This window comes from Pseudomonas sp. R151218B TE3479 (genome assembly GCF_053629195.1).
Genome location: NZ_JBRJHV010000001.1, coordinates 4,694,880 through 5,617,625, shown reverse-complemented (window position 1 = coordinate 5,617,625; position 922,746 = coordinate 4,694,880). Strand labels below are relative to the sequence as shown.

Genomic DNA, 922,746 nt, shown 5'->3' with positions numbered 1-922,746 from the left:
AGGATGTCATGACCCAAGCTTTGATTTTCGACGCATTACGCACGCCTCGTGGCAAGGGCAAGGCTGATGGCGCCCTGCACAGCGTCAAGCCGGTGAACCTGATGGGGGGCCTGCTCAGTGCCTTGCGCCAGCGCATGGATTTGGACACCAGTCAGGTCGACGACATCGTGCTCGGTTGCGTGACGCCTGTGGGCGAGCAGGGTGCCGATATCGCCAAGACTGCTGCGTTGGTGGCCAATTGGGATGTCAGCGTGGCGGGGGTGCAACTCAATCGTTTTTGCGCCTCGGGCCTGGAAGCGGTGAACCTGGCGGCGATGAAGGTGCGTTCCGGGTTCGAAGACCTGGTGGTGGCCGGCGGCGTCGAATCCATGTCCCGGGTGCCCATGGGCAGCGATGGCGGTGCATGGGCGCTGGACCCGCAATCCAACCTGCAGGGCCACTTCATTCCCCAGGGCATCGGCGCCGACCTGATCGCCACCCTGGAAGGCTTCAGCCGCGAGGACGTCGACCGCTACGCACTGCACTCCCAGCAAAAAGCGGCACGCGCCCGGGCCGACGGTTCGTTCGATAAATCCCTGGTCGCCGTGCGGGACCAGAATGGCATCGTGTTGCTGGACCACGACGAATTCATCCGCGCCGACTCCACCCTCGAAGGCCTGGGCAAGCTCAAGCCGAGTTTCGAAGCCATGGGCCAGATGGGCTTCGACGGCACGGCGCTGCGGGTCTACAGCCATGTCGAACGCATCCATCATGTGCACACGCCGGGCAACAGTTCCGGCATCGTCGACGGCGCGGCGCTGATGTTGATCGGTTCCGAAGCCAAGGGACGCGCCATGGGCCTGCAACCCCGGGCCCGGATCGTCGCCACGGCCGTCACCAGTACCGACCCGACCATCATGCTCACCGGCCCGGCGCCGGCCACCCGCAAGGCCCTGGCCAAGGCCGGGCTGCGGGTGGAGGACATCGACCTGTTCGAAGTCAACGAAGCCTTCGCCTCGGTGGTGCTCAAGTTCATCCGGGACATGGCCATCGACCCCGCCAAGGTCAACGTCAACGGTGGTTCCATCGCCCTGGGGCATCCCTTGGGGGCCACCGGCTGCGCAATCCTTGGCACGTTGCTCGACGAGTTGGAGGCGCGTCGCCTGCGCTATGGCCTGGCGACCCTCTGTGTCGGCGGCGGCATGGGCATTGCCACCGTCATCGAACGCCTCTGAGCCCGACTTCAAGGAACATTTTTCATGACCGCTGCCATCCGTTACGAAATCGGCCAGGACCGGATCGTCGTCCTGACCCTGGACATGCGGGGCCAGAGTGCCAACACCATGAATGCGCGCTACCGCGAAGCCATGGCCGCTTGCGTCACCCGTTTGAAGGCTGAAAAGGACGCGATTGCCGGTGTGATCATCACCTCGGCCAAGCAGACGTTCTTCGCCGGTGGTGATCTCAATGAACTGGTCAAGGTCGGCAAGCCCGAGGCCAAGGCGTTCTACGACATGGTCCTGCTGCTTAAAGCGCAACTGCGAGCCTTGGAGACTCTGGGCAAACCCGTGGTGGCGGCCATCAATGGCGCGGCCCTCGGCGGTGGTTGGGAGATCTGCCTGGCTTGCCATCATCGCGTGGCGCTGGAGCAGTCATCGGTGCAACTCGGCTTGCCGGAGGTCACTCTCGGGCTGCTGCCGGGGGGCGGCGGGGTGGTGCGGATGGTGCGCCTGCTCGGTTTGGAAAAGGCCCTGCCGTATCTGCTCGAAGGTAAGAAGGTCAGTGCACAACAAGCGCTGCAGGCCGGGTTGATCGATGAGCTGGCCAAGGATCGTGAGGAACTGTTGGCCAAGTCCCGGGCCTGGATTCTGGCCAACCCCAGCGTCGTGCAACCCTGGGATGCAAAAGGCTATCGGCTCCCGGGCGGCACGCCATCCGACCCGAAAGTCGGGCAAATGCTGGCGATCGCCCCCTCGATCCTGCGCAACAAGACCCAGGGCTGCCTGCCGGCACCGGAGAAAATCCTCTGCGCGGCGGTGGAGGGGGCTCAGGTGGATTTCGACACCGCGCACCTGATCGAAACCCGCTACTTCACCGAACTGACCACCGGTCAAGTGGCGAAGAACCTGATAGGTACGCTCTGGTTCCAGCTCAACGAGATCAAGGCCGGTGGCTCTCGCCCACAAGGTGTGGCGCCTTATCTGACGGAAAAAGTCGGCGTGCTCGGTGCGGGCATGATGGGGGCGGGAATCGCCTATGTCAGCGCCGTGGCCGGCATTGCCGTGGTTCTCAAGGACGTCGACCTGGCGGCCGCCGAGAAGGGCAAGGCCCGCTCGGCGGCGATGCTGGATAAAAAGGTCGCCCGCGGCCAGCTCACGGCCGAGCAGCGCGAAGCCACGCTGGCGCGGATTCAAGCCACCGACAACAATGCTGACCTGGCCGGTTGCGACCTGATCATCGAAGCGGTGTTTGAAGATCGCGCCCTCAAAGCCAGCGTGTCGGCTGCGGCCCAGGCGGTGGCGGGCGACGACGCGGTGATCGCTTCCAACACCTCGACCTTGCCCATCACCGGGCTGGCCATGGCCGTGCCGGACCCGACGAAGTTCATCGGCCTGCACTTCTTCAGCCCGGTGGAAAAAATGCCCTTGGTGGAGATCATCAAGGGCGCGCGTACCAGTGATGCCACCCTGGCTCGGGGTTTCGATTTTGTCCTGCAGATCAACAAGACGCCGATTGTGGTCAACGACCGTCGCGGTTTCTTCACGTCGCGGGTGTTCGGCACCTTTACCAATGAGGGCATCGCCATGCTCGGCGAGGGCGTAAGTGCGCCAATGATAGAGACTGAAGCGCGCAAGGCCGGGATGCCGGTCGGGCCTCTGGCGATCTCTGACGAAGTTTCCCTCAGCCTGATGAGCCATATCCGCGCGCAAACCGCCAAGGACCTGCACGCAGAAGGGAAAACGCCGATTGAGCACCCGGCATTCGCCGTGATTGACTTGCTGCTCAAGGAATACAAGCGGCCGGGCAAGGCCGCCGGCGCCGGTTTTTATGAATACCCGGCCAACGGGCAGAAGTACCTGTGGCCGCAGCTGAAGAGCCGCTTCGAGCAAGCCGATGGGCAGATTTCGCCCCAGGATATCCGTGATCGCCTGCTGTTCATCCAGGCCTTGGAGACCGTGCGCTGCGCGGAAGAGGGGGTGGTGACGTCGACGGCTGATGCCAACATCGGCTCGATCTTTGGCATTGGCTTCGCGGCCTGGACCGGCGGTACGTTGCAGTTCATCAACCAGTACGGCCTGCAAGACTTTGTCGGTCGCGCCCAGTATCTGGCCGAGCAATACGGTGAGCGTTTCTCACCGCCGGCCTTGTTGCTGGAGAAAGCCGCCCGGCACGAACTGTTTTGACAGATCGGGGAGGGGCTTGCCTTGGAACCGTGTTTCAGGGCAGGCTCTGGGGTGTGCAATATTCCCATCATCGTGTCAGGTATTTTTTATGTCGCTACGCATCTGCATTTTGGAAACCGATATCCTGCGTCCGGAACTGGTCGACCAATATCAGGGTTACGGGCAGATGTTCCAGCGCCTGTTTTCACAGCAGCCCATCGCGGCCGAATTCATCGTGTACAACGTGATGGAGGGGCATTACCCCAGCGATGACGAGGTGTTCGACGCTTATCTGGTGACGGGCAGCAAGGCTGACTCCTTCGGCACCGACCCTTGGATTCAAACACTCAAGACCTACCTGCTGGAGCGCTACCAGCGGGGCGATAAATTGCTCGGTGTGTGCTTTGGCCATCAGTTGTTGGCGTTGTTGCTGGGCGGCAAGACCGAGCGCGCCACCCAAGGCTGGGGCGTCGGTACCCATCGCTACAAACTCGCCGCCAAGGCGCCGTGGATGAGCCCGGTAATGGAAGAGCTGACCTTGCTGATCAGCCATCAGGACCAGGTCACCCAACTGCCAGAAAGCGCGACCGTCATCGCCTCCAGCGATTTCTGCCCGTTCGCCGCCTATCACATCAACGACCAGGTGCTGTGCTTCCAGGGCCATCCGGAGTTCATCCACGATTACTCCCGGGCCTTGCTGGAGATTCGTCAGCAACACCTCGGCGAGCAGATCTACAGCCAGGGCGTGGCGAGCCTGGCCCACGAGCATCATGGCACCACGGTGGCGGAGTGGATGATGCGTTTCGTCGCACACAAGCCGCAGGCCGAAACTACCCAAGGCTAACGATCACCCCTCTCCAATGTGGGAGCGAGCCTGCTCGCGATAGCGGTGGATCAGTTTGGCGTTGATGTCGGATGTGCCGCTGTCATCGCGAGCAAGCTCGCGCCCACAGGGGATGAGCGGTGGGGAGCGAGCCTGCTCGCGATGCAGGCCGCGCAGCTCCCCAGGAGAACAGGCTTACAGCCAACCCGACCGCTTGAAACTCGCCCACAAAGCCGTACATCCCACCCCGATGAATCCGAGCACCAGAAAGTAGCCGTAGTGCCAGGTCAACTCCGGCATGTTCTCGAAGTTCATCCCGTAGATCCCGGCCACCGCGGTGGGGAATGCCAGAATCGCCGCCCACGCTGCAAATTTTCGCTGCACCACGCTCTGGCGTGAGGCTTCCAGCAGCACCCCGATTTCAATGGTCTGGCTGGCGATGTCCGCCAAGGTGGCCAAGTCTTCCATTTGCCGCGTGACGTGGATCTGCACGTCGCGGAAATACGGTCCCATGTTCTTGTCGATAAAGGGGAAGTCCAGCCGCTGCAGCTCCTCGCTGATCTCCACCATGGGCGCCGCGTAACGACGCAGGCGCAATACATCGCGACGCAAGCTATGCAGGTTCTGGATGTCTCGCTCATTCAGGGCGCTGCACAGCACGTTGCGCTCCAGCTCATCGATCTCGGCGTGAATGGCTTCACCCACCGGTTGGTAGTTTTCGATCACGAAATCGAGGATGGCGTAGAGCACGAAGTCTTCGCCGTGCTCCAGCAGGATAGGACGAGCCTCACAGCGCTGTCGGACGTGGGCGTAGGAGGCTGAATGACCGTTGCGGGCGGTGATGATGTAGCCCTTGCCGGCAAAGATATGGGTTTCGATGAACTGCAGCTTGCCGTCCTTGCGTATCGGCGAATACGTGACGATAAACAGCGCATCGCCAAAGGTCTCCAACTTGGGCCGGCTGTGTTTCTCCATGGCGTCTTCGATGGCCAATTCGTGCAGGTTGAATTGACGCTGCAGGTTGGTCAGTTCCAAGGCACTGGGCTCTTCAAGACCGATCCACACAAAATGACCAGGTTTGGCAGCCCAGGCGCTGCCTTCGTCGAGGGTTATGTTGGTGATTTTCTTACCGGCGCTGTAAACCGCAGCAGCAACGACTCTACCCATAATGGTGGTTCACTTCTTATTGGAAAATGGCAGTAGCGGGCAATGTCCAGCTTAGCGCGCCCTGTAGCCTGAGAGTCAGCAAAATCTGCGGAGTTCGGCGGCAAAAGAAAACCCGCCGAGGGGCGGGCTTTCCATTAGGCAGTTTGCAACTGCCGGTCCATTGCCGCGATGCATTCGCGCATCTGCTCACGGCATTGGGCGATGAGCCGAGGCATGTCATCCATGCTCAATCCGGCCGTAGGAATCGCCGGCAACGAGCGTATGAGGATGTCACCGCTGCGCCAGCGATTGAGGCGCATGTGTTTGATGTAGCTGCTGACGCACACCGGAATAATCGGGACCCCGGCGGCGATTGCCATCTGGAATGCGCCTTTCTTGAATGGCAGCAGATCCTCGCCCAGATTGCGCGTGCCTTCTGGAAAAACCCAGATCGAGGTGTCCTCGTGTTGCAACGTATGGGTGGTGGTCAACATTGACCGTCGTGCCTTGATCGCGTTGCCACGGTCGATCAACACATTGCCCGCCAGCCAGAACAACTGCCCGAACAGCGGCACCCATTTCAGGCTCTTCTTGCCGATGCACACAGTACGGCGTGGCACTACGTTGCCGAACATGAACAAGTCATAGTTGGATTGATGGTTGGCGATGATGACGCAGCCGTTGGGCTTATCCACTAGGCTGTCGACCTGCGCCCGGACCCGTAGGCGCAAGATGCACATGGCCGGCAAAGCGTACAGCCTTGCGCATAAACGGCTGTTGTCCGGATTGAACGGTCTGCACAGACCCAGAATCACCCCGAGCACACCCGCCAGGACAAAGTGCAGGCCCATCAACAACATACGCAATACAAACAGCATCTACAGGCCCCATCGGGACAAAAGGTGGCGCAGTGTACGGATGTGCACTGTTTTCGGCAATTGCCCCTATAGAGGTAGGAAATGGACGATGTTTAAGCGCATGTTTCCACATTGCGTGAGGGAAGCGGCCTAGAGCGGTTGCGGACTTTTAAACGAGGCGCGTAGGAAAAAGCCACGCTCTAGGGAGGGGGACATCTGTGATGAGGGCGCTTGCTCCCGCCGGGCTCGTAGGCGCTGACTCGCTCCGCTCGACAGCGCCTACAAGCGTCAGCCCATATGTTCCTGATCCAGCAAAATCGCAGTGTCCAGCGTCTCCAGCAGGGCCTTGCGAACTTTCAGCTTGGTATTCTTGTGGGCGGACATGTTGATTTTCTTCAACTGACGCGCTGCTTCCAAGGCCGCACCTTGCAGTTCCTCTGCCGACACCACCTTGTCGAGGAAACCCGCATCTACAGCGCCCTGGGGGTTGAACATCTCGGCATTGATCACCGAGCGGTGAAACGCCGACTTGCGCAGGCGATCACGCGCCAGCTCGATACCGGCGTGGTGCATGGTCATGCCGATCTGCACTTCGTTCAGGCCAATGCTGTACGGCCCTTCCACACCAATGCGATAGTCCGCCGAGAGCAGCAGGAACGCACCCTTGGCCACCGCATGCCCCGGGCAAGCGACAACGACAGGGAAGGGGTGCGACAACAGGCGACGGGCCAGCGTCGAGCCGGCCGTGACCAGGCTTACCGCTTCCTTGGGACCGGCGGTCATCACCTTCAGATCGTAGCCACCCGACAGAATCCCCGGCTGCCCGGTAATGATCACCACCGCCCGATCCGCCGTCGCCTGGTCCAGCGCAGCGTTGAACGCGGCAATCACATCCGGCGAGATGGCATTGACCTTGCCGTTATTCAAGGTCAGGGTCGCGATACCGTCTTCGAGATGGTAGGCAATCAAGTCGCTCATGACGCTATTCCTTGTAAGAGAAGTGTCGCAGACGTTACCCACCGCCGCAGGCCAGGTAAAGCACCGTGACTGACTCACCGGTCAGTCCCAAGCCCCGTAAACCGCCTGGCCCGCCCATCCCGCCAAGCCTTCATCTATAGAGCATTGCCTGTACAGCCCCGAAGATTGGCCGGTTTGCCCTGCCCAGACGCGTTTGAAATGCCCAACCAAGCTTAACCGCATGAAAATTCTGAAAAAACCCTTTGCCATCGGAAAAGCTTTCGACTACATTAGCGCGCCTCGACAGACTGAACAGTTTGCCGAGATACGGTGAAGTGTCCGAGTGGCTTAAGGAGCACGCCTGGAAAGTGTGTATACAGGAAACTGTATCGAGAGTTCGAATCTCTCCTTCACCGCCACATTCTGCAAACACAAACCCCTGATTTTCCTAGAGAAAGTCGGGGGTTTGTGGTTTCTGCCGTCTGAAAAAATAGCGATATCGACAATATCCGCCCAGACCCTTCGCCAAACAGCATCAGGCAAATCTGCAACAGCATCGAGCAACAGCCGCCAAGCGCATGCCGTTAAGGTTCCCCTTTATCGACTGCATTGTTGGAGAGGAAACATCATGACTACGCGGATGAGTTTGGCTTCGAGCCTTCAGGTTGTTGCTTTGTCCTGGATCGTTTCATCGAGCCCCGTCTGGGCATCGGAAACAGCGACTCACGCCAATACGGATCTGGTTCGCCAAGCGTTCATGAACTGGCAGCAGGGCAAAGGCACGGTATTCGACTTGCTGGCGCCCGGCGCCGTATGGACTGTCAGCGGATCGAGCCCGGTTTCAGGCGTGTATAACAGCAAGGCAGATTTTATGGAACAAGCCGTACGCCCGATCAGTGCCCGGCTGGCGACGCCTATTTCCCCCACTGTTCAAAGCATTGTCGCCGAGGACGATGTCGTGGTGGTGCTGTGGAACGGTGAGGCAACGGCCCTGGATCGCAAGCCTTACCGCAACACTTACTTGTGGCATATGACATTCAAGGACGGCCAGGTCATCGAGGTACAGGCCTTTCTGGACACCTACGCGTTGAACGATCTTATGCGCCGCGTAGAACCTGCGAAGAAATAAGTCAGCGCTATGTGTCCGACATTCCAGGCACATCCATGTTGATTTTGCGCCAGGCGGCTTCGGCAAAGCTGTAGGCCGAAAAAGCGATCAGACCCAGCGCCATCGCCATCAAGAGCACACCACCAGCCGGCAGGTTCTGCAGCGCATCGAGGGCGTCTTTCATGCCGGGTGGGTCCATGGCCTTGTAGGTCGAGCCGCTGATGATCAGCAGCAGGGCGATTTCAATGAAGACGACGCCACGGGCGATCAGACCGAAGCGCGATACCGGACGCACATAGCGCATGACGTCTTCGTCCGCTTCAAAGTACTTCTCGAACGTCGCCTTCCACCCCTTGATGATGTGAGCGATGCCCACCCCGAAGGGCACCAGGGCGATGAGATAGATCAACAGGTTCGAATGGTCCCAGGACAGCAGGCGTGCCAGCAGGTCCTGGGTCTGTCCGCCACCGGAGCCGCCGGAGCTTTTCAGTCCGCTGACGAGCAGGCTTAACGCGAAGAATGCGAGCGCGCCGTTGATGAGCCCGCCCGCCAGCAAGCCTGCGCGGATCACCAGGCCTTTGAGTTCCTTGCCGTGATGATCGACGTCGCGAGTGGCCTGCAACACGCGCCATCCGGCGAAGGCGAGCAGGCCCATCACCACCAGACCCACCAGGGCGTGGCCGAAAGGTTGGCTCAATAGCGTTTCCAGGCTGCTGTGGCTGTCTTTCGGGTTGCTTGAGTCGCGAGCCGCCAGCAGGGCAAAGATACCCATGATCAGGTAAATAACGCCTCGAGCGGCGTAGCCGCCTCGTGCCAGGAAAACGAGGCTTTGGTGTGGGGACATAGGAGCAGATTCCAAAGAGGACATACAGAAGCAGACCCATGGCATGGCGAGTGGGTTCGATCAGTGTGATCGCGGTAGCGGCGGCGTTGATCCTGCGCTGATCTTTAGAGTGCATGAATCCGTGGCCAGGGAGCTTGCTCCCGCTTGAGTGCGAAGCACTCACAGGAAGGCGATACAGATAACCTGGCTACGCCGACTCATGGTCTGGAAGTCCTAGCCATTGTTCAGCGGCAACTGCGGACTGTCCGGATTCAACTGTTGGCGCCTGAACTGCCCCGGCGGCTGTCCATGTATCTGGCGAAAACGCCTGGAAAAATAAGCCTCGTCGGCAAACCCGCACAACCTCGCCACTTCGCCCACAGGCCGTGTGCCATTGAGCAAGTAATTGCGCGCCGCATGCATTCGACGTTCGAGCACCAGTTCGGTAAAGGTCTTGCCGATTTCCTTGCGCAGCCAGTGGGTCAGGTAGGTCGGCGACAGGTAGGTCGCCGCAGCCACTTTGATCAGGTTGAGGTCCGGGTCGGCGATGTTCTTGCGCAGGTATTCGGACATCCGGCCCAGCGCATCGCGTCGGCTGACTTCGGCGGCGTTTTCTTCGGCCAAGCGCTTGAGCGGCTCGGCGTACAAGGCGCAGACGCTGCCGATCAGTTGCAGCAACAAGCCCTTGAGCATCTCGCGGGTACCGAATTGTCGATTCTCGTCCAGTGCGCGCATCTGCGTGATCAACGTGCATACCTTGGCGAAATCGTCGTCGCCGAGAATGAAGTCCAGATGCTCCTGGAAACGAAACGGCGAGAGTTCCGGCGCCAGCAGAATCGAGACTTCTTCCAGGTCCATCGGGTCGCACTGCAAATGTGGCAACAGGAACGTCTGGGAAAAATTGATCACCATGAAGTTGCTGTCTGCCGGGTGCGGAATCACATGCACGCGGTGAGGCAGGATGAAGGCCAGGGTGTTACGGGGGAACGGACGCTCTACGTTGCCAATGTGTTGCACGGTGTCGCCACCGAGGTTGATCTGGATCTGGAAGTACTCATGGCGATGCGGGCTGGTTTCGGCGCGTCGGCCCTTTTTGTCGCGAATGTAGAAGTCCGTCAATTCGCTGCGTTGCTGCATGACATAGGTGGGGACTCGGCTCGGTGATGACATCTCCTGGGAATCCTCTGCGGGGCATGGCGGTGACGACGATTGTGACGGTGCATCTGGCCGTTTTTCAAGGCGTTATACGATGACGGGGTGTCGAGACTGAATTTTCTCTAGCCCGAGGAGGACGGCTGGTTGTCCAAAACGACAAATTCGTATTTGGAGTATTTGTCATTTAAAAACAGTTGCTTATATGTATTTAGAAAGCGCTTCTAAAAAACTCAGCGATCTTGTTTTTTTGGACAGGTTTCTTGGGCGCTGTTTCAACCGGGAAAAATGATCTAACACCTCAGTTGATTTTGAGTGGTTGTACGACCACTGTTGGGCCACGCAACCCGACCCTTCATCCAAAAACAATCAAAAGGTGCGCACATCATGAGCCTGTTCCTGTTCCACGCTGACCCTCCCGAGCGCTCCTGCGACAGATCCTGTCGCAAGGCCTCTTTGAACACCTGACACCGGCTGTTCGCCTCTCATTCCTGTAGCGCTTGTTCTGCCCCGGCATCGAGGGCATTGGCTTCGGCTGCTCGTAAACATTTCGACGCTTCTAACAATAATGAGGTCCACCATGTCGAATTCCCACACCTCCCAAATTGCCAGCGCCCGGGACGCCGTGGTGCCTGAGCGCCTGCCGTCGCGGCGGCGTTGGTTCATGCTGTCGTTGCTGCTGATCGCGACGATCATCAACTACATCGATCGAGTGAATATTTCGATTGCCGCACCCTTCCTCGCCAAGGACCTGGGCCTGGACAAGATTGAGATGGGTCTGATTTTTTCTGCGTTTGCCTGGACCTACGCCATTGCGCTGGTACCCGCCGGGTTCATCGCCGATCGCTTCGGTTCCCGGTTCACCTACGGGGTGTCACTGATCAGTTGGTCGACCGTCACGGTGTGCCAGGGCTTTGCCACGGGCTTCGCTTCGTTGTTCGGTCTGCGCCTGGCCGTCGGTGCGATGGAAGCGCCGGCGTTTCCGGCCAACAGCCGGGCGGTCACGGTGTGGTTCCCGGCGCGCGAGCGGGGTCTCGCCAGCAGTATTTACGTCTGCGGCCAGTACCTGGGCACGGCGCTGTTTACCGGTGCGCTGCTGTGGCTGGCGACTACCTACGACTGGCGCCATGTGTTCTACAGCACCGGTGCGCTCGGCATCGTTTTCGGTGTGGCTTGGCTGTTCCTGTATCGCGACCCGATGAACTGCAAGAAAGTCAGCAAGGAAGAACTCAAGTACATCGAAGCCGGGGGCGGGCTGGTCAAGAGCAGCCAAGAGCGAACCCGGTTCAACTGGCGGCAGATCGCCGAGCTGTTCAGCTATCGGCAGGTCTGGGCGATCTGCATCGGTAAGTTCGCCAGCACCTCGGCGCTGTACTTCTTTCTCACCTGGTTCCCCACGTACCTGATCGAAGAGCGTCAACTGACCATGATCAAGGCCGGGATCTTCGCCGTGCTGCCGTTCGTGGGCGCGACAGTGGGGATCCTGCTCGCCGGAATCGTCTCCGATCTGCTGATACGCCGCGGTTATTCGCTGTCCTTTGCCCGCAAGTTGCCGCTGGTGGTCGGGTCGATGCTGGGCATGTCCATCGTGCTGGTGAATTTCACCGATTCGAACGTGATCTGCATCGCCGTGCTGACGATTGCCTTTTTTGCCCAGGGCATCGCTTCGTCCTCGTGGGCGGCGGTGTCGGAAGTGGCGCCCAAGGAGCTGATCGGGCTGACCGGCGGGATCACCAGCCTGGCGGCCAACATCGGCGGGATTGTCACCCCCATCGTGATTGGCGCGATCGTCCACAAGACCGGCTCATTTGCCTTGGCCTTCTGGTTCATCGGCGGTGTGGCGCTGATCGGCACCTTGTCCTATTCGTTGCTGCTTGGCCGTTTGTATCGCATTGAACTCAAGGCGCGCTGAGCTCGGGAAAAAGCTGTTTTTCTCCAACACGAGGCGGCATTCCTCCAACTTAGCCAGGGATTGCCGCCGTACGCTGACGCTTCCATCAGGACTTTTATCAGGATGAACATGCCCGAGTATGTCTTTACCCCGGACCTGCCAGTGACCCTACCGGTTGTCGGCACCCCGCAGCGTTTTCCCGTCGGCCGGGTCTTTTGCGTCGGTCGCAACTACCCTTGGCCCGATACCCAGGGTGAATCCCGAGTCCCGCCCGTGTTTTTCATGAAGCCTGCCAGTTGCGTGGTGGAGGCGGTCGGTGACGTGACGTTTCCATCGGTGACCGAGGAGTTCGCTCACGAAATCGAATTGGTCGTGGCCATCGGGGAGGGCGGCGCCAACATCCCTGAGAGCCAGGCGCTGGCCTATGTGTGGGGCTACGCGGCGGGTTTGGATCTGACCCGGCGTGATGTCCAGCGCCTGGCCAAGGGCAACGGTTTGCCGTGGGAGGGCGCCAAGGTGTTTGACGGCGCCGCGCCGATGACGGCCATCGTGCCGGTGTCGCGGGCGGGGCACCCCGAAGGCGAGTTGTGGCTGAACGTGAACGGTCAGGAGCGCCAGCGCGACAGCCTCGACAGCCAGATCTGGTCGGTCAGTGAAGTGATCGCCCGCATTTCCCAATCGGTGGCGCTGCGGGCTGGCGACCTGATCATGACCGGCAGCCCGGCAGGCGTCGATGTGCTGCAGCCGGGGGATGTCATCACGGCCGGCATCGATGGCATCGGCGAACTGGAAATGCGCGTCGGTCCGCGTTCATCTGACTGAATTCGAGAAGAGAGAATCCACATGTCCAACACATTGAAAGTGGCTCTGGTGACTGGCGCTGGCAGCGGGATTGGCCGAGCGGTGGCCCTGGGGCTGATGGCCGACGGCTACACGCTGGTACTGGCCGGGCGCCGCCCCGAGCCCTTGCAGACATTGGTCGAGTTGGCGGCCTGCGAGGGACGCGAAGCCCTGGCGGTGCCCACCGATGTGCGCGATCCGGCCAGTGTCGATGCACTGTTTGCCGCCATCGCCGAGGCCTACGGACGCCTGGACGTCGTGTTCAACAACGCCGGCGTCAATGCACCCGCCGTGCCGCTGGATGAGCTCACGTTCGAGCAATGGCGAAACGTGATCGACACCAACCTCAACGGCGTTTTCCTGTGCGCCCGTGGTGCCTTCGGCCTGATGCGTCGGCAACAGCCCCAGGGTGGACGGATCATCAACAACGGATCCATCTCGGCCCACACCCCACGGCCGTTCAGCAGCGCCTACACCGCCAGTAAACACGCGGTGCTGGGGCTGACCAAATCCCTGGCCCTGGACGGACGCGAATACAACATCGCCTGCAGCCAGATCGACATCGGCAACGCCCTCACCGAAATGTCCGTGCGCATGACCAAGGGTGTGCGGCAGGCCAACGGCAGCATTGCGGTGGAGCCGATGGTGGACGTCAAGCACGTGGCCGACGCGGTGCGCTACATCGCGGGCCTGCCGTTGTCGGCCAACGTCTTGAACATGACCGTCATGGCCACGGCCATGCCGTTTGCCGGTCGCGGTTGAGCCTGGGCGCTGTTCATTTTGGAGGCGGTGCATTCGTGGCGAGCATGCCTGATTGCACTTGAATCAGTTTTTCCTATTCCGTTACGAGGTCTACATGAAGCCAGAAGTCTTGCAGCTCAGCCCGATCCTGATCCCTGAAATCAATACCCGGCTCAACGAGCTGTTCACGGTACGGCGCTATTTCGAACAGGCTGACAAACAAGCCTATCTACAAGAGCACGGCGCCAACATTCGCGGTGTGATTACCGGTGGGCATACGGGCATCAGCCAGGCACTCATGGCACAACTGCCCCAACTGGAGGTGGTGGCGGTCAACGGCGTGGGCACCGATGCGGTGGACCTGGCCTACGCCAGGGATCGTGGAATTCGCGTGACCGCCACCATCGGCGCGCTGACCGAAGACGTCGCCGACCTGGCGATCGGCCTATTGATTGCCGTGTGCCGAGGGCTGTGCACTGGTGATCGCTACGTGCGTTCCGGCCAATGGCCCCAGAGCCCGACGCCATTGGCTCCGTTGCCATTGGCCCGGCAAGTGTCCGGCATGCGCATCGGCATCGTCGGCATGGGCCGGGTCGGTCGCGCCGTGGCAACCCGCGCCGCCGCGTTCGGCTGTCCGATCAGCTATACCGATCTGCAACCGATGAGCGACGTGAACCACACCTTCGTCGCCGACCTCAAGCAACTGGCTCGCGACAGTGACGCCTTGATCCTCGCGGCCGCCGCCGACAAGGCTGAAGCCATCATCGATGCCGAGGTGCTGCGCGCCTTGGGCCAGGGCGGTTACCTGATCAACGTGGCCCGCGGCAAACTGGTCAACGAGCCCGACCTGGTGGCGGCGCTGAACGCCGGGGAAATCGCCGGTGCGGCGCTGGATGTGTTTGTCGATGAGCCACACGTGCCCGAGGCGTTGTTTGGCAATGAGCAGGTGGTGCTGCAACCGCACCGGGCGAGTGCGACGTTGCAGACCCGCACGCGGATGGGGGAGATGGTGGTGGCGAGTCTGGTGGACAGTTTTGCCGGGAAGGTTGCGCAGGGGTGTGTGACGGGGTGAGGCGCACATTGCAGAGGATGTTGTTGAAATAGTGTCGGCTGATCAAGAGGCTGCGCCGGTTGTCGATCCCCGAGTCGTCAGGATGATCCGTACCGCCATGATCACCCCGACAAGCACAGCCGCAAGACCTGACGTCTCCAGAAGTGTCGGCAGCCGATCATGAAACCACAAGCCAAGTAGCGTCGCGAACAGCGACTCCAAGGCGATCAATTGCCCGGAAAGCACCATGGGCAAACGCCGGGACGCGGCGTTCCAAGCCCAGGCCCCGACAACGGATGACATCAGCGCAATCATGAAACCCCAGAGATACAACCCCCCCGCAACGGAAATACTAAACCCCAGGCTCGGCAGTTTGAGCAGATCGAGTGCTTGTACCGCCGGTAACAAGCACAAGGTGCCGACTCCGGCGCCAGCCATCATGAGGCCGGTCCAGGCCCCTGACGCGTGTGGGGGCAGCGTCAGCAGGGCGTGCTGGTTCAACCAACTGAATGCGAGCCACAAGACCACGGCACCGATTGAAAACAACAAGCCCATCGCCCACGAGCCCTCGCTTGCAACGGGTTGATGGACAGCGCCGAGATTCGACAGCAGAAGACCCACCGTCAAAAAAACCAGGGGGATCGTCAGTTTGCGCCATTGGAGGGTTTTGGTCGTGGCGTTGCCCAGCAATGCCAGCAAGACCGGCACCATGCCAATAAAGGCCGGGGTCAGCACCGGCCCGCCGAAAATGATGCCGGCGGCGATGCAGGCGCTATAGCCGAGGTAGCCGACCACGCCCAGGCCTGCGGCCAGCAGCACCTGATTACGGCGCAGCAGCCGCAACTGGGTCCGATAGAGCAGCACGACACCCAGGCCCAGGGCACCGGCGATCAGGAACCTTACGATCATCAAGTCATAGATCGTGTAGTCGCCGGTGACGTAGGGCGCAATGAAGTTCAACGCCCAGCTCAGTGTCGCGACTACCGCGAGGGCCAATCCGGTGATGAGGTTTGAATGGGGCTTCACTATCACGCAGGTTCCCCGATACACCACCAATGAACGTCGACTTCATCATCGCTCTGGGTTACATCGTGCCCATGTTCGATGAAGGATTCGGGCACATTCAAAGCAAGTCGGTCGCTCAAACGCAGCGGTGCAAGAGTGTTGTGTTGTCCCAGGAAGCTCAAGTAGTAATCACGGTCGTAGAACACCGTGACTTCACTTTGGTGAACAAAGGGCCAAACCAGCAGGCAGGCGACACGGTAGTAGCCTTGGCTGCGATCCGCCGCACGGGAAAGATGGGCGGCTGCTTCTAGCAACTGTTGAATACAGAAGGCCTGCACTTCGATGTGTGCTTGTGGACCCTGGACAAGTGAATTGATGACTGGGATTTTCCAATGCGCGTAGCGCTCGCTTTTATGGATGTGAGGGTAGAACCTGCCGTTAAATTTCGCGGCCCAGCGCTCCAGCGCTCGGAGACGGCGGGGGATACCTCGGAGTTTTCTGTCGCTGAGGGCAATTTGTCGCAAGGTGATGTCCTTATGCGGTTCAATGGAACTGAGCGCATCCAGTGTAGGCCGCGAAACGATGTGATTGGAGTTCGCCGTGGTTGAGTGTGCAACTTGGTTTTTCCGCCCTACGCGGGCAGCATCCGTTTCGCAGGATGCCATAACGTTAGAAAAGGAATTCACCTTGGAACCCATTCCCACATTCCAAACCCGCCGCCTCATCCTCACACCCCTTGAACTGGCGGATGCTCCGGCGATTCAACAGCTATTCCCGCACTGGGAAGTGGTCCGTTACCTGGACCGTCGCGTGCCCTGGCCCTACCCGGATGACGGCGCGCTGACATACGTGCGCGACCATGCGCTCCCCGCTGTCGCCGCCGGGCGCGAGTGGCACTGGATGATCCGTATTGCCGACGATCCGCCACAGAGCATCGGCAGCATCAGCCTCTACGACCAGCCTGGCAACAACCGAGGTTTCTGGCTGGCGCCGCAATGGCAGGGGAAAGGCTACATGCGCGAAGCGTGCGAGGCGATCAACGCCTATTGGTTTGAAACCCTGGGACGTCCGGTCATGCAAGTGCCCAAGGCGGTGGGCAACCTGGCTTCGCGCAGGGTTTCGGAGCGCGAAGGCATGCGCATGATCGCGACTCAGCAGGGGGACTTTGTCTGTGGACGTCTGCTTAAAGAGGTCTGGGAGATGACGCGTGAGGCGTGGTTTAAAGCGAAAGCTTTATCGAACACCTGATTCCCGCGCCGCCCAGAGCAATCCATCGAACGCGTTACTGACCCGCCAAAGGACGCCACGCGGTGGTCTGCAGATAAGGCCACTGTTTGAGCAGTAGACCGCGCGTTGTTTCTACGCCCTGCAAGGTTTCAGTGCAATTGACCATCGCGGTAAAGCTGCGAGTGGTCAGCATGAAGCTCTCCGACCCTAGGGCCTGGCACTGCTCGCTGGCGCCGATGGGTTGGCAGAACATCGGTTGCATTTTCACGTCGTAGCCTTGGGCCCGAGTGAATGCCTGGAACTCCGGCATGGCAAGACGAGCCGGTGTGCCGCTCAGTGCCGGGCCTTGCCAGACGGGGGTGATAAGGCCCCTTGATGGATAGTCGCTCAGCCCCTGGACTTGCCTGGCCTCGAACAGGGCAAAACAGAACGAAGTATTTGTCGCGCTATTGCTCGCTGGTGATGTAACAGGGGCGGCCGGGGGGAGGCTCGGCGTCGGCGCGACGACTGCCGCAGACGCAGGTGCTACCGAGGGCGCCATGCCCGATGAGTCGCCTACTTCCACCAGCACATCGATGGGAGCCCGATAACGCCACACCTTCAGCGGCGCCGCGAAACCAGGTCGAATACGGCTGGCGACAGCGGTCAGCTCGGCCGGGCTATTGACCGAAGTCCCGGCAATTTGCAAAACGATATCGCCGGCCAACATACCTGCCTTTTCAGCGCCACTTCCTGGTACGGGTCCCAAGACCAAGACGCCACTGACAGCGGCTAAGCCGAATTGCCGAGCCACCGTCGGTGTAACAGGGGTGATGTGCAGGCCCAAGGTCCCCGACTGATTGGACACGGGGGCGGGCATTGCCGCTGGCGTCACGGCTGTCGGAGCCACCGCAGCCGCGCTGGGCACAGGAGCGCTGCCGGCTGAACAGTCGCGTTGTGTGGCGACCTGTTGGATCACGAGGTTAACGGGGTCGGCGGCCATGTTGGGGTATTGTTCCCAACCCCGTTTGGTTGCCAGGAACGTTTCACAATCCATGGCGTAGTACGTCGCCGGGTCTCTGACCTTGCGCAGGTATTCCGCTGTTTCGGCTCGCTCGGCGGCGCTGTACATGGGGTTGACGCAAGACGCCAGGAGCGGGGAGAGCACCAGTATTGCAGCAAGGCATTTTGTCGACATGGGCTTCTCTGGGGTCGTGGCGTTCAGGCGGGTCCAGGCAAGGTACTATTTGGCCATCATCCTGTCCAACCTCAAACCAAGCACTTCGTTGCCGTGGTGATTGAGACGGGCGGCATCCGGGCGAACATGCATTCGATATACAACTTAAAGGCACTTTGCCATGATGCGGCACGATCCATTCGAATCCATCACTGAGAAGCGAAATGTCTGCTCCTGCCTTCAAATCAAGCACCAGGCTCGCCGTTGCACTTTCGCTCACTGCCTTGGCTGGCTGTGCCTCTGATGGCGGTCTCGGTGAGGCGGCGGTAGTCGGTGCGATGCTGCTTCCCATGGGGGGAGTGGACACCAGCGTAATGACCAGTGCCGTAGGCCTGGCGGCCGGCGCCTACGTTGTTTCCTCGGTCGCGACTGCGGACTCTGCCAGCGTCTCTCCGGCGACCTCCACCATTGCCGCGCCCCAAGGCCTGCCGCCCATTGACCTGCAAAAACTGGTGACCCGGGAAACGCCTGACCGGTATCGCTCCAAGTCCTGTGAGTACATCGAAATGTCCCTCAGCGAAGTGCCGATGTACCAGGCGAGCGCCGAGCCGATCATGAAGCAGGTCGCCACGGCTCGAAAAGAAGCGGCCAGCCAGGTATGGCTGGAAAAAGCTTGCCAGCCCGCCAATTTACCTCGTGGCCGGATCGGCGCCAGCATCGACACCATCGATCCGAAGCGGGCCATGGCCCTGTCAGCTCCCCCAGCTGGGGTTGTGGTGCTGTCAACTGTTCCGGGGAGCGGTGCGCAACAGGCCGGGATCTTGCCTCAAGACGTGATCGTGGCAGTGGATAACGGGCTTATCGCCGATTCAATCGATTTCAGGGTGGCCGTTGCAAAAGCGCCGATTGGCTCGCGGGTGAACCTGAAGGTATGGCGCAACAACGCGTTCAGCAGCGTGCCGGTTCTGGTGGGGCCTGGCGGGACTCAAGTATCGATGACGCCGACGGTGATGGCGAACGGCGTAGCTGCTGCGGTTCCGGCCGATGCACTGTATTGCACCGCCGTGCTGTCCACCCAGCATACTTACGGCGCTAGCGTCAGCCCGGTCAAATTGATCCCCGGAGCCGCGAGCGACATGCAACCCTCGCTCAAAAACTACATCGCCAAGGTGAAGCAGGAACAACCTGGTGTTTGGGGGGATTTCAAACTTAACAGCGCTGTTTGTGCACCGGGTGCGGTGGTATGCATGGCCGAGGCCAAGGGACCGAGCGGCAAGACCCAGAACGCCTTCGAGTTCTGCCACGCGACGCAAGCCAAGGCGGATGCCGAACTGGCCCAGATGCGCCAGGGCGATCCGAAAGCGGTGCTTGTTGATTGGCCTTGAGCGGCAATCGTTTTCTGCGGTTATGATCCAGCGGTTTGAAGTGCTGGAGTGCCTGGAGGCATGCGCATGATGGGGACGCTGTGGTGCGTTGCTTAAGGCGGTGGGTAATCAGGAATACCTGTCACCGGCGATCGGCGTCCAAATCCGTTAACGACGATGTACAACAGTGGACCGATTGATACGAAGATGGCTGTGATCAGGAAGTAAGGCAGCAGCGATCCGAGCGATTTGCCTTTCGAACGTGTGTCCTTGTACATCCAGATGCACGCCATGCAAGCGAGCAGATAAAGGTCGATGACGACCTGTGCGGTGTCTGGGCGAGACATGAGCCCGATGCCGAACGCCAGGAGCGATTGCTCGGCGAGAAACAAAGTACTCGCCGTGTACACGGAAAAAAGCAGCAGCGTGACAAGTGCGATGTAAGGTTTCTTCACTTTGCCTCCTTGGACAAGTTCATTGATCAGTGGAGGCAGGCTAGTGATTTGACCGTCATGGTTTCAATGACCTCAGAGGTCATCGACGCCGCTCACCCGCAATGCCAGAGTCAACGGATGACCAATCGACCTTTTTCCCGAACGACGCCGCCAACCTCGGCCGGTGGGCAACTGCGTCACTTGCGCCAACAGGCTGGACTGAGTCAGCTGGACTGCGCACTGATCACAGGCATCTCCCAGCGTCACCTTAGTTGCATCGAGACGGGGCGCGCCAAGCCAAGCCCCGGCACTCTGCATAATTTATTGACTGCCCTGGATGTACCTTTGGAGCGATGCAACGACATCTTCCTGGCCAGTGGTTACGCCCCTCGCTACGAAACGACACCGCTCACGTCGTCGTCAATGGAAGTGGTACGTGATGCCATTGATCATGTACTTCACGCCAATAACCCCGCTCCGGCGATTGTTCTGAATGCTCAATGGGACATCCTTGCCGCGAATGCCAGCGCGGGTGTCTTGTTCGATCTGGTTGGGCTTGCCAGAGAGGCGGCAGAGGGACTCAACCTCTTGGTGACACTGCTGCAACCCGGTGGCTTGGGCGATCGTTTGAGCAACGCCGAGGAAATAAGAGTAGTGGCCTGGCAACGGGCATCTCGGGAAGCCTTGAACAATCCCGCGCTGGCTGAGATTCTGAAGAGCCTGCCGGCCCCACGCAGCGTTGCGGCGCTGGCGAACGAACTGCCTCCGCTGTTGCTGACACGAGTCGACTCTCCCCAGGGGGAGCTGACGTTCATGTCAACGTTCACAACCTTCGGCATGCCGCTCGACATCACCATGAGCTCATTGCGTATCGAGCATCTGATTCCTGCCGACGCCAAGACCTGGGCGGTCATGACCAAGGCATATGAGCAAGCGCAACACTCACAATGATCAAGGAAGACCCCATGCAACCGTCACTCAATCGAATCATGCTGTATGTCCGGGACGTTCAAGCGACCTGCGATTTTTATGAGCGTCACTTCGGTTTTACCAGTGAAAGAAAAGTCGATGACCGCGTCACCGAATTGAGCCCTGCAAACGGTGGCGCGATCCTCATGGTTCACCCTGCGGGGAAGGCCGTTAAAACGGGGCAAGTCACCGTAAAGCTTGTCTTTGATCTCCAGGATGTAGAAGGTTTCAAGGCAAAGTGCCTGGCCCAGGGCCTGAAGTTTGGCGCGACGCACAGGGCAGACGGTTACTCTTTTGCCAACGCCAAAGATCCTGACGGTAATTCCATTTCTATCTCCAGCAGGGCGTTTGCATGCAACTGAGCTTTCATAAGATGCATGCCAATGGCGATGACTTCGTGATTGTCGATTCGCGAAATTCGGCCAGTGCGATGACGAGTGCCATGGCCCAGCGGATGGGGAATCGAAACCGGGGCATAGGCTTCAACCAACTCGCGGTGTTGCTCGATTGCGACGATGCTGCTGCGCGGGTGATGTTCTGGAACGCGGATGGCTCCGCGCTGGACGTTTGTGGCAGCGCGACACGAGGTGCGGCGGACCTGCTCATGCGCGAAGCAAATGTGACTTCGCTAATGCTGCGCACTAACCGGGGTTTGCTTACTTGCGAACGTACCCCCACCGGCGCCATTTCCGTCGACATGGGCGTGCCGCTTTTCGGCTGGTCGGACATTCCCTTGGCGCAAGAACTGGACACTGCTGCCTTGCCACTTGCTGGCAGTCCAGTCGCCTGCAGCATGGGAAATCCCCACTGCACTTATTTTGTCGATGACCTGGCTAGCGTTGATATCGCGACGATCGGACCGGCCATCGAAACCAACCCGCTGTTTCCGCTCAAGACCAACGTGCATTTTGTCCAGATCATTGATCGCACACATATTCGGTTGCGCATCTGGGAGCGCGGGGCGGGTATTGCGCTGGGGTCGGGGTCCTGTTCGTGCGGTGCGGTTGTCAATGGGATTCGTCGTGGTTTGTTGGACAGCACCGTCGAGGTTGAATGTGATGGCGGCAGCGTGACGGTGCAATGGGATGGCCTGGGCGTGGTCTTTCTTACCGGGCCGGTGGAGGCGAGTTTTTCGGGGACGATGAGTCAAGGTTGAGTGGATAGGATGAACTCCACAGAACCGCTACCCACCGCCAATCTCCTGTGGGAGCGAGCTTGCTCGCGAAGGCGGCAGCAAGTTACATATATAGCCTTAAAGATCGCACTCCGTGGCGAGGGAGCTTGCTCCCGCTCGGCGGCGTAGCCGTCGTAGACCGGTTGATGCCGTTTGTCTGGAAGAACGTTTTGGGGCGGCTTCGCCACCCAGCGGGAGCAAGCTCCCTCGCCACAGCACTATGGCGGTTTGCATCATTTCTCCATAATGCTGAGCCACGGCCAGCGAGCCTGATAACTTTTCGCCTTCTCATCGAACAAGTCCGGCTGGGGATTTTTTGGATTCATGCGAAGGACGCCTTGCTCAACGTCATCCAGGCCATAGGGCGCATAGACCTCACCGCTTTCAACATCCAGCCCAATACACGTCCCCGCAATCAAGTAACGATCAATGCCATCCTTGGCCGACTGAAGCTGAGGATAGGGCTTGCCAAACCGCTGACCGTACCAAAGGTGGACGCGCGCCTGGTTCTTGATCTCGATGTTGACGTCGAGGTCCTGGAAGAGACGCTGGGCGGCATGGATTACTTCATCCTCGGCCTCCCAAGACAGATCGGGGTCGAAGTAAAAAACATCGTAATCCTTCACGCCCCAAGCGGGTGGCCGCTGCGACTGATGATTCCAGACGGCTTGGAATAGGCAACCAGCCGTGAGCATGCATTGATTCAAACCGAGTGAAGGCAAGCGCGCGGTGATTTGTGCGTTGATTGGGTTGGTCATTGCTATGCTCACCAAACTTTCGACCGTCAACGTCATATTCATCCTTTTGAAATCGATCCAGGCGTAGTGACTGAGCCTACATCAACTGCAATTTTCGGATAGGAACGCCCATGAATTTCTTCAAGAAGCTCTTCGGTTCATCGAAAAAACCTGAAACCCAAAACGACCAGCCCGCGCCGCAGTCCCACGAGCTTGGCGACCTGAGCGAGGCTGAAGCAGCCAATCTGGCCGTCCGGGAAGCCGGCGCAGCGTGCCTGGATCGTCATTGGAGCGCTGTCGGTACGGTCGAGCGGGATGTCCTTGCCTACCTGATCAGCCCGACCTTTTCCGGCGGCCCGTACTGGCCTTCGACCCGCCAGGCCTACCGCGTGGTTCGCCGCGGCGACGCGATCATTCTCGCCACCGAAGGCCTGTCCGATCCATTCGATGATACGGAAGGAATGGGCAACGGCTTCGAGATGGAATTGTTCGTCGAAACCGCGGATATCCCCGAGCACGCTTATGGCCCGGTGGGAGAGGTCGACCCTTTCAAACGCAGCTGGGCATTCGAGCTGGTGGAACACGTCGCCAAAACGGTGGCCGACGCGGGTGGCATCACCCACCAACTCGACCAGCACGGGGCGCTATCCCTTGAACTTCCCGGGCTGAGCCAATCGCACCACATGAGCGATCAACTGCCCAAACTCTTCGTGACCGATGACGACTCCACCGGCGTTCTGCTCGGCGCTCCACTGCCGGATTTCCCTACCCAGCTGGATGACATGCCCTTGTCCCCGGTCAGGTTGGTGCCGGTGGTATTGATAACCGCTGCGGAGCTGGAATACGTGCGTTCAGGGGGGCGAACGGCTAGGGAGGATCTGGTGAGCCGGTTGAAGGCCGCGGGCGTTGGGCATATGAGCAGTCTGCATCGAGCGAGTGTGGTGTGAGGCCGGGAGGGGCGGCCGAAAACTAACCCGAGTGAACGGTCGCTTTTTTTGTAAGATCGATTGATACCGCGTCCCATCCCATACCCTTTCGAGACATCAATGACTGACTACCGTGGACTCATCCTCGAAGACACCCGTGAAGGCGCCACCGACCTTGCCATCGCGCAACTGGAAGCCAGCCTGGGTGCCCGCTTGCCGGACGACTATCGCCAGTTCCTCAAGACCTGCAACGGCGCCTACGTGGAATACGATGTGCTGGCCACGCTCGCCAATGGCGATGAGGAGTTGCTCAGCTTTTCACTGTACGGGCTGGATCCGGACAAAGAGTATGAATCCAACCCCTTCGAACTGGAGCAACTGCGGGCGCAGCCCGGCTTCCCTGCGACGGGATTGTTGCCGATCGGGCGCGACGGCGGCGCGAGTATCTTGCTGCTGGATTTGCGCGAAGGGCGCCAGGACGTGGCGGCGATGGTGGCGGGCTTACCGGCCTGGACCGGGCGCCGTCAGCAGGGCGATGAGTATGTGGTGCTGGCTGACTCTTTCAATGGTTACTTGGACGCGCTGCATCTATCGCAAGAGCGGATCGAGGAGCATATCAATCACTTCATCATCAGCCCTGAAAGTATTGAGGCGACGTTGGAGTGGCTGGATAAGGGAAGTCCGGGGTGGCGGGAGCGGTATCGGGAGTTGTGGAATGCGAGGGTTGTGGATCGATTGATCTGAAGCCTGGTCCGATGGCTGAACCCCGATTTGCCGAATGACGCCAGTCTTCAGTCGAGACGGTCGATGGCGCGTGCAAGATTGGCCCGTGCCTGCTGCTCGAATGCGTCGAAGTACGGTGCAGTCGTATAAATGCGCCCGCGTGTCAGAAAACCTTCAAGGACCTGGCGGCGCTTTTGGCGGTACACAGGCAACGGCACAAACTGGTACTCGCGGCGAATTTGTTGGTCGTATTCCTCGAACCGCTCGAACGCTGCCCCAAGGATCGCCAGATCCGTGTCCACCAGCACCGCTTCGTCTGCCGACGCCGGAGCAGCGTCGTGTCGCGTCACCATCACCAGTTCGTAAAGCCTGCGTCGGGTTTCATCGCCCAGGCCGTTATCACGTGCCACATCATCCAACCATTGGGCACTGCGCAGCTCGTTGTCGCTGCGAAGAGGGTCGTAGATCGCATCATGGAACCATAGCGCGAGGTCGACTTCAGCGGGGGCCGGGCAGGCCGCGTTGACGAACCGGCGCACCTGAAGGCATTCCTGCAGATGCTGGAGGGTGTGGTAAGCGCGATGCGGCTCGCCGTAGCGTCGAATGAGTGCTTCGTACGTCTCTTGGGGCGCGCATCCGACGCCAAGCTCCGCCCAGACGCGAGCCCAGGCAGCGAAACCCGTGGCATCAGCCACGTCGAGGTCGGCCGGAAACAGAGCACTCCCTTCTGGCGAGTCCGTCATTGTTTCTCCTGCGCTTCAAAAATGAAAAACGGCACACCCATTTTGAATTACTGGGCATCACCCGCTGGCGCCTCGTCGGCACCGTCCGGTGGCGCTCCGTAAGGTACACCAATCTCGACCCGGTCCGCCTTTACCCAACCGGTGTAGTCGTCGCCACTCTTGGCGATGAAGTTCACTTCCAGCCATGATTCGTCTTCAAGGCTGGCGTAAACAGTGAGAGAGTCGCCGGGTATTACGAAAATCTTTTTATTGGCGCAGGCTTCATTCGGCGCTTCGTGAAAATACAGGCGTCCGGTGCCAATGACCTTGCCTTGCACCGACGGATGAAACTCAGGCACGGTGCCGGAGATCTTTTCCGCCAGGGCAGAACAGTTGACAGCGGCCTGGCTCAGGGTGCTGAAAAGGCATAGGCATAACACGCTTGAACGCAGATACATCTTGGCGAATCCGTTTGGGGTGGAGGCGTAGGATAGTTAAGTCGGAAGCTATTGGGGAAGGGACATACCTTGACTCCTTTCGGGCCAAAAGCTGCCGTTCCCAAACGGTCGCTTTATGTCCGAAACTGTCCCTGTAAATTTTCTCATTGGAATAGAAGATGGCTCATCACATTTTTGTCTTGATGGCGCGAATGGCTGCTAGGTAAGCGCTATTTCCGATTCCGACCTGACCCCAGACCTCGCGACTTTCTCCTCCTTGACGGTCGTATTGTTCATCCGCATCCCATAGCGCCAGGATTTGGTTGGGAAATAGGTATTCATATGGTGAGAATTCATGCGAACCGGAATTGTCCGAAGCAGCCATCAGCGAAAACACGTCGATGGCAGAGTGCCTGAAGACATCGATGCCCTTGAAGACGAACGTGACGTTCGGGTTTCCGGAGACACCAATGAAGCTGACTTCATCGTTTGGCCCGTAGGAAAGCTGCATGCAGGACTCGCAAAAATAATCGAGGCGGCCATGGGAATGCTCGAGTGGAAACCCAATGGCGGCCATTGTTTGCCTCGCTACAGTGCGCGCTATACCAAGACGCACAGGACCAATAGCTTCGAGCGGTAAAATTTCAAAAGCAGGCATTTCCTGGGCTCCGTTAGGTGAATGGCTAGCCAACAGCTCCGCGGGGGAGGGCGCGGGAGTTTTGCGGTACATTGTCCGAGAGTGGCAACTCGGTACGTTGTCGACCTTATCTGATATGGAAATTCTTAACATGGATGCGCACGCCCTGATCGCCAGAAATTTCGTCGGGTGCGAAGCATACGAAGACGCCTCGTTCATCGGACGGTTACACGAAGCAGGACTCTGGGATCTTGAAGAATACTGGCTACTGGAGTGGGCACTTTATCAAATCGCGACAGAGGCAAGCTTCAGTCAGGCGCTCTCACATAGGGTGTTCGAGATATTCAGCTACAGCTTTCTGTTATTCGGGTGCCACTTTGATCGCAAGGATCTCTTCAAGATCCGAAATCTAAAAAGAAAGCAGATCTATGATTTTCGCGAGAGATTCCAGATGGTTTTCGAGGGCTTCTTCGCAGGGGAAATGCCGACACCGGCTCGCTTTGACGAACCCAATCCGTGGCTCGTAGGAGGGCCAGTGATTCTGACCGGACGGGATTAATAGCCACTGATATGTATGGGCGCAAAAATGGCTCCTCCGGCGTTTGCATCAAACCGCTTAAAGTCAGCACCACCCGGTTACAAACTACCTTCTTTATAGCCCGATGACTGCGCCAAAAACTCAACGATCAGCGATGCAACCTGCTGCTGAATCACCCCCCGAGCACGACCGCCATCACCATCCCGACAAATGATCCCGTCCCCCGGCACTTCCTCTTCAAGCATTTCCTGCGCACCAGGCTTACACATCGACATGAAACTGAAATGGCTCGCATCGCTGATCTCGATGTAACGGCTGGACGCTGCGGGCAGGCGCTTGGCCAGGTTGGCAGATTCCAACTCAGCGGGAAGCTCTTGCGACGGTACACCGGCAGCGATCACCAAGGCGGGGACCGGCAGCGCGGCCAAGCTTTTATCGGTCAAGCCCCGCGAAAGACCCAGGTCCAATGTGACCACCGCAGTAACACGTTTATCGCGCCAATCGGCGGCCAGTTCGGTCTTTGCTTCTGAGATGCTGGCGGGGTTCATCTGTTCGTAAACCGTGCAGCTGGATAACTGCGAATGGGCTTTGCAGTCCTGGGCGAAGCGCTCTGGGTCGAAGCGAGCGCCGGCGATTTCCAGGGCGGTCCAGCCGCCGAGGGAATGGCCCACGGCTGCAATTCGATCATTGGCGACCCGACCAAATTTTTCAGGGTGAGTCGTGACCGCATCGATGGCTCGGCGCAGGTCGACGGGGCGCTGCCATAACTGCGCCGCTGCTTGGGGGCTGCGGTCATGGGTGGTGCTGCCGGGGTGGTTGATGGCGGCGACGATGTAACCCTTCTGGGCCAAGGCGCTGGCCAGCCAAAGCTGGTTACTCCAGTTACCCCTGTAGCCGTGGGAGAGCACCACCAATGGATGTTCGTCGGCAGTTGGCGGCGCGTTACGCACGGCGGACGCGCCGACAAACACCGCATTATCGGCGATCAGTTGCGGGACTGCGGTGGTTGCGCTCGGGTACCAGACCACCATTTCCAGTGCACGGCCATTGTGTGGATCCGGCAGGGTGGAAGATTGAAAACCGATGGGGGCTTCGTCAGCCAATGCGGTCGTTGTCAGGCAGGCCAACAACAGGGCGCCGAAAGCTGTTTTCAATGTCGTTTCTTCCTTGAATGGGGTTCTCAAAAGCTTGGGTATTAAAGCTCGGATTCGAACCGTTGCGCACAACTTTCATCGATCAAGAAACCTAGTCCTCGAAAGTAAACGCCGAGGGGGCGAATCGGTCGCGGGTGTCCATGCGAATATTGCGCAGCGCCACGGTTTCCAGGTGTGACGCGTAGAGCGATTCCGAGAAGTAGCTGATCAGGATGGAGCGACGGCGTGCGCCAATCGCGTTCAGGCTGCCCGCGTGCACCAGGTCCACATCGAACACCAGGATGTCACCGGCACTGCCTGAAAGCTGTACAGCGCGTGACTCGTCATTGAAGTCGAAGGGTGGCGCATCCGGCTCGGGGCGATGGCTGCCGGGGACGATCCGTGTCGCGCCGTTCTCGGGGCCGTAATCGTCGAAGAATGCCAGGGCGATGGCGATGTCGCCTGGTCGTTGGGCCGACAGATCGCGGTGCAGTGGTTGGTGGCCGCCACCGGCAAGGGGCTCGCGGCCTTCCACTTGGGAGAGGAAGAATTGCTCGCCGATCAACTCACCTGCCACCGCCAGTAGCTGGGGTAGACGACACACGGCTTGAATCCTCGAATCATCGTCCAGCATCGAATAGCGCCAGTCCATGCCACGGGGCACTGGCCATTGATCCGACGGCCGCACGCCTGCATCAAACACGCTACGCAAGTCAGTCAGCCACTCGTTCGGGATCGCTCGACGGAGCAGAATGTAGCCGTCTTGGTGGAGTTGTTTGCGGTCAGCCATGGTTCGTCCTTGTGCGGGCATTTGGAAGGCTAGTCTGTAAACCAAAGTGGGACCACCCGACACTGGAAAACGGAGGCGACAGAGACAATCCCGGAATGTTTTGCAATGATCATCCAACCACCATCCAAGAAAAGGACTTCACCGATGAAGCGTTTGCTCGCCTGCACCCTCCTGACACTGGCCGTCGTCGGTTACGCCAAGGCCGATCAGAGCACTTTCGAAGAAACGAACTCGTGCTCGGAAGACATCGATTGCCAAGGCGATTTCATCTGCAAAAACGGCCAATGCGACAGCCCTCAACTCCAGCGAAGCCCTGTTGCAAAAACCACCGCCAAGACTCAAGCCGCACCTCCCGCGCCGCCGGGCGTTGCCTATCAACCGCTGCCCGTCAATACCGAGCGTGCCGGACCTTTCACGACTCAGACTGAGGCGATGGCAACTGCGCTGAATTATCAATCGCGGACGGGTGTGATGAACGTCATGGAATCCGTTGTCGAGCAGGCCGAGTACACCGGTTATGTGACGATTGAAAAGGCTTACACGTTTGGTCCGAGCAAGTATGTGCTGGTGGTTTCCACGGGGGAGGGCGGCAATGCTTGCCCGGCGTCGACCTATGTATTCAGTTTCGACACCCAGGCCGAGCGTGTTGATGGCAAGCGTGAAGTGGAGGGGTGTTCTGAGTTGGTCGAGGCCATGGCGGAAGGGAACAAGCTCATGGTCAAGAAGGAGGGCGCTGCGACTGTTGTTTATAACGGGATTGTCGAATAGTTCAGGTCGACGATGCACCCGTGGCGAGGGAGCTTGCTCCCGCTTGAGTGCTCTACGAATTCACGCGGCTCGCGTAAAACTTGCTCCAAAATTGTGGATCTCGAGCCGCTTTTCTGGCGTAGAAAGGGACTGATGAGTAAGCCTCTTTTAAACGTTGCGAGCCCTGCGCCCGCCTTTCGGCTTCTTGGATACTCAAGGCTCCACTTTGCCAGATTGCCATCCAGAAGCTGTCCGCTTGCAATGTCGTGGAAGGTTTTACCTCAAGCATTTTGTACTTCCGGCACGTAGAAGGTTAAGGGTCGAGGGGCTTTACCCTGTGTGTCTTATAAATTTGCTGGACTTCTGGGTTGTCCAGGCTCTCGTACGTGATGTCTTCTTTGTCCAGGCCATCTAGGCCTCGGATGCCACTGATCGTTTCCGGCCACTCATCACGGCTGGATATGGTTACTCTGAATGGTTTCAGGTAGTTGTCGAGATGCCCTTGGCCAGGCTCGCGGATCTCATCGCTGAGCGCTCGTAGGTAATCGTCTTTGTTTGTTTTTGACCAGTCGATAGCGAACTTGGCCCGATAACAGAGCTCCATGAAGACTAAAAGAATCGTGCGTCCATTGCCGTCAAGAAAGGGGTGTGCGAAAGCCAGTTGACCCATCACCTCGCCAGGATGCTCTCTGAAGTATTTCTTATCAGCCGCCAGTTCAAGTGCATAGTCGACAGACCTCTTGATGAGTTCCGGGCGCTCGAAAGCTGTACTGCGGGGATCGTTATGAGAACCTTTGAAGACCGCCAGGTGAGGTACAAGCTCGTTTCGATCTTTCCCCGCCCAAGGATAAAAGCCCGAAAATAAAATTTTGTGAACTTCGAGCACTGTCTGGAGGGTAATGGGTTTCCTTTTAGCCAGACAAGCAAGAGCATCTTCGATACTTGCCTCGAAGGAAAGATGCTCAGATTCTTTTACTTCAATAGGATCTTTAAGTTGTAATGAGTTTCGGAGATACCCTGCGGTTTCGAAATCACCGAACGGATCAAAACTCATGCGCTACGTTTCTTGGCGCGTCTTTTCTCCTGCAGGTACTCGCCTTGGAGCGTCAGGATCTGCGACTTGCTCAGGACGCCTTTTCTCTTGAGATTGACGAGCAGCTGTTCGATGCCATCCAGCTCGACGACATCCCCAGCCAAACGAGTGATGGTCGCAGCCATACGGCTCATACCGTCAAGTTCAGCAGTGACATTGTGGGCTTTAGCAAGCTTTTGGACCTGAGTCGCAACGCTAGCAGTAGCTGTTTGGGTCATTGGAAAGTCCTCTACTTACGACCAAACCATAGCATGGGGCTGTTTTTCTGTCTCCACGGGCTATGGGTAAAAACATCCGTGATGTGCTGTATGAGCAGTGCTCTGGCGTTTCAAGAAAACGATGAGCCGTGGCGAGGGAGCAAGCTCCCTCGCCACAGGTTGTCGGTTGCAGGCTTATTTGGCGGGCAGGTTTATAACGTGGAACCTGCCGGTGCCGCATCCAATCGTCGTGCAATCACATCCATCACGTCACACCCATCACGCAGCGGGATGCAGCAAAGCTGTGCCAGATCTTGCAAGGTCGCGGGATCGATGGTCAGTTCATCACGCATCGCCAGGTTCTCCAGGAATTGGGTGGCGGCACGGATTCGATAGGCGGCTGAGTCGAGCAGGATGTGTAGCGGGGCGGTGGTATCGACGTAGAGGGGTTGGTCGTCGGCGTTGCTGGTAAGGCCCATGTATCGGTTCATATCAATTCCTTGTGTCATGAATGAACTGCCACACTTTGTCGCCAAACAAAGGGTGACAGCTGTACGCAGGTTGGCGAACCGGTGACACAAGGAGCCGGCAGACCCGAAGGTCTCCCGCGCACAGCTGCCATAAAGCAGTTTCTGTGAGCACGAGTGTGCTTCTACCACAGCAGAAAGCACTGTTGCACTTGTGTCAATCGAGTCGCCAAACCCGGCCACCATTTGGGCGACGCCAAAACTATAGACGTCACCGCAAAAAATACGCAAGGGATTGATAGCGAAGGGGTTTCCCAATCATATGTAGGACGTTGCCATCGTCCTAAGCATCCGAGCTGTATGTCTTACAACTTGGCAGTCTCTTCACCTACATCAAGCCCATTCCCAACGATATGTAAGACATTTCTGTAGCCTAACCCCCGATTTCCGCCCTTCACCCCCCATTTGCCCCCCGACGCCTCCCACAATCCAATCGCGCATTCCCACCCGTCGCGGGATAATACGGCCCTGCCTGGGGTCACAAGCGTTTCCCCCCTCGTTGGTATTGGCGTCTCAGAAGGATCGAACGCAATGACAGATTGGCTTCAGAGCTCTGGAGAAATGGCTGAACGGGTTCGGCGCCATCCTTGGGGAGACACGCCGCTCGGGCCGCCTTCGCAGTGGCCTGATGTGTTGAAAACCACGGTGGCGCTGAGCCTCGCCTCGCATTTTCCCCAGGCCATTGTGTGGGGACCGGACCTGATCACGTTGTACAACGATGCGTTCCTGACCATCCTCGGCAACAAGCCTGAGGCGTTGGGGCGGCGGTTCGATGAGGTGTGGCGGGAGGTCTGGAACGATATCGGGCCGATCGTGCGGGCGGCCTTCGATGGGCAAGCCACTTATATAGAGAACTTCCCCCTGGTCATCGAGCGCGGCGGCGGTCCTGAGCAGGCTTATTTCACATTCTGCTATAGCCCCATCCGTGATCAGTTCGGCACAGTGGTGGGCATGTTGGATACGGTCACCGAAACCACGTCCACGGTGTTCATGACTCAGCGGCTGGCAGTGCTGGATGCTATCGGCAATGCCGTGGCCAACGCCACGGACCCGCAGGCCATCATGGCAGCCACCACGCGGATTCTGGCGGCGCACTTGAACCTGTCCAATTGTGCCTATGCGGACATGGATGAGGACGAGGACGGCTTCACCATTCGCGGCGATTGGGCCAGGGCCGGTTCGCCCCATATCCTCGGGCATTATCGGCTGGCTGATTTTGGGCGGCTGGCCGTCGCCAACCTGCGGGCTGGCAAGCCGCTGGTGATCAACGATAACCTCAAGGAACTGGCGCCGGAGGAGGCGGCAACGTTCCAGGCCATTGGTATCGCGGCCACCATTTGCGTGCCGTTGATCAAGGGCGGGCGCTTGACCGCGCTGATGGCCATTCACGACAAAACGCCGCGGGTCTGGTCATCCAACGATCTGGCGCTGCTGATGGAAGTCACCGAGCGCTCCTGGGCCCACATCGAGCGCGCCCGTGCCGATGCTGCCGTGCGCGAGGGTTTGGCGGCCCTGGCTGAATTGAACGCGACGCTGGAGGAGCGGGTCGAGGAACGCACCACGCGCTTGAAACAGACCGAAGCGGCGCTGCGCCAGTCGCAGAAACTCGAAGCCATTGGCCAGCTCACCGGCGGCGTGGCCCATGATTTCAACAACCTGCTGACGATCATCCGTTCTTCGGTGGACTTCCTGCGCATGCCCAACTTGTCCGAAGAGCGCCGGCAACGCTACATGACGGCGGTGTCCGAAACTGTGGAGCGCGCTTCCAAGTTGACCAGCCAGTTGCTCGCGTTTGCCCGGCGCCAGCCGTTGAAGCCAGAAGTCATCGATGTGGGCAAGCAAGTACAGAGCCTGGGGGACATGCTGCAAACCGTCACCGGAGCGCGGATCCAGGTCAACGTCGAGTTGTGTGATCGGCCCTGTTACATCCGTGCGGACCTGAGCCAGTTCGAGACGGCGTTGATCAACATGGCCCTCAATGCCCGGGATGCCATGAACGGCCAGGGCACGCTGTGGCTTCGGCTCAGTTGCGGCGGTGGCATACCGCCGATCCGTGGTCATGCCGGGGCCGGGCAGTCCTTTGCCGCCATTGCCTTGGCTGACACCGGTACCGGTATTGATTCGCAAGTGCTCGAGCACATCTTCGAACCCTTCTTCACCACCAAGGAAGTGGGCAAGGGCACGGGGCTGGGCTTGTCCCAGGTGTTCGGTTTTGCCAAACAGTCCGGTGGCAACGTCGATGTTTCGACCGTGGTGGGCGAGGGCACGGTGTTCACGTTGTACCTTCCGGAAGTGGCGCCCGAGCAAAACCACGAGCCGGTCAAGGAAGAGGTCACGCACCTGGTGCTGGAAAAGGGCAAGCGCCGGGTGTTGATCGTGGAAGACAACTTGGAGGTGGGGCGTTTTGCCAACCAGATCCTCCAGGACCTGGGCTACGAAACCGCTTGGGCGACCAATGCCGAAGAAGCGCTGGAAATGGTCGGGCCGGATGCGATGGCATTCGACGCGGTATTTTCTGACGTGGTGATGCCAGGCATCGGTGGTATCGCCTTGGCCCGGGAACTGCGCCAGCGTCGCCCGGATCTGCCAGTGGTGCTCACTTCCGGCTATAGCGAAGAGTTGGCCCACAGTGGTCATGAAGGCTTTGAGTTCTTGTCCAAACCCTATTCGGCCGACCAGGTTTCCCGGGTATTGAACCGGACGATGCTGGGCGCTGAATGAGTGTTTCCTTTTTGAAACAGCGAGTTCCACTCGTCGGCGAAGAGGCTTGTTGAATAAACAGTCTGTTGATGACCGACTAGTCTCATTGTCGTGAAGGTCGATATTGTCAGGCAACCGATTGTTGTCGGTATGGACCTCAATGAAAGGGGAAAGACAATGGGAGCATCGTACAGCGAGGAGCTCGGAGCCGCGTATCCGATCAATGAAGGATTGCAATGTGGTCAGTCGACCTACCATGCCGACTTTGGCGACGAGCCGATCAAGTCCATCAGGACGAAGGTGGCCAAAGTGCAGCGAGGGGAGAAGGCCAAGTTCTTGCCCAGGGTTCCGGTCAAGAAGTGACAGGCTCCCAACGGGCTGCGATCTTTCTCCTGTCGATTGAATCCAAAGCGAACGATAAAAGATCGCAGCCTTCGGCAGCTCCTACGGGGAGCATTCCGGTCTTTGCGTAAATATTTTTCATCTTTTCTCAACCGGCGGTTTCTTTCACGTTTCTTTCACAAGCAGGTACGTACTCTCAGCTCATCCGTTAGAAAGCAGTACCTGCCCGTTTCCCCAGCGGGCTTTTTTTTGCCTGTCATAAAATAATCCACCGTTTCGTTGTCCAACCGTCATGGCTGATGTTGTTTGGCGTACACTCGCGCCCGCGCGCACTGGCCATTTCTCCCCGATGCGGCATTCTTGAGGTTTCTATCATGCGTTTGACTTTGTCCACCTTGGTATTGGGGTTGGTGGTTGCCCAGGGCGCGATGGCGGCCGGCGACGGTACCGCTGCAGTAGGCGGTGGTCTGGGCGGTGTGTTGGGCAACGTGGTCGGCCAGCAGATGGGCGGCAGCACAGGCGCCGCGATCGGCGCGGGTGTCGGCGGCGCAGCCGGCAGCGCCGTGGGGGCGCGCAAGGGCAGCCGCACGGAAGCCGCCATCGGCGGTGGCCTGGGGTCGGCAGGTGGTTCGATCGTCGGTAACCGTCTGGGCGGCTCCACCGGCTCCACCATCGGCGCTGGCGTCGGCGGCGCGGCGGGCGGCGCGTTGGGCAGCAACCTGTCCAATGATAACGACGGTCACTCCGGCGGCAAGAAGCACAAGCATAAGCACAAGAGAAATCATCGTTAAGCGGATGCTTGAATGAAAAGACCCGGCCTTTGTGCCGGGTTTTTTATTGACCTGCCATTCCCGTGAACAGGGCTTCCCTGAACATTTCTCCGGAACGATTGCCGCCCCCCCACCTCAAATTCATACATCCATCAGCGATTGCGAGGTGTGCCATGACGCCGGAAACCGAAGGCAAGGAAGAAAAAGGCCCGACGGGCGTGCCCTTCATCAATGATCCGGGCCCCAACGACCCGGGCAACGAAGACCCCGGTTCCCTGATGGATGATGCCCAAGTGCCCTTGCTCGACGATGAGGACGCTGAACTTGAGGACGAATCCTACGAGTGAAGGCGCTCAAACTGAACGCCCGCGTACTTTAGGCTGCAGGACAGGTGCGTGCACCTGTCAGGAGATTCTATGACTGCCGATTCCCCCGTTCCCAATGACGAAGAAACCCCGGAGTACCCGCTGCCATCGCCTACCAACCCGTTGAGCCGCGACCAGCTCCCGCCCGATGATGAGACGGGCGTCGAGCAGGTGCCCAGCGACGACGAGGACGTTGAAGCGACTCCGGATGATCCAGACATCGCCGGTGACGACGCCTCTGGCACGCCGAGCTGATCGACGAGCCCGCTTGTCGATTCAGTGGCACCATCGCCCCGCCACGGGTGCCAGACATCAGGTAAGTATCTTGAAAAGGAGACTCACCATGATGAAATCCAACATGACAGCGCTGACACTCGCCGGAATTCTTTCCGTCAGTTCATTGGCCGCTTTCGCACAATCTTCGAGCGGTACGCCCCCCGTGGACAAGGGCGGAATGCCACCTTCCTCGGAAATGGAAGCCGGCTCCAATTCCGGTCCCAGCGCTAACGCCTTGCCTCCGGGCTCTGTAGGCGGCGGGAATGGCGGCGATGCCAGTGGCAGCAGCACCAGCCCTGGCACGGGCAGCGGTTCGATGAGTGGCGGCAGCACGATGGGCGGTGCCGATGCGGGCGGTGGGACCAACGGCGGAACCGGTACCAGTGACAGCGGTGGCAGCTCCGGCGGTAGTGGTTCGGGCTCGGGTGGCTCCGGCCAGTAACCTCCCATCACCAACCTACATTAGTGGCGAGGGAGCAAGCTCCCTCTCCACAGACGCTCATCCTCAGATTTCCCATTGCCGGTTCCAAGCCCCCTTCGTTATCCTGCTGAATCCTTTAAGGCGAACACGCTACCCTGGCCGCACCTGAGCCATCCCTGGAATGTTGTGTTGATAACGGATCAGATGCGATGAATGCACCGCTGAAAGAGTTTGGCCCGATCAAGGCTGTGATTTTCGACATGGATGGGCTGTTGCTGGACACCGAGGGGATCTACACCGAGGTTACCTCCATTATCGCCGAGCGCTACGGGCGCACGTTCGATTGGAGCGTCAAGCAGAACATCATCGGGCGCGGGGCCACGGACCTGGCCAATTACGTCGTCCAGGCCCTGGAGTTGCCGATCACCCCCCAGGAATTCCTGGTCATCCGCGAGCCCTTGATGCGCGAGCGTTTTCCTCACGCCCTGGGTATGCCCGGCGCCGAGGAACTGGTGCGGCATCTCAAAGCCCATAACGTTCCGATCGCGGTGGGTACCAGTTCATCGAGTGCCACGTTCGAACTCAAAACCACCTTGCACCGGGACTGGTTCGCGCTGTTCGATTGCATCGTGACGGCCGATGATCCTGAAGTCGGCGCGGCGAAACCGGCGCCGGATATCTTTCTTACCGCCGCCCGGCGCCTGGGTGTCGAGCCGCGCGATTGCCTGGTTTTCGAGGATTCGCCGTTCGGCGTGACAGCCGCGAAGGCCGCCGGCATGACCGCCATTGCCATTCCGGATTCGGCCATGGCGGACGAAAAATACGCCCATGCTGACGGGATCATCCGCTCCTTGAAAATGTTCCAGCCAAGCCTTTGCGGTTTGCCGGAATTGGAGTGGGCCTGACAGCAAAGGGCTGCTGCGCAGCCCTTCGGGAGTAAGCTCCCTCGCCACAATGATCGGCTCGATCAGGCGCCGAAACCACCGTCGATGGTCAGGCTGGCGCCGGTGATATAACCGGCTTCCGGCCCTGCCAGGTAGGCGACGAAACTGGCGATTTCATCGACATTGCCGTAGCGCCCCACGGCCATCAGGGACAACAGGCTGGAGGCGAAGTCGCTGTCGGCCGGGTTCATGTCGGTGTCCACCGGGCCGGGCTGTACGTTGTTGACGGTGATGCCGCGTGGGCCGAGGTCGCGGGCCAGGCCTTTGGTCAGGCCCACCAGCGCGGATTTGCTCATGGCGTAGGTCGCGCCGCCGACGAAGGGCATGCGGTCGGCGTTGGTGCTGCCGATGTTGATGACCCGGCCACCTTCGACCATGTGCCGCGCTGCCGCCTGGGTGGCGACAAACACGCTGCGCACGTTGACGGCCAGGGTCTGGTCGAAATCTTCGAGCTTGAATTCATCCAGCGGCCCCATGGCCAGCACGCCCGCGTTATTGACCAGGATGTCCAGCCGCCCAAAAGCTTCGACGGTGGCGGCGACGGCGTTACGGACGGCATCGGCGTCGGCGCTGTCCGCCTTGATTGCCAAGGCCTTGCCGCCCGCTGCGGTGATGCTGTTCTGCAGTTCTTCGGATTTTGCGCCAGAGCTGACGTAAGTGAAGGCCACGGCGGCGCCTTCTGCAGCAAGGCGTTTGACGATGGCGGCGCCGATGCCGCGAGAACCGCCCTGGATCAAGGCGACTTTACCGTTCAGTGCTTGGGTACTCATGATGTTCTCCAAAAAGTGCCGGGGCGAGATGCCGCGGTGATGGAGCGAGTATCAAGAAGACGTCATGGGCTGTGTAGACCGTCATTGCTATAGTCTGTCTAAACCAAAAGTTTAGAGTGAGGCCCATGGAGACCTTCAACAGTATCGAATGCTTTGTGCGCAGCGCCGAAGTCGGCAGCTTTGCCGAAGCGGCGCGCCGTTTGAGCGTGACCCCGGCGGCGGTGGGTAAAAGCGTCGCCAAGCTGGAGGCGCGGATGGGAGTGCGCCTGTTCCAGCGCAGCACCCGCAGCCTGAGGCTGACCGAAGCCGGCCAATTGTTTCTGGAGGAAGTCGGCAGCAGTTTCAACACCATCCAGAACGCCGTCGCCAACCTGGCCAGCGCCGGCGGGCAACCGGCGGGAACGCTGAAGGTGAGCATGGGCACGGCGTTCGGTCGATTGTATGTCGTGCCATTGCTAGGAGAGTTTTTGCGGCGCTACCCGGCGATCAACCCGGATTGGCATTTCGATAACCGCCAGGTAGACCTGATCGGCCAGGGGTTCGATGCCGCCATCGGCGGTGGTTTCGAGCTGCCCCAGGGCGTGGTGGCGCGCAAGTTGGCGGTGGCCCATCGGGTGCTGGTTGCATCCTCGGACTATCTGAACACCCACGCCGCATTGGTGGAGCCGGAAGATCTGGCACAGCACCAGGGCATCCTGATTCGCTCGCCACAAACCGGCCGCGTGCGTTCCTGGCAACTGACCAGCCGAACCCAGCAACACAGCCCGCTCATGCTCAAGACCCGCATGACCATGAGCGATTCGGAAGCCGACTGTGCGGCCGCGGCCCAAGGGCTGGGCATCGGGCTGGTAAGCATGCCGGTGGCCGTGCCCTATCTGGAGTCCGGCGCGCTGCAACGAGTGTTGCCGGACTGGTACGTCGATGACGGCAATATCTCCATTTACTACGCCGAGCATAAGTTGCTGCCGGGCAAGACCCGGGCGTTCGTGGATTTCATCATCGAACAGTTTGCCGAGCAGGGGTTGGCGCGGCGGTTCAGTGCGGTTTGAGTTGGGCGCTGGACCGCGTTGGCCTCAATCGCGAGCAAGCTCGCTCCCACAGTTGGTGGGGATGATCAGCAGTCTAGTGAACACCACAAACCCTGTGGGAGCGAGCTTGCTCGCGATTCAAGGCATCTCGGTCCAAGCCTGTGAACTCACCGCCCAAATCGCCCCGGCCAGCCAATGATGGTCTTGGGCCGAGGCGTGGCGTAGGTGCGCACTTTCGAGGTCGACAACCCCAGCCGTACCAGCGACTCGGCAATGGTCACCGCCGCCGTCACGCCATCGACCACCGGCACCCCGGTGCGTTGGCGGATCTGCTCATCGAGCCCGGCCATGCCGCCGCAGCCCAGGCAAATCACTTCGGCCTTGTCCTGGCTGACCGCCAGTTCGGCCTGGCGCACGATGGCCTCGACCGCCCGTTGCGGGTCTTGCTCCAGTTCCAGTACCGCCAGGCCGCTGGCCCGTACCGAGGCGCAGCGGTCAAACAGGCCGGACAGCTTGAGTCGGTCTTCGATCAGCGGCACCGTGCGGTCCAGGGTGGTGACCACCGAATAAGCGTGACCGAGGAACATGGCCGTACTGGCGCCGGCATCGGTGATATCCACCACCGGCACGTTCAGCAGTTCTTGCAGACCTTCGCGGCCATGCTCGCCGTAGCCGGCCTGGATCACCGCGTCGAACGGCTGGTCGTAGGACATCACCCGGTCCATCACTGCAATGGCCGCCAGGTAGCTTTCAAAATTGCCCTCGATGGAATCGGCACCGAAATGCGGCGTGAGCCCGACGATCTCGGTGCCCGGCGCAGCCACGGCCTGGGCCTGGCGGGCGATGGCCTGGGTAATGGATTCGGTGGTGTTGACGTTGACCACGAGAATTCGCATGAGCTGTCCTCCTTGATGCATGAAAGTAAGCGGCCCGTACCGGTCGGGCCGTGACGGATCAATGATGAACGTTATCCACAGCGATGGATTCGCCGCTGACGTCCTCGTAATACGGTTCGCGCTTGGCGATGATCAGGTACAGCAGCCCTGCAATCGAAGCGCCAATCAGCCAGGAAAACGGTGAAACGGCGTCAAAACCGGGTACCAGGGCCAGGATAATCGCGATCAGCGCGGCCGGAATGAACGCCGCCACCGCACGCAGGTTGACCCCATTGCTGTAGAAATACGCACCGTTCGGGTCCTCGCTGTACAGTTGCGGCACGTTGATGCGGCCTTTTCGCAGCAGCCAGTAGTCGACCATGATCACCCCGTACAGCGGCCCGAGCAGGGCGCCGAGGCCCGACAGGAAATACACGATCACCAGCGGGCTGTTGTAGAGGTTCCACGGCAGGATCAGCACGGCAATGGCAGCGCTGATCAGCCCGGCGCGGCGGAAGGTCAGGTATTTGGGCGCCAGGTTGCTGAGCACGAACGCCGGGGCGACGAAGTTGGCCATGATGTTCACCGCCACGGTGACGATCAGGAAGGCCAGGCAGCCCAGCACCAGAAGGAACGTGTTGGGGATCGAGGCGACGACCTGGGTCGGGCTTTCGATGATTTGTCCGTTGATCTGGAACTGCGCACCGCAGAGCAGGATGGTGATCCCGGCAAACACCAGGATGTTTACCGGCAGGCCCCAGAAATTGCCGACGATGATGGTTCGGCGGCACGGCGAGGAGCGGGCGAAGTCGCAGAAATTGAGGATCAAGGTGCCGTAGATCGACAGCCACAGCGCGCCGCCGGCAAAGATATTGCGCCACATTTCGCCACCGGTCAGCGGCTCGCGGATCGACCAGGCAATGGTGGCGCCGGCCTGGGTGTACATCCAACCGGCCAGGGCCGCGACGGTCACCAGGATCACCGGACCGGCGAAGCCTTCATAACGGCGTACCGTCTCCATGCCGTAGGCCAGGATCACCAGTTGCACGAACCAGATCGCCACGAAACACACCCAACCCAGGCTCGACAGGCCCAGGATCGAGTCGCGGTCGTAGTCGGCGAAGCCCGGGTGGATCGCCACCAGCAACACGCGGAACACCACCGACGCCAGGTAGGTCTGGATCCCGAACCAGGCAATCGCAATGACCGCCCTGATCAACGCAGGAACCTGCGCGCCGTGGATCCCGAAGCTGATCCGGCTGATCACCGGGAACGGCACCCCGGTTTTCTGACCCATGTAGCCGGACAGGTTCATGAAGCCATACACCAGTGCCGCGCCTATCCCCAGGGACAGCAAGATCTGCCAGCCACCCAGCCCCAGGGCATAGAGGCCGATGGCGAAGGAGTAATTGGCGATGTTGTGCACGTCGTTGGTCCACAGGGCAAAGATGCTGTAGCGGCCCCAGCGGCGACCTTCGGCCTTGGTCGGCGCCAGGTCCTTGTTGTGCAGCCGCGGGCTCAGGGCCAGGGAGGCTGCGGCCTTGTCATCGAGGGCAGTGGTGGAGGAGGGCAGATCCAGCGCGATGTTATTGGAGAGACTTGTACGCATTCCGGCAGGCTCCTGATTCTCGGCGCTGCGATGACTGTGCATGAGCGCGGGGCTCGACAAATCTTCGTCGCGGCGGGCGAGCATCATTGGTTACGGGGCATCTGCAGCCTGTACGGGATAGGGCGCTTCAGGCTTGCGGATCTAAAGTGTGTGTATGTTTTATAGATGTTGTATACAAAACACTTGTCGACTCAAGCCAGATTTATGCCACTTGTGGATCTATCCAACGTAGCGCTAATTTCGTTTCGTTATTGTCTTTGAATAACTAGCTGAAATACGGAGATTTAAAGCTGACCGTTTAAACAGGTATTTATTTTTGGGCGAACGCCAGTGAGGGAAGGAAACCAGGTGGGAGGGGGAATTGGGTGTAACCTTTCGGGGCAGTAACGACATAAGTGCACACAAAAATGCCACTTGAAGTGACATTTTTGTGTACAGGGCGGTGGGCGCTTTAGACGGTCTTGGATTTGGCGATGATGTTTCCGGCGTGCAGCCCGCATTCTTTCTGCGTAGCTTCTTCCCACCACCAGCGACCTTCGCGTTCGTGCTGGTTCGGCAGTACCGGGCGGGTGCAGGGTTCGCAGCCGATGCTGATGAAGCCGCGTTCATGCAGGCTGTTGTAGGGCAGTTCGAGCATGCGGATGTAACCCCAGACTTCTTCGCTGGTCATCTGCGACAGCGGGTTGAACTTGTACAGGGTGCGCTCCGGGGTGGAAAACGCCGTGTCGATTTCCAACACGGCCACCTGACTGCGGGTGCCGGGGCTCTGGTCGCGGCGCTGGCCGGTGGCCCAGGCGCGGACATCGGTCAACTTGCGGCGCAGCGGTTCGATCTTGCGGATGCCGCAGCACTCGCCGTGACCGTCCTTGTAGAAGCTGAACAGGCCTTTTTCCTTCACGAAGGGTTCAAGTTTCGTGTAGTCCGGCGAGACCAGTTCGATGTCGATTTTGTAGTGCTCGCGCACCTGATCGATGAAGCGATAGGTCTCCGGGTGCAGGCGACCTGTGTCGAGGCTGAACACCTTGACGTTCTTGTTCAGTTTCCAGGCCATGTCCACCAGCACCACGTCCTCGGCGCCACTGAACGATATCCACAGCTCGTCGCCGAATTCGGCGAAGGCCAGCTTGAGGATGTCCTGGGGGGACTTGTTGGCATAGGTCGTGGCGAGTTCCACGACGTCGAACGATGGGCTCATCAGGGCGGTTTCCTACAGGTCGGTGGCGCTGGGCGCTCTATATGGGGCTGATGGTAACAAAAGCTGTCGGGGCTGGCGCGCTCCTGTGCGTTGCGCGGGCTCTGGCGAATGGCTAGAGTCGGCAAGCCTTTTATTCGCTCAACCGATAAACATCAGAAAAAATGGGAGTGTCTTGTGGAAATTGCCTGTCTCGACCTGGAAGGTGTGCTGGTCCCGGAGATCTGGATCGCCTTCGCCGAAAAAACCGGGATTGAATCCCTCAGGGCAACCACTCGGGACATTCCCGACTACGACGTGCTGATGAAGCAACGGTTGCGCATCCTTGATGAGCATGGCCTCAAGCTCTCCGACATCCAGGAAGTCATCGCCACCCTCCAGCCGCTGGACGGCGCCATCGAATTCGTCGACTGGCTGCGCGAGCGCTTCCAGGTGGTGATTCTTTCCGACACGTTCTACGAATTTTCCCAACCGTTGATGCGCCAGCTGGGCTTCCCGACTTTGCTCTGCCATCGCTTGATTACCGATGACAGCGGGCGGGTGACGGGGTACCAGTTGCGTCAGAAAGATCCCAAGCGCCAGTCGGTTCTGGCTTTCAAGAGCCTGTACTACCGAGTGATTGCGGCGGGCGATTCCTATAACGACACCACGATGCTGGGCGAAGCCGACGCCGGAATTCTGTTCCATGCGCCGGAGAACGTGATCCGTGAATTCCCGCAATTCCCGGCGGTGCACACGTTTGCCGAGTTGAAGCAGGAATTCCTCAAGGCTTCGAACCGCCATCTCAGCCTGTAAGTAAAAAACCTGTGGGAGCGAGCTTGCTCGCGATAGCGGTGTGTCAGTCGTCTGAAATGCTGCTGACCCAACGCAATCGCGAGCAAGCTCGCTCCCACAAGGGTTTGTGTGTAGTTCGCGATAGGGTTAGAGGTTCTGCAAGGTTTCCAGCAACACCCGAACCTTGGTAATCGACTCCTGATACTCGGCCTCCCAGTCCGAATCCGCGACAATCCCGCCGCCGCCCCAGCAGCACACCTGCCCATCCTTGACCAGCAAGCTGCGGATGGCGATGGAGCTGTCCATTTCCCCGCGCACGTCCAGGTACAGCAGCGAGCCGCAATACAGCCCGCGCCGGGTCGGTTCGAGTTCGTCGATGATTTGCATGGCGCGGATTTTCGGCGCGCCGGTGATCGAGCCGCCGGGGAAGCTGCCGGCGATCAGGTCCAGGGCGTCCTTGTCGTCGGCCAGTTCGCCGGTCACGCTGCTGACCAGGTGATGCACGTTCGGGTAGCTTTCCAGGCTGAACAACTCCGGCACCCGCACCGAGCCGATACGGCAGGTGCGGCCCAGGTCGTTGCGCAGCAGGTCGACGATCATCAGGTTTTCCGCCCGGTCCTTGGGGCTGGCCAGCAGCTCGGTGGCGTGGGCCGCGTCTTCCTCGGGCGTTGTGCCGCGGGGACGGGTGCCCTTGATCGGCCGGGTTTCCACGTGGCCTTCGCTGACCCTGACAAAGCGTTCGGGCGACAGGCTCAGCACCGCGCCACCCTCTGGCAGGCTCTGGAAGCCGGAGAACGGCGTCGGGCAAGCGGCCCGCAACGCCTGATAGGCGACCCAGGCATCGCCTTCGCACGGGGCACGGAAGCGTTGGGCAAAGTTGACCTGATAGCAGTCGCCGGCCTGGATATACGCCTGGATACGTTCGAACGCCTGTCGGTAGGCTTCGGCACTGAGGTCCGGTGTCATCGGTCCTTCAAGGCTGAACGAGGGAATGGCGGCGGTGGTCGGTTGGCTGAACAGCGCGATCAGGCGTTGGCGTTCGTCTTCGTCACAATGGGGATGGAACACCAGTTGGCTGGTGCCCGCCTGGTGATCGCTGATCAAAGCCCAGTCGTACACGCCAAAACGCGCGTCGGGCAGTTGCAGGTCGTCCTGGGCATGGGACGGCAGGGTTTCGAGGTGTCGGCCGAAGTCGTAGCTCAAGTAGCCGATCAGGCCGCCGGCGAAGGGCAACTGCACCGTGGCCGGCAGCACCGCGTCGCCCAGTTGCGTCAGCTGAATGCGCAGGCGTTGCAGGAAATCGCTGCCGCTCTCGTTCGGCAACACCGCCAATTGTGCCAGGGGCCAGGCGCTGAGCAGGTCGTAACGCCCACGCTCGGCACTCGGCCGGCCACTGTCGAGCAGCACGCTGCCCGGGGCATGACGGATCGCCGCGAAATACTCGGCGGGATTGGTGCGGTAGGGCAGCGGGTATACGGAGCAGGTTGGCATGGGCGGGGCGGATCAGCCGTTCAGGCGGGGGAGCGATTGTAATCCCCTGTAGGATTTGCTCCTAGGGGGATGTCGGAGATGAGCAAGTATGGGGGCTATCGAAGATATTTGGGTGTGAACACCTTGTGGCGAGGGAGCTTGCTCCCGCTGGGTTGCGCAGCAACCCCAGGCAGTTGAACGCGGTCAACCTGATGCACCGCGGTGCTCGGTTTTGAGGGGCGCTTCGCACCCCAGCGGGAGCAAGCTCTCTCGCCACAGAAGCAAACTTCAAACCTCAGTCTCAGCCCTCAACCGGCGGAATATGCCCAAACAGCTCCTGGGCAAACGCCACGCGTTCTTCCGCGGTTTCGATAACGCCTCGGGCCTGGAGTTCTTCCAGGCGGGCTTCCACCGCGTGGGTGCGCAGGGTCAGACCGCAGTCGTTGGCGATCTGGATGTTCAGGCCCGGTCGGGCATTCAGTTCCAGGATCAACGGCCCTTTCTCCTGGTCCAGCACCATGTCGACGCCGATGTAGCCCAGCCCGCACAGTTCATAGCAACCGGCGGCCAGTTTCATGAAACCGTCCCAGTAGGGCAGTTGCACGCCGTCCACCGCGTTGGTGGTGTCGGGGTGTTTGGTGATGATGTTGTTCAGCCAGGTGCCGCGCAGGGTCAGGCCCGTGGCGAGGTCGACGCCCACGCCGATGGCGCCCTGGTGCAGGTTGGCCTTGCCACCGGACTGACGGGTTGGCAGCCGCAGCATGGCCATCACCGGATAGCCCATCAGCACGATGATGCGGATGTCCGGCACGCCCTCGTAGCTGATGCTCTTGAAGATCTGGTCCGGCGTCACGCGGTACTCGATCAGCGCCCGGTCACGGTGCCCGCCCAAGGAATACAGGCCAGTGAGGATGCTGGAGACATGGTGCTCGATTTCCTCATGGCTGATGATCTTGCCGGACACGGTGCGGTAGCGGCCTTCGAAGCGGTCGGCGATGACGATGATGCCGTCGCCGCCCGCGCCCTGGGCCGGCTTGATCACGAAGTCGGTGCGCCCGCCGATGATGTCGTCGAGCTTGTCGATTTCTTTCTCGGTGGAGATCACCCCGTACAGCTCCGGCACATGGATGCCGGCGGCCACGGCCCGCTCCTTGGTGATGATCTTGTCATCGACGATGGGGTACAGGCTGCGCTTGTTGTACTTGAGCACATAGTCGGCGTTACGCCGATTGATGCCCATGATGCCCCGGGCTTCCAGGGCCTTCCAGGTCTTCCAGAAGCCGAACATCAGGAGTCTGCCTTGAGGAAGGCCTTGAACCGCACCAACTCGGTCAGGCGGTAGCCGCGATAACGTCCCATGGCCAGCATGAAGCCCACCAGGATCAGCAGGATCGCCGGGAAGGTGAACACGAAGTACACCAGTTCCGGCACGCTCATGATCAGGTGCGCCAGGGACGCGGCGAACAAGGTGCCGATGGCGACTTTCATCGCGTGGCCGGCGCCGCGTTCTTCCCAGGTGATGGACAGGCGTTCGATGGTCATGGTCAGGATCACCATCGGGAACAGCGCCACCGACAAGCCGCGCTCCAGGCCCAGCTTGTGGCTGAACAGGCTGATGGCGGCGATCAGCACCACCACGAACGTCAGCACCACCGAGAGTCTTGGCAACATCTGCAGCTTGAGGTGCTCCAGGTACGAACGCAGCGACAGGCCCAGCGTGGTGATCACCGTGAACAGGATGATGCCGAAGCCCAACTGGGTTTCACGGAAGGCCAGGGCGATCAGCACCGGGGTGAAGGTCCCGAGGGTTTGCAGGCCGATCAGGTTGCGCAGTATCAGGATCACCAGCACGCCGATCGGGATCATCACCATGATCATGAAGGTTTGCTGGGTTTGCAGCGGCAAGCCGTAGAGCGAGTATTCGAGGAAGTTGGCGTCGGTGTTCTCGTCCGTCAGCTTGGCCAGGCGAATGGCGTTCATTTCGCTGTTGTTCATGCTGAAGGTGACGGTGGCTTTCTTGCCGCCATCGACGGTGATCAGGTTTTCATCGCCGGTCCACCACAGCAGGCGGTCGGTGGGCAGGCCTTGTTCGCCGGAGTCCGGGTTGAAGTACAGCCAGTCGGTGCCGTTGAAGCTGCGCAGCCACAGCTCGGGTGTCTGCGGCTGGTCGGCCACCAGGCGGATGGTGTGGACCTTTTCCACTGGCACGTGGGCGATGGACAGCACCAATTCGACGATGCGCGCCTTGTTGGCCGAGGAAGGATCACCGGCCAGCAACAGCTTGACGTTGTCGTCGTTGAGGTTGTTGACCCGCTTGATCGCTTCGCTGATGAACGTCTCGACGTCGGCCGAGTGCTGGCGGATCGGCGCAAGCAGGGCTTCGGCGGCCAGTTTCTCCGGGCCTTCGACGGCGATGCTGTCGCGGAAGGTCGGGCCCTTGACCTTGGTTTTCTCGGCGCTGTAGCGCTTGGTCAGCACCAGGCGGTAATAAAGAGTCTGGTTGCCCTTGGCGCGACGGGCTGACCACGTCACCTTGCGGTTACCGTCGACCCGGTTCACCGCCACGCCGTAATTATTGGAAATGAAACTCTCGTTGAGGCTCACGTAGTCGCGGCTCAGGGGCGGCACGAACATCTGGATCTTCACCGGATCCTTGGCGTTGGGCACGAATTCGACCTTGGCGTCGATGTTCCACAAATCGTCGGTGGCGTCTTCGGTGACCGGGATGCCGAGCACGAAAATCTGATAGGCCGTCACCGACAGGCCCAGCACCACCAGGATGGCGATCAGCATTTTCAGATGGAGGGTAAGGGAGCGCATTGGAATTACTCTGCGGTTTGAGCGGCATTGGCGCAGGCGGGTTTGCCGGCAGCGTATTTAAGACTGGGGTCGACCAGCGCGTCGAAGCGCTTGAGCGCCTCGGAACCGATCAGCAACGGGTATTGGAAGGCGCTGCGGTCGGTCAGGTTCACTTCGATGCTGCGCAGGGCCGAGCCCATGCAGATGTCCAGTTCGATGACCGGCCGGGCCGTGTATTTCTTGCCTTCTTCCGGGTCGTAGTCACCGGCGCGGCGCTTGATCTTGCTGACCCGGGCCAGCGGACGTTCGATGGGGTGCGAGTGGGCTGCGTCGATGGCCAGGTAAAAACGTACCCAGGATTCGCCATTGCGCTTGAAGCGCTTGATGTCCCGAGCGCTGAGGGATGCGGTCTTGGCGCCGGTGTCGAGCTTGGCGGCGACCTCCAGGTCGATGCCCTGCAAGGCGGCATATTCGTTGAGGCCGTACACGGTTTTTTCACCCGCCACGGCAAGCCCCGGCAGGCACATGAAATAGAAAGCGGCAGATAAGGGCTTGAGTGTCATAGATCCTGGTGCGCAGCGTTCCGTTTATCGGTTCAGGCCCTGGCATTACTGCACAAGCTCCCTAGGCAGCCTTTCTCTATAAAAGGAGAGCGGCGAATAACCGCGGCATTCTAGCACGGTGGTTTTCTGACGCCACCGCTGGCCGGAGGCTACGAGTCTTCATGCAATAGGGTTCTCTCCAAGGTGTTTATTAGACGATTGTCGACAATGTTGATTTTTGTTTTGACGTAAAGGTCGTTGTTGGTTAGTTTTTGCCATATTGATATTCAAGGTGTCGACAATATGCTCGATCAGCTCGAAACCCCGGTGATGGTCCAGGACGACTCGGAGACCCTGTCCGAGAACGTCTTCCGGCGTATCCAGGCCGCCATCGTCAAGGGCGAGATCGCCCCCGGCAGCAAGATCTCCGAGCCCGAGCTGGCTCGCACCTACGGCATCAGCCGCGGGCCGCTGCGCGAGGCCATTCACCGCCTGGAAGGCCAGCGCCTGCTGGTGCGCATTCCTCACGTCGGGGCCCGGGTGGTGTCGCTGAGCCACGCCGAGCTGCTGGAACTCTACGAAATCCGTGAATCCCTCGAAGGCATGGCCTGCCGTCTGGCGGCCGAACGCATGACCCTGGAAGAAATCGACGAACTGCGTCGGGTCCTGGAAACCCACGAGCGCGATGCGGCGTTCCAGGCCGGTGTCGGCTATTACCAGCAGGAAGGCGATTTCGACTTTCATTACCGGATCATCCAGGGCAGCGGCAACCGCACCCTGACGCAGATGCTGTGCGGCGAGCTGTACCAACTGGTGCGCATGTACCGGATCCAGTTCTCCACCACGCCCAACCGTCCGCGCCAGGCCTTTGCCGAGCACCATCGGATTCTCGACGCCATCGCCGACCGTGACGGCGAACTGGCTGAATTATTGATGCGCCGGCACATCGGCGCCTCCAAACGCAATATCGCGCGTCATTTCCAGGACAGCGCCACTGAACGAGGTGAGTCATGAGCAACAGCACTCCAGGCCAGCGTTTCCGCGATGCGGTCGCCAGCGAGCATCCGCTGCAAGTGGTGGGCACGATCAACGCCAACCATGCGCTGCTGGCCAAGCGCGCCGGTTTCAAGGCGATCTACCTGTCGGGCGGCGGCGTGGCGGCCGGTTCCCTCGGCGTGCCGGACCTGGGCATCACCGGCCTGGATGACGTGCTGACCGATGTGCGCCGCATCACCGATGTGTGCGACCTGCCGCTGCTGGTGGATGTGGACACCGGCTTCGGTTCCTCGGCGTTCAACGTAGCCCGTACGGTCAAGTCGATGATCAAGTTCGGCGCCGCGGCGATTCATATCGAAGACCAGGTCGGCGCCAAGCGTTGCGGCCATCGTCCGAACAAGGAAATCGTCTCCCAGCAAGAGATGGTCGACCGCATCAAGGCCGCCGTCGATGCCCGTACCGACGACAGTTTCGTGATCATGGCCCGTACCGATGCCTTGGCGGTGGAAGGCTTGGAATCGGCCCTGGACCGCGCCGCCGCGTGCATCGAGGCCGGTGCCGACATGATTTTCCCCGAAGCCATCACCGAGCTTGAGATGTACAAGCTGTTCGCCAGCCGTGTGAAAGCGCCGATCCTGGCCAACATCACCGAATTCGGCGCGACCCCGCTGTACACCACCGAGCAGCTGGCCGGTGCCGACGTGTCCCTGGTGCTGTACCCGCTGTCGGCTTTCCGGGCCATGAACAAGGCGGCCGAGAACGTCTATACCGCGATCCGCCGCGACGGCACGCAACAGAACGTCATCGACACCATGCAGACTCGCATGGAGCTTTACGATCGCATCGACTACCACACCTTCGAGCAGAAGCTCGATGCGTTGTTCGCGGCGAAGAAGTAAGGCGCGACTCCCCTACAAATTCAAGAAAATGGAGACAGCAAATGGCCGAAGCAAAAGTACTCAGTGGCGCCGGGCTCCGTGGCCAGGTGGCCGGGCAAACCGCATTGTCCACCGTGGGCCAATCGGGTGCCGGCCTGACCTATCGCGGTTACGATGTTCGCGACCTGGCGGCAGATGCGCAATTTGAAGAGGTGGCCTACCTGCTGCTGTACGGCGAACTGCCGACTCAGGCACAGCTGGACGCCTACACCGGTAAGCTGCGCCAGTTGCGCGACCTGCCCCAAGCCTTGAAGGAAGTGCTGGAGCGCATTCCCGCCGACGCCCACCCGATGGACGTGATGCGCACCGGCTGCTCATTCCTGGGCAACCTGGAACCCGAGCAGGATTTTTCCCAGCAACATGACAAGACCGATCGCCTGCTGGCCGCGTTCCCGGCGATCATGTGCTACTGGTATCGCTTCAGCCATCAAGGCCAGCGCATCGAATGCGCGACCGACGAGGTGTCCATCGGCGGCCACTTTCTGCACTTGCTGCACGGCAAGAAGCCGAGCGAGCTGCACGTCAAGGTGATGAACGTGTCGCTGATCCTCTACGCCGAGCACGAATTCAACGCCTCGACCTTTACCGCCCGGGTCTGCGCTTCCACGCTGTCGGACCTGTTCTCCTGCATCACTGCCGCCATCGGCTCGCTGCGTGGCCCGTTGCATGGCGGTGCCAACGAAGCGGCGATGGAAATGATCGAGCGCTTCAGCTCACCGCAGGAGGCCATCGAAGGCACCCTCGGCATGCTCGCGCGCAAGGACAAGATCATGGGCTTCGGCCACGCGATCTATAAGGACAACGACCCGCGCAACGAGGTGATCAAGGGCTGGTCGAAAAAACTCGCCGACGAAGTGGGCGATACCGTGCTGTTCCCGGTGTCCGAAGCCATCGACAAGACCATGTGGGAACAGAAGAAGCTGTTCCCCAACGCCGATTTCTACCATGCCTCGGCGTACCACTTCATGGGCATCCCGACCAAGCTGTTCACGCCGATCTTCGTCTGCTCGCGCCTGACCGGCTGGGCCGCCCACGTGTTCGAACAACGCGCCAACAACCGCATCATCCGACCGAGCGCCGAATACACCGGCGTCGAACAGCGCAAGTTCGTGCCAATCGAACAACGCTGAGCTGGAGGGCGCTGACGTAGCGACTGAAGGAACCGACCCTCCATGTGGGAGCGGGCTTGCTCGCGAAGACGGACTGACATTCAACATCGATGTCGACTGATGCACCGCCTTCGCGAGCAAGCCCGCTCCCACAGTTGATCGAGTTCACTTCAGCGGCTGCGCCAGCCCCTTCTGAAACCACCGTGACCGAGTCCTGACGATGAACACAGAATTTCGCCAACCGCTGCCTGGCACTTCGCTGGATTATTTCGACGTTCGCGAGGCCGTGGATGCCATCCGCCCCGGCGCCTACGACGGCCTGCCGTACACCTCCCGCGTGCTGGCGGAGAACCTGGTACGTCGCTGCGACCCGGCCACGCTGCGCGAGTCGCTGCTGCAACTGATCGAGCGCAAGCGCGACCTGGATTTCCCCTGGTTCCCGGCCCGCGTGGTGTGCCATGACATCCTCGGCCAGACCGCCCTGGTGGACCTGGCCGGCCTGCGCGACGCCATCGCCCTGCAAGGCGGTGACCCGGCGCAGGTCAATCCGGTGGTGCCGACCCAACTGATCGTCGACCACTCCCTGGCGGTGGAAAGCGGTGGTTCCGACCCTCAAGCCTTCGCCAAGAACCGCGCCATTGAAGACCGCCGCAACGAAGACCGCTTCCATTTCATCAACTGGACCAAGAAAGCCTTCAAGAATGTCGACGTGATTCCGCCGGGCAACGGGATCATGCACCAGATCAACCTGGAAAAAATGTCGCCGGTAATTCAACAACGTGACGGCGTGGCCTTCCCCGACACCTGCGTCGGCACCGACAGTCACACGCCCCACGTCGATGCCTTGGGCGTGATTGCCATCGGCGTCGGTGGCCTGGAAGCCGAAAGCGTCATGCTCGGTCGCGCCTCGTGGATGCGCCTGCCGGAAATCATCGGCGTCGAGCTGACCGGCAAGCTGCAGCCGGGCATCACCGCCACCGACATGGTGTTGGCGCTGACCGAATTCCTGCGCAAGCAAAAAGTCGTCGGTGCCTGGCTGGAGTTTTTCGGTGAAGGCGCCAGTGCCCTGACCTTGGGCGACCGTGCGACCATTTCCAACATGGCCCCGGAATACGGCGCCACGGCGGCGATGTTCCATATCGATCAACAGACGATCGACTACCTGAAGCTCACCGGACGCGAAGACACCCAGGTGCAGTTGGTGGAAACCTATGCCAAGCATGTGGGCCTGTGGGCCGATAGCCTCAAGGGCGCGCTGTACGAGCGTGGCCTGACCTTCGACCTGTCCTCGGTAGTCCGCAACATGGCTGGCCCGAGCAACCCCCACGCCCGCGTCGCGGTGTCGGAGCTGGCCGCCAAAGGCATTTCCGGCCAGTGGGACGATGTGCCCGGGCAAATGCCCGACGGCGCGGTGATCATCGCCGCCATCACCAGTTGCACCAACACCAGCAACCCACGCAACGTGATCGCCGCCGGCCTGCTGGCGCGCAACGCCAACCGCCTGGGCCTGGCCCGCAAGCCGTGGGTCAAGTCGTCCCTGGCGCCGGGCTCGAAAACCGTGGCGCTGTATTTGGATGAGGCCGGCCTGACGTCCGAACTCGAGAAGCTGGGCTTTGGCGTGGTGGCCTTCGCCTGCACCACCTGCAACGGCATGTCGGGCGCGCTGGACCCGGTGATCCAGCAGGAAATCATCGACCGCGACCTGTACGCCACCGCCGTGTTGTCGGGCAACCGCAACTTCGACGGGCGTATCCATCCATACGCCAAGCAGGCGTTCCTGGCATCGCCACCTTTGGTGGTCGCTTATGCCATCGCCGGGACCATCCGTTTCGACATCGAAAAAGATGTGCTGGGCGTGGTGGAAGGTCGCGAGATCCGCCTCAAGGACATCTGGCCGAGCGACGAAGAAATCGACGCGGTGGTCAAGGCCTCGGTGAAACCGGAGCAGTTCCGCCAGGTGTACATCCCGATGTTCGCCATCCAGGAAGACACCGGGCCGAAAGTGACGCCGCTGTACGACTGGCGCCCCCAAAGCACCTACATCCGTCGTCCGCCGTACTGGGAAGGGGCGCTGGCCGGTGCGCGACCGCTCAAGGGCATGCGCCCGCTGGCGGTGCTGCCGGACAACATCACCACCGACCATTTGTCGCCGTCCAACGCCATCATGCTGGACAGTGCCGCTGGCGAGTACCTGGCGAAAATGGGTCTGCCGGAAGAGGACTTCAACTCCTACGCGACCCACCGCGGCGACCACCTGACCGCGCAGCGCGCCACCTTCGCCAACCCGAAACTGTTCAACGAAATGGTCCAGGAAAACGGCAAGGTCAAGCAGGGCTCCCTGGCCCGAGTCGAGCCGGAAGGCAAGGTCATGCGCATGTGGGAGGCCATTGAGACCTACATGGAACGCAAGCAGCCGCTGATCATCATTGCCGGTGCCGACTACGGCCAGGGTTCGTCCCGGGACTGGGCGGCCAAGGGCGTGCGCCTGGCCGGTGTCGAAGCGATCGCCGCCGAAGGTTTCGAACGCATCCACCGCACCAACCTGGTGGGCATGGGCGTGTTGCCGCTGGAGTTCAAGCCCGGTACCGATCGCAAGACCCTGGGCATCGACGGCAGCGAAGTCTATGACGTGATCGGCGAACGCACGCCGCGGGCGACGCTGACCCTGGTGATCACTCGCAAGAACGGCGAGCGCATCCAAGTGCCGGTGACCTGCCGTCTCGATACCGCCGAAGAAGTGTCGATCTACGAAGCCGGGGGCGTGCTGCAACGCTTTGCCCAGGACTTCCTGGAGTCGGCGGTGGCCGTTTAAATCGCTTGGGTGGCCCGTTCTCCGGCCACCCTTTTTTCAGGAGTTAGAGCACATGGCTCACTCGCCTCAAATCAAGATCCCCGCGACCTACATGCGTGGCGGCACCAGCAAAGGCGTGTTCTTCAGCTTGCAAGACCTGCCCGAAGCGGCTCGCGTTCCTGGCCCGGTCCGGGATGCCCTGCTGCTGCGGGTGATCGGCAGTCCCGACCCGTACGAGAAGCAGATCGATGGCATGGGCGGCGCAACGTCCAGCACCAGCAAGACCGTGATCCTGTCCAGGAGCACCCGGGCCGACCACGATGTCGATTACCTGTTCGGCCAGGTGTCCATCGATAAGCCGTTCGTGGACTGGAGCGGCAACTGCGGCAACCTGTCGGCGGCGGTGGGGTCGTTTGCCATCAGCAGTGGTTTGGTGGCGCCTGACCGTATTCCGCAAAACGGCGTGGCCGTAGTACGGATCTGGCAGGCCAACATCGGCAAGACCATCTTCGCCCATGTGCCAATCACCGAGGGCGTGGTGCAGGAAACCGGGGACTTCGAACTCGACGGCGTGACCTTTCCAGCGGCCGAAGTGCAATTGGAATTCATGGACCCAGCGGCCGAGGAGGAGGGCGGTGGTGGCTCGATGTTTCCCACCGGCAACCTGGTGGACGACTTGGAAGTGCCCGGTGTTGGCACCTTCAAGGCGACGCTGATCAACGCGGGGATCCCGACGATTTTCATCAATGCCCGCGATGTCGGCTATAGCGGCACTGAATTGCAGGGGGCGATCAACAGCGATCCCAAGGCCCTGGCCATGTTCGAAACCATTCGCGCCCACGGTGCCTTGCGCATGGGCTTGATCAAGCACCTGGACGAAGCCGCTCAGCGCCAGCACACACCGAAAGTGGCGTTTGTCGCACCGCCGGCCGACTACATTTCATCGAGTGGAAAAGCCGTGGCGGCCGGGGATGTCGACCTGCTGGTGCGGGCGCTGTCCATGGGCAAACTGCACCATGCCATGATGGGCACGGCGGCGGTTGCCATCGGCACGGCTGCGGCGATTTCCGGCACCCTGGTGAACCTGGCCGCCGGCGGTGTCGAACGCGACGCCGTGCGCTTCGGTCACCCCTCCGGCACCTTGCGCGTCGGCGCCGAGGCCAGCGTGGTCAACGGCGAATGGACCGTTAAAAAAGCCATCATGAGCCGCAGCGCGCGGGTGTTGATGGAAGGGGTCGTGCGGGTGCCGGGGGATGTTTTGGGCTGACAGCCAGCCTCAAGTGAAACCTGTGGGAGCGGGCTTGCTCGCGAATGCGATCATACAGTCAACTTTTATGGCGACTGACACACCGTCTTCGCGAGCAAGCCCGCTCCCACACAGGGATTGCGTTTCTGCAATCAGCCCTTCTTCGTCAGCGCCGCGACCACTAGCCCTGCATTACTCTCCAGCTCCGCCACTGGGTCGTCGGCATCGATGCTGAGCACCAGCAACTGGCTGCCGCCGTCGGCAATGGCTGCCTTCAGCGCATCCGAGGGCTGACGGTGATGGAGCACCAGCGCCACGTCATTGTCCTTCAACGTCGCACTCAATTGCTTGAGGGTTTCGGCGGTCCATTCGGCATCGGGCCGGGTATCGGTGCTGATGGCGTCCAGGTTGAGCCCGCTGATCAGGTAGCCGAAATGCTCGCTCAGGCTGACCACGCTCAGGTTCGCGGCGCTGGCGAGGCGTTTTTCGCTGTCGGCGCTGAGTTTGAGCAGGCGCTGCTTGAGCGCCGCCAGGTTGGCGTCGATTTTCGGTTTGTCCGCCGGGGCCAGGCGCACCAGGTCGGCGGCGATCACGTCGGCCATGCGTCCCAGGTTATGGCTGGCCATCCAGGGCTGGCTCGCAAGGCCGTCGGTGCCGCCCGGTTGGAGGGCGATGCCGGGCAGGGCGCCGTCCACCGGGCGCGCGGCATCGACTTCGACGATGCGGATATTGCTGCGTCGGGCCATGGGGTACAGCGGATCGTCCGGCCATAGCGAGCGCAGGCCGATCACTCCGTCGGCGGCGCTGGCCAGTTTGCTCAAGGCCGACGCGCCACGACCGCTGAAGTAGGCACTCTGGCGGGTGCCGGGCAGATTGGCGGGCGCGGCCCGCTCCAGGCTGACCTCGGTGCCCTTGAGCAGCGCTTCGCCCAATCCATAGGTGACTGGCAGCGATGCCAGCAGACGAACCTTTTCGTCGGCGAATGACGAGGTGACGGCCACGCCGCACAACGCGACGGCCAGGGTCAGTTGTCGCAATGAGAAAACCATTTATCCAAGATTCCCTTTGAGGCTGGGGACGACACCGCGGGCGATGGCGCTCAGGGCGAAGGCGATGCCGGCCACCAGGATGATCGCGGCGCCGGACGGGATCGGCAGGTCGAACACAATCGGTGCGAGAATCCCGCACAAAGTGCTGACGGTGGCGATTAGCACTGAACACCAGAAAAAGCCTTTCAATGATTGACTGAGCAAGCGCGCCGCCGCGGCGGGAATCACCAGCAACGCGCCCACTAGAATGGCACCGATGACTTTCACCGCCGCTACGGTGATCAGCGTCACCAGGACCACGAACAGGTAGTCCAGGGTCTTGACCGCCACCCCACGCACCGCCGCCAGTTGCGGGTTGAAGCTGGCGAGCATGATGCGGTTGTACAGCGGCAAGGCCAGGGCCATCACCAGCGAGCCGACCACCGCCAGCACCAGCAGGTCATTGCCATTGACCGTCAGCACCGAGCCGAACAGTACGTTTTCCAGGATGTGCACATTGATCTTGCCCGCCAGGATCAACAGCAGGCTGGCGCCCAGGGCCAGGGACACCGACAGGAAGACGCCGATCAGCGTATCGGGCGCCAGGCCGGTGCGGTTGCGCAGGTAATTGAGCAGGATGCCGAACAACAGGCAGTAGCCGAACAGGCTGCCGTAAGGCCCGGTGTAGGGTTCGCCGAGCAGGATGCCGATGGCCACGCCGGTGAGCGCCGCATGGCCCACCGCCTCGGAGAAAAACGCGAAGCGCTTGACCACCACCAGCGTGCCGAGGCCGCCCAGCACCGGGCCGATCAACAGCCCGGCCAGCAACGCATTGACCACGAACCCATAGGCCAGCGCCTCAGGCAGGTAACCGGCCGAGGCCCAGCCCTGGACCATCAAACGAAAGGCTTCATAACTCATCAGGCCGCGCTCCCGTTCGTGCGTGGATGGGTGGAAAACAGCGTCAGCAGCCGTTCCGGGGTCAAGGTCTGGCGTGGCGGGCCGTCGAACAGCACGCGACGATTCAGGCCGGTGACACGGTCGGCCAGGCGCCCGACGGCTTCCAGGTCATGTTCGATCCACAGCACGGTGATCCCAGCCTGGCGCCAGTCCTGCAGCAATCGTTCGAACACCTGGATACCGGCCTCGTCCAGGGCCGACATCGGTTCATCCAGCACCAGCAATTGCGGCGAGGGAATCAACCCCTGGGCCAGCAACACCCGCTGGCGCTCGCCGCCGGACAGCGCGCCCATGCGCCGCTTGCGCTTGTCCTGCATGCCGACCCGCTCCAGGGCCTGGCCGATGGCGCTGGTGTAATGCTTGCTCAAGCCGAGAAACGCCGGCCGCCGCTGACACATCGCCGCCATGAAATCGTCCACGGTCATGGGCAGGCCTCGGTCGAATTCCAGCGCCTGGGGTACGTAGCCGATCACCCCGGGTTCGCCCGGCCATTGCAGGCTCAAGCGTCCCTGATGCGGCATCTGCCCCAGTAAGGTCTTGATCAGCGAACTCTTGCCGCCGCCATTGGGGCCGACCAGGGCATGGATGCTGCCGGGCTCCACCTGAAAGGCCACGCTGTCGAGAATGGTGGTGCGGCCCAGGTTCAGGCTGACCTCGGCGAACTCGATCAAGGGCCCGACGCGTTGCAGGGTGAGGGGTTCCTGGACGGTCATGCGCCGGACTCCTGGATCGCCCGGACCACGGTGTCGAGGTTGCCGGCCATTTCCTTTTCGTACTTCTCGGCGCTGTAGTCGCCGTAGGAGATGTGCGAGAGCGGGTACAGCTTCACGCCCGATTCACGCTGGATGGTGTCGACGTAGGTGGAAGGGAAATCCATCTCCGAGAAGATCACCTTCACGTCCAGCTCCCGCAGTTGGTCGATGGTTTTCTTCAATTGGCTGGGGCTCGGTTCGATGCCATGGGCCGGCTCGACCACGGCGGTCACTTCCAGGCCGAATTCGCGCAACAGATAGTCGTAAGCGGCGTGCACCGTGGCGACTCGCAGTTCGGCATTGGGGGCCTGGGTCAGCTTCGCCAGGGCGGCGGCGCGCATCTGCCGCAGGCGCTTGCCATAGGCGCGGGCGTTCTGGGTGTAGGCCTTGGCGTTGTCCGGGTCGAGCTTGCCCAATTCCCGGGCGATGTTATTGACCTGGGCGATGGAGGCGCTGATGGACAAGAACGTGTGCGGGTTCACGACCTTGCCCGCGCCTCGGGCGGCGGTGCCGGTGGCGGCCAGCAGGGGCACGTTTTCGTTGGCCTCGATCACCTTCACGTTCGGGGTTTCGCTGGCGGCGATCATGCGGTCGGCGAAGTCGTCATGGCCCACGCCGTTGAGCACGATCACGTCGAGGCCGCTGATGCGCTTGATGTCTTCGGCCCGTGGTTCATAGGCGTGGGGGTTGAAACCGGCCGGGATCAGCGGTACGACCTCGGCCTTGTCGCCGACGATGTTGGCCACGTAGCTGTAATACGGGTGCAAGGTGATGCCAATGCGCAGGCGCTTGGCGGTTTCGGCGCTCACCGGCGAGGTGAACAGGCAGGCCAGCAGGCCGATCAACAGCAAGCGCAGCAAGGGTCGGCGTTGGGATGCAATAGGCATGGGCAAACGGTCTTCTCTCGAATGAGGGCGTGGGGTCAGTGCCGGTGCTGGCGGGTTACGCCGGCATCGAATTGCGCGACGATCTGTTGCCAGCCAGCGGCGGACAACGCCGCATCGTCCAGCGCGGCGGGCGTCGCCAGGCCAGTGCCACGGTGGAGCCAGATGTCCGGGGCGGCGTCGGACGCTTCGCCGATGCGCATCAGAAACGAACCGGCCACCGACGAATTGGCACTGGCGCCGAAGTAGGCCTGGTCTCGCAGTTGTTGCCAGGCATGGCCGCCCCGGCTGATGGAACTGGCGTCCTGGGCGAACGGCGCGAAGCCTTCTTCGGCCAAGGTTTGCGGGGCGGGCAGGGTTTGTTGGTCTTCGCGCAGCAAGCGGATTTCATCCAGGGTCACCCGCAGGTCGGCATAGATGCCTTGCTCGGCGGCGCTGAGGTCGCGGCGGGCGTCGAGCTGGTTCGAGGCCAGGTGAGGCGTGTCCTCGGCCTTGCCATGCCAGGCCACCACGGACCCGGCCACCAGTACGATGACCAGGCACAACAGCAACACGTACAGGGTTTCATGGCCCGCGCCGGCGGGGCGGATGACTTGAGTCGTGGCGTTGCTCATGGGGCCTCGATGTCGGCTTGGTCGATTTCCACCACGTGGCCGGGGCCGGCGTCGAAGAGCACGTAGAATTCAGCGTTCGGTTTCTTGAAGGTCAGCTTCGAGTCGGCACCGAGCTTGCCCGGGACGAGGATGGTTTCGTCATAGCCGATCACGTCCAGGGTCACTCCGGGGGCACCGCTGCCGTCGGAAAAGCCGCCAGTGCATTGGATCTGTTCGGCGTCGATGGCCTTGCACTCGCACATCGGGTTATGGGCCAGGACGCTGGTACTGGCGCCTGCGCAGAGCAGCAGCGCCAGGCCCTTGGATAAAGCGCGGAGGGTCATGGTTTGGCTCCTTGGTTCTTCAGCCAGGTGACGGTGGCCGGGGAGGCCTGGCTCAGGGGAATGGAGGCCTGATGCATCGAACCGTCCCAACCTTCGAGGGTTATCCACAGTTCGGCATCGGGCTGAGTCTTTGGCGGGACCGGCAACAAGGCGCCCATGCGATAGGGCGATCCGAAGAAAATCACCCCGGCGGCGCGAAGGCTACGGGGCTTGCCGATGCGCAGGTAGGTGGCCTTGACCTGGCCGATACAGCTTTGGCACAGGGCGGCGTTGAAGTGCTTCATCGGCCCGGCAGGCCCTTGGACGCGGGGGGCTTCGTTGCGAAATTCCGCCAGGCGCAGGCTCCAGGGACCGACCTGGACTTCGCCGACTTCCCGCTCGCCAAGCCCGGCATCACCGCGGAACAGGGCTGCTTCTGAGAGGTATTTGGGCATGAACCCCAAGGGGATCAGCAGCAGCAAAACGTTGAGATGGAAACGCCATTTATGCCAGAACAGGCTCAGGCGTGACGGTGATGAAGCGGTATTGGACGGGGTCACAGGCTGCCCTCCGACGATTCATGCTGGACGGACGGCTGCAGTGCCTGCGCGATTCGGGCGCCACGGGTGGGTTTCTGGCTACGCTTGAAGGCATTGGCGGTGGCCAGGGCCGTGCGCTTGGTCCAGATCAGCAGCCCGCTGAGGACCATCATGCTCAGGATCAGACCGAAGAAAAACCAGATGAGCTTGATCCAGAGGCCGCCGAAGTCCCCGGTGTGCAAGGGCCGCATGGATTCGGTGACGAACTCCAGGGTCGTGCGGTCCGACAGCAACCGGGAGGCGGCCACATCGCCGTTGTAGGGGTTGATGGTGGCGGTCTGGAACATCAGCGGATACCAGCCGCGGCCACCGATTTCCAGATGGCTGTAGGCATTGCCGGGCATGCTGATGAAACTCGCTTCCAGTCCCGGAATGCGTTGCTGGGCGATTTCGATGGCCCGGTCCAGGTTCACCTGCGGTGGCGCCTGGCCGTCGACGGACAACGGCACGTTTTCACGGGCCACCACCGGGATGACCGGTTCGCTGGAAATGGAGATCTGGTTGTCGCCCAGCAAGGCCTGGATCAGGAACCAGGTGCCCGTGACAGAGATGACCGCGATGAACCAGATCGACCAGATACCGCTGAGCCGATGGAAATCCCCCCAGAAAATCCGTGCGCCATGGCGAATCCGCAGGGTCGGACGGAAGAAGCCTTTCCAGAAGCGCTTGTAGACCACCAGCCCGGTCACCAGGGACGCGAGCAAGGGCAGGCCCAGGAACGACACCAGGTACCAGCCCCAACTGTAGCCGTTGGTGAACGGCACCAGCCACCAGCCATGCAGGGCGCGGGTGAAAGCCTGGAAGTTGAATGTCGGCGCCGAGCCCTGGATAACGCCGCTGTAAGGGTTGACGTAGACCGTGTCGGGGCGTCCGTCGGGGTAGGTCACGCCGACTTCCAACGCAAAGTGCGACTCGTCCGGACGGATGATGCTTTGCACCTGGGTTTGCGGCTGGGCCTGCTTGATCGCGGCGATCACCTGGTCATAGCTGAGCAGCGTGGCCTCGTCCGAGGGTTTGCTGGCCCGCATGTCGGGGTTGGCCAGCCAGACGATCTCTTGGCTGACCACCGCCAGGGTGCCGGTGACGCAGACGATGAGCACGAAGAACCAGATGGGCAATGCCAGCCAGCTATGGACCAGGAACCAGAGTTTGGAGCGGGATTTCTTCGACATGATTGAACGTCTTGATTCGATGAAAGGTTCTGTATTGCGGGCTTCGCAATACCGTGAACCCAAAAAAGCAGACCGTGGCTTTTGCCGACGCGGCCTGCTGCATCTAATTAAGACGAACGAGCGACCAAAATCCCGAAAGGGAACATGAAAGAAAATGTTTCGCGTGGTAGGAGCTGCCGAAGGCTCGGGCTGCGTTCGGACGATCTTTTGATCTTTCCCCTTGGGACTCAAGTGTCAGGGGAAAGATCGCAGTCTCGTTGCACTCGACAGCTCCTACAGGACGCGACCCGGTGAGCGCGGGGGCAAGTCAGCCTTGCTGTTGAAACATCTCCCTGGCCCGTTGCTCGATCTGGTCCTGGCTCAGATCTTCCTTGTGTGTCGCGAGGAACCACAGATGCCCATAGGGATCCTTCAGGGTGCCACTGCGATCTCCGTAGAACTGGTCCTTGACCTCGGAAATCACCGTGCCGCCGGCGGCAATGGCCTGGGCAAATGCGCTGTCCACGTCCTCGACATATAAATGCAGGCCGACCGATGGCGATTGGTCCGGATTACTCAAGGGGCCTTGATCGCAAGGCGTGCCGAGCATGATCGGATAACCGTTGATCCGCAGCTCGGCATGGCCGATGCCCCCGTCGGGCATGGCCAGGCGCATGACCTCGGTGGCATTGAAGGCTTTTTTGTAGAAGTCGATGGCTTCGGCAGCTTTTTGAATGCCCAGGTAGGGCGTGATGTTATGGAAACCTTCGGGAATGGCATTGACGCCCATGACGTTTCTCCTTTTGTTATTGGGAGGCGAAGAGAGTCTTCGTCGATTTGCGCCCCTCCACTATAGGCCAGCGACCCTGGCTGGGCGCGGGGGCCGACGAACGCTTCAAGGCGATTCCAGCAGATGCGCTCCCGGCCCGCGTTGGCCCAGGACGTCGCCCTGATTGCGCAGCGGACAAGCTTCCATCGACAGGCATCCGCAGCCGATGCAGCCGTTGAGTCGATCACGAAGCGCCACCAGTTGGTTGATACGTTGGTCCAGGTCCCGGCTCCACTGCGCCGACAAGGTCTGCCAGTCGGCGGCCGTCGGGGCGCAGTTGTCTGGCAGGTTGTTCAGTGCCTCGCCGATTTCCGCCAACGGAATGCCCAAGCGCTGGGCGACCTTGATCAGTGCCACGCGACGCAATACCGCCCGAGGGTAACGACGTTGGTTACCCGGGTTGCGCGTGCTTTTGATCAGCCCTTTGGATTCGTAGAAGTGCAGGGCGGTGACCGTTACACCGCTGCGGGCGGCTACTTGGCCGACGGTGAGTGCCTTGTGGATATCGATCTGCGCCATCGTTTCAATTCACCGCTTGACCTCAAGTTAACTAGAGGTTTTACCCTGCACGCCTTCGGATCGCAAGATTCGCCTGACCTGCATAGGGGACCTTTCATGCAATCGCCCAGGAACAATCGCAGTTTCACCCAACTGATGGAGTTCGACATCGAGCCTCAATGGCAGCAAGCGCTGGTAACCGCCTTGTCGGAACAGACCGAGCGCCTGGCCCGGGACCACCAGGGGTTCCTGAGTGCCAGTATCCAGGCCAGCGACGATGGTCGCCGCGTGCTCAACTATTTGCAGTGGCAGACCCGCGAGGCAGGCGAGGCGGCACTTCGAAGTGTCGAAAATGGCGAGCAGGGTTTCTGGCGGCTGATCCAGGCTCACCGCGCCAAAGCCGTGACATTCGCCTCGTTCCAGGTGTTGCGCAACATCGAGCGCAGCCTGGACAACGCGCTGCATTGCCAATTGGTCGATTAAGCGCAACGGCTGATCCAGGCAGGCAATACCCACTATCGAGAGGGTTGATTTCTGCCGCGTAGGGTCGGCGGGTAGCCTTTGTTCATCGCCCAACTCCAGAACACCGGACACCCGCCATGAACCGTACCTTTGCCGTTTTGCTGCTTTTGACCGCTACCCTCCTGGGCGGCTGCGCCAGCTCATCCCCGGAGCTGCGCCCCTACACCGCCGATGAGGCCCGCGAGCTGGCCCTTGAAGCCTTGAATCGCCGTGGCCTTTCGTTCGAGGAATACCACGCGAAAAAAGCCGAACTGCTTGGCTCGTCGCAGAAAAACGTGGGGTTCGACGATCAGGGCCAGATGAGTGCCGAGCAGGTCGTGCAACAGCCTGGCCGGTCTAGCTGAGAGACTGTACCGCTCAAAGTTTTGCCCACTGTCCGTGGGTTTGCGCCAGGAGGTGGGGTAGGGTCATGACTTGACTGACCGCCCCTGATGGACTGCCCTGACATGACCCTTTCGCTTGACCTGCTGCTGGGCTTCGCCCTGTTTGCCCTGGTGACCTCGATCACGCCAGGCCCTAACAACACCATGTTGTTGGCCTCGGGTGTCAATTTCGGTTTCAACCGCACCATTCCGCACATGCTGGGTATTACCTGCGGCTTCTTTTCCCTGGTGCTGGCGGTGGGCCTTGGCCTGGGCGCGGTATTCCAGACGTATCCACTGCTCTATACCGCGCTGCGCTACATCGGCGCGGCGTACCTGTTGTACCTGGCGTGGAAAATAGCCCACTCCGGCCCGGTTTCGGAAAGCCAGCCGGGGAACAGTACACCGATCAGCTATTGGGGCGCAGCGGCGTTCCAATGGGTCAATCCCAAGGCCTGGATCATGGCAATCGGCGCCATCAGTACCTACACGCCACTCCAGGGTTATTTTTTCAATGTGCTGGTGATTGCGGCGGTGTTTGCCTTGATCAACCTGCCAAGCGTGAGCCTGTGGGTGGTGTGCGGCAGCCTGTTGCGCAACCTGTTGCGTGATCGTCGCTGGCTGCGCGTGTTCAACTGGGGCATGGCGCTGTTGTTGGTTGCTTCGATGTATCCCTTGTTGCTCGAAAGCATGAGTTGAGGGCTGAGCTTCGAGGCGATGCCTGCTAAGCTCGCTGTTCAGGAGCGTTCCTACGCACTTTTAAACGAAGTCCGACTTCTTTAAGGTTTTCGATCAGGTATTGCTAGTCTCGAACCCAACGAGGGCGCCTGATCCCGGAGCAGGCTCTGCGAGTTTCCTATGAATAAACGTCCTTTGTATTTCGATTACGCCGCCACCACGCCGGTGGATGAGCGCGTCATCCGGGTCATGGTCGAATGTCTGGGTTTTGACGGCAACTTCGGCAACCCGGCGTCCAGTTCCCATGCCTTCGGCCAGGAGGCCCGGCGCTCGGTGGAGCGTGCCCGCCAGCAAGTGGCGCAATTGGTGGGGGCCCAGCCCGAACAGATCGTCTGGACTTCCGGCGCCACCGAATCCAACAACCTGGCCCTCAAGGGTGTGGCCCAGGCACGCAGTGGTTCCGCCGGCCATGTCATCACCAGCCTGATCGAGCACAAGGCGATTCTCGATACAGCGCGCCAGCTCGAGGAAAGTGGCGTCGCGGTTACCTGGCTGGCGCCGGACGCCGAGGGCCTGATCAGCCCGCAAGCGGTTCGCGAAGCGTTGCGCGAAGACACCTTCCTGGTCTCGCTGATGCTGGTGAACAACGAGCTGGGCACCGTCAACGACGTCATCGCCATTGGCGAGATCGTTCGCGAGCATGGTGCGTTGTTCCATGTGGACGCGGCCCAGGGCGCCGGCAAGGTGCAGATCGACCTGGCTCGCTGGCCGGTGGACCTGATGTCTTTTTCCGCGCATAAAATCTACGGTCCCAAGGGCATCGGTGCGCTCTACGTCGGCGACCGTGCCCGGCCACGGCTATCGGCGCAGATTCATGGCGGTGGACATGAGGGCGGTTTGCGCTCCGGAACCCTGGCGACCCACCAGATTGCGGCCATGGGCGCCGCATTCGAATTGGCAGGCGCGGCATTCGACGAAGAACTCGCTAAAATCGCCCGGTTGCGCAATCGTTTGCTCGAGCCACTGTTGGCTTTGCCTGGTGTGCGTATAAACGGCAGTGGGAGCCGTCGGATTCCCCACACGCTGAGCCTGACCTTTAACGAAGGTGAGTTCAACCCGGCGACATTGGGCGCATCGATTGCATTTTCCGCGACCTCGGCCTGCAATTCGGCCCACAACACCCCGTCCCACGTGCTGCTGGCCCTGGGGCACGATGCCCGTGCGGCCGGGCGGACCATTCGCTTGAGCCTGGGGCGCTTTACCACCGAGCAGGATATCGACGAGGCAGTGCGGCTGATCAAGGTGGCATGTGCGACTGCGCCGGCGTTCTGGGCCACGACCCCATAAGCCGGATACGGCATTGAACAACAATATCAACGAACAGGAGAAACAATGAGCACCGAGCCTTTGCCCCATGGACTGGTTCCCCAGCGCCTGGCCCGAATCCGCCAACTGATGAGCCGAGAGGGCATCCACGCGCTGCTGGTGCCATCGGCCGACCCGCACCTGTCTGAATACTTGCCGGGTTATTGGCAGGGGCGGCAATGGTTGTCGGGGTTCCATGGTTCGGTGGGCACCTTGATCGTGACCGGCAGTTTCGCCGGCGTCTGGGCCGACAGCCGTTATTGGGAGCAGGCCACCAAGGAGCTGGAGGGCAGTGGTATCGAGCTGGTCAAGCTGATTCCAGGCCAGCCCGGCCCCCTGGACTGGCTGGCCGAACAAACGCCTGAAGGTGGGGTGGTTGCGGTCGACGGTGCGGTCATGGCCGTGGCATCGGCCCGCACCCTGGGCGGCAAGCTCGCCGAACGCGGCGCACGGTTGCGCACCGACATCGACCTGCTCAAGGACGTCTGGACCGATCGCCCAGGTCTGCCGGATCAACCGGTCTACGCCCATTTGCCGCCCCAGGCGACCGTCAGCCGGGTCGAAAAACTCGCCAAGTTGCGCGAATCCCTCCAGGAGCGTGGCGCCGACTGGCATTTCATCGCCACGCTGGATGACATCGCCTGGTTGTTCAATCTGCGCGGAGCAGATGTGTCGTTCAACCCCGTGTTCGTTTCCTTTGCCTTGATCAACCAGCAGCAAGCAACGCTGTTCGTGGCCCTGGACAAGGTTGACGCGCCGCTGCGTGCCGTTCTGGAGCAGGACGGCGTGACCCTGCGCGATTACAGCGAAGTCGCCGCCGCGCTGCGCGAAGTGCCGGACGGCGCGAATCTGCAGGTCGACCCGGCACGGGTGACGGTCGGCTTGCTGGATAACCTGGGCAGTGGCGTGAAGCTGATCGAAGGTCTCAATCCAACGACGCTGGCCAAGTCCCGTAAAAGCCTGGCCGACGCCGAGCACATCCGTCGGGCCATGGAGCAGGACGGTGCGGCGCTCTGTGAATTCTTCGCCTGGCTGGAAGGGGCCTGGGGGCGCGAGCGCATCACCGAGTTGACCATCGACGAGCACCTGACTGCCGCCCGCACACGTCGGCCGGATTTTGTCTCCCTGAGCTTCAATACCATCGCCGCCTTTAACGCCAACGGCGCGATGCCCCATTACCACGCCACGCAGGAGGCCCATGCCGTCATCGAAGGTGATGGCCTGTTGCTGATCGATTCCGGGGGCCAATACCTGGGGGGCACCACTGACATCACCCGCATGGTGCCGGTCGGAACACCCACCGCCGAACAGAAACATGACTGCACCCGTGTGCTCAAGGGGGTGATTGCCCTGTCCCGGGCCAAGTTTCCGCGGGGCATTCTTTCACCCTTGCTGGATGCCATCGCCCGTGCACCGATCTGGGCGGAGCAAGTCGATTACGGCCACGGCACCGGCCATGGTGTCGGCTATTTCCTCAATGTCCACGAAGGCCCGCAGGTGATTGCCTATCAAGCCGCTGCCGCGCCGCAAACGGCGATGCAGGCCGGCATGATCACCTCGATCGAGCCGGGCACTTATCGTCCCGGCCGCTGGGGTGTGCGCATCGAGAACCTGGTGTTGAACCGCGAAGCCGGAAGCAGCGAGTTCGGCGAGTTCCTAGAGTTCGAAACCCTCACCCTGTGCCCGATCGACACCCGTTGCCTGGAGCCTTCGCTGCTGACCCAGGACGAAAAAGACTGGCTCAACACCTACCACGCCGAGGTTCAGCGTCGATTGAGCCCGTTGCTGGACGGTGACGCACTGCAGTGGCTCAACACCCGGACGATGGCAATTTGAGGTAAAGGATCAGGCGAGGGCTTCACGGACGAAGTCCAGCCGATCCTGGCCGAAGAACAGCTCGTCGCCGACAAACATGCTCGGGGCGCCAAACACGCCTCGTCCAATGGCGTCTTCGGTGGCGCTCTTGAGTGCTTGCTTGACCTGCTCGTCGTTCGTCAGGGCCAGCACATAGTCGGCGTCGAAACCGCCTTCGTTCAGGACCGCTGCGACAGTCGCCGGGTCATTGAGGTTGCGGGCCTCCACCCAAAAGGCGCGGAACAGGCAATCGACGAAGGCCTCGAAGCTTTCGGGATGGCGCAGTTGCATGGCGGTCACCGCGCGCATCAGCAGCAGTGTGTTGACGGGGAAGTATGGATTGAACTGGAAGGCGACGCCGTAGCGCTTGGCGAAGCGACTCAGATCCTTGAACAGGTAAGGGTTCTTGGCGGGCACTGTCGCCGGTGATGCGTTGCCGGTTGCCTTGAAGACGCCGCCCAATAACATCGGACGATAGATCAACTGGCTGTTTGTCTGCGCACACAGCGCCGGCAACTGGGTATAGGCCAGGTATGTGGTCGGGCTGCCGAGATCGAAGTAAAACTCCACTGATCTGCTCATGGTATCTGCTCTCTTGTTGTTGTGAGGGGAGGGCTTACCAGCGTTCGTTCCAGGGGCGCAGGTCCAGCTCGAAGGTCCAGGCGTCGCGGGGTTGGCTGTGCAGATACCAGTAGCTGTCGGCGATGTGTTCAGGATTCAGGATGCCGTCCTGATCCTTGGTGGCATATTTTTCCGGGAAATGATCGCGGATGAAGTCGGTGTCGATGGCGCCGTCCACCACCACATGGGCCACATGAATGTTCAACGGCCCCAGCTCCCGGGCCATGCTTTGTGCCAGTGCGCGGATGCCATGTTTGGCGCCTGCGAATGCAGCGAACCCCGAAGCGCCGCGCAATCCCGCCGTTGCCCCGGTAAACAGGAGGGTTCCGCGTTGACGCTTGACCATGCGCTTGGCCACCTCCCGTGCATTGAGAAAGCCTGAGAAACAGGCCATTTCCCAAATCTTGAAATACTTGCGTGCGGTTTCCTCGAGGATGCTGCAGGGAACGTTGGCGCCGATGTTGAATACAAAGGCTTCGATCGGGCCGATCTGGGTCTCGATTTGATCGATGAGTGCGATCACATCGTCCTCTTTGCGTGCATCACAGGCAAACCCGTGGGCTTCGCCGCCTTGGGCGCGGATTCCATCCACAAGCGGCTGGAGCTTGTCAGCGCTGCGGCGGGTAACACAGGCTACAAAACCTTCCTGCGCAAAGCGTTTGGCAATCGCTCCGCCGGTGGCATCGCCGGCGCCAACAACCAGTACGACCTTCTTGTTATTCATGGTTAACCTCATGGGTAAACGATCGTTAACTAAACGGACGTTATGCTAAGATCCGGCAAGCGTCAAGGTGAGCAATCAGGGGGGGCAGGACCATGCGTTATTCAGCCAATCACAAAATGGAAACCCGCGAGAAACTGCTCGCCAGCAGTGCCGTGTCCGCCAAGAAATCCGGTTTCTCCACGGTCGGTGTCGACGGCCTGATGAAAGCGATCGGGTTGAGCGGCGGTGCGTTCTATAGCCACTTCTCGTCCAAGGATGAGCTTTTCAAAGCCATTGTTGAGCGGGAGTTGGCTCAAAGCCTGGATCGCTTGAGCGGCAATGGCGCCATGGACTCGATGAAGCTGGAGCGCTGTCTCAAGCAGTACTTGAGCATGAGCCATGTCGAGCAGCCCGAGGCGGGGTGTGCGTTACCGGTATTGGGTGCTGAGATCGCACGATCAGATGTCCAGGTGAGGGAAGCGGCGCAGGCGTGGATCTGTCGTCTGCACGAAAGCTGGGCACGAATACTGGGAAGCGACAGCCTGGCCTGGGCCATTCTGTCTCAATGCGTGGGAGCGTTGGTTGTCGCGCGGATGCTGGTCACGCCGCAGGTCCAGCGTGATGTCCTCAAGTCCAGCCATGAGGAAATCAGTCGTCGAATTGCCGACCAGGGGCTCGGCTAAGCTGATCTATTTGCAGATGACGATCATGCTGCGGCTGGTATAGCCGGCGGGATTGAGCCCGAAGGGATAATCCCCGGGTTCTTCAACGGCGTCACCAGACTTGGCAATGACCTTGTAACCCTTGGGAGCACATGCATTGGCGGCACTGGCAGCGCACTGGTCCCAGGATGAGGACAGGCCGGAGCAGTTGATGTGCAGACCCTTTTTGCCGCGTTTGACTTCAGTTTTCGATGTTGCCGCACAGCCCGCTACTGCAAGTACGGCGATCAGTATCAAAATTCGTTTCATTCCCGTCCTTATAACCGCCGCGGATCTTATGTCTGCGTGCGATCGTGTTCGCTCTTGCTTGAAGCGTTCATGACGTCCTGTATGAAAAAATCCATGTCTGGCATTAGGTTACTGGCCTAAACATGGCCTAAATGCGCGGCAAATGCCAGGCCTTCGTTAAATCCTGATTCAATCTACCGCGACAGCAGGCTTTGCGGTGCTGGCCATGGTCAGCGTGGCGCCCACCGACGCGAGGATGATGCAGGTAATGGCCATCCACTGGGCCAGGGACAGGTACTCCTGGAGAAAGACGAGCCCCGACAAGGCTGCGATTGCCGGTTCGACGCTCATCAAGGTGCCGAAGGTGCGGGCAGGCATTCGAGTCAAGGCGATCATTTCCAGCGTGTAGGGCAGGGCTGTTGACAGGATGGCGACGCCGATGGCGATTGGAATCAGGTTTGGTGTGAGCAGCGCGGTGCCGGCGTGGACAATGCCGATAGGCGCGACAAACAGGGCCGCGATCATGACTCCCAGTGCGGCAGTCTGCACGCCATTGTCCGCTCCGGCTTTCTGACCGAACAGGATGTACAACGCCCAGCAGAAACCGGCGCCCAGCGCGTAACCGGCGCCAACCAGATCGATACCGGCACTGGTCGCGCCGGTCGGTATGAGCAGCAGCAGGCCAACCACGGCCAAGGCAATCCAGAGAAAGTCGATCGCCCGGCGCGAGGCGTAAATGGCGACTGCCAGAGGTCCGGTAAATTCCAACGCTACGGCAATGCCCAGTGGAACGGTGCGAACCGACATATAGAAGAGGAAGTTCATACCGCCCAGTGCCATGCCGTAAACGATCACCGTGCGCAGGGATTGGCCGGTGAGCTTGGCACGCCAAGGGCGGAGCATTAACAGCATGATGAGACTGGCAAAAATGAGTCGCAGCGTCGTAGTGCCTTGTGCACCCACTACCGGGAACATGCTTTTGGCGAGGGAGGCTCCTGCTTGAATGGAAGCCATGGCTATCAATAGCAAGGCAACCGGGTAGAGGGTGGAGGCCAGGTTGCGATGTGGGGGGAGCGTCATTACGAAGTGTCGTCCAGAATAAAGGCGGGGGGCTGCGTTGAGCAGTATATTGCGCATATGCAGCGATTCCGTCTATATACCGGGCATATTTAAGTGTCATGTCGGGCCGTAGATAGAAAAATCAAATTAAGGGTTGACGGCAGATTCTGGAAGTCTATAATTCGCCCCACTTCCGGCGCAGTCGAAACGGAAAACTCCTTGAGATTCAACGAGTTAAGTAGGTTTCGAAGGTGCAGGGCTTCAGTTCATCGAAGTCCAGAAGGAGCAGGTAGAGCGGTGTTGTTTGGCTCTATCGGCGGTTCGATCTTCTCGGTCGAAAGCGGTGAAAAAGAGGTGTTGACAGCAGCGAGTAACGCTGTAGAATTCGCCTCCCGCTAACGAGAGATCGGAAGCGCAAGTGGTTGAAGTTGTTGAGGTTTCCGAAGCGAAACTTTGAAAATTTCTGAAAATAACCGCTTGACAGATACACGGGGCGCTGTAGAATGCGCGCCTCGGTTGAGACGAAAGACTCAGCCAACCGCTCTTTAACAACTGAATCAAGCAATTCGTGTGGGTGCTTGTGGAGTCAGACTGCTAGTCAACAGATTATCAGCATCACAAGTTACTCCGCGAGAAATCAAAGATGTAACCAACGATTGCTGAGCCAAGTTTAGGGTTTTCTCAAAATCCAAAGATGTTTGAACTGAAGAGTTTGATCATGGCTCAGATTGAACGCTGGCGGCAGGCCTAACACATGCAAGTCGAGCGGTAGAGAGAAGCTTGCTTCTCTTGAGAGCGGCGGACGGGTGAGTAATGCCTAGGAATCTGCCTGGTAGTGGGGGATAACGCTCGGAAACGGACGCTAATACCGCATACGTCCTACGGGAGAAAGCAGGGGACCTTCGGGCCTTGCGCTATCAGATGAGCCTAGGTCGGATTAGCTAGTTGGTGAGGTAATGGCTCACCAAGGCGACGATCCGTAACTGGTCTGAGAGGATGATCAGTCACACTGGAACTGAGACACGGTCCAGACTCCTACGGGAGGCAGCAGTGGGGAATATTGGACAATGGGCGAAAGCCTGATCCAGCCATGCCGCGTGTGTGAAGAAGGTCTTCGGATTGTAAAGCACTTTAAGTTGGGAGGAAGGGCATTAACCTAATACGTTAGTGTTTTGACGTTACCGACAGAATAAGCACCGGCTAACTCTGTGCCAGCAGCCGCGGTAATACAGAGGGTGCAAGCGTTAATCGGAATTACTGGGCGTAAAGCGCGCGTAGGTGGTTCGTTAAGTTGGATGTGAAATCCCCGGGCTCAACCTGGGAACTGCATTCAAAACTGTCGAGCTAGAGTATGGTAGAGGGTGGTGGAATTTCCTGTGTAGCGGTGAAATGCGTAGATATAGGAAGGAACACCAGTGGCGAAGGCGACCACCTGGACTGATACTGACACTGAGGTGCGAAAGCGTGGGGAGCAAACAGGATTAGATACCCTGGTAGTCCACGCCGTAAACGATGTCAACTAGCCGTTGGGAGCCTTGAGCTCTTAGTGGCGCAGCTAACGCATTAAGTTGACCGCCTGGGGAGTACGGCCGCAAGGTTAAAACTCAAATGAATTGACGGGGGCCCGCACAAGCGGTGGAGCATGTGGTTTAATTCGAAGCAACGCGAAGAACCTTACCAGGCCTTGACATCCAATGAACTTTCCAGAGATGGATTGGTGCCTTCGGGAGCATTGAGACAGGTGCTGCATGGCTGTCGTCAGCTCGTGTCGTGAGATGTTGGGTTAAGTCCCGTAACGAGCGCAACCCTTGTCCTTAGTTACCAGCACGTTATGGTGGGCACTCTAAGGAGACTGCCGGTGACAAACCGGAGGAAGGTGGGGATGACGTCAAGTCATCATGGCCCTTACGGCCTGGGCTACACACGTGCTACAATGGTCGGTACAGAGGGTTGCCAAGCCGCGAGGTGGAGCTAATCCCACAAAACCGATCGTAGTCCGGATCGCAGTCTGCAACTCGACTGCGTGAAGTCGGAATCGCTAGTAATCGCGAATCAGAATGTCGCGGTGAATACGTTCCCGGGCCTTGTACACACCGCCCGTCACACCATGGGAGTGGGTTGCACCAGAAGTAGCTAGTCTAACCTTCGGGGGGACGGTTACCACGGTGTGATTCATGACTGGGGTGAAGTCGTAACAAGGTAGCCGTAGGGGAACCTGCGGCTGGATCACCTCCTTAATCGACGACCGTAGCTGCTTCATGAGCTCCCACACGAATTGCTTGATTCATTGAAGAAGACGATAGAAGCAGCTTTAAGCTCCAAGCTGATAGCTCACAGCTAACAGTTACAAGCTCGAAATTGGGTCTGTAGCTCAGTTGGTTAGAGCGCACCCCTGATAAGGGTGAGGTCGGCAGTTCGAATCTGCCCAGACCCACCAATTTTGTTATGGGGCCATAGCTCAGCTGGGAGAGCGCCTGCCTTGCACGCAGGAGGTCAGCGGTTCGATCCCGCTTGGCTCCACCATAAACTGCTTCTGAAAGCTTAGAAATGAGCATTCCATCAAGGTGATGGTGAATGTTGATTTCTAGTCTTTTGATTAGATCGTTCTTTAAAAATTTGGGTATGTGATAGAAAGATAGACTGAACGTTACTTTCACTGGTAACGGATCAGGCTAAGGTAAAATTTGTGAGTTGCTCTTTGAGCAAGATCGAATTTTCGGCGAATGTCGTCTTCACAGTATAACCAGATTGCTTGGGGTTATATGGTCAAGTGAAGAAGCGCATACGGTGGATGCCTTGGCAGTCAGAGGCGATGAAAGACGTGGTAGCCTGCGAAAAGCTTCGGGGAGTCGGCAAACAGACTGTGATCCGGAGATGTCTGAATGGGGGAACCCAGCCATCATAAGATGGTTATCTTGTACTGAATACATAGGTGCAAGAGGCGAACCAGGGGAACTGAAACATCTAAGTACCCTGAGGAAAAGAAATCAACCGAGATTCCCTTAGTAGTGGCGAGCGAACGGGGACTAGCCCTTAAGCTTCTTTGATTTTAGCGGAACGCTCTGGAAAGTGCGGCCATAGTGGGTGATAGCCCTGTACGCGAAAGGATCTTAGAAGTGAAATCGAGTAGGACGGAGCACGAGAAACTTTGTCTGAATATGGGGGGACCATCCTCCAAGGCTAAATACTACTGACTGACCGATAGTGAACTAGTACCGTGAGGGAAAGGCGAAAAGAACCCCGGAGAGGGGAGTGAAATAGATCCTGAAACCGTATGCGTACAAGCAGTGGGAGCCCACTTTGTTGGGTGACTGCGTACCTTTTGTATAATGGGTCAGCGACTTATTTTCAGTGGCGAGCTTAACCGAATAGGGGAGGCGTAGCGAAAGCGAGTCTTAATAGGGCGTCTAGTCGCTGGGAATAGACCCGAAACCGGGCGATCTATCCATGGGCAGGTTGAAGGTTAGGTAACACTGACTGGAGGACCGAACCGACTACCGTTGAAAAGTTAGCGGATGACCTGTGGATCGGAGTGAAAGGCTAATCAAGCTCGGAGATAGCTGGTTCTCCTCGAAAGCTATTTAGGTAGCGCCTCATGTATCACTGTAGGGGGTAGAGCACTGTTTCGGCTAGGGGGTCATCCCGACTTACCAAACCGATGCAAACTCCGAATACCTACAAGTGCCGAGCATGGGAGACACACGGCGGGTGCTAACGTCCGTCGTGAAAAGGGAAACAACCCAGACCGTCAGCTAAGGTCCCAAAGTTATGGTTAAGTGGGAAACGATGTGGGAAGGCTTAGACAGCTAGGAGGTTGGCTTAGAAGCAGCCACCCTTTAAAGAAAGCGTAATAGCTCACTAGTCGAGTCGGCCTGCGCGGAAGATGTAACGGGGCTCAAACCATACACCGAAGCTACGGGTATCACGCAAGTGATGCGGTAGAGGAGCGTTCTGTAAGCCTGTGAAGGTGAGTTGAGAAGCTTGCTGGAGGTATCAGAAGTGCGAATGCTGACATGAGTAACGACAATGGGTGTGAAAAACACCCACGCCGAAAGACCAAGGTTTCCTGCGCAACGTTAATCGACGCAGGGTTAGTCGGTCCCTAAGGCGAGGCTGAAAAGCGTAGTCGATGGAAAACAGGTTAATATTCCTGTACTTCTGGTTATTGCGATGGAGGGACGGAGAAGGCTAGGCCAGCTTGGCGTTGGTTGTCCAAGTTTAAGGTGGTAGGCTGGAATCTTAGGTAAATCCGGGATTCTAAGGCCGAGAGCTGATGACGAGTTACCCTTTGGGTGACGAAGTGGTTGATGCCATGCTTCCAAGAAAAGCTTCTAAGCTTCAGGTAACCAGGAACCGTACCCCAAACCGACACAGGTGGTTGGGTAGAGAATACCAAGGCGCTTGAGAGAACTCGGGTGAAGGAACTAGGCAAAATGGCACCGTAACTTCGGGAGAAGGTGCGCCGGTGAGGGTGAAGCACTTGCTGCGTAAGCCCACGCCGGTCGAAGATACCAGGCCGCTGCGACTGTTTATTAAAAACACAGCACTCTGCAAACACGAAAGTGGACGTATAGGGTGTGACGCCTGCCCGGTGCCGGAAGGTTAATTGATGGGGTTAGCTAACGCGAAGCTCTTGATCGAAGCCCCGGTAAACGGCGGCCGTAACTATAACGGTCCTAAGGTAGCGAAATTCCTTGTCGGGTAAGTTCCGACCTGCACGAATGGCGTAACGATGGCGGCGCTGTCTCCACCCGAGACTCAGTGAAATTGAAATCGCTGTGAAGATGCAGTGTATCCGCGGCTAGACGGAAAGACCCCGTGAACCTTTACTATAGCTTTGCACTGGACTTTGAATTTGCTTGTGTAGGATAGGTGGGAGGCTTTGAAGCGTGGACGCCAGTTCGCGTGGAGCCATCCTTGAAATACCACCCTGGCAACTTTGAGGTTCTAACTCAGGTCCGTTATCCGGATCGAGGACAGTGTATGGTGGGTAGTTTGACTGGGGCGGTCTCCTCCTAAAGAGTAACGGAGGAGTACGAAGGTGCGCTCAGACCGGTCGGAAATCGGTCGTAGAGTATAAAGGCAAAAGCGCGCTTGACTGCGAGACAGACACGTCGAGCAGGTACGAAAGTAGGTCTTAGTGATCCGGTGGTTCTGTATGGAAGGGCCATCGCTCAACGGATAAAAGGTACTCCGGGGATAACAGGCTGATACCGCCCAAGAGTTCATATCGACGGCGGTGTTTGGCACCTCGATGTCGGCTCATCACATCCTGGGGCTGAAGCCGGTCCCAAGGGTATGGCTGTTCGCCATTTAAAGTGGTACGCGAGCTGGGTTTAGAACGTCGTGAGACAGTTCGGTCCCTATCTGCCGTGGACGTTTGAGATTTGAGAGGGGCTGCTCCTAGTACGAGAGGACCGGAGTGGACGAACCTCTGGTGTTCCGGTTGTCACGCCAGTGGCATTGCCGGGTAGCTATGTTCGGAAAAGATAACCGCTGAAAGCATCTAAGCGGGAAACTTGCCTCAAGATGAGATCTCACTGGGACCTTGAGTCCCCTGAAGGGCCGTCGAAGACTACGACGTTGATAGGCAGGGTGTGTAAGCGCTGTGAGGCGTTGAGCTAACCTGTACTAATTGCCCGTGAGGCTTGACCATATAACACCCAAGCAATTTGAATGCTCCAAGCCCCAAGGCGAACGAGACCAGATTGCGGTGTGTGAAGACGAAACGAACCGAAAGTTCGAGACGCTCAACCGCAACGCACAAACTATCGCATACCCATTTGCTGGAACGTGACCGCAAGGCACGCGCCGGCTACCGAATTTCTTGACGACCATAGAGCATTGGAACCACCTGATCCCATCCCGAACTCAGAAGTGAAACGATGCATCGCCGATGGTAGTGTGGGGTTTCCCCATGTGAGAGTAGGTCATCGTCAAGATTAAATTCCGAAACCCCTATCTGCTGATGCAGGTAGGGGTTTTGTTTTTTCCGCAATAAAAGTGTTGGGCCAAAAAAAGGATGACTTGCAGAGGTCATCCTTTTTTGCATCCTGGCTGTTAAGCCTTGGGTACGGGGCAGCCCAAGTCACCTTCCTTGCACTTGAGATAGGTCTTGAACGCCTCGACCCGGGCCTTGGTCTGGGCGGTGATGCAATTGTCATAGATCAGCGGATAGACACTGCCGCCCTCAACCCCAGAGGCGGAGAATTCGCATTCGGCATCACGGAAGCCTATCCAGGCACGCTGCGCCTTGACCAGCATTTTCTTGGCCTCGGGGTTGTCCTTCAGGCGTGCGGTGATCTGCTTGTACAAACTGTTCAGCTCATTGTCAGCGGCCTTGTTTTCTTTGGCTGCACATTGGTTCATTTCGCCTTGAGTAGTGGCGTCAGCGCAGTCGTCGGCCTGGGCAACGGCGACAAAAAGCAGTGGTGTCAGGACCAGAAGCAAGCGTAGGGACATGTAGGGTCTCTCCTTGAGGGGGTGAAAACGCTGGGGGAAGTTTACATCGCGCCGAGCTGTTTTAAAGTTGGCGAGCGCTCAACAGCGGTCTGATACAACTTTCCGGTTGGCCTTGTGGTCTTACAAGCCTACTGTTGAAACACAGGAGGTGACTCATGCATTCATCCGACCGCATTGAAAGAAAGATCCTGCTCAAGGCCCCGCGCTCCCAGGTCTGGCGCGCCCTGGCCAATGCCGAAGCCTTTGGCCAATGGTTCGGTGTCGCCCTTGAGGGGAAACGGTTTGTGGCAGGCGAGCGTACCCAGGGGCAAATTACTTATCCAGGTTACGAACACCTTATCTGGGACGTAGCGGTGGAGCGGGTGGAGCCCGAGCGGGTCTTCTCGTTTCGCTGGCACCCTTACGCTGTCGAGCCGCAGGTAGATTATTCCCAGGAGTCCGAAACCCGAGTGCAATTCGAACTTGAAGACATGGATGGCGGTACCTTGCTCAAAGTCGTGGAGTCGGGTTTCAACAATATTCCCGAGGCACGCCGACTCAAGGCTTTTCGCATGGACAGCCGTGGCTGGGATGAGCAGATGGCCAATATTGAAGCGTTCCTGCACAAGCCTTGAGCCAGCCGACTGGTGGAGCTAAGGTTTTCGGAGGGGTAGATATAGCGAATGTCTTACACGAGATGGTAGCTATGTCGTCTATTTCATTTTGGATCCGAGGCGTAATCTGGACTTATCCACTGAAGCACAGGAAGTGCTCAGGATCAGGGACGATCGACCATGCAAGGATTAGCTATCGACAGGGAGTCGTAATGGTCTTGGAAAAACCCGCTTCGGCGGGTTTTTTTTTGCCCATTGAACAGCCAGGAAAGCGTCCTATGGCGAAACGCTTACACGCTGTTGCTGCTTTCTCGTCTTTTTCCAAGTCACCGGTGGGCCTAATCTATGTTCATCCACTGAGTACAGGGAGTGCTTGGGGTCATGGATGATTGGACCAGGCATGGAATGCCGGACAGGGAGTCAAATTGGTCCTCAAAAAACCCGCCTAGGCGGGTTTTTTTTCGTCTGTGGGAAAGTGGCCTGATCATGCCAGGCGCCGGCTCATGGTGCGGTCGGCACCGTCGGCAGCCAAAGTCTGGCCCCCAGGCGTACGGTCAGTACCATCGGCTGCGAGCATCTGCCCCCCCGGCGTCCGATCTGCACCGTCGGCAGCGAGTGTCTGCGCTCCAGGCGTCCGATCCGCGCCATCAGCGGCCACCGGCTGCTGGTAATCGCTAGCCCAGGTAAAAAAACGGTCTTGCTGCTGGCTCGGCAGGGCAAACGCACTGGCGCTCAGGGTGAAAGTGGTAACGGCGATCAAGGTGTTGAACGTTTTCATGGTAAAGACTCCGGTCATATCAGGTTGAGTGCCGGGTCGTTCAGATGTCGTGATCTGCTGAACCCGTTGCAGTCGGGACGGTTGTCTTGCTGCATGGGTTCAGATTAGGGGCGAGGCGGGGGCGGGCGTTAGACGGATACTGCCCTGGTTTTGCCTGATCCTGTCTGTGTGCAGGATCAGGCGCTACTGGCTTGCAGCGCCTGGGCACGCAAACGCGCGATGTCCTTGCTCGGCGAGGCGCCAAATAGGCGGCTGTATTCTCGGCTGAACTGCGACGGGCTTTCATATCCCACCTTGTAGCCAATTGACGAAACGTCGCTGTTCTCCGCCAACAATAACCGTCGGGCTTCTTGCAGGCGCAACTGCTTCTGGTATTGCAGCGGGCTCATGGCGGTCACGGCTTTGAAGCGGTGATGCAGGGCCGAAGGGCTGAGATTGATCATTTGTGCCAGGCTGTCGATGCTCAGTGGCTTGGCGTAATGAGTATTGAGCCACTCGATGGCGCGGCTGATGCGATGGGTCTGGGTGTCGGGAATGGCGATCTCGTGCAAGCGCTGGCCTTGGGTGCCACGCAGGAGCCGGTAGAAAATCTCCTGCTGGGCCAGCGGCGCGAGGGTGGCGATATCGTCCGGGCTGTCCAGCAGCCGCAGCAAGCGCAACATCGCGTCGAGTAATGGCGCATCGATGCGATCCAGGAACAATCCACGATCGGTTCTTTCGGTCGGCACGCCGATGGGGCTGGCGTCGGCGATCAGGCGGCAGATCTGTGCCGGATCGATGTCCAGGCGAATGCATAAATAGGGGCGCTCGGGACTGGCTTCGATCACCTGGCCGGCCAACGGCAGGGTCACCGAGACCACCAAGTAATTGAGGGGGTCATACACGTAGCATTCATCAGCCAGGCGCACTTCCTTGCGCCCCTCGATGATCACGCACAGGCCGGGCTTATGCACGACGTGCAGGGCTTCGGTCGGCTGGTCGCAGCGGATCAGGTGCAACGCTTCGATGGCCGTGGGGTGGACGCCGAATTCCGGGGCGAAGCGCATCATCAGGCTCGCTATTTCGGCGCGACGCTGATTGACGCCGTCGTCTGGCGCAATGTGGATGGACGTGGATACCGACATACCAAGCAACCTCCCTGGCCAAAATGAATAGACCGCGCTAGTAAAACCGATTGCGCGGCTGTCGACCAGAGTCGGATCTATCGCTACAGGATCGTGCAAGTGCGCAGGAGGATCCGGCTAACCCCGACCTCGCTCGGTTCCCTAATCTGGACCTGTCAAAACGCTCTCACCGGGAGCCAATACATCCAGTCGAGGGAACCATCATGTCCGATATTCAAAACAAAGTTGTGGTCATCACCGGCGCCAGCAGCGGGATTGGTGAAGCCGCGGCGCGGTTGCTCGCGGCTCGCGGTGCTCGTGTAGTGCTTGGCGCGCGGCGCATCGACCGTTTGCAAACCTTGGTGCAGGAACTCGAAGCCGCCGGCCAGCAGGCGGCTTGTAAAGCGCTGGACGTGACTCGTCGTGAGGATGTCCAGGCCTTCATCGATTTCGCTGTCGAGCGGTTCGGTCGGGTCGACGTGATCATCAACAATGCCGGGGTCATGCCGCTCTCCAAGCTCGAGGCGCTGAAAGTCGAAGAGTGGGACCGCATGATCGACGTCAACATCCGTGGTGTGCTCCACGGTATCGCCGCCGGGCTGCCGTTGATGCAGCGCCAGCGCAGCGGCCAGTTCATCAACATCGCCTCCATCGGTGCCTACGCGGTCAGCCCGACGGCCGCTGTGTATTGCGCCACCAAGTACGCCGTGCGGGCGATTTCCGAGGGCTTGCGCCAGGAAGTCGGGGGTGATGTGCGGGTGACGGTGATTTCCCCCGGCGTGACCGAATCGGAACTGGCCGATAGCATTTCCGATGAAGGTGGACGTGCCGAAATGCGTGAGTTCCGCAGGATCGCCATTCCGGCCGAAGCCATCGCCCGGGCAATCGCCTACGCCATCGAACAACCAGCGGACGTAGACGTCAGCGAACTGATTGTGCGGCCAACCGCCAGTCCATTCTGACCGACTTGACCGACAGGAGATGTCCCGTGAGAAAGGCATTTGGAGACCAGGATAAATTCGTCGGACTATGGGTGACGGCCGATGGCGTGATTCGCCATCGGCTGCTGCCGGGCGGACGCTATGACGAAGCGCGAGGTGTACGTGAGAGCGCATATCAGGGCGACTACTGGCTACAGGATGACCATATCGAATACCACGACGACACCGGTTTCACCGCCGATGGGGATTTTCGCGAAGGCGTGCTCTACCACGCGGGGATGGTGTTGTATCGCCAGGAGGGATGATGAACCGATGACCTTTGTGGTGAGGGGGCAACTCCCCTCACCACGGATTTCATTCCCATCGGGACTGATCGTTACGCCCGTTCCAAGCGCGCCGCAACACGCTGAGTGATTTGCGAGCGCACCCGGAACGATTCAGCCGCACGCCGGTTCGCTTCTTCCAGCACGCGCGTCGGCGCGGTGTCCGGGCTGCCGGCGTTGAACGGTGGGGCAGGGGCGTATTCGAGTTGCAGCTGGACCAGCTCGGCGGTGTCCTGGTCGAACAGTTCGGCCGCCAGGGTCAAGGCAAAGTCGATCCCGGCCGTGATGCCGCCACCGGTGAGCAGGTTGCCATCGCGGACTACGCGCTCCTTGATCGGCGTCGCGCCCAGGGTTTGCAGCAGGCTGTGATAGGCCCAGTGGGTGGTGGCACGCTTGCCTTGCAGCAGGCCCGCGGCACCGAGCACCAGCGCACCGGTACACACCGAAGTGATGTATTTCGCGTCGGCGGCTTGCCGCTTGATGAAGGCCAGTGTCTGTTCGTCTTCCATCAGGGGGCCGACGCCGATGCCGCCAGGGACGCAGATCACGTCCAGCTTCGGGCAGTCCTCGAATGTGATGGTGGGCAGCAGCATCAGCCCGGTGCTGCTGGTGACCGGCGCCAGGTCTTTCCAGACCAGGTGGACCTTCACGTCGGGCAACGAGGCCAGCACGTCATAAGGGCCGGTCAGGTCCAACTGCTGGACGTGGGGGAATAACAGCAAACCGATCTGCAACGTCATGTCGCGTTCTCCTTTGGATGATGCCCGAGGGGTGGACGGTTTTACTTTAGATCCGTAGGCTCTGGCGTATACGCCAATAAGCCCACGAATCACGCCAATATGCCCAGCCCACCGAAAACCGTTCATGTCCTGGCCTTCGCTAACGTGCAAGTGCTCGATGTCACCGGGCCCTTGCAGGTCTTCGCATCGGCCAACGACCTGGCCCGCCAGCAAGGTCTGCCGCTGCCGTACACGCCGACGGTCATCGCCGTGGGCGGTGGGGCGGTGATGTCCTCGGCAGGCTTGGCGCTGATGGCCGAGCCGCTGCCGAGCGAAGGCAGCGACACGCTGTTGATCGCCGGAGGCTGGGGCGTGTACGAAGCGGCGAAGGACCCGGCGCTGGTGGCCTGGATCAAGGATCATGGCCTGCGTTCGCGTCGGGTGGCGTCGGTGTGCACTGGGGCGTTCCTGCTGGCCGCCAGCGGTTGGCTGGACGGACGGCGTGTGGTGACGCACTGGACTCGCTGCGAACAACTGGCCGAGCAACATCCGCAATTGCGGGTCGAACCCAACCCGATTTTCATCAACGACGGTCCGGTCTGGACCTCGGCCGGGGTCACGGCCGGCATCGACTTGGCCCTGGCGTTGGTCGAGGAAGACCTGGGCCGTGCGGTGGCGCTGGAGGTCGCCCGGCACCTGGTGGTGTTCCTTAAGCGCCCTGGCGGCCAATCGCAGTTCAGCGTGACCTTGTCGCTACAAAAGCAAGGCAGTCGGTTCGATGACCTGCATGCCTGGATCGCCGAAAACCTCACCCGTGACCTGAGCCTGTCGAGCCTGGCCGCCGAGGTGGGTATGAGCGAACGCAGCTTTGTACGGCACTACCGCGCCGACACCGGCCAGACCCCGGCGCGGGCCGTGGAGTTGATTCGCGTGGAAACCGCTCGCCGCCTGCTGGCCGACACGGCGGTGTCGATCAAGCGGGTGGCGGTGCAATGTGGCTTCGGCAGCGAAGAAACCCTGCGCCGCAGTTTCCTGCGGGCCATGGGCGTGACGCCCCAGGCCTATCGCGAGCGATTCGCCGTCAGCCCTCAAGCAGATCCAGCAATGCCTTGAGCGTGGCCTCGGGGGCTTCCTGGGGAATGTTGTGGCCAACACCGGGCAGCACTCGGCGCTCATAGAACCCCGTGAAATGCTCGACGTCTTCATCGTGTTCCGACGCGGGCCCCACGCCGTCATCGGCGCCGCACAGGGAGATGCTCGGCACGCTGATGGCCGGTTGTGCCGCCAGCCGTTCCTCCATCCACTCCAGCGTCGGGTCGCCCGGCGCGTACATGAAGCGATGACGGTAGGAGTGGATCACCACGTCGACGAAGTCCGGGTTATCGAATGACCCGGCGCTGAGGGGGTACAGTTCGGCGCCCCGTGTCCAGGTCGGTGACCACAGGCGCCAGAGCAAGCCACACAGTTCACGCCGGTTCCGGGTCAGGCCCTCGACGCCTCGGGCCGTGTGGAAGTAATACTGGTACCACAGGCGATGTTCGGTTTCCGGGTCCAGCGGCTGCGTGGAACGTGGAATGTCCTGCAGGTTGTAGCCATCGCCGGTCACCAGGCAGCGCACACGCTCGGGCCACAGGGCCGCGACGATACACGCCGCCCGGCCGCCCCAGTCGTAGCCGCACAGCGCCGCTTGGGGGATGGAAAGTACATGCATCAGGTCCAGCAGGTCCTGGGCCAACGCTGCTTGCTGGCCGGAACGCAGGATGGTCGGGTTGTTGAAGCGGGTCGGGCCGTAGCCGCGCAGGTAGGGCACGATGACCCGGTAGCCACGCTGGGCCAGGGCCGGCGCGACTTCATCGAACGCCCTGGGGTCGTAAGGAAAACCGTGCAGCAGGATGATGGGGGCGCCGCTGGCAGGGCCGTGTTCTTCGTAGGCGATGCGCAGCAATGGCGTGACGGCGAAGTTGATCCTGGGCTCAAGGTTCATGTCGGCCTCCGGCTGTGTGCGGTTGCGTTCAGGCAGGTTCCTGGTTGACGTATTTGGCTCGATCCGGGGTAAACGTTACGATCATGTTCGTGCTGGAACAGGTCAAGGTGCGCTCTTGGCTCATGTCGATGTCCAGGTCTTCACCGCGCAGGCCCTGCCATTGGGCGAGGTACTTGAGGCAACCGAATTTTTCGTTTTTCTTCAGGCTGCGGCTGACGCCACCTTTCCAACCCAGCACCGGCAATTCACCGGCCAGGCAACGTTGCGCCAGTTCGGGAAACTTCATCGCCCGGTCGCGGCCGATTTCCCAGCACTTGATCAGGCCCCGATCCTGGCCCTCCCAGAGGTCCTCGCGGGTCAGGCCTGTTCGGGGTGGGGTGGTGATGGGGCGTTTGATATGGGTCATGTCAGGTCCTTGAGTCGGGTTTTTATCGGGCAGCTCCGCTGCACCCGTGAGAGCATCGATCTTAGGAGGGGTTGGCGGGGCTGGCAACTTCTAACGGACGGCGGGATAAATGGGACGCGGAGACTGCAATGCTCTTGTGGCGAGGGAGCTTGCTCCCGCTGGGTTGCGAAGCGACCCCACACCAGACGCTGATTTACCCTGTTCAGTGATGCCTGACCATTCCATCAGATTGGCGAGCGTTTTGTCGGGTGCCGGGGCGAACCCTGAACCTCAATTGCTCTTCGGCAAGTGCCACACGCTGCCTGGCCGTTTCCGTGGCAGCTCTTCCAGTTCGCCATGATCTGACAGCCGTTTGGGGCTCGCAGTCAGTGGCAACCGGGTGTGCGTCCTGCTGAACTGCCAGAGTAACGCCTGATATGCAGGGTGCCGATCCGTATCAAGGGTGCGGTAGCCGCCCGTGACCGCGACTTCATCAACTTGAAGAGCCAGTCGTTTCCTCTCTCATCCTGCAACACCTGACCGTTACCGATTCACAGCTTCAGGCGCCAGCAGCAATCCAGACGCCAATGCGACGAAGCTCTCCACCACTTGCTCGGAGGCCCTGTGCGGATCATCGGCATTGGCGATCCACAAGGACGCGCCGAGCAGGGCGCCCATGATCAGGCGCGCTGTCGCTTCGGTGTTGACCGGGCGAATCGTCCCTTCGTCGATCAGCCGTTGGATGCTGCGTTGAGTGCTGCGGATACACGCGTTCTGGCTGGGCCATTGCGAGGGATCGCCCAGCACCGATGGTCCGTCGAGGAACACGATGCGTTGGATTTCAGGTTCCAGGGACATTTTGATGTACGCGATGGATTCATCGATGAAGCCGTCCCAGATCGTGGCAGCCTCATCGATGATGACCGACAGGCGCGCCATCATTTCTTCGTCGATCTGGGTGATGACTGCCTGCAGCAGTCCTTTCTTGTCACCGAAGTGATGGTATAGCGCGCCCCTGGTGAGCCCCGCTTGAGCGGTCAGATCGTCCATCGAACTGTCCGCATACCCTTTCGTCGCGAAAGCGTCCCGAGCTGCCTTGATCAGCTTGCCGCGGGTTTCCGAAATCATGTCCGCACGCTTCTGCGCCATTGATCGTTTTCCTCATCAAAAATTTAACATGCATGGCGTATGTCAGTTGACATACGCTGCGTATGTCGTATTGTTGCTCACATACGAGGCGTATGCAATGAGCCTGAAGTTCTGTTTCTTCAGTCCGGTGACGCCGCTTTTCAGCACAGGATACCGAGCAATGCGTGAGCAGCGCGATCCCGAGAGTTCATTCACCAGCGTCGGCCAAGGTAAAACCCTCGGGCTGATCGTCAATCCTGTTGCGGGCATGGGTGGCCCGGTGGGTTTGAAGGGCACCGACGGCCCCGACGTCCTGCTAGAGGCGCGACGCCGTGGTGCGCGGCCGGTCTCCAGCGAGCGCGCCGTGCTCGCGCTCAAACGCCTGGCCGCCTCATCCATGCCTTTTCGCTTGCTCACTGGCTCTGGCGCGTTGGGCGAAGACGTTGCACGCGCCGCTGGTCTCGACCCTATTGTCGTCTACCGTTCAACATCCGAATCGAGTCAAGCCGATGACACGCGGAGCGCGGCGATTGTCATGGCCTACGCCAACGTTGATCTACTGCTTTTCGCCGGCGGTGATGGCACGGCGCGGGATGTGTTGGGAATGGTCGGTGACCGAGTGCCGATCCTCGGTATCCCGACGGGCGTGAAAATGTATTCCGCCGTTTTCGGCACCAATCCCGAAAACGCTGGAAACCTCGCCGCACGCTTTATTGCCGGCGAGCCTTCGCTGCGCTTTCGCGAGGCCGAGGTGATGGACATCGATGAAGCGGCCACGCGAAATGACCAGGTGTCGGCGCAGCTCTATGGCTACGCACGCAGCCCTTATGAACGTCACCTCGTACAAAACGCCAAGTCCGGCTCTATCGCCAGTGACAACCTGGCGCTGGACGCCGCCTGTCGGCAGGTCATTCGAGAGATGCAGCCGGATTGTCTGTACCTGTTGGGTCCTGGCACCACCACGCGGCGAGTGATGACCGAACTCGGCCTGCCATCGACGCTGCTGGGTGTCGATGCCGTGCTGAACGGCACGCTGGTGGGCTCTGACCTCAACGAACACCAGTTGATCCGGCTGATGGAGGGCTATGAGACCCGCATCGTCGTTGGTGTTCTTGGCGGGCATGGCAGCTTGTTCGGCCGTGGCAATCAGCAGATTAGCGCCGAGGTCATCCGCCGGGCAGGGCGCGAGCACATCATCGTGATTGCCTCGATGGACAAGCTGCTCTCTCTCGACGCCGGTTGCTTGCGCGTCGACACCGGCGATGCCCAAGTCGACGCCACGCTCAGCGGCCACATACGCGTGCACACAGGACCTGACCGGTCCGTCTTCTTCAGGGTTCGATCCTGACCATTTGTTCCATCCGAAAACCGAGGATAACCCCATGAGCAATCATGTCGCCCACCCCTACATGGCGAACTCCGTACCCGCCCTCAAACAGGAGATGCTGGACTCCATTGGTGTTGACAGCATAGAGGCACTGTTCCAGCAAATCCCCGAGGAACATCGCCTGCAACGGCCGATCAACCTGCCGCCAGCCCTGAACGAAAGTGAGTTGCGCCGACATCTGGTCAGTACGCTGTCGAAGAACAAGACCTGCGAGCAGAACCTCAACTTCCTCGGTGCCGGCTGTTGGCAGCATCACGTTCCGGCGGCCTGCGATGAGGTGGTACGGCGCAACGAATGGTTGACGTCGGTGTTCGGCGAGCCGAGTTCCGACCATGGGCGCAACCAGGCCTGGTTCGAGTTCTGCAGCCAGCTCGGCGAGCTGTTGAATATGGACCTGGTCGGCCTGCCCGTGCGCAGTTGGGGTTGCGCCGCCGGCCACGCCATCCGCATGGCCACACGCATCACCGGGCGCAACGAAGTGGCGGTGGTCCGCGCCATCGACCCGGAGCGGCTGTCGATCATTCGCAACTACTGCGAACCGGTCGACATGCCGAGCCACATCGTCGTACGGCTCGTCGACTATGACCCGAACACCGGTTTGCTCGACCTCGATCACCTGCGTGCCTCGATCGGTGCGCAAACCGCCGCCGTGTATTTCGAAACCCCGTCCTACTTCGGGGTGATCGAACAACAAGGCGCCGAGATTGCGGCGATTGCCCATGCGGCGGGCGCCGAAGTGATCGTCGGTGTCGACCCTATTTCCCTGGGCGTGCTGGCAGCCCCCATCGATTTCGGCGCGGACATCGTGGTCGGTACCACGCAGCCGCTCGGCGTGCACATGAATTGCGGCGGCGGCGTCAGCGGCTTCATTGCAACCCGCGACGAAGAACTCTATGCGCATCAGTACCCGACGCTGTTCATCAGCATCGCCGAGACCACCAAGCCCGGCGAATACGGTTTTGGCCTGAGCCTGTTCGAGCAATCGTCCTACGGCTTGCGTGACAAGGGTAACGACTGGACCGGCCACTCGGTGTACATGTGGGCCATCGCCAACGCCGTGTACATGGCGATGATGGGGCCGCAAGGCTTTGAAGACGTGGGCAAGGTGATCCTGCAACGGGCTCACTACGCCGCCAAGTCGCTGGCTGAAATTCCAGGGGTTGGCGTGACATTCCCGTCCGGTTTCTTCAAGGAGTTCGTGGTCAATTTCCAGGCCACCGGGCGCAGTGTGAAAGACATCAACAAGCAGCTACTCGCACTGGGGATCTTCGGCGGAAAAGACCTGACGCAGGACTTCCCGGAGCTGGGCGCCAGTGCCCTGTATTGCGTCACCGAGATTCACACCCAGGCAGATATCGAGCGTCTGACCGCTGCACTCAAAAAGGTAATCGCACAATGAGCACCACACTCAAGGAATACCACGCCCCCGTCTGGAGCGAACCGGTCATTATGGAAATGGGTTATCCCGGCCGCCGCGGTGTGATTTTTTCCGATGTCGAAGCCGACGTTCAAACAGCTGTCGGCAGCGCCGCTGATTTGATTCCCGCGACCATGCGCCGTTCGCGCAAACCGGCGTTGCCGGAAATGTCCGAGCCCGAAGTGCTGTATCACTACTTGCGCCTGTCGCAGCAGACCCTGGGCATGATGAACATCAGCCTGTTCGGTACCTGCACCATGAAGTACAACGCGCAGATCAACGAGGCCATGGCCTGGCGTCCGGAAATCACCCACGTGCATCCCTACCAGGACGAAGATACGCTGCAAGGCGCGCTGGAAGTGGTGCATGGCATGGACACGATTCTGCGCGAGTTGTCCGGGATGGATCAGTTCATCTTCCAGGCGGGCGGCGGAGCTGACGCGGCCTACACCAGTTGCGCCGTGACCCGCGCCTACCATGCGTCTCGTGGTGAACTGGCCCAGCGTGACGAGATCATTACCACCCTCCAGACACACCCCAGCAGTGCCGCGACGGCTGCGGCGGCGGGGTTCAAAGTCATCACGCTGATGATCGAGGAGAACGGCTATCCGTCGCTCGAATCGCTCAAGGCTGCCGTGTCCAACCGCACTGCCGCGTTGATGGTGAACAACCCCGACGACATGGGCGTCTACAACCCCGAGATACGCGAATGGGTGCGCGTGGTGCATGAGGCCGGTGGCCTGTGTTTCTACGATCACGCCAACTTCAATGGCGCGATGACCAAAATCCGCGCCCGTGAACTCGGGTTCGATGCCTGCATGTTCATGCTGCACAAGACTTTCGGCGCGCCCAAGAGTGGCGTCGGCGGCCCCGCTGTAGGGGCTTATGGCTGCTCGGCGGAACTCGCACCGTTCTTGCCTGCGCCCGTGGTCGCCTTTGACGGTGAGCGCTATCGCCTCGACCATGACCGTCCACAAAGCTGCGGCAAGATCCGCGAGTTCTGGGGCAATGTCCCGGTGATTCTCAAGGCCTACGCCTGGTCCCGCGCCATGGGTGCGGCGGGTATGGCGGAGGCCTCGGACATTTCCGTGCTGGCCAACAACTACATGGAAAAAGGCCTGCTGGCCATTCGCGGCGTCACCCGTTCCCATCCCGAGGCCACGAGTCCGCGAATGGAAATGACGCGCTACAGCCTTGAGCAACTCAAGGAAGACACCGGCGTGGATGTCCATGACGTGCAGAACCGCATGAGCGATTTCGGTATTGATCCGATGTGGAGCAGCCACCACCCGTGGTTGGTGCCCGAGCCGTTCACCCCGGAGCCGGGCGAAATGTATGGCAAGGAAGCGCTGGACACCTGGATCGCGGTGCTCGCGCGGATCTCCGACGAGGCCTACTCTAACCCCGAGATTGTCAAAACCTCGCCGCATAACCAGGCGATCCACCGGCTCAAGAGCGCGCCACTGGAAGACCCGCAACACTGGGCCATGACCTGGCGCTCCTATGTGCGCAAGAACGATAGACGTACGGCTTGAACCAGCAATTGCATCGATGCAGCGCCCCCGTCGATCAGACGGGGGCGGTGATCCACACCTGTTCAGAGCCAACAATCAGCCATTGGAAGTACCCTGGCGTGCTACGCGGCTAGGACTTCCCCACAGGAAAACCTCATGTCGATTTTCGAAACGGGCCTGGCACCCTCGCCAGTCAATCATGTCGCACTCTCGCCCCTGAGCTTCATCGAGCGCACGGCCTCGGTCTACGGTGAGTATCCGGCGGTGATCCACGGCGCGGTACGGCGCAGCTGGCAACAGACTTATGAGCGCTGCCGGCGCCTGGCCGGTGCACTCAGCGGGCGGGGTATTGGCAAGGGTGATACGGTCGCGGTGATGCTGCCCAACATCCCGGCCATGCTTGAAGTGCACTTTGCGGTGCCAATGATTGGCGCCGTCCTCAACACCCTCAATGTACGGCTGGATGCGCCCGCCATTGCTTTCATGCTGGAGCACGGTGAGGCCAAGGTATTGATCACCGACCGTGAGTTCCACGAGGTGATTCGTGAAGCCTTGAGCCTGCTGTCCAGTCCGCCCCTGGTGGTTGATGTGGACGACCCGGAGTACGGCGCAGGCCAAGCACTCAGCGATCTGGACTATGAAGCCCTGCTCGCTGAGGGCGACCCGCAATTCGCCTGGCAATGGCCTGAGGACGAGTGGCAAGCCATCGCTCTCAACTACACGTCCGGCACCACCGGCAATCCGAAAGGCGTGATTTACCACCACCGTGGCGCCTATCTCAATTCGCTGGGCAATCAGATGACGTGGGCCATGGGCAATCATCCGGTGTACCTCTGGACGCTGCCGATGTTCCATTGCAACGGCTGGTGCTTCCCCTGGACCGTCACCGCACTGGCCGGCACCCATGTGTTTTTGCGCCGCGTGGAGCCTGAGAAAATTCTCACCCTGATCAATCAACACCAGGTCAGCCACCTGTGCGGCGCGCCCATTGTGCTCAACGCGCTGGTCAACCTGCCAGACTCGGCCAAGGTCACTTTCGATCACCCGGTCAACGCCATGGTGGCGGGCGCCGCGCCGCCGGCCAAGGTCATCGGTGCGGTGGAGGAAATGGGCATCAAGATTACCCACGTCTATGGTTTGACCGAGGTTTACGGCCCCGTGACCGTTTGTGCCTGGCACGCCCAATGGGATGAGCAACCGCTCGATGAGCGGGCGAAGATCAAGTCACGCCAAGGCGTGCGCTATCCGACGTTGGAAGGCCTGATGGTCGCTGATCCGCAGACCCTGGAGCCGGTGCCTTGCGATGGGCTCAGCGTCGGCGAAGTCTTCATGCGCGGCAACACGGTGATGAAGGGTTACCTGAAGAACCCCGAGGCCACCCGTGAGGCATTCCAGGGCGGCTGGTTTCACACCGGCGACCTGGCGGTTCGTCACCCGGACGGCTATGTCGAAATCAAGGATCGGCTCAAGGACATAATCATCTCGGGTGGAGAGAATATTTCCACCATCGAGGTTGAGGGCGTTCTGTATCGTCACCCGGCGGTACTGGAAGCGGCGGTGGTCGCCCGTCCGGACGAAAAATGGGGTGAAACCCCGTGCGCCTATATCACCCTCAAAGCCGACTGCCAGGATATTCGGGAAGCCGATATCATCCGCTTCTGTCGTGAGCATCTGGCAGGGTTCAAGCTGCCGAAAACCGTGGTGTTCAGCGAGTTGCCGAAAACCTCGACGGGCAAGATCCAGAAGTACGTGCTGCGCGGCTGGGCCAAGGCACTCTGAAAAGGAACCCGCTTGACCGATGACCGGCACTTTTTCGCAATCGGGCACGCGCATGGCTCGCCACTTAACTTCGAACCGATTCATTACACCGCATCACAGATGAAGTCCCCAGCCCGTTGTCTCGCTCTGGGGGCTGGAAGGTTATGCACCTGCTGGGCAGTCGAGCGGGAGCAAGCTCCCTCGCCACAGGTTATGTATTCCTACAAAAAATGTGGTGCACCGGGAATTTTCTGACGAGTCGCGTCGGTTGCCGGTTCGGAAGGGGCGGGGATAGGCTTTGCTCGTCGCTGCAAAATCAGCGACCGGGTTTGGTCACCCGTCCAATGTCAGGCGCATACGCGCCAACCTCAGCATGTCGGCGCTTTTTTGCGTGCTTGTCGGTATGCTTTGCGGTGGGCTGTGCGCGGGGCACTTTCAAGTGCGCCGGGTGCCTGACTTCCCGGTTGACCAACCTGCGTATAGCCCACCACCCTCGTTTGGTCACGAGGTAGGTGAGCTCAACTTCAAGTCAGGAGCTTCACAATGGTCAAGATCACCCCCAACCCTCCACGCGCCGAAGACCTTTCTGCTTACACCACCCTCGACACAAAAAAACTCCGCGAAGCCGCCGACCGGGCGCTGAACATTCACTTGTCTCCCACCCCAGCCCAACCCGATACCCAGGACGGCCAGGTTTTCACCGTGGTCCCCGGGCTAAACACCGAGTCGGTGTTGACCAGCCTCAGCGAAACCCTGGCCTCGGCCGATGCGCTGGTCAGCGACCTGGGGTTCGAACTGGAAGGTTCCCGGCGACACGTAGCACTGGGGATTCAACAGTTGATCGAGCTGGCCAGATTGCTGGCCAACCGTGCGTTGGATGATCTGGAGGCGACTGGCTAATTGACACACCGCTCTTGTGGCGAGGGAGCTTGCTCCCGCTGGGTTGCGCAGCGACCCCAGGATTCTTGCGACTGCTGCGCAGTCGAGCGGGAGCAAGCTCCCTCGCCACAGACCACTCCGCTCACGGCTGCCAATGATTCTTCTCCCCGCTCAACTTGCGGTCCAGAAACGTCGCCGCGCTGATCAACGCCAGATGGGTCAAGGCCTGGGGCGTGTTGCCCAAGTGGTAACCGTGGCTGTCGAACTCTTCGGCGTACAGCCCCAGTGGGTTGGCGTAGCGCAGCAGTTGTTCGAATTCCAGCTGGGCTTTTTCCACGCGGCCGGCGCGGGCCAGGCATTCGACGTACCAGAACGAGCAGGCCGCGAATGAGCCTTCGATGCCGCTGAGGCCGTCGATGGGGTTGTCGTCGTTGCGGTAGCGATAGACCATGCCGTCGCGCACCAGGTGTTTTTCGATGGCATCGAGCGTCGAGAGCCAGCGCGGGTCGCGGGCGCTGACGAAACGCACCAGGGGCATCAACAGCATCGAGCCGTCGAGGGCGGTGCTGCCCAGGCGCTGGACGAAATGCTGGTGCTCCTCGTCCCAGAAATTCGTCCAGATGTCTTGGTAGATGGCCTGGCGGGTCTCGTCCCAGCGGGCGAACGGGGCGGGCAGGGAGCGTTTTTCGGCCAGGCGGATGGCGCGGTCGACGGCGACCCAGCACATCAGCCGCGAATGCAGGAAGTGCTGCTTGTCGCCGCGCATTTCCCAGATGCCCACGTCTTTGTCCTGCCAGACCTCGCACACCTGGTCGACCACGTCGACGGCATGTTTCCAGCCTTCATGGGAGATGGCTTCGCCGTATTTGTTGACCAGGTACACCGCGTCCATCAACTCGCCGAAAATATCCAATTGCACCTGCTGGTAGGCCAGGTTGCCGATGCGCACCGGCTGCGCATTGCCGAACCCGCTCAGGTGCGACAGCTCGGTTTCCGGCAGCTCCAGCCTGCCGTCCAGGCCGTAGAGGATGTTGAGTTTGGTCGGCTGGTCACAGCAGTCGCTGACCCGCCCGCGCAACCAGCGCATGTAGGCGTTGGCTTCTTCGACGAAGCCCAGGCGCATGAACGCGTAGACCGTGAACGAAGCGTCGCGGATCCAGGTGTAGCGGTAATCCCAGTTGCGCTCGCCGCCACGGGTTTCCGGCAGGCCGAAGGTGGCGGCGGCGAGGATGGCGCCGTGCTTGCGCGAGGTCAGCAGCTTCAGCGCCAGGGCCGAGCGATTGACCATTTCCCGCCAGCGTCCGCGATAGTTGGATTGGCCGACCCAGCCGCGCCAGAACGCCAGGGTCCGCTCCAGGCATATCGCGCTGACGTCGTCCTGAAGGCGTGGGTCGTCGATGCCGCCCAGCAGGAACTCGGCACTCTGGCCTTGCGTAAGGGTGAACTCGGCCACCGCTGCGTTCCCGTCCAGCGTCATGGGTTGGTCGGCGCACAAGCGCAGGCTCGGTTGTCCCGGCGCCTCGAAACAGATGTGGGTACCGTCCTGGCGCGCCGTGGTGGTAGCCCGGGCATAGTCGTGGCGTACCGCGCAGCGCAGGCGAAACGTCGCGCTGCCGATGGTCATGCCCACACGGCGGATCAACACCGGCAGATCATCCTCGCTGTCGCCGATGGGCAGCAGGTCGGTGATTTCCACCACGGCGCCGTCGCTCAGCCAGCGGGTTTGCAGGACGTTGGTGTCGGGCAGATAGATTTGTTGGCGACGGGCATCCGGCAGGTCTGGCGCGAGCTGGAAAATGCCTGCTTGCGGAGTGTCCAGCAGCGAGCAGAAGATCGACGGGCTGTCGAATTCCGGCCAGCAGAAAAAATCGACACTGCCGCGATCATTGACCAGCGCGGCGGTGCGCATGTCGCCAATGATGCCGTGGTTCTCGATGGGGCTTTGCGGTTCGTCATGATCAGCCATTGTCACGAAACCCCGGATAAAGGCTCATCCCGCCATCGATGAACAGCGTGGTGCCCACCACATAATCGGACAAGTCCGAGGCCAACCAGACCACCGCGTTGGCGACGTCCTCCACATCGCCGACGCGACCGTAGGGAATCAGCGCCAGCAGCTTTTGCTCCTGCTCGCCCTCGGTGGCTTCGCGATTGATCGCCGTGCGGATGGCACCGGGGGCGATGCTGTTGATGCGGATGCGCTGGTGGCTGGTTTCCTGGGCCAGGCTCTGCATCAGCAGATCGACACCGCCCTTGGACGCGGCGTAATTGACGTGGCCGGCCCAGGGAATGCGCTGATGCACCGAACTCATGTGGATGATCTTGCCGGCGGCCCGGGACACGCCCTGGCGAATGCCCTGGCGGTTGAAGATCCGCAGGGCGGCGCGGGCACAGAGGAACTGGCCGGTGAGGTTGGTGCCGATCACGGTGTTCCAGTCTTCCAGGCTCATGTCGACGGCGGCGGCGTCTTTTTGCAGGCCGGAATTGGCCACCAGGATGTCCAGCGTGCCAAAGGCTTCGAGGGTTTGGGCGAACAACTGCTCGACCTCCTGTTCCTTCGACACGTCGGCACCCACGGCGATGGCGCGGCCGCCGTTGGCGTTGATTTCACGGGCCAGGTCTTGCGCCGGGCCGGCGCTGGAGTGGTAGTTGAGCACCACCGCAGCACCGGCGTCGGCCAACGCCCTGGCCGAGCCTGCGCCAATGCCGGAGCTGGCGCCGGTGACCAGGGCAACCTGTCGGGCGAGGGATATCTGCATGGTCTAGCACCTTGAACGGAGGGCCTTACCTGCTGACTGGTGTGAGGAGGGTGGAGTTCACTTGGGTGAAGCGATCTTCACAATCCACTGAACACGCCACCCATGCCGAACACAAAATCTGTGGCGAGGGGATTTATCCCCGCTGGGGCGCGAAGCGGCCCCCATTCAAACCGCCTGACACACCACCGTTGCCAGGTTTTGGGGCTGCTGCGCAGCCCAGCGGGGATAAATCCCCTCGCCACAGATAAATCCCTCGCCACGAAAGCGGTGTTCGGCTGTTACCAACCCCGCCCTGAATTCACCCAGAAATTCACCGACAACGACGTCGACACCGACTCCACCTGATGGAACCAGCCTTCCGGCAAAAACAGCAAATCCCCAGCCTCCAGCGTCACGCGCATGAAGGTCACGTCCCGGGCGTGGGGGAAGCGTTGGTAGTCCGGCGCGTCTGGGTTGAAATCGCAGCCGTCCAGCCCGCCTTGGGGGGCCGTGGACCAGGTGCCCAGGGCTTCGCGATGGTGCGGCGCGGCGAGGGTGAAGATTTTCTGGCCCCAGACTTGGGCGAACAGGTTGTCGGTGTCGTCGCGGTGCAGCGGCGTCAGGGTGCCCTTGGGGCCGATCCAGATGCGCGGTGGGATGAACAGCGACGGGTCGAAGTAGGGCGGAAGCTTGATCTGCTCCATCAGCCGCGCTGGCAGGATGTTGTTGCCCATGTAGGCCGGTGGTTCGCCGTCGGTGCCTTTGGCCGCCGGGCTGTCGAGGGAAGCGATGAAGTCGGCCATGGACGTGGAGCGAAAGTCCCGCTCGGTGGAGAAGGTCTTCTTCACGTAGTCGCCGTGGCGGGTGATGCCTTGCAGTTCGGCAAAATGCACCAGGGATTCTTCGCGGCTGAGCTTGAACAACGGCCAGTCCTGCAAGGCATCGCTGATGACCAGCGGAATGCCGTGGGGCAGGTACTGCGCGCGAAACTCCTGCACCGACAGCCCGCTGCGAGGCCGCCGTTGCACGCTGCGTTGGGTTGGCAGGCTGGCGGTGAGCTTTTCGCTGAAGCGCGGCGGGGTGGGGTAGCGCTTGTTCATGTCGACCTTTTCCACCACGCCACCGCCATGCCGGGCATGGTCGATGATCTGCGGCAGCAACGTCGCCAGGCCCATGTTGCCGCCGATCTTCAGGCGACCGCTGGCGAACAGTTCTTCCACGTTGGCCATGCCGGCCATGATCCCGAGGAAGTCCGTCTCCGCCACCTCGATGGTGACGTCGGGGCTGGTGTGGCGGCCAGCCTCGGTGCGGCTGCTGGCCTTGACCTCGGACCAGTACGCCTGGTGCGGGCCGAACACGAATTGGAAGACGCCTTCGATACCAACGGCGCCGGCATTGGCGAACAGCTTGCCCAGGATGGTTTGCAGGTCCACGGCGGTCACTCTTGCGGGTTTTTGGTCTTAGCAGGTAACGAGGGCCCGGAGCAGAAATTTAGGCCCTCGTCGCTGCGTCATCGACCCTCGCCCTAGCGCGTCGCGACCATGAACACCCGGGGAAACGGCAGCAGCACGGTCCCATCGTCCAGGGCTGGATAAGCCTGCTCGATCGCCTTGAGATAATGCGCCAGGTACTGCTCGCGTTGCGTCTCGTCCAGCGGCTCGAGAAACGGCCGCAAGCCGCTGCCCTTGAACCATTCCACCACGCCTGGGGCGCCGCCGGCCAAGGGGTGATGGTAGGTGGTGCGCCACACGTCGACGCGGCTGCAGTGGGGCTTGAGGATCGAGTAATAGGTGCTGGGATCCTCTACCTCGGTACGCGAATCCGCCGCCCCGGCCAGTAGGCTGGCCCAGGGACCGTTGGCGGCGATTTCCCGCATCAAACGGTGGGAGGGCTGGTGCAGGGTGTCGGGCATCTGGATCGCCAAGCTGCCACCGGGGGCGAGTTTGCCGATCAGCGAGGGCAGCAGGGTGGCGTGGTCGGGCAGCCATTGCAGCACTGCGTTGGCGAAGATCACGTCGAACGGCCCGGGTTCATCCCATTGGCCGATGTCCGCCGTGTCGAACGCCACGGCGGGCAAGCGTTTGCGTGCGGCGTCGACCATGTCGCTGGAACTGTCCAGGCCGCGCACTGTGGCGCCGCTGAAATGTTCCACCAACAGTTCGGTGGAATTGCCCGGGCCACAGCCCAGGTCGATCACCGAACGGGCCTGTGTGGGGGGAATGGCGGTGAGCAGGTCCCGCGACGGACGGGTGCGTTCCTGTTCGAAGGTGACGTATTGCTTGGCGGACCAGCCCATGGCGTTCTCCTGTGCGGCGCAGTGAGTCGAGGTCGCCAGTATAAGGTCGGACGGGGAAGATGGAGCGAACGTAACGGTTTTGACTAATTTTGTGGGTTACGATCTCGTTATCTTTCCTACACGACCGATCGGAGAAAACCGCAGTGACCCAACTGACCCTGCTGTGCCTGCCTTATTCCGGCGCCAGCGCGATGGTGTACAGCCGCTGGCGGCGCAAGTTGCCGCAATGGCTGCATGTGCAACCGGTGGAGTTGCCGGGACGCGGGGCGCGCTTCGACGAGCCGCTGCACACCGACATGGGCCCGTTGGCGATGCAACTGGCGCGGGAGCTGTACCCGACGCTCCAGGCCCCGTACGCCTTGTTCGGTCACAGCCTGGGCGCGCTGCTGGCCTGCGAAATCGCCCATGCCCTGCGTGAGCTCGGTAGCCCGGAACCGGTGGCGCTGTTTGCCTCCGGCACTGCGGCGCCGACGATGCGGGCCGACTACGACCGCGGTTTCGCCAAGGCGAAAACCGACGCTGAGTTGATCGAGCAACTGCGCACCCTCAACGGCACGAGCGAGGAGATCCTGGCCAATGAAGAGCTGATGGCCTTGACCTTGCCTATCCTGCGGGCCGACTTTTTGTTGTGCGGACGTTTCCAGCCGCGGCAACGGCCACTGCTCGACTGCCCGGTGCACGTGTTCGGCGGCACGACCGACAAGGCCACCACGGAGCAACTGATGGGCTGGCGCCAGGAAACCACGGGCAGCTTCTCGGTGGACATGCTGGCGGGCGGGCACTTCTTCATTCACGAGCACGAGGCCAAGGTCTTGCGGCTGATCAAGGATCAGTTGAGCGTGCATCATCGGCGGCATGGGTTGGCCATCAGCGCCTGATTGGATTCCCAACTCATTCAAATGCCTTCCCCACATTGGCTGGGGTGATCCATCCCCTGTGGGAGCGAGCTTGCTCGCGATGGCGTCGTCTCAGTCAGCGAACAGCAAGCTGACCCAGCGCTATCGCGAGCAAGCTCGCTCCCACATGAGGGGGGCCGCATCCTTCTCGAAATCTTCGTTCTACCCCCCTTCCTGACACAAATTCCCAAACGCTAATTTTTCCGGCTTGCATTCGTTTCATAGGGACGACTTGCCTTTGTGCCTTGTGCCCACTGATTCCGGATACCCCAGAAATGAATGCTGAAGACGCCTTGAAACTTGCTCGCCGGTTTATCGGGTTGCCCCTGGAAAAGCGCCGGATGTTCCTGGCCGCGTTGGACAAGGAGGGCGTGGAGTTCAGCGGTTTTCCCATTCCCCGGGGTGTCGAGGCCGAGGATCGCCAGGCGTTGTCCTATGCCCAGCAGCGCATGTGGTTTCTCTGGCAACTGGAGCCGGGCAGCGGCGCCTACAACCTGCCGGGCGCGGTGCGGCTCAAGGGTGCGTTGAGCCTGCCGGCCCTGGAGCAAGCCTTCGCCAGCCTGGTGGCCCGTCATGAAACCCTTCGCACAGTGTTCCAGCGCCAGGCCGATGACAGCCTGCTGCAGGTCCCCTCCAACGCAACGCTGGCGATCAAGCGCCAGGACTTCAGCGCCTTGCCGGCGGCCGAGCGCGAGCAGGCGGTGCGTCAGGCTGCCGAAGCGCAATCGATGCAGCCTTTCGACCTGTCCAGCGGCCCGTTGCTGCGGGTCGAATTGCTCACCCTCGATGAGCAGGAACATGTGCTGCTGCTGACCTTGCACCACATCGTCTCCGACGGCTGGTCGATGAACGTACTGATCGACGAGTTCATCCGCTGCTACGACGCCCATGAAGCAGGCGTGGCGCCGCAACTGGCCGATTTACCGATCCAGTACAGCGACTACGCCCTGTGGCAACGCCGCTGGCTGGAAGCTGGCGAGCAGGCGCGTCAACTCGAATATTGGCAGGCGCAATTGGGCGATGAGCATCCCGTGCTGGAACTGCCCATTGATCACCCACGCCCGGCGATGCCCAGCTATCGCGGCACGCGCTTTGAGTTCGCGGTGGAGCCGGCATTGGCCGAGCAACTGCGCGCCACCGCCCAGCAGCACAACATCACCCTGTTCATGCTCCTGCTCGGTGCCTTCAACGTGCTGCTGCATCGCTACACCGGCCACACCGATATCCGTGTCGGCGTGCCCATCGCCAACCGCAACCGCGCCGAAACCGAAGGGCTGATCGGCTTCTTCGTCAACACCCAGGTATTGCGCACCGAGCTCGGCGGCCAGACCCGTGTCGATGAGTTGCTGCGCACGATCAAGGAAGCCGCCCTCGGCGCCCAGGCCCATCAGGATCTGCCGTTCGAACGGTTGGTGGAAGCCCTGAAACTGGAGCGCAGCCTCAGCCATACACCGTTGTTCCAGGTGATGTACAACCACCAGCCACAAGTGGCCGACATCGCCAGCCTCCGCACGGCGTCGGGGCTGGAGTTGTCGATGCTGGAATGGCAGAGCCGCACCACGCAGTTCGACCTGACCCTCGACACCTGGGAAAAGGCCGGCAAACTGCATGCGGCGCTGACCTACGCCAACGATCTGTTCGACGCCGCCACGGTCGAGCGCATGGCCCGGCACTGGACGCGGCTGTTGCACGGCATGGTCGCCGACAGCCGCGCGCTCGTTGGTGAGTTGCCGCTGCTGGAAGCCGGTGAGTACCAACGCCTGATCCATGACTGGAACCCGGTGGATGCGCCGTTCGACCAGGCGCTGTGCATCCACCAAATGATCGCCCGCCAGGCCCAGGCTGCGCCGGATGCACTGGCGGTGACCTTCGCCAACATCCGACTGACCTACAGCGAACTCGACGGCCGCGCCAATCGCCTGGCCCACAAACTCATCGAAATGGGCGTGGGCCCGGAAGTGCGGGTGGGCGTGGCGATGCCGCGCTCCGAGCGCCTGCTGATCGCCTTGCTGGCGGTGCTCAAGGCCGGGGGCGCCTACGTGCCGCTGGACCCGGACTACCCGGCCGAGCGCGTGGCCTACATGCTCGATGACAGCCGCGCCCGGGTCTTGCTGACCGAACAGGCAGTGGCGGCGACGCTGAACGTGTCGGCCGAAACCGCCGTGCTGATACTGGATCGGATCGAGCTGGGGCATTACCCACTCAGTGCACCGGTCACCCACGTCACGCCAGACAACCTCGCCTACGTGATCTACACCTCCGGTTCTACCGGCAAGCCCAAGGGCGTGGCGATTGCCCATCGCAACGTGCTGGCACTGATCGATTGGTCCCGATCGGTCTACAGCCGCGACGACATCCAGGGCGTACTCGCCTCCACGTCGGTGTGCTTCGATCTGTCGGTGTGGGAACTGTTCGTGACCCTGGCCAACGGCGGCTCGCTGATCATCGCCCGCAATGCCCTGGAGTTGCCGCAATTGCCGGCCCGGGATCAGGTGCGGCTGATCAACACGGTGCCCTCGGCGATTGCTGCGTTGCAGCGCAGCGGTGAAATCCCGGCCAGCGTGCGCATCATCAACCTCGCTGGTGAGCCACTGAAGCAAAGCCTGGTGGATGCGCTTTACCAACAATCCCCTTCCTGTGGGAGCGAGCTTGCTCGCGATAGCGGCGGGTCAGCCCCCCATGGGCCAACTGACAGGGCGCCATCGCGAGCAAGCTCGCTCCCACAAGGTGTAGAGCATGTCTACGACCTCTACGGACCCTCGGAAGACACCACCTATTCCACCTGGACCCGGCGCACCGCCGGCGGCACGGCGAACATCGGCCGGCCCCTCAAGCACACCGCCAGCTATCTGCTGGATGCCGACCTGCAACCGGTGCCCCAAGGCGTCTCGGCGGAGCTGTACCTGAGCGGCGCGGGCATCACCCGTGGTTACCTCGGCCGTGCCGCGATGACCGCCGAGAAATACGTGCCCAACCCGTTTTCCACAACCGGCGAACGCTTGTATCGCACCGGCGACCTGACCCGTTACCAGGCCGACGGCGCCTTGCAATACGTCGGTCGCATCGACCATCAGGTCAAGGTCCGCGGCTTCCGTATCGAACTGGGGGAAATCGAAGCGCGCCTGCTGCAACAACCCCAGGTGCGCGAATTGGCGGTGCTGGCCCAGGACGGCGAGCACGGCCAGCAACTGGTGGCTTTCATCGTCCCGAGCGAGGCCGCGGTGCTGACCGAGGCCGACGGCCAGGTGCAACTGCGCGAAACCCTCAAGGCTGCCCTGCGCGAACACCTGCCGGACTACATGGTACCGGCCTATCTGGTATTCCTCCCGCAACTGCCGCTGACCCCCAACGGCAAGCTCGACCGCAAGGCGTTGCCGGCCGTCGATGGCAGCGAGCAGCAGCGTGAATTCGTCGCGCCCCACAGCCCAATGGAAAAAGCCCTGGCGACGATCTGGCAGGACGTGCTGAACCTCGACAGCATCGGCCTGGAAGACAACTTCTTCGAGCTGGGGGGGGATTCCATCGTCGCCATGCAGGTGGTCAGCCGTGCGCGGCAAGCCGGGATCGTGCTCAATCCCAAGGCCTTGTTCCAGCACCAGACCCTGCGCAGCCTGGCGCTCGTAGCGCGCCAGGGCGACAGCCAGGCGATCGATCAGGACCTGGCTCGCGGCGCGGTGCCGTTGACGCCGGTGCAGCAGTGGTTCTTCGAGCGCGACATTCCCGAGCGGCAACACTGGAACCAGTCACTGCTGCTGGTACCGGGCGAACACCTTGATGCCGTGGCATTGGCCTCGGCCCTGGCCCGCTTGGCTGAGCACCATGACAGCCTGCGCCTGCGCTTTACCCAGGTGAACGGCCAATGGCAGCAAGCCTATGCCGAGCCGTCGGCGGCCAGTTTGTTGTGGCAGCGTCAGGCGACCTCGGTCGAACAACTCAACGCCCTGTGCGACGACGCCCAGCGCAGTCTCGACCTGGAAGACGGGCCACTGTTGCGGGCGTTGCTGGTGGGCATGGTCGACGGCAGCCAGCGCTTGTTGCTGGCGATCCATCACTTGGTGGTGGACGGTGTTTCCTGGCGCGTGCTGCTGGACGATCTGCAACAGTTCTACCGCCAACTGCAGGCCGGCCAGGCGATCCAGGTGCCGGCCAAGACCAGCGCTTATGGACAATGGGCCGCGCACCTGCACGGGCATCTCGATGGCTTCATGGGCAGCCTCGATTACTGGCGCGCCCAAAGCCAGGCGCCGGCCGGCAACGGCTTGCCATGCGATTACCCCGAGCGCCTGCTGCTGGCGTGTGACGAGCGCAAGGTGCAAGTGCGACTGGACGCCGAACAGACCCGCCAACTGCTGCAACAGGCGCCCAAGGCCTACCGCACCCAGGTCAATGACCTGCTGCTGACGGCTCTGGCCCGTACGGTGTGCCGCTGGACCGGCCAGGACAGCACGCTGATCCAGCTCGAAGGCCATGGCCGTGAAGCGCTGTTCGATGGCGTTGACTTGACCCGCACCGTCGGCTGGTTCACCAGCCTGTTCCCGGTCAGCCTCAGCCCGGCGCCGGCATTGAGTGCGTCGGTCAAGGCCATCAAGGAACAACTGCGCGCCGTGCCGGACAAGGGCCTGGGTTATGGCGTGCTGCGCTACCTGGGCGAATCGGCGGTGCGTGCCGAACTGGCGGCCTTGCCGGCGCCTCGCATCACCTTCAATTACCTGGGCCAATTCGACCGGCAGTTCGACGACGGTGCGCTGTTTGTTCCCTCTAGTGAAGGCAGTGGCGCGGCGCAACATACCCGGGCACCGCTGGCGAATTGGTTGACGGTGGAAGGCCAGGTCTATGGCGGCGAACTGTCCCTGAACTGGGGTTTCAGCGAGCGGATGTTCAAGCAGCAGACCATCGAGACATTGGCCGCTGACTACCTCGCTGAACTGAGGGCTTTGATCGAACACTGCTGCGCGCTGGAAACGCCACAGGCCACGCCATCGGACTTCCCCCTGGCCCGCATCAGCCAGGCGCAACTCGACAGCCTGCCGGTGGCCGCCGGGCAGTTGGACGATCTCTATCCGCTGTCGCCCATGCAACAGGGCTTGCTGTTCCACACCTTGTACGAGCAGGCGGCAGGGGAATACATCAACCAGTTGCGCGTGGACGTGCAGGGCCTCGATCCACAACGCTTCGCCGATGCCTGGCAGGCCACCCTCGACGCCCAGGACATCCTGCGCAGCGGTTTTGTCTGGCAGGGTGATCTCGAGCAACCGTTGCAGATCGTCCATCGCCAGGTCGAGTTGCCGTTCACGCGGTTGGATTGGCGTGAACACGACAACCTCAGCGAAGCCCTCGATGAACGCGCCGCCGCCGAGCGCCGGCAGGGTTTCGACCTGGCCCGGGCACCGTTGCTGCGCCTGGTGCTGGTGCAGACCGAGGCCGAGCGCTGGCACCTGATCTACACCCATCACCACATCCTGATGGACGGCTGGAGCAGCGCCCAATTGCTGGGTGAAGTCTTGCAGCGCTACAGCGGTCGCTTGCCCAAGGCCAATGCCGGGCGTTACCGCGATTACATCGCCTGGCTGCAACGCCAGGACGCTCAACTGAGCGAGGCGTTCTGGACCGGTCAGTTGGCCACCCTGCAAGAGCCGACGCGGTTGGCGCGCGTCATGTCCGCCAGCGAAATCCACAGCGGCCATGGCGATCACTTCCAGACCTTGGACGCGACCCGCACCCGGGCCCTGGAGCAGTTCGCCCGCCAACAGAAAGTCACCCTCAACACCCTGGTGCAAGCGGCGTGGCTGTTGCTGCTGCAACGCTACACCGGCCATGACAGCGTCGCCTTCGGTGCCACCGTGGCCCGGGCGTCCGGCGGATCTGCCGGGCATCGAGCAACAGGTCGGCCTGTTCATCAACACCTTGCCGGTGATCGCCGCGCCACGTCCGGACCAGTCCGTCGGTGCCTGGCTGCAAGCCGTGCAGACACAGAACCTGAGCCTGCGGGAGTTCGAGCACACGCCGTTGGCGGACATCCAGCGCTGGGCCGGCCAGGGCGGCGAGGCGCTGTTCGACAACATCCTGGTGTTCGAGAACTACCCGATTGCCCAGGCCCTGGCAGAAGGCGCCGGGCAGGGCGCGGTGTTTGGCGAAGTCAGTCACCTGGAGCAAACCCATTACCCGTTGAGCGTGGCGGTGACCCTCGGCGAGACGCTGGCGCTGCACTACAGTTTCGACCGGGCGCATTTCAGCCCGTCGGCCATCGACGGTATCAGCGCGCAGCTATTGCATTTGTTGGAACGTTTCGCCGAGTCGGCGGCGCGCAACCTCGGGCAAATCGCCCTGGTCAGCGCCGGGGAACAGGCCCGGCAACAGGCCGCCAACCATCCGCAGCCGTACCCGACCGACATCGCCGTGCATCAGCGCATCGCCGATCTGGCGGCGCTCAAGCCCCACGCCACGGCGGTGATCTTCGACGGCCAGCGTTTCAGCTATGGCGATCTCGACCGGCGCGCCAACCAGTTGGCCCACGCTTTGATTGCCCGTGGCGTGGCCCCGGAAACCCGGGTTGGCGTGGCCCTGCCGCGCAGCGAAGGGGTGATCGTCGCGCTGCTGGCAGTGCTCAAGGCCGGCGCGGCCTATGTGCCGCTGGACACCAGTTACCCACGGGAACGCCTGGCGTACCTGATCGAGGATTCGGGGCTGGAGTTGTTGCTCACCGACTCCCGGGTGTCGGCGCAGTTGCCCCTGGAAGGTGCTGCCCAGGTGCTGGAACTCGACCGCCTGGACTTGAGCCTGCAACCGCTGGAGGCGCCGTCCGTTCAGGTCGATCCGCGGAACCTGGCCTACGTGATCTACACCTCCGGTTCCACCGGCAACCCCAAAGGCGTGAGCGTGGCCCACGGTCCCCTGGCGATGCACTGCCAGGCCATCGGTGAGCGCTATGAAATGCAGGGCAGCGATTGCGAATTCCACTTCATGTCCTTCGCCTTCGACGGTGCCCATGAGCGCTGGCTCACCAGCCTGACCCACGGCGGTTCGCTGCTGATCCGCGACGACAGCCTGTGGACCCCGGAGCAGACCTACAACGCGATGCGCGAGCACGGCGTGACCGTGGTGGCGTTCCCGCCGGTGTACCTGCAACAACTGGCCGAGCACGCCGAGCGCGAGGGCAACCCGCCGAAAGTGCGCATCTACTGCTTTGGCGGCGATGCGGTGCCCAATGCCAGCTTCGAACGGGTCAAGCGCACCCTCGATCCGGACTACATCATCAACGGCTACGGCCCGACCGAAACCGTGGTCACCCCGTTGATCTGGAAGGCCGGCCGCGACGTGGCATGTGGCGCCGCCTATGCACCCATCGGCAGCCGCATCGGCGACCGCAGCGCCTACGTGCTCGACGCCGACTTGAACCTGCTGCCCCAAGGCATGGCCGGAGAACTGTACCTGGGCGGCACCGGGCTGGCGCGGGGCTACCTGAACCGTCCGGGCCTGACGGCCGAGCGGTTTGTCGCCGATCCGTTCAGCCGCAGCGGTGGCTTGCTCTACCGCACCGGCGACCTGGTGCGCCAACGCGTCGATGGCACCTTCGATTACCTGGACCGCATCGACAACCAAGTGAAGATCCGCGGCTTCCGAATCGAACTGGGTGAAGTCGAAGCCAGCCTGCAAGCCCTCGACGGCGTTCGCGAAGCGGTGGTGGTGGCCCAGGAAGGGGCTGCTGGCAGTGGCAAGCGTCTGGTTGCCTATGTGGTAGCCGATGAATCCGTGGGTGATGCTTTCGCCGAGCACTTGCGTGATCAGCTCAAGGCGACTTTGCCGGCGCACATGGTCCCGGCCTATCTACTGCTGCTCGAACGCCTGCCGCTGACCCCCAACGGCAAGCTCGACCGCAAGAACCTGCCCAAGCCCGACGTCAGCCAATTGCAGCGAACCTACGTGGCACCGCGCAGCCCGTTGGAACAGCAACTGGTGTCGATCTGGCAGGACGTGCTCAAGCTCGCGCAAGTGGGCCTGCGGGATAACTTCTTCGAACTGGGCGGCGATTCCATCGTCTCGATCCAGGTGGTCAGCCGCGCTCGTCAGGCCGGTATCCACTTCACTCCCAAGGACTTGTTCCAGCACCAGACCATCGAGGCGCTGGCGGCGGTGGCCCAGACGGGCGCAGCGCTGCAAGCGATCGACCAACGACCGGTCACCGGCGAAACAACGCTGCTGCCGATTCACCAGTGGTTCTTCGCCCAGGCGATTCCTGACCGTCATCACTGGAACCAGTCGGTGATGCTCAAGCCGACCCAGGTGCTGGATGCCCAGGCGCTGGAGCAGGCCTTGGACGCCCTGGTCGCGCACCACGACAGCCTGCGCCTGGCCTTCATCGAGCAGGCCGGAGGCTGGACGGCGCGCTACCGTGACGGGGGGGCCGACGGGGTTGTCTGGCAAGCCGACGTCGCCGATCTCGCCGCGCTGCAAGCCCTGGGCGATCAGGCCCAGCGCAGCCTGCAACTGGACGGCGGCTCGCTGATCCGCGCGGTGCTGGCGAACCTCGCCGATGGTACCCAGCGTCTGCTGCTGATCGTGCATCACCTGGTGGTCGACGGGGTGTCCTGGCGGATCCTCGTCGAAGACTTGCAAACGGCCTATCGGCAGGCACTGACCGGCGCCACCGTGCAGCTACCGGCCAAGACCAGCGCGATCCAGGCCTGGGCCGAAGCGTTGCAGGGCTACGCCCGCAGCGCATCCCTGCAGGCCGAACTGGACTTCTGGCAGCAGCAGTTGCAAGGCGCCTCCACGGCGTTGCCATGGGATAACCCCCAGGGCGGGCAGCAACAGGCTCAGGCCATGACAGTCCGCACGTCACTGGAGAGGTCCCTCACCCGGCAACTGTTGCAGCAAGCCCCGGCGGCCTATCGCACCCAGGTCAATGACCTGTTGCTCACCGCCCTGGCGCGAGTGATGGTGCGCTGGACCGGCGCTGACAGCGTGCTGGTGCAACTCGAAGGCCACGGTCGCGAAGAACTGTTCGAACACATCGACCTGACCCGCACGGTCGGCTGGTTCACCAGCTTGTTCCCGGCCCGTTTGACACCCGCTGCCGACCTCGGTGCTTCGCTGAAGCAGATCAAGGAACAGCTGCGCGCCATCCCCCACAAGGGCATCGGTTTCGGCGCCCTGGCACACCTGGGCGATGCGCCGGCGCGGCAAGCGTTGCAGGCCTTGCCGACGCCGCAACTGACCTTCAACTACCTTGGCCAGTTCGACGGCAGTTTCGCGGCGGCTGACGATGCCCTGTTCGTGCCCACCGCCGAGCATGGCGGTGAAGAGCTGAACATGCAGGGCCCGCTGGGCAGTCCGCTGGCGCTGGACGGCAAAGTCTTCGGCGGCGAGCTGGACTTGAGCTGGACCTTCAGCGGCGACCTGTTCAACGCCGCGACCATCCAGCGCCTGGCCGATGACTACCTGCAAGAACTCACCGCGCTCATCCACCATTGCTGCGACAGCCAGCACCGTGGCGTGACGCCGTCGGACTTCCCGCTGGCGCGGCTGTCCCAGGCGCAATTGGACACATTGGTCCGAGAACCTCAGGCTGTCGACGACATCTACCCGCTGTCGCCGATGCAACAAGGCATGCTGTTTCATTCCTTGCTCGGCCACGGCAGTGGCGATTACATCAACCAGATGCGCCTCGACGTCGAGGGCGTCGACCCGCAGCGTTTCCGCGCCGCCTGGCAGGCGGTGGTCGATGCCCATGACATTCTGCGCACCGGGTTCTTCTGGCAGGGCGACCTGGAGCAGCCGGTGCAAATCGTCCAGCGTCAGGTCGAGGTGCCATTCCGTGTGCTCGACTGGAACGGGCGGACGGATATCGACGACGCCTTGCAAACCCTCGCCGATGAAGAACGGGCCCAAGGTGTGGACCTGACCCAGGCGCCGTTGATGCGCCTGGTGCTGGTGCGCACTGGCACGGATCGGCATCACCTGATCTACACCAACCATCACATCCTGATGGATGGCTGGAGCAGCGCGCAGTTGCTCGGCGAAGTGTTGCAGCATTACCGCGGCGACAGCGTGGCACGCCCGACTGGCCGTTATCGCGATTACATCGCCTGGCTGCAACGCCAGGACGCGAGCCTCGGCGAAGGGTTCTGGACGCAACAGTTGCGCACGCTGGATGAGCCGGTGCGCCTGGCCCAGGTGTTTGCGCGCCCGGCACAGGACGTCTCGGCGACGCTGTACGGCCATCACCGCATGCAGTTGGATGGGATGCAGACCCAGCGCCTGGCCGAGTTCGCCCGCGAGGCCAAAGTCACCGTCAACACCTTGGTGCAAGCGGCCTGGCTGTTGCTGTTGCAACGCTACACCGGCAAAGCCAGTGTGGCGTTCGGCGCAACGGTGGCGGGGCGGCCGGCGGACCTGGTGGGTGTCGAGGGCCAGATCGGCCTGTTCATCAACACCTTGCCGGTCATTGCCAGTCCGCGGCCGGAACAGGACCTGGGCGACTGGCTGCACAGCGTCCAGGCGCAGAACCTGGCCTTGCGCGAGTTCGAGCACACGGCGCTGTTCGACATCCAGCGCTGGGCCGGCCTGGGCGGCGAAGCCTTGTTCGACAACATCCTGGTATTCGAGAACTACCCGATTTCCGAAGCCTTGGCACACGGTGCGCCTGAAGGCTTGCGTTTCGGTGCCGTGGACAACCTGGAACAGACCAACTATCCGCTGACCCTGCTGGTCAGCCTCGGTGCCGAGCTGGCAGTGCAGTTCAGCTACCAGTGCGCTCGTTTCACCGAGGCCTCGGTCGAGCAGATCGGCGTGCACCTGCAACGCTTGCTGCTGCAAATGATCGACGCCGGGCAACGGCCCCTGGGCGAACTGGGCTTGCTCGACGAGCACGAAACCCGCCAGCACGTGCAAGGCTGGAACGCCACCACGGCGGAATATCCCCAGGCGCGCTGCGTCCATCGGCTGTTCGAGGCCAAGGCCCGGCAAACGCCGGATGCCACGGCGCTGGTGTTCGCCGATCAGGTGCTGAGCTATGGCGAACTCAATGTCCGGGCCAACCGCCTGGCCCATTGTTTGATCGAGCAGGGCGTGGGGCCCGATCAGTTGGTCGGTGTGGCGCTGGAGCGTGGCGTGGACATGATTGTCGCCTTGCTGGCGATCCTCAAGGCCGGTGGCGCCTACCTGCCGCTGGACCCGGCGTTCCCCCAGGATCGCCTGGCCTACATGATCGAAGACAGCGGCATCGAACTGCTGTTGACCCACAGTTCGCTGCTCAACCAGCTACCGCTGTCCTGTGGGAGCGAGCTTGCTCGCGATGGCGGTGGTTCAGTCAATGATGATGTCGAGTGTGCCGACGCTATCGCGAGCAAGCTCGCTCCCACAGGGTTCGGTGGTGGCGTTAATACATTGGTGTTGGACCAGGAGGGTGGCTGGCTCGACGGTTATGCCTGCGAGGCGCCGGCGACGCGCTTGGATGCGGAGCACTTGGCCTACGCCATCTACACCTCGGGTTCCACCGGCAAGCCCAAGGGCGTGATGGTGCGTCATGAAGCGCTGGTGAACTTTGTCGCCAGCATGGCCCGTGAACCGGGCATCGCCGCCCGTGATCGGGTGCTGTCGCTGACCACGTTCTCGTTCGACATCTTCGGCCTGGAACTCTACGGCGCACTGTTGAGCGGTGCCTGCGTGGTGCTGGTGGACAAGCAGAGTGCCCACGACCCTGAGGCGCTGCTCAAGACCATTGACCGGCAACAGGTCAGCGTGGTCCAGGCCACGCCCTCGACCTGGCGCATGTTGCTCGACCACCCGGCGTCCGGTTTGTTGGCCGGGCGCAAATGCCTGTGCGGTGGCGAGGCGTTGGCCGAGGACCTGGCCGAGCGGTTGCTCGATGTCGCTGGCGAGGTCTGGAACCTGTATGGCCCGACCGAAACCACCATCTGGTCGGCGGCCTACCGTTTGACTCAAGAGCACCGCGTGCCGTACCTCGGCCGGCCGATTGCCAACACGTCGCTGTACATCGTCGGCGATCATTTCGCGCCGAACCCGATCGGGCTGATCGGCGAACTGTTGATTGGCGGCGACGGCCTGGCCCGGGGTTATCACGACCGGGCGGCGCTTACCGCCGAGCGATTCCTGCCGGACCCGTTCGGCAATGGCACGCGGGTGTACCGCACCGGTGACCTGGCGCGCCAGCGTGGCGACGGCGTGATCGAGTACATCGGCCGGGTCGACCATCAGGTGAAGATCCGTGGCTTCCGCATCGAACTGGGGGAAATCGAAGCCTGCCTGCTGGCCCAGGAAGCGATCCGCGAAGCCGTGGTGGTGCCACAACCCGGGCCGGGCGGCCTGCAGTTGGTGGCGTACCTGGTGGCCACCGATCCAGAGACTGCCGAACCCACGGCCCTGCGCGAAGCCCTCAAGGCGCAGCTCGCGCCCTTGCTGCCCGACTACATGATGCCGGCGCACTGGCTGCTGCTCGAACGTTTCCCGTTGACCCCCAACGGCAAGCTCGACCGCAAGGCCCTGCCGCTGCCGGACGCCCAGCAACTGCTGCGTGCCTACGTGGCGCCACAAGGCGCGCTCGAACAGAGCATCGCCGACATCTGGCAAGACGTGCTCAAGCTCGGACGGGTAGGGCGCGACGACAACTTCTTTGAACTGGGTGGGCATTCCCTGCTGGCGACGCAAGCGACGGCGCGCCTGCAAATGGAACAGGGCGCCACGGTGCCCCTGGACTTGCTGTTCAGCACCACGTCCCTGGCCGACTACGCCGCACAACTGGCGGCCCACCTGACCCCTCACTCCAGCGCAGACCTGAGTGAGATGCATGACTTCCTGGCAGACCTGGAGACCCTTTGAATGACTCACCTCGATAACCTGTCTCTGGTTCAGCGATTCATCCGTTTACCGCTCGCCCAACGGCAAGCGTTCCTGCACAAGCTGCACAGCAAAAACATGAGCCTGGCGGCGTTGCCGATCCCGGCGATGCGCGACGAGTTCGAGACCCTCGACCTGTCCTACGCCCAGGAGCGCCAGTGGTTCCTCTGGCAACTGGACCGCCACAGCGCCGCCTACCATGTGCCTACGGCGCTGCGCCTGCGCGGCGCCCTCGACCTGCCTGCGCTGCAACGCAGCTTCGACGCCTTGCTGGCCCGTCACGACGTGTTGCGCACGGTGTTCGTCGACAGCGCGCAAGGGCCCCGACAAGTGGTGCAGGCGCGTATGAGCCTGGCGATCGAGCCGGAGGCGTTGCTGGGCGAGTCCGCGCTCACAGCCCTGATCGATGATGAAATCGCCGGGCTGTTCGATCTGCAACAAGGGCCACTGCTGCGGGTCAAGCTGCTGCAACTGGCAGTGGACGACCATGTGCTGGTGCTGACCCAGCACCACATCATTTGCGATGGCGCGTCCGCTCGGATCATGGTCAACGACCTGGTCCAGCTCTACGCCGCCCACCGCAGCGGTCAGGCGCCGACCCTGGCAGCCCTGCCGATCCAATACGCCGACTATGCGATCTGGCAGCGCAAGTGGATGGAGGCCGGTGAGCTGGAGCGGCAACTGGCCTACTGGACCGAACGGCTGGGCGATGGCGGCGAAGTCCTGCCGTTGCCGACGGACCGCCCGCGCCCGGCGGTGCAGAGCCATCGCGGCGCACGCCTGGACCTGCGTTTCGACGCCGGGCTGACCCAGGGCCTGAAACGCCTGGCCCAGGGCGAAGCCTCAACGCTGTTCATGGTCTTGCTGGCGTCGTTCCAGGCCTTGTTGCACCGCTACAGCGGCCAGTCGGACATCCGCGTCGGTGTACCGATCGCCAACCGCAACCGCCCGGAAACCGAAGGCCTGATCGGCTTCTTCGTCAACACCCAGGTACTCAATGCCCAGGTGCGGGGCGACTTGCCTTTCGATCAATTGCTGGCGCAGGTCAAGCAGGCTTCGCTGGGGGCGCAAGCCCATCAAGACCTGCCGTTCGAGCAGTTGGTGCAGGCCCTGGCGCCGCAGCGACAGGCGAGCCACAGCCCGCTGTTCCAGGTGATGTTCAACCACCAGAGCAGCGGCGCGGCTCAAGCCCTGCAACTGCCGGGGTTGCAGGTCGAGAGCCTGGATTGGCGTTCCCACACCGCCCAGTTCGATTTGACCCTCGACACCCACGAGACCGACGGTGAGCTGGCCGCGTCCCTGAGCTACGCCACCGACCTGTTCGACGCCAGCACCGTGCAACACATGGCCGAACACTGGCTGAACCTGCTGCACGGCATCGTCGCCGACCCCCGGCAACGCGTCGGTGAACTGCCGCTGCTGACGGCCGCCGAGCAACAGCAACACATCGGCCAATGGAACCCGGCCCCGCGTAGCTTCCCGGGCGAGGGGTGCCTGCATCGGCGCATTGCCGAACAGGCGCGTTTGCGGCCTGATGCCGTTGCTTTGCGTTTCAATGAAAACTGCCTGACCTACGGCGCCCTCAACGCCCAGGCCAACCGCCGCGCCCATCAGTTGATCGCCCACGGCGTCGGTCCGGATGTGCTAGTGGGGCTGGCCGCCGAGCGCGGTTTCGACATGCTGGTGGGTCTGCTGGCAATCCTCAAGGCCGGCGGTGCCTATGTGCCGCTGGACCCGACTTATCCCCAGGATCGCTTGGCCTACATGATGCAGGACAGCGGCATCCGCTTGCTGTTGACCCAAGCGGCCCTGGTCGATCAATTGCCAGTGCCGGACGGCGTGCAGACACTGCTGCTGGACGCCGACGTCAGCGCCTTTGCCGACGGCGATCCGCACGTAGTGATGGACGCCGCGAACCTCGCCTACGTGATCTACACCTCCGGTTCCACCGGTAACCCGAAGGGCACCTTACTGCCGCACCACAACGTGCTGCGCCTGTTCGAGGCCACCGAGCCGTGGTTCAACTTTGGCGCGGAAGATGTCTGGAGCCTGTTCCATTCCTACGCGTTCGACTTCTCGGTGTGGGAGATTTTTGGTGCGCTGTTGCACGGCGGCGAGCTGTTGATCGTGCCCTACGACGTCAGCCGTTCGCCGCAGCAGTTCCACGAACTGCTCTGTGAGGCCGGGGTGACGGTGCTCAACCAGACGCCTTCGGCGTTCAAGCAATTGATGCACGAGGCTTGCGCCGACTCGCGAGCCAACGCTTTGCGCTACGTGGTGTTCGGCGGCGAGGCGCTGGACGTCAAGGCTTTGCGCCCATGGTTCGAAAAGTACGGCGACGCGGCCCCGCAATTGATCAACATGTACGGCATCACCGAAACCACCGTACACGTGACTTACCGTCCACTGTCGCTGGCGGACCTGGAACAGAACGCCAGCAGCCCGATTGGCGAACCGATTGCCGACCTGTCGTGGTACCTGCTGGACGGCGATTTGAACCCGGTGCCGAAAGGCTGCATCGGTGAGCTGTACGTCGGTCGCGCCGGCCTGGCCCGTGGTTACCTGAACCGTGGCGATCTCACTGCGTTGCGCTTCATTCCCGACCCGTTCGGTGAAAGCGGCGCACGCTTGTACCGCACCGGCGACCTGGCGCAGTACCGCAGCGATGGCGTCATCGAGTACGTCGGCCGCATCGACCACCAGGTGAAAATCCGCGGTTTCCGCATCGAACTGGGCGAGATCGAAGCGCGCCTGAACGCCCTGGCGTCGGTGCGCGAAGCGCTGGTATTGGCCCAGGAAGGGCCGAGCGGCCAGCAACTGGTGGGTTACGTGATTCCGACACACGCTACCGAGGAAACCGCCGGCCTGCGCGAGCAGATCAAGGCCCAGCTCAAGGCCGAGCTGCCGGACTACATGGTGCCGACGCACCTGCTGTTCCTCGAACAATGGCCACTGACCGCCAACGGCAAGCTCGACCGCAAGGCCTTGCCCATCGCCGACGCCAGCCAGGTCCAGCAGGACTACGTGGCACCGCAAAGTGAACTGGAACAACAGATCGCGGCGATCTGGCAGGACGTGCTCAAGGTGGAGCGGGTAGGGCTTGGCGATAACTTCTTCGAACTGGGCGGCCATTCGCTGCTGGCGACACAGATGGTCTCGCGCATTCGCCAGGCCCTCGGCCTGAACCTGCAACTGCGCCAGTTGTTCGAGAACGCCAGCCTTGAGGCCTGTGTGGCCGCACTGGTGGACAGCGACGTGGCGCGGCCGGCGAGCATCCCGCGTCTTTCCCGGGACCAGGTGCAACTGCCACTGTCCTACGCCCAGCAACGCCAGTGGTTTCTCTGGCAGATGGAGCCCCACAGCGCGGCGTACCACATTCCGGCGGCGCTGCGGATTCAGGGCGCCCTGGACCTGCAGGCCTTGCAACAGAGTTTCGCCGCCCTGGTGCAGCGCCACGAGAGCCTGCGCACCACCTTCGTCCAGGTCGATGAGCAAGCGTTCCAAATCATTCACGGGCAGATGAACCCGCTGGTGATCCCGCAGGTTCTCGACGGCGGCAATGAACAGATCCAGGCCTTCGTCCGCCAGCAGATCGCCCAGCCATTCGACCTGCAAAACGGCCCGCTGCTGCGGGTCGGCCTGCTGCGGGTGGCGGCCGACGAGCATGTGCTGGTGCTGACCCAACACCACATCGTCTCCGATGGCTGGTCGATGCAATTGCTGGTGCAGGAACTGATCCAGGGTTATGCCGCGTACAGCCAGGGTGAGTCCCCGGCATTGGCCGAGCTGCCGATCCAGTATGCCGATTACGCGGTGTGGCAGCGCCAGTGGATGGACGCTGGCGAGCGGGAACGGCAACTGGCGTACTGGACCGATGTGCTTGGGGGCGAGCAGCCGTTGCTGGCGCTGCCCACCGACCGGCCGCGCCCGCCCCGGCAGAGCTTTGCCGGTGCACGATTGGCTGTCGACCTGCCCCAGGCCCTGGGCCAACAGCTGCGACAACTGGCCCAGCGCGAAGGCAGCACGTTGTTCATGGTCTTGCTGGCGTCGTTCCAGGCCTTGCTGCATCGCTACAGCGGCCAGTCGGACATTCGTGTCGGCGTGCCCATCGCCAACCGCAACCGGGTGGAGACCGAAGGGCTGATCGGCTTTTTCGTCAACACCCAGGTGCTCAAGGCCGAGGTCGATCCGCAGCAGCGTTTCAGTGAGCTGCTGGCCCAGGTCAAACACGCGGCCATCGGTGCCGAGGCCCATCAGGACCTGCCGTTTGAGCAACTGGTCGAGGCGCTGCGGCCTGAGCGCAACTTGAGCCACAGCCCATTGTTCCAGGTGCTGTACAACCACCAGAGCGTTGCTCGCCAGGCACTGCCGGCCTTACCCGGGCTGGTCATCAAGGCCCAGGACTGGGAAAGCCAGACCGCCCAGTTCGACCTGACCCTCGACACCCTGGAAGCCGAGGGTGAACTCGGTGCGGCGCTGACCTATGCCACTGACTTGTTCGACGCCAGCACCGTGCAACGCCTGGCCGAACACTGGCTGAACCTGCTGCACGGCATCGTCGCCGATCCCCGGCAACGCGTCGGTGAACTGCCGCTGCTGACGGCCGCCGAGCAACAGCAACACATCGGCCAATGGAACCCAGCGCCGAACAGCTTCCCGGGCGAGGGGTGCCTGCATCAGCGCATTGCCGAACAGGCGCGTTTGCGGCCTGATGCCATCGCGCTGCGTTTCCATGCCCAAACCCTGACCTACGGCGAGCTCAACGCCCAGGCCAACCGCCGCGCCCATCAGTTGATCGCCCACGGCGTCGGCCCGGATGTGCTGGTGGGATTGGCGGCCGAGCGCGGTTTCGACATGCTGGTGGGCCTGTTGGCAATCCTCAAGGCCGGCGGTGCCTATGTGCCGCTGGACCCGACTTATCCCCAGGATCGCTTGGCCTACATGATGCAGGACAGCGGCATCCGCTTGCTGCTGACCCCAGCGGCCCTGGTCGATCAATTGCCAGTGCCGGACGGCGTGCAGACACTGCTGCTGGACGCCGACGTCAGCGCCTTTGCCGACAGCGATCCGCACGTAGTGATGGACGCCGCGAACCTCGCCTACGTGATCTACACCTCCGGTTCCACCGGCAACCCCAAGGGCACCTTGCTGCCGCACCACAACGCGCTGCGCCTGTTCGAGGCCACCGAGGCCTGGTTCAACTTCGGCGCGAAAGATGTCTGGAGCCTGTTCCATTCCTACGCGTTCGACTTCTCGGTCTGGGAGATTTTTGGTGCGCTGTTGCACGGCGGCGAGCTGTTGATCGTGCCCTACGACGTCAGCCGTTCACCGCAGCAGTTCCACGAACTGCTCTGTGAGGCCGGGGTGACGGTGCTCAACCAGACGCCGTCGGCGTTCAAGCAATTGATGCACGAGGCCTGCGCCGATGACCGGGGCAACGCCCTGCGCTACGTGGTGTTCGGCGGCGAGGCGTTGGACGTCAAGTCCCTGCGCCCGTGGTTCGAAAAGTACGGCGACGCGGCCCCGCAATTGATCAACATGTACGGCATCACCGAAACCACCGTGCACGTGACCTACCGGCCGTTGTCGCTGGCGGACCTGGAGCAGGATGCCAGCAGCCCGATTGGCGAGCCGATTGCCGACCTGTCGTGGTACTTGCTGGACGGCGACCTCAACCCCGTGCCGAAAGGCTGCGTCGGTGAACTGTACGTCGGTCGTGCCGGCCTGGCCCGTGGCTACCTGAATCGCGGCGACCTTACCGCGTTGCGTTTCATCCCCGACCCGTTTGGTGCAAGCGGTGCACGCTTGTACCGCACCGGCGACCTGGCGCAGTACCGCAGCGATGGCGTCATCGAGTACGTCGGCCGCATCGACCATCAAGTAAAAATCCGTGGGTTCCGCATCGAACTGGGTGAGATCGAAGCGCGCCTGAACGCCCTGGCGTCGGTGCGCGAAGCGCTGGTATTGGCCCAGGAAGGGCCGAGCGGCCAGCAACTGGTGGGCTATGTGATCCCGGCAGATCCCCACGAGGAGCAAGCCGGTTTGCGTGACCGGATCAAGGCCCAGCTCAAGGCCGAGCTGCCGGACTACATGGTGCCGACGCACCTGCTGTTCCTCGAGCAATGGCCGTTGACCGCCAACGGCAAGCTCGACCGCAAGGCCTTGCCGACCACCGACGCCAGCCAGGTCCAGCAGGACTACGTGGCGCCGCGAAGTGAGCTGGAGCAACAGATTGCAGCGATCTGGCAGGACGTGCTCAAGGTGGAGCGGGTCGGCTTGAGCGACAACTTCTTCGAGCTGGGCGGCGACTCGATTGTCTCCATCCAGGTGGTCAGCCGCGCCCGTCAGGCGGGCATCCGTTTTACCCCCAAGGACTTGTTCCAGCACCAGACCGTACAGACGCTGGCGAGCGTCGCCCAGACCGGTGGGCAGGCGCCGGGCATCGATCAGGCGCCGAGCCAAGGGTCGACGCCGTTGTTGCCGATCCAGCAGGCGTTTTTCGCCGAGGCGATTCCCGAGCGTCACCACTACAACCAGTCGGTGTTGCTGAAACCGGCCAGCCTGTTGCAAGCGTCCGTGGTGGAGCAGGCCTTGCAGGCGCTGGTGCTGCACCACGACGCCTTGCGTTTGTCCTTTAATGAAACCGCCGAAGGTTGGCGCGCCGAGCACCGTGAGGTGGCCGCGCAACAACAGGCTTGGGCGGGCAAGGGTTTGCTGTGGCAGCGTGAGGTGGCCGATGCCAGGGCGCTGGAAACCCTCGCCAATCAGGCCCAGCGCAGCCTCGACCTGCACGCCGGGCCGCTGTTGCGCGGCGTCCTGGCGACCTTGACCGATGGCAGCCAGCGCCTGTTGCTGGTGGTTCATCACCTCGCGGTGGATGGCGTGTCGTGGCGGATTCTGTTCGACGACCTGCAAACCGCCTACCAGCAGTTGCTCGCCGGCCAAGCGCTGCAACTGCCGGCCAAGACCAGTTCGGTCAAGGTGTTTGCCGAGCAGTTGCAGGCCCATGCGCGCAGCGCGCAACTGCAGCGGCAATTGGCCTACTGGCAAGGGCAACTGCACGATGCGCCGACCGACCTGCCGTGCCTCGACCCTGAGGCGATCGGGCAAAATCGCGAGGCCGTCACCGTTCACACGCGGCTGGATGCGCACTTGACCCGGCAGTTGCTGCAAGAGGCGCCAGCGGCCTATCGCACCCAGGTCAACGACCTGTTGCTCACAGCCCTGACCCGGGTGATCTGCCGCTGGACCGGCCACGACAGCCTGTTGCTCCAGCTCGAAGGCCATGGCCGCGAAGAGCTGTTCGCCGATGTCGACCTGACCCGCACGGTGGGGTGGTTCACCAGCCTGTTCCCGGTCCGGTTGTCGCCGGCCGTAGAACTGGCGGATTCGATCAAGTCGATCAAGCAAGGGTTGCGGACGATTCCCGACAAAGGCGTGGGCTTCGGTGCCCTGCGTTACCTGGGCGACGATGCCAGTCGGGCAGCCCTGGAGGCGTTGCCGGTGCCGCGCATCACCTTCAACTACCTCGGCCAGTTCGACGGCAGTTTCGATCAGGCCAAAGGCGCCTTGTTCAGCCCGGCCAGCGAAAGCGCCGGTGACGAGCAAAGCCCGCTGACCACCCTGGGCAATTGGCTGACGCTCAACGGCCAGGTGTTCGATGGCGCGCTGCGGTTGGGCTGGACGTTCAGTGCGCAACAGTTCGAACCGGCGACCATCCAGGGCTTGGCCGATGACTACGCCCGTGAGCTGGCGCTGTTGATCGCCCATTGCTGCGACCCGACGAGCCAGGGCATGACGCCGACGGATTTCCCCCTGGCCGGCCTGACCCAGGCGCAACTCGATGGCCTGGCGTTGTCGGCGCGGGGGGTGGAAGACCTTTACCCGCTGGCGCCGATGCAGCAGGGCATGTTGTTCCACAGCCTGTACGAAGCGGGCAGCGGCCAGTACATCAACCAGATGTGCCTGGACATCGAAGGCCTCGACCCACGGCGTTTCGAGGCGGCCTGGCAAGCGGCGGTCGATGCCCATGACAGCCTGCGCAGCAGTTTTATCTGGCAGGGCAGCGAGCGCCCGGTGCAAGTGGTGCACAAGCAGGTGCGCGTTCCGTTCACCTCGCTGGACTGGAGCACCCGCGCCGATGTCGGCCAGGCCCTGGCCGAACTGGCGGACGCCGAGCGCGAGCAGGGTTTCGACCTGGCCAGCGCACCGTTGCTGCGCCTGGTGCTGGTGCGCACCGCTGAGCAGCGATATCACCTGATCTACACCCATCACCACATCCTGATGGACGGCTGGAGCAACTCGCAGTTGCTCGGCGAGGTGCTGCAGCGCTACGACGGCCAGACCCTGCCACGCCCGGCCGGGCGGTATCGGGACTACATCGCCTGGCTGCAAGGCTGCGACGCCCAGGCCAGCGAAACCTTCTGGCTGGGGCAATTGCACAGCCTGGAGGCGCCGACCCGTCTGGCCGAGACCCGTGTCGCGCCGCTGCAATCGACGTCGGAAAGCAGCCACGCCAGCCATTATCACGACCTGACGCCCCAGCAGACCCAACGCCTGAGTGAGTTCGCCCGCCAGCAGAAAGTCACCCTCAACACCGTCGTCCAGGCGACCTGGCTGTTGCTGCTGCAGCACTACACCGGGCACGCCACCGTGGCCTTCGGCGCCACCGTGTCGGGGCGTCCGAGCGAGCTCAAGGGGGTTGAGCAGCAGATCGGCCTGTTCATCAACACCTTGCCGGTGATCGCCAGCCCGCGCCCGGAGCAGGCGGTGAGCGCGCTGCTGCAACAGATTCAGGGCCAGAACGTGGCCTTGCGCGAGCACGAGCATACGCCGCTGTTCGAGATCCAGCGCTGGGCCGGGCAGGGCGGTGACGGTTTGTTCGACACCTTGCTGGTGTTCGAAAACTACCCCGTGTCCCAGGCCCTGCAAGAGCAGGCGCCCTCGGGCTTGAGCTTCGGCAGCGTGGCCAGCCAGGAACAGACTAATTTCCCGTTGACCCTGGCCGTCAATCTAACTGACATCCTGAGCCTGCACTTCACCTATGCCCATGCTGCTTTCCCTACACACACCGTCGAGCGCCTGGCTGAGCAGGTGGCACACGTGCTCGCGCAGATGGTGAGCCTGCCGGCCGGCGGTTACGTGGGCGACATCCAATTGCTGGATACGGTGGCCCGCGACAGGCTGCTGCACGACTGGAACGCCACCTCTGTGGTGGAGCCGCCTCGGCGCCCGGTCCATCAATGGATCGAGGCCCAGGCCCGAAGCACGCCCGACGCGGTTGCCCTGGTCAGCGAGCAGGAGACGCTCACCTACGCCCAGCTCAATGCCCGGGCCAATCGCCTGGCCCATGGCTTGATCGAACGCGGCATCGGCCCCGACGTGCTGGTGGGCCTGGCGCTGTCGCGCAGCGTACAGATGGTGGTCGGCTTGCTGGCGGTGCTCAAGGCCGGCGGCGCTTACGTGCCACTGGACCCGACCTATCCCCGGGATCGCCTGGCGTACATGGTCGAGGACAGCGGCATCGCCTTGCTGCTCACCGAGACCGATGTGCTGCCGCTGTTCGGCGACGCTGCCGTGGCCGCGCTGCTGTTGGATCAGCCCGGGCAATGGCTGGCCGGCTACAGCGAGCGCGACCCTGGCGTGGCCATCGACGGCGATCACCTCGCTTATGTGATCTATACCTCCGGTTCCACCGGCAAGCCCAAGGGCGTGACCCTTCGTCATGCCGCCCTGAGCAACCACATGGCGTGGATGCAAGGTTGCCTGAAACTGACGGCCGCCGACCGCGTCCTGCAAAAAACCGCGATCAGTTTCGATGCCTCGGTCTGGGAGTTCTGGCTGCCGTTGATGAGCGGCGCGCAACTGGTGCTCGCCAGCCCGCACCTGAACCTCGACCTGACCACCCTCTGGGCCGACGTGGCGCGGTGGCGCATCAGCGTGCTGCAAATGGCGCCCTCGCTGTTGCAGGCCTTGTTGCCACTGGCGACCCGCGAGCAACTGGCCTCCCTGCGCCTGCTGCTGTGTGGTGGCGAAGCCCTCAGCGTGCACCTGTCGCGCCAGGTCATGGCGCTGTTCGATGGCGAACTGCGCAACCTGTATGGCCCGACCGAAGCGACCATCGACACCAGCAGCCATGCCGTGGTGCGCGGCAGCGAAGACGACGCCGAGCGGATCATCGCCATTGGCCGTCCCATCGATAACGTGCGCACCTACGTGCTGGACGCGGCGTTGCAGCCTTGCGCCGTGGGTGCCGTCGGTGAGTTGCACATCGCCGGCGATTCCCTGGCCCGTGGTTACCACCAACGACCGGCACTGAGCGCCGAGCGCTTCATTCCCGATCCGTTCGCGCCAACCCCGGGTGGCCGCCTGTATCGCACCGGTGACCTGGCCCGTTATGGCGCCGATGGGGTGATCGAGTACCTCGGCCGGATCGACCATCAAGTGAAGATCCGTGGCCTGCGCATCGAGTTGGGGGAAATCGAAGCGCGCCTGCAGGCCGATGCCGATGTGCGCGATGCGGTGGTGCTGGCGCGGGACGACGTGAGCGGGCCGAACCTGGTGGCCTATCTGGTCGGCCAGGACAGCCCTCTTGACCAAGGTAGCCTGGGCGACCGGCTCAAGGCGCGACTGGCGGCCCAGGTGCCGGACTTCATGGTGCCGACCCATTGGGTGTTCCTCGACCGCTTGCCGCTGACCCCCAACGGCAAGCTCGATCGCAAGGCCTTGCCGGCACCGGACACCCGTGCCCTGCACTCGGCATACCTCGCACCGCAGAGCGACCTCGAATGCCGGGTCGCGGCCATCTGGCAAGACGTGCTCAAGGTCGAGCAGGTCGGGCTGGGCGACGACTTCTTCGAGTTGGGCGGGCATTCGCTGCTGGTAGTGAGCGTGGTCTCGCGCCTGCAACTGGAACTGGGCCTGACCTTGACCCCGCAACTGATTTTCCAATTCCCGGTACTCGGCGCGTTCGTGGCGCAACTCGAGCCTGCCGGCGAACCCATGAGTACGTCGAAATTGAGCAAGCTTGAAGCGCTGCTCGATGAATTTGAGGAGGTTTGATGGACACCGCTGTCGCACAACGTATTGCCAGGCGCTTCATAACGCTGCCGCTGGAAAAACGTCGCTTGTACTTGCAGAAGATGCTCGAAGAGAACGTTTCCCCGGCGAACTTGCCGATTCCGCCTGTCAGTGCCGAGTTCGACACACTGTCGTTGTCCTTTGCCCAGGAACGCCAATGGTTCCTCTGGCAGCTGGACCCCGAGAGCGCGGCCTACCACATGCCCACGGCCCTGCGCTTGCGCGGACCGCTGGACATCGCTGCGCTGGAGCGGAGTTTCACCGCGTTGGTGGCACGTCACGAGAGCCTGCGCACCACCTTCCAGACCCATGGCGAGCAGGTCGTGCAGCAGGTACATGCGGCGGCGCCAGTGCGTTTGCAGGCAGACACCCTGGAACCGTTGCCGGACGAGACGCAACTGCGCCAGTTGATCGAAGGGGAAACCCGCCAGCTCTTCGACCTGCAACAGGGGCCGCTGCTGCGCACGCGCCTGCTGCGGTTGGCGGCGGATGATCATGTGTTGATCGTGACCTTGCACCACATCGTGGCCGATGGCTGGTCGATGCAGGTGATGGTCGAGGAACTGGTCAATGGCTACGCCGCCTTCAGCCAGGGCCGCGCGCCGGAACTGCCGACGCTGCCGATCCAGTACGCCGACTACGCCATCTGGCAGCGACACTGGATGGAAGCGGGCGAGCGCGAGCGTCAGTTGGCCTACTGGATCGCACGCCTGGGCGGCCAGCAACCGGTGCTGGAACTGCCGACCGATTTTCCGCGTCCGGCGGTGATGAGCTATCGCGGCGCGCGGTTGGAACTGGTCATCGACGCGGTACTGGCCGGCGACCTCAAGCACATGGCCCAGCGCGAAGGCGTCAGCCTGTTCATGCTCCTGCTGGCCTCGTTCCAGGCGCTGCTGCATCGCTACAGCGGCCAGAGCGATATTCGCGTCGGCGTGCCGACGGCCAACCGCAACCGGGTCGAGACCGAGCGCCTGATCGGCTTTTTCGTCAACACCCAGGTGCTCGACAGCGATGTCCAGAGCCAGGATTCGTTTGGCGCCTTGCTGCAACAAGTGAAACAGACAGCCCTGGGCGCCCAGGCTCACCAGGAGCTGCCGTTCGAGCAACTGGTCGAGGCGTTGCAGCCTGAGCGCAACCTGAGCCACAGCCCGCTGTTCCAAGTGATGTTCAACCACCGGACCCAAGGCCCGGCGGGCGAGGGACCGGTCGGTGCGTTGAAAGTCGAGGCACTGCGCTGGGATTCGCACACGGCGCAATTCGACCTCACCCTGGAAACCGTGGAGCACAGTGAAGGGCTTTCGGCAGGGCTGATCTATGCCACTGACCTGTTTGGCGCCGAGACGATTGCGCGCCTGGCCGGGCATTGGCAGAACCTGTTGCGGGCGATCGTGGCCGACCCGGCGCAGCGCATCGGTGAATTGCCGTTGCTCGACGCGGCCGAGCGCCAGGCCCAGGTCGACAACGGCCAGCGCAGCCCGACGCCGGTGCCCGAGGCGGGTTTTGTTCACCAACTGTTCGAAAGACAAGCGGCGCGCACCCCGGACGCCCCGGCACTGGTGATCGACGGTGAGCGCTGGAGCTACGGCCAACTCAATGCCCGGGCCAGTCAGTTGGCGGGGAAGCTGCAGAGCCTCGGCGTGGGTCCCGATGTTCTGGTGGGCATTGCCGTGGAACGCAGCGCGCACATGCTGGTGGGCCTGCTGGCGATCCTCAAGGCCGGCGGTGCCTACCTGCCGCTGGACCCGGCGTTCCCCCAGGAGCGCCTGGCCTACATGATCGAAGACAGCGGCATTGAGCTGCTGCTGACCCAAAGTTCGCTGCTCGACCAGTTATCGCTGTCCTGTGGGAGCGAGCTTGCTCGCGATGGCGGTGGTTCAGTCAATGATGATGTCGAGTGTGCCGACGCTATCGCGAGCAAGCTCGCTCCCACAGGGTTCGGTGGTGGTGTGAATACTTTGGTGTTGGACCAGGAGGGTGACTGGCTCGACGGCTATGCCTGCGAGGCGCCGGCGCCGCGCCTGGATGCGGAGCACCTGGCCTACGCGATTTACACCTCCGGCTCCACCGGCAAGCCCAAGGGTGTGATGGTGCGCCACGGCGCGCTGACCAACTTCGTCGCGAGCATGGCCCAGGCGCCGGGCATGACGGCCCAGGACCGGGCGTTGTCGCTGACCACGTTCTCGTTCGATATTTTCGGCCTGGAAATCTACGTGCCGCTGATGGTCGGCGCGTGCATCGTGCTGACCGGCCAGCACGTCGCCCAGGACCCGTACGCGGTGTTGGCGCTGATCGCGGCCGAGCAGGTCAATGTGGTGCAGGCCACGCCGTCGACCTGGCGCATGTTGCTGGACAACGAAAACGCCGACGGGCTGCGCGGCTGCAAATGCCTGTGCGGTGGCGAGGCGCTGCCCCAGGAACTGGCCGTGCGCATGCTCGCCCTCGGCGGTGAAGTGTGGAACCTCTACGGCCCGACGGAAACCACCATCTGGTCGGCCTTGCACCCGTTGCAAACCCAGGCCGCGCAACCCTGGCTGGGCGGGCCTATCGACAACACGGCGCTGTACATTGTGGGCGCCGACCTGATGCCGGTGCCCTATGGCGTGGCCGGTGAATTGCTGATTGGCGGGCAGGGTCTGGCCCGCGGTTATTTCCAGCGCCCGGCGCTGACCGCCGAACGTTTCGTGCCCCATCCGTTTGTCGCCGGCGAGCGCCTGTATCGCACCGGTGACCTGGCGCGCCAGCGGGCCGACGGCATCCTTGAATACCTCGGGCGCATCGACCATCAGGTGAAGATTCGCGGGTTCCGCATCGAGTTGGGAGAAATCGAAGCGCGCCTGCTGGAACAGGACAGCGTGCGCGAAGCGACGGTGCTGGCCCAGGAGGCACCGGGCGGCCAGGCGTTAGTGGCGTACATCGTTCCAACCGCCGAACCGAATGACCTGGATGCCGGCGCCCAGAGCGCTCTGCGCGACAGCCTCACGGCCCGGCTCAAGGTCAACCTGCCCGACTACATGGTGCCGGCCCACATTGTATTGTTGCCACGTTTCCCGTTGACACCCAACGGCAAGCTGGATCGCAAGCAGTTGCCCAAGCCCGATGCCAGCCAGTGGCAGAAAACCTATGTCGCGCCGCAGACACCCGTGCAGCAGGCGGTGGCGACGATCTGGGCCGATATCCTCAAGGTGCCGCGGGTGGGCCTGGACGACAACTTCTTCGAACTGGGCGGCCATTCCTTGCTCGCCACCCAGGTGATGTCGCGGATTCGCCAGCAACTGAATATCCAGGTGCCGTTACGCCTGTTGTTCGCCCATAACAGCCTGCGGGCGTTTGTCGAGGCCATGGGCACGGCATCGGCGCACGATGAACCGGGCATTCCACGCATTTCTCGCGACCAGCCGCTGGCGCTCTCGTTCGCCCAGCAACGGCAGTGGTTCCTCTGGCAACTGGAACCCACCAGCAGTGCCTACCATATTCCGGCGGCCCTGCGTTTACGCGGCGCCCTCGACCGTGCCGCGCTGCAACAGAGCTTCGATGCGCTGGTGGCGCGTCACGAGAGCCTGCGTACCCGCTTCGTGCTCGACAGTGAGCGTCCTCTGCAGGTGATTGACGAGCCAGCGCCGCTGACCCTGGCGGTGGAATCGCTCGAAGCCGGCGTCGATGAGCGTACCTTGCGCGGCTTGATCGAAGCCGAAACCCGGCAACTGTTCGATTTGCAGCGCGGTCCGTTGCTGCGGGTCAAGTGGCTGCAACTGGGCGCCGAGGACCATGTGCTGATCCTGACCCAGCACCACATCGTGTCTGATGCCTGGTCGATGCAGATCATGGTCGACGACCTGCTGCAGTTGTACACAGGTTTCAGTCAGGGCCAGCCCGTGACGCTGGCGCCGCTGCCGATCCAGTACGCCGACTACGGCCACTGGCAGCGGCAGTGGCTGGCGGCGGGGGAACAGCAGCGTCAACTCGACTACTGGATCGAGCAGTTGGGTGGCGAGCAACCGATTCTCGAACTGCCGACCGACCATCCGCGCCCGGCCCAGCAAAGCTATCGTGGCGCACGGTTGCCCATCGTCATCGAACCGGCCCTGGCCGAAGGCCTCAAGCGCTTGGCCCAGCAGCACAACAGCACGCTGTTCATGCTCTTGCTCGCCGGCTTCCAGACCTTGCTGCACCGCTACAGCGGCCAGGACGACATCCGCGTCGGCGTGCCGATCGCCAACCGTAACCGGGTGGAAACCGAGCGTCTGCTGGGCTTCTTCGTCAACACCCAGGTGCTCAAGGCCGACATCGACGGCAACCTGCGATTCGACCAGTTGCTCGGTCAGGTCAAGCAACGGGCCCTCGGCGCCCAGGCCCACCAGGACCTGCCGTTCGAGCAACTGGTGGAACGGCTGGAACCGGCGCGCAACCTGAGCCACACGCCACTGTTCCAGGTGATGTTCAACCATGCCAGCGATGCCCGCCGGGACCTGTCGGCGTTGCCCGGCCTGAGCCTGGAGCAACTGACCTGGGACTCGGGCACCGCGCAGTTCGACCTGACCCTGGACACCTTCGAGTACGCCGATGGTCTCAGCGCCGCGCTGACTTACGCCAGCGACCTGTTCGAGCCGAGCACCATCGCCCGCCTGGGTGAGCACTGGCTGAACCTGTTGCGCGCCATCGTCGCCAACCCGACCCAGCGCATCGCCGAGCTGCCGATGCTGGACGGGGCACAGCGGCGCCTGATCGTCGAGGACTGGAACCGCACCTACGCCGACTATCCGAACCATCTCCCGGTCCATCATTTGATCGAAGCCCAGGTCGAGCGTGACCCCCACGCCGAGGCACTGGTGTTCGAAGGGCAATCGCTGAGCTATGCCCAGCTCAACGCCCGGGCCAACCGGTTGGCCCACGCCTTGATCGAGCGCGGCGTCGGCCCGGATGTACTGGTGGGTATCTCGGTGCAGCGCAGTGTGGAAATGGTGGTCGGGCTACTGGCGATCCTCAAGGCCGGTGGCGCCTACGTGCCGCTGGATCCGGAATACCCGCCGGAACGCCTGGCCTACATGATCGAGGACAGCGGCATCGAGCTGCTGCTGACCTGTGGGAGCGAGCTTGCTCGCGATAGCGGTGGTTCAGTCGATATTGATGTTGACGGTGAGGGTCTTATCGCGAGCAAGCTCGCTCCCACAGGAGGTGGCCTCAACATACTGGTGCTGGATGGGGATGACGACTGGCTGCGTGACCATTCCACCGATAATCCGCCTGCCCGGGCCGTGGCGCAGAACCTGGCCTATGTGATCTACACCTCCGGCTCCACCGGCAAGCCCAAGGGCGCCGGCAACAGCCATGGCGCACTGACCAACCGCCTGTGCTGGATGCAACAGGCCTATGGCCTGGCGGCCGGCGACAGTGTCTTGCAGAAGACGCCGTTCAGTTTCGACGTGTCGGTCTGGGAGTTTTTCTGGCCGTTGATGACCGGCGTGCGCCTGGTCGTCGCGGCACCGGGCGATCATCGCGATCCGCAGAAGCTGGTCAGCCTGATCGAACGGGAAAGCATCACCACCCTGCATTTCGTGCCGTCGATGCTGCAGGCGTTTGTGCTGGATGCCAACGTCAGCCGGTGCACCCGTCTGACCCGCATCGTCTGCAGCGGCGAAGCCCTGCCGGTGGATGCCCAGCAGCAGGTGTTCGCCAAGTTGCCCAATGCCCGGCTGTATAACCTGTACGGCCCGACCGAAGCGGCCATCGACGTGACCCATTGGACCTGCCGCGACGAAGGGCGCGATGCGGTGCCGATTGGCGAGCCGATTGCCAACCTGATGACGTACATCCTCGACGATGAACTCAACCCGGTGCCGAGCGGCGTCAACGGCGAGCTGTACCTCAGCGGCCAGGGCCTGGCCCGCGGTTATCACCGCCGCCCCGAACTGACTGCCGAGCGTTTCGTCGCCAGCCCGTTCGTGGCCGGCGAGCGGCTGTACCGCACCGGTGACCTGGCGCGCTATCGCCCTGACGGGGTGATCGACTATGTCGGTCGGATCGACCACCAGGTGAAGGTCCGCGGGTTCCGCATCGAATTGGGTGAGATCGAAGCGCGCCTGCTTGAACATGCGGCGGTGCGAGAAGCGGTGGTGGTGGCCCAGGACAGCCGCAGCGGCAAGGTGTTGAGCGGCTACGTGGTCGCCCGGGCCGGCGAGGCCAGCGACTGGCCGCTGTTGCGCGAAGCGCTGCTGGCCCATTTGCGCCTGAACCTGCCGGAGCACATGGTGCCGACGCACCTGACCCGCCTGGAACACATGCCGCTGAGCCCGAACGGCAAACTCGACCGCAAGGCGCTGCCGGCACCGGACCTGGCCGAGCGCCAGGAAGCCTTCACGGCACCGGTCAACGCCATCGAGCGGGCACTGGTGGACATCTGGCAAGGGGTGCTCGGCGTCGAGCGGGTGGGCACTGCCGACAACTTCTTCGCCCTGGGCGGCGATTCGATCAACTCGATCCAGGTGGTCAGCCGGGCGCGTGCCCAAGGCATCGGCCTGACCCCCAAGGACCTGTTCCTGCACCAGAACATCCAGGCCCTGGCGCGGGTCGCCACGGCGACCGACGAAGGCGTGATCGACCAAGGCCCGGTCACCGGCGACAGCCTGCTGGTGCCAATGCAGCATTGGTTCTTTGCCAGTGATATCCCGCACCGCGACCACTGGAACCAATCGGTCCTGCTGACCCCGCGCGAACCCTTGGACATCGCCCACCTGCAACAGGCCCTCCAGCACGTGGTGGTGCATCACGATGCCCTGCGCCTGCGGTTCACCGAGGCCGACGATGGCCGCTGGCACGCCAGCCATCAGGCCGTGGATAAGCAGCCGCTGGAGATCTGGCAGCGCACCGCGCAGGACGGCGCCGAGATCATCGCCATCGCCGACCAGGCCCAACGCAGCCTGGACCTGCAACACGGCCCATTGCTGCGTTGCAGCCTGATCACGGTGCAGGACGGCAGTTCGCGCCTGCACCTGGCGATTCATCACCTGGTCATGGACGGCGTGTCGTGGCGGGTGTTGCTGGAAGACCTGCAAAACGTCTACCGCCAACTGCGGGCGAACCAGGCGCCAGCCTTGCCGGGCAAGTCCACGGCGTTCAAGGCCTGGGCCGCTCAGTTGCAGGACTACGCCCACAGCGAAGCCCTGAACAAGGAACTGGATTACTGGGTCGGGCAATTGGACCAGCCCCTGCCGCCGTTGCCACGGGCCCGTCCCGAGGGCAGCCAGGCCGCGGCCCATGGCCGTTCGGTGAGCACACGCCTGGATGCCACCCAGACCCAGCGTTTGCTCAAGCAGGCGCCGATGGCCTATCGCACCCAGGTCAACGATTTGCTGCTCAGCGCACTGGCGCAAGTGGTCTGCCAATGGACCGGGCAACCGGCCTGCCTGTTGCAGCTCGAAGGCCATGGCCGCGAAGAGCTGTTCGAGGGCATCGACCTGAGCCGCACCGTCGGTTGGTTCACCAGCCTGTTCCCGGTGTTGCTGACGCCCGCCAGCGACCCCGCCGAGTCGATCAAGAGGATCAAGGAACAACTGCGGGCGGTGCCGAACAAAGGCCTGGGCTACGGCGTCCTGCGTTACCTGGGTGCCGAAGCGGTCCAGCAGCGCCTGGCAAAACTGCCGCCAGCGCGTATCACGTTCAACTACCTGGGGCAGTTTGACCAGAGCTTCGATGAGCAGGCGCTGTTCGTGCCGAGCGAGGAGGGCAGTGGCGCAGGCCACGGCGATGACGTGGCGCTGGGCAACTGGCTGACCATCGACGGCCGGATCTTCAACGGCCAGTTGTCCCTCGACTGGACCTTCAGTGACGATGTTTTCGACGCGGCCACGCTCCAGTCGTTGGCCGATGCCTACGCCGTGGCGTTGCAACAACTGATCGATCACTGTTGCACCGACGGGCACCTGGGCCTGACACCTTCGGACTTCCCGCTGGCGCGCCTGAGCCAGGCGCAACTCAATGGCCTGCCGGTGCCCGTGGCGCAGGTGGAGGACATCTATCCGCTGTCGCCGATGCAGGACGGCATGCTGTTTCACACCCTGGCCGACGACAGCTCCGGCTTGTACATCAACCAGATCAGCCTGCCAGTGCACGGCCTGGACATCGAGCGTTTCGCCCGGGCCTGGACGTCGGTGATCGAGCGCGAGGACATCCTGCGCACCAGTTTCCACTGGCAGGATGGCTTGAGCGCGCCGGTGCAAATCGTCCATCGTCACGTTGAGCTGCCGTTGCAGATTGAAGACTGGCGTGGACAGGACATCAGCGAGCAGGCGATCAGCGCCCGGGCGACCGCCGACTACCTGGCCGGTTTCGACCTGAGCCGCGCGCCTTTGCAACGAGTGTTGTTGCTGCGCCTGGAAGACGATCGCTACCAGATGATCTGGACCTGCCATCACATCCTCATGGACGGCTGGAGCAGTTCGCGGTTGTTCGGTGAGGTGTTGCAATTCTACGCCCATGGGCAGGTGCCGAGCCGCAATGGTCGCTACCGCGAGTTCATCGAATGGCTGCAACGCCAGGACCAGGGCGCGCTGGAACGCTTCTGGCGCAGCCGCCTCGACACCTTGGAACAGGCGACTTCCCTCAACCAGGCGATGTTCCCGCGGCATGTCGAGGCACTGCCGGGCCACGAGGCGCTGTATTCGCGCTGGGACGTGGCACAGACCGCTCGCCTGCAACAGGCCTGCCGCGCCTTGCAGATCACACCGAACACCTTGATTCAAGGGGCGTGGCTGCTGTTGTTGCAACGTTTCACCGGGCAGAACACCGTGGTCTTCGGCGCCACCGTCGCCGGGCGTCCGGCGGGGCTGGTCAACGCCGACAACATTCTCGGCCTGTTCATCAACACCTTGCCGGTGATCCAGACCCTGGACCCCGAGCAGCCGCTGGATCAATGGCTGCAACAGTTGCAGGCCTACAACCTGGACCTGCGTGAGCATGCCCATGCGCCACTGGCGGACATCCAGCGTTGGTCGGGCCTGGGCGGGCAGGGCTTGTTCGACAGCATCATCGTGTTCGAGAACTACCCCATCGACGAACGCCTGGGCGACCAGCGGGACACCGGCCTGAGCTTCGGCGAGTCACGCAATCATGACGTGACCAACTTCCCGATGGACCTGGCGGTCAACCTGGGCGAAACGCTGTCCATCGAGTACCTGTTCCTGCGCAACGCCTTCAGCGTCGACGCGGTGGAGCGAATCCGCCGGACCCTGGAAGACACCCTGGAAGCGATGATCGACGCGCCCCACGTGTGCCTGGGCAACCTGCAGCGCTTGTCGCTGGAACAGTGGCAGGCCTTCGCACAATGGAGCGCGGCGCCGAACGGCTGCTATCAGGCGCAGTTGTTGCCGGAACTGATTGGCCGGCATGCCCAGTCGCGTCCGCAGGCCACGGCGCTGGTGTGTGGCGACGACTCGCTGGATTATGGCGAACTGGAGCGTCGGGCCAACCGCCTGGCCCACCGCCTGATCGAACTCGGCGCTGGCCCGGAAGTGGTGGTCGGCGTGGCCCTGGAGCGTTCGGTGGACATGGTCGTGACGCTGCTGGCGGTGATGAAAAGCGGTTCGGCGTATGTACCGCTGGACATCGATTATCCACCCGAGCGCCTGGCGTTCATGATCGAAGATTCAGCCATGGCGCTGTTGCTGACCCACAGCCGGGTGCAGGCGCGCCTGCCGCAGCTCGACGGTCTGGCGCGCCTGGCCATCGACGGTTTCGACAGCCGTGGCTACAGCGACTTGCCGCCCCACAGCGGTTTGCTCGGCGGCAACCTGGCCTACCTGATCTACACCTCGGGCTCTACCGGACGACCCAAAGGCGTCGCCGTGGCGCACGGGCCGATGAGCATGCATTGCCAGGCCATCGCCGGGCTGTACGACATGGACGAACACACCCGCGAACTGCATTTCATGTCGTTCGCCTTCGACGGCGCCCATGAACGCTGGCTGAGCACGCTATTCAGCGGCGGTACCCTGGTGATTCGCGACGGTGCGCTGTGGACGCCGGAGCAGACCTTCGACGCCTTGCACCGCCACGGCATTACCATCGCCTGCTTCCCGCCGGCCTACCTCAAGCAACTGGCCGAATACGCCGCCAATAGCCCATTGGCGCCACCGCCGGTGCGGGTGTACTGCTTCGGCGGCGATGCGGTGCCGGACCAGACCTTCGAGCAGGTGAAAGCTGCGCTGCGGCCAGAATATTTCACCAACGGTTATGGCCCGACCGAAACCGTGGTCACGCCGATGTTGTGGAAGGTGCCGGCCAGCGAACGTTGCGAAGCCGCCTACGCGCCGATCGGGCGTGCGGTGGGTGAGCGCGCCTTGTACGTACTGGACGACAACCTCAACCCGTTGCCGCCGGGCATTGCCGGCGAGTTGTACATCGGTGGCGCGGGTATCGCCCGTGGTTATCACCGCCGCCCGGACCTGAGTGCCGAGCGCTTCGTGCCGGATCCGTTCGGCCAGCCGGGCGATCGCCTGTACCGCAGCGGCGACCTGGTACGCCAGCGCGTCGACGGGGTGCTCGATTACGTCGGCCGTATCGACCACCAGATCAAGGTGCGGGGTTTCCGCATTGAACTGGGGGAAGTGGAGGCCAGCCTGCGGCAACTGGACGACGTCAGCGATGCCTTGGTGATCGCCCGCGACAGTGCCTCGGGCAAGCAACTGATCGGCTACGTGGTCACCCCCGACGGTGTGGCCATCGGCGATCGGCTCAAGGCCGAGCTGCGGGCGCAATTGCCGGACTACATGGTACCGGCCCAGGTCATCTGCCTGGAGGCGCTGCCGGTCACGCCGAACGGCAAGCTCGATCGCCAGGCCCTGCCGGAGCCGGAATTCAAGGGGGCCGAGTATGTGCCGGGGCGTAACCGCGATGAGCAACTGTTGGCCGAGGTCTGGGCCGAGGTGTTGCAAGTCGAGCGGGTGGGCATCACCGACAATTTCTTCGAGTTGGGCGGTGACTCGATCCTCAGCCTGCAAGTGGTCTCGCGGGTGCGCAACCATCCGGAACTGAAGCTTGAGCTCAAGCTGCGGGACCTGATGCGCGGCCAGACCATCGAGGCGATTTTCGACCAGCGTTCGAACACGTTTGCCGTGACGGTCGAGGACGTGACCCAGGTGGCCGCCGAAGGGCAGTTCAATCTGATTCCGATCCAGCAATGGTGGTTCGACCAGCGCATGAGCGAACCCCATCATTACAACCAGGCGTTGATGCTGCGGGCCCGCCAGGGGTTGAACCTGACGGCACTGGAATTGGCCTTGCGGTGCATGATGCAGCAGCACGATGCCTTGCGCCTGCGCTTCGGTGAAGTCGGCGGGCGTCACCTGCAGCATTACCAGGCGCTGGAGGAGATGCAGGCCCAGTGGGCCGACGAGCCTTTGCTGTGGCAGCACAGCGTGGCCGATGAAGCCGAGCTGGAGTTATACGCCGAGCAGGTGCAACGCAGTCTTGATGTGCACAACGGGCCGGTGTGGCGCACGGCGCATGTGACCCTGGGCAGCGGTGACATTCGTGTGCTGATGGTGATTCATCACCTGGTGATCGACACGGTGTCGTGGCGTTTGCTGCTGCAGGATTTGCAGACGGCTTATGCAGCCTACAGCGACGGCCAGACGCCGAACCTGCCGATTCGCACCAGCAGCTACCGGGCCTGGGCCGAGGGCCTGCAAGCCTATGCGCGGGACTATCCGGCGCAGGAAAAAGCCTGGTGGCTGGAGCAGATCGACCAGCCGGGCAGCGAGTTGCCGTGCGACAACCTGCGGGGCAAGAACCAGGTGCAGTATCAGTCGGTGGCGCATTTGAGCCTGTCGGAGCAGCACACCCAGCAGTTGCTCAAACAGGTGCCGGCGGCCTACCAGACGCAGATCAACGACGTGTTGCTGGCGGCGCTGAGCCGGGTCTTGTGCCGCTGGAGCCAGCAGCCGTCGGTGCTGATCCAACTGGAGGGGCATGGGCGCGAGGACCTGGTCAAGGACATCGACCTGAGTCGCAGCCTGGGCTGGTTCACCAGCATGTTCCCGGTGCGCCTGACCCCGAGCCATGAAGCCGACATCGGCACATCGGTGCGGGCGGTGCAACGGCAGTTGGCCGCCGTGCCGAACAAGGGATTGGGCTATGGCGTGCTGCGCTACATGAGTGGCGAGCCGATGGCCGCCACCCTGGGCCGCGCGCCCCAGGCACGGGTGACGTTCAACTACCTGGGGCAGTTCGACCAGAGCTTCGACGACAAGGCGTTGCTGGTGCCGGCGGCGGAAAGCTATGGCAGCTGCTACAGCCCCCATGCCGCGCTGGGCAACTGGCTGGAAGTGGTGGGGCAGGTGTACGACGGGCGACTGGCGCTGCGCTGCATCTTCAGCACCCGCCGCTATCGTGCCGAGACCGTCGAGGGCTTGATGCGCGCCTACCAGGAGGAACTCGAAGCGTTGATCGAACACTGCGTGGCGCAAGCGGCTTAAGTCTTGCACCTGTGGCGAGGGAGCAAGCTCCCTCGCCACAGGGTTTTGCATGAGTCCGAGTGGCTCATCTTTTACCCATGGTTTTTCATAAGGAACCCCTGCGATGTCCTTGCATCCGGAACTCAACGCCTTCCTCGACCTGGCCGAAGAAAGCCAGGCCGACGGCCCCGGGCCGTTTCACCTGTCGACGCCGACCCAGGCCCGCGAGGCGTTCGAGCGCACCACCGGGCAATTGCGCTGGGACGCTCCGGCGGATGTGCAGTGCGCCGCTCACGCATTCACCGCCCGTGACGGCGCGACGCTGGCGCTGCGTCTGTATCGTCCCGCCACGGCTTCGGCCCAGGCGCTGCCGGTGCTGGTGTACTTTCACGGCGGCGGCTATGTGGTCGGCAGCCTGGCATCCCACGACGGCGTCTGCCGCGAATTCTGCGCCCGGACACCGTGCGCGGTGTTGTCGGTGGGCTATCGCCTGGCCCCGGAGCACACCTTCCCGACCCCGCTGAACGACGGCGCCGACGCCCTCGACTGGCTGGCCCGGCAGGCCCGCGCCGAAGGCCTGGACGTCAGCCGCGTGGCGTTCGGCGGCGACAGTGTCGGCGCGACACTGGCGACGGTGCTTGCGCTGCAAGCGGCCCTGGAACCCGCGTCTCTGGCGATCCAGCCATGCTTTCAATTGCTCTGTTACCCGGTGACCGATGCGTCCACCAGCAGCCCGTCCACCGAGCTGTTCGGCGAAGGGTATCTGCTGGAGAGTGAAACCCTGGAGTGGTTCTACCGGCACTACGCCAATGAGCCCACCGATCGCCTGGACTGGCGTTTCTCGCCATTGCTGGCGCCCGGCTACCCAGGCCTGGCCCCGGCCCTGATCGCCCTGGCCGGCCATGACCCGCTGCTCGACGAAGGCCGCGCCTATGCCCGGCGTTTGCAGGAACAGGGGGTGAGCGTGGAACTGATCGAATACACCGGCCTGATCCACGACTACCTGCGCTTGCGGAGCGTGGTGCCGGAGATTGACGAGGTGTACGCGCAATTGAGCCAAGCCTTGCGGACTGCACTCACCGCCTGAAATACCACAAACTGCCTGGAATGCCACAATCCCTTGTGGGAGCGAGCTTGCTCGCGATAGCGGTAGGTCAGTCAGCATGTGAAGTGACTGATACACCGCCATCGCGAGCAAGCTCGCTCCCACAGTTGTTTTAGGGGGCTCAGGATTTGCACATGCCACCGATCCCTTGTGGGAGCGAGCTTGCTCGCGATAGCGGTAGGTCAGCCAGCATGTGAAGTGACTGATACACTGCCATCGCGAGCAAGCTCGCTCCCACAGTTGTTTTGGGGGCTCAGGATTGGCATATGCCCCACATCCTCTGTGGGTGGGCTTCAGGATTGGCAGGCACAAAAAAACCGGGCCAGGCCCGGTTTTTTTGTGGGGTATTGTCTAGAAGTCGTAGGTCACGTCCAGCGAGGCCACGCGTTCCTGGCCGTAGTAGCAACCGAACAAGTAGTTGCAGTGGGACACGTACTCGCGGTCGAAGACGTTCTGCACGTTCAGGCTGGTGGTGACGCCACGCAGGCTCGAAGTGGCCTTGCCCATGTCATAGCTGATGGTGGTATCGAACACGGTGAAGGCCGGTACGTCGAACGAGTTGGCCGCGTCGCCCGGCTTGCGGCCGGTGTGACGGGCGCCTGCGCCGAAGGTCAGGCCATTGAGGACGGCCTGGGTGAAGTGGTAGTCGACCCACAGCGTGGCGGAGAACGGTGCCTGTTGCTCGCTGCGGTTGCCCTCGTTGCCGTAGTTGTCCTTGGTGTAGAACGAGTCGAGGTAGGTGGCGGCGGCCATGACGTCGATGTTGTCGACGGTGGATTTGACTTCCAGTTCAACCCCCCGTGAACGCACCTGGCCCGACTGGATCGAGTTCTGCGGATCGGCGGGGTCGGCGGTGACCAGGTTCTTCTGTTTGATCTGGAACACCGAGGCGGTAATCATCGTCTTGTCGAACGGCTGGTACTTCACACCCACTTCGTATTGCTCGCCTTCGGTCGGCTTGAAGGCTTCGCCGCTAGCGTCCGTGCCCGTGGTCGGCAGGAAGGATTCCGAGTAGCTGATGTACGGCGCCAGGCCGAAATCGGTGACATAGGTCAGGCCGACCCGGCCGGTGAACTTGTTATCGCGCAGTGAGGAAACGGTGCCCGCCAGCAAGTCCTTGTTGTCCACTTCGGCCCAGTCCTGGCGGCCGCCCACGGTCAGGATCCACTTGTCCAGCTTGATCTGGTCTTGCAGGTAGACGCCGGTCTGGCGAACGGTGTTGTCCCACTTGGTGTCCAGCGTTGGGGTTACGCTGCCGGTGTCGTAGTTGTTGTTATTGCCGTACAGGTCGATCGGCGCGACGTTGTAGGCGTTGTAGCCATCGTACTTGCGGTTGAAATGCCGATAGTCCACGCCCGCCAGGGTGGTGTGTTCCAGGGCGCCGGTATTGAATTTGTATTCCACGTTGTTATCGACGGTGTAGGCGGTGTTGTGCTGTTGCCAGTCGAGTTTTACGCGGTTGGCCTGGGTCTGGTCAGTGACGCCACCGGTGGTGACGAAGCTGCGCAGGTAGAAGCCCCGGTACTGGTCGCGCACATCGGTGTAACGCGCAGTGGAGCGGAATTTCAGGTCATCGGTGATGTTGTGGCTGAAGTCGTAGCCCAGGATGAACTGGTCACGCTTGTAGTCGTTCCAGCGCGTGTCGCCGGAGAAGAAATCCCGGTCGATCCGCTGGCCGTTGGGGCCGCGCTCCAGGGAACCGATCCGCGGCAGCGCCTGGTAGTCCTCCAGGCCATCGTCGCGCTGGATCTGCGCCAGCACGGTCAGCGAGGTGTCGTCGTTGGGCGCCCAGGTCAGGCTCGGTGCCAGCAGCATGCGTTCGCTGTGGGTGTGATCGACCTGTTGGTTGCCTTTTTTCGCCACGCCGATGACGCGATAGCTGAATTCCTTCTGGTCGTCGATCGGGCCGCTGGTGTCGAATGCGCCGTTGACCCGGCTGTAGCTGCCCGCGCCCAGCTTGATCTGGCTGCGCTGTTCCGTGGTCGGGCGCTTGGAGACCATGTTGATCAGGCCGCCGGGCTGGTTCTGCCCGTACAGCACCGACGAGGGGCCCTTGAGCACTTCGATGCGCTCCAGGGTGTACGGGTCGATTTGCGGCGCGCCGCCGAGGCTGCCGGCATAGGGCAGGTAGGCCCCATCGAGGTACAGCGGCGTGGGCGAGAAACCCCGGCTGGTGATTTCGTCGGCGATGGCGTTGCGGTCGGTGAAGCCGCCGGTGTTCAGGCCCGGCGTGTAGCGCAAGGCCTGGGTCAGGTTGCGTGCGCCCTGGGTGGCGACCTGCTCGGCGGTGACCACGTTGATGGTCTGCGGGATCTCCAGGATCGGCGTGTCGGTCTTGGTGCCGGTGGCGCTGCGGGTGGCGACGTAGCCGTCCACCGGCCCGTAGGCGGTTTCCGCGGATTTACCGGTGATGGTCGTGGCGCCCAGTTCCAGCGAATTCCCCGTTGTCCTGGCGCGTACGCTGACCGTGTTGCCCTGGATGGTGAACATGACGCCGGTCCCCACCAGCATCTGCGACAACGCTTGCGCTGGTGTCAACCGGCCGCTGACCGGTTGGCTGCGCAGGCCCTGGACATCATCGGCGCTGTAGAGCACTTGCATGTTCGATTGATTGCTCAATGCCTGCAGGGCACTCGCCAGCGACTGCGCCGGAATGTTGAGATCGACTTCCTGTGCCTGGACCTGTGCGCTGAACGGCATGGCCAAGGCCAGGCTGAATGCGGTGGCGCTGAAGCCTGGTTGCAGCAGGCGGCGCATGATCAGTGCCTTGGTAAAACGTGGAATCCCCGGAGTTGCTGGCATGTGTTTCACTCTTGCAGGTTTTAGTTTTAATAGGGGGTGTAGTTGTCATCAATTCTTAATTAGGACGCACGACCCAGAAAAAACCAGAATGAGAATCGTGATTATTTACGCAGATTGCAGTTCGGTGATCACCCGGCCGGCCTCCATGCGCACCAATTGGTCGGCCACGTCGAAGTAACGGTCGTCGTGGGAAATCACGATGATGGTCTTGCCCAGGCGCTTGAGGTCCGGCAGCAGCTCGGTGTAGAAAATCCGCCGGAAGGTCGGGTCCTGGTCGGCGGCCCATTCGTCGAAGACCAGCACCGGGCGTTCTTCCAGCCACGCATTGACCAGTGCCAGGCGCTTGCGCTGGCCGGTGGACAGGTCGGTGGTGGTGAAGGCGCCGTCGCGCACGCTGACCTTGTGGGCGATCTCCAGGCGTTGCAGGTATTTATTGGCGTCGTCCGGGATATGGGTGTCGCCTTGGACGATGTCGTCGAACAGGTAGTAGTCGGCAAAAATCGTCGTGAACAACTGGCGATAATCGTCGCGGGTCACGGCTGTCACGACTTGGTCGTTGAGGCGGATTTCTCCTTGCTGCGGTGCGTACAGGCCCAGCAGCAGCTTGATCAGCGTGGTTTTGCCGCAGCCGTTTTCACCCACGATGAACACGATGTCGCCCTGGTCGATCTTCAGGTTCACCGGTCCCAGGCGGAACGGCGTGGCGCCTTCCACCGCCGGGAAGCTGTAGGTCACATTGCTCAGTTCCAGCGTCTGCACCGGGGTTTTCGGCTGGCCCTGGTCGTTGAGCAACAGGTGCGGTTCCGGGGATGAAAACTGTTCCGACAATTCGGCGATGCGGCGGAAGGCAATCTGCGCGCGGCTGACGATCGGCAGGGTGCCGATCAGGTGTTCCAGCGGGCCTTTCATATACAGCAACACCAGCACGAAACCACTCATCACCGCCTTGTCGGCGCTCGGCCACAGCGATTGCAGGGCCAGGGCCAGGCCGATCACCACGAAGAACAGCATCGAGCCGAAGGTCTTGGCGATCACGAAAATGTTCACCGAGCGGATCTGCGTGTCACAGATCTTGTCGGCGGTGTGTTCGATGCCCGAGACGAACATGCGTTGCCGACGGGGGCGATGGATGCGCAGTTCCTTGGCGCCTTCGGCGATGGCGTTGTAGTGCTTCTGCAGTTCGTCCTCGGAATCGCGAGCCTCCATGAAGCCCTTGATCCCACGACCGCGGGCGATGTACTGGACCACGGTGCCGATGACAATCGCCACGACCATCATCAGGAACATCGGCCACGACAGCATGGCCAGGTAACCCATGCAGCCGAGGGTGACGGTCAGGGAAATGGCCAGGGGGGCGAAGGCGAAGGCGAAATCGCTGATGGTGTCGACGTCGTGGGTCAGCACCGGGATCAGGCGATGGCTGCGGTAGCGTTCGATCTGCTGGATGGGCGCCGACAGGACTTTTTCCCCCAGCTCCTTGCGCAGTTTGGCGATGATCTTCTGGCCGACGTAGTTGGTGCCGATGTCGGAACAGATGGAACTGACCAGGGCCAGCAGGCACAACCCGGCGAACACGCCCACCACGGTGTGGCTCAGCCCGCCGTCGGCGTGCAGCACCTTGTTGATGGTCGCCAGCAGCACGGTCACGCTCAGGCCACCGACCATGCCCAGCAGGATGGCGCCGATGACAATCAGCCGGAAGGGTTTGAGCAGGGTGAACAATTCATTGATCACCCCGCGTTTTGGTTGGCTCATGGAGGTTTCCCTGCTAGATGAAAAGGGCGAAGGCCATCGCGGGGCATTCACCGCATGGGCTGGAGGACGGCGGCACGCCGGGTTGGGGCGCGCCCACCTGTAGAACGATTGGTAGGGGAGGGGATTTAACACCTGATTGCCTCAGGAGCGCCGTTGTGGCGAGGGAGCTTGCTCCCGCTGGGTCGAACCACATCTTGTGGCGAGGGGATTTATCCCCGTTGGGCTGCGGAGCGGCCCCCAAACAGGCAACACCGATCAGTCAGAAATAACGCGGTGGTTTCATTGGGGCTGCTTCGCAGCCCAGCGGGGATAAATCCCCTCGCCACAAGGTATCCGGGTGAACCTATCGACTTACATATCCCGCGCCACCCGAAAACCGATCCAGTCTCCCCGATTGCCCGGCACCAGCGCGTTGCGGTTGCCGGAGCGGGAGAACACCGGTGCCTCGCCCCAGTCGTTGCCGCGGATGCGTTTGAATTCGCACTTGCCGGTCAGCCAGGCGCTGCCGTCGCTCGGGGCGCCCACATAGTTTTCGTTGTAGCAATCGGCGGTCCATTCGTAGATGTTGCCGTGCATGTCGTACACGCCGAAGGCGTTGGGCGCGAAGCTGCCGGCCGGGGCGGTGAAGTTGTAGCCGTCGGCCGCGCCGTAGGTGTTGGCGTGCTGGGCGATGCTGTATTCCTTGCCTTCATCGAACGGGAAGGGGAACGGTCCGGTGCTGCCGCCGCGTGCCGCGTATTCGCGCAGGGACTCGCTGACCAGTCGGTATTGTTTGCCGGTTTTTTTCGACAGCCACGCCACATAGGCATTGGCCTCGTCGAAGTCCATGCACACCGCCGGGTGTCGGTCGGTGTATTGCTTGCGCGGGTCGCTGCCCTGGTAGTCCGGGATGCCGGCCTTGCACGCTCGACCGGGACGCTCATCGCCGTCGGGCATGGTGTAGCCGGTGTCGCGCAGGTAGGCGAACCATTCGCCCTTGAGCACCTGGAAGCGACTGATCGCCAGGGGCTTGGCAAACGTCACCGGGTGCAGCGGGCCTTCGTCGGGCTCGCGTCCCACTTCGTCGTCCGGGGTGCCCATCTGGAAGGTGCCGGTGGGCAGCACGACCATTTCCGGGCAATCCTTGCAGTCGCGAAAGACCTGGCCCGGTTGCGATGCCTGGGCGCCGGAGGGCGGCAGGGCAGCGAGGGCCAGTGCCGGGAGTAGCTTCAGCGAAAAACTGTTCATCCATCTCTCTCGATAAGGTCAAAAAGGTTCGGCTCAGAGCGTTTTGCCCAGCAACCCCATGAAGCGATCGATCTCGGCTTCGGTGTTGAGCAGCCCCGGCGCGGTGCGGACCACCGGTCCCGCATCGCGATGCACGGCGTCGGCGATCACGCGGTTCTTCATCAGGTAGGCGGCGACCTCGTCGCTGTCGCGGCCCTTGACCCGGAAGAAGGTGAAGCCGGCGGACAGCTCCGGGCTCATGGGGGTGATCAGCTCGATCTGCGGCTGTGCCACCAGCTGTTTTTTCAGGTAGTTGTTGAGGGCGTGGATCCGCGCCTGCACTTCGGCCTTGCCCAGTTGCAGGTGCAGCTTGAAGGCTTCGTCGGCGGCCCAGCGATGCTCGAAGGCGTGATAGCCCCCCGGGGTCATGACGGTGGAAAACGTCGTGGCTTCGGAAAAGGTCGGAATGATCGGCGTGACGTACTTGAGTTCTTCGCTGCGGCTGCACACCAAGCCGGTGCCGCGCGGGCCGAACATCCACTTGTGGGTGCCGGCAATGAAAAAGTCGCAATTCATGGCGGGGAAGCTGAGGTCTTCGACGCCGAAACCGTGCACGCCGTCCACCACGTAAATGATCCGTTGTTCATCGCTGCGGCCTTGGTTGTGCTTGTCCACCAGGGCGCCGATCTTGTCGATCGGCAGCTTCACGCCGCTGCCCGAATGCACCCAGGTCATGCCCAGTACCCGGGTTTCGGGGCGGATGTTGCGGTCGATGGCCGTGAGGATCTGTTCATGGCTGGCGTCGTGGGCGTTCTCGAACAACTTGATCTTGCGCACCCGGGTGCCGCTGCGTTGGGTGCGCAGGTCGAGAATGGTATGGGTGGCGTAGTGTTCGTGGGCGGTGGTGAGGATTTCCTGGTCGGCCGCCACGTGGACGCCGCCGTAGATGATCGACAGGCCTTCGGTGGTGCTGCCGGTGAGGGCGATTTGCTTGGGCGAAGCTTGCAGGTAGCGGCCGGCCCAGGTGCGAACGTTTTCCTCTCGCTCTTCGGTGACGCCCAGGTCCCAGTCCATCAACAGCCCCGGGTTTTTATCCAGGGCGGCGCGGTGCCGGTCGATGGCCTCGCGCACCGGGCGTGGGTGGGTGGTGACCAGGAAGTTGGAGAAGTGCAGGTAGTCCGGGTCCTGGTTGAACAGCGAGCGCAATTGCGCCCATTTGTTCTTGGGCAGCGGTGCCAGTGGATCGGTGCTAGCCGTGGCGGGCAGGCTGGCGGCCAGGGGCAGGCCGGCGGCGAGGATCCCGGCCTGCTTCAGGAAGGTGCGACGCTCATTCATGGCTGGACCGCCTTCTGGGTCGAGGCGATGGCGGGGCGGGCGGCTTTCTGCACCTGATCCCAGACCCGCAGGAAATTGCCGCCCCACAGTTTGGCGATGTCGGCTTCGGAGTAGCCGCGGGTCAGCAGCTCGGCGGTGACGTTGCGGATGTCGCCGACGTTCTCCCAGCCTTTCACGCCGCCGCCTTCGTTGAAGTCCGAGCTGATGCCGACGTGGTCGATGCCGATCTTGCGCACGGTGTAGTCGATGGCGTCCCCCAGGTCCTTGAGGCTGGCCTTGGGTTCTTCTTCGAGGATGCCGTAGAGCTGGCCGGCGTATTCGCCGAACTTCTGTTCCGGCCAGGCGGCGATGATCGGGTCGCCGGGCATCAGCGCCATCGCCAGGTTGGGCAGCGGCGGCAGGTCGAAGCGTTCGCGCAGGGCGTTGAGTCTGTCCTGGGTCTTTTGCGTCAGCGGGCGCAGGTACTGGGAGAAACCGACGATCTGCACCACGCCGCCGCTGGCCTTGATCAGTTGCATTTCCTTGTCGCTAAGGTTGCGCGGTATGTCCACCATCGCCCGAGGTGCCGAATGAGAGGCCACCAGCGGCGTGCGACTCAGTTGCGCGACTTGCTCCAGGGCCAGGGTCGACATCTGCGACACGTCGATGATCACGCCCAGGTCGTTCAGGCGTGTCACCGCTTGCTTGCCGATGTCCGACAGGCCGCCCAGGGCATCGGGCGAGTCGTTGAAGAACGGCAGCGGGCGGGAGGAGTCGGCCCAGTCGTTGTTGCCGATGTAGCTGAAGCCGAACATGCGCATGCCCCGCGCCGTCCACAGGTCCAGCAGGCTCAGGTCATGGCCCAGGGGGTAGGCGTTGAGCATGCTGATGAAAATCGCGAATTTGCCTTCGCCGTGCAGGCGGCGAAAATCATCCGGGGTGTAGGCGATGGCGACCTGGTTGGGAAAGTCCCGGACCAGGCCGGTGATGATCTTGTAGCGCACTTCCTGCTGGTTGCGCGCTTCCTCGACAAAACCGGCGGTGGGCTTATGCGGCGCGTTGGGCCCGTTCCACAACTCCGGCCAGCCGAACACCGTCAGGGCCGCGCCGGACAGATGGCCGCGGTTGGCTTTGACCAGGTCGAACTGGCCGCTGCCGTCCTTGTCGGCTTCATTGCCGGCGGTGCCGAAATCCAGCGGCACGGTGATGTGGCTGTCGAAGGACAGCAGGCGCTCGTGCAGTTCCCTGGCCTCTTTCATCACTTTGACCGGGTAGCCGGGGTTGTCCCGCCACCAATGGTCCCAGGCCGCCAGGCCACCACCAACGGCGAGGGCCAGGGCCAGGGGCAGGCCGATGAAAAGAGCCTTTTTCGAACGAGGTGTTGTCATTGCCGATCTCAGTCAGGTTCGCCTTGGAAGGACAGGCGCAGGGGCCTTTGCTATCTGGGGAGAACGAGTGATCGGGCGGGAAATTTAGGCGCTCTCGAGGCCGCCATCGCGAGCAAGCTCGCTCCCACAGTTTGGAATGCGCTCACCTGTGGGAGCGAGCTTGCTCGCGAAGGCGGCCTTGAAACCAACCTGACTTTTGGGAATGTACTCAAATCCATTGTGGGAGCGAGCCTGCTCGCGATAAGGCCTCCACTACCTCCCTATAAATTTGTCAGCCCACCCCTCGTTCTAGCTTGGATAAAGCCCGCTCCAGGGCTGGACACAGGTAAGGCAATGACGATTTCTCGACGATGGTTCATGGCAGGCCTGGCGCTGACCGGTGCCGCCGTGCCTGCGGTGTATTACGGGCATCGCGAACTGACCCGGCCGGACCCGACCATTACCCCCGGCGAGGCCTCGTTCGACGTGGCGGACGTGGCGGGCCAGCGCCGGGCCGATACGTTGCGGGGCATCTGGACGATCCGTTTCACCGGCCGCGACGCCGGTCTCGAAGGCTTGCCGCAGGACGATCTGCAGGTCTTCCTCGATATCGGCCAGAGGGGCCGTGGCCTGGTGGGTTACCTCGACAGCGCCGAACGTTTGCGCGGTGCCGATGAGCCGCGTTATCGGGTGTTGGGCGACCTGGCCGGAACCGACCCGAAACAACTGAGCTGGCGGCTGATGGGCGCTCGGCACGACGCGCCGGACTATGAATTCATCATGACCCTGGACGAAGTCTGGGCCGGTTTCGGCAATGCCGGCAGCGCCACTCTCAGCGGTCGGGTGTTGCGCTTGGACCGTCCCTTGGCGTTGCCTGAACAGGACAATCACTTCATCGCCGTCAAGCAGCGCTTCCCCGAGGCGCGGGAGCGCACGCCGCTGAGTCCGGCGCTGCTGGCCTGGCTGGTATCGCCCGAGCATCGGCTGTTCCACCAGCTCTGGCACGCCTCGCGGGACAAATGGCACACCCTGGACGAAGACAAGCGCAATGCCCTGCGCGGCATCGGCTGGCAACCCGGCCCACGGGACCAGGAGCGTGATGCCCGCGGACCGCGCAAGGATCGCAATGGCTCGGGCGTGGACTTCTTTTTCATGCACCGGCACATGCTCGGCACCGCCCGATCGTTCCAGGCGCTGCCGTCGTGGCCGCGCTTTCCCTTGCCGCAACCGGAGCTGGAACGCGATCGCCTTGGATTCGCCCGCTACCTCGATAACCACGATGGCACGTCCTTGCCGCCGACCTGGTTGGCCGATGGCGACGAGCAGTACGCCCAGTGGGTCAGCGACATCAAGACCGCCGAGACCTACCACAGCAATTTCCAGGTCTGGGAATCGCGCTACCGCGACCCGCGCTACCTGTCGAAACTGACCCTGGGCCAGTTTGGTTCGGAAGTGGAACTGGGCCTGCACGACTGGCTGCACATGCGCTGGGCCTCGGTACCGCGCGACCCGTCCAACGGCCACCCGGTGCCGTTCGCCCGCGATCCGGCGGACTTCGCCCAGCGCTGGTACGCCCCGGAGAATGACTTTCTCGGCGATCCGTTTTCTTCCCACGTGAGCCCGGTGTTCTGGGCTTTCCACGGCTGGATCGACGACCGTCTCGAAGACTGGTTCCGCGCCCACGAGCGTTTCCATCCGGGGGAAGTGAGCCGGCTCGAGGTCAACGACGTGCCCTGGTTCGCCCCGGGCCGCTGGGTTGAAATCGCCGACCCCTGGCTGGGCCCGGACACCCACGGTTGCAGCACCACGCCGGGGCTGCAGGTCGGGCGCTCGGTGGAGATGGACCCGGAAACCATGAAACTGGCCTTGCGCATCACCTTCGGCAGCGATGACAAAAAGCTCTCCGAACTGTTCCGCCGGGTACCGCAACGGCCGTGGTATGCGCGCAATCTCAAGAGTAAGCCCGTTTAACCTTTCTGACTGGATGAACACTGTTGTGGCGAGGGGATTTATCCCCGCTGGGCTGCGAAGCAGCCCCCAGAACCGGCACCTCGGTGTGTCAGGGGTATTGAGTGAGCCGGTTTGGGGCTGCTGCGCAGCCCAGCGGGGATAAATCCCCTCGCCACAGGTGTCATTTGGCTTGAGGTTGTTATGAAGGTGTTTAGCGCGGCGCGGCGATGTCCAGCGCGCGGTTTGCCAACAGTTCTGCCAACTCGATCATCTGCTGGATGCCCAGCGCAAAATGGCGCCGCGAGCCTTCCAATTCAAAGGCCTGCTCGCTTGCCATGACGTTAACCGAAGCGAGGGTTTCGCTGAGGTTGGCCAGCAGGCATTCCATGTCCGCGCCTTCTGCCACGGTGAACAACTGGCCCGGTGGTGGGTTGGGTTTTTCGGGTTTGGGGTCGAGGTAAAAGGCGAGGGCGCGGTCGGCGGCTTCGTCGATTTTTTTGGAATCGTCTGCGGGGGGATTGGGGGTGATCTTGAACATGGCGTAACTCCTAGTATTCATTTTCAGGAGCCGACACCATCGCTACCAAACGATTGGGTGGCGGCCGTACGCGGGTTGGTAGACCGGAGCACTAGGAACCCGGCGCGCCCGAAGACGCCCTGCGCACGGCCACCATGAAACAGACACCGAGAGAGCGTCTGTAGGAGGTGGCGCTTGCGCCTAGTTGACTCGCGGGCTACCAAACCCGATCGCTGAAATCAGCGACCCGGAAACAGTAAAAGCCACGAGCCAGGCGCACAAGCCGGCGGATTCTGGCGCAGTTGTAGGTAACGGCGCAAGGCGATGTAGCCTCACTCAGGAGTCCTACACGACCGGATAAACAGAACCAAAGCCGAACACCCTTTATTGGGCGGGGAATTATCTGTGGCGAGGGGATTTATCCCCGCTGGGCTGCGTAGCAGCCCTAAATCAGCTACCCCCAATACACCTGATACACCGAGGTGCCGGCTCTGAGGGCTGCTGCGCAGCCCAGCGGGGATAAATCCCCTCGCCACAGGTGTGTGTGGCTTGGCTTGAGAACCTGGGGTGGCGTTACATCACCCGCCAACCCCCACCCAACGCCTTGTATAACGCCACGCTCGCCTGTACCCGCGCCAGCCTTAACTGCACGTTCATGTCCTGGGCGGCGTACAGCGTGCGTTGGGTTTCCAGCACGGTGAGCAGGTCTTCGGCGCCGGCCTGGTAGCGGCGCTGGGCGATGTCGAAGGCGGTCTGGGCCTGGTGCAGTTCTTCGCTTTGCCATTGCCGTTGCTGGTCCAGGCCATGGATGCCGTTCAGGGCTTTTTCGACGTCGGCGAAGCCGTTGATGATGGCGGCGCGATAGAGCTCCAGCAGTTCTTCCTGGCGGGCGGTGGCTTTGTCCCGTTCGGCACTCAGGCGGCCGTTGTTGAAGATCGGAGCGGCCAGGCCGGCGGTGAGGTTGTAGACGTTGTTGCGCAGCAACTGGTCGGCGATGTCGGCGCCGGTGGCCAGGCTCAGGCCGAGGGTCGCGGTGGGCAGCATGGCGGCGCGGGCCACGGTGATGTCGGCCTGGGCGGCAGCGAGGCGCGCTTCGGCGGCGGCGATGTCCGGGCGGCGGCGCAGCAGTTCGCTGGGCACGCCGGCGTCGATGGCGGGCCAGTGCAGGCGGTCGAAGCTGTCGTCGTCGAGCCTGATCGACTGCACCGGTTGCCCCAGCAGCGTTGCCAGGGTGATCACGGCCTCCCGGGCCTGTTGCTGCACTTGGGGCACGCGGCGTTGTTGGGCCGCCACCAGGCTTTTTTGCTGGGACAGTTCCAGGGCCGTGGCGCTACCGGCGTCGTAGCGGGTCTGGACCAGGTCGAGCACGCGCTGGGCGTTGTCCAGGTTCTGTTCGGCGATGCGCTGTTGTTCGCGCAGGGACAGCGCCTGGGTGTAGCTGTTGGCGACGCCGCTGAGCAGGGTCAACTCCACGGTCGCCCGGTCGAACTGGCTGGCCGACAACGTGCTCAGCGCACTGTCCCGGGCCGCCCGCTTGCCGCCCCAGAAGTCCAGCTCATAGGTGGCGCTGAGGTTGGCGTCGTAGTAGTCGATGGTGCGGTTGTCCCGATCCACGTCCAGCTGGCTGTAGCCTTTGCCGTGCAACAATTCCTGGCGATTGCCGTTGAGCCCGGCCGTGACCGCTGGCAGCAACGGCGCCCCGGCGATCACCGCGCTGGCCTGGGCCTGGCGCACCCGGGCCATGGCGGCGGCCAGGTCGTGGCTGTCCCGGCGCGCCTGTTCGATCAAGCGGTTCAATGGCGGGCTGCCGAAGTGCGTCCACCATTGCTGGTTATCCGCTTGGGCGCTGGATGCATCGAGGTGCTGCCAGGCCGGTGGCGGCTGGATGCCGCTGTCCGGTGCCGACGCAGGGGTGGCGCAGGCCGCCAGCAACAGGCTGGCGGCCAGGAGGGTCAGGTGCGCTTTCATAGGGTGGGGATCATTCACTGGTGAGGGCCGCGACCGGGTCGAGGCGGGCGGCCTTGCGGGCGGGCATGAAGCCGAAGACGACGCCGGTAACCAGGGCGCAGCCAAAGGCGCCGAACACCGCCAGCCATTCGAAGGCCACGGCGATCTTGCCCAACAGCAAGGCGCCACCCACCAGCAAGGCCAGGCCGATACCGGCGAGCCCGCCGACCACCGAGAGCATCACCGCTTCGGTGAGGAACTGGCGCAGGATGTCGCGCTGCCGGGCGCCGGTGGCCATGCGGATACCGATCTCCCGGGTCCGTTCGCGCACGGTCATGAGCATGATGTTCATCACGCCGATGCCGCCCACCAACAGCGAAATCGCCGCAATGGCCCCGAGCATCAGCGACAGCGTGCCCTGGGTGCGGGCCTCGGCCTGGATCATCGCGGCGTTGTTGGTCAGCTCGAAATCCTGTTTGCCGTCGTGCAGGCGCAACAGGGTGCGGGAGACCGCCTGTTCGGCCTCCTTGACCTTGCCCGCGTCCCGGGCGGCGATCACCACGTATTCGGGATGGCGTGTGCCGAACAACCGCACGCTGGCGGCGGAGTAGGGCACGGCGATGCGATTGTCGGCATCCGAATCCCCGGAGCTGGCGCCTTTTTCCGCCAGCACGCCGACCACCTGGAACGGCATGTTCTCGATCAGGATGTAGCGGCCGATGGGGTCGGCGACGTCCTTGAGCAGTTTCTGCCGGACCTTGTGGCCGATCACCGCCACCGCCGCAGCGCCGCGTTCATCGGCGTCGCTGAAGTAACTGCCCTCGGCGACCGGCCAATTGAAGATGGCCGGGAAATTCGTGTCGTTGCCGCCGACGTAGCTGGTGTGGTCGAGGTTGCCGAAACGCACGCTGGCTTCGGCACCGTTGACCGGCATGATGCGCTGCACTTCGGGCAGGTCGGCGAGGGCGGCCAGGTCGTATTCGCTGATGATGCCCTTGGCGGCGCGCGGTGTGGGCGCGCTGCCGTTGAGGTAGATGATGTTCGAGCCGAACGCGCCCATCTGGGCCATGACCTGGCGCTTGCTGCCTTCGCCCACGGCCAGCATCACCACCACCGAGGCCACGCCGATGACAATGCCGAGCAGGGTCAGGGCGGTGCGAAAGCGATTGATCCACATCACCCGCCACGCCGCCTGTACCGCGTCCACCAGCTCGCCTTTCCAGGCGCCGTTGTGTTCGCTGCCGGCGCTCAGGCGCTGGCGCAGATCCACGGCTTGCAGGGCCTTTGGATTGACGTGCACCTCGTGTGGCGCAGAGGGGGCACTGTCACTGATGATCAGCCCATCGCGGATCTCGATGATGCGCTTGGCCCGGGCCGCCACTTCGCGGTCATGGGTGATCAGGATCACCACGTGGCCCTGGCTCGCCAGTTCGTCGAGCAACGCCATGACCTCGATGCCGCTCTGGCTGTCCAGGGCGCCGGTGGGTTCGTCGGCGAGGATGATGTGGCCGCCGTTCATCAAGGCCCGGGCAATCGACACCCGCTGTTGCTGACCACCGGAGAGTTGATGGGGACGGTTGCCGGTACGGCTGGCCAGGCCGAGGCGGTCGAGCAGGGCACTGGCCCGGGCGTGGCGCTCGGCGGCCGAGGTGCCGGCATAGATGGCCGGCATCTCGACGTTTTCCTGGGCGGTGCCGGAAGGAATCAGGTGATAGCCCTGGAACACGAAGCCGAACGCTTCGCGCCGCAGCCAGGCCAGCTCGTCACTGCCCAGGCCGGCGACGTCTTCGCCGGCGAAACGGTACTCACCGCTGGTGGGGCGGTCGAGGCAGCCGAGGATGTTCATCAGGGTGGATTTACCGGAGCCGGACGCCCCGACAATCGCCAGGAACTCCCCGGCGTGAATGGACAAATCGATGCCGCGCAGCACCTCCACCCGAGGGCTGTCGCCACCGCCGTAGGCCTTGCGGATGTCCCGCAGTTCGATCAGGGGCGTGCTCATTCAGCCTCCGCTGCCGCTGGCCGGGCCGATCAGCACCCGGTCGCCTTCGCTCAGACCGTCGACAATCTGCGTGCGCAGCCGATCGCTGACGCCGGTGCGAACGGTGCGTGGCTGGACGTCGCCATTGTCGGCCAGCACCCGCACCTGGTCGGCGTCCTGCAGGGCGGCGATGGGCACGGTCAGCACGTCCTTGGCCTGGGCGGCGACGAAAAACACCTGGGCGGTCATGTCGGTCATCAGCGCGCGGTCGGCGTTGTCGACGTCGAGCAACACGGTGTAGAGCACCACCCGCTCGCTGCCACTGCGGCCTCCGGTGGGGCTGCCGCCCTGGCTGGCCTCCAGCGGGCGCGGCGGCACGGGGAGGATCTGGCGAACGGTGCTGCTCCAGCGACGGCTGCCGCCGGCCAGGGTGGTGAAGTAGGCGGTCATGCCCGGCTTGACGTGGCCGATGTCGGCTTCCGAGACTTCGGCCCAGACCGTCATCGGCGACAGCCGGGCGATGCGCAGGATCAGTGGGGTTTGCTGCTGGGCGTTGAGGGTCTGGCCTTCCCGGGCACCGACGGCGACCACGGTGCCGCTCATCGGCGCATAGATGCGTGTGTAGCCCAGCTCGGCCTCGTCGCTGCGCAGGCTGGCCTGGGCCTGGCGGATCTGGGCCTGGAACATGTCGATGCGCGCCTGGGTCGCCCGCACTTCCGCCTGGGCGGTCTGCACGTCTTCCTCGCGGGTGGCGCCGCCGGCCTTGAGTTGCTGCTGGCGGCGGAATTTCTGCTGCGCCAGGTCGTGCTGGGCACGCTGTTCCTGAAGCTGGGCCTTGAGGTTCTCGATCGAAAAACGCCCGGCGTCGAGCCTGGCTTTTTGCGTGGACGGGTCGATTTCCACCAGCAGCTGGCCTTCGCGTACCTCGTCGCCGGCCTCCACGTGAATCTTCTGGATCTGCCCGGACGCCTGGGCGCCGACGTCGACATAACGCCGCGGTTGCAGAGTGCCCAGGGCGGTGACGCTGTTTTCGATATCGCCACGGGTAACGGGCGCGGTGACCAGGGGCGCACGGCTGGGCACCACCGCTTGCCACGCGGCGAAGGCCACGGCCGGAAGCAGGGCGAAGGTGAGAAGCCAGGCGCGTCGGGTAGGGCGGGGACGTTTCATGCAGGGTTCCGGCCGGTGATATCGGGCCCGTCCCAGGAAGGGCAGGGACGGGGGGCTGTTCTGGTAAACGAGCGCTTTGGGCGGGAATTTACTGGCTTGAAACACTTGGTAGCAGGTTGAAGGGAGGACAACTCAATCGCCAAGCCATGTGATGTTGTGGCGAGGGGATTTATCTGTGGCGAGGGGATTTATCCCCGTTGGGCTGCGAAGCAGCCCCACCAAAAACCAGCGCCTCGGTGTATCAGATGTATTGAGTGGACTGGTTTGGGGCCGCTTCGCAGCCCAGCGGGGATAAATCCCCTCGCCACAGGAGCCATGCTACGCCATAGCCGAGGGGGGACGAATCAACCCCGATACAAACCAACGCTTTAAATCTATATGAGAATTACTATAAATTACGCGATTGAATTTGCCATTATCGTGCCATGCCTTTTTCAGGCATGCCGGATGGCACAGGGATAGCTGGCGCAGCCATTGCGCACGGGAGTCATGTTGGAAAACTACTATCGCGAGCTGGTGTGTTTCCTGAACGCCAGGCTAGGCAACCGCCAGGCGGCCGAGGATGTGGTGCATGACGCCTATGTGCGGGTGCTGGAGCGTGCCAGCGACGTTCCCATCGAACAACCGAGGGCGTTCCTCTACCGCACGGCGCTGAACCTGGTGATCGACGGGCACCGACGCAACGTCCTGCGCCAGGTCGAATCCCTGGATGTGCTGGACAGCGAAGAGCGTTTCTTCACGCCATCGCCCCACACCAGCCTTGACCATGGCCAGCGCCTGGACATGCTGCAGCGCGCCCTGGCCGAGCTGCCGCCGCTGTGCCGCGAGAGTTTCCTGCTGCGCAAGCTCGAAGGCCTGTCCCATTCGCAAATCGCCGAGCGCCTGGGCATTTCCCGGGCACTGGTGGAAAAGCACATTGTCAACGCCATGAAGCACTGCCGCGTTCGCGTGCGTCAGTGGGACGCGCCCTGATTCAATCGTCGCCGGTCACCCGGCGGTAAATTTTTTTTCACTGTCCTCGTTCCTCTCAACAGACGACTTGCCGGCGCCTTCAGTGCCGGTCAGGTTCCCCAGGCTTTTCGTGCCCTGTTGAGGGGCTTTTCCAGAGGACACTGGACATGACACAGGCAATTGCATCGCCCATCGTTCACGACTTGATCGGCATTGGCTTCGGCCCTTCGAACCTGGCGCTGGCCATCGCGCTGCAGGAGCGGGGGCCGGTCCAGGGTGAACTGGACGTGCTGTTCCTCGACAAACAGGCAGATTACCGCTGGCACGGCAATACCCTGGTGACCCAGAGCGAGTTGCAGATTTCCTTCCTCAAGGACCTGGTGACCCTGCGCAACCCCACCAGCCCGTATTCATTCGTCAATTACCTCAAGCACCATGGCCGCCTGGTGGACTTCATCAACCTCGGCACCTTCTACCCGTGCCGCATGGAGTTCAATGACTACCTGCGCTGGGTGGCCGGACACTTCAGCGCACAGAGCCGCTATGGCGAGGAAGTGCTGCGCATCGAGCCGGTGCTGCACAACCAGCAGGTCGAGGCGCTGAGGGTGATTTCCCGCGATGGCCAGGGCGAAGAGTTGGTCCGTACCACCCGCTCGCTGGTGGTCAGCGCCGGCGGTACCGCGCGCATTCCCGAGGCGTTCAAGGCGTTCAAGGATGACGCGCGGGTGTTCCACCATTCCCGGTACCTGGAGCGCATGGCAGCTCAGCCGTGCGTGAAGGGCCAGCCGATGAAGATCGCCATCATCGGCGGTGGGCAGAGCGCCGCCGAGGCCTTCATCGACCTCAATGACAGCTTCCCTTCGGTACAGGTCGACATGATCCTGCGCGGCTCGGCCCTCAAGCCGGCGGACGACAGCCCGTTCGTCAACGAAGTGTTCTCGCCGGAGTTTACCGACCTGGTGTTCCAGCAACCCCACAGCGAGCGCGAACGCCTGGTCAACGAGTATCACAACACCAACTATTCGGTGGTGGACATCGACCTGATCGAGCGTATCTACGGGATTTTCTATCGCCAGAAAGTCTCTGGCATCGCCCGTCATGCATTCCGCACCCTCACCACGGTGGAGAAAGCCACGGCCATCGACGCCGGTGTGGAACTGGCGGTGCGCAACAACGCCACCGGCGAGCTGACGGTACGCCGTTATGACGCCGTGGTACTGGCCACCGGTTACGAGCGGCAGATGCACCGCACCCTGCTGGAGCCGCTGGCGCAGTACCTGGGGGATTTCGAGGTGGATCGCAACTACAAGCTGATTACCGACGAGCGCTGCAAGGCAGCGATCTACATGCAGGGCTTCTGCCAGGCCAGCCATGGCCTGAGCGATACGCTGCTGTCGATCCTGCCGGTGCGTGCCGATGAGATTGCCGGCTCGCTCTATGAGCATGGGAACAATCGCGGACAGGCTCGTCCAGTACGCGACATGCTGTTGGCCGCTGTATAGGCCCTGTAGGAGCGAGTCACATCAGCCAACGCAACCCCTGTGGGAGCGAGCTTGCTCGCGATGGCGTCAGTTCAGCCAATATTGAAGTGGCTGACACTACGCTTTCGCGAGCAAGCTCGCTCCCACAGGTCATAGGTCCTCTCTCTGGTCACTCGCAGGAAATTCTTCAGAAACTTCCTACACTCATGTCATGCGTCTGTTGGACAGGCGCATCGACGGTTCGCTGTTCCCTCGTATTGGCAGTCTGAACCCCCAACCGGTCACCCTGACTGAGGTCGGTGGTGCGCCGGGCCGACCACGCCAAGCGAAACACCCTGACCAGATGATGCTGCTTTTACGCACAGGCCTGTTGGCGCTGTTGCTGGGCTCATTGAGCGTGGCGCCACCGGTAGGCGCGACCCCTGAGTCGTTGCAGGTGCTCGGGCGCTCCAATGTGGATGATTATTCGGTATCCCTGGATGCTGCCGACTGGGCCTGGCTGCGCCAGAAGGGCACGTTGCTGCTGGGGGCCTCGGCGCCGGACTATGCGCCTTTCAGCATCACCGGCAATGGTCGCGACTATGAAGGCTTGACTGCCGACTATGCGCAATTGCTGGGGCAACTCTTGCACGTCACGGTGCAGGTCCAGCGCTATCCGTCCCACGCCGAAGCGCTCCAGGCCCTGCGCGGCGGCGAGATCGACCTGCTCGGCACCGCCAACGGCTTCGAAGCCGCCGATCCGGACCTGGCGATGTCCCAGGCTTATGCCGATGACTTGCCGACCCTGGTGGCCCGCATCGACGACAGCCAGGACTTGCCCACGGACCTGGCGGGCAAGCGGGTGGCCATGCTGTATCACTATTTACCGCCGGAGACGGTCAAGGGGTTTTATCCCGAGGCTTCATTACAGCTGTTCCCCTCGACCTTGAGTGCCATCGGCGCCGTGGCGTTTGGTCAGGCCGACGTCTACCTGGGGGATTCGATCAGTTCCAACTACCTGATCAGCAAGAATTACCTGAACAATGTGCAACTGGCCGATTTCTCGCGGATGGAAGTGCAGCCGTTCGCCTTTGCGGTCAGTCGCGACAACGGGCGCGTGTTGCGCATCGTCAATGCCGCGCTGCACGCCATTCCCGCCAGCGAACGCATGATCATCCTGCGGCGTTGGAGCGCCGGCGGGGCGAGCATGCCCGGTCAGCAGGCGCTGCATTTCAGCGTCAACGAACAGCGTTGGCTGGACGCCCACCCACGCATAAAAGTCGCCGCCAATGAAAACTTCCTGCCGCTGACGTTCTTCGACGAGCAAGGCCATTTGCGCGGCATCGGCGCCGATGTGCTGGCCCGGATCAGCTTGCGCACCGGTTTGAAGTTCGATGTGCAGCGGGGCGGCTCGGTTGACGATTTGATCGGGCAGATCAAGAGCGGCAAGGCCGATGTCCTGGCAACCGCCATCCCCAGCGCCGAACTCGAGGACGAGTTGCGCTTTACCCGACCGTACCTGGCGAACCCGTTCGTGTTAGTGGTGCCGATCAGGGCCAGGGCGCTGACCTTGGACCAGATGGCGGGCAAGCGCGTGGCGCTGGTGCGTGGCAACGTGCTGCGCGAGTTCCTGCTGGAGCAGTTCCCCCGCGTGCAGTTGGTGGCGGCGCAGAATGCGGCCGACGCCATGGCCATGGTCGCCGCCGGCACGGCAGACGCTGCGATCAATCCGCTGATCAGCGCCCGCTACATGATTTCCCGCCAGTACCGCGACACGCTGCAAGTCACCAGCACCGTGGGCACCTTGCCCGCGCACATCGCCCTGGCGACGAACCGGGGCGCATTGGAGCTTTACTCGATCCTGGACAAGGCGCTGTTGAGTATTTCCCCGGAAGAAATGGACGAGCTGACCAACCGCTGGCGCAGTGAGGTGGTGATCGACGACAGTTATTGGCTGCGCAATCGCACCACGATCCTCCAGGGGTTCGCCGTTGCTGCGCTGCTGTTGCTGGTGGCCTTGGGCTGGGGCATTTATCTGCGGCGGCTGTTGGAACAGTTGCGCGTGGCCAAGGAAAGCGCCGACGAGGCCAATCGAGCCAAGACCACCTTCGTGGCGACCATGAGCCATGAAATCCGTACGCCGATGAATGCGGTGATCGGCCTGCTGGAGTTGGCCCTGAAAAAAGCCGACCAGGGCGTCGTGGACCGATTCGCCATCGAAGTCGCGTCGGGTGCGGCCCATGGCATGCTGGACCTGATCGGCGACATCCTCGACATCGCCCGCATCGAGTCGGGCAAGTTGTCGCTGGCGCCGCAGCGGGCCAATCTGCACACGTTGATCGAATCGGTGGCGCGGATTTTCGAGGGCCTGGCCTGGCAGAAACACCTGCGCTTGCATTGGGTGCTGGATGCCGGACTCGACCGCGACGTGTTGATTGATCCATTGCGTTTCAAGCAGATCGTCTCGAACCTGTTGAGCAACGCCATCAAGTTCACCGACCAGGGCGAAGTGCGCCTCAGTGTGCGCGGCGAGCCGGCTCCCGGGCACGAACGCCTGGGTCTTTGCCTGCGGGTGGAGGACACCGGTTGCGGTATTTCCCCCGAGGATCAGCGTCGCCTGTTCAGCCCCTTTGCCCAGGCCGGCCAGCACCCGCAGTCGGCTCGCAGCGGTTCCGGGTTGGGGTTGGTCATCAGCCGTACGTTGTGCGAAATGATGGGGGGCACCCTGGTGTTGCACAGCGTGCCGGGGCAGGGCACGCAGGTCGAGGTTCTGCTGGACCTGCCCTTGCTCGATGTACTGCCGGCGGCGCCTGCCGAGGTCGAGGCGCTGCTGCCGGTCCCGGCGTTGAGTATCCTGGTGGTCGACGACTACCCGGCCAACCGCTTGCTGCTGTCCCAGCAACTGGGTTACCTGGGGCATCGTGTCCAGGAAGCGCAGAACGGTGTCGAAGGTTTGCAGGCCTGGCGCGGCGAACACTTCGATGTGGTCATCACCGACTGCAACATGCCCTTGATGAGCGGCTACGAACTGGCCCGTACCATTCGCGTCGAAGAGCGCGACCGCAAGCTGTCGCCAGTGGTGATCCTGGGGTTCACGGCCAACGCCCAGCCCGAGGAGCGGGACCGCTGCGCCGAAGCCGGGATGGACGATTGCCTGTTCAAGCCCATCGGCCTCAGGGAACTCAATGCGTGCCTGGCTTCGGTCACGCCGGATCCGCGGGCGCCCCAGTCCGGCGATGGCCTCGACTTGACCGGCCTGGAGCAATTGACCGGTGGTGACGCGACGGCCATCAAGGCTTTGCTGGAAGAACTGGTCAGCAGCAATGCCGAAGATCAAGCGCGATTGCTGCACTTGGCCACCCGACAGGATTTGCCGGGCCTGGCGGACCTGGCACACCGGATCAAGGGCGGGGCGCGGATTATCCAGGCGCAACGCCTGATCGCTGCCTGCGAGGCGCTGGAAAGCGCGTGTCGAGGGAACGACACGGTGCTGCTCGCCGACGCCGTGGAAGACCTTCGCCAGGCCATCGAGCACCTGGCTGAACGGCTGAAAACCAACCTGGAGGAATAGGCGCTAAGAACCGTAGGAGCTGACGAGTGAAACGAGGCTGCGATCTTTCCAAAGACCCTTGAATGCCAAGCGAACGATCAAAAGATCGCAGGCTTCGCCAGCGTACAAAGCGCCGAGCGGGATAAATTCCATCGCCATAGGGGCTGTGTCTGTCCTTATTTTAGGATTAGTCCTACATCGCCCTTCAAACGCTTCCTCTAGCCTGAGCGCCCTTAATGTTCTTGAGCCGGTGCCTACCTGGCGCATTGCTATTGGAAAGCTTGCCATGCCGAACAAAGCACTCCGTATCCTGATTGCCGACCCACAACATACCCATCGAATCGTGCTGGAACGTCTGTTCAACCAACAGGGTTACTACCGGATTGTCCCCGTGAGCCACTTGCAGGAATTGCTCACGCTGGTGGAGTACGGCAGCGAGCCGTTCGACCTGATTGTCATTAACGCGCAACTGGCCGGTGGCGCACTGGATCTGCACGATTTTGTTGTCTATAACCCACAGGTCCGCCACGGGATGATTTACAACGCGCAACCGGCCCGTCAGTCGCTGGGGCCTGTCGCGCGTCGATCGAGCCTGCACTTGAGCCAGGCGCCGCTGCCTGACCTGGCCTCACTGCGGCGCTTGATGGAGCGGGTTGATCCTCAGGTCCATGAGCCGCTGCCAGCGTGGGGGCGTCCCCTCAGGCAGGGACATGGACGCTGAACCAGACCGTTGGTCTGCCCTGTCAGGTCTGACAGGTGGCAGGGCCTGGTGCTTGTGCGAGAGTCCGGTGCGGTCATGGCGCCGGTGCCGTTTGTATTGTTTTGGGGAACTGCCTTGAAAGACGTGTTGATCGTGGATGACCACCCTGTCATACGAGGGGCGCTGCGGCTGATTTGCCAGAATGAGGCGTTCACCCACATCCGGGACGTCAGCGGCGCGGCCGAGGCCAGGGCCCTCATCAAGGAGGGCGCGCCAGACCTGGTGATCCTGGACCTGGTGATGAACGGCTTCGATGGCCTGGACCTGCTGGTCTGGATCATGGCCCAGTTTCCTGAGTGCAGCGTGCTGGTGTTCACGTCCCAGGATGCGCAGCACTTCTGCAACCGCTGCATCTCGGCTGGGGCCCGAGGCTTTGTGACCAAGAAAAGCGATCTGAAGGAGTTGACCAAGGCCATCCAGGCGTTGAAGTCCGGTTATGCCTATTTTTCCCAGATGTCCGTCCGGCTGGATTTCCAGCAACGCAGCGAACAGCAGGCCCTGGAAAGTCTCTCCACCCGCGAGCTGTCCATCTTGCGCATGCTGGCCATGGGCATGCGTGGCAAGGACATCGCTGAAAGCCTGTTCCTGAGTCCGAAAACCGTCAGTACCTACAAGACGCGCCTGTTGGAAAAGCTGGGGCTGCAATCCTTGGTGGGGTTGTCGGAGTTTGCCAAGCGCAATCACCTTTGAATGAGTGATACCCAAACCTGTGGGAGCGAGCTTGCTCGCGATAGCGGTGTGCCTGTCGATGCATCTTCGGCTGATACCCTGTCATCGCGAGCAAGCTCGCTCCCACAGGCGTTTGGTCGTTCTCCAAATGGAACGCTAAGGCCGGTTTTTGCCGTCTAGTGCTTCAAGAGTGTCGGTTTTAAGCTGTCTCCATCAAATCGCAGTACCTGATTTTGGAGACACAGCATGAAAAACATCATCGGCCTCTACACCAGCCCACGGCCCCATTGGGTCGGCGACGGTTTCCAGGTGCGTACGCTGTTTTCCTACGACAACCTGGGCAAGCACATCAGCCCGTTCCTGCTACTGGACCACGCCGCCCCCACCGAATTCACGCCGACCAGCGAGCGCCGTGGCGTCGGCCAGCACCCCCATCGTGGGTTCGAAACCGTGACCATCGTCTACCAGGGCGAGCTGGAACACCGTGACTCCACCGGCAGCGGCGGCAAGATTGGTCCTGGCGATGTGCAATGGATGACCGCCGCTTCCGGCATCATCCACGAAGAGTTCCACTCCGAAGCGTTTGCCCGTCAAGGCGGGTTCATGGAAATGGTCCAACTGTGGGTCAACCTGCCCGCCAAGGACAAGATGGCCCCGGCCGGCTACCAGACGATCCTCAAGGGCGACATTCCGAACATCGCCCTGGAGGACAACGCCGGCAGCCTGCGCCTGATCGCCGGGCGTTTCGAAGGGCATCAAGGCCCGGCACGGACCTTCACCCCCATCGATGTTTGGGACATCCGCTTGAATGCCGGGAAAAACCTCACCCTTGACCTGCACGAAGGCCACAACACCGCCGTGGTGGTGCTGCGGGGCTCGGTCCAGGCCAATGGCCGCGAACGGGTCGAGGCCGGGCAGATGGCCCTGTTCGACCGGGCCGGCGACCAATTGAGCCTGCAAGCCAATAACGACGCGGTGCTGTTGCTGCTCAGTGGCGAGCCGATCGACGAACCCATCGTTGGCCATGGTCCGTTCGTGATGAACAGCGAACAGGAAATCCACCAGGCCTTCAATGATTTCCACTCCGGGCGTTTTGGCCGGATGGACGATTGAGCGCGAAAACCACTGCCACTTAGTACCCACTGTGGGAGCGAGCTTGCTCGCGATAGCGATCTAACTGTCCATGCATCATTGACTGACACACCGCAATCGCGAGCAAGCTCGCTCCCACATGGGGATCTGCGGGGGATCTCTACAGCGTGTTCAATCTGTGCCAATCTTCGCCAATCGCCCTCCTGGAGCTGTCCCGATGCTGTTTCTGATCTCCGAGCACCCGCTGCTCTGTGCCCTGGCGCTGCTGGTGCTCGACCTCCTGATGTGGCATCTGGTCAGTGCGGATCGGATCTATTGGAAAGTCGGCGCAAGGCTGGTGATTTTTTCGTTGTTCAGCGTGCTGCTGTTCAACGAAGGCCTCAACCCCATGGTCCCGGCGCAATGGGTCGACGATGTGCCGCGGCACCTGGCCGCTACCGGTTTGCAGATCACTTGGTGGCTGTTCGCCGCGCGAACCCTGACGGTGATGATCGTGGCGGCGATGATGCAACGGGTCGGCCACACCGGGCGGTTGTTGCAGGATTTGCTCGGCGCTGTGATTTTCCTGATCGCCGTCATCGCGGCACTGGCCTATGTGCTGGATTTGCCGGTCAAGGGCGTGCTGGCCACCTCTGGCGCGATGGCGATCATCGTCGGCCTGGCCTTGCAGAGCACCCTCAGCGACGTGTTCTCCGGGATCGTGCTCAACACCACCAAGCCCTATCAGCTCGATGATTGGATTTCCATCGACGGCACTGAAGGCCGGGTCACCGATATCGACTGGCGGGCCACGCGCTTGCAGACCGCCCAGGGCAGCATGGCGGTGATTCCCAACTCGTTGGCGGCCAAGGCCAAGGTCATCAACTTCAGTCGCCCCAGCGATGTCCATGGCCTGTCCATCAGCATCCAGGTCAGCCCGCATGCGCGGCCACAAACCGTGATCGACGCGTTGGAACGCGCCATGATCGGCTGTCGTTCCCTGCTCGCCACCCCGGCCCCCAGCGTCGCCCTCAAGAGCAGCGGCAGCGGCGGGGCGGAGTATGAAATCAGCGGGTTCGTCGCCTCCATGGCCCTGAAACGCACGGTGCGCAACCAGTTGTTCGACCTGGCGTTCCGGCATTTGCAGGCGTCGGGCGTGAGCCTGCTGTCCACCAGTGAAAGCGCCACGCCCCAGGCGGTGTCGCGGCCCCGGGCACTGCTGGAAAGCTCGAGCATTTTCTCCACCCTGCGCCAGGATGAGAAAGACACCTTCAGCCAGAACATGACCCTGCAGACCTTCCGCGCCGGCGATGTGATCCTGGCGGCGGGGGAGGTCAGCGATCACCTGTTCATCATCGAGTCAGGGGTGGTCAGCGTCACCCTCATGCGCAACGGCCAGCCACTCGAGGGCGGACGCATGGGGCCGGGGGAAGTGATCGGCGAAGCCGGGATCGTCGCCGAGCAGGCGGCCCTGGCGACTTTTTCCGCCAAGACGTTCTGCACCCTGTACCGCATCGAAAACAGCTACCTCAAGCCGTGCCTTGAGGCCCGTCGCGACATCAACGACGCGATGAAAAACCTGCTGGACGTGCGCATGCACCTGGCCCAGAACCTCACCCGCGACCTGCCCAAGCCCGTCGCCAAGAAACGCTTCCTGCAGTGGCTGCGCAGCCGGGCCTGAAGCCTATCCCCTGTGGCGAGGGAGCTTGCTCCCGCTGGGTCTGTAGGAGCTGACGAGCGAAGCGAGGCTGCGATCTTTCCACTGCCAATTGAGTCTGGGGCGGAAGATCAAAGGATCGCAGGCTTCGCCAGCTCCTACAAAGCCGAGCGGGAGCAAGCTCCCTCGCCACAGGCGCCTCCAGCCCTCCTTCAGGTAAACCCCGACGCGTTCCCCATTGGCCACCCGAACTTCCCAACAATTGGCTATTTGTCCCGCGCCACTGCACGGCTAACGTAGCGCTACACCTAATCGTTCTGGAGTTCACCATGCAACCGCGTATCGATTTCTACACCGCTTCCCCGGACGCTTTCAAAGCCATGCTGGCCCTGGAAAACGCCGCCTCGAACCTGGGCCTGGAAAAGTCGCTGCTGGAGCTGGTCAAGCTGCGTTCCTCGCAAATCAACGGCTGCGCCTTCTGCATCGACATGCACACCGCCGACGCCCGCAAGGACGGCGAAACCGAACGGCGCCTGTACGCCGTGACCGCCTGGCGCGAAGCGCCGTTCTTCACCGGCCGCGAGCGCGCCGCACTGGCCTGGACCGAAGCCCTGACCCGCCTGAGCGACACCCACGCGCCGGACGCCGACTATGCCTTGCTGAGCGAGCATTTCAGCCCCAAGGAAATGGTCGACCTGACCGTGGCAATCAACGCCATCAATGGCTGGAACCGCTTGGCCGTGGGCTTTCGCAAGATGCCTGAGGCGTAATCGGGCGAAGAAGAAAAACCTGTGGGAGCGAGCTTGCTCGCGATGGCGGTGTGATAGTCAATGCCCCCTTGACTGACACACCGCCATCGCGAGCAAGCTCGCTCCCACAAAGGTTTATGCTCAATTTTAAAGCTTCGGACGACAGGCACTGTAATAGGTTTGCTTCATATGAATAGTAACCATTACTATTCATGCCCCGTTTCCACAGCGCGCCGTGATGACCCCCAAGTTGCCCCGCAGACCCGGCTTTTTCGAGCATTACGAAGAGTTGATCGGCACCTGGACCCGGCGCCTGCGCAATCGCCAGCAGGCCGAGGACCTGGCCCATGACACCTTCGTGCGGGTGCTTGAGTCCGATTCGAGCGGGGTCGAACAGCCACGGGCCTATTTGCATCAGACGGCACGCAACATTGCAGTGGATGGCTATCGGCGCGAAGATCGACGGGGGGCCATGGAAGAGGCTGTCATCGACCCTGGTCAGTCGTTTTCGGGCGACCCGGAGCACTTCATGCACGCGATCCAACTGGCGGACTCCATCGAGCGGGCGCTTGCCGAGCTGCCGGCCAACTGCCGCACGGTGTTCGTCTGGCAGAAGATCGAAGGCCTGACCCAGGCGGAAATCGCCGAGCGCCTGGGCCTGTCAAAAAACATGGTGGAAAAGTATATGATCCGCACCCTGCGGCATCTGCGCGATCGCCTGGACGGAGCAGGCCAATGATCCGTCGCCTTCTTCCACCTGAGCCACAGGACCTTCCATGATGGATAGCCGTGAGTGCCCGTGCGGGCAGGACAGGGTTCGCGATGCGGCGGCGCAATGGTTCGTGCGTTTGCAAGCGCCCGCCATGAGTGTCGAGGAGCGCCAGCGTTTCGAAGCCTGGCTGGACGAACATGCCAACCACCGTGACGAAATTCAGTTGCTCCAGGGTATCTGGAGCGCCACGGACCTGCTGCCCAGGGAACGCCTGCGAGCACTGTGCGAACCACCCGCCGAACGGCCCAAGCGTCGGCCGCTGCTGCGCTACGCTGTTGCTGCCGGACTGTTCGCGGTGGCGCTGGGGTTGGGGCTGTTCAGCGGTTTGAGTTCTTCCACCGACTACAGCGGCGAATACGCCACCGCCCTTGGCGAGCGTCGGCATATCGCCTTGCCGGACGGTTCGATGATCGACCTCAACAGCCGCAGCCGGGTGCGTATTCAATTCGCACACCGTCAGCGCCGGGTGGAACTGGCCGAAGGCGAAGCCCTGTTCAGCGTCGAACACGATGCAGGCCGGCCATTCACCGTCGATGCGGGCAATGGCCAGGTGACGGTGACCGGGACGCGCTTCGATGTGCGCCGCGATGCCGACAAGACCCGGGTGGCGGTGGCGCAGGGCAGCGTCAAGGTCCAGGGACGCGGCGCGTCCCCGGTTCAGTTGGTCAGCCTGACAGCGGGCCTCGGCACCCAGATCGATGCCCAGGGCAACGTCGCCACGCCCTACGCAGTCAACACCGAGGCGCTAACCGCCTGGCGCAACGGCAAGCTGGTGTTCAACGACGCACCACTCAAGGAAGTGGCTGAAGAAGTCTCTCGTTATCGCTCCCAGCCCCTGCGGGTCGGTAGCGCGGCGGTGGGCAACCTGCGCCTGACCAGCGTGTTCCGCGCCGACGACCCCGAGGCGCTGCTCAAGGCACTGCCGAACATCCTGCCGGTGGCCGTGCGCAACCTGGATGACGGCAGCCAGGAAATAATCGCACGATAGATTCAGGTTTTTTCCGAGTTCTTCGTCTTCTTGTCCAACTGCAACTGGTTTGCATTAACAGACGCGTATTCTTGCGATCAACAGGACAAGGTTCGACGTGAAAACCACCGCCAAAAACAACAACCGTACCCACGTACGCTGGCTACCCCTGGTCCTGACTCTGGCGGTCAGCGCCGCTGGGCCCCAGGCGTTCGCCGATCAGGCCGCCACCGCCATTCACATCCAGGCGCAACCGTTGGGGCAAGCCTTGAGCCAGCTCGCCCAGCAGACCGCGTTGCAGGTGTTCTTCAGCCCCGAATCGGTGGCCGGCAAACAAGCGCCGGCGGTGGACGGTCACTTGTCCCCGGAAGCGGCCTTGCGCCAATTGCTGCAGGGCAGCGGCCTGCAATACCAAATCGATAAGGGTTCGGTGACCGTGTTGCCAGCACCTTCGGCGTCCAACGCCGGCCCGCTGGAACTGGGAGCGACTGAAATCCAGGTGGTCGGTGACTGGCTCGGCGATGCCAACGCCGAAGTGGTGCAGAACCACCCCGGTGCGCGTACGGTGATCCGCCGCCAAGCGATGGTGGAGCAGGGCGCCATGAACGTCGGCGACGTGCTGCGGCGGGTGCCGGGGGTGCAGGTGCAAGAGGCCAACGGTACCGGCGGCAGCGATATTTCCCTGAACGTCGGCGTGCGCGGCCTGACCTCACGTTTGTCGCCACGCTCCACGGTGTTGATCGACGGCGTACCGGCAGCGTTCGCGCCCTATGGCCAGCCGCAACTGTCCATGGCGCCGATTGCCCTGGGCAACCTGGACAGCGTCGACGTGGTGCGCGGCGCCGGCTCGGTGCGCTACGGGCCGCAGAACGTCGGTGGGGTGATCAACTTCGTGACCCGTGCCATTCCGGAGAAAGCCACTGGTGAAATCGGCACCACCCTGGAAACCTCCCAGCGCGGCGGCTGGAAGCACATCGACACGGCCTTCCTCGGCGGCACCGCCGACAATGGCTTGGGCGTGGCCCTGTTGTATTCGGGCGTCAACGGCAACGGGTATCGCCGGAGCAACAACGGCAACGACATCGACGACGTGATTCTCAAGACCCATTGGGCGCCGACCGATGTCGACGACTTCTCGCTGAACTTCCACTACTACGACGCCAAGGCCGACATGCCCGGCGGCCTGACCCAGGTCCAGTACGACGCGGACCCGTACCAGTCCGACCGCGACTGGGACAACTTCAGTGGCCGGCGCAAGGATGTGTCGTTCAAGTGGGTCCGCGAGATCAATGAGCGCACCCAGGCCGAAGTGCTGACCTATTATTCCGACAGCTACCGTGGCAGCACCATCGCCTCCCGGGATCAGCGCAACCTGGTGTCCTACCCGCGCACCTATTACACCTTCGGCATCGAGCCGCGGGTGTCCCACGTGTTCGACCTGGGCCCCACCACCCAGGAAGCCAGCGTCGGTTATCGCTATCTCAAGGAAGGCATGCACGAAGAGGCCAGCCGCCTGGCGTTGCGTAATAACGAACCGGTGGTGCGTCCGGGGGCCGACGGCCACGTCTACCAGGACCGTACCGGCGGCACTGAAGCCCACGCGGTGTATATCGATGACAAGATCGATGTCGGCCAGTGGACCATCACCCCGGGCATCCGCTTCGAAAGCATCAGCACCGAATGGCACGACCGCCCGGTGCTCGACACCGCCGGCCGCCCCGTGCAGGAAAAACGTCGCAGCATCGACAGCAACGAACCGCTGCCGGCCCTGAGCGTGATGTATCACCTATCCGATGCCTGGAAGCTGTTCGCCAACTACGAGACTTCGTTCGGTAGCCTGCAATACTTCCAGCTCGGCCAGGGCGGCGACGGCAACAACACCGCCAACGGCTTGAGCCCGGAAAAGGCCAAGACCTACGAGATCGGCACGCGTTACAACGATGACGTGTGGGGCGGGGAAGTAACGCTGTTCTACATCGACTTCGACGACGAGCTGCAATACATCAGCAACGACGTGGGCTGGACCAACATGGGGGCGACCAAGCACCAGGGGCTGGAGGCTTCGGTGCACTACGACATGGCTGCGCTCGACCCACGTCTCGAAGGCCTCACCGCCAGCGCCGGTTTCACCTACACCCGCGCGACTTACGAAGGCGAGATCCCGAGTTTCAAGGGCCGCGACCTGCCGTTCTATTCCCGCCAGGTGGCCAATGTGGGCCTGCGTTACGAGGTCAATCGCTGGACCTATAACCTCGACGCCTTTGCCCAGTCCAAGCAGCGCTCACCGGGCAACAACGTGAACGCCGATGGCAGCTTCAGCGGCGACTACATCACCGATGGCACCGTCGATGGGCAGTACGGAGACATGCCGGGCTACGTGCTCTGGAACGTGCGCGCCGGCTATGACTTCGGTGCACAGTTGTCGAACCTGAAAGTCGGCGCCGGGGTGAAGAACCTGTTCGATCACCAGTACTACACCCGCTCCAGCGACAACAACTCGGGCATTTACGTCGGTGCACCGCGTACGTTCTTTGTGCAGGCGAGTGTGGGGTTCTGATCGAGGACCAGGCCCTGGGGCTTGGAACACAATGCCAGGGGCTGAAATACAATCCAGTGGCGAGGGAGCTTGCTCCCGCTGGGTCGTGAAGCGACCCCAAAACCTGCTGAATGCGGCGCCTCAGGCACACCGCATCCACTGGTTTACGACTGCTTCGCAGCCGAGCGGGAGCAAGCTCCCTCGCCACAGGTTTACTTGCTAGCCAAGGCTCCTGGAGGCATCAGACCTTCAAGACTTTCCCGCTGACGGCCACCACCACCAGCGACAACGCGATCAACCCAAACGCAAAGCTCAAGCTGCTGCCATGGGCGACGAAGCCGATCAGTGCCGGACCGGCGAGGATGCCGGCGTAGCCGATGGTGGTGATGGCCGGTACGGCGATCGCTTCCGGCATCAGGGTCTGTTTGCCGACGGCGGTGTACAGCACCGGTACGATGTTCGAACACCCGGCACCCACCAACGCATACCCCAGCAGCGCCGCTTGCCACATCGGCGCGAGGGTCGCCAGCAGGAACCCCGCGGCGGCGATCGACCCGCCATAGATGATCACGCGTTTGGCCCCCAGGCGATGCACCACCGAGTCGCCGGTCAGGCGGCCGACGGTCATGGTCAGCGCGAAGGCGGCATAACCCAGCCCGGCATAGGCGGTATCCACCGCGCGCTCGGTGGTCAGGAACACGGCGCTCCAGTCCAGCACCGCACCTTCGGCCAGGAACACGATGAAACAGAGGATGCCGATAAACAGCACCACGCCATGGGGAATGGCGAACGCCGGTCCCGAGCTTTCACTGCCGTAGGCCAACAGGTGCGGCGCCGCCTTGAACAACGCTACCAGCAGCACGCCATTGACCACCAGCGTCGCCCCCAGCGGCGAAAGTCCCAGGCCGAGGAGGGCGCTCACGCCGGCCGCGCCAATGATCCCGCCGAGGCTGAACATGCCGTGGAAACCCGACATCATGGTCTTGCCACTGGCCCGCTCGACGATCACCGCTTGCAGGTTCACGGTCGAGTCCACGGTGCCGAGCCCGGCGCCAAACAGGAACAACGCGGCCACCAGCCAGGGCAGGGAAGTCATTGTCGCCAGCAACGGCAACGCCAGGCAGATCAGAATCGTGCCGCCGCTGAGCACCCGACGGCAGCCGAACCGCGACGCCAGCGCACCGGAAATCGGCATCGCCAGGATCGAGCCGACCCCCAGGCATAACAGCAGCAAGCCGAGGGTGCCTTCATCGAGGTTCGCCCGCACTTTGGCGTAAGGCACCAGTGGCGCCCAGGCGGCGATGCCGATGCCGGCGATGAGGTAGGCGATGCGGGTGGACATCTGTTCCAGGCGTCCGGGGACAAAGGTGGGCGGGGGCGTAATGGCAGTCATGAAACGTCCTTGGTTTTCGTGCGGTGCGGTGGTGCAGGCAAGCAGGGGCCTATGCTTGCATATCCACTGACCGCACCGCGACCCCAAGGTGCCAAAGCCCTGAAGTACGCTCCTTGGACGGCGCGGGTCACTGGTCCTGGTTCACCAGCCAGGTTACGGCGCAAAGATTTGGCTGTATGAGGCAGGCTTCGCCTAAACTACCGGCCCCTCCTGGCTTCCTCCGGACCCGATGCATGGCACCGTTCTACGACGCACGCGGCAATATCTATGGAGTCGTTTCACCGCAGCAGGTCCGTGACCATGGCATCGGTCTGCCTCAGTCGGCTGCCCAGGCCGCGCAGACCCGCGAGTCCTGGGCAACGGCGGCCGTGCACGCGTTCTGCGCCTGGGCGCCGGGTGAGGCGCCGCCGGATGCCAAGGCGCATCGCAGTGATGGGTTGCTGATTGGCCCGTTCCAGAGTGAACCGCCCTTTGATCTGTTGATCCTCAATACCGATGGGACACTGGCCGAGCGCAGCGGCAATGGCCTGACGATTTTCTCCCAGGCCTTGCAAGAGCAGGGCTTGATGGCAGGGATCGGTGATTGCTTGCTGCAGGTCCATCACGATAAACCCGACGGCTTGTCACCGCTGCAAACCTCGGTCCGCGCCGCTGAATTCGAAGGCGCCCAAGGTTTCTGGCTGGACCTGGGCAAACCGCTGTTCGGGCCCGGTGCCGTCGGTGCCCAGGACGTCGAGAGTGTGATGTTCAACCAGTGCGATGTCAGCCGTGTGGCGGCGCTTGAACGGTTGAACCCGGCGTGGGGCAACAGCCAGTTCGTGAACATTGGCAATCCTCATTGCGTGACGCTGGTGGACGGAGCCGAGGCGTTGCCGAGCAATTCGCAGATGCGTGCTGCGGCGCTGTGCCAGAGCCTGACCCGTATCGCCTATGCTCCTCCGGGTGGGGCTGGAATGCCGTGCCCGATGGGGGTGAACCTGCAATGGGCCTGGCTCGAAGCTGAAGGGCGAATCGCCGCCCGGGTGTTCGAGCGAGGCGAAGGTCCCACCGCATCCTCGGGCACCAGCGCCAGCGCCGTGGCCAGTGCTGCCTGGCGAGTGGGCTGGGTGAAGGTGGGGGTGGTGAGGGTGGTGATGCCCGGCGGCACGGCGCCGATTTTGCTGGAAGAAGAGGCGGGCGAGCTTGTGCGGGTCAGGTTGTTTGGTACGGCGTGGCTTGTGCCGTAGGGCTTTCTGGAGGTTTTGTGGTGTGGCTTATACCGCTATCGCGAGCAAGCTCGCTCCCACAGGGGCCCTGTGTCGGACTTAACATTTATGTCCACTGAAGATCCCTTGTGGGAGCGAGCTTGCTCGCGATGGCGGCAGTACATCCAACATCAATGCAACTGACCCACCGCCGTCGCGAGCAAGTTCGTCCACAGGAGAATCAGCTCGGCTGCTGCGCAAACTCCACCACCGGCATCTGCCGCTTCATCAGCACTTCGCCATTGCGAATCGAGTAGAGCGGCAAGCCCTGGCTGCGGATCACTTCGTAGTCGCTGTCCGCCGACAGGATCAGCAGGTTCGCCGGGCGGCCGGGTTCCAGCCCGTAGCGCTCGCCCAGGGCCATGGCCTTGGCGCTGTTGTCGGTGACCAGGTCCAGGGCGCTTTGCAGGTTGCGGTAGCCGAGCATGTGGCAGATATGCAGCCCGGCTTCCAGCACACGCAGGATGTTGCCGTTGCCCAGGGGATACCACGGGTCGACGATGGAGTCCTGGCCGAAGCACACGTTCATCCCGGCTTCGAGCAGTTCATTGACCCGAGTGACCCCACGGCGTTTGGGGAAGGTGTCGAAACGCCCCTGCAGGTGAATGCTTTCGGTCGGGCAAGAGACAAAGCTGATGCCCGAATGCCCGAGCAGGCGGAACAGCTTGGCGCAGTAGGCGTTGTCGTAGGAACCCATGGCCGTGGTGTGGCTGGCGGTGACGCGAGCGCCCATGTCACGGCTGCGGGCTTCTTCGGCGAGCACTTCGAGAAAGCGCGAGTGCGGGTCGTCGGTTTCGTCGCAATGCACATCCACCAGGCAACCGGTGCGTTCGGCCAGGTCCATGAGGAATTTCACCGAGCTGACGCCCTGGTCGCGGGTGTACTCGAAGTGGGGAATGCCGCCCACCACGTCGGCGCCCATGCGGATCGCTTCTTCCATCAGCTCGCGGCCATTGCGATAGGACTCGATGCCTTCCTGGGGAAACGCGACGATCTGCATGTCGATCAGGTGACGGCTTTGCTCGCGCACTTCCAGCATCGCCTTCAGGGCCGTCAGTTCTGGGTCGGTCACGTCGACGTGGGTGCGCACATGCTGGATGCCATGGGCGGCGAGGGCCTGGATGGTTTTCTTGGCGCGGGTGCTGGTGTCTTCCTGGGTGATGGTGGCCTTGCGCTCGCCCCAGCACTCGATGCCTTCGAACAGCGTGCCGCTCATGTTCCAGCGCGGTTCGCCGGCGGTGAGGGTGGCGTCCAGGTGGATGTGCGGTTCGACGAAGGGCGGGACCACCAGGTTGCCGCCGGCATCGAGGTCTTCCGGGCCCAGGCTGGGGGCTTCGGTCTGGCGGGCGATGTTGGCGATCAGTCCGTTTTCCAGGTGCAGTTCATGCAAGCCTTCGTGGTTGCGCAGGCGGGCGTTGATGATGTGCATCGGGCAAATCCTTTATAGGTCTTGTAGAGGTGTATCAGCGGTGCGGGTACCCATTACGCCGATCAATAGCACATACGTTAGCGCGCCGGTGGCGATTCCTACCAGTGGCGCGACCCATGGCGAATTGAACGCGGCGAGTGTGCCGAGCCCATAGGCCAACAGCCCGGGCCAGTTGAACGCCGGCAGTTGCGCCTCGGCCAGGCGAGGATAGCGCCCGCGCCAACGGAAGAAGAAATCGGCCATGATCACCCCGCCAATCGGTGGGATGACGGTGCCCAGCAGAATCAGGTACGGCACCAGCAGATCGTACATGCCGAACAGGGCCAGCAGCGTGCCGATCACCGCGCCGCCGAGTGTCACGGTCTTGCGCCGGCGGGTGCGCAGCAGGTTGCAACCGGCCACGGCGAAGTTGTAGATGGTGTTGTCCTGGGTGCTCCAGATGTTGAGCAGCAGCATGGCCATCGCCGCCATGGCGAAGCCCTGCAGCAGCAACACTTCGACCACGTCCGGTTGCTGATAGACGATGGCCCCGTAGGCGCCGATCAGCACCATCAGGCCGTTGCCGAGGAAGAAGCCGATCAGGCTCGCCAGCACAGCGACCTTCGCCGAGCGGGAGAAGCGCGTCCAATTGGTGGCCTGGGTCGCGCCGCTGACGAAGGTGCCGAACACCAGCGTGATGGCGGTGGACCAATCGAGACTGCCCGTCGGCACCACCGCCAGCAAGCCTTCGAAGCCGCCGACCTTCACCGTTGCCACCCACATCGACAGCATCAGCAGCAACATCATGGCCGGTACGGCGATGTACGAAAGGATTTCCAGCCCGCGATAACCGATGTAGGCGGTGGCGCAGAATCCCAGGCCGAACAGCACCATCAACCCGAGCACGGTGCTCTCGCTCAATTCGAAATACTTGCCCAGCACCACTGCCGCCGTCGCCGTGCCCCAAGCGTACCAGCCGATCTGGGTGAACCCCAGGATCAAGTCACTGAGCTTGCTGCCCACCTCGCCGAAACAGAAACGTCCCATCAACACCGAATTGAGTCCGCTCTTGAACGCGATGTAACCCAGGCCGGCGGCATAGAGGCCCAGCAGCAGGTTGCCTATCACAATCACGGTGAGCATCTCGGCAAAACCGAACGCCACCCCCAGCTTGCCGCCGGCAAACATCGTGGCGGTGAAAAAAGTGAAGCCCAGCAGCACCATGGCCGTGGAGGCCAGGCCCTTGCGGGCATGCATCGGGACTTCGCTCAAGGGGTAGTCGTTGCCCGGATCGTTCTGAGTCATGTGGCGGTCCTTGCGGATGAGGGGAATATCGCAAGCGTGCAGCGGCCGTGCCAAACGGGTGATCGCGAGGTTATTTATAGACAATCCTGGGGGATTGGGTGGGCGCAGGGATCGAAAGCGGTGCGCGAGTGATTCAAGTTGGAACACAGATCCCATTGCCGACGCAGATCCCCCTGTGGGAGCGAGCTTGCTCGCGATAGCGGTGTATCAGATAGCATCAAAGTGACTGCCATGCCGCCATCGCGAGCAAGCTCGCTCCCGCAGGGGAAATGCAGTGTTTTTCAGGTCGAGGAGGACAATGGCAGAAACCGCAACACCGCCGCCACGATGGCTTCCGGCGCGTCTTCCTGGACCAGGTGCCCGGCATTTGGAACGGGGTGAAATTGTGCCCCCGGGATCATCCGTTGCAGAGCCCGGCCGCGTTCGATGGGGATCCACTGGTCATCCTCCCCCCAAAGGATCTGGGTCGGGCAGCGCACGTTCGGATACAGGCCCTCGGCTTCACGGGTGTAGCGTTCGTCCATCTGTGCGATCTGCCGGTAGAACGCCGCCTGGCCCGGCTCGCCGAGCCACGGCTGCACGTAGGGCGCCAACGCTTCGTCGGGTATGTCCCGCTTGATCGCGCCGCGGACATAGGTGGGCACGATGGCCCGCTGAATGTAGTCGGGCAGGCCGCTGAAGGCCGCTTCATGCTGGCGGACATGCTGCACAAAGGGCGAACCCCAGGGCGACAGCGCCACGGGATCGATCAGGGTCAGGCTGCGGTAATCCTTGCCGTTGAGCAGGTGCGTGCGCAGGGCCGTGGCGCCGCCAAAGTCATGGGCCACCACGTCCGGGCAGTCCAGGCGCCAATGCTCCAGCAATTGTGCGAGCAACAGGTTTTGCACGCCGAGGGACACGTCGGCGTCGGGTTGCGCGGATTGGCCATACCCCAGCAGGTCGAAGTAATGCACCCGGTGGGTGGCGAAGAACAGCGGGGCGATCCGGTGCCACACGTAGGAAGAGAAGGGCGTGCCATGGACAAACACCAACGGCGGGCCATCGCCGTGGATGGCGTAGCGGATGGGGTATCCGTTGAAGTCGTAGGTTTGATCCAGCGGCCAGTGGGTCATGCTCGATACTCCCCTGAAAATGGCTCAGGGGAGCAAGCATAGGCCAATGCTGACGGGACAGGAACACGGTGATGGCAGCCGAGTCTGTGGGAGCGAGCTTGCTCGCGATTGCGGCCTGTCTGTCACCTAGGTGTTGAATGTGCCGCCGTCATCGCGAGCAAGCTCGCTCCCACAGGTTTTATTCGCCGTGGTAGATGCAACCACTGGTGCAGGTCTCGTGGATGCGAATGGCACTGAGCTCCGGCAGCAACGGCTTCAACTCATTCCAGATCCACTTGGCCAATACTTCGCTGGTGGGGTTTTCCAGGCCTGGGATGTCGTTGAGGTAGTTGTGGTCCAGGCGCTCGTAGAGGGGCTTGAAGATCGCCTTGATTTCCGAGAAGTCGCGAATCCAGCCGGTGTGCGGGTCGATATCGCCGCTCAGGTGGATCGCCACCTTGAACGAGTGGCCATGAAGGCGGCCGCACTTGTGGCCTTCCGGCACGTGGGGCAGGCGGTGGGCGGATTCGAAGGTAAATTCTTTGAAGATTTCCACAGGTTCGGGCTCTTTAAGGTAGCGGTCGCGAGGCAGGCGGCGGAGTTTATCAGTTTGATAACGGCGTTGCGCGACCGTGCTGACTAAAGGGTCAGCAAACGCTCGCCCAAGCCACCGTTGGCCGTCAGCTCCAGGAATTCGTCACCGAGCCGGAGGCTCTCGTCCATCGCTGTGCGCCAATATTTGCGGCGGCTCGGGTCATCGCCCATGAAGCGCTTGAAGTCGTTGCGGTCTGGCAGTTTGCCGTAGGGCAGGCGCGCCAGGTATTCCCGGGACGGTGCCAGCAACAGCACGTCCTGCAGACGGTCGACGCTGCCCCGGCGCCACGGCAGGCCCTTGTCGAACCAGCCGGGAATGACCCGGTCGGTGAAATGCGGGTAGAGCACGATGTCCTCGCCGCTGTACGGCAGGTCGAGGTGGTAGTCCAGCAGACCGCCGTCGCGGTAGGTGCCGGCACCGGCGCCCGGCAGGTCGCGCACGCCTTCCATCACCATCGGGATCGAGCCTGACGCCAGCAGGGCCTGGCGCAGGTTGCCGGCGGCCAACGGAACGAAACGCGACGGAAAGTCATTCAGCGGATGCAGGGGCGGGGCCAGGCGCGGGTCATGGATGATCAACCGCTCGAAATGCCGCGACAGCCGGGCACGGCCCCGCAGGTTGTCGGCGATCACCGACGACAGCCCCAGGCCCAGGCGGCCGCGATGATCCTGGGCGAGCAGGCCGTGGCTCTTGACGACCATGATGTTGAGCCGGTATCGCGGGTTATCGAGGATCGAGGTGTCGCGGCCGTCGAGCAAGTCATCGAGCATTCGCTGCGAGCTCTGGCTGACACCGGCCATGGTCACGCCTTTGGCGAAGCTTTGTTCGTTGTACAAGGTGCCCAGGCGTCGGATCCCCTCGGCGGCGTCCGGCAGGCAGGCGCTGGCGAAACGCCAGGCTCCCACCGAGGCCCCGATCAGCGAGCGTTCCCGGGGCGCGGCGGGCAGCCATTGGCCGAACAGCGCCAGGTCCAGCCCTTGGATGCCCAGGGCCTTGGGGCCACCGGCGGCGCCGGGCAGAATGCCGACGTCGGCGGCGTTCAGGCCGGTCTGGCGAATCCGCCCGAACGCACGGGGGCCGGCTTTGAGGGTGAGGGCGGGAAACTTGATGTGGATGGCGGTCATACCGGTCTCGAATACGGGTAGGCGGCTGATTATAACGGCACAAAACCCTGTGGGAGCGAGCTTGCTCGCGATGGCGGCGGCACATCCTGCATCGTTACAAGCTGACCCACCGCCATCGCGAGCAAGCTCGCTCCCACATTATTGATGTGGGTTCCATGATGGCGATTCAGTTTCAGTTAAGTTCATCCCGATACAGTCGCCCCGTGAAAGACTATAAAAAGGAGACAACCCATGAACCGCCTGACTGCCTTTTTCATCGCGACCCTCATGGCCCTAGGTACGAGCCTGGCTCACGCACGAGACCTGAACGCGGACGAAGCCCGCAAACTGCAAGACGCTGGTACCATCCTGTCCTTTGAAAAACTCGACGCCGCTGCCCTGGCCGAGCACCCTGGAGCTACCTTGACCGATACCGAGCTGGACGAAGAGTACGGCAAGTACATCTATCAGGTGGACCTGCGCGATACGAAGGGCATTGAGTGGGACCTGGAATTGGACGCCACCGACGGCAAGGTACTCAAGAATCATCAGGATCTGTAATGAAGCTTAATTTATGCGCCCGCAGTCGATGGACGCTGGCGCTGCTGGCGTTTTGTTCGCTGGCCATGGCCCGGGACCTTGATCAGGACGAGGCCCTGCAACTGCGTCAGCAGGGCGTGATCCTGCCGCTCGAACAGCTGCTGCAACAGGCGCTGGACCTGCACCCCGGCGCCAAACTGCTGGAAGCCGAGTTGGAGGAGAAACACGGCGTCTATATTTATGAGGTCGAGCTGCTGGACACCGACGGCGTCGTGCGCGAACTGGACCTGGAGGCCAAGACCGGCCGTTTACTCAAAGATAAGGAAGACTGATGCGCCTGCTTCTGGTGGAAGATCACGTGCCCCTGGCCGATGAACTGATGGCCGGGCTTGCACGCCAGGGCTACGCCGTCGACTGGCTGGCCGATGGTCGCGACGCGGTGTACCAGGGCAGCAGCGAGCCCTACGACCTGATCATTCTCGACCTCGGCCTGCCGGGCGTGCCGGGGCTCGACGTGTTGGCCCAATGGCGCGCTGGGGGCCTGGCCACGCCGGTGCTGATCCTCACCGCCCGTGGTTCCTGGGCCGAGCGTATCGAGGGCCTCAAGGCCGGGGCCGACGACTACCTGACCAAACCCTTTCATCCTGAGGAGCTGCACCTGCGGATCCAGGCGCTGCTGCGCCGCTCCCATGGCCAGGTCAACCAGCCGACGCTCAAGGCTGCCGGATTGCACCTGGATGAGAGTCGTCAATGCGTGGTCCGCGACGGCACCGACATCCAGCTCACGGCCGCCGAATTTCGCCTGTTGCGCTATTTCATGCTGCATCCCGAGCAGATCCTTTCCAAAAGCCATCTCGCCGAACACCTGTACGACGGTGAGACCGAGCGCGATTCCAACGTGCTGGAAGTCCACGTCAATCACCTGCGGCGCAAGCTGGGGCGCAGCGTGATCGAAACCCGTCGCGGCCAGGGTTACCTGTTCGGCGGGCAGGCGCAGTGAGATCCATCCAGCGGCGCCTGAGCCTGGGCCTGATCGGTGTGATGGTGGTGGTCGGCCTGGTCCTGGCGCAAACGAGTTTGTGGTTGTTCGAGCTGGGCCTGCAGCGTTACCTGGAAGCGGGGCTGCGTAACGACAGCGAGAACCTGCTGGTGGCCCTGGTGCGCGGCCCGCAGGGCTTGCAATTGGATGAGCGCCGCCTGTCGCCGGCCTATCAGCGGCCGTTTTCCGGGCATTACTTCCGCATCGATTTTGCCGATGTGCATTGGCGTTCCCGCTCCCTGTGGGACCAGGAATTGCCTCGGCTCGACCACCCCGGCCTGCACAGCAACCTGCAACTGGGCCCAGAGGGCCAGAAGCTGCTGGTGCTGCGCACCGATTATCGACGGCTGGGCCAGGCGATTTCCATCAGCGTGGCCCAGGACTACACACCCGTGCGTGACAGTTTCCGGCGGATGCAGCAGATCGGCCTCGGCCTCGGCTTGGCGGGGTTGTTGTTGATTCTGTTATTGCAACGCATCACCGTGCACCGTGCCTTGCGCCCACTGGATCGGGCCCGAGAGCAAATCGCCCAGTTGCAGCGTGGGCAACGTTCGCAACTCGACGAGCAGGTGCCCCGGGAACTGGAACCGTTGGTGGCGCAAATCAACCATCTGCTGGCCCACACCGAAGACAGCCTCAAGCGTTCGCGCAATGCCTTGGGCAACCTCGGCCATGCCTTGAAGACCCCGCTGGCGGTGCTGCAAAGCCTGGCGTCGAACGAGAAGCTCGACCCGTATCCCGAGCTGCGCAAACTGTTTCTCGATCAACTGGAGCAGGTCCGCCAGCGCCTGAACCGCGAACTCAACCGTGCCCGCCTGTCCGGCGATGCCTTGCCCGGCGCACACCTGGACTGCGACGCCGAACTGCCGGGGTTGCTGGCCACGCTGAACATGATCCACGGTGAACACCTGCACCTGAGCTACGTCGCCCCGCCAGGCCTGCACCTGCCCTGGGACCGTGAAGACTTGCTGGAGTTGTTGGGCAACCTGCTGGACAACGCCTGCAAATGGGCCGATGCCGAGGTCCGCCTGACCATGACCGAGACGGCCGAGGGCTTCAGCCTGGCCGTGGAGGACGACGGCCCGGGCATCCCCGCGGACCGTCGCGACCAGGTGTTCAGCCGCGGCACGCGGTTGGATGAACAGACCGATGGACACGGCCTGGGCCTGGGCATCGTGCGGGACATCGTCGACACCTGGGGCGGGATGCTGGCGTTGGACGACAGCGAGTGGGGTGGATTGAAGGTCGTGATTGAGTTGCCCAAGCGCTGATCTCATGGCACCGCCCCCCTGTGGGAGCGAGCTTGCTCGCGATAACAATCTATCGGTGGCTATCTATGTGGCTGAACGGACGCCATCGCGAGCAAGCTCGCTCCCACAGGGGGGCGGTGGTGGTAGTCAATATTGCGAGACTTGAAAACCCGCCCCACGGCCCTTGCAGCTTGCCGCCGCTTGCTGCAAAGTCGCGACCTTTTTGTCCGGTGGCTTTCCATCGCTGTGCTTTGAGGTAACGATGATAAATGCAGTAATTGCCGCGGTTGGCGTCATGCTGGTGCTCAGCCTGTCCCGTGTGCATGTGGTGATCGCGCTGATTATCGGCGCGTTGGTGGGTGGCCTGACGGGTGGCCTGGGGATCGAGGCGACACTCAAGGCGTTCAATGCCGGCCTGGGTGGCGGTGCGACGGTGGCGCTGTCCTACGCCTTGCTCGGAGCCTTCGCCGTGGCGATTGCCAAGTCCGGCATGGCCCACGCCCTGGCGGACAAAGCCCTGGCCCTGGTGGATCGCCAGGACGCCGCTGGTGGCACGGGCGTCAAGTGGGTGCTGATCGGCCTGCTGGGAACGGTCGCGGTCGCCTCCCAGAACATTCTGCCGATCCATATCGCCTTCATCCCGCTGCTGGTGCCGCCGCTGCTCTACGTACTGACCAAGCTGCAATTGGACCGCCGATTGATCGCCTGCGTCATGACCTTCGGCCTGATCACCCCCTACATGTTCCTGCCGGTGGGCTTCGGCAATATCTTCCTCAACGAAATCCTGCTGGCCAACATCGCCCGCAGCGGCGTGGACGTCAGTGGCATCAACGTCACCCATGCCATGGGTATCCCGGCCCTGGGCATGGTGTTCGGCCTGCTGCTGTCGTTGTTCAGCTACCGCAAGAAACGCGTCTACGACCTGAAGAGGATCGCTCGGGTCGAGCAGGTGGCGGTGCGCTACAACCCCATGACCCTGCTGGTGGCGGGGCTGGCGATTGTCGCAGCGTTCGCCATCCAGCTTCTGGTCGACTCGATGATCATTGGCGCCCTGGTCGGCTTCCTGATTTTCTCGGTATCGGGTGTGGTGCGCTGGCGCGAGACCGATGATCTGTTCACCGAAGGCATGAAGATGATGGCGATGATCGGCTTCATCATGATCGCCGCCTCGGGTTTTGCCGAAGTGATGAAGGCCACCGGTGAAGTCCAGAGCCTGGTGGAAACCTCGGCGGCCTGGATCGGCCACAACAAGGGCATCGGCGCGCTGATGATGTTGTTGGTGGGGCTACTGGTGACCATGGGCATCGGCTCGTCGTTTTCCACGGTGCCGATCCTGGCGACGATTTTCGTGCCGCTGTGCCTGCAACTGGGCTTCAGCCCGCTGGCGATCGTCTGCATCGTCGGCACTGCCGGCGCCCTGGGCGATGCGGGTTCGCCCGCCTCGGACTCGACCCTGGGCCCGACCTCCGGCCTGAACATCGACGGTCAGCACCATCACATCTGGGACACCGTGGTCCCGACCTTCATCCACTACAACTTGCCGCTGCTGGCGTTTGGCTGGGTGGCGGCGATGGTGTTGTAGCCTCAAGGCCGAGTCGCCTTATCGCGAGCACGCTCGCTCCCACAGTGGACCGGCGTGAACACAAGCGCTGTGGACACCGCCGAACCCTGTGGGAGCGAGCTTGCTCGCGATGAGGCCCGTGCATTCAGCGACTCTGCCGACGAACCGTTCACCTTGTCCTACAGTTTTGCCGTGCGGTGCCGTTAATACAGCTAACCACGCCATAAAACCAACAAGAGTGAACAGCATGCGCCTGAGCCTGAAGGCTAAAGTCCTGTCCCTTGCGATACTGCCGGTATTGCTGTCCGCCGTGATCATCAGCCTGACCACGGCTTTCATCTTGAAGGAACAAGCGGGTAAAGAGGTCCAACAGACCCGTGAGCGCCTGCTCAGCGAGGCCAAGGCCACGCTGCAGAACTACGTGGCGGTGGGTCTTACCGCGATCAAGCCGCTCTACGATGCCGCCGCGCCTGGCGATAACGAGGCGCGCGCCCAGGCGATCAAGCTACTGTCGAATATCAGCTACGGCAAGGACGGCTACTTCTTCGGCTACGACTCCGAGACCATTCGTCTGTTCAAGGCCAACAGCCCCGATGGCGTGGGCAAGAGTTTCAAGGACAACCGCGACCCGAACGGTGTCTACGTCAACCGTGACCTGGTGAAAGTCGCCAAGGACGGAACCCATTATCTGGAATACAGCTCGCCACTGCCCGGCAGCAAGGATTTGGTGCCCAAGCTTGGCTACACCGAATACCTGCCCAAGTGGGACCTCGCGGTCGGTAGCTCGGTCAACCTGGACGGCATCGAAGCCCAGGTGGCACTGGTGGAGGCCAAGGTCCACGATCGCCTGCAAGGCGTGATCTTGAGCATCGTCGGGATCGCCGCGGTGGTGTTGCTGGTGATCGCGGTGGTGGGCCTGGTGCTCGCCAACACGATCCTGCGTCCCCTGCACCTGATGAAGGACAACCTCGACGACATCGCCGCGGGCGAGGGGGACTTGACCCGTCGGCTGACCATCACCAGCCAGGACGAGCTGGGCCAACTGGCCGGTTCGTTCAACCGCTTCGTCGACAAGATCCACGGCTTGGTGCGGCAGATCACCGATATGACTTCGCAACTGACCGGCCTGGTGACGCAAGTTTCCGAGCAGGCCCAGCGCTCGGAGCAGGCCATGGAACGTCAGCGCCACGAAACCGATCAGGTGGCCACGGCGATCAATGAGATGTCCTCGGCTGCCCAGGAAGTCGCGCGCAGTGCCCAGGGCGCCGCTGTCGCGGCCCAGCAGACCGACGAAGAAGGCCAGTCCGCCAAGCGCGTGGTGGCCGGCAGCATCCAGCAGATTCATGCCTTGGTGAACGATATTCGCAGCAGCGGCGTGTCCCTGGACAGCCTGCAGCAGGACGTGGCCTCGATTGTCAGTGTGCTCGGGGTGATTCGTTCGATCGCCGAACAGACCAACCTGCTGGCCCTCAACGCCGCCATCGAGGCCGCACGTGCCGGCGAGGCGGGGCGTGGGTTCGCGGTGGTGGCCGATGAAGTGCGGGCCCTGGCCAGCCGGACCCAGCAGAGTACCCAGGAAATCCAGGGCATGATCGACCGTCTGCAATCCGGCACCCACGCGGCGGTGGAAGCGATGCGTCGTTCCAGCGAGGCCGGCGATGGCACCTCGGAGCGGGCCAACGAAGCGGGCGCCTCCCTTGACACCATGGCGCAGCTGATCGGCACCATCAACTCGATGAACGCCCAGATCGCCAGCGCCGCCGAAGAACAGACCGCGGTGGCCGAGGAAATCAACCGCAGCGTGCATCAGATCGCCGTGGCCGTGGACAGCGTCGCCGACGAAACCCAACTCGGCGCCCAGACCTCCCGCAGCCTGGCCGACCTGGGGCAGCGCCTGGGGCAACTGGTGGGGCAGTTCCGGATCTGACCCTCAGGAGCTGCCGAAGGCTGCGATCTTTCGCTCTCGATCCAGATGTTTTCACCTGGGCAACCGGGTCTTATCGGGAAAGAAGGATCGCAGCCTTCGGCAGTTTCTGCCGGGCTCAGCAGGCGCAAACACAACAAAACCTGTGGGAGCGAGCTTGCTCGCGATAGCGGTGTGTCAGTCAAATGGATATTGGCTGATCTGACGCTATCGCGAGCAAGCTCGCTCCCACAGTTGTTCTGCGGTACCTGGATCAGCGCCAGTGCTACGGCTCACGTAGATCCCGCATCAACAACCCAAACCGCAGATCCACCGCATCCGGGATCGGCACGTAGACTACATGCCCATCTCCCGGTGCCACCTCGATGCTTTTGCCGTTGATGTCCTGCAATTGATGCAGGTCGAAGTGAAAGTTGCCCTTGGGGGTCATCAGTTCCATGTGATCGCCCAGGCCAAAGCGGTTCTTGACCCGTACTTCAGCCAGGCGTTCGCGCCGCTCGCCGGTCAGTTCGCCGACGAACTGCTGGCGCTCCGACACCGAGCTGCCGCTCTGGTAATTCTGGTATTCGTCGTGCACGTGACGCCTCAGAAAACCTTCGGTGTAGCCGCGCTGGGCCAGGGACTCCAGGTCGGTCATCAGGCTGCGGTCGAATTCCCGACCGGCCACCGCGTCATCGATGGCCCGGCGATACACCTGGGTGGTGCGCGCGCAATAGAAGTGCGACTTGGTCCGGCCTTCGATCTTCAACGAATGCACGCCCATGCGCGCCAGACGCTCGACGTGTTGCACGGCCCGCAGGTCCTTGGCATTCATGATGTAGGTGCCGTGCTCGTCCTCGAAGGCTGGCATCAAATCCTCGGGACGGTTCGCCTCCTGGAGCAGGAACACCTGGTCGGTGGGCGCGCCGAGGCCCAGGGTCGGTTCGGGCTGGCAGATTTGCACAATGTCGCCCGCGGCATTTTCCACCGCCGGTTGCACCGAGTATTTCCAGCGGCAGGCATTGGTGCAACTGCCCTGGTTGGCATCACGCTTGTTCATATAACCCGAGAGCAAGCAGCGCCCGGAGTAGGCCATGCACAGCGCTCCGTGGACGAACACTTCCAGCTCCATGGCCGGCACCTGCTCGCGGATCTCGGCGATTTCCTCCAGGGACAGTTCCCGGGACAGGATGATCCGGCTCAAGCCCTGCTGCTGCCAGAACTCGACACTCGCCCAGTTGACGGTGTTGGCCTGCACGGACAGGTGGATTGGCATCTGTGGAAAATGCCGGCGAACCAGCATGATCAATCCCGGGTCGGACATGATCAACGCGTCCGGCGCCATGGCGATCACCGGCTCCAGGTCTTTGAGGAACGTGCGCAGCTTGGCGTTGTGCGGCGCGATGTTCACCACTACGTAGAAGCGCTTGCCCATGGCCTGTGCCTCGGCAATGCCCAAGGCCAGGTTCGCGTGGTCGAATTCGTTGTTGCGCACCCGCAGGCTGTAGCGCGGCTGGCCGGCGTACACCGCATCGGCACCGTAGGCGAAGGCATAGCGCATGTTTTTCAGGGTGCCGGCGGGCGCCAGCAGTTCGGGGGCGGCGAAGGTCATGGTGGGGTCAGGTCGCAAAAAGCGGGAAGGGTACGCCAGGGTCGGCCGGGTCTTTTTGATCTGGATCAATGCGCAGCGCAAACGTGAAGGCACTCCGGCGAGTCCTGGCGGACTAATGTGTATCCCGCCTTTGGACATGGAAAGCTGATGAATCGAAAGATGCTGCAAAACAAAGCCCAGATGTTGCTCCTGGTGCTGGTCACGGTCGCCTTCATCTGGATTCTGCTGCCATTTTACGGCGCGGTGTTCTGGGCGGTAATCCTGGGTATCGTCTTTGCGCCGATGCAGCGCCGCCTGCAGTTGAAGTTTGGCTGGCACCGAAATGTCACCTCGCTGGCCACGTTGAGTATCTGTGTGGTCTGCGCGATCTTGCCGGTGATCATCATCAGTACGTTGTTGGTCCAGGAAGGCGCGGCGCTGTACAAGAGCCTGGAAAGCGGCGAGCTGGACATTGCCGATTACCTGGCCCGCTTCAAGGATGCCTTGCCACCGTACTTCCAGCACCTGCTGGACCGCTTCGGCCTGGGCAACCTGAACGGCTTGCGCGACAAGATCGTCAAGAGCGCGATGCAGGGCAGCGAGTTCTTCGCCACCCAGGCCTTCAGTTTCGGCCAGGGCACCTTTCAGTTCCTGGTCAGCTTCTTCGTGATGATCTATCTGCTGTTCTTCTTTCTGCGCGATGGCGCGGAGCTGGTGCGCAAGGTGCGCATGGCCGTTCCCTTGGGGGAACATCAAAAGCGCCGCCTGCAGTTGAAGTTCAACCGGGTGGTGCGGGCCACGGTGAAGGGCAACCTGCTGGTCGCCATCAGCCAGGGTGCGCTGGGCGGATTGATCTTCTGGATCCTGGGGATCCCGACCGTGTTGCCCTGGGCGGTGCTGATGGCATTCCTGTCGTTGTTGCCGGCCGTGGGGGCGGGCCTCGTCTGGGCACCGGTGGCAGTGTATTTCCTGCTCTCGGGGGCGATCTGGCAGGGCGTGGTGCTGACGCTGTTCGGGGTGTTCGTGATCGGCCTGGTGGACAATTTCCTGCGGCCGATCCTGGTGGGCAAGGACACCAAGATGCCCGACTACATGGTGCTGGTCTCGACACTGGGCGGGCTGGCGGTGTTCGGGCTGAACGGCTTCGTGATCGGGCCGCTGATCGCCGCGCTGTTCATGTCCTGTTGGGCCTTGTTCGTCGAAAGCACGCCGCGTGTGCAGTTGCCCTAGGCTCTCAATAGGTAGGGACCGATGCGTTGCGACAGTGCCTGGGCGGCGGGCAGTGAAGTCAGCGGGCCGCTGATGGTCACGCCGTCTTGCACCAGGTACCAGCAGGCCAGCAGCCCGAGTTCCCGGAGTGGGGCGGGGACGGCGCTGCCAATGACAGACATGATTTGAACCTTGGGCATGGGACACCTCCATCAATCGATGGGGTTACCTTACGGCTCGGGGGGAAGGACGGAAAATCAACTGGCTCAATAGTAGGAATCGATGCCGCTCAATCGACGACCAGATCGAGCATGTGCACCACTTCCTGCTCGTTGAGCAGGCCCTTGCGGACCAGGTTTTCCGCCAGCAGGGAAAGGAACTTGGCGCTGCGATGGCCTTCCAGTTGCTTGAGTTCGGTCAGTACGTTGTACACCTTGCTGGAGGTGCACAGACCGACAATGCGATGGGGGTTTTGTGTGGGCATACCTTCGTCCTTGTTGTTTTGAAGCTGTTGTTGGCGGACAGAGCCAGTTTGCGGCCCTGTCATGACGCTCACGTGACAGCTTGGGTTGTCGGAAAAAGAAAGCAGGATCCGGACCATATTGCCTTTTTGACGCCGGATTATTGTTCCGACAGCGACCTCGGCCAGACTTATATGGCCATCCGCCTGTTTTTTCGCCCACAAAAAAGCCCCTGGATCTTTCGATTCAGGGGCTTTTTGGTGTTGCTGTCTGGCTCCACGACCTGGACTCGAACCAGGGACCCAGTGATTAACAGTCACTTGCTCTACCAACTGAGCTATCGCGGAATGGCGCGTATGTTACTGATTGGAAAAGAGAAGTCAAGCGTCTATTGGCGAACGGCGCATTCCAGATGTCCATTGAGGGTCAATCAGTGATTGGCAGTTACCGCAAGGGCGGGAGAGGGCTACCATGGTTGCCCGGAAGTGGCAGGACGCGCTGCCGGCCATTCGCCGACATTGAGGTACTCGCCATGAAGCACCTGTTACCACTTCACACAGCCCGTTGCGCCGAGGTGTGCTTGTGAGCACCGCTCAGATCAGTTTGCCCAAGGGTGTGGGGCCTCACGCCGAGAAACTGTACGACGCCATCACCCAGGCGAGCACGGCCGAAGAACTGAACCGCGCTGGCGGCAAGGCCGAGGGTTTTGTCCTGGGGCTGGAAAGTACCAAGGCGATCAAGAGCCAGGTGGCCGAGTCGCTGTATGTCATCTATGACGATGCGGCGAGCCAGCGGGCGACGGAGTTGTAGTCTCGACAACAGCGTCATGTCTGGTACTTTTGTGGCCTTGCTTTTTGTGGCGAGGAAGCTTGCTCCCGCTGGGCTGCGCAGCAGCCCCAAACAGTCAACTCATTCGGACTGACACACCGAGTTGCCTGATTGGGGGTCGCTTCGCGCCCCAGCGGGAGCAAGCTCCCTCGCCACAGGTTGTGGGTTTACCCATCCTGATAGGCATACTCAAAAAAAAGGGAAGCCCAATGGCTTCCCGTTTTTTATCCAGCGCCGAGGGCGTCAGATCACCTGGACAATGGCCTTGGTCACCGCATCGATGTTGTTCTGGTTCAGCGCGGCTACGCAGATGCGGCCGGTGTCCAGGGCATAGATGCCGAACTCGTTGCGCAGGCGCGTCACTTGTTCAACGGTCAGGCCGGAGTAGGAGAACATCCCGCTCTGGCGAGCGACGAAGCTGAAGTCATGCTGCGGGGCAGCCTTGGCCAGCATGTCGACCATCTGGTCGCGCATGCCGCGAATGCGCAGGCGCATTTCGGCCAGTTCGGCTTCCCACTGCGCCCGCAGCTCCGGGCTGTTGAGCACGGCGGCGACGATGCTGGCACCGTGGGTCGGCGGGTTGGAGTAGTTGGTGCGGATCACGCGCTTGACCTGGGACAGCACACGGGCACTTTCTTCTTTCGATTCGCTGACGATCGACAGGGCGCCGACGCGCTCGCCATACAGGGAGAACGACTTGGAGAACGAGCTGGAGGCGAAGAAGGTCAGCCCCGATTCGGCGAACAGGCGCACGGCCGCCGCGTCTTCGTCGATGCCTTCGCCAAAGCCCTGGTAGGCCATGTCCAGGAACGGCACATGGTTCTTGGCCTTGACCACGGCCAGCACGTTTTTCCAGTCTTGCGGGCTCAGGTCCACGCCGGTCGGGTTGTGGCAGCAGGCGTGCAACACAACGATCGAACGGTCGGGCAGGGCGTTGAGGTCTTCCAGCAGGCCGCTGCGGTTCACGTCGTGGGTGGCGGCATCGTAGTAGCGGTAGTTCTGCACCGGGAAGCCGGCGGTTTCGAACAGGGCGCGGTGGTTCTCCCAGCTCGGGTCGCTGATGGCCACGACCGCGTCAGGCAGCAGTTGCTTGAGGAAGTCGGCACCGATCTTCAGTGCGCCAGTGCCGCCCACGGCCTGGGTGGTGATGACGCGCCCGGAGGCGATCAGCGGCGAATCCTTGCCGAACAGCAGGGTCTGCACAGCCTGGTCGTAGGCGGCAATGCCGTCGATTGGCAGGTAGCCACGGGAAACGTGCTGAGCCACGCGAATCGTCTCGGCCTCGACCACGGCGCGCAGGAGTGGAATGCGCCCCTCCTCGTTGCAGTAAACGCCTACACCCAGGTTGACCTTATTGGTACGGGTGTCGGCGTTGAAAGCTTCGTTGAGGCCCAGGATGGGGTCGCGGGGTGCCAATTCGACAGCGGAAAACAGGCTCATTAGTGCGCGGCTCTGAATGGAGAATGAGGGGACGTGTGACGCTCCAGCCGAATGCACTAGAGCGGTGCACAAACGGGGAGCTAGTATAGAGGCCATCACCCGGCACGGCGACAGGCGATTCGGCTTTTAGGCTAAGTTTTTTCGATTTTTTTCGACCGTTAGTCCACTCGCCGCGTCAAAGTCTTCAAGGCGTGTAGGACGTTCGTCTTGAAAGCGAAGGCATTCACCTCCACATTGTGTGCATTCCAGCTTTTTCCTCGGGCGACACCCGTCGTTTCGGTCTTTCTCGTTCCTGTCGGCTGGCCGACAGGGGTGAATCCAGAGGTTATGTCATGTCTGAATTCCAGCTAGTCACCCGCTTCCAGCCCGCCGGCGATCAGCCGGAAGCCATCCGCCTGATGGTCGAAGGCATCGAGGCCGGGCTGGCGCACCAGACGTTGCTCGGTGTGACCGGCTCGGGCAAGACCTTCAGCATTGCCAACGTGATCGCCCAGGTCCAGCGCCCGACCCTGGTCCTGGCGCCGAACAAGACCCTGGCGGCGCAGTTGTACGGGGAGTTCAAGGCGTTTTTCCCGAACAACGCCGTGGAGTACTTCGTTTCCTACTACGACTACTACCAGCCCGAGGCCTATGTGCCGTCGTCGGACACCTTCATCGAGAAGGACGCCTCGATCAACGACCACATCGAACAGATGCGACTGTCGGCGACCAAGGCGCTGCTCGAGCGCAAGGACGCGATCATCGTCACCACGGTTTCGTGCATCTACGGCTTGGGCAGCCCGGAAACCTATCTGAAGATGGTGCTGCACGTGGACCGCGGCGATAAGCTCGACCAACGCGCCTTGCTGCGGCGCCTGGCGGACTTGCAGTACACCCGCAACGACATGGATTTCGCCCGGGCGACGTTCCGGGTGCGGGGCGATGTGATCGACATCTACCCGGCGGAATCGGACCTGGAAGCGATCCGTATCGAGCTGTTCGACGATGAAGTGGAGAGTCTCTCGGCGTTCGACCCGTTGACCGGTGAAGTGATCCGCAAGTTGCCGCGCTTCACCTTCTACCCCAAGAGCCACTACGTGACGCCAAGGGAAACCCTGCTGGACGCCATTGAAGGGATCAAGGCCGAGTTGCAGGAGCGTTTGGAATACCTGCGCTCCAACAACAAACTGGTGGAGGCCCAGCGGCTGGAGCAGCGGACCCGCTTCGACCTGGAGATGATCCTGGAGCTGGGCTACTGCAACGGCATCGAAAACTACTCGCGCTACCTGTCGGGCCGTCCGGCGGGTGCGCCGCCGCCGACCTTGTATGACTATCTGCCGGCCGATGCCTTGCTGGTGATCGACGAATCCCACGTCAGCGTGCCCCAGGTCGGCGCCATGTACAAAGGCGACCGTTCGCGCAAGGAAACCCTGGTGGAGTACGGCTTCCGCCTGCCCTCGGCGCTGGATAACCGACCGATGCGCTTCGACGAATGGGAAAGCGTGAGCCCGCAGACAATTTTTGTCTCGGCCACCCCTGGCAACTACGAAGCCGAGCATGCCGGGCGGGTGGTCGAGCAAGTGGTGCGACCGACCGGGCTGGTGGACCCTCAAGTCGAGGTGCGTCCGGCGCTGACCCAGGTGGACGACCTGCTCTCGGAAATCAGCAAGCGCGTGGCGGTGGAGGAGCGGGTGCTGGTCACCACGCTGACCAAGCGCATGGCCGAAGACCTCACCGATTACCTGGCCGACCATGGTGTGCGGGTGCGTTACCTGCACTCGGACATCGACACGGTGGAGCGGGTCGAGATCATCCGCGACCTGCGCCTGGGCACCTTCGATGTGCTGGTGGGCATCAACCTGCTGCGCGAAGGCCTGGACATGCCGGAAGTGTCGCTGGTGGCGATTCTCGACGCCGACAAGGAAGGTTTCCTGCGCTCCGAACGCTCGTTGATCCAGACCATCGGTCGCGCGGCGCGTAACCTGAACGGCCGGGCGATTCTGTACGCTGACCGCATCACCGGCTCCATGGAGCGGGCCATCGGCGAGACCGAGCGCCGTCGCGACAAGCAGATCGCTTTCAACTTGGCCAATGGCATCACCCCCAAGGGCGTGTTCAAGGACGTCGCCGACATCATGGAAGGCGCCACGGTGCCAGGCTCGCGCAGCAAAAAACGCAAGGGCATGGCCAAGGCGGCCGAAGAGAGCGCCCGCTACGAGGCCGAACTGCGCTCCCCGAGCGAGATCACCAAGCGCATCCGGCAGCTGGAAGAGAAAATGTACCAGTTGGCCCGGGACCTGGAGTTCGAAGCAGCGGCGCAATTGCGTGATGAGATTGGCAAGTTGCGGGAGCGGTTGCTGGCTGTCTGAGGTTGTGTGGCGACCTTAAGGGCCTCATCGCGAGCAAGCTCGCTCCCACAAGGGATCATTGGGTGACTCGATCAAACTGTGAGAGCGAGCTTGCTCGCGATGGGCGCGACTCAGTCTGACAGCTGGCCACACAAATCCCGCTCTCACTGGAGCCCGCCCGCCATCGCCTGTTACCATTCGCCCCCTGTTTGATCTTCGCTTTTTATATTCTTTCCGAGACATGCCATGACCACCGTCCGCACCCGCATCGCGCCTTCGCCCACTGGCGATCCCCATGTCGGCACCGCCTACATCGCTTTGTTCAACTATTGCTTTGCCAAGCAGCATGGCGGCGAGTTCATCCTGCGGATCGAGGACACCGACCAGTTGCGTTCGACTCGCGAGTCCGAGCAGCAGATCTTCGATGCCTTGCGCTGGTTGGGGATCGACTGGAGCGAAGGCCCGGATGTCGGCGGCCCGCACGGTCCGTATCGCCAGAGCGAGCGTGGTGACATCTACAAGCAGTATTGCCAGCAGTTGGTGGACATGGGGCACGCGTTCCCGTGTTTCTGCACCGCCGAAGAGCTGGACCAGATGCGCGCCGAGCAAATGGCCCGTGGCGAAACCCCGCGCTACGACGGCCGGGCGCTGCTGCTGTCCAAGGAAGAAGTCGCCCGTCGCCTGGCGGCCGGCGAGCCCCATGTGATCCGCATGAAAGTGCCGAGCGAAGGTGTCTGCGTGGTGCCGGACATGCTGCGTGGCGATGTCGAGATCCCGTGGGATCGCATGGACATGCAGGTGCTGATGAAGACCGACGGCCTGCCGACGTACTTCCTGGCCAATGTGGTCGACGATCATCTGATGGGCATCACCCACGTATTGCGCGGTGAAGAATGGCTGCCGTCGGCGCCGAAACTGATCCTGCTCTACGAATACTTCGGCTGGGAACAACCGCAGCTGTGCTACATGCCGCTGCTGCGTAACCCGGACAAGAGCAAGCTGTCCAAGCGCAAGAATCCGACCTCGGTGACGTTCTACGAGCGCATGGGCTTCATGCCCGAGGCGATGCTCAACTACCTGGGGCGCATGGGCTGGTCGATGCCGGACGAGCGCGAGAAGTTCTCGCTGCAGGAAATGGTCGACCATTTCGACCTGTCGCGGGTCTCCCTGGGCGGGCCGATCTTCGATATCGAGAAGCTGTCGTGGCTCAACGGCCAGTGGCTGCGGGACCTGCCGGTGGAAGAGTTCGCCGCGCGTGTGCAGAAGTGGGCGTTGAACCCTGAGTACATGATGAAGATCGCGCCCCATGTGCAGGGCAGGGTAGAGACCTTCAGCCAGATCGCCCCGCTGGCCGGCTTCTTCTTTGCCGGTGGCGTGACGCCGGACGTGAAGCTGTTCGAGTCCAAGAAGCTCTCCGGCGACCAGGTACGCCAGTTGATGCAACTGATCCTGTGGAAGCTCGAAAGCCTGCGTCAGTGGGAGAAGGACAGCATCACCGCGACCATCCAGGCCGTGGTCGAGTCCTTGGAGTTGAAACTGCGCGACGCCATGCCGCTGATGTTCGCCGCCATTACCGGCCAGGCCAGCTCGGTATCGGTGCTCGATGCCATGGAGATTCTCGGGCCGGACCTGACCCGTTTCCGCCTGCGCCAGGCCATCGATCTGCTCGGTGGCGTGTCGAAGAAGGAGAACAAGGAGTGGGAAAAACTGTTGGGCGCGATCGCCTGATGGCTCTGTAGGAGCTGACTCGCTTCGCTCGTTAGCTCCTACGAAACAGGCGAAGTCCCAGTTTTACTGGGGAGGGTGGTAAGTGATTGTTATCCCGGCAAAAAATTTTCAAATTTGTTGAAAATAAATTTGACAGGCCTCCGATACGCCCTTAAGATTCGCCCCGTCCTCAGCGATGAGGGGCTATAGCTCAGCTGGGAGAGCGCTTGCATGGCATGCAAGAGGTCGACGGTTCGATCCCGTCTAGCTCCACCAATTTACACTTCGAGGCCTGGCCACACCGGCCTTGAAGCGATCAACACTCAGCGTTGATCAGTTGTACAGAAGGGTTTGCGTCCCCTTCGTCTAGTGGCCTAGGACACCGCCCTTTCACGGCGGTAACAGGGGTTCGAGTCCCCTAGGGGACGCCAGTTTTACAGAAGCGATGTTGCAAGATGTCGCTCCGCCGCGAGGCGAAAAATCCGGGGCTATAGCTCAGCTGGGAGAGCGCTTGCATGGCATGCAAGAGGTCGACGGTTCGATCCCGTCTAGCTCCACCAATTACAGGTTCAAGGTCTGGCCACACCGGCCTTGAATCGATCAGTTCTCAGCACTGATCAAGTTAGAAGGTTTGTGTCCCCTTCGTCTAGTGGCCTAGGACACCGCCCTTTCACGGCGGTAACAGGGGTTCGAGTCCCCTAGGGGACGCCACGATTACCCGCTCTGCGGGATTTTATAAGGGTCATTCAATTCTTGAATGGCCCTTTTGTTTGTCTGGCGTTTGGCCAATTCCCTTATCCTTTGAAAAAGTCTTCTGACCAGCGGTGAACATTTCCGCTTGCGGAAAATTATTACATGGATAATATTTCAGTCGTAATATTCGGAGGCGACGATGAGCGATAAAAAGGCACAAACCCGTGAACGCATTCTCAAGGCCGCCAGCGATGCGCTGATCCAGCGTGGGCCGGCAGAGCCGAGCGTGGGCGAGGTGATGGGCGCGGCCGGGCTGACGGTGGGCGGCTTTTACGCCCATTTCGAAAGCAAGGATGCCTTGATGCTGGAGGCTTTCAAGCAATTGCTCAATCGGCGTCGCGGCTTGATCGCCGATATGGACGGTGAGCTGACAGGTGAGGAGCGGCGTGCGTTGGTCGCCGCGTTCTATCTGTCCCGAAAGCACCGCGACTCCACCGAGCAAGCCTGCCCGATTCCTGCGTCGGTCGGCGAACTCGGGCGGCTGCCGGATGCGTTTCGTGAGGTGCTCAATGAGCATATTGAGTTGATGGTCGCGCAATTGGCGGCCAGCCCGGAGGACGCCGACAAGGCCCTGGCCGACATCGCCTTGATGGTCGGTGGCCTGGCCCTGGCGCGGGCATTGGGCCCGGGAGAGTTATCGGATCGTTTGCTGCGCGCTGCCAAGTCGGCGGTGCGTTGAGCTGAGGCGCAAGCCCTGGAGATGAGCGATGGACAGGTTGAGCTGGATACGTAGTGTCAATGGCACGCTTGGCTGGGTGGCTCCGCGCCTGGTGGCGAAGCAGATGCGTTCGCTGTTCATGCGCCCTCGAAATTTGCCGCCGCGGGATTGGGAGCTGCCGATGCTGGCGACGTCCGAGCGTATCACCTTGCGTTTCGGTCTCTCGGCCTTGCGCTGGGGTAAAGGCCCGGCGGTCTTGTTGATGCACGGTTGGGAAGGGCGGCCGACCCAGTTCGCGGCGCTGATTACGGCCCTGGTGGGCGCTGGTTACACGGTCGTGGCGCTGGACGGTCCGGCCCACGGGCGTTCGCCGGGTCGCGAGGCGAATGTCTTGTTGTTTGCCAGGGCGATGCTTGAAGCCGCCGCCGAGCTGCCGCCGTTGCAGGCGGTGATCGGGCATTCCATGGGCGGTGCCAGCGCCATGCTGGCTGTCCAGCTGGGGTTGCGTACCGAGACGCTGGTCAGCATCGCCGCGCCCGCTCGCATTCTTGGGGTGCTGCGCGGTTTCTCCCGGATGATGGGCCTGCCGCCCAAGGCGCGTTCGGCCTTCATTCGCCAGGTGGAAAGCGACGTGGGCATGCCCGCCTCGAAGATGGATGTGGCGCATTACCAGTTGGACGTGCCGGGGTTGATTGTCCATGCCGAGGACGACACATCGGTCTCGGTCAAGGAGTCGCAATTGATTCATGAGGCCTGGTTCGACAGTCGGCTGCTGCGACTGCCACAGGGCGGGCATCAGCGGGTGCTGGCCGATCCTCGGGTCATTGATGGGGTGTTATCACTGTTGGCCGGTCGCAGCCTGCAAGCGCGGCAATCGGCTTGAGCGGTGGGAGCAAGGCTTGTCCGCGATGGCGGTCGAGCTCGGATCCGTTACACTGCCCCATCCAAATTCGACCGGGAGAGGGGCATGGGCTGGGATCGGGCAACGCCATTCATCATTGATCTTCAGGTCAATGCCGAAGACATCGACGGGCTGGGCCACGCCAACAACGCGGTATACGTCACCTGGCTCGAGCGCTGTGCCTGGCGCCATTCCCAGCGCCTGGGCCTGGATCTGGTGGAGTATCGACGCCTGGACCGGGCCATGGCGGTGGTGCGGCATGAAATCGATTACCTGGCGTCCGCCTATGAAGGCGACGAACTGCAATTGGCGACCTGGATCGTCGACTGGGACCAGCGCCTGAAAATGACCCGGCATTTCCAGCTGGTCCGTCCCAGCGACAACGCCACGTTGCTGCGGGCCCAGACCACCTTCGTCTGCATCGAGCTGTCCACTGGCCGGCCCAAGCGTATGCCGCAGGAATTCATCGAGGGGTATGGTCCCGCCCTGGAACCGTCCGGCATCCTCGTGGACTGACCCACCGCCATCGCGAGCAAGCTCGGCTCCCACAGGGTTTGGTGGTGGACTCTGATTTTGTGAACACCTCGGACCCCCGTGTGGGAGCGAGCTTGCTCGCGATAGCGACGGTACATTCAGCATTTCCGCAAGCTGACCCACCGCCATCGCGAGCAAGCTCGCTCCCACAGGGATTGGTGGGGAATTCCGATGTCAGGGGCAAAATCCGGTAAACTGCCACACGTTTTTTCGTTGAGTGTATGTTTCCATGCAAATTGCCCTGGCGCCCATGGAGGGGTTGGTCGACAACATCCTGCGGGACGTCCTGACCCGTGTTGGCGGTATCGACTGGTGTGTCACCGAGTTCATCCGTGTCAACGATCGGCTGCTCACGCCGGCCTATTTCCATAAGCTCGCCCCTGAGCTGCTGACCGGTGCCCAGACCGCTGCCGGTGTGCCGTTGCGGGTGCAGTTGCTTGGCTCCGATCCGGTATGCCTGGCGGAAAACGCGGCGTTGGCATGCGAGCTGGGCTCAGAGGCGATCGACCTCAATTTCGGTTGCCCGGCCAAGACCGTGAACAAATCCCGGGGCGGGGCGGTGTTGCTCAAGGAGCCGGAACTGCTCAACGAAATCGTCGAACACGTGCGCCGCGCGGTGCCGAAACACATCCCCGTCACCGCCAAGATGCGCCTGGGTTTCGATAGCCCGGACGGCGCGCTGGTCTGTGCCACGGCGTTGGCCGAAGGCGGCGCGGCGCACATCGTGGTGCATGCGCGGACCAAGGTCGATGGCTACAAGCCTCCGGCCCATTGGGAGTGGATCCCCCGCGTGCAGGAAGTGGTCAAGGTGCCGGTGTTCGCCAATGGCGATATCTGGAGCGTGGAGGATTGGCGCCGTTGCCGCGAAATCAGCGGTGTCGAAGACATCATGCTCGGTCGCGGCCTCGTTTCCCGCCCTGACCTGGCCCGGCAGATCGCCGCCGCCCGGGCTGGCGAGGACGTGGTCGAGATGTCCTGGGCCGAGTTGCAACCGATGCTCCATGACTTTTGGCAGCAAGTGGTCGAACAGTTGACGCCGCGCCAGGCCCCGGGCCGGTTGAAGCAGTGGCTGGCGATGCTGACCCGCAATTATCCCGAAGCGGTGGAGCTGTTTACCGCGCTGCGCCGGGAAACCGACCTGGACGCGGTGGGGCATTTGTTGGGTGTGCGGCGCACCGAAGCGGCCTAAAAAAATTCGAAAAAACCTCTTGAAAAGTTTTTGGCGGACCCTAGATAGGGGTTACGCGATGCCGAATTCGGGTCGCGGAGACAAAAAAACTTGCTGAATTTTTCAGGAGATTTGAATCATGAGTACTGCATTTTCGCTGGCCCCTCTGTTCCGTTCCTCGGTAGGCTTCGATCGCTTCAACGACTTGTTCGAAACCGCCCTGCGCAACGAACCGGGCAGCAGCTATCCACCTTACAACGTGGAAAAACATGGTGATGACGAGTACCGCATCGTGGTCGCCGCCGCCGGGTTCCAGGAAGAAGACCTGGACCTGCAAGTGGAAAAAGGTGTGCTGACCATCAGTGGCGGCAAGCGTGAAGCCAGCAACGACAGCGTCACCTTCCTGCACCAGGGCATTGCCCAGCGTGCGTTCAAGCTGTCCTTCCGGTTGGCCGATCATATCGAGATCAAGTCCGCCGGCCTGCGTAACGGTCTGTTGAGCATCGACCTGTTGCGAGTGGTTCCGGAAGAGGCGAAAGCCAAGCGCATCCCGATCAACGGTGCGCAGCAGCAACCCGCGCTGCAAAACTGATGCATCGCAACTGAAGAAGGGCGCCCGATGGCGCCCTTTTTCATTTTGAACCACTGAGAATGACTGTGGCGCTGGACTGCGTCCGTAGGAGCTGTCGAGTGTAACGAGGCTGCGATCTTTCCCCAGACACTTGAATCTCAAGTGAAAGATCAAAAGATCGCAGGCTCCTACAGGGCCCAGCGGGAGCCAGCTCGCTTCACGGCAACAACCGCTCGAACGCCTCCAGCGGCAACGGCCGGCTGTGCAAGTAGCCTTGGTACAGATGGCAACCAAGCCCTTGCAGGAAGTGCAACTGCTCCAGGGTCTCCACGCCTTCGGCGATCATCACCAGGTTGAGGCTGCGGGCCATGGCGACGATGGCGCGGATGATTTCGGCATCGTTGGGGTCGCTGGTGGCGTCGCGCACGAATGACTGGTCGATTTTCAGCGTGTCCACCGGCAGGCGCTTGAGGTAGGTCAACGACGAATAACCGGTGCCGAAATCGTCCATGGCGAAGCCCACACCCAATTTCTTGAGCCGGCGCATCTTGGCGATGGTGTCGTCCAGGTTCTGGATCACGATGCCTTCGGTGATCTCCAGTTTCAGCAGCGAGCAGGGCAGGCCGTGGGTGGCCAGGCTGCTTTCGATGCGTTCGACGAAGTCGCTCTGGCGGAATTGTCGTGGGCTGATGTTCACGCACAGGCTGAATCGCTGCGGATCGATCTTGCCCTTGGCGATCAGTTGCTTGAAGCCGTCGCAAGCTTCATCGAGGATCCAGGTCCCGACTTCGAGGATCAGGCCACTGTCCTCCAGCACTTTGATGAATTCGTTGGGCGATTGGGCGCCGAGTTCCGGGTGATGCCAGCGCACCAAGGCTTCGGCACCGATGATGCGGTTGTCCCGGGCATCGACCTGAGGCTGGAAATGCACGCTGAACTCGCCACGGGCCAGGGCCAGGCGCAGGTCGGTTTCCATGCGCAAGCGTTCGCTGGCGGCTTTTTGCATGGTGGTGTGAAACATCTGCGAGGTGTTGCGTCCCGAGTCCTTGGCGCGATACAGCGCAATGTCGGCGCGCTTGAGCAAATCGGTAGGGGTGGAGCCGTGGTCGGGAATCAGCGCGATACCGATGCTCGGCGTGACCTGCAATCGCTGGCCATCGAGAAACATCGGTTCCGAAAGCAGTTCACGCAGGGTGTCGGCCAGGGCCTGCACTTGCTTGCTGACCTCGTTGCGCGAGCCCTCCAGACCGCTGAGCAGCACCACGAACTCATCGCCACCCAGCCGCGCCACGGTGTCTTCCAGGCGCACGCTGGCTTCCAGGCGTGCGGTGATGATTTTCAGCACGGTGTCGCCCACGGGGTGACCTAGGGAGTCGTTGATGTGCTTGAAGTGGTCCAGGTCGAGAAACAGCAGGGCGCCGCGCAAGTTGTGGCGCTTGAGCAGGGCGATCTGCTGGCTCAGGCGGTCCATCAGCAAGGCCCGGTTGGGCAGGTTGGTCAACGGGTCGTGGTAGGCCAGGTGACGGATCTGCGCTTCGGCATTACGCAACAGGCTCACGTCTCGGGCGGTCAGTAGCAGGCACTCGGTTTCATTGAGGGTGATGGGCTCGACCGACACCTCCACCGTGAGGATTTCCCCCCGTTTATTGCGCCCGAGCATCTCTTGATGGTGCACGCGGCCCTTGAGTTGCAATTCGGCCAGCAGGGCGGCGCGTTGTTTTTCTTCGGCCCAGATCCCTACCTCGTAGACCGTATGCCCAATCACTTCATCGGCGCGGTAGCCGGTCAACCGGCAGAAGCCGTCGTTGACCTCAAGGTAGCGACCGCTTTCGTGTTCGGTGATGGTGATGGCGTCGGGGCTGGAATGAAACGCCTTGGCGAATTTCTCTTCACTGGCCTTGAGGGCGGCTTCGGAGCGTTGCTGCTGCGTGATGTCGCGCAAGGTCGTGACGACGCACGGCTGGTTGCCGACGTTGATTTGCCGGCTGGAAATCACACAGGTCAGTGGCTGGCCGTTCTTGTGGTGAACGACGATGGCGACATTGTTCAGCGATTGTTCGCGGATCACCCGTTCGATGCGTTGCAGGCTGCTGCCCGAGCCACCCCAGAGGCCGATTTCGTCGGCGCTGAGGCCAATCACGTCGCTGGTGGTCCAGCCGAAGGTCTGGGTGAAACTGGAGTTGATCTCGAGGAACCGCCCGCTGTCCTGGTGGGTGACGCAGATCGGGTCGGGACTGACCTGGAACAGCGTGGCGAATTTCTCTTCCGAGGCGGCCAGGCTTTGTTCGCGCTCCACCTGGTCGGTGATGTCCAGCAAGGTCCCGGCCATGCGCAAGGGGCTGCCGTCGTCGTTGCGGTAGAGGCGGGCGCGGCTTTCCAGGTAGCGCGAGCTGCCGTCGGGCAGTTGCACGCGGTAGGTCAATTGATAGTTGCCCGCCGGGCCTTCCCGCAGGCTGCGATAGGCGTTGCGCATGTTGTTGCGTTCTTCCGTGGGAACCCCCTCGAAAAACGCATCGAATGATTCGTGGAACGGCTTGGGTTCCAGGCCATGGAGTTGCGCGGCCCGGGCCGAGCCGTAGAGCATGCCGCTGGGAATGTGCCAGTCCCAGGTGCCCAGTTGCGCCGAGTCGAGGGCCAGGTCCAGGCGTTCCTGGCTGTCCTTGAGGGCCTGTTCGGCGAGCTTGCGCTCGGTGGTGTCGAGGAACGTGCTCAGCAGGTACGGCTGGCCTTCGAGCTCGACTTTCTGCGCGCTCAGAATGCCGTTATGGATCTGGCCGTTGCTGGCCCGGAACTCCACTTCCATGCTGACCAGTTCGCCCTTGGCCTTGGTTGCCTCCACCAGTTTCGCCCGCTGCTTGGGGTCAACCCACAGGCCCAGTTCCAGGGTGGTACGGCCGATCACGTCATGCACCGGCCAACCGAACAGGCTTTCGAAATACTGGTTGGCCTCGCTGATCAGCCCGTCTTCCTGGCGGGTCAGCAAGACCATGTTCGGGCACAGATGGAAGAGCGTGGCGAAGCGTTTTTCGGAGCTGCGCAGCGCCTGTTCCCGCTCGCGCTGATGGGTGATTTCACGAATCACCCCGATCATGCGCGGCCGGCCATGCTTGTCGGGTAGCACGCTGCCACTGATTTCCAGCCAGTGCAGGCTGCCGTCGGGCCAGACGATGCGGTGATGCATCGCCTGTTCCAGCGGCGCTCCGGCCACTGCCGCGTGAAAGGCGCGCACGGCCCTGGCCCGGTCTTCGGGCAATAGCAGGTCGAGGTAGTCCACGTCCGCCGGCAAGGGTTGGCGCGGATCGAAGCCGAACAGCGCCTGGGTGCCGCGGGACCAACTGATCTGGCCGCTGTCAATGTCCCACGACCAGGCGCCCAGCCGTGCACCGTTCAGGGCGGCCAGCAACTGTGGCGCGCTGTCCCAGCTTTGCTCGGACCGCTTCGGGTCGAGCGCCTGAATACGCGGCAGGGGCGGGAGATGGTCAGCAGGTTTGGGCATTTCTAGCGAGCCTTGAGCGGTTTTGGGCATTAAGCACAAGCATTCAAGGCCCTACAGGCGCGGCACAACCTATGCCTTTGTCCCTGGCAAATCGATTTGTGCGTCCAGTAAGGCCATGAAAGCCCGTGCGGCATTCGATAGCGTCCGTTCGGTGTGCAAGATATAGCCTAGCTGGCGACTGAGCTGTATGCCCGGCAAAGGAATGCGCGCGACCTGTTCGTCGAGCATGGTGCGCGGCAGGACGCTCCAGGCCAGGCCGATGGAAACCATCATTTTTATGGTTTCCAGATAATTCGTGCTCATGGCGATATTTGGCGTCAGGCCCTGGGCCTCGAACAACCGTTGCACGATGTGGTGGGTAAAGGTGTTGCCCCCCGGGAAGACCGCCGGATGCAAGGCAATGTCGGCCAGGCTCACCTCGCTGTTTTCCAGCAGCGCATGCTCCGGGGCGACCACGAAATCCAGGGGGTCGTCCCACACCGGCGTGGCCCTTACCAGCGTGTGGGGCTCGGGGGCGAGGGTGATGACGGCCAGTTCCGCCCGGCCATGGAGGATTTCTTCGTAGGCCACTTCCGAATCCAGGAATTGGATGTCCAACGCCACCTGGGGATAACGCCGGGTGAACTCGCGCAATAAAGGTGGCAAGCGGTGCAGGCCGATGTGGTGGCTGGTGGCGAGCGTCAGGCGCCCGGTCACCTCGCCGGTCAGGTTGGTCAGGGCGCGGCGCGTGTCGTCCAGCACGTTGAGGATCTGGTAGGCCCTTGGCAACAGAGCCCGGCCGGCCTCGGTCAGGCCCACCTCACGGCCCAGGCGGTCGAACAGGCGCACCTTGAGTTGTTGTTCGAGGCCGGCAATGCGCTTGCTGATGGCCGGCTGGGTCAGGTGCAGGCGTTCGCCGGCGCCGGAGAAACTGCCCGTCTCGGCGATGGCAATAAAGGCGTTGAGGTTGGCGAGGTCCATGGCGGTTCCGGTCGGATTCCAGTTGGTTATGCAAAGCATGAAAAATATGAATTTGAGTTATTTAATGTAACCCCATAGGATCAGCCTCACAAGCCAAGGGGTTATTGATTCGTTCAAGGCCCAGGGCATAGAAACAAGCTGATGAGGAAACCGTCTGATGGCCGGCAAAACGCTCTACGACAAGCTCTGGGATTCGCATTTGGTCAAGCAGCGCGACGATGGCTCGGCGCTGATCTATATCGACCGTCACATCATTCACGAAGTGACGTCGCCGCAAGCCTTCGAAGGCCTGCGCCTGGCCGGGCGCAAGCCGTGGCGCATCGATGCCAACATCGCGACCCCGGACCACAACGTACCGACCACGCCGGAGCGCAAGGGCGGCATCGAAGCCATTGCCGACCAGGTCTCGCGCCTGCAGGTCCAGACCCTCGACGATAACTGTGACGAATACGGCATCGTTGAATTCAAGATGAATGATGTGCGCCAAGGCATCGTCCACGTCATCGGCCCGGAGCAGGGCGCGACCTTGCCGGGTATGACTGTGGTCTGCGGCGACTCGCACACCTCGACCCACGGTGCTTTCGGCGCCCTGGCCCATGGCATCGGCACGTCCGAGGTCGAGCACGTGCTCGCCACCCAGTGCCTGGTCGCCAAGAAAATGAAAAACATGCTGGTGCGCGTCGAAGGCAAGTTGCCGTTCGGCGTGACCGCCAAGGACATCGTCCTGGCCGTGATCGGCAAAATCGGCACCGCTGGCGGTAACGGCCATGCCATCGAGTTCGCTGGCAGCGCGATCCGCGACTTGTCCGTCGAAGGCCGCATGACCATTTGCAACATGTCCATCGAGGCCGGTGCCCGCGTCGGCCTGGTGGCCGCCGATGAAAAAACCGTGGAATACGTCAAGGGCCGTCCGTTCTCGCCCAAAGGCGCGGAATGGGACATGGCGGTCGAGGCCTGGAAAGACCTGGTCTCCGATGCCGATGCCAAGTTCGACACGGTGGTCGAGCTCGACGCGACGCAGATCAAGCCGCAAGTCAGCTGGGGTACTTCCCCGGAAATGGTCTTGGCCGTGGACCAGAACGTACCGGATCCGGCCAAGGAAATGGACCTGGTCAAGCGCGACTCCATCGTCCGTGCCTTGAAGTACATGGGCTTGAGCGCCAACCAGGCGATCACCGACATCCAGCTCGATCGCGTGTTCATCGGCTCCTGCACCAACTCGCGGATCGAAGACCTGCGCGCCGCGGCGGTGATCGCCAAGGGTCGCAAGGTGGCCTCGACCATCAAGCAGGCCATCGTGGTGCCGGGCTCGGGCCTGGTGAAGGCCCAGGCCGAAGCGGAAGGGCTGGACAAGATTTTCCTCGAGGCCGGTTTCGAATGGCGTGAGCCGGGGTGCTCGATGTGCCTGGCGATGAACCCTGACCGCCTGGAGTCGGGCGAGCATTGCGCCTCCACCTCCAACCGTAACTTCGAAGGCCGTCAGGGCGCCGGGGGCCGTACGCACCTGGTGAGCCCGGCCATGGCCGCCGCGGCGGCCGTCAACGGCCGTTTCGTCGACGTCCGCGAATTGATCTGAAGGAGCGCAGCATGAAAGCTTTTACCCAGCACACCGGCCTTGTCGCGCCTTTGGATCGTGCCAACGTCGACACGGACCAGATCATTCCCAAGCAATTCCTGAAGTCCATCAAGCGCACCGGTTTCGGCCCGAACCTGTTCGACGAATGGCGCTACCTGGATGTCGGCCAGCCGTACCAGGACAACTCCAAGCGGCCGTTGAACAAGGATTTCGTGCTCAACGCCGAGCGTTACCAAGGCGCCAGCGTGTTGCTGGCCCGGGAGAACTTCGGCTGCGGTTCGAGCCGCGAGCACGCGCCATGGGCCCTGGAAGAGTACGGTTTCCGCAGCATCATCGCGCCGAGCTACGCCGACATCTTCTTCAACAACAGCTTCAAGAACGGCTTGCTGCCGATCATCCTCAGCGATGCTGACGTGGATGAGTTGTTCCAGCAGGTCGAGGCCAACCCTGGCTATCAACTGCAGATCGACCTGGCCGCCCAGACGGTGACCCGTCCCGATGGCAAGGTGCTGGGTTTCGAGATCGATGCGTTCCGCAAGCACTGCCTGCTCAACGGCCTGGATGACATCGGCCTGACTCTGCAGGACGGCGAGGCGATTGCCGCGTTCGAGGCCAAGCACCGGGCGAGCCAGCCTTGGTTGTTTCGCGATGCTTGATGGATTGATGTAGGCAGTACCGGCTTCATCGCGAGCAAGCTCGCTCCCTCAGGTGTTTTGTGAACACCCAAAATCCCTGTGGGAGCGAGCTCGCGATGGGGCCGCCCAGGCAATAAAAAAACCATAAGGAAATCCCATGACCAGCACCGCCCACAGTCAGGTTGTACAAAAGCAATTCGGTGAACAGGCTTCGGCCTATCTGAGCAGTGCCGTGCACGCCCAGGGCGCTGAGTTTGCGCTGCTACAGGCTGCGTTGGCCGGTCATGGCGATGCCCGTGTGCTGGACCTGGGCTGTGGCGCCGGTCATGTGAGTTTCCACGTGGCGCCCCTGGCCGGTGAGGTGGTGGCCTACGATCTGTCCCAACAGATGTTGGATGTTGTGACCGCAGCAGCGGCCGAGCGTGGCCTGGGCAACATCAGCACGGTACGGGGCGCCGCCGAGCGCCTGCCGTTCGCCGACGCTGAGTTCGACTTCGTGTTCAGCCGTTACTCGGCGCATCATTGGAGCGACGTGGGCCTGGCGTTGCGGGAAGTGCGACGGGTGCTCAAGCCGGGTGGGGTGATGGCGTTCATCGACATCCTGTCGCCGGGTACGCCGTTGCTGGACACTTACCTGCAAAGCATCGAAGTGCTGCGTGACACCAGCCATGTGCGCGATTATTCGGCCGGCGAGTGGTTGCGCCAGGTCAGCGAAGCGGGGTTGCACACCCGCAGCACCTCGCGCCAGCGCCTGCGCCTGGAGTACCACTCCTGGGTCGAACGCATGCGTACGCCCGAAGTGATGCGCGGGGCGATTCTCCAACTGCAGCGTTCGATGGGCGATGAAGTGCGAGAATATTTTGAGATTGAGGCCGATGGTTCGTTCAGTACAGATGTACTGGTGCTGTGGGCCGAGCGATAGCATTTTTTCCCGGCCTGGCCTTGGGTGCGGAACCCAGGCCGGTGTCGACAGAGCAAACGAGGAAAGCATGAGCAAGCAGATTCTGATTCTCCCAGGTGACGGCATCGGCCCGGAAATCATGGCCGAGGCGGTCAAGGTCCTGGAACTGGCGAACGACAAGTACGGCCTGGGCTTCGAACTGAGCCACGACGTGATCGGCGGCGCCGCCATCGACAAGCACGGCGTGCCCCTGGCCGACGAAACCCTGGACCGTGCCCGTGCCGCCGATGCCGTGCTGCTGGGCGCCGTGGGCGGCCCGAAATGGGACAAGATCGAACGCGACATCCGCCCTGAGCGCGGCCTGCTGAAGATTCGCGCGCAACTGGGTCTGTTCGGCAACCTGCGTCCGGCGATTCTTTATCCGCAACTGGCCGATGCGTCGAGCTTGAAGCCGGAAATCGTCTCGGGCCTGGACATCCTCATCGTCCGTGAGCTGACCGGCGGTATCTACTTCGGCGCCCCACGTGGTACCCGTGAGCTGGATAATGGCGAGCGCCAGGCCTACGACACCTTGCCGTACAGCGAAAGCGAAATTCGCCGTATCGCCCGGGTCGGCTTCGACATGGCCCGCGTGCGGGGCAAGAAGCTGTGCTCGGTGGACAAGGCCAACGTGCTGGCTTCCAGCCAATTGTGGCGTGAAGTGGTCGAGCAGGTGGCCAAGGATTACCCGGACATCGAGCTGAGCCACATGTACGTCGACAACGCCGCCATGCAACTGGTGCGTGCGCCCAAGCAGTTCGACGTGATCGTCACCGACAACATGTTCGGCGACATCCTGTCCGACGAAGCGTCGATGCTCACCGGTTCCATCGGCATGCTGCCGTCAGCCTCCCTGGACGCCAACAACAAGGGCATGTACGAGCCGTGCCACGGTTCGGCGCCGGACATCGCCGGGCAGGGCATTGCCAACCCGTTGGCGACCATCCTGTCGGTGTCGATGATGCTGCGCTACAGCTTCAACTTGAACGATGCCGCCGACGCGATCGAAAAAGCCGTCAGCGTGGTCTTGGACCAAGGCTTGCGCACCGGGGATATCTGGTCGCAAGGTTGTACCAAAGTCGGTACGCAGCAAATGGGCGATGCAGTAGTCGCCGCGCTGCGGAATCTGTAATCTCTCGGGCCCACCGCTTCGACGGTGGCCCACTTTTGTATAGGTGTAGTTGCGATGAAACGTGTAGGTCTGATCGGTTGGCGCGGCATGGTCGGTTCCGTGCTCATGCAGCGAATGCTGGAAGAGCAGGATTTCGATCTCATTGAGCCGGTGTTTTTCACCACTTCCAATGTCGGTGGCCAGGGCCCGTCCGTGGGCAAGGACACCGGTGCGCTCAAGGATGCCTACAGCATCGAAGAGCTCAAGACCCTCGACGTGATCCTGACTTGCCAGGGTGGCGACTACACCAGCGAAGTGTTCCCCAAGCTGCGTGAAGCCGGCTGGCAGGGTTACTGGATCGACGCCGCCTCCAGCCTGCGTATGCAGGACGACGCGGTGATCATCCTCGATCCGGTCAACCGCAAGGTCATCGACCAGCAGCTGGACGCGGGCACCAAGAACTACATCGGCGGCAACTGCACCGTCAGCCTGATGCTGATGGGCCTGGGCGGCCTGTTCGAAGCCGGTCTGGTGGAGTGGATGAGCGCCATGACCTACCAGGCCGCGTCCGGTGCCGGCGCGCAGAACATGCGTGAACTGATCAAGCAGATGGGCGCCACCCACGCCGCCGTCGCCGATGACCTGGCCAACCCGGCCAGCGCCATCCTCGACATCGACCGCAAGGTCGCCGAGGCGATGCGCAGCGATGCCTACCCGACCGAGAACTTTGGCGTACCGCTGGCCGGCAGCCTGATCCCGTGGATCGACAAGGAACTGCCCAACGGCCAGAGCCGGGAAGAGTGGAAGGCCCAGGCCGAAACCAACAAGATCCTCGGTCGCTTCAAGAGCCCGATCCCGGTGGACGGTATCTGTGTGCGCATCGGCGCCATGCGCTGCCACAGCCAGGCGCTGACCATCAAGCTGAACAAAGACGTGCCGATCGCCGACATCGAAGGGTTGATCAGCCAGCACAACCCTTGGGTCAAGCTGGTGCCGAACAATCGCGAAACCAGCATGCAGGAGCTGAGCCCGACCAAGGTCACCGGCACCCTGAATGTACCGGTGGGCCGTCTGCGCAAATTGAACATGGGGTCGCAATTCGTCGGTGCCTTCACCGTCGGCGACCAACTGCTGTGGGGCGCGGCCGAACCGCTGCGCCGCATGCTGCGGATCCTGCTCGAGCGTTGATCGATTGCTGTTGTGAAAGAACCCGTGCCTTGTGAGAGGCGCGGGTTTTTTATTGGGCGACAGTTTGTGTGTCAGGGCTGGCCTCATCGCGAGCAAGCTCGCTCCCACAGGTTTTGCGGTCACTGAAGATCCCATGTGGGAGCGAGCTTGCTCGCGATGGGGCCAGTCCAGGCACTGCAAGTCCCCCAGCCAATTGCCTGCATACCCACCACCCGGTAAAGTGCCGCTCCCCACGTTTTACCTGAGGTAGACCCATGAGCCAGTCCTTTGATATTGCCGTGATCGGCGCCACCGGTACTGTCGGCGAAACCCTCGTCCAGATTCTCGAAGAGCGGGACTTCCCGGTCGGCACCCTGTACCTGCTGGCCAGCAGCGAATCGGCGGGCAGTTCGGTGATGTTTCGTGGCAAAAACGTGCGGGTGCGTGAGGTCGACGAATTCGATTTCAGTAAAGTCCAACTGGTGTTCTTCGCTGCCGGCCCGGCGGTGACCCTGAGTTTCGCCCCGCGAGCCACGGCGGCCGGCTGTGCGCTGATCGACTTGTCCGGGGCCTTGCCGCCCGAACAGGCGCCGCAGATCGTGCCGGAAGCCAACGCCCAGGTCCTGGCCGGCTTGGGCAAGCCGTTGCAGGTCAGCAGCCCCAGTGCATCGGCCACGGCCCTGGCGGTCGTGCTGGCGCCACTGCGCGAATGCCTCGATCTGCAGCGCATCAGCCTGACCGCCAGCCTCGCGGTGTCGGCCCAGGGCCGCGTGGCCGTGAGCGAGCTGGCGCGCCAGACCGCCGAGCTGCTCAACGCCCGTCCGCTGGAGCCGAAGTTCTTTGACCGGCAGATGGCGTTCAACCTGCTGGCCCAGGTCGGCGCTCCGGACGAGCAGGGTCATACGTCGCTGGAAAAGCGTCTGGTCCGTGAGTTGCGCCAGGTGCTGAATCAACCTTTGTTAAAGATTTCCGTCACTTGCATTCAAGCCCCGGTGTTTTTTGGCGATAGCTTTAGCGTGACCGTGCAGGCTGCGAACGCCGTCGACCTGGCCAAGGTCAACGCGGCCCTGGAAGCGGCGCCCGGTATCGAACTGGTGGAGGCGGGTGATTACCCGACTGCGGTGGGTGATGCGGTGGGGCAGGATGTGGTCTACGTTGGTCGTGTACGCGGTGGGATCGACGATCCGGCTGAACTGAATATGTGGCTGACGGCAGATAACGTGCGCAAGGGTGCGGCGCTCAATGCCGTGCAGGTGGCTGAGTTGTTGATAAAAGACTTGCTGTAAAAGATACTTGGCATCAATTTGTCGAATGATTCTAGCTGGGCGCTATGCTTGGCCGGAGTGCTGAAGGCGAACATCCCTCTGGGGGACTTTCCCGGGGCATGAGTGAAATGATCGCGCGCACCGTCGCTTCGGGGCTGCGCGCAATGCCTTACGGCAGCGGCATCAACACCTTCTCGCTGGCCGAGGAATGTTCAAACAAAGGAAGAGGCTATGGTTCAAGTTCGCAAACTGGTGTTAGCAATAGCGGCCGCCTCGGCGCTGTCCTCCGGTATGGCGCAAGCGCTCGGGCTCGGGGAACTGACCCTGAAGTCGACGCCGAACCAGCCCCTGGTCGCCGAGATCGAGTTGCTCGACGTCCAGCAACTGACTGCCGCCGAAGTCGTGCCGAGCCTGGCCTCGCCCGACGACTTCGCCAAGGCTGGGGTCGACCGCCAGGCCTTTCTCAATGACCTGAGCTTCACCCCGGTGATCAACGCCAACGGCAAGAGTGTCCTGCGGGTCACGTCCAGCCGACCGCTGTCCGAGCCCATGGTCAAGTTCCTGGTGCAGGTGATGTGGCCCAACGGCCGCCTGCTGCGCGACTACAGCGTATTGCTCGATCCCTCCAAATTCTCGCCACAGGCCGCCGACGCGGCCCGGGCGAAACCGCCCCAGGTCGTGGCCACGCCGGTCACGGGGGCCACCAAGCCCTCCCAATACACCACCACGCCGCGCGATACCCTGTGGGAAATCGCCGCCAAGGTGCGCAACGGTGGGTCGGTCCAGCAAACCATGCTGGCGATCCAGGCGTTGAACCCGAACGCGTTCATCAACGGCAACATCAACCTGCTCAAGACCGGCCAGGTGTTGCGCCTGCCGGACCCGGTGCAAAGCACGGCGTTGCCGCAGCCCCAGGCCATCGCCGAAGTGGCTGCGCAGAACGCCGCCTGGCGCTCGGGGCGTCGTGCCGTGGCGGGTGCTGGCAAACAGCAGTTGGATGCCACCAAGCGTGGCCGTGGCGAAGGTGCGCCGGCACAGGCGGCCGGTCGCGACAACTTGAGCCTGGTGTCGGCCGATTCGGCGAAAGCGGGCGGCAAGGGCGCTGCTGGCGATGCCCAGGCGCTGACCAACAAGCTTGCGGTTACCCAGGAAAGCCTCGATTCGGCTCGCCGGGATAACGAAGAGCTGAAAAGCCGCATGGCGGATCTGCAGAGCCAACTGGACAAACTGCAGCGTCTGATCGAGCTGAAGAACAATCAACTGGCCAAGATGCAGGCCGAAGGTGCTGCGGTTCCGCCGGCAGGCGAGGCACCCCCGGCGATGTCCGCAGAGCTGCCCCCTGCGCCAGCGGCACAGGCCCCGACGACTGCGCCTGCACCTGCGCCAGAAGCGACCCCGGAAGCGACGCCACCAGCCACACCGGTCGAGCCGACGCCTGCCGCGTCCAACGAGCAAAAATACAACGACCTGCTGACCAATCCGATCCTGCTGGGGTTGATTGGCGGCGGCGCGCTGCTTTTGCTGTTGCTGCTGTTGTTGCTCGCCCGTCGGCGCAAGGCCCAACAGGAAGCGGAAAAACACTTGCGCATGGCCCGGGCCCTCGAGGAGGAGGCTGACTTCTCCCCGGAGTTCGATCTGCCCCCGAGCAGCTTCGAGGGCATTGATGTTCCGCCGCCTAGCGTGAAGCTTGAGCCAAAACCCGCGCCGGCCCCTGCGCCAGCACCCAAGCCGGCTCCGGTGGTCGCGCCTGTGGTGGTCACGCCGCCTATCGCCGCGCCATTGGTGGCTCCGGCCGCCGATCGCTCCGACGACGTGCTGCCCCAGGCCCAGTCCCATATGGACCGCGGTCGCTTGAACCAGGCCGCTGACCTGCTCGAGCAGGGCATCAAGGCCGAACCCCAGCGCAGTGACCTGCGCCTGAAATTGATGGAAGTCTACGGCCTGCAGGGCGACCGCGACGCCTTTGTCGCCCAGGAACGCCAACTGGTGGCCAATGGCGACAACTTCGCCCAGGTCGAACAGCTGAAAAGCCGTTTCCCGGCCATGGTGGTCGCTACCGCCGCCGGCCTGGCCGCGGCGACAGTGGCGGCAGAACTGGACGCGCAGTACGTCAAGGACCTGCTGGAAGACAAATCGCCCACTGACGAGGAACTGGACAGCGCCTTCGACCTGAGCCTGGACGACCTGGAAACTCCGGTCGCGCCAGCGCCGGAGCCTGTCGCCGAGCTGGACGCCTTCCCGGAAGATGACGACCTGAGTTTCGAATCGGTGCTCAAGCAGCAGACTGAAGCCAACGAGAGCTTGGACGACCTGTCGGAATTCGACCTGGACCTGGGTGCAGACGCGCCGACCCCGGTAGCGGCGCTCGATGACGAAGACTTCCTGCTCGACCTGGGTGACGATCTCAAGGGCCTGGACCTTCCAGCAGCCGAAACGCCGGCCCTGGACGATACGCCGGCCGATGATCTCGAACTGCCGGCAGATTTTGACCTGTCCCTTGCCGACGAGATGGATGCCCATGACCGGCCAAAGGATGCTTTCGAATCCGAGCTGGACGACGTAAACGCTGAACTGGATCGCCTGTCCGACAGCTTGGCCCAACCGACCTTCACTGCTGAAGATGCCCTGGTTGGTGCTGAAGACGAGCCGGACTTCGACTTCCTCAGCGGTACCGACGAGGTGGCGACCAAGCTCGATCTGGCCCAGGCCTACATCGACATGGGCGACCACGACGGCGCCCGCGACATCCTCGGCGAAGTCCTCAGCGAAGGCGATGCGACTCAGAAGAGCGAAGCGCAGGAGATGTTGTCGCGTTTGGTGTAAGTCAGCAGTTGGACAAAAACGGCAGCCGGTGAGGCTGCCGTTTTTGTTTGCAGCGGGATTTATGGTGTCTGGGCTGGCCTCATCGCGAGCAAGCTCGGCTCCCACAGGGATCTGCTCCCACAGGGAACTGGGTGCTATCCGTTGTGGGAGCCGGGCTTGCTCGCGATGACGCCCGTCGATCCAACCCCAAGTCCACCGGTTACACTGGCATCCCGCCCCGCCGGCCTTATAATGCCCGCCTTTGCGTACTCAGCAGGCTGTAATTCCTTGGCAAACATAGACAACCCGGCCGCCGAAATGGCGGCCGACGGCTTTTTCCGGATCGCCTTGGGCGTTGAATACAAAGGCTCGCGCTACCGTGGCTGGCAGCGCCAGGCGTCCGGTGTATTGACGGTGCAGGAAACTCTTGAAAACGCGCTGTCCAAAGTCGCCGACTCGCCCGTGTCGCTGCATTGCGCCGGCCGGACCGATGCCGGCGTGCATGCCTGCGGCCAGGTGGTGCATTTCGACACCCAGGTCGAACGCTCGATGAAAGCCTGGGTCATGGGCGCCAACATCAACTTGCCCCATGACGTCAGTGTCAGCTGGGCCAAGGTGATGCCGGCGCATTTCCATGCACGCTTCAAGGCCATCGCCCGGCGTTATCGCTACGTGATCTACAACGATCAGATCCGTCCCGCGCACCTGAACGAAGAAATCACTTGGAACCACCGCCCGCTGGACGTCGAGCGCATGGCCGAGGCCGCACAATACCTGGTCGGTATCCACGATTTCAGTGCATTCCGTGCGGGCCAGTGCCAGGCCAAGTCGCCGATCAAGGAGCTGCATCACCTGCGCGTGACCCGGCACGGCAAGATGATCGTGCTCGACATCCGCGCCAGTGCGTTCCTGCATCACATGGTGCGAAACATTGCCGGCGTGCTGATGACCATTGGCGCCGGCGAGCGGCCGGTGGAGTGGATCAAGGAAGTGCTCGACAGTCGCGTCCGCCGTTCCGGTGGTGTCACGGCGCATCCGTTTGGCCTGTACCTGGTAGAGGTCGAGTATCGCGATGAATTCGAACTGCCGGAGCGTTACATCGGGCCACATTTCCTCACCGGCTTCTCGGAACTCGACGGCTGACGCCCTCCGCAGCATTTGTTACCATCCGGGACTTTCACGGATTTGCCTGAGGTTTTAGCCACCATGCCCGTCGTTCGCAGCAAGATTTGCGGGATCACCCGCGTCGAGGACGCGTTGGCGGCGGTCGAGGCCGGGGCCGATGCCATCGGGCTGGTGTTCTACGCCAAGAGCCCGCGGGCGGTGACGGTGCAGCAGGCGCGGGCGATCGTCCAGGCCTTGCCGCCGTTCGTGACGCCCGTAGGGCTGTTCGTCAATGCCAGTCGTTGCGAGCTGGGCGAGATTCTCGATGCGGTGCCGCTGGGCTTGTTGCAGTTCCATGGCGACGAAACCCCGGCCGATTGTGAAGGCTGGCATCGTCCGTACATCAAGGCGTTGCGGGTCAAGGCCGGTGACGACATCGCCGCCGGTTGCGAAGCCTTTGCCGATGCCAGCGGTATCTTGCTGGACACCTATGTGGAAGGCGTGCCCGGCGGTACCGGCGAAGCGTTCGACTGGTCGCTGGTGCCACAAGGCCTGAGCAAGCCGATCATCCTGGCCGGTGGCCTGACGGCGGAAAACGTCGCCGCGGCCATTCGCCAGGTTCGCCCCTACGCGGTGGATGTGAGCGGCGGGGTGGAGCAGGGCAAGGGCATCAAGGATCCGGCAAAGATTCGTGCGTTCATGGCTGCTGTTCGCAACAGCCAGTAGTCAATGTGACGGCTGGCAGACTGCCGCCGTCCATACCTGCACTGTACAAAGCAGGCAGGCACCGCCTCCGGGTGGGCCGATAGCGTAGGGGCAACCGCAGTGCAGCGGTTGCCGGGATGGCAGAGGAGGTTGGGCTGCACGCAGGTCATGTTTCGCGCTGATCGTGGTGGCCGTTCGACCCTCGCCGCACAATGAATTTAGCTCAAGGGCATACGCGGGGCCGCGAACCAGAGCGTTCGGGCCGCCGGTACTGGAGAAAGAAAGCATGAGCAACTGGTTAGTAGACAAACTGATCCCTTCGATCATGCGTTCCGAGGTGAAGAAAAGCTCGGTGCCTGAAGGTCTGTGGCACAAATGTCCATCCTGCGAGGCGGTGCTGTACCGTCCAGAGCTGGAAAAGACCCTGGACGTTTGCCCCAAGTGCAACCACCACATGCGCATCGGCGCCCGTGCCCGTATCGATATTTTCCTGGACGCAGAAGGCCGCGTGGAGCTGGGCGCCGACCTGGAGCCGGTGGACCGCCTGAAATTCCGCGACGGCAAGAAATACAAGGATCGCCTGACCGCTGCCCAGAAGCAGACCGGTGAAAAAGATGCCCTGGTGTCCATGAGCGGCACCTTGCTGGGCATGCCGGTGGTGGTCTCGGCCTTCGAATTCTCCTTCATGGGCGGTTCCATGGGCGCCATCGTCGGTGAGCGTTTCGTTCGCGCCGCCAACCATGCACTGGAAAACCGTTGCCCGATGATCTGCTTCGCCGCTTCCGGCGGTGCACGGATGCAGGAAGCGCTGATCTCCCTGATGCAAATGGCCAAGACCTCCGCGGTGCTGGCGCGTCTGCGTGAAGAAGGCATTCCGTTCATCTCGGTGCTGACCGACCCGGTCTACGGCGGTGTTTCCGCGAGTCTGGCCATGCTGGGCGATGTCATTGTCGGCGAGCCGAAAGCGCTGATCGGCTTTGCCGGCCCGCGTGTGATCGAGCAGACCGTGCGTGAAAAACTGCCGGAAGGCTTCCAGCGCAGCGAGTTCCTGCTGGAGCACGGCGCCATCGACATGATCATCCATCGCCAGGAGCTGCGTCCGCGCCTGGGCAATCTGTTGGCGCAACTGATGGGCCTGCCGACGCCGACATTCGTCGCCGCACCGGTCGAGCCAATCGTGGTTCCGCCAGTGCCTGCCGGGCTATGACCCAACGCACCCTGGGCGACTGGCTTGCCTACCTTGAGCAATTGCATCCATCGGCCATCGACATGGGGCTGGAGCGCTCGCAAACGGTAGCGTCCCGCATGGGACTGGCCAAGCCGGCGCCCCGGGTCATCACTGTCACCGGCACCAATGGCAAGGGTTCCACCTGTGCCTTCGTGGCCTCGCTGCTGCGGGCCCAGGGGCTGAGCGTCGGTGTCTACAGCTCGCCGCACCTGCTGCGCTACAACGAGCGGGTGCAAGTGAACGGCGTCGAAGCCACGGACGCCCAGCTGTGCGAAGCCTTTGCCGCGGTGGAAGCCGGGCGAGGCGATACAACCCTCACGTATTTCGAGATGGGCACCCTGGCGGCGTTCTGGTTGTTTGCCCGTGCCGGTCTCGATGCGGTTGTGCTGGAAGTCGGCCTGGGCGGGCGGCTGGATACGGTCAACCTGGTGGACGCCGACATTGCACTGGTCACCAGCATTGGCGTGGACCATGCCGATTACCTGGGCGATACCCGCGAATCCGTGGCCTTCGAGAAGGCCGGCATCTTCCGCCAGGGCGCGCCTGCGCTCTGTGGCGATCTCAATCCTCCCCAGCCATTGCTGGACAAGGTTCGCGAGCTGAGCTGCCCGTTCTTTCTGCGTGGTCGGGATTTCGACCTGGCGATGACCGAGCAGCATTGGCAATGGCGCGGCAGCGACCTGCACGGCAATCCGGTGGAGTTGCGCGACCTGCCGCTGCTGGACCTGCCAATGGAAAACGCCGCGCTGGCGCTCCAGGCTTACTTGTTGCTGGGTTTGCCCTGGGAAGCCGGGCAAATCGTCCAGGCGTTGCAGACGACCCGTGTGGTCGGTCGCCTCGACCGCCGTCAGTTCGATTGGCAAGGCAAACGCCTGAACCTGTTGCTGGACGTCGGCCATAACCCCCATGCGGCACAGTACCTGGCCGAGCGCCTGGCGCGTCGGCCCGTGGCAGGACGGCGCCTGGCGGTGTTCGGGCTGCTGGCCGACAAGGATCTGGATGGCGTTGTCGAGGCGTTGGATGCTAGTGTCCAGCACTGGGCAGTAACGCCACTGGATTCGCCGCGCTCGCGTACGGCGGCTGAGCTGCAGGGGGCCTTGCAGCGTCACGGTGCTCCGGTGCAAGCCTATGCCAGTGTGGCCGCCGCCCTGGAAGGGCAGTGCGCCCTGGCGACGGCCGATGATGAAATCCTGCTGTTCGGATCATTTTTTTGTGTTGCCGAGGCCCTTCAATGGTTGGCCCGGCGCTCCACGGAGGAAGCTGCAGATGGCATTGCTGGATAAAGCGTACAAGCAGCGCATGGTCGGGGCCCTGGTGTTGGTGGCCCTGGCGGTGATTTTCCTGCCGATGCTGTTTTCCCGCCAGGACGAGCAGCGCCAGGTTACGGTCGATGCGCCAGCCGCACCCCAGGCGCCTTCGGTGCCGCCTGTGCAGGTCGAGCCGGTGGCTGTGCCCGAGCCCCAGGCGTTGCCTCAGGAGCCGGTGCCAAGCGACGAGGAACTGGCTGAGCAACCTGCCGCGCCTTCCACGCCGATTGCACCGGCGCCTGCCGCGCCGGCTCCCGCCGCACCGAGCAAACCGGCTGTCGCCCCCGTGCCTGTTCCCGCAGCGCCGGCGATCAAGCCGGCCCCAAGCCAGCCGATCACCGCCGCCCCGGCCAAGCCGGACACAACCCAGAGTCGTGTGGATGCCAACGGCCTGTCGGTCAGTTGGTCGGTGCAACTGGCCAGCCTGACCAGTCGCGAAAGTGCCGAGAACTTGCAGAAAACCTTGCGCAGCCAGGGCTACAACGCCTACATCCGCTCCGCCGATGGCAAGAATCGGGTGTTTGTCGGTCCGCTGATCGAGCGCGCCGAGGCCGATCGCCTGCGTGACCTGCTCAGCCGCCAGCAAAACCTCAAGGGGTTCGTCGTGCGCTTCCAGCCAGAGCGTGGTTGACGGCGATTTAGCTGATTTGAATCACGCAGCTTACCGACAGCCCTGGGCTCTGCTAAAATGCGCCGCCTTATCCGTCTGTAGGCTGCACCGTGCCATTTACCTGGGTTGACTGGGCGATCGTTGCGATCGTCGCCATCTCCGCATTGATCAGTCTGAGCCGCGGCTTCGTCAAGGAAGCCCTCTCGCTGCTGACCTGGATCATCGCGGGAGTCGTAGCCTGGATGTTTGGTGGTTCGCTGTCCCAGTACCTCGCCGGATACATCGAAACTCCTTCGGCCCGCGTGATCGCGGGCTGTGCCATCTTGTTTATCGCCACCTTGCTGGTTGGCGCAATGATCAATTATCTGATCGGCGAACTGATTCGCGTCACCGGGCTTTCCGGGACGGACCGGTTCCTGGGCATGGCCTTTGGCGCGGCGCGCGGCGCGTTGCTGGTGGTCGTGGCCGTCGGGCTCTTGAGCCTGGGGCCGGTGCAGCAGGATACGTGGTGGCAGGAGTCCCGGCTCGTGCCACAATTTCTATTGGTCGCAGACTGGTCCAAAAACCTGATCCTGGGTTGGAGCAGTCAGTGGCTTGCCAGCGGTATCAGCGTACCCGCTGAAATACCGTTCAAGGAACACCTCTTGCCGACGGCCAAAACGCCGCAGTGAGTGTTGTTCAGTTCAGATCCATTAAGTAGGGGTTGCGTCGCATGTGTGGCATCGTCGGTATCGTCGGTAAGTCGAACGTCAATCAGGCGCTGTATGACGCGCTAACCGTGCTCCAGCACCGCGGCCAGGACGCTGCCGGTATCGTGACCAGCCATGACGGCCGGTTATTCCTGCGCAAGGACAACGGCCTGGTGCGTGACGTGTTCCACCAGCGTCACATGCAGCGCCTGGTCGGTCACATGGGTATCGGCCACGTGCGCTACCCGACTGCGGGCAGCTCGACGTCGGCTGAAGCCCAGCCGTTCTACGTCAACTCGCCTTACGGCATCACCCTGGCGCACAACGGCAACCTGACCAACGTCGAGCAACTGGCCAAGGAGATCTACGAATCTGACTTGCGCCACGTCAATACCAGTTCCGACTCGGAAGTGATGCTCAACGTGTTCGCCCATGAACTGGCCCAGCGTGGCAAGCTGCAGCCGACTGAAGAAGACGTGTTCGCCGCCGTGACCGACGTGCACAACCGTTGCGTGGGCGGCTACGCGGTGGTTGCGATGATCACCGGCTACGGCATCGTCGGTTTCCGCGATCCCCATGGCATTCGCCCGATCGTGTTCGGCCAGCGTCACACCGACGAAGGCGTCGAGTACATGATCGCTTCCGAAAGCGTGTCCCTGGACGTGCTGGGCTTCACCCTGATTCGCGACCTGGCCCCGGGCGAAGCGGTCTACATCACTGAAGACGGCAAGCTGCACACCCGTCAGTGCGCGACCAACCCGTCCCTGACCCCGTGCATCTTCGAACACGTCTACCTGGCGCGTCCGGACTCGATCATCGACGGTATCTCGGTCTACAAGGCGCGCCTGCGCATGGGCGAGAAACTCGCCGACAAGATCCTGCGCGAGCGTCCGGAGCACGACATCGATGTGGTCATCCCGATTCCGGACACCAGCCGCACCGCGGCCCTGGAGCTGGCGAACCACCTGGGCGTCAAGTTCCGCGAAGGCTTCGTGAAGAACCGCTACATCGGCCGGACCTTCATCATGCCGGGCCAGGCCGCACGGAAAAAATCCGTACGCCAGAAGCTCAACGCCATCGAGCTGGAATTCCGCGGCAAGAACGTGATGCTGGTGGACGACTCCATCGTCCGTGGCACCACCTGCAAGCAGATCATCCAGATGGCCCGTGAAGCCGGCGCCAAGAACGTGTATTTCTGCTCTGCCGCCCCGGCCGTGCGCTACCCTAACGTCTACGGCATCGACATGCCGAGTGCCCATGAGCTGATCGCTCATAACCGCACCACCCAAGACGTGGCCGACCTGATCGGCGCCGACTGGCTGATCTACCAGGATCTGCCGGACCTGATCGAAGCGGTGGGCGGCGGCAAGATCAAGATCGAACAGTTCGATTGCGCGGTATTTGACGGCAAGTACGTCACCGGCGACATTGACGATGCCTACTTGAACAAGATCGAGAACGCGCGTAACGATGCGTCCAAGGCCAAGACCCAGGCGGTCAGTGCGATCATCGATCTGTACAACAACTGAGTACGAACCGGCCCCCAGGGGCCGGTTTGCGTTTAACCGATTAAGGAGTGACAGCATGAGTCAGGATTGGGATGCTGGTCGGCTGGATAGCGACCTTGAAGGCGTAGCGTTCGATACCCTGGCGGTTCGCGCGGGTCAGCACCGTACACCGGAGGCCGAACATGGCGATCCGATGTTCTTTACCTCCAGCTATGTGTTTCGCACGGCCGCCGACGCTGCGGCGCGGTTTGCTGGCGAGGTGCCGGGCAACGTCTACTCGCGCTACACCAACCCGACCGTGCGGGCGTTCGAGGAGCGTATCGCCGCCCTGGAAGGTGCCGAGCAAGCCGTAGCGACCGCCACCGGCATGGCTGCGATCATGGCCGTGGTGATGAGCCTGTGCAGCGCCGGCGACCACGTGCTGGTGTCGCGCAGCGTCTTCGGTTCGACCATCAGCTTGTTCGAAAAGTACTTCAAGCGTTTCGGCGTGGAAGTCGATTACGTGCCCCTGGCGGACCTGTCCGGTTGGGATGCGGCAATCAAGGCCAATACCAAACTGCTCTTCGTCGAGTCGCCTTCCAACCCTCTGGCCGAGCTGGTGGACATCGCCGCGTTGGCGGAAATCGCTCACGCCAAGGGCGCCATGCTGGTGGTCGATAACTGCTTCTGCACCCCGGCACTGCAACAACCGCTGAAGCTGGGCGCTGACGTTGTGGTGCATTCGGCGACCAAGTTCATCGACGGCCAGGGCCGTTGCATGGGCGGCGTGGTGGCCGGTCGTGGCGAGCAGATGAAAGAGGTGGTGGGCTTCCTGCGCACCGCAGGTCCTACCCTCAGCCCATTCAACGCCTGGATCTTCCTCAAGGGCCTGGAAACCCTCGGCCTGCGCATGAAGGCCCATTGCGCCAATGCTCAAGCCCTGGCCGAGTGGCTGGAGCTGCAGGACGGCATCGAGAAAGTGCATTACGCCGGCCTCAAGAGCCACCCGCAACATGACCTGGCCTTGCGTCAGCAGCGCGGTTTCGGTGCGGTGGTGAGCTTCGAGGTCAAGGGAGGCAAGGAGGGCGCCTGGCGCTTCATTGACGCGACCCGATTGATTTCCATTACGGCCAACCTGGGTGACAGCAAAACCACCATCACCCACCCGAGCACCACGTCCCACGGTCGTCTGTCGCCTCAGGAGCGCGAGTCGGCGGGTATTCGTGACAGCCTGATCCGCGTCGCGGTCGGCCTGGAAGACGTCGCGGACCTGCAAGCCGACCTGGCCCGCGGGTTGGCGGCCTTGTGATTGAGCTGGCTGCGCCGCCGAGCGGTACTCATGGCCGGGTTGCACTGGTTACGGGCGCCGCGCGGGGCATCGGCCTGGGCATTGCTGCCTGGCTGATCTGTGAAGGCTGGCAGGTGGTGCTGACCGACCTGGACCGCGAGCGCGGTTCCAAGGTGGCGAAGACCTTGGGCGATCATGCCTGGTTCATCGCCATGGACGTGGCGGACGAAGCGCAGGTCGCCACCGGTATCGCCGAGGTGCTCGGGCAGTTCGGGCGGCTCGACGCGTTGGTGTGCAACGCGGCTATCGCCGACCCGCACAACATCACCCTGGAAAGCCTCGACTTGGCTTACTGGAATCGGGTCCTGGCGGTGAACCTGGGCGGGCCGATGTTGCTGGCCAAGCACTGCGCGCCGTATTTGCGCGCCCACAACGGCGCCATCGTCAACCTGGCCTCCACCCGCGCCGCGCAATCGGAGCCCGACACCGAAGCCTATGCGGCGAGCAAGGGCGGCCTGCTGGCACTGACCCATGCCCTGGCAATCAGCCTGGGGCCGGAGATCCGGGTCAACGCTGTCAGCCCTGGCTGGATCGACGCGCGGGATCCCTCCCTGCGTCGCGCGCAGCCGCTGACCGACGCCGATCATGCCCAGCATCCGGCAGGCCGGGTTGGTACGGTAGAGGATGTGGCGGCGATGGTGGCGTGGCTGTTGTCGCGCAATGCCGGTTTTGTCACGGGGCAGGAGTTCGTGGTGGACGGTGGCATGACCAAGAAAATGATTTATGCGTGAGGGCGGTTGCAGGTGCCGTTTGAAACTGTTTTGAAAAAACTTCAACCCTGCTATTGACTTAGCTTCGGTACCTGCGTAAATTTCGCGGCCTCAACGAAGCAAAGGGTGATTAGCTCAGCTGGGAGAGCGTCTGCCTTACAAGCAGAATGTCGGCGGTTCGATCCCGTCATCACCCACCATGTTTTACGAGAGTTTTGCGAAAGCAAAACGGAAGCCGTCAAAAGCCTCCACCGACGCGCAGCGGTAGTTCAGTCGGTTAGAATACCGGCCTGTCACGCCGGGGGTCGCGGGTTCGAGTCCCGTCCGCTGCGCCATATTTTCCGAAGCAGGTTCGCCTGGTTCGAGATCCAGACCCAAGGGTTTTGATCAGACGAGTTAACTGGACGCAAGTCCATAGCGATACGCAGCGGTAGTTCAGTCGGTTAGAATACCGGCCTGTCACGCCGGGGGTCGCGGGTTCGAGTCCCGTCCGCTGCGCCATATCTGCTTCGAGGCCCACTGAACGCCTTGAAGCTAAGAAGAAAGCTGCAAAGCTACTTCTAGTCGATAGCAAAGACCCTGGTCGAAAGACCGGGGTTTTTTGTTTTTGGAATAACGATATTGGAACAAGTCCGTGGCGAGGGAGCTTGCTGTGGCGAGAGGATTTATCCCCGCAGGGCTGCGAAGCAGCCCTTATTGTTGGCAGCTTCAGAACCCCAATTTATCCCGCAACCCGTAATACCAAGCCCCCATCGCCGCAAACGGCGTGCGCAACAGTTGCCCACCAGGGAAAGGGTAGTGAGGCAGGTCCGCAAACGCATCAAAACGCTCAGCCTGACCACGCAGCGCCTCGGCCAGGACCTTGCCCGCCAGGTGCGTATACGTCACGCCATGGCCGCTGCAGCCTTGGGAATAATAAATGTTATCCCCCAGGCGCCCGACCTGCGGAAGACGCGAAAGCGTCAGCAGGAAGTTTCCGGTCCAGGCGTAATCAATCTTCACGTCCTTGAGCTGCGGGAATGCCTTGAGCATCTTCGGGCGGATGATCGCTTCGATATTCGCCGGATCCCTCGCGCCATACACTACGCCACCCCCGAAGATCAGGCGCTTGTCGCCCGTCAGCCGGTAGTAGTCGAGCAGGTAGTTGCAGTCTTCGACGCAATAATCCTGGGGCAGCAGACTATGAGCCAACTCATCGCCCAATGGCTCGGTGGCGATCACCTGGGTACCGCAAGGCATGGACTTGGCCGCCAGCTCCGGCACCAGATTGCCCAGGTAGGCATTGCCCGCCACGATAATGAACTTGGCCCTGACCTTGCCTTGTGGCGTATGCACAACCGGGCTGGCGCCACGCTCGATGCGCACCGCCGGCGACTGTTCATAAATCACTCCGCCAAGGGACTCCACCGCCGCCGCTTCGCCCAATGCCAGGTTGAGCGGATGAATATGCCCACCGCTCATGTCCAGCATGCCGCCCACATACTCCTCGCAAGCCACCACCTCGCGAATACGCCGCTGATCCAGCAGCTCCAGCTGGGTATGGCCGAAACGCTCCCATAAACGCTTCTGCGACTCCAGATGGCCCATCTGTTTAGCGGTGAGGGCGGCGAACACACCGCCGTCCTTCAAATCACATTGAATCTGATACTTCGCCACCCGCTCACGAATGATCCGCCCACCCTCAAACGCCATATTGCCCAGCAACTGCGCCTGCTGAGGACCGACACTGCGCTCGATCACATCGATGTCGCGGCTATAACTGTTGACGATCTGCCCGCCGTTACGACCCGAAGCCCCAAAGCCCACCTTTGCCGCCTCAAGCACAGTGACCTTGAAACCGTTCTCCAGCAAAAACAGCGCAGAGGACAGGCCGGTGTAACCGGCCCCGATCACGCACACATCAGTCTCGACGTCGTCCTGCAGGGCCGGGCGCGCCGGAACCGGGTTGGCCGACGCGGCATAATAAGACGCTGGATAGGAAGTGTTCGCCATTCTGCAACCTCTGTTTTATATTTTTTACGAATGCGCCGATCCTACCCGAGATAAAAATTGGCCGCCAGCCACCCCCTGAATCTTCGTAGTGGTGGTGAAATTAAATATTTTGCATATTCATAGGGTTAGGTGAAAAAAAGGTGTTGACACCCCTTTGGAATTCCGTAGAATGCCGCCTCACAGCAGGCACGTAGCTCAGTTGGTTAGAGCACCACCTTGACATGGTGGGGGTCGTTGGTTCGAGTCCAATCGCGCCTACCAAACAAAATCCGCTCTGCTGGGCGGTCAAGAAGGGTTCACCGAAAGGTGGACCCTTTTTTGTTGCCTTGGATTTCTTGCGGAGCGTTCACAAAAATCGGGTTCGTTCACACTGGGCAATGTGAACGCTGCTTTCTACCTGAACTTCGTTTGTCCTTATGCAGTTGGGGTCAGGCAATGTTCGTTGAGCGTGATACCGAGAGTGACAATTTCGTTGTGCATTTCGACTGTGCCTTCCAGCACCTCCCGCACGCAGTAACTCGTGAATTTATCGTCTCGATAATAGAAGGGGGCGACCTCTGCACCACCTCCAAGGTACTTGCCCGTTTCCTCTTCGTGCTTTTGTGACGGTGTATGCGATATGAGTTGGCGGTGTTTGATCGTGTTGCTGAATCCCGCCAAGTAGCGATATCAATAAAGGTGAGAAACTCGCGTTATCTCGTCTCTCAGCTTGCTCGCCTTAAGCTCGTCACGCACCTTGATGAAGTCACATCAAGAAAGGGGACAGATTTATTTCGCCGCGCTGAAAGTCTTTTTTTTGGCTGGTTGGGGAAAAACTGTCCTCTTTCCGTCTCCTTTCCCCTACGTCCCTTCGCTGCGGCTTATGACGACTCAAACGAGCGCCGCGAGTGGCAGCGACGCAAATTCCTACACAAACCTCGGAAACCTGTGCATTGCAGCCTCTGGATGTGCCATTTATTGTCCCTCTGTCGCCCAGGTGGCGATTCGGGTTTAGCGACTCGATTGAATGAAGCGCAGAAGCTCCTGCTACACTGCGGGGCTTTTTTGCAGTTGCAGACTGCTTTATGGCAGCTGTGTGCGGGAGACTTTCGAGTCTGCCGGTTCGCTTTCATTCCCGGTTCGCCAACCCGAGCACAGCTGCCACCCTTTCGTTTGGCGACGTTTGAGTGGTAGTCCTTATCAATTGAATGAAGGTACTACTCATGACCCGATACATGCCCATCACCGGCATCGACTTATCCCCGCAACCCTGCTCATCGACACCGAAGCGCCTTTGGACGTCCTTTTCGAACAGCCGATTACCGTATCCGCACAGTGACCCAAGTCTTGGAAAATATCGCGTTCCGCTCGGACATCAGCTCAGACACGGTGGTGTTGACTGACTTTTGTAAATTGCTCACCACATCGTTACGCGATGGTTGTGATGTCATGGATGTAATTGGAAAACGATTGCGGGCGCAGGCGGCGGAATAATGAGAGCTGGCAACTTATAAGCTGCCTGTTTCATAAGGGGAAAATGGGGGCAGACTACGTTTGCGAGACGGTCCGATTACAAGTGAGCTCAACTCGTGGTCTATCCCATCCCCGTTTACATCAATTTTGTCCGTCATTACATCGTCGATGAGTATTCACAGGCGCACTTGCCCTTGCCGGTATAGCGGCAGACCTTGAAAGGGGAGGGTTAAAGGGGGCGGAGGCAACCAGCTATGATTTATGTGAATCGATTACGCGGTGGCGCAGATGCTCAATGAGACCGATACGGTAGGACACACTTTTAAGCGGGCCTTTTTCCGCGTCGATGGCGTGACGATGTACTTTTTTTGGGCAATATGGGCGGGGTTTTTGATTTGGGCTCTGTTTGACCCGGCCAAACCAGGCGCTGAAGCGTTGGCTTTGTTCATGATTGGCATGCTGAACCCATTTCTTTACATTTTTCTGGGTGTGATGCGCTCCCCCGGCCTTTTAACATCACTGGTTCTGATTTTCCTTAACGTTAGATTCCTATGGGCCTTTATCTAATTGAAGGGGAGTGATTACGGGTAGTTCTGGCTGATGCCCTTGGCGATGGCTTCGAGCTGTTCGTCTATGCCGTACATGTCATTGTTGTCACGGCGGGACACCACGGCCGCGCGGCGGACGTTGCGACCGCTCAGAATCCAGGTGACCAGCAGGATCAGCCAGGCCTTGGCCTTACGGCGAATCAAATGCGTTGCGTCGCCGAGCAAGTCTAGGGACACACCACGATTATGCAGGCTCCACCGAGCTCGGCCCTTCAAGCAGCTGTGTCCTGTTCACGGCAAATTGACGCTACGTATTTTTTGCGAAGCTTAGAAAGGTTGCGCGGTAGACGCTCCGCAACCCACTTTCTATTTCACATCGAAATCAATTTGCGAGCCAAGTAAGTTATTTCAAATCGTGGTCTGTCCCTGAGGAATCCCCTGAGGAATCCCGATTCTTGGCCGAATGGTAGACGCTGCTTCGTTCCCGCTTGCCGACGGCCAGCACCAGGATGACAATCCGTTCATCCTCAACGCGGTACACAAGTCGGTAGCCGGCGCCGCGCAATTTGATCTTGTAGCAATCCTTCATGCCGTGAAGCGCATCGCCTGGCACTCGTGGCCCGGCCTGCCGTTCCTGAAGTTTTCGCAAGAACTGGAGGCGGATGGTGCCGTCGAGTTTTCGCAGTTCTTTTAGCGCCTGCGGATCCCACTCGACTTCGTACTCAGCGGCCATTGGCGATATCTGCCTCGGCCTCGCCAATGAGATCGTCGAGAGATACTCGAACAGGTGTTTCGTTGGCGTCGAGCCGTGACTTGACCAAATGAACCAGTTCCAGTTCATTCAAGCGCTCAACCATCGCCTCGTAGACGTTGGCAGGGACCATGTAACCCATGACTCGGTTGTGGTTCAGCACGGCCACGGGCAACCCATTGGCGCTGCTCAAGACGGAAGACGGGTTCTTCTTGAGCTCAGATACGCTGACAGCCACGTCGGCCAAAATATTTTGCATAGATAAGACTCCTATATAGGGCTTTATTTTGGTCTTTTTGGTTTGGGGTGGCAAGCGCTCTGGATCTGGTTTTCACGCTCAAGTCCAGTCGATGCACTGAAAGCGTGAGCCTGGTGTCGGCCTGTTTCGTTTTGGGATGCGGCAGGGCGGCGACCAGCTCCTCGAAGTTCGCTCTATCCTTCTCCAAAAACTGGCTCCTTTGTAAATCACCGCAATCTGCTTACCACCGATCTCTACGATGTCGACCAAGCCGAGGAGGGCGAGCAGGTCGTATCCCTCAACCCCAGCGATCTCCTGATCTTTCCGTCGACATAACGCGGCCGACGAGAGGCATTTAGAAAAATGGGGGTAGCGAAAAACCTATACATAAATTATATTTTGTATAGGTTTTGGTCGGAATGTTAGAAAATGACACCCCTCGAAAAGCTCATCTCCTGGCACGAAAAATGGGCCCTTCAGAATCAGATCGTGAAATGCAAAAGCTGCGGCATGGAGCAGTCCGAGGTGGACAGAAATCTCATGTTTAGCCATGAGTCGGGCTGTCCAAATGTGAGGTTCGGCGCTGAGCCATGGCAGGCTTTAGATGAGGTGAGAGATGCCTATTGGATCCCTCCGCAAGCTGCATCAGATGATCAGGACGTCACTCCATCGTCATCAGAACAGCCAGGGCCATCCTTATGAATGCCTCGCTCTGATCGAGCGTCGCCAGGGCGGCCCTGACGTTTGCTGCGACCACACCAAAGCTGTTTGACTCCCGGTGAGCCAACAAGCCATCATCTATTCCTCCTGTCATTCCTGCGCACTGGAGTGCACAAAAAGCCCGGCCATAGTGTCGGGTTTTTTTGGATTTATTGAGTACATAAGGACATGGTCATGCGGGTTGTCGCTTTCGTAACTTTTTTTGCTGCAGCCCTTACCGGTTGCTCTGGAATACCTTCAGTTCCATACGAAGAGCCTGCTCAATCAGAGGGATTGGCGCGTGTTCGCGTTATTACGAATTCCAGTGTGTATGGCGATAGCATCGTAGGCGGTTGCGCTCCTGCTACCCGTCATAAGATGGCTGAAGCCGGACGTTTCGGGCGGGACGGGACAGCGAACATCAACTATCCGCAGCACCCCCTGAAGTCGACGACCATTGACATGCCGAAAAGGGTTTCGCCAACTCTTACTCAGTACATCCCTGCTATTCGGATGGGCGAAGGGGTGTATAAAGAGGTCGTAACCGAGTATCGCGTCAGGGCTGATCTGCCATTCCAGATTGCGACCTTGGGCGCGACCATCGGTAGCTATGGCAGCACTTACTCATCCTGCGGTGGCCAGGCGCTCGTTTACACGCTGGAACCAGGAAAAGACTACGAAGCTTTGGCAGGGGTGGGTAGCATGCCAAACAATGAAGGCGGGCAAGCGCTTCTTTGCATATTGGGGGTTTTCGAACTCGCCACTTTACCTGGCACGCCAATTGTAATTCCAAAAAGCTGACGCCTGCTGCGCCTCCGCAGGTGGTCTGCAAGAACTAACAAGCACAGCCCTCCATTGACCGGGTTTTGCCTCTAATCAGAAGAACCGCATGACGAAACAGTCAGCAGACTCCAAAACGGCAACTGCGGCTGATATCGAGAGATCGATCCTGGCCCTCAATAAAATGGCTGAGCGTCTTTGGGGGGATGGTCGTGAAGCTGAAGCAAAAGCGCTTCTAGACGCCTTGGATGCGCTAAACCGCGCACTCGATCGCATCAGGATCGGGGAGAGCCGCAGGGTTCTTCATTGAAACGAGCCCGCTACCTAAGATAAGGATGTCTATGTACAAAATAGCAGTGACGTTTTTAGCGGCAGCCGCACTAGCTGGTTGCGCCTATCAGAAATCCCAATACGTTCTCGACGTCGAAAATGCACCCATTCCAACCGAACCGGCAGCAGTGGCCACTGAGTGCGCGCGCATTTACAGTGAAATCGACCGAAACAACCAAGCCATGGCTCGCAGCTACCAAGACGGCAGCTTCACGATGAAAGCTCAGCACGAAAAGGACGCACGTAACGAGGCGCTGTCTATCAGGCGATTCAAGATTGGTTGCCCTCAGCGATGATAGATGGGCCTGCTGTGCTTAGGAGGTGTCGATGGGGTTGCTCGATTTCTTGTCCGCGCTTTTTGACGGGCTCGGTGAGATCCAGCCATACGAAAGGCCCCGAAGGGTTTTCACAAGAAGATTCGTTGCTTTCTGCGTGTTGGTCGCTGTGTTCGAGTTAATAGCACTGAACGAGTTCTATGGCGTTCGTGGATAAGGCTGGTGAGTGAATGACTGCGTGCCCAGGCTGCGATAGAAGATTACGGATGACATCACTTGGCTCCAACGAGGTTTTCATCATCCGGCCGAAGACCGGCATCGGTCGTTTGCTCTTTGTCCCACTGCTTCGCCAGGCACCCTGGGGCATCACGGCAGTTTTTTGTATCAGCTTATCGACCGGGCTGTCGTTACCTGGGAGGCAATGGCCGGGCATCATCCTCGCAAGCCTTGTTGTGATGTGGTGGGCATATCAACTGGGCAGAGATATCAGCGAGCGTGCTCCACTGACGGTGGAATCGTCTGGGGTGGCTTTCCTCGGACGGTATCGGCTAACGAAACGTACACCGCTGCGAATAGTGCTCAAGCCCGACGGCCACATGGCTGTTTTTCGCACGTCCTACAGCAATTATGTCGAGTATGAAAACGGGCGCTTGTCAATCGCTCGCCGTGTCGTCGGAAAAAAAGTCACTCAACAGAAACAGCTCGCCTGTGAGTTAGCCGCGTTTCTGGGCGTAATTGCATACGTCGATGATGGCTCTGGACGACTGAAGAGGTTAGCCGGCCAACGGTGAGGTTTCCAGCGCAACCAAGTAAACGAAACCCTGTTCAAGACCCGTTCCGTGCATTGCGTGCCAACGCCTATAAGCTAGCGCGCTGTGAATGATAGCTTGCGAGTTCTTCTATAAATGATATTGGATCAGTTATGAAAAGCTGTTCGAGAACGCTCGGAGCTAATCTCGCGAACAGTATAGTGATCCCCGCCGCTTGGGTATCGGGGCTTGCGACGATAGGACTCTTGTGGGGCGTGGTACGGTTTTGGCCCGATCAGCTTACGGTCGAAGGACGTCAGCTCTTCGTGGCTTCCTGTTCTATTTTTTGCCTTGCCATTGGGTACTTGATATGGCGCAAGAGACGAGCAAAAGCACTTGTCGCATCCATCAACCTGAAAGAAGGTCTTAGCCTTGACGATAGTCAGATGCTCGGCTATCCAAACCCCGTATTTTTTGTCTTTGACCTCTCCAACAAGAAACTCGCTCAATGCCAAAGCGTCACCGGCGACTATCAAATTCAAGACTTCACGTGGGTAACAGGCTGGCAGTTCGAGTGGCTACGGATTGACAGCCGAGTGTCGGGCGGGGTTATGCAAGTAGTCGATGGGGCAGGCATGAGCGTTCCAGCCGACGAGCTTCGGCGTAGATTCATAAAGTTCTCACTGGTTTTGACGGTTGCCGATACAAGTCATCCTCCCTTCCGTTTTCCAATGAGCCGGAGCGCAGCTGAAGGGTGGTGTACCCGGTGCAATGTGCTTTTCAAGTGCTAACGCGAAGCACCAGAAGAGCATTATCTTTAGAGCTTGCAGCAGCGCTGATGCTAACGGAATGAATGCAGGCGCCTATTGATACGCATAAGATTTGCGACAGATTAAAAAGCGCAAGGCCGCTATCCCGTTCTCTGATAGCGTGGCGGGAAAGGGTCATGGATGGGGGCCGCGAATGGGCAAACTAGGAGCGCTAATGCCGTACAACTACACGAACGGCCGCTACTTGGTCTTCAAAGGCAGAGGCAGCGATGGGGCGCCCTTGGGCCGTATTCATCAGGACGGAAAAGTTCGAAATCTCCTGGGTGAGCCGCTGTACTACATAGACGTGGAGGAACTTGCGTTCTTTTCGGTCGATTTTATCTTCCAGGGCAATATACAAAAATGTCGCGGCACGTTTTGTGTGCTCAGCGACAAAACGCTTTTCACATTTTCCGAGATGAAGGTTAAGCCACAGGGAAACGAGACCGAGGAGCAGGCCCTTCACAGGGAGTTCAAAAGGAGGGCGCTAAGTTTGGCAGGGCAGATCGTCCAGGCAAAAAATGAGATGGTGCAGGCACGCTTGGATATGATCTGGTCCAATTTAAACCCTTTGCGCCGTTTCCGTGCTTTCTTCACAAGCCGAGCCCGCAGGGAGCGAGCATCGCTAGGGTGGCGTTACAGTGAGTTAGATCATGAGTTCAAATCGAAGGCTTTCCCCATCCCCTCATCGTCACTCGCGACAATGGTCTTGCGGGCTGCGGATGCAAGGGAAACGCGGTCAGACCACGACGATGAGACGGTCCGATTACACCTGAACTCAAATCGCGGTCTGTCCCCAGCTTTCTGGTTTCCGCCGATCGAGGTGGGTTGTATGGCGGCACTTGCAGCGATCCCTCGTCGTAGCTCACGCTGGGAAAGCATCCAATCAATTTATACCCCGCGTTTTTGCCCGGACACTCGCCAAATGGGTCGGAACTTATATGAGAAAAGTAATTTTGGCATTCTCGCTGGTCACACTGGCAGCCTGCATGCCTTATCGATCGGTGACTTCGCCAGATCCAAATTGGATGCGTTGGGGTGGAGATGAGCCTGAAGGCTATCCAAGAACGTTTGTTGAAAACCTGAGCGGCAATTGCTCTTTGGTTACCGAGTCGTGGTCTGATGGAAGAATCAACGGTCGTCTTCTGTGGACCAAGAAGCAGTCTCGAAAGGCCGTTACCTGCCCCTAGGCGCTTGTGAGTAGGCTGACTTCACGCAGGGAAGAAACAACCGCGATGATGAGGCGGACTAGTTACAGTGAACTCAAAATCAGGGTCTGTTCCGGTTTCCGGGGGCAATATTTGATCGTTCTTGCGCGGCGCCCACTGCCTATTTCCGATACTCTTCCACGCCTGCTTCAGGTAACCCAAGCAATTCAAGGAAGAGTCATGAACAGGACGCTCTGTACCGCGCTGAGCCTTTCGATTATTGCGTCATCGGCCGGGTGCGCCACAAAACCTGCGAAGGAACCGTTCAAAGCCCCCCAGATTTACGGTTATACCTTGAACCAGCCGCTTTCCAGCGATGAGTTCAAGGCGCTTTCCGCTACCGGAAGAGAGTCGCTTACGGGTTCCAAGGTCTACAAGCGCGTCGATGACCAAGGCGATACCTACGAGGTCGTTCTCGATCATCAGGTGCGCCCAGATTCCATTAGGAAAACGAGTCGTGCTTTTGCAAGTCAGCCTGAATGTGAGGCTGAGTTCAAGGTGCAGGTCGCCCAGTTGGAGCAGCTCCTTGCCAGTCACGAAAGCCGTACGCCAGTGCCGGGTGATCGTTATGTCGGCTTGTACACTACGAAGTGCAATTCCAATCGGTACGATCAATCCCCAACCTATCGTTATGCCCTGAACCTGTCCGAGAGCGTTCTCGTTCCTCCGTCGAAGCAAGGCCTGGGCGATAAGATCCACGATGCCTACGGGGCCTTCGGGATGACGGTATTCGTCATCGCCCTGTTGCCGTTTGTGCTGGTTGGTTTGGCTGTTGATAAGATCACTGATTGAGTTCGTTCGGTCTTGGTTTTGTGGGTAGGGGAGTAGCCCGCGATTTTGAGGCCACTTGGAAAAACGGCTGCCTACACTGGATAGCTCACTCACCGAAGGACATGGAATGCTCATCGTCTTCAGCGGCCTGCCCGGCACTGGAAAAACGACTATTGCCCATGATCTCGCCGAGACAACAGGCGCCATGTACCTGCGGATCGATACGATTGAGCAGGCGATTCGGAGCTCGGGCGCTCTTGCGCAAGATGTGGGGCGCAGTGGTTACATGGTTGCCAATGAGCTTGCCCTGAGTAATCTTCGTTTGGGCCGCAGGGTCATCGTTGATTGTGTCAATCCCGTCCTCGAAAGCCGAATCGCGTGGAGCGAAGTCGCCTCAAGGGCGGGTAGTCGGTTGGCAAACATCCAAGTGATTTGCTCCGATATACATGAACATCGGCGCAGGGTCGAAACACGGAGGGGCGATATTCCTGGGCTGAAGCTACCCACCTGGCAGTCTGTACTGGATCATGAATATGAGCCGTGGGATGAAATTCCCTGTTGTATAGACACAGCCCTGATCTCTCCGGTGCAAGCAGTCTCGATGATCATCGACCGGTTCCTGCCCGATTGGCAGTGAGTATCGCCTCGTAATGAATTTACCGGCGGTCCGACCCTTTGGAATTACTGCCGCCCGGGGGACTCCATTTCTCGAGGAATATGTATTTCTCAATAGCGGTGAGCACCGCCCGAGGTAAATGGAATGACGTCGTTCGAAGAATTCAGGGCCACATCCCATGAGCTTCTCAAAGAGCTGGATGCCGCAACGATAAAAATGATGATGCTGGTTTCTGCGAAAGAGGTCTCCGGTCCTTCTTGGGAGGATGCGACCCAGCGCCATCATGACGCTGTGGATGCTTGGCATTCCTTTCTCAATATTCCTACGAATTTTACCGCGAATCCGCCTCTTCCCTGATCGCGCTCAAGGAAGGGGACGGATCGGCTTCGTTGTTCTTCTGTGCAGAAGAGGCCACAGGATCGGCTATCCTCGTACGGCCACAGATTCAGGGGATAAGTTTCCCTTCCTGGTCCGGGGTGAGGCTGGCAGGAGCATCCGGTTTTGCGATGCTCCGCCCCAACAACCACTCACTAAACGCCCGCACTTCCACTTGCCGCTCCCGCCCCGGCACGCACACCACCGTATACCGCGCACCCGCCAAGCGAACCTCGGGGCGATAATCAACCAGCTCCCCACGCGCAACCGCCTCAGCAACCAGCACATTGCTGGCGAGCACCAACCCGTGCCCGGCGATCGCCGCTTGCAGGGCATGCTGTTCTTCGTCATAGCGCCGCAAACGCGCGCGCTCCAGCCAGCCGAGGGTACCGGCCTTGGCGCACCATGCAGGCCAGTCGATTGCGACGTTTGCGCTGCTCAGCCATGGCACGTCGATCAGTTCAACAGGCGAGCCCGCCGCGGGTGGTTGCCAACCGGGGCGGCAATAAACACCAAAGTGCTCATCCAACAAGGGCTGCTCGAACAGCTGTGGATCCGGCCTGAACAGGGCGCGGATCGCCAGGTCGATGCTGGCGTCTCGTCGCAGGTCCACCACATCGTTGCTACTGTGCAGCCTCACGTCGATCTCCGGGTGCAACCGATGAAAGTCCCCGAGCCGAGGTATCAGCCACAGGCTGGCGAACGCCGGCGTTGTGCTCACCACGAGGGACTGCGCGGCACACGTTGGCGACAGTATCTGCAGGCCTTGCTGAATATCGAGCAGGGCGCGGTGCATATAAGGGTGAAGGCGCTCGCCGTCTGCGCTCAGGCGCACGTTTTGGCTGGAGCGATCGAACAGGCGCACGCCAAGGAAGGCTTCAAGGCTTTTGACTTGGTGGGAGATCGCCGCCGGGCTGACGTTCAGTTCCTGAGCCGCCGCCTTGAAGCTGCCCAGCCGTGCGGCGGACTCGAAGCCGCGCAAGGCGGTGAGGGGCAGTTTGGCGAACATGGGCGGGTAGGTTACTCAGGTTGAGCGTGGCTCAATTTAGCTCAATTGTGCGCGGGTGCTCAACTTGCCAGGCTGTGGTCTTCCAACCCGGCTCAGGAGCCCACCGATGCAAGGCACACCCCGTAAAATCCTCCAGGCCATCCTCTACGAAGCCGGCGGTGTGCTGTTTGTGGCCCCGGCGCTCGCGCTGACCTACGAACAAGGGATGGGGTATTCAACCCTGCTGTCGCTGGTGATTTCTGCTGTCGCGCTGGCCTGGAACATGCTTTTCAACGGCCTATTCGAGTGGTGGGAGCGCCGCCAACCCAGCCGCCGTCGCAACTGGAAGCGACGACTGCTTCACTCCCTCGGATTTGAAGGCGGCTTGACGTTGATCCTCACTCCGGTGATTAGCGCATGGTTGGGCATCAGCCTGTGGCTGGCGCTGGTGACCAACCTGGGGTTGTTCGTGTTTTTCTTTTTTTACGCGCTGGTTTTTCAATGGGTATTCGATCGAGTGTTCGATGTTCCGCTTTCGGCGCAGGCTGATCAGGGTTCTGTCTCTAGCGCCCGCTGAGTCAGTGGTATGAATTTGTACGGGCGGAACGTTAACGGGAATCCAGGCAGGCACTTGCTTGGCTGTCCCTTCTGGTCTTTCGAGCGGCTAATAGTGCCAGCCATAAAAAAGAGGACAGCCATACATAGAATCCGTAGCTGTAGCCAGTGACCCACTCGTCGTCGCCATCGTTCCACAGGCTTCATCAGCTCTCCCTGCTGTAGAAAAGTATCGTCCGGCAAAGGCTACACCAAGAAAGGGTTAGCCTCTCGGCGCAAGGTGGGGGACCGGGCGGTTACGTTCGAAAGGCAGCAGCTCTCCAGGTAGTGGCGATTAAGTGGCATGATTAGCGCTCACCTAAGGAGAGATGCATGCAATTTTTACAAAAGGAAAAACGCCATTATCTGACTGACGAGTTTATCGGCACGGACCAAGGGTGTGGCATATTCATACCGGCCAACAAAGCGCTCTACAACTTCGTGCGAGAAAATCCCAGCCATACCGATCATGCGCAGGTGGCTTCAAAGGCGCTGATCATTGGTCGCAGTCTGGCGGCATCGGTCGAGCGTCGCACCAAGGATGAGGAGGATGGCTATGAAGGCTCCACAGGAGGCTTCTATTCGCGGTTGGCTAAATCTATTTGCAGCTCAGACGTAGGTTTGGAAGCGTCCCTTCTTCCAGTCGGGGAAAGGCTTGCCGGATCTGTCTGTACCGCCGTGGATAAGGTGCATTCTCGGCTCTGCGAGGCCATCAGTGCCGTCACTAACAAGGACGCAAGCAGCTTCGCTTCGAAGTATCTGCACTTCCATTATCCGACTTTGTTTCCAATGGTTGATTCGCGAGCCAGGGAAGCGTTGAAGTGGATCGCGGATGAGGAGGGGCTTGTTTTCGCTCCGACCACGGCGGGCATGTCAAAAAATTACGCAACCTACGTAAGCTTCTACATACACGTTCGTAGCCTGTTTGAAGAAGAACTTGGCCGGGAAATCAGCCTTAGGCAGATGGATAATATTCTGCTTAATCGTTACGACAATTGGATTTAGGAGACCGTATGAAGCGGACTATGGTCGTCGCGATCGCAATCGCGATTCTGAGCGGGTGCACGACGGGGCCCGCCTGGAAGATATCCAGTGAGAGTGAAGTATTCCCCAAAAGAACCAGTTTGATCGTCACGACTGGAAACTACACAGCGGGTAACTCGTTTCTTAATATTTCGAACATATTTCCAGTTGTACGTAAAGAGGGCGAAGAGATCTATGTCGGACTGATGTCCGATGGAGATGTTCGGATTCCGATCGTAACGGCTCAAATATGGATTGATCAGAACGAGGTATGGACAATCTCGTCTCAGGAGACACCTATGATCTTGGGGAAGCCATCTCTGGAATATGAAGTGGAACCACGTTCGGAGCTCACAAGACAAGCTCAGGCGCAGGGTTTGAATATTCACAAAATATTGGGTGGTTGCGCAGTGACTGGAGGGGACAAAGCCAAGGCAATTCTTAAACAGATGCTCAGGGGCAGCGTTTTAAGATTCAGGACGATTGGTATCGATAAAAACGTGTCTCCGATACAGGAAGTAGTATTGGACGAGTCGTTCTCTCAATCGCTCGGATGGGCTGGGATTGATCAGAAGAGTTTATAAACCTCTGCATTGCGTCTGGCGTGGGTTGTCTCTAGCGTCAGCACTAGCGGTCCCGATGATCATTAAACAAGCCCGCACACTCATGACAAGGTGCGGGCTGTTGGTGAGCCGAGCCTGCAATCAGAGACGCATGCCTTTGAACGGGTTCCAGCCTTGCTCGCCCTTCACTTCTTTGAGGTAGTACGCGTAGTTGGCCATGAGTGCGTACATCATCGACATGGCGATGCTCAGGCCTGTACTCAAGGGACGGGGAAACTCCATGCCGATGAGTGCGAAAATCACGCTCAATGCGATATTGATCGCCAGGAAAATACCCAGCAGGGCCAGGTTTTTCTTCCAGAGCCCCAGGACAAATAAATAGATAGGGCCGAAGAAAAACGCAATCACGTTGGCGTTGATGAGGATTTTCTTCTTGACGCCAGGCAGCGTCTTGACGGCTTCCTTGTAGCGCGAGTCGTTTGGCGCACCGTAGGTGTCAAAGAAGTCGAATCGTTCCTGCCACTTGGCGCTGTATTTGCCCGTGCTTTGTACTTGTTCAGTCGTGCTCATTTTCAAGGCTCCTGTTTTCCATAAATAGTTGTCTTTCTTCCAAGAAATCCTGTGCTCTGGTCCAGAGCATTGGTTGCTTTGGTTTTGTCGAAGATTCGAGCGAGTTGTCCGGGTTGTTTATTTTGCCGCTTTATGACCGTTGATGTTGAACATTCCGCATTGGCAGCTTGGGCGGTCGCTTGGTCTGTGACGCGCTTCACTCTATTTGTTTCAATGGCACCTACTGCGGCAAGACCGTCAGGTAGTCAGTCGCCTTGCGGTACTTTTCAATTCGATCCAGGTCTTTCTGGCTTGGCTCGCTTATGCGGGATAAATCGCTGTTTTCCGCAAGGTCAGCCAGTTTCACTCGGCGCGCGATCGGGTCGCGTGCAGCCCGCTCGATAAAGGCCTGGTAAGTCTCGCCTTCGCGTTTGGTGAGCGCGTCGATGGCGCTCAGGATTGCATCGCTGAAGCCTTCATCGCGCAGGTCGGCGAGGGTTGTCGCGGTGTCTTCGACCACGTCGTGCAGCACCGCCACGATGCGCTCTTCGTCATGGGCCAGGCGCAGCATGACCCTCAGGGGGTGCAAAATGTAAGGAGCGCCGCCCTTATCCACTTGCCCTTCATGGGCCAGCGCGGCAATCGATATCGCTTTTTCAAGGGTGCTCATGGTATTCACCTATGGCGTAGTGGCAGTTTGAATGACGTCCATTTTGAATCGGGAAATGGGCACGGTACGCGCTCATCGCGGGCTTTACGACGGATAGGATTCGCCGAGTTGACGGATATAGGTCCGCCAAGAAGTTTTCGCCATGAAGATTCAGCTTCATACTCCCAGCTTTTTCACCGTGAATAACCAGAAGAGGCGATGTTTTGGCGAGCGAACAACCCCATTTGCATGAGTTAAAGCTGAAGCACATTTACGACGGTTTCAAGCAACTGATCCCCCTCGCTCTTTTTGTCGTCGTGTTCGGCGTTGCTTTCGGCCTGGCGGCTGCGCAAACGGGCTTGAGTGATACGTCAGCCGTGCTCATGAGCACCTTGGTTTTCGCCGGCGCTTCTCAATTTGCCGCGTTGGATCTGTGGGGGCAGCAAGTGCCAGTGGTTCCGCTGATGATCACCGTCTTCGCCATCAACGCCCGGCACTTGTTGATGGGCGCTACGCTTTACCCGTGGCTGCGGGAGTTACCCGTCGCCAAACGCTACGGTGTGATGCTGGTTGTCTCGGACGCCAACTGGGCCATGGCGATGCAGGCGTTCAGTCAGGGCAAGCCGGGACTGGGGATTTTATTTGGCGGCGGCATTGCACTGTGGGTCACTTGGATTCTGGGGAGTTGGCTGGGGCTTCATTTTGGCAGCGCTATCGAGAACCCGGTCAGTTTCGGGCTCGATATGGTGATGGGCTGTTTCTTGTTGGCGATGGTCGTGGGCGGGAAAAAGAACCTGCGCATGCTCATCATCTGGACCGTGGCGGCTTGCTCATCGCTGTTGGCCTATTGGTATTTACCGGCTAACAGTCATGTCGTGGTGGGGGCTTTGGCGGGGGGCATTCTGGGAGCACTGTGGATGGAGAAAAAACAATGAATATTGAAACGGCGGGGTATGGCACCTTGCTGGTCGTATTGATAATGGCCGCCGTGACATTGGCGACTCGGTGGGGCGGTGTTTTTGTGATGTCCTTCGTGCCGATCAACTATCGGGTGCAGCAGTTCATCACGGCCATGTCCGGCTCGGTGTTGGTGGCGGTGCTGGCGCCACTGGCGGTTAAAGGCGACAACGGTGCGCGGCTGGCCCTGCTGACCACAGCGGTCATCATGCTGATACTGAAAAAGCCCTTGCCGGCGATTGCCGCCGGCATCCTGGCCGCTGCTTTAGCCAGGCAATTGTGAAGCAGGGAGTCGCCCGCCCGCCGCGGGCGATGAATCCAATTGATGCGCAGGTCAGTAGGTGAGTGCAGCGGCCTCCCCGAACGAGTGCTCTTGCACACCCGCCAGGAGGTGCAGGGGGATGTCTGGTTTCGTCTCGTTGGACGCAATCTCGAAACTCCCCACCACCTGTCCCTGAAGCGCACTCAGCCGCATCGACTCTTCTTCCTTTGCCTTTGCCATTCTCGCGTGGTTCGCTGCGATTTCGTTGAGAGTTGACACGGTACATCTCCGTTTGCTGACCAAGCATTGATTGATTTGCCGCCGCGTCAGAATTACGTCGTTCTTGGCTGCTGGAGCAAGCCGGTGCAAACCCTAAGCCAGACTTTGTCATCGGTTGGCCGTAACGTTCGACAAGCGACGAATGGCGGGGAAAGCACCCAAACAGACGCGTTCGACGTTGCAACGTTGCAACCATGCCTCAACAATAAGTCACTGATAATACAAACCGACCCATTCGAAACGATTGTGTGTGCCGGGCCGGTCCACGTCTTCTATGTCAATCTCGATCACTCCGGATCGACGCCATAGGCTGCCGGCGCGGGTGTCGCTTTTTTAAATGCCACGATCACTGCGATGCCGATCAGGCTGGTGGCGAATGCCAGCAGCAGGATCACCTGTTGCGTGCCGATCGGCGCGGCCAGCACTGCGACCAACAGGCCTGCCAGCGGTTGGGATAAGTTGTTGAGCAGCGTAATGACGCCAACGGTCTTGCCGAAATCCTGGGGCGGAATGACTTGTTGGCGGATGCTGCGCATGTACACGTTGAACATCTTGTCGAAGCCGACGACCAGCAGGAAACCGACCACATAGCCCCAAGCATGGGGGCTGAACGCGGTGATGAACGCACCGGCGGCAATCGACGTGTAGGACAGGGCACCCAGCAATTTCAAGGGCAGCGTGACCCGCGCCAGGAAGAACAGGATGACGATGGTGGTCACGGCACCGGCCGCCTGCACCGCGGCGTAATAGTCCTTGCCGGCGCTATATTGACCGATGACCATGGCCGCCGAAGTGGCGAGTGTGACACCGATGATCAGGTTGACGCCCACTGCCAGGCTGATGACCTTCTTCAGTTCCGCCAGGTTGCGGATATGGCCGAAAGCGATGCGCAACGGGTTGAGCCAGAGGTCGTGATGTTGCTCGAACGTTTCCAGGGTGACCGAACTGGTGCGCTGCCAGTACAGCATCGCCAGGTCCGCCAGCAGGAACAGCCCGGCAATCGCCAGCACTACCCAGTGCCATGCCCACACCTCAAGCATCAGCGCGGCGAGCAACGGGCCCAGCACCAGGCCGGTCTGGTCGGCGATTTGCGAGTACGACAGGGTCTTGGTGTAGGTGTAGTGCTTGAATATGTAGGGCATCACCACTTCGCGGGCCATGATGCCCTGGGTGGTCAGTACGCCACACAACGCCGAGAGGGCCACGATCCAGTAGATGCCGCCAAAGATCGCGTACAGCACCACCGCCGCGACACACGCCGCGGCGCGATAGACCTGGCTGATATGCAGGATGCGGATGGGCGAGAACTTGTCGCACAGGGCGCCGCAAATCGGGAACGACAAGTAGCGCGGCAGGGACTCGACGAAGAAGGCCAGGCCCGCCCAGGAAACGCTATTGGTGGTCTGGAACACAATCAGCGGGACGATGAACAACAGTATCTGGTCGGCCAGCCGGGAGAGGAACATTGAGGTGAAAAAAGCCAGGTAATCCTTGCGCATGGTGTTCTCGTGTCGAGGAGCGGGGGAGCCGGTTGACGCTCAATAGGCAGAGCCGGACGCATCATTCAGGTTGTGTCGCTCGTCGCCCTTGAGGGGCGGGTTGAAGACGCTGACCAGGATCAGGTCCTGGTCTTTCCCGCCGCGCAGGTAGTGACGATCGTGCTGGTCGAGTACGTAGATGTCGCCGGGGCGAATCGGGTACACGTTGCCCTCCATGTCTTCGACTTCACCTTCACCAGCAATGCAGTAGCAGGCTTCGAGGTGGTTGCGATAGTGCAGCAATGACTCTGTGCCGGCGCGCACCACGGTATGGCACACGGTGTAGCCCATGCCGTCTTTTTCGGTCAGCAACCGATGGCTGGTGCCGGCTCCCCACTCGACGAAGTGGGCGGTTTTTTCGATGTCGGATTTGTTGCGAACAAACATACCTGTCTCCTGGGTGATATTACGGCGTGATCAGTGTCGGGCAGGCCAGCGCATCGACGACAAAGTCGGCGTAACCCAGCATGGCGCTGTCCCAATGGACGTCCCGGTGCGCCACCATGGCCTGCAGGTCGCGCCAATGACGATGAAGCGGGTTGTCGCGGGTCATGGACGAGGCGCCCGCATGTTCCACCAGGCGCTGGATGGCTTGAAGGCAAAGCCGCGCCACGTAGCTGCGATCACGCTTGAGCCGCAGCAGTTCGTCCATGGACAACGGCCGTCGCGCCAGGCCGGACTCATGCAGCCCGGACACCAGTGCGGTGTACAAGGCCGTCGCGGCCGACAATTGCGCGGCGCTGTGGGCCAGCCGTTCCCTGGCCTGGGCCGAGGCTGGGGTTTTCTGCTGCCTCAGCGATTCGAGATGACAGGCATAAGCCCCTTCGGCACAGCCCAGCACGGGCCCGAGAAGGGATGTTGTGATAAAAGGCACGATCGGCACGCTGTACAGGTAGTCGCCTGGTAATTCGCTCATGCGATGGGCGAAGATCTCCTCAAGGCGGAACACCTGTTCGGCGGGTACCAGGATGTTCCGCAACAACACATCGTGCGAGCCCGTGGCCGCCATGCCGAAGGTGTCCCACGTGTCCAGTATCTCCACGTCGCGGGTCGACACCACCAGCAGCATCCGCTCCGGACCGGGCGTGCCGTCGTGATCGGTCACGGGGGCGTTGAGCAACAGCCAGGTGGCGTGCTCGATCCCCGAGCTGAAGCGCCAGGTGCCGTTGACCCGAATACCGTCCGCGTCCGCCGACAACCGGCTGTGAGGGCCGACCGATGCGGAAGCGAATAGCTGCGACCGCCCCTCCTCGAACAGCCGGTACTGGCATGCCTGGCTCAGGCGACCGGCAATGGCGGCATGTCCACCCACCAGGCTGATCATCCAGGCCGTCGAGGCGCAGGCGCGGGCGGCCAGCCGCGAAGCCTCCATCAGCACGGGCCAGCCGGGCGTGTCCAAGGGCTCACGGCGAGGGGAGACCAGTTCAAGCAACCCATCGTCGAACAACTCGTCGAACGTCGCCTGGCTCAATGTTCGATTCCGCTCGGCCTCGGCCGCGCGTTGCTGCCAGTGCGCCAGGCGTTGTCGGACTCGCTCCACCGGCGTTGGCCGGATCGCCTCGTCGAGGCCGTGCATGCTTTCGTCACGCATCGGCGCGCTCCTCTTCACGCGGCAGCGGGGCGCGATTCACATAGCCAATGGTCGAAGCTTCGAAGCAAAACCCTTCAGGCTGGTGGATCGGACCTAGCAGGTCGAGGAATTGTTCGAGTCGGGCCCTATCGTCCGTGGCAACGAACTCATAAAAATTCGTACTGTTCCATAGCAGATAGACGTGTTTGAAATGACTGGACAGCGCTTCGACAAGCTCGGGCATCAGCACTTGGCCGTTTTGCATCTGCTCCAGCATCTGCTGGCGTTTCCAGTCGATCTCTTCTTGGGTGAAATAGCGCGTCTTGAAGCCGTTGTCTTTCATCCGCTCGCGCTCCAGGTACTGCCCGACATCCTCGTGGTTGAGCTTTTCAAGAAAAAACACCAGGGCACCGGGCTTCAGCAAGGGCTTGATGTGATTGACCTGGGCTTTGCGGTCGCGGCTATAGAACTGGAAGGCCGCGGTTTCATAGACGTAATCGAACCCTTCCTGGAATCGCCTGTAAGGCGCTTCCGCGAACAGTCGGGGTTGCAGGGTCAGGAACGACTGGGGATAGAACAGGGAACGCGTCGGGTCGGCGTACCGGTCGAAGTGAGGTTGGTTGGCTGTGTTGGGCGAGGTGGTGAAGGTGTTGATCAAGCCTTGGGAATGCGCAGCGAGTGCGCGCCCGTTGCTGCCATCAAACGCATCGATCTCGAAAAAACTGAAGGTTCGAGGCTCATCAGCCTGCTGGGCCTGGGAGAGCCGCGTGAGGGCGACGCCGATTCTCGCCATTTCTTCGAGGATGTACGGAACGCTCGCCAGGAAGTGCAGGAACAGCGGGCCGGCGTCCGCCACCAGTCGGTCGTGGTAGGCCACGAGGTCGGCATCGGCCATGGTGTTTCGCAGATGGCTGGTCAACGACTGCGCCGGAACCTGGGTCGCACCGGTGGCCAAGCGATGGAAGTGATCGGCCAGGTGCAGCATCGAGCTGCTTTTAAGGTCTTCGTCCGGGCTGAAAGGAGTGGCCGGTGGTGTGATGTCCATTTTTTATCGCTCCCTGATATCAGATCAGTCCTTTGGCGGTGATCTTTCCCGAGTCGGTTTTTGGCAACGTGTCCATGAATACGCACTGGGTCGGTACCATGTGCCAGTCCAGTGACGCCTGGCAGTGTTCCAGCAGCGCCTGCTCCGTTGTGTCCTGGCAATCGGCTTCCAACACGACGCAGGCCTTGGGGACGAACCCGGCGGACTCGTCGGCGACGGGGACCACCACGACCTGTGCGACCGAAGGGTGGGACGCCAGGCATTGTTCGATTTCCCGTGGGTTCACTTTCCACAGATTTCGCGCGAACAGGTCGTCTTTCCGGCAGACGTAATACAGATAACCGTGCGCATCCCTCCGGAAGAAGTCGCCGGTACGGTAATACCTGTCCCGGCCGAAACAGTTGTATTTGAATGCCCTGGCTGTCTCTTCAGGCATCTTCCAATATTCCAGCATCAAATAGTCGCTGCTCACCAGAAGTTCGCCGACCACGTCCGGTTCTGTAATCGGCTCGTCATGTTCGTTGACGATCACGGCATGTACGCCTTTAAGCGGTTTGCCCACCGAGCCGGGGTACTGTGCAATATCGGCTGGTGGCAGATAGCTGACTCGCTTGCATTCGGTAAGACCGTAGTTGGAAAAGATATCGACGTTGGGAAGTGCCTGTCTTATTTGTTGAATGTGCCGTGGATAAAGCGGTTGGCCACTGCTGGATATATAACGAAGCGAGGGTAATTGCCGTTGCCAATGCTCGCCCATGCTGGCCAGCAGGAAAAACACCGGTGGGAAGACATGCAGGGCGGTCACCTGTTCTCGCCTGATCACTTCGAGCACGTCGTCGGCACAGTTCGCGGGTTGGCTTTCGATCACGGCCGTGCCGCCAAAGAACAACGGCATCATGATGTTGTAGACGCCGTAGTCGGAAGCCAGGGTCGAGTAACTAAGGATGACATCGCTGGCGGTATTGCCCAGGTAATCGATGACGCTGGTCGCGGCCGCGATCATGATGGGGTGGTTGACCACCACGCCCTTGGGGTTGAAGGTGGATCCGGAGGTGTAGAAGATCGAGGTCGGCAGGCGTTCGTCGATAGTGGGAAGCGGTTTTTCCAGGTCCTCCGGAGTCAATGTTTCCAAGGCGTTCCCAAGGCTGGGGGCGTCTGCCGGGAGGTCCTGGGTGGCACCGAACACAAGGATTGTCTCCAGGTTCGCCGCCGAGGCCAGCGTCACTGGATCCTCGTAGCGATCAGTGAGCAACACCCGGGCATCGGTGTGCTCCAGTTGATAGAGCAGTTTGCTAAGACTGTAGGTGGGGTGCGTCGCGGCAGTGATTGCGCCGATTTTCAATACGCCCAGAAACGCCGCGATCAAGTCTGCGCTGATCCGCGAGTATAGGGCCACACGGTCGCCACGCTTGACGCCGCACTTGATCAGCAAAGCGGCGATCGATGTGGCGCGCTTTTCCAGGGCGTCATACCGAGTGTGGACACCGTCGATTACCAGTGCTGATTTACCAGGCGTAAGACGGGCATTGTTTTCGAAGAAATGTTGAAAAAGAGGCATCAGCGATCCCTTGCATTAACTGCCTGTTGTTTCAATTGAATCGAAGACTCACCAGGACGGCGATACTTATCGGTGAGAAAAAATACACGCCAGTGCAGGGTCGAGAAGAGTATTCAGAGGCGATAGGCAGTGGGATACCGAGAGGCGGCATAAGCGTGATCTCCTTGTTGTTTTTATTGCCATCCATGATGAAGCTGTAGCTTGAAGTCGGCCTGATAGTTCCATTCAGAAGTTTGACTGTCAAGCTTGCCGGGCCGAGCTGGCGCAAGGTTTTTGTCACGGTGTCGTGACAATGTTAGATGTCCGCAGAAAGTGTGGGAAATTGCCTAAATATCAGTCTTCAGCCTAAGTAAGAATATTCTTGTAACTCAGTAGTCCCGAGTGCTGATAAAAACTGAATATGGCCTCGGTTGTGTGAGCTGGTATCCGCGGTTGCGGCTGCACGAACCGATGACCGTGCCGATCGTCTACATTGACAGGGGGATATTCCCTTTCTTGAGAGCATTACCATGTTCATATCACGCTCGTTGATTGCAGCTGTAACCTGCCTTGCCCTGGTGGCGGGTTCCGAGGTTGTCGTGGCGGACCCGGGTAACGGCAAGGGCAACGCACAATTCGATCAAGGCCAGGGCCACGGGCAAGGAGGTAAAGGCGGGCAGGGCAACAAGGGGGGGCAGGGCAATCCCGGCAACAAGGGCAACCAGGGCGGCAAGGGAAACCAAGGCGGTGGTGGCGGCGATTGGCACAACGGCCCGAGCATTGACCGTGGCGGCATTCTGGGTGTGATTGGCGGCTATCGCGATTATTGGAGCCCCGGCCCGGCACTGCCGCCGGGTATCCAGAAAAACCTGGCCCGAGGCAAGCCGTTGCCCCCCGGCATCGCCAAGAAGCTTGATGGCCGGCTGCTGGGACGGTTGCCGCACTATGACGGTTATGAATGGCAGCAGGTCGGCACGGACCTGATCCTGGTGGCGATCGCCAGCGGCATCATCTACGAAGTGCTCAATGGCGCGTTCGACTGACCCGGTGTTCCAACTGACTGGCACCTCTTTGCAGCGGTGCCAGTCAGTGAAGCGAACTTCCTGTGGGAGCGGATGTTCACGCAATCGGCTATGGGCAGGGTTTGTATCAGTTTTCCAGTTGTCGCAGACGTTTGTACAGGGTGTTGCGGCTGACCCCCAGCCGTCGCGCCAGGTGTGAAATATTTCCCCCCACGGCCTGCAATTGGCGGTTCAAGTCTTCGGCATCGTTGAGGTCTACCCTCAGCGGCTCCGGTGTTTCCACCGGCTCCATTTCCAGATCGACAAAAAAGTCGTCGGGCAGGTGCTCCGGCCGGATCGGCTGTTCCTCGGCCATCGCCAGGGCTACTTGCAGTACGCTGCTGACTTGTCGCAGGTTGCCCGGCCAAGGATGGCGTTCGAACAAGTCCAGTACTTCACGGCTCAGGCCGGCCCATTGGGTCGGTTCGCGGTGGTGTTCCCAGAGGCGTTTGAACAGCGCCTGCTTGTCGCTGCGTTCGCGCAGGGGCGGCAGTTCCAGGGTCAGGCCGCCGATGCGGTAGTACAAGTCTTCGCGAAACCGCCCTAGCTGCACCTGTTCGCGCAGCGAGCGGTTGGTGGCGGAGATGATACGGATGTCTACCGGGAACAACTCGGCGCTGCCCACCGGTTGCACGCAACGCTCCTGCAAGACCCGCAACAGTCGGGCCTGGGTCGGCAGGGGCATGTCGCCGATTTCGTCGAGGAACAGCGTGCCGCGGTCGGCCTTGCGGATCAGGCCGATGCTGCCTTTCTGGTTGGCGCCGGTGAACGCGCCTTTTTCATAACCGAACAGCTCCGACTCCACCAGCTCGGCGGGGATCGCCGCGCAGTTCACGGCAATGAACGGCTGCTTGCAGCGCGAGCTGGCCTGGTGCAGGGCTTTGACGAACACTTCCTTGCCGACGCCGGTCTCGCCATGGATCAGCAGCGGAATGTCCTTCTCCAGCAAGCGCTCGGCCTGGCGCACGGCTTTTTCCACACGGTTGTCACCGAAGTGCAGGGTATTGAGGCTGATGGCGTTGCTGGCGGGGGCTTGCGCAGGCGTCGCCTCGGTGAAGACCCGTGCCCTGATCGACACCTGGCTCGGGCGCCTGAGCAAGCACTGGAATCGATTGCTGCCAGACGCTTGCAGGGCGAACGGCAGGCCGTCAGGTTGGTTCAGCAGTTCCAGCAACGAAACCTTGAACAGGCTTTCAATGCTCACCCGTGACAGGCTCAGGCCCAGCAGGTTGTCGGCCCGGCGGTTGGCGGAAAGCACCTGGCCGCTCTCATCGAAGATCAGCAGCCCGGCCCATTGGCTGTCGAGGTTGTTCAAGCCGGTGTTGAAGGTCAGCTGGAAGTGTTCACCGCGAAACAAGTTGAGGATCAGCCGGTTCTCCACGGTCTGGCTCATCATCTTGACCATGCCCAGGGTGTGGGACGGCGGCAGGTAGCTGTCGCTGGAGACGTCCAGCACGGCGATGACCTTGCGCTCGGCATCGAAGATCGGCGCGGCGGAGCCGGTCATGAAGCGGTTGGCCTTGAGGAAGTGTTCATCGTGCTCGATGTGCACTGCCTGTTCGCAGGCCAGCGCGGTGCCGATGGCGTTGGTGCCGGTACAGCGCTCCATCCAGCTCGCCCCGGCGCTGAAGCCATGGGCCAGTTTCGGCTCGATGAAGCGCTGGGTGCCCCAAGAGGTCAACACCTGGCCCTGGTTGTCGGCCAGCATGATCAGGCAGTTGGAGTTGCTCAGGATGTTCTCGTAATACGGCAAGACCTCCTGATGGGTGGTCTGCACCAGCGAATGCTGGCTCTCCAGCAATTGGGCGATGCCTTGGGCGGGCAACTGATCGAAGGCCGGCACACTCTGGTGATTCAGGCCAAAGGCGCGGCAACGGGACCAGGAGGCCTGGATGATGGCCTCGTGGGACAAGGCAGGGGCAGGTGCGGCCATGGGGCACTCTCGCAGGTGCTGTTTTTATTGTTGTGGCAAGTCTCGCACAGACTCCTTGTGCTAGGGCAAGCCTGAATAGCACGTAATACACAAACCTTGTGGGAGCGGGCTTGCTCGCGATAGCGGTGGATCAGCAGCGTCGATGTGACTGACACATCGCTATCGCGAGCAAGCTCGCTCCCACAAAGGGCATGGCCAGGCTAACCGAAAACGTTCATTCAGTGTTGTTCAAAATTGTTCATTGTCAACCCGTGAATTGTTCAGTTGTTCAGTCCTGGTTGTTCACTTGCGTTCATCTGCGAACGTGTTGTTCTCAGGTTTTTTTAAAAAAATAAGCCAGGTCAATGGGTTGTGATTTCTGGCACGGCTTTCGCTTTGCAACTCGGGTCGCTTGACTCCAAATAATAAAAAGGCCGAGCCATGTCATTAAAGCTTGAGCACATCTGTCGCACCGTCGAAGGCCAGACCTGGATCGACGATGCCAATCTGAGTTTCGAACCCGGATCCTTCAACGTCCTGTTGGGCCGCACGCTGTCCGGCAAGACCAGCCTCATGCGCCTGATGGCCGGTCTGGACAAGCCCGACAGCGGCCGCATCCTGATGAACGGCGTCGACGTCACCAACCGCCCGGTGCGGCTGCGCAACGTGTCGATGGTTTACCAGCAGTTCATCAACTACCCGACCATGACCGTTTTCGAAAACATCGCCTCGCCGTTGCGCCAGGCCGGTGTGTCCGATGAAGTCATCCAGAGCAAGGTGCTGGAAACCGCCAGGATGCTGCGGATCGAGAAATTCCTCAAACGTCATCCATTGGAGTTGTCCGGCGGCCAGCAGCAGCGCACAGCCATGGCCCGGGCGCTGGTCAAGGACGCTGAATTGATCCTGTTCGACGAGCCCCTGGTGAACCTGGACTACAAGCTGCGTGAAGAGCTGCGCCAGGAAATGCGCGAGCTGTTCCAGGCCCGCCACACCATCGCCGTCTACGCCACCACCGAGCCTAACGAAGCGCTGGCCCTGGGCGGCACCACCACGATCCTGCATGAGGGCCGGGTGATTCAGAGTGGCAAGTCGTCTTCTGTCTATCACCAGCCACAAACCGTGCTGGCCGCCGAGCTGTTTTCCGAACCGCCGATCAACCTCATGCCGGGTCGTATCGCCGGCAATGAAGTCAGCTTCGCCAATTTCGTGCACTTCCCGCTGAACGTCGACCTGCGCCCGGTGGGCGAGGGCGAGTTCCGTTTCGGCGTGCGCCCCAGCCATATTTCCTTGGTGCCGAGCAACGACGACGACCTCGAACTGGCGGTGACCGTCGAAGTGGCCGAGATCAGCGGCTCGGAGACGTTCCTGCACGTGCGCAACGAACATTTCCTGCTGGTGCTGCACTTGCCAGGGGTGCATGAGTACGACGTGGACGCGCCGATTCGCATCTACATTCCGACCCACAAACTGTTTGTTTTCGACGCCCAGGGCAAGCTGGTCCAAGCCCCAGGGCAGCGTATCGCGAGGGTTGCCTGATGGCTGAAATTCGTTTGCAGAACCTCGCCCACAGCTACACCAGCACCCCGGCGGGCCCCGAGGATTACGCGATCCGCGAGATGAACCACATCTGGGAGCAGGGCGGCGCCTATGCGCTGCTCGGACCCTCGGGCTGCGGCAAGTCCACCTTGCTCAACATCATCTCCGGCTTGCTCAGCCCTTCCGAAGGGCAGGTGATGTTCGACAGCAAAGTCGTCAACGACTTGACCCCCGAACACCGCAACATCGCCCAAGTGTTCCAGTTCCCGGTGGTGTACGACACCATGACGGTGTTCGACAACCTGGCATTCCCGCTGCGCAACCAGGGCATGGCCGAAGCGCGAATCCACACCAAGGTGCAGGAAATCGCCGAGGTCCTGGACCTGCAGAGCCTGCTGGACAAAAAGGCCCGCAACCTCACCGCCGATGAGAAGCAGAAAGTCTCCATGGGCCGCGGGTTGGTGCGCGACGATGTGTCGGCGATCCTGTTCGACGAACCGCTGACGGTGATCGACCCGCACCTGAAATGGAAACTGCGACGCAAGCTCAAGCAGATCCATGAGCAGTTCAACATCACCATGGTCTACGTCACCCACGACCAGTTGGAAGCCTCGACGTTCGCCGACAAGATCGCGGTCATGTACGGCGGCCAGATCGTTCAGTTCGGCACGCCCCGGGATTTGTTCGAGCGCCCGAGCCACACCTTTGTCGGCTACTTCATCGGCAGCCCGGGGATGAACCTGATCGAGGTCACCGCACAGCCCGGCGGTGTCGGTTTCGCTTCGACCCACTTGCCGCTGTCGGAAACCTTGCAACGTCGTGTCGCCGAAGCCGAAGGCAAAAGCCTGAAGGTCGGTATCCGTCCCGAGTTCGTGCATGTCTGGGATGGCCCTTACGACGACGCGATGCAGGCTGACGTGGTGCACGTCGAAGACCTGGGCACCTACAAGATCCTGACCCTCAACCTCGATGGCGCACCGCTGAAGGTCCGCCTGGCCGAAGACAAGCCCGTGCCCGAAGGCACGGCGTACATCAGTTTTCCGGCCCAATGGCTGATGGTCTATGCCGATGAATACCTGCTGGAACCGCTGAGCGAGGTGCAGCCATGAACAAGGTGCAAAACAACAAGGCCTGGTGGCTGGTATTGCCGGTGTTCCTGCTGGTGGCCTTCAGCGCCGTGATTCCGATGATGACCGTGGTCAACTATTCGGTGCAGGACATCTTCGACCAATCCAGCCGCTACTTCGTCGGCGCCGACTGGTACAAGCAGGTGCTGCTCGATCCGCGGCTGCACGACTCGCTGCTGCGCCAGTTCATTTACTCGGCGTGCGTGCTGCTGATTGAAATTCCCCTCGGCATCGCCATCGCCCTGACCATGCCGACCAAGGGTAAATGGTCGTCCCTGGTGCTGATCATCCTGGCGATTCCGCTGCTGATCCCGTGGAACGTGGTGGGCACCATCTGGCAGATTTTCGGCCGCGCCGACATCGGTTTGCTGGGCTCGACCCTCAACGGCCTGGGCATCAACTACAACTACGCGGCCAACACCATGGACGCCTGGGTCACCGTGCTGGTGATGGATGTCTGGCACTGGACTTCGTTGGTGGCGCTGCTGTGCTATTCGGGGCTGCGAGCGATTCCCGACGTGTACTATCAAGCCGCGCGGATCGACCGGGCGTCGAACTGGGCCGTGTTCCGTCACATCCAGCTGCCGAAGATGAAGAGCGTGCTGCTGATCGCCGTGATGCTGCGTTTCATGGACAGCTTCATGATCTACACCGAGCCGTTCGTACTCACCGGCGGCGGGCCGGGCAACGCCACCACGTTCCTCAGCCAGACCTTGACGCAAATGGCCATCGGCCAATTCGACCTGGGCCCGGCGGCGGCGTTTTCCCTGGTGTATTTCCTGATCATTCTGTTGGTGTCCTGGCTGTTCTACACCGCCATGACGCACTCCGACGCCAACCGTTGAGGCCCGCACAATGAGCAAGAAAAAGCTGATACCGCTGTTGATCTACATCCTGTTCCTGCTGGTGCCCATCTACTGGCTGCTGAACATGTCGTTCAAGAGCAACACCGAGATCCTCGGCAGCCTGACCCTGTGGCCGCAGGATTTCACTTTCCACAACTACAAAGTGATCTTCACCGATCCGAGCTGGTACACCGGTTATCTCAACTCGCTGTACTACGTGAGCCTGAACACGGTGATTTCCCTGGGCGTCGCGTTGCCGGCCGCCTATGCGTTTTCCCGCTATCGGTTCCTGGGGGACAAGCACCTGTTTTTCTGGCTGCTGACCAACCGCATGGCCCCACCGGCGGTGTTCCTGTTGCCGTTCTTCCAGCTGTATTCGTCCATCGGGCTGTTCGACACCCATATCGCCGTGGCCCTGGCCCATTGCCTGTTCAACGTGCCGTTGGCGGTGTGGATCCTCGAAGGCTTCATGTCCGGGGTGCCGAAAGAAATTGACGAGACCGCCTACATTGACGGCTACAGTTTCCCCAAGTTCTTCGTCAAGATCTTCATTCCGTTGATCGGCTCCGGCATCGGTGTCACGGCATTTTTCTGCTTCATGTTTTCCTGGGTCGAACTGTTGCTGGCGCGCACGCTCACCTCGGTGAATGCCAAGCCGATCGCGGCGGTCATGACCCGTACGGTATCTGCATCCGGTATCGACTGGGGGGTGCTGGCGGCGGCGGGGGTATTGACTATCCTGCCGGGCATGCTGGTGATCTGGTTCGTTCGTAACCACGTGGCCAAGGGCTTTGCCCTGGGCCGGGTCTGAGGAGTCGATGATGGAATGGATGAACTGGACCGGCCCGACGGCGGCTTTTTTTGGAGTCATCGCCCTGCTACTGGCAGGCATGACCACGTGGGAACTGCGTTCGCCGAGCATCCCTCGGCGTGGTTTCCTGCCGATTGCCACCACCCGTGGCGATCGGTTGTTTATCGGTCTTCTCGGTAGCGCCTACCTGCACCTGCTGGTGATCGGCGCCACCGACTGGAGCATCTGGATAGCGTTCGCGTTGTCTTGGGTGTGGCTGTTGGCAGTGATGCGGTGGGGCTAATCGCGACAATTCGACGATCAGGCTCTTAAACCCAAACAGGAGGTCTCTATGTTCGATAAAAACAATAAGCTGCGACATAGCGTTTCATTGGCAGCCATGCTGGCGCTCAGCGGGCTGAGCGCTACGGCCTGGGCCGACGCCTATGAAGACGCCGCTAAAAAATGGATCGGCAGTGAATTCAAGCCGTCGACCCTGACAGCCGAGCAGCAGCTCGAAGAACTCAAATGGTTCATCAAGGCCGCCCAGCCGTTTCGCGGGATGAAAATCAATGTGGTGTCGGAAACCATCGCCACCCACGAATATGAATCCAAGGTGTTGGCCAAGGCCTTCAGCGAAATCACCGGGATCCAGCTGACCCACGACCTGCTCCAGGAAGGCGACGTGGTGGAGAAGCTGCAGACCCAGATGCAATCGGACAAGAATATCTATGACGGCTGGGTCAACGACTCGGACTTGATCGGTACGCACTTCCGCTACGGCAAGACCGAATCGATCACTGACCTGATGGCCAATGAAGGCAAGGACTTCACCTCGCCGACCCTGGACCTCAAGGACTTCATCGGTATTTCCTTCACCACCGCGCCGGACGGCAAGGTCTATCAACTGCCCGACCAGCAGTTCGCCAACCTGTACTGGTTCCGTGCCGACTGGTTCGAACGTGCGGACCTGAAGGCCAAGTTCAAGGAGAAATACGGCTACGAGTTGGGCGTGCCGGTGAACTGGTCGGCTTATGAAGACATCGCCAAGTTCTTCTCCGAAGACGTCAAGGAGATCGATGGCAAGCGCGTCTACGGGCACATGGACTACGGCAAGAAAGACCCGTCCCTGGGCTGGCGCTTCACCGATGCCTGGTTCTCCATGGCCGGTGGCGGCGACAAGGGCCTGCCCAATGGTTTGCCAGTGGACGAGTGGGGTATTCGCGTCGAAGACTGCCATCCGGTCGGTTCCAGTGTGACCCGTGGCGGCGACACCAACGGTCCTGCGGCCGTGTTCGCCACCACCAAATATGTGGAATGGATGAAGAAATACGCGCCGCCGGAAGCAGCGGGCATGACCTTCTCCGAGTCCGGCCCGGTGCCGTCCCAAGGCAACATCGCCCAGCAGATTTTCTGGTACACAGCTTTTACTGCCGACATGACCAAGCCGGGCCTGCCGGTGATGAACGCCGATGGCACGCCTAAATGGCGCATGGCGCCTTCGCCACGCGGCCCGTATTGGGAAGAGGGCATGAAGCTGGGGTATCAGGACGTGGGTTCCTGGACGTTCATGAAGTCTACGCCAGAGAAGCAGAAACTCGCGGCCTGGCTCTATGCGCAGTTCGTGACGTCCAAGACCGTGTCGCTGAAGAAGACCATCGTTGGCCTGACGCCGATTCGTGAGTCGGACATCAACTCCCAGGCGCTGACCGACCTGGCACCGAAACTCGGTGGCCTGGTGGAGTTCTACCGCAGCCCGGCCCGCGTGCAATGGACCCCGACCGGGACCAACGTGCCGGACTACCCACGCCTGGCGCAATTGTGGTGGAGCCACATCGCCGAAGCTGCCAGCGGCGAGAAAACGCCGCAGCAGGCCCTCGACGGGTTGGCCAAGGATCAGGATGCGATCATGACCCGCCTGGAACGCTCCAAGGCCCAAGCCACCTGCGCGCCTAAGATGAACCCTGAGCGCGACGCGCAATACTGGTTCGACCAACCGGGCGCACCGAAGCCGAAACTGGCGAACGAGAAGCCTAAAGGCGAAACCGTGAGCTACACCGAGCTGCTGAAATCATGGGAGGCGGCACGCAAGTAAAGCCCCGGATGTGAAAACGAACGGCACCGAAAGGTGCCGTTTTTTTTGGCTCAGGGCTTACCGCAACAGACAGACCCGCCGCTATCGCGAGCAAGCTCGCTCCCACAGGGTTTGGTGGTGACCCTGGATATTGCGTACACCCAAAATCCATTGTGGGAGCTGCTCCCACAGGATTGGCGGTGTCCATGAATGCTGCATACACCACAGTTCCCCTGTGGGAGCGAGCTTGCTCGCGATGAGGCCGGCAAGCCATCACATAAACCAGCAGGCAAAAAAAACCGGCGCAACCGAGGTTGTGCCGGTGGTGGTGCCAGTGGCTGCACGGATATTCGTGGGTCCGTGCAACCACCGTTGAGCCCGTGTCGGTTATGCCCGTTCCAGCGCCAAGGCCACGCCTTGGCCGCCGCCGATGCACAGGGTCGCGAGACCTTTCTTGGCGTCGCGCTTGATCATTTCATGCAGCAGCGACACCAGGACCCGGCAACCCGACGCGCCGATAGGGTGGCCCAGGGCGATGGCGCCGCCATTGACATTGACCTTGTCCATGTCCCATTTCAGTTCCCGGGCCACGGCCAGCGACTGGGCGGCGAAGGCTTCGTTGGCTTCGATCAGGTCCAACTGCTCCAGCGACCAGCCGGCCTTGTCCAGGCAGCGACGGGTGGCCGAGACCGGGCCAATGCCCATGATGGCCGGGTCGACGCCGGCATTGGCGTAGGCACTGATTTTCGCCAGCACCGGCAGGCCCAGGGCCTTGGCTTTTTCCGCGCTCATCAGGATCACGGCGGCGGCGCCATCGTTGAGCGAGGACGCATTGCCCGCGGTGACGCTGCCGTCCTTCTTGAAGGCAGGCTTGAGCTTGCCCAGGGATTCGGCGGTGGTACCGGCGCGCGGTTGTTCGTCCGTGGCGAACGCCACGGGATCGCCTTTGCGCTGGGGAATCAGGATCGGCGTGATCTCATCGGCAAACCGACCCCCCTCGATGGCGGCGACGGCCTTCTGCTGGGAAGCGGCGGCGAAGGCGTCCTGCTCCTCGCGGCTGATGCCGTACTTGTCCACCAGGTTCTCGGCGGTGATGCCCATGTGGTAATCGTTGAAGGCATCCCACAAGCCGTCGGTGATCATGCTGTCGATCATCTTCGCGTGGCCCATGCGCAGGCCGGTGCGGGCGGCCGGCAGTACATACGGGGCCAGGCTCATGTTTTCCATGCCGCCGGCGATGATGACCTCGGCATCGCCACAGCGGATCGCCTGGGCCCCCAGGTGCAAGGCCTTGAGGCCCGAACCGCAGACCTTGTTCAGGGTCAGCGCCGGCACCGCATGGGGCAGGCCGGCGAGGATCGACGCCTGGCGTGCCGGGTTTTGCCCGGAACCTGCGGTCAGTACCTGGCCGAGAATCACTTCATCGACCTGTTCGCCGGACAAACCGGTCTGCTCCAGCAGGCGACGAATCACCGCAGCACCGAGTTCCGGCGCGGGAATGGCAGCCAGCGAACCCTGGAAGCTGCCGATGGCGGTACGGGTAGCGGCGACAATCACGACTTCTTGCATCGAATCTCTCCTCACTGGGCAGCGAACTGCATTTCAGGCACGTGGTCCGGCACGATCAATTTGCCGGCAGTCTTGGCGACGATTTCCTCGACGCTGACGCCTGGGGCACGTTCTTTCAGGATGAAGGCGCCGTCCTGGATTTCCAGGTAGGCCAGGTCGGTCAGCACACGCTTGATGCAACCGGCACCGGTCAGTGGCAGGCTGCAACGGGGCAGCAGTTTTGACTCACCGTCCTTGGACGCATGGGTCATGGTGACGATGATGTTCTCGGCGCCGGCCACCAGGTCCATCGCACCGCCCATGCCCTTGACCAGCTTGCCGGGGATCATCCACGAGGCAATGTTGCCTTCGACATCCACCTCGAATGCGCCGAGTACGGTCAGGTCGATGTGGCCGCCACGGATCATGGCAAACGATTCGGCCGAAGAGAAGATCGACGCGCCGATGCGCGCGGTGACCGTCTGCTTGCCGGCGTTGATCATGTCGGCATCGACTTCGGCCTCGGTGGGGAACGCGCCCATGCCGAGCAGGCCGTTTTCCGACTGCAGCATGACTTCCATGCCTTCGGGAATGTAGTTGGCGACCAGGGTCGGAATGCCGATGCCCAGGTTCACGTAGTAGCCGTCCTGCATTTCGCGGGCGACGCGTTGAGCCATTTGTTCGCGGGAAAGTGCCATGTACTTATTCCTTCATTCGGGCCGGGGGCAGGGGATCACTTACGCACGGTGCGCTGTTCGATGCGTTTTTCGAACGTGCCGCAAATGACCCGGTCGACGTAGATGCCAGGGGTGTGGATCTGCGTCGGGTCCAGCTCGCCGGGTTCGACGATTTCCTCGACTTCCACCACCGTGATCTTGCCCGCCGTGGCGGCCAGCGGGTTGAAGTTCTGGGCGGTGTGACGATAGATCACGTTGCCGAAATGGTCGGCCTTCCAGCCTTTGACGATGGCGAAGTCGCCGGTGATGGATTCTTCCATTAGGTACTGGCGGCCATGGAACTCACGCACTTCCTTGCCTTCGGCCACGGGCGTGCCGACGCCTGTAGCGGTGAAGAACGCCGGGATGCCGGCGCCGCCGGCGCGCATTTTTTCGGCGAGGGTGCCTTGGGGGGTGAGCACGACTTCGATTTCGCCGCTCAGCAGTTGCTGCTCGAACAGGGCGTTCTCGCCCACGTAGGAGGCGATCACCTTGCGGATCTGCCGGTCTTCCAACAGCACGCCGAGGCCGAAACCGTCGACGCCGCAGTTGTTGGACACCACCGTGAGGTCGCGGATGCCCTTGCGCTTGATCTCGGCGATCAGGTTTTCCGGAATACCGCAGAGGCCGAAGCCGCCGGCGATGACGGTCATGCCGTCCTTCAAGCCTTCCAGCGCTTGTTCATAAGAGCTCACGCGTTTGTCGAAACCTGCCATAGACACCTCTTTTATTCTTGATGGGGTCGCAATGAGATGCAGTGTTGCGCCAAGTCATATATTTGTTAAGTTGATTTTTAGGTTGGATTAATTGATAAAACTCAACAATTGCCTTCCTCTGTTAGGAACTCCGTAGGAGCCGTCGAGTGCAACGAGGCTGCGATCTTCAAAAAAACACCCGAATCCCAAGCAAAAGATCAAAAGATCGCAGCCTTCGGCAGCTCCTACCCAACCGGATACGAACATCCCATGACCCTCAAGCAAATCCGTGCCTTCCTCGCGGTGGCCCAGAGCCTTAGCTTCGCCGTGGCCTGCGAGCGGCTGCACCTGTCCCAATCGGCCTTGAGCCTGACCATCAAGGCCCTGGAAGAAGGCCTTGGCGGTCGTTTGTTCAGTCGCAACACCCGTAACGTGGCGTTGACCCCCGAAGGTGAGTCCTTACTGCCACTGGCCCGTCGGCTGGTGGCCGACTGGGACAACGCCGAGGACGAAATGCGCCAGCGCTTCACCTTGCAGCGCGGTCGCGTGACGCTGGCGGCGATGCCTTCGTTTGCCGGCAACCTGTTGCCGCCGATCCTCAAGACCTTCCGCGCCCGCTATCCGAATGTCAACGTCACGGTCAACGATGTGATCAACGAACAAGTGCTGGAAATGGTCCGTGATCGTCATGTCGAGCTGGGCGTGGCGTTCGAGCCGATGCAGGGGTCGTCTCTGGCATTCACGCCCTTGTACCTCGATCGTTTCGTCGCGGTGGTACCGTTGGATTCAGCCTTTGCCCAGCGTGACGAAATCCACTGGGAAACCCTGCTGGAGCAGCCGTTCATCACGCTGCAACGACCCTCCACCGTACGGGTGATGCTGGAAGAGCATCTGCGAGCCCGGGGCATGAAACTGCCTGTGGAGTTCGAGAGCCACCAGTTGGCGACCGTCGGACGGATGGTTGCCAGTGGGCTGGGGGTGAGTGCCGTGCCGGCGCTGTGCGTCGGGCAGATGCATGAGCTGGGTGCCCGCTGCATTACCTTGAGCGATCCGGTGATCGAGCGAGCCATTGGGGTGCTGACCAAGCCGGGGCATGAATTGTCGGCGGCGGCGCAGGCATTGTTCGATACGCTCAGGGGGCAGGACTTGGGCATGTTGACCGCAGGCCAACACTGACCCTGTGGGAGCGATGACCCTGTGGGAGCGAGCTTGCTCGCGATGGCGGTGTATCAGCCAATATCACTGCTGGCTGATCCGACGCCATCGCGAGCAAGCTCGCTCCCACAGGAGGTGGTGTGGTTAGAGCGGGTGTTGTGTCAGCAATGGCAGTAATTGCTCACACGGCTCTTCAAGCTTGAGGTCCAGCAGCTCATCGGCCCGGGTCTTGCCTTGGTTGATCGCCAGCAGCGGCTTGCCCTGGTCCTTGATGGCCCGGCACAGGCGAAACGCCGAATACGCCATCAGCGACGACCCCACCACCAGCAGGCCGTCCGCTTGCTCGACGGCTTGCATGGCGCGGGTCGCGGTGAGGGGGGCGACGTTTTCGCCGAAGAACACCACGTCGGGTTTCAACCGCTCGCCACCGCAATGGGGGCAAGGGGGCACTTGGAAGCGCGCCTCGAACGCGGGGTCGAGCAGGGTGTCGCCATCGGGTGCCTGCACCGCATCGACACCCGCCAGGTAAGGGTTTGCGGTTTCCATCAACCGTTGAATCTGCTGTCGCTCGCTGCGCAGGCCGCAATCCAGGCACAGCACCCGATGCAGGCTGCCGTGCAGTTCGATGACGTCCTGGCTGCCGGCCTGGTCATGCAGGGTGTCGACATTCTGGGTAATCAGGCCGGTGATGCGTTGCTGCGCCTGTAACTCGGCCAAGGCTTCGTGAGCCACGTTCGGCCTGGCCTGCCTGACCCGGGGCCAGCCCAGCATCGCCCTTGCCCAATAGCGCCGTCGTGCCTCGGGCTGGGCGAGGAATTCCTGGTACATCATCGGTTGTCGACCCCGGCGGACCCCGTCGCTGTCACGGTAGTCGGGAATGCCGGAGGGCGTGCTGATGCCGGCGCCGGTGAGCACCAGGAAACGGCGCCCGGCCATGTGCTCCAGCAACTGATCGAGCGGTTCGAGGTGAAGGTCGTCGGGCATTAGGTCTCTCCGTTGGCCTGAAGCCGTTGAGGTTAGCACTCCAATCGGGCGGGGAAACCGTTGCAGCGCCTTTCGTCGCCCTGGCCCATGGTCTTTTCAAACTTTCCCCGACGCCGCGATATCCACTTTTATGTGCGGTATTTAATAACCGTCGCGCTGCGCTGCAGTGGTGACCACGGCTAAGGAGAAGGACATGGCAACGCCTAAAGAGAACCTGTTGGACTGGCTCAACGATGCCCATGCCATGGAGCAGCAAGCGGAAAAAATGCTCAAGGCCCAGGCCAAACGTCTGGAACATTATCCGGTGCTCAAGGCCCGCATCGAGGAGCACTTGCAGGAAACCCTCGGACAACAAAAATTGGTCGAACAATGCATCCAGCGCCTGGGCGGCAGTACGTCGACGCTCAAGGACCTGGCCGGCAAGCTCATGGCCTTTGGTCAGGCCGTGGGCGGTATGACGATGAGCGATGAAGTGGTCAAGGGTGCCATGAGTGGCTATGTGTTCGAGAACCTTGAAATCGCCTCGTACACCGTATTGATCGAGGCGGCGAAAGCAGCCGGGGATGTGGAAACGCAACGGGCGTGCGAACAGATCCTGCCCCAGGAAATCGCCATGGCCGAGTGGTTGCGTGACCACTTGCCGGAAATCACCCAGGCGTTTCTGGAGCGTTCGGCCAATCCGCACACTGAAGCCAAGCGCTGAGTACGGCCAAGTATGAAAGAGCGACAGGATCGCGTGCCGGTCGCTCCTTGAACTGCCGAGAAGAGGAAACGTATGAAGCAGACCACGGGTGAAGTACGGGCCATCAATCGACAGAGCGCAATGGTGGGGGTGTATGTGGCGCAGGAGGACGGCCATACCGTGCTCGAGCTGGGTTCGGCCAACGACATCGATATTGGCGACATCCTCGAGTGGAACAGCGGCACGGCCTTGGGCACGCAGTCCTATCACAACCAGACCAAAGGCTGGACTGCCGATGTGTATGTGGCCAATCACGGCGTTGCGGCGGCGAATCTCGAGGTCCAGCTGATGGTCGGCTCTTCCTGACGGCGCCTTCGACCCTTATCTCGGGAGAAAGAGCATGAGCGAATTAAAGTGCGGTTGCCCCGATTGCCAGTGCGAGGTAGATCCGCAACGGGTTTTCAATCACGACGGCGAAGCTTACTGCAGCCAAGCCTGCGCCGAACAACACCCCAATGGTGAGCCGTGTCCGGCGCCAGACTGCCATTGTGAACGCAGTGGCAAGGTGGGTGAGCGGGACGTCACCAATAAGCAGCTGGACGACGCGCTGGAGGAAACGTTTCCGGCCAGTGATCCGATTTCACCTTGATCGAGTCTCTCATCCGGGTGTCGGCGACAGGACATCCGGACGCCGCAAGCCGGTCAGTGCGGTGGTGCAGGAAAACACCGGCAGCCCGCGAGTTTTGGCTTCCTGGAACGGCGCGAGGCCCGGGTGACGAGACCGGTGCAATGGGGTGCCGGCGCCGCCCGACCTTTGGCGGACAGCGTGGAAAGACACGCACTGGTTTCAATTGAACGTAACAAGTAACGGCTAAGGTGTTTAAGATAATTTATGGCTCGCCGCTTATTTGATAGCGAGTTGTAATGTTCAAGCGTTGAATGGATTTGAATTGTCTAGTTCTGACCGTTCGTCGCCGTTCGCTGAATTTCTTTCAAACCTTGGCGGAGTCCAATTCTCATAGTAATACGAGCCAGCGAGGCTCGTTAAACACTAACTAACGAGGTGAATGAAATGGCTAATACAGGAAATAACAATCCTGGCAATTTCGCTAACGATCGTGAGAAGGCATCGGAAGCCGGGAAAAAAGGCGGACAAGCGTCCGGTGGCAACTTTGCCAATAATCCGGAACGCGCCTCCGAAGCAGGGCGCAAGGGCGGCCAGGCATCGGGCGGCAACTTTGCCAACGACCCTGGACGCGCTGCAGAGGCCGGCCGCAAAGGCGGGCAGGCATCGGGTGGTAATTTTGCCAACGATCCTGGGCGCGCCTCGGAAGCGGGCCGCAAAGGTGGCCAGGCTTCGGGCGGCAATTTTGCCAATGACCGGGAAAAGGCCTCCGAAGCCGGTAGGAAGGGCGGCGAAAACAGCCGTGGCGGCGGTCGTGACTCGTAATGCCCGCTGACCAGGCAGGCCCCGTGCCCATGGCATGGGGCCCCATGGGCGGCAATAACTGAATGCAGATATAAAGTTTCGCCTGGCTTTACAAGCTTTCCTTTTTATTCGTGATGAGATGTTCGGTGATGTCTTTGTTATTACCGCTCGTCTCATTTATCGAATAAAAAATAAATCACGTTCCCTTAACTTTTTCTGATGACTTGTGGGCCTGTTATTACTGGCAGTGTCTCCATGGCTTATGTCTGATCGAGGGCTTTGATCATGTTTTTACATAATAAAAGACTGCAATACACCGTCCGTGTCGCCGAACCTAATCCCGGGCTTGCCAACTTGCTGCTTGAACAGTTCGGCGGTGCGCAGGGTGAGCTGGCGGCGGCGTCGCGCTACTTCACCCAGGCCTTGTCCGAGGACGATCCAGGCCGTAAGGATTTGCTGATGGACATCGCCACCGAGGAGCTCAGCCATCTGGAAGTCATCGGTTCGATCATTGTGATGTTGAACAAGGGCGCAAAGGGCAAGATGGCCGAGGGCGTGGAGAAGGAGGGCCAGTTGTACCGGGACATCAACGGTGCCGGCAATGATTCCCACATCACCAGCCTCCTGTATGGCGCCGGCTCGCCATTGACCAACTCCGCCGGTGTGCCCTGGACCGCCGCCTATGTGGACACCATCGGCGAGCCGACAGCGGATATGCGTTCCAATATCGCGGCCGAGGCGCGGGCGAAAATTGTCTATGAGCGCTTGATGAATGTCACTGACGATCCCGGCGTGAAGGAAGCGCTGGGTTTTTTGATGACCCGCGAAATCGCTCACCAGCTGTCGTTCGAAAAAGCCCTGCACTCGATCCAGCCCAATTTTCCCCAAGGCAAGTTGCCGGGCATGCCGGAGTTCACCAACGTGTACTTCAATATGTCCCAGGGCGAACCTACCGTGCGCGGCCCATGGAATCAGGGCGACGATTGGGAGTTCGTCGAAAATCCAGCGCCGGCGGTGGATGGCGGCGATGGCCTGGCCAGCGTCCAGCTCAGTGAAAAAGACGAAGCGCTGCTGATGGACATGAAGGCACGGACGATGTCCAACCCGGAAAGCAACCCCATCACGGGTGCCGACTTGGGTTCAGGGATGCAAGGTGACAAACTGTAAACAACGGCGAGGGAGGAGACTCCCTCGCCTGAACCTTTTCGTCTGAGCGTTCCCGCCATGCAACCCTCAGACTAGCCATGCCTGCAGAGCATTAAGGACATTCGATGGACCAGCCTACTTCCCGGATCCGATCGCCTTGGCGTACCTGGCTGGGTCCTGTGCAAAACAACCTGCTGCTAGGGGTGAGTTTCTGGCTGGGGCTGGCGGTGATAACCGCGTTATTACTCTACAGCGGTTACAACGCCTTGGTCGGTGCTGATCGGCACAATCTGGGCTACGCGGTCCTGGGCGGCACGTCCGGTTTCGCCGCCACGGCCCTGGGCGCATTGATGGCGGTGGTGCTGCGGGATATCTCGTCACGCACCCAGGACATCATGCTGGGTTTCGCCGCCGGCATGATGCTCGCCGCCAGCTCTTTCTCACTGATCCTTCCGGGCATCGAAGCCGCGCAGGTGATTTGTGGCAATCAGTTGCTGGCCGCGTTTGTCGTCGTGGTCGGCCTGGGCTTGGGTGTGGCCCTGATGATCGGCCTCGACCGCTTCGTGCCCCACGAACACGAATTGAGTGGGCGGCGCGGTCCTGAGGTGGAGCGCATCAACCGTGTGTGGCTGTTCGTGCTAGCCATCACCTTGCACAACCTGCCGGAAGGCATGGCCATCGGCGTCAGTTTTGCCGACGGCGATTTCAAGGTCGGCTTGCCCCTGACCACCGCCATTGCCATCCAGGACATCCCCGAAGGCCTGGCCATTGCCATGGCGCTGCGGGTGACGGGCATCAGCACCTTGCGTGCTGCGCTGATTGCGGTGGGCTCCGGGCTGATGGAGCCGCTGGGATCGGTGATTGGCCTGGGCATGTCATCGGGTGTGGCGGTCGCGTACCCCATCAGCCTGGGGCTGGCAGCGGGGGCGATGATCTTCGTGGTGTCCCACGAAGTGATTCCCGAGACCCACCGCAACGGCCATGAGACCCCGGCGACGCTGGGCCTGATGATGGGGTTTGCGGTGATGATGTTTCTCGACACGGCGCTCGGCTGAAGGCTGCTCGACCGTCTCGATACCCTCCGTCCACGCTTCGAAAAATTTCTTGAACATCTGAAAATTTCTTCGGGTCAGTGTTGATGACAGGTGAAGCGGCCTAGGCCGGCTTCGCCTCATCTACCCTTTGAGGCCCGCCAAGTGCGATGCCTTTTCTTGACCGGAGGATGATTGAAATGGCCAGGAAAACAGTGACCGACCTGTTCATTCACGAACTGTCCGATATCTACAGCGCCGAGAAGCAGATCACCCGCGCATTGCCCCGCATGGCCAGAGCCGCGACCAACCCTCTGCTGGCGCAAGCCTTCAACGATCACCTTGAGGAAACCCAAGGCCAGATCGAACGCATCGACACCCTCATCGAAGTGGCCGGCATCAAGCTCAAGCGCATGAAGTGCGTGGCCATGGAAGGTTTGGTGGAAGAGTCCAAGGAACTGCTCGAGGAAATCGAGAAAGGTGCGGTACTCGATGCCGGGTTGATCGGCGCGGCGCAAAAAGTCGAGCATTACGAGATCGCCAGTTACGGCACCCTGATTGCCATGGCCAAGCACTTGAACCTGGGCGATGAAGTGGTCGGGCTGTTGCTGGCGACGCTCAAGGAGGAAAAAGCCACCGACGAGAAACTGTCCAAGATCGCTGAGCAGGGCGGTAACCAGGCGGCGACGATGGACTCTTGACGACCTATCGGGGGGCTGGCGCAGGATCGACAATGCCTGCGCCAAGCGCCTGTCGACTCTGACCGAAGCCAAAGCCCCGATGCCGGTATCTCATGGCTCCATTGTTTGCGTTCTCCCCGGGGGCACGCAGGTTTCGCTGCTCGCCACCTATACTCAATCCCGTGGATGACATGAATCCGAGGTGGCGCGATCGTGCTGCGTTCGCTGATGTTGGCCGTTGTGCTCGTTCTGGCGGGGTGCGCCACGCCTCAGCGCGGTCAACAGGCCACCCCGGTGGCGATTTCCCAGGACACTTGGCGACAGGTGGACCAGCAGCTCATCGCAGCCTCGAAAAGCGCCGTCGAACAGGCGGCACTCTACGCCCGTGGGTCGATGGAGCATTGGCGCAACTTGGTCTATGAGCGCACCGAGGTTGAATTCATCCCCTGGTTCAGCAGCTATTGGACCCAGGAGTGGCTGGCGGTGAAGGTCAGTTGGTACGCCGCCAGCGCCGAGGGCGAGACGAATTCCTCGGCCAGGCGCCTGGCAGTTTACCTGCAGGAGCAATATCGCGAGCAGGTGCTGGAACCGGTGGCGGTGGAAGTCGATCCCGAGGCGATCAGGGCCAACGCCACAGGCTACTACCTGCGCCAGCTCAATCAGCAGGTCCAGGTCATCGCCCTGCGGCATCGCATCCCGAACGAACTGATGAACCGACGCCTGCACGGCATCTCGGCCATCCGCCTCGGCCCGCCCGCGGCGCGTGACGCTTCGTTGTACGAGATGGTCCACACCGAACCCTTGAACACCCTCCCGGCCTATGCGGCCCTGATCGATCACGTCAACAAGGCCGCATCCACAGGTGCCGGACCCTCGGAGGCGGTGATCGCCACTGTGGCGCAACGTACCAGCGAAAAAATCGAGGCCCAGTTTGCCACGCGTGGGGCAACCAGTGCGGCGGCGGCCGTGGCCGGGAAGGCGGCGGGGGCGTTGATCTCGGTGGGCGTGGCGGGCATCCGCGCGATCATCCATGAGGGCGAGCGGCCGGAAATGGAGGCGCAGATTCGCAAAAGCCTGAGCGCTGCGTTCGACGAGGCGTGGTTCAAGTCACTCAAGCATCCCCTCAGCGGGGTGATGGCACCGGTGTACTACCTGGACGAGGAAATAGAAGGCAACCTGGTGGAAGCGGACCTGGCCAATCGAGCGGCGGTATTGCCGGATATCAAGCCGTGACGGGCCGGTTCATTCTGTTCCGAGGGTGACGCGACAACCCTTGCGATGGCGGATCTGCTCGTCCGATGGGCGTTCCTTGATGAACTCGAAGCGCGGCTCGCCTTCGCTGTAGATCACCAGCCATCCCCATTCCAGCTCGCTTTCATCCTGCCCGGGCTGGGGCGGCGAGGCCCACCAGGGTTCTTTTTGCATGATCTGACGCATCGTCTACTCCTGCCGATTGATCCTTTGAACTATAGACCGCTCGATGAAGACGCTTGCATGGGTTGTGTGCCTGAAGCTTGATAATCAGTGTGCTCTGACCCCGCCCACCAGCGTCTAGCGTCTGTATCCCCGCACTCGAACGGGGAATGACTGGACCCCGCGCATATGCAAGCACTGTTGAACGAGATCCTCGATGCGGTTCGCCCCCTGATCGGTCAGGGCAAGGTAGCCGATTACATTCCTGCCCTGGGCACTGTGGTGCCCAACCAGTTGGGTATTGCCGTGTATGGCAATGATGGCGAGTTGTACTGTGCCGGCGACGCCGAAACAGCGTTTTCGGTGCAGAGTATTTCCAAGGTGTTCAGCCTGGTGCAGGCCATCGGGCATTCCGGCGAAGCGATCTGGGAGCGCCTGGGTCATGAGCCATCCGGTCAGCCCTTCAATTCCCTGGTACAACTGGAGTTCGAGCGTGGCCGGCCGCGCAACCCGTTCATCAATGCCGGCGCGTTGGTGATTTGCGATATCAACCAGTCGCGTTTCGCCGCGCCGGCGCTGTCGATGCGCGATTTTGTGCGCCGCCTGTCGGGTAACCCACAGGTGATGGTGGACGGCAAGGTCGCCGAGTCGGAATACCAGCACCGCGCCCGCAACGCAGCGATGGCGTACCTGATGCAATCGTTCGGCAACTTCCATAACGATGTGGAAGCGGTGCTGCGCAGTTATTTCAGCCATTGTGCCTTGCGGATGAGCTGCATCGACCTGGCGCGGGCATTCTGCTTCCTGGCCAACGACGGGTTCTGCAAGCACAGCGGCGAACAGATCCTCAGCGCCCGGCAGACCCAGCAGGTCAATTCCATCATGGCCACCAGCGGCCTGTACGATGAGGCCGGCAACTTCGCTTATCGCGTCGGCTTGCCGGGCAAGAGCGGTGTCGGTGGCGGGATTGTCGCCGTGGTGCCGGGTCGGTTTACCGTATGTGTCTGGTCGCCTGAACTCAACGCCGCCGGCAACTCCCTGGCCGGCATGGCGGCGCTGGAATTGATGAGCCAGCGGATTGGTTGGTCGGTGTTCTAGTTTCCTGGCGCATAAAAAAGGGCCCGCTCCTGATTCAGGAGCGGGCCCTTTTGTTAGGGGGGATCAGCAGAGGCGGTCGATGACCCGGACCTCGGAAGTGTTCTGCATCGACTGCCAGGCCTGGGTCAGCGTTTGCAGCACACGGCCCATGAAGTCTTTGTCAGCCGCGGCCTTCTTGCCGACGTAGCCTTGGCCACGGCGGTACATCTTCAGCCGGGCACACAGTTCTTGCGTGTTCTTTTCGAACTCGTCTTCTTGGGTGTAGGGCGACAGGCAGTCCATATGGACCTGGCCAGTCTTGCTGATCCACAGGATATGGCTGTCGAGTGTGTCCTTGTGTGCGGCGAACATGCGAGCCAGTTCATCAATAGATGGTTGATTATTCAGATTCATGTGTAAGCCCCTTGACCATTTGGTTGATCTGTCTGGTGGTTCGCAACAACTTCGCTTCTCGGTAAGTGCCTGCCTGCTACCGAAACCAGGCCGTCAGCGTTCGTCCGTCGAACTTCGACGGGGTCGTGCATCGGTTGTGTAGTGTTATCGAAGGGCTGCTACGCAAATGCGCTACAACGAAGAGAAACAGCGAAGAATCATCAGGCAGTGCCAACTTTCGAGGGTCGACCACGCGCGTCATGAGGATCTTCGCCGACGTTTCTCGTCCTTGTTACCGGACGGTCATGCCAGGTCAGCACCTTCAATCTGCCTTGTGGGCAGTCCCTTATCCAAAAAACAGCTCGGCGGTCAGACGAGCTTGCTCAAACAGTTGCCTGTACTCCCGATCGGGGAGACGTCTGCATCATGCAAGGGCAAATCGGAGGCGTCAACGGTTTTGTAGTGATTATTTTTGTTCACTACATATTGTCGGACAAAATGGTTTGGGTATGAGGATTTCCGGTCAGACACACAATCAATGTGGGAGCGAGCTTGCTCGCGATGGCGGTGTGTCAGTCAATTATCTGATGGCTGATTCACCGTCATCGCGAGCAAGCTCGCTCCCACAGAGGGGATTAGAGGGCCTTATTTTGGTTGGCCTTGCTCGCCTTGCGCGGTGCGACGCCGGTCTTGCGCTTGGCCGGCTTGCGCTTGTTCTTCCACGGGGTCGCGCCCCGCCCGGCGGGGCTGCTGATGGTCAGGCTCATGCCCTGGCAGCGGGCGACGTGCTTGCTCATCCAGGCGGCTTGCCGGGTCACGAATTCTTCCAGGCTCATTTCTCCGCTTTGCACCATGTCCAGGGCCTGCTCCCAGATGGCGGTGGTGCCCGGGTCGGCGATGGCCCGGGGCACGGCGTCGATGAGGCTGAAGGCCGCCGGTGTGGCGGACAGGGCCTTGCCGTTTTTCACCAGGTAACCGCGGTCCAGTAGCCCCTGGATGATCGAGGCTCGGGTCGCTTCGGTGCCGATGCCGGTGGTGTCCTTGAGCTTCTGTTTGAGCAACGGGTCTTCCACCAGTTTGGCGACGTTCTTCATCGCCTTGATCAGGTCGCCTTCAGTGAAGGGCTTGGGCGGCTGGGTCCATAGGTCCTTGGGGTTCACCTCGTCCACCGCGCAATCGCGACCTTCGGCCAGTGCCGGCAAGGTTTGCGGTGCCGGTGCTTCACGGCCCTTTGCCGGCGCCAGCGCTTCGGGCAGGGCGCGTTTCCAGCCGGGTTCGACGATCTGCTTGCCCACGGCGCGCAGTGCCTGGCCGGCACAGTCGAAGTCGGCCTGGGTCCGGTCGTATTCGTGGTTGGGCAGGAACTGCGCCAGGTAGCGCGCGCGAATCAACGTATAGACCGCACGCTGCTTGCCGGCGAGTTTGTCGAGATTCCTGGCGGCGGCGGTGGGAATGATGCCGTGGTGGGCACTGACCTTGGCGTCGTTCCAGGCCCGGGATTTGCGCTGCGGCTGCAAATGCTCGCGCAGCGGCGCGAGGCTTGGGTCGGCTTGGGCGAGGGCGGACAGGATGGCCGGTGCTTCGCTGTGCTGGCTCAAGGGCAGGAAACCGCAATCGCTGCGGGGGTAGGTGATGAGCTTGTAGGTCTCGTAGAGCGACTGGGCAATGTCCAGGGTTTCCTGGGCACCGAGGCCGAGTTTCTTCGAGCAGACTTCTTGCAGGGTGCCCAGGTCGAAGGGCAACGGCGCCGCTTCGCGCAGGCGCTCGGTACGCACCTTCAGTGTCCGGGCGGTGGCGGCGTTGCTCATGGCCTGGGCCGCGTCTCGGGCCAGGGCCTGGTTCAGGCAGCGTTCCTGATCGTCACAGGCATCCGGGTCGGCGCGCCACTGGGCGGTGAACGCCGTGCCTTCATGGCTGAGTTGCACGTCGATGGCCCAATAGGCGACCGGCACGAAGTTGGCGATGCTGCGGTCGCGGTCCACCACCAGTCGCAGCGTCGGTGTCTGTACGCGGCCTACCGGCAGCACGCCCTGGTAGCCGGACTGGCGCCCCAGCAAGGTGAACAGGCGACTCATGTTCATGCCGATCAGCCAGTCGGCCCGGGAGCGGCCCAGAGCCGAGTGATACAGATTGAAGGTTTCGACGCCCGGCTTGAGGGCGGCCAGGGCCTTGCGGATCGACGCTTCGTCCAGGGCTGACAGCCATAGCCGCCGGATCGGTCCGCGATACCGGCAATGTTCCACCAGCTCGCGGGCGATCATTTCGCCTTCGCGGTCGGCGTCGGTGGCGATCACCAGTTCCTTCGCTTCCCCCAACAGGCGCTTGACCGCCTTGTACTGGCTGGCGGTTTTCGGCTTGACGGTCATTTTCCATTGCGCGGGCACGATGGGCAGGTCGGCCAGGACCCAGCGCTTGTAGCGCGCGTCGTAGGCGTCGGGTGGGGCGGTTTCCAGCAGATGGCCGATGCACCAGGTGACCGTGACGCCAGGACCCAGCCAGCAGCCGTCGCCACGGCGCGTGGCACCGAGCACCGCGGCGATGTCCTTGGCCTGGGACGGCTTTTCACACAGGTACAACTGCATAGCGCCCTTTTCCTGAGCAGATTTCATGGGGCTGTAGCATGGTCATGGATGCGCGCAAGGGCAAGTTTTATCTGTATGGATATACAGATAAAAGCGTTGCGCTGCGTTGCCAAGGGGGGGCTGGCGTGACATTCGGCGGCCTGTCGGCACGCAGAATGAATTTCTCGCAGGGGTATTGCTCATAACTTCAAGGCGGTTGAAACCGCAAAGAAGGTTTATGAGGTCAAGGAGAGTCACTTTCATGAATTCGATGCCAAATGGCAATGGCCAGGCGACTACACGTTTGATTCTCGTGGTGGAAGATGATCCAACTATCCTGGAGTTTCTCTGTGAAATCCTCGAGGAAGAAGGATTTGTCGTGGAGCCCCAGAAAAACGCTGACGATGCTTTGGAGTTCCTGGAAAAGAGCGCCCATTTTGTCGATCTGTTGCTCACCGACATCACCATGCCCGGCAAGATCGACGGTGCTGATCTGGCCAACCTGACCGGAGACCGCTGGCCGCAGATCCCGCTGCTGATCATGTCCGGCTTCGAAACGCCGGAAAGCGCCGGGATCAAGCACCACGCATCGTTCATCGCCAAGCCTTGGGCCCTGGGCCAGATGCTGGATCTGGTGGAGAGCACGGTGAAAAATCACCCCATGCACTGAGTGATCCCGGTGGAGGGTGGCGGCCAGGCACGTTTGGGTTGCAAGCGGCGATGGGCTCCATGACAATGCGAGTCATTATCAGTCGCGAATTATTCCATTGCCATGCCCGCCAACGATCTGTCCCTACGCAGTGCTGTCGACGTTCTGTACAGTGATCATCACAATTGGCTCCAGGGCTGGTTGCGCAAGCGCTTGGGCAATACGTTCGATGCCGCCGACCTGACCCAGGATACGTTTGTGCGAGTCATCAAGGCGCGCACCGCGCTGGATATCCGCGAGCCGCGACCGTACCTGTCGATGATCGCCAAAGGGCTATTGATCGATCTGTTTCGCCGGCGCTCGCTGGAACAATCCTACCTCGAAGCGTTGGCCGCCATGCCGCAGGAGCAGCACCCCTCGCTGGAAGAACAGGCGATCCTGCTCCAGGCCCTGATGGAGATCGACCGTCTGCTCCTGGGGCTGGGTCCGCGCGTCAGGCAAGCGTTCATCCTGTCGCAGTTCGATGGCCTGACGTACCCGCAAATTGCCGAGCGCCTGGGCGTCAGCGTCCGCACGGTCAACAACCACATGGCCAAGGCCATGGAACATTGCTGCCTGATGCAAATTCAATTGCAGCTTTCATGAACCTGGCCCCCGACGAGTTGCAAGCCATCCGCGTGGCGGCGCGGTGGTACGCCCGGCTGCATTCCGGTATCGCGACCGACGCGGACCGGACCGAGTGGCGCGCCTGGCTGGCCGCCGACCCATTGCACAGCCAGGCCTGGCAGCGCATGGCCGCGGTGGCCGAGCAGATGGCGAGTGTGCCGGGCGCCTTGGCGGCACCGACCTTGAGCGACACCCACCAGCGATCCCGGCGCCAGGTGTTGCGCAGCGCCTTGCTGCTGACGTCCGCCGGCGGCCTGGGCTGGCTGGGCTGGCGCAGCCCGGCAACCCAGAACCTGTTTTGTGATTACCGCACCGCGGTGGGCGAGCGTCGCGCCTTCCAGCTGGCCGATGGCAGCACGGTCCTGCTCAACACCGACACCTCAATCAATGTTCGTTTCGATGGACAGCAGCGGCGCCTGGAGCTGTTGCGGGGTGAGGTGCTCGTGACGACGGCGGTCGATCCCTTGCGACGTCCGTTCAAGGTGGTCACGGGGCCGGTCGAGGTGCTGGCGCTGGGCACGCGGTTTATCGTCCGTAGCCAGGCGCGGGGCGGCGAAGTGGCGGTGCTTGAGAAAGCGGTCGAAGTGAGCCTGTTGGCAAGTGGATCAAGGATGCGGGTCGAAGCCGGCCAGCGCCTGGATTTCAACGAGCGGTCATTGGGGACGCTGCGCGGCAACGATGTGTCGGTCGGTGCTTGGCAGAAGGGAAGCATTATCGCCATTGACCGTCCCCTGGCGGCGCTGCTGGATGAACTGTCGCGCTATCGACCCGGTGTGCTGCGTTGGGATCCGGCGATTGGCGACTTGAAGGTTTCCGGCGTATTTCCCGTCGACAACACCGATCTCGCCCTGGCCGCGCTGGAAAGTGGCTTTTCGTTGCGAGTGACTCGCTACAGCCGATTCTGGGTCCAGGTCTCCGGTGGCGATCGGCGGTAATGCTACGTAATAAAAAAATCAGCCCCTGCACTTTTCGTCCCCATCGTTCGGCTCTTCCTCAGTGAGTTTTTATCGACCATTTTGGGGAGGGGAAAAATGACTTGGGTGAGCGCGCCAGAGCGTCTGGTGTTTGCAGTGAAAATCGGCTTGCTGGCGGTCACGACCGCCAGCGCCACGGCCGTGAACGCCAGCCCGGTTCCAGCGGCTGCGACGCAGCAGCGTTCGGTGCAGGCCTACGCTATCGGCGCCGGTCGTCTGGTGGATGTGCTGACCCGTTTCTCCAGTGCCGCTGGTGTCGCCCTTTCGTTTGATGCCCGGCAGCTCGAGGGTTTGCAATCGTCCGGCCTGAGCGGTTCTTTCGGCGTAGGCGACGGGTTCGCCCGTATTCTGGCAGGGAGCGGCCTGCAAGCCGCCCTGCAGACCAACGGCACCTACGTGCTGCGCCGGGTGCCAGTCAGCGGTTCGGCACTGGAACTGGACGCAACCACCATCGAGGCTCAGCGGCTCGGGGCGACCACCGAGCAGAGCAACTCCTACACGACGGGGGCGATCACGATCGGCAAGGGCGAGCACTCCCTGCGCGAAACACCGCAATCGGTGACAGTCATGACTCGCAAGATGCTTGATGACCAGAACCTCAATACCATCGAACAAGTCATGGAAAAGACCCCTGGCATTACCGTCTACGACTCGACCATGGGCGGCAAGTATTTCTATTCCCGCGGGTTCCGCATGTCTGGCCAATATCAATACGACGGCGTTCCGCTGGACATGGGCAACAGTTATGTCCAGGCCGACAGTTTCAGCAGTGACATGGCCTATTACGACCGTGTCGAAGTGCTGCGCGGCGCCGCCGGGATGATGAAGGGGGCGGGCGGCACGTCTGGCGGCGTCAACTTCGTTCGTAAGCGCGGCCAGACCACGGCGCAGACCGAGCTCAGCCTGTCCGGGGGAACCTGGGACAATTACCGTGGGCAGGTCGATACCGGTGGCCCGTTGAATGACGCCGGCACCGTGCGGGGCAGGGCGGTGGTCGCCGAGCAGAGCCGGCACTATTTCTACGATGATGCCCGGCGCAAGGACCAGATCTACTACGGCGCCCTGGACTTCGACCTGTCGCCCGACACAACGCTCGGCCTGGGCGTTGCCTATGAGGACGTCGATGCAAGCCCTTGCTGGGGCGGGATGCCGCGCTACCGGGACGGCAGCGATCTGAAACTCAGCCGTTCCACTTGCCTGGACCCCTCGTGGAACACCTGGCGCAGCCAGCGGACCACGGTGTTCGGCGATCTCAAGCATCAGCTCAACGACGACTGGGCCGTGAAGGTCGCCAGTGTCTATACGAAAAATACCCAGGACATCAAATACGCGTTTGCATCGGGCTCGGTGGCGCCAGGCACTTCGACCACCAACATGCTGGGCAGCATGTATGACTATGACCAGGTCGATTACGGCCTCGACGCCTACCTGGACGGCAAGTTCGACGCCCTGGGGCAGCAACATGAGTTGATCGTCGGTTTCAACGCCAGTCGTTCGGACAAGGATGATTTTTTCTCGGTGGCGCTGTTGCCGCAGAAGCAGAATGTGTTCGATCCGGACCGACATATTCCCGAGCCGGACGACAGTTACTTCATCGAAAACTCGACGCGCGGAGGCCCGGTCAAGACCGTGACCGAGCAGCAAGGCATGTATTCGACCCTGCGGCTGAAACTGGCTGACCCCTTGACGTTTGTCGTCGGTAGCCGGGTGAGTTGGTACAACTCCAAGACCGATTCGGTGTTCCTCACGGGCGGTACGGAGCACGCCAAGAGCACGGAGACGGGGCAAGTCACGCCGTTTGCCGCCGTGTTGCTGGACCTCAATGAGCACCTGACGGCCTATGCCAGCTATTCGGATATCTTCACGCCCCAAGGCAACTACCGCTCCGAAAGCGGCTCGGCACTCAAGCCCCTGGTGGGCGAGAGTTATGAGCTGGGGATCAAGGGCGAGTGGTTCGAGGGACGCCTGAACAGCGCCTTCAACCTGTTCCGCACGTTGCAGAAAGACCAGGCCCAGACGGACTACAACTCCAGTTGTGCGTCTTCGGACGGGTACTGCTACGAGAACGCTGGCAAGGTGCGCGCCCAGGGTTTCGAAGCCGAGATCAGCGGTGAAGTCATCGAGCGCCTGCAGCTGCTGGCCGGTTACACCTACACCCAGACCAAGACCCTCGACGACATTGATACCAGCCTCAACGGTGGTTCGTTCAATAGCTATGTACCACGTCATGTGCTGCGGCTGTGGGGCGATTATGCCCTCGGCGGGACGTTCGAACGGTTCAGTGTCGGCGCCGGGGTCAATGCCCAAAGCGACAATTTCCGCGTATCGCCGGCGACGGGCGAGAAGATCACCCAGGCCGGTTATGCCGTGTGGAACGGCCGCGTCGGTTACCGCATCGATGACACCTGGTCGGTGGCCCTCAATGGCAACAACCTGTTCGACAAGCGCTACTACACCACCATCGGCACCGAGAGCTTCGGTAACTATTACGGTGAACCGCGCAACTTCACCATGACCTTGAAGGGGCGCTTCTGAACCGGTGGCGAGGGCGCCCATGCCCTCGCCACGGTTTTGCCCTCAGTTGGTATCCAGGTCCACGTTGCGGGTTTCCCGCAGGCAGATCATGCCCACCACCAGGCTTACCCCGGTGATCACCACCGGGTACCACAGCCCGTAGAAGATATCTCCGGTGTAGACCACCAGGGCAAACGACACGGTGGGCAGGAAACCGCCGAACCAGCCGTTGCCGATGTGGTAGGGCAGGGACATGGAGGTGTAGCGGATCCGGGTCGGGAACAGTTCGACCATCAGCGCCGCCAGCGGTCCGTAGCACATCGCCGAGATGATGATCAGCGCGACGATCAAGGCCACGATCATCGGCCGGTTGATCTGCTGGGCATCGGCCTGCTGCGGGTAGCCGGCCAGGGTCACCGCACCGCGCAGGGCCGCTTCGTCGTAACCTTCGAGTTTCACGTCACCGACGCTGACCTGCACGGCGCTACCGGCCGGTGCCGCGACGCTGATGTAGGGCAGGCCTTGCTTGACCAGGAAGGTCTTGACCTTGTCGCACGGGCTGTCGAAACGCGCCTTGCCCACCGGGTCGAACTGGAAGGTACAGGTGGCCGGGTCGGCGACCACGGTGATCGGCGCCTGGCGGCTGGCCTGGTCGATGGCCGGGTTGGCGTAGTGGGCCAGGGTCTTGAAGATCGGAAAGTACAGGGCCGTCGCCAGCAGCAGGCCGATCATCAGCACCGGTTTGCGCCCGACCTTGTCCGACAGCCAGCCGAAAAAGATGAAGAACGGCGCGCCAATCACCACGCTGACAATCAGCAGGCTATTGGCCAGGGCCGGGTCCATCTTCAGGAACTGGGTGAGGAAAAACAGCACGTAGAACTGCGCCGCGTAGAAGGTCACCGCTTGCCCGGCGTTGATGCTGAACAGGGCGATCAGCACCACCTTCAGGTTTTCCCATTTGCCGAACGATTCGCGGATCGGCGCCTTGCAGCACTTGCCTTCTTCCTTCATTTTCAGGAAGGCCGGCGACTCGTGCAGGCTCAGGCGAATCCAGGTGGAGATGCCCAGCAACAGGATCGACAGCAGGAACGGAATGCGCCAGCCCCAGACTTCGAACTGATCGCCGGTGAAGTAGCGGCAGCCCAGCACCACGAGTAGCGAGAGCAACAGCCCCAACGTGGCGGTGGACTGAATCCAACTGGTATGGAAACCGCGCTTGCCCATTGGCGCATGCTCGGCGACATAGGTCGCCGCGCCTCCGTACTCGCCGCCCAGGGCCAGTCCCTGGAGCATGCGCAACACCACCAGGATGATCGGCGCGGCAATGCCGATGCTGGCGTAGTTGGGCAGCAGGCCGACGCAGAACGTCGCCAGACCCATGAGGATGATGGTGGCCAGGAACGTGTACTTGCGCCCGATCATGTCTCCCAACCGACCGAACACCAGTGCCCCGAACGGCCGCACGATGAAACCGGCGGCGAAGGCCATCAGGGCGAAGATGAACGCGGTGGTGTCGTTGACCCCGGCGAAGAACTGTTTGCTGATCACCGCCGCCAGGGCGCCATAGAGGAAAAAGTCGTACCACTCGAACACCGTCCCCAGGGACGAGGCGAAGATGACTTTCTGGGTTTCCTGGCTGGTGCCGGCGCTGCGCGTGGCTTCCAGGGGCTGAACATGCTCGGACATAGCGGTATCCCTCACAGTGATTGTTTTTGTTGTTCCACTGTCGACGCCGGGGAGGCGTCTCCTGATTTGACACACTTTCCTTGAATCGACTCACCCCCTTGTGGGAGCGAGCTTGCTCGCGATGACGGCGGCACATTCAACTTGTGGGTGACAGACAGGCCGCTATCGCGAGCAAGCTCGCTCCCACAGGTGTCTCTGTTGTTCTTCAGACCGTAGCAGGTGCTTTTTCTACGTCGGTGTTCCTCGTCGCGGGGTTGAGCATCATTTGCGCCGCCTTCTCGGCAATCATCAGCGTCGGCGAGCAGGTGTTGCCCGAGGTGATGCGCGGCATGATCGAGGCATCGGCGATGCGCAGCCCCTTGATGCCGTGGACGCGCAGTTGCGCATCCACCACCGCGTCGCGATCCTGGCCCATGCGGCAAGTGCCGACCGGGTGGAAAATCGTCGTGCCGATGCGGGCGGCGGCCTGGTGCAGTTGCTCTTCGGTTTGCAGGCTGGGGCCCGGCAGGTATTCCACCGGTTTGAACGCGCTCAGGGCCGGGGCCGCGACGATGCGTCGGGTCAGGCGGATGGCGTCGGCGGCGACCCGCAGGTCCTCGGGGTGGCTCAGGTAGTTGGGCTGGATCAGCGGCGCTTCGTGCGGGTCGGCCGAACGAATGTCCACTCGGCCACGGCTTTGCGGGCGCAGGTCGCAGACCGACGCGGTGAACGCCGGGAAGCTGTGCAGCGGTTCGCCGAAGCGTTCCAGGGACAGTGGCTGCACGTGATATTCGAGGTTGGCCGAGGTCTGTTCCGGGCCCGAGCGGGCGAACGCGCCGAGTTGGCTGGGGGCCATGGACAGCGGGCCGCTGCGGTCATACAAGTAGCGCAGGCCCATGCCCATCTTGCCCCACAGGGTGCCGGCGATCTGGTTCAGGGTGCGGGCGTTTTCCAACTGGTAAATCAGCCGCAGTTGCAGGTGGTCCTGCAAATTGCCGCCGACACCGGGCAGTTCATGGGTCACGCCGATGCCCAGGCGTTGCAGCAGGCTGCGTGGGCCGATCCCGGAGCGTTGCAGGATCCCCGGCGAACCCACGGCCCCGGCGCACAGGACGATTTCCTTGCGGGCCTTGAAGGTCATGCCCTTGCCTTGCCAGCGCGCGCTGACGGCGTGGGCGCGGTCGTCACGCAGCAACACGCGGTCGACCTCGACGTCGGTCAACACCGTGAGGTTGGCGCGCTGGCGAACCGGCTTGAGAAACGCCTTGGCCGCGTTCCAGCGCACCCCGGCTTTCTGGTTGACCTGAAAGTAGCCACAGCCTTCATTGTCGCCGCTGTTGAAGTCGTCGACGTTGGGGATGCCGCTCTGCTCGGCGGCACTGCGGAAGGCATCGAGAATCGGCCATGACAGGCGCTGGCGTTCGACCCGCCATTCGCCGCCGGCGCCGTGAAATTCGGAGGCGCCGGCAAAGTGGTTTTCGCTCTGGCGGAACAGCGGCAGCACGTCTTCCCAGGCCCAGCCGGGATTGCCCTCGGCAGCCCAGCCATCGTAGTCCGCGGCCTGGCCGCGCATGTAGATCATGCCATTGATGGAGGAGCAACCGCCCAGGACCTTGCCGCGCGGGTAGCTCAGGGCCCGCCCTTGCAGGCCCGGTTGTGCTTCGGTCTTGAAGCACCAGTCGGTGCGTGGGTTGCCGATGCAGAACAGGTAGCCGACCGGGATGTGAATCCACGGATAGTTGTCGCGTCCACCAGCTTCGAGCAGCAGCACCCGGTGGTGCGGGTTGGTCGAAAGCCGATTGGCCAGCAAGCACCCGGCAGGGCCGGCGCCCACGATCACGTAATCGTATTCATCGACGACAGGTTGCATTCGCGACCTCATTCTTGTTGTTGTGGGACTCATCCTAGTTGTTAGTTTTCGTCAAAAGAATGTTAGTTTTTGCGCAGTGGCTGTGCGTTTATAAACAGTCATGCCTTCAGGCGTGTTCAAGGATCGCTTCATGTTCGACTGGAATGACCTGCGCTATTTTCTGGAACTGCAACGCAGCGGGCGTTTGTTGACGGCTGCACGGCGCCTGAACACCACCCACGCCACGGTGGCCCGGCATATCGAGGCCATCGAGAAAAGCCTGGGCACCGCGTTGTTCGTCCAGCATGCCCAGGGCTATGAACTGACCCCGGCCGGCGAGACGTTGCTCAAGCACGCCGAAGCCATGGAAAACGTGGCGTTACTGGCCCAGGAGGACATCACCCAGTCCAGTGCGCCCTTGGGCAAGATCCGCCTGGGGGTGACCGAAGGGCTGGGCATCATGTTCCTCGCCAGTCGCATGGACGGGTTGTTCCAGCGCTATCCGGGGTTGGAGGTGGAACTGGTGGCGGTGCCGCGCTTTGTCAGCATCCTCAACCGTGAGGCGGAAATCAGCATCCACCTCGAACGCCCGGCGGCCGACCTGTTGGTGACTCGCAAACTCACCGACTACAGCCTGGCGCTGTACGCCAGCCAGGCCTACCTGGACCGCTCGCCACCGTTGCGCAGCCGCGAGGACCTGGCTCGCCACGCCTGGATCGGTTATGTCGACGACCTTCTGTTCAGCCAGGAACTGATGTTCCTCAACAGCTTTTGCCGCAACCCCCGGGTGGTGTTCCACAGCACCAGCGTCATCGCCCAGCAACAAGCCGCGCGCTCGGGCCTGGGGATCGCCGTGTTGCCGTGCTACATGGCCAGCGGTGACACGACACTGGTGCCGTTGCTGCCGGACGAAACCATCCGCCGCAGCTATTGGATCAGCACCCGCCGCGAACTGCACAAGTCCGTACGCCTGCGGGTGTTGTGGGATTACGTGGTGCAGTTGTGCGAGCGCGAGCAGGCCCTGCTGCTGCCCTGACCCTAAATCCCTCGCCACAGTGGGCTGTGCAAGTGCTGGCCGCCCAAGCCCCCTTTTATGGCCCCCAATGACCTTAAGCCGACGCGGTGGCGTGCCTTAGTGTGGGAACTGCCAGACCCACAAACAAGAAAGGCGCAGCCATTGCGCCGCCAAGAGGGGCCTTATGTCGGCAATCACGCCTTCCTTCCTGCTTCGAACCGCTGCCGTCGTGTCGTTCGGCGCGTTGCTTGTCGCGTGTGGCGAAGAGGCCAAGCCGCCCGCGCCCACGGTATTCACGGCCATGCCCAGCGATGCGGCACTGGCCCAGGTCTACGACAGCAGTTGCAAGCTCTGCCACGCCAACCCCGGTGCCGGAGCGCCGTTGACTGGCGACACGAACGCCTGGGCCCCGCGGGTCGCCCAGGGCGCCGACACCCTGCTGGACCACGCGATCAACGGCTACAACGGCATGCCGCCGATGGGCCTGTGCATGCACTGTTCCGAGGAGCAGTTCCTGGCCCTGATCGCTTTCATGTCCGGTCAACACTTCCAATAATGAATACGGGTACTACGGCATGACGATGGACTACTCACGGCGTCGGCTGCTGCAACAGGCCGGCGTTGTCGCCGCCTTCACTGCACTGGCCAGCCAGGGCGCACTGGCCGAGTTGATGCGTGCGCCGCGGTTGATCCCGTGGCGCAACTGGTCCGGTGCGCAGAGTTGCCTGCCGGCGGCGCGCCTGGCCCCCAAGGACCTCGATGAACTGGTGCAGGTGGTGCGCCGCGCCGAAGGGCGAATTCGTCCAGTGGGGTCCGGTCATTCCTTCAGCGCCCTGGTGCCCACCGATGGCACCTTGTTGTCGCTGAGTTTTTTCAGTGGCCTGCTGGATCACGACGAGGCCAGCCTGCAAGCCACGTTCGGCGGCGGCACGCCCATGTCTCGCATGGGGCCGGCGCTCAAGGCCATCGGTCAGGCACTGCCGAACATGGCCGACGTGGATTACCAGACCCTGGCCGGTGCTATCGCCACCTCGACCCATGGCACCGGCAAGGCTTTTGGCTCGTACGCATCCCAGGTCGTCGGCCTGCAACTGGTGACGGCCAGCGGCGAGGTCCTCGATTGCGATGCCCAGCGTCATACCGAAGTATTCAAGGCCGGCCGGGTGTCCCTTGGCGCGCTGGGGCTGGTGACCCGCGTGCGCCTGCAGAACCGCGCCGCCTATCGCTTGCGCGAGCACCAGTGGGTGGCGAAAACCGAGGAGTTGCTCGAGGACGTGGACGCCAACACCCGGGACAACCAGCACTGGGAAATGCAAGTTGTTACCCATTCCGACTATGCGCTGTCGATCACCCTGAACGAGACCACGGATCCGGCCACGCCGCCGATCAGCCCAGAGGAGGAGGGCGGCAATGAATTCGTTTCCCTGATCGAAAATCTCGACAAGTACGGCAGCGATTTTCCGGCGATCCGGCGAGCGTTGCTCAACAGCCTGCGGCTGGTGGCCGATTTCGATGACCGCGTCGGTGATTCCCATGACATCTATGCCAACGCCCGTACCGTGCGCTTCAACGAGATGGAGTACTCAGTGCCGGCCGAACACGGCCCGGCGTGCCTGCGGGAGATCCTCGCACTGATCCGCGACAAGGACCTGCGCACCTGGTTTCCCATCGAATACCGCTACGTGAAGGCCGACGACATCGCCTTGAGCATGTTCGAGGGCCGGGACAGTTGCTCGATCTCCGTGCACCAGCACTACCAGATGGACCATCACAATTTCTTCGCCGCCATCGAACCGATCTTCTGGAAGTACCAGGGGCGTCCGCATTGGGGGAAATTGCACTCCCTGAACGCCAAGGCCCTCCAAGCGCTGTACCCGCGCTGGACTGAATTCACCCAGGTGCGCCAGGCACTGGACCCAGGCGGCAAGTTCCTCAATGGGCATCTTTCATCGATTCTGGGTTTGAGCTGAAGCAAGAACCTGTGGGAGCGAGCTTGCTCGCGATGGCGGTGCATCAATCGACATCTATGCAAACTGATGCATTGCTATCGCGAGCAAGCTCGCTCCCACAATTGTTTTGGGGTGTTCATAAGGTTCTGTATTCCCCTGCACGTCTCCTGTGGGACTGAGCCTGCTCGCGAAGCAGCGACTCGATCAGAACGCAAACGGAATACTGATCTTGGCCCAGAGCATTTCCCCCTCCGGGCGATTCTCCACGTCGAACTCCTTGGCCCAGCGGATCTCGGCGCTGGCGTACTTGAGGAAGGTCAGGTGCAGCGCCGGGCCAATGGCGAAGACCTGGCCGCGCACGCCATCGTCCACGTCTTGCCCGGCGAATTGCACGGTACGGCCGTACTGTTTGTCGTCGGTGGTCTGCTTGAGGTAGTAGCCGTTGAGCCCCAGCCTCAGGTTGTCGGTCACGCGGTAGCTGGCGGAATAGTCGAAGTGGAAAATCTGCCCCGAACGGTAGTCGGTGTCCTTGTTCTTGCGGTTGAAGCTGTAGGTGCTTTTCATCGACACCTCGGTGTCTTCCGTGGGCAACCAGGTGAAGGAAAACAGCGGTTTGTAGGTGTAGAAATTGTTGCTGGTGTTGGCCAGTCGATCAGTGCTGTATTCGCCGGTCGGTACGGTGATTTCCACCGCCGCGGCCAGGGTCAGGTTTTTGCCCATGTCCCAGAGCACAATGGGCGAAATGGTGGTGTCGCCCATGCCCTCGCGGGTGTCATGCAGGCCGAACACCGAAACTTCCTGCTTGATCCAGGGCTGGGCGATGTAGATCCCCGCGCGCCCACCGGCCACCCGCAACGGGCTCAGGTAATCGATGCGCGGGACCACTGCCGTGGATTCGATTTCGACATCCGGCAGTTCGCCGCCCAATGAACTGATGTTGAATTTCCGAGCCTTGTAATGGTTGTAGTAGAGGTTGAACGCGACCATGTGGTCCGGAAGGCTGTCGACCTCCAGCGGCAACACAAAAAAGCCGTCGGTGCCTGGGCCGATGTTGTCCACCCCCGATTCGGTAGCCAGGGCGGGCAGGGCACCGCCGCAGGCCAGGCCGAGGGTCAGTTGCAAGGCGAATGTCGTGCGGATCGGGTTCATGGGAGGCTCATTATTATTGTTGGAAATGCACCGGAGGTCCGAGTCATACAAATAAGCCGTTCGCCGCCGACAGGGCAGGGTATTGGCGGCCATAGAGGGGACTTGGGCGGCCAGATTTTTAACCCCCCCTATCCAGCGGCTCATGCTAACTTTATGAAATAACCGGTTACAAAAAACGCCACCTAACGTGCTCCGGAATCCGTCTCATGCAGATGAAAGTCATCGACCCGACCTATGAATTGGCGCTGGTATCGCCATTCCTGCTGCAAACCCTGGCCGAGGTGGTGGCGGACAAGGGCTTCGATGCCGCCAGCCTGTGTCGCGGCCTGGGGTTCGACCTCGATGACCTGCAAGATCCTGCCCAGCGTATTTCCTACCGCCAGGCCGTGATCATGATTCAACGTTCGCTCAAGCTGTTGCCCGACCAGGGCCTGGGGTTGTGGGTGGGTGACCGCAACGTGCTTGGCACCCTCGGCCTGCTGGGCCACGTCTTGTCGTTGTGCGAAACCCTGCGCGATGCCTTCGCCCTGGGGGTTCGTTACCAGCACACCACCGGCGGCATCGCGGTGACCCGTGTCGAAGAAGCCGCTGACCGGATCATGGTCGAGGCGACATGCCGCCTGCCTTTCGCCGAGATCCAGGTGTTTGCCGTGGAAGAGTTCTTCGCCAGCCTGATGGTCTATGGCCGGGCGCTGGCCAATCCCGATTTCAAGCCCCTGGCCGTGGAATTCATGCACGCCGCGCCGTCCTACGCCCAGGAATACCAACGGATATTGGGGCCGGATGTGCGCTTCGGTTGCCGGCACAATCGAATGCTGATCGATGTGCGTTGGCTGGATATGCGCCTGCCCAATCACCACCCGCTGGCCCTGCGCCAGGCATTGGCCTTGCTGGAGCAGGAAGCCTGCGAGGTTCACCAAAAGATCGACCTGATCCAGACCGTGGAACGGGCCATTGCCCGGGACCTGACCCGTGGCAGCCACATCGAGAAAATCGCCGGCGATCTCAACATGAGCAGCCGCACCCTGCGTCGACGCCTGACCGAACACAGCCTGACCTTCGAGACCTTGCTCGAACAAGTGCGCCGCGGCCGCACCCTGAACCTGTTGGCCAACCCCGAGCTGTCCATCGAGCGCATCACCGAAGAGGTCGGCTACAGCGATGTGCGCAGTTTCCGCCGGGCGTTCCGGCGCTGGACCGGTATGAGCCCGAGCGCGTTTCGCAACGAAGGGCAAACGTTGTAGCCACGACATTCAGGCTGGGTCTGATTAAACTCCCGTCTTTTTTGAAAGGCTTCATTGCGCAGCCGGGGGCCTTGATTTCATGAGTCAAACGATGAAAACGGTACGCTGGGGCATGATCGGGTGTGGCAGCGTGACGGAACGCAAGAGTGGGCCGGCCTTCTACAAGGCGCCCGGTTCAGCGCTGGTAGCGGTGATGGGGCGACGTTTGGAGGCCGTCTCCGATTATGCTGAACGCCACGGCATCGCCAGGTTCTACACCGACGCGCAGGCACTGATCGATGATCCCGAAGTCGATGCGGTTTACATTGCGACGCCGCCCGACAGTCATTTGAGCTATAGCCTGCTGGTGGCTGCCGCCGGCAAACATTGCTGTGTCGAGAAACCCATGTCCCTCAATGTCGCGCAGAGCCGGGAAATGCAGCGCGTATTCAACACTGCAGGGGTGCAGTTGTTTGTGTCGTACTACCGGCGCTCGCTGCCGCGTTTTCGCAAGGTGCGGCAATGGATCGAGCAAGGATGCATCGGTGACATCCGGCATTTGACCTGGACGCTGACTAAGCCCGCGTCATCGGCGGATATCAACGGCGCGACCAATTGGCGTACCGATCCGGCGATTGCAGGTGGAGGTTATTTCACGGACCTGGCCTGCCATGGTCTTGATCTGTTCCAGTTCCTGTTGGGGGACATTGTCGAAGTGACAGGTTTCGCCGCTCGCCAGAACGGCTTGTATCAGGCAGAAGATGCGGTCGTGGCCAATTGGCGTTTTGCCAGCGGAGCCACAGGCATGGGTTGTTGGAACTTCGTCGCTGACCGACGTGAGGACCGCGTGGAGGTGATAGGCAGCCAGGGGCGGATCAGCTTCTCGGTGTTCGACGAGGCGCCGCTGCAACTGTATACGGACACCTCCGTCAGCCTCGACATTCCTCATCATCCTGAGCATATCCAGTGGCACCATGTACTCGGCATGAATGCCCATATCCGGGGTGAGTCGAAGCATCCCGCCGTGGCCGAAGAGGCCTTGAAGACCGACTGGGTGATGGACCGCATTCTCCAGCGCTGTTGAGGCGAGGCCGTGTGGGCATAACCTAATGCTCAAAGAGTATTTCCCAAGCGTCGGACGGGTTCCCTAAGATCACGTCATAACTCGTTATGACAAGTGATAGAGGCCATGTCCGACAACGTTCTTTCCCTCAACAGCGTACCGCTGCACACGCAACTGCGAGACGTGCTGCGTGCGCGGATTCTTGACGGTGAATACCCCCAGGGCGGGCAGATGCCCTCGGAAAGCGAGCTCGGCGCGTTGTTTCGCGTCAGCCGCATCACCGTGCGCCAGGCCTTGGGCGATTTGCAAAAGGAAGGCCTGATTTTCAAGATCCATGGCAAAGGCACGTTCGTGGCCAAGCCCAAGACCTTCCAGAACGTCAGCACTCTCCAGGGCCTGGCCGAGTCCATGACCGGGCGCGGTTTCGAGGTGATCAACCGCTTGCTCAGTTTCAAGTTCATCGCGGCCGACAAACAGGTGGCCGAGCGCCTGAAGTTGACGGAAGGAGACACGGTGGCGCAGATCAAACGGGTGCGCTTGATCAACCGCGAGCCGGTTTCCCTGGAAATCACCTACCTGCCCAAAGCCCTGGGTGAACGGCTGGAAAAGGCCGACCTGGTCACCCGCGACATTTTCCTGATCCTGGAAAACGACTGCGCCTTGACATTGGGCCATGCCGACCTGGCCATCGATGCGGTGCTGGCCGACAGTGACCTGACCCAGGCGCTGGAGGTCGAGCCAGGCTCGCCGATCATGCGCATCGAGCGCCTGACCCATGACGCCAGCGGTCAGCCCCTGGACTTTGAACACCTCTATTACCGCGGCGATGCCTTCCAGTACCGCTTGCGGATCGACCGGCAAAAAGGGGACGCAGCTCCATGACTAGAAGCACCCTGGAACAGGAATACGACATTGTCGTCATCGGCGGTGGCACGGCCGGGCCCATGGCGGCGATCAAGGCCAAGGAGCGCAACCGCGATCTGCGCGTGCTGCTGGTGGACAAGGCCAACGTCAAGCGCAGCGGTGCCATCAGCATGGGCATGGACGGCTTGAACAACGCGATCATCCCCGGCCATTCCACGCCCGAGCAGTACACCAAGGAAATCACCATCGCCAACGACGGCATCGTCAACCAGGCGGCGGTGTACGCCTATGCCACCCACAGCTTTGAAACGATCGAGCAACTGGACCGCTGGGGCGTGAAGTTCGAGAAGGATGAAACCGGCGACTACGCGGTGAAAAAGGTCCATCACATGGGCGCCTACGTGCTGCCGATGCCGGAAGGGCACGACATCAAGAAGGTGCTTTACCGCCAACTGAAACGGGCGCGAGTGAGCATCACCAATCGGCTGGTCTGCACGCGGTTGCTGACCGATGAAGCGGGCGCGGTGAACGGTGTGATGGGCTTCGATTGCCGCACCGCCGACTTTCATGTGATCAAGGCCAAGGCGGTCATCCTCTGCTGCGGCGCGGCGGGGCGCCTGGGCTTGCCGGCCTCCGGCTACCTGATGGGCACGTATGAGAACCCGACCAATGCCGGCGACGGCTATGCCATGGCCTATCACGCCGGTGCCGAATTGGCGAATCTGGAGTGCTTCCAGATCAACCCGTTGATCAAGGACTACAACGGCCCGGCGTGCGCTTATGTCACCGGCCCCCTGGGCGGCTACACCGCCAACAACAAGGGCGAGCGCTTCATCGAGTGCGACTACTGGAGCGGGCAGATGATGTGGGAATTCCATCAGGAACTCGAAGGTGGCAATGGCCCGGTGTTCCTCAAGCTCGATCACCTGGCCGAGGAAACCATCCAGAACATCGAAGAGATCCTGCACAGCAACGAACGGCCGAGTCGCGGTCAGTTCCATGCCAACCGCGGCACCGACTACCGCACGCAGATGGTGGAGATGCACATCTCCGAAATCGGTTTTTGCAGCGGTCATTCGGCGTCGGGCGTGTGGGTCAACGAGCGGGCCGAGACTTCGGTCAAGGGCCTGTACTCGGCCGGCGACATGGCGGCAGTGCCGCACAACTACATGCTCGGTGCGTTCACCTACGGCTGGTTTGCCGGCAACAACGCTGCGGATTTCGTCGCCGGGAAGGATTTCTCGGCGCTGGATGCCGGGCAGATCGAACGGGAGAGGGCACGTGTCTACGCGCCACTGGAGCGCGAGCACGGCCTGCCACCGGCCCAGGTGGAATACAAGCTGCGCCGCTTCGTCAACGATTACCTGCAGCCGCCGAAAGTCACCAAGAAAATGCAGATCGGCCTGCAACGCTTCAGCGATATCCAGCGCGACCTGGACCAGATCAAGGCCCACAACCCTCACGAGTTGATGCGCGCCATGGAAGTCAGCGTGATCCGCGACTGCGCCGAAATGGCCGCCCGTGCCTCGCTGTTCCGCGCCGAAAGCCGTTGGGGCCTGTACCACTATCGGGTCGATCATCCACAACGCAACGACAGCGACTGGTTCTGCCATTGCCATTTGAAGAAGGGCGATGACGGCGCGATGACTTCATTCAAGAAAGCCGTCGAACCCTACGTCATCGCCCTCGATGCCGACGAACTGCAGGCCTACGACCGGCTGCGGGTCGGTGCCGACGCGGCGTGAACCGTCCACCCAGAGAGAACGCCCATGGCCTATCAACCCCAGGAAATCTTTTTCCGCTCCAATGCCCCCGTCACCGTGGACGAGGACAAATGCATCGCTCACAAGGGCTGCACGGTTTGCGTCGATGTGTGCCCCATGGACCTGCTGGCGATCAACCCGGCGACCCAGAAGGCCTACATGGCATTCGACGAATGCTGGTACTGCATGCCCTGTGAAAAGGACTGCCCGACGGGGGCGGTGAAAGTGGAGATTCCGTATCTGTTGCGCTGACTGGCAGGACGCCATCGCGAGCAAGCTCGCTCCCACAAGGGATCGAAGCCAGTCGCAGATCTTATGTACACCGATAAACCTGTGGGAGCGAGCTTGCTCGCGATGAGGCCCACCCAAACACCACAAAAGCCATCCGGCCACCCCCGGACGCATTCAGAACACCCCTCGTTTCCCACCGCGCCCTGATCGTGGCGGAGACGACATCCAATAAATGATTCGAGGGGACACACCCATGCTATTGCGTGCAGCACTCGCCGGTCTGGTACTGGCTTCATTGACCTTGCCTGCCCAGGCAGAAACCATCCGTATCGCCATCGGCACCCAGGACACCACCATCAACTGCGCCGCCGGCGGCTTGTTGATCCGGGAGTTGGGCCTGCTGGATAAATACCTGCCCCATGATGGCGCCTACAAGGATGCCCAGTACGACATTCAGTGGAAGAACTTCACCAGCGGCGCGCCGCTGACCAACGAGATGGTCGCCGGCAAACTCGACTTCGGCGCCATGGCCGATTTCCCTGGCGCGTTCAACGGCGTGGCGTTCGAAACCGCCGGCAAGCACAGCCTGTTCATCAGCGTGCTGTCGGGCAGCACCCAGGGCAGCGGCAACGGCATCGTGGTGCCCAGTGCGTCGGGCGTGCAGTCCCTGGGCGAGCTCAAGGGCAAGACCATTTCCGTACCGTTTGCGTCCACCGCCCACGGCATGTTGCTGCGCGCCGTCGCGGCCCAGGGCTGGGACCCGCTCAAGGATGTCAACATCATCGCCCAGCCGCCGGAAGTCGCCGGTTCGGCGTTGCAAGCCGGCAAGATCGACGCCCACGCCGACTTCGTACCGTTCGCCGAACTGTTCCCCAGCCGGGGTTTCGCCCGCAAGATCTACGACGGCGCCCAGGCCAACACACCCACGTTCCACGGCGCGCTGGTGGACCAGGCCTATGCCAAGCAGTACCCGGAAATCGTCGTCGCCTACCTGCGCGCCACCATCGAGGCCAATCAACTGCTGGCCGCCGAGCCGGAGAAGTACAGCGAGTTGATCGCCAAGGTCACTGGTGTGGATGCCGAGGTCAATTACCTGTTCCACGGGCCGCTGGGGGTGCAGACCCGAGACCTGACCTGGAAACCGGAATACCGCCAGGCCGTCGGTACCGCCATCGACACCCTCAAGCTGCTGAAAAAGGCTGATCGCGGCCTGGACCTCAATACCTTCATCGATGATCAGTACATCCGCGCCGCCTTCAAGGCGTCGAACCTGGACTACAACGCGCAATTGGCTAATTACGCCCAGACCCCGCTAGGCAGCAGCGATGCGTCGACCGGCCAGGCAATCGCCGACGCCCGCCACGTGGCCGAGATCTGGGTGCGAGGCGAGGCGAAAGTGCGCCATTACGCCTCGGCCCAATCGGCCTTCGCCGCGCTGGCGAGCTTCAAGCAGGAAGGCAAGGGCATCCGCGCCGTCTATGCCCAGGCCAGCGACAGCGGAATCAAGCTGCTGGCCGAACAGGCGTGGTTCGCCAGTGATGCCAAGGGCCAGCTCAGTGCGTTCCTGCTCAAGGGGCAGGCCCAGCAATTTGCTACCGCCCAGGGTGGCAAGGTCTTGGACTTCACTGAAGCCACCAGCCAGGCCGTTGCCGCTCGCTGATTTCGGCCAACGACCTGTGGGAGCGAGCTCGCTCGCGATAGCGGCGTGTCAGTCACATCTATTCAACCGATCTGACGCTATCGCGAGCAAGCTCGCTCCCACAGGGGTACACATCAGAGGATAAACTCGTGTCCCCATTATCCAAACGCTGGCTCCTGCGAGCCGCTTCACTGCTGCTCTGCCTGTTGTTCTGGCAACTCGCTGCAACCGGTCACTGGAACCTCGGGCTGGTGACTTTCGCCAACGTCCCGACGCCACTGGCGGTGATCCAGGCGGCGCTGGGCCTGGGAGAGTCGGGCAACCTCGGCCGGCACCTGGGCAGCAGTCTGGGCCGGGTCTTTGCCGGTTATGGCGCGGCGCTGTTGCTCGGCGTGGCGCTGGGCCTGGCTATCGGTCGTTCGAAATGGGCCGAAGACCTGTTGCTGCCGCCCCTGGAAGTGCTGCGGCCGATCCCGGCAGTGGCCTGGATTCCCCTGGCGATCCTGATGTTCCCCTCGTCAGAACTGTCGATGGTGTTCATCACCTTCACCGGCGCGCTGTTCCCGATCCTGCTCAACACCGTACACGGCGTCGAAGGCGTGGACCGGCGTTTGATCGCCTCGGCAAAAAGCCTCGGGGCCGGACGCCGGGCGATCCTGTTGGAGGTGATTCTGCCGGGCGCCGCGCCGAGCATCATCACCGGCCTGGCCATCGGCATGGGCACGTCCTGGTTCTGCCTGGTGACGGCGGAAATGATCGCCGGCCAGTACGGCATCGGCTACTACACCTGGGCCTCCTACACCGTGCAGAACTACGCCGACATCGTCGTCGGCATGTTGCTGATCGGTGTGTTGGGCATGGGCAGCAGCCTGTTGATCAAGCGCCTGGGCGGGCTGTTCACGCCTTGGCATCGACCACGAGGAAAAGCCTGATGAGCGTGATGCAAACACCCGAGGGACGGATCGATATCCGTCAGTTGTCCATCGTCCTTGGCCTGGGAGCCCAGGCCTTCGAAGCGGTCCAGGGGCTCGATTGCCAGATCGAGGCGGGTCAGTTCGTCTGTGTCCTCGGGCCGTCCGGCTGCGGCAAGTCCACTTTGCTCGGGGCGTTGGCCGGGCATCTGCAACCGCGCTCCGGCAGCTTGAATGTCGACGGCTTGAGCGTTTCCGGCCCGTCGCCCCAGCGCGGCATGGTGTTCCAGCAACACACGCTGTTTCCCTGGCGCAGCGTGCGCGACAACGTCGCCTTCGGCCTGAAGATGCGCGGCCTGGGCAAGGCCGAACGGCACCGGGCCGCCGATGAAATCCTTGCGCTGGTGGGCCTGGAAGGTTTCGCCGGGCACTGGCCGGACCAGCTCTCCGGAGGCATGCAGCAACGGGTGGAGATCGCTCGGGTGCTGGTCAACCGTCCACGGCTGCTGCTGATGGACGAACCCTTCGGCGCGCTCGATGCCCTGACCCGGTTGAATATGCAGGAGCTGCTGCTGGACATCTGGACCCGCATTCGCACCACCGTGGTATTCGTCACCCACGACATCGACGAGGCGCTGTTCCTGGCCGATCGCTTGTTGGTGATGAGCCCGCGTCCGGGGCGAATCATCGAGGACCTGCGCCTGGATTTCCCACGGCCACGCACGACCGAACTGGTCACCCGCCCTGAATTCTCCCGCTTGAAGCGCCACTGCCTCGACCTGCTGCGCCATGAAGATGGCCGGCAGTTGCCGCGCCTCAATCCCCTCGGGCTTCCCCCTGAAACCTCCTTGCCGCGATTTGCCTTATGACCTCTCTATTCGAAAACACCGACAACGACGACATCCTTGCCCTGCAACCACGCCTGACTGACGAGGATCCGGGGGTGCGCCGCATCGCCCTGATCGAACTGGCCGACCTTGAGGAACCCGAAGGCCTGCTGTGGCTGGTGGACCGCCTGGCCGAGGACCCCAGTGCCGACGTGCGAGCCGAAGCCGCGCGCTTGCTTGAAGCCTGGGAGGACGCGCCGGTGGTGGGAGCCTTGTGCGAGGCCCTGACCGATCCGTCGCCAAGTGTGCAGGCCGCTGCTGCCCAGAGCCTGAGCCTGCTCAAGAGCGAGGCGGCGGGAAGGATGATCCTGCCCTGGACGGCACATGCCGAGGCCGGTGTGCGCGTCGCGGCGTTCAGGGCCTTGCGCGAGTTGCGTCTGCTCGAGGCGGCACCGGCGGCAATCGTTGCCCTGGCTGACGGCGATGCCAGCGTGCGTCGCGAGGCGGTTGGCGTGCTGGGCTGGCTCAAGCACCTCGACGCTTTGCCGGCCTTGGCCAGGTTGGCCAGTGATGATCCGGATACTGAGGTGCGCCGCGCGGCCACCGGCGCCCTTGGCCTGGCTTCGGATACGCAAGTCTTGCCGGCGCTGCGCCAGGCCCTCCGGGATCCGGCCTGGGCGGTGCGCGAAGAGGCCGCCACCACCTTGGGCAAGGTCGGTCACGCCGATGCCGGTCCGGTCCTGGTCGAAGCCTTGGGCGACGATTATTGGCAAGTGCGCTTGCGAGCCACTCGCAGCCTCGGTCGCTTGCGTTACGCCCCGGCGTTGTCGGCCTTGATCGAAACCCTGGGCCATCGCATCAGCAACTTGCGCAAGGAAGCGGCCCTGGCCTTGGGAGAGCTGAACGAACCAGGCGCCATCCCGGCCTTGCAGGCTGCCCAGGACGATGGCGACCCCGAAGTGCGCAAAGCCGTACGCATTGCCTTGGGCCAACTGCAATGAGCCCGCTGGCGCAGGGCAATTCCCAAGGCGCAGGGCAACTGCGCCTGAACTGGCCCGACGGCCGGGAACAACGCCTGGACCATGCCGAACTGCGCCGCCGATGCCCCTGCTCGCGGTGCCGGGCGCTGCGCCTGCAAGGGCTGACCGTCCAGGTCGATCCACGGATCCGGGTGGTGGAAGTCAATCCCCAGGGCTACGGGGTGCAACTGGTGTTCAGCGACGGGCATGAGCGGGGGATTTACCCGTGGGCCTACCTGGCGGGGCTTGAGGCTACATGATCACCTCGGAACCCTGTGGGAGCGAGCTTGCTCGCGATGACGGCGGTACAGACCACCTGTGAACTGACTGGCGGCGCTTGTCAGAAAAATCCCGAAAGAGTACAAATGTACTCCATGACGACTCTCACGCCCCGCCGTACCGCCATCCTGACCTTCATCCGCGAACGTATCGCCGAGCAGGGCCAGCCCCCCAGCCTCGCTGAAATCAGCGAGGCGTTCGGTTTCGCCTCCCGCAGCGTGGCGCGCAAGCATGTGCTGGCGCTGACCGAAGCCGGTTTTATCGAAGTCAATCCGCACCAGGCCCGGGGTATCCGCTTGCTGAATCAGCCCGCGCGCCCCGAGCTGCTGGACGTCCCGGTGCTGGGACGAGTAGCGGCCGGCTTGCCGATCGGCGCCGATGCCGAGGTCCACAGCCGCTTGATGCTGGACCCGGCGATGTTCACCAAGGCGCCGGATTACTTGCTGCGGGTCCAAGGCGACTCGATGATCGAGGACGGTATTCTCGACGGCGACCTGGTGGGCGTGCAGCGCACCCCCCAGGCCTCCAACGGCCAGATTGTCGTGGCACGGCTCGACGGTGAAGTCACCATCAAGCGCTTCGAGCGAATCGGCGAACGGGTGCGCCTGCTGCCGCGCAACCCGGCCTACCAGCCGATCATCGTCGAAGCCGACCGGGACCTGGCCATTGAAGGCGTGTTCTGTGGCCTGTTGAGGCAAGGCTGATGGGCGCTGTCGTTGCGCTGGACACGCTGTTCAATGGCGGCCAGGTCTGGAAGGGCCGGCCTGCGCCTCCGGCCGCCAGCCCACAACCCACCGGCCATGCGGCACTGGATGCGGCGTTGCCCAGTGGCGGCTGGCCGGAAGCGGCGTTGACGGAATTGCTCATCGCCGCGCCGGGCGTGGGTGAGTTGCAACTGGTGTGGCCGACCCTGGCGCGGTTGTCGGCGGCGGGGGAGCGGATCGTGCTGGTGGCGCCGCCGTTCGTGCCTTATCCCCAAGCCTGGCAGAACGCCGGGGTAGACCTGCGCCATCTGTCAGTGATTCGGGCCGATGAACGCGATGCCCTGTGGGCCACCGAACAATGTCTGCGTTCGGGCAGCTGCGGCGCGGTGCTGTGCTGGCCCCGCCAGGCGGACGACCGGGCCCTGCGCCGCCTGCAAGTGGCGGCGGAAACCGGCCAGACCCTGGCGTTCGCCTGGCGCTCGATCCAGGAAGCCATCAACCCGTCGCCGGCGGCCTTGCGCATCGCCATCGATGCCCGGCCTGCGCAATTGCGCGTGCTCAAGTGTCGGGGCGGGCTGGCCCGTTCGGCGCCGATTGCCTTTGCCACGTTCACCTCACCGACAGAGCATTGAGGTTGCGATGCGCTGGGTCTGTATTCTCTTCCCGCAATTGGCGCTGGACGCCGCGCTGCGTCAGCGCCCCGATCCCGACCAGCCCCTGGCATTGCTGACCGGTCCGGCCCAGCGTCGGGTGCTGCAAGCGGTGAATGCGCAGGCAAGGGCCCTGGGCTTGCGTCCCGGCCAGACCATGACCGCCGCCCAGGCCCTGAGCAAAGGTTTTGCCACCGCCGAATACGACGCCGCGCAGATCGAACACTGGCAACAGTTCCTGGCGGCCTGGGCCTACCGGTTCAGTTCCCAGGTCAGCGTGCATTACCCACGTACAGTGCTGTTCGAGATCGAGTCGAGCCTGGGCCTGTTCGGGCCCTGGCCGGTGTTCGAGGCGCGGTTGCGGGCCGAACTGAGCGAACTGGGCTTTCGTCATCGCATCGTCGCCGCTCCGAACCCGGTGGCGGCACGGGTGTTGGCCAATGCCTACGACGCCTTGGTGGTGCCCGATGCCGAGACCTTGCAACAGTACCTGGGGCACATGCCCGTGGACCGGATCGGCCTGGAGCCCGACGTTGCCATGGCGCTGTCGCGCATGGGCCTGCGTCGCCTGAGCCAGGTCCAGGCCTTGCCCCGGCAGACCCTGGCGCGGCGCTTCGAGGCCCAGGTGCTCAAGCATCTCGATGCGTTGATGGGCCATCGCACCCTGGCGCTGTCGTTCTACCTGCCACCGGACCGTTTTGATGTGCGCATCGAGCTCAACTATGACGTGCAATCCCATCAGGCGCTGTTGTTCCCGTTGCGCCGCCTGACCGCTGACCTGTCGGCCTTCCTCTGCGGACGCGACAGCGGCGTGCAGCGCTTCGACTTGCACCTGGAGCACGCCGGGTTGCCGGATACAGTGATCAAGGTCGGCCTGCTCAGCGCCGAACGGGACCCGGCGATGCTCTTCGAACTGGCCCGCGGTCGCTTGGAACAGGTGCAGGTCGCGGCCCCGGTGCGGGGCTTTCGCTTGTGTGCCGAAGACCTGCCGAGCTTCGTGCCCCAGCGCCTGGAGCTGTTCGACGAACGCCCCCAACAATCATTGCCCTGGGAGCAACTGCGCGAACGCTTGCGGGCCCGGCTGGGGGATGACGCCGTGCAGGGCCTGGGGTTTCGCGACGACCATCGGCCTGAGTGCGCCTGGCAGATGACCTCCCAACCCCGATCCCAGACTTGTCCGGTGCGCGATGGCGTGCAGCGTCCCGGCTGGCTGCTGGAGGAGCCCCAGGCATTGGCGCAAGGTCAGGCGCACATCCTCATGGGCCCCGAGCGCATCGAGACCGGTTGGTGGGATGGCGCGGATGTGCGCCGCGACTATTACCTGATCGAAACCCGCAGCGGACAACGTGGCTGGGCCTATCGACCAGTGGGCGAGGGCGGGCCGCTGTGGCTGCAGGGCTGGTTCGCATGAGCGTTGAGTATGCCGAGCTGCATTGCCTGTCGAACTTCAGCTTCCAGCGCGGCGCCTCCAGTGCTCTGGAGTTGTGCCGTCGCGCCAAGCAGCAGGGCTACCAGGCCCTGGCGATCACCGACGAATGCACCCTGGCCGGGATTGTCCGGGCCTGGCAGGCGGCCAGGGAGTTGGCGCTGCCACTGATCATCGGCAGCGAGATCCAGATCGAGAACGGTCCGAAACTGGTGTTGCTGGTGGAAAACCTGGAAGGCTATCAAGCCTTGTGTCGGCTGATCACCCGCGCCCGGCGTCGCAGCGAGAAGGGTCACTACCGCATCGTGCGAGAGGATTTCGACGAGCCCTTGCCGGGATTGTTGGCGCTGTGGGTGCCCGGTATTAAAGCCCCCGAAGACCAGGGCCGTTGGCTCCAGTCAATGTTTGCCGGGCGCCTGTGGCTGACGGTCCAGTTGCATTGCGGGCAGGATGACCGGCGTCGGCTGGCGGATGTGCTGGCGTTGGCGGAGCGCTTGAACCTTCCAGCCGTGGCCAGCGGCGATGTGCACATGCATGTGCGCGGCCGTCGCGCCTTGCAGGACACCATGACTGCCATCCGTCACCACGTCACGGTGGCCGATGCCGGCCAGCGCTTGCACCCCAACGGCGAGCGCCACTTGCGCAGCCGCAAGGATCTGGCCGATCTCTACCCGCAGGCTTTGCTCGATGAAACCCTGAACATCGCCCGACGCTGCACCTTCGACCTCGGCCAGTTGCGCTATCAATACCCCCGCGAGCTGGTGCCCGAGGGGCATGATCCGGCGTCCTGGCTGCGAGTGTTGACCGAGCGCGGCATGCGCGCGCGTTGGGCTGATGGGGTCAGTGATAAGGTCCGGCGACAGATCGACAAGGAATTGGCGTTGATTGCCGAGCTGGGCTACGACAGCTATTTCCTCACCGTGCAGGACATCGTCGGCTTCGCCCGACAGCAGCACATCCTCTGTCAGGGACGTGGCTCGGCGGCCAACTCGGCGGTGTGTTATGCCCTGGGCATTACCGAAATCGATCCGAGCCAGACCGACCTGTTGTTCGAGCGATTCCTGTCCAAGGAGCGCAACGAGCCACCGGACATCGATGTGGATTTCGAACATGACCGCCGCGAAGAGGTGCTGCAATATGTCTTCCGGCGCTACGGGCGCCATCGCGCGGCGCTGACGGCGGTGGTCAGCAGCTACCACGGTGCAGGGGCGGTGCGGGACGTCGCCAAGGCCTTGGGCCTGCCGCCGGACCAGGTCAATGCATTGGCTGACTGCTGTGGGCGCTGGAGCGATGAAGCACCGCCGCTGGACCGTTTGCGTGAAGGTGGCTTCGACCCGGACAGCCCGGTGTTGCGCCGGGTGCTGAGCCTGACCCAGCAATTGATCGGCTTCCCCCGGCATTTGTCCCAGCACCCGGGCGGCTTCGTGATTTCCGAGCAGCCCCTGGACACCTTGGTGCCGGTGGAAAACGCCGCCATGGCCGAGCGCACCATCATCCAGTGGGACAAGGACGACCTGGACGCGGTCGGGCTGCTCAAGGTGGATGTCCTGGCCTTGGGCATGCTCAGCGCGATTCGTCGATGCTTCGACCTGATCGAACACTACCGGGGCCAGCGCCATACCCTGGCGTCGTTGCCCAAGGACGATCCGGCGACCTACGAGATGATCAGTCGCGCGGACACCATCGGCGTGTTCCAGATCGAATCACGGGCGCAGATGGCGATGCTGCCCCGGCTCAAGCCCAGGACGTATTACGACTTGGTGATCGAAGTGGCGATCGTGCGACCGGGGCCGATCCAGGGCGGCATGGTGCACCCGTACCTGAAACGGCGAAACGAGGAGGAGGCCGTCACGTACCCCTCGCCAGCGCTGAAGACAGTTCTGGGGAGGACCCTGGGCATTCCGTTGTTCCAGGAACAAGTCATGCAGATTGCCGTTGTCGCGGCCGACTACACGCCCGGCGAGGCCGACCAGTTGCGCCGCTCCATGGCCGCCTGGAAGCGCCATGGCGGGTTGGAGCCCCATCGAGAACGCCTGGCAGCGGGGATGAAGAAAAACGGCTACACCGCTGAGTTCGCCGCGCAAATCTTCGAACAGATCAAAGGCTTCGGCAATTACGGTTTTCCCGAATCCCACGCCGCCAGTTTCGCCTTGCTGACCTACGTCAGCAGTTGGCTCAAATGCCACGAGCCGGCAGCGTTCGCCTGTGCCCTGATCAACAGCTGGCCCATGGGCTTCTACAGCCCGGACCAGATCCTGCAGGATGCCCGCCGACATCAATTGCAGATCCGTCCGGTGGACGTGCGCGCCAGCGATTGGGATTGCAGTCTCGAACCCATTGAAGGCCGACAACCGGCGCTTCGCATGGGCTTGCGCATGGTCAAAGGCTTTCGCGAAGAGGATGCCCGCCGTATCGAAATGGCCCGTCGACAGCGAGCCTTCAGTGACGTGGCCGACTTGGGCGAGCGCGCGCAACTCGATGCCCGGGCCCAGGCGCAACTGGCCGACGCGGGGGCCTTGCAGGGTTTGGCCGGGGATCGCCATCGGGCCCGCTGGGAAGTGGCCGGCGTGCAGAAGCAACTGGGCTTGTTCGCCGGTTTGCCCAGCCAGGAAGAACCGCCCGTGGCTCTGCCCGAACCCACACTGGGGGAAAACCTGTTTGCCGATTACGCCACGCTGGGCACGACACTGGGCCCTCATCCGCTGGCCCTGCTGCGTCCCGAACTGCGCGCCCGACGCTGCCGTAGTTCTCGGGAATTGCAAAACGTGGAGCATGGCCGCAATGTCAGCGTCGCCGGGCTGGTCACCGGTCGCCAACGCCCGGGCACGGCCAGCGGCGTGACCTTCGTCACCCTGGAAGATGAGTTCGGCAACCTCAACGTGGTGGTCTGGCGCGACCTGGCCGAGCGCCAACGCAAGATCCTGGTGGGCTCGCAATTGCTCAGGGTCGACGGACGCTGGGAAAGCGTCGGCGAGGTTCGCCACTTGATCGCCGGGCGCTTGAGCGACCTGACTGAATTGCTGGCGGGTATCCAGGTGCAGAGCCGCGATTTCCGCTGAGCCCCAGCACACCGCCGTTTTTGTGGCGAGGGAGCTTGCTCCCGCTGGGCTGCGTAGCAGCTCCCCAAAAAATGGTTTACGCAATGCATCAGGCACACCGCGTCAGCCGGTTTACGACGGCTGCGCCGCCGAGCGGGAGCAAGCTCCCTCGCCACAGGATTGTGCGCAAACCGATCGGCATGAAACCAAACGCCAACCCGGCGCTCGAAGCTCTGATCGCAAGGGATTTGTGTCTGTAGATTCCCTGCAGGCATTTTGAGGTTCAGAGTCGACCATGGAGTTTCTATCCCAGAATCACGGCTGCCCTGGGTGGGGCGGTGAGATGGCCGGGCGTATCCGGGCGTTCGATTGGAGCCGAACCGAGTTGGGCGCCATCGAGCACTGGTCCGCCAGCTTGCGTAGCGCTGTCCAATTGTTGCTGGCTTCGCCCCTGCCGATGGTGATGTTGTGGGGCCGTCAGGGCTTCATGATTTACAACGATGCCTATGCCGAGTTCGCCGGCGGCCGCCATCCCTACTTGCTGGGGTGCGCGGTGGAGTTGGGCTGGCCGGAGGTCGCTGAATTCAATCGCCATGTACTGGACGTCTGTCTGGCCGGCGGCACCTTGTCCTACCGCAGCAAAGAGCTGGTCCTGCTGCGCGATGGCAAGCCTGAAGACGTGTGGATGGACCTCTACTACAGCCCGGTGCCCGATGATGACCAGTCCCCGGGGGGCGTGCTGGCGATTGTGGTGGAAACCACGGAGCACGTATTGACCGAGCGCGCCCGGCAAGAGGCCGAACGCAGTTACCGCGCGGTCAATGAACGCATCCAGCTGGCGCTCTCGGCCGGGCCCTTGCTGGGGTCGTTCGTCTGGGACATCCAGGCCGACACGCTGTCGGGCGATGAGCGTTTTGCCCGCACCTTCAACTACCCACCCGACTGTCCGCTGGACGCACTGCCCATCGAGATTGCCCGCCAGGGCATTCACCCGGACGACCTTGAAGAGGTCAACCAGCGGGTCGAACTGACCGTGCGCACAGGCACGCCTTACAGTGCTGAGTATCGGGTCCGCCGCCTGGGCGGTGACTACCGGTGGGTGCTGGCCAGCGGTCGATGCGAGTTCGACAGGACAGGCCGGCCCCTGCGGTTTCCGGGCGTGTTGATTGATATCGACGAGCGCAAGACGGCCGAAGCTTCGCTGCTCAAATTCACCCGCGACCTGGAGCAGCGTGTCGCCGACGAGGTGCAGGCGCGTTTGGCAGCCGAAGAGCAGTTGCGCCAGTCGCAGAAGCTCGAGGCCATTGGTGGCCTCACGGGTGGCGTGGCCCATGATTTCAACAACTTGCTGCAGGTGATCGCCGGTAATCTGCACTTGCTGGCCCGCCACGAACGGGACAACGCCAATGTGCAACGGCGGGTCAGTGCCTCCATCGAAGCCGTGGAGCGGGGGGCCAAGTTGTCATCGCAGTTGCTGGCTTTCGCCCGGCGCCAGCCATTGTCACCGGCGGTCTACAACCCACGGCGCATCTACGAGGGCATGGGGGAACTGCTGCAACGGGCCTTGGGCGAAACCATTCTGATCGACGTGAGCCTGCCCCAGGAACCCTGGTGCATCCATGTTGATCGCAATCAGCTGGAAAATGCCCTGTTGAACCTGGCGATCAATGCGCGTGATGCCATGCGGGGCGAGGGCACCATCCGTCTGATCGGCGAGAACATCGTGCTCGATGAAGCGTTCTGCGCCGGCAAGGGGATTGTGGCCGGCGACTATGTCCGGCTGTCGGTGATCGATTGCGGTGTCGGCATGCCGCCCGACGTTCTGAAGCAGGTGTTCGAACCGTTTTTCACCACCAAGACCGATGGCCAGGGCACCGGGCTTGGATTGAGCATGGTGTTCGGGTTCGTCAAGCAGAGTGGCGGCCATATCGAGATCGCCAGTGACCTGGGCGAAGGCACGCGGGTGCGGATGTATTTCCCTCGAAGCCTTGCGCCCGAAGCAGGGGAAACCGAGCAACACGACGCGCTTCATTCCGGCCGGCAAGAGACGATCCTGGTGGTGGAGGACAACGACGAGGTGCGCAGCGCGTCGGTGGAACTGCTGGAACAGTGCGGCTATAAGACCCTCACGGCCGCCAACGGCGATGAGGCGATGAAGCTGCTGTTGGATGGCACCCCGGTCGACCTGATCTTCACCGACGTGGTCATGCCCGGCCTGATCAAGAGTTCCGACCTGGCCGCCTGGGCCAAGGTGCAGAACCCGCCGGTCCCTGTGCTGTTCACCTCGGGGCACACCCGGGACATCATCTCCCGCAACCATCAATTGAGCCCCGATACCCATTTGTTAAGCAAACCCTACGGCCCGGACGCACTGGCCCGCATGGTGAGGAGCGTGCTGGGCGGTTGATCGTGGCGTCTTAAACAAATGGAACCGAAGCCGTCGCGTCACCTTCGAATGTTCAAGACCGGTCATCCATCCGGCCCTGTCATGAACGAGGTGCCCATGAACGACGATCCCGCAAACACTCAGCAACAAGGCCAGGCGCAGACGCCATCCCCGCGTAACGATCCGGCCATCGATCCCCAGGCCCCGGGCAAGCCTTCGAGTGCCGAGCCCGTCAGTCCTGCCGGAGCGGATCAGGCTGACAGCGCTGCCACTGAAGTCGATCAGAAGCAGCATCATCAGGACAATGACAACACCTTCAGCCCCGGCTTCAAGCCTGACCCGGACCGGCCGAAATCCGGTGACGACACGGATGCTGACATCGACACCGATGGGGGCTAGACCAGGAAGGATGTACAACACCGCATCAGGGTGGTGAATGCAAAACTCATGAACATCCACAAACCCTGTGGGAGCGAGCTCGCTCGCGAAAGCGCTGGGTCAGCTTGAATCGATGCTGATTGTGCCGCCGTCATCGCGAGCAAGCTCGCTCCCACAAGGGGCCTGCGCTGAATGCAAAACACATGAACACCCACAATCCCTGTGGGAGCGAGCTTGCTCGCGCTTGAGCGCGAAGCGCTCACAAATGGGTCTGCTGCGCAGCCCAGCGGGAGCAAGCGCCCTCGCCAAAGGTTACCGAACGCCTTGAGCGCAACGGCATGACCTCAAATGTCCTTGACCAGCCGCAGCGCATCATAGATAGCCGCATGGGTGTTACGCGCCGACACCGCGTCGCCAATTCGGAATAGCTGGAAACGGCCCTCCGGGTTGGTCACGATATTTTGGGTTTTCCCGGCGATCAGATTGTGCTGCTCCACCGCGCCGTTATTGCTCGAGTGCGGGCGCAGTTCGAAGTACAAATCGTCCAGGGGCAGGGTGCCGTGGTTGACCACCAGCTGATCGACCACGCGCTGCTTGTGCACCTGACCATAATCGCTACCGAAGTTGGCCACCAATTGACCGTCGCGCTTCTCCACGGAATCGACCCGATAGGTGACCGTGAAGGTGACGTTCAGGTCTTGCAGGCTGCGCATGTAAGGCACCAGGTTCATCGCCATCACCTCCGGCGCAAACGACCGGTCCGGCGTGACGATCTCCAGTTTCGCACCGCTGTTGGCGATGACCTCGGCCGCTTGTAGCGCCGCGTGGTCGCCCGCGTCGTCGAAGATCAGCACGTTCTGGCCGGGCTTGACGTCACCGGAGATGATGTCCCAGGTCGACACCACCAGTTCATTGCCGTGCTTGAGCACCTCGGTATGGGGCAAGCCGCCCGTGGCGACGATCACCACGTCCGGCGCCTCGGCCATGACGGTCTCGGCTTCGGCCCAGGTGTTGAATTGGAACTTCACCCCCAGCCGTTCGCATTGCGCCATGCGCCAATCGATGATGCTGATCATCTCGCGCCGCCGCTCGCTCTGCGCAGTCAAGCGGATCTGCCCACCGGGTTGATCCGCCACTTCGAACACCGTGACGTCGTGGCCGCGCTCGCCGGCCACCCGTGCCGCCTCCAGGCCCGCCGGGCCGGTGCCGATCACTACTACCTTGCGCTTGACCGACGCCTTGGGAATTTCGTGCGGCATGGTGGTTTCGCGGCCGGTGGCGGCGTTGTGGATGCAGTACGCGGCGCCGCCCTGATAGATGCGGTCCAGGCAATAGTTGGCACCGACGCAGGGGCGGATCTCTTCTTCACGCTTCTCGATGATTTTGCGCACGATGTGGGGGTCGGTCATGTGCGCCCGGGTCATGCCGATCATGTCCACCTTGCCCGAGGCGATGGCGTGCCGCGCCGTGGCGACGTCCGGAATCTTGGCTGCATGGAACGTCGGGAAACCGGTGGCCGAGCGGATTTCGCCGGCAAAATCCAGGTGCGGCGAGTTGCGCATGCCTTGGATTGGAATCACATCGGTGAGGCCAGCGTCGGTGTCGATGTGGCCGCGGACCACATTGAGAAAGTCGACCAGGCCGCTGTCCTTGAGCATGTGGGAAATCTGCATGCCGTCCTTGGCGCCGAAGCCACCCGGCAGATCCTCGTCGCCGGTGTAGCGAATCCCGACCAGGAAATCTTCACCACAGCGCTGGCGGATACCGCGCAATACATCAAAAGTGAAGCGCAGGCGGTTTTCCAGGGAGCCACCGTAGGGACCCTCGAGTTCATTCGTCAGTGGCGACCAGAACTGGTCCATGAGGTGCCCGTAAGCCTGCAGCTCCAGGCCATCAAGACCGGCTGCCTTCATGCGTTCGGCGGCATCGACGTAGTCCTTGATGATGCGATCGATATCCCATTCTTCCATCTTTTTCGGAAACGACCGGTGAGACGCTTCGCGGCGATGGGAAGGTGATACCACCGGCAGCCAGTCGGCTTTGTCCCAGCGCGTGCGCCGCCCCAGGTGGGTCAGTTGAATCATCACCGCGGCGCCGTGCTCGTGGCATTCATCGGTGATGTCTTTCATCCATTTGACCACTTCGTCCTTGTACGCCAGCACGTTGTTGAACACTGGCGGGCTGTCGCGGGAAACGGCGGCGGAGCCCGCCGTCATGGTCAGCGCCACGCCGGCCTTGGCGCGTTCGACGTGATAGGCGCGGTACAGGTCCTTCGGCATGCCGTCGACAGGATAAGCGGGCTCATGGGAGGTGGTCATGATCCGGTTTTTGAGGGTCAGGTGTTTGATCTTATAGGGCTGCAGCAGAGGATCGCTGGACATGGTGTTGCGCTCCGGGAACAGAACATCAGGCTTGGTTTGACATAACGGTATGTCGAATGTTCATGTGTGTCAACGATTGGGACACAGGTGTACATTTTTCTTGCGTGACATAAAAACCAGGATTACCATCCAGTCGAAACAGGGGTGGCCCGGCTCGTGCGGCCGGCCATCGCGCATCGATCCAAAGTGCAAGGGGGCTGTGCGAAGCGCTATGCCAGGAACCATGAAAATACTCGTTGCGGTAAAGCGCGCCATCGACCCGAATGTGAAAGTCCGGGTGAAAGCCGACGGTTCAGACGTTGAGCTCAATGGCGTGAAGATGGCCTTGAATCCGTTCTGCGAAATCGCGGTGGAAGAGGCGATTCGTCTCAAGGAGAAGGGGCTGGCATCCGAAGTGGTGGTGGTTTCGGTGGGCACGTCGGCGTCCCAGGAACAACTGCGCACGGCATTGGCGCTCGGCGCGGACCGGGCGCTTCTGGTCGAGACGAGCGCGGTACTCGAGCCGCTCAATGTCGCCAAGTACCTGAGCAAAGTGATCGATCGGGAAAAGCCGCACTTGATCCTGTTCGGCAAACAGGCAATCGACCAGGAAAACAACCAGGTCGGGCAGATGGTCGCGCAGTTGATCGGCAGCGGTCAGGCCACTTACGCCTCTGCCGTCAATCAGGTCGACGGGCAATGGGTCGTCGAACGTGAAATCGACGGTGGCAGCCAGGTGGTCGCCCTCGCCATGCCGGCCGTGGTGACCTGTGACTTGCGCCTGAATCAACCGCGCTACGCCTCGTTGCCGAACATCATGAAAGCCAAGAAAAAACCGCTTGAAATCATTGCCGCTGACACCTTGGGCGCGAGCGTGAAGGAACACGCTCGATTATTAGGGGTGGTCCCGCCTGCGGTGCGCAAAGCGGGGATCAACATCGGTTCGGTGGCCGAACTGTTGGATAAATTGAAGAACGTTGCGGGGGTGATTTGATGCGCACATTGGTGATCGCCGAGCACAGTGCCGGTCAACTGACGGCAGGTACGTGGAGTGCCGTGACCGCCGCTATGGCTCTGGGGGCCGAGACGGATTTGCTGGTGATGGGCGGGACGGCCGCATCGGCAGTGGCGCAACAGGCGGCGCTCACCCAAGGCCTGGATCGGGTGCTGCTCGCACAAGGGGCGATGTTCGAAAATGCCCTGGCTGAAAATGTTCAGCCGCTGATCACTTCACTGGTGGCCGAGGGGTATACGCATGTCGTTGCCGACGCCAGCAGCATGGGCCGCAATGTACTGCCGCGGATCGCGGCGAGCCTGGATGTCGGCATGCTGTCCGACGTCACCCAGATCGTCTCGACGGACACGTTCCAGCGACCCATTTATGCCGGCAATGCCATCGCCACGGTGCAGTCCCTCGATCCGATCAAGTTGCTCACCGTCCGCGCCTCGGCGTTCGCCCAGGCCTTGTCCCACGAGCATCGCTGCGAAGTGGTGGCGGTGGAGGGCGGGCAAAGCGCAAGCAATGTGCGCTTCATGAGCGAGCAACTGACGGCCAGCGAAAGGCCCGACCTGTCGAGCGCCCGCGTCGTCGTGTCCGGTGGCCGAGGGATGCAGAGCAAAGAGAATTTCGCCCTGATCGAGCGGGTGGCGGACAAGCTTGGCGGTGCCGTAGGGGCCTCGCGTGCGGCGGTAGATTCGGGTTTTGCCCCCAACGATTTGCAGGTCGGGCAGACCGGGAAAATCGTCGCGCCAGAGCTTTACATTGCGGCAGGTATCAGTGGTGCCATTCAACATTTGGCGGGCATGAGTGGTTCAAAGGTCATCGTTGCGATCAACCAGGACGCTGAGGCGCCGATTGCCCAGGTGGCGGATTACATGTGGGTGGCGGATTTGTTCGAGGCCTTGCCGGCGCTCGAAAAAGCATTGTGAGTGCTTACATTCATAAGTTCCGCCAAAGGGCGGAGGAGGGCCGAGCGACCTGAATACATGAAAGGTTTTGGCATAACCAGAACTTATCCATGCATAACATTAAATCCCTTGAGGAGTGTAATGGCACTCTGCTTTGATGAGGGAACGTGAATTCTTCTGCTGCCCTGCCAATAACTATTAATACAGTACGCGGAGATGCACCATGATGACGTTGTCCAGTAAAACCTGTATCGGCTGGCTTGCCGGCCTGGCAATGGCCGCCGGCAGTCTGATGGCCCACGCCGAGGAGCCCACGCCCATTCGTATCGGTTGGGTGAATTGGTCGGATACGGAAATCGCTGTGAAGCTGGCGGATACCGCATTGCGCGATCACTTGAAGCAACCGGTCAAATTGGTGCTCGCCGACATTGGCATTCAGTTCCAGGCCTTGGCCAACGGCAATATCGACCTGATCCCGATGGTCTGGCTGCCGAACACTCACAAGGCGTTCTATGACAAATACCAGGACAAGCTCGAAGACCTCGGCGTGCTGTATGAAGGTCGCATCGGCATGGCCGTTCCAACGTCCATTCCCGCCAGCGAACTCGCCACTGTCGAGGACCTCAACAAGCCTGAAGTGCGGCAAAAGCTCGACGGCAAGATCCTGACCTCGGAAGTGGGCAACGGCCAATACAAACTCACGGAAAAGGCCATCAAGGAATACAAGCTCGAGGGCTACAAGATGGTCGCCTCTTCAGAGTCTGGCATGTTGAGCGAGCTGGATCGCAACCTCAAACGCGACAAATGGGCATTGATCAACGCCTGGAGCCCTCACTGGATGTTCGCCAAGTGGCCGCTGCGCTACCTGGATGATCCGAAGCAGGTTTTCGGCGGCGCCGAGCAGATTCACGCGATTGCCCGCAAAGGCTTTAGCGCCGAACATCCCGATGTCGCCCGGTTCTTCGCCAACTTCAAGATTCCCAAGGCCGACCTTGAGAAGCTGATGGCGACCGCCCGTGACAGTTCGGCAGACAAGGTCGTTGCCGAGTACTACGCCGCCAACAAGCCTCGTTTCGAGGCCATGTTTGGCAGTCAGACCGCCTCGGCGACCGTCAGCCAGTAATCGCCGCCGTTGCTTGATAGGTGTTTGCAGTTCGGTGCCCTTGACGCAAAGTGAAGGGCGTCGGCTGTCATCGATACCGTTCGGGCTACCCTTGGAACATGCCGGGACCCGCTTCCAGTACCGCTGGGATACGTTGAGCAGCCTGTCATCTTCTTCTGCGTCTGACTCAGGAATGGGGTTGAAAACGATGATCACCCGCCACGAGCCTTTGTCGTTGGATCCGTCTGTCACCCGCAGCGCGCAGTGGCTTCGGCGATCGCTGCATGAAATCCTCTCGAATCACCTAGAGGGCGGTACATCCGGGGCGACACAGGCTTATGCCGCCGCCCTGGGCGCGACCGAGTGGACCCTCAAGTTGCCGCCGGCAACGCCCCGCGCGTTACCGACAGTCCTGGCGCCCTATTTGGCCCAGGCATTCGACGCTGCGCCAAGCGTTCCCGAACACCTGGCAGGGGTATTGGAGGCGTTGAAGGCGCTGGTGCCCCATGTTCCCTGGATCAATCGTCAGGCCCAGGCCGGCCAGGACGATCGGTTCGTGGAGCGGCATCGCCATGGCATGGTCACCGGACCTGAGGGATTGTTCGAATATCCCGGTATGACCCTGGGGTTGGCCCTCATGGCGCCTGAAACCTGTTATCCGTTCCACCAGCATCCTCCGGCTGAGTTCTATCTGGTGTTGTCCCCAGGCGACTGGTATCGCGAGGACGCAGGCTGGTGGACGCCCGGGGCAGGTGGCATTGTCATAAACCCACCGTCCTGCACCCATGCGATGAGATCAACGCAAGTGCCACTCCTGGCGCTGTGGGGATTGCTCCATGAGCCCTGCGCGTGAGCCGACCACGGGTGATACACACCGTGGGTGATGCCCCGCGGCCGCAACTTGGAATCCTCTTGTGCCTGCTTTCCATGCTGCTCTTTGCAAGCCAGGATGGGATCACCAAAGTGCTGGTCAAGGACCTTCCCGTCGCCCAGCTTGTCATGGTGCGTTACTGGGTATTTCTGGCATTCGCTGTCGGCTATAGCCTTTATCGCGGCCACCTGGGAGCGGCGTGTCGAAGCCATCATCCTGCCCTGCAGGTTATTCGTGCCTTGCTGGGGGTGGGCGAAAGCGCGTTGTTCGGATTGGGGCTGCGCTACCTTGGCATGGCTGAGATGCATGCCCTGTATGCGGTGTTTCCGCTGATGACCCTGGCCTTGGCAGGCGCGTTCCTGGGGGAGTTCATCGGCGTCCGCCGCTGGATGGCTGCGGCCATAGGGTTCTTGGGGACCCTGGTGATCCTCCGTCCGGGAACCGGCGTCTTCGAATTGGCGGCGCTGATTCCGCTGTTGTCGGCCCTGGGATTCGCGGTCTTCAGTGTGCTGACACGTCGGATCAGCCGGGATGATTCATTCGCGACGAACATGCTCTACATGGGCTTTTTCGGCGCCCTGGCCATCACGTTCTCTGGCTTGCCAGGGTGGGTTTCGCCGAACCCGACACAGTGGGGCCTGATCGCCGTGCTGTCGACGATCGGCATGGTGGCGCAGTTGCTACTCCTCCAGGCGCTCAAGTACGCAACGGCAGGTACGCTTCAACCGTTCAACTACACGCTGTTGGTGTTCGCCACATTCATCGGCCTGTTCGTGTTCGGCGAACTGCCCGACCCATGGACCGTCGTGGGGGCGTGCATGGTGATTGCCGGTGGGTTGTATGCGATCAAGGCGAAAGGGTAGGGAGCCTGTTTAATTTTATTCGATTTGGGAATAAGCATAATAGAATATATTCCTTGATCGAATTAGTTGGCATGTTAAGTTGACGCTACCGGACCGCCGGATATGTTCAACCCTACTCTATGGTACGACTATGTCCGGCGCCCGAATTTTCCAAATCAGCCTTGAGGCTCTGTCGCATGACGGGGCCCATGCAGTGATTTCTCAGTCCGGCACTCTGCGCATTAGTTCTTGTGTCGCCATTGCCGTTCCATTCGTGACTGGCAAACCTCTCCCCTGTCAGGCCAACAGCGAAGCCTGCAGTGCGATCAGCGAAGGCTTGGCATTTCTGCTCTACGCCATGTGACGCACCGCTGTCGGCACTTCCATACCGTAACGTCAGTCAGTCATCTCCAGTAATACCCGGTCCCGGGGATAGCTTGAAGAGTGAGTGGGCGTCTGTTCAGTGCAGCCTATCGCGACTTACAACCATGCCAAATTATTTGGATGAAGCTCATCGAGCCGAAATCGTTAAGCTCAGCAGGACCTTGACCAGCCAGACTGAATGGCCTACCTGGCTTTTACTGGTCGGCTTTTATCTGGCCTGGGCTTTTATTGTTTTTCATGGGCAGGCACTTGGCCAACTCATCAGCATTGTCCTGCTGATCCCGCTGGTCGTGCTCTGGATGTCGATTCAGCATGAGTTGATCCACGGTCATCCCACCCGATGGCCCACGATGAACAAAGCACTGGGGTTTCTGCCGTTTGCCGTGTGGTATCCCTACGACATTTACCGGGACACGCATCTGGCCCATCACAACGATGAAGTGCTGACGGTGCCTGGACAAGATCCAGAAAGTCGCTACGTCACCCGCATGTCCTGGGTGCAATCACCCCGTTATATGAAGGCCTTGTTGTGGGTGAACAAGACCTTGGGCGGGCGCCTGATCATCGGTGCGCCGTTGGCATTGATGACCCTTGCAAGTACCGCGTTCGGAGGGTTGTTGCATTCAGAGCGAAGCAGTTGGCGGATGTGGCTCATTCATCTCTTGAGCGTGGGGGTGTTGCTGGGATTGGTTGAACAATACAGCGCCATCAGCGCACTCCAGTACCTCTTGCTTGTGGCACTTCCAGCATTGTCCATTTCAATGGTCAGGTCGTTTTACGAGCATCGACCGTCAACGCTGCCAGAACACCGCACGGTGATCAATGAATCCTCAGGGCTTTTGAGTTGGCTCTTTCTGAACCTCAATCTTCACTTGGTTCATCACGATCTTCCCGGTTTGCCCTGGTTTTATTTGCCCCGGGTGTATAGAGCCAGGCGTGAACAATGGATCGCGCGAAACAATGGCTATGTCATCCGTGGCTACTTCCAGTTATTGCAGAGACATCTGGTCAATCCCGTGGATTGTCCTCGCCATCCTGCCAGGCACTAAAAATACTCAAGCCAATCTGGGCGTCGGAAAATGATACGTTTTGAAGCCATCAAGAAAACTCATAAAGGCAGCCCGCGAATGGCCGTGAGCGATTTAACGCTTCATGTCCGGGAGGGGGAGATCTGCGTATTTGTCGGGCCAAGTGGCTGTGGCAAAACGACCATTTTGCGAATGATCAATAGACTGGACACCCAGGACAGTGGCCGCATCAGTGTCAATGGGGTGGCGACCGATGAACTTGACGTCGTGACGCTTCGCCGTGGCATCGGTTTCATGATGCAAAGCTCAGCCTTATTTCCTCATCAAACCGTTGCAGAGAATATTGGCGCTGTTCCGCGGCTCCTGGGTTGGAACAAGCATCAGATCCGCCAGCGCGTGAGCGAGCTCATTTCCCTGGTCGGACTTCAGCCGGAATTTCTGGACAGGTACCCTAATCAACTGTCGGGCGGACAGCAAAGTCGTGTTGCCTTGGCGAGGGCATTGGCCTCGGACCCACCGGTTGTATTGATGGACGAACCCTTTGCCGCGCTTGATCCGGTGATCCGCGAGCGACTGCAGGACGAACTGGTTGCGCTGCAGAGGCGTTTGCATAAAACCATTATCCTGGTGACCCATGACATGGAAGAGGCCATCAAGATTGGTGACCGGATCGCCATCTTCGAGGGCGAAGGAAAGCTTGCTCAGTTCGATACACCTCACAATATCCTTGCTCATCCTGCCAGCGAGTTTGTAAAGAACTTCATCGGCAAGGATCCGTTGTTAAAAAGACTGTCGCTGATGAAGGTTTCTGATCTTCCTGCGGATGAAGTCAATTGCGAATTCAAACTTCTGCTGGACGATAAGTCCAATCCGCTGAAGTGGGTCAGTGAATCGGACGTGCCTGTTCCTGAGCTTACCACGGTGTCGAATAATGATTCGTTGCATCACGCTCTGGTTAAAATTCTAACGGCTCCGCTCGGTGTGGTTGTTCGAGTGGACGAGTCGGGTGGTTACGAAGGTTGCCTGTCGATTGCCAGCTTTCACAGCGCACTCAATGAGCGCCGCTTTGGAAGTGCGCAATGATTGACTGGTCCTGGATCGTTGAAAACTGGCAGCAGATCGGCCAGCTGTTATTTGATCATATTCAGCTGGTGACCTTGGGCCTGTTTATAGGAATGCTGTTAGCGGGCGCAATGGTGCTCTTGACGTTATGGAAGCCAGGGTTGGCGCAGCCCATGATTTATGTCAGCGGAATACTTTTTACCATTCCGTCCCTGGCACTGTTCATTTTGATAATGCCCTTTACCGGTTTGTCCAAGACGACGGCAGTGATTGGTTTGAGCCTGTATGCCTTGCTGATTGTGTTACAGAACACTTTGGCGGGCCTTGCGAGTAACCCTCCTGACGTGCTGGAAGAAGCCCGTGCGCTAGGGTACACGCGCACCCAGAGATTCCTGGGGGTTGAACTTCCCCTGGCGCTGCCTTCGTTATTGGCAGGGCTGCGAACGACCGCTGTGACATTGGTCGGGCTGGTGACGGTTACTGCGTTAATTGGTCAAGGCGGATTGGGGCAGCTGTTCATTACCGGGTTGGCTCAAAGTTTCACTACGCCTGTGGCGGTCAGTTTGGTCCTGACGGTGATGTTGGCGTTATGTTTTGATTTTCTCTTTTATTCAATCAATAAATGGCTGGTCCCTTGGGTGCGCTAATGAATAGCATCGCAGATGTCTACCTCTGGTTTTCTCTTCCTGAAAACTGGTTGGGCGAAGACGGGATACTCAGTCGACTGGCGGAGCATATTTATTATGTGTCTTTGAGCCTGGCTATTGCTTGTGCGATAGCGTTGCCGCTCGGCGTACTCATGGCTAACTACCGCAAAGGCGCGCAAGTGGCGATCGGGCTGTTCAATATTGGGCGAGCATTGCCTTCCCTGGGTATTGTGATACTTGCAATCATGGTCATTGGCTATGAAACCAGCACGGTGATTATCGCCTTGGTCACCATGAGCATCCCGCCGATATTGACCAATACCTATGTTGGCATCGATCAGGTGGATTCGTCTCTGAAGCATGCCGCCAAGTCGATGGGGATGCGCAGATGGCAGATGTTTATTCAGCTGGAATTACCGTTGGCTTTTCCGCTGATCTTTTCTGGATTCCGATCAGCCCTGGTGCAACTTATTGCTACGGCCACCATCGCCGCCTATGCAGGGTTCGGCGGACTGGGCAGGTTTCTCATTGACGGGCTGGGTCGAAATGATACCCCTCAAATCATTGGCGGCGCATTGGTGGTGTCGGCACTTGCGATAGTCAGCGAGTGGGTTTGTTCAATGATCGAAACATTCATGGTTCGAAAATGGCGAGCGGGGGATGTTGAACTGAGCGCTCCATGATCAGGGGCATTTGAAAGTGCGTATTAATTCTGCAGAGGTGCAAATCCAAATGAAAAACAAACAACGTTCGAAGACTCGTTCAGCGCACTCGGTTTCACTGTTGCTTGGGTTAGGCTTGCTGGTGGGCAGCGCATTTGCCAGTGCCCAGTCCATCACCATAGGCGGGGCCAATTTTTCCGAGCAGACGATTCTCGCCAACATCTATGCCTCAGCTTTGAAAAATGAAGGGATTGACGTCAAGACCCGACTCAATCTCGGGAACCGCCAGATCATCGCCAAGGCGCTGGAAAACGGGGATATCGACGTTGTACCCGAGTACATAGGATCACTGTTGAGTTTCTATGACGACAAGAGCGCCCTGACCACCCAGACGGAGATTGTCAGCGCCTTGCAACAGAAGTTGCCGGCAGGCCTCCAGTTGCTTGAACCTTCGGCCGCGGGCTCTATTACCGCTTGGGCTGTCACCAGGAAAACCGCAGAAAAGTACAACCTGCACAGCTTGTCCGACCTGGCGCCCGTCTCCGGTGAACTCACGCTGGGCGGGCCTCCCGAAGTCACCACTGCTGCATTGGGCCTGCCCGGGTTGAAGGCGGTCTACGGCATCAACTTCAAGAGCGTCAAATCGCTGGACATGGGCGGGCCCTTGTCGCGGCTGGCGTTGAATTCAGGCGCTATCGACGTCGCCACGGTGGTCTCCACGCAAGGCATCCTGGCAAAAGAACCTTGGGTTGTGCTCGAGGACGACAAGCACCAGCAGCCCCTGCAGAACATTACGCCACTGGGACGCAAGGCGTTGCTAACCCCAGAAGTCACCAAGGTGCTCAACGAGGTCTCTGCAAAACTGACCGATGATGACCTCAAGCAACTCAATCGCCTGGTTGATATCGATCACAAGGATCCCGCAAAAGTCGCGGCGCAGTGGGTCGCTGAAAATACCGTCAAGGCGGCCAACTGAACATGAATGCGATGTGGGTAAGGTCGCGGAGGCGTTATGTCCAATAAAAGTATGATTTTGAATTTGTTCTTTTTTAATCCCCAAGGGGATCATCGTTTTTCCTGGCGCCACCCGCTGTCGCCGACCAAGGAAATATTGACGCTGGGCTACTACGTGAAACTGGTGCAGGCGGCCGAAGCGGCGAAGTTCGATGCGGTTTTTGTCGCGGATCACGTCGCTGTCTGGGACTCCGTCGCCAGTGGGTTGAGGCACTATGCCAACGCCCGCCTTGAACCGATTACGCTCTTGTCCGCATTGGCGGCTGTCACCGAACACATCGGGCTGATGGGCACCGCTTCAACGTCTTATAACGAGCCCTTCAATATTGCGCGATATTTCGCTTCGCTGGACTACCTCAGCGCAGGGCGAGCCAGCTGGAATATCGTGACGTCCTGGTTGGAAGAGGAGGCTTCGAATTTCGGATTGTCAGGCGTGACCAAACACGGCGATCGTTATCGGCGGGCCGAGGAGTTCATCCATGTCGCCAAGCAGCTTTGGGACTCCTGGGAGGAGGGGGCTCTTGAGTTTGACAAGGACAGCGGCGATTTTGCCGACCCGTCTAAAATTCACCCGATCCATCACAAAGGCGCACATTTCAACGTGCGTGGGCCGCTTAACGTGCCGCGTCCACCGCAAGGACATCCGGTCCTTGCCCAGGCGGGGTCTTCTGAAGCGGGCAAGGATCTGGCCGCCGCCCATGCGGACGTGCATTTCTGTTTTATCAATACGGTCGAAGAGGGGCTGGCGTACAGGGCCGATTTGAATCGCCGGCTCGAGTTGAAGGGCCGGCATTCCAGTGATCTGAAAATCATTACCGGTGTGCTTCCGGTGGTTCTGGAGAATGAGACCGAGGAGGCGCGACGTCGGCAACTGGAGGACAGCCTCATTATCGATGCCGTGGCGATTGATCTGGTCTCCAGCTACACCCGTCTTGATCTGACAGGCCTGTCGCCCGACAGCCCACTACCCGCGTTGCCGGATGAGTCTGAGTTCGATGGCATTCGAACCGAGCTGGCCCTGCTCAAGAAGTACGACACGACCTTGTCCATCCGTGAAATAGGGCGCCGGCTGGTCAAGAGCTCCAGTACCTGGCTGCTGATCGGAACGGCGGAGCATATTGCCGATAAGCTTTCAGCGTTATACGAGTCGAATGCCGTCGATGGCTACAACCTCATGTTTCCGTTTTTGCCCACTGACTTCGAAACATTCACCCGTGGCGTGGTGCCTTTGCTGCAAGCCAGAGGGGTTTTCCGCAAGGACTATGAACCCGGGACCCTGAGGGATCGCTTGGGTTTGAAGACGCCTGCCAACCGCTTCCTGCTGTGATCAGCGTCAATCACCATCCTCTGAATGGATTTCATATGATCAGCGATCTATCCATGTACCTCGCTCCCGCCAGGGTTTTACAGGCACAGGACGCCTGGCTCCAGCGCATCCTGGAGATTCTGGGGGAGCGCCGTGAGCAACAGCAGATCGTTGATCCCATGTCCCATTGGCTTTCCCCTGATCTGTTGTTATCCCAGACCTGCGGCTATCCCTTCGTCACGTCACTGCGGGGAAAGGTGAGGCTGATAGGGCGTCCGAGCTATGAGCTTGCTCATAGCTCGGGGGGTGACCATTGCAGTTTGCTGCTGTGTAGAGCTGATTCGCCCGTGACTGATCTGGCGGGCTTGCAGGGCAGCCATGGACTGATTAACGCCCGGGATTCCAACTCTGGAATGAATTTATTGCGCCACACGTTGGCGGGGATCAGCGACGGTGGTTTTTTCTCGAAACTCACCTTCACCGGATCCCACAGGGAGAGCATGCGAAGACTGAAAAAGGGCGAGGGCGATTTGGCTTCCATCGACAGCGTCACCTACGACTATCTGGCGAGAGATAACAGTGCCGAGATCGACGGTCTTAGAATCCTGGTGCGAAGTGTGCGCAGTCCCTGCCTGCCTTACATAACGTCGATTCGTCGAACGGCGACGCAAGCAGACTTTATCAGGAGCGCAATGAACGAAGCCTTGGGCCAGCTTCCTGAGATTTCCCGTGACCTGGCGATCAGGGAAGTCCTGCCGGCCAGTGAGGCTGACTATGAGTGTCTTCTGGAGTACGACCGCAGTGCGGCCAATCGAGGCTTTTCGTTTGTATCATCCTGAGCGGCGAGCCGTCCCTGGCTCGCCACCTCAAACAGGCTAGAACCTGAAGCGCCCAACCAAGCCCTTGAGCTGCCCGGAAATATCCGTCAAGCGCCCTGAGCCGGTCTGTGCCGAGTGAGCGAACTCCTCGACCAACTGGGCATCGGCATGAATCTGCGCGATGTGCCGGTTGATGTCTTCGGCCACTTGGTGCTGCTCCTCCGCCGCCGTGGCGATCTGGGTGTTCTGGTCGCGAATCGAGTCCACCGAATTGCGGATCTTGTCGAAGCTGTCACGGGCCTGTTGAATGCGCTCGACGCTGGTGTGCGACACCTGCAGGCTGCTTTGCATCTGCTGGGTGACTTCCTGGGTGCGCCGTGCGAGGTTGCCCAACAGGCTGTCGATCTCGCCGGTGGAGTCGGCGGTGCGCCGTGCCAGGGCCCGTACCTCGTCGGCCACCACGGCGAACCCACGACCTTGATCGCCGGCCCGTGCGGCTTCGATCGCGGCGTTGAGGGCCAACAGGTTGGTCTGTTCGGCAATCGAGCGAATGGTGTCGAGGATAGTGTTGATGTTCTTGCTGTCCTGCTCCAACGCCTGCATGGTCTGGGTCGATTTCTGCAGGTCTTCGCTCAGTTTCAGCACGCTGCCGGTGGCTTCGCCGATGTGATGCTGGCCGTCGTGCACATCGCGGTAGCCTTCGTCCGCACTGGAGGCGGCCTGGCTGCAAGAACGGGCCACTTCGTTGGCGGTGGCAACCATTTCGTTGAACGCGGTGCTCACCAATTCCACGGCCTGGCGCTGGCGCCCGGCAGCATCGTTCATGTTCTGGGCCACGTGGCTGGTATCGGCCGCGGCGGTTTGCAGGTCGGAAGAGGCGCTGCCGATGCGTTGCATCAGTTGCGCGATCATGCCCAGGAACTGGTTGAACCAGCCCGCCAGGGTGGCCGTTTCGTCCTTGCCTTGCACGATGAGTTTGCGAGTGAGGTCGCCTTCACCTTCGGCGATTTCCTGCAGACCGTTGGCGACGCCGCGAATCGGCCGCACGATCACGCTGGCGAAGCTGGCGCCCACCACGGCGAAGACCACGGCCAGCGCGGCGGCGATGGCGGCGATCAGCCAAGTCAGGCTCGAGGCCTCGGCCATCACTTCATCGCGCTTGATCAGGCCGATGAAGCGCCAGCCCAACCCTTTGGAGCTGACCACGTTGGCCATGTAGGGCACGCCGTCGATATCGATCTGGGTCACGCCATCGCTGCTTTTGGCCAGCTCGGCATAGTGGGGGCCAAGATCGGCCAGCGGCTTGAAGTTGTGCTTGGCATCGGCGGCGTCCACCAGGACGTTGCCGTTGGCTTCCACCAGCATCAGGTAGCCGCTGTCGCCCAGCTTGATGTTCTTGACCAGTTCGGTGAGCTGCTTGAGCGATACGTCAAGGCCAACCACCCCCACCAGTTTGCCGGCGGCGTCTGAAACCGTATGTACGATGCCGATCAATGAGACATCATCCGGCGCCCAATAATAGGCATCCGTACGCACGGTGGTACCCGGCGCGGCGATGGCGGCCTTGTACCATGGGCGCACCCGCGGGTCGTAGTTGGATATCTTGGGATCGTCAGGCCAACTGGCATAGCCGCCGTCGGCCAGGCCCAGGGAAAGATAGGCGGTGGTCGGGTGGCTCTTGGCGAATCTGTCGAAGATCTCCAAAAGCTGTTTGTTGATCTCGGGGAGAGGAATTTGTGCGGCGTCGGCACCGGAGTAGTTTTTCAGATCCTTGGCTGCGACGATCCGTGGATCCTTGGCGAAGAATTCGACGTTCTGGCTGATGCCATCGAAGAACTGCTTCATGCCGTTGTCGATCTGGCGGATTTCACGGCCGCTGCTGTCCAGGAAGTTGGCCTTTGCGGCGTCGCGCAGGTTCATTACGACAAGCACCGCTACCAGGATAACCGGGAGGCAGGCGATGGCCGCGAACGCCCATGTCAGCTTCTGTTTGATATTCATGACTTCTCCCGCGGAATATTTTAAGTGTTGGAACGGCGGAAACAGCAGTGGTTGGCGTTGCGAGTCTCTGGAAGGGAAAAGCGCCCATGCCTACTGCCAGTGTATCGACCAAAGTCGTAGGCACTTGAGGCTTGCCATTTTGGCGCGGGACGATCGGTAGAGGGCGTAGGCGCGATTGCAGCCGGCTTGACTAGTCTGGAAGATAGCGTGGTTTGCTCTGCGCCTTCGCCCTGCGGCTCAGGCACCCACGTGCAGCAAATCCTCATCGTCTTTAATGTATTAACGAGGCCCTATGCCAAGCGCATTCGAGAGCGTACTCAAAAACAAGAACATGGCTTATCGACCGCTCGGAGCGGCGCCCGCCAGCCAGGCGCCGATCCGTGTCGCGTTTGTATTGATGGACAACTTCTCGATGATGTCCTTCACCGGTGCGGTGGACGCGCTGGTGACCGCCAACCTGATGAGCGACATGCCCCTCTACGAGGTGCTGACGGTGGGGGTTTCAGGTGGGCAGGTGACGAGCGACCTGGGCATTGTCATCTCGACGGACATCGAACTGGCGCAGATGCCGGAAAACCAGGACGTGCTGATTGTCGCCGGGGGCTTTCGCGTGAAGTTGCAAGGCCATCCCTTGCTGCGCCGCAAGCTGCGCGCCAATGCGACGTCCGGGGCGATCCTGGGTGGGTTGTGGAACGGTGTCTTCTTCGTTGCCGATGCCAATTTGTTGGATGGTTTCGAATGCGCTGTCCACCCGGAAAGCCGAGCCATGATGGTGGAGGTGTTTCCCCATGTGAAGGTGTCCAGCCGGGCCTATGTGGTGGACCGGGAGCGGGTCAGTTGCGCGGGCGCCAACAGTTCGTTGCGCATGATGCTCCAATTGATTCGCCAGACGGGCGGAGCGGCGCTGGTGGGGGCCATCGAGGAAATTCTGCGTTGTGATGAGTCAGGTGACGACGCGACGGACTTGCCGCCGGTTTTCGTCGAGACCGACCCGACGCTGCCGGAAAGCCTCAAGTTGGCGTTGGAGCTGATGTGGCAGAACGTAGAGGAGCCCTTGACCATCGATGAGCTGGCGGCGTGCGTGAAGATTTCCAAGCGTCAGTTGGAGCGACGGTTCTGCAGTTTTCTCGGTGCGACCCCAACGCGCTATTACCTGGAGCTGCGCCTGACGCGTGCTCGTCAACTCATCCAGCAAACCAATCGGTCCGTGACCGAAATCGCCGTGGCGACAGGCTTCGTCAGTTCCCCACACTTCCAGCGTCGTTTTCGGGATTTCTTTGGTGTGCCGCCTGGCAGTTACCGTTCGAAATCGGAGCGCAAGCAAGCCTTGCGCTGAAGGCGCTGACGGATTGGAAAGTGAGTTTTTGGGAGGGGAGGGCTACGCAGTTCAGCGGGAGCAAGCTCCCGCGTCACGGACACAAATCAGCTGTTATCGTCGGTTTGTGTTTCGGTGGGCAGGTCTTCGGTTTGCGGAGCGGCTTGTGATGCGGTCAAAGTCGTCTCCTTGCACAGCACCTTGCCTACCTCGTCGGCTATCGAACCGTCGATGATTCGCCCTTGCATCTGGTCGAACTGGGCTTTTTCCAGCACTGCGAGGCTGTTGTACATCCCCATGTGCCGTACATTGCGGCTGGCGCAGTCGAGTTCGAGTTTTGTGTAGTTGGTGAAGTAAGCACCCGATCTCTGCACGGTGGCCTGGATGGCTGAGCCGCTGTCGATAAACGACACGATGGAGTACACGGCATCCGAATCATCGTAAAGGTATTTGATGTTCTGAACTTCCGCGACCGCACTACACGCAATCGAGATTAAGGCGAGGGACATGACGGTTTTCATGCTTTCTTCCGTGAATAAGCAAGTCAGTAGATTAGTGGCAAATTGAGATCAGCTTGCCGGGATTCATGCATTGTATCGATTTTCATCGGGCGACCTCGATGACCGCCGGTCAGAAACGAAATCCTTTCGGGAACTTTATAGATCCCTCCAGCTCGTGGCAACAGCCGAGTGCATTTCAGCCGGGTGATAGGCCCTGCCCGAAATGCACTGCAGCTCCATTAGATCAAAGCCTGAATTCGGCCAATCGCCTGACTTTTTTTAGAAGTTTTTCGTCTGAGCTGCGTCGGTAATCACGATTTCAGGATTTTTCGAGCTTTTTTGTGCACCGAAAGGGAAATCGAGTATCAATGCAAGAAGAATCGCCCCGGCGGAGATCAGAAAAAGCAATCCGTGGCGTCCGCCACTGGCATTGAACAGGGCCGAGTAAGCAAACCCGGCCAGCGCCTGGAAGGTGGCGAACGAAACAGTGGCCCGGCTCCAGGCCAGTTGTTGGCGATGATGGTCAGGAACCAGTTCATGCACTCGGGCCAGGGCCAAGGGCACGATGCCCGGTGGAAACGAACCGATGATCACGGCTAGCGGCGCCAGTGCCATGAAGGTGTGTGAAACCGTCAGCAAGCCGAGAGCAATTGCTTGCACGGCCAGGACCAGTCGGATGCTCTTGCGCGCGCCGAGGTGATCGGCAAGAAAGCCATAGCTCACCGGCCCGATAATCGCCCCGAGGCCATACATTACCCAGACCATTGCCCCGGCATGTGCCCCGGCACCGAGGCCGCGCGCCACGTAGTCGACCAAAAAGACCATCGCAGGCACGAGCCCTGCGGCCATGAACGCATACTGGCCGAACAGCTGGAAAACCGCAGGGGGCATGGGCTCGTCGGGCGCAGCGCTGGCTGTAATCTGCACCGTGTCCCGGGGCCAGCCAAACCAGCTCAAACCGGTCAATGCCAGCGACAGGGCGCCAAGCCCCAGCCAGGTGGCCGGCAGGCCCAGGCTCAACAGCGGCGGCACAATCGTTCCTGAAGCGGCGATGCCAAGGCCGATGCCAAGGAAAATCGCGCCACTGGCCAAGCCTTTGCGTGCCGCCGGTACATGGGGCAATACAGTCGCCGCCACCAGTACCATGATCGCGCCGCCGGCGATCCCCGACAGCAACCGCCAGGCGAAATACCAGGTCACCGACACCGGGAAGGCACAGGCGAAAAATGCGCCGGTCACGACGAGCATCATCAGCCGCAACGCGTTCCGGTTGGTCAGTCGGTGGGCCATGGGACGGCCGAGCAGGGCGCCGATCAGGTAACCGACCAGGTTCGCCGCTCCCAGGTAGACCACGTCGTTGGCAGAAAACCAACGGGCCTCGATCAATGCCGGGAGCAGTGGCGTATAGGCGAAACGCGCCAGGCCGATGCTGACGAGGCTGGCGCAGAGGCCGGCGAAAATGGGCAGCCAGATGCTCGTGGGAGGTGATTCGAGCGCAGCGGATGAGGGGGGCATGACAGCGATCCTGTGGAAGGGTTTATAGCGACCAGCATATCGGCTATCGTTGCTGCGTTTGTGCAGCGATTTAGCTTCAGGATGATGCATATGTGCAGCGGGGAGGGCGAATGAATTGGGATGATGCGCGGGTGTTTCTGGCCGTCTGCCGAACGTCGACCTTGCGCGGCGCCGCGCGGGTATTGGGGGTGGATCAGGCGACTGTGGGGCGGCGCGTTACAGCGTTGGAGAAGTCCTTGGATGCCGCGTTGTTCCTGCGTACCTCAGACGGTTACGCACTGACAGCCGTCGGCGAGGCGGCGCTCAAGGCGGTGGAGAAAATGGAGCATTCGGCGCTGGAACTGGAGCGCCGGATACAGGGCCTGGATGATCGCCTGATCGGCAATGTCCGGGTCGCCACCACCGACTCATTGGCCATCGACTTCTTGATTCCGGCCATTGCCAGCCTGCATGGGCGCCATCCTGATGTGCGCGTGCAATTGGATGCATCCACGCAGATCCTCAGCCTGGTCAAGCGCGAAGCGGACATCGCCGTGCGCAACACCCGGCCCGACAACCCTGACCTGATCGCTCGGCGAATCGCCCGTTGGCCGGTAGGATTGTTTGCGTCCCCAGCCTATGTCGATGCCCGGGGCGTACCGTCGCCCGGCAGCGAGTTCGATGGACATGACTTGGTGGTTTATCAGCCGTACTGGCAGGGCAGCAAGGATTTCACCTTGGTCTCGGAGCCGATCAATCGCGGACGGATCGTGGCCAGCCTGAGTTCGAGCCTGTTGGTGCGCCGGTCGATTGCCGCGGGCCTCGGTGTCGGGGAAATTCCGCTGTACATGGGAGCGCGTGACGGGTTGCTGAGGATCTGGCCGGAGCGCACACGTGCGCTGCCTTACGAGGTCTGGCTGGTCACCCACGCGGACCTGCGCCACACCGCACGGGTGCGGGCAGTGATCGATGAGATTGTCGAGGTGTTTGCACAGGAGAATGAGTGAAGCGTTGGGGGAATGTGGAGGCTCCATTACGAAACACCCTGTGGACCCTGTGGGAGCGAGCTTGCTCGCGATGGCGTCAGGTCAGCCGATACTCATGTGGCTGATACTCCGCCATCGCGAGCAAGCTCGCTCCCACAATGGGTGCTTCATAGCCTCTGTGACAATTTCTCCAACAGGGCCTAAAGGGTGTTTCATGGCATCTGTGGCAGTTCCTGCGGCCGCAGATCGAACACGAGCACCTCGGCATCCTGGCCGTGACTCAAGGTCAGGACCTGCTCCTCGCGCACCCGCACACCATCACCTTCCTGTAACTGCACGCCGTTGAGCTCGACAGCGCCTCGGGCCACATGCACGTAGGCATAGCGATCCGGAGCCAGGGTCAGGGTGGCGCTTTGTTCGCCATCGAACAGCCCGGCATAGACCCGTGCATCCTGGCGCACCTGGAGCGAGCCGTCGGCGCCGTCCGGGGAGATGATCAATTGCAGGCGACCGCGTTTCTGCTCGCTGCTGAAATGCTCCTGTTGATAGCGTGGCGTGGCGCCACTGACGTTGGGCACGATCCAGATCTGCAGGAAGTGCACCGGCTCGTCCGCACTGTGGTTGAACTCGCTGTGGGCCACGCCGCTGCCGGCGCTCATCAACTGCACGTCACCGGGGCGAATGACCGAGCCCGTGCCCAGGGTGTCCTTGTGTTCCAGCGCCCCTTCAAGCACGTAGGAAAAGATCTCCATGTCCCGGTGGGGATGCTGGCCGAAACCCTTGGCCGCGGCGACCCGGTCGTCGTTGATGACCAGCAGGTCGGAAAAACCCTGTTCGTTGAGGTTGCGGTAGCTGGCGAACGAGAAGGTGTGGAACGAGGTCAGCCAGCCGTGGCGGGCAACACCGCGGTCCGAAGCTTTGCGAAGGGTCAGCATGAGGATTCTCCTGATATCTATGGGCGGCGGCTGGGCCGTTCGCCGGGTTCAGAAGAAGGTTAATGGTTATCCTGATGTTCAATAAGCAGGTAGAAAACGAAAGACTGTCCGTTTTTAGTGGACAATCGAGAATGCCTACCGGCGGATGCTTCGCTTCGACATAATGCTGACGATAAACCCTGCGGGAGCGAGCTTGCTCGCGATAGCGGTGTGTCAGTTACCTCAATTCCAACTGATCCGACGCTATCGCGAGCAAGCTCGCTCCCACAGGGGGCATTTATGATTTCTGGATTTCTTTGGCGTCTTTCTTGATGAAAACCGTTGCAATGGTGCTGTTCCCGGATTTTTTGCTGCTCGACATGGCCGGGCCTCTCGAAGTGTTTTCCATCGCCAATCGTTACCTTGAAGGGGACCTGCGTTATCAACTGTTGACCTTGGGGACCGAGCGCGGGCCGTTGCGAGCGTCCAACGGTGTGATGGTGCAGGCCGATATCCATATCGACCAGGCATGGGCAGCCTATGACGTGTTGCTGGTGCCGGGTGGGCCGGGGGCCTACAACGACCGGCATCCGGGGCTGCACACCTGGCTGCGGGCCGCGGCGCAACGGGCTACGCGCTACGGCTCCATCTGCACCGGTGCCTTCGTGCTCGGTGAGGCGGGCTTGCTCGACGGTTATCGCGTCACCACCCACTGGCATTACACCGAACGCCTGATACAACGTTTCCCCAAGGCCCTGGTGGAAACCGACAAGATCTTCCTGCAGGACCGCCGCCTGATCACCTCGGGCGGTGTCACCGCCGGGATCGACCTGGCCCTGTCCATCGTGGCCCAGGATCACGGCCGCAAAGTCGCGTTGGACGTGGCCAAGGTGTTGCTGGTGGTGATGAAGCGCCAGGGTGGCCAGGCACAGTTCAGCCCCTCGGTGGCGGCGGTGTCGACGCAGGAATCGGCCATTACCCGGGTGCAGAATCATGTGATAGAGCACCTGGAAGAACCCTTCACCATTGAGCGCATGGCCGCCCTGGCCTCCATGAGCGCGCGGCATTTCGCCCGGGTCTTTGCCCGGGAAGTGAAGATGACGCCCATGGAGTTCCTGCAGGGCGCGCGCATCGACCGGGCGCGTCAGCTGCTGGAAACCACTGATCTGCCGCTCAAGACCGTGGCGTTTCGCAGCGGCTTCGGCAGCGTGCGGCACATGCGCTTTTTGTTCGGTGAAAAGCTCGGCCTGACCCCGGTGCAATATCGTCAGCAGTTCAGTTGAGGCGTCGGTGTCCGTGTCCGTCCAGGGCACCGTGATGTCCGTGGCGCTCCCAGTGCCAGCATTGTCCTGACGCCTGCGCCTGCCAAGATTACGGCGAACCCTTTGGAAAGGATGCGCAGGAGCCCAGGGCAGACGTGTTCGGTGATCCGCATGCTGACGCCCGCACCGGTTATCCAGCGCTGGATCGCCCCATGAACAGTTTCGTCAAACCCGATAGCGAGCCGGCGGTGGGCTTCGGTCCGTTCGCCTTCTACCGGCAGCAACGACTGGTCACCCGTGACGGCCAGCCCCTCACGCTGGGTGGCCGGGCCCTGGATGTTCTGCAGGTGCTGGTGGAGCACGCCGGCTACTACGTCAGCAAGCAAACCCTCATCGCCCACGTCTGGCCTGACAGCGTCGTGGAAGCCATCAACCTGCGGGTGCACATCGCGGCGCTGCGCCGGGCCTTCGGCGACGGGCGGGATGGCGCTCGCTATATCCTCAACCACCCGCGACAAGGCTATTGCCTGGCGATGCCCCTGGTGATGCAAGAAGGCGTTGAGTCGCCTTTGAGTCCCAGGGCCGAGCGACACAACCTACCCACGCGCTTGAGCCCGGTGGTCGGCCGCGACAGAGTCCTGGGACGGCTGCTGGCGCAAGTGCCCCGTCAAGCCTTGACCACCGTGAGCGGCCCGGGTGGGGTCGGCAAGACCACCGTGGTGTTGCGGGTGGCGGAGCTGCTGCTTGAGCACTTTGACGACGGGGCCTGGTTCGTTGACCTGGCGGACGTCAGCGATTCTTCACAGGTGATGACGCGGGTGGCCGGCACGCTGGGCCTGGCGCCCGGTTCTTTGGGCCGGCGCCTTGAGTCCTGCCGCATGTTGCTGGTGCTCGACGGTTGCGAACACGTGCTCGATGCCTGTCGGGAGTTGGCCCAGACATTGGCTACGGCAGCGCCCGGGGTGTCGCTGTTGTGCAGCAGTCGCGAGCCCCTGGCCCTGCCGGGCGAAAAAATCGTGCCGCTGCCCGGCCTGGCCGTTGCATCGCCCCTGGAACCCGAGCACCAGATCGTGGCGTGCCCGGCGGTGCAGTTGCTGATCGAGCGGGTGGGCGCCCGGCAACAGGGTTTCCAGCCCGTTGGTCGCGACTGGTTGATCCTGGCCCAGATCTGCCAGCGCCTGGACGGCTTGCCGCTGGCGTTGGAACTGGCGGCGGCCCAGGTCGACGCCTTGGGGCTGGCCGGGGTCCTCGAACAATTGGATTACGGTTTGTCACTCTTGAGCCACGGGCGGCGTACGGCGGTGGCCCGGCATCGAAGCCTGGAGGCCGTGCTGGATTCGAGTGTCGAGCGTTTGAGTGCTGAGGAACAAACCGTGTTCCAGCGCCTGGCGGTGTTCGAGGGGCCGTTTACGCTCAGGGCGGCGCTGGCAGTGATCAGTTGCGCTGAGCTGAGTGTCGGGCAATTGCCCTCGTTGCTATTGCGGCTGGCGAGCGTGTCATTGCTGATGGTCGAGCCGCTGGCCGACGGAGGGCGTTTCCGACTGCTGCACACCACGCGCGCCTATGCCCTGGACAAATTGCGGCGCAGTGGTCAGTGGCCCGTGTTTCATCGGCGTTATGTGCTGCAAGGCGCTTGGGGGGCGCGCCATTCAAGGCCCCAACCGGCGAGTCAGTCCTTGGAGCAGCGCGCCGGCCTCCAATAGGTCGGGGGTGTTGAACCCCTCGCTGAAGCGTCGGTAGACCGGCCCGAGCAGTTCCTGCGCGGCGCGGACTTGCCCGCGGCGTTGCCACAAGCGGGCCAGGGACGTGGCGCTGCGCAGTTCCCAGGCCAGGGCATGATGACGACGGGCGACGGCCAGGGCGGCCAGCAGTTGCGTTTCGGCGGGGCCCTCCAAGGAGGGCTCGTTCCGGGCCAGCCAGGTTTCGGCGCCGGCCCGCAGGAGCTCCGCCGAACACCAGCCCGCGGCGCCACTGCGGGCCCGTTCCAGTTGCGCCGGGCTGACAACGTCAGGGCGCAGGGTAACGGCGATGTCTTGGATCAGCCCGTTTGTCGGGCTCGTCTCCAGGGGCTGGTCGTTGAATACGCTGTCGTAATGACAGGCCCACTCATGGAACAGCATCACCGAATGTTTCTTGGCCTGCTGCTTCAACAGGTCGAGCCTTTCCCGAACAGTCGGATGATCGCCGGTGTAGTGAGCGATCACGCAACCGGCCAGCGCCAAGGTGTAGCAGATCGAAATGCCGTGATTGATCTGCAAGGCGATCTGCAGCGCCAGGTTGGCGGTACGCCGGGCTTTCTCGGCAAAACCTTGCAGCCAGAGGATGCGCGCCAGAATCGTCAGCGCGGCCACGCTCTGGTCGTATTGCACGCCGAAGCCGTGGCTGAAGCGGCTGAGGTGGCCGCTCTGGGCCAGGCGCTGGATCACCTGTTCGGCCTCACGCCGCGCCGCGCCCTGGTCGCCGGTGAAATGCAGCGCCAGCACTCGCAGGCGTTGAGTGCTCAAGGACAGGGTCGGGTCGCCCTGCAAACCGAGCCGGTCGAAATCCAGGCTGTGAGCCAGGGCCTGTTGGTAGTTGCCGCAGCTGAGGTCCACGGTCATTTGCCCGGACACGGCCCGCAGTTCGCTGGCCAGGTCCTGGCATTGCCGGGCCAGTTGCCGGGCGGTGGCGAAGGCACGGACCGTCGCCGGCGTGCCGCCCTCGGTGTGGTAGTTGAAACTGGCGTGGGCCAGCTCCAGGGCCAGGGTCAAGCGTGGGCATGGTGTTGGGCTGGCCCGCAACAATTGCAGCGCCTTGTTGACGTAGAGGCCGTGCTCCTTGAGCAGCGACAGCTCCTGCCAGAGGGGCAGGGTGCGGGCAGTCAGGCGGATCGCCACGGCGTGTGAACCCTGCGGGCCCAAGCCGCGGTCGAGCGCCGCGCGGATGTCGTCGCGATAGTCGGCGTAGCGGGCGATCCACAGTCGGGTGGGGGTGTTCTCCCAATCGTTTTCCGCTTGCCCCATGAGCGCCAGGCAGCGTTCGGCGTGGCGTTCCTGGCTGGTCGCCAACTCCCCGGCTTCGGCCAGTTTTTCCAAGGCATAACGGCGGGTGGTGTCCAGCAGGCGATAGCGCACCTCTTCATCGCCGACCTCGACGTTGAGCAACGATTTGGCGACCAACTGGCTGACCGACACCAGCACCTGGTCGGGTGCGACATGCTGGCCGACGATCACCGCCGCGGCCGAGGCCAGGTTGAAGCTGCCCATGAACACCGCCAGCCGCCGCAGGCAGGTCTGCTCGCAGGCCGTGAGCAGCGCGAAGCTCCAGTCCAGCGTGGCGCGCAGAGTCTGCTGGCGCGGGGCGGCGTCGGTGTCGTTGTGGAGCAGGGCGACGCTGTCTTGCAGTTGCCGGTGCAGTGCTTCGAGGCTGAAACGGCCGATTTGTCCGGCGGCCAGCTCGATGGCCAGGGGAATCCCGTCCAGCCGCTGGCAGATGTCGACCACCAACGGCACCTCGCGGTCGGTCAGTTCGAAGTCGTCACGGCTGGCCATCGCACGCTCGGCGAACAGTTGCAGCGCCGGGTACTCCAGGGCGGGATAACCCTCGATGGGCATTTCCCGGGGCGGGAATGCCAGGGCATCCAGGCGCTGCACGTATTCGCCTTCGGCGCGCAGGCCTTCGCGGCTGGTGGCCAGGATGTGCAGGTGGGGGGCGCCGCGCAGCAAGGTTTCGCTGAGTTGAGCGATGGCGTCGATCAGGTGCTCGCAGTTGTCGATCACCAGCAGCAGATGCCGCTCTTTGAGCGGTCGGGCAACGGTGTCCAGCGGATCACCGTCCTGCAGCGGCAGGTCGAGCAACGCGCACAGGTTGGGGACGATCATGGCCGCGTCGTTGAGCGATGCGAGGTCCAGCAGATGGGTGCCGTCACGGTAGTGGCCGATCAGCCGTTCAGCGACCCGCAGGGCGACGGTGGTCTTGCCGATGCCGCCGGTGCCGACCAGGGTAATGAAACGCTTTCGTGGCAACTGGGTCACCAGGTTTTCCACCAGGGCCTGGCGTCCGATCAGGCGCGTGCGCTGCAGCGGCAGGTTGCGCGCCAAGGACGGATGAGGGATGCGCGCCAATGGGTCGAGGGATCCGAATGACACCGGCGCGACAAAGCTGTAGCCGCGCTGCGCCACGGTGACGATGTAGCGCTGCCCGGCCTGGCCGTCTCCGAGGGCCTTGCGCAGTGCCGCGACGTGTACGCGCAGGTTGGTGTCTTCCACCACGCTCCTGGGCCAGACCCGAGCGATCAGTTGCTGCTTGCTCACCACCTCGCCTGCGTGTTCGAGCAACACCAGCAGAATCTCCACGGCCCGCCGTCCCAGGCGCAACGGTTGCTCGCCTTCCAGCACCAGGCGCTGGCGCGGATGGACCCGGTAAGGGCCGAAATGCACCGTCTGTTCGACGGGCAGGCTGAGGTATTGGCTCATGGTGCTCTCAATGTTCTGGGCCCGATGCCTGGGCTTTACCCGAGCATATTCCTCAGGTTTGGCTTCAAGCGCAACGGCGCAGGCTCTGCTCCGAGCCTTCCAGTCGCCGGACCTGTGGCGAGGGAGCAAGCTCCCTCGCCACAAAAGCAGGTTTTTAACACTTCAGTCCCGAAAAAATTAACAACGTTTAACTCACGCCCATGCCCCCTCTGACCAGACCATAAAGCGATCCACCCACCTCAAGGAATCATGTCATGAGCACCTTCATCACCCGCGACGGCACCGAGATCTACTACAAGGATTGGGGCAGTGGTCAACCGGTGGTCCTCAGCCACGGCTGGCCGTTGAACTCGGACAGTTGGGAGGGACAGATGATGTTCCTGGCATCCAACGGCTATCGGGTGATCGCCCATGACCGCCGTGGACATGGGCGCTCCAGCCAGCCCTGGGATGGCAACGACATGGACACCTACGCCGATGACCTGGCCGAGCTGATCGAACGCTTGGACTTGAAAGATGCAGTGCTGCTCGGCTTCTCCACCGGCGGTGGCGAAGTGGCGCGCTACATCGGTCGCCATGGCGCCGCCCGGGTCGCCAAGCTCGGCCTGATCTCGGCGGTGACGCCGCTGATGGTCAGGACCGCGGCCAACCCTGGCGGCCTGCCCATCGAAGTCTTCGACGGTTTCCGCCAGGCCTCCCTGGCCGACCGTTCTCAGCTATACAAAGATGTGGCCAGCGCGTTTTTCGGCGCCAACCGTCCGGGCGCCAAAGTCTCCCAAGGCATGATCGACTGGTTCTGGATGCAGGGCATGCTCGCCGGTCACAAGAACACCTACGACTGCATCAAGGCGTTCTCGGAGACCGATCTTTCCGAAGACCTGCGCAACATCGACGTGCCGACCCTGGTGGTCCACGGCGATGACGACCAGATGGTGCCCATCGAGACCGCCGGCATCGCCGCCGCCAAATTGCTGAAGAATTCGCAGTTGCTGGTGTACCCGGGCGCGCCCCATGGCCTGACCGATACCCACAAGGACCGGCTGAACGCGGACCTGCTGGCGTTCATCCGGGGCTGAAGGGGAGGTGCCGGACTTGCCCTGATGCTATGAGGCAAGCACAGATCTCATGTGGGAGCGGGATTGCTCGCGAAAGCGGAGTGTCAGTCGACGAAGATGTTGAATGTCGGTGCGCTTCGCGAGCAAGCCCGCTCCCACAGGGACTCCACCAACCCTTGGCATTCAACAGGACCCAAAAACCCATGAACCGCAACGATTTACGCCGTCTCGACATGAACCTGCTGGTGATCTTCGAGGCGCTGATGTTCGAGAAAAACCTGACCCGCGTCGCCGAGAAGCTGTTCATGGGCCAGCCGGCGGTGAGCGCGGCGCTGGGGCGGCTGCGGGATCTGTTCGATGACCCGTTGCTGATCCGTCACGGTCGTGGCATGGAACCGACCCCGCGAGCCCTGGCGATCCTGCGAGAGCTGCAACCGGCCATGGACACCATCTCCGGCGCGGTCAGCCGGGCCAAGGCGTTCGACCCGTCCACCAGTTGCGATGTGTTTCGCATCGGGCTGTCCGACGATGCCGAGTTCGGCCTGTTTCCGCCATTGCTGAGCCAACTGCGCGAAGAGGCGCCGGGGATCATCGTGGTGGTGCGCCGGGCCAATTTCCTGCTGATGTCGTCGCTGCTGGCCAGCGGTGAAATCAGCGTCGGCGTGAGCTACACCACCGATCTGCCGGCCAATGCCAAACGCAAGAAGCTGCGGGACATTCCTTGCAAGGTCTTGCGTGGCGACAAGCGCCCGGGGCCGTTGACCCTGGACGAGTACTGCTCGCGGCCCCACGCCATGGTTTCGTTTTCGGGCGACTTGAGCGGCAACATCGACCTGGACCTGGCCCGCATCGGCCGGACCCGCAAAGTGGTGCTGGCGGTGCCGCAATTCAGCGGGCTGCGAGCCTTGCTGGCCGGCACCGAGCTGATCGCCACCGTGCCCGACTATGCCGCCTGTGCGCTGGTGGAAGGCTGCGCACTGCGTGCCGAGGACCCGCCGTTCGCGATCAATGCGGCTGAACTGTCGATGGTCTGGAGCGGCGTGCATGACAACGACCCGGCCGAGCGCTGGCTGCGCTCGCGCATTGCCAGCCACATGTCCCAACCATTGCCGGCCGCTGCCTCGGCGGCCCCGGACGGAGCCCACCGATGAACATGACCGATGAACGCCCGTGGCAGGACCTGGGTTTGTTGTTCCTGCGCCTGAGCGGCGGGTTGTTCCTGCTGTGGGTCCATGGGCTGCCGAAGCTGTTGCACTACAGCGTCGAGCTGACCCGGATCGAAGACCCGTTTCACCTCGGCGCGGCACCCACCCTGATCCTGGCGATTTTCGCCGAGGTGCTGTGTCCGCTGCTGATCATGGCCGGCGTGCTGGTGCGCCTGGCGTGCTTGCCGATCCTGTTTCTGCTGGCGGTGGCGCTGCTGGTGGTGCATCCGCAGTGGAGCCTGGAAGAGGGGCAGTTCGGTTGGTTGCTGCTGATTGTATTTACCAGCGTGTTCATTGCCGGGCCTGGGCGCCTGGCGCTGAACGCGCGCTTTGATGGAGTGCTGCGCCATGCCTGAATCTCAAGCTGTTGAATCCACCGCGAGCCCATCCCGGCCTGGCTTCGACGAAATCGTGACCCTGGTGGTCAAGCACCGGATCAAGGCCGGCCAGGACGGTGCCTATGAAGCCTGGTTGCGGCGCATCGTCAGCGTGGCTGGCCAGTGGCCGGGGCATCTGGGGGTGGATGTGGTGCGGGGCAAGCAGGGCGGTTTATCGCTGTTCACCTGTGTGCTGCGGTTCTGCTCCACCGAGGCCATGCAACGCTGGCTGGATTCGCCCGAGCGCCGCGAACTGGTGGAAGAGGCCGCGCCGCTGCTGGCCGACGGCGACCAGACCGAAGTCGGGTCGCACAAGGAATTCTGGTTCGCCCCGCTGGCCGACGCCGCCACGCCGCCGCCGCGCTGGAAACAGGCCGTAGTGACGCTGCTGGTGATCCTGCCCCACACGCTGCTGGTGCCGCTGATCTGGGGGCCGGTGCTGCAACTCGATGCCTTCCTTTCCAACTACGTGGTGGCCACGTTCCTGATCACCCTGACCATCGTGCTCTCGGTGGTCTACGTGTGCATGCCTTTGGCGACACGCCTGTTCGCGCCTTGGCTGCAACCCAAGACCCATGAGCACTTGGAGCCCGGCCATGGCCAATAAGGACGATCCGACCGACCCGCTGCGCCGCCAACTGTTGGCCGCCGGGTCCCTGCTCAGCGCGGCGGCGGCTTTTTGGCCTCGTCTGTCCCTTGCCTCTACTCATCCAGAAGGAAATCCGATGAACGCCGATCTGATTCTATTCAACGGTCAATTCCATACCGTCGACCGCGAGAAACCTCGGGCCAGCGCAGTCGCCATCAGCCAGGGCCGCTTCGTCGCGGTGGGCACCGATGCCGAGGCCATGGCCCTGCGGGGCAGCGGCACCCAGGTCATCGACCTCAAGGGCCGTACCGTTATCCCCGGCCTCAACGACTCGCACCTGCACCTGATCCGTGGCGGTCTGAACTACAACCTGGAACTGCGCTGGGAAGGTGTGCCGTCCCTGGCCGATGCCTTGCGCATGCTCAAGGACCAGGCCGACCGCACGCCAACGCCACAATGGGTGCGTGTGGTCGGCGGCTGGAACGAATTCCAGTTCGCCGAAAAGCGCATGCCGACCCTGGAAGAGCTCAACCAGGCGGCCCCCGATACGCCGGTATTCGTGTTGCATCTGTATGACCGCGCCTTGCTCAACCGCGCCGCGCTGCGGGTCGCCGGCTACACCCGTGACACGCCGAACCCGCCGGGTGGCGAGATCGTGCGTGACAGCAAGGGCGAGCCCACCGGCATGCTGGTGGCGCGGCCCAACGCGATGATCCTTTACTCGACACTGGCGAAAGGGCCGAAGCTGCCGCTGGAATACCAGGTCAACTCCACCCGCCAGTTCATGCGGGAACTCAATCGCCTGGGCCTGACCAGCGCCATCGATGCCGGCGGCGGCTTCCAGAATTATCCAGACGATTACGCGGTGATCGAGCAATTGGCCCGGGAACAGCAGTTGACGGTGCGCATCGCCTACAACCTGTTCACCCAAAAGCCCAAGGAAGAACTCAGCGACTTCAAGAACTGGACCGGCAGCGTCAAGTTGCACCAGGGCGACGACTTCCTGCGGCACAACGGCGCCGGTGAAATGCTGGTGTTTTCGGCGGCGGACTTCGAGGACTTCCTCGAACCGCGCCCGGATCTGCCGCCGGGCATGGAGCAGGACCTGGAGCCGGTGGTCCGGCACCTGGTGGAGCAGCGCTGGCCATTCCGCTTGCACGCCACTTATGACGAATCCATCAGCCGCATGCTCGACGTGTTCGAGAAGGTCAACCGCGATATTCCGTTCAACGGCCTGCCGTGGTTCTTCGACCACGCCGAGACCATCACGCCGAAGAACATCGAACGTGTGCGGGCGCTGGGCGGCGGCATTGCGATCCAGGACCGCATGGCGTTCCAGGGCGAATACTTCGTCGACCGCTACGGTGCCAAGGCCGCCGAAGCCACGCCGCCGATCAAGCGTATGTTGGCCGAAGGTGTACCCGTGGGCGCCGGCACCGATGCCACCCGCGTCTCCAGCTACAACCCCTGGACCTCGTTGTACTGGATGGTCAGCGGCCGCACGGTCGGTGGTCTTTCGTTGCACGAGGAGGGCCTGCCGCGCCTGACCGCGTTGGAACTGTTTACCCATGGCAGCGCCTGGTTCTCGTCGGAGCAGGGCAAGAAGGGTCAGATCAAGGTCGGCCAACTGGCGGACCTGGCGGCCTTGAGCGCGGACTTCTTCAGCGTCGAGGAAGAAGCCATCAAGTGGATTGAGTCGGTGCTGACCGTTGTGGACGGCAAGGTGGTGTACGCCGCCGGTGACTTCGAAAAACTCGGCCCGGCCAGCGTCCCGGTGTTGCCCGACTGGTCGCCGGTGGTCAAGGTCCCGGGCCATTGGCGCCCGACTTCACCGTTGCAGGCTCAGGTCCACCAGTGCAGCGGCCCGTGCACGGTGCATGCCCACAGCCATGAACGGGCGCGCCTGTCGAACGTTCCGGTCAGCGATTTCCAAGGCTTCTGGGGCGCGTTTGGCTGTTCCTGCTTTGCCTTTTAACTAACACACAACCCCCTCTGTGGGAGCGAGCTTGCTCGCGATAGCGGTTGAACATTCAGCACTGCCGTCGCCTGACACTCCGCCATCGCGAGCAAGCTCGCTCCCACAGGTTTTACTATCCATCCCAAAGGAGTCATCCCATGAGCAACGTTCCCGCCTACAACCGTCTGAACAAAGACGACGCGGTGGTCCTGCTGGTCGATCACCAGACCGGCCTGATTTCCCTGGTCCAGGACTTCTCTCCCAACGAGTTCAAGAACAACGTGTTGGCCCTGGCCGACCTGGCGAAGTTCTTCGAACTGCCGACCATCCTGACCACCAGCTTCGAACAAGGCCCCAACGGCCCGATCGTGCCAGAGCTCAAGGAAATGTTCCCGGACGCCCCATACATCCCGCGTCCAGGCCAGATCAATGCCTGGGACAACGAAGACTTCGTCAAGGCGATCAAGGCCACCGGCCGCAAGCAGCTGATCATTGCCGGCGTGGTGACCGATGTCTGCGTGGCGTTCCCGACCCTGTCGGCGCTGGCTGAAGGTTTCGACGTGTTCGTCGTGACCGATGCCTCGGGTACGTTCAACGAAACCGTGCAACAGGCCGCCTGGGTCCGCATGACCGCTGCTGGCGCACAAATGATGAACTGGTTCTCGGTGGCCTGTGAGCTGCACCGCGACTGGCGCAACGACATCGAAGGCCTGGGCAACCTGCTGTCCCAGCGCATTCCGAACTACCGCAACCTGATGAACAGCTACTCGGCGCTGACGGCCAAGTAAGCGGTTCATGCTCAATGACGCCCGCCTTGTGCGGGCGTTTTTGTGCCTGGCATCAGGTTCTTGCAAGCTGATCCGCCGTTATCGCGAGCAAGCTCGCTCCCACAGGGTTTGTCCGTAATCAGCGGAATCCATGTGGGAGCGAGCTTGCTCGCGATAGTGTCAGCCCATCCAACACCTTTCCAACCTGCCTTGCTCCATCCACAATGCCCAACTCATCCCTCTGACTGTCCACCCCAGGAATGACAATGAACCCCTTCGAAGAAATGCGCATCTTTGCCCAGGTCATGGAGTCAGGTAGTTTCACCGCCGCGGCGGACAAGCTGGGGCTGTCCAAGCAGTTCGTCAGCCGCAAGCTCATGGCATTGGAACAGCGCCTGGGGGTGCGCCTGCTCAATCGCTCGACCCGCCGGCTGGACGTCACTCCGTTGGGCCAGCGCTATTACGAAGCGTCGCTGCGCCTGCTCAATGACGTCGAGCAGGTGGAGCAGGGGATCAGCGGCCAGACCAGCGAACCTCGCGGGACCATTCGCCTCAGTGCGCCGCTGTCGTTCGCGGTAGCGCATCTGGGCAGCCTCTTGCCGGTTTTTCTGCAGCGCTATCCTGGTGTCAGCGTCGAAGTGGACCTGAGCGACCGTTCGGTGGACCTGCTGGGGGAAGGCTATGACCTGGCGCTGCGCATCGGCGTGCTGGAGGATTCGACGCTGATTGCCCGGCGCATCGCGACCATCGAGCGGGTGTACTGCGCCAGTCCCGCCTATCTGGCGCAAAAAGGCGCACCCTCACGGCCTGAAGACCTGCGCCATCATGACTGCCTGCCCTATGGGCACAGCCGCCAGGTGCAGTGGCGTTTCGCGGGGGCTGGCAAACCGTTGACCCTGGAGGTCACTGGACGAATGCGCGCCAATAACGGCGATTTGCTCAGGGACGCGGCCATCGCCGCAATGGGGGTCACTTACCTGCCCACCTTCATCCTCGGCGATGCTTTGAAGGATGGTCGGTTGATCAAGGTGTTGGAGGGGTTCGAAACCGAGCCCTTGGCGCTGTCGGCGGTCTACCCGCAACATCGCCAAGGCTCACGCCCGGTGCAGGCGCTGGTGGAGTTTCTGCGCGAACAGATGCAGTAAAACGCCGCAATGCATTCAGCCGTCACAGACGGACTAAAGCATTGCGGCGTTGGCGTCAGGCGGCGAGGTTGGCGCTGCTCAGTTCTTTTTTGTACTGCGCTTTCATGGTTTCCATTTCCTCACCCAGGGCATCGAGTTTGGCTTTGCCCAGCAGCTTTTTCGCTTGAGGGAACATCTCTTTCTCTTCTTCTTCGATGTGGTGCTCAAGCAGTTCCTTGACCACTTTCACGCGACCGGCAAATTCTGGCTGGGTTGGGTCGGTGGTTTTCAAGTCCGGCAGCACCAGCGAATCGACGGTGCGGTGTTCTTCCTTGGCTTCGTAATACATTTCCGCCTCATCCTTGCCGCCCGCCTGCTTGAAAGCCGGATAGAGAATCTCTTCTTCCAGGCGGGTATGGATGGAAATTTCCATTTCCAGTTTCGCCAACAGGTCAGTGCGTTTTTTCACGGCGCGTTCGGTCGACTCGCTCAGTTGAGTCAGGATGGCTTTGACGCGTTCATGGTCGGCTTTCAACAGATCGATGGCGTTCATAAGTAGCTCCAGGCAATTCACGGTTACGGGCCGGCTTCAAGCGCCAACGCCGCGTATGAGATGAATTGCATCAGCTGTGCCAGCTGAACAGGGTTTTAAAGCCCTTTAAAAACAATGGGTTGAGAGATTCATTGTTTTCAGCGTCGTGCAAGCTGCATGAGCCGGGCAAGAAACGCGTTGCACTTTGCGCTGATGGCCTGTCATCCCACGCGATGCAAAGCCAAAAAAAATGCCCGTATCTCGCGATACGGGCACTTTCGATGGCTACAGCGCTTAGACGATCAGCCCGTCAAGCCCGCCTGCTGAACCAGGGTCAGCAACGGCTGCGGGTACACACCGAGGAAGAACGCCAACACGGCGATGGCCAACAGCATCACGCCGCCTGCCTTCTGTTCCCAGTGCAGCTCGGCATCGTGACGACGCAGGTTCGGTTCCATCAGGTACAGGGTGACCATCACGCGCAGGTAGTAGAACACGCCGATGGCACTGCCCAGCACCAGGGAGCCGACCAGCCACCATTGGTGAGCCTCGACGCCGGTGGCGATGATGTAGAACTTGCCGATGAAGCCGGCGGTCAGCGGGATGCCGGCCAAGGACAGCATCATCACGGTCAGCACGGCGGTCAGGTACGGACGGCGCCAGAACAGGCCGCGGTATTCGTACAGGGCGTCGGCGTCGCGGCCGTTGTACGGCGAGGACATCAGGGTGATCACGCCGAAGGCACCGAGGCTGGTGATCACGTAGGTGACCAGGTATACGCCGATGGCTTCCACGGCCAGGCCCTTGCTGGCGATCAGGGCGATCAGCAGGTAGCCGAAGTGGGCGATGGACGAGTAACCCAGCAGACGCTTGAGGTTGCTCTGGGTCAGCGCCAGCAGGTTACCGAACAGGATCGACGCGATGGCGATGATGGTCAGTACGTTGCTCAGCACACCGCTGCTGGCCACTGGCGAGATCTGGAACAGACGCACCATCACCGCGAACACCGCCACTTTCGATGCGGTGGCCAGGAACGCCGCCACCGGCGCCGGGGCGCCTTCGTAGACGTCGGGGGTCCAGAGGTGGAACGGTACCAGCGACAGCTTGAACGCCAGGCCGATCAGCATCATGCCCAGGCCCAGTTGCGCGATCGGGCTAGGCAGGCCGGTGGCCGCCAGGGCCTGGCCGATGCCGACGAAGCTCAGGGTGCCAGCTTCGGCGTAGAGCAGGGCCATGCCGAACAACAGGAACGCGGAACCGGCCGCCGACAGCACCATGTACTTGATGCCGGCTTCCAGGGAGCGCTTGTTGAAGAAGGCGTAGGCCACCAGGCCGTAGACCGGTACCGACAGCAGTTCCAGGCCGATGAACAGGCTGGCCAGGTGCTGCGCGCTGACCAGCACCAGGCCACCGGCGGCGGCCATCAGGATCAGCAGGTACAGCTCTTCGCGGTTGCCCGGGTAACCCGAGCCGCCATCGCCGAGGTAGGCGTGGGCGAGGGTGACGCAGGCCAGGGTGGCGACCAGGATCAACGCCATGTAGAGGCAGGCGAAGCTGTCGACCTGCATCAGCGGCGTGACTGCCAGTGGCGCGACTTTCAGGGCCGGCAAAATCGACAGCAGGGCCAGGTTCAGCCCCGCCACCGACAGCAGGAAGGTCTGCGAGTGATTGCGCCGCCAAGCGATCGCCAGCATCACCACGATGATCGTGGCGCTGGTGATCAACAGCGGCGCAAGCGCGATAAAGTGTTGAATCGTGAATTCCATAGCGCTCTTACCGGGCCGAAGCGAGTTGAGAGAAGGCGGTGCCGAGCCACTGCTGCACGCCATGCATCGTGGCGGCAGAGGTGTCGAGGAACGGTTGCGGGTACACGCCGAGGTAAACCAGCAGCACCGCAAGGCCGAGCACCATGATCAGTTCGCGACCGTCCATGCCACGCAACACTTCGTCCGACTTGGCCGGACCGAAGTAGGCGCGGTGAATCATGATCAGCGAGTAGACCGAACCGAACACCAGGCCAGAGGTGGCAATCGCCGTGATCCAAGGCGCACTGACGAACGAGCCGATCAGGATCAGGAACTCGCCGACGAAGTTGCCGGTGCCCGGCAGGCCCAGGGAAGCGGCCGCGAAGAACAGGCTGATGGCCGGCAGGTAGGCGATGCGCGACCAGATGCCACCCATTTCACGCATGTCCCGGGTGTGCAGGCGCTCGTACAGCTGACCGCTGAGGATAAACAGCGCCGCCGCCGACAGGCCGTGGGCCAGCATCTGGATCACCGCGCCTTGCAGGGCCAACTGGCTGCCGGAGTAGATCCCGATCAGCACGAAGCCCATGTGCGAGACGCTGGAGAACGCGATCAGGCGCTTGATGTCGGTCTGGGCGAATGCCAGGAACGCACCGTAGAAAATCCCGATCAGGCCCAGGGTCATGGCAATCGGCGCGAACTCCGCCGAGGCATTGGGGAACAGCGGCAGAGCGAAGCGCAGCAGGCCATAGGCCGCGGTCTTCAGCAAGATACCCGCCAGGTCCACGGAACCGGCGGTCGGCGCCTGGGCGTGGGCGTCCGGCAGCCAGGAGTGGAACGGCACCACCGGCAGCTTCACCGCGAAGGCGATGAAGAAGCCCAGCATCAGCACGTACTCGGTGGTGCGCGACATCTGCACTTTCAACAGGTCGGCGTAGTTGAAGGTAATCACGCCGGTGTTGTTGAAGTTGACCAGCACCAGGCCAAGGATCGCCACCAACATGATCAGGCCGGAAGCCTGGGTGAAGATGAAGAACTTGGTCGCCGCGTAGATCCGGGTTTTCTTGCCGTCCGAAGAACTGTGACCCCAGAGCGCGATGAGGAAGTACATCGGCACCAGCATCATTTCCCAGAAGAAGAAGAACATGAACAGGTCCAGCGCCAGGAACACGCCGACGACACCGCCCAGGATCCACATCAGGTTCAGGTGGAAGAAACCGACGTGACGCTGGATCTCTTTCCAGGAGCAGAGGACCGAGAGAATACCCAGCAGGCCGGTCAGCAGGATCATCAGCAACGACAGGCCGTCGAGGGCCAGGTGCACGCTGATGCCGAAGCGTGCGATCCAGGCGTGCTTGAACTCAAGTGCCCAGGTCGGATCGGCACCAGGGGCCGGAGCGAATGAATAGTCGCCGGTCGCCCACAGCCAGAGGCCGAGCGCGAGTTCCAGGGACATGGTCAGCAGCGCAATCCAGCGCGGGAGCGTGGAGCTGGAGCGCTCCGCGATCCAGCACAGCAGGCCGCCGATGAAGGGGATCAGGATTAGCCAGGGCAGAATCATGACGGGCTCGTTTCCTTTCGCAAGTTCGCAAGGTTCATATCAGACCGCTACCAGCACGATGGCGCCGATAACCAGCACGGCGCCAGCCGCCATGGAAGCCGCATACCAACGCAGTTGACCGGTCTCGGTACGGCTCAAGGCGGTGTGACCGCCCTTGGCCATGCGCGGGATCAGGCCAATGGTCTGGTCGAGCGGGTCTTTGCGCAGAATGTGGCTGATCGCAAGGTATGGCTTGACGAACAGTTTGTCGTAGATCCAGTCGAAGCCCCAGGCGGCGAACCACCAGGCCGAAAGGAATCGCCCGATGCCGCTGTTGGCGACCGCCGTGACGAAACGGCGCTTGCCCAGGAACAGCAGGGCGGCCAGCAGGATACCCGCCAGGGCGATGGCGCCCGAGGCGATTTCCAGGCTGTGCTTGGCTTCGCCGCCGGCATGGCCGACGCTTTGCGGCAGCACATCGGCCAGCGGTGGGGTGATCAGGGCACCGACGAAGGTCGACAGCACGATCAGCACCGACAGTGGCAGCCAGTGGGCAATGCCGTGGCCGGCGTGGGCTTCGGTCTTGGCTTCACCGTGGAACGCGATGAAGATCAGGCGGAAGGTGTACAGCGAGGTCATGAACGCACCCACCAGGCCGGCATAGAGCAGGCCTTGGTTACCGCTGGCGAACGCTTCCCAGAGGATCTCGTCCTTGGAATAGAAACCGGCGGTGACCAGTGGCAGGGCCGCCAGGGCCGCGCCGCCGACGATGAAACTGGCGTAGGCCAGCGGCAGTTTCTTCCACAGGCCGCCCATCTTGAAGATGTTCTGCTCGTGGTGGCAGGCCACGATAACCGCACCGGACGCCAGGAACAGCAGGGCCTTGAAGAAGGCGTGGGTCATCAGGTGGAAGATCGCGCCTTCCCAGGCACCGACGCCCAGGGCCAGGAACATGTAGCCGATCTGGCTCATGGTCGAGTAGGCGAGGATGCGCTTGATGTCGGTCTGCACCAGGGCGGCAAAACCGGCCAGCACCAGGGTCACACCGCCAACAATGCCGACCAGGTGCAGGATGTCCGGCGCCAGGGCGAACAGGCCGTGGGTACGGGCGATCAGGTAGACACCGGCGGTCACCATGGTCGCGGCGTGGATCAGGGCCGAGACCGGGGTAGGACCGGCCATCGCGTCCGCCAACCAGGTCTGCAGCGGCAGTTGCGCGGACTTACCGACGGCACCGCCCAACAGCATCAGGGTCGCCAGGACGATCCAGAAGTCACCGACCTTGAAGTGCTCGGGTGCCTTGACCAGCAGTTCCTGGATGTTCAGCGTGCCCAGTTGCTGGAACAGGATGAACAGGCCGATGGCCATGAACACGTCGCCGATCCGGGTCACGATGAACGCCTTGAGTGCGGCGTTGCCGTTGTTGCGGTTGCTGTAGTAGAAACCGATCAACAGGTACGAGCACAGGCCTACGCCTTCCCAGCCGAAGTACAGGAACAACAGGTTATCGCCGAGCACCAGGAACAGCATGCTGGCGATGAACAGGTTGGTGTAGGCGAAGAAGCGTGAGTAACCGGCTTCACCGCGCATGTACCAGGAGGCGAACAGGTGGATCAGGAAACCCACGCCGACCACCACGCCGAGCATGGTGACCGAGAGGCCGTCCAGGTACAGGGCGAAGTTCGGCGTGAAGCCTTCCACCGCCATCCACTGCCACAGCACTTGCACGTACCGGCCACCTTCCGGCGGGGCGACGTTGAATTGCCAGATCACGTAGGCTGTGACGACGGCAGACAGGCCGATGGAGCCCACGCCAACCAGCGCCGACAGGTTTTCCGACCAGCGTCCACGGGAGAACGACAGCAGCAGGAAACCGACAAGAGGAAATATGAAAGTCAGGAAGAGAAGGTTCATCCGCGCATCTCGCTGGCAGCGTCAATATCGAGAGTGTGGAAGCGGCGATACAGCTGCAACAGGATCGCCAGGCCGATACTGGCCTCGGCGGCTGCCAGGCTGATCACCAGGATGAACATGATCTGTCCATCCGGCTGCGCCCAGCGAGCGCCCGCGACGATGAAGGCCAGGGCGGAGGCATTCATCATGACCTCCAGGCTCATCAACACGAACAGAATGTTGCGGCGGACCATCAGGCCGACCAGACCGAGACAGAACAGGATGCCGGCAACCGCCAGGCCATGTTCGAGAGGGATAGCAGGCATGTGATTACTCCTTCGCCTCGTTACGGCCCAAATGGAACGCCGTGACGGCTGCGGCAAGCAGCAGCATCGAGGCGAGTTCGACCACCAGCAGGTACGGACCGAACAGGCTGATGCCCACGGCCTTGGCGCCTACGGTGGTGTGGCCGATGGCCTGGCCGCTCTGGTGAGCGAACAGCACATACAGCAGTTCACCCAGCAGCAGGGCGGCGAGAATCACCGGCCCCGCCCAGATGCCCGGCTTGAGCCAGGAGCGTTCCTGCTGGACCGCGGCCGGGCCGAGGTTGAGCATCATCACCACGAACACGAACAGCACCATGATGGCGCCGGCGTAGGCGATCACTTCCAGGGCACCGGCGAACGGTGCGCCGAGGGCGAAGAAGGTCATGGCCACCGCGATCAGCGAAATGATCAGGTAGAGCAGGGCATGTATGGGATTGGTGTTGGTGACCACACGAAGCGTGGACACCACCGCGATACCCGATGCGAAATAGAAAGCGAATTCCATCTTTCTTCCTTAAGGCAGCAAGCTCTTCACGTTGATCGGTTCGGCTTCATTCTGCGCGGCGCCTTTTGGCTTACCGGCAATGGCCATGCCTGCAACACGATAGAAGTTGTAATCAGGGTTTTTACCGGGACCGGAAATCAGCAGATCTTCTTTCTCGTACACCAGGTCCTGACGTTTGAACTCGGCCATTTCGAAATCCGGCGTAAGCTGGATCGCGGTGGTCGGGCAGGCTTCCTCGCAGAGGCCGCAGAAAATGCAGCGCGAGAAGTTGATGCGGAAGAAGTCCGGGTACCAGCGACCGTCTTCGGTTTCAGCTTTCTGCAGCGAGATGCAACCTACCGGGCACGCCACGGCGCATAGGTTGCAGGCCACGCAGCGTTCCTCGCCGTCGGGGTCGCGGGTCAGGACGATGCGGCCACGGTAACGGGGTGCCAGGTAGACCGGCTCTTCCGGGTATTGCAGGGTGTCGCGCTTGCGAAAGCCATGGCCGAAGATCATGACCAGGCTTCGCAGTTGGGTACCGGTACCCTTAACGATGTCGCCAATATATTTGAACATGGGTCAAATCCTCACTGAACCGCGGCCGCAGGCGCGTTCATCAAAACGATCGCAGCGGTCACCAGCATGTTGATCAGGGTCAGCGGCAGGCAGAATTTCCAGCTGAAGTCCATCACCTGGTCGTAGCGTGGGCGCGGGATCGAGGCGCGCAGCAGGACGAACAGCATGATGAAGAACGCGGTCTTCAGGGCGAACCAGACGAAGGACAGTTGCGGCAGGATGCCGAACGGACCGTGCCAGCCACCGAAAAACAGCGTCACCAGCAGCGCCGAGATCAGGATGATGCCGATGTATTCACCGACGAAGAACATGCCCCATTTCATGCCGGCATATTCAATGTGGTAACCGTCGGCCAGTTCCTGTTCCGCTTCCGGCTGGTCGAAGGGGTGACGGTGAGTCACGGCCACGCCAGCGATGAAGAAGGTACAGAAGCCGAAGAACTGCGGAATGATGAACCACAGGTTCTGGGCCTGGTACTCGACGATGTCGCGCATGTTGAACGAGCCGGCCTGGATCACGATGCCCATGAGCGCCAGGCCCATGAACACTTCGTAGGACACGGTCTGGGCCGAGGCCCGCAGGCTGCCCAGCAGGGCGAACTTGTTGTTGCTCGACCAGCCGGCGAACAGCACCGCGTAGACCGACAGGCCGGCCATGGCGAAGAAGAACAGCAGACCGATGTTCAGGTCCGCCACGCCCCAGGTCGGGGTGATCGGGATGATCGCGAAGGCGATCAGCAAGGCGCTCATGGCCACGACCGGTGCCAGGGTGAAGATCACCTTGTCGGCAAACGGTGGCGTCCAGTCTTCCTTGAAGAACATCTTGATCATGTCGGCGGCGATCTGGAACATGCCGAACGGGCCGACGCGGTTCGGACCGTAGCGGTCCTGCCACCAGCCCAGCAGGCGACGTTCGACGAAGCTCAGCAACGCGCCGCAGACCACCACGGCCAGCAGGATCACGATGGCCTTGAGGACCGTCAGGATCACAGCGATCACTTCAGGGGTGAACCAGCTCATTGCGCCGCCTCCTGCAGACCGTCGACGGTTTTGCCGAATATCGCCGGTGGAATACCCGCCAGGCCGGCCGGCAGGGCCACCAGGCCGGCGCCCAGTTCTTCATTGATGCGCAGCGGCAGACGCAGGGTCTGGCCGGCCACGTTCAGGCTCAACAGGGCGCCGTCATTGACGCCCAGGCGGTCGGCTTCGGACTTGGCCAGCGCCACGTAGGCGGCCGGGATGCGTTCCTGTACCGGTGCGGCCTTGGAAGAGTTCTCTTCGCTGCCGAACAGGTGATGGAACGGCACGACCTGCCAGGTGCCCGGTGCCGGGTTGAAGGCGCGTGGCACGCTGGCGAACCAGCTCAGGCCATCACCCTGGCTTTCGATCAGGCGGGTGCCCGGGTCGCCAGCACGCAGGTGACCACCGACTTCGTCCTGGAACTTGTTCCAGGCTTGCGGCGAGTTCCAGCCCGGCGACCAGGCGAATGGCACTTGCGAGCGCGGTTCGGCGGAGCCCGAGTAGCCTTCCATGGAGAACGAGAACGCCGTGTCGTTGTCCTGGGAGGTCCGTGGTTCGTGGACACTGATGTCGGCGCGCATGGCGGTGCGACCGGAGTAGCGCAACGGTTCGCGTGCCAGTTTCAGGCCCTTGATGCGGAACGAGGCCGATGGCGCGGCATCGACGATGCGAGCCAGTTGCGGGCTGCTCGAAGCGACGGCGGCGGTGACGTGGTCCAGTTGTGTCCAGTCGATCGGCTGGTCCAGCAGGGTAGCGCGCAGGGCATGCAGCCAGCGCCAGCCTTCGTGGACCAGGATGCTGGCGTCCAGATAAGTCGGATCGAACACCTGGAAGAAGCGCTGGGCGCGTCCTTCCTGGCTGACCAGCGTACCGTCGCCTTCGGCGAAGCTTGCCGCCGGCAGCACCAGGTGGGCGCGGTCGGTGGTGGCGGTTTTCTGATGGTCGGCGACGATCACCACTTTCGCGGCGTTCAGGGCGGCGTCCACCCGGGCTTTGTCGGTGCGGGTGTAGAGGTCGTTTTCCAGCACGACGATGGCGTCGGCACTGCCGTCGATCACCGCTTGCAGGGCTGCGTCCACCGATTCGCCCCCGAGCATGGCCAGGCCGAGGCTGTTGGCTTCCGGCACGATCAGGCTGATGGAACCGTTCTTCTCACGCAGCTTCAAGGCCTTGGCGATGTTGGCGGCGGCTTCGATCAAGGCCTTGGAACCCAGGGAGGTGCCGGCGATGATCAGTGGGCGCTTGGCCGCCAGCAGGGCGTCGGCGATGCGTTGGGCGAGGGCGGCGGCTTCGCTGTCCAGACCGTCGACGGCCGGGGCGCTGGCGTCCAGGGCGTGAGCTACGGCGAAACCGATGCGGGCCAGGTCGTCCGGAGCGGCGTGGACGCATTCTTCGGCCACGTCGTCGAGCTTGGTTTCAGCGAGACTGGCGATGAACAGCGGGTTCAGCGCGTGCTGGCCGATGTTCTTCACAGCGGCGTCGAGCCATGGCTGCACGCGCATGGCGTCGGCCATGTCCTCGGCCTTGCCCTTGACCGATTGGCGCAGGGCCAGGGCCATGCGGGCGGCGGTCTGGGTCAGGTCTTCGCCAAGGACGAACACCGCGTCGTGGTCTTCGATGTCGCGCATCGTCGGCACCGGCAGCGGGCTGTCCTTGAGCACTTGCAGCACCAGGCGGATGCGCTCCAGCTCGCCGGCTTCGATGCCACTGTAGAAGTGCTCGGCGCCGACCAGTTCACGCAGGGCGTAGTTGCTTTCCAGGCTGGCCCGTGGCGAACCGATGCCGACGATGTTGCGACCGCGCAGTAGCTCGGCGGCCTTGTCCAGCGCTTCGTCCAGGCTCAGCTTGGCGCCGCCCGCCAGCAGCGGTTGGCGTGGGCGATCCTTGCGGTTGACATAGCCATAGCCGAAACGGCCGCGGTCACACAGGAAGTACTGGTTGACCGAGCCGTTGAAGCGGTTTTCGATGCGCCGCAGTTCACCGTAGCGCTCGCCCGGGGAAATGTTGCAGCCGCTGGAGCAGCCATGGCAGATGCTCGGCGAGAACTGCATGTCCCACTTGCGGTTGTAGCGTTCGGAGTGAGTCTTGTCGGTGAACACGCCCGTCGGGCAGACCTCGGTGAGGTTGCCGGAGAACTCGCTTTCCAGGGTGCCGTCTTCGACGCGACCGAAGTACACGTTGTCGTGGGCACCGAACACGCCCAGGTCGGTGCCGCCGGCGTAGTCCTTGTAGAAACGCACGCAGCGGTAGCAGGCGATGCAGCGGTTCATCTCGTGGGAGATGAACGGGCCCAGTTGCTGGTTCTGGTGGGTGCGCTTGGTGAAGCGATAACGGCGCTCGTTGTGGCCGGTCATCACGGTCATGTCTTGCAGGTGGCAGTGGCCGCCTTCCTCACAGACCGGGCAGTCGTGAGGGTGGTTGGTCATCAGCCATTCGACGACGCTGGCGCGAAACACTTTCGCTTCTTCGTCGTCGATGGAGATCCAGCTGCCGTCGGTGGCGGGGGTCATGCAGGACATGACGATCCGACCACGCTTGTCGTTTTCGTCGGTGTACTGCTTGACCGCGCACTGGCGACAAGCGCCAACGCTGCCAAGGGCGGGGTGCCAGCAGAAATAAGGAATGTCGAGGCCCAGGGACAGACATGCCTGTAACAGGTTGTCTGCGCCATCGACTTCGAGCTCTTTGCCGTCTACGTGGATAGTGGCCATGGTTCAAAGTTCTTCGTTGGCCCGGTGTCAGCGGGCGTGGCTAATGGAATCTTGTTGTTCGTCCGAATCCAAACAGCCTCAGAGGCGTCATCGGACGAAAGGCGAAGGGCACGGACCCTTCGCCTTTTAAAGCGTCGTTACGCGCCGACCATGGTCGGCGTGACCACCTGATTGAGGTCCCCGGCGCGCGTTGGCGCGATGCCGGCCTCGAATTCAGGGCGGAAGTATTTGATCGCGCTGCCCAACGGCTCCACGGCACCCGGTGCGTGAGCACAGAAGGTCTTGCCTGGGCCGAGGAAACCCACCAGACCCAGCAGGGTCTCGATATCGCCGGCCTGGCCTTCGCCATTTTCAATGGCTCGCAGCAGCTTGACGCTCCACGGCAGGCCGTCGCGGCAAGGGGTGCAGAAACCGCACGACTCACGGGAGAAGAACTCTTCCATGTTGCGCAGCAGCGACACCATGTTGACGCTGTCGTCCACCGCCATGGCCAGGCCGGTACCCATGCGGGTGCCCACCTTGGCGATGCCGCCGGCGTACATTTGGGCGTCCAGGTGTTCCGGCAACAGGAAACCGGTACCGGCGCCGCCGGGTTGCCAGCACTTGAGCGTGTAGCCGTCGCGCATGCCACCGGCGTAGTCTTCGAACAGCTCGCGGCCGGTGATGCCGAACGGCAGTTCCCACAGGCCAGGGTTCTTGACCTTGCCGGAGAAGCCCATGAGCTTGGTGCCCATGTCTTCGCTGCCGTCGCGGGCCAGGGATTTGTACCAGTCCACGCCGTCGGCAATGATCGCCGGCACGTTGCACAAGGTCTCGACGTTGTTCACGCAGGTCGGTTTGCCCCACACGCCCACGGCGGCAGGGAAGGGCGGCTTGGAGCGCGGGTTGGCGCGGCGGCCTTCGAGGGAGTTGATCAGCGCGGTTTCTTCACCGCAGATGTAGCGCCCGGCGCCGGTGTGGACGAACAGCTCGAAATCGAAGCCGCTGCCCAGAATGTTCTTGCCCAGCAGGCCCGCGGCCTTGGCTTCTTCCACGGCACGGTTCAGGTGCTTGGCGGCGGTGGTGTATTCGCCGCGCAGGAAGATGTAGCCACGGTAGGTCTTCAGCGCGCGGGCGCTGATCAGCATGCCTTCGATCAGCAGATGGGGCAGTTGCTCCATCAGCATGCGGTCCTTCCAGGTGTTGGGTTCCATTTCATCCGCGTTGCACAGCAGGTAGCGGATGTTGATGGATTCGTCCTTGGGCATCAGGCCCCACTTCACGCCCGTGGGGAAGCCCGCGCCGCCACGGCCCTTGAGGCCGGAGTCTTTCACGGTCTGGACGATGTCGTCGCCGGCCATGTCGGCGAACGCCTTGCGCGCGGCGGCGTAGCCGTTCTTGGCCTGGTACTCGTCCAGCCACACCGCTTCGCCGTCGTCGCGCAGACGCCAGGTCAGGGGATGGGTTTCGGCCGAACGCTGGATGCGGTTGGCGGGCCCGAAGGAAGTCAGGGTCATACGTAGCCCTCCAGCAGTTTGGCGACGCCGGCGGGTGTAACGTCACCGAAGGTGTCGTCGTCGATCATCAGCGCCGGTGCCTTGTCGCAGTTGCCCAGGCAGCACACCGGCAGCAGGGTGAAGCGGCCGTCGGCGGTGGTCTGGCCCAGGCCGATGCCCAGCTTGCTCTGGAGCTCGCCGACCACCGATTCGTGGCCGCCGATGTAGCAGACCATGCTGTCGCACACGCGAATGATGTGGCGGCCGACTGGCTGGCGGAAAATCTGGCTATAGAAGGTGGCGACGCCTTCGACGTCGCTGGCCGGGATGCCGAGGATCTCGCCGATGGCGTAGAGCGCGCCATCGGGCACCCAGCCACGTTCCTTCTGGACGATCTTCAGGGCTTCGATCGACGCCGCGCGCGGGTCTTCGTAGTGATGCAGCTCGTGCTCGATGGCCGAGCGCTCGGTTTCGCTCAGGGCGAAACGGTCAGTCTGGATAAGCGTGCTGTTCATGCTTAGCGGTCCACGTCGGCCATAACGAAATCGATACTACCCAGGTACGCGATCAAGTCCGCGACCATGCTGCCTTTGATCACCGAAGGGATCTGCTGCAGGTGCGGGTAGCTTGGGGTGCGAATCCGGGTGCGGTAGCTCATGGTGCCGCCATCGCTCGTCAGGTAATAACTGTTGATGCCCTTGGTCGCTTCGATCATCTGGAAGGACTCGTTGGCCGGCATGACCGGGCCCCACGAAACCTGCAGGAAGTGCGTGATCAGGGTCTCGATGTGCTGCAGCGTGCGCTCTTTGGGCGGCGGCGTGGTCAGCGGGTGATCCGCCTTGTACGGGCCTTCCGGCATGTTGCGCATGCATTGGTCGATGATCTTGATGCTCTGGCGCATTTCCTCGACACGAACCATGCAGCGGTCATAGGCGTCACCGTTGGCCGCCAGTGGTACTTCGAATTCGAAGTTTTCGTAGCCGGAGTAGGGGCGCGCCTTGCGCAGGTCGAAGTCGCAACCGGTGGAACGCAGGCCGGCACCGGTGACGCCCCATTCCAGGGCCTCTTTGGTGTTGTAGGCGGCGACCCCGATGGTACGGCCCTTGAGGATGCTGTTCTGCAGGGCGGCCTTGGTGTATTCGTCCAGGCGCTTGGGCATCCACTCGACGAAGTCCTTGACCAGCTTTTCCCAGCCGCGCGGCAGGTCGTGGGCCACGCCACCGATGCGGTACCAGGCCGGGTGCAGGCGGAAACCGGTGATGGCTTCGATCACCGTGTAGGCCTTCTGGCGGTCGGTGAAGGTGAAGAACACCGGTGTCATCGCCCCCACGTCCTGGATATAGGTACCCAGGAACAGCAGGTGGCTGGTGATGCGGAAGAACTCGGCCATCATGATGCGGATGACGTCGACTTTCTCCGGGACCTTGATCCCGGCCAGTTTCTCCACCGACAGTACGTACGGCAGGTTGTTCATCACGCCGCCGAGGTAGTCGATACGGTCGGTGTACGGGATGAAGCTGTGCCAGGACTGGCGCTCGGCCATTTTCTCGGCGCCACGGTGGTGGTAGCCGATGTCCGGCACGCAGTCGACGATCTCTTCGCCGTCCAGTTGCAGGATGATGCGGAACGCACCGTGGGCCGAAGGGTGGTTCGGGCCCAGGTTGAGGAACATGTAGTCCTCGTTGGCGCCCGAACGCTTCATGCCCCAGTCTTCAGGCTTGAAGCGCGCGGCTTCTTCCTCGAGCTGTTGCTTGGCCAGGGACAGGCTGAACGGGTCGAACTCGGTGGCACGGGCCGGGAAGTCCTTGCGCAGCGGGTGACCTTCCCAGGTCGGCGGCATCATGATGCGGGTCAGGTGCGGGTGGCCGGGGAAGTCGATCCCGTACATGTCCCACACTTCACGCTCGTACCAGTTGGCGTTCGGCCAGATGCCGGTCACGGTCGGCACGCTGAGGTCGCTCTCGGACAACGCGACCTTGATCATTACGTCACTATTACGCTCGATCGACATCAAGTGATAGAACACGGTGAAGTCGACGCCGTCGGGCAGCCCTTGACGCTTGGTGCGCAGACGCTCGTCCACGCCGTGCAGGTCATAGAGCATGACGTACGGCTTGGGCAGGTTGCGCAGGAAAGTCAGGACTTCGACGAGTTTGGCGCGGGCGACCCAAAGCACCGGCATGCCGGTACGGGTCGGCTGGGCGGTGAACGCCTCGGGGCCAAAACGGTTGTTCAGTTCGACGACCACATCCTGGTCGTCTGCCTTGTAAGGCGGGATGTACAGAGCACTGCCTGTAGTCATGGTTATTTATCGCTTTCGGTCAACGTAAAGAATGAAGCCAGGTTCTCGTTTCTTGTACAGAGCAGAGCTGGATCAGACTTCGTCGGGGCTGCGCAGGTTGGTGACTGCGATACGCTGTTCGCGGCGCTGTTCCTTTTGCGACGGCATCTCGGCGCGATAGACGCCTTGATCGCCAACGACCCAGGACAGTGGGCGACGCTCCTGGCCAATCGACTCCTGCAACAGCATCAAACCTTGCAGGAAAGCTTCAGGGCGAGGCGGGCAGCCGGGCACGTAGACGTCCACGGGCAGGAACTTGTCCACCCCTTGAACGACAGAGTAGATGTCGTACATGCCACCGGAGTTGGCGCACGAACCCATGGAGATGACCCACTTGGGCTCGAGCATTTGCTCGTAGAGACGCTGGATGATCGGCGCCATCTTGATGAAGCAGGTACCGGCGATAACCATGAAATCCGCCTGGCGCGGCGATGCCCGGATCACCTCGGCGCCAAAGCGCGCGATGTCGTGGGGCGCCGTGAAGGCGGTGGTCATTTCCACGTAGCAGCACGAAAGGCCGAAGTTGTACGGCCACAGGGAGTTCTTGCGACCCCAGTTGACCGTGCTGTTCAGCACGTCTTCGAGCTTGCCCATGAAGATGTTTTTGTGGACTTGATCTTCTAACGGATCGGCGACGGTTTCCCGTTTGCCAATCGGATACTGCTCGTTAGGAGCATCGGGGTCGATCCTGGTGAGATTGTATTGCATTGCCAAAGCCTCATTGTTTCAGCTTCGCTTGCCGCTTGCGCCGAGCTTCCGGAGCCCAATCAAGTGCCCCCACCCGGTAAAGGTAGACAAGACCTGCCAACAGAATTGCTATGAAAACGAGAGCTTCGACGAATCCGGTCCAGCCGCTTTCGCGGACGGACACAGACCATGCAAAGAGAAAGAGGGCTTCGATATCGAAGATCACGAACAGCATCGCGACCAGATAGAATTTGGCTGAGAGCCGCAAGCGGGCGCCACCGGTAGGCAGCATGCCGGACTCGAACGGTTCATTTTTGCTGCGGCCCCAGGCTTTTGACCCAAGCAGGCTCGACACACCGAGCATGAAAGCACACAGGCCAACAACGCCCAGAAGGAAAATGGCAAAGCCCCAATTGTGGGCCATGAGTCCTGTCGCTTCGGACATGCTGGAAATCCTTAACAGAGAGCAAAGGTCTCTGAGCTTGAATGAAATAACGCAGTGACGATATGTCGCAGCAATCAATCGCGGTGATTTTATGGCTAAACACCGGGCAAGTAAAATTCCTATAGCGAAATTATTTATTGGAATAAGGACATAGCGCGCCTCCAGGACCCTGCGGCCCCGGCCCCGTGGGCGTTGGCCGGTTATTCATCAATAATATTTCGTGCGGAATGTAACAATGATAACGACTTCCAAATGATAATTATTATTATCTGTGCCGGCCTTTTCTACAGTGCACTTAGTGTCGTGTCCGAGAGGCTGTCTTACATCGTCGCTACTGCAATTGTCAGCGTCGGACGTTTTACTCCTTTTCGGACTGCCCAATACTGCGTTCGATCAATTTTTCTATCAGCGCGCCGAAGGGAAGGGCTCGGTGAGGGTTGGATCTGCCTGAGGGGCCGCTCCCGTGGAAGCCAGGCTTGTTCTTACAGCGTAGGTGGCTTCAAGGATAACGGGTAAAAAACCTCGGTCATCAGATCGAGGTCGCTCAGTCGAGCCAATCCAGAAAACTGCGCCCGGGCATTGGAGCGTTAAGTAAAAACGCTTTGCCAGCAAAAATCGGCACGAGGCCTGGCCTAGAGCCTTGAAGGATTGATGGCAAATAGCTATCTTTGCCGCTCGCTCATCTAATCATCTATATCAATGCTGATGAGACAATCGCTCCCTTCATAGATAGCTGCGTCAGTTTCATTGTTCGCGGCTGATTACCAAAGGAATGTCATGAATTCTTGGTTCGCGAATATGAGCGTTATGCTCAAGTTGGCTTTGGGCTTTGCCGTTGTGCTGCTTTTGACCGCTGTCCTTGCCGTGACCGGCTGGTTCAGCCTGGGAAAAATGATCGAGCGCACTGATCGAATGACCAGCATTACCGAGCTCGGCAACCGTCTTGATCACCTGCGCAGGGCTCGCTTGCAATACCAGTTGGACAAGGGCGATGAACAAAAGGGGGCATTGATCCAGGCGTCGCTGGAGCAGTTTGTCGCCCAGCAGAAAATCCTTGCGACCGAATTGAGAAAACCTGAAAACCAGAAAAAACTTGCGCTGATCGAGCAGGCCAGCACGCAGTATCAAATGGCACTGAATACGATGCGGGAGGCGTATCGCAATGACGCAGCCATGCGCAAGGAGATGGGCGTCAATGCAGTCAAGGGCGCCGCGCTGATTGCCAAGGTCATCAATGACGTAGAAGCGATGCCTGCCTCGGATGAGCGCCGTTTCGAGTTGTACCGGATCATCCTCAAGGCCAAGGAGGACGTGGCGCTGGTGCGTTATGAAGTGCGTGGCTACACCGGCAACCCCAACAGCACCACCGAACAAGCCGCCAACCGCCAGCTCGAAAATGCGCTCAAGGGCATCGAAACCCTCAACAGCGCTTTCGGCCCGACCTATGCCGACACCATCAAGCAGCTGGAAGCCGCACTGGTCGCTTACCGCCGTTCGGTGCAGCACTTCACCGCCAGTAATGAGGCCATTGGCAAGGCTGTGCAGGACACTATCGATCTGGGTGACACCATCACCCGTCTATCTGAAGAAATGTATGCCGGCCAACTGGTCTCCCGTGACGAAGACAGCGCCCAGGCCCGCACCCTGCAACTGGGCTGTACTGCCTTGGCGATGCTGTTGGGGATTCTTGCGGCCATGATCATCACTCGCCAGATTACGCGGCCGTTGCAGGACACATTGGCGGTGGTCGATCGCATTGCAGCAGGCGACCTCACGCAAGACATGGTGGTGACTCGTAGTGATGAGCTGGGTGTCCTGCAGCAAGGTATCCAGCGCATGGGCACCACGTTGCGCGACCTGATCGGTGGCATCCGCGATGGCGTCACCCAGATCGCCAGCGCCGCCGAAGAGTTATCGGCCGTCACCGAGCAGACCAGTGCCGGGGTCAATAGTCAGAAGACCGAGACCGACCAGGTGGCCACCGCCATGCACGAAATGTCGGCCACCGTGCATGAAGTCGCGCGTAATGCCGAACATGCTTGCACCGCTGCATCAGAGGCTGATGAACAGGCCCGTATCGGCGACCAGGTGGTCGCGCAGGCCATCGTTCAGATCGAGCGCTTGGCCAGCGAAGTCGGGCGCTCAGTCGAAGCCATGGATGAGCTGGAACAAGAAAGCGCGCGCATCGTCAAGATCATGGACGTGATCAGGGCAGTGGCTGAGCAGACCAACTTGTTGGCACTTAACGCCGCCATCGAGGCCGCCCGCGCGGGTGACGCCGGACGCGGTTTTGCCGTGGTCGCCGACGAAGTGCGTGGGCTGGCCCAGCGTACCCAGCATTCCACCGAAGAGATTGAAAGCCTGGTGGCGGGTTTACAGAACGGCACGCGTCAGGTGTCGAGCATCATGCGAAATAGCCGCGAACTGACCGACAGCAGCGTGGAACTGGCCGGCAAGGCCGGCATCTCCCTGGGCAACATCACCCAGGCGGTTTCCGGCATCCAGGCCATGAATCAACAGATTGCCGCTGCTGCGGTGCAGCAAAGCTCGGTGGCCGAGGACATCAGCCGCAGTATTCTGAGCGTGCGCGATGTATCCGAACAGACCGCCTCGGCCAGCGAAGAAACCGCCGCTTCCAGTATCGAGCTGGCACGGCTGGGTAACCAGTTGCAGCAGTTGGTCAGTCACTTCAAAGTGTAAAAACCGGCGAAAAAAAAGCCCCGAACCAGTCGGGGCTTCAGATCGTCGGCTTCGCGGTTAGTTTTTATCCGGTCCGCAAGGGCCGCTTACTCGAGGCAAGCATGTGAATCAGTGGAACTGTTCTTCTTCGGTGGAGCCGGTCAGTGCGGTCACCGACGAAGTGCCGCCCTGGATCACGGTGGTCATGTCGTCGAAGTAGCCGGTACCCACTTCCTGCTGGTGAGCCACGAAGGTGTAGCCCTTGGCGGCGTCGGCGAACTCCTGCTCTTGCAGCTTCACGTAGGCGGTCATGTCGTTGCGGGCGTAGTCGTGCGCCAGGTTGAACATGCTGTGCCACATGTTGTGAATGCCGGCCAGGGTGATGAACTGGTGCTTGTAGCCCATGGCGGACAGTTCGCGCTGGAACTTGGCGATGGTCGCGTCGTCCAGGTTTTTCTTCCAGTTGAAGGAAGGCGAGCAGTTGTACGACAGCAGTTGGTCCGGGTATTCCTTCTTGATCGCTTCGGCGAAGCGACGGGCTTCGTCCAGGTCCGGCTTGGCGGTTTCGCACCAGATCAGGTCGGCGTACGGCGCGTAGGCCAGGCCGCGGGCGATGGCCTGGTCGAGACCGGCGCGAACCTTGTAGAAGCCTTCCTGGGTGCGGGTGCCGGTCACGAACGGCTGGTCGTACGGGTCGCAGTCGGAGGTCAGCAGGTCAGCGGCGTTGGCGTCGGTACGGGCCAGGATGATGGTCGGTACACCGGCAACGTCGGCGGCCAGGCGGGCAGCCGTCAGCTTCTGCACGGCTTCCTGGGTTGGAACCAGAACCTTGCCGCCCATGTGGCCGCATTTCTTCACCGAGGCCAGTTGGTCTTCGAAGTGAACGCCAGCGGCGCCTGCTTCGATCATGCTCTTCATCAGTTCGTAGGCATTCAGGACGCCGCCGAAACCGGCTTCGGCGTCAGCCACGATCGGTGCGAAGTAGTCGATGTAGCCTTCGTCGCCCGGGTTCTTGCCGGCTTTCCACTGGATCTGGTCGGCGCGACGGAACGAGTTGTTGATGCGCTTGACTACGGTTGGAACCGAATCCACCGGGTACAGCGACTGGTCGGGGTACATCGACTCGGCGGAGTTGTTGTCCGCAGCCACTTGCCAGCCCGACAGGTAGATTGCCTGGATGCCCGCCTTGACTTGCTGCACAGCCTGGCCGCCGGTCAGGGCGCCCATGCAGTTGACGAAATCTTTCTCGGGACGGAAGGCTGGCTTGGCGCCCTGGGTGACCAGGTTCCACAGCTTCTCGGCGCCCATCTTCGCAAAGGTGTGCTCAGGTTGAACCGAGCCACGCAGACGGACGACGTCAGCAGCGGAATAATTGCGCTTCACGCCTTTCCAGCGCGGGTTTTCAGCCCAGTCTTTTTCAAGGGCTGCAATTTGCTGTTCGCGTGTCAGTGCCATGGAGATAAACCTCGTCGCATAGGTCTTGGTGGAAAATTCCTGCTCCTGCCGACCAGGGGGTGGTGTACAAGTCGGTTCAGGCGAGGCGGCGACGGGATGAACGATGGGCTCGAGGGGAAAGAGCAGGTAGGGGCGAACTGCGGGCGCATTCGGGCGTCGTGGGCCTTCATACGAACTCAGAGTGATGCCGGGTTACCTAGTTACGCTTCCGTCCCTCGGGACAACTTCGTTCCAGTCGCAACCTCGTCAAACACACCTTGTGGGCGGTACAGACACGAATCGGCTCGCAGGGTAGTTGCAAGCGTCGACCCGAAGGCCCTTGCCAGGGCCCCTGATTAGCGGGAGCGAGGCCATCATGCCTTCGGTTTTTTGGCTCGTCAAACGTTTTGTAGTGCTTTTTTTATAGCACTACATCTTTGGTCTAATACGACTCATCAGTCAGTTTTTGGTGCTTCAGTTCAGGGTGTCGACCTTGACCCGCAAAATCATGTCGTCGCGGCCCTGGGTCGAGTAGCTGCGGGTCAGGCCTTGTTTGTCGGCCTGAGTCTGGCGATTCACGCCGGCCAGGGTGATCCATTCGCCGAGGCGTCCGCTGACAGTTGTGTCGGTACTCTGAACGTTCACTACATCGGGACGCTCCTGGCTCATGCGGTCACGGTTGGTACTGATGCTCAGATGAACGGTCTCGCCGGTGACGCTCGCCGTGACATAAAAACCCTGGGTGACGTTGCGGTATTCGGTCTGGCTCTGCATGCGGCCGTAGTTGTCGGTCTGGTTGCTAGTGAATGGCACGCTCTGGCCTACCTGGATCAGCGCCGGCTGGCCTTCACTGGCCTGCACCTGCTGTACGCCGCCGTCACGGCTGACGGTGCTGCGGTTGATGATGCGGGTCTGGCTGGGAGCCGCGCCGTTGATCGAGTAACCCTGGTCGCCCTGCAAGTTGTTTTCGTTGGTGTCGACCGTGATCAGCAGGCGCTTGGGCGCGGTGTCCAATTGGGCCAGGAACTGCCGGAGTTCTTCGATCTTGCCGGGCTCGGCGTTGACGATCAGTTGGTTGCCATAGGCGCTGACCTGGCCGTCCTTGCCGATGAAATTCTGCGCCACCGGCAACAGGTCGGCGCTGGTGCGGTAGTTCAGCGGCACGATTTGCGTATCGGCCATGACCGACAGGCTGCAACCGAGCAGCAGGGTGATCAGGAGGGTGCGTAGAGGCATGTCCATTTCTCCGCGAGACAAAGGCTTGATATTGCCAGTTTGTCGGCCCCGGATGGGGCAAGTTGAATGGTAGACGGCAAAACGCCCCGGCATCGGGGGATGGCGGGGCGTTTTTTGGTAAGGCTTGAGGGCCTCATCGCGAGCAAGCTCGCTCCCACATGGAGGGCAGGTGTACATGAATCATGGGTTCACCGCCGGCCTCCTGTGGGAGCGAGCTTGCTCGCGATGGCCGCACTGCGGTTTCAGGCCGAATGCCGCACCATGTCCACATGGGGAATCCCTGCTTCCAGGAACTCCTCGCTGACCACTGCAAACCCCAACCGCTCGTAGAATGGCGTGGCATGGACCTGGGCGCTGAGCATCTGCTGCTTGAGCCCACGTTTCTCGGCTTCGGCGATCACTGCATGCATCAACGCATCGCCCACCTTCAGGCCGCGCCAGTCCTTGAGGACCGAGACACGGCCGACGTGGCCGTCGGTCAACAGGCGCGCGGTGCCGATGGGGAAATCCCCCTCAAACGCCAGGAAATGCACCGCGCTCTGGTCGTCGGCATCCCATTCCAGCTCGGGCGGGACGGACTGCTCGGCAATGAACACGGTCTCACGAATGCGCCGGATCTCGGCGTTATCCTTTTGCCAGTCTGCGACACGAACGTGAATTTTATTCATCGGCGAACCCCAGGCTGCCTTGCTTGACCAGCTCGCAGATCAGGCCGCGACCGTCTTCGTCGGCCAACCATGGGCCGAGGTTTTCGATGTGCAGGGCGTCGGCGGCGCAAATCATCTTCAGTAGTTCGCGCAGCTTGCCCGGCAGGTAACGGCTCTGGCCGCTGGCGAACAGCAGCAGGTCATCATCGACTTCCGACCAGGCCAGGCGCGCGCTCGGGTTGCGAATGATCACCGCGCCTTGCTCCAGGCCAGCCAACAGCTCGTCATCTTCCATTTCCGGACCTACCACCAGTTCCGGGTAGCGCGGTTCGGTCATGAACTGGCCGAACCAGGTCAGCAGCAGGCGCTCGTCGCTCATGTGCTCGGCCAGCAGGCCCTTGAGGCGGTCGAGGGCGTCTTGCTGGATCTGGTGCGGGTCGGCCACCGGACGCGCGTCGGCGTCGGTGTAGCGTTCTTCGTCCGGCAGGAACTGGCTCAGGAAGTCGGTGAAGTGGGTCAGCACTTCAGCGGCGCTTGGCGCACGGAAGCCCACCGAGTAGGTCATGCAGTCATCCACGGCCACGCCGCAGTGCGCCAGGCGCGGCGGCAGGTAGAGCATGTCGCCCGGTTCCAGGATCCACTCGTCGGTGGCTTCGAAGTCGGCGAGGATGCGCAGGTCGGCGTGCTGCAGCAGCGGGCTTTCGGAGTCGCACATCTGGCCGATTTTCCAGTTGCGCTGGCCATGGCCTTGCAGCAGGAACACGTCATAGTTATCGAAATGCGGACCTACGCTGCCGCCCGGAGCGGCGAAGCTGATCATCACATCGTCGATGCGCCAGCTCGGCAGGAAGCGGAAGTTCTCCAGCAGTTCGCTGACTTCCGGTACGAACTGGTCGACCGCCTGTACCAGCAGGGTCCACTCGCGCTCCGGCAACTTGCTGAATTCGTCTTCGGCGAACGGGCCGCGACGCATTTCCCAAGGGGTTTCGCCGTGTTCGATCACCAAGCGCGATTCGACTTCTTCTTCCAAGGCCAGGCCGGCCAGTTCATCGGCGTCGATCGGGCTTTGGAAGTCAGGAATCGCCTGACGGATCAGCAGGGGTTTTTTCTGCCAGTAGTCGCGCAGGAATTCCCGTGCCGTGATGCCGCCCAGGAGTTGCAGAGGAATATCAGGATTCATGTGTAACCTATTGAAAAAATATACTTTTCAGACGCGAATAAAAACGCCCGGCGCGGCCGGGCGTCTCAAAGGTAATGCCGTGGATCAGATGCGCTTGGCTTGTGCCGCCGCGTTGCCGATGTAGCTCGCCGGCGTGAGCTTCTTCAGCTCCGCGCGGGCGTCGGCAGGCATGTCCAGCCCATCGATGAAAGTCTGCAGCGCTTCCGGGCTGATGCCCTTGCCGCGGGTCAGTTCTTTCAGCTTTTCATACGGGTTTTCGATGTTGTAGCGACGCATCACGGTCTGGATCGGCTCGGCCAGGACTTCCCAGCAAGCGTCGAGGTCGGCGGCGATTTTCTGCTCGTTCAGTTCCAGCTTGCTGATGCCCTTGAGGCTGGCTTCGTAGGCAATGACGCTGTGGGCAAAGCCCACGCCCAGGTTGCGCAGCACGGTGGAGTCGGTCAGGTCACGCTGCCAGCGGGAGATCGGCAGTTTGCTCGCCAGGTGCTGGAACAGCGCGTTGGCGATGCCCAGGTTGCCTTCGGAGTTTTCGAAGTCGATCGGGTTGACCTTGTGCGGCATGGTCGAAGAACCGATTTCGCCGGCGATGGTCCGCTGCTTGAAGTAGCCCAGGGAGATGTAGCCCCAGATGTCACGGTCGAAGTCGATCAGGATGGTGTTGAAGCGCGCGATCGCGTCGAACAGCTCGGCGATGTAGTCGTGAGGTTCGATCTGGGTGGTGTACGGGTTGAAGCTCAGTCCCAGTTCGTCTTCGATGAAGGCGCGGGCATTGGCTTCCCAGTCGATGTCCGGGTAGGCCGACAGGTGGGCGTTGTAGTTGCCCACGGCGCCGTTGATCTTGCCCAGCAGCGGCACGGCGGCCACCTGGGCGATCTGGCGCTCCAGGCGGTAGACCACGTTTGCCAGTTCCTTGCCCAGGGTGGTCGGCGAAGCCGGTTGACCGTGGGTGCGCGACAGCATCGGCACGTCGGCGAAGCGGATCGCCAGTTCGCGGATGGCTTGGGCGGTCTGGCGCATCAGGGGCAGCATCACCTCATCACGGCCTTCGCGCAGCATCAGGGCGTGGGACAGGTTGTTGATGTCCTCGCTGGTGCAGGCAAAGTGGATGAACTCGCTGACATTGGCCAGCTCCGGCAGCTTGGCCGCCTGCTCCTTGAGCAGGTATTCGATGGCCTTGACGTCGTGGTTGGTGGTGCGCTCGATCTCTTTGACGCGCTCGGCGTGCTCCAGTACAAAGTTTTCTGCCAGCGCGTTCAACACCGCGTTGGCTTCGGCGGAAAACGCCGGCACTTCGCCGATGGCAGGGTGGGCGGCCAGGCGCTGGAGCCAGCGCACTTCAACCAGGACGCGGGCACGGATCAGGCCGTACTCGCTGAAAATCGGGCGCAGGGCCTGGGTTTTGCCGGCGTAGCGGCCGTCAACAGGGGAAACCGCAGTGAGCGAAGAGAGCTGCATGGGGTGTTCTCGGGCAGTCGGGCAACGAAATGGGGCGCGTATCATACATGAAAACACGTGCCGGTCCGTCGCCAACTGACCGGCGTGCTACGCGTAACAAGCTAAAACTGTTTATTACCTGTGGCGAGGAGCAAGCGCCCCCGCCACAAAAAAGCAGGTCGAGGCGACTTATTCGTTGCGCATCAACGGGTAAAGTTCTTTCAGCAATTTGCGGCGGCTGATCACCAGTTGCCAGCGATGGCCACCCAGCTGCCGCCAAAGTCGTGCCGAGCGAATCCCGGCCAGTAGCAGGGCGCGGATCTTCGAGGCATTGCTTGGCTGTTGCAGGTTGCGCATGTCGCCATGCACCTGGATGCGCTGGCGCAAGGTGCTCAGGGTGTCCTGGTACAGCGAACCGCAGGCCGCAACGACGTTTTCGTGAGCCGGGCCGAAGTGCTCGACCTGGGACTGGATCTGCGGCAAGCGTTTGCCGATGGTCTCCAGCAGGTCGTCGCGCTTGGCCAACTGGCGCTCAAGGCCCAGCATCGACAGGGCATAGCGCAGCGGCTCGCGTTGCAAGGCGCTGGGATCGCGCTCCAGGGCGCCGATCAGCGCACGGTAGCCTTCGCGCAGGTTCAGGTCGTCGCCGCCATAGACTTCCAGGGTGTCCTTGGGGTCGCGAACCAGCAGGCTGCCGAGCATGCAGGCCACGCCCGCTTCGGTGGCCTGGCCGGTCTTGGCGATCCTGTCCACCAGCACGGCGGCGAGAAACACGCCGCCCAATGCTGTCAGTTGTTCCTGGATTGCGTTCATACCTGGCTGCTCCAGGGCTCTGCGACTTCGATCACGCCGCCGCCCAGGCAGATGTCGCCGTCATAGAACACCACGGATTGGCCGGGTGTAACCGCCCGCTGCGGGTCATCGAAGGTAGCGCGGTAACCCGTGGCGGTTTTTTCCAGGGTGCAGGGCTGGTCGCTCTGGCGGTAGCGAACCTTGGCCGTCAGGCGGCGTGGTTCGCTGAGGTCGATCGGGTTGACCCAATAGATCTCGGAGGCGAGCAGGGCGCGGGAGAACAGCCAGGGATGGTCGTTGCCCTGGCCGACGATCAACTCGTTGTGCTCCAGGTCCTTGACCAGCACGTACCACGGCTCTTCCCCGGCGTCTTTCAGCCCGCCGATGCCCAGGCCCTGGCGCTGGCCGATGGTGTGGTACATCAGGCCATGGTGGCGGCCGATGACTTCGCCTTCAGTCGTCTTGATCTCGCCCGGCTGGGCTGGCAGGTATTGCTTGAGGAAGTCGCTGAAACGGCGCTCGCCAATAAAGCAGATCCCGGTGGAGTCCTTCTTCTTGGCGGTGGCGAGCTGGTGTTTTTCAGCAATCGCGCGCACTTCGGGCTTTTCCAGTTCGCCTACCGGAAACAGGGTCTTGGCGATCTGCTCGCCGCCGACGGCATGCAGGAAATAGCTCTGGTCCTTGTTCGGGTCCAGGCCCTTGAGCAGTTCGGTGCGGCCATCGATGTCGCGGCGGCGCACGTAGTGGCCGGTGGCGATCAGGTCGGCGCCCAGCATCATGGCGTAGTCGAGGAACGCCTTGAACTTGATTTCGCGGTTGCAGAGGATGTCCGGGTTCGGCGTGCGCCCGGCCTTGTATTCGGCCAGGAAGTGCTCGAACACGTTGTCCCAGTACTCGGCGGCGAAGTTGGCGGTGTGCAGCTTGATGCCGATCTTGTCGCACACGGCCTGGGCGTCCGCCAGGTCATCCATGGCGGTGCAGTATTCGGTTCCGTCGTCTTCTTCCCAGTTCTTCATGAACAGGCCTTCCACCTCGTAACCCTGCTCGATCAGCAGAAGGGCGGAAACGGAAGAGTCCACGCCGCCGGACATGCCGACAATGACGCGCTTCTTGGGTGTGTCAGAAGGGGCTGGATCACGCATAGGGATTCAATGAGTGTCTTGAAAAAGGACGCGATTCTATCAGGCCCGGGCGCGCAAGGCTAAAGAGAAGGACGGATCAGCGTCAGACTGTGGCAATGGCCGGCCAGATAATCGTCGATGCAACGGATGATCAGCTCGCTGCGCCAGTGCTCGCGCCGCTCGAGCAATTCGTCGCGGGTCAGCCATTTTGTACCGAGGATGCCGTCGTCCAACTGATACTCGGGGTGGTGTTGCAAGGCCTTGGCGGCGAAACAGACGCGTTGGTAGGTCACACCGTTGCTGGGGGCGGTGTACAGGTAAATGCCTACCACGGCGGTGGGCTCGACGTCCCAGCCGGTTTCTTCCAGGGTTTCGCGCACGGCGGCCTCGATCAGCGTTTCATCGGGGTCCAGGTGTCCGGCGGGCTGGTTGAGCACCGCGCGTCCGCCCTTGGATTCCTCCACCATCAGGAAGCGGCCGTTGTCCTCGACGATGGTGGCGACGGTGATGTGGGGTTGCCAGTCCATGGAGCTTTCCTCAATGTCAAATTTTGAACACGGGCCCTGTGGGAGCGAGCTTGCTCGCGAAAGCGCTGGGCCAGTCAATAGAGATGTTGAATGATAAACCGCATTCGCGGGCAAGCCCGCTCCCACATTGGGTTCGTGTTTACATTGGAATTATTTGTCGGAAACGCAAACCCCGGCACAAGGCCGGGGTTTGTGGTGTTCCCTTACAACCTTACACCAGCGCAGCAATCGCCGCGTTGAAGGTGGCGCTCGGGCGCATGGCCTTGCTGGTCAGCTCGGGGTTGGCGAAGTAGTAACCGCCGATGTCCACGGGCTTGCCTTGCACGGCATTGAGTTCGGCAACGATCTTTTCTTCGTTGTCGGTCAATGTCTTGGCCAGCGAAGCGAACTGGGCCTTGAGGGATGCATCGTCATTCTGAGCGGCCAGTGCCTGGGCCCAGAACAGGGTCAGGTAGAAGTGGCTGCCGCGGTTGTCGATGCCGCCGACTTTGCGCGAAGGCGACTTGTTGCGGTCCAGGAACTCACCGGTGGCCTGGTCGAGGGTCTTGGCCAGCACCAGGGCTTTCGGGTTGTTGTAGGTCACGCCCAGGTGTTCGAGGGACGCGGCCAGGGCCAGGAACTCGCCCAGGGAATCCCAGCGCAGGAAGTTCTCTTCCAGCAACTGCTGAACGTGCTTGGGGGCCGAGCCGCCGGCGCCGGTTTCGAACAGGCCACCGCCGTTCATCAGCGGCACGATCGACAGCATCTTGGCGCTGGTGCCCAGTTCCATGATCGGGAACAGGTCGGTCAGGTAGTCACGCAGCACGTTGCCGGTCACCGAGATGGTGTCCTTGCCTTCGCGGGTACGGCCCAGGGTGAACTTCATCGCGTCGACAGGCGACATGATGCGAATGTCCAGGCCGCTGGTGTCGTGGTCCTTCAGGTAGGTCTGGACTTTCTCGATGACGACGCCGTCGTGGGCGCGCATCGGGTCCAGCCAGAAGATCGCCGGGGTGCTGCTGGCGCGGGCACGGTTGACGGCCAGTTTGACCCAATCCTGGATCGGCGCGTCCTTGGTCTGGCACATGCGGAAGATGTCACCGGCTTCGACGTTCTGCTCCAGCAAGGTGCGACCGGTGTTGTCCGAAACGCGGACTACGCCGTTGGCCTTGATCTGGAAGGTCTTGTCGTGGGAGCCGTACTCTTCGGCTTTCTTGGCCATCAGGCCGACGTTCGGCACGCTGCCCATGGTGGTCGGGTCGAAGGCGCCGTGTTGCTTGCAGTCTTCGATCACCGCCTGGTAGATGGTGGCGTAGCAGCGATCCGGGATCACGGCCTTGGTGTCGTGCAACTGGCCATCGGTGCCCCACATCTTGCCGGAGTCACGGATCATGGCAGGCATCGAGGCGTCGACGATCACGTCGCTCGGCACGTGCAGGTTGGTGATGCCTTTGTCGGAGTTGACCATCGCCAGGGATGGGCGCGCCGCGTAGACCGCCTGGATGTCGGCTTCGATCTGCGCCTGCTGCTCGGCCGGCAGGGCCTTGATGCGGGCGTACAGGTCGCCGATGCCGTTGTTCAGGTTGAAGCCGATCTGCTCCAGCACTTGTGCGTGCTTGGCCAGGGCGTCTTTATAGAACTCGGCAACGATCTGGCCGAACATGATCGGGTCGGAGACCTTCATCATGGTGGCCTTGAGGTGAACCGACAGCAGCACGCCTTTTTGCTTGGCGTCTTCGATTTCAGCGGCGATGAAGTCGCGCAGGGCGTTTTTGCTCATCACGGCGCAGTCGAGGATCTCACCGGCTTGTACGGTGGTTTTTTCCTTCAGGACAGTGGCAGTGCCGTCCTGGGCGATCAGCTCGATTTTCACACTGCCGGCGGCGTCGATCAGGGCGGCTTTTTCGCTGCCGTAGAAATCGCCGGTGCTCATGTGGGCTACGTGGGACTTGGAGTCCGCGGCCCAGGCGCCCATCTTGTGCGGGTGCTTGCGCGCGTAGTTCTTGACCGACAGCGGTGCGCGGCGGTCGGAGTTGCCTTCGCGCAGAACCGGGTTCACGGCACTGCCCTTGACCTTGTCGTAACGGGCGCGAGCGTCTTTCTCGGCGTCGGTGGTCACGGTTTCCGGGTAGTCCGGCAGTGCGTAGCCCTGGGCCTGCAATTCCTTGATCGCGGCCTGCAGTTGCGGCACCGAGGCGCTGATGTTCGGCAGCTTGATGATGTTGGCTTCAGGTGTAACGGCCAGGTCGCCCAGTTCGGCGAGGTGGTCGGCTACGGCTTTGTCACCCAGTTGCTCGGGGAAGCTGGCCAGGATGCGCCCTGCGAGGGAGATATCGCGGGTTTCCACGGCGATATCGGCCGAAGCGGTAAAGGCTTCGACGATCGGCAGCAGCGAATAGGTGGCGAGGGCAGGCGCTTCGTCGGTGAAGGTATAGATGATCTTCGAGCGGGTGGGCATATTCGGATTAACTCTCTTCTTTGCTAAAGCATGCGCAGAAACTCGAGGGGCGCCGGGTAAGCGCGTTCGTTCAAAGTCTTCCGTGAACCGAATGTCGAGGTTTCTTCGCGGTGATGTTGGGTGCATCAGTCGAGCGTCAAGCGGTTGGGCCGCGGTAACGGTCCGGCTTTAAATTGGCGGAAAGTCCTGTGATAGAGCCGTCAGCCGTCGTGACCCTGTGGTCAGCGGCGGCATTATACATAGGTAGCTGGCGATCTGCCGATGGTTCATAGACTTCCGTACACGTCCATTGGTCTAAACGTCGCAGTACCCTTGGGGCGGACTATGCTCATGTTTGGCGTTTTTCCCTTGGTTTTCAGGGTTGTACTCCGCCAAGTGCGACGCTTTGCCGTTGATGGGCCTAACGTAGGGTTTGCGCGCCGATTCAACTGGGGTACGCTCGAACGCAGCCAGATGTTCAATCCAAGCAATGGAGTTCAGCATGGGGTATCAAAAGATTCAGGTTCCAGCCGTCGGTGACAAAATCACCGTCAATGCAGACCATTCTCTTAATGTTCCCGACAACCCGATCATCCCCTTCATCGAAGGCGACGGCATTGGCGTCGATATCAGTCCGGTCATGATCAAGGTTGTGGACGCTGCGGTTCAGAAGGCCTACGGCGGCAAGCGCAAGATTTCCTGGATGGAAGTCTATGCCGGTGAGAAAGCGACCCAGGTCTACGACCAGGACACCTGGCTGCCCCAGGAAACCCTGGATGCGGTCAAGGACTACGTGGTTTCCATCAAGGGCCCGCTGACCACGCCGGTCGGTGGCGGTATCCGTTCGTTGAACGTAGCGCTGCGTCAGCAGCTCGACCTGTATGTCTGCCTGCGTCCGGTGCGCTGGTTCGAAGGTGTGCCAAGCCCGGTCAAGAAGCCTGGCGACGTGGACATGACGATCTTCCGCGAGAACTCCGAGGACATCTACGCGGGCATCGAGTGGAAAGCCGGTTCGGCCGAAGCCACCAAGGTCATCAAGTTCCTGAAAGAAGAAATGGGCGTGACCAAGATCCGTTTCGACGAGGATTGCGGCATTGGCGTCAAGCCGGTTTCCAAGCAGGGCACCAAGCGCCTGGCTCGCAAGGCCCTGCAATATGTGGTCGACAACGACCGCGATTCGCTGACGATCGTGCATAAAGGCAACATCATGAAGTTCACCGAAGGTGCCTTCAAGGAATGGGCCTACGAAGTGGCGGCCGAAGAGTTCGGCGCGACCCTGCTCGACGGCGGGCCGTGGATGCAGTTCAAGAACCCGCGGACCGGCAAGAACGTCATCGTCAAGGACGCCATCGCCGATGCGATGTTGCAGCAGATCCTGTTGCGTCCGGCCGAGTATGACGTGATCGCCACCCTGAACCTGAACGGTGACTATCTGTCCGACGCCCTGGCGGCGGAAGTGGGCGGTATCGGTATCGCGCCGGGCGCCAACCTGTCCGACACCGTGGCGATGTTCGAAGCCACCCACGGTACCGCGCCCAAGTACGCTGGCAAGGACCAGGTCAATCCGGGCTCGCTGATTCTGTCGGCGGAAATGATGCTGCGCCACATGGGTTGGACCGAAGCGGCCGACCTGATCATCAAGGGCACCAACGGCGCGATTTCGGCCAAGACCGTGACCTATGACTTCGAACGCCTGATGGAGGGCGCCAAGCTGGTATCGTCCTCGGGCTTCGGTGATGCCCTGATCTCGCACATGTAAGCGAATCGGCGCTCAGCGAAAATGCCCGGCTCGAGTGATCGAGCCGGGCATTTTCATTCAGGTGGGGTGGTGACTGCCGGTCAATGGGTCTCGGTGACCCTGACAATGACATTGACAGGGGCGGGCGCATCCTCGGCGAGGACAACCTTGATATTGACCGCGTGCAGGCCCTTGGGCCCCTGGATGACGTTGAATGTTACCGGTTGTCCGGCCTTCAGGGTCTTGTAGCCGTCCATCTCGATCGCCGAAAAATGGGCGAACAGGTCTCCCATATCCTTGCCGTCCGCAAGAATGAAACCGTAACCCTTGGCATTATTGAACCATTTCACCTTACCCTTCATCTTGACGACCGACATAACCCATTTCCCTCTGCAACGCACTCCATCACTGGAGTATCATCCAGTCCATCCGCAGGCTAATCTTGTTAACAGGATAGATTCCACGGACCTTTTTAACCCACGATGGGCTCTATTGGTTGTAACACCGTTTTCCCGATAGTCAAGGTGGCTCCGGTGGTCGTGGTTGAAATCGCCCACAAGCGCCCCCATCACTGTATTCGCCAACTAAACGAACCTTTCTTTCCATGCATGCAGTCAGCCAGATTCGACTAACATTCAATCAGGATCGCCCGGATCTACACGACGACGATTCCGCAGGCATTGCTGTTCAGGAAGCAAAGCCCGCATTACAGGCGCCACCGATGTACAAGGTGGTTTTGTTCAATGATGACTACACACCGATGGATTTCGTCGTCGAAGTGCTCGAGGTGTTTTTCAACCTGAATCGGGAGCTGGCGACCAAGGTCATGCTGGCCGTCCATACAGAGGGACGGGCAGTATGTGGAGTGTTTACCCGCGACATCGCCGAGACGAAGGCCATGCAGGTCAACCAGTACGCCCGGGAAAGCCAGCATCCGCTACTCTGTGAAATCGAGAAGGACGGTTAACGCCGACCACTTGGGTATGAGGTGAAGCTATGTTAAACCGCGAGCTCGAAGTCACCCTCAATCTTGCCTTCAAGGAGGCTCGTTCGAAGCGTCATGAATTCATGACCGTCGAGCACCTGCTGCTGGCCCTATTGGATAACGAGGCTGCCGCCACCGTTTTGCGTGCCTGCGGCGCGAACCTCGATAAACTCAAGCATGATCTGCAGGAGTTCATCGACTCCACCACGCCATTGATCCCCGTGCATGACGAGGATCGTGAAACCCAGCCAACCCTGGGCTTCCAGCGTGTCCTGCAGCGTGCTGTCTTCCACGTGCAGAGCTCGGGCAAGCGTGAAGTCACCGGCGCCAACGTGCTGGTTGCCATCTTCAGCGAGCAGGAAAGCCAGGCGGTGTTCCTGCTCAAGCAGCAGAGCGTTGCGCGTATCGATGTCGTCAACTACATCGCCCATGGCATCTCCAAGGTGCCGGGGCATGGCGATCATTCCGAGGGTGAGCAGGATATGCAGGACGACGAGGGCGGTGAGTCTTCTTCTTCAGGCAACCCATTGGATGCCTATGCCAGCAACCTGAACGAACTGGCGCGCCAGGGCCGGATCGATCCGCTGGTCGGGCGCGAGGCGGAAGTCGAGCGCGTTGCCCAGATCCTGGCCCGGCGTCGCAAGAACAACCCATTGCTGGTGGGCGAGGCGGGCGTGGGCAAGACCGCGATTGCCGAAGGCCTGGCCAAGCGCATCGTCGACAACCAGGTGCCGGACCTGCTGGCCAACAGCGTGGTGTACTCCCTCGACCTGGGCGCCTTGCTGGCCGGTACCAAATACCGCGGCGATTTCGAGAAACGCTTCAAGGCGTTGCTCGGCGAACTGAAAAAACGTCCGCAGGCGATCCTGTTCATCGACGAAATCCACACCATTATCGGTGCCGGGGCGGCGTCGGGCGGGGTCATGGATGCGTCGAACCTGCTCAAGCCGCTGCTGTCGTCGGGTGATATCCGTTGCATCGGCTCGACCACGTTCCAGGAATTTCGCGGAATCTTCGAGAAAGACCGTGCCCTGGCCCGGCGTTTCCAGAAGGTCGATGTGTCGGAGCCTTCGGTGGAAGACACCATTGGCATCCTGCGCGGCCTGAAGGGGCGTTTCGAGCTGCACCACAACATCGAATACAGCGATGAGGCCTTGCGCGCGGCGGCTGAACTGGCCTCGCGCTATATCAACGACCGGCACATGCCGGACAAGGCCATCGATGTCATCGACGAAGCGGGTGCCTACCAGCGCCTGCAGCCCGTGGAGAAACGCGTCAAGCGCATCGAAGTGCCTCAGGTCGAGGACATCGTGGCGAAAATCGCGCGTATTCCGCCCAAGCACGTCACCAGTTCCGACAAGGAACTGCTCCGTAACCTGGAGCGTGACCTGAAGTTGACGGTATTCGGCCAGGATGCGGCCATCGACTCGCTGTCGACCGCCATCAAACTGTCCCGCGCAGGTCTCAAGTCGCCGGACAAACCGGTGGGTTCGTTCCTGTTCGCCGGTCCTACCGGTGTCGGCAAGACCGAGGCGGCGCGGCAGTTGGCCAAGGCGATGGGCATCGAGCTGGTGCGCTTCGACATGTCCGAGTACATGGAGCGCCATACCGTATCGCGTCTGATCGGTGCGCCTCCGGGCTACGTCGGTTTCGACCAGGGCGGCCTGTTGACCGAAGCCATCACCAAGCAACCGCACTGCGTATTGCTGCTCGACGAGATCGAGAAGGCGCATCCGGAAGTCTTCAACCTGCTCCTGCAGGTGATGGACCACGGTACGCTGACCGATAACAACGGGCGCAAGGCGGACTTCCGCAACGTGATCCTCATCATGACCACGAACGCCGGTGCCGAAACCGCAGCTCGCGCTTCGATCGGTTTCACCCATCAGGACCACTCGTCCGATGCGATGGAAGTGATCAAGAAGAGCTTCACGCCTGAATTCCGCAACCGCCTGGATACCATTATCCAGTTCGGTCGCCTCAGTCATGAAGTCATCAAGAGCGTGGTGGACAAGTTCCTTACCGAACTTCAGGCGCAACTCGAAGACAAGCGTGTGTTGCTGGAGGTTACCGATGCGGCCCGCAGTTGGCTGGCCGAAGGTGGTTACGATGTGACGATGGGCGCACGGCCGATGGCTCGCTTGATCCAGGACAAGATCAAGCGTCCGCTGGCGGAGGAGATCCTCTTTGGCGAGCTGGCCGAGCATGGCGGTGTGGTTCACATCGACATCAAGGACGGCGAACTGACCTTCGACTTCGAAACCACGGCCGAAATGGCCTGATCGTTAACTGCAACAAAGCAAAAGGCGCCGAAAGGCGCCTTTTTGCTGTTACTGGCTGTTGTGGGCATGGCACAAGATTGTGTTTCACCGCTAATCCTTTGTGGGAGCGAGCTTGCTCGCGATAGCGGCGGATCAGCTTGCATCGATGCTGAATGGTGCCACCACCATCGCGAGCAAGCTCGCTCCCACAGGGGAGGCTGTGTGTTTCTGAAGGCTGGGGCAAATCGCAGGCAAACAAAAACGCCCGGCATCTAGCCGGGCGTCTTGTATTGACTTGTTAGCGAGCGCGGTAAGTGATGCGCCCTTTGCTCAAGTCATAGGGCGTCAGCTCGACGCGCACTTTGTCACCGGTAAGAATACGAATGTAGTTCTTGCGCATCTTGCCGGAGATATGCGCGGTTACGACGTGCCCATTTTCCAACTCCACACGAAACATGGTGTTGGGCAGGGTGTCGACGACAGTGCCTTCCATTTCGAAGCTGTCTTCTTTCGACATGCAGTAAAGCCCTCGGTATCCAGTGAATGGCCCGGTGCAACTGCGCCAGGCAAAAGCGGCGTGCATTGTGCCCGAAAAAGGGGGGGCAAGCCAAGGGGTTCTAGCTTTATAAGCCGAAGGGATCTAACTCAGGACAACCCATCGCTGGTTGATCAGCAATTCGATAGGCCGATATTGGGTCTTGTAGTTCATTTTCTTGCAGTTCTTGATCCAGTAGCCCAAGTACACCGCTTCCAGTCCCAAGCGCCGGGCTTCATTGATTTGCCAGAGAATGGCATAGCGCCCCAGGCTACGCCGTTCTTCTTGCGGCTCATAAAAGGTGTACACCGCTGAAAGACCGTTGGGCAGCAGGTCCGTGACCGCGATGGCGACCAGTCGCTCCGCCAGCCGGAACTCATAGAAGCGGGAAAACGGCAGGTCACGCACCAGGAAGGTCGAGAACTGATCCCGGCTGGGCGGGTACATGTCGCCATCGGCATGGCGTTGTTCGATGTAGCGTTGGTACAGGTCGAAGTATTCCTCGGTGAACTGCGGCTTGGCCGGGCGCACCTGAAGGTCGGCGTTGCGCTTGAAAATGCGTTTCTGCTGGCGATTGGGCAAAAATTGCGCCACGGGAATACGCGCCGGGACGCAGGCGTTGCAATGCTGGCAATGGGGCCGGTAGAGGTGATCGCCGCTACGCCGAAAGCCCATTTCCGACAGGTCTGCGTAGACATGCACATCCATGGGCTGGCTAGGGTCGAGGAACAGCGTCGTGGCCTGCTCCTCCGGCAGATAACTGCAAGAGTGGGGCTGAGTGGCATAGAACTTCAAACGCGCCAACTCGGTCATGATCGGCCCTCGGAATAAGCTTTGGATTTAATTGTAAGCCAGGAGCGCGAATGTCGCTCAGCAAACCCATGTTGCCTGGTTGGGCAGGTCCAGATGTGCCTTTAGATAGCCGGCAAATTCGGTGCGTGGGATCGATCGCGCGCCCAGGCTGTGCAGGTGCTCGGTGGGCATCTGACAGTCGATCAGCACGAAACCGGCGGCCTTGAGGTGTTGGACCAGGGTGGCGAAGCCGAATTTCGAGGCATTGTCGGCTCGGCTGAACATGGACTCGCCAAAAAACAACTGGCCCATGGCCAAGCCATACAGGCCGCCCACCAGCACCCCCTGGTCCCAGACTTCCACCGAATGGGCGAAACCGCGTCGGTGCAGTTCCAGATAAGCGGTTTGCATGGCGTCGGTGATCCAGGTGCCCTCGGCATAGTCGCGCGGCGCCGCGCAGGCCTGGATGACCGCGGCAAAATCCTGATCGAACGTCACTTCATAGCGCTGCTTGCGCAACAGCTTGCCCAGGCTGCGGGATATGTGCAGTTCGTCGGGAAACAACACCGTGCGTGGGTCCGGCGACCACCACAGGATCGGTTGCCCCTCGGAAAACCATGGGAAGCAGCCGTGGCGGTAGGCCTGGATCAGCCGGTCGGCGGATAGATCGCCACCGGCGGCCAATAATCCGTTGGGATCGCGCATGGCTTTTTCCAGTGGCGGAAATTCGAGGCTGTTGCGTTGTAACCAGGTCAGCATGGGTGTCCGGCTTGTAGAAGGGGAGGGCGGCAGATGCGGGGCTCGCCCGTCAGCGAGCACCCGCCTGGAAGGTTAACCGTCAAACGGCAGGGATGTCATCGAGATACTTCTCCGCGTCGAGTGCCGCCATGCAGCCGGCGCCAGCGGAGGTGATCGCCTGGCGATAGACATGGTCGGCCACGTCGCCTGCGGCGAATACGCCTTCGATGTCGGTCGCGGTGGCGTTGCCTTCGCTGCCGCCGTGTACGATCAGGTAGCCGTCGCGCATCGTCAATTGGCCCTGGAACAGGTCGGTGTTGGGTTTGTGGCCGATGGCAATGAACACCCCGGCGAGGGACAAGGTGCTGGTTTCGCCGGTCTCGCTGTGTCGCAGCCGCGCGCCGGTCACGCCGCTGGCGTCGCCCAGGACTTCATCCAGGTTCTGGTTCCAGTGCAGTTTGATATTGCCACTGGTGGCTTTTTCGAAGAGTTTGTCCTGGAGGATTTTCTCGGCGCGCAGCTTGTCGCGGCGGTGGATCAGGTGCACTTCCCTGGCGATGTTCGACAGGTACAGGGCTTCCTCGACCGCGGTATTGCCGCCGCCGACGACCGCTACCACCTGGTTGCGGTAGAAAAAGCCATCGCACGTCGCGCATGCGGAAACCCCTTTGCCGGCGAAGCTTTCTTCCGAGGGCAGCCCCAGGTACTGGGCCGAGGCGCCGGTGGCAATGATCAGCGCATCACAGGTGTAGATGCCGCTGTCGCCGATCAATTCGAACGGGCGCTGCTGCAACTTGGCGGTGTGGATATGGTCGTAGACGATCTGCGTGTCGAAACGCTCGGCGTGCCGTTGCATGCGCTCCATCAGTACCGGGCCGGTCAGGCCTTCGACATCGCCGGGCCAGTTATCGACTTCCACGGTGGTGGTGAGCTGGCCACCGGCCTGCAGGCCGGTAATGACAACGGGTTTGAGGTTGGCGCGGGCGGCATAGACAGCCGCGCTGTACCCCGCAGGGCCGGAACCCAGAATGATCAGGCGTGAATGCTTCACTTCGCTCATAAAAACACCTCATAAGCCTTTGTCACAAAAGAGAATGCATGGTCCAATTGGCGCAGACAAACCCGTACAATGCCTGGGTTTTGAACGCGGGATAGGCTAAAGATCAAAATTTTCGGCCACGCCTGTAGTTTTCTGGATGCGCCTCACAGTGGTAAAAGTAGTACCGGTTGTGCACATTCACTTTTTTACCTGCTCGTCATGGGCAGTTTTTTATAGTCATTCAACAGATGGACGCGCCGTTGGCGCAGGAAAAGAAGCGTTTTGAAGAAATCCACCGCAGCACCCAAACCAGTCGTTCCGCTCTGGCGCCAGCAACTGCACTACCGGCTCAAGGAAGGTGCATTGATCGCCATCGGTGCCCTGTGCCTGTTCCTGATGATGGCCTTGCTGACCTACGGCAAGGACGATCCGGGCTGGAGCCATAACAGCAAGATCGACGACGTGCAGAATTTCGGCGGTCCGGCCGGCTCCTACAGCGCCGACATCCTGTTCATGGTGTTGGGCTATTTCGCCTACATTTTCCCGTTGCTGCTGGCGATCAAGGCCTACCAGATCTTCCGCCAGCGCCACGAGCCGTGGCAGTGGAGCGGCTGGCTGTTCTCCTGGCGCCTGATCGGCCTGGTGTTCCTGGTGTTGTCGGGGGCCGCGCTGGCCCATATCCATTTCCATACGCCCACCGGTTTGCCGGCCGGGGCGGGTGGCGCGCTGGGGGAAAGCCTCGGCGATCTGGCCAGGAACGCCCTGAACATCCAGGGCAGCACGCTGCTGTTCATTGCGCTGTTCCTGTTCGGCTTGACGGTGTTCACCGACCTGTCCTGGTTCAAGGTCATGGACGTGACCGGCAAGATCACCCTCGATCTGATCGAACTGATCCACGGCGCCATGAACCGCTGGTGGGCGGCGCGCACCGAGCGCAAGCAACTGGTGGCGCAACTGCGGGAAGTCGACGACCGCGTCCACGACGTGGTGGCGCCGACCGTGCCGGACAAGCGTGAGCAGGCCAAGGTCAAGGAACGCCTGATCGAGCGCGAGCAGGCGTTGAGCAAGCACATGTCCGAGCGCGAGAAGCAGGTGCCGCCGGTCATCACCATGGCCCCGGCCAAACCGCCGGAGCAGAGCAAGCGGGTGCAGAAAGAGAAACAGGCGCCGCTGTTCGTCGACAGTGCCGTGGAAGGCACCTTGCCGCCGATCTCGATCCTGGACCCGGCCGAGAAGAAACAGCTCAATTATTCCCCCGAATCCCTGGCGGCCGTCGGCCACTTGCTGGAGATCAAGCTCAAGGAGTTCGGGGTCGAGGTGTCGGTGGATTCGATCCACCCGGGCCCGGTGATTACCCGCTACGAAATCCAGCCTGCCGCCGGCGTGAAGGTCAGTCGCATCGCCAACCTGGCGAAGGACCTGGCGCGTTCCCTGGCCGTGACCAGCGTGCGGGTGGTGGAAGTGATTCCCGGCAAGACCACCGTGGGCATCGAGATTCCCAACGAAGACCGGCAGATCGTGCGCTTCTCCGAAGTGCTGTCGACGCCTGAGTATGACAACCACAAGTCGCCGGTCACCCTGGCCCTGGGCCACGACATCGGCGGCAAGCCGGTCATCACCGACCTGGCGAAGATGCCCCACCTGCTGGTGGCCGGTACCACCGGTTCCGGTAAGTCGGTGGGCGTGAACGCGATGATCCTGTCGATTCTGTTCAAGTCCGGCCCGGAAGACGCCAAGCTGATCATGATCGACCCGAAAATGCTCGAGTTGTCGATCTACGAGGGCATTCCGCACTTGCTGTGCCCGGTGGTCACCGACATGAAGGACGCCGCCAACGCCTTGCGCTGGAGCGTCGCCGAGATGGAGCGCCGCTACAAGCTGATGGCGAAGATGGGCGTGCGTAACCTGTCGGGCTTCAACGCCAAGGTCAAGGAGGCCGAAGAGGCCGGTACGCCATTGAGCGACCCGTTGTATCACCGCGAGAGCATCCACGACGAAGCGCCGCTGCTGCACAAGCTGCCGACCATCGTGGTGGTGGTGGACGAATTCGCCGACATGATGATGATCGTCGGCAAGAAGGTCGAAGAGCTGATCGCCCGTATCGCCCAGAAGGCCCGTGCGGCCGGTATCCACCTGATCCTCGCCACACAGCGGCCGTCGGTGGACGTGATCACCGGCCTGATCAAGGCCAACATCCCGACCCGCATGGCGTTCCAGGTATCGAGCAAGATCGACTCGCGGACCATCATCGACCAGGGTGGCGCCGAGCAGTTGCTGGGGCATGGTGACATGCTCTACATGCCGCCGGGCACCAGCCTGCCGATTCGTGTGCACGGTGCGTTCGTTTCCGATGACGAAGTGCACCGCGTGGTGGAAGCCTGGAAGTTGCGTGGCGCCCCTGAATACAACGACGACATCCTAAACGGTGTCGAAGAAGCCGGCAGCGGTTTCGAGGGCAGCAGTGGCGGCGGTGACGACGACGCTGAAACCGATGCGCTCTATGACGAAGCGGTGCAGTTCGTCCTGGAGAGCCGCCGGGCCTCGATTTCCGCCGTCCAGCGCAAGCTGAAGATTGGCTACAACCGCGCCGCCCGCATGATCGAAGCCATGGAAATGGCCGGGGTGGTGACGGCCATGAACACCAACGGCTCGCGTGAAGTACTGGCGCCGGGCCCGATGCGCGACTAATGACCCGGGCGGCCTGCCGAAGCGCCGCTCGCCCCCCCACGACTTCATGAGGACTCCCATGCGCCTGATTCGCATGTTGCTGTTGCCCGTACTGGCCTTGTCTACTTTGTCGGCTCACGCCGGTGAAAAGGACGTGGCTCGCTTGACCCAATTGCTTGGCGGCTCCCAGACCCTGACGGCACGTTTCTCCCAGTTGACCCTCGATGGCAGTGGCACCCAATTGCAGGAAACCGCTGGCGACATGGCCCTGCAGCGGCCGGGCCTGTTCTACTGGCACACTGACGCGCCAGCCGAACAATTGATGGTCTCCGACGGCAAGAAAGTCTCCCTGTGGGACCCGGACCTGGAGCAGGTGACCATCAAGACCCTCGACCAGCGCCTGACCCAGACGCCGGCGCTGCTGCTCTCCGGGGACATCTCCGAGATCAGCCAGAGCTTCGACATCACCTCCAAGGAGGCCGGTGGCGTGATTGACTTCACCCTCAAGCCCAAGACCAAGGACAGCCTGTTCGACAGCCTGCGCCTGTCGTTCCGCAACGGCCTGGTCAACGACATGCAGTTGATCGACAGCGTCGGCCAGCGCACCAACATCCTGTTCACCGGGGTCAAGGCCAACGAGCCGATCGCCGCGTCCAAGTTCAAGTTCGACATCCCCAAGGGTGCCGATGTGATCCAGGAATAACCCCTGTCCCCTGTGGGAGCGAGCTTGCTCGCGATAGCGTCGGATCAGTTGGAATTGATGCGACTGACACACCGCTATCGTCGGATCGCCGCCCGGAGCAAGCTCGCTCCCACAATGGATTGTGGTGTTCAATTGTTTAACTGATCGGCAACAGGACCCAGCGGAGGTTTTGTAGTAATCATGGACCTGTTTCGAAGCGCCCCGATTGCCCAGCCACTGGCGGCCCGCCTGCGCGCGACCAACCTGGATGAGTACGTCGGCCAGGAACATGTGCTCGCCCGCGGCAAGCCTCTGCGCGAGGCCCTGGAGCAGGGTGCCTTGCACTCGATGATTTTCTGGGGCCCCCCGGGTGTGGGCAAGACCACCCTGGCGCGGCTGCTGGCGGAAGTCTCGGACGCTCACTTCGAAACGGTGTCGGCAGTGCTGGCCGGGGTCAAGGAAATCCGCCAGGCGGTGGAAGTGGCCAAGCAGCAGGCTGGGCAGTACGGCAAGCGCACGATCCTGTTCGTCGACGAAGTGCACCGGTTCAACAAGTCCCAGCAGGACGCATTCCTGCCCTACGTCGAAGACGGCACGCTGATTTTTATCGGTGCCACTACCGAAAACCCTTCGTTCGAACTCAACAACGCGTTGCTCTCGCGGGCACGGGTCTATGTGCTCAAGAGCCTCGACGAGACGGCGATGCGCAAGCTGGTGCATCGGGCGCTGACCGAGGAGCGCGGCCTGGGCAAGCGGCATTTGAGCCTCAGCGATGAAGGCTTCCAGATCCTGTTTTCAGCCGCCGATGGCGATGGCCGGCGTTTGCTCAACCTGCTGGAAAACGCCTCGGACCTGGCCGAAGACGACAGTGAGATTGGCGTCGAGCTGCTGCAAAGCCTGCTGGGCGATACCCGGCGCCGCTTCGACAAGGGCGGCGAGGCCTTCTACGACCAGATTTCGGCACTGCACAAATCCATTCGCGGTTCCAACCCCGACGCGGCCCTGTACTGGTTTGCGCGCATGATCGATGGCGGTTGCGATCCGCTGTACCTGGCACGGCGCGTCGTGCGCATGGCCAGCGAAGACATCGGCAATGCCGATCCCCGGGCCCTGAGCCTGTGCCTGGCGGCGTGGGACGTGCAGGAGCGCCTCGGCAGCCCGGAAGGTGAGCTCGCCGTGGCCCAGGCCATCACTTACCTGGCCTGTGCGCCGAAAAGCAACGCCGTGTACATGGGGTTCAAGGCGGCGATGCGCAGCGCCACTGAGCACGGCTCTCTCGAAGTGCCGCTGCACCTGCGCAACGCGCCGACCAAGCTCATGAAGCAACTGGGCTATGGCGAAGAATACCGTTATGCCCATGACGAACCGGACGCCTATGCCGCCGGCGAAGATTATTTCCCCGATGAACTCGAACCCCAGCGCTTCTACCAGCCGGTGCCCCGGGGCCTTGAACTGAAGATCGGCGAGAAGCTCAACCACTTGGCACAACTGGATCGCCTGAGTCCACGACAGCGGAGAAAACCTTGATCCCCCTGATACTTGCTGTTTCCGCTGGCGGCGTCGCCGGCACGCTGCTGCGTTTTGCCACGGGCAACTGGATCAACGCAAATTGGCCCCGGCACTTCTATACCGCGACGCTGGCCGTTAATATCGTGGGCTGTCTGCTGATCGGCGTTCTATACGGTCTGTTTTTGATTCGCCCGGAAGTGCCCATCGAGGTGCGGGCCGGGCTGATGGTTGGCTTTCTCGGCGGCCTGACGACTTTTTCATCCTTTTCACTGGATACGGTGCGCCTGCTGGAAAGCGGGCAGGTGCCGCTGGCCCTGGGCTATGCGGCCATCAGCGTATTCGGCGGGCTGCTCGCCACCTGGGCCGGCCTGTCCTTGACCAAACTTTGATAACGAGAGACCGACATGCTCGATTCCAAACTGTTACGTAGCAACCTCCAGGACGTAGCGGACCGCCTGGCTTCCCGTGGCTTTGCCCTGGATGTCGCGCGCATCGAAGCGCTGGAAGAACAGCGCAAGACCGTCCAGACCCGCACCGAAGCCCTGCAGGCTGAACGTAACGCGCGCTCCAAGTCCATCGGCCAGGCCAAGCAGCGTGGCGAAGACATCGCGCCGCTGATGGCCGATGTCGAGCGCATGGCGGGCGAATTGAGCGCGGGCAAGGTCGAGCTGGACGCGATCCAGACCGAGCTGGATTCGATCCTGCTGGGCATCCCGAACCTGCCTCACGAATCGGTGCCGGTCGGTGAAGACGAAGACGGCAACGTCGAAGTGCGCCGCTGGGGCACGCCGACAACTTTCGATTTCCCGGTTCAGGACCACGTGGCCCTGGGCGAGAAGTTCGGCTGGCTGGACTTCGAAACCGCCGCCAAGCTGTCGGGCGCCCGTTTTGCCCTGTTGCGCGGGCCGATCGCGCGTCTGCATCGGGCCCTGGCGCAGTTCATGATCAACCTGCACGTCACCGAGCACGGCTACGAAGAAGCCTACACCCCGTACCTGGTCCAGGCCCCGGCGCTGCAAGGCACTGGTCAGTTGCCGAAGTTCGAGGAAGACCTGTTCAAGATCAGCCGCGACGGCGAGGCCGACCTGTACCTGATCCCGACCGCCGAAGTGTCGCTGACCAACATCGTGGCCGGCGAGATCGTCGACGCCAAGCAACTGCCGATCAAGTTCGTCGCCCACACGCCGTGTTTCCGCAGTGAAGCCGGGGCGTCGGGCCGTGATACCCGCGGCATGATCCGCCAGCACCAGTTCGACAAGGTCGAGATGGTCCAGATTGTCGAACCGTCGAAATCCATGGAAGCGCTGGAGAGCCTGACCGCCAACGCCGAGAAGGTCCTGCAATTGCTGGAACTGCCGTATCGCACCCTGGCGCTGTGCACCGGCGACATGGGCTTCAGCGCGGTCAAGACCTACGACCTGGAAGTCTGGATTCCGAGCCAGGACAAGTACCGCGAGATTTCGTCGTGCTCCAACTGCGGCGACTTCCAGGCCCGCCGCATGCAGGCGCGTTTCCGCAACCCGGAAACCGGCAAGCCGGAACTGGTCCACACCCTCAATGGCTCCGGCCTGGCGGTGGGGCGTACCCTGGTGGCAGTGCTGGAGAACTACCAGCAGGCCGACGGTTCGATCCGTGTGCCCGAGGTGTTGAAACCCTACATGGGCGGCATCGAGGTCATCGGCTAAATGGACTATTTGCCACTGTTCCACAACCTGCGCGGCAGCCGCGTGCTGGTGGTCGGCGGCGGGGAGATTGCCTTGCGCAAGTCCCGCCTGCTGGCCGATGCCGGCGCGTTGTTGCGGGTGGTCGCACCCGACATCGAGCCGCAGTTGCGGGAACTGGTCAGTGGCAGCGGCGGTGAGTGTGTCCAGCGCGGTTACCTTGAGACGGATCTGGACGGTTGCGGGCTGATCATTGCCGCCACCGATGACGAACCACTCAATGCCCAGGTCTCGGCCGACGCCCACAAGCGTTGCGTGCCGGTCAACGTGGTGGACGCGCCGGCCTTGTGCAGCGTGATCTTCCCGGCGATCGTCGATCGCTCGCCCTTGGTGATCGCGGTGTCCAGTGGCGGCGACGCGCCGGTGCTGGCGCGGCTGATCCGGGCCAAGCTGGAAACCTGGATTCCTTCGACCTACGGGCAACTGGCCGGACTGGCGGCGCGTTTTCGCAATCAGGTCAAGCAACTGTTTCCCGATGTCCAGCAGCGCCGGGCGTTCTGGGAAGAGGTGTTCCAAGGCCCTATCGCTGACCGCCAACTGGCCGGGCAGGGCGGCGAAGCCGAGCGCTTGCTGCGGGAAAAGATCGACGGCCAGGCGCCGAACGCGCCGGGCGAAGTCTATCTGGTGGGGGCCGGGCCAGGTGATCCGGACTTGCTGACTTTCCGCGCCTTGCGCTTGATGCAGCAGGCGGACGTGGTGCTGTACGACCGCCTGGTGGCGCCGGCGATCCTGGAACTGTGCCGGCGTGATGCCGAGCGCATCTACGTTGGCAAGCGTCGCTCCGAACACGCCGTGCCCCAGGACCAGATCAACCAGCAATTGGTGGACTTGGCCCGTCAGGGCAAGCGCGTGGTGCGGTTGAAGGGCGGCGATCCGTTCATCTTCGGTCGCGGCGGTGAAGAGATCGAAGAGCTGGCGGCCCATGGCATCCCGTTCCAGGTCGTCCCGGGTATTACTGCCGCCAGTGGTTGCGCGGCTTACGCCGGGATCCCGCTGACCCATCGCGACTACGCCCAATCGGTGCGTTTCATCACCGGCCATCTCAAGGATGGCACCAGTGACTTGCCGTGGGCCGACTTGGTGTCGCCGGCTCAGACGCTGGTGTTCTATATGGGATTGGTGGGGCTGCCAGTGATCTGCGACGAGCTGATCAAGCACGGTCGCGCGGCGGATACGCCAGCGGCGTTGATCCAGCAGGGCACCACGTCGAACCAGCGGGTCTTTACCGGCACTTTGGCGGACTTGCCACGGCTGGTGGCCGAGCATGAGGTGCATGCGCCGACGCTGGTGATCGTTGGGGAAGTGGTGCAGTTGCGCGAGAAACTGGCTTGGTTCGAAGGGGCTCAGGGGCAGGTCTAGGAAGACCGAGTCGCCCCGATCGCGAGCAAGCTCGCTCCCACATTGGACTGTATTCAAACATGGCCCACTGTGGGAGCGAGCTTGCTCGCGATGAGGCCCTCAAATACAGCGAGATCCAGAATCCAGAATCCAGAATCCAGAATCCAGAATCCAGAATCCAGAATCCAGAATCCAGAATCAAGCACCAGCCCCACGCCAAATCCCTTTCCCACTCAACCTTTCCCGATCATGGGCAACCGTGAAATCCTGCTTCGGCCCCTTGGGCACGATCCCATTGGGGTTGATGGTCTTGTGGCTGCCGTAGTAGTGGCCCTGGATATGGGTGAAGTCCACGGTATCGGCAATGCCCGGCCACTGGTACAGCTCCCGCAGCCAGTTCGACAGGTTCGGATAATCGGCGATGCGCCGCAGGTTGCATTTGAAGTGACCGAAATACACCGCGTCGAAACGGATGATCGTGGTGAACAGGCGGATATCCGCTTCGGTCAGGTATTCGCCAGCCAAGTAGCGTTTGGTCGCAAGCAAGGTCTCCAGCCGGTCCAGTTCGGCAAATAAAACGTCGAACGCTTCTTCGTAGGCCCCTTGGGTGGTGGCGAACCCGGCGCGATACACGCCGTTGTTGACCGCCGGGTAGATCTGCTCGTTCAAGGCATCGATATCGCGACGCAGGTGCTCGGGATACAGGTCCAGGTCGTTGCCCGTCAAACCATCGAAGGCACTGTTGAACATGCGGATGATTTCCGCCGATTCGTTGTTGACGATGCGCTGCTGGCGTTTGTCCCACAGCGCCGGCACGGTGACGCGGCCGGTGTAGTCCGGCGTGTCGGCGGTGTAGCGCTGATGCAGGAATTGCAGGTTGTCGAGCTTGTCGCCGGTGGAGCCGTGGTCCTTGTCAAAGGTCCAGCCGTTTTCCAGCATCAGGTAGCTGACCACCGAGACATCGATCAGCGCCTCCAGGCCCTTGAGTTTGCGCACGATCAACGTGCGGTGGGCCCAGGGGCAGGCCAGGGAGACATACAAATGGTAGCGCCCGGCCTCGGCGGCAAAGCCGCTCTCGCCCGAGGGGCCGGCGCTGCCGTCGGCGGTGACCCAATGACGGCGCTGCGCCTGTTCGCGCTGGAAGGTGCCGTCCTTGCTTTCATACCACTGGTCCTGCCAGCGGCCCTTGACCAACAAACCCATCTGGATGTCCTCGCTCAATAATCATTGGAGACGAGTCTATTCCCATAGGTTCGAACTAAAAGCGCAAAGGTTGGGCGTTAATGATCGGTTAAATCGAACGATCCCGAGTGTCCCAATACTGCCGGGCTTTATCGAACGCTTCTTCGCGAGCCAGGCCCAAGCCGCGCAAGGCCAGTGCCATGGTGGCGATCAGCGCCAGTTGCGGGTAGCTGTCCTCGACGTCACCACGCCAGATCGCCTTCAAATGCTCGGGCTCGAGGCTCTCCGGTTTGACATGGCGCTGCTCGGACAGGCGTGGCCATTCTTCGTCCCAACTGGCGCCGCCGGCGGTGCCGTACAGGTGGCTGTCGGCGTCCGGGTTGATCTCGATTTCGCCGCCGTCGCCCTTGATCACGATGGCGGTGTCACCGAGCAAGCCGCTGGCATCGCGATGCACGGCCTGGTAGCCCGGATGGAAGATGCTTTGCAAGCCACAACGGGCGGCCAGTGGGTTGAGAATCCGGGCCAGGGAATGGATCGGCGAGCGCAGGCCCAAGGTGTTGCGCAGGTCGATCATTCGCTGCATTTGCGGCGCCCAGTCCACCAGTGGCATGAAGGCCAGGCCGCCGTTGTCCAGCGCGCTGCCGACCTGTTGCCAATCCCGGCACAGCGGGATCTGCAGCAAGCCCAGCAATTGTTCGGTGTAGAGGCGACCGGCCGTGTGGGCGCCGCCGCCGTGCATGAAAATTCGCACGCCGTTCTGCCCCAGGCACTTGGCCGCTAGCAGGTACCACGGCAAATGGCGCTTCTTGCCGGCGTAGGTCGGCCAGTCGAGGTCCACCGTCAACGCCGGGACCACCAGGCGTTCACGCAGGGCTTCGGTAAAGCCGGCCATTTCCTCGGCGCTTTCTTCCTTGTGCCGCAGCAGCATCAGGAAGGCGCCCAGTTGGGTGTCCTCGACCTTTTCATCGAGCACCATGCCCATGGCTTCGCGGGCTTCTTCGCGGGTCAGGTTGCGGGCGCCGCGCTTGCCTTTGCCAAGGATGCGCACGAACTGGGCGAACGGGTGTTCGGCCGGGGTCTCGAGGGTTAGTGCAGGAAAGTCGGTCATAAACAATTCGTCGGTTTGGGCAGGCCCGCCAGCTTGGCGGCGAGTTTGGCGGGAGTGCCTTTGAACAATCGGTTCAGGTGCAGGCTGTTGCCTTTGTCGGCCCCCAGTTTCAGCGCCGTGTACTTGATCAGCGGCCGGGTCGCGGGGGAGAGCTGGAATTCGTCGTAGAAACCACGCAGCAGTTCGAGGATTTCCCAGTGTTCGGGACTCAACTCGATGTTCTCGGCGCTGGCCAGGGCCGTGGCGACTTCGGCCGACCAGTCGTCCAGGTCGGCCAGGTAGCCGTCCTTGTCCAGCGCGATGGCGCGGTCGCCCACGTTCAGCGTGTTCATAGCCAGGTGTTGACCTTGTCGTGCTCGATCGATAGCTCGACGAAACCTGAGTAGTCGATGGCTTCGGCCCAGTCTGGCGTGTCCAGGGCGCGGGCCTGGAGATCCTCGGCGAGCACGAACAGGTTCACGCCGGCGGCCTGTAGCACTGCAAACGGTGGGCTGCCCGGTTGCAACGCGTACGTCGCGTCGCCGCACAGCAGCAGCGCATCCTGATTGCCCAACACCCGCAGGCAACTGGCGAGGCGGTTATCGCCAAAGGGCGAATGAGACAACACATGCAAAGTCGACATCAGAGGGTGATCACCTGGTCGTAACGGTCGATGAGCGCGGCGATGTCCGGCGCGCTCAGTACTTTCACCTCGCCCAGCGCCAGGGCAGCGCTGGCAACGCCGCGTTCGGCGGCGCTGTCGGCGCAGAGGAACAGGTCTTCGACGCCGAACATCGGCAACGCCTGCAGGTTGGCGCTCAGGTCTTTTTGCTGGACCGCCTTGGCGTTTTGGCCGGCGGTGAGCTGGAACACGCCGTCATCGAGAAACAGCAGGCCGATGGGCAGGTCGAACGCACCGCCGGCCAGGACGATGTCCAGGGCTTCACGGGCGCCGGGGCCGGACCAGGGGGCCTGGCGACTGATCAGCAATAAAGACTTGGCCATCACGCGCCTCCAAAACAGATCAAGCGGTCGGCGTCCTGGATCGCATCGTGCAACTGGCCCAGCCCGGACAAGGCCCAGGGCGCTTCGACACTGGCCGCCGCACGCTGGTAGCGCTGGGCTTCTTCCTCGTTCAACACGCCACGACGCAACGCCGCCGCGATGCAGACCACGCCGTCGAGCTGGTTGTCGCTGACGAATGCGCGCCACTGTTGGGGCAGGTCCTGTTCGTCCTGAGGCGTGACGACGCTCGCGCAGGCGTTATAGACGCCGTCCTGATAGAAAAACAGCCGCACGATCTCATGCCCACCTGCCAGCGCCGCCTGGGCAAACAGCAAGGCACGGCGCGAGGAGGGCGCATGGGCGGCGGAAAACAGCGCAATGGCGAACTTCATGACAGACCCGATCAGCAAAACTGCGGCCATGATAAAGCTTTATGGGCGGTGGGGCGATTGCCAGGAGATTCAACACAAAGGGGCATGCTTTGGATACTTTGTGGCGAGGGGATTTATCCCCGTTGGGTCGCGTAGCGGCCCCTCTTTCAGCCACCGTGGCCTGTCTGATACACCGCATTGACGGGTCGAGGGGCTGCTTGCAGCCCCGCGGGGATAAATCCCCTCGCCACAGGTGGTCTGCCAGTCCCCGGTCCAAACAGTAGTATTCAATCCATTCGAGCTACTGCTTGAGCCCATGCAACTGGCAATACTCCGCCCACTCCATTCCCGCCATCTCCGCCACTTCCCTGTGCACCTCCAGGCGTTGGGCCTGGTACTCCTCGGGCGAGGGGGCGGTCAACTGCAAAGTCAGTTCCCAGGCAAACAGGCCCAGGCGCTCGGCCTCGGCTTCGAACGCTTCGTGCAAGCGCTCGGCGCGGTACTGCGCGGCGGTCTCGCCCTTGGCCTGGGCCAGCAGCGGGTTGAGGTGGTCCAGCTCGTGGCGCAGTTCGGGGCGCTCATCGAGAAACTTTGCCAGGGCCCGTTCGTGTTGCTGTTCGGTTGCCGCCATGGTCACTCCTTGGGGGATGCAGACTGCTTCTTGCTGGATTTGGCCGCAGCCGCCAGGCATTCGAGGGCGAATTGTTCGGTGTAGGTCATCTGGATCGGCGTGGTTTCGCCCTTGACGGTGCGTTCGCCGTCGAGGATGTAGCGAATCCGTTTGTCGGTGACGCCGATTCGCTTGGCGATCCACGAAGGTGTCTGGCCGATCTGGCTGATCAGTTTGTCGGCATATTCCGGGGTGGGCTTGTAGAACTCGGCGTTGGGGGTCATGGGGGTTCCGCGTGGCTGGTGGCGATGGCGCGACAGATTGCGTGAATCGGTGCCCGCTGTCGCGGGTAAATTTCAGTAAAGCAGCACGATGGCTCGGGTCGCAGTGCTACAGTCCGTTTTTTTCTCGATGAGTGAACGCAATGCGAATGTTGACGGTGGCCCTGGCCGCCACTTTGCTGGTCGGCTGCGCGGGTTCGGCGATGAACGAGGCTCGGACCCAGGCCCCTTACAAGACCCTGACCTCGGACAAGCCGGAGCAGGTCGTGGCCCAGTGCGTGCAGTTTTCCTGGCAGGACGAAGCGGTATTCGGTGTCGATGCCGGCGCCTACCTGCAACCGGGTAAGAAAGGTGGCTCTACGGTCTACACCCGCTCCGCCGAATCGTTTGTCGATCTGCACGCCGGTGCGACGGGCACCGAGTTGAGTTATTACGCCAAGCATGACGACTTCGTGGCCAAGCGCCGATTGGCGGCGTTGGCGACTTGCTTGTAAGCAGCTCGCACTAACGCCCCGGATCCTATGTGGGAGCGAGCTTGCTCGCGATAGCGGCGGGTCAGACGACAGAAATGTTGACCGTTAAATGGCTATCGCGAGCAAGCTCGCTCCCACAGGGCTGCGCCTCAAGCAGTGTCCAGGCGCTTCTGGAAGAAGAAGTGTTGGTGGCCTGGCGGGTAGTCGTCGATCAGGCCGCACTCGGTGAAGCCGTGTCTGCGGTAGAACTCTGGGGCCTGGAAGTCGAAGGTGTCCAGCCAGATGCCCACGCAGTTTTTCTCCCGGGCCAGTGCTTCGGCCATCTGCATCAGGGTCGAGCCGGTGCCCTGGCCCCGGGCCTGTTCCGGCACCACTAGCAGTTCGATATACAGCCAGCGAAAAAACACTCGGCTGTAAAGCCCTCCGACAATTTCGTCCTGTTCGTCCCGCACCAGCCAGGCCACCAGTTCAGGCACCGTCCCGCCAGTCTTGGCGGTGTTATAGGCACGAAGCGGGGCGAGGATGGCTTGGCGTTCTTCGTCGGTGGGCGTGTCCGTGCGTTCGATTCGTAGCGTCATCGGCGATGTCCCTATTGAGTCAAGATCAAGCGCAAGAGCCTATCCCAAAGGCTGCCGTGACGTCATCCGGTCGGCGGGGAAACAGGCGCATTACGCAAACCAGGCCATACTGCCTAATGCTTTTGAAGCGATCCCTATCCCAAAAAACAAGAAGAGACCGACTCATGAAGTTCGAATCCTTGGTCCGGACCCTCATCGCGACGTCACTGACCCTCGGTTGTTTATCGACGTACGCCGCTTCCCTGGCACCGGTGGCGGCCGAGAACGGCATGGTGGTCACCGCCCAGCACCTGGCGACCCATGTGGGTGTCGATGTACTCAAGAACGGCGGCAATGCCGTGGATGCGGCGGTGGCGGTGGGCTATGCCCTGGCGGTGGTGTATCCGGCGGCGGGCAACCTGGGCGGGGGTGGTTTCATGACCCTGCAATTGGCCGACGGTCGCAAGACGTTCCTGGATTTCCGCGAAAAGGCCCCCCTGGCCGCCACCGCCAACATGTACCTGGACAAGGACGGCAACGTCGTGCCCGAACTCAGCACCCGCGGCCACCTGGCGGTCGGCGTGCCCGGCACTGTTTCCGGCATGGAGCTGGCGTTGAGCAAGTACGGCAGCAAACCGCGGGCGGAATTGATCGCCCCGGCCATCAAGTTCGCCGAGGAAGGCTTCGCCCTGGAGCAGGGTGATGTCGATCTGCTGGAAACCGCCACCGATGTGTTCAAGAAGGACATGCGCGACTCCGGTGCGATCTTCCTGCACAACGGTGAGCCCATGCAGGTCGGCCAGAAGCTGGTGCAAAAAGACCTCGCCAAGACTCTGCGGGAAATCTCCGCCAAGGGTGCCGACGGTTTCTACAAGGGCTGGGTCGCCGATGCCCTGGTCACCTCCAGCCAGGCCAACAAAGGCATCATCACCCAGGCCGACCTGGACAAGTACAAGACCCGCGAGCTCGCCCCGGTGGAGTGCGACTACCGTGGCTACCACATCATCTCGGCGCCGCCGCCCAGTTCCGGCGGGGTGGTGCTGTGCCAGATCATGAACATCCTCGATGGCTACCCGATGAAGGACCTGGGGTTCCATTCGGCCCAGGGCATGCACTATCAGATCGAAGCCATGCGCCACGCCTACGTGGACCGCAACAGCTATCTGGGTGATCCGGATTTCGTGAAGAACCCCATCGACCATCTGCTGGACAAGCACTACGCCGCCAAGCTGCGGGCCGCGATCGAGCCGCAAAAAGCCGGCGACTCGCAGAAAATCAAGCCCGGCGTGGCGCCCCATGAGGGCAGCAACACCACCCATTACTCTATCGTCGACAAGTGGGGCAATGCCGTTTCGGTCACCTACACCCTGAACGACTGGTTCGGCGCCGGTGTCATGGCGAGCAAGACCGGTGTGATCCTCAACGATGAGATGGACGACTTCACCGCCAAGGTCGGTGTGCCCAACATGTATGGCCTGGTGCAGGGCGAGGCCAACGCCATCGCGCCGGGCAAGGCACCGCTGTCATCCATGAGCCCGACCATCGTCACCAAGGACGGCAAGACGGTCATGGTGGTGGGCACCCCGGGCGGCAGCCGGATCATCACCGCTACGTTGCTGACCATCCTCAACGTGATCGACTACGGCATGAACCTCCAGGAGGCGGTCGATGCGCCGCGTTTCCACCAGCAATGGATGCCGGAGGAAACCAACCTGGAGACGTTCGCGGCCAGCCCCGATACCCAGAAGCTGCTGGAAAGCTGGGGGCACAAGTTTGCCGGCCCGCAGGACCCCAACCACATCGCCGCGATCCTGGTCGGTGCGCCGTCATTGGGCGGCAAGCCAGTGGGCAAGAACCGCTTCTACGGCGCCAACGACCCCCGTCGCAATACCGGGTTGTCGCTGGGTTACTGATGGGGTGCGCGGCTGCGACATGGTTTGAAGAGGGAAGGTCATGAACACCGCATTGCTGATTATCGATGTCCAGAACGCGCTGTGCAGCGGCGAAGAGGAATGCTTCGACAGCCAGCGCATCATCCGGACCATCAGCGACCTCGCTGCCAGGGCCAGGGCTGTCGGCCGGACGGTGATCCTGATCCAGCATGAAGAGCTGGAAGGGGCGCTGACCTACGGCGCTGCCGGCTGGCAACTGGCCGCCGGTCTGTCGACCGCGGCGGATGACCTGCGGGTGCGCAAGACCACGGCCGATGCCTTCTACCAGACCGACCTGCAACCGTTGTTGCAGGCCCGGGGCATCGACCGTCTGGTGATCTGCGGGCTGCAAACCGACTATTGCATCAATGCCACCGTGCGTCAGGCCCATGCCCTGGGGTACGACGTGGTCCTGGCGGCCGATGCCCACTCCACCGTGGACAACGGCAGCATGGCGGCCGAGCAGATCATCGCCAACCACAACAGCCGGCTGGGGCGGCTGAGCAGTGCGGTGTCGCGGATTGATGTAACGCCGGCTGCTGAAATCCGCTTGTAGCCGATACTCACTGTTTGGGCTGGAGCAGGAGACCTATGGCTCAGCGTCGAGGATGGTTTTCACGGCGCGCCAAGCACCATCGTCCAATACACCCGCGCATCGCTGCGCGAGTCGCTGGCAGACGCTGCGCCCATCTGCGTGAACATCGGGTTCATCAGGTTGGCGCAGTGTCCGGGGCTGGCGAGCCAATCGTGCAGGGCCTGGCTCGGTGAGCGTTGGCCGGCGGCGATGTTCTCGCCCAATTTACGCCCGCGAAAGCCGGCGCTCCTGGCGCGATCGGAGGTGGAGCGACCGTCCGGGTCGCGATGGGCGAAATAATTGTCCTGGGCCATCGACCGGCTGTGGCCTTGGGCGGCCGTTCCCAGTGCGGCGTTCCAGCTCAGTGGCCGAGTGGCCGCGAAGCGCTGGCGTCCGCACATCCTTGGCTTGGCCCTGGCGGCGTTGACCTGGGCCAGCAGCGTCTTGTCCGCCGAACCCACGTCGCTCATCCGCGTGCCACCCATGGGCTGCGCCAACACCAGGCGCCACTCGTCACCGACCCGATTGATGCCGATATCGGCGTACTGGTCGTCCAGCAGCGCCGCGCAATGCTCGTCCGCCAACATCTCGAAGGCCTCTTCGGCATCCCGTGCATCGGTCAGGCGGATGCTGCGCACGGCCCTGGCTTGATAGCCGGCGTCCTGCACGGTTTCCCGCAGGCCACCGCGAAAGCCGATCGGCAAAGCCAGGTTCGCACGCAGCACCAGCGGCTGCGTGGCGCGCACCGTGCGCCACTCACAACGGCGGGTCTGGCTGCGGAAGTCGTTGATGGCGTCCACCAGTTGCCTTTCGCCGCGCGCATGGGCGGGGCTGGTGAATAAGGGAAACAAGGCAAGCAGGCACAGCGAAACGAAACGGCAAGAGCGAACAAGGTGGCGCATGGGGCGAACGGCTCAAGAGAGGGAGTTGCTTTAGCGCCAAGCTTGGCGCCGATCAGCTGGAAAACCCGTGGTCGCAGGTTGGCAAGGTTTTCACGGCTGGGGTAGGACTGTGGGTTTGAAAACAAGTTTCCGGAAGGCGAAGACTATCTGCGAGCTGGCACACTCATTGTGGCGAGGGGAAAATCCCCTCGCCACAATGATTTCAGTCAGTTCAATTCGCCGTTCCAGCCACAGGCACCTTGACCCGTTCAACCTTGCGATAGGTCAGCAACACGATGCCGGTCACCACAATCGCACCGCCCATCACCTGGCCCGGGTTGAGCATCTGGTCCAGCACCAGCCAGCCGATCAGCAGTGTCGCCAACGGTTCGATGTTCATCACCGGAGCGTTGCGCGGCATGTCCAGGCGGGGCACGGAAATGAACAGCACGATGAACCCGGTGCCATAGAGCACCACCAGGGTCGCCAGGGCGAGCCAGCCAGTGCTGCTGGCCGGCAGGTCGAAACCGCCGGGCAGGGCACCGGTCAGGCCGGCGAGGTTGACGCTGCTGAACACGATGAAAATCGTCAACAGGCTGCGTACCGAACCGCGCACCTGGGACAACTTGTGGTCAGTGATCCACAGCGCGCAGGCGAACACGCAGGCGGCGCAGAAGGCCAGGCCCACCCCGAGCAACCATTGCGGGCCGACGTCCTGTCCAGAGGCTAAGCGTGCCGGCACTTCCAGCACGAATACCAGCCCCACCAGAATCATGCCCATCAACGCGGCGGTGCGCGCCGTCGGGCGTGGCCCGCCCAGCGCCCAGGTCAGCAAGGCCAGCAGGATCGGAAACACATTGGCCACCAACAAGGCCAACGCCACCGGCACTCGCGCTACGGCGGAGTACAGGCACAGGCTCTGGGCGCCGATCAACAACCCCAGGGTCAATTGCCAACGCCACGCACCGGGCGGCAGGCGCAGACGCTGGCGCTGCCAGAGCACCATCGCTGTCAACACCAGCAGCGTCCGGCCCGAGCGCAGCAGGATCGCCAGCAGCACACCGGCACCATCGTCGAAGGCAGCCCGGGCGGCGACATGGTTGCCGGCGAAGGCACAGCCCATGCACAGCAGGACGAGCACCGCGAGGTGGCGGGGTAACGGCGCGGGGGGAGCGGGTATAGCGGTGGAACGGGCCATGGCAGGTGTCTCGAAGGCGGCCGCCAAGGCAAAAGGCCTCGGACCGGCTATTTTTAGTTATTAGTTGTCGTACAACTAAAAACTTTGTACCCCATAGGGTGGTAACAGACAAGCTCCCTCGTCACATCGTATGTCTCGCACATTGTTCGGCGCTTTGCTGTACAACAATCTTGCCGCTGTGTCGTTTACAGCCTTGCCCTTTTTACGGAACAACTCATGCGCCTGGCTGATTTCATTCTCGACAATATCGAGCCGATTCTTCAGGCGTGGGAAGACTTCGCCAAAACCATCACCCCCGCGTCCATTGGCATGGATTCCATTGCCCTGCGCGACCATGCCGAACAGATGCTGCGCACCATCGCCGCCGACCTGCGCACCTCGCAAACGCGCAAGGAGGCGATTGCCAAGTCCCACGGGGAGGCGCCGGCGACCGATGCCGAAACCGCCGCCGAAACCCATGCGGTCATCCGCCAGTCCTCGGGTTTTACCGTGGAGCAAATGGTCTCCGAATACCGGGCCCTGCGCACCAGCGTGCTCATGCTCTGGATGCCGCATACGCAGTTGGACCACAAGCAGGTCATGGAGGATCTGATTCGCTTCAACGAGGCCGTGGACCAGGCCTTGGCCGAGTCTGTCGTCAGCTACTCCGGGGCGGTGGATGCGTCGCGCAACATCTTTCTCGGGATTCTCGGGCATGACCTGCGCAGCCCCTTGGGCGCGATCCTGCTAAGTTCCGAAGTGCTGCTGCGGGCGGGGGACCTGCCCGCCAAAGTCACCAAGATTTCTTCGCGCATCTACACCAGCGTCAAGCGGGCCAACAAAATAGTCGGCGATCTGTTGGATTTCACCCGTACCCAACTCGGCTCGGGTATTCCGGTGCGGCGCTTCAACGGCGATCTGGTGGCGGCCTGCGAAGGCATGGTGGAGGAGGCGCGGGCCTATCACCCGGAAAGCGAAATCCTTTTTGAAACCACCGGTCCCCTGGAGGGGCTGTTTGATCAGGCCCGCATGGAGCAGGTGTTCTCCAACCTGATCGGCAATGCCGTCCAGCATGGCGCCGAGGGCACGCCGATTACCGTTTCGTTGAGCGCTGAAGAGGATATGGCAGTGATTGCGATCAACAACCAGGGCAAGCCTATCGAGAAAGATGCCATTGCCAGCATTTTCAACCCGATGGTCCGAAATCTGCGTGAAACGCAGTACGGTTCCACGGCCGGGCTCGGACTGGGCCTGCATATTGCCTCGGCGATCGTATCGGCCCATAAGGGCACCATCGACGTGCATTCCAGGGCGCGAGTCGGAACGACCTTTACCGTTCGCATACCGCTGCACCCGGATTGATCGACTGTCCGGTTGAGCATGTTCGCGATCTTGTACGATGTCTTATCACAGGGTAAAACTGTCGTCCCGTCCAATAATAATTAACGGAGACGCACGATGGATGTTTCGCAACCTGCAACCGCCGCCGATCAGGGCCGGCGGGTGTTCCTGAAAAAATCCCTGGTGGTCTCGGCCGCCGCCGCCACCCTTGGCAACCTGCCCGGGCTCGCCCAGGCCGAGCCCTTGAGCCAGCGTTACCCGGATCCACTGATCAATATCCTTGACCCCAGCTTCATGGACTTGCGTATTTTCAACGCCAGCGTGGAGAAGCTCGCCACCGGCCTGCGTTGGGCCGAAGGGCCCGTATGGGTCGGTGACGGGCGTTACCTGCTGGTCAGTGACATTCCCAACAACCGCATCGTGCGCTGGGATGAAATCACCGGCGGCCTGTCGGTGTACCGAGAGAATGCCAATTTCTCCAACGGCATGTGCCGCGATCGCCAGGGGCGGCTGCTGGTGTGCGAAGGCTCTACCACCTCCAGCGAAGGCCGACGCATCACCCGCACCGAACACAACGGCACCCTCACCGTGCTGGCGGACAGTTTCGAGGGCAAGCCTTTCAACTCGCCCAACGACATCGTCTGCAAGCGGGACGGTTCGGTCTGGTTCACCGATCCGCCGTTCCAGACCGGCAACAACTACGAGGGGCACAAAGTCACGCCCGTCCAGCCCCACGCGGTGTACCGCATCGACGGCGAAACCGGCAAGGTCAGCCGGGTGATCGACGACCTGGCGGGGCCGAACGGGTTGTGTTTTTCCCCGGACGAAAAAATCCTCTATGTGGTCGAAGGCCGGGCCAAGCCCAACCGCCTGATCTGGGCCATCGCTGTCAAAGACGACGGCACCCTGGGCGAGCGGCGCAAGCACATCGAAGGCTTGGATTATGCGGCGATCGATGGGATCAAGTGCGATGAAAGCGGCAACCTCTGGTGCGGCTGGGGCGGCAACGGCGACCCCAAGGCCGACCTGGAAAAGCTCGACGGCGTGCGGGTGTTCAATCCCGAAGGCAAGGCCATCGGGCACATCTCCCTGCCGGAGCGTTGCCCCAACGTCTGCTTCGGCGGTCGGGAAGGCAATCGGTTGTTCATGGCCGGCAGCCATTCGTTGTATTCGCTGTTCGTGAATACACGGGGGGCGACGTTTGCCTGATGCAACAACTGATCTTCAGCCTGTTGACCATTGTGGCGAGGGGATTTATCCCCGCTGGGCTGCGAAGCAGCCCTAAGCTCAGTCAACCTCATGAGCCTGATGCACCGAGATGCCAGGCTTTAGGGCCGCTTCGCGGCCAGCGGGGATAAATCCCCTCGCCACAGGTTCCTTGTCATGCCAAAGAGGCCGTACTGCCCCGCACCGTCAACTCAAACGGCAGCACCACATGCCGTTCGGCAATCGGCTTTTTCTCGATCAGGGCAATCAGCATCTCCACCGCTTTTTGCCCAAACATCTCGGCAGGCTGCGAAATGGTCGTCAGGGGCGGGTCGCAGTAGGCGGCGAACGGGATGTCGTCAAAGCCCACCAGGGAAATGTCCTTGGGCACTCGCAAGCCCATTCGCTTGATACGCCTGAGCGCGCCGATGGCCATTTCGTCGTTTTCACAGAACAGCGCACTGGGGCGATCGGCCAGCGCCAGCAACGCACCGGCACCGTCGTCACCGGCCTTCAAGGTGAAGTCGCCATGGCAGATCAGGCTGGGGTCGACGGCAATGCCGGCCTGGTGCAGGGCATCCTGGTAGCCGGCCACGCGGTCCAGGGTCAGGGGGCTGCTGCGTGGTCCCTTGATGATGCCGATGCGGCGATGGCCGAGGCCGATCAGGTGTTCGGTCATGGCCTGGGCGGCGGCTCGGTTATCGAGGCTGATGGTCGGGTAGGGGGCACCTTTGACCACTTCGCAGGCGTTGACCAGCGGCAGGCTGTCGGCGCCAGTGGGCATCGATTCGAACGGATCGCTGGCACGCAACTGGATTACCCCGTCGGCCTGGTGGGCGTAGACCAGGGCGGCGAATTCCCGCTCGATCTGCGCCCGACCCTGGGTGTCGCACAACAGCAACCGATAACCCGCCGCCTGCGCAGCCTGTTGTGCGCCACTGATGACCCGAGCGAAAAACGTGTTGGCGATGGCCGGTACCAGGATCACCAGATTGCCGGTCCGGCGGGAGCGGAATTGCACCGCCATCAGGTTGGGCCGATAGCCGGCCTGTTCCACTGCCGCGTTGACCTTGTCCCGTGTTTCGGGGAGTACCCGCTCGGGCGATTTCAGGGTTCTGGACACCGTGGCCACCGAAACACCCGCCAGCCGGGCCACCTCACGAATGTTGGACAAAATCACCTCGGGGAACAGGGGGTACGGTGGGGGAGCTTACCGCAGGTTGAGCGCCTCACAAATATTCCACGGTGACCCTGTGGGTTTGACACGCGGGAAAACTGAGCCTAGATTTCCGCCATGATGTAACCGGTTACATCGACATCCTGACGGGAAGAGAATCGCGATGAATCCTGTAGCACCGAAAATAAGAATGGGCTTCGTCGGCGGTGGAGAGGGCGCTTTCATCGGCCAGGCTCACCGTCAGGCCGCGGGCCTGGACGGCGGTTTCGAACTGGTGTGCGGCGCGTTCAGCCGCGACCCGCACAACACTCGGCAGACGGGTACGGCCCTGGGCCTGGCCACGTCCCGTTGTTATCACGACTGGCAGCAAATGCTCGACACCGAAGCGCTGCTGCCGCTTGATCAGCGCATGGAGTTGCTGGTCATCGTCACCCCCAATCATCTTCATGCGCCCATCGCCAGCGAGGCCTTGAAAGCCGGTTTCCATGTGTTCAGCGAGAAGCCCGCCGCGCTGGACCTCAAGGAACTGCTGGCCCTGCGCGAGGTGCTGCACGGCAGCCGTTGCCTCTATGGCCTGGCCCACACCTATCTGGGCTATCCCATGGTGTGGCAGGCCCGGGACATGGTGCGCTCGGGCGTGATCGGCCAGGTGCGCAAAGTGCTGGTCGAGTACCCCCAAGGCTGGCTCAGCCAGGATGTCGCCGCCCAAGGCAATAAGCAGGCCGAGTGGCGCGACGATCCCGGCCAGTCCGGCCTGGGCGGTTGCATCGGCGACATTGGTACCCATGCGTTTTCCCTGGCCGAGTTCGTCGCGGACCAACCGATCCAGCAGCTATGCGCGGCGTTGGGCACGCACGTCCCGGGGCGGCAACTGGATGACGATGCGGCGATGCTGTTCAAGATGGCGGGCGGCGCCAGCGGTGTGTTGATCGCAAGCCAGGTCTGCACCGGCGAAGAGAACCCGCTGAAGATTCGCGTCTACGGCGACAAGGGCGCCTTGGAGTGGCGCCAGGAAGAACCGGCGAGCCTGGTCCATCGCGCCTTCGACCAGCCTTTGCGCATCCTGCGTAGCGGCGTTGGCCAGCCGTGGCTGTGCGAGGCGGCCGCGCGGCGCATGCGTCTGCCGGCCGGGCATCCCGAGGGCTACCTGGAAGCCATGGCCAACCTCTACGGCGATTTCGCCCACGCCATTCGCAACCATGTCGAAGGCCCCGACGCTCCAGGCGTACCGGGCATCGAGACCGGCTTGCGTGGCATGGCGTTCATCGAGGCCGCCATCCTCAACCACCGTGGCGACGCGAAATGGACCACCGTGCAAACCGGAGCATCCCTGTTGTGAATACCCTCGACAAGACACCGAGTGGCCTGCGCGGCCCAGGCATTTTCCTGGCGCAGTTCATGTCCGCCGAAGCCCCGTTCGACACCCTGGCCAACATCGCCCAGTGGGCCGCTTCACAAGGCTACAAGGCCATTCAACTGCCGACATCGGGCACGCAATACATTGACCTGGCCCGGGCCGCCGAGAGCCAGGCCTATTGCGATGAGCTCAAGGCCACCTGTGCCCAGGCCGGTGTCGAGATCAGCGAGTTATCGACGCACCTGCAAGGCCAGTTGGTGGCGGTGCATCCGGCGTTCGACGCGCTGTTCGATGACTTCGCCCCGGCCCATTTGCGTGGCCAGCCCCAGGCGCGGACCGAGTGGGCGATCGAGCAACTCAAGCTGGCCGCCCGCGCCAGCCAGCGGCTGGGTCTCAAGGCCCATGCGACGTTTTCCGGCGCGCTGCTGTGGCCGTATCTCTACCCCTGGCCGCAGCGGCCGGCGGGCCTGGTGGAGCAGGGGTTCGCCGAACTGGCCCGACGCTGGTTGCCGATTCTCGATAGCTTCGACGCGGCGGGGGTGGACCTGTGCTACGAAATCCACCCCGGCGAAGACCTCCACGACGGCGCCTCGTTCGAACGTTTCCTGGAGGCGGTCGATCATCACCCGCGGGCGGCGATTCTCTACGATCCCAGTCATCTGCTGCTGCAACAAATGGACTACCTGGGCTTCATCGACCGTTACCACTCACGTATCCGCATGTTCCACGTCAAGGACGCCGAGTTCCGCCCCGATGCCCGTTCCGGGGTGTACGGCGGCTACCAGGGCTGGGTCGATCGTCCCGGGCGGTTCCGTTCGTTGGGCGATGGCCAGATCGATTTCAAATCGATTTTCAGCAAGCTGACCCAGTACGATTTCAGCGGTTGGGCGGTCCTGGAGTGGGAATGTTGCTTGAAGGATTCACAACAGGGCGCCGCAGAAGGGGCGGCGTTTATCCAGCGGCACATGATCAGCAAGACCGGCAAGGCGTTCGACGATTTCGCCAGCGTCACGGCGGATGAGGATTCCAACCGGCGGTTGTTGGGCTTGCCCCCAATGCCAATGACATAACCCTGTGGCGAGGGGATTTATCCCCGTTGGGCTGCGAAGCAGTCCTAAACCCTGACATCCCGGTTCGCCCAGGTTGATTGAGTCGACTGTTTTTTGGGGCTGCTTCGCAGCCCAGCGGGGATAAATCCCCTCGCCACAGGAGCTCTGCAAAACTCCATTTCCACAAGAACAACAATAAAACGGTGACGGTAATGACCACGATGAATGCACGCCTCAGCGTGATGATGTTCCTGCAGTTCTTTATCTGGGGTGGCTGGTTCGTCACCCTCGGCACCTTCCTCTCCAGCACCCTGGGCGCCAGTGGTGGGCAGATCGGCATGGCGTTTTCCACGCAATCGTGGGGAGCGATCATTGCGCCGTTCGTCATTGGCCTGATCGCCGACCGCTTCTTCAACGCCGAACGGATCCTGGCGGTGTTGCACCTGCTCGGCGCGGTGTTGCTGTATCAGCTGTATTCGGCGGCGGATTTCAGCGTGTTCTACCCGTACGTGCTGGTGTACATGGTGGTCTACATGCCGACGCTGGCCCTGGTCAATTCCGTGGCGTTCCGGCAGATGCGCGATCCGGCGCTGGAGTTCTCTCGCATCCGGGTGTGGGGCACCCTTGGCTGGATCGTCGCGGGTGTGGTGATCAGCTTCGTGTTCGCCTGGGATTCGCGCGAAGCGATCTCGGCAGGCGGCTTGCGCAATACGTTCCTGATGGCGGCCATCGCGTCCCTGGTCCTGGGGCTCTACAGCTTCACGCTACCGGCCACGGCGCCGCTCAAGGCACAGGCCAGCGCGGGCGGCGTCAAGCAACTGCTGGGGCTGGACGCGTTGGGGCTGTTGAAGGATCGCAGCTACCTGGTGTTCTTCATCGCCTCGATCCTGATCTGCATTCCCCTGGCGTTCTATTACCAGAATGCCAACCCGTTCCTGGCCGAAACCGGAATGACCAACCCAACGGCGAAGATGGCCATCGGGCAGGTCTCGGAAGTGTTGTTCATGCTGCTGTTGCCACTGTTCATCCAGCGCTTCGGCATCAAGCTGGCGCTGTTGGTGGGCATGTTGGCGTGGGCGTTGCGCTACGTGTTGTTCGCCTATGGCAATAACGGCGACCTGGCGTTCATGCTGTTCACCGGCATTGCCTTGCACGGCATCTGCTACGACTTCTTTTTTGTCTCGGGGCAGATCTACACCGACGCCAAGGCGCCGGAGCGCTTTCGCAGCTCGGCCCAGGGCCTGATTACCCTGGCGACCTATGGTGTGGGGATGCTGATCGGCTTCTGGGTGGCGGGGCAGGTGACCGATCACTTTGTCGTGGCGGGCGGTCATGACTGGCAGAGCATCTGGCTGTTCCCAGCCGGTTTCGCGCTGCTGGTATGGGTCTGCTTCCTGTTTACCTTCCGTGGCCAGCAGGCGCTCGTTGCGCCGTCAAAGGCTTGAAGCAGGGCTGGGCGTCAGTCATTTGTGGCTGACGTCCAGTTTTGTGTAGGTCACTTTCCCGCCTTCGTTGGAATAACCCTTGTTGTCCAAGGTGTAGACACCGGCCTTGAAATAGAAGTTATAGCCGTACCAGGACGGGTCCAACTTCACTTGTTTGCCCGTGCTGCCGATCAGCACCGAGAGCTTGCCTTGCTTGTCCATCTGCAGCGAATAGGAGAAGGCCTTGTTCAGCGGCACGTTTGGCACGGTGTAGATCACCGGGCTTTTCTTGTCCTTGGGCTTGACCCGGTATTCCACGTCGATATTGCCGGTGCCCTTGGCGTAGCGGTACACCAGTTTCAATAACGGCGTGGGGGCATCCTTGGCGTGGATCTGCGCCACCACCACCCGACCTTCTGAAGGTACCTGGTTCACCGCCAGGGTGCCCTTGAGGGTATTGGTGCCGCTGTTGTAGCGCCAGTTGCGCAGCTTGCCGTCCTTGCCGGTTTCCCGCAGTTCGGAGCGCGGGTACTCGCTTTTACCGGTATGAGAGCCGGTGACCGGCGCCCAGAAGACGATCCGCTGGCCGTTATTGTCGAAATACTTGTTTTTCAGGGTCGGCATGGCTTTGGTCGCCACGACCTGCGCCGGCGTTTGCACGGGCAGGGTAATGTTCCAGACAGTCAGGTCAATCATGATAAAACCCTCCAACGGGACCGGCCGCTACCTGGCGGCCGTCAAGACAGAAACTGCCTTCCGTGGCGCAGTTTTCATGTTATCGACGGGGGGCTGTTTCGCTGGAGGCGCACCTGACGGATGGCTCTGCGGCGAGCCTTTCAGGCACTGAATTGGGCGGATTTTCGTGTGTCAATTTGTTGCTGATCGGTTAGAGTACGCGCCGCCCGAGAGACGGATCCCGGGCGTCTTCCCATGGAGCGTCAAATGAATTACATCAGCAAAGTTGTCGCCTGCACACTGTTGGGCCTGGCCCTGGCGGGTTGCACCGGCACCCCGATGAAAACCCAGCAATACGACAGCAGCCAATACACCGTTGTCGGCCACAGTGAAGCCAAGGCCACCGGCCTGCTGCTGTTCGGCCTGATCCCGATCCGCCAGAACAACCGTTTCGTACGTGCCCAGACCGCGGCGATCAAGGCCAAGGGCGGTGACGCCATGATCAACACCCAAGTCCAGGAAAACTGGTTCTGGGCCTGGGTCCTGACCGGCTACACCACCTCGGTGTCCGGTGATGTGGTCAAGCTGAAAAGCGTTCAGTAACACCCTGCTTCAAAGGTAAGCGAGCCTGCCGGTTGTAAAGGCGCTTGCCTGTGGCGAGGGAGCTTGCTCCCGCTCGATCGCGCAGCGATCGCAAAAGGGCCGCTTCGCAGCCCAGCGGGAGCAAGCTCCCTCGCCACAACAGCCCTATCTGCCGGATCCTCGATCACTGTCCTCCCACCACCATATGCGTGAACGGCGCCACATATGCCTGCAACGTCACCAGCCCGCCCACCAGAATCGCCAGTACCACCGAGTGGAAAAACACGTAGCGCAGGATTTCGCCTTCGTGACCGTACCAACGGGTCGCGGTGGAGGCGACCACGATCGACTGCGCGTCGACCATCTTGCCCATCACCCCACCGGAACTGTTGGCTGCAGCCATCAACACCGGGCTGATGCCCAATTGCTCGGACGTGACCCGTTGCAAGCCGCCAAACAACACGTTGGAGGCGGTGTCCGAGCCGGTCAGTGCCACGCCGAGCCAGCCCAGCAGGGTGCCGAACATGGGGTAGAAAATGCCCGTGGCGGCGAAGGCCAGGCCCATGGTCGCATCCAGGCCTGAATACCGCGTGAGGAACCCCAGGGCCAACATCGCCACAATGGTGATCAGCGAGTAGCGCACCACCCAGAGCGTTCGCAGGTAGTGGTGCAGCAGTTGTGGAATGGAATAGCCCATCAGCAAGCCACCGAGAATCGCGGCCAGGAAGATGCCGCTGCCCGTGGAGGTGAACCAGTTGAACTTGTAGACCGCTTCCTCGGTTTTAGGCTGGGGCACCACGGGCGGGACTTTTTCGATCTGCTGGTGAATGGTGCCGAAGGTCACCAGGGGCGAGAAGATCGGATTGGCCTCGCGCATCGGCTTGCCTTGGGGATCCAGTCGGGCCGATTGGGTCTGGGGGTCGATGGCCGGACGGGTGTCGAACAGGTTCTTGAAGCCTTGGGTACCCCAGGCGAATACGAACACCGTGAGGATGATCCACGGCATCCAGGCCCGTCCCACGGCGGAGCGGGCGTCGCTGGAAAACGCGGCGCTGGCGACGGGTTTCTCATCCTCGCTGACATCGATCTTCGAGTTGTCGACCCGCCCGGACAGCGCGGCGGAGGTGTGCACCGTGGCCGGTTTCCAGACCTTCAGGAAACCGGTGAGGCAGGCCATGGAAATCAGCGCGGCGATGACGTCCACCAGCATCGGCCCGTGGTAGTTGGACACCAGGAACTGCGGGATGGCGAAGCTGACACCGGCCACCAGGATCGCCGGCCAGACTTCCAGCATCTTGCGCCACCCGGCGAAAGCCCAGATCAACCAGAACGGCACCAGCACCGAGAAAAACGGCAACTGCCGACCGACCATCATCGACAGCTCCATTTCATCCAGCCCGGTGACTTTGGCCAAGGTGATGATGGGCGTGCCCAGGGCGCCGAAGGCCACGGGCGCGGTGTTGGCGATCAGCGCCAGACCCGAGGCGGCCAGGGGGGAGAACCCCAGCCCGATCAGGATCGCCCCGGTCACCGCTACCGGCGTGCCGAAGCCCGCCGCACCCTCGAAAAACGCGCCGAAGCAAAAGGCGATCAACAGCAGTTGCAGACGCCGGTCGTCGGTGATGCGCGCGAGGGAATCCTGCAGGACCTTGAACGAACCGTTTTCGGTGGTCAGCCGGTGCAGGAAAATGATGTTGAGCACGATCCAGCCGATGGGCAGCAGGCCGTTGGCCGCGCCATAAAGCGCCGCAGACCCGGCCATGCCAGCGGGCATGCCGAAGGCGAAAATCGCGATCAGCAAGGCCGAGGCCAGGGCCAGCAAGGCCGCCAGGTGTGCCTTGACATGAAAGAACGCCAGGGACGCCAGCATCACCACCACCGGAACCGCCGCCAGGAGCGTGGACAGCACCGCATTACCGAAGGGATCGTAGACTTGTTGCCAGACCATGTTCCACCTCTGCTTTTTATTGTTGGAAGTGCAGGCCCCAAGGGGGATTGGCAGAAAAGTATAGGCGGGGATTGGAGAAGGGGATTGGGACCTTATGACTCTGGTTATTAAGTGTGGGAGCGAGCTTGCTCGCGATAGCGGTGGGTCAGTTGCGTGGTGATTGGCTGAAGCACCGCTATCGCGAGCAAGCTCGCTCCCACATTTTTTGCCTGTGTTCCTGCTCAGGGGGATGCGCTATGTCGACGGGTGTGCTTCGACGTTGTCCAGCGCGCGGTTCGTCAGCAATCCGCTGGGTTAACCAAGCACCTGTGGCTAGCGCGGATCAGCGCTCACCTTCCTCCAGGCGAAGCCCGAGGCTCAAGTCATCGCAGCTTTGCGACCAGGCGACCAGCCAGTCGGGCATGGCTGGCGATTGTTCGGCCAGGCCCAGCTCGCGGATGAACTCAGCCGGTGCAATCGTGCCTTTGGCCGAGCGGAACAGGCCGCGCATGATCACCACCCCGACCACACGTCCCTGGCTGATGAAACGGTGCTCCATGAACGTCCATTTTTCGTCCCAGCCGAGCAGGCGGGTGTGCACCTCGAACGCCTCGAACAGTTTCAACTCCCGCCTGAACTTGCCCCAGACATCCCCCACGATAGGCACCGCCCGGTTGCGCAACGCCACTTTGTAGGCGCCGCTGCGCAGCACGTAATCCATGCGTCCCACATCGGCCAATGTGAAGTAGCGTCCGTTGGTGACATGGCGATTGAGGTCCAGGTCCAGCGGCCATACCCGCATGCGCACCACGGTGGTGCCCAAGGGCGCCGCCGGCTTGCGCCACGGGCGGCGGAACAGCATCAGCAACAGTCGGAACCAGAGATTCATAAGTAGGCCGTGAAGAGGGAAAGCGGCGCACTCTAGACCCCGTGCAGGGAGCGGGCTAGGTGCGAAAATGACGATTTGTGTGGCAATCGCGCATTTGGGGCATGTTCGAGAGGCTTTTGTGGCAGGAAGCAAGCTCCCTCGCCACAAAAAGCAGTGCGGCGCTACAAAAGCGCAACGCGCTCGTTCAGCCCTTCGCCGCCATCGCCGTCACTTCCACTTTCATGCCTTCAACCGCCAGCGCTGCCACACCCACCGCCGCACGAACCGGCCAAGGCTTGGCGAAGAAGCGTTTGTAGACCTCGTTGAATGCGGCGCGGTCAGCCATGTCGGTCAGGTAGATGGTCAGGTGCAGGACCCGGTCCATGGAACTGCCGGCGCCCTCCAGGGCCTTCTTGAGGGCTTGCAGGGTGCATTCACTCTGCCGGGTGATGTCACCCAGTTCCAGGCTGCCGTCGGCGTGGGTGGGGATTTGCGTGGAAACCAGCAGGCCGCCGAAACCGGCGACGTCGGAGGAAATGGAGTCCGCATCCGGATCTGGAATAAACGTGATGTCTGGGTTGCTCATGCAAAGCCTCATGTTGGAAAAGAAAAAGAACCGCCGCAGTTTACCGTCCCATGCTGCGTCGTTTCTGCATTCCTTTATCCGCGCGCTCCCAGCCATCGTTTTGCACCAGCGCCTGGAGGTAGGCCTCCAGCGCCAGGGTGCCGTGCAAGGCGTCGTCGTCCACGTCGAAGCCACTGTCGAGGCTGACGGCGCTCATGCGCGCATGGGACTGCGCCGCCGCGGGACTGCGAATCAAAGTCCGCCCTGAGCCGGCCGTTGGGCTGTCATCGTCGGCTCAAGGGCCGGTTGCGCGCCGTTCAGACGTGCGGCCAGTTGTTGTGCCTGCTCCCAACCCAGCTCGGGCTCCAGCCAATCGAGTGCATCTTCGGCGCTGAAGGCCAGCACCCGCTGCTGCTGGTTGGCGATGTCGCCATACGTCACCAGGGCCAGGCCGTCACAGCCAAACGGCGTCTCGCTGGCCTGGGCCAGGGCGGCCAGGAAGATCGGGGTCGACTGCCGGGTGGTCGTATAGAGGAGGCGTTGCGCCTGGGAGGGCGAGGCCGGGGCTTGCGCCTCATACCAGCCTTCCACGGCGACCAGTACGCGGCCTTCGTGCTTGATGGGGTCGAAGACCTTGGAGCGCATGACCAGATGCAAGGGCAGATGCGTCAGCGGCGGCATCGTTCCCACCGACCAGATCGGCGACCAGCCCCAGCGAACCTTGATGCACTCCAAGTGCCCGCGGCGACGGCGAATGGCGCTGACCTGCATGTTTGGCTTGATCAGGTTGTGCTCCTGGGCCTTGGGCGGCGCTGTCAGGTACAGGTCCAAGGGTGTCACGCTTGTACCGAACCGGCTGCCGTGCGTGTCTCGCTGGGCGAAATACGCCAGGGAGTCCTTTGAAGAACCGTGTTGAACAAGACCGTCGCACATAACGAAAACTCCCGGCAGTGAACCGCAAAGAAGCCTTGATCTACCCGCCGTTCAAGCCGTGACGTCGACGCGCGTCAGCGTGGCTTCCAGCGGTGTCATGTAGGTCCGAGCCGTCGGGAATGGCTTGGTTCGAAAATACTCACGATGGGGAGACGAGCGGGCGATGAGGAAGCCCATCGCGAGCAAGCTCGCTCCCACAATGGATTTGGGGTGGGTCGGGATGTTCGGGTACACAGCCGAATCCCCGTGGGAGCGAGCTTGCTCATAGCGGTGTATCAGCCTGCGGGGGTGTTGGCTGTGCTGACGCCATCGCGAGCAAGCTCGTCCCCATACCGCTGTGCATTGATGAAGTCCACGAACGCCCGCAACGGTGAGGGCAGATAGCGGCGGCCGGGGTAGTAGAGGAACGGCCCGGTGAAGCGCTGCCACCAGGGTTCGAGTACCGGTTCGAGGGCACCGCTGTCCAGATAGGGTCGCAACCAGTCTTCGAACAGGTAGACGATGCCCAGACCGTCTACAGCGGCTTGCACCGACAGGTCCACCGCACCGCCAATGCGCGTGATCAGCGGGCCGCTCGGGTCGACGCTGATGGTTTCGCCGCCACGCTCATACTCCCACAGCGGCATCGCGCCGCTGGGGAACTTGCCCCGCAGGCACGCGTGTTCCAGCAGGTCTCTGGGATGTTCCGGCCTGCCCCGCGCATCGAGGTACGCCGGTGCCGCGGCCGTGGCGAAGCGCTGGAAGCGGGGGCCGATGGGGATGGCGATCATGTCTTGCTCAAGGCGTTCGTCGTAGCGAATGCCCGCGTCACAGCCGGCCGCGAGCATGTCGACGAAGCTCTCTTCGGTGACCACCTCCAGGCGGATGTCGGGATAGCTTTTCAGGAACGGCGTGATGATCGCCGGCAACACCAGCCGGGCCGCGCTGACCGGTACGTTCAGCCTGAGGGTGCCCGAAGGACGGTCGCGAAAGTCGTTGACCACGTCCATCGCCGCCTCGACCTCGCCCAAGGCCGGGACGATGCGCTCCATCAACCGCGCACCGGCCTCGGTCGGTACCACGCTGCGGGTGGTGCGGTTGAGCAGGCGCACGCCGAGCCGGCTTTCCATTCGGCGTACGGCATCGCTGAGGCTCGACGCGGACTTGCCGCTCACCCGCGCGCCTTCACGAAAGCCCTTCCCATTGACCACGGCCACAAAGGCCAGCAAGTCTTGAATATCCGTCGCCATTGTTCTCTCCGCCGTACAACCCGTGCTGATTGCACCTGATTATCAAGGGAATGGTCAACGCCTATAGTCGGCCCACTCACATTGATCCGAGGGCGATGAGATGAATATTGCAGGCAAGGCAGGCAGCTTTTTACTGGGCGATCGCACGGTCAATCGCATGGGCTATGGTGCGATGCAGTTGGCGGGGCCCCAGGTCTTCGGGCCACCCAAAGACCCGGCGGCCGCCATCGCCGTGTTGCGCGAAGCATTGGCGAGCGGGGTGAACCACATCGACACCGCCGATTTCTACGGGCCCCATGTCACTAACCAACTGATCCGCGAAGCGCTGCACCCTTATGCCCAGGACCTGGTCATCGTGACCAAGGTCGGTGCCGTGCGCGGTGCCGATGCGTCCTGGAACCCGGCCCATAGCCCCGCCGAGCTGACCCGGGCGGTCCACGACAATCTGCGCAACCTGGGAGTGGAGGTCCTGGACGTGGTCAACCTGCGGGTGTGGGGCGATATGCATTCGCCCACGGAAGACTCCATCGAAGAATCGTTCACGACACTGGCGCAGCTACAGAGCCAGGGCCTTATCCGTCACCTGGGCCTGAGCAACGTCACGGCCACGCAGGTCAAGCAGGCCCAGGGCATTGCCAAGGTGGTCTGCGTGCAAAACCACTACAACCTGACCCATCGCGATGACGAACACCTCATCGCCGACCTGGGCCGGCAGGGCATCGCCTACGTGCCGTTCTTCCCCCTGGGCGGCTTCACACCGTTGCAGTCGCAAACCCTCTCCAGTGTGGCGGCGCGCTTGCAGGCGTCACCGCTGTGCGTGGCCCTGGCGTGGTTGCTGCAACGTGCGCCGAATCTGCTGCTGATTCCCGGCACATCGTCCCTGGCGCACCTGCGGGAAAACCTCACGGCGAGTGAGCTGACGATCCCTGCGTCAATGCTCGCCGAGCTGGACACGTTGGTTTAGTGGCCTGAAAGACCAACGTCTCGCCATCCTCCGGTATCAATAGCCGGTCTCCAACGCCCGCCTTCATGGCGGCTGCGGCAAGGGCTTTGCGTGTCGTCGGGCAGTGGCTGATCGCTTCCAGGTGATTGGCCACGACGGTCCCGCGGGACAACCGGGTGAATTCCAGCGTCTCGTCGATGCCCATGATGATGTCGCCACCGATATCGAACCGTGCCCCGCCTGCCGGCACCACGCTGACCTGTGGCTGGTGGCGCAAGACGAATTCGCACACGGTGGGGGTGAGCACGGTGTCGCCGGTGAGGTAGACACTCGGTTCGCCGGGCAGCTCGATCAGGTAGCCGACGCCATGCTCCATCAGCTTGCCCACCAGGCCCAGCCCATGGGTGCATCGGACGGAGCGAAGGGTGCCGCCCAGGAATGGGTGGGGTTGGTCATGGGCCTGGGCAAGCGGCTGGACATTCAAACCACGTTTGGCGAGGTACGGAGCGTCATGGGGTGTACAGAAGACCGGGATCTGTTTTTCCCTCAGCCATCGCTTGGCCGCGCGGTCCAGATGGTCGAAATGGCCTTTCTGGCAGTGGGTGATCAGGCAATGGGTGACGGTCTCGAGGGCCTGCGCTGTTGAGGCCGGAAGCTCCACCAGCGGATTGCGCTGCGTGGCCCCAAATAGCCGAAGCGGCGGCAACGTGCCCTTGTCAGCCAGCATCGGGTCGACGAGTACACGATACGGGCCGAATTCAAGAATGATCGTGGCGTTACGGATCTGCTGGATGTTCATGAGGCGTTCCTGTTGAGCGAGCGCCTCATGGTGCCGCTTCGGTTCCGTGTGCATAATGGCCGGATATGACATATTTGATTCGTTTCAAGCCATGATCAAAAAACTTCGAGTCGGTCTGCTCCTGTTTCCCGGCTGCATGCCCGCAGGCCTGTTCGCCTTCGCCGATCTGCTGCATGCCGCCAACCGCAGGAGGGGGCGGGCGTTGTTCGAGGCACGCTACATCGCCTTACAGGCCGGGCCGGTGGTGTGTGCCCATGGCATGGCCCTGCACGCGGAAGCGGCCCTGGGCAGCACCGGGCTGGACGCCGTTCTGGTTCCCGGTTTCTGGGCCGAATCGGCCGAGCAGGTGAATAGGCTGCTGGCTGATCAGACAGCCCTCGTGAGCGCGCTGTCCAAGCATGCCCGAGCGCTGCAGCTCTGGTCGTATTGCACCGGCGTCTGCCTGCTGGCCGCCAGCGGCCGCCTGGACGGGCAGGGCGCGACGGTGACCTGGTGGCTGGCGCAAGCGATGCACCAGCAATATCGAAAAGTCCATTGGCAAAGCGAGCAGAACTGCGTGTTCAACGAACGTACGGCGACGGCGTCCGGGGTGAACGGCTACCTGCCCATTGCCGAAAAACTCATCGAGCGCAGCGTCAGCAGCGACGTGCTGCGGGACATTACCCGGCTCATGGTGCTGCCGCGCCCGGCCATTCCCCATGGGGCGTTCCAGGGCAGCACGCTGATCGAGCAACCCAGCGGATGGTTGCGACAGTTGCATGGGTTGATCGAACAGATGCCGGCGGAGCGGATCACGGTGCAGGCGCTGGCAAGCGCGCTGGCGGTCTCCGAGCGCACCTTGGCACGCAAGGTCAGCCGTGAGACAGGTCAGGCCGTCGCGGCCTACGCCCGGCGCATCAAGTTGAACCAGGTCAGCGAACGTCTGACGTTGACCACGCTGCCCCTCGCCAGCATCGGCGCTGAGCTGGGTTTCAGCAGCAGCTCCAACTTGCAGCGGATGTTCAAGGCGCTGACCGGGCTGACGCCGGCGCAATACCGGCGCAAGTTCGGGCGTGCATGACGCCGGTCAACCCGGCGTCTTGTCGGTTTCGTTGCGATGGTGTTCCGGCCAGCTATCGACGGGGTGGGCACGGTCTTCGTTGAACATTTCCGTGAGCAGCGCATTGGCGCGTCGGTAGGCGTCGTGGCGGAACTTGAGGTCGTCTTCCGGCTGGGCGACGATCTCCTCCAACATCTTGAGGTTCAGCCGCCGGAACTGATCCGCCCGTTCACGCGCTTCGTAAGCCCCGACCCCCATGTGCTCCAGTGCACTGCGACCCAATGCCAGCGCACTCTCGAAGGTTTCCCGCTCGGCGGCCTCCACGCCCATCTGTCGCAGGGTGATGAGGTGGCCCATGTCCCGCGCCCGCACGATCAGTTGCAACGCGGGGAAGTGCTCCTGGGCCAGCCGGGTCAGCGTCAGGTTGTCTTCCCGATTGTCGATCGCGTTGATCAACACCACCGCTTGGGCCGCGCCGGCCGCATGCAGCAAGTCGAGGCGCGTGGCATCGCCATAAAAGACTTTCACCCCGAACTTGCGCAGCGTCTCGATGTTGTCAGGGTCGTGATCCAGTACCACCACCTCGACGCCGCAGGACATCAGCAGGCGTCCGGCGATCTGCCCGAAGCGGCCGAACCCGGCGATGATCACCCGTGGGTTCTGCTGGTCGACGAGGTCGGATTCGCGTTTGTTTTTCCGGGTGACGGACTCGAAGCGACCCAGCAGCAGGATCAGCAAGGGCGTCAGGCACATGGACAAGGCCACCGCCAGGGTCAGGCTCTTGCCCCATTGATCGGTCAAGATGCCGGCCACGGTCGCCGCGCCAAATACCACGAAGGCGAACTCGCTGCCCTGGCCCAGCAACACCGCCTGCCAGGAGCGCTGGCCGGCGGGGACGTTGAGGAACCGGCCGGCCATCTTGATCACCAGCAGTTTGATCAGGATGAAACCCAGGGTCAGGGTGATGACTTTCAGCGGTGCGTTGACCAGGGTGCCGAAATCGATCGACATGCCGACGCCGATGAAAAACAGACCCAACAGCAGGCCCTTGAATGGCTCGATGTCGCTCTCCAGGGCATGTCGGTATTCGGAGCTGGCGAGCAGCACCCCGGCGAGGAACGCGCCCATGGCCATCGACAGGCCGGCTTCCTCCAGCAGAAAACCGAAGCCGAACACCAGAAAAAGCGCGACGGCACTGAAAATCTCCCGCAAGCCTGAGCGTGCGGCGAAGCGCAGCAGCGGTCGCGTCACGTAGCGCCCCAACAGCACGACGATGGCGATGGCGGCGACGATTTTGCCAATCGATAGCAACAGCGCGGTGCCCGAAGGGGTGTCGCCGTGGGCCGACAACAACGGGATCATCGCCACTAGGGGAATCGCTGCGATGTCCTGAAACAGCAACACGGCAAAGCTGCTGCGCCCGACTGCGGTGGCGGTCAGGTTGCGTTCGCTCATGGCCTGCATGGCGATGGCCGTGGAGGACAGGCTCAGGGTCAGGCCGACCAGCAACGCTGCCGTCCAGTTCAGGCCCAAGGCCGTGCAGAACAACCCAATGGCAGCGCCACAGGCGAGCATCTGCAGGGCACCGCCACCAAACACCATCCGGCGCAGAGCCCAGAGCCGTTTGGGGTCGAGCTCGAGGCCGATGATGAACAGCATCAGCACCACGCCGATTTCAGCGAACTCCAGGATGGCCTTCACATCGGTAATCAGCTTCAGCCCCCACGGGCCGATGATGCACCCGGCCAGCAGATAACCCAACACCGGGCCGAGGCCAAATCGAACGGCGATCGGTACGATCAGCGTCGCCGAGGCCAGGTAGATGAGCATTTCAATCAGGCTGTGAGTTTCCACTTCAATCTTCCTTCCAGGCGGCCAGGCGAGCGGCATAGTGTTCGATTTGGGCGTGCTGGGCATCCGCTTCGGCGGCATAGGCGCCATGCACGACGACCGGCTCCAGCCAGCGCATGCCGCAATAGATGGCCGTGGCGTGGAGGGGTTGGGCCAGCGCAGCAAAATCTGGGTAGTCGCCGATCTGGAAATGCGCCTGATTGCCGCCGGTGGTCACGGCCCACAGCAGGGGCTTGTCCTTGAGAACCGTGGCGCCTTTGCCATAGGCCCAGCCGTGGGTGAAGACTTTATCGATCCACAGTTTCAGCAAGGGCGGGGAGCTGTACCAGTACATCGGGTGCTGGAGGACGACCAGCTCAGCTTGTTCCACCGCACGCTGTTCCGCCTCGACGTCGATATCGAAGTCGGGATACAGCGCATAGAGCGAACGTATGACCACGTCCGGGTTGCTCGATGCTCGCTTGAGCATCTGCTGGTTGACCCGCGATTTGTCGGGGTAGGGGTGCGCGTAAATGATAAGAATCATCGGTGAATTCCTTGGTTTGGCTCCGTCGATTCTTGTCTGTCGTGGGCGCGAACGATGGCACTGGGTCGAGCGATACAAACAAGAGCGCCTTCTCGGAACAGGGGTGAGCCGGAAAGGCCGGACATCCTACCGAGGAAGGCGCCGATTGTTTAGCGCGGATCGACACATCGGGGCCTTCAGTCAAGCGGCAGCGAGATCCTGGCCTCCAATCCGCCACCCTTGCGATTGCGCAGGGTCAGCGTCCCGCCGTGCTCCAGCACCGTCGCCCGGGCCGCCGACAGGCCGAGCCCGACGCCGCCAGTGTGCTTGTTGCGGGAACCTTCTATGCGAAAGAAGGGCGTGAAGACCTGCTTAAGGTATTGGGCGGCGATGCCAGGTCCTCGGTCCAGGATGCGAATGTCCACATGGTGGGCGTCGGCTTCGAGTCGAACCGTCGGCTCGCCGCCATATTTGATCGCGTTGTCGATCAGGTTGACCAAGGCGCGCTTGATGCCGATGGGCCGACCGACATACACCAAGCGCTGAGCACCTTCGAACCCAACTTCGGTGCCGGCGTCCTTGAGGTCGTCGACGATAGTGTGTAGCAGTTCGGCCAGGTCGAACGCGGTGGCATGTTCAAGCCGGGCATCGTCGCGAAAGAACTCCAGGGCTGAATTGACCATCGCCTGCATTTCGTCCACGTCCCTGAACAAGCGCGATTGCTGCTCGGCATCCTCGATGAATTCTCCGCGCAGGCGCATGCGGGTCAGCGGCGCGCGCAAGTCATGGGAGATGGCGGCGAGCATCTGGGTGCGGTCCTGCAGGAAATGCTTGAGCTGGGCCTGCATGGCATTGAACGCGAGGATCGCCTGGCGGATTTCGTGGGGGCCGATGACCGGAATCGATGGCGCCTGGTGATCGACGCCAAAGCGTCGGGCGCCTTCGGCAAAGCGTTCCAGTGGAGCGGCCAAGTGCCGGGTGGCGATCAGCGCGACGATCAACGTCGAGAGCAGGATCAGCGCGATGATGATCCCGTTGCGCGCCCATTCGCCCAGCCCCCAACTGCGCGAGGGCACGGAGAAAATCACCCACGAATGGTCGGCCAATTCGATGATCACTGCGTAGCGCGCATCCGGGTGGTCGGCCGGCCAGTCGCCCGGTTCGTAGGCTTCGATCCTGGCGTCCGGCCGGCCCAATTGCTGGCGCAGGAGCGCCGAACCTTCACTGAACTGCGGGTCGTCGATCACCGGCAGGCGCGCCTCTTCATGCCGCTGCAACCAGTGGGCGTTGAACGCCTGGTCGCTGGCGGCCGCGGCGATCGCGGGGCGTTGTGCGGGGGCGACGGAGTCGATGATGCGGGTGATGGCGGCGGCCTTTTCCATCAGGCCGGTTTCCATCAGGGGAGGGCGCGCCCAGGCACCGGCCAGCAGGCTGAACAGTTCGTTGAGGGTCAGCAAGGTCAGCATGGCGATCATGGTGGTCAGGGCGATCCAGCGCGCCACCGTGTCTCGTGGACGCTGAGTGCCCGAGCGCGAGGGTTTCATCGCTTCACCACGTGAGGGCTGAAGAGGTAGCCGCTGTTGCGCACGGTGCGGATCATCGACGCACCGGTGATGTCGGTCTCCAGTTTGCGCCGCAGGCGGCTGACCTGGACGTCGATGCTACGGTCGAACGCCTCGAAGGTTTCGCCGCGAGCCAGGTCCAGCAACTGTTGGCGAGTCAGCACCCGGCGCGGGTGTTCGGCAAATACCAGCAGCAGTTCGAACTCGCCGGTGGACAGCGGGATCATGACCTTGTCCGGCGAGCGCAGCTCGCGGCGGGTGACGTCCAGTTGCCAGTTTTCGAACTCCAGGATGGGCCGGGCGGGGTCGCTCAACGCCTCTCTGGCTTCACCGGTGCGCCGCAGCACGGCACGCACCCGGGCCAGCAGCTCCCGCGCATCGAAGGGCTTGGTCAGGTAATCGTCCGCCCCCAGTTCCAGGCCAACGACGCGATCACTCAACTCGCCCATGGCAGTGAGCATGATGATGCCGACCGTGTGCTCGGCCCGCAGCCGTTGGCACAGCACCAGCCCGTTGTCCCCCGGCAACATGACGTCGAGGATGATCAGGTCCGGCACCCGGCGCTCCACCGCCTGCCACAGGGCATTGCCGTCGGCGGCCACATCCACGCTGTAGCCATGTTGTTCGAGGAACTTGCGCAAGAGGGCGAGGACTTCGAGGTCATCGTCCACCAGTAATAAATGGCTCACGGTGGGCACGCAGAGTAATGAATACAGGAGGGGATACTAGGGTCAATCCAGGGCCTGCGTCATATATTTCAACCCGGTAATAAAGTTGCCGGCGGGCAATATTCTGGAAATCTGCGGGCAAGAAAACGGCGGCAGGATGGCCTTGATGTCGGTCAGTTAAACCACCCACCAACACCGCCCCCTGTGGCGAGGGAGCGGTGTTTGGTTTTCGACCGGCCCAGGCAGCATCCCATTCCTCGCCGAGATAACCCTGTATGCCGATCACCAAGCCCGCTCCGTTGTTCGTTCGATCCACCGTCGTGGTTGTATTGGCGGCACTCGCCAGCGGTTGCTCCAGTACGCCCGCTGCAACGCCGGGCTCGTGTGAAAGCGCGACCTACACCGTTTACGATCCCGCGGAACCGGTTAACCGCGGCATATTCGCGTTCAACCGAACCGTGGATGACTATGCGCTGGCCCCGGTGGCCCGTGGTTATCGCAAGCTGCCGGAGACGTTCCAAACCGGCGTCCACAACTTCGTGGCGAACTTCGGCGAGCCCAAGGTGTTCATCAACGACTTGCTGCAAGGCAATGCCCAACGCTCGGTCAACACACTGGGCCGTTTCGTCATCAACACCACTGCGGGCATCGTCGGGCTGATCGATGTGTCGGGCAAGCTGGGCATTGAGCGCCACAACGCCGATTTCGGCCAGACCTTCGGCGTCTGGAACCTTGCCCCCGGGCCCACCGTGGAACTGCCGCTGCTGGGCAGCGCCAACCTGCGGGACGCGACGGGCAAGGTGTTGAGTTTTGCCGTCGACCCGTTCGGCGACAACAGCAGTACCGTCGACACCCTGGGCACGATCAACACCGTCGGCGGCGTTGTCGATGGCCGTGCCGAGGCATTGCCACTGACCGACGAGTTGCAGGTCGAACCGGATTACTACGCGGCGCTTCGCGATGCCACGGCGCAGCGGCGTGCCGATCTTGTCGCGCAGGGCAAGTTGGGCGCGGTGGTGGAGGGTAACCCCCAGTGCCAGGGTGGAGCTGCTGTCGATGAGTAATCAGGCGCTGGTCTTGCATCGGCGAATGCGCTCGCTCGCGCCGGATGTATTTCACTGTCGTGAAGTTGAATTGCGCTTGGCCGAGGATGGTCGCCATGTGCTGCTCAACCGTTATGTCGAGTTGTATCGTCATGAGCACGTCAGTTGGTGCGCCATCCAGCAGCATCGGGTGCCGTTGGCGAAGATGGTGCGCTGGTTGGTCGATAACGGCGAACAGGTGAAGGATTAGTGGCGATTTGCTCTTGAGTACGGCGGTATATCGGGGGCGGATACCTTGAAACATTTTTACATAATTACATATGAATAATGGTTGTACGACGTCGTATCTAATATGTTCGACTGTGGCCGTTTCTCACAAAAAAAATAAACGGAGATTCCATCCATGACGAGCATTCCTTCCGCTGAAGGCAAGGTTGCGGCGCCCGCGCAAGGCCGTTTCGTGCGCCTGCTCAAGCTTCTCGGTCCTGGCATTATCGCGGTACTGTCCTGGCTGGGCGCCGGCGACCTGATCACCTCATCCGTGGCCGGGGCGAACTACGGCTACGCAATGATGTGGGTGCTGGCGGTCTCTCTGCTGCTGCGCTACCTGATCGTCAACATCATCGCGCGCTTCCAGCTCTGCAATAACCAGGGCATGACCATCCTGCAAGGCTATGCCCAGCTCAATCCGTTTTTCGCCTGGTTCCTGCTGGTGTATGCGCTGCTCATGGGGCACCTGATGAATGCCTATATGATCAAGGGGGCTGGCGAAGCCCTGGCCATGTTGCTCAAGGTCGACTACCCACTGCTGTGTTCGGTGGCGGTGGTCTTGGCGGTGTGGATGCTCGTCGGGCGCAATATCTATTCGATGATCGAAGGCGTGATGAAAGGCCTGCTGGCGATCATGACGCTGGCGTTCCTGGCCCTGGCAGTGATGTCCGGCCCGGATGTCGCAGGCATCGTCAAAGGCACCATCGGCTTCAGCATTCCGCCCGATGAAGGCGTGCACGGTGCGCTGCTGGTGGCCGTCTCGGTGATCGGTGCGGTGGCCGGCTCCATCGCGAACTTCGTCCATCCGTATGTCATGCGCCAGAAGGGCTGGGTGGGGCCTGAACACAAACGTATCCAGCGTAACGACCTGCTGTTTGCGGTGTTTGTCGGGATCATCATCAACCTGGCGATCTGGATCGTCGGTGCGGAAATCCTGCGACCCAACGGCATCGAGGTCAAAACCCTGGGCGATCTGGGCAAGGCCCTGGAGATGTTCTTCGGCTCGATCGGTTGGTACGTGTTCTTTATCGGTGTGTTCGCCACGCTGTTCGCCAGCATCTCCGGCAAGACCACGGCGTTTCCGATGCTGATCACCGATGCCTTCCAGCACGTGCGGCCCGAGCGCCGGGAGCGTTACGGCAAGGAATTCCACCATGATCCGATGCACAAATGGTTCATGCTGTTCATTCTCGTGACGCCGCTGATCTGGTCGCTCCCTGGCATGCCGGATTTCGTCACGCTGACCATCGGTGTCAACGCGCTGAATATCGTCGGCTTGCCGGTGATTTCCCTGGGCCTGCTGATCATGTCCAACCAGAAGTCCCTGCTGGGCAAGGAATATCGCAACAACCTGTTCGAGAACATCGCACTGATGTTTGCCACGGGGCTGGCGTTGTGGGTCGCGTTCCAGCTGGGGGTCGATCTGTTTACCTGAGGCCCGGCCATCTGCAACTTTCGGGGGACTGCTAGACTTTATCGTCCAGTCCCTTTCGGAGAAGCGGAATGAACAATAAAAACAGGATCTGCCTCTGGTACGACGGCAATGCCCACGAAGCTGCGCAGTTCTACGCCAAAACGTTTCCCGACAGTGCGGTGAACGCTGTCTATCAGGCCCCGAGCGATTATCCGTCGGGCAAGGAGGGGGATGTGATCACGGTGGATTTCACGGTGATCGGCATCCCGTGCATTGGCCTCAACGGCGGGCCGGTGTTCAAGCACAGCGAGGCCTTTTCATTCCAGATTGCAACTGAAGACCAGGCCGAAACGGACCGCTTGTGGAACGCGATCATCGACAACGGCGGCCAGGCCAGTGCCTGTGGCTGGTGCAAGGACAAGTGGGGCTTGTCGTGGCAGATCAGCCCGCGGGTGTTGCTTGAAGCGGTCGCCAGTCCTGATAAGGCCGTCGCCAAGCGTGCCTTCGAGGCCATGATGACGATGACCAAGATCGACATCGCGGCGATTGAAGCGGCGGTGAAAGGTTAGCCGGCGCAGCACTTCCATTCCCTTGTGGGAGTGAGCTTGCTCCCACACTGGATCTTTGGTGGCTTCGATTTTTCGGCCTGTCCAAATCCCCTGTGGGAGCGAGCTTGCTCGCAATGGCGTCGACACATTCAACGCGCAAAGCTCAGTTCATCACAAGGTGGCCTCAGGCAACCTGGCAATCACCTTGATCTCGAACTGAAAACCATACAACCACGTCACGCCCACCGCCGTCAGTGTCGGGTGCGGTGCGCTGCCCCAGAATTCGGGCACAACGCTCCAGACCCGTTCGAAGGTCGACTCGGGATCCACCATGAACACCGTCACATCCACCACATCGTCAAAGCTGCAGCCGGCCGCGGCGAGGATCGCCTTCAGGTTGTTGAACGCCAGCCGCACCTGAGCTTCCAGGTCGGGTTCCGGCGAACCGTCGGCGGTGCTGCCGACTTGCCCCGACACGAACAGGAAACCATTGGAACGAATCGCCGGTGAATAGCGATTGCGCTCATACAGTGCCTGGCGTCCGGGCGGGAAAACTACATCGCGCTGCGTCATAAATACCTCCATCAAAGAGTGGGTTCCAAACGATGAACTCACTCTAGGGGCTTGTGTCCGGGCGATAAACGAGCAACCTTGGCGATCACTGTTTGTAAACTCCAAACAATCGGATCGATACCCGGGGCAGAAATGGATCGTTTTGATGCGATGCAAGCGTTCGTGCGAGTCGTGGAGGCGGGCAGCTTCACCAAGGCGGCCGAAACCCTGCACATGAGCAAGACCACCGTGACCCAATTGGTGCAGCAGCTCGAAGCGCGGTTGCGGGTCAAGTTGCTCAACCGCACCACGCGCAAGGTCAATGTCACCGCCGACGGTGCCATTTATTACGAACGGGTGATCCGTTTGCTGGCCGACATGGACGATGCCGAGACCAGCGTCTCCAGCGCCCAGGCGCTACCCCGCGGGCGCCTGCGGGTGGATGTGCCAAGCCCGCTGGCAGTGATGATCCTGGTACCGGCCCTGCCGGCGTTCTATGAACGCTATCCGGACATCCAGATCGACATGGGCGTCAGTGATCGCATCGTCGACATGATCGATGAAAGTGTCGATTGCGTGGTGCGCGGCGGTGAGCTGATGGATCAGTCGCTGGTGGCCCGGCGCGTCGGCGATCTTGCCCTCGGGGTCTTCGCCGCCCCGAGTTACCTGGCACGGTTCGGCCGGCCCGCGCATCCGCGCGAACTGGAAGATTCGCACCATCGCACCGTGGGTTTCCTGTGGGCGCGCACCGGTAAATCCTTGCCTTACGCCATGCGCCGTGGCAGTGAGCTGCTTCACGTCAAAGGGCGCTACGCCCTGGCCATCGACGACGGCAACGCCTACCTCGCCGCCGGTCTGGCGGGGCTGGGCGTGCTCTGGTTGCCGGCGTACATGTCCCGGCGTCACCAGGCACAAGGCGAGTTGGTGCCGCTGTTCGAAGACTGGCACCTCGACCCGATGCCGCTCTACGTGGCTTACCCCCCGAACCGCCACGTCAATGCCAAGCTGCGGGTGTTCATCGATTGGGTGGTGGAGCTGATGGCGCAGCATGCGCCTATCATTGATCGACCGGTTTCGTGAAATTTGTCTGTCCAGTTGTAGAGGAGATGCACAATGGACCCATTCACCGGCGGTTGCCTATGCGGCAATGTTCGACTTGAAGCCTCAGGGCGCCCGTATCGCGTCGGAGTCTGTCATTGCCTCGATTGTCGCAAGCATCACGGGGCACTGTTCTACGCGGCGGCCGTGTTCCCCCAGGACGCGGTGACGATCGAGGGTGAAACCCGGGACTACGCCGGGCGATTTTTCTGCCCTCGCTGTGGCTCGTCGCTGTTCGCCCGCTTTGGTGACGAAATCGAAGTGCACCTGGGGGCCCTGGATGCGCCCAATCAACTGATGCCCACCTACGAATGCTGGAGCGTGCGCCGTGAGTCGTGGTTGCCGGCGTTTCCGTTCACCCGATGCTATGCCCATGATCGTGAGGGTGCGGGGCGGTCTGAGGAATAGATGCAAGGTGTTCCACCGTCATCGCGAGCAAGCTCGCTCCCACAGTTGATCCGGGATGTACGCCATGTCTGGAGTCACAACCGACCCCCTGTGGGAGCGAGCTTGCTCGCGATGACGGCAGCCCATTCAACGCCTATGCAAGCAGGCCCGCCGCTTTCGCGAGCAGGCCCCTCACAACCGATCCAGGCGTTACTCCTTGAGGAATGTCAGCAGATCCTGGTTCAGTCGGTCCTTGTGCGTTTCGGTCAAGCCGTGCGGTGCGCCAGGGTAGACGATCAGTCGGGCGCCTTTGATCAGCGCCGCCGAGGCCCGGCCTGCAGCGTCGATGGGCACGATCTGATCGTCATCGCCATGGATGACCAGGGTCGGCACGTCGAACTTCTTCAAATCGCCGCGGAAATCTGTCGCCGAGAACGCCGCAATCGAGTCATAGGTATTCTTGCTGCCACCCTGCATGCCCTGCATCCAGAACGATTGGATCAGCCCCTGGGAGGGTTTGGCACCCTTGCGGTTGTAGCCGTAGAACGGGCCCGAGGCGATGTCCAGGTACAGCTGCGAACGGTTCTCCAGGGACGCCTTGCGCAGGCCGTCGAACACCTCGATAGGCAAGCCGCCGGGGTTGGTGTCTGTCTTGAGCATCAACGGTGGCACCGAAGAAACCAGTACGGCTTTCTTCACCCGACCGGTACCGTGGCGGCCGATATACCGCGCCACTTCACCACCCCCCGTCGAGAAGCCCACCAGCGTCACGTTCTTGAGGTCCAGCGCTTCAATCACCGCCGCCAGGTCGTCGGCGTAGTGGTCCATGTCGTTGCCTTCCCAAGGCTGGCTGGAGCGACCATGCCCGCGACGGTCGTGAGCAATCACCCGATAGCCTTTCGAGGCGAGGAACATCATTTGGCCTTCCCAGCTGTCGGAGTCCAGCGGCCACCCGTGGCTGAAGGTCACGACCTGGCCATCGCGCGGGCCCCAGTCCTTGTAGTACAGCTGCACGCCATCCTTGGTGGTGATGTAACTGGCGGACTGGATCACGCTGCCGACAGCGGATGCGCTTGCAGCGGCCTGGACCGGCGACGCGGCCTCGGCGCTGAGGGTGGCCAATGCCAGGGTCGCGACAGCCAGGGTGCGGTTGAAGGTGTTCATCGTGTCTCTCTCCATAAGGTCGGTTTGATCTGCGGCGATCGTCATCGATCGCGTTGGTGGGCAGATTAGAGAGAGAGGCCGATGACGAGAACGGCGTGGGCATCGATAGCAACTATAGGAAAATCGGATAGCTGCGTTTCGCTTCGGTTGCCGTGATCGTTTGTGGCAAGAGAGCAAGCTCCCTCGCCACAACGTACTGTTCAAGCGCCCTGAAGTCGCTCTCAACCAAAAGAGGGCATCGGCCCCAACGAATTAAAGATCCACACGACCACCGCTACGGCCGCCAGCACCGCAACCATTATGCTGATAAACACCCATTTAAGGATTTTCAACCCTTTCGACGGCTGGGACGTGGCGGCGAGAGCCTCGTCCGAGCGCCTCATTTTCTCGGCGCAGCGCGGGCAAGCAGCGTTGTCGTCAGGAATGACGGACCTGCATTGATCACAGATTTTCATGGGGCGATGCTCATAAGAAGGGGTGGCCCATCCTGGGCGGGTGAAAGCGGACGGTGCCCGAGCAAACCCCGTGGCAGCCGTCGCTTAATATTTGTAGACGATGCCCAGCCTGCCCATGATCTCCAGGGCATTGACCAGGCCCAAGCCATTCATGGGCAGGCAGGCGAAGGCTTGGTATTCATCGAAGTGCGTACCCATGGCCAGCAACTTCAAGTCATGGGCCTCCAACTGTGCGTTGAAATACTGCAGGAGCGCGCGCTCCCAATCGTTGGCGCGGTTGACGGCATCGATGGCTTTACGTTCAGGCGAAGGGATTTCGATGCCCAGTTGCCGCAGCGGGGCCAGGGCATTGACCGCGTCGACGCCGCAGGACGACCACTCCTTCCATTCGAACCCAGCCAATTGATTGGCCTCGGTGAGCGCTGACTCGACTTGCGTCCAGGCCCAACCCCACTGCCCGGTAGGCGTCGGCAGGTTCTGAATGAGTGCTTGCGCGTGTGCCTCGTCGAACAGGCCTTCGAACAGATCGGCCAGGGTATCGGCCAAATCGGGCTGCGGCCCTTGCCCCTGGGTATCCAAGTCGTGGCTCAAGCGCTGCCACAGACTGCCCAGCTCGTCCCAGTCCCCGTCATCCATGTCGTCCTCGATCACCTGGGCCTTATGGCCGCGCAGGTAATTATCCAGCCGCGTCTTGCGCACACGCACTTGGCCCTCGGCGAGATCGACCTCATAGCTGCGGTAATCCAGATAGTTGGTCTGGAACACGATGCGGTCAAGGAACAGATCATGGGCGAGGCTTTCCTCCACGTCGAAATACGCTGCGCCTTCGACGTTGCCATGGGCGGTGATGATGCGTTGAAGCGACAGGGGATCGATAGGATTCATGTGGACTGGGGTCACAGGGCGGAGGGCGCAAGGGGAGCGCCGCGTGTCCGGTTCGCGCTGATCCTACACCAAGGTCCAGAGGTTGCTAAGGGGCGGAATGTGGACTGCGTCAACTGTCAGGCAAGTGTTTGGGTCTATGCTTACCTTGCCCTCTTGAATCAGGCCCATCCATGCACAAACACCGAACAGTCCACAGGGAGTACGCGTGAGACATTCGATATCGGTTGCAGCGCTGCTTTGCCTTTTGTTCGGCACAGTTGTCAGGGCCGAGCAGTATCAGATCGTCACCGAAGAATGGGCACCGTACAACTACCTGGATAACAACCGGCTCACCGGCATGACCACCGAGATCGTCCGGGCCATCATGGCGCTGACCGGGGATGACTTCGAGGTGTTGCTGCAACCCAGCATGCGTGCCACCCAAATACTCAAGCATCGCCCCAAGACCATCATGTATTCCCTGTTTCGCACATCGGAACGCGAGTCGTTGTACAAATGGGTCGGACCCATCGTGGAAGAGTCCATCCACCCTTATCAATTAGCCAATACGCCCCCGCTGAACACCCTGGAACAACTCCTGAGTGCCCCGCAGATCACCACGCGCCACGCCGGCCTGATGCCCCAGAGGCTGCAGTCGCTGGGCTTCAACAACCTGGACAAAAGTGCCACCGAAAGCAAGCTGCTCTATCGCATGCTGCTTGCCGGGCGCACCGGCATCATTGTCGGCGATACCGATGCGGGCGTGGCTTACTACAGTCGCCTGTTGAACATCGCGCCGGGCACGCTGCGGAAAATTCCTATCGAGCTTTATCGTTCGTCGTTGTATATCGCCTTTAGCTTGGACTCTGAAGACGAAGTGGTCGCGGCGTGGACCAAGGCTTTGGAGCAGTTGCGGCGATCAGGGGAGCTGGAGCGGATTCGGCGGCGGTATGAAGGGCAGGTCGGGCCATAAGCGCGCACTCAGATGATCAGCACGACCTTGCCCTGGAGACCGCCGCGTGAAGCTCGTCGGTGCGCAGCCGAGGCTTCGGCCAGCGGATGGGTGCTGTCTAGGGTGATATCAGGATGCTGTACGGCTTCAGCCAGCCTGGCGCAGTTACCCGAGACTGATTGCGTCGATAGCAGAGTAGAGGGTCGTCCAAGAACCTTTCTTCGTTTCGTAAAGTGGCAACCAGACTAAGCCGTGTCTATTGTTTTTGGCGACAGATAGCTATCGGAGGCATGGACATGGGGCAGAGCACTTCGCCCGCCGCTTCGGCTGTGGGTAACACGGGCATGGTAGCCACAACCTTATGGGGCTCGGACAAAATCGGCGGTATCACGGTCGATCCGGACGGTACTATCTGGCTGGGCGCCTACAGTCGCCTGGGGCTGGGGGGCGAAGAGGATTCAGGCTTCACCGGCAGTCTGGTCCGGTTCAATGCCAACGGTAGCCTGGACCGCAACTACAGTGGAGACGGTAAATCCCTCCTGCCTGTGACCCTCGATATCGAGGATGGCGGTAATGCCGCGGTGCAGCCGGGAGGGGGCTACCTGGTGACGCGATACGTGAAAGTAGGCGACGTCTGGGTGTCGGGCGTGAGTCGTACCTTGGCTGACGGCAGTCTCGATACGAGTTTCGGGAACGGCGGCGCCGCGACAGTGCCGTTTTACTGGAATGACTCTCTAGGAGAGCAGGCGTCGTTCTCTGTACAACGCGACGGCAGTTTTTTCGCAAGCGCTGGGTATCCCTCTGGGGAGATCCATATTGCCCGCTTCGACGCGACGGGGACCTTGGTCTCGTCTTTCGCAGAGGCTGGGATCCTGCACCTGCCAGCGTCCGTCGGCATTCGACCCAGCCGCACGATCGACGTCTCGCTGCAGGGAGACGGGAAGGTATTGGTCACAGGGCAGGATACCCTGACTCGTCTCAACCAGGACGGTACCCTGGATAGCAGCTTTTCGAATGGGGGCAGCCTGGCCCTGGATGTCCACGCAAATGCCCTCGTCATCCAGGATGACGGCAAAATCCTGCTGGCGGGGGCCTCGGGCGGCGTGGCGACCGTCATGCGCCTCAACGCCGACGGCTCGCTCGACACCGAGTTCGGTAATCAGGGGCAGGTGAGTTGGGGCTCGCAAAGCGCGCCTTTCGCAATAGCCGACATGGTCGTGCTGGCCGACGGCAGGCTGTTGATTGGCGCAAGCCAAGGCACGAACGCGGACGGCTATCTGGCCGCCCTGGTTCAGTTGAACCCCGACGGTAGCCTGGACCACAGCTTTGGTAATCCCGACGACGGCTATTACCACCTTGACGGGGGCCACAGTGATGACTTCTTGCTGGGTACCGACTCATTCGATGATGCGATCGTTGGCGGGGCCGGTAACGATCTGCTCGATGGCCAGCAAGGTCGCGACCTGCTGACGGGCGGTGCCGGGGCCGATACGTTCCGTTACCAGTCAGTCACTGACAGCTACCGAACCGCAACCGCGGCCCATAGCGACCGAATCACCGACTTCGACCCCAGCACCGATACGATCGACCTCTCGTCCCTGGGCTTGCTCGGGCTGGGCGATGGACATGACGGAACGCTGGCGATACGACTCAATGAAAGCGGGACGCGGACCTACCTCAAGAGTTTCGATGCCAACGCGGAGGGGGAACGCTTCGAATTGGTCTTCGACGGTGACTTGAGCCAAACGCTGAATGAAACCAACATCCTGTTCCAGCAAGCCAGATTGATGGGGACCGAAGAAGCCGATCGTTTACAGGGCAACGCTCGAGGCGAAATCATCGAAGGGTTCGCGGGCGATGATCGCCTTTATGGAGCGCTGGGGAATGATGTATTGGTTGGGGGAGAGGGCCGGGATCTGTTGGTGGGTGGCGGTAACAACGATGTGTTCCGCTTCGACGCCCTGAGCGACAGCTACCGTACCGCCACCGAAAACCATACTGATCGGCTGATTGACTATACGGTGGGTGAAGACACGATCGATTTGTCCGCCTTGAGCTTTACCCGGCTGGGAAATGGTTACAACGGCACGTTGGACGTGGTTCTCAATGAAACCAAGAACCTGACTTACTTGAAGAGCTACGAAGCCGACGCTAATGGGGCTCGATTCGAGTTGAGCCTGGTAGGGGACCACTCCGGTTACCGTAACTTGGACATCATCTTTGCCGAACCCCCGGGAGAGGAAGTCTTTCAATTGATCGGAGTGGCTGACCTTTGGGTGTAAAACGCTATACAGAACACGCGGAGCATGAATGCTTAGAGAGCAAGTTTCTGCGGCTAATTGATCCTGATGCGTTACATATGTGCTGCGGTATTGAGGTCAGAACGGCGGTCAGTGAGTTTTTGTGACAGCCGCGCGAATTTTTATCGTTTGCTGGATTGACAGCGCCTTCTTAGGATTTCCGCTGACCGACTGGGCTTGGCAACGATAATAAAAGAGGAATTCTCGATGACGCTTGCAAATAAGAAAGTCGCCGTAATTACCGGCGGCGCTATGGGAATTGGAGCGGAAGCGGCAAGTGCGCTGGCGAGCGATGGCCATCATGTAATCATTTGCGACATCAATACCACCGAGGCCGAACGTTTTGCGCAACAGCTGCGTGACCAAGGTTTCAGCGCCGATGCCCTCCAGATCGATGTCGGTACACCTGCCTCCGTGTCTGCTGCGTTCGAATGGATCGAGGCCAAGTTTGGGCGCTGCGATGTGCTGGTCAATTCTGCAGGCATCGCCAAAACCATGCCTTTCCTGGAATTTGATGCCGATGTCTTCAACCGGACAATGCTGATCAATGTCACAGGCACGTTCTTGTGCTGTCAGCTGGCGGCACGCATCATGCGTAAGCACGAATTCGGCCGCATCATCAACATTGCCTCCGTTGCCGGGATGCGCGCAGTGGGCAAAGGCCGGACGGCCTATGGCACATCAAAAGGTGCTGTGATCGCGCTGACAAGGCAGATGGCCGTCGAGCTGAGCGAATACGGAATCACCGCCAATGCCATCGCCCCCGGACCGGTCGATACGCCGATGACCAAAGAGCTGCACAGCGATGAGTTCCGTAAGGCTTACAGCAACGCCATCCCAGCGAAACGTTATGGCACCACGCGTGAAATCGCCGGAGCGGTCAGCTATCTGGCGTCTGACGTCTCCGCTTACGTAAACGGAATTGTCCTACCCGTGGACGGTGGCTTCCTTGCGTGGGGCGCTGGCGATATCTGAGTAGCGCTGCTATGAACAAAGGGGGCGCGTAATGACCAGGCACTCCCTGTGCGGCTGATCATTCGGCCGCCATTTCTTCTATGATCCACTTTACCAGGTCTGCTGTGTCGGCCCGCGCTCTGGCGTTGGGCGAGATCCACAGCACCAGTTTTTCCGGGCCTTCAACACAGCCAAACGGGGCTACCAGCGCGCCACTCTCCAGTTCCGCTTGCACCAGCATCCGCGGCACACAGGCAAATCCCAAGCCGACCTTGGCCGCTTGAATAAGCAGATAGAAATGCTCGAAGTATTCCAACTCAAGGGAATCGGGCATGGGCATCTGCAAAGCCGAATACCATTCTTTCCAAGCATGCGGGCGTGTCTTGGTCGCCAGCAGCTTCTTGCCGCTCAGGTCGCTCACTTGCTGCACACCTGAAGCCTTAAGGTAATCAGGCGAGCATATAGCCCCAATCCATTCATTGGCCAAAGGGATCGGCGCGATGCCGGGAGGTGGGACAATGCTCTCCAAGCGTATCGCCACACTGACGCCATCCTGGGCAAAGTCGATTGGACCGTGTCCGGTTCTCAAGCCCAGCTCCATCGTTGGAAAGTTGCTGTGCAACCCGGCAAGTCTTGGTAGCAACCAATGCATCATGATGGACGCCGAACATGACAGCTCCAGAGGTTGAGGGCGCACCTCATCAATACTTTGCTGGATCAAGTTGAATGCGCGGCCCAGGCCGGCGGCAAGGCGTGCGCCTTCGGGAGTCAGTTTGGTGCCATGCGCGTTACGCGTGAGCAAGACGACCCCCAGCACATCCTCAAGCGCCCGAATGTGTCGGCTGATAGCACCGTGAGTCACGCAGAGGGCATCAGCGGCTTCGCCGAAGGTGCCTTTCCTCGCAACCATTTCGAAAGCTCTGAGTGCGTTGAGAGACGGTCGCGGAGGGGATGACATGTGCTGCACCTCATTGAGCAGGCCATGGCGACCAGAGCGCGTGTCGAACCACAAGCCTAATGTGAGTTTTTCTCAACTTAGCGGGAAATCATATCGTTAGCCCGTCAGCAGGGTCAATGTATATTCGAGGTGAAGGCCACCCCTGCAAAAGCGGCCATTTGAATATAAAAAAAGTAAAGCCAAGGTGATTATCTATGGTCGATCAAACAGCTGGGCGCGAAGAGTTTACGGCCCGCTTCTTCGTAGAGAGCAGTTACCCGATTGAGCGGGTCAGCGAGGTCATCGCTGGCGAGCAATCCAGCGGTACATTCATTGCCTTGCCCGGCGAATCAGCTGAATTGAAAGAACGTTCACGGGCCCGTGTGGTGTCCGTCAAGCCTCTTCCAGCGGTCACCAGTGCTTCGTTGCATAGCGAATACCTGGCTAGGCACAATCCTTCGGCGACGTACTATCGCGGCGAAGTTGAAATCGCTTTTCCAACGGCCAATATCGGTCCGAATCTTCCTGCATTGCTGACCACCATTGCGGGCAATTTATTCGAGATAGGTGAAGTCAGCGGTTTAAGAGTGCTCGATGTCGATCTTCCGGCAAAGTTTGCCGCTGGCTTCCCGGGCCCCCAGTTCGGTATCGAAGGGACTCGTAAACTGTGCGGCGTTCATGACCGCCCCATCATTGGTACCATCATTAAACCCAGCATCGGCCTGACACCTGAGCAGACCGCTACCGTGGCCGATGAGCTGTGTGCTGGTGGTATTGAGTTCCTCAAAGATGATGAACTCTTGATCGACCCGACCTATGCATCCTTCGATGCGAGGTTGAATGCTGTCATGCCTGTACTTCACAAGCATGCAGATCGCCTCGGCAGGATGCCAATGTACGCGATCAATATTTCTGGGAGCATTGATGAAATGCTCCGCCGCCACGACGCCGTGCTGGAGTCGGGGGGGACCTGCGTCATGCTCTGCCTGAACTGGGTTGGGCATTCAGGGGTCGAGCACATCCGTAAGCATTCCCAACTACCTATTCACGGCCATCGCAACGGCTGGGGTGCCTTTACCCGCAACCCACAGCTGGGCTTTTCGTTTGACGTCTATCAGAAAATCTGGCGCCTGGCTGGCATCGATCATCTGCACGTCAATGGCATCCAGAGCAAATTCTGGGAACCGGATGACTCAGTCATTGCCTCGGCACTGAGCTGCCTGACCCCGTTTTCGGGCGTCCAACCGATTTTGCCGGTTTTCTCTTCCGGCCAATGGGCTGCGCAAGCGCCAACGCTTTTCGAAAAGCTGCAGTCGGTAGACCTCATGCACCTGGCGGGCGGTGGAATTATCGGCCATCCCCTAGGTATCGGTGCCGGCATTCAGAGTATGCGCGAAGGATGGGAAGCGGCGACTCAAGGCATACCCTTGCAACAGTATGCAGAGGGCAGACCCGCACTAAGCGCCGCCTTGGCAAAATTCGGAGGCGTATGAATCATGCGTTCAACCAATACGCCCAGGCTTCGTCTGGTGTTTTACGGTGACGACTTCACCGGCTCGACCGACGCTTTGGAAGTCCTTACCGCAGCTGGCCTGAGATGCGCACTGTTTTTGGCGCCACCGTCGCCCGAGTTGTTAGAAGAGTTGGGTGGTTTCGACGCTATTGGTATCGCTGGCGATAGCCGTGCGTTGTCCAATGCTGAGATGGATGAAGTGCTTCCAGACTTATTTGAAGCAATCAAGCGCCTGTCCCCGGACCTTGTGCATTACAAAGTCTGCTCCACGTTTGATAGCGCTCCCGACGTGGGCAGCATCGGTCATGTCATTGAGCTCGCATCACGCGCCTTTGGGGTAAAAGGGGTGCCAATCATCGCGGGTAACCCAGCCCTGGGCCGTTACTGCGTGTTCGGCAATTTGTTTGCGCTGTCCAAGACCGACCACTGTGTACACCGGATCGACCGCCATCCCGTCATGCGAGCCCACCCCATCACGCCTATGGGAGAAGCCGATCTGAGTGTTCATATCGCCCAGCAAAAGAATTTATCGATCGCGAAAATCGACATCCGTCAGCTTGACCCACCTGCCGACTTGCCGTCCTTGATCCGCCAAGCCTCTCTGAGCCATGACGCGGTTTTGATCGATGGCACTACCACTGCGCATATGACCCTCGCAGGGAAAGCACTCACGGATATCTCTGGCAGCATGGCGCCGTTATTTGTGGTTGGCTCTTCCGGTGTTGAATATGGATTAACGCAGCACTGGCATTCGGTGGGACTGATAGATGCCTACCAAACTCAGGTCACGGCGCTACAGCCGATCCGGCAAGTGTTGGTCATTTCTGGAAGTGCATCCCCGTTAAGTCGCGCTCAAATCGACACCGCTATCTCTAGTGGATTTGTCGAACTGGCGGTGGATGCGGCAGCAATCCTCGCAGAATCACGTGAAGAAAGGATGGTCCAGGATGTGGTGGCGACGGCAGTAGCACACCTTGAAACCGGGCGTTCCGTGCTGATCCATACCGCAAAAGGTCCGGATGACCCGAGAATCGAACAAATGATCGAAGCGATGACCGCCAAAGGACTGCTTCGTGACGAGGCAAAAATCCGCGGCGGTAAGCAATTGGCTGTGGAAATGGGCTACATCGTTCTGGACATTCTTAAGGCGTATCCGCTCGAAAGACTGGTTATATCCGGTGGTGATACGTCAAGTCAGATCACTAAGATTCTCGCGCCTGAAGCATTGGTTATTAAATCCGATCTCTCTCCCGGTGCGCCCCTCTGTCAGGTGCGCTCAAACAAACCGTACTTGGACAATCTGGAAATTGCCTTAAAAGGCGGGCAGATGGGTGACCAAGACTACTTCGTAAAAGCGCTCACAGGTAAGAGCTAACTTCCGTTCAAGGACAGGAACACGCTTGCATATTTACAATAACAATAGGTGAAACTATGCAAACCTCACTTTTAAGTAACAACGAAACTCATCATGAGCATATTGATGATGAGAAGAAAAAATCCATGAGAAATGTTGTTGCCGGGAGTCTGTTCGGCACAGCTTTAGAAACCTATGACCTCTATTTGTACGGTACCGCGGCGGCGCTGATCTTCGCTCCTCTGTTCTTTCCTGGCACCGATGAAGCCGTCTCAAGACTCGCCTCGCTAGCGTCCTTCGCCATATCATTCGTCGCACGGCCACTGGGTTCGCTGGTGCTTGGACATTTCGGCGACCGGATAGGCCGCAAGAAATTGCTCTACCTTACGCTGATCATCATGGGCTTGAGCACCGTCGGCATTGGCTTGCTGCCTACCTACGCGAGCGTAGGAATCTGGGCACCCATCATGTTGTGTGTGCTGCGCTTCATCCAGGGCTTCGCTTTTGCCGGAGAATACAGCGGTGCAGTGCTCATGCTACTTGAGCATGCACCCCGGCGAAAACGTGGCTTTTATGCAGCCATCAACAACATTGGTCCGGTGTTCGGGTTCATCGCCTCGGCGGGGTTGCTGCTGATCGTCAGCAGTTTATTGTCGGTGGAGGATTTCTATAAGTGGGGATGGCGCATTCCATTCATCGCCAGTCTCGCTCTGTTGGTCGTCGGCGTCTTCGTACGGTCCAAAGTTGCCGAATCTCCTGTGTTCGAAAAGACCGCCGAAAAGCGCGCGGCAGCCAAGGGGCCGAACCTGTCACCTGCCATGCGCCTGTTCACCAAGTATCCTAAACAGTTACTTTTGGTCGCAGGTGCCAATATCTGTCATTTTTCGACATTTTATCTTTTTACCGTGTTCGCATTGAGTTACGGCCAGAAGGAACTGGGCCTTTCCAATGCCTTTGTGCTCTCGGTAGCGATGGTCGCTATCTGCACGCACCTGGTAATTGTTCCTTTCGCCGGCGCAATGGCCGATCGACTGGGTCGACGCACCATGATGTTGATCGGCTTCGCGGTGACTGCACTGGCCGCGTTTCCCTTCTGGCAGCTATTTTCCACAGGCCAGTTCCTACCCATGGTCTTGGGCTCATGCCTGTTCATGACCGGCTACGGCTTGGTATACGGTGCTGTGCCTTCATTCACCGGCGAGGCATTTGGACCCAGCGCTCGATTCACCGGGTTCGCCATGGCCACCAATGTCGGTGGCATCATCGGTGGCGGCACGGCGCCCATCGTCGGCGCCTATCTGCTCAGCCATTATGGCTCGCCCTACGCCATCTCGGTCTACACGGTAGTGCTCGCAGCAATCTCTGCCTTGTGCGTCTACCTGTCTGCCGAAACCCGAGCGATTGACATCACTGACGAATAATACCCCCCGCTAATGCCCACAGCCGCACGCTTGCTCGACTCAGCAAGCGTAACGCCCTCCAGGCATAAGCGGGCGCAGACCACATTTATCAGTAAGCGGGTCAGACTAACTGGTCGGAGCGATCACACCCTGGGCCGCAAGGACGAGATCAGCTGCCCGTTCGCCAATGACCACGCAAGGCGCCATGGTGTTGCCGACGGTGATTCGGGGCATGACCGAGGCATCCGCGATCCGCAATTGCTCTATGCCATACACGCGCAGCTGATGGTCGACCACAGACATTTCATCTCGGCCCATTTTCGCGGTGCAGGACGGGTGCCAATAGGACACGGCAGAATTGCGAATGAACTGCTCCATGGCGCGGTGCGTTTTCGGCCCGGGCACCACCTCGCGCTTTACCAGGTGGTTGAAGGTTTCGCTGTTCCCGAGCGCCCTGCAGAGGTCGATCGATGCAAACGCCGCCGCCATGTCCTCGGGCGCGCTCAGCGAGTTCGGCTCGATGAGTGGCGTATCCGACGGCCCGGCGCCCGATAGGCGCAGGCGCCCTCGACTGATCGGCCTGGCCAGCCCTGCGAACATCGTCCAACCCTGTTGCGGTGGCTGGATACCCACTTCAGCCGGGGAGGGCACCGCAAATTCAAGCTGACAATGCAGCAGGTCTGGCGCGTCCAGGCGACTGTCGCTTTTCCAGTACAACGTGGTTTCACAGCCGCCGCCACCAACCGCCTGGGATTGCAGGTACTCCCAGGTACAGCCAAAGGCAATATGGTCCTGAAAATTCTGACCTACGCCGGGAAGGTGACTGATCGGGACGATGCCATGGGTGCGCAGTTCACCCTCCGGGCCGATGCCTGACTGCATGAGCACCTTGGGCGTGTTCACCGCGCCCATGGACAAGACGACTTCGGCTTCGGCATAGAAGCGCTGCCGTTGCCCTTCGATGATCACTTCGACACCGACCGCCCTTGTGCCGCTAAGCAGGACACGGGCTACCAGTGCACCGGTTAGAACGGTCAGATTTCGTTGGTGCAGCCGTGGCCGGATGTAGGAATCGTAAACGGATTCGCGCCTGCCCTGGTTGATGCGTAGATCGGTGATCGCGGCCCCGCCGGGGCCTTCCATCATCGCTCCGTTGGGACTGTCATACCGGGGAATACCCAGACGATTGGCCGCTTCCAGGGTTGCCCAGGCGAGGGGTTGAGGCGAAGCCGGCTGCTCGACATGCACGGGGCCACCTGAACCACGCCGTGCGGCATCCGGGCTGCCGCGCCAGTTCTCGATCCTGCGGTAGTACTCCAGTACCGAATCGTATCCCCAGGCGCAGTCGCCGGACTCGGCGGCGAAGTAATCCCAGTCCGATCGATGCCCGCGTGCCCAGACCATCACGTTGATGCTGGAGCCACCTCCAAGTCCCTTGCCCATGTTCAAGGGAAGACGACGACCGTTGAGGTGCGGATTGGGTTGTCCCGCGAATGCCCAATCGCGCTCGGAACCGAGGTTCAGCGGCCACTGCGCCGGCTCTACAACCTCAGGGCCGGCGTATTCGTTGCCTGCTTCAATCAACAACACGCGTGCGTTGTCCTGTTGGGCAAGGCGGGCTGCGACCACGCAGCCCGCCGTACCCGCACCACACACGATGAAGTCGTAGTTCCGATCATGCCGATGATTCATGCGTCCGTTCCGTATCGATGCGGCGGTTGAGTTCAGGGCTATCGGGGTGTCGCGTCGCAGCGATCACTGCGCGCCGACGTTTTTCACGGCATCGAGAATCACTTTGGCCACTTCGGCCGGCTGCGACTGCTGAGGCACATGGCTGGTGTGCACCTCTGCCAGGGTGGCGCCGATACGCTTGGCGGCGGAACGCTGGACATCGGGATGGATCATCCGGTCCTCGGTGGCGAGCAGATACCAGGACGGTTTGGTCTTCCAGGCAGAGACGGTCGTTTTGTCCTCGAACGCGGATGCCTTGATGGGGCCTTGCGTCGCGGTCATCACGGCGGTCTGCGCCGCGGGAAGATCCTGAGCGAAGTCCCTGGCCATGCCTTCCGGGGTCAAGTAGAGGAAACCGTTGCCGTCAGCCTTGATCTGACTGATGCCCGGAGGCGTGGGCGCGCCTTTGCCTTGTTCGCCGCTGGTTTGACCGGCATCGGGGGCGAAGGCGGCGACGTACACCAGGGCGCGGACTTTCTTGTCGTTGCCGGCCTGGGTAATCACGGTGCCGCCCCAGGAATGACCGACCAGCACGACCGGGCCCGGTTGATTGTCCAGTGTCCTTTGCGTGGCAGCGACATCGTCGGCAAGGGAGGTGAGCGGGTTTTGCACGACCGAAACGGCAACCCCCTTGGCCTGCAGAAGCGGCACGACCTTGGCCCAATCGGAGCCGTCGGCGAACGCGCCGTGTACGATGACCACCGAAGGTGTTGTATCTTGGGCCTGGCTGATACCTGCAGCCAAAGTGCTTGCAAGGGCGAAGGCGAGGGTGACGGCTTTTGATCTGAGTGTTTTCATGGGATGAACTCCTGTGTGGGAGCTCAATTCTGCTGACTGGCCTGCTTCCTGGGCATCGGTCATTTATCCGACCCCAAGGCATTTTTCATGGATAGTGCGTTGCAACTGGACATTTCATTGAGCGCAGCGCTGCGGACGATCGGCCAGGTCGGGGACCTCAGCATGGGCCAGCCACTCGGGCATTCCCGGCGCGTTGCCGCACTGGCGCGCAGGCTGGCGCAGGCCTCACACGGCGATGGCGAGCACCTGAGGGTGGCGGAGCAGGTCGCCTTGCTGCGCTGGTCCGGCTGCACTGCCAACGCCGAAGGGTTTGCGGATCTGCTCGGTGATGACGTCGACGGCCGCCGCGCAATGCTCGACCTGACCCTGAGCAAAGAGGCCATGAACGCGGTGCATCAGGCGATCCCGCTGGCCGTCGTGCATTGCGAGATCTCTGGCCAAGTCGCGAAAACCCTCGAACTGGGAGCCGCTGTCGAGGCAGGCTTGTGCCGCGTATTCGAAACCTACGATGGGACTGGCCGGCCGCTGGGCTTGACCCATGAACACATTCCGGAGGTTGCCTATCAGGTGGTGCTTGCCGGTGATCTGGATATTCTCAGTCGAGCGCATGGCTTGGACGCGGCGCTGCGCTGGATCCACGACCAGTCGGATCGGCGCTATCCCGCTGGCCTCGCGTCGTTGCTCATGGCTAACGCCAGGGCGTGGCTGGCAGACCTGGAAGGCTCCTCCCAAAACCCGACCCATGGGGAGACCGAACGTTCGGTCTCGCTGACCTTGGTGGGGGACGTGATTGACTTGAAGCTACCCTGGCTGGCGGGGCATTCGCGGCGGGTGGCGCATGTCGCCGTGGAGGCTGCACGCTTGTGGGGGCTAGGTGAACCCACCCAGACAGCGCTCGGAAAGGCGGCCCTCGTCTACGGTCTGGGTCGGGCAGCCGTTGCCAACCAACTCTGGAATACCGCCGGGGCACTTCCCTATAGCGCCGCGGAGCGGGTGCACCTGGTTCCCTACTGGACGCAACAGGCGCTGAGGCCTATCAGTGAGTTGGCCGTGCCTGCTGAGATCGCCGCCCATGCCTACGAACGGCTCAACGGCAGTGGCTACTTTCGAGGCGTGATGGGGGATGCCCTGTGTGCCGAGCATCGGCTGCTAGCCACTTCCGTAGCCTGGGTCGCACTCAGGGAAGCCAGGCCATGGAGGGCGGCCTACGGTGAATCCGAGGCGGCCAGGTTGCTGGAGCAGGATGCCGCCAATGGCTTGTTCGACAAGGCTGTGTGCGAAGCGGTTATCGCCGCTGCACGTGGCGAGCGGCGTGCTCATCAGCCGAAGAGTTCGTTACTCACCGCACGGGAGTGTCACGTGCTCCTGGAAATCAGCCGTGGCGCCAGTAACAAGCAGGTGGCGCGACTGCTGGACATCAGTCCGAGCACCGTTCGCACCCACATGGAAAGCATATTTCGCAAACTGGAATGCTCGACCCGAGCTGCCGCGACCCTCAAGGCATTGACGCTGGGCTTGATCTCCTGATGCCGAGTCGCGGCAGATCGATCATTCCTGGGCGGACGAATTGGCGTGAGCCCGGCGATGAATGCCTTGACCACGCTCGGTTCATCGAATGTGAGCGGGGCCCACACTCCGCGCGTTCTCTTTTGGTGTGATTGAAAGTCATTATCATTTGATATATTCTCGCGACTCCTCCTCGCTTGAGTCGCTTGCGTGTCCAGGCCATCCGATCCTCATTCCACCGACGGCCAGTTCGAAAGCCATTCGAGTGAACTGCTGCGCTTCCTCACTCGGCAGGTGAAGTGCGCAGAACTGGCGGCCGACCTGCGCCAGGAGACTTGGTTGCGCTTTCGCCGGCGCGAGTCCGGGCAAGAGATCGGCAATCTTCGTGCGTTCCTCTATCGCATCGCGCGCAACCTGATCATCGACTACCGCCGTCAGCAAAAATCTCGCCCCGTCGAGGAGGAGCTATCCATCGAATTGGTCAGTGCCCAGCCGGGTCCAGAGCGAGCGGCAAGCGACGCCCAGCGCCTGGAGCGACTGCAGCGCGTGGTCCAGGATTTGCCACCGCACCTGCGCCAGGCGTTGTTGTGGAATCGCCTGGACGGGCTGACCCAGCGTGAGATCGGCGAGCGCCTGGGGGTCTCGGAAAGCATGGCCGGACGCTATATCCTGAAGGCCCTCGAACACTGCCAGCAGCAGATGGACCCGCAGCCGTGAATCATCCTTCGCTTCTCGATCAGGCCCGGCAATGGCAGGTGCTGCTGCATTCTGGCCGCGCCACCGCTGCCGATCGCGCTGCCGTGCAGGCCTGGCGCCAGGCGGCGCCCGAGCACGAGCAGGCGTTGCGTGAGGTGGAAGGGCTGTGGTCGTTGCTCGGCCAGATAGAACGTCCGGCCGAGCAGCCTCAGGTGCGCGTGCTGCGTCGTCGTCGACAGTGGGCGGCTCCACTGGCCTGCGCCGCGATGCTGTTGCTCGCCCTGTGGCTACCGCGCGGCACCTGGATTGGCCTGTATGCCGACATCAGCACCCAGCCGGGGGAGGTGCGCGAGGTGCGTCTGGCCGATGGTTCGCTGTTGACCCTCAACGGCGATTCGGCGCTGGACTGGCAGTTTGTCGACGGTCGCCGCGAGGTCAGGCTGTACCGCGGCGAGGCGGATTTCCAGGTCGCCCATGACCCGGCCCGGCCGTTCATTGTCAGGGCCGGCGAGGCGCGCATCCGCGTCACCGGCACGCGCTTCGATGTGCGTCTGGAGGAGGGCGGTGTCGATCTCGCGGTCAGCGAGGGCCGAGTGTTGGCTTCCAGCGAGGGGCGCGAGCCGCTGCCGGTGGTCGGCGGGCAGCAGGTGCAGTGGCGCGGCGGGGCGCTGCAGGCGCCGCAGGCATTGGATGCGCGCCAGCGCTTGAGCTGGCAGCGCGGCAAGCTGGTGTTCCGCGACCAGCCGCTGGAGCAAGTGTTCGCCGAGCTTGAGCGCAGCCAGTCTGCGCGGGTGCTGTTCGTCGACGAAGCCGCTCGCCGGCTGCAGGTGACCGGCGTGTTCGCCCTTGACGACCCACAGGCGGTGTTGAGCGCTGTGGAAACCACCTTGCCTGTGCGTCTGGTGCGCCTGCCGGGATTGATCCTGGTCACATCGCGCCGCTGAGGCCCGCGCCTGTCCCTTCAAAAAAAGAAAATATTTAGGTGGCGATGGTTCAGAAATCATCGCCGCCTTCGTCTTCCGTTCCTGCAAATGCGACTTCTTCGTATTGATAGCCAAGGACATCAGCATGCGGTCGACCCCCTTCCTTGCGGCGCTAGCCGTTCTTCCCCTGGCCATTGCCGCCGCACAGGCGCAAGCCGTCGAGCTCGACGTGCCTGCCCAGCGGCTCGACGCGGCGCTCACCGATTTCGCCGAGCAAGCCGACGTGCGGCTGCTCTATGACGCCGGCCTGACCCGTGGCAGCGCCATGGTGCCGGCGCTCAAGGGCGACTATTCGGTGGTCGACGGCCTGCAGCGGTTGCTGGAGGGCAGCGGCCTGACCTTCCAGACCGGCAACGACGGCACCATCACCCTGGTGCCACTGCCCGAGCAGGGCGTGCTGGAGCTGGGCCCGACCACCATCAGCGGGCTCGCCGAAGGCCGTGTCGACCTGCCGACCGAGTACGCCGGCGGGGAGGCTGCGCGAGGTGCCCGCATCGGCGTGCTGGGCAACCAGGACATGCAAGATGTGCCCTTCGCTTTCTCCAGCTACACCTCCGAGCTGATCGAGAAGCGCCAGGCGCAGACCCTGGCCGATGTGCTGGCCAGCGATCCGGGCGTGCGTCAGTCGTTCGGCTTCGGCAACTTCTCCCAGGTGTTCGTCGTGCGCGGGTTTCAGCTGTTCAGCGACGACATTGCCTTCAACGGGCTGTACGGTATTCTGCCGCGCCAGATCATCTCCACCGAGTCGGTCGAACGGGTCGAGGTATTCAAGGGGGCCAACGCCTTCGTGAATGGCGTGTCGCCGTCGGGCAGCGGTGTCGGTGGGGCGATCAACGTGGTCTCCAAGCGTGCCGAAGACACCCCCACCCGCAGCGCCACCCTGGACTATGCCAGCGACAGCCGAGTGGGCGGGCACCTCGACCTGGGCCAGCGCTTCGGCGAGGACAACCGCTTCGGCGTGCGGGTGAACCTGGCCCAGCGCGAGGGTGAGACCGCGGTGGACGATGAGCACTCGCGCTTCAGCCTGGCCACCCTCGGTCTGGACTACCGCGGTGACCGTCTGCGCCTGTCTGCGGATCTCGGTTACCAGAAGCAACGGGTCAATGAGGGGCGCTCGGTGGTCTATCTGACCACGACGGGGCCTACCAGCACACTCAACGGCAAGACGCCGTCGGCACCCGACGCCGACCACAACTACGCGCAACCCTGGAGCTGGTCGCAGCTCGAAGACACCTATGGCATGTTCAGCGCCGAGTACGATCTGTCGCCCACGTGGACCGCCTACCTGAGCGCAGGCGGCAAATACACGCGGGAGAACGGTGTCTACGCCTCCAACTACGTCTACGGCGCGAATGGCGACGCCCGTATCGGCCGCCTTTATTCGCCGCTGGACCAGGAAACCCTGAGCGCCGTCACCGGGCTGCGCGGCGAACTCGCCACCGGGCCGGTCAGCCACAGCATCAACCTGGCCGCCAATGGCATCTGGCAGGAAAAGCGCAACGCGTTCGAGACCACCGCGGCGGGCAGTCGCGGCTTCGGTAATCTGTATCAGGGCCAGCCCGTCACCGAGCCGCCGGCCACCAGCGTCTCCGGCGATATCCACGACCCGGACACCACCGCCAAGGTGCAGAACCGTAGCCTGGCGGTGTCCGACACCCTGGGCTTGCTCGACGACCGCGTGCTGCTGACCCTCGGCGTGCGTCGCCAATCCATCGGCGCCGACGCCTGGAGCGCGGCCAGCGGCGCCCGCACCTCCAACTATCAGGAAAGTATCACCACGCCGGCCTATGGCCTGGTGATCAAGCCCACCGAGTACCTCTCGCTCTATGCCAACCGCGTCGAGTCTCTGCAACAGGGCCCGACCGCACCGGCCGCCGCACTCAATAACGGCGAGATGTTCGCACCTTATCGCTCCAAGCAGACCGAGGTGGGTGCCAAGCTCGACTGGGGCACCTTCGGCGGCAGCCTCAGCCTGTTCCGCATCGAACAGCCCCAGGGCGTGCTCGGCGGCGACGGCTACTACCGGGTGGATGCCGAGCAGCGCAATCGCGGCGTGGAGCTCAGCCTGTTCGGCGAGCCGCTGGACGGCTTGCGCCTGCTGAGCGGTGCCACCTGGACCAAAGCCGAACTGCGCGGCACCGCTGGCGGTCGCGACGATGGCAACCAGGCGGTGGGGGTGCCGAAATTCCAGTTCAACCTGGGCGCCGATTGGGATGTTCCCGGCTTGCCCGGGGTGAGCCTGAACGGCCTGCTACTGCGCACCGGCGGCCAGTTCGTTGACAGCGCCAACGACTACAGCATCCCCGCCTGGACCCGCGTCGACCTGGGCGCGCGCTATCGGACGAAAATGGATGGCCGCGGGGTGACCTTCAACGCGATGCTGGAGAACGTCGCCGACGAAAACTACTGGGCCTCGGCCAACGGTGGTTATCTGACCCAAGGGGCACCGCGTACGTTGAAGGTGTCGGCCACTGTTGATTTCTGAGGTTGCTCACGATCAAAGAGGCGCCGTCGCAAGCTGTGTGAAAACACGCTAAAGGTGGTTTCGCCAGATGCTCCGAGAGGCTGCATTTGCGGCCTCTATTGTTATTGCGTAAACGTTCAGCTAAGTCACCGGTCACCGAGCGTGATTCCGCCAGATATCAACTGATATGCAAGTAGTTTGCTCGATATCGTTTGCCCCATCGGCTTCCCCTTGTCACCGCTAGGTTGGAGCCACATGATTGCACTTCGAGACTGTAATTCAGCGGGATCTGCTCTGTGAGGTGAACCATTGGATGTACTGGCTGAATTTATTTTCCAAGCAATTTGTTTCCCTATCGGCTGGCCTTTGATGAAAGCCCTTACCCTAGGGAAATACCCCGTTAAAGGCTCCTGGTTCTCAGCAAGCCCTTCAGCCCAATGGACGTCTGCGATTGGGCTAGCCGTTTTGGTCATTGCGATGATGGCAGCGATGAAGCAGTTCGTGCTTGCTTAGCAAATGGCTAAGTCACAAAAATGGGGTAGACCACGATTATGGGACGGGTCGATCGCAGGTGAATTCAAGATCGTGGTCTGTCCCTAGCTTCACCCTGGGCCTCGGCCAACGGTGGTTATCTGACCCAAGGTGCTCCGCGCATGCTGAAAGTGTCGGCCACTGTTGATTTCTGAGGTTGCTCCACGATTAAAGAGGCGCCGTCGCAAGCTGTGTGAAAACACGCTAAAGGCGGTTTCGTCAGGCGCTCCGAGAGGTTGCATTTGCGGCCTCTGTCCTTGGTTGCTGCGGATCGCGCCGGAGCCAGCCATGTGTATTGTCGAAGAGGGCGGTGAGTTCAGCCTTGTCGCCTTTGACCTGCTTGGTCCTTTTCTCCCCATTTAGGCAATGACGTGTGCAGTCCGAGAAGCAATTCTCCCCGCCGGGTTACTGTCTTCGACACGATGGCCGCTTGTGGCGGTTAGCGACGGTCAGGTGTCGACCGTTCCTCATCTCATGGACTCTAGGCTACGTCGCCGTCTCGTGGTGAACAGAAACCCCAGGCAGCATCGCAATTCCAGCTTGTCAGGCATATTCCATTGAATTACGATCGTAATGTAGAATTACACATGTAATTCAAATGGCCGTTTCTGTTGCTCGAAAAGGCTCCGACGGTTTGGTTCATTCAGTTACGTGAGGGTTCGTCATGCAGGGAATATCTAAAATTCGGAACAGTGATGATGCTGACGGCTTTGCTGCACTTGGCGTCGCAGCCGTAGCTCAGGCCATTCGCAAGGGTGAAATCTCATCTGAAAAGTACGCGAGCGCTCTACTGCAGAGAGCTCATGACCATACCCACTTAAACTCATTTATTACGATAGATGAGGCGGCTGTCCTGGAATCTGCAAGGGCCGCAGATACTGCGCGTGCACGGGGGGCGATAGCGCCTCTGCTCGGCGTTCCAATTGCGATCAAAGACAGCTATCTCACCCAAGGCCTGCGAACGACGCTAGGTGTATCTACCCTCGAAAAGTTTGTGCCGGATCAGGACGCTGACATTCTCAGAACAATGAAAGACGCTGGCGGTATTGTTTTTGGCAAGAACAACCTCGTCGAAATGTCTTTCGGTTTGACTGGAAATAACGGCCCTTACGGCCAAGTTAAGAACCCACATGGTCTTGACCATGTCTCAGGTGGCTCCTCCAGCGGAGCTGGCGCATCAGTAGCTGCGCGGCTAGTGCCTGCGGCACTTGGCGGCGATACGATTGGTTCAATCCGAGTACCGGCATCTCTTTGCGGTGTAGTTGGATTCAAACCGACTACGGGACGCTGGCCTCGCGAAGGTGTCGCGCCTATCTCCCATACCCTCGACACTACAGGTGTGTTTGCCCGTAACGTAGAGGACTGCATTCTAATCGACGAGGTTATCGTCAAAGGCGAGGCGCCGGGTCAGTTTGACCAGCCTAATTTGGTAGGGGTGAAATTTGCGTTTGCGCCTCGACAGTATTCTGAGCTTATAGCCCCGGACGTCGAGGTTCAATTCAAAGAAACTGTTCGGCGGCTGCGCGATGCCGGCGCTGAAGTTATTGAAGTCAATCTAGGGAATGACTTTTCCTCACTTGCGTTGACAACGACCTGGAATATTTTCTTCCGCGAGACCCAAAAGGCGGTCACAGAATTCCTGCGTCACAACAACATCCCGGCCACCTTCGAGGAAATTTACTCGGGACTGAAACCTGGTCTGAAAGAAGTATGGGGGCAACTTGTTCTTAAAAATGGACCAGGTTTTCTACCGGCGGAGACTTATGACGCAGCCTTGGTTGAGCGCTTAGAAATCAAGCGCCGTTTCGACCAAGCATTTCTGAGCAGCGGGGCTGAGGGCCTGATCTTTCCAACAACGCCGTGCACAGCACCATTGATCGATCATCAAGAACAGTTCTTCATCTCTGGTCAGGAAGTCAGTTATTTAGTGCTGGCTAATCACACCATTCCCGCGAGCGCTGCAGGTATCCCAGGCATCAGCATTCCAATCGGCGTGTCCCAAGACGGCCTGCCTATTGGCCTTGAAATCGATGGCCCATTTGGTCGAGATCGATCCCTGCTCCATGTTGCACGTCGAGTCGAAGCGGCCGTTGGCGTGCTGACCTCACCAGTCTGACTTTCGAGCGATCGCATTCCAACGATCAGGCGTAACGGGCCTTTGTCGCTGTATCACTCTATAGGATCAGTAAAAATGGAAAACCAAACTTCCTTCACGAAAACGATAGCTGTCGAGCACGTCACGATTCAATCGAGCAACTCATTCGCGGTCGTCAAAGCCAAGCTTGAACGGTTAATCCCTCGGATCGACGACGGTATTTTCACGCTACTACGGTATGGAGAGACCGTCCGCGCTTTGAAAGAGCTTGAAGCGCTACCAGCGTTGTCCATCTTTGGATTTAGAGATCACGGCGCGTTGCTGGGAATCGCCGGGCTCCAGCGTCACGCGATTCAATATGACATTGGAAACCCGCTCACAGCATCCAAAATGTCTCGGCATCATCTCTCTGCGTCTTTGTATGCCCCCATCCGCGTGCTTTTAAGGGAAGACGCTAATGGAGTGGCCGCCTTCGAGTACGACCGTCCGCTCTCCGTTTTTGGCCAATTCGGCAATAACCAGATCGACGCGGTTGCGCGTAAACTTGATGAGGACTTGCAAGCGGCACTGGTAGCCGCAGTATCGTAAACAGAAGGAACGCGGACATGGGTGTGCTGCCCGGCTCCAGGTCTCCGATGATAGGTAAATTAAAATGCGCTTTGATAAAGGCCATAAAGAAAACACGCGAAAACGCATCATTGACATTGCGTCCAGACGCTTTCGAAAGGATGGGATTTCTGCATCCGGTTTGGCCGGCATCATGGCTGAGTCGGGGTTGACGAAAGGTGCCTTTTATCCACATTTTGATTCTAAGGATGCCTTGGTCCGGGAAGCACTCTCTAATGCACTGTCCACGCAGCTCGAAAATTTGATTGACGCCGCTGCCGGCGCGATTGGTATTGAAGATGCCATTCGTGGGTATCTGAGCGCATCACACCTGAATGGATATGAGGACGGTTGTCCTTCTGCGGCTTTACTGCCTGAAGTAGGTCGGCAACCAGACCTGACGAAGGAAGCCTATGAGGAAGGATTGCTCGCGTATGTTCGGATCCTCGCGACGCTATTTCCGAATCCGAAGTCTGAGCACAATCTGCAACGGGCGACAGCGCTTTTCAGCCTTATGGCCGGTACTCTTCAAATCGCCAGGGCGGTAGCTGACCCACAGCTCGCTGAAGAGATACTAGAGGGTGGTGTCGAAGCAGCGCTGATATTAGTCGCAGCTAGATAAGCGCGTGCGAGCGGTTCACCTGTTGCTCAGCTTCGTTTGGTTGAAATGTGCTGGTCAATTGGTTCGATATGCACTGCTTGTATGGAAAAAGGGGGAAATATATTTTTCTGATAGTAAATCTGCCCCCTATTTCGCACCTGCCGGATTTGATTGATTAATGCGGAATGACCCGAGTGGACGCCGCTCTGGCACCTGGGTTAGCTTCCGTATCTGTTTATATTTTGGGCTCCACAACCATGACTGATCGTCAGATCATTGTTCCAGATGGCATGAGATTGCTCTCCGAGCATGCTGGATATGCACCAGCTGTAAAGGTAGGGAAAACTCTTTACTGCGCTGGTCAGGTAGGCCGGACGCCGGAATTATCAGTTATCGAAGACCCCGAGCAGCAGTTTTTGGCAGCATGGGAAAATCTCCGGCTTGTCTTGGACGCCGGTGGCTGCGAATTTGAAGATGTCGTCGAAATGACAACTTATCACGTCGATATACACCGCCACATGCCAATTTTCAGACGCGTGAAGGATGAAGTCTTTCCTAGGAGCACATGTGCATGGACATGCATAGGTGTCAGTGAACTGGCTCGCCCCGGCCTTCTCGTGGAGATCAAATGCGTCGCCGTAGAGCGATAATTTTCTGATAGGCACCTGAATATGCAGATCTTAGATGGGTGTCCCCTTCTTTCGGCGAGTGGTCGCTTCTGGCCGATTGCGGTCTTTCCTTGCAAAATGAGACAGCGAGTAGATCCAGATTTCTCAGTTCAAGTCGATAACAACAGGTCAGTTACCGCTTCCTAAGTAGTGAGTCACAAGACACGGCTACCAAAAATTCTCACTTACTCATAGGGTATTTTGCATGTACCACCGTTGCCTTTCAATTCTGTGGCTTTGCCTCTTCTCTTCGATGTCATTCGCTGAAGCTCCGCGGCCTGAAGCTGTTGCCGAGTTTCTCGCAGCACAGAAGGACATGGATGATTTACAAAACGGCTATACGCAACTTCAGATCCTGGCGGCGCGGGCTGACACTGACCCAGCGAAAGGAAGGGCGTTCACTGAGGAGTTAATCAACATCAGCAAGCGCATGTACACGCACCTGGATAACGCCATCGCCGCCGGGCACGCCGTTGCGATGTACCAAAAGGCTAAGTTGCTGTTTGCAAAAAAGCCATTTAAGGACAATAAGGATATGTGTGAACTGTATGGTCGTGCAGCGGAGCGTGGACTGATGGCGGGTGCTTTGGAATATGCCAAATGCGTTAACTTTTACCCGCCCAGCGAAGAGTACACCAGGCGGCTGGAAATACTTCGGGCGACGGTTGAAGGTCAGGATCCCTATTTGTCGGAGTACCCATTGATGACCTCATTTCCATACTGCTTTCCCAAGCACAAACCAGCGTTGCAGCCGGGCGAAGACGCTGTCCAATGGGTTGTGGACAACGCGCGTCCCCAAGCATTGAGCGCTGAGGATTTTCGCGCAGAGGGTTATTACACGCTGGCTATGTCGGGAGCAGATGAGGAAACGAAAGCATCCAAGGCCGGATTCTTAAGATTGGCTTTCGCTCATGGGTGCCGAGAAGACACAGCGCGAATTGCGAAGTACTTGGGCGTTACAGTACCACCAGTGCCTGTTAGGGCTTCACCATCGGTGAAGTGATTCAGCTGTGCAAATCATTCATGGATTTCGCTCCTGCGGAGTAACCCTCTCTTTTTCGTTGATGCCGATAATGGGGCTCGCTAGGCTTCAGAGCGAATACCCAAAAAGCCGTGCGTGCAACCATTTGATGGGGACTCCCCGGTAGCAGGCTGTGTCCACTGTCTGCAAGTCGCCGAAAGCAGCCTTTGCCGAATGCCTGAATAATTGCTATCCACCAGCCACAACCTATAAATGGCAAACATCAAAATGGGCGCCTTAAGCGCCCGTAATCCCTTAACGTTCAACCTGCGCCTGAAGCCGCCGCCCAATCACCTCCAGCAAATCACACCCATCCCGCAATGGAATCACCAAAAGCTGCGCGAAATCCGAAAGCACCACCGTATCGCTGGCAATCTCGGAGCGAAACGCGATGTTTTCCAATACCTGGGTCACGGTACGAATACGGTAATCGGCAGTTGCGTGCAGTACGTCAAGCGGCGCCTGGGTATCGATGAGCATGGCGGCAGGGGTGCAGTCGATGCCGGTGATGGGGATGTATCTCTGCATGGGATTGCTCCATTTGGTTAGAGGGCTTATCCGATCCGCAGGTCGCCAAACCTGATCACCATGGTTGGCGACGGAAAGAACTATAGATTTGGGCTCCCAAGACGAACAAGGTGAGAGATTCCGAGGCCTTCGTAGGAATCATGAGAATTCTCCGTGGAAACGAACCGACTTTATCCACTTCTGTAGGAGCAATTACTCACACCGGAGAAAACCCCACCCCAACCCTGAGGCCGCGACATCCGGTATCCTGCGCCTCTGGAACACCATCCCGGCCCGAGGCGTTCCAATCGTCATCCCGGCCTCTCGAACAGTCTGCAAAGCAACGCAACAGGAGTCATGCATGTTGATAGGACATCGGTTCGAGCGCACCGCGCAGGGTGACCTGCACATCCATTCGCGCAACGTGGTGCAGAGCTTGGTCGTGTTGGTGATAGGGGCGTTGGCCTTTCTCTTGCCAATGGCGTTCGCCGTGTTCGTGATGGTTGATGGGGCCTCGTTGATGACAGAGGTGGATCCACTGTCCGCTCTATTGATGGTGCTGCTGTGGCTGCTGATTCCTGCCCTTGGCCTGCTGCTGGTGCTGTACACCGGCGTCCACGAGACGTTGGTGTTGTCGCGGGTCGACGGCGAAGGCAAGCGCCTGACCCGTAACTTTTTCGGGCGCCGCGAGCGTGTGCGATCGGCCTTCAGTATCGATGCTGCCAAATCCCTCGAACTGCGCCGCCTCCCGCAGGCTGGGCGAGCTCGCACCCAGCTGTGGCTGATACAGCGCGATGGCACTGCGCAGCGCCTGACGACCGACAACGTTCCGGTGGTGCCGGGCAGTCAGCGCACGGACCTGTGGCTGCGGGAGCTGGCCGACTACCTGGGCGTGGCGCTGCCCACCGAGGTCGTCGAGGGGGCGGCGCCAGTTGTGAAGGTGCCCTATAGGCCAACTCCGGCCCCTACCAGCGGCAAGGTGGTAAGGGCAGCCCGCCAGCGCCGGGAACAGGGTGACGCACCTGCGCCTGCGCCGACCGAGAAACTGGGCGTTCCTGCGCGTGCCTTGCTCACACTATTGGGCGCCTTCTTTGCGGTGCTGGAACTGACTAACGTCATGACCTTGGTGCCGGCCGTTTTTACTGGACGGTTGCGCGTCAGTGGCTTTCGAACGGGTTCGACGACGTTCTACTGGGCCGAGCAGCCGCTGAGCTTTTCCTTCAACTTGCTGGTGGGTGTCGCCGAGGGTGTGATCGTCGGCTTTATTGCCTGGGGTTGCCTACACGTGGCGATCCAGGGGCGCATGAATGCCAAGCCTTAAGGGCAGCGTCTAAGGAAACAGGCGTTGGGAACGATGTTGCTTCGAGTGGGCGAATTGGAAGAACCCAGCCTCGCCGAGGGCACTTGGTTGGATGAACGCTGTCTGGGTTTTTTGGAGAAAGCGGCGGCCGAGCTTGAGCATAGGGGGTATTGCGCTGATGCTTGCGCAGGCGGCGCCATCGAATGGGCGTGGCCTGCCAGGTTCTTGATCGGGTCAGTCGATTCACACAACCGAGGGGGTATCCATGCCTGTGACTGTTCGGGTTGCAATGGCGGACGACGCACAACACCTGTCCGCCATCGAGGCGTCCGCCGTCCTGGCGTTCCGCAGCATTGATGAGCTGAGCTGGGTGGCGCAGTCGCCGCCGATGTCCGTCGATCGACATCGCCAGCTCATTGCGCTATCGACGTGCTGGGTTGCCCTCGATGACGAAAGCAGGCCACAAGGATTTCTCAGTGCCGAGCGCTACGGTGAGGCTCTTCATATCCATGAGGTGTCTGTCGCACTGTCCTGGCAGGGCCAGGGCTTGGGGCGGCAGCTGATCGAGGTCGCGCAGGACTATGCCCGCTCCAACGGACTGCGTTTGATCACCCTCACGACATTCATCGACGTGCCCTGGAACGCCCCGTTTTATGCCCGCATGGGTTTCCAGGCTAAAGCCACCCAAGACCTGGAACCGCGACTGGCGGCCATATTGAATGCCGAATACCAACGTGGATATGCTCCGGGCAGCCGCTGTGCAATGGTCTGGTCAGTCACTTGAATACGATTTTTTTAACATCTGCAACGGAGACAAGCATGGAACGGAACAGCGCCTACATCACCACGACGCAAGCGCTGGAAAGCCTCTATGGCCCCGTCGCGGCACCCTCGATCCTCAAGGAAGTCGACCATATCCATCCGGTTTACCAGCCCTTCATCGAGGCGGCATCCTTTGTGATCCTCGCTTCCTCAGGCCCCGGAGGGCTGGATGCGTCTCCGAGGGGCGACGCGCCGGGGTTCGTTCATGTCCACGACAGCAAGACGCTGTATCTGCCCGACCGCCGCGGTAACAACCGTATCGATTCGCTGCGAAACATCGTTGAGGATCCCCGGGTCGCGCTACTTTTCCTCGTGCCGGGCGTTGGGGAAACCTTGCGCGTGAATGGCACGGCCAGGATATCCATCGAGCCAGACCTGTTGTCCCGCTTCGCAGTGAAAGGGCAACTCCCTCGAACCGTTCTGGAAGTCACCGTAACCAGTGTTTATTTCCAGTGCAGCAGGGCAGTGGTCAGGGCGGGGCTATGGGATGTGAAGCGGCAGATCGAACGCCGCGCACTGCCCACGGCAGGGGAGGTGTTCAAACGCATCTGCCCATCGCAGGTCGATGGCGACGCTTATGACAAGGCACTGCCGGAGCGTGTTGCCAATACGCTTTACTGACGGTTTTTTAAAGCACTTCAATACCCAGGCCCGAGAAGCCCTGGGTATTGCAGTTGTTGTCGATAAGCCGAGGTGCAGTTCCCCGTAAGATCATTTATTTGAAATGACGCCACTCATGTATTGATGGAGATCGCGCAGGTCCTTGACGCTCCAAGGGTGCGACGGGATCTTCACGCCATTCTCTTTCAAGGTCTTTGGAATCAGGTCTCCATTTGGGCGAAGTATGATCGAAGAGACAATCACACCCGGGTAATCGGTCAGTCGTTTCTTGAAGGCTGGTGTCGTAAGGTCAGGGGTTGGCGGGTTGCTTTTCTTGGCCAACGGCCCTGTTCCCTTGATGTCCGCGCCATGGCACACGGCGCATCGCTGAAGATAGAGCGTTTTCCCATTGGCGTTGTCCGCGAAGGACGCTGACGCTTGCATGAATGACAAGATGCCGAGTAGAGCGATGGATGATGTTTTGATGTTCATGTGACCGGTACAACTGATTTGAATGACTGACGCAACCTGTCTATCACTTGCTCAATTGACGGCCCCTGAATGGTTGGCGGCGTCGGGCTTTCCCCAAATTCCCGCCAGATGAACAACGTCAGCTCCGCGCCGTCGGTCAATGTCTGGGCATTCCCTTGACTCCCAAAAGTTTCCAGCAGCCTGTACCGCGTATCTTTCCAAAACAACGCCTCGACCCAGTCGTACACCGGAATGAAATGGAAGTGGATGGGGTAACGGGGATCGTGGCCGAATCGGCTGATGTAAAGCCATTTGGGGTTGAGCTGTGTTTCAAGGACGCTCTGGATGTGTGCCATCAGGCCACCCAGCTCCGCTAACGCCGACGCGGGCAATTGGACCAATGAGTTCACGTGAGTCTTGGCGCCGAGCATGAGGTAGCCGGGCAGGGCGGACGCCAAGTGATGGTTGACTGTCCAATGGCTGGTTTCATGGAGGATAAACGGTGGTGTTGGTTCCAAAGCTGACTCCCTGTCGTAGTGCGGTTAGGACCGATCCTTCAACTATGTAACATTTTTCAGCCGTGCGCCGACAGGCAAGGTTGATGAGAACTTGTGGCGAGGGAGGTGGGCGGTGGACCGAGTTGTTAGCTTTAGGGCAGCTTCGCGCCCCAACGGGGATAAATCCCCTCGCCACCTGGATAAAAGGAGGGCTGATTTATTTGCTTGATAGTAGTTCCGCTCCCTGATCGATCCTTCTTTTGTTATTTGTACTGGCAGCACTGGGCAGGCTTGGAGGTCTTTACGATGCGGCAGGCTTGACCGCAGCTGATTTTCTCGCAGCAGGTTTTGCGTCTGGTTTAGCCGCCGGTACGGCTGGTTTTTTCGTGGCGGATTTTGCTGTAGGTTTTGATGCAGCGACCGGTGGTTTTCCAACTTTTGAAGTCGCAGCTTTGGAAGCCACCGCTAATGTTGCAATCGGTTGTACCGTGAGTTCCACACCCAGCGCGGTCATCAATTTCCTGATAGTTTCAAACCGCGTTTTTGCTCCAGATTTCAGCACCTTATAAAGGCTTTCACGGTTAACTCCGGCATCTTTGGCGACTTTATTGACACCTTTGGCTTTTGCGACCTCGGCCAAAGCATGAATAAGGCTTTCCGTATTATCGGCTTTCATACTTTCAGCCAAATAAGCCGCTATAGCTTCTGGGGTATCGAGAAAGCGCGAAGCCTCGTAACGAGTCGTACCGGCAGTGCTGAGGCTAAGGACCGGCATATCCTCAGGGTTGAATTTGTCGCTCATGTCATTTACCTCTCAGGGCATCAAGAATCACTTTGGCTCTCTTAATGCCTCGTCTTTGATCTGTTTTATCGCTTCCGCTGAGCATCAAGTACTCTGCGATTCCCGAGCGTACAAAGTAGATTCTGTACCCCGGCCCGATAAAAACACGCATTTCGCTCACCCCATCGCCAATCGGTTCGCAATCACCAAAATTGCCATTTCGGGCGCGATCCAGGCGGGCCAAGATAGCCGCTTTTCCTTGGGTATCCTTCACACTGTCAAGCCAATCCTCAAAATCGGGCGTCTGGTGGATCTCGTACATTTTCTTATCGATCATAGCCTCACTTGTAGCCATATGGCTACTCCTGATGGATGGGAGATTGACTGCAGATCATGGTTCTTTTCATCGAACATGGAGCCGATGGTGTCGCTCCGGCTGGCAGTAGGTGCAGGGAAGCGGGGGGAGTCGATGCCGGTGATGGGGAGGTATCTCTGCATGGGATTGCTCCAATTGGTTTAGGGGCTGATCCGATACGAAGGTCGCCAAACCCGGTCGCTTTTGGGGGCGACGGGAATGACTTTAGATTTGAGCAACCAAGGCGGACAAGGTGAGGGATTCCGAGAGCTTCGTAGGAATTGTGAGACTTCCATGTGGAAACGAACCGACGAGCTCAGGTTCTGTAGGAACAGTCGGATCACGCCGGTTTCAGCAGATCTCGTAGTGCGGTTAGGACCCTTCTTTAGCGGTGTAACATTTTTCAGTTTGTGCGCTGACAGGGAAGGTTAATGAGGACCTGTGGCGAGGGAGCTTGCTCCCGCTGGCCGCGAAGCAGCCTTCGAACCAGCCCTGGGAGTTGACTGGCTACACCGTGTTGGCAGGTTTCAGGACTGCTTCGCAGTCCAGCGGGAGCAAGCTCCCTCGCCACGGGGTTTTGTGTTGGGCGGTGGACCGAGTTGTCAGCTTTAGGGCCGCTTCGCGCCCCAGCGGGGATAAATCCCCTCGCCACAAGAAGGGTCGGCGGGATGTCGCTCAGCGCAGTTCAATGGTGTTTGTGGCGAGGTTGCAAGTACCCTTCGAACTCCGTCTTCAACATCGTCAAAAACGCCTGTCTGGCAGGATGCCGGCCAGCGTTTTCATGCCAGTAGAACAGGTTGTCGATGCCCGTCAGCTCAGGGAACTCATACCCTATCCAGCCAGCCCCCTGGCGGTATTGCTCATAGATCCCACGAGGCACCAGCGAGACGCCGGCACCGGCACTGACGCAGCCGACGATGGCGCCATAGCTGGCGATGCTGATGATCGGTTGCACTTGGTCATGGCGCAGCAACCACTGCTCCAGGGCAAGGCGGTACGGACAGCCCGGGGGCCACATGAAAATGGCCTTGCCTTGCAGGTCTGCGACGTGGCGCAAAGGGCCGTGGGATTCGGAGGCGATGAGCATCAGGTCTTCGCGGTACATCACCGCGCGCTTGAGCCCCGGCCGTTCCACATCGACCGCTACGATCACACCGTCGAGCCGGTGGTGCTGGGTATCGTCCAGCAACTGTGCCCAAGTCCCCGTGCTCAGCTCCAGCGACACTTGAGGATACTGCGCGTGGTATTTGGCCAACAACTGCGGCAGGCGCCCCGTGGCGCTGGATTCGATGGCGCCTATGCGCAACGGCCCGCTTGGCGTGTGGCTGGGGTTTACCGCGCGGCGGGCTTCTTCCGTCAGGGCGAGGATTTTTGTCGCGTATCCCAGGAACACCTCGCCCGCCGGGCTGACCCGCAAGCCGCGACCTTCACGAAAAAACAACGGCGTACCCAACTCCCGCTCCAGGGATTTGAGCCGCGCCGTGATGTTGGACGGCACGCAGTGCAGCACTTCGGCGGCACGGGCGATGCTGCCGGTGGCGCAGACGGTCTTGAGCATGCGCAGTTGGGACAGTTCCATAGCTCACCCAAAGTGAATGATTGTCTGAGTTTAAGTCACTTGTATTGAAGGTGGGTGGTTTTGATACTGCGGGGTAAATAGACCAGACGCTCAGTGCGCAGGAACTCTGAATGGAAACCCAATGTATGCCGTTGGAAGGCTTGAAGAACCCCAGCAGACCCCGCGTAAAAGTGATTCTGGCGACGACGTTCGTGATTCTTTGCTGGGCCTATTCGCCGATTGGTATTCGCATCGGCTTGCAGGCCTACGAACCGGGTCAGCTGGCGTTGGTGCGGTTTCTCATCGCTTCGGTGTTCATGGCCGTTGTCGCTGTGGCGAAGGGTATTTCCTGGCCGCGTCTTGGGGATTTGCCGTTGCTGGCGGTGTTGGGTTTCTTTGCCGTGAGTCTGCACCACATCGCCCTCAATTACGGCCAACGGGGCGTCAGTGCCGGGGCGGCCAGTGTCCTGGCCCAGTCCACGCCTTTGTTCAGCACGTTGCTGGCGCACTTTGTCTTCAAGGACAGAGTCGGCGCTTGGCAATGGGGCTGTGTCCTGTGCGGCTTGCTTGGCGCTGCCGTGGTCGTTACGGGGGATCGAGGCTGGGGTGACATGGACGCCCGTGGGCTATTGATCCTGCTGGCGGCGCTGTCCTGGAGTGTGTATTTCGCTTTGCAGAAGCACCATACCCACCGCTACGACGGCTTGACCCTGGTTTGCTACACCGTCTGGTCGGGCACACTCCTGTTGTTCATTTTCGCGCCTGGCATGTTGAGCGCGGCGCGACAGGCTTCGGTTTCGGTGAACCTGGCGGTGTTGGTTCTGGGTATTTTTCCCAGCGCGCTGGCGTACCTTGCTTGGGCTTACGTGCTGGCCCACAGCAACGTGAGCCGAGCCTCCATGGCGCTTTACTTGATACCGCCCACGGCGATGTTGATGGCTTGTCTAGTCCTGGCCGAACGTCCAGCGGCGATGGTGATTGTTGGGGCGGTTATCGTGTTGGCGAGTGTGCTTGCGTTGAATGTCGAACCGGCGAGTGTGGCAAAAGCCGGCTGATTCTGTAGCGGATGTGGGCAATGATGTTCGATGCTGTCCTGTTTAGGGCTGCTGCGCAGGCCAGCGGGAGCAAGCTCCCACGCCACGGTTGTGTTTCGAGCTAACAACTTTCGATCGCTCCCGTGCGTGGGAATGCCACTTGGGACAATCAACGTACCGCCACCTTATTTTTTAACCTGATAATCCTGGCCCCACACGCGCACGGTGTTGATTTTCTCGTTCAACCCTTCAAACACAAACTTCTGCCGCACGGCCGTCTTCGGCGGAATGGTGACTTCATCCGGGTTTTCAAACCCTGCGAGCTTGTTGGCGTAACCGGCCTGGTCGATGGCGAGCAGGGCGCCCGTCTGGCCGAGGTTGATCAGGCGCAGTTGCGTGTCGGTGCTGTTCTTGAAGCCGAGGGTGATGCTGAAGGTGTCGTCAACGGGCTCCAGCTTCAGGACTTCGATGGTGACGCGGTCTTTCAGTTGCTCATTGGAAGAAATGATCGCGGCACCATCGGCGCCCTGCACCGATTCGCGGCCATCGAGCACGCCTTCGCTGACGCCGCCCAACAGGTTCTTGCCGGCGGTAATGAAGCTTGAAACGGCTGCCTTGGTCGAGTCCTTGATAAGGCTGCCGTCGGTTGGCTCGCCTTCGGCGAAGCACAGCGAGCTGAGCAAAAGGCTGGAGACGAAGAGGGTGGAGCGTGACGGCAGAAGGTTCATACCTGAGTCCTTGAGGGGGGCAGCGACATCGCCCGGCAACAGGGCGAACGGCAATGATAGCCGTGATCATGGGCCGCTAGCGATCTGCTTCCTTGAGTTTTTCCGACATCTTCACCAGCGTTGCCAACGAGTCCGCATTCATCTTGCGCATCAACGACCCGCGGCGCACTTTCACGGTCACCTCGCTCAAGCCCAGTCGGGCGGCCACCTGCTTGTTCAACAGCCCGGACACGACCAGGTCCATCACCTCGCGTTCGCCGTCAGTCAACGCGCCATGCCGACGTTTCAACGCGTCGACACTCGCCGCGGCCTTGCGCCGTTCCTGGTCGCGGTTCAGGCCCAGGGTGATTGCATCGAGCAGGTCCTGTTCGCGGAACGGCTTGGTCAGGAACTCCAGCGCCCCGGCCTTCATGGCTTTGACGGACATGGGAATGTCGCCATGGGCGGTGATGAACACCACCGGGACCTGGATATTCAAACGCGCCATTTCCTGCTGGAAATCCAGCCCACTCAGGCCCGGCATGCGCACGTCGAGGATCAGGCACGCCGGGACGTCCGGTCGTTCGGCGTCCATGAATTCACGGGCCGAGCCGAAGGCCGTGCTCGCCAGGCCCACGGAGGCCAGCAGGTCTTGCAGTGAAGCCCGCACCGAAGGGTCGTCGTCGACGATGAAGACCCTCGAGTCGGCCTGGTCTTGCATGTCAGTTTGGCTCATCGGATTCCCTTGTGACGGCGGGCAGGGTGAAGTGAAAGGTCGAACCTGAGGGCGAATGGCTGGTGGCCCAGAGCCGTCCGTCATGGGCCTCGATGATCGAGCGGCTGATGGCCAAGCCCATCCCCATGCCGTCCTGCTTGGTGCTGTAGAAGGCGTCGAACACCCGTTCGCGGTCGCTGGCCGGCAAGCCATTGCCTTGGTCGGATACCGAAAAGAGCAGTTGCCCAGGCGATTCGAGCGTCACCTGAAACTGCAGAATCCGCTGGTCGACGGCAACCTGACGCATGGCGTCGAGCGCGTTCATCGCCAGGTTCAGGATCACTTGCTGGATCTGCACTTCGTCCGCCAGCATCGGCGGCAGTCCGTCCTGGACCTGCACCTGCACAGTGATGTTCTGCTCGTTCAGCTCGCCCGTCATCAGGCGCAACGCGGCATGGACCGTGTCGGCCACGTTCAGCCACTGCTTCGTTGGTGCTTGATGCCGGGCCATGCCGCGCAACCGAGCGATGATGTCACTGGCCCGGTGGGTGTCGGCGATGATCCGCTCCACCGCCTGCCGGGCCTTGGGCAGGTTGGGCGGCTCAGTCGCCATCCAGCGCAGGCAGGCACCGCCGCTGGCGGCCACGGCAGCCAGGGGCTGGTTGACTTCGTGGGCAATCGAGGCGGCGAGTTCGCCGAGCATATTGATGCGGGCGATGTGCGCCAGGTGGGCACGGGTCTGGTGCACCGTGCGCACGGCGGCCGAAAGCCGCAGGGCCAGGTATGTCGTGCCGGCGATGGCCGCGAGGCTGATCAGCACGTTGATCAGCCCGGCCTCCGTGTCGCCAAAACGCGTCAGCCGATAGCTCAGGATCGTCAGGACCATGCAGAGCAGCGCGACCCCGGCCACGGCGCGTGCCGGCAGGATTCTCACCGCGATCAGCACCACCACGATCTGGAAGACCCCGACGGCGATTTCCAGATCGGTGACCGTATCGATCGCCGCGATGCCGAGGGCCAACCCCAGCAGGAGCAGCAGGCGCAGGGTCAACTGGGTTCTTCTCATCGAGTGTCCATCGCGCATTGCTCCAACGACCGATCCACGCAGTTTATACCGCAGCACCTCAGGATGGATTGTCCAGGCTGAACTGATCGGCCACTTCGTCATAGGCGAACAACTCGGCGTAGCGCCCCCATTGCGTGACACAGTCCAGCGTAATAGCGGCATCGTGCTCGGACATGAAATCTTCCAGTTGGTCACGGAAACGCCTGGCCGGTGCGGTGCGGGTGGGGCGGTCGTCCAGCACCCGGCGCACATGCCCCACCAACGGCACATATTTAAGCAGGTGGCGGGCAAACAGGTGCTTGCGCTCATCCACCGCTGACTCGGCGTAGCGCTGCCCGGCCGGCAGGAGGGTGATGTGGCCGTCCTGCAGGTCGGCCAGGCGCAGGAGCTGCAACACCTCGGCGACCGGCAAAAGATCACTGGCGGTGTAGCGCAATGCGTCGGCGAGCTCGCGCAAATCCGCTTGGCCGGCAAACGGCTGATCCTGCACCGCTTCGATCAGCCCGGCCAGGGCATTGCTGGAAATCGACGGCAGGACCATGTCCACGCCACTGCCTGCAAAGCTCTCCTGGCGTGCGGAGCCGACATTCGCGCCGCCGGCCATCTGCACGTAAATGTGTTCGACCAAGGCTTGGAACGCCGGGTCGGCGCGATTGCGCGGCTGGCTGAGGTCCACGGCGATCTCACTCATGACCCGCCCCGGGTTGGAGGAAAAAATCAGTATCCGGTCACACATCAGCACGGCTTCTTCGATGTTATGGGTGACCATCAGGATCGACCTGATCGGCATGCGCCCCTCACGCCACAACTCCAGCAGATCGGTGCGCAGCGTTTCGGCGGTCAATACGTCCAGGGCGGAAAACGGCTCGTCCATCAACAACACATCCGGATTGACCACCAGTGCGCGGGCCAGGCCGACGCGCTGGCGCATGCCGCCCGACAGTTCCTTGGGGAAGGCGCTTTCGAAGCCGTCGAGGCCGATCATATCGATGGCGGCCAGCGCCCGCCGACGTCGCTCAGGCGCCGCCACGCCCAAGGCTTCGAGGCCGATCTCGACGTTTTGCAGCACCGTCAGCCAGGGGAACAGGGCGAAACTCTGGAACACCATGCGCACCGAACTCGCCAGCCCTTGGGCATTGGGCGGAAAATCCACCACCCCCGTGGAGGGAGAAATCAGGCCCGCGATGGAGCGCAGCAAGGTCGATTTGCCGGAACCTGAGCGCCCCAGCAGACCGACGATTTCGCCCTCGTCCAGGCGCATGCAGACATTGTCCAGGACCCGGCGCTCGGCACCGCCCGCCGTGCCGTAGACATGGCCGACTTGCTGCACATCCACCAGGCAGCGTTTGTCTATCACTTGCATGGGATTGCCCTCAATCAATTCGAAGCCGACGTTCGGCGAAACCGTACAGCGGGCGCCACAGCAACCGGTTGAAACCCACCACGAAAATCGACATGACCACGACACCCAGCGCCACCCGATGCAGATCCCCGGCCGTGGTGGCCTGGGCGATAAAGGCACCCAAGCCGGACGCATACAGATGCTGATCGCCCCAGGACACCGCCTCGGCGACGATGCTGGCGTTCCATGAACCACCCGCTGCCGTGAGGGCGCCGGTGATGTAATAAGGGAAGACGCCCGGCAGCGCGACCTGGCGCCACCACTGCCAACCGCGCACGTGGAAGCTGCGCGCCGCCTCGCGCAAATCCGTCGGCAGGGCGCTGGCACCGGCAATCACGTTGAACAGGATGTACCACTGGGTGCCCAGGATCATCAGCGGCGAGAGCCAGACATCGGGGTTGAGTTTCAGGGCGACGATGGCGATCACCGCAAACGGAAACAGCACGTTGGCGGGGAAGGCCGCCAGCAATTGCGCGACGGGTTGCAGACGCTCGGACCAGCGCGGGTTCAAGCCGATCCAGACGCCGATGGGCACCCACACTACGCTGGCCAGCACGATGAGCACGCTGACTCGCAACAGGGTGGCCAGGCCCAGACCGAAGGTACTGGCGACGTCGTCCCAGCCCAACGTGCTGCCAATGAAACGCGACAGGTGCAGGATGCCGGCGATGCAGGCCGCGGCGACCAGGGTGAGCCAAGCCAGGTCGGCGGCGCGGCTGACGCGGGCGCTGGTCTTGAAGCGGATGGACGGCAGCCGAGGAATCTTTTCCAGAAACAACGACGCCTTGATGCTACCCAGCGCCAGCAGCACCCAGGGCACCAGGCGAGTCGAGCGCAGCAGGTCATAGCCCCTGGACCGTGGGCGTTTCTGGGAGGCGGTCTGTTCAAAGCGGAATTTGTCCGCCCAGGCGACAATCGGCCGGAAAAACAGCAGGTCATAGGCAATGATCACCCCAACCATGGCCAGCACCGCCCAGGCGATCGCGGCGATGTTTTGCTGCTCGATCGCCAGTGCCAGCCATGAACCGATGCCCGGCAGGCTGACGGTGGTGTCGCCGACGGTAATCGCTTCGGACGCGACGACGAAAAACCAGCCGCCGGACATCGACATCATCATGTTCCACACCAGGCCCGGCGTGGCAAACGGTAGCTCCAACCTGACGAAACGTTGCCATGGCGAAAACGAGAACTGTCGGCTGACGTCGTAGAGATCGTTGGGCACGGTTCTCAGGGATTGATAGAAACTGAAGGTCATGTTCCAGACTTGGCTGGTGAAGATGGCGAAGATGGCCGCGCACTCCACGCCGGTCTCCTTGCCCGGGAACAGTCCCATGAAGAACACAACGGTAAAAGTGAGAAAGCCCAGGACAGGCACCGATTGGAGAATATCCAACGCCGGCAGGATAACCATGGCCGCCTTGCGGCTTTTGGCTGCCAAGGTGGCAATGACCAGGGAAAAAACCAATGAAACAAACAAGGCGATGAACATGCGCAAAGTGGTGCGCAAGGCATACTCCGGCAGGTGCACCAGGTCCAGGGACAGTGGCGAAGCGTCCAGCACGCCGAGGGGCTGGTTCATCTGATCCAGGCCATGGAATACAAAGGCAGCCAAGAGCACCAGGAGGCCCAATAGCACCATGTCGGCGCGCCAGGAGTGGGCGGGGAGTTGTCCTCTGTTTTTGAAGGGCGTCAATGCGGGGGCAAGGAATGAAGGGCGCATGGCTCACCTCTATTACGCTTTGAAAATCAGGGCTGCGACCACACTGGCGATCATTGGAAGTTGAAGCGCACTTGAACGGGGGCGTTAAAGGCCCGGCAAGATTAAGTGTTGCCCGGGGCGGTGACCACGCTGACTTGGGACAGGAAAATATACGTTGGTATATCCGTTCCCTTCGGTGAGAGAACCATGGGGTAGGGCTTTATCTTTTGTGGCTCACTGACGTTGCGCGAGGAGGGTGGAAGGGCGTTCGTCTGATCCGTATTTTCCTGCGCCAGGTGCCTCTGTAATGCACCCGGGCCCGGCCCCAGAATAGCCACGCGGCCAGCCTATCGAGCTGCCCGTGTGCTGCAACTTTTTGGTCCAGGAGTGCTCATGGCGAAGATGGCGATTTTTCTAGGCGGGTTTTTGGCACTGACTCTTTTGATCGGCGTGCTGGCGACGATTTCGCCCGTATAGGCACAAGCGGATGAAGCATCTGTGGCGAAGGATTGCATCTCGCCACAACTCCACTGTGGGAGCGAGCTTGCTCGCGATAGCGGTGGTTCAGCTTGCATCCATGTTGAATGGGCCGTCGCCATCGCGAGCAAGCTCGCTCCCACAGGTTTTGATTGCCTTTTTAATCGGTTACCGATGCAAGATCACCTGCGCAATGTCCTGCAACCCCATCACCCGTTGCGCAGCATTGAGTTTGATCGCTTCCTTGGGCATGCCGAAGACCACGCAGCTGGCTTCGTCCTGGGCCACGGTGCTGGCGCCGGCGTCGAGCATTTCCTTCAGGCCGCGGGCGCCGTCGTCGCCCATGCCTGTCATGATGATGCCGGTGGCGTTGCGGCCGGCGAATTTGGCGACTGAGCGAAACAATACGTCCACCGAGGGGCGGTGACGGTTGACCAACGGGCCGTCCACCACTTGCACGTGATAGAACGCGCCGCTGCGGGTCACCATCATGTGTTTGCCGCCCGGGGCGATGAGCGCCAGGCCCGGGTGGATGCGGTCGTTGTTACGGGCTTCGCGCACTTCGATCTGGCACAGGCTGTTGAGCCGGGCGGCGAACGAGGCGGTGAATTTTTCCGGCATGTGCTGGACGATGACGATGCCCGGGCACACCCGTGGCAGGGCGGTGAGCACCGCTTCCAGGGCCTGGGTGCCACCGGTGGAGGTGCCCAGGGCGACGATGCGTTCGGTGGTCTGCGCCATGGCATGGCCGGCGGCGGGCAGCATGGCGTCGGCGGTGAGTTTGATCGCCGGCGCCAGCGCCGCCGGGGCGGGTCGCTTGCCGAGGTTGCGCACGTTGACCTGGGCGGCGGCACGGATCGCCGAGACCAATTCGGGCGCCGACTCCAACAGAAAGTTCTTCAGCCCGGTGGTGGGCTTGGTGATGATTTCCACCGCGCCGGCGGCCATCGCCTGCAACGTCGTTTCCGCGCCCCGGGGCGTCAGGGACGAACAGATCACCACCGGGGTGGGGCGTTCGCTCATGATTTTCTTCAGGAAGGTGATGCCGTCCATGCGCGGCATTTCCACGTCCAGCACGATCACGTCGGGCCATTCCTTGGCCAGTTTATCCATGGCGAAAATCGGGTCGGATGCCGCGCCCATGACGTGGATGTCCGGTGTCTCGCTGAGAATCGCCAATAACACCTGGCGAACCACGGCAGAGTCATCCACCAGCAGTACATTGATCTTTTTTGCCATGGTCAGTGCCGGGTCCTTATGGGTTGGTGCCTGACCCACACATCGCCACTGCACAGGTCGAAGATGATGCTGCGGTGGCCGGTGCTGCCCATGTCCTGGGCGATCAGGTCGAGGCGATAGAGGGCGGCCATTTCCAGCGCGGCGTTGACGTTCAGTCGCGCCACATCGCCGTAGGGCACATGGCGTTGCAGCTCGGGGAACATCTCCCCGCCGCCGAACAGCTTGAGTTGGTAGTCCTCGGGGTCGGTGTGGTGCGCCCGGGCCTGACGGATGAACAGTTCGATGGCTTCGTCGGCATAGAGGCCGTTCAGTGCGGTGGAGCAGCGCACTCGACTGGGCAGCATGAAGTGGCACATGGCGCCGATCCTGCGTTCGGGGTGCCACAGCGTGATCGCCACGCAAGAGCCAAGGATCGTGCGCAGGCGGGTCGGGCAAGTGGCGAAGCGAAACTCCCCTGGCGCCAGGTACTCCTCGGCTACTGCTCTGATGGCGGCGTTCATGGTTTGCGGTAAATCGAGGGCGCCACCAGTTTCAACGCATCGGATACACCGTTGAGACTCTCCGAGTGGCTGACGATGAAATACCCGCCGGGCTTGAGTCGGGGGATCAAGCGAGCGACCACTTTGCTTTTGGTGGGTTGGTCGAAATAGATCATGACGTTGCGCAGGAAGATCACATCGAACTCCCCCAGCTCCGGCAGGGTGTCGTTGAGGTTGACCTGGATGAAGTTGACCCGGTTGCGCAACGCCCGGTCGATGAGGAACGTGCCTTGTTGGCTGCCGGTGCCCTTGAGGCAATATTTCACCAGCAGCGGCTGGGGCAGGGTGCGGGCGCGTTCCATCGGGTAATGCCCGGAGCGTGCCTTGGCCAGCACCTGGCTGCTGATGTCCGAACCGATCACTTCCCAGGGTGTGGTGCCCAGCCCTTCGGCCAGGGTCATGGCCAGGCTATAGGGTTCTTCCCCGGAAGAGCTGGCCGCGCTCCACAGGCGGAAGGTCTTGCCCGGCGTTGCGTGGGGCAGTACGTGTTGGCGCAGGAAGTCGAAATGTTTGGGCTCGCGGAAAAAGTAGGTCTCGTTGGTCGTCAGCAGGTCCAGCGCCACTTGTAATTCATCGGTGCGCTGGCCGTTCATGATCAGCTTGAAATACTCGCCGTAGCTGTCCAGCCCATAGTGCTTGAGGCGCTTGAACAGACGCCCGGCCACCAGGGCTTTCTTGGCCTCGGACAGGTTGATACCGGCGGCCTGGTACAGCCAGGACTGGAACTGGCCGAACTCTCGGTCACTGAGCGCCAGCGCGCTCGCCGTGCGTTCCTTGCAGCTATCGGCGTTCACGGGGCATCCACTTCCAGCGCGTTCGGGCTGGTTTCGGCGAGTTGGGACATTTCGTCGATGGACAACACGCGGTCCACCTCCAGCACGATGACGAACTTGCCATCGACCTTGGCCATGCCACTGATGAAATCGGCCCGGATCTTCGCGCCGAAGCTCGGTGGCGGCTCGATCTGCGAGGCCGGGATTTCCAGCACCGCCGACACCGTGTCCACCAGCAGGCCAATGTCCTGGGCCTGGCCGTCGGCGCTCGACGCCTCGATGATCACCACGCACGAGCGCCGGCTGATCGCCGAATTCGGCCGGCCGAAACGGGCCGACAGGTCGACGACCGGCACGACGGCACCGCGCAGGTTGATCACCCCGCGCACGAAGGTCGGCATCATCGGCACCACGGTCAGGTTGCCGTATTCGATGATTTCCTTGATGCACAGGATGCCGATGGCAAACATCTCCGTGCCGAGCATGAACGTCAGGTATTGCGCTTCTTCCTCGACCGCGATGGCGGTTTGACGTGTGGTCGCGATGGCGCCCATTGCTTTTTCTCCTTTAAGCAAGCCTGTGGAACCGGGCCATCAGAACCGGGTGAATTCCGATTCGTCCGGGGCGCTGGCCATGTTGTAGGCAAACGCCTTGGGCATGATCGGTGCCGGTGCCCGCGTCGGTTTGCGGCCGGAGGAGCCTGGGGTGTTATCGACCCTGGCAACTTGCACAGCAGACTTGGGCGGCGTGTCCAGGGTGAAGAAGCTCATGGCCTGTTGCAGCTGTTCGGCCTGGCTGCTCATTTCCTCGGCGGTGGCGGCCAGCTCTTCGCTGCTGGAGGCGTTCTGTTGGGTCACCTGGTTGAGCTGGGTCATGGCGGTGTTGATTTGCGCCACACCGGCGGCCTGTTCTTCAGAGGCGGCGCTGATTTCCTGCACCAGGTCCGAGGTCTTGTTGATCGAGGGGACCATCTCGTTGAGCAGGTTCCCAGCTTTTTCCGCCATATCGACGCTGCTGGAAGATAGCTCGCCGATTTCCTGGGCAGCCACCTGGCTGCGCTCGGCCAGCTTGCGCACCTCGGCGGCGACCACGGCGAAGCCTTTGCCGTGTTCACCGGCGCGGGCTGCCTCGATGGCGGCGTTGAGCGCCAGCAGGTTGGTCTGGTAGGCGATGTCGTCGATGATGCTGATGCGCTGGGCGATTTTCTTCATCGCCACCACGGTCTGCTGCACCGATTCGCCGCCGTCGGTGGCTTCCTTGGCGGCTTTGCTGGCCATGCCATCGGTGACCTTGGCGTTCTCGGTGTTCTGGTTGATGCTGGCACTCATCTGCTCGATGGACGCACTGGTTTCCTCGACACTGGCCGCCTGCTCGCTGGTGGCCTGGCTCATCGATTGCGCGGTGGCGCTGACTTCTTCGGAAGCACTGGCCAGGTTGTCCGCAGCGTTACGCACTTCGCCAATGATGTGCGAGAGCTTGCCGATCATGTTCTGCATGGCGTTGAGCACCATGCCGGTTTCGTCCTTGGAGCCGCCTTCGATTTTTGCGTTCAGGTTGCCTTCGGCCAATTGCTCTGCGACGGTCGCGGCCTGTTTCAAGGGGCGGGAGATGATGCGCGAGATGAACAGCGCCAGGCCCAGGCCTACCAGCAGGGCGGCAATCAGCGCGACGATGATCGACAGGCGCGATTTTTCAAACAGCGCTGCGCCACGCTCGCTGGCGGCGCCAGCGCCGACGTCATTGAGTTCCACCAGTTTTTGCAGGTCGTTGACCACTAGATCGAATTGACGCTTGGATTCGCCCTTGAGCAGGGCATGGGCTTGCTCGGTCAGGTTTTGCCGAGACAGCGCAAGCAGGTCCTTGCTGACGGCGAGGTAAGCGGCCCAGTCATTGCGGGTGGTTTCGAACAGCTGGCGATCTTCCGCGTTGGAGAGCAGTTTTTCATAGGTCGCCATGCGGGTTTCAAAACCCTTCCTGGCTTCTTCCGCTTCTTGTTCGACGGCGAGGCGTTCCTGTTCGGAATCGGCGGTAATGTGGCGGTTTTCCTTGAGGCGATAGTTTGCCCCGTAGAAACGCATGCCCGAGGCCGCGCGCATGGACGGCATCCAGTTTTCCCGGATCTCGACGGTGGTGCTGTTCACCTCGCCCAGTTGGATGATCGCGAACACCCCCATGACGGCGGTCAGGGCCAGCACCACAAGAAATGAAGTGATCAGTTTGGTGGCGATTCTAAGATCGTAGAACCATTTCATTGGGAAGTACCTCTCCATGGAATTGCTAAAGCGTCAGCGAGCGTTGGCTTGTTGTAATTGAGTCGGGGTGTAGCGGTTTTCTGTCTGGGCGATCTGAGTGAGCAGCGCCGGTACGTCGAGAATCAACGCCACGGCGCCACTGCCCAGGATGGTCGAGCCACTGATGCCGCGAAGGGCACCAAACAGCTTGCCCAGCGGTTTGATCACGGTCTGGAATTCACCCAGCAAGTCATCCACCACCAACCCGGCCTTGAGTTCGGCGTAGCGCACCACCACCACGTTCTGCCGACGCGCGGCCGGGCCTTCGTGGCTGAAGTGATCGCGCAGGTAGACCAGGGGCAGCACCTCGCCGCGCAGGTCGAGGTAGCCTTGCTCGCGGCTGGCGAGCCCATCGTCTTCGCTCAGCTCGATGCATTCCTGGACCATGTCCAGCGGTATCACATAGGTCGACTGACCGATGCTCACCAGGAAGCCATTGATGATCGCCAGGGTCAGCGGCAGGCGGATGCGCACCACGGTGCCCTTGCCGGGCTGGCTGTCCAGGTCCACGGTGCCGCGCAGCAGGGTGATGTTGCGCTTGACCACATCCATGCCCACGCCACGCCCCGAAAGGTTGGTCACGGCCTGGGCTGTGGAGAAGCCGGGTTCGAAAATCAGGTTGTAGATTTCCTGGTCGGTGGGGCTGGCACCTGGCTGCACCAGGCCACGTTCCTGGGCTTTTTCCAGGATCCGGTCACGGTTCAGGCCGGCGCCGTCGTCGGCGATTTCCAGCACGATGCTGCCGGAGTCGTGATACGCGTTGAGGTGCAAGTGCCCCTTGACCGGTTTGCCGGCTGCCAGCCGGGCCTCGGCGGTTTCGATGCCGTGGTCCATGGCGTTGCGCAGCAGGTGCATGAGCGGGTCGCCGATTTTTTCCACCACGGTCTTGTCCAGCTCGGTCTCCGCGCCGCTGATGATCAGGTCGATGTCCTTGCCCAGCTCCTGGCTGACATCGCGCACCACCCGACGGAAGCGGTTGAAGGTTTCGCCAATGGGGATCATGCGCAGGCGCAGGGCACCGTCGAGAATTTCTTCGACCAGCCCGGAGACCGACGAGGTGGCTTCCTGCAACGGGTCGTTGTGGCAGGTGCGGGCCAGCAGGCTGGCACCGGCGCTGGCAATGACCAGTTCGCCCACCAGGTTGATCAACTCGTCGAGCTTGTCGGCGTTGACCCGTACGTAGGTGCCGTCCTTGGCCTTGCTGTCGCTGGTCACCGCTTGTTTGTCGGTGGCGATCTGGGCGGGCATGCGCGGTGTCTTGCGCTGGTCGGACAGCAACTCGCCGGTGGCGACCAACGCGGTGGTTTCTTCGGCCGGTTCCGGTGATGTGGTCACCAGGCCGGTGTTGGCCGGGGGCGCGATGTCGTCATCGTGGGCAACGATCTCGACCTCGCAGTCTTCCCGGACGAAATCGAACACTTCGTTGATCGCCCCGTGGCTGGCGGCCGAGCGAAACTCGATGTCGAAGCCCAGGTAACAGGACTCGGCGTCCCAGGCATCGGCGGCGGGCAGGGCGTCGGTCAGGGTGGTGATGTCGACGATTTCACCCAGGGTTTGCAGGTAGCGCAGGAACGACAGCGGGTCCATGCCGTTGCGAAACACCTCCTGGCCGAAGCGCAGGGAAAGGTGCCAGAGGCGCGTTTCGCCGGGTTCGCGGGTTTCGGTTTCCTGCGCAGGCTTGGGGGCCGTGGCCTGCGAGGGCGCCTGGTACTCTTGCAGGATCTGGCACAGCTCCACTTCCCGTTGCAGGGCCGGCGGCGGCAGCGATGCGCCCTGGTTGGCGGCCACGTTGACCAGTTCCAGCATGTGGTCGCTGGACTTGAGCAACACCGCAATCAGGCCGGCGTCCACCTCGACGCTGCCATTGCGCAGGCGGTCGAGCACGTCTTCGACGATGTGGGTGAAGCTGACGATCGGTTCCAGGCCAAACAGGCCGGCCGAACCCTTGATCGTGTGGGCCGCTCGGAAGATCGCGCCGATGGCGTCATCGTCGCCGGGGTCGGTTTCCAGTTGCAGCAGCGACTCTTCCATCGCCTGCAACTGTTCCCGTGCCTCGACGATGAAGGTCTGTTGTGCCTGATCGAGATTGATGCTCACGCTCATTTCCTTTGTCGTGTCCGACGTCCTAGGCAACCAGGTTGCACAGGGCAAGTGTCTCCGTGACGGCCTGGCTTTGGCCGGTGAGGGTCAGTTGGGTCCCGGCCCGGGAGGCCTCGCGCTGCACCATCAGCAGCAGTTGCAGGCCAGCGCCGTCCATCTCGGTGATCTGCGACAGATCAAGGGCCATTCGTGGCGTTGCCCCCAGGTGCGGCAGCCACTGCGCGGCCAGCTCCGCCGCGGTGTAGATCGTCAGCTCGCCGTCGATGTGCACCTGGGCAGTGTCATCCTGTGTTTCGTAGTGCAACGGCATTGGAGCCTCCAGCTATCAAGGAAGAATCAGCTTGGATACCGCCGCCAGCATCTGCGCCGGCTGGAACGGCTTGACCACCCAGGCCTTGGCCCCGGCGGCCTGGCCTTCCTGTTTCTTCGATTCCTGGGATTCGGTGGTGAGCATGATGATCGGCGTGAACTTGTAGCTGGCCAGCTTCTTGACCTCCTTGACGAAGGTGATGCCGTCCATGTTGGGCATGTTCACGTCACTGATGATCAGATGCACTTTCTGGCCGTTGAGCTTGCCCAGCGCGTCCTTGCCATCGCTGGCTTCGATCACGTCATAGCCGGCACTTTTCAACGCGATGCCGACCACCTGCCGAACGCTCGCGGAGTCGTCGACAACCAATACACTTTTAGCCATGAGTGGCTCTCCTAAAAGAAGGTAATTTCCTGTGAACTCTGTTGCGCGCTCGAGTCGCCGTGGTGATTGCGGCGTTGCTCGTCGGTGGCGTAGGTGGTTTCCATGCGTGCCAGCCATTGGCGGGCATCGATGGAGACGGCCTGGTCGGGCGACTGACTGGCCTGCTGCAGATGCACATGCAGGTCCTCTATGTTGTCGCGCACGTGGCTGAGGATCTGGCTGACTCGATCCTGGAACTGCAGGCTGACCAGTACCTCGGTGAGTTCATCGCGAATGCCGAAGCTTTCCCGTTGCAGCATGTCGGCCGAGTCGGCCAGTCGGCCGGTGACACTCTTGAAGCGCTCCAGCACCTGCTGGATGCTTTGCTCGGAGGCACTGACCGAATGGCTGTCCTGGTCCGCGCCGCTGGAGGCGGCATGCACCAGTTGGGTGATGGCGGTGTTGATGATGTCGACCTTGGCCGACATCTGCTGGCCGGTCTCGCTGGACTTGCTCGAGAGGCTGCGCACGGCGTCGGCCACCACCGCAAACCCACGCCCGGCCTCGCCGGCACGGGCGGCTTCGATGGCGGCGTTGAGGGCCAGCAGGTTGGTCTGCGCGGCAATCGCCGCGACGTCGGCGGCCATGGTCCGCAGCTCGCCGGTATAGGCTGTCAGGTTGCGCACCTGGGCCAGGGTTTCGTCGCGGCTGGCCTGGGTGGCCTTCAGGGAATCGATGACCTTGACCAGTTCACCTTCGCTTTGGGCCAGCACCTGCACGGCGCCGCCACTGCTGCTGCCGGCCAGTTCACCGGCGGCCAATTGCGAGGCTTGCACGGTGTCTTCCAGGCGTGACGAAATGCCGGTGAAGCGGCTGGTCAGGGAGACGATCGCAGTCTCGGTCTGCTGCCGGGAGCTTTCGACCTGCTTGGCCCAGATCGGCATGGCACCGAGGATGACGTCGTTGAGTTGTGCGTGGGTTTTATGGGCCAGATGCTCGCTGCCTTGCAGGTCGTGGCTGGCCATGGCGGCGGTGAGGGCGCTGTCGAACTGCTGGCGTTGCGAACGCGCACCCCATACGCCAGCACCGACGCCCAAGACCAGGATCGCCACACTCAAACCGATGTTTTGCCCACTCGCGCCATTGAGCGCCAGCACGCCAATGCCCGCGACAACGGCCACCAGCACGGCACTCCAGAGAATGCGTGGTTGTGATTGGGAAAGGGAATGACCGTGAGAATACGACGTCATGGTTCGGTCCTTGAACAGTGGTGCTAACAGGTTATTTGCGAATAACTGGTTATCTGCAAAGCCGGTACGGTCTTGAGGACCAGTCGTCCGATTTCGACAAAAATAATGGCACAGTGCTATCTGAGAATAGACGAGATTGGGAAATTGTCGAGATGGCCTGACCTGTGGAATCCCCGGGCGAGAGCGCTTGCTCCGGCTGGGGCGTGGGGCGAGCCTGGTATTGGCACGCCACGAAAACGGACATCTTCTGAAACAGAATCCATGGATTGAGCTAAATTACCCCGCATTGGATTTTCGAACCTGCCATCAGAGTCCCCATGCCGACCCAGCCTCTCTGGAAAACCTATTTCCTGTTCCTGATCCCCATGGTCCTGTCCAACTTCCTGCAGTCCATGTCCGGCACGTTCAACAGCATCTACATCGGCCAGATGCTCGGCACCCAGGCATTGGCGTCGGTGTCGGGCATGTTTCCCATCGTGTTTTTCTTTATCGCTTTGGTGATCGGCCTGGGCGCAGGGGCGGGGGTGTTGATCGGGCAGGCCTACGGCGCCGGCGAAACCGGCACGGTGAAGGCGATTGCCGGTTCGACCTTGTTGCTGGGGGCGATCATTGGCCTGGTGGCGGCGGTGCTTGGCAGTGTCTTTGCGCGTCAGGCGTTGCAAGGGCTCGGCACGCCGGTCGATGTGCTGGAGGACGCCGTTTCCTATGCCCGGGTCATGCTGTGGATCCTGCCGATGCTGCTGGTGTTCGTGCTGTTCACCCAGTTGCTGCGCGGGGTGAGCGATACGGTGTCACCGATGTTGGCGCTGCTGGTGTCCACCAGTGTCGGGCTGCTGCTCACGCCAGCGTTGATCCGTGGCTGGCTGGGGTTGCCGCAGATGGGCATCCAGAGCGCGGCATGGGCGGGGCTGGCGGGGACGACGTCGGCGATGCTGATGCTGGCGTGGCGCCTGCGTCGCCGCGAGCATGCCCTGGCGCCGGACCGTGCGTTGTTCGCGGCGATGCGCCTGGACAGGGACCTCCTTGGCAAGGTGCTGCGCATCGGCTTGCCCACGGGGTTGCAGATGGTGGTGATCTCGTTGTCGGAGTTGGTGATCCTGGCCCTGGTCAATCGCCACGGCTCCCAGGCCACGGCGGCCTACGGCGCGGTGACGCAGATCGTCAACTACGTGCAGTTTCCGGCGCTGTCGATTGCCATCACCGCCTCGATCCTCGGCGCCCAGGCCATCGGTGCCGGCCGCCTGGAACGCCTGGGGCCGATCCTGCGTATGGGGCTTGCATTCAACCTCTGGCTCACCGGTGGGCTGGTGCTCCTGGGTTATCTGTTGTCCCACTGGCTGCTGGGGCTGTTCATCACTGACCCGGCGGCCCGGATCCAGGCCGAACACTTGCTGCATATCATGCTCTGGAGCTTGCTGGTGTTCGGCTTCCAGGCGATCGTCGGCGGCATCATGCGCGCCAGCGGCACGGTGCTGGTGCCGGTCGCCATCTCGATTTTCTGCATCGTCGCCGTGCAAGTGCCGGCCGCGTATCTGCTGGACGCGCACTTCGGGTTGCAAGGGGTGTGGATGGCGTTCCCGGTGGCTTACTTGAGCATGCTGTTGTTGCAGACGCTGTATTACAAGTTGGTCTGGCAGCATCAGCCGATCGAGCGGTTGGTGTAATCAATCCACCACCGGCCCTTGTGGGAGCGAGCTTGCTCGCGATGGCGTCGGCACACTCGGCATCGATGCAGGCTGGTCCACCGCTATCGCGAGCAAGCTCGCTCCCACAAGGGTTCGGCGCCTGGCGATGTTACAGTGGCCGTCACCCGTCACCCGTCACCCGTCACCCGTCACCCATCACGCCGCCACCGAGGATCCGATGCCAGCCAGCCCTCCACCCAACCTTGCCTACCGCGCCTTCCTCTTTGACATGGACGGCACACTGCTCAATTCCATTGCCGCCACCGAGCGAATCTGGACACGCTGGGCCCTGCGCCATGGCTTGGACGTGGCGACGTTCCTGCCGACCATCCATGGCGTGCGCGCCATCGACACCGTCACCCGCCAGCACCTGCCAGGGGTCGATGCCCAGGCAGAGGCCGAGCAGCTTACCCGGGAAGAAATCGAAGACGTCGAGGGGGTGGTGCAAGTGCCCGGTGCGCTGGCGTTTCTGAAAAGCCTGCCGCCAGAGCGATGGGCAATCGTCACCTCAGCGCCCATGGCATTGGCCTTGCGGCGTATGGAAGCGGCGGGGATCCCCCGTCCCGGCGTGATGGTCACTGCCGAGGACGTGAGCGACGGCAAGCCCAACCCCAGTTGCTATCGCCTGGCGGCCGAACGCCTGCAGGTGACGCCCCAGGAGTGTCTGGTGTTTGAAGACGCCGAGGCCGGTATTCGAGCAGGCGAGGCCGCCGGGGCCGATGTGATGGTGGTGACGGCAACGCACACGCACCCCGTGGTCACCCTTCATCCGCAGATCAAGGATTACCTTGGGCTAGGCATTGAGGTGGATGAGGCCGGCCTGATGCGACTGCCTTCGATTCTATGATCGCCGCAGAACACCTGTGGGAGCGAGCTTGCTCGCGATAGCGGTGGTTCAGCCTGCATCAGTGCTGAATGTACCGGCGCCATCGCGAGCAAGCTCGCTCCCACAGTGTTTGAGTCGTTCACAGGCATTGCAGCCACCACAAATCCCCCTGTGGGAGCAAGCTCTCCCACATTGGATCTGTGGTCCTCAGAGTGGTCAGGTCACCACGCGATAACACGGCACATACGCCGCGCCGCCCGGCAGTTTCATGCGGTGTTGGGCGACGAAGGCTTGGAGCAGGCGGTCGAGGGGTTCCATGATGGCGGCGTCGCCGTGGATCTCGTAAGGGCCGTGCTCTTCGATCAGGCGGATGCCCTTGTCCTTGACGTTACCGGCCACGATCCCCGAGAACGCCCGGCGCAGGTTGGCGGCCAGTTCGTGGGCGGGCAGGTCACGGCTCAGGCCCAGGCTGGCCATGTTGGCGTGAGTCGGGTCGAACGGACGCTGGAAGCCCTCGTCGATCTTCAGCAGCCAGTTGAAGTGGAAGGCGTCATTGCGCTCGCGGCGGAACTGCTTGACCTCCTTGAGCCCCTGGGTCATCTGCCGGGCCACTTCGGCCGGGTCGTCGATGATGATCTGGTAGTGCTTCTGCGCGGCCTCGCCCAGGGTCGCACCGACGAACGCATGCAACTGGTCGAGGTACGGCGCGGCGCTTTTCGGCCCGGTGAGCACGACGGGGAAGGGCAGGTCCTGGTTGGCCGGGTGCATCAGGATGCCCAGCAGGTACAGGAACTCTTCCGCCGTACCGGCGCCGCCCGGGAAGATGATGATGCCGTGGCCGACGCGCACGAAGGCTTCCAGGCGTTTCTCGATGTCCGGCAGGATCACCAGCTCATTGACGATCGGGTTCGGCGCCTCGGCGGCGATGATCCCCGGCTCCGTCAGGCCCAGGTAACGGCCACCGTGGATGCGCTGCTTGGCGTGGGCAATGGTGGCGCCTTTCATCGGGCCTTTCATCACGCCCGGACCGCAGCCGGTGCAGATGTCCAGGCTGCGCAGGCCCAATTCGTGGCCGACTTTCTTGGTGTATTTGTATTCTTCGGTGTTGATCGAGTGACCGCCCCAGCACACAACGATTTTCGGCTCCACGCCAGGACGCAGGGTGCGGGCGTTGCGCAGCAGGTGGAAGACGTAGTCGCTGATGCCCTGGGACGAGCTGAGGTCGATGCGCTGGCTGTCCAGTTCGTTCTCGGTGTAGACGATGTCGCGCAGGGCACTGAAGAGCATTTCCCGGGTGCTGGCGATCATTTCGCCGTCGACGAACGCATCGGCTGGCGCGTTCAGCAGCTCCAGGCGTACGCCGCGGTCCTGCTGGTGAATGCGGATCTCGAAATCCTTGTAGGCTTCCAGGATGGTCTTGGCGTTATCGACATGGGCGCCGGTATTGAGAATGGCCAGGGCGCACTGGCGAAAGAGGGCATAGATACTGCCGGAACCGGCTTCGCTCAGTTGCTGGACTTCGCGCTGGGACAAGGTCTCCAGGCTGCCCTTGGGGCTTACCGAGGCGTTGATTACATGTCTTTGAGTCATTCAGCTTTCCTTGAAAACGATGCCATGCACACAACGACGGCATCTTGAAAAAAACGTCCACGCCGAAAGATCGCACGATCCTTGCGCTATCGCCATGGACTTCGATCCGGCCCGGCGAGTCGGCGGCCATACAAAATGAGCCCCAGCATAGCTAAATCGACCGGGCAGGCGATAATGCGTGACTCTTTTGATGCCGTACAAGGAAATTGCGCCGCGATGTTCGAGATCAAACCGTGGGATGGCGACACCTACCGCAGGCAGACCCGCCGCAGCACCCTGATCATCGCGGTGGTGTTCCTGGCCCTGGCGATGCTGCTGTCCAGCCTGGCCGTGATGCTGTTGGGTACACCGGGAGGTGATAACTTTCGCTTCAACCTTGGCGGGGTGATTGTCGCAGTGTTGGCGATGGCCGTGCTGATGCGCCAGTATTTTTGGTCGCAGCCGTGGATGGCCGCCGCGGTATACGGCTGGCAGCTCAAGCGCAGCCTGATGAAAATCACCAACGTGATGCACCAGGTGACGGCCGGTGTGCAGGCCCAGGACCCCACCGCCATGAAGCTGCTGCGCTTCTATCACCTGGGACTGGCCCAGATGCATCAGCTGGACGCCAACTCCAGCGCCCAGGGCTCACTGGCGCGCGAAGCCGACGCGCACCTGGCAAACATGCAGGCGCTGGGCCTGGACACCGAACAGTCGCGCCTGGACCCAAGCTGGATCGAGACGGTGAAGCAGGCGTATAGCGCCGGTTGAGCGGTCAGAGGGTGCCGATGCGGTCCAGCTCGGCTTTCAGGGCCTGGGCGTCCAATTGGTCGAAGGGCAGGGCGAAGAAGGCCCGGCAGCGGGCTTCGATGCGGTCCAGCGTGTTGTGAAACGCCTGGCCGACCTGATCATCGCTGCCTTTGACCTCCGACGGGTCCGCCAGGCCCCAGTGGCTCTTGAGCGCCGGGCCGAAATACACCGGGCAGGCCTCGTTGGCGGCGTTGTCGCACACCGTGATCACGATGTCTGGCGGGCTGCTTTCGAAAGCGTCGTTGCCCTTGCTGCGCAAGCCTTTGATACCGATACCGGCCTCCTGCAAGGTGCTCAGGCTGCGCGGCAGCACTTGACCCTTGGGAAAGCTGCCGGCGCTGACGGCTTCGAACCCGGCCGGGGCCAGATGGTTGAACATCGCTTCGCTGAGAATGCTGCGACAGCTGTTGGCGGTGCACATGAAGAGGACTTTCATCGATTCGGCTCCGATAGGCGCGGGGGTGGGCTGCGCTGGAGTATATGTGGGTAATCGAATATATGGAATTCCATATTTTCAGCGTCGAATGGGGGAAGCCGTTCGTCGGTAGGGCGCCAGGAAAATCAAACCCGCCCCAGGCACTGTCTTTCTCATGATCAGTCATGCAAAGGAGAAATGACATGCCAGATCGAAGTGTTTATGGCGGCTGGAAATGGCTATGGGCAGCGGTTTTTGGATTGACCGGCTGCGCGGGCGGCACGAGCGATTCACCCATCGATGTACCAGGCGCTGCGAAGACCCCGACGACCGCGACGCTGGAAACCGGAGCGCGGATCATGCAGGACAAACCGCCATTACGGGCCCTGGACACCTACCTCGATGGCTTTCATTTCTATAACGGGCGGATGTCCGGGCAGATGGAGGCGCATCACTACTGCACGGCGTTGAACGAGGAGGTCTTCCAGTGCGCCATCTTCGATGGCAATACCTCCAGTGCCAAGCTGATGGGCGTCGAATACATCATCAGCCAGCGCTTATTCGAAGGTTTGCCGGCCAGTGAGAAACAGCTGTGGCACAGCCATGTGCACGAAGTGAAATCCGGCCAGTTGATCGCCCCGGGCATCCCGCAAGTGGCGGAAACCCGGTTGATGGAAAACCTGGTGAGCACCTATGGCAAGACCTGGCACACCTGGCACACCGAACAGGGCAACGAGCTACCTTATGGCGTGCCGCAGTTGATGATGGGTTTCACCACAGATGGGCAGATCGACCCGCAGCTGGTGCGCGAGCGCGACCGCCGGATGGACGTGGACAGTGAAGCGAAAAAGCGCGCCCGGGCGGGTATTGATACGCCGCCGATAGACCCCGGCGCGGATGTTTGGCAAAAGGGCCAGGTGTGGCAGATCAAGGATCCCAGCGGCGGACATGCTCATTGAACAGGCGAGGAATAGTGAGGCGAGGATGTAAAAATCCTCGCCGCAAGAATAAATTGGAAGTGGTGCTTAGGAGCGCAGGTAACAATAAATAGAAAAATTGACTAGGGCTGTTTGAAATGTCCTGGAACACCATGTTCTTCTTCATTGGGACGGGTTCTTTTTTGAACTTGTATATCACTCAACTCAACGTCCTTGAGTTCGTCGAAGGTTATCTTCAATAGGGCTTCGGCTTCACGGGCATTGAGTGTCTGCGTATCGGCCTGCAGTACACGATTGTCCGGTTGCCCATTGGCGATGAAACTGACGATGAAGCGATCATGACTGCCCATGCTTGACCTCATTGGATTAAGCGCCAGGGCGCAGCAGGAGTGCGCCCCAACGGTATTGCGGATTACGACTTCCTGCCGCCGCCCTGGCTGCCTTTGCGGCTGGTGTCAGAGCCTTTTTGGCGATCACCGGCGTTGCCGCCCGAAGCCTGCCCGCCTTTTTTGCCGGCCTCCGATGCTTTCTCACGATCGTTGGCGAAGTTGCCTGGGTTTTTGTTTCCGCTATTAGCCATTTCGAGAATCCTCATTGTGGTTAAGCGAGCAACGTGCCTCGCATTAGTTGTGAAAGGGAAGTGGCGAAGGAAGTTTAATAAAAGCGTTTCGCTGGCGACGAATGGTCACCGATTGAGTAAAAACTTATACAGCCGCTTCGCTTGAAGTTGTACAGGTCTGAAGTGTTTATAAACACGAGGCGGGGACCTGTTTGTTTGTGCTTGTTGTCGCGCCAGCACGCAACTCAGTCCTCGCCGCCGCTGACTTTCCAATGCTTGGCATCCGTTGGAAAAACCACCTGCTCGACCCGGTGCGCAATGCCGAAGGCCAGGGAGTTTTCCGCTGGGATCACCCGTTCCTCGGCACACAGGCACTTGAAGATATCCAGTTGGGTGGCGGCGCCGGCGGTTTCCTTGACGTAGATCTCCACATACCGCGCCACATCGTTGTCGAGGCTGGAGAGGTATTCGCGCAAGCGGGAATGGTCCACTGATTTCTGGCCGAAGTACCAGTTCATCGGGTGGATTAGAAAGCGTGAGTGGGGCGTGGTGGTGCGGTCGCTGGCGGCGAGAAACATGACGATGCCCATCGACTCGATGTTGCCGGCGTTTACGGCTCGCACTGGAACGGGAAGGGACTTGATGAAGGTATAGAGCGTAAAACCGAAGTTGGTGCTGCCGCCGACGGTGGAGAGGTTGAGCATCAGCGAGTCGGCGCCTTTTTCAATGGCTTCCAGGCAATTGTCCCGGAAGCGTTCCGTGGTGCCCTGATCGATCTGGCAATGGAAATGGACAATGTGTTCGGACATCTGAAGCTCCTGTCGATTTCACCCTTTTGAAGTCTGCGCGTGGTCGTGCCGTAAAATTGGGAGTCCGGTGGTCTGCCGATGTTCCGCCTTCTTGGCGTGTTACGGGCGAATCGCGTTAAACCGATTGCGCCTGTTCACATGCCTCGGCGGCTTGTGTCATCCGCTGCAAGAATAGCGTCAATCCGGCTTCTTCTTCGCTGAGGCCTTTGCGGGCCCGGGGTTTGGGCAATGCCTTCAGGGCGCCGAGCAGGAAACCTTCCACCACCGCCGGGTGGATGTAGCATTTGCGACAGACGGTCGGTGTGTTGCCCAGTTGTCGGGAGACCTGCTTGACCATCTCGGTGACGTGTCTCTTGGCTTCGGTCTCGGTTTCCCAACGCAGTGCCCGCAGCCCGGCCAGAGCGGCTGCGCTGCCGGCCCAGGTGCGGTAGTCCTTGGCGGTGAAGTCGGCGCCGGTGAGGGTCTTGAGGTAAGCGTTGATGTCCGAAGAACTGATGGAGTGACGCTCCCCGTGTTCGTCCAGGTACTGGAACAGGTTCTGTCCGGGAATTTCCTGGCAGCGCTTGATGACCCGCGCCAGGCGACGGTCCTTCACAGTGATCTGGTGCTCGATGCCGCTTTTGCCACGGAACTGGAAGGCGATGGCGCTGCCGTTGATCTCGACGTGTTTGTTGCGCAGGGTTGTCAGGCCGTAGGAGCGATTGTCGCGGGCGTATTGGGGGTTGCCGACGCGGATCAGGGTCATGTCCAGCAGGGTGATGACCGTGGCCATGACTTTGTCGCGGCTGAAACCGGGCGTGGCGAGGATTTCTTCCAGGCGTTGGCGCAGGCGCGGCAGGGCACGTCCGAATTCCAGCATCCGCGAATACTTGTCTGCATCGCGCACCTCTCGCCAGCGCGCATGGTAGCGGTACTGCTTGCGCCCGCGGGCATCGCGCCCGGTGGCCTGGAGATGACCTCGGGGGTCGGTGCAGATCCAGACGTCGGTATAGGCCGGCGGCACCGCCAGGGCATTGATACGCTGGATCTCGGCCGCGTCGGTGATGCGCTGGCCCTGCGGGTCGAAGTAACAGAACTTGCCACGCAATTTCTTGCGGGTGATGCCGGGGGCAGTGTCGTCGACGTAATGCAGGTCGGCCGGCAGTGCATCCGGCGGCAGGGTGTCGGGCATGAAGAAAGTCCTTGGCAGCGAATCCGGTGGCCTGTGATCGATTGACCGCAGCCCGTTGCGGTCGTGCCAAGATTCTGCGGTTGCCCGCAACCCCTGTGGGAGCGAGCTTGCTCGCGATAGCGGTGAATCAGCTTGCATCAATGTTGGATGTACCGCCGTCATCGCGAGCAAGCTCGCTCCCACAAGGAGACTACGCCAACACTGCCACCGCCTTGATCTGCGCCCACAACACCAGCCCCGGTCGCAGTTTCAACTGGTCTCGGGAATAGCGGGTGATGCGCGCCAGCAGCGGAGTGCCGGCGGCTTCCAGGCGGACCAGCACATGGGCGGCGTTGTCGGCGGCCTGTTCGCTGACCACGGTGACCGGCAGACGGTTGAGGATGCTGGTCTGGGCATCGTTCGCCAGGCTGAGGCTGACGTCCCGGGCCTGGACCTTGAAGCGCAGCGGCTGGCCGAGGGCCAGGGACATGTGGGTCACGCGTACGTTCAGTTGACTGTCGGGCAGGTTCAGGGTCAGCAATTGGTACGCCGGGTCATAGCCGCTGACCTTGCCTTCGATCACCACCCCGGCGTCATCCCCCAGGGCCAATGGCAGGTCGAGCCGGGCCAGGGTTTCGCCGATGGGGCCGCTGGCCTGCGCGCGGCCAGCGTCGAGCAGCACGATGTGATCGGCCAGGCGCGCCACTTCGTCCTGGGAATGGCTGACATACAGCACCGGGATGTCCAGCTCATCGTGGAGTCGTTGCAGATAAGGCAGGATTTCGTTTTTGCGCCGGGTATCGAGGGCCGCCAGCGGCTCATCCATCAGCAGCAGCCGCGGGCTGGTGAGCAAGGCTCGGGCGATGCCCACCCGTTGGCGCTCGCCGCCGGAGAGGTTGTGCGGCTGGCGATCGAGCAAGTGCCCGATACCCAGCAGATCGGTGGCCTGGTCCATGTCCACCCGCCGTTGCGCCAGCGCGATGCGCTTGAGGCCGAACGCCAGGTTGGCCCGTACCGACAGATGGGCGAACAGGCTCGCCTCCTGGAACACATACCCCACTGGCCGCTTGTGGGGCGGCACGAACACGCCGTGCTCGCTGTCCTGCCACACGTGGCCGTTGACCTCGATAAAGCCCCGGGCCGGCCGCTCCAACCCGGCGATGCAGCGCAGGCAAGTGGTCTTGCCGGAGCCGGAAGGCCCATACAGGGCGGTCACGCCACGGCCCGGCAGTTGCACATCCAGGTCCAGCGAGAAGGCGCCGTGGTCGAGTTGCAAGCGCGCGTTGATCATCGATCAGCTCCAACCGGCGCGGGTTCGGCGGCTGGAGTACAGGGCCAGCAGCACCAGGAATGAGAACACCAGCATCGCCGCCGCCAGCCAGTGGGCCTGGGCATATTCCAGGGCTTCGACATGGTCGTAGATCTGTACCGACACCACCCGGGTTTTTTCCGGGATGTTGCCGCCGATCATCAGCACCACGCCGAATTCGCCGACGGTGTGGGCGAAACCCAGAATCGCCGCGGTGATGAAACCAGGACGGGCCAGGGGCAGGATGACGCTGAAAAACGTATCCCAAGGCCCGGCTCGCAGGGTGGCGGCGACTTCCAGGGGGCGACTGCCGATGGCCGCGAAGGCGTTTTGCAACGGCTGCACCACAAACGGCATGGAATAGATCACCGAGCCGATCACCAGCCCGGTAAAGCTGAAGGTGAGGGTGCCCAACCCGAGGGCTTGGGTGAGCTGGCCGATCCAGCCGTTCGGCCCCAATGCCAGCAGCAGGTAAAAGCCAATCACCGTGGGCGGCAGCACCAACGGCAACGCCACTACTGCCCCCACCGGCCCGCGCAACCGGGAGCGGGTGCGTGACAGCCACAACGCGATGGGCGTGCCGATGAGCAGCAGGATCACCGTGGTCAAGGACGCCAGTTTCAGGGTCAGCCAGATGGCGGCGTAGTCGGCGCTGGTCAGTGGCATTTAACGTTGGTAACCGTAGGCTTGGATAATGGCGGCGGCTTTCGGGCCCTTGAGGTAATCCACCAGGGCCACGGCGGCGGGGTTGTCCCGACCCTTGCTGAGGATCACCGCGTCCTGTTTGATCGGGTCATGCAGTTCGGCCGGGACGATCCACGCCGAGCCGCTGGTGACCTTGCCGTCCTTGTAGATTTGCGACAAGGCGACGAAGCCCAGTTCAGCGTTACCGGTGGAGACGAACTGGTAGGCCTGGGTGATGTTCTGGCCTTCGACGAGCTTGCTTTTGACCTGGTCGGTCAAGCTCAGCTTGTCCAGCACCTGGGTCGCGGCCAGGCCGTAGGGCGCGGTTTTCGGGTTGGCGATGGACAGGTGTTGGAAGTCGTTGCGCTTGAGGACCTGGCCCTGGTTGTCGACATGACCGGCCTTGGCCGACCACAGCGCCAGGGTGCCGACAGCGTAGGTGAAGCGCGAGCCCTTGACCGTGTCGCCTTCGCTTTCGAGTCTGGCCGGGGTGGTGTCGTCGGCGGCGAGGAAGACTTCGAACGGCGCGCCATTCTTTATCTGGGTGTAGAACTGCCCGGTGGCGCCGTAGGCCGTCACCAGTTTGTGACCGGTGTCTTTTTCGAAATCGGCGGCAATGGCCTGGATCGGTGCGGTGAAATTGGCGGCGACGGCCACCTGCACCTCGGCAGCCTGGACGGTGCCAACGGTAAAGAGCGTGGTCAGCAACAACGGCGCGAAGCGGGCGGGGCGCATAGGTCAGGTTCCGTAAGGTCAGGTTCGCTATATACCGGAATATATAGCGAATGGCCGGCAAACGGAACGTGGCATTTTGCCTGGGCAGCTAGGGGCGAGGGCTGGCCCCATCGCGAGCAAGCTCGCTCCCACAGGGGGCGGAGGTGATTGCGGGATTTATGTTCACCTCGCAACCCTGTGGAGCGGGCTGGCTCCCACAGGTCCGGCGATGTGTCCAGATTTGCCGGTTGCCCCTATCTCTGTGGGAGCGAGCTTGCTCGCGATGGCGGCCTGACAGGCAATGACGACTGTCAGGACCGCCCCTAATTGTTGAATCGGGCCAACGCTTCTTCAGCCAACCGCCGGGTCAACTCGGCTGTCGACAGCTCGCGCCCCAAGGGAAACGCCTGACCGGCCCAGAGGTTGCTGAAGTCCGCTTCGCCCTTGGCGCGCAATGGCATCAACGCGCCGCCTGCCAAGGGGAATGCCGGCGCGAGCGGGCTCATCGGACCCACTTCGCGCATCACCCGGTTGACGATGCCCCGGGCCGGGCGGCCGGTGAACAGGTTGGTGACGGCGGTCTGGCTTTCCTTGGCCGTGCGCAACGCCCGGTGATGGGACGCGCTGATTTTCGCCTCGGGGGTGAACAGGTAGGCGCTGCCCAGTTGCACCGCCGAGGCGCCCAGGGCGAATGCCGCGACAATTCCGCGCGCATCGCCAATGCCGCCGGTGGCGATCACCGGTACCTTCACCGCATCCACCACCTGCGGCAGCAAGGCAAACAGGCCGACCTGGGTGTTGAGGTCGTCGCTGAGGAACATCCCGCGATGCCCCCCGGCTTCATAGCCCATGGCGATGATCGCGTCGCAACCGTGCTGTTCGAGCCAGATGGCTTCCTCGACGGTGGTGGCCGACGAAAGGATTTTCGCCCCGGTGGCCTTTACCCGGTCCAGCAGAGATTTTTCCGGCAGGCCAAAGTGGAAACTGACCACTTTGGGACGCATCTCCTCCAACACCCGGCAGGCGGCATCATCGAAGGGGGTGCGGTTGGAGACCGGGGTCGGTGCGTCGAAGTCGACGCCCAGTTCCTGATAATACGGCTTGAGCCGCTGCTTCCAGGTCTCGGCCCGTTGTTCGTCGAAGGCCGGCGGCTGGTGACAGAAAAAATTCACATTGAACGGCTTATCGGTCTGTTCGCCGATGGTCGTCAGCGCCTGGCGCAACTGCTCGACATCGAGCATCGCCGCCGGCATCGAACCCAGCCCGCCGGCATTGCAGGTCGCGACCACCATGGCCGGGCCGGTCACCCCGGCCAGTGGCCCCTGGATGATGGGCAGCTCGATACCGAGCAGATCAAGAAGGCGAGTGTCTGGCCACTGGCTCATGTGCGGGTCTCCGACGGCAGAAAGAAACAGCGTTTTTAGCAGGTGTGGGCCGGCGAGGGCCAGTCGAGTTTTTCAATCGCTCGTCGCAACTTGATCCCGCCGATGGGAGGGTTACCATGCGGGCTTCATACATCAAGGAGCCTGACCCATGGACGTGAAACTCAAGACCGTCGAACCCTTCACCGTGGCCGGTTTGCAGGTGCACACTCGCAACGCCGACGAGCAGCAGCCCGACACGGCCAGGATCGGCCCGATGTGGCAGCAGTTCTTCAACGAAGGGTTGTTCGACAGCATCCCGGCCAGGCAGTCGGAGTCGTTCGTCTACGGGGTGTATTCCAACTACGAGTCCGACGCCACTGGCTACTTCGACGTGACGGCCGGCGTACAGGTGGATGCGACGAGCGCCGGTTACCCCGCCGTGGACATCGAGGGCGGGGATTACCTGGTGTTTTCGGCCAAGGGGCCGATGCCCGATTGCGTGATCCAGACCTGGGGCCTGATCTGGGCCTACTTCGCGGATAACCCACAAACACTGCGCCGCTTCACCACCGATTTCGAGGTCTACAGCGGCCCCGACTCGGTGGCGATCTACATCGGCGTTCAGTCCCCGGCCGAGCGCTCCAGCGCCAGCAGCTGACGCTTGCGCTCCACGCCCCAGCGATAGCCCGACAGGTTGCCGTCGCTGCGCACCACTCGGTGGCAAGGGATCGCCACCGCCAGGCTGTTGGCGCCGCAGGCCTGGGCCACGGCGCGCACGGCCTTGGGCATGCCGATGCGCTGGGCGATCTCGGCGTAGCTGGCGGTGCTGCCCGGTGGAATGTCCCGCAACGCTTGCCAGACCCGTTCCTGAAAGGCGGTGCCGCGCAGGTCCAAGGGCAGGTCCAGGCCCAGGGCCGGTGCTTCGATGAAGCCCACCACCTGGGCGATCAACTGCTCGAATTCCCGGTCGGCGCCAATGAGGTTGGCTCGACGGAATTTGTCCTGCAGGTCCCGCACCAGCGCGTCGGGGTCGTCTCCCAGCAGGATCGCGCACACACCACGCTCGCTTTGCGCCACCAGGATCGCCCCGAGGGAGCATTGGCCGACGGCGAAACGGATGTCGGTGTTCTGCCCGGCGGCGCGGTAGTCGGCGGGTTTCATGCCCAACACTTTGTCGGCCGCTTCATAGAAGCGGCTGTTGGAGTTGAAACCGGCGTCGTACAGTGCCTCGGTGATCGTGCCGCCATCGGCCAAACGTTCGCGCACCTTGCGTGAACGATGGGCGGCAGCGTAACCCTTGGGCGTCAGGCCGGTGACTGCCTTGAAGACCCGATGAAAGTGGAAGGGGCTCAAGCCGGCGCTTGCGGCCAGCTCATTCAGGCCTGGCAGTTCCTCGGCCGCCTCGATCTGCCGGCAGGCCGCCGCGACTCGGGCCGCTTGTTGGGCGGCGATCTGGGTCTGGTCCCGGGCCACGCGCTTGCTGGGCCGGTAGCCGGCGGCCTGGGCCTGTTCCGGCGTGTCGAAAAATTCGACGTTGCGCGGGTTGGGCAGGCGCGACAGGCTGCTGGGGTGGCAATAGATGCCGGTGGTTTTCACGCCATAGACGAATTGCCCGTCGGCGCGCGGATCCCGGGCGAGCACGGCGGCCCAGCGAGGATCCAGTTCAGGGGCAAGATTGTTCGAAGTGCTGTTCATGGTCGTTATTCCATTGGCCCGTTTTGCCTACAGTAGCGAGCCAGCCAAGTGACGACACTCCGGGTCTTGCGGTTGAATTCTGCACCTTCATCCGGCGGTGCGAAACGTCAGGTTGATCCGCTGGGTGCCCAGGCGCGGGTGTTGTCCTTCCTTGAGCGGCAGCACACCGTGGTAACGCAACCGGTCCACGCCGCCCCAGACCACGATGTCACCATGGAGCAGCGCGATGCGCAGGCTCTTGTCGCTGCGCTCGAAGCCGCCGAACTGGAACACCGCTGGCAAGCCCAGGGAGATCGAGACGATGGGCGCGGCGAGGGAGCGTTCGTCCTTGTCCTGGTGCAGCGACATCCGCGCGCCGGGCACGTAGCGGTTGATCAGGCAGCTGTCGGGTTCGAAATGCTCGAACTGCGCCTGCCGGGCGGCGGCCTGGGCCAATTCGCGAAACACCGCCGGCATGTCGGGCCAGGGGCGGCCGGTCTGCGGGTCATGGGCGGTGTAGCGATAGCCGCTGCGGTCGGTGGTCCAGCCCAGCGCGCCGCAGCTGCTCAAGGCCACCGACATGGTAAAGCCACCGGGCGTGACCATCTGCCGGAACGGTGCAGCCTGCAGGACGCTTTCCAGCGCCGGCAGCAAACGTTCGAGCCAGGGCAAGGCGAACCCGCGCAGCACGAAGGATTGTTGGCCAATCTGTTCGATCTGGCCGGGTGTGGTGGGCGCCTGGTCGGCGAACAGGTCCAATGTGATCGGTGTGTCGTTACTGCGCATCATGAAAAATGATTCCCAAGGTGTGCCGTCTGCCGCTGTGCACGCGGCTGACGCCATGGCGCATGTTCACCCGATAATAACCGCGAACGCCTTTGACTGGCCGTTGGTGCACGGCAAATACCACGGCGTCGCCCTGTTTCAGATCGATGACCTGGGGCCGCGACTGCATGCGCGGGCGCTGTTCAGTGAGGACAAACTCGCCGCCGGTAAAGTCCTGGCCCGGTTCCGACAACAGGATCGCGACCTGCAAGGGGAACACCTGCTCGCCATACAGATCCTGGTGCAGGCAGTTGTAGTCCTGTGGGCCGTATTGCAGCAACAAGGGCGTCGGACGCGATTGTCCCGCAGCGTGACAGCGTTGGATGAAGTCGGCGTGCTGGTCGGGATATCGCCCTTCAAGACCCATGCATTCATTCCAGCGGTTCGCCAGCGGCACCAGCATTGGGTACAACGCCTGACGCAGCTGTTGGATGAGGTCCGGTAGCGGATAGCGGAAATACTGATACTCGCCGCGCCCGAATCCGTGGCGGGCCATGATCACCCGGGAACGAAAAAGCCCGCTCTCTGCGTATAAACCGCTGAGCATTCGACATTGCGTGGCGGGCAGCAGGTTGCGGATGAGCGCGCTGCCGTCCTGCTCGAGGCTGTGTTCCAGGGCCGCCCCATCCAAGTGATTTATTCGTTGGGTCAGTGAGGGCAGATGCGGGGGAGTGGGCATGATGACAATCCTGGGTGCAAAGGATTGGTCAGTCTGGGGAGTGCTTCGTTGGTCAGCACTCCGGTTCTTGCGATGCATCAATGTCCTGAGTCGCTCCCGTCAGCAGGCACGACAAATCCCTGTGGCGAGGGAGCTTGCTCCCGTTCGACTGCGCAGCAGTCGTAAAACCTGCCAGCGCGGTCTGCCTGCAAGAATGCACCAGACAATTGGGGCGGCTTCGCCGTCCAGCGGGAGCAAGCTCCCTCGCCACAAAAGCATTGTGCCCACCTTGATGCCACAAAAACTTATCAGGGTGAGTCTTCACAGCGCTTTGCTGACGCCGATGTCGCTGATCACATCGTCGGTTTCGCCATGCAGCTTTTGCAACGCGGCCCGGGCTTCTTCCTCGGTGCCGGTTTCCAGCTGCGCGAATTCGAAGCGGCGTTCGCCGTTGAGCTTGTACTTGATGACGTATTTGGTCGTCTGGGCCACGGTTTTGCCTTTCTTGAAAGGGCGATGCTCAGCTCAGTTTCGAGCTGGAACGCCGGATGATTTTGATCTTGTGGGTCAGGGTCGGCTTGCGCGTGACGCTGATTGCACGGCGATTGACGGTGTCGATGGTGATGTTCCAGAAACCGGTGCTCGGCGCCGTGATCCTGGCCGGGAAAGTATCGAACGCGCCACCGTGATAGGTGTGCCGGCCGCCGTTCTTGAAGCTGCGGAAGTTGGCGTCGTTCATCAAACGGATGTTGCACATTTGGGAGCATTCGATGACGACAATGTCGTCTTCGTTCAGGTGCTCGCGCTGGTGAATGAATTTCATGGGCGCCTCCAGAAGGGCTTTTTCTACAAAATCAAAACGATAGCAAGGGGCAATGGGGCGCAGTTTATCAGCCTCGAGTGTTAATATCCGGCCCGCGCTTCAGGCTTTGTTCATTTATCGCAGGTGGCGGGGAAAAAAAAGCGGTGCGGCACCGGAGCAAAACGGCGTCAGCACTGTCGGAGGATCTTTATTGGAGGAAACATATGAAGCGCAGCGTGTGGGTGTTGGCATTGGCCATGAGTGGATGTGCATCGGTATCGGACATCAACCAGACGCCTCCCACCATGAGCGTCATCTCCGGAAAGAAACCACACGAATATGCCAAGTGCGTTGCCGACAAGCTGGCCAGCAGCCGCGGCTCGCTGCAAATGGAGCCGCACAAGAACGGCGTGCGGCTGATCGTCCCGGGCAAATTGTCGACCCTGCCGGCGGCGGTGTTCGACATTGACGAGCGTTCCAGTGGCAGCAGCATCAAGCTGCACGAAAGCATGTCCAACGTGCCGGTGCGTCCGGGCGACGTGCAGGATGCGGCCAACGCCTGTATTTCCGGCTGAACACCGTCAGCGCCTGACGAGCGGGCGGCCATCGGATAGACTGGCGCCCTCGACAAAAAATGCCGCCACGGTCAACGTTGGCGGCATTGTCATTCATGGAGTCAGTCGATGAAACGCGAGCAGGTGCGCGAGCGCCATGCAGAAGGCCTTATTTATGCCACCCACGTGATTCAGAACCCGGCGAACCCGGGCGAATGGGTCGTGTTCTTCAAGAAAAGCGCAGGGCGCAGTTTTTTCCTGGTGGATGAGCAGGACGAAGTCGAGTCCTTCAGCCAACTCGATGACCTGATCGAGACCATACGCGGGCTGGGCATCAAGACCGCCGAGATTCACATCTAGTGTCCTGTATCGCCAATACAGGACACTCGCTTATTTACAGACCACCACGACACTGCGGCTGCTGAAGTTGCCGACGTCGACGCCCAGGGTCTTCTCGCTTTCCTTGGCCTGGGGCGTGCCGTCGGTGCCGACGATGCGGTAGCCGGTGCCGGCACAGGACGCATCGGCCTTTTCATAGCAAGTCGCCCAGGAATTGGCCTCGCCCGAGCAGTCGATGGCCAAGCCCTGCTCGCCATTATCGAGATAGGTTTTTTCGGCCGAGGCACAGCCCGCCAGGGCCAGGACTGTAAACAGCGCCAGAAGTGTCTTCATGGGATCGTCATCGAGGAGGAAAGGGCAACGGCGAGATTATAGCGAATGGCCATTGCGGTACAGCTAAACCAGCCTCGTTCGATGCCCGGGTGGCATTTACTAGAGGCCGGTCTGTTTATTTCTTGCGGCGGGGGCTGCGTGCGGGTGCGCTTTCGCGTTCATTCGTCGCTGGGGCAGCGCGTTCGTCCTGGAATACCGCAGCCACTTCCACTGCCATGGCCTTGCTAGGCAAGGGACCGGCGACCTGCTCGCCGTGGTAGTTGATAATCCACCACTGGCCGTCCTTGCCCTGGCTGACCGAATAACCGTTTGCGTTTCTTGCCGACATCTAACTGCCTCAATTGGCGTGATCAAGGACGCCATGATACGTCAAATGCTCGCAAACAGCGCTCACTGGCGTACAGTGGACCGCTGCTGCCATCGAAACGAAAGGCGATTGAACTATCCGCCGTTTTTTATTTCTCTATGATGGCACCGGTTGGCCAGTGCGGGCATTGTAAGGTGCCCGTCGCCTGATTAGACTGCGCCGAAACTCGTACACACCGCCTTTTCAAGGACTTATATGATCAAGAAATGCTTGTTCCCAGCAGCCGGTTACGGTACTCGCTTCCTGCCAGCGACTAAAGCCATGCCCAAAGAAATGCTGCCGGTGGTGAACAAGCCACTGATCCAGTACGGCGTCGAAGAAGCCCTCGATGCGGGCCTGACTGAAATCTCCATCGTGACTGGCCGTGGTAAACGCGCGCTGGAAGACCATTTCGACATCAGCTACGAGCTGGAAAACCAGATCAAAGGCACCGACAAGGAAAAATACCTGGTCGGCATCCGCAAACTGCTGGATGAGTGCTCGTTCTCCTACACCCGCCAGACCGAAATGAAAGGCCTGGGCCACGCGATCCTGACCGGCCGTCCATTGATCGGCGACGAACCGTTCGCCGTGGTCCTGGCGGACGACCTGTGCGTCAACCTCGAAGGCGACGGCGTGCTGACCCAGATGGTCAAGCTGTACAAGCAGTTCCGCTGCTCCATCGTGGCGATCCAGGAAGTCGATCCGCAGGAAACCAACAAGTACGGCGTGATTGCCGGCGAAATGATCCGCGACGACATTTACCGTGTTCACAGCATGGTTGAAAAACCAAAGCCTGAAGACGCACCGTCGAACCTGGCGATCATCGGTCGCTACATCCTGACCCCGGACATCTTCGACCTGATCGAACAGACCGAGCCAGGCAAGGGCGGCGAAATCCAGATCACCGACGCCCTGATGAAACAGGCCCAGAACGGCTGCGTCATGGCCTACAAGTTCAAGGGCAAGCGTTTCGACTGCGGTGGCGCCGAAGGCTACATCGATGCGACGAACTTCTGCTTCGAGAACTTCTACAAGACCGGCAAGGCTTACTGATAGCCGCCGCGCCTTGAAAACGCCCCGACTGGTTCGGGGCGTTTTTTTGCGCGCAGAAAAGTCTCTCGGACACAAGCAAACCCCTGTGGGAGCGAGCTTGCTCGCGATAGCGGTGAGCCAGTCAACATCAATGCTGCTGATCCGACGCCATCGCGAGCAAGCTCGCTCCCACAGGAATTGCGCTTGACTTGCCCATTCGATCCAGTTCGGCTGGCTTTTTCGTTTTCCGCCCCCATAACCAACCGCAACGCTGCCTCAGGTGAAAACAGCAGGTATGCTGATGACCTGCCGAAGGAGATAGAAAATGGCCTACGATTTTGACTTGTATGTGATTGGCGCCGGTTCCGGTGGTGTGCGGGCTGCGCGGTTCGCCGCCGGTTTTGGGGCAAAGGTGGCCGTGGCGGAAAGCCGCTACCTGGGCGGAACCTGCGTCAACGTCGGCTGCGTGCCGAAAAAACTGCTGGTCTATGGCGCGCATTACGCCGAGGACTTCGAGCAAGCGTCGGCCTATGGCTGGACGGCGGGCGAGGCGAGTTTCGACTGGGCCACGCTGATCGCCAACAAGGACCAGGAGATCAATCGTCTCAACGGCATCTACCGCAACCTGCTGGTCAACAGCGGCGTCGTGCTGCACGAAGGGCATGCCAGGCTGACCGGCCCCCATGAAGTCGAGATCAACGGCCAGCGTCACACCGCCAGGCATATCCTGATCGCCACCGGCGGCTGGCCGGTGATCCCGGACATTCCGGGGCGCGAGCACGCCATCAGCTCCAACGAGGCGTTCTTTCTCAAGGCGCTGCCCAAGCGCGTCATCGTGGTGGGCGGTGGCTACATTGCGGTGGAGTTCGCGGGGATCTTCCACGGCATGGGCGCGCAGACGTCGTTGCTGTATCGCGGCGAACTGTTCCTGCGCGGTTTCGACGGTGCGGTGCGCAAGCACCTGGCCGAAGAACTGACCCGTCGTGGCCTGGACCTGCAATTCAACGCCGACATCAAATCCATCGAAAAACTGGACGACGGCAGCCTGAGGGTCGAGCTCAAGGACGGCAAAACGTTGATCACCGATTGTGTGTTCTACGCCACCGGCCGGCGGCCGATGCTCGACAATCTCGGCCTGGAGAACACCACCGTCGCGGTGGACGAGAAGGGTTTTGTCAAGGTCAACGAAAAATACGAGACCACCGAACCGTCAATCCTGGCGATTGGCGACGTGATCGGTCGCGTCCAGCTCACCCCCGTTGCCCTGGCCGAAGGCATGGCGGTGGCGCGGCGTCTGTTCAAGCCCGAGCAATATCGATTGGTGGATTACCGGATGATCCCCACCGCCGTGTTCAGCCTGCCGAACATCGGCACGGTGGGCCTGACCGAGGAGCAGGCCAGGGAAGAGGGGCATGAGGTCGAGATCTTCGAAAGCCGTTTCCGGCCGATGAAGCTGAGCTTGACCGACTGCCAGGAGCGCACCCTGATGAAACTGGTGGTGGATGCCCAGACCGACAAGGTCCTGGGTTGCCATATGGTCGGTCCGGATGCCGGTGAAATCGTCCAAGGCTTGGCCATCGCCCTCAAGGCCGGTGCCACCAAGCGCGACTTCGACGAGACCATCGGCGTGCACCCGACCGCCGCCGAAGAGTTCGTGACGATGCGTACGCCCCTCGCCTGACACGCCCCGTACCCGTAGCGTAGGAGCGTAGGAGCTGACGAGTACAACGAGGCTGCGATCTTTCCCCAGACACTTGAGTCCCAAGCGGATGATCGCAGCCTTCCCCAGCACCTACAGATTTTTTCTATCTATATAGATTCCTGATAGCCAAAACCAATCATTCACATGAGGTTTGCCAATGAGCCAGCCTGGGGATGAGTGGTTAAGATTCCCTCCATCAACTTCTCAACCCTGATGGAGAAACATCGATGCCTATCATCAACAGCCAAGTTAAACCGTTCAACGCTACCGCCTTCAAAAACGGCGAATTCGTCCAGGTGTCGGACGCCGACCTGAAAGGCAAGTGGTCTGTCGTGTTCTTCTACCCAGCCGACTTCACCTTCGTTTGCCCAACCGAGCTGGAAGACCTGGCTGACAACTACGCCGAGTTCAAGAAGTTGGGTGTCGAGATCTACAGCGTTTCCACCGACACTCACTTCGCCCACGCTGCCTGGCACAACACTTCGCCAGCCATCGGCAAAATCCAGTACACCATGATCGGTGACCCGACCCACGTCATCTCCCGCAACTTTGACGTGCTGATCGAAGAGGTCGGCCTGGCTGACCGCGGTACTTTCGTGATCAACCCTGAAGGCCAGATCAAGATCGTCGAAATCAACGACGGTGGTGTAGGCCGCGACGCTTCCGAGCTGCTGCGCAAGGTCAAGGCTGCTCAGTACGTTGCCGCTCACCCGGGCGAAGTCTGCCCAGCCAAGTGGAAAGAAGGCGAGGCCACCCTGGCTCCGTCCCTGGACCTGGTCGGCAAGATCTAAGTCTGTGAGTCATCCGAGGGCGATCCGCTCTTAATCAAGTAAGCCGCTTCGCCCCAAAAAACGCCCGGGCGAGATTCGCTCGGGCGTTGTTTTTTCTGAAATTCACAAAATGGAAATCGCCCGTATGTTGGACGCCAATCTTAAAGCTCAGTTGAAGTCATACCTGGAACGGGTCACCCAGCCGATCGAGATCGTCGCCTCCCTCGACGACGGTGCGAAATCCCAGGAAATGCTCGCGTTACTCCAAGACGTTGCCAGTCTTTCCGACAAAATTACCTTGCTCGACAACGGTACCGATGCGCGCAAGCCGTCGTTTTCGTTGAACCGCCCGGGAGCCGATATCAGCCTGCGTTTTGCCGGCATCCCCATGGGCCACGAATTCACTTCGCTGGTGTTGGCCCTGCTGCAAGTCGGCGGCCACCCATCGAAGGCCAGTGTCGAGGTCATCGAACAGATTCGCGCCCTTGAAGGCGAGTTCAACTTCGAGACCTATTTCTCGCTGTCGTGCCAGAACTGCCCGGACGTGGTCCAGGCGCTGAACCTGATGGCGGTGCTGAACCCGAACATTCGCCACGTTGCCATCGACGGCGCGCTGTTCCAGGCCGAAGTCGATGAGCGCCAGATCATGGCCGTGCCGAGCATTTACCTGAACGGCGTGAACTTCGGCCAGGGCCGCATGGGCCTGGAAGAGATTCTCGCCAAGATCGACACCAGCGGCATCGAACGCCAGGCTGAGAAAATCAGCGCCAAGGATGCTTTCGATGTGCTGGTGGTCGGCGGCGGCCCGGCTGGCGCTTCGGCGGCGATCTACGCGGCCCGTAAAGGCATCCGCACCGGTGTGGCGGCCGAACGTTTCGGCGGCCAGGTGCTCGACACCATGGCCATCGAAAACTTTATCTCGGTCCAGGAAACCGAAGGGCCGAAATTGGCCGTTGCCCTGGAAGAGCACGTCAAGCAGTACGACGTGGACATCATGAATCTGCAGCGTGCCGACGCCTTGCTGCCGGGCAAGGACGGCAGCCTGCATGAAATCAACTTCGCCAGCGGTGCGAGCCTCAAGGCCAAGACCGTGATCCTGGCGACCGGTGCCCGCTGGCGCGAAATGAACGTGCCGGGCGAGCAGCAATATCGCAACAAGGGCGTGGCGTACTGTCCGCACTGCGACGGCCCGCTGTTCAAAGGCAAGCGCGTGGCGGTGATCGGCGGCGGTAACTCCGGCGTCGAGGCAGCCATCGACCTGGCGGGTATCGTGGCCCACGTCACCTTGCTGGAGTTCGATGTGCAATTGCGTGCCGACGCGGTGTTGCAGCGCAAACTGCACAGCCTGTCGAACGTGACAGTGGTGACCAACGCCCAGACCACCGAAGTGACGGGGGACGGCCAGAAGGTCAATGGCTTGCGCTACAAGGATCGTCCCAGCGGTGAAGTGCGGGACGTGGAACTGGAAGGGATCTTCGTGCAGATCGGCCTGTTGCCCAACACCGATTGGCTCAAAGGCACCGTCGAGCTGTCGCCGAGGGGTGAGATTATCGTCGATGCCCGTGGTGAAACCTCGATCCCAGGCGTGTTCGCCGCCGGTGACGTGACCACTGTGCCGTACAAGCAGATCGTGATCGCCGTGGGCGAGGGCGCCAAGGCTTCGCTGAGCGCCTTCGACCACCTGATCCGCACCTCCGCGCCGGCCTGAGCGGCCGATCGCGGCAAAAGAAAAACCCCATGAGTCTTGGCTCATGGGGTTTTTTATCGCCCATCATTCTGTGGGAGCGAGCTTGCTCGCGATGGCGGTGGGTCAGCTTGCCTCAATGCTGAATGTGCTGCCCTCATCGCGAGCAAGCTCGCTCCCACAATGGACATCAGGACAGCTTACAGCGGCGCCGGCTGGATGATCTCGACCCAGTAGCCATCCGGGTCCTTGATGAAGGCCAGGCTTTTCATGCGGCCATCGGTCAGGCGTTTCTGGAAGTCACAGCCCAGTGCTTCGAAACGCTCGCAGGCTGCGACGATGTCCGGTACCGAGATGCAGATGTGGCCGAAACCGCGTGGGTCGGTGTTGCCGTTATGGTAGGCGAACGCCGGGTCGCTTTCGGTGCCATGGTTGTGGGTCAGTTCCAGGATGCCAGGGATCGACTTCATCCATTCGGTACGCGCCGCCGCGTCCGCCGGAATCAGGTTCTTGTCCACCAGCGCCAGGAAGTACAGGCTGAATTCGGCTTCCGGGAAGTCGCGCTTTTCCACCAGCGAGAAACCCAGCACGCGGGTGTAGAAATCCAGGGACTTGGTGATGTCCTTGACCCGCAGCATCGTGTGGTTGAAGACGAACCGGGCCGTGGCGGCGTCAGGTTGTGCGGTGACGCCAGGGAAAGTATTGAGTTCGTGCAGGCTCATGGGCCCTCCGGAAAATAAGTGGGGCAAACGGCGTCGCAAGCGTGGTCGCGACGGTTCCTGGGCTTGCGTCAGACGGCTTCCTTGCAGGTGCGCCCATGATACGCAAGGGGCGCGGCGTCGCCAAACCGCACGTGACTATTGCTTGGTACTGCCCTGGGCTTCAGACTTTACGATTCGTCCTTGAGTGGCCTCGCAATGATTCGACCGTTCCTTTCGCTGTTTGTCCTGCTGTTTGCCAGTGTTGCGAGTGTCGGTGGTGTCCAGGCCGCCGAACCGCAGATCCTGTGGCCCCAGGGCTGGGTGGTCGAGCCGCTGCCGGCGGACGCATCGGCCTCGGCGCCCCCCGGAACCCTGCGCCAACGGGCAACCAAAAGTGATCCTGCAGGCAACGCCGTGATGGTCATGGAACTGACCACCACCCCCGTCGAGCCCGATCATCAGGTCAACTTGCAAGGCGTATTGTTGGAGATGCGCAAGTCAATCCAGAAGGATTTTTTCCAAGGGGGTTACCAAAGTGTATGCACTAAGGTCCATGCCTCCATGTTGGGCGGCGTAACTGCGTTAGAAACCACTTGCACGATCACGCAAAACGGACGACATGTATTGTCTCAGGCACTCGTCGCGGCACTAAATGAGGGCAAGGCTTATGTGCTGTCCTATGCAGGGCAGGCGCAGGTGTTTGTTGAAAGCCAGGATGAAGTACAGTCGGTGCGAAACAGTTTGAAACTATGACGCCTTCAGCGTAATACGCCAATGGGTTTAATCCTAAAGTCTTGCCCATAAAAAAGCCCTGAGTGTTCAGGGCTTTTTTGCGTCTTGGGGGTTGTCAACCACGTACTGTCAACCACGCAGCCAAGAATCGACGGTCGCTGCACCGTACTGTTCTTTCCAGGCTTTCAGGCCGCGGTGATTGCCGCCCTTGGTCTCGATCAATTCGCCGGTGTGCGGGTTCTGGTAAACCTTCACCACGCGCGCGCGGCGTGTCTTAGTGGGCTTGGTCGATTGCAGGCTCGCCTTGGACGGGTTCGGGTCGAGGATCGCGACGATGTCGCGCAGGTTCTTGCCGTAGGTTTTCATCAGTCCCTGGAGCTTTTCCTCGAATTCGATTTCCTTCTTGAGCCCGGCATCGTTCTTCAGCGATTCCAGCTGCTTGAGCTGTTCTTGAAGGGCCTTTTCGGCTGCACGAAATTCAGCGAGTCTGGACAAAATGATTACTCCAATCAAAATATTTGGCTGATACCAACCGCAAACAAAGCTATAAGCCAAGCGCCTTGAAGCGACTCGGTGTTAATGACTCTCTCCTGTTATGTGGCACAGGTAGAAAAATTGTAGTAGTTAATCCGTAAAGTGTAAATCGTAACTTTTTCGTTATGTAACAACAGCAAGCGCATTTATCAATTGGCAGGACATCGTCAATAGATCGACGGCGGTTAACTGCCATTAGTGCCGGTCAAGGTCTCAACGAACGCCGGCCCGCTAATCGGTCGGCCAAATAGATAGCCTTGTAGAAAGTTCACCCCGTGGGCGCTCAGGTAGTCGCTTTGTTCGACGGTTTCGACGCCCTCGGCAACCATATCCAGGTCCAACTTGCCCGACAGTTCGATGATGCTATCGAGGAGGTGGCGCGACAGGGCGTCGGCCCCGATCATCGCGACAAAACTCTGGTCGATCTTCAGGAAGTCCACATTGAACTGGCGCAAGTACGCCAGGCTGGAATGACCGGTGCCGAAATCGTCGAGGGCGATCTTGACGCCCAAATCCCTCAGTTGGTCGAACAGTTGCCGGGTCACGGGTGTCGGTTCGATCAGCTCGCGCTCGGTCAACTCCAGTACCAGGGTCATCGCACCCGGTGCGAAGGCATTGAGAAACTCGCGGCAATCGTCCACCAGCGCCAGATCCTGGCAGTGACGGGCGGTGATGTTGATGCCGACATGAAACGGCGCTTCGAGTCGAGGCGCAAGCGGCACCAGCAGGTGCATGGTTTGCTGCATCAGCGCACGGGTCATGGGCACGATCACGCCGCTGTGTTCGGCGAAGGGAATGAACAGATCCGGGCGGACCAGGCCTTCCTTGGGATGGTTCCAGCGCATCAGCACCTCGACGCCGGCCCAGCGTTTGCTATCGCTGTGCACGACCGGTTGCAGGTAGGGCACGAACTCGCCGGCTTCCAGCGCCCGTTGCAATTCACGGCTGGGAGACGAGGCGCGCTGTTGCAGCCAGTGTCCGAGTGTCCCGGCCACAACGCCGAAGAAGATCAGCAGGCTGAACAGCGGCGGATATTCCCTGGCCATGTAGCGCCAGGTTTCACCCTCGTCGAAACCGGCTTCTACATTGAAGGCGTAGCGCGCTGAACCCAGTTCGGTCTGAGCCACCGGCGACCCGGGCAAGGGCGCTGGCCGGACCTTGCCGTCCGCGGCCAGCCAATTCGGCCCGACTTGCAGCCGCAGCCGGGTCTGCTGGCCGATCAGGCGCAGGACGTTGGCCAGGTGATACCCGTCAAGGGTGGCCAGGGCGCCTTGCCGGCCTTCAGTGAGCCGGTAGATCAGCAACGCGGTGTCCGGCGTGACCGGGTTGCCGTCCAGGAGCCACAGCGTGCCTTGGTGATAGTCGCTCGGGTTGACGCGTTCCTCGAAGGCCCCGAACAGCGAGCTGCAATAGAGGTCGTTGTCCCAGATCAGGTTGGTCGAGCGGACAAAGGGCCGGCGCGTCACCTGTTCGCGCAAGGCCAGCGTCACCGCTTCGCAGGGCTGGCCGGCCAGGGGCAATAGTTCACGGGCCGCCAACGCGGTGTTGTCGAGCATCAGTTCGATCTGCCTGACCGACTCCTCGGCGGTCTGCCGGGTGTGTTGCGCCAGCGTCCGTTCGGCTTGCATGTACAAAATGACCAGCCCCGACAGGATCGGCACCAGGCCGCAAAGCAGGGTGATCAGATAGCGACGGGGACGGGTGTGCGATCGGGTGGCGGTCAAGGGCATCGGCACAACCTGAGGAAAAGGGGATGAGGGGAGCATCGGATGCCGACCATGATAGATGGCCTGTCGGTGACTTGCCTGTCTGTGGGCGTGCCCGCGATTGTTGCAAGCCGACCCACCGCCATCGCGAGCGAGCTGGCTCCCACAGGTATGGGCGGTGGCCTTGGATTCTGCGAACGCTGCAGATCCCTGTGGGAGCGAGCTTGCTCGCGATGGCGCCGTGACGTTCAACCTCGATGCTAGCTGACTCGCCGCCATCGCGAGCCACCTAGGCCCCCAGCAGAGGCTCATGACTGTCGGGCCAGCTCGATGAACGCCAGGGTGGCGGGCGAGGCCTGGCGGCTGTCCAATACCGCCAGGCCGATCTGGCGCGGCACTCGCGGCGACAGGGGCCGGGTAACGTAACCGGGATTTCCATCGTCCGGCAACGATCCTTCGGACACCACGCTCACCGCCTCGCCACGCCTGACGACATCCAGGGTGCTGAGCAACTGCGAACAACGAAAACGCACGTTCGGTGTCAGGCGGGCGGCATTGAACAGGCGCGTGACCAGCTCCGACGATCCCGCCTCGGTGTGCACGAAGGGGTCGTTGCACAGGTCCTTGAGGCTCAGGCTGGCCTGGGCGGCGAGGGGATGTGAGGCGGGCAGCAGGGCGACCATCTGATCTTCCAGCAACGCGAACGTATCGAAACGCTCCTCGGGCAGTACCACGAAACCGACGTCGATCCGTCGTTCGTCCAGCCATTGGATGACCTGCCTGTCGGGCCCTTCGTCGATGTGCACTTCGATCCCGGGATGCAAGGCTCGATAGCGCCGCAGGATCCCGGGCAACAGTTTCATCGATGACGTCGGCCCGAACGAGCCGATGCGCAAGGTGCCGCGGCGCATGCCCCGGGCATCGGCGGCTTCCTGACGCAAGGTGTTGGCCAGCCCGAGCATGGCCCGGGCCCGCAGCAGCAACTGCTGGCCAATGTCGCTGAGCTCCACCACCGACTGATGGCGCCTGAGCAACTCCACGCCCAACTCTTGTTCCAGGGATTTGATGGCGTGGGATACCGCGGACTGGCCGATGCCCAAGCGCGTGGCCGCGGCGGTGAAACCCCGCAGCTCGGCGACCAGGGAGAAGATTTCGAGTTGAGTGAGGGTCATGAGTGATCGCTCATTTTACGATGACAAAGCATGAGCCTGATGATGAGGCATCTGATTCGAATCAGAAAGCAATACAGAACTTTGTGGCGAGGGGATTTATCCCCGTTGGGGCGCGAAGCGGCCCCCTCGAACTCCAGACACACCGAGTCGTCAGGTTTGGGGCCGCTGCGCAGCCCAGCGGGGATAAATCCCCTCGCCACAGGTTTTGTGAGTGACTTCACTTACAGGTTTCTGTGCACCATGAAAACCCTCGAACAAACCGTCTCGATCCCGTCGGACCTGCCCGTCTACCTGAAGCTCGCCATGGTCACCATGATCTGGGGCGGGACCTTCGTGGCCGGCCGGATCCTTGCCGATGCCCTGGCGCCGATGTTTGCCGCCAGCCTGCGGTTCCTGCTGGCGAGTCTCGCGCTGCTGGCGTTTCTCGTCCTGGCCGGGATCCCGCTGGCCAGGCCCACTATGAAGCAAGGCCTGCAATTGGCGGCGCTGGGGTTCTTCGGCATCTTTTTCTACAACCTGTGCTTCTTCTATGGTTTGCAGTACATCAATGCGTCGCGGGCTTCGCTGATCGTAGCCTTGAACCCGGCGGTGATCGGGCTGGCGTCCTGGTGGCTGTTCAAGGAGCGGCTGAGCCGCCTGAAAGTGGCGGGTATCGTGTTGTGCATCGGCGGGGCGGGGTTGGTGATTGTCAGTCGTGATCCGTCCTTGCTGCAAGGCGCGACGCAGGGCTGGATCGGCGACCTGTTGATTTTTGGCTGCGTGCTGGGCTGGGGCATCTATTCGCTGTTTTCGAAAAAGCTCAATGACAGTCTCGGCCCCTTGCAGACCGTGACCTGGTCGATTCTGCTGGGCACGCTGATGTTGTGGCTGACCTGCGCGGCGGCGGGCGAGGTTCGGCTCGATGCCCTGCGCGCGCTGGACATGGAGCAATGGCTGAGCCTGTTGTACCTCGGCGTGCTGGGCTCGGCCCTGGCCTATATCGCCTGGTATGACGGCATTCGCCGAATCGGCGCGACCCGGTCCGGCGTATTCATCGCGCTCAACCCGCTGACGGCGGTGCTGCTGGGAGCGCTGCTGCTGGACGAACGGCTCACGGCCTTGATGTGCGTCGGCGGGGGCGTGATCCTGGTGGGTATTTTCCTGTGCAACAAACCCCTTGCGCGCTCGAAGGAAAAGGCGATTTGATACAGAAGGCGGACAAATCAGGTTACGCTGTGTAGAATCGATTTACGCATATAAGAATAACGTCTTCTGGCAGCAGAAGCCTCGCCCGCAAGAGCCTTGGGTCGACAATGAAGATACTTGGGTTTCAACTGATCTACGGCGATTTCCTCGCCCGCAGCGTTCGTGGCATTTCCTGCGCGCCGCCCCGTGTCCTCAGCATTGCCTGCAACTAACGTTTTTTTGTTAATTGACCAGAATGATGAGGCGCCGACATGGCAGATCTATACGAAAACCCCATGGGCCTGATGGGCTTCGAATTCATTGAATTCGCATCCCCGACCCCCAACACCCTGGAGCCGATCTTCGAGATCATGGGCTTCACCAAGGTGGCTACCCACCGTTCCAAGGATGTGCACCTGTATCGCCAGGGCGCGATCAACCTGATCCTCAACAATGAACCCCACAGCGTGGCCTCGTACTTTGCCGCCGAGCACGGCCCGTCGGTGTGCGGCATGGCGTTCCGGGTCAAGGATTCGCAACTGGCCTACAAGCGCGCCCTGGAGCTCGGCGCTCAGCCGATCCACATCGAGACCGGCCCGATGGAGCTGAACCTGCCTGCCATCAAGGGCATCGGCGGCGCACCGCTGTACCTGATCGACCGTTTTGGCGAAGGCAGCTCGATCTACGACATCGATTTCGTGTTCCTCGAAGGTGTGGATCGCAACCCGGTGGGCGCGGGCCTGAAAATCATCGATCACCTGACCCACAACGTGTACCGCGGGCGTATGGCCTACTGGGCCGGCTTCTATGAGAAGTTGTTCAACTTCCGCGAGATCCGTTACTTCGACATCAAGGGCGAATACACCGGCCTGACCTCCAAGGCCATGACCGCCCCGGATGGCATGATTCGCATCCCGTTGAACGAAGAGTCGTCCAAGGGCGCGGGGCAAATCGAAGAGTTCCTGATGCAGTTCAACGGTGAAGGCATCCAGCACGTGGCCTTCCTCACCGATGACTTGATCAAGACCTGGGACCACTTGAAAAGCATCGGCATGCGTTTCATGACCGCGCCGCCGGACACCTACTACGAAATGCTCGAAGGCCGCCTGCCGAACCACGGCGAACCAGTGAATGAACTGCAATCGCGGGGCATTTTGCTCGATGGTGCTTCCGAGCAGGGTGATAAGCGCCTGCTGCTGCAGATCTTCTCGGAAACCCTGATGGGGCCGGTGTTCTTCGAATTCATCCAGCGCAAGGGCGACGACGGCTTTGGCGAAGGTAACTTCAAGGCACTGTTCGAGTCCATCGAGCGCGACCAGGTGCGTCGGGGCGTGCTGGCGACCGAGTAATACCTGTCCCATGAAAAAGCCCGCCCGGCAGTGATGTCGGGCGGGCTTTTTATTGAACCACGCAGACCCCTGTGGGAGCGAGCTTGCTCGCGATAGCGGTGGATCAGTTTGTATCGATATTGGCTGATCCGCCGCCATCGCGAGCAAGCTCGCTCCCACAGGGGTTGACGTTGACCTTAAGCCCTGCGCCGTTGCCGCACCAGGTGTTTGAAGCCTTCGAACACCAACACCGCCACGGCCATCCAGATGGGGATGTAGGTCAGCCATTCAGCGGCCTTGATGCTTTCGCCCAACAGCAGCGCAACGCCCAGCAGCAGGACCGGTTCGACGTAACTCAACAAGCCGAACAGGCTGAACGGCAGCAGCCGGCTGGCGACGATATAAGACACCAGCGCGCTGACGCTGATCACCCCGAGCAACGGGATCAGCAGCGACAGCCGCGGGTATTGATCGAATACGTGGAAACCCTGTTCACCGCTTTGCACGAACCACAGCGCCACGGGCAGCATCAGGGTCATGTCCAGCCAGAGCCCGCCGAGGTTGTCGGTCTTGATGCGTTTGCGCAGGATGAAATAGATCGGGTAGCCGATCACCACCAGCAAGGTGGCCCAGGAAAAACCACCCACCTGGTACAACTCGTTGAACACGCCAAGGGTAGCGAAGAACACGGCGACTTTCCGCAGGTAGGACAGTCGCTCGCCATAGACGATGCGCCCGGTCAGGACCATCGACAGCGGCAACAGGAAGTACCCCAGCGACACGTCCAGGCTGTAGCCATTGAGCGGCGCCCACATGAACAGCCACAGCTGCGCGCCCATCAGGGCCGAAGAGACGATTGCCGCGATCAATAGCCGTGGCGTGGCGACCAGGCGGCGGATCAGCGCCGTGACCAGGTGCCACTCCCGTACCACCAACATGAACACGGTCATGCATGGCATCGTCAGCAGCATGCGCCAGCCGAAAATCTCCAGGCCGGTCAACGGTGAGAGTAGCGAGGTGTAGTAGTACATGACGGCGAACAGCGCAGAGGCTGAGACCGATAGAGCGATGCCTTTGGACACTGAGGCCTCTTATTTTAATGGGCAGAAACACCGTTGTGGTGAGAAGGGCAGCTGTGGCGAGGGAGCAAGGTCCCTCGCCCTGTTCTTATTCGATGAACGATTATGACGTACGCGGAACTCGCCCCGGCACGAAATGCCCCACGTCATTGAACCCCGGCGTCGACGCATGCCCCGGCGTCACCAGCGAATCGACGAAGGCTTCATCTTCCGCGCTGATCTTCACTGCCTGCGCCTTTATGTAGGAATCCCACTGTTCCTCGGTGCGCGGCCCGACGATGGCCGAAGTCACGGCGCTGTTGTTCAGTACCCAGGCGATGGCGAACTCGACGATGCCCACGCCTCGGCCCTGGGTGTATTGCAGGATCTGCTGGGCAATGCGCAGCGACTCGACCCGCCATTCGGTTTCCAGGATGCGTTTGTCCTGGCGGCCGGCACGGCTGTTGGCGTCCGGTGCCACATCCGGCGCGTACTTGCCGCTGAGCACGCCGCGGGCCAGCGGGCTGAATGGCACCACGCCGAGGCCATAGTTCTGCGCCGCGGTGATCTGCTCGGTTTCCGCCTGGCGGTTGACGATGTTGTACAGTGGTTGGCTGATCACCGGTCGGTCGATGCCCAGGCTGTCGGCGATCCGAATCACCTCGGCGATGCGCCAGCCACGGTAGTTCGACAGGCCCCAATAGCGGATCTTGCCCTGGCGAATCAAGTCGCCGATGGCCGAGACGGTGATGTGCAGCGGGGTGTTGTGGTCTTCGCGATGCAGGTAATAGATGTCCAGGTAATCGGTGCCCAGGCGCGTCAGGCTGGCCTCGATGCCATTGAACAGGTGCTTGCGGCTCAGGCCGCTGCGGTTGGGCACGCCGTCCGGCGGGCCAAAGCCGACCTTGGTGGCCAGTACCCATTCGTGGCGGTGACGGGCGATCGCCTCGCCGACAATCTCTTCGGAGCGGCCGTTGGTGTAGACGTCCGCGGTGTCGATGAAATTGATGCCCTGGTCCCAGGCCTTGTCGATGATCCGCAGCGAATCCTCGGTGCTGGTCTGTTCGCCGAACATCATCGTGCCCAGGGTCAACGTCGAGACTTGCAACCCGGAATGGCCTAGCGTGCGGTAGCTCATGACAAGATCCTTTTATCCATGAAGAAAGGCTCAATCAAACCCCAGAACCACCGCATGGATCAAACAGAATTCTCAAAACACCCCAAATCAACTGTGGGAGCGAGCTTGCTCGCGATAGCGGTGGGTCAGTCAACATCAATGTTGGCTGACTTGACGCTATCGCGAGCAAGCCCGCTCCCACGGGAAAAAAGAGCGTCAGGCCCGCAGGGTGCGGGTCATGCGCAGCGCCAGCAGGCTGCCACACACGATCACCCCGGCGAGCAGGTACAACGCCGCGTCGGTCGAGCCGGTGGCGTCCTTGACCCAACCCACCAAGTACGGGCTGAGGAAGCCCGCCATCTGCCCCATGGAGTTAATCAACGCCAAGCCGCCGGCCGCCGCGCCCGCGCTGAGCAGGGCGGTGGGTACCGGCCAGAACATCGGCAGGCCGGTGAGGGCACCCATGGTGGCAATGGACAGGCCGATGATGGCGATAGTCGGGGTGGTGGCGAAGTTGACGGCGATCAGCAGCCCGGCCGCGCCCATCAGCATCGGCACCACCAAGTGCCAGCGACGTTCCTTGTGCAAGTCCGCCGAGCGACCCACCAGCAACATGAACACCGCTGCCAGCAGGTAGGGGATCGCGCTCAGCCAGCCGATCACCAGGTTATCGCTGAAGCCCAGGTTCTTGATGATCGACGGCAGCCAGAAGTTGATCGCATAAACGCCGCTCTGGATGCAGAAGTACACCAGGCCGAAGGCCCAGATCGCCGGGTTCTTGAACACCGCGAGCAACGAATCGGTGGTGTTTTTTGGCTTGTTGGCCAGGTCTTCGGCATGGTCGGCGGTGAGCACGGCGCGTTCCTCGGCGGTCAGCCATTTGGCGTTGGCGAAGGTGTCGCTGAGCAGGAAGAACGCCAGAGCGCCGAGGATCACCGTCGGAATACCTTGCAGCAGGAACATCCACTGCCAACCCGCCAGGCCGCCCTGGCCCGCTGCGAAGTGGTTGAGGATCCACCCGGAAAACGGGCTGCCCAGCAGGCCGGACACCGGAATGGCCGACATGAACAAGGCCATGATCCGGCCGCGGCGGAACGTCGGGAACCATTGCGAGAGGTACAGCACCACGCCAGGAAAGAATCCGGCTTCGGCCGCACCCGTGAACAGCCGCAAGGTATAGAACTGGGTGGGGGTGGTGACGAATAGCAGGCAGGTCGACAGCGTGCCCCAGGTGATCATCATCAATGCGATCCAGCGCCGGGGGCCGAACCGGGTCAGGGCCAGGTTGCTCGGTACGCCGCACAGCACGTAGCCGATGAAGAAAATTCCGGCGCCGAGGCCATACACGGTTTCACTGAATTTCAAGGCGTCGAGCATCTGCAACTTGGCGAAGCCAACGTTGACCCGGTCGAGGTAGTTGAACAGGTAGCAGATGAAAATGAACGGGATCAAGCGCAGGGTGATGCGCTTGTAGACGATATTTTTTTCGTCGGGGGTAGCCAGGAGGGCTGCTGCGCTCTGGGACATGGCGAGGTCTCTCTTTATTATGATTTTTGCGAGCCAGGGGGTAACGTTGACTGCCCCTTGAGTCTCGTCCAGCCCAAGGCCCCGTGTCTTTGTGCCTGGGCACAGGGTTTGGAGGCAGACCCTGTGCGACTGACCAAACCCATGTCTGAAACAACAATCCAAGCCGCCTGCAAGGAACACCGCCCCATGTTCGAACTCGATCACGACCTGGCACAGGACATTGTCGACCGGGCGATGGCGATCCTGCCGTACAACGTCAATGTCATGGACAACCAGGGGCTGATCCTCGGCAGCGGCGAGCGCGAGCGGGTCAATACCCGCCACGAAGGCGCGCAACTGGTCCTGGCCAATGGCCGGGTGGTGGAAATCGACGAGCACACCGCGATGCACCTCAAGGGCGTGCAGCCGGGAATCAACTTGCCGCTGATGCTCGATCAACGGCTGATCGGCGTCCTGGGCATCACCGGCGAGCCTGCGCAACTGCGTACCTATGCCGAACTGGTGCGCATGACCGCTGAAATGCTGGTGGGCCAGCGCAACCAGCAGGCCGAACAGCAATGGCGCCGCCAGCGTTGCGATGACTTATTGGCGTTGCTGCTGGGGGACGCCGGGGATTCGCCACGCTTGCTGGACGAAGCGCGGCAGATGGGCCTCAAGCCGCAACTCTCACGGGTGCCGTATCTGTTCGAACTGGGCCTGGAGCACGGGCCCGGCCAGACCGTCGAGACGCTGAGCGGGTGGCTGATGTCCCGCTACCCGGACAGTTGGTGCCTGACGTCGTCCAAATCTTCCCTGCTCTGGTGCCGGCCGGTGACCGCCTCGGTGGAGAACGAGCGCCTGCTGGGCAAGCTCGACGGGTTGGGCTGGAGCATTCTGCGCGTGGCGGTGGGCGGCCAGGCCGAAGGGCTGGCGGGCCTGCGTCGTTGCTACCGACGGGTCGGGGACCTGTTGGCCTACGGGCGCGATGTGTTGCCGCAGTCGCGCATGCTGACCCTCAACCGTTATCGCTTGCCGGTGATGCTCTGGCGTCATCGCAGCGACGATGCCCTGGATGAATTGCTGACCCCTTTGCGCAAGGTCATCGCCAAGGACAGTAACGGCCAATTGCTCGCCACCTTGCGCAGTTGGTGCGAGCACGACGGCCAGAGCCAAGCCTGCGCCGACGCGCTGGGCATCCATCGCAACAGCCTGCGCTACCGCATGGAACGCATCGCCGAACTCAGCGGCGTGGATCCGTTGCGGCTGGATGGGATGCTGGCGTTGTACCTGGGGGTGCAACTGTTGCCGCAGACCGAAAGCACACCGCTATAACCCTGTGGGAGCGAGCTTGCTCGCGATGTCGGTGGCACATCCAATACCTGTGCAAGCTGACACACCGCTATCGCGAGCAAGCTCGCTCCCACAGTTTGATCGGCGGTACTACTTCTGTGGGAGCGAGCCTGCTCGCGATGAGGCCGGCAGCTTCAACCTGAATCCTCCTGGAAAACCGGTATTTGTGAAATTGAACAATAATGCCCGGTGTCTTTTGTGCGGCAGACCGGCGTCACGGCTGCGGTCAACTGGCAGCATGCTGTGCATCGGAACCGGAGAATAATATGAAAATAATCATCGCCCCCGACTCGTTCAAGGACAGCCTCAGTGCCCAGGGCGTCGCCGATGCCATTGCCCAGGGGTTGGCCCAGGTCTGGCCGGATGCCCAGTTGGTCAAGTGCCCGATGGCCGACGGCGGCGAGGGGACGGTGGAGTCGGTGCTGGCCGCCTGCAACGGCGAGTGGCGTCACACCCGGGTCCGCGGCCCCCTTGGCACTCCCGTCGAGGCCCGCTGGGGCTGGTTGGCCGACAGCCGCACCGCGATCATCGAGATGGCCGAGGCCAGTGGCTTGCAGCTCGTGCCGCCGGATCAGCGCGATGCCTGTTCCAGCAGCACCTACGGCACCGGCGAGTTGATCCGTGCCGCCTTGGACGAAGGGGCCGGGCGGGTGATCCTGGCCATCGGCGGCAGTGCCACCAACGATGGCGGTGCCGGCGCGATGCAGGCCCTGGGCGTGGCGCTGCTGGATGAACACGAGCAACCCCTGGTGCCCGGTGGCCAAGCCCTGGCGCACCTTTCACGCATTGACCTGGGCGACCTGGACCCGCGCTTGGCCCAGGTCAGTTTCGAGATCGCCGCCGATGTCGATAACCCGTTGTGCGGGCCCCATGGCGCTTCCGCGGTCTTCGGGCCACAGAAGGGTGCCTCCGTCCGGCAGGTGCAGGACCTGGACCGGGCCCTGGGGCATTTCGCCGACCATTGTGCCCGGTCGCTGGGCCGTGATGTACGCGACGAACCGGGCAGCGGTGCCGCGGGCGGCCTGGGTTTCGCGGCCAAGGCATTCCTGCGGGCGCAGTTCCGGACCGGCGTGGACGTCGTTGCCCAGTTGACCGGGCTGGCCGATGCGATCGAGGGCGCCGACCTGGTGATCACGGGCGAAGGCCGTTTCGACGCCCAGACCCTGCGCGGCAAGACCCCCTTCGGCGTGGCCCGCATCGCCCGCCAGCATGGCGTGCCGGTACTGGTCATCGCCGGTACGCTGGGGGAGGGCTACCAAGCGCTGTACGAATACGGTATCGACGCCGCCTTTGCCCTGGCCAGCGGGCCGATGACCTTGCAGCAAGCCTGCCTCGACGCCCCGCGCCTGCTGAGCGAACGAGCCCAGGACATCGCCCGGCTGTGGCGGGTGGCGCGCCGATAAAACTGGTCGCGCATTCACCTGTGGTGAGGGAGCAAGCTCTTTCGCCACAAAGTCTCGTGAAATATTTTTTTACATCTCCCTGTAAAAAGCCTGGAGCCTGGCCGATAACGACCTCAGGCGTACCCACAATTATTCCACCCCGTACGCTGGCGGCATGGATGCTCGACCCCATCACAGCGAGGTCTTCCCATGTCTCTACGCAGCTTGAATATCGCTCCCCGGGCTTTTCTGGGCTTCACCGTCATCGCGTTGCTCGTCGTTATTCTCGGCGTATTCGCCGCCAATCGCATGTCAGTCATCCGCCAGGCGTCGCTGGACATGGAGCAGACCCAAGTGCCCAGCGTCGGCTACCTGGCCAATGTGCTGGAAAGCGTGTTGCGCATGCGCATTCTTTCGTTCCGGATCCTGGTCAACCGCGACCCGGCCAGTCTGGCAGAGGCCGACGGCCGCATCGGTGTGCTGGTGGAAAAAGCTGAACAAGGCCAATAGCGGCTACGCCGCGTTGCCGGCCTCGCCGGAAGAGGCTGAGCTGTACAAAGTCTTTTCGGCGACCCTCGACAAATATCTGCAAGCCCAGAAAGAAATGCTCGAGTTGTCGCGCCAGAACAAGACTGACGAACTGCGTACCCACATCAATACGCGGATCAAGGAAGGCACCGACCTGATGGGCGAGCAGCTCAACAAGCTCATTGCCCTCAACGTGGCCAGTGCCGGTGAGGCATCGGCCCTGGCCGGCGAGCATTACAACAGCGCCATCACCGGCATCATCGTCGTCTCGCTCATTGCCGCGCTGGCCACGGTCGTGTTGGCCTTGCTGTTGACTCGCAGCATCGTCGCGCCACTCAACCGGGCATTGGAGGCAGCCCGGATCATTGCCAGCGGCAATCTGGTCCAAGTCATCGCGGTTGACGGCAAGGATGAACCCGGTCGCTTGCTCCAGGCCTTGGCCGCGATGCAAGGCAGCCTGCGCCAGACCATCGAGCAGATCGCCGGCTCCGCCAGCCAATTGGGAGCGGCGGCCGAAGAACTGAGCGCGGTCACCCAGGAATCCTCCCGCGGCCTGCAACAGCAGCACAATGAAATCGAACAGGCCGCCACTGCCGTCAACGAGATGACCGCCGCCGTCGAGGAGGTCGCCCGCAACGCGGTGTCCACTTCCGAAGCTTCGGGCCAGTCGACCCAGGCAGCCCAAGAAGGGCGCTCGCGGGTGGTGGAAACCGTCGATGCGATCCAGACCATGACCCACGATGTGCAAGCCACCGCTTCGATGATCGAAGGCCTGGCGGTCCAGGGCCGGGACATTGGCAAGGTGCTGGACGTGATCCGCGCCATCGCCGAGCAGACCAACCTGCTGGCGCTGAACGCGGCCATCGAAGCCGCCCGTGCCGGGGAGGCCGGACGCGGTTTCGCGGTGGTGGCCGATGAAGTCCGGGCCTTGGCCCATCGCACCGCCCAATCGACCCAGGAAATCGAAAAAATGGTCGCCGGCATCCAGAACGGTACCGGCCAGGCCGTGCAATCGATGCAGCAGAGCAACCAGCGCACCCAAAGCACTCTGGAGATGGCCCGGGCCGCCGGCGTGGCCCTGGAGCAGATCACCCAGTCGATCCACCAGATCAACGAACGCAACCTGGTCATTGCCAGCGCCTCGGAAGAACAGGCCCAGGTATCCCGCGAGGTGGACCGCAACCTGGTGAACATCCGCGACCTGGCTACGCAATCGGCCAGCGGCGCGAAACAGACCAGCGACGCCACTCATGAACTGTCGCGCCTGGCGGTGGGTTTGAATGCGATGGTGGCGCGGTTTGTGATTTGAGATAGGGTTGAGGCTGGATTTCGCGCAATCAAGGAGACGTACATGCGCTTTTCAGCCTTGACCCAACGCATCACCGGCGACGGTGCCGCTGCCTGGGATATTCACGACCGGGCGCTGGCCATGCGCGAACAGGGCATGGACGTGTTGCTGTTGTCGGTGGGCGACCCGGACTTCGACACTCCACGCGCCATCGTCGATGCGGCGGTGGGCAGCCTGCGGGCTGGCGACACTCATTATTCGGACATCCGCGGCTTGCACACCTTGCGTTCCAGCATTGCCCGGCGTCACCGCCTGCGTTGCGGCCAGGGCGTAGGTGCCGAACATGTGGTTGTGCTGCCGGGCGCGCAATGCGCGGTGTACGCGGTCGCGCAATGCCTGCTCAACGCAGGCGACGAAGTCATCGTGGCTGAGCCGATGTATGTCACCTACGAAGCGGTTTTCGGTGCCTGCGGGGCGAAAGTGGTGCCGGTGGCGGTCCGCCCGGAGAACGGTTTTCGGGTCGAACCGGCGGACGTTGCCCGTCTTGTGACCCCGCGTACCCGGGCGATGCTGCTCAACAGCCCGAACAACCCGTCCGGCGCCAGCTTGCCGATGTCCACCTGGCAAGCCTTGGCGCGGTTGTGCATCGAACATGACCTGTGGCTGATCAGTGACGAGGTCTACAGCGACCTGATCTACGAAGGCGAACACATCAGCCCGGCGAGCCTGCCGGGCATGGCCGAGCGCACCGCGACGATCAACAGCCTGTCCAAATCCCACGCCATGACGGGCTGGCGCATCGGCTGGGTCATCGGGCCGCAGGCGCTGGCCGGGCACTTGGCGAACCTGTCGCTGTGCATGCTGTTCGGCTTGCCGGATTTCGTGCAACGCGCCGCCCAAGTCGCGCTGGAGCAGGCTCTGCCTGAGGTGGCGCAGATGCACGAGGAATATCGCCAGCGCCGCGACCTGGTGTGCACCATGCTCGACGACTGCCCGGGCCTCAAGCCGGTGCGGCCCGATGGCGGCATGTTCGTGATGGTCGATGTGCGCCAGACCGGCCTCGACGCCCAGGCGTTTGCCGAGCGGCTGTTGGACGGGTATGGCGTGTCGGTGCTGGCCGGCGAGGCGTTCGGGCCGAGTGCGGCGGGGCATATTCGGATCGGGCTGGTGGTCGATCAGGTGAAACTGGAGGAGGCCTGCAGGCGGATTGCCTCGTGTGCCGGTCAGTCTTTACAAATGCGCTGAAGTTTCACAATGCTCAATCGCAGTGTATTCACAAAGAGCTCACGATCCAGAAAAGGGGTAATCCGGTAAAGCTTTGTAGACAGTGTGTGAAATTGTGTAAGGGGTTTGGCTCTGGGTGAGCGAGGGCGTATATCCTTGGCTGCTTGAGATTTTTCTGCGCCTGTTACACCGCTATCGCGGGCAAGCTCGCTCCCACAGTGGTTTTGTGGCGTTTCCAAGACCCTTGTGGGAGCGAGCTTGTTCGCGATAGCGGCATTGCCGGCGCCACGGCACTTTCTGGAAACACCATGCCCAACATCCTCCTGGTGGAAGACGACACCGCACTCTCTGAACTGATCGCCAGTTACCTGGAGCGCAACGGCTATCAGGTCAGCGTCCTCAGCCGTGGCGATCATGTGCGTGAACGGGCGCGGGTCGATCCGCCGGACCTGGTGATCCTCGACCTTATGCTGCCGGGGCTGGACGGCCTGCAGGTCTGCCGCTTGCTGCGGGCCGACTCGGCGACCTTGCCAATCCTGATGCTCACCGCCCGGGATGACAGTCACGACCAGGTCCTGGGCCTGGAAATGGGCGCCGACGACTACGTCACCAAACCGTGCGAGCCCCGGGTATTGCTGGCGCGGGTGCGCACCTTGTTACGGCGCAGCAGCCTCATCGAGCCGCAGACGGCCAACGACCGCATTCTGGTGGGCAACCTGTGCATCGACCTGTCCGAGCGCACGGTGACCTGGCGCGGGCAGGCGGTGGAATTGTCCAGCGGCGAATACAACCTGCTGGTGGTGCTGGCCCGGCATTCCGGCGAAGTGCTGAGCCGCGACCAGATCCTGCAGCGCCTGCGAGGCATCGAATTCAACGGCACCGACCGTTCGGTGGACGTGGCGATTTCCAAGTTGCGGCGCAAGTTCGACGACAACGCCGACGAAGCGCGCAAGATCAAGACCGTGTGGGGCAAGGGCTATCTGTTCAGCCGTTCCGAGTGGGAATGCTGAGCCGATGTGGAAGCTGCTGATCCGCCTGTACCTGGTCACCATCGTGTCCTACAGCGCGGCGATCTATCTGATGCCGGAACTGGTGGTGCGCCTGTTCCACGAGCGTTTCCTGACCTACAACCTCGATTATTCCCGGGGCCTGCAAACCTTGTTGGTCAAGCAGTTCCGCACTGTGCCCAGCGAACAGTGGCCGACGCTGGCGGCGCAGATGGACAAGGAGTTCGACCCGCTGCGCATCGAACTGGCCGCCATCGAGGACAACGGTTTCAGCGCCGAGGAGCAGGCGCGTCTCAAGCGTGGCGAGAATGTGGTGCGCCTCGGCGACTGGGCCTGGCGAACCCTGGCGGCGGCGCCGCTGGATGAGCGCACGGCGGTGAAGATGGTCGTGCCGCCGGACCCTGCCGATGTCAGCTGGTTGTACTGGAGCATCAACGTGTTGATCGGCGCGACGATGCTGGCCTGCCTGTTGCTCTGGTTGCGGCCTCACTGGCGCGACCTGGAACGCCTGCGGCGCACCGCCGAACGTTTCGGCAAAGGTCATCTGGGGGAGCGTACGCACATTGCCTCCAGTTCGAACATCGGCAGCCTGGCCCACGTGTTCGACACGATGGCGGGGGACATCGAGAATCTGCTCAACCAACAGCGGGATCTGCTCAACGCCGTGTCCCACGAACTGCGCACGCCCCTGACGCGGCTCGACTTCGGCCTGGCCCTGGCGCTGTCCGACGACCTGCCGGCACCCAGTCGCGAGCGTCTGCAAGGGCTGGTGGCGCACATTCGCGAGCTGGATGAGTTGGTGCTGGAGCTGCTGTCCTACAGCCGGTTGCAAAACCCGCAACACTTGCCCGAACGGGTCGAAGTGGCGCTGGACGAGTTCATCGACAGCATCCTGGGCAGCGTCGACGAGGACCTGGCGGCGCCGGACGTGGTGATCGACGTGTTGTTGCATGGGACGCTGGAGCGTTTTGTGTTGGACCCACGGCTGACCGCACGGGCGTTGCAGAATCTGCTGCGCAATGCCATGCGGTATTGCGAAAAGCATATCCAGATCGGCGTGCTGGTGGGTGATCAAGGCTGTGAGATCTGGGTCGACGACGACGGCATCGGCATTCCCGACAGCGAACGCGAGCGGGTGTTCGAGCCGTTCTACCGCCTGGACCGCAGCCGCGACCGCGCCACGGGCGGCTTTGGCCTCGGCCTGGCCATCAGCCGCCGGGCCCTGGAAGCCCAGGGCGGCACCTTGACGGTGGAAGCCTCTCCCCTGGGTGGAGCGCGCTTCAGACTATGGCTGCCAACACCACCCTGAATCCTGTGGCGAGGGAGCTTGGTCCCGCTGGACCGCGAAGCGGTCCCATGGCCCCTTACCCAAACAACCCCGCCGCAATATTGATCGAAAACCCCAGGATCGCCGTGTTGAACACAAACCCGATCAACGATTGCGCCAATACGATCTTGCGCAGCTGCCGGGTGGCGACCCCCACGTCGGACGTCTGCACCGCGACTCCGATGGTGAAAGAGAAATACAGGAAATCCCAATAGTTGGGTGTGGTCAGCCCTTCGGCAAACCGCAGCGCCGGCTCCTTGCCTTCCCAGGTGTAATACAGCCGTGCGTAGTGAACGCTGAAAATCACCCCGATCAGCAACCATGAACCGATCACGGTCATTGCCGTGAAGCCGTAATGCAACAGCTTGCCAGCGGCTTGCAGGTCGCGGCTGCCGGCCAGCTCGAAGGTGATGGTCGCCAGGCTGGCCAAGGCCGCGACGCAGACCATCAGCAGCACCAGCCCGGCATTTTCATCTTCGATTTCGGCGATGCGCTTCACATCGGGCGCCTTGGCCCGCACGGTCAGCCAGAACATCAGCACCAGGTAGGTCCAGACCCCGGCATTCCAGCCGATCAGGATCTTGCTGATGATCGAGTCCATGGGAGCCAGGATACCCACCGCCAGGCCAAGGACCGTGGCGCTGGAAAGACGCGGATGAGTGCGGGCGAGGAAGGGCATGGAGGCTCACTGTCCGGAAAAGAGGCGCCTAGTATGAGCCATCAAGCGAAGGGGCGACCGTCTATCGCGCTGGATTCGATCAATTGCGCGCCCGCTTCCTGCATCCGCCGGATCGCCGCCTCCATCGAGCCCTCCCTGTCAATGCCCACGAGCGCGGTGGTCAAGGTTCGGTTGGCGGGAACGCCCATGGGTGGAATCCTCCTTGAAGTGTTCTTCGAGAATAGCTGAACGGCCTGGGGGCTGTGTGCGGACTGACCCATCGCTATCGCGAGCAAGCCCGCTCCCACCGGGGCGGGCACAAAATTTGTGTTCACGGGAGATCCAATGTGGGAGCGAGCTTGCTCGCGATGACGGCGGCCCACTCAACATTGATGCAAGCTGATCCAGCGCTTTCGCGAGCAAGCCCGCTCCCACATTGGAACTGCGGTGAACACAGGATGGATGGCTTCCAGAAAAAATCTCCCTGCTCGAGGTAGTGTCTTTCGTCGAAAATATTCCAGGTTTGATGGCTTTTTGATATTTGGTACGTACGTCCCGGTCACGATTCAGTACAATCGCCGACCTCCAACCGGGCATGGAAGCAGTACGGCTCTTCTGTTACGAGAAAAAACCATGCTCATCGGCAGTTATTCCCCCGCCCTCGTTTCGATTTCCTTGTTTGTTGCCGTGCTGGCTTCCTACACCGCGCTGGACCTGGCCGGGCGGATCGCGACCGCCCAGGGGCGCGCCGCGCATTTTTGGATGATCGGCGGCGCGCTGGCGATGGGGGTGGGCATCTGGTCCATGCACTTCATCGGCATGCTGGCGTTCACCTTGCCGGTGGAGCTTGGCTACGATGTACCGATCACCGCGCTGTCCCTACTGACCGCCATTCTTTCCAGCGGTTTTGCCCTGTGGCTGGTCAGCCAGCCGCGATTGCCGGCGTGGCAGTTGGCGTTCGGTGCGCTGATCATGGGCGCCGGGATCAGCGCCATGCATTACACCGGCATGGCCGCGCTGCGGATGCAGCCAGGTATCGATTACGACCCGACGCTGTTCGGGGCTTCCTTGGTGATTGCCGTCGGCGCGTCGGCGGCGGCGCTGTGGATTGCCTTTCGCCTGCGCCAGAACAGCCCCCACGTGCGTCTGGCTCGTGCGGGCGCCGCGGTGGTCATGGGCATCGCCATCGTCGGCATGCACTACACCGGCATGGCCGGGGCGCGGTTCAGCGAGGGCAGTTTCTGTGGCTCGCTGGACGGCTTGAGCGGCAAAGGCCTGGACAGTCTGGTGTTGATCACCACCCTGGCGGTGCTGGGCATTGCCTTGCTGACCTCGATTCTCGATGCGCGCCTGGAAGCCCGCACCGCCGAGCTGGCTCAATCCCTGACCCTGGCCAACCGGGAGCTGACCCAATTGGCCCTGCACGACCCTCTCACCGGATTGCCCAACCGGGTGCTGCTGGCTGATCGTATCGACCAGGCCATGCATCGGGTGCAAGAGCAGGGCGGCTGCTTCGCCTTGATGTTCATCGACCTCGATGGTTTCAAGCCGGTCAATGACGCCTTTGGCCACCACATGGGCGATTTGTTGCTGCGGGACGTGGCCCTGCGCCTGCGTGAAGACCTGCGCAGCCAGGACACCCTGGCGCGGATCGGCGGTGATGAATTCGTGCTGCTGGTGCAACTGGCCGAGCCTGACGATGCCCTGCGACTGGCGGCACGTCAGGTCGGCTTGATCGGGCGCACGTTCCGGGTGACAGAGCATGACTTGCAGATATCCGCCAGCGTCGGCATTGCCCTTTACCCTGGCAACGGCCAGAGTGCCGAAGAGCTTCTGATGAACGCCGACGCGGCGATGTACCACGCCAAGGGCGCGGGCAAAAACGGCTACAGTTTTTTCGACGCCTCGATGAACAGCAACGCCCGCAAGCAATTGCAGCTGTTGCAAGACTTGCGCATGGCCGTCGAACAGCGACAGTTCAGCCTGCATTACCAGCCCAAGTTCGACGCGGCCAATGGCCGTCCGGTCGGGGCCGAAGCCTTGTTGCGCTGGACCCACCCGACCCAAGGCCTGTTGATGCCCGACACGTTCATCGACCTGGCGGAAAAGACCGGGTTGATCATCCCTATCGGCGAATGGGTGTTGAACGAAGCCTGCCGGCAGATGCGCGAATGGTACGTGCTCGGTTATACCGACTGGCGCATCGCGGTGAACCTCTCGGCCTTGCAGTTCTGTCACACCGGTTTGGTGCAGAGCGTGGCCAAGGCGTTGGAAACGCACAAGCTGCCGGCCAACAGCCTGACCCTGGAAATCACCGAAACCACCGCCATGAGCGATGCGGACGCGAGCATGACGGTGTTGCAGTTGCTCTCGGACATGGGGGTGGATTTGTCCATCGACGACTTCGGCACCGGCTATTCGAGTCTGATGTACCTCAAGCGCCTGCCGGCCAACGAGCTGAAGATCGATCGCGGCTTCGTGCGGGACCTGGAGCACGACAGCGATGACGCGGCCATCGTTTCGGCCATCGTCGCCCTCGGCCAGGCCCTGGGCCTGCGGATCGTTGCCGAAGGCGTGGAGACCGATATGCAACAAGACTTCCTGACCCAGTTGGGCTGCGATTCGCTGCAGGGCTATCTGTTGGGCCATCCGCTGCCGGCCGAGCGTTTTCTGCAGGACATTCGCCAGGCGAAAACCGTGGCGATAGCCTGACCCCCTCAGGAGACGATATCGAACGCCGTGCTGCCCAGCCGCTCGCCGTTGACCAGCAGGTGCACGGCGTGCCGGCCCGCGTAGTGTTTGCGGGTGGTCAGTTCGCGAATATGTTGCGAACGGCTGAGGTTGACGCGCCCCTGGGCGGGCAAGTCGAAGGTCTTGAGTTTGAAGACCTTGGCCGAGGTGCCGCCCGAGGCTTTCACGTAGTCGACGGCGTAGTCGATCACCAGGCGCTGACTCTGCCCGAGGGTTGATTGCACCGTGAAGGACAGCGTGACCTGTTCTCCCAAGCGAATCACCGTCGGCGTCACCTGCAAATCCAGCACCTGGACCTGCGCCTTGCCGCCGGCGCCGATGACCCCCAGCGCCCTGGGATTACCTTGTTTGATCAAGCTACGCAGCGCATGCCGGGCAATCCACTCGGTGTGGCGGTCTTGCAATGGCCAGCCTTCGATCTGGTCCAGCACCCAGTCGGGATGCTGCTTGGTGACGTCGTTGAGGTGGTTGGCCACGGATTTGCGCACATAGAGGCTCTCGTCGCCCTTGAGCGTGTCGAGGATCGCGGCGGCCAGGTCGGGGTTGGCCTGGATCGGCTCCAGGTGAAACGACCACGGCAGGCGCGGCCGGCTACCTTCGCTGGCCAGGCGGCGTACGTGTTCGTTGGCGTCCAGGGCCCAGCCGTGCATGACCTTGAGGGTGCGTTCCAGGTCGTCCCGCAAGAAGTGCCGCACGGCGAACTCCGACGAGCCGAACCGAGTGAAATACTGGAGCGCGTCCAACGACATGTCGAAGTGATTGCGGCCGTAAGACGCCACGTAGTGCGGCAGGAACATGCTGACGAACATGCTGTTCAGGCGCGGGGCCAGGGCGCGCAGCACCTCCAGCGACGCTTCATAATCGAGGGGCAGCACCGCGTGCAGGCACTCGCTGACCCGGGCCATGCGCTGCATCACCGACAACTCGGCCAGCCCGTCGTTGGCCATGCGCAAGAACGTCTTGGCGTCGAAGGTCGGATACACCACGCGCATTTCGCTGGCAATGTGCTCCAGGCGGGCGCTGTTGAAGATTTCCTTGAGGGCAGGGGAGGCAGTGGTCGGGGTCGTCATGGCAGGGTCCGTCGTGCAGGGTCTGTCACTATATCCCGTGGCGAGGGAGCTTGCTCCCGCTCGGCTGCGTTGTAGGAGCTGCCGAAGGCTGCGATCTTTTGATCTTTCGCTTGGGATTCAGGTGTCTTGGGAAAAATCGCAGCCCCGTTGCACTCGACAGCTCCTACGGAGTTCCTACGAGTTCCTGCGAGCTTCTACAGTAAAAGGAATGATTTGCCGCCCGCGAAGTCCCAGATTCAGTCCCTCGAATAACTGGAGTTTTTTCTATGCGCAAACCCACCCTGATCGCCAGCCTGGTCCTGATTGCCAGCCTTGGAACAACCCTTGGGCCTGTTGCGCAAGCGGTCGAGAAAACCGGAGACGCCCTGGAACATTCGCCGAGCAATGGCCGCAGGCTGGTGGAGAACGACCGCGTACCGGCGGACTACCAGCGCGCGGACAGGGCCATGAAAGACTGGAAACAGAAGAAGCTGGAACAGCCGTCAAACGAGCAGCAATGGGTGCAAATCGACGACAAGTACCTGCTGATCGAAACCGTGTCCGGCGCGATCGTCAAGATCGTGCCGGCCACACGTTAAATCTTCAGAGCACTTCGCCTTTGTCCCATAGGTGAACCAACTCGCCGGGTGCCCGGTCCTCGGGCACCTGCAGCACCATCTCGTCGTCCTGGTCGTTGGCGCGATAACGCACCTCGATCTGGAAAAACCGCTGGTCGCCGCGCCCAGGGGTGGAGGAGGTCAGTGGTAGGCAGCCCTCCAGGACCGAACAGATGCGTGTGCGCTGGTCGAGGTCGCACTGGGCGAACTCGATTTCCCGTGGCCGGGTCAACGCATGGATGGCGGCCACACCGCCCTGGCGCGACAGCCGTACCACGGCTTTGTCGTCGAGGTCTGGAAGGGTTTTCATCAGCTCTCCTGTGTCAGGTCGACGCCGACCTGGGCCCAGCCGTTCTGTACCGCTTGCACTTCCCGCGTGCCGAAGCGCTGGCGGGCATGCTCGACGGTCAGGCGGGCGAAGGCGCTGAAGGACGCGTCATTGGCCAGTCTTCGGTCGCACAAGGTTTCATACCAGATCCGGCCGGCCTTTTCCCAGGCAAATCCGCCCAGCGTGGTCGCCACCAGATAAAAGGCCCGGTTGGGAATGCCGGAGTTGATGTGCACGCCACCATTGTCTTCACGGGTAATCACGAATTCGCGCATGTGCGCCGGTTGCGGGTCCTTGCCCAGCAGCGGGTCATCGTAGGCGCTGCCGGGGTTGGACATGCTGCGCAGGCCGTCGCCGTTGATCTTGTCGGTGAGAAGGTCGGCGCCGATCAGCCAGTCGGCCTGGTCGGCGGTCTGTTCGAGCACGAACTGCTTGACCAGCACACCGAACACGTCGGAGATGGACTCGTTCAGCGCACCGGACTGGTTGGCATAGATCAACCCGGCTTCGCTTTCGGTGACGCCATGGGCCAGTTCGTGGGCCACCACGTCGAGGGAGCGGGTGAAGCGCTGGAAAATTTCGCCGTCGCCGTCGCCGAACACCATCTGCGCGCCGTTCCAGAAGGCGTTTTCATAGCCCTGGCCGTAATGCACGCTGCCCACCAGGGCGAAGCCTTTGTTGTCGATGGAATCGCGCCCCAGGACCTTCCAGAAAAAATCATAGGTGGCGCCCAGGGCATCGTAGGCTTCGTCCACGGCCGGGTCGCCACTGGCCCGCTGGCCTTCCAGGCGTACCGGCTGGCCGGGCAGTTCCATGCTGTTTTGGGCGTCGTGCACGCTGCGTTGCGGGTGTCCGGCCTTGCCGGGCTTGGGCAGCGCCGCCGTGACGGGCGGGGAGCTGGGCGGGCCAGGGTTGTGCCGCAGATTGCGCACGTGGGTCAAGGTGCCGAGGGCGCTGGAGCGTTGCTGTTCGGAACCGTGGGCGATGATGCGATTGAGGATGTACGGCGGAATGAAACTGTGGAGCGGACGAGAGTCGATCATCAGAAAATCCTTATCTGAAATGCAGGGTCGATACCCATGTGAACCGAATAGGCCGTTGCGGTTCCCTGATGCGTGGCAGACAACGTTTGCCATGCAGCCTGATTTCTGCGAAAAACCCGCGCTTGGATCACACGAGGGATACGCCATGAATGAAGAGCTGCAAATCATCGACCTGCAACAGGGCGACGGCAAAAGCGTAGTCAAAGGTGCGCTGATCACCACCCAATACCGCGGCACCCTCGAAGACGGCACCGAATTCGACTCGTCCTACAGTCGCGGCAAACCCTTCCAATGCGTGATCGGCACCGGTCGCGTCATCAAGGGTTGGGACCTGGGCCTGATGGGCATGCAAGTCGGCGGCAAGCGCAAGTTGCTGGTGCCGGCCCACCTGGCCTACGGTGAACGGTCAATGGGCGCCCACATCAAGCCCAACGCCAACCTGATCTTTGAAATCGAGTTGCTGGAAGTGCTGACCCGGGACGAGTGAGGGCAGCAAGCGATCGGTGCGCTTGTTCCATTGTGGAGTGAAATATGAACGCAGAACGTCATGACGTAGGCGTGTCCCAAGTGGCCGCCGCCATTGCCGAACCGGCTCGTACCCGGATGCTGTGTGCCTTGATGGACGGCCATGCCCGGACCAGCACCGAGTTGGCGAGCATCGCCGAGGTCAGTGCCTCCACCGCCAGTGCCCATCTGTCGAAACTCAAGGATCTGGCCTTGGTACGCCTGCACATCCAGGGCCGGCATCGTTACTACAGCCTGGCGGACCCACGCGTCGCCCAGGCCCTCGAAGCACTGATGGTGATCGGCCAGAACGCCGCGCCGACCTTCACGCCGCGTACCCCGGATCGCCTGCAATTCGCCCGCACCTGCTACGACCACATGGCCGGCACCCTGGCGGTGCGGCTGCATGATCGGATGATCGAGGCCGGGTGGCTGGCGGAGGTGCCAGAACAGGGCTATCGGTTGAGTGAATCCGGCGTGGGGCTGTTCGAGGGGTTGGGCATTGACCTCCAAGTCGTCGCCGCGCAACGACGCCGATTCGCTTGCCCCTGCCTGGACTGGAGCATGCGCCGTGCGCACCTGGGCGGGGCCCTGGGGGCGGCGTTGCTGCAAGTGGCGATCAAGCGCAAGTGGGTGACCCAGGACCTGGATAGCCGGGCGCTGGGGTTGACGGCCAGTGGTCGTCGGGAGCTGGCGGGGCGGTTCGGGGTCAGTGCAGAGAGGGATGTCGAGCCCGCCATCGCGAGCAAGCTCGCTCCCACCATGGACCTGCGGCGAGCGCAGGATCTGTAGACAACGGATAACCCTGTGGGAGCGAGCTTGCTCGCGATAGCAGTATCAGCAGCCCCTCGCTATCCGGTCATATGTTGGCGCCGATACTCATCCGGCGTAGTCCCCATCATTTTGCGAAACATGCTGATGAACGCCGAGGCGCTGCTGTAGCCCAGGTCCAGGCCGATGGTTTCCACGGTCTGGCCACGTGCGAGCAAGGCCAGGGCTTCGATGACTTTCACGCGCTGGCGCCATTCCACCAATGACATGCCCAGGTCCCGTTGGGCCCGACGCATCAGCGTGCGTTCGGTGGTGTTGGCGGCGCGGGCCAGTTCCGGCAGTGAGCGCGGGTCGCCGGGATTGGCCTCCAAGGCCCGCAGCACAGGGCCCAGAAGCGGGTCATCGGAAGAGGGCAGGTAGCTGCCGACATGAGGCGCTTCGGTCAGTTTGTCCACCAGCACCTGCAACAGGCGTTGCTGCTGAGGCGTCTGTGGTTGGCTGGGCGGGTCGCTGCGCAGCTCTTCCAGGAGGGCGCGGATCAGCGGGCTCAAGGTCAGCGCGCAGGGCTCGGCAGGCAGCGCACCGCACAGTTCGGCCGCCAGGTACAACGAACAGTGGCAAGCCTCATGCCGATTGAACCCTACATGTTCCATGTCCGGTGGCAACCAGATGCCGTACTGCGGCGGGGCCAGATAATGGTGCTGGGCGATCTCGATCTCCATCACCCCACTGTAGGAGTAGACGAATTCCCCCCAGGCATGTCGATGCCGTGGGTAAGTGGCGTGTGCCGGCATGCAGGCACTTCGAAAGTAGATCGGCGTCGGCAGGGCCGTTTCGAACGGAGGCATCTTCAGGTGTTGGGCGTGGGACTGCATATCGACCGCTATGGCGGATTACCGGGATGGTTTGTCGGGTAATCACTATATCCAGCAAAGGTGTCAGTAACACACTCCTTTATCGATTCCCGCCCAAGGACCCCTCCCATGACTCTCCGCCGCGCTCTGGATGGCCAGGTCTGTGCCCTGATGACCGGCCTTTGTGCCATCTGGGGTTTCCAGCAAGTCGCGATCAAGGCCAGCGCCGCCGACATGGCGCCGATGCTGCAACTGGGCGTGCGCTCGGCCATTGCCGCGGTGCTGGTCTGGCTGTTGGTGCTGGCGCGGGGTGAACGCCTGTCCCTGGCCGACGGCAGTTGGCGGCCAGGCCTGTTGGTGGGGTTGTTGTTTGCCTTGGAGTTCGTGATGGTGGGCGAAGGCCTGCGGCATACGACGGCTTCGCACATGGTGATTTTCCTGTACACCGCACCGATGTTCGCCGCCCTCGGGTTGCACTGGAAACTGCCGAGCGAACGCCTCAAACCGGCGCAATGGCTGGGTATCGCCGTCGCATTCGCCGGGATCGTGGTGGCCTTCAGTGGTGGCTCGGGGGCGGCGAACGGCAGTTCATTGCTCGGTGACGGCATGGGGTTGTTGGCCGGTGCGCTGTGGGGCGCGACCACGGTGACGGTCCGTTGTTCGCGATTGACGGATCTGCCTGCCAGCCAGACGCTGCTGTATCAATTGGTCGGCGCCGGAGTGCTGCTGATCGGGATGTCGGTGGCGTTGGCGCAAACGACGATCAACCCCACGCCGCAACTCATTGCCAGCCTGGCGTTCCAGGTGTTGCTGGTGTCCTTCGCCAGTTTTCTGATCTGGTTCTCGCTGCTGCGCCATTACCTGGCTTCGCAGTTGGGCGTGCTGTCGTTCATGACGCCGTTGTTCGGCATTGGCTTTGGTGTCTGGCTGCTGGACGAACCGTTGGAGCCGAACTTTATCCTCGGCGCGGTCCTGGTGCTGGGCGGGATCTTGCTGGTCAGCGGTTACGGTTGGTTTCACCAGCGCTGGGGACGATGGCTGGTATTGCGTCGGGGGTAGCCGAAGCCGCCAGTAAAAAGCCCACCCTTGCCGAGGCAGGGGTGGGCTTTTTCATGCAGGCACTGAGCAGGCGGTTGCTTAGGTCAAACCTTGACGATCCAACCCGCTGGCGCTTCCACGTCACCGGTCTGCACGCCGGTCAGCTCCTTGTAGAGCTTCTGGGTGATCGGGCCGACTTCGGTTTCGCTGTGGAACACGTGCAGCTTTTCCTTGTAGCTGATGCCGCCAATCGGGGTGATCACCGCGGCGGTACCGCAGGCGCCGGCTTCCTTGAAGTCCGACAGCTTGTCGATGAACACGTCGCCTTCGATCACTTCCAGGCCCAGGCGCGATTTGGCCAGTTCGATCAACGACAGACGGGTGATGCCCGGCAGGACCGAAGGGGATTTGGGGGTGACGAATTTGTTGTCATGGGTGATGCCGAAGAAGTTGGCCGAGCCGACTTCCTCGATTTTCGAATGGGTCATCGGGTCCAGGTAGATGCAGTCGGCGAAACTGGCCTTCTTGGCCTGGGAGCCGGGCATCAGGCTGGCGGCATAGTTGCCACCGACCTTGGCCGCGCCGGTGCCTTGCGGGGCGGCGCGGTCGAAGCTGGAGATCAGGAAGTTGTGCGGGGTCAGGCCGCCCTTGAAGTAGGCGCCGACCGGGATGCAGAAAATCGAGAAGATGAACTCGGGTGCGGTGCGCACGCCGATGTTGTCACCCACGCCGATCACGAACGGGCGCAGGTACAGCGCGCCGCCGGTGCCATACGGCGGGATGAAGCGCTCATTGGCGCGGACCACTTGCTTGCAGGCTTCGACGAACTGCTCGGTCTCGACGTGCGGCATCAGCAGGCGGGCGCAGCTGCGTTGCATGCGGGCGGCGTTCTGGTCCGGGCGGAACAGGTTGATCGAGCCGTCCTTGCAGCGATAGGCCTTCAGGCCTTCGAAGCACTGCTGGCCGTAGTGCAGGGCGGTGGAGCCCTCGCTGATGTGCAGCACGTTGTCGTCGGTCAGGGTGCCGGCGTCCCAGGCGCCATCGCGCCAGTGCGACAGGTAGCGCTTGTCGGTCTTGATGTAGTCAAAGCCCAGTTTGTCCCAATTGATGCTCTCGTTACCCATGACACCCTCTATTTCTTAACAACCGTCGAAACGGTTCAAGGCTTCTGACGTTTTTTGGATGGGGACAACAATACTTCATTCCGGGGCTGTTTCGCAGCCCGCTCGACAAGGTGCAGACAGATAAATGATGGTGTTCTTGAAAATCGCGAGCAAGCTCGCTCCCACATGAGATTGCGTTCCCATGAACGACCGTTATCACCTGTGGGAGCGAGCTTGCTCGCGATAGGGCCCTCACTCACACCATCAATTCCCCTGAATCACAGATGCAACGCATGCCCCAACGCCCGCAACGCCGCTTCCTGCACGGCCTCGCCCAGCGTCGGATGGGCGTGGATGGTGCCGGCGATGTCCTCCAGGCGCGCGCCCATTTCCAGGGACTGGCCGAATGCCGTTGACAGCTCCGACACGCCGACGCCGACCGCTTGCCAGCCCACGATCAGGTGATTGTCCCGGCGCGCCACGACCCGGACGAAACCGCTTTTCGATTCCAGGGTCATGGCTCGGCCGTTGGCAGCGAACGGGAAGCTCGAAACCATGCAGTCCAGCCCGGCAGCCTTGGCCTCGTCCGGCGTTTTGCCGACCACCACCAGTTCCGGGTCGGTGAAGCACACCGCGGCGATGGCGGTTGGGTTGAATTCCCGATGCTGTCCGGCGATCAGCTCGGCGACCATTTCGCCTTGGGCCATGGCTCGGTGGGCGAGCATCGGTTCACCGCTCAGGTCGCCAATGGCCCAGACGTTGCGCATGCTGGTCTGGCAACGGCTGTCGATGTTCACCGCCGAACCGTTCATCGCCAGGTCCAGCGCTTCAAGGTTCCAGCCCTGGGTGTTGGGTTTGCGCCCGACCGCCACCAGCACTCGGTCGGTGTCCAGGTTCAGCGTGTCGCCATTGGGATCACGCACTTGCAAGGTGCTGGCCTGGGCATCGAACCCTTCGACGCTGTGCTTGAGGTACAGCTTCACGCCCAACTGCTTGAGTGCCTCGTGCACCGGTTGCGTCAGCTCGCCGTCGTAAGCTGGCAGGATCCGCTCCTGGGCCTCGACCACGCTGACCTCGGCGCCGAGCTTGCGATAGGCGATGCCCAACTCCAGGCCGATGTAGCCGCCGCCGACCACCACCAGGTGCTTGGGCACCGAGGTGGGGGCGAGGGCTTCGGTGGAGGAAATGATCGGCCCGCCCAGTGGCAGCATCGGCAGGTTGACGCTTTTCGAACCGGTGGCCAGCAGCAGGTGTTCGCATTGGATGCGGGTGTCGCCGACGTCAACGGTCTTGCCATCGATCACCTTGGCCCAGCCATGAATGACCTGGACCTTGTGCTTTTTCAGCAATGCCGCGACGCCGGTGGTCAGGCGATCGACGATGCCGTCCTTCCATTCCACGCTCTTGCCGATGTCCAGCGTTGGCGCCGCCACCGTGATGCCCAAGGCTGAGCCTTGGCTGTGGTGCCGCGTCTGGTGAAACTGCTCGGCCACATGGATCAACGCCTTGGACGGGATGCAACCGATGTTCAGGCAGGTACCGCCCAACGCCTGGCCTTCCACCAGGATGGTCGAGATGCCCAGCTGGCCGGCGCGGATCGCCGCCACATAGCCGCCGGGGCCGCCGCCGATGATCAGCAGCGTAGTGTTCAAAGTCTGTTGCATACCTTACTCCACGAACAGGGTGGCGGGTTGTTCGAGCAGGCCGCGCAGGGCCTGGATGAATTGCGCCGCGTCCATGCCGTCGACCACCCGGTGATCGAAGGAGCTGGAGAGGTTCATCATCTTGCGGATCACGATCTGACCCTTGATCACCATGGGCCGCTCGACGATTTTGTTCACGCCGACAATCGCCACTTCCGGCAGGTTCAGCACCGGTGTGCTGACGATGCCGCCGAGGGCACCGAGGCTGGTCAGGGTGATGGTCGAGCCGGACAGTTCCTCGCGACTGGCCTTGCCCGTGCGGGCCGCCGTGGCCAGGCGGGCGATTTCCGCCGCGCTGTCCCACAGGCTGCGGGCTTCGGCGTGACGCACCACCGGCACCATCAGGCCAACGTCACTCTGGGTGGCGACGCCCACATGCACCGCGCCTGAGCGATTGATGACCTGGGCTTCGTCGTCGTAGCGGGCATTCATCTGCGGAAAGTCCCGCAGGGCCACGACCAGCGCGCGGACCAGGAACGGCAACAAGGTCAGCTTGCCGCGACTGGCGCCGTGTTTTTCATTCAAGTGAGCCCGCAGCTCTTCCAGGGCTGTGACGTCGATTTCCTCGACGTAGCTGAAATGAGCCGCGCGTTGGGTCGCTTCCTGCATGCGCTGGGCAATCTTGCGGCGCATGCCGATCACCGGGATCTGCTGCTCGTCGTGGCGTTCGGCATAACCCGAACCGCCCTTGGCCTGGGACGACGGACCCTGGGCCAGATAGGCTTCGAGGTCTTCGTGCAGGACCCGTCCGGCCGGGCCGCTGCCCTGGACCAGGCGCAATTGAATACCCAGGTCCAGCGCGTGTTTGCGCACGGCCGGCGAGGCCAGTGGGCGCTCGTCGGGGTCGCGGGCCACCGGGGCTTGCGGCGCCTGGCGAGGGGCGGCGGTCTTTTCCACCACAGGTTCAGGCGTGGCCACTGGCGCCGGCTTCGGCGCCTGCGCTGTCGCCACTGGCGCCGGCTGTGCCGACTCTTTCAAATTACCCGCACCTTCGACTTCAATGCGGATCAGTTCGCTGCCCACCGCCATGACTTCACCCGGCTCGCCACCCAGGGCGATGACCCGGCCATGCACCGGCGAAGGGATGTCCACCATCGCCTTGTCGGTCATGACATCGGCCAGCACCTGGTCTTCGACCACCATGTCGCCGACCTTGACGTGCCACACCGACAGTTCCACTTCGGCGATGCCTTCGCCGATGTCCGGCATCTTGATAACGTGCGTGCCCATTCAGACCTCCATGACCCGTTTCAACGCCGCGCCCACTCGGGACGGCCCAGGGAAATACGCCCACTCCTGCGCGTGCGGGTAGGGGGTGTCCCAACCGGTGACACGCTCGATGGGCGCTTCCAGGTGGTGGAAGCAGTGTTCTTGCACCAACGACACCAGTTCGGCGCCGAAACCGCAGGTGCGGGTGGCTTCGTGGACAACCACGCAGCGGCCGGTTTTCTTCACGGATTTGACGATGGTCTCAAGGTCCAGTGGCCAGAGGCTGCGCAGGTCGATGACTTCGGCGTCGATGCCGGTTTCTTCGGCCGCCACTTGAGAGACGTAGACCGTGGTGCCGTAGGTGAGCACCGTCACGTCCTTGCCCGGACGGGTGATGGCGGCGACGTCCAGCGGCACCGTGTAGTAACCGTCCGGCACCTGGGCCGAGGGGTGTTTCGACCAGGGTGTTACCGGGCGGTCGTGGTGGCCGTCGAACGGGCCGTTATACAGGCGCTTGGGTTCGAGGAAGATCACCGGGTCATCGTTTTCGATGGAGGCGATCAGCAAGCCCTTGGCGTCGTAGGGGTTGGACGGCATCACGGTGCGCAGGCCGCAGACCTGGGTGAACATCGCCTCGATGCTCTGGCTGTGGGTCTGGCCGCCATAGATGCCACCGCCGCAGGGCATGCGCAGGGTCATCGGCGCGGTGAACTCGCCGGCCGAGCGATAGCGCAGGCGCGCCGCCTCGGAAATGATCTGGTCCGACGCCGGGTAGACGTAGTCGGCGAACTGGATCTCGGCCACCGGCCGCAGCCCGTAGGCGCCCATGCCCACCGCCACGCCGACGATGCCGCTTTCGGAAATCGGTGCGTCGAACACCCGCGAGGTGCCGTACTTGTTCTGCAGGCCTTCGGTGCAGCGGAACACGCCGCCGAAGTAGCCCACGTCCTGGCCGAACACCACGACGTTGTCGTCGCGCTCGAGCATCACGTCCATGGCCGAGCGCAGGGCCTGGATCATGGTCATGGTGGTAGTGGTCATGGCGGTATCCAGCGCAATATTGGTGTTGTGATCGTTCATGTCAGATCCCCAACTGCTGACGCTGGCGCTTCAAGTGCTCCGGCATCTCTTTGTAGACGTCTTCGAACATGGTCGCGGCGCTTGGAATCTGCCCGCCGGCGAGGGTGCCGTACTGTTCGGCTTCCTTCTGCGCGGCGATCACCTCGGCTTCGAGTTCGGCGGTGACCGCCGCATGTTCCTCTTCGGACCACTGGCCGATCTTGACCATGTGTTGCTTGAGACGGGCAATCGGATCGCCCAGCGGGAAGTGGCTCCAGTCGTCGGCAGGGCGGTACTTGGAGGGATCGTCCGAGGTGGAGTGCGGACCGGCGCGGTATGTGACCCATTCGATCAGCGCCGGGCCGAGGTTGCGGCGGGCACGTTCGGCGGCCCAGCGCGAGGCGGCGTAGACCGCCATGAAGTCGTTGCCATCGACACGCAGGGAGGCGATGCCGCAACCGACGCCGCGTCCGGCGAACGTCGTGGCTTCACCGCCGGCAATGGCCTGGAAGGTGGAAATCGCCCACTGGTTGTTGACCACGTTGAGGATCACCGGCGCCCGGTAGACGTGGGCGAAGGTGAGGGCGGTGTGGAAGTCCGATTCGGCGGTGGCGCCGTCACCGATCCAGGCCGAGGCGATCTTGGTATCGCCCTTGATCGCCGAGGCCATGCCCCAACCCACGCCCTGGATGAACTGCGTGGCGAGGTTGCCGGAAATGGTGAAGAAACCGGCGTCCTTGACCGAGTACATGATCGGCAACTGCCGGCCCTTGAGCGGATCGCGCTCGTTGGACAGCAGTTGGCAGATCATGCCCACCAACGGCACGTCGCGGGCCATCAGGATGCTTTGCTGGCGATAGGTGGGAAAGCACATGTCATCGATGTTCAGCGCCAGGGCCTGGCCGCTGCCGATGGCTTCCTCGCCAAGGCTTTGCATGTAGAACGACATCTTTTTCTGGCGCTGGGCGACCACCATGCGGTTGTCGTAGATCCGCGTCTTGAGCATGGCACGCATGCCTTTGCGCAGGATCTCGACGGGAATGTCCGCCGCCCAGTCGCCCAAGGCATTGCCCTGGTCATCGAGTACGCGGATCAGGCTGCGGGCCAGGTCGGCGGTGTCGGCGGGTTCGACGTCGATGGGAGGTTTGCGCACCGTGCCGGCATCGGACAGATGCAGGTAGGAAAAGTCGGTCTTGCAGCCGGGACGGCCCGAGGGTTCGGGGACGTGCAGGCGTAGCGGTTCGTACGCTGGGTTCATGGCTTTCTACGCTCGATCTTGTGAATTTCTTGTAGTGGGCGCGCTAGCTGACGAATGTCCCCGGGTAGGGGACATTGTCCTACAACAATCATAGGCTCGACGAAGAAGAATATTTTTCTCTGTTAGCTTGCTGTTCAGATCATTTGCAGATAAAAAATCTGCACAACGATAAAAAACAGGATTATTTGTCTCATGCGTAAATTGGATCGCACCGACATCGGCATTCTGAACAGCCTTCAGGAAAACGCCCGCATCACCAACGCCGATCTCGCCCGTTCGGTCAATCTGTCGCCGACGCCGTGCTTCAACCGCGTCCGGGCGATGGAGGAGCTGGGGGTGATCCGCGAGCAGGTCACGCTGCTGGATGCCGACCTGCTGGGGTTGCACGTCAACGTGTTCATCCATGTGAGCCTGGAGAAGCAGGTGGAGGAAGCGTTGCAGCACTTCGAGGAGGCGATTTCCGACCGACCCGAGGTGATGGAGTGCTACCTGATGGCCGGCGATCCGGATTACCTGATCCGCGTGCTGGTGCCGACCATCCAGTCGCTGGAGCGGTTCATGATGGACTTCCTGACCAAGGTCCCGGGGGTGGCGAACATCCGTTCGAGCTTTGCCCTCAAGCAGGTGCGCTACAAGACCGCGCTGCCGTTGCCGGCCAATGGGTTGACCTTGGGGACCTGAGGCTCATTGTTTCCTGACCCACTGTCATCGCGAGCAAGCTCGCTCCCACATTGGATTTGCAGTGTTGCCGGGTTCTGCGACCCCCGCCAATCCCTGTGGGATCGAGCTTGCTCGCGATGAGGCCATTACATTCAGTACAAGCTTCTAAAGCTGATTGATCGGAATCTTCAGATAGGTCACGCCATTGTCCTCGGCCGGCGGCAGGTGGCCGGCCCGCACGTTGACCTGGATCGCCGGCAGCAACAGCGTCGGCATGCCCAGTGTCTTGTCGCGCTGGGTCCGCATGGCCACGAACGAGGCTTCATCGATGCCATCGCGGGCATGGATGTTGTGCTGGCGCTGTTCACCCACGGTACTCACGCAGTGGGGCTCGCGTTCCTCCGGTGGATAGTCGTGGCACACATACAGCCGCACCCCGGCGGGGAAAGCCAGCAGCTTGCGGATCGAGGCGTAGAGCTGATGGGCGTTGCCACCGGGGAAGTCGCAACGGGCGGTGCCTACGTCGGGCATGAACAGCGTGTCGCCCACCAGGATCACGTCGCCATCGATCAGGTAGGCCATGTCCGCCGGGGTATGGCCGGGCACGTGCAGGGCGGTGGCCTTGAGGTTGCCGATCAGGAAGGACTCGTCGGGTGCGAACAGGCGGTCGAATTGCGAACCGTCGACGGCGAAGTGCGGCTCCAGGTTGAACAGGGTCTTGAACACGTTCTGCACCTGGCCGATGGACTCGCCGATGGCGATCTTGCCGCCCAGCTCCCGACGCAGATAAGGCGCTGCGGACAAGTGATCGGCATGGGCGTGGGTCTCCAGCAGCCATTGCACCGTCAGTTGATGTTCCCGCACAAACGCAATCACCCGATCCGCCTGCGCGGTGCCGCTGCGGCCCGAGGCCGGATCGTAGTCGAGCACCGGATCGACCACCGCGCAGTGCCCGCCATCGTGTTCATACACAACGTGGGTATAGGTCTTGGAGGCGGGGTCGAGAAAACTTTGAATCTGCGCGGGCATGACTGCGAACCTGTACGGGAAGAACTCATGAAAGAGGCTGCTACGCAGCCCAGCGGGAGCAAGCTCCCTCGCCACATACCAATCTAAAATAGCTTGTTGCAACGCTTGGGACTTACAACATATGGTCCGCAGCTTAGTGAGGGCCAAGGCGTCCTGCAAATGCGATCGCACCTGCCAACAGGTGTGCGCGGCTTGAGAGAACCTGAATGTTACTGGCGAGTTTTTTTGGTGTGGTCATGGGCCTGGTCCTTGGCCTGACGGGGGCGGGCGGCGGCATCCTGGCGGTGCCGGCGTTGGTGTTGGGCCTGGGCTGGAGCATGACCCAGGCCGCGCCGGTGGCTTTGTTCGCGGTGGGTAGCGCGGCGGCGGTGGGGGCCATCGACGGGCTGCGCCATGGCCTGGTGCGCTATCGCGCGGCGCTGCTGATCGCGTTGCTGGGCGCGGTGTTTTCGCCGCTGGGCATCTACCTCGCCCACCAGCTTTCGGAAAAAATCCTGATGATGCTGTTCAGCCTGCTGATGGTGCTGGTGGCGGCGCGCATGTTGCGCCGGGAAACGCCGCAAGTGGGGCCCAGCGATCATGGTGCCGCCAGTTGGGGCCAGAAGAACTGCATGCTCGACCGCCAGACCGGCCGCCTGGCCTGGACGCCTCGTTGTACCGCCACGCTGTCGGCATTGGGCGCAGTGACGGGCATGGTCTCGGGGCTGCTGGGTGTGGGGGGCGGTTTCCTGATCGTGCCGGCGTTCAAGCAACTGACCGATGTGCAGATGCGCGGGATCGTCGCGACGTCCTTGATGGTCATCAGCCTGATTTCGTTGATTGGCGTGGTGGGCGCCTTTCATGCCGGGGTGAGCATCGACCGGGTAGGGATGGCGTTCATTGCGGCGAGCATCGTCGGGATGGTGCTCGGCCGGCAAGTGTCGGCCAAGGTTCCGGCCCGGGCGCTGCAGGTGGGGTTCGCCGGGGTGTGCCTGGGGGTGGCAGTGTTCATGTGGGTGCGGGCGTAGCGGCCATGAACCGGGACTGCCCCATGGCCACAGGGGTTACAGCAACCGGCACTGCATCGAAAACCCCAGCGCCACCGATTGCCCTTGCTCCAGCAAACGCAAGCCCGGTCGTCCCGGCAGGTGGTGGGCGTTGACGGGGTGGCTGACCGGTTCGATGCAAAAGAAATCCAGGCCCACGGGGCAGTACAGCAGGAAGTAATCGCAGCCGCTGGCCTGGCACTCCAGCTCATAGCCCAGCTCCGGCTGTTGGATCAGGCAATGCCCGTCCCAGCCACCGAAGCCATTGTCCACGAGGGTGTCCGGCAACAAACGGGCCTCCTGGAAGTTCCAGTGTTCGGGAAGGTCGATCCGTTCTGTCGGCAGTTTCGTGGCGTCGCACAGCCAGGCTTCGCTCGCCCGGGTTTGCAGGCGCGTGCCGGCGGTGCGCGGGAAGTACGGGTGAAGGCCGAGCCCATGCCACGCCGGCTGTTTCGCCGTGTGGGTGACGAGCATCGCGATCTGCAACTGACCGCCGCGCAAGCGGACACGCAAACTGGCGCAATAGCCGAATGGGTGCTGACTGTCGAGTTGCAGCAGCGCTTCCTGGGCGTTCTGTTCGGTCACTTGCCACGGTTGCTGCCAGGCGCTGCCATGGATGGGGAACGGGTCGTTGGGGCTGTTGGCGTCCAGGGCCAGCCAGCCGCCAGGGCAATCGAAACCGCCGTTGGCGATCCGGTTCGACCAGGGGATCAACGGGAACCCACCGAGCTTGCCGGGCAGGCCGTTTTCCAGGGCTTGGGGGGCCGGCGGGCGTAGCAGCGGGGTGCCGCTGCTACGCAAGGTCCAGTCGACCAGGCTGGCGCCCAGATGCGGGGCCAGCGTGAGGCGGGTCAGTTCGTCTTCGAGATGGAGAAGGGGTGGGGTCATGATGGTGTTGGTCTGCTGAATTGAAAATGGTGTTACAGAGGTTTTTGTGCGAACGCTGTTGTGGCGAGGGGATTTATCCCCGCTGGGCTGCGCAGCAGCCCCAGAACTGACAACCGGGATCTGTCTGATGCACCGAGATCCGCGCCTCCGGGGGCTGCTTCGCAGCCCAGCGGGGATAAATCCCCTCGCCACAGATAATCTCTGCCACAGATAAATCCCCTGATCACAGGGGATTTATCATTCTTACAACACCAGATGCGGCAACCATAGCGACAGGGCTGGCACGTAGGTCACGAGCATCAGCACCAGGAACAGCACGGCGTAGAACGGCAGCAGCGCCTTGACGGTGGCTTCGATGCTGACCTTGCCGATGGCGGAGCCGACGAACAGCACCGCTCCCACTGGCGGCGTTATCAGCCCGATGCCCAGGTTCACCAGCATGATCATGCCGAACTGCACCGGGTCTACGCCGATGCCGACGATAACCGGCATCAGGATGGGCGTCAGGATCAGGATCAGCGGCGCCATGTCCATCACGGTGCCCAACAGCAGCAACATCACGTTGATGCACATCAGGATCACGTAGCGGTTGTCCGACAAGGTCAGGAACATCGTGGTGATCTTCGCCGGGATCTGCATCAGCGTCATGATGTAGCCGAAGCTGGCGGCGAAGCCGATCAGGATCATCACGATGGAGATGGTGCGCACGGTGCGGTGCATCAGCTTCGGCAGTTCACGCCACTTGTAGTCGCGGTAGATGAACATGGTCACGAAGAACGACCACAGCACCGCGATGGCCGCCGATTCGGTGGCGGTGAAGATGCCCGACAGGATGCCGCCGAGGATGATCACCATCGCCATCAGGCCCCACAGGGCCTCGCCGACGATTTTCAGCGCTTGGCGCATCGGGATCACTTCGCCCTTGGGGTAGTTGCGCTTTTTCGCGAAGATCAGGCACAACACCATCAGGCAGGCGCTCATCAGCAAGCCCGGCACGATGCCCGCCATGAACAGCGAGGCAATCGAGACCGTACCCCCGGCGGCCAGGGAGTAGAGCACCGAGTTATGGCTTGGCGGGGTCAGCAGGGCTTGCACCGAACCACTGACGGTCACGGCGGTGGAAAAGTCCCGTGGATAGCCTTTGCGTTCCATTTCCGGAATCAGCACCGAGCCCACCGACGCGGTGTCGGCCACTGACGAACCGGAGATCGCACCGAAGAAGGTCGAGGCGACGATGTTGACCAGTGACAGGCCACCACGCACAAAACCCACCAGCACGCCGGCACACGCCACCAAGCGGCGAGACATGCCACCCTCGGCCATGATCGCACCGGCCAGCACGAAGAACGGAATGGCCAGAAGGGAGAACTTGTTCACCCCACCCGCCACCTGGATCATCACGGCCTGGAACGGGATGTCGATCCACCACGCACCGATCAGGGCGGCGGCGCCCAGGGCGTAGGCGACCGGCATGCCGATCAGGATCAACACGATAAAACTGCCCAGCAGAATCAGAGCGTCCATTAAGCGGCACCTTCACTTTCTTCAACCAGGTCGAACTGCACGACCCGCCGTTTGCTCTGGTCACCGAGCAAGAGTTTTTCCAGGACGAAAACCAGCGTCAGCAAGCCCCCCAGGGGAATCGGCAAATAGGTCACGCCCACTCGCAGGCCGGGCAGGGAAGCCATGAACTGGTTCCAGGTGGACATGCACAGCTTGAAGCCCCAGACCGTCATGAAGATGCAGATCAGGGCCATGAGCAATTGGGAAAAAATCGACGCCGCGGATTTCAGGTGCGGTGGCATGCGGTCGGTGAGCATGGCCACGGCCATGTGCGCACCGGCGCGGTAACTGGCGGCGGCACCAATGAAGGTGAACACCATCATCAGCAGGATCGCCGTGGGCTCGGGCCAACTCGAGCCGGAGCCCAGCACGTAGCGGGCGAACACGCCCCAGGGAATCATCAGGGAAATCGCCAGGACGGAAAGGCCGGCAACCCAGATGCACGTCATGTAGATCTTATCGTTGATACGCAGCAGCAAATTCTTCATCGGGTTCCACCGTAACCGGGCACGCCTTGGGCATCAGGCGTGCCGGGCCTTTTCATGAGTACAGAGCGGGAGGCGTTACTGAACGGCTTCGATACGCTTGATCAGGTCGGCATAGGGCGCGCCGTACTTGGCCCGTACCGGTGCGGTGGCGTCGTAGAAGGGTTTTTTGTCGACGGTGATGAACTCGACACCCGCAGCCTTGAGTTTTTCTTCGCTGGCGGTGGACTTCTGGTCCCACAGCGCACGCTCTTCGGCCTGGGCAGCCTTGGCGGCTTTCTTGACCATCGTCTGTTGATCCGGGGTCAGTTTTTCCCAAGTGATTTTCGACATCACGATCGGCTCTGGCAGAATCAAGTGTCCGGTAAGGCTGTAGTACTTGGCGTTTTGGTAGTGGTTGTGTTCGAGCAGGGTCGGCGGGTTGTTTTCCGCGCCGTCGATCACGCCGGTCTGCAGGGCGCTGAAGATTTCACCGGTGTCCATCGCGATACCGTTGGCGCCCATGGCGTTCATCATCTCGATGAACATCGGGTTGCCTTGCACACGGATCTTCATGCCCTTGAGGTCTTCGAGCTTGCGCACCGGCTTCTTGGTGTAGATGTTGCGCGTGCCGCCGTCCATCCAGGCCAGGGCCACCAGACCGAACTCGGAATTGGTGATCCGGTCGAGGATCGCATCGCCCACATCACCGTCGATGACGGCGCGCATATGGGCCTGGTCGCGGAAGATGAACGGCATGTTGAACACGTTCACATCCGGTACCACAGGGCCAACGATGCCCAGGCTGACTCGGGACATCTGTATCGCGCCGACTTGCATCTGCTCGATGACTTCCTTCTCGGAACCCAGTACACCGCCTGGAAAATATTTGAAGGTCAGTTCGCCGTTGGTCTCTTTGGTCAGGGTCTTGCCCATGCTTTCTTCGGCCATCACGGTGGGGTAGCCCTTGGGATGGATGTCGGCGATCTTGAGTTCAAGGGCATGGGCCGCCTGGGCCAGGAAGGCCAGGGGGAGGGCTGCGATCAGAAGCGTGCGTTTGAAATTCATGGTCAATCTCCAGTTTGTTGTTTTTTTTATGGCTCATTCAGCAAAGCGGTGAAGCAGATTATTTCGCGGCGTGTTTCAGCCCTCCAAAAGCGGGCTCGGCCAGGCCTTTGACGCCGGGGTTGAGGGCGAACACGCCCCCGGCCAGGGAATGCGGATCGGTGTCGTCACCGGGGCGGATCGAGGTGACGAAGAGGGTGTCCAGGCGGCTGCCGCCAAAGGCGCACATGGTCGGTTTTTTCACCGGTACCTCCAGTGAGCGGTCGAGACGTCCATCCGGGGTGAACCGGTGAATCAGCCCGGCGTCGTTGGCGCAGATCCAGTAGCAACCGTCGGCGTCGACTGCTGCGCCGTCCGGGCGACCGGCCAGGGGCAGCATGTCGACGAACAGCCGCCGGTTGGATGGGGTGCCGCTGTCAATGTCGTAGTCGAAAGCCCAGATCTGCTGGACCAACGGGTGCGAGTCGGAGAGGTACATCGTCCGGCCGTCCGGGCTGAATCCCAGGCCATTGGGCACGATGAAACCGCTCAGTTGCGCCTCGACCGGGCTGCGTTGCCCGGCCTCATACCGGTACATCCGGCCTTCGTCGACGTTGGCGGCCATGTTCAGCACCATGCTGCCGGCCCAGAAGCGGCCCTGGCGGTCGCAACGGCCATCGTTGAGGCGCATGTCGACGCGGCTGTGTTCGACGCTCGCACAGAGTTCGCTGTCGAGGCTGCCGTCGTCATGGGGGTGCAGGCGGAAGAAACCGCTTTCCATGCCAGCGACCCAGCCGCCGTCCTGGTGACGGGCAATGCAGGCAAGCATTTCGGGGGCTTCCCAGCCTTGGATTTTTCCGCTGCTGGCATTCCAGCGTTGCAGGCCACCGCTGGGGATGTTCACCCAATACAGGGCGTTTTCCTCGGGAACCCACACCGGGCTCTCCCCGACGGCGTTGCGTGCATCGACAATCAATTCGGCTTGCATGGTGATTCCTTTGTACGTTCGTATCCCATGGAAACAGGCCAATCAGTCGTCGAACGGGCCGGCCGCGACGAAGGCACCGCCCTGGTAGATCCTGGCCGGGTCATCGGCAGCCGGCATTGGCTGGGCTTCGATCTTGTCGCGGAAAATCTCGGAAGTGTCCTTGGGCTGGTAACCCAGGTGCGCGGCGTGGCTGTTGTCCCACCAGACGTCGCGGTTGGCGGACACGCCGTAGACCACGGTGTGGCCGACCTTTGGCGTGTAGAGCGAGCATTCGATCAGTTGGGTGAGGTCGTCGAAGCTCAGCCAGGTGCTCATCATTCGGCGGTTCTGTGGCTCGGGGAACGAGGAGCCGATGCGGATGCTCACGGTCTCGATGCCGTAGCGATCGAAGTAGAAACTGGCGACGTCTTCGCCGTAGGATTTGGACAGGCCGTAGTAGCCATCCGGACGGCGAGGGGAGAGAGCGTCGAGGGCCTCGTCCTGCTTGTAGAAGCCGATGACGTGGTTGGAGCTGGCGAAGATCACACGCTTGACGCCATGCTTGCGGGCGGCTTCATAGATGTGGAACACGCCACTGATGTTGGCGCCCAGGATTTCTTCGAACGGGCGCTCCACCGAAACACCCCCGAAATGCAGGATGGCGTCGACGCCTTCCACCAATCGGTGCACGGCCTGTTTATCGGACAGGTCGCACGGCACCACTTCTTCGCTTTCATCGATGGCCGGGGCCATGTTGGCGATGTCCGACAGCCGGATGTGACGGGCGAAAGGCTTGAGGCGCTCGCGCAGGACTTTGCCCAGGCCGCCGGCGGCGCCGGTCAGCAGCAGGCGATTGAGGGGTTGGCGAATCGGTGTCGTAGTCATGGCATTACCTGAGCAAACAGTGAGTGATATCCGTTGTATAGGCCATATGACCGCGGGCAAAGAGTGACCTTTCCTCGTGGGAGCGAGCCTGCTCGCGAAGGCGCCAGCCCAGCCGCCCCCTCACCAGCAGACCCACCCAACCGCCTTACAACAAACTGATCGGATAGCTGATGAAAATACGGTTCTCATCGAATTCGTTGGTGCTGAAATCCCGGCGCATCGTCGAGTTGCGCCATTTCACGTTGAGGCTCTTCAACGCGCCGCTCTGCACGGTGTAGGCCAGTTCACTTTCCCGACCCCATTCCTTGCCATCGTCGACCGTGGCGGTGTGCACGTTGTCACCGCTGATGTAGCGGTTCATCAGGGTCAGGCCCGGCACGCCGACGGCGGCAAAGTTGAAGTCGTGGCGCAGTTGCCAGGATTTTTCCTTGGCGTTGTCGTAGCTGGAGTTGTAGCTGTCGTTGGCCAGGGTGCCGCCGCTGGTGCCGTTGACGCGCATCCAGGCGTCGTCGCCGCCGACTTTCTGCAGGCCGACGTAGAAGGTGTTGCCGCCGTACTTGGCCGAGAGCATGGCGAAGGCGGTTTTGTTGTCCAGGTCGCCGGCCAGGGCGCTGCCGTCTTCCTTGCCGATGAAGTAGCCGAGGTTGGCGCCCAGGGTCCAGTCGCCGATGGGCTGGCTGTGGGTCAGGTTGAAATATTGCTGTTGGTAGATGTCGGACAGTTCCGCGTACCAGACACCGACCTGGGTGCGTTTTTCATTGAAGGCGTATTCACCGCCGCCGAAGTTGAAACGGTCGGAGGTGAACGCGCCGCGGCCGTTCATGGACATGTCTTCCATGCTCGCGTCATTGCGCGGGCTGTTGCCGCGGAACTGGCCGCCGTAGAGGCTCAGGCCGTTGATTTCGGTGGAGGTCACCTGGCCGCCACGGAAGGTTTGCGGCAGGGAACGGCCGTCGTCGGAGCGCAGGATCGGCAGCACCGGCATCCATTCGCCGACCTTCAACTCAGTCTTCGACACCTTGGCCTTCAGGGCCACGCCCAAACGGCCGAAGTCGTCGGCCGGGCGACCGTCGTCATGCACCGGCAGCAGTTGCGTACCCGCGGTGCCTCGGCCGCCGTCGAGTTTGACCGAGTACAGGCCCAGCACGTCCACGCCGAAACCGACCACGCCCTGGGTGAAGCCGGACTTGGCGTCGAGGATGAAACTCTGGGTCCACTCTTCGGCCTTGCCCTGGGCGTTGTTCGGGTTGGTGAAGTTGCGATTGAAGTAGGCGTTGCGCAGGTTCAGCGTGGCCTTGGCGTCATCGACGAAGCCTTCGGCGCTGGCGGCGGTTGGCAGAAACGCGGTAAGGCTGCTGCAACCGAGCAGGATCAGGGCGGGGCTGGCATTGAGAAGGGTACGGCGGTTTGGACGGCGATCGGGCGAAAAACGGACACGTGTGCTCACTATGACGCTCCCTACTTTTTTGTTGTTTTTATTTTTGTCATACGTCGTCGTACAACATTGGAGGGATTATTTGGAAGCGGCTGCTCATTGTCAACTGGCCATTACCGGAATTATCCAACTCGGCTGTGCTTCAAAATGAGGCGCTTCAACGGCTGTTGCTGGACGAGGTCAAGATTGCAGGCCGTGGCGCTGGGCAGATATGTGGTGTGAGGATAGCGACGAGGGTGCTTGGTTGTGCGATGACTGGTCTAAGACATTAGTCGAATGCCCGCACTCTCATGGACGGTGAGGTCTCTTGTGGCGAGGGGATTTATCCCCGTTGGGCTGCGCAGCAGCCCCAATTACTGTCGCAGCGGTGTGTCAGGCTGATTGCATTCAACCTACTTTAGGGCCGCTGCGCAGCCCAGCGGGGATAAATCCCCTCGCCACAGGTGTTTTGTTAACCCAAGCTCCCAGTCCATCAGGGGAACCGTGTTTATTCAGATGTAGGATCGTTCTGGATCGGGCTACGTCGTCTTGCGCCATTGCCTACACCTGCGCCAGAATCCGCCGGCTTGTGCGCCTGGGGGCCAGGGCTCTATCGTTTCCGGGTCACTGATTGAATCAGTGATCGGGTTTGGTAGCCCGGGCTGTCGGTGCATAGCGTCATCTCTTGCGAGTGCAATCACGCACTTCGCTTTTTGGTGGCCATGCGCAGGGTCTCTTCGGAGGCGCCGGCTCCGATGCCCGGTCTACCAACCTTCGTATGGCCGCCACCCTAATTCGTTTGGTAGCGAGAGGGTGTTGGCTCCCTTCTACAGCATCGGAGCTTCAACTATGTTCAAAGTAACCCCCAACCCACCGAACACCGATCCAGCCTCGCCGCGCAAAAAAACCAAGCCTCAAAAACACGACGAAGTCACCGACCGCGTCCTCGACCATTACCTGAACCCCAAGCCGGACAAACCCGAAACGGATCCTGCCCCCGGCCAGCTCTTCACCGTCAACAAAGACATCGACACCGAAAGCCTGCTCGCCAACCTCAGCGAAACCCTGGCCTCGGCCAACGCCATGGTTGAAGACCTGGCCTTCGACCTGGACGGTTCACGCCGACATTTCCTCCTGGGCATCCAACAACTGATCGAACTGGGCAGCCTGCTGGCCAACCGCGCGCTGGATAACGTCGAACAGCGCCAACCGACCTAGCGCACACCCGTGGCGAGGGAGGCTGCTCCCTCGCCACGGGCGCTTCTGCGTACCCTGGCCCAGGTACACATACGCATAACTGTGCAAACTGTTTTAACTCAGGTCGTTTGCTCGCCAAAGACCCAATGGGTCAGCACGTTAATTTAGTTAGGAGTTATTAAATTTATTGAGCACGAATGTTCCTATTGGCCCTTTTGATCTCTCTGAGCCGTTGGACCTTTTTCCAAGCATCGGCCTTGACCGCCAGTTGGGCTCTCGAGACTGCCTTTCGGAGGGCTGATCTATTCAGCACTTCTCCTCCATCACCTAATACGAGCCCACCTTGTTTGGAAAAATCCAAATTTGCTAGAGCGTCCGTAAGCCGTCTTCGAACTTCTCGACTGGCATCTATGGTGGTATCTGGATTTCTTTTTACAAAACGCTCCCATAACTCGACCCTTTTCGCTTGTCTATCTTCAAAGGCATAAACTCTTTTTTGATTTTTCGTTGGGTTTGCGGTTCGAGAATAAGGTCGTGTAGCTCTCTGTCGGGGGGGTAATCGTGCTGCCACACTGGGCGTCTTTGGGGCAGCCGAGGGCGTAACGGTATTGGTCAGGGCCGGCCCCGCTATTGGGAAGGTTTGCGGATTTATTTGCGGAGCTGCGGGAAGTTGGGACGCAGGACGGGTAATGGTTTTTAATGAAAGGTCCAGAGGCGCGCTAGGTGAAAGGTCTAACACAGGATTGCCGATGAGGAAGTTTATTTTAAAAATATCTATTAGAACGTTCCCAGTCGGATCATACCGATTAACCGGATCCCCCCCACAATAAGCATACGCATTGATTCCCCCATCACCAAAAGGACTCAACTCATCCGGACTATTGAACCGCATCAACACCGGATTAAAAGCCCGATTCCCCTGTCCCAACAAATAGTGCCCGGTGATCGGCTCAGGCCGCTCGCCATTGAATCCGAGCAAACTGCTCAACCCACTTTCCCTCGTTCGGTGACCGTAGGCGGTATAGGCCATCCGTTGCAAATCTGCGTCCGTCACCGCCGTCAATGGCGAACGCTGTTGATCCGTCGCCAACAGTGTCGTCTCGGTCACACCGATGACACTCAGCCGCTGAGCCAGTGGCTGTTCCCCGTTGCGCACGATCGTGAGCTGTGCCTCGCTGTCGATTTCATTGACCAGTTCGTTGTTTTGATAGAAGCGTTGTGTACCGGGATGCCCCAGCGGTGTCAGGCCTGTGAGGCGATCCAGTGGATCGTAGTGATAGCGGCACAGTATGTTTTTCGATGAAGGCGACATGGGTGGGTCCTCCCGGGTGCGCTCGGCTGTGTCAGGCTCGGGTATTTCTCGGAGGACGTCTACTAGCAGAACTGTTAGTCCGGGATAGGGAGGGCATTAGATAATTCAGGTGAGGCTGATGACGCTATCGCGAGCAGGCTCGCTCCCGCAGGGATCCCCAGTGTTTTCAAAAGTGGGTGAATGCTAGTCTTGAGCAACGCTGTTGCCAGGGAGCCCTCATGGGCAATCACAAGATCGAGATTCGTCGCAGTAACGTCGAGAAAATCCTGTTGGCCGCCGAGAAGGTTTTTGCCGAGAAAGGCTTCGGCAGCACCGCCATGGCCGACATCGCCGCCGAAGTGCAATTGCCGCGTTCCAACCTGCATTACTACTTCAGCACCAAGAGTGAACTGTACAGCGCCGTGCTGTTCGATCTGCTGGAGGTGTGGAAACAGGATGCCTTGTGCTTCGAAATGTTCGACGACCCGCGGGTGGTGCTCAGCAGCTACATTCGCGCCAAGATGAACCACTCCCGCAGCCGGCCCTACGGCTCCAAGGTCTGGGCCAACGAGATCATCCACGGTGCCCCGACCCTGGGCCAGGCACTGGACGCCAGTCTCTATGACTGGGCCAAGATGAAGGAAGCGAAGATCCGCCAATGGGTGGAGGACAAGCGCATCCTCCCGGTGGAGCCCTCCAGCCTGCTCTACATGATCTGGGCCTCGACCCAGCACTACGCCGACTTCGACCACCAGATCAATATCCTCAACGACCACCAGCCGCTGTCCGACATGCAATTCGAACGGGCGGTGCAGACGGTGACCGGTGTGATTTTGCGGGGGATCGGGTTGGAGCCTTGAGGTTTTGTGGTGAGGCTGATGGCGCCATCGCGAGCAAGCTCGCTCCCACACTGGTTCTCGGGTGTACACAACACCTGTGAACGACACGATCCACTGTGGGAGCGAGCTTGCTCGCGATGGCGCCAGTCCAGACACCCCAACCTTCAAGCGGTTACATGATAGGGATTGCGCGGATCATGGTTCCAATCCAGAAACGGCTTGCCGGTGTCCACCGTCACCATCTCGATGCAGTCCTGCACCGGGCAGGTGATCTGGCACAGGTTGCAGCCCACGCATTCCTCATCGATCACTTCATATTTACGCGTGCCGTCCGCCTGCTTGAGGCTGGCGATGGCTTGGTGTGAGGTGTCTTCGCAGGCGATGTGGCAGCGACCGCATCCGATGCAGGCCTCCTGGTCGATCTTGGCGATGACCTGGTAGTTGATGTCCAGGTACCTCCAGTCAGTGGTGTTGCCCACTGCGCGACCGGAGAACGCTTGCAGATTGGCGTGACCCTGGCTGTCCATCCAACGTGACAGGCCATCCTTCATCTCTTCGACGATGCGAAAACCGTGCAGCATCGCCGCCGTGCAGACCTGCACCGCGCCGCTGCCCAGAGCGATGAATTCCGCCGCGTCGCGCCAACTGCCGATGCCGCCGATGCCGCAGATCGGCAAGCCTTGGGTCTGCGGATCGCGGGCGATTTCGGCGACCATGTTCAGGGCGATGGGCTTGACTGCCGAGCCGCAATAACCGCCATGGGTGCTCTGGCTGCCGACGCTGGGAAGGGCGACCATGCGGTCCAGGTCGACGCTGGTGATGGAGTTGATGGTGTTGATCAACGACACCGCGTCTGCACCGCCCCGATGGGCCGCCCGGGCGGCGACGCGGATGTCGGTGATGTTCGGTGTGAGCTTGACGATCACCGGCAACGAGCAATAGGTCTTGCACCAGCGGGTCACTTGCTCGACGTACTCCGGCACCTGGCCGACCGCCGCGCCCATGCCCCGTTCCGGCATGCCGTGGGGGCAGCCGAAGTTCAACTCGATGCCGTCGGCGCCGGTGGCCTCCACCAGGGGCAGGATGCGTTTCCAGGATTCTTCGACGCAGGGCACCATCAGCGACACGATCAACGCCCGGTCCGGCCAGTCCTTTTTCACCTGGGTGATTTCCCGCAGGTTGATCTCCAGGGAACGGTCGGTGATCAGCTCGATGTTGTTGATGCCCAAGACCTCGCGGTTGGCACCGTAGTGGGCCGAATAACGCGAGGACACATTCACGGCTGCCGGATCCTCACCGAGGGTTTTCCAGACCACGCCACCCCAGCCGGCCTCAAAGGCGCGGACCACGTTGTAGGCCTTGTCGGTGGGCGGCGCGGAGGCCAGCCAGAACGGGTTAGGGGCTTTGATGCCGGCGAAGACAATCGACAGATCGGCCATTTACGCAGCCTCCACGTTAAGCATCAGTTGAGCGTTGATCGCCTCGGCGGCGAGTTTGCCGTGCTGCACGGCCTGCACGGTGAGGTCCTGGTCGAGGCTGGTGCAATCGCCGCCGGCATAGACACCGGGAATGCTGGTGCGCAGGTGTTCGTCCACCAAGATTCTCCCGTCCTGGCGCTTGAGTTCCCGGGCCAGTGGATCCACCAGTGCGTTGTCATCGAAGGCTTGGCCGATGGCTTTGAAAACGGCGTCGGCGGCCAGGTCGAAGGTCTCGGCACCGATGACCAGTCGACCGTTTTCCAGATGGGTCCGGGAAAAGCGCATGCCGCACACATGCCCGGCGTCATCGAGCAACACCTGTTGCGGTTGGGCCCAGGTCAGCAGACGCACCTGATTGGCCTTGGCGATGTCTTGCTCATGCAAGGTGGCCCCCATGTCCTCGAGGCCACGGCGGTAGACCAGGTTGACGTCCCGGGCGCCGAGGCGAGCCATCTGCACGGCCATGTCGATGGCGGTGTTGCCGGCACCGAGCACAATGCAACGATCAGCCAGCGGCAATTGACTAAGGTCGTCGGCCTGGCGCAGTTCGCGGATGTACTCGGTGGCGGCCAGCAGCCCCGGGGCCTGTTCGTCGCTCAGGCCCAGTTGTTTGCTGGCGGCCAGGCCGAGGCCGAGGAACACTGCGTCGAATTGCTGGTGCAGGTCGCTCAGGCTCAGGTTTTCCCCGAGTTTCTGGCCATGGCGGATTTCGATGCCGCCGATCTCCAGCAGGAAATCCAGCTCGCGTTGGGCGTAATCGTCCACCAGTTTGTACTTGGCGATCCCGTATTCGTTGAGGCCGCCGGCCTTGTCCCGAGCTTCGAAAATCACCACGTCATGGCCGTGCATCGCACTGCGGTGCGCACACGCCAATCCCGCCGGCCCGGCCCCGACCACCGCGATGCGCTTGCCGGTGGCGGCGGCACGCTTGAACGGGTGTTCGCTGAAGTGGGCATTGTCCACTGCATAGCGTTGCAGCTGGCCGATCAATACCGGCGCGCATTCATGGGCGTTGTTGCGCACGCAGGCTTGCTGGCACAGGACCTCCGTGGGGCAGACCCGGGCGCAACTGCCGCCGAGGATGTTGGCCGAGAGGATTTTCTGGGCCGCGCCTTGGACGTTGTCCTGGTGGATGTTGCGAATGAACGAAGGAATGTCGATCTCGCTCGGACAGGCGTTCACGCAGGGCGCGTCGTAGCAGTACAGGCAGCGGGACGCTTCCAGGTGGGCCTGGCGCGCGTTGAGCGGCGGCGCCAGGTCGCTGAAGCGGGCGGCGAGGGTGGCCGGGTCTTCCTGGGAATGGGGGAGGTGACTCAAGGGCTGGATCATGGAGTGGGCCTCACGGTGTTTGAGGTGCTGCCTCTGGTGGGCAGTGGTTTTTTGGTGTCTGGATTGGCCTCATCGCGAGCAAGCTCGCTCCCACAGGGGATCTGCAGTGCCCGTGGCTTTCGCATCCACCCAAATCGAGTGTGGGAGCGAGCTTGCTCGCGATAGGCCGAAGGCCTGGGTTCAGCGCTTCACGGCAACCGGCCTGTGCAACTCCGCCCGCTTGCTCAGCAAATCGAACACCGCCGGGTACGCCGGCCGTTCGATGTAGCGCCCGGCGCCGCGCTCGGCCCGCAGGTCGCCGTCGGCCCACACCAGCCGACCCTGGCTGATGGTGTGGCTGGGCACGCCGCGCACGGTCTTGCCTTCGAAGATGTTGAAGTCCACTTGCTGGTGGTGGGTCTTGGCTGAGATCGTGCGGCTGCCCTGGGGATCCCAAAGCACCAGGTCCGCGTCGGCGCCGACGCGGATCGCCCCCTTGCGTGGGTAAAGGTTGAAAATCTTCGCGGTGTTGGTGGAGGTGAGCGCGACGAAGTCCTGCATCGACAACTTGCCGCTATTGACCCCCTCGTCCCAGAGCACCGCCATGCGGTCTTCGATTCCGGCGGTGCCGTTGGGGATCTTGCTGAAGTCGTCACGCCCGGCGGCCTTCTGTTCGGCGCAGAAGCAGCAGTGATCGGTGGCGGTGGTGTGCAGGTTGCCGGATTGCAAGCCGTGCCAGAGTGCTTCCTGATGCCCGCGTGGGCGGAAGGGCGGGCTCATCACGTAGCCAGCGGCGGTCTGCCAGTCGGGATCGCGATAAACACTGTCGTCCAGCAACAGATGCCCGGCCAGTACTTCACCGTAGACCGGTTGGCCCTTGCTGCGGGCGTAGGTGATTTCGTCCAGGGCTTCCTTGGTGGACACGTGCACCAGGTACAGCGGCGTGCCCAGGGTTTCGGCGATGCGGATGGCGCGGCTCGCGGCTTCGCCTTCCACTTGCGAAGGGCGTGACAACGGATGGGCTTCGGGGCCGGTGATGCCCTGGGCCAGCAGCTTGCGTTGCAGGTGATAGACCAGTTCGCCATTCTCGGCGTGCACGGTGGGCACCGCGCCCAATTCCAGGCAGCGCTCGAAGCTCGCCACCAAGGTGTCGTCGGCGGCCATGATTGCGTTCTTGTAGGCCATGAAATGCTTGAAGCTGTTCACCCCGTGATGGCTGACCAGCTCGGCCATTTCTTCGCGGACCTGTTCGCTCCACCAAGTGATCGCCACGTGGAACCCGTAGTCGCTGGCGCTTTTCTCGGCCCAGCCCCGCCATTGATGAAAGGCCTCCATCAGCGACTGTTGGGGGTTGGGAATCACGAAGTCGATGATCGACGTGGTGCCGCCGGCGAGACCCGCCGCCGTGCCGCTGAAGAAGTCTTCACTGGCGACCGTGCCCATGAACGGCAACTGCATATGTGTATGGGGATCGATGCCGCCGGGCATCAGGTATTGACCACTGCCATCGAGCACTTCGACAGCGGCCGGAACATCCAGGTTGTCACCGATGGCCTTGATCACGCCGTCGGCGCAAAACACATCGGCGCGATAACTTTCATCATGGGTAATAACGGTGGCGCCACGGATCAACAGAGACATTCCGAGTTCCTCGCAGGCATGACCGACTGTTGCCGGTTCTTTATGTTTTATCGATCACGGTAGGTAAAGTCGTGCCGGTTTATATTCTTGTCACGACTGTCAGGATTAGACGCTAGCTGGAGTTTATGAAATGAGCAAGATTATTTTTTATAAGCTTATACGTTAAATAACTTATTGAAATTTAAGGATTAAATTATAAATTCACCAAAATGGTGAGCCTGCTCACCATTTTGACGCACTTGACAGGATCGTTATTTGAGCGAGATTTGTCATGGTAAATCAGCGGCTTGAAAGCGTTGCAAGTGCGGTATAGACACCTCGCGTTGATCCGGGGTGCACCACTTTGAATCTTCCTCTCGACAGGGCGTGAAGGTCATCTAGCCTAAAGGGCGATATGCAGGGAGTGAGACAAGGCAATAACGTGGCTTTAAAACGTTAAACATCAGAAGGTTGAAAGGGTTATATCGATCATCCGGTCAGCTCGGCGCATTATCCGGCACGGTTATTGAGTGCCGTCGTGGGTCTGGCGGGGTGGTCGGTAGCACGCGTGCAAGTACTCCGGCCATCGCCCGTCGATGAGCAAAAATAATGAAAACAGTGGAGCGGACATGACCAGATCAACAGTGACCGAGCGCGACGGATTGTTCGAGCTTGAAGCCGGCAGCGACGTCCTCGACAGCTCCCGTTATAACCACGACATCGCGCCGACCAAGGTGCACGAGCGAACCTGGAACAAATGGCACATCACCGCACTGTGGGTGGGCATGGCGATCTGCGTGCCGACCTACACCCTCGGCGGCGTGCTCACAGCCTATTTCGGCCTGACGGTGGGCGAGGCACTGCTGGCGATTCTGTTTGCCAATATCATCGTGCTGATCCCCCTGACCCTGAACGCTTTCGCCGGGACCAAATACGGCATCCCGTTTCCGGTGCTGTTGCGCTCGTCCTTTGGGGTCATCGGTTCCAACGTGCCGTGTCTGATCCGCGCCTTGGTGGCGTGCGGCTGGTTCGGCATCCAGACGATGTTCGGCGGGCTGGCGATCCACCTGTTTCTCGGCTCGGTGTTCGACGGCTGGAAGAGCCTGGGCGGCACCGGCGAAGTGATCGGTTTCATGGTGTTCTGGGTCATCAACCTGTGGGTGGTGTTGCGCGGCGCCGAGTCGATCAAATGGCTGGAAACCTTGTCAGCGCCGCTGCTGGTGCTGGTGGGCGTCGGTCTGTTGGTGTGGGCATTGCCCAACGTTTCATTGACTGAACTGATGGCGGTCCCGGCCAAGCGACCCGAAGGCGCCGGGGTGACCGGCTATTTCCTCGCCGGGCTGACGGCCATGGTCGGTTTCTGGGCCACCCTGTCGTTGAACATTCCGGACTTCAGCCGGTATGCCAGGAGCCAGAAAGACCAAGTCGTGGGGCAGATCATCGGACTGCCGTTGACCATGTTCCTGTTCGCCTCCCTCGGTGTGGTCATGACCGCCGCCTCGGAAAAACTGGTAGGGGTGACCGTCTCCGACCCGGTGACCTTGATCGGGCACATCCAGAGCCCGGTGTGGGTGGCGCTGGCCATGGTGCTGATCATCGTCGCCACGCTGTCGACCAACACCGCGGCCAACATCGTTTCGCCCACCAACGACTTCCAGAACCTGGCGCCGAAACTGATCGGCCGCACCAAGGCCGTGATGCTCACCGGGCTGGTGGGGCTGGCGCTGATGGCCCATGAGCTGTTGAAGAAACTCGGCCTGATCGTCTCCGAGGTCAGCCTCGAGTCGGTCTATTCCAATTGGCTGCTGGGCTATTCAAGCCTGCTGGGGCCGATTGCCGGGATCATGGTGGTGGATTATTTCCTGATCAAGAAACAGCAACTGGACCTGGCCGGGCTGTACCGCGACGACGTGTATCCCGCATGGAACTGGAACGGCTTCATCGCCTTTGGCGTGCCGGTGGTGCTGACCTTGTTGTCCCTGGGCAGCGACGCGTTCAGCTGGTTCTACAGCTACGGCTGGTTCACCGGCTCGGCCCTGGGTGGGGTGATTTATTACGGGTTGTGCAGTATGCAGGGGGCCAGCCCGGCTGTCGCCAAGTCACCTCTGCAATAACAGATGAATGCGGTTCCTGTGGGAGCGGGCTTGCTCGCGAATGCGGTGGGTCAATCAACATCAATGCGGGCTGATGCACCGCATTCGCGAGCAAGCCCGCTCCCACACTGAACCGCGTTGAAATGAGATAACTGCCTGAAGGAGATCCCATGAACGCAGCCATCGACGTCCTGCAATCCACCCACTCGCACATCAACCGCGACCGCCTGTGGCAATCGCTCATGGAGCTGGCCCAGCTCGGTGCCACGGTCAAGGGCGGTGTGTGCCGGCTGGCCCTGACCGACCTCGACCGCCAGGCCCGCGACCTGTTCGTGCAATGGACCCAGGCGGCGGGCTGTACCGTCAGCATCGATGGGGTGGGCAATATCTTCGCCCGGCGCCCGGGGCGCAATCCGAACCTGCCACCGGTCATGACTGGCAGCCACATCGACACCCAACCCACCGGCGGCAAGTTCGACGGCTGCTTTGGCGTACTGTCCGGGCTGGAGGTGCTGCGCACCCTCAATGACCTGAACATCGAGACCGAAGCGCCGTTGGAGGTGGTGGTCTGGACCAACGAAGAAGGCTCGCGCTTCGCTCCATGCATGATGGGCTCCGGGGTGTTCGCCGAGAAATTCACCCTTGAAGAAACCCTCGCCAAGACCGACGCCGAGGGTATCAGCGTGGGCCAGGCGCTCAACGCCATTGGCTATGCCGGCCCGCGCCCGGTCAGCGGGCATCCGGTGGGGGCGTATTTCGAGGCGCACATCGAACAGGGGCCGATCCTCGAGGACGAGGGCAAGACCATCGGTGTGGTGATGGGCGCCCTGGGGCAGAAGTGGTTCGACCTGACCTTGCGGGGCATCGAGGCTCACGCCGGCCCGACCCCGATGCACCTGCGCAAGGACGCCCTGGTGGGCGCCTCGATCATTGTCGGCGCCGTCAACCGCGCCGCACTCGGTCATCAGCCCCATGCCTGCGGCACGGTCGGTTGTCTGCAAGCCTATCCAGGTTCACGTAACGTCATTCCCGGCGAAGTGCGCATGACCCTGGATTTCCGTCATCTGGAACCGGCGCGCCTGGATTCGATGATCGCCGAGGTCAAGCAAGTGATCGAAGACACCTGCCGGCAGCACGGCCTGACCTTCGACTTGAAACCCACCGCCGACTTCCCGCCGCTGTATTTCGACCAGGGCTGCGTCGACGCCGTGCGTGGTGCCGCCCAGGGGCTGGGCCTGTCCCACCTGGACATCGTCAGCGGTGCCGGCCATGACGCGATCTTCCTCGCCGAACTGGGCCCGGCCGGGATGATCTTCGTACCCTGCGAAGGCGGTATCAGCCACAACGAAATCGAAAACGCCGATCCGGATGACCTCGCCGCCGGTTGTGCGGTGTTGCTGCGAGCGATGCTGGCGGCCTCCCAGGCGATTGCCGAGGGGCGCATGGCGGCGTGAAGGTTAGAAGATCGCAGCTGAACGTTTATGTAGGAGCTGGCGAAGCCTGCGATCTCTTGATCTTGATCTTTCGCTCTCGACTCAATTGGTAATGGAAAGATCGCAGCCTCGTTGCACTCGACAGCTCCTACACAGCTCCTACGTCGCTGCTATGGGGAACGTGTCATCACTGGGGGTGGTCGTAACTTCCATGCGCGCCTGAATCACATGGAGACCCAATGAATCAGCAAGTCCCGACCACCGATACCAACCGTCGTCAATTGCTGCAGATCATTGCCGGACTGTCCGACGGGGTGATGTTGATCGAGGTCGATCAGGCCATCGCTTGGGCCAACGCAGCGGCCTTGACCATGCACGGGGTCGAGGACCTCAAGGCGCTGGGCGCCAACGCCGAGGAATACGCCCAGCGGTTCAATTTGCGTTACCGCAACAATCATCCGCTGACGGAAGACAACTATCCCATCGCCCGGGTTGCCCGTGGCGATGAGTTCAGCGATGTGTTGGTGGAGGTCACCCCCAAGGCCGAGCCGGATCGCACCTGGGTGCATCGGATCCGCAGCATGGTCCTGGCCGACCGCAACGGCGAGCCGGAACTGCTCGTGTTGATCCTCAGCGATGCCACCGAATGGGCCAGCGCCGAGCAGCGCTTCGAGAAAACCTTTGGGGCCAACCCGGCGCCGGCGGTGATCTGTCGCCTCAGCGACCTGCGCTACATCAAGGTCAATCCGGGGTTCCTGGAGATGACCGGCTACAGCCGCGAGCAGGTGATCGGGCGTTCGGTGTACGAACTGGATGTGCTCGAAGCCGCCGAAAAACGCGACCTGGCCGTCGAGCGCCTGGGGCAGGGCGCGACGATTCCGCAGATGCAGGCCGAATTGAAATTGCCCGATGGCACCAGCAAGCAGGTGGTCGTCGCCGGTCAGCCCCTGGACCTGCATGACGAAGACTGCATGCTGTTTTCCTTCATGGACATGGAGCCGCGCCGCAAGGCTGAAACGGCGCTGCGCCAGAGCGAGGAGCGTTTTGCCAAGTCGTTCCGCCTGTCGCCCGTGCCCACCTTGGTGTGCAGCGCCGAACAGCAATTGCTGGAAATCAACGAAGCGTTTCTCCAGACCACCGGTTACGCCAGCGAAGAGTTGCTGGGTAAAACCGTGGAGGAGATCGGTTTTCTCGACAAGGACGCCGGCGCCGCGCTGTTTGCCCGGCTGGAAAAGACTGCCGCGGTCTCCAGTATCGACGTCAAGGTGCATAAGAAAGGCGGTCAGCTCATCGACTGTGAGGTCGCCGCCGACACCTTGCTCATCCAGGACAAGCCCTGTTACCTGTTGGTGCTGATGAACATCACTGAACGCAAGCGCTCGGAGCTGGAGCTGGTGGCGGCCATTGAGGAGGTGATGAAAGACGCGTCCTGGTTCAGCCGGACCCTGATTGAGAAACTGGCCAACGTGAAGAGCATCAACGCCCAGGTGCCGAGCGTGTCATTCACCGAGCTGACGGCCCGGGAACGGGACGTGCTGGGGCTGATCTGCGAGGGGCTGGCCGACAAGGAAATCGCCGCGCGGCTGAAGCTGGCGCCCAACACCGTGCGCAATCACGTGGCGACACTGTATTCGAAACTGGATGTCCACAGCCGCAGCGAGGCGATTGTCTGGGCGCGAGAGCGAGGTTTGTTCGCCGGCGAATGGCGGATGAAGGCACCATGATAGCCAGTGCAAATGTACCGGGTGTACTGGTGCAAATTCGGGTTTTGCACGGGGGGGCGGTTCCTTAGGCTATGAGGGTGTGACATCGTTTGTGATGTCGCGTCCCCCACGGAACACTCAAGGAATACGCCACGATGTGCAGTGAACGAACCCGATACGAGCGCGACAGGATATCTATTCGGACCAGGAGGTCGGCGCTGTCTATCGTTCATTTGTCCCCTCAGGGCTAAGGTGCATCGCATGACCCATTTGGCCCCCTTGCGTGCCCGCCTCGAAGAAAGCTTTACGCCGCTGGCCTGCGAATGCAGCCTCAATGGCGACGGTACCCTCACCGTGCGCCTGTATCACCGTGAAAGCGGCGAGGTGGACTTGGTGGTGAGTGGCATGAGTGTCGACAGCGTCCGCTCGGAAGACAGTATCGCGAAGCTGATCGATGAGCTGCGCTATGAACTGCAAAACACCCCGTTGCATCGCAGTGAGCTCTGATAGATAAAGATCAAGCACACCCATCCCATGGCTACAACAATGTCCCCCGGCAATCGAGTACCAACCGCGCGCCGCCGTGTTCGCTGCTGCCCACCTCCAATGTAAACCCGTGCAGGTTGACGATCGCTGCGACGATCGACAGGCCCAGGCCGAATCCACCGTGCTGGCTGCTGCCTTCTGCGCGGTAGAAACGGCGGAATACGGCCTTGCGCTCCGCCTCGGGGATGCCCGGGCCGGAGTCGAGCACTTCGATGCGCGTGCTGTCGCCCTGGTCGACTCCACGCAGGATCACGGTGCCCCCCGGCGGGGTGAATTTGATGGAGTTGCTCAGCAGGTTCGACACGGCCTCGAACAGCAAGGCCCGGTCGCCGTTGAGCAGGGGCAGGGCGTCGGGCGCCTCCAGGATGAAGGTCAGTTCGCCTTCCTCGGCCAAGGGCAGGTAAAAATCATGCAACTCTTGCAATAACTGCAACGGATCGAGGCGCACGAAGCCCGAGCGCCGTTGCTGGTCTTCCAGTTCGGAAATCCGCAACAAACCGCGAAAACGCGCCATCAGGGTGTCGGTCTCGGCGATCACCTGGTCCATCTGCAAGGCCTCGGGGGAGCCGTCCGGCGCTTGCTGCTGGATGCGATAAAGCTGGGCACGCAGGCGCGTCAACGGGGTGCGCAGGTCATGGGCGATGTTGTCGCACACGCCCTTGACCTCGTTCATCAGGCGTTCGATGCGCTCGAGCATGGCGTTGACGATCGCCGCCAGCATGTCCAGCTCATCGCGCCGGCTCGACAGCGGCAGGCGATGGGTCAGGTCGCCGGCGACGATGGCTTCGGCGCTGGCCTGCAACTGGCGAATCCGGCGTAGCGGGCGGCGGCGCAGCAGGTGCCAGCCAGCGATGCCTGGCAGGATGGTCAGCGATACGCCCCAGAACAGCGCGTGCAAGATGATCCGTGTCACTGCGAACAGCGAGCCGTTATCCCGGGCCAGGATCAGCCAGCGGCCGTCCTGGGTCCGGGTCGCCACCGCGTCGCAACTGTCGGAAGGCACACCCGGGTCATCGGAATCGACGCAGCCGCCGAGCATGTGGATCTTGCCGTCAAGGGGCAGGTCGGCGGGCACACGCAGGATCGGCCCGCTCAAATGGCGCAGTTGCGGATCGAACAGCCCGTAGGCGTCGACACCGCGCTCGTCCAGCGTCAGGCTGGCCATGAGCGCATCTTCCAGTTGGTCGCCGTGGATCCGGGCGAACAGGTGCTGACGCTGCATCAGGGAGTGTTTGGCCAGGCTGTCGAGGTAGCCAAACACTTCGTAATACATCACCCCCATCAGGATCGCGCTCCAGATCACGAACAGCGAACTGTACAGCGCCAGCAGGCGGCTGCTGGAGGAGCGCCAGCCCTTAGCGGGGTTCAGCAATGACATAGCCGGAACCCCGTACCGTGCGAATCAGCGGTTCCAGGCCCGGCGGGTCGATTTTCTTGCGCAGGCGGCCGATGTGGACGTCGATCAGGTTGGTGCCGGGGTCGAAGTGATAGCCCCAGACTTCCTCGAAAATCATCATGCGCGAGAGGATTTGCCCGCTGTTGCGCATCAGGAATTCCAGCAGCTTGTATTCGGTGGGCAACAGGCTCAGCAGTTGCCCGTTGCGGCTGGCTTCGCGGCTGATCAGGTTCAGTTCCAGGTCGGCCACCCGCAGCGCGGTTTCCGGCTCGCGGGTGCCATTGTTGCGCCGCAGCAGCACTTCGACCCGGGCGGCCATTTCGTCGGTGGCGAATGGCTTGGTCAGGTAATCGTCGCCGCCGGCCCGCAGGCCACGCACGCGCTCATCCACATCGGAAAGGGCGCTGATCATCAGGATCGGCGTGGCCACGCCCATGGTGCGCAGCGTGGTGACGATCACCAGGCCGTCGAGCTCAGGCAGCATGCGGTCCAGCGTGATCAAGTCGTAGTCGCCGCTGACCGCCCGTTCCAGGCCTTCGCGGCCGTTGTCGACCCAATCGACGTCCAGGCCGTTGCGGGTCAGCTCGGCAACGATTTCACGGGCGGTCACGGCGTCGTCTTCGATGGTCAGGATGCGGTTCATGGGCGGTACCGTGTGAGGAAGTTGGAGCGATTGCGCAGCATTCTGCCAAAAATTACCTGTCGGCTTTCTGAAAAAAAGTTCATGGACCGACACGCCGATTCGCTGGCCTGGATCAACACTTGGTCACAAATTATCCCTAACATGAATTTCGCTCGCACTATCATGTTGCGTCTGTTGCCCCGCCTCGGTGCGCTGTTGCCGGGTACCGACGCGAACCGGTGGATGTGTGCCGCAAGGAGCCGCAACCTCACTGAACCTTCAAGGAAGAGCAGCATGATGCAACCTCAAGACGTTCTACGCCGAACATTCGATATCCAGCCGTTGACCCGCGCCGACATGACGGTGCGCCTGGACGGGCAAGCCGTCAACGCCGCCCACGGGGAAACCGTCCTCACCGTCATCCAGTCCCTGGGGCAACGCCAGGTCGCCCGCAACGACCACGACCAGATCAGCGGCGCCTACTGCGGCATGGGCGTGTGCCAGTGCTGCCTGGTCAAAATCGACGGCCGCCACAAGCGCCGTGCCTGCCAGACCCTGGTGCGCCCTGGCATGCAGATCGAAACCCGGGCCAACCGCATGACCGAAACGGAGGCGCCATGAGCCTCGATCCGGTGATTGTCGGCGGTGGGCCGGCGGGCATGGCTGCGGCCATCGAGCTGGCCACCCACGGGGTGCGTTGCACCTTGCTCGAAGAAGCGCCACGCCTCGGCGGCGTCGTGTACCGCGGGCCGCTGCGCGATGGCGTCAGCCTGGATTACCTGGGGCCGCGCTACAGCGAAGCCCTGGAAAAGCTCCACGGAGAATACCAGCGCCACGCCGGGTTGATCGAGGTGCGATTGGGCAACCGTGTCATCGGTGCCGAAGGCTTCCGGGCGTTGATGCTGCTGGATGCCGACGAGCGCCTGGGCGAGGTCGCCTATTCCCACCTGGTCCTGGCGGCCGGTTGTCACGAACGCAGCGTGCCGTTTCCTGGCTGGGCGCTGCCGGGAGTGATGTTGCTCGGAGGCCTGCAATTGCAGATCAAGAGCGGCGTGGTCCGGCCACCGAGCCCGGTGGTGATCGCCGGCACGGGGCCGTTGCTACCGCTGGTGGCCTGCCAGCTGCACGCTTCGGGCGTGGCGGTGGCGGGTGTCTTCGAAGCCTGTGGGTTCGGCCGGATCGCCAAGGAAAGCCTGGCGTTGCTGAACAAGCCGCAGCTGTTTCTCGACGGCCTGAGCATGCTGGCCTACCTCAAGCTCAATCGCATTCCCGTGCGCTATGGCTGGGGCGTGGTGCAGGCTGACGGCGAGGGTGAGTTGAGCCACGTCACCATCGCGCCTTATTCCGCGACCTGGGAGCCGGACCTCAAACGCGCCGAACAGGTGCCGGCCCAGACCCTGGCGGTGGGCTACGGGTTTATCCCGCGGACTCAATTGAGCCAGCAGATGGGCCTGGAGCACGGTTTCAGCGAGGACGGCTATTTGCGGGCCGTGTCCGATGCCTGGCAACAAAGCAGCGAAGCGCACATTCACCTGGCCGGCGACATGGGCGGGATCCGTGGCGGTGAAGCGGCCATGCTCAGCGGGCGCATCGCGGCGTTGTCGATCCTCATGCAACGCAACGTGCTGGATACGTCCACGGCCCTGGCCCACCGGGAGCGCTACCAGACGCAACTGGCGCGGATCATTCGCTTTCGCGCCGCCGTGGATCGCTACACCCAGCGTGGTGCCGGGCAAACCGCGTTGCCTGCCGCCGACACGGTGATCTGCCGCTGCGAGCATGCTACCCGCGCCGACATCGACCGGGCACTGGAGCAAGGCGTGCAAGACATGGCCAGCCTGAAGATGCGCACCCGCGTGAGCATGGGCGATTGCCAGGGGCGAATGTGCGTCGGCTACTGCACCGATCGCTTGCGCGAAGCCACCGGGCGCGCCGACGTGGGTTGGCTGCGGCCGCGTTTCCCTATCGATCCGATTCCCTTTTCAGCGTTCCAGAACGTCGGCACGGAGACCGTTTCCCATGATTAAGGACTATGACGTGGTCATCGCCGGTGGCGGTGTGATCGGGGCTTCGTGTGCCTATCAACTGTCCAAGCGCAAACATCTGAAGATCGCCCTGATCGACGCCAAGCGCCCCGGCAACGCGACCCGCGCCTCGGCGGGTGGGCTGTGGGCCATCGGTGAGTCGGTGGGCCTGGGTTGCGGGGTGATCTTCTTTCGCATGATGTCGGCCAACCGCAAGCGCCAGACCCAGGGCGCCGCGGTGGCGGTGGATGCCAGCACGCCGCACATCCTGCCGCAGTCGTTCTTCGATTTCGCCTTGCAGTCCAATGCGATGTACCCGCAGTTGCACCGCGAATTGATCGACCGCCATGGCATGGATTTCAAGTTCGAGGAGACCGGGCTCAAGTTCGTGATCTACGACGACGAAGACCGTTTGTACGCCGAGCACATCGTCGCCTGCATTCCACACCTGGCGGACCAGGTACGCTGGCTTGACCAGGCGGCCTTGCGTGCAGCGGAGCCGAATGTGAGCCATGAGGCCCTGGGTGCCCTGGAGTTTCTCTGCGATCACCAGCTCAGCCCGTTCCGCCTGGCCGACGCCTACACTGAAGGCGCCCGGCAGAACGGCGTCGACCTGTTCTTCAACACCAACGTGACCGAGGTGTTGCGCAGCGGCACGCGAGTGACAGGGGTGCAAACCGCCGAGGCGGGGACTTTCCACTGCCGGACCCTGATCAATGCGGCCGGCGCCTGGGCGGCGGACCTGAGCGAGCAGGCCACCGGCGTGCGGATTCCGGTCAAGCCGGTCAAGGGTCAGATCCTGCTCACCGAGCGCATGCCGAAAATCCTCAACGGCTGCCTGACCACCAGCGACTGCTATGTAGCGCAGAAAGACAACGGTGAAATCCTCATCGGCAGCACCACCGAAGACAAGGGTTTCGACGTAACCACGACTTATCCGGAGATCGAAGGGCTGGTGCAAGGCGCGGTGCGCTGCATTCCGCAGTTGGTCGATATCAACCTGAAACGAACCTGGGCCGGCCTGCGCCCGGGTTCGCCTGATGAATTACCGATCCTGGGACCGATGCGCGGGGTGGAAGGCTATCTCAACGCGTGCGGGCATTTCCGCACCGGCATCCTGACCTCGGCCATCACCGGCGTGTTGCTGGACAAACTGGTGAACAACGAGTCCTTGCCGTTGGACATCACGCCGTTCCTGGCGGACCGCTTCGAGGTGGCGCCGGTGGTAAAGCCAAAGGAAATGGAGCTGGCCTGAGCAAATCCTGTGTGGGGGCTGTGATCAATACATATCCCGCAGTCAACCGAAAACAAACTGTGGAGTTGTGGTGAGTGCATATCCCGCAGTCAACCGGGAACAAACTGTGGGAGCGAGCTTGCTCGCGATGGCGTCAGGTCAGTCAGTATCCATGTTGACTGGTACACCGCTATCGCGAGCAAGCTCGCTCCCACAGGGATCCAGGGTGAATCGGAACCCTGCGCTTATTCCATCGGGGTGCTGACAAACGCCTCCAACCCTTCGGCATAGGCGGTGAACGCGCTGATCGATGGGAATGACTTGCCCTGCACCTGGTCCGGCACCACCAGGTTGGTGAAGCTCCAGGCCACTGCCACGGTGATACCCGCCTGATCGAGTGTGCCATCGGTGGCCAGGGGCTGTTTCACCAGTTCCTGTTCGAGCATGCCATAGGCCGCCGTCAACTGGCCTTCCACGCGTTCGACCCAAGGGGCGTGTTGGATTTCTGTCGGCCGTAGGTTGCGTTCGTAGTAGATCTGCACCGACTTCTCGCACGCCGCCAGAGCCAGGCCGATCAAGCGCAGTGTGCGCAGCCGTTGCCCACTGTCGACCGGCATCAGGCTTTTGCCCGGCGCGGCCAAGGCCTCGAGGTAGTCGATGATCAACGTGGAGTCCATCAGCACGTTGCCATCGTCCAGCACCAGGGTCGGGGCCTTGACCACCGGGTTGATGCGCTGGAACTGTTCGAAATGCCGAAACACCGAAACGGACTCGTGTTCCAGGGCAACCCCCAGGCACTTGGCGGAAATGGCGACGCGTCGCACGTAGGGCGAGTCCAGCATGCCGATCAGTTTCATGACGTCTCCTTGAGAAAATCTTGCGGGCGTTAATCCTCGAACCCGACCTGTTCATGGATTTCATCGACCTTGAGTTCCAGGCGGTAAGCCACGGCGATGAACAACGCTTGGCACAGGCACAACGTGGCGCTCAACGAACGAAAGGCGAACGAACTGCCTTCGTTCACCAGCAACACGGCGTTGGCCCGCTTGGCCAGGGGCGAGAGGTTGCTGTCGGTGATGATCAGGGTCTTGGCCTGATGATGCTGGGCAATGCGCAGGCAGTGCTGGGTTTCCTTGCCGTAGGGCGTAAAGCTGATGGCGATGACCAGGTCGTTGGCCCGCACACTGCGCATCTGCTCGCGGTAGCTGCCCCCCAGGCCGGACACCAGATGAATGCGTTTGTTGGTGTGTTGCAGGTTGTAGACCAGGTAATCGGCGACCGCGAACGAGCGGCGCACGCCCACCACATAGATGTTGTCGGCGTTGACCACCAGGTCCACGGCCTTTTCGAACGCCTGGTCGTCCAGCTCCAACCCCAGGCGCTCGATGCCCGACAGGGTCGCATTGACGCACTCGCGGGCCAGGTCGCCGCCGCTGGCTTTCTGCGATTTGTTGGCGATCATGCTGCGGATGCGCTGCTGATAGTTCTGCACCGGCGTGGTCTTGTGGGTGTAGGCCTCGCGGAACAACGCCTGCATTTCGCTGAACCCGCTGAAGCCGAAGCGCTGGGAAAACCTGACGATGGCCGAAGGGTGCACTTCGCATTCCCGGGCAATGTCGCTGATGCGGTCGACCATGATCCGGTCGCTCTGCTGGCTCATGTAGCTGGCGATGCGTTTGAGCTGGCGCGGCAGGCTTTCGTATTCGTCGGTGATCAGTTGCAGCAGGCGCTCGGCATTGATCGGTGGGCTCGGGAGGGCAGGTTTGGACGCGCTCTCGGACGGCGCCGGCAGATCATCGGGGCGGGTCATAGAAAATCCTTCTGGCTTGTTCTTATAGGGCGGCCCGAAAAAAGGCCGGCCCTCGACAATAGGTTGGCTGGTCGCAGTCTACAGCGTAGGCGCAGGGAAAATCATGGGCGGACAAATGTTGCAGCAGGTGCTGAAACGATGCACTGCGTCTGGTTTCGCTTTGGTCATAGCGTATTGGAAAAAATATTCCACGTAAAAAATTTATAGAATAATTATTGATTGTTGCGCGCTGCTCGTTTTAGTCTGCATGCACCAACAGCGTTGGCGCCGGTGTCGGCGACAAGCGCAGGCTGATAAAAATAACAGGAGCCAGCATGGGCCAGACTCGTTTTGCCAGTGGGCGTCAATTGGATGTGATCTGCCTGGGACGCCTGGGCGTCGACCTCTACGCGCAGCAAGTCGGCGCGCGCCTGGAAGATGTTTCGAGCTTCGCCAAGTACCTTGGCGGTTCCTCGGCCAACATCGCCTTCGGCACGGCGCGCCTGGGGCTCAGGTCGGCGATGTTGAGCCGGGTTGGCGATGACCACATGGGGCGCTTCCTGGTGGAATCCCTGGCCCGCGAAGACTGCGATGTCAGTGGCATCAAGGTCGATCCCGAACGCCTGACGGCCATGGTCCTGCTGGGGATCAAGGACCGGGAAACCTTTCCCCTGGTGTTCTACCGGGAGAACTGCGCCGACATGGCGCTGCGCGCCGAAGACATCGACGAAACCTTCATTGCTTCCAGCAAGGCGTTGCTGATCACCGGCACGCATTTCTCCACCGACGGCGTCTACAAAGCTAGTATCCAGGCGCTGGACTATGCGCAAAAACATCAGGTCAAGCGGGTCCTCGACATCGATTACCGCCCAGTGCTTTGGGGCCTGGCGGGCAAGGCCGATGGCGAAACGCGGTTTGTGGCCGACCAGAAAGTCAGCCAGCACGTGCAGAGCATTCTGCCGCGCTTTGATCTGATCGTCGGCACCGAAGAAGAATTTCTCATCGCCGGCGGCAGTGAAGACCTGCTGACCGCGCTGCGTACCGTGCGCTCGCTGACGGCGGCGACCCTGGTGGTCAAGCTCGGCCCCCAGGGCTGCACGGTGATCCATGGCGCCATTCCGGCCCGGCTCGAAGACGGCGCCATTTACCCGGGCGTGCGGGTCGAAGTCTTGAATGTACTGGGCGCTGGCGATGCGTTCATGTCCGGATTTCTCGCCGGCTGGCTGGAGGACGCCAGCGACGAACGCTGCTGCCAGTTGGCCAATGCTTGCGGTGGGTTGGTGGTGTCGCGCCATGCCTGCGCCCCGGCAATGCCGACCCGGGCCGAACTCGACTATTTATTCGACAGCCCGGTGCCCATCACCCGGCCGGACCAAGATGTCGTGCTGCAACGGCTGCATCAGGTCAGCGTGCCCCGCAAGACTTGGAAACAGCTGTTCATCTTCGCCTTCGACCATCGCGGACAATTGGTGGAACTGGCCCAGAAGGGCGGTCGCGAGTTGAGCAGCATCGGCGAACTCAAGCAATTGTTCATTCAGGCGGTGGCGCGGGTCGAAGCCGACCTGCGGCACCAGGGCATCGAGGCTGACGTCGGTCTGCTGGCCGACCAGCGCTTCGGCCAGGATTCGCTGAACGCTGCCACCGGCCGCGGCTGGTGGGTGGCGAGGCCGGTGGAAGTGCAGGGTTCGCGGCCACTGGCCTTCGAACACGGGCGCTCGATTGGCAGCAACCTGATCGCCTGGCCACAGGAGCAGATCATCAAGTGCCTGGTGCAATTTCACCCTGACGACGAACCGCTGCTGCGCCTGGAGCAGGAGGCGCAATTGATGGGGTTGTACAAGGCCTCCCAGGCCAGCGGCCATGAATTGCTGCTGGAAGTCATTCCACCCAAGGATCATCCATCACCGCACCCGGACGTGCTCTATCGCGCCCTCAAGCGCCTCTACAACCTGGGCATCTTTCCGGCGTGGTGGAAGATCGAAGCCCAGGGCGCGGATGAATGGCAGCAGCTCGATGAGCTGATCCAACAGCGCGACCCGTATTGCCGTGGCGTGGTGCTGCTGGGCCTCAACGCCCCGGCCGCCGCCTTGGCCGAAGGGTTTCGCCAAGCCAGAAAGAGCACCACCTGCCGCGGTTTCGCCGTGGGCCGCACGATCTTCCAGGAACCGAGCCGGGCCTGGCTGGCCGGGGAAATCGATGATGAAACGCTGATCCAACAGGTGCAGGGCCGGTTTGTGGAGTTGATCGATGCCTGGCGTGCTGCGCGAAGTCAGACATTGTGAATACTGAACCTGTGGGAGCGAGCTTGCTCGCGATAGCGGACTGACAGTTGACAACCAGTCGCCTGACCCACCGCTATCGCGAGCAAGCTCGCTCCCACAGGGTTCATTGCCGTCTTCAATGGTTATGAAAAAACAATAAAAGGTGCAGCCATGCCCGCTATTCGAATTGGCATCAACCCGATTTCCTGGAGCAACGACGACTTGCCATCGTTGGGCGGCGAGACGCCGTTGAGTACGGCGCTGAGTGAAGGCAAAGCCATCGGCTACGAAGGCTTCGAACTCAACGGCAAGTTTCCCAAGGACGCCAAGGGCGTCGGCGATGTGCTGCGGCCGTACGACCTGGCGCTGGTCTCCGGCTGGTATTCCAGTCGCCTGGCCCGGCGCTCGGCGGCCGAAGAAATCGACGCCATCGCCAGCCACGTCGAGCTGTTGGCGCACAATGGCGCCAACGTGCTGGTCTACGGCGAGGTCGCCGATTCCATTCAAGGCCAACGCATTCCATTGGTCGAGCGGCCCCGTTTTCACACCGATGCGGCCTGGCAAGCCTACGCCGAAAAACTCACCGAACTGGCGCGTTTCACCTTGTCCCAAGGCGTGCGCCTGGCCTATCACCACCACATGGGTGCCTATGTCGAGTCGCCCGCGGACATCGACAAATTGATGGCCCTGACCGGCAGCGAAGTGGGTCTGTTGTTCGATTCGGGTCACTGCTACATGGGCGGTGGCGAACCGTTGCAGGTGTTGCGCAAGCACATCGAACGCATCTGCCATGTGCACTTCAAGGACGTGCGCAAACCGGTGGTGCAACTGGCCCGCAATAACCTCTGGAGCTTCCCCGACTGCATCATCAACGGCACCTTCACGGTGCCGGGGGATGGCGATATCGACTTCGCCGCGTTGCTCGATGTGCTGCTGGCCGCCGACTACCAAGGCTGGCTGGTGGTGGAAGCCGAGCAGGACCCCGCCGTAGCACCGAGTTATGCCTACGCCAAGAAAGGCTACGACACCCTGCGCGCCTTGCTGCAAGAAAGGAGTCCGTCATGAGCCTGTTGATCAAGAGCCATTCCAGCGGCCGAACCATGGTCCAGTTGCCGGCGGGTGAGCTGGAATACGTCGGCTTCGCCGCCTACCGCCTGAGCCTGGGTGAAACCCTGCCGGTGGCCGCTGGCGACAAGGAGCTGTGCCTGGTGCTGCTCAGCGGGCGCATCAGCCTCAAGGGCGAAGCGCCGGGGCAGGGCGCCTTCGATTGGGACAACCTTGGAGATCGCCAGTCGGTGTTCGAGGACAAGTCACCTTATGCCGCTTACCTGCCACCGGGCAGCCAGGCCCAGGTGACCGCCCTCAGCGATGTGCAGGTGGCGGTGTGTGCCGCGCCGGGTTCGGCCCAAAACGAATACGGTCCGCGATTGATCCGGCCCGACAGCATGAAGCGCAGCGTGCGGGGCAAAGGCGCCAACACCCGCTATGTCTGCGACATCCTGCCCGACAGCGAGCCGGCCCACTCACTGCTGGTGGTGGAAGTGCGCACGCCGTCGGGGCACTCCTCGAGTTACCCGCCGCACAAACACGACACCGATGACCTGCCGCACCAGAGCTTCCTGGAGGAAACCTATTACCACCAGGTCAACCCGTCCCAGGGCTTCGTGTTCCAGCGGGTCTACACCGATGACCGCAGCATCGACCAGGCCATGGCGGTGGAGAACAGCGACCTGGTGGTGGTGCCCAAGGGTTACCACCCGGTCAGCGTGCCCTATGGGTACGAGTCGTACTACCTGAACGTCATGGCCGGCCCGAAGCGGGTCTGGCAGTTCCATAACGACCCGCAGCACAGTTGGCTGCTCGACCTCTGAATGCCACACCTTCCATGGAGAACAAGAACAATGAGTGACGCCCCGGTAGTAGGCCATTACATCAACGGTCGAGTGCAAAATAGCGACAGCGCGCGTTTGAGCAATGTCTTCAACCCGGCCACCGGTGCGGTGCAGGCCCGGGTGGCCCTGGCTGAACCGGGTATTGTCGATGCGGCGGTGGCCTCGGCGCTGGCGGCATTTCCGGCCTGGTCCGAGCAGTCGTCCTTGCGTCGCTCGCGGGTGATGTTCAAGTTCAAGGAATTGCTCGATCGTCACCACGACGAACTGGCGCAGATCATCAGCCGTGAACACGGCAAGGTGCTGTCCGACGCCCACGGTGAAGTCACCCGCGGCATCGAGATCGTCGAGTACGCCTGCGGTGCACCGAACCTGCTCAAGACCGATTTCAGCGACAACATCGGTGGCGGCATCGACAACTGGAACCTGCGCCAGCCCCTGGGCGTATGCGCCGGGGTCACGCCGTTCAATTTCCCGGTGATGGTGCCGCTGTGGATGATTCCCCTGGCGCTGGTTGCCGGTAACTGCTTCATCCTCAAGCCTTCGGAGCGTGATCCGTCCGCCAGTTTGCTGATGGCCCGCTTGCTGACGGAAGCCGGCCTGCCGGATGGCGTGTTCAACGTCGTCCAAGGCGACAAGGTGGCGGTGGATGCGCTGTTGCAGCACCCGGACATCGAAGCGATCTCCTTTGTCGGTTCCACGCCCATCGCTGAGTACATCCACCAACAGGGCACGGCCCACGGCAAGCGCGTCCAGGCCCTGGGCGGGGCGAAGAACCACATGATCGTCATGCCCGATGCCGACCTCGACCAGGCGGCGGATGCGTTGATCGGTGCGGCCTACGGCTCGGCCGGCGAACGCTGCATGGCAATTTCCATCGCCGTGGCGGTGGGTGATGTGGGGGATGAATTGATTGCCAGATTGTTGCCCCGCATAGATCAACTGAAGATCGGCGACGGCCAGCAGCCCGGTACCGACATGGGGCCGCTGGTCACCGCCGAACACAAGGCCAAGGTGGAAGGTTTCATCGACGCCGGCGTGGCCGAGGGCGCCCGACTGATCGTCGATGGCCGTGGCTTCAAGGTGCCGGGGGCCGAGCAGGGGTTCTTTGTCGGTGCGACGCTGTTCGACCAGGTTACCGCCGAGATGAGCATCTACCAGCAAGAGATTTTCGGGCCGGTGCTGGGGATTGTCCGTGTGCCGGACTTCGCCACGGCGGTGGCGCTGATCAACGCCCATGAGTTCGGCAACGGCGTGTCGTGTTTCACCCGTGACGGCGGCATCGCCCGGGCGTTTGCCCGCAGCATCAAGGTCGGCATGGTGGGGATTAATGTGCCGATTCCGGTGCCCATGGCCTGGCACTCCTTCGGTGGCTGGAAACGCTCGCTGTTCGGCGATCACCATGCCTACGGCGAAGAAGGCCTGCGCTTCTACAGCCGCTACAAAAGCGTGATGCAGCGCTGGCCCGACAGCATCGCCAAGGGGCCTGAATTCAGCATGCCGACTGCTCAATAATCCGTTTTTTACAGTGCCGGAGGGAGAACAACAATGAATAAGCCCCTGCGTTTTGCCTTGAATCGAATGGTTGCCCCGCGCCTGTCACTGCCCGAATTCATCGACCTGGCCCTGGCGTTGAAAACCGATGCCATCGAGATCCGCAACGATCTGAAGGGTGCCGAGATCGAAGACGGCATGCCGCCCGGCCGTGTGCGTGAGTTGTGTGAGGAAAGGGGCATCAAGGTGCTGTCGATCAATGCCCTTTACCCTTTCGACGTGTGGAACGAGGAGCGTCGTGCCCAGGCCGTGCGGCTGGCCGATTACGCCCGTGAATGCGGCGCCGAGGGGCTGGTGGTGTGCCCGCTCAACGACCGCGCCGACCCGCGCAGCGAGGCTGAACGGGCGGCGGGGCTGCGTACCGCCCTCAGTGAACTGGCGCCGATCCTGCGCGCCTTCGGCATCTACGGTTTCATCGAGCCTCTGGGTTTCGAAGAGTGCTCGTTGCGGCGCAAGCGCACGGCAGTGGAGGCGATCCAGGCCATCGGCGGGCTGGATGTGTTCCGCCTGGTGCACGACACCTTTCACCATCATCTGGCGGGGGAGCAGGAGTGCTTTCCCGAACTGACCGGGCTGGTGCACATCTCCGGGGTCGAAGATGCCCAGGCGCCCTTGACGACCATTCGCGATGGCCATCGGGTGCTGGTAGGCGCGGCTGACATTCTCGGCAATGCCGGGCAGATCGAGGCGTTGCGGGTCGGCGGGTACGAGGGCTACCTGTCCTTCGAACCGTTCGCCGAGAGCGTCCATGAACTGGCAGATATCCGCCAGGCGCTGGGGGCGAGTATGAATCACCTGCGCAATCCCCGGGCCTGACACAACTATTGTCTTGATGAAGAACCCTTGTGGGAGCGAGCTTGCTCGCGATGGCGGCAGCACTTTCAACCGATAAGTCGCCTGAAATATCGCTATCGCGAGCAAGCTCGCTCCCACAGTTGATCGAGTTGCGTTTGAAAAGGTGCAAGCATGACCACAACACGACTGACCATGGCCCAGGCCCTGGTGAAATTCCTCGATAACCAATACATCGAGGTCGATGGCGTCCAGAGCAAGTTCGTCGCCGGGGTCTTTACCATTTTCGGCCACGGCAACGTGCTGGGCCTGGGCCAGGCGCTGGAGCAGGACAGCGGCGACCTGGTGGTTCATCAGGGCCGCAACGAACAGGGCATGGCCCTCGCGGCCATCGGTTTTGCCAAGCAGCACCTGCGGCGCAAGATCTACGCTTGCAGCTCGTCGGTCGGCCCTGGCGCGGCGAACATGCTGACCGCCGCGGCCACCGCCACGGCCAATCGCATTCCGTTGCTGCTATTGCCTGGCGATGTCTATGCCAGTCGCCAACCGGACCCGGTGCTGCAGCAGATCGAGCAATTCCACGACCTGAGCATCAGCACCAACGACGCCTTCAAGGCCGTGAGCAAATACTGGGACCGCATCAACCGCCCCGAGCAGTTGATGACTGCGGCGATCCAGGCCATGCGCGTGCTCACCGACCCGGCTGAAACCGGCGCGGTGACCCTGGCGCTGCCCCAGGACGTGCAGGCCGAGGCCTACGATTACCCGGATTACTTCCTGCAAAAACGCGTGCACCGCATCGACCGTCGCCCGGCCACCGAAGCGATGCTCGGCGATGCCCTGGCGCTGCTCAAAGGCAAGCGCAAGCCGTTGATCATCTGTGGCGGCGGCGTGCGGTATTCCGGGGCCAATGCGGCGTTGCAGGCCTTCGCCGAGCGTTTCGACATTCCCTTCGCCGAGACACAGGCTGGCAAGAGTGCCGTGGTGTCGAGCCATCCGTTGAACGTCGGTGGCGTCGGCGAGACCGGCTGCCTGGCGGCGAACCTGCTGGCCAAGGACGCCGATCTGGTCATAGGCATCGGGACGCGCTACAGCGACTTCACCACCGGCTCCAAATGGTTGTTCCAGCACCCGGACGTACAGTTCCTCAATCTCAATATCAGCCCCTGCGACGCCCTGAAGCTCGACGGTGTGCAGTTATTGGCCGACGCCCGCTCAGGCCTGCAGGCGCTGTCTGCGGCAATGGGCGACTACCGCGCCGAGTGGGGCGGGCAGATAGCCGATGCCAAGGCTCGCTTGGACGCCGAGGTGAACCGCGTCTACCAGGCCGATTACTGCGTCGAGGAGTTTCTTCCGGAAATCGACGACCACATGGATCCGGCGGTGTTTCGCGAATTCATCGAACTCACCGGTTCCTGCCTGACCCAGAGCCGCGTGCTGGGCACCCTCAACGAAACCCTGGCCGACGATGCGATTATCGTCGCCGCCGCCGGCAGCTTGCCCGGCGACTTGCAGCGCGCCTGGCGCAGCAAGGGCGTGAACACCTATCACGTCGAGTACGGCTATTCGTGCATGGGCTATGAGGTGAATGCGGCCTTGGGCGTGAAACTCGCCGAGCCCGACAAAGAGGTGTACGCCCTGGTGGGCGATGGCTCCTACATGATGCTGCACTCGGAACTGGCGACCTCGATCCAGGAGCGACGCAAGATCAACGTGGTGCTGTTGGACAACATGGCCTTCGGCTGCATCAACAACTTGCAGATGGGAAATGGCATGGACAGCTTCGGCACCGAGTTTCGTTTCCGCAACCCGGACACCGGCAAGCTCGACGGCGCCTTCGTGCCGGTGGACTTCGCCATGAGTGCCGCGGCTTATGGCTGCAAGACCTACAAGGTGACGACTCTGGAAGAACTGCGCGCGGCCCTGGCGGATGTGCGGCGCCAGACGGTCTCTACCTTGATCGACATCAAGGTCCTGCCCAAGACCATGATTCACAGCTACCTGTCGTGGTGGCGGGTGGGCGTGGCGCAAGTCTCCACCAGTGCCCGCACCGATGCCGTCGCCAAAGCCCTCAATGAACGACTGGCCCAGGCCCGTCAGTATTAATTGCCCCACCCCTACGAAAGGAGTTCTACATGTCTTTGAAGCTGGGCGTCATCGGCACCGGGGCCATCGGCCAGGACCATATCCGTCGTTGCAGCCAGACCTTGCTCAACAGCCAGGTGGTGGCAGTGACCGACATCAACCTCGCCCAGGCGGCGAAGGTGGTGGCCGATTTGAAACTGACCGCCGAGGTGTATCCCGACGGTCATGCGTTGATCAAGGCGCCGGACGTGGAGGCGATCCTCGTCACCTCCTGGGGCCCGAGCCATGAAGAATTCGTACTGGCGGCGATTGCGGCGGGCAAACCGGTGTTCTGCGAAAAGCCCCTGGCGGTCACGGCCGAAGGCTGCCGCAAGATCGTCGACGCCGAAGTGGCCTATGGCAAGCGCCTGGTGCAAGTCGGTTTCATGCGTCCTTACGATGAAGGCTATCGGGCGCTCAAGGCGGTGATCGACAGCGGCCAGATCGGTGAACCCCTGATGCTGCACTGCGCCCACCGTAACCCGCGCGTGGGCGAGAACTACAAGACCGACATGGCGATCACCGATACCCTGATCCACGAGCTGGATGTATTGCGCTGGTTGCTGGCCGATGACTACGTGTCGGTGCAGGTGGTGTTCCCACGCAAGACCAGCAAGGCCCTGGCGCACTTGCGGGACCCGCAGATCGTCCTGTTGGAAACCGCCCGGGGCACGCGCATCGACGTCGAGGTGTTCGTCAATTGCCAGTACGGCTATGACATCCAGTGCGAAGTGGTGGGGGAGACCGGCATCGCCAAGCTGCCGGAGCCGTCCCAAGTGCAACTGCGCAGCGGCGCCAAGCTGTCCAATGCGATCCTGATGGATTGGAAGGACCGCTTCATCGCCGCTTATGACGTCGAATTGCAGGCCTTCATCGATGGCGTGCGCGCCGGACAAGTGGGCGGGCCCTCGGCCTGGGACGGGTTTGCGGCGGCGGTGGCGGCGGATGCCTGTATCGAAGCGCAGCAGAGTGGGCAGATCGTCAAGGTCGACCTGCCCGAGCGCCCGCGTTTCTACGGCTAATCCCAAGCCCCCTGTGGGTATGCAGTCAAAGGGTGGGAGCGAGCTTGCTCGCGATAGCGGTGGGGCAGTCAACCTGATGCAGGCTGATCCGCCGCCATCGCGAGCGAGCTCGCTCCCACAGGGGTTGGTGTTTATCCAATGACTTTCAAGGAGCTTTCATGCGAATCGGACTAGTCGGCTACGGCAAGGGTGGGCGGTTCTTTCACGCGCCGCTGATCAGCAGTCTGCCGGGGGCTACGTTCGTCGGCGTGGTGACCCGGTCCGCCGAGCGCCGCCAACAATTGGCCAGCGATCACCCGCAGGCCCAGGCCTTCGATACCCTCGAACAATTGGTGGCGGCCGGCGTCGATGCAGTGGTGGTGTCCACGCCTTTGGACGGTCGCCCGGCCATTGTGATGCACGCCATCGAACTCGGCGTGGCGGTGGTCAGCGACAAACCGTTCGCCCCTGACGCCGCCCAGGCCGAGGCGATGGTGCTGGCCGCCGAGCGTCGCAACGTGCCTTTGAGCGTGTACCAGAACCGCCGCTGGGATTCGGATTTCCTGACCCTGCGCAAACTATTGGCCTCCGGGGCTCTCGGGCAAGTCATTCGTTTTGAGTCGAGTGTCGAACGTTATTCGCCAACCTCGGTAGGCAAAGGCAGCGGTGGTGGGTTCCTGCGGGATTTGGGCAGCCACTTGGTGGACCAGGCGCTGCAACTGTTCGGGCCGGTGGTGCGGGTCTACGCCGAGCTGGACTACCGGCAGCCGGACCAGGTGTTCGACAACGGCTTCTTCATGTCCTTGACCCATGCCAGCGGCGTGATCTCCCACTTGAGCGGTAATTGCGTGCAAAACGCACCGCGCCCGCGCTTTCGGGTCAACGGCACCCAGGGCTGCTACACCGTCGACGGCCTGGACGGGCAAGAGGCCCAGGCACTGGCCGGCTTGAGTCCGGCGACCGAGGGCGAGCGCTGGGGGGCTGAAGAGCATCGGCGCTGGGGCTGGTTCGAACACGGCACCGAGCGCGAGCGGGTGACCTCGGAGCGTGGCTGTTGGTTGGCGTTCTACCAACACTTGCAAACCGCGTTGCAGGGCGCTGGCCCGCTGCCGGTGGAGGCCCGTGATGCGCTGGCGACCACCCGCATCCTCGACGCCGCCAGGCAGAGTGCCGGGCAGGGTGAAGTGGTGCGGTTGTCCACGCCGGTGGGTCATGGAATAAAAAACGAATAAAATTCTAAAACAGGTTGATATGGAAAATATTTTCCAATAAAGTCGATTCCAGGTTACCGACAATCCTGTTTGTCTTCCGCCAAGCCAGTCTTGAACGGACGACAGACGAAACAAAAACAAGAAACACAGCTAGGTACCGTCGATGAAAACCTTCAGCCGCTCTGCGTTTCACCTGCCACGTCTACTGCGTCTGTCCGCAGTCTTTCCCCTGTTCGAATCCCTGTGTATCCAGCGCAACGGCGCCGTGGTCTGTTGCATGCCCGGCGCGCCCATCGTGCGCTTGCCTCGTTCCTGATCCGCTACGCCTTATCCATAAAACCAACAAAAAAGTGGAGAAAGACCGTTCATGAAGACCAAGACCCGTATCGCCTCGCTGGCCCTGTCGTTGATGCTCACCAGCGGCGCTGCCCTGGCGGACCTGAAGATCGGCGTCAGCATGTCCCAGTTCGATGACACCTGGTTGACCTACCTGCGCGAATCCATGGACAAGAAAGCCAAGTCCCTGCCGGACGGCGTCACCCTGCAGTTCGAAGATGCCCGCAGCGACGTGGTCAAGCAGCTGAGCCAGGTGGAAAGCTTCATCAGCCAGAAGGTCGACGCAATCATCGTCAACCCGGTGGACACCGCCGCGACCCAGCGCATCACCAAGGCCGCCGTGGCCGCCGGTATCCCGCTGGTCTACGTCAATCGCCGTCCCGACGACCTGAAACTGCCGGCAGGCGTGGTCACCGTGGCCTCCGACGACCTGGAAGCCGGGCGCATGCAGATGCAATACCTGGCTGAGAAGATGGGTGGCAAGGGCAACATCGTGATCCTGCTGGGTGACCTGGCCAACAACTCCACCACCAACCGCACCAAGGGCGTCAAGGATGTGCTGGCCAAGTACCCGGGCATCAAGATCGAACAGGAACAGACCGGCACCTGGTTGCGCGACAAAGGCATGACCCTGGTCAACGACTGGCTGACCCAGGGACGCGAGTTCCAGGCGGTGGTGGCCAACAACGACGAGATGGCCATCGGCGCCGCCATGGCCCTCAAGCAAGCGGGCACCGAGAAGGGCAGCGTATTGATTGCCGGGGTCGATGGCACGCCGGATGGCTTGAACGCCATCAAGAAAGGCGAAATGGCGGTCTCGGTGTTCCAGGACGCCAAGGGCCAGGCCGATGGCTCGATCGACACGGCGGTGAAAATGGTCAAGAAGCAGCCGGTCGAGCAGGCCGTCTGGGTGCCGTACCGCCTGATCACGCCGGAAAACGTCGATCAGTTCAAGTGACGTCCAACCCGGTCCCACCACAATAATAAGCAGGCAAGGTTGCAACGCCGACCTTGCCGAGGGAGTACCTGATCATGTTCGCTTCAGCGACTGCTTCGAGCGCCCCGGCCATGACTTTCCAGCCGGATGTATCACTTGATGAGCCGTACCTGCTGGAAGTCGTCAATGTCAGCAAGGGCTTTCCCGGTGTGGTGGCCCTGTCCGATGTTCAACTGCGGGTCCGTCCAGGCTCGGTGCTGGCCCTGATGGGCGAGAACGGTGCGGGCAAATCCACCTTGATGAAGATCATCGCCGGCATCTACCAGCCCGACGCCGGTGAACTGCGCCTGCGTGGCAAACCGGTGAGGTTCGACACGCCGCTTGCGGCGTTGCAGGCCGGCATCGCGATGATCCATCAGGAACTGAACCTGATGCCCCACATGAGCATCGCCGAAAACATCTGGATCGGTCGCGAGCAGCTCAACGGCCTGCACATGGTCGACCATGGCGAGATGCACCGTTGCACCGCCCGGCTGCTGGAACGCCTGCGCATCAAGCTCGATCCCGAGGAGCAGGTGGGCAACCTGAGCATCGCCGAGCGGCAGATGGTGGAGATTGCCAAGGCCGTCTCGTATGACTCCGACATCCTGATCATGGACGAGCCGACCTCGGCCATCACCGAGACCGAAGTCGCCCACCTGTTCTCGATCATTGCCGACCTCAAGTCCCAGGGTAAGGGCATCATCTACATCACCCACAAGATGAACGAAGTGTTCGCCATCGCCGATGAAGTGGCGGTGTTTCGCGACGGCGCCTACATCGGCCTGCAACGGGCCGACAGCATGGATGGCGACAGCTTGATTTCGATGATGGTCGGGCGCGAACTGAGCCAGTTGTTCCCGGTGCGGGAGCAACCCATCGGTGAGTTGGTGCTGTCGGTGCGCGACCTGAGCCTGGACGGCATTTTCAAAGGTGTGTCCTTCGACCTGCATGCCGGGGAGATCCTGGGCATCGCCGGGTTGATGGGCTCGGGCCGGACCAACGTGGCCGAGGCGATTTTCGGCGTGACCCCGAGCACCGGCGGCGAGATCCGGCTGGACGGCCAACCCGTGCGCATCAGCGATCCACACATGGCCATCGAGAAGGGCTTCGCGCTGTTGACCGAGGACCGCAAGCTCAGCGGCCTGTTCCCGTGCCTGTCGGTGCTGGAGAACATGGAGATGGCGGTGCTGCCCCATTACGTCGGCAACGGCTTCATCCAGCAGAAAGCCCTGCGCGCCTTGTGTGAGGACATGTGCAAGAAGCTGCGGGTCAAGACCCCGTCGCTGGAGCAGTGCATCGACACCTTGTCCGGCGGCAACCAGCAGAAAGCGCTGTTGGCGCGCTGGCTGATGACCAATCCGCGCATCCTGATTCTCGACGAGCCGACCCGCGGCATCGATGTTGGCGCCAAGGCCGAGATCTATCGGCTGATTTCCTACCTCGCCAGCGAAGGCATGGCGGTGATCATGATTTCCTCGGAACTGCCGGAAGTATTGGGCATGAGCGACCGGGTCATGGTGATGCACGAAGGTGACCTGATGGGCACCCTCGACCGCAGCGAAGCGACCCAGGAACGAGTGATGCAACTGGCTTCGGGCCTGTCCTGATGCCTAATGGTAGAGAAGTGACATCGAGCAATATTCCCGTGGCGAGGGAGCTTGCTCCCGCTGGGGCGCGAAGCGGCCCTGTTCAAGAGCAACGGCGGCGCCCAGCGGCGACGAGCACCCTGGACAAAGAATAAAAAGGTGAATGGCTATGAACGCAATACTGGAAAACAAACCCGCGGCCGCACCAACCAGGCCCCGGCGGCGTCTGCCGACGGAGTTGAGCATCTTCCTGGTGCTGATCGGTATTGGCCTGGTGTTCGAAATGTTCGGCTGGATCATGCGCGACCAGAGTTTCCTGATGAACTCCCAGCGCCTGGTGTTGATGATCCTGCAAGTCTCGATCATCGGCCTGCTGGCCATCGGCGTGACCCAGGTGATCATCACCACCGGTATCGACTTGTCGTCCGGCTCGGTGCTGGCGTTGTCGGCGATGATCGCCGCCAGCCTGGCCCAGACCTCGGACTTCGCCCGGGCGGTGTTTCCCTCGCTGACGGATTTGCCGGTGTGGATACCGGTGGTGGCGGGGCTCGGGGTAGGGCTGCTGGCCGGGGCGATCAACGGTAGCATCATTGCAATCACCGGCATCCCGCCATTCATTGCCACCCTCGGCATGATGGTCTCGGCCCGTGGCCTGGCGCGCTACTACACCGAAGGCCAGCCGGTGAGCATGTTGTCCGATTCCTACACCGCCATCGGCCATGGCGCCATGCCGGTGATCATCTTCCTGGTGGTGGCGGTGATCTTCCACATCGCCCTGCGCTACACCAAGTACGGCAAGTACACCTACGCCATTGGCGGCAACATGCAGGCGGCGCGGACCTCGGGCATCAACGTCAAGCGTCACCTGGTGATCGTCTACAGCATTGCCGGGTTGCTGGCGGGCTTGGCCGGCGTGGTGGCTTCGGCGCGAGCGGCGACCGGGCAGGCGGGCATGGGCATGTCCTACGAGCTGGACGCGATTGCGGCGGCGGTGATCGGCGGCACCAGCCTGGCGGGCGGGGTGGGACGCATCACCGGGACCGTGATCGGGGCGCTGATTCTCGGGGTGATGGCCAGCGGCTTTACCTTCGTTGGCGTCGATGCCTATATCCAGGACATCATCAAGGGCTTGATCATCGTGGTGGCGGTGGTCATCGACCAGTACCGCAACAAGCGCAAACTCAAACGCTGATCCCCCTGAGGTTGCGACAAAGCGCCACGCCTGACCCGCGTGGCGTTGCCATTTGTCTTCTTAATACAGCTATTGCACCGAATTTCTTGTTATAAACGCACTCCGATGACTGCCAAAAGCCTGTCAGAGAACATTTGAGGGGGTTGTCGGACATTTTCCCTATGTTTTCAGTTGCTGAGGCCTCGACTCGGCCTTAGACTGCCGCCCCTCGTAAATTGAGTGCCGGGTGGCGCTTGGAATAGACGGCGCCTTCCCGATGAGCGTGGCAGCTGCGCTGCGGGACGCTCCATAATTCGCCTTAATGCACGTTTTTTTATAGAGAAATCAATGACAAAGGAAAAGTTGCTGGCCATGCCGGCGGATGACTACATGAATGCCGAGCAGCTGGCTTTCTTCACCAAGCTGTTGCAGAACATGAAGGTCGAAACCCACGAGCGCATCGAACAGAACCGAATCGCCATTGAGAGCCTGGACACCCCGGCCGACCCGGCGGACGCTGCTTCCGTAGAAGAAGAGCGTACCTGGCTGGTCAACGCCATCGATCGCGACCAGCGCATGCTGCCTCAACTGGAGCAGGCCCTGGACCGTATCAACGACGACAGCTTCGGCTGGTGCGACGACAGCGGCGAGCCGATCGGCCTCAAGCGCCTGCTGATCAGCCCGACCACCAAGTACTGCATCGAAGCCCAGGAACGTCACGAACAGATCGACAAGCACCAGCGTCAGGCCTGATTCGCGTTTTCCGAAAAAAGATCGCGACCTTTTGACGAAGGCCGCGATCTTTTGCTTTCGCCTGTGCCTGTTCGTCTACTTCCGTTGACCTGCTGCAAGAACACGACTAATGGACCATGGATAATGGCTCGGTAGTGGCGTTTAATGCGGTCATAACAACGAAAATGTGGGTGACGAACATGGCGACAGACGGAACGCTGGCGGGTGCGGTGCCGGCCTCGGTACCTGCGACAAAAAGCGCGGCACGCTGGCTGACGCCGACCTTGCAGAGCCTCGCCCTGGCCTTGCTGCTGTGCGGCATGGCCTTGGGCGGCTGGTCGCTGTACCTGGGCCTGCCGTTGGTCATGCTCATCGTCTGGTTGCCGCGCCTGCGTTCGCGCGTGGCCGCGGCACCCGCATCCACGACCGACACATTGGCCGAGCTGACCCGCGACCTGTCCTACACCACCAGCCATAACGCGCTGTCGGCGGCCGGTGTCGCCTATTCGGTCAAGCAACTGGCCGGCAAAGTCCAGTCCCAACTCGATGCGGCGGCGCAGATCGTCAGCAATGCCGAATCGATGATCGCCACCGAACAGGCCACTTCGCAACTCAGCCAGCAGGCCTTGGGCGCTGCCAGCGAGGCCCATCGCAGCAGCGTGGCCGGGCGTAGCGAACTGGTGGAGTCCATCAGCCGCATGCACCAGCTCAGCCAGCGCGCGAATGACAGCCGTGAGTTGATCGAAGCCTTGAGCGTACGCAGCGATGAAATCCAGCGAGTCAGCCTGGTGATCCAATCGATTGCCAGCCAGACCAACCTGCTGGCGCTGAACGCGGCCATCGAGGCGGCCCGCGCCGGTGAGCATGGCCGTGGGTTCGCGGTGGTGGCCGATGAGGTCCGCGGCCTGGCCGGGCGCACCGCCGCGGCCACCGGCGAAGTCGGGGTGATGGTGGCCGACATCCAGCAGCGCACGACCCAGGTGGTGGAGCAGATCCGTCAATTGGCCGCTGACCTGGACAGCGGCGTGCAGCAGGTGGAGCACACCGGCCAGCATCTGGAAAACATCGCCCGGCTCGCCGCCGGCGTCGAAACCCAGGTCAGTGCCATCGCCCAAGGCACCGATACTAATCGCGAACAACTCGACAGCCTGTTCCATGCCATCGAGCAGATGCGCAGCGACCTGTCCATCAGCGACCAGCAGACCCAGCGCCTGGCCGAGGCGGCGGTGCAGATGGAAGGCCAGGCCGAAACCATCAGCGAACGCCTGGCCGAGGTGGGGCTCGACGATTATCACCAACGGGTCTACGACCTGGCGCGGGAAGGGGCGAGCCAGATCGCCGCGCAGTTCGAGGCCGACATCGACCAGGGCCGTGTCAGCCTGGAGGACCTGTTCGACCGGAATTACCAGCCGATCCCCAATACCCAACCGGCCAAATTCCAGACCCGTTTCGACCGCTACACCGACCAGGTCCTGCCGGCGATCCAGGAACCGTTGCTGGCCCGCCACGAAGGGTTGGTGTTTGCGATTGCCTGCACCCAGCAGGGTTATGTGCCGACCCACAACAAGGTGTTCAGCCAGCCACTGACCGGCGATGCCCAAGTGGACACGTTGAATAATCGCACCAAGCGCAAATTCTCCGATCGCACCGGGATTCGTTGTGGCAGCCACCAGCAACCCGTATTACTCCAGACCTACACCCGCGACACGGGGGAGTTGATGCACGATCTCTCCGTGCCGATCATGCTCAAGGGCCGTCACTGGGGTGGTTTGCGGTTGGGCTACAAACCCGAGAAGCCGCGCTAGGCCTGATTGCAGATGGTGGGATTCCTGCCACCACAAGAGCTGCCTTGCACTCAGTCAAAGGTCCTGGCTGCCATAGCAGTCTTGGCTCTGGCCAAAGGTCTGGCTGCTATTTACCGTCGTGCAGCCGCACATTCAGTTGATCCACCAGCACCGCCTCTTCGCCGTCGGCCAGCAGCCATTCGCGCAGCAGGTCTTTTTGCTGGTCCGACCAGAAGTCGGCCTCCACCAGCTTGACCTCCGGAGCCAATGGGTGCGCCACGATGAAGTCGTCGATGGCGTTGCCGTCCGAGGGCAGGCCGAGTTGGTCGAACAGGGTGCTGAGTTCGTGAGAAGGCTGTTCCATGGAAGTCTCCTTTAGGTGGGGCGCCGTCGTGGCGCCTCGGGGCTTACCTTTATCTGAGGCAAGCAGTCATCAGGAGTTCGATTGGAATCAGGCTTTCAAGGCCCCTTCATCCACGGCGGCCTTCAACGCCCTGGCTGCTTCCCTGGCAGCCTCGGCCGCGAGTTGCGAAGTCTTGAACCAGCGATCCTTTTCCACCTGGTGGCAACTGACGGTGGTCAACGGTGGCTTGGCACGCATCACGATGACGGCCTGGAACTCGCCTTCGACTTCTCTGGCTTCGCCCCGGATAAAAAACTCGCCAATATCAAATTCCGTCACGTCGCGCCTTCTCCTCGAAACCATTATGGGTGCGCGATCCGCCGATTTACGACGATCTTCGCTGGGCGGGCAGTATGGCAGTAGTTGCCCATCGGCGGCTGAGTTAACTCATGTACGGACACATAAGCGTTTCAGGCGCTGTTTTCGAGGCGTCTGGCGAGGTAGCAGGCCTCGTTATGGTCGGTGCGGAATCCTCTTACACGTCCAGTCGATGTTTCTTCAATGTGAAAAAAACACTTGCCGGCCAAGACGACCCGATAACGCGGTTGAATCAACGAAATTGGCAGGCAATCGGCTCCGTCAGGGCTGTTGGCTGGTTCAACGATGCATGGTGCGTAGGTGGTGAAAGTGGCCATTGTGAATTCCTTTTCATGGTTTACCGACGAATTGCCGGGTACTTCGAGTAGTCTCCACGCCTTCGGCTGCTCTAGAATCGGCAGCGTCTTGTGGACGGTTGCGCCTATCTAAAGCAATTTTTTTTGGGCTCGATGTCAGAAAAATGCTTTTTTAAGTGAGAAATTTCCCTAAAGTTAGTAGTCCCATCTTTTCCGATGCTCAGAGTGGCGTTTTCCTTCAGCCTCTGGCGACCCCCCGGGAAAGACGGCGAGAGCGGCAACCTTTAGTCTGCTCTCGGCTCGGGACAGGGGCGCTCCGTTCATTTCGAATTTCAGTGACAGGTCCATTACGACACTACAGTCGGTACGGGTTCTCGTGGTCCGTCCTTTGCGCAGGGCGGGTCTTTTTCAAAAATGGGGATGTTTCCTTGGCAGTAAGTAATCTCGACATGCATGCGTTATTTGTACTTGGTGACCTGCGGGCAAAACTGGTCAAGCAATTCCAGTCGCGTTTCGTCTACATCACCGAGCAGACCGCCGAAGGTATTTATGTCGCCGAAATCGACACCGAGTCGGCCCTGGTGGTCGATGACAAGCCCAGGCTCGAGCTCAAGGTCGGTGATCATTTTCGTGCAGCGGTATTGCCCAGTCGCGAAGGTGGCAAGTTTGAAATCCGCTTTCGCGAAATCAAGCTGACGGTCTATGGCCTGGGCGATTACGCGTTCGTCACGACCCCTGGTGGTCACGCCATCCTGTTCAAGGAAGGCCACAGCGTGGTGACCGTGTTTGCGGCCAACGAACAGTTGCAGGAAGGCTTGACCAAGACCTTGAAGGCGGTGACCGCCAAGGCCGCCAAGTGGCGCAAGGGCGAGCTGGTGACTTTCAAGGCCAGCGAGTGACCGTTTGGCAGCCTGTGCGCCCAAACCACTGACAGTTTCGCAAGAACTCGCTGGAACCTCGGCTACAGTCAATTGACTGAACTATTCAGGGGCTTGCGTTCGGTTACGCAGGGCCGCTCAGCTATTGCTGTATCTGGCATGAGGTGCAAAGCATGAAACGAGTTCGACAGTGGCTGGCTGCCTGGGCCACCTTCGCTGTGTTGGTTTCACCCCTTCCGGTGTCGGCCGCCACGGCGCCGATCCACTTTGCCGACTTGAACTGGGAAAGTGGCAGCCTGATCACCGATATCCTGCGAGTCATCGTTGAAAAGGGCTATGGATTGCAGACCGATACATTGCCCGGCACCACCATCACCCTGGAAACCGCCCTGGCCAACAACGACATACAGGTGATCGGCGAAGAATGGGCCGGCCGCAGCCCCGTGTGGGTCAAGGCCGAGGCCGAAGGCAAGGTGGTCGCGTTGGGCGATACGGTCAAAGGCGCCACCGAAGGCTGGTGGGTGCCCGAGTACGTCATCAAGGGCGACCCGGCCAAGGGCATCAAGCCCCTGGCGCCGGACCTGCGCAGCGTCGAAGACCTGGCGCGCTACAAGCACGTGTTCAAGGATCCGGAGAGCCCCGACAAGGGCCGCTTCCTCAACAGCCCCATCGGCTGGACCTCCGAGGTGGTCAACAAACAGAAGCTCAAGGCGTATGGCTTGTCTGACAGCTACGTGAATTTCCGCAGCGGCTCGGGGGCGGCGCTGGATGCGGAAATCAGCTCGACGATCCGCCGGGGCAAGCCGATCCTGTTTTACTACTGGTCGCCCACGCCGCTGCTCGGGCGCTTCAAGCTGGTGCAGTTGCAAGAGCCGCCGTTCGATGCCGAGGCCTGGAAAACCCTGACCGATGCCGATAACCCCAACCCGAAGCCGACCCGCTCACTGTCCTCGAAACTGTCGATCGGTGTCTCGGTGCCATTCCAGAAGCAGTATCCGGAGATTGCCGAGTTCTTCAGCAAGGTCGACTTGCCCATCGACCCGTTGAACAAGGCCCTGGCCGACATGAGCGAGAAGCGCACGCCGCCCCGTGAAGCCGCCGAGGCGTTCCTCAAGGCCCATCCTGAGGTCTGGCAGGCCTGGTTGCCCAAGGAGGTCGCCGACAAGGTGTCCGCCGGCCTCTAGTGTCCTGTATCACAAATACTGTTCCTTTTGACGGCGTCTGTTGTCGTGATGCTGCGTTGCCGTTCCTCGCCATAGCGGGCTATGACTCATCGCGGCGCCTTGCCTGACGACAACAGCCACTCGCCAAAAAAGAAACGTACTTGCGAAACAGGACACTAGGGTGGCGCGCGTGCCAGCGGGTTGAACGCTTGATCCTGGGCAATGAATCATTCACTGGAAACTGGCAACCTGCGCCCGTCCAGCGAAATGCCAAATTCGAGCTAGGATGATTGTTCAACCTTTTTCAGGAGGCTGGCGAATGACGCTTTTATTGGCTCGGTCGCTGGTCGCAGTGTTTGCGACCATCAGCTTGATTCATTTGTATTGGGCCCTGGGTGGGCGGTGGGCGGCCCTGGCGGTGGTGCCCCAGGTGCCGGTGAGGCAGGGGGAGGCGCTGCGACCGGCGTTCGACCCCTCGGGCTGGCTGACGTTGCTGGTCGCCCTGGCACTGCTGATGATTGCGCTACTGGTGTGCCTGCGGGTCGGCCTGCTGGCCCAGCCGGTCACCCATCGGGCGTTGCAGTGGCTGATCAGTGCGATCGCCTTGCTGATGTTCGCCCGGGCCATTGGCGAGTCGAACCTGGTGGGCTTCTTCAAGGAGGTCAAGGGCTCCACCTTCGCCAGGCTCGACACCTGGGTCTATTCGCCGTTGTGCGTGGTGCTTGGGGCGGGGTTGCTGACGGTGGCGTGGGCCTGAACGGCAGTGCAAGGGTGGGAGGGACTTACACAAGACGACCCGTTTTTGTGGCGAGGGAGCTTGCTCCCGCTGGAGGGCGCAGCCCTCCCAAAAGCTGAACACAAACAGCCTGACACTCCGAGGTGACAGGTCTCGGGGCTGCTGCGCAGCCCAGCGGGAGCAAGCTCCCTCGCCACAAGGGTGTTCGCCTCAAGGTAGCGGTCAGCCGTCCTGTCCGGTTCGGCGACTGCTCACTTCCGCCGGCACATCATCCCCCGCCATGCGCTTGCGGAACAGTGCCGCCCGTGCCAGCAGCAGGGTGGTCACCGGTACGGTGATCGACAGCAGGATCGGGGTCAGCCAGGCGTGCAACACCGGCCCGGACTTGAGCGCCGAAAAATACACGATCGAGGCCAGCGCCACACACCAGGCCCCCAGCGTGGAGGCCAGCGCCGGTGGGTGCATGCGCTGGAAAAAATCCTTCAAGCGCACCAGGCCGATCGCCCCGGCCAGGGCGAAAAGGCTGCTGAGTACCAGCAGGATCGCCACCGGGATTTCAACCCACATCGACAGCTCGCCGTTCATTCGATCACCTCGCCACGCAGCAGGAACTTGGCCAGGGCAAACGAGCCGACAAAGCCGAACAGGGCGATCAGCAGCGCCGCCTCGAAATAGGTGTCACTGGCATAACGGATGCCCAGCACCAGCATCATCAGCATCGCCACGATGTACAGATAGTCCAGGGCCAATACCCGGTCCTGGGCCGAAGGGCCCTTGAACAGCCGCCACAGGGTCAACACCATCGCCAGGGAGAACAGGAACAGGCTCAACAGGATCGCATTGGACAGCAACGGGCTCATTCGAAAATCTCCATCAACGGGCGCTCGTAGGTGGCCTTGAAATGCGCGATGAATGACGCCTCGTCGGCCAGGTCGAACACGTGCATCAACAGGATGCTGCGATCCAGGGCCAGTTCCGACCAGACGGTCCCGGGAATCACCGTGGTGATCATCGACAGGGCTGCCAGGCCGTTGGCATCGCGCAGGTCCAACGGTACCTTGATGAATCGCGAGCGAGGTGGCCGGCGCCCGGCGTTCAGCACACTCCAGGCCACCGCCAGGTTGGACACCAGCACGTCGCGGCCCACCAGCAGGAACAAACGCAACACCACCCACGGCCGACGGATACGGATAGGCCTCGGTCGCAACGGGCGCATCATCAACGGGGCCAGGAACCCCAGTGCAGCACCCAGCAGCAGATGGCCGGCGCTGAGGGACACGTTCAACACCAGCCACAACAAGCACAGCGCCAGGGACAACCACGGGGCGGGAAACAGGCGTTTCATGGCTGCACCTCCCGCAACGCGGCGCGGGTTTCGGGGTTGGGCACGGCGCGGGTGGCAAGTACCGACATCACGTAATGTTCCGGGTTGTTCAGCGCATCGGCGGCGGATTGGGTGTAGCGCAGCAACGGCTCGGCCTTGAAAGTCAGGGCGATGCCCAGGGCCAGGAGCACGACGATCGGCAGGCATTCGAACGGCCGCAGCAATGGCGAGGGTCGCTCTTGCGGCGTCCAGAAGCGCTGGATGCCCAGGCGCGAGAAGGCGATCAACGAGGCCAGCCCCGACAGGATCAATAACGCCAACAAGCCCCAGGCCTGGTTCGACACTGGCGTCCCGGCACTGGCTTCGAGCCCCTGGGGATTGAGCAGGGCACTGAGCAGGCTCAGCTTGCCGATGAAACCCGAGAGCGGCGGCATGCCGATGATCAACAGCGCACAGAAGATAAAGCTCAAGCCAAGGAACGCCATGGTCCAGGGAATCACCTGCCCGACCACGGCTTTTTGCTCGTCATCCAGGTTGATGCCCTTGGGCGGCTGCAAGGATTCCAGCGGTCGCGGCAAGGTATCAAAGTCGTCGTCCAGGGACAGTTCATTGGCCGAGCGCGAACGTTCGATCAGTTCGGCCAGCAAGAACAGCGCACAGAGCGCCAGGGTCGAACTCACCAGATAGAACAGCGCCGCACCCACCAGGTTCGGTTGGGCGAAGCCGATGGCCGACAACAGGATCCCCGCCGAGACCAGGATGCTCAGGCTCGCCATGCGTTCCAGGCGCTGGGCGGCGAGAATGGCGATGGCGGCGCAGACGATGGTCGCCATGCCACCGTAGACCAGCCAGTCGGCGCCGAAATACGCCGAGGCGCCGGCCTGGCCGGAGAACAGCAGCGTCCACAGGCGCAGAATGGTATAGACGCCAACCTTGGTCATGATCGCAAACAGCGCCGCCACCGGTGCGCTGGCGGCGCTATAGGCCGGCACCAGCCAGAAGTTCAGCGGCCACATGCCGGCCTTGGCCAGGAACGCCACCGCGAGAATGCCTGCTCCGGCATGCAGCAAGCCGCGGTCGGCCTCCGGCACCAGCGGGATTTTCAGGGCCAGGTCGGCCATGTTCAACGTGCCGGTGACGCCATAGATCAGCGCCGCGCCGATCAGGAACAATGACGAGGCCAGTAGATTGATGGAGATGTAATGCAGGCCCGACGACACTCGCGCGCGGCCCGAGCCGTGCAGCATCAGGCCGTAGGAAGCCGCCAGCAGCACTTCGAAGAACACGAACAGGTTGAACAGGTCCGCCGTCAGGAAGGCGCCGTAGAGGCCCATCAACTGGATCTGGAACAGCGCATGGAAACTGGCACCGGCGCGGTCCCAGCGGGCCGTGGCGAAGAGCAGTGCGCTGACGCCGATGATGCCGGTCAGTACCAGCATCAGCGCCGACAGGCGATCGACCACCAGGACGATGCCGAATGGCGCCTGCCAATTGCCGGGCAGGTACACGCCAATGGAGGCGGGCAAAGCCTGGTCCTGGGTCCAGTAGAGCAACAGCACGGCGATGCCCAGGCCCAGCAGGCTGGAAAACAGATTGATCCGGGCCTTGAGCGGGCGGTGCTTCTCGCCCAGCATCAGCATCACCGCGGCGGTCAGCAGCGGCAGCAGGATGGGCGCGGCGATCAAATGGGGTGTCACTATCATTCCTTGGGCTCCCGACCGTCCACATGGTCGGTACCGGTCAGGCCCCGGGACGCCAGCAGCACCACCAGGAACAGCGCGGTCATGGCGAAGCTGATCACGATGGCGGTCAGCACCAGCGCCTGGGGCAGCGGGTCGGTGTAGTGCAGCAGGTCCTGGGGTACGCCGTCCTTGATGATCGGTTCCTTGCCGATGAACAGGCTGCCCATGCTGAAGATGAACAGGTTGACGCCATAGGACAGCAGGCACAGGCCCATGACCACTTGGAAGGTCCGTGGCCGCAGCACCAGCCAGACGCCGGAGGCGGCCAGTACGCCGATTGCGATTGCGATGACTTCTTCCATCAGACGGTGGCTCCTTTGACGGGGGCGATGGGTTTGGCTTGCAGGCCCGGCTTATGGGCCCGCACCGACTGGTGAGCCAGGGCGGTGAGGATCAACAGGGTGGAACCGACCACCACGGCGTACACGCCAATGTCGAAGAACAGCGCACTGGCCAGGTGAATGTCACCCAGCAACGGCCATTCGAAATGCCAGGTGTGGGTGGTCAGGAACGGATAACCCACGGCCATCGCCCCCAGGCCGGTGGCGGTGGCGAACAACAGCCCGGTGCCCATCCAGCGCAGCGGGCGCAGGCTCATTTGCGCCTCGACCCACTGGGTGCCGGCGACCATGTATTGCAGGATGAACGCCACGGACATCACCAGCCCGGCCACGAAGCCGCCACCGGGTTGGTTGTGGCCGCGCATGAACAGGTAGAACGACACCACTAGGGCGATCGGCAGCAGCAGGCGCACCAGCACCGAGGGCACCATCATGAACCCCAAGGCGGTGTCGCTGGCATGGCGCGGGTTGACCAGGTCGGTGACCACGTCCGGCGCCAGCAGGCGCTGTTGCGCCGGTAGCTGCATGCTTTCCTTCGGTGGTCGGAAACGCCGCAACAGGGCGAACACCGTCAGGGCCACCGCCACCAGCACGGTGATTTCCCCCAGGGTGTCGAAGCCACGGAAATCCACCAGCATCACGTTCACCACGTTGCTGCCGCCGCCTTCGGGCAGGGCGCGGCTGAGGTAGAACGAAGAAATGTCGTTGGGCGTCTGCCGCGTCAGCATGGCGTAGGACAGCAACGCCATGCCGCCGCCCACCGCGATGGACAGCAGCAAGTCCCGCAGGCGCCGGATGCGCGCGCGCCGCTCGCTGTTGGGCAGTGGCGAGACGTCCTCGATCCGCCGTGGCAGCCAGCGCAGGCCCAGCAGGATCAGCACCGTGGTCACCACTTCCACTACCAATTGCGTCAAGGCCAGGTCGGGGGCGGAGAACCAGACGAAGGTCACGCAGGTCATCAGGCCGCAGACGCTGACCATGGTCAGGGCCGCGAGCCGGTGATACTTGGCCTGCCAGGCTGCTCCCAGGGCACAGATGATTGCCAGCAGCCACAGGGTGACGAAAACGATGGAGCCGGGGATCTTCGGCCGGTCGCCCCAGACCAGCGTGCTGTGCAGCATCGGGATCAGCCCCGCGAGCACGGCGGCCAGGACCAGCCAGAACAACTGGGCCTGCAGGCGGCGGGTGCTGATCCGTCGTTCCAGGCGCCGGCCCTGGCGCATCATCAGCACCAGGCAGCGCTCGAACAGGCGCTTGCCGCTGAGTCGGCCAATGAACGGCGGGTGCTTGATGTGGCCTTGCCGGAACTGATTGCGCAGCAACAGGTACAGGACGATGCCGCCGGACATCGCCACCAGGCTCATGATCATCGGCGCGTTCAGGCCGTGCCAGATCGCCAGGCTGTACTCAGGTAGCGTGCCGCCCACCACCGGCAACGCGGCGGCCGCGAGCAACGAGCCGACCACCTGGGCCGGAAAAATCCCCACCAACAAGCAGGTGAACACCAGCAACTCCACCGGCGCACGCATCCAGCGCGGTGGTTCGTGGGGGGTATGGGGCAGGTCGGTGGCGGTGGGGCCGAAGAACACATCCACGGTGAAGCGCAGGGAGTAGGCGACGCTGAACGTCCCGGCGATGGTGGCGATGATCGGCAGCGCCAGCTCGATCCAGGCGGTGGCGGAAATGAACACCGTCTCGGCGAAGAACATTTCCTTGGACAGGAAACCGTTGAGCAACGGTACCCCGGCCATGGCCGCGCTGGCGACCATGGCCAGTGTCGCGGTGAACGGAATCAGCCGCACCAGGCCGCTGAGCTTGCGAATGTCGCGGGTGCCGCTTTCGTGGTCGATGATCCCGGCGGCCATGAACAAGGAGGCCTTGAACGTGGCATGGTTGAGGATATGGAACACCGCCGCCACGGCCGCCAGTGGACTGTTCAGGCCCAGCAACAGGGTGATCAGCCCGAGGTGGCTGATGGTGGAGTAGGCCAGCAAACCCTTGAGGTCGTTCTGGAACATGGCGCAGTAGGCGCCCAGCAGCAAGGTACAGGCCCCCGCGCCGCTGACGATGTAGAACCATTCTTCACTGCCCGACAGCGACGGCCATAACCGTGCCAGCAGGAACACCCCGGCCTTGACCATGGTCGCCGAGTGCAGGTAAGCCGACACCGGCGTGGGGGCGGCCATGGCGTGGGGGAGCCAGAAGTGGAACGGAAACTGGGCGCTTTTGCTCAGGGCGCCGATCAGGATCAGCGGCAACAGGATGGGGTAGAGGGCATGGGCACGGATCAGGTCGCCAGCGGCCAGGACCTTGTCCAGCTCATAGCTGCCCACAACATGGCCGAGCAGCATCACCCCCGCCAACAGGCAAAGCCCGCCGGCACCGGTCACCATCAAGGCCATATAGGCACCGCGCCGAGCGTCGGCGCGGTGGTGCCAGTAGCCGATCAACAGGAACGAGAACAGGCTGGTCAGCTCCCAGAAGAACACCATCTGGATCAGGTTGCCGGAGATCACCAGCCCGAGCATGGCCCCCATGAACGCCAGGAAGAAGGCGAAGAAGCGCGGCACCGGATCGTCTGGCGACATGTAATAGCGGGCGTACAGCGACACCAGCGTACCGATGCCCAGCACCAGCAACGAAAACAGCCAGGCGAAACCGTCCAGGCGCAGCACGAAATCCAGGCCCAGGCTGGGCAGCCAGTCATAGTGCTCGCGGATCACGCCGCCGTCGGCGATCTGCGGGTACAGCAAGGCCACCTGAACGGTGCCGGCCAGGGCGACGAGGCCGGCCAGCAGGGATTCGGCGTTACGGGCGTTATGCGGCAGCAGCGCCGCGACACAGCTGCCGATGAAGGGCAAAAGCAATAGAACTATCAGTGACATAGGCTTCTATTCGGCGGGAGGTTGTGAGGGATCATACGTGGCGTATTCCCGATCACCAACCGTGAGGGTGTCGCAGAATCCTACAAGGTAGGCAGTGTTTTCCGAATTTGCGTTCTACATATCATCCGTGGCGAGGGGGCTTGCTCCCGCTGGGCTTGTGTAGGAGCTGCCGAAGGCTGCGATCTTTTGATCTTTCGCTTGGGGTTCAAGTGTCTGGGGAAAGATCGCAGCCTCGTTGCACTCGTCAGCTCCTACACAGGCTCAAACGCCCCCGGCCTCACTGCTCGCGCTCAAGCACCTCATCCACCTTGATGGTGTCTTTATTGCGGGTCTTCAGCTCACTGACAATCACCGCCGCCACGATCAGCGCCGCGCCGAACAACGCGATCGCTGGCAGTCGCTCGCCTGCCAGGCGCCCGGCGATGCCGGCCCACACCGGTTCGCCGGCATAGATCAGCGTGGCGCGGGTCGGCGAGACGCTTTTCTGTGCCCAGTTCATCGCCACCTGGATCGCGGCGCTGGCGGCGCCCAGGCCCACGGCACTGACCAGCAGCAACAGGGAAAAATCCGGGATCGCTTCCTGGGTCGGCACCACCATCAGGAACGCCAGCACCGCCGTGCTTGCCAGTTGCACCACGGTCACCCGGCGCACGTCGACCTGGCCGGCATAGGCGCTGATCAGGATGATCTCGGCGGCAATCGCGATGGCGCTGATCAATGTGGCGATTTCACCGGGACTGAAATTCAATGAAGCGCCCGCCGGCCCCGACACCAGCATCAAGCCGGTGAACGCCAGCATGATGCCGATGCTGGGCATCAGCCCAGGGCGACGGCCCAGCACCAGCCATTGCAGCAATGGCACGAACGGCACGTAGAGCGCGGTAATGAACGCCGATTGGCTGCTGGGAATGGTTTGCAGGCCGACGGTCTGCAGACCGTAGCCGAGCATGATGGCCACGCCGATGAAGCACCCGGCCTTGAGTTCGAACAGCGTCAGGTCGCGCAGGTGCCGCCAGGAAAACAGTGCGACGAGCGCGGCGGCGGCCGCGAAGCGCAGGCCGACGAAAAACATCGGTCCGCTGACCGTCATGGCGTGCTGTACCAGCAAGAACGTTCCGCCCCAGATCATGGTGATCAGCACCAGCACGCATTCGGCCTTACTGAACCGGGAGAAACGGGAGGAAGCTTGAGGAGAATTCACCGATGCCATGACCTTGCGCGCTATTTGAGGCGGACGCACAATGCGTCCGAAGTTGGGCAGTATAATGCGCAGCCCTACCATGTGAGCAATATAGTGCACAAAGCATCCGGCCAGCGGGCTTCCGTCCTGCAACACGTCAGCCAGAACATCCGTCGCCTGCGCCATGCCGCGCAGCTCAGCCAGACCGCGCTGGCGGAATTGTCCGGGGTCAGCCGGCGCATGCTGGTGGCCATCGAGGCGGGGGAAAAGAACGTCAGCCTGACCACCCTCGACCGTGTCGCCGAAGCCCTCGACGTGGCCTTCAGCGATCTGATCCAGGCCCCCGAGGCGCGTGACCCGAGTCGCATCAACGAAGTGGCCTGGGCCGGCACCATCCCCGGCAGCAAGGCCGTGTTGCTGGCCAAGGCCACCGCCAGCCGTGAAGTCGAGCTTTGGGAATGGCGCCTGGAGCCCGGCGAGCATTACCATTCCGAACCCGACGCCGATGGCTGGAGCGAGCAGCTTTACGTCTTCGAAGGTTGCCTGACCTTGCTGTTGGGCGATGAAGCGCGCCAGATCGGTGCCGGTGAGTTTTTCATGTTTGCCAGCAACCAGCCCCATGCTTATCGCAACGATGGGCCGGTGGCGGCGAGATTCGTACGCAACGTGGTGATTTGATTCCTGGGGAGAGCGGTATGGACACAGCGCTGGAACGACAGGGGAGTGGCCTCATCCGCGAAGCCGATATCCTGATCATCGGCGGCGGCCTGAGCGGTACCATGCTGGCCGCGCAATTGCTGCGCCTGCCGGGCCGGCGCGAGGTGCTGATCGTCGAGCCGCGCAGCGAGCTGGGCCGAGGCGAGGCCTACAGTGCCGTGGAGCTGGGGCACACCTTGAACGGCAACGCGGCGCGCATGAGCGTCGACCCGGACAACGCCGATGACCTGACCCAATGGCTTACCGCGTTCATCGAGGCCGGCGGCTGGCCCGAGTCGGATCAGCAGCACGTGCCGATCAGCGAGTTGTTTCCACCTCGGGGAATCTTTGGTCTGTATGTGCAGCAACGCCTGGCCGAGGCTCGCGAGTTGGGCGCAAAAAACAGTTCGACTGCCGAGCATGTGCGCGGGGAGGCAGTGGACCTGCGGCTTGCCGACGATGCCGTGATGGTTACGCTTGCCGACGGCCAGGTCTTGCGGGGCGGTTTCGCGGTACTGGCCACCGGTATGTTCCCGGCGGCGCGCACCCCGCAAACCGAATCCAGCGGCTTGAATGCCGCGGCCCTGGATCCCTGGGATGTGGCCGCGATGCGCCAGCTCGATCCCCAGGCCACGGTGCTGATCATCGGCTCGGGACTGACCATGGTCGACGCCGTGGTGTCCCTGGAGCAGGCTGGGCACCGTGGCCCCATCGAAGTGTTTTCCCGCCATGGGCTGTTGCCCCACGTGCGCCGCCAGCCGCCGGCCTGGGTGGATTTCCTCGCCGAAGATCACAGCCTGCGTTCGCCACGCCAGTTGATGCGGGCCCTGCGTGAGCAATGCCGCCAGGCTCAAGCTCAAGGCATCGATTGGCAAGCGCCGCTGGACACGGTGCGTGCGCATATAGGGCGTTTGTGGAACCAGGCCAGCGAGGTGCAGCGCCGGCAATTCGTGCGGCATGTGCGGCCATGGTGGGAGAGTCATCACCATCGTTCGCCGCCGTTGAGCGCCGAGCTGGTGGCGCGTTTGCATGGGGAAGGGCGGTTGCGGATTCAGGCGGCGTCGTTCAAGGGGCTGGTGTCTTCTCCCGAGGGCGCAGTGGGTATTCACATCCGCCGACGGGGCGAGGCCGGGCTGACCGTAGTGCAGGGCGCAGCGTTGATCAACTCCAGTGGTATCGAGTACGACTGGCGCCGCGTTGCGCGACCGTTGCCGCAACAGCTGCTGGCCCGGGGGCTGGTCCAGCCGGGGCCGCTGGCCCTGGGCATCGCCGCCCGTGCCGATGGTGCGGTGCTGGATGCCGAAGGCAGACCCGCCGAGCGCCTGTTCGCCATGGGCCCGCCACTGCGGGGGATGTGGTGGGAAAGCACCGCCGTGACCGACGTGGCGAGTCAGGCCAAGGCGTTGGCGGGGCGGTTGGTTGAGCTGGATACCCAGGCTTCAGAATGAATGCGGTCCCTTGTGGTGAGGGGATTTATCCCCGCTGGGCCGCGCAGCGGCCCCAAATTTAGCCTGACACACTGAGGAGGCAGTTTTAGGGGCGCTTCGCACCCCAGCGGGGATAAATCCCCTCGCCACAGGGGGAGCTCTAAAGTGAGCGGCTATAGCTCGCTGACCTTGACCCAACGCTCCTCCCGCGCCGCGATGCGTATTGCCGCCGCCAGCCGTTCCACTTCCCAGGCCTCATCGAAGTCCGTGCCGCTGCCGCCTTCGCCAGCGAGGGCCATGATCAGTTCCTGCACCTCCAACGTCTTCAATTCGTTGTAGCCCAACTGGTGTCCGGCGGCGGGGCTGAATGCGGCATAGCCGGGCAATTCCGGGCCGGCCAGCAGGCGTTGGAAACCTGGCTGGCCGACGCGACACAGGCGCAGTTCGTTCAGCCGCTCCTGATCGAACGCCAGGGTGCCGAGGGTGCCGCTGATCTCGAAACTCAGGTGGTTCTTATAGCCATGCTTGAGCCAACTGCTGCTCACCGTGCCTCGGGCGCTATTGGCGAAACGCAGCAGGGCGTGGACGTGGTCGTCCACCGCAATGGCCCGTTGTTCGGCATTGCCGGCGCTGGCAGGGCGTTGGTGATGCACGGTCTGACTGTCGGCGCACACGGCCTCGATATCGCCCAACAAGTGTCGGGCCATGGCCAGCAGGTGGCTGCCCAGGTCGGCCAGTGCGCCACCGGCGTGGGTCGCTTCGCAACGCCATGACCACGGCGAGGCGGGATCGGCCATGAAGTCTTCGCTGAACTCACCCTGGAAGCTGATGATCTGTCCCAGTTCGCCGCGTTGGATCATGTCCCGCGCCAGTTGGATGATCGGGTTGTGCTGGTAGTTATAGCCGACCCGGGTCACCACCCCGGCGGTCTTGGCCGCCTGGCGCATCTGCTCGGCCTGCTCCAGGGACACCGCCAGGGGCTTTTCACAATAGACCGGCTTGCCCGCCGCCAACGCCGCCATGGCCATCGGGAAGTGCAGGTGGTTGGGTGTGGTGATGGCGATCAGGTGAACCTTCGGGTCGTCGATCAGCCGTTGCCAGTCGCTGTGGGCCGTCTCGAACCCCCAACTCTGGGCGCACTGCCGGGCACGCTGTGGATCGGCGTCGGCCAGGGCCGCGAATGTCAGGTTCAGGGGGACGTCGAACACCGCTTTGGCATTGTGGAACGCCAAGGCATGGGCACGGCCCATGAAGCCGGTGCCAATCAGACCGATGCCGAGTTCACGCATGAGAAAGAGCCCTTTGAATTGTTATTTTCAGAAGGTTCTTTATGGAATAAATATTCGCTAATTGCAAATGTTGGAATAAATATTCATTTCTTAGAATGCAGAGGATCCCTTGTGGGAGCGAGCTTGCTCGCGATGGCGGAGTGTCAGTGAAAAAGCTCTTGGCTGATATACCGCCATCGCGAGCAAGCTCGCTCCCACAGGGTTCTCACAGGTCTTCCATGGCGTTCGCTATCAGGACAGGAACCCACCATCCACATTCAACGCCACACCCGTGGTGTAGCTCGACGCATCGCTGGCCAGGTACAACACCGCGCCGGCCATTTCGCTCGGGTCGGCCACGCGCTTGAGGGGGATCTGCGCCAGGGCGGTTTTCAGGATGGCGTCGTTCTTGACCAGCGCCGAGGCGAACTTGGTGTCGGTCAGGCCCGGCAGCAAGGCGTTGCAGCGAATGCCGAACTGCGCACACTCCTTGGCAAAGACCTTGGTCATGTTGATCACCGCGGCCTTGGTCACCGAATAGATGCCCTGGAAGATCCCCGGCGAGATACCGTTGATCGACGCCACGTTGATGATGCTGCCGCCGCCGTTTTCGCGCATCAGCTTGCCGGCTTCCACCGACATGAAGAAATAGCCGCGGATGTTCACGTCCACGGTTTTCTGGAACGCACCCAGGTCGGTGTCCAGGACGTTGCAGAACTGCGGGTTGGTGGCGGCGTTGTTCACCAGGATGTCCAGGCGCCCGAACTGTTCGCGGATACCGGCGAACACCTGGCTGATCTGCTCCATTTCCCCGATGTGGCAGGCGATAGCGGTGGCTTTGCCGCCGGCGGCGATGATCGCATCGGCCACGTGCTGGCAACCGTCGAGCTTGCGGCTGGACACGATCACATGGGCGCCTTGCTGGGCCAGCAGTTTGGCGATGGCTTCGCCGATACCGCGGCTGGCGCCGGAAACGAAGGCGATTTTACCGTCGAGGTCGAACAACTGGGTCTTGGACATGCTGTTTCCTTGTGATGGGGCGCTCAGAGCGTGGATTTACCGATGACCTGCAGGCTCATCTGCTCCAGCAGTTTGTTCATCTGAACGAACTGCGCGAAGCGTTTGTCCTGGGTCTGGCCGTGGAAGAAGCGGTAGTAGATCTGCTGGACGATCCCGGCCAGGCGGAACAGGCCGTAGGTGTAGTAGAAGTCGAAGTTGTCGATGCGGATCCCGGCGCGCTCGGCGTAGTAATCGACGAATTCGCGGCGGGTCAGCATGCCGGGGGCGTGGCTCGGCTGGCGGCGCATCAGTTGCACCGGCGCCGGGTCGTCCGCCTCGATCCAGTAGGCGAGGCTGTTGCCCAGGTCCATCAACGGGTCGCCCAGGGTGGTCAGTTCCCAGTCCAGCACACCGATGATCTGCATCGGGTTCTCGGGGTCGAGGATCACGTTGTCGAAACGATAGTCGTTGTGGACGATGCTCGACGTGGGGTGGTCGGCGGGCATCTTGTCGTTGAGCCAGGCCTTGACCGTCTCCCATTTCGGCGCATCGGGGGTCAGGGCTTTTTCGTAGCGGTCGCTCCAGCCACGGATCTGCCGGGCCACGTAGCCTTCGGGCTTGCCCAGGTCAGCCAGGCCACAGGCGTTGTAGTCGACGCGGTGCAGTTCGACGAGCCGGTCGATGAAGCTCTTGCACAGCGCTTCGGTGCGGGCGGCGTCGAAACCCAACTCCGGCGGCAGGTCGGAGCGCAGGATGATGCCCTTGACCCGTTCCATCACGTAGAACTCGGCGCCCATCACCGACTCGTCAGTGCAATGCACGTAGGCTTTGGGGCAGTACGGGAACGCTTCGCGCAATTGGTTGAGGATGCGGAACTCACGGCCCATGTCGTGGGCGGACTTGGCCTTGTGGCCGAACGGCGGCCGACGCAGGACGAATTCCTGTTCGGGATATTCCAGCAGGTAGGTCAGGTTCGACGCGCCACCGGGAAACTGGCTGATCCGTGGCAGGCCGGTCAGGCCGGGAATGTGGGCCTTGAGGTACGGGTCGATCAGGTTGGCATCGAGTTCTTCACCGTCGCGCACGCGGGTGGACTGATCAGTAAACGCCATGCTTATCCCTTCTGCTTATTTTGGAGGCCATCGATCATTGGCTAATCTAATGGCGCGTGGGGGGCGTCACAAGCACGCCAGGGTCTTATAGGTTAGCGTGTTGCCGGATAATCAGCGGGCTTGATGCATGGCGGCGTGCGCGTCGGAAGCGGGCGAGCTATGGTTTGGGGGAGTCGCTGTCAAAGGAGCCACGCGATGGGATGCCCGCAAGTCTGTAGCACCGCGACCCTGCAATGCAGCTTCGGCGCAGCCCCGGCGGTGCTCAATGTGCTGCCGGTCAATCGCCTGCTGACCGGCGGGATGCCGGCGGCGAACATCATGGATCACATCCCGCTGGTGAACATCACCACCTTCGGCATGTGCATGAGCCTGGCGAATCCCACCGTGGCCGCCGCCACCGCGGCGGCCCTGGGCGTGCTGACCCCCATGCCCTGCATCCCGGCCACTGCGGCCCCATGGATCCCCGGCGGCGCACCGACCTTGCTGCTGGGCAACATGCCGGCCATCGATGCCAACAGCACCTTGATGTGCACCTGGGCCGGGGTGATCAAGATCGTCGTGCCGGGGCAGGTGCAGATGTTGATTCCCTGACGGTGACGCCTGTGAACAATCACAAGTTCCCTGTGGGAGCGAGCTTGCTCGCGATAGCGGTAGATCAGTTTGCGGTGATTGACTGTGCCGACGTCATCGCGAGCAAGCTCGCTCCCACAAGGGGAATTGTGGTGGTCACTCAATTTCGATCCATCGCCGGGGCGACTCGGCCTCAAGCATTGGCGTGGGTCAGCCCGGTCAAGGTGTCGGCGATGGCTTTCGTGCGTTGTGCCGTGCCTTCGGTGGTACGGCTGGAGTCTTCCAGGGCATCGAGCATCTCCCGCAGGGCGCCCACGGCGACGGACTGGTCTTCGATCTGTTGGGCAACGCCTTGGATCTCCGTCGAGAGCAGGCCGATGTCCACGCCGATTTCCGCGGCATTCTGGCGGGTGATTTCCGCAAGTTTGCGGACCTCATCGGCCACCACCGCAAAGCCTCTGCCCATCTCACCGGCCCGCGCTGCTTCGATGGCGGCGTTGAGGGCCAACAGGTTGGTCTGGCCGGCGATTTGCTGGATGACCTGTACGATCGACTGGATACGCAAGCTTGAGCTGGCGAGCGCACGGGCACCCACCACCGCTTCACCTGCTTGCGTGGCAAGCTGCTCGACGGTGGTGCCGGCCTGCTCGGCGACGCTGTTTTGCCGGTCGATGGTGCCCGTCAGGTCATCCATCGACAGGTGCAGTTCGCCGGAGTAATGCTTGATCTGCGTCGCCATCAGCGCTTGTTGCTGGCTGGCCTGCGCCAATACCTGGCCCAGGTCCGTCAGGCCGTCGAACACCGGCAGGATCGTCTGGTCCAGGCCGCGAGTGTCCAAGGCGCTGCTGAAGTCATTCATCTTGAACGCCATGATCTGCTTGACCACAACATGGTTCAGGCCCGCCAGCTTCTTGATCTGGCGGCGCAGGAAAAACGCCTTGAACTCGCCATAGTGGGTGATGAAGTGATCGACGTACTCGTCGACAAAACCGGCGCCCTTGGTGACCCTGAAGAAGAAAATCGCCGTGAGTGTCTGGTTAAGGTTCAAACCGAGGATTTCACCAAACGTCGAGAAGCCGGCCAGAGGCACATCCCCGAAAATACCGGCCATGCTGCCCAGGTCGCTGCTGTTGTTGAGCCGGCGCAGGATGCAATCGTTGAGAATGGCGGCCACCGGCCGGCCACCCTTGCCCTTGAGGAATTTCTCGTAGTCGAGCCGGGTCGCCTCGCGCAGGGGCGTGCGCTTGACCATCACCAGCTCTTCGCCGGGCGCCACGTCGCAGAACAACTGGATGATCTGCTGCTGATGGTCGATGCGGGCAATGGAACGGACGAACAGCTCATCACCCACGCGGATGGCGAATGAATAATCGGCCAGCTTCTTTTCCAGCGCCTGGGCACTGCACTCGAAGGCATCGCACAGCGCCTGGACCATGCTCTTGATGTTTCCACGGCTGTCGATGACCTGGTCGATGGTGCGGTCTTCGACTGATGCGGTGAGCACGCTGAATGTCAGCCCGGCAGGTTGGAAGTTCTGGCTCTTGAATACCCCGAAGCGCACATCCGCCGCGGTTTTCAGAAAGACGATCTGCGCATGGTTCTGGTAACTGCGCTGCCCATCACTGATCAGGGTCTTCTTGAAATCCGCCTTGCCACCGGCTGAGCCGCCAACGAACAGGCAGGGGAAACGGCCTGATTCATAGAGCGCTTCCATAAAGAACGATTCGGAAGCCGAAAGACCATCGAACACCACGTAGGCCAAGGTATCGCGATGGTCAATGGGCGTGCTCACCTGCGCCTGCTTGATGTTATTCACCAACCGAGCGATTCGCTCACGCATGGCCAGGCGCTTGCCGCCACCGCGAATGTCCTCGCACTCCAGAGGCACCATCACCACCTCGGCCGACGCAATCACACTGGCGTCGAACAGCTGCAGCACCACCCGATCCCAGGTCTCGCCGGTCTGGCAGTACAGCGTGTTCGCACCGTTGCACAGTTCACCCGACGTCGTGCACAGGCTGATGGCGCTTTGGGGAAAACGCTGCTTGACCTTGGCGGCGACCCGGTCGATGTCCAGGTGAGGGGAGACAAACCCGGCGATCAATACCGGTGTGATGCGTACGTTGGCCAGCGCCTGGTCCAGTTCGTTCAACGTGCAGGCCACGCTGACCGCCCCTTGTGTGCGGGCTCGGGCTTTGTTGAGGAGATTCGATAGATTCATGGCGGGACTCGGTTGAGCGCGACGTGACGCGTACGAGGTATGCGTGCGGAGTCCTTTCCCTGTAGCGATCACGGCTGGGGACTTGTATGGGCGTGAGCTTGTGCTATTTGCGGGGGCGGTCCATAGGGGCTTTTGGTTGGGGGTTGCTCCGTCTGTTGGATAGCGACTTTCGTATTGGTCCTGGGAAACCTGCGGAAAAATCAGTATTTGCAACCGCTGAATACTGGATAAAAAACTGTAGGAGCGAGCTTGCTCGCGATGACGTCGGCATATTCAGCATTGAGGCCAACTGATCCATCGTCATCGCGAGCAAGCTCGCTCCCACAGGGGGGCGGTGCCAGTCTAGAAATCGAGGTTCATCACCGATCCAATGTGGGAGCGAGCTTGCTCGCGATGACGTCGGCATATTCAACATCGAGGCCAGCTGATCTACCGCTATCGCGAGCAAGCTCGCTCCCACAGGGGGGCTGTGTCAGTTGAGGAATCCAGGTTCACCACTGATCCGGCGTGCGACCTGGCCTCAGCCCAAATCCCCAGCCTCATGCCGCTCCGGCACCTGGCTCGCCTCATCCCCCCACGTGCGGTTGACCCGCTGTCCGCGCAGGACGGCGGGGCGCTTGGCAATGTCTTCCGCCCAGCGCTGCACGTGGGTGTATTCGTGGGCACTGAGGAATTCGGCGGCGCCGTATACGTTGTTGCGCACCAGTTGGCCATACCAGGGCCAGACCGCGATGTCGGCGATGGTGTAGTCGTTGCCTGCCAGGTATTGGCTCTCGCCGAGGCGGCGGTCCAGGACGTCGAGTTGACGCTTGGCTTCCATGGTGAAGCGATTGATCGGGTATTCGAGTTTCTCTGGCGCATACGCGTAGAAGTGCCCGAAGCCACCACCCAGGTACGGGGCAGAGCCCATCTGCCAGAACAGCCAGTTCAGTGTTTCGGTGCGGCCCGCCGGGTCGGTGGGCAGCAAGGCGCCGAATTTTTCCGCCAGATAAAGCAGAATCGAGCCGGATTCGAAGACCCGAATGGCGGGTTCCACGCTGCGGTCCAGCAGGGCCGGGATCTTGGAGTTGGGGTTGATCTCGACAAAGCCGCTGGAGAACTGGTCGCCCTCGTTGATGCGGATCAGCCAGGCATCGTACTCCGCGCCCGTATGACCCAGCGCCAGCAGTTCCTCCAGCAGGATGGTCACCTTCACGCCGTTGGGCGTGGCCAGGGAATAGAGCTGCAGCGGGTGCTTGCCAACCGGCAAGGTTTTGTCATGGGTCGGCCCGGCGACAGGGCGATTGATGCTGGCGAAATGGCCGCCAGACGGGGCGTCGTTTTTCCAGACCTTGGGCGGAACGTAGGACGCTTTACTCATCGGGACATACCTCATCGTTGCTTGCGGTGTGATCCCCCAGAGTCTACCGCTGTTCGTTCATGATTCGTGCGACTTCACCGGAAGCCTTGAGTTTTTCGAACGCGCGCTGGGCCTTGGCGACGACTTCGTCCGACGTGCTCAGGCTGAAGGCCAAGTGGACCCTGTGGGGTTGTTCGTCGAGGGTATAGACCTCTTCCAGAGAAGCGAAATCCACTTGGGCATCCTGGCTCATCAGGCGTGCGGTGTTCTCTGGCATCGGCAGCAATTGGATCTGGCGATTGAGCAGTTTCTGAAAGTTGTCGTGGTTGTTGGCCGAGATGACCAGCCGGGTGAAGCCCCGCTGCTGCAGGTAAATCTGCTTGGCGTCGTTTCGCACCACGCCGATGCTGTACTGCTTGGCCTCCTCGAGGCTGCTGACGGTGATGTCGTGGTTATCACGCAGTTTATAGAGCCGGCTCGCCACCCGATGTATTTCACCCACCCATTTGAACAATGCCTCGCGGGCCGGGGTGCGGTCCAGCGGAAAGATCAGCACGTTGGGCTCGTGCAGCGCTTTTTCGTAGGCCCGGGCCCACGGGTACAGCGATAGGCTGTAGTCGGTGAGCTGCGCGCTTCTCAGTGTCTCCTCGGCAATGCGAATGCCCGGCCCGACGACCTTGTTGTCACGCTGATAGGCGTACAGCGAGTCTTCGGTGACGACTTCGATTGTGTCGGCGTGGCTTGCCAGGCTGATCGAGGCGAGTAGCAGGCATGAGCAGAGTGTCAGGCGAGTGTGCATATGCAGACCTCATGGCGCGCGGTGGTTGTTACAGGGCGACGCGGTCGCGTCCCTGATGTTTGGCCCGGTACAGCGCCTGGTCGGCGCGTTGCAGCAATTGATCGAAATGGTCCATGGTCTCCGGGTCCAGCTCGGCAACGCCGATGCTCACGGTGACGAAAGGCGAGACCTTCGAGCCGCTGTGGGGCAGCTCACGTTCCGCCAGGCTGGTGCGAAAGCGTTGAGCCGCTTGGCAGGCCTGTGCGGCGTCGACATTGGGCAGGACCACGACAAACTCTTCGCCGCCTACGCGGGCGGTCAGTTCGCCAGAGCGGCCGAACACGCTGCGCAGGGTCTCTGCGATTTCTTTCAGGCACAGGTCGCCCTGCATGTGGCCGTAGGTGTCGTTGTAGATCTTGAAGAAATCGACGTCGCACATGAGCACGGCCAGCGGGGTGTTGTGGCGGATTGCCCGGCGAAACTCGATTTCCTTCAATTCGTCGAAGTAGCGACGATTGGCCAGGCCCGTCAAGGCATCGTGACGGGACAGTGCTTCGAGCGACTGGTTGGCGGCCTTCAGCTCCGCGGTGCGTGCCTCCACCAGTTCGGCCATTTGATCGCGGCTGGCGGCCAGGGCCAGTTCGTCCGAACGCTGGCGTTCGAGGTGGGCGCGCAGATTGTCCTGGAGTTCATTGACCTGGAATTCCAGCAGGCTCAGTTCGTCCTGGCGATGCACCGCCCGTTGCAGCTTGAGGTGGTGTTTGAGGGTATGCGGCGCGAGTTCGCCCAGGTGACGGGCGATATGTACCACATGCACGGTCACCAGGCGGTTGAACATGGTCATGACCAACCCGGCCAACAGCAGGGACTGGATGAGCTGGGTGATGACGATGCTGCGTGCTTCGCTCCAGAGCCGCTCCCAAAGCAGGTTATTGTCGCCTTCGATGGTCAGTTCACCGACTTTCTCATGGGCCCCGGCGTAGGGCTCGGCGATGAGCTGGCGATGCAGCACCGGCACCACGCCGGATTGATCGACGGCGTATCGATTGAGTTCGATGACTTCCGGCGCTTGCCCGGGACGCAGGATGTTCAACACCACGCGCCCCACGGGGGCCGCCGCGGCGACGCTGGTGATTTGCTGGTCGAGGGATTCACGGTCCAGTTCCCAAATGGCGTGGGCCAAGGTGTTCTGGAACACCTGATCGATCAGGGCCAGCTCCGAATTCATCTCCGCCAGGTTGTTTTCCCAGGCCAACCAGGTGCGCCAGGTGACCATCGCCAAGGTAAAGAACAGGCAGAACAACAGCGTTGCCAGCACCAGGCGCCGACCCAGGGAGCTGAACGCCTTGGTCGGTGGGGGTTGGGAGGACGCCGTGCGGAAAGGATCTCCCATGTCATAACCATTTGCGCAGGATGGCGTCGTAGGTTCCATTGCGACGGATGGTCTCAAGGCCGGCGCGGAATTTCTCCACCGTCTCGGCCGGCGTCTTGCGGCTGAACGCCATGCTCAGGCCGTCCGGGCTGCTCAGTTCGGGAAGCGCCAGCGAGCGGATCAGTACCTTGTCCGGGTCTTCGCCATTCTGGCGAGTCAAGTACAGCGCGTTGAGTTCGTTGGAAATCCACAGCGCTACGTGGTCGACCTTGAGCTTGCGGTAGTTGTGTTCGTACTTGGTGCTCGACTGCAGCTCCTCGCCGATGCGGAAACCCTTCGAGACCAGGTATTGCTCGCCCACGTCCTGATTGACCGTGGCGATCTGGTGACCATGGGCGTCGGCCAGCGAGTCGAGTTGTACCGGCCGTTCCGCCAATGAGTAGATGTACCACTGCGTCGGACCAATGGTGCCCACCCACTGGAAGAGCGATTCGCGTGCAGGCGTGCGGACGATCGAATAGATCAACACATTGCTTTCGTTGAGCGCCAGTTCGTAGGCCCGGGCCCAGGGCATGGGCTGGATAGGCGCGTCCAGGCCGACCTCCTTGAGCACGGCCTGGACCACTTCGGTGCTCATGCCGGTCACGCGTCCGTTCTGCGTCATGTTGTAGGGCGGCAGCTCCTCCGTCACGATGCGCAGGTGGGGCTCTGCCGCGCAAGCGCTTGCAGCGAGGAACATCAGGGCGCCCCACATCAGCAGGCGATTCAGCGGCAAACTCATTGATCGTTACCCTATGCAACTGGCAGAGCCCGGCGAGGCCTGGGGCTATTACTTATTGATAGGGTTATCGGCTGGGCTGGCGCCTGCTTGAGTCCGGTCTGTCGAAACCGACAGCCCAACCGACGGATCAACCGTTCAACAACGTCATTGTCTGTGCCTGGTATCGGTCGCCCGCCACCACACCTTCGCCTGCGAAAATCCCATCCAGATGAGCCAGTTCGTCTGCGCTCAACATCACTGAAGCCGCCGCCACATTGCTCTCCAGGTACTTGCGCTGCTTGGTGCCCGGGATCGGAATGACGTGGTCACCCTGGGCCAATACCCAACCCAGGGCCAGTTGCGAGGCGCTGATGCCCTTGTCCGCGGCCAAGGCCTTGACCCGTTCGACCAGCGCCAGGTTGCGCTGGAAGTTGTCGGCCTGGAAGCGTGGGCTGAAGCGGCGATAGTCATCGGCGGCGAAATCCTCCGGTGATTTCAGCTCGCCGGTCAGAAAGCCCCGACCCAAGGGGCTGTAGGCGACGAACGCGATGCCCAGGCGCTTGCAGGTATCGAGCACGCCATTGTGTTCAGGCTCGCGGGACCACAACGAGTATTCGCTTTGCACCGCTGCCAGTGGGTGCACGGCGTGGGCCCGTTGGATGGTCTCGGCGCTGGCCTCCGAGATGCCGATATGGCGGACCTTGCCGGCCTTGACCAGTTCGGCCATGGCGCCGATGGTTTCCTCGACGGGCACTTGCGGGTCAACGCGGTGCTGGTAGTAGAGGTCGAGGTAGTCGGTGGCGAGGCGCTTGAGGCTGCCCTCGACCGATTGCCGGACGTATTCGGGGCGGCCGTTGACGCCGCGGGCATGGGGATCGCTGCTGCGCACCAGGCCGAACTTGCTCGCCAGGTACAGGCTTTCACGCTTGCCTCGCAAGGCGCGTCCGAGCAGTTCTTCATTGGTATGCGGCCCGTACATGTCGGCGGTGTCGAACAGCGTTACGCCCAATTCCAGGGCGCGGTGGAGCGTGGCAATCGCTTCTCCCTCGTCCACGCCCGTGGTGTAGAAGTCCGACATGCCCATGCAGCCCAGGCCGATGGACGAAACGTTAGGGCCGTATTGGCCGAGTTGGCGGGTTTTCATGCTGTTAGCTCCTGAAAGTGAACGACCTGTGCAGTCTCTACCAAGGGGTTTTCTGGATAAATCCTCGATTATTGGTTTAACTATTCGGGATATCTAAATAATGAGGCGCGACAGTGGACCGATTACAGGCCATGCAAGTGTTCCGGCGTATCGTCGAGCTGGGTGGTTTTGGCAAGGCGGCCGATGACCTTGGCTTGCCCCGGGCCACCGTCAGCCTGTTGATCCAGCAGTTGGAATCCCATCTGGGCGTGCAACTGTTGCAGCGCACCACCCGGCAGGTGCGCGCAACGCTCGATGGCCAAGCCTATTATCAGCGCAGCGGCCAGTTGCTGGACGACCTCGATGACCTGGAGAGTTCGCTGTCGGTGCAACGGAGCCAGCCGCGCGGCACCTTGAAGGTGGACATGCCGATCGCCTTCGGTTGCACCTGGATCCTGCCGCGTCTGCCGGATTTCTATCGGCGCTACCCGGCGCTGCATTTGGACATCGGTTTCCACGATCGCCAGGTTCATCTGCAGCGCGAAGGCGTGGATTGCGCGATCCGCGCTGGGCATGTCGTTGACCAGGCCTTGGTGGCCCGGCCTATCGTGCGGCTGCATCAACTGACCTGTGCCAGCCCCGACTACCTGGCACGCTTGGGCACGCCTCGGGGGTTGGACGACCTGGCGGCCCATCGGGCCATCTGTTTTGCGACTGGCAATGGCCGCTTCTTCCCGTTCGAATTCGAGGTGGCGGGGCAGGTACGCGAATGGCCATTGAACGGTGAACTGACCGTCAACAATGCCGATGCCTACGTGACCGCCTGCGAAGCGGGATTGGGCTTGATACAGGTACCGCGTTACCACGTGCAACGGCAATTGGCCGAGGGCCGCCTGGTTGAAGTGCTGGACAAGCACCGCGTGCCGACCTGGCCCATATCGGCGGTGTACCCGCCCCATCGGCAGTTGTCGCCACGGGTGCGGGTATTTATCGATTGGGTGATCGAGTTATTGCATGGCGTGGCGGATACGCAGCCGTCGTTGATGGTGCGAGTCTGACGGCCAATGATTGATTCGCCCCGGGCTAGCTTGCAGGGTTGGATGGCCAGGTCGACAACGCCTGCTCGACAACCGCCTCCAGGATCTCGCGGGTGAACCCGGCTTTGGCTTGAACGGCCATTCCGTGGGTCATCGCCATCACAAACGCGGCCAGCGCCGTGCAGTTGGCCGATTCCGGCAGGTCACCCTCCGTCTTCGCCCGTTCGAAGCGCTCCCGCAGTGACGCTTCTCCGGTTGCGCGTGCGTCGATCAAGGCCTGGCGGATGGGCTCGGCATCGTCCGAGCCGGCCAACGCGCCATGAATGCCAAGGCAGCCCTTGCGGTCCGGGTAGCGCGTATTCACCTCGACAGCCCCGCGAAGAATGCAGGCGGCGACGTCGCGTGAAGTGGGTTGTTCCAGCGCTGCCGGAAAGAAATCCAGATAGTGTGCGTAGTAGCGCTCGAGTGCCCGGCGGAACAGTGATTCCTTGTTGCCGAACGCGGAGTAGAGCGCCGGGCGTTCCACTCCGGTGGCTTGCGTCAGGTCGGTGTAAGACGCGCCCTCGTAGCCTTTGCGCCAGAATACGCAAAGCGCCGCGTCCAGCGCCGTATCCACGTCGAACTCGCGTTGACGCCCCATCAGATCACTCCCGGCTTTTTCATAACGACCGATATTAAACCGCTTGACGGTCTCTGTCCAAATTCATACTGTTCGTTACGCTAACGCTCGTTACGGTTGGCAAGTGCCCTCTTGGCGGGGCGTTCAGGCATTCATGAAGAGGATTTTCCCATGCAGAAATTACTGGCAGGCAAGGTTGCGCTCGTGACGGGTGGGTCCCGGGGGCTCGGTGCGACCCTCGCGCAGGCGCTCGCCGAACTAGGGGCGGATGTTGCGATCAGCTACGTGGCATCGGCCGAGAAGGCCAAGGCAGTGGTGGAAAAACTTGAGGCGCAAGGTGTCCGTGCCCGTGCCATCCAGAGCGACCAGGCCGACAGCACAGCGGCCAAGCCGTTGATCGACGAGGTGATCACGCATTTCGGCAAGCTCGACATCCTGGTGAACAACGCGGCGATCGCCGTCCAGGGCAAGACGGTCGATGATCCCGATCTCGACACCGTCAATCTCGATCGCCAGTGGCAGGTCAATGTCATGGGCGCGGTGGCGACCACGCGTGCGGCGGCTCCGGTGCTGTCGGACGGTGGCCGGATCATCTTCATCGGCTCGCTCCTGGGCGGTCACGTACCGTTCGCCGGGGCGGCCGATTATGCCGGGACCAAGGCGGCCATCGTCGGCTATGCCAAGGGTGTCGCACGGGATCTGGGGCCGCGCAATATCACTGTCAACGTCGTCCAGCCCGGCATCATGCCGACCGACATGGCGGCACAAGTACTCGGCGACGGCGTGCCCGAGGCGATCCTCGACCTGCACCCCATCCGCCGGATCGCCACGCTCGAAGAAGTGGCGGCCACGGTGTGTTTCCTGGCCGGGTCGACTGGTGCCTATATCACGGGCAGCGCCATCGATGTGGCTGGCGGTTTGAGCATCTGACCCTGCGCCCAATCCAACACTGAGGTGAATGACTCATGACCACTATCGGCATCATCGGGGCTGGCGAAGTTGGCAGCCATATCGCGCGAGCGGCCATTGCGAACGGCTATGAGGTTGTCATTGCCAACTCGCGAGGTCCCGAGACGTTGCGCGGGCTGGTCGAAGCGCTCGGGCCGTCGGCGCGTGCGGCGACGGCTGCAGGCGCGGCCGCGGCGGGCGATTTCGTCATCGTGGCCGTCCCGCTCAAGGTCGACAACGATATGCCCGTGGAGGCGCTTGCAGGGAAGGTCGTGCTCGACACGAATAACTACATGGTCTGGCGTGACGGCCATATCCCGGTCATCGATTCGGGGCAAAAGACCGTCCATGAGCTTCGCCAGGAGCAGCTTCCCACCTCCCGGGTGGTCAAGGCGTTCACCCACATCCAGGCGCCGCGGATCCTCACGTGGGGCAGGCCGGCCGGCTCTCCCGACCGGCTGGCCCTGTCAGCTTCCAGCGATTATGCCGATGGGTTGGAGATCGTCACGCGCCTGTACGACCAGTTCGGTTTCGACACGGTGGATAACAGTCCACTGAGCGAGTCCTGGCGCAGTGCCCCCGGACAGCCGGCATGGAAACAGGAGCGCCAGAGCCGATCCGAGCTGCTCGCCAACCTTGCCAAGGCGCGTCTCGTCAATGCTTCTGCCATTGAGTGAACGTACCGATGAACACCTCGGACGCGTGGGCGGCCGGGTGTTCGCGCAGGTTGCCCAGAATATTGAGCGCGCCCGTGCCATTCAAGCCTTGACCCAGCGCTGGCGACTCCAGCCGCTCAAGGTATCGACGGCGAGCACCAATAGCAGCATCGCCAGGATGACCGTGCTGGCCTGGGCCTCCTGGAACAGGCTGAGGCTGACATAGAGCATTTGCCCAAGCCCTCCGGCACCGACAAAGCCGAGCACGCTGGCCATACGGATGTTGTTTTCCCAGCGATACAGGACGTAGGCCAGCAGTTGCGGCATCAGGTTGGGCAGTGTCCCGTAGCAGAACGCCAATACTGCGTTGCCGCCTTGCAAACGGATGGCGTCGGCCGGTTCGGAAGGGGTATTTTCCAACGCCTCGGCGAACAAGCGACCGAGTACGCCGGTGGTGTGCAGGGCGAGCGCCAAGGTGCCGGCATTGGGACCGAGCCCGGCGGCCAGGACCATCAGTGCGGCCCAGACCAGCTCCGGAACCGCGCGCAAGGCATTGAGTATCAGGCGCGAGGCACTCTGCATTGGCCAGCCGAAGCGTCCGGCCGCGGGCAAGGCCAACAGCAGGCCGAGTACCGCCGCCAGTAGCGTGCCCAGGGCTGACATGGCAAGGGTTTCCAAAGCGCCGTGACCGATCGCCTTCAAGTGGCTCGGGCTCAGGTCCGGGCTGAGAAAGCGCTGCGCATAAGCCCCCATCCGCTGCAGATTGCCGCTGTCACCGAGCTCGCCCAGGTCGATGCCCAGATAGACGAACGAGGCGACGACCGCCGCGACGATGCACAGGACCATGACCGTGTTGATCAGACGATTCATGCCAGCCTCCAGCGCAGCAGGCGGCTGAGTTGATCGGCAAGCAGCACCAGTGCCAGGAACGTCAATAGCAGGCTGGCCACTTCGCCACCGGCGAACATTCGCAACGACAGGTCCATTTGCTGACCCAGCCCTCCGGCACCGACGAAGCCCATCACCACCGAGGCGCGGATCGCACATTCCCAGCGATACACCGTGTACGACAACAGTTCCGCGGCGACATTGGGCAGGATCCCGTAGCAGAAGGCGGCGAGCCGACCGCTGCCTGACCGCAACAGCGCGTGGGCCGGGCGCTGGTCCACCGACTCGTAGATTTCCGCGTAGACCTTGCCCAGCATGCCGCTGTAGGTAATGGCGATGGCCAATACGCCCGCCGTCGGGCCGAGGCCGACCGCGCGCACGAAGAGCAGGGCCCAGACGATTTCCGGGACGCTGCGCAGGAAGATCAGCAGGCCACGAACCGGCCAGCGCAGCCATTGACCCCAGGGGCCGGGGTGACCGCCTCGGGAGGCTGCCGACAGCGACAGGGCGCGGCTGGCCAACAGGCTGGCGGGCACCGCCAGCAGCAACGCCAGGGCCATGCCGGCCGTTGCGATGGCCAGGGTTTGCAGGATGGCCTGCCAGAGCAACTCAAGGAATTCCTCGCCATGGGCCGGCGGCCAGAAGGCTGACACGAATCGGCCCATCTCGCTTTGACTGTCACTCGCCAGCAGCACTCGCAGGTCCAGTTCGCTGTAGCGGATGCCCGGCCACAACAGGACAAGGGCAAGCAGGCTGAGCAGCAGGCGCGGTCGGCTGGCGGGATCTCGGGTATCGCGTGTCAGCATCGGGGTATCTGCACGCTCAGGGACGGCAAAGGCAGCGGCGAAGACGACTGCAACTGTTCGTTGGCGTAGAGCTTGTCGAGCAACGTACGGTCGATGGCGCTAGCCGGCAGGTCGAAGAGAACCTGTCCGTCACGCAGGCCGATGATCCTGGAAAAGTGTTCGAGGGCCAGCTCCACCGCATGCAGGCTGGCGACCAGGGTGACGTTGTGCTCCCGGGCATGACGGCAGAGCACCGACAGCGTATGCCCGGCCAGTACCGGATCCATCGCCGAAACCGGTTCATCGGCCAACAATACCTCGGGCGCCTGGTACAGCACACGGGCAATGCCCACGCGCTGCAGTTGTCCGCCGGACAGTTGCTGGCATTGGGCGAACAATTTGTCGCCCAGGTCCAGCCTGGCCAGTGCCGCTCGCGCACCCGGCACATCCAGCGGGTGCAGCAGGTTCAGTAGGCTCTTGCCAATACCCCATTGTCCCAGCTTGCCGGCCAGCACGGCGGTGACCACTCGTTGGCGCGGCGGGAGCGGCGGCGTTTGATGGACCAGGCCAATGCGCGCCCGTAGGCGCTGGCGCTGGCGGGCAGACAATTGCCAGGCGCGTTCGCCCAATATTTGCGTGTCGCCGCTACCCGGTTGCAGGGCGGTGGCCAGTACATTGAGCAAGCTGGATTTCCCCGCGCCGGACGGGCCGATGATGGCGACCTGTTCGTTCGCGCCGATGTGCAAGTCCACGCCACGCAGCGCCTGGACGCCGTTGGCATGGGTAACGCTGACCTGGGTCAGTTGCAGGGTCATTTGAGCAGTTCGGCGGCGCGTGCGGCTTCCTCGATGCCCTTGTAGTTCTCAGGCTTGGTTTCGATGAAGCGGCTGGCGGCTTGCAGGTCGAGGATTTCCTTGTCCTTCGGATTGGCCGGGTCGAGGGCCAGGAAGGCGGCCTTGATCTTGGCTGCCAACGCGGGGTCGAGGGTTCCGCGCACTGTCCAGTTGTAGTCGAAGTAGGCTGGGGTGGTGGCGAAGACCTTGACCTTGGTCGTGTCGACCTTGCCGGCTGCCACCAGTTTTTCCCAGACGCTGGCGTTCAGTACCCCGGCATCCACTTTGCCGGCCTGGACCCAGGCGACGGTGGCGTCGTGGGCGCCCGAATAGCCGACACGACTGAAGTAGCTCTCTGGCTTGATACCGTCCTGGAGCATGAAGTAGCGCGGCATGAGACTGCCGGATGTCGACGATACCGAACCGAAGGCGAACGTCTTGCCCTTGAGGTCGGCCAGGGATTTGACGGTCGGGTCGGCGGTGATGAATTTGCTGGTGAACTGGGCGTCCTGTTCGCGCTGGACCAGCGGGATGGCGTTGCCGGTTTTCAGGCGCGCCTGGACGAAGGTGAAGCCCCCCAGCCATGCCATGTCGATCCGGTCGGTGGCCAGTGCCTCGACCACGGCCGGGTAGTCGCTCACGGGGACGAACTCGACCTTCATGCCGGTTTGCTGTTCCAGGTAAGCCCCCAGCGGCTTGAACTTGCGCAGCAGCTCGGTGGGAGCCTCATCGGGAATCGCGCTGACTTTCAGGGTGTCGGCGGCCTGCGCCAGCCAGCTGCAAAACGACAGGGCAACACCAGCGGCCAACGCCAGGGACGGCTTGAGCATGGAAGATCTCCGGTAAGAAAGGCAAGGAATGTCGAAGCATCACGCCCACATGGAGGGCGGTACGCCGTTCTGTGAGGGTAGACGAAGGAGAGGGATGTTAACCGTTTCTGGTTGTGAACTCACCCAATCCCCTGTGGGAGCGAGCTTGCTCGCGATAGCGGCGTGTCAGTCACGAACCTTGCCACTGATCCTCCGCTATCGCGAGCAAGCTCGCTCCCACGGGGGGGCTGTGGTGGACGGGAGAACCGAGGCCTCTGTCAGGTGAGGCCTCGGCGAACAGCAGGTCAGAACAGCTTGGTGAACAACCAGTAGAGGCTACCGGACAGCAGGATGGCGGCAGGCAGCGTCAGTACCCAGGCCATCAACAGGTTGCGGATGGTGCGCATCTGCAGGCCAGAGCCGTTGGCGACCATGCTGCCGGCCACGCCGGAGGAGAGCACGTGGGTCGTTGACACCGGCAAGCCGAACATGTCGGCGGCACCGATGGTGAGCATGGCGACGGTTTCGGCCGAGGCGCCTTGGGCGTAGGTCAGGTGGGTCTTGCCGATTTTTTCACCCACTGTCACCACGATGCGTTTCCAGCCGACCATGGTGCCCAGGCCGAGGGCGATGGCCACGGCGATTTTCACCCACAGAGGAATGAAGCGCGTGGAGGTGTCGATCTGCTGTTTGAACAATTGCAGCTGGGCGCTGGTGTCGGCATCGAAGTTACCGACCTTGTTCTTGTCCATCAGGCGAATGGTTTCGCTGGTCAGGTACATGTCGTTGCGCACGTTGCCCACGGCTTCGGCCGGCACCTTGGCCAGCGAACCGTAGCCCTTGACCTCGGCGCCGATGCTGCCGGTCATGGCGGCCAGGGCCGGCACCAATTGAGGCGTCGCTTCCTTGCTGCCAACGTAGGTGGTAAGGATCGCTCGCGGGTCTGTCGGGGCCGGTAGCGGCGAGTGCTTCACCAGGGCTTGCTGGGTGACTTGCGCCACAGCGGCGAATTGCAGGGCTTGATCGGCGGGCATGGTGCGGTTCAGCGCATACGCCATCGGCAGGGTGCCGACCAGGATCAGCATGATCAGGCCCATGCCTTTCTGGCCGTCATTGGAACCGTGGGCGAATGACACACCGGTGCAGGTCAGGATCAGCATGCCGCGAATCCACCAGGGCGGCGGAGTGTTGCCTTCCGGCGCCTTGTACAGCGAGCGATTCTTGACGAAGGCCCGCAGCGCCAGCAACAACAACGCCGCGCAGCCGAAGCCCACCAGTGGCGAGAGCAGCAATGCATAGCCGATCTTGGTCGCCTGGGCCCAGTCCACGCCGCTGGTGCCGTCGCGCCCGTGCATCAAGGCATTGGCGACGCCCACGCCAATGATCGAGCCGATCAGGGTGTGGGACGACGACGCCGGCAAGCCCAGCCACCAGGTGCCCAGGTTCCAGAGGATGGCGGCGATCAGCAGGGCGAAGATCATGGCGAAGCCGGCGGAGGAACCGACTTGCAGGATCAGTTCAACCGGCAGCAAGGCGATGATACCGAAGGCCACCGCGCCGCTGGCGAGCAGCACCCCGAGGAAGTTGAAGAAGCCCGACCAGGCCACGGCGACGTTCGGCGCCATGGAGTTGGTGTAGATGACGGTGGCCACGGCGTTGGCGGTGTCGTGGAAACCGTTGACGAATTCGAAGCCAAGGGCAATCACCAGCGCCACCCCCAACAGCAGGAACGGCGTCCAAGTGGTCACCACGGTGCCGAGTTCGTTCATGTCGTGCATCAGGCTGTAAGCGGTAAACAGCAGGCCGCTGCCCAGTACCGCGAAAAACACCACCAGGGTGAGCACGCTTGGCTTGCGGTTGAGTTGCGGTCTCGAGCTGGGGGCGATGGCACTCGAGGAGTCCATGGTCAGGGTCTGGTTCGTCATGATGAAATCCGGCTCAGTGAGCGGTGGAAGTGGGGGCTCGGTGCCGGGCGTCCCTGCCTGGCGGGTCTCAGTAGACCTGGGGCACGATGAGCTCCGGTGGCGTCGGACTGCGGGAGTAGTCTTCCTGGCGTACCCGCTGCGGCAGTTCGATGGTCGGCAGCTCCACCTCTTCATAGGGCATTTGCCCAAGCAGGTGATGGATGCAGTTGAGCCGGGCCTTTTTCTTGTCGTCGGCCTGCACCACCCACCAGGGAGCTTCGGCGATGTGGGTGCGTTCGAGCATGATTTCCTTGGCCTTGGTATAGGCCTCCCAGCGCCGACGGGACTCCAGGTCCATGGGGCTGAGCTTCCATTGCTTGAGCGGGTCATGGATGCGGCTGAGGAAGCGCAGGTGTTGTTCCTGGTCGGAAATGGAGAACCAGTACTTGATCAACTGGATGCCGGAGCGGGCGAGCATCCGTTCGAATTCCGGCACGGTACGGAAGAACTCTTCGTACTGTTCGTCGGTGCAGAATCCCATGACTTGCTCGACCCCGGCGCGGTTGTACCAACTGCGGTCGAACAGCACGATTTCACCCGCCGCCGGCAGGTGCGAAACATAGCGCTGGAAGTACCATTGAGTCCGTTCACGGTCGTTGGGGGCGGGCAGGGCAGCGACGCGACACACCCGGGGATTGAGCCGCTGGGTAATGCGCTTGATCACGCCACCCTTGCCGGCGGCGTCGCGCCCTTCGAACAGGATCACGACCTTGTGCCCGGTCTTGACCACCCAACTTTGCAGCTTCACCAGTTCGCCCTGAAGGCGGAACAGTTCGCTGAAATACAGGCGTCGGATTCCTTCTCGCTGTTATCCGGGGCGTGTTCATCGAACAAGGCGTTCAGGTCATGCCCGTCTTCGGATAGCTCCAGCTCCAGTTCTTCGTCGCTGTGATCAAGCAGTTCGCGGTGGATGCGCTGTACCAAGGTGTCCTGGGTTGAAAGCATGATGGAAAACTCGGTCGTGGAGGCGCCATCCACGCTAGTTGCAATTTGTTACATAGTAGTGACCGCCATCTGTGCTTCATGCGCTGTCCTCGGCTAAAACAGTGATTCGGGCAATCAGGGCTTATCAATAACGCACGAGTACACAGGAGCCGCTGGAAATTTCGCCGACGCGCGTTTGTTTCCAGGCGGGGCTCAAGGGGTGTCATCCAGGTGTCATCGAACCCATGGCAGGATCTTCGCAAACCATCGTGGGATGCCCGCAGCGCTTATGCCTGCTGGCTGATGAATCAAGGAACACCGCTATGAAAGGCGACGCCCCCCTGTTCGCGGCCATTGACCTGGGCTCCAACGCCTTTCGCCTGATGATTGGCCAGTCGGTCAAGCGCAATCGACAACGGGTGATCCAGGAAGTGAAAACCCTGCGCGAGCCGGTCCGATTGGCCGAGGGCCTGCAAGCCGGGGCCCTGGACGAACTGGCGCTGGATCGAGGCTGGCAGGCCCTGGCCCGATTTGGCAAAAAGCTGCGTGGCTTTGAAGCCGGAAGGGTGCGGGCGGTGGCGACCAGTGCCGTGCGCGAAGCGGCCAATGCCCAATTGTTCCTGGCCAGTGCCGAGCGGCACCTGGGGTTTCGGATCGACGTGCTGTCCGGGCATGAAGAAGCCCGGCTGGTGTATGCCGGTGTCGCCCATGCGGTGCCCGGTGTCGAGCGGACGCGACTGGTGGTGGACATCGGCGGTGGCTCGACCGAACTGATTCTGGGGCAGGGCGCCCAGCCGCTGTTGACGGAAAGCATTGCCATCGGCAGCGGTACCTTCGGCGCGCGTTACTTTGCAGGCGGACGCATCACCGCTCAAGCGCTGCTGGAGGCTGAACGCGTGGCCGTCCTGCAGTTTGAAGCGATGGCGGCGCGTTATCGCGCGCAGGGCTGGCAGCAGGTGATCGGCTCTTCCGGTACGGCGCGGATGTTGGCCAAAGTGCTCAAGGCCAATGGTCTCAATGACGTTGGACAAGGCGGCATTACCTACAGCGGGTTGTTGCGCCTGTCGTTGCGGCTGCTGGAAGTCGGCCATGTCGACCGCCTCAGATTGGCCGGCTTGCAGAGCCATCGCCTGGGTATCCTGCCCGGTGGCCTGGCGATCATGCTGGCGGCGTTCAAGGTCTTTGGCATTACAGACATGATCGTTTGCGAAGCGGGCCTGAGGTTTGGTGTCCTTCATGACCTGATGCACAAACACTGACACTGATGGCCTGTTGTGCAAGGCCGGTTATCCGCGACGGCTCAAGGTCGAGCGTCAGCGCCCTTTGGTTATCCTCCTTTGCCAGATTCAGCATTTCCTCGCCTGGGCGGCCGGTATGTCCGGTGATCGCAAAGCGTCGATCTGGATCAGGATGATTGCGCGAACGGGGCTTTTCGCTCTTTCGATCTGCAGTCAGTGAAGGCACAATGCGCATCCTTTTTTGGCTCGCCTTGCCCGGAGGCCTCGAAAATGATCAAAACGCCGTACTACCTCATCGACAAACAAAAGCTGCTGGCGAACATGCAGAAGATCGCCTATGTGCGTGAGCAGTCCGGGGCCAAGGCCTTGCTGGCGCTCAAGTGCTTCGCCACCTGGTCGGTGTTCGACCTGATGCAGCAGTACATGGACGGCACCACGTCGTCGTCGCTCTACGAACTCAAGCTCGGCCGGCAGAAATTCGCGGGCGAGACCCACGCCTACAGCGTGGCCTGGGCCGACGATGAGATCGAGGAGATGCTCGCCAACTGCGACAAGATCATCTTCAACTCCATCGGCCAGTTGCAGCGCTACACCGAGGCGTCGGCCGGCAAGGTCCGCGGCCTGCGGGTCAACCCGCAAGTGAGCAGCTCCGATTACCTGCTGGCCGACCCGGCGCGACCGTTCAGCCGCCTGGGCGAATGGGATCCGGTGAAAATCGAACAGGTCATCGAGCATATCTCCGGGTTCATGTTCCACAACAACTGCGAGAACGGCGATTTCGGTTTGTTCGACCAGATGCTGGGCACGATCGAGGAGCGTTTCGGTCATCTATTGCATAAGGTCGAGTGGGTCAGCCTCGGTGGCGGCATCCATTTCACCGGCGAGGGCTACGCCCTGGACGCCTTTTGCGCACGGCTCAAGGCCTTCTCGCAGAAGTATGGCGTGCAGGTCTACCTGGAACCGGGCGAGGCCGCGATCACCCAGAGCGCGTCGCTGGAAGTCACCGTGCTCGACACGCTCTACAACGGCAAGCATCTGGCCGTGGTGGACAGTTCCATCGAGGCACACATGCTCGATCTGCTGATCTATCGCCTGGACGCCAAGCTGGCACCGAGCGAGGGCGAACACACCTACATGGTGTGCGGCAAATCCTGCCTGGCTGGAGACATCTTTGGCGAGTACCAATTCGATCGTCCGCTGGCGATCGGCGATCGGCTGTCGTTCATCGACGCAGCAGGTTACACCATGGTCAAGAAAAACTGGTTCAACGGCCTTAAAATGCCGTCCATCGTTGTGAAGCAACTCGACGGCAGCGTCGAGATGGTTCGCGAGTTTGTTTACGACGACTACTTGTCCAGCCTCTCTTGAGCTGGCGGAAGGAGAAATAAAGAAATTGAAGAAGAACGTACTTATCATTGGTGCAGGAGGTGTCGCCAAGGTGGTGGCCCACAAGTGCGCGCAGCACAACGACGAGCTCGGTCGTATTGCTATCGCGTCGCGCAACATCTCCAAATGCCAGGCCATCATCGACAGCGTCAAGGCCAAGGGTAGCCTCAAGCAACCCGCCGACATCAAGGCCTTTGCACTGAACGCTATGGATGTCGAAGCGACCAAGGCGCTGATTCGCGAAACCGAGTCGCAGATCGTCATCAACGTCGGCTCTGCTTTCCTCAACATGTCGGTGCTGCGTGCCTGCATCGATACCGGCGTGGCCTACCTGGACACCGCCATCCACGAAGAACCGGGCAAGGTCTGCGAGACGCCGCCCTGGTACGGCAACTACGAGTGGAAGCATCTCCAGGAGTGCCAGGAGAAGAACATTACTGCCATTCTCGGCGTGGGCTTCGACCCGGGTGTGGTCAATGCCTATGCGGCACTGGCGCAACAACAGCATTTCGACCGCATTGATTCGATCGACATTCTCGACGTCAATGCTGGCTCCCATGGTAAATATTTCTCCACCAATTTCGACCCGGAAATCAATTTCCGTGAGTTCACCGGACAGGTGTGGAGCTGGCAGGACAGCCAGTGGACCAGCAACACCATGTTCGAGGTCAAGCGTACCGACGACTTGCCAGTGGTTGGCTTGCAGAACCTGTACCTGACCGGTCATGACGAAGTGCACTCGCTGTCGAAGAACCTCGACGTGCCCAACGTGCGTTTCTGGATGAGCTTCGGCGAGCACTACATCAATGTGTTCACCGTCCTCAAGAACCTCGGCCTGCTTTCCGAGCAACCGGTCAAGACCGCCGAAGGCCTGGAAGTCGTACCGCTGAAAGTGGTCAAGGCCGTGCTGCCTGACCCGAGCTCGCTGGCCCCGGGCTATACCGGCAAGACCTGCATCGGTGACCTGGTCAAGGGCGTCAAGGATGGCCAGCCGCGCGAGATGTTCATCTACAACGTGGCCGACCACGAGGACGCCTACGCCGAAACCGACAGCCAGGGCATTTCCTATACCGCCGGCGTGCCAACCGTGGCCGCGGCCTTGTTGGTGGCCCGTGGCGAGTGGGACGTGCAGCGCATGGTCAACGTCGAAGAGCTGCCTGCCGAGGCATTCCTCGAGGCGCTGGATGTGATGGGTCTGCCGACGCGCATCAAGGACGAGCATGGAGACCGTCCCTGGAACCAGAACGCCTGACGGACTCCAGGCCGGTTCCACCCTGGCTCCCCCGATAGGAACTGCAGAATCGCTCTGGATTCTGCAGGCGATTGAACCAGGAGATTCACCGTCGCGTGACTACCTGGCAATCCGCGGGAAGCCTTGAAGAAATGCTCCGTATCGAAAGATACGGGGCATTTTTCGTTTAGGGCCCCATCAAATAACTTCGTGATAAGGCGCCTGTTCCCGCTGGCACGCGGGGTAGGAGCTGTCGAGCGGAGCGAGGCTGCGATCTTTCCCCAGACACTTGAGTCTCAAGCGAAAGATCAAAAGATCGCAGGCTTCGCCAGCTCCTACAGAGCCCGGGGGCCCCCAGGACAAAACCGCCCTAGTAGAAAACCTCGCCATGAACGATCACTCGACCTTACGATTGCGCTTCACGGCCCAGGAGAAACAATCAGTGAAACCCTTCAGAATTCGCGAGCTGCAAATGACCGATGTGCAAGCGCTGCTGGACTTCGAAGTCCATAACCGTGAATGGTTCGAGTCGCAGATCGACGCACGCGACCCAGCGTTTTATTCATGGACGGGCGTCACCGATCACATTGAAGGCTATCTGGCCGATTTCGCCGTGGGCGTCTGGCACCCGTTTGTGATCGAAGACGCCAGCGGGAGAATAGTGGGGCGGGCGAATTTGAAAGGCATCCATTCACCACGCGGTTGCGCCGAGGTGGGCTACCGCATTGATCAACGCGCTTGCGGGCAAGGGCTGGCAACGCAGGCCCTGAAACATCTGATCGAGGCGGCGCGGATGCGTTGGGGGCTTACGCAACTGGTGGCTTATGTCTATGAGCACAACATCGGCTCAAGGAAGGTCCTTGAGCGGTGCGGGTTTGTGGCTGAGGTGCTGTCGTGTGACCACCAAACCGGGAGTTCCTCCAGATGGTGTAAAACCCTTCAAGTGGAACTCCCGACGATCCAATCCTGAGGCCACGGCCACCTGTGCCACAACGTCCATGTTTCGGAATCAGGCATTTTTTCTCTCGCGCTCCTTAAGTAACTCCAGTGTCCTCGAGTCGACACTCACGCCACCACTCAGCGCCTGGGCATACGCCGAATGCTCGCCCGCGGCCGCTGCGAACAGCGTCATGCAGGACGCGAATTTCATGGCGTCGAGTGTCCCCAGGAGTTTCTCTACCGTGACTTCCGAGTCCAGGACGGCGCGGGTTGCGCGCTCGAGTCGTGGTCCCAGAAGCGGGTGATGCAAATAGTCGCGCGCCTCTTCCAGGTCGCGCAGGCCGTAGTAGGTGGCGTTCTCGCTGACACCCAGGCCGCGTAATTGGGGAAAGATGAACCACATCCAGTGGCCTTCCTTACGACCGTGCCGTAGCTCGAGTAAAGCGCGGTCATAGGTTGCCGCTTGCGCCTGGACAAAACGCTCCAGTGATTCGGTCATACGAGCCTCTGATACGGTTTCAAGGTTGAAGAATGAAGCGCGTCCAGGTTCGATCAAAAGTGGTGGCTTTATGACGTCATGGTCCGGCGCGTATCGGTAGTCTCGATCATCACCCCCATCCAGAACGAGGGCAAAGCCTATAGCACACTTGCGCTATAGCGCCGGTCGGCACTCGACCCTAACCTATGAGCGCTATCGGGTTTTCGATCGGTCGCAACGAGCCTATTTGAACAAGGATCTGTTTTTTGAAAAGCACACCTGCCAGAAAGTCCAGCATCTGCCCGGCTTATCGCAAGCGCCTTGCAACGGCATTCGCCGTCTCGGCCCTTGTCGCCAGTGGCTGGGGTTCTTTTATTGCCGGTGCGTCGGCTTCCACTGCCAGTGAGACATCCTCCGCGGCTTGCACCAACGAGGCGGATTTCCAGGCCGGGACGGTGGTGGAGTATGAAAGCCGGGACAACCTGTCGCCAGCCACCAGTCGCGGTAAAACCGAGACGCTCGGACGCGAGGCGTTTGCCGGCGCCAATCCGGTAGCTTCGGTGCACACGTCGTTCCTGAACAATGCGCCGTTTTTCCTGACGACGACCTTCGCCGAGATCAAGGATGGTCGGCTGGTTCGTTACGGTGATCGCCATGGTGCCGGGGCATCGTTGATGACCACCACCTACCAGCCTCCCGCTTCCACACCGATTGATCTGCAACCTGGGCAGACCGTCACCGTCAGCTACAAAAACAAAGCGGTGAGCGCCGGGGGAACGGTCGAGTTCGATGTCGTCGAGAAGCTGACTTATAACGGGCGTGAAACGATCAAGACGGCCCTGGGGACGTTTGATACCTGCAAGTTCACCAATGAAATCTCCACGGGCCCGGTTTCGGCCGAGCAGCCGAAACAGGTTGTCGTTGTCCAGAATTGGTTTCCCGCGGACGGACCTTATCGTGGTCAGTCGATCCGATCCGTCACGCCTGCGGCCAATGGCGTCCCCCAGAGAATCAGTGAAGTCGTCAAGATGCAGTATGGGACGCGATGAGAGACGCGTCTCGGATCGGAAGATTTGCCGGATGATCGTGGCAGATGAGCATCCGCTGTTCCGAGAGGGGATGATGGTGTTGTTGGAGCGCCTGATACCTGACGCAATGATCGAACAAGCAGGAAGCCTGGAGGAAGTACGGACACTGGCAACGAATGGACAACCTCTCGATACGCTGATTCTTGAAATACGTCTTCCCGGCCTGGGTTCCATCAACGAGCTCGCGCAGTTGCGCCAGGCACTCACGCACACTGTGGTGATTGTGGTTTCGACCCTGGATGACAGCGATGTCATTGGCCGTGTCATGGCCACCGGTGTAGACGGGTTTGTCGGCAAGAGCCTTTCCCCCGACCAGGTCGGCCAGGCCATCGCCGATATTCGCCGTGGCGAAGTGCTGGTCAAGTACGAGCCTTCGGGCCCGCTGCCACTCGGTCCCGATGATGACATGAGCAAGCTCACGTCACGGCAGCGAGAGGTCTGGCAATTGATTGCCGAAGGCAAGACCAACAAGGAAATCGCCGCGGCGCTTGAGATTTCTCCCTTCACCGTGCGCATTCATGTCTCTTCGTTGATCCGCGCGCTGAACGTTCCCAACAGGGCGGTGGCCGCTGCTCGTTTTGCCGGGCGCGAGGCGCTTCAGACCTTGCGCTAAGCGCCTCAGACCTTCGATCCGGCATGTGCAACCTCGGTATGCGAGGTGTCATGGAATTTCGCCTGGGACTTGCCCGCACGCTTGGCCCGGTAGAGTGCTTCATCGGCCTGGGCCAACGCATCGGCAAACTCGCCGTCGGTCCACAGCGTCCCGCCGATGCTGCAGCCGACCGTGATCGACTCCCCGGCCAGCACGACCGGCTCGGCCAGTTTGGCGATGATGCGCTGGGCGGCACCCTGCATGCTGGACAAGGATTCTCCGGTACGCAGGCGCAGCAGCAAGACGAATTCATCCCCGCCGTGGCGGACAGCGATGTCGCCATCGCGCACAGCGCCCAGGAGCCGGAGGCCGACCTCCTGGAGCAATGCATCGCCAACGGCATGGCCGAAGCAATCGTTGATGGGTTTGAACCCGTCGAGATCCAGGCACAGCACGCCGAAGCCAGGCTGTACCTCGACCTCGCTGCGTACCGCCTCGATGTACTTTTCCAAGGCTGCCCGATTCGGCAGGCCGGTGACGACATCGCGGTAGGCGATACCCTCGACCACCGCCAACTGACCCCTTTTTCGGGTGAGGCTGTCAACGAGGTGCCGGATCGCAACACTCAGCGTTTCGACTTCGCGCGTCCCCTTGAGCAAGGGAATCCCCACATCGGCGCCTTCGGAAAGGCGCGCGGCGGCTTCGGCGATGACGTTCACCGGACCGGTGAGAATACCTGCCATGATCCATCCGATGATCGCGAACAGGATGGACAGCAGGCCGCCCCAGATGAGTATTTCATTGCGCATCTCACGTGCTGCCGCAAAGGCGATCTCGGCAGGCTGGCGTGTCACCACGGTCCACCCCAGGCCGGGATAGTCGTCGACGCCGGCACTTTGCGCCGCCCCTGCCAGATAGAGCTTGCCGTCCGGCCAGCGCTCGACCGACCAGCTTTGTCCGCGCCCGTCGAGCGCGACACCGGCGGGCTTGCCGATCATGTCCTTGGGGCCCAGCAAGAGGGTGCCGTCCTTGCTGATGACCAGAAACTCCAGGCCAGGCAGGCGCTCCTGCAAGGGTTCGAAAAGCGATCGGCCAACTTCCGCAGCCCATTCCCAGGAAAGATGCGCCGCGAGCACCCCCGTGAGATTCCCGGCGACGTCCTTGATTGGCATGCTGATATCGACGAATTTCATCGCTTCCCCGGAAGGATTCGGCAGCAGCTTGGCCAGCAGGACGGCTTCGTGGACATCGCCAATGAACGTCTTTTCCCGCGCGCTGGCAAAGACCGGCCGTTGCGAGATGTCGGCGCCTGCGAGCACCCCGTTGGTCGATGCGACGACTTTGCCGTGGGCATCGGTGAGGCCGATCCAGGAATAGTTCGGGAATTGCTGGCTAAGGTGGTCGAGCAGGGCGCGTGCTTCGCCGGGGTTCGCAGTGTTGCGCAGGGTTTCCAGCTTGCTCAGGACCGTGAGCGCTTTTGACCGGTTACTCATGTCGCGATCAAGGCGATCGATCATCGAGTAGGCATATTCGCTCAGTTGCAGCCCGGTTTGCTCCTTGAGCCGCGAAATGGAGGACTCGCCGATGACGGTGCCGAAGATGCAACTGAGGAGCAGCACCACCAGCGCCACGACGATGGCGAAGCGTGCCCGTAAGCTTTGGAAGAGAGGGATGTACATGTTGGGCTGCCATGGGATGGGATGGGAAGGCCTTTATTCCATGGCGATCTGGGCATGCATCCTCTCAAAATTTTCCAGTTTGGGGTACTGGTCCGGTAATCGCTGAGCGCGATGGCAGGAGCAAGGTCACTATATGTCAGGCAGTGGCTGAGCGATCCCCTTGAGGCTGTCCTTGGATACGGATCACGGCGCTTGAAAGGTCTCTACGGTCGAAGATCCCACGACCGGACGCCCTGCGAATAAGGCAAGGCGCCGCTCCATCTGCCGCTTACAACCAGTACCGCAAACCAAGCATCAGGGACTGGGCGTTGTACTCCGTTTGCACATCGCCCTGGGGCAAGCCCTGGATATCGCCGAAGTGCGCTTCGCCGGTCTTGAAGTAGCGATAATCCAGGGACATGGACCAATGTTCGCTGAGCTCGTAAGCGACCCCGGCGCCGAGTTGCCAGGCCGAGACGGTGTCGCGATGGGTGTCGCCGAACTCGACGCCGCCGGCTTCCAGGCCGGTGATGGTCAGCACGGCGTAGCCCAGGCCACCGCCCACATACGGGGTGAACCGGCTCAAGGGGGCAGGCAGATTCGTGACGTCATACCAGAGGTTGGCCATGAGGCTGGTGGCTTCCTCTTCGCCTTTGCCGTCGATGCTGCCGCCACCTTCGTAGACCCGGTGATTGAACTGGGTCAGGGTGTTGCGGCGGTAGCTCAGTTCCACTTCAGGCCTTAGCCCGACCGGGAATCGCCAGCCCAGTGCCAGGCCGGTGGCGAAGCCGGAATGCACCGGTTGGTTGAATTCCATTTCGACGAAGTCAAGGTCGTTCTGGTTAAGGTCCTGCTCAGCGACCCAGTTCACGCCGCCCATGCCACTGACATAGGGGCCGAGTGTGTCGGCGAAACTCGACGCTGGGGCGGTAAAACCCAGGCCAATGATGCCCATGACGAGATACCGGGGGTTGTTCTGTAGGTTCATGCTAGATCCGAAATGTTGCTGTTATCGATAAGTAGGCAAAGACGTTCATACGAGGTGCAAGGGCGTCGCGGTTTTCCCGCGCGCCGATGCGCCAATGGCCCGTTGTTCAGCCAGCCTGCACAGGTTGTCCAGTGCGATGGTCATTGCCTCGGTCAGGGCTTTGCGCAGCAGCCCGCGGTACAGGAAACTCAACGGCCCCGAGATCTTCGCGCTATGGATGACATGGGTTTCACCGGCAGAGAGCCTGCGCATCCGATGATCGAATTCGAGGTCGATCCAGAGCAGCCGGGCGCTGTTGCGATAACTTTCGTGCGGACTCACGGCTTCCAGTTTCAGAGGCATCGTCAAGCCATTCTTGAGAACACATTGGCCGCGGGTTCCCGCCTGGAACGGACCGTCGAGTTGACACTGGCGGACGTCGGTATCCCAGAGCGGCGCTTCGGGAAAATTGCTCCAGAGCTTCCAGATTTCAGAAGGGGGCGATTTGACTATGACTTGCACGTTGACATCGTTCATGGCGACACCTTGGTTGTGGGGGACACGGTCATGCTGGGTGGGCAGCTCCATCAATGCTCAGGCCGCCGGTGCCGATTGACTCAGCACCTGGGCGGTAATGCTGGCTTGACCGATTTTTTCGCCCCGATTGAACAGGTCGATGTAGATGCGATTGGTCTTGAAGGCCTGGAGCGACGCATCGAAACCGGCTTGCGGCGCCAATGACAGCGGGCTGTTCCTGGGGATGGGCCGATCCAGGGTGAAGCTCAAGGCCAGCAGGTTCATCGGGGTATTGAGTGGGATCCGCAGGTGGCTGTGGGCGATCTGCATGTAGCACTGGCGAGCCACTTCGAGGAAATACACCATCGAGTAGTGCTGGGGATCGCCTGTCTGGAAGAAGTGTTCCGGCGGCAGTTTCACGGTGTCCACGCTCAGGCCCTGGGCGACGCCGCTCATGTCACTGACGATGACGTTTTCCGCCCGGGCCTTGTGCAACAGGGCCTTGTCGCGGCAGGGCGTGGCGCTGAATTCGCCGGCCGGCGAGGTCTCGAATGCCGAGCTGTAGGCCATTGCGAGGACGCAGGTGCACATCACTTTTCCGGCTTGCATGACCTTCGCATTGAACACCTGGGGGGCTTCGCCTTGTTCGACGTGCAGATCGACCGTGCCCTGCTTCTGGACGTAGTGCTGGAACTTGATCGTCAGGGTATTGATGTAGGCGACCCGCCCGCTCAGAGGCGGCATGGCCAGTTCGAGCAGTTGCAGCACGCCCTCCAGCAGCAAGATGCCCGGGATGTGATCCAGGGGATGATCGAAGAAGTACGGGTGCGCTTCATTCACCACGAGTTGGGCGTGCAGCGACTGAGGGGTGCGCTGGGCGTTGGTGATCACGCTGTGTTCGGCGCTGCGCTGCCAGTGCGCCGGGCGCTGGGCGGTATCGCCACGGTGCAGGGCGAACAGGCTTTCCATGGCGCGCACCCGTACCCGCAGCCCGGAGAGCAGGGTGCTGGTGAGCATGTCGCTGAGCTGCTGCACGTCGACGCCATCGTTCTGCGGCTCGCGGACCAGGCTGACAGGCGTGATGACCTGCTGCAGTTCGTGGGATGACGAATGGGCAAAGCGCAACATGAACGGATGCTTGATGGGCGAGCCGACCTCGACGGTGGCCGGGCTCCACTGGCGAAGCTGCTCGGTAAACAGCCACATCACCACCTTGCCGGCCTCGCGCACTTCAATCACGGTATGGGTCGCGCCCCGCAACATCACCGCCAGCAGGGTTTCGATGCCACTGGCTTCAGCGAGGAAACCGGTGATTTCCTGCAGCGATCCGCTGGCAGGCGTCGCAACGGGCTGCAACTCGCAGACTTCAACGTTCGGACAGTGGCCGGGCGCTTTGCCCAACAACCGGCAAGCCTCTTCCAGCGAGCCCGCCGCATGGGCGAGGACCGCGGCGCGGATCACCAGCAAGGGTTTGTCGGTGGCCTGGGGTTGATAGCGACGCAGCGCGATCAACCCCAGGCCTTCACCTTGCTGGGTCGCGCTGCACCGAGCGCGCTCGACCTCGATTTCACCACTGACAAAACGCCCGGCGCCGAGCAGGAGCGTGGTGATGCCGTTGTCGAGCCATTGCGGCGAGGCCAGTAAGGTTTGCCAGAACAGGCCCGCCGTGCCGACCAGGGTTTGATGGAAACCCTTGAAGTCAAAAATCTGCGCCGGGTAGCCGGACAGCATGTTTGGCAACATGGTTGCCACGTCGGTCACCTCGACGCCCGGCGCCGCACCTTGCGCTCGGGAATAGAAGTTGTGGGCGCTGCTATAGGCGTTGCTGAAGCGTTCGCCGCCCATGTTGCAGCACATGACCATCGCGGTGCCGGGCGAACCGGCCACGCCCGGCAAGCGCCGCAGCAAGTGATTGACGCGATCGGTGATCAACAGTTTGAACGGATCGACATGGGCCAGCGGCTTGGGCCCCATGCCGAAGCCGTCGATATCGATGACGTGGTCCTGGGCGAGGAATTTGCCCACCAAAGGCTGACCGGGAGCCGGGGTGTAATCAACGAAGCGCCCATAAGGAAACACGACCGAGGGTGCGGCGGGTTGGTCGAGCTGCTGCTGGAATGCTTGCAACGAGCGGTGACTGCCCAGCGCTGCTTCAGCCTCGACAATGGCAAGGTCCAGCATCAGCACGCCGGAGGTGGTTGCGGGGGCTGCGCCAGGGTGGTCTTCGGGCAGGTACTCGTCCACCACCAGGTGCGCGTTGGCACCGCCAAAACCAAAGCTGGAGATGCCAATCCGGATCGCCGACGGACGCGCTTCCAAAGGCTGTACCTGCTGGGTGGCGAGTCGCAGGCAGGTGTCGTCGACCTTGGTGCTGGGGCGGTAGCCGGGCTGCGGTGGAATGCTTTTGTGGCGCAGTATCATCAAGGCCTTGGCGAGCGACGCACCGCCAGCGGCGGCCAGGGGATGGCCGATGACCGACTTGATCGAACCGATGGTGATTTTCCGGTCGTCCGGGCGATGGGGGGCGAAGAAGCTGTTCAACGAGGCCAACTCCGTCGCATCCCCCAGCGGTGTACCGGTGCCGTGAGTCTCGATGTAGTCCACGTCCCTTGGATCGAGGCCGCGATAGGCACGTTGGTAAGCCGAGTACTGGGCCTGTTTGCCGGGGGCGAACACCGAGCCCTCGGCGCCGTCGGCGGACATGCCCAAGGCGCGCAAGACACCCAGGGGCCGACGCCGCGCCGTCAGGGCCTGGGCGACGGGTTCGACCAGAAACGCGACCGCACATTCGCCCGGCACAATGCCGTCGGCGTCCTGGCCGAAGGCTTCCATCCGCGCTCGCGCGGAAAACGCCGTCAACTGCGAGAACCCCAGGAACAGCGCCGGAGGCAGCACGGTGTTGAGGGCCATGACAATCGCACTGGCTGCCTGGCCACTGTTGACCAGCGCCTGGGCCATATCCAGGGCATAAGGGAACGAACTGCAGGCCGTGTCCACCGATAACGCCGGGCCACCCAAGGCAAAGGTCGCGGCCAGTGCCGCCACTTGTTCACCCGGTGTAAAACCCGTCGGCGCAGCGGTTTTTCCGGACATGCCGGTGACGAAATAGCTCTCGTCGCTCCAAGACGTAGCGACTACCAGCGCCGTGCGTTCGCCACCCAGTGGCGAGCCTTGTGCGGCGAGTTGGGTCAACAGCGTCTGAAGCACTTTCTTGCCGATGGCGACCTGCCGTCCTTCGTGCCGTGACGGGATCGAGGCGTCGTCGGTCAGGCAAAAAGCGCTGTCCAGGTACGTGCGATCCTTCTCGCCGGCCTTGGTTGAATAGATCGACGCCTTGTCCACTTCCCAGCGTGTCGACATCGATTCCATCGGTGCGACCTGCCCTTGGGCGAGCACCTGCCAGAGCGCCTCCGTTGACGGTGCCCCCGGAAACTCGCCCGCCATCGCGCTGAAGCAAAAATCGCCCGCTGCCGTTACTGCGCCACTCATACCCTGTCTCCTGATCACCAAAATGCTGGGTGACCTGTTCGGTCACCCGGATTCCATTCCTGTTGCTGCTGAGCTCAGCTCAGCCTGGCCAGCAGCGACAAGGCATCCTGGGGCGTGCGACGGGACATCAGCGCTTCACCGGCAAATTCGCTGGCCGAGCACTGCTGCGCCATGGATTGGCAGAGTGTCTCCCGGGCAAAGCCGTTGAGACCCAACTGGGCGAAAGGTGTCTGGATATCGATCGCCTGCGCTGCGTCCGGGATCAGTGGCGACAGGGCGCTGAGCAACAGGTTTTCTTCTTGCCCTTGAGTGTTTGTCGCGGCTGGGGAAGGCGCCGCCTGTGGCTGGGGATCGGCGAGGGCCGCTTGAATCAGGGCGATGGTTGCCTGCGGGAACTTGGCATTGGCCAGCTCGGAACTGTAAGCCTTGAGCTGTGGCCACAAGGCGACTACCGACTCGAGGAAATCCAGCTGCACCAGCGAATCCAGGCCCAGGCTTTCATAGCTTTGTGTCGGGTCGATCTGCTCGACCGTAAAGCCGGTGATCGCCGCCAATTGGTCGAGTACCCAGCCCTGGACATCTAACGCCGGTACCTGCGGGTCGGCTTCGAGCCGTGCCAGCAAGGCGGTCGGGGTCGGGGCATCGAAGAGCTGCGAGGTGAGTGCTTTCTTGTCCGGGAAATGCTGGCCCAGGGATTCGAAAATATCCACCAGCCCCAGCGAATCGATCCCCAGGCTTTCGAAACTTTGATCGAAGTCGATCTGTTGCGCCTGGAACCCGGTGACCGTGCTGATTTCGCTGCGCAACCATTGCCCGTAGCTGAGTGCGGTGAGTTGTTCGACGGTTTCGGCGGCGGGCACCGGGGCCAGTATTGTCGGGCTCGAGTGAACAGGCTCCAGCACCGCAACATTGTGGCCGACGGAAGTTTCGATCCCATGGGCATAGACGCCCTCGAGAACTTGTTGATGAGCATTGAAATAGTGGGCAGTAACGGATTCGGCCTGTTCCAACACCCGCAGCAATATCGCTTCTTTGGCGATATTGGATTCGCACAATGATTCAATGATCTTTTCGGACAGAGAGAAATAGCTGTGGGCTATTCTTCCGTTGGACACGATGAATTCCTGCACCACATCGTTAAGTTGCATGCGCATAAGGTTCTCCTAACCAAAGTCGGTGGATATTTCTATACAGAAGAAAGATCAGAAATCGCGGCCCAGGACTGGGCCGTGTTTATATCAATGCAGCAAACTGGCAGTAGCCATGGAGCGACTTAAAGTTGGAGTTCCATTGCGCCGATCTCGCAAGTCAGTGTTTTTCTGGCGCCCTTGAGCAACCCGGACCTTACGCTCAGATACGTCACCAGGGTCATGGCATCCGCGCCCTGGAAAGCGATGTAGCCGTCAGGACGAATCAGCATCAACGTGCCTTCCTTGGCGTGATAGCGCTTGTGCAGCCGCCAATCGGGGTCCAACAGTGTCGAGTGCCAGGCCGGTAGCCCGGCGCTGCTCAGGGCGTCGATCACGCAATAGGCCTTGATGCCTGGGTAGTCCTTTTCCACCGACTCGGCCAGCGCGTAATAGCCCGGCAATAACGGCGAAAACTGATCGGTCGCGCTGAAGATCAACAGCGTGAACGTTCCATGAAACAGGTCGATCAAGCGTTTCGTGGGCATCCCTTGCAGTTGCCACAACTCGACATCCGGCGCCAGTTGCCCGGCGCGGGGCGCGGCGGTCTGGAACTCGGGTTTTTTCCCTTTTTTGTTCCAGTTTTTGCGCTGCTTCTTCGTCAGCGATTCTTGGATGTAGTCACTCTTGTCATAGTGATACTGATGACCGGAAATCATCGACGGCAACCTGCGCTGGACCTTTTTCCGGTTGCTCAACAGCGGCAGGACATGGTCGCGCAGCCAGACCAGGGCGCGCCGCCGGACGGTAATCAGCCGTGTCAGGCGGTGTGCGGTGTTCTCGACTTCCAAGGCAACCGGATAACGCTCTTCGTTGTAGCTGTCGAGCAAGGACGGGGCCGCCAGGCCTTGATCGATATAAGCGATTTTCCAGGCCAGGTTATAGGCCTCGGAAACCCCCAGGTTCATCCACTGGCCACCGATGGGGCTGCCGATGTGCGCCGAGTCCCCCAGCAGGAACACCGAGCCCTGTTGCATCGTTTGCACGCGGCGATGCTGGAACGAGGCGATGGTGGTCGATGAGATGTTGGACAGCGTCATCTTTTGCCCGCGTCCTTCGCACAGGCGTTGGAAATTCTCCAGGCTCAAGGACGGGCGCTCGCCTTCGGGGGGCAGGTTGTAGGGCATTTCGATGAACAGCCGATAACGGGACTGGGCACTGATCGGTGCGACGGCCACATAACCGTCCTGCGCACCCAGGAAGAACGCACCCTCATCCTTGCTCCCGGACCACTGGATATCGGCATCGGCCAGCATGAAGAAGCGGTCGTAGGACGAACCTTCGAAGGTCATGTCCAGGCGTTTTCTGATGTTGCTGCGAGCCCCGTCACAGGCGGCCACCCAGCGACTGGTGAAGGTTTCGTCGGTGCCGTCGGCATGCTTGAGCGTCATGCGCACCGAACCTGGCAGGTTTTCGATGTCCACCAGTTCGGTGTTCCACTCCACCTCTGCGCCCAGTTCCTTGAGCCGCTCCAGGAGAATCTTCTCGGTTTGCGGCTGTGGCAGGCTCAGGAGCAGGGGATAGGTTGCGTCCAGATAGGAAAAGTTGTAGTTCAGGACCCGCTTGGCATTCGACTGCACGGAGAATTGGTTGATCGTGAAGCCGTCGTTGATGGCTTGCTCGGCAACGCCCAGGTCTCTGAAGATTTCCAGGGTCCGGGAGTGGATCGCCATCGCCTTGGTCGCCGTCGAAGGGCCGGCGTTCTTTTCAAAGATGCGAAACGCCACGCCCCATTTTTTCAACATGATTGCCAGGGACAGGCCAACGGGGCCGGCGCCGACGATCATGACGCTCGGGGCGCTGCCAGGGCGCTTGAAATGCGTGGGGGCCAACGTACTCAGAGTGTTCATCGGTCAGTACCAGTTTCTGTAGAAGGGAGAGTTGGCAATGCCGAGCAGGGCATCGTCGCCTGATGAGTCGCCGTAGGCATAAATGTAAAAATCATCAAGGTTGCTCAGGCAGCCTTTTAGCCGCGTGACTTTCTCTCGCTCTACACAGTTGGTACCGGATATCCCACCAGTCAGTTTGTTCTTTGCCGTGGCCAGGCGGGTGCCGCACACATAGTCGAACCCCGCGGCTCGGCCCCAGGGAATCAGGTAGTTTTCCGGCGAGTTGCTGACCAGGGCGGTGATGTGCCCCATGGATTGATGCCATTGCAGACGCCGCAACGCCTCGGGCCTGAGCCAGCGCGGGAGCTGTTCGCTGATGAAGTACTTGGCGTGTTCGCGTTCTTGCTCCACCGACAGCCCGCCCAGGTAACAGGCGATGAAGGCCAGGCGCGCTTGCATCAGCGGCGTGATGCCCAGGATCACGCTGAGCATCTTGGGCAGCAGGGGAATGATCCTGAGCCAGAACGAACGGGTGCCCACGATAAAGCGCATGTAGCGCCAGAACGTGTGGCGGTCGGTCAATGTGCCGTCGAAGTCGAAAACGGCCAGTACCGGTTGGGTGCTGTTAGCGTGCATGTGCCTCTTCCTTGAGCGAGATGATCTCGATGGTCTTGGGCAGCTTGAAGCCCGACAGGTAGCGCGAAAGCAGGGTGGAAAGTGCGTTCTGGGTCAGCTCGCCGGTCCCTTCGACGCACAGGTGCAGCACGTTGACTTCCTTGTGGTCCGGGACGATGTAGGCCCTGGCCCGCAGCACATCGGGGTGTTTGAGGGCGATGGATTCGATTTCCACCAGGTCGACCATCTGCGCCTTGATCTTCGAGATTCGCAGGCGTTGGCAAAAGAAAAACACATGCCCATCGTCGTCCCGCCAGACCAGGTCACCGCTGTGGAACCAGCCATCTCGGAAGAACCGGGCATTGCTCTCCTCGGCATCGTTGTAGCCGTCGATCACCATCGCGCCGCGGATCAGCAATTCGCCGATGCGCCCGGGTGCCACGTCCTGGCCCTCGGCATTGACGACGCGCAGTTCCACGCCGTTGATCGGCTGGCCCATGGCGCCGCGGTGGACCTCGCCGATCGAGCTCTGGACAATGACCGGCATGCTTTCGGTCAGGCCATAGCCTTGCAGCACGGGACTGCAACCCAGCAGCTTGCCCAGTTTTTCGGCTTCATCGGCCGGCAGGTGGCTGCCGCCGGAATAGATCATCAGTTGCGGGTGCAGCGGCAACGGCGCGCCTTTGCGTTTGGCCAGGCGCGTATTGAAATAGCGAATGACATCGGGCACCAGGCAGGCAAAGGTGACCTGATGCTCGGACAAGACTTCGGCCAGGTCGCGATTGAGCAGGGTGTTGGTCATGAGCAAAGTGGCGCCCACGCTCAATGGAAAGACCATCATTACCGACAGGCCGAAAATGGCATACAGCGGCAGGGTCACCAGGTGCACGGAGCCGACGCCCTGCAGGTGAAAGTGCTCGTGCAGCCCATCGCTCGATTGCGTCAGGTCGAGGTAGCGGTGAGAGACAGCCAGGGGCCTGCCGATACCACGATAGGTGAACTGCACCGAGACGATCGGATTGCCGTCGGGTAACGACAAGGGTTCGAGCTGTCGAGGAAGTTCAGAGGCGGCCGTTGCATTGGCGGGCAGGGGCGATGACGGTTCGTTCCCACCGTCCAGCACCAGGGAGTGCTGGACGCCGTTGTCCGCCTGGAATACCTCGCTGTGTTGTCCCCATAACGCTTCGGTCGTGACCACCAGCGTTGGCCTGGCGAGGCTGACGACACTGTTCATTTCGAAGGGGGTCAACTTGTAGTTGAGGATGACCGGAATGGCACCCCGCCCGATAAGCGCCAGGTAGTAAGCGATGAACGCCACCCCGTTGGGCAGTACCAGCGCTACTTTATCGCCTGGCAATACACCGAGTGCCGTCAGGGTACCGTTGCAGGCTTCGGCCTTGATGCGCAGCTCGCGGTAAGTGACGGTATCTTCTTCCGTGTCCAGGTGCCGGATAGCAACTTGTTCGGGGAACGATTCCGAAAAACCGACAAAGCGATGCAGAAAACCTTCTTTATATGAAAGGCTTTTCATTTACCAACCTCTTTCAATCCTTGGATATAGGGCGCGTCAAAAAAGTACTACAGAGGCAGGCTTTATCTGAGGTGTCTCAATTAAGCGTCTGTGTAGTTGTTGTTCCGATACCAGTCCAGGGTATCGGTCAGGGTTTCAGCGACAGGGCGGAACTGGCATTCCAACTCCCTCGAACTTTTGTTGTGGCTGAAATGAGTACGGCCTTGTTCTTGCGCCATGAGCTTGACCGTGGAAGTACTGATGAGTACCGGTTTCTTGGTAATCCGGTAATAACCTTCATAGATAAGCGCGATGATTCGCAGCATGAACAAGGGCACTTTTCGTTCCGGGGCTTTCACGCCACTGACGCTGGACAGTGCCTGGAAAATGCTTTTCATGTCCATGTGATTGCCGGCGGCGAGGTAACGCTCTCCGGACCTGCCGCGGGTGATGGCCGCGATTTGATGTTCGGCCACATCCCGTGCATCGACGACGGAAAAGCTTCCGGGAAGTACGCCGGGCAACTTTTGTCCGACAAAGTCGAGCAGGAACTGGCCTGAAGAGGTCGGGCCGATATCCCCCGGGCCGAACATCCACCCTGGCAAGACCATGGCAATGAACATGTCCGGGTGCTGCGACAGGAATTGCTGGACCTTTTGTTCGGACAATATTTTGCTCAAGTAGTAATCGTCAGCCTCCTGTTCACTGCGAGACATGGTTTCATCGATCACTTGATCTTTATTGCCTTTCAACACGGCGATGGAAGAGGTGTGGACAGCACGACGGATACCGGCGGCATAAGCGGCCTGCAACAACCGCTCGGTGCCGGTTACATTCGTGTCATAGAGTTTTTGCCAGTGTTTCCCGCCTTTGTAACTGTCGCGGAAATAGGCCGCCGTATGAAACAAGGCATCGCACCCTTGCAGGGCATGGCTGAAGGCATCGACATTGAGCATGTCGCCTTCGACCCATTCCACGGGCAGGTTGGCGAACTGCTTCTTGGCTTTCTCTGCGGAACGAACCAATGCTTTTACTTTGATGTTTCGTTTTAACAGTGCACGAACGACATTATTGCCGAGCAGGCCAGTAGCGCCTGTAACGAAGGCATATTCCATTAAAATACCGCTCCTGTGAGATGTCCTGTCATTGCATCGAGACCCGTGACACGGACGCGATGCCTGGATCAGGCGTTGGGTTCCACCAACGGCGCAATTAAAAACCATTCGGTATCTGAGAATCAAGCGGTATTTCATTGTGGTGTCAACTCGGTGGCTCTGAACCGGGCCTTACGCAGATTTTTTCACGCTTTGGTGTGCCGTGGGACGGCGGGAAAATGCCGCTTGGGGGGCGGTAGGAGGGGCTCCATCCAGCTCGTCTGGCAAAGACCACAAAGGGTTTGACTTACCTGTAGCCGGGCAAAAAAAGTGACTGGGTAGTCATCTTGCGTTCGTTCCAAGATTGTCCCGGTTACATGGCACATACATGGCACGGGATGAAAGTTAAAATGTAAATGATTGAACGAGGTGCGTATAAGATATGATGGCGAAAATGGATTCCATACAGTGAGTAGCCGCTTCGTCGCATTTAGTTACAGGTGCATATTTTGACTGGCCAAAGGAGCCGAGGGCGTGATTAAAAAGAGACTAGGTCGAGAAGAGAGCCAGCAAGTAACAAGAGATAAATTATTCGACACTGCCACTGAGCTGATGATCAGCAAAGGCTTTCATGCCGCCAGCGTCAACGTTATCGCCGAGGAGGCCGGCTTTTCCAAAGGGGCCTTCTTTTCCAATTTTTCCAGTAAATCGGACTTGCTCCTGCAACTGACTCAACGCTTCAAGCGAGTTGAAATCGATCGATTGAGCACGACCCTGGCGTCGGGCTATTCGGCGGAGCAGTTGAGCCATGGCCTGAATGCCTATATCGACACCCTGAAGAACAATACCCGCTGTGCGATCCTCGATGCCGAGTTGCAACTGATCGCCCTGCGTGATGAAGAGTTCTCACAGCATTACTACGACTTGCATGAGGAAAACAGTGAGGCCCTGGGCAAGTTGATTACCATCATATTCAACCACGCTGGCAAGAAACCGCCGCTGGACTACGCCGCGCTTGCGAAGACCTTCACGGCCCTGGCCGAAGGCTTGATATTGCAAGGGCATAAAGATCCGGCGATTGAAATAAAGCTGGTGCTCAATTCGCTCATCCAGACCGCGGAGCCTCTCTAGTCCTCCACCATCATCGCTGACAGGCCCGCGACGGGTGTCCAGCATCCGGTTCGCTAATACCGCTGCCTGGATCGACGGTCCCATGAGTCGATATTGACCGTGCAACCGTCATCGCCAGCAAGCTTGCTGCCACATTTTTTGGAGCGGCTGCAAAATTCATGTCCGCCGCCAATCCCCTTGTGGGAGCGAGCTTGCTCGCGAAAGCGGTGGGTCAGTTTGCATCGGTATTGACTGTGCCGCCGTCTTCGCGAGCAAGCTCGCTCCCACAATGTCCAGCGCTGAATCCAATGTTCATGAACACCCTAGATCCCTGTGGGAGCGAGCTTGCTCGCGATTGCGGGGTCCAGTTGGCAGTGCTGCTGGGGTTAGGGCCAAGCCCGATTTTTAATTGCTTGGATTCGATTTGAAAACCCCACTGAGCACGAAGGCATAGCGTTCCGGGCGGATGAAAAAGGTCGTGCGGTCGCAGCAACGGCCATCGGCGAAATAGGACGTGCGCTCCATGACCAGCAGCGCGGCACCGCGTTTGACGTGCAGCACGCTGGCCAGGCTTTTGTCGGCTTCCTGTGCACGGATGGCCAGGTCGGCGCGGCTGACCGCCAGGCCGGTGATCGATTCGAGAATGGAATAGATCGGCTGATGTGCGACCTCAGCCCAGGCCACGCTGGCCAACTCCGCCGGCAAGTGGCTGCGTCCCAATGCGATGGGTTCGTCATCGACGAAGTGCAGCCGCTCCAGAAGCAGGCAGTCGTGCGCTTGCTCAAACAGATCCCGCAGGGTTTCCGGAACGGGCTGCAGGGCATGGCTGAGCACCTGCATGCTCGGTTGCAGCCCTTGTAGCAACAACGCCTCATGAAAGCTGCGCAGTGCATCCAGGCCGTGGCGTACCTGTTTGGCCGCCACAAAGGTGCCTTTGCCTTGCTTGCGTTCCACCACGCCGTCGTCGCTGAGCTTGCCCACCGCCAGGCGAACCGTGACGCGGCTCACCCCGAACCGTTCGCCTAACTGCGCCTCGGACGGGAGCTTGCCGCTGGGTTCGTAGTCGCCGCGCTGGATTTCTTCCAGCAGTTGATGGGCGATCTGCTCGTAGAGCGAGGTGGTGCTGTCGCGAAGAATGGAGGTGGACACTGTCAGCTTCCATGGCCTTGAGTGGGGCAGGGTGCCTTCACTTCTAAGGTTATAAAAATAGGTTATTGGGACTACTTGTATTAATACGTATTATGTCAGGCATTCCCATTGTAAACGACCTGACGACACTTGCCATGCTCAACACCTTCCCCTGCCCACTGCCACAAGCCGATGCCCTGACGGTCGATGACATCAGCTTCAGCTACCCCAACGGGCATCGCGTGTTTTCTTCTTTCAGCCTGAACGCCAGGCCCGGCGAGTTCGTCGCGATCCTGGGGCCCTCCGGCTGCGGGAAAACCACCTTGCTGAACCTGTTGTCAGGGTTCGTGCAACCGCAAAGTGGCCGCATCACCATCAACCAGACAGCGGTACGCCCGGAGCGTTCTGAGTTGGGGTATGTGTTCCAGGCGCCGCAGTTGTTTCCCTGGTTGAGTGCCTTGGAAAACGTCCGTTTCGGTCTGCGGATGAGCGCCCGCACCGACGAATCGCAGCAGCGTGCACAGGCGTTGCAGTACCTGCGTCTGGTCGGTCTGGAGAGTGCTGCGCATCGGCTGCCGCACCAGCTTTCCGGTGGCATGCAACAGCGCGTCTCCCTGGCCCGGACCCTGGCACTGGAACCCAGCGTATTGCTGATGGATGAGCCGTTTGCCGCGCTCGATGCCATCAGTCGCAACAGCATGAACGAAGAGACGTTGCGCATCTGGGCCGAACTGGGCCAGACGGTGTTGTTCATTACCCACGACATCGACGAAGCGGTGTTCCTGGCCGATCGGGTCATCGTGCTCAACATCGCCCCCGGGGGCATTCACAGCGAGCTGGAGATCCACCTGCCGCGTCCCCGCAGCAACCTGAAAACTCGTCGCCTACCGGCGTTCCTCGATTACCGCAATGAGCTGATGACGCGCATTGCCCAAGTGATGGACGCCTGCGACACCACGGTTCACCCCACCCCTCGACTTGAGCTGACAGCATGATCAAACGTTCGCTGCTTGCCCTCACATTGTCTGCCGCCACGTTGGCAGGCAGCGCATTCGCCGTGGCGGGCGAGGCGAAACCCTTGCGCGTGGGTTATGTCTTCGCCATGGCCAACGCCCCGGCGCTGATCGCCGACAAACAAGGTTACTACCGCGAAGAAGGCTTGAACGTCGACCTCAGGGCCTTGGGCGATGGCCCGGTGATCCAGCAGGCACTGGCCGCCGGTGAACTGGACGTGGCCTATGTCGGCACCCCGCCGGTGTACCAGTGGTTTTCCCGCGGGCTGCAAAGCCGGATCCTGGCGAAGGTCAATTACGGCCAGGCCGCGGTGATTGTCGACGCCAAGAGTCCGATCACCCAGCTGGAAGCGCTCAAGGGGAAAAAACTCGCCGGGGTCAAGAAGGGCAGTGGCATGGATGTACTGCTGCGCGGTTATGTCCTGAAGGAAAAGGCCGGGCTCGATCCCGACAAGGACCTGGACATCATCGACATGCCGCCGGGCAACATGAACGCCGCCCTCGAGCGTGGCATCGTCGATGCGGCGTTTTCCTGGGAGCCTTTCGTCAGCCAGTCGGTGTTGCGCGGTTCGAGCCGGATCCTGCTGGACGTCAACCAGGCGCTGCCTCAGTACCCGTGGTACGTGGTGATCGCCTTGCCGAAAACCTTGCAGGAGCGCCCAGATGACGTGGTAAAGCTGCTGCGCGCCCATCGCAAGGCTATCGCCTTCCTCAATGAACATCCCGCCGAATCGAACCGGCTCATCGCCGAGGCGTTCAAGCTGGAAGCGGTGCAAGGCCCGGACGGCAAGACCATCGCCCCCGAAGCCATCGTCGCCCAGGCCCGGACCCGCCTGGGCTGGTCGGCGGACTTGCAGGCGGCGGACATCCAGTTCATCCAGCGCCTGATGGATTACTCCCACGACCTGGGTTTTATCGACACCACGCTCAAGACCGAACAGATCGTGGATACCTCCTACCTGGAAAAAGCCGCGCACTGAGTCCGTCATGTCCTTGCCAAAACCGAATTGGGGATGGGCGTCGCTGCCATTTCTGTTGTTGATCTGGATCGCCCTGGCGAGCCGCTTTCCCACCTACATCCTGCCGCAGCCCTGGGACGTCGCCCGCGAGGCGCTGCGCTGGCTGGGGGACCGTTCGCTTTGGCAGCACCTGCAGGCCAGCGTGCTGGAAGAGCTGGGTGGTTTTTGCGCCGCGGTGATCGTTGCGCTCCTGCTGGGCACGGCCGCGGGCCTGTCCTCGCGCTTTCGCGATTTCATCTCGCCGCTCAACAGCCTGTTCATGGCTATCCCGCCGATTGCCTGGGCGCCGCTGATCATGATCATTTTCGGCCTGGGTTATGTCTCCATCGTGCTGGTGATTTTCATTGCCGCGATGTTCCCCATGGCGGTGACTATCCAGGAGGGTGTGCAGAGCATCCGCGGCGGTGAAGTTCGCGCGGCACGGACCTTGGGTGCCAACGCCTGGCAACTGTTGGCCCACGTCTATTTGCCGGCCTCGCTGCCGTTCGTGACCGCCGCCTTGCGCATCGGCTTCAGCCAGGGTTGGCGGGCGCTGGTCGCGGCGGAAATGATCGGCGCTTCCCGCGGCATCGGTTGGATGGTCGCCACGGGCGGGCAGATCGGCAACAGCAGCCAGGTGCTGTTGGGCATTGTCGTGATCGGCTTGATTGCCTGGCTCATGGAAAGCTTTGTGTTCCGGCGCATCGAGCGTCACTACCAGCAATGGCGCGTGCAATAAGCATCGCCCCACGTATTCGAACCCTTCAGTGGACCACTGCACGAGGTGTCATGTGAGTAACGTTTTCGATCCCCGCGAAGCCGGGCACTACATCGCCCCACAAGGCCTGTACGAGCGCAACAAGAAGCGTCCATTCCTGGGCAGCGTCCACTGCGACCGTGACACGCTGGTCGCCGGGCAGTGGGATGAAATCACCCTGGTCTACGAGGTCGGTGGCAGCGGCCTGGCCGACGGCGCGTGGCTCAAGCTGGCCTTCAAGTTCTATTCCGACTGGGCCTTGTTCCAGACCTCGAACCCGGCCGGCCCCAACTATGTCAGCGCCGAATACCAGGCCGGGGAGCTGGTGCCCGGCCAGAGCCAGGCCACGGTGCAGCACCTGAAAGTGCGCTTCGACCAGAAGGGCCATGAACGGCCATTTCAGAAAGCGATCATCATCGACATCATCGACGGGTACCTGAACCCAGGGGATAAAGTCATCATTCGCCTGGGGGACCGACGCCAGGGCGGGGCGGGGACGCGGGTGCAGAGTTTCGTCGAGAAGGACTTCCGTTTCCGCCTGTTCATCGACCCGTTGGGCAGCTCGAAATTTGCCGAAGTGCCGGGCGATCCCTTGTTGGACATCGTTCCGGGGCCGGCGCAGCGCGTGCAACTGATCGTGCCTCGACTGGTCAGCGCCGGGGAAGCATTCGATGTCCTCTTGCGGGTGGACGATGCCTGGGGCAACACCTGCCGAAACTTGCCGCTCGAGGGTGTCCTGACCCTGGTTGATCCGGAGGGCGGCGAGCGTCGACAGCCGTTCACGCTGGCGTCCGAAGGTTGGGCGACGGCCCGGCTCGAGGCACTTGACCTTGGCGCCGTGGGCGAGTGGCGTTTGTCCGCCAACGTGGCGGCGCCGTTTGTCTACGGGGCCCAGGCCTTCGTCACTGTCGACCCGGTCGGTACGGCGTTGCGCCCGCTCTACGCCGACCTGCATGTGCATTCCGATGACACGGTGGGCACCAACGACACGCTGTACAACCTCAGCTACGGTCGCGATGTCGCCGGGCTCGACGTCCTCGGCTACACCGCCAATGACTTCAATATCACCGAGCAACGCTGGGACCAGGCGGTCAAGCTGATCCACGAGCTCAATGAGCCGGGCCGATTCGTGTGTTATCCCGGAACCGAATGGTGCGGTAACTCTTGTGCGGGCGGCGATCGCAACGTCGTATTCCTGCATGACCGCAAACCTGAGTTCCCGTTCGACAATCAAGGACGACTGGTGCGTTCCTTCGAATGGAATGAGTTCACCGCCGGTACCATCAAGCCAGGCGCCTGGCCGGTGGACGAGTTGTACGCCGCCTATGCCAAGGACCCCGAAGGCCATCTGATGATGCCCCATGTCGGCGGACGCCGTTGCAACCTCGACTGGCATCACCCGGAACTCGAGCGGTTGATCGAGGTGGGTTCGGCCTGGGGCCAGTTCCATTGGGTCTACGCCGAAGCGCTGCAGCGTGGCTATCGGGTCGGCGCCGCGGCGAACAGCGATGAGCACCAGGGCCGCTGCGGTGGCGGCGTTCCGGCCACGGCGGTGTTCGGCTCCCGTGGCGGGTTGACGGGTGTGGTCGCCGAGGCTTTCGACCGCGCCAGCGTCGGCAAGGCCCTGCGCGCCCGCCGTACCTTCGCCACGACCGGTGAGCGTTCGTTCGCCAGCCTGCGCCAGGGCAAGCACTTCATGGGTGAAGTCTTCACAGCCGATTCGAATGCCTCCCTGGACTATCGACTGCTGGGGGAGGCGGGGTGGGAGCAGGTCGATCTGTTCGATGGCGACCAGTTGATTTGGTCGCGCAACCTGCACCAGGAATTGGGTTTCAGCGCGCAACGCATTCGCCTGCGCCTGGGGGGCGCGCGGATCAAGGACCGTTATCGCGGCGCGTACTGGACTGGCGAAATCCGTATCACCGGCGCGGTCATCAATGGCTTTCGCGCCCTGGGCCTCGACCATCCCGAGCAGACCGTATGGCGCAAGGATGCGACGGTCCTGGCGTTTCGCACCGACACCAACGGCGATACCGACAGCATCGAAATCGACCTGTCGCAACTGGCCGGCGCCACGCTGCAGATCCACAGCCGTATCGACAATTACATCAAGGTCGGCGACCCGTCCGAACCGCAACCTTACGTGCACGCACCGACCGTGATGATGGAGCTGTCCGGCGATGAGTTGTTGGCGCAATCGCAAGTGGTCGAAGAGTTGCCGGGCGCGGAGTTGAAGCTGTCCCTGGAACGGATGACCGCTGCGGCGTTACCCCGTGAGTTGCAGGGGCGCATCGAACTGGCCCGCTTGGGGCTTGATCCAGGGCGTGAACACCCCTTGTTCATCTGTGCCCGCCAGCGGGATCAGTCACGGGTCTGGACCTCCGCGCTGTTCCTGACCTTGTAGGCGCTGTCGAGTGCAACGAGGCTGCGATCTTTCCCAGGCACTTGAATTTCAAGCGAAAGATCAAGATCAAAAGATCGCAGGCTTCGCCAGCGCCTACACAGCCCGGCGGGAGCTCTCTCTGGTCACATTTGCGCAAAACCCCGACAGTCCCAGCAAGCCTGCGAAAGCCTGACGGTCGCCATTGCGAGAAAGTGAAGTCGTCGATAACGACAGCGCCCACGGGCGCCGGGCGGGCGAATGTCTCGTCTGTCCACTCACGCAGGAGAGCGATCATGACCGATATCCAACACAACATTCCCCACGAAGTCCAAGGCAAGGTTGCACTGGTCACTGGCGCCGCCAGTGGCATCGGCAAGGCCATCGCATTGCTGTTGCATGCCCGCGGCGCGAAGGTAATCGCTGAAGACATCAACCCTGCCGTCCATGAGCTGGCCCGTCCCGGGCTGGTACCGCTGGAGGCCGACATCACCGCGGATGGCGCTGCCGAGCGCGCTGTCGGCCTGGCCGTCGAGCAGTTCGGCCGGCTGGATATCCTGGTCAACAATGCCGGGATCATCATCAATAAACTTGTCATCGACATGACGCGCCAGGACTGGGAGCGCATCCAGGCGGTCAACGCGACGGCCGCTTTCCTGCATTCACGCGAAGCGGTCAAGGCGATGATGCCGAACAAGTCGGGGGCCATCGTCAACATTGCGTCCTACGCGTCCTATTTTGCCTTCCCGACCATTGCCGCCTACACCGCGTCCAAAGGTGCCCTGGCGCAACTGACGCGCACCCTGGCACTGGAAGTCATCGAGCATGGCATTCGCGTCAATGCCATCGGTGTTGGCGATGTGGTGACCAATATCCTCAATGACGTGGTCGAGGACGGTCCGGCGTTCCTCGCCCAGCACGGTGAAGCCGCGCCCATCGGCCGGGCCGCACGGCCGGAAGAAATTGCCGAGGTGGTTGCGTTCCTGGCCTCGGATCGCGCGAGCTTTGTGGTCGGTGCGGTGGTCATGGCCGACGGCGGCATGACCGTTACCGCAGGCTGAATCGAGTGGTGGGTGGCACCTGGGTAACCGGCCGGGCTGTGCACCCGGCCGGTGTTTTTGTCAGAGCTGCGCCCGACGAAGCCTGCCTCTCAAAGGGACCACGCTATTCTCGGGCGTAGGCAGTGGTCGCCCGACCAGGCCCATGCCTTCGCTGACCAGTACCGTGCCCAGAGGGTTCAGGGCCCCGAATACTCGCGCAACTGCGCCGGGCTGACACCAAGGCGTTGCTTGAACAGCGTGGTCATGTGCGCTTGGGAATTGAAGCCGCAGATGTGGGCGATATCGGTCAGTCGGGCGGTTGAATCGCGCATCAGCGCCCGCGCCTTGGCTAGGCGTCGATCGATCAGGTAGCTGTGTGGGCTTTTGCCGGTCGCCTGCTTGAACGCCCGCATGAAATAACCCTCGGACAAGCCCAGCAGCCCGGCCATTTCCTTGACCCCCAGTGGGCCGTCGAGACCGGCGTCGATGAACTCATCGAGCAGGCGCATCCGGCCGCCCGTGATCGAGCCTTGGGAGTGTGCCGAAAACCTCTTGTGGTCCTGCACTCGCTCAGCCAGCCCGAGCGCCCAGGCTTCCCAATCGTCTTCTGCCGTGGCACGCAGCAGTGCACTGCGCATTCTCAAGGCGAGGGTGATGGCCTGCGGGTCAATACGATTGTTGAACGCATGTTTCGCCGGCAACGCCATGCCGTCGGTGCGCACCATGCGTAGGTATTCACCGCCCCTGGGAGATTCGGAGAACACGTCGCACCCGACGGGAACGAATGCCAGGCCGTTGGGCAGCGCCTCGAAGGGCAGCACGCGGTCGCTGCCGATGGCGTGCAGGCCGCGCTGACTGTCGAAGGCAAAACCGATCGCCGACTGGGTTGCGACGTAGCGGGTCGCGTAGGCACAGCCGGGAAGCAATTCGATCGCCCAGGGCCCTGCCTCGATACGACGGACCGGTTCAGACAGGGGCGGCGGTGGGCGGTTTCGCGGGCTCATGAACAGCATAGTAATGAAGAGCGGGCCTGAAAGTCAGGTCAGTTTTCTGAAAGCCCCGTCGCCGTCGCGCTGATTAGACTGGGCAAAACCAGGAGGCCCATCATGCACACACTGACCCGCGACGATATCGAACACGCTGCCCGCCGTCTCTATCAATTCATGCCCGCCACGGCCCAATACGCCTGGCCGTTGCTGGCTGAACGGCTGGGTTGCACGGTGTGGGTCAAGCACGAGAATCACACCCCGACCGGGGCCTTCAAGGTGCGCGGCGGCCTGACCTTCGTGCACTGGCTCAAGCGCGAGCAACCCGAGGCGAAAGGCATTGTCACCGCGACGCGCGGCAACCATGGCCAGAGCCTGGCGCTGGCGGCCACTGCCTTGGGTTTGAAAGCGTTGATCGTCGTGCCGCAAGGCAACTCGGTGGAAAAGAACAATGCCATGCGTGGCTTTGGCGGCGAGGTGGTCGAGTATGGCCGCGATTTCGATGAGGCCCGGGAAGAAGCTGCACGCCTGGCCCATGCACAGGGGCTCTACCTGGTGCCGCCGTTCCATCCGGAGTTGGTCAGGGGCGTGGCGACGTATGGGCTTGAGCTGTTCAAGGCGGTGCCGGACCTTGGACACGGTCTACGTGCCGATAGGCTGTGGGTCGGGGGTTTGCGCAGTCATCGCCGCCCGCGATGCCTTGGGTCTGAAAACCCAAGTGGTGGGCGTCGTGTCCACCGAGGCCGTCGCGGCGAAGTTGTCATTTGAAACGGGAAGACTGTGTGAGACCGCTTCGGCGAACACCTTCGCGGACGGGTTGGCCGTGCGTAGACCCATTCCCGAGGCCTTTGCCATCTATGGGGCCGCTGCGGCGCGGATCGTCGCGGTCAGCGACGGGGAAATTGCCGAGGCCATGCGGGTGTATTACACCGACACTCATAACCTGGCCGAGGGCGCAGGTGCCGCGGCCTTGGCAGCACTCATGCAGGAACGTGAAGCGATGCAGGGGAAAAAGGTCGGGGTGATTCTGTCCGGTGGGAATATTGACCGGCCGATGTATGCCCGGTTGATTGGCTGAGCCATCGTGGCTGGAAACGCTGGGGGATACTTAGATCGATTATTTCTTACGGTTATTAATATAGGTTTGGATGACATATCCATGACCGAAGAATCGAAGCTGTCGCTTGGAGAGTGTCTGCAATGAAAGCGCAGCGCATGCAGCAGCAGACGACTTGGCGTGTGTCGCTCCGGTAAGCCTGCTTTAACGTTCGTTCCTGCTGTTCGATCGCCATCTTGTCGGGCCCGGGTCAATGCTTAGAATCCGCCCCATCAGCTTGTCCGACTCTCGAACCTTACAAGGAACAACACCATGATGAACGCCATGCAGATGCCAATGCCGATGAACGCCAACATGCCGATGATGCCAATGATGGGCATGCCGATGATGATGGCGACCATGACCTGCGAAATGATGGACGACGGCATACTTGGTCAACCTGGGGGCCGCATAAATGGCAGGCTTTAGCGCACACCGCATTTCAAACGCCAACATCTACCTCGACGGCACCAGCTTCTTTGGCAAGTGTGAAGAGATCGACCTGGGCACCATCAAAACCGTGATGAGCGACTTTCAGGGGCTCGGCATGGTCGGGCTGATCGAACTGCCCGATGGTATCGACAAGCTGGAAGGGAAAATCACTTGGAACAGCTTTTACTTTGAGGCGGCCAAGCAGCTGGTCACGCCGTTCAAGAGCGTGCAGTTGCAGTGCCGTTACGTATGTGAGGCAGATGATCAATGGGGATGAGGTGGTGTTGCTGGATTATCTGGCGAATATTTTTCGGGTAAGTGGGGAGGATCAGTTGGCCAAGTACCGGAAAAACATAGGGCAGGCTTAAATTTCATTGCCATTCGAGGGTTGTAAGGAAGTGACTCACGAGGCCGGGGCGTCAGCCGATATTGAGCGTGAATTTCGTAAAACAGGATGATCACCGATGCTGACTCTACGTGGCCGCAGACTGTCGCAGACTGCCGCGGCTTCACTGTTCACTGCTGCGATAACTCTGATGGGCACGAGCTGCCAGCAGGCTCACCAAGATGAACGAGCGGACAAAGCTAAATTTCTGGATGGCGCCCAAGCAACGGCGCAAGAAACCAGCCGCCTATTGTACGATGGCTACAACGCCCTCGATAAATTATTAAGAGAGATGAATAAAAAAGGTTGGAAAGAATTTTCCAAAGGGCCGTGGGATGACTACAGGCAATTCCACCGAGGCTGGCGTCAGCAACTGATCGCCGAGCATTTTAAGTTGTCGCGTTACTTTGGCAAAGATAAGGCAAATGAGCTGATTCATATCGATGAAATAGACATTCGTCCTGTAGATAATTTTTCCTCCCCCGATGTTTGCTCGCCACCGGGAGAGGGCAAGGATTTTGATATGGCGAAACTCTCAGCCCAGATCGAGTGCTATGCTCGATTTGTGACCTTCAAACAAGACATGATCAATGAAGACATCAAGGACAGAAAAGCCGGAGAGCTATTCGACGCATTAGAGTCCAAGAGCCGAACCGAAGAGAGTGCCAAGGAGCTACTACAGCACTACGATAAATCTACGGTTAGTTATCTAAGAAGGCTGGATGCAGCGTTAACTAACTTAGGCGCTGCGAAAGTGCCCGCCATACCAAACGGTTCATGATTTAACGCTCTTTGAGTCCCCCTACAAAGCGCCACCAACAGTTTGTGCGCGCTTTGACAAGCCTGCAGACCTGAGATCCCCCCCGAAGTAAAGTGAAAGCTCCCAGCAAACCTGACTTGTCGGCAAATCTCGTACCTGAAATTGACCCGGATCAGTCCTGAATACATTCCCTAAAGCAGTAGGCTTACCTTTGGCCAAAAATAATGGCAATATGATATCCATAGGGATGATGGAGAGACTGGGATGGCGTCGAAAGCATTCGCAAAATTTCATAAAACGGTCAGACGCTGTGACACCCTGGTCGATGCATACACGACAATTCATGGTCTGAACGAAGCAGATGCGGAGGTGCCCGCCGCGCCGAAAGACATTATTCGCGGGGCGGTCGTTTTAGCGGTTGCCGCATTAGATGCGTACGTGACTGACGTCTTTGTCGAAAAGCTTGCCACATACCTGAAAAAGCACAGGCCAGACGAATCGCTCGTTGCCTTGCTTCTGAAAGCTGGGTTGGATACGCGCGAGGCGTTGAGCCTTCTCACAATGGACCGCCCGTATCGTCGTATCCGAAACCTAGTGCAGTCATATTACGCACAATATACGACCCAAAGATTTGACGTAATTGATTCAGTCTTTCTGGTATATCGTCTTAATAAACTGACTGATCGTGCTGCCAAAAAAACGGGTAAAAGTCATATCAAGAGTCGAGTCGGCGATCTTATAGATCGCCGTCATGAGATTGTGCACGCGGGCGATTACAATCGAGCGAATCGAATTCAAGATATTGATGAACCTAGGGTCAAGCGATGGATCACGGCCCTAGAAGACTTGGTCTCGGCAATGGATGAGATAATTTGTAATCGCATCCCCACTCCCGTTGCACGGCAAGCCGCGGCTCCGCTCGCTGCTAACGCCCCAGAAAACGCGGCTCCAGAACCTCTGGAGGACGAAGCTATAGGGCCGGTTCTCGGAGAAGAATATGACAACTAAATATGCGCAGATACCAACGTGACTGGTTTGGCTTCGAGTCGAGAGTTTCAAATGAATTTACATAAAAAACTTCAACCAAGCCGAAATTCATTTGCGGCGGATCCTTTCGGCTACAGTTCTTCGGCATGGCTCAAATGGGGAATCGCGCAAACACTAGCGGGTTTTCCTGTAGACATTTCTAAGCCTCCCACGGCAGAGGACCTCAAATCTCCGATTCTCTGGCTCACTCAGGCAGAGGCGTTAACACAAGCAGCAGTTGCCGTCATAAAAAACCAACCAGGTTTCGATGAGATGCCCATCTACATGAGGGGCGTGTGCGATAGTCAATATTGTGCTGTGGGATTGATGCTCGTTGGATACAGTCTAGAAGTTTGTCTTAAGGCTATGACTATTTTGCAGAGCGGAGTTATGACCTACATGGCGAATGAGAAGTCTTTCTATCACCATCGACTGGTAAAGCTTGCCGAATTTATTCCAGATCTGAGCGTTAAGGATAAAGCGATTTTACAGACCCTAACCCACTTTACTCTTTGGGCCGGCAGATATCCGGACCCAGGCTCTGGTCGAGTGAAAGATGTTGAGGAAGTATTCAATGTTGCGGAAGAACACGAGATTGCAGCCAAAGATCTCTTTGCGCTAGCCGCCCGAGTAATGGGTCATACCCAAGCTGTGGTCGATGAAGCGACACGCTAAGCGCGTCAACAGGTAAAGCAGTCAACTCGGAAGACATAACTTTTATGATTGGACTCAAACTACAAAAAGCTTTCCTCAAAGAAGCAAAGGGCAGCAGAGGAGAAATTAAACTTTTTCAGGCGTTCATTCGAGCCTTCAACGCTCTTGGAACTGACGCACTGGCGAAAGAGTATCACGGCAACCGATACCAAGTTACATTTAACGAGTCTCGAGGCGCGGGACGGGCTACCCCCCGCTGCGAGTTGTGTGATGTGATGATTATTAATTATCCGATTGGTAACCCTAGTGCCGCCCGAGTAACTTTCAATCAAGCAAAAGTCACCGATAACGCTCTGGGGTGTCATCGAACCTTTTCAGCGGCGGCGCCCTACAGCTTTCGTGCGAACTTGGAGCAATGGGACTTGCTTTCCAATCGTCCAAATATCAGCTCCGCGTCGAGATCATTTCACCCTCCGTTGAACTTGCTTTCCGGGGCTCTTCTTCCATCGGTTGGTACATTTGGTGTGTTTTACCCCGTAGGCGGCAGTTTCGACTTCGCGTATTTGGTGGCGGACGGCCTCACTGCTCTGCATAACAATGCCAGCCCGTCTGGGACCCTTCTATGGGGAACTCCGCTCCGGAAACTTCGTACCGTTGGAGGCCATGTAGAAGTGACAGGGACCTGCTGTCTCCAGCAGTTCGGACGCGCCTTGGAACGCAACCTTATCGGTACGCCTGTCTCAACGCTGGTGTATGGAGCCTCAGCAAATGGGGCCCAAATGCGAGCTTGGCTTACCGAGGTACTGCTGTCACTTCAGCACGAGCATCCTAACTCTCCACTGCCGGCAGAACTGATGAACGGGTTTGAGTTGAGGCAAGAACCCGAGGAGCAAGAAAACCAAAAGCGCACACATTCTCTGTCGCTTCCCCGGGCCGTAATATTGATTAGGTCAGGGGGCCGCGACCCGAAAGGGGAAGATTATTCATAGCGCGTAAGTACGTGCAGCACGTTGACACTCAGGACACGCAGTCCTAATGCTTGGAAGCCAGAGGTCCGGGCCATTAATCATGCATGGCTTAGTCACAAATGCACACACCAAACCATAACCAGCAGGAGATTGAAAAGTGGCAAATTATAACTATTATGTTTCAGCAATTGAATACAATAGCGATAATACTCACATCGCCAAATTGCGAGTTCACGAAGTCGGAAGTGACGGTAAGCTTAAGCCGTCTGTAGAGCTAACTCGACCGCAAGTAATTGAACTGATCAATAAGAAAAAGACCTTCAGTACCATGACTAAGGTTGGTAATGAATGGAAAGCTGGAGCGAAGCTTGAAATCATTCAGGTAACAACTGACTATCTAAAGACAAAAAAAGATAGTTCTACCAGAGATAACCTTGAAAATCTGCCCCTAATCAAGGACGCGTAAATTTTCTAGGTAGGCGCTAGGGTAAGCAGCTCTTGCAGCTGCTTAATCCTTGTGCCGATCATCTAGCGATGACGGGACGTGCTATGCAGCCTATGAGTCCGGCCTGCAGTCCTTGTAGTGCTCTCTCAGCTCTTCATTTCCGGAGAGCACCTCCATCATGATCTGCAACATAAGGATGGGGCCAGGTGTAATCTCCTCAGGATCGACTTCCCGCCCATCGAAATCAGGGTCAGTTTCGACCTCGACATTAACGATCCACCAGAGCTCAACCTTTCGCATCAAACTCATGACATCCTGAAGTCTCGCAATGAGCGCAAGGTCTTTTCCCGTCAAGACGATTTCCGGCACCTCATGAGCTAACGAGTTGCGTACCTGCTTTAGCTGCTCAAAGAGCTCTATATCTTCTTGATCAATTATTTCCGTATTTTTTAGCCATGTTAATGATGCATAAAGAGGGCTTTTATTAAGTGCAAGAACTTTGCGCTTGTAATCTGGAGAGATGGTGATGCCATCTGCAGTAAAACCGATGCAGTAGAAATCTCTTAATCGACCAACGATGGATTCTTTGAGCATCTCATAGGCTGTTATGTAAAGCGATACAGCAATCAATCGTTCCTGCATCACGGCAGGGGTCAGCAGATTCTCCCATTGTTTCTCAATGCTCATATCGTCGTCCTGGATGAATTTCTAAAAAGGGTTTGGCGCATCCGAGCAGGAGTAGATGGTCACTACTGACGCAGCCAGCGCTGCGAACTAATCGCCATGAACTGCCTAATCCCTAACGAACCACGCTCATTCCGGGCTCTTGACCCCGGCTTAGTCAGGGCATTAACCACCGCATCACGACTGGCCTCGTACATGGCAAAGGCGTTGAAATCAGAGTCAAGCAACACTAACAGCACCGCGTCGAAGGGTTGTGCCAAATCAATAGCCCCCAATCGGCCGACTATCTTGGCGGGGTTCAACATGCACCGACCTTTGATCTGAATATTTACAGGGCAACCATCCCTAATTTCGGTGGCGTCGTAACCGGCCTTTCTGGCGCAATGCAGATCCAGGCCAAGCTTTGTCGCTGCTTCGTACTCAGCCACCTCGCCAGTAATACCCAACGGTTTGCCCGTTAACCGGTAGTAGCGTCGGGCAAGCACTTTCGCATCACGTAAGACTTCGAATATCTCAGCATTGATGGAGCCGGCGCTGGTCTGGATGTCATTCGTATGTGAGAGCTGAGCCAAATCTGAACCTTTTTGCGTAAGTCAGCAGGACATCTGAAGGTTAGCAGCCACTTTGGGGTGAGCCCGTACGTAATGTCGAGGACGATCTGCCAGCTAGGCGTTCAAGAGGCAGAAAACTTTCGAAGAGCTACAACATCCAACGCCATTACCTACAGCCGCCACAGAATCCCCTGGCTGAGCGCTCATCGACCTACCGGTATCTTATCCCCCGTCACCGTCCGCGGTGACCGGGCAGAGTAGCCTGCGGCGGTACTTAGGTGCCTCTCATGAATGAACAGGCCGCTCCGTCCGATGTTTGGTGGCGTTGTACGCCGGGCCCCTACGCTTTCTGGCGATGCCCAGTTCTCCGGTCTCCTTCGGCGTGCAGTGGCCATATTTTTAGCCAACCGGCTACCTATGGTGGCTGTGCGAGGGTTCAGCCGACTGCATCAAGGTCGGCCTCTTTGCTGGAGACCTCGTACAGCTGCCTCCCTCCGCCAAGCAGCCTTCAAAACCCATCAAGAGCGGTCGAGGGCCGAAGCCAGTCGCCCAAGACAACTGCCTCCAACCTCAAACCCTCTGCCGAGAAAGCACGTCGTTGCTGCGAGCAAATGTAGGTAAATTCCTCAAAACATCCGCCAGCGTATTATATCTAAGGCAGGATCTCGTTTATATCGATGAGGCTGGAGCATTCCATAAGACACTGTATTTGCAGCAATACAGTTTCAAGAAGTAACGAAGAAAACTCGACCCGTTTAATTTCAGTAAACATATCCAGCGTGACACGTTTAAATACATTCAATATTACGCCCTAAAGGCTACGAGACCTTGCGTCCTTACTTACGCATGCGTCAGAATCCGCTGGCTTGTGCGCTTTGCCCCAGGCCTCTATCGTTTACCTGCCACTGCCCATCAGTGGTCGGGTTTAGTCGCTCGGTCGGTTTTAGTAACGTGCATAAGTACCATTCAGTCAGGTCATCTATTCCTGTACTTGATGGTGGTTGTGCGCAGGGCGCCCTTGGGCGCGCCGGGTTTGCTAATTCCACCGGTCGACTAACCTGCGTACAGCCGCCACCCTCTTTTAGTCGAGAACGGTTGCGGCCCCAACTCTGGAATTAGTCATATGTTCAAGGTTACTCCCAACCCCCCGGATATCGACTCGGTACTCTACGGCGACTCTCTCGACCCCGAAAAGTTGAAAGAGGCGGCAGACCGCGCGCTCAAGCACTACCTGAACCCCGGGGCAACGAAAACGCAGATACAGCCCCGTAAGCCCAGCACGATCTTCACCATCGACGCAGCGGTGGATGACGAAATGTTGCTCGTTGAGGCGTGCGAATCCTTGGCATCCGCCAGCGTGATGGTCAGCGACCTCACCGATTTGACGGACGGCCCACGACGCCAAACGATGCTGGTGCTGCAACGGGTCATCATGTTGGGTGAGTTAGCGGTCAATCGAGTACTGGATAACCACAAACTACCTGGGTAGTCGCCAGGTAATGTTGCGGGGGCGCCGCAAGCGCCCTCACAACAGAAGATCAGCAAGAACTACAGGGTCTCTTGACTCTTCTGTTCAGCAACACGGCCCACGTAAGCACGCAGGTGAACCCTCGCGGCACTGACTGGGCTAAGCCCACGAAGCTCCGTGGAACGTTGGCTTCCGTCAGGCAGCGACACCGTTAAGGTGTCATTGAACACGCTGTATAAAGCGGTGTGCTGCACGCCGTCAATTTCAATCGTGATTTCGTCTTCCATCCGCTCTCCGGTCGTAGCAAGGGTTAATCATTCCCATAGCTATGGGAACGGTCTCCGGCCATCAACGCATGTTCAGGCAGGCGGGCAGGCTATCGAACACTTCCAGGCCATGGCCCGTCACCACGTATTCGTCCCCTCCACGGATAAGCTCTTCATCTTTGAGCCACCGAACGCAGGCATTCAAAAATAGTTCGTCAGGTGTTTCAACGTAATACCCGTCGTGAGGATCCAGGCGGCCTGCCGGGAAGCCGAAATCCTCCGCACTCAAGCCAATAGGCGTAGGACAAGCATCGATCAATTTGCTCATTATCTGAGTAATCAAATCATTAAATTTTTCTTTGTTCGACTCACTCATAATTCCATTTCTCCTTGTGTATCGGTCTGGTTGCCGTCTTCCAAAGCAGCCTGAATCCTCTCTTTAAATCCGATTAAAAGCCAGCATCCAAGCGCACCGTCACCATCAGGGCTCAACGAAGAACAACCGTTCTCACCGAACGACCTGGAGCATAACGATGGCCGACGCACTCAGCTTCACCCTCAAATTCCCCTTCAACAGCGCCAGTGGTGAGCAGATCTCGACGCTGCCCATCAAACGCCTCAAACGCAAAGACATCACCGCCGCTCAATCGGTGACCAAAGATGAAGGCGCCATGGAAGATCTGCTCGTCGCCAAGATGCTCAGCATCACACTCGAAGACCTAGGCGAATTCGACATCGCCGACTCCCGGCTAGCCACCCGAGGTGTTGCGGGAAATGGCAGCCGCACGTGACCTTGCTGCAGTCCTGGGACGAAGCCCTGTTGCTGGTGCTCAGGATGCAGCCATCTGAGATCGCCCAACTCGACATGGCGGAGTACTGGCGCTGGGTAGCGGTGTGTGAGCGAGAGATCAATCGTCGACTCGAACTGGCCGACAAAGCCAGTGGCTGATCAGCGTCACAACGCCCACCACCACGCCGGCCAGTAACGCGCCGCCCGCCGCCAAAGGGGCGGCCATCAAAGCCAGCAGCGGCAGTCCAAAACAGAACGCCAACACCGCCGCCCATAACGGCAAATGCACCAGACACAGCCAGGCAAGCCAGATCACACCGGCGCCGATGGCCTAGATGGAAACCATTTTACGAGTCGTACCTAGCGAGAGGATTTTCAAAAACCCAGGCCTTGGTAGTACTAGCCCGCAAGCTCTGCCGAGTGGCATTTGCCTTGATGAAAAATCAGAGCGAATACCAGCCAACGCCTATGTTGCAGGGTTGCCCTGCAACATAGAATCTCCCACCGTTTTCAAAGGCGGATGTCTTCAGGCCCTCTGATCGGCGCTTCAATCCTCGTACCTGTCAGTCGTTCTTCATTGGAAAAGCCGTCATAGTCGGCCAAGTCGCCGAAGCGGATACCGGTCAGCGCTTCAATTTGATCGACGCTGCGTCGGTAGGTCTTGAGTGCTCCGAACACAAGTTCCAATTTTTCCAGTTCCTGACGCTGATCAATCATGTAGGCACTGGCCGAAGGTTTGCCGTCATCACCGAGAAAGGCCACGACTTTCCAGAACGCAGTGGGGATCTGTACGCCTCTGTACGTTTGATCATCGCCGCGGAACACAGGCCCGGTAAATATCGTCGCCCTGGCTTTCCATCGGCGCGTGTTGTCGAGGATGTAGTCCTCAAGCTCAAGCCAGGTTTTTTGATTGAAGGCTGCCATCTGCGGCGAGCAATTGGTGAAGTGGAAGGTGTCGTTATTGGCGGTCTGTGCATCGGGCCCCCAATTGGGGTCCTGTCGTCTGACCAGATGACCGCGATCCAGCAAATTGCCGGCGTACAGCGCTTCTCCAACCTGGGCATCGCTGGGGATTCGACCGTCGTACGCCCAGGCGTCACGACCCCGGTCGATCTCGACACTGCTGGCGCCATCGATGTTGACGCCTGCCACCAGGGCCAGGCGTCGCCGTCGCGAAAGAACGATGGAGAAGTGCTGATAATCCAGGCGATTGTCGACGGTGCCGGTCGGGTAGACGTCATCGACCAACGCCGCTTCCACGCTGGGCCAAGGCACTAGGAAGTCACCGAGAAAGCCGCTGTCGTATCCCCGCCGGTCCTGCAATTGCACCGCCGGTGTGACGGCCGGCTCTGCCTGTTTGCGCAGGGTGCCGGATACGCGCCTGGTGGGTTCCTGCAGGGGCTGCAGATCGGCAAGCCGTGGTCGATGGGTGAAGTCCACCTGGAGTCCTTGCGGTGGCATGATCTTACCTCGCTGAATGGGAACGAAAGTAATCAGCAAACGTAGCGATCATGCTCCGGCCCCATGAATTTTTTATGATGCTGACTTGCGGGCAAAGCAGCGAAGGTGATCCCTGGCCTGCGGTTAGGCCGCTTCCGCCGCCATGGCCGCCCGAACGCTGGGGCGGGCGGCGACTCGGACCATGAACGACGCCAGCACCGACCAACCCCCGATCTCGATATTGAACAACGGCAACCAGTTCAAAACGGTAAACAGATAAGCGTCGGCCAGGCCGAAGCTGCCCATCAGGTAATCCTGTCGTGCAAGGGTCTGGCTGAGGTAGTCCAGGCGCTTGAACAGTCTTGCCTTGAAGATCGCCTTGGTGGGCTCTGCGATGTCGGCGTTGAACAGCGGGGCGCAGCCGCTGTGGATTTCGGCACTGATGAAGTTCAACCACTCCTGCAGGCGAACCCGCTCCCAGGTGCCATTGGCCGGGGCTAGCGTGTTGCCGGGGGCCAGGTCGGCCAGGTACTGGACAATGGCGGGGCCCTCGGTCAGCACACTGCCGTTTTCCAACACCAAGGCGGCCACGTAGCCCTTGGGGTTGAGGCTCAGGAAGTCGAGCCCGTCGGCGGTTCGCTTGGTCTTGTTGTCGACCCGGATCAATTCGAAGGGCAGGCCCAATTCCCGCAGCACGATGTGCGGGGACAACGAGCAGGTCATGGGGGCAAAGTACAGTTTCATGGTTTCCTCACAGGCGGGGGACGGGCCGCCAGAATCGGTGAGGACCGGGACATTTTCAAAGGACATCTTCAGTGCTAGCGTATGACAAAATCTCATGAGCGCAGCAAGCCTCCATGGCCACCCGAATCCCGTCTCTGAATGGTCTTAAAGCATTCGAATCAGCCGCCAGGCACATGAGCTTTACCAACGCCGCAGCCGAGCTGAACGTCACTCAAACAGCCATAAGCCATCAGATCCGCCGGCTCGAAGAGGAGCTGGGCGTGCGTTTGTTCCTGCGGCTCAAGGACGGCCTGGCCCTGACCGCTGAAGGTCAGGCCTATTTCCCAGGCGTTCGGGCCGCCTTCCAAGAGCTGCGCTATTGCACCGAAACGTTGCTGGAAAGCCGCAACAACAGTGTCTTGACGATCAGCACTCTGGTTTCGTTTGCCTCAAAATGGTTGCTACCGCGGCTGGCATCCTTTCAGCAGGCGTTCCCCAATATCGATGTGCGCGTCACTGCATCCACCGAACGGGTGGATTTTCGCAAGGGCGGCGTCGATGCGGCCATCCGTTACGGTGTCGGCGACTGGAAGGGCGTGCGGGCCGACTGGCTGATGGCCGACGAAATCTTCCCGGTATGCAGTCCCAGGCTGTTGCAAGGTCCAACCCCCTTGCAGAATCCCGGCGATCTGGCCCGGCACACCTTGTTGCAGGTCAGCGGGGTAACCCGTGACGACTGGCGTTCGTGGTTGAGTGCCGCTGGCCAACCGAAAAGACTGGCCGAAGGCAGCCGGCTGACCTTCGACTTGGCCATGATGGCTGTGCAGGCGGCGGTCGACGGCCTGGGGGTGTGCATCGGCCGCTCAACGTATGTCGAGGACGACCTGAAGGCGGGCCGTTTGGTTGCGCCCTTTGATCTGCGACTCAAGTCTGACCTGGGTTTTTACTTCGTCACCCCACATGAACTGGCCGATGCCCCAAAGGTGCAGGCCTTTAGAACCTGGTTGATGGATTCGGTGGGTTTTGGCGCCGAAACATAATTACGCCATCCCATTAAGACCGCGGCACCCCAGCCGATACGCATATGAAGGTCCGGTTACTTTCAGTGTTCACCGAGGGTACGTCATGTTTAATAAAAAACTAAAAGATGAACTGACGGCTAGGACGGCCGAGTTGGCAACTTACAAAGGGCTGGTCGGCGCCCTGGAGCGGTCGATGGCTGTTATCGAGTTCAGCCCCGATGGCAAGGTCCTTCGGGCGAACGAGAATTTCCTGAGCACGATGGGTTACCGGGCGGATCAATTGGCCAGCCTGTCCCATCGGGATTTCTGCACCCCTGCGTTGGCGGGCAGCGCCGAGTACCGTGAGTTCTGGAACAAGTTGCGCGCTGGTCAATTTGTTTCCGGCACCTTTCAGCGCCGCAGCGCGTCAGGCCAGAACGTGTGGCTGGAAGCCAGCTACAACCCGGTGGTGGACGAACAAGGCCGTGTCGTGAAGGTGGTCAAGTACGCACTCGATGTCACCGCCAAGGTTACCGCTGAGGCCGAAACACGTGGCCGGCTGGCGGCACTCGACCGGGCCATGGCGGTCATCGAGTTCGACCTGGGCGGCAACATCCTGACCGCCAACGACAACTTCATGAATGTCATGCATTACTCGCTGACTGAACTCAAGGGCAAGCACCACCGGATGTTTTGCGAACCGAGCCTGGTGGGTAGCTCGGAGTACAGTGATTTCTGGCGTCGTCTGAACGCCGGTGAGTTTTTCAGCGGACAATTCAAGCGTCTCGGCAAAAACGGCAAGGTTGTCTGGCTGGAAGCCAGCTACAACCCGGTCTACGACGCCGACGGCAAGTTGTGCAAGATTGTGAAGTTCGCCAGTGACATCACCGAACGGGTAGAGAAATTCGAAGAGGACTCACGCGGCGCCTCCCGTGCGTACCACATCTCCGCCGAGACCGAACGCGTGGCCGAGCAAGGCGCCCAGGTGATCCACCAGACCGCCAAGGAGATGCGCGAGATTGCCGACAACATCGGCGCCTCCGCGCGCCTCGTTGGGCAACTGGGCGCACGTTCGGAAGAGATCACGGCCATCGTCAATACCATTCGCGGCATCGCCGACCAGACCAACCTGCTGGCCCTCAACGCGGCCATCGAGGCTGCGCGGGCCGGCGATCAGGGGCGGGGGTTCGCGGTGGTGGCCGACGAGGTCCGGCAACTGGCTGGGCGCACCAGTCGTTCCACCTCGGAGATTGCCGAAATGATCGGCATGATCCTTTCCGAAACCCGCGATGCCGTCGCGAGCATGAACGTGACTCACGAGGGCGCCTTGCGCGGTGTCACCCTGGCAGACCAGGCCGGATCGGTCATCGTGCAGATCCGGAACGGGACCACCGATGCCCTTGATGCGGTGAGCATGTTTGCCTCCAAGCTCGATGAGTCCGAGGTGATTCCCAAGACGGCTATCGGCTGGGTGGGTTGAGGTGAGCTGAGTCTTCGCCCTGGCGACCCATGGACTTGAGCAGTTCAAGCAGTACTGTTCGCAGCTCCGGCGGTCGCACGGGCTTGGCCAGCACCGAGATGTTCAGGCTTTGCAATGACTGGCGTATGCGCTCGATCTCGTGTCCGGTGATGACCAGCGCCGGGACTTGCCAGCCGCGCTGCTCGCGTATCGCGGCAATGCACTCGGCACCGGAGACCTTGGTGCCCAGGTCGTAGTCGGCAATGATGATGTCGCAGTCGCTGGTCAATCCTTCGCCGTCACTGTGACCTTGCACTTCGCACCCCCATTTCTCCAACAGCGTGGATGTCGCCATCAGGACGTTGGCGTCGTCTTCCACCAGGCACACCCGCAACCCCTTCAGGCGCTCGTGAACGCTCGCCGCCTTGGGCACCAGGGTGCGAGGTGACACTTGTTCCAGGCCGCTGATTGCCACCCGGGTGCCTTGTCCGACTTTCGAACGGATATGTATGTCGACATTGAGCAGTTGGCTGATGCGCTTGACGATGGACAGGCCCAGGCCGAGCCCCTCGACGTCTTTGTCGCGCGCATGGCGTACACGGTAGAACTCCTTGAACACTTCGGGCAGGTGCTCGCTGGCGATGCCGCGTCCTTTGTCGTAGATCACCACGGCCAGGCCCTGGCCTTGGCGCCGCACGCCGATCAGTACCGGTTGGCCGGGCGCGTATTTGAGGGCATTGGACAGCAGGTTCTGGATCATCGTGGTCAGCATGCCTGGATTGACGCTGACCCAGTAAGGGCAGGCGCGCAGGCGCAGTTCGACCCCGGCCCAGCGAGCCGCCTCGGTGTTCTGCTTGACCACGTCCTGTAGTAGCGCGCCCAAGTGGACGGTGTCGGCCTTCGGCATCAGTTGGCCGTGGTCCAGGGTGTAGATATCGAGGATCGAACGGAACAGCTGCGACACGGTGTGCAGCGAACGGTCGATGTTGTCCACCAGCCGCAGCTCTTCCAGACCCAGTCTGGCGTCCCTCAGGCAGGCGGTGAACAGGCCGATGGAGTGGATCGGTTGGCGCAGGTCATGGCTGGCCTGCGCCAGGAAGCGGGATTTTTCCTGGTTGGCTGCCATGGCTTCTTCGGAGGCAATGCGGGTGCGCTTGAGCAAAATGTGCGCGTAGGCTGGCACCACGATGGTGGTGACGATCAACATCAGGAACATGTAGGGCTGGCCATGCCAGAACGGATTGAGCCAGAAAATCAGCACCAGGGTCGACAACGCGATAACGGTTGCCAGCGCCAGGTAGCGCGAGCCGAAGCGCATGCCATTGCCCAGGGTGACCCAGAGCAGCGCGGCGTAGATCGGCAGTGCGCTTTCACCGCCCAGCACCATGGCGAAAGCGATACCCGTGTAGTCATGCAGCATCGAAAAAAGACGCCGCCAGAAGAAGTGTCCTGGCCAACGCTTGATGATCATGCGCAGGAATATCGAGGCGACGATAAACGTTGTGATGTAAATGATGATGGGCACGTAGCCTGTGGCATCGCCGGGATGGAGGCTGGCCAATACGACGATGTACAACAGCGCACAGGCGCTGACGATCAGGCGCAACGTGGCCTGGTCGAGTTCACTGTTCTTTTCCACTGGCGTTCGAACCTCATGTGCTTCTGGTGCCTTGAGCAAGCGTAGCGGTTAGCCCATCTGTGCTATTCAGAATTGTTGCCCGAGTCAGGATACTTCAGGAGGTATGACCACTCAGGACGTCGGGAGAGTACATGAACGGAGTCGTTCGTTTTTTCAGTGTGATCAGCGCCACGATGCTGTGCATTTCAGTGGCTCATGCAGGTAGCCAGGCATGCACGATGGAAGGTGAGATGACCGTCATGGGGCAACACATCGAGGCGAAAGACTGCGTGCAGACGAGCGATAAGCAACCAGTGGCCAAGTTCCGCGCCAGCTGTGAGTCTTTCGCCAACATGCCGGTCGCGCTTGGTGGCGAAGCGGGCAGGATCACCTACTCGCAAACCTGCCCGGAGAATCCCCAGGGCACTTGCTTGAATGTGAACGGGCAGGGCGTGGACTTTTATTACTACAAGCGTACCGCTGAGCTGTTGAACAGCACCCGCAAGAGTTGCGCCTTGAGCGGAGGTACGTGGAAGGAGTGATCGAAAGTTGGGGACAGGCTTGATGCTGCCCCCAACGGACGAGCCATTGCGTCAGTAGACCCTGTAGTACTTCACGACGTCATCGACGAAGTAAATGGTCAATACCGAACCTTGGTTCTGGCTTTGGCCCGCTTTCCCGCTGGTCACGCTGCTGACGTCGTTGGCCACGGTTTGTGCCTTGTACAGTTGTGCCGAGGTGTCGGCCATCTTCAGGCGCGTCTCGGGCGATACGTATTTATGGGCCAGTTTCATGTATTTATCCAGGCCCTCATCACTCTTTTCATAGGTCCAGTTCGACTCGTTGCTGGTGCTGGTCGAATTGAGTTCTTCATTCGTCGGCGCGCCGAACATTTGAGTGATCTGGCCTTTTGTCGTCTTGCCCGGAATGATCGTTTGCTTGAGGTAAGAGACGTCGTATTTCTGGGCGCCCTGATTCAAGGTGCCCATCAAGTTGCCCAAGTTGCCCAAGTCACCGGTGTTTGCACAACCGTTGAGTACGCCCGCCAGCACGCACAGCGCCAATCCATTTCTAAGTGTTTTTCCATATTCGAAGGACATGATGACTTACCTTGAGTTAATGTCAGGACCATTCCATTTCAACCGCGCAGACGGTGAAGTTGACCCAGCAGTGCGCCGCCTGTGGACTTATTTAATCCATAGGCTTTGCACGCCATAACGTTTCGATAGGCACAGTGATACTGCACGGCGAATGGCGCGTTGGCTTTCTTTATGTTTGGCTGTTTGAACAGCCTTTTTATGGAGCGTCCACAGCTTAGGGGGAGAGTACTGGACGAAGCTATAGTACAAGTGTGCTATGGCTTGGGAGGTGAGCAGGGAGGATAACGCTCAATGAGTATTCGCGACCGTTATACATTTAGCTGTCTTGTGTTTCCGACCATCCTCCATTGCTTGGGAAGTTGGAAAATTGCGCCGCGGCCGCCGCGCGCGTGGGGACACCGAGGGATTTGAGCAGGCTCGAGACATGGATGCGCACCGTGAAGGGGGAAATGCCCAGGTCCCGGGCTATTTCCTTGTTGGTCTTGCCGGCCGCGATCAACCCAAGCACTTGCCGTTGGCGCACGGTCAGCTGGGAAAGCGCGTCGTCCAGTACCGGGTTTTCAGCTTGATACTTCACCACCACTTCGCCTTCGCGTATTGCCATGATGGCCTCGGCAATATCGGAGGGGTCGATATTCTTGCCGATGAAACCGTCGGCGCCCAGCGCCATCACCTGGGAAATAACATCGATGTCATCCATCATTGAAACCACAATAATGGAAGTCCGTTTGAATTCACTGCGCAACTGGCCTATGACTTGCAGCGATTTGATCCCGGGAAAGCGCAAGTCGAGTATCAGGGAGTCCACTTCCACCCCGGAACGCGCCAGCGCCAATACTTCATCCAGATTGCCAGCTTGTTCTATGGTGGCTGTCGGCAGAAGCCGTTCGATGGTTCTCAACATACCTTCACGAAACAAAGGATGGTCATCGGCCACAATGACTCTGCACGTCATGCTTCAGATCCTTCTGACTTCAGTTCGCGCATCGTAACCTAAACTGCCCCTCGGGTTTCAGTTTGAAACAAACTTTCATGTTGGAATACGCCTGTGAATATGACGGAAAAGAATAGCGAGCTTGATCAAGCTACATTGAGATTGACGGTCGGGGCGTGTACTGCGCTCTACATCATTGTGGTGGCCTTTCTGGCCAGCGACTTCGAAACCTATGTACCGATCCTGTGGTACATGGCCTTTTTCTTCGGCACCGCGGTCCCGCTGCGCATGGCGGTCAAGCGCTGGCCCGGGCACTTCTTCCTGCGTCGTCTTTTTGCCATGACCTTGGATTATGCAAGCCTCGCCTTTGCCTTGATCGTCGGTGGGGAAGGCATGCTGCCGGTGTACGCGGCAGTGCTCTGGGTCACGTTGGGCAATGGCATGCGCTTCGGTTCGCGCTACCTGGCGCTGGCAACCGTTCTCGCGCTGTCGACCCTGGGGGTGATTTTCCTGCTCACGCCGTTCTGGCGTGGCCAGCCCTATCTGTTCCTGACGTTGATCGTCACCACCATCGTGGTGCCTGCTTATGCGCATATCCTGCTGACCCGTACCCGCATCGCTTCGGAAGAGGCGATTGCCGCGAACCAGGAAAAATCCCGCTTCCTGGCCCAGGCCAGCCATGACTTGCGCCAGCCGATTCACTCCATCGGCCTGTTCACCGCCTGCCTGCGCGATGCCCGGTTGGGCCAGGAAGAGTTGCGACTGGTGGACAACATCGACCGCTCGCTGCACATCGTGTCGCAGCTGTTTCGTTCGATCCTGGACATCTACACCCTCGACAACGGGCAGCTTGAACCCCAGGCCGAACCCGTGCACCTGGGCGCGTTGCTCCAGGACGTGGTCAAGCAGAACACCGAAGCCGCCCGCTGGGCCGGTGTCGAGTTGCGCCTGCGGCCTTGCCGGCACTGGGTCAGTGTCAATGCCGGTTTGTTGGCGACCATGGTGCAGAACCTGGTCTCCAATACGCTCAAATATGCTCCCGGCCAACCGGTGTTGATCGGTGTGCGTCCGAAAGGCAGTGGCCTGGCCATCGTCATCTACGACAAGGGCCGGGGCATTGCCGCCGAACATTTGCCTGAGGTCTTCAAGGAGTTTTATCGGGTACGCCACGTCCGTGACAAGGATGTCGAAGGGCTGGGCCTGGGGTTGTCCATCGTCAAGCGGATCAGCCACCTGATCAATCTGGACATCCAGCTGGACTCCCGGCTCGGCCAGGGCACGCGCGCCATGATCCAAGGGCTGGAAAGGGTCGCGCCAAGGGCTGCGGTGGACAGACCGGTGCCCACGCAAAGCCGTTTGCAGGGCTTGCGGGTGTGCCTGGTGGAGGATGACGCCAACGTACTGATGGCGACGTCTGCGCTGTTGGAGAAGTGGGGATGCGAAGTGGAAACCCACAGCGACGGAGTGGGCGTGACCAGTGACTGCGACATCATCATTGCCGACTTCGACCTGGGTACGAAAGTCTCGGGGGCCGAATGCATCGCCGCGATTCGCGAACAGCGGGGCAGGGAAGTCCCCGCCATGATCATGACCGGCCATGAAATCGAAAGAATCCGCCACGCGCTGCACCACATGAACATTTCGATCCTGGCCAAGCCGGTGCGGCCTCCGGAGTTACGGGCGACCTTGCTCGAGTTGACCAAACATTTCGCCAGTGTCAGGCCATGAGTCCACCATTCCATTTTATGAAACGGTGGATTGCAGTTTGTGCGTATTCCTGCGCAACCGCTTTGGGCAGAAGATGACGCCAGCCACTTGCACACCCGTGCAAACGATGGCGGAGAATCCCTAACCATAGCGCACTGGCGCAGGCGTTCATGCTGCGCGCGCAAGGAGTAGCCGATGGACGAAGCCTTGCAAGCGAAAACCTCGCCCTGGCACGAAGGAGAGCTGACCTTGCAGCGCTCCGTCGGGGCAGTCGACATGATGGCCAGTGTCGGCCAACGGCAACTGGCGCGCACGTGGATGCCGGACCAGCACCGGGAGTTTTACGCCCAGTTGCCTTTCGTGGTGCTGGGGGCGGTGGATCGGCAGGGCGACGTGTGGGCGACCCTGCGCACGGGGCAGCCGGGTTTCATGAGTTCGCCCGATCCGCAGACCCTGCACATCAACCTCGAGCCCGAACCGAACGACCCGGCCCAGGAGGGCATGGGCGAGGGGGATGCCATCGGCATGCTGGGGATCGAATTGCACACTCGTCGACGTAATCGCATGAACGGTGTCGTGCGCCGTCAGCTTGCCCCAGGGCTGGAGATTGCAGTGAGCCAGGCTTATGGCAACTGCCCTCGTTACATCAACCTGCGCCAGTACCAATTTGTCGATGCACAGGCGGTCGCGCCGCGTCAGTTGACCGTGTCGGACCCGCTGGTCCGGCGCCTGGTGACGGCGGCCGATTCGTTTTATATCGCCACCTACGTGGTGCGCGATGGCGAGCGGCAGGTCGATGCGTCTCACCGTGGCGGCAAGCCGGGGTTCGTGCGCATGGATGAAGACGGGTCGCTGACCATTCCGGATTTTTCCGGCAACCTGTTCTTCAACACCCTGGGCAACATTCTGCTCAACCCACGGGCCGGGCTGGTGTTCGTCGATTTCCAGACCGGCGATCTGCTGCAAATGAGTGGCTCGGCACAAGTCCTGCTGGACGATCCCCAGATCAATGCCTTCCAAGGCGCCGAGCGGCTGCTGCGCTTCACACCGCAACGCATCGTCTATCGTCCGGCCGCCATCGCGCTGCGCTGGAAGGATCAGGATGAAGGCGATTCGCCCAATTCATTGATGACCGGCAGTTGGGAGCAAGCCGCCGAGCGTTTGCAGGCTGAGGCGCTGCGTAGCCACTGGCGTTCGTTGCGGGTTGCGCGAGTCGTGGATGAGAGCCACAACATTCGTTCGTTCTACCTGCAGGCGAGCGATGGCTTGGGTTTGCCCCGGTTTGAAGCCGGGCAACATTTGCCGGTGCGGATCCAGCTGGAGGGGCAGAAAGCTCCTTCGATCCGGACCTATAGCGTTTCCAGTGCGCCGTCGGATGATTTCCTGCGCATCAGCGTCAAGCGCGATGGATCGGTGTCGTCCCACCTGCATGAGCAGGTGCGGGCGCTGCACGAGATCGAAGCGCGGGCGCCCCAGGGCCATTTCACCGTCCAGGCCACCGAGCGGCGTCCGTTGGTATTGCTGGCCGCGGGGGTGGGCATCACGCCGTTGTTGTCGATGTTGCGCGAGGTGGTTTACCAGGGGCAACGCATCAGCCGCATGCGCCCGGTCTGGCTGGTGCAAAGCGCCCGCTCGGTGGCCGACCTGGCGTTCCGTGAAGAGATCGACGAACTGGCCGCTCGTGCCGGCGACAAGCTCCAGGTTGTGCGCATGGTCAGCCAACCGCCCACCGAAGCAAAGGTTGGCGAAGGCTATGACCTGGCGGGCCGGATCGATGTGGAGCTGCTGAAGAAACTGCTGCCGCTCAACGACTACGACTTCTATCTGTGCGGGCCGGGCAGCTTTACCCAGGCGCTGTACGACGGGCTGCGCAAATTGCGCATACCTGACGACCGCATCCATGCGGAAACCTTCGGTCCTTCCACCCTTGTGCGGGACATCGAAGTCAGCATGCCGGCGCCCCAGCAAGTGCCGGCCGCGACTGAAGCGGTGAAGGTCTTGTTCGCCAGTTCCGGCAAGGAAGCCCGCTGGGAGCCCGGCGGCGGAACGCTGCTGGAACTGGCCGAAGCGCGCGGCCTGAACCCGGAGTTCAGCTGCCGCGGCGGTTCCTGCGGCACCTGCAAAACCCGCTTGAGCCGCGGCCAAGTGCATTACCTGAGCCAGCCGGCGGAACCGGTTGGCGACGGTGAAGTGCTGATCTGTTGCGCGGTGCCGGCCCAAGGCAGCGAGCCGTTGGTGCTTGAGGTCTAGGGCTTCCGATCGTTTCACTGGGTGAAATGCTGGATTGTAAAAGCTGGTTATTCCGCTGTCCGGAGCAGAAGCAGAGGATAGCGCCATCGACGCGATCACCGCTTCGAGCCCAAACAACATGGAGTACGTCATGTCTGAGAAAGCGATCAAACTTTATCGCCATCCGTTGTCGGGCCACGCCCATCGTGTCGAGCTGATGCTCTCGCTGCTGGGCCTGCCGACCGAACTGGTATTCGTGGACTTGATGAAAGGCGAGCACAAGACCCCGGAGTTCCTCGCCATCAACAGTTTCGGCCAGGTGCCGGTGATCGATGACAACGGTGTTGTGCTGGCCGACTCGAACGCGATCCTGGTCTACCTCGCAGCCAAATACGGCAAGGGCCAGTGGCTGCCCAGCGATCCACTCGCCCAGGCCCGGGTGCAGCGCTGGCTTTCGGTGGCCGCGGGCCAGATCAACCAGGGGCCGGCCAACGCCCGATTGATCACCGTGTTCGGCGCCGGTTATGACGCCGAAGACGCCATCAAGCGTTCCCACGCCCTGTTGAAGGTGATGGAGACGGAACTGGGGCAAAGCCGGTTCCTGGCCGGTGAGCAACCGACCATCGCTGACGTGGCCGCGTACACCTACGTGTCCCATGCACCGGAAGGCAACGTCGCGCTGAGCGATTACCCGAACGTCCGTGCCTGGCTGGGCAGCATCGAAGCGTTGCCGAATTTCGTCGGCATGCAGCGCACCGCCAAGGGCTTGCAGCAAGCCTGAGTCAAGCCGCAGGAGCTTGCCGGGGAGATCTTCCGGCAAGCCTTGAGGCCGAAACCGCCACGTATATTCAATCTCCCTCAAGCAAGGCTGGATCATCCATGGATCGCTTTCAGGAAATGCAGATTTTCATGGTGGTTGCCGAGGAGGAAGGGTTCGCCGCTGCCGCCCGGCGCTTGCGCATTTCGCCACCGAGCGTGACGCGGGCCATTGCGGCGATGGAGGAACGGATCGGCACCCAGCTGTTGTCCCGTACCACCCGCAATGTGCACCTGACCGAAGCGGGGCAACGCTACCTGGAAGATTGCCGACGGATCCTGAGTGAGCTCGAAGAGGCCGAGGAGGCCGCCGCTGGCAGCTACTCGATCCCATGCGGGTATCTGACGGTCACCGCGCCGGTGCTGTTTGGCGAGTTGTACATCGCGCCCTTGCTGACGGACTACCTGGATCAGTTTCCCTCGGTACACCTCAATGCCTTGTTGGTCGACCGTGTGGTGAATATCGCGGATGAGGGCATCGATGTGGCGATCCGCATCGGCCATTTGCAGGAAAACAATCAGCACGCCATCAAGGTCGGTGAGGTACGCCAAGTGATTTGCGGCGCCCCGGCCTATTTCCAGCGCCATGGGCGGCCAACCCATCCTGGCGAGTTGAGCAAGGCCAATATCGTGATGTCTTCGGCCAGTCATTTGCTGAGCCACTGGCAGTTCATGGACGAAGCAAACTCGCTGAGCCTGCGGGTTGACCCACGCCTGGTGGTGACCGCGAATCAGGCCGCGATCAATATCGCCCGCCAGGGCTGGGGCGTTACCCGGGTTTTGTCCTATCAAGTGGCCCGGCAGGTCGCCGAGGGGGAACTGGAAGTGGTGCTCAAGGCCTTCGAACCACCGGCGTTGCCGATTCACGTGGTGTATCAGAAGAGCAATCGAGTGCCGGCCAAGGTGCGTACGTTCGTGGACTTCCTCGCGAATCGGCTGGGGGACGACGTCACGCTCAAGCCCGTTGTAAAAGGCGCCGGTTGATGGGGCGCCACCATGAGATGCTGATATTCCACGCGCTTTCGCAGTGCCCCAGCCTCGCCTCGGCTGCTCAGCGTCTCAACGTCTCCGGACCGACCGTGATGCGTGCGGTCGCTCGACTGGAAGCGCGACTGGGTGTGCAGTTACTGTCACGAAGCACGCGCGGGGTGGTGTTGACCGAAGCCGGAATCGGTTTCATGGCCGATTGTTCACGCATTCTCAAGGCCGTTGACGAGGCTGAAGCATCGGCCAAGGGCTGGCATGTCCAGGCGCAGGGCAATTTGACGATTCTGTTGCCCACGTTGTTCAGCCGTTATGTCATGGCCCCGGTATTGGCCGGCTACATGGATCACTTCCCCGAGATCAGGGTATTGGCCCACTACCATGATCGATTCCCGAACATGCAAGAGGAAGGGCTGGATGTCGCGGTGCTGGTAGGGCATCTACCCAGTTGTTCATTGATCGCACGGCCTGTCGGCAGCGTTCGTTCGCTCGTCTGTGCCAGTCCTGCTTACCTGGCCATGCATGGTGAGCCGGTCGTGCCGCAGGATCTGCACGATCACCGACTGATCGCCACCCAGGCCAACCAAGACTGGGTACAGTGGTCCTTTCAACAGCAGGGCGAGGCCAACGGCTTCAAGGCACGCACGCGGCTCAGTTGCGCCACGCTGCAGGCGGCCATCGAGGCTGCGGCTCATGGGGCCGGGTTGACGCGCTGCTTGAGCTATCCGTTGTATGACTATCTGAGCAGCGGACGCTTGCGCAGGGTCTTGCAAGCCTATGAACCGCCCTCCATGCCCGTGCATGTGGTCTATCGTGAAAGACGCAAGGCGCCGATGCGTGTGCGCAGTTTCGTGGACTACATCGTCGAGCACCTGCGCGAGCACCCGGCCCTGCGAGCGGATATCTCTTGATTGTCAGCGCGCGTTTGGGGCCTGGATCCCACGACGCACCCGCCCTGGCGCCTCGCCGTAGACTTCCTTGAATTTCTTGCTGAACGCTGCCTGGGATTGGTAGCCGACCTGTACGGCAATGTCGCTCAGCCCCAGGTGTGAGTGGCTGAGCAGACTGAAGGCCAACTCCATGCGTACTTGCGTCAACAGCACCCACGGCGAGACGCCGGCCAGCTTGACGAATGCGCGCATGAAATTGGCCCGGGACATGCTCGCGAGATCCGCCAGGCCTTGAATGGTCCACTCGTGCGCAGGGTCCGCCAGCATCGCCTGCCAGGCCCGGCCCAGGCGCTTGTCGCCAAGCAGGGCCAGCGAGCCGCTGTCCTGGCCATGGCTCGCCAGGTGCGCACGCAGAATCAGGGTGAACAGGGCCTGGGACAAGGCGTCGAGCAAGAAGCGAGCGCCGGGCTGGTTCCCATCCGCTTCCCCGCGAAGGATCTCCACCAACGCCGGCAAAGGTCCGTTGGCCGGTAATGCGCCGCAGGGAACCACCAGATAGTCGGGCAGGGCGCTGAACAGCAACGAAGCCCGGTTGAAGTGAAAACCACCGCACAGCATGTCCAGCTCCGCGCTGGCACCGCCAATGCGGTGAATCGGCAGGGCGCCTCCGGTCACGATCCGGGGTGAGGTCGGCGTCACCATTTTCCCAGGGCTGTGCATGAGGTGCCGGGCGCCCCGCGGCAGCAGCAGGATGTCACCGGCGCGCATGGGCAAGCGCTGCCCATCGGCAAACTCGACGCGGCATTCGCCGCGCAGCACGATGTGATAGGGCGCCGTGCCCAGGGCATGTTGTCCGTGATCCAGGGCCCAGTCGCCCTGGAACTGACAGCGCAGGTCCAGGCTGCCGCGAACGTTGGCCAGGCTGATGAGTTTATCGATCGCATTCATTTGAGCGTTTCGCCAAAAAAACTGAGCGGATTGAGCAAAACCGAGTGGCGCCAGGGTGAAAAACTGAGGGCGTCAAAACAGTACACCCAACCCACTCAGGAGTTAATGCCATGTTCAATAACTGGTCCGAATTGTTGCCCACCATTCAGAAAGCGTTTGGCGCGCTGGGCCGCAGCAACCCGAAAATGGTCAAGGCCTATATGGCGCTCGGGGAAGCCGCCAGCGAAAACAACGTGCTCGATGCCAAGACCCGCGAGCTGATCTCGATCGCCATCGCCGTGACCACCCGTTGCGACGGTTGCATCGCGGCCCACACGGATGCGGCGATCAAGGCGGGGGCGAGCCGTGAGGAGGTTGCAGCGGCCCTGGCCACTGCGATTTCGTTGAATGCGGGGGCTGCCTACATCTACTCGCTGCGATCGCTTGAAGCGTATGACACGCTGCAAAAGCCGGCGTGATTCATAGCCGATCCCAAGCCCCGGTTGCCTCAACGACACCGCAATGCTGTTCATTGAAGAAAAATGATGGACCTGTGGCGAGGGAGCTTGCTCCCGCTCGGCTGCGAAGCAGTCGTAAACCGGCGGGTGCGGTGTGTCTGATGCTCCGCATTTGGCAGGTTTTGGGGCCGCTTCGCGGCCCAGCGGGAGCAAGCTCCCTCGCCACGGGTTTATCGACTGCCTTAAGTGAACAGCATTGCAACGGCACCGGGGCTTTTTTTGCTGCCCGAGGCGATTGTTTCAGATAGCGCAATCAAGTCATCCGACTCCTGGGCATTCTCTAAAAACTGTTCGCCAGTGAAACTGATTCCAGAAGCGACCGACCGTTTCGGGCCGTCGCAGCGTTCTCCCTTCTCCAGGAGATTTCCCATGATCGACGTCACCTGCACCGACAACCCTTGGTCGGACGCCTCTGTCGCGACTCACCCAGAATACGAAGGCGGGTTCCTGTTGCCCCAGTTGATGGGCGCCCTGGCCAGCGAGTCCTCAGCACCGGTTTCTAACGTCCTGTGCCAGCCGCGTACGAACGGCGCCATGCTGGCGAAGGCGAGCGCTTTTGTGATGCGGGTGTTGAGGCTAACGCCGACCCGCTAAACGCAACGCTGAGCCTGTGGCGGATGTGGACACGACATGTCCCCTATACAATGCATCGCAATTACCCAAGCTCCAGATGGTGGTTCCGATGTTGCTACGTCACTTGCGCTATCTGTTGGCGGTCGCTGACCACGGTGGTTTCACGCGTGCCGCCGAGGTGCTGCACGTGTCGCAGCCGACCCTGTCGCAACAGATCCGGCAACTGGAAGAAACCCTTGGCGTGAGTCTGTTCGACCGCACGTCTCGCACGGTCAGGCCCACGGATGCCGGGGCGGCCTATATCGAATGCGCCCGGCGGGTGCTGGTGGAGCTGGCCGCCGGCAAGCGCGCGCTGCACGACGTCAAGGACCTGTCCCGCGGCAGCTTGAGGCTGGCCATGACCCCAACGTTCATGGCTTACCTGGTCGGGCCACTGGTGCGTGACTACCGCGCGCGATACCCGAATATCCATCTGCAAATCTTCGAGTTGTCGATGGTCGATATCGAGGAGGGCTTGGCGAATGACACGTTAGACATCGCCATCGCATTCGATCAGGTCAGGAGCGCCGATATCGAATCGATCCCGGTGTTCACCGAAACCCTGGGGCTGATGGTGGGTCGCAATCACCCGTTATATGACTGCCAGGCCGCGCTGACGGCTGAGCAGGTCGGGCAACTGGAATTCGCCTTGTTGACCTCGGATTTTGCCACCCGTACGTGCATCGACGATTACTTCGTCCAGGCTCGGATCACGCCCAAGGTGACCATTGAAGTCAATTCGGTCAGCACGTTGCTGGAAGTGATCGGGCATTCGGCCGTTGCCACTGTCCTTCCGGAACCCATCGCCACCCAGGAGCGCGCACTGCGCAAGCTGGCGCTGCAGGACGCAGCGCCCCGGCGTGGGGCTTCGTTGTTGCGGCGCAAGAACAACTATCACAGCGCGGCGTCCGTGGCTTTCATGGAAACATTGTTGCACGGGGTGGATGGCTTTGGGGCCGCTGCGCAGCCCAGCGGGAGCAAGCGCCCTCGCCACCGTGATCGAGGTGGGCAACAGCCCTAGACACAACAGCGAACCCTCACGCGGCAGTCGCCGTCCGGGCCGGTACGGCACACGCCTGGGGGTTGTCCGCCAAGGACCTGAAGCTGCGATTGTCGGTGTCCAGGGCGTCGATGGAGCCGGTCTCGATGTCATAGACCCAGCCGTGGAGGTTGAGCAAGCCTTTCTCCTGGGCCAGCCGCACGCTCGGGTGCGTCTGGATGTTCGCCAATTGGGCAATGACGTTTTCGCGCACCATCGAACTGACTTTCGCCGCGTCATCGACGTGAGACCGTGATTCATTGATGACCCGTGCCGACTCGGCGTGTTGCAGCCAACCGCTGACCGCCGGCAGATGATCCATGCAGGCGCATTTGGCGACGGCGGTCATGGCACCGCAATCGGAATGACCACAGATCACGATATCCCTCACGCCCAGCACCGCGACGGCATATTCCACCGTCGCTGAAACGCCGCCTGGGTGCGGGCTATAGGACGGCACGATGTTGCCGGCATTACGGATCACGAACAGTTCGCCGGGTTCCTGCTGGGTCAGCAGCTCCGGCACAACGCGGCTGTCGGAACAGGTGATGAACAACGTGCCCGGGTGTTGCGTGGTGGCCAGGTGTTTGAACAGGTCCGTGCGTTGTGGAAAGACCTCTTGCTGGAACTTCAGGAAACCTTCGATCAGCGCTTTCATGCTGCTTGCCTCCAATGAGTAGGGTGGTTGCCCAGCCGGGTATCAGTTCGTGCAGCCGTTGCCGATCAGGCTGTATTCAAGAACGTGGGTTTCACCTTGGGAATCGCGATAGGTCATTTGCACTGGCGTCGGACCGCAGACATCGGCGGGGGTGGTGATATTCAACACCTGGGCGATATCCAGATGCATGCCGTAGGCATAGGAAACGACCTCCGCAGGTGCGGTGGATGGTTGGGCATGGGCCGACAGCGAGGCGGTCAGCGACAGGGCCAGAAACAGGAATTTTTTCATGAGTCATGCTCCACGCAAGAATGAGTAGTGAGTTCAAATCAGCAATAAGTTGTTTGCAGCGAAGCCTCAGATTCGCCTGGGGCCAGCGGGACGATCAGAACGGACGCAGGGGCAGGAACTTGCCGTCCAGTGTGATCACCGCACGCGAGCCGCCTTCAGGGTCTTCGACTTTCTTGATGTCGAGCTTGAAGTTGATCGCGCTGATGATGCCGTCGCCGAACTGCTCATGAACCAGGGCCTTGAGGGTGGTGCCGTAGATCTGGATCATTTCGTAGAAGCGATAGATCGTCGGATCGGTCGGCACGCCAGCGAGGCTGCCGCGCAGGGGAATGATCTGCAGACGGGCGACCGAATCAGCGGTCAGGTCGAGCTTCTCGCCAATCACCTTGGCCGCGTGTTCCGGCAATGGATGCTGGCCGAGCAGGGCGGCGGTAACGTAGGCAAGGCTCAGGCCGGTGCCATCGGCCAAGTCCTGCCAGGACAGGTGCTGGCGCGCCTTGGCATCCAGCACTTCGGTGGTCAGGGCCAGGCTGATGTCGTTGTAGGCGTGGGACTGTTGCATGGCGTAGCTCCTATCGATTTGGATCGGGTTGATGTCGCTTGGTTGAAGCCATCATCTGCCGCTTTAGCTATAGCGTCCAAGACCGATATGCAATGCAATGTATTGGTGTTGCCTATGGGTTGGGGCCCATGTTGTCGAGGGATAAATCCTGTAATTGTTGACCTGTACTAATCTGTTGGCAGGCACGGTAGAAGTAGTCATTTAACTAGCCAGCAGAGATATCACGAATGACGAATCATGAAACCGATGTCGGCAGAGCCAATGAGGCCGACCTGGACGGGATCCTGGCGCTTCAGGCCGCGAATCAGATGGCCCGCGGCGGCTCGCTTTCTGCGAGCCTGCCAAGGGCCCGTGTGGCAGCGATGATGCAGGAAATGCCTCTGATTGTTGCGCGTCGAGAGGGTCGTATCACCGGTTTCCTGATGACTACTACGCGGGCGATGAATGCCGACCTGCCGATCGTACAAGCGATGTTCGCCGCTTATCATGGAGCGCCGGATGCCTATGTCTATGGCCCGATTTGCGTGGGCGAGGCGGAGCGTGGCAAGGGTTTGGCCCAGCGAATGTTCGCGCAGCTCCGGCGACTTGAGCGGGGGCGTGAAGGTATTCTTTTCATACGCAAGGACAATGAACCCTCGCTCCGTGCGCATTTGAAAATGGGTATGAAAGAAGTTGCTTCCTTTCCATTCAACGGGTTCGATTTTGCCGTTTACTCGTACATCGGTTAGACACGGAAAGCACCGATAGTCGATCACCTGAGCGGCAGAAAGAGCGCGGTAATGCCTTGATCGCTTCGCCGTTAGGCACGATGGGTTGGTCCCCGCACATAAATCCAGGCGATAGTGTTCCGATGGCGTAGTGCGCGGGTCGGCGTGAAAGACTTGTATCACATCTTGGCCGGCGACTTGATCAGCCGGCCAGTCCCCAGGAAATAAAACGCACCACCGGCCACAACGAAGAGGGTGAGCATGTAGAAGATGTAGTGAGGCGGCTGCGTTGCCAATACGACGCCACACAGCACCGGCCCGGAGGCAGCGCCGAGGTTGCCAAGATTTTGCGCGGCGTAGTACATGCCTCGCAGGTGGTCGGGCGCGATGGTGTCGATGAACATGTATTCAGCGGGAAAGACGATGATCTCTCCGACGGTGAACACCGCCATGGCGATTACCCAGAGCACGAGAGTATCGGCCACGGCGAAGCCGGCCAATCCGAGGATGAACAAGCTCAGCCCCGCCGCCAGCCACAGGTTCAGATAAAGGTGGGAAATCTTTCGGCCAATGGCGTACTGCAGGCTGATCACCATCAGCGCATTGGTCGTCACAATGGCACTGATGATGCGGTAGGTGAACTCCGCGGTTGTCGTGACCACCAGGTACTGTGAGAGATAAGCCGTGAATTGGCCGAAGACCACTGCGCTGAGCAGACCCCCGAGGGTAAAACACACTAAGCGGTAATCCTGGAGCAGAAGCTTGCCCACGGCCAAAAAGGGCGCGGGTTTGTGGCTCGTATCGACGACCGCCAGGCCTCTGTCGCCCCAGACGAAATAGACCAGGCAGAACCCGGCACCCAGCATGCCGGACAACAGGAAGGGCAAGCTGGTGTCCAGCTTGGCCATTCCCGCTCCAAGAAACGGCCCAACGGCATAGCCGATGTTGGTCAGTGTGTATTTGATCGAGAACGCTTCGCTGCGTTTGGCGAGGGCAAGCAAGCTGCCGAATCCTGCCTTGACCGCGACATCGATGACGGCATAAGCCAGGTTGATCAGCACCAGGCAGCTATAGAACAGCCAGAGTTCGCGCGCCAGAAACGTCCCGAGGAACCCCGCCGTAAACAGCCCGCTGAACACCAGGACGAGCCGATGGCTGGACATATTGTCCACCAGGAAGCCCCCATAGAGGCTCAACAGGGAGCCGATGATCAACGTGCTGCCGATTACCAGGCCGAGGTCGGCAACGTTCAATCCAAAGCTGTCCGACAGGTAGATGACCAGGTAGGGCAGTGTGATTGCCCGGGCCAATGTCAGGATGAGTGACGCTGAAAGCAGCAAATTGACTGACGAGGGATAGCTTTTAAGGGTGGCAAGCATCCGTGCCTCATATGACCGAAAATGTTGATAAGGGCCGCGTCGTCTCGTGGACGGATACGCAGCGGTCAAGCTTACTGAGGAATCCAGTTCTGATTTATGATGTTTTTTCTAGTAATGATTGAATTCAGTTCATGAATAAAGGATCTCCATGTTTTCCTCGGAACGATTGAAGGGCCTCGATGTGTTTGTCTGTGTCGCCGAATCCGGTAGCTTCAAAACGGCCGCTGAGCGGATGAGCCTTACCGGTTCGGCGATCAGCAAAAGCGTTGCTCGCCTGGAAAGCCGGCTCGGGGTTCGATTGTTCGAACGTACGACTCGACGTGTTTCGCTGACCGATGCAGGAAGCGCCTTTCTTCGCACCTGCACAGGTGTGCTTGCAGATCTCGAAGAGGCCGAGCTGTCGCTACAGGCTGAAAGCACCGAGCCCCGTGGCAGGGTTCGGATCGACCTTCCCGGTGCTTTTGGCCGTTCCCAGGTGCTGCCTATCGTCTTGCGGTGCGTGGAGGAGTACCCGCACCTGGTACCTCACCTTTCGTTCTCCGATGGTTTCATCGACGCTGTGCAGGAGGGCGTGGACATCGTTATCCGTTTGGGAGGCGCGCAGGTTTGGCCGGATACGCTGGGCCATCGTTACCTTGGCAGCGAATGGCATATTTTCTGTGCATCGCCTGCGTATCTGGCCAGGCATGGCACGCCCCTGACTGACCTTGATCTCAAGCAGCACCAATGCATCGCCTACGGTTGGCGGGATGGAAATATCAGCCCTTGGAATTTTGCCGGACGCCACCGGAGCGAAACGGTCAGGAAACAGGTATCGCCAAGACTGGTCGTCGGCGATGGCGAGGGTTTGATCATCGCGGCGTTGGCCGGTTGCGGTATTGCGCAGTTACCTTCCTGGTTGGTGCGCCGACAACTGGAGGACGGGACCTTGGTTGAAGTCCTGCCTCAGCTGGCAACCGATGGGTTGGCGATCAACCTTGCCTGGCAGAAAAGCCGTGAGAAGCTTCCCAAGGTGGCTGCCGTGTTGGAAGCATTGACGGCCAATTTACTGTGTCGCCTGTGAGCGGCGAAGGGACGTTGAGTTCCAGCGTACGCTGCCACAGGAATCATCGCGCTGCCAAGTTCCGGTTGTTAAGGCTCACGCCCGCAGGCTTGATGCCTGGCCTGCCGCGCTTCGATGCCAACGACCAGCCAGATGCCGATCCCGGACACCGCCATCCCCACCGCCATCTGCCAGGAAAGCGGCTCGTCGAACATGGCCCAGGCCCAGAGCATCGTGATGGGCGGGCTGAGGTACAGGACACTGGCGACGCGGGTGGCGGTTGCGCGGCGCAGGCACAACCAGTAGAGGCCGTAGCCGCCCATGGTCGACAGGCCCGCGGTCCACAACACGCTCAGTGCAAAGCCTGTGCTGGGCAGCGGGGCCAGGCTGCCATGGGCGCCCTCGACCAGCGCGAAGGCCAGGCCCGACACGCAACACTGCAGCCACAGGTTGGGCAGCAGGCCCAGCGATTGTTCGGCGGGTAGGTATTTCTGCCACAGGGTCGCGACGGCGAGCGAGAACATGCCAAGCAGCGGTAGGCCATAGGCCCACAAGGGCGCATTGCCCCACGCCAGTGCGCCCTGGGTCACCAGCATGACGCCGAGCAGGCCGATGAGCAGCCCCGTCCAGACCTGCCAGGCCAGTCGTTGCCGGAGTACGCCAGCGGCCAGCAGCGCCATGCCCATCGGCAGCAGGTCGGCGACCAGCGCGGCCAAGCCCGCCGGCACGCCCAGGGCAATGCCTTGGGTGATGCCGCCCAGGTAGCCCGCCATCGCCAGGAGGCCGATGCCGGCGTTCTTCAACAGTGCGACGAGCGAGGTCCGGCGTAGTGACCTGGCGACGAAGGGAAACAGGACGAGCGTGACCACGACACACCGCCAGAAGACCACCAGCAGGGCCGGCGCGTAATCGATGGAAAAGCGCGCGCCGACGAAGCCCGAGCTCCACGACACCAGCAATGCCGCTTCGAGCAACGGCAATGGAATCAGCCAGTACCAGGCGGGCCGGGGAAGGGAAGTGCAGGTCATCGCTTTATTCGGGTTCATGACCACAGGCTACGAAACCCGGCTAATCTAATAAATCAAAATGTAATGCATCAGTTATTCACGAAGATTGAATCATGACGGCCATACTCGATATCGACTTGATACGTACTTTTCATGCGGTGGCGCGGATCGGAAAATTCAGTGCGGCGGCAGACCAACTGCACAAAAGCCCGGCGGCGGTCAGCGTGCATATCCAGCGTTTGGAAGCAGTCGCTGGCGGGCGGTTGCTCAACCGGGACAACCAATCGGTATCCCTCACCGCGTTGGGCCAGCGTTTGCTCGTGGCGACGACGGAGCTGCTGAGCACCCACGACCGGGTACTGGCCGACCTGCACGGAACCCGTTTGGCGGGACGTATCACCTTGGGGGTGCCGGATGAGTACGCAGACCATGTGATCCGCGACATCCTCCCGACCTTCGCCGCCGCGTGGCCCAACGTGGTGCTGGAGCTCAAGACTGCGCCAAGCTATGCGCTACGCGACCTGGTGCAGCGCGGCAAGCTCCAGGCGGCAGTTATTGCCCAGCCGAAGGGGCAGGCGAATGCAGAGGTGCAAGTGCTGGTGTCCACCACGCCGGTCTGGGTCGGCCCGGCCCACACGACGGCGGCTTCGATGGAGCCGCTGCCGCTGGCGGTGCATGCGGCGCAATGCCCTTATCGGCAAGCGATGATGGAGTCCCTCAGGCAAAGCGGGCGCAAGACCCGCATCGTCCTGGAAAGCCCCTCCAACCAAGCCATCAAGGCCTGCGTAGAGGCCGGGTTGGCGATCAGCCTGATAGACCGTGGGCGGGTGACGGATGCCATGCGGATCCTCGAAGGCCTGCCGGTGATCGCGGAGCATGAGGTGGTGTTCATGCGAGCCCAGGCGTCACGCGACGACGAAGCCGTGAGCCTGCTGGCCCGTGCCATGCAGCAGTATTTCCGGCTGTAGGCATGGCGCCGGGGGCCGCTGCGCAGCCCAGCGGGAGCGAGCTCCCTCGCCACGGTTGCTTGCTCGGCTGGGTGATCGTGTGGATCATTCAAGCGCCACCCTCGCCAAAATGGCCCTCAGGTATTGCACCTGTGGGCTTTTGTGGCGAGGGCGCTTGCTCCTGCCGGGCTGCGCAGCAGCCCCCATGATCGGGTCAAGCCGACAATGGCGGTGTCCGCGGTGGAACCCGGCGCTTGGAGCCAATCGACTCGAACGCCGACGCCAGTTGCAACAGCCTCGAATCGTCATAGGCACGCCCGGCGAATGTCAGCCCGACGGGCATGCCGATGTCCGCCATGACGCCCATTGGCACGGTGACAGTGGGTACGCCCAAGTGGCGGATGGCGAGGTTGCCGTTGGCGACCCAGACCCCGTTGCTCCAGGCGATATCGGCAGATTCCGGATTGATATCCGCATCCGCCGGTCCGACGTCGGCGACGGTCGGGAAGATCACCGCATCCAGGCCCAGCCGTTCCATCCAGTCTTCCAGGTCGATCCGGCGTGTCGCTTCAAGCCCCCGCAACCCGTCGGGCAGCGTCGGGATCTGGTCCCAGGGCGTAATGCCGCGCTGGGCCATCTTCACATACTCATCCATGCCGGCGGCGAGATCGTCCTCCCGGTTGGGCAGGGTGCCCGGGTCGTGGGGGAAGATCTTCGGTCCGTCGACGTCGGCCAGGCGATTCAATTTCGGGTCACCGTTGGCCCGCAGGAAGTCATCGAATGCCCAGGCCGACAGGTCCCACAACTCATGGTGCAGGAACTCCTTGGAAACCAGGCCGCGGGTGAACACCGTCGGTGCGCCGGGACGATCGCCCTCGCAGTTGGAGACCAGCGGGAAATCCACCTCGATCACTTCGGCGCCACAGGCTTCCAGAGCCTTGCGGGCTTGCTCCCAAAGGTCGATCACCGAGGCGCGGGTGACGATTCGCTGCCCGGTCGGGCCGCCGATGCCGGGGGCCTCGGCGGTGCCGGCTTCAGGGTCCGCATTGATGTACATCCGTGGCACGCCGAACCGAATGCCGGCCAGCGCCCGCGGGTTGCTGGCAAGGCTTGGATACGAGGCGGGACGAACCGACTCGACGCTCGGAATCGGCACCCAGGGTTGCAGCCGCCACAGGTCGCCACGGGTGTCCGGGTCCTCGGCGACCACCACGTCCAGCACTTCGAGCAGGTCGGCCATGGTCCTGGCGAAGGGCACGACGACGTCCATCGTCGGCGTCAACGGCCAGTTGCCCCGCACCGAAATCACTCCACGCGACGGCGTGTAGGCGCACAGGCCGTTGTTCGACGCCGGGCCGCGTCCGCTCGACCAGGTTTCTTCGGCAAGGCCGAACGCGGCGAAACTGGCGGCGGTTGCCGTGCCTGCCCCGTTCGAGGAGCCGGAGGCAAAGGGCGCGGTGAGGTAGTCGCCGTTGTACGGGCTTTCCGCACGGCCATACACCCCGCGCTGCATCCCGCCATTGGCCATGGGCGGCATGTTGGTCTTGCCCAGGCAGATGGCCCCGGCGGCGCGCAGTCGTTCGATGGTGAACGCATCGCGATAGGCCACCAGGTCCTTGAACGCCGGGCTTCCGGAGGCGGCGGTAAGCCCTTTGACCAGATAACTGTCCTTGGCCGTATAGGGAATGCCGTCGAGTGGGCCGAGGGTCTGGCCACTGGCCCGACGGGCATCGGAGGCCTGCGCTTCCTTCAGCGCATCCGGATTGCGCACCACCACGGCGTTGAGGGCCGTGGGTGTGTCGGGACCGTCGTAGGCATCGATCCTGGCGAGGTAGGCCTGGACAAGCGCTACCGCTGTGGTCTGCCCCGATTCCAGCGCGGCGCGCAGTTGGGCAATGGAGACTTCGGTGATGTCGATCATGCAGTTACCGCCGCAGTGGAAGGATGACGGGGTGTGCGGGTCCATTGACGTTGGGGCCTGGCACTTCGGGTCATCTGAAGGTGGATATTTATCGGGTTTTTCCTACTGTACTACGGAAGAACGATCAAGGGCAGTCCCGTTTTACCGGACGTCTTCTAGCGTGTAGAAAAATTTCCCATCTCAATATCTCGTTAAGAAACGGCTTAGGCAGGATCAACGGTCAGCGCTGCGCCTCAGCGGCCCCGTCGATTTTCCACCACCGTGAACAGCATCATGCCGGCCAGCATAGCCAAGGCGAAGACGACGGCTTGCCAGTGCCCTGTCAGAAGGGTTGCCACGGCAGGGCCTGGGCAGATACCGGCGATGCCCCAGCCGATGCCGAACACCAGGGCGCCGCCGATCAGGCGCTTGTCCAGTTCACGCTTGGCTGGCAGTTGCATGGGGCGGCCCAGCAGCGAGTGGCTGCGCTGGCGTGCCCAGGTCAACGGGACGATGGCAGTGCCAATCGCGCCAATCATGACCAGGGCCAGGGACGGATCCCAGGCGCCGGCCAGGTCCAGGAACGCCAGCACCTTGCTCGGATTGGTCATGCCCGCCAGGAGCAGGCCGAAGCCGAACAACAACCCGGCCATGAATGCGCTCAGTTTGAGCATGTTCAAATCCCCAGCCAGTGACGCAAGACAAACACCGTGGCGAAACCGCTGAGCATGAAGCAAGCGGTGGCAACCATCGAGCGCGGCGAAAGGCGGGACAGGCCGCACACGCCATGACCGCTTGTGCAACCTGAACCGTAGCGGGTGCCGATGCCCACCAACAGGCCGGCGATGATGAGGCCGGCCGCGCCGCCATGGAACTCAATCGCTGGAAGGCTGGCAAACACCCCCCAGAGAAGTGGCGCAACGAGCAGGCCGAGGAGAAACAGCGCTTTCTCACCGAGGCCTTCAGCGCCTCGTTGCAGAAGACTGCCGATCAGGCCGCTGACGCCGGCGATACGCCCATTGGCGACAACGTACAGGCCGGCCGCCAGGCCGATCAGCATGCCGCCGGCCAAGGACGACCAAGGTGTGAAGTTGAACCAGTCGATGTGCATGAGTCTTTCCCCAGCCTGCGAGTGTCCGGTGGCTGAACCGATGCTTTGAGCTGACTTGCTGCGGCGCAATCACCCACACCGCTGTACGGCAGCTTGTACAGCAGCCCTTCCACGGTGCTACCGATCAGCTTGTCCAGGCCACTGTAGCGCACGCGCCCCATGACAATGACATCAATCAACGTCAGAACGGCCCCAGCTTGAGCGGGTACTCGATGACGATATACAGCCGGTCGATGTCATTGCCGCCCTGGCTGCTGTTGGCGCGATGGGTGACATGGGACAGTTGCAACGACAGGTCCTTGGCCGGGCCTGACTGCACGATGTAGTGCAGGTCCAGGTCGCGCTCCCAATGGCGCCCGCCAGCACCTTGTTGCGGGCTGTAAGTGTCTGTGTCGCTATCGAACGGATTGTAGGCGCCGCCTTGGGGGGCATGGCTGCCGTCGATCCCGCGTCCAGTCACATAGCGGGCCATGAAGCTCAGGCCGGGGATGCCCAAGGTGCCCAGGTCAAGGTCGTAGCGCGCTTGCCACGAGCGCTCGCCGGGGCCGTTGAAGTCGGCATATTTGATCGAGTTGGCCAGGTAGATGGAGTCGCCGCCGACGAAATCGAAGGGCGTGTCGCCGTTGATTTTCTGATAGGCCAGGGTGAACGCCTGGGCATTGAGCCGATACTTGCCACTCAGGCTATAGGCCGTGGTGTCGATGGCCCCGGCGTTGGCCTTGCCGTAGTCGCGGGTGTGATACAGGTTGCCGTCAAGGAACAGTTCGCCAAGGGTGGTATGCAGGTTCGCATAGTACTGGCGCCAGGTATCGCTCAGTTCGGAGGCGTAGAGCGCGCCGCCCAGGGCTTGCCCGGTAAACAGGTCGGCGCCGATGAAGTCGATGGCGCTGTTGCGCGTCGTCGCGCCATACCCGGAAAAATCACCCTTGCTGGTCGAGGCGTCCTGATTCTTGAACGCACTGAAGTGGCCCGCCTGCAGGTCGACCCCGTTGAATTCGCGGCTGGAGAGCAGCAGGCCGCTGGCATATTCGGGTTGTAGGCGTTTGTCTGCGGTATCGAATACCGGGCTCTGCACGGTCATTTCCCCGACCGCCAGGGTGGTGCGTGAGGTGTTGAATTTCAGCGCGCCGCCCGCACTGGAGTAACGCTCCTCGCTTCGCCCGTTCTCATCCAGCGGCAATAATCCCGTTCCGGAATGCCCCTTGCCACCGTCCAGTTTCAACCCCAGGAACCCGTGGGCATCGATGCCTACGCCGATCGTGCCGGGGGTGAAACCGGACTCGAACGAGGCGATGAAGCCCTGGGCCCATTCCTGTTTGTAGCTTTTGCCTGCTGGGGTCGGGGCGCGATAGTCATTGTTGAGGTAAAAGTTGCGGCTGAGGACTTCCAGCGTCGCCCCGTCGAGAAAGCCAGATGTGCTTTGCGCGAGTTCCGCTGCCATCGCCGGTGCGGCGCTACTGGTGATCAGGGCAAGCAGCCAGAGCGGCTTCAGGGCGGCAATTGAGTGGTGGGGTGCAGGCAACATGCTTCGTTTCCATGTGAAATTGGGCGGGCAAGGGGGGCTTTTGCGCCAATGACAGGTCACCGGTGCTTGTTTTACGCGTTGGCGAAAACAGGTCTGGGCAGAGGGCTTCATTCTTGGGCGTGGGGCGCGAGCGTGCGAGTTAAACGTTGTTAATTGCGGGCGGCTGTGTTGTTGGATTCACCATTCGTCAACGAGACACCCTGGCACTTCTTGACAGCCATCGAACCTGGGTAAATACTCGCTGCTCATATTCATATATATGACTAGATAACAAGGTGAATAAGGTCAATGAGCTCTCTCTCCAGCGATGTCCGTCTGCCGCTTTACCAACGTTTGCGCGACCAATTGGCTGAGCAGATCGCCAATAACCGCTGGCGCCCGGGGGAGGCGATTCCGACCGAGGCCGCCCTTTCAGCGGAGTACCAGTTGTCGACCGGCACAGTGCGCAAGGCCATCGATGCGCTGGTCAGCGAGGGCATCCTGGAGCGCCAGCAGGGGCGCGGTACTTTCATTCGCCGGCCGCAGTTTCAATCGTCGTTGTTCCGTTTCTTCCGTTTTCAAAGCGCTTCTGGTGAACGTCGGGTTCCCGAGAGCCGGATCTTGTCCGTGGAACCGGTGGTCGCGCCTTCGGCGGTGGCCCAGGCGCTGGGGTTGCCGGTAGATGCGTCGGTGATTCGCCTGGTACGGGTGCGTCTGCTGGAGGTGAAGCCAGTGCTCGCCGAGGAAATCTGGTTACCCCGTAGCCGCTTCCAGGCCTTGCTCGAAATCGATCTGAGTCAAAAGGGCCCGTTGCTTTACCCCATTTATGAAGAGGTTTGCGGCCAGGTCGTCGCCTATGCCGAAGAAACCCTCACCGCCGAATCGGTGAACGAGGTGCACGCAAGGTTGCTGCAGGTGCCGGTCAATAGCCCGGTGGTGGTGATCGAGCGCCTGGCGCGGGACTACGCGGGCAATCCCCTGGAGTGGCGACGCTCTCGCGGGCATGCCGAGCACTTCCGCTACAGGGTGGAAATTCGCTGACCCGACCCGGCTAGCGGCGAGTCGGTCGCCGCTGTCCTTACCGTTTTGTTTGTCATGACTGGCCCTGTAGCGGCGCGGTTCGCTCTCGGCTGCCTTTCGTTCCACTTACAAGGATAAGAATCATGTTCAGTTGGTATCGCCAAGTCACTGCGCGGGAGCGTAAAACGTTTTGGGCCTGTTTCGGCGGATGGTCGCTCGACGCCTTGGAAGTACAGATGTTCGGCCTGGCGATACCGGCGTTGATCGCCGCGTTCGCCCTGACCAAGGGCGATGCCGGGCTGGTCAGCGGCGTGACCCTGGTCACTTCGGCCATTGGCGGCTGGGTCGGCGGGACGCTGTCGGACCGCTACGGTCGGGTGCGCACGCTGCAATGGATGATCTTGTGGTTTTCGTTCTTCACCTTCCTGTCGGCGTTCGTCACCGGCTTCCACCAGTTGTTGATCGTCAAGGCGCTGCAAGGCTTCGGGATTGGCGGGGAATGGGCCGCCGGCGCGGTATTGATGGCCGAGACCATCAACCCCAAGTACCGCGGCAAGGTCATGGGCACGGTGCAAAGCGCCTGGGCGGTGGGTTGGGGGCTGGCGGTCGGCGTCTTCACGCTGATCTACTCCCTCGTTCCGCAGGACATGGCCTGGCGGGTGATGTTTGTCGTGGGCCTGCTGCCGTCATTCCTGATCATCTGGGTACGACGCAACGTTGAAGAGCCCGACAGTTTCCAGCGCCTGAAAAAAGACAACGTCATCCCGCAAAGTTTCTTCAAGTCCCTGGGCGGTATCTTTTGCCCCGAGTTGATTCGCGTGACCTTGTTTGGCGGGTTGCTGGGGCTCGGGGCGCACGGTGGTTACCACGCGGTGATGACCTGGCTGCCGACCTTCCTCAAGACCGAGCGCAATCTGTCGGTGCTCAACTCCGGCGGCTACCTGGCGGTGATCATCTTCGCCTTCTGGTGTGGTTGCGTGGTCAGCGGCTTGTTGATCGATCGCATTGGTCGTCGGAAAAACATCGTGTTGTTCGCGCTGTGCTGCGTAGTCACCGTGCAGTGTTATGTGTTCCTGCCGTTGACCAACACCCAGATGCTGTTCCTGGGGTTCCCGCTCGGTTTCTTCGCGGCCGGTATTCCGGCGAGCCTCGGGGCGTTTTTCAACGAGTTGTACCCGGCGGATGTGCGCGGCGCCGGTGTGGGGTTCTGCTACAACTTCGGCCGGGTGCTCTCGGCGGTGTTCCCGTTCCTGGTCGGCCACATGAGCGATTCCATGTCCTTGGGCTCGGCCATTGGCATCGACGCCGGGATTGCCTACGGCGTGGCGGTGGTCGCGGCGTTGTGCCTGCCGGAAACCCGCGGCCGCAGCCTGGAGGCCACTGCGGCATCGGCGCCTGTGGTTGAGCCTGACAGCCAGAGCGCCCGGGCCTGATTTCCCTTATTGTCGATAGATGAGACCCATGGTTGATACCTGTACCAAACCGATGACCGGCATTGACTGCCACGCCCACGTGTTCAGTCGTGAGCTGGAACTGGCCGCTGTCCGGCGCTACACACCCGACTATGACGCCACGCTCGCTCAATACCTGGATCACTTGCACGTCCATGGCTTGAGTCATGGCGTGTTAGTGCAGCCGAGTTTTCTCGGCACCGATAACCGCTACCTGCTGGCCGCACTACGGCAAGCGCCGGAGCAGTTGCGCGGGGTCGTGGTGGTGGAGCGAGACGTCAGCCGAGCCGAGCTGGAGGACATGGCCCGGTTGGGCGTGGTCGGTGTGCGCTTGAACCTGATGGGCAAAGCCTTGCCTGATTTTCGTGACGCCGTCTGGCGCGGCTTTTTGGGCCACATCGCGGAACTGGACTGGCATGTGGAGTTGCATGCCAACCTGGTGGATTTGCCGGGGTTGATGGCTCAGCTGTTGCCATTGGGCATCAAGTTGGTGGTCGATCATTTCGGCCGCCCGGATGCGCGGTCGGGGCTGGATCAACCTGGCTTCGCCCAATTGATGGCGCTGGGGCAGGGCGGGCAGGTGTGGATGAAGGTGTCCGGCATCTATCGATTGGGCGCAACGGCCCCGCGCAACCTTGAATTCGCCCGCGCCTCGTTGGCGGAGCTGGAACGCAATTTCGGTCCCGAACGCCTGGTGTGGGGCAGCGATTGGCCGCACACTCAGCATGAAGCGCAGGTCGGCTTCGAGACGGTCATGGGGCAGTTGCGCGCGTTGGAATGTTCGGCGTCGCTGATGCATGCGTTAATGATCCAGACACCCCAGGCGCTCTTCAAGTTTTGAGGCGCGAAGGTGTTGGCGTCGAGTTTTGCTGAACTCGTTCGATGAATAGGGATCTAGACTCCATTGAAGCCCTGCGAACAGTCGCCGTATCGGCCTTTAAAAGGGATTTCTGCGAGCTGGAACCACTGACCCAGGCGATGTACTGGGGCGAAGGACAGCGAGGGTGTTTCAGCCAGGCGGTTTGAGGATGACTGATGTCGAACATTGAAGAGCTACCCACGCAAACCCATGCGCCGAGCGAATACGAAAGCTTGATCGCAATGGGAACGAGCGCGCTCGATGCCATTCCCGGTGCGGTGTACCTCTGCGATCACCAGGGCTGGCTCGTGCGGTACAACAGCGAGGCGGCCGAGCTGTGGGGAAGGGCTCCAGCACTTGGAGAGAACGGCGACCGTTTTTGCGGCGCCCATCGATTGTTCCTGGCCGCTGGCACGCCGCTGGCATTCGAACACTGCCCGACGGCCTCGGCGCTCAATACAGGCATTGCGCCGCGCAACCAGGAAGTGATTATCCAACGCCCGGATGGCTCGCGGTTCGTGGCGCTGATGAACATCCGGGTCCTCCGGGATCACTGGGGCGTCATTCAAGGAGTGATCAACTGTTTCCAGGATGTTTCGGCGCACCATGCCATGGCCGAGGAGCTTCGGCGCAAGAGTGCCGACCTGGAAGACTTTTTCGAAAACAGCGCCGTGGGCCTGCATATCGTCAGTGGCGAGGGCATCATCCTGCGCGCCAACAAGGCGGAGCTGGCGCTGCTGGGGTATCCGGCAGAGGAATACATCGGGCGGCACATCACCGAGTTTCATGTCGACGAACCGGTTATCGGCGATATCCTCACCAAGCTGAGCAGTGGTGACTGCCTGGAGAGTTATCCGGCGCGGCTGAGGGCCAAAGACGGCTCGATCAAGCATGTCACCATCACTTCGAACGGGCGCTTCGAGGACGGAAAGCTTTTCAACACCCGTTGCTTCACCATCGACAGGAGCTGTGTCCACGCGGCCGAGGCGGCACGCCAGGACAGCGATGATCGGCTTTCAGCGACCTACGAGGCGGTGACCGTCGGGATTTCCGAGGCCGATATCGACGGTCGCTTGCTCCGGGTGAACGACGCCCTGTGCAACATGCTGGGCCGGTCGCGGGAGGAACTCCTCTCGATGACATTCCTGGACTACACCCACCCAGACTGCATCGCGCAGGATGCGGAGTTGTACGCCCGCCAGGTGGCCGGTGAACTGGATAACTACGTGTTGCGCAAGCGCGCCCTGAAGCCCGATGGCGAGGTGGTCTACCTCGACATCCACAGCTCGTCGGTGAGGGACGCCAACGGCACGTTTCGTTATGGCGTGCGGGTGCTGCAGGACGTCACGCTGGCACGGCGGATGGAAAACCAGATCCGCGAAAGCGAACGGCACATGCGCAATCTGCTCGAAGCATTGCCTGCCGCGGTGTACACCACCGACGCCGAAGGGCGCATCACGTTCTACAATCGCGCCGCTGTCGAACTGTCGGGGCGCACCCCGCAGTTGGGCGACATGTGGTGTGTGACCTGGAAGCTGTTCAACACGGACGGCACCGCGCTTGCCCACGATCAATGCCCGATGGCGGTGGCGCTGAAGGAAAACCGGCCGATACGCGGCGTCGAGGCCATCGCAGAGCGGCCGGACGGCAGCCATGTACCGTTCACGCCGTTTCCCACGCCTTTGCATGACGCTGATGGAAACCTGGTGGGCGCCATCAACATGCTGGTCGATATTTCCGAACGAAAACAGGCGGAGAACCGGCAGAAAACGCTGATCGATGAGCTCAATCACCGGGTCAAGAACACCCTGGCCACGGTGCAATCGCTGGCGGCCCAGACCGCGCGCAATGCCGAGGATGCGAAGGACGGCTACAGGCGTTTCGAAGCCAGGCTGTTGGCATTGTCGCGTGCACACGACCTCTTGACCAAGCGCCATTGGGGGCAGACGCCACTCGACACCCTGGCCCATGAAGTGCTGCTGCCGGTCTTTGGGCATGAGCCTGGCCGTGTCGTGATCGAGGGCGCTTGCGTGGACGTCGGCACCCGCGTGGCGCTCAACCTGACGATGACCCTCAATGAATTGGCGATCAATGCGCTCAAGTACGGGGCCATGTCGGTCGAGACGGGGACGCTTGCTGTCACCTGGCACTTGCAGACCCAAGCGGACGGAACATGGCTGACCCTCGACTGGCAGGAGCGTGGAGGGCCGCTGGTATCCCCGCCGGAACGGGAAGGGCTGGGTTCGCGCCTGATGAAGCGCTGCATCGAGCGCGACCTGGGTGGCACGTTTGACCTCACCTATGCCCCACAGGGCGTTTGCTGCCGCTTTTCGTTCCTGATTGGAGCGCACGGGGCATGAGCCCATTGGCTGGAACCCGGGTGCTGGTCGTCGAAGACGAAGGCGCGATTGCCCTGTTGATCGAGGAAATGCTGGAAGAATTCGGATGCGAAGTGGTGGCTTCGGTCGCCCGGCTCGCCGCTGCATGTGACATCGCCGGCTCGGTGCAGGCGGACCTGGCGATCCTGGACGTCAACCTGGCCGGCGAGCGTGTGTTCCCGGTGGCCGATATTCTTCGCAGTCGCCAGATCCCCTTTCTATTCAGCACCGGATACGGCGCCAGCGGGCTGCCGGCCGAGTACGCCGCGCGGCCGGTTCTGCACAAGCCGTTTTCGGAAAGTGAATTGCAGCAGAAAATGGCCGTGACGCTGAAGGAGGCCCGCGAAAGCGCCCCGACCTTCAGCCCTGATGCCCACTGACTCGCCGCCATCGCGAGCAAGCTCGCTCCCACAATGGCCGGCGGCGAACTGTTATTGAGTGCCCCCCACAAATCCCCTGTGGGAGCGAGCTTGCTCGCGATAGCGGTCCCGGCCTCCAGCACCGATACCAACGGAACGACACCCTCCCCAGCAAGCACAGCGCTGACGTTCAAGCAGGCCTCTACGAGACGTTGCCGCTGGACTGTGCTAAATCTCTTACCGGCAACCTACGTCTCCAAACCCATTCAAGGAGTGAACATGAGTCTCCACGGTCATTACGATCCGCAGAACATCTTTGCGCTGATCCTTCGCGGCGATGCGCCGTGCTACAAGATTTACGAAGACACCGATGTGCTGGCCTTCCTGGATATCTTTCCTCAATCGCGCGGCCATGTCCTGGTCATCCCCAAAGCCTCCCAGGCACGCAACATCCTCGAAGTCGAGCCCGCTGTCCTGGGCGCGATGATGTCTGCCGTACAGCGCCTGACGCGCATCATCGTGGACGAGTTGCAGCCGGACGGGGTCCAGGTTGCGCAGTTCAATGGCGCCGTGGCCGGGCAAACGGTGTTTCACATTCACATGCACATCATTCCTCGCTGGGAAGGTGAAGAGCCGGGTGTGCATGGCCGGGGCAAGGCCGATCCCGAGGAACTGGAAAAACTCCAGGCTCGCCTGGTCGAGCGCATTCGCTCAGGGGCCTGACGCCGAGCAAGATCCTGCGAAGGGGCACGGGCCGTATCAGTTCCCGTGCCCCTGGTTGCTGCGGATCAACTCGATCAGGTTCGAGCCAGGTAAGCCTGGTCTCAAGCCCGGTCCCGGGTGCCTGTCAGCGTGTCATCCTTGATGTCGTTGGCAAACTTGCACATGAGCCGTACCAGGTTCGCTATATCCGCTTCATCCCATGTGGCAAAAATGGCTCGCCCTATCCGTGCACGCGCCTCGTCGATGCGATCGGTCATCGCCTTGCCTTTTGGCGTGATGACCGACTTGCGTACCCGGCGGTCGGCGGTACTTTCCTGGCGAGTGACCAACTCCAGGCTCTCGAGTTTCGACACCTGCCGACTGACCGTGGTGTAGTCGCGCCCGACGCGATCGGCCAATTCACCGACACCGATCGGGCCAAGCCGCTCCACCGAGACCAGCAACGGAAACAGGGCGCGATCCAGGGATATTCCGGCTTCCCGAACCATGGCTTCGTCGCGCTGGGGTCGGTTCATCACCCCGACGATTTCCATCAGGGCCCCGTGAAGCTCGCGAAGTTGGGCATTAATATGTGCGTTCTGCACATTTTCTGTTGACACTGTTCCCGCTCCATCTTAAATATGTGCGTATTGCACATATATGGGGTCGTCATGAAAGAGCAATCCGAAATCCAGGTATTGATTTGCGGTGCGGGCGCGGCCGGTCTGGCGATGGCCATCGAGTTGGCGAGGAGGGGAGTTCCCTTTCGCCTGATCGAAAAGGCAGACCAGCCGTTCAACGGCTCGCGCGGCAAGGGCATACAGCCCAGGACCCAGGAAATATTCGAGGACATGGGAATCCTCGACCGAATCGTCGCAGTGGGAGGAGTCTACCCGACTGTGCGTCGATATCGCGACGACGGCAGTTTCACCGATGCTGTCAGCATCGAGCAAAACTCCCCCACGCCAGCGGAGCCTCATCAGTCGCCGTTGATGGTGCCGCAATGGCTGACGGAACAGGTCATGCGCGAACGTCTGCTCGAATTGGGCCACCGGCCGGAGTTTGGTTGCGAACTGGTGGGGTTCGAACAGGATGCCGATGGCGTCGGTGCCCGACTGGCCGGTAAGGCCGGTGAGGAAACGCTCCGGGTGCGCTGGCTCGTCGGGGCCGATGGCGGCCGCAGTTTCATCCGACATGCGTTGGGTATTGGCTTTCCGGGCGAGACGCTGGGCATTCGCGCCGTTGTGGCCGATGTCCTGGCAACGGGCCTGTCGCGGGATCGTTGGCATCGTTTTGGCGACGGCGACATGCAGGGTCAGATGTTTTTGTGCCCCTTGGCCGGGACCGACCTGTTCCAGATCCAGGCGCCGATTGGCCTAGACGTTGAAATCGACCTGGATGCGCAAGCGCTGACGGCCCTGGTCGCACAGCGCACTGGTCGCGAGGACATCCATATCCAATCGGTGTCCTGGGCATCGGCCTACACCATGAACGCACGGTTGGCCGATCAATACCGGGTCGGCCGAACGTTTCTCATCGGCGATGCCGCACACATCCATCCACCCACAGGCGGCCAAGGCCTTAACACCAGCGTGCAGGATGCCTACAACCTGGGCTGGAAGCTGGCGGCGGTGGTCAATGGCGCGCCGGCGATGCTGCTCGACAGTTACGAACAAGAACGCCGCCCGGTCGCCGCGGCGATGTTGGGCCTTTCCACCAAACTGCTGGGCGCGCACCAGCGTGGCGACATGCGCCGTGGGCGGGAGGTGCACCAACTCGACATTGGCTATCCCGACTCCACGCTCGCTCTTGAGCAACCCAACCGCACATGCGGCCCATTGGCCGGTGATCGTGCGCCGGACGCGCCAGTGCGCGGGGTGGCGGGTATGCCACAACGGTTGTTCGATCTGTTCCGGGGGGCGCACTGGACACTGCTCGGCTATGGCACGAAGCGCGGTGCAGTGCGTCCTCGCCAAGGGCTGCACATTCATGTCGTCGGCCCGGACGGCGATATCCAGGATGATCAAGGACATTTTCGTGACGCCTACCAACCCGCGTTGGGGGATTGGGTTCTCGTTCGTCCCGACGGGTACATCGGTGCGTTCGTATCTGGTTGGGAGGGTGAGGCGCTTGAGCGCTATCTCGAAAGGGTAGGGCTGGCCCTCGTCGAGTTGGACGGGCTTATCGAGGGGATTTCAGGGGTATGAGGTCCAAGAATCAGCCCGACCGCTGAGCCTGCAAGCGCAGGGTGCACAACCACATCCAAGGTTGTGCACCTCACCACAAGACCGATCAACAATGGGCTACCAAATCCCTTGCCAACCGCTACCATTGCGCGCAGACCTCCCGACGCCCCTGGACATTCACTTTCATGAAATTGCGCCTGCTGACCGCTGCCTTGTTTTTCACCTGTACCCTGACTCACGCCGCTGAATCGAAACCTGTGCCGAAAGCCCTGGAAGCACAGATCGGGCACTTGGTCGCGCTCATCAAGGACAGCTATGCCACCGGCTACCCAGAAGCGACGCTGGTGCAGACGCTGGACACTGGCGAGGACAGCCAGGTCACCCTCGCGGTCTTCACCATCGAGGGTTTCGGTATGGGCAACAACTACAGCCAATACCTGGCGGCCTTTACGCCCGAAGAAAACGAAGAAGGCGTGCCGCACTACAGCCTGTTGGATGTTATGCGCATCGGGGGCGACAGCTGGCGTGCCATCGACAAACTGGATGCCAGGCTGGTCAGCGACCCGACGGGTGAGCAGACCCTGATCGATATTCCTGTGATGGAAAATACCGATGACGATGCGCCGAACTTCCCGAGCAGGGCTGCTGTGATTCACCTATCGCTGGAGGGGGCACAGTCGCTGCGATTGGTCGAGAAAAGGTAAGTCGCGTTGTCCCCCGGGCCATCCACGCTCATACCTGATCCATCGCCTCGCCCACCCACCGATCCTCACCCAGGAACCCGCCACTTTGATGGTGCCACAGCCGCGCATAGATACCGTTCTTGGCGAGCAATTCGGTGTGGGTGCCCTGTTCGATGATGCGTCCATCATCCATGACGATCAGTCGATCCATTGCCGCAATCGTGGACAGCCGATGGGCGATGGCGATGACGGTTTTGCCCTGCATCATTTCATCGAGGCTTTCCTGGATGGCCACTTCGACTTCCGAATCCAGCGCGCTGGTCGCCTCGTCAAGGAGCAGGATCGGGGCATTCTTGAGCATCACTCGGGCAATCGAGATGCGCTGGCGCTGGCCGCCCGACAGCTTGATGCCGCGCTCGCCTACCAAGGTGTCGTAGCCGGTGTGGCCCTGGCGGTCGCTCAGTTGGCTGATGAACTCATCGGCCTGGGCATTGGCCGCGGCACGGCGGATTTGTGCGTCGCTGGCATCGGGTCGGCCATAGGCGATGTTGTCGCGAATGGAGCGGTGCAGCAGGGACGTATCCTGGGTGACCATGCCGATGGCGCTGCGCAGGCTGTCTTGCGTCACGTGCGCAATGTCTTGCCCGTCAATGCGGATCTGCCCGCTGTCGACATCATAGAAGCGCAGCAGCAAGTTGATGAGCGTGGATTTGCCCGCGCCGGAGCGGCCCACCAGGCCGATTTTCTCGCCTGGGCGAATGTCCAGGCTCAAGCCATCGAGCACCTGGCGTTCGCCATTGTAGTTGAAGCTCACATTGTCGAAGGTGACCGCTCCGCCGGAGGTCACCAGCACCCCCGCGTCCGGCGCATCCTGCACCTTGGGACCGCGGGTAAGGGTGGCCATGCCATCCTGCACGGTGCCGATGCTCTCGAACAGCGAGGTCATTTGCCACATGATCCAGTGCGACATGCCGTTGATACGCAACGCCATGGCGGTGATCGCCGCCACGGCACCGGCGCCGACGTCGCCCTGGTGCCACAGCCAAAGGGCATAACCGCCTGCCGCCATGATCAACCCCACCACCAACGCCTGGTTGACGATCTCGAATTGGCTGACCAGACGCATCTGGCGAAAGCCGGTCTGTTTGAAATCCTCCATGGCCGCGCGGGCGAAGTGCGCTTCACGATTGGAGTGGGAGAACAGCTTCACGGTCGTGATGTTGGTGTAGGCGTCCGAGATACGTCCGGTCATCGAAGAGCGCGCATTGGCCTGTTCCTGTCCGACTTTCCCCAGGCGGGGCACGAAGTAGAGCATGGCCAGCCCGAACAGCACGATCCAGGCCACGAAAGGCAGCATCAGTTTCAGGGCGAAGCCACCGGCCAATGCGATGATCGCGATGAAATACACGCCGATTCCGGGGGCGATCTCGATCAGTGTGAACAGCACGTCACGCACGGCCAGCGCAGTCTGCATCACCTTGGTGGTGACCCGGCCAGAGAACTCGTCGGAAAAAAACGACAGGCTTTGCCGCAGCATCAGGCGGTGAAAGTCCCAACGCAGCCGCAACGGCAGATTGATCGCCAATACCTGGTGCTGCACCATGGTACGCAACGCTACCAGCCCGATGCTGGCCAGCATGACGAGGCCCATGCCCCACAGCACGCGACTTTCCTGTGCCGCCGCCTCACCGCCGGCCTGCCAGGTCGAGAGCAGGTCCACGACTTGGCCGAGGAAGGAAAACAGCCAGGCTTCATAGATCGACACACCGGCGCTGAGCAGCGCAAACGCGAGGATATAACCGCGGGCGCCCCGTGTGCAGGCCCAGAGAAACCGAGCCAGGCCTTCGGGCGGCGGCGGTACCTCGTCGGGCGGGAAAGGGTCGAGCCTTTGTTCAAATACGCGAAGCATGGGGGTCTCCGAAACGATCGATTGGGGATTCTGTCACTAAAGGCTGCTTTGAGGGTTATGTGGCACCACGACCACCGGTGGTACTGGCACTCTCAGGTAGTCTCTTTGGCGACGGCAAAGTTCGAAGCATTTGGGGGGCATCACTGCGCACTCAACTCCCACAACACATCCAGCACATGTTGCGTAGGCTGCTCGATATCCTGACTGCGGTGGGCGATACCCAGTTGACGCCACAACAAGGGCTTTAATGGCCGCATGACGATCCGGGTATCGGGCAATGGCGTGGAGGCCTCATGGGGCAACAGCGTCGCACCATATCCAGCCGCCACCAGGCTTTTGATCGCCTCGTTGTAGTTCAGTTGAATGCGCGGCACAGGCTGTCGGCCGTCACTGGCGAACCACTCCGACGTCAAGCGCGAAAGGCGAGTGGTGGTGTCATTCAAAATCAACGGCTGAGCGGACAGCCAACCGGGTGTCACGGTATCCGGGCATTCCCAGCGAGCCGGCAAGAAGGCCATGACCGGGTCCCGTCGCCACGGCTCGACCCGCAAGCCTTTCACCGGCGACTGCGGCAGCGCGACCAGACCGATCTCCAAGGAGCCCTCGGCAAGCTTCTTCAAGGTTTCCTGGGAGGTGAGCACCGCGACCTGCACATCGATAGCGGGGTGGCGATGGCTCAACGTTTCCAAGGCGTTCGGCAGCAACTGTGCGATGGCCCCGGTGGAGGCGCCTAGCCGCACACGTCCGGCCAATCCTTGTACCTGACGCTCCACGTCCTCAAGCGCTTGCTCCGCATCCGCCAACAGGCGCCGCGCCCGCTCCACCAGAGTGCTCCCTATTGCTGAAGGCTGAACGCGCCCACGTGTGCGCGACAAGAGCTTGCCGCCCACTCGCGACTCCAGGTCGGCGATATGCAGGCTGACAGTGGGTGGCGCAAGGTGTAGCACACGCGCGGCTTCGGCAAACGATCCCAGGTCGGCAATCGCCACCAACGTGCGCAGCCGGTCCAGGCTGATTTCCCGCATATGTGAGCCCTTGTTCAGAAAAGCTGAATCTCAGCGTTAATAAATTCAACTTTTCCTATCTTAGCGCCTAGCTGAACATTGGAGTCCTGAATTTCAATGTTCGAGAGCATGCCATGGCAAATCCCCTAGTATTCATCGATGGCGACCAAGGCACCACCGGGTTGCAAATCCATCAACGCCTGCGCGACCGGAGCGATCTGCGGCTTCTTACCCTCAGCGCCGAATATCGCAAGGATCCGCAGCGCCGCGCTGAAGCCATCAATCACTGCGACATCGCAATTCTTTGCTTGCCCGACCCGGCTGCGCTCGACGCGGTAGCGAGCATCAAAAACCCGGCCGTACGTGTGATCGATGCAAGTTCCGCGCACCGTACCCATCCAGACTGGGTCTACGGTTTCGCGCAGATGAGTTCGCAGCAGGCCAGGCGAATCGCCACGGCGCGGCGGGTCAGCAATCCCGGTTGCTATCCTACGGGAGCAATAGGGCTGCTACGCCCGCTGCTGGAGGCTGGACTGCTGCCCACGGACTACCCGATGAATATTTACGCCGTGTCGGGCTATTCCGGAAAAGGGCGTGCTGGCGTACAAGAATATGAGGAGGAGGGCGCATCGCAGGCGTCGGCGTTTCAGGTTTATGGGCTGGGACTGGCACACAAGCATATTCCGGAGATCCAGCAGCAAAGCGGTCTGACGGAACGGCCGATGTTTGTGCCGGCTTATGGCGCTTTTCGGCAGGGGATCGTGCTGACCATACCTGTGCAAACCCGGTTGTTGGCGCCTGGCGTGAGCGCGGTGCAGTTGCATGCGTGTCTGACCCAGCACTACGCCGATGCGCGCCATGTACACGTGATGTCGATGCAGGAAGCTAAAGAGTTGACGTCCCTTGATCCTCAAGCGCTTAACGGGACAGATGATTTGCGATTGTCGGTGTTTGAGAGCGATGAGACTGGGCAGGTTTTGCTGGCTGCGGTATTTGACAATCTTGGTAAGGGCGCCGCTGGCGCGGCGGTACAGAATCTGGACCTGATGCTGGCAGGCGCATGACCGCGCCAATCAGCGTGATGCTCTGACTTCAATGAGTAGCGGCAATATTCTGTTTTGGCATGAAAAATCGAGCAAACAGTTCAGATTGTGATTTGATATTTAACTTTGCATAAATGTTGCGGCGGTGAACTTTTACGGTCTCCGCCGAAAGGGACAGTTTTCCGGCTATTTCTTTATTGGAGAAGCCGCTGAGTAATAAGCGGAGTACGTCACTTTCGCGTGCGGTAATTTGTGTGCCAAGTTGATTGACCGTCTCTGGCCACAGCGGCGGCTCGGTCAGCATTTTCTCAACATCAATTTCAAAACCCATGCGCTGATGCATCAAGGCAATTACCCACGGCTTGATAATGTCAAGGATGGTTATTTGCTCTTGGCTAAAGCGGCTTTTGCTGCCGATGGAAATGCATAACGTTCGGTCGGGGTCGAGCTGGACATTGTACTGTGCCTCATCCATGGAGATGTATTGGGCAAAATACTGATGGTAATACTCGGTTTCAAGAAAGTATTCCGGGGCAATGTCCAATAGGTGGAAGAAGCCACTCTGCGGGTTTTCCCGATTGGCTATATAAAACGGATCCAGCAAGTAAAGACCTTTCACATAGCGATGAGTGAATGCGTCGACTTCTTCGGCATCGGCTACCTCAGGAAGGCTGACGACCTGCACGTGTTGATTGCTGAAAATCAATACAACCCAATTATCGATCTGTACATATTCATTTAATGTGCGAACCAGGGAACTCCAGAAATCTGGACGATTCAGCTGCATGATCAGCTTCCCAATCGATCGATGCCAAGCCAGGCTATGGAGGTCAAACGGCATTTTCTACCCCTTTAGGGTTAGGAACTCGCAGGTCAAAGGTAAGTATTCGTAGGTATTTACTATTCGGTAACACCCGGTATATTCGCTGCCAGGGTTTACGATAGCCATGAGGGCATATCGTCTTGACAAGGATGTTGCATGAGAAAGTCACATTTGCGAACCATTTTTTCGGCCTCGCTTCTCTGTGCCGGGATAAGCACTTCAGCGGCGGCTGTAGAGCCCGGGGTCTATCTGTATAACTGGTTCGGGTTGCTTGCGCCGCAGACGCCAAAGGAGTTTGAGCAGGAAACTGGCACGCGCGTGCATATGGATGCGTTCGACAGCGCAGAAATCATGCAGAGCAAGGTCATGGCCGGGCGCACCGGGTATGACGTGGTCGTGGCGACTTCCAATGTGTTGCCAAGCCTGATCCAGGCGGGAGTCCTCCAGCCTTTGGATCGTCATCAACTGAGTAACTTTTCACATATCGATCCTGACATCCTGGCCCAACTCGCGGTCAATGATCCTGGTAACCGCTACGCGGTACCCTATTTGTGGGGCACTACTGGCATTGGTTATGACGTTGACAAAGTCAGAGCGGCATTGGGTGACAATGCTCCGGTAAATAGCTGGGATCTGATCTTCAAAGAAGAAAACATCAGTAAGCTACAGTCGTGTGGTGTGGCAATGCTTGACTCGCCAAGCGAGATCATTTCGATTGCCTTGAATTACCTTGGACTCCCTAGCAACAGCAAGAACCCGGATGATTATCAGAAAGCTCAAGCCCTGCTGTTGAAAATCCGGCCTTATGTCCTTTATTTCGACTCTTCCAGAATCGACGCCGACCTGGCTGACGGCAATATTTGTGCAGTGGTGGGATGGGCCAATGGTGCCCTGGCGGCACAGGCCATCAACGAGAAGGCCAACACGGGACGCAAGATTACCTACAGTCTTCCTCGCGAAGGCGCGCTGTCCTGGTCGGAGAATCTGGTTTTGCTAAAAGATGCGCCTCATCCCAAGGAAGGCATGGCGTTCATCAATTATATGTTGCGACCGGAAATTATCGCCAAGACCTCCAACCACACGCTATACCCCAACGCAAACAAGGATGCCGCCGAGTTTGTCGAGCAGAAGCTGCGAGACAATCCCTGGATTTATCCCGACAAAAAAACGATCGCTACACTTATTCCGCTTGAACCACTGCCATTGAAACTGGAGCGCATCCGCACGCGGATCTGGACCAAAGTGAAGAGTGGTGTGTGATCGGGCTTTGATTTGAATGTCTGGCAAGTAAGACATAAACGTCGATATACAGGGGCGCTGGGCCGGTCAACTAATACCTGCAAATTAACAGTCCGGTGTCTTCCGGGCCATTGCGCCGCCTTATGTAAAAAGAGAACAGCGGATGTTCAGCCCAGCCAATCAAACGCAGTTCAGTTTGACCATCAACGGTGTCGCGCACGATTTTCAAGTGCTCGCATTCACTGGAGAAGAGGGGATCAGCAGGTCTTATCTCTTCAACGTGGAGTGTGTTAGCGAGCGGTCAGACCTGGCTCTCGAAAGCCTCTTCGACAAAGAGGCTTTTCTGACGTTAGACGCGAAGGGCAACGGCATTCATGGACGGGTCTACCACATCGCACAAAACGGTCATGGCCAGGGTCCGACACATTACAGCCTGGCCCTCGTACCGCACCTGTCCTACTTGCGGCACCGCATCAACCGGAGGATCTATCAACAGTTCTCGGTGCCGAAAATCGTCGCCTTGATACTGGAAGAGCATGGCATTCTGGGCGACGCCTATCGGTTTCACCTGGGGGCGACCTACCCAGAGCGTGATTACTGTACCCAGTACGGCGAAACGGATTTGCACTTTATCCAGCGCTTGTGCGAAGAAGAGGGTATCCACTTTCACTTCCAGCACAGTATTCAAGGCCACGTGCTGGTCTTTGGTGACGATCAGGCGATTTTTCCCGGGATCGGGCAGCCCACTGCCTACGGGCAAGAGTGCGATAGGGTGACCAACGAGCCACTGATCAAGCGCATCAACCTGCGCCTGGGACAGCTCACCCGTCGTGTCTCGCACCGCAACGATGATGTCGAACAGTTGGGCATTGAAGACGATGACAAGCTGGAGCGCTTCACCGGTCATGAGTACGGCAAGCAGATACGTCTTCGTACTATGGAGCGTCGTCATGCGGCTTATCGTCAAGCCGAAGGGCAGAGTGACCAGACTCGGTTAGTCAGCGGCCACGTGCTGGAAATCTCAGGCCATCCGCGCCAGGAGTGGAACGCCCTGTGGCTACTCACCCAGGTCATCCACGAAGGCCGGCAACCACAGGTGTTGAATGAGGATGTCGCCAGTGGCAACACTGCGCCCGAAGGTGACTTCCATCAGGGTTACCGCAACCGCTTTATCGTTCTTCCATGGAATGTGTCCTATCGTCCGTCGTTGGCTCACAAGAAGCCTCGGGTGCCAAGCGACCAAACGGCTGTAGTGATCGCTTTAGAAGACGAGGAGATCCTGAGTGGTGAGCGCTCGGGGAGGATCAAGGTCAAGTTCCCCTGGGACCGCGACGGCAGATTTGACGACAAGAGTCGTTGTTGGCTGATGGGGCCCTCTGATTGGCGTTGTGAAATCGGGCCCCCGCGGATGGGCGTGGAAGTCATGGTTACATTTCATGAAAACGACCCCGATCAACCACTGATCAGTGGTTGCCTGTGTTGTCGCTAAGGCGGGCTTGCCGCTGCTTTCGCCATTGTTCAGTGCTCCACGGACGTACCTTTTCGATTGGTGCGGCGCTCTGTATTCAAGTTTTCGGTATCGAAAAACCGACACAGCTACCATGATGGAATGCGCCGGGATTTCGCTATTGATGGGAGTACAGTTTCGCAGCATTGGCAAAGCCTTTGGCTCTGAAAATAGCGCTGCCTTCGCCGAGACTGCCGTCGTTGCTCACGAGATAAACCTCGTTGGTATCGGGCTTGAGCGCCATGCTCGTTGAGCGAAGAAAGTGGCCCTTTTCGCGCCCAGGAATCAAGATCTGGCCGATGGGCAAGCCGTTAGGATTGAGTACCAGCACGCGGCCTTGGCTGTACATGGCCACGTACAGATTGCCATCTTGATCGACACGCATTGAGTCAGGTGATGGGCCGCTAAACCGGTAAACAACGGCTTCCCCGAAGGGAGCGATTGTCTTGGCATCTTTCAGTTCGATTCGGTGCAGCAGCCCCGTCGCGAACTCAGTGACCCAAAGGGTCTTGCCGTCGGGAGAGAGCGCAATGCCGTTGGCGATCGCGAGATTGGGCAGGATCGAGACGATTGTCTTGCCGCCAGCTGGGACGTAATAGACGCCGCCGGTGGGCTGAGTCGATGTACCCTTGAAATCGGTGAAATAAAATCCCCCTGTGCTGTCGAAAACGAGGTCATCCACCAGATGGTTTTTGCTTGCGGGGATGATGACTTGCTTTCCTGAGCCGTCCGGTTTGTAGGCTGTCAGGTTGCCGGTATTTTTGAAATTACCCAGCCCTGCCACAAACAATCTGCCGTCTTTATGAATAGCCAGTCCCGCACTTCCCAGCGCGTTTTTCGGCACAACGACACTGAGTTTCTTGTCGGGATCGACCTTTAGAACCTGCCCCCCGAACACCTCGACAAACAACAAATTGCCGGCCCTGTCGAACGATGGACCTTCCAGTTGCAGAGGACCGTCGGCCACCTTCATCCACAGATCGGCTGTCACCGTCGGCAACTCTTTTTCTGGTGATCCAATGGCCTGAAGTTGCTGGCCCTCCGCCGGGTAGTTCAGGGTGGGGATAGCGTCCGCGTGGGCTTGTAAGATGCCAGCGCTGAAGGCCAGGCACAGGGAAGCCAAGAGTTTTTTGCGCATGTTGGTGACCTTCGTGTTGTTGTTATGTTGAAGTGGCTCATACGCTCAATAGGGCGACAATGGCGGGCACCGTCAGTACAGCGGTGTAATACCCCATGAATTGCACGCCGATGTTGAAGCCAAGGAAGCGCGATAGAAAACCACCCAGCAGGCCAACGGTGACAATGACCAGTAAGCCGAGTGCTCCGCCCTCCCAGATGCCGATCACCAGAATCAGGCCGACAAACGTCGAGATCACCGCTTCGTGACTGATGTTGCGTGAGACGAAGGACGCTGCCCGGTGGGCGTAATTCATCGTGAAGGGATAGGCAATGAGGATCGCCACGATCACCGCCAGCATCCCATAACCCAGAAACTCCCACGTGCTCAGCAGGGTATGGAGGTTGTTGACCTGCCCGGTGGCGGTGTCAACGCTGAAGCGAGGCGGGGCGTTGAACAGCGGTGCGGCCGGCCCTGCGGCGACCGGACTCAACGGCAAGCCAAACGCGATCAGCGGGATCAAGGCTTCAGCGATGTAAGTCGCTTCAGTGACGCCGTTACGGGCCGTGATCACCGTTGTCAGCCGATGGTAGACATGCTTGACCCGTGACCCGACGAGTTCGCCCATGATCACGGTCATCGCAACGGGGCTGAAGACGAACGTTGCACTGGAGATAATGGCCGTGACTGCAGTCCACAGACTCTGTTTGCTGTCCAGCACCTTGAGCGGGTTGGGGAAGAAACCGCCCCAGCTTTGCACATCCGCAGACAGCGAGAAGGTGCGCACTTGCTGGCGTCTCATCGTCTCCCGTTCAGCGGGGGCGAGCATTGAAAAGAGCGCGGCAATCAGCGGGCCAATGGCGATACCGAGGAAGTAGCTGACGCTCAGCTTGACGCCGTATTGTCCGGTGATGCTTTGCAGACCGACGATGACCATCACGAAGGGGACAAGCGCGAGCACCGCCGCAAGCCGCCCCTTGGAAAACCATGCAATGGCGATCGCAGCGAGCAGGAAGACCCATGGGGCGGCGCGTTTGATCGTGTCGCCAAAAGGCGCGAGCATCACGGCGAAAAGCACCGCCGTGGGCACTGCGATCAGCGCCGCGATCACAGCGCCTGAAATCATCTTGCGCAGGGCGACGTGGGGTACGCCCAAGTTGCGCAGGAAATTGGCCTCGCGCATCAGGGGCGTTGCCAGGGTGTCGCCGGGGATGCCCAGTAATGCCGTGGGCACGGCATGGGTCATGTGTTTGGCCACTGCACCTGCGAGAAAGAACGTCAGGACACCGGGCGCAGGTACACCCAACAGCACCACGAGCAAGGTGAGCGGGGCGAGGGTGGTGGTTTCATCGCTGCCCGAAATGAGGCCAATCCCGGCGAAGATCACTGCACCTAATATGCCCATCCCGAACGCAATGAGAATCTGCTCCAACAGGGGGGTCATCATGACCGGCCACCGTTGGCCCGGATCGGAGCGACCGGGGCTACCGTTGCGTCTGTTTGAGCTTTAGCGGGACGGATGAGGTGTGTCTCGTACTCTGCAAACAGCTCATAAAGATCCATTTCACGCAGTTCAGCGAGTGTTTCTGCGGGTAGATCCGACAGGTTTCCAAGGTCTCCGAATTCGTCCTGTAATTCCGCTAAAACCTTTGCTCGCCACGCAGGATCTGCCTGGTGCTCTACCACATTGCGCTTGGGCCTGAAGAGCTTTGCACTGATGGCGCCCCCCATCAGGCAGCCGACGATACCCACCAGCATGGCGTAGGCCTTGGCCATTTGGACATTGTCTACCCACCCCACGAGCAGGTGTTTGGCCAAGAAAAAAGCACCCAGGCTGACGGATGCGCCTATGGCAATGGCGTAAATCAGGTGACGACCGTTTACGGTGTCACCCCATAATTCATAGAGATCGGATTTCAAGGATTTCTCCTACTGCCCTTGCGAGCTTTTATTGTTATTAACATCAAGGAATGTAGCGGAGTCAGGCCTCTCGTCGTCGTTTCGCCAAGAGCGCTCGCGCAACCCTGGACGCCGTTTCACGACCCAGATGAGCGTCAATGAACTCCCCGGCGTCAACGACGGCATCCAGGTCGACGCCGTGTTTGATCCCCAGGCCATTCAGCAGATAAAGCACATCTTCAGTGGCCACGTTTCCGGTCGCGCCAGGGGAGTAGGGGCAACCACCCAGCCCGGCCACGGAACTGTCGAATACACGAACACCCATCCCCAGCGCGGTATGGATGTTGGCAATCGCCATCCCGTAAGTGTCATGGAAATGGCCCGCCAAGGCGTTCACTGGAACCACCTGGGTACAGGCGTCCAGTAACGCTTTGGTGGCCGCGGGCGTTCCTGTTCCAATGGTGTCGCCCAAGCTGATTTCGTAGCAGCCCATCCCGTAGAGAGCGGCACTCACGGCAGCCACCGTTTCAGGTTTAACGTGGCCTGTGAACGGGCAACCCATCACGCACGAGACATAGCCTCGCACCCTGACGCCGGCATCCCGGGCGCGCACCATGACTGCCTCAAAGCGCTCGAGGCTCTCGGCTATGGAGCAATTGATGTTCTTTTGAGAGAACGCCTCGGAAGCGGCGGCGAATACCGCCACCTCGCGGCAACCTGCTGCCAGGGCTTCCTCCAGTCCGCGAGCGTTCGGGACGAGCGCGGTCCAGGTGACATCCGGCAGGTCCGGCAACGCTTTAAAGACGTCACCTGATCCTGCCATGTGTGGCACCCATCGTTCTGAGACAAATGCGCCGGCTTCCAGCGTCCGCAGGCCCGCATTGGCGAGTTTTTTAAGCAACTCGACTCGTATGGCGGGGGCGAGCGTCCGGTTCTCGTTTTGCAAGCCGTCGCGGGCACCGACTTCCACCAATCGAACGGACAGTTCGAGATGGCTATTCATCACTCGGCCCGCTTTTGCTTGAGAAGCTCCGCCGCTTTGTCGGAGCGAACGTCCCGTGCATCGACCATCTCTTTGACCAGCCAAGTCACTTCATCGCCTTTTGCGCCGGCTGACAGTGCAATATTTCGTGCATGCAGCGCCATGTGGCCACGCTGGATGCCTTCCGTAGAGAGGGCTCTCAAAGCGCCGAGGTTTTGTGCCAAGCCCACGGCGACCGCGATTTCGGCGAGTTCCTGAGCGGTTTTCACCCCCAGAATGCGCAAGGAGAGTTGCGCCAGTGGGTGGGTTTTCGTGGCACCGCCGACCAGCCCGACAGGCATCGGCATTTCGAGAGTGCCCACCAGATTCCCTTTGCTGTCTTTTTCCCACGTTGTCAGCGAGCCGTAGTGTCCATCGCGGCAAGCGTAGGCGTGAGCACCCGCTTCCACTGCACGCCAGTCGTTACCTGTGGCGACGATGAGCGGGTCAATCCCATTCATGATGCCCTTGTTGTGGGTCGCGGCACGGTAGGGGTCGATGACGGCAAAGTTATAGGCGTCGAGAATGCCTTCGATCACGTCCTCACCTTTATAAGCGCCAGTGGTGAGCAACGCTGGGGCAATACGGACCTGGGCACGGGCCAGGCGCAAGTCGGCGAGGTTCGAGAGAATGCGCAGGCGTACCTTCCCGCCGGTGATTTCCTCCATCAACGGGGCGACGGCTTCTGCCATCGTGTTCACGGTATTGGCCCCCATCGCGTCACGCACGTCCACGATCAAGTGAGCCACGAGCATGGGGCCTCTCGGGCTTTGAGCAAAGGTGTGGACTTCGATATCCCGACAACCGCCCCCTAGCTTATTGAGCAATTGATCCTTGCGGTTTGCCAATTCAATGATGTCGTCCTTGCGACGCAGGAGGCTGAGCCGGGCATTGAAGGGGTCTTCAATGTCCACGATCTGAACTTGTGCGCGCATCAGCGGTTGCGAACTGGACGTCAGGAATCCACCCGCGTCCCGGGCAAGCTTGGCCATGAAAGAGGCAGCGGCAACGACTGAAGGCTCTTCCACGACCAGTGGGACAATCACGTCTCGGCCATTGATCTGGAAATTGCTGGCGACGGCGTACGGTAATTCGAACTTGCCGATCACGTTCTCGATCATGCCATCGGCTATTTCGAGCGGGAGCGCGCCTTCCTCGCTAAGCAGGGCCACGTCAGCGGCCGGGAGGTTGAGCAGGTCTTGAAGGTGATTGAGGCGCTCGGCAGGCGTCAGGCTGCGAAAATTGGGAAGGCGAGAGTCGATGCTCATCTGGAAATCCTGTCGCGGTTGTTGTTTTAAGTTGCAGTCACACTATTCCGCTCTGTGCCTGTAAAGAAGGTACAGTTTGGACAGACAGTACCCAAGCTGTACCCTTGGTGCTGGCACTGGAGGGATTCTCAGCATGAGCAGAATGACCTTGGCTCAACAGCTCACCGCTTCGTTGGCAGCGCAGATTGACGACGGCACTTATCGTGTGGGCGACCGTTTGCCGTCACTTCGTGAATGCATGCGTTTGTTGGGCCATTCAAAAAATACGGTCATCACGGCGTATGAAGCGCTGGCCTCTCAAGGCTTGGTTGAAGCCAGGCATGGGCAGGGTTTTTTCGTCAAACAAGGCACCAGCGGTCCCTACGAACCCGAGGAACCGCCGCCCTATGCCAGGGCGATGGATACCATTTGGCTAATGCGCCAGCAATTCGTCCGCGAGCCTGGGCATTCGCCTCTTGGGGAAGGATTCCCTCCCGTAGAGTGGTTAATGGACATGCGCCTGGACAAGTTCACCCGGCAAATCATGCGGATGGGCGTTACCACATTGTTCAGGTACGGAAATCGCCTGGGCAATGCCAGCCTGCGCCAGCATCTGGTGCAAAAATTGGCGTCTTACGCCATTAGCGCGAATCCTCGGCAAATCGTCACGACTCACGGTGCGAATCATGGACTGGACCTGATCATCCGACGCTTCCTTGCGTCGGGGGACACGGTACTTGTCGAGGATCCAGGCTATTACCCTTTGTTCGGCAAGCTGCAATTGCAGGGGGCGCGAATGCTGTCTGTGCCGCGTTTGCCTGATGGCCCGGATCTTGATGCGCTAGAAGCACACCTGCGCCTGCATAAACCGAAACTGTTTTTCCTGCAGTCCGTTGGCCATAACCCGACAGGGTCTGACATTTCGCCGGGTAAGGCGCATCGACTGGTTCAATTGGCACAGGAGCATGATTTCATTTTGGTGGACGATGACGCATTGGCTGACTTCAAGCCCGCCGCAGCCATCAGAGTGTCGGCACTGGACCAACTGAAGCGTTCGCTGTACGTGGGGAGTTTTTCGAAATCCGTTTCCGCAGCCCTGAGAGTGGGGTTCATCGCTGGCAGCAAGGAGGTTATCGATGAGTTGGGCGACCTGAAAATGTTGCTGCACACCAGTTCTTCCGAGCTTTGCGAGCGAACGGTCGACGTGGTGTTAATGGAGGGGCATTTCCTGAGGCACTTGATTCGGCTTCAAGAGCGGGTCAAATCGGCTACTGCCGCAGCGTTGGAAATGTTGGATGAGATGGGGGCCGACGTGTTCTGTCGTCCTGAGCAAAGCCTGTATTTATGGGCCAGGTTTCCTAACTTCGACGATGCCAGGGAGTTGACTCGGCTGCTGCTGCCGAAGGGTTTCATGATCGCTCCCGGGCACATTTTTTCGCCCGAGCAATCACGTATCAATCCATGGACGAGACTCAATGTGGCTTATCTGAACGACCCTGTCTTCAAGTCCACGCTGCAACAGTGGGAGGTGGATGGCGGGGGGCATTGATGAAGCCAACCTCACCAGGAAATGCGCGTATTGAGCCTGACATTGTCACCTCGGGGGCTGTCATCTTTAGCGTGAAAGTCATCCCCTCCATCTTTAACTCAGGGCAGCTTCACGTAGCGCTTCAGAGCTTGTCGGACCCGCGAAGCCAAGCCCCGGCGGACTCGGTGCAATCCATCCATCGACTGGCTCCATGACCCACCGGTTCAGCGCACGCGGTCACGGCTTTGCGCGGCCAGGTCCAGGGCCTTTTGCATGTCCAGCCGCGCCGAGCGGCCGACGTCTTTGTCGTTGAGCTGGTAGCGACGCTCTGACGGCAGGATGGGGGCGGTGAGGTCTTCGGCGTCCATCTGTTCGAAGTCGTGGTTGTCGCCGATGGTCATGGCGCTGCGGCGTAGCAGCATGCGCAACTGCTCGGGTTGCAGTTGCGGGTTGAGGGACAGCATCGCCGCCAGCAGGCCCGCGACCATGGGCGTGGCGTAGGACGTGCCGCAATGCACCGCGCTGTCCTGGCCGGCGTTGGGGGTCGAGGCGTGGGCGCAAGCGGCGGCGGTGATATCGACGCGCATGTCGATGTTCGAGGAGCTGCGCTTGACCGCATAGGCCGGGTCGTCGACGGCGACGCCGGTGCGTTCGCTGCGCTGGTGCCCACCGACCACCAGCAATTGCTCGGTGATGAAGGAGGAGGGCAGGCGGTATTCATCACTGCCCGAGAACGAGGAGCCATTGCCGGCGGAGTTCACCACGATCACGTCGGGATGCGCCTTGCGCAGCCAGAGGAAAAATTCTTCCAGCAGTTCTTCGTAACCGCCCATGGCGAGGCCCGAGCGCAGCAGCGAGTCGACGTCATCGCCTTTGATGTCTTTGGCGCCGACGCGGTGAATGCCCCAACTCCAATTGAGCACGCGCACGCCATCTTCCACGAGGTTGACCGAAGCGGCGATGTTGGCGGTGATCCCGGCATCGGAATTACGTTCGACGATGACCTCGAAGCCCCCGCTGGCCTTGTCCAGGCCACGTAGAAAACCGGTGTTGCCGCTGTCGTCCCAGCGTGCGGCGAGGATGCCGGCCACAGTTGTACCGTGGTTGTCCGGTTTATCCGCATCACGGGCGTAGACGCAGGTGCGCGGTGGCGAACAAGCACCGAGGTAGTCCGCGAAATCCGTCGTGTCGAAATCCACATCGCGCTCGATCAGGCCGATGCGCACCGGTTGCGGCTGGATGGGCGGCTGTCGCCCGGGGATGCGTCGTTGGTAATAGTTCACCGCGTCGAGAAAGCGATTCGCAGCCCATTCGTCGGAGTCCAGGGCCGGTTTTTTCGGTTCTCCGGGCTGGGCAGGGGCCTGCTCGGTTTCTTCGGCCGAGGACTCCTCGGTGACCACGGCATCCACGCTGGTCTCGCTGCCCAAACGCAGGACCAAGGCGTCACGCTGCACCAGGTCCTTGGCCGGCAGGCGAAGTTGGTACAGGTTCAACGGCGCGATGCTACCGACCACTTTCGCGCCGTATTTCTGGGCCAGACGCTCGGCTTCCTGACGACCATCACGGTCTTCCTCGATCAGCACGCTGACCAGGTCGACGTAAGTGGTCAGACCGTCCATGTTCTTCGCCACTTCGTCCGGCCCGGCGGCCAGCACATGACTGTTGCGCAAGGTCAGCCAGGCGGCATTGCTGGTGCGGGGACCGTCTTGCAGCCAGAGCGGGCCACTCTGGTAATCGGCGCTGTCCAGGCGCAAGCGCAGGTTTTCCCCTTCACGCTGGACCGTGTCTGCGGGTAGTGCCTTTGCGCCCAACTTGAGTTGTGGCGTTGCGTCGCCCAACCCACGCACTGTCAGGCACCAGTCCTGGTGCTGGTTTTGCAGCAGGTCGCCACAGCGTTTCAGGCTTTCCAGGCGCAGTGGTTCCGGTGCAGCGGTTGCCGTGCCGGCAGCCAGGGTGAACAAGGTCGCGAGGGCAGTGGGTCGTAGGAGCATGGGCCAGGCTTCTTTGTCGAGGGTCCTGTTGCTCCGACTGTTATGGTGTTCGCTTCGTTCAGCGGAGCGAATACATCTTCTGGTTCAGAAGCTCTCGAGATGCACTTCAAGACCTGCCTGCCGTGCGAGTTCGATCATGGCTTCGACCTGGTCTGCCTCGGCGATGAACCCGATATATTCGTCGCCACCGGAGTCCAGGTGCAGGTAGCGTTTATCGAACGCCGCCAGCCATTGGTCGAGATTGGCCAGGGTCTGCGACATCGACAGTGTGCCCTCATGGCGGTAGGGGTAAGTTTCTTTCACCCCGCTGGCGCTGACCAGATAGGGCACCAGATATTCGAAACCATCAAAGCCTTTCCAGTCGACGCCTAGCAAGGCCAAGTGTTCGAGCTTCTGGCCCTTGTCTGCATCCAACAGGCCTTCCACCAGGGCCGTGGCCGGCTCCTGGCCCGAGCCGTAAATGCGCAGCACACGCCTGACCAGCCTGGCGCGTTCGCCTTCTGGCATGCGGGCCAACAGGGCTTGAGCAAACGCCTTGAGCTCGGATCGATAGGGATGCAGCTCCCGCATGATCGCCGCGTCGCTGACAGCCGTTTCCTCTGGTGGCGGCAGGCTGAAGCGGCCGCCGAACAAGCGATCAAGAATGCCCATTTCCTTTCCTTAAGGTTGTCCATTTTCCCCTGCCAACCGTTACACGCATCCCACATGAACGCGATACCTGATATCCCGATCAAAATGGTCTTCCGGATTTTCGTAAGCTTCCAGTGTTTCCAAGAACCCTGTCCGCTCAAGACTCGTCAAATCCTCAAGGGTCCAATCGAAGGGGAAGTCGCTGGAAAAGCTCTCGCCCTGATATTCAACCCATTGGAAAACCGGAAAGGGCAGGTAACCGAGCCACTCTGATCGATAAGTGATCTCGTCAGACTCGCTGCTCGTTACCACGGCGCGGATCTTGTGCTTGATGGCTGCTTGACGTTCATCCATGGTGTTTCGATCCCTAGCTCGGGGTTGGGCTGGAGGGTTTGGATGTAATTGCGCTCACTCATGCGTTTCTTGCGGTTCAAGGGCGTATTTTGCCTCGAAAAGCCAAACGCAGCACATCCTGATTCTGCCGCTGCGTCTAGATTGACCTCTGGTTAACGCGTTTGGAAAGCGCTTCGGCGCTTTCCTTGCGCTCGGAGTAGCGGTCTACCAAATAGGCTTCTCTGCCACGCACCAGCAAGGTGAACTTCATCAGTTCCTCCATGACATCGACAACCCGGTCGTAATAGGACGATGGCTTCATGCGCCCGGCTTCGTCGAACTCAAGGAAGGCTTTGGGGACGGAGGATTGATTGGGGATCGTGACCATGCGCATCCAACGACCCAACACGCGAAGTTGGTTCACCGTGTTGAAGGATTGCGAGCCGCCGCACACTTGCATCACCGCCAATGTCTTGCCCTGTGAGGGACGAACCGCGCCCAGGGCGAGCGGGATCCAGTCGATCTGTGCCTTGAACACCGCCGACATCGAGCCATGGCGTTCTGGCGAGCACCAAACCTGGCCTTCCGACCACATCACCAGGTTGCGCAGTTCCTGCACCTTGGGGTGATCGACGGGCGCATCGTCCGGCAGCGGCAGCCCGGAGGGATCGAAGATTGCGGTTTCGGCGCCCATGAGCTCCAACAGGCGTGCCGCTTCACGGGTCAACAGCTGACTGAAGGAGCGCTCGCGGGTCGATCCGTACAGTAGAAGTATGCGCGGCTTGTGCTGTGGTTCTGTGCTCTGCGCGAGCTTTTCCGGCGTAGGTACATCGAAAAGTGACAGGTCCAGATTTGGAAAGTCATTTGGGGGTTCGCTGGAAAACTCAGTCATTGCACCTCTCCCGTCCGGTCGAAAATTTGATATATGGAAAAATGCATATTCGTATTTTCATATATTTAGCGCAAGACACAATGTGACTGACGGTCCGAAATTTCGCCGAGGGCAGATGACTCGAGAGGAGGGGCGCCACCCTGGCAGGACTGAAGCGCAAGCTTGAGATCAGCAGCCAGGCGCGGCGGTTTTGGCGTAGCGCTTCAAGGGGGGACGTGGATCAGTTTTGCGCAGGTGTGATGGGCGCATCACTGGCTTCAGCCGCCAGTTTCAGTCGGTCGGCTTTGCTGATGTATTGATTCTTGCTTTTGGGTGCCAGCTTGGCACTGGCCTTTTTGGCGTTAGCCTTCAATAACTGGTTTATTTTCTTGCGGCGATTCATGTCGTTCTGCTCAGCGTGTCAATGGCCGGATGGTATCAGCTTTCCGTTTTCTCAGGATTTTTCCTGATCACTGCCATGGGCTTCACGCAGCGCTCGCCAACTTCAAAAGGGGCGGCTGGTGCGGGTGCTGGAAGATTGGTGCCCGCCGTTTTCAGGCTACTATTTGTACTATCCCAGCCGGCGGCAACCTTCGCCTGCATTCACGCTGGTTGCCAATGCGTTGCGCCAAGCCCATTAAGGCGCAGTGACGGTTCGAATAAGCGGATACGGCGTATGCCTATACTTGTTCAGGCACGCTGATTAACGGGGACGGCTTTCAAGGAGTCGCTTTCAGAACACGTTTCGTCGTCCATGTGCAATCGCCAACCCCCGGGAGTGGCAAGCTGTGAAGATGCCCCGGACCAGATGCGCAAAAGACACCTGGCCGGAGAGCGAGAATGGCGATCGGATGTGCCACGCTACCGTGACGTGGGCCGGACGCCGCAGCCAAGACTCCGGACGGCTGCCGCCATGCGGCGGTGTCGTTCGAGATGCCGAGGTACGTTTATGCCCGATGAGACGCTTCACCTGCCTTTGATCCATAGCGTGCTTGCGCGCAAAAAGGACACCCCCGGTGCCTTGCTGCCTATTCTCCATGCCATCCAGGCAGGCTGTGGGTATGTCCCCGACAGCGCCGTCCCGGAGATCGCCCACGCCCTGAACCTCAGCCTGGCTGAAGTGCGCGGGGTCATCAGTTTCTACCACGATTTCCGCACCACGCCGCCGGCGCGCCATACGCTTCGCCTGTGCCGGGCCGAGTCCTGCAAGAGCATGGGCGCCGAAGCCCTGGCTGCGCAGTTGCGCGAGCAATTGGCGTTGGACGATCACGGCACCAGCGCCGACGGCAGTATCAGCCTGCGGCCGGTCTATTGCCTGGGGGCCTGTGTCTGCTCGCCGGCTCTGGAGCTGGACGGGGAGTTGCATGCTCGGATTACGCCCGAGCGTCTGCGTCAGTTGGTGAATGATTGCATGGAGGAGGGCGCATGCTGACGCTCTGTATCCCCCGTGATTCGGTGGCCCGTGCCGTGGGCGCGGACAAGGTGGCCGATGCGTTGGTCCGTGAGGCTGAACGTCGCCAACTGCCGCTGACGGTGTTGCGCACCAGTTCCCGTGGCCTCTACTGGCTGGAACCCTTGGTGGAGCTGGAAAGCGCTGGCGTCCGGCTGGGCTTCGGCCCTGTCACGCCGGCCGATGTGCCGGGCCTGCTGGATGCCTTGGCAGGCGATCCTGGTAGCCATCCGCTGGCCCTGGGGCCGGTGGAGGAGATTCCCTATCTCAAGAGCCAGCAGCGCCTGCTGTTCGCGCGGGCCGGCATCACGCAACCGCTGTCTTTGGACGACTACCGTGCCCGGGGCGGCTTCCTGGGCCTGGCCCGGTGCATCCAGATGGACGGCGCGGATGTCGTCGCCAGCGTGCTGGACTCCGGCCTGCGGGGCCGGGGCGGCGCGGCATTCCCGGCGGGCATCAAGTGGCGCACGGTGCGTGATGCCCAGGGGCCGCAGAAGTACGTGGTCTGCAACGCCGACGAAGGCGACTCCGGCACGTTCGCAGACCGCATGCTGATGGAGGGCGACCCCTTCCTGCTGATCGAAGGCATGATCATCGCCGGTATCGCCGTAGGCGCGACGATGGGCTATATCTACGTGCGCTCGGAGTACCCGGACGCCGTCAGTACCCTGAACGAGGCGCTGCACATCGCCCGTGAGGCCGGTTATCTGGGCGCGGACGTCGGCGGCAGTGGCCGCGCGTTCGAGCTGGAAGTGCGGGTCGGTGCTGGCGCTTACATCTGTGGCGAGGAAACGGCGCTGCTGGAGTCCCTTGAGGGCAAGCGTGGCACGGTGCGCGCCAAGCCGCCGCTGCCGGCGCTGCAAGGCCTGTTCGGGTTGCCGACGCTGGTGCATAACGTACTGACCTTGACCTCGGTGCCGATCATCCTGGAGAAGGGCGCGCAGTTCTATCGCGACTTCGGCATGGGCCGCTCCCTGGGCACGATGCCGTTCCAGCTGGCCGGCAACGTCCGGCACGGCGGCCTGGTGGAGCGCGCCTTCGGCCTGAGCCTGCGAGAATTGGTGGAAGGTTACGGTGGCGGTACCGCCAGTGGACGGCCCCTGAAGGCCGCGCAAGTGGGCGGGCCGTTGGGAGCCTGGGTGCCGCCTTCGCAATTCGATACGCCGCTGGACTACGAAGCGTTCGCCGCCATGGGCGCGATGCTCGGCCACGGTGGTGTGGTAGTCGCCGACGACAGCCTGGACATGGCCCAGATGGCCCGGTTCGCCTTGCAGTTCTGCGCCGAAGAGTCCTGCGGCAAATGCACGCCATGCCGGATCGGTTCCACCCGTGGGGTGGAAGTGGTGGATCGCTTGATCGCCAGCACTGAAGCCGGTGCCCGTCAGGAACAGGCCCTGTTGTTGCAGGACCTGTGCGACACCCTGCAATACGGTTCGCTCTGTGCCCTCGGTGGGATGACGTCCTACCCTGTCGCCAGCGCCCTCAAGCATTTCCCCGCCGACTTCGGTCTGGCGACCACGGAGGCCGACCAATGATTACCATCTTCGATCCCAGCACCGATATCGACCTGGGCACCCCGGCGCGTGAAAGCGACGTGCAGGTCAGCCTGACCATCGACGGGCGCGAAATCAGCGTCGCCGCCGGTACTTCGGTCATGCGTGCCGCGGCCTTGCTCGGCACCACCATTCCCAAGCTCTGCGCCACCGACAGCCTGGAAGCATTCGGCTCCTGCCGCATGTGCCTGGTGGAAATCGACGGCATGCGCGGCTACCCCGCGTCCTGCACCACGCCGGTGACCGAGGGCATGGTGGTGCGCACGCAAACCTCCAAGCTCGCCACGCTGCGACGCAACGTGATGGAGCTGTACATTTCCGACCACCCGCTGGACTGCCTGACCTGCTCGGCCAATGGCAACTGCGAATTGCAGACCGTGGCGGGGCAGGTGGGTCTGCGCGAAGTGCGCTATGGCTACGAAGGTGCCAACCACCTGGATGAGGCCAAGGACGTTTCCAACCCGTATTTCGACTACGACCCGAGCAAGTGCATCGTCTGCAGCCGCTGCGTACGTGCCTGTGAGGAAATCCAGGGCACCTTCGCCCTGACCATCAGCGGGCGCGGCTTCGATTCCCGGGTGGAAGCGGCCGGGGGGGACAACTTCCTCGATTCCGAATGTGTGTCCTGCGGCGCCTGTGTGCAGGCGTGTCCGACGGCGACCTTGATCGACAAGAGCGTCGTGGAAATCGGCCAGCCGGAGCGCAGCGTCATCACCACGTGCGCCTACTGCGGCGTGGGCTGCTCGTTCCGCGCCGAGATGAAAGGCGAACAACTGGTGCGCATGGTCCCGGACAAGAACGGCCAGGCCAACCACGGCCATTCGTGCGTCAAGGGCCGCTTCGCCTGGGGCTACGCCACGCACCCGGATCGCATCACCAAGCCGATGATCCGCAAGCACATCAACGACCCGTGGCAGGAAGTCAGCTGGGACGAGGCGGTCACCTACGCCGCCAGCGAACTGCGCCGGATCCAGCTCAAGTACGGGCGCGACTCCATCGGCGGCATCACGTCCAGTCGCTGCACCAACGAAGAAACCTACCTGGTGCAGAAACTGGTGCGCACCGCGTTCGGCAACAACAACGTCGACACTTGTGCCCGTGTTTGCCATTCGCCTACCGGTTACGGCCTCAAGCAGACCCTGGGTGAATCCGCCGGGACCCAGAATTTCGACTCGGTGATGAAAGCCGATGTGATCCTGGTAATGGGCGCCAACCCCACCGACGCGCACCCGGTGTTCGGCTCCCAGCTCAAGCGCCGCCTGCGCCAGGGCGCGCGACTGATTGTCATCGACCCACGGCGCATCGACCTGGTGGATTCGCCCCACGCCCGCGCCGAGCTGCACTTGCAACTGCGTCCCGGCACCAACGTGGCGATGCTCAACGCGCTGGCCCATGTCATTGCCACTGAAGGCTTGATTGACCAACCCTTTGTCGAAGCCCGCTGCGAGGCGACGGACTTCGCCCGCTGGCGCGATTTCGTCAGCCAGCCGGAAAACTCACCGGAGGTCCTGGGCCCGGTTTGCGGCGTACCTGCCGAGCAGATCCGCGCCGCAGCACGGCTCTACGCCAGTGGCGGTAACGCGGCCATCTACTACGGCCTCGGCGTCACCGAACACAGCCAAGGCAGCACCTCGGTCATGGGCATCGCCAACCTGGCCATGGCGACCGGGAACATCGGTCGCGAAGGTGTCGGAGTGAACCCGCTGCGTGGGCAGAACAACGTCCAGGGTTCCTGCGACATGGGCTCGTTCCCCCACGAGTTGCCAGGCTATCGGCACATCTCCAACGAAGCGGTCCGCGCCGAGTTCGAGCAGGCCTGGAACGTCACCCTGCAACCCGACCCGGGCCTGCGTATCCCGAACATGTTCGAAGCGGCCCTGGACGGCACCTTCAAGGCGCTTTATTGCCAAGGTGAAGACATTGCTCAGAGCGACCCCAACACCCAGCATGTGACGGCCGCGCTGTCCGCGTTGGAATGCGTGATCGTCCAGGACATCTTCCTCAACGAAACGGCCAAGTTCGCCCACGTGTTCCTGCCGGGCAGCTCGTTCCTGGAGAAGGACGGCACCTTTACCAACGCCGAACGCCGCATCTCCCGCGTTCGCAAGGTGATGGACCCATTGGCCGGCAAGGCCGATTGGGAAGCCACCATCGCCCTGGCCGATGCCCTGGGCTACAAGATGCACTACAACCACCCTTCGGAAATCATGGATGAAATCGCCCGCCTGACGCCGACCTTCACCCGTGTCAGCTACGCCGAACTGGAGCGCCACGGCAGCCTGCAATGGCCTTGCAACGATGCCGCGCCGGACGGCACGCCGACCATGCATATCGAACAGTTCGTGCGCGGCAAGGGCCGCTTCATGCTCACCGGCTACGTGCCCACCGAGGAGAAGGTCAACAACCGTTATCCGCTGCTGCTGACCACCGGCCGCATCCTCAGCCAGTACAACGTCGGTGCCCAGACACGGCGCACCGAAAACGTGGCCTGGCACGAGGAAGATCGTCTGGAAATCCATCCGACCGATGCCGAGAACCGCGGGATCGTCGACGAAGACTGGGTCGGTATCGGCAGCCGTGCCGGGCAAACGGTACTGCGGGCCAAGGTGACCGAGCGGGTGGCGCCAGGCGTGGTCTACACCACGTTCCACTTCCCTGAATCGGGCGCCAACGTGATCACCACCGACAACTCCGACTGGGCCACCAACTGCCCGGAATACAAGGTGACAGCGGTGGAGATCGTGCGGGTCAGCCAGCCTTCGGAATGGCAGAAGCGTTACCAAGCCTTCAGTGATGAACAAGGCCGCCTGTTGAAGGAGCGTCGCCATGCCGAAAAAGCCGAGGTGCGTCGATGAGCTCTGACAGCTTGATCAAGATGGCCAACCAGATCGGTCAGTATTTCGCCAGTGAGCCGGACCATGGGGTGGCGGTGCGTGGCGTGTACCAACACATCAAGAGCTTCTGGACGCCCACCATGTGTCGCGACTTGATGGCCTGGCAGACGAAACATCCTGACGCTGTCCTGCACCCATTGGTGCTGGCGGCATTGATGGAGTTTGAAAAAGCGGCCTAGGAAGGGACGTTCCGTAGCGCCTGGACACAGCCCCGGCCGGTGCCTTTCGTCGTTGACGAGGGCGCCGGCCGGGGCTGTTTGCCTTTCAGTTACTGGTTATTGACGGTGACGTAGGGGTCCCACGTGTTGATCGGGCCAATCTGGTTCAGGTGACGGTCCAGCAGAACGAAGTAGATTTGGTACCAGAGCTTTCCTGGGCTCAGCGCAGTGGACTGCCAGAAGGTATAGGTCACATCGGTTTTGGAGATGCCGCCGGGGGCGCCGTTGTCCAGATATGGCACGGGGATGCCGGGGATGTTGAACGGTGTCGGCTTCGAAATGCTGCCCTTGTAATCACCGCCCTGGTGGGGGTCGCCGATCTCGACATCCTTGATCAATGCGATGCGGTCGAAGTTGCGCGACAGCGTGGTGGCGCGCCAGCGAATGATGTCACCGGGTTTTACGTCGAACCACAACTCGTTGCCGCCTTCGCCTTCGCCGCTGGTGATGTTGGCATGGCTGTCGATGGCACTGCGGGTCACCAGCATGGCAATCGCGCCGCCTACGTCGTTGGGGTGGGCGAGCAGGTAATCGGCGTCAACATTGACGAGCACATCAATGGTTTGGGTCGCTCCAGACATTTTGTTGCTCCTTGAGGGGAATGACATTGACGACCGCGCCTGCAAAGGCGTCCGGGCCACCCGGTCCCTGGGTGCGGTCTCGAGAGGAACGATAGGTGACAGCGTTGTAGTGTCAAATTTCGAATGCTTGACGCTGGCCAAGCAGAGCGAAGCGCAGCACAACCAAGGCTTTGATTTACTTTTGACGTGGACGATCACCCACTGGATTTTGGGTGGTTCGCGGATAGCATCAGTGGCCAAGGGCGTACGAATTTTGTCGGCGATTACTCCCGATCTAGCCGGAGGACGGGAGGGGTGGCAAGGGGGTAGATGCCCCTTGCCACTGAGGCAGGAACAATCAGCTCCGGGCTTGAGCGGCCGCCCAGTGCTTCATTTCTTCGGCAATGAAGTGGTTCACCAGATCGCTGTACATTTTTTCGATGGCATCCGGGCTCAGGCCCTCGGCCTCGGCCCATTCCCGCCGTGTCGCCAGCATGGCCTTGAAACGCTCCGGCGCACGTACCGACGTGGCCGAAGTCTTGAACTTCGAGGCCGCCAGTACGTATTGAAAACGCTTGCCCAGCAGTTTGATGACCGCCTGATCGAGGGCATCGATTTCGCCTCGGATGTCCTCCATGCTGACGCACTCCGAGGGTTGCAGACGATTGCAGACGTCCATGTCGATCACTCCATTGGTTTGAGCAGGATCGGTCCAGCCCGGGCCGATGTGCTGATGTGGGTTGAATGCCAATCCAGGCCATCAGGTGTGGCAAGCGAGGGGAGCTTGCCTGTGACAACGATGGTGAGTGCTGCGCCATCGCGAGCAAGTTCGCTCCCACAGGAGACTTGGACAGGCCGCAAAATCGAGGTGCACCGATCAAACTGTGGGAGCGAGCTTGCTCGCGATGGCCTTTGACCAGTCAATCAAATCTCAAGACTGCCGGTCTAGTCGCCCGTGTCTTCCGGCTCCAGCGCTCGCAGCCAGCGGTTTTCCGAACGGCTCAGATGCTGGCGCATCGAGGTTTGGGCGCCGAGGACATCCTTTTGGGCTACGGCGCGCAGGATCGCTTCATGTTCGACGACCGCGGCTTCCCACGTCAGGGCATTCTCCGAGTGTTTGCTCAGGTGAGCCGAAATCGGGTTGTGTCGTTCATCGAACAGGGCGGTGATGATCCGCACCAGGGCGGAGTTGCCGCTCATCTTGGCCAGGCGCTGATGGAATTTCCGATCATCTTCCAGCGGAGGCAGGCCGTTGGCGATGCTCGCGCGCATGGCATCGATGCAGTCCTGCAGATAGCGGTAGTCGCTTTTCTTGCCATGCAGGCATGCCAGGATCACCGACTCGCCCTCGATCAACGCACGCGCCTGCATCAGTTCCGAAGGGCTCTCGCCCAAGGTCATGCTCGGGTTTTTTCCGTCCTTGGACCGGGCTCGCACATACACGCCGGAGCCCATCTTGATCTCGATGTCGCCGTCTATTTCCAAGGCGATCAGCGCCTCGCGAAGCGACGGCCTGGAAACTCCCAACAGTTGGGTCAAGTCGCGCTCGGGGGGAAGCCTGGAGCCTGCTTTGAAATCCCCCTGGGCGATGTAGTTGCGCAATTGATCGGCTATTTTCTGGTAGGGCTTGCGTTCGGCGGCGTTGATCGGTGAGACCATGGGTGGACGTCCATCGGAGAGTCCGCCAAGGCTACCATAGGCGCTTGATGGTGGGAGCGAGCTTGCTCGCGAAGGCGGCGGTACATTCAGCATTGATGCAAACTGACCCAGCGCCTTCGCGGGCACGCTCGCTCCCAGAGGGAGAGGGGTGCAGTGACTTCGCCATTCACATCACCGCACCGATCTGCCAGGGTAGGAACTCGTTATCGCCCAAGCCGTTTTCCTCGCTGCAGGTACGGTGTCCGGACGCAGTCGCCAGCATCAGTCGGAACAACCGTTCGCCCGCCTGGGCCACCGATTCCACGCCATCGACAATGCCGCCCGCGTTGAAGTCCATGTCCAGTTCCATGCGTTGGAACAGCCGGGTGTTGGTGGCGATTTTCAACGAGGGCGTGGGCTTGCACCCGTAGGTCGAGCCGCGACCCGTGGTGAAACAGATCAGGTTGGCGCCACCGGCCACCTGGCCGGTCGCCGACACCGGGTCGTAACCGGGGGTGTCCATGAACACCAGGCCCCGGGCATCGACCGCTTCCGCGTATTGGTAAACGCCCATCAGCCCGGTCGCACCGGCTTTCGCCACGGCGCCCAAGGATTTTTCCAGGATGGTGGTAATGCCCCCGGCCTTGTTGCCCGGCGAAGGGTTGTTATTCATATCACCGTCGTTGTGGCGAACGTAGGCTTCCCACCAATGGATGCGCGCCATCAGTTTTGCCGCGATGTCGGCGGATGCGGCGCGGGCCGTCAGTAAGTGTTCGGCCCCATAGATTTCCGGGGTTTCCGAAAGGATCGCCGTGCCGCCCTGTTGCACCAGCAGGTCCACGGCCGCGCCGAGTGCCGGATTGGCCGTGATGCCGGAGTAGCCATCCGAGCCGCCGCATTGCAAACCGACGCACAAGTGGCTGGCGGCAACGGTCGTGCGCTGGTATTGGTTGATAAGGGGCAGCATCGCTTCGATGTGGGCGATGCCACGTCGCACCGCTTCGCGAGTGCCTCCTTCGTCCTGGATGACCAGGCTGGCCTTGAGCGCCGCGGGGCGATCCCCCAGTTCATTCATCAATGGCGTGAGCTGATTGACCTCGCAACCCAGGCCGATCAACAGCACACCGGCGAAATTCGCGTGATCGGCATAGCCGCTCAGGGTTCGCTTGAGAATGTCGATCCCTTCGCCCTGGGCACCCATGCCACAGCCGCTGCCATGGGTGATCGCAACGACGCCATCGACGTTGGGGAAGTCTTTCAAGCGCTCGGCAGAAAAGGCGTTGGCGATCTGCTTGCAGACGGTTGCCGAGCAATTGACGCTGGAAATGACCCCGATGTAATTGCGTGTGCCGACGCGTCCATCCTCGCGGACGTAACCTTCGAAGGTCGCGGGGTTCTTGCTCAACGACGTGGGGACATAGACGTTCCGTACGCTGTGTTCAGCCGCGTTGGCGGGCATGTCCAGGTTGTGCACGTGGACGTGATCGCCAGGCTCGATGGTCTGGGTGGCCTGGCCGATGGTTTGGCCGTACTTGAGCACCCGCTGGCCGGCCAACACCGGGCGCAGGGCGATCTTGTGGCCGGAGGGGATTGCCTGCCGGGCGATCAGGCTGATGCCGTCGGCATTCACCGACTGACCTTCGGCGATATCGCCTCGGGCCACCGCGACATCATCGCCGGGTGTCAAAACAAGCAAAGCAGAAGGCGGGTTCATGGGGCGTCCTCCGATTTCTAGCACTCGATGATTGCCTTGACGACACCTTGCTTGGGGTCGAGCAAGGTGGCGAACGAGTGGGGCACGTCGCCCAGCGTCAGTCGGTGGGTGTTCAGGGCCGCATCCGGAATCAAGCCGTCGCGCAAGCATTGCTCGACGTACCGGAAGTCTTCCTGGGTGGCGTTGCGGCTGCCCATCAGCGTGGCTTCTCGCTTATGGAACTCAGGGTCGGAGAAGGTGATGGAGTCTCGAACCACCGAGATCATCACATAGGTGCCACCGTGGGCGATGAACTCGAACCCACGCTCCATGGCCCGGGCATTGCCGGTGGCGTCGAAGACCACGTCGAAAAAATCACCCTCGGTCAGCTCGGCCAGGGTTAGCTTGTCGCCTTCGCCGATGTGCACGGCGGCGTGGATATTCAGGTGTTGTTTGCAGAACGACAGGCGATCCTCGCGGGTATCCAGGACGGTGACTTTCGCACCGCGCAGGCTGGCGAAGATCGCCGCCGCCATGCCGATCGGGCCGGTGCCGACCACCAGGGCGTGTTTTTGCGCCTGGATGTTCGAGCGTCGCACGGCGTGAGCGCCGATCGAGAGGAATTCGATCATCGCGGCCTGGTCCAGGGAAATCCCCACGGCCTTGTGCACGAACGCATGGGGAACGCTCAGGTATTGAGTGAAAGCACCGTCGCAGTGAACCCCCAGCACCTGGATACCGGTGCAGCAGTTGGTCTTGCCCTGGCGGCAGGCGATGCAAGTCCCGCAGGACAGGTACGGCATCACATAGACGACATCGCCGACAGCCAGGTCGCTGGCCTCGTCAGTGCCCTCCACGATCCCAGAGAATTCGTGGCCCATGACCCGCGGGTACTCGAGGTACGGTTGATTGCCGGTGAAGATGTGCAGGTCGGTGCCGCAGACCCCGACACGCTTGACCCGGATCAGGATCTCCCCCGGTTTCCTGAGGGGGTGTTCACGTTCGATGGCGGTGAGCGAGCCGGGTTCGTTACAGATGACTGTCAGCATGGCGATGCTCCTTGGCTGGCCTACAGGCGGTGGCTGCCAATAGGCGGGAGGAGGTTGTGAGCGCGCGGCTGCCGGGACCGGGCTCTTTTTTGTTGTAGGCGAGCGGTGACCTGCACCCATGACCTTGGACCGAAGCTACAGGCTGGAAAAAATATTGGCAAGACCAATTAATAAAAATATAGATTGGACTGACCAATGTGGTCGGGGCGCCGCCCGGCACCGCATCATTGACTGAACCCAGGTCCATCCCGGCAGGTCACTCGTTTGTCAGGAACGAAAAACAGGATGGATCCCCTTGATGCGACCTATTGAGCTCACCAGCCTTTCCTTTGCCGCGCTGCTGTGCGTGGCCTGTTCAAGTCAACCGCCGGCCACATGGAGCTACATCGACGCCCAGGCACGGGCCAATCTTCCCCCCGACCAGGCCTACCCCGAGCTCTTTGAAGCGGTGCAGCGTGGGCAGGTGTTCACCGACCAGAAGCATTTCGTGGACGCACTGCCTAACCGTGATCCGGCGCAGATCCGCGCCGACTACCTGGCCCAACGTGGCCGCGACGGCTTCGATATCAAGGCTTTCGTGAAAGACAACTTCATCGAATCTGGCCAAGCCGAAAGCCCGGCGCCCAAGCCCGGTGCTCCGATCCAGGAACACATCGACAGCCTCTGGCCGATACTGAGCCGATCCTACAGCCAGGTGCCGGCCTACAGCAGTTTGTTGCCCTTGCCGCAACCCTATGTGGTACCTGGGGGACGTTTTCGCGAGATGTATTACTGGGATTCGTATTTCACCATGCTGGGGCTCGAGCAAAGCGGCGATAAGGCTCAGGTCCGCCAGATGACCGATAACTTTGCCTACATGATCGACACCTACGGCCACATTCCCAATGGCAATCGTACCTACTACCTGAGCCGGTCGCAGCCGCCATTTTTCGCCTATATGGTGGAGTTACAGGCGCGTATCGAAGGTGACCAGGCCTATGGGCGATACTTGCCACAGTTGCAGAAGGAGTATGCCTATTGGATGGCGGGCGCCCAGGCACTCAAGCCCGGTGCTGCGGATCGGCACGTGGTCAAACTCGCCGATGGCAGTGTGCTCAACCGCTATTGGGATGCCAGCCCGACGCCTCGACAGGAGTCCTGGTTGCAAGATGTCAGCACCGCCGAACGGGCGCCGGACCGTCCCAAGGAAGAGGTCTGGCGTGACCTGCGCGCCGGCGCCGAGAGTGGCTGGGACTTCAGCTCGCGCTGGTTGGACGACGGCCAGAACCTGGCGAGTATTCGCACCACGGCCATTGTGCCCGTGGACCTCAATAGCCTGATCTATCACCTGGAACAGACCATCGTCAAAGCCTGCGAGACGGTGCAGAACGCCCCATGCGTCCAGGCTTACGGCCGGCGCGCCAAATTGCGTCAGCGAGCCATCGAGCAGCACTTGTGGAATGCCGACAAAGGTTTCTACGTGGACTACGACTGGCAACGTCAGCAACAACGCCAGCAGCTCACGGCCGCGACGCTTTTCCCGCTGTACACGGGCCTGGCCAGCGCCGAACATGCCAATCGCACCGCCGATGCGGTCCGTGATGGCCTGCTGCGTTCCGCAGGTATCGCCACCACCCAGGTCAACACTGGCCAGCAGTGGGACGAACCCAATGGCTGGGCACCGCTGCAATGGGTCGCGGTGGAAGGGCTGGACCGCTACGGGCACACCGCGCTTGCGCAACAGGTAGGCAGCCGCTTCTTGCAGCAAGTCGAGAACCTCTACCGCAAGGAAAACAAGTTGGTGGAGAAATACGACCTGTCCGGGCGGGGCGACGGCGGGAGAGGTGGCGAATATGAATTGCAGGACGGCTTCGGCTGGACGAATGGGGTGACGCTCAAGCTGCTGGGTAAAGAGGGTGAAGCTTCCCCAAGCCTTGATGAGTGAAGGCCAATGAACCCATGTGGGAGCGAGCTTGCTCGCGATGACGGCGTGTCAGCCACCCTCAATGCTGTCGAACCACCGCTATCGCGAGCAAGCTCGCTCCCACAAGGGAGGTGTGGTGGGCACAGGTCTCACCGTCATCCTGGAAGAAAGTGGGCTCGCTAATCATGCACTGTCACCCGATTGCGCCCGGTCTTCTTCGATGTATACAGCGCCTGGTCGGCCCTGGCGATCAGCTCGGCGTGGTCGTTCGAGGGCTGGCTCAGGTCGGCCACTCCCAGGCTGACGGTGAAGCGGATAGTCTGGTCGTTGTACTGCACTTCCAGCGCTTCGACGGCCTTGCGCAGGCGCTCGGCGAAAATCTGTGCGCCGGCCTTGTCGGTGTCTGAGAGCACCACGCCGAACTCTTCACCGCCATAACGCCCAGCCACGTCGGACTCGCGCACATGCTCGTGCAGCAGCCTGGCGACGTGCTCGATGACCTTGTCGCCAGCCTGGTGACCGTAGGTGTCGTTGACCCGCTTGAAGTGATCGATATCGAGCATGACCAGGCTCAACGCATGGCCGTAGCGTTGGTGCCGGGCGTAGGCGGCTTTCAGGTTGCTTTCCCAATGACCGCGGTTGTACAGCCCCGTCAGCCGATCGGTGCTGGAGAGTTGCTGCAGTTGTGCGTTGGCGGCCTGGAGCTGATGCCGGTTGGTGGCGACGTCAGTGACGTCATAGATGACCAGGCAGATGTGCTTGATGGTGTTGTCGGGCGAGCGCAGCGGCAACAGCGTGGTGTTCTGGTACATGAACGCTTCCTGGCCGGTGATCGGCTGGTAGCTCTTGAAACGCATCAAGTACGGACGCTGCTCCCAGACCGTGAACGCTGGCGTGCCCAGGGTCGCGACGCTTTCCACCTTGCGGCTGAACCATTGGCGATCGATTTCAGGGAACAGGCTGAAAAAATGCTGGTTGTGCGCGTCCTTGGGCTGCACCCCGGAGCGGTTCTCCATGAAGGTGTTCCAGACTTGCACGCGGTACTCGCGGTCGAGCACCACCACCCCGACGTCGATGCTCTGAACGATGGCCAGCAACCAGTGGAATTCGTTCAGATCGATGGATTCGCTCATGGCTCAGTTCATCAGGTAGGCGAGTTTGTGGGTCAACCGTTCGATGGAGTCCTCCGTGAACAACAGCAACAGGTCGAAACGAATATCGTGCCCTTCCAGGCTGTAGCTGATTTCCACCGCCAGGGTCTTTTTCCAGTGCTTGCTGTTGTCCCGGATCAGTTCCTCGATGGCCGCGTGCTGGCCGAGAATCTGCGGGTGGCCTTGGGAAAACACCACGTCGATCTGTTCGGCAATGCTGCTCAGGCACGCGCCGATCAAGACGCTGGAAAGATCCAGCAACATCTCCAGGTCCGAATAGTCGGCGCTCTGGCGCTGCATCAATTGCGCGATGTCGGCGATTTCCGAGTCATGGAAGATCAACAGGGCTTCGCCAGCGATGCCGCTGCCGATAAAACCCTGGCAAATTGCAGTGAGTTGCTTGGAGCTGCCGACGTCGGTCAAGGCCATGTGCAACTCCCCGACCTCAAGGAGGTTCACATTCGGCACCGGCAATTGCACGAAGACCCCCAGCACCTTGGCGATCAAGGCCGCTGCCCGGCCGATGGCCACGTTGACCGTCTCGCGGAACACATCGTGGAAGCTGATGGCCGTGTTCGTGGTCGAACGATTCTGCAACGGTACCTGGCTGGGTTGGGCCAATAGTCCCAGCCGCGCCAGCGTCTGGCGCAGGTCGTTTTCATCGAACGGTTTTTTCAGGAACGCCAGCGCGCCCAGCTCATGTACGCGGCGCACCGCCTCATCCTGGACGTCACCGGAAATCACGATGACCTGGGCCTTCAATCCTTCGTCGCGCAAGGCGCTCAACACCTGGTAGCCATCCATTTCCGGCATGGTCAGGTCGAGCAACACCACATGCCCCAGGCCCTGGCGTATGGCATCCATGGCCTGGCGCCCATTGCTCGCCTCGGTGACCGAAACCGGCCAGTCTGTCGGCAGCGCACGCAACACCTGCTTGCGCGCCATGTTGGAGTCGTCACATACCACCAGGGGAATCAACGACACAGGAATGACCATAGGTGATCAATGGCAGGGGGAGAGGGGCTACTGACATCATTCATAGGCTTGCAAAGACCCTTTGATTAACGAACCGGGTTTATCAAGCTTAGCGTCCTGCACGAAAACTGCGGGACTTGGTTGCATTAGAAACTGGACCAATAAGTCAGGGGCGTCAACTGCACTTCGTCATCGCCACCCCACGCAAAGCCACGGTCGGCGTGCGACTGGCTGTCAAGACCAAGGTATTGGGCTTTTCGCCATGGGCTCAAGGTAACCTCGTTGCGTGGATCGCCATTCGTCTGTTCCTTGTAACGTTGGCTGAAGCTGCGCGTATCACGTACCGAAGCGCAGCCTAGATCGCCAACTTGAGCGTGAAGGTCGCCCCCGTTCCCGGGCCATCGCTATGGGCCTCCAGCGAGCCGCCCATCTCCATGGCCGCCAGGACGCAGCTGTGCAGGCCAAAACCATGGCCATCCTTGCGTGTGGTAAAGCCATGGGCAAAGATTCGCGTCAGGTTCTCGGGCGCTATGCCTTCGCCGTTGTCGATGACCTTGATCACCAGGGTGTCTTCTTGGGGAACCTCGCTCTTAAGGATGATTTGAGGGGGCCGCTCCGGCCGGTCATCCATCGCCCTGCTGGCGTTTTTTATCAGGTTGATCAGGATCAGCAGCACCCGGTGTTTGTCCAGTTGCAGCAAGGGCGTTTCGGCCAGGTTTCGCACCACGGTGATCCGATGCGCCGCGATGATGTTGGCGTTCATGCGCAGGGCATCCTCGATCAGGTCCTTGATCTGCACGGCCTCGGCGAGGCTGGATGTGCTTGCGTAAGATTGCTGGGCAGCGACGATTTCCTTGATGTGATCAACGCTTTTACTCAATTGGCCGAGTTCTTCGGTCATGCTCTGTTGCTCGAGCGCAAGCGCGTCCACCAGTTGGTTCAGGTAGCCGGGCAGCAGCTTGCCTTTCTCGTCGTGGCAGATGAAGTCGCCGAGGTCATCGGCGTGCTCGTTCATCATCTGCACCGCCTTACCAAGCCCCGAGGCCTTGCTGGTGTGCAGCTTGCGGGTGAGCAGATCGGCGGAGACATTCACGCTGTTGAGCACGTTGCCCACGTTGTGCAGGACGTTGGTGGCGATTTCCGCCATGCCGGCCTGGCGAGCGGCGGCGGCCAGTTGAGCCTGGATTTCGGTGGCGCGCAAACGGCTTTGCGCCAGTTGCCAGCTCATCCGGGCGAGCACCCCCACCAGCAGCACCAACACCAGGCTGCCGCCCGCCGTGCGCCAGAGGTAGGTACGCGCTTGCTGGTTCACCGCGGCCAGTTGTTCCTCCTCGGACAACCCGACAATCACCGCCAGCGGGAGGTCATAGAGCTGGCGGGCACTGGTATAGCGCCGCACCCCATCCCACCCATTGACCGAGAGCACCGCCTCGGTGTTTTCCGCGTCCGGCACCACCGTCGTGTAATCGACCGTATCGCCGGCCAGTACGGTTTCTCCGGTGCGTCGCACGCGGAAGAGGCCGTCAGTGCCCAGCAACCCGAGCGCACCCTGTTCGCCGAGTTTCGAGGCGTCGTAGCTGCTGACGAAATAGGCGGCATCGACCTCGACCCTGGCGATCCCGGAAAGCGTGCCATCCGCGGCGTCGAGTCGCCGGCTGAAGCGCAAGCGCCATGTTCCGGTGATTGGACTTTTCCACGGATGACTGATGGACAATGAGTCGCTGTGCCGCAGTGTTTGCTGCTCATTCGGGTCAGCGCTATTTTCCCGACCGTTGCCCCGTGTACTCGCCACGAGCCTGCCGTCCGGGTTGACCACGCTGACGTCGAACACCAAGGCCGGCGGCAACAAGGCCCGCTCCTGGAGCCGGCGCAGGGGATTAGGCTCGCCCTCGGTCTCGTAGGTGTATTTGACCAGCTTGAGGGTTTGATCGATTTCATGGATGGCGCGCAACATTTGCGCTTCGTAGATGGCGCCCATTTCCAGGCTGGCCGTCGCGGCGCTCTGCTGGGCGCGAAGATGTTCGACCTTGATCAGGTAGAGGGTGGCGCTCCAGATGGCCAGCAACAATAGAACGGCCAGCAGCGGGAACAGGATGTAGGCTTTCTTGGCCTGGTCGAAAGCGCGCCGAAGCACGCCGGCCTCGGTATCGTCATCGGCCTCGGCACAATGAGCAGTGCCAGGGGCCAACCTCAGTGTCTCAGGCCGCTGGATCGGCATGGTGTGCTCCCTGCATGGTTCGACCGAAGGCTGGTGGGCGTCGGTACGGTACGGCTCGAGGGATGTAGCTCCTGATGGCCCGAGCAAAGGTCCTGGATCTGTCAGGAACTATAGACCACAAACTCTGCATGCCGACGCGCGAAGGTGGGCCCGATTGACTGGGATACTGAGGATTTTGCGGTGAGGGGATTTTGTGGGAGCAAGGCTCCCTTCGCCAAAGGTTATTCAGTGTTTCCCTATCGGGATCACACCGCTTGCTTGATCTTGCGATGCACCCATTGCGCCTCGTCCTTCAATTCAAGGACTTGCCAATGAAAGTGCTCCAGGGAGGCGCTGTGGCCGACGCTGATCAGGATCGTGTCCGGCAACGTTTGCCTGAGCAGTTGATAGCAGCGCGCTTCGTTTGCCGCATCCAGCGCCGAACTGCTTTCGTCGAGGAACAGCACCGTGGGCCGGGCCAGCAGGGCCCTGACGAACGCACAGCGTTGTTGTTCGCCGATGCTCAGGGTCTGTGCCCAGTCGCGCTCCTGCTCCAACTGATCGCCCAGGTGTTGCAGGCCGACTTGCTCCATGACCTGGCGCAGCGAGGCATCCTCTTCGCGACGGGGTGGGTGGGGATACCAGAGCGCTTCACGCAGGCTGCCCAACGGCAGGTAGGGTTTTTGCGCCAGCGTCAGGGCGCGCTCGCGGTCATAACAGCTCGAGCCGCGCGCGTGGGGCCACAGCCCGGTAATCGTGCGGATCAGCGTCGATTTGCCGTAGCCGGACGGCGCGCTGATCATCAGGCTGTCGCCGGGCTTGAGTGACAGGTTGAAGCCTTTGAACAACGGACGACCATTTGGCAGCCAGATGTCCAGGTCCTTGATATCAAGGCCGCTGGCCTGTTGTTCGTGCCTGACCTGGGATTTGACCTCGACGTTATCCAGGCGCTCCTGGAAGCCGACCAAGCGGTCGATCACCGATTTCCATTCCGACAGTTCCGGGAACACACTTACCAGGTAGGCGATGGCCGCGTGCACTTCGCCGAAGGCCGCGCTTATCTGCGTCAGGCGGCCAAGGGGAAAGGCGCCGGCAAAGAACTGTGGCGCCATGATGAACATCGGTATGACCGTCGCGCTGCGCAAATAGAAGGTCGAGTAGCCCATGATCAGCTTCTGTTTTTTCACCAGCGCCCAGAAGTTTTCCAGCGCCGCCTCCAGGCGGTGGTTGAAGCGTTCGTTCTCCACGACCTCGCCGCGGTATTGCGCCACCGAGTCAGCGTTCTCCCGAAGGCGGATGAGCGAGAAACGAAAGTCCGCTTCACGCCGCTGTTGCATGAAGTTGAGGCTGGGCAGTGCACGTCCGAGCCAGAATGCAAGGCCGGTGCCCAGGAGCGCATACACCAGGGCGACCCACACCAGCAGCCCGGGAATGACGATCGAGTGGTCGTTGAACGGCACGCTGACGAGGCTGGAGGCCTGCCAGAGGATATGCAGGAAGGAAAACAGCGACACCACCGACGTCAACAGGCCCAGGCTCAACTTGAGCGATTTGACGATAAACAGGTCGACGTCCTCGGCGATCCGCTGATCGGGGTTGTCGACCTCGGTCTCGGTCAGCTTCAGCTTCTGGTAGCGCTGGCTGCCCAGCCACTGACCGAGCATGTTGCGGGTCGCCCAGCGCCGCCAGCGGATGGTCAGCTTCTGCTGGAAATGGAACGCGCCAACGGTAAAGGCGGCCATGCCGATCTGCAGCAGGATGAACTGCAGGCTACCGATCAGGAAACCGTGGTAGTCCAAGGCCTGCAAGGCGTTATAGAAATGCAGGTTCCAGAAATTGGTGAGGATGTTGACCCCGACCAGGCACAGGGTCATCAGTACGGTGGCCAACAGCAGCAACAGGGCCGGGTACTTTTCCTCGGAAGCCCAGAAGGGCTGCGCGAGGCGCCAGAAATTGCGAAGTGTGTGCATGGGATCTTGGTGGGCCTGGTCGCTAACGACGTTGAGTTTGCAGGGGAGGGAGGATAGGATCAGCCAATGCTAATCGTTTGCATTAATTAGGGAAAGCCACGGGAGCCCCGTTATCGAATTTCCAGAATGGCTTAGCCAGGCCTGGCCGCCCATACAGCGGGTCGTCCGGCAGGAGCCTGGCGATCAGCCTTCCATCGCGTTGAGCCAGCTTGCCGACCCTGCCGCGTTGCAACCCTTGCTGACCCGATTTGCCCTGCGTTACCCGGGGGTGAACCGCGCCGCCGTGGTTTCGCAGTGGTCGATGAACTACATGAGCATTGTCTTGCCGGCCACCCTGGCCTGTGTGCTCACGCGTGGCTGCGCGATCGAGTTCTGGGGCGAGGGCGCGTTGTTGTTGCACGACGACGGCCAACCGGCGGCGCTGGGCCTGGCTGCCGGGTTGTCGCCCTTGAACGCGGAGGACCGGGCGGTTTATTGGTCGCGGTTGGTCCACGAGCATTTGGCGCCACTGTTTGGCACGTTGGCCGCCGCCGGTGGCTTGGCCCCGAAAATACTGTGGGGCAACTTTGTCGCCATCTGGGACGGCGCCTTCGCCAGGATGGACCCGGACCTGTCCAGGGACGGCTTCGCCGAGGCGCACCGGTGGCTGGAACCGGTCACGGTGAACAACGGACGCCTGAAGCTGCGAGGCCTGCAACGCATGGTCGAATCACCGGCGCCGCAGATATGCCCCACCTTGCCCTTGCGTCGGCATTGTTGCCTGCACTACCAACTGCACGAACCGGTCGAAGGCCAGCCGCCAGTGCTGTGCGAATCCTGCCCCAAACTGCATCGCCTGCCGGTGGCGGAACAGGTGAGCTACCTGCATTACATCTATGAGGAGGGTTGAGCGCAGCTTACATTGCTGTGCCTTGCATGAACCCTTGCTCCCGCTTGGCTGCGCTGTAGGAGCTGCCGAAGGCTGCGATCTTCTGCTTTGATCTTTCGCTTGATACTCAACCGGTTTTGGAAAGATCGCAGCCTCGCTTCGCTCGGCAGCTCCTACAGCCCGGCGGGAGCAAGCGCCCTTGCCACATTCCTCAAGACAGCGCTTGCGCCAGGGGGGAGGCGTCGGCCTGGGGAGCGACTTCGCTGACTTTGCCATGTTCGACATGGATCAACCGATCGGCCAGGCCGAAATAGGCGTCGTCGTGGGAGATGACGATCAGCAATTTGCCGCGCTCGCGCAGGTCCGGCAGGATCCGGGTGTAGAAGAAGTGCTTGAACACCGGGTCCTGGTCGGCCGCCCATTCGTCGAACAGGTAGCAGGGGCGGTCATCCAGATAGGCACTGAGCAACGCCAGGCGCTTGCGTTGCCCGGTGGACAGCGCCAGCGTCGTCAGCTTGCCTCCTTCGATCTGCACCTTATGGTCCAGTTGCAGGTGCACCAGGTAGTCCTGTGCCTGTTTCACCAAGTCCGGATCGTCGCCATCGAACAGGTTTTCGAACAGGCAGAAGTCGGTGAAGATCGCCGAGAAGTGCTGTCGATAATGGTGGTTGTCGTTACTCGAGGACACTTGCTCATCAAGCACGATGTCGCCGCTTTCCGGCCGGTACAGCCCGGTCAGCAGCAAGGCCAGGGTGGTCTTGCCGCTGCCGTTACCGCCGGTGATGAATACCACTTCGCCGGCATTGAGGGTCAGGTCGATGGGGCCCAGGGTGAAATGACCGTCCTCGCGTTCGCGGTAATAGGTATGGGTGACCTGCCGGCACACCAAGTGGCGAACCTGGGTCGGCGAGATGGTATCGAAGGTCTCGTCGGATGCTTCCATCTCGCCTTCCAGGGCACGGATCTTATTCAGTGCGACGCTGGCGCGGCCCAGGGTCGGCAAGGCGTTCATCAGTTCCGACAGCGGCGTGATCATGTAGAGGATCGTCAGGATATAGCCGGTGACGAGGCTCACGCCCAGGTCGATGAAATGCGGTGCGGCGAACAGCACCACGCCGATCAGCATGTAGAACACCGCGTTGCCCCAGTTCAATACCAGGGCGTAGATGCTCATGCCGCGTACGAAGTTGCGACGGTATTGCTGGCTGACCGGAATCAGCAAACGGGTGAAGAAGTGTTGCCGGCGTGGGTGGTTGAGCTGCAGTTCCTTGCTGCCATCGGTGAGCAGGCGGTACTGGTCGAACAACTGATCCTTGAGTTCCCGGGCCCGGGAGATCGAAGTCAACGCGCGACGTTGCGGCCAATGAAAACTGAAGCTGCCCGCGATGATCAGCAGCAGTGTCAGGCCGAGCAGCGGCAGGCTGAGCCAACCCAGGTAGCCCAGGCACGCGGCGATGATCCCGGCGTTGACCAGCAGGATCGGCACCAGCTCCACCGCCTGGCTGATGGTTTGCGTATCGTCGGTCAGCATGGCCAGCAGGCGATGCTTGCCCAGGCGCTGCAATTTCGCGTAGGGGGTATCGATCAGCTTGGCGCTCAGGTGCAGGCGCATGTCGTTGACCGCGGCCTGGCCCAGGCGCAGCAGGCTGATGTCGGAGATCACCCGTGACACCATGACCAGTAGCACCAGCCCGGCGAAAAGCAGCCCGTCCACCGGGCGTAGCTTATCGAACACCTCCAGGCTGTGGTTGATGTTGGCGATCAGCCCGGCCGCCGCGAGGCCGCAGATCAGGCCCGTCAGTGTCGCCACCAGCAGTGCGCGCCATGAACGTTTAGCCATGAGTAACAACAGATCCATTTTCAAACCGCTCCGCTTGTAGCGATGGTCTCGAGCCGCGCCGCCAGTTGCTGATGCAGGGCCGGTTGCTCGAGGATAGTGAGATGCTGTGCCGGGATGACCTCACGGGTCAACGGCCCGGTGCTCAGGCGTTCCCAGTGCGGGTCGGCGAACTCAGCCTGTTCCAGGGTATCGTCGGCCCACCAGACATGCACCGGGCAACTGAGTGGCGCAGGCTTGAAGGTCGCCAGCAGATGCTGCGTATGTTGCTGGTAGCGCAGCCGCGTTTGCAGGTGCTCCCAACTGTCGCCATCGAGCTGCAGGCCCTGCTGGCGCGCCCACTGGGCCAGTTCCGGCAGGCGCGCTGCCGGGGGCAGGGCATCGAGTTGTTCCAGCAATGCCGCCAGGGTCGCCTGTGGCAGCTGGCGCAACACGGTCTGGCTATCCGACGTCAGCGACAGGGCGGCCGACTCCAACAGCGCTTCGACGCTGTCTTCTGGGGCGTGATGCTGGTACTGGGAATCGATGATACCGAGAAACGCCACCTGCTCGCCCTGGCTCTCCAGGCGCGCGGCAGCGGCAATCGCGAGCAGCCCGCCGAGGGAGAAACCCAGCAGGTGATAAGGACCGTGCGCTTGCTGCTGGCGCAGATGCTCGACATAGACCGCCGCCAGGCTCTCGATGTCACCGCCCAGTGTCGAGCTGTCGTCGGTCAGGTAGGCCGCCTGGAGTCCCCACAGTTGCCAGGCCGGTAGCGATGCCAGCAGAGGGCGGTAGTCCTGCACATGGCCTGTGGAGGGGTGGAAGCAGAACAGTTTGCCGGCCTCCACGGGCGCGTTTGGCGCCGACAGCCTGACCAGGGGCGAAAGCTTGAGCTCAGCCTGCACCAACGCCGCGAACGCCGAGACGCTAGGGGCGTTGAACACCGCATTGACCGTCACCGGCGCCGACAGCGCGGCCTGTAAGCGACTGGCAAGCGTCACCGCCGCCAGGGAATGGCCGCCCAGCTCGAAGAAGTCATCGTCGATACCCACCCGCTCCAGGCCCAGCACTTGCGCCCAGACCTCGGCGAGCAAAGCTTCCAGCGGCGTGCGCGGCAAGGCACTGCCGACAGTGTCGAGCACTTTGTCGGCCCATTGCTGCAGGGTCTTGCGATCCAGCTTGCCGTTGCCCATCAACGGCAAGGCTTCGACGATCCGCAGGGTGGGCAGCATGTAGTCCGGCAAGCAGTCCTGGGCCTGGCCATGCAGCCTGGCGACCGTGGTCGAATGCCCGGGCGCCAGGGTCATGAAAGCGAACAGTTGCTGGCCGAGCTCGCCCCGGGGAATGCATTCCACCGCGGCCTGGGCGACGCCGGGAAGGCGGGTCAATTGCGCCTGGATCTCATCGAGTTCCACGCGGAAACCACGGATCTTCACCTGGCGATCGGCACGTCCGGTGATTTCCAGGCTACCGTCGTGGAGGTAGCGAGCCATGTCGCCGGTGCGGTAGAGGCGTTCGCCAGGCGATTGCACCCATTCGATGAAACGACCGGCGTTCTGTTGCGCGTCCAGGTAACCCCGGGCCAGTTGCGGGCCGGCGATATACAACTCGGCGCTCTGCCCGGGAGCGGCCAGCGCCTGCTGCTCGTCGAGCAGGTACAGGCGCATGCCATCGAGGCGGTCGCTGAGGGGCAGGCGACGATAGTCCGCGGCCGGATCGGCTTTGTGCATCACCACCCCGACCGTGGTTTCGGTCGGGCCGTAATGGTTGAAGACCGTCAGCGTCGGCGCGAGACCACGAATGTTTTGCAACAGGCGTCGTGAGCAGCTTTCGCCACCGAGGATCAGTTGCTTGCGAGGCAATACGGCCGCGCTCTGGGCATGAATCAGCCAGGCGTCCAGCAGGGACGGCACGATCTTCAGATGATCGATGGGGTATTCAGCCTGCCAGGCCGCCCAGGCCTGGGCATCCATTGCCGTTTCCTTGTCCAGCAGATGCAACTCGCCGCCGCTGAGCAGCGCCGGGAACAGCAACGTGTAGCCCAGGTCGGCCGCCAGCGAAGTGACCACCGCACTGCGCTCGCCAACCCCCAGCGCCAGGCGCCGGGACACGCTGGCGACATAACTGGCGAGCTGGGCATGTTCGACAATGACGCCTTTGGGCGTGCCGGTGCTGCCGGAGGTGAACAGCACGTAGGCCGCGTCCTGCCCTTGGAACTCGACGGTGGTTGCCGTGGCAGGTGCGTGCTGCCAGGTCGCTTCATCACGCAGGTCGAGGCTACCGATGCCGGGCAACGCGGGGGCGCTGCCGGCCGAACCGCTCAGGACGAAGACCGGCTGCGCCTGTTGCAGGATGGCCAGGGAGCGTTGTGCCGGCTGATGCACGTCCAGGGGGACGAACGCCGCGCCGCTCTTGAGCACGGCGAGCATGGCCATGACCATCTGCGCCGAGCGATCCAGGTACAACGCCACGCGATCTTCGCGGCCCACGCCCTGGGCGCGCAGGTAATGCGCCAGTTGGTTGCTGCGGGCCTGCAACTGGGCATAGCTCAGGTGCCCGTGATGGTCGCGCAGGGCCAAATGATCGGGGAACCGCGCGGCGCATTCAGCAAAGCGCGCCGGTACGCTGGCAAACGGCGGGGCGGCGACGTCGCCCTGTCGGACGGCCAGCGTCGCGCTGAAGCTCGGCGCCTGCAACGACAGCTCGGCCAAGGGCTTGTCTGGGTGGGCGAGGGCATCGGACAGCAGCGACTGGAACTGCTCCAGAAGCGTCGAGGCGGCTTGTTCGCTGTAGCGGTTCGGCAGATGGTGCAGGTTCAGCCGATAGCCAAGGCCGCCGGCTTCGTGGCGGACCGTTTCGACCACCAGCAACAACTCCATGCCTGCCGGAATGGCTTGCGCGTCCAATACAGTGAGCGTCGATGCAAGGCTGCCCAAGGTGTCGAGTCGATCGGGCAGGTGCGCGCCCCACTGGAAACCGTAATGCAAGGTTTCGGCCGGCAGTGCGGTGCTGACGCCGCAGTATTCCTGCCATTCGATGGCTTGCTCGCACAGCGTCCGCAGGGTATTCAGCGCCTGGACAAATGGACTGTTCGCAGCCGGTTGCCAGCGCAAGGGCAGGGGCTTGGCAAACAAACCCCAGCAGTCTTCGAGCTCCTCGTAGTCGTCGCGGCAATCGTGTACCCAGTTCAAGGTCAGTGCCGGACTGTCGCCGGTACTGAGGCGCTGCAGCAACACCCCCCAGGCGCTCATCAGCACCTGCTCGGGCGAGGCACCGTGACGCTGGCAAAAGCGCTCCAGGGCGCTGGTCAATTGCGGGTTGGCGAGCAGGCGGGTGGTCACCGGGGCGTCGTGGCGGTCGTTGCGCACCTGGCGGTAGAGCAGCTCGCTCCCGGCGGGTTCGTCCAAGGCCTGGCTGGCCCAGAAGCGCCGACCGGGGACGGCGTCTTCATCGGCCTGCAATTCATGGAGCCAGGCGCTGTACTGGGTGTAGGTCATGGCCTCGTCATCGACGCTCGGCGCATCCGTCGATCCCAATGCCTGGGCCAGGCGCAGCAAGGTGCCGCGATCCGCGCTCAGCGCCGGCAGTTGCAATGTCACCCTGTGCCGATCGTCACCCACCGATTGCACTTCGACACTGATCCCGTCGACTGCGCTGGCGGCGGGTTCGACCACTTGCAGCGGCATCAGCAGGCCCGGCTCGGGTCGCACGCCCAGGCGCAAGGCCTCGTGACAAGCGCTCAGCGCGGCCAGCCGTTGCCGCAGGCGTTCCAGCGCCAACGCGCCGGTGATCTCCAGCTCCAGGCGTACGGGCGGCAAGCCCGCCAGCCATTGGCTGCGCTGTTGCGGTGAGAGGGCGAAGGCTTCCTCACGTTTCTCAAAGGCGGTCATGCCTGCACCTCCGAAGCCGGCAGCGGCTGTGCTTCGGGCAACTGCCCCGTCAATTCTTCCCGGCGCATCATCTGGCCCATGGCGACACAGATCTTGCGCTCGCCCTCGAAGGGATCCCGGGCGTGAGCCACCAACATATTGTCCAACATGACCATGTCACCTTTTTGCCAGGTAAAACGTACCGCGCAATGTTCGTACGCCTCGCCGATCACTTGCATCACCGCGTCTTCGATCACGCTGCCGTCGCCGTAGTACACGTTGCGGGGCAGGTGCCCGGGGCCGAACAGGTTGATCAGGTTGCTGCGCACTTCCGGCTCCAGACAGGCAGTATGGTGCAGTTGCACCTGGTTGAAGAACGACAGTTCCCCGGTCTCGGGATGTTCGACGATGGCCGGGCAGTGCTGGGCGATCCGCAGATTATCGGTGCCCAGCCATTCCCAGCGCATGCCCGAGGCCAGGCACTGGCGCTCGACTTCCTCGCGCTGTTCGGTCTTGAAGAAGTCCTGCCAGCGCACATCCAGCTTGTCGGTGAAGTGCCGCACGTACAGCAGCCCCAGGGCCTTGAAGCGAGCGACGATGTCCTGGGGCAAGCGCGCCAATACCTGCCGGCAATCGACGATGGGCGTGCAGCCGCCACGTGGCGCCGGTGTTTCGCAGTAGAACCACTGTTTGCGTGGCCACTGCGGCAGATGAGAGCTCTCGTTGTGGAAGAGAATCATGTGCTGTTCCGGGTACGGCGTGGAGTGGTAGATATTCTTGCCGGACTTGTTTTTCGGCAGGTCGCCGTAGGTCCCGTAGAGGTCGGGCTCGATGGCCTGGGCGAACTGCTCGAAGGCCGCTGCATCCGGCAGGTTGAAACCCCGGAACAGCAGGCCGCCATGGGTCAGCAACTGTGCATTGATCCATTCCCGGGCTTGCAGCGCCCAGTGCACCGGGTCCAGGTCGCCGAGCAACGGCTCGATCACCAACGGCAAGCCTTGCCCGACGTCGAGGGTACGGGTGCGGACCTGCTCGTGGGCCACCTGGCTGACGGCGGTTGCGCGGGTCTGCTTGAGCTTGCTCAGTTTCGACTGCTTGCGTGCGCTGCGGGCCGTGGCCTCGTCAAGCGACGAATCCGGCTGGGACGCGGCGCCGGTGTTACTACCCTCAAGGCGCCACGACCACTGGTCCAATGCCTGGGCGGGGGCCGAGACGATCTGCTCCAGCAGGTGCTCGAAGCCCTGTTCGAGACGCTGGATGGTCTGTTCCTGCAACACGCTGGTGCGGTACACCCAGCGCACGTTCAGGCCTTGGTCTTCGTCCTCTTCGACAAACACGGCGAGGTCGAATTTGCTGCTCTGTTGGGGTGCTACCAAGTGTTCCACTTCAAGGTCCGGCAGGCTGGCATTGCCACTGGGCGTGTTCTGCATGACGAACAACACCTGGACCAACGGGTTGACCCCTGGCGTACGCGGCGGTTGCAACTCCTCCACCAGTTTGTCGAACGGCACTTGCTGGTGTTGGAACGCCGACAGGCAATCCTCGCGCAAGCGTTGCAGGCGGGCGTCAAAGGTTTCGCCCTCGCTCAGGCGGGCACGGATCGGCAGCACGTTGACGAAGAACCCGATGAGATGTTCCAGGGCCGGGTGTTCGCGGTTGGCCAGGTCGGTGCCGACGATAAAGTCGTTGGCCCCGGTGGCCCGCTGCAACAGGCTGTTGAAGGCATTGAGCAAGACCATGAACAGTGTCGCCCGTTGCGCTTGCGCATAGGCCTTCAGCACCTGGGTCTGGGCCGGCGTGAAGCGTTGCTCGAGGGCCGCGCCCTGGTAGTCGGGGCGTGCCGGGCGTGGCTGGTCAAGGGGCAACGGGATCAACGTTGGCGCGCCGTCGAGCTGGCGGCGCCAGTAATCGATGGCCCGTGCCAGCAGGCGCTGTTGCGCTTCGCTGCGTTGCCAGTAGGCATAGTCGGCGAACTGGATCGGCAACACCGGCAACACAGGGGTCGAACCGCTGATGCGGGCCTGGTACCCGACGATCAGTTCCTGCATCAGGATACCCATGGACCAGGCGTCAGTGGCGATGTGATGCAGCACCAGTTGCAGCACATGATCCTCGCTTCCCAAGCGCAGCAGGTTGGCGCGCAGCATCGGCGCTTGTTGCAAGTCGAACGGGCGCGCGGCCTGTTCATCGATCAGGCGCTGCAGGCTTTGCGCCTGCTCTTCGCCGTCCAGGTCATTCAGCTCGGTTGGCGTCAAGTCGACCACCGGCGCCGGGCTGATGACCTGACAAGGTTGGTCGCCGTGAAGGTGGAACGCAGTGCGCAAGGACTCATGGCGTTCGAACACCGCCTGCAATGCTTCTTGCAACGCCGCGATGTCCAGCGCGCCACGCAGCCTGACGGTGGTGGTCATGTTGTAGGCGGCGCTAGGGCCTTCGAAGCGATCCAGGAACCACAACCGCTGCTGGCTGTAGGACAGCGGCAGCGGTTGATTGCGCGGCGCCAGGGCCATCTCGGTGTCACTGTCGGCCTCGGTCTGGGCGTTGCGTTGCTGATCGACCGCTTGAGCCAGTTGCTCAAGGGTGCCACGCTCGAACAGCGTGCGCAGCGGCAGGTTCACGTTCAACCGTCGGCGAATTCGCGACAGGACTTGGGTGGCCAGCAGCGAGTGACCGCCGATGGCGAAGAAGTCGTCGTGCACACTGACGTTGTCCAGGCCGAGAATTTCTTGCCAGAGTTCGGCCAGGACGTGTTCGGTCGGCGTGCGCGGCGCCACGGATTGCGCCTGTGCCGTCTCGTCCTGGGGCACACCCAAGGCGGCGAGGGCACGACGGTCGACCTTGCCGTTGGCGTTCAGCGGCAATTGTCCCAGGGCCAGCCAACGGGCCGGGACCATGTAGCTTGCCAGTTGCTGGCCCAGGTATGCGCTCAATACCTGTTGCGCGGGTTCGCCGCCCAGGTCGGCCGCTTCGTCGAGCACATACCAGGCCACCAGTTGCAAGGTGCCGCGTGCGTCGGGCAGCGCCAGCACCGCCGCGCTGTCCACCGCCGGGTGTTGCATCAGGCGGTTTTCGATCTCGCCCAACTCGATGCGGTGGCCACGGATTTTCACTTGCTGGTCGCGACGGCCGAGGTATTCGATCACGCCATCCTCACGCATCCGGCCGATATCGCCGCTGCGATACAGGCGCGCACCGGCTTGGAACGGGTGCGGCACAAAAGCTTCGCGGGTGCGTTGCGGGTCGCGCAGGTAGCCGCGACCCACACCGACACCACCGATGCACAATTCACCGGGTACACCCACAGGGACCAGGCGCAGCGCCGAGTCGAGAACGAACACCTGGTTATTGGCGGTCGGCGTGCCGATGGGCATGTGCAAACAGTCGTCGGCCGGCGCTTCGGTGATGGGGTAGAAAGCCACGTCGTCCGAGCATTCGGCAGGACCGTAGGCGTTCATCAACGGGGTCGTAGGGAAGCGTGCGAACCAGTCCCGCGCCAGGGCCGGCGGCAGTGCCTCGCCGGTGGGCAACAGCCAGCGCAGGCTCGCCAGGGTGTGATGGGCCTGGCTTTCCTGGAGCATGCCGCGAATCAGCGCCGGCACGGTTTCCAGCAGCGTCAGTTGCTGCTCCTGGACGGCGTCGAGCAGGGCCACAGGGTCGTGGGCCTGGGCATCGGGAAGAATGTGCACGGTGGCGCCGAACAGCGGTGCGGCGAGGAACTGCCACACGCTGATATCGAACGCCGCCGAAGCCGTCTGGGCAATCCGGTCGTGCTCACCCAGGCCCAGGCTCGGGACCTTGCCGAACATGTTGTTGAGCATCCCGCGTTGTTCCACCATCACGCCTTTTGGCGTGCCGGTGGAACCCGAGGTGAAGATCACGTAGGCCAGTTGATCCGGCTGGTGCCCATAGCTGACCGGCGGTTGCTCAGGGCCTTGCCAGAGCGCCTGGGCGACCAGGCAGGTGGGCTGCTTGTGCATCTGTGGCAGGACGTGGTCCAGTGTCGAGGTCGCGTGCTCGCACACCAGCAACAGCGGCGCGTCACCGAGGTCCAGCAGTTCCGCCAGGCGCGCGTGGGGCTGTTGGATGTCCAAGGCCTGGAACGCGGCACCGACCTTGAGCGTGGCGATCATCATCGTCAGCAACGCCAGGCCACGCTCAGCGAACAACGCCACCAGGGTTTCCGGACCGGCACCGGCTGCTTGCAGCGCATGGGCGATGGCATTGGCGCGGCGGTCCAGTTCGGCGTAGGTCAGCGATTGGTCCTGGCATACGGCGGCCAGGTGTTGCCCACGATTGCGCACTTGCTCGGCGAACAGCGCCGCATAACCGCGTTCCAGCGGGAAGTCGACGTCGCTGCGGTTGCAGTCGATCTGCAGGTGCCGACGTTCCGCCTCGGGCAGCATGTGCAAGCTGCCCAAGGGCGCCTGCGGTGTCTCCAGCATGGCCGAAAGCAGCTGCACCAGATGCCCGAGCATGCGCTGCACAGTGTCCGTGCTGAAACGCATGCTGTCATAGGACAGGCGAATGCCCAAGCGGTCGCCGGGGTACAGCACCACCGTCATCGGGAAGTTGGTGTGCACCCGGTCTTCGTAGATGTCGATGCTGAAGGCGTCCAATTGCACGCTGCTGATGTCCAGCGGGGCGTTTTCGAACACCACCAGGCTGTCGAACAACTGCTGGCCGCGCGGCACTTGGCTGCAACGCTGGATGTCCACCAGCGACGCACTTTCGTGTTCGCGCAATTGTGCGTTGTGGGACAGCAGTGCCTGCAACCAGTCGGCCACGGGGGCCTCTGGGTCGACATCGACGCGCAGGGGCAGGCTGTTGATGAACAGCCCGACCATTTCTTCTACACCGGCGAGGTCAGTCGGGCGACCGGCGACGGTCACGCCGAACAACACGTCGCGATTGCCGCTGTAGCGCGACAGCAACAGCGCCCAGGCGCCTTGGATCCAGGTGTTGGGCGTCAGTTGGTATTGCTGGCAGAGCTGTTGCAACCGTTGGGTCTGGGCGATGCTCAGGGTCTGGTCGAAATCGCCGACCTGTTCAGGTGCCTGCTCCGGCCGGGCCACGGGGCCGTCCACCTGCAGCGGCGTCGGCTCGCTGAAGCCGGCCATTTGTGCCTGCCAGAAAGCGTGGGCGGCAGCCATGTCATGGCGTTCCAGCCAACTCATGTAGCCACGGAACGAGCGCAGACGCGGGCGGGCCACCGGCTCCTGGCGCACCAGGGCCTGGTAGATCGCCAGCAGGTCTTCCATCAACAGGCCGAAGCACCAGGCATCGGTCAGGATGTGGTGGAAACTGCGCACCACGGCGAAGCGGCGCTCATCGAGCTGGAACACCCGCAGGTGGGTGAGCGGTGCGCAGGCCATGTCGAAACCTTGCAGGCGCTGTGCTTCGAGGGCCTGGTCCATCGCCTCGCGCTGCTGCTCTTCGTCGAGATGGCGCAGGTCCTGCCAGTCGAACGCCTGGTGGGTCTGGCGGTACACGCATTGCAGCGGCTCATGGTCGTCCTGCCACCAGAAGGCGGTCCGCATCATTGGATGGCGCTCGAGAAACAGCTGCCACGCGGCTTCCATTGCCGGGCGCTGCAATACCCCGTCCCAGCTGTAGCGTTGTTGCATCAGGTAGATGCCGCTGTGGGGTTGCAGCAGGGTGTGCAAAAGCATGCCCTGTTGCATCGACGACAGCGGGTAGACGTCTTCGATGTTCAGCCAGTCCAGCGGTTCGGCCGCCAGGGTTGCCGCTTGCTTGTGGCACAACGGGAACGCCTGGCTGGCAGGGCGCAGGTCGGCCGCGGTGGCCAGTGCGGCGAGTTCGCTCAAGCGTTGGGCAAGGTGAGGCGCCCAGTCGGCGGCGAGGGTGCCCTGGCTGCGCAGGTGCAGCCGGTCATCCCGCCACCAGGCGTCCACGTTCAGCGGCCCGGTCGAAGCCGGCGATGGGGTTGGCGCTTCAACCTGCGCCAGGATGCCGCGCTCTTCGCGGTGGCTGTCGAGGTTGCCCAGCCAGCGAATGACGACCGATGCCGCTGGCAGCTCGCGCAGCGGTTCTTGCAGGTAGGTATTGTCCGACAAGTAGCGCAGGGCGCCATAGTCGACGCCGTGTTGCGGGTAGGCACGCATCTGCGCCACCAGTGCCTGCAAGCGTTGCAGCAGGCTCTCGCCTTCGGGCTGGAGGAAGTACGGCACGGCCAGTGCCAAGGGGCCCAGGATGCGTGCCGGGTCGAGGTCGGCCACGGCAATCGGCGCATCGACCGGCAAGCGCTCGGCGTTCGGACGGGCATCGTGCACGCTCAGCGCGACCAGGCCATTGCCGCACCGTTCACGGCACTGTTCGGCCACGGCAGCGGCCAACAGGTTGTTCCAATCCAGTTGCAGCACCTCGCCCAGGCGCTTGAGTTCGCCAGAGATGGCGGCCGGCAGGGTGTGTTCGACCACGCTGGCCGGCTGCTGGCTGTCAGGCAGCTGCAGCGGTTCCACACCCGCATATTGCAGCCAATGTTCCCAGGCGTCATCCAGGGCATCACCCTGGGCATGGGCTTGCTGGTGCCGTGTCCACTGGGTGAAATCGCCACCGGCGTAGGACAGGCGCACCGGCCGTTGATAGCGCAGCTGTGCCAAGGCCAGGTTGAGATCAGCCAGTAGCAGCGACCAGGAGGTTTCGTCCAGGCACAGCGGATGAGCGGCCAGCAGCAAGGATTGCGTGCCGCCCACCTCCAGCAGGCTGGCATGCAGGGTTTGGCCTGCGCCCAATTCCAGCGCATCGACACCGGTCTGGGCCAGGGCTTGCAGTTGCGCCGGGGTGCAGGTCGCCAATTGCTCGGTGGTGATGACCGGGGTCTTGGCCACGCCCAGTACCCGCTGCTGCCACTCGCCCTCCGGCAGCGCCTTGAGCGCCAGACGCAGGGCCTGATGGTGTTGCTGCAACGCGGCGATGGCCTGTGCCAGCAGCTCGCTATCGATGGCCTGGGTCAACGCCACGCAGCGCCAAGTGGCGTCTAACGGCCCTTGCTGCAAGCGTGCCAATTGCCCGGCAGACAGCGGCAGGTCATAGCCATCGGCAACGGCTTGCGCCTCGCCATGGCTGGCATCGGCGCCCAGTACCCGGGCGATATCGGCGATGGTGCGGTTCTCGAAGAGCTGGCGGGGCGTGAGTTTCAGCCCTTGCTGGTTGGCGCGGGCGATGATCTGCAAGTTGATGATCGAGTCGCCGCCCAAGGCGAAGAAGTTGTCATGCACGCCGACACGTTCAAGCTTGAGGACGTCTTGCCAGATGGCGGCCAGCTGCGTTTCGACTTCATTGCGCGGGGCAACGTGAGTGGCGCTGTCGTCCATGGGTTTTTGCGGGAGCGGCAAGCGCTGGACATCGACCTTGCCGTTACGGGTGAGGGGCAGTTCGTCGAGGGTCATGAAGTGCGCCGGCACCATGTAGTCCGGCACCCGCGCACCCAGATCGTTACGCAGTTTCGTCGCGGACAGTGACTGGCTGGCGACCAGGTAGGCCACCAGCCGCAGGCTGCCGTCCAGCTCCACGGCGCGGACCAGCGCCTGTTCGATCAGCGGCGACAGGCGCTTGATCTGCGCTTCGACTTCGCCCAGCTCCAGGCGATTGCCACGGATCTTGACCTGGCTGTCGACCCGGCCGAGGAACGCCAGTTGGCCGTCCACTTGCCAGCGCACGCGGTCGCCAGTGCGATACCAGCGTTGCTGATCCGCGTCGAGATGAAAGCGTTCGGCGGTCAGGTCCGGGCGGTGCAGGTAACCCCGGGCCAAAGCACCGTTGATCAGGAGCTCGCCGGACACCCCGGTGGGCACCTGGCGACCCTTGGCATCCACCACTTGCAGTTGGCGGTTCGGCAGCGGCCGGCCGAGGGCAATGCTGCGCAGGCCCGCGGGCAGCTCGGTGGCGATTGCGCCGACCGTCGCTTCGCTCGGCCCATAGTGGTTGAATACCCTGAGGCCCGGCGCCAGGCGGTTGACCTGCTCCAGCAGCGCCGGGCTGAGGGCGTCGCCACCGAAGACCAGCAGGGCGCGCGGCAACAAGCGTGCATCGGGCAGCGCCTGCAACAGGCCGGACAAATGGCTTGGGGTGATCTTCAGCACATCCACCGGGTGTTGGTCGAAGAGTTCGGCCAGTGCCAGGGGGCTGAAACCACTGTCTTCATCCACCAGCAACAGGCTGGCGCCGCTGCACAGGGCGCCGAACAGTTGGGTGTGGCCCAAGTCGGCGGCGATGCTGGACAACAAGCCGTAGCGGGCTGCCGGCGGCGGGTTGAGTACCGTGTGCACTGCCGTCAGGTAATCGACGATGGACTGGTGCTCGACCACCACACCCTTAGGGGTGCCGGTGGAACCTGAGGTGTAGATCACATAGGCGGCGTCAGTCGGGCTATGGGCCACGGCAGGTGGCGTGTCTGGCTGGGAGGCGATGGCGTCGGCCTGTTCCGCCAGCCACAGCGTCGGCGTGTGCTCGGCCAGGCCTTTGAGCAGGGGCGAGGCGGTGGCGCCGATCAGCAGTGCGGCGCGGCTGTCCACCAGCACGTCGGCCAGGCGCCCGGCAGGCTGCTTGAGGTCCAGCGGCAGATAGGCCGCTCCAGCCTTGAGGGTGGCGAGCAGGGCGACCACGAACCCGGCACTGCGTTCCAGGGCCAGTGCCACGACACTGTCGTGGCCGATGCCCTGGGCGCGCAGGTACTGGCTGAGGCGGTTGGCTTGCTGGTCCAGTTCACGGTAGGTCAGGGCGACCTGACGGTCTCGGACTGCCAGGTGATCAGGGTGGGCGGCCACTTGTTGTTCAAAGCACTGATGCAGGCATGCCTGGGGCACCGGCAGTTGTACGCCGCGCCCCTGCGCGAGCAGTTGCCGGCGTTCTTCAGGGCCCAGCCACTCAAGCTCGCTGACTCGGCACTGCGCTTGCGCCGTCATCGCCAACAGGATGGCCCGCAATTGTGCCGACAACACCGCGACCTCGGCGTCGCTGAAGCGACTGCGGTCGTAGCTGATCAGGTAGTGCAGTTGTTTGTCCGGCACCACGATCAGCGACAACGGGAAGTGGTTGCGGCCTTGGGTGAGGGTGATGCCGTCGGCCTGCTGGTCGCTGCTCGGAGCACTGAAGCTCAGGCCGCCGGTGTCCTGGTTGAGCGCGTCGGTGACCGGGAAGTTTTCGAACACCAGAATCGAGTCGAACAGCGCCTGCTCGGCGGCGATGCGCGTCATGGACTTGAGCTTGCCCAGGGGCAGGTAGGCGTGGTGACGCAGATCGCTGTTGGCTTGCTGCAATTGCTGCAGCCAGTCCACCAGGACCGGGCCTTCAGACCACTGTACGCGCAACGGCAAGGTATTGATGAACAGCCCGACGGTGCTGTCCACGGCGGCCAGGTTCTCTGGACGACCGGCAACGGTGACGCCATAGACCACGTCGTCACGCCCGGCGTGCTGGCCCAGCAGCAATGCCCAGGCGCCCTGGATCAGGGTGTTGATGGTCAGGTCGTTCTGGCGGGCGAAGTGCGCCAGATGCTCGGTTTCGCTGGCCGTCAGCAGGCTTTCCCGTTCGGCGAACGGTGCCCCCGCGGGTGCAGGCTGCCGCACGGCGAAGGTGGGCAGCGGTGTCGGCTCGCTCACGTCCTGCAACTGTTCGCGCCAGAAGCCTTCGGTGGCGGCCATGTCCTGTTCCGCCAGCCAGGCGATGTAGTCCCGGTAAGGGCGGGTCGGCGGCAGGTCGGCGGGGCGGTCGTGGGCCTGTTCGTAGTACAGCGACAGCCACTCCTGGACGGCGATGCCGACGCTCCAGCCGTCCATGAGAATGTGGTGGAAGGTCCAGATCAGGTGCCAGCGCTCGGGCGCCAGGCGCACCAGGCACACGCGCATCAGCGGTGAGTCGTTCAGCTCCAGGGGCTGGGCGCGCTGTTCCAGCGCCAACTCTCCGAGCGCGGCCTGCGGCTCGGGGCGGTCTTGCCAGTCCAGTTCCGTCAGGGGCAATGGCACGTCCTGTTGCACCACCTGATAGGCATCGTCCAGTTCTTCCCAGAGAAAAGCACTGCGCAGCACCGCGTGGCGCCGCATCAGCGCCTGCCAGGCACCGCGAAATGCGCTCAGTTGCAACGGGCCGTTCATGTCCAGGCTCAATTGCTGGTAATACACCCGCGAATCCGGTTCATAGACGCTGTGGAACAACAGGCCGTGCTGGGTCGGCGAAAGGGAATAGATGTCTTCGATGTTGTTCATGCTTGCTTGGTCCATTTCAAAGTCTTGAAAACTCGAGTGAGCGTCGATCAAGGCGCCGCGCCGGTCTGAAGACCTGTGCGGGCGCCGCGTCGCTCGCTAGCTTTGGGAGTCGGGTTTGGTCTTGAGTTTGCCCAGCAGCTTGTCCAGGGATTTCTGGTTCAGCGCCTTGGCCAGCGGGAAGTCCGCTGGCATCAGCGAACCGGCCTGTGGGTCAAGGCAGTGTTCGACCAGTGCCTGTAAACGTTCCAGCAGGCGGGCGGGCAAACGACTGTCGGCATTCGGTGTGACGCTGTGCCATTCGACACGCAACACGCCGTCCTCCAGCCAGGCCACCACTTCACGGGCATGGGTCACTCGGTTCACCGGGGCCACATCCGGCGGCGGGGTCAGGCTGCTTGCGCGCAACCAGCCCGCTGGCGTTTGCTCATGCCCCAGGTAGTTGAACAGCACATCGCCGTGGCTGGCCGGCAACTCGCCGCGCTGGCGCAGCAAGCCGTAGCCCAGGCCCAGGCCGGGTACGTCACGCAAGGCTTGCTTGGCGTTGCGCACCTGATCGCCCGCGGCGCCACTGGCACTCACGCGCAGTGGGTAGAGGGTGGTGAACCAGCCGACGGTGCGGCCGACGTCCAGCCCGGCAAACGGAGCGTCACGCCCGTGGCGCTCCAGGTCCACGACGATGTCGCTGCGCTGTTCGACCTCGGCCAGGGTCGCGGCGAGGGCGGCGATCAGCAGTTCCTCCGGTTGTGTGCGGTAAGCCGCGTGGGACTCGGTCAGCCATTGGTGCGTGCGGCTGGCATCCCAGCGGGCCGACAGGGTCTGGCGTTCGGCGACCGTGGCCATGGGCGGCGGGTTCGCAGAGCTCTGGGCACTCCAGTAGCGCTGCTCGGCGGCAGCTTTGGCGGCATGGGCTTGCAGGTGCTCGGCCCATTGGCGATAAGAGGTGGTTTTCGCCGGCAACGTCGGCTGCTCGCCACGTTCCAGGGCGGGATAGAGCTGTTGGAAATCTTCCAGCAGCGGCGTCCAGGACACCGCATCGACCACCAGGTGATGGGCCACCAGGTACAGGCGCTGTGGTGTGCCTTCCAGCAGGGCCGCGGCAAACAGCGGGCCGTGTTGCAGGTCCAGGCTTTGCGCGACTTGCAGCAATTGCTCCGGGTGCTCGCAGCAGGTCAACTGAGCCGGTGCCACTGGGGCGATGTGTGCCTGCCATTGGCCATCGACATGGGTGAAACGCAGGCGCAGGGCGTCGTGGTGGGCCACCAGCCGATCCAGCGTGGCTTGGACGATGGCCGGTTCCAGGCGACGGTCGCTGTCGGCCAGCACCGATTGGTTCCAGTGCGCGGCCTGGACCTGTTGCTGGTTGAAGAACCACTGGTGCAACGGCATCAGCGGCATCGGCCCGGTCACGTCGCCTTGTTCGGCCTGGGTCAGCAGCGCTGTGGTTACGTGGGCCAGGGCCGCCGGGGTCGGCGAGCGGAACAGGTCCCGTGGCGTGAGCGAATAGCCCTGCTCACGCAAGCGCGAGATCAGTTTCAGGCCGAGAATCGAGTCGCCGCCCAAGGCGAAGAAACTGTCCGAGGTGCCGACTTCGCGGCCGCCCGTCAAGGTTTCACCGAGCAATTCGCCAAACAACTGGCAGAGCAGGCGTTCCAGGTCGTTGCGCGGTGCCGCGTAGTCCTTCTGGGTGTTTGGCAAGGGCAGGGCAGCCAGGGCCTTGCGATCGATCTTGCCGTTAGTGCTCAGGGGCAGCGCCGGGATGTGCACCCACACCGCCGGCACCATGTAGGCCGGCAGCTCGGCCGCAAGCAGGGTCTCGAGGTCCGACTGCGCGGTGCTACTGCTGTAGAACGCCACCAGGCGGTTGTCGATGACCAGGGTGCAGGCGCCAGTGATGGCCGGCAGGTTCAGCAGGGCTGAGTCGATTTCCCCCAGCTCGATGCGCTGGCCACGCAACTTCACCTGATGATCGAGACGCCCCAGGTACTCGATGTTGCCATCGGCCAGGAAGCGGCAGCGGTCGCCGGTGCGGTACAGGCGATCACCGGCCACGAACGGGCTGGCGAGGAAGCGTTCTTCGGTCAGGTCCGGGCGTTTCAAATAGCCACGGGCCACGCCGACGCCGCCGATGTACAGCTCGCCGATGCTGCCAATCGGCAGCGGCTGCATGGCTTCGTCGAGGATGTACAAACGCAGGTTGGCGATGGGCTTGCCAATCGGCACGATTGTATCGTCCGCCGAGCAACGCCAGACTGAGACGTCGATGGCCGCTTCGGTCGGGCCGTACAGGTTGACCAGCGCCGCCGGGTGTTGGCCCATGAAGCGCCGCACCAGGTCCACTGGCAAGGCTTCGCCACTGGCGAACACCTGGCGCAAGCTGTGGCAGTCGACCAGACTCGGTTCCTCGACAAAGGCCCGCAGCATCGACGGCACGAAGTGCAGGGTCGTGACCCGTTCCTGCTGGATCAACTGGCTGAGGTAGGCCGGGTCGCGATGACCGTCCGGACGGGCGACCACCAGGGTCGCGCCGGTGATCAATGGCCAGAAGAACTCCCACACCGACACGTCGAAGCTGTACGGCGTCTTTTGCAGCACACGGTCGTTCGGGCCAATCGGGAAGGCGTCCTGCATCCAGTGCAGGCGGTTCATCAAGGCACCGTGTTCGTTCATCACGCCCTTGGGTTGGCCGGTGGAGCCGGAGGTGTAGAGCACGTAGGCCAGGTCGTTGGCCTGGACGCTGATCGGCTCGAACGCAGAGGCTTGCGGCAAAGCGTCGAGGGTCCAAGCCTGATGCCCGACAGGCAGGCGTGACAGCCATTGCGCCTGGGTCAAGGTGACCTTGGCATCGGCGTCTGCGATCAGGAAGGCCAGGCGCGGGGCCGGCAATTCCGGATCCAGCGGCAGCCACGCGGCGCCGGCATGGACGATGCCGAGCAAGGCCACGACCATCTCCACCGAACGCTCCATGCACACCGGCACGATGCTGTCACTGCCCACGCCAGCGGCGCGCAGGGCCCGGGCGACGGTTTGCGCCCGCTGGTCCAGTTCGGCATAACTCAGGCGCTGGCCTTCGAACACCAGCGCCGGGGCGTTGGGGCTCAAGGCGGCTTGCTGGCTCAGGGCGGTGTGCAGGTTGGTTGGGCCGTCGTAATGACGTTCGGTGGCGTTCCAACGGTCCAGTTGCAGTTGGTCCTGCTGTTGCGGGAACAGTTCGATCAGGGTGCGCCCAGGGGTTGCCACCAGGGCGTCGAGCAGCGCGCACCACTGCGCGCTCCAGCGTTGCATCGTCGCTTCGTCGTACAAGGCCGATTGGTATTCCAGGGCCAGCGTCATGTCGCTGCCGTCGTCCTGGACTTCCCAGCTCTGTTCAAACTTGGCGTCGATCACCGGCAGCATCTGCTCTTCGACGTTCAGCCCCGGCCATTGGCTGCTGTCGACGCGGCCATAGTTGAGGGAGAACAGCACCTGGAACAGCGGCGTGCGGTTCAAGTCGCGGTTCTGCGCGATGGCACCGACCAGGGTGGCGAAAGGCAGGTCGGCATGGGCCTGGGCCGCGCGCAGGTCGGCTTCGAGGCTGGCGAGCAATTGCTCGGCCGGGGCTCGTTGGTCGACGTCGCTGCGGATCACCAGGGTGTTGACCAGGCAGGCCAGCAACGTCTGGGTTTGAGCGTGGTCACGTTGGTCCGCCGGGGTGCCGAGGCGAATCTCCCGCTGGCCGCTGTAGCGGGCCAGCAGTGCACTCAGGGCCGTGGCCAGCACCACGTAGGTGGTCGTGCCGCGCTGACGGGCGAACTGTCGGATGGCTTCGGCACGCTGGGTGCCGAGGCGGACGCTCAGTTGTCGGGCGCGACGATCGGCTTCGGCGCCGCGTGGATGATCGATGGGCAGGTCGAGCAGGTAGTCGTCCTGGCCCAAGTGGTTTTTCCAGTAGTCCAGGCTGGTGTTGCGCTGGGCCTGGGTGTCCGGGTGCTGTTCCCACAGGGCGAAATCGACGTAGTCGATCTCCAGCGGCGTCCACGCGGGCGACTGCCCGTTGAGGCCGGCGGCGTAGGCCTGGGTCAGTTCGTCGATAAGCAACTGCATGGCCCAACCGTCGGTGGCGCTGTGGTGCAGGCACACCAGCAACAGGTTTTCGTCGCTGCCCTGGCGTTGCAGCAGGTGCGCACGCCAAGGCGCGGCGGCGGCCAGATCGAACGGTGTCATCAGTTCGTCCTGGGCGATGGCGCAGGTCGCGGTCCAGTCCTGGGTTGCAACGCGAGTGACCGCGAGCGCCGGCCCGTGGTCGTCGATCAGCAGTTGCGGCTCGCCGTCGATGTCGACAATCCGGCTGCGCAGCACCAGGTGGCGCTGGCTGACCTGCTCAAAGGCCTCGCGCAAGACCTGCACCTGCAGCTCGCCGCGCAAGGTCAGGGCGAACGGCATGTGATATTCGCGAGACTCCGGCACCAGGCGGCTGAGCATCCAGAACCGGCGTTGGGCCAGGCCCAGGGGCAGTTGCGCCGGGCGCGGTTGTACGCGGATCGATTCACCGGGCAAGGCCGCCCGCAGATGCTCGGCCAAGGCCGCGACCGTCGGTTGGGCGAACACCAGCGGCAAGGGCAGGGAAACCCCCAGGCGCTCACGGACTCGGCTGACCAGACGGGTGGCCAGCAAGGAGTGGCCGCCGAGTTGGAAGAAGTGGTCCTCGATACCGACGTCTGGACAGCCCAGCACCTCGCTGAACAGTTCGCAGAGCGCGGTTTCAGTGGCATTGCGCGGCGCGGTGCGCGGTTGGTCGCTTTGGCTGTGTGGCAGCGGCGCGGCGGCCAGTGCCTTGCGGTCGAGCTTGCCGTTGCTGTTGAGCGGCAGGCGGTCAAGCTGCACGAAAACGCTTGGTTGCATGTGCACGGGCAGGTTGTCGCTCAAGTCGGCACGCAGGGTCGCCTCATCGGCGTCACCGCACCAGAAACTCACCAGGCGCTGATCCAGCAACAAGGTGGCGGCGTCGCGAACACCGACCTGGGCCAGCAGCGCAGCGTCGATTTCCCCCAGCTCGATGCGCTGGCCACGTAACTTCACTTGGTGGTCGAGACGCCCCAGGTACTCGATGTTGCCATCGGCCAGGAAGCGGCAGCGGTCGCCGGTGCGGTACAGGCGATCACCGGCCACGAACGGGCTGGCGAGGAAGCGTTCTTCGGTCAGGTCCGGGCGTTTCAAATAGCCACGGGCCACGCCGACGCCGCCGATGTACAGCTCGCCGATGCTGCCAATCGGCAGCGGCTGCATGGCTTCGTCGAGGATGTACAAACGCAGGTTGGCGATGGGCTTGCCAATCGGCACGATTGTATCGTCCGCCGAGCAACGCCAGACTGAGACGTCGATGGCCGCTTCGGTCGGGCCGTACAGGTTGACCAGCGCCGCCGGGTGTTGGCCCATGAAGCGCCGCACCAGGTCCACTGGCAAGGCTTCGCCACTGGCGAACACCTGGCGCAAGCTGTGGCAGTCGACCAGACTCGGTTCCTCGACAAAGGCCCGCAGCATCGACGGCACGAAGTGCAGGGTCGTGACCCGTTCCTGCTGGATCAACTGGCTGAGGTAGGCCGGGTCGCGATGACCGTCCGGACGGGCGACCACCAGGGTCGCGCCGGTGATCAATGGCCAGAAGAACTCCCACACCGACACGTCGAAGCTGTACGGCGTCTTTTGCAGCACACGGTCGTTCGGGCCAATCGGGAAGGCGTCCTGCATCCAGTGCAGGCGGTTCATCAAGGCACCGTGTTCGTTCATCACGCCCTTGGGTTGGCCGGTGGAGCCGGAGGTGTAGAGCACGTAGGCCAGGTCGTTGGCCTGGACGCTGATCGGCTCGAACGCAGAGGCTTGCGGCAAAGCGTCGAGGGTCCAAGCCTGATGCCCGACAGGCAGGCGTGACAGCCATTGCGCCTGGGTCAAGGTGACCTTGGCATCGGCGTCTGCGATCAGGAAGGCCAGGCGCGGGGCCGGCAATTCCGGATCCAGCGGCAGCCACGCGGCGCCGGCATGGACGATGCCGAGCAAGGCCACGACCATCTCCACCGAACGCTCCATGCACACCGGCACGATGCTGTCACTGCCCACGCCAGCGGCGCGCAGGGCCCGGGCGACGGTTTGCGCCCGCTGGTCCAGTTCGGCATAACTCAGGCGCTGGCCTTCGAACACCAGCGCCGGGGCGTTGGGGCTCAAGGCGGCTTGCTGGCTCAGGGCGGTGTGCAGGTTGGTTGGGCCGTTGTAATGACGCTCGGTGGCGTTCCACTCGATCAGTTGGCGATGACGCTCGGCCGCTGGCAGCGGTGTCCAATCCCCGAGGCGGGTTTGTGGCGCGTCGAGCATCGTCTCCAGCAGGTGTTGCCATTGTTCCAGCCAACGCTGGGCCGTGGTTTCGCTGAACAGCGCGGCGCGGTATTCCAGCAACACCGACAGCACTTCGCCGTCGTGCACTTCCCAATTCAGGTCGTACTTGGTGGCCTGGGCGGTCACCGCGCGTTCCCTGACCTGCAACTGCGGCCATGGCTGGCTCGACGTGTCTGCGTTCTGCATGGCGAACAGCACTTGGAACAGCGGGGTCTGGCCGAGGCTGCGCGAAGGCTTCAAGTGTTCCACGACCTGGTCGAACGGTACGTCCTGATGCTGTTGGGCATCCAGCACACGGTCGCGCACCTGGTTGAGCAAACCTTCGAAATCCAGGGCCGGATCCAGGTCGGCGCGCATGACCACGGTGTTGACGAAGCAGCCGATCAGCGGTTGCAGCTCGGCGAATGGACGCTGGGCCACCGGGCTGCCGACCCGCACGTCGCGCTGGTTGGCGTAGCGCCCCAAGAGCAACTGCGCGGCACCGAGCATGAGCATGTACAGGGTGGCACCGCGTTGCCGGGCGAACTGCCGCAGGCGTTCCACCAGGGCGGGCGGCAATTGCAGTTGCACTGCGCCGGCCGCCGGGGCGAGCTGGTTTGGACGGCCCTGTTCGGTCGGCAGGTCGAGCAGGTAGTCGCCGTCCTCCAGTTGGTTGCGCCAGTATTCCAGTTGGCTGCTGAACGCGCTCTGTTGGCCGGGCTCGCGCTGCCAGAGGGCGTAATCGGGATATTGCAGCGCCAGCGCCGGCAGTGTCGCCGGGGTGCCATGGCACTGGGCGGTGTAGCACTGTCGCAGTTCCTCCAGCAGGTTCTGGCTGGAGGCATCATCGGTGGCGCAGTGGTGCACGCTGAGCAACAGCAGCGACTGGGCGCCGCCACTGCGTTGCAGCAATGTGGCCCGGACCGGCACTTCGGCGGCGAGGTCGAAACGGTGGCCGGTTTCCGCATGGATCGCCGCGTCGGTCAGTCGCTGCCATTGCTCGTCGCTGGTCGCTTGCAGTGCCGTCACCTGCACGGTGAGATCGACCTTCGGCTCGATGATCAACGTCAACTCGCCGTCGGTATCGCGCACGATGCGGCTGCGCAGGATTTCGTGGCGTTGGACCACACTGTTCAGGGCCGCTTGCAGGGCCTGGACATGGAGTTCGCCGTCCAGTTGCACGGCGCTGACCACGTTGTACTCGCCACCGCCGGCGCTCAGTTGTTCGAGGAACCACAAGCGTTGTTGTTCGAACGACAGCGGCAGGCGCGCCGGACGCGGTGCCGCGACGAAGGTCGCCGCCGGGGCTTGCAGGGGATCGCCCAGTAGCGCGGCCAAGGCGTCGAGGGTCGGGTGTTCGAACACCGCCCGCAACGGCGGCACAGTGGCGAACTGTTGGCGCAGGCGGGCGAACAGGGCCGCCGCCAGCAGCGAGTGGCCGCCTAAGTAGAAGAAGTGGCTGTCACGGCCGATCTGCGTCGACGGCACGTTCAGCAACTCGGCCCACAGGGCGGCCAGTTGCTGTTCGGCAACGCTGCGCGGCGGGTCCAGGGCGTCTGGCGCGGCTTGGATGTCCGGGGCCGGCAAGGCCTTGCGGTTGAGTTTGCCGTTGTCGGTCAGCGGCAGCTCATCGAGCAGCACGAACGCCGAGGGCACCATGTAGTCGGGCAGGGCGGCGCCAATGGTTTTGCGCCAGGCATGGATGTCGGCCTGCTGGTCGCACGTCACGTAGGCCACCAGGCGCTTGTCGCCGGGCACGTCTTCGCGGGCCAGGACCACGGCCTGGCGCACGCCCGGCTGAGCACCGATCAAGGTTTCGATTTCCCCCAGCTCGACACGGAAACCACGGATCTTCACCTGATGATCCATGCGTCCCAGGTATTCGAGCTGGCCGTCGGGCAACCAGCGCACCAGATCGCCGGACTTGTACATCCGTGCGCCTGGCAGGGACGAGAACGGGTCTTCGATGAACACCTTCGCGGTCTGTTCGGCACGGTTGAGGTAGCCCAGCGTCACGCCGGCACCGCCGATGTGCAGTTCCCCCGGGACGCCCACCGGCATCGGGTTGAGGAAGGCATCGAGCACGTAGGTGCGCACGTTGGCGATGGGCCGGCCGATGATCGGCCGCTGCGGGAAGTCATCCACCGCGCAACCGGTGGCATCCACGGTGCATTCGGTCGGACCGTAGGTGTTGAAGAAGCGGCTGCCGGTAATCGATGGCAGGCGTTGCCACAGTTGGGCGTCCACCGCATCGCCACCGAACAGCACGAAGCGCGGCAGGTACACCTCGCCAAGGCGAACACCGTCGCTTTCGAGCAGGGCCTTGAGCTGTGCCGGGGTGCACTCGAAGGCGTCCAGGCGGGTTTCACGGAAGAAACCGGCCAGGGCCTCGGGGTCGTAGCGCACGTCTTCCGGGGTCAGGTACAGGCTATGGCCGTCGAGCAACAGGATCAGCTCGGCCACCGAACTGTCGAAGGCGAACGAGTAGTTGAAGCTGGTGCGCATCGGCTGGTCGGTGTAGCGGCGATACAAGCCATGGATACGCGCCCAGGCCAGGTTGACCACCGAACCGTTGGTCACCAGGGTGCCCTTGGGCTTACCGGTCGAACCGGAGGTGTACATGATGTAGGCCAGGTCTTGCGGCCCGGCGAGCGGGGCCGGGTTGTTGTCCGGCTGGTTGGCGAACAGTGCCGCGTCGCTGTCCAGGCGCAAGCGTGGCAACTCGGCACCGAGTTGTTCCAACAGGCCCTGCTGGCCTATGAACAGTGCCGGTTGCGCGTCTTCGAGCATGTACGCCAGGCGATCCACCGGGTAGGTCGGGTCCAGCGGCACATAGGCGCCACCGGACTTGAGAATGCCCAGCAGGCCGACCAGCAGTTCCAGCGAACGCTCGACACACAGCGCCACCGGGCGGTTGGCGCCGACGCCCTGGCTGCGCAGGTAATGCGCCACCTGGTTGGCCCGACGGTTCAGTTCGCCGTAGCTCAGGCTGCGACCTTCGAAGCACAGGGCGTCACGTTCCGGGGTGCGCTCGGCCTGTTGTTCGAACAACTGGGCGAAGGTCAGGTGCGTCGGCACCTCCATTTCGGTACGGTTCCACTCGACCACGGTGCGTTGCCACTCCGCGTCCATCAGTAGCGGCAAGGCGGCGACCGGGCGCTGGGGCTCGGCGAGCATGTGTTCGAGCAGGTGTTCCAGGCGGGCGAGGGTCTGGCGGGCGCTGTCGGCGACGAACAGGTCGAGGGCGAACATCAACTCCAGCTGGATCGGCGCGTTGGCCGGGCACAGCACATGCAAGTCCAGGTCGCATTCGGAGTGCCGCAGCGGGGTGTCCAGCGCTTCGAACTCCAACCCGGGGAAGCGCAACCGCGACTCCATGGCCAGTTGCTGGGCGACCATGACCTGGTACAGCGGCGCATGGCTGAGGCTGCGTGGCAGTTGCAGGCTGTCCACCAGTTGCTCGAACGGCAAGTCCTGGTGCAGCAGACCATCGCGCAGGCGCTCGGCCACTTGCTTGACCAGGGCACTGAAGCCGGCTTGCGGCTCGAAGTCGGCGCGGATCGCCAGGTTGTTCAACAGAATGCCCAGCAGGCCTTCGGTGCCCGGTTGTTCACGGTGGGTGACCGGGGTGCCGACCAGCACCGTGGCGTCGCCGCTCAAGCGGTGCATCAGTACGGCGAAGCCGGCGAACAGAACGGTGAACGGTGTGGTGCCGAGACGACTGGCAAAGGCTTGTACCCGGCCGCTGAGGTCGGCGCTGAGTTCACGCTGCACGATCCCGGCACGGTAGCTTTGTACCGAAGGCCGTGGATGGTCGGTGGGCAAGGCCAGCAGCGGGCTGGCGTCGCTGTCGCGACGGTCCAGGGTGGTGGTCCAGTAATCGAGTTGGCGCTTGAGTTCGGCGCCTTGCAGGTGTTCGCGTTGCCAGAGGGCGAAGTCGGCGTACTGCAGCGGCAGGGCCGGCAGGTCGGCGGGAGTGCCGTTGCAACGGGCTTCATAACCCAGGGCCAGCTCGCGCAGGGCGATGGTGGCCGACCAGGCGTCCGACACCAGGTGATGCAGGGCGATGCCGAGCACGTGCTCGCCCGGCGCCAGGCGCAGCAAGCGCGCACGCAGCAGCGGTGGGCGCGTCAGGTCGAACGGCTGCTCGAAGGTGTCTTGCAGGGCATTGAACTGTGCGCCGGCGCGTGCGGTGGCGGTCAGCCCCGACAAGTCTTCGAAGGGCAACGCGATGTCCAGCGCTGGGCTGATGCGTTGGCATGGCACGCCGTCGGTGCTGTGGATGCCGGTGCGCAGGATTTCGTGGCGCACCAGCAGGTCGTTCAGGCTGGCGTGCAGCGCCTCGACATTGAGTTCACCCTTGAGGTGCAGGGCGAACGGGATGTTGAACAGGGTGGTGCCCGGCGTCAGTTGCTCGATGAACCACAGACGCTGTTGCGAGAACGACAGTGGCAGCAGCGTTGGGCGTGGTTGGGCCTTGGGCACGCTGAGCGCGCTGGCTTGCGGTGCGGCGGCCTCGGCCTGGCGGGCGGCGATGGCCACGGCCAGCAAGGCCACGGTGGGGTGTTCGAACAGGACTCGTAATGGCAGGTCCAGTTTGAACTGGGTGCGCAGGCGCGCCACGATCTGGGTCGCCAGCAGCGAGTGCCCGCCAAGGGTGAAGAAGTTGTCTTCCACGCCGACCGTGTCGCGGCCCAGGACTTCGGCCCAGATCGACGCCACGGTGGTTTCCAGGGCGTTGCGCGGGGCGATGCTTTCCTCGGCGTCGGCCTGCCAGTCCAGCTCGCGGGCGGCGAGGGCCTTGCGGTCGACCTTGCCGTTATTGTTCAGGGGCAGTTTGTCCAGGCCGACGAAGGCCGCCGGGACCATGTACGGCGGCAGTTGCGCCCGCAGGTGTTCGCCCAGGCCATCGCTGCCCTGGGTCTCGTCATGGGCCGACCAGTACGCCACCAACCAGGCTTCGCCGACGGTGTTTTCCCGCAGCAGGACGGCGGCTTCGCGTACGTTCGGGTGCTGGGCGAGACGGTGTTCGATTTCCGTCAGTTCGATCCGGTGCCCGCGCAGTTTCACCTGCTGGTCGCGACGGCCGAGGTATTCGATCACCCCGTCTGCACGCCAGCGTCCCAGGTCACCGGTGCGGTACAGGCGACCTTCGAGTTGAGGGTGCTCGATAAAGGCCTCAGCGGTGCGCTGCGGGTCGTGCAGGTAGCCGCGGCCGACGCCGACGCCACCGACACAGATTTCCCCGGCGACGCCAACCGGCACCGGGCGCAGGGCTTCGTCCAGCACGTACAGACGGTTGTTGGCGGTCGGCTGGCCGATGGGCATGTGGCTGACCTCGGCCCCCGGGGCTGCGAAGATCGGCTGGAAGGCCACGTCGTCGGCACATTCGGCCGGTCCGTAGGCGTTCATCAGCGCGATGTCGGGGAACCGTGCGAACCAGTCCCGGGCCACGGTCGGCGGCAGGGCTTCACCGGTGGGCAATACCCAGCGCAGGTCCGGCAGTTGCAAATCGCACGGGCACAACGCGAGCACGGTGCGCATCAGGCTCGGGACGATTTCCAGCACATTCAGGCGCTCGCTGGCGAGCACCTGCAGCAGGCGTTGCGGGTCGTGGGCGACTTCATCGGGAAGAATGTGCACGGTGGCACCGAGCACCGGCGCGGCGAGGAACTGCCACACCGAAATGTCGAACGCCACCGAAGCGGTCTGCGGAATGCGGTCGGCGGCATTGAGACCCAGGGCCGGCACCTTGCCGAAGATGTTGTTGAGCATGCCGCGCTGTTCGATCATCACGCCCTTTGGCGTGCCGGTCGACCCCGAGGTGAACAGCACGTAGGCCAGGCTGTCGGGGCGGGCGAGCACCGGCAGTGGCGCGTCGTTGCCCGATCTCCAGCAGGCTTCGGCGAACAGCGCCGCGGGCGCCCGGTCGAGGCCGCTGAGCAGTGGGTCGAGCAGACCGCTGCAGGCTTCGCTGGCGATCAGCAGCGGCGCGCGGGACAGCCCGAGGATTTCCCGCAGGCGCTCGGGCGGGTGATTGACCTCCAGGGGCAGCATCGCCGCGCCAGCCTTGAACACGGCCAACATCATGGTCAACAGCGCCAGGCCACGGGGGGCCACCAGCGCGACCAGTTGGTCTTCACCGGCACCGGCCTCGCGCAGGGCGTGGGCCAGGCGCGTGGAACGCAGGTCCAGCTCGGCGTAGGTCAGCGACTCACCGGCGCAGGTCGCGGCGATCTGATCACCGCGCTGGGCGACCTGGGCGGCAAACAGCTCGGCGTAGCTTTGATCCAGCGCAAAGTCATGGGGGTTCAGCGCCCATTCGCCCAGCAACTGTCGACGTTCGTCGGCGGCCAGCAGTTCGAAGCTGGCCAACGGCGCGTCGGGGGCGACGAGCATGCTGCGCACCAGGCTGGCGATGTGGCCCAGCAGGCGCTGCACGGTGGCGGCCTCGAAACGTTCGCGGTCATAGGACACGCGGATGCCCAGTTGTTCGCCCGGCAGGATTACCACGGTCAAGCCGTAGTGGGTGTGCACGCTGTGGTCCATGCCTTCGAGGCTGAACTGGAAACCGCCTTCGAGGATCTGTTCGTCGATGGGCGCGTTTTCGAATACCAGGATGCTGTCGAACAGGGTTTCACCCCGGGGGAAATCACTCCAGCCCTGGATGTCGGTCAACGGCGTGTGCTCGAAGTCACGCATGTCGACGTTGAGTTTCTGCAGGTCGCCCAGCCAACTGCCGAGGGAGGCGTTCGGATCCACGGAAACCCGCAGCGGCAAGGTGTTGATGAACAGGCCGATCATTTCCGCGACGCCGGTCAGGTCGGCCGGACGCCCGGCCACGGTGACACCAAAGACGACGTCCTGCTGCCCGCTGTAGCGCGACAGCAGCAACGACCAGACTCCCTGGAAAAACGTGTTCGGGGTGATCCGGCGACTGCGGCAGAACGCCGCCAGTGCCTGGGTTTCCTGCGCGTCCAGGTGAATCAGTTGGTCGTCCACCAGCACCGCATCGGTGTAGCGGTCGCGGGTCACGCCGTTGTCCACGGTCAGGGGCGTTGGGGCGTTGAGGCCTTGCAACTGGCCGCGCCAGAATTGCTCGGCCTTGCCCGCATCCTGGCGTTGCAGCCACTGGATGTAATCGCGAAACGGTCGAGGGCTTTTCAGTTCCGGCGTGCGATCGTTGCACAGCGCTTCGTAGACTTTGAGGAAGTCCACGGTCACCAGGGAGATGCACCAGGCGTCCATCAGAATGTGGTGGAAGCTGCGAATGAACTCGTAGGACTCGTCGGCCAGGCGCACCAGCCGGAAGCGAATCAGCGGTGGCTTGGACAGGTTGAAGCCGACTTTCTGCTCGTCTTCCAGCAGCGTGCGGATCCGCGCCTCCTGCTCATGGGGCGCGAGCCCGCGCAGGTCGAGGGTGTCCAGCGGCACCTTGACCTGGCGATGGATCACCTGCACCGGTTGCTTCTGGCTTTTCCACTGGAAACTGGCGCGCAGGGAAGGGTGCAGCGCCACCACCTGGCGCCACGATTCGAGGAACGCCCCTTCATCGATGGCCCCGCCGATGCGGTAGCGATCCTGCATCAGGTACACCCCGGAGTCTTCGTGCAGCAGGGAGTGGAACAGCATCCCTTGTTGCAACGGCGACAGCGGGTAAATGTCTTCGATCGGGTTGCCAGTGGTTTTTTCGGTGGTCATTGAAAACGTCCTGCGTAAAAAGGGGCAACGGTGATGGCGGAGCGACGGGAAGAACCGTTCATAGGTCGGCCTCGTCCAGTTCGGCCATCAGCGCTTGCATTTCGTCATCGGACAGGCCCGAGGCGCTGAACTCGGTGCTGTCGGCTTGCGGCTCGGCGGCGCTCGGATCCAGCGGTTGCGCGACCTCGGCCATGGCCGCGATGGTCTGGCGTTCGAAGACTTGCTTGGCCGACAGCGCGATGCCTTGCTCGTGGGCCTGGGCCACCACTTGCAGGCTCAGGATCGAGTCGCCGCCGATGGCGAAGAAGTTGTCGGTGACACTCACCGTCGAGAGTTTCAAGACCTTAGCGACGATCGCTTGCAAGGTGGTTTCCATGGCGTTGCGCGGCGCCACGTGGGCGTTTTCGTCGAACTGGTCCGGGTCGGGCAACTGGCGGGTGTCGAGCTTGCCGTTGGGCGTGCGCGGAAAGCTCGCCAGGGTCAGCACCAGGGCCGGCACCATGTACGACGGCAGGCGCTCACCGAGGAAGCGCTTGATCGCCTCCGAATCCGGCGCGTAGCCGTGGGCGGCCACGATGTAGGCGAGCAGGCGTTTGCCAGCGGCATGTTCCTGGACGATCACTGCGGCTTCGCGCACGTCGCTGTGGCTGCACAACTGGCGTTCGATTTCGCCCAGTTCGATGCGGTAGCCACGGACCTTGACCTGATGGTCCTTGCGCCCCAGGAACGCCAGGCGCCCGTCGGCCAACCAGCAGGCCAGGTCGCCCGTACGGTAGGCGCGAGTGCCGTCAGCCAGGGTGACGAAGGCCTTGGCGGTTTCTTCGGGTTTGTTGCGATAGCCACGGGCCAGGGTCGGGCCGGCCAGGACGATCTCGCCCGGTTCGCCAATGCCGCAAGCGGTGTCGAACTCGTTCAGCAGGCGCAGGTCCATGCCAGCGATGGGGCGGCCGATGCTGACGTTCCGGCTGGGCTCCAACACTTCATAGGTGGCCCAGACTGTCGCTTCAGTGGGGCCGTATTCGTTCACCAACCGGGCGTGTGGCAGGGTTTTGCTGTGTTGCGCGATCAGCGACGGCGGGCAAGCCTCACCGGCGACGATCCAGCAGGCGAGGTGGGCGGCTGCGTCGTTGCGCTGCAATTGATCGAGCAGGGCCTGGTACAGCGATGGCAGCGACAGGCCGTGGCTGACCTGGTGCTGGGCAATCAGCTGCGCCAGGCGAGCCATCTCCAGCTCTTCACCCGGAGCGGGCAACACCAGGCGTCCGCCTTGGGCCAGGGTCCAGAAAATCCCGGCGACCGAACTGTCGAAGGCAAACGAGGACAGCAGCAGGTAGGCGCGCACGGGCGTTTCATAAGCGGCCATGCGCACTTGGGTCGAGAAGCTCAGCGCGCCGTGGCTGATTTCCACGGCTTTCGGCGCACCGGTGGAGCCGGAGGTGTAGATCAAGTAGGCGAGGTCGTTCGCGTCCGGCAACGGCAGCGCCGGCCAATTGCCGAGGTCCGGCGTTGCCAGGTCATCCAGCACGAAGCGTTGCAGATGGGCCGGCACGCTATCGGCCAGTTCGGTGCTGACCACGATGTGGGCAATGGCGCTGTCGGCGAGCATGTAGGCGCGGCGGTCGGCTGGGTAGGACGGGTCGACTGGCACGTAGGCGCCACCGGCTTTCAAGACGGCGAGCATGGCGACAATGGCCGCGTTGCTGCGGGCGAACAGGATACCGACGGGCACCCCGGGACCAATGCCGGCGGCGACCAATCGATGGGCCAGTTGCGTGGCGCAGGCGTCGAGGCGGCTGTAGCTGAGGTCGCCGTCCTGGTCGCTGAGGGCGATGGAGTCCGGCTGCTGGCGAACCTGGCGGGCAATCAATTCCACCAGTGTCACGGGTTCGATGGACGGCACGCTCGTACTGGCGCCAATCAGTTGGAATTGCAGCGCGCCACTCAGGGGCAATTGGGCCCAGGGCCGTTGCGGGTCGGCCAGGGCACCTTGCAGCAGCTGCAGCCATTGCTCGGCGAGGCAACCCACGGCTTCGGCGCTGAGGGCATGGCGGTCGTAGACCAGCTGCGCGTGCAGGCCGTCGGGCAACTGGCGGACATTCAGGCATGCCTTCAGCGGATTCATCACCGCGCTGGCATGACGCTCCCGGGCATCGCCCGAGCGCCAGGCAAAGGCATATCCGGCATCGAGGGTGCCGGTGTAATAGTCCTGCCAGCCGACCGCCCGTTCCAGGGTGGCGGCCACTTGCGTGCTTTGCTCCAGCAGAGTCGCCTGGGCATCCAGTTCGATGCTCACGGGCAGGCACTGCTCGAACAGACCCAGGGTGTTCTCCAGTTCCGCGCCGCGACTTTCATGGATCAGGGTGAGTGGCACCTGTTGCTGGCCGGCCAGTCGTCCCAATACCGCTGCCCATGCCGCCAGCAGCACGTCCGGGGTCAGGGCCGGGTGGCGGGCGAGGTCGGCCGGCAGCGCCAGGTCCAATCGGGTCGGCGCAAAGCCGCCTTCGAGGATCGATTCGAGGGGCAGTTGCAGGGTGGCCTGTTCGGTTTCGCCCGAGGGTTTCCAGAAGCTCACGCCCGGATGGTCCGGCGCGTCTTCAACCAGGCTCCAGCGCCATTCGGCGTAGTCGGCGTACTGCAAGGTGTCGGACAGGTCCGTGGCGCTGTCTTGCAGCAGTGCACTGGCCAGCCATTTCAGGCTGGCGAGGTCGAAGTGGCTGCTGGCCGCCGCCAGGTCCAGGATCGTCTGTTCAGCGGACAGGCGCACCATCGTCACGCACAGGGGAGACGTCCAGTCGCGGGGCTGGTCGGCGAGTTGGGCCAGCGCGGCGTCCTGATCGGCGCGGTCGTGTTGGCGCAAGTCCTGTAGGTTCACCGCCAGCGGAGCGGTTTCATCGATCACCTGCACCGGGTGGCGCAGGCCGGGCACGGGCATCAGGCGCGTGCGCAGGATTTCACTGCCGGCCACCAGCGCCTGCAGGCGCTCGTTCAGGACATCGACGTCCAGTGGATGCGACAGCGACCATTGCAAATGGCAGCTGAACGGGTGCGCCGCCGCGCCGTTGATGTGGGGGTAAACCGATGCCTGCTGCGGCGAAATACGAAAACCTTGAAGTCCGCTCATGTTCATCTCGACTGGAAAAGGGCTTGAGCCTGGATCACCGCTCAGACGCTGGGGCTTGCTGGACACCGGTCAGGCAAGCCTCCTGCGAACGGCGGGTGGACCCGTTGAATGTCAGACGGCAACGTCGCTCGACAGCAGGGCTTCAGCCATGCCGGTCATGATGGCGCGCTTGCCGGTAAAGGGTTCGCGACCGTGCACGGCGAGCATGTTGTCGATGAACAACACGTCCCCCTGTTGCCAACTGAACCGCACCAGCGAGTCGAGGTAGGCCGCGCGTAGCGACTCCAGGACCTGGGGCTCGATGGGGTCGCCATCGCCATAAAAGGTGTTGGTAGGCAGGTCGAGGTCGTTGAAGTTGCTTTGCAGCGAATCGCGGATTCGTCCAGGCAGGGTGCTGATATGGAAGAACGTGGCGTGGTTGAACCAGACCTCTTCGCCGGTGCGCGGGTGGCGCACCACGGCCGGCCCGCGCTGGCGGGTGCGCAGGCGATTGTTGTCTTTCCATTCCACTTCGATGCCGACGCTGGCGCAGTAGGCTTCCACTTCGCCGCGATCTTCGGACTGGAACACGGTCTGCCACGGCAGGCCGAAACCGTCGCCGTAGTTGCGAACGTACAGCACGCCTTTTTCCCGGAACCGCGCTTCGATCTGTGGGCTGATCCTGGCCCTCACGGCGCGGGTCGAGCCGATCGGTGTTTCACCGCCGGTCTCGGACGGCAGTTGGCAGTAGAAGAACAGCCGCAGGGGGAAGCGCGGTGAGTAGGAGTGTTCGTTGTGGGGGAAAATCATCTGGTCGGCCGGGTAGTCGGTCGAGGTGTAGATGTTGCCGCCGACCCGTGTCCGGGGCGAGGCACGGAACATGTATTCCAGTGCTCCGGGGGAAAGGGCGGCGATCACCTGGTCGAACTGCTCGACGGATGCGACATTGAAGCCGCGAAACAGCAGGGCGCCGTACTGCAGCAGTTTCTTTTCCAACGACTCGCGTTCCCGGGTGGCCCAGGCGACCAGATCAACGCCACTGACCGCCGGCTCGATCACCAGGGGCAGGGCGTGGTCCGGGCTGAGCAGGCGCTCGGTCACCAGTTGTTGTTCCGAGACGTTCATGGCTTTGCGACGCACGGCGCCGAGGGCGCGTGGCGATGGGGGCAAGATAGACATAACGGCATCCGACTCGGTTAAAGGGACAAGGAGCGACGTTTGGCTTGCATCATCTGGCTGCGACCGGCCAGCGCCTGGGACTGTTGCCGCTCACGGGCAAAGGCCTGGTCCCAACTGTCGATGCGCTCGGCCAGTGCCGGCAACGGCTCGTCCAGCAGGGTATGCAGTTGTTCCAGCAGGCACATCCACAGGTGTTGCAGGCGCAAGGCACGGCCCTGGTCGAAATATTCGCCGCGATACTTGAGGGTCGCGGCAAGGCCTTCGCTGCCGTGCACGAGGTCGAGTACCAGGTGGAAATCCCCCGGAGCCTGGGCCACGTCCAGCGCGGCCAACTGCGCGCCGGCGATGGCGGTCGGGGTCACCCGCGACGGTTGGTAGTTGAGCTTGACCTGGAACAGCGGTGAGTGACCGGGACGGCGCTGCGGCGCGAGGGCCGAGACCACCAGATCGAAAGGCAGACCTTGATGGGCGTAGGCCAGGCGCGCTTCATCGCGAACCCGCTCAAACAAGCCGGCCAGGGTTGGCTCGCCACGCAGGTCACAGCGCAGGGTCAATTGGTTGACGAAGAAGCCGATGACGTCGTTGTGCTCGGCCAATGGTCGGCCGCTGACGTCGGTGCCCAGCAGGAATTGCTGCTGGGCGCCCAGTTGCTTGAGCACCAATTGATAACTGGCCAGCAACAGCATGAACAAGGTCATGCCTTGCTCGCGGGCCAGCGCTGCCAACCGCTCGCAACTGGCTTGGGGCACGTTGAAGTCCAGGCTGTGTTCGCCAGGGGCCTGGCCGCTGCCACCCAGTTCCAAGGTTTGGGGCATGCCGGCCAAGTGGCCGCGCCAGAAGGCCTGCTCGCTGGCGATCCGTTGTTGGTTCCAGTGCCGGGCTTCCCATTGGGCGAAGTCGAGGTATTGCCCTGGGAGCGCGGCGTCCGCTGACCCCGCCAGTTCCGCCAGCAATAGTTGCGCCGAGCGCCCGTCGAAGGCGATGTGGTGCAGGGTCAGCAGCAGGTCATGCTGTTGGTCATGTCGGCTGAGTAACTGCGCCCGCAGCAGCGGGCCGGCTTGCAAATCGACGGGGGTGGCGTGTTCGTGGGCCAAGCGCTGGCTCAGTGCCTGTTGTTGCTGCGCTTCATTCTGCTCACGCACATCGTGATGGACCAGCGCTACCGCCGTGGCCGGCAACACGTGTTGTTGCGGGCCATCGACACCGTCGCGGTACACCGTGCGCAACACACCATGCCGCTCCACCAGCGTGTTCAACCGCAGGGCCAGGGTCTCGATGTCCAGCGGACCTTGCAGGCGCAGGTGCAGCACCAGGTTGTGGCGGGTGTCGTCCGGGTTCAGTTGGCGCAGGAACCACAGGCGACGCTGGGCGAACGATTGATGTCCCTGGCTGAGGTTGGCCTGCTCGGTCGAAGCCTCGGCCGTCGGCACCGGCTGATTCAGGAAGCCTTGCAGGGCCAGCGCCCATTGGCCGAGGGTGGTCTCTCCGAACAGACTTTGGGTATCGAGGTTCCAGCCCAGGTCCTTGTGCAGGCGCGCGGCGAAGTCGGCCACGCCGATGGAGTCCAGGCCCTGGCCGATCAGGCTGAGGTTGAAGTCGGTGCAAAAGTACGGGTTGACTGCGCGCAGCGTCTGTTCCAGCCATTGGCGGCAGGCGGCTTGGGCCTGTTGCGGCGTTTCGGTCGCCAGGCGCTTGAGCTGGGCAAGGTCAAGGAGCTCGCCGTTCGCGGCCAGCACTGCACCGCTCTGGGCGATGATGCTCAACGTGCCCGCAGCGAGCTGTTTGCGTGCGCCTTGACGGGCGATCTTGCCGCTGGTGGTCATCGGGATGGTGCCGGCTTGCACCAGCACGATCTGGTCGATGCCACAGTCGGCGGCTTCGCGAACGGCGTTTTGCATTGAGGCGAACAGCGCCGGGTGATGTGCCGGGTCGACGAACTTGCGGTGCGGCTCGGCGACAATCACCAGCTTCTCGCGGCCCAGTGCCGGGTCCATTTCCGAGAAGGCGGCGATGCGCCCGGTGCGGATGCCCGGCTCGGCGTCGGTAATGGCGAATTCGATGTCGTGGGGGTAGAGGTTGCGTCCATTGAGAATCAACAGGTCCTTGAGCCGTCCGCAGATCACGACTTGGCCTTCGTGCATGAAGCCCAGGTCGCCGGAGCGCAGGTAATGGTCCGATGAACCGACAATCCGGGCTTCAAAGGCTTCGCGCGTGGCTTCGGGATTGTTCCAATAGGATTCGGCGTTGCTCGGGCCCTTGAGCCAGACTTCGCCAATACGATCGGCGGCGCATTGCTCGAAGGTGTGCGGGTCGACGATGGCGATGCTGTGCAGGGCTTGCGGGTAACCACAGGCGACGAACTCCACGGCGGCGGCATCGGCCGCCGCCAGCGCCACGCGGCCGGTCTCCAGCACGGCCTTGTCCAGGCGCAGCACCACCGGCAGCGCGTCGGCCGGCGTGGCGCTGACACACAGGGTCGCTTCGGCCTGGCCATAACCGGGGCTGATGGCCAACGGGTCGAGGCCGCAGGCGGCAAAGCGCTGGGCGAACGCTTGAAGAGTGCCAGGGTGGATCGGTTCGGCGCCGTTGATCGCGTGCTTCCAGGCGCTCAGGTCGAGCTGCGCGATGAGGTTATCGCTGACCACGCGGTTGCACAGGGCATAGGCGAAGTTGGGGGCGAAACTGGCGGTGGCGCGATAGCGACTCAACGCTTGCAACCAGGTCGACGGCGCATTGACGAAGGTCTGGGAAGCCATCAGGTAGCACGGCATGCCGCTGTAGAGCGGGGCCAGCATACCGCCGATCAGGCCCATGTCGTGGTACAGCGGCAGCCAGTTGACCATGGCGCCGTGTTCATCGAACGCGTAGGCCTGGCGCATCAGTTCGACGTTGGCGATCAGGTTGCGCTGACGCACTTCGACGCCTTTCGGCGAGCCGGTAGACCCTGAGGTGTATTGCAGGAAGGCCACGGTCGAAGCGTCGATGGCCGGGCGTTGCCACTGGCCGGCCGGTGGTGTGCCCAGGTCCTGGACAGTCAGCACATCGACCCGGCCCTCCACCAGTTCCAGCAAGCCTTCGCAATAATCCGCCGGGGCGAGAATCAGCGCCGGCTCGGCATCCACCACCACGTTGCGCACGCGGTCGAGGTGCCGCGGTTTACGCGACGGTGGTGGAAACAACGGCACCGCAATCAGGCCCGCATACAGGCAAGCGCAGAAGGCGCGGGCGTAGTCGAGGCTGCTGGGCAGCATCAACAGCACCCGATCACCCGGCGCATAACGCGCTTGCAATGCAGCCGCCAGTGAGCGGGATTGCTCGTGCAGTTGGGCAAACGTCAGGGTTTCGCCAATCTCTACGCCGTCCGGCAGAAAATGCAGGGCGGCACGCTGAGGGAAGTGCTGGGCGTTGGCTTCCAGCACGTCGATCCAGTGTTCGAATGAAAACATGTGCAGTTCACGCCATGGCCACGATGACTTTGCGGTCACCGGTGAAAGGATTGCGACCGTGTGCCACCAGTCGGTTGTCGAGCATCAGGATATCGCCGGGCTGCCAGGGGAAACTGATGGCAGTCTCGCGATAGACCTCGCGCACGGTGTCGAGCATGTCGTCGGCAATCGGCGAACCGTCGCCGAAATAGACATGGCGCGGCAGGTTTTCTTCACCCACCGCCGCCAGCAAGCTGGCGCGTACGCTTGGTTCGATGGCCGAGACATGGAACAGATGCGCCTGGTTGAACCAGACCCACTCACCGGTCTCGGGATGCTGCTGCACGGCGGCGCAACGCTGGCGAGTGCGCAGGTCGCCATCGGCTTTCCATTCCCACTCGATGTCGTTGTCCTGGCAGTAGCGTTCGACCTGGGCCCGGTCCTGAGTGTTGAAGACTTTTTCCCAGGGCAGGTCCAGGGCGCCACTGTAGTTGCGCACATAAAGCAGCTCGCGGCTGGCGAACAGCTCGCGGATCTCGGCAGGCATGCGCTGGTAGATCAGGCGGCTGTCGGCAATCGGGGTTTCGCCGCCGGTTTCACTGGCCTTGATGCAGTGGAACCAGATGCGCGAAGGCCAGGGGCGGGTGTAGGCCTGTTCGTTGTGCAATGGAATGAACTGATGGGCCGGGTACTCGGTGGAGCTATAGACCCCGGCGAAGACTTTGCTGCGCGGCGTCGAACCGAATTCGTAGCTGGCCAGCGGCGCGCCGAAGCTGGCGGCGAAGCGCTTGAAATCGATGGGGGTGGCGACGGTGAAGCCGCGGAACAATACGCCGCCCACCGTGGCCAGGACCTGGGCCAGGCCATCGCGAATCGAGGCGTCCAGATCATGGATCGACTGTCCCGATGCCCCTTGCACCAGCACGGGCAGCGATTGGGCGCTTGCATCCGTGGGCGCCATTGAAAACAGCTCGGAACGCCCGTTCAGGTGTTCGATTGAGGTCATCCTTGTGCATCCTCTATAGCTCTTCGACCAGTCACAAGACCTTAAAAGCAGGGCAGCGGTCGGTTGTGTAGGACTCGTCTGTAATGTATTCAACTCAATACAAGACGACATACTAGGTACAAATGAGAGGGATTATCAATACTATTTATTTAATTTTTTTTTTGGATTAGACTCCGCTCCGCTGGCGCCAAACAGCCTTCGGCCAGCTCAAAAAACCAAAAATATCTGTCGCAGGGGAGCGGGGCGTGAATTTCAAAAAGAACACAATTGCGTTGGCTGTAGGGTCGGCCATAGGCTTGAGCAACGGCGCTTGGGCGGCTGAAGAAGCCGGCAAGATGGAGATCGCTCCAATCACCGTGACCGGTGAAAAGATCGACCGTACCCTCGAAAAGACCCAGTCCAGCGTCGTGGTCGTCACCGACAAGAATCTGCGTGAGCACGGCGACAAGGACCTGGTGGATGTGTTTGCCCGCACGCCAGGCATCTATAGCCAGGCCGGCAATGAGAACTGGGGTATCCGTGGCGTGCCGGTGTCCGGTTTTGACGATCAGGGCCCGGCGGCTCTCAACGGTGCGGTATCGGTATATGTCGACGGTGCCGTGCAGCCCAACCGTGCACTGACCCTCAGCCCGGTCCCGCTCTGGGATGCCGAACAGGTCGAGGTTTTCCTTGGCCCGCAATCCACCACTCAGGGCCGTAACTCCCTGGCCGGCGCGGTGGTTATCCAGACCAAGAACCCAACCTTCGAACCGAGCTTCTCGGCGCAGACCAACGTAGGCAACTACGGTGAGCGCGGCGCGGCCGTGGCGGGTGGCGGGGCTATCGTGGATGACAAGATCGCCGGGCGTATCGCCGTGGATTACGGCGAAGGTGACGGCTACATCCGCAACACCACGCTCAATGACGACGCCAACCCGCGTCGCACCAGCAACGTCCGCGGCAAATTGCTGATCCTGCCTAACGATGACACCGATGTCCTCTTGACCTACGCCCACAGCGAACACCGCCAGGGCGACCGTTCGACCATGCGCGTCAACGGCAAACCGAGCTATTACGACATCGCGTCCAACACCAAGGCCTTCGACAACCTCAAGCAGGACACTCTCAGCGCCAAGGTGGACTATCGCTTGAACGATGCCTGGTCGCTGACAAGCATGACCGCCAACACCAGCACGGACTACAGTAACCGTCTGGACTTCGACCAGACTGCCGTGGACAACCAGGTGGTTTTGCGTAAGCAGGACGGTAACCTGTTCAGTCAGGAGCTGCGTCTGAATTACACCTCGGATACGGTGAAGAGTTTCGTGGGTGCGTACTATGGCCACAACTCCAACGACTTTCACGACCGGTTGTTGTTCGACGACGCGCTGTTCGGTACCGTCAAGGGCGATACCACCATCGAGAACAAGGCCGTGTTCGGTGAAGTCAACTGGACCTTCGCACCGCGCTGGACGTTGATCACCGGCCTGCGGTACGACCACGAAACGAACGACACCGACGTCAAGCAGGACGACTTCTCCGAATCGGCCAAAGTCAGCAAGTCGTTTGATGCGGTGCTGCCGAAGCTTGGCATCGACTATGAACTGGCCACCGACCAATACCTCGGTTTCATGGTGCAGAAAGGCTACCGCGGTGGTGGCGTCAACTTGCGCTCCGGCAGTGGTCACCAATCCTATGATCCGGAATACACCACCAACTACGAACTGTCCTATCGCGGTACGTTCTTCGACAAGACTCTGCGTACCCGCGCCAACCTGTACTACACGGACTGGAAAGACCAGCAGGTCAGCGTGCGGCAGAACGGTAGCTCAGTCATTGATGTCTTCAACGCCGGTCGCAGTGACATCAAGGGCCTGGAAGTCTTCGTAGAAAAGGACATCACTGAACAGTTGACCCTGAATGTCGGTGGCGCCGTTACCGATAGCAAATACAAGGACTTCGTCACGGGCAGCGGCCAGGACATGAGCGGTGAGTCGTTCCTTTACTCGCCCAAGTACAAGGTGTCCGTGGGCGGTGTCTATCGCTTCGACGACCGTCTGATATTCGGCACGGACGTTACCTACCAGAGCACCGCGCCTTCGGAATATGAGTTCGATGCCAGCGGCAAGGTCACCGGTGAGCGCCGTAGCGACAACTACGTGCTGGTGAACTTCAACACCGAGTACAAAGTCACCAAGAACGTCGCGGTTTCCGCTTACGTGAAGAACGCGTTCGACAAAGAGTACGTCACCAATAACCGCAGCGACGACATCATCGACGTCGGCGCACCGCGTACGGTGGGGATGATTCTGCGTTACGACATGTAAACCCAAGGGCGCGGGGAGGCAATCTCCCCGCGCCTGCTCCAACGTTTCGGATGTTTGTTTCCAGGCTGTTCGTTCCCTTCCAAACCCAGCCTCCATGGAGGAAATCATGAGTGCTTTTTCGAATGTCACAGCAGGTGGCGCGCAACAGCTACGCCTGTTGCACACCGGTCTGTCGAGCCCTTACTGCCTCGATTCGACGCCGCTGCTGGAGCGTCAGCAACAGCAGGAATCCAACGCCCGCAGTTACCCGCGACGCATTCCCCTGGTACTTGAAAGGGCCCATGGCATTTATGTGCAGGACAGCCGGGGGCAAGTGTTCGTCGATTGCCTGGCCGGTGCCGGAACCCTGGCGCTGGGGCACAACCATCCGGTGATCATCGAAGCCATCACCCAGGTCATGGCGGCCGGTGTGCCGATGCATACCCTGGACCTCATGACACCTGTGAAGGACGCATTCGTCCAGGAAATTTTCGCTTGCCTGCCCAGCGAGTTCGCTCGTCACGCACGCATCCAGTTCTGCGGCCCGAGTGGGGCCGATGCGGTCGAGGCCGCGCTCAAGCTGACCCGCACCGCCACCGGGCGACACTCGGTCCTGGCGTTCGAAGGGGCCTACCACGGAATGACCCTGGGCACGCTGGCTATCAGCGGCAACCTGTCGCCCAAAAATGCCCTCGGCGCCTTGATGCCAGGGGTACAGCGCCTGCCGTTCCCCCACGATTATCGTTGCCCGTTCGGGGTGGCCGGCGATCAGGCGGTGACCTTGAACGTGCGCTACCTTGAACACTTGCTCAACGACCCGGAAAGTGGGGTGACCGCACCCGCGGCGATGATCCTGGAGCCAATCCAGGGCGAGGGCGGGGTGATTGCCGCGCCGGACCGTTGGCTGCAGGAACTGCGCCGGTTGACCCAGGCCCACGGTATTCCGCTGATTGTCGACGAGATCCAGTGCGGCATTGCCCGCAGCGGGCGGATGTTCGGCTTCGAGCAATCGGGCATCACGCCGGATGTCATCACCCTGTCCAAAGCCATTGGCGGCGGGTTGCCGCTGTCGGTGATGGTTTACCACGAGTCACTGGACGTCTGGCAGCCGGGTGCTCACGCCGGCACGTTCCGCGGCAATCAGTTGGCGATGGCGGCGGGTACCGCGACTTTGCGTTTCATCCGCGATCAAGGCTTGGTCCAGCACGCCGAAACGGTGGGGGCTCACCTGCAAAAACAATTGCAGGCACTGCAAAACGAGTTCAACTGGATCGGCGATGTGCGTGGACGTGGCCTGATGCTCGGCATGGAAATCGTCGACCCGCAGGGCACCCCCGATGTACAGGGGCATCCGCCGGTGGACACGGCCCGGGCCAAGACTTTCCAGCAGGCGTGCCTGAAGCACGGATTGATCGTTGAACTGGGCGGCCGCCACGGCGCGACCGTCCGCTTCCTGCCGCCGTTGATCATCACCGAGCAGGAAATCGATTTTGTCGGGAAAATCCTGTTCCAGGCTGCGAGCGCGATCAACGAGCGTCCCGCACGCTGATCATCGCGTCAGGGCCAGCGTCCGGCTAGGACGCTGGCCTCGGTCCAACGGGCACTCAGTAGTCCCAATAGGCCGCTACCCAACGAAAGGCGTCACCGTCGACCGCCACCCGGCCAACGGAGGGGAACGGCAGGTGCGTGGCGACCAGCAGCTCACCGGACGCTGCCGCTTCTTGCATCAGGCGGACCCGAACGCGGACCGATTCTTCCGGGTCATGTTCAAAGCCGTTGTGCCAGTCGGGGTGGTCGAAGGCGACCGGAAACAAGGCATCGCCGGCGAACGTCAAGCGCTCCTCGCCGCAGGTCACGTGGACCACGCTGTGCCCTGGCGTATGGCCGCCGGTGCGCTTGACGACCACGCCTGGGGCGACCTCGTAGGCTTGCTCGAAGGTGCGCAGCTTGTCGTGGTACTCGTGCATGAATTGCTCGGCGGTGGCGCGCAGCACGTCCGGTACCGGCGAGGGCATGGAGGTGAGGGAGAAATCCGGCGCCGCCCAGAACGCCACCTCGGTCGCGGCCACATGGATCCGCAGGTCGGGGCGCAGCCGATGCTTCACCTCATCGACCAGCAGCCCGCCAATATGGTCCATGTGCATGTGGGTAATCACCACGTCGGTCACCGACGCCAGATCGATACCGGCGGCGGCCAGGCGCTTGGGAAACTGCCCGGCCCGCGGGAAACCGGGGAACTGGCCGCCGAGCCCGGCATCGACCAGTATGGTCTGCTCGCCGCTACGTACCACCAGCACGTTCAACGCCCAATCGAAGGCGTCCGGGCCCAGGAACATGTCCTTGAACCAGGCCGCGCGGACGGCTGGGTCGGCATTGGTGGACATCGTTGCGGTCGGCAGGGGCAACACCCCATCGCTGACCACCAGTACGTCAATCTCGCCAATCTTCAGCGCATAACGCGAAGGGACCAACTCCTCGTACGAGGTAGCGTGCAAGCTCATGTTTGAATCCGGATGCATTCCATCCTTTGCTGCAGGGGCGTTCAAATGCGTGGTCATGGTCGTTCTCCGAAGGCTTGGCTCAAGGTCTTAGGCGAAAGCCATCTCTCTCGGCATTGAGAAAGTGGGTGTCGCTGGAGAATGAGTCTGCATCGCGCCGGACCGCGTTCGATACCATACGTGGGTATGTTGCGCAGGCGCTTTAGCGTGATCGACCCCAGCAAAAGGTATGGCTTTCAGTGAGCCGGGGAGACGACGGCACAGGCGCCATTGTTGCAACCGACCCACCGCTTTGGCGAGCAAGCTCGCTCCCACAGGGATTTGGGTGTTCATGAGCGTTGTCTTCAACGCAGGGCCTTTGTGGGAGCGAGCTTGCTCGCGATGGCGGCGGCACAGTCAATATCGATTCAAGCTCACCCACCGCTTTCGCGAGCAAGCTCGCTCCCACAGGGGATCTGGGTGTTCATGAGCATTGTCTTCAACGCAGGGCCCTTGTGGGAGCGAGCTTGCTCGCGATGGCGGCGACACAGTCAACATCGATTCAAGCTGACCCACCGCTTTCGCGAGCAAGCTCGCTCCCACAGCGGATCTGGGTGTTCATGAGCGTTGTCTTCAACGCAGGGCCTTTGTGGGAGCGAGCTTGCTCGCGATGGCGGCGGCACAGTCAATATCGATTCAAGCTCACCCACCGCTTTCGCGAGCAAGCCCGCTCCCACAGGAAAGTCAGGGAACATGCTTAAGCAGGGTCATTCCAGCGCTTGAACCACCAGCGCAGCCGGGAGATCGGTTTGCCCTCGGCGTCCAGTGGGCGGCCGTCTTCGGCGTAGGCTTGGGCCGGTTCCAGCAGTTGGCCGTTGAGGTAGCGGGCTTCGACCGCCGGGCTGCCGTTGGGGTGCAGGCGGCGGTAACGGCCGTCGCGCACGCCGTCGCGATAGACCTCGGCTTCGGCCAGTTGCCCGTCGGGGAAGTAATTGTTGGCCTCACCGTGTAGCAACCCGAGGTGGTACGTGGCCTGGCGTTGCAAGCCGCCTTCGGCCGCGTAAAAGCTCGCCACACCCTGCAATTTTCCCTTTACGAACGGCAGGACCGCCGAGACCTTGCCATTGGGGTGATACAGGGTGCTGGTGCCCTGCAGTTCACCGTGGCTGTAGTTGAGTTTTGCTTGCGGGCGTTGGGCTTCTTCGATGTGCAGCGGGCCGTCGAGCCGGCCATCGACCAGTTGCCCGTCCAGCCGGCTGTCGCCACGTTCCAGGTCCAGTCTTTTTGTGGTCATCGCCGTGCTCCCGTCAGTTGACCTTCACCAGGCCACCCTTGATGGTCAGCATGCCGCCGCCGTCCACAGTCTGTTCGGCGGCCGCCTTGTTCACCAGGCTGATGCCGGCGTCGTTGGTCAGGGTGGTGCCAGCCTTGTTTTCCAATGACGTCCCGGCCTGATTGCTCAGGGCCGTGCCGGCTTTCTGGCTGATGGACGTGCTGGCCTGGGCCGCCAGGTCCGCACCGCTCTTGATGGCGAAGCTGCCGCCGCTTTGCAGGGTCAGGGTGCCGCTGACCTTGATGGTCAGGTTGCCGTCCACCGTCAAGTCATAGTTGCCGGTGACCTTGTGCGCGAAGTTGCCGCCGGTGCTGTGGGTCTGGTCCGAGCCCACGGTGACGGTACGGGTGTCCTTCACATCGAGGCTGTCGCTGCCGGTCTGGATGGTCACGCTGCGCTTGCCTTTCTCCAGGGTGACGGTTTCGTCGCCGTCCTTCACCGTGCGGGTGCGGGCGTTCTGCACCGTGAGGGTTTCGTCGTGGCCGACGGTGGCGGTGGTGTCGTTGAGCACGTTGATATTGAAGTCCTTTTGCGCCTGGAGAAACACTTCTTCGGCGTCCTTCTTGTCTTCGAAGCGCAACTCGTTGAACCCGCCACCGCCCTTGGACGAGTTAGTCTTGATTCCGGATTGGGTCTGGTTCGCCGGCAGCGCGTAGGGCAGGGCGTTATCGCCGTTATAGACACAACCGGTGACCAAGGGACGATCCGGGTCGCCGTCGATAAAGGTCACGATGACTTCCTGGCCGATGCGCGGCACGAACTGCATGCCAAAGCCTTTGCCGCTCCAGGGCAGGACCACGCGCACCCAGCAGGAGGAAGTCTCGTCGTTCATGCCGGTACGGTCCCAGGGGAACTGCAACTTGATCCGGCCATATTCATCGGTCCAGATCTCTTCGCCGGCCTTGCCCACCACCAGGGCCGTCTGAGTGTGCATGCGCGGTTTTGCGGTGACGCGGGCTGGTCGGTAGGCCGTGGCCTTGGGGATCGCTTCGAAGCGATTGCGGTAGCTGTCATGGCTGGCTTCATGGCTGACCGACGTCACCACCCAATCGATGTTCAACGTCGTATCTTCATGGCCGGCGAGGGTGAACCAATACCCCGGCACCAGCCAGCGGCAGTCGCTTTCGCCGACAAAACGTTTCTCCTGGCTGCGCAGGCCGTCCACTCGCTGTTTGGTCAGTGCATCGCCCTGGGCCTTGGCGGTATAGCCGCCCGGATGTTCGTACATCGAACTCGGCCCGGCCACGGCTTCTGCCTGGCTGAGGAGCGATGTGGTCGGCGTGGTGAATTCATAATCGGTGGCCTGGTAAACCCCGGCCACCGCCTGCAGGCACAGCTGCCCTGAGCGGATGCCGTGCAGTTCTCGCTCACCCATTTTCTGCCCGAGATAATTCACCGTCGGCCCATTGGGGATGGGCAAGAAGGCGTCGTTGCTGTCGGCCAGGACCAGCGTGTGCTTGCCGTCTTCATGGCTGAAGAACCAGAAAATCCCGTCTTCCTCCAGCAGGCGCGAGACGAAGGCCAGATCGGTTTCGCCGTATTGCACGCAATATTCACGTGGGGTATAGCTGCCGCTTAGCTTGAGCTGGAAGTCGGTGAAACTGTGGGCCTTGAAAATCGTGGTGACGATGTCCGACGTGGCGAGGTTCTGGAACACGCGGTTGTTGCTGGCCAGGCTCAGCCACCAGAGCCAGGGCCGGAGCAACAGCTGATAACGCTCGGCGGTGGCATCGGCCGGCAGTTGGCGAATCTCGGCCACCAGCCCATCCAGCGGGCGCAGCAAGGCGTCCTTGTGCAGCGTGGTGGTCACGTGGCTGGCGACGGCCGTGGTGAGGTCCAGCGAGGCGCCGTCGTTGATGCCGTTGAGAATGTGCGAGCCCAAGGCATTGAGGCGTTCTTCGCCGGACAGCGAGTCGGGGTACAGCGCCGCCAGCGAGCTGGCGGCGAGGGAGAGGGTGGTGTTGCTGTCGGTGGCGCGGGGCATCAAGCGTCCTCGGCAGGGCGTGGAAAACGACGACCGTTGTCGTTCAGCTCGTCACATCGAAAAGGATGGGACGGTGGTCGGGGCCGGACATATCGAACACCTGGGCGAGACCGGTGATGTCGACCGGCACGACCTTCACGTCCACCGATGCCAGTACCCAGTCGAGAATGCCGCCTTTGTTCTGGGTCTGCTGGCCGTTCCAACACTCATAGGCAAGCCCCGCCGTATCGAGTTGCCCTACGTTGTTATAATCCAGGTTCAGGTCACCTGTTGCGACCCATTTACCGCCCAGGGCGGTACAGGATTTGAGCTGGCTCTTGGTCACACCATTCTGGCCGGACTTGAAGTGTGCGAGGAATACGTAGCCCGTATACCCCTTCACGCCGTTGGCCTCCACTGCAATCAAATCCCTGTTCAGGGTAAACAGGCTGCCCTGGCTGATCACTTGTAACCGCTCAAAGCTTTTAACCATGACGATGTAGGCGTTCGAATAGCCGCCAGTAAAAGCATAAACACTGTAGTTCTTGTAAATGGCAGCCAGGTTCGAGCGGTAGTTGTCGATTTGCGCCGAATGTATTTCACACAAAAACACGATGTCCGCATCCCAGTAGTTACTGGAACAACAGTTGTAGAGAAAGATGTCCACCTGGGTTTGCTTTTCCAGGGTGGAAGACTTGCCGTTTTTTTCAACGTTGAAGCTAGCGATTCTCACGAGCCCTGCACTCCTTACTCCAACACCCACTCCGCCAATTTCCCTGTCACCTGTGTCATCAGCACATTCTCGACATCCCGTGCCCCCGCCGCGCTGCATTTGGCCAACACGGCCTTGACGATCCCGGCATCGAACTCGAACTGCTTGCCCGTCGCCGCCTTGTAGCGCCCGCGCAATTTCTCCAGTTTCGCCAGCACAATCCCTTCCAGCGTCGCTTCATCCAGCGGCCGGTACGCCACCACCGTCATGCGCGCCAAAAACGCCGGACGGAACGCTTGCAGCAGCACCTTGTGCAAGGCCTCGTTGAAGGCGTCGGTGCCCAGTTGCGCCACCGGCGTGTCCAGCAGCAGTTCGGCGCCGACGTTGCTGGTGGCGAGCATCACGGTGTTCTTGAAGTCCACCACCAGGCCGGTGCCGTCTTCCATGAGGCCTTTGTCGAAGACGTTGTAGAACGCCTCGAGCACATCCGGGTGGGCCTTTTCGATTTCATCCAGCAGCACCACCGAATAGGGTTTGCGCCGCACTGCTTCGGTGAGCACGCCACCGCTGCCGTAGCCGACGTAGCCGGGCGGGGCGCCTTTGAGTTGGCTGACGGTATGGGCTTCCTGGTACTCCGAGAGGTTGATGCTGATCAGGTTGCGTTCACCGCCGTACAAGGCATCGGCCAGGGCGTAGGCGGTTTCGGTCTTGCCCACGCCGGTGGGGCCCACCAGCAGGAACACCCCGACCGGTTTCTGCGGGTCGGTCAGGCCGGCGCGGTAGGCTTGCAGGCGCTGGGCGATGGTGTTCAGCGCCGTGCTTTGGCCCATGACTCGCTGGCCCATGCGCTGGCCGAGGGTGCGCACGGCGTGGGCTTCGTCGGCGAGCATCTTGCCGACCGGAATGCCGGTCCAGCCAGCGATCACCGCGGCGACGGTCTTGCTGTCCACCTGTTCGGGCACCAGCGGATCGTCTTGGCGAATGGCATCGAGGCCGGCTTCCAGGCGCAGCAGTTCGGCGGCCAGGTGGTCGATGCGGTTATCGATATCGGTGTCGGCTTTTTCACTGTCGGCCCGTTCGCTCAGGGCGAGCAGTTCGCGCCGAGTGTCGAGCAGTTCGCGCACGGCTTCGCGCTCTTCGCCCCAGCGGGTTTCCAGCTCACGGATGGCCTGCACATTGCTGGTCGATTCGCCCTCCAGCAGGGTGATGCGCTCGCGGTGATCCAGGCCGGTGGCCTGTTCGCGGCGCAGGCGTTCGACTTCATCCTTGAGGCTGTTCTGCCGGTGGCGCAGGCTTTCCAGCGGCGGCGGCACGTCGTGTTGGCCGAGGGCGACCCGGGCGCAGGCAGTGTCGAGCACGCTGATGGCTTTGTCCGGCAACTGCCGTCCGGAGATGTAGCGATGGGACAGCTTCACCGCTTCGTGGATGGCAGCGTCCAACACTTGCACGCCGTGGTGCTGTTCCAGTTTGCTCGCCACGCCGCGGAGCATTTCCACGGCGGTGAGTTCGTCCGGCTCTTCGACTTGCACCAACTGGAAGCGGCGGGCCAGGGCCGGGTCTTTCTCGAAATATTTTTTGTATTCCAGCCAGGTGGTGGCGGCCAGGGTGCGCAGTTCGCCCCGGGCCAGGGCCGGCTTGAGCAGATTGGCCGCATCGCTGCCACCTTCTGCACCGCCGGCGCCGATCAGTGTGTGGGCTTCGTCAATGAACAGAATGATCGGTTTTTCGGCGCTGCGTACCGCGTCGATCACGCCCTTGAGGCGTTGTTCGAATTCGCCCTTGACCCCGGCGCCGGCCTGTAACAGGCCCAGGTCGAGGACGCGCAGGGTGACTTCCTGCAACGATGGCGGCACATCCCCGGCGGCGATCCGCAGGGCCAGGCCTTCCACCACGGCGGTCTTGCCGACACCCGGCGCGCCCACCAGGATCGGATTGTTCTGCCGGCGCCTGAGCAGGATGTCGATGCACTGACGGATTTCGCCATCGCGGCCAACGACGGGGTCGATGCGACCGTTCCGGGCGTCGGCGGTCAGGTCCTGGGTGTACTGGTCCAGCACCGGGTCCTGTTTCTGTGGCGCCTCGCCGGGCTTGGCCGGGCGCACGCCAGCGACATGCTCACGGGAGCTTTCGGTCCATTCCAATAGATGGGCGCGCAGGGCGTCGCGGGGAATGCGCAGCAACGACGAGGCGCTGTTGAGCAGCAGGCTGCGGCGCTCATCACGGTCCAGCAATGCCAGCAGCAACAGCCCGGAGCGAATGCTGTCCAGGCCCAGCACGCTGGCCTGGACCACGGCGTCTTCCAACAGGCCGATGGTGTGTGCCGACAGGGCGGGCGTGCGGGTGCTGCCGGACTTGAACAGGTCCAGGGCCTTGTTGGTTTCCGCGGCCACTGCGTCACGTTCCAAGCCGAAACGCGGCAGCAGGCAGGCGAAGTCACCGCCCTCGATATCGAGCAACTCCAACAGCAGGTGTTCGATTTCCACGTAGTGGTGACTGCGCTGCATGCAGCGTTGTGCGGCTCGTTCCAGAGCGCGGCGGTTGTCCGGGTTGAGGCGTCCGATCAGGCTGGCCAGTTCCATTTCAGGCGATCTCCGGCTGACGAAGGCGGGTTTCGATCCGTAGCACGGCCAGGCTCGGCTGGCGTTGCAGGCCACCGTTCCAGTTCAGCCGTGGCGCTGCCTCGCGACCCAGTTGCAGCGGGCCGGCACCGCGAACCAGCAGCACCAGGGTGCAGTCCAGGTCGGGGCCGAAATACAGAGCGTAAAGGCTGGCGAGCAGCGGATGGGTGTCGCCGGTGGGCAGCAATCCGCTGGCCTGGGCCGTGCTCAGCGGGCCGAGGGTCAGGCGCACGCCGGCATGTTCGTCCCAGACCCGGGTGCCGGCCACCGCGTTGCGGCCCAGGCGCAGGTTGCGCCCGCCCGGTTGCAGGCGGCTGCGACTGGCCGGCGGGATTTCACGCCAGCCGCCTTCGTAGGCACTCAGTTCCACGGGCAAGCCGAACTGCTCGCGAACAATCGCCGCGAACCCGTCCAGGGAGCGCCGGCCATCGGCGTACAGCGCGGTGCAGGCCAGGACCGCCGAGTCGGGGGCGGCCTGGCGCTCCTGCAAGGCCTTGGGCAGCAGACCGGTCAACGCTCGCAGTTGCGCGTGTACGGCGGACGCGCCTGGGGCGGTGAAACCGAGGGCGATGCGATGTTTGCGCATCACCTTGTACAGCAGACTGAGCAAGCGATGCTGGAACAGGTCGAGGAATTGCGCCGGGGCGTGATCCTTCGCCCGCGCTCGCTGTTGCAGCCATTCCTGGTAGGCGTAGGGCAGCGGGCCGTCCGGGCCACCGAGGCCGAAGATCGGTGTGGTCAAGGTGGGCGGCAAGCCGGGTTCGTGGTCCAGGCTCTCGACTTCACTGGCGGCGAACAGCGGCGTCAAGGGCCCGCGCAGGCGCAAGGCCTCGGCGTGCGGCGCGGTGCCGCTGCCCAGGGGCTCGGCCTGGGGGTGTTCGCGTTCGAGCAACAACAGCGCCTGGAGCCATTCGAAGCGTTGCGGATCGCGTCGCAGTCGTTCGCTCAGGTTCAGAGCACCAGGGGTTTGCCGGCTTGGGGTTGCCATGTCTTCACCTCCTTGTCGGACTGGACCAGCACGGTGCGTACGAAGCGGTTGGCGGTGGCGTAAAGGGAAAAGAACTGCGCCAGCACACCGGAGAAGAGCACGGCGCTGCTGCCAACAAAGTGTTGCGGATCCAGTTGCAGGTGCACCTCCAGGCCGTTGCGCCAGCCACGCCAGGCATCTTCGCCGACATGGGCGATAACGCGCTCGCAGCCCAGTCCCGCGACCCCTTCGATCTGGCGGTGGGCGCTGGCCTCGTCCCGCAGGTTGTGCAATTGGAGAATCTCACGCAGTGCGTCCAGTGCCTGGGGGCCTTCGACCAATGACAGATGGTTGAGGGTCAATTGCGACACCAGCCGCCAGCGCGATTCACCGTCCAGGCGTGGCAGGCTTTGCGGGCTGGGTGGGTTGCGCAGGCGCGCCCAGGCCACCGGTCCCGGGCGCTCGAAACCCAGCGGCGTACCGGCCGGCAGGCTTTGGGCCAGGTGGCGGTTGGTGCACAGCAGTTCGGCGGTGAGGCTGTAGTCGCGGGTGTCGGCCAGCGGGTCGAACCGGGTGTCCACCAGGCTGACCATCAAGTCGGTGCCCAGCCGGTTCGGGCTCATGCCGCTGACCCGGCGCGCGTGCCAGTAGCAGGTTTGGTCGCTCCCATGCTGGCTGCCGTAATAGGCCGGCACTTTGCGCACGCCCTGGCCGGAGATGGCGCGCATGCCCCGGATGCTGTGGATCTCGACGCTGTTCTCCCGGTGACTGTCGGCCACCAAGCGGTACTCGCTACGGGTGCCATCCGGGCGCAGCGGCTCGGACGTGCGAGGGAACAGATTGATCACCGGCGTGCAACCGAGGGCGATGTCGCTGGCCTGGAGCGGCAGGCGACCGCTGGGCGCCCGGTCGAACACGATGTACAGGTACAAGGCCTGGCTGTCGCTGGTGGCGCCGGCCAGGGGCAGGTCGAAGAAACCGAATTTATCCGGGAAGGCAAAGTACTCGGCCAGCAGGCGCATGCCAGGGTGCACGCCGTCCTCGTCCGGTAGCAAGACTTGGTCGCTGGCGAAGCCGACGATCTGCGGCAAGCCGGCCAACGGCTCGGGCACGCTACCCGGCGCGCCGGCCAGGACCTTGATGGCGTGAGCGCCCAGCAAATCGTACAGCCCGGCGTTGATCATCGGTGACGCCGCCAGGTGCACCCGCAGCGAGTCGATCCCCAGTGTCGACCACTGGCTTTCCCCCAGGCATCGCAATTCCAGGCGCAAGGCCGAACGGGCCTGGACCACCCCGGTCAGCGCCTGGGTCTCATCGCTGCCCAACAGCAGCGCTTCGCTGACGTGGACTGGCCACAGATGGACGGCGGCCGTGGTGCGAAAGTGAATACTCTGGCCTGTGTCGGTGGTGACGAACAGCGGTGTGTCGCGGGGCAGCGGGTAGCCCTCGTTCAAGTTGCCTTTGCTCGGGTCGGGCTCGAACTGCACGATGGCGCACGACGGCAAGGGCCGCATGGCCAACGGGTAAAGCTGTTCGAGCAGGGCATTGCTGAATTCGGCGTAGTCGTCGTCCAGCCGCCGTTGCAAGCGCGCGGCCAGCAGGGCGAACCCTTCCAGAAGGCGCTCAACGTGGGGGTCGGGGCATTCACCGGGGGACAGTTCCAGGCGCCGTGCGACCTTGGGATAACGCTCGGCGAACAGGCTCCCGGCGTGACGTAACCAGGTCAGCTCGCGTTGGTAATAGTCCAGCAGTTGCGGATCAATCGAGTCGCTCATGGCGTACCTCCAGGCCGTCGCCGGCGGGCTCGATGACAAAAGCCACGGGCCATGCGTGCAGGTCGCCGCGCAGCTCGCCCGACAGCCGTATGCACAGTTGCTGCGGATGGCCTGGCACCGGGCAGACCTGCACCTCGCCCAGACGCAGGCGAGGTTCGAAGTGGTTGATGGCTTGGCGGATTTCCCGGGTCAGTTGGCGCCGGTCATCGCTGCGCTGCTGTTGCAGCGCGGTCCAGTCGGCGATGCCGTAGTCGAGGATGCTCGGTGGTTCGGTCAGCGCCCGTGGGCCGCGTCGGGTATTGAACAGGCGCGACAGTTCGGCATGCACCGAGTCTTGCAACGCCTGTCGATCGAATGCTCGCCCGGTGTCGTCCGCCGGGCTGGCCAGGCGTTCGAACAAGGGCGGGCGCAGCCCGAAGCCAGCCATGGGCGCGGCTGCCTTACTTGGTCATTTTGTTGGCGGCCAGGTCCCACGTAGTGCCCGCCGTGCCTTCCTTGGTGCCGTCGTCTTTCTGCGCGGTGAGTTCCCATTTGATCTTGGTGAAGTTCAGCGACAGGGTTTCCACCGGTTTGCCGCCAGTGCCGCCGCTGACACTGACGTTGGACAGCACGACGTTCGTCAGGGTGTAGATGATGAAGGGCATGAGTTTGCCGCTGCCTTCGGCGGCGTTGCGGCCGATGGTGATGACGGCTTGCGGGATTGGCTTGCCGGCGCAGCAATACTCATTGAGGGTGGGGGTGGAGCTGTCGACGAATTTGGTCAGGGTAAATTCGCCGATGTGGGGCCGGCCGGAGGTGCGCTCCGAGTTGCTGACGTCGTTGGTGACCTGCATGGCCACGTTATGGCTGTAGGACATGACCTCGATCTTGTCCGTGAACCCCTCCAGCAGGCTGTCGCCCTTGATGTCACCGCCGAGGTCGAGAATGATTGCATCCATTGTGTGGAACTCCTGAAGAAGACAAGTGGGGCAATGCCCGATACCGATTCGTTAGAATACGAACGCCGAACTCTGTGGCGAGGGGATTTATCCCCGCTGGGCTGCGCAGCAGCCCTCCAAGCAGTCAACTCAATCTGCCTGACACAGCGGGTTGCTGGTATTCAGGGCCGCTTCGCGCCCCAGCGGGGATAAATCCCCTCGCCACAACAGCGTCCTCGCCACAGGTTTTAACCGTCAGGCAGCTACCGGTGGCGGCAATGTCGCCACCAAGCGGATCGAGGCGGTTAGTTCTTCAAGCTGGAAGTGCGGCCGCAGGAACACCGTGGCCTTGTAGGCGCCGGGCTTGCCGGCCACCTCCGTCACGTCCACCCGGGCTTCGCGCAATGGGTACTGCGCCTTGATCTCTTGCGGCGCGTTGTCGTTGATCAGCACGTAGTCGGCGATCCAGTTGTTGAGGTAGGTCTGCACATTGTCCCGGGTCATGAAACTGCCGACCTTGTCGCGCATGATCACCTTCAGGTAATGGGCAAAACGCGAAGCCGCGAGGACATATGGCAACATCGCCGAGATCCGCGCGTTGGCGTTGGCCTCGTTGGTGTTGTAGACCTTGGCCTTGTTGGTGGTCTGGCCGCCGAAGAACACTGCCACGTCGCTGTTTTTCTTGTGGCACAAGGAGATGAAGCCCAGGTCGTTGAGTTCTTTTTCACGGCGGTCGGTGATCGCCACTTCGGTCGGGCATTTGAGCGACAGGTCCCCGGAGCTGGTGCGGAAGGTATGGGCCGGCAGGCCTTCGACCGCGCCACCGCCCTCGGCCCCGCGAATCGCCGCGCACCAGCCATATTTGGCGAAGGCTTCAGTGATGCGTTGCGCCAGCGTCCAGGCGGCATTGCCCCACAGGTACTTGCTGTGGTCGGTGCCGTTGACGTCTTCGACGTAGTTGATGCCTTCCACCGGCAGTGTGTCCGGCCCGTAGGGCAGGCGCAGCAGGAAGTGCGGCAACACCAGGGACACGTAGCGCGAGTCTTCGCTTTCCCGGAAGGCGCGCCACTTGATCAGCTCCTGGCTCTCGAAAATCTTCGACAGGTCCCGGGGGATCGCCAGTTCGGTGAAGCTGGTCATGTCGAACAACCGCGGGCTGGCAGCGGCAATGAACGGGGCGTGCGCGGCGGCGGCAACGTTCGAGAGTTTTTCCAGCAGGCCGATGTCCTGCGGATGCCGGCCAAAGGTGTAGTCACCCACCAGCAGGCTGAACGGATGCCCGCCGAAGGTGCCGTATTCTTCCTCGTAGATTTTCTTGAACAGCGCGCTCTGGTCGAATTCGACGGCCTTTTCCAGATCGTTCTGCAGTTCTTTCTGAGTGACGTTGAGCAGGCGCAATTTCAGCCGGGTGCTGGTTTCGGTGTTTTGCACCAGCAAGTGCAGGCCGCGCCAGGAGGCTTCTAGTTTCTGCAGGTCGGGGTGGTGCAGCACTTCGTTGAGCTGGGCGCTGATCAACTCGTCGATCTGGCTGATGCGGTCGTTGATCATCGCCACCGTGTCCTTGTCGATGGCCATGCCTTCGTCGAGGACCTGGGTGGCGAATTCGGCCAGCATGTCGCGGGCGTAGTCTTGCTGGCTGTCGTCGTGGGCCATGCGGCCTTCGGCGATGATCTTGTCCAGCAGGGACAGGGTCTGGGTCGTGCTCTCGCTGCTTTGAGCGCTGGATGAGGCTGGCATGGCGTTATCTCCCTTGAATGATGCGCGCGATCAGGCCTGTGGTTCGGCCGGGGCAGGGTCATCGTTGGCGGCGACGGTCGGCAGCTCCTGCGTCGCGTCCTGGGGCCGGGCCGACTTGATCTCCTGCAAGCCCTCGGTGTTGGCGATCACGTCACGCAGCAATTTGTCCAGGTCATCGTTGCCGTCGAGCTTGGTCAACAGATCTCGCAGGCGCTGGCGCGCCTCGAACAACCGACGCAACGGCGTGACCTGCTCCACGACCCTGACCGGGTCGAAGTCGTCGATGTGCCGGAAGTTGAGCTCGATGTTGAGCTTGCTGTCGTCGCCGCTGAGGGTGTTGTTCACCTGCAGCGTGGCGCGGGGGGAGATGGAGGCGAGCACCTCGTTGAAATTGTCCCGATCGATTTCCGTGAAGCGCCGCTCATTGAGCTTGGGCAGCGGGTTCAACGGCTTGCCCGAGAGGTCGGCCAGAATGCCGACCACCAGTGGCAATTCCTTTTTCTCGATGGCGTTGCCGATTTCCACGTCGTAGGTGATCTGGACGCGGGGAGGACGGACTCTGTCGAGCTTGTGCTGGGTACTTTCTGCCATGGCGGCCGACTCCGATGCATGTGTGGGAGCAATGCATCGGGAGTCCCGCTCATCGCATTCCCTTGCTGATCCGCAGGTTGCAAATGGGGGCAGAAAACCTGTCATTCCCTTGACGAACCTGGTCCATTCAACCGTGTGGGTCGAACTATCCAAGACGCTAGAACAGGTCTATAAAAAAGCAAGCAAAAACAATTTTTGACCGCTGAGAAAAGGAAGATTCATTTTGCGTGGTTTTTTTTATGGATTTTTTTTGAGCCTGGCACTCACCGGTTGCTCGCTCTTTGCCCCCAGTGTCGACCTGGACAGCCTGACCTTGGACGTCGCGCCCCGGGCCAATGACGACACCCCGATCGCGGTGGATTTCATCGCCGTGAACGACCCGGACCTGCTCAAGCAGCTGTCGGGCATCACCGCCAGCCAATGGTTCGCCGAGCGCGAACAGTTCCAGCGCGACTATCGTCAACTCATGTCGGTATGGGGGCTGGAGCTGGTCCCGGGGCAATTCATCGACCGCCAACCCTTCCCATTGGAGGGCCGGCGTGCCGCTGGACTTTTGGTCTTCGCCAGCTATAACACTCCCGGAGCCCACCGGCTTCGGCTGGACGATCAGCGCAAGGCCTGGCTGAAGTTCGACAGTCGCGAGATGACCCTCGTCAACGATGGCCAGCGTGATGACAGTCAACCTTGAGTAAACCGCGGGCCGCCATGGGCGGTGCCATTGGGATGTCGAAGGGAGTCGTATGAGTCTGTTACCTGACGCGGTGTGCTGGCATGAGGGTATGCAATTGCTGCCCCAGCATTTTCAATTGCAGGGGCTACGTGCCGAGGCCTTGGCCGCGCATTTCGCCGGGGCCTGCAACCCTTGGTTCTGGGGCGTCAGCCAGTTGGACGTCGACCCGTCGGCCCTCAGCGCCGGCCAGGTACGGCTGCTGCAACTGCAAGGAACCTTGCCGGACGGCTTGCCGGTCAACCTGCAGGCCGGCGTCGGGCCGACCCTGGAGTTGGACATCACCGAGGCCATCGACAAGACCACCGACGCCACTGTGACCGTGTACCTGGCCGTCAGCCCACTATGGCGCGCCGGGCAACTGCTGCCGCTCAAGGGCCGTTTGCAATCGGTGGTCGGCGAGGCGTTGCCGGATCTCACCAGCGGTGAGTTTCCCGAATCGATCACGGTCTGGCGACCCAACCCGAGGTTGTGCACGCAACTGAGCAAGGCCGATTCGATCTGCCTGCCGCTGCTGCGCATCCGCAAGGAGGGCGGTGGCTTCTGGCGCGTGCCCTACACACCACCAACGCCGGTCCTGTTGCCGGAATCGGTTCTCGGCCGTCGGGTGGCCGGGGTGTGTGCCCGGGCTCGGGAAAAGTGCCTGTTCCTCGCCGGTCGCTTGCGTCAGGCCCAGGCGGCCGGCAACCAGGACGATGCTGTGGAGATTCGCCGGCAATTGACCGCCTTGTGGGCGCGCTTGCCGGAAGTCGAAGGGGCGCTGAACACCCGGGTGGCGACGCCCCAGGCACTCTACGGTTTGTTGCTGGGGCTGGCCGGGAGCTGGTCGGCCCTTGATCCGCTGGCGGGCGTTCCGGCCTTCGCACCGTTGGATTTTCTTGAATTGCAGCGTGGCTACGAGCCGTTGCTGGATTGGCTGGAAAACACCCTGGAGCTGGTCCGTGCCGGCTATCGCAGCCTGGCCTTCGAGCGCAACGAGCAGGTCTTCTCGATCCAGTTGCCGGACGACCAGCCGGATCAACGCCTGGTGATCGGCCTGCGCATGCCCAACGGTGCCAGCGAGCAGGCGGCGGCTGACTGGTTGCGCGGGGCGATCATCGCGTCGGCGCGGCACGTCCCGCTGCTGAGCCGACAACGCATGAGTGGTTTGACCCACCAAGCCATGAGCCGCAACGAGCAGGTGGCCTACAGCGTCGGCGACGACACCCGTTTGTTCGTGGTGGCCGCGAGCGGGCAGTGGTTCGACGGGCAATTGCCGCTGCACATCGTGGCGCCGGCATCGGCCCAGGCCAGCAGCCCGTGGCAGGTGGTGTTGTTCGTGGCGCAAGCCAGTGAAAGCGCCTGATCGCAAAAGGGGAGTCGTATGCCTGACGGAAGTGGCGGGGCAGTTCGGAGTCTGCATGAGGCGCCGCTAAGCAGCGCTTTTCGCCAGGCCTGGCTGAAGTGGTCCCAGGAATGGCAAGACTTGCCCAAGGACAGCGACCCCGCGATATTGGTCAACCGGGTGGTGGAGTTTTCCGGGCGTAGCGCCCAACGCCTGTGGCGGGTGGCCTTCGCCACCGTCGGCGATGCGGCCACCGAGCAGGTCAAGGCACTGGTCTATGCCTTCGTCGCGCTGGTGGACGAAACCCTGCTGTTCAGCCCCTGGCCCGGACAACTGGCCTGGCAGCAGCACCCCCTCGAATCACGCATGTATGCCAGTCGCCAGGCCGGCGAGCGCTTGCCGGCGGCGATCAAGAAATTGCTGGACGAGCAGATGCCCGGTACCCGGGACTTGGCGAACGTCTACTTGCAGTGCCTGATCCTGGGGTTCCAGGGGCGATTGCGGGGCGAGCCCGGCCAGGTTCAGCAGGCCAAGTGGCGCGCGGCGCTGTTCACCTTCGCCTGGCAACACGATCCTGATTACGTCGACGTCAGCCAGCGCCTGGCGTTGGCTGCGGCAGCGCCGCCAGTGCGCATGCCGGTGCAGCAGTCGTTGCCGGACGGCTTGCGCCTGGGGCTGGCGATCCTGGCAATGGTGTTGTTGCTGACCGGCTTGGGGCAGGTGTTCTGGCGTGACATCCGTTTGGAACTCGAGCCGGTGTTGCAACTGAACGAGTCGGCGGTGGTTCAGGAGCAGGATTCATGAGCACCCTGAGCATCGTTGCACTGGTGTTGATCGCCATCGTCGTGGTCCTGTTGATCGCGGCCCTGATCTGGTGGCTGCGGACCCAGGGCGGGGCGGCGATCCGCAGTTTCTATGGGGCGGTGCGCCACATGGAACAGGAGCAGGGCACCCGAGACCGCTATCAGATGCCCTGGCTGATGATGCTCGGCAATGAAGCCGACGGTGCCCAATTGTGCGCCCAGTGGCGCTTGCAACCGACCGACAAGGCGGCCTGGTTCGGGCGCTGGTTTTGCGATGCCGAAGGCGCGGTGCTGGTGGTGCCCCAGGCGTTGTTCCTGCCCGATGAAGGTATGAACCGGCAACGGGGCAACTGGTGGCGCCTGCTCGGGCTGATGTTGCGCTTGCGCAGCAAACGCCCATTGGATGCGGTGATCTGGACCGTGCCATTCAGCACCCTCGATGACATCGAGCACACCACCGCGCTGAGCCTCAAGGTCCGGCGCTGCTTCATCGACCTTCTGCAGCGCTTCGGCCTCAGCCTGCCGGTGTATGTGGTGATGACCGGAATGGAAGAACTGCCCGGGTTCCAGGAACTGGTCAGTGCGCTGCCCGCCGAGGCGCGGGAGTCGATGCTGGGCTGGTCGTCGCCGTATTTGCCGGATGCGGCGTGGCAGTCGCAATGGAGTGATCAGGCCCTGGACCAGGTCAACGCCGCGCTGTCGCAGTCGATCATCGAGATCGGTGCGCTGTCGGGGCAACTGGGCACCGACCTCTATGGCTTGCCGGAGCGTTTCGAAGGTTTGCGGCGGGCGTTGCAGATCCTGCTGGAGCCGGTGTTCCAGGGCAACGCCCAAGGCGAAGCGCCGCGTTTTCGCGGGGTGTATTTCACCGCCAGCCAGGCGCCGGCCGCCAGCGGCGACGGGTTGACCGCCGCCGACAGCGCACAGCGGCAAACCGTGTTCGCCCGGCAATTGTGGTCGCGGCGGCTAGTGGCCGAACGTGGCCTGGCCCAGCCTGTGCCACGGCTGTTGCGCTTGCGCCAGCGCGGGCATCGGTTGGCCGCGGCGGTGGCGTTGGTGGTGGGCCTGGTCTGGCTGGGGAGCATGGTCTGGGTCTGGCACGATTCGATGGAGCAAGCCGAGGGGTTGTCGCGGTTGATCCTCAGCGCCCATAAGAATCACCTCGTGGTCGACCCCGACGAACCGCAACTGGAGCCGACCCGGCACAACGTGCAGAACTACTGGAACGTGTTGGAAAAAGCCCCGCGCTGGCGCTTCGTCTCGGTGGTCTTTCCCACCTCGTGGTTCTCTTCGGTGGACACGCAACTGGAGAATGGGTTGCGCCTGACCGCCCGGCATCATTGGATCTTGCCGTTGCGGGATCTGTTGAACGCAGACCTGGAGCAACTCAAGTCCATCCGCAACACCGAGCGACGGGGCAACGTCGAGAGTGAAGACCCGGCGCAATGGCAGAGTTACGTGAAGGCCAAGGCACTGGTGGACCTGGCGGTACGCCTGGAGCAGCACAACCAGATGTTCAGCCAGGTGGTGAACGACCCCAAGGCGCCGCTGGACGAACTGGTGCAACTGAGCAATACCGCGTTGTCCCTGGGACTCAATACCGGCACCTTGAGCCGCGCACATTTCTACAACCGGGTACTGTTCGATGCCCAGAACAGCGATTTGAAAGGACTGGACCTGAACGCCGCGCGCCCGGTGATCTCCGATAACTTCACCGGCCTGATGCAGCGCTGGCTGGACCATTACTTCCTGGCGGACAACTTTGTGCGCCAGGCCGGTTACCTCAAGCTGCACTTGCAACAGCTGGAGGCTGGCAGCGGCAATTCCTTGAGCGAACTCGAAGACCTGATGGCGCTGATCGACGATTTGCAGACGCTGGTCAGCCTGACCAATTCGGCCTGGGGCCGAGGCAAGGGCCAGGACCTGGTACCCGGCTACAGCCAGATGCTGGACAAGGTCAGTCACAGCGCGTTGCTGGGGCCGGATATCGAGCAGGACCTTCAGAGCCAGGCGGCGAAGTTGCAGCAGAGTTTTCGTGACCAGTGGATCGTCCAGAGCGGCTCCCGGGACAACCTGCTGGTGCAACAGGGCAGCGGCCTGCTGGTCTTGCAGGATCATGTCACTGCGCTGGACGGTGCGGTGCAGGCGCTGTTCAAGCGCGATTTCGTAGCGTTGGCCATGCAGAAGGATCCGTCGGCCAGCAACCCCGATGCGATGGGCCAGGGCGATGGCAGTGATGATTTCAGCGTCGCCCTGAACTACTTCGCCAGCTACAAGAACTATGCCAGCGAAGAACTGCCGCGCATTCCGCCGGATTACCGTGACGCGCTGATGCAGGCCGCCGAAAGCGCCGCCGCACGGGCCATGTGGTTGAGCCTGGATGAAAGCGACGCGTCGTTGCCCGGCATGGGGTTCAACGTGCAAACGGCCCAGGCCGTGGCGTTGCAAAAAGCCTTCATGGATGTGCACCGCGGCGACCTGGCGATCCGTTTCCAGCGTCTGCTCAATCGGCGGGCATTGGCGCAGATCAAGAGTGGTCTGGACGAAATCGATGCCCAGCCGCTGTTCAGCCAGCGGGCCGATGTCCAGCGTTGGGACGGTTCGAAGAACTTCGGCTTGCAACTGTACGGTGCCAGCGATCCACAAGACTTGAAGCTGAGCCTGAGCCAGCAATTCGGCGTGATGCTGCAGGTCGCCGAACAGCGAATGCCCGCCCTGGAATGGCTGATCGTCCAGCAGGACAATCTGTCGGCCCTGGAGCACGACCAGGTGGCGCGCTTCATGGCCCTCAACGATGAATTGCTCAAGTACAAGAACCAGAACCCGGCCAGCTCGGCGGCCCAATTGGAGCAATTGGTGAGCCGGGACTTCATTGCCATGGACACCACGTCCTGTGCGCAGATCTTGCAGACCTCCAGCCTGCCCAGCGGGCGCGGTGACCTTGCCCAGCGCACGGTCGCGTTGCAGCAGGGCGCCCTGCAACGGTGCCTGTACCTGCAACAGAACCAGGCGGCGACCGCCTGGAATGACTTGGCCAACTATTTCAATCAATACCTGGCCGGGCGCTTTCCGTTCACCCAGGATGTGCGGGCCAGCGATGCCGACCCGGCGCGGGTCCAGCACCTGCTGGAGCTGATCGACACACGTCTGCCCTTGGCCCAGGCCGGGTTGGTGTTGAGCCAGACGCCGGACCGCCTGGCGGCCGAGGATTTTCTCAACCGTTTGAAGCAGGCCGGCACCTGGCTCGGGCCGCTGTTCGTGCGCGACAAGAGTGGCATTCTGGGGGTGGAGATGGACGTGCGCTGGCGAACCGATCGTGATGAAGAGCGCGGCGCTGACCAGGTGATCGCCTGGAGCCTGGACGCTGGCAACCAACAGATCAGCTACCCCGGCGGCGGCCAGCAGAACCTGCGGTGGATGGTCGGCCAGCCCGTGCGGCTGACCTTGCGCTGGGCCCGCAACGGCTATCAGCGTCCGGCCAACGATCCGTTGCAACCGAACCTGGTGGTACGCGACCTGGAGGCCGGCTGGGAGTATCAGGGGCCGTGGTCATTGCTGCGCCTGATGCGCGCGCTGGGATCGGCCCAGCGTCAGCCGAATGTCGACTACACCGATTTTCCCCTGGCCCTGCAACTGCCGGTCACCGCCCAGACCCAGGCTCGCACGGCGGAGCAGACACTGATGTTCCTGCGCCTGTCGTTGATGAGCCAGGGCTCCAAGTTGCCGTTGTCGATCCCGCCGCTGCCGACGCGGGCACCCCGTTCACCTTTCATGGCGACCTCATCGAGCCCCGCCATCGCCACCCGTGAGGAGGGCCTGTGAGCGTGCCGATATCGCCTTTGCCCGAGTTGGTCACTCAGTTGCTCGAGCCGATCAGTGCCGAGTCGCCCTGTGGCCCCGACCTGCGCTACGAGCCGGAATACGACCAACTGCGCGAATTGCGCCGGGAGGACGACACCAGCTTGCCCACCGGTGTGTGGCAGTCTTCGATCAAGCGCGCCCTGTGGCCGGACCTGGAGAGGCTCGCTACCACGCTGCTGCTGGAGCGCAGCAAGGACTTGATGATCAGTGCCTGGCTGGGGGAGGCCTGGTTGCATAGGGCCGGGCTGGAGGGGTTGCCGGGCAGCCTGGCGCTGGTGGCGGGGTTGTGTGAACGCTATCCGGAGCAGTTGCATCCCCAGGCCGATGAAGGCGACCAGTCGTGGCGAGTGATTCCGTTGGAGTGGCTGGCCCGTCGCTACAGCGAAGTGTTGCTGACGCGGGTGCCATTGCTCGATGGCCGGGACCCTGTGTTTGCCAGTTTCTGCCTGGACGACTGGCAACGCTTGCAACGTCAGCAAGTGTTGGGCAACGACAGCAAGAACGCCAAGGCGCTGGCGGAAGCGGCGCGCAACGACCAAAAGAAACTCAGCGAACTGATCCGCAGCACCCCCTTGTCGTTCTGGTTGCATCGCCAGGGCAGCCTGATGTTGAGCCTGCAGCACCTGCAACGGCTCGAAGCCTGGAGCGACGCTTATCTCGGCAACCTGGCCCCAGGCTACAAATCCCTGCAGGACGTGATTCAGGCATTGCTGACACTGGTAGAGGAGTTCATCGCGATGCACCCACAGCAACCCACCGTCGTGCCGGTGCAAACGTCCCCAGCGCCGACATCGACGCCCCAGCCGCAGGCGGCTGCCCCGGTCTTCCAGGAGCCGGCCAATCGTGAAGAGGCCTACCGACAGCTACTGGTGATCGCCGGTTACCTGGCCCGTACCGAGCCCCATAGCCCGGTGCCCTATCTGATCCGGCGTGGCGTGGAGTGGGGCAACAAGCCGCTGAGCGAGCTGCTGGGTGAGCTGATCAGTGCCGACGCCGAATCCCGGCGGTTGTGGACCCTGCTGGGGGTGCTTTAAAGCTGCGCGTCGGGTAGCGGCACCGGCGTCAACACCGGTTTTCCGGCAAAGAACGCGTTCAGGTTCTGGCCCACCAACTCCACCGTGCCACGCGTCGCTTCCGGCGAAAGGCCGGCCACATGGGGCGTCAGTACGACGTTGGGCAGGTTTTTCAGCGCGTCCGGCACTTCGGGTTCGTGATCGAACACGTCCAGGGCCGCGCCGGCGATCCGTCGTTGTTCCAGGGCACTGATCAGGTCGGCGGTGGCGACCACACTGGCGCGGGCGATATTCACCAGGAAACCATGGGGCCCCAGGGCGTCGAGGGCCTGTTTGTTGATCAACTGCCGGGTATCCAGGCCGCCGGGCGTGGCGACGATCAGGAAGTCCGAGACCCGGGCCAGTTCCGTGGGCGTGGCGCAGAAGGTGTAGGGCACGTCGTTGCGCACCCGGCGATTGTGGTAGCTGACGCTCATGTCGAATCCGAGGGCGGCGCGCTGGGCGATGGCCATGCCCACCGCGCCCAGGCCCAGCACGCCCAAGCGCTTGCCGGCCAGGGAAGGGCGCATGACCTTGGCCCACTCGCCACGGCGCACACTCGCATCGGCCCGAGGGATGTCGCGCACCAACGCCAGCAACAGCGCCATGGCATGGTCGGCCACCGACGAGGCGTTGACCCCGGCGCCGTTGGTGACCACGATGCCCCGCTGGCGCGCGGCCTGCAGGTCCACCTGCTCGTAACCGGCGCCGATCACGCAGATGATTTGCAGGTTGGGCAGGGCGCCGATTTCTTCCGCCGTCAAACCCAGAGGGCCGCGGGTCAGTACTGCGCTGAAGCGTTCACCGTGTTCGAAAATCGCTGTCTTGCGTTCGGCCGGCGTGGGCGCCAATTCCAGGTGGTAACCCTGCCGCTCGAGTATCGGCAGGTATTCATTGACGGTTTCAACCAGTACCAGAACGGTTGCGGTCATGCTGGGCTCCTGTGGGCGCTGGATCGATTGCGGGTATTCAACCTGATTGTAGGAGGCGGGGGCAGGGGGGCTTGGCTTTTTATGTGCATTTCGGTTGCAGGGGGCCTTTGTGTGGGAGTCTGGCAGCCGGCCTGTCTCGCTGCTTGTACTCCGATCAAATGGTGGGAGCGAGCTTGCTCGCGATGGCGCCGGTCTGTTCACATCGATGCAAGCTGATACCTCTATCGCGAGCAAGCTCGCTCCTACAGGGAATGCAGGGAAATACAGGGACAATTCCACTGCGGCGATCTGATCCGCACAACCGCTCCTCAGCTAAGTCTTTGCTTCTGCTCGTGAATCCCGGACAATCGCGCCCCTGTTTCGGCCAGGGCGCTGCCTGTCGGGGTTTTCCGACTCGTCCCGGCCGGGTGCATGTGACCGGAAAGCGGAGATCCGACCGGATGAATGATCAGGCCAATAGCGTCGAAGAGCGCTTTGAAACGACAGTCCCAACCACCCTCAGCCAATGGAGTCGCCAGGACACCACCTGGATGCTGGGTCTGTTTGGCACCGCCATCGGTGCAGGCACTCTGTTCTTACCCATCAATGCGGGCTTGGGTGGCTTTTGGCCGCTGCTGATCCTGGCATTGCTGGCGTTCCCCATGACGTTCTACGCCCACCGGGGCCTGACCCGTTTCGTGTTGTCCGGTCGCGACGGCGCGGACATCACCGAGGTGGTGGAAGAGCATTTCGGCCTCAAGGCCGGTGCACTGATCACGCTTTTGTACTTCTTTGCCATTTTCCCGATCCTGCTGATCTACAGCGTGGCGCTGACCAATACGGTGGGCAGCTTCCTGGAGCATCAGTTGCATATCCAGCCGCCCCCTCGGGCCGTGCTCTCCCTGGTGCTGATCCTCGGCCTGCTGGCGGTGGTCCGTTGCGGCGAGCAGGCGATCGTCAAGGCCATGAGCCTGATGGTCTACCCGTTCATCGTGGCGTTGTTGTTTCTGGCGGTGTTCCTGATTCCCCACTGGAGCGGCGGTATCCTGAGCACGGCGTCGACGCCGCCTGAACCTTCGGCGTTGTTGCATACCTTGTGGCTGGCGATCCCGGTGATGGTGTTCTCGTTCAACCACTCGCCGATCATCTCGGCGTTTGCGGTGGACCAGAAGCGTCGCTACGGTGGCAACGCCGAGGCGCGCAGTTCGCAGATCCTGTCGCGCGCCCATGTGCTGATGGTGGTGATGGTGCTGTTCTTCGTGTTCAGTTGCGTGCTGACCCTGACCCCGGCGCAATTGGCCGAGGCCAAGGCGCAGAACCTGTCGATCCTGTCGTACCTGGCTAACCATTTCAGCAACCCGACCATCGCTTTTGCCGCGCCGTTGATTGCGTTTGTCGCCATTTCCAAATCGTTCCTGGGGCACTACATCGGCGCCAGCGAAGGTCTCAAGGGCCTGATCGTCAAGAGCGGCCGCCGTCCGGCACCCAAGACCCTGGACCGCCTCACCGCAGCGTTCATGCTGGTGGTGTGCTGGATCGTCGCCACCCTCAACCCGAGCATCCTGGGCATGATCGAAACCCTGGGCGGCCCGGTCATCGCAGCCATCCTGTTCCTGATGCCGATGTATGCCATCCGCAAAGTCCCGGCCATGGCACGCTATCGCGGCCAGGCATCCAACGTCTTCGTTGTGTTGGTGGGTTTGGTGGCGATTACGGCGTTGGTCTACTCCCTGATGGCTTGACCATCACCTTGTGGGAGCGGGTTTGCTCGCGAAAGCGGTGGGTCAACTGGCAGGGATGTTGGATGTGCCGCCGTCATCGCGAGCAAGCTCGCTCCCACATTGGTTTCGGGTGTTCATGGAAATTGCAATCACCCCAAATCCCCTGTGGGAGCGGGCTTGCTCGCGAAAGCGGTGGGTCAGTTTGCATTGATATTGGATGTGTCGCCGTCATCGCGAGCAAGCTCGCTCCCACATTGCTCTCGGGTGTTCACAGAACTTACATCCACCACAACTCCCCTGTGGGAGCGAGCTTGCTCGCGATAGCGGTGGTTCGGCCAGCATCGAAATGACAGGCATAAAAAAACGCCGCCCCTCGCAAGAAGGGCGGCGTTTTTAGTTGGGCGTTTTAAGCTTTACGCTTGAACGACCGGGATGTTGGCATTTGCAGCCGCTTCACGGAACTCGGCGATCTGGTCGAAGCTCAGGTAGCGGTACACGTCCGCCGCCATGCTGTCGATCTTGCCGGCGTATTCCATGTACTCCTCGACGGTCGGCAGGCGACCCAGGATCGAAGCCACGGACGCCAGCTCGGCCGAAGCCAGGTAGACGTTCGCGCCGTCACCCAGACGGTTCGGGAAGTTACGGGTCGAGGTCGACACCACGGTGGAGTTCGGCTCGACGCGTGCCTGGTTACCCATGCACAGCGAGCAGCCTGGCATTTCCATCCGTGCACCGGCCTTGCCGTAGATGCCGTAGTAGCCTTCTTCGGTGAGCTGGTGGGCGTCCATCTTGGTCGGCGGCGACAGCCACAGACGGGTTGGCAGTTGCCCCTTGACCTGCTCCAGCAGTTTACCGGCGGCGCGGAAGTGACCGATGTTGGTCATGCACGAACCGATGAACACTTCGTCGATCTTCTCGCCAGCAACGCTGGACAACAGACGGGCGTCGTCCGGATCGTTCGGCGCGCAGAGCACAGGCTCGTTGATGTCCGCCAGATCGATTTCGATGACTTCGGCGTATTCGGCGTCGGCATCGGCTTCCATCAGTTGCGGGTTCGCGATCCAGGCTTCCATCGCTTGGGCGCGACGTTCCAGGGTACGTGCATCACCGTAGCCTTCGCCGATCATCCAGCGCAGCAGGGTGATGTTCGATTGCAGGTACTCGGTGATCGACTCTTTCGACAGCTTGATGGTGCAACCGGCAGCCGAACGCTCGGCCGAGGCGTCGGACAATTCGAAAGCCTGTTCCAGGGTCAAGCCTTCCAGGCCTTCGATTTCCAGGATGCGGCCGGAGAAGGCGTTTTTCTTGCCTTTCTTCTCGACGGTCAACAGGCCCTTCTGGATAGCGAAGTACGGAATGGCATGAACCAGGTCACGCAGGGTGATGCCAGGTTTCATTTTGCCTTTGAAGCGCACCAGGATCGATTCCGGCATGTCCAGCGGCATGACGCCGGTGGCAGCGGCGAACGCGACCAGGCCGGAACCGGCCGGGAACGAGATGCCCATCGGGAACCGGGTGTGCGAGTCACCACCGGTACCCACGGTGTCTGGCAGCAGCATGCGGTTCAGCCACGAGTGGATGATGCCGTCGCCCGGACGCAGGGAAACGCCACCGCGGGTCATGATGAAGTCAGGCAGGGTGTGGTGGGTGGTCACGTCGATCGGCTTCGGATAGGCCGCGGTGTGGCAGAAGGACTGCATCACCAGGTCAGCCGAGAAGCCCAGGCACGCCAGGTCTTTCAGTTCGTCACGGGTCATCGGACCGGTGGTGTCCTGGGAACCCACGGTGGTCATCTTCGGTTCGCAGTAGGTACCCGGGCGTACGCCTTGGCCTTCCGCCAGACCGCACGCCTTGCCGACCATCTTCTGCGCCAGGGTGAAACCCTTGGTGCTTTCAGCGGGGGCCTCAGGCTTCTTGAACAGGTCGAACGCTGGCAGACCCAGTTCGGCGCGTGCCTTCTCGGTCAGGCCACGGCCGATGATCAGCGGGATACGACCGCCGGCACGGACTTCGTCCAACAGGACCGGGGTCTTCATTTCGAAGGTGGTCAGGACTTCATCGGTACCGTGCTTGCAGACTTTGCCAGCATGCGGGTACAGGTCGATCACATCGCCCATGTGCATGTTGGACACATCGAATTCGATCGGCAGGGCGCCGGCGTCTTCCATGGTGTTGTAGAAAATCGGTGCGATCTTGCTGCCGAAGCAGAAGCCGCCGGCGCGCTTGTTCGGAACGAAAGGAACGTCGTCGCCGAAGAACCACAGCACCGAGTTGGTTGCCGATTTACGCGACGAACCGGTACCGACCACGTCACCGACGTAGGCGATCGGGAAGCCTTGGCCACGCATCTCTTCGATCTGCTTCATCGGGCCGGTCTTGCCTTGCTCGTCCGGAACGATGCCGTCACGGGCCATTTTCAGCATGGCCAGGGCGTGCAGCGGGATGTCCGGGCGGGACCAGGCGTCCGGGGCAGGGGACAGGTCGTCGGTGTTGGTTTCGCCAGTGACCTTGAATACGCGCAGGCTGATCTTGTCGGCCAGCACCGGGCGCTTCTTGAACCACTCGCCATCAGCCCAGGATTGCAGCACGGCTTTGGCGTGGACGTTGCCGTTCTTGGCTTTTTCAGCCACGTCGTGGAAGGCATCGAACATCAGCAGGGTGTGCTTGAGTTCTTCGGCCGCGACTGGCGCCAGCTCGGCGTCGTCCAGCAGCTCCACCAGGGTCACGATGTTGTAGCCGCCCTGCATGGTGCCGAGCAGTTCAACGGCGCGCTTCTTGTCCAGCAGAGGGGATTGGGCTTCGCCCTTGGCCAGGGCAGACAGGAAACCGGCTTTGACGTAGGCGGCTTCGTCGACTCCAGGCGGAACGCGATTGGTGATCAGGTCAACGAGGAAAGCTTCTTCGCCAGCCGGAGGATTTTTCAGCAGCTCGATCAGGCCTGCGGTTTGTTCGGCGTTAAGCGGCTGGGGAACGATACCCAGGGCTGCACGCTCTTCGATATGTTTGCGGTAGGCTTCAAGCACAGTTATTACCCTCATCAGTGGTCCCAAATGGGTGTCCGGGACGCTCATCCAGGAACCCACGGTACTCATGCGCGTCGACGACTTTTTGAGCCATCACGCCAGAGTTTCCGCACGTTCCTCACAGAAGCTGCTTTCAAAGTTTTACGCCTGCAGAACGGGAGCTGATGAGGGTTGGCGTTGGGCTTTCCCCGCTGGAAAGACCCCTCGCCAACACCGCTCTGAAGGAACGACTGTGCTCGTGACGCTTTGAAAACAGCTTCTAACGGACATTGGCGCCTTAAAAGGCTGGCTGATTCTACGGGAAAAAAAAATTAAAGGTAAGTTGGGCGCTCAAGTTTGAGGGGTGATCAATCTTAGACAAAGGGCTAACATGCCAGCCTGTTCTGCTTTTGCGTGTGTTTTTCCTTATGCCCAACCAGCTCATCAAGACCCCCTGCGTCGGCCTTTGCTCCACTGTCTACGGTGACCTGGTGTGCCGTGGCTGCAAGCGGTTCCACCATGAAGTGATTCACTGGAACGGCTACAACGAGGACGAAAAGCGTGCGGTGTGGATGCGGCTCGAGCAACTGTTGGTGCAGGTGATGGAGGCCAAGTTGGAGGTTTTCGACCCCGGGTTGCTGCGCCAGCAACTGGAATCGCGCAAGATCCGTTTTGTGCCGAACCAGTCGGAATATTGCTGGGCCTACCAGTTGATCGCCCGGGGGGCGCGGGTAATCAACAACCTGGAAGCCTACGGCATGGTGCTGATGCCGGAGTTTCGCGATTGGGAACTGCCGGACCTGCGCGATGCCATTGATCGGGAGTTTTTCCTTCTGTCCGAAGCCCATTACCAGCGTTACATCGCGCCGGGGTTCCTGAAGGATGCGATCGGCGGCTGACCTCCGGCCATTTGTGCAAAGGCGCTTTTGTGCCCGGGAGCTTTTGTGGCGAGGGAGCTTGCTCCCGCTCGGCTGCGCAGCAGACGCTTGGATTTTTCAGGGCCAGAAATTTTTAAGATCAAGAGCGAGGGTCGCTTCGCAACCCAGCGGGAGCAAGCTCCCTCGCCACAAAAAGCCCATTCGCTTTATTCCTTGACCGCCAACTCCACCAGATGGTCCTCGACCTCCTGGGGCTTGAGCACCAGCACATCGCTTTCCAGCGTATCGAGCACGGCCTCGGCGGTGTTGCCGATGAGCACCCCGGACAACCCCGAACGGGCCACGGTGCCGATCACAGTCACCGCCGCCTGCAGCTTGCGCGCCATGTACGGAATCAGGACATCCGCCGGACCTTCTTCGATGTGCAGGTGCTGGTCGTCGATGTCGAACTCGGCCTGGAACGCCCGGCATTGTTCGCGATAGCGGGCCTCGATGGTTTCCTTGAGCTGGAACGTCGGGTCGGCGGACGAGAGCATCGGCGAGGGATGGGCGCTGATCACATGCAGGTGCGCCTTGGCGAGGAGCGCGATGTCATAGCCATGGTCGATGATGGTGGAGTGCAGGTGGCGGTGTTCGCCGTCGGCATTGCCAACGTCGACGGCGGCCAGGATCACCTTGTCTTTCCAGGAACCGGCGGTTTTCACCAGCAGCACCGGGGTTGGGCAATGGCGTAGCAGTTTCCAGTCCGCAGGGGTCAGCAGGGCCTTTTTCAGTGGGCTGTCGGGAAAGTGTTGTTTGATCACCAGCCCGCAACCTTCAGCCTGCTGCACGTCGATGATGGTTTCGTAGAGGCTTTCGTTCCAGGCCTGTTCGGTGGTGACGCTGTAGCCGTCCGCCAGCAGCGCGGCTTTCAGCACGCCGAGCATGCCGGCGTGGTCGTGCTTTTTGTCGCACACCAACAGGTGCAGGTGGGCCTGGGTCACCCCGGCGATCAGTTTGGCGCGCTTGAGCGCCAGGCTTTCCGAATGTTCGGGCTCAATGACCACCAGGATGCTGCGAATGGCTTGCATGATCGGCGTTCTCCTGCAATGAAAAGGCTGGCGTAGCTCAACTATAGTTGTTGTGGGGCAGTCTAGTTGCTGTGGGTGAGTCGTCGACTTGATGCATAACAATGGCGGTGGCTGGTGGTCTGGAGGCAGGCCGGTATAATCGGCGCCCTTCGCTCGACTACCTTTGCCCGTGAGCCCCATGAATCTTCCCGAAATCCACGAATTCCTTGGTTGCCGCACCCCCGATGCCTGGGTCCAGGCCGCGCTGGCCGACCAGGAAACGTTGCTGATCGACCACAAGAACTGCGAATTCAAGGCGGCCAGCACCGCCCTGAGCCTGATCGCCAAATACCATTCCCACGTCGACCTGATCAACCTGATGTCGCGCCTGGCCCGGGAAGAGCTGGTGCATCACGAGCAGGTCATGCGCCTGATGAAGAAACGCAAGATCGGCTTGCGCCAGCTTTCCGCCGGGCGTTATGCCTCGGGGCTGCGCAAGGTGGTACGCAGCCACGAACCGGTCAAGCTGGTGGACACCCTGGTGGTCGGTGCCTTCATCGAAGCCCGCAGTTGCGAGCGCTTCGAAGCTTTGGTGCCGCACTTGGACGAGGAGCTGGGCAAGTTCTATTTCGGCTTGCTGAAAAGCGAAGCCCGGCATTTCCAGGGTTACCTGAAACTGGCCTACCAGTACGGCGACGCCAAGGACATTGCCCAGGTGATCGACAAGGTCCGTGAGGCCGAGCGGGAACTGATCGAATCGCCGGATGTGGAATTCCGGTTCCACAGTGGTGTGCCGGCTCGATAGTGCAGAGCTGCCGGTACTGGCGTCATCGCGAGCAAGCTCGCTCCCACAGGGGATTTGTGAACTTCCCAAGTCCAATGTGGGAGCGAGCTTGCTCGCGATGGGGCCTTATGCAGCACTGCATCTCTAAGTGACCAGCCCCTGGCGTTCATGCCACTGAGCAATGGACTCCTCGGGATAGACATCGAACTGCTGGTCGCCCTTATGCGCCTCGACCTCCACCCACGGCGCCTTGGAACCGAGCATCAAGTGGGTGTGCTCCGGCGGTACCGGCAGCGGTGTGTCGATGGCTGAGGCAAACGGGTGCACCAGTTCCGGCCATTCGGGGCTGAACAGCCACAACCCCGAACCGCACAGGGAACAGAAATGCCGTTCGGCACTGCTGCGGTGGGCGCGTTTATCGCCTTCGTCCTTGAGCCGTGCATGGTAGATCGAGATGTGCTTGCGACCGCGCACCTTCAGGCTTCGGGCATCGCCCCCCAGGTTGATCGCATAACCGCCGCCGCCCTGGGTCTTGCGACAGATCGAGCAGTAGCAGCGTTGATAAGGGTAGGGGTGGGCACAGGCCAGGCTGAACGACACGGCGCCGCAGTGGCAGGATCCTTCGAGCTGCATGGGAACCTCCTATTGGGGACTGTAATGACTCTGGACAGCCCGTACAGCCCGATGTTCTGGATAGTTGAATCATGAATGACATGCGGACGCCATCGCGAGCAAGCTCGCTCCCACAGAGGATTTGTGAACTTCCCAAGTCCAATGTGGGAGCGAGCTTGCTCGCGATGAACGATGACACGGTCTAACGACCGGGCACCCGCCACAAATACCACGCCGCCACCGTCCGATAAGGGCTCCAGGCCAGGCCGATCTCGACCATCTGCTTGCGGCTGGGTTGTTGCGCCAACCCCTTGAGTCGTCGATAACCCTCGCGCACCCCAAAGTCATCAGCCGGCAGGATGTCGGGTCGTTCCAGGCTGTAGATCAGCAGCATCTCCACGGTCCAGCGCCCGACGCCGCGCAGGCTGACCAAGCGCTCGATCAATGCTTCGTCTTCCATTGCCCGCGCCGTGGCAAAATTCGGCACCACCCCGTCCAGGGCCGCTTGGGCGATGCCCTGGATGGTCGCGATCTTGCTGGCGGAGAACCCACAACCGCGCAATTGAGCAACATCGGTCGCCAGGATCTGCATGGGTGTTGGGAATGTCCGCGCTGGGAACAACGCCAGCAACCGGCCCAGAATCGCATCGCCTGCCTTGGCATGCAGTTGCTGGTAGGCAATCGCCCGGACCAGGGCTTCATAGGGATCGCGGGCCGGCTTGGGCTGCAGCAGGCAAGGGCCGATCGTCGCGACATGCCGTCGCCAGTCTTCGTCGAGGTTGGCCAGGAAGGCACTGGCGTCGTGATAGGGCACAGGCATCAAGTGTTCGTTCTCCGGAGCGCTCAAAACGCCAGGGGCAGTGAAACCTGTACCGCGGCTTTTTCCAGCCGCAACAGAAACGCCTTGCGCGGCTGGCCGCCACCATAACCGGTCAACGAGCCATCCGCACCGATCACCCGGTGGCACGGAATGACGATGGCCAAGCGATTCTGCCCATTGGCCAGGCCCACGGCGCGGCTGGCACCAGGGCTGCCCACGGCCGCGGCGATGCCGCCGTAGCTGCGGGTTTCGCCGAAGGGGATTTTTTGCAACTCAGCCCAGACCCGCGCGGCGAAGGCGCTGCCGGGCATGTGCAGCGGGACATTGAACGTCGTGAGCTTGCCGGCGAAATAGTCGGCCAGTTCGGTTTCGATCTGTTGCAGGTGAGCGTTGTGCCCCGGCGCGACCGTGTAGCCATAGCGTTGCTGCAGCTCTTCCAGCTCCTTGGTCAGGGCCGGACGGTCGAGGAATTCCAGCAGCACCAGGCCCCGCCGTTCGGCCATGGCCAGCATCGGCCCCAGTGGCGTGGTCAGGCGGGTAAACAACAGGGGTTCACTAAGGGCGGCCTGGCCCGGTGTGATGCGGAAGGATTTGACGAAGGCGTCCCGAAAACCGCTCAACGACTCATAACCGGAATCGAACGCAGCATTGTCGATGGAAGTGCCGTCCTTGATGCCGCCCAAGGCGATGCCCAGGCGGCGGGTGCGCAGGTAGGCGTGAAAGGTCATGCCGAAATGTTGCTTGAACCAGCGCCGCAGTTTCAGCGGTTCGACACCTTGTTCCAGCAGCAGGGCGTCGGTCCAGCGCAGGTCGGGTTCGGCGTTCACCGCTTTGAGCAGGGCCTGGATCCAGTCCGGCGCGATGGCGGCGGCGTCCAGCGGCTTGCAGCGCAGGCAGGCGCGGTAGCCGGCCGACATGGCTTCGTCGGCATGGGCGAAGAACTCCACGTTCTCCGGCTTCGGCTTGCGCGCGGTGCAACTGGGACGACAGAAGATGCCGGTGGTCTTGACCGCAGTGAAGAACACCCCCTCGTAGGCGGTGTCTCGTTCGAGCATGGCACGGACCATCTCGGCGTGGGGCGGGAGCAGCGAGTCTTGTAGGTTCATGGGCAGAGCATAGAACCGTGCCCGGGACGACTCCACCGGAAAATCGACAGTGAATTTTCCGCGCAGTTGGTCGGATGCTCATGAACAAAATTTGAACCTCCGAGTCTTAAAGATTCAACCGCTGTTTTTGTCTTTCGGAGACATCATGACCAAACATAAGAAATCCCTGATCGCCGTTGCTGTCTGCGCCCTGATGCTGGGTGCCTCGGCGTTGCTGCCCGCCGACCTGTCGCCCATTGGTGCGAGCTACGCCGCCGGTGGTGGTCATGGCGGTGGCGGTGGCGGTGGCAATGGCGGCGGCAACGGTGGCGGCAAGGGCAGTGGCAAATCCGGCGAATCCAGCGGCCTTGGCAAGGGCCTGGATAGGGACCATGTCGGCACCGCTACGCGCGATCATGGCGTGAGCGGCAAACACATCGGAACCACCCGCACCGACCGAACCAGCAAGGCTTCGCTCACGTCGGGCATCGCCAAGGACCGCGATACTCGTGGCTTGACCAAGGCTTCCGCGATTTCCACGGCTACTCCGGGTACCCACAACACCAAAGGCCTGAGCAACGCAACCAGTTCGTCGATCAAGAACGACCGCTGATTCGGCAAAAAAAGCCGCGATGCCTGATCCAGATGTCGCGGCTTTTTTGTGGGCGCAGGATTTGTTTCGAGGGGTGAGCTCACCGTGGATCCCTCATGAGGCAGTTTTCTTCAATACCTGCGATAACGGGCGATTTACCTTGATCGCCACCTCACAGATATGAAGAAGGTTTGCGATGAGTCTGATTCTTTCCATGGCGGCGTTTGCCTTGGTCGCCTCCATTACGCCAGGGCCGGTCAACATTGTGGCCCTCAGTTCCGGGGCCCGGTACGGGTTTCGAGCGACCTTGCGCCACGTGGCCGGCGCCACCTTGGGTTTTGTCTTGTTATTGGTGTTGATGGGGCTTGGGTTGCATGAAGTGCTGCAACGCTGGCCTGGGCTCACACGGGTGGTGCAACTGGGCGGTGTGGCGTTCCTGTTGTTCATGGCCTGGAAACTGGCGATGGACAATGGCCACCTGGGCGCCAAGGACGAGGACCGGGCCCCGTCGATGTTCTACGGCGCGCTGATGCAATGGCTCAATCCCAAGGCCTGGCTGGCTTGCGTCGCGGGGATGGGCGCGTTCGTGGCCGATGGCGAGGCACGGCTAGTGTGGCAGTTCGCGGCTATCTACCTGGTGATCTGTTACGTCTCGGTGGGCTGCTGGGCTTATGCCGGCAGCTTCCTGCGTACTTGGCTGGGGAATCCGGCGACCCTGCGCCTGTTCAACCGGGCGATGGCGGTGTTGTTGGTGGCCAGTGCGGTGTATTTGGTGTTGCCTTGAGTCGAGCCCGCTGATCTTTGGCGACTGCTGCGCAGTCGAGCGGGAGCAAGCTCCCTCGCCACAGAATGTATTTAAGTCAGAGCATCGCATCAACCGCGATACTGGCCCGGAGTAGCCGCCAGGTGTTGCTTGAAGGCCCGCTGGAAATGCGCCTGGTCGGCAAACCCGCTGTCCAGCGCTACGTCGGCGATCAGCTTGCCTTCGCGTAGCTGGCGGCGGGCGAACTGGATTCGGCGGTTGACCAGAAAGGCATGGGGCGTCATCCCGTAATGACGCTTGAAGGCGCGGCTCAGGTAAGACGGCGAGAGTTGCGCCGCGGCGCAGATGTCTTCGAGCTTCAACGCTTCGCTGCAATGGTCGTGGATGAACTGCGCCGCGCGCATCAAACCCGGGTGGCTGCCCCGGTCCGGACGGCCGGCAGGGTTGAGCCGTTGTTGCAGGTCAGTGAAAAACGCCTCGGCGGCGCTGCGCTTGCGGTCGATGCCGAGCCGCTCATCCACCAATTGCTCATACAACCCTTGCAAGGCGGAAAACAGCTCGACATCACGGCTGTGGGTGGTGGAAAAGCTTTGGAAATCCAGGGTTTCATCGAAACCGATACGACGTTGCAGATCCCTGAGCCACAGGGTATCGACGTACAGCATGACATACGACCACGGCTCATCGTCGATCGGGTTGCATGCATGGACATCGCCGGGGTTCATCAACACCACCGTGCCACTCTGCACCTGGAAATTCGACCGCTCATGAATATAGGTGCTGCGCCCGGCGGTGATCGCGCCGATGGAAAAATGGTCGTGGGAGTGGCGTGAATAGCAGACCTTGCGCCCATCGGCAATGGCCCGGGCTTCGATGAAGGGCAGGGCCGCGTCGCGCCAGAAGCGTGGGGCGGCGTCATGGGTGGCGTGCTTCATCGGTCAGCGTCCTCGTCTTGAATCTGTAAAGCAGTGTATTAGCCCCGGCCGGCAAATGCCCGATTGATTTGGCTGTTCGGTTTGAACGGCAGTGGCCCTGAACTAGACTCCATGAAGTCTCGCCCATGGAGTTCCCGATGCTTGCGCCAGGTAAACCGGACAACGAAGCGGTTCGTCTCAAGAATCTGCATTCGCTCAAGCTGCTCGATACCGCACCCGAAGAACGGTTTGATCGCCTGACTCGCCTTGCCCGGCGTCTGTTTGACGTGCCCATCGCCCTGGTGTCTCTGGTGGACGCCAACCGGCAGTGGTTCAAGTCCAATGCCGGCCTGGATGCCAGCGAAACCCCGCGGGAAGTTTCCTTCTGTGGGCATGCGATTTTGCAGGATCAGATTCTGGAAATCTGCGACGCGGAGCAGGACGATCGGTTTCACGACAATCCTTTGGTCACGGACAAGCCTGGCATTCGTTTCTACGCCGGGCATCCGCTGGGGTTGGAGGATGGCAGCAAGCTTGGCACGCTGTGCCTGCTCGACACCAAGCCGCGCCAGCTCAATGACGAAGAGCGCGAACTGCTGCGCGACTTGGCGCGCATGGCCGAGCAGGAAATGGTTGCGGTGCAGATGGCGAGCATGGACGAGTTGACGCTGTTGTCCAATCGGCGCGGCTTCAGGACGTTGGCCCAGCATGCGTTGAATGTGTGTGATCGCTTGTCGCGACCGGCAACGTTGCTGTTCTTCGACCTCAACGACTTCAAGCCGATCAACGATCGCTATGGGCATGCCGAGGGTGACAGCGCGCTGAAAACCTTCGCTGATGTGCTGCGTATCGCCTTTCGAGAAAGTGATGTGATCGGTCGCCTGGGCGGTGATGAGTTCGTGGCGCTGCTCACTGGCTCTTCCTATGTCGAGACCTCGGCGATCATGGCGCGCCTCAAGGAAATCCTCGATGAGCGCAATGCGATGTTGCAGCGTGGCTATGACATTCGTTTCAGCGTGGGCCAGATCGAATACGACGCCCAGCGCCATCGGTCAATCGACAATCTATTGGCCGAGGCCGATGCGGCGATGTATGCGCAGAAGCAGGCGCTTCGCAGTTAGCGCAAGCCAACCGCCGATCCCGTGTGGGAGCGAGCTTGCTCGCGAAGGCGGCGGTCCATTCAACATCAATCCAGCTAACCCACCGCCATCGCGAGCAAGCTCGCTCCCACAGGGATTTGTGGTGGACATAAAAAAGCCGCTTGGCCTTTCCAGGGCAAGCGGCTTTTTTGCTGCAGCGTGAAGATTACTCTTCGAGGTTACCCATGGCGGTGGTGTTGAAGCCGCCGTCCACGTACATGATTTCACCGCTGATACCCGACGCCAGGTCCGAGCACAGGAAGGCGCCGGCGTTGCCGACTTCTTCGATGGTGACGTTGCGACGCAGCGGGGTTTGCGCTTCGTTGGCGGCCAGCATCTTGCGGAAGTTCTTGATACCGGAAGCGGCGAGGGTACGGATCGGGCCGGCCGATACGCAGTTGACGCGGGTGCCGTCCGGGCCCAGGGAACCGGCCAGGTAACGTACGCCGGCTTCCAGGGAGGCCTTGGCCATGCCCATGACGTTGTAGTTCGGCATGGTGCGCTCGGCGCCCAGGTACGACAGGGTCAGCAGGCTGCCGTTGCGGCCTTTCATCATTTCGCGACCGGCTTTGGCCAGGGCCACGAAGCTGTAGGCGCTGATGTCGTGGGCAATGCGGAAACCTTCGCGGGTGGTGGCTTCGGTAAAGTCGCCGTCCAGCTGGTCGCCCGGGGCGAAGCCCACGGAGTGCACGATGCAGTCCAGGCCGTCCCACTTCTTGCTCAGCGCTTCGAAGACCTTGGCGATTTCTTCGTCGCTGGCCACGTCGCACGGGAAGCACAGCTCAGGGCTCGAGCCCCAGCCTTGTGCGAACTCTTCGACACGACCCTTGAGTTTGTCGTTCTGATAAGTGAAGGCAAGCTCAGCGCCCTCGCGATGCATGGCGGCGGCGATGCCGGATGCGATGGACAGCTTGCTGGCGACACCGACGATCAGTACGCGCTTACCGGCGAGAAAACCCATGTGTTGCTCCTCTTTTCAGGTTATTCGGCAGTTGTTGGGGCCAGGAAGGCGGCCTCCAGCAACTGCTGTGTATAGGGGTGCTGCGGCGCGGCGAATATGCTGCGGGCATCACCTTGTTCGACCACTTGGCCATGCTTGACCACCATCAATTGGTGGCTCAGCGCTTTGACGACAGCCAGGTCATGGCTGATAAACAGGTACGTCAGGTTGTACTTGGTTTGCAAGGACCGCAACAGCTCCACCACTTGGCGTTGCACGGTACGGTCCAGGGCCGACGTTGGTTCATCCAGCAGAATCAACGCCGGCTTGAGCACCAGGGCCCGGGCAATGGCGATACGCTGCCGTTGCCCTCCGGAAAACTCATGGGGATAGCGGTTCCGGGTTTCCGGGTCCAGGCCTACCTCCTTCAATGCCGCGATTATCGCTTGTTCCTGTTCGGCCGCGGTGCCGATCTTGTGGATCCGCAGGCCTTCGCCGACGATCTGGCTCACACACATTCGTGGGCTCAGGCTGCCGAACGGGTCCTGAAACACCACTTGCATCTCCCGGCGCAGTGGCCGGACCTGTTGCTGCGTCAGGCTATCGAGCTGCTTGCCTTCGAAGCGGATCCCCCCCTGGCTGCCGATCAACCGCAGGATTGCCAGCCCCAGGGTGGATTTGCCGGAACCGCTTTCGCCGACGATGCCCAGAGTCTGGCCCTGAGGCAGGCTGAAGCGAATACCGTCCACGGCCTTGATATAGTCCACCGTGCGTTTGAACAGACCTTTCTTGATCGGGAACCAGACTTTCAGGTCCTCGACCTGCAACAGCGGCGGGCCGACGACGTTGTTCGCCGGGGTGCCGCTGGGTTCGGCGCCCAGCAGCTCCCGAGTGTACGGATGCTGCGGCGCGCGGAACAACTCTTCGCACGATGCCTGTTCGACGATGCAACCGCGCTGCATGACACATACGCGATGCGCAATTCTTCGCACCAGGTTCAAATCGTGGCTGATCAGCAGCAACGACATACCCAATCGCGCCTGCAATTCCTTGAGCAATTCGAGGATTTTCAGCTGGACGGTGACGTCCAGGGCGGTGGTCGGTTCGTCGGCGATCAGCAGTTCCGGTTCGTTGGCCAGGGCCATGGCGATCATCACTCGCTGGCGCTGCCCGCCGGACAACTCGTGGGGCAGGGCCTTGAGGCGCTTGTGGGGTTCGGGAATGCCGACCAGCTCCAGCAACTCCAGGGTCCGGCGTGTGGCGACCTTGCCGGTCAGGCCCTTGTGGATGCCGAGCACTTCATTGATCTGTTTTTCAATGCAGTGCAGCGGGTTCAGGGACGTCATCGGCTCCTGGAAGATCATCGCGATCCGGTTGCCGCGGATATGGCGGATGGTTTTTTCCTTCAGCCCCAGCAAATCCTGGCCGGCGTACTGGATGGTCCCGGTGGGGTGATGGGCCAGCGGATAGGGCAGCAAGCGCAGGATCGAGTGGGCGGTGACCGACTTGCCCGAGCCGCTTTCACCCACCAGGGCCAGGGTTTCACCGCGCTTGATGTCGAAGCTGACGCCCTCGACCACGCGCTGGTGGCGTTCGCCTACGATGAACTCTACCGCCAGGTCGCGTACTTCGATCAGATTGTCCCGGTTCATATCACTTCCTCGGATCGAAGGCGTCGCGAGCGGACTCGCCGATGAACACCAGCAGGCTCAGCATCAGCGCCAGCACGGCGAACGCACTGATGCCCAGCCACGGTGCCTGGAGGTTGGATTTGCCCTGGGCCACCAGCTCGCCCAGGGACGGCGCCCCCGGCGGCAGGCCAAAGCCGAGGAAATCCAGGGCGGTGAGGGTGCCGATGGCGCCGGTGAGGATGAACGGCATGAAGGTCATGGTGGAGACCATGGCGTTGGGCAGGATGTGACGGAACATGATCGCGCCGTTCTGCATGCCCAGCGCCCGAGCGGCGCGCACGTATTCCAGGTTGCGCCCGCGCAGGAACTCGGCGCGGACCACGTCCACCAGGCTCATCCAGGAAAACAGCAGCATGATGCCCAGCAGCCACCAGAAGTTCGGCTGTACGAAACTGGCGAGGATGATCAGCAGGTACAGCACCGGCAGCCCGGACCAGATTTCCAGGAAGCGTTGGCCGGCCAGGTCCACCCAACCGCCATAGAAACCCTGCAGGGCGCCGGCGATCACGCCGATGATCGAGCTGAGCAGCGTCAGCGTCAGGGCGAACAACACCGAGATACGGAAGCCGTAGATCACCCGGGCCAAAACATCGCGGCCCTGGTCATCGGTACCCAGCCAATTCACGGAGGAGGGCGGTGCCGGGGCCGGGACCTTGAGGTCGTAGTTGATGCTCTGGTAGCTGAATGGAATCGGTGCCCACAGCACCCAGGCGTCCTTGGCCGCCAGCAGTTCGCGGATGTACGGGCTCTTGTAGTTGGCTTCCAGGGGGAATTCGCCGCCGAACGTGGTTTCCGGATAGCGCTTGAGGGCCGGGAAGTACCAGCCGTCGTCGTAATGCACCACCAGCGGCTTGTCGTTGGCGATCAACTCGGCGCCCAGGCTCAGCCCGAACAGGATCAGGAACAGCCACAGCGACCACCAGCCACGCTTGTTGGCCTTGAACAGTTCGAAACGACGGCGATTGAGAGGGGACAGGTTCATCTCAATGCTCCCGGCTTTCGAAGTCGATGCGCGGATCGACAAAGGTGTAGGTCAGATCGCCGATCAGTTTCACCACCAGCCCCAGCAGGGTGAAGATGAACAGCGTGCCGAACACCACCGGGTAGTCGCGGTTGATGGCTGCTTCGAAACTCATCAGGCCCAGGCCGTCGAGGGAGAAGATCACTTCCACCAGCAGGGAACCGGTGAAGAAGATCCCGATGAACGCCGAAGGGAAGCCGGCGATCACCAGCAGCATGGCGTTGCGGAAGACATGGCCGTAGAGGACCCGATGACGGGTCAGGCCCTTGGCCTTGGCGGTGACCACGTATTGCTTGTTGATTTCGTCGAGGAAGCTGTTCTTGGTCAGCAGGGTCATGGTGGCGAAGTTGCCGATCACCAGGGCGGTCACAGGTAAGGCCAGGTGCCAGAAGTAATCGAGGATCTTGCCGCCCATGCTCAATTCGTCGAAGTTGTTGGAGGTCAGCCCGCGCAACGGGAACCAGTCGAAATAACTGCCGCCGGCAAACACCACGATCAGCAGGATGGCGAACAGGAATGAGGGAATCGCATAGCCGACGATGATCGCCGAACTGGTCCATACGTCGAAATGACTGCCGTGTCGGGTGGCCTTGGCGATCCCCAGGGGAATCGACACCAGGTACATGATCAATGTGCTCCACAGCCCGAGGGAAATGGACACCGGCATCTTTTCCTTGATCAGGTCGATGACCTTGGCATCGCGGAAGAAACTGTCGCCGAAGTCCAGGTGGGCATAGTTCTTGATCATGATCCACAGGCGTTCGGGAGCCGACTTGTCGAAGCCGTACATGCGTTCGATTTCCTTGACCAGCGCCGGATCCAGGCCTTGGGCACCGCGGTAGGAAGAACCGGCCACCGACACTTCGGCGCCGCCGCCAGCGATGCGGCTGGTGGCGCCCTCGAAACCTTCGAGCTTGGCGATCATCTGTTCCACCGGCCCGCCGGGCGCGGCCTGGATGATGACGAAGTTGATCAGCAGAATGCCGAACAGGGTCGGGATGATCAGCAGCAGTCGCCGAAAAATATAAGCCAGCATCTTGTTACTCCACGCTCGCAGGGGCGGCGATTTGCTGCTCGATGACCTGCTTCTCTACTTCATCGGCCGGCTTGACCTCCGGCTTGACCCACCAGGTGGTGGTGCCGATGTCATAGGTCGGCGTGATTTTCGGATGGCCGATGTGGTTCCAGTAGGCCACGCGCCAGGTCTTGATGTGCCAGTTGGGAATCACGTAATAGCCCCATTGCAGGACCCGGTCCAATGCACGGGCATGGGCCACCAGGCTCTTGCGCGAATCGGCGTTGATCAGTTGTTCCACCAGTTGGTCCACTGCCGGGTCCTTCAGGCCCATGGTGTTGCGGCTGCCGGGCTTGTCGGCGGCGGCGGACATCCAGAATTCGCGCTGTTCGTTACCCGGTGAGCTGGATTGCGGGAAACTGCCCACCACCAGGTCGAAGTCCCGGGAGCGTACGCGGTTGATGTACTGGGACACGTCCACCCGGCGGATCACCAGTTCGATGCCCAGGTCGCTCAGGTTGCGCTTGAAGGGCAGCAATATCCGCTCGAACTCGGTCTGGGCCAGCAGGAACTCCAGCACCACCGGTTTGCCTTGGGCGTCGACCATCTTGTCGTCGACGATGCGCCAGCCGGCTTCCTGCAGCAATTGGTAGGCCTTGCGCTGCTGGTCGCGGATCATGCCGCTGCCGTCGCACATCGAAGGCTGGAAGGCTTCGCTGAAGACTTGCTCGGGAATCTGGCCGCGCAGGGGCTCGAGAATCTTCAGTTCGTCTTCGCCGGGCAGGCCGGTGGCGGCCATTTCCGAATTCTCGAAATAGCTGCGGGTGCGGGCGTAGGCGCCGTTGAACAGTTGCTTGTTGGTCCACTCGAAATCCAGCAGCAGGCTCAAGGCCTTGCGCACCCGCACATCTTGGAAGACCGGCCGGCGCAGGTTGTAGACAAAGCCCTGCATGCCGGTGGGGTTGCCGTTGGGGATCTGTTCCTTGATCAGCCGGCCTTCGGTCACGGCCGGGATGTTGTAGGCGTTGGCCCAGTTCTTGGCGGTCATTTCCAGCCAGAAATCGAACTGCCCGGCTTTCAAGGCTTCGACCGCGACGGTGTTGTCGCGGTAGTAGTCGGTGACCAGCACGTCGAAGTTGTAGAACCCGCGATTGACCGGCAGGTCCTTGCCCCAATAGTCCTTCACCCGCTCATAGCGGATCGAGCGGCCGGCCTTCACTTCGGCGACCTTGTAAGGGCCGCTGCCCAGGGGGATCTCCAGGTTGCCCTTGTTGAAGTCACGCTCGGCCCACCAGTGCTTCGGCAATACCGGCAATTGGCCGAGGATCAACGGTAATTCGCGGTTGTTGGTGTGTTTGAACTTGAACAGCACTTTGAGTGGGGTTTCGGCGATCACTTCGGCAACGTCGTTGTAGTAGCCGCGGAACATCGGTGCGCCGTCCTTGGTCAGGGTCTGGAAGCTGAAGACCACGTCTTCGGCGCGCACCGGATGACCGTCGTTGAAGCGGGCTTCGGGGCGCAGGTAGAAGCGCACCCAGCCATTGTCGGGGGCTTTCTCGATTTTTTCGGCGATCAAGCCGTATTCAGTGAAGGGTTCGTCCAGGCCCTGCTTGGCCAGGGTGTCGTAGATCAGGCCGATGTCATCGGCCGGCACGCCTTTACTGATGAACGGGTTGAGGCTGTCGAACCCCCCAAAGCCGCCCTGGCGGAAGATACCGCCCTTGGGCGCGTCCGGATTGACGTAATCGAAATGCTTGAAGTCGGCCGGGTATTTCGGCGGCTCGTTGTACAAGGTCACGGCATGCTGCGGGGCGGCGCAGGCCAGCCCGGCGAATAACAGGCTGCTGGCCTGCAGGAGCAGGGCGCGAAAAGGCTTCATTGATCTTTCTCCGAAGATTTCAGCCACCAAGCGCTCAGGCCCAGGGTATAGGGCGGCGTGGTGACGAAGGCGAACCGGTTGCGGTACGCCAGGCGATGATAATTGAGATACCAGTTGGGAATGCAGTAATGCTGCCACAGCAGTACGCGATCCAGGGCCTTGCCGGCGGCGACCTGTTCATCGCGGGTCTGGGCGGCGAGCAGTTTTTCCAACAAATGGTCGACCACCGGGTTGGCGATCCCGGCGTAGTTCTTGCTGCCCTTGACCCCGACCTGGCTGGAGTGGAAGTACTGCCATTGCTCGAGGCCCGGGCTGAGTGTCTGGTTCAAGGTCAGCAGGATCATGTCGAAGTCGAACTGGTCCAGGCGCTGTTTGTATTGGGCGCGGTCCACCGTACGCAGCCGGGCTTGAACACCGATGCTGGCAAGGTTTTCGACGTAGGGTTGCAGGATACGCTCGAGGTTCGGGTTCACCAGCAGGATTTCGAAGCTCAGGGGCTGGTGGTCGGCGTTCAGCAGGCGTTGGCCGTTGAGATTCCAGCCGGCTTCCTTCAAGAGTCCCAATGCCTTGCGCAGAGTTTCCCGGGGAATGCCGCGCCCGTCGGTCTTGGGCAAGCTGAAGGGTTCGGTGAGCAGTTTGGGCGGCAATTGATCCCGGTACGGCTTGAGCAGCAGCCATTCATGACCCACCGGCAGGCCGGTGGCGGAGAATTCGCTGTTGGGGTAATAGCTGAGGGTGCGCTTGTAGGCGCCGCTGAACAGGGTGCGGTTGGTCCACTCGAAATCGAACATCAGCCCCAAGGCTTCGCGCACCTTGACGTTGGCGAATGTGCCGCGCCGGGTGTTCATGAACAGGCCCTGGGTCTGGGTCGGAATCTGGTGGGGGATCTGCGCCTTGATCACATCGCCCCGGTTGACCGCCGGGAATTGATAGCCGTTGGCCCAGTTCTTGGCCTGATGTTCGATGTAGATGTCGAACTCGCCGGCCTTGAAGGCTTCGAAGGCGACTTCGCTGTCACGGTAGAACTCCACGTCCATGCGGTCGTAGTTGTACTTGCCGCGATTGACCGGCAGGTCCTTGCCCCAGTAGTCCTTGACCCGTTCGAACACCAACTGGCGGCCTGGCTGCACTTTGGTGATGCGATACGGCCCGCTGCCCAGGGGCGGTTCGAAGGTCGTCGCCTTGAAGTCGCGGCCTTTCCAGTAATGCTGGGGCAACACCGGCAGCTCACCCAGGCGCAGGATCAGCAAGGGATTGCCCGCGCGCTTGAAGACGAAGCGGATTTTCAGCGGGTTGAGAATGTCGACCCGCAGCACTTCCTGCAGGTTGGTGCGGTATTGCGGGTGGCCATCCTTGAGCAGCGTCCTGTAGGAGAACGCCACGTCATAGGCGGTGATGGGCACGCCGTCGTGAAACCGCGCTTCGGGGCGCAGGTTGAACACCACCCAGCTGCGATCTTCGCTGTATTCCACCGACTGGGCGATCAGGCCATAGCTCGACGTCGGTTCATCGCCGGACGGTGCGTACTGGCCAGTGCCGACCATCAGCGGTTCGTTCAGCTCATTGATGCCGTATTGCAGGAAATTGGGCGTGGAAATCGGGCTGCTGCCCTTGAACGTGTAGGGATTGAGCGTATCGAAGGTGCCGAATGCCATGACCCGCAAGACTCCGCCCTTGGGCGCTTGCGGGTTGACCCAGTCGAAGTGGGTGAATCTGGCCGGGTACTTGAGCGTGCCGAACTGCGCATAGCCATGGCTTTCGCTGATGGCTGCGCTGGCGGGAGAGCTCAAGGCCAGGCTGATCAGGAACAGGAGGAGGGGACGTATCAAGTCTGAGATCCGATCCAGGCGGCTTGGGCTTTATGGCCTGTACAGTAACAGCTTGTATCGGCAGGAAAAAGGCGGGAACTGTAGGAGCGGTGTAGGAACCGTGTGGGAGCTGTGTAGGAGCTGTCGAGTGCAACGAGGCTGCGATCTTTCCCCAGACACTTGAGTCTCAAGCGAAAGATCAAAAGATCAAAAGATCGCAGGCTTCGCCAGCTCCTACACACAGCCCAGCGGCAGCCTCGGTCGCGTCAATGAGGGGAGTACACCGTCAGCATCTGTCCCGGCTTGAGCGCCTTGCCCATCCGCGGGTTCCAGCGCTTGAGGTGTTGCATTTCCACGTTGAAGCGCTTGGCGACGACGTACAACGAATCGCCCTGCTTGACCTTGTACTGGGTCTGTTTCTTCTGGTTCTTGCTGTTGACGGCCACCACCGTGCTGATGCGCTTGCCGGTGGCCTTGCTGGCCTTGCTGGCCTTGGCGTCCTGCATCACCAGGGCCTGGCCGACCTTGAGTTTGTTGCCGCTGAGTTTGTTCCAGCGCTGCAGGTCCTTGGTCTGGACGTTGTTGGCCTTGGCGATCTGGGCCAGGTTGTCGCCGCGCTTGACGCGGTAGGTGCGCCTGGCACCTTCCACTTCGCTGTCGTCGACTGATTCGAAAACCGGCTTGAGTGCGCGCTGGCTGATCAGCTCTTCCGGGCGCATGGTCGACAGGCTGGCGGTCAGCAATTGGGCCTTGGACGTCGGCACCAGCAGGTGCTGGGGGCCGTCGATGGTGGTGCGCTGCTTGAAGGCCGGATTGAGCTGGAACAGCTCGTCTTCGTCGATGTTGGCCACCGCCGCGACCTTGGACAGGTCCATGCGCTGGTTGATCTCGACGACCTGGAAATAGGGTTCGTTGGCGATCGGGTTGAGGTTCACGCCATAGGCGTCGGGCGCGAGCACCACCTGGGACAGCGCCAGCAACTTCGGCACATAGGCCTGGGTCTCGCTGGGCAGCGGCAGGTTCCAGTAGTCGGTGGGCAGGCCAAGCTTCTCATTGCGCTCGATGGCGCGGCTGACCGTGCCTTCGCCGGCGTTGTAGGCCGCCAGCGCCAGCAACCAGTCACCGTTGAACATGTCATGCAGGCGCGTCAGGTAGTCCATGGCGGCCGTGGTGGAGGCGGTGATGTCGCGTCGCCCGTCATAGAAGCGGGTCTGGCGCAGGTTGAAGTAACGCCCCGTGGACGGGATGAATTGCCACAGCCCCACCGCGTTGGCCCGGGAATAGGCCATGGGATTGTAGGCGCTCTCGATCACCGGCAGCAGCGCCAGTTCCAGCGGCATGTTGCGTTCTTCAAGGCGTTCGACGATGTAATGGATGTACAGGCTGCCGCGCTCACCGGCGTTTTCCAGGAAGGAAGGGTTGCTGGCGAACCACAGGCGCTGTTGCTCGATACGCGGGTTGACGCCAGCCGTTTCCTGCAGCTGGAAGCCCTGGCGCATGCGTTCCCAGATGTCCTGGGGCACTTGGGGGCTGGGTTTCTCGGTGAGCCATACCGGCTTCTGTTTGGCGCGAGCGGCGATGTTCGGGGTGTGCGCCGCGTCGGTCTGCGGCAGCTGGCTCGTGCTCTGGCAGCCCGCCAGGGTGGCGGACACAGCCACCGCAATGGCTTGAGCCAAGCGGGTCAATGTGTCTGACTGGACGGACCTGCGTATAGATGACGACATTGGCTGGAAGTAAGTTCCGGGCAAAAATGTCGGCCGATTCTAGGAAGCGCACCCCAACAGGTCAACCTTTCAGAATTTTTGTATCAATCGATAGTTGCCTTAGAACGTATCTTTCCAAGCCCGCAAGGCCGCAAAAACCTCACTCGGCGTCTGGTTTCGCTGGCCGCTCCGTTCGTCTGCTTTTTGTTTAACAGATGTTTCAGTCGTGCGCAGGAACGGGTTGGTGAGTTTTTCCAGGGCCAGGGTGGAGGGCAGCGTCATGATGCCTTCGTTGCGTTGGCGGACGACTTTTTCCAGGCGGGCGGCGATGTCCGGGTTGCCCGGCTCCACGGCGGCAGCGAACTTCAGGTTGCTGAGGGTGTATTCATGGGTGCAGTAGACCAGCGTATCTTCAGGCAAGGCGGCGAGGCGACCCAGGGAATGGTGCATCTGCGCGGGCGTGCCTTCGAAAAGCCGGCCGCAACCGGCGGCGAACAGGGTGTCGCCACAAAAGAGTAGGCCATGGTGGTAGTAGGCGATGTGCCCCAGCGTATGGCCGGGCACCGCGTAGACATCGAAGTCCCAGCCGAGCACGCTGACCTGGTCGTTGTCATGCAGGGCCTGGTCCCGCGCCGGGATGTTTTCGCTGGCCGGGCCGTAGACGGTGGCGTTCGTCGCATTCTTCAACGCCTGGACGCCGCCGACATGATCATGGTGATGATGGGTGATCATAATGTCGCTCAGGACCCAGCCCGGATGGGCGTCGAGCCAGGCCTGTACTGGCGCGGCATCACCCGGGTCGACCACGGCGCAGCGCTGGGTGGAGTGGTCCTGTAACAACCAGATGTAGTTATCGGTGAACGCGGGCAGGGCACTGATCTGTATCATCGCGGAATTCGCCAAGCGGAAAACAAAGGCGCATCTTAGAACTTCCTGACGCGTTGGAGAATGCAATGACCGATGAAGCGTTCGCTCAGGCTGATCCTGACTGGCTGGCGTTGATCAGCGCCGCCCGTGAATGGCTGTCCGGCCCTGTCGGGCAATTTTTGCTGGAAGAGGAACGGCGCATGCTCGAAGACGAGTTGGGCCGGTTCTTTGGCGGCTATCTGGTGCACTACGGGCCTTCGGCGCAAACGCCGCCGTCGGCACCGCAGGTCCAGCGAAACGTACGTCTGGGGGCGCCGTTGCCCGGGGTGGAAATCGTCTGTGAGGAGCAGGCCTGGCCGCTGAGCGAACATGCCGCCGACGTGGTGGTCATGCAGCACGGCCTGGATTTCTGCCTGTCGCCCCACGGTTTGTTGCGTGAAGCCGCCAGCAGCGTACGCCCCGGCGGGCATCTGTTGATCATCGGTATCAACCCCTGGAGCACCTGGGGGTTGCGTCATGTATTTGCCCACGACGCCTTGCGCCAGGCCCGCTGCATCTCGGCGTCGAGGGTCGGCGACTGGCTCAACCTGCTGGGCTTCGCGCTGGAGAAACGCCGCTTCGGGTGCTATCGTCCGCCGCTTGCGTCACCCAAGTGGCAGGCTCGCCTGGCCGGCTGGGAGCGCAAGGCCGGCGACTGGCAGTTGTCCGGCGGTGGTTTCTACCTGCTGGTGGCGCGCAAGATCGCGGTCGGGCTGCGCCCGGTGCGTCAGGCGCGACGCGAGCCGATGGGCAAGCTGATTCCCTTGCCTATGGCCAAGGTCAATCGTCGTCACATCGAGCCATAACCCTTTTTAGCAGGCCTGGCCGGCCTTTCGACTACAGGCATCAACCGCCTGATCGGCTGGCCTTTGCATTTTTTCTGGATAGATTGGCATGAGCGATAGCGTAGAACTCTTCACTGATGGCGCCTGCAAGGGCAACCCCGGCCCGGGCGGCTGGGGCGCGTTGCTGGTGTGCAAGGGCGTGGAGAAGGAACTCTGGGGCGGCGAAGCCAATACCACCAACAATCGCATGGAACTGATGGGCGCCATCCGTGGCCTGGAAGAGCTCAAGCGGCCTTGCGATGTACTGCTGGTGACCGACTCGCAATACGTGATGAAAGGCATCAACGAGTGGATGGCCAACTGGAAGAAGCGCGGCTGGAAGACGGCGGCGAAGGAACCGGTGAAAAACGCCGACCTCTGGAAGCTGCTGGATGAACAGGTCAACCGCCACAACGTCACCTGGAAATGGGTGCGCGGCCACATCGGCCACCACGGCAACGAGCGGGCTGACCAGTTGGCCAATCGTGGGGTGGATGAGGTGCGGGGCTACAAGCAGGCCTGATAGGGGCGTTGTCAGGATCTGGACAGGATGACACCTGTGGCGAGGGAGCTTGCTCCCGCTGGACTGCGAAGCAGGCCCCTGGGGCGGTCGCTGCGCAACCGAGCGGGAGCAAGCTCCCTCGCCACAAGAGCACCAAGCCATAAAAGCCTGGCTGACAGGACATTGCGGATGCACTGGCGTGAGCGTGTTAAGATCCGCGCTTTTGCAAGACTGCCCGCTGAGAGCTGAACACTGATGGCCAACAGATCTGTAGTACTGGATACCGAAACCACCGGCATGCCGGTGACCGATGGTCACCGGATTATTGAAATCGGTTGTGTCGAGCTGATCGGCCGGCGCCTGACCGGTCGCCACTTCCACGTTTACCTGCAACCGGACCGCGAAAGCGACGAGGGCGCTATCGGCGTCCACGGCATCACCAACGAATTCCTGGTGGGCAAGCCGCGTTTTGCCGAGGTGGCCGATGAGTTCTTCGAATTCATCCAGGGCGCGCAGTTGATCATCCACAACGCGGCGTTCGACGTGGGGTTCATCAACAACGAATTCGCCCTGATGGGGCAGCACGATCGGGCCGACATCACCCAGCATTGCACCATCCTCGATACCCTGATGATGGCCCGGGAACGGCATCCGGGGCAGCGCAACAGCCTCGACGCCTTGTGCAAGCGCTACGGTGTCGACAACTCCGGCCGTGAACTGCACGGCGCCTTGCTCGACTCCGAGATCCTGGCCGACGTCTACCTGACCATGACCGGCGGCCAGACCAGCCTGTCCCTGGCCGGCAACGCCTCGGACGGCAACGGTACAGGCGAAGGCTCAGGCAACCAGGCCACGGAAATTCGCCGTTTGCCCGCCGACCGCCAGCCATCGCGGATCATTCGCGCCAGCGAAAGCGACCTGGCCGAGCATGCCGCGCGTCTGGAAGCCATCGCCAAGTCCGCGGGTGCTCCGGCATTGTGGACACAGTTGGCCGAGACACAGGCCGCCACGCACGGATGAAACCCCTCCTGTGGAAGCGAGCTTGCTCGCGATGACGGCGGCACATTTAGCATTGATGCAGGCTGGACCACCGCCATCGCGATCAAGCCCGCTTCCGCAGGGGCGCCCATTGTTCATTTCTCGCCACAATCGCCACGACCTTCTACCCTGAGGTAACGGGCAGGCTACGGTACGGATCCCGCTTGATGTGTGATGATTTGAAAGACAAGGGCAATGGATGGCACCACGCCGTTGGTTGCTTCAAGGAATGAGGACCTTCCCCAGCATGCAACCGGTCATGAATCCCAAGCACCCCGGACTGTCGGTGCGCATCGTCGATGATGGCTTTGCCGCCTACATCTGGGGCAGCGATTTCAGCTTTGAAGTCAGCGACTACGCGACGGCGCAGATCGGCCGTCCCGTCAGCCAATGGCCGGTGACGCCCATCGTTCCCTATCGCAAGTGCTATGGCATCGATCCCGAAGAGTTCAGCAGCTTCCGCGATGCCCCGGACAGCGAGATCTTCATGGCCTACCTCGATGACCAGCCCGTCGGGCACTTGGTGGTCAGTACCAACTGGAACGGCTATGCCCACATCGACGAACTGGCGGTACACGCCCCGGCCCGTCGCCACGGGGTGGCCAAGGCGTTGCTCGATGTCGCCCATTTCTGGAGCCGCAAGAAAAAACTGCCGGGCATCATGCTCGAGACCCAGAACAACAATCTGGGCGCCTGCCGGCTCTATGAACGTTGCGGTTACGTGCTGGGCGGTATCGACCACCTGCGCTATCGCGGCATTGACCGGCATACCGCCGAAGTCGCGCTGTTCTGGTACCGGCTGTTCGACGACCCACTGGGCATGTCGATCAGTGGCTCAGCAACGCCTCGGCTTGTTCCGTAATTCGTTCCAGCAGCGATTGAAGGGCGGGTGAAGAGGGCGCGTCGTTGAGGCTCAAGGCATAGAGGCCAATCGCGATGGCGGGTGATACCGGGCAGACGTCGAGGCCGCCGTCCTTGGCGCCCGAGGCGGTAAACGGGTCGACGATGGCCAGGCCTTCGCCGGCCTCGACCATGGCGCGCATCATCTGATGGGTCTGGACGCGGAGCTGGATCATGGGCGCCGGTCGCAGCGCCGCCAGTTTATGCTCGAATGCAGGGCTCAGCGGGTCATGGCCATCCAGGCCCACCAGCGGCTGGCCCGCCAGGTCCTGAAGCGAAATATATTTTTGACGGGGTTGCAGCCAACCGTGGGGTGCGAGCAATTGCAGTTTGCCCTGGGCGATCATCTGGCAATGGATGTCGGGATGCTCAGGGTCGTGCAGGCTCAGGCCCAGATCGCTTTCGCGCAACAGCAGGCTGTGGACGATGTCGCGGGTCGGTCGGCTGAGCAAAGTGCACGGCGCATCCGGATGGCGACGACGCAAGGCGGCGATACTCTGGGGCAGCAACTGCTGGGCCAGCGGCGGCGTGCAAATAATGCGCAAGGGCGCTGCCTGATGGTGTTTCAGGCTGCTGGCCAGGCGCTGCACCGGTTCAAGGGTGTCGTACACCCGTGTGATACCGTCGCGCAATTCAAGGGTTTCCCGGGTGGCCTGCAAACGACCGCGCACGCTGGCGAACAGCATGAAACCCAATTGGGCCTCGGCATCGCGCAATATCGCCTCGACCTCCGCCACCGACAGTTGCAGCCATTCGGCTGCCGTGCCGAGGTGGCCGGTCTGCAGCAGCGCCTGGATCACTTCGATGTGGCGTAAACGCATGCAAGAAGTCCATGTTCGGCGGGTGAGCCATTGATTGGCTGAATCCTAACCCAAGTCCGGGCATGACTTCTGCTCATAACCAACGGTTATGAAGCTATTTGCGTTTCAGTGGGCGTTTGAGTGGGCAGCGGCGTTTCCGGTTCGCGCGTCAATTCGATTTGAGATTGCACGAGAATAAATTTGCCATCGTCGAGTTTGTTGACTCGATCACCGATAGCCAATTTATAGGTAGTGACAGGCTCCTTGCCGTTTCCGTCGGGCGACGGGGTCGATTCCTGAAACTCATGCACCGAATAGACGCGACCTTCGGCGTCCCGCGCATGAAATTGTCCGACAAGTACTGCTGCCATTGCTTAGAACCTCTGGAAATAAATCACTCGATTTGCGGTTCTGTAGACCCTGGTCAAGCGCGGTAAGTTTTCCTACATGAAAAAAATAGTCCAGCCGGCCGGTTTTTGTCGCTCCACTGGTCCAATTGTCACCCCGATCATCTATAACTACAGGCTCCTTTGAGCCGACAGTCGAGAAGCCTCTCATGAGTAATGTCTACACAGTGGCCGTTTTGGTGGGCAGCCTGCGCAAGGCATCGATCAACCGCAAGGTCGCGCTGGCACTGGCTGACCTGGCGCCAGCCAACCTCAAGCTGAATATCATCGAGATTGGCGAGTTGCCGCTCTACAACGAAGACATCGATGTTTCCCCTCCGCCAGCCTACAGCACTTTCCGCCAGCAGGTGGGCGCGGCCGATGCTTTGTTGTTCGTCACGCCGGAGTACAACCGTTCGGTGCCGGCACCGTTGAAAAATGCCATCGATGTGGGGTCGCGTCCCTACGGCCAGAGTTGCCTGAGCGGCAAACCGGGGGCGGTGATCAGCGCTTCGCCGGGCGCCATTGGCGGTTTCGGCGCCAATCATCATTTGCGCCAGTCCCTGGTGTTCCTTGACGTGCCCTGCATGCAGCAGCCGGAAGGCTACCTGAGTAACGCCGGGACGGCGTTCGACGAAGCGGGCAATCTGTCGGAGTCGGTACGGCCGTTCTTGCAGAAGTTCATCGATGCCTATGGCAAGTGGGTCGAGCAGAATAAGAAGGCTTGACGGCCACTGGAACTTCAAACCAAGCACCTCTGTGGCGAGGGGATTTATCCCCGTTGGGGCGCGAAGCGCCCCCATTCAAATTGCCTGGCACACCAGGGTGTTGGGTCCGGGGCTGCTTCGCGGCCCAACGGGGATAAATCCCCTCGCCACAAGTGCATATACATCTGCAAACGCATCTGGCAATCCAAATCCCCGCTTTACTGGATATTCGAATATCCATATATTCGCCATTCGCTCATCACAGGCTTGCCCACGCCATGCCCGACTCCCCCAATCCCGTCGACGTCTTCAAGGCCCTGGCCGATGACACCCGTACGCGCATTGCGTTGCTGGTGGCCCGTGAAGGCGAGTTGTGTGTCTGTGAGCTCACCGCTGCGCTGGGCCTGAGCCAGCCGAAGATCTCCCGGCACCTGGCGCAACTGCGCAACGCTGGGTTGCTCAGCGACCGACGCCAGGGGCAGTGGGTTTATTACCGCCAGCACCCGCAGTTACCGGCCTGGGTCAGTACGATGCTGGAGCAGGCGTTGGCGGCCAGCACCGCCTGGCTGACAGCGGATGTGCAGCGCTTGAACGCCATGCCTGATCGTCCGGTGGCGCGTTGCTGCTGATTCCTTCTTTCCCATCCCTTTTTCAAGGCTGTTGCGCATGCTCATCGCGTCGTTGATTTTCCTGCTGACCATTACATTGGTGATCTGGCAACCCAGGGGGCTCGGTGTCGGTTGGAGCGCGACGCTGGGCGCGGTGCTGGCCTTGCTGAGTGGGGTGGTGCAGGTCAGTGATATTCCGCTGGTCTGGCAGATCATCTGGAACGCCACCGGTACATTCGTCGCGCTGATCATCATCAGCCTGCTGCTGGACGAGGCGGGGTTCTTCGCCTGGGCGGCCTTGCATGTGGCTCGCTGGGGCCGAGGCAGTGGGCGCAAGCTGTTTGCCTTCATGGTCTTGCTGGGGGCGCTGGTGTCGGCGTTGTTTGCCAATGACGGGGCGGCGCTGATCCTCACGCCTATCGTGATCTCCATGTTGCTGGCCCTGCGGTTTTCCCCGGCGGCGACCCTGGCGTTCGTAATGGGCGCTGGTTTCATTGCCGACAGTGCGAGCCTGCCGCTGGTGGTGTCGAACCTGGTGAACATCGTCTCGGCGGACTTCTTCGGCATTGGTTTCAACCGCTACGCGGCGGTCATGGTGCCGGTGAACCTGGTGAGCGTGGCGGCCAGCCTGGCGATACTGCTGTGGTTCTTTCGCCGCGATATCCCACGTGACTATGACCCGCATCAGTTGGATGACCCGGCGACGGCGATCCACGACAAGGCGACGTTCTATGCCGGCTGGGCGGTACTGGTGATCCTGCTGCTGGGTTGCTTTGCCCTGGAGCCGCTGGGGATTCCCATCAGTGCGATCTCGGCGGTCTGTGCTGTGTTGCTGCTGGCGGTCGCGGCCCACGGCCACAAGATCTCTACCCGCAAGGCGATGAAGGAAGCGCCCTGGCAGATCGTGATCTTTTCCCTGGGCATGTACTTGGTGGTCTATGGCCTGCGCAACGCCGGGCTGACCGGTTACCTGGCCCATTGGCTCGACGGTTTCGCCGAATATGGCGTGTGGGGCGCGGCCATGGGCACCGGTGTGCTGACGGCGTTGCTCTCGTCGGCCATGAACAATTTGCCGACGGTGCTGATCGGCGCCTTGTCCATCGACGCCAGCCAGGCCACTGGGGTGGTGAAGGAGGCGATGATCTATGCCAACGTCATCGGCAGCGACCTGGGCCCGAAAATCACGCCGATTGGCAGCCTGGCGACGTTGCTGTGGCTGCATGTGCTGGCGCGCAAGAACATCCAGATCGGCTGGGGGTATTACTTCAAGGTCGGGATTGTGCTGACGGTGCCGGTGTTGCTGGTGACGTTGGCGGCGTTGGCTGTGCGGTTGTCCTTCTAGAACCGAGTTGGCTTCATCGCGAGCAAGCTTGCTCCCACAAGGGCGCGCATTCCAATGCGGGAACTCACTTTGGCAGAAAGGTGCTTTCCAATGTGGGAGCGAGCTTGCTCGCGATGAGGTCCTGACAGGCAGCACAAGGCTCAGCCACCGCCCGGCACATCCGGCCAACGATCCGCCACCAGGAACACCCGCTCGGCTTCTTCCCACTCTCCCTCGGCGTTTTCGCTCAGGCGCACCATCAACTGTGCTGGCGCCATGGGGTCCAGGGCCATTCGCCAGGCGTCCAGTTGCGCGGTGCTCCAGGTTTGCTCGGCCGGATAATGCGCCGGGGCCAGCCAGGCGGCGCGGGGTAGGGGTTGCCAGCGACCCGGCGGACGTTGGGCGATGAACGCAGGCCAGTCCCGTTGATGCAGCCAGCGACCGCGCAAATGCCTGGGGTGGGCGCCGGCCGGTGGCTCGGCCTGGCCCGGCCAGGGGTAGAGCAAATACCCGCCCAGCCACAGCTCGGAGCGAAACAGTTCGAGGCCCGAGGGCTCGATGCCCAGTGCCGCCAGGGCCTCGCGGCTTTCCGGGCGGGCCGAGATCGGCAATTGGTGCTCGCGTAGGTGCGCCAGCTTGCGGTCGAGCCGGTCATGGCAACCCGGACCCAGCCATTGCGCGGCGTCCAGCCCGTTTCCGTGCTGGGGTCCGAGGTACAACTTGATGGCCAGTTCCAGATGGTGGATGCCGTCACGATCACGCAGCAACAGGTCCAGTTCGCCCAAGGTATGGCCTTCGCGCCGGATCGGCAGGTTCGCGGCAATCAATTCGATGCCCGGGGCATGCTGCACGGCAAACTGCCACAACCTTTCGTAATACAGGCCCAGGCGTCGCGTTCGTCCTTGGGACAGGCAGTGCAGCAATGGGTAGCTGTCTCGGTCCAGTTGCCGCAGCCAGTGTTCCAGTCGGCCAGGCTCCTGCACCCAATCACTGCCAGCCAGGGGATGGCGCTGGGGCCAGGGCGTGTCGATGAGCATCGGCGGGGCGATGATCGCCCACGCGAGGTCGCGCACTTCGGGATGGTGCAGGCGTCGGGGCAAGTCCAGCAATTCAGGGAACAGGATCATCTTGCGAGCATAGCCGTTGCGCTGAAGGCTTAAAGGATTTTGTCTACGGCGCGCTTTCGCCCATAATCGTGTTTTTCGCCCGCCGCAGACCTTCGCAGGAGCCTCATGGAGCAATTTCGCAATATCGGCATCATCGGTCGCCTGGGCAGTTCGCAGGTGTTGGACACCGTTCGCCGTCTCAAACGTTTCCTCCTGGAGCGGCACCTGCATGTGATCCTCGAAGATACCATCGCCGAAGTCCTGCCGGGCCATGGCCTGCAGACGTCGTCGCGCAAGATGCTCGGCGAAGTCTGTGACATGGTCATCGTGGTTGGCGGCGACGGCAGCCTGCTGGGGGCTGCCCGGGCCCTGGCGCGGCACAATATCCCAGTGCTGGGGATCAACCGCGGCAGCCTGGGGTTCCTCACCGATATCCGCCCCGACGAGCTGGAGATCAAGGTCGCCGAGGTCCTGGACGGTCACTACCTGGTGGAAAACCGCTTCCTGCTGCAGGCCGAGGTCCGCCGTCACGCCGAGGCCATCGGCCAGGGCGACGCCCTCAACGACGTGGTACTGCACCCTGGTAAATCCACGCGGATGATCGAGTTCGAGCTGTACATCGACGGCCAGTTCGTCTGCAGCCAGAAAGCCGACGGCCTGATCGTCGCCACCCCCACCGGTTCCACCGCCTATGCGCTGTCGGCCGGCGGGCCGATCATGCATCCCAAGCTCGACGCTATTGTGATTGTGCCCATGTACCCCCATACCTTGTCTGGGCGACCGATCGTGGTCGATGGCAACAGTGAGCTGAAAATCGTCGTGTCCAAGGATATGCAGATCTACCCGCAAGTGTCCTGTGACGGCCAGAACCATTTCACCTGCGCGCCGGGTGACACCATCACCGTCAGCAAAAAAGCGCAGAAGCTGCGCCTGATCCATCCGCTGGATCACAATTACTACGAAGTCTGCCGGACCAAGCTTGGCTGGGGCAGTCGGTTGGGGGGTGGAGGCGACTGATGCTCGATCCTGCGCGCAGTTACGATTTGATCGGTGACGTGCACGGATGCGCCTTGACCCTGGAACACCTGCTGGACCGACTCGGTTACCACAAGCAGGGCGGGGTCTGGCGGCATCCGTCGCGCATGGCCGTGTTCCTGGGGGACATCATCGACCGTGGCCCGCGGATTCGCGAGGCGCTGCACATCGTCCATGACATGGTCATGGCCGGCCAAGCGCTGTGCATCATGGGCAACCACGAGTTCAACGCCCTGGGCTGGAGCACACCGGCATTGCCAGGCAGCGGCCAGCGCTACGTGCGCGAACACACACCGCGCCATGCCCGCCTGCTCAACGAGACACTGACCCAGTTCGAGCAGCATCCCGGCGACTGGCATGACTTTCTCGAATGGTTCTATGAGCTGCCGCTGTTTGTCGACGCCGGCCGCTTCCGGGTGGTGCACGCCTGTTGGGATGCCGGCCTGATCGAACCGCTGCGGGGCCTGTTCCCGGACGGTTGTGTCGACGAGCATTTCCTCCAGGCCTCGGCGCAACCGGGTAGTTTTGCCTGCACGGTGTTCGATCGCTTGCTGCGCGGCACGGACATGCGCCTGCCCCACGGCCTGACGTTGACGGGTGGCGATGGCCTGACCCGTTCGTTTTTCCGCACCAAGTTCTGGGAAGACAACCCGCAGACCTACGGTGACATCGTGTTCCAGCCCGACGCCTTGCCGGAACCGGTGGCCCGCACGCCGCTGTCGCCGGATGAGAAAAACAACCTGCTGCGTTATGGCGTCGATGAACCACTGTTGTTCGTCGGCCACTATTGGCGCAGCGGCAAACCCGCGCCGATCCGCCCGAACCTGGCCTGCCTGGATTACAGCGCGGTGCTCTACGGCAAGCTGGTCGCCTATCGTCTCGACCAGGAAACCCGCCTGGATCCGCACAAGTTCGTTTGGGTCGATGTCGAGCGGCCGGAGGTGGTGCAGTGAGTGCCGTCGCGGTTCTGCGCCTGCCCCTGGCAGTGGACCTGAGCGGCTTCGTCAAGCTGCTGCAACGCATGCAGGTGCCCCATCGCGTCAGCGAAGAGGCCGGCGAGCAGGTGCTCTGGGTGCCGGATGAAATCTGCGAGGACGTGCGTGCGTTGTACGCCCGTTTCCCCGCCGGCGATCCCGATCAGCAGTTGGAACTGCTAGACACGGGGGGCACTTCCCGGCGAGCGGGGTTCGTCCAGCAATTGACCCGCCATCCAGTGACGGCCCTGGTGCTGTTGCTGAGCCTGATTGTCAGCGCGGTCACCCTGCTGGGGGAGAATCTTGCGACGCTACGCTGGTTGACCTTCCTCGAGTTTCGCGTCGTTGGCGACTACATCCAGTTCACACCATTGGGCGATAGTCTGGCGGCGGGGCAGTGGTGGCGCCTGGTAACGCCGATGCTGATTCACTTCGGCTTCCTGCACATCGCCATGAATGGCATGTGGTATTGGGAACTGGGGCGACGGATCGAAGCGCGCCAGGGCGGTATCAACCTGTTGGGGCTGACGCTGCTGTTCAGCCTCGTTTCCAATTTCGCCCAGTACTTTTTCAGCGGGCCGACGCTGTTCGGCGGGTTGTCGGGGGTCTTGTACGGCCTGCTGGGCCATTGCTGGATCTACCAACTGCTCGCACCGAACCCGGCCTATCACTTGCCCCGCGGGGTGCTGGTGATGATGCTGGTGTGGTTGCTGCTGTGCCTGTCCGGGTTGGTTTCGCTGATCGGCTTCGGTGAAATCGCCAATGCCGCCCACGTTGGCGGGCTGCTCGTCGGATGCTTCACGGGCTTGTTGGGCGGGCTGTTCGCTCGCCGTAAAATGGCCCTTTGACCGGCGCCTGTGCCTTTTGAGAATGCGCGATTGCGCGGAGAACCCATGTCTTCCTTCAATGAAATGATCAAGAACATCACCCCCGATATCTACCGCAGCCTGAAACTGGCCGTGGAAATCGGTAAATGGGCCGACGGCAACAAGCTCACTGCCGAGCAGCGTGAGTTGTCGCTGCAGGCCATGATCGCGTGGGAAGTCCAGAACCTGCCCGAAGACGAGCGCACCGGCTACATGGGGCCGCAGGAATGCCAGTCGAAGTCGATCGAAGTGCCCAATATCCTGTTCAAGTCGGACGCCATCCATTGATCGAGATTGGCCGTGGTGCAATCAGCAAGATGTCGGCACGCCTTGACGGGCCGACCGTTCAATACGCCTTTCGCCTGGACGAGGTCGAGGTGCCGGTCAACCCATTGATCGGCAGCACGATCCGCCTGGAGTACCTCGGCGCGATCCACTGCACCCATTGCGGACGCCGGACCAAGACCAGCTTCAGCCAGGGTTACTGCTACCCTTGCATGACCAAACTGGCCCAGTGCGACCTGTGCATCATGAGCCCGGAGCGTTGTCATTTCGACGCGGGCACCTGCCGTGACCCGGCCTGGGGCGAGCAATTCTGCATGACCGATCATGTGGTCTACCTGGCCAATTCCTCGGGCGTGAAAGTCGGCATCACCCGCGCCACGCAATTGCCGACCCGCTGGCTGGACCAGGGCGCCAGCCAGGCGCTGCCGATCCTGCGGGTCGCCACCCGCCAGCAGTCAGGGTTTGTCGAAGACCTGTTCCGCAGCCAGGTAGCGGACAAGACCAACTGGCGCGCCTTGCTCAAGGGTGACGCGACAGCGGTGGACCTGCCGGCGATCCGCGACGCGCTGTTCGAAAGCTGCGCCCAGGGTTTGCAAGGCTTGCAGGAACGATTCGGCCTGCAAGCGATCCAGACCATAGCGGACGTCGAGCCCATCGAGATTCGTTACCCGGTGGAGCAGTACCCGGCCAAGATCGTCAGCTTCAACCTGGACAAGAACCCGATCGCCGAAGGCACGCTGCTGGGGATCAAGGGCCAATACCTGATTTTCGACACCGGCGTGATCAACATTCGTAAATACACGGCCTACCAGCTCGCCGTGCATCAGTAGAAGGATTCGACCCATGCGCACCGAACAACCGAAGATGATTTACCTCAAGGACTATCAGGCCCCCGAGTACCTGATCGACGAAACACATCTGACCTTCGAGTTGTTCGAGGACCACAGCCTGGTCCATGCGCAACTGGTGATGCGCCGCAACCCCGAGCGCGGTGCCGGGCTGCCGCCGCTGGTGCTCGATGGCCAGCACCTTGAATTGATCTCCCTCAAGCTCGACGATGCCGACCTGGGGCAGGACGACTATCAACTGGACGACAATCACCTGACTGTGCACCCCAAGGCCCAGGCCTTTACGGTGGACACCACCGTCAGGATCCATCCGGAAACCAACACCGCCCTTGAAGGCCTGTACAAATCCGGCAGCATGTTCTGCACCCAGTGCGAGGCCGAAGGGTTCCGCAAGATCACCTATTACCTCGACCGTCCGGATGTGATGAGCAAGTTCACCACCACTGTGGTGGCCGAGCAGCACAGTTATCCGGTGCTGCTGTCCAACGGCAACCCAATTGCCAGCGGCCCCGGCGAAGATGGCCGGCACTGGGCGACCTGGGAAGACCCGTTCAAGAAACCGGCCTACCTGTTTGCCCTGGTGGCCGGTGACCTGTGGTGCGTCGAAGACACCTTCACCACCATGACCGAACGTAATGTGGCGTTGCGCATCTACGTCGAGCCGGAAAACATCGACAAATGCCAGCACGCCATGACCAGCCTGAAGAAGTCGATGCGCTGGGACGAAGAGGTGTACGGGCGCGAGTACGACCTGGACATCTTCATGATTGTCGCGGTCAACGACTTCAACATGGGCGCCATGGAGAACAAGGGACTCAATATCTTCAACTCCAGCGCCGTGCTGGCCCGCGCCGAAACCGCCACCGATGCCGCGCACCAGCGGGTCGAGGCGATCGTGGCCCACGAGTACTTCCATAACTGGTCGGGCAACCGCGTGACCTGCCGCGACTGGTTCCAGCTGTCGCTCAAGGAAGGTTTCACGGTGTTCCGCGATGCCGGCTTCTCCGCCGACATGAACTCCGCCACCGTCAAGCGCATCCAGGACGTGGCGTACCTGCGCACCCACCAGTTCGCCGAAGACGCCGGCCCCATGGCCCACCCGGTGCGTCCGGACAGTTTTATCGAGATCTCCAACTTCTACACCCTGACCGTGTACGAAAAGGGCTCGGAAGTGGTCGGCATGATCCACACCCTGCTGGGGCCTGAGGGTTTCCGCAAGGGCAGTGACCTGTACTTCGAACGTCACGACGGCCAGGCCGTGACCTGCGACGACTTCATCAAGGCCATGGAAGATGCCAACGGCGTCGACCTGGCGCAGTTCAAGCGTTGGTACAGCCAGGCCGGTACGCCACGGTTGGCGGTGAGCGAGTCTTACGACGCCGCTGCCAAGACCTACAGCCTGACCTTCCGCCAGAGCTGCCCGCCAACCCCGGACAAACAGGAAAAACTGCCGTTCGTGATTCCCGTGGAACTGGGCCTGCTGGACAGCAAAGGCGCCGAAATGCCATTGCGCCTGGCCGGTGAAGCGTCGGCAAGCGGCACCTCCCGGGTGATCTCGGTGACCGAAGCCGAGCAGACCTTCACGTTTGTCGACATCGCCGAACAACCCTTGCCATCGCTGCTGCGTGGTTTCTCGGCGCCGGTGAAGCTGAGCTTTCCGTACAACCGCGACCAGTTGATGTTCCTGATGCAACACGACAGCGACGGCTTCAACCGCTGGGATGCCGGCCAGCAGTTGTCGGTGCAAGTGTTGCAGGAACTGATCGCCCAACATCAGAAGGGCGCCAGCTTGTCGCTGGATCCACGTCTGATCAGCGCGCTGCGCAGCGTGTTGTCGGACGAATCCCTGGACCAGGCCATGGTCGCGGAAATGCTCTCGCTGCCAAGCGAAGCTTACCTGACGGAAATCAGCGAAGTGGCTGACGTCGAGGCGATCCACGCTGCCCGTGAGTTCGCCCGCCAGCAGTTGGCCGAGAACCTGTTCGAAGCGCTGTGGCTGCGTTATGAAGCCAACCGCGACCTGTCGAAACGCACGCCATACGTGGCCGAGGCCGAGCATTTCGCCCGCCGCGCGTTGCAGAACATCGCGCTGTCGTACCTGATGCTCACCGGCAAGCCTGAAGTGTTGAGCGCGACCCTGGAGCAGTTCGACACCGCCGATAACATGACCGAACGCCTCACGGCGTTGGCGGTGTTGGTCAATTCGCCGTTCGAAGCCGAGAAGGCCAAGGCCCTGGAAGTGTTCGCTGAAAACTTCAAGGGCAACCCGCTGGTCATGGACCAATGGTTCAGCGTCCAGGCCGGCAGCCCGTTGCCCGGCGGTCTGGCACGGGTCAAGGCGCTGATGGAGCACCCGGCGTTCAATATCAAGAATCCGAACAAGGTGCGGGCACTGGTCGGTGCGTTCGCCGGGCAGAACCTGATCAACTTCCACGCCGCCGACGGTTCGGGTTATCGCTTCCTGGCGGACCTGGTGATCCAGCTCAATGGCTTCAACCCACAGATTGCCTCCCGGCAACTGGCCCCGCTGACCCGCTGGCGCAAATACGACAGCGCCCGCCAGGCGTTGATGAAGGGCGAACTGGAACGCATCCTGGCTTCGGGCGGGCTGTCGGCCGATGTGTTCGAAGTGGTGAGCAAGAGCTTGGCGTGACCTTGATGCCGCGGTCTGCCTGGCGGACCGCGGTGCTCCCATCGCGAGCAAGCTCGCTCCCACAGGGATCCATGCTGAGCACAAAATAGGTGTTCGCTGGAGATCTACTGTGGGAGCGAGCTTGCTCGCGATAGCAGCAGCCCCGTCACCGCCTAGCCTCTCGCCATCACCCCACCGAATACCCCGCCATTCACCCCCAGCGCCAACCCCCGTGGTTAACAAAAGATAACGCGGCGTCGATTGTCAGACCTTTCGAAAGCCCGATAGGATAGGTCAGCTTCCGAAGTGGCTCTAGATTGCAGGTTTCAGGACTATGCTCCAGGACTGGCAACGTACCAAGCCATAACAATAATAATGGGGGAAAGGTCTATGAATGAGCCTGTCATGGCTGTGGGCCGCTGCCGGCCGCCGATGCTGCGCAGAATCGCGTTGCTGGCTTCGGCGCTCTCGCTGCTGGGCTCTGCGGTGTTGTCGGCACCGGCGATGGCCGTTGCGGCGTCGACGTCCGATGTCATCTATTCCGTCGAATCGGCCAAGGCCAGCAAAACCCTGATGCTCGATGTGGTCCATGCCGGCCAGCGCCTGGTGGCGGTCGGCGATCGTGGGCACATTGTCTATTCCGACGACCAGGGCACGTCCTGGACCCAGGCCAAGGTGCCGACCCGCCAACTGCTCACCGCGGTATTTTTCGTCGACGACAAGCACGGCTGGGCCGTGGGGCACGACGCGCAGATCCTCGCCAGCGACGACGGTGGCAACACCTGGACCAAGCAATACGAAGACCTCACTCGTGAAGCGCCGCTGCTGGATGTCTGGTTCAAGGACGCCAGCAACGGGTTTGCCGTGGGTGCCTACGGCGCGCTGCTGGAAACCACCGACGGCGGCAAGCACTGGGAAGACGCCAGCGACCGCCTCGAAAACGAAGACCAGTTCCATCTCAATGCGATCGCGGCCGTGAAAGACGCCGGGCTGTTCATTGTCGGCGAGGCCGGCAGCATGTTCCGCTCCGCCGACGGGGGCCAGACCTGGGAGAAGGTCGAGGGTCCGTACGAAGGCTCGCTATTCGGGGTCATCGGCACCGCCCAACCTTCGACGCTGCTGGCCTACGGCTTGCGCGGCAATCTGTACCGTTCCACCGATTTTGGCGGCACCTGGGAGCAGGTCGAGCTCAAGGCCGCCCGGGGCAGCCTGGAATTCGGCCTGTCGGGAGCCACACTGCTGGCAGACGGTTCCATCGTGATTGTCGGCAACGGCGGCAGCGTGGTGCGCAGTACCGACGATGGCGAGACCTTTAGCGTGTTCAACCGTCCGGACCGAATCTCCGTGGCGGCCGTCACGGCGGCAGGCAACGGCAACCTGATCCTGGCGGGGCAAGGCGGCGTGCGCGCCACCACCTCCACCGGCGCCGAACTGAGCAAATGAGTCAGGCCTGCAAGACGGGCATAAAAACAAGAAGGCGGACCCCATGAGCAGTCATCATCAAGACAAGGCGACGTTCCTCGAGCGCCTGATTTTCAACAACCGCCCGGCAGTGATCGTCATTTGCCTGCTGGTCAGCATTTTCCTGTTCTGGCAGGCCACGCTGATCCGCCCCTCCACCAGTTTTGAAAAAATGATCCCCCTCGAGCACCCCTTCATCCAGAAGATGCTCGAGCACCGCAACGACCTGGCGAACCTGGGCAACACGGTGCGCATTTCCGTGGAAGCCACCAATGGCGACATCTTCTCCAAGGACTACATGGAGACCCTGCGCCAGATCCACGACGAGGTCTTCTACATCTCAGGTGTCGACCGTTCCGGGCTCAAGTCGTTGTGGAGCCCCAGCGTGCGCTGGACCGAAGTGACGGAGGAGGGTTTCGCCGGCGGCGAGGTGATCCCCCAGAGCTACAACGGCTCGGCCGACAGCCTCGACCTGCTGCGCAACAACGTGCTCAAGTCCGGCCAGGTCGGGCGCCTGGTGGCCAACGACTTCAAGTCGAGCATCATCGACATCCCACTGCTGGAGTCCTATCCCGACCCGCAGGACCAGGGCAAATTGCTCGCCCTCGACTATCGGAAGTTTTCCCACGAGCTTGAAGACAAGATCCGCAACAAGTTCGAAGCCCAGAACCCGAATGTGCAGATCCATATCGTCGGTTTCGCCAAGAAAGTCGGTGACCTGATCGACGGCCTGGTCATGGTGGTGCTGTTCTTCGGCGTGGCCTTCGTCATCACCCTGATCCTGCTGTACTGGTTCACTCACTGCATGCGCAGTACCGTGGCGGTGTTGAGCACCACCTTGGTGGCGGTGGTCTGGCAATTGGGGCTGATGCACGCCGCCGGTTTCGGCCTGGATCCGTACTCGATGCTGGTGCCGTTCCTGATCTTCGCCATCGGCATTTCCCACGGGGTGCAGAAGATCAACGGCATTGCCTTGCAGTCCAGCGAGGCCGACAACGCCCTGACCGCCGCGCGACGGACCTTCCGTCAGCTGTTCCTGCCGGGGATGATCGCGATCCTGGCGGACGCCGTCGGCTTCATCACCTTGCTGATCATCGACATCGGTGTGATCCGCGAACTGGCCATCGGCGCCTCCATCGGCGTGGCAGTGATCGTGTTCACCAACCTGATCCTGTTGCCGGTGGCGATTTCCTACGTCGGCATCAGCAAGCGTGCCGTCGAGCGCAGCAAGAAAGATGCGACCCGCGAACATCCGTTCTGGCGCGTGCTGTCGAACTTCGCCAGCGCCAAGGTCGCGCCGGTGTCCATTGCCCTGGCGGTGCTCGCCTTTGGTGGCGGCCTCTGGTACAGCCAGAACCTGAAGATCGGCGACTTGGACCAAGGCGCGCCGGAACTGCGTCCGGACTCGCGCTACAACCAGGACAACAACTTCATCATCAGCAATTATTCCACCAGCTCCGATGTGTTGGTGGTGATGGTCAAGACCAAGGCCGAAGGCTGCTCGCGCTATGAAGCCATGGCCCCCATCGACGAATTGATGTGGAAGATGCAGAACACCGAGGGCGTGCAGTCGGCGATTTCCCTGGTGACCGTGTCCAAGCAAATGATCAAGGGCATGAACGAGGGCAACCTGAAATGGGAGACCTTGTCGCGCAACCCTGATGTGCTGAACAACTCCATCGCCCGGGCCGATGGCTTGTACAACAACAGCTGCTCCCTGGCGCCGGTGCTGGTGTTCCTCAACGACCACAAGGCCGAGACCCTGGACCGCGCGGTGAAGGCGGTGCAGGACTTCGCCAAGGAAAACAACCGCGATGGCCTGGAGTTCATCCTAGCCGCCGGTAACGCCGGCATCGAGGCGGCCACCAATGAAGTGATCAAGGAATCGGAACTGACCATCCTGATCCTGGTGTACATCTGCGTGGCGACCATGTGCATGATCACCTTCCGTTCCTGGGCGGCGACGCTGTGCATCGTGCTGCCGCTGGTGCTGACGTCGGTGCTGGGCAACGCCCTGATGGCCTTCATGGGCATCGGTGTGAAAGTCGCGACGCTGCCGGTGGTCGCGCTTGGCGTCGGGATCGGCGTCGACTACGGCATCTACATCTACAGCCGCCTGGAAAGCTTCCTGCGGGCCGGGTTGCCGTTGCAGGAGGCTTACTACCAGACGCTGAAATCCACCGGCAAGGCGGTGCTGTTCACCGGTTTGTGCCTGGCCATCGGCGTGTGCACCTGGATCTTCTCGGCCATCAAGTTCCAGGCCGACATGGGCTTGATGCTGACGTTCATGCTGCTGTGGAACATGTTCGGTGCGCTGTGGCTGTTGCCGGCGCTGGCGCGGTTCCTGATCAAGCCGGAGAAACTGGCGGGGCAGAAGGGCAATTCGTTGTTTGCCCATTGATGAGGGACAGAACCTGCCCAGCACAGCCCTAGGGGCGAACCCATGTGGGAGCGAGCTTGCTCGCGATAGCGGTGTGACAGCCAATGAAGGTATTGAATGTCCGTCAGCCATCGCGAGCAAGCTCGCTCCCACAGTTTTTTTTGCGCTCAGCGACTGATCACTCCAGCCTGCAAGCCCTGGCCATCAAGGCGCCAAGGGCAAGAACTTGCTCTGCGCCAACGACTTGCTGAGCTGTCCTCGATGCACGTTCACCACCGCATAAGGGCTGGTGGCCTTGGCCAGCAGTGAGTGGTAGTGCTCCTTGCGTTGTTCCTTGGTCTTCAGGTGCGCGACGCTGAAATTGTCCTTCGGTGTGTCAGCCGTTTCGTAGTGAAAATGCGCATACCAGAGGGGAAAACCATCGCCGTCGTTGATGGCGTATTCCTGGAGGAAATCCTGTCGGCTTCCTTTCAAGGCCTTGCGATCCCCGAGCCGTGCGACTTGTAGCAGGTTCTTTTCGAACAGGAACCGAAGGTTGCCGTCGGTAGGCGGCAATTGCAGGCTCAATTCGGTGCGCAGGGCGCTGCCCTTGGCGGTCAGGCTGGATACCGCGTCTGACAACTGTTGGCTCAGTGCCTGGTCTGCCGGGGTAAGCGGGGTTTGCGAGGCGGTGAACGCCCGGTCGAGTTCCTCGGCAAGCTTGCGAAACCGACTCGCCTCATTGTTCATGATCTCCTCGATTTCCTGAGGATGGCGGCAGTTTTTCTTGTAGCTTTCAGCGCGGCGCAGACGTTCGTCCAATTCTGCGAGCAATTTGCGCGCATCGCTCTTGATCGCCTTGACCGATCTCGTCTTGGGAGCCGGGGTTGGTTTGCGTATATCGACGGCATCCCACACATCGTCGTGACGCGAGTAGGTGGCCAGTAGCGTATCGTTGAAGCGCAGCTCGACGACTTCAATCGGCAGGGCCGTGCCGGCCGGCTTCAAGTCACCGATCAGGACGCCACGGTTGCGGGTCCTGATCACCTTTTTCTGTGGGCGTCCGGCGGGCACCCTGGACTGTTTTGGCGCACGCCTGCGCGGCTTTGGCTCGGGCTTGATTTCTGCGGCGAGTTTGCCGGAGACCTCTTGGTAAAGACTCTCGATCAGCTTGAGCAACCTGTCGAAATAGGATTCGTTGAGATTGTCGGCGTAGAGCGTCTTGACTCCCTGTAAGGCATCCAAGGACTTGCCATATTGCTCAGTCAGGCTCGTCAGTACCTCCAGCTGTTCCGAGGGGGGGAGTTCATACATCCGCAGTTCGCAATGGGAGCGCACTTGTTCCCCCAAGGGCACGACGATGCGCAGCAGGCTCTCGGATAGGTTGGAACTGGAGTTTTTGACCGACAGCATCGGAAGCGTAGCGAATTGCATGGCTTTGCTGCTGATTGAATTTATTTCGTCGAGCGGCCGGTCTCTGGTGAGGCGCTCGAACGCCTGGGCCCCGGCCTCATCCAGATTCAATAAGCGTTCGAGAAAATCGTCCTTGAGTTCCAGCCAATGGATCGCCTGATCATTGAGATCGCTCAGGGTGTCGAGATACTTCAGGTAGTCCTGCAGGTTAGTGACGACAGCCTCCACCTGATTGACGTCCCCTTGAAACTGAGGATGGGCATTGATGATGGCCGTGCGTTGATTTTCGGTGACTATGACGGCTTTGCGGGCATTGTTCACCACGTTTTCCAACATTCCGCGCAGGTCCGCAGGGGCAATTGCCATGCCCAGGCTGGCGCGTTCGGGCGCGCTGTTCACCAGCTTCAGATAAAGCTCGGTCTGTTCCTGGAGCAGGTCATAGTACACTTTGCGCTTCGCCGTGCGTTGTGCCTCGGTATAGTTCGCTCCGCTATCGAGCCTGATCATCACTTCCTGGGCCACTTGCAGGGCTCTGCCTCGAGCTGCGTCTCCCTTGACCACCTGATTGTATTCTTCTTGTAGTACCCGCCTTCGCTCCAGATTGAGGTCGCGCTGTGCTTGCATCCGTTTGGGGGGCGAGCCGCCCAGCAGGCGCAGGCGCAGATCGAGGGACCAGCGGCCCTGGCTGTCGACTTTCAACGGCGGACCATTTCGACTGGGGTCGAGTGGGTCGACGATGGTCGCGCTGCCGTCCGCTTCAGGGTTGACCTGATACAGAACGTCTTCCACCTCGGCATGCCATTTTTTGTCGATCACGTACAAACCCTCGTACGGGCCATATTCGATGGGTTCGGGCATTGCCGGAGGGCGTGATGCCTGCAAACGCAGCAGCCGGGCGCGTTGTTCCGATGTCAGGCGCTGGCCGGCGCTGGCGAAACTGAAGTCCAGGCGTCTACTGGCGGCTTCGGCGTGGGCGCCAGGCACGGCGACGGTTCCCTCCACCACGGTGGGTGGTGCCGGCGCGGGCCACTGCTCGGCAACGGTGCGTGGCGCCGGGGGACGCATGGCTTGCTCCTTCAGCGATGGGGCCAGCGCCGCACGGGTGACCGGCGCATGACCGGTGGGCAGTTGGCTCACCAGCATCGCCAGGTTGACGAGCAGATCGACGGCGGCCAGTTCCCGCGCCACCGGGTCCTCGCTGATCAGGGCCGGGATGTCCTGTTGGGCGCTGGCCATCAGGTTCCATAGCCAGACGCTGGTCATGGCCGGGCCGCGCAATAAAGGGAACAGCAATGTGTTGAACAGCAGGCTGCCGCCCTGGAGCAACACGGCCCAGCGGCTCTCGCTATTGGACACCGAGTTCCGGTCGGCCTGGGCGACCAGGGCCTGGGCATTGCAGCCATAGAGATACTGCATCAGCTCGCCGTTGTGCAGCGCTTGCAGCAGTTCGCCGTCGGTGTCCTGCGTGGCGAGTGTGGCCGGGGCGGGCTTGTCGGGGACGTTGAACTCGTCACCGGGAAAGAACCGCACGATGTGTGGCTCCAGGAAACCGCCGTTGGCGTACACCGGGCGGGCGGCGTCGGACAGCCAGGTCAGGACGCTGTTCTGCAGGTCCCCGGCGGCGGCAATGGCCTGAAACAGCGCCTCCCGTGTCGGGAACTCTTGCAGCGCAGGGGCGTAAAGCGGCCGATACAGCAGGTGCGGGCCGGTCGTGGCGTCCTGCGCCTCGATAAGGAACATGTTGGTCACGGTATCGGGCTGGGCCTGGGGCTTGCGCACCAAACTCAGGTGGCGAATGACCACCGGGCGACCGTTGACCTGTTGGCTCGCCGCGGCAGGTTGGAGAACCGCTTCCAGCAGGCGCAGGCCCTGGAGGGTCATGCCGTTTTCGTGGTCCAGCCGCTGTTTCAGCGCGTCGAGGGCCAGTTGCGCGGGGATCTGTTCGGCGAACATCCGTTGACGGTTCTTTGCCTGGGACGAGCTACCGAGCAGGTGCTGTTGCAGGTAGCGAGGATAGGTCGTGCCAATGTCGACCTGTTCGACCAGCCCGGTCACGAAGTCTGGGGTCAACCAGGTCGGCAGCGTCAGGCCCAGGCGATGGCTGAGCGTGAAGTGGCCGCTGGGGCGGGCGACGAGATTGTGGATGGCCAGTTCGGTCAGGCTCATCTGCCGCTTCTCGCTGAGGCCGATGGTCCCGGGGTAGCCTGCGGAAACGGTGAAGTTCAGCAGCACATCGTCGGGTTGGTATTGGCTCGATGGCAGCTTGTCCGGGCTGCTGTCGTTCGTTTGCTTCATGGCGCTGGACAAGGCACTGGCGGTAAAGGCCTTGATGTCCTCGATGCCACTGAGGAAGGTCTGGCCCTGGTGGCGTTTTTTGGCACTGGCCAGGGCCAGGCTGTAGTGCTGGAGCGTCGTCTGGTCGGCGATGGAGCTTTTTTTCAGCCAGCGGGGCAGCAAGGGAGCCAGGCGTGCCGAGGTTTGCGGCGAGAGTCTTGGGGCTTCCAGCAGGTAGCGAGCCGGGTCGCTCAAGTCGTTGTAGAGATTCTTCAGGCTTTGCAGGTCGATCCCGGCGGGCAGCCGTATAGCCTTCAGCTCGGCCAGTTGCTGCTCCAGCAACATCGCCGCCTGGCTCTCGAAGACGTCGCCGCTTATCTCGTAGCGCTGGCAGGTGACGGTGTCGACGGTGTAACGGCTGGCGATCGATGCGCCCCAATGCCGATTGAAGGCGTCCAGGGAAGCAAAGGATTGCACGGCGCTGCCGGGGCTGCACAGCAGGACGTCGGTGGTGCCTTTCGTGGCGCGGACCAGGAGGATCTCGCTGCCGACCAGTACGGTGCTGGTGGTGCCCCGGGTGATTCGGGTTTCCAGGTTGTAGGCGTACACAGGCGCCTGTGGGTCGAGACGAAAGCGTGGCTCCCGGTCCGGCCAACGGACGACCTGGTCAAGGGCTTCGCGGGCTGTGTCAGCGAGCCCGGGCTGTTGCAGCCCGCGGATGCTCAGCATGTTCCTCAGCACATCGCTGAGCCAGCGCCAGCGGTTGCCGTGGCTGTTCCCATCGGTTGCGTCCATGTCGTCGCCCCAGTAACGGACCAGCGTATCCTCCAGCCCGAGCGGTACGCTCCAGGCCAGTTCCAGCAGCGAGTTCTTGATGACCTGGATGTCTACTTCCTGGTAGCCAGCCCGGAGCCGGTGCGGTGGGGTGTCGGAGAGAAAACAATCCAGGTTGCCCCGTGGGCTGAAATCCACGGGTGTGCCAACGGCCAGGTGATCGAGCACCACGGGCATGAACGGCTGGAATTGCCAGGCGCGTCCAGTGGCGTCCGGAGTCGCCAATTGGACGGTGGAGAGGTCGATGTCCAGCCAGGAGTATGTTCGCTTGATAGCCTGTTCGAGCATGCGTTGCACGATCTGTTCGAAGGTCGGGTGGTTGGCGAATTGCAGGCTGACGCTTTGCGTCAACGCGGGGATGGCGTCTGCGGAGGAGGGAGCGGTCATGAGAAGTCCTTTTCACAAAACATGGCCGTCGGGATGACGGCGAGAAAAGTATCGACTTCTCTGTCCAGTGCGGGTGGTACATAAATACCACCCCGCTAACGAGCGGTTGTGTGAAGCCTCTTCGGTGGCGTCGGGGGGATGAAGGACAGGACCGTCAGGACGGATCGTTGCCCAGCACAACGTTCAGCGCGCTACGGGCATCGTCCAGTTGCACCAGGGTCGCGTGGCGGGCACCGAGGGCATCGCGGTTCTCGATGGCGGTGAGGATCGCCTTGTGACGCGGCATCGCCAGTTCGTGCAGGTTGGGCCGCTGGTTGGAGTGCTTGAGGGCTTCGGCGATGGCCACCGACAACATGTTGCAGAGGTTGGCGAGCAGGTCGTTGTGGGTGGCATCGGCGATGCGGCTGTGGAAGTCCAGGTCCGGTTGCAGCACGGCCTCGGGAGTCGGGGCTGCTTCCATGCGTTGGTAGGCTTCACGGATGGCGGCGATGTCGGCCTCGTCGGCGAACTGTGCGGCGAGGGCAGCGGCGGCCGGCTCGATGATGCTGCGCACGCTGGTCAGCAGGTTGAAGAATTCATTCTGCGGGCTGCTCTGCATCAGCCAATGCAGCACGTCCGGGTCGAGCATGTGCCATTCCCGCCGGGCCTTGACCACCGTGCCCACCCGCGGACGCGAATACACCAGGCCCTTGGCGACCAGCACGCGCGTGGCTTCGCGCAGCACCGGGCGGCTGACCGCATACTCTTCGCACAACAAGGCTTCGGCGGGCAGTTTATCGTCCGGCTTGAAGCGCCCGGAAACGATCTGCATGCCCAGTTCCTGGACGATGCGCGCGTGCATGCTCTTGCGGTCGGAGGGTTTACGGTAATCCATGGGACGCGGCGCGATCCTGTGCGAGGGGAGTGTTGCGCATGATAGCAGGCGCGGCGATGGCGGGTCGCTAGTGCGATTCAATGCTGACGCCGACCTACTGTGGGAGCGAGCAAGCTCGCTCCCACAGGGGATGGATGGGGGTCAGTGGGAGTGGCGTGGTACTTCGGCGCCGCGGCAGCCCACCAGGAAGTCGAAGTCACAACCCTGGTCCGCTTGCAACACATGGTCGATGTACAGCTGGCGGTAGCCGCCCACCAGCAGTTGCTGCGGGGGGACGATGTCGGCCAGGCGCGCGGCGAGTTCGGCGTCGGGGATGTCCAGGTGCAGGCGACCGCTGGCGCAATCGAGCTCGATCCAGTCACCTTCCTTCACCGCCGCCAGAGGCCCGCCGGCTGCGGCTTCCGGCGCCACGTGCAAGACCACGGTGCCGTAGGCGGTGCCGCTCATGCGCGCATCGGAAATCCGCACCATGTCGGTCACGCCCTGGGCCAGCAGCTTGGCCGGCAAGCCCATGTTGCCGACTTCGGCCATGCCCGGGTATCCCTTGGGCCCGCAGTTCTTCATCACCAGGATCGAGCTGGCGTCTACGTCCAGCTCCGGGTCATTGATCCGGGCCTTGTACTCGTCGAAGTTCTCGAACACCACGGCGCGACCGCGATGTTGCATCAGTTCGGCGGTGGCGGCGGACGGCTTGAGCACCGCTCCCAATGGCGCCAGGTTGCCGCGCAGCACGCAGATACCGCCGTCGGCGCGGATCGGGTTGTCCAGGGTACGGATGACTTCATCCTGGCCGTAGATCGGTGCGTCCTTGGTGTTCTCGCCGATGCTCTTGCCGTTGACGGTCAGGGCATTCGGGTTAGGGATCAGGTTGGCTTCGCCGAGACGCCGCAGTACCGCGGGCAGGCCGCCGGCATAGTAGAACTCTTCCATTAAAAAGCGCCCGGACGGCTGCAGGTCGACGATGGTCGGCATGCCGCGGCCGATGCGGGTCCAGTCGTCCAGGTCCAGTTGTACGCCGATGCGTCCGGCGATGGCCTTGAGGTGGATCACCGCGTTGGTGGAGCCGCCGATGGCGGCGTTGACGCGGATGGCGTTTTCGAAGGCTTCCTTGGTCAGAATCTTCGACAGCTTGAGGTCTTCACGAACCATTTCCACGGCACGCATGCCGGACATATGGGCCAGCACATAACGCCGTGCATCCACCGCCGGAATCGCCGCGTTGTGGGGCAGGGAGGTGCCGAGGGCTTCGGCCATGCAGGCCATGGTCGAGGCGGTGCCCATGGTGTTGCAGGTACCGGCCGAGCGGGACATGCCGCCCTCGGCCGCGAGGAAATCGTCAATGGTGATGGTGCCGGCCTTGACCTGCTCGCTCAATTGCCAGACCACAGTGCCGGAGCCAATGTCCTGGCCTTTATGCTTGCCGTTGAGCATCGGCCCGCCGGTGACGACGATGGCCGGGACGTCGCAACTGGCGGCGCCCATCAGCAACGCAGGGGTGGTCTTGTCGCAACCGGTGAGCAGCACGACGCCGTCAATCGGGTTGCCGCGAATCGCTTCTTCCACATCCATGCTCGCCAGGTTGCGGGTCAGCATGGCGGTGGGGCGAAGGTTCGATTCGCCGTTGGAGAACACCGGGAATTCCACCGGGAAGCCTCCGGCTTCGATCACGCCGCGCTTGACGTGCTCGGCGATCTGCCGGAAGTGCGCGTTGCACGGCGTCAGCTCCGACCAGGTGTTGCAGATGCCGATGATCGGCTTGCCGTGGAACTGATGGTCGGCGATGCCCTGATTTTTCATCCAGCTGCGGTACATGAAGCCGTTTTTGTCGGCGGTGCCAAACCATTGGGCCGAGCGCAGGGAGGGTTTCTTATCAGACATGATCGATTCTCTTATTGTATGACTATATTGTTCTAGCGTGAGCGTAACATAAGCGCAATTTACGCGGTTTGGAAGTGTTGTTGGGTAAATAGTATTACTATATAGTCCGATTCAACGGAGGGGTTGTCCTGGCGGTCATTCGCGAGAGAAATCCCCCGAGGTTCCATAACAACAACAATCGGAGACCGGTCCCATGAGCCAGGAATTGCGGCTTATTCGTCGCATTACGCTGAAACTGATTCCCTTCCTGATCCTGCTTTACCTGATCGCCTACGTGGACCGCTCTGCCGTGGGCTTTGCCAAGCTGCACATGGGCGCCGACCTCGGCATCGGCGACGCCGCCTACGGCCTGGGTGCCGGGCTGTTTTTCATTGGTTATTTCCTGCTGGAGATCCCCAGCAACCTGATGCTGGAACGCTACGGTGCCCGGCGCTGGTTCGCCCGGATCATGATCACCTGGGGCGTCATCACCATCGGCATGGCATTCGTGCAGGGCCCCCACAGCTTCTATGTGATGCGCTTTTTGCTGGGCGCGGCCGAAGCCGGGTTCTTCCCGGGCGTGCTTTACTACATCACCCAGTGGTTCCCGGTGCGCCATCGCGGCAAGATCCTCGGCCTGTTCATTCTGTCCCAACCTATTGCAATGATGATCACCGGCCCGGTGTCCGGTGGCTTGCTGGGCATGGACGGGATCCTCGGCCTGCACGGTTGGCAGTGGCTGTTCATCGTCATCGGCCTGCCGGCGGTGCTGCTGACCTGGCCGGTGCTGCGTTACCTGCCGGATGGTCCGCAACAAGTGAAATGGATGGACCAGGCCGAGAAGGACTGGCTGACCGGTGAGCTGAAAAAAGACCTGCAGGAATACGGCCAGACCCGCCACGGCAATCCGCTGCATGCCCTGAAGGACAAGCGCGTCTTGTTGCTGGCGCTGTTCTACCTGCCAGTGACCTTGAGCATCTACGGCCTGGGCTTGTGGCTGCCGACGCTGATCAAGCAGTTCGGTGGCAGTGACCTGGTGACTGGCTTTGTGTCGTCGGTGCCGTACATCTTCGGCATCATCGGTTTGCTGATCATTCCTCGCAGCTCTGATCGCTTGAATGATCGTTACGGTCATCTGGCCGTGTTGTACGTGTTGGGCGCCATCGGCCTGTTCCTCAGCGCATGGTTGTCGGTGCCAGTGTTGCAACTGGCGGCGCTGTGCCTGGTGGCGTTCGCGCTGTTTTCCTGCACGGCGGTGTTCTGGACCTTGCCAGGGCGTTTCTTTGCCGGCGCCAGTGCTGCGGCGGGTATTGCGCTGATCAACTCGGTAGGCAACCTGGGCGGTTACATCGGGCCGTTCGTGATCGGTGCGCTGAAGGAGTACACCGGCAACCTGGCCTCGGGCCTGTATTTCCTGTCCGGTGTAATGGTATTCGGCCTGGTGTTGACCGGCGTGGTCTATCGCCTGCTGGAGCGCAAGCACGTGCTGCCGGCGGATCAGTTCGCCGCCAGCGCCCGGGGGGCGACGCGTACCTGAGGCCACTGCACTCAACTGTGGGAGCGAGCTTGCTCGCGATGGCGGTCTGACAGACGACATCATGGGTGAATGTGCGGCCGCTATCGCGAGCAAGCTCGCTCCCACAAGGGGCTGCACCGAATTCAAGTTTTGCTTACAAGGAGAAAGATATGCGTTTAGTTCAGTTCGAATTGAGTAACGGCGAACGCCGCGTCGGTGTGGTCGACGGCGACCAGGTGCGGGAAGTGCAGGGCGCCGCTAGCGTGCGCGAGCTGGCGCTGGCCGCCATCAAGGCGGGTGTGAAGCTGGAGCAGCAGGTCGGTAGCCTGGGCCTGGGGGCGAGTCATGACTACGCCCGGTTGCTCAGTGAGCTGCGCATCCTGCCACCGCTGGACCATCCGGACCCGGCGCACCTGTTGGTCAGCGGTACCGGCCTGACCCACCTGGGTAGCGCCTCGGCCCGGGACAAGATGCACCAGCAGGCCGGCGACGAAGCGACCATGACCGACACCATGCGCATCTTCAAGTGGGGCGTGGAGGGCGGTAAGCCCCAGGCCGGGCAGGCCGGCGTGCAACCGGAATGGTTCTACAAGGGCGACGGCAGCATTGTAGTCCGCCCGGGCCATCCGTTCCCGCTGCCGCCCTTTGCCGAAGACGCTGGCGAAGAGCCGGAAATCAGTGGCCTGTATGTCATCGGCCACGACGGCAAGCCCTATCGCCTGGGCTTCGCCGTGGGCAACGAGTTTTCCGACCACGTGATGGAGCGCAAGAATTACCTGTACCTGGCCCACTCGAAATTGCGCAGTTGCAGTTTTGGCCCGGAACTTCGCGTCGGTGAACTGCCTCAACATCTTTCCGGAACCAGTCGTATCCTGCGCAATGGCGAAGTGCTGTGGCAGAACGAGTTCCTCAGCGGCGAGGCGAACATGTGCCACAGCCTCGAGAACCTGGAGTTCCACCACTTCAAGTACAGTCAGTTCCTGCGCCCGGGGGACGTGCACGTTCATTTCTTCGGCACCGCGACCCTGTCGTTCGCCGACGGCATCCGCACCCAGCCGGGGGATGTGTTCGAAATCAGCCAGGCTGAATTCGGCGCGCCGCTGGTCAACGGCATTGCCCCGGTAGACGCGGTGTTCAACCCGGGTACTATCGGCACACTTTAAAAGGAGACTTGCGATGAACCAGATCCTTGGCCACAACTACATCGGCGGGGCGCGCAGCGCGGCCGGCCAGACCCGCCTGCAAAGCGTCGACGCCAGTACCGGCGAGGCCTTGCCCCATGATTTCATCCAGGCCACGGCCGAAGAAGTCGATGCGGCCGCCAAGGCTGCGGCTGCGGCTTATCCGGTCTACCGGAGCCTGAGCGCGGTGCGCCGGGCCGAGTTCCTGGAGGCCATTGCCGATGAACTGGACGCCTTGGGCGATGAATTCGTGGCCGTGGTCTGCCGTGAAACCGCGTTGCCAGCGGCGCGGATCCAGGGCGAGCGCGGTCGCACCAGCGGCCAGATGCGCCTGTTCGCCAAGGTCTTGCGTCGAGGCGATTTCTACGGTGCGCGCATCGACCGCGCCTTGCCGGAACGCACGCCGTTACCGCGTCCGGACCTGCGGCAGTACCGCATCGGCCTGGGGCCGGTGGCGGTGTTCGGCGCCAGTAACTTCCCCCTGGCATTCTCCACCGCCGGTGGCGACACGGCGTCGGCCCTGGCGGCCGGTTGCCCAGTGGTGTTCAAGGCCCACAGCGGCCACATGGCGACCGCCGAACACGTGGCCGATGCGATCATTCGCGCGGCGGAAAAAACCGCGATGCCGGCTGGCGTGTTCAACATGATCTACGGCGGTGGTGTCGGTGAATGGCTGGTCAAGCATCCGGCGATCCAGGCCGTGGGCTTCACCGGCTCCCTCAAGGGCGGGCGTGCCCTGTGCGACATGGCGGCCGCACGGCCGCAGCCGATTCCGGTGTTCGCCGAGATGTCGAGCATCAACCCGGTGATCGTCTTGCCGCAAGCGCTGGAAACCCGCGCTGAGAGCGTCGCTCGCGACTTGACCGCCTCGGTGGTGCAGGGCTGCGGTCAGTTCTGTACCAACCCGGGCCTGGTGATCGGCATTCGCTCGCCGCAATTCACTGCCTTCACCCAGCAAGTGGCCGCGCTGATCGGCGACCAGGCGCCCCAGACCATGCTCAATGCCGGCACTCTGCAAAGCTACGGCAAGGGCCTGCAGAAATTGCTGGCTCACCCGGGCATTGAACACCTGGCCGGGCGCGAGCAGCAGGGCAACCAGGCCCAGCCGCAGTTGTTCAAGGCCGATGCCAGCCTGCTGATCAACGGTGACGAGGCGCTGCAAGAAGAAGTGTTCGGTCCGACCACGGTGTTTGTCGAAGTCGCCGACCAGGCGCAATTGACCGCCGCGCTGAACGGCCTGCACGGCCAACTGACCGCGACGATGATTGGCGAGCCGGCGGATTTCGAACGGTTCAGCGAATTGACACCGCTGCTGGAACAGAAGGTCGGCCGCATCCTTCTCAACGGTTATCCGACCGGTGTCGAGGTGTGTGATTCGATGGTCCACGGCGGGCCTTACCCGGCAACGTCCGATGCCCGGGGTACCTCGGTGGGCACATTGGCGATCGATCGCTTCCTACGCCCGGTGTGCTTCCAGAATTATCCCGACAGCCTGCTGCCGGAACCGCTGAAAAACGCCAACCCGCTGGGGATCCTGCGGTTGGTGGATGGGGTGCCGGGGCGCGAAGCGCTCTGAGGATCGGGGTGGGGCCGTGGCATTGGTGTTGAATGTGCCGGCCTCTTCGCGAGCAAGCTCGCTCCCACACTGGATCTTTTGTGAATACAAGATCTGTATTCACTGAAATCCTAATTGTGGGAGCGAGCTTGCTCGCGATGGCGATCGCCCGGTCAACCTCGCTTCTGAAGTGATGGCCCAAGGTCCACTCGCCCATTGGGTTATCATGGTCACTTTCCCAACGACCGACTGATCACCATGACTGCCGTAACCGACCCCCTGCTGCAAGCCCTCGACTCCTGCGACATGCTGATCATCGACGGCCTGCACGCATTCAATTTTGAGCTCGACGATCAGGACCAACTGCACGTCGAGTGCATGAACGGTCGCACCCTCGAGCACTGGCGTTTCACGCCGGCGCAAATGCAGGCCGCGACGTTCGACAAGGCCTCGAGTCACTGGATTATCACCAGTGACTCCGGTGACCACCGTCTGGAATGCGTGGACGCCACCAGCGGCCACGACGATGAGGACGACGAAGATGAAAATGCGTAGTTTCTGGCCGCTATTGATGGCCGGCAGCCTGGGCGCCATGGGCGTTCAGGCGGACACCGAAGAACGTCATCAACTGCTGGTGGGGTCCTATACCGCCGGGCAGAGCCAAGGCATCTATCGGTTGCAATTCGACAGCCGTACCGGCCAGATCGACGCCAACCCGTTGCAAGTGATCAAGACGGACAACCCCTCGTGGCTGACCCTCTCGCCCGACCTGACCCGGCTGTTCGTGGTCAACGAAAATGGTCCGGGCCAGAAAGACCCGGTGGGCAAGGTCAGTAGCTATGCCATCGACCCGAAGACCCATGCCATCAGCCTGATCAACCAGGTGCAATCCCTGGGCAACGAGCCGACGCATTCCAGCCTCAGCGGTGATGGCCGGCATCTGCTGGTCAGCAACTATTCGGTCGTGGAGGACCCGGGCGGCACCCTGGCGGTGTTGCCGGTGGGCGCCGACGGCAAGCTGTCGCCGGTGGTGCAGTTGAGCAGCCATCAACCGAGCCGGGTCAATCCCGAGCGGCAGATGTCGGCCCACGTGCACTCGGCGGTCTCGTCGCCCGATGGCAAGTACGTGTTCGCCAACGACCTGGGGGCGGACAAGGTGTTCATCTACCGCTACGACCCCAAGGCCAATCCCGAGCTGCCGCTGACTGCCGCCGAGCCGGCCTTCGTGCAATTGCCACCCGGCAGCGGACCGCGTCACCTGCTGTTCAGCGCTGACGGCAAGCACGCCTGGCTGACGATGGAAATGACCGCGCAAGTGGCGGTGTTCGATTACCAGGACGGCCGCCTGACCCAGCGCCAACTGGTCGACCTGGCCGCCGGCAAACCCCAGCCGGGCAGGGCGGCGGCTGCGCTGCATGCGTCCAGGGACGGCAAGTTCCTCTACGTCAGCAACCGTGGCACCACCAACGAAGTGCTGGTGTTCGCCATTGACCCGGCTGCGGGCACGCTCAAAGAGCTGCAGCGGCGCTCGGTCGAAGGCGATCATCCGCGGGAGTTCAGCCTCGACCCGAGCGGGAAATTCCTGCTGATTGCCAATCAGAAGAGCAACCAGATCGTGGTGGTCGAGCGCGATCCGAAGACCGGCCTGCTGGGTAAAACCGTGCAGAAAATGCCGATGGATGCGCCGAGCGACTTGAAGTTCATGCTGCGTCAATAGACCGCAGGCCTTGTTTTTCAAGGCCTGCGCCGTTGTATCAACGAGACTGATATTCGCTAGTACTACAAAGCATTTCAAAGCGAGACGCCTCGGCGCGTAAGTTTGCTCCACGGCCCAACCGGGCAAGTCAGCCAACTGAATCCGAGGTCTACCGCCATGAATCTGAATCTCTTCTCCGTGATCGCCGCTTCCGCCATCTCTGCCACCGTGGCGCTGCCCGCCAGTGCCAGTGTCGAGATCAGCGACAAGAAAAACCGTACCCAGAGCTACACAGAGAAATACCTGCAACAAAGCGCCAACTTCTATGCGGCGCTGGACCACAAGACCCAACACTGAAATCTCGCGCAACGACTGAAGCCTGCGATCTTTTCATCTTCACCGAACACCGGATGGAAGAGAAAAGATCGCAGGCTTCGCCGTTTCTGGAAAAATCTCGCTGTAATATCACTTGGCCATGTGTTTAAATTTGACGCTGACAAATTGACTCCTTCGCAGATAAGGATGGACACCATGGCGATGCGTCTGGCAGTGATGCTGCTGTTTCTCTACTCCACGCCGATTGTCTCGGCGGCCCAACCGGATACCGGTGAGTTGGAAGTGGCGCGCGAGCGATTGCTGAGTTTTCTGCACGATTGATAGGGGCAGGGGCTGGTTGCTTTTGTGGCGAGGGGATTTATCCCCGTTGGGCTGCGCAGCAGCCCCCTCAAAGGACAACCTGATCAACCTGACACAGCGAGTTGGTCGCTTTGGGGCTGCTGCGCAGCCCAGCGGGGATAAATCCCCTCGCCACAAGGGTTTTGTGCAGGGCGTTACTTGGCCATGATCGCCACAAACAGCTCGGACGCCAGGAACCTCTGCAACCAATCCTGTAGCCGAGGATAGGGCGCCTGGGCAAACCACTCGCGGTCGACATGGGCGAACTGGCGCACGAATGGCAATAGCGCCACATCGGCCAGGCTCTGGTGATCCGCCGCCAGGAATGACCGCGCTTCAAGTAACCGCTCCAGCCGGCCCAGGAACACCTCGCCCTCGGCCCGATAATGTTCCATCGGTTGTTCAGGGTGGCGCTCGGGGTACTTGTAGCGATTCAAGTGCAGCTTGAACACCTGGTCGTTTTCCTCGACCAACGCCGCCGTCAACGCCTGGCCGTCGGCGTTGTCCCGTAGCCTCCAGTCTTGCGGGTCGTGCTGGGCCAAGGCCCAGCTCATGATCTCCAGGCTTTCATCGATCACCCGGCCATCGACCTGCAGCACCGGCACCGTGCCTTTGCTGGAGAGGGCGAGCATCTCGGCGGGCTTGGCCTTCAGGCTGACTTCGACAATCGCCACGTCGACCGCGCTGTAGCGCAAGGCCATGCGCGCCCGCATCGCGTAGGGGCAGCGGCGGAAGGAATAGAGCGTGGCGCGGCTCATTTCACCTCCACGGTGCTCAACCCATTGCCCTGACGACGGACCTGGATCTGCACTGGGATCCGCTCGTGCATTTCCTGCACGTGAGAGATCACCGCGACCTTGCGGCCTTGGGCCTGCAAGCCGTCGAGGGCATCCATCGCCAGTTGCAGCGATTCGGGGTCGAGGCTGCCGAAGCCTTCGTCGATGAACAGCGATTCGATCTTCAATGTGCTGGACGCCATCGAGGCCAGGCCCAAGGCGAGGGCGAGGGAGACCAGGAAGGTTTCGCCGCCGGACAACGAATGCACCGAGCGCAGTTCATCCCCCATTTCCGTGTCCATCACCAACAGACCGAGCATGCTGCCGCCACGCTTGAGCCGGTAGCGGCGCACCAGTTGCCGCAATTGGGCATTGGCGTGATGCACGAGCAAGTCGAGGTTGTAGGCCTGGGCCAGCTTGCGGAAGCGGTCGCCGGTGGCCGAACCGATCAGGGCATCGAGACGTGCCCAGCGCTGGTATTCGGCGTAGGCCTGTTCGATCTGCTGGGCCAGGGCCTGGTTGGCGTTCTGCCGGCGCTGGTCTTCGGCCTGTTCGGCACGCAGTTCGGCGCAACGCTGTTCGCTGACGGCGAATCGAGTTTGCAGTTCGGCGAGGGCTTCGGCGAGTTGCTCGGGCGCCAGGTTGCCGTTGTGCTGGGCCTGGTGGTTGTGCAGGCGCTGCTCGCGTTCGGTGAGCAAGACGCTGGCCTGTTCGATGGCTTTTTCGCTGTTGAGCAAGCGCTGGCGCAACTGGCCGACGTGTTGCTCGTCCAGGCTGAGCAGGGCTTCAAGGGCGGCATCGTCCAGTTCCGGATGGCCGGTGCGCCACTGCGCGATACCCGTGGTCAACGCCTGAAGTTCGTGGTCCAGGGATTGCGCCTGTTCCTGGCGGGCCTTGAGTTCGGCGGCCAGTTGCACAAGGCTGTTGCGCACTTGCTGCAACTGCTGATTGGCTGTCGCCTCGGCCTCCCGGGTCTGTTCCAGGCGCTGGTCGAGTTGTTGTTGCCATTGTTCGGCGCTGAGGTGTTCGCCGAGCAGTTGCGCGAGTTTCTCCTGGCAGGCCTGCTGTTGCTCGCTCAGGGCGTTGAATTGCAGGCGGGCCGCTTCCAGCTGCTGGACGCGGGTTTGCTGACGGTCCTGCTCTTTCTCCAGGGTCTGCTGGCGCTGGCGTTGTTCGTCCAGTTCGTCGCGTTGCTGTTCCAGTTGCTCCAAGCGCTGGGCGATCTGCTGGTCGAGCTGCAGGAAGGTCGCGGCGGGTTCGCTGCGCAAGGCCTGCAAGGTGTCCGCCGGCAGCAGGGTGCTGAAGTGGGTCAGTTCCTCGTCCAGGCGCTGGCGGTCGCGGGCCAGTGCTTGCTGCTGGTTGCCCAGCTGGTGTGATGCCTGCTGGCTGGCCGCTTCGGCCTCGCGCAGGCGCTGGCCCAGGCGTGCGGCGTCCTGTTGCAGGGTCAGCAGGGCGGCTAGGCGTTGTTCGTCCTGGCTGATGCGCAGGTGCAATTGGCTGTTCTGTTGGGCCAGCCAGGCATCGCGCTTGCCCGAATCCTGGGCCAGCAGTTGCGCCGACGACGGGTGGGCCTCCAGGCTGGGGGCCAGGCTCTGTTGCTGGCTGGTGAGCTGTTCCTGCTGCTGTTTGAGCTCCTTGAGCTGGGCAATGACCCCGCTGTATTGCGCCCGCAGGTCGATGACTTTTTCATTGAGCCGCTCGACGGCTTTGCGAGCGTTGGCCTCTTCGGCTTCATCGAAGCGTCCGAGGTTTTCCAGCAGGGCTTCGGGCTGATGATAAGGATGCTCGACGCTGCCACACACCGGGCAGGGCTGCTGGTCTTGCAGCTGTGCGCGCAATTGTTCGACGCTTTCGCTGCGGGCCAGGCGCTGGCGCTCCAGCAGTTCGCGGGTCACGGTCAGGGTCTGTTCGGCGATGGTCAGCTCGGCCTTGGCTTCGCCACCCTCACGCACCAGGCGGTCACGTTCCTGCAACGCCTGTTGTTGGCGTCGCTCAAGCTCGGCTCCTCGTTTGTCCAGCTCTTGCTGACTGGCCCACAGCCGGGTCAGGTCTTCGAAGGCGCGCAGTTGCTTGCGGTTGTCTTGCAGTAGGGTGCCGAGCAATTGGATCTGTTCGGCCACGGCCTCCGGCTCGGCGCCGGCTTCCTTGTACAGCACCTCAAGGTCTTGTCGGCGGCTGGCCAGTTCCTCGGCGGCACGGGCGGCGCCTTGCTCCAGCATGGAGAGTTCGGCCTGGCCCTGGTTCAGGCGATTGCCGATCAGCATCAGTTGTTGGAGGCGATCGCGATAGGCGTTCCAGGCGTCGCTCAGTGGTGCCAGGTGCGTACTTTGTTCAAGCTCGCCGGCGATGCGCTGCAAGCGCTCGGCCACCTGTTTTTGCTGTTCGAGCAAGGTGTCGATGGCGCGCTGGCCTTCGGTGCAGGCTTGTTGCGTCTGGTCCTGGTGCTCGGCGGCCTGGCTGGCGTCCTTGACGAGGCGGGCGAGGGTGCTTTGCGCCTCGAAAGCCTGGCGCAATAACGGCGCGTTGTCGCTGCTTTGTTGCCGGGCCGCGGCCAATGCCAGTTGCGTGACGCCCAGGCCTTTTTCCAGTTCGGCTTGCTGTTGGTGCAGGTCGATTTGCTGCTGGGTGAGCTGCTGGATCTGCGCGGCCAAGGGGTCGAGCTGTCGGCTCAGTTCCGCCTGGCGGATGAACTGATGGCGCTGGGGCGCCAGTTGTTCCAGACGGGTCAGTTTCAGGCGTTCGTCGGCCAGGGCGTTCCAATCGGCCTGGGCCTGTTGCAACTGTTCGGCGGCGCTGGCGTGTTCATCCTGCAATTGGCGCAGGTCGCGCAGCCAGGTGTGTTGCTGCTCCAACTGCTTGAGTTGCGCCTGTTGGGCCTTGAGTTGTTGCTGGGCGTCGTTGAAGCGCTGGTCGAGTTCGGCCCGGGCTTCGGGGGCCAGCGGGGTGACACCGGTGGCCTGGTCCTGCAGCTGTTTGTGGGTTTCCTTGGCTTGCTTGGCCTTGTCGAAGGCGCGGCGACCGAGGCGGGTATACAGGGCGGTGTCAGTGAGTTTTTCCAGCAGTTCGCTGCGATCGTTGTCATCGGCCTTGAGGAACGCGCTGAACTCGCTCTGGGCCAGCAACACGGCACGGGTGAACTGCTCGAAGTTCAGGCCCAGGGCGGCTTCGAGCTGGGTCTTGTATTCGCCTTTCTGGCTCGCCAGCAGTTGGTCGTTGTCCAGGTCCCGCAGGCTTTGGCGGCTGGCTTGCAACTTGCCGCCGGCCTTTTCCCGGGCGCGATTGGCTTCCCATCGAGCCCGGTAGCGGCGTCCGTCGATGCCGCGAAAATCCACTTCGGCAAAGCCATCACCGGTGCCACGGCGCAACAGCGTGCGCGGATCGCCCGTGGCAATCTCGCCATCGACGTCCGGCACCTTGGCATCGCGACCGGTATTGTTCAGGCGCGGTACGGCGCCGAACAGCGCCAGGCACAAGGCGTCGAGCAGTGTGCTTTTGCCGGCGCCGGTCGGGCCGGTAATGGCGAACAGGCCGGCGCTGGCCAAGGGTTCTGCGGTGAAATCGATTTCAAACGGCCCGGCCAGGGACGCCAGGTTCTTCAGGCGGATCGCGAGAATCTTCATGGTTGCTCGCTCTCCATCTGCACGTCTTGCAACAGCACGGCAAAATCCTTGAGGGTCTGTTCATCCACTTCGTTGCCATAGGTGTCCTGCCAGGCGCGGCTGAACAGTTCCTGCGGGCTGAGTTGATCCAGTTCCACCAGCGTGTTGCCGTCATCGGCACTGCCGGCGCCACCGTTGCCGGCGTACTCGGCGGCAATCCGTACCAGGCGCACGGCCTTGCCTTGCAGTGCGGTTTCGACCTGGTGGCGCAGGTCCGGCTGCGGTTCGTCGAGGCGCACCCGCACTTCCAGCCAGGGCTGGCGCTGGACATCGGCCAACAGGTCGATGTCGGGCAGGTCCTTGAGTTGTACCAGGATCTCGGCCAGCGGTGCCGGGCCCAGGCGTTGCAGGTTGACGGCTCGGGGAATCAGGCGCGGCTCGACCTTGACCAGGGTTTCGCCGTCCAGGGTGATGTCGAGAATCTGATGCTGGTAGCCAATTTCCGAGAATGACAGCGGGATCGGCGAGCCGCTGTAGCGGATACGCTCTTCGCCGTTGACCTTCTGCGGTTTGTGCAAGTGGCCGAGGGCGACGTAGCTGATGCTCGGGCCGAACAGGCTGGCGGGCAGGGCCTCGGCGTTGCCGATGATCAGGCTGCGCTCGGAGTCCTCGGACACCGAACCGCCGGCCATGTGCGCATGACTGATGGCAATCAGCGCCTGGCCTTTCTTGCGCTTGCTGTTGGCCGCGGCGATCAGCCACTCATGCACCTGACCGATACCTCGCAGGTAGTCGTCGCCCAGTTGCGCGCCGGTGACCTCGGCGGGTCGCAGGAACGGCAGGGCCAGGCACCACGCCTTGACCTTGCCCTTGGCATCGGGCAATGGCAACAACAGGCGCTCCACATCCAGTTGGCCGTCGTCCAGCCACAACACCCGGCCCAGGGCGTGGGTGCGCAAGCGTCGCATCAGCGGCGCAGGCAGCTCGATGCGCGAGCCGGAGTCATGGTTGCCGGCGATCATCACGATGGTCAGGTTGGCGTTTTGCTCATGGGCGCTGACGATGAAGTCGTAGAGCCGCTCCTGGGCTTTGACCGGCGGGTTGACGGTGTCGAAGATGTCGCCGGCGATCAGCAGCGCGTCGGGTTTTTCGTGGGTCAGCTGACGCAGCAGCCAGTCGAGGAAGCAGGCGTGTTCGAAATCGCGTTCCTGACCGTGCAGGTTTTGCCCCAGGTGCCAGTCGGAGGTGTGAAACAGACGCAAGGCAAACTCCAGAAAACAGATGATGGCCGCGGCGAAGAGAAGGGCGGCTAAAAGAAAGAGAGTTTACTGGGAAACGGGGGGGAGGACTTGTTCAACTTCGTTGGATGTACCGATCAAGTCTGGAGTCAACTCTGTGGCGAGGGGATTTATCCCCGATAGGCTGCGGAGCAGCCTTGGAATCCTACATCTCCATTTGTCTGTTTGATGGCGTCGACAGTGTTGGGGCCGCTTCGCAGCCCAGCGGGGATAAATCCCCTCGCCACAGGTACTGTGGCTGGCTTTATTTCTCTGCATCAATGCGTGGGTTATTTGGGGTAAAGCGGTGGCAATCCCGAATCACCGGCTGAATCCAGCGCCCCTTCGGTAGGCGGGATGGTGCGGATGGCGCGCCACAGGTCTTCGCCTTGCCAATGCTGGCCGGTCTCGCTGTAGAGCGCGCCGTTGAGGCCGTCCAGGGCGTCGGACAGCGGCACGAAGCGCGCCGCCATGTCGGCCAGGGTTTCCGGCTGCTGGCGGGCCCAGGCATCCAGGGCCTGGCGGGTGGCGTGGGGGTCGTTGGCCAGGCAGGCGCGCTTGAGGTCGTCCAGCAGGGTGCGCGGGCTCGGTCCGGCCTGGGCCGAGCGCAAGATGGCCGGCTGCCAACGGGCACGCCACCACAAGCCAAAGCCGAGCAGCGTCGTGCAGGCCAGGATCAGGCTGCTCAGTTGCCAATACCACAGGGTTTCGCTGTCGACCGTCGTCACGATCTGCGCCGTGCCGGCGGGCGTATCCACCATCAGGCTCGGATTGTTCGCCACCTGCAGGGTCCGCGCCGGGAGGCTGGTGCGGTCCAGGTGATCTTCCAGGGTGTTCCACCAGACCACTTCCACCGGTGGCAGCTCGATGGTGCCGCTACGGTTGGGCACTAGCGCCTCGCGGTCTTCGCGGCTGCCCACCAGCCCGCGTTCACTGCTGCGGCTGCTGAGTACCGGCTGGTCCGGATAACGTCGCAGGCCATTGATCTCAGTGGCCGGCAGCGGTGGTAATTGGGCGCTGGCCAGGCCTTCGGCTTCCAGGGTCAGGCTGCGGGTCAGGGAGTCGCCCACCTGGCTGTGGGTCGGTTCCGGGCTCCAGCTTTCGCTCAAGGACAGGCTGCGTGCCGGCAACCAAGGCACGTCGGCCGGGTAACTGGCGGGCTTGGGCTTGACGCTCAGTTGCAGCAACTCGGAGCTTACCCGCATCAATTGGCCGGGCTTGGGGCCCGAAGGGACTGCGTCCTGGGCCACCGGTTCGACCAGGGTGGCGCTGAAGGTCTGGGCCGGGATCGTCAGTTCGCCGCTTCGCTGCGGGTAGATGCCATAACGCAGCTCGATCACGCCGTGGCGCACATCGTTGATGACCTTTTCATAGGTGCGCGATTCGCCCAGTTGTTCGGTGCGGGCATCGGGGATATGCAGCGGCGTCAGGCTGCTGTCGTCGTACAGCGACACCGAATGGTAGATGCGCAGCGTCAGGATCGCCTGGGCTTGTACGTACACTTGGGTCTGGTCGAGGCTGGCTTCGATGAACACCGGTGCCAGGGTCCCGGACGCATTGCGGGTTTCGCTTTCGATGACTTGCAAGGTGATCGGCTGGCTGGTCACTTCGCCCAGTTGCAGCGGGGGAATGATCACGGTACCGCTTTGGCGCGGCAGCAGGGTAACGATCCAGCGGGTGGTGGCGCGGTTCTCGCCGTCGAGGGTCGTCAACTGGTTGACCTGACGGGTGCCGCGCACATCGAACAAGGCCTGGAGCGGGCCCAGGTCGGGTTTGCCGAACAACGTGGCGTCGTTGGATTCCAGGGTCAGCTCCACCGTTTCCCCGGAGTTCAGGCGGCTGCGGTCCACACTGGCCGTCAGCTGTGCAGCCTGGGTTCCAGAGGCCCAGAGCAGCAAGACGAGGAGGTAGGCGGTGAAGCGGGTCATGGGGTTTTTCCCTGGGCCTGATGGCTTTGCTGTTCATACCAGAATTTACGCCTGAGCAGCTCACCGGGATTGTCCGGGATCTGGCGCAGCCATTGTTCCATTGCCTGGCGTTGTTCTTCTTCATTGCGCTGGCCGGCGGCGGGACGCAGCGGCGGCGTGGTGGTCTGCTCGTCAGGCAGCTCGCTGCCCGGCACATCCTGGGCGGTGGGCGCTTGTGCGGTCCGTGGAGGCTGGGATTCGTCCGGCGTCGCGGTGGCCTCGGCGGAGGGGTGCCCCGTCTCGGAAGATTGGCTCGTCGAAGCGCTATCCGGCGTTTGTTCGCCCTGGCCCGGCTCCTCGCGTTCGGCGGGCTTGGGCTCTGGCGTCGGTGGTGCCTGTTCGTTCAACAGGCTCTGCACCAGGGCCTTGTTGGTCTGGGCGGGGCGCAGGTCGGGTTGCAATTCCAGGGCTTGTTCATAGGCATCCAGTGCGGCTTCCAGCTCGCCGCTGCGAGCCAGGGCGTTGCCACGATTGTAGTGGGCACGGGCGTCGTTGCCTTCGGCGAAGCGCCGGGCGGCTTCGCTGTATTGGCCGGCTTCGTACAGGGCGACGCCTTGCCATTGGCTGTCTTCGAAGTGGACGGCGGCTTCGGCGGGGCGCTTTTGCTTGAGCAAGTGCTGGCCCTGTTGGTCGGGGCGCAGCCACAGGTCCTGGAATTCGAAAGCGTGGCCGGTTTGCGGCAAGACGAACAGCAGCGGCAGGCAGAACAGCCAGCCTCGACGCCCGGCGCAAGCGGCCAGCAGCAACAAGGGCAGGAGCAGCCAATAACCCTGGTCGGCCCAGGTGTCCAGGCGCAACGTCTGGCCGTCGCTGCGCAGATGGCGAGGACCGTCCAGCAGACCCAGGCCGCGCAGGTCGCTGTCGTCCAGCCGCGCCGGTCGGTAGCGGCCGTCCAGCTCGTTGGCGAAGGCCTTGAGGCCCGGGCTGTCCAGGCGCGGTACGAGGATCGAACCCTGGGCATCCTTGAGGTAACTGCCATCTTCCTGGGCCACCGGTGCGCCTTCGCGGGTACCGATGCCCAGCATCAGCCATTGTGTGGCGGAACCGTCCAGGACCTGGCGGATGCCTTCACGTTCCTGCTCGTTCAACGACGAGCCGATCAGCAGGATCCGACCGTGGCCGAGTTCACCCTGGTCCAGCAGGGCCATGGCTTTATGAACGGCCAGGTCGGCGCGATGGCCGCTTTGGGGCATGATCGACGGCGCGAGGGCTTCGAGCAGGTTGGTGCTGGTGGCCAGGTCGTCGGACAGCGGCACCAACGTGTGGGCGCTGCCGGCATAGACGATGATCGCGGTCTGGGCATCGCTGCGGTTCTGCAGCAGGTCCAGCACCTTGCGTCGGGCCTGTTCCAGGCGCGTGGGCGGGACATCGGTGGCGAGCATTTCCGGGGTCAGTTCCAGTATCACTACCAGCGGATCGGCGGGTTTCTGGCTGGTCTGTTCGACCCGCGCCCAGCTTGGCCCCAGCAACGCCAGCACGATCAACAGCCAACCCAGGCCCAGGGCAATCCATGGCAGCCGGCTTTCCCGGCCACTGCCGCCACTGAGCAGTACGGCGTGGAAGGCCGGCGGCAGGATCATCTGCCAGCGGCCGAGCCGTTTCTGCCGATGCCACAGTTGCCAGAGCAACCAGCCCAGCAACGGCAGCAGCAACACGAACCAGGGGCGCAGCCAGTGTGGCCAGAGGGCGATCATCGACGCCTCCGCAAGCGCAGGCGCTTGAGCCGCTGGCGCCACTCGGTGTGTTGGGACGGCTGGAACAGCGGCTGGTTGAACAGGCGTTGCAGTGGATTGTCCGGCCAGCGCGCCCGGGCCACCAGCAATATGCTCAACAGCAGTGCAACGACCAGGGGCCAGTGATACAGCGCCAGGGCAGGGCGCGCCTGGGTCGGTTGCTGGGTCACCGGTTCGAGCTGGTCGAGGGTGCTTTTGATCGCCAGCAATTGCTCACCATCCTGGGCACGAAAATAGCGACCGCCCGTGACCTGGGCAATGTCCTTGAGGGACGGTTCGTCGAGGTCCAGGCTAGGGTTGACGCCGAGGAAGCCCGCCGTGCCACTTTGTTCCGGGTCGGCACCAATGCCGATCGGGTAGATTTTTACGCCTTCGTCGGCGGCCAGCCGCGCGGCGGTCAGCGGGTCGATTTCGCCGCCGTTGTTGGCGCCGTCGGTGACCAGGATCAGTACGCGACTGTGGGCCGGACGCTGGCGCAGGCGCTTGAGGGCCAGGCCGATGGCGTCGCCGATGGCGGTATTCTTGCCGGCGATGCCGATGCGCGCCTCGTCGAGCCAACGACGCACGGTGCGGCGGTCGAAGGTCAGCGGCGCCTGCAAGTAGGCCTGGCTGCCGAACAGGATCAGGCCGACCCGGTCACCTTCGCGGCCTTCGAGAAAATCCCCGAGCATGTGCTGGACCAGCGCGAGGCGACTGACTTCTTCGTCCTTCCACTGCATGTCGGGAAAGTCCATGGAGCCCGAGACGTCCACCGCCACCAGCAGGTCGCGACCGCTGGCGGCAATGGGCAGCGGTTCCCCCAGCCACTGCGGTCGTGCAGCGGCGATCAGCAACAGCAGCCAGAGCAGGATAAAGGGCGCTTGTTGCCGCCAGGTCGGCAGATTGGCCCGGGCCCGACGGCCCACCAGGCCTTCCAGGTCGCCGAGGAAGCTGACCTTGAGCGCCGGCTCGCCGCTGTCGGCCGCCGGCAGCACCAGGCGCATCAGCCAGGGCAGCGGCAAGAGGGCGAACACCCACGGCCAGGCGAATTCAAACATGTTTGCGAATCCAGATTTCGACCGCCTGGGTCAGGCCGGCGATGGCTTTGTCATCGAGCTTGCATTCGGGCTTGTAGGCGCCTTCCACCAGTACCATCCAGCGCGTCAAGCCAGCGGCCGGGCAACGGTTATCCAGGAAGGCCAGCCATTTGCGCCCGTTGAGGGTGTGGCTCTGGCTGTAGGGGTAGTGGTTGCGGCACAGGCGCTTGAGCAGCCCGTTGAGTTGCTGCAACCAGGCACCGGCCGGTGCGCCGTCGTAGGGCTTGGGCAGTCGGGCGAGTTCGGCCAGTGCGGCCAGGCGCACCGGGTCCAGGGGTTGCTCGCTGCGGTTGGCGGTGCGCTTGGCGGGAATGAACCGGCGCAATTGCCACAGCCCCAGGCCCAGCAACGGCAACATCAGCAGTAGCAACCACCAGCCCGGCGCGGGCGGCCAGAAGCCAATGGGCGGTGGCGCCATCAGCGGCTGCAATTGATCGAGGCTGCTCATCGGCTTTTCCCAGCCCGCTTGGGGTTCAGGTATTCGCGCAACTGCTCGACCATGTCGCCCTGGGTACTCAGGGGCATCATCAGGATTCGCAGCTTTTGCGCCAGCAATTCCCAACGCGTCTGGCGTGCCTCGGCCTGGGCGCGATAGGCCTGGCGCAGTTCGAAATTCAGGGTGTCGAGCTCCAACTGCGCGCCACGCTGGGCGAAGCGCAGCAAGCCGGCGGCGGGCAAGGCGTGATCCAGTGGGTCCGACAACGGCAGCAGCAGCAGGTCGCAATGGCGCGACAGCAGGCTCAGTTGCTGTTCGGCGCTGTCGGACAACGCACGCTCGTCGCAAATCACGATCACCAGGCTGCCGGGCCGCAGCACTTCCCGGGCCCGACGCAGGGCGATGCCGAACGAGTCGCGGTCCGGCTCGCCCTCGGTGTGCAGTGACTGATTGACCCGCACCAGCCGGTTGAGCAATTGCAACAGGCTCTGTTTGCTGCGCCGCGGCTTGACCTCGTAATGGGTGTTGTTACCGAACACCAGGCCACCCACCCGGTCGTTGTGCCCCAGCGCGGCCCAGCCGATCAGACTGGCGGCCTGGGCAGCGAGCACCGACTTGAACATCAGCCCCGAGCCGAAGAACAGCCGATGGCTTTGCTCGATCATGATGAAGATCGGCCGCTCCCGCTCTTCGTGGAACAGCTTGGTGTGGGGCTCCTGGGTGCGGGCGGTGACGCGCCAGTCAATGGTGCGTACGTCGTCGCCGGCCTGGTAGACCCGCACCTGATCGAAATCCACCCCGCGCCCGCGCAGCTTGGAGTGATGCAGGCCGATCAGCGGGCTGCGCTGGCCCGGTGTCGAGAACAGTTGCACCTCGCGCACGCGATGGCGCATCTCGATCAGCTCCGAAAGGCTGACGCGGATGCCCGGTGCGGGCGCCAGAGGGTTATTCATGACTCATGCTCAAGCGACAGCGACGACGTCGAGAATCCGCTGCACGACCCGATCCTGGTCGATGCCGGCGGCCTCGGCTTCGAACGACAGTATGATGCGATGGCGCAGCACGTCGAAGAGCACGGCCTGGATATCTTCCGGGCTGACAAAGTCGCGCCCGGCCAGCCAGGCATGGGCACGGGCGCAGCGGTCAAGGGCGATGGAACCCCGCGGACTGGCGCCGTAGGCAATCCATTCGGCCATTTCCGGATCGAACTTGGCCGGGTTGCGGGTGGCCATGATCAGTTGCACCAGGTACTCCTCCACGGCGTCGGCCATGTACAACCCGAGGATTTCCTTGCGTGCGGAGAAGATCGCCTGCTGGCTCACGCGGCGCTCGGGCTTGGTCTCGCCGTTCAGCGCTTCACCCCGGGCCTGCTGCAGGATGCGGCGTTCCACGGCAGCATCGGGAAAACCGATCTTGACGTGCATCAGGAATCGGTCGAGTTGGGCTTCGGGCAGCGGGTAGGTGCCTTCCTGCTCGATCGGGTTCTGCGTGGCCATCACCAGGAACAGCGGCGACAGTTCATACGTGCTGCGTCCGACACTGACCTGGCGCTCGGCCATGGCTTCGAGCAGGGCCGACTGGACTTTGGCCGGGGCACGGTTGATTTCGTCCGCCAGCACCAGATTATGGAAGATCGGCCCTTGCTGGAACACGAAACTGCCGGTTTCCGGCCGGTAGATTTCCGTGCCGGTAATGTCGGCGGGCAGCAGGTCAGGGGTGAACTGGATACGATGGAACTGCGCTTCGATACCCTCGGCCAGCTCTTTGATGGCCTTGGTCTTCGCCAGCCCAGGCGCGCCTTCCACCAGCATATGACCGTCGGCGAGCAAGGCGATGAGCAGGCGCTCGATGAGTTTTTCCTGGCCGAGAATCTGCGTTGAAAGAAAGGTTCGCAGCGCAAGCAGCGCTTCACGATGTTCCATCGGTGACTGTTCCTGGAAAGGGTGGCCCCAGGCGTTCGGATAACGCCGGGGCTGGGGGCGTTACTTTAATGCATGGCAGGGGGTGGCGACTAACGGGATTTTGATTGGCCGTGTGAATTGTGATCGGCTTGGAAAGATTGTGGGGTGGGTTTGCTTGCCATGAATCCCACCCGGACAGGCGCACAGCCCCCGGTGGCGAGGGAGCTAGCTCCCGCTTGACCGGGCTGGCGCTCCAGTGCGAAAGCACTCACAAAGTGAAGGGGTGTTTATCGGGATGTAGGAGTGCTCTGGAACAGGCTACGTTGTCTTGCGCCGTTGCCTACAACTGCGCCAGAATCCGCCGGCTTGTGCGCTTGGGAGGCAGGTTCTATCGTTTCCGGGTCGCTGATGAATCAGCGATCGGGTTTGGTAGCCCGGCTTTTGACTTGTCGCACAGCCCCTGTAACAGAGGCCTTTTTGGTATCTGTTTTATGGCGGTCATGCGCAGGGCGTCTTCGGACGCGCCGGTTCTCCAAGTCACCGGTCTACCAACCCGCGTATGGCCGCCACCTTCGTTTGGTAGCGAGGTTGATGGTCTCCTTTTTCTGATTTGGAGATTCATTCATGTTCAAAGTAACCCCGAACCCACCGAACACCGATCCAACGTCACCGCGTCCAAAAACCAAGTCTCAAAAACACGACGAAGTCACCGACCGAGTCCTCGACCATTACCTGAACCCCAAACCGGACAAACCCGAAGCAGAACCTGCCCTGGGCCAACTCTTCACCGTCAACAAAGACATCGACACCGAAAGCCTGCTTGCCAACCTCAGCGAAACCCTGGCTTCGGCCAATGCCATGGTCAATGACCTGGCCTTCGACCTGGACGGTTCACGCCGGCATTTCCTCCTGGGCATTCAGCAACTGATCGAACTGGGCGGTCTGCTGGCGAACCGTGCACTGGACAACATCGAAGCCCGTCAGCCGACATAGCCCTTGTGGCATTCCTTAAATCCTGGGCAAGCCGCAAAAACCTGTGGGAGCCGAGCTTGCTCGCGATAGCGATGGTTCAGGCTCCATCTAGTTGACTGTACCGCCGCCATCGCGAGCAAGCTCGGCTCCCACAGGTTCTGCGGCAGGCCCAGGATCTGAGTGTTGCCACAGCCCCAATGTGGGAGCGAGCTCGCTCGCGATGACGGCAGCAGATCCACCACCCTATTTCGCTAGCTCTGCATCCGAATCTCATCCACCAGCAGCTTGACTGCTGGCCTGTCGACCAACTCCCGCCACGGACCATCGTCCACGATTGCCCCGTCATGCATCACAATGACCCGATCAAACCGATGCAGGTGGTCAACGTCATGGGTGACACAGATCAACCCCTGCCCAGCAAAAACGTCGAATAACAGGTCCCAGAGGGGCGTGGTCAGCCTGGGTTCGATGGATGCGCTTGGCTCGTCGAACATATTGAATTTTCCGGGCTTGTTGATCAGGCGCAGCAGCGATAGGCGTTTGGCTTCACCTCCCGAGATATTCGATGCATTTTCGCTGACTTGACGTGTTGTCACGATCTCATCCAGTTCCAATTGCTGTATGGCTCTAGACAAAATCGGCGATGCGTTGCCTCCGAACAGAACCGATTGTTCAAAAAAGCCTTCCAGAAACCGTGGTTGTTGGGGACAGTATCTCAAGGCGTCCAGGTGAGCTTGACCGGTCAAAAGTGAGACCGGTGCCGAGTCGATACTCAGTTGGTCTCGCGTTGATGCATCAAGTCCGGCGAGCACTTCCAGAAAAGTGGTTTTGCCTGCACCGCTAGGGCCCGTAACGGCCACTGACTGCCCTTGAGTAAATGCCAGGGAGCGCTTGATCGACAGGCGAAGCGGTCCTGCTCCTGCCACTTCGCAGGGGCCGAGTTCCAGGACTGAGGACCGCTGGAAATCGACCCACGCCAGCCGATTGCTGCGATCGAAATCCGGAAGTGATAGCAGACCTTGAAATTGATGCTGGTCTGCAAGGAACTGATCAAGAACACGATACCCTTCAGTCAAGGTCGAAATACTGAGCAGATAGCTTCCCGCGATTGAAAAAATGGCAACCAACTGCCCGACACTGATACTGGGCTGACCCGACAGTTGGTCCACGACGCCCCAGTAGAGCAATCCCCCAGTGGAAAGGCTGATGAACAGTATCTTGGCGGTGCTCAGCAGGCCGCCCGATGATGCTGTAGTCACCGCAGCGTTGGCATAGCCTCCGAACGCCGCGTTCAACGGGCGCAGGGCCGTAGGTATGGTGCTTTCCAGTTTTATGACTTTTCCTGCGTTGAGGGTGTTGTAGAGGTGGGCACTTAATTCATCTTCCTGTTCATTGACTGCATCGATGTGCTTTCTCCGCCATCTGATGATTTTATGGGTAGCAGCCAGATAGATGATTCCGAACGCCGTCATGCTCAAAAAGATTTCACTGCCCCCAATATAAATAAAAGCCGCCCCAACAACTAGGAACTCCAAGAGTACGGGGAGCGCAATGGTCACAATGAACGTTAGCAGTTGTTCGTGAGCAGTAATTCCGCGCTCGACCGATTTGATGAAGTGGCCGATCCTCCAGGAATTGAATAACGAAAACTCCTTGCCCATGAGTTCGGTGATCCACTCGATGGACGCATTCATGATAATGCTTTGTACCAGCTTGGACAGCGCATGGATTTGCAGCGGAGTGATGATGGCATGAATACATCCCGCGACAATCAAGCCTGTCGTCAGTGCGAGCAGCGTGCTGGATGCTGGGTTTCTGTTGCCTTGCAGGGTGTCGATGATGGTTCCAAGTAACAGTGGCGGGGCGAGTGTGATGAGTTTGAGTGCGATGATCGTGACTATGGTCACTGCTAGGAGTTTGGTGTGTTTTTTATAGGCGTTTTTTATCATTGTGCGGATGCTGTGCATGTACTCGCTCCTGGTCGATTCGTGTTTCGGTAGTTCAACCGCGCAACACGTGCTGAGGCGCCACCAAGCGACCGCTTCGAATGATATTGAAGCGCTCAAGTCCTGGGATATAAACTTGAGTGACAAGGCTGTTGCTTGAAAAACGGGCTACGGTTCGACGGAATATTTTCAATCCTGTATTTGATAGGTTTTTTTGCAGTGTTTCTAATTGTGCGGAAACTGTCGCGGAGCCGGTGTGCGCAGGAATATCAATAATAGGAAGTGTCGCACTTGTGACTGGTGCGAAGTCAATTAGATGTTTAAGGTGCTTTGATTGAGATAGTAAATCAAAAGCTTCTCTATCTATAGATTCTTCAGTTGCATCATATAAGTCCTCGGACTGGAACTGTTCAGTTACTGCCCTTTGGATTGCAGTATGGATTTCAAGTGAGCATCCGGAGCCAATGGGTGAAAGATGGTGAGGTCCAGGGCCTGCTTTGGGAAATGCCACGGCAAAATAAACTGACAGCACATCCTTGATAATAATCACTCGCAGTTTTCTCACTGATGCCAAGGCAGAGGGGTGACCCCTCAGCGCTGTTTCAAGCAAAGCGGTAGAAGGTATGTACAGTTCTATTGCCGGGCCGAGGCCACAGATAGTCATATAGAAAAGAGACAGGATATGCCTCTCGATTATTTCGTGCGTACCATGTAACAGTGCTTCGTTCTCTGTGCAACCAAAAGCAATTCCTGAGTTTGATGAGTAGCGAGATAGAAAATGCAATGCGGAATTCGAATCTTCGTGGACGGATTGCGTCGTTTCAGGGCATAGAAGGGCGCAAGGGGCGAATAACTCTTCATTGTTGTCGAGCGACGTAAGCCTATAGCATTCGATTAATCTTCCGGTGTGAGGCAGGCTGGTAAAAATCCCATCTTCTGTGACGGCTTTTTGAGTAGCTATCTTATCGGAGCGATACCGTGGGGGAGAATCAGCAAGCGGCTGAAAGGTGCTGAAGTGTTCAATGCTTTCTGCCAGTGCGCCTATGAGTGAGTCTGGTCCCTTGCCAGCCCCCGATTCAACTAGATTATCGTTGCCATCAAACAACTCAGCCGTCGCTACTAGCTTGGATGGTGTCGTGTACCGTGTTACTGCACTGAGGCCCAGTGTATGAAGCGTGGACATGATATTGAATAGCGCTTCGGTGGGTGCCAGTTCTCGTTCGGACATATGAATCTCCGTTAATAGATGCCGGAAGGAGATCCTTCCGGCATCTGTTCGTCGATATTTAATCGGTCACTGGTTTAATTGATCAGTGACGCAAAAAAATCGGCTTCCGTTTCGAGGAGGCCTTTAGAAAAACCTAATGCCTGTGGCAGACCAAAGAAGGTATTATTTATTTCAGAGCGTTTCCTGCCCATGTCGATTTACTCCAATGTAGTTAATGGGTGTCGCGACGCGAGTGCCCAACTTGCGTGTGTTCGCAAGTTATTAATTAATAACATTGAGGTGGGGTGAAGGCTATTGCGGGACTTCCGAGGCTGTCGTAGGTTTGTTCTTGCTGTTGAGTAGGAGGGCGATGTAGGAATGTAGCTGCTTTGTTGAAAGCATTGTTTCTCGCTACTGTTTTCGTCGTTTGGAATGTTTATAATTTTAAGAACGGATCGAAAGGGCCATCCGACAAGGCTGCAGAGGTGTTATAAGGCGGGGGTGTCCGGGGAAGTTTGTGTTGCGTGCAGGTCTGAATGGACACGGTTGCCATCGCGATCCTGCTTGCGATGGCATATTCGAAGGCGGCAATACGTCAGTCTACCCACGCCCCCGCATTCACCAGATTCGCCGGTCGCTCCCCCGCCAATGCCGCCAACAGGTTGCCCACCGCACAGCGCGCCATCGCCTCCCGTGTCTCATGGGTGGCCGAGCCCATGTGGGGCGTTGCCACCACGTTGTCCATCTGCAACAGCGGCGAATCGGCATTCAAGGGCTCGTGCTCGAACACATCCAGTCCCGCGCCACGGATCTGGCCGTTGCGCAGGGCGTCGATCAGTGCCGCTTCGTCCACCACTTTGCCTCGGGAGATATTGATGAAGAGGGTCTCGGGACGCATTCGGGCAAACGCCTGCGCATCGATCAGCCCCTGGGTTTCAGCCGTCAAGGGCAAGGTCAGGCAAACGAAGTCCGCCTGCTGCAACAATGTTTCGAGGCTGCAATAGCGTGCGTTGAAACGCTGCTCGACCGCGGGCTTGGGCGAATGGCTGTGGTAGAGCACCGGCATGCCGAAGCCGAAGTGCCCGCGCTGGGCCAAGGCTTCGCCGATGCGCCCCATGCCGATGATGCCCAAAGTCTTGCCATGGACATCGGTACCGAAATGCCGGGGGCCGATGCTCTGTTGCCAGCCGCCTTCGCGGACCAGGGTGGCCAGTTCCACCACGCGGCGGGCGGTTGCCAGGATCAGGGCGAAACCGGTGTCCGCGGTGGTTTCGGTGAGCACGTCCGGGGTGTTGCTGAGCAGGATCCGACGCTCAGTCAAGTAGTCGATGTCGTAGTTATCGACCCCCACCGAGACGCTGGCGATGGCTTGCAGGTTCGGCGCCAGGTCCAGCAGCGCCGCATCCAGCTTGAGGCTGGCGCCCAGCAGGCCGTGGGCCGTGGGCAGGGCGTCGCGCAGTTGTGCCAGGCCTTGGGCATCGAGGCGTTCGATGAGCGTGACTTGGGCCTGGGCTTGCAGACGAGCCATCAATTGAGGTGACAGCGTTTTGTACAACACCACGTGCTTTTTCATGGATGGGTCTCGATTCAGGAACGGGCGGGCGCCGGGTTTGGCGTCGCGGGGTGGGAGACGGTCCGGTCGCTGGCGCCGGGCTTGAGGGCGAGGGTCAGCACGACCGACAGCAGCAAGGCGCCGCTCATCAGCAGGAAGGACATGCCAGGGGAACCGGTGGTGCCGTTGAGGTAGCCCACAAGGTAAGAGCCGCCGAACGAACCCAGCGCGCCCATGCTGTTGATCAACGCCATGGCGCCGCCGGCGACATTGGCGGGGAGGATTTCCGGAACGATGGCGAAGAACGGACCGTATGGCGCGTACATGCAAGCGCCGGCGACCACCAGCAAGCCATAGGACCACCAGAAGTGCTCGGCTCCCAGCAGGTAGGAGGCGTAGAACGCGATGGAGGCAATCAGCAGCGGCGGCCAGACGAAACGCTTGCGCTTCTGCGCCTTGTCCGACGCCCAGGACACCACCAGCATGCCGATCACCGCGGCCAGGTACGGCAAGGACGACAGCCACCCGGCCTCGACCATGTTCATCTGCAGGCCAGCCTTGAGGATCGACGGCAACCACAACACAAATCCGTAGACGCCGATGCTCCAGCAGAAAAACTGCAACGCCAGGATGATCACCTTGGGAGAGCGGAAGGCTTCGGCGTAGTTCTTCACCGCCTTGATGCCGACCTGTTCGGCCGCCAAGGCACTTTCCAGATCATGTTTTTCCTGGTCGCTGAGCCACTTGGCCTGGGCCGGGCGATCATCGGCCAGGCGCCACCAGACAAAGGCCCAGAGCACCGCCGGCAGGCCCTCGATGATGAACATCCAACGCCAGTCGAATTGCTGCACCAGGTAACCCGAGACCACGGACATCCACAGCATGGTCACCGGGTTGCCGAGGATCAGGAAGGTATTGGCGCGCGAGCGTTCGGCCCGGGTGAACCAGTGGCACAGGTACACCAGCATCGCCGGCATCACCGCGGCCTCGACCACTCCGAGCATGAAGCGGATCACGATCAGCCAGTAGGCGTTGGCGACCACGCCCGTCAGGGTGGCCAGCGAACCCCAGAGGATCAGGCTGACGAAGATCAGCTTCTTCACGCTGTGCTTTTGCGCATAGATCGCCCCCGGGACCTGGAAGAAAAAGTAGCCGAGGAAAAACAGGGCGCCCAGCAGCGACGAGAGCCCTGGGGTGATCATCAGGTCCTCGGCCATGCCCGAGGCGGCGGCAAATCCATAGTTGGCCCGGTCGAGGTAGGCCAGGCTGTAGGTGATGAAGACGATGGGCATGATGTACCACCAGCGGCGGGTGGCGAGGTTGAGCGTTTGCATGTCGTTGACTCCTGAGCTTGTTGTTTTTGTTGCAGCAGGTGCGTTTTGGGGTGGCTCTATCGCGAGCAAGCTCGCTCCCACAGGGGTTAACTCGATCCCATGTGGGAGCGAGCTTGCTCGCGATCGGCGGTTTCAAATTCAGCCAATAATTCAAGGCGCGTCGGCAACCCTTCCATATCCCCACGGCTCTGCACCGCGCGGCTGCCAATCCAATTGGCGCGCTGCACGGCTTCGGTGATGGCCTGGCCTTCGAGCAATGCGCTGATCAGGCCCACGGCGAAGCCATCACCGGCGCCCACGGTGTCCACCACTTGGGCCACCGGCACGCCGGGGATGACGCCCTGGTCCAGCGCCGTGCGGTAATAGGCCCCGTCCGCGCCGAGCTTGATCACGACGATTTCGGCGCCTTGGTCCAGGTAAAACGCGGCGATGTCGGCCGGGTCGTCGAATCCGGTCAGCAGCCGGCCTTCGCCGAGCCCCGGCAAGACCCAGTGGGCGAGGGCGGCGAGGCGATTGATTTCAGTGATCATCGTCGACTCGCTGCCCCATAGGCTTGGCCTCAGGTTAGGGTCGAACGACAGGCTGCGGCCGGCCGTGCGCATACGGCTCATCAAGTCAAAGGACATCTCGCGGGCCGTGCCCGACAGCGCCGGGACGATACCGGTAGCGTGCAAATGACGGGCGTCAAGCAGCGCCGGCGCGATGGAACCGATCGACAGATGACTGGCCGCCGAGCTGCGGCGGAAATACTCGACTTGCGGGTCGCTGCCATCGACGGTAAGGGACTTGAACTGGAAGCCGGTGGGGTGCTCCGGGTCGACCGCCACGTGGCGACAATCCAGGCCCTCGTTTTCCAGGGTCTGCGTCACGAAGCGCCCCAGGGAATCGGCGCCGACCCGACTTAGCCATGCCACCTTGAAGCCCAGCCGCGACAGACCGATGGCCACGTTGCTGTCGGCCCCCGCAATGCGCTTGTGAAACTGGTCGACGCTGGCCAGGTCACCGCGCTGATCCGCCACCAGCATTGCCATGGTTTCGCCGAACGACAACACATCGAACTCAGACATGGGCAGGCTCCTGGCGCGATTGCCCGAGGCGGGACAGGGTGGCGACATGGCTGGCGGTCAATTGCAGCAGGTCATCGTCTTGCAGCGGGTACTCGGCGGCGCGCATCACCCCGGCGGGCATGTGTTTGAGCAGTTGTTCCCACACGTGCAGGTCGGTCATGGCCGGAGGCACTGCGACGAGTTTGCCGTCGGCGCGCCGGGCCACGGCCTTGCAGTGCACATACGCCACATACCGTCCGAGCTGTCGGGCGGCCACGGCGGCGGATTGGTCCTGCCATTGCCAGTTGCCAATGTCGAAGGTCATGGCGACGGGCAGCCCCTGGTGTTCCACCGCGGTGAAGAACCGTTGCAACGGTTCGATCCGCCCGCCCTGCAAGGTCTGGTCGTTTTCCACCAGCAACTGCACCGGGCTGGCGGCGAGCACCTGGGCCAGCGCCGAGAGGTCATTGGAGTCGGTGAAATGACCGAGGGAGACTTTCAGCCAGGTCGAACCGAACGCCTCGCCGCGTTGCAGGGCCAGCGCCAGGGCGGGATTGGGCCTGGACTGACCGGCGAGCCACAGTTCCAGGGGTGACGAAAAAATACTCTGCAGCCCCTGGGCCCGGGCAGCGGCGGCCAGTTCAGCGGGCTGTTCGGTGGTGAGCAATTCCTCGCGCCATTCGATGCGCGAGGCACCGGCAGCGGCCAACAGATCGATAAAACGGCCTTGGCCATGCTGCCGCACCAGGTCGGCGCCGTAGCTGGAAAGACTGATGGAGACGGGGGGGGTGTGCATTGTTGTTGTACCTCTGAAACCGGTTTCAGTTTTGTTCAAAAAAAAGCGTTCAAAAAAAGGGGGTGTGCTTTAGGGCCTCATCGCGAGCAAGCTCGCTCCCACAGGGATCTTCAGTGCGCCACAGATCCCGTGTGGGAGCGAGCTTGCTCGCGATAGGACCCTCACCATCACCGACCATTCCCAAGCGTCGACCCACGCTCAATCAACCGCGCCGCAAAATCCAGGGTCCGCACCGGCCCGTTGTCACCGCGCAAGCGCTTGAGCAGGCATTCGAACGCGCTGGCGCCGATCTGCGCTGTCGGTTGGGCCAGGGCCGTGATGCCGCTGCCCACCAAGGGGTACCAATCCAAGTCATCGAGGGCGATCAGGCCCACGTCGTCGAACAAGTGACAACCCAGCTCGCGCAACACCGTCGTGGCGGCCAGGGCGGCAATGCCATTGGCGCAGAACAACGCCTTGGGGCCATGGCCAGGCTGGGCAAGAAAGGCCTTGATACGCGTGGTCAACCGATCGCAGGTTTCCACCACGGTGCCGGCCAGGGCAGGCCGTCGTTGGATACTGGCCTTGAAACTCTCGACCCGCTCGATTCGCGAACTGGTGCCGTCGAACGGTTCGGTTACCAGCAACAGATCGCGGTAGCCCCGTTGTTCGAGGTGATCGAGGGCCATTTCGATGGCCGCCGGGTTGTCCAGCCCGACCAGGTCGCTGTCGAGCCGATCGACCTTGCGATCCACCAGCACCAGGGGCATTTCGCTGCGCAGTTCGAACAGTTCGTCACGGTGGTGACCCAAGGTGTTCACGATCAGCCCTTCGATGTTGTAAGCGCGCAACAAGGCCAGGTGCTGGCGTTCCTGCTCGTCGTCGCGGTCGGTGTTGCATACCACCAGGCTGTAGCCATGGCGACGGCAGGCGGTTTCCACGCCATGCATCACGGCAATCGAATAAGGGTTGCGGATATCGGCCACCAGCATGCCGATCAAGCGTGTGCGCCCGCGCTTGAGGCCGCGGGCCATCTGGTTCGGCCGGTAGCCCAACTCGCTGATGGCCTGCTCGATGCGCCGGGCGATGGCCTCGGAGAGCAGGGCACGGTCTTCGCCAATGAAACGCGAGACACTGGCCTTGGAGACCCCGGCGCGTTCGGCGACGTCGAGCATGGTCACGCGATTGCGCTGGGCGGCGGAGAAAGAATTCACGGATAGAAACCTGCTTATTGGAATTGTTTAGCGGTTCTGAAACCGGTTTCAGGAAACACCAGAACCCAATCGGTAGTCAAGGGCGGCGTGTGGCAGGCACGACCGGCGGTGCTTCGCTTGCGTCGGACAGTGGCAACGATCCAGGCATGTTTTCATCAGCGCCGGGCCACCCAGGGGATTTGCAGCGCGCAAGGCCGTGTGCTTAGCTGCCTGCCTCCCCAGCCCTTTGACTGTCGAAACCACCATGAACTTTACCCAGCCTCGTGTGAGGATGCTGTCGATACTGAGTGTGACCTTGTTGGTGGTGGGCTGTGCGTCCTATTACCTGTTTCGCCACAGCGGCGCGCCGGTGGATGAAGGTTTCGCCGCCGAGCAACTGAACGAAGGGGGCATGGAAGACATCGGTACGCTGGCAGCGCCCGAGGTGGAAAAACGCCTCAATTACTTGATTCAGGACACCGGTGAAACCCTCAGGTCCCTGGAACTGATCAGCGACGCGCAATTGAGCCTGACCCTCTCAACGACCGAGTCCGAAGACGAGCAGCCGTTGCAATACGAGCCGCTGTTTGTCCCGTTCACCAGCGCGCAACTGAAGGCTGAGCTGGCGTCGATCCAAGGACTGCGTTTTACCCAGAGACTGTTTGCCGAGGGTTCCGAGGTGCAGCTTGATACCAGCCGCCTCGATCCGCTCTGGAAGCGCGCCGCCACGCCGGAGGAGCCGGCGGCCGAGCAGTACCTGCCGCAACGCCTGCGTTTTCGCGATGGCAGCGAAAACACCTTCGCCGAGCTCAAGGTATCGCCCCAGGTCGAGTCCGACGACACGATTTCGTCCCATGACGCCTTCGCCCTGTCGGTGAACAAATCTCTGGCGAGTCTCGGCCTGACGGTCGCTTACCGCAGCTACCCGGCGTTCAAGAAGGTGGTGCTGGACAAGGATCACCCGAAAGTGATCCTGGACGACGGCCAGTCCTTCCAGCTCACTGCCCTGGGTGATGACCGCGCGTCCGTGCGGTTGAGTACACCGAAATTGTCGACCTTCGTGGTGCAGGGGCTGGATGACGCGGGCAGGGCGCTCTACAGCAACGGCAACAACGCCCGGGCGTTCCCTTCCGATGGCGATATCGCGGCGTTGCATGAGTATTACAACGCGTTGCTGCAGACCAAGGGCGATCTCAAGCAGCTCAAGACCGGCCAGGCGGTACAACAGCGATTGCAGCGTTTGACCGAGGCGCTGGCTGCTCAGATGGGGCCGTTGAAAAATACCGAGGTCGACTATCAATTCGAGGCCACCCCGCAACGTATCGTCATCCATGTGCTCGATCCGATGGAAGACAACACCGTTGAGTTCGCCCAGGTCGACAACGTCCTTGCAGCACAAGCGCGTTACATCGCTCTGGACCGGAACGCCGAGCGCTATGGCTTCATCGATCAGGCTGGCCAGTGGTTGATCAAGCCCCGTTGGGTGCAGGTGCAAGACAGCCAGATGGCCGATACCTACGCGTTGTTTACCCCGGAAAAGTCCAACGACCCGGAGTCGGAGTGGCAGGCGTTGCGCAGCCAGCTCGCCTATTTCCCCGCCGGTAGCAACACGCTCGTAGAGCTGCCGTTCGAATACATCACCGAGGCGTTGAGCAATGGCCTGCTGTTGGTCGAGCGCGAAACCAACGGCCCTTATGGGCTCTACGATGCCAAGCATCATCGTTTCGTGTTACCGATGAAATTCGTCAACCCTACCGTGACCGACAACGTGTTCGTCGCCCGTCTCGGCAAGCGAACCGATGCCATGGAAGGCCTGTACGGCGCCTATACCCTGGACGGCAAAGAGATTCTGCCGACGCAGTTCTCGGGTATCGAGTACCGGGAGGGTTTGCTCTACGCCAGCTCCGCCGATCGAAGTCGTCAAGACGTGTTCAACCTGCAAGGTAAACGGATCAACCTTCAGGGTGACAACGTGATAGGCCGGTTTTTCGGGCAACAACCGCTGCTGGTGCAGGATACTAAAAGCCGGAAATTCGCGTTTATCGATCGCCAGGGCGCGCGGCTACCCATCAAGTTGCCATATGACGAAGTGACGCCGTTTTCCAACGGCATGGCGGTAGTCGGACGCGATGGCAGCTACGGTGCCATCGACCTGGCGGGCAGGTTGCAGGTCCCGCTGGATTACAACCAGATCAGCGCGTTCCAGACCCACTACGCCGCGGCCATCCGGGCCGATGGAGGTTCCGGCCTGGTCTTGATCAGTCGGGACAACAAGGTGATCAAGGAACTGGGGTCCTACACCAGCCTGGACGTGCCGGATAACGGCAATGAGGCTCGTTACTACGTGAGGGATCCGAATGACAGTGACGAGTATCTGGTTTATGACGCCGATGGCAATCTTGTGAAGACAGACGAGTGAAGGCTGATGCACTGACCCTGCGGCGAGGGAGCTTGCTCCCTCGCCGCAGGGGGGCGTGTTCGTGTCCGGATCTCAGAGCTGGCTTATATAGGTCCCCGTCCCCTTGAGGATGTTCTTCAGCGTCAGTTCCACTTCCGCCAGGTCCGCCGCATCGGTGTCGTGGGTGATCTCCAGTACATCGTCGCCGTTGAGCGCATCGGCATCCGCCGGGGCAATTTCAATCAGCAAACGGGTCGGGCTGAGGGTGACCTTGATGCCGTCCAGTGTCGAAGGCTCTCCATCGAGGGCGATTTCCAGTTCGTCTTCGTCGGGGTAGCGCGTCATCAGGAACATTTCGCCCTGGGCGCTGTGGCAGCAGAGCATGGCCATGTTGTCTTCTTCTTCATCACACGGGTTGGCGATCAGAAGGGCGGTGGTCATTTGCATGGTGATGGCTCCAGGATCGAGTGCACCTGCGGGGTGCAAAAAGTGGATTCTGCCAGCCCGAAGGATTTTCTGCTGGTTTACCGCCTCGGGGTGCCGTTTGGTCCCCAGCCTGCTAGGGTTGTTCGGTGCGTAAGGGGTGTTTAGCTAGCCGATGACCGAATATGTCGCAGCGCTGCAAGCAGGCAGGTTGTCGCACTCGTTAAGCTGCGCAACGGATGTGCACCTGCCAAGGCCACCCCTGGGTGGTTTTTGCAGGTGTCCATGGCATGAAATTACATGGAAAAGGATGTGACCTGCGGGTCCTGTCCAGCTTCACCCACCTGTCATCCTGTTTCCTCTGCCCGAGAATCAGGAACGGGGTGGCCGACAGCCCCGCAGGGGTTGCACGCGACGCTTCAATCAATAACAAGCCCAAGCGGAGTACCACAGATGGCGTTCTTCACCGCAGCCAGCAAAGCCGACTTCCAGCACCAACTGCAAGCGGCACTGGCGCAGCACATCAGTGAACAGGCACTGCCACAAGTGGCGCTGTTCGCTGAACAATTCTTCGGCATCATTTCCCTCGATGAACTTACCCAGCGCCGGTTGTCCGACCTCGCCGGCTGCACCCTGTCTGCCTGGCGCCTGCTTGAGCGCTTCGATCACACGCAACCGCAGGTGCGCGTCTACAACCCCGATTACGAACGCCACGGCTGGCAGTCGACCCACACGGCCGTGGAAGTGTTGCACCACGACCTGCCGTTCCTGGTGGACTCGGTCCGCACCGAGCTGAACCGTCGCGGCTACAGCATCCACACCCTGCAAACCACTGTGCTGAGCGTGCGTCGCGGCAGCAAGGGCGAGTTGCTGGAAATCCTGCCAAAAGGCACCCAGGGCGACGACATTCTGCAAGAGTCGTTGATGTACCTGGAAATCGACCGCTGCGCCAACGCCGCCGAACTCAACGTCCTGAGCAAGGAACTTGAGCAAGTGCTGGGCGAAGTGCGCGTGGCCGTGGCTGATTTCGAACCGATGAAAGCCAAGGTCCAGGAAATCCTCGACAGTCTGGACAGCAGCGCCTACGCCATCGACGCTGATGAAAAGAGCGAGATCAAGAGCTTCCTGGAATGGCTGGTGGGTAACCACTTCACCTTCCTGGGCTACGAAGAGTTCGTGGTGCGCGATGAGGCCGACGGCGGTCACATCGAGTACGACCCCGAGTCGTTCCTCGGCCTGACCAAATTGCTGCGCGCCGGCCTGACCGCCGAAGACCTGCGCATCGAAGACTACGCCGTCGCCTACCTGCGCGAGCCGACGCTGTTGTCGTTCGCCAAGGCCGCGCACCCGAGCCGCGTACACCGTCCGGCCTACCCGGACTACGTGTCGATCCGCGAAATCGACGCCAGTGGCAAGGTCATCAAGGAATGCCGTTTCATGGGCCTGTACACCTCTTCGGTGTATGGCGAGAGCGTGCGGGTCATCCCGTACATCCGTCGCAAGGTCGCGGAAATCGAGCGCCGCTCGGGCTTCCAGGCCAAGGCGCACTTGGGCAAGGAACTGGCCCAGGTGGTCGAAGTGCTGCCCCGTGACGACCTGTTCCAAACCCCGGTGGACGAGCTGTTCAGCACCGTCATGTCCATCGTGCAGATCCAGGAACGCAACAAGATCCGCGTGTTCCTGCGCAAAGACCCGTATGGCCGTTTCTGCTACTGCCTGGCCTACGTGCCACGTGACATCTATTCCACCGAAGTGCGCCAGAAGATCCAGCAAGTGCTGATGGATCGCCTGAAGGCCTCGGACTGCGAGTTCTGGACCTTCTTCTCCGAATCCGTACTGGCCCGTGTGCAGTTGATCCTGCGGGTGGACCCGAAGAACCGCCTCGACATCGACCCGCTGCTGCTGGAAAAAGAAGTCGTGCAGGCTTGCCGCAGCTGGAAGGACGACTACGCCAGCCTGGTCATCGAAAGCTTCGGCGAAGCCCAGGGCACCAACGTGCTGTCGGATTTCCCGAAAGGCTTCCCGGCCGGCTACCGCGAGCGCTTTGCCGCGCACTCGGCCGTGGTCGACATGCAGCACCTGCTGAACCTGAACGAAAAGAACCCGCTGGTCATGAGCTTCTACCAGCCGCTGGGGCAGGTCTCCGGTCAGCGCGAGTTGCACTGCAAGCTGTATCACGCCGACACGCCGCTGGCGCTGTCCGATGTGCTGCCGATCCTGGAAAACCTCGGCCTGCGCGTGCTGGGTGAATTCCCGTACCGCCTGCGCCACACCAACGGCCGCGAGTTCTGGATTCATGATTTCGCGTTCACCGCCGCCGAAGGCCTGGACCTGGACATCCAGCAACTCAACGACACCTTGCAGGACGCCTTCGTCCACATCGTGCGTGGCGATGCCGAGAACGATGCGTTCAACCGCCTGGTGTTGACCGCCGGCCTGCCATGGCGCGACGTGGCGCTGCTGCGTGCCTACGCCCGTTACCTGAAGCAGATCCGCCTGGGCTTCGACCTGGGTTACATCGCCAGCACCCTGAACAACCACACCGACATCGCTCGCGAGCTGACCCGGTTGTTCAAGACCCGCTTCTACCTGGCGCGCAAGCTCAGCGGCGATGACCTGGAAGACAAGCAACTACGCCTGGAGCAGGCGATCCTCTCGGCCCTGGACGACGTCCAGGTGCTCAACGAAGACCGTATCCTGCGTCGCTACCTGGACCTGATCAAGGCCACTCTGCGGACCAACTTCTACCAGACCGACGCCAACGGCCAGAACAAGTCCTATTTCAGCTTCAAGTTCAACCCGCACCTGATCCCGGAACTGCCCAAGCCCGTACCGAAGTTCGAGATATTCGTCTACTCGCCACGGGTCGAAGGCGTGCACCTGCGCTTCGGCAACGTCGCTCGCGGTGGCCTGCGCTGGTCCGACCGTGAAGAAGACTACCGCACCGAAGTGCTTGGCCTGGTGAAAGCCCAGCAAGTGAAGAACTCGGTGATCGTGCCGGTGGGCGCCAAGGGCGGTTTCCTGCCACGTCGCCTGCCGCTGGGCGGCAGCCGGGACGAGATCGCGGCCGAGGGCATCGCCTGCTACCGCATCTTCATCTCGGGCCTGTTGGACATCACCGACAACCTGAAGGACGGCGCGCTGGTACCGCCGGCCAACGTCGTGCGCCATGACGACGATGACCCGTACCTGGTGGTCGCGGCGGACAAGGGCACTGCGACCTTCTCCGACATCGCCAACGGCATCGCCATCGACTACGGCTTCTGGCTGGGCGATGCGTTCGCCTCCGGCGGTTCGGCCGGCTACGACCACAAGAAAATGGGCATCACCGCCAAGGGCGCGTGGGTCGGCGTGCAGCGCCACTTCCGCGAGCGCGGCATCAATGTCCAGGAAGACAGCATCACCGTGGTGGGCGTCGGCGACATGGCCGGCGACGTGTTCGGCAACGGCTTGTTGATGTCCGACAAGCTGCAACTGGTCGCGGCCTTCAACCACCTGCACATCTTCATCGACCCGAATCCGGAGCCAGCCAGCAGCTTTGCCGAGCGCAAGCGCCTGTTCGATCTGCCGCGTTCGGCCTGGACCGACTACGACACCAGCATCATGTCCGAAGGCGGTGGTATCTTTTCGCGCAGCGCGAAGAGCATCGCCATCTCGCCACAGATGAAAGAACGCTTCGACATCAAGGCCGACAAGCTGACCCCGACCGAGTTGCTCAACGCCTTGCTCAAGGCGCCGGTGGACCTGTTGTGGAACGGCGGTATCGGCACCTACGTCAAGGCCAGCACCGAAAGCCACGCCGATGTCGGCGACAAGGCCAACGATGCGCTGCGCGTGAACGGCAACGAACTGCGCTGCAAGGTCGTGGGCGAGGGCGGTAACCTGGGCATGACCCAACTGGGGCGCGTCGAGTTCGGCCTCAATGGTGGCGGTTCCAACACCGACTTCATCGACAACGCGGGCGGTGTGGACTGCTCCGACCATGAAGTGAACATCAAGATCCTGCTCAACGAAGTGGTGCAGGCCGGCGACATGACCGACAAGCAACGCAACCAGTTGCTGGCGAGCATGACCGACGAAGTCGGTGGCCTGGTGTTGGGCAACAACTACAAGCAGACCCAGGCCCTGTCCCTGGCGGCACGCCGCGCCTTCGTGCGGATCGCCGAATACAAGCGCCTGATGAACGACCTGGAAGCCCGGGGCAAGCTGGACCGCGCCATCGAGTTCCTGCCGACTGAAGAGCAACTGGCCGAACGTGTCGCGGCGGGCCATGGCCTGACCCGTGCCGAACTGTCGGTGCTGATCTCCTACAGCAAGATCGACCTCAAGGAAGCGCTGCTCAACTCCCTGGTACCGGACGACGATTACCTGACCCGTGACATGGAGACGGCGTTCCCGCCGACACTGGTGAGCAAGTTCTCCGAGGCCATGCGTCGCCACCGCCTGAAACGCGAGATCGTCAGCACCCAGATCGCCAACGACCTGGTCAACCACATGGGCATCACCTTCGTTCAACGGCTCAAGGAGTCTACGGGCATGAGCCCGGCGAACGTGGCCGGTGCCTATGTGATCGTGCGCGACATCTTCCACCTCCCGCACTGGTTCCGGCAGATAGAAGCCCTGGACCACCAGGTGTCGGCGGACGTGCAACTGGAGTTGATGGACGAGTTGATGCGCCTGGGTCGTCGCGCGACGCGCTGGTTCCTGCGCAGCCGTCGCAACGAGCAGAACGCTGCCCGTGACGTCGCTCACTTCGGTCCGCACCTGGCCGCGTTGGGCCTCAAGCTCGACGAACTGCTGGAAGGTCCGACCCGCGAAGGCTGGCAGACCCGTTACCAGGCCTACGTGGCCGCCGGCGTGCCGGAGTTGCTGGCGCGCATGGTTGCCGGCACCACGCACCTGTACACCTTGCTGCCGATCATCGAGGCGTCCGACGTTACCGGCCAGAACGCCGCCGATGTGGCCAAGGCTTACTTCGCCGTGGGCAGCGCCCTGGACATCACCTGGTACCTGCAACAGATCAGCGCACTGCCGGTGGAAAACAACTGGCAGGCACTGGCCCGTGAAGCGTTCCGCGACGACATCGACTGGCAGCAACGGGCGATCACCATCTCGGTCCTGCAGCAGGGTGACGGTACCCAGGACGTGGAAACCCGCCTGGCGCTGTGGCTTGAGCAGCATCACGAAATGGTCGAGCGCTGGCGCGCCATGCTGGTGGACATCCGTGCCGCCAGCGGTACCGACTACGCCATGTACGCGGTGGCCAACCGCGAACTGCTGGACCTGGCGTTGAGCGGTCAGGCGGTCGTGACGGCCAACTGATCCGGCGTTGAATGAAAAAGCCCCGCATTGAGAGATGCGGGGCTTTTTTTGCCTTCAAGATTCACTGTGCCCCCCTGTGGGAGCGGGCTTGCTCGCGAATGCGTCGGGTCAGCTTGCACATGTGTTGGATGTGCCGCCGTCTTCGCGAGCAAGCCCGCTCCCACAGGGGATCGTGTTGATCCGTTAGTTTTTCAGCGGTATCAACACCGCTTCATCCTCTCCCATCACCATGAACACCAGCAATTTCGCCGCTTGGCTCGTGCTGGCGTTTTTCGACACCAGGTGTTCGGAGCCCGCCGCTTCATACCAGAACTCCCCGGCCTTGTAGGTCTTGGCCGGCTCGCCCTTGACCTGGGAGGTGATGGCGCCTTCCAGCACATAGGCCATGGCTGTGCCTTCATGCTTATGGGCGATGGACGACTGGCCCGGGGCATAGTTGACGGTCAGCATCATGGCTTTTTTGCCTGGAACGTTTTTCAGCAGTTGTTCCTGCAACACCGTGACCTTCTCCGAAGGCGTGGCTTCGTGGGCGTAGGTATGGGTAACGGGCAGCAGGCTGAGGGCGGCGATCAGATAGAGGGTTTTCATGGGGCATGGACCTTGGTGGTTTCGAGTGATTTCGCGCTGTCGCGGCGATGGGTTCACCCTAAGCCCCGGGGTGGGGCAAGCAAACGTCCAATCTTTCGGAAGGTGGGTAGACCAATGGGTGAGTACGAATTTACAGCGGGCTGGCCAGTGCAATTAGCTGGCCTGCACCGTTGTGGCGAGGGGATTTATCCCCGTTGGGCTGCGAAGCAGCCCTAAAATTTGCCACACAGGTGTGTCAGGCAAACTGCATCCAGCTTTTTGGGTCTGCTTCGCAGCCCAGCGGGGATAAATCCCCTCACCACAATCTGGCCGGGCAGGAATAAAGCGGCGCCTTTCAGACAACCGGAAAGCTATTGAAATCCACGCTTCGAGCCAGGCGGTTGTCGATCAGACTAATGAAACCTTGCACTTCCGGACAGTTGAAGTGGGCTTGCATGGCCGCTTCCGATTGCCAGCGGGCGCTGACATTCCAGCGGTCGCCATCGTCCGGGCAACGGTCGACCAAGTAGGCATCGCAGCCTGGCTGGGCGCGCAGGGTCTCGACGATTTGCTGCAATTGCCGGCCCAGTTCTTCCGAGCGACCGGCGGCGGCTTGCACCTGTACGGTATTGATCACTTGGCGAGACATTGTTCAGACTCCTGAATCAAGTCGGACGGAGGTGTTCACGAGTAATGACACCCGTGCAGGATAGGCTTGGCGGCGCGAGGCTCAAACAGCCAATGGGCGGATAAATGCCCAGTCCAATCCTCAGGCCACCTGCTGCAGAATGTCGCGCAAACGGTCGAGAGCGATGTCGATGTCGAGGGTTTCGATAGCGCCGAAACCGAAAAACAGGCCCGGCCGCACGGGCACATCATTGAAAAAACCATCGAGGCTGTAGAGCCCGACCTCGGCTTTTTTCGCCAGCTCGATCACCAGCGCCAGGTCCACCGGGACCTTGCACAACACCGCCATATGAAAGCCCGCGGTGGTGGGCACGGCCTCGAACCAGGGCGACAAGTCCCCGGCCATGCGCGCCAGGATCCGTTCGCGACGCCCGGCGTACAGGGTGTGGCAGCGGCGGATGTGCTTGAGCAGGCAGCCCTCGGCGATGAACTTGGCCAGTGCCCATTGGGGCAGGGTGGAGGTGTGCTGGTCGGTGAGACGCTTGGCCAGGATCACCGCTTCAAGGATCGCCGGCGGCAGGATCGCGTAGCCAAGCCGCAGCTCCGGCAGCAGGGTCTTGGAGAAGGTACCGACGTACGCGACGATCCCGCGCTCATCCAGGCTCTGCAATGAATCGGCGGGTCGGCCTTCGTAGCGGAATTCGCTGTCGTAGTCGTCTTCGATGATGATTGCCCCCAGCTCATAGGCCCGGGCCAGCAAGGCCTCGCGGCGGGCCTGGCTCATGGGCATGCCCAGGGGAAACTGGTGGGAGGGCGTCACATAAATCAACCGCGTGCCGTCGGGGATCAGGTCTACCCGCATGCCTTGCTCGTCCACCGGCACTCCGGCCACTGTGGCGCCCTGGGAGCCGAACAGCAGCCGCGCCGGCGGATACCCCGGATCTTCCATCGCCACCAGGCTGCCGGGTCGGGTCAGTACCCGGGAGATCAGGTCCAAGGCCTGCTGTGCGCCATTGCACACCACGACGTCTTCATCCTGGCAGTTGACCCCGCGGGAAAACGCGATGTGCCGGGCAATGGCATTGCGCAGCGACGGCAGGCCTTCGGGCTGGCTGTAGAAACCCTTGGCACTGGCGATCTGGCGCAGCGCGTGGGCAGTGCAGCGCCGCCAGTCGTCCAGCGGAAACTGGCCCTTGCCGGTGGCGCCGCCGATGAAGTCGTAGCGCAATGCACCTTCGAGGGTGGGGTGGCGCATGAGGTCCGGCATGGTGCGCCAGGCCTCGACGACATCGGCCCCGGCCAGTTCGCGGTGACTTTGCTTGCGCACGACTTTGGCCGGCCGCGCATTGACGTAGGTGCCTTTGCCGATGATGCCGGTGAGGAAGTTCTCGTAGGTCAGTTGGGCGTAGGTGTCGGAGACGGTCTTGCGCGAGACACCCAGTTGCTCGGCCAGCAGGCGACTGGGCGGCAGTTGGGTGCCGGCGGCCAGGCGGCCACTCTCGATGGCGCTGCGCAATTGTTGATACAACTGGCCCGACAGGTCCTTGCGGCCGTTGATGACAACATGAAGTTCCATACCCGCAAGCTCCTGGGCGATTGTTCGGTGGCCAGCGTCAAAGGCGCAAGATTACCCGCATTGTGCGACTGCATAGAAGTTGCGTGGGGAAAATCCCGTCCATTGGACTTGTCCCCGGTTTTTTCGCCGAATTGGACCTGTCATTGCCCGGCACCAGGGCCTACCGTGAAGGTCTCGAATGCCACGGAGCCCGCCATGAGCCCGCGTCTGGATTACTACACCGCATCCCCCGGGGCGATGCGAGCCATGATCGGCCTGGAAGCCCTGACCAGTCGCCTGAGTATCGAACCGGCGCTGCTGCACCTGATCAAGATCCGCGCTTCGCAACTCAATGGCTGTGCCTTCTGCACCGACATGCATTCGGTGGAGGCACGACGCCAGGGCGAGACCGAGCGGCGGCTCTACGCGGTGGCGGTATGGCGCGACAGCGGTTTCTTCACGGCTCGCGAACGCGCCGCCCTGGCCTGGACCGAGGCGGTGACGCTGTTGGCCGAAAGCCAGGTGCCCGATGACGTCTATGCCCAGGCCCGGGCCTGCTTCAGCGAGGAGGAACTGGTGGACCTGACCCTGGCGATCAGCACCATCAATAGCTGGAACCGGCTGGCGGTGAGTTTTCGCCAGAGTCCGGGGGCCTGAGTTTTCAGTCGTTTAGCGCCTGGCAGGCCGCTATCGCGAGCAAGCTCGCTCCCCACATGGGATTGGTCTGAACAGGAGTTTTGTGTTTCTCCCGGATCAATGTGGGAGCGAGCTTGCTCGCGATGAACGATAACGCGGTTTGTTGTAGAGCAAAGGTCAATTGTTGCCGGGCGTCGGCGGCCGCTGGGGCTTGACCGAAGTGCCGAATGTATTGCCCATGCGCACCCCCGTGGCGGCCGGCGTGGCCAGGCCGATGCTGTTCGGTGCGCGTTCGTTGACCGGCACGTTCATGGTGTCCTGGGCCTGTTGCGCCGTTTTTGCGGCCTGGGGGGCGTTGCCCATCTGCCGACTCAGGCAGTTGTAGTCGGGGGTCTTGTAACCGCCCACGGTCACCTCGATACAGGCCGGGGCTTCTTCACCCTGGGCCCAGGGCAGGGCCATGAACAGCCCGAGGAAAGCCATCATGTTCATCCACTGTTTCATCTCCGACCTCCTGGCCCGCCGCAACGGACGGTGCGTTGTCAGAGCATCAGTCTAGTGCGGCCTGGAGGATTTGTATCAGTTGTCATACGACATTCATAAACACCCCTCAGGATGACGATTTTCAACGGATACGTCAGTCGTGCAGCAGGGCAGAGCCGGGGGCGGACGCGGACATGGATTGACCAGGGCGCCCTTGGGGTGGCTGATGGTGTTGCTGTGTCTGCTGGCCGGGCCGATCCAGGCGGTTGGCCTGGTGGACCTGGACATCGCGCCCCAGGAACTGACCACGGCGCTGGAGCAGTTCAGTCGTGCGACGGGCATGGCGGTGCTGGTGGACCACCAGCTATCGAGCCGACGCCAGACGCTGGGCGTTCAGGGGCGGTTCACCCCCTCCGAAGGGTTGCGGGTGTTGCTCGGCGGCACCGGGCTGGCGGCGCATTATGCCCGGGCGGATGCGTTCACATTGCAGCCGGTGCGGGTGCGCGAGGTGCCGCTGCCTGCCGGTGTCACCCCGGGCTTGAGTGACAGCAACTACGCGGCAGCCATCCAGACGGTCATCCAGCGCAATTTATGTCGTTCACCGTTGACCCGCCCGGGCAGTTTTCGGGCGGTGCTGCAAATGTGGATCGGCCGGGACGGCGTGGTCCAGCACAGCCGCCTGGTCAGTTCCACGGGCGACCTGATGCGGGACAAGGCCTTGGTCAATAGTTTGCAAAACCTCAGGATCGACCGCCCGGCGCCCAGTTCGTTGCGCCAGCCGGTGACCCTGCTTTTGTTACCCGACTCATCAGGAAAAAGCATGGAATGCATGACAGGGGAAGGGGTGTCCGGGCGATGAAAGACATCGGTCGCAGTCCGTTGGTGAAGTTGTTCCTCACCTCCTATGAGGATTTCAGGGTGCGCTTGCGCAGGCGTCTGGGTTCCGAGGAACTGGCCAACGACGTGCTGCATGAAACCTACCTGCGGGTCGATCGCATGGTCGGCACGCCGGACATCGCCCAGCCCAATGCCTATCTGTATCGCATGGCCCTGAACATCGCCGCCGACCGTCGGCAGGCCGATGCGCGCTTGCTCACGGGCGATGAAATCGAGGAATTGCTGCAGGTCTCGGATGAGGCGCTGGACCCGGCGCGGGTGGTCGGTGGGCAGAAGGAGTTGCAGACCTTGCTCAAGGCCTTGTACGAACTGCCGGCGCGTCGTCGCAGGATTTTCATCGCCGCCCGCCTGGAAGAAGCGCCGCATCTGGAAATCTCCCAGCGCTTCGGTATTTCCACCCGCATGGTGGAGAAGGAAATCAAGGCGGCGCTAGGGCATTGCGCCCTGCGCCTGGAAAGAAAAGTCATTCAGCGGTTCGGTCCCGGCGCGGGAAAACCGTCTTGAGAGTAGAGACCCGACCCTTTCATGAGTGTGTGTGCGCTTGAACATCTTCAGCATCGCTTCCCCTGATGCCACGCCCCAGGCCCGATTGGCCAGCGAGGCCCGAGATTGGCTGATCCTGCTGACCTCGGGGCGCGCCACCGTGGCCGATGCCCGGGCCTTGCGCCTGTGGTGCGGGCAAAGTCCCGAACATGCGCAGGCCTTTGAACAGGCCAAGGCGCTGTGGCATGGGCTGCAACCCGCCGCCGCAGCGTTGCAGGCGCCTCGGCATTTCGGCCGTCGGGCGTTGTTGGGGGGCGCCATCGCGGCATCGGCGGCCTTCCTGCTGATCCGCGCCACGGTGCCCGGCGGTGTTTCCGGGCTGGGGGCCGACTACATCACCGACGTCGGCGAACAGCGCCGGGTGGAATGGGTCGAGGGCGTCAGCCTGGAGCTCAACACTCAAACCCGTCTCAGCCGCCGCGCGCTGACCGATGGCGGACAAGGGTTGGAATTGCTCAGTGGCGAAATTGAAGTGCAGGGGCGCAGCGCCCAGGTGGTCAGCGTCCAGGCCGGCGCTGGCTGGATCAGTGCCACGCGGGCACGCTTCAACATCCGCTATACCGACCAGAGCGTTTGTGCGACCTGCCTGGAGGGCGTGGTGCAGGTCGAGGTGCAAGGCCAGCGGTTTCGCCTGGAACCGGGCATGCAACTGACTTACGAGCCTCACCAGGTGGGCGCGCCCAAGCGTGCCGATGTGTCGGCCGCCGTTGCCTGGCGTGAACAGGTCCTGGTGTTCAACGACGCGACCCTGGCCAGCGTCATCGATGAAATCAACCGCTACCGTCCCGGCATGTTGCTACTGCTCAACCAAGAACTGGGCCAGCGCAAGGTCCAGGCACGGTTTCGCCTCGACCAATTGGCGGGCGTGGCGCTGTTGATCCGCGATGCCTACGGCGCCAAATGCACCGAATTGCCGGGTGGGGTGGTGGTGCTGAGCTGAGACCGGCGGTGCCTGGCGGGCCTCATCGCGAGCAAGCTCGCTCCCACAAGGGGTCCTGTGTTGTGCCCAAAACTTGAGGTCACCCGGTAACTTTGTGGGAGCGAGCTTGCTCGCGATGGGGCCGGTACATTCGACATCATCCTTAACAGACCCACCGCTATCGCGAGCAAGCTCGCTCCCACAAGGGGTCCTGTGTTGTGCCCAAAACTTGAGGTCACCCGGTAACTTTGTGGGAGCGAGCTTGCTCGCGATGGAGCCGGTACATTCGACATCATCCTTAACAGACCCACCGCTATCGCGAGCAAGCTCGCTCCCACAAGGGGGCCTGTGTTGTGCCCAAAACTTGAGGTCACCCGGTAACCCTGTGGGAGCGAGCTTGCTCGCGATGGAGCCGGTACATTCGACATCATCCTTGAAAGACTCACCGCTATCGCGAGCTAATCCAGCGGCCCCAGCACCTGTCGATACGTTTCGGCCCCCTGAGGTGTCTGGCGAGTCAGGCTGACTTCGATGCCCGTCGGGTTTTCCTGGCGGTTGCCGCTGAGTTTGCGCCAGCCTTTTTCCGTGTCCCAGTACCGCAGGCCGGCGTCGCTGACGTCACTGAGCACGGCCACGCCCGGGCCGGGTGCGGGCAGGGGGTAGCGGTTGCGGGCCTGGCCTTGGGCGCGGTAAAGCGTGTCACCCTTGAGCCACCAGCGCACCCGTTGCAGCTCGCCTTCCTGGGCCGCCGCCACGCGGATCACATCCAGGCGAAAGCCCCGACCTTCGGTGCTGCGCACGGTGAGGGCGGGCGGGGTGGTCGAGGGCTGGTCGTCGACGCCGGGTTTGACCGGTTCACTCAGCTCGATGCTGGCGCGCAGGGCCACGTCGCGCTCCAGTTGGTTCAACACCCGCAGCAGCGCTTCGGTCTGTTCGGTACTGGCCTGCAAATGGCTGTCGGCACGGGTCACGCTGTCCAGCCCGCGCCAGGCGATCAGGCTGACCACCGCCATCAGCAGGATCGCCACCATCACCTCCAGCAAGGTGAAGCCTTTCTCCCGGGCGCTCATTGGAGTTGCACCCGCCCGGCGGCGCTGCGTTGCACAGTGAGACTGTTCTGACCGTCCGACAAGCGGATCTGCAAGGGTTCGCCAATCCATTCTGCATTCAACACGACCCGCTGCCTGGGTTCCACGCGCACCTCCATCGACGGACTCTGCCAGCGACGTCGACGCAGTTGCGGGTCGTCCTCGAAGCGATCGACCCCCGTACCCCGGTCCGCGCGGCGACTGAAGCCAAAGCCTTTGGCGTCCCAGCGCCAGGTAATCGGCCGCCCGTCGGTGCGTGCTTCGGTCTGGGCCAGTTGCAACAGTTGTACCAGCCGTTCGCCATCCTGGCGCAGCAACTTCAACCGGTCCGGCTTGATGCTCAGGCTCACGGCGGCACTGGCGATGCCGATGATCACCAGCACCACCATCAATTCGATCAGGGTAAAACCGCGTTGCTTGCCGAGGTTCATGTGCGCTCCTTTGCGTGAGCGTCATCCTGCACGGTGAAGATGATAGGGATGTGAAATAAAACGGAGAGAATTGACGCGTACGCTGCAAGTTGGAATCAAAAAAGGAGATTCAGGCCATGGCGTTCATCGAGCGTGTGTCCCCGGCGCAAATCGTCCAGGTCGTGGGCTTGTTGGCGGCCTTGGCCGGGGTGGCGACCTGGTCTTCGCTGCTGCTCACGTCGGCGGAGTCGCGCACGCCGGACGTCGCCCCGCAGCGCATGGCCGAGCGTTCCGATAACCCGGCGTTGCAATGGTTCTCCAACCAGCCGGCACCGGTGGACATCAAGGTCAGCGGCGTGATGGCCGGCACCCACGCCGCCGTGGCGATCCTCAGCCTCAACGACGGGCCGCCGCGCAGTTTCCTGGTGGGTGAACGCGTGGCCCAGGGGGTGCGGCTGGTGGCGATCGAGGCGCAGGCGGTGGTCATCGAACGTGGCAGCGAACAGACCCGACTGGTCCTGGCCCGGTTGCCGGATTCGGTGAGTTTGCCGTCCCTGACACGCCCCGAAAATCAGCGCTGAACTTCTGTGGCGAGGGAGCTTGCTCCCGCTGGGTCGCGAAGCGGCCCCAAAATCTTGCGGTTGCTGCGCAACCGAGCGGGAGCAAGCTCCCTCGCCACAGGGGGGGGCTGCCTTTATTTTTCCCGGCTGACCAACGTCTCCAGCCGAGCCAACGGCGGTGCTTCGCGACTGCGGTCCGACACGCTCAGTTCAACCCGCAACAGCCGGCCGTTTTCCGCCGGGCGCAGGGTCTGTTCGCAGCGCAGCAGCAAGCGTCCCTGGTCGCACTCGAACACTTTGGAGCCCGGGGCAAAACGGCCTTCCAGGCGCAACTGCGCCAGTTGGCTGCGAGCGGCCAGCAGGGCGATGGATTTGTCCCGCAGCAGGCCGTTGCTCTGGGTCATCACCGCCGCCACGCGCACGGCGGCCGACATGGCCACGGCGATGATCGCCAGGGCCACCAGCACTTCGATCAGGGTGAAGCCGGCTTGCGGAGCAGGGCGTGGCATGGCGCGGGCTCGGGTGCGAGGGCAGCCTTGAAGGGTAGCTGGCGTTCGTGACTGATTGACGACGCAAGCTCCTGAGCAATTTCAATATCACTGACATATTTTCTTGCAACACTGCGCCTCGAATCGAATCCAGCGAAGGACCGTCGAGATGCAGATCGCCCGTTACAACGCCCGTCCCCAAGGCCCTCGCGGGCAGCGGGGTTTCACCCTGATCGAAATCATGGTCGTGGTGGTGATCCTCGGCATCCTGGCGGCGATGGTGGTGCCCAAGGTCCTCGACCGTCCCGACCAGGCGCGGGCAACGGCGGCGAAACAGGACATTGGCGGCCTGATGCAAGCCTTGAAGCTGTATCGCCTGGACCACGGCAGTTACCCGAGCATGAACCAGGGCCTCAAGGTGCTGGTGGAGAAACCGGCCGATGCGAAAAACGGCACCTGGCGTTCCTACCTCGAGCGCCTGCCCAACGACCCGTGGGGCCGCCCCTACAACTACCTCAACCCTGGTGCCAACGGCGAAGTCGATATCTTTTCCCTGGGGGCCGACGGCCAGCCCGATGGCGACGGTGTGAATGCCGACATTGGCTCCTGGCAGTTGTAAGGGCCGTGATGCGAACGGATTCGCCCCTCGCGGCGAAGCAGCGCGGCATGGCGGTGATCAGTGCCTTGCTGATCGCCGCCGTGGTGGCGGTCATCGCCGGCGGCATGCTGACTCGCCAGACCCTGTTCACTCGCAGCCTGGAGGCCGAGCAGTTGCGTGTCCAGGGCTCGGCGCGGTTGCAGGGTGGCCTGCAACTGAGTCGCCAGTTGCTCTGGGATGCCCGGCAGCACGATCCACTGACGCGCTTCGGCCAACCTTGGGCCAAACCCATCGTGATACCGGGTTCAGGCCAGATCGACACACCGTTCGAAGGTCAGTTGGAAGATGAGCAAGGCAAGTTCAACCTGCGCAACCTCGTCGCCAATGAGCGGGTGGACGAAGAACAAGTGCGCGCCTTCCAACGCCTGTGCCAGCAATTGGGCGTGGCCGCGACGGTCCGCACGCGTATCGTCGATAGGGTGGTCGAGGCCTATCCGCGCCTGCTGAATCCGCAGCGGGTGGACCAGGCGCCAAAGGCCAATACTTTCAACAGCGGCCGCGAAACCTCGCCCCAGGCCGACAACACGCCGCTGGCGCCGACGCGTCCGATGCTGCGCACCTTGCAAGACTTGCGCAGCGTCAAAGGCGTCACCACGGGGTTACTGGACACACTGGCGCCTTACGTGACGATCCTGCCCACCAACACCTGGCTCAATGGCAACACCGCCAGTGCCCCGGTGCTGGCCGCCTACGTGCCGGGGCTGTCGCTGCAACGGGCCGAGGCGCTGGTCAGGGAGCGTGACGGCGGCCATTGGTTTATCAACCGCGGGGATTTCGTCAATCGCCTGCGCATGCCGGAGCTGGAGACCGCCAGCGTCAAGGTCGGCATCACCAGCGACTGGTTCCGCCTTCGGGGCCGGGCGCGCAGTGGTCAGCGGCGGGTCGAGCTGGAGGCTTTGCTGCAACGCACCGAGGACCGCTTGCCTCAGGTGATCTGGTCAAGGGTGGGTGTATGACGCGCTTGCGCATCGCCCTGGCGCCGCTGGGCAGCCTGGACCTCGACAGCCCGGTGACGTTTGCCTGGCTGGATCGCCAGGGCCAGGTCCGCGAGCAAGGCCGCAGCAGCCTTCGGGCGTTGGGCCAGGGCGCTAAAAACCTTTCGGTGGAGTGTTTCCTTCATCCCCGCGACAGCGTGTTGACCCGCCTGGAGTTGCCGCTGTTGCCGGCGGCCAAGATCAGCGCAGCGGTGACGTGCGCGGCCCAGGCCCTGATGCTCGGAGCCAGCGAACACATGCAGGTGGCCCATAGCCCGCGTGACATGGACGGGCAGGTGCAGATCGCTTGGCTGGACCGTGAATCCCTCGTCAATCTAGGGCGGCTTGTGCACCAGGCCGGCATGAAACTGCGTGGCCTCTACCCGGCGGCCTACGCCTTGCCGGTGCTGTCCGGGCCGGTGGCCTGCATCGACGACGACCATCTGCTGGTGCGCCATGGCCTGCAGCACGCCGTGGTGCAACCGTTACAGAAGGAGGCGCTCGACGAGTGGCTGCTGGAAACGGGGGCCGGGCTGCACTGGATCGGCGACGCGCCGCCACAATCTTCCCTCGACACCTTGGCGGAAAGCCAACGCTGGACTGGCCCTGCACCGGGCTGGGGTTTGCATGCCGGTCTTGCACGCAACGCCGTCAAGCGCGGTGGTTGGGGCCGGGCGATGGCGATCTGCGCGACAGCGCTGGCGGTGTGGGTAGTCGGGTTGAACCTCTACGCCGCCCGCGAAGCGGCCCAGGGCCAACGGCTCAAGGCGCAGATGAGCCAGCGGGTGAAACAGGCGTTTCCCGAGTTGCCGGTGATCCTCAACCCATTGCAACAGGCACGCCAGCAAATCGCTGCGCGCCAGAGCGGTGCGGCGACCGACCCGGCCCAACGCTTCGCCAGCCTGGTGCAGCAGGCGGGCAGCGCCATGCCATTCATGAGCGGCAATGTCCAGGCGTTGAGGTTCGAGAACGGTGAGTTGCGCCTGACTGTCGTGGCCGAGGCGCAGAAAACCGCCGCCGAAGAGGATTGGAAAATCCCCCTGGCCCAGGCCGGCATCGACGTCGTCGCCATCGACCAGGGCTGGCGCCTGCGGGTGGCCCCGGCCGGCCAGGGTACGCAGGACGCCGACGAACACCCGGATGCCGACGATGAATAAGCACACCCTGGCACTGGCGCAGGTCCGTTGGCAAACCTTCAGCACGCGTTTGCGCACGTTCTGGCAGGGGCTTGCCGCGCGCGAACAAGCTGCCGTGGCCCTGGCCGCGCTGGTGTTGGGCGGCTGTCTGGTCTGGCTCGCGCTGATCCAGCCACCACTCAAGACCATCGCCTACTGGCAAGCCGAAACCCCGAAGCTGCGATCGCAGACCGAGGCTCTCGAAGTGCTGTTGCGTGACGTCGCGGGGCCGACACAAGACCAACCCCTCGAAGCCGCGTTGCGCCAGAGTCTGGACGCCAGCGGCTTGAGTCAGCACTACCAATTGCAAGCGCCCGGCACTGAGCACCCCAGCGCCTGGCAGCTCACGTTCGACCAGGCCCCGGCGGAGGCGGTCATCAGCTGGCTGCTGGGCAACCCACGGCAATTCTCCCTGGAAGTGATCGAGGCCCGTTTGCAGCGCACCGCCCTTGCCAATCCCGATAACCACGACAACCTCGACAACAGCGCCGGCACATTGTCCGGAACCGTTCGCATGGATCAGGCGCAAAGCGCTAAGGAAGCTTCATGAAAGGGGCCCGATACCCACGTCATTGGCGCAAGGCCGCGCCGCTGTTGTTGCTGGCGTTGAGTGCGTGCAACAACACGCCGCCCGCGTCGCAGCCACCGTTGCTGGTGGACAGCGAGCTGGGTATTCCGTTGGGGAGTACCCAGCGCAGCGGCGATGCATTGCTCGATCGCCAGCGGGCCCAGGACCTGGGTGAGCGCAAGCCCGCGGTGCGGCATCAGGTCGATCTCACCGCCCGTGCCCGAGAGCCGCGCAGCAATGCGCCGACGCGCACGCCCCTGGGGGATCAACCGGTGACGCTGAATTTCGTCGAGGCGGATATCCAGGCGGTGGTACGGGCCTTGTCCCGTTCCACCGGCCAACAGTTCCTGGTGGACCCGCGGGTCAAGGGCAACCTGACGCTGGTTTCCGAAGGCCAGGTCCCGGCCCATCAGGCCTACGACATGCTGCTGGCCGCGCTGCGCATGCAAGGCTTCAGCGTGGTAGACGTGGGCGGCGTGGCCCAGGTGGTGCCGGAGGCCGATGCGAAGCTGTTGGGTGGGCCGATCTACAGCGCCGACAAACCGGCCGGCAACGGCATGCTGACGCGCACCTTCCGCCTGCAATACGAAAACGCGGTGAACCTGATCCCGGTGCTGCGCCCGATCGTGTCGCCGAACAATCCGATCAATGCCTACCCGGGCAACAACACCATTGTCGTCACCGATTACGCCGAAAACCTGTCGCGGGTGGCGCAGCTCATCGAAGGCATCGACACCCCGAGTGCCATCGACACCGATGTGGTGCCGATCCACAACGGCATCGCCGTCGACATCGCGCAAATGGTCTCTGACCTGCTGGAAACCCAGGGCGGCGACCAGACCCAGAAGATCAACGTGATCGGCGATCCGCGCTCCAATTCCATTATCATCCGCGCCGGCAGCCCCGAGCGCACGGAGCTGGCGCGCAACCTGATCTACAAGCTCGACAACGCTCAGAACAACCCGAGCAACCTGCATGTGGTGTACCTGCGCAACGCCCAGGCCGGCAAACTGGCCCAGGCCCTGCGCGGCTTGCTCACCGGGGAAAGCGAAGGCGAGAGCAACGACAACTCGCGCTCGGTGCTCAGTGGCATGGGCGCCAATACCAACGGACAGAGTGGGCAGGGCAGCAGTGGCGATGGCGCCAGCGGCACCACCAGCGGCAGTGCGTCGACCAGCGCCAACGGCTACGCCCAGGGCAGCAACGGGGCAACCTCCGCTTCGACGAAAAACGAACAGAGCACTGCTTTCAGCGCCGGCGGTGTCACCATCCAGGCCGACGCCACCACCAATACCTTGCTGATCTCCGCGCCGGACCCGCTGTACCGCAATCTGCGGGAAGTCATCGACCTGCTGGACCAGCGTCGCGCCCAAGTGGTGATCGAGAGCCTGATCGTCGAGGTCGGCGAGGACGACGCCAGCGAATTCGGCGTGCAATGGCAGACCGGCAACCTCGGTGGCAGCGGGGTGATCGGCGGGGTCAATCTCGGCGGCACGGGGCTCAACCTCAACGGCAAGACCAGCATCGATGTCTTGCCCCAGGGCCTGAACCTCGGCGTGGTCAACGGCACGGTGGACATTCCCGGCATTGGCAAGATTCTCGACCTCAAGGTCCTGGCCCGGGCCTTGAAGAGCAAGGGCGGCACCAATGTGCTGTCGACGCCGAACCTGCTGACCCTGGACAACGAAGCGGCGAGTATTTTCGTCGGTCAGACCATTCCCTTCGTCAGCGGCAGCTACGTCACGGGCGGGGGCGGCACCAGCAACAACCCGTTCCAGACCGTGACCCGTGAGGAGGTGGGTTTGAAGCTCAATGTCCGGCCGCAGATTTCCGAAGGCGGGACGGTCAAGCTCGACATCTATCAGGAGGTCAGCAGCGTCGACAACCGCGCCTCGAGCACCACGGGTATCGTCACCAACAAGCGCGCCATCGACACCAGCATCCTGCTCGACGACGGACAGATCATGGTGCTCGGCGGGTTGTTGCAGGATGGCTACAGCCAGAGCAACGACGCGGTACCGTGGCTGTCGACCATTCCCGGGATCGGCGCGCTGTTTCGCAACGAACGGCGGCAGATCACCAAGACCAACCTGATGGTGTTCCTGCGGCCCTATATCATCCGCGACACGGCGGCGGGACGCGGCATCACCCTCAACCGCTACGACTTCATGCGCCGCGCCCAGGGCTTGCTGCAACCGGATCGCAGCTGGGCAATGCCGGACATGCAGGCGCCGCAACTGCCAGCCTCGGCGAGGGCGATTCCGGGGACGCCGCCTGCTGGGCCGCAGATGCCCAGGGCGGTGATCAAGGCGGTGCCGGTCGAAGGAGGCACTCGCTAATGAACATCAGCGGCATGCACAAAGCTGAGGCCAGCCCAAGACACTGTGGGAGCGAGCTTGCTCGCGATGACGGCAGTTCACTCAACCTCATTGCAACTGACCCACCGCTATCGCGAGCAAGCTCGCTCCCACAGGGGGGATGTGTGTTTCTTGGGGCCGAGGTGTCGGCATGAACACCCTCCCATACGCCTGGGCCAAGGCCCAGCGCCTGGTGTTGCGCCAGTCCGAAGAGGGGGCGGTGCTGATGGTGTGCCCGTCCACGCCGGGCTGGTCCATCAGTGAAGTGCGCCGTCAGTTTGGCGAAGTGCGGCTGGAGCGAGTGCGCGACGAGGAGCTTGACGGGCTGCTCAACAGTGCTTATGCCGACACCGGCAGTGCTGCCGCGGTGGTGGGCGCGGCGGAGAACGAAGTCGACCTCGACCGGCTGATGCAGGACATCCCCGAGATCACCGACCTGCTGGACACCCAGGACGGCGCGCCGGTGATTCGCATGATCAATGCCTTGCTGACCCAGGCCGCACGGGATGAGGCCAGCGACATCCACATCGAACCCTACGAGAGCCATTCGGTGGTGCGCTACCGCGTCGATGGCACCCTGCGCGATGTGGTTTCGCCGCGCAAGGCCCTGCACGGTGCGCTGGTGTCGCGGATCAAGATCATGGCCCAGCTCGACATCGCCGAAAAACGCCTGCCCCAGGACGGACGTATCGCCTTGCGGGTGGCTGGGCGACCAATCGATATCCGCGTCTCGACAGTGCCCACCGGCCACGGCGAACGGGTGGTGATGCGGTTGCTGGACAAGCAGGCCGGGCGCCTGCAGCTGGAAACCCTGGGCATGGATCCGGACGTACTGGGCAAACTCGATCACCTGATCCGCCAGCCCCACGGCATCGTCCTGGTCACCGGCCCCACGGGCAGCGGCAAGACCACCAGCCTCTACGCCGCCCTGGCCCGGCTGGACGCCAGCGTCCACAACATCCTCACGGTGGAGGACCCGGTGGAATACGACCTGCCGGGCATCAGCCAGATCCAGGTCAACGCCAAGATCGACATGACCTTTGCCCTGGCGTTGCGGGCGATTCTGCGCCAGGACCCGGACATCATCATGATTGGCGAAATCCGCGACCTGGAAACCGCGCAAATCGCCGTGCAAGCCTCCCTCACCGGTCACCTGGTGTTGGCGACGCTGCACACCAACGACGCGGTGTCGGCCATCAACCGGCTGATCGACATGGGGGTCGAGCCGTTCCTGCTGGCCTCGTCGATGCTCGGCGTGCTGGCCCAGCGACTGGTGCGCAGGCTCTGCCCGCAGTGCAAGCAGCCGGATCCCGCCACGCCCGGCACCTGGCGTCCGTTGGGTTGCCCGAGCTGTAACCAGACCGGCTACAGCGGGCGCACCGGGATCCATGAACTGTTCTGCATCGACGATGACATCCGCACGCTGATTCACCAGGGGGCAGGGGAGCAGGCACTGCGCGCCGCCGCTCGCCAGGCCGGCATGTTCAGCATGCGCGAGGATGGCGAGCGCTGGGTGCGCAGTGGCACCACGGCCCCTGAAGAAATCCTGCGTGTGACACGGGACGCCTGATGAATCGCTATCGTTTCGAGGCCGCCGACGCCCAGGGCAAGATCGAATCCGGGCACTTGGAAGCCGACAGCCAGGGGGCGGCCTTCAACCTGTTGCGCAGTCGCGGGCTGACGGCATTACAGGTGCAGGTCGAGCGCAACACGACACCGGCCAATGGCGGTGGCTTGTTCAGCGCCAAACTCTCGGACAACGACTTGGCTTGGGCTACCCGGCAACTGGCAAGCCTGCTGGGCGCGAGCCTGCCGTTGGAAGCCGCGTTGAGTGCCACGGTGGAGCAGGCCGAGCGCAAGCACATCGCCCAGACCTTGAGCGCGGTGCGCGCCGATGTGCGCAGCGGCATGCGCCTGGCCGAAGCCCTGGCGGCACGCCCCCGGGATTTTCCGGAAATCTATCGGGCGTTGATTGCCGCCGGTGAAGAGTCCGGCGACCTGGCCCAGGTGATGGAGCGATTGGCGGACTACATCGAAGAGCGCAACAACCTGCGGGGCAAGATCCTCACGGCGTTCATCTACCCCGGGGTGGTGGGGCTGGTGTCGGTCGCCATCGTGATTTTTCTGCTCAGCTACGTGGTGCCCCAGGTGGTCAGTGCATTTTCCCAGGCCCGCCAGGACTTGCCCGCGCTGACCGTGGCGATGCTCACTGCCAGTGATTTCATTCGTGCCTGGGGCTGGTTGTGTTTTGGCGTGCTGGCCGGTGGGTTCTGGACCTGGCGCATGTACTTGCGCAAACCGGCGGCGCGCTTGAACTGGCACGCGCGGGTGTTGCGCCTGCCGCTGATCGGGCGTTTCGTACTGGGCCTCAACACCGCGCGCTTTGCCTCGACCCTGGCGATTCTCGGCGGAGCCGGGGTGCCGTTGCTGCGAGCGCTCGAGGCCGCACGCCAGACGCTGTCCAACGACCGCCTGAGCCAGAGCGTCAGCGAGGCCACGGCCAAGGTTCGCGAAGGGGTCAACCTGGCGGCGGCGCTGCGGGTGGAAAAAGTCTTCCCGCCGGTGCTGATCCACCTGATCGCCAGCGGCGAGAAAACCGGCTGCCTGCCACCGATGCTCGAACGCGCCGCGCAAACCCTGTCCCGCGACATCGAACGCCGGGCCATGGGCATGACTGCGTTGCTGGAGCCGCTGATGATCGTGGTCATGGGCGGTGTGGTGCTGGTGATTGTCATGGCGGTGCTGTTGCCGATCATCGAGATCAATCAGTTGGTGCAATAAACCGCCCTCTACTGGTTGACACAAATCTTGTGGCAAACACAGGTCCTGTGGCGAGGGGATTTATCCCCGCTGGGCTGCGCAGCAGCCCCATGCCAGCCCAGTCAATTCGTCTGATACACCGAGACGGCAGTTGTGAAGGGCGCTTCGCACCCCAGCGGGGATAAATCCCCTCGCCACAAAAGCACACCGAGCAAAATAGATGTTGACGCCGTCAACACCTCCCGAGCCTCACCATCGCCAAACTCGGGTTCCTCGTTCTGTCATCTTCCGCCGCCCGGCAACCATCCGCCGCCATCTTCGCGACCAGCCCTTGCCGCCCTCCCGAAAAAACCGCCTGAACCCACGGCGCAGAGCCCTCGAACACCCGAGGAAAAAACTCGAAAAACAGCCCTCAGCTCCCGAGGTTTTTTCCTTTATCTGTCACCGGAAACTGCGAATTTCTAACCCATGGCCTCACCCCATCGCCACCGGCACAGGACCGAGCGCCATGACGGCAAGCACGCGTCACCCAACCTACGTACGAACACGATGAAAGGAGATTCTTCATGTTTAAGCGCAACGTTCTCGCGGTATCCCTGACCCTCGCCGGCCTTTGCGCCGCTCAGGCCGCCATGGCTGATGTCAATGGCGGTGGTGCTACCTTGCCTCAGCCGCTCTATCAGACTTCCGGCGTACTGACTGCCGGTTTTGCCCCCTACATCGGCGTGGGCAGCGGTGCTGGCAAGGCTGCTTTCCTGACCAACGACTACACCAAGTTCGTGGCTGGCAACACCAGCAAGAATGTGCACTGGGCTGGCAGCGATTCGAAACTCAGCACCACTGAACTGAACAACTACGTCACTGCTCACGGTGCAGCCTGGGGCCCACTGATCCAGGTGCCTTCGGTCGCCACTTCGGTTGCCATTCCGTTCAACAAGACCGGCACTGCCAACGTTGACCTGAGCGTCAACCAACTCTGCGGCGTGTTCTCCGGCCGTCTGACCGACTGGAGCCAGATCACGGGTTCCGGCCGTACCGGCGCGATCACCGTGGTTTACCGTGCCGAGAGCAGCGGCACCACCGAGCTGTTCACCCGCTTCCTGAACGCCAAGTGCGCTGAAACCGGCACCTTCGCTATTACCACCAACTTTGCCTCCAGCTACAGCGGTGGCTTGCCAGCCGGTGCTGTGGCCGCTACTGGTAGCCAGGCCGTCATGACTGCCGTGAACGCTGCCCAGGGTCGCATCACCTACATGAGCCCGGATTACGCCGCAACGACTCTGGCCGGTCTGGGTGACGCTACCAAAGTAGCCCGCGTTGCCGGTGTTTCCCCAGCCCCAGCCAACGTATCGGCCGCCATCGCCGCTGTCGCGGTACCTGCCGTCGCCAACCGTGCCAACCCGAACGCCTGGGTACCGGTGTTCGCCGCTACCACCAACCCTAACGACCCAAGCGTCGTGGCTTACCCAACCACTGGCTACCCGATCCTGGGTTTCACCAACGTGATCTTCAGCCAGTGCTACGCCGACGCAACCCAGACCACCCAGGTGCGCAACTTCTTCAGCCGCCACTACGGTTCATTGACCAACAACGATTCGGCCATCACTTCCAATCGTTTCGTGCCGCTGCCTTCGGCCTGGAAAACCGCTATCCGTGACTCCTTCGTCACTGCTTCGAGCGGCCTGAGCATCGGCAACACCAGCGTCTGCAATGCCATCGGTCGTCCGTTGTAAGCCCACGCTTGAACGACCTGCAATACCTGATCAGCAACGGCGTGAGCCGTTGCTGATTTTTGCGTAATGACTGAACCGACACAGCCACATGAAATTTTCATGACAACCGTTCGGTCCCGCCGCCCTGTAACCGCCTAACCCCTATAACCAACGCTGGCAGCTTGATGGCACTGCGTTGCGCCCTTAGAGCGAACCCGAAAGGATAAGTAGGATGCTGCGCTGCAAACCCCAGACGACCCTGAATGCTTCCCGTCGCGATGGCGAATTGTCGATGTTGCGGCTCAAGCCGTTGGCCCACGCCATTGCCCTGCTGCTGGTGGCCGGCAATGCCCAGGCGGCGACGGCGTTCAGTTCGGCGTGGTTTGCCGCCAAGGGCGCGTCCCCGTCCGGTGGCGCGGCACGGCCCACGACGGCGTTGCCAGGCATGCCGCCGCCCTTGGCGCAACAGCAACGGGCCAATGCGCAGTTGCAGCGTTCGCTGACCAACCTCAACAACACCGTGGCCGCCATCGCGGCCCAGCAGGCGGCGCAGGCCGCCGGGCGGCAAGCGGCGTTCGGGCAGGTGCAGGTCGTGCCCGACGGGCTGGGCGAGGGCGGGCTCAAGGTCGACAACAGCCTGACCCAGGGTTGGCTCAACGCCAAGGGACCGCAGCAGACCCAGGCCGGCGGCAAGACCACGGTGAAGATCGAGCAGACCGCCGACAAGGCGATCCTCAACTGGGAAACCTTCAACGTCGGGCGCAACACCACGGTGGATTTCCAGCAGCAGTCGGACTGGGCCGTGCTCAACCGGGTCAACGACCCGCAGGCGCGACCGAGCCAGATCCAGGGTCAGATCAAGGGCAACGGCACGGTGATGCTGGTCAACCGCAACGGCATCATTTTCAGCGGCAGCAGCCAGGTCAACGTGCGCAACCTGGCGGCGGTGGCGGCGAATATCAGCGATGAGCAATTCAGCCAGCGCGGCTTGTATGTCGATGCCACCGGCACCCAGCCGACCTTCACCGATGCCGCCGGCAAGGTCGAAGTGCAACGCGGTGCGCAAATTGAAACCCACCGCGCCGCCACTTCCACCGCAGGCGGTGGCTATGCCTTGCTGTTGGGCACGGAAGTGGAGAACGCCGGTTCCATCATCACCGCCAAGGGCCAGACCACCCTCGCGGCTGGCGACAGTTTTTATATCCGTCGCGGCCAGGGCACCAGCGGCAACTCGCGCTCCACCACTCGTGGTAATGAGGTGGCGACGTCGCTCAAACCGGGCAGCAGCGCCGGCACGGTGATCAACAATGGTCTGATCCAGGCCAGCACCGGCGACATCACCCTCACCGGGCACAATGTGCAGCAGAACGGCGTGGCGGTGGCCAGCAGTTCGGTGGACACCCGCGGCACCGTGCATTTGCTTAACGCCTTCAGCGACAGCACCGGTAGCGTGACCCTGGGGCAGGGCAGCGCCACCGCCGTGCTGCTCGACGCCGCGGGCGGAAGTGCACTGGATAGCCAACGCAATGCCGGGCCCGCCGGCCTGGATGGCACGCCGAACAACCTGATCACCGGTCAATTCAACAACCTCAGCAGCGTGGTCGACCGTAGCGACCAGTCCCGGGTCGAGATCGTCAGCGGTGGCAGCGTCGACTTCCAGAACGGCTCCATCACCCTGGCCACCGGCGGTCAGGTTGCGGTCAGTGCAGCCGGTCGCAGTCTGGTGCGCGATGGCGCGGTAATCGACGTGTCCGGCGCCATCGGTGTCAAGGTGGCGATGGAATCCAATTCCATCAAGGTCAACGTGCAGGGCAACGAACAACGGGATGCGCCGATCAACCGCGAAGGCGGCAAGCTGACCAACAACGATGTGTGGGTGGACGTGCGCGACCTGGTCTACGTCCCGGCGGGCACCAACGGCTACGCCACTGACCGTTGGTACACGGCGGGTGGTCTGTTGGAGGTTGGCGGTTATCTCGGCACCCGTGGGCACAGCGTCGGTGAGTGGGCGGCCCAGGGTGGTACCCTGACGTTCACTGGCAACGATGTGGTGACCCAGCAAGCTGCTCAGTTGAACCTGTCCGGCGGTACTCTGGATGTACAGAGTGGGTACTTGCGCCAATCCTGGCTCAAGGGCGCCAATGGTCGTCTGTATGAGCTGTCCAAGGCCCCGGGCGACATCCTCTACACCGGCATCTACAAGGGTTATGAAGATCACAGCCAGCGCTGGGGCCAGACCGATTACTACTACAACCCGCTGATCGCCCCGCGCGAGCGTTTCGAGGCCGGCTACACCGTCGGCCGCGATGCCGGCAAGCTGGTGGTGTCGACCCGCAACGCCGTGCTGGAAGGCCAGATCGTCGGCGAGGTCTATCAGGGCGAACGCCAGACCCAGGCGCCGAACCTCAACCTCGACGGCTACCAGCAATCGCAAAACGCCGTGGCCCGTCGGGCGCAATTATGGGTGGGCAGCTACACGCCGATCTATGACAAGACCAGCGGCGTGATCAACAGTGGCCTGAACCCCACCTTCGATCAGGTCACCCTTGGCAAGGTGAGCGACAAGCTTGCGGGGCTCGACCTGACCTCGGCGGTCGGCACTGATCGGCAAGGCAAGCTGGTGCTGGACAATGAGTTGCTCAATGGCTTCCAGCTCGGCGCGGTCAAGGTAGCGGCGGCTGAAGGCATCAAGGTCGATGGGGCACTCAAGGTCGCCGATGGCGGCGATATCACGCTTTATGCACCGCAGGTCGAGGTGAATGCCGACCTGACGGCCCGCAGCGGTCGCATTGCCTTGGGTAACGTGCTCAAACAGGTCAGGACCGATAATTTCCAAATGGCAGACGTCACACTTTCACCCGCCACGGGACAGCGGGCGACGGTCACCTTGGGCGAAGGCGTCAAGCTGAACACCGCCGGGCGCTGGAGCAATCTGCTGCTCGACGGCAACGACCGCCAAGGCCTGCCGTTCATCAACGGCGGCAGCGTGTCCGTGCGTAGCAGTGGCGATATTGATGCGCAGCAGGGCAGCCTGATTGACGTCAGTTCCGGCGCTGCCGTGATGGCCGATGGCAAGACTCGCGGCGGCAAGGGCGGGGACTTGACCTTGACCGCGAGTACCGGTGCATCGTCCGGTAACGGCGACTTGAACCTGGAAGGTGAACTGCACGGTACCGGCGTGAGCGGCGGCGGGACCTTGAAGCTGGCGGCCAGCAAAGTGCTGATCGGCAACAGCGGCACCCCCCTCGAACCTGGCACTCTGCAACTGGGCGGCGATTTCTTCGACAAGGGTTTCTCCGCCTATGACATCACCGGCAACGAAGGCCTCACTGTGGCCGACGGGACCCGGGTCGATGTGACCATGCCGGTGTATCGTTTTGGTGAGCAGGCGTTGGTTACCGCTAGCGACGCGGAGCCGGTCGCTGTCTTGCAGCGCTGGACGCCGGAGCTGTATCAGGAGGACGCGATCAAGGGTGTGCTTACCCAGCGTCGCGGCGCGAGCCTGAGCCTCACTGCCGGTACTGCGAATTCCAGTGCCGCTGACATGGCGAGCACGGCATTGAGCTTGGGCAACGGCAGCGTGATCAGCGTCGATCCAGGGCAGGGCATCGATGTGCGCAGCATCGGTCAGTTGACTGCCAACGGCACCCTCAACGCCTGGGGCGGTCGGGTTAGCCTCACCGGATTGAGCGTCACCGGTGCGGATGGTGAAGCAGTCAACGCTCAGGGCCACGGTCGCTCCATCTGGCTGGGCGAGCAGGCGTTGATCGACGTCTCCAGTCGAGCCGTGACCGCCCAGGATATGCGCGGTCAGACCTATGGCCTGGTGCGCGATGGTGGGCAGATTGTCATTGGCGGCCAGATCGATACCGCCAAAGGATCGGCTGAGGCCTCCGAATTGTTCGTGGTGGTGCGCGACGGTGCGCGTCTGCAAGCGGACGGCAGCCAGACCGTGCTGGATATTCCCGGACAGGGGCGCACATCGGTGGCGAGCAATGGCGGCAGCATTTCCCTCGCGTCGGCCAATGGCTTGTACTTGGACGGCGAGTTCAGCGCTCGTTCGGGTGGGGCAGGAGCGGCAGGGGGGAGTTTGTCGGTCGCCCTGGAAGCGCCCTATTACCCAAACAATTCGGTCAAAGACCGGGTCTTGCAATTGCGAGAGCTGGTGCTGGAGCAGACTGCCCAGACGAGCGGGCTGGAGGGTAATGCTGAGACAGCGGCTGATTCGTTAGTCTACGGTCGCGGGCGGTTAGGTGTGGATCAGGTCCAGTCAGGCGGCTTCGGCAACTTGGCGCTATTGAGCAATGGCCTGTTGAGCACCAATGGTGATGTGTCGCTGTCCCTTGGCCAGAGCTTGAGTCTGTATGCTCGTGGCTTTGGGCCAAGCTCAACCGCGCCAGCCAATACTCATGTCCAACTTAATGCTCCCCATGTGTTGCTTTCGGGGCCGGCGGCCGGTCGACCGAATCCGGACGGGTATAACCGGCCAGCGGTCGAGGGCGGCGGTGTATCGCTATTGGCAAACAAGGCAGTGTTTTCCATTAACGCAGACCTGCTGGATGTACAAGGTAACGTGATATTCAGCGGCAAAGGTACGCTGAGGCAGGCCGACGGCAGCACAGTCGAGGTGGAGCGTGCCGGTTTCGACCGGGTCCAGCTGCTCAGTCGGGGCGATCTACGGTTCCTGGCCGGATTCTCTAGCGCCTATATGCCGGAAGGCTTTACTACGCAATTGCTGACTCCCTCGGACATGGTCTTGCAAGCAGCGCAGCTGTATCCAGCCACCGGGGTTGGAGCTCGGATATTGGCAGGGTATGGCTGGGGGACTGAGCCCGGTAGCGGTATCAGGCTCTATGACCCGAGGCGTAGCCTGGTCATTGGGCGTACCACCCAGGTCACACCACAAGTGCCTTATTCGGTATTCGGTCGCTTGCAATTAGGCAGCGCGAAGATCGAGCAGGGTGGTGTCGTCCGAGCACCTTTGGGCTTGCTTGAAATCGGCACAAACAGCGCGGAGGGTATATCGGCCCGGGTCGACCTGTTGCCGGGCAGCCTGACATCGGTCAGTGGTCTGGGGTTGGTGCTGCCTTATGGCGGCACTGTCGACGGACAGAATTATCAGTACGCCGGAAAGAAGGTTGTGTTGCTGGGGCAAGGAGCGGTGCCCTCTGGCAACGGTGACCTGAATATCGGTGTGATTCTCGGCGGCAAGTCGGTGGCAGCCGAGGAAGAGGCAGTGCTCGACCTCTCCGGTGGCGGTGAATTGCTCGGCGCCGGTTTTATCTCCGGCCGTGGCGGCTCCACCGATGCGCGTTTCAACCCGCTGGTGCAAATGGGCGCCAATGGCGGTTTCACGTTACCGGGGCTGTCCAGCAATCCGGTCTACGCCATCGTGCCGGGCAATCAGAGCCTATACGCGCCGGTTGCTGCCGAAGGGGGGGCGGTGGACCCACGGGTCGGTCAGCAGATCACCATTGGTGCCGGTGTGCCCGGGCTGACCGCCGGTACTTACACGCTGATGCCGTCCACCTACGCCTTGTTGCCGGGCGCGTTCCGGGTCGAGGTCAATGGCTTGGCGGGACAAGGCGCCACAACGGGCGCGCAACAAATGCGCAACGGTTCCTGGACCACCGCCGGGGTGCTGTCGGTGGCCAATACCGGGCAGCGCAACAGTTTGTCCAGCCAGGTCATTCTGACTTCGGGCGATGAGCTGCGCCGCTATTCGCAATATAACGAGACGAGCTACGCGCAGTTCGCCCTGGCCGATGCTGCCCGCCTGGGCGTGCCTCGGGCAATGTTGCCCGTGGACGCCAAGACGTTGAAATTGAACCTGGCAAAGGGCGCGGGGGATCAGGCGTTTTCCTTCAACGGCACCGGCAAGTTCGCGCCTCAGACGGGGGGCTACGGCGGTACCGTCGCAGTGGTGGTGGGCGCCGGGAGCGCATTGGAAGTGGTTGCTGACGGGCGTGGGGCCACGGCCGGCTTCGACGGCGTGACCCTCAATGCCGCAAGCCTCAATGCATTAAAGGCTACACGCCAAGTGATTGGCGGCCAGTTTTATGTTGACTATGGTCAGGGAGGGAACTACATCACGCCGCAAAGGGTGTCCCGCAGTGTTGCGTTGCGTGAAGGTGCGATCCTGTCGGCGCCCGAGGTATTGCTCCTGGCCGATGGTGGCGAGCTATTGGTGGAGCAAGGCGCGGCCATCAACACCATCGGGCAGGGCAAGGCCGCGTACGATGCCCGCGATGGCTTTATCTATAACCTCAATGTGAAGAACCAGAATTACAACATGCTGGCGGCCTCCAACGGCTTGCTCAACGTGTTGGCTCCGCAGTCGGGTGCTACAGGTTCGGTCAATATCGGCGGGTGCAGCCTGACACCGTGTAGCGGCGTGACTCGGATTCACTCCGAAGGCAGCATCATTGCTGCCTCCGGCAGCAGCCTGGAGTTGGACGACCAGGTGCGCTACGGCACCCGTCACCTGACCCTGGCCCTGAGCAATATCAACGTCGGCACCGCCCAGGCATTGAGCGATGCGTCGGGGCGCAATGTATTGCCTGCCGGTCTGACCCTGAGCCAGACCGTCCTGGATCGCCTGTTGCGCGGGGACACTCAATATGGTGCTCCAGCCCTGGAAACCCTTGAACTGTCGGCCAGTCAGGCGCTGAATTTCTACGGCACCGTCAGCCTCGACACCTATGATTCGACCACTGGCAAGTCGCGCCTGAACAACCTGATGCTCAGCACCCCGGCCATCTATGGCGCCGGCAACGCCAATGACGTAGCGACCATCCGCACCGCCAACCTGATCTGGAACGGTGCCGTCGGCGCACCGGGCTCGGTCATCGCCGGCGGGGCCGGCACCGGCGCCGGTCGCCTGGACATCCAGGCCCAGCGCATCGAGTTTGGCTACGGTGAATTCGCCCAGCCGAGCTCGGTCACCACCCTGGACCGTCTGGCCCTGGGCTTTGCCAACGTCAACCTCAGCGCCAGCGAGCGTCTGACCGCCAACCACAAAGGCAGCCTGGCGGTCCATCAGACCCAGGGTGCATACGACCCGAAAACAGGTTTCTCCTACAGCGGCGGCAACCTGAATATCCTCACTCCGTTATTGACCGGCGAAGCCGGTTCGATCAACCGCATCAGCGCGGGTGGGGCGATCAACGTAGCGGGTGCGAGCGCTAAGCCGGGCACCGTTTCCGGGCTCGGTGGCGAGTTATCCCTCAAGGGTGCCAGCCTCAACCTGGCCAGCGCGGTGGTGCTGCCCAGTGGCAAGCTGACCCTGAGCGCGACCCGCGACCTGACCCTGGCCGATGAGGCGCAGATCGACGTGGCGGGTCGCACGCTGACCTTCAACGATGTGACGCGCTACAGCGCTGGCGGCGAGGTGATTCTGCAAAGCCAGAACGGCGACATCCGCCAGGCCGATGGCTCGACCATCGACGTCTCTGCCCGCAACAACCAGGCCGGCCGGCTCAGCGCCGTGGCTGTGGACGGGGCGGCGGGCGTGGTGGACCTGCAAGGGCGGATTCTCGGCAGCAGCACCGGCGGATACGACGCCGGCGGCACCGCCATGCCGTACTTGGCCGGCGGTGTGGAGATCCAGGCCCAGCGCCTGGGCGACAGCGGCAGCCTCAGCGAGCAGTTCGCGGCGTTGAACCAGCGGTTGAACGATGGGCAGGTCTACGGCTCCCGTGGCTTCCAGCTCAAACAGGGCGACCTGGTGATCGGCAACGGGCTCAAGGCCTCGACCATCAGCGTGTCCCTGGATAACGGCGACCTGTTGGTCAACGGCAAGGTAGACGCCAGCGGCGAGCGGGTTGGCAGCATCCGGCTGGCGGCGGGGCGCTCCCTGACCCTGGGCAGCAACGCGGTACTCGATGCCCACGGCAATCGCCTGCGGGTGGACAGCTACGGCAAGATCATCGACTCGCCGAACCGTGCGATCGTCGACCTGACCTCCCGTGCCGGTGTACTGACCTTGTCGGACGGCGCCCGCATCGATCTGCGCCATGGCACCGCGGCACCTGCCGGGCGGCATGACGGTCGCGCCCGTGGCACCCTGGAACTCAATGCCCGGCGCGCCGGTCCGGCTGCGACCCACGGCGACATTGCCATCGATGCCAGTGGCAACCTGGACATCCAGGGCGCGCGGTCCATCGCCGTCAATGGCATGTGGCAGTACAACGACGCGGAGTATGGCAGCGACCCGGCGGCCAGCGGTCGTCCTTATCAGGTCATCGACCAGGCGTACCTGGACCGCAAGCATCAGGACAGTACAGCCTTCATCAACGCAGCGCTGGACAACGACGATTTAATGCAACGCAAACTCGCCGGCCTGAACAACGCCCGTTATGCCGATGCGTTCCACTTGCGGCCTGGCGTCGAGATCGTCAGTGCGACCGCCGACGGTGACCTGGTGGTGCAGGGCGACCTGGACCTGTCCGGCTATCGCTATGCGAGCGTCAATCCGCACACGCAGAAAACTGCTGTGTACGGCTCCGGCGAGGCCGGTGCGTTGACCCTGCGCGCCGGGGGCGACCTGAGCATCTACGGCAGCATCAACGACGGTTTCGCACCTCCACCGGCCACGCAGGATGACAAGGGCTGGGTGCTGCTGCCCGGCATCGACTTCACGGGTGGCGACATCGTCGTACCCGGTGCCGGTGTGACCTTGGCCGAAGGCACGGCCTTCCCGGCGGGGACCACGTTGAACTACGACTTGCCGATCAAAGGCGTGACGTTGGCGGCGGGGACCCGATTGCCGGTGGCGGCGATTCTCGAACAACCACTGGAGCTGCCCGCCGGCACCGTATTGGCGGCCGCCGTGCACGATGCCTCCGGCAATCTGCTGTTTGCCGCGGGCACCTTGCTGAACCAGGCCCAGACCCTGCAAGCCGGCTCGCAACTGGGGGCCGGCAGCGTGTTGAGCGCACCCACCGCGTTGCTCGGTTTCACCTGGCCGAAGGGCGTTGCGTTGCCCAATGTGGCGAACGCGGGCAATGTCCAGAGCAACATCCTCAGGCTGGACCGCAGCCTGGCGCTCAACCGTGGTTCGCTGATCCCGTCCGGTACCGAAGTGAAGTTGCCCGATGGCGTCGAGTCGATCCAACTGCGTCCGGAAATCGCCGGCAGCCAGGGGCGGATGTGGGCCGTCGCACCGATGCTCGCCGAGGGTACGCAGTCCTGGTCGCTGCGGTTGGTGGCCGGGGCCGATACGGCAGCGGCGGATAGCCGTATCGTCCAGCCGGAACCGGTGCATGGCGACTTGCGCTTTGCCGATAGCCACTACGGGATGTTTGGTTCGCCGGTGCCGGCCAAAGGTACCTTTCGGTGGACCCAGCAAGGCGTCGATGAGCTGGCGGGCGCAGGGATCACAGTAGAGCTTGGCCAAACCGTCGATCTGGCAACAGTGGGCAATTTTGGTTACGACTCGGTTGACGCGTTCTGTGCGGATTTCGCCGGTATCTGCGCGTTGCAGGCCTCTTACAAATGGACCAAAGCCGCGGAGGACGAGCTGGCGGGTTCCGGTTATCAGGTCAAGGCAGGGGAGCCGATCGATGCTTCGGCTGCCCAGTTTTTTGGCTTCGACTCGGTCCAGGCTCTTTGCGACGCCGCGCCCTCGGTCTGTGCCCCGGCCAGCGTGGACTACAAGCTGGTCGCCGGCAGTACCCGCCCGAGCGTTATCCGCACCGGCACCGGCGACCTGGAACTGCTCAGCGGCGGCAGCCTGCGCATGGACTCGTTGTTCGGCATCTACACTGCCGGCACCTCGTCAACGCCGACGTTCCCGGGCGATCCCTACAACCAACCCAAAGCCCTGGGCGCCAACGGCAAGGTGCTCAACGACGAGAATGGCAGCTACGAAAAACTCGTGGATGGTGGCACAGAGAGCATCTACCGCGCCTGGTATCCGGATGCGGGCGGGAACCTGTTGCTCAAGGTTGGCGGCGATCTCAGCGGCAACTTGACCGCGCCTGCCGCCACCCCTATCGGGCGACCGAACCCTACCGATAAGGGCCAGGATTCGGCCAATGTTGGCAATTGGATCTGGCGCCAGGGCAACGGTGATTCGGTGAACGGCCAGCCGACGGCATGGTGGATCAATTTTGGCAGCTATACCGCGTCGACAGAGTCAGGAGGCGCTGATCAGATGGCCGGTTTCACCGGGTTCGGGACCTTGGGCGGCGGTGATCTGGATGTGCAGGTCGGTGGCGATGCAGGCGTGTTGCGCCGACTCGCTGGTAACAGCTTCAACACCAACATCAACCCGCGCAGTCAGGGGCTGGTGCTCGCGGTTGGCAGCACTGGAAGGGTCGCCGCCGATGGCAGCCTGCAGTTGACCGGTGGCGGCGATCTCAACCTGCGAGTGGGCGGCGCCTTGAACCCTGAGAGCCTTTATCTGGATGGGCATCTCAACGGTGTGGTCACTAACCTGCGGGGGCATGCGCAAATCGACAGCGGTGCCATCGGCCGGATTGACCTGCGCTATGGCAACCAGGTCTCAGACCAATCCCCTGGCGAGACGCGAGCCTACGATCCTTTCCGGTCCACCCGTGGGGTGGCGTCGGGTGGGCTGACCCTGATGCCGGGGGATGCGACCTTCAATCTTTCGACTCAGGGCGACCTCGTTGTGCAGGACGTCGCCGACCCGGGCCGAGCGCCGATGATGAGCGTCTCGCCGTTTAGAAACGGGTCGGCCAACGGTTCGGGGATAAGTTGGTTTTCGTTGTGGACAGCCAACACGGCCATCGACCTATGGTCTTCCGGGGGCAACCTGACGCCGTTGACGGTGGGTTTGGAAACGGACCTGGCGGTGGTCTATCCGTCGATCCTGCGCGCCGTGGCGGCCAGTGGCAGTCTTTACTACGGTGAGGCCAAGACCCTTGGCATGGGAGGCTACGATGGCAGCTTTCGCTCGGCCTTGCTGCTGGCGCCTGGTGGTAACAGCGAGCTGCTGTTCCTGGCTGGCGATTCCATCTATGGCGGTGACCTGACGGTCAGTCGTTCCGGTGCTTCGTCAGCGGCCTTGGCCATGCCGTTGCGGCCGGCCTTTATAGGGCTGGTCAATGGCAGCGTGGTGGTCAGCAATCTCTCGGCCGACGGTAACCGTGTGACCTCCACGACGAACCTGCCGCTGTTGGCTTTCGACAGCAGCACCGCCTCAAGCGAGTGGGGCGCCCATACCGATCCTGCCCGCTTCTATGCGCTGCGGGGAGTGCGACTTGTTGTCGATCAATACTGGCCGGGCCATGACCTACGCCAGCACGACCGACAGCCGCTTGGGACAAACTGCCTACGAGGGTGCCGGCCCGGTATGGATGATGGCCGGACGTGACATTGTCAGCAGCGGTATCCCTCTGAGCGGCGGCCGAGGCGGGGACGCGAATAACGGTGGGAACTACACCGTCGCCGGCAACCTCTTCATCCACAACAACCCCAGCGACATCTCCATCGTCTCAGCCGGGCGCGACATCCTCTACAGCAACTTCAACGTCGCCGGCCCTGGCCTGCTGGAGATCACCGCCGGGCGTAACATCCTGATGGACGACAAGGTCAGCATCACCAGCCTCGGCGCCGTGGTGCCGGGAGATTCGCGCCCTGGCGCGAGCCTGGTGTTGCAGGCCGGCGCGGGCCTCAACGGCGCGGATTACGAACGCTTCGTCAAGGCCTACCTGGACCCGGCGAACCAGGCCCTGGCCGGTGTGCCGCTGGCGAACCAGGACGGCAAGGTCGCCAAGACCTATGAAACCGAATTGGTGGATTGGCTGGAGAAGCGCTTCGGCTTCAGTGGCGACAGCGAACAGGCCCGCAGCTACTTCGCGGCGCTGCCGGCCGAGCAGCAGCGGGTGTTTGCCCGTGACGTGTACTTCGCCGAGCTCAAGGCCGGTGGTCGTGAGTACAACGAAGTCGGCGGCGTGCGCCAGGGCAGCTACCTGCGCGGGCGAGAGGCTATCGACTTGTTGTTCCCGACCAAGGATGTGGCGGGCAATCCGATCACCTACAAGGGCGACATCACAATGTTCGGCGGGGCGGGGGTGCACACCGATTTTGGTGGCAGTATCCAGATGCTCACCCCGGGTGGCGGACAGACGTTCGGCATCGAAGGCAACGCGCCGCCGTCCACCGCCGGGGTGATCACCCAGGGTGAGGGCGATATCCAGTTGTATGCGCAGAACAGCATCCTGCTGGGGCAGAGCCGGATCATGACCACCTTTGGCGGTTCGATCCTCGGCTGGTCGTCTCAGGGCGACATCAACGCCGGCCGGGGTTCGAAGACCACCGTGGTGTACACGCCGCCCAAGCGCTTGTACGACACCTGGGGCAACGTGACGCTGTCGCCGTCGGTGCCGAGCACCGGGGCCGGTATCGCTACCCTCAACCCCATTGCCGAAGTGGCGCCGGGGGATATCGACCTGATCGCGCCGCTGGGTACCATCGATGCGGGGGAGGCGGGAATCCGGGTGTCGGGCAACGTCAACATCGCGGCGTTGACCGTGGTGAACGCCGCCAACATCCAGACCCAGGGCAAATCCACCGGCGTGCCGCTGGCGGCTTCGGTGAACACCGGGGCCATCACCTCGGCCAGTTCCGCGGCGTCTTCGGCTACACAAGCGGCTGAAGACGTGGCCCGTCAGCAACAGAACGCGGCGCGGCAGAACCAGGCGTCGGTGTTCACGGTGCAGGTGGTGAGTTTTGGCTCCGAGCAACTGGCCCCGTCCCGCGATGGCGCCAACCGCGACGCGCCTCGGGCCTATGACCCGGCCAGCCCGGTGCAAGTACTGGGCGCGGGTCCTTTGGACGAGCAGAGCCGCCAGCGGCTGACCGAGGAGGAGCGGGGGCGGTTGAGTTTGTAGGGATTGAGCTTGCAGTGAGGTGGGCTGTGCTGGCCTCATCGCGAGCAAGCTCGCTCCCACAGGGATCCGGGTGTTCATGATTTTGCATGCACCACAGAGCTATTGTGGGAGGCAGGTGTTCATGAGTTTTGCATGCACCACAGCGCCCATTGTGGGAGCGAGCTTGCTCGCGATAGCGGTGGGAAGTGGGTTACAGCCACCGCGGCGTGGTGAAGAACGAGGCCATTTCCGAGCGGGCCAGTGCCGCGCCGAAGTACGGGCCTTGGACATGGTCGCAGGCCACGTTGCGCAGTTGGCTGAATTGCAGAGCGTTTTCGATGCCTTCGGCGGTGACCATGAGCCCTACGCTGCGGCTCAACCGGATCATCGCCAGGACGCCGTCCTTGTCGTCCTCCAGGCCCAACTGCGAAAGGATGTTGCGATCGAAGCGGATGCCATCGAACGGCTGGTCCAGCACCTCGCGCAGGGAGGCGATGCTGGTGCCGAATTTGTCGATGTTGATCCGCACGCCGAGGTCCTTGAGCGCATGGAGGGTGCTGGCGACGGTCTTGTGGTCGGCCAGCAGAACCCCTTCGGCCACTTCCAGGGTCAGCCGGTGAGGGGCCAGGCCACTCGCTTCGAGGGCTTCTTGCACCTGGTTGAGCAGGAAGTTGCTGTTGAACCACCGAGGTGAAACCGCGATGGAGACATTGACGGCGCTCGGCCAGGTCGCGGCCTCTTCACAGACATTGATCAACATCCAGGTACCCAGCTCTTCCAGTTGGCCCGAGGTTTCGGCCACCGGTATGAAGTCGGCCCCAGCCAGCTCACCTTTCTCGGGATGGTGCCAAAAGGTCTGGGCTTCGAAACCGTGCAGTTGCTCGGCGCTCACATCGAAGCGAGGCAAGTAGCGCAGTTCCAGTTGGTCCCGCTGCATGGCGTCGCGCAGTTGCTGCTCGTATCGCCGCCGGTCGCGGGCCAGGTTGCCCATGGCTTCCACATACACGCGCCAGGTGTTGCGGCCTGCTGCCTTGGCCGCATACAAGGCGATATCGGCGTGGCGCAACAGTTCATCGGCGCGTTCGTCACCGGGCTGCGCCCAGGCAACGCCGATGCTCACCCCCAGGTACAGCGTATTGCCGTCCAGGTGCATGGGCCGTTGCATGCAATCGATCAGCCGTTCACACAGTTGATCGAGATCGTCGGCGTCGCCGGGGTCGGGCATGACAATGACAAATTCATCACCGCCCAGGCGCGCCACCAGATCGGTGTCACGGACGTTTTGCTGGAGGATATGCGCCACTTCCCTGAGCACTTTATCGCCCACGGCATGCCCCAGGGAGTCGTTGACTGGCTTGAACCGATCCATGTCCAGGTTCAGCAGCACCAGAGGCGGGCGATCAGGTCGATCCAGGTGTTCGCGCAGGCAATCGAACAAGCGGTTGCGGTTGGCCAGCCCGGTCAGCGGATCATGCAAGGAAAGGTGTTTGATCTGGGCCAGCGCCCGCAATTCATCGGTGATGTCGGTGGCGGTGCCGCGAAAACCCAGGGTGCCGGCCTCGATGGCCCGTACCGACAGTTTGCAGGTGCGGATGCGCTGGTTGCGCGCGGTGTACTCGCACAACAGCGGTGCAGAAGAGAGGCTGTTAGCGCCGCCGAGCAGCCATTGGGCAATCGAGATCGAGCCGCCATGGGGATGAAGCAGCCGGTGCAGAGGTTTGCCCAGCCACTCCGTGGGGTTGAACCCGGTCACTTGTTCGAAGCGTTCCGACAGGTAGGTCAGCGTCCCGGTCGAATCGACCTCCCACAACCAGTCGGATGAGACTTCGGCAATGTCGCGGAAACGTTCTTCACTGCGTTCCAGCGCCTTGCGGTGGGCCAGCAGGCTGGCGTATTGGCTTTCCTGGGCGCGAAGCATCACCAAGGCATGGCGCAGAACGGCCAGCGCCAGGATTCCCAGTATCAGCAGCGCCAGGGCCAGCAAAGGCAACAGCACCTTGCGCAGATCCTGGCCTGGCGTTTGTGGTCGCCAGGCCAGGGCCTCCAGGGTCAGGTTGTCGAGCAGCAGTTGGGCGGTATCGGCTGGGCCGGGTGTCCTGGCGATATGGGCATCGGGCAGGGCGAAGTCCCGCGCCAGGTTTTCCAGGGCGCCGGGGTCCAGGACCTTGACGAAGAGCATCAGGCTCGGCGGGCCGGGAATTTGCGCCACGCTGTTGTCCGTGCCGGTGGTGATGGCGGACACGGCGACGAACGCCGGGGCATCTTCGTGATGCAGCATTTCGACGACCACTTCGTCGTGATTTTCCTCGGTGCTGGCTTTGTTCCACAGGGCGCGCAGGTCGCCGGTCAGCCAGGTGTCGGCATCGACGTCGCTCATTTGGCCATCGATCACCGAATAGACGGTCTTGCCGGTCGGGGAAATGACAAACACCGCCTGGTAACCATAGAGCGAATACACACTGCTGCCGACGTTTTCCTGGTCATAGGCCCATTCCTTGTCGACCTGGACATGCAGGTGCCGGTAGGCGTCGCTCCACTTGGAATAGTCGCTCAGGTCCCGGCCGATGCCGGTGCGAATCCCCTCGATGGCCCGCTGGGCGAAAAACAGGCTCTGCTCCCGGGCGCGTCTGTCCTGGGCGCCGGTGATATTGAGCAGCACGGCGATCGCCAGTGCGGACATGACAAAGAGCAGAAGCATGATGGCCGGAAAAGTGCGACGGGTGAAGCTACGGGTTGGCGAGCCCGGGGAAGGGACAATCGAGTCGTTGCCAGTATTTTCAGTCATAAAGATAAGTCATCAGCGCAAAAAGCGATTTCACCCGCACGTGTCTTGTATCGGCGGAGAGGCTGATTTACTTAGTTGTGTTAACGAAAGGGCCGACGGGCTGCGTTGTCTTCGTCATGTGCGGGCCTTGAAGCGTGATGCCCACTCCAGGGCCCATCCCGTTGGCGCAGGGCGTTGACCCCGGCGGCGGCCAGCAGGGCGATGAACGCGGCAAGCGTGGCCAAGGCCATGTCCTTTTGGGAATCCCATGGATCTTGTTGGGCGCCGACAAAGGCCTTGGCGGTATCGCCTCCAATATAGGCACCGCCCAACCATTCGATGATCTCGTAAATGGCCGACGACGCGAGAATCAGGCTCCAGGCCAGGAAATAGCCCCTGAACCCCGTTGTTGGCGCAACCCGCAGCAAAACCTCGCGCAACGGATACGCCAGCAGCAGGCCGTAGCTGAAGTGCACCAGTCGATCGAACTGGTTGCGCTGGAAACCCATGAGCTGATCCAGCGACGGGCCCCCGGTCAGGGCCTGCCACCACGAGTTGTATGGCACCTTGGCATAGGTGTAGTGGGCGCCGACTTCATGGATGCAGAGGAACACGAAGAGCAGCGTGGCCGACAGCCGTGAAAAGTGAAATCGCCGATGAACGGTCACCAGGACGACCAATAACGCAATGACCAGCAGGTTTTCCGCCAGCCAGTCACTGCGTTTCAGCGGCGCGATGGCCAACCATCCCCACAGCACGCAGAACGCCAGCAGCAGGGACCGTTCATAGCGACGATGCAGCTCATCGGTTGGCATCGCGTCAGCCTCACTCTTTATCCGTGCGATGGCCCGGCAGCAGGGTGCTCAGTACCTGCTTGGCGGTCTCGACCACGATGCCTCGCTCGTTCGGGTCGCCCTGGAGCAGGGTCGAGGCAAACTTTTTCGCCTGCTCCAGCTTGATGTGCGGCGGCAGCGGTGGCACGTCGGGGTCGGTGCGAAACTCGATCAGCACCGGACGATCCGCCGCCAGCGCGGTTTCCCAGGCCGTGGCCACGTCGTCCTCATGCAGCACCAGGATGCCCTTCAGGCCAATGGATTCGGCGAACAGGTGGTAGGGCACGTCGGGGATGTCCTGGGAGGCGGCGAATTTCGGATCGCCCTCCATGACCCGCTGTTCCCAGGTCACCTGGTTCAAATCCCGATTGTTGAACACCGCGCAGATCCAGGTGGCGTTGGCCCAGGTACGCCAGTATTTGGCGACGGTGATCAGTTCGGCCATGTTGTTCATCTGCATGGCGCCATCGCCCACCAGGGCGACCACCGGCCGCTCCGGATGGCAGAACTTCGCCGCGATGGCATAGGGCACGGCCGCGCCCATCGACGCCAGGCCACCGGACAGCGAACACATCATGCCGCGACGGATCTGGATGTCCCGGGCGAACCAGTTGGCGCAGGAGCCGGAATCGCAGGTGATGATGGCGTGTTCCGGCAGTCGCGGCGACAGTTCGAAGGTGACCCGCTGCGGATTGATCGGCTTGGCGGATACCCGGGCGCGTTTTTCCAGGGTCCGGTCCCAGCGTTCCCGCCAATGCTCGATTTTCTTGCGCCAGGCTCGGTCGGTTTTTTCTTCGATCAGTGGCAGCAGGGCGCGCAAGGTGTCAACGCTGTCGCCGTGCAGGCTGACTTCCATGGGATAGCGCAGGCTGAGCATGTCTGCCTGAATGTCGATCTGCACGCCCCGGGCCTGGCCTTCAGGGGGCAGGAACTCGGCGTAGGGAAAGCCGGAGCCGATCATCAGCAACGTGTCGCAGCCGGCCATCAGGTTATCGCTGGGCTCGGTGCCGAGCAGACCGATGGTGCCCGTGACCCAGGGCAGGTCATCCGGCACGGCGGCCTTGCCCAGCAGCGCCTTGGCCACGCCGGCGCCGAGCTTCTCGGCGATGGCGATCACCTCGTCGGTGGCATGCAGTGCTCCGGCACCCACCAGGATGGCGACTTTCTTGCCGGCATTGAGGACGTCGGCGGCTTTGCGCAGGTCCTCTTCGTAGGGAACGATGCTGGGCTTGCGGTAGCCGACGCCGGAGTGAACCGTACCGTGCTTGTGACGTGGCGCGGTGTATTCCATGTCCTGGAGGTCGTTCGGCAGGATCAGCGCCGTCACCCGGCGCTCGCCCACCGCCGTGCGTACGGCACGGTCCAGCAGGTGACGCACCTGGGCGGGCACGCTGGCTTGTTGCACGAACGCCCCGGCCACGTCCTTGAACAGGCTGACCAGGTCCAGTTCCTGCTGGTAATGCCCGCCGAGTGCGGCGCGCGCCTGTTGGCCGCTGATGGCGAGCACTGGCATGTGGTCCATCCGGGCGTCGTAGAGACCGGTCACCAAGTGGGATGCACCGGGCCCGGAGGTGGCGATGCAGACCCCCAGCTCGCCGGTGAACTTGGCGTGGGCACAGGCCATGAACGCGGCCATTTCCTCGTGGCGGGCCTGGATGAAGCGGATTTTTCCCTGGGCGCGGTTCAAGGCGCCAAACACGCCGTTGATGCCATCGCCCGGATAGCCATAGATACGGCGAACCCCCCATTCGTAAAGACGTTCCACCAGAAAATCACCGACGGTCATGCTCATGTCTGTCCCTCGTTTCGGGCCGCGGTCGCTCGGCGCGACGTGCAGCGGTTGACGTTCATACAGGACTTGACCGGCGCAGGCCTTCCAAGGTTTCGATTTTTTCAACCCCAGGGGCCTGAGGCTGGGCGGGCGTGTATCGCAGTGTGTACCGCACAGGCCCGGATACACCTGCTTGAAGAAGGCCCAGGCCGGCGACACAGGCTGGATACACACCGGCGATTAACTACGCCAGCCAGCCGACACCGAACCTCGGTGCGGGTGACTGGCGCCTTAATCGTCAATTGTCAGAGGAATACCCCATGCTCAACTTCTCCCGTCATTCGTCCCTTGCACTCGGCCTGGCCCTGGTCGGCGGCCTGGGTCTCTCCACGGCGGCTTCTGCCTTGACCATGAACGACCTGGCCCAGGGCTACACCCTGGCGGCAGCCGATACCGTGAAGAAACCCGCCGAAGGCAAGTGCGGCGAAGACAAGTTCGCCAAGACCGATACCAACCACGATGGCCAGGTCTCGCGGGACGAGTTCATCGCCGCTGCACCGGAGCGCGCGGCGGAGTTCGACAAGATCGACGCCAACCACGACGGCGGCATCTCGTTGCCGGAAGCCAAGCAATACCTGTCGGCCCAGGCGAAGACCGCCGAAGGCAAATGCGGCGAAGGCAAGTGCGGGGCGGCTATCGAGTCCTGATTCGCCCAGGTGGTGAGCCTGATGAGTTGATGAGGGCCCGTCAGGTCTGTGTAGGCGCTGTGTAGGAGCTGTCGAGTGCAACGAGGCTGCGATCTTTCCCCCGGCAATTGAGTCTGGAGTGAAAGATCAAAAGATCGCAGCCTCGCTTCGCTCGACAGCTCCTACACGGCACCTACAGACCCAGCGGGCCACGGGTGTTCGCGCCATGAGGCTCTCCACATCTCGTTTTCCCCAGGAGATGTGTCATGTTGAATTTACCTCAACCCTCGGCAGGCCTCGGCCTGCGCCGGGCCTTGCTCGATGAGTTGCGCCAGGCACCGGCCGGGGATTTCGATTTTCTCGAAGTTGCCCCGGAAAACTGGATCGGAATCGGCGGCCCCCATGGGGCCGCCTTGCATTCGCTGGCCGAACGTTATCCGTTGACGTGCCACGGCCTGTCGTTGTCCCTGGGCGGGCCGGCGCCGCTGGACCTGGCATTTCTCGGCCAGGTGCGCGCGTTTCTCGAACGTTTCAACGTGCCGCTTTACAGCGAGCATTTGAGCTACTGCGGCGATGACGGGCATTTGTATGACCTGTTGCCGCTGCCCTTTACCGAAGAAGCGGTGCATCACGTGGCGGCGCGGATCCGTCAGGCCCAGGATGTGCTGGGGCGGCGCCTGGCGGTGGAAAACGTCTCCTATTACGCCGCCCCCCAACAAGACATGAGCGAGCTGGAATTCACTCGGGCGGTGTTGCGCGAAGCCGATTGCGACCTGTTGCTGGACGTCAACAACGTCTACGTCAACTCGATCAATCACGGTTTCGATCCCCAGGCATTCCTGGCGGGCCTTGAGCCGGGGCGGGTGGTCGCGATGCATGTGGCCGGGCATTACGATGAGTCCGACACGTTGAAAATCGACAGCCATGGCGCACCGGTCAAACCGCTGGTCTGGGCGCTGCTGGCCCAGGCCTACGCGCGTTTCGGCGTGCGGCCGACTTTGCTCGAACGGGACTTCAACTTCCCGCCCTATGCCGCGCTGGTGGCCGAATTGCAGACGATTCGCCAGTTGCAACACCCAGCCGTCCCCCGCCCGGCGGTGACCCATGGCTGAGGCCCGGCAGACGCTGCATCAGCAGCAACAGGCGCTGACCCGTTACCTGCGCGACCCGGAACACCGCCCGGTTCCGACCGGCATGGACGCGGCGCGGGCACAGGTGTACCGCGACCTGATCTTCGAAAACATGCGCTCGCTGCTCAGCGGTACTTTCCCGGTGCTGGTGAGCGTGCTGGGGCAGGAGCACTGGTGTGCGTGTGTGCGCCGGTTCCTGCGCGAACACCGCTGCGTCACGCCCATGTTCGGTAAAATCGCCGAGGAGTTCGTGACCTACCTCGCGGTCCATCCATCGCCGGACTGGCCGCCGTTCGTGGCGGAGCTGGCGCACTATGAGTGGGTCGAGATGGCGCTGCTGCAATCCGAGGCCGAGCCGTTGCTGATTCATGATGAGTCCGCCTTGCTCGATCTGCCGCTGCGTGTCTCGCCCCTGGCCTGGCCGCTGGCTTACCAGTGGCCGGTGCATCGCCTGGCTCCGAGCTACCAGCCCTCGACGCCACCGGCCCAGCCGACGCTGTTGCTGGTGCGGCGCACGCCTGGGTTTGAGGTGCGCTTTGCCGAACTCAGCCCGTTGGCCTGGCGCCTTTTGCAGCGCATCGAGGAATATCCCGGGTTGGCGGGGCGAGGGCAGTTGCTGGCGCTGGCGCGGGAGGCGGGGGTGGCTTCGTTCGAATTCATGGACAGCGCCGTGGCGCTGTTGCGGCGGATGCAGGAGCAAGGGGTTGTTGGCGTGCAGCCACACTCCGTCAATTAAACCCACACCCTGTGGGAGCGAGCTTGCTCGCGATGGCGGTATGTCAGTCACTGTGAGGTCGACTGATCCACTGCTATCGCGAGCAAGCTCGCTCCCACAAGGGATTTTTGTCAGGCCTTGCTTGGGTGATGCAGTCCGCTCTTCAGCACGGCATCCACGCTCAGCTTCCCAGCCCCTTGCAGCACCAACGGCAGCAACGCCACCAGATAGATCAACGGCAGCTTGAAGTTGCCATGCCCCTTGTTGGTAATCGCATAACCCTGGGCCAGTTCGCTCAAGCTCGACCAGTCCGCCGGCCAGTGCACGGCAGCGGTCGCCACCACGGTGACGACGATCAGCACCAGTGCCGACAGGCGCGTGCCCAAGCCGATCAACAGGGCGATGGCGCCGATCAGTTCGGCCCACATCGCCAGTTCCCAGTTCCACTGGGCCGGCACATGGTCGAAGGGGAACGGGAAGGCGGACTGGATTTCGGCGAACCAGTTCTCGCCATTCCATTTTTCCAGGCCGGATTCGAAAAACTCCCAAGCCAGGAACAGGCGCAGGCCCAGCGGCGCGAGCCAGGCGCCTGCGTGATCGAGATGCAGGTGCAGTGTTTTCAGCACTTTTGAATACATGATCGGCCTCCCTGGGCTCAAGCGTGTTGCGGCCGTTGGCGGCGCTGAGTGGCCTGGGCCAGCTTGCCCAGCAGGCGGATGGCGGTGGCGGCGCAGATCAGGCCGAACGGCAGTACGTACCAGTCGCTCATGGGGATGCGCTTGAAATTGGAGTAGGCAAAGATCGCCGCCAGCACCCACATACCGGTGACGTGCAGGCGCTTCCAGGCCTTGAAACCGATCAGGCGCGTGGTGCTTTTGAACGAAGTCAGGGCCAGCAGCAGGATGAACACGTAGCCCACGGTGCCGGGCACGTTGCCGAGGGTGGTGCGGCCGGGCCAGAACTCGGTATTGAGCTGGCCGTAGCTGTATATCAGCACCGCGTGGACCAGATGGGAGAAGGCAAACGCCAGCCCGATGAAGCGTCGTTCACGCACCAGCGAGCGGCTCAGGGGCGAGGGCACCAGCACCGCGAATGCCGAGGCGGTGAAGGCCAGCAAGAAGAAGAGGAAGGACGAACGAGCCGTGGCACGAATGGCGCTGCGCACGCCTTCGGTGAGGTCTGGGTTGAGCACCAGGATCAACCCGGTCATCAACAGCACCAGGGCGGCGAGCAGGCTGAACAGCGACCAGCCCTGGAAACGAAGGGGAGATGCAGTTGCGGTAGGCATGTAAAGGCTCCTTGGATGTCGAGGCCCGGTCGTATTAGCCGCCGGGGTACGAGGAGTCTTTCAAGCCGGTGTAGGCGGGGTGTGTCCGCAACGCAGGATTGTGCAAGTTTGTGTATGCCGATCATCCGCGGACACACTGACATACAAACCCGCCTCCAAATCCAATACCCACAGGGGGATTGGTAAGGCATCAATCGGTATAGCGCCTCGGAGCAGTGTGGGAGCGAGCTTGCTCGCGATGGCGGTATGTCAGTCACTATGAGGTCGACTGACCCACTGCTATCGCGAGCAAGCTCGCTCCCACAGAGGTTGTTGGTTGTGTCAGCTTGCGAATGCCAGGCGCAACTCGGCGCATAGGCCGCCGCCGTCGCGGTTGCTCAGGGTCAGTGAGCCGCCCATGGCGATCGCCAGTTGCTGGGCGATGGCCAGGCCCAGTCCGGTGCCACCGGTTTCCCGGTTGCGCGAGCTTTCCACCCGGTAGAACGGTTTGAGCACCTCGGCCAGTTCCTGCTCGCTGATGCCGGGGCCACGGTCCAGCACCTGGATCGCCAGTTGCCCGTTATCGGCCGGTTGCACCTGGATCTGCGCCGCGCCGCCGAATTTCAAGGCGTTGTCCACCAGATTGACCAGCACCCGCCGTAGGGCATGGGGGCGGGTGTCGATGACGGCGGCGTTTTTCCCGGACAGCTGCACGTCCTTGCCGGTGTCCTGGTAGTCGAATACCAGGCTGTCGAGAAATGCATCCAGGCTGATCCGGCAACTGGCCTCGGTGGCGCCGTGGATACTGCGGGCATAGGCCACGCCTTCACGCACCAGGTGTTCCATTTCGCTCAAGTCGCTCCACAATTTGTTCCGTTCGATTCCTTCGTCCATGAACTCGGCGCGCAGCTTCATGCGTGTGATGGGCGTCTGCAAGTCATGGGAAATCGCCGCCAGCAACTGCATGCGCTCCTTGAGGTAGGCGGCGATGCGGTCCTGCATGGCATTGAAGGCCTTGGCCGCATGTACCACTTCGGTCGGACCCTTTTCGTCCAGGCGGACGCTGTGGGCGTTCGGGTCGAGGGTTTCCACCGCCTGGGCCAGCCGGGTCAGGGGGCCGACGGCGATGCGCACGGCCAGCCAGGTGCAGCCGATCAACAGCGCCAACTGCCCCAGCAACACCATCGGCAGCCAGGGGGAGAGGGGCATCATCGCCGGGCGTACGTCGATGGTCAGCGGGCTGCCGTCCCCCAGGCGCAGGAGCGCCTGATAGTGCATTTTCGGCCCGGGAATCTGCTTGAAGGTCAGGCCATAGGCCTGGCCGATGGCTTCCTGGATCGAACTGACCGAGATCGGCGCATCGGCAAGATCCATCGGTTGCCCGGGCTGGCCTTCGTCGAGCAGGTAGCCGTAGTTGCGCCGGGCGAGTTTCGGCAGCCAGGCCGGACGTTCGGCGGCAGGCAGGCGGTCGAGAATGGCGACGGAGGTCGAGACATCGGTTTCCAGGTTACCGAGCATGGTCGACTTGGCACTCTGATAGCGCTCGTAGTATTGGACACCGAAGGACAGGCCCTGGGCCAGGATCAGGCCGATCAGGAAGATCAGCGACAACCTCGAGGCCAGCGTTCGTGGCCAACGCAGCGGCAGACTCATACCGAGGCCTCGAGGATCTCCACCGGCAGCGAGAACACGTAGCCTTCGCTGCGCACGGTCTTGATGTAGGCCGGTTCCCGGGCGTCGTCCAGCAGGCGCTGGCGCAGGCGACTGACCAGCAAATCAATGGAGCGATCGAACAGGTCGGCGTCCCGGCCCTGGGTGAGGTTAAGCAACTGGTCGCGGTTGAGCACCCGTTGCGGATGATCGAGGAATACCCGCAACAAACGATATTCGGCGCCGCTCAAGGCAACCATGGTGCCGTCGGTGTCCAGCAGGTGGCGGGCGGTGGTGTCCAGGCGCCAGCGTCCGAACGCCAGCAGGCGACCGCTTTCGGTGACCACCAGGTTGGGCGGCAGCATGCGGGTGCGGCGCAGCACGGCGTTGATCCGCGCCAGCAGTTCACGGGCCGCAAACGGCTTGACCAGATAATCATCGGCGCCCATTTCCAGGCCGATGATGCGGTCTGTTTCGTCGTTGCGCGCGGTGAGCATCAGCACCGGCGTGGCCTTGTGCTTGCCGGCACGCAGTTCCCGACACAGCACCAGGCCGTCGTCGCCGGGCATCATGATGTCCAGCACGATCAGGTCCACCGGGGTGGTTTCCAGGAAGGCGCGCATTTGCCGACCGTCGGCGACGACGGTTGTGCGCAGGCCATTCTTTTTCAGGTAGTTGCCAACCAGCTCTCTGATCTCGCGATCGTCATCCACTATCAACACGTGATCGACATGATCCATGGTGTCCAGCTCCTCGGCGTTTCGTTGTGAGCAGTCTACAGGCGGCGGCCGGCCCGGCTCGCGGCGGTTTGTATTGCAGTGTATCTGGCGCGTGAAGGATACACAGCGATGCAAAAAGCCACGTGGCTCGATACAGACGCGATACCTGCGCGGCATTCAATGGCACCCATCGAGGCAACACAACGGGCCTCGGCAGATAAACCCCATTGAATCGAGGAATCGCCATGAACACCAAAGCCCTCTACGCCGCCTGCCTTTTCGCCGCGCTGAACATCTGCACCCTGTCGGCCCGGGCCGAAAGCAACGTGCAGGCCCACAGCTACACCTACGGCACCCACCTGGACATCCAGAAGGTGCTTTCCCTTACCGAAGACGCCGAGCCGACCTGCGGCGTGGTCAACGCCCACATGACCTACCTGGACTCGGCAGGCCACGAGCAAGCGCTGGACTATCGCAAGTTTTCCGATAACTGCAGCAACCAGAACTGAGATAAACACCCTGGTTATGGCTGCCAGGTCCCTGTGGCGAGGGGATTTATCCCCGCTGGGTCGCGAAGCGGCCCCCTTTATTTACCCGATGAGTCGAGTTGCCAGGGTTTGGGCCGCTTCGCAGCCCAGCGGGGATAAATCCCCTCGCCACAAAGGTGTTGGCTCTTATTGATGTTTCAGCCCATTTGAGGTGTTGCCATGCTTCTGATCGCTTTTCTCGGCGGGATCCTGACGATCCTCAGCCCCTGTATTCTTCCTGTGGTGCCGTTTCTGTTCGCCCGGGCCGACCGCTCCCGCGGCTCGGTGCTGCTGACTCTCGGCGGCATGGTGCTGACGTTCGCCCTGGTCTCCAGCCTGGCGGTGGTCAGTAGCGAATGGGTGGTGCGCGCCAGCAGCCTCGGGCGGCAAGTCGCCTTGGTGGTGATGGTGGTGTTCGCCTTGTCATTGATTTTCAGCCGGGTCGGCATCTGGCTGGCGCGGCCGCTGGTCAGCCTGGGCAATCGCCTGGACGCCGGGGCCGGGCGGATGGCCGGGCCGGTGGCTTCGGTGCTGATCGGGGTCGCTACCGGGCTGCTCTGGGCACCGTGCGCCGGACCGATACTCGGGGTGATCCTGACCGGCGCCATGCTGCAAGGCGCCAGCGCACAAACCAGCCTGCTGTTGCTCGCCTACGGCCTGGGCAGCGCCTTGTCCCTGGGCACATTGATCCTGGCCGGGCGTGGTCTGGTCGGGCGCCTGAAACTCTCGCTGCCGATCACCACCTGGTTGCGCCGGGGAACGGGGGCGGTGGTGTTGCTGGCAGCCGTGGCGATTGGCACCGGGGCGGACGATCGCTTGTTGGCGGGGACTTCCTCCCAACCCTCGGCCACCTTGGAGAAAAGCCTGCTGGAGAGCGTGCCCAAGGCCATCGACTATGTGGTGAGCAAGGCCGGCGCCAGCGCCATGCCGGCCCTCGAATCCCAGGGCGCCATGCCTGCACTGGACGGCGCGGTGCAATGGCTGAACTCGCCACCACTGAACAGCGAGTCACTGCGGGGCAAGGTGGTGCTGGTGGACTTCTGGACCTACGACTGCATCAACTGCCAGCACACCTTGCCCTATGTGAACGCTTGGGCGAAGAAGTATGAAAAGGACGGGCTGGTGGTGATCGGTGTCCACACCCCGGAATACGGCTACGAGAAGATCATCGACAACGTACGCGAGCAGGTACGCAAGCTGGACATCCACTACCCGGTGGCGATCGACAACCAGTATGCGATCTGGCGCGCCTTCAACAATCAGTACTGGCCGGCCCATTACGTCATCGATGCCAAGGGACAGGTGCGCTACAGCCATTTTGGCGAAGGGCGCTACGGCGAGCAGGAGCAGGTGATCCAGCAGTTGTTGCAGGAGGCGAAGGCAAGCCAAGTTAATAATTAAAATTTGTTTTATTTCATTGGCTTATGATCATATTCTCTATCTGTTTCTAGTTTGTCGTGCCGCCACAGAGGGCGTATGCAAATGCTGGCCCCTTGCTCACTTTTATACGGTCAAACTTCTTTCCTTTCAGGAAGTTGGGCGACAAACCTATGCGTATTTCTATGTGGGTCGTAACGACGTTTCTCCTGGCCGCCGTCTCGCTTGGGGCCCAGGCCAAGGCGCTGACGCAGAACCAGCAATCGGTGTGCCGCTGGGGTTCGGACATTGCGGCGGGCGCGCAGGCGTCGAAGCTTTCTGGCGTCAGCCTGTACGGCGCGCGCAAGAAGCTGCAAGTGCGCAAGTTTCCCCGGCCCTGGATGCGCATGACCGCCCTGGGCATTACCGAGCAGACTTACAACAGCGCTTCGCGTCTGAAACCTGCTGCGGTCAAGCAGACCTACTACGAACAATGTGTCCGTCACGAGTTGGCACGCCGATAGGCCTCAGGCCGGGCTCCGGCCTGGCATCTCGATACCGTGCTGATGCACCCGTCGATACAGGGTCGCCCGGGAGATGCCCAGGGCCCGGGCGGCGGCGGTGGGTTTCCAGCGGTGGCGCACCAGGGCATCGAGCAGCGCCTGGCGTTCCGGGCTGGCGCTCGGCTCCGGTCCATGAACGGCGGCGTCTGCACGGTGCAATGACTCGGGCAGGTGGCTGAGTTGGACCACACTGGCTTCGCACACTGCGCAGGCGTAGCGCAGCACATGGCGCAACTGGCGGACATTGCCCGGCCAGGGATAACCGAGCAGGCATTCCAGCGCCGCGCCGCTCAATTGCACCGTTCCCCCGCAGAGCGCCGACTCCTCGGCAAGAATTCGATTGATCAGCGCCAGCCGGTCGCTGCGTTCACGCAACGGTGGTAGCTGGAAACGCGCGCCACCGAGGCGGAAATACAAGTCCTCACGAAACTCGCCAGCGGCCACCAAGGTCTCCAGGTCGCGGTGGGTGGCGCAGATCACCTGGATGTCCACGGCCTTGCGGCGGGATGCCCCCAGCGGCGCCACTTCACCCTCGGCCAGCACCCGCAGCAGCCGGGTCTGCAAGGCCAGCGGCATGTCACCGATCTCATCGAGGAACAAGGTGCCGCCGTCGGCCTGTTGCAGCAGGCCTTGCATGCCTTTGGCCGAGGCACCGGTGAAGGCGCCGGCGACGTAGCCGAACAATTCGCTTTCGATCAGGCTTTCGGGAATGGCGGCGCAATTCAACGCCACGAAAGGGCGATCACGGCGCTGGCTGGCCTGGTGCAACTGCCGGGCGAACACTTCCTTGCCGGAACCGGTTTCGCCCTGGATCAGCACCGGCAGGTTGCGATCCTTGACCCGTACCGCCAGGCGCAGGCTATCGGCCAGGCGCGGATCGATCTCGGCAGGCGTCATCGCCACCCGTGGACGCGAATTGGCCCGCTGGCGGGGCGCGCTCAAGCGGCCATGCAAAGCGTGATCGAGGAGGCAGAGGCTTTCGTCCCGGGCACGGTGAAGCCGCTGCTGGTCGAACACCTGGCCAATGTGTTGCGGCAACTGTCCGTAATGTTGCAGCAGGTATTGGCGGGCGGCCGGGTTCAAGGCTTGCAGGCAACCGTCGTCATCCCAGGCGAAGAGGAAGTCAGGCTGGCTGTCGACGTAGCCGGCGTTGCGATGGGCCCGCAGCACCCAGTAGCCCTGGGCACTGCTCATGAAAAACGCCTGCTCGATCTCCCGGGCGCTCTGCACCACCATTTGCCGGATCAGGTGCTGCGAGCGCCGATCATCCGGCGAGCGCACTGCCGAAACGTCCAGCACCCCGAGCAATTCGCCCTGGGGGTCGAAGACCGGTGCGGCGGAGCAGGTCAGGCCAATGAACGCCGCGCGGAAATGGTCGCGCTTGTGCACCGTCACCGGGGCTTTGCCCGTGAGCACCGCCGCTACGCCACAGGTGCCTTCTTCCCCCTCCGACCAACACGTGCCCAGGTACAGCCCGGCCTTGCGGCAGTCATTGCGGATCGTGGTTTCCACCCGATAGTCGATGGTCTGGCCCTGGGCATCGGTCAAGAGCACGCAGTAGTCGGCATCACGTACCCGGCCATGGAGGCGGGCCACTTCTTCGCTGGCGATATTGAGAAACAGCTCGGAGCGCTCGCGGCATTGTTTGAGCACGTCCTGGGACAGGATACGCGGGCCCTGTAGCGAACCAGGGTCCAGGTGATGTTGCTCCAGGGAGCGACGCCAGGAGTCGAGGATCAGGTCCGGGACCGGCAGTTGAGGCAATTGCGCCGCGTTTTTCACCACGCGGCTGACGCAATCCACGTGCGCCCGGGAGTGAGCGGAAAGCATAGGGGCCTCCGATTCAGCTTCTTGTCGTTGTGCGCACATTAAGCGCCGTTCGCCGGGTGCAGACAAGCACGACGGGTTGTTCGGCAGGTGTGAGACGCCACGTCTCAGCGTCTCGCCGCCACCTCGTGCAGGCTGACATGGAGCGTCTCAGCGGGGCTCGCTTGGCCTCATCGGACATCACGCCTGGACCGCTCTGGTCCGGCTGTCTCCTGGACTTTTCCCGTAACTGGCACCGCCCTTGCTCTACCCCTGGAGCCCGCCCGCCGGGTCATCCAATAATAACAACGAGGTGCCTATGTTCTCCTGCCCAGGCCGTTCGCCTGTCTTTCCCGCGGTGGCGCCATGAGTCGCCGGCCACTGACCGTGGGCATCATTGCCAACCCCGCATCGGGCCGCGACGTGCGGCGCCTGACCGCCAATGCCGGGCTGTTTTCCAGCACCGACAAGGTCTCGGTGATCCAGCGCCTGCTGGCCGCTTTCGGTGCCACCGGCATCGAGCAGGTGTTGATGCCCACCGACATGATTGGCATGGCCGCCGCTGTGCTGAAGAACAGCCACAGCCGCCAGGCCCGCAGCAGCCACTGGCCGGCCCTTGAGTTCCTCGACCTGACCCTGCGCCAGACCGTCGAAGACACCCGCCGGGCCGCGCGCCTGATGGCTGAGCGCGAAGTGGCGCTGATCGCCGTGCTCGGTGGCGACGGGACCCACAAGGCGGTGGCCGCCGAAGTGGGGGACATCCCGTTGCTGACGCTGTCCACCGGCACCAACAACGCCTTTCCCGAACTGCGCGAGGCCACCAGTGCCGGGCTGGCCGGTGGCTTGTACGCCAGTGGCCGGGTTCCGGCGCAGATCGGTTTGCGCCGCAACAAGCGTTTGCTGGTTTGCGACGCCGGACGCGGCCTGCGCGAAATCGCCTTGGTGGACGTCGCGGTGTCGCCCCTGCGGTTTGTCGGTGCCCGGGCCATCAGTCGGGCACAGGACTTGGCCGAAGTGTTCGTGACCTTCGCCGAACCGCAGTCCATCGGCCTGTCGGCGCTGTGCGGCCTGTGGTTTCCGGTGTCACGCCAGGCACCGGGTGGTGCCTGGATGCGCCTGGACGCGCAATCCCCCGAAGCGCTGCTGGTGCCGCTCGCGCCGGGCCTGTTGCAGGGCTGTGGCGTGCTCGCCGCCGGCCCCCTGGAACCCGATGTCGCCCATGGCTTGTCGCTTTCCAGCGGCACCCTGGCCTTGGACGGCGAGCGGGAAATCGAATTCAACGTTCATGACCGGCCCACGGTCACCCTCGATGCCGGCGGTCCACTGAGCATCGACGTCAACGCGGTGCTGGCCTACGCCGCGCAACAACGTTTGCTGGCCATCGGCCGCGAACACCCGCAACACCCTCTGAATCTTCAAGAAGACACCCCAGGAGAATAAAAATGTCGACACCGCTCACCCACGACCAACTGCTGCACGCCTATCAGGTGATGCGCACCATTCGCGCCTTCGAAGAGCGCCTGCACGTGGAGTTCGCCACGGGTGAAATCCCCGGGTTCGTCCACCTGTATGCCGGCGAAGAAGCCTCGGCCGCAGGCGTCATGGCCCACTTGGGCGATGATGATTGCATTGCCTCCAACCACCGTGGCCATGGCCATTGCATCGCCAAGGGCGTGGACGTCTACGGGATGATGGCCGAGATCTATGGCAAGAAAACCGGCGTCTGCCAAGGCAAGGGCGGCTCGATGCACATCGCCGACTTCGAGAAAGGCATGCTCGGCGCCAATGGCATCGTCGGCGCCGGCGCGCCCCTGGTGGTCGGCGCGGCTTTGGCGGCCCGGCTCAAGGGGACTGACAGCGTCGCCGTGGTGTTTTTCGGCGACGGGGGCTCCAACGAGGGCGCGGTGTTCGAAGCCATGAACATGGCCTCGGTGTGGAACCTGCCGTGCCTGTTCGTCGCGGAAAACAACGGCTACGCCGAAGCCACCGCTTCCAATTGGTCGGTGGCCTGCGATCACATCGCCGACCGCGCGGCCGGGTTCGGCATGCCCGGCGTGACTGTCGACGGCTTCGACTTCTTTGCGGTGCATGAAGCCGCCGGGGCTGCCGTCGAACGCGCCCGTGCCGGGGAGGGGCCGTCGCTGATCGAGGTCAAGCTGACCCGCTACTACGGCCACTTCGAGGGCGACGCCCAGACCTACCGGGCCCCCGACGAGGTCAAGCACTTCCGCGAAAACCAGGACTGCCTGATGCAGTTCCGCGAGCGCACTACCCGGGCCGGCTTGCTCACCGTCGAGCAACTGGACCAGGTCGACAAGGAAGTGGACCTGCTGATTGAAAACGCCGTGTACAAGGCCAAGTCCGATCCCAAGCCCTCCGCAGCGGACCTGCTGACCGACGTCTACGTCAGCTATCCCTGAACGCCCTCCTGAACAACAAGAATAGAGAATCCCATCATGGCGAGAAAAATCAGCTATCAGCAGGCAATCAACGAAGCGCTGGCCCAGGAGATGCGCCGGGACTCAAGCGTGTTCATCATGGGTGAGGACGTGGCCGGTGGCGCTGGCGCACCCGGTGAAAAAGACGCCTGGGGCGGTGTACTTGGGGTGACCAAGGGTCTTTACGACCAGTTCCCCGGGCGCGTTCTGGACACGCCGCTCTCGGAAATCGGTTACGTCGGCGCGGCGGTCGGGGCTGCCACCTGCGGCGTACGCCCGGTGTGCGAACTGATGTTCGTCGACTTTGCCGGGTGCTGCCTGGACCAGATCCTCAACCAGGCGGCGAAGTTTCGCTACATGTTCGGCGGCAAGGCTTCCACGCCCCTGGTGATCCGTACCATGGTCGGCGCCGGCCTGCGCGCCGCGGCCCAGCATTCGCAGATGCTCACATCCTTGTGGACGCACATCCCAGGGCTGAAAGTGGTCTGCCCGTCATCGCCCTACGACGCCAAAGGCCTGCTGATCCAGGCGATCCGCGACAACGACCCAGTGATCTTCTGCGAGCACAAGCTGCTCTACAGCATGCAGGGTGAAGTGCCGGAAGAGCTCTACACCATCCCCTTTGGCGAGGCCAACTTCCTGCGCGACGGCAAGGACGTGACCCTGGTGTCCTACGGACGCATGGTCAACACCGCCATGGACGCCGCGCGCAGCCTGGCCGGGCGCGGTATCGACTGCGAAGTCATCGACCTGCGCACCACCAGCCCGATGGACGAGGACAG

The 922,746-nt window shown here is 61.7% G+C and carries 773 protein-coding genes, 12 tRNA genes, 3 rRNA genes and 18 pseudogenes (1 of these 806 cut by a window edge); 416 read left to right on the top strand and 390 right to left on the bottom strand.

Annotated features, from left to right (window positions below):
• Positions 1-8 precede the first annotated feature (8 nt).
• The 3 genes from AB7M32_RS24200 to AB7M32_RS24190 all read left to right on the top strand — a co-directional run bounded on the left by AB7M32_RS24200 (position 9) and on the right by AB7M32_RS24190 (position 4,206).
• Positions 9-1,214, top strand: a complete 1,206-nt coding sequence (locus tag AB7M32_RS24200) for an acetyl-CoA C-acetyltransferase (RefSeq protein WP_060741268.1) — start codon at positions 9-11, stop codon at positions 1,212-1,214.
• 24 nt (positions 1,215-1,238) lie between these two features.
• Positions 1,239-3,383, top strand: coding sequence for a 3-hydroxyacyl-CoA dehydrogenase NAD-binding domain-containing protein (locus AB7M32_RS24195; protein WP_454251617.1), 2,145 nt, complete (start codon positions 1,239-1,241; stop codon positions 3,381-3,383).
• 88 nt (positions 3,384-3,471) lie between these two features.
• Positions 3,472-4,206 carry an amidotransferase gene (locus tag AB7M32_RS24190; RefSeq protein ID WP_207282692.1) on the top strand — a complete coding sequence of 245 codons (735 nt, stop codon included), beginning with the start codon at positions 3,472-3,474 and terminating at the stop codon, positions 4,204-4,206.
• Positions 4,207-4,380: 174 nt separating this feature from the next.
• Here the strand turns inward: AB7M32_RS24190 and AB7M32_RS24185 are convergent, their stop codons facing one another.
• From AB7M32_RS24185 to AB7M32_RS24175, 3 genes are all read right to left on the bottom strand, one after another.
• A complete protein-coding gene (locus AB7M32_RS24185; RefSeq protein WP_060741271.1) occupies positions 4,381-5,352 on the bottom strand; it encodes a magnesium and cobalt transport protein CorA in 972 nt (323 codons plus the stop codon).
• A 134-nt stretch (positions 5,353-5,486) separates the two neighbouring features.
• A complete protein-coding gene (locus tag AB7M32_RS24180) occupies positions 5,487-6,209 on the bottom strand; it encodes a 1-acylglycerol-3-phosphate O-acyltransferase (RefSeq protein ID WP_454251616.1) in 723 nt (240 codons plus the stop codon).
• Between the two features lie 267 nt (positions 6,210-6,476).
• Complete coding sequence (locus AB7M32_RS24175; protein WP_454251615.1) at positions 6,477-7,166, bottom strand: crotonase/enoyl-CoA hydratase family protein; 690 nt, start codon at positions 7,164-7,166, stop codon at positions 6,477-6,479.
• Positions 7,167-7,474: 308 nt separating this feature from the next.
• Here AB7M32_RS24175 and AB7M32_RS24170 point away from each other — a divergent pair.
• Together AB7M32_RS24170 and AB7M32_RS24165 are read left to right on the top strand one after the other, a co-directional pair.
• Positions 7,475-7,564: transfer RNA gene (locus AB7M32_RS24170), tRNA-Ser, on the top strand.
• A gap of 209 nt (positions 7,565-7,773) precedes the next feature.
• Positions 7,774-8,274, top strand: a complete 501-nt coding sequence (locus tag AB7M32_RS24165) for a nuclear transport factor 2 family protein (protein ID WP_454251614.1) — start codon at positions 7,774-7,776, stop codon at positions 8,272-8,274.
• A gap of 7 nt (positions 8,275-8,281) precedes the next feature.
• On the opposite strand, the gene AB7M32_RS24160 is transcribed toward AB7M32_RS24165, so the two are convergent.
• Both AB7M32_RS24160 and AB7M32_RS24155 read right to left on the bottom strand, forming a co-directional pair.
• Positions 8,282-9,097 carry a DUF1206 domain-containing protein gene (locus AB7M32_RS24160; RefSeq protein ID WP_454251613.1) on the bottom strand — a complete coding sequence of 272 codons (816 nt, stop codon included), beginning with the start codon at positions 9,095-9,097 and terminating at the stop codon, positions 8,282-8,284.
• A gap of 213 nt (positions 9,098-9,310) precedes the next feature.
• Positions 9,311-10,246 (bottom strand): AraC family transcriptional regulator, encoded by a 936-nt coding sequence (locus AB7M32_RS24155; RefSeq protein ID WP_454251612.1) that lies wholly within the window; start codon positions 10,244-10,246, stop codon positions 9,311-9,313.
• Positions 10,247-10,808: 562 nt separating this feature from the next.
• Between AB7M32_RS24155 and AB7M32_RS24150 the strand changes: the two genes are divergently transcribed.
• The 4 genes from AB7M32_RS24150 to AB7M32_RS24135 all read left to right on the top strand — a co-directional run bounded on the left by AB7M32_RS24150 (position 10,809) and on the right by AB7M32_RS24135 (position 14,772).
• On the top strand, positions 10,809-12,140 hold the full coding sequence (locus tag AB7M32_RS24150; RefSeq protein ID WP_060741315.1) for an MFS transporter: 1,332 nt from the start codon (positions 10,809-10,811) through the stop codon (positions 12,138-12,140).
• Positions 12,141-12,242: 102 nt separating this feature from the next.
• Positions 12,243-12,941 carry a fumarylacetoacetate hydrolase family protein gene (locus AB7M32_RS24145; RefSeq protein ID WP_207282695.1) on the top strand — a complete coding sequence of 233 codons (699 nt, stop codon included), beginning with the start codon at positions 12,243-12,245 and terminating at the stop codon, positions 12,939-12,941.
• A gap of 21 nt (positions 12,942-12,962) precedes the next feature.
• On the top strand, positions 12,963-13,721 hold the full coding sequence (locus AB7M32_RS24140; protein ID WP_103310963.1) for an SDR family oxidoreductase: 759 nt from the start codon (positions 12,963-12,965) through the stop codon (positions 13,719-13,721).
• A 94-nt stretch (positions 13,722-13,815) separates the two neighbouring features.
• Positions 13,816-14,772 (top strand): 2-hydroxyacid dehydrogenase, encoded by a 957-nt coding sequence (locus tag AB7M32_RS24135; protein WP_072406235.1) that lies wholly within the window; start codon positions 13,816-13,818, stop codon positions 14,770-14,772.
• 42 nt (positions 14,773-14,814) lie between these two features.
• On the opposite strand, the gene AB7M32_RS24130 is transcribed toward AB7M32_RS24135, so the two are convergent.
• On the bottom strand, positions 14,815-15,780 hold the full coding sequence (locus tag AB7M32_RS24130) for a DMT family transporter (RefSeq protein ID WP_454252194.1): 966 nt from the start codon (positions 15,778-15,780) through the stop codon (positions 14,815-14,817).
• On the bottom strand, positions 15,780-16,454 hold the full coding sequence (locus tag AB7M32_RS24125; protein WP_454251611.1) for a DUF3916 domain-containing protein: 675 nt from the start codon (positions 16,452-16,454) through the stop codon (positions 15,780-15,782). Before AB7M32_RS24125 ends, AB7M32_RS24130 begins: the two co-directional genes overlap by 1 nt.
• On the opposite strand from AB7M32_RS24125, the gene AB7M32_RS24120 reads away from it, so the two are divergent.
• Positions 16,444-17,004 carry a GNAT family N-acetyltransferase gene (locus AB7M32_RS24120; RefSeq protein ID WP_454251610.1) on the top strand — a complete coding sequence of 187 codons (561 nt, stop codon included), beginning with the start codon at positions 16,444-16,446 and terminating at the stop codon, positions 17,002-17,004. The two genes, AB7M32_RS24125 and AB7M32_RS24120, sit on opposite strands and share 11 nt — an antisense overlap.
• A 34-nt stretch (positions 17,005-17,038) precedes the next feature.
• Here the strand turns inward: AB7M32_RS24120 and AB7M32_RS24115 are convergent, their stop codons facing one another.
• The gene (locus AB7M32_RS24115; protein WP_454251609.1) at positions 17,039-18,094 is read right to left on the bottom strand and encodes a S1C family serine protease; all 1,056 of its coding nucleotides are present in this window, start codon (positions 18,092-18,094) and stop codon (positions 17,039-17,041) included.
• A 269-nt stretch (positions 18,095-18,363) separates the two neighbouring features.
• Between AB7M32_RS24115 and AB7M32_RS24110 the strand changes: the two genes are divergently transcribed.
• Positions 18,364-19,524, top strand: a complete 1,161-nt coding sequence (locus AB7M32_RS24110) for a PDZ domain-containing protein (RefSeq protein ID WP_454251608.1) — start codon at positions 18,364-18,366, stop codon at positions 19,522-19,524.
• Positions 19,525-19,616: 92 nt separating this feature from the next.
• Here the strand turns inward: AB7M32_RS24110 and AB7M32_RS24105 are convergent, their stop codons facing one another.
• Positions 19,617-19,958, bottom strand: a complete 342-nt coding sequence (locus AB7M32_RS24105; protein ID WP_454251607.1) for a DUF2834 domain-containing protein — start codon at positions 19,956-19,958, stop codon at positions 19,617-19,619.
• 117 nt (positions 19,959-20,075) lie between these two features.
• Here AB7M32_RS24105 and AB7M32_RS24100 point away from each other — a divergent pair, with 117 nt between their 5' ends.
• The 3 genes from AB7M32_RS24100 to dapF are packed head-to-tail and all read left to right on the top strand — an operon-like array spanning position 20,076 to position 22,062.
• Positions 20,076-20,888, top strand: a complete 813-nt coding sequence (locus tag AB7M32_RS24100) for a helix-turn-helix domain-containing protein (RefSeq protein WP_072406591.1) — start codon at positions 20,076-20,078, stop codon at positions 20,886-20,888.
• 14 nt (positions 20,889-20,902) lie between these two features.
• Complete coding sequence (locus tag AB7M32_RS24095; protein ID WP_060741326.1) at positions 20,903-21,268, top strand: VOC family protein; 366 nt, start codon at positions 20,903-20,905, stop codon at positions 21,266-21,268.
• Complete coding sequence (dapF, locus tag AB7M32_RS24090; RefSeq protein WP_454251606.1) at positions 21,259-22,062, top strand: diaminopimelate epimerase; 804 nt, start codon at positions 21,259-21,261, stop codon at positions 22,060-22,062. The genes AB7M32_RS24095 and dapF overlap by 10 nt, the downstream gene beginning before the upstream one ends.
• A gap of 251 nt (positions 22,063-22,313) precedes the next feature.
• Here the strand turns inward: dapF and AB7M32_RS24085 are convergent, their stop codons facing one another.
• The gene (locus tag AB7M32_RS24085) at positions 22,314-22,874 is read right to left on the bottom strand and encodes a nucleotidyltransferase family protein (RefSeq protein WP_454251605.1); all 561 of its coding nucleotides are present in this window, start codon (positions 22,872-22,874) and stop codon (positions 22,314-22,316) included.
• Between the two features lie 74 nt (positions 22,875-22,948).
• Here AB7M32_RS24085 and AB7M32_RS24080 point away from each other — a divergent pair, with 74 nt between their 5' ends.
• Complete coding sequence (locus AB7M32_RS24080; RefSeq protein WP_454251604.1) at positions 22,949-23,764, top strand: suppressor of fused domain protein; 816 nt, start codon at positions 22,949-22,951, stop codon at positions 23,762-23,764.
• 99 nt (positions 23,765-23,863) lie between these two features.
• Positions 23,864-24,487 carry an SMI1/KNR4 family protein gene (locus AB7M32_RS24075; protein ID WP_092474861.1) on the top strand — a complete coding sequence of 208 codons (624 nt, stop codon included), beginning with the start codon at positions 23,864-23,866 and terminating at the stop codon, positions 24,485-24,487.
• Between the two features lie 47 nt (positions 24,488-24,534).
• Here the strand turns inward: AB7M32_RS24075 and AB7M32_RS24070 are convergent, their stop codons facing one another.
• The 3 genes from AB7M32_RS24070 to AB7M32_RS24060 all read right to left on the bottom strand — a co-directional run bounded on the left by AB7M32_RS24070 (position 24,535) and on the right by AB7M32_RS24060 (position 26,283).
• Complete coding sequence (locus tag AB7M32_RS24070) at positions 24,535-25,209, bottom strand: HD domain-containing protein (RefSeq protein ID WP_454251603.1); 675 nt, start codon at positions 25,207-25,209, stop codon at positions 24,535-24,537.
• Between the two features lie 47 nt (positions 25,210-25,256).
• Entirely contained in the window at positions 25,257-25,646 is a 390-nt protein-coding gene (locus AB7M32_RS24065; protein ID WP_454251602.1) for a hypothetical protein, read from the bottom strand.
• A 166-nt stretch (positions 25,647-25,812) separates the two neighbouring features.
• The gene (locus AB7M32_RS24060) at positions 25,813-26,283 is read right to left on the bottom strand and encodes a hypothetical protein (protein WP_454251601.1); all 471 of its coding nucleotides are present in this window, start codon (positions 26,281-26,283) and stop codon (positions 25,813-25,815) included.
• Between the two features lie 130 nt (positions 26,284-26,413).
• On the opposite strand from AB7M32_RS24060, the gene AB7M32_RS24055 reads away from it, so the two are divergent.
• Positions 26,414-26,821, top strand: coding sequence for an Imm41 family immunity protein (locus AB7M32_RS24055; protein WP_454251600.1), 408 nt, complete (start codon positions 26,414-26,416; stop codon positions 26,819-26,821).
• Positions 26,822-26,898: 77 nt separating this feature from the next.
• On the opposite strand, the gene AB7M32_RS24050 is transcribed toward AB7M32_RS24055, so the two are convergent.
• Positions 26,899-27,954, bottom strand: a complete 1,056-nt coding sequence (locus AB7M32_RS24050; RefSeq protein WP_454252193.1) for an alpha/beta hydrolase family protein — start codon at positions 27,952-27,954, stop codon at positions 26,899-26,901.
• Between the two features lie 91 nt (positions 27,955-28,045).
• Positions 28,046-28,723: a phytanoyl-CoA dioxygenase family protein gene (locus AB7M32_RS24045; RefSeq protein ID WP_454251599.1), complete on the bottom strand. Its 678-nt coding sequence runs from the start codon at positions 28,721-28,723 to the stop codon at positions 28,046-28,048.
• Positions 28,724-28,867: 144 nt separating this feature from the next.
• Here AB7M32_RS24045 and AB7M32_RS24040 point away from each other — a divergent pair, with 144 nt between their 5' ends.
• Positions 28,868-29,491, top strand: a complete 624-nt coding sequence (locus tag AB7M32_RS24040) for a hypothetical protein (RefSeq protein WP_454251598.1) — start codon at positions 28,868-28,870, stop codon at positions 29,489-29,491.
• A gap of 292 nt (positions 29,492-29,783) precedes the next feature.
• Here AB7M32_RS24040 and AB7M32_RS24035 read toward each other — a convergent pair whose 3' ends face one another.
• The 3 genes from AB7M32_RS24035 to AB7M32_RS24025 form a co-directional block, all read right to left on the bottom strand.
• Entirely contained in the window at positions 29,784-30,524 is a 741-nt protein-coding gene (locus AB7M32_RS24035) for a Fic/DOC family protein (protein WP_454251597.1), read from the bottom strand.
• Entirely contained in the window at positions 30,521-30,781 is a 261-nt protein-coding gene (locus AB7M32_RS24030) for a hypothetical protein (RefSeq protein WP_454251596.1), read from the bottom strand. The genes AB7M32_RS24035 and AB7M32_RS24030 overlap by 4 nt, the downstream gene beginning before the upstream one ends.
• A gap of 191 nt (positions 30,782-30,972) precedes the next feature.
• A complete protein-coding gene (locus tag AB7M32_RS24025; RefSeq protein ID WP_186709697.1) occupies positions 30,973-31,251 on the bottom strand; it encodes a short-chain dehydrogenase in 279 nt (92 codons plus the stop codon).
• A gap of 567 nt (positions 31,252-31,818) precedes the next feature.
• Between AB7M32_RS24025 and AB7M32_RS24020 the strand changes: the two genes are divergently transcribed.
• From AB7M32_RS24020 to AB7M32_RS23990, 7 genes are all read left to right on the top strand, one after another.
• Entirely contained in the window at positions 31,819-34,008 is a 2,190-nt protein-coding gene (locus tag AB7M32_RS24020) for a response regulator (protein WP_454251595.1), read from the top strand.
• A 90-nt stretch (positions 34,009-34,098) separates the two neighbouring features.
• On the top strand, positions 34,099-34,350 hold the full coding sequence (locus tag AB7M32_RS24015) for a hypothetical protein (protein WP_454251594.1): 252 nt from the start codon (positions 34,099-34,101) through the stop codon (positions 34,348-34,350).
• A gap of 353 nt (positions 34,351-34,703) precedes the next feature.
• Entirely contained in the window at positions 34,704-35,120 is a 417-nt protein-coding gene (locus AB7M32_RS24010) for a glycine zipper domain-containing protein (RefSeq protein ID WP_072406201.1), read from the top strand.
• A gap of 152 nt (positions 35,121-35,272) precedes the next feature.
• Positions 35,273-35,446, top strand: a complete 174-nt coding sequence (locus tag AB7M32_RS24005; RefSeq protein ID WP_170842313.1) for a hypothetical protein — start codon at positions 35,273-35,275, stop codon at positions 35,444-35,446.
• Positions 35,447-35,515: 69 nt separating this feature from the next.
• Positions 35,516-35,719: a hypothetical protein gene (locus AB7M32_RS24000; RefSeq protein WP_454251593.1), complete on the top strand. Its 204-nt coding sequence runs from the start codon at positions 35,516-35,518 to the stop codon at positions 35,717-35,719.
• Between the two features lie 88 nt (positions 35,720-35,807).
• Positions 35,808-36,182: a hypothetical protein gene (locus tag AB7M32_RS23995; RefSeq protein ID WP_072406197.1), complete on the top strand. Its 375-nt coding sequence runs from the start codon at positions 35,808-35,810 to the stop codon at positions 36,180-36,182.
• Positions 36,183-36,370: 188 nt separating this feature from the next.
• Positions 36,371-37,066 carry an HAD-IA family hydrolase gene (locus AB7M32_RS23990; RefSeq protein ID WP_072406195.1) on the top strand — a complete coding sequence of 232 codons (696 nt, stop codon included), beginning with the start codon at positions 36,371-36,373 and terminating at the stop codon, positions 37,064-37,066.
• 62 nt (positions 37,067-37,128) lie between these two features.
• On the opposite strand, the gene AB7M32_RS23985 is transcribed toward AB7M32_RS23990, so the two are convergent.
• Complete coding sequence (locus tag AB7M32_RS23985; RefSeq protein WP_072406193.1) at positions 37,129-37,875, bottom strand: 3-oxoacyl-ACP reductase family protein; 747 nt, start codon at positions 37,873-37,875, stop codon at positions 37,129-37,131.
• Positions 37,876-38,000: 125 nt separating this feature from the next.
• Between AB7M32_RS23985 and AB7M32_RS23980 the strand changes: the two genes are divergently transcribed.
• Entirely contained in the window at positions 38,001-38,924 is a 924-nt protein-coding gene (locus tag AB7M32_RS23980) for a LysR family transcriptional regulator (protein WP_454251592.1), read from the top strand.
• A 146-nt stretch (positions 38,925-39,070) separates the two neighbouring features.
• Here AB7M32_RS23980 and AB7M32_RS23975 read toward each other — a convergent pair whose 3' ends face one another.
• From AB7M32_RS23975 to AB7M32_RS23965, 3 genes are all read right to left on the bottom strand, one after another.
• Positions 39,071-39,799, bottom strand: coding sequence for an aspartate/glutamate racemase family protein (locus AB7M32_RS23975; RefSeq protein ID WP_060741345.1), 729 nt, complete (start codon positions 39,797-39,799; stop codon positions 39,071-39,073).
• A gap of 58 nt (positions 39,800-39,857) precedes the next feature.
• Positions 39,858-41,387, bottom strand: a complete 1,530-nt coding sequence (locus AB7M32_RS23970) for an NCS1 family nucleobase:cation symporter-1 (protein WP_454251591.1) — start codon at positions 41,385-41,387, stop codon at positions 39,858-39,860.
• Positions 41,388-41,838: 451 nt separating this feature from the next.
• Positions 41,839-42,582 carry a phosphoadenylyl-sulfate reductase gene (locus tag AB7M32_RS23965; protein WP_013693959.1) on the bottom strand — a complete coding sequence of 248 codons (744 nt, stop codon included), beginning with the start codon at positions 42,580-42,582 and terminating at the stop codon, positions 41,839-41,841.
• A 174-nt stretch (positions 42,583-42,756) separates the two neighbouring features.
• Between AB7M32_RS23965 and thrH the strand changes: the two genes are divergently transcribed.
• Complete coding sequence (thrH, locus tag AB7M32_RS23960; RefSeq protein WP_103310891.1) at positions 42,757-43,374, top strand: bifunctional phosphoserine phosphatase/homoserine phosphotransferase ThrH; 618 nt, start codon at positions 42,757-42,759, stop codon at positions 43,372-43,374.
• Positions 43,375-43,500: 126 nt separating this feature from the next.
• Here the strand turns inward: thrH and pabB are convergent, their stop codons facing one another.
• The 4 genes from pabB to rloA all read right to left on the bottom strand — a co-directional run bounded on the left by pabB (position 43,501) and on the right by rloA (position 48,185).
• The gene (gene pabB, locus AB7M32_RS23955; protein ID WP_454251590.1) at positions 43,501-44,844 is read right to left on the bottom strand and encodes an aminodeoxychorismate synthase component I; all 1,344 of its coding nucleotides are present in this window, start codon (positions 44,842-44,844) and stop codon (positions 43,501-43,503) included.
• Positions 44,845-45,124: 280 nt separating this feature from the next.
• A complete protein-coding gene (locus AB7M32_RS23950; RefSeq protein WP_454251589.1) occupies positions 45,125-46,111 on the bottom strand; it encodes an alpha-L-glutamate ligase-like protein in 987 nt (328 codons plus the stop codon).
• Positions 46,111-47,643 carry an osmotic stress tolerance membrane protein RloB gene (gene rloB / locus AB7M32_RS23945; RefSeq protein ID WP_060741350.1) on the bottom strand — a complete coding sequence of 511 codons (1,533 nt, stop codon included), beginning with the start codon at positions 47,641-47,643 and terminating at the stop codon, positions 46,111-46,113. Before rloB ends, AB7M32_RS23950 begins: the two co-directional genes overlap by 1 nt.
• Before the next feature lie 5 nt (positions 47,644-47,648).
• A complete protein-coding gene (gene rloA, locus AB7M32_RS23940; RefSeq protein WP_053186065.1) occupies positions 47,649-48,185 on the bottom strand; it encodes a retropepsin-like aspartic peptidase RloA in 537 nt (178 codons plus the stop codon).
• 282 nt (positions 48,186-48,467) lie between these two features.
• Between rloA and AB7M32_RS23935 the strand changes: the two genes are divergently transcribed.
• From AB7M32_RS23935 to prpF, 5 genes are all read left to right on the top strand, one after another.
• Positions 48,468-49,178 carry a GntR family transcriptional regulator gene (locus AB7M32_RS23935; protein WP_454251588.1) on the top strand — a complete coding sequence of 237 codons (711 nt, stop codon included), beginning with the start codon at positions 48,468-48,470 and terminating at the stop codon, positions 49,176-49,178.
• Positions 49,175-50,059 carry a methylisocitrate lyase gene (gene prpB, locus AB7M32_RS23930; protein WP_030137801.1) on the top strand — a complete coding sequence of 295 codons (885 nt, stop codon included), beginning with the start codon at positions 49,175-49,177 and terminating at the stop codon, positions 50,057-50,059. The genes AB7M32_RS23935 and prpB overlap by 4 nt, the downstream gene beginning before the upstream one ends.
• A gap of 41 nt (positions 50,060-50,100) precedes the next feature.
• Entirely contained in the window at positions 50,101-51,228 is a 1,128-nt protein-coding gene (prpC, locus tag AB7M32_RS23925; protein ID WP_454251587.1) for a bifunctional 2-methylcitrate synthase/citrate synthase, read from the top strand.
• Between the two features lie 199 nt (positions 51,229-51,427).
• Positions 51,428-54,019 carry a Fe/S-dependent 2-methylisocitrate dehydratase AcnD gene (gene acnD / locus AB7M32_RS23920; protein WP_454251586.1) on the top strand — a complete coding sequence of 864 codons (2,592 nt, stop codon included), beginning with the start codon at positions 51,428-51,430 and terminating at the stop codon, positions 54,017-54,019.
• Positions 54,020-54,071: 52 nt separating this feature from the next.
• A complete protein-coding gene (gene prpF, locus AB7M32_RS23915) occupies positions 54,072-55,265 on the top strand; it encodes a 2-methylaconitate cis-trans isomerase PrpF (RefSeq protein ID WP_454251585.1) in 1,194 nt (397 codons plus the stop codon).
• A gap of 131 nt (positions 55,266-55,396) precedes the next feature.
• Here the strand turns inward: prpF and AB7M32_RS23910 are convergent, their stop codons facing one another.
• The 10 genes from AB7M32_RS23910 to soxR all read right to left on the bottom strand — a co-directional run bounded on the left by AB7M32_RS23910 (position 55,397) and on the right by soxR (position 62,882).
• The gene (locus tag AB7M32_RS23910; RefSeq protein ID WP_454251584.1) at positions 55,397-56,293 is read right to left on the bottom strand and encodes a metal ABC transporter solute-binding protein, Zn/Mn family; all 897 of its coding nucleotides are present in this window, start codon (positions 56,291-56,293) and stop codon (positions 55,397-55,399) included.
• A complete protein-coding gene (locus AB7M32_RS23905) occupies positions 56,294-57,193 on the bottom strand; it encodes a metal ABC transporter permease (RefSeq protein ID WP_014339414.1) in 900 nt (299 codons plus the stop codon).
• Entirely contained in the window at positions 57,193-57,945 is a 753-nt protein-coding gene (locus AB7M32_RS23900) for a metal ABC transporter ATP-binding protein (protein ID WP_454251583.1), read from the bottom strand. Before AB7M32_RS23900 ends, AB7M32_RS23905 begins: the two co-directional genes overlap by 1 nt.
• Positions 57,942-58,871 carry a metal ABC transporter solute-binding protein, Zn/Mn family gene (locus AB7M32_RS23895; RefSeq protein ID WP_060741357.1) on the bottom strand — a complete coding sequence of 310 codons (930 nt, stop codon included), beginning with the start codon at positions 58,869-58,871 and terminating at the stop codon, positions 57,942-57,944. Before AB7M32_RS23895 ends, AB7M32_RS23900 begins: the two co-directional genes overlap by 4 nt.
• Positions 58,872-58,906: 35 nt before the next feature.
• Positions 58,907-59,482 carry a DUF6162 family protein gene (locus AB7M32_RS23890; protein ID WP_454251582.1) on the bottom strand — a complete coding sequence of 192 codons (576 nt, stop codon included), beginning with the start codon at positions 59,480-59,482 and terminating at the stop codon, positions 58,907-58,909.
• A complete protein-coding gene (locus AB7M32_RS23885) occupies positions 59,479-59,805 on the bottom strand; it encodes a hypothetical protein (protein ID WP_186709646.1) in 327 nt (108 codons plus the stop codon). The genes AB7M32_RS23890 and AB7M32_RS23885 overlap by 4 nt, the downstream gene beginning before the upstream one ends.
• Positions 59,802-60,344, bottom strand: coding sequence for a thiamine pyrophosphate-binding protein (locus AB7M32_RS23880; protein WP_454251581.1), 543 nt, complete (start codon positions 60,342-60,344; stop codon positions 59,802-59,804). The genes AB7M32_RS23885 and AB7M32_RS23880 overlap by 4 nt, the downstream gene beginning before the upstream one ends.
• On the bottom strand, positions 60,341-61,555 hold the full coding sequence (locus AB7M32_RS23875; RefSeq protein ID WP_072406157.1) for a PepSY-associated TM helix domain-containing protein: 1,215 nt from the start codon (positions 61,553-61,555) through the stop codon (positions 60,341-60,343). The genes AB7M32_RS23880 and AB7M32_RS23875 overlap by 4 nt, the downstream gene beginning before the upstream one ends.
• Positions 61,556-61,862: 307 nt before the next feature.
• Complete coding sequence (locus AB7M32_RS23870; protein ID WP_072406155.1) at positions 61,863-62,324, bottom strand: VOC family protein; 462 nt, start codon at positions 62,322-62,324, stop codon at positions 61,863-61,865.
• A gap of 105 nt (positions 62,325-62,429) precedes the next feature.
• Positions 62,430-62,882 carry a redox-sensitive transcriptional activator SoxR gene (gene soxR, locus AB7M32_RS23865; protein WP_454251580.1) on the bottom strand — a complete coding sequence of 151 codons (453 nt, stop codon included), beginning with the start codon at positions 62,880-62,882 and terminating at the stop codon, positions 62,430-62,432.
• A gap of 96 nt (positions 62,883-62,978) precedes the next feature.
• On the opposite strand from soxR, the gene AB7M32_RS23860 reads away from it, so the two are divergent.
• The 5 genes from AB7M32_RS23860 to AB7M32_RS23840 all read left to right on the top strand — a co-directional run bounded on the left by AB7M32_RS23860 (position 62,979) and on the right by AB7M32_RS23840 (position 67,624).
• Positions 62,979-63,344 (top strand): antibiotic biosynthesis monooxygenase, encoded by a 366-nt coding sequence (locus tag AB7M32_RS23860; protein WP_072406151.1) that lies wholly within the window; start codon positions 62,979-62,981, stop codon positions 63,342-63,344.
• A 116-nt stretch (positions 63,345-63,460) separates the two neighbouring features.
• Positions 63,461-63,727, top strand: coding sequence for a hypothetical protein (locus tag AB7M32_RS23855; RefSeq protein ID WP_454251579.1), 267 nt, complete (start codon positions 63,461-63,463; stop codon positions 63,725-63,727).
• Between the two features lie 102 nt (positions 63,728-63,829).
• Positions 63,830-64,444 (top strand): LysE family translocator, encoded by a 615-nt coding sequence (locus AB7M32_RS23850; RefSeq protein WP_454251578.1) that lies wholly within the window; start codon positions 63,830-63,832, stop codon positions 64,442-64,444.
• Between the two features lie 159 nt (positions 64,445-64,603).
• Positions 64,604-65,770, top strand: a complete 1,167-nt coding sequence (locus AB7M32_RS23845; RefSeq protein ID WP_454251577.1) for a cysteine desulfurase family protein — start codon at positions 64,604-64,606, stop codon at positions 65,768-65,770.
• 45 nt (positions 65,771-65,815) lie between these two features.
• Positions 65,816-67,624, top strand: coding sequence for an aminopeptidase P family protein (locus AB7M32_RS23840; protein WP_454251576.1), 1,809 nt, complete (start codon positions 65,816-65,818; stop codon positions 67,622-67,624).
• Positions 67,625-67,633: 9 nt separating this feature from the next.
• Here AB7M32_RS23840 and AB7M32_RS23835 read toward each other — a convergent pair whose 3' ends face one another.
• A complete protein-coding gene (locus AB7M32_RS23835; RefSeq protein ID WP_454251575.1) occupies positions 67,634-68,224 on the bottom strand; it encodes a DsbA family protein in 591 nt (196 codons plus the stop codon).
• A gap of 34 nt (positions 68,225-68,258) precedes the next feature.
• Positions 68,259-68,987 carry an SDR family oxidoreductase gene (locus tag AB7M32_RS23830; RefSeq protein WP_454251574.1) on the bottom strand — a complete coding sequence of 243 codons (729 nt, stop codon included), beginning with the start codon at positions 68,985-68,987 and terminating at the stop codon, positions 68,259-68,261.
• A 92-nt stretch (positions 68,988-69,079) separates the two neighbouring features.
• On the opposite strand from AB7M32_RS23830, the gene AB7M32_RS23825 reads away from it, so the two are divergent.
• Positions 69,080-69,649 carry a TetR/AcrR family transcriptional regulator gene (locus tag AB7M32_RS23825; RefSeq protein WP_454251573.1) on the top strand — a complete coding sequence of 190 codons (570 nt, stop codon included), beginning with the start codon at positions 69,080-69,082 and terminating at the stop codon, positions 69,647-69,649.
• A gap of 6 nt (positions 69,650-69,655) precedes the next feature.
• Here the strand turns inward: AB7M32_RS23825 and AB7M32_RS23820 are convergent, their stop codons facing one another.
• Both AB7M32_RS23820 and rhtA read right to left on the bottom strand, forming a co-directional pair.
• The gene (locus tag AB7M32_RS23820) at positions 69,656-69,937 is read right to left on the bottom strand and encodes a hypothetical protein (protein ID WP_072406133.1); all 282 of its coding nucleotides are present in this window, start codon (positions 69,935-69,937) and stop codon (positions 69,656-69,658) included.
• A gap of 168 nt (positions 69,938-70,105) precedes the next feature.
• Positions 70,106-70,996, bottom strand: coding sequence for a threonine/homoserine exporter RhtA (gene rhtA / locus AB7M32_RS23815; protein WP_454252192.1), 891 nt, complete (start codon positions 70,994-70,996; stop codon positions 70,106-70,108).
• A 679-nt stretch (positions 70,997-71,675) separates the two neighbouring features.
• On the opposite strand from rhtA, the gene AB7M32_RS23810 reads away from it, so the two are divergent.
• The 5 genes from AB7M32_RS23810 to rrf all read left to right on the top strand — a co-directional run bounded on the left by AB7M32_RS23810 (position 71,676) and on the right by rrf (position 76,917).
• Positions 71,676-73,212, top strand: a 16S ribosomal RNA gene (locus AB7M32_RS23810).
• A gap of 123 nt (positions 73,213-73,335) precedes the next feature.
• Positions 73,336-73,412, top strand: a tRNA-Ile gene (locus AB7M32_RS23805).
• A 10-nt stretch (positions 73,413-73,422) separates the two neighbouring features.
• A tRNA-Ala gene (locus AB7M32_RS23800) sits at positions 73,423-73,498 on the top strand.
• A 241-nt stretch (positions 73,499-73,739) separates the two neighbouring features.
• Positions 73,740-76,631: ribosomal RNA gene (locus AB7M32_RS23795) — 23S ribosomal RNA — on the top strand.
• Between the two features lie 170 nt (positions 76,632-76,801).
• Positions 76,802-76,917 (top strand): 5S ribosomal RNA (gene rrf / locus AB7M32_RS23790).
• Together the 16S, 23S and 5S rRNA genes with 2 tRNA genes alongside form the textbook arrangement of a ribosomal RNA operon.
• 118 nt (positions 76,918-77,035) lie before the next feature.
• On the opposite strand, the gene AB7M32_RS23785 is transcribed toward rrf, so the two are convergent.
• Positions 77,036-77,437 carry a lysozyme inhibitor LprI family protein gene (locus AB7M32_RS23785; RefSeq protein WP_454251572.1) on the bottom strand — a complete coding sequence of 134 codons (402 nt, stop codon included), beginning with the start codon at positions 77,435-77,437 and terminating at the stop codon, positions 77,036-77,038.
• A 155-nt stretch (positions 77,438-77,592) separates the two neighbouring features.
• Between AB7M32_RS23785 and AB7M32_RS23780 the strand changes: the two genes are divergently transcribed.
• Positions 77,593-78,051, top strand: a complete 459-nt coding sequence (locus AB7M32_RS23780; protein WP_092174088.1) for an SRPBCC family protein — start codon at positions 77,593-77,595, stop codon at positions 78,049-78,051.
• 484 nt (positions 78,052-78,535) lie between these two features.
• On the opposite strand, the pseudogene AB7M32_RS23775 reads toward AB7M32_RS23780, so the two are convergent.
• Together AB7M32_RS23775 and AB7M32_RS23770 are read right to left on the bottom strand one after the other, a co-directional pair.
• Positions 78,536-78,826, bottom strand: a pseudogene (locus AB7M32_RS23775) (hypothetical protein); the annotation flags it as partial.
• 158 nt (positions 78,827-78,984) lie between these two features.
• Positions 78,985-79,932 (bottom strand): AraC family transcriptional regulator, encoded by a 948-nt coding sequence (locus tag AB7M32_RS23770; RefSeq protein WP_072412171.1) that lies wholly within the window; start codon positions 79,930-79,932, stop codon positions 78,985-78,987.
• Between the two features lie 203 nt (positions 79,933-80,135).
• Between AB7M32_RS23770 and AB7M32_RS23765 the strand changes: the two genes are divergently transcribed.
• Positions 80,136-80,873, top strand: coding sequence for an SDR family oxidoreductase (locus tag AB7M32_RS23765; protein WP_454251571.1), 738 nt, complete (start codon positions 80,136-80,138; stop codon positions 80,871-80,873).
• 26 nt (positions 80,874-80,899) lie between these two features.
• A complete protein-coding gene (locus AB7M32_RS23760) occupies positions 80,900-81,157 on the top strand; it encodes an Atu4866 domain-containing protein (RefSeq protein ID WP_060741379.1) in 258 nt (85 codons plus the stop codon).
• A 71-nt stretch (positions 81,158-81,228) separates the two neighbouring features.
• On the opposite strand, the gene inhA is transcribed toward AB7M32_RS23760, so the two are convergent.
• Entirely contained in the window at positions 81,229-81,915 is a 687-nt protein-coding gene (gene inhA / locus AB7M32_RS23755) for an isonitrile hydratase (protein ID WP_454251570.1), read from the bottom strand.
• Positions 81,916-82,014: 99 nt separating this feature from the next.
• Between inhA and AB7M32_RS23750 the strand changes: the two genes are divergently transcribed.
• Positions 82,015-83,007, top strand: a complete 993-nt coding sequence (locus tag AB7M32_RS23750) for a GlxA family transcriptional regulator (RefSeq protein ID WP_454251569.1) — start codon at positions 82,015-82,017, stop codon at positions 83,005-83,007.
• Here the strand turns inward: AB7M32_RS23750 and AB7M32_RS23745 are convergent.
• From AB7M32_RS23745 to AB7M32_RS23735, 3 genes are all read right to left on the bottom strand, one after another.
• Entirely contained in the window at positions 82,976-83,878 is a 903-nt protein-coding gene (locus AB7M32_RS23745) for an alpha/beta fold hydrolase (protein ID WP_454251568.1), read from the bottom strand. The two genes, AB7M32_RS23750 and AB7M32_RS23745, sit on opposite strands and share 32 nt — an antisense overlap.
• 28 nt (positions 83,879-83,906) lie before the next feature.
• Complete coding sequence (locus AB7M32_RS23740) at positions 83,907-84,284, bottom strand: hypothetical protein (RefSeq protein WP_072412200.1); 378 nt, start codon at positions 84,282-84,284, stop codon at positions 83,907-83,909.
• A 522-nt stretch (positions 84,285-84,806) separates the two neighbouring features.
• The gene (locus AB7M32_RS23735; protein ID WP_072412202.1) at positions 84,807-85,412 is read right to left on the bottom strand and encodes a TetR/AcrR family transcriptional regulator; all 606 of its coding nucleotides are present in this window, start codon (positions 85,410-85,412) and stop codon (positions 84,807-84,809) included.
• A 97-nt stretch (positions 85,413-85,509) separates the two neighbouring features.
• Between AB7M32_RS23735 and AB7M32_RS23730 the strand changes: the two genes are divergently transcribed.
• From AB7M32_RS23730 to AB7M32_RS23710, 5 genes are all read left to right on the top strand, one after another.
• Positions 85,510-86,739, top strand: coding sequence for an ATP-NAD kinase family protein (locus tag AB7M32_RS23730; RefSeq protein WP_454251567.1), 1,230 nt, complete (start codon positions 85,510-85,512; stop codon positions 86,737-86,739).
• Between the two features lie 34 nt (positions 86,740-86,773).
• Positions 86,774-88,177 (top strand): aminomethyl-transferring glycine dehydrogenase subunit GcvPA, encoded by a 1,404-nt coding sequence (gcvPA, locus tag AB7M32_RS23725; RefSeq protein WP_454251566.1) that lies wholly within the window; start codon positions 86,774-86,776, stop codon positions 88,175-88,177.
• The gene (gcvPB, locus tag AB7M32_RS23720; protein ID WP_072412207.1) at positions 88,174-89,730 is read left to right on the top strand and encodes an aminomethyl-transferring glycine dehydrogenase subunit GcvPB; all 1,557 of its coding nucleotides are present in this window, start codon (positions 88,174-88,176) and stop codon (positions 89,728-89,730) included. Before gcvPA ends, gcvPB begins: the two co-directional genes overlap by 4 nt.
• Before the next feature lie 135 nt (positions 89,731-89,865).
• Positions 89,866-91,488 carry an acyl-CoA synthetase gene (locus AB7M32_RS23715; protein ID WP_454251565.1) on the top strand — a complete coding sequence of 541 codons (1,623 nt, stop codon included), beginning with the start codon at positions 89,866-89,868 and terminating at the stop codon, positions 91,486-91,488.
• Between the two features lie 522 nt (positions 91,489-92,010).
• Complete coding sequence (locus AB7M32_RS23710; RefSeq protein WP_454251564.1) at positions 92,011-92,367, top strand: DUF6124 family protein; 357 nt, start codon at positions 92,011-92,013, stop codon at positions 92,365-92,367.
• Positions 92,368-92,488: 121 nt separating this feature from the next.
• Here the strand turns inward: AB7M32_RS23710 and AB7M32_RS23705 are convergent, their stop codons facing one another.
• The 4 genes from AB7M32_RS23705 to tam all read right to left on the bottom strand — a co-directional run bounded on the left by AB7M32_RS23705 (position 92,489) and on the right by tam (position 97,380).
• Positions 92,489-94,312: a glycoside hydrolase family 15 protein gene (locus AB7M32_RS23705; RefSeq protein ID WP_454251563.1), complete on the bottom strand. Its 1,824-nt coding sequence runs from the start codon at positions 94,310-94,312 to the stop codon at positions 92,489-92,491.
• Positions 94,305-95,105 (bottom strand): SDR family oxidoreductase, encoded by an 801-nt coding sequence (locus tag AB7M32_RS23700; protein WP_454251562.1) that lies wholly within the window; start codon positions 95,103-95,105, stop codon positions 94,305-94,307. The genes AB7M32_RS23705 and AB7M32_RS23700 overlap by 8 nt, the downstream gene beginning before the upstream one ends.
• Before the next feature lie 278 nt (positions 95,106-95,383).
• Entirely contained in the window at positions 95,384-96,517 is a 1,134-nt protein-coding gene (locus tag AB7M32_RS23695; RefSeq protein ID WP_454251561.1) for a cupin-like domain-containing protein, read from the bottom strand.
• 92 nt (positions 96,518-96,609) lie between these two features.
• The gene (tam, locus tag AB7M32_RS23690; RefSeq protein ID WP_454251560.1) at positions 96,610-97,380 is read right to left on the bottom strand and encodes a trans-aconitate 2-methyltransferase; all 771 of its coding nucleotides are present in this window, start codon (positions 97,378-97,380) and stop codon (positions 96,610-96,612) included.
• A 143-nt stretch (positions 97,381-97,523) separates the two neighbouring features.
• On the opposite strand from tam, the gene AB7M32_RS23685 reads away from it, so the two are divergent.
• From AB7M32_RS23685 to AB7M32_RS23655, 7 genes and pseudogenes are all read left to right on the top strand, one after another.
• Positions 97,524-98,258: a thioesterase II family protein gene (locus AB7M32_RS23685; protein WP_060741391.1), complete on the top strand. Its 735-nt coding sequence runs from the start codon at positions 97,524-97,526 to the stop codon at positions 98,256-98,258.
• A 293-nt stretch (positions 98,259-98,551) separates the two neighbouring features.
• Positions 98,552-101,833, top strand: a pseudogene (locus tag AB7M32_RS23680) (condensation domain-containing protein); the annotation flags it as partial.
• Positions 101,807-104,062, top strand: a pseudogene (locus AB7M32_RS23675) (condensation domain-containing protein); the annotation flags it as partial. The pseudogenes AB7M32_RS23680 and AB7M32_RS23675, both read left to right, overlap by 27 nt.
• A gap of 28 nt (positions 104,063-104,090) precedes the next feature.
• Positions 104,091-111,113: an amino acid adenylation domain-containing protein gene (locus tag AB7M32_RS23670; RefSeq protein WP_454251559.1), complete on the top strand. Its 7,023-nt coding sequence runs from the start codon at positions 104,091-104,093 to the stop codon at positions 111,111-111,113.
• Positions 111,114-122,192, top strand: a complete 11,079-nt coding sequence (locus AB7M32_RS23665) for an amino acid adenylation domain-containing protein (protein ID WP_454251558.1) — start codon at positions 111,114-111,116, stop codon at positions 122,190-122,192.
• Positions 122,192-134,677, top strand: coding sequence for a non-ribosomal peptide synthase/polyketide synthase (locus AB7M32_RS23660; protein ID WP_454251557.1), 12,486 nt, complete (start codon positions 122,192-122,194; stop codon positions 134,675-134,677). The genes AB7M32_RS23665 and AB7M32_RS23660 overlap by 1 nt, the downstream gene beginning before the upstream one ends.
• Before the next feature lie 103 nt (positions 134,678-134,780).
• A complete protein-coding gene (locus AB7M32_RS23655) occupies positions 134,781-135,743 on the top strand; it encodes an alpha/beta hydrolase fold domain-containing protein (RefSeq protein WP_454251556.1) in 963 nt (320 codons plus the stop codon).
• Positions 135,744-136,112: 369 nt separating this feature from the next.
• On the opposite strand, the gene AB7M32_RS23650 is transcribed toward AB7M32_RS23655, so the two are convergent.
• From AB7M32_RS23650 to pvdM, 5 genes are all read right to left on the bottom strand, one after another.
• On the bottom strand, positions 136,113-138,563 hold the full coding sequence (locus AB7M32_RS23650) for a TonB-dependent siderophore receptor (protein ID WP_454251555.1): 2,451 nt from the start codon (positions 138,561-138,563) through the stop codon (positions 136,113-136,115).
• Between the two features lie 105 nt (positions 138,564-138,668).
• A complete protein-coding gene (locus tag AB7M32_RS23645) occupies positions 138,669-140,318 on the bottom strand; it encodes a cyclic peptide export ABC transporter (protein ID WP_454251554.1) in 1,650 nt (549 codons plus the stop codon).
• A gap of 351 nt (positions 140,319-140,669) precedes the next feature.
• A complete protein-coding gene (pvdO, locus tag AB7M32_RS23640; protein ID WP_454251553.1) occupies positions 140,670-141,545 on the bottom strand; it encodes a dihydropyoverdine dehydrogenase in 876 nt (291 codons plus the stop codon).
• A 33-nt stretch (positions 141,546-141,578) separates the two neighbouring features.
• Positions 141,579-142,859: a pyoverdine-tailoring periplasmic protein PvdN gene (pvdN, locus tag AB7M32_RS23635; RefSeq protein WP_454251552.1), complete on the bottom strand. Its 1,281-nt coding sequence runs from the start codon at positions 142,857-142,859 to the stop codon at positions 141,579-141,581.
• Complete coding sequence (gene pvdM / locus AB7M32_RS23630; protein ID WP_454251551.1) at positions 142,856-144,226, bottom strand: pyoverdine-tailoring dipeptidase-like protein PvdM; 1,371 nt, start codon at positions 144,224-144,226, stop codon at positions 142,856-142,858. The genes pvdN and pvdM overlap by 4 nt, the downstream gene beginning before the upstream one ends.
• A 333-nt stretch (positions 144,227-144,559) precedes the next feature.
• Between pvdM and pvdP the strand changes: the two genes are divergently transcribed.
• Positions 144,560-146,176 (top strand): pyoverdine maturation tyrosinase PvdP, encoded by a 1,617-nt coding sequence (gene pvdP / locus AB7M32_RS23625; protein WP_454251550.1) that lies wholly within the window; start codon positions 144,560-144,562, stop codon positions 146,174-146,176.
• Between the two features lie 190 nt (positions 146,177-146,366).
• Here the strand turns inward: pvdP and AB7M32_RS23620 are convergent, their stop codons facing one another.
• From AB7M32_RS23620 to AB7M32_RS23605, 4 genes are all read right to left on the bottom strand, one after another.
• Positions 146,367-146,693 carry a DUF6124 family protein gene (locus AB7M32_RS23620; RefSeq protein ID WP_060741403.1) on the bottom strand — a complete coding sequence of 109 codons (327 nt, stop codon included), beginning with the start codon at positions 146,691-146,693 and terminating at the stop codon, positions 146,367-146,369.
• Between the two features lie 552 nt (positions 146,694-147,245).
• Complete coding sequence (locus AB7M32_RS23615) at positions 147,246-148,640, bottom strand: efflux transporter outer membrane subunit (protein ID WP_454251549.1); 1,395 nt, start codon at positions 148,638-148,640, stop codon at positions 147,246-147,248.
• A gap of 10 nt (positions 148,641-148,650) precedes the next feature.
• Positions 148,651-150,621 carry a MacB family efflux pump subunit gene (locus AB7M32_RS23610; RefSeq protein ID WP_454251548.1) on the bottom strand — a complete coding sequence of 657 codons (1,971 nt, stop codon included), beginning with the start codon at positions 150,619-150,621 and terminating at the stop codon, positions 148,651-148,653.
• Positions 150,622-151,770, bottom strand: coding sequence for an efflux RND transporter periplasmic adaptor subunit (locus AB7M32_RS23605; protein WP_060741406.1), 1,149 nt, complete (start codon positions 151,768-151,770; stop codon positions 150,622-150,624). It lies immediately after the preceding gene.
• 489 nt (positions 151,771-152,259) lie between these two features.
• Between AB7M32_RS23605 and AB7M32_RS23600 the strand changes: the two genes are divergently transcribed.
• The 11 genes from AB7M32_RS23600 (at position 152,260) to AB7M32_RS23550 (ending at position 166,933) form a co-directional block, all read left to right on the top strand.
• Positions 152,260-152,742, top strand: a complete 483-nt coding sequence (locus AB7M32_RS23600) for a sigma-70 family RNA polymerase sigma factor (protein WP_072412318.1) — start codon at positions 152,260-152,262, stop codon at positions 152,740-152,742.
• Between the two features lie 146 nt (positions 152,743-152,888).
• Positions 152,889-154,223: a lysine N(6)-hydroxylase/L-ornithine N(5)-oxygenase family protein gene (locus tag AB7M32_RS23595; RefSeq protein ID WP_454251547.1), complete on the top strand. Its 1,335-nt coding sequence runs from the start codon at positions 152,889-152,891 to the stop codon at positions 154,221-154,223.
• A gap of 322 nt (positions 154,224-154,545) precedes the next feature.
• Positions 154,546-157,752, top strand: a complete 3,207-nt coding sequence (locus AB7M32_RS23590) for an ATP-binding protein (RefSeq protein WP_454252191.1) — start codon at positions 154,546-154,548, stop codon at positions 157,750-157,752.
• 265 nt (positions 157,753-158,017) lie between these two features.
• Complete coding sequence (locus AB7M32_RS23585) at positions 158,018-158,452, top strand: response regulator (RefSeq protein WP_454251546.1); 435 nt, start codon at positions 158,018-158,020, stop codon at positions 158,450-158,452.
• A 114-nt stretch (positions 158,453-158,566) separates the two neighbouring features.
• Positions 158,567-159,181 carry a response regulator gene (locus tag AB7M32_RS23580; protein WP_454251545.1) on the top strand — a complete coding sequence of 205 codons (615 nt, stop codon included), beginning with the start codon at positions 158,567-158,569 and terminating at the stop codon, positions 159,179-159,181.
• Between the two features lie 225 nt (positions 159,182-159,406).
• Positions 159,407-160,273, top strand: a complete 867-nt coding sequence (locus AB7M32_RS23575; RefSeq protein WP_454251544.1) for a pirin family protein — start codon at positions 159,407-159,409, stop codon at positions 160,271-160,273.
• Positions 160,274-160,469: 196 nt separating this feature from the next.
• Positions 160,470-161,912 (top strand): mechanosensitive ion channel domain-containing protein, encoded by a 1,443-nt coding sequence (locus AB7M32_RS23570; RefSeq protein WP_454251543.1) that lies wholly within the window; start codon positions 160,470-160,472, stop codon positions 161,910-161,912.
• 305 nt (positions 161,913-162,217) lie between these two features.
• On the top strand, positions 162,218-162,658 hold the full coding sequence (locus AB7M32_RS23565; protein ID WP_053123536.1) for a carboxymuconolactone decarboxylase family protein: 441 nt from the start codon (positions 162,218-162,220) through the stop codon (positions 162,656-162,658).
• A 217-nt stretch (positions 162,659-162,875) separates the two neighbouring features.
• Positions 162,876-163,376, top strand: coding sequence for a sigma-70 family RNA polymerase sigma factor (locus AB7M32_RS23560; RefSeq protein WP_454251542.1), 501 nt, complete (start codon positions 162,876-162,878; stop codon positions 163,374-163,376).
• 37 nt (positions 163,377-163,413) lie between these two features.
• On the top strand, positions 163,414-164,397 hold the full coding sequence (locus AB7M32_RS23555; RefSeq protein ID WP_454251541.1) for a FecR family protein: 984 nt from the start codon (positions 163,414-163,416) through the stop codon (positions 164,395-164,397).
• A 97-nt stretch (positions 164,398-164,494) separates the two neighbouring features.
• Complete coding sequence (locus tag AB7M32_RS23550; RefSeq protein ID WP_454251540.1) at positions 164,495-166,933, top strand: TonB-dependent siderophore receptor; 2,439 nt, start codon at positions 164,495-164,497, stop codon at positions 166,931-166,933.
• Between the two features lie 220 nt (positions 166,934-167,153).
• Here the strand turns inward: AB7M32_RS23550 and AB7M32_RS23545 are convergent, their stop codons facing one another.
• The gene (locus AB7M32_RS23545) at positions 167,154-168,305 is read right to left on the bottom strand and encodes an MFS transporter (RefSeq protein ID WP_454251539.1); all 1,152 of its coding nucleotides are present in this window, start codon (positions 168,303-168,305) and stop codon (positions 167,154-167,156) included.
• 233 nt (positions 168,306-168,538) lie between these two features.
• Here AB7M32_RS23545 and AB7M32_RS23540 point away from each other — a divergent pair, with 233 nt between their 5' ends.
• Entirely contained in the window at positions 168,539-169,531 is a 993-nt protein-coding gene (locus AB7M32_RS23540) for a diaminopimelate epimerase (protein WP_454251538.1), read from the top strand.
• A 199-nt stretch (positions 169,532-169,730) separates the two neighbouring features.
• Here the strand turns inward: AB7M32_RS23540 and codA are convergent, their stop codons facing one another.
• From codA to AB7M32_RS23515, 5 genes are all read right to left on the bottom strand, one after another.
• Positions 169,731-170,978, bottom strand: a complete 1,248-nt coding sequence (gene codA, locus AB7M32_RS23535) for a cytosine deaminase (protein WP_454251537.1) — start codon at positions 170,976-170,978, stop codon at positions 169,731-169,733.
• 12 nt (positions 170,979-170,990) lie between these two features.
• Positions 170,991-172,262: a cytosine permease gene (codB, locus tag AB7M32_RS23530; RefSeq protein WP_454251536.1), complete on the bottom strand. Its 1,272-nt coding sequence runs from the start codon at positions 172,260-172,262 to the stop codon at positions 170,991-170,993.
• Positions 172,263-172,543: 281 nt separating this feature from the next.
• On the bottom strand, positions 172,544-173,374 hold the full coding sequence (locus AB7M32_RS23525; RefSeq protein WP_454251535.1) for an alpha/beta fold hydrolase: 831 nt from the start codon (positions 173,372-173,374) through the stop codon (positions 172,544-172,546).
• A 178-nt stretch (positions 173,375-173,552) separates the two neighbouring features.
• Positions 173,553-173,909, bottom strand: a complete 357-nt coding sequence (gene queD, locus AB7M32_RS23520) for a 6-carboxytetrahydropterin synthase QueD (RefSeq protein ID WP_025212792.1) — start codon at positions 173,907-173,909, stop codon at positions 173,553-173,555.
• Between the two features lie 83 nt (positions 173,910-173,992).
• Entirely contained in the window at positions 173,993-175,072 is a 1,080-nt protein-coding gene (locus AB7M32_RS23515; protein ID WP_454251534.1) for a patatin-like phospholipase family protein, read from the bottom strand.
• Between the two features lie 231 nt (positions 175,073-175,303).
• Between AB7M32_RS23515 and AB7M32_RS23510 the strand changes: the two genes are divergently transcribed.
• The 7 genes and pseudogenes from AB7M32_RS23510 to AB7M32_RS23480 all read left to right on the top strand — a co-directional run bounded on the left by AB7M32_RS23510 (position 175,304) and on the right by AB7M32_RS23480 (position 181,368).
• Positions 175,304-175,612 carry a PepSY domain-containing protein gene (locus AB7M32_RS23510; protein ID WP_454251533.1) on the top strand — a complete coding sequence of 103 codons (309 nt, stop codon included), beginning with the start codon at positions 175,304-175,306 and terminating at the stop codon, positions 175,610-175,612.
• On the top strand, positions 175,612-175,923 hold the full coding sequence (locus AB7M32_RS23505) for a PepSY domain-containing protein (protein ID WP_454251532.1): 312 nt from the start codon (positions 175,612-175,614) through the stop codon (positions 175,921-175,923). Before AB7M32_RS23510 ends, AB7M32_RS23505 begins: the two co-directional genes overlap by 1 nt.
• The gene (locus tag AB7M32_RS23500; protein WP_053123507.1) at positions 175,923-176,591 is read left to right on the top strand and encodes a response regulator transcription factor; all 669 of its coding nucleotides are present in this window, start codon (positions 175,923-175,925) and stop codon (positions 176,589-176,591) included. The genes AB7M32_RS23505 and AB7M32_RS23500 overlap by 1 nt, the downstream gene beginning before the upstream one ends.
• The gene (locus AB7M32_RS23495) at positions 176,588-177,901 is read left to right on the top strand and encodes a sensor histidine kinase (protein WP_454251531.1); all 1,314 of its coding nucleotides are present in this window, start codon (positions 176,588-176,590) and stop codon (positions 177,899-177,901) included. The genes AB7M32_RS23500 and AB7M32_RS23495 overlap by 4 nt, the downstream gene beginning before the upstream one ends.
• Before the next feature lie 244 nt (positions 177,902-178,145).
• Positions 178,146-179,462, top strand: a complete 1,317-nt coding sequence (locus tag AB7M32_RS23490) for a Na+/H+ antiporter family protein (RefSeq protein ID WP_162491262.1) — start codon at positions 178,146-178,148, stop codon at positions 179,460-179,462.
• A 109-nt stretch (positions 179,463-179,571) separates the two neighbouring features.
• Positions 179,572-180,510, top strand: a pseudogene (locus AB7M32_RS23485) (cache domain-containing protein); the annotation flags it as partial.
• Between the two features lie 36 nt (positions 180,511-180,546).
• Complete coding sequence (locus AB7M32_RS23480; protein WP_370873826.1) at positions 180,547-181,368, top strand: methyl-accepting chemotaxis protein; 822 nt, start codon at positions 180,547-180,549, stop codon at positions 181,366-181,368.
• Between the two features lie 262 nt (positions 181,369-181,630).
• Here AB7M32_RS23480 and trhP read toward each other — a convergent pair whose 3' ends face one another.
• On the bottom strand, positions 181,631-182,956 hold the full coding sequence (gene trhP / locus AB7M32_RS23475) for a prephenate-dependent tRNA uridine(34) hydroxylase TrhP (protein WP_454252190.1): 1,326 nt from the start codon (positions 182,954-182,956) through the stop codon (positions 181,631-181,633).
• A 147-nt stretch (positions 182,957-183,103) separates the two neighbouring features.
• Here trhP and AB7M32_RS23470 point away from each other — a divergent pair, with 147 nt between their 5' ends.
• Positions 183,104-184,165: an AI-2E family transporter gene (locus tag AB7M32_RS23470; RefSeq protein ID WP_454251530.1), complete on the top strand. Its 1,062-nt coding sequence runs from the start codon at positions 183,104-183,106 to the stop codon at positions 184,163-184,165.
• On the opposite strand, the gene AB7M32_RS23465 is transcribed toward AB7M32_RS23470, so the two are convergent.
• The 3 genes from AB7M32_RS23465 to AB7M32_RS23455 form a co-directional block, all read right to left on the bottom strand.
• Positions 184,162-184,344, bottom strand: coding sequence for a hypothetical protein (locus tag AB7M32_RS23465; RefSeq protein ID WP_046063464.1), 183 nt, complete (start codon positions 184,342-184,344; stop codon positions 184,162-184,164). The genes AB7M32_RS23470 and AB7M32_RS23465 overlap by 4 nt on opposite strands.
• Before the next feature lie 89 nt (positions 184,345-184,433).
• Complete coding sequence (locus tag AB7M32_RS23460; protein WP_003203896.1) at positions 184,434-184,628, bottom strand: hypothetical protein; 195 nt, start codon at positions 184,626-184,628, stop codon at positions 184,434-184,436.
• A 248-nt stretch (positions 184,629-184,876) separates the two neighbouring features.
• A tRNA-Asn gene (locus AB7M32_RS23455) sits at positions 184,877-184,952 on the bottom strand.
• A gap of 235 nt (positions 184,953-185,187) precedes the next feature.
• Between AB7M32_RS23455 and AB7M32_RS23450 the strand changes: the two genes are divergently transcribed.
• Entirely contained in the window at positions 185,188-185,415 is a 228-nt protein-coding gene (locus tag AB7M32_RS23450) for a hypothetical protein (protein WP_018612405.1), read from the top strand.
• Between the two features lie 261 nt (positions 185,416-185,676).
• Here the strand turns inward: AB7M32_RS23450 and AB7M32_RS23445 are convergent, their stop codons facing one another.
• A complete protein-coding gene (locus AB7M32_RS23445; RefSeq protein WP_413791842.1) occupies positions 185,677-186,873 on the bottom strand; it encodes an amino acid aminotransferase in 1,197 nt (398 codons plus the stop codon).
• Positions 186,874-187,205: 332 nt separating this feature from the next.
• On the opposite strand from AB7M32_RS23445, the gene uvrB reads away from it, so the two are divergent.
• From uvrB to AB7M32_RS23390, 11 genes are all read left to right on the top strand, one after another.
• A complete protein-coding gene (gene uvrB / locus AB7M32_RS23440) occupies positions 187,206-189,221 on the top strand; it encodes an excinuclease ABC subunit UvrB (protein WP_060741432.1) in 2,016 nt (671 codons plus the stop codon).
• Between the two features lie 225 nt (positions 189,222-189,446).
• Positions 189,447-190,928 (top strand): glutamate--tRNA ligase, encoded by a 1,482-nt coding sequence (gene gltX / locus AB7M32_RS23435; protein WP_454251529.1) that lies wholly within the window; start codon positions 189,447-189,449, stop codon positions 190,926-190,928.
• 179 nt (positions 190,929-191,107) lie between these two features.
• Positions 191,108-191,183: transfer RNA gene (locus AB7M32_RS23430), tRNA-Ala, on the top strand.
• 79 nt (positions 191,184-191,262) lie between these two features.
• Positions 191,263-191,338: transfer RNA gene (locus AB7M32_RS23425), tRNA-Glu, on the top strand.
• A gap of 53 nt (positions 191,339-191,391) precedes the next feature.
• Positions 191,392-191,467, top strand: a tRNA-Ala gene (locus tag AB7M32_RS23420).
• A gap of 75 nt (positions 191,468-191,542) precedes the next feature.
• Positions 191,543-191,618 (top strand) — tRNA-Glu (locus AB7M32_RS23415).
• A 181-nt stretch (positions 191,619-191,799) separates the two neighbouring features.
• Positions 191,800-192,339 carry a TetR/AcrR family transcriptional regulator gene (locus tag AB7M32_RS23410; RefSeq protein WP_058546579.1) on the top strand — a complete coding sequence of 180 codons (540 nt, stop codon included), beginning with the start codon at positions 191,800-191,802 and terminating at the stop codon, positions 192,337-192,339.
• A 28-nt stretch (positions 192,340-192,367) separates the two neighbouring features.
• A complete protein-coding gene (locus AB7M32_RS23405) occupies positions 192,368-193,201 on the top strand; it encodes an alpha/beta fold hydrolase (RefSeq protein WP_092166926.1) in 834 nt (277 codons plus the stop codon).
• Positions 193,202-193,285: 84 nt separating this feature from the next.
• A complete protein-coding gene (locus tag AB7M32_RS23400; RefSeq protein WP_454251528.1) occupies positions 193,286-193,735 on the top strand; it encodes an acyl-CoA thioesterase in 450 nt (149 codons plus the stop codon).
• A gap of 247 nt (positions 193,736-193,982) precedes the next feature.
• Positions 193,983-194,942: a tRNA dihydrouridine synthase gene (locus AB7M32_RS23395; RefSeq protein ID WP_454251527.1), complete on the top strand. Its 960-nt coding sequence runs from the start codon at positions 193,983-193,985 to the stop codon at positions 194,940-194,942.
• A gap of 118 nt (positions 194,943-195,060) precedes the next feature.
• Positions 195,061-195,513: an Hsp20 family protein gene (locus AB7M32_RS23390; protein ID WP_053123476.1), complete on the top strand. Its 453-nt coding sequence runs from the start codon at positions 195,061-195,063 to the stop codon at positions 195,511-195,513.
• 196 nt (positions 195,514-195,709) lie between these two features.
• Here AB7M32_RS23390 and AB7M32_RS23385 read toward each other — a convergent pair whose 3' ends face one another.
• Positions 195,710-198,988 (bottom strand): PAS domain S-box protein, encoded by a 3,279-nt coding sequence (locus tag AB7M32_RS23385; RefSeq protein ID WP_454251526.1) that lies wholly within the window; start codon positions 198,986-198,988, stop codon positions 195,710-195,712.
• A gap of 69 nt (positions 198,989-199,057) precedes the next feature.
• Positions 199,058-199,948, bottom strand: coding sequence for a LysR family transcriptional regulator (locus AB7M32_RS23380; protein ID WP_454251525.1), 891 nt, complete (start codon positions 199,946-199,948; stop codon positions 199,058-199,060).
• 157 nt (positions 199,949-200,105) lie between these two features.
• Between AB7M32_RS23380 and leuC the strand changes: the two genes are divergently transcribed.
• The 19 genes from leuC (at position 200,106) to AB7M32_RS23285 (ending at position 219,133) form a co-directional block, all read left to right on the top strand.
• Positions 200,106-201,524 (top strand): 3-isopropylmalate dehydratase large subunit, encoded by a 1,419-nt coding sequence (gene leuC, locus AB7M32_RS23375; protein WP_003203866.1) that lies wholly within the window; start codon positions 200,106-200,108, stop codon positions 201,522-201,524.
• An 11-nt stretch (positions 201,525-201,535) separates the two neighbouring features.
• A complete protein-coding gene (gene leuD, locus AB7M32_RS23370; RefSeq protein ID WP_003203864.1) occupies positions 201,536-202,180 on the top strand; it encodes a 3-isopropylmalate dehydratase small subunit in 645 nt (214 codons plus the stop codon).
• Positions 202,181-202,316: 136 nt separating this feature from the next.
• Positions 202,317-203,081 (top strand): class I SAM-dependent methyltransferase, encoded by a 765-nt coding sequence (locus AB7M32_RS23365; RefSeq protein ID WP_454251524.1) that lies wholly within the window; start codon positions 202,317-202,319, stop codon positions 203,079-203,081.
• Between the two features lie 67 nt (positions 203,082-203,148).
• Positions 203,149-204,231 (top strand): 3-isopropylmalate dehydrogenase, encoded by a 1,083-nt coding sequence (leuB, locus tag AB7M32_RS23360; RefSeq protein WP_060741441.1) that lies wholly within the window; start codon positions 203,149-203,151, stop codon positions 204,229-204,231.
• 54 nt (positions 204,232-204,285) lie between these two features.
• Positions 204,286-205,398: an aspartate-semialdehyde dehydrogenase gene (asd, locus tag AB7M32_RS23355; RefSeq protein ID WP_024779161.1), complete on the top strand. Its 1,113-nt coding sequence runs from the start codon at positions 204,286-204,288 to the stop codon at positions 205,396-205,398.
• Positions 205,399-205,652: 254 nt separating this feature from the next.
• Entirely contained in the window at positions 205,653-206,663 is a 1,011-nt protein-coding gene (locus AB7M32_RS23350; RefSeq protein ID WP_454251523.1) for an aspartate-semialdehyde dehydrogenase, read from the top strand.
• A gap of 210 nt (positions 206,664-206,873) precedes the next feature.
• Positions 206,874-209,465 (top strand): FimV/HubP family polar landmark protein, encoded by a 2,592-nt coding sequence (locus tag AB7M32_RS23345; protein ID WP_454251522.1) that lies wholly within the window; start codon positions 206,874-206,876, stop codon positions 209,463-209,465.
• A gap of 297 nt (positions 209,466-209,762) precedes the next feature.
• Positions 209,763-210,587, top strand: coding sequence for a tRNA pseudouridine(38-40) synthase TruA (truA, locus tag AB7M32_RS23340; protein WP_454252189.1), 825 nt, complete (start codon positions 209,763-209,765; stop codon positions 210,585-210,587).
• A 63-nt stretch (positions 210,588-210,650) separates the two neighbouring features.
• Complete coding sequence (locus tag AB7M32_RS23335) at positions 210,651-211,274, top strand: phosphoribosylanthranilate isomerase (protein WP_454251521.1); 624 nt, start codon at positions 210,651-210,653, stop codon at positions 211,272-211,274.
• Between the two features lie 265 nt (positions 211,275-211,539).
• On the top strand, positions 211,540-212,460 hold the full coding sequence (gene accD / locus AB7M32_RS23330) for an acetyl-CoA carboxylase, carboxyltransferase subunit beta (protein ID WP_072407026.1): 921 nt from the start codon (positions 211,540-211,542) through the stop codon (positions 212,458-212,460).
• A complete protein-coding gene (folC, locus tag AB7M32_RS23325) occupies positions 212,457-213,764 on the top strand; it encodes a bifunctional tetrahydrofolate synthase/dihydrofolate synthase (protein WP_454251520.1) in 1,308 nt (435 codons plus the stop codon). Before accD ends, folC begins: the two co-directional genes overlap by 4 nt.
• The gene (locus AB7M32_RS23320; protein ID WP_072407022.1) at positions 213,748-214,419 is read left to right on the top strand and encodes an SPOR domain-containing protein; all 672 of its coding nucleotides are present in this window, start codon (positions 213,748-213,750) and stop codon (positions 214,417-214,419) included. Before folC ends, AB7M32_RS23320 begins: the two co-directional genes overlap by 17 nt.
• Before the next feature lie 89 nt (positions 214,420-214,508).
• Entirely contained in the window at positions 214,509-215,069 is a 561-nt protein-coding gene (locus tag AB7M32_RS23315; protein ID WP_030142022.1) for a CvpA family protein, read from the top strand.
• Between the two features lie 41 nt (positions 215,070-215,110).
• Positions 215,111-216,616, top strand: a complete 1,506-nt coding sequence (gene purF, locus AB7M32_RS23310) for an amidophosphoribosyltransferase (RefSeq protein WP_053123453.1) — start codon at positions 215,111-215,113, stop codon at positions 216,614-216,616.
• Positions 216,617-216,671: 55 nt separating this feature from the next.
• A complete protein-coding gene (locus tag AB7M32_RS23305; RefSeq protein ID WP_454251519.1) occupies positions 216,672-217,883 on the top strand; it encodes an O-succinylhomoserine sulfhydrylase in 1,212 nt (403 codons plus the stop codon).
• Positions 217,880-218,653, top strand: coding sequence for an SDR family oxidoreductase (locus AB7M32_RS23300; RefSeq protein ID WP_454251518.1), 774 nt, complete (start codon positions 217,880-217,882; stop codon positions 218,651-218,653). The genes AB7M32_RS23305 and AB7M32_RS23300 overlap by 4 nt, the downstream gene beginning before the upstream one ends.
• A gap of 103 nt (positions 218,654-218,756) precedes the next feature.
• Positions 218,757-218,832: transfer RNA gene (locus AB7M32_RS23295), tRNA-Val, on the top strand.
• Positions 218,833-218,890: 58 nt separating this feature from the next.
• Positions 218,891-218,967: transfer RNA gene (locus AB7M32_RS23290), tRNA-Asp, on the top strand.
• An 89-nt stretch (positions 218,968-219,056) separates the two neighbouring features.
• Positions 219,057-219,133 (top strand) — tRNA-Asp (locus AB7M32_RS23285).
• Positions 219,134-219,340: 207 nt separating this feature from the next.
• Here AB7M32_RS23285 and AB7M32_RS23280 read toward each other — a convergent pair.
• Positions 219,341-220,624 (bottom strand): NAD(P)/FAD-dependent oxidoreductase, encoded by a 1,284-nt coding sequence (locus tag AB7M32_RS23280; protein WP_072407017.1) that lies wholly within the window; start codon positions 220,622-220,624, stop codon positions 219,341-219,343.
• Positions 220,625-220,808: 184 nt separating this feature from the next.
• Here AB7M32_RS23280 and AB7M32_RS23275 point away from each other — a divergent pair.
• The 3 genes and pseudogenes from AB7M32_RS23275 (at position 220,809) to AB7M32_RS23265 (ending at position 222,643) form a co-directional block, all read left to right on the top strand.
• Positions 220,809-220,885: transfer RNA gene (locus AB7M32_RS23275), tRNA-Val, on the top strand.
• Positions 220,886-221,826: 941 nt separating this feature from the next.
• Positions 221,827-222,097 (top strand): annotated as a pseudogene (locus AB7M32_RS23270) (hypothetical protein).
• Positions 222,098-222,364: 267 nt separating this feature from the next.
• Positions 222,365-222,643, top strand: coding sequence for a hypothetical protein (locus AB7M32_RS23265; RefSeq protein WP_454251517.1), 279 nt, complete (start codon positions 222,365-222,367; stop codon positions 222,641-222,643).
• A 14-nt stretch (positions 222,644-222,657) separates the two neighbouring features.
• On the opposite strand, the gene AB7M32_RS23260 is transcribed toward AB7M32_RS23265, so the two are convergent.
• The 3 genes from AB7M32_RS23260 to AB7M32_RS23250 all read right to left on the bottom strand — a co-directional run bounded on the left by AB7M32_RS23260 (position 222,658) and on the right by AB7M32_RS23250 (position 223,634).
• The gene (locus AB7M32_RS23260) at positions 222,658-222,861 is read right to left on the bottom strand and encodes a hypothetical protein (protein ID WP_454251516.1); all 204 of its coding nucleotides are present in this window, start codon (positions 222,859-222,861) and stop codon (positions 222,658-222,660) included.
• Positions 222,862-223,027: 166 nt separating this feature from the next.
• The gene (locus tag AB7M32_RS23255) at positions 223,028-223,357 is read right to left on the bottom strand and encodes a type II toxin-antitoxin system RelE family toxin (protein ID WP_454251515.1); all 330 of its coding nucleotides are present in this window, start codon (positions 223,355-223,357) and stop codon (positions 223,028-223,030) included.
• Positions 223,347-223,634 (bottom strand): type II toxin-antitoxin system Phd/YefM family antitoxin, encoded by a 288-nt coding sequence (locus tag AB7M32_RS23250; protein WP_454251514.1) that lies wholly within the window; start codon positions 223,632-223,634, stop codon positions 223,347-223,349. The genes AB7M32_RS23255 and AB7M32_RS23250 overlap by 11 nt, the downstream gene beginning before the upstream one ends.
• Before the next feature lie 873 nt (positions 223,635-224,507).
• Here AB7M32_RS23250 and AB7M32_RS23245 point away from each other — a divergent pair.
• The 4 genes from AB7M32_RS23245 to AB7M32_RS23230 all read left to right on the top strand — a co-directional run bounded on the left by AB7M32_RS23245 (position 224,508) and on the right by AB7M32_RS23230 (position 226,488).
• A complete protein-coding gene (locus AB7M32_RS23245; protein WP_454251513.1) occupies positions 224,508-225,113 on the top strand; it encodes a hypothetical protein in 606 nt (201 codons plus the stop codon).
• Positions 225,114-225,201: 88 nt separating this feature from the next.
• A complete protein-coding gene (locus AB7M32_RS23240; RefSeq protein WP_092166961.1) occupies positions 225,202-225,402 on the top strand; it encodes a hypothetical protein in 201 nt (66 codons plus the stop codon).
• A 31-nt stretch (positions 225,403-225,433) separates the two neighbouring features.
• Positions 225,434-225,718 (top strand): hypothetical protein, encoded by a 285-nt coding sequence (locus AB7M32_RS23235; protein ID WP_454251512.1) that lies wholly within the window; start codon positions 225,434-225,436, stop codon positions 225,716-225,718.
• 245 nt (positions 225,719-225,963) lie between these two features.
• Entirely contained in the window at positions 225,964-226,488 is a 525-nt protein-coding gene (locus tag AB7M32_RS23230; RefSeq protein ID WP_454251511.1) for a hypothetical protein, read from the top strand.
• A 125-nt stretch (positions 226,489-226,613) separates the two neighbouring features.
• Here AB7M32_RS23230 and AB7M32_RS23225 read toward each other — a convergent pair whose 3' ends face one another.
• Positions 226,614-226,988, bottom strand: coding sequence for a hypothetical protein (locus tag AB7M32_RS23225; RefSeq protein WP_454251510.1), 375 nt, complete (start codon positions 226,986-226,988; stop codon positions 226,614-226,616).
• Between the two features lie 442 nt (positions 226,989-227,430).
• On the opposite strand from AB7M32_RS23225, the gene AB7M32_RS23220 reads away from it, so the two are divergent.
• The 4 genes from AB7M32_RS23220 (at position 227,431) to AB7M32_RS23205 (ending at position 230,207) form a co-directional block, all read left to right on the top strand.
• Positions 227,431-228,303 (top strand): hypothetical protein, encoded by an 873-nt coding sequence (locus AB7M32_RS23220; protein WP_454251509.1) that lies wholly within the window; start codon positions 227,431-227,433, stop codon positions 228,301-228,303.
• A 340-nt stretch (positions 228,304-228,643) separates the two neighbouring features.
• A complete protein-coding gene (locus AB7M32_RS23215) occupies positions 228,644-229,255 on the top strand; it encodes a hypothetical protein (protein WP_454251508.1) in 612 nt (203 codons plus the stop codon).
• Between the two features lie 106 nt (positions 229,256-229,361).
• On the top strand, positions 229,362-229,871 hold the full coding sequence (locus AB7M32_RS23210; RefSeq protein WP_454251507.1) for an AAA family ATPase: 510 nt from the start codon (positions 229,362-229,364) through the stop codon (positions 229,869-229,871).
• A 123-nt stretch (positions 229,872-229,994) separates the two neighbouring features.
• Positions 229,995-230,207, top strand: a complete 213-nt coding sequence (locus AB7M32_RS23205) for a hypothetical protein (protein ID WP_454251506.1) — start codon at positions 229,995-229,997, stop codon at positions 230,205-230,207.
• An 88-nt stretch (positions 230,208-230,295) separates the two neighbouring features.
• Here AB7M32_RS23205 and AB7M32_RS23200 read toward each other — a convergent pair whose 3' ends face one another.
• Positions 230,296-231,234 carry a LysR substrate-binding domain-containing protein gene (locus AB7M32_RS23200; RefSeq protein WP_072406993.1) on the bottom strand — a complete coding sequence of 313 codons (939 nt, stop codon included), beginning with the start codon at positions 231,232-231,234 and terminating at the stop codon, positions 230,296-230,298.
• A gap of 106 nt (positions 231,235-231,340) precedes the next feature.
• Between AB7M32_RS23200 and AB7M32_RS23195 the strand changes: the two genes are divergently transcribed.
• The 3 genes from AB7M32_RS23195 to AB7M32_RS23185 all read left to right on the top strand — a co-directional run bounded on the left by AB7M32_RS23195 (position 231,341) and on the right by AB7M32_RS23185 (position 233,414).
• Positions 231,341-231,790: a PACE efflux transporter gene (locus AB7M32_RS23195; RefSeq protein ID WP_454251505.1), complete on the top strand. Its 450-nt coding sequence runs from the start codon at positions 231,341-231,343 to the stop codon at positions 231,788-231,790.
• 350 nt (positions 231,791-232,140) lie between these two features.
• Positions 232,141-232,812, top strand: coding sequence for a hypothetical protein (locus tag AB7M32_RS23190; protein ID WP_454251504.1), 672 nt, complete (start codon positions 232,141-232,143; stop codon positions 232,810-232,812).
• Between the two features lie 8 nt (positions 232,813-232,820).
• Positions 232,821-233,414: a hypothetical protein gene (locus tag AB7M32_RS23185; protein ID WP_454251503.1), complete on the top strand. Its 594-nt coding sequence runs from the start codon at positions 232,821-232,823 to the stop codon at positions 233,412-233,414.
• A 120-nt stretch (positions 233,415-233,534) separates the two neighbouring features.
• Here the strand turns inward: AB7M32_RS23185 and AB7M32_RS23180 are convergent, their stop codons facing one another.
• The gene (locus AB7M32_RS23180; protein WP_454251502.1) at positions 233,535-233,963 is read right to left on the bottom strand and encodes a DUF2628 domain-containing protein; all 429 of its coding nucleotides are present in this window, start codon (positions 233,961-233,963) and stop codon (positions 233,535-233,537) included.
• A gap of 220 nt (positions 233,964-234,183) precedes the next feature.
• Positions 234,184-234,612 (bottom strand): GTP pyrophosphokinase, encoded by a 429-nt coding sequence (locus tag AB7M32_RS23175; protein ID WP_454251501.1) that lies wholly within the window; start codon positions 234,610-234,612, stop codon positions 234,184-234,186.
• A gap of 203 nt (positions 234,613-234,815) precedes the next feature.
• Here AB7M32_RS23175 and AB7M32_RS23170 point away from each other — a divergent pair, with 203 nt between their 5' ends.
• On the top strand, positions 234,816-235,526 hold the full coding sequence (locus AB7M32_RS23170) for an AzlC family ABC transporter permease (protein WP_454251500.1): 711 nt from the start codon (positions 234,816-234,818) through the stop codon (positions 235,524-235,526).
• The gene (locus AB7M32_RS23165) at positions 235,523-235,831 is read left to right on the top strand and encodes an AzlD family protein (protein WP_092443208.1); all 309 of its coding nucleotides are present in this window, start codon (positions 235,523-235,525) and stop codon (positions 235,829-235,831) included. Before AB7M32_RS23170 ends, AB7M32_RS23165 begins: the two co-directional genes overlap by 4 nt.
• Before the next feature lie 51 nt (positions 235,832-235,882).
• On the opposite strand, the gene AB7M32_RS23160 is transcribed toward AB7M32_RS23165, so the two are convergent.
• From AB7M32_RS23160 to AB7M32_RS23135, 6 genes are all read right to left on the bottom strand, one after another.
• Positions 235,883-236,089 (bottom strand): hypothetical protein, encoded by a 207-nt coding sequence (locus tag AB7M32_RS23160; protein ID WP_454251499.1) that lies wholly within the window; start codon positions 236,087-236,089, stop codon positions 235,883-235,885.
• Between the two features lie 287 nt (positions 236,090-236,376).
• Positions 236,377-237,588: an MFS transporter gene (locus AB7M32_RS23155; protein ID WP_454251498.1), complete on the bottom strand. Its 1,212-nt coding sequence runs from the start codon at positions 237,586-237,588 to the stop codon at positions 236,377-236,379.
• Positions 237,589-237,627: 39 nt separating this feature from the next.
• Positions 237,628-238,014: an ectoine synthase gene (locus AB7M32_RS23150; RefSeq protein WP_092327232.1), complete on the bottom strand. Its 387-nt coding sequence runs from the start codon at positions 238,012-238,014 to the stop codon at positions 237,628-237,630.
• A 19-nt stretch (positions 238,015-238,033) separates the two neighbouring features.
• Complete coding sequence (locus AB7M32_RS23145; RefSeq protein ID WP_454251497.1) at positions 238,034-239,218, bottom strand: hypothetical protein; 1,185 nt, start codon at positions 239,216-239,218, stop codon at positions 238,034-238,036.
• Positions 239,211-240,242, bottom strand: coding sequence for a class I SAM-dependent methyltransferase (locus tag AB7M32_RS23140; RefSeq protein ID WP_454251496.1), 1,032 nt, complete (start codon positions 240,240-240,242; stop codon positions 239,211-239,213). Before AB7M32_RS23140 ends, AB7M32_RS23145 begins: the two co-directional genes overlap by 8 nt.
• A gap of 19 nt (positions 240,243-240,261) precedes the next feature.
• Positions 240,262-241,800 (bottom strand): class I adenylate-forming enzyme family protein, encoded by a 1,539-nt coding sequence (locus tag AB7M32_RS23135; RefSeq protein WP_454251495.1) that lies wholly within the window; start codon positions 241,798-241,800, stop codon positions 240,262-240,264.
• Between the two features lie 509 nt (positions 241,801-242,309).
• On the opposite strand from AB7M32_RS23135, the gene AB7M32_RS23130 reads away from it, so the two are divergent.
• Entirely contained in the window at positions 242,310-242,822 is a 513-nt protein-coding gene (locus AB7M32_RS23130) for an anti-virulence regulator CigR family protein (RefSeq protein ID WP_454251494.1), read from the top strand.
• A gap of 106 nt (positions 242,823-242,928) precedes the next feature.
• Here AB7M32_RS23130 and AB7M32_RS23125 read toward each other — a convergent pair whose 3' ends face one another.
• A complete protein-coding gene (locus AB7M32_RS23125) occupies positions 242,929-244,773 on the bottom strand; it encodes a sigma-54-dependent Fis family transcriptional regulator (protein ID WP_072406976.1) in 1,845 nt (614 codons plus the stop codon).
• 420 nt (positions 244,774-245,193) lie between these two features.
• Between AB7M32_RS23125 and AB7M32_RS23120 the strand changes: the two genes are divergently transcribed.
• From AB7M32_RS23120 to AB7M32_RS23095, 6 genes are read left to right on the top strand one after another with little or no spacing between them, the layout of a single operon-like run.
• The gene (locus AB7M32_RS23120; protein WP_072406974.1) at positions 245,194-246,288 is read left to right on the top strand and encodes an ABC transporter ATP-binding protein; all 1,095 of its coding nucleotides are present in this window, start codon (positions 245,194-245,196) and stop codon (positions 246,286-246,288) included.
• A complete protein-coding gene (locus tag AB7M32_RS23115) occupies positions 246,288-247,397 on the top strand; it encodes an ABC transporter ATP-binding protein (protein WP_072406971.1) in 1,110 nt (369 codons plus the stop codon). The genes AB7M32_RS23120 and AB7M32_RS23115 overlap by 1 nt, the downstream gene beginning before the upstream one ends.
• Complete coding sequence (locus AB7M32_RS23110; protein WP_030142069.1) at positions 247,394-248,260, top strand: carbohydrate ABC transporter permease; 867 nt, start codon at positions 247,394-247,396, stop codon at positions 248,258-248,260. Before AB7M32_RS23115 ends, AB7M32_RS23110 begins: the two co-directional genes overlap by 4 nt.
• A gap of 10 nt (positions 248,261-248,270) precedes the next feature.
• Entirely contained in the window at positions 248,271-249,071 is an 801-nt protein-coding gene (locus AB7M32_RS23105) for a carbohydrate ABC transporter permease (RefSeq protein WP_060741473.1), read from the top strand.
• 10 nt (positions 249,072-249,081) lie between these two features.
• Complete coding sequence (locus AB7M32_RS23100) at positions 249,082-249,354, top strand: DUF2160 domain-containing protein (RefSeq protein ID WP_053123382.1); 273 nt, start codon at positions 249,082-249,084, stop codon at positions 249,352-249,354.
• A 48-nt stretch (positions 249,355-249,402) separates the two neighbouring features.
• On the top strand, positions 249,403-251,145 hold the full coding sequence (locus AB7M32_RS23095; protein WP_072406969.1) for an ABC transporter substrate-binding protein: 1,743 nt from the start codon (positions 249,403-249,405) through the stop codon (positions 251,143-251,145).
• A gap of 366 nt (positions 251,146-251,511) precedes the next feature.
• Here the strand turns inward: AB7M32_RS23095 and AB7M32_RS23090 are convergent, their stop codons facing one another.
• The 3 genes from AB7M32_RS23090 to AB7M32_RS23080 are packed head-to-tail and all read right to left on the bottom strand — an operon-like array spanning position 251,512 to position 254,104.
• Positions 251,512-252,693, bottom strand: coding sequence for an acetyl-CoA C-acetyltransferase (locus AB7M32_RS23090; RefSeq protein ID WP_060741475.1), 1,182 nt, complete (start codon positions 252,691-252,693; stop codon positions 251,512-251,514).
• Between the two features lie 11 nt (positions 252,694-252,704).
• The gene (locus tag AB7M32_RS23085) at positions 252,705-253,370 is read right to left on the bottom strand and encodes a CoA transferase subunit B (protein ID WP_003180355.1); all 666 of its coding nucleotides are present in this window, start codon (positions 253,368-253,370) and stop codon (positions 252,705-252,707) included.
• A gap of 35 nt (positions 253,371-253,405) precedes the next feature.
• On the bottom strand, positions 253,406-254,104 hold the full coding sequence (locus AB7M32_RS23080; RefSeq protein ID WP_060741476.1) for a CoA transferase subunit A: 699 nt from the start codon (positions 254,102-254,104) through the stop codon (positions 253,406-253,408).
• A gap of 249 nt (positions 254,105-254,353) precedes the next feature.
• Here AB7M32_RS23080 and AB7M32_RS23075 point away from each other — a divergent pair, with 249 nt between their 5' ends.
• Positions 254,354-255,259, top strand: a complete 906-nt coding sequence (locus tag AB7M32_RS23075; protein WP_454251493.1) for a LysR substrate-binding domain-containing protein — start codon at positions 254,354-254,356, stop codon at positions 255,257-255,259.
• A gap of 123 nt (positions 255,260-255,382) precedes the next feature.
• Here AB7M32_RS23075 and AB7M32_RS23070 read toward each other — a convergent pair whose 3' ends face one another.
• On the bottom strand, positions 255,383-256,222 hold the full coding sequence (locus AB7M32_RS23070) for an NAD-dependent protein deacetylase (protein WP_454251492.1): 840 nt from the start codon (positions 256,220-256,222) through the stop codon (positions 255,383-255,385).
• A gap of 193 nt (positions 256,223-256,415) precedes the next feature.
• Here AB7M32_RS23070 and AB7M32_RS23065 point away from each other — a divergent pair, with 193 nt between their 5' ends.
• The 8 genes from AB7M32_RS23065 (at position 256,416) to AB7M32_RS23030 (ending at position 262,423) form a co-directional block, all read left to right on the top strand.
• Positions 256,416-256,925, top strand: a complete 510-nt coding sequence (locus tag AB7M32_RS23065; RefSeq protein ID WP_454251491.1) for a ferritin-like domain-containing protein — start codon at positions 256,416-256,418, stop codon at positions 256,923-256,925.
• A gap of 72 nt (positions 256,926-256,997) precedes the next feature.
• Entirely contained in the window at positions 256,998-257,270 is a 273-nt protein-coding gene (locus tag AB7M32_RS23060) for a hypothetical protein (protein ID WP_454251490.1), read from the top strand.
• Between the two features lie 34 nt (positions 257,271-257,304).
• Positions 257,305-257,553: a metallothionein gene (locus tag AB7M32_RS23055; RefSeq protein WP_123413183.1), complete on the top strand. Its 249-nt coding sequence runs from the start codon at positions 257,305-257,307 to the stop codon at positions 257,551-257,553.
• 423 nt (positions 257,554-257,976) lie between these two features.
• On the top strand, positions 257,977-258,354 hold the full coding sequence (locus AB7M32_RS23050) for a con-10 family general stress protein (protein ID WP_072347679.1): 378 nt from the start codon (positions 257,977-257,979) through the stop codon (positions 258,352-258,354).
• Positions 258,355-258,618: 264 nt separating this feature from the next.
• Positions 258,619-259,500 (top strand): manganese catalase family protein, encoded by an 882-nt coding sequence (locus AB7M32_RS23045; RefSeq protein WP_072406955.1) that lies wholly within the window; start codon positions 258,619-258,621, stop codon positions 259,498-259,500.
• Between the two features lie 104 nt (positions 259,501-259,604).
• A complete protein-coding gene (locus AB7M32_RS23040; protein WP_072406953.1) occupies positions 259,605-260,534 on the top strand; it encodes a ZIP family metal transporter in 930 nt (309 codons plus the stop codon).
• Positions 260,535-260,710: 176 nt separating this feature from the next.
• Complete coding sequence (locus AB7M32_RS23035; RefSeq protein ID WP_072407072.1) at positions 260,711-261,211, top strand: YciE/YciF ferroxidase family protein; 501 nt, start codon at positions 260,711-260,713, stop codon at positions 261,209-261,211.
• A gap of 192 nt (positions 261,212-261,403) precedes the next feature.
• Positions 261,404-262,423: a hypothetical protein gene (locus tag AB7M32_RS23030; RefSeq protein ID WP_454251489.1), complete on the top strand. Its 1,020-nt coding sequence runs from the start codon at positions 261,404-261,406 to the stop codon at positions 262,421-262,423.
• Positions 262,424-262,432: 9 nt separating this feature from the next.
• On the opposite strand, the gene AB7M32_RS23025 is transcribed toward AB7M32_RS23030, so the two are convergent.
• Positions 262,433-262,627: a hypothetical protein gene (locus AB7M32_RS23025; protein ID WP_454251488.1), complete on the bottom strand. Its 195-nt coding sequence runs from the start codon at positions 262,625-262,627 to the stop codon at positions 262,433-262,435.
• Between the two features lie 165 nt (positions 262,628-262,792).
• Between AB7M32_RS23025 and glsB the strand changes: the two genes are divergently transcribed.
• Positions 262,793-263,701: a glutaminase B gene (gene glsB, locus AB7M32_RS23020; RefSeq protein WP_060741483.1), complete on the top strand. Its 909-nt coding sequence runs from the start codon at positions 262,793-262,795 to the stop codon at positions 263,699-263,701.
• A gap of 63 nt (positions 263,702-263,764) precedes the next feature.
• On the opposite strand, the gene AB7M32_RS23015 is transcribed toward glsB, so the two are convergent.
• Together AB7M32_RS23015 and AB7M32_RS23010 are read right to left on the bottom strand one after the other, a co-directional pair.
• On the bottom strand, positions 263,765-264,094 hold the full coding sequence (locus AB7M32_RS23015; protein ID WP_060741484.1) for a hypothetical protein: 330 nt from the start codon (positions 264,092-264,094) through the stop codon (positions 263,765-263,767).
• A gap of 614 nt (positions 264,095-264,708) precedes the next feature.
• On the bottom strand, positions 264,709-266,655 hold the full coding sequence (locus AB7M32_RS23010; RefSeq protein ID WP_454251487.1) for a DNA topoisomerase III: 1,947 nt from the start codon (positions 266,653-266,655) through the stop codon (positions 264,709-264,711).
• 241 nt (positions 266,656-266,896) lie between these two features.
• Between AB7M32_RS23010 and AB7M32_RS23005 the strand changes: the two genes are divergently transcribed.
• The 4 genes from AB7M32_RS23005 (at position 266,897) to AB7M32_RS22990 (ending at position 271,458) form a co-directional block, all read left to right on the top strand.
• Positions 266,897-267,304, top strand: coding sequence for a response regulator (locus tag AB7M32_RS23005; RefSeq protein WP_454251486.1), 408 nt, complete (start codon positions 266,897-266,899; stop codon positions 267,302-267,304).
• Positions 267,305-267,406: 102 nt separating this feature from the next.
• Entirely contained in the window at positions 267,407-267,928 is a 522-nt protein-coding gene (locus AB7M32_RS23000) for a sigma-70 family RNA polymerase sigma factor (protein WP_060741487.1), read from the top strand.
• Positions 267,925-268,884 (top strand): FecR domain-containing protein, encoded by a 960-nt coding sequence (locus AB7M32_RS22995; protein ID WP_454251485.1) that lies wholly within the window; start codon positions 267,925-267,927, stop codon positions 268,882-268,884. The genes AB7M32_RS23000 and AB7M32_RS22995 overlap by 4 nt, the downstream gene beginning before the upstream one ends.
• A gap of 96 nt (positions 268,885-268,980) precedes the next feature.
• On the top strand, positions 268,981-271,458 hold the full coding sequence (locus AB7M32_RS22990) for a TonB-dependent siderophore receptor (protein WP_454251484.1): 2,478 nt from the start codon (positions 268,981-268,983) through the stop codon (positions 271,456-271,458).
• Between the two features lie 42 nt (positions 271,459-271,500).
• On the opposite strand, the gene AB7M32_RS22985 is transcribed toward AB7M32_RS22990, so the two are convergent.
• Positions 271,501-273,123 (bottom strand): MFS transporter, encoded by a 1,623-nt coding sequence (locus tag AB7M32_RS22985; RefSeq protein ID WP_454251483.1) that lies wholly within the window; start codon positions 273,121-273,123, stop codon positions 271,501-271,503.
• Positions 273,124-273,328: 205 nt separating this feature from the next.
• Positions 273,329-274,972, bottom strand: a complete 1,644-nt coding sequence (locus AB7M32_RS22980) for a GMC family oxidoreductase (RefSeq protein ID WP_454251482.1) — start codon at positions 274,970-274,972, stop codon at positions 273,329-273,331.
• Between the two features lie 130 nt (positions 274,973-275,102).
• On the opposite strand from AB7M32_RS22980, the gene AB7M32_RS22975 reads away from it, so the two are divergent.
• From AB7M32_RS22975 to AB7M32_RS22965, 3 genes are all read left to right on the top strand, one after another.
• Positions 275,103-275,987 carry a LysR family transcriptional regulator gene (locus AB7M32_RS22975; RefSeq protein WP_454251481.1) on the top strand — a complete coding sequence of 295 codons (885 nt, stop codon included), beginning with the start codon at positions 275,103-275,105 and terminating at the stop codon, positions 275,985-275,987.
• A gap of 163 nt (positions 275,988-276,150) precedes the next feature.
• Complete coding sequence (locus AB7M32_RS22970; RefSeq protein WP_072406927.1) at positions 276,151-276,522, top strand: c-type cytochrome; 372 nt, start codon at positions 276,151-276,153, stop codon at positions 276,520-276,522.
• 115 nt (positions 276,523-276,637) lie between these two features.
• A complete protein-coding gene (locus AB7M32_RS22965) occupies positions 276,638-277,936 on the top strand; it encodes a D-arabinono-1,4-lactone oxidase (protein WP_454252188.1) in 1,299 nt (432 codons plus the stop codon).
• A 183-nt stretch (positions 277,937-278,119) separates the two neighbouring features.
• On the opposite strand, the gene AB7M32_RS22960 is transcribed toward AB7M32_RS22965, so the two are convergent.
• Complete coding sequence (locus tag AB7M32_RS22960) at positions 278,120-279,064, bottom strand: SphA family protein (protein ID WP_072406923.1); 945 nt, start codon at positions 279,062-279,064, stop codon at positions 278,120-278,122.
• A gap of 206 nt (positions 279,065-279,270) precedes the next feature.
• On the opposite strand from AB7M32_RS22960, the gene AB7M32_RS22955 reads away from it, so the two are divergent.
• The 16 genes from AB7M32_RS22955 (at position 279,271) to AB7M32_RS22880 (ending at position 297,486) form a co-directional block, all read left to right on the top strand.
• Positions 279,271-280,308 (top strand): AraC family transcriptional regulator, encoded by a 1,038-nt coding sequence (locus AB7M32_RS22955; protein WP_454251480.1) that lies wholly within the window; start codon positions 279,271-279,273, stop codon positions 280,306-280,308.
• A gap of 91 nt (positions 280,309-280,399) precedes the next feature.
• Positions 280,400-281,371 (top strand): Gfo/Idh/MocA family protein, encoded by a 972-nt coding sequence (locus AB7M32_RS22950; RefSeq protein WP_454251479.1) that lies wholly within the window; start codon positions 280,400-280,402, stop codon positions 281,369-281,371.
• A 105-nt stretch (positions 281,372-281,476) separates the two neighbouring features.
• On the top strand, positions 281,477-282,232 hold the full coding sequence (locus AB7M32_RS22945) for a GntR family transcriptional regulator (RefSeq protein ID WP_454251478.1): 756 nt from the start codon (positions 281,477-281,479) through the stop codon (positions 282,230-282,232).
• Positions 282,229-283,959, top strand: coding sequence for a fumarate reductase/succinate dehydrogenase flavoprotein subunit (locus AB7M32_RS22940; protein ID WP_072406915.1), 1,731 nt, complete (start codon positions 282,229-282,231; stop codon positions 283,957-283,959). The genes AB7M32_RS22945 and AB7M32_RS22940 overlap by 4 nt, the downstream gene beginning before the upstream one ends.
• Before the next feature lie 24 nt (positions 283,960-283,983).
• Positions 283,984-284,229: a 4Fe-4S dicluster domain-containing protein gene (locus AB7M32_RS22935; protein ID WP_003180418.1), complete on the top strand. Its 246-nt coding sequence runs from the start codon at positions 283,984-283,986 to the stop codon at positions 284,227-284,229.
• Between the two features lie 232 nt (positions 284,230-284,461).
• Positions 284,462-285,868: an ABC transporter substrate-binding protein gene (locus AB7M32_RS22930; RefSeq protein ID WP_454251477.1), complete on the top strand. Its 1,407-nt coding sequence runs from the start codon at positions 284,462-284,464 to the stop codon at positions 285,866-285,868.
• Positions 285,869-285,996: 128 nt separating this feature from the next.
• Positions 285,997-286,779 carry an ABC transporter permease gene (locus AB7M32_RS22925; protein WP_454251476.1) on the top strand — a complete coding sequence of 261 codons (783 nt, stop codon included), beginning with the start codon at positions 285,997-285,999 and terminating at the stop codon, positions 286,777-286,779.
• A complete protein-coding gene (locus tag AB7M32_RS22920) occupies positions 286,779-287,627 on the top strand; it encodes an ABC transporter ATP-binding protein (RefSeq protein WP_454251475.1) in 849 nt (282 codons plus the stop codon). The genes AB7M32_RS22925 and AB7M32_RS22920 overlap by 1 nt, the downstream gene beginning before the upstream one ends.
• Complete coding sequence (locus tag AB7M32_RS22915; RefSeq protein ID WP_454251474.1) at positions 287,624-288,586, top strand: HEAT repeat domain-containing protein; 963 nt, start codon at positions 287,624-287,626, stop codon at positions 288,584-288,586. Before AB7M32_RS22920 ends, AB7M32_RS22915 begins: the two co-directional genes overlap by 4 nt.
• Positions 288,583-288,864, top strand: a complete 282-nt coding sequence (locus tag AB7M32_RS22910; protein ID WP_454251473.1) for a DUF971 domain-containing protein — start codon at positions 288,583-288,585, stop codon at positions 288,862-288,864. The genes AB7M32_RS22915 and AB7M32_RS22910 overlap by 4 nt, the downstream gene beginning before the upstream one ends.
• A 105-nt stretch (positions 288,865-288,969) precedes the next feature.
• The gene (gene lexA, locus AB7M32_RS22905) at positions 288,970-289,587 is read left to right on the top strand and encodes a transcriptional repressor LexA (RefSeq protein ID WP_454251472.1); all 618 of its coding nucleotides are present in this window, start codon (positions 288,970-288,972) and stop codon (positions 289,585-289,587) included.
• Positions 289,587-290,219, top strand: a complete 633-nt coding sequence (gene imuA, locus AB7M32_RS22900) for a translesion DNA synthesis-associated protein ImuA (protein WP_454251471.1) — start codon at positions 289,587-289,589, stop codon at positions 290,217-290,219. Before lexA ends, imuA begins: the two co-directional genes overlap by 1 nt.
• A 7-nt stretch (positions 290,220-290,226) precedes the next feature.
• A complete protein-coding gene (locus AB7M32_RS22895; protein ID WP_454251470.1) occupies positions 290,227-291,648 on the top strand; it encodes a Y-family DNA polymerase in 1,422 nt (473 codons plus the stop codon).
• A complete protein-coding gene (locus AB7M32_RS22890) occupies positions 291,645-294,722 on the top strand; it encodes an error-prone DNA polymerase (RefSeq protein ID WP_454251469.1) in 3,078 nt (1,025 codons plus the stop codon). The genes AB7M32_RS22895 and AB7M32_RS22890 overlap by 4 nt, the downstream gene beginning before the upstream one ends.
• A 274-nt stretch (positions 294,723-294,996) precedes the next feature.
• On the top strand, positions 294,997-297,108 hold the full coding sequence (locus AB7M32_RS22885; RefSeq protein ID WP_454251468.1) for an ATP-binding protein: 2,112 nt from the start codon (positions 294,997-294,999) through the stop codon (positions 297,106-297,108).
• 96 nt (positions 297,109-297,204) lie between these two features.
• Positions 297,205-297,486, top strand: coding sequence for a hypothetical protein (locus AB7M32_RS22880; protein WP_454251467.1), 282 nt, complete (start codon positions 297,205-297,207; stop codon positions 297,484-297,486).
• A gap of 323 nt (positions 297,487-297,809) precedes the next feature.
• Here the strand turns inward: AB7M32_RS22880 and AB7M32_RS22875 are convergent, their stop codons facing one another.
• On the bottom strand, positions 297,810-299,846 hold the full coding sequence (locus AB7M32_RS22875) for an oxidoreductase (RefSeq protein WP_454251466.1): 2,037 nt from the start codon (positions 299,844-299,846) through the stop codon (positions 297,810-297,812).
• Between the two features lie 223 nt (positions 299,847-300,069).
• On the opposite strand from AB7M32_RS22875, the gene AB7M32_RS22870 reads away from it, so the two are divergent.
• The 12 genes from AB7M32_RS22870 (at position 300,070) to AB7M32_RS22815 (ending at position 311,490) form a co-directional block, all read left to right on the top strand.
• The gene (locus tag AB7M32_RS22870; RefSeq protein WP_454251465.1) at positions 300,070-300,819 is read left to right on the top strand and encodes an electron transfer flavoprotein subunit beta/FixA family protein; all 750 of its coding nucleotides are present in this window, start codon (positions 300,070-300,072) and stop codon (positions 300,817-300,819) included.
• Positions 300,819-301,754 carry an electron transfer flavoprotein subunit alpha/FixB family protein gene (locus tag AB7M32_RS22865; RefSeq protein ID WP_454251464.1) on the top strand — a complete coding sequence of 312 codons (936 nt, stop codon included), beginning with the start codon at positions 300,819-300,821 and terminating at the stop codon, positions 301,752-301,754. The genes AB7M32_RS22870 and AB7M32_RS22865 overlap by 1 nt, the downstream gene beginning before the upstream one ends.
• 202 nt (positions 301,755-301,956) lie before the next feature.
• Complete coding sequence (locus AB7M32_RS22860) at positions 301,957-302,856, top strand: glycine betaine ABC transporter substrate-binding protein (RefSeq protein ID WP_454251463.1); 900 nt, start codon at positions 301,957-301,959, stop codon at positions 302,854-302,856.
• Between the two features lie 172 nt (positions 302,857-303,028).
• The gene (locus AB7M32_RS22855) at positions 303,029-303,688 is read left to right on the top strand and encodes a dimethylsulfonioproprionate lyase family protein (protein WP_454251462.1); all 660 of its coding nucleotides are present in this window, start codon (positions 303,029-303,031) and stop codon (positions 303,686-303,688) included.
• On the top strand, positions 303,685-304,569 hold the full coding sequence (locus AB7M32_RS22850; RefSeq protein ID WP_454251461.1) for a DMT family transporter: 885 nt from the start codon (positions 303,685-303,687) through the stop codon (positions 304,567-304,569). Before AB7M32_RS22855 ends, AB7M32_RS22850 begins: the two co-directional genes overlap by 4 nt.
• Positions 304,570-305,036: 467 nt before the next feature.
• Positions 305,037-305,981 (top strand): fatty acid desaturase, encoded by a 945-nt coding sequence (locus AB7M32_RS22845; protein WP_454251460.1) that lies wholly within the window; start codon positions 305,037-305,039, stop codon positions 305,979-305,981.
• 30 nt (positions 305,982-306,011) lie between these two features.
• Positions 306,012-307,043, top strand: a complete 1,032-nt coding sequence (locus AB7M32_RS22840; protein ID WP_454251459.1) for an ABC transporter ATP-binding protein — start codon at positions 306,012-306,014, stop codon at positions 307,041-307,043.
• Positions 307,040-307,669: an ABC transporter permease gene (locus AB7M32_RS22835; protein ID WP_454251458.1), complete on the top strand. Its 630-nt coding sequence runs from the start codon at positions 307,040-307,042 to the stop codon at positions 307,667-307,669. The genes AB7M32_RS22840 and AB7M32_RS22835 overlap by 4 nt, the downstream gene beginning before the upstream one ends.
• Positions 307,669-308,352 (top strand): ABC transporter permease, encoded by a 684-nt coding sequence (locus AB7M32_RS22830; protein ID WP_454251457.1) that lies wholly within the window; start codon positions 307,669-307,671, stop codon positions 308,350-308,352. The genes AB7M32_RS22835 and AB7M32_RS22830 overlap by 1 nt, the downstream gene beginning before the upstream one ends.
• A 49-nt stretch (positions 308,353-308,401) precedes the next feature.
• Positions 308,402-309,307 carry an ABC transporter substrate-binding protein gene (locus AB7M32_RS22825; RefSeq protein ID WP_454251456.1) on the top strand — a complete coding sequence of 302 codons (906 nt, stop codon included), beginning with the start codon at positions 308,402-308,404 and terminating at the stop codon, positions 309,305-309,307.
• Positions 309,308-309,343: 36 nt separating this feature from the next.
• Positions 309,344-310,672: an LLM class flavin-dependent oxidoreductase gene (locus AB7M32_RS22820; protein ID WP_454251455.1), complete on the top strand. Its 1,329-nt coding sequence runs from the start codon at positions 309,344-309,346 to the stop codon at positions 310,670-310,672.
• Positions 310,673-310,707: 35 nt separating this feature from the next.
• Positions 310,708-311,490 (top strand): phosphate/phosphite/phosphonate ABC transporter substrate-binding protein, encoded by a 783-nt coding sequence (locus AB7M32_RS22815; protein WP_454251454.1) that lies wholly within the window; start codon positions 310,708-310,710, stop codon positions 311,488-311,490.
• Between the two features lie 36 nt (positions 311,491-311,526).
• Here AB7M32_RS22815 and AB7M32_RS22810 read toward each other — a convergent pair whose 3' ends face one another.
• Both AB7M32_RS22810 and AB7M32_RS22805 read right to left on the bottom strand, forming a co-directional pair.
• Positions 311,527-312,294, bottom strand: coding sequence for a methyl-accepting chemotaxis protein (locus AB7M32_RS22810; protein WP_371857799.1), 768 nt, complete (start codon positions 312,292-312,294; stop codon positions 311,527-311,529).
• A gap of 93 nt (positions 312,295-312,387) precedes the next feature.
• A pseudogene (locus AB7M32_RS22805) lies at positions 312,388-313,389 on the bottom strand (HAMP domain-containing protein); the annotation flags it as partial.
• A gap of 373 nt (positions 313,390-313,762) precedes the next feature.
• Between AB7M32_RS22805 and AB7M32_RS22800 the strand changes: the two are divergent.
• A complete protein-coding gene (locus AB7M32_RS22800) occupies positions 313,763-314,806 on the top strand; it encodes a GlxA family transcriptional regulator (protein ID WP_072406861.1) in 1,044 nt (347 codons plus the stop codon).
• A gap of 86 nt (positions 314,807-314,892) precedes the next feature.
• On the opposite strand, the gene AB7M32_RS22795 is transcribed toward AB7M32_RS22800, so the two are convergent.
• The gene (locus AB7M32_RS22795) at positions 314,893-315,306 is read right to left on the bottom strand and encodes a hypothetical protein (protein WP_072406859.1); all 414 of its coding nucleotides are present in this window, start codon (positions 315,304-315,306) and stop codon (positions 314,893-314,895) included.
• Between the two features lie 258 nt (positions 315,307-315,564).
• The gene (locus AB7M32_RS22790; protein ID WP_454251453.1) at positions 315,565-316,800 is read right to left on the bottom strand and encodes a YbfB/YjiJ family MFS transporter; all 1,236 of its coding nucleotides are present in this window, start codon (positions 316,798-316,800) and stop codon (positions 315,565-315,567) included.
• Between the two features lie 110 nt (positions 316,801-316,910).
• Here AB7M32_RS22790 and AB7M32_RS22785 point away from each other — a divergent pair, with 110 nt between their 5' ends.
• Entirely contained in the window at positions 316,911-317,786 is an 876-nt protein-coding gene (locus tag AB7M32_RS22785; RefSeq protein WP_454251452.1) for a LysR family transcriptional regulator, read from the top strand.
• A 191-nt stretch (positions 317,787-317,977) separates the two neighbouring features.
• Here AB7M32_RS22785 and AB7M32_RS22780 read toward each other — a convergent pair whose 3' ends face one another.
• Positions 317,978-318,700, bottom strand: a complete 723-nt coding sequence (locus tag AB7M32_RS22780; protein WP_454251451.1) for a pirin family protein — start codon at positions 318,698-318,700, stop codon at positions 317,978-317,980.
• Positions 318,701-319,011: 311 nt separating this feature from the next.
• Here AB7M32_RS22780 and AB7M32_RS22775 point away from each other — a divergent pair, with 311 nt between their 5' ends.
• Together AB7M32_RS22775 and AB7M32_RS22770 are read left to right on the top strand one after the other, a co-directional pair.
• Positions 319,012-319,962, top strand: a complete 951-nt coding sequence (locus tag AB7M32_RS22775) for a GlxA family transcriptional regulator (protein ID WP_454251450.1) — start codon at positions 319,012-319,014, stop codon at positions 319,960-319,962.
• Positions 319,963-320,153: 191 nt separating this feature from the next.
• Positions 320,154-321,644 (top strand): ATP-binding protein, encoded by a 1,491-nt coding sequence (locus AB7M32_RS22770; protein WP_454251449.1) that lies wholly within the window; start codon positions 320,154-320,156, stop codon positions 321,642-321,644.
• On the opposite strand, the gene AB7M32_RS22765 is transcribed toward AB7M32_RS22770, so the two are convergent.
• Positions 321,591-324,395, bottom strand: coding sequence for an ATP-binding protein (locus AB7M32_RS22765; protein WP_454251448.1), 2,805 nt, complete (start codon positions 324,393-324,395; stop codon positions 321,591-321,593). The genes AB7M32_RS22770 and AB7M32_RS22765 overlap by 54 nt on opposite strands.
• Positions 324,396-324,649: 254 nt before the next feature.
• On the opposite strand from AB7M32_RS22765, the gene AB7M32_RS22760 reads away from it, so the two are divergent.
• The 7 genes from AB7M32_RS22760 to AB7M32_RS22730 all read left to right on the top strand — a co-directional run bounded on the left by AB7M32_RS22760 (position 324,650) and on the right by AB7M32_RS22730 (position 331,490).
• A complete protein-coding gene (locus AB7M32_RS22760; RefSeq protein ID WP_454251447.1) occupies positions 324,650-325,471 on the top strand; it encodes an alpha/beta fold hydrolase in 822 nt (273 codons plus the stop codon).
• A 182-nt stretch (positions 325,472-325,653) separates the two neighbouring features.
• Positions 325,654-326,601, top strand: a complete 948-nt coding sequence (locus AB7M32_RS22755) for a LysR substrate-binding domain-containing protein (RefSeq protein ID WP_454251446.1) — start codon at positions 325,654-325,656, stop codon at positions 326,599-326,601.
• Positions 326,598-327,011: a DoxX family protein gene (locus AB7M32_RS22750; protein ID WP_072406841.1), complete on the top strand. Its 414-nt coding sequence runs from the start codon at positions 326,598-326,600 to the stop codon at positions 327,009-327,011. The genes AB7M32_RS22755 and AB7M32_RS22750 overlap by 4 nt, the downstream gene beginning before the upstream one ends.
• Positions 327,004-327,639, top strand: coding sequence for an antibiotic biosynthesis monooxygenase (locus tag AB7M32_RS22745; protein WP_454251445.1), 636 nt, complete (start codon positions 327,004-327,006; stop codon positions 327,637-327,639). Before AB7M32_RS22750 ends, AB7M32_RS22745 begins: the two co-directional genes overlap by 8 nt.
• Before the next feature lie 118 nt (positions 327,640-327,757).
• Positions 327,758-329,596, top strand: coding sequence for an amidohydrolase (locus AB7M32_RS22740; RefSeq protein WP_024617381.1), 1,839 nt, complete (start codon positions 327,758-327,760; stop codon positions 329,594-329,596).
• A gap of 140 nt (positions 329,597-329,736) precedes the next feature.
• Positions 329,737-330,366, top strand: a complete 630-nt coding sequence (gene ycaC, locus AB7M32_RS22735) for an isochorismate family cysteine hydrolase YcaC (RefSeq protein ID WP_014337664.1) — start codon at positions 329,737-329,739, stop codon at positions 330,364-330,366.
• 245 nt (positions 330,367-330,611) lie between these two features.
• The gene (locus tag AB7M32_RS22730; protein ID WP_454251444.1) at positions 330,612-331,490 is read left to right on the top strand and encodes a LysR family transcriptional regulator; all 879 of its coding nucleotides are present in this window, start codon (positions 330,612-330,614) and stop codon (positions 331,488-331,490) included.
• Positions 331,491-331,545: 55 nt separating this feature from the next.
• On the opposite strand, the gene AB7M32_RS22725 is transcribed toward AB7M32_RS22730, so the two are convergent.
• From AB7M32_RS22725 to AB7M32_RS22660, 14 genes are all read right to left on the bottom strand, one after another.
• Positions 331,546-332,022 (bottom strand): hemerythrin domain-containing protein, encoded by a 477-nt coding sequence (locus AB7M32_RS22725; RefSeq protein ID WP_072406835.1) that lies wholly within the window; start codon positions 332,020-332,022, stop codon positions 331,546-331,548.
• Between the two features lie 281 nt (positions 332,023-332,303).
• Positions 332,304-333,767: an NADH-quinone oxidoreductase subunit NuoN gene (nuoN, locus tag AB7M32_RS22720; RefSeq protein WP_072406832.1), complete on the bottom strand. Its 1,464-nt coding sequence runs from the start codon at positions 333,765-333,767 to the stop codon at positions 332,304-332,306.
• A 7-nt stretch (positions 333,768-333,774) separates the two neighbouring features.
• Positions 333,775-335,307: an NADH-quinone oxidoreductase subunit M gene (gene nuoM / locus AB7M32_RS22715; protein WP_060741543.1), complete on the bottom strand. Its 1,533-nt coding sequence runs from the start codon at positions 335,305-335,307 to the stop codon at positions 333,775-333,777.
• A 39-nt stretch (positions 335,308-335,346) separates the two neighbouring features.
• Positions 335,347-337,200 carry an NADH-quinone oxidoreductase subunit L gene (gene nuoL, locus AB7M32_RS22710; protein WP_454251443.1) on the bottom strand — a complete coding sequence of 618 codons (1,854 nt, stop codon included), beginning with the start codon at positions 337,198-337,200 and terminating at the stop codon, positions 335,347-335,349.
• Entirely contained in the window at positions 337,197-337,505 is a 309-nt protein-coding gene (gene nuoK, locus AB7M32_RS22705; protein WP_003180046.1) for an NADH-quinone oxidoreductase subunit NuoK, read from the bottom strand. Before nuoK ends, nuoL begins: the two co-directional genes overlap by 4 nt.
• A gap of 4 nt (positions 337,506-337,509) precedes the next feature.
• Entirely contained in the window at positions 337,510-338,010 is a 501-nt protein-coding gene (gene nuoJ / locus AB7M32_RS22700) for an NADH-quinone oxidoreductase subunit J (protein WP_060741545.1), read from the bottom strand.
• Positions 338,011-338,019: 9 nt separating this feature from the next.
• Complete coding sequence (gene nuoI, locus AB7M32_RS22695) at positions 338,020-338,568, bottom strand: NADH-quinone oxidoreductase subunit NuoI (RefSeq protein ID WP_003180051.1); 549 nt, start codon at positions 338,566-338,568, stop codon at positions 338,020-338,022.
• Positions 338,569-338,579: 11 nt separating this feature from the next.
• Positions 338,580-339,587: an NADH-quinone oxidoreductase subunit NuoH gene (nuoH, locus tag AB7M32_RS22690; protein ID WP_025212983.1), complete on the bottom strand. Its 1,008-nt coding sequence runs from the start codon at positions 339,585-339,587 to the stop codon at positions 338,580-338,582.
• Positions 339,584-342,298: an NADH-quinone oxidoreductase subunit NuoG gene (gene nuoG / locus AB7M32_RS22685; protein ID WP_072406829.1), complete on the bottom strand. Its 2,715-nt coding sequence runs from the start codon at positions 342,296-342,298 to the stop codon at positions 339,584-339,586. The genes nuoH and nuoG overlap by 4 nt, the downstream gene beginning before the upstream one ends.
• 137 nt (positions 342,299-342,435) lie before the next feature.
• Positions 342,436-343,794: an NADH-quinone oxidoreductase subunit NuoF gene (gene nuoF / locus AB7M32_RS22680; RefSeq protein WP_092196993.1), complete on the bottom strand. Its 1,359-nt coding sequence runs from the start codon at positions 343,792-343,794 to the stop codon at positions 342,436-342,438.
• Complete coding sequence (gene nuoE, locus AB7M32_RS22675) at positions 343,791-344,288, bottom strand: NADH-quinone oxidoreductase subunit NuoE (RefSeq protein WP_072392829.1); 498 nt, start codon at positions 344,286-344,288, stop codon at positions 343,791-343,793. Before nuoE ends, nuoF begins: the two co-directional genes overlap by 4 nt.
• Before the next feature lie 2 nt (positions 344,289-344,290).
• On the bottom strand, positions 344,291-346,075 hold the full coding sequence (nuoC, locus tag AB7M32_RS22670; protein WP_057450016.1) for an NADH-quinone oxidoreductase subunit C/D: 1,785 nt from the start codon (positions 346,073-346,075) through the stop codon (positions 344,291-344,293).
• 72 nt (positions 346,076-346,147) lie between these two features.
• The gene (locus AB7M32_RS22665; RefSeq protein WP_030141322.1) at positions 346,148-346,822 is read right to left on the bottom strand and encodes a NuoB/complex I 20 kDa subunit family protein; all 675 of its coding nucleotides are present in this window, start codon (positions 346,820-346,822) and stop codon (positions 346,148-346,150) included.
• 10 nt (positions 346,823-346,832) lie between these two features.
• Positions 346,833-347,246: an NADH-quinone oxidoreductase subunit A gene (locus AB7M32_RS22660; RefSeq protein ID WP_003203367.1), complete on the bottom strand. Its 414-nt coding sequence runs from the start codon at positions 347,244-347,246 to the stop codon at positions 346,833-346,835.
• A 777-nt stretch (positions 347,247-348,023) separates the two neighbouring features.
• Here AB7M32_RS22660 and AB7M32_RS22655 point away from each other — a divergent pair.
• Positions 348,024-349,043: pseudogene (locus AB7M32_RS22655) on the top strand (methyl-accepting chemotaxis protein); the annotation flags it as partial.
• On the top strand, positions 349,029-349,946 hold the full coding sequence (locus tag AB7M32_RS22650; protein WP_454252187.1) for a methyl-accepting chemotaxis protein: 918 nt from the start codon (positions 349,029-349,031) through the stop codon (positions 349,944-349,946). The pseudogene AB7M32_RS22655 and the gene AB7M32_RS22650, both read left to right, overlap by 15 nt.
• A gap of 108 nt (positions 349,947-350,054) precedes the next feature.
• Here the strand turns inward: AB7M32_RS22650 and aceA are convergent, their stop codons facing one another.
• The 9 genes from aceA to AB7M32_RS22605 all read right to left on the bottom strand — a co-directional run bounded on the left by aceA (position 350,055) and on the right by AB7M32_RS22605 (position 360,733).
• Positions 350,055-351,380: an isocitrate lyase gene (gene aceA, locus AB7M32_RS22645; protein ID WP_014337679.1), complete on the bottom strand. Its 1,326-nt coding sequence runs from the start codon at positions 351,378-351,380 to the stop codon at positions 350,055-350,057.
• A gap of 453 nt (positions 351,381-351,833) precedes the next feature.
• A complete protein-coding gene (locus AB7M32_RS22640; RefSeq protein ID WP_454251442.1) occupies positions 351,834-352,595 on the bottom strand; it encodes a secretin N-terminal domain-containing protein in 762 nt (253 codons plus the stop codon).
• A 242-nt stretch (positions 352,596-352,837) separates the two neighbouring features.
• Positions 352,838-353,263: a GNAT family N-acetyltransferase gene (locus AB7M32_RS22635; RefSeq protein WP_072406821.1), complete on the bottom strand. Its 426-nt coding sequence runs from the start codon at positions 353,261-353,263 to the stop codon at positions 352,838-352,840.
• On the bottom strand, positions 353,256-354,422 hold the full coding sequence (locus AB7M32_RS22630) for a ribosomal protein uL16 3-hydroxylase (protein ID WP_454251441.1): 1,167 nt from the start codon (positions 354,420-354,422) through the stop codon (positions 353,256-353,258). The genes AB7M32_RS22635 and AB7M32_RS22630 overlap by 8 nt, the downstream gene beginning before the upstream one ends.
• A gap of 84 nt (positions 354,423-354,506) precedes the next feature.
• Complete coding sequence (gene purB, locus AB7M32_RS22625; protein ID WP_454251440.1) at positions 354,507-355,877, bottom strand: adenylosuccinate lyase; 1,371 nt, start codon at positions 355,875-355,877, stop codon at positions 354,507-354,509.
• 168 nt (positions 355,878-356,045) lie between these two features.
• Complete coding sequence (gene hflD, locus AB7M32_RS22620; protein WP_454251439.1) at positions 356,046-356,669, bottom strand: high frequency lysogenization protein HflD; 624 nt, start codon at positions 356,667-356,669, stop codon at positions 356,046-356,048.
• Positions 356,666-357,790 (bottom strand): tRNA 2-thiouridine(34) synthase MnmA, encoded by a 1,125-nt coding sequence (gene mnmA, locus AB7M32_RS22615; protein ID WP_454251438.1) that lies wholly within the window; start codon positions 357,788-357,790, stop codon positions 356,666-356,668. The genes hflD and mnmA overlap by 4 nt, the downstream gene beginning before the upstream one ends.
• A gap of 59 nt (positions 357,791-357,849) precedes the next feature.
• Positions 357,850-358,296 (bottom strand): NUDIX hydrolase, encoded by a 447-nt coding sequence (locus AB7M32_RS22610; protein WP_454251437.1) that lies wholly within the window; start codon positions 358,294-358,296, stop codon positions 357,850-357,852.
• Between the two features lie 211 nt (positions 358,297-358,507).
• Entirely contained in the window at positions 358,508-360,733 is a 2,226-nt protein-coding gene (locus AB7M32_RS22605; protein ID WP_454251436.1) for an NADP-dependent isocitrate dehydrogenase, read from the bottom strand.
• 481 nt (positions 360,734-361,214) lie between these two features.
• On the opposite strand from AB7M32_RS22605, the gene icd reads away from it, so the two are divergent.
• Positions 361,215-362,471: an NADP-dependent isocitrate dehydrogenase gene (gene icd / locus AB7M32_RS22600; protein WP_053123183.1), complete on the top strand. Its 1,257-nt coding sequence runs from the start codon at positions 361,215-361,217 to the stop codon at positions 362,469-362,471.
• A gap of 80 nt (positions 362,472-362,551) precedes the next feature.
• Here the strand turns inward: icd and cspD are convergent, their stop codons facing one another.
• Positions 362,552-362,827 carry a cold shock domain-containing protein CspD gene (cspD, locus tag AB7M32_RS22595; protein WP_454251435.1) on the bottom strand — a complete coding sequence of 92 codons (276 nt, stop codon included), beginning with the start codon at positions 362,825-362,827 and terminating at the stop codon, positions 362,552-362,554.
• Between the two features lie 227 nt (positions 362,828-363,054).
• On the opposite strand from cspD, the gene clpS reads away from it, so the two are divergent.
• The gene (gene clpS, locus AB7M32_RS22590; RefSeq protein WP_003180089.1) at positions 363,055-363,417 is read left to right on the top strand and encodes an ATP-dependent Clp protease adapter ClpS; all 363 of its coding nucleotides are present in this window, start codon (positions 363,055-363,057) and stop codon (positions 363,415-363,417) included.
• Between the two features lie 29 nt (positions 363,418-363,446).
• Positions 363,447-365,717: an ATP-dependent Clp protease ATP-binding subunit ClpA gene (gene clpA / locus AB7M32_RS22585; protein WP_072406802.1), complete on the top strand. Its 2,271-nt coding sequence runs from the start codon at positions 363,447-363,449 to the stop codon at positions 365,715-365,717.
• Between the two features lie 277 nt (positions 365,718-365,994).
• On the opposite strand, the gene infA is transcribed toward clpA, so the two are convergent.
• The 4 genes from infA to trxB all read right to left on the bottom strand — a co-directional run bounded on the left by infA (position 365,995) and on the right by trxB (position 368,821).
• The gene (infA, locus tag AB7M32_RS22580; RefSeq protein ID WP_002553999.1) at positions 365,995-366,213 is read right to left on the bottom strand and encodes a translation initiation factor IF-1; all 219 of its coding nucleotides are present in this window, start codon (positions 366,211-366,213) and stop codon (positions 365,995-365,997) included.
• Positions 366,214-366,336: 123 nt separating this feature from the next.
• Positions 366,337-367,044: an arginyltransferase gene (locus tag AB7M32_RS22575; RefSeq protein WP_454251434.1), complete on the bottom strand. Its 708-nt coding sequence runs from the start codon at positions 367,042-367,044 to the stop codon at positions 366,337-366,339.
• Positions 367,045-367,101: 57 nt separating this feature from the next.
• Positions 367,102-367,782 (bottom strand): leucyl/phenylalanyl-tRNA--protein transferase, encoded by a 681-nt coding sequence (gene aat / locus AB7M32_RS22570; protein WP_454251433.1) that lies wholly within the window; start codon positions 367,780-367,782, stop codon positions 367,102-367,104.
• Positions 367,783-367,861: 79 nt separating this feature from the next.
• The gene (gene trxB / locus AB7M32_RS22565) at positions 367,862-368,821 is read right to left on the bottom strand and encodes a thioredoxin-disulfide reductase (protein WP_454251432.1); all 960 of its coding nucleotides are present in this window, start codon (positions 368,819-368,821) and stop codon (positions 367,862-367,864) included.
• A 261-nt stretch (positions 368,822-369,082) separates the two neighbouring features.
• Between trxB and AB7M32_RS22560 the strand changes: the two genes are divergently transcribed.
• The 6 genes from AB7M32_RS22560 to cysG all read left to right on the top strand — a co-directional run bounded on the left by AB7M32_RS22560 (position 369,083) and on the right by cysG (position 376,738).
• The gene (locus tag AB7M32_RS22560) at positions 369,083-371,488 is read left to right on the top strand and encodes a DNA translocase FtsK (RefSeq protein WP_072406792.1); all 2,406 of its coding nucleotides are present in this window, start codon (positions 369,083-369,085) and stop codon (positions 371,486-371,488) included.
• Positions 371,489-371,546: 58 nt separating this feature from the next.
• On the top strand, positions 371,547-372,170 hold the full coding sequence (gene lolA / locus AB7M32_RS22555) for an outer membrane lipoprotein chaperone LolA (protein ID WP_186710180.1): 624 nt from the start codon (positions 371,547-371,549) through the stop codon (positions 372,168-372,170).
• Between the two features lie 180 nt (positions 372,171-372,350).
• Positions 372,351-373,676 (top strand): replication-associated recombination protein A, encoded by a 1,326-nt coding sequence (locus AB7M32_RS22550; RefSeq protein ID WP_046064131.1) that lies wholly within the window; start codon positions 372,351-372,353, stop codon positions 373,674-373,676.
• Positions 373,673-374,047 carry a fluoride efflux transporter CrcB gene (gene crcB / locus AB7M32_RS22545; RefSeq protein WP_018608522.1) on the top strand — a complete coding sequence of 125 codons (375 nt, stop codon included), beginning with the start codon at positions 373,673-373,675 and terminating at the stop codon, positions 374,045-374,047. Before AB7M32_RS22550 ends, crcB begins: the two co-directional genes overlap by 4 nt.
• Positions 374,048-374,062: 15 nt before the next feature.
• Complete coding sequence (gene serS / locus AB7M32_RS22540) at positions 374,063-375,343, top strand: serine--tRNA ligase (protein ID WP_025213005.1); 1,281 nt, start codon at positions 374,063-374,065, stop codon at positions 375,341-375,343.
• The gene (gene cysG / locus AB7M32_RS22535; RefSeq protein ID WP_454251431.1) at positions 375,344-376,738 is read left to right on the top strand and encodes a siroheme synthase CysG; all 1,395 of its coding nucleotides are present in this window, start codon (positions 375,344-375,346) and stop codon (positions 376,736-376,738) included. It begins immediately after the preceding gene.
• A 177-nt stretch (positions 376,739-376,915) separates the two neighbouring features.
• On the opposite strand, the gene AB7M32_RS22530 is transcribed toward cysG, so the two are convergent.
• From AB7M32_RS22530 to AB7M32_RS22495, 8 genes are all read right to left on the bottom strand, one after another.
• On the bottom strand, positions 376,916-377,920 hold the full coding sequence (locus AB7M32_RS22530; RefSeq protein WP_454251430.1) for a glutathione S-transferase family protein: 1,005 nt from the start codon (positions 377,918-377,920) through the stop codon (positions 376,916-376,918).
• An 88-nt stretch (positions 377,921-378,008) separates the two neighbouring features.
• A complete protein-coding gene (locus tag AB7M32_RS22525; RefSeq protein ID WP_454251429.1) occupies positions 378,009-379,010 on the bottom strand; it encodes a glycosyl transferase family protein in 1,002 nt (333 codons plus the stop codon).
• Entirely contained in the window at positions 379,007-379,342 is a 336-nt protein-coding gene (locus tag AB7M32_RS22520; RefSeq protein ID WP_072406782.1) for a TusE/DsrC/DsvC family sulfur relay protein, read from the bottom strand. The genes AB7M32_RS22525 and AB7M32_RS22520 overlap by 4 nt, the downstream gene beginning before the upstream one ends.
• Positions 379,339-379,632, bottom strand: coding sequence for a sulfurtransferase complex subunit TusB (tusB, locus tag AB7M32_RS22515; protein WP_072406780.1), 294 nt, complete (start codon positions 379,630-379,632; stop codon positions 379,339-379,341). Before tusB ends, AB7M32_RS22520 begins: the two co-directional genes overlap by 4 nt.
• Entirely contained in the window at positions 379,632-379,994 is a 363-nt protein-coding gene (gene tusC / locus AB7M32_RS22510; protein WP_060741571.1) for a sulfurtransferase complex subunit TusC, read from the bottom strand. Before tusC ends, tusB begins: the two co-directional genes overlap by 1 nt.
• A complete protein-coding gene (gene tusD / locus AB7M32_RS22505) occupies positions 379,994-380,386 on the bottom strand; it encodes a sulfurtransferase complex subunit TusD (protein ID WP_454251428.1) in 393 nt (130 codons plus the stop codon). The genes tusC and tusD overlap by 1 nt, the downstream gene beginning before the upstream one ends.
• Before the next feature lie 280 nt (positions 380,387-380,666).
• The gene (locus tag AB7M32_RS22500) at positions 380,667-380,996 is read right to left on the bottom strand and encodes a DUF6388 family protein (RefSeq protein WP_454251427.1); all 330 of its coding nucleotides are present in this window, start codon (positions 380,994-380,996) and stop codon (positions 380,667-380,669) included.
• 2 nt (positions 380,997-380,998) lie between these two features.
• Positions 380,999-381,259, bottom strand: coding sequence for a hypothetical protein (locus AB7M32_RS22495; protein ID WP_454251426.1), 261 nt, complete (start codon positions 381,257-381,259; stop codon positions 380,999-381,001).
• Positions 381,260-381,399: 140 nt separating this feature from the next.
• Here AB7M32_RS22495 and AB7M32_RS22490 point away from each other — a divergent pair, with 140 nt between their 5' ends.
• On the top strand, positions 381,400-381,750 hold the full coding sequence (locus AB7M32_RS22490) for a hypothetical protein (protein WP_060741574.1): 351 nt from the start codon (positions 381,400-381,402) through the stop codon (positions 381,748-381,750).
• 128 nt (positions 381,751-381,878) lie between these two features.
• Here AB7M32_RS22490 and AB7M32_RS22485 read toward each other — a convergent pair whose 3' ends face one another.
• A complete protein-coding gene (locus AB7M32_RS22485) occupies positions 381,879-382,307 on the bottom strand; it encodes a GNAT family N-acetyltransferase (protein ID WP_454251425.1) in 429 nt (142 codons plus the stop codon).
• A gap of 164 nt (positions 382,308-382,471) precedes the next feature.
• Here AB7M32_RS22485 and ggt point away from each other — a divergent pair, with 164 nt between their 5' ends.
• Together ggt and AB7M32_RS22475 are read left to right on the top strand one after the other, a co-directional pair.
• Complete coding sequence (gene ggt, locus AB7M32_RS22480; protein ID WP_454251424.1) at positions 382,472-384,199, top strand: gamma-glutamyltransferase; 1,728 nt, start codon at positions 382,472-382,474, stop codon at positions 384,197-384,199.
• 40 nt (positions 384,200-384,239) lie between these two features.
• Positions 384,240-384,773: a cysteine hydrolase family protein gene (locus AB7M32_RS22475; protein WP_454251423.1), complete on the top strand. Its 534-nt coding sequence runs from the start codon at positions 384,240-384,242 to the stop codon at positions 384,771-384,773.
• 59 nt (positions 384,774-384,832) lie between these two features.
• On the opposite strand, the gene AB7M32_RS22470 is transcribed toward AB7M32_RS22475, so the two are convergent.
• Both AB7M32_RS22470 and AB7M32_RS22465 read right to left on the bottom strand, forming a co-directional pair.
• Positions 384,833-385,693 (bottom strand): CAP domain-containing protein, encoded by an 861-nt coding sequence (locus AB7M32_RS22470; RefSeq protein ID WP_454251422.1) that lies wholly within the window; start codon positions 385,691-385,693, stop codon positions 384,833-384,835.
• Between the two features lie 211 nt (positions 385,694-385,904).
• A complete protein-coding gene (locus AB7M32_RS22465; protein ID WP_454251421.1) occupies positions 385,905-386,870 on the bottom strand; it encodes an EamA family transporter in 966 nt (321 codons plus the stop codon).
• Between the two features lie 216 nt (positions 386,871-387,086).
• On the opposite strand from AB7M32_RS22465, the gene AB7M32_RS22460 reads away from it, so the two are divergent.
• Both AB7M32_RS22460 and AB7M32_RS22455 read left to right on the top strand, forming a co-directional pair.
• Positions 387,087-388,211, top strand: a complete 1,125-nt coding sequence (locus AB7M32_RS22460; RefSeq protein WP_454251420.1) for an ATP-binding protein — start codon at positions 387,087-387,089, stop codon at positions 388,209-388,211.
• Positions 388,212-388,307: 96 nt separating this feature from the next.
• Positions 388,308-389,399: an SMP-30/gluconolactonase/LRE family protein gene (locus AB7M32_RS22455; protein WP_454251419.1), complete on the top strand. Its 1,092-nt coding sequence runs from the start codon at positions 388,308-388,310 to the stop codon at positions 389,397-389,399.
• Positions 389,400-389,571: 172 nt separating this feature from the next.
• Here the strand turns inward: AB7M32_RS22455 and AB7M32_RS22450 are convergent, their stop codons facing one another.
• Positions 389,572-390,570: a LacI family DNA-binding transcriptional regulator gene (locus AB7M32_RS22450; RefSeq protein WP_454251418.1), complete on the bottom strand. Its 999-nt coding sequence runs from the start codon at positions 390,568-390,570 to the stop codon at positions 389,572-389,574.
• Positions 390,571-390,736: 166 nt separating this feature from the next.
• Between AB7M32_RS22450 and AB7M32_RS22445 the strand changes: the two genes are divergently transcribed.
• The 3 genes from AB7M32_RS22445 to AB7M32_RS22435 all read left to right on the top strand — a co-directional run bounded on the left by AB7M32_RS22445 (position 390,737) and on the right by AB7M32_RS22435 (position 394,424).
• On the top strand, positions 390,737-391,912 hold the full coding sequence (locus AB7M32_RS22445) for a Gfo/Idh/MocA family protein (protein ID WP_454251417.1): 1,176 nt from the start codon (positions 390,737-390,739) through the stop codon (positions 391,910-391,912).
• Entirely contained in the window at positions 391,876-393,000 is a 1,125-nt protein-coding gene (locus tag AB7M32_RS22440) for a sugar phosphate isomerase/epimerase family protein (protein WP_454251416.1), read from the top strand. Before AB7M32_RS22445 ends, AB7M32_RS22440 begins: the two co-directional genes overlap by 37 nt.
• 191 nt (positions 393,001-393,191) lie before the next feature.
• The gene (locus tag AB7M32_RS22435; RefSeq protein ID WP_454251415.1) at positions 393,192-394,424 is read left to right on the top strand and encodes a nucleoside permease; all 1,233 of its coding nucleotides are present in this window, start codon (positions 393,192-393,194) and stop codon (positions 394,422-394,424) included.
• 18 nt (positions 394,425-394,442) lie between these two features.
• Here the strand turns inward: AB7M32_RS22435 and AB7M32_RS22430 are convergent, their stop codons facing one another.
• The gene (locus AB7M32_RS22430) at positions 394,443-395,099 is read right to left on the bottom strand and encodes a polysaccharide lyase family 7 protein (protein WP_454251414.1); all 657 of its coding nucleotides are present in this window, start codon (positions 395,097-395,099) and stop codon (positions 394,443-394,445) included.
• Positions 395,100-395,345: 246 nt separating this feature from the next.
• On the opposite strand from AB7M32_RS22430, the gene AB7M32_RS22425 reads away from it, so the two are divergent.
• A complete protein-coding gene (locus AB7M32_RS22425; RefSeq protein ID WP_454251413.1) occupies positions 395,346-395,681 on the top strand; it encodes a hypothetical protein in 336 nt (111 codons plus the stop codon).
• Between the two features lie 163 nt (positions 395,682-395,844).
• On the opposite strand, the gene AB7M32_RS22420 is transcribed toward AB7M32_RS22425, so the two are convergent.
• The 6 genes from AB7M32_RS22420 to AB7M32_RS22395 form a co-directional block, all read right to left on the bottom strand.
• Positions 395,845-397,608, bottom strand: a complete 1,764-nt coding sequence (locus AB7M32_RS22420) for an L-lactate permease (protein ID WP_454251412.1) — start codon at positions 397,606-397,608, stop codon at positions 395,845-395,847.
• A gap of 322 nt (positions 397,609-397,930) precedes the next feature.
• Positions 397,931-398,476 (bottom strand): thioesterase family protein, encoded by a 546-nt coding sequence (locus tag AB7M32_RS22415; RefSeq protein ID WP_454251411.1) that lies wholly within the window; start codon positions 398,474-398,476, stop codon positions 397,931-397,933.
• A gap of 184 nt (positions 398,477-398,660) precedes the next feature.
• Positions 398,661-399,041: a RidA family protein gene (locus tag AB7M32_RS22410; RefSeq protein WP_072406742.1), complete on the bottom strand. Its 381-nt coding sequence runs from the start codon at positions 399,039-399,041 to the stop codon at positions 398,661-398,663.
• Between the two features lie 40 nt (positions 399,042-399,081).
• Positions 399,082-399,276, bottom strand: a complete 195-nt coding sequence (locus AB7M32_RS22405; protein WP_454251410.1) for a hypothetical protein — start codon at positions 399,274-399,276, stop codon at positions 399,082-399,084.
• A complete protein-coding gene (locus tag AB7M32_RS22400; protein ID WP_454251409.1) occupies positions 399,273-399,953 on the bottom strand; it encodes an SOS response-associated peptidase family protein in 681 nt (226 codons plus the stop codon). The genes AB7M32_RS22405 and AB7M32_RS22400 overlap by 4 nt, the downstream gene beginning before the upstream one ends.
• Positions 399,954-400,228: 275 nt before the next feature.
• Positions 400,229-401,182: a LysR family transcriptional regulator gene (locus AB7M32_RS22395; protein ID WP_454251408.1), complete on the bottom strand. Its 954-nt coding sequence runs from the start codon at positions 401,180-401,182 to the stop codon at positions 400,229-400,231.
• A gap of 100 nt (positions 401,183-401,282) precedes the next feature.
• Between AB7M32_RS22395 and AB7M32_RS22390 the strand changes: the two genes are divergently transcribed.
• Entirely contained in the window at positions 401,283-402,146 is an 864-nt protein-coding gene (locus tag AB7M32_RS22390) for an aldo/keto reductase family oxidoreductase (protein WP_454251407.1), read from the top strand.
• Here the strand turns inward: AB7M32_RS22390 and AB7M32_RS22385 are convergent.
• Entirely contained in the window at positions 402,085-402,924 is an 840-nt protein-coding gene (locus AB7M32_RS22385) for an MBL fold metallo-hydrolase (RefSeq protein ID WP_454251406.1), read from the bottom strand. The two genes, AB7M32_RS22390 and AB7M32_RS22385, sit on opposite strands and share 62 nt — an antisense overlap.
• Positions 402,925-403,015: 91 nt before the next feature.
• Here AB7M32_RS22385 and AB7M32_RS22380 point away from each other — a divergent pair, with 91 nt between their 5' ends.
• Positions 403,016-403,984: a GlxA family transcriptional regulator gene (locus tag AB7M32_RS22380; RefSeq protein WP_454251405.1), complete on the top strand. Its 969-nt coding sequence runs from the start codon at positions 403,016-403,018 to the stop codon at positions 403,982-403,984.
• Positions 403,985-403,990: 6 nt separating this feature from the next.
• Here AB7M32_RS22380 and kefC read toward each other — a convergent pair whose 3' ends face one another.
• The 4 genes from kefC to AB7M32_RS22360 all read right to left on the bottom strand — a co-directional run bounded on the left by kefC (position 403,991) and on the right by AB7M32_RS22360 (position 408,570).
• Positions 403,991-405,817: a glutathione-regulated potassium-efflux system protein KefC gene (kefC, locus tag AB7M32_RS22375; protein WP_454251404.1), complete on the bottom strand. Its 1,827-nt coding sequence runs from the start codon at positions 405,815-405,817 to the stop codon at positions 403,991-403,993.
• Between the two features lies 1 nt (position 405,818).
• The gene (gene kefF, locus AB7M32_RS22370; RefSeq protein ID WP_454251403.1) at positions 405,819-406,340 is read right to left on the bottom strand and encodes a glutathione-regulated potassium-efflux system oxidoreductase KefF; all 522 of its coding nucleotides are present in this window, start codon (positions 406,338-406,340) and stop codon (positions 405,819-405,821) included.
• Positions 406,341-406,516: 176 nt separating this feature from the next.
• Entirely contained in the window at positions 406,517-407,863 is a 1,347-nt protein-coding gene (locus AB7M32_RS22365) for a sensor histidine kinase (RefSeq protein ID WP_454251402.1), read from the bottom strand.
• Entirely contained in the window at positions 407,860-408,570 is a 711-nt protein-coding gene (locus tag AB7M32_RS22360; RefSeq protein ID WP_454251401.1) for a response regulator, read from the bottom strand. Before AB7M32_RS22360 ends, AB7M32_RS22365 begins: the two co-directional genes overlap by 4 nt.
• A 254-nt stretch (positions 408,571-408,824) precedes the next feature.
• Here AB7M32_RS22360 and AB7M32_RS22355 point away from each other — a divergent pair, with 254 nt between their 5' ends.
• The 4 genes from AB7M32_RS22355 (at position 408,825) to AB7M32_RS22340 (ending at position 411,845) form a co-directional block, all read left to right on the top strand.
• Complete coding sequence (locus tag AB7M32_RS22355) at positions 408,825-409,613, top strand: MlaA family lipoprotein (RefSeq protein ID WP_454251400.1); 789 nt, start codon at positions 408,825-408,827, stop codon at positions 409,611-409,613.
• On the top strand, positions 409,606-409,842 hold the full coding sequence (locus tag AB7M32_RS22350) for a hypothetical protein (protein WP_454251399.1): 237 nt from the start codon (positions 409,606-409,608) through the stop codon (positions 409,840-409,842). The genes AB7M32_RS22355 and AB7M32_RS22350 overlap by 8 nt, the downstream gene beginning before the upstream one ends.
• 153 nt (positions 409,843-409,995) lie before the next feature.
• On the top strand, positions 409,996-411,297 hold the full coding sequence (locus AB7M32_RS22345; RefSeq protein WP_454251398.1) for an Nramp family divalent metal transporter: 1,302 nt from the start codon (positions 409,996-409,998) through the stop codon (positions 411,295-411,297).
• Positions 411,298-411,365: 68 nt separating this feature from the next.
• Complete coding sequence (locus AB7M32_RS22340) at positions 411,366-411,845, top strand: VOC family protein (RefSeq protein ID WP_060741600.1); 480 nt, start codon at positions 411,366-411,368, stop codon at positions 411,843-411,845.
• 150 nt (positions 411,846-411,995) lie between these two features.
• Here the strand turns inward: AB7M32_RS22340 and AB7M32_RS22335 are convergent, their stop codons facing one another.
• Positions 411,996-412,397, bottom strand: a complete 402-nt coding sequence (locus AB7M32_RS22335) for a RidA family protein (RefSeq protein WP_454251397.1) — start codon at positions 412,395-412,397, stop codon at positions 411,996-411,998.
• Positions 412,398-412,529: 132 nt separating this feature from the next.
• On the opposite strand from AB7M32_RS22335, the gene AB7M32_RS22330 reads away from it, so the two are divergent.
• Both AB7M32_RS22330 and AB7M32_RS22325 read left to right on the top strand, forming a co-directional pair.
• Positions 412,530-413,456, top strand: a complete 927-nt coding sequence (locus tag AB7M32_RS22330) for a LysR substrate-binding domain-containing protein (protein ID WP_454251396.1) — start codon at positions 412,530-412,532, stop codon at positions 413,454-413,456.
• A 33-nt stretch (positions 413,457-413,489) separates the two neighbouring features.
• A complete protein-coding gene (locus tag AB7M32_RS22325) occupies positions 413,490-413,882 on the top strand; it encodes a GFA family protein (protein WP_454251395.1) in 393 nt (130 codons plus the stop codon).
• 189 nt (positions 413,883-414,071) lie between these two features.
• On the opposite strand, the gene AB7M32_RS22320 is transcribed toward AB7M32_RS22325, so the two are convergent.
• The 3 genes from AB7M32_RS22320 to AB7M32_RS22310 form a co-directional block, all read right to left on the bottom strand.
• The gene (locus tag AB7M32_RS22320) at positions 414,072-415,025 is read right to left on the bottom strand and encodes an alpha/beta fold hydrolase (protein WP_454251394.1); all 954 of its coding nucleotides are present in this window, start codon (positions 415,023-415,025) and stop codon (positions 414,072-414,074) included.
• A gap of 221 nt (positions 415,026-415,246) precedes the next feature.
• The gene (locus AB7M32_RS22315) at positions 415,247-415,480 is read right to left on the bottom strand and encodes a hypothetical protein (protein WP_454251393.1); all 234 of its coding nucleotides are present in this window, start codon (positions 415,478-415,480) and stop codon (positions 415,247-415,249) included.
• A gap of 84 nt (positions 415,481-415,564) precedes the next feature.
• Positions 415,565-416,365, bottom strand: coding sequence for a DUF6630 family protein (locus AB7M32_RS22310; protein ID WP_454251392.1), 801 nt, complete (start codon positions 416,363-416,365; stop codon positions 415,565-415,567).
• A 205-nt stretch (positions 416,366-416,570) separates the two neighbouring features.
• Between AB7M32_RS22310 and AB7M32_RS22305 the strand changes: the two genes are divergently transcribed.
• The 3 genes from AB7M32_RS22305 to AB7M32_RS22295 all read left to right on the top strand — a co-directional run bounded on the left by AB7M32_RS22305 (position 416,571) and on the right by AB7M32_RS22295 (position 420,571).
• Positions 416,571-417,317: a substrate-binding periplasmic protein gene (locus AB7M32_RS22305; protein WP_454251391.1), complete on the top strand. Its 747-nt coding sequence runs from the start codon at positions 416,571-416,573 to the stop codon at positions 417,315-417,317.
• A 275-nt stretch (positions 417,318-417,592) separates the two neighbouring features.
• Entirely contained in the window at positions 417,593-419,578 is a 1,986-nt protein-coding gene (locus tag AB7M32_RS22300) for a M10 family metallopeptidase C-terminal domain-containing protein (protein ID WP_454251390.1), read from the top strand.
• A gap of 225 nt (positions 419,579-419,803) precedes the next feature.
• Positions 419,804-420,571 carry an SDR family NAD(P)-dependent oxidoreductase gene (locus tag AB7M32_RS22295; RefSeq protein WP_072406702.1) on the top strand — a complete coding sequence of 256 codons (768 nt, stop codon included), beginning with the start codon at positions 419,804-419,806 and terminating at the stop codon, positions 420,569-420,571.
• A gap of 58 nt (positions 420,572-420,629) precedes the next feature.
• Here the strand turns inward: AB7M32_RS22295 and AB7M32_RS22290 are convergent, their stop codons facing one another.
• Positions 420,630-421,508, bottom strand: coding sequence for a LysR substrate-binding domain-containing protein (locus tag AB7M32_RS22290; protein ID WP_454251389.1), 879 nt, complete (start codon positions 421,506-421,508; stop codon positions 420,630-420,632).
• A 194-nt stretch (positions 421,509-421,702) separates the two neighbouring features.
• Between AB7M32_RS22290 and AB7M32_RS22285 the strand changes: the two genes are divergently transcribed.
• The 3 genes from AB7M32_RS22285 to AB7M32_RS22275 are packed head-to-tail and all read left to right on the top strand — an operon-like array spanning position 421,703 to position 425,775.
• Positions 421,703-422,980 carry a ribulose-bisphosphate carboxylase large subunit family protein gene (locus tag AB7M32_RS22285; RefSeq protein ID WP_072406698.1) on the top strand — a complete coding sequence of 426 codons (1,278 nt, stop codon included), beginning with the start codon at positions 421,703-421,705 and terminating at the stop codon, positions 422,978-422,980.
• 3 nt (positions 422,981-422,983) lie between these two features.
• Complete coding sequence (locus tag AB7M32_RS22280; RefSeq protein ID WP_072406695.1) at positions 422,984-424,375, top strand: four-carbon acid sugar kinase family protein; 1,392 nt, start codon at positions 422,984-422,986, stop codon at positions 424,373-424,375.
• A 56-nt stretch (positions 424,376-424,431) separates the two neighbouring features.
• Positions 424,432-425,775 (top strand): MFS transporter, encoded by a 1,344-nt coding sequence (locus tag AB7M32_RS22275; RefSeq protein ID WP_072406693.1) that lies wholly within the window; start codon positions 424,432-424,434, stop codon positions 425,773-425,775.
• Between the two features lie 105 nt (positions 425,776-425,880).
• On the opposite strand, the gene AB7M32_RS22270 is transcribed toward AB7M32_RS22275, so the two are convergent.
• Complete coding sequence (locus AB7M32_RS22270; protein WP_454251388.1) at positions 425,881-427,446, bottom strand: GMC family oxidoreductase; 1,566 nt, start codon at positions 427,444-427,446, stop codon at positions 425,881-425,883.
• Positions 427,447-427,509: 63 nt separating this feature from the next.
• Entirely contained in the window at positions 427,510-428,283 is a 774-nt protein-coding gene (locus AB7M32_RS22265; RefSeq protein ID WP_454251387.1) for an alpha/beta hydrolase, read from the bottom strand.
• Positions 428,284-428,370: 87 nt separating this feature from the next.
• Here AB7M32_RS22265 and AB7M32_RS22260 point away from each other — a divergent pair, with 87 nt between their 5' ends.
• From AB7M32_RS22260 to AB7M32_RS22220, 9 genes are all read left to right on the top strand, one after another.
• Positions 428,371-429,810 carry an HD domain-containing phosphohydrolase gene (locus tag AB7M32_RS22260; RefSeq protein ID WP_454251386.1) on the top strand — a complete coding sequence of 480 codons (1,440 nt, stop codon included), beginning with the start codon at positions 428,371-428,373 and terminating at the stop codon, positions 429,808-429,810.
• Between the two features lie 189 nt (positions 429,811-429,999).
• The gene (locus tag AB7M32_RS22255) at positions 430,000-430,506 is read left to right on the top strand and encodes an RNA polymerase sigma factor (RefSeq protein WP_454251385.1); all 507 of its coding nucleotides are present in this window, start codon (positions 430,000-430,002) and stop codon (positions 430,504-430,506) included.
• Positions 430,503-431,429 carry a FecR family protein gene (locus tag AB7M32_RS22250; RefSeq protein ID WP_454251384.1) on the top strand — a complete coding sequence of 309 codons (927 nt, stop codon included), beginning with the start codon at positions 430,503-430,505 and terminating at the stop codon, positions 431,427-431,429. Before AB7M32_RS22255 ends, AB7M32_RS22250 begins: the two co-directional genes overlap by 4 nt.
• A 124-nt stretch (positions 431,430-431,553) precedes the next feature.
• A complete protein-coding gene (locus AB7M32_RS22245; protein ID WP_454251383.1) occupies positions 431,554-433,953 on the top strand; it encodes a TonB-dependent siderophore receptor in 2,400 nt (799 codons plus the stop codon).
• Between the two features lie 1,174 nt (positions 433,954-435,127).
• On the top strand, positions 435,128-436,579 hold the full coding sequence (locus AB7M32_RS22240; protein ID WP_454251382.1) for an amidase family protein: 1,452 nt from the start codon (positions 435,128-435,130) through the stop codon (positions 436,577-436,579).
• Between the two features lie 75 nt (positions 436,580-436,654).
• Entirely contained in the window at positions 436,655-437,146 is a 492-nt protein-coding gene (locus tag AB7M32_RS22235; RefSeq protein ID WP_454251381.1) for a DUF302 domain-containing protein, read from the top strand.
• Positions 437,147-437,210: 64 nt separating this feature from the next.
• Positions 437,211-437,786: a TetR/AcrR family transcriptional regulator gene (locus tag AB7M32_RS22230; protein WP_454251380.1), complete on the top strand. Its 576-nt coding sequence runs from the start codon at positions 437,211-437,213 to the stop codon at positions 437,784-437,786.
• 236 nt (positions 437,787-438,022) lie between these two features.
• Positions 438,023-438,415 carry a RidA family protein gene (locus AB7M32_RS22225; protein ID WP_454251379.1) on the top strand — a complete coding sequence of 131 codons (393 nt, stop codon included), beginning with the start codon at positions 438,023-438,025 and terminating at the stop codon, positions 438,413-438,415.
• A 223-nt stretch (positions 438,416-438,638) separates the two neighbouring features.
• Complete coding sequence (locus AB7M32_RS22220; protein WP_454251378.1) at positions 438,639-439,436, top strand: hypothetical protein; 798 nt, start codon at positions 438,639-438,641, stop codon at positions 439,434-439,436.
• Between the two features lie 273 nt (positions 439,437-439,709).
• On the opposite strand, the gene AB7M32_RS22215 is transcribed toward AB7M32_RS22220, so the two are convergent.
• Positions 439,710-439,982 (bottom strand): hypothetical protein, encoded by a 273-nt coding sequence (locus AB7M32_RS22215; RefSeq protein WP_454251377.1) that lies wholly within the window; start codon positions 439,980-439,982, stop codon positions 439,710-439,712.
• 340 nt (positions 439,983-440,322) lie between these two features.
• Between AB7M32_RS22215 and AB7M32_RS22210 the strand changes: the two genes are divergently transcribed.
• The 3 genes from AB7M32_RS22210 (at position 440,323) to AB7M32_RS22200 (ending at position 442,704) form a co-directional block, all read left to right on the top strand.
• Complete coding sequence (locus AB7M32_RS22210; protein ID WP_454251376.1) at positions 440,323-441,282, top strand: hypothetical protein; 960 nt, start codon at positions 440,323-440,325, stop codon at positions 441,280-441,282.
• A 244-nt stretch (positions 441,283-441,526) separates the two neighbouring features.
• Entirely contained in the window at positions 441,527-442,045 is a 519-nt protein-coding gene (locus AB7M32_RS22205; protein ID WP_454251375.1) for a GNAT family N-acetyltransferase, read from the top strand.
• A 35-nt stretch (positions 442,046-442,080) separates the two neighbouring features.
• Positions 442,081-442,704: a pyridoxamine 5'-phosphate oxidase family protein gene (locus AB7M32_RS22200; protein ID WP_454251374.1), complete on the top strand. Its 624-nt coding sequence runs from the start codon at positions 442,081-442,083 to the stop codon at positions 442,702-442,704.
• A gap of 90 nt (positions 442,705-442,794) precedes the next feature.
• Here AB7M32_RS22200 and AB7M32_RS22195 read toward each other — a convergent pair whose 3' ends face one another.
• From AB7M32_RS22195 to AB7M32_RS22175, 5 genes are all read right to left on the bottom strand, one after another.
• Positions 442,795-443,175, bottom strand: a complete 381-nt coding sequence (locus AB7M32_RS22195) for a c-type cytochrome (RefSeq protein ID WP_454251373.1) — start codon at positions 443,173-443,175, stop codon at positions 442,795-442,797.
• Positions 443,172-443,672 (bottom strand): HIT family protein, encoded by a 501-nt coding sequence (locus AB7M32_RS22190; protein WP_072406665.1) that lies wholly within the window; start codon positions 443,670-443,672, stop codon positions 443,172-443,174. Before AB7M32_RS22190 ends, AB7M32_RS22195 begins: the two co-directional genes overlap by 4 nt.
• Before the next feature lie 280 nt (positions 443,673-443,952).
• Positions 443,953-444,453 carry an addiction module antidote protein gene (locus tag AB7M32_RS22185; protein ID WP_072406662.1) on the bottom strand — a complete coding sequence of 167 codons (501 nt, stop codon included), beginning with the start codon at positions 444,451-444,453 and terminating at the stop codon, positions 443,953-443,955.
• A 1-nt stretch (position 444,454) separates the two neighbouring features.
• Complete coding sequence (locus AB7M32_RS22180; protein WP_072407064.1) at positions 444,455-444,769, bottom strand: type II toxin-antitoxin system RelE/ParE family toxin; 315 nt, start codon at positions 444,767-444,769, stop codon at positions 444,455-444,457.
• Positions 444,770-445,472: 703 nt separating this feature from the next.
• Entirely contained in the window at positions 445,473-446,366 is an 894-nt protein-coding gene (locus AB7M32_RS22175) for a LysR family transcriptional regulator (protein WP_454251372.1), read from the bottom strand.
• 110 nt (positions 446,367-446,476) lie between these two features.
• Here AB7M32_RS22175 and AB7M32_RS22170 point away from each other — a divergent pair, with 110 nt between their 5' ends.
• Complete coding sequence (locus AB7M32_RS22170; protein WP_454251371.1) at positions 446,477-447,400, top strand: DMT family transporter; 924 nt, start codon at positions 446,477-446,479, stop codon at positions 447,398-447,400.
• 164 nt (positions 447,401-447,564) lie between these two features.
• On the opposite strand, the gene AB7M32_RS22165 is transcribed toward AB7M32_RS22170, so the two are convergent.
• The 14 genes and pseudogenes from AB7M32_RS22165 to AB7M32_RS22100 form a co-directional block, all read right to left on the bottom strand.
• Positions 447,565-448,107: a hypothetical protein gene (locus AB7M32_RS22165; RefSeq protein ID WP_454251370.1), complete on the bottom strand. Its 543-nt coding sequence runs from the start codon at positions 448,105-448,107 to the stop codon at positions 447,565-447,567.
• A 76-nt stretch (positions 448,108-448,183) separates the two neighbouring features.
• Positions 448,184-448,822 carry a response regulator transcription factor gene (locus tag AB7M32_RS22160; protein WP_454251369.1) on the bottom strand — a complete coding sequence of 213 codons (639 nt, stop codon included), beginning with the start codon at positions 448,820-448,822 and terminating at the stop codon, positions 448,184-448,186.
• Complete coding sequence (locus tag AB7M32_RS22155) at positions 448,809-449,885, bottom strand: sensor histidine kinase (RefSeq protein ID WP_454251368.1); 1,077 nt, start codon at positions 449,883-449,885, stop codon at positions 448,809-448,811. Before AB7M32_RS22155 ends, AB7M32_RS22160 begins: the two co-directional genes overlap by 14 nt.
• A gap of 40 nt (positions 449,886-449,925) precedes the next feature.
• Positions 449,926-451,230, bottom strand: a complete 1,305-nt coding sequence (locus tag AB7M32_RS22150) for an ABC transporter ATP-binding protein (RefSeq protein ID WP_454251367.1) — start codon at positions 451,228-451,230, stop codon at positions 449,926-449,928.
• 10 nt (positions 451,231-451,240) lie between these two features.
• Positions 451,241-452,989, bottom strand: a complete 1,749-nt coding sequence (locus tag AB7M32_RS22145; RefSeq protein WP_454251366.1) for an ABC transporter permease — start codon at positions 452,987-452,989, stop codon at positions 451,241-451,243.
• Positions 452,990-453,613: 624 nt separating this feature from the next.
• Positions 453,614-454,684, bottom strand: coding sequence for a protein-glutamate methylesterase/protein-glutamine glutaminase (locus AB7M32_RS22140; RefSeq protein ID WP_454251365.1), 1,071 nt, complete (start codon positions 454,682-454,684; stop codon positions 453,614-453,616).
• A gap of 2 nt (positions 454,685-454,686) precedes the next feature.
• On the bottom strand, positions 454,687-455,184 hold the full coding sequence (gene cheD / locus AB7M32_RS22135; protein WP_092441531.1) for a chemoreceptor glutamine deamidase CheD: 498 nt from the start codon (positions 455,182-455,184) through the stop codon (positions 454,687-454,689).
• Positions 455,181-456,017, bottom strand: coding sequence for a CheR family methyltransferase (locus tag AB7M32_RS22130; protein ID WP_454251364.1), 837 nt, complete (start codon positions 456,015-456,017; stop codon positions 455,181-455,183). Before AB7M32_RS22130 ends, cheD begins: the two co-directional genes overlap by 4 nt.
• Positions 456,014-456,550 (bottom strand): chemotaxis protein CheW, encoded by a 537-nt coding sequence (locus AB7M32_RS22125; RefSeq protein ID WP_092328091.1) that lies wholly within the window; start codon positions 456,548-456,550, stop codon positions 456,014-456,016. The genes AB7M32_RS22130 and AB7M32_RS22125 overlap by 4 nt, the downstream gene beginning before the upstream one ends.
• A 39-nt stretch (positions 456,551-456,589) precedes the next feature.
• Positions 456,590-458,248 carry a methyl-accepting chemotaxis protein gene (locus AB7M32_RS22120; protein ID WP_454251363.1) on the bottom strand — a complete coding sequence of 553 codons (1,659 nt, stop codon included), beginning with the start codon at positions 458,246-458,248 and terminating at the stop codon, positions 456,590-456,592.
• A gap of 33 nt (positions 458,249-458,281) precedes the next feature.
• Complete coding sequence (locus AB7M32_RS22115) at positions 458,282-460,384, bottom strand: chemotaxis protein CheA (RefSeq protein ID WP_454251362.1); 2,103 nt, start codon at positions 460,382-460,384, stop codon at positions 458,282-458,284.
• A gap of 28 nt (positions 460,385-460,412) precedes the next feature.
• Complete coding sequence (locus AB7M32_RS22110) at positions 460,413-460,697, bottom strand: STAS domain-containing protein (protein WP_106270002.1); 285 nt, start codon at positions 460,695-460,697, stop codon at positions 460,413-460,415.
• A gap of 15 nt (positions 460,698-460,712) precedes the next feature.
• Complete coding sequence (locus tag AB7M32_RS22105; RefSeq protein WP_003203044.1) at positions 460,713-461,081, bottom strand: response regulator; 369 nt, start codon at positions 461,079-461,081, stop codon at positions 460,713-460,715.
• A gap of 11 nt (positions 461,082-461,092) precedes the next feature.
• Positions 461,093-462,037 (bottom strand): annotated as a pseudogene (locus AB7M32_RS22100) (methyl-accepting chemotaxis protein); the annotation flags it as partial.
• 590 nt (positions 462,038-462,627) lie between these two features.
• Here AB7M32_RS22100 and AB7M32_RS22095 point away from each other — a divergent pair.
• Together AB7M32_RS22095 and AB7M32_RS22090 are read left to right on the top strand one after the other, a co-directional pair.
• A complete protein-coding gene (locus AB7M32_RS22095) occupies positions 462,628-463,974 on the top strand; it encodes an MATE family efflux transporter (protein ID WP_454251361.1) in 1,347 nt (448 codons plus the stop codon).
• 199 nt (positions 463,975-464,173) lie between these two features.
• Entirely contained in the window at positions 464,174-464,842 is a 669-nt protein-coding gene (locus AB7M32_RS22090) for an HAD family hydrolase (protein WP_454251360.1), read from the top strand.
• Positions 464,843-465,037: 195 nt separating this feature from the next.
• Here the strand turns inward: AB7M32_RS22090 and ppnN are convergent, their stop codons facing one another.
• Positions 465,038-466,411 carry a nucleotide 5'-monophosphate nucleosidase PpnN gene (gene ppnN / locus AB7M32_RS22085; protein WP_072406633.1) on the bottom strand — a complete coding sequence of 458 codons (1,374 nt, stop codon included), beginning with the start codon at positions 466,409-466,411 and terminating at the stop codon, positions 465,038-465,040.
• 216 nt (positions 466,412-466,627) lie between these two features.
• Here ppnN and AB7M32_RS22080 point away from each other — a divergent pair, with 216 nt between their 5' ends.
• The gene (locus AB7M32_RS22080) at positions 466,628-467,161 is read left to right on the top strand and encodes a DUF3087 family protein (RefSeq protein WP_072406632.1); all 534 of its coding nucleotides are present in this window, start codon (positions 466,628-466,630) and stop codon (positions 467,159-467,161) included.
• Between the two features lie 4 nt (positions 467,162-467,165).
• Here AB7M32_RS22080 and AB7M32_RS22075 read toward each other — a convergent pair whose 3' ends face one another.
• Complete coding sequence (locus AB7M32_RS22075; RefSeq protein WP_454251359.1) at positions 467,166-467,636, bottom strand: arsenate reductase ArsC; 471 nt, start codon at positions 467,634-467,636, stop codon at positions 467,166-467,168.
• Between the two features lie 182 nt (positions 467,637-467,818).
• Between AB7M32_RS22075 and AB7M32_RS22070 the strand changes: the two genes are divergently transcribed.
• Positions 467,819-468,574: an OBAP family protein gene (locus tag AB7M32_RS22070; RefSeq protein ID WP_454251358.1), complete on the top strand. Its 756-nt coding sequence runs from the start codon at positions 467,819-467,821 to the stop codon at positions 468,572-468,574.
• Between the two features lie 101 nt (positions 468,575-468,675).
• On the opposite strand, the gene AB7M32_RS22065 is transcribed toward AB7M32_RS22070, so the two are convergent.
• The 8 genes from AB7M32_RS22065 to AB7M32_RS22030 form a co-directional block, all read right to left on the bottom strand.
• Positions 468,676-468,903, bottom strand: coding sequence for a hypothetical protein (locus AB7M32_RS22065; RefSeq protein ID WP_072406626.1), 228 nt, complete (start codon positions 468,901-468,903; stop codon positions 468,676-468,678).
• Between the two features lie 62 nt (positions 468,904-468,965).
• Positions 468,966-469,133 carry a general stress protein gene (locus AB7M32_RS22060; protein WP_454252186.1) on the bottom strand — a complete coding sequence of 56 codons (168 nt, stop codon included), beginning with the start codon at positions 469,131-469,133 and terminating at the stop codon, positions 468,966-468,968.
• Between the two features lie 224 nt (positions 469,134-469,357).
• Complete coding sequence (locus tag AB7M32_RS22055) at positions 469,358-469,921, bottom strand: ATP-dependent Clp protease proteolytic subunit (RefSeq protein ID WP_092196664.1); 564 nt, start codon at positions 469,919-469,921, stop codon at positions 469,358-469,360.
• 115 nt (positions 469,922-470,036) lie between these two features.
• Positions 470,037-471,092, bottom strand: a complete 1,056-nt coding sequence (locus tag AB7M32_RS22050; RefSeq protein WP_454251357.1) for a DNA topoisomerase IB — start codon at positions 471,090-471,092, stop codon at positions 470,037-470,039.
• Between the two features lie 190 nt (positions 471,093-471,282).
• Positions 471,283-472,362 (bottom strand): molybdenum ABC transporter ATP-binding protein, encoded by a 1,080-nt coding sequence (modC, locus tag AB7M32_RS22045; RefSeq protein WP_454251356.1) that lies wholly within the window; start codon positions 472,360-472,362, stop codon positions 471,283-471,285.
• Positions 472,363-472,365: 3 nt separating this feature from the next.
• Positions 472,366-473,046, bottom strand: a complete 681-nt coding sequence (gene modB, locus AB7M32_RS22040) for a molybdate ABC transporter permease subunit (protein ID WP_072406617.1) — start codon at positions 473,044-473,046, stop codon at positions 472,366-472,368.
• On the bottom strand, positions 473,047-473,799 hold the full coding sequence (modA, locus tag AB7M32_RS22035; RefSeq protein ID WP_454251355.1) for a molybdate ABC transporter substrate-binding protein: 753 nt from the start codon (positions 473,797-473,799) through the stop codon (positions 473,047-473,049).
• Between the two features lie 302 nt (positions 473,800-474,101).
• Positions 474,102-475,163: an NAD(P)H-dependent flavin oxidoreductase gene (locus AB7M32_RS22030; protein WP_454251354.1), complete on the bottom strand. Its 1,062-nt coding sequence runs from the start codon at positions 475,161-475,163 to the stop codon at positions 474,102-474,104.
• Positions 475,164-475,311: 148 nt separating this feature from the next.
• On the opposite strand from AB7M32_RS22030, the gene AB7M32_RS22025 reads away from it, so the two are divergent.
• Complete coding sequence (locus AB7M32_RS22025) at positions 475,312-475,800, top strand: GyrI-like domain-containing protein (RefSeq protein WP_072411510.1); 489 nt, start codon at positions 475,312-475,314, stop codon at positions 475,798-475,800.
• Here AB7M32_RS22025 and ada read toward each other — a convergent pair.
• The 5 genes from ada to AB7M32_RS22000 all read right to left on the bottom strand — a co-directional run bounded on the left by ada (position 475,764) and on the right by AB7M32_RS22000 (position 479,122).
• Positions 475,764-476,837 carry a bifunctional DNA-binding transcriptional regulator/O6-methylguanine-DNA methyltransferase Ada gene (gene ada, locus AB7M32_RS22020; RefSeq protein ID WP_454251353.1) on the bottom strand — a complete coding sequence of 358 codons (1,074 nt, stop codon included), beginning with the start codon at positions 476,835-476,837 and terminating at the stop codon, positions 475,764-475,766. The two genes, AB7M32_RS22025 and ada, sit on opposite strands and share 37 nt — an antisense overlap.
• 87 nt (positions 476,838-476,924) lie before the next feature.
• Positions 476,925-477,605 (bottom strand): DNA oxidative demethylase AlkB, encoded by a 681-nt coding sequence (gene alkB / locus AB7M32_RS22015; protein ID WP_454251352.1) that lies wholly within the window; start codon positions 477,603-477,605, stop codon positions 476,925-476,927.
• Positions 477,592-478,320: a 2OG-Fe(II) oxygenase gene (locus AB7M32_RS22010; RefSeq protein WP_454251351.1), complete on the bottom strand. Its 729-nt coding sequence runs from the start codon at positions 478,318-478,320 to the stop codon at positions 477,592-477,594. Before AB7M32_RS22010 ends, alkB begins: the two co-directional genes overlap by 14 nt.
• A 300-nt stretch (positions 478,321-478,620) precedes the next feature.
• Positions 478,621-478,791, bottom strand: coding sequence for a hypothetical protein (locus AB7M32_RS22005; protein ID WP_170866872.1), 171 nt, complete (start codon positions 478,789-478,791; stop codon positions 478,621-478,623).
• Between the two features lie 28 nt (positions 478,792-478,819).
• A complete protein-coding gene (locus AB7M32_RS22000) occupies positions 478,820-479,122 on the bottom strand; it encodes a DUF1883 domain-containing protein (RefSeq protein ID WP_003182962.1) in 303 nt (100 codons plus the stop codon).
• Positions 479,123-479,325: 203 nt separating this feature from the next.
• Between AB7M32_RS22000 and AB7M32_RS21995 the strand changes: the two genes are divergently transcribed.
• Positions 479,326-479,676 carry a hypothetical protein gene (locus AB7M32_RS21995; RefSeq protein ID WP_053122953.1) on the top strand — a complete coding sequence of 117 codons (351 nt, stop codon included), beginning with the start codon at positions 479,326-479,328 and terminating at the stop codon, positions 479,674-479,676.
• 108 nt (positions 479,677-479,784) lie between these two features.
• Positions 479,785-480,015 carry a hypothetical protein gene (locus AB7M32_RS21990; RefSeq protein ID WP_072411518.1) on the top strand — a complete coding sequence of 77 codons (231 nt, stop codon included), beginning with the start codon at positions 479,785-479,787 and terminating at the stop codon, positions 480,013-480,015.
• A 30-nt stretch (positions 480,016-480,045) separates the two neighbouring features.
• Here AB7M32_RS21990 and AB7M32_RS21985 read toward each other — a convergent pair whose 3' ends face one another.
• Complete coding sequence (locus AB7M32_RS21985; RefSeq protein WP_053122949.1) at positions 480,046-480,327, bottom strand: hypothetical protein; 282 nt, start codon at positions 480,325-480,327, stop codon at positions 480,046-480,048.
• A 115-nt stretch (positions 480,328-480,442) separates the two neighbouring features.
• Positions 480,443-480,655, bottom strand: coding sequence for a hypothetical protein (locus tag AB7M32_RS21980; RefSeq protein ID WP_072411522.1), 213 nt, complete (start codon positions 480,653-480,655; stop codon positions 480,443-480,445).
• Between the two features lie 234 nt (positions 480,656-480,889).
• Here AB7M32_RS21980 and galU point away from each other — a divergent pair, with 234 nt between their 5' ends.
• From galU to ahpF, 4 genes are all read left to right on the top strand, one after another.
• Positions 480,890-481,729, top strand: a complete 840-nt coding sequence (gene galU / locus AB7M32_RS21975) for a UTP--glucose-1-phosphate uridylyltransferase GalU (RefSeq protein WP_003182953.1) — start codon at positions 480,890-480,892, stop codon at positions 481,727-481,729.
• A 304-nt stretch (positions 481,730-482,033) separates the two neighbouring features.
• Positions 482,034-483,389 carry a glutathione-disulfide reductase gene (gorA, locus tag AB7M32_RS21970; RefSeq protein WP_454251350.1) on the top strand — a complete coding sequence of 452 codons (1,356 nt, stop codon included), beginning with the start codon at positions 482,034-482,036 and terminating at the stop codon, positions 483,387-483,389.
• A 248-nt stretch (positions 483,390-483,637) separates the two neighbouring features.
• Positions 483,638-484,201 (top strand): alkyl hydroperoxide reductase subunit C, encoded by a 564-nt coding sequence (ahpC, locus tag AB7M32_RS21965; protein WP_047227636.1) that lies wholly within the window; start codon positions 483,638-483,640, stop codon positions 484,199-484,201.
• Between the two features lie 124 nt (positions 484,202-484,325).
• Complete coding sequence (ahpF, locus tag AB7M32_RS21960) at positions 484,326-485,888, top strand: alkyl hydroperoxide reductase subunit F (protein ID WP_454251349.1); 1,563 nt, start codon at positions 484,326-484,328, stop codon at positions 485,886-485,888.
• 176 nt (positions 485,889-486,064) lie between these two features.
• Here the strand turns inward: ahpF and gloA are convergent, their stop codons facing one another.
• Positions 486,065-486,586 (bottom strand): lactoylglutathione lyase, encoded by a 522-nt coding sequence (gene gloA, locus AB7M32_RS21955; RefSeq protein ID WP_454251348.1) that lies wholly within the window; start codon positions 486,584-486,586, stop codon positions 486,065-486,067.
• Between the two features lie 195 nt (positions 486,587-486,781).
• On the opposite strand from gloA, the gene AB7M32_RS21950 reads away from it, so the two are divergent.
• Entirely contained in the window at positions 486,782-487,318 is a 537-nt protein-coding gene (locus tag AB7M32_RS21950; protein WP_454251347.1) for a DUF4946 domain-containing protein, read from the top strand.
• Positions 487,319-487,426: 108 nt separating this feature from the next.
• On the opposite strand, the gene AB7M32_RS21945 is transcribed toward AB7M32_RS21950, so the two are convergent.
• From AB7M32_RS21945 to AB7M32_RS21935, 3 genes are all read right to left on the bottom strand, one after another.
• Complete coding sequence (locus AB7M32_RS21945) at positions 487,427-487,792, bottom strand: histone-like nucleoid-structuring protein, MvaT/MvaU family (RefSeq protein ID WP_072411532.1); 366 nt, start codon at positions 487,790-487,792, stop codon at positions 487,427-487,429.
• A 224-nt stretch (positions 487,793-488,016) separates the two neighbouring features.
• Positions 488,017-489,561 (bottom strand): EAL domain-containing protein, encoded by a 1,545-nt coding sequence (locus AB7M32_RS21940; protein WP_454251346.1) that lies wholly within the window; start codon positions 489,559-489,561, stop codon positions 488,017-488,019.
• 284 nt (positions 489,562-489,845) lie between these two features.
• Entirely contained in the window at positions 489,846-490,709 is an 864-nt protein-coding gene (locus tag AB7M32_RS21935; RefSeq protein ID WP_454251345.1) for a LysR family transcriptional regulator, read from the bottom strand.
• A 240-nt stretch (positions 490,710-490,949) separates the two neighbouring features.
• On the opposite strand from AB7M32_RS21935, the gene AB7M32_RS21930 reads away from it, so the two are divergent.
• Both AB7M32_RS21930 and hppD read left to right on the top strand, forming a co-directional pair.
• Complete coding sequence (locus AB7M32_RS21930; protein WP_454251344.1) at positions 490,950-491,894, top strand: DMT family transporter; 945 nt, start codon at positions 490,950-490,952, stop codon at positions 491,892-491,894.
• A 251-nt stretch (positions 491,895-492,145) separates the two neighbouring features.
• Positions 492,146-493,222 carry a 4-hydroxyphenylpyruvate dioxygenase gene (gene hppD / locus AB7M32_RS21925; protein WP_060741677.1) on the top strand — a complete coding sequence of 359 codons (1,077 nt, stop codon included), beginning with the start codon at positions 492,146-492,148 and terminating at the stop codon, positions 493,220-493,222.
• A 176-nt stretch (positions 493,223-493,398) separates the two neighbouring features.
• Here the strand turns inward: hppD and rarD are convergent, their stop codons facing one another.
• The 3 genes from rarD to AB7M32_RS21910 form a co-directional block, all read right to left on the bottom strand.
• On the bottom strand, positions 493,399-494,283 hold the full coding sequence (gene rarD, locus AB7M32_RS21920; protein ID WP_072411543.1) for an EamA family transporter RarD: 885 nt from the start codon (positions 494,281-494,283) through the stop codon (positions 493,399-493,401).
• A 100-nt stretch (positions 494,284-494,383) separates the two neighbouring features.
• Positions 494,384-495,397 (bottom strand): aldo/keto reductase, encoded by a 1,014-nt coding sequence (locus AB7M32_RS21915; protein WP_454251343.1) that lies wholly within the window; start codon positions 495,395-495,397, stop codon positions 494,384-494,386.
• A 195-nt stretch (positions 495,398-495,592) separates the two neighbouring features.
• Positions 495,593-496,903 carry an MFS transporter gene (locus AB7M32_RS21910; RefSeq protein WP_454251342.1) on the bottom strand — a complete coding sequence of 437 codons (1,311 nt, stop codon included), beginning with the start codon at positions 496,901-496,903 and terminating at the stop codon, positions 495,593-495,595.
• Positions 496,904-497,089: 186 nt separating this feature from the next.
• Between AB7M32_RS21910 and AB7M32_RS21905 the strand changes: the two genes are divergently transcribed.
• From AB7M32_RS21905 to AB7M32_RS21875, 7 genes are all read left to right on the top strand, one after another.
• Positions 497,090-498,214, top strand: a complete 1,125-nt coding sequence (locus tag AB7M32_RS21905) for a sugar diacid recognition domain-containing protein (protein ID WP_454251341.1) — start codon at positions 497,090-497,092, stop codon at positions 498,212-498,214.
• 284 nt (positions 498,215-498,498) lie between these two features.
• Positions 498,499-499,635 carry a glycerate kinase gene (locus AB7M32_RS21900; protein WP_454251340.1) on the top strand — a complete coding sequence of 379 codons (1,137 nt, stop codon included), beginning with the start codon at positions 498,499-498,501 and terminating at the stop codon, positions 499,633-499,635.
• A gap of 189 nt (positions 499,636-499,824) precedes the next feature.
• On the top strand, positions 499,825-500,124 hold the full coding sequence (locus tag AB7M32_RS21895) for an MCP four helix bundle domain-containing protein (protein ID WP_454251339.1): 300 nt from the start codon (positions 499,825-499,827) through the stop codon (positions 500,122-500,124).
• A complete protein-coding gene (locus AB7M32_RS21890; protein WP_454251338.1) occupies positions 500,090-501,451 on the top strand; it encodes a methyl-accepting chemotaxis protein in 1,362 nt (453 codons plus the stop codon). The genes AB7M32_RS21895 and AB7M32_RS21890 overlap by 35 nt, the downstream gene beginning before the upstream one ends.
• A gap of 42 nt (positions 501,452-501,493) precedes the next feature.
• On the top strand, positions 501,494-502,675 hold the full coding sequence (locus AB7M32_RS21885; RefSeq protein WP_454251337.1) for a pyridoxal phosphate-dependent aminotransferase: 1,182 nt from the start codon (positions 501,494-501,496) through the stop codon (positions 502,673-502,675).
• A 287-nt stretch (positions 502,676-502,962) separates the two neighbouring features.
• Positions 502,963-503,664, top strand: coding sequence for a response regulator transcription factor (locus AB7M32_RS21880; protein WP_060741688.1), 702 nt, complete (start codon positions 502,963-502,965; stop codon positions 503,662-503,664).
• A 4-nt stretch (positions 503,665-503,668) separates the two neighbouring features.
• The gene (locus AB7M32_RS21875) at positions 503,669-504,970 is read left to right on the top strand and encodes an ATP-binding protein (RefSeq protein ID WP_454251336.1); all 1,302 of its coding nucleotides are present in this window, start codon (positions 503,669-503,671) and stop codon (positions 504,968-504,970) included.
• Positions 504,971-505,025: 55 nt separating this feature from the next.
• Here AB7M32_RS21875 and AB7M32_RS21870 read toward each other — a convergent pair whose 3' ends face one another.
• On the bottom strand, positions 505,026-505,667 hold the full coding sequence (locus AB7M32_RS21870; RefSeq protein WP_454251335.1) for a DUF1345 domain-containing protein: 642 nt from the start codon (positions 505,665-505,667) through the stop codon (positions 505,026-505,028).
• Positions 505,668-505,708: 41 nt separating this feature from the next.
• Complete coding sequence (locus AB7M32_RS21865) at positions 505,709-505,855, bottom strand: hypothetical protein (RefSeq protein WP_454251334.1); 147 nt, start codon at positions 505,853-505,855, stop codon at positions 505,709-505,711.
• A 424-nt stretch (positions 505,856-506,279) separates the two neighbouring features.
• On the opposite strand from AB7M32_RS21865, the gene AB7M32_RS21860 reads away from it, so the two are divergent.
• Complete coding sequence (locus AB7M32_RS21860; protein ID WP_454251333.1) at positions 506,280-508,358, top strand: putative bifunctional diguanylate cyclase/phosphodiesterase; 2,079 nt, start codon at positions 506,280-506,282, stop codon at positions 508,356-508,358.
• Positions 508,359-508,363: 5 nt separating this feature from the next.
• On the opposite strand, the gene AB7M32_RS21855 is transcribed toward AB7M32_RS21860, so the two are convergent.
• Complete coding sequence (locus AB7M32_RS21855; protein WP_454251332.1) at positions 508,364-509,467, bottom strand: DNA alkylation repair protein; 1,104 nt, start codon at positions 509,465-509,467, stop codon at positions 508,364-508,366.
• A 266-nt stretch (positions 509,468-509,733) separates the two neighbouring features.
• Between AB7M32_RS21855 and AB7M32_RS21850 the strand changes: the two genes are divergently transcribed.
• Complete coding sequence (locus tag AB7M32_RS21850; protein WP_072411573.1) at positions 509,734-510,045, top strand: RcnB family protein; 312 nt, start codon at positions 509,734-509,736, stop codon at positions 510,043-510,045.
• A 4-nt stretch (positions 510,046-510,049) separates the two neighbouring features.
• On the opposite strand, the gene AB7M32_RS21845 is transcribed toward AB7M32_RS21850, so the two are convergent.
• Entirely contained in the window at positions 510,050-510,373 is a 324-nt protein-coding gene (locus AB7M32_RS21845) for a protealysin inhibitor emfourin (protein ID WP_053122893.1), read from the bottom strand.
• On the bottom strand, positions 510,373-511,434 hold the full coding sequence (locus AB7M32_RS21840; protein WP_454251331.1) for a M4 family metallopeptidase: 1,062 nt from the start codon (positions 511,432-511,434) through the stop codon (positions 510,373-510,375). Before AB7M32_RS21840 ends, AB7M32_RS21845 begins: the two co-directional genes overlap by 1 nt.
• Before the next feature lie 145 nt (positions 511,435-511,579).
• Here AB7M32_RS21840 and AB7M32_RS21835 point away from each other — a divergent pair, with 145 nt between their 5' ends.
• Together AB7M32_RS21835 and AB7M32_RS21830 are read left to right on the top strand one after the other, a co-directional pair.
• The gene (locus tag AB7M32_RS21835) at positions 511,580-511,921 is read left to right on the top strand and encodes an FKBP-type peptidyl-prolyl cis-trans isomerase (protein ID WP_072411577.1); all 342 of its coding nucleotides are present in this window, start codon (positions 511,580-511,582) and stop codon (positions 511,919-511,921) included.
• A gap of 44 nt (positions 511,922-511,965) precedes the next feature.
• A complete protein-coding gene (locus AB7M32_RS21830; RefSeq protein ID WP_454251330.1) occupies positions 511,966-512,730 on the top strand; it encodes an ArsR/SmtB family transcription factor in 765 nt (254 codons plus the stop codon).
• A gap of 59 nt (positions 512,731-512,789) precedes the next feature.
• Here the strand turns inward: AB7M32_RS21830 and AB7M32_RS21825 are convergent, their stop codons facing one another.
• On the bottom strand, positions 512,790-513,584 hold the full coding sequence (locus AB7M32_RS21825; protein WP_454251329.1) for a helix-turn-helix domain-containing protein: 795 nt from the start codon (positions 513,582-513,584) through the stop codon (positions 512,790-512,792).
• A 108-nt stretch (positions 513,585-513,692) separates the two neighbouring features.
• Between AB7M32_RS21825 and AB7M32_RS21820 the strand changes: the two genes are divergently transcribed.
• Complete coding sequence (locus tag AB7M32_RS21820) at positions 513,693-514,622, top strand: DMT family transporter (protein WP_454251328.1); 930 nt, start codon at positions 513,693-513,695, stop codon at positions 514,620-514,622.
• A gap of 83 nt (positions 514,623-514,705) precedes the next feature.
• On the opposite strand, the gene AB7M32_RS21815 is transcribed toward AB7M32_RS21820, so the two are convergent.
• From AB7M32_RS21815 to AB7M32_RS21795, 5 genes are all read right to left on the bottom strand, one after another.
• On the bottom strand, positions 514,706-515,725 hold the full coding sequence (locus AB7M32_RS21815; protein ID WP_454251327.1) for a branched-chain amino acid aminotransferase: 1,020 nt from the start codon (positions 515,723-515,725) through the stop codon (positions 514,706-514,708).
• Between the two features lie 257 nt (positions 515,726-515,982).
• On the bottom strand, positions 515,983-517,368 hold the full coding sequence (gene lpdA, locus AB7M32_RS21810) for a dihydrolipoyl dehydrogenase (RefSeq protein ID WP_454251326.1): 1,386 nt from the start codon (positions 517,366-517,368) through the stop codon (positions 515,983-515,985).
• Positions 517,369-517,371: 3 nt separating this feature from the next.
• A complete protein-coding gene (locus tag AB7M32_RS21805) occupies positions 517,372-518,637 on the bottom strand; it encodes a dihydrolipoamide acetyltransferase family protein (RefSeq protein ID WP_454251325.1) in 1,266 nt (421 codons plus the stop codon).
• Entirely contained in the window at positions 518,638-519,696 is a 1,059-nt protein-coding gene (locus AB7M32_RS21800; protein ID WP_072411590.1) for an alpha-ketoacid dehydrogenase subunit beta, read from the bottom strand.
• Position 519,697: 1 nt separating this feature from the next.
• Positions 519,698-520,933 (bottom strand): 3-methyl-2-oxobutanoate dehydrogenase (2-methylpropanoyl-transferring) subunit alpha, encoded by a 1,236-nt coding sequence (locus tag AB7M32_RS21795; protein ID WP_072411592.1) that lies wholly within the window; start codon positions 520,931-520,933, stop codon positions 519,698-519,700.
• A gap of 192 nt (positions 520,934-521,125) precedes the next feature.
• On the opposite strand from AB7M32_RS21795, the gene bkdR reads away from it, so the two are divergent.
• Positions 521,126-521,614 (top strand): Bkd operon transcriptional regulator BkdR, encoded by a 489-nt coding sequence (bkdR, locus tag AB7M32_RS21790; protein ID WP_003202929.1) that lies wholly within the window; start codon positions 521,126-521,128, stop codon positions 521,612-521,614.
• A gap of 144 nt (positions 521,615-521,758) precedes the next feature.
• On the opposite strand, the gene AB7M32_RS21785 is transcribed toward bkdR, so the two are convergent.
• The gene (locus tag AB7M32_RS21785; protein WP_454251324.1) at positions 521,759-522,622 is read right to left on the bottom strand and encodes an MBL fold metallo-hydrolase; all 864 of its coding nucleotides are present in this window, start codon (positions 522,620-522,622) and stop codon (positions 521,759-521,761) included.
• Positions 522,623-522,828: 206 nt separating this feature from the next.
• Between AB7M32_RS21785 and AB7M32_RS21780 the strand changes: the two genes are divergently transcribed.
• Positions 522,829-523,629 (top strand): sulfite exporter TauE/SafE family protein, encoded by an 801-nt coding sequence (locus tag AB7M32_RS21780; protein ID WP_092328012.1) that lies wholly within the window; start codon positions 522,829-522,831, stop codon positions 523,627-523,629.
• A 36-nt stretch (positions 523,630-523,665) separates the two neighbouring features.
• On the opposite strand, the gene AB7M32_RS21775 is transcribed toward AB7M32_RS21780, so the two are convergent.
• The 7 genes from AB7M32_RS21775 to AB7M32_RS21745 all read right to left on the bottom strand — a co-directional run bounded on the left by AB7M32_RS21775 (position 523,666) and on the right by AB7M32_RS21745 (position 530,905).
• A complete protein-coding gene (locus tag AB7M32_RS21775) occupies positions 523,666-524,535 on the bottom strand; it encodes an aldose 1-epimerase (RefSeq protein ID WP_454251323.1) in 870 nt (289 codons plus the stop codon).
• 243 nt (positions 524,536-524,778) lie between these two features.
• Positions 524,779-526,059, bottom strand: a complete 1,281-nt coding sequence (locus AB7M32_RS21770) for a TRAP transporter large permease (RefSeq protein ID WP_072411600.1) — start codon at positions 526,057-526,059, stop codon at positions 524,779-524,781.
• Positions 526,059-526,586 (bottom strand): TRAP transporter small permease, encoded by a 528-nt coding sequence (locus AB7M32_RS21765; RefSeq protein ID WP_060741713.1) that lies wholly within the window; start codon positions 526,584-526,586, stop codon positions 526,059-526,061. Before AB7M32_RS21765 ends, AB7M32_RS21770 begins: the two co-directional genes overlap by 1 nt.
• A 75-nt stretch (positions 526,587-526,661) precedes the next feature.
• Positions 526,662-527,630, bottom strand: coding sequence for a TRAP transporter substrate-binding protein (locus tag AB7M32_RS21760; RefSeq protein WP_454251322.1), 969 nt, complete (start codon positions 527,628-527,630; stop codon positions 526,662-526,664).
• 58 nt (positions 527,631-527,688) lie between these two features.
• Complete coding sequence (locus AB7M32_RS21755; protein WP_454251321.1) at positions 527,689-528,594, bottom strand: SMP-30/gluconolactonase/LRE family protein; 906 nt, start codon at positions 528,592-528,594, stop codon at positions 527,689-527,691.
• A gap of 42 nt (positions 528,595-528,636) precedes the next feature.
• Positions 528,637-529,458 carry an NAD-dependent epimerase/dehydratase family protein gene (locus AB7M32_RS21750; RefSeq protein WP_072411608.1) on the bottom strand — a complete coding sequence of 274 codons (822 nt, stop codon included), beginning with the start codon at positions 529,456-529,458 and terminating at the stop codon, positions 528,637-528,639.
• 145 nt (positions 529,459-529,603) lie between these two features.
• The gene (locus AB7M32_RS21745; protein WP_454251320.1) at positions 529,604-530,905 is read right to left on the bottom strand and encodes an OprD family porin; all 1,302 of its coding nucleotides are present in this window, start codon (positions 530,903-530,905) and stop codon (positions 529,604-529,606) included.
• Positions 530,906-531,721: 816 nt separating this feature from the next.
• Here AB7M32_RS21745 and AB7M32_RS21740 point away from each other — a divergent pair.
• Positions 531,722-532,090, top strand: coding sequence for a DUF6124 family protein (locus AB7M32_RS21740; RefSeq protein ID WP_454251319.1), 369 nt, complete (start codon positions 531,722-531,724; stop codon positions 532,088-532,090).
• Positions 532,091-532,253: 163 nt separating this feature from the next.
• On the opposite strand, the gene AB7M32_RS21735 is transcribed toward AB7M32_RS21740, so the two are convergent.
• Positions 532,254-533,381 carry an RHS repeat-associated core domain-containing protein gene (locus AB7M32_RS21735; RefSeq protein WP_454251318.1) on the bottom strand — a complete coding sequence of 376 codons (1,128 nt, stop codon included), beginning with the start codon at positions 533,379-533,381 and terminating at the stop codon, positions 532,254-532,256.
• A 218-nt stretch (positions 533,382-533,599) separates the two neighbouring features.
• Between AB7M32_RS21735 and AB7M32_RS21730 the strand changes: the two genes are divergently transcribed.
• Positions 533,600-534,220, top strand: coding sequence for a TetR/AcrR family transcriptional regulator (locus AB7M32_RS21730; RefSeq protein WP_060741719.1), 621 nt, complete (start codon positions 533,600-533,602; stop codon positions 534,218-534,220).
• A gap of 143 nt (positions 534,221-534,363) precedes the next feature.
• Here AB7M32_RS21730 and preA read toward each other — a convergent pair whose 3' ends face one another.
• The 3 genes from preA to hydA all read right to left on the bottom strand — a co-directional run bounded on the left by preA (position 534,364) and on the right by hydA (position 538,626).
• Entirely contained in the window at positions 534,364-535,638 is a 1,275-nt protein-coding gene (preA, locus tag AB7M32_RS21725; protein WP_454251317.1) for an NAD-dependent dihydropyrimidine dehydrogenase subunit PreA, read from the bottom strand.
• Positions 535,639-537,006: an NAD(P)-dependent oxidoreductase gene (locus AB7M32_RS21720; RefSeq protein ID WP_454251316.1), complete on the bottom strand. Its 1,368-nt coding sequence runs from the start codon at positions 537,004-537,006 to the stop codon at positions 535,639-535,641.
• A gap of 180 nt (positions 537,007-537,186) precedes the next feature.
• A complete protein-coding gene (gene hydA / locus AB7M32_RS21715) occupies positions 537,187-538,626 on the bottom strand; it encodes a dihydropyrimidinase (protein WP_454251315.1) in 1,440 nt (479 codons plus the stop codon).
• A 608-nt stretch (positions 538,627-539,234) separates the two neighbouring features.
• Between hydA and AB7M32_RS21710 the strand changes: the two genes are divergently transcribed.
• The 4 genes from AB7M32_RS21710 (at position 539,235) to AB7M32_RS21695 (ending at position 544,341) form a co-directional block, all read left to right on the top strand.
• A complete protein-coding gene (locus AB7M32_RS21710; protein ID WP_454251314.1) occupies positions 539,235-540,719 on the top strand; it encodes an NCS1 family nucleobase:cation symporter-1 in 1,485 nt (494 codons plus the stop codon).
• A gap of 149 nt (positions 540,720-540,868) precedes the next feature.
• Positions 540,869-542,152: a Zn-dependent hydrolase gene (locus tag AB7M32_RS21705; protein ID WP_454251313.1), complete on the top strand. Its 1,284-nt coding sequence runs from the start codon at positions 540,869-540,871 to the stop codon at positions 542,150-542,152.
• A 218-nt stretch (positions 542,153-542,370) separates the two neighbouring features.
• Complete coding sequence (locus AB7M32_RS21700) at positions 542,371-543,855, top strand: helix-turn-helix transcriptional regulator (protein WP_454251312.1); 1,485 nt, start codon at positions 542,371-542,373, stop codon at positions 543,853-543,855.
• Positions 543,856-544,095: 240 nt separating this feature from the next.
• Positions 544,096-544,341, top strand: coding sequence for a DUF1652 domain-containing protein (locus AB7M32_RS21695; RefSeq protein ID WP_454251311.1), 246 nt, complete (start codon positions 544,096-544,098; stop codon positions 544,339-544,341).
• Between the two features lie 31 nt (positions 544,342-544,372).
• Here AB7M32_RS21695 and AB7M32_RS21690 read toward each other — a convergent pair whose 3' ends face one another.
• Together AB7M32_RS21690 and AB7M32_RS21685 are read right to left on the bottom strand one after the other, a co-directional pair.
• The gene (locus AB7M32_RS21690) at positions 544,373-545,758 is read right to left on the bottom strand and encodes a sensor histidine kinase (protein WP_454251310.1); all 1,386 of its coding nucleotides are present in this window, start codon (positions 545,756-545,758) and stop codon (positions 544,373-544,375) included.
• Positions 545,736-546,419 carry a response regulator transcription factor gene (locus AB7M32_RS21685; RefSeq protein WP_053122824.1) on the bottom strand — a complete coding sequence of 228 codons (684 nt, stop codon included), beginning with the start codon at positions 546,417-546,419 and terminating at the stop codon, positions 545,736-545,738. Before AB7M32_RS21685 ends, AB7M32_RS21690 begins: the two co-directional genes overlap by 23 nt.
• Before the next feature lie 276 nt (positions 546,420-546,695).
• Between AB7M32_RS21685 and hcnA the strand changes: the two genes are divergently transcribed.
• Genes hcnA through hcnC form a run of 3 tightly spaced genes read left to right on the top strand, consistent with a single transcriptional unit; the run spans position 546,696 to position 549,677 of the window.
• The gene (gene hcnA, locus AB7M32_RS21680) at positions 546,696-547,019 is read left to right on the top strand and encodes a cyanide-forming glycine dehydrogenase subunit HcnA (RefSeq protein ID WP_072404983.1); all 324 of its coding nucleotides are present in this window, start codon (positions 546,696-546,698) and stop codon (positions 547,017-547,019) included.
• Positions 547,016-548,425 carry a cyanide-forming glycine dehydrogenase subunit HcnB gene (gene hcnB, locus AB7M32_RS21675; RefSeq protein ID WP_454251309.1) on the top strand — a complete coding sequence of 470 codons (1,410 nt, stop codon included), beginning with the start codon at positions 547,016-547,018 and terminating at the stop codon, positions 548,423-548,425. The genes hcnA and hcnB overlap by 4 nt, the downstream gene beginning before the upstream one ends.
• Entirely contained in the window at positions 548,418-549,677 is a 1,260-nt protein-coding gene (hcnC, locus tag AB7M32_RS21670) for a cyanide-forming glycine dehydrogenase subunit HcnC (RefSeq protein ID WP_454251308.1), read from the top strand. Before hcnB ends, hcnC begins: the two co-directional genes overlap by 8 nt.
• A 224-nt stretch (positions 549,678-549,901) precedes the next feature.
• Here the strand turns inward: hcnC and AB7M32_RS21665 are convergent, their stop codons facing one another.
• Both AB7M32_RS21665 and AB7M32_RS21660 read right to left on the bottom strand, forming a co-directional pair.
• Complete coding sequence (locus AB7M32_RS21665) at positions 549,902-550,513, bottom strand: glutathione S-transferase (protein WP_454251307.1); 612 nt, start codon at positions 550,511-550,513, stop codon at positions 549,902-549,904.
• Positions 550,514-550,542: 29 nt separating this feature from the next.
• A complete protein-coding gene (locus AB7M32_RS21660; RefSeq protein ID WP_454251306.1) occupies positions 550,543-551,466 on the bottom strand; it encodes a MurR/RpiR family transcriptional regulator in 924 nt (307 codons plus the stop codon).
• Positions 551,467-551,780: 314 nt separating this feature from the next.
• Between AB7M32_RS21660 and AB7M32_RS21655 the strand changes: the two genes are divergently transcribed.
• The 14 genes from AB7M32_RS21655 to AB7M32_RS21590 all read left to right on the top strand — a co-directional run bounded on the left by AB7M32_RS21655 (position 551,781) and on the right by AB7M32_RS21590 (position 568,886).
• Positions 551,781-553,727 (top strand): bifunctional 5-dehydro-2-deoxygluconokinase/5-dehydro-2-deoxyphosphogluconate aldolase, encoded by a 1,947-nt coding sequence (locus AB7M32_RS21655; protein WP_454251305.1) that lies wholly within the window; start codon positions 551,781-551,783, stop codon positions 553,725-553,727.
• Positions 553,728-553,877: 150 nt separating this feature from the next.
• A complete protein-coding gene (iolE, locus tag AB7M32_RS21650) occupies positions 553,878-554,771 on the top strand; it encodes a myo-inosose-2 dehydratase (RefSeq protein WP_454251304.1) in 894 nt (297 codons plus the stop codon).
• On the top strand, positions 554,768-555,577 hold the full coding sequence (gene iolB / locus AB7M32_RS21645; RefSeq protein ID WP_454251303.1) for a 5-deoxy-glucuronate isomerase: 810 nt from the start codon (positions 554,768-554,770) through the stop codon (positions 555,575-555,577). The genes iolE and iolB overlap by 4 nt, the downstream gene beginning before the upstream one ends.
• Positions 555,578-555,607: 30 nt before the next feature.
• Positions 555,608-557,110: a CoA-acylating methylmalonate-semialdehyde dehydrogenase gene (locus AB7M32_RS21640; RefSeq protein WP_454251302.1), complete on the top strand. Its 1,503-nt coding sequence runs from the start codon at positions 555,608-555,610 to the stop codon at positions 557,108-557,110.
• A 33-nt stretch (positions 557,111-557,143) separates the two neighbouring features.
• Positions 557,144-557,965, top strand: coding sequence for a TIM barrel protein (locus AB7M32_RS21635; protein ID WP_454251301.1), 822 nt, complete (start codon positions 557,144-557,146; stop codon positions 557,963-557,965).
• A gap of 150 nt (positions 557,966-558,115) precedes the next feature.
• Positions 558,116-560,047 (top strand): 3D-(3,5/4)-trihydroxycyclohexane-1,2-dione acylhydrolase (decyclizing), encoded by a 1,932-nt coding sequence (gene iolD / locus AB7M32_RS21630; protein WP_454251300.1) that lies wholly within the window; start codon positions 558,116-558,118, stop codon positions 560,045-560,047.
• A gap of 29 nt (positions 560,048-560,076) precedes the next feature.
• Positions 560,077-561,087 (top strand): Gfo/Idh/MocA family protein, encoded by a 1,011-nt coding sequence (locus tag AB7M32_RS21625; RefSeq protein WP_454251299.1) that lies wholly within the window; start codon positions 560,077-560,079, stop codon positions 561,085-561,087.
• Between the two features lie 158 nt (positions 561,088-561,245).
• A complete protein-coding gene (locus AB7M32_RS21620) occupies positions 561,246-562,298 on the top strand; it encodes a Gfo/Idh/MocA family protein (protein WP_454251298.1) in 1,053 nt (350 codons plus the stop codon).
• 142 nt (positions 562,299-562,440) lie between these two features.
• On the top strand, positions 562,441-562,593 hold the full coding sequence (locus AB7M32_RS21615) for a hypothetical protein (protein WP_170842345.1): 153 nt from the start codon (positions 562,441-562,443) through the stop codon (positions 562,591-562,593).
• 51 nt (positions 562,594-562,644) lie between these two features.
• Complete coding sequence (locus AB7M32_RS21610; protein ID WP_072404899.1) at positions 562,645-563,571, top strand: sugar ABC transporter substrate-binding protein; 927 nt, start codon at positions 562,645-562,647, stop codon at positions 563,569-563,571.
• Positions 563,572-563,645: 74 nt separating this feature from the next.
• On the top strand, positions 563,646-565,199 hold the full coding sequence (locus AB7M32_RS21605) for a sugar ABC transporter ATP-binding protein (RefSeq protein WP_072404897.1): 1,554 nt from the start codon (positions 563,646-563,648) through the stop codon (positions 565,197-565,199).
• A 148-nt stretch (positions 565,200-565,347) separates the two neighbouring features.
• Positions 565,348-566,370, top strand: a complete 1,023-nt coding sequence (locus AB7M32_RS21600; RefSeq protein ID WP_072404895.1) for an ABC transporter permease — start codon at positions 565,348-565,350, stop codon at positions 566,368-566,370.
• A 327-nt stretch (positions 566,371-566,697) separates the two neighbouring features.
• Positions 566,698-567,102 (top strand): TraR/DksA family transcriptional regulator, encoded by a 405-nt coding sequence (locus AB7M32_RS21595; RefSeq protein WP_003202859.1) that lies wholly within the window; start codon positions 566,698-566,700, stop codon positions 567,100-567,102.
• A 116-nt stretch (positions 567,103-567,218) separates the two neighbouring features.
• The gene (locus AB7M32_RS21590; protein ID WP_454251297.1) at positions 567,219-568,886 is read left to right on the top strand and encodes a methyl-accepting chemotaxis protein; all 1,668 of its coding nucleotides are present in this window, start codon (positions 567,219-567,221) and stop codon (positions 568,884-568,886) included.
• A gap of 106 nt (positions 568,887-568,992) precedes the next feature.
• Here the strand turns inward: AB7M32_RS21590 and AB7M32_RS21585 are convergent, their stop codons facing one another.
• The 3 genes from AB7M32_RS21585 to AB7M32_RS21575 form a co-directional block, all read right to left on the bottom strand.
• Complete coding sequence (locus tag AB7M32_RS21585) at positions 568,993-569,229, bottom strand: DUF2789 family protein (RefSeq protein ID WP_454251296.1); 237 nt, start codon at positions 569,227-569,229, stop codon at positions 568,993-568,995.
• Between the two features lie 87 nt (positions 569,230-569,316).
• Positions 569,317-569,547, bottom strand: a complete 231-nt coding sequence (locus AB7M32_RS21580) for a hypothetical protein (protein ID WP_060741744.1) — start codon at positions 569,545-569,547, stop codon at positions 569,317-569,319.
• A 131-nt stretch (positions 569,548-569,678) separates the two neighbouring features.
• Positions 569,679-569,903, bottom strand: a complete 225-nt coding sequence (locus tag AB7M32_RS21575) for a hypothetical protein (RefSeq protein ID WP_454251295.1) — start codon at positions 569,901-569,903, stop codon at positions 569,679-569,681.
• A 428-nt stretch (positions 569,904-570,331) separates the two neighbouring features.
• Here AB7M32_RS21575 and AB7M32_RS21570 point away from each other — a divergent pair, with 428 nt between their 5' ends.
• From AB7M32_RS21570 to AB7M32_RS21560, 3 genes are all read left to right on the top strand, one after another.
• A complete protein-coding gene (locus tag AB7M32_RS21570) occupies positions 570,332-570,781 on the top strand; it encodes a hypothetical protein (protein ID WP_060741745.1) in 450 nt (149 codons plus the stop codon).
• A 152-nt stretch (positions 570,782-570,933) separates the two neighbouring features.
• Complete coding sequence (locus tag AB7M32_RS21565; RefSeq protein ID WP_454251294.1) at positions 570,934-571,944, top strand: ABC transporter substrate-binding protein; 1,011 nt, start codon at positions 570,934-570,936, stop codon at positions 571,942-571,944.
• A 298-nt stretch (positions 571,945-572,242) separates the two neighbouring features.
• Positions 572,243-572,680 (top strand): DUF3995 domain-containing protein, encoded by a 438-nt coding sequence (locus AB7M32_RS21560; protein WP_072404887.1) that lies wholly within the window; start codon positions 572,243-572,245, stop codon positions 572,678-572,680.
• A 201-nt stretch (positions 572,681-572,881) separates the two neighbouring features.
• Here the strand turns inward: AB7M32_RS21560 and AB7M32_RS21555 are convergent, their stop codons facing one another.
• From AB7M32_RS21555 to AB7M32_RS21525, 7 genes are all read right to left on the bottom strand, one after another.
• Positions 572,882-573,244, bottom strand: a complete 363-nt coding sequence (locus AB7M32_RS21555) for a Na+/H+ antiporter subunit G (RefSeq protein WP_454251293.1) — start codon at positions 573,242-573,244, stop codon at positions 572,882-572,884.
• Positions 573,241-573,519, bottom strand: coding sequence for a K+/H+ antiporter subunit F (locus tag AB7M32_RS21550; RefSeq protein WP_003202841.1), 279 nt, complete (start codon positions 573,517-573,519; stop codon positions 573,241-573,243). The genes AB7M32_RS21555 and AB7M32_RS21550 overlap by 4 nt, the downstream gene beginning before the upstream one ends.
• Positions 573,516-574,004, bottom strand: coding sequence for a Na+/H+ antiporter subunit E (locus AB7M32_RS21545; protein WP_454251292.1), 489 nt, complete (start codon positions 574,002-574,004; stop codon positions 573,516-573,518). The genes AB7M32_RS21550 and AB7M32_RS21545 overlap by 4 nt, the downstream gene beginning before the upstream one ends.
• Positions 574,001-575,686 (bottom strand): monovalent cation/H+ antiporter subunit D, encoded by a 1,686-nt coding sequence (locus AB7M32_RS21540; RefSeq protein WP_454251291.1) that lies wholly within the window; start codon positions 575,684-575,686, stop codon positions 574,001-574,003. Before AB7M32_RS21540 ends, AB7M32_RS21545 begins: the two co-directional genes overlap by 4 nt.
• Positions 575,683-576,027 carry a Na+/H+ antiporter subunit C gene (locus AB7M32_RS21535; RefSeq protein WP_003202835.1) on the bottom strand — a complete coding sequence of 115 codons (345 nt, stop codon included), beginning with the start codon at positions 576,025-576,027 and terminating at the stop codon, positions 575,683-575,685. The genes AB7M32_RS21540 and AB7M32_RS21535 overlap by 4 nt, the downstream gene beginning before the upstream one ends.
• Positions 576,027-578,951, bottom strand: coding sequence for a monovalent cation/H+ antiporter subunit A (locus tag AB7M32_RS21530; RefSeq protein WP_158454815.1), 2,925 nt, complete (start codon positions 578,949-578,951; stop codon positions 576,027-576,029). Before AB7M32_RS21530 ends, AB7M32_RS21535 begins: the two co-directional genes overlap by 1 nt.
• A gap of 277 nt (positions 578,952-579,228) precedes the next feature.
• Positions 579,229-580,233, bottom strand: coding sequence for a DMT family transporter (locus tag AB7M32_RS21525; protein WP_454252185.1), 1,005 nt, complete (start codon positions 580,231-580,233; stop codon positions 579,229-579,231).
• A 12-nt stretch (positions 580,234-580,245) separates the two neighbouring features.
• On the opposite strand from AB7M32_RS21525, the gene AB7M32_RS21520 reads away from it, so the two are divergent.
• Together AB7M32_RS21520 and AB7M32_RS21515 are read left to right on the top strand one after the other, a co-directional pair.
• Positions 580,246-580,809 (top strand): helix-turn-helix domain-containing protein, encoded by a 564-nt coding sequence (locus AB7M32_RS21520; RefSeq protein ID WP_072404875.1) that lies wholly within the window; start codon positions 580,246-580,248, stop codon positions 580,807-580,809.
• 17 nt (positions 580,810-580,826) lie between these two features.
• Positions 580,827-582,275 carry an FAD/NAD(P)-binding protein gene (locus AB7M32_RS21515; protein WP_454251290.1) on the top strand — a complete coding sequence of 483 codons (1,449 nt, stop codon included), beginning with the start codon at positions 580,827-580,829 and terminating at the stop codon, positions 582,273-582,275.
• A 152-nt stretch (positions 582,276-582,427) separates the two neighbouring features.
• Here AB7M32_RS21515 and AB7M32_RS21510 read toward each other — a convergent pair whose 3' ends face one another.
• The 3 genes from AB7M32_RS21510 to AB7M32_RS21500 form a co-directional block, all read right to left on the bottom strand.
• A complete protein-coding gene (locus tag AB7M32_RS21510; RefSeq protein ID WP_454251289.1) occupies positions 582,428-583,543 on the bottom strand; it encodes a Gfo/Idh/MocA family protein in 1,116 nt (371 codons plus the stop codon).
• A gap of 231 nt (positions 583,544-583,774) precedes the next feature.
• Positions 583,775-584,542, bottom strand: coding sequence for an SDR family oxidoreductase (locus AB7M32_RS21505; RefSeq protein ID WP_003180553.1), 768 nt, complete (start codon positions 584,540-584,542; stop codon positions 583,775-583,777).
• A gap of 23 nt (positions 584,543-584,565) precedes the next feature.
• Positions 584,566-585,633: a phosphotransferase family protein gene (locus AB7M32_RS21500; RefSeq protein ID WP_072404868.1), complete on the bottom strand. Its 1,068-nt coding sequence runs from the start codon at positions 585,631-585,633 to the stop codon at positions 584,566-584,568.
• 195 nt (positions 585,634-585,828) lie between these two features.
• Between AB7M32_RS21500 and AB7M32_RS21495 the strand changes: the two genes are divergently transcribed.
• A complete protein-coding gene (locus AB7M32_RS21495; RefSeq protein ID WP_072404866.1) occupies positions 585,829-586,224 on the top strand; it encodes a DUF4280 domain-containing protein in 396 nt (131 codons plus the stop codon).
• 172 nt (positions 586,225-586,396) lie between these two features.
• Here the strand turns inward: AB7M32_RS21495 and AB7M32_RS21490 are convergent, their stop codons facing one another.
• The 7 genes and pseudogenes from AB7M32_RS21490 to AB7M32_RS21460 form a co-directional block, all read right to left on the bottom strand.
• On the bottom strand, positions 586,397-586,897 hold the full coding sequence (locus AB7M32_RS21490; RefSeq protein ID WP_371857781.1) for a methyl-accepting chemotaxis protein: 501 nt from the start codon (positions 586,895-586,897) through the stop codon (positions 586,397-586,399).
• A gap of 372 nt (positions 586,898-587,269) precedes the next feature.
• Positions 587,270-588,424 (bottom strand): annotated as a pseudogene (locus AB7M32_RS21485) (FIST signal transduction protein); the annotation flags it as partial.
• Positions 588,425-588,944: 520 nt separating this feature from the next.
• Positions 588,945-589,784, bottom strand: coding sequence for a glutathione-dependent disulfide-bond oxidoreductase (gene yghU / locus AB7M32_RS21480; protein WP_454251288.1), 840 nt, complete (start codon positions 589,782-589,784; stop codon positions 588,945-588,947).
• A 43-nt stretch (positions 589,785-589,827) separates the two neighbouring features.
• Entirely contained in the window at positions 589,828-590,562 is a 735-nt protein-coding gene (locus tag AB7M32_RS21475; RefSeq protein ID WP_454251287.1) for a substrate-binding periplasmic protein, read from the bottom strand.
• Positions 590,563-590,590: 28 nt separating this feature from the next.
• Complete coding sequence (locus tag AB7M32_RS21470) at positions 590,591-591,934, bottom strand: GGDEF domain-containing protein (RefSeq protein ID WP_454251286.1); 1,344 nt, start codon at positions 591,932-591,934, stop codon at positions 590,591-590,593.
• A gap of 1 nt (position 591,935) precedes the next feature.
• Positions 591,936-592,694 (bottom strand): substrate-binding periplasmic protein, encoded by a 759-nt coding sequence (locus tag AB7M32_RS21465; protein ID WP_454251285.1) that lies wholly within the window; start codon positions 592,692-592,694, stop codon positions 591,936-591,938.
• Between the two features lie 127 nt (positions 592,695-592,821).
• Positions 592,822-593,817, bottom strand: coding sequence for an aldo/keto reductase (locus AB7M32_RS21460; RefSeq protein WP_454251284.1), 996 nt, complete (start codon positions 593,815-593,817; stop codon positions 592,822-592,824).
• A gap of 113 nt (positions 593,818-593,930) precedes the next feature.
• On the opposite strand from AB7M32_RS21460, the gene AB7M32_RS21455 reads away from it, so the two are divergent.
• A complete protein-coding gene (locus AB7M32_RS21455) occupies positions 593,931-594,854 on the top strand; it encodes a LysR family transcriptional regulator (RefSeq protein ID WP_454251283.1) in 924 nt (307 codons plus the stop codon).
• 25 nt (positions 594,855-594,879) lie between these two features.
• On the opposite strand, the gene AB7M32_RS21450 is transcribed toward AB7M32_RS21455, so the two are convergent.
• Complete coding sequence (locus AB7M32_RS21450; RefSeq protein WP_454251282.1) at positions 594,880-595,473, bottom strand: TetR/AcrR family transcriptional regulator; 594 nt, start codon at positions 595,471-595,473, stop codon at positions 594,880-594,882.
• A 150-nt stretch (positions 595,474-595,623) separates the two neighbouring features.
• Between AB7M32_RS21450 and AB7M32_RS21445 the strand changes: the two genes are divergently transcribed.
• Complete coding sequence (locus tag AB7M32_RS21445) at positions 595,624-596,382, top strand: SDR family NAD(P)-dependent oxidoreductase (protein WP_454251281.1); 759 nt, start codon at positions 595,624-595,626, stop codon at positions 596,380-596,382.
• A gap of 35 nt (positions 596,383-596,417) precedes the next feature.
• Positions 596,418-597,077, top strand: coding sequence for an NADPH-dependent F420 reductase (locus AB7M32_RS21440; RefSeq protein ID WP_454251280.1), 660 nt, complete (start codon positions 596,418-596,420; stop codon positions 597,075-597,077).
• Between the two features lie 81 nt (positions 597,078-597,158).
• Here AB7M32_RS21440 and phnE read toward each other — a convergent pair whose 3' ends face one another.
• The 6 genes and pseudogenes from phnE to ppk2 form a co-directional block, all read right to left on the bottom strand.
• The gene (gene phnE, locus AB7M32_RS21435; protein WP_454251279.1) at positions 597,159-597,926 is read right to left on the bottom strand and encodes a phosphonate ABC transporter, permease protein PhnE; all 768 of its coding nucleotides are present in this window, start codon (positions 597,924-597,926) and stop codon (positions 597,159-597,161) included.
• Positions 597,923-598,750 carry a PhnE/PtxC family ABC transporter permease gene (locus AB7M32_RS21430; RefSeq protein ID WP_454251278.1) on the bottom strand — a complete coding sequence of 276 codons (828 nt, stop codon included), beginning with the start codon at positions 598,748-598,750 and terminating at the stop codon, positions 597,923-597,925. Before AB7M32_RS21430 ends, phnE begins: the two co-directional genes overlap by 4 nt.
• Entirely contained in the window at positions 598,744-599,544 is an 801-nt protein-coding gene (locus AB7M32_RS21425) for a phosphonate ABC transporter ATP-binding protein (RefSeq protein WP_454251277.1), read from the bottom strand. The genes AB7M32_RS21430 and AB7M32_RS21425 overlap by 7 nt, the downstream gene beginning before the upstream one ends.
• Complete coding sequence (locus AB7M32_RS21420) at positions 599,541-600,392, bottom strand: putative selenate ABC transporter substrate-binding protein (RefSeq protein WP_060741774.1); 852 nt, start codon at positions 600,390-600,392, stop codon at positions 599,541-599,543. Before AB7M32_RS21420 ends, AB7M32_RS21425 begins: the two co-directional genes overlap by 4 nt.
• A gap of 284 nt (positions 600,393-600,676) precedes the next feature.
• Entirely contained in the window at positions 600,677-602,296 is a 1,620-nt protein-coding gene (locus AB7M32_RS21415) for an inorganic phosphate transporter (RefSeq protein WP_072404838.1), read from the bottom strand.
• A gap of 67 nt (positions 602,297-602,363) precedes the next feature.
• Positions 602,364-603,280, bottom strand: a pseudogene (ppk2, locus tag AB7M32_RS21410) (polyphosphate kinase 2).
• 302 nt (positions 603,281-603,582) lie between these two features.
• On the opposite strand from ppk2, the gene AB7M32_RS21405 reads away from it, so the two are divergent.
• The 4 genes from AB7M32_RS21405 to AB7M32_RS21390 all read left to right on the top strand — a co-directional run bounded on the left by AB7M32_RS21405 (position 603,583) and on the right by AB7M32_RS21390 (position 608,084).
• Entirely contained in the window at positions 603,583-604,518 is a 936-nt protein-coding gene (locus tag AB7M32_RS21405) for a Ppx/GppA phosphatase family protein (protein ID WP_454251276.1), read from the top strand.
• A gap of 249 nt (positions 604,519-604,767) precedes the next feature.
• Positions 604,768-605,865, top strand: coding sequence for a carboxynorspermidine decarboxylase (locus AB7M32_RS21400; RefSeq protein WP_454251275.1), 1,098 nt, complete (start codon positions 604,768-604,770; stop codon positions 605,863-605,865).
• Between the two features lie 25 nt (positions 605,866-605,890).
• Entirely contained in the window at positions 605,891-607,135 is a 1,245-nt protein-coding gene (locus AB7M32_RS21395; protein ID WP_454251274.1) for a saccharopine dehydrogenase family protein, read from the top strand.
• Positions 607,136-607,556: 421 nt separating this feature from the next.
• Complete coding sequence (locus tag AB7M32_RS21390) at positions 607,557-608,084, top strand: GNAT family N-acetyltransferase (RefSeq protein ID WP_454252184.1); 528 nt, start codon at positions 607,557-607,559, stop codon at positions 608,082-608,084.
• Positions 608,085-608,123: 39 nt separating this feature from the next.
• Here AB7M32_RS21390 and AB7M32_RS21385 read toward each other — a convergent pair whose 3' ends face one another.
• Positions 608,124-608,552 carry a DUF1810 domain-containing protein gene (locus AB7M32_RS21385; protein WP_072404830.1) on the bottom strand — a complete coding sequence of 143 codons (429 nt, stop codon included), beginning with the start codon at positions 608,550-608,552 and terminating at the stop codon, positions 608,124-608,126.
• Between the two features lie 245 nt (positions 608,553-608,797).
• Here AB7M32_RS21385 and AB7M32_RS21380 point away from each other — a divergent pair, with 245 nt between their 5' ends.
• Both AB7M32_RS21380 and AB7M32_RS21375 read left to right on the top strand, forming a co-directional pair.
• On the top strand, positions 608,798-609,580 hold the full coding sequence (locus tag AB7M32_RS21380; RefSeq protein WP_454251273.1) for a hypothetical protein: 783 nt from the start codon (positions 608,798-608,800) through the stop codon (positions 609,578-609,580).
• Between the two features lie 31 nt (positions 609,581-609,611).
• A complete protein-coding gene (locus AB7M32_RS21375) occupies positions 609,612-610,232 on the top strand; it encodes a LuxR C-terminal-related transcriptional regulator (RefSeq protein ID WP_454251272.1) in 621 nt (206 codons plus the stop codon).
• A gap of 5 nt (positions 610,233-610,237) precedes the next feature.
• Here AB7M32_RS21375 and AB7M32_RS21370 read toward each other — a convergent pair whose 3' ends face one another.
• The 9 genes from AB7M32_RS21370 to AB7M32_RS21330 all read right to left on the bottom strand — a co-directional run bounded on the left by AB7M32_RS21370 (position 610,238) and on the right by AB7M32_RS21330 (position 623,097).
• A complete protein-coding gene (locus AB7M32_RS21370; RefSeq protein WP_454251271.1) occupies positions 610,238-611,890 on the bottom strand; it encodes a sensor domain-containing diguanylate cyclase in 1,653 nt (550 codons plus the stop codon).
• 268 nt (positions 611,891-612,158) lie between these two features.
• Positions 612,159-612,857 carry an outer membrane protein gene (locus tag AB7M32_RS21365; protein ID WP_454251270.1) on the bottom strand — a complete coding sequence of 233 codons (699 nt, stop codon included), beginning with the start codon at positions 612,855-612,857 and terminating at the stop codon, positions 612,159-612,161.
• 45 nt (positions 612,858-612,902) lie between these two features.
• Positions 612,903-613,373 (bottom strand): SRPBCC family protein, encoded by a 471-nt coding sequence (locus AB7M32_RS21360; RefSeq protein WP_454251269.1) that lies wholly within the window; start codon positions 613,371-613,373, stop codon positions 612,903-612,905.
• A 57-nt stretch (positions 613,374-613,430) separates the two neighbouring features.
• Positions 613,431-616,841 (bottom strand): beta-ketoacyl synthase N-terminal-like domain-containing protein, encoded by a 3,411-nt coding sequence (locus tag AB7M32_RS21355; protein WP_454251268.1) that lies wholly within the window; start codon positions 616,839-616,841, stop codon positions 613,431-613,433.
• A 74-nt stretch (positions 616,842-616,915) separates the two neighbouring features.
• Positions 616,916-617,995 (bottom strand): phosphopantetheine-binding protein, encoded by a 1,080-nt coding sequence (locus tag AB7M32_RS21350; protein ID WP_454251267.1) that lies wholly within the window; start codon positions 617,993-617,995, stop codon positions 616,916-616,918.
• Positions 617,996-618,114: 119 nt separating this feature from the next.
• Positions 618,115-619,878: an FAD-dependent monooxygenase gene (locus AB7M32_RS21345; RefSeq protein WP_454251266.1), complete on the bottom strand. Its 1,764-nt coding sequence runs from the start codon at positions 619,876-619,878 to the stop codon at positions 618,115-618,117.
• Positions 619,879-619,881: 3 nt separating this feature from the next.
• Positions 619,882-620,493, bottom strand: a complete 612-nt coding sequence (locus AB7M32_RS21340; protein WP_454251265.1) for an HAD-IB family hydrolase — start codon at positions 620,491-620,493, stop codon at positions 619,882-619,884.
• Positions 620,483-622,003, bottom strand: a complete 1,521-nt coding sequence (locus tag AB7M32_RS21335) for a class I adenylate-forming enzyme family protein (protein ID WP_454251264.1) — start codon at positions 622,001-622,003, stop codon at positions 620,483-620,485. Before AB7M32_RS21335 ends, AB7M32_RS21340 begins: the two co-directional genes overlap by 11 nt.
• Before the next feature lie 80 nt (positions 622,004-622,083).
• Entirely contained in the window at positions 622,084-623,097 is a 1,014-nt protein-coding gene (locus AB7M32_RS21330; RefSeq protein ID WP_454251263.1) for an SDR family oxidoreductase, read from the bottom strand.
• A gap of 513 nt (positions 623,098-623,610) precedes the next feature.
• Here AB7M32_RS21330 and AB7M32_RS21325 point away from each other — a divergent pair.
• On the top strand, positions 623,611-624,207 hold the full coding sequence (locus tag AB7M32_RS21325) for a TetR/AcrR family transcriptional regulator (RefSeq protein WP_454251262.1): 597 nt from the start codon (positions 623,611-623,613) through the stop codon (positions 624,205-624,207).
• Between the two features lie 384 nt (positions 624,208-624,591).
• Here AB7M32_RS21325 and AB7M32_RS21320 read toward each other — a convergent pair whose 3' ends face one another.
• Positions 624,592-625,335 carry a GntR family transcriptional regulator gene (locus AB7M32_RS21320; protein ID WP_454251261.1) on the bottom strand — a complete coding sequence of 248 codons (744 nt, stop codon included), beginning with the start codon at positions 625,333-625,335 and terminating at the stop codon, positions 624,592-624,594.
• Positions 625,336-625,469: 134 nt separating this feature from the next.
• Here AB7M32_RS21320 and AB7M32_RS21315 point away from each other — a divergent pair, with 134 nt between their 5' ends.
• The 5 genes from AB7M32_RS21315 to AB7M32_RS21295 all read left to right on the top strand — a co-directional run bounded on the left by AB7M32_RS21315 (position 625,470) and on the right by AB7M32_RS21295 (position 631,523).
• A complete protein-coding gene (locus AB7M32_RS21315) occupies positions 625,470-626,309 on the top strand; it encodes an ABC transporter ATP-binding protein (RefSeq protein ID WP_454251260.1) in 840 nt (279 codons plus the stop codon).
• Positions 626,306-627,307, top strand: coding sequence for an ABC transporter substrate-binding protein (locus AB7M32_RS21310; RefSeq protein ID WP_454251259.1), 1,002 nt, complete (start codon positions 626,306-626,308; stop codon positions 627,305-627,307). Before AB7M32_RS21315 ends, AB7M32_RS21310 begins: the two co-directional genes overlap by 4 nt.
• A 7-nt stretch (positions 627,308-627,314) precedes the next feature.
• Positions 627,315-628,064 carry an ABC transporter permease gene (locus AB7M32_RS21305; RefSeq protein WP_060741800.1) on the top strand — a complete coding sequence of 250 codons (750 nt, stop codon included), beginning with the start codon at positions 627,315-627,317 and terminating at the stop codon, positions 628,062-628,064.
• 52 nt (positions 628,065-628,116) lie between these two features.
• Positions 628,117-630,486, top strand: coding sequence for a hypothetical protein (locus tag AB7M32_RS21300; RefSeq protein WP_454251258.1), 2,370 nt, complete (start codon positions 628,117-628,119; stop codon positions 630,484-630,486).
• 272 nt (positions 630,487-630,758) lie between these two features.
• Positions 630,759-631,523 (top strand): SDR family NAD(P)-dependent oxidoreductase, encoded by a 765-nt coding sequence (locus tag AB7M32_RS21295; RefSeq protein WP_454251257.1) that lies wholly within the window; start codon positions 630,759-630,761, stop codon positions 631,521-631,523.
• 176 nt (positions 631,524-631,699) lie between these two features.
• Here AB7M32_RS21295 and AB7M32_RS21290 read toward each other — a convergent pair whose 3' ends face one another.
• Positions 631,700-632,515, bottom strand: a complete 816-nt coding sequence (locus tag AB7M32_RS21290) for a helix-turn-helix transcriptional regulator (RefSeq protein ID WP_454251256.1) — start codon at positions 632,513-632,515, stop codon at positions 631,700-631,702.
• Positions 632,516-632,608: 93 nt separating this feature from the next.
• On the opposite strand from AB7M32_RS21290, the pseudogene AB7M32_RS21285 reads away from it, so the two are divergent.
• From AB7M32_RS21285 to AB7M32_RS21250, 8 genes and pseudogenes are all read left to right on the top strand, one after another.
• Positions 632,609-633,566, top strand: a pseudogene (locus tag AB7M32_RS21285) (threonine dehydratase).
• Positions 633,567-633,857: 291 nt separating this feature from the next.
• A pseudogene (locus AB7M32_RS21280) lies at positions 633,858-633,977 on the top strand (hypothetical protein); the annotation flags it as partial.
• Between the two features lie 22 nt (positions 633,978-633,999).
• Positions 634,000-634,384 (top strand): annotated as a pseudogene (locus AB7M32_RS21275) (phage major tail tube protein).
• Positions 634,385-634,480: 96 nt separating this feature from the next.
• A complete protein-coding gene (locus tag AB7M32_RS21270; RefSeq protein WP_454251255.1) occupies positions 634,481-635,182 on the top strand; it encodes a hypothetical protein in 702 nt (233 codons plus the stop codon).
• 243 nt (positions 635,183-635,425) lie between these two features.
• Entirely contained in the window at positions 635,426-636,169 is a 744-nt protein-coding gene (locus AB7M32_RS21265) for a HEPN domain-containing protein (RefSeq protein ID WP_092473270.1), read from the top strand.
• 51 nt (positions 636,170-636,220) lie between these two features.
• Positions 636,221-636,862 (top strand): hypothetical protein, encoded by a 642-nt coding sequence (locus AB7M32_RS21260; RefSeq protein WP_454251254.1) that lies wholly within the window; start codon positions 636,221-636,223, stop codon positions 636,860-636,862.
• 44 nt (positions 636,863-636,906) lie between these two features.
• Positions 636,907-637,830, top strand: coding sequence for a hypothetical protein (locus AB7M32_RS21255; RefSeq protein WP_454251253.1), 924 nt, complete (start codon positions 636,907-636,909; stop codon positions 637,828-637,830).
• A 136-nt stretch (positions 637,831-637,966) separates the two neighbouring features.
• On the top strand, positions 637,967-638,275 hold the full coding sequence (locus tag AB7M32_RS21250; protein WP_454251252.1) for a DUF3892 domain-containing protein: 309 nt from the start codon (positions 637,967-637,969) through the stop codon (positions 638,273-638,275).
• 90 nt (positions 638,276-638,365) lie between these two features.
• On the opposite strand, the gene AB7M32_RS21245 is transcribed toward AB7M32_RS21250, so the two are convergent.
• Positions 638,366-638,941: a hypothetical protein gene (locus tag AB7M32_RS21245; RefSeq protein ID WP_454251251.1), complete on the bottom strand. Its 576-nt coding sequence runs from the start codon at positions 638,939-638,941 to the stop codon at positions 638,366-638,368.
• Positions 638,942-639,003: 62 nt separating this feature from the next.
• Positions 639,004-639,510, bottom strand: a complete 507-nt coding sequence (locus tag AB7M32_RS21240) for a hypothetical protein (protein WP_454251250.1) — start codon at positions 639,508-639,510, stop codon at positions 639,004-639,006.
• Positions 639,511-640,612: 1,102 nt separating this feature from the next.
• Between AB7M32_RS21240 and AB7M32_RS21235 the strand changes: the two genes are divergently transcribed.
• The gene (locus tag AB7M32_RS21235; RefSeq protein WP_454251249.1) at positions 640,613-640,978 is read left to right on the top strand and encodes a DUF6124 family protein; all 366 of its coding nucleotides are present in this window, start codon (positions 640,613-640,615) and stop codon (positions 640,976-640,978) included.
• Between the two features lie 59 nt (positions 640,979-641,037).
• Here the strand turns inward: AB7M32_RS21235 and AB7M32_RS21230 are convergent, their stop codons facing one another.
• Positions 641,038-641,244 (bottom strand): hypothetical protein, encoded by a 207-nt coding sequence (locus tag AB7M32_RS21230; RefSeq protein WP_454251248.1) that lies wholly within the window; start codon positions 641,242-641,244, stop codon positions 641,038-641,040.
• Positions 641,245-641,305: 61 nt separating this feature from the next.
• Positions 641,306-641,599 (bottom strand): hypothetical protein, encoded by a 294-nt coding sequence (locus AB7M32_RS21225; RefSeq protein WP_092200933.1) that lies wholly within the window; start codon positions 641,597-641,599, stop codon positions 641,306-641,308.
• Between the two features lie 157 nt (positions 641,600-641,756).
• Here AB7M32_RS21225 and AB7M32_RS21220 point away from each other — a divergent pair, with 157 nt between their 5' ends.
• From AB7M32_RS21220 to AB7M32_RS21210, 3 genes and pseudogenes are all read left to right on the top strand, one after another.
• Positions 641,757-642,014 carry a phage tail assembly protein gene (locus AB7M32_RS21220; protein ID WP_256574038.1) on the top strand — a complete coding sequence of 86 codons (258 nt, stop codon included), beginning with the start codon at positions 641,757-641,759 and terminating at the stop codon, positions 642,012-642,014.
• Entirely contained in the window at positions 642,011-642,172 is a 162-nt protein-coding gene (locus AB7M32_RS21215) for a hypothetical protein (RefSeq protein WP_170842258.1), read from the top strand. The genes AB7M32_RS21220 and AB7M32_RS21215 overlap by 4 nt, the downstream gene beginning before the upstream one ends.
• A 165-nt stretch (positions 642,173-642,337) precedes the next feature.
• Positions 642,338-642,508, top strand: a pseudogene (locus AB7M32_RS21210) (IS110 family transposase); the annotation flags it as partial.
• Between the two features lie 15 nt (positions 642,509-642,523).
• Here AB7M32_RS21210 and AB7M32_RS21205 read toward each other — a convergent pair.
• Both AB7M32_RS21205 and gstA read right to left on the bottom strand, forming a co-directional pair.
• Positions 642,524-643,474: a DNA/RNA non-specific endonuclease gene (locus tag AB7M32_RS21205; RefSeq protein WP_454251247.1), complete on the bottom strand. Its 951-nt coding sequence runs from the start codon at positions 643,472-643,474 to the stop codon at positions 642,524-642,526.
• 123 nt (positions 643,475-643,597) lie between these two features.
• Entirely contained in the window at positions 643,598-644,197 is a 600-nt protein-coding gene (gene gstA / locus AB7M32_RS21200; protein ID WP_454251246.1) for a glutathione transferase GstA, read from the bottom strand.
• Between the two features lie 113 nt (positions 644,198-644,310).
• Between gstA and AB7M32_RS21195 the strand changes: the two genes are divergently transcribed.
• From AB7M32_RS21195 to AB7M32_RS21185, 3 genes and pseudogenes are all read left to right on the top strand, one after another.
• Entirely contained in the window at positions 644,311-645,216 is a 906-nt protein-coding gene (locus AB7M32_RS21195; RefSeq protein WP_454251245.1) for a transcriptional regulator GcvA, read from the top strand.
• 85 nt (positions 645,217-645,301) lie between these two features.
• Positions 645,302-646,069, top strand: a pseudogene (locus AB7M32_RS21190) (PAS domain-containing protein); the annotation flags it as partial.
• Positions 646,043-646,657, top strand: a complete 615-nt coding sequence (locus tag AB7M32_RS21185) for a methyl-accepting chemotaxis protein (protein ID WP_371128517.1) — start codon at positions 646,043-646,045, stop codon at positions 646,655-646,657. The pseudogene AB7M32_RS21190 and the gene AB7M32_RS21185, both read left to right, overlap by 27 nt.
• On the opposite strand, the gene AB7M32_RS21180 is transcribed toward AB7M32_RS21185, so the two are convergent.
• A complete protein-coding gene (locus tag AB7M32_RS21180; protein ID WP_454251244.1) occupies positions 646,638-648,275 on the bottom strand; it encodes an ATP-binding response regulator in 1,638 nt (545 codons plus the stop codon). The genes AB7M32_RS21185 and AB7M32_RS21180 overlap by 20 nt on opposite strands.
• A 131-nt stretch (positions 648,276-648,406) precedes the next feature.
• Here AB7M32_RS21180 and AB7M32_RS21175 point away from each other — a divergent pair, with 131 nt between their 5' ends.
• Positions 648,407-648,796, top strand: a complete 390-nt coding sequence (locus AB7M32_RS21175; protein WP_454251243.1) for a hypothetical protein — start codon at positions 648,407-648,409, stop codon at positions 648,794-648,796.
• 51 nt (positions 648,797-648,847) lie between these two features.
• Here AB7M32_RS21175 and AB7M32_RS21170 read toward each other — a convergent pair whose 3' ends face one another.
• A complete protein-coding gene (locus AB7M32_RS21170; RefSeq protein WP_454251242.1) occupies positions 648,848-649,354 on the bottom strand; it encodes a hypothetical protein in 507 nt (168 codons plus the stop codon).
• Positions 649,355-649,670: 316 nt separating this feature from the next.
• Positions 649,671-650,309 (bottom strand): response regulator, encoded by a 639-nt coding sequence (locus AB7M32_RS21165; protein WP_454251241.1) that lies wholly within the window; start codon positions 650,307-650,309, stop codon positions 649,671-649,673.
• 99 nt (positions 650,310-650,408) lie between these two features.
• Between AB7M32_RS21165 and AB7M32_RS21160 the strand changes: the two genes are divergently transcribed.
• From AB7M32_RS21160 to AB7M32_RS21140, 5 genes are all read left to right on the top strand, one after another.
• Positions 650,409-652,016 carry an ATP-binding response regulator gene (locus AB7M32_RS21160; protein ID WP_454252183.1) on the top strand — a complete coding sequence of 536 codons (1,608 nt, stop codon included), beginning with the start codon at positions 650,409-650,411 and terminating at the stop codon, positions 652,014-652,016.
• Positions 652,017-652,190: 174 nt separating this feature from the next.
• Complete coding sequence (locus AB7M32_RS21155; RefSeq protein WP_454251240.1) at positions 652,191-654,245, top strand: 2Fe-2S iron-sulfur cluster-binding protein; 2,055 nt, start codon at positions 652,191-652,193, stop codon at positions 654,243-654,245.
• Between the two features lie 130 nt (positions 654,246-654,375).
• Positions 654,376-655,005, top strand: coding sequence for a glutathione S-transferase family protein (locus AB7M32_RS21150; RefSeq protein WP_454251239.1), 630 nt, complete (start codon positions 654,376-654,378; stop codon positions 655,003-655,005).
• Between the two features lie 98 nt (positions 655,006-655,103).
• Positions 655,104-656,024: a LysR family transcriptional regulator gene (locus AB7M32_RS21145; RefSeq protein ID WP_454251238.1), complete on the top strand. Its 921-nt coding sequence runs from the start codon at positions 655,104-655,106 to the stop codon at positions 656,022-656,024.
• A complete protein-coding gene (locus AB7M32_RS21140) occupies positions 656,024-656,935 on the top strand; it encodes a LysR family transcriptional regulator (RefSeq protein ID WP_454251237.1) in 912 nt (303 codons plus the stop codon). Before AB7M32_RS21145 ends, AB7M32_RS21140 begins: the two co-directional genes overlap by 1 nt.
• A 3-nt stretch (positions 656,936-656,938) precedes the next feature.
• Here the strand turns inward: AB7M32_RS21140 and AB7M32_RS21135 are convergent, their stop codons facing one another.
• Positions 656,939-657,862, bottom strand: a complete 924-nt coding sequence (locus tag AB7M32_RS21135; protein WP_454251236.1) for an AraC family transcriptional regulator — start codon at positions 657,860-657,862, stop codon at positions 656,939-656,941.
• A gap of 110 nt (positions 657,863-657,972) precedes the next feature.
• Here AB7M32_RS21135 and AB7M32_RS21130 point away from each other — a divergent pair, with 110 nt between their 5' ends.
• Positions 657,973-658,320 carry a carboxymuconolactone decarboxylase family protein gene (locus AB7M32_RS21130; protein ID WP_092165140.1) on the top strand — a complete coding sequence of 116 codons (348 nt, stop codon included), beginning with the start codon at positions 657,973-657,975 and terminating at the stop codon, positions 658,318-658,320.
• Positions 658,321-658,541: 221 nt separating this feature from the next.
• Here the strand turns inward: AB7M32_RS21130 and AB7M32_RS21125 are convergent, their stop codons facing one another.
• Positions 658,542-658,730: a hypothetical protein gene (locus AB7M32_RS21125; RefSeq protein WP_454251235.1), complete on the bottom strand. Its 189-nt coding sequence runs from the start codon at positions 658,728-658,730 to the stop codon at positions 658,542-658,544.
• Between AB7M32_RS21125 and AB7M32_RS21120 the strand changes: the two genes are divergently transcribed.
• Both AB7M32_RS21120 and cynR read left to right on the top strand, forming a co-directional pair.
• The gene (locus tag AB7M32_RS21120; RefSeq protein ID WP_454251234.1) at positions 658,729-658,953 is read left to right on the top strand and encodes a hypothetical protein; all 225 of its coding nucleotides are present in this window, start codon (positions 658,729-658,731) and stop codon (positions 658,951-658,953) included. The genes AB7M32_RS21125 and AB7M32_RS21120 overlap by 2 nt on opposite strands.
• Before the next feature lie 88 nt (positions 658,954-659,041).
• Positions 659,042-659,992, top strand: a complete 951-nt coding sequence (gene cynR / locus AB7M32_RS21115) for a transcriptional regulator CynR (protein WP_454251233.1) — start codon at positions 659,042-659,044, stop codon at positions 659,990-659,992.
• A 16-nt stretch (positions 659,993-660,008) separates the two neighbouring features.
• Here cynR and AB7M32_RS21110 read toward each other — a convergent pair whose 3' ends face one another.
• From AB7M32_RS21110 to cynS, 3 genes are all read right to left on the bottom strand, one after another.
• The gene (locus AB7M32_RS21110) at positions 660,009-660,668 is read right to left on the bottom strand and encodes a carbonic anhydrase (protein ID WP_158454854.1); all 660 of its coding nucleotides are present in this window, start codon (positions 660,666-660,668) and stop codon (positions 660,009-660,011) included.
• 42 nt (positions 660,669-660,710) lie between these two features.
• Positions 660,711-660,959, bottom strand: coding sequence for a DUF2790 domain-containing protein (locus AB7M32_RS21105; RefSeq protein ID WP_454251232.1), 249 nt, complete (start codon positions 660,957-660,959; stop codon positions 660,711-660,713).
• 94 nt (positions 660,960-661,053) lie between these two features.
• A complete protein-coding gene (gene cynS / locus AB7M32_RS21100; protein WP_336073217.1) occupies positions 661,054-661,521 on the bottom strand; it encodes a cyanase in 468 nt (155 codons plus the stop codon).
• Between the two features lie 227 nt (positions 661,522-661,748).
• Between cynS and AB7M32_RS21095 the strand changes: the two genes are divergently transcribed.
• Positions 661,749-662,249 carry an N-acetyltransferase family protein gene (locus AB7M32_RS21095; protein ID WP_454251231.1) on the top strand — a complete coding sequence of 167 codons (501 nt, stop codon included), beginning with the start codon at positions 661,749-661,751 and terminating at the stop codon, positions 662,247-662,249.
• Between the two features lie 158 nt (positions 662,250-662,407).
• On the opposite strand, the gene AB7M32_RS21090 is transcribed toward AB7M32_RS21095, so the two are convergent.
• Positions 662,408-663,607, bottom strand: a complete 1,200-nt coding sequence (locus AB7M32_RS21090) for an MFS transporter (RefSeq protein WP_454252182.1) — start codon at positions 663,605-663,607, stop codon at positions 662,408-662,410.
• Positions 663,608-663,755: 148 nt separating this feature from the next.
• On the opposite strand from AB7M32_RS21090, the gene AB7M32_RS21085 reads away from it, so the two are divergent.
• Positions 663,756-664,670, top strand: coding sequence for a LysR substrate-binding domain-containing protein (locus AB7M32_RS21085; protein WP_454251230.1), 915 nt, complete (start codon positions 663,756-663,758; stop codon positions 664,668-664,670).
• A 68-nt stretch (positions 664,671-664,738) separates the two neighbouring features.
• Here the strand turns inward: AB7M32_RS21085 and AB7M32_RS21080 are convergent, their stop codons facing one another.
• Entirely contained in the window at positions 664,739-665,677 is a 939-nt protein-coding gene (locus tag AB7M32_RS21080; RefSeq protein WP_454251229.1) for a DMT family transporter, read from the bottom strand.
• A gap of 92 nt (positions 665,678-665,769) precedes the next feature.
• On the opposite strand from AB7M32_RS21080, the gene AB7M32_RS21075 reads away from it, so the two are divergent.
• Positions 665,770-666,624 carry a LysR family transcriptional regulator gene (locus AB7M32_RS21075; protein ID WP_454251228.1) on the top strand — a complete coding sequence of 285 codons (855 nt, stop codon included), beginning with the start codon at positions 665,770-665,772 and terminating at the stop codon, positions 666,622-666,624.
• Between the two features lie 193 nt (positions 666,625-666,817).
• Here AB7M32_RS21075 and AB7M32_RS21070 read toward each other — a convergent pair whose 3' ends face one another.
• The 5 genes and pseudogenes from AB7M32_RS21070 to AB7M32_RS21050 all read right to left on the bottom strand — a co-directional run bounded on the left by AB7M32_RS21070 (position 666,818) and on the right by AB7M32_RS21050 (position 671,139).
• The gene (locus AB7M32_RS21070; RefSeq protein ID WP_454252181.1) at positions 666,818-668,524 is read right to left on the bottom strand and encodes an amidase; all 1,707 of its coding nucleotides are present in this window, start codon (positions 668,522-668,524) and stop codon (positions 666,818-666,820) included.
• Between the two features lie 233 nt (positions 668,525-668,757).
• Complete coding sequence (locus AB7M32_RS21065) at positions 668,758-669,177, bottom strand: DUF6691 family protein (protein WP_454251227.1); 420 nt, start codon at positions 669,175-669,177, stop codon at positions 668,758-668,760.
• Positions 669,178-669,179: 2 nt separating this feature from the next.
• Positions 669,180-669,614 (bottom strand): YeeE/YedE family protein, encoded by a 435-nt coding sequence (locus AB7M32_RS21060; protein ID WP_454251226.1) that lies wholly within the window; start codon positions 669,612-669,614, stop codon positions 669,180-669,182.
• 52 nt (positions 669,615-669,666) lie between these two features.
• A pseudogene (locus AB7M32_RS21055) lies at positions 669,667-669,790 on the bottom strand (universal stress protein); the annotation flags it as partial.
• 5 nt (positions 669,791-669,795) lie between these two features.
• Positions 669,796-671,139: an OprD family porin gene (locus AB7M32_RS21050; RefSeq protein WP_454251225.1), complete on the bottom strand. Its 1,344-nt coding sequence runs from the start codon at positions 671,137-671,139 to the stop codon at positions 669,796-669,798.
• Positions 671,140-671,427: 288 nt separating this feature from the next.
• Between AB7M32_RS21050 and AB7M32_RS21045 the strand changes: the two genes are divergently transcribed.
• The 6 genes from AB7M32_RS21045 to AB7M32_RS21020 all read left to right on the top strand — a co-directional run bounded on the left by AB7M32_RS21045 (position 671,428) and on the right by AB7M32_RS21020 (position 677,908).
• Complete coding sequence (locus AB7M32_RS21045; protein ID WP_454251224.1) at positions 671,428-672,159, top strand: GntR family transcriptional regulator; 732 nt, start codon at positions 671,428-671,430, stop codon at positions 672,157-672,159.
• 122 nt (positions 672,160-672,281) lie between these two features.
• Positions 672,282-673,571 (top strand): MFS transporter, encoded by a 1,290-nt coding sequence (locus AB7M32_RS21040; RefSeq protein WP_454251223.1) that lies wholly within the window; start codon positions 672,282-672,284, stop codon positions 673,569-673,571.
• Between the two features lie 28 nt (positions 673,572-673,599).
• A complete protein-coding gene (locus AB7M32_RS21035; protein WP_454251222.1) occupies positions 673,600-674,430 on the top strand; it encodes an amidohydrolase family protein in 831 nt (276 codons plus the stop codon).
• 194 nt (positions 674,431-674,624) lie between these two features.
• Positions 674,625-676,808 (top strand): PAS domain-containing sensor histidine kinase, encoded by a 2,184-nt coding sequence (locus AB7M32_RS21030; RefSeq protein ID WP_454251221.1) that lies wholly within the window; start codon positions 674,625-674,627, stop codon positions 676,806-676,808.
• Positions 676,805-677,206: a response regulator gene (locus AB7M32_RS21025; RefSeq protein WP_454251220.1), complete on the top strand. Its 402-nt coding sequence runs from the start codon at positions 676,805-676,807 to the stop codon at positions 677,204-677,206. Before AB7M32_RS21030 ends, AB7M32_RS21025 begins: the two co-directional genes overlap by 4 nt.
• A gap of 258 nt (positions 677,207-677,464) precedes the next feature.
• Positions 677,465-677,908 carry an HIT family protein gene (locus tag AB7M32_RS21020; protein WP_454251219.1) on the top strand — a complete coding sequence of 148 codons (444 nt, stop codon included), beginning with the start codon at positions 677,465-677,467 and terminating at the stop codon, positions 677,906-677,908.
• Positions 677,909-678,009: 101 nt separating this feature from the next.
• Here AB7M32_RS21020 and AB7M32_RS21015 read toward each other — a convergent pair whose 3' ends face one another.
• Positions 678,010-678,507: a MarR family winged helix-turn-helix transcriptional regulator gene (locus AB7M32_RS21015; RefSeq protein WP_454251218.1), complete on the bottom strand. Its 498-nt coding sequence runs from the start codon at positions 678,505-678,507 to the stop codon at positions 678,010-678,012.
• A gap of 51 nt (positions 678,508-678,558) precedes the next feature.
• On the opposite strand from AB7M32_RS21015, the gene AB7M32_RS21010 reads away from it, so the two are divergent.
• Positions 678,559-680,094, top strand: coding sequence for an FAD-dependent oxidoreductase (locus AB7M32_RS21010; protein WP_454251217.1), 1,536 nt, complete (start codon positions 678,559-678,561; stop codon positions 680,092-680,094).
• Between the two features lie 164 nt (positions 680,095-680,258).
• Positions 680,259-680,777 carry a hypothetical protein gene (locus AB7M32_RS21005; RefSeq protein ID WP_092165224.1) on the top strand — a complete coding sequence of 173 codons (519 nt, stop codon included), beginning with the start codon at positions 680,259-680,261 and terminating at the stop codon, positions 680,775-680,777.
• Positions 680,778-680,805: 28 nt separating this feature from the next.
• On the opposite strand, the gene AB7M32_RS21000 is transcribed toward AB7M32_RS21005, so the two are convergent.
• Both AB7M32_RS21000 and AB7M32_RS20995 read right to left on the bottom strand, forming a co-directional pair.
• Complete coding sequence (locus tag AB7M32_RS21000) at positions 680,806-682,665, bottom strand: ABC transporter ATP-binding protein (protein ID WP_454251216.1); 1,860 nt, start codon at positions 682,663-682,665, stop codon at positions 680,806-680,808.
• A 140-nt stretch (positions 682,666-682,805) separates the two neighbouring features.
• Positions 682,806-683,690, bottom strand: a complete 885-nt coding sequence (locus AB7M32_RS20995) for a LysR family transcriptional regulator (RefSeq protein WP_454251215.1) — start codon at positions 683,688-683,690, stop codon at positions 682,806-682,808.
• A gap of 113 nt (positions 683,691-683,803) precedes the next feature.
• Between AB7M32_RS20995 and argC the strand changes: the two genes are divergently transcribed.
• On the top strand, positions 683,804-684,733 hold the full coding sequence (gene argC / locus AB7M32_RS20990; protein WP_454251214.1) for an N-acetyl-gamma-glutamyl-phosphate reductase: 930 nt from the start codon (positions 683,804-683,806) through the stop codon (positions 684,731-684,733).
• A gap of 28 nt (positions 684,734-684,761) precedes the next feature.
• On the opposite strand, the gene AB7M32_RS20985 is transcribed toward argC, so the two are convergent.
• A complete protein-coding gene (locus tag AB7M32_RS20985) occupies positions 684,762-685,553 on the bottom strand; it encodes a response regulator transcription factor (RefSeq protein WP_454251213.1) in 792 nt (263 codons plus the stop codon).
• 138 nt (positions 685,554-685,691) lie between these two features.
• Between AB7M32_RS20985 and AB7M32_RS20980 the strand changes: the two genes are divergently transcribed.
• Both AB7M32_RS20980 and tssI (AB7M32_RS20975) read left to right on the top strand, forming a co-directional pair.
• Positions 685,692-686,795: a polyamine ABC transporter substrate-binding protein gene (locus tag AB7M32_RS20980; protein ID WP_158454878.1), complete on the top strand. Its 1,104-nt coding sequence runs from the start codon at positions 685,692-685,694 to the stop codon at positions 686,793-686,795.
• Between the two features lie 142 nt (positions 686,796-686,937).
• Positions 686,938-688,263 carry a type VI secretion system tip protein TssI/VgrG gene (tssI, locus tag AB7M32_RS20975; RefSeq protein WP_454251212.1) on the top strand — a complete coding sequence of 442 codons (1,326 nt, stop codon included), beginning with the start codon at positions 686,938-686,940 and terminating at the stop codon, positions 688,261-688,263.
• A 136-nt stretch (positions 688,264-688,399) separates the two neighbouring features.
• On the opposite strand, the gene AB7M32_RS20970 is transcribed toward tssI (AB7M32_RS20975), so the two are convergent.
• The 5 genes from AB7M32_RS20970 to AB7M32_RS20950 form a co-directional block, all read right to left on the bottom strand.
• Positions 688,400-689,419, bottom strand: a complete 1,020-nt coding sequence (locus tag AB7M32_RS20970) for an SMP-30/gluconolactonase/LRE family protein (protein ID WP_454251211.1) — start codon at positions 689,417-689,419, stop codon at positions 688,400-688,402.
• Between the two features lie 37 nt (positions 689,420-689,456).
• On the bottom strand, positions 689,457-690,845 hold the full coding sequence (locus AB7M32_RS20965) for a tripartite tricarboxylate transporter permease (RefSeq protein WP_218190260.1): 1,389 nt from the start codon (positions 690,843-690,845) through the stop codon (positions 689,457-689,459).
• Positions 690,842-691,318 (bottom strand): hypothetical protein, encoded by a 477-nt coding sequence (locus AB7M32_RS20960; RefSeq protein ID WP_454251210.1) that lies wholly within the window; start codon positions 691,316-691,318, stop codon positions 690,842-690,844. The genes AB7M32_RS20965 and AB7M32_RS20960 overlap by 4 nt, the downstream gene beginning before the upstream one ends.
• 61 nt (positions 691,319-691,379) lie before the next feature.
• The gene (locus tag AB7M32_RS20955) at positions 691,380-692,300 is read right to left on the bottom strand and encodes a hydroxymethylglutaryl-CoA lyase (RefSeq protein ID WP_454251209.1); all 921 of its coding nucleotides are present in this window, start codon (positions 692,298-692,300) and stop codon (positions 691,380-691,382) included.
• On the bottom strand, positions 692,300-693,586 hold the full coding sequence (locus AB7M32_RS20950) for a hydroxymethylglutaryl-CoA reductase, degradative (protein ID WP_454251208.1): 1,287 nt from the start codon (positions 693,584-693,586) through the stop codon (positions 692,300-692,302). Before AB7M32_RS20950 ends, AB7M32_RS20955 begins: the two co-directional genes overlap by 1 nt.
• A 133-nt stretch (positions 693,587-693,719) precedes the next feature.
• On the opposite strand from AB7M32_RS20950, the gene AB7M32_RS20945 reads away from it, so the two are divergent.
• Complete coding sequence (locus AB7M32_RS20945) at positions 693,720-695,114, top strand: aminotransferase-like domain-containing protein (protein WP_454251207.1); 1,395 nt, start codon at positions 693,720-693,722, stop codon at positions 695,112-695,114.
• 203 nt (positions 695,115-695,317) lie between these two features.
• On the opposite strand, the gene AB7M32_RS20940 is transcribed toward AB7M32_RS20945, so the two are convergent.
• From AB7M32_RS20940 to AB7M32_RS20920, 5 genes are all read right to left on the bottom strand, one after another.
• A complete protein-coding gene (locus AB7M32_RS20940) occupies positions 695,318-697,084 on the bottom strand; it encodes a S8/S53 family peptidase (RefSeq protein WP_454251206.1) in 1,767 nt (588 codons plus the stop codon).
• Positions 697,085-697,168: 84 nt separating this feature from the next.
• A complete protein-coding gene (locus tag AB7M32_RS20935) occupies positions 697,169-697,735 on the bottom strand; it encodes a DUF6630 family protein (RefSeq protein WP_454251205.1) in 567 nt (188 codons plus the stop codon).
• Between the two features lie 39 nt (positions 697,736-697,774).
• Positions 697,775-698,068, bottom strand: coding sequence for a hypothetical protein (locus tag AB7M32_RS20930; RefSeq protein ID WP_454251204.1), 294 nt, complete (start codon positions 698,066-698,068; stop codon positions 697,775-697,777).
• Between the two features lie 136 nt (positions 698,069-698,204).
• Positions 698,205-698,939: an arsenical resistance protein ArsH gene (gene arsH, locus AB7M32_RS20925; RefSeq protein ID WP_454251203.1), complete on the bottom strand. Its 735-nt coding sequence runs from the start codon at positions 698,937-698,939 to the stop codon at positions 698,205-698,207.
• 220 nt (positions 698,940-699,159) lie between these two features.
• On the bottom strand, positions 699,160-699,321 hold the full coding sequence (locus tag AB7M32_RS20920) for a DUF2986 domain-containing protein (RefSeq protein ID WP_092441682.1): 162 nt from the start codon (positions 699,319-699,321) through the stop codon (positions 699,160-699,162).
• Positions 699,322-699,412: 91 nt separating this feature from the next.
• On the opposite strand from AB7M32_RS20920, the pseudogene AB7M32_RS20915 reads away from it, so the two are divergent.
• The 5 genes and pseudogenes from AB7M32_RS20915 to AB7M32_RS20895 all read left to right on the top strand — a co-directional run.
• Positions 699,413-699,559, top strand: a pseudogene (locus AB7M32_RS20915) (LysR substrate-binding domain-containing protein); the annotation flags it as partial.
• 308 nt (positions 699,560-699,867) lie between these two features.
• A complete protein-coding gene (locus AB7M32_RS20910) occupies positions 699,868-700,350 on the top strand; it encodes a formate dehydrogenase subunit gamma (protein ID WP_454251202.1) in 483 nt (160 codons plus the stop codon).
• Positions 700,344-701,903: a formate dehydrogenase beta subunit gene (locus AB7M32_RS20905; RefSeq protein ID WP_454251201.1), complete on the top strand. Its 1,560-nt coding sequence runs from the start codon at positions 700,344-700,346 to the stop codon at positions 701,901-701,903. The genes AB7M32_RS20910 and AB7M32_RS20905 overlap by 7 nt, the downstream gene beginning before the upstream one ends.
• Positions 701,900-704,776 (top strand): formate dehydrogenase subunit alpha, encoded by a 2,877-nt coding sequence (gene fdhF, locus AB7M32_RS20900; protein ID WP_454251200.1) that lies wholly within the window; start codon positions 701,900-701,902, stop codon positions 704,774-704,776. Before AB7M32_RS20905 ends, fdhF begins: the two co-directional genes overlap by 4 nt.
• Positions 704,773-704,994, top strand: a complete 222-nt coding sequence (locus AB7M32_RS20895; protein WP_072404665.1) for a formate dehydrogenase subunit delta — start codon at positions 704,773-704,775, stop codon at positions 704,992-704,994. Before fdhF ends, AB7M32_RS20895 begins: the two co-directional genes overlap by 4 nt.
• A gap of 89 nt (positions 704,995-705,083) precedes the next feature.
• On the opposite strand, the gene AB7M32_RS20890 is transcribed toward AB7M32_RS20895, so the two are convergent.
• The 5 genes from AB7M32_RS20890 to AB7M32_RS20870 form a co-directional block, all read right to left on the bottom strand.
• The gene (locus AB7M32_RS20890) at positions 705,084-705,614 is read right to left on the bottom strand and encodes an AidA/PixA family protein (protein WP_072404663.1); all 531 of its coding nucleotides are present in this window, start codon (positions 705,612-705,614) and stop codon (positions 705,084-705,086) included.
• A 337-nt stretch (positions 705,615-705,951) separates the two neighbouring features.
• The gene (locus AB7M32_RS20885) at positions 705,952-706,272 is read right to left on the bottom strand and encodes an isochorismate lyase (protein ID WP_454251199.1); all 321 of its coding nucleotides are present in this window, start codon (positions 706,270-706,272) and stop codon (positions 705,952-705,954) included.
• 266 nt (positions 706,273-706,538) lie between these two features.
• A complete protein-coding gene (locus AB7M32_RS20880; RefSeq protein ID WP_072404659.1) occupies positions 706,539-707,252 on the bottom strand; it encodes a FadR/GntR family transcriptional regulator in 714 nt (237 codons plus the stop codon).
• 166 nt (positions 707,253-707,418) lie between these two features.
• Positions 707,419-708,945, bottom strand: coding sequence for a UxaA family hydrolase (locus tag AB7M32_RS20875; protein WP_454251198.1), 1,527 nt, complete (start codon positions 708,943-708,945; stop codon positions 707,419-707,421).
• A gap of 17 nt (positions 708,946-708,962) precedes the next feature.
• Positions 708,963-709,973, bottom strand: a complete 1,011-nt coding sequence (locus AB7M32_RS20870; RefSeq protein ID WP_454251197.1) for a zinc-binding alcohol dehydrogenase family protein — start codon at positions 709,971-709,973, stop codon at positions 708,963-708,965.
• Positions 709,974-710,271: 298 nt separating this feature from the next.
• Here AB7M32_RS20870 and treA point away from each other — a divergent pair, with 298 nt between their 5' ends.
• Positions 710,272-711,897: an alpha,alpha-trehalase TreA gene (treA, locus tag AB7M32_RS20865; protein ID WP_454251196.1), complete on the top strand. Its 1,626-nt coding sequence runs from the start codon at positions 710,272-710,274 to the stop codon at positions 711,895-711,897.
• A 158-nt stretch (positions 711,898-712,055) separates the two neighbouring features.
• Here the strand turns inward: treA and AB7M32_RS20860 are convergent, their stop codons facing one another.
• From AB7M32_RS20860 to AB7M32_RS20845, 4 genes are all read right to left on the bottom strand, one after another.
• Positions 712,056-713,009: a sensor domain-containing diguanylate cyclase gene (locus AB7M32_RS20860; protein ID WP_072404652.1), complete on the bottom strand. Its 954-nt coding sequence runs from the start codon at positions 713,007-713,009 to the stop codon at positions 712,056-712,058.
• 3 nt (positions 713,010-713,012) lie between these two features.
• Positions 713,013-714,023: a response regulator gene (locus tag AB7M32_RS20855; RefSeq protein ID WP_454251195.1), complete on the bottom strand. Its 1,011-nt coding sequence runs from the start codon at positions 714,021-714,023 to the stop codon at positions 713,013-713,015.
• A gap of 334 nt (positions 714,024-714,357) precedes the next feature.
• Entirely contained in the window at positions 714,358-716,220 is a 1,863-nt protein-coding gene (locus tag AB7M32_RS20850) for an ATP-binding protein (RefSeq protein WP_454251194.1), read from the bottom strand.
• A 245-nt stretch (positions 716,221-716,465) separates the two neighbouring features.
• A complete protein-coding gene (locus AB7M32_RS20845; protein ID WP_072404647.1) occupies positions 716,466-718,169 on the bottom strand; it encodes an ABC transporter ATP-binding protein/permease in 1,704 nt (567 codons plus the stop codon).
• Positions 718,170-718,368: 199 nt separating this feature from the next.
• Between AB7M32_RS20845 and fhuF the strand changes: the two genes are divergently transcribed.
• Positions 718,369-719,058, top strand: a complete 690-nt coding sequence (gene fhuF, locus AB7M32_RS20840) for a siderophore-iron reductase FhuF (RefSeq protein WP_158454913.1) — start codon at positions 718,369-718,371, stop codon at positions 719,056-719,058.
• 190 nt (positions 719,059-719,248) lie between these two features.
• Here the strand turns inward: fhuF and AB7M32_RS20835 are convergent, their stop codons facing one another.
• The 8 genes from AB7M32_RS20835 to AB7M32_RS20800 all read right to left on the bottom strand — a co-directional run bounded on the left by AB7M32_RS20835 (position 719,249) and on the right by AB7M32_RS20800 (position 757,701).
• Positions 719,249-720,895: a cyclic peptide export ABC transporter gene (locus tag AB7M32_RS20835; RefSeq protein ID WP_454251193.1), complete on the bottom strand. Its 1,647-nt coding sequence runs from the start codon at positions 720,893-720,895 to the stop codon at positions 719,249-719,251.
• Between the two features lie 2 nt (positions 720,896-720,897).
• Positions 720,898-724,746 carry a non-ribosomal peptide synthetase gene (locus AB7M32_RS20830; protein ID WP_454251192.1) on the bottom strand — a complete coding sequence of 1,283 codons (3,849 nt, stop codon included), beginning with the start codon at positions 724,744-724,746 and terminating at the stop codon, positions 720,898-720,900.
• Positions 724,743-734,948 (bottom strand): amino acid adenylation domain-containing protein, encoded by a 10,206-nt coding sequence (locus tag AB7M32_RS20825; RefSeq protein WP_454251191.1) that lies wholly within the window; start codon positions 734,946-734,948, stop codon positions 724,743-724,745. Before AB7M32_RS20825 ends, AB7M32_RS20830 begins: the two co-directional genes overlap by 4 nt.
• A gap of 96 nt (positions 734,949-735,044) precedes the next feature.
• On the bottom strand, positions 735,045-748,991 hold the full coding sequence (locus tag AB7M32_RS20820; protein WP_454251190.1) for a non-ribosomal peptide synthase/polyketide synthase: 13,947 nt from the start codon (positions 748,989-748,991) through the stop codon (positions 735,045-735,047).
• A 58-nt stretch (positions 748,992-749,049) separates the two neighbouring features.
• The gene (locus tag AB7M32_RS20815; protein WP_454251189.1) at positions 749,050-752,112 is read right to left on the bottom strand and encodes a non-ribosomal peptide synthetase; all 3,063 of its coding nucleotides are present in this window, start codon (positions 752,110-752,112) and stop codon (positions 749,050-749,052) included.
• Positions 752,113-752,223: 111 nt separating this feature from the next.
• Complete coding sequence (locus AB7M32_RS20810; protein ID WP_454251188.1) at positions 752,224-753,270, bottom strand: TauD/TfdA family dioxygenase; 1,047 nt, start codon at positions 753,268-753,270, stop codon at positions 752,224-752,226.
• Positions 753,271-753,287: 17 nt separating this feature from the next.
• Positions 753,288-756,716, bottom strand: a complete 3,429-nt coding sequence (locus AB7M32_RS20805; RefSeq protein ID WP_454251187.1) for a condensation domain-containing protein — start codon at positions 756,714-756,716, stop codon at positions 753,288-753,290.
• A 7-nt stretch (positions 756,717-756,723) separates the two neighbouring features.
• Positions 756,724-757,701 carry a TauD/TfdA family dioxygenase gene (locus tag AB7M32_RS20800; protein WP_192261441.1) on the bottom strand — a complete coding sequence of 326 codons (978 nt, stop codon included), beginning with the start codon at positions 757,699-757,701 and terminating at the stop codon, positions 756,724-756,726.
• 245 nt (positions 757,702-757,946) lie between these two features.
• Here AB7M32_RS20800 and AB7M32_RS20795 point away from each other — a divergent pair, with 245 nt between their 5' ends.
• Positions 757,947-760,007: a TonB-dependent receptor gene (locus tag AB7M32_RS20795; RefSeq protein WP_454251186.1), complete on the top strand. Its 2,061-nt coding sequence runs from the start codon at positions 757,947-757,949 to the stop codon at positions 760,005-760,007.
• 106 nt (positions 760,008-760,113) lie between these two features.
• Positions 760,114-761,535 (top strand): diaminobutyrate--2-oxoglutarate transaminase, encoded by a 1,422-nt coding sequence (locus tag AB7M32_RS20790; RefSeq protein WP_454251185.1) that lies wholly within the window; start codon positions 760,114-760,116, stop codon positions 761,533-761,535.
• A gap of 55 nt (positions 761,536-761,590) precedes the next feature.
• Here AB7M32_RS20790 and AB7M32_RS20785 read toward each other — a convergent pair whose 3' ends face one another.
• From AB7M32_RS20785 to tssB, 11 genes are all read right to left on the bottom strand, one after another.
• Complete coding sequence (locus tag AB7M32_RS20785; protein ID WP_454251184.1) at positions 761,591-762,544, bottom strand: MBL fold metallo-hydrolase; 954 nt, start codon at positions 762,542-762,544, stop codon at positions 761,591-761,593.
• 676 nt (positions 762,545-763,220) lie between these two features.
• Positions 763,221-763,757 carry a toxin-antitoxin system YwqK family antitoxin gene (locus AB7M32_RS20780; protein WP_454251183.1) on the bottom strand — a complete coding sequence of 179 codons (537 nt, stop codon included), beginning with the start codon at positions 763,755-763,757 and terminating at the stop codon, positions 763,221-763,223.
• Positions 763,758-763,770: 13 nt separating this feature from the next.
• Entirely contained in the window at positions 763,771-765,780 is a 2,010-nt protein-coding gene (gene tssI / locus AB7M32_RS20775) for a type VI secretion system tip protein TssI/VgrG (protein WP_454251182.1), read from the bottom strand.
• 43 nt (positions 765,781-765,823) lie between these two features.
• Complete coding sequence (locus AB7M32_RS20770) at positions 765,824-766,492, bottom strand: endonuclease/exonuclease/phosphatase family protein (RefSeq protein WP_072404628.1); 669 nt, start codon at positions 766,490-766,492, stop codon at positions 765,824-765,826.
• Between the two features lie 14 nt (positions 766,493-766,506).
• Positions 766,507-769,050 carry a type VI secretion system ATPase TssH gene (tssH, locus tag AB7M32_RS20765; RefSeq protein ID WP_454251181.1) on the bottom strand — a complete coding sequence of 848 codons (2,544 nt, stop codon included), beginning with the start codon at positions 769,048-769,050 and terminating at the stop codon, positions 766,507-766,509.
• A gap of 1 nt (position 769,051) precedes the next feature.
• Positions 769,052-770,077, bottom strand: a complete 1,026-nt coding sequence (gene tssG, locus AB7M32_RS20760) for a type VI secretion system baseplate subunit TssG (RefSeq protein ID WP_454251180.1) — start codon at positions 770,075-770,077, stop codon at positions 769,052-769,054.
• Positions 770,041-771,831, bottom strand: a complete 1,791-nt coding sequence (tssF, locus tag AB7M32_RS20755) for a type VI secretion system baseplate subunit TssF (protein WP_454251179.1) — start codon at positions 771,829-771,831, stop codon at positions 770,041-770,043. The genes tssG and tssF overlap by 37 nt, the downstream gene beginning before the upstream one ends.
• Positions 771,815-772,258 (bottom strand): type VI secretion system baseplate subunit TssE, encoded by a 444-nt coding sequence (gene tssE, locus AB7M32_RS20750; protein WP_454251178.1) that lies wholly within the window; start codon positions 772,256-772,258, stop codon positions 771,815-771,817. The genes tssF and tssE overlap by 17 nt, the downstream gene beginning before the upstream one ends.
• 13 nt (positions 772,259-772,271) lie before the next feature.
• Positions 772,272-772,769, bottom strand: coding sequence for an Hcp family type VI secretion system effector (locus AB7M32_RS20745; protein ID WP_046063980.1), 498 nt, complete (start codon positions 772,767-772,769; stop codon positions 772,272-772,274).
• Positions 772,770-773,003: 234 nt separating this feature from the next.
• Positions 773,004-774,485, bottom strand: coding sequence for a type VI secretion system contractile sheath large subunit (gene tssC, locus AB7M32_RS20740; RefSeq protein ID WP_454251177.1), 1,482 nt, complete (start codon positions 774,483-774,485; stop codon positions 773,004-773,006).
• A gap of 30 nt (positions 774,486-774,515) precedes the next feature.
• Complete coding sequence (gene tssB, locus AB7M32_RS20735) at positions 774,516-775,076, bottom strand: type VI secretion system contractile sheath small subunit (protein ID WP_454251176.1); 561 nt, start codon at positions 775,074-775,076, stop codon at positions 774,516-774,518.
• Between the two features lie 223 nt (positions 775,077-775,299).
• On the opposite strand from tssB, the gene AB7M32_RS20730 reads away from it, so the two are divergent.
• The 5 genes from AB7M32_RS20730 to tssA are packed head-to-tail and all read left to right on the top strand — an operon-like array spanning position 775,300 to position 782,825.
• On the top strand, positions 775,300-775,764 hold the full coding sequence (locus AB7M32_RS20730; protein WP_072404613.1) for a type VI secretion protein: 465 nt from the start codon (positions 775,300-775,302) through the stop codon (positions 775,762-775,764).
• 52 nt (positions 775,765-775,816) lie between these two features.
• Positions 775,817-777,148, top strand: a complete 1,332-nt coding sequence (gene tssK, locus AB7M32_RS20725) for a type VI secretion system baseplate subunit TssK (protein ID WP_454251175.1) — start codon at positions 775,817-775,819, stop codon at positions 777,146-777,148.
• An 18-nt stretch (positions 777,149-777,166) separates the two neighbouring features.
• Entirely contained in the window at positions 777,167-777,931 is a 765-nt protein-coding gene (locus AB7M32_RS20720) for a DotU family type IV/VI secretion system protein (RefSeq protein ID WP_454251174.1), read from the top strand.
• A complete protein-coding gene (locus tag AB7M32_RS20715; RefSeq protein WP_454251173.1) occupies positions 777,928-781,752 on the top strand; it encodes a type VI secretion system protein in 3,825 nt (1,274 codons plus the stop codon). Before AB7M32_RS20720 ends, AB7M32_RS20715 begins: the two co-directional genes overlap by 4 nt.
• Positions 781,749-782,825 carry a type VI secretion system protein TssA gene (gene tssA, locus AB7M32_RS20710; protein ID WP_454251172.1) on the top strand — a complete coding sequence of 359 codons (1,077 nt, stop codon included), beginning with the start codon at positions 781,749-781,751 and terminating at the stop codon, positions 782,823-782,825. Before AB7M32_RS20715 ends, tssA begins: the two co-directional genes overlap by 4 nt.
• Here tssA and AB7M32_RS20705 read toward each other — a convergent pair.
• Entirely contained in the window at positions 782,822-783,775 is a 954-nt protein-coding gene (locus AB7M32_RS20705) for a 2-hydroxyacid dehydrogenase (protein ID WP_454251171.1), read from the bottom strand. The genes tssA and AB7M32_RS20705 overlap by 4 nt on opposite strands.
• Positions 783,776-784,215: 440 nt before the next feature.
• Here AB7M32_RS20705 and AB7M32_RS20700 point away from each other — a divergent pair, with 440 nt between their 5' ends.
• Positions 784,216-785,496, top strand: a complete 1,281-nt coding sequence (locus AB7M32_RS20700; RefSeq protein WP_072404601.1) for a serine/threonine transporter — start codon at positions 784,216-784,218, stop codon at positions 785,494-785,496.
• Between the two features lie 392 nt (positions 785,497-785,888).
• Here AB7M32_RS20700 and acnB read toward each other — a convergent pair whose 3' ends face one another.
• On the bottom strand, positions 785,889-788,498 hold the full coding sequence (gene acnB / locus AB7M32_RS20695; RefSeq protein WP_072404599.1) for a bifunctional aconitate hydratase 2/2-methylisocitrate dehydratase: 2,610 nt from the start codon (positions 788,496-788,498) through the stop codon (positions 785,889-785,891).
• Between the two features lie 407 nt (positions 788,499-788,905).
• On the opposite strand from acnB, the gene AB7M32_RS20690 reads away from it, so the two are divergent.
• Positions 788,906-789,376: a DUF1289 domain-containing protein gene (locus AB7M32_RS20690; protein WP_072404597.1), complete on the top strand. Its 471-nt coding sequence runs from the start codon at positions 788,906-788,908 to the stop codon at positions 789,374-789,376.
• A gap of 185 nt (positions 789,377-789,561) precedes the next feature.
• On the opposite strand, the gene AB7M32_RS20685 is transcribed toward AB7M32_RS20690, so the two are convergent.
• The gene (locus tag AB7M32_RS20685) at positions 789,562-790,425 is read right to left on the bottom strand and encodes a universal stress protein (protein ID WP_454251170.1); all 864 of its coding nucleotides are present in this window, start codon (positions 790,423-790,425) and stop codon (positions 789,562-789,564) included.
• Positions 790,426-790,603: 178 nt separating this feature from the next.
• On the opposite strand from AB7M32_RS20685, the gene miaE reads away from it, so the two are divergent.
• Positions 790,604-791,209, top strand: coding sequence for a tRNA-(ms[2]io[6]A)-hydroxylase (gene miaE / locus AB7M32_RS20680; RefSeq protein WP_060741958.1), 606 nt, complete (start codon positions 790,604-790,606; stop codon positions 791,207-791,209).
• Between the two features lie 123 nt (positions 791,210-791,332).
• Here miaE and AB7M32_RS20675 read toward each other — a convergent pair whose 3' ends face one another.
• From AB7M32_RS20675 to AB7M32_RS20665, 3 genes are all read right to left on the bottom strand, one after another.
• Positions 791,333-791,821 carry a GFA family protein gene (locus AB7M32_RS20675; RefSeq protein ID WP_454251169.1) on the bottom strand — a complete coding sequence of 163 codons (489 nt, stop codon included), beginning with the start codon at positions 791,819-791,821 and terminating at the stop codon, positions 791,333-791,335.
• Between the two features lie 181 nt (positions 791,822-792,002).
• A complete protein-coding gene (locus AB7M32_RS20670) occupies positions 792,003-792,620 on the bottom strand; it encodes a DNA-3-methyladenine glycosylase family protein (protein ID WP_454251168.1) in 618 nt (205 codons plus the stop codon).
• Positions 792,621-792,643: 23 nt separating this feature from the next.
• A complete protein-coding gene (locus AB7M32_RS20665; RefSeq protein WP_454251167.1) occupies positions 792,644-793,726 on the bottom strand; it encodes a bifunctional transcriptional activator/DNA repair enzyme AdaA in 1,083 nt (360 codons plus the stop codon).
• A 145-nt stretch (positions 793,727-793,871) separates the two neighbouring features.
• Here AB7M32_RS20665 and AB7M32_RS20660 point away from each other — a divergent pair, with 145 nt between their 5' ends.
• Together AB7M32_RS20660 and AB7M32_RS20655 are read left to right on the top strand one after the other, a co-directional pair.
• A complete protein-coding gene (locus tag AB7M32_RS20660) occupies positions 793,872-794,318 on the top strand; it encodes a hypothetical protein (RefSeq protein ID WP_454251166.1) in 447 nt (148 codons plus the stop codon).
• 175 nt (positions 794,319-794,493) lie between these two features.
• Entirely contained in the window at positions 794,494-795,081 is a 588-nt protein-coding gene (locus AB7M32_RS20655) for a LysE family translocator (RefSeq protein ID WP_454251165.1), read from the top strand.
• An 89-nt stretch (positions 795,082-795,170) separates the two neighbouring features.
• Here the strand turns inward: AB7M32_RS20655 and AB7M32_RS20650 are convergent, their stop codons facing one another.
• On the bottom strand, positions 795,171-795,995 hold the full coding sequence (locus AB7M32_RS20650) for an AraC family transcriptional regulator (RefSeq protein ID WP_454251164.1): 825 nt from the start codon (positions 795,993-795,995) through the stop codon (positions 795,171-795,173).
• 137 nt (positions 795,996-796,132) lie between these two features.
• Between AB7M32_RS20650 and AB7M32_RS20645 the strand changes: the two genes are divergently transcribed.
• Complete coding sequence (locus AB7M32_RS20645) at positions 796,133-797,095, top strand: diguanylate cyclase (protein WP_454251163.1); 963 nt, start codon at positions 796,133-796,135, stop codon at positions 797,093-797,095.
• 184 nt (positions 797,096-797,279) lie between these two features.
• Here AB7M32_RS20645 and fabI read toward each other — a convergent pair whose 3' ends face one another.
• The 8 genes from fabI to gloB all read right to left on the bottom strand — a co-directional run bounded on the left by fabI (position 797,280) and on the right by gloB (position 808,058).
• On the bottom strand, positions 797,280-798,074 hold the full coding sequence (gene fabI / locus AB7M32_RS20640; protein WP_025213267.1) for an enoyl-ACP reductase FabI: 795 nt from the start codon (positions 798,072-798,074) through the stop codon (positions 797,280-797,282).
• Between the two features lie 20 nt (positions 798,075-798,094).
• Positions 798,095-799,705 carry an ABC transporter ATP-binding protein gene (locus AB7M32_RS20635; RefSeq protein ID WP_072404573.1) on the bottom strand — a complete coding sequence of 537 codons (1,611 nt, stop codon included), beginning with the start codon at positions 799,703-799,705 and terminating at the stop codon, positions 798,095-798,097.
• A gap of 1 nt (position 799,706) precedes the next feature.
• Complete coding sequence (locus AB7M32_RS20630; RefSeq protein ID WP_109756031.1) at positions 799,707-800,726, bottom strand: ABC transporter permease; 1,020 nt, start codon at positions 800,724-800,726, stop codon at positions 799,707-799,709.
• Position 800,727: 1 nt separating this feature from the next.
• Positions 800,728-801,801 carry a microcin C ABC transporter permease YejB gene (locus AB7M32_RS20625; protein WP_063320733.1) on the bottom strand — a complete coding sequence of 358 codons (1,074 nt, stop codon included), beginning with the start codon at positions 801,799-801,801 and terminating at the stop codon, positions 800,728-800,730.
• 4 nt (positions 801,802-801,805) lie between these two features.
• Positions 801,806-803,659: an extracellular solute-binding protein gene (locus AB7M32_RS20620; RefSeq protein WP_454251162.1), complete on the bottom strand. Its 1,854-nt coding sequence runs from the start codon at positions 803,657-803,659 to the stop codon at positions 801,806-801,808.
• The gene (locus AB7M32_RS20615) at positions 803,656-805,488 is read right to left on the bottom strand and encodes an extracellular solute-binding protein (protein WP_454251161.1); all 1,833 of its coding nucleotides are present in this window, start codon (positions 805,486-805,488) and stop codon (positions 803,656-803,658) included. Before AB7M32_RS20615 ends, AB7M32_RS20620 begins: the two co-directional genes overlap by 4 nt.
• A gap of 245 nt (positions 805,489-805,733) precedes the next feature.
• Positions 805,734-807,191 (bottom strand): transglycosylase SLT domain-containing protein, encoded by a 1,458-nt coding sequence (locus AB7M32_RS20610; RefSeq protein ID WP_454251160.1) that lies wholly within the window; start codon positions 807,189-807,191, stop codon positions 805,734-805,736.
• A 99-nt stretch (positions 807,192-807,290) separates the two neighbouring features.
• A complete protein-coding gene (gene gloB, locus AB7M32_RS20605) occupies positions 807,291-808,058 on the bottom strand; it encodes a hydroxyacylglutathione hydrolase (protein ID WP_092477100.1) in 768 nt (255 codons plus the stop codon).
• 65 nt (positions 808,059-808,123) lie between these two features.
• Here gloB and AB7M32_RS20600 point away from each other — a divergent pair, with 65 nt between their 5' ends.
• The 4 genes from AB7M32_RS20600 to AB7M32_RS20585 all read left to right on the top strand — a co-directional run bounded on the left by AB7M32_RS20600 (position 808,124) and on the right by AB7M32_RS20585 (position 811,302).
• Entirely contained in the window at positions 808,124-808,882 is a 759-nt protein-coding gene (locus tag AB7M32_RS20600) for a class I SAM-dependent methyltransferase (protein ID WP_053119806.1), read from the top strand.
• 88 nt (positions 808,883-808,970) lie between these two features.
• The gene (gene rnhA / locus AB7M32_RS20595; RefSeq protein ID WP_030142629.1) at positions 808,971-809,423 is read left to right on the top strand and encodes a ribonuclease HI; all 453 of its coding nucleotides are present in this window, start codon (positions 808,971-808,973) and stop codon (positions 809,421-809,423) included.
• Between the two features lie 234 nt (positions 809,424-809,657).
• Positions 809,658-810,422, top strand: a complete 765-nt coding sequence (dnaQ, locus tag AB7M32_RS20590) for a DNA polymerase III subunit epsilon (protein WP_454251159.1) — start codon at positions 809,658-809,660, stop codon at positions 810,420-810,422.
• Between the two features lie 265 nt (positions 810,423-810,687).
• The gene (locus tag AB7M32_RS20585; RefSeq protein ID WP_454251158.1) at positions 810,688-811,302 is read left to right on the top strand and encodes a GNAT family N-acetyltransferase; all 615 of its coding nucleotides are present in this window, start codon (positions 810,688-810,690) and stop codon (positions 811,300-811,302) included.
• Here AB7M32_RS20585 and AB7M32_RS20580 read toward each other — a convergent pair.
• Both AB7M32_RS20580 and AB7M32_RS20575 read right to left on the bottom strand, forming a co-directional pair.
• Entirely contained in the window at positions 811,268-812,161 is an 894-nt protein-coding gene (locus tag AB7M32_RS20580; protein WP_454251157.1) for a LysR family transcriptional regulator, read from the bottom strand. The genes AB7M32_RS20585 and AB7M32_RS20580 overlap by 35 nt on opposite strands.
• Before the next feature lie 86 nt (positions 812,162-812,247).
• The gene (locus AB7M32_RS20575; RefSeq protein WP_072404558.1) at positions 812,248-812,511 is read right to left on the bottom strand and encodes a hypothetical protein; all 264 of its coding nucleotides are present in this window, start codon (positions 812,509-812,511) and stop codon (positions 812,248-812,250) included.
• A gap of 185 nt (positions 812,512-812,696) precedes the next feature.
• Between AB7M32_RS20575 and AB7M32_RS20570 the strand changes: the two genes are divergently transcribed.
• The 3 genes from AB7M32_RS20570 to AB7M32_RS20560 all read left to right on the top strand — a co-directional run bounded on the left by AB7M32_RS20570 (position 812,697) and on the right by AB7M32_RS20560 (position 815,183).
• Positions 812,697-813,254: an NADPH-dependent FMN reductase gene (locus AB7M32_RS20570; RefSeq protein ID WP_454251156.1), complete on the top strand. Its 558-nt coding sequence runs from the start codon at positions 812,697-812,699 to the stop codon at positions 813,252-813,254.
• Positions 813,255-813,511: 257 nt separating this feature from the next.
• Positions 813,512-813,862, top strand: a complete 351-nt coding sequence (locus tag AB7M32_RS20565; RefSeq protein WP_060741977.1) for a metalloregulator ArsR/SmtB family transcription factor — start codon at positions 813,512-813,514, stop codon at positions 813,860-813,862.
• 37 nt (positions 813,863-813,899) lie between these two features.
• The gene (locus tag AB7M32_RS20560; RefSeq protein WP_454251155.1) at positions 813,900-815,183 is read left to right on the top strand and encodes an arsenic transporter; all 1,284 of its coding nucleotides are present in this window, start codon (positions 813,900-813,902) and stop codon (positions 815,181-815,183) included.
• A 140-nt stretch (positions 815,184-815,323) separates the two neighbouring features.
• Here the strand turns inward: AB7M32_RS20560 and AB7M32_RS20555 are convergent, their stop codons facing one another.
• Positions 815,324-816,289: a DUF1853 family protein gene (locus tag AB7M32_RS20555; RefSeq protein ID WP_207283153.1), complete on the bottom strand. Its 966-nt coding sequence runs from the start codon at positions 816,287-816,289 to the stop codon at positions 815,324-815,326.
• A 105-nt stretch (positions 816,290-816,394) separates the two neighbouring features.
• Between AB7M32_RS20555 and AB7M32_RS20550 the strand changes: the two genes are divergently transcribed.
• The 8 genes from AB7M32_RS20550 to AB7M32_RS20515 all read left to right on the top strand — a co-directional run bounded on the left by AB7M32_RS20550 (position 816,395) and on the right by AB7M32_RS20515 (position 826,770).
• Entirely contained in the window at positions 816,395-817,285 is an 891-nt protein-coding gene (locus AB7M32_RS20550) for an NAD(+) kinase (protein WP_003180647.1), read from the top strand.
• Positions 817,282-818,256, top strand: a complete 975-nt coding sequence (locus AB7M32_RS20545; protein WP_170866796.1) for a metallophosphoesterase — start codon at positions 817,282-817,284, stop codon at positions 818,254-818,256. Before AB7M32_RS20550 ends, AB7M32_RS20545 begins: the two co-directional genes overlap by 4 nt.
• Positions 818,253-819,125, top strand: a complete 873-nt coding sequence (locus AB7M32_RS20540; protein WP_454251154.1) for a rhomboid family intramembrane serine protease — start codon at positions 818,253-818,255, stop codon at positions 819,123-819,125. The genes AB7M32_RS20545 and AB7M32_RS20540 overlap by 4 nt, the downstream gene beginning before the upstream one ends.
• 45 nt (positions 819,126-819,170) lie before the next feature.
• Positions 819,171-819,431: a YeaC family protein gene (locus tag AB7M32_RS20535; RefSeq protein WP_072404544.1), complete on the top strand. Its 261-nt coding sequence runs from the start codon at positions 819,171-819,173 to the stop codon at positions 819,429-819,431.
• Positions 819,428-820,258 carry a DUF2797 domain-containing protein gene (locus AB7M32_RS20530; protein ID WP_072404542.1) on the top strand — a complete coding sequence of 277 codons (831 nt, stop codon included), beginning with the start codon at positions 819,428-819,430 and terminating at the stop codon, positions 820,256-820,258. The genes AB7M32_RS20535 and AB7M32_RS20530 overlap by 4 nt, the downstream gene beginning before the upstream one ends.
• Before the next feature lie 13 nt (positions 820,259-820,271).
• Positions 820,272-822,929 carry an aminopeptidase N gene (pepN, locus tag AB7M32_RS20525; RefSeq protein ID WP_454251153.1) on the top strand — a complete coding sequence of 886 codons (2,658 nt, stop codon included), beginning with the start codon at positions 820,272-820,274 and terminating at the stop codon, positions 822,927-822,929.
• A gap of 369 nt (positions 822,930-823,298) precedes the next feature.
• A complete protein-coding gene (locus tag AB7M32_RS20520) occupies positions 823,299-824,351 on the top strand; it encodes a WD40/YVTN/BNR-like repeat-containing protein (protein ID WP_454251152.1) in 1,053 nt (350 codons plus the stop codon).
• A gap of 43 nt (positions 824,352-824,394) precedes the next feature.
• A complete protein-coding gene (locus tag AB7M32_RS20515; protein ID WP_454251151.1) occupies positions 824,395-826,770 on the top strand; it encodes an efflux RND transporter permease subunit in 2,376 nt (791 codons plus the stop codon).
• Between the two features lie 183 nt (positions 826,771-826,953).
• Here AB7M32_RS20515 and AB7M32_RS20510 read toward each other — a convergent pair whose 3' ends face one another.
• From AB7M32_RS20510 to AB7M32_RS20500, 3 genes are all read right to left on the bottom strand, one after another.
• Positions 826,954-831,636, bottom strand: coding sequence for a dermonecrotic toxin domain-containing protein (locus AB7M32_RS20510; RefSeq protein ID WP_454251150.1), 4,683 nt, complete (start codon positions 831,634-831,636; stop codon positions 826,954-826,956).
• Between the two features lie 154 nt (positions 831,637-831,790).
• A complete protein-coding gene (locus tag AB7M32_RS20505) occupies positions 831,791-832,510 on the bottom strand; it encodes a FadR/GntR family transcriptional regulator (protein ID WP_072404533.1) in 720 nt (239 codons plus the stop codon).
• A 141-nt stretch (positions 832,511-832,651) separates the two neighbouring features.
• Entirely contained in the window at positions 832,652-834,388 is a 1,737-nt protein-coding gene (locus AB7M32_RS20500) for an IlvD/Edd family dehydratase (RefSeq protein ID WP_072404531.1), read from the bottom strand.
• A 193-nt stretch (positions 834,389-834,581) separates the two neighbouring features.
• Here AB7M32_RS20500 and AB7M32_RS20495 point away from each other — a divergent pair, with 193 nt between their 5' ends.
• The 7 genes from AB7M32_RS20495 to AB7M32_RS20465 all read left to right on the top strand — a co-directional run bounded on the left by AB7M32_RS20495 (position 834,582) and on the right by AB7M32_RS20465 (position 840,972).
• On the top strand, positions 834,582-835,904 hold the full coding sequence (locus tag AB7M32_RS20495) for an MFS transporter (protein ID WP_454251149.1): 1,323 nt from the start codon (positions 834,582-834,584) through the stop codon (positions 835,902-835,904).
• 149 nt (positions 835,905-836,053) lie between these two features.
• Entirely contained in the window at positions 836,054-837,046 is a 993-nt protein-coding gene (gene araD1, locus AB7M32_RS20490; protein ID WP_454251148.1) for an AraD1 family protein, read from the top strand.
• Between the two features lie 13 nt (positions 837,047-837,059).
• A complete protein-coding gene (locus tag AB7M32_RS20485; protein ID WP_454251147.1) occupies positions 837,060-838,640 on the top strand; it encodes an aldehyde dehydrogenase (NADP(+)) in 1,581 nt (526 codons plus the stop codon).
• Positions 838,641-838,877: 237 nt separating this feature from the next.
• Positions 838,878-839,174 carry a DUF5629 family protein gene (locus tag AB7M32_RS20480; protein WP_454251146.1) on the top strand — a complete coding sequence of 99 codons (297 nt, stop codon included), beginning with the start codon at positions 838,878-838,880 and terminating at the stop codon, positions 839,172-839,174.
• Positions 839,161-840,336 carry a lactonase family protein gene (locus tag AB7M32_RS20475; protein ID WP_072404518.1) on the top strand — a complete coding sequence of 392 codons (1,176 nt, stop codon included), beginning with the start codon at positions 839,161-839,163 and terminating at the stop codon, positions 840,334-840,336. Before AB7M32_RS20480 ends, AB7M32_RS20475 begins: the two co-directional genes overlap by 14 nt.
• Before the next feature lie 156 nt (positions 840,337-840,492).
• Positions 840,493-840,672 carry a hypothetical protein gene (locus tag AB7M32_RS20470; protein WP_003202673.1) on the top strand — a complete coding sequence of 60 codons (180 nt, stop codon included), beginning with the start codon at positions 840,493-840,495 and terminating at the stop codon, positions 840,670-840,672.
• 174 nt (positions 840,673-840,846) lie between these two features.
• Positions 840,847-840,972, top strand: a complete 126-nt coding sequence (locus AB7M32_RS20465; protein ID WP_256573475.1) for a hypothetical protein — start codon at positions 840,847-840,849, stop codon at positions 840,970-840,972.
• 173 nt (positions 840,973-841,145) lie between these two features.
• Here the strand turns inward: AB7M32_RS20465 and AB7M32_RS20460 are convergent, their stop codons facing one another.
• The 9 genes from AB7M32_RS20460 to AB7M32_RS20420 all read right to left on the bottom strand — a co-directional run bounded on the left by AB7M32_RS20460 (position 841,146) and on the right by AB7M32_RS20420 (position 853,776).
• Positions 841,146-841,748: a glutathione S-transferase gene (locus AB7M32_RS20460; protein ID WP_454251145.1), complete on the bottom strand. Its 603-nt coding sequence runs from the start codon at positions 841,746-841,748 to the stop codon at positions 841,146-841,148.
• A complete protein-coding gene (locus tag AB7M32_RS20455) occupies positions 841,745-845,386 on the bottom strand; it encodes an AAA family ATPase (RefSeq protein WP_454251144.1) in 3,642 nt (1,213 codons plus the stop codon). Before AB7M32_RS20455 ends, AB7M32_RS20460 begins: the two co-directional genes overlap by 4 nt.
• Positions 845,383-846,627, bottom strand: a complete 1,245-nt coding sequence (locus tag AB7M32_RS20450; RefSeq protein WP_092327785.1) for an exonuclease SbcCD subunit D C-terminal domain-containing protein — start codon at positions 846,625-846,627, stop codon at positions 845,383-845,385. The genes AB7M32_RS20455 and AB7M32_RS20450 overlap by 4 nt, the downstream gene beginning before the upstream one ends.
• A gap of 305 nt (positions 846,628-846,932) precedes the next feature.
• A complete protein-coding gene (locus tag AB7M32_RS20445; RefSeq protein ID WP_454251143.1) occupies positions 846,933-848,570 on the bottom strand; it encodes a BatD family protein in 1,638 nt (545 codons plus the stop codon).
• Entirely contained in the window at positions 848,567-850,303 is a 1,737-nt protein-coding gene (locus AB7M32_RS20440; RefSeq protein ID WP_454251142.1) for a tetratricopeptide repeat protein, read from the bottom strand. Before AB7M32_RS20440 ends, AB7M32_RS20445 begins: the two co-directional genes overlap by 4 nt.
• Positions 850,300-851,379, bottom strand: a complete 1,080-nt coding sequence (locus AB7M32_RS20435; protein ID WP_072404507.1) for a vWA domain-containing protein — start codon at positions 851,377-851,379, stop codon at positions 850,300-850,302. Before AB7M32_RS20435 ends, AB7M32_RS20440 begins: the two co-directional genes overlap by 4 nt.
• Positions 851,372-851,866 carry a DUF4381 domain-containing protein gene (locus tag AB7M32_RS20430; RefSeq protein WP_454251141.1) on the bottom strand — a complete coding sequence of 165 codons (495 nt, stop codon included), beginning with the start codon at positions 851,864-851,866 and terminating at the stop codon, positions 851,372-851,374. Before AB7M32_RS20430 ends, AB7M32_RS20435 begins: the two co-directional genes overlap by 8 nt.
• Positions 851,863-852,807: a DUF58 domain-containing protein gene (locus AB7M32_RS20425; protein WP_454251140.1), complete on the bottom strand. Its 945-nt coding sequence runs from the start codon at positions 852,805-852,807 to the stop codon at positions 851,863-851,865. Before AB7M32_RS20425 ends, AB7M32_RS20430 begins: the two co-directional genes overlap by 4 nt.
• Positions 852,808-852,816: 9 nt before the next feature.
• A complete protein-coding gene (locus AB7M32_RS20420) occupies positions 852,817-853,776 on the bottom strand; it encodes an AAA family ATPase (protein ID WP_039589986.1) in 960 nt (319 codons plus the stop codon).
• A 603-nt stretch (positions 853,777-854,379) separates the two neighbouring features.
• On the opposite strand from AB7M32_RS20420, the gene AB7M32_RS20415 reads away from it, so the two are divergent.
• Positions 854,380-854,748: a DUF6124 family protein gene (locus AB7M32_RS20415; RefSeq protein ID WP_454251139.1), complete on the top strand. Its 369-nt coding sequence runs from the start codon at positions 854,380-854,382 to the stop codon at positions 854,746-854,748.
• Between the two features lie 230 nt (positions 854,749-854,978).
• Here AB7M32_RS20415 and AB7M32_RS20410 read toward each other — a convergent pair whose 3' ends face one another.
• The 7 genes from AB7M32_RS20410 to AB7M32_RS20380 all read right to left on the bottom strand — a co-directional run bounded on the left by AB7M32_RS20410 (position 854,979) and on the right by AB7M32_RS20380 (position 863,801).
• Entirely contained in the window at positions 854,979-856,694 is a 1,716-nt protein-coding gene (locus tag AB7M32_RS20410; RefSeq protein ID WP_454251138.1) for an ATP-binding cassette domain-containing protein, read from the bottom strand.
• Between the two features lie 34 nt (positions 856,695-856,728).
• A complete protein-coding gene (locus tag AB7M32_RS20405; RefSeq protein WP_454251137.1) occupies positions 856,729-857,901 on the bottom strand; it encodes a YcaO-like family protein in 1,173 nt (390 codons plus the stop codon).
• A 574-nt stretch (positions 857,902-858,475) separates the two neighbouring features.
• A complete protein-coding gene (locus AB7M32_RS20400; RefSeq protein WP_454251136.1) occupies positions 858,476-859,453 on the bottom strand; it encodes a 2-hydroxyacid dehydrogenase in 978 nt (325 codons plus the stop codon).
• Between the two features lie 14 nt (positions 859,454-859,467).
• A complete protein-coding gene (locus tag AB7M32_RS20395) occupies positions 859,468-860,766 on the bottom strand; it encodes an MFS transporter (RefSeq protein ID WP_072349259.1) in 1,299 nt (432 codons plus the stop codon).
• Positions 860,767-860,852: 86 nt separating this feature from the next.
• The gene (locus AB7M32_RS20390; RefSeq protein ID WP_454251135.1) at positions 860,853-861,833 is read right to left on the bottom strand and encodes a sugar kinase; all 981 of its coding nucleotides are present in this window, start codon (positions 861,831-861,833) and stop codon (positions 860,853-860,855) included.
• Positions 861,826-862,608 carry an AP endonuclease gene (locus AB7M32_RS20385; protein ID WP_454251134.1) on the bottom strand — a complete coding sequence of 261 codons (783 nt, stop codon included), beginning with the start codon at positions 862,606-862,608 and terminating at the stop codon, positions 861,826-861,828. Before AB7M32_RS20385 ends, AB7M32_RS20390 begins: the two co-directional genes overlap by 8 nt.
• 167 nt (positions 862,609-862,775) lie before the next feature.
• Entirely contained in the window at positions 862,776-863,801 is a 1,026-nt protein-coding gene (locus tag AB7M32_RS20380; RefSeq protein ID WP_454251133.1) for a LacI family DNA-binding transcriptional regulator, read from the bottom strand.
• Between the two features lie 244 nt (positions 863,802-864,045).
• Between AB7M32_RS20380 and AB7M32_RS20375 the strand changes: the two genes are divergently transcribed.
• Positions 864,046-866,199, top strand: a complete 2,154-nt coding sequence (locus tag AB7M32_RS20375) for a WG repeat-containing protein (protein WP_454251132.1) — start codon at positions 864,046-864,048, stop codon at positions 866,197-866,199.
• A 72-nt stretch (positions 866,200-866,271) separates the two neighbouring features.
• Here AB7M32_RS20375 and AB7M32_RS20370 read toward each other — a convergent pair whose 3' ends face one another.
• Positions 866,272-866,625: a hypothetical protein gene (locus tag AB7M32_RS20370; RefSeq protein ID WP_454251131.1), complete on the bottom strand. Its 354-nt coding sequence runs from the start codon at positions 866,623-866,625 to the stop codon at positions 866,272-866,274.
• Positions 866,626-867,054: 429 nt separating this feature from the next.
• On the opposite strand from AB7M32_RS20370, the gene AB7M32_RS20365 reads away from it, so the two are divergent.
• The gene (locus tag AB7M32_RS20365) at positions 867,055-871,923 is read left to right on the top strand and encodes an NAD-glutamate dehydrogenase (protein ID WP_072404489.1); all 4,869 of its coding nucleotides are present in this window, start codon (positions 867,055-867,057) and stop codon (positions 871,921-871,923) included.
• A gap of 183 nt (positions 871,924-872,106) precedes the next feature.
• Here AB7M32_RS20365 and AB7M32_RS20360 read toward each other — a convergent pair whose 3' ends face one another.
• The 3 genes from AB7M32_RS20360 to pdxR form a co-directional block, all read right to left on the bottom strand.
• Positions 872,107-872,511: a cupin domain-containing protein gene (locus AB7M32_RS20360; protein ID WP_454251130.1), complete on the bottom strand. Its 405-nt coding sequence runs from the start codon at positions 872,509-872,511 to the stop codon at positions 872,107-872,109.
• A 334-nt stretch (positions 872,512-872,845) separates the two neighbouring features.
• Positions 872,846-873,139, bottom strand: a complete 294-nt coding sequence (locus AB7M32_RS20355; protein WP_092252295.1) for an antibiotic biosynthesis monooxygenase family protein — start codon at positions 873,137-873,139, stop codon at positions 872,846-872,848.
• Positions 873,140-873,259: 120 nt separating this feature from the next.
• Positions 873,260-874,693 (bottom strand): MocR-like pyridoxine biosynthesis transcription factor PdxR, encoded by a 1,434-nt coding sequence (gene pdxR, locus AB7M32_RS20350; RefSeq protein WP_092473724.1) that lies wholly within the window; start codon positions 874,691-874,693, stop codon positions 873,260-873,262.
• 195 nt (positions 874,694-874,888) lie between these two features.
• Between pdxR and AB7M32_RS20345 the strand changes: the two genes are divergently transcribed.
• Positions 874,889-875,329: a carboxymuconolactone decarboxylase family protein gene (locus AB7M32_RS20345; protein ID WP_454251129.1), complete on the top strand. Its 441-nt coding sequence runs from the start codon at positions 874,889-874,891 to the stop codon at positions 875,327-875,329.
• A gap of 156 nt (positions 875,330-875,485) precedes the next feature.
• On the opposite strand, the gene AB7M32_RS20340 is transcribed toward AB7M32_RS20345, so the two are convergent.
• Positions 875,486-875,812 carry a hypothetical protein gene (locus AB7M32_RS20340; protein WP_454251128.1) on the bottom strand — a complete coding sequence of 109 codons (327 nt, stop codon included), beginning with the start codon at positions 875,810-875,812 and terminating at the stop codon, positions 875,486-875,488.
• A 205-nt stretch (positions 875,813-876,017) separates the two neighbouring features.
• Here AB7M32_RS20340 and AB7M32_RS20335 point away from each other — a divergent pair, with 205 nt between their 5' ends.
• From AB7M32_RS20335 to AB7M32_RS20325, 3 genes are read left to right on the top strand one after another with little or no spacing between them, the layout of a single operon-like run.
• Positions 876,018-876,650, top strand: a complete 633-nt coding sequence (locus AB7M32_RS20335) for a TonB-dependent outer membrane receptor (RefSeq protein ID WP_454252180.1) — start codon at positions 876,018-876,020, stop codon at positions 876,648-876,650.
• Entirely contained in the window at positions 876,647-877,192 is a 546-nt protein-coding gene (locus tag AB7M32_RS20330) for a sigma-70 family RNA polymerase sigma factor (RefSeq protein WP_454251127.1), read from the top strand. Before AB7M32_RS20335 ends, AB7M32_RS20330 begins: the two co-directional genes overlap by 4 nt.
• Before the next feature lie 37 nt (positions 877,193-877,229).
• The gene (locus AB7M32_RS20325; RefSeq protein WP_454252179.1) at positions 877,230-878,171 is read left to right on the top strand and encodes a FecR family protein; all 942 of its coding nucleotides are present in this window, start codon (positions 877,230-877,232) and stop codon (positions 878,169-878,171) included.
• Between the two features lie 437 nt (positions 878,172-878,608).
• On the opposite strand, the gene AB7M32_RS20320 is transcribed toward AB7M32_RS20325, so the two are convergent.
• The gene (locus AB7M32_RS20320) at positions 878,609-879,220 is read right to left on the bottom strand and encodes a PulJ/GspJ family protein (RefSeq protein ID WP_454251126.1); all 612 of its coding nucleotides are present in this window, start codon (positions 879,218-879,220) and stop codon (positions 878,609-878,611) included.
• On the bottom strand, positions 879,217-879,669 hold the full coding sequence (gene gspH, locus AB7M32_RS20315) for a type II secretion system minor pseudopilin GspH (protein ID WP_454251125.1): 453 nt from the start codon (positions 879,667-879,669) through the stop codon (positions 879,217-879,219). Before gspH ends, AB7M32_RS20320 begins: the two co-directional genes overlap by 4 nt.
• Before the next feature lie 116 nt (positions 879,670-879,785).
• On the opposite strand from gspH, the gene AB7M32_RS20310 reads away from it, so the two are divergent.
• Positions 879,786-880,229 (top strand): type II secretion system protein N, encoded by a 444-nt coding sequence (locus AB7M32_RS20310; RefSeq protein ID WP_454251124.1) that lies wholly within the window; start codon positions 879,786-879,788, stop codon positions 880,227-880,229.
• A gap of 113 nt (positions 880,230-880,342) precedes the next feature.
• On the opposite strand, the gene gspI is transcribed toward AB7M32_RS20310, so the two are convergent.
• On the bottom strand, positions 880,343-880,717 hold the full coding sequence (gene gspI / locus AB7M32_RS20305) for a type II secretion system minor pseudopilin GspI (RefSeq protein WP_454251123.1): 375 nt from the start codon (positions 880,715-880,717) through the stop codon (positions 880,343-880,345).
• A gap of 148 nt (positions 880,718-880,865) precedes the next feature.
• Here gspI and gspG point away from each other — a divergent pair, with 148 nt between their 5' ends.
• The 9 genes and pseudogenes from gspG (at position 880,866) to AB7M32_RS20260 (ending at position 903,760) form a co-directional block, all read left to right on the top strand.
• Entirely contained in the window at positions 880,866-881,315 is a 450-nt protein-coding gene (gspG, locus tag AB7M32_RS20300; RefSeq protein ID WP_336072489.1) for a type II secretion system major pseudopilin GspG, read from the top strand.
• Between the two features lie 8 nt (positions 881,316-881,323).
• Complete coding sequence (gspK, locus tag AB7M32_RS20295; RefSeq protein ID WP_454251122.1) at positions 881,324-882,310, top strand: type II secretion system minor pseudopilin GspK; 987 nt, start codon at positions 881,324-881,326, stop codon at positions 882,308-882,310.
• A complete protein-coding gene (gspL, locus tag AB7M32_RS20290) occupies positions 882,307-883,485 on the top strand; it encodes a type II secretion system protein GspL (protein ID WP_454251121.1) in 1,179 nt (392 codons plus the stop codon). Before gspK ends, gspL begins: the two co-directional genes overlap by 4 nt.
• Positions 883,478-884,053, top strand: a complete 576-nt coding sequence (gene gspM / locus AB7M32_RS20285; protein ID WP_454251120.1) for a type II secretion system protein GspM — start codon at positions 883,478-883,480, stop codon at positions 884,051-884,053. The genes gspL and gspM overlap by 8 nt, the downstream gene beginning before the upstream one ends.
• A complete protein-coding gene (gspD, locus tag AB7M32_RS20280) occupies positions 884,050-886,410 on the top strand; it encodes a type II secretion system secretin GspD (RefSeq protein WP_454251119.1) in 2,361 nt (786 codons plus the stop codon). Before gspM ends, gspD begins: the two co-directional genes overlap by 4 nt.
• A 169-nt stretch (positions 886,411-886,579) precedes the next feature.
• Complete coding sequence (gspE, locus tag AB7M32_RS20275) at positions 886,580-887,998, top strand: type II secretion system ATPase GspE (RefSeq protein ID WP_454251118.1); 1,419 nt, start codon at positions 886,580-886,582, stop codon at positions 887,996-887,998.
• On the top strand, positions 887,998-889,209 hold the full coding sequence (gspF, locus tag AB7M32_RS20270; RefSeq protein WP_072404455.1) for a type II secretion system inner membrane protein GspF: 1,212 nt from the start codon (positions 887,998-888,000) through the stop codon (positions 889,207-889,209). Before gspE ends, gspF begins: the two co-directional genes overlap by 1 nt.
• Positions 889,210-889,754: 545 nt before the next feature.
• The gene (locus AB7M32_RS20265) at positions 889,755-890,921 is read left to right on the top strand and encodes a substrate-binding domain-containing protein (protein ID WP_454251117.1); all 1,167 of its coding nucleotides are present in this window, start codon (positions 889,755-889,757) and stop codon (positions 890,919-890,921) included.
• A gap of 211 nt (positions 890,922-891,132) precedes the next feature.
• Positions 891,133-903,760: pseudogene (locus AB7M32_RS20260) on the top strand (filamentous haemagglutinin family protein).
• Positions 903,761-903,950: 190 nt separating this feature from the next.
• Here AB7M32_RS20260 and AB7M32_RS20255 read toward each other — a convergent pair.
• The 3 genes from AB7M32_RS20255 to AB7M32_RS20245 form a co-directional block, all read right to left on the bottom strand.
• The gene (locus tag AB7M32_RS20255) at positions 903,951-906,524 is read right to left on the bottom strand and encodes a bifunctional diguanylate cyclase/phosphodiesterase (protein WP_454251116.1); all 2,574 of its coding nucleotides are present in this window, start codon (positions 906,522-906,524) and stop codon (positions 903,951-903,953) included.
• A gap of 80 nt (positions 906,525-906,604) precedes the next feature.
• Entirely contained in the window at positions 906,605-907,318 is a 714-nt protein-coding gene (locus AB7M32_RS20250) for a DUF2238 domain-containing protein (protein ID WP_454251115.1), read from the bottom strand.
• Positions 907,319-907,328: 10 nt separating this feature from the next.
• Positions 907,329-909,128, bottom strand: a complete 1,800-nt coding sequence (locus AB7M32_RS20245) for a thiamine pyrophosphate-requiring protein (RefSeq protein ID WP_454251114.1) — start codon at positions 909,126-909,128, stop codon at positions 907,329-907,331.
• A 299-nt stretch (positions 909,129-909,427) separates the two neighbouring features.
• Here AB7M32_RS20245 and AB7M32_RS20240 point away from each other — a divergent pair, with 299 nt between their 5' ends.
• From AB7M32_RS20240 to AB7M32_RS20230, 3 genes are all read left to right on the top strand, one after another.
• Positions 909,428-909,814 (top strand): EF-hand domain-containing protein, encoded by a 387-nt coding sequence (locus AB7M32_RS20240; protein ID WP_092198357.1) that lies wholly within the window; start codon positions 909,428-909,430, stop codon positions 909,812-909,814.
• 245 nt (positions 909,815-910,059) lie between these two features.
• A complete protein-coding gene (locus tag AB7M32_RS20235; RefSeq protein ID WP_454251113.1) occupies positions 910,060-910,905 on the top strand; it encodes an HvfB family MNIO-type RiPP peptide maturase in 846 nt (281 codons plus the stop codon).
• Complete coding sequence (locus AB7M32_RS20230; RefSeq protein ID WP_454251112.1) at positions 910,898-911,659, top strand: HvfC family RiPP maturation protein; 762 nt, start codon at positions 910,898-910,900, stop codon at positions 911,657-911,659. The genes AB7M32_RS20235 and AB7M32_RS20230 overlap by 8 nt, the downstream gene beginning before the upstream one ends.
• Before the next feature lie 110 nt (positions 911,660-911,769).
• Here AB7M32_RS20230 and AB7M32_RS20225 read toward each other — a convergent pair whose 3' ends face one another.
• The 4 genes from AB7M32_RS20225 to AB7M32_RS20210 form a co-directional block, all read right to left on the bottom strand.
• Positions 911,770-912,276: an HvfX family Cu-binding RiPP maturation protein gene (locus AB7M32_RS20225; protein WP_454251111.1), complete on the bottom strand. Its 507-nt coding sequence runs from the start codon at positions 912,274-912,276 to the stop codon at positions 911,770-911,772.
• Positions 912,277-912,293: 17 nt separating this feature from the next.
• Positions 912,294-912,926 (bottom strand): ferric reductase-like transmembrane domain-containing protein, encoded by a 633-nt coding sequence (locus AB7M32_RS20220; RefSeq protein ID WP_454251110.1) that lies wholly within the window; start codon positions 912,924-912,926, stop codon positions 912,294-912,296.
• A 321-nt stretch (positions 912,927-913,247) separates the two neighbouring features.
• Positions 913,248-914,558: an ATP-binding protein gene (locus tag AB7M32_RS20215; RefSeq protein WP_454251109.1), complete on the bottom strand. Its 1,311-nt coding sequence runs from the start codon at positions 914,556-914,558 to the stop codon at positions 913,248-913,250.
• A complete protein-coding gene (locus tag AB7M32_RS20210; protein ID WP_003202589.1) occupies positions 914,555-915,295 on the bottom strand; it encodes a response regulator in 741 nt (246 codons plus the stop codon). Before AB7M32_RS20210 ends, AB7M32_RS20215 begins: the two co-directional genes overlap by 4 nt.
• Before the next feature lie 224 nt (positions 915,296-915,519).
• Between AB7M32_RS20210 and AB7M32_RS20205 the strand changes: the two genes are divergently transcribed.
• The 3 genes from AB7M32_RS20205 (at position 915,520) to AB7M32_RS20195 (ending at position 917,681) form a co-directional block, all read left to right on the top strand.
• Positions 915,520-915,783, top strand: coding sequence for a DUF2790 domain-containing protein (locus AB7M32_RS20205; protein ID WP_072404435.1), 264 nt, complete (start codon positions 915,520-915,522; stop codon positions 915,781-915,783).
• A gap of 198 nt (positions 915,784-915,981) precedes the next feature.
• A complete protein-coding gene (locus tag AB7M32_RS20200) occupies positions 915,982-917,202 on the top strand; it encodes a cytochrome c biogenesis protein DipZ (protein WP_454251108.1) in 1,221 nt (406 codons plus the stop codon).
• A gap of 149 nt (positions 917,203-917,351) precedes the next feature.
• Positions 917,352-917,681, top strand: a complete 330-nt coding sequence (locus tag AB7M32_RS20195; RefSeq protein WP_060743197.1) for a hypothetical protein — start codon at positions 917,352-917,354, stop codon at positions 917,679-917,681.
• A gap of 3 nt (positions 917,682-917,684) precedes the next feature.
• Here the strand turns inward: AB7M32_RS20195 and AB7M32_RS20190 are convergent, their stop codons facing one another.
• Entirely contained in the window at positions 917,685-919,550 is a 1,866-nt protein-coding gene (locus tag AB7M32_RS20190) for a sigma-54-dependent Fis family transcriptional regulator (protein WP_454251107.1), read from the bottom strand.
• A gap of 342 nt (positions 919,551-919,892) precedes the next feature.
• Here AB7M32_RS20190 and AB7M32_RS20185 point away from each other — a divergent pair, with 342 nt between their 5' ends.
• The 3 genes in view from AB7M32_RS20185 to AB7M32_RS20175 are tightly spaced (at most 36 nt apart) and all read left to right on the top strand, a layout consistent with a single transcriptional unit that may run on beyond the window.
• Positions 919,893-920,966: an ATP-NAD kinase family protein gene (locus AB7M32_RS20185; RefSeq protein WP_158455970.1), complete on the top strand. Its 1,074-nt coding sequence runs from the start codon at positions 919,893-919,895 to the stop codon at positions 920,964-920,966.
• 2 nt (positions 920,967-920,968) lie between these two features.
• Positions 920,969-921,946 carry a thiamine pyrophosphate-dependent dehydrogenase E1 component subunit alpha gene (locus tag AB7M32_RS20180; protein ID WP_454251106.1) on the top strand — a complete coding sequence of 326 codons (978 nt, stop codon included), beginning with the start codon at positions 920,969-920,971 and terminating at the stop codon, positions 921,944-921,946.
• Positions 921,947-921,982: 36 nt separating this feature from the next.
• Positions 921,983-922,746 carry the 5' portion of an alpha-ketoacid dehydrogenase subunit beta gene (locus tag AB7M32_RS20175; RefSeq protein ID WP_092172940.1) on the top strand. It continues 253 nt past the right edge of the window, so only the first 764 of its 1,017 coding nucleotides appear in the window; the start codon lies at positions 921,983-921,985; its stop codon lies off the right edge, out of view.

Bases quoted from the DNA above. Each gene is read 5' to 3' on its own strand.
- AB7M32_RS24200 (WP_060741268.1), top strand. From the start codon at position 9: ATGACCCAAGCTTTGATTTTCGACGCATTACGCACGCCTCGTGGCAAG.
- AB7M32_RS24195 (WP_454251617.1), top strand. From the start codon at position 1,239: ATGACCGCTGCCATCCGTTACGAAATCGGCCAGGACCGGATCGTCGTC.
- AB7M32_RS24190 (WP_207282692.1), top strand. From the start codon at position 3,472: ATGTCGCTACGCATCTGCATTTTGGAAACCGATATCCTGCGTCCGGAA.
- AB7M32_RS24185 (WP_060741271.1), bottom strand. From the start codon at position 5,352: ATGGGTAGAGTCGTTGCTGCTGCGGTTTACAGCGCCGGTAAGAAAATC.
- AB7M32_RS24180 (WP_454251616.1), bottom strand. From the start codon at position 6,209: ATGCTGTTTGTATTGCGTATGTTGTTGATGGGCCTGCACTTTGTCCTG.
- AB7M32_RS24175 (WP_454251615.1), bottom strand. From the start codon at position 7,166: ATGAGCGACTTGATTGCCTACCATCTCGAAGACGGTATCGCGACCCTG.
- AB7M32_RS24165 (WP_454251614.1), top strand. From the start codon at position 7,774: ATGACTACGCGGATGAGTTTGGCTTCGAGCCTTCAGGTTGTTGCTTTG.
- AB7M32_RS24160 (WP_454251613.1), bottom strand. From the start codon at position 9,097: ATGTCCCCACACCAAAGCCTCGTTTTCCTGGCACGAGGCGGCTACGCC.
- AB7M32_RS24155 (WP_454251612.1), bottom strand. From the start codon at position 10,246: ATGTCATCACCGAGCCGAGTCCCCACCTATGTCATGCAGCAACGCAGC.
- AB7M32_RS24150 (WP_060741315.1), top strand. From the start codon at position 10,809: ATGTCGAATTCCCACACCTCCCAAATTGCCAGCGCCCGGGACGCCGTG.
- AB7M32_RS24145 (WP_207282695.1), top strand. From the start codon at position 12,243: ATGAACATGCCCGAGTATGTCTTTACCCCGGACCTGCCAGTGACCCTA.
- AB7M32_RS24140 (WP_103310963.1), top strand. From the start codon at position 12,963: ATGTCCAACACATTGAAAGTGGCTCTGGTGACTGGCGCTGGCAGCGGG.
- AB7M32_RS24135 (WP_072406235.1), top strand. From the start codon at position 13,816: ATGAAGCCAGAAGTCTTGCAGCTCAGCCCGATCCTGATCCCTGAAATC.
- AB7M32_RS24125 (WP_454251611.1), bottom strand. From the start codon at position 16,454: ATGGGTTCCAAGGTGAATTCCTTTTCTAACGTTATGGCATCCTGCGAA.
- AB7M32_RS24115 (WP_454251609.1), bottom strand. From the start codon at position 18,094: ATGTACAGCGCCGCCGAGCGAGCCGAAACAGCGGAATACCTGCGCAAG.
- AB7M32_RS24110 (WP_454251608.1), top strand. From the start codon at position 18,364: ATGTCTGCTCCTGCCTTCAAATCAAGCACCAGGCTCGCCGTTGCACTT.
- AB7M32_RS24100 (WP_072406591.1), top strand. From the start codon at position 20,076: ATGACCAATCGACCTTTTTCCCGAACGACGCCGCCAACCTCGGCCGGT.
- AB7M32_RS24095 (WP_060741326.1), top strand. From the start codon at position 20,903: ATGCAACCGTCACTCAATCGAATCATGCTGTATGTCCGGGACGTTCAA.
- dapF (WP_454251606.1), top strand. From the start codon at position 21,259: ATGCAACTGAGCTTTCATAAGATGCATGCCAATGGCGATGACTTCGTG.
- AB7M32_RS24085 (WP_454251605.1), bottom strand. From the start codon at position 22,874: ATGACGTTGACGGTCGAAAGTTTGGTGAGCATAGCAATGACCAACCCA.
- AB7M32_RS24080 (WP_454251604.1), top strand. From the start codon at position 22,949: ATGAATTTCTTCAAGAAGCTCTTCGGTTCATCGAAAAAACCTGAAACC.
- AB7M32_RS24075 (WP_092474861.1), top strand. From the start codon at position 23,864: ATGACTGACTACCGTGGACTCATCCTCGAAGACACCCGTGAAGGCGCC.
- AB7M32_RS24070 (WP_454251603.1), bottom strand. From the start codon at position 25,209: ATGACGGACTCGCCAGAAGGGAGTGCTCTGTTTCCGGCCGACCTCGAC.
- AB7M32_RS24065 (WP_454251602.1), bottom strand. From the start codon at position 25,646: ATGTATCTGCGTTCAAGCGTGTTATGCCTATGCCTTTTCAGCACCCTG.
- AB7M32_RS24060 (WP_454251601.1), bottom strand. From the start codon at position 26,283: ATGCCTGCTTTTGAAATTTTACCGCTCGAAGCTATTGGTCCTGTGCGT.
- AB7M32_RS24055 (WP_454251600.1), top strand. From the start codon at position 26,414: ATGGATGCGCACGCCCTGATCGCCAGAAATTTCGTCGGGTGCGAAGCA.
- AB7M32_RS24045 (WP_454251599.1), bottom strand. From the start codon at position 28,723: ATGGCTGACCGCAAACAACTCCACCAAGACGGCTACATTCTGCTCCGT.
- AB7M32_RS24040 (WP_454251598.1), top strand. From the start codon at position 28,868: ATGAAGCGTTTGCTCGCCTGCACCCTCCTGACACTGGCCGTCGTCGGT.
- AB7M32_RS24035 (WP_454251597.1), bottom strand. From the start codon at position 30,524: ATGAGTTTTGATCCGTTCGGTGATTTCGAAACCGCAGGGTATCTCCGA.
- AB7M32_RS24030 (WP_454251596.1), bottom strand. From the start codon at position 30,781: ATGACCCAAACAGCTACTGCTAGCGTTGCGACTCAGGTCCAAAAGCTT.
- AB7M32_RS24025 (WP_186709697.1), bottom strand. From the start codon at position 31,251: ATGAACCGATACATGGGCCTTACCAGCAACGCCGACGACCAACCCCTC.
- AB7M32_RS24020 (WP_454251595.1), top strand. From the start codon at position 31,819: ATGACAGATTGGCTTCAGAGCTCTGGAGAAATGGCTGAACGGGTTCGG.
- AB7M32_RS24010 (WP_072406201.1), top strand. From the start codon at position 34,704: ATGCGTTTGACTTTGTCCACCTTGGTATTGGGGTTGGTGGTTGCCCAG.
- AB7M32_RS24005 (WP_170842313.1), top strand. From the start codon at position 35,273: ATGACGCCGGAAACCGAAGGCAAGGAAGAAAAAGGCCCGACGGGCGTG.
- AB7M32_RS24000 (WP_454251593.1), top strand. From the start codon at position 35,516: ATGACTGCCGATTCCCCCGTTCCCAATGACGAAGAAACCCCGGAGTAC.
- AB7M32_RS23995 (WP_072406197.1), top strand. From the start codon at position 35,808: ATGATGAAATCCAACATGACAGCGCTGACACTCGCCGGAATTCTTTCC.
- AB7M32_RS23990 (WP_072406195.1), top strand. From the start codon at position 36,371: ATGAATGCACCGCTGAAAGAGTTTGGCCCGATCAAGGCTGTGATTTTC.
- AB7M32_RS23985 (WP_072406193.1), bottom strand. From the start codon at position 37,875: ATGAGTACCCAAGCACTGAACGGTAAAGTCGCCTTGATCCAGGGCGGT.
- AB7M32_RS23980 (WP_454251592.1), top strand. From the start codon at position 38,001: ATGGAGACCTTCAACAGTATCGAATGCTTTGTGCGCAGCGCCGAAGTC.
- AB7M32_RS23975 (WP_060741345.1), bottom strand. From the start codon at position 39,799: ATGCGAATTCTCGTGGTCAACGTCAACACCACCGAATCCATTACCCAG.
- AB7M32_RS23970 (WP_454251591.1), bottom strand. From the start codon at position 41,387: ATGCGTACAAGTCTCTCCAATAACATCGCGCTGGATCTGCCCTCCTCC.
- AB7M32_RS23965 (WP_013693959.1), bottom strand. From the start codon at position 42,582: ATGAGCCCATCGTTCGACGTCGTGGAACTCGCCACGACCTATGCCAAC.
- pabB (WP_454251590.1), bottom strand. From the start codon at position 44,844: ATGCCAACCTGCTCCGTATACCCGCTGCCCTACCGCACCAATCCCGCC.
- AB7M32_RS23950 (WP_454251589.1), bottom strand. From the start codon at position 46,111: ATGTTCGGCTTCTGGAAGACCTGGAAGGCCCTGGAAGCCCGGGGCATC.
- rloB (WP_060741350.1), bottom strand. From the start codon at position 47,643: ATGCGCTCCCTTACCCTCCATCTGAAAATGCTGATCGCCATCCTGGTG.
- rloA (WP_053186065.1), bottom strand. From the start codon at position 48,185: ATGACACTCAAGCCCTTATCTGCCGCTTTCTATTTCATGTGCCTGCCG.
- AB7M32_RS23935 (WP_454251588.1), top strand. From the start codon at position 48,468: ATGCTCGATCAGCTCGAAACCCCGGTGATGGTCCAGGACGACTCGGAG.
- prpB (WP_030137801.1), top strand. From the start codon at position 49,175: ATGAGCAACAGCACTCCAGGCCAGCGTTTCCGCGATGCGGTCGCCAGC.
- prpC (WP_454251587.1), top strand. From the start codon at position 50,101: ATGGCCGAAGCAAAAGTACTCAGTGGCGCCGGGCTCCGTGGCCAGGTG.
- acnD (WP_454251586.1), top strand. From the start codon at position 51,428: ATGAACACAGAATTTCGCCAACCGCTGCCTGGCACTTCGCTGGATTAT.
- prpF (WP_454251585.1), top strand. From the start codon at position 54,072: ATGGCTCACTCGCCTCAAATCAAGATCCCCGCGACCTACATGCGTGGC.
- AB7M32_RS23910 (WP_454251584.1), bottom strand. From the start codon at position 56,293: ATGGTTTTCTCATTGCGACAACTGACCCTGGCCGTCGCGTTGTGCGGC.
- AB7M32_RS23905 (WP_014339414.1), bottom strand. From the start codon at position 57,193: ATGAGTTATGAAGCCTTTCGTTTGATGGTCCAGGGCTGGGCCTCGGCC.
- AB7M32_RS23900 (WP_454251583.1), bottom strand. From the start codon at position 57,945: ATGACCGTCCAGGAACCCCTCACCCTGCAACGCGTCGGGCCCTTGATC.
- AB7M32_RS23895 (WP_060741357.1), bottom strand. From the start codon at position 58,871: ATGCCTATTGCATCCCAACGCCGACCCTTGCTGCGCTTGCTGTTGATC.
- AB7M32_RS23890 (WP_454251582.1), bottom strand. From the start codon at position 59,482: ATGAGCAACGCCACGACTCAAGTCATCCGCCCCGCCGGCGCGGGCCAT.
- AB7M32_RS23885 (WP_186709646.1), bottom strand. From the start codon at position 59,805: ATGACCCTCCGCGCTTTATCCAAGGGCCTGGCGCTGCTGCTCTGCGCA.
- AB7M32_RS23875 (WP_072406157.1), bottom strand. From the start codon at position 61,555: ATGTCGAAGAAATCCCGCTCCAAACTCTGGTTCCTGGTCCATAGCTGG.
- AB7M32_RS23870 (WP_072406155.1), bottom strand. From the start codon at position 62,324: ATGGGCGTCAATGCCATTCCCGAAGGTTTCCATAACATCACGCCCTAC.
- soxR (WP_454251580.1), bottom strand. From the start codon at position 62,882: ATGGCGCAGATCGATATCCACAAGGCACTCACCGTCGGCCAAGTAGCC.
- AB7M32_RS23860 (WP_072406151.1), top strand. From the start codon at position 62,979: ATGCAATCGCCCAGGAACAATCGCAGTTTCACCCAACTGATGGAGTTC.
- AB7M32_RS23855 (WP_454251579.1), top strand. From the start codon at position 63,461: ATGAACCGTACCTTTGCCGTTTTGCTGCTTTTGACCGCTACCCTCCTG.
- AB7M32_RS23850 (WP_454251578.1), top strand. From the start codon at position 63,830: ATGACCCTTTCGCTTGACCTGCTGCTGGGCTTCGCCCTGTTTGCCCTG.
- AB7M32_RS23845 (WP_454251577.1), top strand. From the start codon at position 64,604: ATGAATAAACGTCCTTTGTATTTCGATTACGCCGCCACCACGCCGGTG.
- AB7M32_RS23840 (WP_454251576.1), top strand. From the start codon at position 65,816: ATGAGCACCGAGCCTTTGCCCCATGGACTGGTTCCCCAGCGCCTGGCC.
- AB7M32_RS23835 (WP_454251575.1), bottom strand. From the start codon at position 68,224: ATGAGCAGATCAGTGGAGTTTTACTTCGATCTCGGCAGCCCGACCACA.
- AB7M32_RS23830 (WP_454251574.1), bottom strand. From the start codon at position 68,987: ATGAATAACAAGAAGGTCGTACTGGTTGTTGGCGCCGGCGATGCCACC.
- AB7M32_RS23825 (WP_454251573.1), top strand. From the start codon at position 69,080: ATGCGTTATTCAGCCAATCACAAAATGGAAACCCGCGAGAAACTGCTC.
- AB7M32_RS23820 (WP_072406133.1), bottom strand. From the start codon at position 69,937: ATGAAACGAATTTTGATACTGATCGCCGTACTTGCAGTAGCGGGCTGT.
- rhtA (WP_454252192.1), bottom strand. From the start codon at position 70,996: ATGACGCTCCCCCCACATCGCAACCTGGCCTCCACCCTCTACCCGGTT.
- AB7M32_RS23785 (WP_454251572.1), bottom strand. From the start codon at position 77,437: ATGTCCCTACGCTTGCTTCTGGTCCTGACACCACTGCTTTTTGTCGCC.
- AB7M32_RS23780 (WP_092174088.1), top strand. From the start codon at position 77,593: ATGCATTCATCCGACCGCATTGAAAGAAAGATCCTGCTCAAGGCCCCG.
- AB7M32_RS23770 (WP_072412171.1), bottom strand. From the start codon at position 79,932: ATGTCGGTATCCACGTCCATCCACATTGCGCCAGACGACGGCGTCAAT.
- AB7M32_RS23765 (WP_454251571.1), top strand. From the start codon at position 80,136: ATGTCCGATATTCAAAACAAAGTTGTGGTCATCACCGGCGCCAGCAGC.
- inhA (WP_454251570.1), bottom strand. From the start codon at position 81,915: ATGACGTTGCAGATCGGTTTGCTGTTATTCCCCCACGTCCAGCAGTTG.
- AB7M32_RS23750 (WP_454251569.1), top strand. From the start codon at position 82,015: ATGCCCAGCCCACCGAAAACCGTTCATGTCCTGGCCTTCGCTAACGTG.
- AB7M32_RS23745 (WP_454251568.1), bottom strand. From the start codon at position 83,878: ATGAACCTTGAGCCCAGGATCAACTTCGCCGTCACGCCATTGCTGCGC.
- AB7M32_RS23740 (WP_072412200.1), bottom strand. From the start codon at position 84,284: ATGACCCATATCAAACGCCCCATCACCACCCCACCCCGAACAGGCCTG.
- AB7M32_RS23735 (WP_072412202.1), bottom strand. From the start codon at position 85,412: ATGGCGCAGAAGCGTGCGGACATGATTTCGGAAACCCGCGGCAAGCTG.
- AB7M32_RS23730 (WP_454251567.1), top strand. From the start codon at position 85,510: ATGAGCCTGAAGTTCTGTTTCTTCAGTCCGGTGACGCCGCTTTTCAGC.
- gcvPA (WP_454251566.1), top strand. From the start codon at position 86,774: ATGAGCAATCATGTCGCCCACCCCTACATGGCGAACTCCGTACCCGCC.
- gcvPB (WP_072412207.1), top strand. From the start codon at position 88,174: ATGAGCACCACACTCAAGGAATACCACGCCCCCGTCTGGAGCGAACCG.
- AB7M32_RS23715 (WP_454251565.1), top strand. From the start codon at position 89,866: ATGTCGATTTTCGAAACGGGCCTGGCACCCTCGCCAGTCAATCATGTC.
- AB7M32_RS23710 (WP_454251564.1), top strand. From the start codon at position 92,011: ATGGTCAAGATCACCCCCAACCCTCCACGCGCCGAAGACCTTTCTGCT.
- AB7M32_RS23705 (WP_454251563.1), bottom strand. From the start codon at position 94,312: ATGGCTGATCATGACGAACCGCAAAGCCCCATCGAGAACCACGGCATC.
- AB7M32_RS23700 (WP_454251562.1), bottom strand. From the start codon at position 95,105: ATGCAGATATCCCTCGCCCGACAGGTTGCCCTGGTCACCGGCGCCAGC.
- tam (WP_454251560.1), bottom strand. From the start codon at position 97,380: ATGGGCTGGTCCGCCAAGCAATACGTCACCTTCGAACAGGAACGCACC.
- AB7M32_RS23670 (WP_454251559.1), top strand. From the start codon at position 104,091: ATGACAGCGTCGCCTTCGGTGCCACCGTGGCCCGGGCGTCCGGCGGAT.
- AB7M32_RS23665 (WP_454251558.1), top strand. From the start codon at position 111,114: ATGACTCACCTCGATAACCTGTCTCTGGTTCAGCGATTCATCCGTTTA.
- AB7M32_RS23660 (WP_454251557.1), top strand. From the start codon at position 122,192: ATGGACACCGCTGTCGCACAACGTATTGCCAGGCGCTTCATAACGCTG.
- AB7M32_RS23655 (WP_454251556.1), top strand. From the start codon at position 134,781: ATGTCCTTGCATCCGGAACTCAACGCCTTCCTCGACCTGGCCGAAGAA.
- AB7M32_RS23650 (WP_454251555.1), bottom strand. From the start codon at position 138,563: ATGCCAGCAACTCCGGGGATTCCACGTTTTACCAAGGCACTGATCATG.
- AB7M32_RS23645 (WP_454251554.1), bottom strand. From the start codon at position 140,318: ATGAGCCAACCAAAACGCGGGGTGATCAATGAATTGTTCACCCTGCTC.
- pvdO (WP_454251553.1), bottom strand. From the start codon at position 141,545: ATGAACAGTTTTTCGCTGAAGCTACTCCCGGCACTGGCCCTCGCTGCC.
- pvdN (WP_454251552.1), bottom strand. From the start codon at position 142,859: ATGAATGAGCGTCGCACCTTCCTGAAGCAGGCCGGGATCCTCGCCGCC.
- pvdM (WP_454251551.1), bottom strand. From the start codon at position 144,226: ATGACAACACCTCGTTCGAAAAAGGCTCTTTTCATCGGCCTGCCCCTG.
- pvdP (WP_454251550.1), top strand. From the start codon at position 144,560: ATGACGATTTCTCGACGATGGTTCATGGCAGGCCTGGCGCTGACCGGT.
- AB7M32_RS23620 (WP_060741403.1), bottom strand. From the start codon at position 146,693: ATGTTCAAGATCACCCCCAATCCCCCCGCAGACGATTCCAAAAAAATC.
- AB7M32_RS23615 (WP_454251549.1), bottom strand. From the start codon at position 148,640: ATGAAAGCGCACCTGACCCTCCTGGCCGCCAGCCTGTTGCTGGCGGCC.
- AB7M32_RS23610 (WP_454251548.1), bottom strand. From the start codon at position 150,621: ATGAGCACGCCCCTGATCGAACTGCGGGACATCCGCAAGGCCTACGGC.
- AB7M32_RS23605 (WP_060741406.1), bottom strand. From the start codon at position 151,770: ATGAAACGTCCCCGCCCTACCCGACGCGCCTGGCTTCTCACCTTCGCC.
- AB7M32_RS23600 (WP_072412318.1), top strand. From the start codon at position 152,260: ATGTTGGAAAACTACTATCGCGAGCTGGTGTGTTTCCTGAACGCCAGG.
- AB7M32_RS23595 (WP_454251547.1), top strand. From the start codon at position 152,889: ATGACACAGGCAATTGCATCGCCCATCGTTCACGACTTGATCGGCATT.
- AB7M32_RS23590 (WP_454252191.1), top strand. From the start codon at position 154,546: ATGATGCTGCTTTTACGCACAGGCCTGTTGGCGCTGTTGCTGGGCTCA.
- AB7M32_RS23585 (WP_454251546.1), top strand. From the start codon at position 158,018: ATGCCGAACAAAGCACTCCGTATCCTGATTGCCGACCCACAACATACC.
- AB7M32_RS23575 (WP_454251544.1), top strand. From the start codon at position 159,407: ATGAAAAACATCATCGGCCTCTACACCAGCCCACGGCCCCATTGGGTC.
- AB7M32_RS23570 (WP_454251543.1), top strand. From the start codon at position 160,470: ATGCTGTTTCTGATCTCCGAGCACCCGCTGCTCTGTGCCCTGGCGCTG.
- AB7M32_RS23565 (WP_053123536.1), top strand. From the start codon at position 162,218: ATGCAACCGCGTATCGATTTCTACACCGCTTCCCCGGACGCTTTCAAA.
- AB7M32_RS23560 (WP_454251542.1), top strand. From the start codon at position 162,876: ATGACCCCCAAGTTGCCCCGCAGACCCGGCTTTTTCGAGCATTACGAA.
- AB7M32_RS23555 (WP_454251541.1), top strand. From the start codon at position 163,414: ATGATGGATAGCCGTGAGTGCCCGTGCGGGCAGGACAGGGTTCGCGAT.
- AB7M32_RS23545 (WP_454251539.1), bottom strand. From the start codon at position 168,305: ATGACTGCCATTACGCCCCCGCCCACCTTTGTCCCCGGACGCCTGGAA.
- AB7M32_RS23540 (WP_454251538.1), top strand. From the start codon at position 168,539: ATGGCACCGTTCTACGACGCACGCGGCAATATCTATGGAGTCGTTTCA.
- codA (WP_454251537.1), bottom strand. From the start codon at position 170,978: ATGCACATCATCAACGCCCGCCTGCGCAACCACGAAGGCTTGCATGAA.
- codB (WP_454251536.1), bottom strand. From the start codon at position 172,262: ATGACTCAGAACGATCCGGGCAACGACTACCCCTTGAGCGAAGTCCCG.
- AB7M32_RS23525 (WP_454251535.1), bottom strand. From the start codon at position 173,374: ATGACCCACTGGCCGCTGGATCAAACCTACGACTTCAACGGATACCCC.
- AB7M32_RS23515 (WP_454251534.1), bottom strand. From the start codon at position 175,072: ATGACCGCCATCCACATCAAGTTTCCCGCCCTCACCCTCAAAGCCGGC.
- AB7M32_RS23510 (WP_454251533.1), top strand. From the start codon at position 175,304: ATGAACCGCCTGACTGCCTTTTTCATCGCGACCCTCATGGCCCTAGGT.
- AB7M32_RS23505 (WP_454251532.1), top strand. From the start codon at position 175,612: ATGAAGCTTAATTTATGCGCCCGCAGTCGATGGACGCTGGCGCTGCTG.
- AB7M32_RS23500 (WP_053123507.1), top strand. From the start codon at position 175,923: ATGCGCCTGCTTCTGGTGGAAGATCACGTGCCCCTGGCCGATGAACTG.
- AB7M32_RS23480 (WP_370873826.1), top strand. From the start codon at position 180,547: ATGACTTCGCAACTGACCGGCCTGGTGACGCAAGTTTCCGAGCAGGCC.
- trhP (WP_454252190.1), bottom strand. From the start codon at position 182,956: ATGACCTTCGCCGCCCCCGAACTGCTGGCGCCCGCCGGCACCCTGAAA.
- AB7M32_RS23470 (WP_454251530.1), top strand. From the start codon at position 183,104: ATGAATCGAAAGATGCTGCAAAACAAAGCCCAGATGTTGCTCCTGGTG.
- AB7M32_RS23465 (WP_046063464.1), bottom strand. From the start codon at position 184,344: ATGCCCAAGGTTCAAATCATGTCTGTCATTGGCAGCGCCGTCCCCGCC.
- AB7M32_RS23460 (WP_003203896.1), bottom strand. From the start codon at position 184,628: ATGCCCACACAAAACCCCCATCGCATTGTCGGTCTGTGCACCTCCAGC.
- AB7M32_RS23445 (WP_413791842.1), bottom strand. From the start codon at position 186,873: ATGAGCCTGTTTTCCGCTGTCGAATTGGCACCCCGCGACCCCATCCTG.
- uvrB (WP_060741432.1), top strand. From the start codon at position 187,206: ATGTCTGAATTCCAGCTAGTCACCCGCTTCCAGCCCGCCGGCGATCAG.
- gltX (WP_454251529.1), top strand. From the start codon at position 189,447: ATGACCACCGTCCGCACCCGCATCGCGCCTTCGCCCACTGGCGATCCC.
- AB7M32_RS23410 (WP_058546579.1), top strand. From the start codon at position 191,800: ATGAGCGATAAAAAGGCACAAACCCGTGAACGCATTCTCAAGGCCGCC.
- AB7M32_RS23405 (WP_092166926.1), top strand. From the start codon at position 192,368: ATGGACAGGTTGAGCTGGATACGTAGTGTCAATGGCACGCTTGGCTGG.
- AB7M32_RS23400 (WP_454251528.1), top strand. From the start codon at position 193,286: ATGGGCTGGGATCGGGCAACGCCATTCATCATTGATCTTCAGGTCAAT.
- AB7M32_RS23395 (WP_454251527.1), top strand. From the start codon at position 193,983: ATGCAAATTGCCCTGGCGCCCATGGAGGGGTTGGTCGACAACATCCTG.
- AB7M32_RS23390 (WP_053123476.1), top strand. From the start codon at position 195,061: ATGAGTACTGCATTTTCGCTGGCCCCTCTGTTCCGTTCCTCGGTAGGC.
- AB7M32_RS23385 (WP_454251526.1), bottom strand. From the start codon at position 198,988: ATGCCCAAACCTGCTGACCATCTCCCGCCCCTGCCGCGTATTCAGGCG.
- AB7M32_RS23380 (WP_454251525.1), bottom strand. From the start codon at position 199,948: ATGGACCTCGCCAACCTCAACGCCTTTATTGCCATCGCCGAGACGGGC.
- leuC (WP_003203866.1), top strand. From the start codon at position 200,106: ATGGCCGGCAAAACGCTCTACGACAAGCTCTGGGATTCGCATTTGGTC.
- leuD (WP_003203864.1), top strand. From the start codon at position 201,536: ATGAAAGCTTTTACCCAGCACACCGGCCTTGTCGCGCCTTTGGATCGT.
- AB7M32_RS23365 (WP_454251524.1), top strand. From the start codon at position 202,317: ATGACCAGCACCGCCCACAGTCAGGTTGTACAAAAGCAATTCGGTGAA.
- leuB (WP_060741441.1), top strand. From the start codon at position 203,149: ATGAGCAAGCAGATTCTGATTCTCCCAGGTGACGGCATCGGCCCGGAA.
- asd (WP_024779161.1), top strand. From the start codon at position 204,286: ATGAAACGTGTAGGTCTGATCGGTTGGCGCGGCATGGTCGGTTCCGTG.
- AB7M32_RS23350 (WP_454251523.1), top strand. From the start codon at position 205,653: ATGAGCCAGTCCTTTGATATTGCCGTGATCGGCGCCACCGGTACTGTC.
- AB7M32_RS23345 (WP_454251522.1), top strand. From the start codon at position 206,874: ATGGTTCAAGTTCGCAAACTGGTGTTAGCAATAGCGGCCGCCTCGGCG.
- truA (WP_454252189.1), top strand. From the start codon at position 209,763: ATGGCGGCCGACGGCTTTTTCCGGATCGCCTTGGGCGTTGAATACAAA.
- AB7M32_RS23335 (WP_454251521.1), top strand. From the start codon at position 210,651: ATGCCCGTCGTTCGCAGCAAGATTTGCGGGATCACCCGCGTCGAGGAC.
- accD (WP_072407026.1), top strand. From the start codon at position 211,540: ATGAGCAACTGGTTAGTAGACAAACTGATCCCTTCGATCATGCGTTCC.
- folC (WP_454251520.1), top strand. From the start codon at position 212,457: ATGACCCAACGCACCCTGGGCGACTGGCTTGCCTACCTTGAGCAATTG.
- AB7M32_RS23320 (WP_072407022.1), top strand. From the start codon at position 213,748: ATGGCATTGCTGGATAAAGCGTACAAGCAGCGCATGGTCGGGGCCCTG.
- purF (WP_053123453.1), top strand. From the start codon at position 215,111: ATGTGTGGCATCGTCGGTATCGTCGGTAAGTCGAACGTCAATCAGGCG.
- AB7M32_RS23305 (WP_454251519.1), top strand. From the start codon at position 216,672: ATGAGTCAGGATTGGGATGCTGGTCGGCTGGATAGCGACCTTGAAGGC.
- AB7M32_RS23280 (WP_072407017.1), bottom strand. From the start codon at position 220,624: ATGGCGAACACTTCCTATCCAGCGTCTTATTATGCCGCGTCGGCCAAC.
- AB7M32_RS23265 (WP_454251517.1), top strand. From the start codon at position 222,365: ATGCTCAATGAGACCGATACGGTAGGACACACTTTTAAGCGGGCCTTT.
- AB7M32_RS23255 (WP_454251515.1), bottom strand. From the start codon at position 223,357: ATGGCCGCTGAGTACGAAGTCGAGTGGGATCCGCAGGCGCTAAAAGAA.
- AB7M32_RS23250 (WP_454251514.1), bottom strand. From the start codon at position 223,634: ATGCAAAATATTTTGGCCGACGTGGCTGTCAGCGTATCTGAGCTCAAG.
- AB7M32_RS23245 (WP_454251513.1), top strand. From the start codon at position 224,508: ATGCGGGTTGTCGCTTTCGTAACTTTTTTTGCTGCAGCCCTTACCGGT.
- AB7M32_RS23240 (WP_092166961.1), top strand. From the start codon at position 225,202: ATGACGAAACAGTCAGCAGACTCCAAAACGGCAACTGCGGCTGATATC.
- AB7M32_RS23235 (WP_454251512.1), top strand. From the start codon at position 225,434: ATGTACAAAATAGCAGTGACGTTTTTAGCGGCAGCCGCACTAGCTGGT.
- AB7M32_RS23230 (WP_454251511.1), top strand. From the start codon at position 225,964: ATGACATCACTTGGCTCCAACGAGGTTTTCATCATCCGGCCGAAGACC.
- AB7M32_RS23220 (WP_454251509.1), top strand. From the start codon at position 227,431: ATGCCGTACAACTACACGAACGGCCGCTACTTGGTCTTCAAAGGCAGA.
- AB7M32_RS23215 (WP_454251508.1), top strand. From the start codon at position 228,644: ATGAACAGGACGCTCTGTACCGCGCTGAGCCTTTCGATTATTGCGTCA.
- AB7M32_RS23210 (WP_454251507.1), top strand. From the start codon at position 229,362: ATGCTCATCGTCTTCAGCGGCCTGCCCGGCACTGGAAAAACGACTATT.
- AB7M32_RS23205 (WP_454251506.1), top strand. From the start codon at position 229,995: ATGACGTCGTTCGAAGAATTCAGGGCCACATCCCATGAGCTTCTCAAA.
- AB7M32_RS23200 (WP_072406993.1), bottom strand. From the start codon at position 231,234: ATGTTCGCCAAACTGCCCCTCACCGCCTTGCGCGGCTTCGAGTCCGCC.
- AB7M32_RS23195 (WP_454251505.1), top strand. From the start codon at position 231,341: ATGCAAGGCACACCCCGTAAAATCCTCCAGGCCATCCTCTACGAAGCC.
- AB7M32_RS23190 (WP_454251504.1), top strand. From the start codon at position 232,141: ATGCAATTTTTACAAAAGGAAAAACGCCATTATCTGACTGACGAGTTT.
- AB7M32_RS23185 (WP_454251503.1), top strand. From the start codon at position 232,821: ATGAAGCGGACTATGGTCGTCGCGATCGCAATCGCGATTCTGAGCGGG.
- AB7M32_RS23180 (WP_454251502.1), bottom strand. From the start codon at position 233,963: ATGAGCACGACTGAACAAGTACAAAGCACGGGCAAATACAGCGCCAAG.
- AB7M32_RS23175 (WP_454251501.1), bottom strand. From the start codon at position 234,612: ATGAGCACCCTTGAAAAAGCGATATCGATTGCCGCGCTGGCCCATGAA.
- AB7M32_RS23165 (WP_092443208.1), top strand. From the start codon at position 235,523: ATGAATATTGAAACGGCGGGGTATGGCACCTTGCTGGTCGTATTGATA.
- AB7M32_RS23155 (WP_454251498.1), bottom strand. From the start codon at position 237,588: ATGCGCAAGGATTACCTGGCTTTTTTCACCTCAATGTTCCTCTCCCGG.
- AB7M32_RS23150 (WP_092327232.1), bottom strand. From the start codon at position 238,014: ATGTTTGTTCGCAACAAATCCGACATCGAAAAAACCGCCCACTTCGTC.
- AB7M32_RS23145 (WP_454251497.1), bottom strand. From the start codon at position 239,218: ATGCGTGACGAAAGCATGCACGGCCTCGACGAGGCGATCCGGCCAACG.
- AB7M32_RS23140 (WP_454251496.1), bottom strand. From the start codon at position 240,242: ATGGACATCACACCACCGGCCACTCCTTTCAGCCCGGACGAAGACCTT.
- AB7M32_RS23135 (WP_454251495.1), bottom strand. From the start codon at position 241,800: ATGCCTCTTTTTCAACATTTCTTCGAAAACAATGCCCGTCTTACGCCT.
- AB7M32_RS23130 (WP_454251494.1), top strand. From the start codon at position 242,310: ATGTTCATATCACGCTCGTTGATTGCAGCTGTAACCTGCCTTGCCCTG.
- AB7M32_RS23125 (WP_072406976.1), bottom strand. From the start codon at position 244,773: ATGGCCGCACCTGCCCCTGCCTTGTCCCACGAGGCCATCATCCAGGCC.
- AB7M32_RS23120 (WP_072406974.1), top strand. From the start codon at position 245,194: ATGTCATTAAAGCTTGAGCACATCTGTCGCACCGTCGAAGGCCAGACC.
- AB7M32_RS23115 (WP_072406971.1), top strand. From the start codon at position 246,288: ATGGCTGAAATTCGTTTGCAGAACCTCGCCCACAGCTACACCAGCACC.
- AB7M32_RS23110 (WP_030142069.1), top strand. From the start codon at position 247,394: ATGAACAAGGTGCAAAACAACAAGGCCTGGTGGCTGGTATTGCCGGTG.
- AB7M32_RS23105 (WP_060741473.1), top strand. From the start codon at position 248,271: ATGAGCAAGAAAAAGCTGATACCGCTGTTGATCTACATCCTGTTCCTG.
- AB7M32_RS23100 (WP_053123382.1), top strand. From the start codon at position 249,082: ATGGAATGGATGAACTGGACCGGCCCGACGGCGGCTTTTTTTGGAGTC.
- AB7M32_RS23095 (WP_072406969.1), top strand. From the start codon at position 249,403: ATGTTCGATAAAAACAATAAGCTGCGACATAGCGTTTCATTGGCAGCC.
- AB7M32_RS23090 (WP_060741475.1), bottom strand. From the start codon at position 252,693: ATGCAAGAAGTCGTGATTGTCGCCGCTACCCGTACCGCCATCGGCAGC.
- AB7M32_RS23085 (WP_003180355.1), bottom strand. From the start codon at position 253,370: ATGGCACTTTCCCGCGAACAAATGGCTCAACGCGTCGCCCGCGAAATG.
- AB7M32_RS23080 (WP_060741476.1), bottom strand. From the start codon at position 254,104: ATGGCAGGTTTCGACAAACGCGTGAGCTCTTATGAACAAGCGCTGGAA.
- AB7M32_RS23075 (WP_454251493.1), top strand. From the start codon at position 254,354: ATGACCCTCAAGCAAATCCGTGCCTTCCTCGCGGTGGCCCAGAGCCTT.
- AB7M32_RS23070 (WP_454251492.1), bottom strand. From the start codon at position 256,222: ATGCCCGACGACCTTCACCTCGAACCGCTCGATCAGTTGCTGGAGCAC.
- AB7M32_RS23065 (WP_454251491.1), top strand. From the start codon at position 256,416: ATGGCAACGCCTAAAGAGAACCTGTTGGACTGGCTCAACGATGCCCAT.
- AB7M32_RS23060 (WP_454251490.1), top strand. From the start codon at position 256,998: ATGAAGCAGACCACGGGTGAAGTACGGGCCATCAATCGACAGAGCGCA.
- AB7M32_RS23055 (WP_123413183.1), top strand. From the start codon at position 257,305: ATGAGCGAATTAAAGTGCGGTTGCCCCGATTGCCAGTGCGAGGTAGAT.
- AB7M32_RS23050 (WP_072347679.1), top strand. From the start codon at position 257,977: ATGGCTAATACAGGAAATAACAATCCTGGCAATTTCGCTAACGATCGT.
- AB7M32_RS23045 (WP_072406955.1), top strand. From the start codon at position 258,619: ATGTTTTTACATAATAAAAGACTGCAATACACCGTCCGTGTCGCCGAA.
- AB7M32_RS23040 (WP_072406953.1), top strand. From the start codon at position 259,605: ATGGACCAGCCTACTTCCCGGATCCGATCGCCTTGGCGTACCTGGCTG.
- AB7M32_RS23035 (WP_072407072.1), top strand. From the start codon at position 260,711: ATGGCCAGGAAAACAGTGACCGACCTGTTCATTCACGAACTGTCCGAT.
- AB7M32_RS23025 (WP_454251488.1), bottom strand. From the start codon at position 262,627: ATGCGTCAGATCATGCAAAAAGAACCCTGGTGGGCCTCGCCGCCCCAG.
- glsB (WP_060741483.1), top strand. From the start codon at position 262,793: ATGCAAGCACTGTTGAACGAGATCCTCGATGCGGTTCGCCCCCTGATC.
- AB7M32_RS23015 (WP_060741484.1), bottom strand. From the start codon at position 264,094: ATGAATCTGAATAATCAACCATCTATTGATGAACTGGCTCGCATGTTC.
- AB7M32_RS23010 (WP_454251487.1), bottom strand. From the start codon at position 266,655: ATGCAGTTGTACCTGTGTGAAAAGCCGTCCCAGGCCAAGGACATCGCC.
- AB7M32_RS23005 (WP_454251486.1), top strand. From the start codon at position 266,897: ATGAATTCGATGCCAAATGGCAATGGCCAGGCGACTACACGTTTGATT.
- AB7M32_RS23000 (WP_060741487.1), top strand. From the start codon at position 267,407: ATGCCCGCCAACGATCTGTCCCTACGCAGTGCTGTCGACGTTCTGTAC.
- AB7M32_RS22995 (WP_454251485.1), top strand. From the start codon at position 267,925: ATGAACCTGGCCCCCGACGAGTTGCAAGCCATCCGCGTGGCGGCGCGG.
- AB7M32_RS22990 (WP_454251484.1), top strand. From the start codon at position 268,981: ATGACTTGGGTGAGCGCGCCAGAGCGTCTGGTGTTTGCAGTGAAAATC.
- AB7M32_RS22985 (WP_454251483.1), bottom strand. From the start codon at position 273,123: ATGTCCGAGCATGTTCAGCCCCTGGAAGCCACGCGCAGCGCCGGCACC.
- AB7M32_RS22980 (WP_454251482.1), bottom strand. From the start codon at position 274,972: ATGCAACCTGTCGTCGATGAATACGATTACGTGATCGTGGGCGCCGGC.
- AB7M32_RS22975 (WP_454251481.1), top strand. From the start codon at position 275,103: ATGTTCGACTGGAATGACCTGCGCTATTTTCTGGAACTGCAACGCAGC.
- AB7M32_RS22970 (WP_072406927.1), top strand. From the start codon at position 276,151: ATGTCGGCAATCACGCCTTCCTTCCTGCTTCGAACCGCTGCCGTCGTG.
- AB7M32_RS22965 (WP_454252188.1), top strand. From the start codon at position 276,638: ATGCGTGCGCCGCGGTTGATCCCGTGGCGCAACTGGTCCGGTGCGCAG.
- AB7M32_RS22960 (WP_072406923.1), bottom strand. From the start codon at position 279,064: ATGAACCCGATCCGCACGACATTCGCCTTGCAACTGACCCTCGGCCTG.
- AB7M32_RS22955 (WP_454251480.1), top strand. From the start codon at position 279,271: ATGCAGATGAAAGTCATCGACCCGACCTATGAATTGGCGCTGGTATCG.
- AB7M32_RS22950 (WP_454251479.1), top strand. From the start codon at position 280,400: ATGAAAACGGTACGCTGGGGCATGATCGGGTGTGGCAGCGTGACGGAA.
- AB7M32_RS22945 (WP_454251478.1), top strand. From the start codon at position 281,477: ATGTCCGACAACGTTCTTTCCCTCAACAGCGTACCGCTGCACACGCAA.
- AB7M32_RS22940 (WP_072406915.1), top strand. From the start codon at position 282,229: ATGACTAGAAGCACCCTGGAACAGGAATACGACATTGTCGTCATCGGC.
- AB7M32_RS22935 (WP_003180418.1), top strand. From the start codon at position 283,984: ATGGCCTATCAACCCCAGGAAATCTTTTTCCGCTCCAATGCCCCCGTC.
- AB7M32_RS22930 (WP_454251477.1), top strand. From the start codon at position 284,462: ATGCTATTGCGTGCAGCACTCGCCGGTCTGGTACTGGCTTCATTGACC.
- AB7M32_RS22920 (WP_454251475.1), top strand. From the start codon at position 286,779: ATGAGCGTGATGCAAACACCCGAGGGACGGATCGATATCCGTCAGTTG.
- AB7M32_RS22915 (WP_454251474.1), top strand. From the start codon at position 287,624: ATGACCTCTCTATTCGAAAACACCGACAACGACGACATCCTTGCCCTG.
- AB7M32_RS22910 (WP_454251473.1), top strand. From the start codon at position 288,583: ATGAGCCCGCTGGCGCAGGGCAATTCCCAAGGCGCAGGGCAACTGCGC.
- lexA (WP_454251472.1), top strand. From the start codon at position 288,970: ATGTACTCCATGACGACTCTCACGCCCCGCCGTACCGCCATCCTGACC.
- imuA (WP_454251471.1), top strand. From the start codon at position 289,587: ATGGGCGCTGTCGTTGCGCTGGACACGCTGTTCAATGGCGGCCAGGTC.
- AB7M32_RS22895 (WP_454251470.1), top strand. From the start codon at position 290,227: ATGCGCTGGGTCTGTATTCTCTTCCCGCAATTGGCGCTGGACGCCGCG.
- AB7M32_RS22890 (WP_454251469.1), top strand. From the start codon at position 291,645: ATGAGCGTTGAGTATGCCGAGCTGCATTGCCTGTCGAACTTCAGCTTC.
- AB7M32_RS22885 (WP_454251468.1), top strand. From the start codon at position 294,997: ATGGAGTTTCTATCCCAGAATCACGGCTGCCCTGGGTGGGGCGGTGAG.
- AB7M32_RS22880 (WP_454251467.1), top strand. From the start codon at position 297,205: ATGAACGACGATCCCGCAAACACTCAGCAACAAGGCCAGGCGCAGACG.
- AB7M32_RS22875 (WP_454251466.1), bottom strand. From the start codon at position 299,846: ATGTCCAGCGATCCTCTGCTGCAGCCCTATAAGATCAAACACCTGACC.
- AB7M32_RS22870 (WP_454251465.1), top strand. From the start codon at position 300,070: ATGAAAATACTCGTTGCGGTAAAGCGCGCCATCGACCCGAATGTGAAA.
- AB7M32_RS22865 (WP_454251464.1), top strand. From the start codon at position 300,819: ATGCGCACATTGGTGATCGCCGAGCACAGTGCCGGTCAACTGACGGCA.
- AB7M32_RS22860 (WP_454251463.1), top strand. From the start codon at position 301,957: ATGATGACGTTGTCCAGTAAAACCTGTATCGGCTGGCTTGCCGGCCTG.
- AB7M32_RS22855 (WP_454251462.1), top strand. From the start codon at position 303,029: ATGGGGTTGAAAACGATGATCACCCGCCACGAGCCTTTGTCGTTGGAT.
- AB7M32_RS22845 (WP_454251460.1), top strand. From the start codon at position 305,037: ATGCCAAATTATTTGGATGAAGCTCATCGAGCCGAAATCGTTAAGCTC.
- AB7M32_RS22840 (WP_454251459.1), top strand. From the start codon at position 306,012: ATGATACGTTTTGAAGCCATCAAGAAAACTCATAAAGGCAGCCCGCGA.
- AB7M32_RS22835 (WP_454251458.1), top strand. From the start codon at position 307,040: ATGATTGACTGGTCCTGGATCGTTGAAAACTGGCAGCAGATCGGCCAG.
- AB7M32_RS22830 (WP_454251457.1), top strand. From the start codon at position 307,669: ATGAATAGCATCGCAGATGTCTACCTCTGGTTTTCTCTTCCTGAAAAC.
- AB7M32_RS22825 (WP_454251456.1), top strand. From the start codon at position 308,402: ATGAAAAACAAACAACGTTCGAAGACTCGTTCAGCGCACTCGGTTTCA.
- AB7M32_RS22820 (WP_454251455.1), top strand. From the start codon at position 309,344: ATGTCCAATAAAAGTATGATTTTGAATTTGTTCTTTTTTAATCCCCAA.
- AB7M32_RS22815 (WP_454251454.1), top strand. From the start codon at position 310,708: ATGATCAGCGATCTATCCATGTACCTCGCTCCCGCCAGGGTTTTACAG.
- AB7M32_RS22810 (WP_371857799.1), bottom strand. From the start codon at position 312,294: ATGAACGATGCTGCCGGGCGCCAGCGCCAGGCCGTGGAATTGGTGAGC.
- AB7M32_RS22800 (WP_072406861.1), top strand. From the start codon at position 313,763: ATGCCAAGCGCATTCGAGAGCGTACTCAAAAACAAGAACATGGCTTAT.
- AB7M32_RS22795 (WP_072406859.1), bottom strand. From the start codon at position 315,306: ATGAAAACCGTCATGTCCCTCGCCTTAATCTCGATTGCGTGTAGTGCG.
- AB7M32_RS22790 (WP_454251453.1), bottom strand. From the start codon at position 316,800: ATGCCCCCCTCATCCGCTGCGCTCGAATCACCTCCCACGAGCATCTGG.
- AB7M32_RS22785 (WP_454251452.1), top strand. From the start codon at position 316,911: ATGAATTGGGATGATGCGCGGGTGTTTCTGGCCGTCTGCCGAACGTCG.
- AB7M32_RS22780 (WP_454251451.1), bottom strand. From the start codon at position 318,700: ATGCTGACCCTTCGCAAAGCTTCGGACCGCGGTGTTGCCCGCCACGGC.
- AB7M32_RS22775 (WP_454251450.1), top strand. From the start codon at position 319,012: ATGAAAACCGTTGCAATGGTGCTGTTCCCGGATTTTTTGCTGCTCGAC.
- AB7M32_RS22770 (WP_454251449.1), top strand. From the start codon at position 320,154: ATGAACAGTTTCGTCAAACCCGATAGCGAGCCGGCGGTGGGCTTCGGT.
- AB7M32_RS22765 (WP_454251448.1), bottom strand. From the start codon at position 324,395: ATGAGCCAATACCTCAGCCTGCCCGTCGAACAGACGGTGCATTTCGGC.
- AB7M32_RS22760 (WP_454251447.1), top strand. From the start codon at position 324,650: ATGAGCACCTTCATCACCCGCGACGGCACCGAGATCTACTACAAGGAT.
- AB7M32_RS22755 (WP_454251446.1), top strand. From the start codon at position 325,654: ATGAACCGCAACGATTTACGCCGTCTCGACATGAACCTGCTGGTGATC.
- AB7M32_RS22750 (WP_072406841.1), top strand. From the start codon at position 326,598: ATGAACATGACCGATGAACGCCCGTGGCAGGACCTGGGTTTGTTGTTC.
- AB7M32_RS22745 (WP_454251445.1), top strand. From the start codon at position 327,004: ATGCCTGAATCTCAAGCTGTTGAATCCACCGCGAGCCCATCCCGGCCT.
- AB7M32_RS22740 (WP_024617381.1), top strand. From the start codon at position 327,758: ATGAACGCCGATCTGATTCTATTCAACGGTCAATTCCATACCGTCGAC.
- ycaC (WP_014337664.1), top strand. From the start codon at position 329,737: ATGAGCAACGTTCCCGCCTACAACCGTCTGAACAAAGACGACGCGGTG.
- AB7M32_RS22730 (WP_454251444.1), top strand. From the start codon at position 330,612: ATGAACCCCTTCGAAGAAATGCGCATCTTTGCCCAGGTCATGGAGTCA.
- AB7M32_RS22725 (WP_072406835.1), bottom strand. From the start codon at position 332,022: ATGAACGCCATCGATCTGTTGAAAGCCGACCATGAACGCGTCAAAGCC.
- nuoN (WP_072406832.1), bottom strand. From the start codon at position 333,767: ATGGAATTCACGATTCAACACTTTATCGCGCTTGCGCCGCTGTTGATC.
- nuoM (WP_060741543.1), bottom strand. From the start codon at position 335,307: ATGATTCTGCCCTGGCTAATCCTGATCCCCTTCATCGGCGGCCTGCTG.
- nuoL (WP_454251443.1), bottom strand. From the start codon at position 337,200: ATGAACCTTCTCTTCCTGACTTTCATATTTCCTCTTGTCGGTTTCCTG.
- nuoK (WP_003180046.1), bottom strand. From the start codon at position 337,505: ATGCCTGCTATCCCTCTCGAACATGGCCTGGCGGTTGCCGGCATCCTG.
- nuoJ (WP_060741545.1), bottom strand. From the start codon at position 338,010: ATGGAATTCGCTTTCTATTTCGCATCGGGTATCGCGGTGGTGTCCACG.
- nuoI (WP_003180051.1), bottom strand. From the start codon at position 338,568: ATGTTCAAATATATTGGCGACATCGTTAAGGGTACCGGTACCCAACTG.
- nuoH (WP_025212983.1), bottom strand. From the start codon at position 339,587: ATGAGCTGGTTCACCCCTGAAGTGATCGCTGTGATCCTGACGGTCCTC.
- nuoG (WP_072406829.1), bottom strand. From the start codon at position 342,298: ATGGCCACTATCCACGTAGACGGCAAAGAGCTCGAAGTCGATGGCGCA.
- nuoF (WP_092196993.1), bottom strand. From the start codon at position 343,794: ATGACCCTGACTTCCTTCGGGCCCGCCAACCGCATCCAGCGTTCGGCC.
- nuoE (WP_072392829.1), bottom strand. From the start codon at position 344,288: ATGAACAGCACGCTTATCCAGACTGACCGTTTCGCCCTGAGCGAAACC.
- nuoC (WP_057450016.1), bottom strand. From the start codon at position 346,075: ATGACTACAGGCAGTGCTCTGTACATCCCGCCTTACAAGGCAGACGAC.
- AB7M32_RS22665 (WP_030141322.1), bottom strand. From the start codon at position 346,822: ATGCAATACAATCTCACCAGGATCGACCCCGATGCTCCTAACGAGCAG.
- AB7M32_RS22660 (WP_003203367.1), bottom strand. From the start codon at position 347,246: ATGTCCGAAGCGACAGGACTCATGGCCCACAATTGGGGCTTTGCCATT.
- AB7M32_RS22650 (WP_454252187.1), top strand. From the start codon at position 349,029: ATGGTGGTGACTCGTAGTGATGAGCTGGGTGTCCTGCAGCAAGGTATC.
- aceA (WP_014337679.1), bottom strand. From the start codon at position 351,380: ATGGCACTGACACGCGAACAGCAAATTGCAGCCCTTGAAAAAGACTGG.
- AB7M32_RS22640 (WP_454251442.1), bottom strand. From the start codon at position 352,595: ATGCCTCTACGCACCCTCCTGATCACCCTGCTGCTCGGTTGCAGCCTG.
- AB7M32_RS22635 (WP_072406821.1), bottom strand. From the start codon at position 353,263: ATGAATAAAATTCACGTTCGTGTCGCAGACTGGCAAAAGGATAACGCC.
- AB7M32_RS22630 (WP_454251441.1), bottom strand. From the start codon at position 354,422: ATGAATCCTGATATTCCTCTGCAACTCCTGGGCGGCATCACGGCACGG.
- purB (WP_454251440.1), bottom strand. From the start codon at position 355,877: ATGCAGCTCTCTTCGCTCACTGCGGTTTCCCCTGTTGACGGCCGCTAC.
- hflD (WP_454251439.1), bottom strand. From the start codon at position 356,669: ATGAACGCAATCCAGGAACAACTGACAGCATTGGGCGGCGTGTTTCTC.
- mnmA (WP_454251438.1), bottom strand. From the start codon at position 357,790: ATGCGTGATCCAGCCCCTTCTGACACACCCAAGAAGCGCGTCATTGTC.
- AB7M32_RS22610 (WP_454251437.1), bottom strand. From the start codon at position 358,296: ATGGACTGGCAACCCCACATCACCGTCGCCACCATCGTCGAGGACAAC.
- AB7M32_RS22605 (WP_454251436.1), bottom strand. From the start codon at position 360,733: ATGCCCACCCGCTCGAAGATCATCTATACCTTCACCGACGAAGCGCCT.
- icd (WP_053123183.1), top strand. From the start codon at position 361,215: ATGGGGTATCAAAAGATTCAGGTTCCAGCCGTCGGTGACAAAATCACC.
- cspD (WP_454251435.1), bottom strand. From the start codon at position 362,827: ATGTCGGTCGTCAAGATGAAGGGTAAGGTGAAATGGTTCAATAATGCC.
- clpS (WP_003180089.1), top strand. From the start codon at position 363,055: ATGCATGCAGTCAGCCAGATTCGACTAACATTCAATCAGGATCGCCCG.
- clpA (WP_072406802.1), top strand. From the start codon at position 363,447: ATGTTAAACCGCGAGCTCGAAGTCACCCTCAATCTTGCCTTCAAGGAG.
- infA (WP_002553999.1), bottom strand. From the start codon at position 366,213: ATGTCGAAAGAAGACAGCTTCGAAATGGAAGGCACTGTCGTCGACACC.
- AB7M32_RS22575 (WP_454251434.1), bottom strand. From the start codon at position 367,044: ATGACCGAGTTGGCGCGTTTGAAGTTCTATGCCACTCAGCCCCACTCT.
- aat (WP_454251433.1), bottom strand. From the start codon at position 367,782: ATGCTGACCTGGTTACAACGCAACAGCCTCGAATTTCCGCCACTGGAA.
- trxB (WP_454251432.1), bottom strand. From the start codon at position 368,821: ATGAGCGAAGTGAAGCATTCACGCCTGATCATTCTGGGTTCCGGCCCT.
- lolA (WP_186710180.1), top strand. From the start codon at position 371,547: ATGCGCCTGATTCGCATGTTGCTGTTGCCCGTACTGGCCTTGTCTACT.
- AB7M32_RS22550 (WP_046064131.1), top strand. From the start codon at position 372,351: ATGGACCTGTTTCGAAGCGCCCCGATTGCCCAGCCACTGGCGGCCCGC.
- serS (WP_025213005.1), top strand. From the start codon at position 374,063: ATGCTCGATTCCAAACTGTTACGTAGCAACCTCCAGGACGTAGCGGAC.
- cysG (WP_454251431.1), top strand. From the start codon at position 375,344: ATGGACTATTTGCCACTGTTCCACAACCTGCGCGGCAGCCGCGTGCTG.
- AB7M32_RS22530 (WP_454251430.1), bottom strand. From the start codon at position 377,920: ATGGGTTTGTTGGTCAAGGGCCGCTGGCAGGACCAGTGGTATGAAAGC.
- AB7M32_RS22525 (WP_454251429.1), bottom strand. From the start codon at position 379,010: ATGACCGACTTTCCTGCACTAACCCTCGAGACCCCGGCCGAACACCCG.
- AB7M32_RS22520 (WP_072406782.1), bottom strand. From the start codon at position 379,342: ATGAACACGCTGAACGTGGGCGACCGCGCCATCGCGCTGGACAAGGAC.
- tusB (WP_072406780.1), bottom strand. From the start codon at position 379,632: ATGTCGACTTTGCATGTGTTGTCTCATTCGCCCTTTGGCGATAACCGC.
- tusC (WP_060741571.1), bottom strand. From the start codon at position 379,994: ATGGCCAAGTCTTTATTGCTGATCAGTCGCCAGGCCCCCTGGTCCGGC.
- tusD (WP_454251428.1), bottom strand. From the start codon at position 380,386: ATGAAGTTCGCCATTGCGCTGTTTTCCGCCGCCCATGCGCCCTCCTCG.
- AB7M32_RS22500 (WP_454251427.1), bottom strand. From the start codon at position 380,996: ATGGCGGCAACCGAACAGCAACACGAACGGGCCCTGGCAAAGTTTCTC.
- AB7M32_RS22495 (WP_454251426.1), bottom strand. From the start codon at position 381,259: ATGACCCCCAACGCCGAGTTCTACAAGCCCACCCCGGAATATGCCGAC.
- AB7M32_RS22490 (WP_060741574.1), top strand. From the start codon at position 381,400: ATGCGAATGTTGACGGTGGCCCTGGCCGCCACTTTGCTGGTCGGCTGC.
- AB7M32_RS22485 (WP_454251425.1), bottom strand. From the start codon at position 382,307: ATGACGCTACGAATCGAACGCACGGACACGCCCACCGACGAAGAACGC.
- ggt (WP_454251424.1), top strand. From the start codon at position 382,472: ATGAAGTTCGAATCCTTGGTCCGGACCCTCATCGCGACGTCACTGACC.
- AB7M32_RS22475 (WP_454251423.1), top strand. From the start codon at position 384,240: ATGAACACCGCATTGCTGATTATCGATGTCCAGAACGCGCTGTGCAGC.
- AB7M32_RS22470 (WP_454251422.1), bottom strand. From the start codon at position 385,693: ATGCGCCACCTTGTTCGCTCTTGCCGTTTCGTTTCGCTGTGCCTGCTT.
- AB7M32_RS22465 (WP_454251421.1), bottom strand. From the start codon at position 386,870: ATGGCCCGTTCCACCGCTATACCCGCTCCCCCCGCGCCGTTACCCCGC.
- AB7M32_RS22460 (WP_454251420.1), top strand. From the start codon at position 387,087: ATGCGCCTGGCTGATTTCATTCTCGACAATATCGAGCCGATTCTTCAG.
- AB7M32_RS22455 (WP_454251419.1), top strand. From the start codon at position 388,308: ATGGATGTTTCGCAACCTGCAACCGCCGCCGATCAGGGCCGGCGGGTG.
- AB7M32_RS22445 (WP_454251417.1), top strand. From the start codon at position 390,737: ATGAATCCTGTAGCACCGAAAATAAGAATGGGCTTCGTCGGCGGTGGA.
- AB7M32_RS22440 (WP_454251416.1), top strand. From the start codon at position 391,876: ATGGACCACCGTGCAAACCGGAGCATCCCTGTTGTGAATACCCTCGAC.
- AB7M32_RS22435 (WP_454251415.1), top strand. From the start codon at position 393,192: ATGACCACGATGAATGCACGCCTCAGCGTGATGATGTTCCTGCAGTTC.
- AB7M32_RS22430 (WP_454251414.1), bottom strand. From the start codon at position 395,099: ATGATTGACCTGACTGTCTGGAACATTACCCTGCCCGTGCAAACGCCG.
- AB7M32_RS22425 (WP_454251413.1), top strand. From the start codon at position 395,346: ATGAATTACATCAGCAAAGTTGTCGCCTGCACACTGTTGGGCCTGGCC.
- AB7M32_RS22420 (WP_454251412.1), bottom strand. From the start codon at position 397,608: ATGGTCTGGCAACAAGTCTACGATCCCTTCGGTAATGCGGTGCTGTCC.
- AB7M32_RS22415 (WP_454251411.1), bottom strand. From the start codon at position 398,476: ATGAATCTCTGGTTCCGACTGTTGCTGATGCTGTTCCGCCGCCCGTGG.
- AB7M32_RS22410 (WP_072406742.1), bottom strand. From the start codon at position 399,041: ATGAGCAACCCAGACATCACGTTTATTCCAGATCCGGATGCGGACTCC.
- AB7M32_RS22400 (WP_454251409.1), bottom strand. From the start codon at position 399,953: ATGTGCGACGGTCTTGTTCAACACGGTTCTTCAAAGGACTCCCTGGCG.
- AB7M32_RS22395 (WP_454251408.1), bottom strand. From the start codon at position 401,182: ATGGCGACGGATATTCAAGACTTGCTGGCCTTTGTGGCCGTGGTCAAT.
- AB7M32_RS22390 (WP_454251407.1), top strand. From the start codon at position 401,283: ATGAATATTGCAGGCAAGGCAGGCAGCTTTTTACTGGGCGATCGCACG.
- AB7M32_RS22385 (WP_454251406.1), bottom strand. From the start codon at position 402,924: ATGAACATCCAGCAGATCCGTAACGCCACGATCATTCTTGAATTCGGC.
- AB7M32_RS22380 (WP_454251405.1), top strand. From the start codon at position 403,016: ATGATCAAAAAACTTCGAGTCGGTCTGCTCCTGTTTCCCGGCTGCATG.
- kefF (WP_454251403.1), bottom strand. From the start codon at position 406,340: ATGATTCTTATCATTTACGCGCACCCCTACCCCGACAAATCGCGGGTC.
- AB7M32_RS22365 (WP_454251402.1), bottom strand. From the start codon at position 407,863: ATGAAACCCTCGCGCTCGGGCACTCAGCGTCCACGAGACACGGTGGCG.
- AB7M32_RS22355 (WP_454251400.1), top strand. From the start codon at position 408,825: ATGCCGATCACCAAGCCCGCTCCGTTGTTCGTTCGATCCACCGTCGTG.
- AB7M32_RS22350 (WP_454251399.1), top strand. From the start codon at position 409,606: ATGAGTAATCAGGCGCTGGTCTTGCATCGGCGAATGCGCTCGCTCGCG.
- AB7M32_RS22345 (WP_454251398.1), top strand. From the start codon at position 409,996: ATGACGAGCATTCCTTCCGCTGAAGGCAAGGTTGCGGCGCCCGCGCAA.
- AB7M32_RS22340 (WP_060741600.1), top strand. From the start codon at position 411,366: ATGAACAATAAAAACAGGATCTGCCTCTGGTACGACGGCAATGCCCAC.
- AB7M32_RS22335 (WP_454251397.1), bottom strand. From the start codon at position 412,397: ATGACGCAGCGCGATGTAGTTTTCCCGCCCGGACGCCAGGCACTGTAT.
- AB7M32_RS22330 (WP_454251396.1), top strand. From the start codon at position 412,530: ATGGATCGTTTTGATGCGATGCAAGCGTTCGTGCGAGTCGTGGAGGCG.
- AB7M32_RS22325 (WP_454251395.1), top strand. From the start codon at position 413,490: ATGGACCCATTCACCGGCGGTTGCCTATGCGGCAATGTTCGACTTGAA.
- AB7M32_RS22320 (WP_454251394.1), bottom strand. From the start codon at position 415,025: ATGAACACCTTCAACCGCACCCTGGCTGTCGCGACCCTGGCATTGGCC.
- AB7M32_RS22315 (WP_454251393.1), bottom strand. From the start codon at position 415,480: ATGAAAATCTGTGATCAATGCAGGTCCGTCATTCCTGACGACAACGCT.
- AB7M32_RS22310 (WP_454251392.1), bottom strand. From the start codon at position 416,365: ATGAATCCTATCGATCCCCTGTCGCTTCAACGCATCATCACCGCCCAT.
- AB7M32_RS22300 (WP_454251390.1), top strand. From the start codon at position 417,593: ATGGGGCAGAGCACTTCGCCCGCCGCTTCGGCTGTGGGTAACACGGGC.
- AB7M32_RS22295 (WP_072406702.1), top strand. From the start codon at position 419,804: ATGACGCTTGCAAATAAGAAAGTCGCCGTAATTACCGGCGGCGCTATG.
- AB7M32_RS22290 (WP_454251389.1), bottom strand. From the start codon at position 421,508: ATGTCATCCCCTCCGCGACCGTCTCTCAACGCACTCAGAGCTTTCGAA.
- AB7M32_RS22285 (WP_072406698.1), top strand. From the start codon at position 421,703: ATGGTCGATCAAACAGCTGGGCGCGAAGAGTTTACGGCCCGCTTCTTC.
- AB7M32_RS22280 (WP_072406695.1), top strand. From the start codon at position 422,984: ATGCGTTCAACCAATACGCCCAGGCTTCGTCTGGTGTTTTACGGTGAC.
- AB7M32_RS22275 (WP_072406693.1), top strand. From the start codon at position 424,432: ATGCAAACCTCACTTTTAAGTAACAACGAAACTCATCATGAGCATATT.
- AB7M32_RS22270 (WP_454251388.1), bottom strand. From the start codon at position 427,446: ATGAATCATCGGCATGATCGGAACTACGACTTCATCGTGTGTGGTGCG.
- AB7M32_RS22265 (WP_454251387.1), bottom strand. From the start codon at position 428,283: ATGAAAACACTCAGATCAAAAGCCGTCACCCTCGCCTTCGCCCTTGCA.
- AB7M32_RS22260 (WP_454251386.1), top strand. From the start codon at position 428,371: ATGGATAGTGCGTTGCAACTGGACATTTCATTGAGCGCAGCGCTGCGG.
- AB7M32_RS22245 (WP_454251383.1), top strand. From the start codon at position 431,554: ATGCGGTCGACCCCCTTCCTTGCGGCGCTAGCCGTTCTTCCCCTGGCC.
- AB7M32_RS22240 (WP_454251382.1), top strand. From the start codon at position 435,128: ATGCAGGGAATATCTAAAATTCGGAACAGTGATGATGCTGACGGCTTT.
- AB7M32_RS22235 (WP_454251381.1), top strand. From the start codon at position 436,655: ATGGAAAACCAAACTTCCTTCACGAAAACGATAGCTGTCGAGCACGTC.
- AB7M32_RS22230 (WP_454251380.1), top strand. From the start codon at position 437,211: ATGCGCTTTGATAAAGGCCATAAAGAAAACACGCGAAAACGCATCATT.
- AB7M32_RS22225 (WP_454251379.1), top strand. From the start codon at position 438,023: ATGACTGATCGTCAGATCATTGTTCCAGATGGCATGAGATTGCTCTCC.
- AB7M32_RS22220 (WP_454251378.1), top strand. From the start codon at position 438,639: ATGTACCACCGTTGCCTTTCAATTCTGTGGCTTTGCCTCTTCTCTTCG.
- AB7M32_RS22215 (WP_454251377.1), bottom strand. From the start codon at position 439,982: ATGCAGAGATACATCCCCATCACCGGCATCGACTGCACCCCTGCCGCC.
- AB7M32_RS22210 (WP_454251376.1), top strand. From the start codon at position 440,323: ATGTTGATAGGACATCGGTTCGAGCGCACCGCGCAGGGTGACCTGCAC.
- AB7M32_RS22205 (WP_454251375.1), top strand. From the start codon at position 441,527: ATGCCTGTGACTGTTCGGGTTGCAATGGCGGACGACGCACAACACCTG.
- AB7M32_RS22200 (WP_454251374.1), top strand. From the start codon at position 442,081: ATGGAACGGAACAGCGCCTACATCACCACGACGCAAGCGCTGGAAAGC.
- AB7M32_RS22195 (WP_454251373.1), bottom strand. From the start codon at position 443,175: ATGAACATCAAAACATCATCCATCGCTCTACTCGGCATCTTGTCATTC.
- AB7M32_RS22185 (WP_072406662.1), bottom strand. From the start codon at position 444,453: ATGAGCGACAAATTCAACCCTGAGGATATGCCGGTCCTTAGCCTCAGC.
- AB7M32_RS22180 (WP_072407064.1), bottom strand. From the start codon at position 444,769: ATGATCGATAAGAAAATGTACGAGATCCACCAGACGCCCGATTTTGAG.
- AB7M32_RS22175 (WP_454251372.1), bottom strand. From the start codon at position 446,366: ATGGAACTGTCCCAACTGCGCATGCTCAAGACCGTCTGCGCCACCGGC.
- AB7M32_RS22170 (WP_454251371.1), top strand. From the start codon at position 446,477: ATGGAAACCCAATGTATGCCGTTGGAAGGCTTGAAGAACCCCAGCAGA.
- AB7M32_RS22165 (WP_454251370.1), bottom strand. From the start codon at position 448,107: ATGAACCTTCTGCCGTCACGCTCCACCCTCTTCGTCTCCAGCCTTTTG.
- AB7M32_RS22160 (WP_454251369.1), bottom strand. From the start codon at position 448,822: ATGAGCCAAACTGACATGCAAGACCAGGCCGACTCGAGGGTCTTCATC.
- AB7M32_RS22155 (WP_454251368.1), bottom strand. From the start codon at position 449,885: ATGCGCGATGGACACTCGATGAGAAGAACCCAGTTGACCCTGCGCCTG.
- AB7M32_RS22150 (WP_454251367.1), bottom strand. From the start codon at position 451,230: ATGCAAGTGATAGACAAACGCTGCCTGGTGGATGTGCAGCAAGTCGGC.
- AB7M32_RS22145 (WP_454251366.1), bottom strand. From the start codon at position 452,989: ATGCGCCCTTCATTCCTTGCCCCCGCATTGACGCCCTTCAAAAACAGA.
- AB7M32_RS22140 (WP_454251365.1), bottom strand. From the start codon at position 454,684: ATGGCAAAAAAGATCAATGTACTGCTGGTGGATGACTCTGCCGTGGTT.
- cheD (WP_092441531.1), bottom strand. From the start codon at position 455,184: ATGAACGCCGCCATCAGAGCAGTAGCCGAGGAGTACCTGGCGCCAGGG.
- AB7M32_RS22125 (WP_092328091.1), bottom strand. From the start codon at position 456,550: ATGGGCGCCATCGCGACCACACGTCAAACCGCCATCGCGGTCGAGGAA.
- AB7M32_RS22120 (WP_454251363.1), bottom strand. From the start codon at position 458,248: ATGAAATGGTTCTACGATCTTAGAATCGCCACCAAACTGATCACTTCA.
- AB7M32_RS22110 (WP_106270002.1), bottom strand. From the start codon at position 460,697: ATGCCGTTGCACTACGAAACACAGGATGACACTGCCCAGGTGCACATC.
- AB7M32_RS22105 (WP_003203044.1), bottom strand. From the start codon at position 461,081: ATGGCTAAAAGTGTATTGGTTGTCGACGACTCCGCGAGCGTTCGGCAG.
- AB7M32_RS22095 (WP_454251361.1), top strand. From the start codon at position 462,628: ATGCCGACCCAGCCTCTCTGGAAAACCTATTTCCTGTTCCTGATCCCC.
- AB7M32_RS22090 (WP_454251360.1), top strand. From the start codon at position 464,174: ATGCCAGCCAGCCCTCCACCCAACCTTGCCTACCGCGCCTTCCTCTTT.
- ppnN (WP_072406633.1), bottom strand. From the start codon at position 466,411: ATGACTCAAAGACATGTAATCAACGCCTCGGTAAGCCCCAAGGGCAGC.
- AB7M32_RS22080 (WP_072406632.1), top strand. From the start codon at position 466,628: ATGTTCGAGATCAAACCGTGGGATGGCGACACCTACCGCAGGCAGACC.
- AB7M32_RS22075 (WP_454251359.1), bottom strand. From the start codon at position 467,636: ATGAAAGTCCTCTTCATGTGCACCGCCAACAGCTGTCGCAGCATTCTC.
- AB7M32_RS22070 (WP_454251358.1), top strand. From the start codon at position 467,819: ATGCCAGATCGAAGTGTTTATGGCGGCTGGAAATGGCTATGGGCAGCG.
- AB7M32_RS22065 (WP_072406626.1), bottom strand. From the start codon at position 468,903: ATGGGCAGTCATGATCGCTTCATCGTCAGTTTCATCGCCAATGGGCAA.
- AB7M32_RS22060 (WP_454252186.1), bottom strand. From the start codon at position 469,133: ATGGCTAATAGCGGAAACAAAAACCCAGGCAACTTCGCCAACGATCGT.
- AB7M32_RS22055 (WP_092196664.1), bottom strand. From the start codon at position 469,921: ATGTCCGAACACATTGTCCATTTCCATTGCCAGATCGATCAGGGCACC.
- AB7M32_RS22050 (WP_454251357.1), bottom strand. From the start codon at position 471,092: ATGCCCGACACCCTGCCGCCGGATGCACTGCCGGCCGACCTGCATTAC.
- modC (WP_454251356.1), bottom strand. From the start codon at position 472,362: ATGATCAACGCGCGCTTGCAACTCGACCACGGCGCCTTCTCGCTGGAC.
- modB (WP_072406617.1), bottom strand. From the start codon at position 473,046: ATGCCACTGACCAGCGCCGACTACGCCGCCATCTGGCTGACCCTGAAA.
- modA (WP_454251355.1), bottom strand. From the start codon at position 473,799: ATGCGCCCCGCCCGCTTCGCGCCGTTGTTGCTGACCACGCTCTTTACC.
- AB7M32_RS22030 (WP_454251354.1), bottom strand. From the start codon at position 475,163: ATGAGCCAGTGGCCAGACACTCGCCTTCTTGATCTGCTCGGTATCGAG.
- AB7M32_RS22025 (WP_072411510.1), top strand. From the start codon at position 475,312: ATGGACGTGAAACTCAAGACCGTCGAACCCTTCACCGTGGCCGGTTTG.
- ada (WP_454251353.1), bottom strand. From the start codon at position 476,837: ATGAACAGCACTTCGAACAATCTTGCCCCTGAACTGGATCCTCGCTGG.
- alkB (WP_454251352.1), bottom strand. From the start codon at position 477,605: ATGATGCGCAGTAACGACACACCGATCACATTGGACCTGTTCGCCGAC.
- AB7M32_RS22010 (WP_454251351.1), bottom strand. From the start codon at position 478,320: ATGCCCACTCCCCCGCATCTGCCCTCACTGACCCAACGAATAAATCAC.
- AB7M32_RS22000 (WP_003182962.1), bottom strand. From the start codon at position 479,122: ATGAAATTCATTCACCAGCGCGAGCACCTGAACGAAGACGACATTGTC.
- AB7M32_RS21995 (WP_053122953.1), top strand. From the start codon at position 479,326: ATGAAGCGCAGCGTGTGGGTGTTGGCATTGGCCATGAGTGGATGTGCA.
- AB7M32_RS21990 (WP_072411518.1), top strand. From the start codon at position 479,785: ATGAAACGCGAGCAGGTGCGCGAGCGCCATGCAGAAGGCCTTATTTAT.
- AB7M32_RS21985 (WP_053122949.1), bottom strand. From the start codon at position 480,327: ATGAAGACACTTCTGGCGCTGTTTACAGTCCTGGCCCTGGCGGGCTGT.
- AB7M32_RS21980 (WP_072411522.1), bottom strand. From the start codon at position 480,655: ATGTCGGCAAGAAACGCAAACGGTTATTCGGTCAGCCAGGGCAAGGAC.
- galU (WP_003182953.1), top strand. From the start codon at position 480,890: ATGATCAAGAAATGCTTGTTCCCAGCAGCCGGTTACGGTACTCGCTTC.
- gorA (WP_454251350.1), top strand. From the start codon at position 482,034: ATGGCCTACGATTTTGACTTGTATGTGATTGGCGCCGGTTCCGGTGGT.
- ahpC (WP_047227636.1), top strand. From the start codon at position 483,638: ATGCCTATCATCAACAGCCAAGTTAAACCGTTCAACGCTACCGCCTTC.
- ahpF (WP_454251349.1), top strand. From the start codon at position 484,326: ATGTTGGACGCCAATCTTAAAGCTCAGTTGAAGTCATACCTGGAACGG.
- gloA (WP_454251348.1), bottom strand. From the start codon at position 486,586: ATGAGCCTGCACGAACTCAATACTTTCCCTGGCGTCACCGCACAACCT.
- AB7M32_RS21950 (WP_454251347.1), top strand. From the start codon at position 486,782: ATGATTCGACCGTTCCTTTCGCTGTTTGTCCTGCTGTTTGCCAGTGTT.
- AB7M32_RS21940 (WP_454251346.1), bottom strand. From the start codon at position 489,561: ATGCCCTTGACCGCCACCCGATCGCACACCCGTCCCCGTCGCTATCTG.
- AB7M32_RS21935 (WP_454251345.1), bottom strand. From the start codon at position 490,709: ATGACCCTCACTCAACTCGAAATCTTCTCCCTGGTCGCCGAGCTGCGG.
- AB7M32_RS21930 (WP_454251344.1), top strand. From the start codon at position 490,950: ATGAAAACCCTCGAACAAACCGTCTCGATCCCGTCGGACCTGCCCGTC.
- hppD (WP_060741677.1), top strand. From the start codon at position 492,146: ATGGCAGATCTATACGAAAACCCCATGGGCCTGATGGGCTTCGAATTC.
- AB7M32_RS21915 (WP_454251343.1), bottom strand. From the start codon at position 495,397: ATGAGCTACCGCACGCTAGGCCATTCCGGGTTGCAAGTCTCGACGTTG.
- AB7M32_RS21910 (WP_454251342.1), bottom strand. From the start codon at position 496,903: ATGTCCCAGAGCGCAGCAGCCCTCCTGGCTACCCCCGACGAAAAAAAT.
- AB7M32_RS21905 (WP_454251341.1), top strand. From the start codon at position 497,090: ATGTTCGAACTCGATCACGACCTGGCACAGGACATTGTCGACCGGGCG.
- AB7M32_RS21900 (WP_454251340.1), top strand. From the start codon at position 498,499: ATGAAAATAATCATCGCCCCCGACTCGTTCAAGGACAGCCTCAGTGCC.
- AB7M32_RS21895 (WP_454251339.1), top strand. From the start codon at position 499,825: ATGTCTCTACGCAGCTTGAATATCGCTCCCCGGGCTTTTCTGGGCTTC.
- AB7M32_RS21885 (WP_454251337.1), top strand. From the start codon at position 501,494: ATGCGCTTTTCAGCCTTGACCCAACGCATCACCGGCGACGGTGCCGCT.
- AB7M32_RS21880 (WP_060741688.1), top strand. From the start codon at position 502,963: ATGCCCAACATCCTCCTGGTGGAAGACGACACCGCACTCTCTGAACTG.
- AB7M32_RS21875 (WP_454251336.1), top strand. From the start codon at position 503,669: ATGTGGAAGCTGCTGATCCGCCTGTACCTGGTCACCATCGTGTCCTAC.
- AB7M32_RS21870 (WP_454251335.1), bottom strand. From the start codon at position 505,667: ATGCCCTTCCTCGCCCGCACTCATCCGCGTCTTTCCAGCGCCACGGTC.
- AB7M32_RS21865 (WP_454251334.1), bottom strand. From the start codon at position 505,855: ATGGGCGTTCCCGCCAACCGAACCTTGACCACCGCGCTCGTGGGCATT.
- AB7M32_RS21860 (WP_454251333.1), top strand. From the start codon at position 506,280: ATGCTCATCGGCAGTTATTCCCCCGCCCTCGTTTCGATTTCCTTGTTT.
- AB7M32_RS21855 (WP_454251332.1), bottom strand. From the start codon at position 509,467: ATGACGACCCCGACCACTGCCTCCCCTGCCCTCAAGGAAATCTTCAAC.
- AB7M32_RS21850 (WP_072411573.1), top strand. From the start codon at position 509,734: ATGCGCAAACCCACCCTGATCGCCAGCCTGGTCCTGATTGCCAGCCTT.
- AB7M32_RS21845 (WP_053122893.1), bottom strand. From the start codon at position 510,373: ATGAAAACCCTTCCAGACCTCGACGACAAAGCCGTGGTACGGCTGTCG.
- AB7M32_RS21840 (WP_454251331.1), bottom strand. From the start codon at position 511,434: ATGATCGACTCTCGTCCGCTCCACAGTTTCATTCCGCCGTACATCCTC.
- AB7M32_RS21835 (WP_072411577.1), top strand. From the start codon at position 511,580: ATGAATGAAGAGCTGCAAATCATCGACCTGCAACAGGGCGACGGCAAA.
- AB7M32_RS21830 (WP_454251330.1), top strand. From the start codon at position 511,966: ATGAACGCAGAACGTCATGACGTAGGCGTGTCCCAAGTGGCCGCCGCC.
- AB7M32_RS21825 (WP_454251329.1), bottom strand. From the start codon at position 513,584: ATGCAGTCCCACGCCCAACACCTGAAGATGCCTCCGTTCGAAACGGCC.
- AB7M32_RS21820 (WP_454251328.1), top strand. From the start codon at position 513,693: ATGACTCTCCGCCGCGCTCTGGATGGCCAGGTCTGTGCCCTGATGACC.
- AB7M32_RS21815 (WP_454251327.1), bottom strand. From the start codon at position 515,725: ATGGGTAACGAGAGCATCAATTGGGACAAACTGGGCTTTGACTACATC.
- lpdA (WP_454251326.1), bottom strand. From the start codon at position 517,368: ATGCAACAGACTTTGAACACTACGCTGCTGATCATCGGCGGCGGCCCC.
- AB7M32_RS21805 (WP_454251325.1), bottom strand. From the start codon at position 518,637: ATGGGCACGCACGTTATCAAGATGCCGGACATCGGCGAAGGCATCGCC.
- AB7M32_RS21800 (WP_072411590.1), bottom strand. From the start codon at position 519,696: ATGAACGATCACAACACCAATATTGCGCTGGATACCGCCATGACCACT.
- AB7M32_RS21795 (WP_072411592.1), bottom strand. From the start codon at position 520,933: ATGAACCCAGCGTACGAACCGCTACGCCTGCACGTCCCCGAACCCTCG.
- bkdR (WP_003202929.1), top strand. From the start codon at position 521,126: ATGCGTAAATTGGATCGCACCGACATCGGCATTCTGAACAGCCTTCAG.
- AB7M32_RS21785 (WP_454251324.1), bottom strand. From the start codon at position 522,622: ATGCCCGCGCAGATTCAAAGTTTTCTCGACCCCGCCTCCAAGACCTAT.
- AB7M32_RS21780 (WP_092328012.1), top strand. From the start codon at position 522,829: ATGTTACTGGCGAGTTTTTTTGGTGTGGTCATGGGCCTGGTCCTTGGC.
- AB7M32_RS21775 (WP_454251323.1), bottom strand. From the start codon at position 524,535: ATGACCCCACCCCTTCTCCATCTCGAAGACGAACTGACCCGCCTCACG.
- AB7M32_RS21770 (WP_072411600.1), bottom strand. From the start codon at position 526,059: ATGGACGCTCTGATTCTGCTGGGCAGTTTTATCGTGTTGATCCTGATC.
- AB7M32_RS21765 (WP_060741713.1), bottom strand. From the start codon at position 526,586: ATGAAGAATTTGCTGCTGCGTATCAACGATAAGATCTACATGACGTGC.
- AB7M32_RS21760 (WP_454251322.1), bottom strand. From the start codon at position 527,630: ATGAATTTCAAACGCACGCTTCTGATCGCAGCCCTCCCCCTGGCCTTC.
- AB7M32_RS21755 (WP_454251321.1), bottom strand. From the start codon at position 528,594: ATGCAAGCCGAATTGATTGTCGATGCACGCAACGCCGTCGGGGAGAGC.
- AB7M32_RS21750 (WP_072411608.1), bottom strand. From the start codon at position 529,458: ATGACTACGACACCGATTCGCCAACCCCTCAATCGCCTGCTGCTGACC.
- AB7M32_RS21740 (WP_454251319.1), top strand. From the start codon at position 531,722: ATGTTCAAAGTAACCCCCAACCCACCGAACACCGATCCAGCCTCGCCG.
- AB7M32_RS21735 (WP_454251318.1), bottom strand. From the start codon at position 533,381: ATGTCGCCTTCATCGAAAAACATACTGTGCCGCTATCACTACGATCCA.
- AB7M32_RS21730 (WP_060741719.1), top strand. From the start codon at position 533,600: ATGGGCAATCACAAGATCGAGATTCGTCGCAGTAACGTCGAGAAAATC.
- preA (WP_454251317.1), bottom strand. From the start codon at position 535,638: ATGGCCGATCTGTCGATTGTCTTCGCCGGCATCAAAGCCCCTAACCCG.
- AB7M32_RS21720 (WP_454251316.1), bottom strand. From the start codon at position 537,006: ATGATCCAGCCCTTGAGTCACCTCCCCCATTCCCAGGAAGACCCGGCC.
- hydA (WP_454251315.1), bottom strand. From the start codon at position 538,626: ATGTCTCTGTTGATCCGTGGCGCCACCGTTATTACCCATGATGAAAGT.
- AB7M32_RS21710 (WP_454251314.1), top strand. From the start codon at position 539,235: ATGACCAGATCAACAGTGACCGAGCGCGACGGATTGTTCGAGCTTGAA.
- AB7M32_RS21705 (WP_454251313.1), top strand. From the start codon at position 540,869: ATGAACGCAGCCATCGACGTCCTGCAATCCACCCACTCGCACATCAAC.
- AB7M32_RS21700 (WP_454251312.1), top strand. From the start codon at position 542,371: ATGAATCAGCAAGTCCCGACCACCGATACCAACCGTCGTCAATTGCTG.
- AB7M32_RS21695 (WP_454251311.1), top strand. From the start codon at position 544,096: ATGACCCATTTGGCCCCCTTGCGTGCCCGCCTCGAAGAAAGCTTTACG.
- AB7M32_RS21690 (WP_454251310.1), bottom strand. From the start codon at position 545,758: ATGTCATTGCTGAACCCCGCTAAGGGCTGGCGCTCCTCCAGCAGCCGC.
- AB7M32_RS21685 (WP_053122824.1), bottom strand. From the start codon at position 546,419: ATGAACCGCATCCTGACCATCGAAGACGACGCCGTGACCGCCCGTGAA.
- hcnA (WP_072404983.1), top strand. From the start codon at position 546,696: ATGCAACCTCAAGACGTTCTACGCCGAACATTCGATATCCAGCCGTTG.
- hcnB (WP_454251309.1), top strand. From the start codon at position 547,016: ATGAGCCTCGATCCGGTGATTGTCGGCGGTGGGCCGGCGGGCATGGCT.
- hcnC (WP_454251308.1), top strand. From the start codon at position 548,418: ATGATTAAGGACTATGACGTGGTCATCGCCGGTGGCGGTGTGATCGGG.
- AB7M32_RS21665 (WP_454251307.1), bottom strand. From the start codon at position 550,513: ATGAAACTGATCGGCATGCTGGACTCGCCCTACGTGCGACGCGTCGCC.
- AB7M32_RS21660 (WP_454251306.1), bottom strand. From the start codon at position 551,466: ATGACCCGCCCCGATGATCTGCCGGCGCCGTCCGAGAGCGCGTCCAAA.
- AB7M32_RS21655 (WP_454251305.1), top strand. From the start codon at position 551,781: ATGGGCCAGACTCGTTTTGCCAGTGGGCGTCAATTGGATGTGATCTGC.
- iolE (WP_454251304.1), top strand. From the start codon at position 553,878: ATGCCCGCTATTCGAATTGGCATCAACCCGATTTCCTGGAGCAACGAC.
- iolB (WP_454251303.1), top strand. From the start codon at position 554,768: ATGAGCCTGTTGATCAAGAGCCATTCCAGCGGCCGAACCATGGTCCAG.
- AB7M32_RS21640 (WP_454251302.1), top strand. From the start codon at position 555,608: ATGAGTGACGCCCCGGTAGTAGGCCATTACATCAACGGTCGAGTGCAA.
- AB7M32_RS21635 (WP_454251301.1), top strand. From the start codon at position 557,144: ATGAATAAGCCCCTGCGTTTTGCCTTGAATCGAATGGTTGCCCCGCGC.
- iolD (WP_454251300.1), top strand. From the start codon at position 558,116: ATGACCACAACACGACTGACCATGGCCCAGGCCCTGGTGAAATTCCTC.
- AB7M32_RS21625 (WP_454251299.1), top strand. From the start codon at position 560,077: ATGTCTTTGAAGCTGGGCGTCATCGGCACCGGGGCCATCGGCCAGGAC.
- AB7M32_RS21620 (WP_454251298.1), top strand. From the start codon at position 561,246: ATGCGAATCGGACTAGTCGGCTACGGCAAGGGTGGGCGGTTCTTTCAC.
- AB7M32_RS21615 (WP_170842345.1), top strand. From the start codon at position 562,441: ATGAAAACCTTCAGCCGCTCTGCGTTTCACCTGCCACGTCTACTGCGT.
- AB7M32_RS21610 (WP_072404899.1), top strand. From the start codon at position 562,645: ATGAAGACCAAGACCCGTATCGCCTCGCTGGCCCTGTCGTTGATGCTC.
- AB7M32_RS21605 (WP_072404897.1), top strand. From the start codon at position 563,646: ATGTTCGCTTCAGCGACTGCTTCGAGCGCCCCGGCCATGACTTTCCAG.
- AB7M32_RS21600 (WP_072404895.1), top strand. From the start codon at position 565,348: ATGAACGCAATACTGGAAAACAAACCCGCGGCCGCACCAACCAGGCCC.
- AB7M32_RS21595 (WP_003202859.1), top strand. From the start codon at position 566,698: ATGACAAAGGAAAAGTTGCTGGCCATGCCGGCGGATGACTACATGAAT.
- AB7M32_RS21590 (WP_454251297.1), top strand. From the start codon at position 567,219: ATGGATAATGGCTCGGTAGTGGCGTTTAATGCGGTCATAACAACGAAA.
- AB7M32_RS21585 (WP_454251296.1), bottom strand. From the start codon at position 569,229: ATGGAACAGCCTTCTCACGAACTCAGCACCCTGTTCGACCAACTCGGC.
- AB7M32_RS21575 (WP_454251295.1), bottom strand. From the start codon at position 569,903: ATGGCCACTTTCACCACCTACGCACCATGCATCGTTGAACCAGCCAAC.
- AB7M32_RS21570 (WP_060741745.1), top strand. From the start codon at position 570,332: ATGCATGCGTTATTTGTACTTGGTGACCTGCGGGCAAAACTGGTCAAG.
- AB7M32_RS21565 (WP_454251294.1), top strand. From the start codon at position 570,934: ATGAAACGAGTTCGACAGTGGCTGGCTGCCTGGGCCACCTTCGCTGTG.
- AB7M32_RS21560 (WP_072404887.1), top strand. From the start codon at position 572,243: ATGACGCTTTTATTGGCTCGGTCGCTGGTCGCAGTGTTTGCGACCATC.
- AB7M32_RS21555 (WP_454251293.1), bottom strand. From the start codon at position 573,244: ATGAACGGCGAGCTGTCGATGTGGGTTGAAATCCCGGTGGCGATCCTG.
- AB7M32_RS21550 (WP_003202841.1), bottom strand. From the start codon at position 573,519: ATGAGCCCGTTGCTGTCCAATGCGATCCTGTTGAGCCTGTTCCTGTTC.
- AB7M32_RS21545 (WP_454251292.1), bottom strand. From the start codon at position 574,004: ATGAAACGCCTGTTTCCCGCCCCGTGGTTGTCCCTGGCGCTGTGCTTG.
- AB7M32_RS21540 (WP_454251291.1), bottom strand. From the start codon at position 575,686: ATGATAGTGACACCCCATTTGATCGCCGCGCCCATCCTGCTGCCGCTG.
- AB7M32_RS21535 (WP_003202835.1), bottom strand. From the start codon at position 576,027: ATGGAAGAAGTCATCGCAATCGCAATCGGCGTACTGGCCGCCTCCGGC.
- AB7M32_RS21530 (WP_158454815.1), bottom strand. From the start codon at position 578,951: ATGTCACTGATAGTTCTATTGCTTTTGCCCTTCATCGGCAGCTGTGTC.
- AB7M32_RS21525 (WP_454252185.1), bottom strand. From the start codon at position 580,233: ATGGTAGGGCTGCGCATTATACTGCCCAACTTCGGACGCATTGTGCGT.
- AB7M32_RS21515 (WP_454251290.1), top strand. From the start codon at position 580,827: ATGGACACAGCGCTGGAACGACAGGGGAGTGGCCTCATCCGCGAAGCC.
- AB7M32_RS21510 (WP_454251289.1), bottom strand. From the start codon at position 583,543: ATGCGTGAACTCGGCATCGGTCTGATTGGCACCGGCTTCATGGGCCGT.
- AB7M32_RS21505 (WP_003180553.1), bottom strand. From the start codon at position 584,542: ATGTCCAAGACCCAGTTGTTCGACCTCGACGGTAAAATCGCCTTCGTT.
- AB7M32_RS21500 (WP_072404868.1), bottom strand. From the start codon at position 585,633: ATGGCGTTTACTGATCAGTCCACCCGCGTGCGCGACGGTGAAGAACTC.
- AB7M32_RS21495 (WP_072404866.1), top strand. From the start codon at position 585,829: ATGGGATGCCCGCAAGTCTGTAGCACCGCGACCCTGCAATGCAGCTTC.
- AB7M32_RS21490 (WP_371857781.1), bottom strand. From the start codon at position 586,897: ATGGATGACCTGACGGGCACCATCGACCGGCAAAACAGCGTCGCCGAG.
- yghU (WP_454251288.1), bottom strand. From the start codon at position 589,784: ATGAGTAAAGCGTCCTACGTTCCGCCCAAGGTCTGGAAAAACGACGCC.
- AB7M32_RS21475 (WP_454251287.1), bottom strand. From the start codon at position 590,562: ATGCACACTCGCCTGACACTCTGCTCATGCCTGCTACTCGCCTCGATC.
- AB7M32_RS21470 (WP_454251286.1), bottom strand. From the start codon at position 591,934: ATGGGAGATCCTTTCCGCACGGCGTCCTCCCAACCCCCACCGACCAAG.
- AB7M32_RS21465 (WP_454251285.1), bottom strand. From the start codon at position 592,694: ATGAGTTTGCCGCTGAATCGCCTGCTGATGTGGGGCGCCCTGATGTTC.
- AB7M32_RS21460 (WP_454251284.1), bottom strand. From the start codon at position 593,817: ATGAAAACCCGCCAACTCGGCCAATACGGCCCTAACGTTTCGTCCATC.
- AB7M32_RS21450 (WP_454251282.1), bottom strand. From the start codon at position 595,473: ATGGGGCGTCAACGCGAGTTCGACGTGGATACGGCGCTGGACGCGGCG.
- AB7M32_RS21445 (WP_454251281.1), top strand. From the start codon at position 595,624: ATGCAGAAATTACTGGCAGGCAAGGTTGCGCTCGTGACGGGTGGGTCC.
- AB7M32_RS21440 (WP_454251280.1), top strand. From the start codon at position 596,418: ATGACCACTATCGGCATCATCGGGGCTGGCGAAGTTGGCAGCCATATC.
- phnE (WP_454251279.1), bottom strand. From the start codon at position 597,926: ATGAATCGTCTGATCAACACGGTCATGGTCCTGTGCATCGTCGCGGCG.
- AB7M32_RS21430 (WP_454251278.1), bottom strand. From the start codon at position 598,750: ATGCTGACACGCGATACCCGAGATCCCGCCAGCCGACCGCGCCTGCTG.
- AB7M32_RS21425 (WP_454251277.1), bottom strand. From the start codon at position 599,544: ATGACCCTGCAACTGACCCAGGTCAGCGTTACCCATGCCAACGGCGTC.
- AB7M32_RS21420 (WP_060741774.1), bottom strand. From the start codon at position 600,392: ATGCTCAAGCCGTCCCTGGCGTTGGCCGCTGGTGTTGCCCTGTCGTTT.
- AB7M32_RS21415 (WP_072404838.1), bottom strand. From the start codon at position 602,296: ATGACGAACCAGACCCTGACCATGGACTCCTCGAGTGCCATCGCCCCC.
- AB7M32_RS21405 (WP_454251276.1), top strand. From the start codon at position 603,583: ATGAAAGGCGACGCCCCCCTGTTCGCGGCCATTGACCTGGGCTCCAAC.
- AB7M32_RS21400 (WP_454251275.1), top strand. From the start codon at position 604,768: ATGATCAAAACGCCGTACTACCTCATCGACAAACAAAAGCTGCTGGCG.
- AB7M32_RS21385 (WP_072404830.1), bottom strand. From the start codon at position 608,552: ATGACCGAATCACTGGAGCGTTTTGTCCAGGCGCAAGCGGCAACCTAT.
- AB7M32_RS21375 (WP_454251272.1), top strand. From the start codon at position 609,612: ATGATCGTGGCAGATGAGCATCCGCTGTTCCGAGAGGGGATGATGGTG.
- AB7M32_RS21370 (WP_454251271.1), bottom strand. From the start codon at position 611,890: ATGTACATCCCTCTCTTCCAAAGCTTACGGGCACGCTTCGCCATCGTC.
- AB7M32_RS21365 (WP_454251270.1), bottom strand. From the start codon at position 612,857: ATGAACCTACAGAACAACCCCCGGTATCTCGTCATGGGCATCATTGGC.
- AB7M32_RS21360 (WP_454251269.1), bottom strand. From the start codon at position 613,373: ATGAACGATGTCAACGTGCAAGTCATAGTCAAATCGCCCCCTTCTGAA.
- AB7M32_RS21355 (WP_454251268.1), bottom strand. From the start codon at position 616,841: ATGAGTGGCGCAGTAACGGCAGCGGGCGATTTTTGCTTCAGCGCGATG.
- AB7M32_RS21350 (WP_454251267.1), bottom strand. From the start codon at position 617,995: ATGCGCATGCAACTTAACGATGTGGTGCAGGAATTCATCGTGTCCAAC.
- AB7M32_RS21345 (WP_454251266.1), bottom strand. From the start codon at position 619,878: ATGAACACTCTGAGTACGTTGGCCCCCACGCATTTCAAGCGCCCTGGC.
- AB7M32_RS21340 (WP_454251265.1), bottom strand. From the start codon at position 620,493: ATGCACGCTAACAGCACCCAACCGGTACTGGCCGTTTTCGACTTCGAC.
- AB7M32_RS21335 (WP_454251264.1), bottom strand. From the start codon at position 622,003: ATGAAAAGCCTTTCATATAAAGAAGGTTTTCTGCATCGCTTTGTCGGT.
- AB7M32_RS21330 (WP_454251263.1), bottom strand. From the start codon at position 623,097: ATGGAATATGCCTTCGTTACAGGCGCTACTGGCCTGCTCGGCAATAAT.
- AB7M32_RS21315 (WP_454251260.1), top strand. From the start codon at position 625,470: ATGCTCAACACCTTCCCCTGCCCACTGCCACAAGCCGATGCCCTGACG.
- AB7M32_RS21310 (WP_454251259.1), top strand. From the start codon at position 626,306: ATGATCAAACGTTCGCTGCTTGCCCTCACATTGTCTGCCGCCACGTTG.
- AB7M32_RS21305 (WP_060741800.1), top strand. From the start codon at position 627,315: ATGTCCTTGCCAAAACCGAATTGGGGATGGGCGTCGCTGCCATTTCTG.
- AB7M32_RS21295 (WP_454251257.1), top strand. From the start codon at position 630,759: ATGACCGATATCCAACACAACATTCCCCACGAAGTCCAAGGCAAGGTT.
- AB7M32_RS21290 (WP_454251256.1), bottom strand. From the start codon at position 632,515: ATGCTGTTCATGAGCCCGCGAAACCGCCCACCGCCGCCCCTGTCTGAA.
- AB7M32_RS21270 (WP_454251255.1), top strand. From the start codon at position 634,481: ATGCTGACTCTACGTGGCCGCAGACTGTCGCAGACTGCCGCGGCTTCA.
- AB7M32_RS21265 (WP_092473270.1), top strand. From the start codon at position 635,426: ATGGCGTCGAAAGCATTCGCAAAATTTCATAAAACGGTCAGACGCTGT.
- AB7M32_RS21260 (WP_454251254.1), top strand. From the start codon at position 636,221: ATGAATTTACATAAAAAACTTCAACCAAGCCGAAATTCATTTGCGGCG.
- AB7M32_RS21255 (WP_454251253.1), top strand. From the start codon at position 636,907: ATGATTGGACTCAAACTACAAAAAGCTTTCCTCAAAGAAGCAAAGGGC.
- AB7M32_RS21245 (WP_454251251.1), bottom strand. From the start codon at position 638,941: ATGAGCATTGAGAAACAATGGGAGAATCTGCTGACCCCTGCCGTGATG.
- AB7M32_RS21235 (WP_454251249.1), top strand. From the start codon at position 640,613: ATGTTCAAGGTTACTCCCAACCCCCCGGATATCGACTCGGTACTCTAC.
- AB7M32_RS21230 (WP_454251248.1), bottom strand. From the start codon at position 641,244: ATGGAAGACGAAATCACGATTGAAATTGACGGCGTGCAGCACACCGCT.
- AB7M32_RS21225 (WP_092200933.1), bottom strand. From the start codon at position 641,599: ATGAGTGAGTCGAACAAAGAAAAATTTAATGATTTGATTACTCAGATA.
- AB7M32_RS21220 (WP_256574038.1), top strand. From the start codon at position 641,757: ATGGCCGACGCACTCAGCTTCACCCTCAAATTCCCCTTCAACAGCGCC.
- AB7M32_RS21205 (WP_454251247.1), bottom strand. From the start codon at position 643,474: ATGCCACCGCAAGGACTCCAGGTGGACTTCACCCATCGACCACGGCTT.
- gstA (WP_454251246.1), bottom strand. From the start codon at position 644,197: ATGAAACTGTACTTTGCCCCCATGACCTGCTCGTTGTCCCCGCACATC.
- AB7M32_RS21195 (WP_454251245.1), top strand. From the start codon at position 644,311: ATGGCCACCCGAATCCCGTCTCTGAATGGTCTTAAAGCATTCGAATCA.
- AB7M32_RS21175 (WP_454251243.1), top strand. From the start codon at position 648,407: ATGAACGGAGTCGTTCGTTTTTTCAGTGTGATCAGCGCCACGATGCTG.
- AB7M32_RS21170 (WP_454251242.1), bottom strand. From the start codon at position 649,354: ATGTCCTTCGAATATGGAAAAACACTTAGAAATGGATTGGCGCTGTGC.
- AB7M32_RS21165 (WP_454251241.1), bottom strand. From the start codon at position 650,309: ATGACGTGCAGAGTCATTGTGGCCGATGACCATCCTTTGTTTCGTGAA.
- AB7M32_RS21160 (WP_454252183.1), top strand. From the start codon at position 650,409: ATGACGGAAAAGAATAGCGAGCTTGATCAAGCTACATTGAGATTGACG.
- AB7M32_RS21155 (WP_454251240.1), top strand. From the start codon at position 652,191: ATGGACGAAGCCTTGCAAGCGAAAACCTCGCCCTGGCACGAAGGAGAG.
- AB7M32_RS21150 (WP_454251239.1), top strand. From the start codon at position 654,376: ATGTCTGAGAAAGCGATCAAACTTTATCGCCATCCGTTGTCGGGCCAC.
- AB7M32_RS21145 (WP_454251238.1), top strand. From the start codon at position 655,104: ATGGATCGCTTTCAGGAAATGCAGATTTTCATGGTGGTTGCCGAGGAG.
- AB7M32_RS21140 (WP_454251237.1), top strand. From the start codon at position 656,024: ATGGGGCGCCACCATGAGATGCTGATATTCCACGCGCTTTCGCAGTGC.
- AB7M32_RS21135 (WP_454251236.1), bottom strand. From the start codon at position 657,862: ATGAATGCGATCGATAAACTCATCAGCCTGGCCAACGTTCGCGGCAGC.
- AB7M32_RS21130 (WP_092165140.1), top strand. From the start codon at position 657,973: ATGTTCAATAACTGGTCCGAATTGTTGCCCACCATTCAGAAAGCGTTT.
- AB7M32_RS21120 (WP_454251234.1), top strand. From the start codon at position 658,729: ATGATCGACGTCACCTGCACCGACAACCCTTGGTCGGACGCCTCTGTC.
- AB7M32_RS21125 (WP_454251235.1), bottom strand. From the start codon at position 658,730: ATGGGAAATCTCCTGGAGAAGGGAGAACGCTGCGACGGCCCGAAACGG.
- cynR (WP_454251233.1), top strand. From the start codon at position 659,042: ATGTTGCTACGTCACTTGCGCTATCTGTTGGCGGTCGCTGACCACGGT.
- AB7M32_RS21110 (WP_158454854.1), bottom strand. From the start codon at position 660,668: ATGAAAGCGCTGATCGAAGGTTTCCTGAAGTTCCAGCAAGAGGTCTTT.
- AB7M32_RS21105 (WP_454251232.1), bottom strand. From the start codon at position 660,959: ATGAAAAAATTCCTGTTTCTGGCCCTGTCGCTGACCGCCTCGCTGTCG.
- cynS (WP_336073217.1), bottom strand. From the start codon at position 661,521: ATGCAACAGTCCCACGCCTACAACGACATCAGCCTGGCCCTGACCACC.
- AB7M32_RS21095 (WP_454251231.1), top strand. From the start codon at position 661,749: ATGACGAATCATGAAACCGATGTCGGCAGAGCCAATGAGGCCGACCTG.
- AB7M32_RS21090 (WP_454252182.1), bottom strand. From the start codon at position 663,607: ATGCTTGCCACCCTTAAAAGCTATCCCTCGTCAGTCAATTTGCTGCTT.
- AB7M32_RS21085 (WP_454251230.1), top strand. From the start codon at position 663,756: ATGTTTTCCTCGGAACGATTGAAGGGCCTCGATGTGTTTGTCTGTGTC.
- AB7M32_RS21080 (WP_454251229.1), bottom strand. From the start codon at position 665,677: ATGACCTGCACTTCCCTTCCCCGGCCCGCCTGGTACTGGCTGATTCCA.
- AB7M32_RS21075 (WP_454251228.1), top strand. From the start codon at position 665,770: ATGACGGCCATACTCGATATCGACTTGATACGTACTTTTCATGCGGTG.
- AB7M32_RS21070 (WP_454252181.1), bottom strand. From the start codon at position 668,524: ATGATCGACATCACCGAAGTCTCCATTGCCCAACTGCGCGCCGCGCTG.
- AB7M32_RS21065 (WP_454251227.1), bottom strand. From the start codon at position 669,177: ATGCTCAAACTGAGCGCATTCATGGCCGGGTTGTTGTTCGGCTTCGGC.
- AB7M32_RS21060 (WP_454251226.1), bottom strand. From the start codon at position 669,614: ATGCACATCGACTGGTTCAACTTCACACCTTGGTCGTCCTTGGCCGGC.
- AB7M32_RS21050 (WP_454251225.1), bottom strand. From the start codon at position 671,139: ATGTTGCCTGCACCCCACCACTCAATTGCCGCCCTGAAGCCGCTCTGG.
- AB7M32_RS21045 (WP_454251224.1), top strand. From the start codon at position 671,428: ATGAGCTCTCTCTCCAGCGATGTCCGTCTGCCGCTTTACCAACGTTTG.
- AB7M32_RS21040 (WP_454251223.1), top strand. From the start codon at position 672,282: ATGTTCAGTTGGTATCGCCAAGTCACTGCGCGGGAGCGTAAAACGTTT.
- AB7M32_RS21035 (WP_454251222.1), top strand. From the start codon at position 673,600: ATGGTTGATACCTGTACCAAACCGATGACCGGCATTGACTGCCACGCC.
- AB7M32_RS21030 (WP_454251221.1), top strand. From the start codon at position 674,625: ATGTCGAACATTGAAGAGCTACCCACGCAAACCCATGCGCCGAGCGAA.
- AB7M32_RS21025 (WP_454251220.1), top strand. From the start codon at position 676,805: ATGAGCCCATTGGCTGGAACCCGGGTGCTGGTCGTCGAAGACGAAGGC.
- AB7M32_RS21020 (WP_454251219.1), top strand. From the start codon at position 677,465: ATGAGTCTCCACGGTCATTACGATCCGCAGAACATCTTTGCGCTGATC.
- AB7M32_RS21010 (WP_454251217.1), top strand. From the start codon at position 678,559: ATGAAAGAGCAATCCGAAATCCAGGTATTGATTTGCGGTGCGGGCGCG.
- AB7M32_RS21005 (WP_092165224.1), top strand. From the start codon at position 680,259: ATGAAATTGCGCCTGCTGACCGCTGCCTTGTTTTTCACCTGTACCCTG.
- AB7M32_RS21000 (WP_454251216.1), bottom strand. From the start codon at position 682,665: ATGCTTCGCGTATTTGAACAAAGGCTCGACCCTTTCCCGCCCGACGAG.
- AB7M32_RS20995 (WP_454251215.1), bottom strand. From the start codon at position 683,690: ATGCGGGAAATCAGCCTGGACCGGCTGCGCACGTTGGTGGCGATTGCC.
- argC (WP_454251214.1), top strand. From the start codon at position 683,804: ATGGCAAATCCCCTAGTATTCATCGATGGCGACCAAGGCACCACCGGG.
- AB7M32_RS20985 (WP_454251213.1), bottom strand. From the start codon at position 685,553: ATGCCGTTTGACCTCCATAGCCTGGCTTGGCATCGATCGATTGGGAAG.
- AB7M32_RS20980 (WP_158454878.1), top strand. From the start codon at position 685,692: ATGAGAAAGTCACATTTGCGAACCATTTTTTCGGCCTCGCTTCTCTGT.
- tssI (WP_454251212.1), top strand. From the start codon at position 686,938: ATGTTCAGCCCAGCCAATCAAACGCAGTTCAGTTTGACCATCAACGGT.
- AB7M32_RS20970 (WP_454251211.1), bottom strand. From the start codon at position 689,419: ATGCGCAAAAAACTCTTGGCTTCCCTGTGCCTGGCCTTCAGCGCTGGC.
- AB7M32_RS20965 (WP_218190260.1), bottom strand. From the start codon at position 690,845: ATGATGACCCCCCTGTTGGAGCAGATTCTCATTGCGTTCGGGATGGGC.
- AB7M32_RS20955 (WP_454251209.1), bottom strand. From the start codon at position 692,300: ATGAATAGCCATCTCGAACTGTCCGTTCGATTGGTGGAAGTCGGTGCC.
- AB7M32_RS20950 (WP_454251208.1), bottom strand. From the start codon at position 693,586: ATGAGCATCGACTCTCGCCTTCCCAATTTTCGCAGCCTGACGCCTGCC.
- AB7M32_RS20945 (WP_454251207.1), top strand. From the start codon at position 693,720: ATGAGCAGAATGACCTTGGCTCAACAGCTCACCGCTTCGTTGGCAGCG.
- AB7M32_RS20940 (WP_454251206.1), bottom strand. From the start codon at position 697,084: ATGCTCCTACGACCCACTGCCCTCGCGACCTTGTTCACCCTGGCTGCC.
- AB7M32_RS20935 (WP_454251205.1), bottom strand. From the start codon at position 697,735: ATGGGCATTCTTGATCGCTTGTTCGGCGGCCGCTTCAGCCTGCCGCCA.
- AB7M32_RS20930 (WP_454251204.1), bottom strand. From the start codon at position 698,068: ATGGATGAACGTCAAGCAGCCATCAAGCACAAGATCCGCGCCGTGGTA.
- arsH (WP_454251203.1), bottom strand. From the start codon at position 698,939: ATGACTGAGTTTTCCAGCGAACCCCCAAATGACTTTCCAAATCTGGAC.
- AB7M32_RS20920 (WP_092441682.1), bottom strand. From the start codon at position 699,321: ATGAATCGCCGCAAGAAAATAAACCAGTTATTGAAGGCTAACGCCAAA.
- AB7M32_RS20910 (WP_454251202.1), top strand. From the start codon at position 699,868: ATGCCCGATGAGACGCTTCACCTGCCTTTGATCCATAGCGTGCTTGCG.
- AB7M32_RS20905 (WP_454251201.1), top strand. From the start codon at position 700,344: ATGCTGACGCTCTGTATCCCCCGTGATTCGGTGGCCCGTGCCGTGGGC.
- fdhF (WP_454251200.1), top strand. From the start codon at position 701,900: ATGATTACCATCTTCGATCCCAGCACCGATATCGACCTGGGCACCCCG.
- AB7M32_RS20895 (WP_072404665.1), top strand. From the start codon at position 704,773: ATGAGCTCTGACAGCTTGATCAAGATGGCCAACCAGATCGGTCAGTAT.
- AB7M32_RS20890 (WP_072404663.1), bottom strand. From the start codon at position 705,614: ATGTCTGGAGCGACCCAAACCATTGATGTGCTCGTCAATGTTGACGCC.
- AB7M32_RS20885 (WP_454251199.1), bottom strand. From the start codon at position 706,272: ATGGACGTCTGCAATCGTCTGCAACCCTCGGAGTGCGTCAGCATGGAG.
- AB7M32_RS20880 (WP_072404659.1), bottom strand. From the start codon at position 707,252: ATGGTCTCACCGATCAACGCCGCCGAACGCAAGCCCTACCAGAAAATA.
- AB7M32_RS20875 (WP_454251198.1), bottom strand. From the start codon at position 708,945: ATGAACCCGCCTTCTGCTTTGCTTGTTTTGACACCCGGCGATGATGTC.
- AB7M32_RS20870 (WP_454251197.1), bottom strand. From the start codon at position 709,973: ATGCTGACAGTCATCTGTAACGAACCCGGCTCGCTCACCGCCATCGAA.
- treA (WP_454251196.1), top strand. From the start codon at position 710,272: ATGCGACCTATTGAGCTCACCAGCCTTTCCTTTGCCGCGCTGCTGTGC.
- AB7M32_RS20860 (WP_072404652.1), bottom strand. From the start codon at position 713,009: ATGAGCGAATCCATCGATCTGAACGAATTCCACTGGTTGCTGGCCATC.
- AB7M32_RS20855 (WP_454251195.1), bottom strand. From the start codon at position 714,023: ATGGTCATTCCTGTGTCGTTGATTCCCCTGGTGGTATGTGACGACTCC.
- AB7M32_RS20850 (WP_454251194.1), bottom strand. From the start codon at position 716,220: ATGCCGATCCAGCGGCCTGAGACACTGAGGTTGGCCCCTGGCACTGCT.
- AB7M32_RS20845 (WP_072404647.1), bottom strand. From the start codon at position 718,169: ATGCACACACTTCGCAATTTCTGGCGCCTCGCGCAGCCCTTCTGGGCT.
- AB7M32_RS20835 (WP_454251193.1), bottom strand. From the start codon at position 720,895: ATGGATCTGTTGTTACTCATGGCTAAACGTTCATGGCGCGCACTGCTG.
- AB7M32_RS20830 (WP_454251192.1), bottom strand. From the start codon at position 724,746: ATGACCGCCTTTGAGAAACGTGAGGAAGCCTTCGCCCTCTCACCGCAA.
- AB7M32_RS20825 (WP_454251191.1), bottom strand. From the start codon at position 734,948: ATGAACAACATCGAAGACATCTATTCCCTTTCGCCGACCCAGCACGGC.
- AB7M32_RS20820 (WP_454251190.1), bottom strand. From the start codon at position 748,991: ATGACCACCGAAAAAACCACTGGCAACCCGATCGAAGACATTTACCCG.
- AB7M32_RS20815 (WP_454251189.1), bottom strand. From the start codon at position 752,112: ATGAGCGGACTTCAAGGTTTTCGTATTTCGCCGCAGCAGGCATCGGTT.
- AB7M32_RS20810 (WP_454251188.1), bottom strand. From the start codon at position 753,270: ATGTCTATCTTGCCCCCATCGCCACGCGCCCTCGGCGCCGTGCGTCGC.
- AB7M32_RS20805 (WP_454251187.1), bottom strand. From the start codon at position 756,716: ATGTTTTCATTCGAACACTGGATCGACGTGCTGGAAGCCAACGCCCAG.
- AB7M32_RS20800 (WP_192261441.1), bottom strand. From the start codon at position 757,701: ATGACCTCAATCGAACACCTGAACGGGCGTTCCGAGCTGTTTTCAATG.
- AB7M32_RS20790 (WP_454251185.1), top strand. From the start codon at position 760,114: ATGAGTGCTTTTTCGAATGTCACAGCAGGTGGCGCGCAACAGCTACGC.
- AB7M32_RS20785 (WP_454251184.1), bottom strand. From the start codon at position 762,544: ATGACCACGCATTTGAACGCCCCTGCAGCAAAGGATGGAATGCATCCG.
- AB7M32_RS20780 (WP_454251183.1), bottom strand. From the start codon at position 763,757: ATGACCACAAAAAGACTGGACCTGGAACGTGGCGACAGCCGGCTGGAC.
- tssI (WP_454251182.1), bottom strand. From the start codon at position 765,780: ATGCCCCGCGCCACCGACAGCAACACCACCCTCTCCCTCGCCGCCAGC.
- tssH (WP_454251181.1), bottom strand. From the start codon at position 769,050: ATGGAACTGGCCAGCCTGATCGGACGCCTCAACCCGGACAACCGCCGC.
- tssG (WP_454251180.1), bottom strand. From the start codon at position 770,077: ATGGCAACCCCAAGCCGGCAAACCCCTGGTGCTCTGAACCTGAGCGAA.
- tssF (WP_454251179.1), bottom strand. From the start codon at position 771,831: ATGAGCGACTCGATTGATCCGCAACTGCTGGACTATTACCAACGCGAG.
- tssE (WP_454251178.1), bottom strand. From the start codon at position 772,258: ATGGCTGGCTTCGGGCTGCGCCCGCCCTTGTTCGAACGCCTGGCCAGC.
- AB7M32_RS20745 (WP_046063980.1), bottom strand. From the start codon at position 772,769: ATGGATGCAATCATTCTCGACCTCGGCGGTGACATCAAGGGCGACAGC.
- tssC (WP_454251177.1), bottom strand. From the start codon at position 774,485: ATGCCAGCCTCATCCAGCGCTCAAAGCAGCGAGAGCACGACCCAGACC.
- tssB (WP_454251176.1), bottom strand. From the start codon at position 775,076: ATGGCAGAAAGTACCCAGCACAAGCTCGACAGAGTCCGTCCTCCCCGC.
- tssK (WP_454251175.1), top strand. From the start codon at position 775,817: ATGAGTCTGTTACCTGACGCGGTGTGCTGGCATGAGGGTATGCAATTG.
- AB7M32_RS20720 (WP_454251174.1), top strand. From the start codon at position 777,167: ATGCCTGACGGAAGTGGCGGGGCAGTTCGGAGTCTGCATGAGGCGCCG.
- AB7M32_RS20715 (WP_454251173.1), top strand. From the start codon at position 777,928: ATGAGCACCCTGAGCATCGTTGCACTGGTGTTGATCGCCATCGTCGTG.
- AB7M32_RS20705 (WP_454251171.1), bottom strand. From the start codon at position 783,775: ATGACCGCAACCGTTCTGGTACTGGTTGAAACCGTCAATGAATACCTG.
- AB7M32_RS20700 (WP_072404601.1), top strand. From the start codon at position 784,216: ATGAATGATCAGGCCAATAGCGTCGAAGAGCGCTTTGAAACGACAGTC.
- AB7M32_RS20690 (WP_072404597.1), top strand. From the start codon at position 788,906: ATGCCCAACCAGCTCATCAAGACCCCCTGCGTCGGCCTTTGCTCCACT.
- AB7M32_RS20685 (WP_454251170.1), bottom strand. From the start codon at position 790,425: ATGCAAGCCATTCGCAGCATCCTGGTGGTCATTGAGCCCGAACATTCG.
- miaE (WP_060741958.1), top strand. From the start codon at position 790,604: ATGAATCTTCCCGAAATCCACGAATTCCTTGGTTGCCGCACCCCCGAT.
- AB7M32_RS20675 (WP_454251169.1), bottom strand. From the start codon at position 791,821: ATGCAGCTCGAAGGATCCTGCCACTGCGGCGCCGTGTCGTTCAGCCTG.
- AB7M32_RS20670 (WP_454251168.1), bottom strand. From the start codon at position 792,620: ATGCCTGTGCCCTATCACGACGCCAGTGCCTTCCTGGCCAACCTCGAC.
- AB7M32_RS20665 (WP_454251167.1), bottom strand. From the start codon at position 793,726: ATGAACCTACAAGACTCGCTGCTCCCGCCCCACGCCGAGATGGTCCGT.
- AB7M32_RS20660 (WP_454251166.1), top strand. From the start codon at position 793,872: ATGACCAAACATAAGAAATCCCTGATCGCCGTTGCTGTCTGCGCCCTG.
- AB7M32_RS20655 (WP_454251165.1), top strand. From the start codon at position 794,494: ATGAGTCTGATTCTTTCCATGGCGGCGTTTGCCTTGGTCGCCTCCATT.
- AB7M32_RS20650 (WP_454251164.1), bottom strand. From the start codon at position 795,995: ATGAAGCACGCCACCCATGACGCCGCCCCACGCTTCTGGCGCGACGCG.
- AB7M32_RS20645 (WP_454251163.1), top strand. From the start codon at position 796,133: ATGCTTGCGCCAGGTAAACCGGACAACGAAGCGGTTCGTCTCAAGAAT.
- fabI (WP_025213267.1), bottom strand. From the start codon at position 798,074: ATGGGTTTTCTCGCCGGTAAGCGCGTACTGATCGTCGGTGTCGCCAGC.
- AB7M32_RS20635 (WP_072404573.1), bottom strand. From the start codon at position 799,705: ATGAACCGGGACAATCTGATCGAAGTACGCGACCTGGCGGTAGAGTTC.
- AB7M32_RS20630 (WP_109756031.1), bottom strand. From the start codon at position 800,726: ATGAACCTGTCCCCTCTCAATCGCCGTCGTTTCGAACTGTTCAAGGCC.
- AB7M32_RS20625 (WP_063320733.1), bottom strand. From the start codon at position 801,801: ATGCTGGCTTATATTTTTCGGCGACTGCTGCTGATCATCCCGACCCTG.
- AB7M32_RS20620 (WP_454251162.1), bottom strand. From the start codon at position 803,659: ATGAAGCCTTTTCGCGCCCTGCTCCTGCAGGCCAGCAGCCTGTTATTC.
- AB7M32_RS20610 (WP_454251160.1), bottom strand. From the start codon at position 807,191: ATGTCGTCATCTATACGCAGGTCCGTCCAGTCAGACACATTGACCCGC.
- gloB (WP_092477100.1), bottom strand. From the start codon at position 808,058: ATGATACAGATCAGTGCCCTGCCCGCGTTCACCGATAACTACATCTGG.
- AB7M32_RS20600 (WP_053119806.1), top strand. From the start codon at position 808,124: ATGACCGATGAAGCGTTCGCTCAGGCTGATCCTGACTGGCTGGCGTTG.
- rnhA (WP_030142629.1), top strand. From the start codon at position 808,971: ATGAGCGATAGCGTAGAACTCTTCACTGATGGCGCCTGCAAGGGCAAC.
- dnaQ (WP_454251159.1), top strand. From the start codon at position 809,658: ATGGCCAACAGATCTGTAGTACTGGATACCGAAACCACCGGCATGCCG.
- AB7M32_RS20585 (WP_454251158.1), top strand. From the start codon at position 810,688: ATGCAACCGGTCATGAATCCCAAGCACCCCGGACTGTCGGTGCGCATC.
- AB7M32_RS20580 (WP_454251157.1), bottom strand. From the start codon at position 812,161: ATGCGTTTACGCCACATCGAAGTGATCCAGGCGCTGCTGCAGACCGGC.
- AB7M32_RS20575 (WP_072404558.1), bottom strand. From the start codon at position 812,511: ATGGCAGCAGTACTTGTCGGACAATTTCATGCGCGGGACGCCGAAGGT.
- AB7M32_RS20570 (WP_454251156.1), top strand. From the start codon at position 812,697: ATGAGTAATGTCTACACAGTGGCCGTTTTGGTGGGCAGCCTGCGCAAG.
- AB7M32_RS20565 (WP_060741977.1), top strand. From the start codon at position 813,512: ATGCCCGACTCCCCCAATCCCGTCGACGTCTTCAAGGCCCTGGCCGAT.
- AB7M32_RS20560 (WP_454251155.1), top strand. From the start codon at position 813,900: ATGCTCATCGCGTCGTTGATTTTCCTGCTGACCATTACATTGGTGATC.
- AB7M32_RS20555 (WP_207283153.1), bottom strand. From the start codon at position 816,289: ATGATCCTGTTCCCTGAATTGCTGGACTTGCCCCGACGCCTGCACCAT.
- AB7M32_RS20550 (WP_003180647.1), top strand. From the start codon at position 816,395: ATGGAGCAATTTCGCAATATCGGCATCATCGGTCGCCTGGGCAGTTCG.
- AB7M32_RS20535 (WP_072404544.1), top strand. From the start codon at position 819,171: ATGTCTTCCTTCAATGAAATGATCAAGAACATCACCCCCGATATCTAC.
- pepN (WP_454251153.1), top strand. From the start codon at position 820,272: ATGCGCACCGAACAACCGAAGATGATTTACCTCAAGGACTATCAGGCC.
- AB7M32_RS20520 (WP_454251152.1), top strand. From the start codon at position 823,299: ATGAATGAGCCTGTCATGGCTGTGGGCCGCTGCCGGCCGCCGATGCTG.
- AB7M32_RS20515 (WP_454251151.1), top strand. From the start codon at position 824,395: ATGAGCAGTCATCATCAAGACAAGGCGACGTTCCTCGAGCGCCTGATT.
- AB7M32_RS20510 (WP_454251150.1), bottom strand. From the start codon at position 831,636: ATGACCGCTCCCTCCTCCGCAGACGCCATCCCCGCGTTGACGCAAAGC.
- AB7M32_RS20505 (WP_072404533.1), bottom strand. From the start codon at position 832,510: ATGGATTACCGTAAACCCTCCGACCGCAAGAGCATGCACGCGCGCATC.
- AB7M32_RS20500 (WP_072404531.1), bottom strand. From the start codon at position 834,388: ATGTCTGATAAGAAACCCTCCCTGCGCTCGGCCCAATGGTTTGGCACC.
- AB7M32_RS20495 (WP_454251149.1), top strand. From the start codon at position 834,582: ATGAGCCAGGAATTGCGGCTTATTCGTCGCATTACGCTGAAACTGATT.
- araD1 (WP_454251148.1), top strand. From the start codon at position 836,054: ATGCGTTTAGTTCAGTTCGAATTGAGTAACGGCGAACGCCGCGTCGGT.
- AB7M32_RS20485 (WP_454251147.1), top strand. From the start codon at position 837,060: ATGAACCAGATCCTTGGCCACAACTACATCGGCGGGGCGCGCAGCGCG.
- AB7M32_RS20480 (WP_454251146.1), top strand. From the start codon at position 838,878: ATGACTGCCGTAACCGACCCCCTGCTGCAAGCCCTCGACTCCTGCGAC.
- AB7M32_RS20475 (WP_072404518.1), top strand. From the start codon at position 839,161: ATGAAAATGCGTAGTTTCTGGCCGCTATTGATGGCCGGCAGCCTGGGC.
- AB7M32_RS20470 (WP_003202673.1), top strand. From the start codon at position 840,493: ATGAATCTGAATCTCTTCTCCGTGATCGCCGCTTCCGCCATCTCTGCC.
- AB7M32_RS20465 (WP_256573475.1), top strand. From the start codon at position 840,847: ATGGCGATGCGTCTGGCAGTGATGCTGCTGTTTCTCTACTCCACGCCG.
- AB7M32_RS20460 (WP_454251145.1), bottom strand. From the start codon at position 841,748: ATGAGCCGCGCCACGCTCTATTCCTTCCGCCGCTGCCCCTACGCGATG.
- AB7M32_RS20455 (WP_454251144.1), bottom strand. From the start codon at position 845,386: ATGAAGATTCTCGCGATCCGCCTGAAGAACCTGGCGTCCCTGGCCGGG.
- AB7M32_RS20445 (WP_454251143.1), bottom strand. From the start codon at position 848,570: ATGACCCGCTTCACCGCCTACCTCCTCGTCTTGCTGCTCTGGGCCTCT.
- AB7M32_RS20440 (WP_454251142.1), bottom strand. From the start codon at position 850,303: ATGATCGCCCTCTGGCCACACTGGCTGCGCCCCTGGTTCGTGTTGCTG.
- AB7M32_RS20435 (WP_072404507.1), bottom strand. From the start codon at position 851,379: ATGTTTGAATTCGCCTGGCCGTGGGTGTTCGCCCTCTTGCCGCTGCCC.
- AB7M32_RS20430 (WP_454251141.1), bottom strand. From the start codon at position 851,866: ATGAGCAGCCTCGATCAATTGCAGCCGCTGATGGCGCCACCGCCCATT.
- AB7M32_RS20425 (WP_454251140.1), bottom strand. From the start codon at position 852,807: ATGAATAACCCTCTGGCGCCCGCACCGGGCATCCGCGTCAGCCTTTCG.
- AB7M32_RS20420 (WP_039589986.1), bottom strand. From the start codon at position 853,776: ATGGAACATCGTGAAGCGCTGCTTGCGCTGCGAACCTTTCTTTCAACG.
- AB7M32_RS20415 (WP_454251139.1), top strand. From the start codon at position 854,380: ATGTTCAAAGTAACCCCGAACCCACCGAACACCGATCCAACGTCACCG.
- AB7M32_RS20410 (WP_454251138.1), bottom strand. From the start codon at position 856,694: ATGCACAGCATCCGCACAATGATAAAAAACGCCTATAAAAAACACACC.
- AB7M32_RS20405 (WP_454251137.1), bottom strand. From the start codon at position 857,901: ATGTCCGAACGAGAACTGGCACCCACCGAAGCGCTATTCAATATCATG.
- AB7M32_RS20400 (WP_454251136.1), bottom strand. From the start codon at position 859,453: ATGAAAAAGCACGTGGTGTTGTACAAAACGCTGTCACCTCAATTGATG.
- AB7M32_RS20395 (WP_072349259.1), bottom strand. From the start codon at position 860,766: ATGCAAACGCTCAACCTCGCCACCCGCCGCTGGTGGTACATCATGCCC.
- AB7M32_RS20390 (WP_454251135.1), bottom strand. From the start codon at position 861,833: ATGTCTGAGTTCGATGTGTTGTCGTTCGGCGAAACCATGGCAATGCTG.
- AB7M32_RS20385 (WP_454251134.1), bottom strand. From the start codon at position 862,608: ATGCACACCCCCCCCGTCTCCATCAGTCTTTCCAGCTACGGCGCCGAC.
- AB7M32_RS20375 (WP_454251132.1), top strand. From the start codon at position 864,046: ATGAACTTTACCCAGCCTCGTGTGAGGATGCTGTCGATACTGAGTGTG.
- AB7M32_RS20370 (WP_454251131.1), bottom strand. From the start codon at position 866,625: ATGCAAATGACCACCGCCCTTCTGATCGCCAACCCGTGTGATGAAGAA.
- AB7M32_RS20365 (WP_072404489.1), top strand. From the start codon at position 867,055: ATGGCGTTCTTCACCGCAGCCAGCAAAGCCGACTTCCAGCACCAACTG.
- AB7M32_RS20360 (WP_454251130.1), bottom strand. From the start codon at position 872,511: ATGAAAACCCTCTATCTGATCGCCGCCCTCAGCCTGCTGCCCGTTACC.
- AB7M32_RS20355 (WP_092252295.1), bottom strand. From the start codon at position 873,139: ATGTCTCGCCAAGTGATCAATACCGTACAGGTGCAAGCCGCCGCCGGT.
- pdxR (WP_092473724.1), bottom strand. From the start codon at position 874,693: ATGGAACTTCATGTTGTCATCAACGGCCGCAAGGACCTGTCGGGCCAG.
- AB7M32_RS20345 (WP_454251129.1), top strand. From the start codon at position 874,889: ATGAGCCCGCGTCTGGATTACTACACCGCATCCCCCGGGGCGATGCGA.
- AB7M32_RS20340 (WP_454251128.1), bottom strand. From the start codon at position 875,812: ATGAAACAGTGGATGAACATGATGGCTTTCCTCGGGCTGTTCATGGCC.
- AB7M32_RS20335 (WP_454252180.1), top strand. From the start codon at position 876,018: ATGGTGTTGCTGTGTCTGCTGGCCGGGCCGATCCAGGCGGTTGGCCTG.
- AB7M32_RS20330 (WP_454251127.1), top strand. From the start codon at position 876,647: ATGAAAGACATCGGTCGCAGTCCGTTGGTGAAGTTGTTCCTCACCTCC.
- AB7M32_RS20320 (WP_454251126.1), bottom strand. From the start codon at position 879,220: ATGAGCGCCCGGGAGAAAGGCTTCACCTTGCTGGAGGTGATGGTGGCG.
- gspH (WP_454251125.1), bottom strand. From the start codon at position 879,669: ATGAACCTCGGCAAGCAACGCGGTTTTACCCTGATCGAATTGATGGTG.
- AB7M32_RS20310 (WP_454251124.1), top strand. From the start codon at position 879,786: ATGGCGTTCATCGAGCGTGTGTCCCCGGCGCAAATCGTCCAGGTCGTG.
- gspI (WP_454251123.1), bottom strand. From the start codon at position 880,717: ATGCCACGCCCTGCTCCGCAAGCCGGCTTCACCCTGATCGAAGTGCTG.
- gspG (WP_336072489.1), top strand. From the start codon at position 880,866: ATGCAGATCGCCCGTTACAACGCCCGTCCCCAAGGCCCTCGCGGGCAG.
- gspK (WP_454251122.1), top strand. From the start codon at position 881,324: ATGCGAACGGATTCGCCCCTCGCGGCGAAGCAGCGCGGCATGGCGGTG.
- gspL (WP_454251121.1), top strand. From the start codon at position 882,307: ATGACGCGCTTGCGCATCGCCCTGGCGCCGCTGGGCAGCCTGGACCTC.
- gspM (WP_454251120.1), top strand. From the start codon at position 883,478: ATGAATAAGCACACCCTGGCACTGGCGCAGGTCCGTTGGCAAACCTTC.
- gspD (WP_454251119.1), top strand. From the start codon at position 884,050: ATGAAAGGGGCCCGATACCCACGTCATTGGCGCAAGGCCGCGCCGCTG.
- gspE (WP_454251118.1), top strand. From the start codon at position 886,580: ATGAACACCCTCCCATACGCCTGGGCCAAGGCCCAGCGCCTGGTGTTG.
- gspF (WP_072404455.1), top strand. From the start codon at position 887,998: ATGAATCGCTATCGTTTCGAGGCCGCCGACGCCCAGGGCAAGATCGAA.
- AB7M32_RS20265 (WP_454251117.1), top strand. From the start codon at position 889,755: ATGTTTAAGCGCAACGTTCTCGCGGTATCCCTGACCCTCGCCGGCCTT.
- AB7M32_RS20255 (WP_454251116.1), bottom strand. From the start codon at position 906,524: ATGACTGAAAATACTGGCAACGACTCGATTGTCCCTTCCCCGGGCTCG.
- AB7M32_RS20250 (WP_454251115.1), bottom strand. From the start codon at position 907,318: ATGCCAACCGATGAGCTGCATCGTCGCTATGAACGGTCCCTGCTGCTG.
- AB7M32_RS20245 (WP_454251114.1), bottom strand. From the start codon at position 909,128: ATGAGCATGACCGTCGGTGATTTTCTGGTGGAACGTCTTTACGAATGG.
- AB7M32_RS20240 (WP_092198357.1), top strand. From the start codon at position 909,428: ATGCTCAACTTCTCCCGTCATTCGTCCCTTGCACTCGGCCTGGCCCTG.
- AB7M32_RS20235 (WP_454251113.1), top strand. From the start codon at position 910,060: ATGTTGAATTTACCTCAACCCTCGGCAGGCCTCGGCCTGCGCCGGGCC.
- AB7M32_RS20230 (WP_454251112.1), top strand. From the start codon at position 910,898: ATGGCTGAGGCCCGGCAGACGCTGCATCAGCAGCAACAGGCGCTGACC.
- AB7M32_RS20225 (WP_454251111.1), bottom strand. From the start codon at position 912,276: ATGTATTCAAAAGTGCTGAAAACACTGCACCTGCATCTCGATCACGCA.
- AB7M32_RS20220 (WP_454251110.1), bottom strand. From the start codon at position 912,926: ATGCCTACCGCAACTGCATCTCCCCTTCGTTTCCAGGGCTGGTCGCTG.
- AB7M32_RS20215 (WP_454251109.1), bottom strand. From the start codon at position 914,558: ATGAGTCTGCCGCTGCGTTGGCCACGAACGCTGGCCTCGAGGTTGTCG.
- AB7M32_RS20210 (WP_003202589.1), bottom strand. From the start codon at position 915,295: ATGGATCATGTCGATCACGTGTTGATAGTGGATGACGATCGCGAGATC.
- AB7M32_RS20205 (WP_072404435.1), top strand. From the start codon at position 915,520: ATGAACACCAAAGCCCTCTACGCCGCCTGCCTTTTCGCCGCGCTGAAC.
- AB7M32_RS20200 (WP_454251108.1), top strand. From the start codon at position 915,982: ATGCTTCTGATCGCTTTTCTCGGCGGGATCCTGACGATCCTCAGCCCC.
- AB7M32_RS20195 (WP_060743197.1), top strand. From the start codon at position 917,352: ATGCGTATTTCTATGTGGGTCGTAACGACGTTTCTCCTGGCCGCCGTC.
- AB7M32_RS20190 (WP_454251107.1), bottom strand. From the start codon at position 919,550: ATGCTTTCCGCTCACTCCCGGGCGCACGTGGATTGCGTCAGCCGCGTG.
- AB7M32_RS20185 (WP_158455970.1), top strand. From the start codon at position 919,893: ATGAGTCGCCGGCCACTGACCGTGGGCATCATTGCCAACCCCGCATCG.
- AB7M32_RS20180 (WP_454251106.1), top strand. From the start codon at position 920,969: ATGTCGACACCGCTCACCCACGACCAACTGCTGCACGCCTATCAGGTG.